We start from the raw sequence: 922,746 nt of genomic DNA on the forward strand, positions 1-922,746 counted from the left end.
ACACTAAGGGATTGGATTTGGGAGACGCTCAGATACCAAATGCAATTGAGGACTATACTTTTAATGTGGATGGGATTACATTTTCCAAGAACTCCAGTGAAAATTGGAAAGAATTTTTTGATAGAATTAGCGCCAGTGGTAAACTTAATGCATTTGAATCACATCATATATTCCCAGTAGATCTCTTAAAAAGAGAATCATTCAGAAAATGGTATGAATTAATAGGACATCAAAAAATAGATTTGAATGGGGTTTCAACCCTAGAAAATCTAATTATGTTGGAAAAAAAGCTTTTGGCGAATCAACGAGGCGTTCATAGCAACCATCCTAAATACACAGATGAAATAGGAGTATATTTTGACGAACAATGGGCAAAATATAAAGCTGACAACACTTCTTGGGATGACTCGAGAATTGCAGCAGAAGTAGATAAGGACGCCAGACACTTAGCAAATGAGATTAAGAAATCATTATTGGAAAACTCCGTTAAAGAAAATACTGAAATTGTGTCTTTCTGGGATGTGATAGATTTTGATGACCTAATAAGATAAAATTATGAATTTTTACGAGCTAAAAACCGATAGACGTTCGAATAGTGAATGGAACTGTTTTCTTTCTAATGAGGAAAACCAAAAGTACAATATTATAGAAAGTTTAGAAGCTGGCTCTAAGCTTCAGTTATCAAATGGTGAATTGCTTACGATGAATTTAAGAAATTCTCTTAAAGACGATGGAACTAGAAAGGAAATCCCATTCGAAGCAGACCTAATTAATTGGTTTGATGATATAAGCCTAAATACATATAAAACTTTTGCGGCTTCGGTAATAATTATTAGTTCGAAGTTTAAAGAGTTTTTGTCAAAATTTACCTTACCGAATCATTCATACTATAATTTGAGAATAATTAATGCAGAAAACGAAAGTAATACAACAAACTATTTCATGTTGCATATACATGGGAATATTTCAGATTTTACGGATTTTTCAAAATGCGAGTATACTTATACAAAGTGGGAAAATGATAGTTTTATAAAATTGGAAAAAGGTTCGTTTAACTCATTAGAACAATTTCAAATAGCTGAAAAAGAAGCATTCGAAAATGATAAAACTCAAATAAAAATATCTTCCCGAGTATTGACAGGAAATTTTGATATAGTGTGGGGCTTTACTAACTGCTTGCGTGTAAATGAACAGGTAGATTGGCAATTAAAAAATATGGAGCTAAAAGGAATAAAGACTAAAATTTTCAAGGATTATCACATTATCAATAAGTCTGATTATTCCATTTAATAAAAAGTACAACAATAAGTATTTCATTAACCAAGTAGTATGAATAAAAACTACATACATATCATCTTTATCCTCTGGGGTAGCCTACTCTTGGCAAGCCCAGCAATGGCCTCTTTTGAAAACACAACCACTTTTGAAATAGAAACACTTACAATTTCAAAAGACACGCTAAACCCAAAAGAAAAAGACACGGTCAAAACCCGAGTAGTTGCGAAAGACCCTTTAATGGCACGCTGGCAAAAAGAAAAAATAGCCAAGATTGAAGAGGTGCCTGTAAAGGTGGTCACCGACAACAAATTCAAAAGCTTTCCTGAATTAGAGAAGTACACTGAAAATTTAAACGATGGCATTTTAGGCAGACTTTCAGAGTTTACAAAATCTTATGTAGAAGAGCTCAAATCAAAAGCTAGAGCCAAATTAGACAACAACTCAAAAGAAGTTTTAGAAGCCGGTGAAAATGTCTTCAAAATTTTAGATGAAAACCAAAACTTTATAAATATCATAGGCGGTCAACAGGTAGTTGAAATGCCTGTAGGCATCAAAAAAAGTGTTTCAGATAATTCTGATATCACATTAGGTATTGTTCGTATGGAGTACCACACCAACTACACCGTTGTTGATATGTTCGCCAGATTGAACTTAGGTGAATTAGGCGTTGAAAATTTACTTTTCGCTGCTAACGATGTTAAAATATCGAAAGATGGGGGTATTTATGGTGAAGCGCGTTTGACCTTATTAGAAGATGCTTATGTGGGCCAAAATGGTGGACAATGGTTATTTATTTTCAAAGGAGGCAAAGACCCTAAAACAGGCAAAGGCAATGGTGCAACCTATCTTGATATAGATTGTGAGGGCAAAGTAAAAAAAATAGGCTTAAACCTTGACGTAAGAATAGCAAAATCAGTCGCGATACCCATTAAAGATGATGGAAGTCCTGAATTTCCTAATAGTGTAACACCAGGAACGGGGGAATCGCCAAGAGATAATGATACGTATCTCGGTACCTCTTTTGCCTTAGAAACTGATGAGCTTGGTGGTTTACTGATAGAGCTTGACCTTCCCATGTTTCAATTAAAAGCTTTACCGAATTGGGGCTTTAAAATGGAGAAAACGGTTTTAGATTTAAGCGATACCAAAAACTCTGCAAGTATTAATTTTCCTGAGATTTATAGAACGCAAGGTCTTTTACAAGGCAATGATAATCTCTGGCGTGGTTTCTATTCTAGTGAAGTTCGTGTATTGTTACCTCCCGAATTCAAAAAGAAAGGCTCTTCTGAAAGAATCGCTATTGGCGCTCGTGATTTGTTGATTGATAATTTCGGAGTCTCAGGTGATTTCTATGCTACTGATGTATTGGATATCAATGAAGGTGATGCTAGTAAATGGCAAATTTCAGTAGATTCTATAGGAGTCGATTTAAAGGTAAATCGATTTATAAAAGGAGGCTTTAACGGTGAAATTGTTTTGCCCATAAGTGATAAGAAATCTACGGGTGGTAAGTTGGCCTATAAAGGCGTAATTACTGCAGATCAGTACTATTCTGTAAATGTAGAAGCGGTTGAAGATGTGAGTTTTGACGTATTTAAAGCCAAAGCCAAAATTTTTACCGGATCTTATGTCAAACTCGAAGTTGAAAACAATCGTTTTTATCCTGAAGCCAATTTGACAGGGCTGATGTCTTTCAATGCCAAACAAGATGCGGAGTTCAATCAGTTTTCCTCGGAGTCACTTAATGATACTACAGCAGTTGTAGACCTAGAATTTGATGGACTTTCTTTTCAAAATTTTAAAATTCAGACCAAACAACGCCCATACCTTACTATAGAATATGCAGGTTTCAAAGACGATATTAAACTGCCAAAAATCGCTGGTTTTGAGCTCGGTTTTTATGATGTCAGTATAACAACTGATGCTGAAGAAAATGCAATTTTAGCTTTAAATAGTTACATAAATCTTGATAGCGAAGGTATTCATGGTGATATACGCTTAAGCGTTATCGGGGAATTAGACGAAGGCGATTTACTCCAATGGAAATATAAAGAAGTTGACATCAGCAGAGTTGATATTGATGTAAAACGAAAGTCTTTTGAGTTTAAAGGTTTTGCAGAGTTTTTTAAGGACGACCCCGTTTACGGGCAAGGTTTTGCTGGCGGCTTTGATTTAAACCTAACCAGTATTGAGATAGAAATAGGAGCCCGTGCCCTTTTTGGTAATACTGGTGATTACAGGTATTGGTTCGTAGATGCCCATGGTCGGCCTACAAAATCGAATAGCACCACTTTCAAAATTTTTGATTTAGGCGGTGGGGTATATCACCATATGCGAAAAGCGGGCATGAACGAAGATAATGTAAAATCGATGTCAGGTATCGATTATCAACCCGATATTGATACAGAAATAGGTTTTAAAGCCCTTGCTGCATTTGAAGTAAAAGAAACTTTCACAGGTTTGGTAGCCATAGAAATGGCTTTTAATTCAAAAGCTGCTGGCGGTGGTGTTAGTAGACTAGGGTTTTATGGTGGGGCTATGTTGATGCAAAGTAATTCTGGCGGAGGTGAAGGCGCAAATAGCGGCGGCAATCCGCAATACCCGTTTGGTAGTCTAGATGACATGCAAAAAGAAGTAGCTAGCAAGGAAGAATTGCTAGGTAATTTTCATGAAATGTCGATAGACAAAGATGGCATAAAAGCTTTTTCAGATGCCATTTTTCCAGATTTATTGACGGGTGAAGAACTTTTCGCGGCTCAAGTAGGTATCGATTTTGATTTTAGAAATCGCACCTATTGGGGCATGTTTGATGTATTCTTAAATGCGGGAGCTATCAAAGGGGAAGGCGAAAAAAATCGTTTGGGATATCTTGAGTTTTATAATTCTCCAGACGATTGGTACATATGGGTGGGCACCCCGAAAAAACGATTTGGACTTAAAGAGATTCCCATAGGTCCGTATTTAGCAAGTTTTAACCTGTACTTCATGACAGGTACAATTTTAGAAGACCCAGCTTTACCGCCTCAAAATGTTATTGACATTTTACACCTAACGGATGAGGAGCTAATGTTTGGAAGAAATTTTGACCAAGAGTTAGCAAGAGGAGTTGGTTATGCCTTTGGTGCAAAATTTGAATTAGGCATGGGCTTCGATTGGGAAATCGTTTATGCAAAAGTAGCCGTTGGTGCAGGGTTTGATTTGATGATGCGTGATTTTGGAGATGCGCAATGTAAAGATAGAGACGGAACCATTGGTATGGATGGCTGGTACTCCATTGGTCAAATGTATGCTTATTTGCAGGGTGAAATTGGCGCTCAGGTGAAGTTATTCGGAGTCAATAAACAAATACCTATACTAAGTGCAGGAATAGCCGTTCTGGCCCAAGCTCAGCTACCAAATCCGGTTTTTATTAAAGGATATGCTGGTGTAGACATAAAAGTTTTAGGCCTAATTAACATTCACGCAAGACTAAAAGTTGTTATTGGTGAACCTTGTGAAATTATTGGTAAAACAGGTATACAAGACTTGGTAATGATTTCCGATATAACACCTCGTGATGGTCTTACCGATGTAGATGTTTTTGATGCTATTCAAGTGGCATTTAATGCCCCCATAGACAGTGAAATTCCGTTCACCGATGATCAAGGTTCAAAAACATTTCGAATAAGTCTAAAGGATATAACAATTACGACAAACGGTGAAGAAATTAAAGGTTCATATAAGTTAAACAATGAAAAAGATGTATTGATATACAACTCAGATGAAATCCTCCCACCAGAACAAGAAATAAATGTTTTAGTACGTGTTTCCTTTGATGAAAAAGTCGGAGGTAATTGGGTAGCCGTTGCGAATGAGGGTGTGCCTGTAATTGAAGAGAAAGAGGTAACCTTTACCACAGGGGATGCCCCAAGAAAAATACCGCATAAGAATATTCAGTATATGTATCCGGTAGTAGACCAGCAGTATATGCTTCCTAAAGAGGCAAATGCAGGTTTTGTTCAATTAGACAAAGGTCAAGAATATCTATTTGGCAATGGTTTCAGTGATGAATTGTACTTTATTGATGAGAGCGGAAATAAAACAAAAGTTAATTTCAGTTACAATACTGCTGAGAAAAGATTGAATTTCGATTTACCAGATTTAAATAATGAACAAAAGTATACCTATGCACTTATTACGCTAAACCCGGGCGATGGTGATGAGGGTCAGGCAATGACAGCAGTAGAGTTCATAGAAGTCTCTGAAGATTTGGAAATATCCAATAATACCTTAACGGGTAGCGCTTCAAATGATGCATTTATTAGTCGATTGGATTTTACTTTTAAAACAAGTCGATATGATAATTTTAGTCAGAAAATAAGATCCATTAAACAAAAGAATAGTTATATATATCTTGACACCTACCCTGGCACCGGAGAAACGGTTTCTAGTGTGGCTTATCTATCTATAGGAACAGAAGAGTTTGAACCCTTTGGCATAAATGACCTAACAGGAACAAATTTTACGCAAAATAAGCCCCTGATTGAGTTTGAGGCTTTGACTACAGATGATTATTATAAGGAAGAAATTTATCCATTGCTTTACAGGGAATATCCCCTAGATTCTGATATAACATTGTCAAGAAATGAGGCTGAACTTGGAGTTCCACCTTTAAAATCTATCAAATTGATTAACACGTATCTGAATTACGCCACCCACCAACCTGAAAATGTATTGTTAAAGACACTATTCCCATATAGGTGGCATTTGCCTATTGCTTATTACTTAGATTATCAAGAATTACAATATAAAATCAATAATCGTTACGCAAGATATGGTGAAATTCAACCGCAGTATGACAACTATTCTTACTTAATAAAAGGTCTGTTTCCATTTATTAACAAAGAGAGCTATCAAGTTAGATTTAGTTATGTATTACCGAATGGTGTAAGTCGTAATTCTGAAATTATTAACTACACGAATACATATTAAAAATGAAGAATTTAGTACAATACATTTTATACCTAATTTGTTTTTTGCTACCTAACTTTAGCGAAGGTCAAGATCAAATTGACGAAAATGTAGCTGAACCCAAGATTGTCATAAAAGCTAGGGGTAAACAAAATTCTGTCCTTCTGCGTTGGGGAGTTAACGATAAATTTGTTTGGGAAAATGGTAACAAATATGGCTATATAATTGAAAGAGCTACCATATTAAGAGATGGAAAACCTGTTTCAGATGCGCAAAACACGATATTAACTGGAAAACCAATCAAACCCAAACCTCTTGAAGAATGGCAAACTTTGATAGAGGAAAATGATATGGCAGCAGTTGTTGCACAAGCTCTTTATGGTGAATCCTTTAATACGAATAACCAAGGGATAAATAGTGTATCACAAATAATAAATATTAGTTCTGAAACCCAACAACGATTTGCTTTTTCAATGTTTGCAATTGACCAAGATTTTGAAGTGGCACAATATGCTGGGCTAGGCTATGTGGATTTAGATGTAAAACCAAACGAGCAATATCTCTATAATATTAAAATTGCAGCCCCAGAAGAGCTCAGTACACCAAAAGAAACTGGTTTAACAATATCACTTTCTTCTAAAAACATATTACCCAAACCATATGATTTTGTAGGCTACTACTACAATAACGCTTTTATTCTTATCTGGGAATACGACGATTTAATACCCTATTATAATGCCTACGATTTAGAAAAATCTGAAGATGGCTTGAATTTTCAGAAAGTAAATAAAGTGCCAATAACTAAATTATCTGACACGAACGTATCTGGCATCTCATTTACTGATAGCATACCTCAGTATTCAAAAAAATATTGGTATCGGATAAAGGGGAAAACTATTTTCAATGAAGTAAGTCCGGCGTCAGATACCGTTAGTGTTATTGCTTATAAAGAACTCCTGGTTGCCCCCGAATTCAAAGAAAATACGATGGTCTCTGATCAGGAAGTAATCCTTAAGTGGGATTTCGCTCAAGATGAAGCATGGAAATTAACTGGCTTCGACCTCTTACGAGCAAATAAAGCTCCGGGACCCTATATTATTGTCAATGAAAATTTGAACCCTGAGCAAAGAAAAATAACTTACACACAGCTTCAAGATATTAACTATTTCAAGATAAGAGCAAAGGGAATTGCAGGTGACAATCAAGATTCCTCTCCAAATATGATTCAACCAATTGATTCGATTCCACCGAGCAGACCAATGGGTTTAAGAGGAATAATAGATACTTTGGGAGTTGTAAAATTGTCGTGGAATCAAAACACAGAACTTGATTTAAGAGGGTATTTAATTTTTAAAGCGAATCGCCCAAATCAAGAATTTACCCGATTAAACAAGCAAGAGCTTAGCGAAGCAAGTTATACTGACACTGTTAATCTGAAATCGTTCAATGAAAAAGTATATTATAGAATTGTTGCTGTCGATAATAGGTATAATGAATCTATACATTCAGAGATTTTAGAATTAAAACGACCTGATAAGATTCCACCCGCAAATGCCATTTTCACAAACTATGAAATCAAACAAGAAGGGGTAATATTAATGTGGGAAAATAGCCCATCTCAAGATGTGGTTAAGCATATAATCTATCGAAAACAAATTTCAAATACAGAACAAGTTATGTGGGAAAATATTTTTGAAACTGATGATTCTGCAGCAAATGAATTTGTTGATGCCCAAGCAAAACCTGAGAACAAATATTTATATACCATAGTCGCAGTAGACAATTCTGGATTAGAGAGCGAACCAACACCTCCAATATCCATCAACACACTACCCGAACTTATTAAACCGCCTGTAAAAGGATTATATGCAGATGTAAATCGAGAGCGTGGAGAAGTACGCTTAAGCTGGCGTTACAAAGAACCTAACGTACAAGAGATACAGATTTATAAAAAGGAAGTTGGAAAAGAATTTAGTCTATTGACAGTTTTAGACGTTAATAGCAAACAATTTTTAGATCAAAAACTCTCACCAAATAGCATATATAGCTATGGAGTAAAAGCTCTTTTTTTAGACGGCTCAATTAGTGAATGGAGCCAAATTGAAGTAAAGTATTAAAGAAAATAGCTATGAGAAAGATACTTATTTTGTTTATTTTGATTTTGACGCCATTTGCTTTTGCGATTGCCCAAAATCCTCCTGAATACACCTATAAAGTTGAATTGTCTTACCGATTTGAAAATTTAGGTTTTACAGAAAGGGGGTTTGTAGCGATACCTTACAATGGAACAAATACTCCTTTAGGTCCAGCTTTAATAAGTGTAGATTTTTTTGGGCCTGGCACTAAAACTGTAACCGTTGATGATGTCATTACTTATAGCCGAGAAATAACTAATTTTCAATACCGATCTTTTGGTGACACTAGTTGTACTCCTCCTTTTGGTGGTGGACCTCAATTTACATCGTTTTCAGGATCGGAATGTACTTTTGTGAACATCGGTTTTTCCACATGCATTTCAGTGAACCCTGCATCTTTTCCAAATCTAAATAAGTTATTTCTTGTAGAAAATTTCGCAGATCTTAACCCTGGCCAAAACGCTATTAAAGAATGTGAAGGTAAACAAATCATAATATCTAGCCACTGTGGTTTCAGATATAGCTTAGTGGCTATTTATAATGGAGTACGTACCCCTATTCTGGAATATGGTGAACACCCAAGAGTTTATCAACTCCAAAAATCTGATTTACCTTCAAACATTGGAAACAATGTATTTGATTTGCAGGTTGAGTATGTCGACAACCCAAATTTAAATGTTGGTTCCACCGATGTTTCTGTTCGTAGATCCTATAATTTTACCGCCTGTGCACCAGAACTTGATGGTCCTCCAGTTATTACTAACCCTACATGTTTTGAAGCTACAGATGGTTCTGCGAATATTACATTAGTAGATGACTTTCCAACGGGTGAACAAATGGCTATTAGTTTACTTAGAAAAGTTGGCAATGCGTATGTCCCTGTTACCGAAGTCCCTCAGGTAACAGTAACTGAAACTAATTTTACTAACCGCTCATATACTTACAATTTTAATGGCCGAACACCTACAGGCACTTATATTCTAAGATTCTTATTTGGCAATAATGGTGATGATCAAAGGGATAGTGCTGAATTTCCTATAACTGAACCAAGTGCTTTGAATTTTGCAGAAACTGTAAATAATACTAGTTGCGAAGGTACGGTAGATGGCTCTATAGAAGTTACTCCTCAAGGAGGAACAGGCCCTTACACCTATTTTTTGACTCCTGATGGAGGTAGTGAAACAACATATTCAACCAGCACAATTCCGACTCTAGCAAGCGGTAATTATAGTTTGCGCATTAGGGATGCTAATATGTGTTTTAGTACCTCAAAAGACATAACTATTCAAGCAGATTCAAGTTCTCCTGAACTCGATTTATTTGATACAGTAACCAACCAGTTTGACACATTCCCTTTTGGAGAAGCTAGAATTACTCTGGGCACCATCTCTGGCGGCGACGGTAATTATGCCTTTAGTTGGACACGTATACCTGATAATGGCTTTGCCGAAACAACACGTAATTTGACTAATCTAACTGAAGGAGAGTATACCGTAGTAATTACAGAAGATAACGGTGCGGGGTGCGAGTCTATTCCATATTCGTTTACCATTAATCCTTTTACTGCTCTTTCTGTAACTCTAGATAATCCCTCACCCGATTGTATAGATGGACAAGTACTTGTAACAGCAACTGCAGTTAACGGAGTAGGAACCTATTTGTATCGTTGGTTTAGAATAGACCCAATTAATGGGGAAGAACTAATTCCCGGGGAGACGGGCAGCACTATTTTTGTACCCGTAGGGGAATATAAAGTCGAGGTTACTGATGGTGGTTCTGCTATGGATACTGCAACAACTATTATTAGTGTTGACAATCCGTTAACAGTGACCGAGTCAAATATAACTGATGCATTATGTGCTGGAGAAAGTTCAGGTCGAATTACCTTAAATATATCTGGTGGGGCAACCCCATATCGCATATTCTGGGATGGCTCTAATAACCAAGGCCTTCAAGACAATACCACCTTAGCTGCTGGAGACCATACCTATGAAGTATTTGATGCAAATGATTGTTCTGTTACTGGAGGCCCAATTACTATTGGTGAACCAACAAATTCTCTTGAAGTCACAGGTGTCAAAATTGACGTAACAACGAATATGGGGAGTGATGGAGTAATTACATTAACCATTATCAATGGAACTGCACCTTTTCAATTTAACTGGGGAAAACTAGATGCTGATGGTGTGAACTACTCACCGTACAGCCCTGTTCAAGGTGCTAACCCTCTCCAATTTACTGGTTTTGTAGAAGGAACCTATCAGGTTACTGTCACAGATGGAACAGCCAATGCTTGTACTGCAACATTAGTTAATCCAATAACGATTACCGAGCCAGGACCTCTAAACATTACCGATGTTCAAATTCAAGAAGAAATTTCATGTTTTGGTCAAATGGATGGTGAAATAGTCGCAACGGTTACGGGTACATCACCCATAACTTTTGAATGGCGATTAAACGGGGTTCCATTTAGAACACTTATAGATGACAATGTTTTAACTGGACTTGGGCCTGGGGATTATCAATTATTTCTAAATGACGGCTCACTACCAAATCCCAGAGAGAGTGCCATTATAACCTTAGCTCCAGTATCTGAAATCCTAATAACTCCACCTAACATTACCCCAGTCTCTTGTAATTTGGGAAGCGATGGTAGTATTACGGTAAATGCAAGCGGAGGAACAGGCGCTTTAAGGTATCAAATAACAGGTAGGGCAATTCAACCCAGCCCATTGTTCGAAAATCTTTTTGCAGGCACTTATTCAGTTACCGTATTCGATAGCAATGATTGTTCATCAACCCCATTTGATGTTGAAGTACCTGAACCAACCTCTCTCCAAATTACGGGAGAAACTATAACCCCAGTAACAACTTTTGGAGGAAATGACGGCGCAATAACTATTGTGGTAGAAGGAGGAAATCTACCTTATACATACGAATGGACAGGGCCAAATGGATACACAAATGATATTCAAAATTTAGAAAACCTAGAAAGCGGATTATATTCTGTTGTTATTCGAAGCGTGGGAAATGGCGGAGGAATAGATAATTGTTTTTTTGCCCGTAGTTTTGAAGTTCCAGAACCCGGTGCCCTATCCGTAACCATAGCAGACCAGCAAAACCCATGCTTCGGTGAAACCAATGGTAGCATAACCGCCTCAATCGCAGGCACTGGGCCCTACACCCTTCAGTGGTCAGATGCATCAGGTCCATTAGCTGGTGAAACAGGACTTACATTGACAAATATTGGCGAAGGCACTTATACCCTGAATGTAATTGACCTAGGTTCAATGCCAAATGCTGTAGGTAGTAGTACTCCTGTCCTTCTTGTAGAACCACAAGAAATCACCGCAGATATCAACACAACACCAAGTTGTACCGATAATGACACGGGCACAATCATAATTTCAAATGTTCAAGGCGGCGAACCCGATAATCTACAAGACTATACCTATAGCCTTGACGGAATGGACTTTCAAAATCCGCCACTTTTTGAAAATCTAGCTCCAGCTACCTATTCTGTTTGGATACGAGATGGCAACGGTTGCGATTTAATTCGATCGGGAATTACTGTAGACACATCCCCAGAAATTATCTTTGATGAACCGAATACCATAGTAACAAACGCAGGCGCACAAAATGCCAGTGATGGAAGTATAACATTAGCGTTTACTAGTGATGCAACAAATTACACTTATCAGTGGAATGGCCCAGGAACGGTTAACGAAACCACTCAGAACCTAGTTGGGAAAGCAGCTGGAGTATATACCGTCAACGTAACAAATGAAAATGGCTGTTCACTAGAACGTATTTTTACGATTGCTGAGCCAGGTCTTCTTGAAATAACGGTCACAGGAAGTAAAAACCCATGTTTTGGAGAAAATAACGGAAGTATTCAGACTACGGTTAATGGAACCGGCAACCTTAGTTTACAATGGTCGGAAGCTGTTCGAGGTGATTTGATTGGTGAAACCAACGAAAACCTTAACAATGCGCCTCAAGGAACATATACGCTTACCGTTACTGATAATGCGGTCAATCCGCCTAATATAGTAGCTAGTGTCCCAGTTACACTTAGTGATCCAGCTGCAATCTTAGATGCTCAAGCTATTCCTACTGATGCGCAATGTGCTGGTGAAGCAAATGGCGCGGTTACGATTAATGCAAGTGGTGGGATACCACCTTATGAATATTCTATTGATGCTGGTATAACGTATCAGGCGCAAGCTACATTTAACGACTTAGGCTTGGGTACCTATTCCATTCGAGTAAGAGATAGCAATGACTGTATTGCCGATGCTCCGTTTACCATCAATGAACCACCAGTTATCACTTTAAGTTCGACGGCCACTCCACTAAGTGCTGCCGGTTCTGCAGACGGTGCGATCGATATTGCGGCAAGTGGTGGTACCGGTAATTTAAGTTTTAGTTGGGAAGGCCCCCCAGGTTTTACACCAACTACAAACGAAGATATTTCAGGTTTGACTGCCGGAGATTACACAGTAACAGTAACAGATGAAAATGACTGTACGTTTATATCAAACCCTATTACAATTGATGAGCCCGGTGCCATTATAATCATGCTTACGATCAACGAGGAGATTCTTTGTAATGGAGATGAATTTGGAGAAATCATGGCAGACGTTCAAGGTGGTGTTCCCGACTATACCTATCAATGGTTTCAAGAAGGCAATAATACACCTCTAGCTGAAACCACAAACTTGTTAAGCAACCTTAGTGCAGGCAACTATTTTTTAAGAGTTACCGACGCAAATGGCATAGTTCGAGATTCTAATACGATTCCACTTACTGAACCTAGTGACTTGGAAGCGACACTCCAAAACAAGATAGATATTGTATGCAGTGGTGAAGCTAGTGGTAGCATAAATATTAGTGTTCTAGGCGGTACCCTTCCATATACATTCCAATGGAGCAATGGGGCTACCTCTCGAAATTTAGCGAATGTCGAAGCTGGTGATTATTTTGTAGAAGTATTTGATAACAACGGTTGTTTTGACCTATTAGAAGTAACTATAAACCCTGCACCAGATGCCCTTCAAATTGACGCAACAGTATTCAATACTTCAGAATATTTGGCCAACGACGGAAGCATTGCTCTCGACATTACAGGCGGTGCAGCTCCCTATACCATAAATTGGACAAGAGATTCAGATAACACTCCTTTAGGAGATACTGTAACCATTTCATCTCTTTCTGCTGATACATATACCGTTTCCGTTTCTGATACGAATGGATGTAGCGTAACGGAAACCTATGAAGTTACCCAACCTGATATCGTTGAAGATACTATTGTTCAGCCTAGCTGTCAAGGCGATACCAATGGAAGTATTTCGGTCATTGTCAATCAAGGGAATGGTTCTTTTACCTATCTCTGGAGTACAGGTGAAACTACAAACACCATTACAAACTTAGGTGCCGGTGAGTACTCTGTTACCATTACAGGCTTTGGCAACGGACCTTTAACACGAACTTATACCCTCATAGATCCATTGCCTCTGGAAGTAGATTTGGGTTCCAATCGGGTACTTTGTGTTGATCAAGTACTAGAACTAGATGCTACTGTAGAAGACGAGACAGCGACCTACGCATGGACATCAGATACCGGATTCTCAAGTTCGTCTCCCAATGTCACCTTAAACGCAACAGGAAACTATACGGTAACCGTACAAACGGCTTCTGGCTGCACCGCTGTCGGAACCCTATCTTTAGAAGTTAGTACGGACGAAATTGATGCAGAATTCGCCTTATCAAGTCAGGTGTTTACCGGAGAAGTTTTAGTTGCCGTAGATATTAGCTTTCCACTTCCAGAAGTTATTGAATGGCAGGTGCCAGAAGGAGCTACTGTCGTAAAACAAGATTCTGATGAAGTCGAAATGATTTTCGATCAAGCAGGCGAATATGAAATTACAATAGTTACCAAGCGAGGTGATTGTATTGCACAAAAAACCAAAAAGGTATTAGTTGTCGCAAAAGATGGCAGCGTCAATCAAGATGATGATCCGAGTAGGTTGGTTGAAGATTTTATCATTTATCCGAATCCGACTACAGGTCGATTTACTGCAGACGTCTCTCTTACCGAAAGGGGCAATATAAGTATAAAGGTCTTCAATTTTGCCAATAATGCCTTAATGGCTTCCGAAAGAGGAACTGGCGATTCGTCGTATAGTATTCCTTTTGATATTTCAGGTATGCCCACTGGAGTTTATGCGGTACTTTTAGAAACACCCTATGGTACTTCGCTTCAAAAGATAATTGTGCGATAAGTTTTATAGAAATCGTATTTGGGTGTTCCTTTGGCTAAAGGGCCAAAGTCGGGCTTTCGGCTTTATCTTAAAATGCGCTTTCAGGCATTTCAAGTATACCACCTCTATCCCTAACACAAAAGCTGTGGTCACGATTTCGAAATACAAATGGAAGAATTGGTATCTTAGTTGACAAACTACTTTCAACTATGAAATCATTCTTTTCAGTTCTTCTTTTCGGTATTTCAATACTTGGTTTTTCTCAAACCAACACCTATGAAATTTCCTTCGAAAATGCCGTGCACCATGAAGCAGAGGTAAAAGTTACCTTCCCTGAAATTAAGAGAGATACCCTTTCTGTTCGAATGAGTAGAACCTCCCCTGGGCGATATGCCCTTCATGAATTTGCTAAGAATGTATATGCGGTAAAGGCAATCGACGGAAAAGGAAAAACATTGAAAATTACTCGCCCTAGTCCTTACGAGTGGCATATTACGGGTCATGACGGTATTGTTCATTTGAGTTACACTCTATTTGCTAATCGCGGTGACGGCACCTATTCACAAATTGATGAAACGCATGCGCACTTGAATATTCCTGCTACTTTTATGTATGCTCCAGAGCTAAGTAATCGAAATATTAAAGTGAATTTTAAGCTTCGTGAAGACTTGAATTGGAAAATAGCCACACAACTACCTTTAGTATCAGGTTCAACCCATAGTGCTCCCAACCTATCCTATTTTATGGATTCCCCTACCGAACTAAGCAATTTTCACTTGCGAAAATTTCAACTTGGTTCTGAAAACAGCAAACAAACTATTCAATTAGCCTTACATCATAACGGTACTTCAAAAGAAACAGATGAATACTTTGAAAAAGTAAAAAAGGTAGTCACTGCGGAAAATGAGGTTTACGGAGAGCTTCCCGTTTTCGATTATGGAAAATATACGTTTCTAGCCTGTTACATTCCAAATGCCTCCGGAGACGGAATGGAGCATCGCAACTCTACCATTCTAACAAGTACTAGAAGCTTAGCGGAGGGTGGAATGGAACGCAATATTGGTACTGTATCTCACGAGTTCTTTCATGCTTGGAATGTAGAGCGTATCCGTCCAAAATCATTACAACCCTTTGATTTTGAAGAGGCCAATATGAGTGGAGAACTCTGGTTTGCTGAAGGATTTACCAGCTATTATACCAATCTAATTCTATGTAGAGCAGGTATCGTTAGCCCTGAAAAATACGTTGAAGGATTAACCGGGGCTTTTAATTACGTTTGGAATTCGCCAGCAAGACAGTTTTTCAATCCCATTGAAATGAGCTATCAAGCGCCATTCGTTGACGCTGCAACCTCTGTTGATCCTGTGAATCGTGAGAACACCTTTATATCTTACTACTCCTACGGTAGTGCTTTAGGCTTAGCCCTTGATTTATCTTTAAGAGAAAAAGGACTCAACCTTGATGATTACATGAAGCTTGTATGGACAAACTATGGCAAAAATGAAGTCCCATACACCGTGGAAGACCTTCACAAGACACTAAATGCCTATGCTGGAGAATCCTTCGGAAACAACTTTTTCAACGGCTACATCTATAAAAGCGGAATGCCTGATTACAAAAAATTATTGGCCTCTGTTGGGGTTGCATTACAGCAAAATACGGAGACTCCTTATTTTGGAGCTAATATTAGAATCAAGGATTCCGTCGGAAGTATTCAACGAAATGTGAAAATAGGGAGTCCGGCCTACAAAGCAGGATTAGAGAAAGGGGATGTTATAACTACAATTAATAACAAGCCGTTTACCAATGATCAAAAGTTTGATGACGTAATCAAGCAATATGCAGTAAGCGATACACTTTCTATAAGGTATAAACGGTTAGGAGTTGAAAAAACAGCAATAGTAACTTTAGAATCTGATCAGACATACGAAATTCTCTTTTCAGAAAAAGTGGGTGTGTCACCTTCAAAGCAAATACTAGCAAAAAGAAAAAGTTGGCTTAAAGTGAAATAAATGAAGATTACTTATTCACGGGTATCATCTGAAGATGAACTATATCAAATTTTAGCCCTTCAGAAAAAAAATGCCATAGACGCCGTATCATCTGCCGAAAAAAAGAACGAAGGCTTCGTTACCGTTTCACATTCTTATGCCATTCTAAAGCAAATGAATGATGCTTGCCCACATGTGATTGCCAAAGATGGCGACATAGTTGTTGGTTATGCGCTAGTAATGCTAAAGGAGTTTCGAGATGAAATATCTATTCTCTCAGCCATGTTTGAAACGGCGGAGGAATTGCTAGGTGGTAAAAAATTTCTAGCGATGGGCCAAATATGTATTTCTAAAGCATACCGCAAACGGGGCATTTTTAGAGGGATGTACAATTTCTACAAAGAAGAGTTACAAGATGAATTTGATTGTTTGCTTACTGAAGTGGCAACAGACAACCAGCGTTCATTAGAAGCACATAAAAGTACAGGGTTTAAAGTGCTTAAAACTCAAGTTACCGATGGTATCTCATGGGAATTGATAAGCTGGGATTGGTAGGCAACAAAAGTTCGTTACTCCAGTACTTCAAATTCAGTATCTAGTCTTCCGTCTACCGAAAAGCTGTGATAAATACTAATCTGCACTTGTTCAAAGTCATAAGGACTTTGAATATAAATATTGTCAAAATCAAATCGGAACAGACCATCCTCAACCAAAATAATCCCAACAGTAGTTTCATAAGAATCTTGAGCTTCATTTAAACCAACGGAAGTTCCATAACCGCCGTAATAATAAAAAGTGTCTAAATCTCTTTTCTCGGCAACAACAAACTCTTCGTCTATATTTATAGGGCTAAATCTATTTTCTAACTCAGAGAACTTCTGAAAATCAAACGAGAATGAGAAGTGTTCAGCTTTTGTGGTTTCGAAAATGTCTACAGGTTCGTCAAAACCTTCTTCCGCCAGGTATCTGCTAAATCGCAAGTCAAAAAAGATAGTGTCACCTACGTTATATTGCTTTAAGTTTTCCATCGAAATAGCATCTTGAATATTTAGGGAAACAGTTCGCCCAAATCCGCCATCATCGTTAGAAAAACAGCCAACTAATAGTAAACAAAAAACTGTAACTCCAACTCTAATTTTTATATCCATAATTCAATATTTAAAATCTATAACCCACACGGATTCCCGTTCGAACTACAGCACCGTTTAAGAAATAGAAATCTACATTAAAATTTGTGCGAATACCGAACTGCGCTTCTAGAACGAGTCGCTTATCTAAGAAAAGAAAACGGTATCCATAACCAGCCCCGAGACCTCCAACAGAATAGGTTTTCGTACCAATTTGATATACTCCAAAACCAGCATCATTAACCGTTCGTACAACTCGCCCAGTTTCCTCAACCTGACTGATAGAACCAAAAAGCTCTACGAAATGACTTTTGTTTTGAGCTCCTTGAAAATACAGCCTCATATAAGGCATTATTTCATAAATGGTCTTATACTCAAAATAACTGGATCCTGTACTCAAATCAGATCCGCGCTCTCCATAGACTGCACCCGCCAATCCAATTGCCCATTTATTGGCCACAGTTCTTTCGTAATTGAAATCAAAACTTTCGAAAATGGGCAACATCAAGTTCGTTGACACCTGATTTTTATAAACTATAGAATCTCTTTTTTCTTGGGCATATGAAGAAATACTACATAGAAGAAAAAGCAAAAAAGAAAGTTTATGAATACTTTCTAAGAACTTTGGTTTGATCATTAAAATATTATTTTGTCGAATACACTACTTAGACAACTGAGTACAAAAAAACCCGACTTTTACATCAGGTTTTTAGTGTTATGTTTGAATGAAGGAATTAGTCTGCTAAAACAATCACCTTATTATCTTTCATCTCAATAGTACCACTTGAAATGGCTAAAATTGTTTTTCCATTAGCATCTGTAGAAAACTTACTTTCATAAGCTTCATCAATAGAAATATTCCCATCAATCTGAACATTTCCTTCTTGAAGTAAAGAAACGATTGGTGCGTGATCTTTCAACATTTGAAACTCTCCATTGATTCCAGGAACAGTAACAGAAGTTACTTCTCCGGCAAATAATGTTGCTTCAGGTGATACGATTTCTAAATACATAATTCTAGTATTAAGTAGTTAGTACAAAGTAATAAGTACTTAATACTCATTACTTAGTACTCTGTACTAATTTAGGCTTCTGCTAACATCTTTTCTCCAGCTTCGATAGCTTCTTCGATGGTTCCTTTTAAGTTAAAGGCAGACTCTGGCAGATGGTCTAACTCTCCATCCATAATCATATTGAAACCTTTGATAGTTTCTTTGATATCTACCAATACTCCTGGTATACCAGTAAATTGCTCAGCTACGTGGAAAGGCTGTGACAAGAAACGTTGTACACGTCTTGCGCGACCTACTGCCAATTTATCTTCTTCAGACAACTCTTCCATACCTAAGATGGCGATAATATCTTGAAGCTCTTTATAACGTTGTAACAACTCTTTTACACGTTGTGCACAAGCATAATGATCATTTCCTAAAATTTCAGCAGTAAGAATACGAGAAGTAGAATCTAAAGGATCTACCGCTGGATAAATACCAAGCTCGGCAATCTTACGAGATAGTACTGTAGTAGCATCTAAGTGAGCAAAGGTTGTCGCCGGTGCGGGATCGGTTAAATCATCCGCAGGTACGTAAACCGCTTGTACTGATGTAATAGAACCTCTTTTGGTTGAAGTAATACGCTCTTGCATAGCTCCCATCTCTGTTGCCAAAGTTGGTTGGTAACCTACCGCAGAAGGCATACGACCTAAAAGTGCCGATACCTCTGAACCTGCTTGGGTAAAACGGAAAATGTTATCTACGAAGAAAAGTACATCTTTACCTTGACCTTCACCTGCTCCATCACGGAAGTATTCTGCTATGGTCAATCCTGAAAGCGCAACACGCGCACGTGCTCCAGGAGGTTCGTTCATTTGACCGAAGACGAAAGTCGCTTTCGAATCTTTCATGGCTGATTTATCTACCTTAGATAAATCCCATCCGCCATCTTCCATAGAATGCAAGAAATCATCTCCGTATTTAATAATACCAGATTCTAGCATCTCACGAAGCAAGTCGTTTCCTTCACGTGTTCTTTCCCCTACTCCTGCGAATACTGAAAGTCCACCATGACCCTTTGCAATATTGTTAATCAATTCCTGAATTAATACGGTCTTACCAACACCTGCACCACCGAATAAACCAATCTTACCTCCTTTTGCATAAGGCTCGATCAAGTCAATTACTTTGATCCCTGTAAATAAAACTTCTGTAGTAGTGGTAAGGTCTTCGAATCTTGGAGCATCTCTGTGAATTGGAAGTCCGTCTTTACCAGCTTTCGGCAAATCTCCTAGTCCGTCAATAGCATCTCCAATTACATTAAACAGACGTCCATAAACATCATCACCTATTGGCATTTGAATTGCAGCTCCTGTAGCAGCAACATCAGTTCCTCTACTAAGACCATCGGTAGAATCCATAGAAATGGTTCTAACAGTGTTCTCACCAACGTGCGATTGCACTTCTAAAACTAGTTTTGAACCATCTTGCTTATCAATTTCCAATGAATCATAGATTTTTGGAAGTTCATCTCCTGATTGAAATTCTACATCAACAACTGGCCCGATGATTTGAGAAACTTTACCTGTAACTTTTGACATTACTACTTTATTTAGGAATTAAGATTTTTATTCTTTAAAAAGCAGCACTAAATACGGCTGATTTTCAGGCTGCAAAGATATGATATTACTCTTAAATTGAAAACTACTTTCAGTTCTTTTTTGGCATAAAAAAAGGCAGCTGAAAAAGCTGCCTTTAATTTTATAAAATTCGATTTACTTATGGATTTATCGTCCAAGAAAGATAATAGATAGAACCTATAAGGCCAGTACCTACAGCTGTGAAATATTCTTCCCCTAAAAGGTTAGATCCACCTAACTTAAAAACTGACTTAATACTAGGAACACCATAACTGATTTGTGCATCAAGAACACTAAATGAAGGTACCGTACCATCAGCAAATGTGTTTTCCCATTCATATTCATCACTCCATCTATAATTAATATTAAATCCGAAATTCTTGAATAGCTCCGTATTACCAAAAGAAGCTTTCACTTTATGTTTTGGTGTATTGAACTGTGTTCTGAAATCAGGATAAGCCTCTTGATTAAAATCTAAATCAGCAAAAGTGTAACTAGCACCTAAATCAAAATTACCTAAGACCTTAGTATCAACTCCTAAAATTACCCCATAAGACTCGATACCAGCTTCAGAGTTCGTATAGGTTTGATAGGCTTTAAAATCGCCATTCTGTAATGCCAATAAAGACAATGCTCCATCACCCGCTTGACCATATAGAGGAACAAGTGTTGTTACGTTTGAAATGAAATTAGTGTACTGATTGTAATAACCGCTTAAGTCAATAGCCGTCTTACCGAACTGAGCACGATAACCCACTTCAAATGCAGTAATTTCCTCAGGTTTTACCAATCCGGTATTAACGGCAGTTGGAGCTCCTGCAGATACTGAGGCTAATGAAAATGCATTTTCATACGCTGCTCTACCTACAATAGTTGCAGTTTGCTGACCTGTAACAGCAGCACCACTTGCACTCAAATCAAATGTTCTAACATCTCTATCTAAGTTATCAGGTGCAGAACCCACTAAAATAGCACGCCCAGCATTCAAACCAATAAACAAATCTTGAGTTGTTGGATTTCTAAAACCTTGTTGAACAGATGCTCTAAAGTTTTGGTTCCTATTCTCCCCTGCAGTAAACACCGCCGAAAGACGAGGCGAAAAGAAGCCATCGAAAAATTCATTCTTATCATAACGAATAGAACCTGTAAGTTTCAAACGTTCATCGATAAGTTTCTTTTGAATTTGAAGGTAAGCTCCAAATTCGCTGTATTTTATCGGACCGTCAATATCTGTAAATATTGTTCCGCCAGAATCTAATGAGTATTGTCTATACGAACCTCCTATTTGAATATCAGCAATATCAGCTGTTAGATGACTGAAGTTATAATTCGCATCAGCATGTCTCAGACTTGTTCTATCAATGAACTTAGCACCAGTTGTTAAGTCACCATCGCTTGTAACCCTATTAAAAGCACTTTGATATCCTGGAGTTCCTGGCACCAATCTACCTGTATCTGCTTGTTGTCTTGCAAAAGCATGTGCTGCCGTTTCATCTAATCTATTTCCTCCTGTAAATCTCCCTAATCTTGCTCCTATAAAAGCTCCAGTATATTCAGTAAACCACTGTAGATCTGATTTCCAAGATCTATTGATATTGATCGCCGCAAAGCGAGTATCATAAGAATCTCCAGAACGTTCTGTGGTAACATATCCTCTAACAAAGAAGTTATCGTTTCTCACTTCTAACTTATGCTGTTGCATAATAAAGTTTTTCAGTGAGTATCGGTTAGCACCTTGATATAAGGTATTACCACGACCAACACGAGCATTGTATACAATCTCAAAGTCATCTGCAAAGGGCTTATAGTGCACCGAACCATCAAACTTTACACTTTCTGCTTCGTAATTCGCTAAATCAACTTCATCATAACCTGTTCTTGATACATATGCAGAACCAAGTGTTCCAGGAGCCAAATTAACAGGGGTGTCAAAATTCAAAACAATACCTACTTCATCACCATAAACATTAAGTCCGTCATAAGCTGGATTTTCTCTAGTTCTACTTGGATCCGCTAAATCAGTTCTATTCGCTGCATGCCAGTCTTCACCTTTGAGTATAGACAGGTTAGCTTTTACCGCAAATTTATCACTAAAAGCGTGTGCACCTCGAACTCCTATATCATAATAATTATTGGTTCCTGCCGCCTCTTGAGAAGTAACACCGCCTTTGACATAAGCACTTATACCTTGATAGTCAAATGGATTTTTACTACGCATAAAAAGAATACCATTGAAGGCACCAGCTCCATAAAGAGCAGAAGATGCACCTGGTAATATTTCAACGCTTTGTACTTCAAGCTCTGACATACCAACCAAGTTACCAACAACAAAGTTTAAACCTGGAGCAGAGTTGTCCATTCCATCAACCAACTGTAAAAATCTAGTATTCGCAAAAGTGGCAAAACCTCTGGTATTGATTGATTGGAAAGTCAAACTGTTGGTGTTTACGTCAACACCTTTTAAGTTTTCCAAACCTCCATAAAAAGAAGCCGCAGTTGTATTTTTAATTTCTTTTAATCCAAAACGCTCTACAGAAACTGGAGATTCAAATATTCGTTCAGGAGTTCTAGAGGCAGAAATAACAACCTCGTCTAAGAAAGTCTGTGTCTCATTCAGTACAACCGTAATCGTCTGATTATTTTCAGTTACATTCTCAGTTGCGTCTGAATAACCAATACTAGTTATTTTTAACTGAAAGGGGGGTACTTCCGATGTTTCCAGCTTGAACAAACCATCAAAATCGGCAGTAGTTCCAATTGCTTTTCCAACAATCACAACATTTGCCCCGGGGATTGGTTCGTTGTTCTGATCAACAACTTTTCCGTTTACTGTAGTTTGTGAAATGCCTGTAAATCCACATAACAGCAACGCTATAAACAGTAGTTTTCTCATGTTAAGTTTAAGTTAAATTAGTTTGAGGGCAATATACAGATTTTTTCATACTCAAAATCATAAAATGAAAAAAATTATGCATGCATAATACTTTTTCCATAAAATGCCCAGATTGATTTTAGCAATATCTTAAAAATAACAAAAAAATAAGGCCTTGGACAATTCCAAGGCCTTAAACTTCCTTATATTCTTTGTAGTAATTATTCTACTGTTACCGACTTTGCTAGATTTCTAGGCTGATCAACATTACAATCTCTCATTACAGCTATGTGATAAGATAACAACTGCAGTGGAATCGTGGTCAGTAAAGGTGTAAGACTTTCTAAAGTCTCAGGAACTTCAATAACATGATCCGCTAACTCTGTAACCTGCTCATCACCCTCAGTTACAATTGCAATAATTTTTCCCTTACGGGATTTTATCTCTTGAATGTTACTTACTACCTTTTCATAATGTCCTTTTTTAGTGGCAATTACAAAAACTGGCATCTGCTCATCGATCAAAGCAATTGGGCCATGTTTCATTTCTGCTGCTGGATAACCTTCTGCATGTATATAACTTATCTCTTTAAGTTTTAGAGCGCCCTCAAGAGCGACAGGGAAATTATACCCTCTTCCTAAATACAAGCAATTTGTTGAGTCTTTATAGACTTCAGAAATAATTTCAATCAGTGGGTTTGACTCCAATGCTTTTTCAACTTTACTTGGAATGGCTTCAAGCTCTGTTAAATATTCATGAAACTTCGACTCTGAAAATTTACCTTTCTCCTTTGCCAGCTTTAATGCGATTAAAGTCAATACTGTAATCTGAGTGGTAAATGCCTTTGTGGAGGCTACACCAATTTCAGGACCCGCATGAGTGTAAGCCCCTGCGTGAGTCTCTCGAGCAATAGATGAACCAACAACATTACAAACTCCGAAAACAAAAGCTCCATTTTCCTTGGCCAGTTTTATAGCGGCCAAAGTATCTGCGGTTTCACCAGACTGTGAAATAGCAATTAAAACATCTTTATCAGTTATTACAGGGTTTCTATATCTAAATTCTGACGCATATTCAACCTCAACAGGAATACGTGCTAAATCCTCAAAAATATATTCGGCTACTAAACCTGCATGCCATGATGTACCGCATGCAACGATAATAATACGATCGGCATTCATGAATTTCTCTAAATGCTCGTCGATGCCAGCCATTTTTATTATGCCTTGATCGGCGCGCAATCTGCCTCGATAGGTATCCAATATGGCCCTTGGTTGTTCGTATATCTCTTTGAGCATGAAATGATCATAACCTCCCTTTTCTATTTCCTCCAAATTCATTTGAAGTTCTAGAATATTGGGATAGGCAATCGCGTCATCCTTTATTTTTCTTAGCTTGATTTCTTTTCCAAGACGAATAATTGCCATTTCTTCATCTTCAAGATAAACAGCATTATTTGTAAATTCAATAAATGGTGAAGCATCTGATGCAATGAAGAATTCATTATCTCCAACTCCGATTGCTAGTGGACTACCTAATTTTGCAACTACAATTTCATCTGGTTTTCTCTGATCAAAAACTGCTATGGCATATGCCCCAACCACTTGGTTTAAAGCTATCTGAACCGCTTTGCCTAATTTTACATCTTCAGTTTTCTTTACTTCTTCAATAAGGTTTATTAAAACCTCTGTATCTGTATCAGAATGGAATTCATAACCCCTCTTAACCAACTCCTTTTTAATAGACTCATAATTCTCTATGATTCCGTTATGAATGATAACTAAATTACCAGAATTGGAGTAATGCGGGTGAGAATTTACATCATTTGGAACCCCATGTGTGGCCCATCGGGTATGTCCTATACCAAGCTTCCCTTTTGTAGAGATTGTACTTTCTGCTTTTTTCTTGAGATCTTCTACTTTCCCCTTAGTTTTAGCTAAGTTTATTCCGTTACCATCAAAAATGGCAACTCCTGCACTATCGTATCCTCTATATTCTAGTCTTTGAAGTCCTTTAACAATTATTGGATAGGCATCTCTATGACCAATGTATCCTACAATTCCACACATAAATTTTGATTTTATTGGGGTATATTTCTAATTCAGCTGCAAATTTACGCACACTTTTAACAGTAATCTACCATTATAGATGTAGAACGCAAAATTTCTTCAAGTGGTATAATCAGTCCTAGAATTTGTACCTATTAGGTAATAACTCAGCCAAAAATTAAAGTTTAATTCGTCTCAGTGTAGAAAATTTCGAGTTTTAACTTCTTTTCATCTGTATTTGGCAAGTTGCTTCCGAATAAAACGGTTCCTAAGGGACTCAATACAGAAGCTGCTGGGAGGTCTTTTTCATTTCCATCAGCAAGCATTACGCTATTTGCTCCAGCAAGCCTAATATCAGGAGTGATAGTCAGCCCTAAGGTCGCGTTCGTAGAATCTCTTACGATTATGTCATTGATATAATCAGTTATTCTAACGGTATACCTTAAACCTTGACCATCAGATTCTTCCAACACACCATCATGATTTGGAAAAATACCTAAAGGTGTATTGACCTCGGTGACACCTCTTTCGGAGAGAGGATCGTATAATGGCGCATTTGTCTCAGCATTGTACAAATAAAGTCTTGGTGGCTCGATACTCATTGCTGGTATGGCTTCTCTATCGATAAAAAATACCAAATTGGCCTCATTAATAATCCAATCGTTTGCCTTAATTTCATTGATAAGTGTTTCAGCCTCTTCAATGTCCTCGTCAAACAATTTCACCTCCGCATATGAACCCGCACCACCCTTTAAATATATTTTTGAGGCGTTCTCTGAATTATTGAAAGCGTTTGTGATGTCAGCAGGGTAAGTTTCATTTATAAGAGTATTGACTGCATTACCAATAATTGGGTTATTTCCAGTCTGAGTAATAAGATTAAGCTCAAGGGTACCCTGAAGTTTTTCTATACTTTCGTCATCATTAATATTATCATACGAATAGTATACATTGATTTTGGCATCTGTTAAATCTAAAAAGAAAAGAAGGTCATTTGTTATTGGTGTAGCGGAGATATGAATTCCTCTAAAAAATTCTTTAAAATTTGAGCTGCTCAATAGTTCTGAGCCGCCTTCTTTGTCTAAAATATTTGCTTGAAAAAAATTATTTGCGACATCATTTAACTTCACTCTTATACCCGGATCTAGTTTACTTGAAATAGTGCCAGACTCATCTGCTTCAGTATCTGGGTCATCTTCTTCAACCACAAACAATATCTCTCGATCACTTATGATAGTATTTCCATCAAAAAAAACTTCTTCAGTAAAATCTGGTGAATATCTCTCATTGGAATAATACTGTTGTGCGTCTTGAAAATTTGACCCCGGATCAGCATCTCTTAGAAAGAAGGTTGATCTCTCCACTTTTAGATTAAATGATTGACCAAGAAAATTAGGTTCTGACTCGTTTTCTGATTTTTGATTGTTGTAATAGATACTATCTAATTCGAATCTTTCTGCAAAACGTCCTCCCAAAGTAGAATCGTCAACATTGTCATTATCGCCATCGCCATCTGTATCTTGATTTAGAGGATCAGTATTATTGGCAACTTCTATATTATTGGGGACTGTATCTCCATCACTATCATTTGCTGGGTCATTAGGAGCACTATCTAATGCATCTACTACACCATCATTATCGGTATCTATTTGACTATTTAGATAAGGAATATATATAAAGACACTATCAATTGTTTCATTCTCTAGGGTATTATTAGCCAGTTCATTTTGCTGAGTTAAATCTCCAAAAGTAGGGCCATAGGCACTTAGTTGTAGCTGTGAGGTGATGCTAGCCTCCGTTTTTCCATAAATAGGATCAGTGTAAACCCCTAATTGATAAATAGGCAGTTGATTGGTTTGTACTGCCTCTATTTTTTTGTTGAATGCAAACACATCATAAGTTACCTTATCTGTCGTAAAAGGCTCTCCCCCTATTACTCCATCGCCAATAGTAGTTAAATCTTGTTCACAAGAAGAAAAAAGCCCTACAACAACTAAAACCCCTGCCACGGCAAGAATTTTTAATCCTTTTAAAAAATTCATTTAGATTATTTTAAAACTTCGGTGTTATAAAAATTAGCATATGCTTCTTCAAATTCTTGCAAAGCAACATATGGTAACACAGGTTTTTCTAGGTTGGAAATATGGTTTTGTAACTCATCTGGAATTTCTTCCGAGGCTAAAATAACGGCATCTGAAAAATCTACCGCAACTTTTAACAAATTATTATAATCAGGGTTCTCAAGGGAAGTTATTTGATCAGCTTCAATACCATCAAAACCGATTCTTTTAATTATGCCTTTATCAAGAGCCCCATCAAAAGCTTTTCCGTAAACTGAAGTAACTATTTTGCTATCACCAAAAAGAGGTTCGTCGGCATAATACTTCTTCAAATAAAGCGGAAGAAGAGAAGCCAACCACCCATGAACATGAATAATATCTGGTGTCCAATTTAACTTTTTCACGGTTTCAACAACACCTTTGGCAAAAAAGATAGCGCGCTGATCGTTATCGGCAAATAAATTACCATTTTCATCAGTGAAAGTTGATTTTCGCTTGAAATATTCCTCATTATCAATGAAGTAAACTTGAATACGTTCACGTGGAATTGAGGCGACTTTAATAATTAATGGCATATCCATATCATTAATTACTAAGTTCATCCCCGATAAACGAATAACCTCATGTAGTTGATGTCTGCGCTCATTGATGTTTCCATAACGAGGCATAAAGATTCGTATTTGTCCTCCTTTACTATTAACCATACGAGGGGTTTCATATGACATTAGGGAAACTTCATTCTCTGGAAGGTAGGGCACTAGTTCAGAAGATACAAATAATATCTTTTTACCGTTCATACAAGGTGTGTTTGATTTTGTGTTCTCTTAAAATTTAAGCGTAGCTGCAAAATTACAAAAATTATGTAGATTAGCCGTAATTATAGTAAGTTTGCTGGGTTTTAAATAAATTTCATGGTACTTACTCAGACCAAAAAAGAGTTGGATGCAATTCTTTCTTCTTTTAATTCTACCAATAATTTGGGTTTCGTACCCACTATGGGCGCTCTTCACAAAGGTCACATAGCTTTAGTTCGTAAGGCGGTGTCTGAAAATAAAAATGTGGTAGTAAGTATTTTTGTTAATCCCACACAATTCAACAACAAAGAAGATCTAAAAAAATATCCTAAAACTTTAGAGTCAGATATTTCTCTCTTAAAAAAAGTGTCCGATTCAATTTGTGTTTTTGCACCTAGTGTTGCGGAAATTTACAGCAATTCTATTAAAACCAACGTCTATAACTTTGACGGATTAGATAAAGTTATGGAAGGGGAGTTTCGTGATGATCATTTCAACGGTGTTGGTACCGTAGTCGAAACCTTACTCAACTTAGTGAAACCAGATCGAGCCTATTTCGGAGAGAAAGACTTCCAGCAACTACAGATCATTAAGAAAATGGTTGATTTAAAGAAGATTCCTGTCGATATTATTGGCTGTCCAATTGTCAGGGAACCTAACGGGCTTGCTATGAGTTCTCGAAATGAAAGACTCTCTAAAGCAATGCGAAAAGAAGCAGCTCTTATTTATAAAATATTAAAAGCTGCCAAAAAGAAATTTGGCACAAAAAGTGCTAATTATATATTGGAATGGATCGAAAAACAGTTTCAAGAACATACTGAATTTGATCTTGAATACGTTACCATTGCCGATGTTGATACCTTGACCCCAATTCAGAAAAAAGAAAAAAACACTAAATACAGAGCTTTTATTGCTGTTTACGCCGAAAACGTGCGACTAATTGACAATATAGCGCTTAACTAAGCTCAATTAATTAACTTTGCCCTATGCAAATTGAAGTTGTAAAATCTAAAATACACCGTGTAAAGGTAACTGGAGCAGACCTTAACTATATTGGCAGTATAACTATTGATGAAGATCTTATGGATGCCGCTAATATTATTCAAGGTGAAAAAGTACAAATCGTCAACAATAACAATGGCGAACGCTTAGAAACCTACGCCATTCCTGGCCCCAGAGGCAGTGGAGAAATCACTTTAAATGGTGCGGCATCGAGAAGGGTTGCTGTCGATGATGTCTTGATTTTAATAACCTACGCTCGAATGGATATTGAAAAAGCCAAAACTTTCAACCCCTCTTTGGTATTTCCAAATGAAGAGAATAATCTTTTGAACTGATTTTGAATAACGGTTTAAAAAAAATATTAAAAACACTACTCCCAATTGCATTGGGAGTTTTTTTAGTTTGGTATCTCTACGATTCTACAACTAGCGAACAACGCAGTATGATTTGGAATCAGATCAAAAATGCTGACCCATACTGGATTGGTCTATCTGTTCTAATTGGCGTGTCAAGTCATGTATCGAGAGCCATCAGATGGAACTATCTTTTAGAACCTCTTGGGTACAAAGGTTCTATATTGAATAATTCAATGATGATTTTTACAACTTATTTGGCAAACTTAGGTGTACCTCGTTCAGGAGAAATTCTGCGCCCTACAGAGTTAGCAACCTATGAAGGTGTGCCCTTTGAAAAAGGTTTTGGCACTATTGTTACCGAGCGCATAGTAGATGTGATCATGCTGTTGATAGTAATTTTTATTTCAATACTATTTCAGGCTGATTTAATTCTAGGTTTTCTCAATGAAGCAGGATTCGGAATCTACGCAGGCCTAGCCATTTTAATAGTAGGAGTAATCGGGCTTGTGGTAACAATTCAAATTGTGAAAAGATCAAAATCGCCTTTTGCCCAAAAAATCAAGGTATTCTTAACAGACATGCTTGCTGGCATTACTAGTATTTTCAGAATGAAGTATAAATGGGCCTTTGTTTTTCATACACTTTACATCTGGTTTGCATACATCGCTATGTTCTACGTTATAAAATATACAGTACCAGAAATGGCGCATTTAGGTTTGGGTTCAATGTTAGTTGCTTTTGTTGGCGGAGCAATAGCCATGACCACCACAAATGGAGGTTTTATTGCCTACCCCGCTTTTGTAAGTAAGTCGCTGGAAATATTTGGTATTTCTGCTGTCGCTGGAAACGCGTTTGGATGGATTATGTGGATTGCCCAAACCCTTATGGTTATTGTATTTGGTGCAATATCTTTTCTCTTATTACCGTTATTAAATCGAAACCGATAGCCATTACTATCAAAGCCAATTTACCATGCAACGTTTATTTACCATTTTCGCCCTTTTTGTTTGCATTAACATAAGCGCACAAGTAACTCAAGAAATTTTCGAATCATTCAAGTTACAAGAACGTCGAGATGTTCAGTATTACATTCCTGAGGATTATGATGCGGAAAAGAAATATCCATTAGTTATAGTTCTTGATGGAGAGTATTTATTTGATCAGGTGGTTGCAAACTCGAAGGTATATAGCAGGTTTCATGGAATGCCTCAAATGATAGTTGTTGGTATTAATCAAAGCGAAAATAGTATTCGATTAGATGATTGTGCATGGAATGAAGAGGATGGTTTACCAAGTGAAAAAGGAAAAAAATTCTTCGAATTTCTGGGCATGGAGCTTATTCCGTATCTTGATTTAAATTACAGTACGGCACCTTTCAAAATGATCGTGGGTTATGATGTCACTGCCAACTTTCAAAACTATTGGTTATTCAAAGAAAATTCTCTCTTTAACGCTTATGTAAACATATCACCGACTTTGGCTCCTCAAATGGAGAGTAGAGTCGCTTCAAGACTTGGTGCATTTAACAAGCAAATTTTTTATCAATTAATTCTTGAAGGAGAAAAAAACAGAGATACCCCTAGAGTTCTTGAAATGAATAATGCTATAAAAGCCATTGAAAAAGAGTCATTACATTACTTTTTTGACGAATACCCCGACGCAGATCATATTTCAATTGCCACTTATGGAATAGGAAAAGCTTTTGACAATATTTTTGGAATGTTTAAGCCTATTAGTCCGAAAGAATACAAGAATGAGATATTGACCTCAGAAGAACCTGTATTCGAATATCTCGAAAACAAATACAAAACTATAGAAGATCTCTTTGGTATTTCAAAAACTGTCGATTTAAATGATGTCATGGCCATTTATGCCGCAACTCGAAAAAAGGATGATTTTGAATCATTAAAACCACTTTCTGATTTGTGCAAACTAGAATTTCCAGGGACCATGTTGGGCTTTTACTTTGAGGGTGAGTACTTAGAACTTGCGGGAGAGCCTAAAAAAGCACTTAAAACTTTTGAAAAGGCCTTCATTATGGATGAGATTGATTTCTTGACCAAAGAAATGGCTTTGGAAAAAATTGATGCACTCAAAGCCGATTTTGGGTTTTAAAAATTTATCACTCAAACCTTTTCAAACTTCTTGTTACCTTTAACGCCTAACTTCAAAAATGAAGTAATGGCCAAAACAAAAACAGCATTTTTCTGTCAAAACTGTGGTACACAATATGCCAAATGGGTCGGACAATGTTCTGCTTGTAAAGAATGGAATACCGTTGTCGAAGAGGTAGTCCAAAAGGAAGATAAAAAAAGCTGGAAGCCCGCTTCAAATAGCACAAGAAAAATTGCTAAGCCTCTACGAGTAAATGAAATAAGCACCGAAAAGGAAATTCGCCTTAATACATTCGATCTAGAATTCAATCGTGTTTTGGGAGGTGGATTGGTTCCTGGCGCACTAGTTCTTTTAGGCGGTGAACCCGGAGTTGGTAAAAGTACTTTACTACTTCAGATCGCGCTAAAGCTTCCTTATAAGACCTTGTATGTTTCTGGTGAAGAAAGTCAAAAGCAAATCAAGATGCGAGCTGATCGAATTCATCCGAACAGCGAGAATTGCCTTATCCTGACGGAAACAAAAACTCAAAACATCTTTCAACAGATAGAAGCCACTGAACCTGATATTGTGGTCATTGATTCAATTCAAACTTTACATTCTGACTATATCGAATCAGCAGCCGGAAGCATTTCACAAGTTCGTGAATGTACCGCTGAACTTATCAAGTTTGCAAAAGAAACCAATACTCCTGTAATTCTAATTGGCCATATCACCAAAGATGGTTCAATTGCTGGACCAAAAATTCTTGAGCATATGGTTGATACAGTCTTGCAATTTGAAGGAGACCGAAATTATGTTTACCGAATACTCCGAGCTTTAAAGAATCGGTTTGGGTCGACAGCAGAATTAGGAATCTATGAAATGCAAGGAAGTGGATTACGGCAAGTTAATAATCCATCAGAAATACTAATTTCAAAAAACGATGAGGGATTAAGTGGTACAGCTATCGCATCAACAGTTGAGGGCATGCGACCTTTAATGATTGAAATTCAAGCTCTGGTAAGCACGGCTGTTTATGGTACTCCTCAAAGGTCCACAACGGGTTACAATGCAAAAAGGCTAAACATGCTTTTAGCAGTATTGGAAAAAAGAGCGGGCTTCAAATTGGGTGCCAAAGATGTGTTTTTAAATATTACTGGAGGCATTTCAGTTGACGACCCTGCCATTGATTTGGCGGTAATAGCAGCTATTTTATCAAGCAATGAAGACATCCCCATAGAAAAGGGGGTTTGTTTTGCTGCAGAAGTTGGCTTAGCAGGAGAAATACGGCCCGTTCAGCGTGTAGAACAACGTATTCTAGAAGCTGAAAAATTGGGCTTCAAAACCATCTACGTATCTAAAAACAACAAAATCGGACTCAATAATTCGAAGATAACTATCGAATTAGCGTCTCGAATTGAAGATGTGGTTAGTGGTTTATTTGGTTAGCGTTTGTCCCTCATAATTCTAGCCAAAATCATAAATATTACAATTACAACTAAAATCAGTCCAATTTGCCAAATGCCTATTTTAAGAAAGTACGTAGTCATCCTTACGGCGCTGGATTTGGAATTTCATTATGAATAGCCTCTATTCCCTCTAAAACTTCGGCACTTAACTCAACATCAATACTCGCAATATTTTCTTCTAGTTGTTTCATAGTAGTTGCTCCAATAATATTACTGGTCAAAAAAGGCCTTGTGTTGACAAATGCAAGCGCCATTTGAGTTAAAGACAAATCATTAGCTTGTGCTAGATCATAATACTTCTGAGTGGCGATTACCGAATTACCTTTGATATAGCGATTGTAATTTGGAAAAAGTGCCAAACGTGAGTTTTCAGGAAGTCTATCTCCTAAGTACTTCCCACTTAAAGCTCCAAAACCAAGCGGCGAGTATGCCAAAAGCTTAATGTCTTCTCGCATGGCAATTTCAGATGAACCAATTTCAAATTGACGGTTTAGTAAACTATACGGATTTTGAACTGTAATCATTCGAGGTAAACTTGCATGAACTTTACTTTCTTCAAGGTAGCGCATAATTCCCCATGGGTTTTCATTGCTTATTCCTACCTGCCGAATTTTACCTTCACGAATTAAATCTCTTAAGGTCTCTAAAACCTGATGAATATTATCTTGCCAATGGTCATCTGCAGAATGTTGATATCCTCTTTTTCCAAAGTAGTTTGTGTTACGCTCTGGCCAGTGAAGCTGATACAAATCAATATAATCAGTCTGCAAACGCTGTAAACTACCTTCAACTGCCTCAATAATAGAATCTCTTGAAAAACCAGTAGTTCTAATAAATTTGGCAAAAGGAGCTTTACCAACGATTTTAGAAGCTAAGACAATCTTATCGCGGTTGCCATTTTTCTTAAACCAAGTACCAATAACCTTTTCGGTCAGCGAATGACGATCGGGGTGCGCAGGAATAGGATACAATTCTGCAGTATCAAAAAAATTAACCCCATTCTCAAGGGCATAATCCATTTGTTCGTGACCTTCTGCTTCGGTATTTTGATTCCCCCAAGTCATAGTGCCCAAACATATTTTGCTTACTTCTATGTCAGTGTGAGGTAGGTTGGTATAAATCATAAAGAATTAAAAAAATTAAGGGGCAAAGTTACAAAAATTAAGAAAGAGCGTTATCAATCTAGCTCAACCAAAATAGGACAATGGTCGCTATGTTTAGCTTCCGATAAAATTACAGAACGCTTTAATCGATCTTTCAAAGGTTCAGCTACCATAGCGTAGTCTAATCTCCAACCTTTGTTGTTATTTCTGGCATTGGCGCGATAGCTCCACCAGGTATAATTATCAGGTTCTTTGTTGAAGTGCCTAAAACTGTCAATGAATCCGCTTTTCATTAAATTACCAATCCATTCTCGTTCAACCGGTAAAAAACCAGAAACATTCTTAAGCCCCACAGGGTTATGAATATCTATTGCTTCATGACAAATATTATAATCTCCCAAAACAATAAGATTTGGCTTTTCATTTCTTAAATCATTAAAGTACTCTTGAATCTCAGCCATGTAATTTAGCTTGAAGTCCAAACGATCCATGTTACTTCCAGATGGCAAATACATACTCATGATGGAAAGGTCTCCAAAATCTGCTCTAAGGTTTCTTCCTTCAAAATCCATGGTTTCGATTCCTGTTCCGAATTCAATATGGTCAGGTTTGGTTTTTGATAGAATGGCAACACCACTATATCCCTTCTTTTGAGCACTGTACCAGTAATTGTGCGCATATCCTGCATCCTCAAAAACCGACAAATCAAGTTGATCTTCTTGAGCCTTAATTTCTTGTAAACAGATTACATCAGGATCTACAGATTGCAACCATTCAATAAAACCTTTTTTTAATGCAGCACGTATACCATTTACATTATAGGATACTATTTTCATCTTCCAATATTTTGCCCGAAAATAAGCAATGTTATCTTCAAGTGAAAGAAACATTCGAGAATCGACCTATTCGAAACATCATCGTAATTCAGTTAACGAAATACGGTTTTAAAATCTTATTTTTAGATTTTATTTTAACTTCCATGAGGGTTCTTTTCCTGATTTCACTTTTTTGTCTTTGTACGGCGCATGCGCAAAACCCCATTGAAAAAGATAGTATTACACAACTCGATGAAGTTATTCTCTTAGATGCCTTAAAAAAGAAAAATGCAACAGGAATAACACCTTCAGAAGTTATTTCAGCCAAAACATTTCAGAATTATAGTCCAGTTTCTATGGTTTCTGCCATCAATCAAATTCCAGGAGTATTCATTTTTTCGGGAGCTTTAAATACCAATCGCATTACCGTAAGGGGAATTGGCGCCAGAACCCTTTTCGGGACTGACAAACTTCGAATGTACTATGAAGATATTCCGGTTACGGATGGGTCAGGGTTTTCATCCATAGAACAATACGACCTTGAAAACCTAAGTCAGATTGAAATTATAAAAGGTCCAAAAGGAACTTCCTATGGTTCGAATTTAGGGGGAGCAATTATTTTAAGCCCAAAGGAAGCCTTGGGTAAATCGACTAACTTTTCAAACAATTTTACTGCAGGTTCATTCGGACTTTTAAAAAACAATCTCTCTTTCAATCATTATGATGGTGAACTGCGTTTGGGATTTCAATACGGCCATATGGAAACCGATGGTTATCGTCAAAATAGCAATTTTGAACGAGATGGTATGCTTTTGAACGCCTCCTTCCAACTCAATGATAAAAACAAAATTTCCCTTTTGGCAAATCATATTGACTTCAGGGCGCAAATTCCAAGTTCTTTAGGGGCAACGGCTTTTGCCGAAGACCCACAGCAGGCGACATTTACTTGGCGGGTATCGCAGGGTTTTGAAGACAATAATTCCACATTAGTTGGACTTTCTTATGCTCATAAATTCAATGAAAAATTCGAAAATTCAACTAGTATATTTTATAATTATTTGGATAAAACCGAAGCTGCACCTTTTGGAATTTTGAATGAAATCACCAAGGGTTTTGGATTTCGTACACGATTTTCAGGGGCGTTCAGCTTATTAGAAAAAAATGCCGACTATACCTTTGGAGCTGAACTTTTTAAGGATGAATACGATTGGGACAGATTTAAAAATCTTTGGGAAGAGAATAATGGAAATGGAAGCGTAAAAGGGGAATATGTTAGTCGCAATAAGGAATTTAGAAGTCAGTGGAATGCTTTTGGAACGTTGCTGCTCCCTTTTTCTTCAAAGTTCTCAGCCCAATTTGGGCTAAACATTAACCAAACTCAGTACGATTACCGCGACCTTTTCAATTCTGGAGCTGAGAACAAAAGTGCTGACCGGAATTTCAAAGCCATTCTACTACCCAGTCTGAACCTCGAATACGCTTTTTCTGAAAACCAGATAGTATATGCAAACCTAAGTCGTGGATTTTCAAATCCCACTTTAGAGGAAACCTTGACTCCTGATGGAGTAGTTAATCCAGATATAGCTCAAGAAACGGGGACAAATTATGAACTAGGTACAAATCTATCTTTGGATGAAGGACGGTTTACTATAAATCTTGCCATTTATCAAATGAACATTAAAAATCTTTTGGTTGGTGAACGGATTGACGAAGATCAATTTGTTGGGAAAAACGCTGGCAAAACAAGTCACAGAGGATTGGAAATCGGGTTGAATTATACTTGGACTATCTCAGAAAACTTTCAATTATCTCCTTTCGTCAACTTCACATTAACCGACCATAATTTTGTAGAATTCGTTGATAAGGAAAATGATTTTTCGGGAAACCAACTTACAGGTGTTCCCAAACAACGCAGAACTGCTGGAATACAATTACACCTTTTTGAAAACTTCTATTGGAACACCACCCATTCACATGTGAGTGAGATTCCCTTAACGGATGCCAGTAATTTATTCAGTGAACCATATACTATTTTCAACACTCGAATGGGTTATCTTAAGAAACTCTCCGAAAAGTTTACAATTGGAGTCGACTTCGGAATCAATAATGTATTAGATAAAGTTTATGCCCAATCTGTTCTCATCAATACACGAGGTTTTGGAGGTGGCGAACCTCGCTATTTTTACCCTGGTGATAAGCGGAATTTTTACGGTAGTATTCGGTTAGGATATAAGCTATAAGACTACTTCATTTTCATCAACCAAGTCTTCATATCCACTTCTTTATGAATAATCAACTTGAGTTCTGAAATGGCAACTCGCTGTTGTTCCATGGTATCTCGGTGACGAATCGTTACTGTTTTGTCTTCTAACGATTGGTGATCAACCGTGATACAAAACGGTGTTCCGTTAGCATCTTGTCTTCTATATCGACGCCCTACTGCATCTTTTTGGTCGTAAAGCACATTAAAATCCCACTTTAAATCGTCAATTATTTCATGAGCCAATTCTGGCAATCCATCCTTTTTAACCAATGGAAAAACAGCGGCTTTTGTAGGAGCTAAAACAGCTGGTAATTTTAGAACTGTTCTTGTAGTTCCATTTTCCAATTCTTCTTCTTGTAGTGAATTTGAAAAGACTGCTAAAAACATTCGATCCAGACCGATAGATGTTTCTACCACGTAGGGTACATAGTTCTTATTCTCATCTGTATCGAAATATTGTAATTTTTTACCTGAGAACTCTTGATGTTTTGAAAGGTCGAAATCCGTTCGAGAGTGTATTCCCTCCAACTCTTTAAATCCGAAAGGAAAACGAAATTCAATGTCAGCGGCCGCATCAGCATAATGCGCTAATTTTTCATGGTCATGAAAACGGTAGTTATCTTCTCCCATTCCTAAAGACAAATGCCATTTCATGCGATGCTCTTTCCAATGCTCGTACCAGTCTTTTTGAGTACCAGGTTTGATAAAAAACTGCATTTCCATCTGTTCGAACTCCCGCATTCTAAAGATAAATTGACGTGCTACTATTTCGTTTCGAAACGCTTTTCCTGTTTGAGCAATTCCAAAGGGTATTTTTAAACGACTAGTTTTCTGCACATTCAAAAAATTTACGAAAATACCTTGCGCAGTTTCAGGGCGAAGGTATAGGTCCATTGCCGTCTCGGCGGAAGCGCCCAACTTTGTTCCGAACATCAGATTGAATTGTTTGACGTCCGTCCAGTTCTTAGATCCTGACATTGGGCAAGCAATTTCAAGTTCTTCGATTAGCTTTTTTACATCTGCTAAATCTTCGTTCTCCAAAGATTTTCCCAGACGTTTTAAAATAGAAGTTGCCTTTTCTTGATAATCAACCACACGCTGATTGGTTTCCAAAAATTGTTCCTTATCAAAAGCATCTCCAAATCGTTTGGCGGCTTTTTTGACTTCTTTGTCAATCTTTCCTTCTATTTTGGCTACATAGTCTTCAACCAAAACATCAGCACGATATCTTTTTTTTGAGTCTTTATTATCAATTAAAGGGTCGCTGAACGCGTCAACATGGCCTGAAGCTTTCCAAGTTGTGGGGTGCATAAAAATAGCAGCATCCAACCCAACAATATTCTTATTGAGTTGCACCATGGCTTTCCACCAATATTCCCTTATGTTCTTTTTGAGTTCAGCTCCGTTTTGCGCATAATCATAAACTGCGCTCAATCCGTCATATATTTCACTTGATTGAAACACGTAGCCGTATTCCTTTGCATGTGAAATTACCTTCTTAAAATCATCTTCTTGTTTTGCCATGCGGCAAAAATAGAATAATGAAGTGATTTAATAAACTTATTTTAATTGGAATTCAGAAGTCTGAAGTAGACGTTGATCTTCAAAAACATTTAAGATATAATCACCAGACTCTAAAGACCCTTCAGGTATAGTAACATAATCAACCACTTCAGTTTGAGAACCAGAAAAGTCAACAACGACTCGCTTGCTATAAATGTTTCCATTTACATTTATCGTGTTCGCATTGTCTTCAATTATACCCATATTTGGCCCTAAGAATTGAAAGTAAAGTACACGTTCTTGATTGGCCAAAGAAGCATCTGGAGCAATAAGTACTCTACCTTTCAATCTCTTGACCGTAGATGCTTTATTTGTTTGAATAGGTTTGCCAGATCGAATTCTGATAGCAGTGCCCTCAGTTGTTTCTAGAACTAGATACTTTTTAGTTTTAAGCTCTTTGTTAATATCTTGAATTTTATCTCGCTTTAAAGCCTCTGCTCGTGCCAACGCGGCATTGGCATCACGTATCTTTTGAATTTCGTTTTGAGAAGCTTCATACTTTTCGGCAAGCTGCATATTATTGTAATTCAAGAAGTCATTTTTCAATTTCAAACTGTCATTTTTAGCCTCAAGTCTGCGAAGTTCTCCTTTAAACTCTCTTAGTTTTTCAATTGTGAAGTTGAGTCTTCCAACCGAATCAATTAACTGTTGAACACGATATCTTGAAGATTGAAGTTCAATGTCGTTAACCTCATCAAGCGCTGAAAGTCGGTCTACATCAGCCTTCATAAGTGTTAAATCTTTTACAAGAAGCTCCTTTTCATGTTCAAGAAAATTTATCTGTGCCTTTGATTGCGAATAACTGTAATAAAAGGCAATCAGAATGCCAATAACAACAGCGGCTAAAGCGGCTAGTATTAGTTTGTAATTGAATTTGGTATCTTGGCTGTCCATCAGAAAGAAACTAAGGTTTTAAAAGTAGGTTATAAACTATAAATTTTAAGATTTGATCACAAATCAGTTTTCAAAGATACTAAATGATATCACCAACACGCTCCTACCTATGGTCTGTTTTGGATGTAATACCCATTTAAATAGAAGAGAAGAACACCTATGTACCGTTTGTCGAAATCATTTGCCACTCACCGATTATACCTTTAACGATGAAAACCCCATTGACCGTATTTTTTATGGCCGAATTCGAATAAAAAAAGCCAGTTCATTCTTATTTTTCACAGAAAATAGTATTGTTCAAAGCTTAATTCATCATTTAAAATATAAAAATCAAGAACAGATAGGTGGTTTTCTAGGAGATTGGTATGGTCAAATCTTAAAAGAAAACCAGTTTTTAGATAAAATTGACATTGTAATACCCGTTCCTTTGCACAAAAAGAAACTAAAAAAAAGAGGATATAATCAAGTTTCAGAATTTGCCAAGCATTTGGCACGTCATCTTAATGCCGATTATTTCGATGATATTCTTATTAAAACCGCAAATACCAAAACACAAACTACAAAGGGTAGAATGGGGCGATGGTTAGAGAACAATGCTTTATACACATTGTCTGATGTTGTTAGCCTAAAAAATAAAAATGTGTTATTGGTTGATGACGTAATTACTAGCGGTGCCACTATGGAAATTTGCTCAAAAGCTTTACAAAAAGCGGAAGGAGTTAATGTCTATCTTACTAGTATGGCTACCGTACCTCAATTTCAATAATCTGTAAATTAGTCGTTTCTTTGTGATTGACATTTATTGCTATGTTTCAACGTTTCTTAAGCGCCCTTTTTTTTCTACTAATATTAGTATCCTTAGTTCATTGCGGGAGACGAGGTGGAACCTTAACTGGAGGTCCAAAAGATTTGGACCCACCTGTTTTATTAAAAGCGGATCCTGAAAACCTATCTATAAATTTTAAAGCAAAAAAAATTCGTTTATATTTTGATGAATATATAAAACTTCAAGATATACAGGATCAACTTATTGTATCTCCACCTTTAAAGTACAGACCTGAAATTACACCACAAGGAGGGGTTCAAAAATATGTTGAAATTAAAATCAAGGACACTTTAAAATCTAATACCACTTATACTTTAAATTTTGGGCAAAGTGTTCAAGATAACAATGAGGGTAACCCAGTTCCTTTTTTGACCTATGTTTTCTCCACAGGAGATTATATTGATTCATTGGAAGTTTCAGGAGTTGTGAAAGATGCATTCAATAAGAAAGTTGATGAATTTATTAGCGTAATGCTCTATGAAATTGATACCGCCTATACAGATTCAACACTATATAAAAAGCCCCCTAACTATATCACTAACACCTTGGATAGCACCGTAATTTTCACACTTAAAAATTTGAAAGAAGGAAAGTATGCTATGTTTGCGATAAAGGATGAGTCGAAAAATAACATTTTTGATCAAAACACTGATAAGGTTGCTTTTTTACAGGATACAATTACCCTTCCGACCGATTCGACATACCTGTTGACATTATTCAAGGAAATTCCAGATTATAGTGCTTCAGTGCCAAATTTTGCTGCTAAAAATAAAATTGTATTTGGCTACTACGGTGGTGATGAAGAAATCGAAATTAACCCTTTGACTGTAATTCCGGATACGGTAAAAACAAGAATCCTAAAAGAAAAGGACAAAGACACTTTAAACTTTTGGTTTACCCCTTATGCCGTTGATTCAATGATGTTTACAGTTAGCAATAAAAAGAAAATGGTGGTTGATACCTTCACAGTTAAAAGCAGAAAAGTGGGTATCGACTCTTTGAAAATAGAGCCTAATCAAACCGGAGGTTTAGACTATAATACTCCTTATTTTTTGACAGCCAATACGCCTATTGTAAATATCGATACTGCCAAAATGAAGATGACTGTCAGTGACTCAATTCCAAAGAATTTTAAGGTTGATTTTGATAGTATTTCAAATAAATTGGATTTTGATTTTGAAATTAAGCCCAATGAAAGTTATTCTTTGAACTTATTCCCCGGAGCTATAATAGATTTGTTCGAACAGACCAATGATACCTTAAGTTATGGGTTGGCTACAAGGGGTTTTGAAAACTACGGTGTTCTAAGGTTGACCCTAGCGGGGAAAGTAGAATACCCCGTTATAGTGCAATTAACCGACGAAAAAGGGAAGACGAAACTTGAAGTTTATGCCACAGAACCAAAGCTTTTGGAATTTAACAATATCGAACCATCAAAATATTTAATTCGGGTTGTTTTCGATAAAAATGAAAATAAAATTTGGGATACCGGTTCTTTTCTAAAAAAAATTCAGCCGGAAAGAGTCATCTATTTTCCCGAAGCAATCGATGTTCGAGCCAACTGGGAGTGGGAGCAAACTTTTACAATAACAAATTAAACTCATCGCCATCTTCTAAGAACTTGAGTTTATTCCTTGTTGAATTAATATGTTCTTTAGACAGCTTAGCATAAACGATTTCCTCTTTTTCCGAATAGGCCTTCTGTTCTCCAAGAACATCATAAACCGCAGAATGACCTGAGTAGTAATGTCCTGATTCGTCGCTTCCGATTCGATTTACGCCGATGCAATAGCTCATATTTTCAATTGCCCTAGCTTTCAATAAAACATCCCAAGCATTAATGCGTGGTTTGGGCCAATTTGCAGCGTAAATCAATACATCATAATCTTCTGTATTTCTTGCCCAGACAGGAAATCTTAAATCGTAACACACCATGGGGCAAATGTGAAAACCTTTATACTCAACAATTAGCCTTTCAGAACCTGCTTTATATACTTTGTCCTCCCCAGCCAAAGTAAATGTATGACGCTTATCATAGTGATGGTAACTGCCATCAGATTTCACAAAAAAAAGGCGGTTGGTATAACTTCCGTTTTCATAGAATGGAAGGCTTCCTACTAGTGCAGCGTTTTTTTCTTCAGATACTTTTTGCATCCATTCCAAAGTATGTTCGCCTTCTTCCCTACCAAGGTTTTCAGGATTCATAGTAAATCCCGTGGTAAACATTTCTGGAAGGATTATCAAATCGACATCCGTAGATATTGAAGCAATCTTTTTCGAAAAATTAGTTCTATTCTGTTCTGGGTTTTCCCAAATCAAAGAAGATTGTACTAGTGCAACTTTGAGTTCTTTATCCATCCCATAAAATTAATCAAAATATACATCAGCTTTCCCCTTTGCCAAGGAGAATAAATGCTCTAGCTGTGATTTCAAAATACGGTCTTCAGAAAGTTCAGGAAGATTATCCAACGGAAAAAAGTCCGCTCCTTGCATATCAAAACCATGTGAAAGTTCACCACCTGTAATTTTGCAAAAGAACATCAACTTATAAATATAATATTGCTCTGGCGGATGTGGATGACATCGCTTGTCGTAAATCGCAAGCAATCGAATAATCTCAGTATCAAAGCCCGTTTCTTCTTTGATTTCTTTTAGGACTGCCTCGGAAGGAGTATCACCGATATCGGCCCAACCACCGGGAATGGTCCATTTGTCATCAACGCTTTCTTTTACCATTAAGATTTCATTCTTTTCATTTAAAACTAAGCCGCGAACATCGACCTTAACTGTAGGGTATTCTGTAACCTGTGAAAAGGAAGTTGTGAGTTTTTCGACTGATGTTTCAGTTATCTCAGCCATTAAACCCAAAACAATCTGCTTAATTTGATCATAACGCTCTTTGTCATATCCATTCTCTGCATATACCAAGCCCGTATCAGCCAAGGCTTTCAATCTCTTAAGCTGCTCTAAAGTAGCACGCGCCATTTATTCTTCTTATTTATTTGATAAGCCTAATAGCTTCTCTTCTGCTCAAACTAGACAAAGGTTTATTGTGTACATAGTCTAAAACCCATTCTGGATTTACGCGACTATAGTCTCGCAACACCCAACCAATGGCTTTGTTTATAAAAAACTCATTTGAGCCTAATAGCCTTGTAATGGTAAACGCCAACAATTCTGTATCAAGTTCTTCTTTATATTTCAATTGAAAGAGTAAGGCCGAACGTTGTAGCCAAATATTACCAGACTTCAACCACTTCTCAAGATAGTGTCTTCTTTTCTCTGGATACTTTTTCAGGTACGCGCCCATTAACTTGGTTGCTATAAAATCAACAGTATCCCACCATGATTTATGAGTAACCATAAACTCGAAAATAGCCATATCTTCTTCCTTCATCTGGCTCGAATATTTAAGCATCAGTTCTTGTGCTACGTAGTGGTAATCACGTTGTGGTTTATTCCATAAAACTTTGACTATTTGAATGGCATCGGTCTTCTTAGGTAAAAACTGTTTGACTAAAAATGGTTTTTGAATTTCTCTCCTTTGGGCTGTTTTGATTCCGTAATACTCAAATTGACCACGCATATACGCTTTTTGCTCAACAGCAATTTTAGGATTTGCATTTTTTTCAAATTCTAAGCTTAGCGTATCAACGAAATCTTCAATCATTTAATGGGTACTTAACAAATCAATAAGCTCTGGAGCACCTTGTAGTTTGGCATGATCGAGAGCGGTATTACCCCTTCCATCTTTTATCGAAACATTGGCACCATTTTCCAATAGGATTTTAGCAATATCAAAATGCTTGAAGTTTACCGCATATATTAGGCTTGTTGCTCCCATGGCATTTCGCTCGTTCACATTGGCTCCTTTTTCAATTAATAGCTTTGCCCCTTCAGTAAAACCCTTGAAGCAAACTCCCATCAGAGCAGAATTTCCAGAGGCATCCTTTTCATCGATTTTTGCCCCATGCCTTAAAAGCAAATCTGCAATTTCAGTGTGGTTATAATATGTTGCCAAAATTAATGGAGTTGAACCTCGTTCATCTTTAGTTGTCGTAAGGGAATCGTTTTCGACCAGCATCTTACCTACGGCTTCCATATTTCCATTACGAATTTCCTCAAAGAAAGCTTTGCTATTTTCCATAGATTTAAAAGTATAAAAAAAGTGTTATATCCTGAGGTAAAACTGATGAACATCAGTCGATAATTTGATTTTTTCAAGTACCTTGGAATCCCTTCCAGAATTTCGAGGGAAACTATAGATATTATCAATACTAAAATAACTCAAAACAAGATTCTCACTATAGAGAGCTACCGACAATTTGATAACTTTACGTAACTACTAAGAAACAATCATTTAATAAATAATATATATAAAATGGGAACAGGAGATGCAAATAAATGTCCTTATCTAGGGGGCGAAATGAATAACGCAGCAGGTCAAGGAACCACTAATAATGATTGGTGGCCTAACCAATTAAAATTGAATGTACTACGTCAAAATTCAGAATTATCAAATCCGATGGAAGAAGATTTTGATTATGCTAAAGCATTTGAATCTTTGGATTTAGCAGCGGTAAAAAAAGACATCGTAGAAGCTCTAACTACTTCTCAAGATTGGTGGCCTGCCGATTATGGTCATTACGGTCCGTTTATGATTCGTATGGCGTGGCATAGTGCCGGAACTTATAGAATAGGAGATGGTCGTGGTGGTGCTGGTTCTGGTTCGCAGCGTTTTGCCCCATTGAACAGCTGGCCAGATAATGGTAACCTTGACAAAGCTCGCTTGCTGTTATGGCCTATCAAAAAAAAATACGGAAAGAAACTTTCTTGGGCTGATTTGATGATTCTTACCGGAAACTGTGCTTTGGAATCAATGGGTTTTAAGACTTTTGGTTTTGCTGGTGGCCGTGAAGATATTTGGCAACCGGAAGAGGATATTTACTGGGGATCAGAAGAGACATGGCTTGGTAATTACGAGCGTTTCTCCCAAGGAGATTATGTTTTGGAGGCTAACCTCGGTGCTTCTCATATGGGGCTCATATATGTAAATCCTGAAGGACCAAACGGAGTTTCAAATCCGTTAGGAACTGCAAAATTAATGAAAGAGACCTTTGGGCGTATGGCGATGAACGATGAAGAAACCGTTGCTTTGACTATTGGTGGACATACTTTCGGAAAGGCTCACGGTGCTGCTAATCCTGATGAATATGTTGGCGCAGAACCTGCTGGCGCAAGTATCGTGGAGCAAAGTATGGGATGGAAGAACTCTTTCGGAACTGGTGTACTAGATGATACCATTACTAGTGGTATCGAAGGTGCTTGGACGCCCAACCCAACCCAATGGGACCATGACTATTTAAAAGTACTATTAGATTACGATTGGGAGCCCACGAAAAGTCCGGCTGGTGCAAATCAATGGCGACCAACGACTGAATCAACGGCGAAGCAAGCACCACGTGCTGGTGATGCATCTCAAACACAATCGTTGATGATGACCGATGCCGATATGGCACTAAAAATAGATCCTGATTACCTGAAAATATCGCAACGTTTTCGTGAAAATCCTGCAGAGCTTGAAGATGCTTTTGCAAGAGCATGGTTTAAATTAACGCATAGAGATATGGGTCCTAAAAATCGTTATTTAGGTCCTGAAGTTCCTGCTGAGGATTTAATTTGGCAAGATCCACTACCTAAAGTGGACCACGAATTAGTGAATGATGCTGACATTGCCGAACTGAAAAAGCGCCTTTTGGCTTCTGGCCTATCTATTTCCCAGTTGGTAACCACCGCCTGGGCCTCAGCTTCAACCTATCGTGATTCAGACAAAAGAGGTGGTGCTAACGGAGCACGTATTCGATTAGAGCCCCAAAAGAATTGGGAAGTAAACAATCCGATGGAGCTTTCAAAAGTTCTTGAAGTATTAGAGGGAATTCAGAACGAATTCAATTCGGGACAATCAGGAAACAAGAAAATATCATTGGCAGATTTAATCGTACTCGGCGGAAGTGCTGGTATTGAAGAAGCTGCAAAGAATGGAGGTCACAACATTGAGGTGCCTTTCTCAGCTGGTCGTACAGATGCATCTCAAGAGCAAACGGATACCTATTCGTTTGAAGCACTTGAGCCAGCTGCTGACGGATTCAGAAATTATAAGAATGCAGATTATAAAGCCTCTGCAGAGGCTTTATTGGTAGATCGTGCCCAATTGATGAAGTTGACTGCTCCTGAAATGACAGTACTAATTGGTGGTATGCGTGTTCTTGATACAAATTTTGACAAATCTAGACATGGGGTTTTAACAGACCGTCGTGAAGTATTGAGCAATGACTTCTTTACAAACCTTCTCGATTTAAGTGTGAAGTGGGAAGACACTTCGGCTGATGAAACCTTATTCGCTGGTCGTAATCGAACGACTGGAGATATTAAATGGACTGGTACTCGTGCTGACCTTATTTTTGGTTCGAATACAGAACTCCGTTCTTATTGCGAAGTATACGCATGTGATGATTCTGGAGACAAATTTGTAAAAGACTTTGTAGCCGCATGGACTAAGGTGATGAATGCAGATCGTTTTGATTTGAGCTAAAACTTAAGTACAAATATTTAGAAAAAAGGGTGGTCTCTTCCGAGACTACCCTTTTTTTGATCTAACTATTATCGAACCGAGAATTTAAAAATCAATAAATCATAATTTAGTTTTTTTTAACTACATTGAATGTAGAATTTACTTACTTTTAATACATAACCATTCGAACCAAATTTTATTGCCTTGCATAATATTTCCTTTACGCACTTAATAGAAGATTCCCCTACCGCCATTGCCTCTTTCGATACAGATTTAAAGCTTGTCTTACACTCTCATTTTTGGTATTCCACATTTCAACTTCCTCAGCACAATTTAAAAGGAAAAAAAATCTCTGCTATGCTTACAAAAGCCGGTTCAGAATTGGATAAAATATTTATGGCTACGTTAAATGGGTTATCGCATCGAATAAGAGAGCAAAAAATAATTTTAAATGATTCAAGTGTCAAATGGTTCGACCTTAGAACACTTCCAATAAAAAATGATGAAGGCTTAATAGTCGGCTTGCTCGTTTCTGCAAATGATGTAACTGAAAGAAAAAGAGAAAATGATCTACTGAAAATGACTAAACAGGTTTCCTTAACAGGTGGTTGGGAAGTGAACTTAATTACAAAAGCGTTTTATTGGACAAGTGTAACGAGAAGTATTTATGAGGTATCTGATGATTTTATCCCAGACATAAATACAGCCGCTTCTGAATTCTTCAAAGAAGGTATATCAAGAGAATCCTTGATCAGGGCAAGACAAGCAGCTATCGAAAAAGGTACACCTTTCGATATCGAAGCAGAGCTTATTACACCAGCAGGAAACGCGAAATGGGTTCGTATAAAAGGAGAACCTGAATTTAAAAATGGCACATGTTCTCGAATTTTTGGTGCAATTCAAGATATAAATCAGTATAAAATTGCAGAATTACAATATCACCAAGAAGCAGAACGCTTGAAACAAGCTACCCAAGCATCAGAGGTAGGCACTTGGCAACTCTCATTGCCATCTCGAATCGCTGTCTGGGATGATACTTGTTTCAAACTTCATAATATCGACAAAACTACCTGTGCTAGTATTTATGATAGCTGGGTCTTGGCATTGCCTCCAGAAGTTCTTCAAAATGTCATTACGGAAGTATATTCAAAATATACGCAAAAGGAGAAAACAAGTATTGAATACCAAGTTGTAAATCCCGATAAAACGTTAAGAGATATCCGTGCTATTGTTACCTTTTTGAAAATTGAAAATAATTTTGAGGCACAAGCAATTGGTATTGTGATGGATGTTACCAAAGAAAAGGAAGCTGAGCGCAAGCTTCAAGAATTCGCCAGAATACGAAAACAACAAAATGAACATTTGACCAGTTTTGCACATATGGTATCTCATGACCTTCGTGCACATTCAACTAACTTATCAATGGTAGCCAATTTTTTGGTCGAAGAACAAGACAATGAAGAAAAATTGAAACTGATGCAAATGCTTAAAAATGCAACTGACAGTTTGGTGAATACAGTTAGTAATTTAAATACCGTGGTGCAATCCAGTACAGAATTACCTGGGCAAATCACCCAACTAAATCTTTTAGATGCGATACTGCGGACTCAAAGTAACATTAGTTCACTGCTGCTAGAAAAAGAAGTGAAATGTCTTGTAGACGTTTCAAAGAATCATACCGTTAAGGCCCTACCAGCATATTTGGATAGTATTCTCTTAAATCTGTTTACGAATAGTATTAAATATGCTTCTCCTGAAAGAAAACCACTAATAAAGATAAGTTCAAAAATAAGGCGAAGCTGTTTAGAACTTTCTTTTGTTGATAACGGCAAAGGTATCAACCTTAAAAAACATAGCAAAAGTATATTCGGCATGCATAAAACCTTTCATAGAAATAAAGATGCAATGGGAGTTGGCCTCTATCTCACAAAAAATCAGATTGAAAGTATTGGTGGAAAAATATCAGTGGAAAGTGAAGTTTCAGTGGGTACAACTTTTACGCTTGAATTTCAAACTAATTAGAAAATAAACTGAATGAGTTCAAAGATTGGTGCTGTTTATATCGTCGATGATGACCCGATAATAGTTTATTCCATGAATCGGTTGATGATGGAGATGAATTTTTATGAGTCTCTTAATACGTTTGAAAATGGAAAAAAAGCAATTGAAGCCTTACAAATGGCGCATGAATCTGACGAAAACCTTCCGGATATTCTGTTTCTTGACTTGACCATGCCTGAAATGAATGGTTTTGAATTCTTAAATGAACTCAGTAAAATGGATTCAAAAACAAATGGTTTTCAACAAATACGAGTTATCGTAATTAGTTCGTCAGTAAATCCCCGAGAGATTGAAAAAATCAACTCCTACCCTATGGTTGAGAAGTATATTGTAAAACCCCTAACACCATCTGATTTAAAGCAACTAATAGAAATTTAATCGACTTTTCAGTTCTTAACTGAAAGTTGAAACCAATGAAAATTATACTTTAGTTTTCGAAATAATAAGATAATTGCAACTTATCGATGAAGTCTTTAAAAAGCAGTAATGGCAGTAATTTGTTAATAGCATCGCTATAAATTGTTAATAAATATCTCTTAAACAAGAAGAAACGATTTCTCTAAATTGTGTAATTTCCTACTATGGAAATAGTATCTAAAACCAAAAAAGGTCCCAAAAAGATAAAAATTTCCCCCCAACCTCAAAAGTGTTCCTTCTCAGGAAGCACTGCGGATTTTTATGTCGGTCTTTCTGGAATAAACGATAGCAGCTCCAATGTACGCATTGTTGGTGCGGTGCGTAGTGACTTGGTCGAAACTGCTATCAACAAACTGCTAGGTCAAGGTTCTGACGGAATCAAATGGCCGGTTGTACTCGATATGAAAAAGAAAATTCTCTTTCATTCTCATGAAGCTTATGAAAATGGTACATCAGCCATTCTTGGTTGGAAAGCATACTTTTCAAAAGTTTCCTAACACACGCTAATTACGAATTCCTGGAGTAAAGTCTTCTGGTGCATTTTTAGTTTCTTTCGTAGTTCCTTGTCCACCTGTATCATTAAAAATTCTCCACTCGTCAAAAGTATAAATCGGGTTTGCTTCCTTGACTTTCACATTTCGAACTGCTCTACCATCTTCAAACTCATGATTAGTGTTGGACCCATCTTCACCAACTACCCCAAAAACATCAATTACGGTTCCTAAAGGGTCAACCAATTGAAGGTTATCATCTCCATTTGAGTCTGCAGGACTGTTCACCCCAACAGCCATGTCTGGTTGAAAGCCATATACTTTTTCGAACTCCATTGCATTAGGTGAAATAATGAGAGTGCTTTCTCCCTCAATGGTAAATCCTGATAAATCGATTGTGGAACTGACTTCAATATTATCATTTGTATAACGGAGAAGTTTCCAGCCATTCAAAAGTAGTGGTTCACTTGCCGAATTGTACAACTCCACAAATCTGGCTTTAGAATTGTTATTCGGGTCTGCCAGTTCACTTATAAATATCTGATTTGATGTGAACTCGGTAATGATTTCCGCGCAGCGCTCTTCGGTAAAATCTATATCGTTGATACTTCGAATAGCCAGTCTAAAATTATCCTTCTCCCTTAAAAGAATTCCTTTTATTGTGCCGTTCCCAGAAGGTAAAAGTTCAGATTGAAAATCAGAGAAACCGCTATTCACGAGTGGTAAAGTATTTCCATTACAATCTATAAGTGTGCGTTCTGTTTCTTCCCTTTCTATGGCGAAAGACTCCCCTAATTCTTCATCTGTTATCTCTACTCCATTGATTTCAACCAACGTATTTGTTAGACTTTGATTTAGACTTTCGATAGATACCGAAGTAGGTTGTATAGCAACTTTTTCTTCGGAAAGAAAATATGTTTGTCAATAACTGTAGCTGGAAGTCGGCCGACGGAGACATTTCCAAAAGAAGTAAAAACTCCTCCAATCTTAAAAACATCTTTGCTTTTGCCCAAATAAAGTCCTTTTAATTTAATGTAGATTTTACTCCCCATAGGAAAGAATAAATGCGAATCTCGAGCATCGATTTCTATTTGAAATCCTTCATTAGGGTTCGCAGGTTTATCTTGAAAATGAAGCACACTAAAAAAGTTCCCCATTTCATCTGAAGAAGTTACGTTACCCTCAATTACCAAGTCTTCCTGTATTTGGAAGGTTTCTCCTTGAAATCGATTTTTTACATCTGAGTATGTTGTGTTTGCAACTAAATCTGTATTTCTAGTATTTTCTGGCGAATTGAAATGTCGGTCTTTGACACAACTCAGTAGAATAATAGCTATACCTGCTACAAACCAGATTCTAATTTCTTGTGTTCTTTTCATGATTTCATTTTTTTACTCCCCTCCTTTTTCAAGGAGGGGAATGAATCCGCCAATTGGCGGAGAAAGGGGTGGTAAAACCCAAATTAACAGCTCAGCACCAAACTTTTATCTTTAAAAAATGGCCGGCGCCTTCAACCCCTCCACTTTTCCATCCGCCAGCTGGCGGAGAAAAACCACCTCCCCTCAGATGAGGGGAGGAGCCTATATTTTGACTTCGTTAAAAACTATATGCCAAATTCAAAAAATAGGTCCGACCGTAGCCATACCAATATTTTGGTGCAAAAGAAGGTGTTCCGCTTAAGTTATCTTGAGCTAATTGACCATAGTTTCCGTTTCGACTTTGTTCATATCCCCCTGTTCGGAAACTTGTATCAAATACATTGTTGACACTGGCAAAAATGCTGATGTACTTTCCCTTTTTTAACCAAGATTTACCTCCAACCAAATTGAGTAAATAGAAATTGTCTAATGGGCTTTGGGCCAATAGTTTATTTACATTTTCATCAGTAGCTACTGGAAATCGATTGCCAGTTTCAGGGTCTAAGAAGAAACTTGCTGTTCTGGTAATAGTTGAGATGTTGGTGTAGTTATCTGCTAAATAATTCGCTGTGGCACCTATCCACCAGTATTTTGGATCTCTATAATTGATGCCAAGAGCAAAGGCCTTTTGTGGACCTTGCGCCAATTTGTAGCCTTTAATATTTGCAGCTCCTAAATCAACGCTCCCTTCGGGATTTATAAAGTCTTCTTCAGCACCAGCAGTGTCAAAATTGATGGCTACTAAAGGATTGCTTGCATAAGTATAGTTTCCGACAGCAGCAACTGCTGTGACCTTTACCTCAGATGATAGTTCATACTCAAAACCTAATTCTATGCCCTTATGCAACTTGTCCAAATCTGTCAATACCTCTTGAACAAAATCGGACCCTACTCCGGAATCAACAAAGAAGAAATTGACGTCGGTGCTATTCTGAAACCGGGTGTAGAAGGCAGTTATTCTTCCGGTTAGCTTTGGAAGACGGATGTAATAATTGAAATCGGTGGCGGTAATTTTTTCATTTTGCAGGTTCGGTACTATCTCATTATTCTCTCTCGGATTAATAAAAATATTCTGGGTTGTTGGAGGTTTATTCAATAATGCACCATTGAGCACCAATTGATGCCTACCATTGAAGCGATATGTAAATCCCGCTTTGAAACCTAGATTTGCAAATGAAATAGGACTGCTTATTCCCAAGGAATTTTCAGGGAATCGTTCGTTTTGAAATTGACCGTTTCTTTGATAATTCATTGAATTATAATCCGCAGATACAAAGCCATCCCATTTATTTCTGTTGTATCTGAGCTGAGCGAAAGCATCAAAATGAGAAACATCAAGAGTGTAGTTATAGTTAAAAATGTCTTTCTCCCCTTTTGAAGTACTTCCATTTATATCATTCAGGGTATTTGAAAATGGGTCTTTATCCTCATGGTATTCTGAACCAAACAAATCATGAATCCTAGCAAAATTGTCTGATTTCAGGCGTCGATAGGTTAATCCGAAATCGAATTGAAAAGCTTCCGTAAGCTCTATATTACCAACGGTACTGGCTGTAAACTGAGTATCATTAGTTACGTCGTCATATAGCACGTAACTAGCCTTATCATCAGTGGCATTTGCTTGATAGATTTTACTCCAATCTAATTGCGGATTTTCTAAAAAGCCTTCTTTTGCCGCATTTGCACTTATAAAATTCGCGCCAATAGGCGAGTTGATATAAAAACTAGGCAGATAGCGATAATAGGTAGGGTCAGGATTCGGAGCATTATAATAACCTAATCTACTTCGATAATTCGTTCCAAATTGATACGAAACCCCGGTGTTTAAACTTACCTTTTTAGATTCATAAAAATGGTTTAACATCAAGATAGGTTCTGCTATTTTCCGTTCTCGGGAATTTCGAATTTCACCATTTTGAAATCCCCAATAGGGATTATATTTTTTGCCAACGAGTTCAAAAACTTCTTCCGTTATCGCCGATGAGCGCCCCCTTCTATTAGAAGCTAAAATGCCCGTGAAAGTGACTGAATTTATTTTGTCAAATTTGTATTCTAAGATTCCTGAAACAGAATATGCATCATACAGCGTCCCATCAATATAGCCTTGTTTTGCCCATCTTCTTGAAGCCGAAATACTATAGGTAAATCCTTTTTCTTTGGATTTTGAAGTATGGGTAACCATTAATCTTCCGGCATAAGTTCTATTGGAGGCCGAAGAAGAGAATCTTGTTCCGGGTCTTAATCCGGAAGGTCTTGTGTCAATATTCGTTGTGCCTAGTATACCTCCAAAATTATACGCCGAGGCTTGTAAACCATGCGTGAATTGTTGGTTTCGTGTTGCGTCATTCAATCCTCCCCAATTATTCCATTGAGGTCTACCGTCATAGAATTTATTCATGGGGATTCCGTTCAACAAAACCTTGCCATACTGTGAATCATATCCGCGAACGCGAAAAAAGGCTTGCCCAAAATCAAAGGCAGCTCTGCTTAAAAATATATCTCGGGTCGCTTGTAACAGGCCAGAAGTATTAGAACTTATAGCATCATCCAAAACCTCAGAGTCAGTAAGCGTAATCAAATTGTCAGTTTGTTCCGTGGATATATCCCTTTCCAAAAAGATAGTACCCACATCTATATTTATTCCTTCCGATTCAATGGGAATTCTTTTTGTAACATAGTCCGGATAGGAAATATTCAGAATGAAATCTCCGTAGGTAGGTACATTAATTTGAAAAAAACCATCGGCATTTGTCAATCCCGCCGATTTAATCCCCTCCAGGGAAATATTAACCTCCGCCATTACACTCTTGTCTTGCTGATTCAAAACCCCTCCAGACAGCATCACAGTATTTTGAGCACTACATGATACACATATCAAAAAGGCAACAAATAGTAGCGGTTGATTGGACATTTAAGTTGGTTGAATTTCTAAATGCGGGATAACAATATATTAAAAAGTAAATAAAGTGTAGGAATTTTCTTTATTTTAAATATATTTAGTTCTATGGATTTGTCTAAAAATAAATGCTTCATCCTACTATTTCTATTGGTTAGTCTTTTTGACGCTTCTTCTCAAGAGAACAAAACCTACGCGATTAAAACCATAGCTTTTTACAATATTGAAAACCTTTTTGATACCGAAAATGATTCCTTAACCTTTGATGATGACCGAACACCAGATGGCAAGGACAACTGGACTCTAGAACGATATAACCAGAAGATTGAAAATATGTCGCAAGTGTTATCTGAAGTTGGGGCCGAAACCACCCAAACCTCTCCAGATATTATCGGTGTCTGCGAAATTGAAAACAAAGGTGTTCTTGAAGATTTAGTGAACCATGAAAACCTCAGGGATAAAGATTATGGAATAGTTCATCTAGATTCGCCTGATGAAAGAGGCATCGATGTGGCCTTGCTCTATAAAAAGAGTTCTTTTATTGTTAATACTTTTAAAAGTCATCGTCTCCTACTTAATGATACGGAAGGCTTTCGCGATTATACACGCGACCAACTAGTTGTTAGCGGATATTTAGATAATGAAAAGTTTCATTTTATAGTGAATCACTGGCCTTCAAGAAACGGTGGAGAAACTCGTAGCAAACCCAATCGCATAGCTGCAGCCAAACTGAATAAAAGAATCATTGATTCAATTCAACGAATTGATATCGATTCAAAAATTATTAGCATGGGTGACCTTAATGACGACCCCATAGATGAGAGTTTGAAAAAAGTATTGAAGACAAAAGGAAAGAAAAAGAATTTGGAACCAACAGATTTGTTCAATCCTTTTGAAATACTATTCAGAAAGGGAGTTGGCTCACTAGCCTATCGTGATAAATGGAATCTCTTTGACCAAATGTTCTTCACTAGTAATTTAATCAATGAAACAAAAGATACCTATAGCTTCTGGAAGGCTAGTGTTTTCAACCGCTCATATCTACTAGACCCTAGCGGAAGGTATCAAGGCTACCCATTGCGTACTTACGCTGGCGGGAGTTATATTGGCGGGTATTCGGACCATTTTCCAGTGTATCTTTACTTACTAAAGAAAGTCAAATAAGTATTTTTGACGCAACCCTTTTTAAAGAACTCATCTCTTTTATAAATAGCTATGAAAAATTTACGTTATTTTCTTTGTCTTACTTTTCTATTGGCGGCCTGTGCTAAAAAAGAGAGTGAAGGGCCTTGTATTGGAATCATTGATTTCGTAGGACCGCCAAGCTTCCAGTTGACATTTATTGATCAAGATGAAAACAATCTAATCGAAAACGGTCATTTCGATTCTAATCTTATTTCTGCATCAATAAATGGGTTTTTATATGAAAATCAAATTGTTGATTTTGACACTCCGAATTTTGAAAATAAAGTTATTCTACCAACAGGTTTAGGCAATGAAGGAAAAAATACTTGGATTCTTAGACTATCAGAAAGTGAAATAGACACCTTAGTGTATTCTTTGGTATTGACAGAGGTAAAACAAGACGGATTTTGTGGAACCGAATCATTTGTTACGACCGCTAGTTTTAATGGAAATGCTATCGACTTAGGAGGTTCAAATGGTTATGACCTTCTGATAAACAAATCTATCGAATAAGCCCTTGCTCTCTGCAACGAAAAGTAAGCTATCTCTACAGTTCAGTAAGCATGAGGTTGCGCCATCTTACCTTAATTCCACCACCATCATGAATTTGAAGGGCAACCGACCCTTCGCCGGCGCCAATCTTTTCATCGGTAAGGGTAATCATTTCGGTGCCATTTAACCATGAGGTAATCGTATCGCCATCAACTCGAATTTTCATGGTATTCCATTCTCCCATTTTTAGGGCTTTGTCTTTTTCTGGGTCTGGTTTAATTAACCAACCACGGCCATAGGATTCGTAGACACCGCCAGTATTGCTTCCTGGAGGTGCAACTTCTACCTGCCATCCACTCACTTTTGTACCTTCAACCGTTGAACGAATAAAGACGCCACTGTTTCCGTTGGCTTCTTGTTTGAACTCTAAGGTCAATTCAAAGTTTTTGTAGTGCTCGTTGGTTCCTAGATACCCATATTGTTCATCTGGACCACTTTCACAGACTAGAAGTCCGTCTTCTACGTACCATTTTTCGGTTCCGTAGATGGTCCATCCGTCTAGGTTTTCACCATTGAAAAGTGATTTCTGCGCTGTTATGCATATTGAAAACAAGACTGCTGTTAGTAAGAGTGTTTTTTTCATTTTATTTATTCATTATTTAGGTACTATAAAAAGATTCCCGCCTTTACTGAAACGAGTTCAGCACAGGCGGGAATGACAATTTAATCAAACCATTGTCCGTATGGGATGCGGCTTAAGATCAAAAGCAATCCTAATCCGTAGAAAATGGCAATACTTTTGAATTTCTTCTTGCCTTCCATAAATTTCTTGTGTCTAGACCAACCAACCGTTATTAGAATAATGGCTAGAATGTTCGTAAATGGATGTTCAACCGCTAGAAGTCTTGCAGAAGAAGATAAGCCACCCATACCCAATTCTTGGATGGCATTCAATCCACTAGGAGAGACAAAAAATAATATCAAACCTATCACTAGCATAATATGAGACAAAATTAGTGCAAAGAGACTGAGTCGAAAATCTTTCTCAGGTGTAAACATTTTGTTGCCTACAAAGCCTGATATAGCATTGATTACTGCTAAAATCAGAATTGCCAATGCTGCATATGCGATATAAGAGTGTATAACTTGAATTGTTTCGTACATGGTATAAATTATTTAGTATTTAAATGTACTGAATTTTGAGCATAAAAAAACCCTGCCTATTGGCGGGGTTTCTTAAAGTATCACTCCGAAAGGTGATAGTTATATTTGTAGTTTACTACCATTTATTCTCAGCGCTAACGCCACCCCAAATTAGTGTAGCAATATAAGGGTTGTCAATAAAAGGGTTTCTGACACCTTGCGCAGCTTGAATAACGTTATTTCTTTGAATTTCAAAAGAAGAAACCGGGTCTTCTACATTCCATTTTAAAAATAACTCAACGGTACCAACTCTATCAAAAGTTTCTCCATATCGTACATTAAGATAAAATATCATTCGTGCGACATCGCCCTTCCATTCATCACCTGGGTACCAATTTTCGCCATTGAGACCATATGAACCCGTGCCTTCAATGAAAGGAAAATTTAATCGTTCTTCATTTATAATGGCATCTGTAGATCTTAGATGGTGTAAGTCTGTTACAGCATCTTCTGTTCTTAACCTCGACTGCGGATAAACGTGTTCCGTATTAAATGTTTGTGGTGAATACGAATTCGTGCCAGACGTATATTCTTCCCAATATCTAGATTCTCCAGAATACATTAAAGTAACATTATCAGGGTTTGATAAATCTTCATCAGCATTATAAAGAAAATTATGTCTTTGACCATATGACAGAATAGTAGTGTGATTATTTTTGGTGTGACTTGAAACTTCAGTATAATTAAGATTAAAATCTGTAGTAAGAACTAAATCATCGTAATAATCACCTAGTATTGTAGGAATGGTAAAGTCTATTGGATTTAATACTGTTACTTCAATATTAGCAATTGTGCAATCAGCTTCTGGTTGATCATCATCGCATAATGTATAACTAAAACCATCTTGGCCCACAAAATCTGTCGATGGCGTGTATGTAATCGTACCATTTTCATTTAAAACTACTGAACCTAAAGAAGAAGAATCATCCACCGAAAAAATAATTGCATCATCAATTACAACGTCATTAGCCAAAATATCATCTATTACTATTGCCGTGTTAATTATTGTTGCAACAATATCATCTGTAGCCTCTGGTGAACCTTCATCCACAACAGTTATTGTAACTGTAGCTGTCGAACAATTTGGAGTTGATTCTGCATCGCATAACTCGTAAGTAAAAGTATCTTGACCTACGAATGCTTTTTGGGGAATATATGTATATGTGCCGTCTCTGTTATCTTCTATACTTCCCCCCTCAGTTGTGGTTATATCAAAAGAAGTAATTCTAGCATTATTAACTACTTTGTCATTATTTAAAATGTTAGAAATGATATTTTCCTGATCTTCCATTGCTGTGAAAGTATCATCTTCAGCTACTGACTTTTCAAATGAAACGGGAGGTTCTATTTCTGGTTCAAGCGTTTCTCCACTAGAAGAGGAACAGGCAGATAAAATAAAACTAAAAATGTATATAAATAGTTTCTTTTTCATGTTTTAAAAATACATAAAACCTCCATCATAAAATGATGGAGGTTTTATTTTATATCATAATATATATTCTAACTATTGAAGTACCCAGTCACTTCCAGTCTTAATTACTGCTAAGCTTTCTGTGCCACTAGATCCATTAAAAATATCAAAAGTTACTACATATTTCTGACCTTCTTCTGCAGAGGGATCTAAATTATTTAGAACTACTACAGTTGCTTCTAACAACATACTATCTGACCAGAAATTATCATTACCACTTCTACGGTCAAAGTTACTAAAGCGTTCTGCACTGCTTGCCGGACCAGGATATTTATCAGCCAAAGCTGTAGAGATCAATACAAAATCTGAGCCCGTGAAAGTATACGCTATTGTATTGTCTGGCACCCATGTCATCCCATCAAAACCAAATTGCAAAGTTTGCTCTAAAACATTATTATAAACGGCCCAGTCAGTACCGTCAAAAATAAAGTTCTTAACAAAGCTATATGTTGTCCTGTCAGTTGTATCTCCATCTTCATCTACATCATCCTCATCAGTTTGAAATAATTTAAACATAAATGGAACGATATCACCTGCTGCTTTAGGCTCAAATTTAAACTTGTCTTTTATGAAGATTGGTAATTTTACTTCAGCCTCATCTTCTGAAGAAAAGTTAGGAAACCCTTCTCCAACAAAGTTATACTCATCATCTGTTAAACCCTGAATAAAATTCCATTCTCCATTAGAATATAAAAACCCATTGTTGAGGGTATTAGTCGAACCATCAAAGAATTCATAAGTCAAAGAAACTAATGTTCTATCCTCTGGGTCAGGATACCTTGTATTCAAGAAAGTAGTAATATGAGAATCTCTACTAAAATTATCAAAACGTTCTGTATCTGGGTTGGCATCATAATCATCTGTAGTTACCTCATAGACAATAAGGTTTCTTTCCGTAGATGCACGAGAGAATAATTTATAGGTCACATTTGCTGTTGAACCTTTTCCCCAAAACGGAAATACATCATTTAAGATCGTTGGTATCATAGATTTTGCGTCATCCACACTACTAAAGTTTCCAAAACCTAGATCTAAAGCCGCATAATCATCATCGGAAATAGTATAATCTGTTGTTCCAACAATTCCTGCTTCATTAGCTTCTAATTCATCAAAAATATCATCTACCGGATTACAACTAGAAATAAACCCAGCCAAGACTATTACGATTAAATATGTTATTTTTTTCATTTTCTTTTTTTTTAAAAATTAATTTTTGCCCCTATTGTATAGGTTCTTCCAGGGCCAAAATAAACTAAGGCCGTTTCTGCTACAGAGCCGTTACCATCTCTAGCATCAGATATGTATTCTGTATTAAAAACGTTATTCACGTTTGCTCTTAATGTGGCGTTGAGCCCTGCAAAATCAAACCGATGTGTTAGCCCTAAATCTACAAGACCATAATCTGGTTGTTTCCAAGCCTGAATATCTGTATCAGTTCCCCTGCTTGTTGGATCATAATCTGCATAATAATCTCCTGCAAAATTAAAATCTACTCTTAAGTCTGTAGTAGGTAAGATTTCATAATTTGCACCGATAGCAAATGTAGTTTGCGCCGAATTACCTACTTTAAGGCCGTCTATAAATAAATCTACCTCTCCAACAAGTTGTTGTTCTTCGTTAAAAATTTGAACATCAGTAACATCATTAGCCCACTGCCAATCTCCTATAGAAACCATACCTGTTATGGTAAGTCTGTCTGAAGCATTGTATTGTCCTTCTAGTTCTATACCTTGGTGCAAAGCGTTTACCCCTAAAATATTTGCTATAAATTGAGTATTATCTGGGTTTTGGAATCTTCTTGTTAAAGTTCTGTCATTCCATTGTGTACGGTACAAATTCAAGTCTAATTTCAATTTATCATTACGGTAGCCGTATCCAAATTCAACACTGAATATTTTTTGATTCTCCGCCTCCTCATTAATATCGTTTCTAAAGTTTAAGAATACAGCATTATTAAAAGGAGCTCTTTCAAAGTAACCAACATTTGCAAATATTTTGTTGTGCTCATCTAGGTTATAGTTTGCCCCACCTTTTCCGCTGTAGCCAAAGAAGTTAATCCAATCTGTTTCTCTAAGGGGGTCAGAGTCCAAATAATTAAAGTAATCTATTCGCTTATAACTGGTGTTAGATCCAGCTAATGATAAAAATGCTGAAAGATTATTTTTGCTATACTCTGCTTGTAGAAAAGCACCAGTCCATCTTGTGAAACCATCATCGTCATATGCAATTTTATCCCCTACTTTAGCAATGTTATTTGGGTTATTAACGTTACTATTATCAACAAAAAACTGACCGCCAAGGAGATCTGTTAAATCTGTGAAGTGTGAACCTTTGTAGGTTCTTAAATCTATTCCTCCTATCAAATCTATATTCTCTGAAAGCTTAGTGGTATAGGTTGATAATACACCTAACCATTTGTGATTATTTCTAGATGCCCTTAAAATTGTTTCAGACCCTAATGCACCCAAGGCAATATTTTCTTCAGCAATAACATCAAGATTTACTGGAGCAAACTCAGTATCTCTGTAATTAAGATTGCTTTTGCCGAACTTATTAACACCTCTAACACCTCCTCCACCTCCAGTACCAAAGGAAACGTAAGCAGATGTTGCCAATTTAGACTTTTCAGATATGGTCCAATAGTGGTTCAAAGCTAATTGAGGTTTATGGTAAAAATTATCTTCGATATTTACAAGTTGACCATTTCTATAACCATAATCAATATTAGTTCTAATACCTCGTTCACTTCTTCTAAAATCATCAATTAATAATCTGTTTTGGCGTTGACCATGTCTCTGTGGTGCACCAAAACCAGTAAAAACCAACTGGTGGTTATCATTTAATTGTTTAGAAATATTAACAAAGTAAGAATATGCATCTATTGTAGTTGCATCAACGAATTGTTGCCCTGTAGTTCTTGATAAAGAAACTGTAGCAGCCCAATCGTTTTCCATAAGACCAGTTGATAAGGTAAAACCATATTTAGTATAACCGTTATTTCCTGTAGTCATAATAACATTCCCACCTTTTTCAACATCAGTAGATTTGGTAACAATGTTCATTGTACCTCCAATAGAAGGAACTGCCAATTTAGAAGCTCCTAAACCACGTTGTACTTGTATTGTTCTAGTCACATCTGAAAGACCTGCCCAGTTACTCCAGAAAACACGACCATTCTCCATATCGTTAACAGGAATACCATTAATCGCAACAGCTACATTTTCTGAGTTAAATCCACGTAAACGCAACTCAGCATCTCCAAAACCACCGCCACCTCGTGTAACATAAACACCCGGTGTGGATTTTAATATTTCCGGAAATTCTTGACTCCCCAGTTTATTTTCGATTATTGCGGCTTTAATTGTAGAAACTGCAACTGGTGTTTTACGGTCAATAGCCAGAGAAAAGCTGCTTACAACAACCTCATCTAGTGCACTCGCATCAGCTTCCATTATAATTTTTCCTAGATTAACCGCAGTGTTACCACTAAAGGTAAACTCAACATCTTTCGTTTTAAAACCTATGTAAGAAAACCTTAATGTACCTGAAGCCTCCTCTACTTCAATGTTAAAATCTCCATCAAAATTGGTAGTAACACCATTTGTTGTTCCAATTACCATTACGGTAGCTCCAGGCAATGGTTCATCTAAATCTCCGTCAATTACGGAGCCTGTGATTGTTCCCTGAGAAAATGCAATAGCCGTAACGAAAAACGCAACCATTGCTAAGTACTTTTGTTTCATCTGTCTCGTATTTATTTAGTTTTGATTTTGCTGCAAAAGTGATGTTTTTATCTTTTTTCTACATTAAGACAAAGTTAACTTTTGCGCACGCAAATTTAACACAATTTTAGCATCGCCTGTTAAAAAACCCCTGAAGTTATTAGAGGTTATTAAGAATTCACAAAATCTCAGTCTAACTCTTAAAAGATTGTAAAAGTTGCGTTGTAGAGCTGTCGTGTTTGCTAATTTCAAAGTTTTCTAAGTCTTTTAAGGTGGTGCCTGCCAGCTGTTTACCTAACTCAACACCCCATTGGTCATAACTGAAGATGTTCCAAAGTATACCTTGAACGAAAATTTTATGTTCGTAAAGTGCGATTAAAGCACCCAAACTATTAGGTGTAAGCCTATCAATTAGTATTGTATTTGTCGGATTGTTACCTTCAAATTTCTTAAAAGGAAGTAGTTTTTGAATTTCAGTTTCAGTTAGTTTCTTTTCCTCCAATTCTGTTCTTACTTCATCGCCTGTTTTCCCATTCATTAGTGCCTCAGTCTGCGCAAAGAAGTTTGCCATTAATTTGTTATGATGGTCGGTATTTCCATAAAGAGATTTCTTAAAACCGATGAAATCTGCAGGAATTAACTTTGTGCCCTGGTGTATCAACTGAAAGAAAGCATGTTGAGAATTCGTGCCTGGCTCACCCCAAATTATGGTGCCTGTTTCATAGTTCACACGATTACCATCTCTGTCTATACTCTTGCCATTACTCTCCATAATGCCTTGTTGCAGATAAGCAGAAAATCTACTCAAATATTGCGTGTAAGGAATTATAGCTTCAGTTTCAGCACCATAAAAGTTATTGTACCAAATGCTTAGCAAGGCTAAAACAACCGGAATGTTTTTATCAAAATCTTCGTTTTTGAAATGCTCGTCCATTTCATTTGCTCCTTTTAAAAGTGCATCAAAATTTTCAAACCCTACGGCCAATGCAATTGAAAGTCCAACAGCGCTCCACAGTGAAAATCTGCCACCTACCCAATCCCACATGGGGAAAACGTTTTCTTGAGCGATTCCGAATTCGGCTATTTTCTTTGTATTTGTTGATACGGCAGCGAAATGCTTGGCAATATCTTTTTGACTTCCACTTTCTAAGAACCACTCTTTTATTGTAGTGGCGTTACTCAGCGTTTCTTGCGTAGTAAATGTTTTTGAAACGACTACAAATAAAGTTGTCTCAGGGTTTAGTTCACGCAACACTTCCTGTACATGGTCTCCATCTACATTACTAACAAAATGGACTTTCAGATGGTTTTTATAGAATTTTAGGGCTTCCGTGACCATTGCGGGGCCTAAATCTGAACCTCCTATTCCGATATTCACCACATCGGTAAAAGATTTCCCTGTATACCCCTTACTTTCCCCAGAAATTATAGAATCTGTAAACTTTTTAATGTGTTTTTTAACCTCGTATACTTCAGGAACTACGTTTACTCCATCTACAGTAATCGCATCTGATTCTTTTGCTCTTAGCGCCGTATGCAGTACTTCACGCCCTTCCGTTTCATTAATAACGGCTCCACCAAATTGGTTGGTGATAGCCTCTTTAAGATTTACCTCATCTGCCAGTTGCAAAAGCAACTGCATGGTTTCTTCGGTAATTCTATTCTTAGAAAAGTCTACAAGAAAATCATTCCATTTTATGGAGAACCTGCTAGCCCTATCATCATCATCGCTAAAAAGGCTTTTCATATGACTTTCTTTCTTTTGATTATAGTGGTCAGCAAGCTTTTTCCAAGCTTGGGTAGTTGTCGGATTGAAGTTGGGTAATGACATTAAGGCTTTTTAAAGTTTATGACTTCTGTTTTCTCACCTAGTCGTGAAGTGCGAAGACGCAAAAATAGAATATAATACCGAAACTTCGGAATTGATATCCTAACCTTGAAATATCGTTTTGTTAGAATTCTAAAAAGAAAGGTCTGAATTTAAAAATAACGCTATATAGACCCAGCGAGAAACTACTGATTCAAAGTAACTAAGTCATCCTCTTCTTCCTCCTGAATTGGTTTTTCAGGATACAGCATACAATCAAGCTGATCTTTAATGGGCTCAACATAAGCAAAGTATTCAGGTTGTAAGGTTTTTGCCAAAGGTTCGGCCTTAGGAAGCTCTTCTTTTCTTGGGTCGACTTGCCTTCCATTTCTCCAGAAACGGTAGCAAACATGCGGGCCACTTGTGTTTCCTGTCATTCCAATCCATCCAATGACATCACCTTGACGAACGAAATCACCTCTTTTCACATTCTGCTTACTCATGTGTAGATACTGCGTGCTGTATTTTCCGTTATGGCGAATTTTCACATACTTACCATTGCCGCCTCTTCTTGTCGATTCTGTTACCGTGCCATCGGCAGTTGCCAGTATAGGCGTTCCTCTTGGAGCCGCATAGTCCGTTCCTTTATGTGGTCGAATGCGATTTCCATAATATCTAATTCTTCTCTTTAGATTGTAAACCGAAGATATACGGCCAAACTTTAAAGGTGCTCGTAAAAAAGTTCTTCGAAGATTATTGGCTTCTTCATCAAAATAATCAACAACATTCTTCAAAGAATCATTCTCGTATGCAAAGGCATAAATAGGCCTCCCATGATGCTCAAAATATGCAGCTTCTATTGGTTCAGCACCAGCATAAATAGTATCGTTAATATACTTTTCTTTGTAAATCACTTTAAACTTATCCCCGGCTTCCAACTTGAAGAAATCAATCGTCCAAGCATAGACGTCGGCCAAATTATGGGTAACGTTATAATCTATGCCTTGTTCTTGAATTACTTGGGATATTGAAGAGCCTTGTTCAATAATTCCAGAAGCTTCTCTTTCTACATATTTTACCTCCTTTTTATCAGTGTAAGCAGAAACGCTATCTCTAAAGTCAACAACAGTATAATTGATTCTATCGTTTTCATAGATGAATATCTGAGCAGCCTCAGTTGTATCCTTGGAAGCTAAAATTGTGTATGGTTTACCCACTCTTATTCTTCGAACATCAAATGTATCTTTGAATTCAAGTGATAACTTAGAAATCTTCGGATAGTCAACCTTGTGCGCCGTCATTAACTCTCCAAAACTGTCCCCGTTTCTAATGGTATCATATTTTACGGTAAACTCATCTAGATTAAAGCCAAACTTTGTAACTGGCTTCTCAATAACAGGAATTGTCGCTACTTCTTTTTTGGCGTCTTCGTTTTTAACCTCATTTTCTTCTTTACAAGAAAATAGTAGGATTGAGATTAAAAGAATGCCCCAGAACTTTTTCATTTTGGTTTTGATACTTTTTCAGGATTAAAGATATGGTCTACCCATTCTTTACCCCAATTATTTAACTCTTCTTTGGTATATAGGTCCGGAAAAAATACGACTTTTTGAAAACTTGGCGGTAAATATTTTTTCCAGTTTGTACCGCCTGAGGCATTGATATTTTTCTTGTCTTTGGCAAGATAACGATGGGCGGAACCAAAGTGCATCAGGGGCCAGTTTACGTTCGCATTTAAATCCAATGTCTTTAACGCTTTTATAAGGGCTTTATTATCTTGTTTTTCTTTGGGTAATTGTAAGTATTTATCCAAGATAGTGATGCCTTTCACTTGCTTAGCAATGCGAATAAATCTTGGTGTATATCGGTACTCAAATTGTTTTAAGGTTAGGGTTTTTTCACCTGTATCGGCATCAGTAGCTCCTTTCTTCCAATATATATGCTCATAAAGTTCTTCAATACTATCTTCGGATGAAAATTGATCTCTTTCCGTATGATGCACTAAGTGCTCCATAGCGGTGGCATAAATCTCAATCATTCGATACTGCGCAGATTGAAACCCACTAGCAGGAAGCAAAGCCATTCGATATTGTAGAAACTGCTCACGTTCCATTCCCTTAATCATAATACTAAAGGAAGATATTAGTGCCTGATAGTAACTATTTATACGGCGGGCCTTTTCTATAAAAAAATCAACGTTTTGCGATTTATCATCTACTAATTGCCTTTGCTCATGTAAAATCAACTTGAAATAAAGCTCCGTAATTTGATGGTACATGATGAAGATTTCTTCATCAGGAAAATAGGTTCTCGGAACCTGTAAACTTAAAAGGGTATCTAAGTGTATATAATCCCAATAGGTAAGGTAGCGCTGATATAATAAACCATCTAGATAAGAGCTTAAGTCTTGGCCTGAATCTTTGTATTTCTCTTGAAGTTTAGAAATTTGAGAATCAATCTGCTCTTTGTTCTTCATTTTCATGTAGTTTCAATTGCAACTTTCTGTTCTAAAAAAGCAACAACTTCTTTACTTTGCCAAAACTACACAAAGATTTTATAAAGAAAAATTTAAATATTTTGAAGCAGTGCTCTGCTTATTTCATGATAATCTTGAACTGATGTTTTAGTCCATTATAGCCATCGAGATCAGCCTTAATCGCTCCAACAGCTAACTCAGCACTAATTCGAATTGGGATTCTGTTATCGTCCGCAGATACCCACAAGGAAAGACTTTCTTGTTCTTTAAATACTCTACCTGATTGCACCATTGGGCGGAATTTATAACATTCAACTTTCCCGAATTTTGTTTTCACGATTTCTTTACCCAGATATTTCAATTTGAAATCGAAAATTCCGTCATCATCATAAAGCATTTTCAATTCTACTGCTTTTCCAACAACCAAATCTTCTGGTATATAATTGTTTCTCAAATAATAAAAAGCAGAAAGCAGATCTTGAATACTGTCTTGAAATTCAAAATCCATTTTTTTATTGTTCTTCTTATCATTGAAAATTGCTTTTTCCTCTTTATGATCAAAGTTTATTTCTATATCCTTTGTATAACCTCCCTCATTTGTCTTCCTAATAAATTTATAAGGTTTTCCATCTTCCACTCCGAAGTAACTTTCATAAGTATCATCAACCTTAAAAAAAACACTTGCGAAACCAGTTGTTTCCCCGTGACCTACTACATGGTATACGGGCACATCATCTATTTCGGCAGACTTTACATGTAATGTTGCATAACTGGCATTCAAAAATCCATAGTGCATGCGAAATTTCAACCATTCTCCGGGTTTAAAAGCGGACTCCTTCTTTTCTTTCTTCTTGGTTGTAGATCTCTTGATATTCGAATTAACCGCTAAATCATTGGAAATACCTTCTTGTGCATTCAAGCAAAGACTAACAGAAAGGAATGTAAATAGTAAAAATTTCTTCATAGCTAGAAGTATTATTGTAAAAATAGTGAATGTGTACTAAAACATTTATTGGTTCACTATTACTAGAACAAAATTTATTCCAAAGTATTGTCAGAATCAAAACAAAAAAAAGCCTAGTTAAAAAAACTAGGCTTTTCCTAAATAACCAACCAAACTTTAAATTATGAAAAACCAATACTTAAAGTTGTAAGGGAACCACCCCTTACTGATACAAATTTAATACATAACCCGCTGGTTCAAATCCCTTTTAACTTACTTTAACTTATCTCTTAACACTTATTTATATATAGCATTCAAAATTTAGGAAATCATTAAGAAAAATCCCTATTTAAAGGGTTCCTCGCGCTTGTTGCTCTCTTTCAATAGCTTCAAAAAGTGCTTTGAAATTTCCAACTCCAAAAGACTGAGCTCCTTTTCGTTGAATGATTTCGATAAACAAAGTTGGTCTATCAACAATCGTTTTAGTAAACAGTTGTAATAAATAACCTTCTTCATCTCGATCAATTAAAATTCCGTGTTTTTTAAGCACTTCAACATCTTCATCAATTTCGCCAACACGATCTAATAAATCGTCATAATACTCCTCAGGAACATATAAAAATTCTACTCCTCTATCTCGCATTGCGGAAACGGTTGCCACAATATCATCTGTTGCTAGGGCCATATGTTGAACCCCTGGACCGTTATAAAAGTCTAAATATTCTTCTATTTGTGATTTCTTTTTCCCTTTTGCGGGCTCATTAATAGGAAACTTCACTCGACCATTACCATTACTCATCACCTTACTCATAAGAGCTGTGTATTCAGTAGCGATATCATCATCAGCGAAGGAAATAATTTGAGCAAAGCCCATTACTTCTCCATAAAATTTACACCATTGATTCATTTCACCCCAACCAACATTGCCCACCATATGGTCGATGAATTTCAGGCCAACTGGCTCTGGATTATAGTGTGATTCCCATTTTCGATATCCTGGCAAGAAAATACCATTGTAGTTTTTACGTTCCACAAACATATGCACCGTTTCACCGTAAGTATATATTCCTGAGCGAATTACATATCCGTTTTCATCTTCCTCTTTAGTGGGTTTCATATAAGGTTTGGCACCTCTTTTCGTGGTTTCTTCAAAAGCTTTAGTAGCGTCTTCAACCCAAAGCGCCATGACTTTTACCCCATCACCATGGGTATCAATATGTTTGTTTATTTCACCACCTTTCTGCAATGGTGTAGTAAGTACCAATCGTATTTTATCTTGTCTTAAAACATAAGATACTCTATCTTTTAGTCCTGTTTCAAGTCCGGCATATGCTTCAGATTGAAAACCTAATGCCGTTTTATAAAAGTGTGCAGATTGCTTTGCATTACCTACATATAGCTCTACGTAATCGGTACCAAGTAAGGGAAGAAAGTCTTCAGCTTCTTTGAATAATTTTTTTAAGGAATATTCTGTGTTCTGAAGATCTTTTAAATTTTTTATTTCTGCTGCCATGAGAATTGTTTTTTGAATCAAAAGCGTTTTTAGAATGTATTGTTAAAAAGTGTAGAGGAACGAAAAATTCCACAAAGCGCCTGTCGGCGAACAAACATCTTGCTTACCACATTGCCCTAAGATGAGCTGTTATATCAATTCTAAATTGCATCATACAAATTCATACTTGTAGACTACAAATATCGTGAAAAAGAATTCAACTACTGTAAATCTTGACTCAGCTTTTAGAAAGTACTAGAACCAATACCCTATGCTGAAAAAGAAATTACCTTTGTCAACTTCAGGAGACCAAGAATATAAAACCTGAATTGGCCCTAAAAACGACTTTAACCCATAACCCAAAGCATAACCTGAATAGGTGGGTTCTGTAAACCATTCCCCTGTTCGAAAAAGGTCATCATCAACATTGGCAAAATTAGCAGCAAAGAGCAAGTGGTTCTTTGGAGCAATTTCCCAATCTAATCTACCATATGCTTTTACGTAGCTATTACCTGGTAATGATAAGAAGTCATATCCGTAAAAAGGAATGAAATTATTGATAAGGTTTGTACCATAACCGCCCAATACAAAATCAAAAGAAGTTACATTAGAAGTACCAAGTTTAAACCCTCCTTCAGTCTCTAAATTTATTGCGAGATTATGAAAAATTGAAAAGGCACCCCCAAGCCGCGCCTTGCTGACCGAAAAGTCCTTAAAATTTTCATTAAAGTCAGAAGACAAGATGTAATAGTGAAAATCTCCATCGAAGAAAAGTCCTTTTGTTGGAAAATACTTATTATCATAAGTGTCCAGAGTAAGTTTACCAAAAGCACTATAAAAATCGCTTTTTTCAAAAAGGGTTCTACCATTTCCATCTGTTCTTGCTTGAGACAGAGCGTTCACATTTTGATCATCAAGTTCTGCAAGGGTTCTAGTACTGTACTTTAGAAATTTTTGCTCAATTCCCATAGTAAAAGCAAACTCTTCTTGCCAAACGGTTTGCACATAAGCTTGATTGGTAAAGTCTTGAACCCCTAAATTAATTGTATTCACATTACCCACATTTGGCACCTCATAATTACTTCGAATCACATCAAAATCAACCTCCTTTTCAAAATCATTAAAACGCGAATTAAAACCAAAACTCCAATACGAACCTTTGTCTACATAATACTGTAAATTATAACGCACATTGTCTCCTAAAATAAAATCAAATGAGGCAACGTCATCTTTCATAAAAAGCTTTTTTCTTGTCAAATTAATCATCGCTGCACTTTTATAAAGGTCGTCATAGTGAGCTCCCAGACGTAAAAAAGTTTTATCTGAAGTTTCTTCCAAGCGTAAAACCAAATCTTCACCAATTCCGTTAGAAACTAATTGATAGCGAATCGTTTTAAAATTGCCTGTTGCTGATAAGTTGCTTATGCCTTGTTGTAGCTTTTCAAATGTAATTTTATCCCCAAGTTCAAAGCGTAATTTCCCTTTTACATACCCTCTTGAATAGGTGGTGTTGCCTCCTGATATTACCAATCGATTTATCCTTAGTGAATCTTTAGGGGCTACTGATTTTACAAGTGTTCTTTTTTTGTTTTGGTTAATAGAAAGTTCTTTTAAAGCAAGAAACTTTTTGCGCGCAGCAGTTTCACCCAACTGAACAATAGTATTTCCTTCATTAAAGTCTAAAACAGTGTAATTCTCAATATCTGGTTTAATATATACATCCGTTTGTTTTGACTTTTCTTGCATTGCCTCAACCGTTCTGAAGTTATTGATCTGAAGTAGAATTTCTGTCGCCGAAAGCAATTCTTTTCGATCAGAAAGTCCGTGTTGTACATCAATTCCAATAACAATATCTGCGCCCATTGCCTTCACTTTCTCAATGGGGTAGTTATTCACAACCCCACCGTCAATTAATACCTTTCCGTCAACGATAGCTGGCTCAAAAAGAGAAGGAAGCGTTCCACTAGCCATAATTGCCTCAGGTAAATACCCTTTGTTTAAAACTACTTCTTCACCAGTCTCTACATTGGTTGCAATGCAAACAAAAGGAATAGGCAGATCACTAAAGTTGTTTACATCTTTTACATGATATAGCAATTTTACCAATTCTTGGTAAATATTTTGACCACCAGAATACGCTGGGGGAACGGATATCTTAAATTTATTAAAGGGCAGCGTAACAGCGTATCTTTCAGAATCTTCTTTCTCATAAAATGTTTTCGCACTTCTAGGCAAATTATCTTGAATGAGACGATTAAAATCCGTAGTTCTAAAAATAGAATCTAATTCATTCGCAGAATACCCGGCAGCATAAAGGGCCCCTATAATTGCCCCCATACTCGTACCTCCGATATAATCAATTTTAACTCCCGCCTCCTCTATGACTTTGAGAGCACCAATATGAGCAAGACCTTTTGCCCCTCCTCCGCTAAGAACTAGCCCAACCTTAGCTTCTTTTTGAGCATTTGAGTTTTGGCCAAATAGACCCGTATAAATAAAAAAGGCAATCGCCAAGAAAAGTATTTTTTGCATGCTTTCTATACGACGTTCTTTTTAGTGAAATGTTTCAAATATCTTTTTTGCTTTTGCCATTCCAACGGTTTCAGCGAGATTTTCAAGCGATGCTTCTTTAATTCGTTTTACAGATCTAAAAGCTTTTAACAAGTCTTCCGCAGTCTTTTCACCAATCCCTTCAATACCTTCTAATTCTGAATTAATAGCTGCCTTACTTCTTTTGTTTCTATGAAAATTAATTCCGAACCGATGCGCTTCATTACGAAGTTGTTGAATGATTTTGAGGGATTCCGATTTTTTATCTAGGTACAATGGAATCGGATCTTCAGGAAAATAAATTTCCTCCAAACGCTTTGCAATTCCAATAATAGCAATCTTTCCTCTCAATCCTAAAACATCTAAACTTTTCAAGGCAGAAGAAAGCTGTCCCTTTCCTCCATCAATGACAATTAATTGTGGTAAGGGTTGCTCCTCAGTCAATAATCTTTTGTATCGCCGATATACTACTTCTTCCATCGATGCAAAATCGTCTGGCCCATCTACTGTTTTAATATTGTAATGTCGGTACTCTTTTTTAGATGGTTTTCCGTCTTTAAATACAACACAAGCAGCTACAGGGTTGCTTCCTTGAATATTACTATTATCAAAACATTCAATGTGACGAGGTTCTTCTGATAACCGAATATCAATCTTCATCTGAGCCATAATGCGTTTCGTATGTCGATCAGGATCGGTAATCATAATTTGCTTAAAGCGCTCTTGTCTAAAAAACTTAGCATTACGCTTTGAAAGATCAAGGATCTTCTTTTTATCTCCTAACTGCGGAACTGTTACTTTTAAATGCGGCTCAACGATTACTTCAAACGGGAGATAAATTTCTTTGGACTCAGATTTAAAGCGATCACGAATCTCAACTATGGCAAGTTGCAACAAATCTTCATCTCTTTCTTCTAGTTTCTTTTTAATCTCTACGGTATGTGATCCCACAATGGAGCCATGAGAAAGCTGCAAAAAGTTTACATATGCAAAGGCCTCATCTGAAATAATAGAAAAGACATCCACATTATTTATTTTAGGATTTACTATAGTACTTCTAACTTGGTAGCTCTCTAGCACCTCAATCTTATCCTTAATCTGCTGCGCTTCTTCAAATTTCATTTCAGCAGCAAGCGCCTTCATCTGACCTTTAAAATAATGTAGCGATGATTTGAAGTTTCCTTTTATTATACCTCGTATATCTGAAATCTGACGCTCATATTCTTCAGCCGTTTGTTCTCCAATGCATGGTCCTTTACAATTGCCTAAATGGTATTCTAGACAGACTTTGTATTTACCAGCTTTTATTTTTTCTTCGGATAAATCATAGTTGCATGTTCTTAAAGGATAAACACTTTTAATAAGGTCTAATAATGTTCGAACCGTCTTCATACTAGTATAAGGACCAAAATATTCAGACCCATCTTTTATCAATTTTCTAGTTGGGAATATCCTTGGAAAGCGTTCATTTTTAATACAAATCCAAGGGTAGGTTTTATCATCCTTTAAAAGCACATTGTATCTGGGGCGATATTTTTTTATCAGATTGTTTTCTAATAAAAGTGCATCTGATTCTGTTGGCACAACGATATGTTCAATTCGAACTATTTTCTTAACCATAACACGGGTTTTCCCGTATTCATGGTTTTTAGTAAAATAAGAGGATACACGTTTCTTTAAATTTTTTGCCTTCCCAACATATAAAATTTTATCCGTTGAATCATAGAACTGATACACCCCAGGATTATTGGGAAGCGTTTGCAGCTGTATTTCAATTGTTATCTTAGACATAAGATGTTATCGGTTCATCATTGTTTGGTAGGAAGCGTTAAATTACCATGTTTTTGTAAAACCTCATTCGATTTTAAATTAATTTAACGTAGTTAAAGAAGGTATCATCAAATGATAAAAATCAAATTCTTTAGAGCAAAAGAGGCTCTCTCGTAGACCCCATTTTTTCGATTTCTAAGCGATTTCAAAAAACCGCCTAATGGCTAAAAAATAGTCTACATTTTAATAATTAAAAGTTTAAACTATAACTTTCTGTTTATCAATTATTTAAATCAATATTTGATTGTATTTACCTATAATTCAATCTTACTCAAATGTTAAAATTTGATACAAAACGTGCAGTTCATCGATTAAAAAGTACACTTAATAGTTTTTTTTTGTATATATTTAGCCATCAAAATCAACCAACATGGACAAGTACCTCATCACTATTGGCACATACTTAATATTAATGCTTTTTTGCAAGGTTTATTATGCCGTTGCAATCAAAGATTAAGGCTTAGCCTCAACAAATCGAATGGTGTCAACTAATCTTTAGATGTTAAAAAAAGATTTAAGACTTCAGTATACTGCATTACGAAAAGATGTTTCCCCACATTCACTTTTAAATTCTAGCTTATCAATCGCTAATAAACTTCTGGCACTCGATATCTGGCATTTCGATTATTACCATATATTTCTCCCTATTACTTCCAAAAATGAAGTAGACACTTCTTTTATTCTGTCCATTCTGCAAGGGAAAGACAAAAACATCGTCCTCCCTAAAGTAAAAGCTGAGCGAAGTTTAAAACATATTTTACTTACCGACAATACAAAGTTGATGGTAAATTCTTGGGGGGTTCCAGAACCATTAGATGGCATCGAAGTTCCTATTGAAAAAATTGATGTAGTTTTTGTTCCTCTTTTGGCATTTGACAAAACCGGAAATAGAGTAGGTTATGGAAAAGGATTCTACGACGTCTTTTTATCGAATTGCAGAAAAGATGTTATAAAGATTGGATTATCGCTATTTACGGTTGAAGATAAAATCACCGATGTAAGTGAAAATGACATCCCCCTAGACCATTGCGTAACTCCTGAAGAAATCTATTCGTTCTCTAGAATCTGATCTGCTATTTCATCTACAACCGACTCTCCGGTTGAGGTATCTTCTTCATTCTTAGGGAAAGCTTTTTTGTTAAATACTAACAATACTCCAACACCAGTGCTGATCGCCGTATCGGCCACGTTAAAAACTGGTTCAAAAAAGCGAAAACCTTTCCCCCCAAAATAAGGCACCCATTCGGGCCATACCGTATCAACCATAGGAAAATAAAGCATATCAACTACTTTTCCGTAAAAAACACCACCATAAGGTTCATCTGAAAATAGAGTGGCTACTTGACGTTCACTATGATCAAAAATAAGTCCGTAAAAAACGGAATCTATGATGTTTCCTAAAGCTCCAGCGAAAATCAATGAGACTGCTAGAATAAGTACTTTAGGTGATTTTTTTCTTATGGTATCAAATAACCAGTATCCAATTCCGGCGACAGCAAATAATCGAAAAACTGTTAAAACTAACTTGCCAGCTGATTCCGAAATTGGTAAAAAATCGCTCAATTTAGCTCCCCAGGCAGCACCTGAATTTTCAATAAAATGAATCTTAAACCAATTAAAGACCTCCGTAGATTGTCCCAATTCAAAATGGGTTTTTATGTAGATTTTACTAATCTGGTCTATAATTAATATAACCGCAATCAGCAGCAGCGACTTCTTTAAATTCATTCCGTAGTTATATATGTGGCAAAAATAGACATATTATTCGATTCTCTTTAAGTGGATGTCTCCTGTAACGGTATTAATCAGGTACTTATTATCTCCCATAGGTATTTCATTTTCATCTACCTTTCCATATTTGCTATAGGGATGTATTTCCGCTGAAATGCTTTCTACAATAATATCACCGCTTTGAGAAATTATTTCGGCTAGACCATTGACCTTATGTAAGCGACTAACACCATCATTTAAAGTCACTTTTAGCTTTTCGTAAAGTCCGGTTGCACGCACATTACAGTTTGTTCCAAAAACCCTAACACTCTTCTCCTCAGGCAGTTTAATTTTCAAGGCGATTGACACTACTTTATGAGCACTAAGTTTGTCATTTGGGTTTTCAAAATTCGGTTGAAAACCTGCACTTATCAAAACCGTTGTGCCTTCTTCATTAACATTTAGAACAAGGTCTTTTCGATATTCTCCTTCAATATTAGCCTCTACCTCTATTGCCTCAGTATCGCTCGTTTCAACCTGTACTTCAAAACAGTTAGAAACGTCTATTTGAATTGAAGAAACAGTACTATCTACAATCGATTTTTTTACCACTTTCTGGGCGGTAAGAAAATTTAAAGTCAAGAAAAGTACAAATAGAATTCTCATGGTTTTATACTCTTATTAGCTACATAAGGTCTCCTTCCAAATAGGTAATCCCTAAAATAACACAAAGCCAAAACACTAGTCCAAAATAATACCACTTCAGTAAGGTTGCTTTTTCTTTCGGACTACCGCTCAAATTTGCGAAGTAATGTTTCCCTATCAGCAAAACAAAAATAAGACCAAAGAAAAATATGAGCCCCTTGTCTGTTCTGCTTACTGGTTGACTTGGTTTTTTGAATATTGATTTTTCTTTTTTAACTATAAACAAAAAGCCCACAAGGTCTTAAAGTCTTGTGGGCTAATAAAATATAAATCAATAGTCTATTTCTGCATGTTCTTTGCCTCAATACTCAAAGTAGCATGAGGAACAAGCTTCAAACGCTCTTTATTAATTAGCTTTCCGGTTACACGGCAAATTCCATAGGTTTTGTTTTCAATGCGCAATAAGGCATTTTTAAGGTCACGAATAAATTTCTCTTGACGAATAGCCAATTGGGTATTCGCCTCTTTACTCATCGTTTGAGAACCTTCTTCGAAAGCTTTAAATGTTGGTGAGGTATCATCAGTACCATTGTTTCCATCATTCATATATGCGCTCTTCAAAAGCTCTAAATGACTTTTCGCCTTTTCTATTTTTTCTTCAATGAGCTCTTTAAACTCAGCCAAATCTTTGTCGGCATATCTAACTTTTAAATCTTGTGCCATTTTTCTAGTGTTTTGTAATAAATAGTTTCGTGTTCACTTCATCAAAGGCAATCTCCGTGCCTATATCTAGTTTTTCTTCAAAATTCAGTTCTGCGGTGAGCGTTTCGGTTTTAATATAATTCAAATTATCAGAAACCGCTTGTTCTACAAATCCGTCTTTTAATATTTTAATGTCAATTTTATCGGTTACTTCGAAACCAGAGTCTTTTCTCATATTCTGAATTCGATTGACCAATTCTCTGGCGACACCTTCTTTTCTTAGGGCTTCATTGATGGTAACATCTAACGCAACCGTAAGCGTTCCTGAAGAAGCAACCAGCCATCCTTCGATGTCTTGAGAGCTGATCTCTACATCTTGTAACTGTAAATTAATACTATTATTTTCTATATGGATGGATATTTCGCCCTCCTGTTCGATTTTCTGGATGTCTTCCTGATCAAACTTCGCAACTTCAGCCGCAATTTGCTTCATTTCCTTACCATATTTCGGACCTAAAACCTTGAAATTTGGCTTTATCTGCTTTACTAAAATTCCTGAAGCGTCATCTAATAGTTCAATTTCTTTTACGTTTACCTCAGACTTAATCAAATCAGCTACCGCTTCTATAGCATTTCGCTGTTCATCATCTGAAACCGGAATCATAATCTTTTGCAATGGCTGTCGAACTTTGATTTTTTCTTTCTGGCGGATTGATAATACCAAAGAAGAAATCGTCTGAGCCTTCTGCATCTTTCCTTCCAATTCAGCATCGACCATAGCGGTATTATACATCGGAAAATCCGCCAAATGTACACTTTCAAAGGTTTCTTTTTCTGTAGTATTTGTTAAATCTTTGTATAACCGATCCATAAAAAATGGGGCTACTGGCGCAGAAAGTTTTGCCACAGTTTCCAGACAAGTGTACAAGGTTTGGTATGCCGATATTTTATCCTGTTGGTAATCCCCTTTCCAAAAACGTCTTCTGCACAAACGTACATACCAATTACTAAGATTTTCCTGAACGAACTCTGAAATTGCCCTTGTTGCCCTAGTAGGTTCGTAATCCGCATAAGCCTCATCTACTTTTTTGATAAGTGTATGTAATTCTGAGAGAATCCATCGGTCAATTTCGGGGCGCTCATTTAAAGGAACATCTACTTCCGCATATTTGAACTCATCAATATTTGCATAGAGTGAAAAGAAGGAATAGGTATTGTAGAGTGTTCCGAAGAACTTTCGCTTTACCTCAACAATTCCATCGATATCAAATTTCAAGTTATCCCAAGGGTTTGCATTTGAAATCATATACCAACGTGTGGCATCAGCTCCATGAGCATCCATTGTTTCAAAAGGGTCAGCTGCATTGCCCAAACGTTTGGACATTTTTTTGCCCTCTTTGTCTAAAACTAAACCGTTTGACACTACATTTTTATAGGCCACGGAATCAAAAACCATAGTTCCGATTGCATGCAAAGTATAAAACCAACCTCTGGTTTGGTCAACTCCCTCAGCAATAAAATCTGCTGGGAAAGTCTCCCCTTTATCAATTAAATCTTGATTCTCAAACGGATAGTGCCACTGCGCATAAGGCATTGAACCACTATCAAACCATACATCGATCAAATCACTTTCACGTTTCATGGGTTTTCCTGAAGGAGAAACCAATGTAATTTGGTCTACTATATTTTTGTGTAAATCGATTTTGTCATAATTCTCTTCGGACATATCGTCGACCACAAAATCTTCAAAAATGTCTTTTTCTAAGACGCCTGCTTCTAAAGCTTTTGTCATTTCGGACTTCAATTCAGCCACAGAACCAATCATCATTTCCTCCGTACCATCTTCTGTTCTCCAGATAGGAAGTGGAATACCCCAGTAGCGTGAACGGGATAAATTCCAGTCATTCGCATTTGCCAACCAATTGCCGAAACGACCTTCACCCGTTGATTTAGGCTTCCAGTTGATAGTTTGGTTTAAAGCAAACATCTTGTCTTTCACATCAGAAATCTTGATGAACCAAGAATCCAAAGGGTAATATAAAATAGGTTTATCGGTACGCCAGCAATTTGGATAACTGTGTACGTATTTCTCAACCTTAAAAGCTTTATTTTCTTCTTTGAGCGTAATGGCTATTTCTACATCAATCGAACGCTCTGGAGCTTCACCATCATCATAATATTCATTCTTGACATACTTGCCACCCCATTCTTTCAATTCAGGTCTGAACTTTCCTTGCAGGTCTACCAAAGGCACCGGATTCTTATTTTCATCCAAAACCAATAAAGGCGGAACTTCAGGCTCGGCTTGCTTCGCCACCAAGGCATCATCCGCCCCAAAAGTTGGCGCCGTATGAACGATACCAGTACCGTCTTCAGTGGTTACAAAATCTCCTGAAATTACACGAAAAGCATTCTCAGGATTTTGATAGGGTTTCGCGTAGTCAATTAATTGTTCGTATTTGATTCCGACCAAATCCTTGCCTACAAATTCCTTCACCACATAAAAAGGAATCTTTTTGTCTCCTGATTTATATTCTAATAATTCAGGTTTACCCTCTACTTCAGAATACTTACCTGCAAACTGTTTTGCCACTAAATTTTTGGCCAAAACAACGTTCATAGGTTTGAAGGTATACTGGTTATACGTTTCTACTAGAACGTAATCAATTTTTGGTCCAACGGTCAAAGCAGTATTCGACGGAAGCGTCCAAGGTGTAGTCGTCCATGCTAAGAAATAAACATCGCCTTCATTCTGTAAAAAATCAGGTAACGTGCTTTCAATGGCTTTGAACTGTGCAGTTACGGTAGTATCCGTTACATCTTGATAAGTTCCGGGCTGATTCAATTCGTGTGAACTTAGTCCAGTTCCTGCTTTTGGTGAATAGGGTTGAATGGTATATCCCTTATAAATTAATCCCTTATCATAAATCTGCTTCAACAACCACCAAACGGTTTCCATGTATTTGGACTTATACGTGATGTACGGGTCGTCCATATCTACCCAATAGCCCACCTGTTCGGTCATTCTATTCCAAACGTCGGTATAGCGCATCACCGCTTTTTTACAGGCTGCATTGTATTCTTCTACAGAAATTTTCTTGCCAATATCTTCTTTGGTAATCCCAAGTTCTTTCTCAACACCTAGCTCGATTGGGAGTCCGTGTGTATCCCAACCTGCTTTTCGTTTTACTTGAAAGCCTTTCATGGTTTTGTACCTCGGAAAAATATCTTTTATGGTACGTGCCATGACATGGTGAATACCCGGCATTCCGTTTGCAGATGGTGGTCCTTCGTAAAAGACGTAGCTCGGTTTGGCTTCACGAGTGGAAACACTTTTTTCAAAAATTTGGTTTTCCTTCCAATAGGCAAGAATCTCTTCCGCTACTTTAGGTAAATCCAGTCCTTTATATTCTGCGAACTTCATAAGAAATGCTTCTGATACTGCGTTTTAAGGCTGCAAAATTAGCGATTTTGGTTCATATAATTGGCATCAGAAACACTAAACCCTAAGAAATGTAGAAAGATAATATTCTGCGAAAAGTCCTTAAAATCAATGTATTTGTTGACTACTTCCCTTGAAATGTTAACAAATTGCATCTAAATACCGAAAGCATACGTATATCTTTGCAATTAGAAACAAAACACTAAAACTAAAAAACATGAAAAAAGTAATTTTAAGTTCAATTATGGTACTTGCACTTTGTGTGTCGTTTGTATCTTGTAGAGAAGCTGCTGATAAAGCAAAAGAAGCTACTGAGGCTGCCGCTGACGCTGCTGAAGAAGCAGGCGATGCTGCAGGTGATGCGATGGATAAAGCAGGTGACGCTGTAGATGCTGCTGCTGAAATGGGCGAAGATGCAATGGACAAAGCCGGAGATGCAGTTGATTCTGCAAAAGAAGCTGGTTCTGATGCTATGGACAAAGCAAAAGACGCTGCAGGAGATGTAAAAGATGCTGCTGGTGATGCGATGGATAAAGCAAAAGATGCTGCAGGAGATGTTAAGGCCGCTGCTGGCGATGCTGTTGATAAAGCAAAAGATGCTGCAAAGGAAGTAAAAGATAAAGTGAAGAACTAATATTCTACTTTTGAAAATTATAACCCTGATGGAAACATCGGGGTTTTTTTGTGTCGATTTCTACTTAAAATCGAAAACCCAGACCTAGAATTAAATTTGTTCCGGGTGCTGCAATACCAGAAGAATAAGAACGATATCGTTGATTGGTAATATTTTCGAGGCTGAAGGTTGCTTTTAAAGTATTAGAAATAGTATACTGTGAACGTAAATTAAGAGTATACCATGACGGAGCATATGGATTGCCATCTGTATCAATTGCATAGATATATGCCTTATTTCGTTCAGAGAGCGCAAGATTTTTGAAAGCTATCTCTCCATTGTAGTTCAGAAAAAGATCTGCTCGAAGTTTTTGATTTTTCCAAACGAAATGAAAGTCCCCAAAAGTTGGAGCAACGTGTCTCCCAGGAGAATCTGTTCCATCCGCTTCCTCCTCTATTCCTTCAGTGATAGTTAAATTAGAAGTAATTGACAGGTTATCTGTCAGAAAAGCTTCAAGACCCAGTTCAAATCCATAAACATAGGCTTTTGCCGCATTTTGTATGGCTTGAACATTGCTTAGTTCTCCATTGTATTCAATTTGTGACTGACCATTGAACTGAAAATCTCTTCGTACTAATGCGTCTACTAAATACGAATAAAAGGCCGCACCTTTCAAGACCACTTTGTCGGCAAAGTTCTTTTGAACACCCAACTCAGTATTATAGGCATATTCAGGTTCCAAATCAGGATTAGGAACCACCACAGATCCCGGCTCGGAATCAAAAACTTTACCAACATCATCAATATTTGGAGAACGAAATCCGGTAGAGCCATTCCATGTGATTTGCAAATCTGCTTTAGGAAACCAACTCAAGCCAATGCTTCCTGTAAGAGCGCCGTTGTCTAATTTGGCATCATCAAACGGAAACGGATAAAACGTTTTATCAAAAACGGCATCGATCCAAACATGACTATATCGAAGTCCTGATAGCAGCGTAAAATTTGGTTTCGCTTTGTATTCGGCCTTTACGTAGCCCGCAATAGTCTGCCAGGTAGCCCCATCAGGATACCTAGAAGCTGCGTTTGAAATTATATTAGTTGCAATATTTTGATGGCTACCTTTTGAGCCTACTTTATTGAAAATATACTCTGTGCCATAGTATAATTGCAAATCGCCAATACGTTTATTTTCAAAATCTATATTGGCTGAAATTGCATCAACTTTTTCTTTTGTTCTATTGCGAATAATATCTTGAAAATCTCTATCATTTCTACTTTCCTCAAATCTTTGATAGGCAGTTGTGATTTTCAACCCATCATAGAATAATCCTTTACCTGTCTTGTTTATTTGCAAATTACTCATAAACCATTTCTGCGGACCGTAAAACCACTCCCCTGAAAGCAGTCCTGTATTATCCGCGTTTGGACGTATCAATCGATCATATCGTGAATAATCTGAGGTTTCCGAATAATGTAGACCTAAATCGTAGCTCCAATTATTATTGGGCTTATATGCTATTTTCTGAAGTAAATTAATTTGATTGTATCCTGTGGAAATTTGCTTTCTAGGATTGTCATTTGTCGCCAATTCATCTTGGCCATTTCTTCGAATAACATAATTATTTCTCAGATAGGACTCAGGTCCATGCGTTCCCATTGTCAAATCACCAAAATCATTATAGGATGCGCTTGTCAAAAATGCCCACTTTTTCTTACCAATATTAAAATCAAAGTGCAAGGTGTTTTCAGTATTTGCAGAGGCAAATCTATAGTTTGCATTTCCTGAAAAAGTAAGACTATCTGAAGTAGCAAACTCCGCCTTTTTGGTATAAAAATTCATAACCCCTCCAATGGCATCGCTTCCATAAATCACAGAGCCTGGTCCGAAAATCACTTCTGTATTCTTAATATTATATGGGTCAATTGATATTATATTTTGAATATTCCCGCCTCTAAAAATTGCATTATTCATTCGAATTCCGTCAACGGTAAGCAAAAGACGATTTGTAGCAAACCCCCTTATCATTGGGCTTCCACCACCAAGTTGACTCTTTTGAACAAATACCTTTCCACTATTCTGAAGCAAATCTGCCGAAGTCTGAGGATTTGTAAAAGCTATTTCTCGAGCGTCAATAGAAGCAATTTTATTGGGAATATCTTTTTTCTGCTGCTCCCATTTGGAAACTGACATGACTACTTCATCTAATTGTTCAGCATTTAATGAAAGATATATCCTATTCTTTTGCCGTTGAATTTGATTTTTTGTCGACTTACGGATTTCATAACTGATATGTTGAAAGGTAATCCGTTCATTTCGGTCAAAAATGGATACATCACATTTGCCATCAAAATCAGAAACTGCAGTTTTCGATTTATCTAAATTATAAACCGCAACATTGACAATAGGCTCACGCGTTTCAAGGTCAAGCACAGTAATTTCTTGAGCAGAAATTAGCTGTAGACCCAAAAGAAAGAGCGCGAAAAATATCCTCGTCATCATAGTCATGTTAGCTAAACACTTCATTTAAAATGGCAAGAGACTTGGGTTTTCGAAAGCCCTGTAAGTGCAATTCAAAATAGAGCACAAGAGATTTCAGTAGTTCTTGTCGGTTTGTTTTCGTCATTTTGATGGTATGTATGGCATCAAAATTTGTGCCCAAAACGGTTTTAAAAAAATTAAGATTCTCTCCTGTTAAAATTGGGTTCAACGAGGGGGTGTCAGTAAACTCACCTTCTAAGAGGTCAAAATGAATTGAGTTTATGGCATTTGTGTCTGGATAAAAACCCAAATATCGTGTCAGATTTAACAAAAACCCTAAATGGAAGTTGGCGATTTCATTATGTGTATCAAGCCATTGAAATGAGGCCTCTAAGAAATCAAATAGGCCTTGATTACCTTCTTCTTCATGTATACTATTACTCAGCATTTCTGCCAAAAATTGCGTCATAGCACTTTTGGCAATATCGGTATGTAAGGTTTGGTAATGGTAATTCACCTTTGCTTCTCGAATACTTTCTAAATTCCCTTTGTTTTTGTGATTAGCAACAATTTCCAACTGGGTTAAAGGTTGAAAATAGGCAGTTTTGAGTTTTCCTTTTTTTGATGCTAAAACGCCTTTTAAGAGATATGATTTCAAGCCATCAGAAGCCGTAAAAGCCCGAGTGATTAGGCTTGTATCTCCATACTTCAAAGACGTAAGAACGATGGCTTTTGTAGTGACCTGCATTCGGGTAGTTGGGTTTTTGGCAAAGATAACTTTTATAAATACGAAGTACGAAATACAAGGTTCGAGGTTTAAATAAAAAAGTGCGAAATGTTTCATAAGAAACTTTCGCACTCTAATACTTTGTATTTTGTACTTTTAACTTCGTACCTTAAATAACGCCTTGCGCCAACATTGCATCAGCAACTTTTACAAAACCAGCAATATTTGCTCCTTTGACATAGTTGCAATAACCACCTTTCTCTTTACCATATTCAATACAAGAGTCGTGAATGTCTTCCATAATATCTTTCAATTTCTGGTCAACTTCTTCACGCGTCCAACTGATACGTAGCGAGTTTTGAGACATTTCTAAACCAGATGTTGCCACACCACCAGCATTTGAAGCCTTACCAGGCGCAAACAATATTTTTGCTTTTTCAAACTCATGAATCGCTTCAGGGGTTGAAGGCATATTTGCACCTTCTGCAACACAGACACATTTGTTTTTCAACAACTTTTTGGCGTCTGCCCCACTTAATTCATTTTGGGTAGCACATGGCAATGCGATATCGCATTTTACCTCCCATGGTGTTTTTCCTTTCACGAATTTGGCGGACTTATATTTCTTTGCGTATTCAGAAATACGACCTCTTTTGTTGTTCTTTAAGTCCATCACATAAGCTAATTTCTTGGCGTCGATACCTTCACTATCAACAACATAACCTTGAGAATCAGAAAGGGTCAAAACCTTGGCGCCCAATTGCAATGCTTTTTCTGCAGCAAATTGCGCTACATTACCTGAACCGGAAATGACGACGTTCTTTCTGTCAAAACTCATGTCTCTGGTTTGTAACATACTTTGTGCAAAGTAAACCGTACCATAACCAGTAGCTTCTGGGCGGATTAAAGAACCACCCCATGAGCGACCTTTTCCTGTTAGCACTCCCGTGAATTCGTTTCTGATTTTCTTATACATTCCGAAAAGGAAACCGATTTCTCTGGCACCTACGCCGATATCTCCCGCAGGGACATCTGTATTCGGACCAATATGACGATTCAATTCAGACATGAATGCATGACAAAAACGCATTACTTCATCATCAGATTTCCCTTTAGGGTCAAAATCAGAACCTCCTTTTCCACCACCCATTGGTAGTGTAGTTAAACTGTTTTTGAAAACCTGCTCAAAGGCTAAGAACTTCAAAATACTTGCATTTACTGAAGGGTGAAAACGTAAACCTCCTTTGTAAGGTCCAATGGCAGAATTCATTTGAATTCTGTATCCGCGGTTCACATGTATTTCTCCTTTATCGTCAACCCAAGACACTCTAAAAGAAATCAATCTTTCTGGCTCGACCATACGAAGTAAAATATTTTTACCGCTGTATATTTTCTTTCGGGCAATGTACGGAATAACGGTTTCCGCTACCTCTTGTACTGCTTGAATGAATTCTGGTTCATGGCCATTTCTAGTTCTGACCTCATCCATAAATCCATCAATCTTTTTTTGCATTTTTGCGTCCATAAATTCTTTGGTAATACGTTGTTTTTTATTGAATTTAGAATATAGCGGCAAAATTATGCTATTATTATAATTTCAGCCCTATTTTTTTAAAAATTTGATAAATTATTTATTCGATAGCCTGTTCTAAATCTGCAATTAAATCAACTTCATCTTCTATCCCTACGCTTAAACGAATCAAAGCATCAACTACACCGCTTTTCTCTCTTTCTTCATTTGGAATGCTTCCGTGTGTCATACTTGCAGGGTGACCGGCTAAACTTTCAACTCCTCCTAGTGATTCTGCAAGTGTAAATAGTTGAAGTTTTTCAACAATCTTTATAGCATCTTCATAACCGCTTCCCTTTGGGATAAAGGAAATCATTCCCCCAAAATCTTTCATTTGATTTTTAGCAATTTCATGGTTCGGGTGGTCTTCAAAACCCGGCCAATACACTTTCTCGATTTTCGGATGCTTTGCCAAATATTCCGCAATGGCCCTTCCGTTTTCACAATGACGTTGCATACGTACATGGAGTGTTTTAATTCCACGAAGCGTTAGAAAGCTGTCCATCGGTCCACAAACCGCGCCACTCGCATTTTGAATAAAGTATAATTTATCGGCTAGTTCTATATCATTTACTACCAAAGCTCCCACCACTACATCACTATGCCCGCCTAAGTATTTTGTTGCGGAATGCATTACAATATCAGCCCCTAAATCTAATGGCAATTGCAAATAGGGTGTTGCAAATGTATTGTCAACCGCCACTAAAACTTCATGCTTTTTTGCTAACTGAGAAATTGCTTTGATATCCAAAATATTCATCATCGGGTTCGTTGGGGTCTCTACCCAAATCAACTTGGTATTTTCAGTAATATGTGCTTCAATACTATCCGCATTTTGCATCCCTATAAACCGAAATGTAATACCGAGGCGCTCAAAAATCTGTTTGAACAAACGGTAGCTTCCTCCGTACAAATCGTCAGTTGACAAGACCTCATCCCCAGGATTCAATAATTTTATTACCGCATCAATAGCCGCCATCCCGCTGGCAAATGCCATTCCAAAGTTTCCATTTTCTATGCTTGCCAAGGATTGCTCTAAAGCCTTTCGAGTTGGGTTTGCACTTCGTGAATAGGCATAGCCTTTATGTCCTCCTGGGGTAGTTTGGGCATATGTAGACGTTTGATAAATAGGGGGCATCACTGCACCATAGGCCGAATCTGGTTTTTGACCTCCATGAATCGTTTTGCTATTAAATTTTAACTTTTTTTCGCTCATGTGATGTGATTATACCTATAAATGTATCGTTATCTTTGGAAGCATACAATCATACCCCTTTTTTTACACACCCTCAAATGAAATCTACACTTTACTATTTATTGGTATTTCTTCTGTTTTTTGGTTGTAAGAATGAGTCTGGACTTACCTTTGAACAGGATATTTTTAAGAGTGAAACTTGCGCGGAATGTCCGGAAATTTCTATTGCTATTCCGAAGGCTTTGGGAAATGCGAAAATTTCAAGAACTATTAATACTGCCCTAGAGGAAGAGTTGATTTCTTTACTTTCATTTGATGATGAAGTAGAAGTATCTTCTATGGAAGATGCTCTAAAATCATTCAAAAGCGGCTACTTAGAATTACAACAGCTATACGATGATGAGCCCACTGGGTGGGAGGCGAAAATTGAAGGCTCAATATCCTATGAAGATGATAGTTTTATTACTATCATCTTAGATTCCTATTTATTCACTGGAGGAGCACACGGATATACTTCAAAACGATTCTTAAATTTCGACAAGAAAAAAGGCGTAGAATTGGAAAACGACGAACTCTTTAAAAGCACAGAAGATTTTCGAATATTTGCTGAGGAGATGTTCCGGAAGAAAGAAAAGATTCCAGAGGGCAAATCAATTAACCATACTGGTTTTATGTTCGAGCAAGGCTCTTTTTACCTTCCAGAAAATATAGGTTTTACCGAAAAAGGAATAACGCTACTCTATAACCCTTATGAAGTTGCCTCCTATTCGGATGGAGCTATTGAATTGGTTTTGCCCCATTCGGAAATCAAGAAATACCTTGCCAAAAAACCGAAGTCTTAAACCCTAGTTATAGTTTCATAGCTCTTCTTAGCGCAAAAATGCTACCCATATGTAATCCTTCGTGAAAATGATTGAATGCTATTGAGTCATCTATGTTAGTTAAAGTCACCCCTGCACTTGTTGGGTATTCTTTGAAGTTTTCGAAAAGTCCATTTTCATAGTCTTCAATGGTCTTCTCCACAGATGTAAAAAGCAATTTTTTTACCAGCTCTATTTCTTCGTTAGTTGCAGTTCCATCAGGCACAGTACCTTTTTGAAATTTAACAATAAACGCTTCTGAAACTTCAAATTGAAGCCCACTAAGGCCATAAATCAATCTTTGCTGTGTCGCAACAATATGTGCAATGTTCCACCAAATGTTATTATTAAATCCCGCGGGAATTTTTAATAACTCTTCCCTAGGTGTAGTTTTCAAAATATGGTAAAAACCTTTTCTTAATTGAAGTGTCTGTTCCAGAACATTTTTCATAATATGATTTTTCTAAAGCGGATGCTAAAAATAGTACAATTGAATGGAATTGGGTTTCTTTGTAAGGAACTTTAAATAGAATTAAAGTGTCTGTATTCAACTTTGATAACAAAACATTTACTCTTGTTGAAAACTCTGAAAATGGAAGTGCAAATTCAAAGACCATTTTCGAATACAAACAAGAAGGAAGTTTGGTTACTGCTGACTATCATGGTGGGGGAATTAAATACGGCAAAATTATCGCCAGACTAGAAAATGACACGCTACATATATTATATCAATGCCTAACAGATGAAGATGAATTAAAAGCAGGTAAAGCAACTGCTAAAGTCAGTTTAAATGAAGAAAGTAAAATTAGGCTGATCTTGGATTGGGAGTGGTTAGATAAAAATGAAGAAAAAGGAAGTTCAGAATATATTGAAAATTAAATGCTATGAAAATATACCACCTAAGTACCTGCGACACTTGTCAGCGCATCATCAAAGAACTCCAATTGCCAGAAAATTTTCAACTTCAGGACATCAAAACGGAAGCCATGACCGAAGCACAAGTGGAAGAAATGAAAGCTTTGGCCGGAAGCTATGAAGCTCTATTTAGCAAACGCGCACGCCTGTTTCGTCAACAAGGTTGGCACGAAAAACAACTTTCTGAGGCTGATTATAAAAAGTTGATTTTAGAACATTATACTTTTTTAAAGCGCCCAGTAGTCTTGTTTGAAAATCAAATCTTCGTGGGAAACAGTAAAAAGGTAGTTGAAGCTACCAAAGCGGCTATTCACTCTTGAACAAACGCACGCTAGCCATATTAGCTGCGATTGGGGCGACCTCCATTTACGGTGTCAACCATACCATTGCCAAAGGAGTAATGCCAGAATATGTGCAACCTTACGGATTGGTAATGCTTAGGGTAATTGGGGCTTCAGTATTATTTTGGCTGGCTTCTTTTTTTGGCCCAAAAGAAAAAATCGATAAAAAAGATTATCGCCGACTTTTTATTTGTGCCATTTTCGGAATGGGCATCAACATGCTCGCATTTTTAAAGGGGTTGGCCTTAACAACTCCTATTCATAGCGCTGTTCTTGTAACCTTAACCCCTTTATTCGTTCTTGTCTTATCCGTATTTCTTATCAAGGAAAAAATAACTTCCCGAAAAATAATCGGCATTTTGGTCGGACTTTCCGGAGCACTCGGACTCATCTTGTTTGGTAATGAAATACGACAAGATGCTCCCAATATTCCCTTAGGAAATTTCTATTTGTTGCTCAACGCGCTTTTCTTCGGAACCTATTTGATTATCGCAAAAACACTTATTGAAAAGTATCATCCCTTCACCTTTATGAAATGGTTGTTTTCTCTAGGGGTATTCATCTGTCTCCCTTTCGGATATGAAGAATTGATTGCCGTAGATTGGCAAAACCTCCCTTTTGAAGCTATCTGGAAAATTGCTTTCGTAATTCTAGGAACTACTTTTTGCACCTATCTTTTCAACATTTTTGCCTTAACACAGCTAAAAGCATCGACGGTTAGCGCGTTTATTTATGTGCAACCGCTCATCGGGATACTCTATGCCGTTGCAACGAGTCAAGACAGTCTTACTACCGTTAAGATTTTTGCTGCGTGTTTGGTTTTATTGGGGGTTTATTTGGCGAGTCGGAAGCCTAAGGTGCAATAGAAATTATTTCGTTGACCCTTCAAAATTGGATTAAAGCTTTTCAATTAAATCAGTACCTTCTTATTTATCCACCAATTTCAATTGTTCATGATAGGATAGTATTCGGGTATTGGCGTTACTATCTACCAGTAAAATTACCGTCATCATAGCAATAGTGGTGATACATATTGCGCGCCATAGCGGTTTGTCCATAAAAACAATGAGTAAGGCGGCGACAATTATGATAACCGGAATGACTTTAAAAACAATGGTCTTGTATTCTCCCATCGATTTTTCAGTGCGCACTATTTCCGATTTTACAAAAGCAGTCGCATCACTTTCATAATCATTGGCGAAACTCGTTATTCTTGAGGTATTGGCAATTAATATGCCAACACCAACCGCCATCAAGAGAACACCTGCAACTAATGTTGGCCAAATATAGGCTCTCGCTGTTTCCGTTTTACCAAGTTGCCAAAACCCTATGCTGCCCACAAAGAATAAGAGGGCAAAAAAGATGAAGAATTTGGATGAAAAGACTTCAGCTTTGGCCCATTCAATTGCGATTTTTGAGATTTCCATAGTTAGTTCATTTTATATTTTTCTCTGTATGCTGTTGGACTAATACCTTCCTTCTTTTTAAATACTCTTGAAAAATAAGGAGGATATTCAAAGCCTAAAGCATAAGCTACTTCAGAAATAGTTTTATTAGGGTTCAATAATAAATTTTTTGCTTCATCAACTAGATATAACTGCAAATGTTCCGTGGTGGTTTTTCCCGTTTCTTTTTTAAGGGTATCGCTCAGATAGCGTTGTGACACCGACATTTTATTTGCTATTTCTGCTATGCTTGGCATTCCTTTTTTCTGGAATTGTTCGGACCCGAAATGGGCTTCTAATTGCTGGTTAAACTGCTCAAGCAAATCATTCGAAAGCTCTTTTCTGTTTAAAAACTGCCTTTCGTAAAACCGATTGGCATATTTGAAAAGAGTGCTTAACTGAGATATGATAATATCTTTGCTGTACTCATCTTGATTATTCTGATATTCAATTTCAATATTTTCAACTAGTGTTTCTATTTGTCTTTCTTCTTTAGGAGAAAGATGAAGTGCCTCATTAACAGAGTACGAAAAGAACCCGTATTTCTTAATTTGTTGCCCCAATTCTGTTCCTTTCAAAAAATCTTCATGAAAGAGTATTGAAAAGCCTCTTTGCTCAAAAACCACGCTATCATCCCATTGCAGGACTTGTCTTGGGGCAACGAAAATAAGGGCCCCATTTGTAAAATCATATTTTGTTCGCCCGTAGTTTAAATTTCCCTTCACAAATTTTTTCAAACTAATGGAATAGCAATCGTTTATAATGGGTGGAGAACTTTCTCTGTGGCAAGGCAGATATCCATTGCCTTTTGAGGTAAATACACTCAACATAGGATGCTCAGGACGCTGTAATCCCAAATAATCTAAATAAGATGTCAAGGTTTTGAAATGTTGCATCATGATAAATTTATAAATTCCACTTCAAACCAATGGCTTTTTCTGATACTTCCCATAACTTCTCTGCCACAGCTTTATCTTTTGCATGTGGTTCTAATTTATGCGCTCTTACAGGACCTACCGTATTCATTCTTTTCGTTGGCCCATAAAACTCATGCTGGTCAAGATTTGACTCCGTGGCACACATCAATTGAGGATAAGCACCTTTTTCAGCGGACTGTACCAATGGAGACCATTTCATTAATTGCCAAACGAAGCGCGTCAGTAAACTACCGCTGGTCTTAATTAGTGATGTTCGGGAAGCACCCGGATGGCAAGCATATGCTTTTACATCCATTTTACCAGCCTTTTTCAATCGGTCTTGTAATTCGTAAACACACATAACCTGCGCCAATTTGCTTTGGCTATATACACCATTAGGACTGTAGTTCTTATCCCAGTTCATATCATCAAACTGTATGGTTTTAATACCCAAATTATAACCCATACTACCTACCACAACTATTCGTCCTTTCGATTCCTCAATTCGTGGGTAAAGCAGCGCTTGCAATAAAAAGTTGCCATAATGATTTACACCAAGCTGACTTTCAAACCCGTCAACGGTTAATGTTTGTTTTGGCACTTGCGCAATGGCAGCATTACAAATAAGTGCATCTATTTGAGGAACTGTTTCAAGCACGGTTGATGCCGCTTTTTTTACAGAATCTAGTTCGGCCAAATCCATTTTTATGGACGACACCTCTATACTATTACCAAGTTCTTGTTTTAAAGCTGTGATGGTGTCCTCTGATTTCTTTGAATTTCGATTGAGCATCACCACTTTTGCTCCCTTTGACAACAGTATTTTTGCTGCTTCAAATCCTGTGCCGCTCGTAGTGCCTGTTATAACGTATGTTTTGCCTTTTAAACTGTCAATTCTAACGGGTGTCCACCCTTTTTTACCAAATTGATTTGTTTTCATTTTGTCTATCATTAAGGAGTAAAAGAATAAGACAAAGGTCGGATGAAAATAGCCTTGACCCCTTATACAGATTTTCGAATGTTGTATACTTTTTGGCGCTTTTTAATTCCAAACAAACGTTGAAGATAATATGCTTATCTAGAAACTTGCAACAAACTCCAAAAAGACCTCCTTATGACTTTCTAGGTCTAGATTCGGTGAAAGTGATACGCGGGCAATATAATCTTTATCACCTTCTTTTGTGGTGCCCTGCGTGGAAGTTGCAGGTATCGTCCAGTAACATCCTTTTAGTTGTCCGTAGCTAACACAGTATTTGCTTTCTTCAGGAATCTTGGTAATCATCAAATGGATTAATTTGTGATTCAAGTCCCTTTTAAACGCTTCTCTTTCTTCAGGGGTATTCCCTTTTGTGGGAAGGTCTAATGAAAACACTGATGGTGTAAAACCTTGATTGGCCAATTCTTCGGATACAAAATTGATTTTTGCGGCTGGCAAAGTATCTTGTATAAAGTTTACGAATTCACGGGTGTTCTGATACGCATCCTGAATGCGTTGGTTCATAGAAGGCAACTGTTCGGCCAGTAGTTGATATTGTAGCGCAGTGGCCTCATTATCACAAAGATTGAGATGGAGTTCTATTTTTTCCATCAAGTTTTCCGTTTTCTTATTTCCGACAACATAGCCAGCAGTACATTTTCCGCCACTCGGAAATTTAGAACCACTTGCATAGGAAATCGTTCGAACTGAAGAAAGTATTTCTCCTTCTCCTAAAAAATGGTAATTCGGGCAAAAGGTTTGGTCCAATATGAAAACAGGGGTGATAGCGGTTTCACCAGTTGGTGTTTTACGAACAGCACTCAATGCCGTTTCTAATTGTACAAGATCTGGAACTTCAACTCTAGGGTTCGTTGGAATTTCAGCTATGATATACGGTACCGCATCTTCTTCCGCCATTTTACCCAGAACGGAATGAACACTTTGCACCATATCGTTATCACCGTCTACAGGCAAATCAACTACTTCTACATTTTCAAGGCAGGCGGCAACACGTCTAGCTTGGTCATTCGTTCCGCCATAACAATTGGGTGGAACCAAAAACCGAATCACTTTTCCTTCGTGGTTTTCTTGCGCATCATGAATTAGTCCCATCATAATAGCATATTGAACGGACAGTCCGCTAGACCCTACCAATGCCCTTGTTGGTGATTCGGTAACCGCTGCGATTACTTCAATTACTTTTGTCTTGTTTTCCGCACTTTCTTGAAGTTTGGAAGCAGCTTCGCCTGTCAGTTCTTGTAAAGCAAGCAAACAATTTGCTGGTGTCATGGCGATGGTTTCCCTTCTTCTTACATGCTGAATTTCCGAGATATAATTTTTATTACGCTCACCATTTACGATTAAAACACTTCCCAATTGCGAATGTGTATTGATGAAAAAATCAATCTCGATAGCTATCGGGAAATTCTCATCAAAATTATAAAGCTTATCGTCCTCTGAAATAAAAATAGTACTGCCTTCAAACTTGGATATAGCGGACACATTTTCAACATTTTTGAGTTCAAATTGATACCCATAAACACCCTTGATTACTTCAGCATTGAAAAAATTAGGAAGCTCGCCTTTATAAACGATTTGAGTGTTCTTATTCGCTAAAATATTTTTTCTTAGGATAGCTAAAACCGGAGTCGTCTTAGATGAAAAACTGATAACCCGTTCCGCTTTGATATCATTTAACTTCGCAATAGCCCATTCCAACACACAAGATAACGGATGCCCCAAGCGAACATAATCATATGCTGTAGGTAATTCACTGAGTGCCGATTGTTCTGAATTATCAGCATTAAATAAAGCTTCAAACTGTTCTGTGAATTGTGTTTTGGCCAATTCTTCGTTGTAAATATCTAGCCGATGTGTGGTTAGGTTTAACCAATCGGCAGGCATATTTTTTAGTATTTCCTTTATATAATTCTGCATTTTACTTTTCTGTCCAAATTGTTTCAAAACTTTCGAAAACGATAAGCATATCTTCTGTCGGTTTTTCTCCGTTTTCTTCCATTACGGTTGCAAAAAAGTCCCAATGCGCTTTTTTCCATTTTTTGAGGGGTTCGGTGTTCGTTCCCATATCCTTTGCGGCATAGGCTTTGGAGATCTGATTAAACGGAATCGTATCGACCTTGGTAATTTCAATTATGACTTTTGCTTTTCCATCAAAATCGGTTACAATATGTTTTGTCCCAATTTTTGTCAAATCAGCGCCAGCTTCTTTATACCATCGATATAAACCGGTGGTAGTAGCTGTCTTTTTTCCGCTTAAAGTTAATTCCGCTAACCGATTTGCATCTTCTTTATTATTATGAAAATACCAAGATTCTGGCATTTCTTTGTCTCTGAATTCGGGGTTCGATTTGACGAAATTGTTCCACATTTCAGAAACGGATTGGTCTATACTGTTTTCTGATTTTATTTCATTTTTTGGTTCGCTTTTGCAGCTGACTAAAATTAAAAGGAGGAGAATGGCTATATACTTCATTATGGGTTTATGTCAGGGTTACCATTCTTAGACACAGTCATTTCTGCGGTTTTAAATAATTCAATAGTTCTTTTAATATCATTTTCAGTTGTCATCCAAGAACAGATGCTAACTCTAATAACAGCTTTTCCTTGCCAAGTAGAGCCTCCTAACCAACATTCACCAGATTTTTGAATGTATTCAATTATCAGTTTTGTTTTTTCCTCACTCTCGGATGCAACAAGTACTTGGTTAAATACAACATCATTTACGATTTGAAATCCAATTTCTTCTAAACCTTTTTCTAATTGTTTTGCTCTTAAATGAAAAGCAGTAACCATTTCATCAATTCCCTTTGTCCCTAGATATTTCATTGTAGCCCAAAGCTCAATTGCCCTAGAACGTTTTGAAAGTTCAGGTGTGTAAAGAAGTGGATCTCTTTGTTCACTATAAATTATATATTCTCCTGTTGCTTGCAGAGAACTTATTAACACATCGGGATGTCTGCATAAAATAACTCCAGAATCATAAGGTGTGTTTAATGTTTTGTGTCCGTCAACTGCCCAAGATGAAGCTTTTTCCATTCCCTTGGTCAAATGGGAAAGCGATTTTGATGCAGCAGCCCAAAGTCCAAACGCACCATCAATATGCACCCAAGCTCCAACTTCATTTGCTAAATCACAAACTTGGTCAAAGTAGTCAAAAGAACCGGTATTGGCATTTCCAGCTTGCAAAAGGACAAGACAACTACGGTCTAATTTAGGTAACTCCTCTACTATTAATTTTCCTTGATTGTCAGACGGAATCCACTCTATACTTTTCTTGCCATAACCAAGCATTGCTAAGGTCTTTTTTACACTTGCATGCACTTGGTCGTGAGCAATAATTCTTAATTCAGGTGCTCCATTAAGACCGTCTTCATTAATATCCCAATCTAAATTTTTTAATAAATGAAATCTTGCCGCGGATAAACCACATAAGTTAGCCATAGATGTTCCACTAACGAAACCTGCAATAGTCTCCTTGGGCAGATTGAAAATTTCTTTGAGCCAATTTTCACATACAGTCTCTAACTTGGCATTTATTGGTGAAGTCAAGTACAACCCACCACATTGGTCCCAAACATCTGATAACCATTTTACACCCAAAGAAACAGGAACAGCTCCACCATTTACAAATCCGAAATAACGACCGCCAGTTTGAGCAATTGTTGCGGGTGAACCAAATTCGTGTAACTGTTCAATAATTTCCTTGGCGGAAACCGATTCTTTTGGCAAGGTTTGGTCAAAAGAAATCATATTCTCCAAACTTGATTTAGAAGGGAATACATCCATTACTTCGATACCGTCTATGTATTCATAAGCGCAAGAACGCGCTTGTTCAAAGATTTCTTTGTTCTTTAGCTCTTCCAACATTTGTTCTTGTATCGCCATATTTTTTGATTATGCCCAACAATTAACTAGCATCAACGATGCTATCTCACTCCTATTTTTTAATTATTTATCCCTACAAAATAAAGCTTTTCTGAACTATAAAGAAGTAAGCTATCCTTCAAACAAAGACAATTGCTTACTTTTCTGAGGTTTGACAAACCCATAAATACTTCGCCCGCCATATCTGTGCGATTCTTCATTTTCCTTTTTCACTAAAGCATCAAAATTTGTATTCGGTGTAAACCCTCTTTCCGCTTTTTGAGCTAGTTGGGTCAACTTTTTTACTGCTTTTAGCTTGTCGGTATTTCCAATTTTTGCTCTGTCAACGGTAATTCTTAGTGTGCCAATAGTCTCATCATACACTTTGGTGGGCACGGGGAAAGGCGTTGCATCTTTTCCGCCATGTGCAAAGGCAAATCGCGCAGGGTCGGAAAAACGTGAAGGTGTACCATGAATGATTTCACTTACCAAGGTCAGGGACTGCAGCGTTCGTGGTCCAAGCCCTTTGAGCAATAATAAATCCTCGAACCGCTGAATCTCATTTTCTTGGGCCAACCAAAGGATGCTACCCAAGCGTTTCATATCAACATCCTTTGGTTTGATATGATGGTACACAGGTACCAAAAGATGCGGAAGTTCCTTTAATATTTTATCTGGGTGCTCATTGGCAATCTCTAAAATACCTTTCTTGGTAGGAAGTGCTTCTTTATGGACCAAGTTCAAAATAGCGCCTTGGTTTTTTCCGCAAACCGCGGAATGCGGTTCTTCAACAAAAGACTTGAAACTTTCAGAATGCCAGTGGTAGCGACGTGCCATTCCGTTTGATTTGTGCATTCCTTGTTGTACAACAGACCACCTTCCGGTATCGCTAACTACGAAACTATGTAAATAGAGATTGTATCCATCCTGCAGCGCAGTATTATCCACCTTCGCACTTAGCTTGCTGCATTTGGCCAAGTGGTTTCCATCGAGTCCGGTTTTATTACCCACTTCGAGTAACTCATGAGGTGTTCTTGTGGATTGCTTCCCTTTTCCACCGCAAACATAAAGTCCTAATTGCTTGGAAACTGGATTTATGGATTGTTTCAAGACATTCATCACAGTTGTTGTTACTCCAGAGGAATTCCAATCCATACCAATAACAGAACCGAAACTTTGAAACCAAAACGGGTCGGATAAACGTTCTAAAAAATCCTCCTTGCCTTTTTCCTCAATAATGGTTTCTACCATGGGCAGCGCCAATTGCTTCATCCGATTAAAGAGCCAAGTCGGCACGGCTCCACCATGCAATAATAAATCCGCAGTACCCGAACGTTTCATTTTTAGGAATTTATCCAAATATATGGATTTTTTCCAAATCTAAACACGCTGCTTACGCTCTTCGTTTGGCATTTATTATGCATGCATAATAATTTAAAAATCCGTAGTTTTGAAAGCAGGCGAAAATTGCCTGATTATTTATTCCTATTTTTAAGCTACTAAAAATTCATATCGATGAGCGACAAACCTTCTTTTATCAAAGACCTATCCTTACCTGCCATGGCAGCACCCATGTTTCTAATTTCAGGACCAAAGCTGGTTGTTGAATGCTGTAAAAATGGCATCGTCGGCACCTTTCCGGCACTGAATCAAAGAACAAGTGAAGGCTTTGAAGAATGGCTTATCGAAATCAAATCTGAGCTTCAAAAATTTGAGGAAGAAACGGGTAAAAAAGCAGCTCCGTTTGGAGTGAATTTGATTGTGCACCCTACTAATCCTCGACTGGAGGCCGATATAAAATTATGTGTGAAGCATCAAGTGCCGATTATCATAACTTCCTTAGGAGCAGTCTCCATGGTGGTAGACGCCATTCACAGTTATGGCGGATTGGTTTTTCACGATATCATCAAAAAACGCCATGCCGAAAAAGCTTCCGAAGCTGGTGTTGACGGATTAATCCTTGTTGCTGCTGGAGCTGGAGGCCATGCGGGCACGATTAACCCAATGACCTTGGTAGCAGAGGTTAAAAAATTCTTTAAAAAGACGATTCTTCTCTCCGGATGTATTAGTACGGGGCGCGATATCGCTTCAGCAATGCAAATGGGCGCTGACCTAGCCTATATGGGCACACGTTTTATCAATACCGATGAAGCCAAAGCACCAGATGAGTACAAGAAAATGATTATAGATGCAGGTGCAAGTGATGTGACATATACCGCAGCTATTTCGGGAGTACATGCGAATTTTCTGGGCGCAAGTTTGAAAGCCGCAGGAATTACAGAGGAAGACCTTAAAAAAGATAGAAAAATAGACTTTGGAAAAGAACTCGATACCGAAGCGAAAGCTTGGAAAACGATTTGGTCGGCCGGTCAGGGTTCTGCGATGATTGACGACTCGGTTCCTGTTTCTGAATTGATAGACAGTTTGAAATCTGAGTTTAAATCTGCAATTGAGGAGCAGTATAAAATGTTAGAGACTTATCCCAAATAAGACTTCTAAACCTCCTCGGTTTGAAGTGCGTTCAATTCCCCTAAAAACTGATGGACCTGGCTTATGGCCATAGAGCCTTCCCCGACGGCTGATGCAACTCGTTTTACGGAGCCCTTTCGAACATCCCCTACAGCGAAAAATCCCGGGATACTTGTCTCTAAGGACTGAGGTTTTCGATGACTAAAAATAGCACAGGTGGAAAGTTCTTCGTCTTTAATTCTTGGTCCAGTGCAAATGAATCCTTTTTCATCGGTTACCACCAAACCTTTCAACCAATCAGTTCCTGGTTTGGCACCTATAAACGTGAATAAATTCGTAATTGATTTTTCGACCTTCTCGCCGTCTTTAGTTTCCAAGAGGACTGATTCAAGATGATGCTTCCCAAGAAGTTCGACAACCTGTGTGAATAGGTGAACAAAAATATTCGGGGCTGCCTCTATACGTTGTACGAGGTAGTCACTCATTTTCGCTCCTAAATCACCTCCGCGAAGAATCACATGAACCTCTTTCGCATGGTCTGCGAGAAATAAGGCTGCTTGACCAGCAGAATTACCTCCACCAACGACGCCTACTATTTCATCTTTGCAAGAAGAAGCATTCATTCCGGTAGCGGAATAGTAAACACCACTGCCTTCGTACTTCTCAATATTCTTTAAAGGCAAGTGACTGTAACTTGCACCCGTCGCCGCCATCAAAGCTTTCGATTTAATTTCTTTACCGTTTGTTGCTTGCAACACAAAGTGTTTTCCCGTATGTTCAATACTTTTTGCTCTATGGGGAATGGAGATATTACACCCAAATTTTTGAGCTTGTACATAGGCCTTATTGGCCAAATCAGTCCCTGAAATTCCTGTCGGAAAACCAAGATAGTTTTCAATTTTCGAACTCTTACCTGCTTGTCCACCAGGTGCGTTACTATCAATGGTCACCACTTCCAAACCTTCAGAAGCAGCATAAACGCTTGCCGCTAAGCCTGCCGGACCCGCTCCAATGACGAGCAAATCAAAGACCTTATCTTCAAAATCCATTAAAACACCTGAATTTCTTGCTACAGAATCCAAAGTAGGGTTAGTACAAACTTTAGAATCACTGGTAATCAAAATAGGTAAATTAGATTCCGTAAGGTTAAAATTCAAAAGCAGTTCTTTAGCCTCCTCCGATTTATCAACATCCAAAAAATTATACCAAATATGATTCTTTTCCATAAAATCGCGAATCGAATAGGTCTCTTTAGAATTTCCAGAACCCAATAATTTGATTCCACCTGTAAATTCATTCAATATTGTTTGTTGACGTAATAGAAAGGCATTCAAAAGTAGGTCGCTGATATCACTATGCTGAGTAATGGCTCTTCGCAGCTGAAGTGGAGTTAACCTTAAAAGTGTTGTTCCGGCTTTTGCAATAGCATGAAACTGTGAACTTCGATTTGAAAGCATTCCGCTATCACCTGAGAACTCATTCTTTTGATGGACGACAATCACATTGTTATTATCGGCAGGGTCTTCGATAGATATCTCCCCTTCCAACACTACGAAAAAGTCATACTGTAAATCTCCTAAGGCAAATACACGTATATTTTTATCAAATGATTCAATTACACCGCTCTCTTTTAAGACACTAATTTGTCGTTGTGTTAATTCTGGAAATCTTGGATCAGTCATTTTCTAATATCTAGCAATTAATTTATGTTCATAGCACCATAGCCATTTCTCACCAGGTTCGGCAGAATTGATAACAGCATGGCTTTTTGCAACTGCATGTTTACTGGCATGCTTGTTAGGTGAACTATCGCAGCAAAGGGTTATACCACATTCTTGACAGGTACGAAGGTGTACCCAAGTGCTTCCGCTTTTCACACATTCCTCACATTCATACGCCCGCGGTTTTTTGATTTCCGTAATTGCCTCGATATGCCCGCATTTCTTTATTCTTAAAGCCATCTTTAAATTTACAACAAAGTTGGTATTCGTGTTTTAATTGGGGTTTAATTATGAAACTTTTAAGTATTTTTAGACTTCAGATAATCCTAATTATCAAACCTTCGAATTAACGAGCCTATGTATGTAAAAAGAAATATTAGTTGGGGTATTATCATCCGATATGCATGGAAAAATTTACTTTTTTTCACCATTTATGGGTCTGCCATTTTTTGTGCCTATTATTTTCTAGGGTGGACTCATATCAGTATTCCTTTTCAACCCTTGAGCGTAATCGGTATCGCGGTGGCTTTTTACATTGGTTTTAAAAATAGCCAGAGTTACGACCGATTTTGGGAGGGGCGTAAAATTTGGGGTGGTATCGTAAACTACTCCAGAACATGGGCGAATAACGTTTTGAGCTTTGTTGACGACACCCCAGAAACCAAGAGAATTTTGATTTATCGGCACATCGCCTGGATTAATGCCCTAAGAATTCAACTTCGTCAACCTTCAAGTTTTTCCATAAAAGAAAATAGATCCGTTGAGAAGCTATTTGACCGTCATGGAGAACGAAATCCCGTTTGTGCGGGATTGGATTCATTTCTAAGCCCTGAAGAAGATGAGGATTTAGAAAACCGAAAAAATATAGCCACGCATTTGATTAAAAATCAAGGGCAGCACCTAAAGCAGCTTTTGAAGGATGGCAAAATAACAGAGTTTGACAAACAGGTGTTCCATAGTAACTTGGAAGAAATGTATAATTTACAAGGAAAGTGCGAACGCATTAAAAACACACCTTTCCCGAGACAATATGCATACTTCAGTACGCTTTTCACATGGATTTTTGTACTCCTTCTTCCCTTTGGTTTACTAAGTGTTTTTAAAACTCAGCTATCAGAAATCATCGAAACAACCCAATGGTGGTTGCTACCACTTATGATTTTCTTTTCGGTTTTAATATCATGGATTTTTACTACTATGGAAAAAGTGGGAAGCAATAGTGAAGATCCCTTCGAGGGTCGAATAAATGATGTGCCAATGACAGCGCTTTGCAAAACGATAGAAATCGATTTGCGAGACATGTTAGACGAAGATAACCTTCCTGAAAAAGTTAAAGCACAGGATAATATTCTTTACTAATGCCCATTGTTTCTTCTTCCTACAATCCGCCATTTTTGTTCAAAAACGGACATTTTTCAACGATTTATGCCGGAATTTGGCGAAAAATCGCTGATTTCGAGCAAAAACGTGAAAGAATCGATTTGCCAGATGGGGACTTTTTAGACCTTGATTGGAGCTTTTCAAATTCACCTTATCGCAAAGTTGCCATTCTAATCCATGGACTTGAAGGCAACGCTCAGCGTGCCTATATAGCCGGAAGCGCCAAGCAACTCAATCAAAATAGATTTGATGTTTGTGCCATCAATCTTCGCACTTGCAGTGGTGAACAAAATCGATTATTTCGTTCCTATCATTCCGGTGCAACAGAAGATTTGGATGCCGTCATTCAACATATTTTAAGCAGTAAGAATTACAGTGAAATTTTTCTCAAGGGATTCAGTCTTGGTGGAAATCTGACATTGAAATATTTGGGCGAAGACAGAATTATTCCGAAAGAAATCAAAGCTGCAATGGCAGTTTCGGTTCCTTGTAGTTTATATAGCTCATGCCAGGAGTTGTTAAAGTCAAAAAATACTCCTTATGCGATCAGATTCAAAAAGAATTTAGTGGGTAAGCTGAAAGAGAAACAAAAATTCTTTCCGGAAAAAATTACCGACACTGATATCAAAAACGTGATTACCTTAAAGGATTTTGATGATGTCTATACCAGTAGGGCGCACGGTTTCAAAGATGCTTTGGATTACTATGAAAAGTGCAGTTGCCTTCAATTTCTACCAAACATTAAGACGCCTGCCCTTATTTTAAATGCTGCAAATGATTCTTTTTTAGGTCCTGAATGTTTTCCCCATGAAGAAGCAAAAACCAACTCTCAACTTTATTTAGAGGTATCTAAATATGGTGGTCATGTGGGCTACTATGGGTCAAAGAATATCACGTACAATGAAAAAAGAGTGATAAAGTTCTTTAACGAGGTCCAATAATTTTAGCTATTCCTTATCTTAGTCGGGAAAACAATCAGATGCTGAAACAAGTTCAGCATGAAAATTCAGCATACATGAAAAAAATATTGAGCGTATTAGCGATTGGTGCATTAATTGCCAGTTGTGGTGAAAAAAAGGAAGAAAAAAAAGACGGGTTTGAAATGAACCGTACCAAAAAAGAAGTAAAAGCAGAAGCTGCCGAAGGAGTTCCTGTTGATATGGATAATGATGGTGTCGGACCTTTTAAAGATATTACCTTTTCAGATGATATTGACGCGGAATTAGCTGCAGCTGGTGAGGCGAAATACAGTGCAATTTGCACCGCTTGTCATATGGCAGAGCAGCGTATGATTGGCCCTGCACTTAAAGGTGTTTATGAAAAAAGAAGTCCGGCTTGGGTAATGAACATGATTAAAAATCCTGACGGAATGTTAAAAGAAGATCCTATTGCAAAAGCCTTGTTGAAAGAGTATAATAATGCTATTATGTTGAATCAGAATTTGACTGATGATGAGACTAGAGCAGTAGCCGAGTATTTGAGAACCCTTTAGAGCTTAAAACTTTTATAAAAATGCCATTTCCTGCCCATTAGGAAGTGGCATTTTCATTTCAACAGATTGTGGTTGTCGTTGCAATTAACATTACCATCTGTATTTTTAACAAAATTTTATCCTCCTTTTTCTTTTTGCATCGTCTTTCTAATAAACAGACCTTAAAATCAATCTATTATGAAAGATGTGCAGATTATGATAAAAGATGAGAGTCTAACCGAGAAAAAAAACAAACGATTTCAAAAACGAATTTCGTTACGATATTGGATGGGATGGGGAGGTGGTTATAGTTCTTCCAAAAAGAAACCGTAGACACTTCTACTATAATTCCCAAATATTAAAAGGACGTGTGATTTCCGAATCTCCATCCTTTTTTATTTTATCTACAACCACTTTGTAAGTTGGATCTTCCAACACATTAACATCTATAATTTCATCCGCATTTTCAAGAAGACGAATGCAATCTTTACTTAAATGTTTTAAATGAATTTTCTTCTTAGCTTTTGCATAACGTTCCGTCAATTTATTTAAAGCTTCAATACCTGACATATCAGCTACACGACTTTCCTGAAAATCGATAATCACCTCTTCAGGGTCGTTTTGAATATCAAACTTTTCAGCAAAAGCTGTCGTTGAACCAAAGAATAGTGGGCCGAATATTTCGTAGTGCTTTATTCCGTCATCATCAATATACTTTCTTGCACGAATACGTTTTGCATTTTCCCAAGAATACGCCAATGCAGAAATAATAACTCCCAATAAAACAGCAATCGCAAGATTATGTGTAATTGCAGTAATCAAGGTAACCAACACCATTACTATAACATCTGAATTTGGCATTTTTCGAAAGGTTTTAAAACTTGCCCATTCAAAAGTTCCTATGGCAACCATAAACATCAAACCTACCAAAGCAGCCATTGGTAATCGCTCGATTAGGCTTGAACCGAACATGATAAAAACGAGTAGCATTACTGCAGCCGTGATTCCTGATAAACGGGCGCGCGCTCCAGAAGAGGTATTAATTAAACTTTGTCCAATCATTGCACAACCACCCATACCTGATAAAAACCCTGAAAGGATATTTGCTGTCCCTTGAGCGACACATTCTTTATTTCCGCTGCCTCTCGTTTCAGTGATTTCATCAATTATGTTCAAAGTCAATAGACTTTCGATTAATCCTACTCCGGCAACGATTCCTGCATAGGGAAGAATTATCCAAAGTGATTCTAATGTATATGGAATCTGCGGAATGGATATTGGCGGAAATCCACCTTTAATGGTCTCTCCTGCACCCATAGTATCTGCCACGGTCAAGGTATCAACTCCAAAACCGATAACAATCGCTGAAACTACTACAATAGCTACTAAAGAGGAAGGGACAGCTTTTGTCAATTTCGGAAGTCCCCAAATAATAAGCATTGTTAATAAGGTTAGTCCGAGCATGATGGCAAACGGAGTAGTTTCCAATAGTGATTCTGTTCCTTTTTGATAGAAATTCGGAAACTGCGCCATGAAAATGATAATCGCAAGTCCGTTTACAAACCCAAACATCACGGGATGCGGCACCAAGCGAATAAACTTGCCTAAGCGCAAAAGTCCGGCCCCTATCTGTAATAGTCCAGCAATAATAACTGTTGCAAAAACATAATTCAAAATTGTTTCTGGTTCTATTCCGGGAAAGTTTCGTTTTAATTCTAAAATCAATCCAACGAAAATAACCGCTACTGCTCCTGTTGCTCCTGAAATCATTCCAGGGCGACCGCCAAGTATTGAAGTTACTAAGGCCAAAATAAATGCAGCGTATAATCCCGTTAAAGGAGAAAAACCGGGAATCAAAGCAAAAGCGATGGCTTCTGGCACCAAGGCCAAAGCCACGGTCAAACCAGAAAGAATTTCTGTTTTGTAGTCTACTTTCTGTTTGAAATCGAAAAGATTCAAATACTTTTTCATGGTCTCCGAAATTAAGCTTGCAAAAATAGGGCTTATTGCATTCTTAAAGAGCCTATTACAGGTAAAATTCGATTGAATATGCAGTAGTTATTTTAAGACATAATGTTCTTCAGAACATTTATCTGTACAAATCTCCTTGTAAATATTTCATACCCGAATCACAAACGACGGTTACAATCTTTTTCCCTTTTCCTAATATTTTTGCTCTTTGGATGGCGACCCATACATTGGCGCCTGAGGAAATTCCTCCAAATATTCCTTCTATCCGCGCCAATTTTCTCGCGGTCTCATATGCATCTTCATCTTTTACCGCTATTATTTGGTCCGCTAAATCTAATCTACATATTTCAGGTATAAAACCTGCTCCCATGCCTTCCAGTCTGTGAGTTCCCGAAGTACCTCCTCCAGACAATGCTCGTACATTAAAGGGTTCTATTGGAATACATCTAATCTGAGGGATTTTGTTTTTGAAAATTTCGGAGTTGCCTGAAAAACATCCTCCAGTTCCTACTCCTGCTAGAAATTCATCTATTTCGCATCCCAATTCATCCATTATCTCTTCCGCCATTTTGTGATAGGCATTTCGATTATCTATATTTTTAAATTGGTTTGTATAAAATGTATTCGGTTGTTTGGCAATTTCTCGCACCCTTTCAAGGGCTGTATCAATAACATTCGCCGTGATTTTTCCGTTTGCGCTCGGAACTAATTCCAATGTCGCCCCGAATGCCCTCATAGTTTGTAATTTTTCTTCAGCAAACGCATCTGATGAAACAAAATGAGCTTTATATCCTTTTGCTGAACATATCATTGCCAAGGAGCTTCCGGTGCTTCCTCCTGTATAATCGACAACAGTACCTCCTTTTTGTAGTTCACCTCTTCTTTCAGCCCCTTCTATCATGGAAAGAGCCATTCTGTCTTTCATGCTTCCGGTAGGGTTTGATCCTTCAAACTTTACATAGATTTCAGCGCTTTCCGAATCTACAAGTTTTTCAATCTTGATTAGTGGTGTATTTCCTATCCCCTTCATTATCTTTTCTCAATTGTTCTAAAAGTCAAATTCACCCTTGGTTTTGTAACCAATTTAGTTGGTGGAAGTCGATGTAACCAATTACTCTGAGTGGTGCCTTTCATGACCAATAAACTTCCATGCTTTAGAACCAAATCTATTTTTTCCTTGGTTTCTTTATTTTTGAAGGAGAATTTTCTTTCGGCTCCAAAACTCAATGAGGCTATCGCACCATGCTTCTTTAAGTCCTTCTCTCCATCACTGTGCCATGCCATGCCTTCACTTCCGTCATGGTAGAGATTTAAAAGGCAAGAATTAAATGCATCTCCTGTTTTTTGTTCAATCCTAGTTTTTAATTCCAGTAATTCTTGTGTCCAGTGTAATGCTCGTTTCGTAGTTTTTGAATAGGTATATTCAAAAGGTTCTTCAGCATACCAAGCCACTTTTCGTTTAGTTGTTATTTTTTTACCAAAAATGATTGCCTCGTCATTTCGCCATTCAATGGTCTTCAGCAATATTTCTAGATAGTGCTTCGCTTCCGTTTGATTGAATATTTCTCCATAATAGTTGACTGTTCCATCCTTAGGAAGGAGGTTAATCGTTGCATCAATATCAAATAACTCCATCTTTCCATTTTTTATAATCCGTCTTCATACAATGTCCGCAAGGTCTAAAGTTATTTTGAAGAGCTTCCTTTTCGGAAATAAAGAAAACTCTATTCTCTCTCTTCATTCTTCGACCCGACTTACAATCAAGTTTACCATAAATTTTCAGATTTTTATTGCCTCCGAACACTATTACTTCTGCTTTTAATTTTGTTCTTAGTTTGGTATCTGATATGTCTTTATGCTGAATCATAGCTTAACTAAGTGCATCGTGAAAAATAACGCCCATAGTATGCCTTTCCCCATGATGCAACTCACTAACCCCGTGCTTCATATTTACTCTGTAATATCCTCTTTTCCCCTTTACAGGTCTAAAATTAGTGGTAAAAATGAGCATATCACCTTTTTTAGGCCTTAAAACAATGGCTTTTGATTGTGCCCTAGGCGTCTGTTGGGTCATAACAAATTCACCACCTGCAAAATCGACATCAGGTTCATTTAAGAAAAATACGGTTTGAAGCGGGAAAAACACATCTCCGTATAAATCTTGGTGCAATGTGTTGAATCCGCCTTTGCCATATTTTAAAATTAGTGGTGTGGGTTTTAATTGATTGTTATCATGACACTGCCCTTGCAATTCATTATATGATTTAGGGAATTGTTTATCAATTTTTAAAACCTTCATCCATAGATTAGCAATTGGGGCTAATTTTGGATATACTTCTTCCCGTATGGTCTGAATTATTTTGGGCAAAGGATAGTCAAAATATTTGTACTCTCCCAAGCCAAAACGGTAGCGTTCCATGACTACTGTTTTTCGATATCTATCTGGATTCTCGTACAAGTCAATAAGTTCTTGACATTGTTTTTCAGAAAGGACATTGGGAACAATCGCATATCCCTTTTCATGCATTTCTGATGTGACTTTCTGCCAATCTATTGCTGCTATTTTTGAACTTAAACTTTCCATAAGGCTATCCGTTGATTTTTGCGGCTTCCCAACCGATGATAGCTGATTTTCGGGTGTTGCCCCACATATATCCACCTGAATTCCCCGATGATTGTATTACTCTATGGCAGGGAATTAAAAATGCAACGGGATTACTTCCAATAGCTGTTCCAATCGCTCTTGAAGCTTTGGGCTTATCAATTTTTTTAGCAATAGTACCATAAGTGGATAACTCGCCCATGGGTATTTTTAGTAGGGTTTCCCAAACTTTAAGTTGAAACGGAGTACCCGATAAATGCAATTTTATCTGGTCGAGTTTGCTCCAATCATGTCGAAAAATAAATAGTGCATTCTGCTGCGCTTTATCAACAACTTGATTATAAATGGCATTTGGAAATCGTTTTTGCAATGTGGTAAATGCATCATTTTTGTCATCGAAGAAAGCTATATGGCAAATTCCTTTTGATGTAGATGCTACAATGATATTCCCAAAAGGACTTTCTGCAAAACTGTAGCTTATCGATAGATTCTCTCCGCCGTTTTTATATTCTCCCGGGGTCATTCCTTCTATACTAATAAATAAATCATGTAAGCGACTCGTACCAGAAAGGCCTGTTTGATGGGCAGTTTCAAACAATGTGGCTTGTTTATCTTTCAATACTTGTTTCGCATACTCGATGCTAATGTACTGCATAAACTTTTTCGGACTTACGCCCGCCCAGTCGGTAAATAAGCGTTGGAAATGAAAAGGGCTTAAATGCACACTTTCCGCAATGTCGTTTAAAGAGGGTTGCTCCTTAAAATTTGTCCTGATATAATCTATCGCTTCGGCAATGCGATTATAATTAATTTGTTCTTGCTCAGTCATTTTCTTTGAATTTTATGATACAAACTTATGTTGCTTTTGAAGGTCATAAAACCCGATTCTTGCTGAACTTTTTCTACAACTGACTATTTTACCCAATAATCAACAACAAATACTTTTTCTACAAAAGGCTGTAAACTTGCCACAAATTCTTGGTGTTTTGGATGAGGAGTATACACACTATCGCGATCTTTTGCTGAATGAAAAGTAAGCATATAACAATGGGTAAAGCCCTGATGGAAATTTTCAGGACTATCATTTAATCCCCATTCAAAATCTTTTATGACAGAAATATGATCTGGTAAGGCGTTAAAACTATCGTTTAACTTTTCGACATCAGCTTCACTTGCGTCATCATTAAATTTAAAAATTACCACATGTCTCAATAAATCTTCATTCTGTTTTTCCATTTTTTTAGATTCTACTATTTCTGGTTCCGCTTTTTTACTCTTATCATCTTGACAGGATATCTGTAAGAAAGCCCCAATTAAAATAATTGTGAATACTCTTTTTGCTTGTTCCATAGATTTTGTAAATGTTTTATATATTGATATTATTATAAAATTCCTCCTGTACTACCACCCTCAACTTTTATAGCAGAACCATTTGTAGCCGCCGAAAGTGGACTGCACAAATAGGTAATTGTATTGGCAACTTCTTCCACTTTTGCAAAGCGTTGTAGGAGTGAAGATGTACGAACTTCAGTGAAGAATGCTTCCTCAACTTCAGCTTTTGTCTTGCCTTCTTTTTCAGCTGCGTTTTCTAAAAATCGTTCTGCTCCTTCAGATAAAGTAGAACCTGGAACAATCGTATTTACAGTTACCCCAGAGCTTTTAGTCAGTTGCGCCAATCCTCTAGAAACCGCATGCAATGCAGCCTTGGTCATGCTATACGGAATCATATCAACAGGCACCAAAGTCGCACATTCGCTCGAAACAAATAGTATTCGTCCCCAATCTTTTGAAAGCATTTTAGGAAGTATCCTTTTGGATAATCGAACCCCGCTCATTACATTGATCTCGAATTGACAATACCAATCTTCATCAGCAGTTTTGAAGAAAGACCCAGAAGAATAAATGCCCACATTATTGATAAGGATATCTATTTCGGGGAGTTTGCTCAATAACTCTTCTACTTCATTCGATTTGCTAAAGTCAGTTGCAAAGCCTGAAACTGTTGAATTTGGAAATTCTTCTTGGAATTTTTGAACAGCTTTTGCTACACTTTCTGCTGTTCTTCCATTCAAAATAATGGAAGCCCCTTCATTAGCCAAAGTTCGAGCTGTTGCGTAACCAATACCCGCTGTAGAGCCTGTTATAAATGCTGTTTTGTTTTTAAGTTGTAAATCCATTCTATTTCGCTATAATGTCTTCTCGAGCGCAGTCGAGAGGTTTTTAATCACCCGTGTATAAAGTAGGTCTCGCATCTCGACTGCGCTCGATGTGACAGCTCGATCAGGCTACTTTTTTATAATTAATAGCTATCCTGCAATACCCCATTTACTGAAAAGCAACCATAAAAGTAGTACCAATCCGATGAGAATAATAGTAAGGGTAGCGTCTGAAGACCATTTGAATTTGGGTCGTTCAGAACCTCTTTGAAAAGTAACTAGTTCTAATACTTCGGCTGGTTGCGGTTGTCCCATCTTGCTGACCACCATTAATATAACTGCGCAGAATAGGAATAAAAATAATGCGAAGTGCAAGAAATTAATCCCTAGAAACATTCCCAATAACGAATCATTGACAACACTAATGGTTCCTTCATTGGCTAAAAATTCAGCTACTAATCGAAATACTCCGATAACAAAACCTACCCATAAAGAAACGATGGCGCCTTTGGCATTTATCCATTTATAAAATAATCCGAAAAGGAAAACCGCCGCGATTGGAGGCGAAATATAAGCTTGAACACTTTGCAGGTAATGAAAAATCCCACCTCCCATTAGGGCTTTCATAAAGGGAATCCATCCTAGACTAACCACGACCAAAACAATGGTTGCCAATCGTCCAAAACGGACTAAATCTTTCTGAGTGGCATCGGGTTTATATTTTTGGTAGAAGTCGATTGTCAAGAGTGTAGAACTCGAATTAAAAGCGGAGGAGAGTGAACTCATTAGGGCAGCCAATAAACCTGCAATTGCTAAGCCTTTTAATCCTGTTGGGAGGAATCCGTTTATCATGGCTGGTAATGCTTGGTCTGCATTTTCCATAGAAAACTCAATGGCTCCTTCTTGCAATAATGCATAGGCGATTACCCCTGGGATAAAAAAGATAAAAACGGGAAGTAGTTTTAAATACCCCGCAAACAAAGCTCCTTTTCGCGCATTATTTACATCTTTGGCGGAAAGCGTTCGCTGCACAATGTATTGGTCGGTGCACCAGTACCAAACTCCCAATATCGGCGCTCCGAAAAGCATGCCCGTCCAAGGGTATTCGGTATCGGCCATAGGGCGCCAAAGGTTAAAAAATTGTTCTGTTGGTGGATTCCCTTCTTGTGTAGAGGCAGTTGTAATGACATCTATCATATGGTCCCATCCGCCTAAAGCATATAATCCAAAAACGGTTACGGCAATTGTACCCAAGAGTAAAATAAAAGCTTGTACCATATCAGTATAAATTACCGCTTTGAGTCCACCTAAAACCGTATAAAACCCTGTTGCTACAACTGTTATTATGGCGCCTGTCCAAAAAGGAATTCCAATAGTTTCAAAAACCAAAGCCCCTGCAAAAATGATAAGGGAAATTTTGGTGATTACATAGGCCAAAATAGAGATTACAGAAAGGTAACTTCTGCATGCTTTGGAGTAGCGTTTTTCTAAAAATTCTGGCATGGTATAAACTCCAGAACGCAGATAAAAAGGCACAAATACCCAGCCTAGAAGTATTAAAACTAGGGAAGCGATAATTTCAAAATTCGCCATAGGCATATTACCACGTGCTCCTGCCCCGGAAACACCTAGTATGATTTCTGAACCGATATTAGAAGCAAATAGTGATGCTCCGATAACAAGCCAGCCAGAGTTTTTACCTGCTAAAAAATAATCAATCGCGCTGCCAGAATCTGATTTACTTTTTGATGCCCATTGAGCTATCCATAATATAATTCCGAAATAAATTAGGATAATGGCAATATCCCAATAGCTAAGGCTTGAAAGCATAGGTTGGTGATTTTTAAAGTATTCGATTAATTACCAGTTGTTCAAACCTAGGAGTTTTTTTCCTAAATCAGATAATTCGGCTGTATCGTATTTGGTTTGCTCCCATTTTCTTGGATCTCCAGGAAAAGCGTAGCCTTCAGGAGCAATTCGATTTTTCCATGAATTGATACGCCAGTTTCTTAGTTCTTCGTTGTCTTCTTCCGCCGGCATCATGGAGATATATTGTGCAATTCGTACTTTATTTGCAGATTTGTTCGGGCGAATTCCGTGGGGTTCTGTGCTATTGAAAATGAGCAAATCACCAGCCTCCATCTTCACTTTTACAATCTTATCTTCCATATCTGAAATATCTGGTTGAAAATGGTCTCTATCTTCAGGCTGCGTTAATTTCCAAGTATCATAATTTCGATATAACCAGGGAATACATTGAAAGCCGCCCATATTTTCGTCGATCTGGTCAGCCAAGGCCAATACACCTTGAACGTTTTGTGGTTTGGTTTCTGGGTCATAATCCCAGTGAATAAAACCTTTTTTGTCTACTCCTGGTTTCAAAGGAAAATTCAAATTCGCTCTGTCTATAGTTACCCACAACTTTTCAGTTCCCCAAACATCAGCAAATGCATCATATACTCTTGGCATTTGACGATTATTCCATAAATGTTGATGATTGTAGACCTCAACCATTCCGGTACCTTCTAGTTCTTTCATTTGCATTTCTGCACGTGGAGGTGCGTACCAGGTTTCAGAATCGTTTGGGTCTTTTTCGTCAAATTCCCATATAAAATCAGCCGTAGCTTTTGCCTGTTCTATAGGGATAGCATTCTTGATGACAATGTATCCGTTGTGCATCCAGAATTTCCAATCTTCTTCGCTTAATACTCGCAACGGCTTCCCATTTGAACGGTCGTTTAATCTTTGTTTACTGCTCGTCGCCGTAGATGGATTTCCCGGGATTTCCTCATGCGCCTTGTTGGCCATTTCTACTTTATATTTTGAATCCATAGTGAAATATTTTAAAAATTACTTTCAAATTGATACTGTAAAACTAGAAATGAAAACAACCGCACTCCACCTCGATATTGATTAAAATTTGAACTATATTGATATATATAATATAAAATGTATTAAAAAAAGACAATTTAGGTACATTTGAATAATGAAAATCCAACTTGAAACGATTAATCCGGCATCTAAAAGTCCCTTTCGGCTTTTGCACGACCCTAAACTAAATCATCTCTTCTATTGGCATTTTCATCCAGAATTTGAATTGGTATATATTGAGGGTGCCAATGCTACTCGTCATGTCGGCAATCATATTTCGCAGTTTACCAGTAGCGACCTTGTTTTGATTGGTTCAAACATTCCACACTTAAATTTTGACCATGGAGTGACTACCAGCTATCGCAAAGAAGTATTACATATAAAACCTTTCTTCAAGGACAACTTCATTGCGCAAATGCCAGAACTACAGTCTTTAGAACGCTTACTGGAATTATCTAAATACGGACTGGCATTCTCGGGGTCTACAAAAAAAGAGGTTGGTGAATTGCTGAAGGAATTGCATCTGCTTCCTCCATTTGAGTTCTTCATGCAATCCATCACGATTTTAAAGAAACTGGCGCAAAGCAAGGAGTTTGAACTGTTGCATACTAAACCCTATAAAAATAGATATAGCAAAAAAGAGCAGGAGCGTATTCGTCAGATTTATGCGCTAATTGATGAACGCTACCAAAACAAAATCACAGTCGATGAAGTAGCAGAACTATGCAACTTAACAAAGCCCGCCTTTTGCCGATATTTCAAAAAAGCAACGGGAAATACTTTCGTCAGCTTTCTAAATCAATACCGTATTAGTCAGGCCAAGCGTCTTTTATTAATGGGAAAGAATATTAGTGAAACTTGCTATGAATGCGGATTTGAAAGTCTTTCTTATTTTAACCGGACCTTTAAAAAAGTAACTGAAGAAAATCCCTCGGAATTTAAAAAGAGACATACTAGTTTTGAATGAAAATCTTAGTCCGTAATAAATAGACCCTTCGGCTATACTCAGGATTGGTTGGATTACCCTAATTGAAGATTAGCTATCTCACTAAGAAAAAACCCCTCGACATTTCTGTTCGAGGGGTTTTCTAACTAAATAACCAACCAAAAGTCATCTATCTCTTTCTACTTCGTTTTACCTTCATTGTCGGATTCGAAGTTTTTGTTCTTTTCTTAACAACCGAGCTTTTACCCGATTTCAAGTACTGCTGATAACCTTTTCCTCTAAACTCATATACCGTTTCACTAGAAGGATGATACAGCTCTATAGTACTATCATTAATAACGTAAAGTTCGAAATAATCATTGCCCATAAAATCGTAAGCAAGTGTTAAAGTTTTGAGCGTTTCATCGTTTTCTACGTCATATATCTGATAATCTCCCACGAAATCCCACTGTAGATTTGAAATGGAAGTCCCTACCCCATCAATTGATGAACGAAACGTTTCCGTGTTAAATTGCAAGAAATTCTCATCATCAAAATCATTTATAGCGCCTTCTTCACTTGTAAATGTTTTCTCCCAGGCATCATACTCTTGTAAAAAGAAGTTGATGTTGTCATAGAAAACTGTATCGTAATCAAAATTATTGATTTGATATCCATTCAGAAAATAAGAAGTTCCAGAACGCGGGTCTCTGACTTCTATGGTATTCCCGTTTACTGCAAAGATATCCAGTAACCATAGTCCGTCAACGTCGTGATTGATTTCCACAGTTCCTCTTAATGTTCCATAACTGCCGACATCGATTCCAAAACCATTCCCGGTTTTTCCGATGCCTACAATATTGTTATTGGCGTACACAGTTCCATTATCGAATGAGATCGTAAAGGCTCTTTGTAAGAAAGGCACTTCGCCATTTCCTGTTGTAGCATTAATATCTACATACCATAAATCATAAGATTGTAAAACTTGATCTGTATTGAAAGCTGATTCTTCAATAAAGTCATCTTGAATGATTGTCTCGGTATAACACGAAGTCATCAAGGTTCCGATAAGGATAAGTCCGATAAGTAGTTTTGCTTTCATAATACTGGTATTTAAATTCAATTTCTATAAAACAAATGCTATGCCAATATTTTTAACTATTTGATTATCAGAATTTAAGGTTTCGGTTTTATTAATGATTAGCTTTGTAGTCTAATTGTATTTAATGTCAAAGAAAATGAGATTTGGAGTTTTAGGTGGTGGTAGTTGGGCCACAGCTATCGTGAAAATGCTCACGGAGAATCAAGAAAAGGTAGGTTGGTATATGCGGAATTCTGATGCCGTAGACTATATTAAAAAGGAAAAGCACAATCCTAATTACCTCACCGCTGTAGAATTTCATACCGAACAATTAAATTTAACGGATGATATCAATGAAATCATAAGTTCTTCGGATGTGCTCATTTTTGCCATCCCTTCAGCTTTTTTGGAAAGTGAACTTCAAAAATTAACGATGTCCATAAAAGATAAAATCATCTTTTCTGCTATAAAAGGAATCGTACCCGAAACGGGATTAATAGTCGGCGAACATTTTCATGACGAATACAAAATTCCTTTTGAAAATATTGGCGTGATTACTGGCCCATGCCATGCGGAAGAAGTTGCCCTTGAACGACTTTCTTATTTAACTATAGCTTCTGCAGACGAAGAAAAAGCAAAACTAGTAGCAGATAACTTAAGCAGTCATTACATCAAAACGAAAATCTCAGACGATATCATAGGCACTGAATATGCCGCAATGCTTAAGAATATTTATGCCCTAGCCGCCGGTATCTATCACGGATTAGGCTACGGCGATAATTTTCAAAGTGTTTTAATGAGTAATGCTATTCGCGAAATGAAACGCTATATCAAACGCGTTCATAAAATGAAGCGTAACATCAATAATTCTGCTTATTTAGGGGATTTGTTAGTAACTGGATATTCTACTTTTAGTCGTAATCGTATGTTCGGAAACATGATTGGCAAGGGCTACACCGTAAAAAGTGCCCAAATGGAAATGAAGATGGTAGCCGAAGGATATTATGCCGCCAAAACCGCTTTTGAACAAAAATCAAAGTTTAGCAAGAAAGTTGAAACTCCGATTATTGATGCGGTTTATAAGGTTCTTTATGAGCGGGGGAATGCGAAGCGGGTTTTTAAGGGGTTGACGGATAAGTTGGATTAATACGTCTTTGATAGAAGCGTGTTGCCAAGTTTAAACATAAGGTTAAAGTGAAAGCGACGAAGCAATCTGTTGATTTGATATTCCAAACTTATAGATGTGCTTCGACAAGCTCAGCATGACATCGTTGTTCCTATTTGGCTTTTCAAACAAATCAAAGCTAAGTTGTCAGTCCGAGCTTGTCGAGGACCTTGTTACAAAATTTAAAATCAGCTAATGTAAAAAGGAGGGGAGAAAGCGGTCTTCACGGATAAGACTTATATTAACTTTAAGAAGTCGGTCACGATAAGACCCCTTCCAAGCCTTGCCTTCGGCTGGCCCATCTTCCCCTTGCAGGGGAAGGAACACACGTATTTTAAACCCTGTCCATTGAAAAATCAGAATGCTCTTTCAACTCTCTATTTAATTCTTCTTTCCAAGCCAATAACTGAGTATCATCAACCTTGTAAATCGTTTTAAATTCCTGCAAAACAGGCTCCATCAGTGAGCGCACACTATCAATATCAAAATACAAGCGCCCTGTTCTTCGGATAAAGAAATCCATGGGGTTTTGTACCATTTCGTAGTCGATTCCGAAACGCAATTCTGCCTTTGCCAAGCGGACATAAAAGTCTTCATCTTTTAGTGAAGCATAGTTCTCTAAAATGATTTCGGTCTGTTTACCGTAATTGGTGACCAAAAACCAAGCATCGTGTTCTGTGAACCCATCGGACTTGATACGATTGTAAACCTCAGCTATGTATTTCGTAACGTGTTTGAACTTCTTAAAGTCTACGTTTCCTGCCAACGGAATTTCATCGGTATAACAGTCTTTCAATTTTGTACCATCTTCTTCTAACTTTTTGGCTATTCGGTCAACAACACGTTCTGCCATTTTGCGATAGCCAGTTAGCTTTCCCCCAGCAATACTAATCAAACCGGTCTCCGAAGTGAAAATTTCGTCTTTTCGAGATAGTTCTGAAGCTGATTTCCCTTCTTCATGAATCAAAGGACGTAATCCCGCCCAAGAAGAAACGATATCTTCCATCTCCAAATTAATCTTTGGAAACATATTATTCACAGCGGATAAAATATAAACCGCATCGGTCAAATCAGTCCGCACATCATCTTTATCATTATTATAATTCGTATCTGAAGTTCCCACATAAGTAGTTTTTCCACGTGGAATTGCAAACATCATCCTGCCATCAGGAACATCAAAATATGTAGAGTGTTTTAGTGGAAGTTTTTCATATGGAAATACCAAATGAACTCCCTTCGTCAAATGCAAACGTTTTCCTTTTTTGGAGTTGTTCACACTTCTAAGTTCGTCGACCCATGGCCCAGCTGCGCTGATGACGTATTTGGTTTTGATAACAAAGTCTTCACCAGAAATTTCATCCATAACACTTACTCCCGAAATCTTTTCGTCGGTATATTCGAAGTCTTCCACCGAAGCATAATTCAAAGCTGTAGCTCCAAATTGCAAACTGGTTTTTATATTCTCAATAGTCAGTCGAGCATCGTCAGTTCTATATTCTGCATAGTATCCAGCCCCTTTTAATATTTTCTTTGGAAGTAAAGGTTCAAGTTTTAATGCTTCTTTTTTCTCCAACATTTTACGTTTATCATCGCCAGTAACTTGGGCAAGAATATCATATACTTTCAGTCCGATTGAAGTCAGCCATTTACCATAGGAACCATTCTCAATTAAGGGAAGTAACATCTTTTCAGGAAGTACCAAATGCGGCGCTAGTTTATGTACAATGGCCCGCTCAGAACCTACTTCTTTTACCAACCAAAAATCAAATTGTTTGAGATAACGAAGTCCGCCATGGATTAGCTTGGTGGATTTACTACTTGTTCCTGAAGCGAAGTCGTTCTTTTCAACTAGAGCCACTTTCAATCCACGAGAAGCAGCGTCTAATGCGATTCCTCCTCCTGTAATTCCTCCTCCAATAACGACTAGGTCGAATTCCTCCGAAGAAAGTTTATCTACTGTTTTTGCTCTGTCTAGATTTGAGAATTTTATGTTTTTTGACATTTTAAATTAATCGTCATTGCGAGGAGCTTTTCGCGATGTGGCAACCTTTCTCCTCATAGTTCATACTTTCATTAGTGTTTCTAACAAACGGATTGCTTCGTTGTCGCCTTCCGACTGCGCTCAAGATGACAACTCGCAAAGACGTTTTCTACTGCTCTTCCCAACCTTTAGTTCTCTCAACCGCTTGCTGCCACTTTCCGTACAAACGTTTTCTTTTTACTCTGTCGAAAGTGGGTTTGAAAATTCGGTTCATTGGGCGGTTTTGGTCTACATCTTCCTGTTTCCAAAGTCCGACTTGAATGCCGGCTAAAAAGGCTGCGCCCATCGCAGTTGATTCAATAACTTCTGGACGATGGACTTCAGTATCTAATATATCCGCTTGAAATTGCATTAAGTGATTATTTGCACAGGCCCCGCCATCAACGCGCAGGTTTTCCAATTGAATTCCTGAATCATCCTCCATGGCTTTTAGAATATCTTTTGTTTGATAGGCTAAAGATTCTAAAGTTGCTTTTGCCAAATGTGCTTTTCCGGTGTCACGAGTTAATCCGAAGACAGCGCCACGTGCATACATATCCCAATACGGTGCTCCCAAACCTGCGAAGGCTGGAACTACATATACTGGATTCTCACCTTCCACTGAATCCGCTAGCGCTTCCGTTTCTTTAGCGTCTTTTATTAATTCTAGTCCGTCACGTAACCATTGTACTGCTGCACCGGCTATGAAAATACTTCCTTCAAGGGCGTAGGTTACTTTTCCATCGAGACCATATCCGATGGTCGTTAACAATCCGTTTTTTGAGAACATTGGTTTTTCACCGGTATTCATTAACATAAAACAACCGGTTCCGTAGGTGTTTTTAGCTGTTCCTTCTTTAAAACATGCTTGACCGAATAGGGCAGCTTGTTGGTCACCAGCAATCCCAGCAATGGGAATTTTAACTCCATCCAATTCATAATCTCCAAAATGATGAGCGGATGGTTTTACGTCAGGCAACATACTATATGGAATGCCTAAAGCTTTGGTCAATTTATCATCCCACTTCAGATTTACGATATCATAAATCAAGGTTCGAGAGGCATTTGTATAATCGGTGACATGACTTGCGCCATTAGTCATATTCCAGACCAACCAAGTATCAACGGTGCCCATCAACAAATCTCCAGCCTCAGCTTGTTCTTTTGCTCCTCCAACGTTATCTAAAATCCATTTCACTTTAGTTCCAGAAAAATACGAGTCGATTACCAGTCCAGTGGTTTGTCGCACATGCTCGGTAAGTCCGTTATTCTTCATGTTCTCGCAGATATCCGCCGTACGTTTATCTTGCCAAACAATAGCATTATAAACAGGTTCTCCCGTGTTTTTATCCCAAACAATGGTCGTTTCTCGCTGATTGGTGATTCCGATAGCTTTGATATCCGAAGCACTTACGTTTTGCTCCTGTATCAATTGTTTCAAAACGCTCATTTGCGATTCTAAAATCTCTTTGGGATCATGTTCAACCCATCCCGATTTCGGAAAAATCTGTTTGAATTCTTTTTGAACCATACCTTGAATGGCTCCTTCTTGGTCAACCAATAATGCTCTTGAACTTGTAGTACCCTGGTCTAAAGAAATGATATACGACATATGTACAATTTTTAGAATGCTAATATATACATAAAGTAGCATATAGTAGCATAGATATTGATACTAAATATAAGGGATTCTAAATGAGCAACAAAGTAGTTTTCATTACTCTATCGTTATCGTAACAGAAACTTCATTTCCGAGGGCATCTACAACGGTAATTTTGTGTCTTCCCAAGTCGGGAATCAAGCCAATTTCATGGAAATCTTTTGTTTGCGAGATGAATCGCTCATCCAAATACCAATACACTTCTGTTTCAGGTTTTGCATGCGCCAATTTCAAAACAACTTCATTTTTCTTTCCCTCAAAATTCTTGGTTAAAGAAATGCGACTGCCATTTTTCGGATAAATGAATTCCATCGGAGGGGCATTTGTGCTTTTGCAATCATTTCGAAAAGGAGGTAAAGGTTTATATAAAGGATGTGTTCTTTTGTAATAGAACTCTATCAACGGAGGAAGCGAAAACCAAGATTCGGATACCGCAGTCGATAGGTCAAAGCAAGATGAATTCACTCTAAACTGCTTTTGATTATTTAAATGAACCATCTGATGGTAATCACATGATTTTACATAGTTCTCTTTGTTCGGAATTGAGATTATTTTCTTCGGACAAATGTCGGTTGCCAAATATCCGCTCTCCGCACATACATCAATGTCGACAAACTCATCAAAGGGTTTTTGAAACCAATCGCTGGTCGGAAGCACATCAAAAACATCAAATAAAATGGGTGCCGCAGCGGTCACTCCAGTCACGTTTGGCCGTCCTTCTCCGTCTGCATTGCCAACCCAAATACCGACCACATAGTCGGTTGTAATTCCGATGGCCCAAGCATCTTTATTTCCAAAACTTGTTCCCGTTTTCCAAGCGATTTCTTTACTACTATCATAGAATTCCCATGATTCATTGCCCTCAGGGCGGTTTACTTCTTTCATTGCCTCAAAAGTGAGATAAATACTAGCCGCATCGAAGACCGTTTTTTGAGTAGATTTTTCGCCGAAACTGACCGATTGGTCTGTTCTATAAGTAGGTTCTGCAAATTCTGAGCTAAAATATTCACTAGAAGTGGCATTGAAATGGTTGAGCGTGGACGCTAAATTAGCATAGGTCTTACAAAGGTCCCAAAGGTTACTTTCTGCTCCACCGAGAATTAAAGTTAGTCCGTAATGGTCTGCAGATTTGTTTAATCCTGAGAGTTGAAAAACATCTAATTGGTCCCGGAATTTTGCCAATCCGTAAGATTGTAAAAGCCGCACTGCGGGAATATTAAGTGACCTTGCCAAAGCACTTTTAGCCTGAACAGCACCACTGTAATCCTCATTAAAATTTTCTGGAGTATAGCCAGCAATTTGAGTAGGCACATCAGCCACCAACATCTCAGGAAGCAATTCGCCGGCATCTAACATAGCGGCATAGAGTAAGGGTTTTATAGTGCTACCGGTGCTTCGGTTTGCCTGAACCATGTCTACATCTTTCTGATTCTCTTTGGTGGTTTTTGTATTTCCAACATAGCTCAACACTTCTCTGGTTTTTACATCCAGAACCAAAACCGCTGCATTGTGCACTTGATTTTGCTGCAGGCTTTTATGGTATTTATAGACAATGGGATTTACATTCAGTTGTAGATTTTCATCCAAAGAACTTTTAACCCGTTGCCCTTTTGCATTTTTGGCAATTTGCTCAACTAGATGAGGGGCAATTTTGGGAAGTGGATAAGGTTTTTGTGGTAGTTCCTCTAACAATGCCAATTCAAAAGTAGTACTGTCAATGAAACTTTCGGTCAGTAGTTTTTTGAGCAGGCGATTTCTTTTATCCAGCAATCTTTGTTGATTCTTTCCGGGATAAATCAAACTTGGGGCATTTGGTAAAACTGCCAGTGTCGCAGATTCCGCCCAAGATAATTGGTGAGGTTGTAAGCCGAAATAGCGCCATGAAGCAACATCGAGTCCGACCACATTTCCACCATACGGGGCATGACTGGTATAGAGCTTTAATATGTCTTCTTTGGAATGCCTGAATTCTAATCGTGTAGCCAGAATCAATTCAATAAACTTCTCGAAATATGAGCGCTTTTTGTTTCTTGATAATCGAATGACTTGTTGGGTCAATGTGCTACCACCTCTTACAGTTTTTCCCGCAGATATATTTGAGCCGATTGCCTTGGCAATCGAAGCGGGATTGAATCCAAAGTGCTTATAGAAATACGCATCTTCAAATTGGAGCAAACAGGTTTCAAACTTCTTGGGCACACTATCAATTACAGGAAAACGCCATTGCCCGTCATCAGCAATTTTGGCCCCTAACAAAGTTCCTTGCCGACTTTCAACAACGGTTGCCGTTGGTGTTTTGAATAATTCATTGGGGAGACAGAAATAGTAGGCGATGAGAAGAATGCCAAAAAGGATTAGCTTTTTTGGGTGTTTTTGAAAAAGTCCTCCCCTAGCCCCTCGGGAGGAGGGGGATGATTTTTGTTTTGAGATTAGCTTTTTATATCGATTCAATTTTATTTTTAGAATTATCCCTTCTTGAAATCATACTCCCTTTCTACCAAACAAATGCGCACCTTATACCAAGAGTACCAATCTTTAATTCCCTTTTGCTGAGCAAATAGATGGTCAGCATTTGCTTTCCAATTGGCGATTGCTTCCAAACTTTCCCAATAACTAATTGCTATTCCCAAATCTTCCCGAGCGCTTTCAAAATCTAAATAACCCGATTGTTGTTTGGCTAAATCTTCCATTTGTTGAGCCATTTCAGCATAACCATTATCACCTTCGGTTCGGGTTGATGTGAAAATTACCGCGTAGTAAGGGGTTTTTGGTTTCATGTAATACGAATTAAGCGATATACTCTTTTTCAAGAAAATAAGATACAATGGCCTCTTTCATTAGTACAGACTGCTCCCCTGCTTTTAATGGAGGTAACTCCTCTTTAATGGTATAATGAGGCCAACGCTCTTCGTCAAAATGTGAAAATTCGTAATACCCATAAGGTTCCAACAAACGGCAGATTGCTATATGCATCAAGTCTAGCTTATCATCTTTCTTATATTTTCTATGGTACTGCCCCAATTCTTGAACTCCCACCAAATAAATTATGGCATCAAGTTCCAGTGGGTCTCCGTCGGCAAATTGATTAGACAACTGCTCGACCAATTCATTCCAACGCTCTTTTAATTGTATATCTCTTGACATTTATTCTTTCCTTCAAAGTAACGATTTCAGGTCTCGACCTAGCCTGTCTTCAGCGACAGCCGAAAGGCTCAACCAGACAACGTATCAAAGGTACAAATCAAAGTTCTATATTTGTGAAAAGCCTTCACTTATGAGCTTCTTGGATATTATTTTGGGATTGTTACTTGCCTACGGATTGTATAAAGGCCTAAAAAACGGACTTTTCGTAGAATTGGCCTCTTTAGTAGCTTTGATTGCAGGGATTTTTGGAGCTATCCATTTTTCATACATCGCAGGAAACTACCTTTCTCAAAATATGGAGTGGGATGAACGTTACATCAATATCGCGGCCTTTGTTATTACCTTTATTACCATCGTTTTATTGGTCAATTTCGCTGGAAAATTTCTTACCAAAATAGCCGATTTTGCCATGTTAGGTCTCCTTAATAAAATTGCTGGCGGACTTTTTGGAGCCCTAAAAGTAGCCGTTATACTAGGTGCACTTCTGATATTTTTTGAACGTGTAAATTCATCCGTCGGACTCGTAAAGAACGAAACGATGGGAAATTCAGCTCTTTATGAGCCTATCAAAGAGATAGGGGCTTTTGTATTTAATGCAGTCTTAAAGGATGATAAGAATCCGGAAGAATAAAGCCATTAAGGACTACCAAAAACTACAGAGATTCAATCGTAAGGACAATTCAATAAAAACTGTCAAAGACCGCTCTTTCTTATTAATTAAAAGCCTTGACAAATTGTAAGAAGACTACTTAAAATTTGCGCTACAAAGATTTTCAAGGTACTTAGCCGACCAAAACAGAATCTCTCTCCTACATCTATTATCTTAGCTGCGAGAATTTGAAAATGAGATTTTTTGGAAAAGTTTAAAGACTCTGTTTTTTATCATGAAGCTATTCATGAAATTAACTATTCATTTGGGGACTTCTACCTCTTAGATGGTTTTGTAATTGCAGAAATTAATGAGGGAATTATATTTAATTGGGATGACCATGGCAAAAAAGCAGTGGAAGACATCTCATATTTATACGACTCCCATGGTCAGAATCTTATTCTGATAGCAAATCGCATCAACTCCTATTCGACCAAGCCTACAGATTGGAAGAAATTTTTCAAACATAGATATACTTTGAAGGGATATGCGGTTGTCAGCTATTCAAATTTCGGAAATTCTATTGCGCTAATAGAGAAATGGTTTATCAGAACAAGAACCAAAAGATTCAAATCATTGGGAAATGCTGTCGAATGGGCGAAGGGAGTTTCTGGTAGTCGGATGGTTTCTTAATTTATGTTTCGTTCAGCTTTGCCGGATTCGTTAATCTACTTGCCATTTAGAACTCACCCCAGCTGCACCAGCCCTACTTCGACTGCACTCAGCACAGGTCTCAATAGGGGTGCAAAATTATCTTAGAATAAATCCATTCTTCACAGGGTCATTGGGGTCGATGTAAAAAGTATGTGCCCCAGTGATATGTGCAGTTCCTTCAACTTGCGGAATGATTGCTTTAAATGGTCCAAAGTCTTCTTCAGATATTATCGAGCCCTTGAATACTGAGCCAGTAATACTTTCAATGGTCATGGTTTCCCCAAAGTCAATTTCTTTTCGCATTCGGTGAATGGCCATTCTTCCTGATACTCCTGAACCTGTGGGACAACGGTCAACTTCGCCTTCAGCGAAAATGCATACGTTTTTACTATCAATTTCAGGCTTGTCTGAATCGCCGATAAAAATCGTTCCGTATAAAAAGCTTAAATCTTCTTCAAATGGATGCAAGATTTCCGAATCTTGTTGTATTACCGCTCGTTTGATAGCCATTCCTGTGGAAATTAGAGAACGATACGAATCGCTACTTAAGTCGAAATCAAAGCTGTTCTTCTTCATATCCACATAGGCGTAAAATGCACCTCCATAGGCTAAATCGTAGGTGATTTTTCCTAGGCCTTGGACCTCAACTGTTCTATCCAACCCAACTACAAAACTGGGCACACAATGGAATCGTACTCCAGTTACGTTTCCATCCTTTACACTAGCAAAAGCCGTAATCCGACCGCACGGAGCATCTATTTTAAGCTCGTTATCTCCTTCTCTTATCTCTATCCAGTCCATCTCAACAGCCAAAGTAGCAATCGCAATTATAGCATGACCGCACATGGTACTGTAGCCTTCGTTGTGTAAAAAAAGAATTCCGAAATCACCTTCTTCATCATTTGGCGGAACTAAAATACAGCCATACATATCAGCATGACCTCGAGGTTCAAACATCAAGGCCGTTCGCAAATGGTCGTAATTTTCTTTACAGTAGCGCCGGTATTCTAAAACGGAATTTCCTTTTAACTCTGGAAAACCTGAAACAATTACTCGCAAAGGTTCTCCGCCCGTATGCATATCAATCGTCTTAATTTGAAGCCAATCTTTAGGCGGATTGAACTCTGTTTGCCTCAGGATATTTTGATAGGTCTTACTCATGAGTAAATTTTTCATAATAATAGGATGCAGCCACCAAGTCTTCAAGTGCATGACCTACGGATTTAAACAGGGTGATTTCTTTATCATCCATTCTACTGTTTGTTTTTTTAGAACAAAGGGAAAATAAATCTCCCTTGATGTCATCCTCTTTTAGAATTCCTTTTTTTAGCGGAATAAAAATATCTCCGCTTTCTTTTCTTCCTCCCAAGGAATCAACAAAAACAGCCGTTCTTTGGATCACCTCATCATCGGCTTCGCGCATGTCTTGCCTGTAGGTCCCAACTAAATCTATATGTTGTCCTTCTCTCAGAGATTTTCCAAGAACCAAAGGAATTTTAGAGAGTGTCGCACAGGAAACAATATCAACTTCACTTATTTTTTCTTCAATGGATGCTATAGCCCTACAACTAAAAATTTCATCTTTGAGGTCTTCGCAAATTGCTCTTGCTTTTTTAGGATTCCTCCCCCAAACATAAACTGTATCGATAGGCCGGACACTCGCATGGGCCCGAATTAAGTTAGTGGATAGCGCGCCAGTACCAATCATTAATAGCGAAGTTGAATTCTCTTTTGATAAAAATGTTGATGCTAGGGCTGAGGTTGCTGCAGTACGTTTTGCAGTCAGGCTTTTGGCCTGCATTGTTGCTTTTATGGCTCCTGTAACTGCATTCATCAAAATATAGAGGGCATGGACTGAAGGCAAACCAAACCTGTCATTTTCAGGACTCACTGTTGCAATTTTTACTCCAGCTTCTTTTCCAGAATGCCATGCTGGCATCAAAAGTAAAGTAGAATCCGCTCCTGTCTCAGGATTTGGAAAAAGATGATGATGCCGATTTGGAATACTAATATCCTCAGAAGCAAAACCCGATTTCAAAGCGGAAATCAGTTCTTTAAAATTGGTATGAGTATTGATAAAATCATCGCTGATTTGAATGATTGGTTCCATATTCTAAAAATATGGAAATAAAGATTAGAACCAAGTAATTGGATGTAGCTTTGAACCTCTCCTACTGAACAACCTCAACCCACTGCCCTTTCGTTCGAACAATATAATCATTGTCATACATTGCTTCCGCTTGCACTCCTGGTAAATAGTATTTGCCTAAATACGAAGCATTTAATAGAACTCTAAAGGTTTTTGTTTCGTTGCGTTTCATATCAAAATAGAAATTCGCCCGGTCATCTCTTAAATCGGTATACGTCACTTGGTTTTGCGCAAAGCTTCCAAAATCTGTAAAACGTGTATTTACGATTTCCCATCCACTAGGGAAGATTTCCGTTAACGCCATATCCTTTAGATTATTTGAAGATGTATTTGTTAGGGAAACCTCAGCTACGAAATCTGTTCCCTGCGTAATCGTTGAAGGGTCTAAAATAGAACCATTTCTTCCTTTGAAAACCATAGTTGCAGCTAAGTTTTTCTGAATTGTTTTTTCTTCTCCAACGGGAAGAATTCCGCTGTTTACAATACTCACATAAACCGTATTACTTTCTTGATTTTTAACCGTGATGCTATTGCTTCCTTTTTTGATTTCGATAGGTCTGCTGGCAAGTGTTTTCTCTGTTCCAACGTTTTCTGATTTTCCGTTTATGGAGACACTGGTTTTGATTCCTTTTCCACCGATCATTTCGGCAAATTTGGCCATAGCCATCAAACTATAGGAAGTACTTTGGGTACTCATATATCTTTTGTCGGAAAGGTTTTTGGCAATAGTTTTGGCCAACTCTTGCGCTTTGGTTTTGTCTTTCATCAAAACATAAGTTTCTAGAGCCATGGCTCTATTTCTGTCCGATGAACCGTAGGTATAGTAGTAATATTTGTTGTTCTCTACATCTAATCTCGCGGTGCTTAAAATCTTTTTCGCCACATTGGCTTGACCAATAATCGCATAGGCAGCTGCCAAACGGAATTTACCTTCATTTGAAACTCCTGAACTTTCTCGCAAACGGTTCATACTAGCCACATCAGCGTTTCCAGAAAGTGCTAAAGTGTATAAGCGATACGCCTGAGCTAAATCTGAATTGCTACCCGCTCTCCATTGTTTGGCGACGCCTTGTTGGTACTTTACCCAACTCGATTTAAATCCGATAGGTAAGACATAGCCTTTCTTTTCAGCTTCCAACAGGAAGTGTCCGGCATAGGTTGTTCCCCAGTCGTTGACATAGTTTTGACCTGGCCAATAGGAGAATCCACCACCGGGGTTTTGAAATCCACCTAAACGTTTGATTCCTCTATCTATATTTTGCTGAATACGTTTTTTCTTGCTAGTGTCTACATCAAAAACATCAGATAAGTACAACTGTGGGAATGCTCCTGAAGTGGTCTGCTCCACACACCCATGCGGATAGCGAATCAAATACTTCATGCGTCCGTTGAAGTTCATAGGAGGCAAGGTCGAAAATTCGATTTCTGCGGAATTGCTTCCCGCGATTCCGAAAGTTTCTAGATTTATAGTTTGACTTCCGTTTGCATCGAGAATTACTTCTGTTACTTCGGATGTCACCGGATTCGGATTCACCACATCAATCGGAATTTCAAAAGAAGCTTTTTCTCCTCCACCGGAAGCTTCAACAACTACTTTTCCAATTCCCGAGAAATCGGAAACATTCAATTGAAAATAGGCCATCTTTTCATCTGGCTGGGCAAAAGTCAGTTTTTGAGTTTGCTCCCCTTCAATACTAAATGCCTTGTCTTGTTTGATTTTCAAAGTCACATTTTTGACTTTCTTTTCCATCGCAAAAACCGTAACCGGAAGTGTAACTTTTTCACCTGGCGTAATCTTTCTGGGCAAGGAAGCCAAAATCATCAAAGGTTTACGTACCGGAGTAGTTTTTTCAACTTGTCCGTATGCTTCTTTGTCGTTATCAGCGGCTACAACCATAGTTCTTACTGAACCCACGTATTTCGGAATCTTAATTTTATGCGATTTGGTTTCTCCATCTTTCAAACTAAACGGACCTAAATACACCACCATAGGTTCAAAACGGTTTGCTTTTTTATTTTTTGCTCCCGCTAATTCACCATCACCACCAATGGCAAATACTTGGTCGATTCTTCCTCCGAAAGCACCGATAACGTCATCATAGACATCCCAAGTTTTAACTCCCAAAGCTTCTTTAGCGTAGAATGTATTCCACGGATTCGGCGTTTTAAAACGCGTTAAATCCAAAAGCCCTTCATCAACAATGGCTATAGAATAAGTCATTGCTTTCTTATTCTTCTCGTTTACTTTCACCGTAATCGTTTCTTCAGGACGTAAAACATCTGGCATTGAAACCACTGGTTCCAACTTTGTATTTTGGTCTTCAACACTGATTCCTGTAACGCCATACATACGAATTGGAGAATCATTTTTAGTCGTCGCGTGAGGTTGCAAAGACGAGATATTAATGAACACATTTGGCGTATACAATTCTGTTATAGGCAACTGGAATTTCGTTTCACCTTCAACCGTTTCTACCCACATCGATTCTAAAACCTCACTTCCATTTTCAACGGTAACAAGAGCTCTTCCTCCGAATGAACTTGGAAAGGTTACTGTAGCCGTCTCTCCAACATTATAGGTTTCTTTATCCGTAGAAAACACCAACATGGTAGCTGCAGAAGGATCTCCTTTTCGAGATTTTCCAGCCCAACCTGGCCAATCGATATAAACCGCTTTTCCTGTGGCATGACCGCCATTCGGGTCTTCAACGCGTATTAAATATCTTCCCCAGTCTGGGTATTTTAATTCAAACTCAAATTCTCCTTTTCCATTGGAATTTGTACTAATAGTTTTCTCAAAAAGTAAATCGCGGTATTGACTACTGCTATATGAAGAAAGGTTATCGGAAGAAGTATCCCACCACCATCTCCAGCTTACTTTAAAGATGGATACTTTTAAGTTTTTCGCTGCTTTGGCTTTTCCGTTTTCATCAACGGAAACTACCTCGAATTTGTGTTTTACATCCGTTAAGAGCATTCCCCTAGTCTTATCACCTTTGGGAGCATTCAGTCCGATATAGGTACTATATGGAGAATATGGTTTTGTAAATACATCGGTACTGAAATCACCTCCATTTTCGTATACCTTAGTTATGAATGCTGCATTTAACATTCCGGGTGCTTTACTCGTCAATTGTGGATTTATGCTAAAACTAGCTTTCCCTTCTCCGTCAATTTTACTGTCAAAAACGACTTGGTCTTCTGAAGAAAAACGACGTGTCGGGTCGTCAAAAATATATCCTGGAAAGGTTTCAAATGTGGTTCTCTTCGGATTGAACTTTGCGGTAATATCTGCTTTCAGGTTTTTGGCAATCGCCCCGTGCAACCATTTCACTTCCATATCACCATTGATGGGTTTGGCTCCATTTAGCACTTCAGCATCAAACTCTGTTTTAATCTTTAAGCGGTTCGGTTTTATGGTTTCAATCTTGATGGTTTTTGTGAAGGAAGCACCTCCAACTGAGACTTTTGCCAACCAATTTCCGGTAGGTGCATTTTCATCAGTTTTAATGTCAAAATGGAAGAAATTGTTGAGTCCATTTTTGGATACTTCACGATGCACCACCTTGTTATACGGGTCCATCAACTCCAACTTCACCGGATGATTTGCTGGCAACTTATTCGCATTATCATTCAACATAAAGGATAAGAATATCTTATCTCCCGGTCGCCAAACACCTCTTTCTCCGAAGATGAATCCTTTAATACCTTTTTGCAAACGTGTTCCTGAAACGTTGAATTTACTAACGGAAAGCGCATTTCCATCATTCAATTTCACGTAGTTCTTTTGTCCGTTATTTTCAACTACAGCGAAAAATGCTAATTTTTCAGAGTCAAAAATGGCAGTCCCTTCAGCATCTGTATTTACGTAACCTACAGACTGTTGCTGGAAGTTATAAAAGGTAACTTTTGCTCCTGCAATTGGATTCGTATTTAAAATATCGCTAACGGCAATGAAGTAGCTTTTGTTTACCCCTCTTTTAATCGTAATTCCGATATCCGTCGCTAAAACATTTGTTCCAACTTTCTTGTCATAGTAATAGGACTTGTCACAAGGATTTTCGCGTTCGTTCCAATTGTAATCATAATACCCATATTCATCATAGTAGTTTTCAATACCATCCCAAGAGCTATCTTCTTGTTCTTCATCAAAATTGTCTTCGTCTTCTTCCTCCTCGTCAAAATTCGTTGCATCACATTTATAAGAACTGTAGGCAGGGCGGTAATTGAATTCGACACGGTACATCGCTCCAACCTCAGGAGAAATCAAAGCACTCAAGTCAATAGCATGTGCCGCCCACTTACCTGTTGAAGCTGACAAATTATTCTCAAGTACTATCTTTTTTCTGGCAATGGGTCGTGCAACACTTCTTAAGTTAGAGCTTCCATTGATATTGTTACTTTGCAAAAACTGAAGTACATTATTCTCAAAGATTTTAAAAACAGATATATCAACCGCCTTAAGGTTTACCACTTCAAAATTGATTTTTAAATTGTTTGAGGAAGGTAAAATTGTTCCGTTGGAAAGCAGTCTAACTTGTGGTTTTAGTTGTTCGAAAGCAACGTATTGTTCAAACTTATTTTTGAGTTTATAGCCATCTTCACTTTGAATGCCTTGTAAGACTTCCAACTTGGCAGAGCCTTTCAATTCTGCGGAAGGGTATAGTTTTAGGGTATTGCCATCAACCGAATATTTAGGTTTTGAAACACCTTCAAGCGTAACTAAACCTTTAAAATTTTGCCCTTTTTTGATAGGGTCAGAAAAGTTGATAAGCACCACTTGACTTTCTCCGGTTTCTACGGAAGCATCTAAAACTGTAAAATTGTTCTTTCCTGATATTTTGACAACGTTCTTACCATTACTTTCAATATCGAACTTTGCACCATCCCAAGAAATTTCTAACTCAGAATCTTCTTCATAGCGCTGAATACTATCTATCTTAAATGAAAATTGAGTTCCTTTTTGGACAGCCTCATCAAATTTAAGTTTAACGGATTTCCCCTTATGGGAAACAGATAGCAATTGCTTTGCCGTTTCTAAGGGCAACACATCTGAGGCCCTAAGTTGTCCGGTAATATATTGTCTGCTTTTCGAATACGACTGCAAAGCATCCGTATAAATATTGAATTGTTGTTTTAAGGTTTTTACCCCGAAAGTCATTGTTTTTAATTCCCTCGGAAGGTCTTTAACGATTTCCGAAAGTGCAAATTCAAAGGTGTATTCAGTGTCTTGCTTGAATCCGTTTTCGGGAATAAAAGCAATCGTTCTTTTATCCAAGGAAACCACCTTTCCTTTTGTTCTGGGAGAAACGCGAAGTAAATCAGAATCTAATTCATCACCGTTATTCCATGATTCTATCGGAGTATTCAGAACAACCCGAACGTCACTTTGTGCAGAAATAATTCCGTGAGAAACTTCAGTAATGTATTCTTGATATTTATTTAGATTTTCGAATTGTTCTTCAGGTGATGCAATTTTTTCTTTGCATCCGGCTAGAATAAAAAGGAAGAGAGAAAGGCGTAAAAAGGACTTGATTTTCATGAAATAGAATTTTATTAAAAGTAAAGGAGCTTCAAATAAAATCCATCCCAAAATACTGTAGAATATATAGCCCCCAATACCCCCGTATTCAGTTAGAACGAAATTGATCGTTTCTTTATTACTTTGTTTCGTGATAATTCAAGTACTGTTAAATATGTACGGTTTGACTTATTAATTTGTTTTTGAACAGTGTAATTCATCGAAAAAAGCATTTTTTACATAGATGAGCTCTGTATTTTACGTATCATTACGGACGCTAACGTCCCCAGTTAGCAGAAGAACACGAGAACACCCCACGTCTCCACCACCTACTTTACTTTTAGAGCACCTACTTACAAATAGAACTGTTGTATGAAAATGAGAACGCACTATGTTGCCCTTGTTTTATTTGTAATTACTTTGGCTTCTTGTAGTAAAGAATCCTTAGAGAACACAAGTATTACCGAGGCTGAGAACGCTACAGAAGTTGAATTGGAATTGTTGGCGGTTGTAAATGACCATCGCATTTCTCTAGGGCAATCTGCATTAGATTTTAGCGAAGTGGCTTACGAATATGCGAATCAGCATAATGATTATATGATTTCTAAAGGAAGTATTAATCACGATAATTTCAGCTTTAGAGCTTCAAAAATTTCTTCTCAGGTAAGTGCTGAGTTCGTAGCTGAAAATGTTGCCAAGGATTATACGAATGCAGCGGAAGCTTTTCAAGGTTGGTTAAATAGCTCTAGCCATAAAAAAACTATGGAAGGTGATTTTTCGCATACTGCAGTTAGCGTCAAAATGAACGATGCTGGCAACTTCTATTTTACGCAGATATTCTTTAGGTAAGAATTTCTTAGGCCTATTTTCATTTACCCAAACCCTAAAGGGACTGAAAATATGCTGACACCTAGTAAAAAGTCCTACCTTTAGGGTTGGGGTAAAGACTTTTCCTTATTGATAATGGTATCCTTTTCTTTTCTTAAATTTGATGGAACCTCATGTTCATCTGGTGCTTACTAGATTGAACAAAAATCATTTATCCATCTATGTCAATAGCACCTCCGTTTAATCTCAACAAATGGATTGAAGAAAACCGCGACACCTTAAAACCGCCTGTAGGAAATAAAAATCTATATAAAGATGCAGGGGATTATATTGTTATGATTGTTGCCGGACCCAATGCGAGAAAAGACTACCATTATAATGAAACCGAAGAACTTTTTTATCAGTTAGAGGGAGAAATTGAAGTGCTTATTCAAGAGGATGGGCAGAAGAAAACCATGAAATTGGGGCCTGGAGATATGTATTTACACCCTGCGAAAGTTCCACACTCTCCTGTTCGCCATGAGGGAAGCATTGGTCTAGTGGTGGAACGCAAACGTGCCGATATGGAAGTTGACGACGGCTTGCTCTGGTTCTGCGATAACTGCAACCAAAAATTGTATGAAGCTTACTTCACATTACATGATATTGAGAAAGATTTTTTAGAGCATTTCAAATATTTTTATGGTTCCGAAAAATTGAGAACTTGTACTAATTGCGGGACGGTTATGCCCGTTGATAAACGTTTCATAGCCGAAGAAAATTAAAACTATATGGAAATCACTATCAAAATATTAATTGGGTTTGTAGCCTTTCTACACCTGTATTTTCTCTACTTTGAAATGTTTGCGTGGACGACAAAGGGACCAAAAATATTTAGAGGTTTTCCAAAGGATTTATTTGTGCCAACTAAATCAATGGCCGCCAATCAAGGCTTATACAATGGTTTTTTAGCTGCAGGACTCGTTTGGACATTTTTTATATCGGACGCAGTTTGGAAAGATAATATTTCATTATTCTTTTTAGGATGTGTTGCAGTAGCAGGAATTTACGGTGCCCTCACTGTAGAAAAGAAAATATTCTTTATTCAGGCTGTACCGGCACTAATTGCAATCGCTCTTATCCTTTTGTTTTAGGAAACTTGAACTCAACAATGATTTATGAAACAGTACTCTTCCCTTTTGACATCCCTATTTTTACTACTCACGTTTTTTGTTAAAGGACAAACACCGCAAGATTCATTAGATATTAAACAAGTTGCTTTGGACTATATCGAATCTCAACATAATCTAAAACCTGAACAATTTGAACGTGCAGCACATCCAAGAATGGTTAAAAGAACTTTTTGGACCAATAAAAAGACGAAAAAAGAATACTTGAGAGAAACCTTTACCGATGCTATGGTTTTGTTAGCCGAAACCTACAATCAAAATGGAGATAAGTTCCCTGAAAATCCTAAAAAAGAGGTTGTAATTCTTGATATATTTAAGAAAACAGCTTCAGTAAAACTTATAGCCGATGATTGGATTGATTATATGCATATTGTAAAATTGAATGGTAAGTGGCAAATCGTAAATGTGCTTTGGCAGTTCAATGATTCCAAACAACATTAAAACGATGAGAGTCTTAATACTATTTTTCTTGATTCTAACCCCATTATCTTTATCTGCACAAATGAGCCCAGAAGAAGTAGTACAAAAACAGTTGGAAACTTATAACAATCGCGATATCGATGGCTTCATGTCCGTCATTGATACAAACATTACCATGCATGATTTTTCCACTGGGAAAATTACCTTGGAAGGTTATGAAGACTGCAAGAAAGTATATGCTGAGGTATTTGCAGATTCTCCCAAACTCCATTCTAAAATATTGACCCGAACGGTTTTTGACAATAAGGTCATTGACCACGAATATATTACCGGAAGAAAAGGAAGTGACACGCCTATTGAATTAGTGCTTATTTATGAGGTAAATGATGAAAAAATCACCAAGATATCTGTCCTTCGAAAACAAGAATAAATCAGTTGTTTATTCGTAGTTTTGTAGAAATTTAACAATTCACGCTTAAAAAGTTATAAAATGTCAAAAATAGCCACGGAATTTGGTATTACTGAAGCCCTAAAAGCCTTAGGAATTAAAGAAATCAACGAAGGAACTTCTACTGGTTCTGACAATTTTTCTTCCGGAGAAATCATAGAATCGTATTCTCCCGTTGACGGAGCTTTGATTGGAAAAGTGAAAGCCACTTCCAAAGAAGACTACGAAAAGGTAATGACAACGGCTACGGCGGCATTCAAAACTTGGCGACAAAAACCAGCTCCGCTTCGAGGTGAAGTTGTGCGTCAGTTTGGTGAAAAATTACGTGAATTAAAAGAGCCGCTTGGAAAATTGGTTTCTTATGAAATGGGAAAAAGCTACCAAGAAGGTTTGGGTGAAGTACAAGAAATGATTGACATCTGCGATTTCGCAGTCGGACTTTCAAGACAATTACACGGTTTGACCATGCACTCTGAAAGACCCGGACACAGAATGTACGAGCAGTATCATCCATTGGGAGTTGTTGGAATTATTTCAGCATTTAACTTTCCCGTAGCCGTTTGGGCATGGAATACCGCTTTAGCTTGGATTTGTGGTGATGTATGTGTTTGGAAACCTTCCGAAAAAACACCTTTATGTGGTGTGGCTTGTCAAAATATAGCTGCTGAAGTTTTCAAAGCAAACGGACTTCCAGAAGGAATTTCTTGCATGATTAATGGGGATTATAAAGTTGGTGAAATGATGACTAACGACGGTCGTGTTCCATTGGTTTCGGCTACAGGTTCCATCCGTATGGGGAAAATCGTTGCGCAGGCAGTTGCCGCAAGACTAGGTAAGTCATTACTAGAATTAGGTGGAAACAATGCGATTATTGTTACTCCGGATGCAGATATTAAAATGACAGTAATTGGAGCCGTTTTCGGTGCTGTGGGTACCGCGGGTCAACGTTGTACTTCAACACGACGATTAATTATTCACGAGTCCATTTATGATAAAGTAAAAGATGCGGTTGTAGCTGCTTATGGTCAATTACGTATTGGAAATCCTTTGGATGAAAATAATCATGTAGGTCCATTAATCGATACCGATGCAGTCGGTCATTATAGCAAAGCGCTCGAAAAAGTTGTTGCTGAAGGTGGAAAAGTCATTGTCCAAGGTGGCGTTTTGGAAGGTGAAGGTTATGAAAGTGGTTGCTATGTAAAACCAGCCATTGCCGAAGCTAAGAACGATTTTGAAATCGTGCAACATGAAACATTTGCTCCTGTACTTTATCTTTTAAAATATTCTGGGGATGTTGAAAATGCAATTGCTGTTCAAAACGGCGTTGTTCAAGGGCTTTCCTCAGCTATCATGACGAACAATTTAAGAGAAGCCGAACGTTTCTTAAGTCAAAATGGTAGCGATTGTGGAATTGCCAATGTCAACATAGGAACTTCCGGTGCCGAGATAGGCGGTGCATTTGGTGGAGAAAAAGAAACTGGTGGTGGTCGCGAAAGTGGTTCGGATGCATGGAAAGTATACATGCGTCGTCAAACAAATACAATTAACTACACAACAGAACTTCCTCTAGCACAAGGGATCAAATTCGATTTGTAAATTCTAGGTACAGCTTAAATAAAATACTCCTAGTTGTTTAGCTCCTTCATCCACCAAAAGGCGAACTGGCTCAAACAACTAGGAGTTTTTTATTTCCAATAGAATTCCAAAACCTTTTTATACGGATTATCAAAAAGTACTTTGGTTAGACTATATTCTCTTCGGTTTCCCGATAAAATATCTTCGTTACTTATTAGTAATTATTTCCTTAGAAAGGTTAACACAAAAAGGCATAAAAAACCCGCTGTTACTCAAAATCTACCCGTTCCCCCGAATGATAGTCTTGAATTTACAGCGGGATTAACCAAACTAACTCAAACACTAAGTTTTATATGGAAGTCTTATTAATTGCTTCCATTTTTTGACTTCAAAGGTTCTGTTTCTTGAACCCGCCAGCTTCCATGAAGAAGAGCCTGTGTTCCAAGAACTATCACCATGCAAGCAAAAGTCATTATTTTTATAATTTCAGTTTTCATATCTGTTCTCTTATAACTTCGTTTCAAATATATGCTCTAGCGCTCTTTCAATATTTCAATATTGTACCATTTGATTCAATTCTTGTGTAAATGGCAAAAAATTAGTCTTTGTTTCACTTTTCATATATTCATGTCTACTAGGGAAAAAAGGTAAACACTTTCGTCTAAGGAATATTTTTTATCTACAAACCTTTCCCTACTACAATAAAAACAGAACCCCATCACAATGCCGATCTTTGTCGGGAGTGATGGGGTTTCCACTTATATATTTTTCAGCAATTTCAAAATTTATTTGTAAACCGAACAAAGGTATTTCGTGAATGGTATCAAAAACTGTATAAATGGCAGCAAAACTAAAGGTAAGCCATGTAATACTTACATGAATTCAGAATGCTTACCTACTCATTTATAGGATTTAATTCACAATAATTTAACATTTTAAGGATTTTTTTTAATACATTGTAGCTTCAACACTAAATCATTTTTAACAATGACAAAAACAACAACAAACTTGTTGCTGATGCTCATTACCATTCTGGCGGGTACGTACTTCTATATTACGTGCTGCAGTTCATGCGGTGCTTCTACAGCAGAAGAACCTGTTAAAGAAGCGGTAACAGCCCCAGTAACACCCGAAGCAACGTCGTATCCCTTTGCTTTTAGTGATGGCGAATACGCGTACAATGAAAACGACAATTATAACTTTAATGTGTCGTCCTCATCGATTTTAATGCCACTTTCCCAAAAGGTAACCGACGGGATTGCCAGCTTAAAGTCTTTCTTGGCTGAAAATGCCGGTAAGGTTATTAATCTGACGGGGTATTACAAAAGTGATGAAACGAACGATTCAGCTTTTCCAAACCTCGGTTTAGCTCGTGCCAATGCGGTTAAGAACCACTTGGTGGAAAATGGAGTCTCATCAACCCAAATCAATACGATGGGTAAATTGATGGATGACATGGTGGCAAAAGGCGAAATGTTCCTTGGACCGATTGCTTATAGTCTTGGTGATGCAGCCGCAGATGCAGAAGATGAGATGAAAGCATTACGTGATAAGATAAATGCAAACCCCCTTGTGCTTTATTTTGAAACCAATCAAGCTTCTATTAATCTAAGCGCAGAACAGCGTCAAAAAGTTGCAGATATTTCTAGATATCTAGACAAAGTAGAAGGTGCATCTTGCAACGTAGTTGGTCATACTGACAATGTTGGTCGTCGTGCTCCAAATGTTCGTTTGGGACAAGGTAGAGCTGATTTTGCCAAGTCATATTTGGTACAAAATGGAATTGCAGCATCAAAAATAAATGCCTCTTCTAAAGGACCCGATTCTCCTGTTGAAAGTAACGCAACCGAAGCGGGAAGGGCTAAAAACAGAAGAACAGAAGTCACATTAAACTAATAATTAACTAATAAAATAATATAAAATGGATTTTGAAAATATGAATATTTGGTGCTGGTTAATTCCGCTACTTGTAGGTGCAATTTGTGGAATTCTTGGATACCTTATCGGTAAAGGTTCAAGCACAACTATAGATAACTCAGGAGAACTAAACGCCTGGAAAGATAAAAATGCTAAACTTCAAGCTGATCTTGATGCTTGTAATGGTAAGTTGAAAACGGCAAGTGCAGCTGCAGTAGCCGGTGCAGCAACAACCGCCGCCTCATTAACTGCTAGCGCGCCCGCAGTCGAAACCAAAATTCCTTTCGATGCAGCAGCAGCCAAAGCGGCGATGGGTAAAGCAATTAAAGAGGATGACCTAAAAGTTGTTGAAGGAATCGGACCTAAAATCGAAGGTATGTTCCATGATGGTGGAATTAAGACTTGGAAACAACTTTCAGAAACGGCAGTCGCCAGATGTCAAGAAATTCTTGATGGTGGTGGTGAACGCTATAAAGTTCATGATCCAGCTTCTTGGCCAATGCAGGCCAAAATGGCTTACGAAGGAAAATGGGCTGAGCTTGCGAAATGGCAAGATGAGCACGACCACGGAAAATTGTAATACACAATTTATTTATATAGTACTAAAAAGGTCCGCGACTGCGGACCTTTTTTATATTATTCAGTTTAACTTTAAATCATTCCATTGGCTTCTACCCACTTGAAGCGATACTGGTCTTCAGGAAATTGCATTCTTTCCGAAATACGCAACAACCTTGAGGGCAACTTCATTAAATAATCCCTTGCTTTTTCCGCCTCGTCGCTTAAGCCTCTGATAGTATCTATTTCCCAATAACTATTTAGCTTGCTAAGAATATCTATATAGTCTTGTGCCGTATAAACTCCCAAACGCTGCGCACAGTTTGAAAAATTCTCAAATGCTGTACCAATGCTTCCACCAGACTCTCTTAAAAAGTGAGCCGGCATTACTATTTTCTTTTTCATCATATCTGTGAACGCCAGCATCATACCTGATGGATCTTCTCCAAATATGGTCTTTACAAATTCACGATATGCTAAATGATGTCGCATTTCATCTCCGGCAATAATAGTACACATCTTTCCTAGTAAAGCGTTACCTTTTTTCTTTGCCATCTGACCTACTCTTTTATGAGAAATGTTTGTTGCCAGCTCTTGAAAAGAAGTATATACAAAGTTCTTATATGGATCTCTATCCGTACCTATATCAAATCCGTCAGAAATTAAATGTTGCGTTGTAATTTCTACTTCACGCATGTTTACTCTTCCTGATAGATATAAATACTTATTTAGAACGTCACCATGTCGGTTTTCTTCACCTGTCCACTGTCTAACCCATTTTGACCATCCGTTTGCCTTACCGTCGTGTTGGTTGATTCCTTCAACATCCATTAACCAGGATTCATAGGTTGGTAAAGCTTCTTCCGTAATAGTATCCGCAACCATAGTCACCCAAAAGTCATAGCCCAATTCTTTAGATTCTCCGCGTAGGGTTTCAACAGCATCCAGAAAACCATCACTTTGTGAGTCTGGCAAAAAATCAGACGGTTGCCATATATCTTCAATAGGTATTAGAAAAGAGTCGATAAACCCCTCAACCTTATGCTCAATAGCCTGCATCACCTCTAATCGTATGTTCTTTTCTACCATTATTTAATTTTTTGTAAAGTTCGGAAATTATACGTGGTTATTCGCTTAAGAAGAAAGCTATTTTAATTCCTTCCTTTTTCTTCAGGATAAAAAGTGTACACAGGGTCGCTTTGCCATATCTCTTTTGTATCTACATCCATAATAGAGAGTGGCCCTTTGAATGCAGCTCCAGTATCTATATTCCAAACATTTGCCGCCATTTCTGGAACAACATGTGACATTTTTTTGGAAATTGGGGTATGACCGATATAGATTTCCGAATAATGTTTTAATCGGCTGGGGTAGTACTCGTCTTCTTTCAACATTTCAGGATTTAGTGATTGTGCCAACTCCCATAAGGTTCTATCCCAATAAAAGGTTTTGGTGAAGTACTCATGTTCTACTCCTTTCAGATTGGTGAATCCCGCATGTAAAAAGAGTCTATTTTCTGAATCAAGATAATAGTTTTCAAGCGCTTCATAAAACAGCAAATGCTCAGCTATAGTTTTATTATCTGCCTCATTATACGATGCCATCGTAGCCTCTCCGCCATGCTGAAACCAAATGGGATTGTCTTTTTTTTCCTTTAGCCAATCATAACACAACTCATCGTGGTTTCCTCGAATGTATATACAATTGTAGGTTTTTTTAAGTGCTAATAGGAAGTCGACAGTTTCAACAGCAGTGCTCCATCCATCTACATAATCTCCCAGGAAAATAATCTTATCTGCTGTGGTAACCTTAGCTTTTTCCAATACCTGTTCCAAAGCCCTGAATCCAGAATGGATATCGCCAATAACTAATGTCCTACTCTCTTTCATTCTGCAAAAATCGCAATTACAGCGATGACCGCAATGATAAAAAGGACCAAAAAGAAAATCTTCCAAAAAGAATAGGGTCGGGTTCCACTCAGAGCGCCTGTCTGTCCATTAATGTAAAAGTGATATTCCTTTCCATTATAGCGATAAGAGCTAATATACACAGGAAGTAAAATGTGCTTAAAAGTCTCGTCTGAAAGTTTAATATCTGAATGTGAAATTCGTTGTGTGTCACCCCCAATATCGCGGCGAATCCAATTATGGGCAATATGTTTAGCTTCCTGAAATGATTGATGATGCCCTTCTTTAAGGGAAACTGAATACTTTTCAGTAACAAATCCGGAGAGATACTTAGAATTAAAAGGCACTAATTTTTTGGTATCCCAAAATGCTACTTTTGAAGGAATATCTCTTCTTTTTTTCTGGGAAGCATTAATCAAAATATCATCAATAAAACCTTTTACAGAACCAGAGGCGGAAGACCAACGTGTTTTACGAACTTGTCGTGTTTGAACTCCATTTTTAGTTCTTACGCGTTGTTTTTCGTAATAGTAATCACCCCGTTGACCTTGATAAGCTGCGAATAAATTTGAATCAAAAGTCCAATACGGAACGTATAGACCATGCAATCCTTCTGGATCTAAAGCAGCTCGTTTCAAGTTGCTTGGAGCAAACCAAATTCCGCTTACCCAATTTTTGAAAATTCCTCTTGCTTTTTTAGCATCCAACTGAAACGGAACAACTGCCCCAGGTAAAATCCAGCCTTCTTTTTCAATATCTTCTCGAATCAGAGGTTCTCCACAATACACACAACTCAAAGACTTATAGTTTTCCTCTACATGTTGATTTGCGCCACAATGTTTGCAATTCAGTAAATCAATAGTGTTTGTGTAGGCGTTCTCACCAACAACCTTTAAATAATGTTGTAATTCGAGCTCTTCAAAACTACTTTTGGTTTGTTCAATAAATTCTTCATAACCACAGTACTCACATTTTAATTGATGTGAGCCAGGCTTAAACTTTAATTCTGCTCCACAATTGGCGCAATCTTTTTTATGTTCAGAATTTAGTGTTTCTTCTTCTTGCATTCTATTTAGATGGAAGTTGAGTGAAAAAGTCCTCCCCTAGCCCCTCCAGAGGAGGGGAATATCTTGAGTGATTTTTTAATTATGCGCTAGGTAAAGGTGGTGGAGTACTGCCTCCTAAGAATGATTTTAATTCTTCTACGTCTTTTAGAGCTGTCCAGTTTTGCATGCCTTGTTTCCAAACCAATGAATCTTTATTTACAGTTCTACTTGCAAACAACTCTTTTAGCTTGTCAATAGAGACCGGACCCATTTGTTGTCCATTACTAGCATAATGGTACATCACTTGCGTCGGCATTGGTGGCGGAACAGCTGCCTGCTGTGGCGCACCAAAACCCTGTTGTGGAGCTTGCGGATTCATCATACCACCCATTTGTTGGGCCAGTACAAAGCCCATACCCATACCCATACCAGCACCGGCCGTACCACCTTCATTCTTGGCAGCAGCTTCCATCGCTTTGGCAGCTTTGAATTGCGCCAACTTGGTCATGTCTAGTTTATCTAATCGGCTATATTCGAAAATCTCTTTTTTGAGCTCTTCAGGCATTGATACATTCTCAATGTAAAACTTTTCCAATTCAATACCTACTCGGCCAAATTCAGGCTGCATTACTTCCTGACATGTTTCGGAAAGCTCTGTGGTATTAGCTGCGTATAGTTCAACTGGGAGATTAGCTTCTCCGACAGTATCTGTAAAACGAGTTACAATTAAACTTTTTAAGTGCTCATTGACTTCGTAATTGGTAAAATTCCCATCAGTTCCAACAACATCGACAACGAATTTACCTGGGTCGCTGATTCTAAAACTATAGGTTCCAAAAGCGCGAATCTCTACCAATCCAAAACGTTCATCACTTAGCATGAATGGGTTTTTAGTTCCCCATTTTTCATCAGTAAACAATGTTGTATTTACAAAGTAGACCTCAGCTTTAAACGGACTATCAAAACCATACTTCCAACCTTTCAAAGTTGCCAAAATCGGAAGGTTTTGAGTGGTCAAATCGTAAGTGCCCGGCGTAAAAACATCCGCCAACTGACCCTCATTTATAAAAACCGCCGTTTGTCCTTCGCGAACAATGAGTTTTGCGTTGTTCTTAATCTCATTTTGATAGCGTTCAAAACGGTGAACAATTGTATCATTGGTATTATCAAGCCACTCTACTATATCAATGAATTCATGACTGAGTTTCTTTTTTATTTCATCAAATAAGCCCATTACTTTTCTTTTTAATTAGTTTTTGAAAAGGTATGAATTTCTTTGAAGGGGTGCAAAAAAGAGAATCTTACTTTCCACGTAAAAATAACCATGTATTTCATCGATTTTGAGGAAAACAGCTTACTATTTTAACATTTTATTCATACTTTATTCCCAGACTAATAACTAAAAAAAGAACACTTTATGAAAACACAATTACTCAAAAGGGTTTTTGGGTCTGTTTTGCTATTGGGAATGTTTCTCTTTTCTTTCCAAGGGCAGTCGCAAGATTTAAAAACATCACATGATGACGCTCCTAAAAAGGGCCACTCTCTTTACAAAAAGTCCAAAATATACGACAGTAAAAAAGGTGCTGTTGGAGGAAAACCAAAACCGGTTGGAGATCGAGCAATGGATAGATGGCTATACGAAAAACGCCAAACGCAGAATCCACTTACCAACGAAATTCCTGAAAATATTCGATTGATGGAAGGTGCTTTCTCAAATAAAATCAAAGAGAGAAGCTTGGCTACAGAAGCCTCTAAAAGCGCATCTGGCATGTCTGCCCGAAGCAAATATTCTTATTGGAAAAATCGAGGCCCTGGTAATGTAGGTGGTCGTACCAGAGCATTAGCGATTGATCGAAACAATGAAAATATAGTTTTTGCAGGTGGAGTATCGGGTGGACTATGGAGATCTAAAGATTTAGGGCAAACATGGAAAAAAGTTACCAGACTATCTCAAGCCCCTAGTATTACTGCCATAGTGCAAGATCCTAGAAAGAATAAAAACAATGTATGGTATTTTGCCTCCGGAGAACGTTATGGAAACTCTGCAAGTGGTGGCGGTGCTTTTTATGGTGGAACGGGGATTTACAAATCTGTTAATAATGGTAGGTCTTGGTTTCGTTTGCGTAATTCGAATGACAATGATTTAACTAGTATAACTTCTTTGGATATTATCAATAGTATTGCTGTAGACCCCGATACGGGCGATTTATATGCAGCTACTTTCGAAGGTGTATTCCGGTCTAAAAAAGGACGTGGCAACTTTGAGCTAGTTTTACCCAGTTCACGGGATAGCCAAACAGAAATCATGATTACTCCTGAAGGAAAAATTTATGCCACTGTGGATATTATTCGCGGACCGGAAAATGCAGGTTTTTTTGTTTCGGATGACGGGAATGAGTGGACGAATATTACTCCTGAAAACATTGTTCCTGCATACGGTAGAACTGTTATGACTCATGACCCTTCAGATGAAAACAGAATATATTTCTTCTCTTTTAATGCTGCAGATTTTTCAGAAGCTTTTCTATGGAGATATCAAGCTGACGCGGAAACACCAGAAGAAACATGGGTCGATTTAAGTGCTAATTTACCCACTTCAATTGGCGGTAGAGCTGGCAATCTTTTATTACAAGGCGCATATAATATGATAATTAAAGTGCATCCAACTAATCCCGATTTGATATTTTTAGGAGGCACCAACTTGTATCGATCAACTACAGGTTTTACTACTCCGGCAGGTTTTGAAAGTTGGATAGGTGGCTATACAAATCTTGAGGATAGTTTTGCGCTATATCCAAATCATCATCCTGATCAGCACAATTTGGTGTTTTTAGCTTCCGACCCTAATAGAGCAATTTCATCGAATGACGGGGGTGTTCAATTAACAGAAGATATTACAGTTGAAGATAGTTTTGTTGAATGGACTTCGCTTAACAATAATTATATCACTACACAACCTTATGCGGTTTCTTTTGACCCCGAGGCAAATAGTGATGATTTATTAGCTGGATTTCAGGATAACGGCTCATGGTACACCAATTCTAAAAGTGTAAATGATCCTTGGATAGAAGATTTCGGAGGTGATGGTTCGTACAACGCCATAGCAGATGGTGGTCGTACAAGATACGTTTCTTCTCAATTTGGAAATATTCTTCGCTTCAATTTTGATGAGGCAGGAGAATTTGAATCATTTGCTAGAGTTACTCCTGCAAATGCCTCTGGGTTTGATTTTGTTGCTCCGTTTATTTTGGATCCTGTTAATGATAATATAATGTATTTACCAGCAGGTGACAGAATTTGGCGAAACAATAATTTAGATGAATTGCCTATTGGGTCTTTTGCTCTTCCAACAAAAAATTGGGTAGAACAAAAAAACACAATCACTCCTGACGGATCGTTTATTACCTCATTGGATATTTCTAAATTTCCAATAGCAAGTCGTTTGTATTATGGCACCTCTTCGGGGGGGATTTTTAAAGTTGAAAATGCTAACTTAGACGATCAAGAAGCAGTAGATATTTCAACTGGCAAAGGATTGCCTGAAGGAGGTTATGTAAATAACGTTTATGCAGATCCTAAAAACCCAAATCGAGTATTTGCCGTTTTCTCTAACTATGGCATTCCAAGTGTATTTGTCTCTAGAGATGCAGGTGAATCTTGGAATGATATTAGCGGAAATTTAGAGGAAAATAGAGACGGCTCTGGCAATGGACCTTCTGTTCGTTGGTTCGCTATGAATGGTAAAAATGATGGTTATTTTGTAGGAACCAGTACTGGACTATATTTTACATATAAGCTTCAAGGGAAACGGACACGTTGGTATCGTGAACCTTTACGAATTGGAAATGGGGTGGTAGCTCAGGTGCGCACGAGAGCGGACGGTTTTGTTGCTGCTGCTGTTCATGGAAATGGGGTGTATAGCGCTAATTTTTATGTAAGACCTAGACCTGAACCAAATCTTAGCGTTGCCTATCTTTTAGCTGATAAAACTGTACCAACGAATAGCGAACCATTTGAGGTAGATGTTACAGACTTATTTGTGAATAAGAGACAAAGAAGAAATATTGATATTGAAGTCACCAATAGCAATCCAGAACTTGTCTCAGCTGTGTTGAATAATAATACATTATCAATATCTGTGATTGCAACAGACACAGAGGGAAGTGCTGCAATTGGATTAATTGCAACCTCAGGTAAAGAACAAGTATCAGAAGGCTTTACAGTAAATGTGCTAGAACCTTCAATTTATGAGCAAATAGATCCGGTCGTTAGTTCTAGTCCTTCTCAATTCTTTACCGATTTTGGGGCGTTAGTTCAGTCTGCTGATGACTTCATAGTCCCCGAAGGAACTTCTTGGAAAGTACGCGAGGTAGTTGCGTATGGGGGCGCCAATAACAATCCTGAATTTAATGATGCTACGGTCGTTATTTATGCTGACAACAACGGATCTCCTGGAGAAGAGGTTTACAATAGTGGTTCGATCGTTCCAACTTCAGATCCTCTTAATCCAACTCTCGAGTTAGAATTCCCGGAAGAAATAGAATTGTCTAGCGGGTCTTATTGGCTTTCTGTTTACACAAACCTTGCTTTCGGTGATGCTCAACAACAATGGTTCTGGTCCACTCAAGCAAATGTAATTGGGAATGACGCCCAGTTTAGAGATGATGGATTATTTGTTCCAGGCGGACTTGATTGGACCCCTAAATCTTTGGTTTTTGGAGGTGCACCTGATGATCTTGTTTTCCAGATATTTGGAACGATCAATGAAGCAGGTAGTCAGGAAGAATTGCCTACTGCATCAACTCGAGTGCTTGATATTCCTCTTGCTAATGAAAGTTTAGCAGAAGTTGAAGCCAATATTATAACAACTGTTTGGCCTAACCCTTCTTCCTCTGAGTTTTTCTTCTCTCTGAAGCAAAATCAAGATGATAGAGTAAGTGCTAGAGTGTTTAATGTTTTGGGACAGTTGGTTTATGAAAAAGATGATATTGACGCTTCACAAACTTTCTCATGGAATGCATCTGCTAATCCAGCTGGGCTTTACATTGTTAAAATTAGTGGCGCTACAACAAATAAGAGCTTTAGCATTGTAAAACGATAGTTGAACTCTGAATAATTACTAAAAGGCTCGGAATTTCCGAGCCTTTTTTATTTGACAGCATCCTAAGTCGTTGTAAATCCGTAGATATTAAAGATAATTTTTAACTTTAAATTCTATAAAACCCACATCAAATGAAAACTTTAATTCTCACATTGTTATTTTTAATTGGGAATAGCTGCGATCCTATTAGCAAGGAGGCTCCTGTACAAATTGCGGAAACCACTGTTGAATCCGTTGATAGTAATGACTCAAATAGCTTACCTCCAATACAAGAAAGCATGAATCCTGGAGAAGTAACTCTGAAAATAAAGATTATGGAAGTTTTCGACTCCACCCAAGACATTTGTGGAGTTTCGCAGACTAACGTAATGAAAATGTCGGTAAAAGAAATTCTATCAAGAGGTTCCAGCATTGTTAATCTTCCCAAAAAAAATGATGAAGCTTTAATGAATTTCTTGATAGCTCCTGTTGATTTGCCTTTAAACACATTAATTGAAGCCAAAGCCAAAGAAGGACTTTGTAGAGATGCTTCAAAAACCTACTACACCATAATTTCATATAAGATTGTAGACTAGTCTTATTTTGTCATTATCTTACCACCTTTTAGCAGTCGACTTAAATGAGAAATGTATATTGTATTGGTGAACTTCTGATCGATTTTGTTGCGGAAAAACAAGGGAATGATCTTTCAAAAGCGAATGAGTTTGCAAAAAAAGCCGGAGGAGCACCTGCAAATGTTGCTTGTGCCATTTCGAAATTGGGAGGTAAAAGCAAGTTCGTAGGCTGCGTAGGTAACGACCCTTTTGGTGATTTTCTACTTGATATTTTAGAAGAAAATGACGTAGATATTTCATTAGCGCAACGTTCAAAAACATTTACCACCTTGGCATTTGTTTCTCTAGCTGAAGACGGCGAGCGCGATTTTGTTTTTAGCAGAGGTGCCGACAAAAAATTGGTATACGATTCATCATTAAAAAATGATTTCAAAGAAAGTATAATACACCTCGGTGCTGCTACGGCATTACTAGGGGGAGATCTCGAAAAAGCATATGGGCGTTACTTTTTTGATGCCCTAACACAAGGTGCTTTTATTAGCTTTGACCCAAATTTCAGAGGTGACCTTTGGAGAGATGAAGAAGCGGTTTTTGTGAAAAAATGTATGCCCTTTATTGAAAAAGCCCATTTGTGTAAGTTCAGTCTTGAAGAAGCTCAATTGCTTTCTGGAAAAAAAGACCTTACTGAAGCGAGTAATTTTCTACATGAAGTCGGAGCAAAAATTATTGCTATCACCTTAGGTGGTGAAGGTACTTTTGTAAGCACTACAGAAATTAAAGAAATTATTCCAAGTATTAATGTAAAACCTATAGATACTACTGGGGCGGGTGATGCATTTATCGGTTGTCTGTTGCAACAAATTGCACGTCTTCAGAATCCAGATGAGGTTTTTGACGATTCTGCACTTTTACTTAAAATGGTCAAAAACGCAAACAAAGCTGGTGCCATAACAACAACGAATTATGGGGCGATTCCATCATTACCAACTCGTGATGAGGTCTTCGATTCGTCAGAACCTCACATTTAATTATATTTTACTTTACGCAAAATACGAAGAGATTCTTTTAGGGTCTGATAAATAGTTTTATTCTGTTTTTTTAGTAAAGGTCTTGCAAATTCCATTTGATCTTTAGCTTCTTCAAAGCCATTTAAGTAACAAATCAAATACGTATCAGGAAGGTGTTTCAAGTCGTTCAATTCAGATTTAGTGATGGCTATTTTCTTTTCTAATTTTCGCAATAATGCGTTGTTGGAATTCAAAATATGATGCAACGTTTTCTTATCATATTGTGGTGGTTCGAAAATCAAGTCACTTTGAATTTGATAAGTGCCATTATCTGAAAAAGTAATGACTACCTTTTCTAAAGGGAAATATTTTTGTTTCTCCCCTAACCCTAATTGAACATATTCTATTGTTGTAAAAGAATGTTCATCATACGATATAGTGACCTCGTCTAAAGTAGAGTAAAAAAGCTTCACTTGCTCGTTGATCAATTCGATATCAACTCTGGAAAAATAAGTTTCTCCTTTTACTTTTTTTTGATTCCCCGCCCAACAAACCACAAATTGCTCTTTAAAAACCTTGTAGTTACTTTCTAAATCTTTGTGTCGATTATTGATAAAATCGATAACCCCATCCAGAGTCAATTCAATATTATTTCTGGCGTGTTGTTCTATGGTGGCTACTGCTTCGACATTGATGTCTTTCAACTCAACATCATAAGCCTTGGGCATACTAATGCTGCCTTCTCGAAAAAAAACCATCCCTCCGTAATATTTCCAAATATTCTTTCGGAGAGCACATACCTTTCCATTAGATGTTATCGTAACTAGACCAACTACTTTCCCCTCCTCCAAATGGGGGAACGGAATATTCTCATAGGCTATTAAGGGGGGATTTTCTAAATAGGCATTAACAAGATTCTGAATCTTACTATCATCAAAAAAATCAACTCCAACAATTTTATTGTCTTCATCTTCAACACCTACAACTATAAATGAATTATTTCGCGGATTGCTGTTTGCTAGAGCGCAAACGTGTTTCAGAAATTTGGCCTTCCCCTCCTTCTGGCCAATAGCTATAAATCGCTTTTTGTCGTAAAAACTATTCTCGTCGTTGTGCGCGAGAAGGTTTTTGACTAAAAGGCGCTTATTAATCATAAATTCTTATTCACAATTGTTGAAGATGCCTGAGCAGTTGGCATAACTACCAAATCTGCAATATTTACGTGATACGGGCGTGTAACCACAAAATGAATAATGTCAGCAATATCTTCTGCCTTAAGGGCTTGAAAACCCTTGTAAACAGTTTCTGCCCGTTCTGAATCACCTTTAAAACGAACATCACTAAACTCGGTTTCCACAAGTCCGGGGTTTACTGCCCCTACTCTTATTCCATGTGCATTTAAATCCAATCGCATGCCTTGATTTATGGCATCAACCGCGTGTTTGCTTGCACAATACACATTGCCTCTGGGGTATACTTCTTTTCCCGCAGTTGAACCAATATTGATGATATGACCTGCTTTTCTGGCAACCATTTGAGGAATTATAGCTTTTGATATATATAGCAATCCCTTTACATTAATGTCTAGCATTGCATCCCAATCTTCAAGACTTCCCTCATCAATCGTATCTAGTCCATGTGCGTTTCCAGCGTTGTTAACTAAAATGTCAATTTTTGCAAAATCCTCTGGTAAAGATGTAATTGCATTAGAAACCAACTCTTTATCCCGAACATCGAAATTTAGGGTATGCACTTTTGTTTTCGAACCAAGTTCTGATTTGAGTTCATCCAACCGCTCTTGTCGCCTCCCACATAGAATTAAACGAATTCCATTTTCGGCAAATAGTTCTGACGTAGCTTTGCCGATACCGCTTGTAGCTCCTGTTATTAATGCTGTTTTATTCATTTAATGTTGTTCTTTAATTTATGGGACTTCATGTCCTTTACTAGCTTCTAAAAGTAGAAACCAGTCTTCTAATTCTAAATCTATTTGAGTGGCTTCCATGGATGCCTTTAATCGTTCTTTTGAAGCAGTACCCACAACCGGAAACACTCCTGAAGGATGTTTTAAAATCCACGCCAACAACAATTGGTCAGCAGTTGCATTATACTTTGTTAGTAAGGGTTCAATAGATTTAGAAATTCGCTTTGTTTGTGAATTATCTTCTCGAAAATAGGATCCTAACGGACTCCAAGACATCGCCATTCGCTCCTTTATCAGGCAGTCATCTAAAGAACCATCATACATCACTTCGTTCGCTGTCAATGAAAATTCTACTTGATTTCCTGAAACTGGAATTGCAGTCTCTAGCACCGCTATTTGTGTAGGGTTGAAGTTCGACACGCCAAAGGACTTGATTTTTCCATCTTCCAATAACCTTGAAATAGCTTCAGCAATTGGTTCGGGATTTAGCAATGGACTAGGGCGGTGTAATAAAAAAAGATCCAGATATTCTGTTTTTAAGTTTTCAAGAGATTGTTCAGCAGACCTGATGATGTAGTCTTTGGAATAATCATAATGTTTGACCTTATTTGACCTTGAATCATCAACCATTTGTATACCACATTTAGTGATGAATTGCACCTTATCTCTTTGAATATTGCTTTGAGCAAATGCATTTCCGTAGTCTTTTTCAGTTGAATACCCCCCGTAAATATCGGCATGGTCGAAGGTTGAAATACCTTGTTCCACACAAAAGTGTATCAGTTCAGTCATTTCTTCGGTATCGAATTTTTTACCCCAACGGCCCCAGGTCATGGTTCCTGCAATAATCTTTGAAAAGTCTTTTTTATCTCCCATAGGTTGGTGAAATTATAAAATAATATGGCAATTTTAGGTAGGAATTTACCGATTTTAAGCTTCTTTTATTTTTCCTATCTTTCGAAAGTTTCATTGTGTAAAAATCTATTCATTAAAATGTTAAAAAAGAAATCGTGACCGAAATACTCGCTACCCCTCGAAGAATGGATATTTTGAAATTTACCAATAGTCATGAAATGATTCAAAAAAACTGTAAATCCCTTAAAAACTTCATAAAAATAAAGGGATACCGAATTTTTTAACCAATCGTTAACAGCTACTCAATGAATAAATTTTCAATTTGCACCACCATAAAAAGGTAAACCAATCAGTACCTGAAATTTTAAATGTATATATGGAAGAAAATACTACTGTTGACATTAGCGCAGTAAATGAAAAAATAGCACAAGAAAGCGCTTTTATTGATTTATTGATTTTGGAGATGAACAAGGTAATCGTTGGTCAAAAACATATGATCGAACGATTACTCATCGGACTTTTAGGCCAGGGTCATATTCTACTGGAAGGTGTGCCCGGGCTTGCAAAAACCTTAGCCATCAATACACTTTCGAAAGCCGTTAAAGGAGAGTTCAGTCGTATTCAGTTTACACCTGACTTGTTGCCTGCGGATGTAGTGGGCACCATGATTTACAATATGAAGGTCAATGATTTTTCTATCAAGAAGGGGCCTATTTTCGCCAACTTTGTTTTGGCTGATGAAATCAACCGTGCACCGGCGAAAGTACAATCGGCTTTGCTTGAAGCAATGCAAGAAAAACAAGTAACCATTGGTGATGAGACTTTTATTTTAGACAAGCCTTTTTTAGTTATGGCTACCCAAAACCCTGTAGAGCAAGAAGGAACTTACCCATTGCCTGAGGCGCAAGTCGACCGTTTTATGTTGAAAACGGTTATCGACTACCCAAAGATGAATGAAGAGCAAATGATTATGCGTCAGAATTTGAAGGGAGCTTACGATGAGGTAAAACCTGTGGTAACGCTTAAGCAAATCTTGAGTGCGCAACAGGCGGTTCGTGAAGTCTATATGGATGAAAAAATAGAAAAGTACATTCTAGATATCGTATTTGCCACGCGTTATCCTGAGAAATACAATCTTGAAAATTTAAAGCCGCTAATTAGTTTTGGAGCATCTCCTCGTGGAAGTATTAACCTCGGAACGGCTGCCAAATGCTATGCCTTTATCAAGAGAAGAGGCTATGTAGTACCCGAAGATGTTCGAGCTGTCGTACACGACGTACTAAGACATCGTATAGGCATTACCTATGAGGCAGAGGCTGAAAACATAACTTCCGAAGAAATTATCAATAAGATAGTTAACGAAATTGAAGTACCCTAAAAACAGTTAGCAGTAGCAGTGGGCAGTAATCTTCTGAAATTACACCTGCCTACTGCTACTGGATACTGCTCACTGAATTCATGGATACTAAAGAATTACTTAAAAAAGTTCGTAAAATCGAGATAAAGACACGTCGTCTTTCCGACCATATTTTTGGTGGGGAATACCACTCTACCTTTAAAGGTCGTGGTATGACCTTTAGTGAGGTTCGCCAGTATCAATTTGGTGATGATGTTCGAAGTATCGACTGGAATGTCACCGCTCGTTATAATGAGCCTTATGTAAAAGTTTTTGAAGAGGAGCGTGAACTGACAATGATGTTGATGGTTGACGTGAGTGGTTCAGAACTCTTCGGAACCTCCAATCAAATCAAAAAAGAAATCATTACCGAAATATCTGCCACACTTGCTTTCTCGGCACTACAGAATAATGATAAGGCAGGTTTGATACTCTTTTCTGATGAAGTTGAGCTTTTTATTCCTCCGAAAAAAGGAAAAAGCCATGTACTCAGAATCATTCGTGAGCTTTTGGAATTCAAACCAAAAAGCAATAAAACAGATATCGCCGGGGCTTTGAAGTATCTCACTAATGTAATGAAGAAAAAAGCCATTGTTTTTGTGCTTTCCGATTTCATTGCTGAGGATTATGAGCGAACAATGAAAATCATAGGAAACAAACATGATGTAACCGGCATTCGTGTTTATGATGAGCGAGAGGAATCGATCCCCAATTTAGGAATGGTACAAATGCAAGATTTTGAAACCGGAAAGATTCAACTGGTTAATACACAATCAAAAAGTGTCCGAAATGCCTACTCCAACTATCATCGTGAGCGTGTTGCGTATTTCAAAGAAACTTTCACCAAATCAGGTTCGGGAGTTTTAGATTGTCGAGTAGATGAGAGCTATGTAAAAAAATTATTGGGTTATTTTAAGCGAAGAGGATAGATGCTAATGAGGAATGAAAAATTGAAAATTGAAAATTGTAATCACCTACTAAGGTGGAACGCTGCTTTATGCTTTTTTCTCTCTTTTGCTTTCTCCGGATATGCCCAATCTACACCGAAAATCACTTCTGAAATTGATACTACATTTATTAAAATTGGCGAACAGATTATTTGGACAGTTACCGTCGAAGTCGATTCAACCAAAAATGTAATCTTTCCTGAAGGACAGACCTTTTCGCCTTTAGAAACTGTTGAAGCTTTTAAAACAGATACTACGAGAAAAAAGGATAGGTTTACCCTTGAAAAATCATATGCGCTTACCCAATTTGACTCGGGTTCTTATAAACTCCCCATGCAACGTATTGATATTGAGGGCCAGGGCTTTTTTACAGATTCTTCACGAATCAATGTAGCCACCGTAACGGTTGATACGCTCAATCAAAAAATGTATGACATCAAAGACCTGATGGTAGTTGAAAAAAGTCATTCAGGTTGGTGGAAAATAGCCTTATGGGTTTTACTTGGTTTGGCTATTCTAGCAGGATTGTTCTATTGGTTCGTATTCCGTAAAAAGCCGTTGACCGAAGAGGAAAAAGTGGCTATGCTTCCTCCGTACGACCGTGCGATGTTGGAGTTGAAAAAATTGGAGAATTCGAAATACCTTATTCAAGATGAATATAAAAAATACTATTCCGAATTAACGGATATTGTGCGCTCCTATTTAGAGGAAGATGTAAATGTATCCGCCTTAGAAAGTACTACCGACCAGCTTATCGAAAAATTGGAATTAATGACCGATTCAGGCGAATTGGAATTGGACAAAGACACGATTTCTCAATTCAAAAGAATACTTCAAACTGCAGATTTGGTCAAATTTGCAAAATCAAAACCTGATACTTCAGTTGCAGAGCAGGACAGAAAATCTATCGAGAACATTGTAGAGAAAACGCATGAAGCTCTCCCAGAACCTACGGAAGAAGAGTTAATGCAGCAAGCAGAATACCTTGAAGAACTAGAAAAGAAAAAACAAAAGAAACGAATCATTATTGCGGCTGTAAGTTTAGCAGGTCTAATCTTCATATCTGTAATCGCAGCTTCAGCATATTTTGGTTTTCAGTATACGAAAGATACGATTTTAGGGCATCCTACTAAAGAATTATTAGATGGTGAATGGGTAAGAAGTTCTTATGGGTATCCTCCTGTTATTTTAGAAACACCTAAGGTTTTAGTGCGCGAAGAGGTTAAGCTTCCGCCCGAGGCGCAAGCGCAAATTAAAGAGTTACAGGTATTCGGTTATCGCAGTTCCATAGGTTTATTCACCATGGTTAGCTCTTCAATGTCGTTGGTCAATCCTGAACAAGAACCTGAATTTGAGCAATCTATTGAAGCAACCATTAAAGAATTTGAAAAAAATGGAGCTAAAAATATTATCACAAAGCAAGAAGAATTTAAAACCATTTCAGGTGTAACTGGCATCAAAGTTTTTGGAAGTGGAAAATTTTCAGTTCCAGAATCTAAAGAATTGATTCGAGGAAAATATACCTTAATCATGTTTGGGGGAAAAGGTTTTCAGCAGCAGGTAATTCTAACATGGTTAGATGACGACACCTATGCCCAAGAGATTGTAGATAGAATTTTAGCAACCCTAGAAGTAAAATTAGAATCCTAATGTTTAAAGATATTCAATTTGCGAATCCAGATTTCTTTTGGTTGCTTCTACTGCTTCCTCTGGCTGCGCTGTGGTACTTTTTTAAACGTAAAGAGCAAACACCATCACTTAAAATATCAACGATAAAAGGGTTTTCTTCTCAAGGATTTCTTCCGAAGTTAAAACCGCTATTATTCCTATTACGCCTTTTGGCCTTGACGGCGATAATTGTTGCCATAGCGAGACCACAAACCAAAGACGTATCTACAAGAACCAAAACTACAAAGGGAATCGATATTGTAATGGCAATTGATGTTTCTTCAAGTATGCTGGCTAGAGATTTGAAACCTAATCGTTTGTCGGCATTAAAAAAGGTTGCGGCAGATTTCATACGTAAACGCCCGAATGACAGAATAGGATTGGTTGCATATGCTGGAGAAGGCTATACAAAAACCCCGATTACAAGTGATAAATCGATTGTTTTGAGTGCCCTTCGTGAAATCACATATGGACAATTGAACGACGGAACAGCTATCGGAATGGGTCTGGCAACTTCGGTAAACCGTCTAAAGGAGAGTAAAGCAATTAGCAAGATTATCATTTTATTAACGGACGGTGTCAACAATTCTGGCTTTATTGAACCTCAAACAGCAGCGGACTTGGCGATTGAATTCGATATCAAGACCTATACAATAGGTTTAGGAACTAATGGAAACGCATTATCGCCAGTTTCTTATAATGCAGATGGCTCATTCAGATACGGTATGCGTCAAGTAGAAATTGATGAAGAGCTATTGAAAGATATTGCAAAAGTTACTGGAGGAAAATATTTTAGAGCCACCAATAATGAAAAGCTTGAAGAGATTTACGACGAAATCAACAAGTTAGAGAAAACGGAAATCGAGGAGTTCAAATATACCCGATACGAAGAAAAGTTTCGCCCTTGGATATTCTTGGCAGGCGTGCTATTACTCTTAGAGTGGATTTTGAGAAATACCTTATTCCGAAGTTTTATATAGACTATGATTCAGTTCGACGAAAAAATATATTTCTATTTGCTAGGCATCATTCCCGTAGTGATTGTCCTTTTCGTGCTGCTTCAATTCTGGAAAAGGAAAACGCAGAAGAAATTTTCAAATCTTTCTTTGCTAAAACAATTGACTCCGGATAAATCGGATTTTAAATCGAGTTTGAAGTTGATTCTGTTTGTTTTAGGCTTAGCTTTTTTAACGCTTGGTTTAGTTAACCCAAAAATTGGAACAAAATTAGAAACGGTTAAGCGCGAAGGTGTCGATATCGTTTTTGCCGTTGATGTTTCTAAAAGTATGTTGGCTGAGGACATTGCCCCTAATAGACTAGAAAAATCAAAACGACTGGTTTCAGAAATCATTAACCAATTAGCCAGTGACAGAATAGGAATTATAGCCTATGCCGGGCAGGCTTTTCCACAACTTCCCATAACAACTGACTATGGTGCAGCAAAAATGTTTTTACAAAGCATGAATACAGATATGCTGACTTCGCAAGGAACAGCAATTGACCAAGCCATTGAATTAGCCACCACCTATTATGACGACGAAGACCAAACCAATCGGGTTTTATTTATCATTTCTGATGGAGAAGACCATTCTGAAGGAAGTGCGCTAAAAGCGGTTGAAGATGCAAAGGACGCTGGAATTCGAATCTTTACCATAGGTGTGGGTAAAGAGAAAGGTGCGCCCATTCCTATAAAAAGGAAAGGTGTTGTTGAAAGTTTGAAAAAAGATGCCCAAGGAGAAGTAGTCATTACAAAATTAAATGCAGAAGTTCTTGAAGATATCGCCGATGATGGAGACGGAGAATACATTGATGGTACAAATACAGAAGCGGCTGTCGAGTTCATCAAAGAGCAATTGAACCAAATGGACAAAAAAGAATTTGAGGCAAAGCAGTTTGCTGAATACAAAGACCAATTTCAATGGTTTTTGGGAGCAGGTCTATTATTGTTATTTTTAGATGTTTTTGTTCTAGATAGAAAAACGCAATGGTTGCGAAAGTTGAATTTATTTAACGAAAAAAGAAACTAGGTTCTATGAAAACGTATATCCTATTTTTTGCTACACTGTTTGGTTTTTTTGCCCATGCTCAAGATGAGGAGAAAGATAAAGCTAAGGCTCTTGAGGCTTCTACGAATCTCACCTGGGATGCCAATAAGGCATTATCCGAATCAAAGTTTGTTGATGCGGAAGTTGATTACAGAAAAGCAATTGCAAAAAGTGGTGATAATGCCGCTGCTCCTTATAACTTAGGTAACGCCTATTATAATAAAGAAACTTACAGCGAGGCTTTTGGGCGTTATAAAGAGGCAGGTGAAACAGCAACCGACAAAAAGAGCAAGCATAAGGCCTATCATAACATGGGTAATGTTTTTATGAAGCGTAAGGAGTATGAAAAAGCGGTCGAGGCATACAAAGAAGCACTTCGAAATGACCCAACTGATGAAGAAACACGCTACAACTTAGCCTTAGCAAAAGAAATGCTTAAAAAACAGCAAGACGAGCAAAAGAACGACGAGAATAAAGACGACAAAGAAAACAAGGATAAGGACAAGAAGGAAGACGAAAACAAAGACAAGAACGAGGATAAAAAGGAAGGTGACGACGGAGATAAAAAAGACAACAAAGACCAAGACGAAAAAGATAAAGGAGATAAAGGCGACGAAGAAAAAGAAGACAATAAAGAAGGGGAGGGCGACAAAAAAGAGAAACAAGAGAAGAAACCTGAAGATGATAAGCAAGGAGAGCAAAAACAACCTCGACCTAATCAGCTATCAAAACAGCAAATTCAAAATTTGCTAGAGGCCATGCAAAACGAAGAGAAAAAAGTACAACAGAAAATTGACGCCAAGAAAGTAAAGGGCGTTAAAGTGAAAAACGAAAAAGACTGGTAGTGTTCATTATGCTTAAAAGAAACATACTGCTATTTCCCTTGCTTTTTTTAGCATTTATTTCAAGTGCTCAAGATACTGATGCTGTTACTTTCGAAATGTTGGTGAGTAAAGAAAAGTTGGGTATTAATGAACGGCTGCGTGTTGACTTTTCTATGAATAAAGATGGTGATGATTTTAATCCGCCAGATTTCTCTGGTTTTAGGGTGCTTATGGGGCCTTCGCAATCGATCAGTTCTTCATGGGTTAACGGAGTACGAAGCTATTCCAAAACCTACTCCTACACGCTCGCCCCAACGAAACAAGGTAAAATCAATATCAGGCAAGCCTCTATTACCATTGATGGAAAAGTATATAAATCGCTTGCCAAACAAATTGAGGTTACTGCCGCCGTAGATAGACCTAATGGTCAAAAAACCGTAGATGATGTTGCGGACGAAAGTCTACATCTTGTGGCAGAAGTCTCGAAGTCTAATCCGTATATGAACGAAGCGGTTAGTGTCGTTTACAAGTTATATGTTAGTCCGTCAATAAGTGTCTCTAACTATCGCCCATTAGACAATCCGAAATACAATAATTTCTGGAGTCAAGACATTCCGGTTTCTGTTCGAAACGCAAAAAATGGAACTTATAAAGGCAAACAATATCGCTATGTAATTTTAAAACGAGTTGTACTCTACCCACAGAAATCAGGAAAATTAGAAATTGAACCGCTTTCTTTGGATGTTACTGTGGATGTACCTACCAATAAGCGCGATTTCTTTGGAGGAAGAATTTATTCCCAAACCAACAAAACCGTTTCCGCAGGGAGGCGAATCATAAATGTAAAAGCACTACCGAGCGAAGGAAAACCAGCCGACTTTGGCGGTGCTGTCGGAAATTTTGATTTCGCAGTTACATCCAGTAAAAATAGTTTAAATGCTTCTGAATCGCTTCAATTGAAATTAGAGGTCAATGGGAAAGGAAATTTGAAGTTATTCCAATTACCAGAAGCTACCCTCCCAAGTTCTCTTGAGGTATATGAACCTGAGTTTGATGAAAAAGTGCGTACGACACTATCCGGAATGCAGGGAAAAGTATCGAATAGTTATACGATAGTACCGTCATTCCGTGGAAAATATCCCATCCAGCCGATTTCATTCAGTTATTTTGATCCCAAAATAGAACAGTACAAAACGCTCTCTTCAGATGAGATTCTTATCAATGTTCTTGAAGGTCCTACAAGTGCAAGTAGTACTACTTCATCTCCTTCGAGGAACAAACAAAACGTAATTACTACTGGCGATAAATTCAATTTCATCAAACTAAAGCCAAATCTTAGTACCATTGGAACTAACTATTTTTTAGGTTCTACATGTTTCTATCTTTGGTTGTTGCTGCCGTTGTTACTTATTCCGATCGCCATTCTTTTTGGAAAAAAACGTGACGCCATTGCAAGTGATGTGGCTGGAAATAAAGTAAGAAGAGCAAATAAGCTCGCCCGAAAATATTTATCCGCAGCTAAAAAATCATTAGGTAACAAAGAAGCATTTTATATTGCGCTAGAAAAGGGACTTCACAATTACTTAAAGGCAAAGCTTAAAATAGAGACCTCAGAATTTAGCAAAGATAAAATCGCGACATTGCTTATTGAAAAACAAGCAGATGACACCACCAAAGATGGTTTCATCGCATTGCTCAAGAATTGTGAAATGGCACGTTATAGTCCTTTTTCAGATGTTCAAATGCAGCAGGACTATGACAAGGCCAGTGAGGTGATTTCATATTTAGACAAACAATTGTAAGAATGAAAAGCATATTTACTTTTCTGCTCATCCTATTTTCCTTTTCTGTTCAAGCACAGAATGAAGCGCTTTTTAATAACGCCACAGAAGCATATAATAAAGGTGATTACAATAAAGCGATAGAAAATTACTTAGAAATTGTTGAGGCTGGGCAGCACTCGGCAGAGCTTTATTTTAATTTAGGCAACTCCTATTACAAAATAAATCAAGTTGCGCCAAGTATATACTACTATGAAAAGGCACTCTTACTAAAACCAAATGACACTGACATAAAAAACAATTTGGGGTATGCCCAAAATATGACTCTCGACGCCATTGAGTTAATGCCAGAGACGGGGCTATCAAAAGTTTATCAAGAAATTACTGGCTTCTTATCCTTTGACCAGTGGGCATATGCAGCAGTGGTATTCATGATACTTTTCGTGCTTCTGTATATTGGTTTCTATTACTTGAAATATGCCACGCAAAAACGAATAGCTTTCATTACCAGTATTGTTTCATTATTAATAGCAATAGTCTCCGTTATTTTTGCCTTTCTTCAATATGCTGACTTCGAAGCTGATCAACCGGCTATTGTTTTTGACAATGAGGTAAAAGTTACGGCGGAACCCAATGAAAGAAGTCAAGCAGTTTTCACACTTCACGAAGGCACAAAACTTAATGTGCTGGAAGAATTAAAAGATTATAAGAAAATTCGAATAGCAGATGGTCAGACCGGTTGGCTAAATTCACAAAGCATAAGACTGTTGAAAGATTTTTAAATTTTCTTTAACAGAAAAATAATAGTATTACTGTTATATTAGCGCTCTGTTGCAATAATTTTCTATGAAATCATCAGTACTTATCACTTTAGCTTTCTTGCTAGCCACGGCTATTTTGGCGCCGTCTGTTCTAACTTTGACTAGTATCGATGATTCTGTTGTAACCATTGATTTCAATGAAGAAGAGAAGAAAGAAGAGGGTAAAGAAAAAGATTTTTTTTTGAATGCTAACTTCAATTCCCTAGCCCAGTTTAAATGTGAAAAAATAACAATTTCATCTTTTTACCTTGAAAAGATTTACACAACTTCACTGTCAATTTTGTTGCCTCCCCCTGAATTTATCGCTTAGATATATTTCAATCGATTTTCCAATAAACTAATCAATCTCATCACGGCTAAAAAGCCTTTTATCTTTTAAATTATGTTTAAGCATTTAAAAAACGACTTGCCTGCAAGTATCGTTGTATTTTTCGTAGCTCTTCCCCTATGTCTAGGAATAGCATTAGCAAGTGGCGCTCCACTATTTTCAGGTTTAATAGCAGGTATTGTAGGCGGTATTGTGGTTGGGGCAATAAGCGGTTCAAATATAGGGGTTAGCGGCCCTGCAGCTGGCCTTGCGGCTATTGTTTTATTAGCAATTGATGAACTCGGTTTTCAGATATTTCTTTCTGCCGTAGTACTCGGAGGGGTTATTCAAATCATCTTTGGCATAGCCAAATTAGGCATCATTGGGTATTTTTTCCCAACTTCTGTAATACGTGGTATGCTAACCGGTATTGGAATTATTATAATTTTAAAGCAGATACCTCACTTTTTAGGGGATGATGATGATCCTGAAGGAGACTTTGCTTTCTTTCAAATTGATGGTGAAAATACGTTTTCAGAAATCATAAACGCAATAGGAGATCCAAGTTTAGGGCCAACAATCGTAGGCTTTATTTCCTTGGCGATTTTAATCCTTTGGAGTAACGTGCTTTCTAAGAAAGGTAGATTTTTTGAGCTGGTTCAAGGTCCTTTAGTGGCTGTTGTCGTTGGTATTATTTATTACGTGGTTACCCAAGGAACAGATTTTGGAATAACAGAACAGCATCTAGTATCTTTAAGCGAAGATAGAAACACGGATGGTTTATTAACTCAATTTGTCACACCCGATTGGAGTCAGGTATTCACTACACCCGTACTAATCACCGCTTTTACTATTGCACTGGTGGCCAGTCTTGAAACACTCCTTTGTGTTGAGGCTACTGATAAACTAGACCCGGAAAAAGGGGTTACGCCAACTAATAGAGAATTATTAGCACAAGGTGCTGGAAATATCGTCTCTGGTTTTATTGGTGGTCTGCCGATAACACAAGTAATTGTCCGATCGTCTGCCAATATACAATCAGGAGGCAAGACCAAGATGTCAGCAATTATCCATGGATTTTTATTAATAGCTTCGGTGGCTGCAATTCCCTTTTTATTACAAATGATTCCCCTCTCTGTACTTGCTGCAGTACTCTTCATAGTAGGATATAAACTTGCTAAACCATCAACGTTTAAGGCAATGTATGATGGCGGATGGACACAGTTTGTCCCATTTATGGTTACCGTATTGGGAATTGTATTTATGGACCTCTTAAAAGGACTCGCCTTGGGGTTAATCGTGGGGATTGTAATTGTATTGTACAAAAGCTATAAAAACTCGCACTTTCTGCACACAGAGAATGATGACCCAACTGACGGAAAAGTAAAAATGACTCTTGCAGAAGAAGTTACCTTCTTTAATAAGGGTGCTATTTTAAAAGAGCTTGATGCAATCCCAGAAAATTCTTTTTTAGAGTTGGATGTGCGTAAAACACGTTACCTAGATTATGATATTATTGAAATTTTGGAAGATTTCGCGCACAAGGCTAAACAAAGAAACATTGATATTAAATTAGTCTCAGAAAGAGGTGTTGTTGAAAATCCACCCAGTTATATTGAGTTTTTTAAACTCCGACCAAAACTGAACTAGTTCATGTTCAAATAATAAACTTTATTGACTTAAAAAACATACGAAATGAAAGCACATACAAAAGAAACACAAGCAGGGATTTCACCAGATAAAGCTATAGCGCTTTTAAAAGAGGGGAATGAACGCTTTGTTGCCAGAAACATGGCAAGCCGTAATTTATTAGATCAAGTAAGCGACACCTCCTCGGGTCAATATCCATTTGCGACAATATTAAGTTGTATTGATTCAAGAGTATCAGCCGAACTTATTTTTGACCAAGGGGTTGGTGATATTTTTAGTGCGAGAGTAGCGGGTAACATTGTAAACGAAGACCTTCTCGGAAGTGTTGAATTTGCTTGTAAGCTAGCAGGCACAAAAGTATTTGTAATACTGGGGCATACGGCATGTGGTGCTGTCAAAGGCGCTTGTGACGATGCGAAGATGGGGAATTTAACCACTTTGTTACATAAAATAAAGCCGGCAGTAAGAGCAACTACAGAACCATCTGATGCTAGTCAGAGAAATTCAAAAAATAGTGCTTTTGTTGATGATGTAGTACGCAATAATGTACTACTGACCATTGAAGACACACGCAGTTTGAGTCCGGTATTAAAAGAAATGGAAGATAACGGTGAAATAAAAATAGTTGGGGCCATTTATGATATTAGTAACGGTAAAGTCACCTTTATATAGGCTCTTTCGACACTAGAAGATAAAAGCCAATGCAGCCGCATTGGCTTTTTCTTTTCTTAAAATATACTATCTTTCGATTGTTCAAAATTTACTTAAATCATACCTATGAAAAATCTCTTCTCTAACCTTCGAGGTGACCTCTTTGGAGGTATTACTGCTGGTATCGTCGCATTACCCTTAGCTCTTGCTTTTGGGGTAAGTTCAGGACTCGGACCGAGCGCAGGGTTATATGGAGCTATTTTTATCAGTTTTTTTGCCGCTCTTTTTGGAGGAACACCTACGCAGATTTCTGGGCCTACTGCACCCATGACTGCAGTAAGTATGGTAGTCATTGCCGGAATTATAGCCGCGAATGACGGTAGCGTTGCGCAGGCACTCCCTACAATTCTTATTGTTTTTCTCTTGGCAGGGTTGATACAAATCGTACTTGGCCTTACAGGGATTGGTATGTATATTAAGTACATTCCCTATCCCGTAGTTTCTGGGTTTATGACCGCGATTGGAATTATCATTTTAATCACACAAATACTTCCTGCGATTGGCTATTATCCGAAAGAGGATACTCAATTTGTAAATCAATTTATTCCTGAAGCACAAGAAGTAATTCTTAAAAACATCCTTAAGGAAGAAGTAGGCGAAGATGTTTTAAATCTTCAAGACTTTGTCGGCACTGTTGATCGGGCAAATGAAATTGATGAGGCAAGCAAGCTCAAAGAAGCGGGTACCCTCGCAAAAAAAGAAGCCTCTGGGGTAATAGGTACTCTTAAGGTTTTGCCCAGAGCATTACAAAATATCAAATGGCTAGAATTCCTTTTAGCGCTTGCAACAATTGTTATAATATATGGTTTCAAACGCATCACCACTGTAATACCAAGTACGTTGGTCGGTTTGCTAGTAGTCTCAGGCGTGGCTTATGCCTTTGATCTGAACTACATCCCTATCGAAGAAATTCCTTCAAGTTTTCCATTACCTAACCTTGAAATTTTTACACAATTCGATTTTAATTCCATCTCACCTTATTTGGTTGCTGCACTGGCTTTAGCACTATTAGGGTCTATTGATTCATTACTTACATCTGTCATCGCCGATAACATGACAAAAACGAAACACAAACCAAATAAGGAATTAATCGGACAAGGCATTGGAAATAGTATCGCAGCAATATTTGGAGGCATCCCGGGAGCAGGAGCCACTATTCGTACTGTAGTAAATATTAATGCAGGTGGTAAGACAAAATTATCAGGTATGATTGCAAGTATCATTTTACTTATCGTGATGCTTTCCTTGGCGCCTGTCGCTTCCCAAATTCCCGCTGCGGTTTTAGCTGGTATCTTAATAACAGTTGGTATTGGAGTTATGGATTACAAAGGACTAAAAGCGATACCAAATATGCCTAAGGATATCAAGTTTGGGCCTATTAGACTAAGCTCAGAGGTGATTATTATGCTAGTTGTACTCGTATTATCCTCTGTTTGGGATCTAGTATATGCCGTTGGTGTAGGACTAGTTATAGCATCGTTGATGTTCATGAAAAAAATGGGTGATCTCACCGCGAAACGTTCTGATGTTAAAACGCTGGCAGAAGAAGAATCTTGGGACGATGAGATGGGCTTTCCAGAAAATCTTCGCGACCAGGTATTTATTAAACACCTCAAAGGGCCCTTATTCTTTGGTTCTACTACCGAATTTCAGGCCTTGTCGGATCAAATACCCAATGATGCGGATGCGGTTATTATTCGTCTAGGGCGCGCACCTTACATGGATCAATCAGGATTGTATGCCATGGAAGAAGTACTATATGAGTTGATTAAAAATAAGATAACCGTCTTATTCGTGAATCTTCAGAAACAGCCGCGATACATGATGGAACGTATTGATATCATTCCTGACTTAATTCCTGAAGAACACATTTTTAATTCATTTGACGAATGTCTAAAATGGATTATGCAAAATGTGAAGGATAAGGTTTAAAACTAATTTTTCTTATAATACAGCATTTGTAAAAAGTAAAATGTGGTTTTTTGGCAGCCTCCAATGACATACTGCTTATAAAGTTTTAAATTTGCGATCTTATCGCACCACTATGATTGATAAAATCAAAGAACATATTGCCGAAGTAGAGCAGTTTACTGCAGATTCGAAAGAAGCTGTTGAGGCTTTCCGGATTAAATATTTGGGCAAAAAGGGACTACTAAAAGAATTCTTTGCTGAATTCAAAAATGTCGCCAATGATCAAAAGAAAGAATTTGGTCAGACCATTAATACCTTGCAGAAGGCCGCTACGGAAAAAGTAAATACCTTAAAAGAAAGTTTAGAAAACAGTTCGGAGTCTCAAGGTAATTATGATGACCTGACAAGACCTGGCTACCCAATTGAGTTGGGAGCTCGACATCCTATTTCCATAGTAAAAAATAAGATTATAGATATCTTTTCGAGAATAGGTTTCAACGTATCTGAGGGGCCAGAAATTGAAGATGATTGGCATAATTTTACCGCATTGAACCTTCCAGAGTATCACCCAGCTCGTGATATGCAGGATACGTTTTTCATTCAAACAAATCCTGATATTTTGTTGCGAACTCATACATCATCTGTACAAGTGCGTTATATGGAGAATAACAAACCTCCTATTCGAACAATTTCTCCAGGAAGAGTATATAGAAATGAAGCCATTTCGGCACGTTCTCACTGTTTCTTTCACCAGGTGGAAGGTTTATACATTGATAAGAACGTTTCTTTTGCAGATTTGAAGCAAACCCTACAATTCTTTACCACTGAACTATTTGGGAAGTCTAAAATACGTCTTCGACCTTCCTATTTTCCATTTACAGAACCTAGTGCTGAAGTTGATGTGTATTGGGGTCTGGAAACAGAAACGGATTATCGTATGACCAAAGGAACCGGTTGGCTCGAAATCATGGGCTGTGGTATGGTAGACCCGAATGTTCTCACGAACTGTGGTATTGATCCTGAAGAATATTCAGGTTTTGCCTTTGGAATGGGTATTGACCGTATTGCACTCTTATTGCACCAGATTTCTGATATTCGCTTATTAAGTGAAAATGATGTTCGCTTCTTAGAGCAGTTTAGAAGCGCTTTGTAAATCATAAACTTTCTTCAAGGTTTAATTTTATTCCCATTCAACAGATTCTTAGGGTATGAAAAAAGATATTGAAATACCGATTGCTAAAGACGTATATGTTGCAGCAGTCCATGAATGGAATGAAGAATTCTTATCTAAGGACTGGAACGCATATATTATAAACAATAGAGCCACCCAGATTGATATGGTTCTAATTGTTTCAAAAGGTTATGATGGCGAGCGAAAAACTTCTTTGATGCGGCATGCAATTGGTGTCGTTGATGCTAAATCTTTCCAAAAGATAGAATTGATCCAAGAAGATGTTCTTGCCCTAAACAATGAATTTTTTGTTACCTACTATGCAGAAAATAAAATCTATGAAAGGCGATTTATTTTTGAAAAGAATACGGTGAATGAGGCTAGTCTTTCGGAAATTCCCTTACTAGAAAAAGAAGGTGTTTTTGCAAAATAACTATCGGAGTGGAAAACCTTTAGCAGCCCACCAGGGGTGTATTTCAATTACCAATCTTCCTGCTTTTACCATGGGGTCGGCATTTGCCAAACTATCAGCCATTGCCTGCGTTGGTGTGTTATAGATGGTAATACCTCTAATATCTCCGTCATCTCCAAAAGGTCCCGAAATATCAGCATAACCTTCATCATACATTTTTCCTAAATGAGCCATATGCAAGGCTTGTAAACTATCAGCTTCTTCTTTGCCTTGTGAACGGTTTGGTCCTCTTTTTAAGAAAGCAATAAAATACTGCTGCATAAGAACTGTATCCTTCGTTTTCTCATCTACATAATCAAAGATTTCAAAACCCTTAGAGGTCAATTCTTCCTTGGCTTCCTGAACGGATTTCACTTCCTCTTTTACAACATTGGTTATCGTATCATTCTGATCTACAACTTCTTTGCAGCCAGCCAAAACCAAAGCAACAAGAATCAAAATTTTACTTTTCTTCATGATTTACCAGTTTTTGTACGGTTGTTTACTTAATTGGGAATTATAATATTTAATAGTTCCCGTAACTTCTCTTCCAAGCCATTCTGGTTTTTCAAAGGTTTCACCTTCGGTATTAAGTTCAATCTCAGCAATAACCAATCCTTGATTTTCTCCATGGAATTCATCAACCTCAAAAATATGCTTCCCCTGCGGGATTTCATATCTAGTCTTTTCAAGCACACCTTCTTCACATAATGTCAAAAGTGCCTCTGCTTCATTAGCATCTATTGATTTTTCCCATTCAAATCGTGAAGTTCCCGAAGTATTGGAAATACCTTTTACAGTTAAGAATCCAGAATCTCCCTTTATGCGGACTCTTACCGTTCTTTCAGGATGTGTATTTAGAAACCCTTGTATTATTCGTGTTTTGCAAGAAGCTTGTTCCTTGAATTGATTAGATTTCACCAAAAATTTACGCTCTATTTCGACCACTAGCTGGAGTATCAATTATATGTTCAATAAATTTACGATATGGAACCGGATTTCCCTTTACGAAAAATCATTCATGTTGATATGGATGCCTTCTACGCTTCTGTGGAGCAATTGGACAATCCCGATCTTCGAGGGAAACCAATCGCAGTAGGTGGAAGTTCTCAAAGAGGAGTCGTCTCTGCAGCCAGTTATGAGGCTCGTAAATTTGGCGTTCGTAGTGCCATGAGTAGTGTGATAGCGAAACGAAACTGCCCTGAACTGATATTTGTAAAGGCAAATTTTGATCGTTATAAAGAAATATCAAGAGCCATTCGCCAAATCTTCTATGACTATACTGATCTGGTTGAGCCTCTTTCTTTAGATGAAGCCTACCTAGATGTGACGGTGAACAAAAAAGGAAATCCATCAGCCACATTAATCGCTCAAGAAATTCGTCAACGTATTTTTGATGAATTACATTTAACGGCTTCTGCGGGAATCTCCATTAACAAATTCATTGCAAAGGTTGCAAGTGACTACAATAAACCTAATGGACAGAAAACTGTAAACCCCGAAGAGGTTATTCAATTTTTAGAAGATTTAGAAATTCGAAAATTCTATGGTGTTGGTAAAGTTACCGCAGAGAAAATGTATAAACTCGGTATTTTTACTGGTAAAGATTTAAAAACCAAGTCGCTTGAATTTTTGGATGAAAAGTTTGGTAAAAGTGGAAGCTATTATTATCATGTGGTTCGCGGCATTCATAATAATGAAGTAAAACCACATCGAATTCCAAAATCGGTTGGTGCTGAACGTACATTTAGTGAGAATTTAAGCAGTGAAATATTTATGCTTGAACGTTTAGAGCACATTGCTCAAGAGCTAGAACGTCGCCTTAAAAAGTCGAAAATTGCCGGAAAAACAATTACTTTAAAGATTAAGTATAGCGACTTTACGCTGCAAACAAGAAGTAAGACTCTTCCTTATTTCATATCTGACAAAGATTTAATCATTGAAACCGCTAAAGATTTATTATATCAAGATAATCTTGAGAACTCCGTACGACTATTAGGCATTTCGTTAGCAAATCTTAATACAGAAAAGAAAGAAACTAAAAAAGAAGATAATGAGGTTTTGGTTCAACTTCAGTTTGATTTTTAGTTTACTATTTCAGAAACTGAAAAAAATGTGTGTACTACACAATAAATTTCAAAAGTGTAATTCATCGAATAAATTCAATTTTTACAATAAAAGGAACAAACATGGGTTTTAGATAGACAATTTTTAATAATAACCTAAATCATTAAACCATGAAAATTTCTTTCAACAAACCAAAAATGATGGCCTTAGTTGCAATCTCTTTATTCGCTGTTTCTTGTAGCGTTAAAGGTGAGCTTGAAGATCTAGCTGAAGAACTTGAGGACACTACTACAACTGCTAAAGTTGAGCAATCTGTAGATTAATTACAGTTCTCTCAAAATAAAAAAAGACCCAGGCTTAAGTCTGGGTCTTTTTTTGTCTTTGATTTAAAACTAATTTACAATCAAAGTGTTATCTGTTGCCGTAGGGTTCATTGGGCAGAAATATACATATTCTCCCTTAGCCAATTTTGTAGGTTTAGAGGTTTGCTTTTTACCTGTTGCAACAACTTCAGTAACATAAGCTGTTTCAATATGGTTTTCAGGTTTGCTTATGTCTTTACCTTTAGGTACCAGAACAAAACCTACTTCATGCCCAACTGAGTTATTTGCAATTTCAAAAATATATGTCCCTTCTGAAACTGTAATTTGTTTTTGAGTAAACTCCCCAGGAGTCTGTTCTAAAGAAATAGTACTTACTATTTCTTTCATCATTTTATCTTGAGCATTCATTGAAAATACCACTCCGAATACTAATGTTACTACTGCGATTACTTTTTTCATAATTACTTACTTTTTGTCATTTCCGTCTTTGCGGAACTCTTTTGTTTAAAATATTCTTATTTCTTGACTGAGCTTAAACGGACAGCCTACGTTTTACTTTTGCACTAAGCCTCTATAACTTCTAAAGGTTGAACAGCGGGAAAATCAACAGGTACATCTGTTGTCTTATGGAGGTAATTAGATATTGTTTTGTCTCCAACTAATACAATTGTATCGACAAGATTTTCTTTTGTCCATCCTTCATTAAAGAACTGGTCAACAACTGTATTGTCAGCAGCTCCTCTAGTTTCAGTCAAGTTTTTTGCTAAACCAGCAAGTGCATTTAACTTTGAATCAAATGATGCTTGCCCCCCGCGCAATTCTAAGATTTGCGTATCAGTAAAACCATTCATTTTGCCGATAGCCGTATGTGCAGCAAGACAATAACTACAGCTATTTACCTCACTTACAGCAAGGTTAACTACTTCCTTTTGTTTCGCGTTTAACGAAGTTTTAGAGCCGCTAAGGGTTAGGTAATTTTCTAATGCATTTTCTGAATGGGCATAGGTTGCATATAGGTTTGGAACAAACCCTAAAGCTTTTTCTAAGTTGTCAAAAATCGCTTGATTTTTTTCGCTTACTTCTTCTCTTTTTGGAACATTAAATGTGCTCATAACTAATTGTGTTTTTATAAATATTATTTTAATGGGATATAAACGGCTTCTCGGTGTCACAATAAAAATCGTGATGATGCTTTTGCTCACAATGAGATTCCGCATTAATGGATTTCACTTTGGATTTTCTCGTATGACGAAAAATCTCTATCAAATTGAAAATGGATTTTATTTTTTCTTTCATCTCGCTTCGTTTTTAATTACAAGGCAAAGATGCGATACAAAAGAGGGTATGTGTTATTATGAATTGCCCGACGGCTTGTAGAAATTTCCCGTTAGGCAGAAACCGCTTTACTTTCGCGGTAATCTGTCGGCGAAAGGCTCGTCATTTTCTTGAAAAAACGACTGAAATGTGCGGGGTCATTGAAGCCGAGTTCATAGGCAATTTCTTGATTCTGTTTATCCGTGAAACGGATAAGTCGTTTTGCTTCTAAAGCTAAACGTTCTAAAATAATTTGTTGAGGTGACTTCTGATTGTATAATGCAAACAAGTTGGAAAGTGTCTTTGGACTTTTAAAAAGCAAGTCAGCATAATCACTCACTTTACGTTTAGTCTTATAATGCGTATCAACTAAAACATTGAATTTACGAACCACATCAATCTGTTCGTTATCTAATTTTTTGACAATCAATTGCTCTTTGGCCAACCGCGTGCAAATAATGATTAAACGTTTTAAAAGCATTTGCAACATATCACCTTGGATCTTATCAGGAGTAGTGAACTCATCTTCAAATACCTCATACAAGGTATTGAACTTTCTTTCTTGTTCTTTGGGAATTGTTACAATAGGAAGGTCTTGTGTTCCAAAAAACAAGATTCCATTACAGGACACTTCACTATCATGATCTGAGATACAGTAAAACTCCCTGTTAAATAAAAAAGCAGTTAAAGGAAGGTTTGAATTCTCATAAGATATTTTTTGCAAATATGTGGTAGTCATCAATTGATTCGGAAGCAAGTGCACTCTCAATCCGTCGACTTCCAATTCGGCAACGGTATTATTTCTATTCCATAAAATAGTTATGTTACCCTCATTTACAGAGAACCGATTTTCGTTAGTTTTGATATCATCTGTAAAGGCAAATAATGAGCCTATCTTCTTATCCTGGAATTCAAATTTCATGTGCTAATTGCTAATATGAGCTTAATTTCAAGGAATTAGTCTGTTTTTTTGTTCATCCTTACGCCTACAAAACCATTGTATTTCAGCCATTTATTAAACAAGACTGTTAATCATTGCTTTAAATTTTAACATAATTGAGGCTTTTTCTAATTTTAAAAAAATTGTTCTGTAAGAGGGAATTAATTCTTCTTCTGTTTCATAGATAAAATCATTTTGTCTTAGATATTTAAAGCCCATCCTGAAGTATGAAAGAGATTAAAAACTACGACCGTGCTGCCAATAAATTTTATAATCAATTGGATATAAAAAGTTTACCCTTAAACTCATGGGATTTATACGCTACTTTTTTTGATAAAGTCTGTCAGACTGGCAAAGATCTTTTTCAATTGCAAAATTTAGCTAAACTCAATAAGTGGTCGTACACAGTAGATTTTGACGAATCGTTGTTCAAAAAAGAACATGTTGTTGTAATTACTGATGCTCAATTAACTATTGTTCACGCTACTCAAAATATAAAAAGCATGAATGGTTACTCCGTGGAGGAGGTTTTGGGTAAAAAACCAAAAATGTTTCAAGGCGTGAATACATGTAAAGAGACTACAAAAAGTATTAGAACTGCAGTGGAAAACAAACAGCCATTTGAGGCAATCTTACTAAATTATAGAAAAGACGGTAGTACTTATAAATGTTGGATAAAAGGAGAACCTATATTTAGCAAATCTGGTGAAGTAGTAAACTTCATCGCCTATGAAAAAGAAGTAGCCTAAAGGTTAAGTGTTTAAGTGAAAGAGCCTGTTTATTTAAATAAACAGGCTCTTTATTATTTTAGTAAGTTTTTGAATTAAAAATTACAGGTCTCTATTTCAGTTACCCTCAAAGTATTTACCATACCCTTATCTTTAATCGGCATTGCGGCAAGACTAATTAGCATATCGCCTACATCTAAAAATCCCTTTTTACAGGCAATTTGGTTTACATCTTCTATAGTCTCATCTGTAGAAACATACTTGTCATAATAAAATGCCTTAACTCCCCATAACAAATTCAATTGACTAAGTATTCTTTTGTTAGAGGTGAAAACTAAAATATGTGCACTCGGCCTCCAAGCTGATATTTGAAATGCAGTATACCCGCTATTTGTCAATGTAGAAATCGCCTTTGCTTTGATTTCATTTGCCATAATCGCTGCATGATAACAAACAGATTTTGTAATGTATCTATTGGTGCGAATATGAGGTGGGTCGTGCGGCACATTTATTAATTCAGAACTTTCAACACTTTGCAGAATACTTGACATTTTCTCTATTACCTGCACAGGGTAGTTTCCTACTGAAGTCTCCCCTGAAAGCATGACAGCATCAGCCCCATCCATTACAGAATTAGCCACGTCATTAACCTCGGCACGAGTTGGTGTTAAACTGGTAATCATGGTTTCCATCATTTGAGTCGCGATGATCACAGGAATTCTAGCCTTTTTAGCTCTCAGTACAAGTTGCTTTTGAATCAAGGGAACTTCTTGTGCTGGAACCTCAACACCCAAATCACCACGAGCAACCATTAATCCGTCACAATAAGCAACAATCTTGTCAATATTCTCTACCGCTTCTGGTTTTTCGATTTTCGCAATAATCGGAATTTTATGTTCAGAATGTTCTTTAATAATGTTCTGAAGATCGATAAGATCTTGGCTGAATCGAACAAATGAAAGAGCTATCCAATCAACATCCAAAGAAATTGCAAAAATAGCGTCTTTTACATCCTTTTCTGTTAGGGCTGGTAAAGAGATATTGGTATTCGGTAAGTTTACTCCTTTTTTCGATTTTAATGGTCCTCCTTGAATTACTTTAGTTTGGACCTGATCTTTCCCATTGGTAGAAATCACTTCAAACATTAGTTTTCCATCATCTAGCAAAATTCGTTCTCCTGGCTTAACATCCTTTGGAAAATTGGTGTAATTCATATAAACCTTCTCCGAAGTTCCCTCAAAAGGTTCTCCAGTAACAAAGGTTATCTTGTCTTCAGGTGCTACAACGACCTCCCCTGCCATTACCCCAACACGTAATTTCGGACCCTGTAAATCCGCAAGAATAGAAGTATAAACCTGCATTTCTTCATTGAGCTCTCTAATCATTTTTACCCGAGCAATTACGTCATCATAATCAGCATGAGAAAAATTTATACGAAAGACGTCTACTCCTGCCTCAATCATTTTTTTCAACACCTCTTTTCTACTTGTAGCTGGACCTAAGGTTGCTACTATCTTTGTCTTTTTCTTACTTGGCATTCTTAAAAAATTAAGTTGTTCTTAGATTTTAGATGGTCTACGTCTAAAACATAAGCGGTTATTATTTTAGGTATTGTCAGCAATTTCTTTACTGTTTTTCCCTCTATACTATCGTCATCATGTTCAATCTTCAAAAGATAATCTGCATCCTTATGTTCTGGTACTAATTGATGCTTGGTAAATGAAGGTTCGTTCATGAATAAGTCCGTCCTTACTGTGTTCTCTTCTTGTAAGCTAGTATTCGTGATAAGCGTCCAGTAACTATCATTACTATTATCCCTCCACTCAAAAATCGGAAATGAAATGTGTTCCGAAATATCTAAATCTTTAGAAGATCTTTTAAAATTTGATTTTAAGCATAAATTTAGTGCATATACCAACGCATAATCCTCCATACTACTGTGCAATGCAAGCAGTGTAAACGAATCTTCATAAAAATCATCTGTGATTTTATGTATTGCCATCATGTAAATGCGAACTTCAAATATAAGTCTAAAAAGGACATTAACCTAGCACAACAAAAGTATATTGTGTTCGTGCACAAAAGACAAAAAAATATCAATTTTATAATATTTAAGATTTTTGCATCTTGTCTTGAAGCGCAAAATAGGCTCTTTTTGAGGCGCGTTCTTCCGCCTTCTTTTTGGAGGTGGCCCTGGCTTTAGCTACCACATTATTATTTATAGAAAGTTTTACAGCAAAATGCTTTAAACTATCGTTACCAGTATCTTCATACACGTTGTAATTGAAGCTCTTTTTCTGTTTTTGACACCATTCAATAATCAAGCTCTTATAGCTAATAACTTTACCGTCTAATTGTTCAATATCGACATAAGGAGCAATTACGCGTTCATTGATAAATTTCTCGCAGTAGTTATAACCCCGATCTAGATAAATTGCCCCGACTAAAGCTTCAAAAACATTTCCGTGAATGTTATCTCCGAAATGGGATTTAGGAATTCTACTTTCAACATATTTGATGAGGTTCAAGTCTTTGCCAAGTTCATTAAGGTGTTCTCGACTGACGATTTTAGATCTCATCTTGGTGAGATAACCTTCGTCTCCCAAGGGTACTTCATTATAAATATGTTTAGAAATTATGGTGCCTAACATCGAATCACCTAAGAATTCTAGACGCTCATAATTCATCGGATTACCGTCCTTGTCCTTTTTATTGGCAGAACGGTGCAAGAAAGCTTTCTTATATATTTTTAGTTTTTTAGGCTTAAACCCTAAAATATTAGTCATTCCCAAAAAAAAATTCCCATCTTCTTTAGAATGGGAATTGAATAAGTTAGATGGGAAGTTCATTTTGCTGATTAGCTAATTTTCTTAAAAACTACACATGCATTATGCCCTCCAAAACCGAATGTGTTACTCAATGCCACATTAACTTCTCTCTTCTGAGCCTTGTTCAATGTTAAGTTCAATTTCGGGTCTATATTTTCATCAACCGTTGTATGATTTATTGTTGGCGGAACAATACCATGTTTCATCGCCAAGATGGATGCAATAGCTTCAATAGCACCAGCGGCACCGAGCAAATGACCCGTCATAGATTTGGTTGAATTTATATTAATATTAGCCGCGTGATCACCAAAAACTTCAGAAATAGCTTTTAGTTCGGCAACATCTCCCAAGGGAGTTGAGGTGCCATGTGTATTAATTGTATCAACATCTTCGGGTTTTAAACCCGCGTCATTTAAGCAATTTTTCATTACTTGAACCACTCCTATTCCTTCAGGATGCGGTGCCGTCATGTGATACGCATCACTTGACAAACCACCACCTACAACCTCAGCATATATTTTAGCTCCGCGAGCTTTGGCATGTTCATATTCTTCTAGAATTAATGCTCCTGCTCCTTCGCCCAAAACGAAACCGTCTCTGGTAGCATCAAAAGGTCTCGAAGCTGTTTCGGGACTATCATTTCTTGTCGAAAGTGCATGCATAGCACCAAATCCGCCCATCCCCGCTATTGTTACAGCTGCTTCACTTCCACCGGAAACCACGACATCGCAGTATCCTAATCGGATATAATTTAACGCATCTATCATTGCGTTTGCAGATGATGCACATGCTGAAACCGTTGTATAATTTGGTCCCATAAATCCATGTTTGATGGAGATATTACCAGGAGCAATATCAGCTATCATCTTTGGTATAAAGAAAGGATTGAATCTTGGAGTTCCATCACCTTCAGCGAAATTCATCACTTCGTTTTGAAAGGTTTCTAATCCACCTATGCCAGCTCCCCAGATAACACCAACACGAAACTTGTCGATGGCATCTAAATCTAAACCAGAATCTTCAATAGCCTCATCAGATGCCACAAGTGCATATTGCGCAAACTTATCTAGTTTACGAGCTTGCTTTCTATCAAAAAAATCCTCGGGATTATAGTTCTTTAATTCGCAGGCGAACTTAACCTTAAACTTTTCGGTATCGTAGTACGTCACGGGAGCTGAACCGCTCTTGCCGTTTACTAGTCCGTCCCAATATTCCTCTATGTTGTTTCCTATGGGGGTAAGTGCCCCCAAACCGGTAACTACAACTCGCTTTATCTGCATTGAACTAAATTTTACACGCTTACTAAGCAAATTAAAAAAAATATCCATGCGATATAGTTACCGCATGGATAATTTCAAATCTTGTTCAAGAAATCATAAAGATTACTTCGCTTCTTCTATATAACTTATGGCTTGGCCAACTGTTGCAATATTTTCAGCTTGATCGTCTGGAATCTGAATATCGAATTCTTTCTCGAATTCCATAATCAACTCAACTGTATCTAGTGAGTCCGCCCCTAGGTCGTTAGTAAAGCTAGCTTCTGTAACCACTTCGTTTTCATCAACTCCTAATTTATCAACGATGATAGCTTTAACTCTTGATGCAATGTCTGACATAATAATATTTGGTTTTAAAAATTTAAATTGTTGGCAAAAATAAAAAACTTTGGATTAATAACACGTTTTACCGTTAAAATGTATCGTAATTTAAGAAATTTAAATACAAGAGTGCTATTTTAGCTCCAAATAATTCTTCTTCGGTAACGTCGATTCTCTTCATGAAAAATATCGTATTATTTGCCTCTGGTTCTGGTTCAAATGTTGAAAACATCATACATCATTTTCATGACAAGCCAAACGTTACTATCGCCGGTGTGCTAACTAACAAAAGGGATGCCAAAGTTTTAGATAGGTGTAATATATTGAAAGTCAATGGCTTATATTTTAATAAAACTTCCTTTTATGAGACCGATTGTGTTCTAAACATTCTCAAATCAATGCAGCCTGATCTTATCGTTCTTGCGGGCTTTCTTTGGAAAATTCCCTCGAATTTGATTGAAAACTATCCTAATAAAATTGTGAATATCCACCCTGCTTTGCTGCCTAAATATGGAGGCAAAGGCATGTACGGAAATCACGTGCACCAAGCTGTCAAAGATAACAAGGAAACCGAAACTGGAATCACTATTCATTATGTGAATGAAAACTATGACGAGGGAGCAATAATTCACCAATCAAAAACGGAAGTATTGCCAGAAGATAGTGTTGCAGAAATCGCGGAAAAGGTACATGCCTTAGAATATGAGCATTTTCCTAAAGTGATAGAAAAGTTGTTGGCTGAAAAGTCCTCCCCCAACATCGCTTTGGGCGATGTTGACCCCTCCCAAGGAGGGGTGATGAATTAATTTGATTATGTTTTTACATGGCAAAAAAAGCAAAATTCTATACCGTTTGGAAAGGCAAACAACCTGGCATTTACGACACTTGGAAAGATTGTAAAGCTGCAATTGAAGGCTATAAAGGAGCGGAATACAAATCGTTTACTACTTTCGAATTGGCTAAAAAAGCTTACAACGGAAATTACGAAGAATACAAAGGCAAGAAAAAAGGAGAGGTATCGCTTACTCAAGAACAATTGCTCAAAATAGGGCAACCTAATTATCATTCCATTTCTGTAGATGCCGCTTCTAGTGGAAATCCTGGCGTGATGGAATATCAAGGTGTAGACACCAAAACCAAAAAGAAACTTTTTAAGCAAGGCCCGTTTGCTCAGGGCACCAATAATATTGGGGAGTTTTTAGCACTTGTTCATGGACTTGCCTATCTAAAAGAACGTAAAAGCGACCGCATAATCTACACCGATTCAAGAACCGCAATGAGTTGGGTTCGCAAAAAATCATGTAATACCAAACTAGTCGAAACTGCTAAAAACAAAGCCTTGTTTGATTTGATTAGGCGTGCGATTGATTGGCTAAAAAACAATTCTTATAATACCCCAATTGTAAAATGGGAAACGAAGGCTTGGGGAGAAATTCCAGCCGATTTTGGGAGGAAGTAAAAATGTCTCAAATATTTTATTATTTGATATAAACACCCCTATCAATTACCTATACAAAACCTTATATTTGCAGCTTAATTTTTACCCCACAAACCAAAATATGGGCAAATTAGTAATAGTAGGCACGGTAGCTTTCGATGAAATTGAAAGTCCTTTCGGTAAAACCGATAAAATTCTAGGTGGTGCTGCAACTTTTATCGGACTTGCAGCATCTCAATTTAATGTTGATTCTACTATTGTGTCAATTGTTGGTGATGATTTACCTCAGGCTTATCTTGATTTATTGATTTCCAAGGGAATTGATATTTCAGGCATTGAAATAGTAAAAGGCGGCAAGACTTTTTACTGGAAAGGTAAATATCACAACGACTTAAATTCCAGGGATACCTTGGTTACCGAATTGAATACGTTAGCTGATTTCAATCCGGTAGTTCCAGAAAATTATAAAGATGCTGATGTTGTCATGTTAGGTAATTTACACCCTATGGTTCAAATGAGTGTAATTAACCAAATGACAAAACGACCAAAGTTAATCGTTTTAGATACCATGAATTTTTGGATGGATAACGCTTTAGAAGATTTACTTGAAGTCATCAAACATATTGATGTAATTACAATCAATGATGAGGAAGCTAGACAACTGACTGGGGAATATTCTCTGGTTACAGCTGCCGCAAAGATTCAAACTATGGGCCCTAAATATGTAGTTATCAAAAAAGGAGAGCATGGGGCTCTTTTATTTCATGATGAGCATATATTCTTTGCTCCAGCACTCCCATTAAAAGAAGTATTTGACCCAACTGGTGCTGGTGATACTTTTGCAGGAGGCTTTACGGGTTATTTAGCTGCTACTGATAATATCTCTTTTGAAAACATGAAGAATGCGGTTATTCATGGCTCAAACTTGGCATCGTTCTCCGTGGAAAAATTTGGCACAGAACGAATGGAAAACCTTGAAAGAGATGAAGTCAATAAACGCTTGCATCAATTTAAAGCATTAACACAATTCGACATCGAACTAAAATAAAAACGCGCCCTGATAATTCGGGGCTTTTTTAATTTATATATCTAATGAGCGACGCTATCAAACATGAATGTGGTATATCGGTAATACGATTGTTAAAACCCCTAGAGTACTATAAAGAAAAGTATGGTACAGCTTTCTACGGAGTTAACAAAATGTATTTAATGATGGAAAAGCAACACAATCGTGGGCAAGATGGTGCCGGTTTTGCCAGCATCAAACTAGATATGAATGCTGGGGAACGTTATATGAGTCGTGTACGTTCAAGTCAGCAGCAGCCCATTCAAGATATTTTCGCTCAAATCAACGACCGAATCAATGCTGAAATTGAACAAAACCCCGAGTACGCGAATGATGTGGCTTTGCAAAAAAAGAACATTCCTTATATAGGAGAATTGCTTTTGGGTCATGTTCGCTATGGCACTTTCGGAAAGAATAGTATTGAGAGTGTACATCCATTCTTGCGCCAAAACAATTGGATGCATAGAAACCTCATCATGGCGGGTAATTTTAATATGACCAACGTACATGAGCTTTTTGACAACTTAGTTCAATTAGGCCAGCACCCGAAGGAAATGGCAGACACCGTTACCGTGATGGAAAAGATTGGTCACTTCTTAGATGACGCCGTTGCCAAGTTATACAAGCAGATTAAAAAAGAAGGGTATAACAAACAGGAAGCTTCACCGTTAATTGCTGAACGCTTGAAGATTGCCAAAATACTAAGAAGGGCTGCTAAAAACTTTGATGGCGGTTATGCCATGGCGGGCTTATTAGGTCACGGTGATGCTTTTGTTTTGAGAGACCCTGCAGGTATTCGTCCTGCCTATTATTATCAAGATGACGAGGTGGCAGTTGTCGCATCTGAAAGACCAGCAATTCAAACTGTTTTTAATGTTTCATATGATCAGGTGCATGAATTAGACCCTGGTCATGCATTTATCATCAAAAAAGATGGAAGTACTTCTTTAAAACAAGTCCTTGAATCTACGGAAAGAAAAGCCTGCTCCTTCGAGCGTATTTATTTTTCCCGCGGAAGCGATAAAGAAATCTATCAAGAGCGTAAAGAATTGGGGAAGCTCATTTTTCCTAAAATTTTGGATGCCATTGACCATAATATCAAGAAAACTGTTTTCTCATATATTCCTAATACTGCAGAGACTTCTTTCTTCGGAATGGTTAAAGAGGCACAAAACTATTTGAATAAGAAAAAAGAAGAGCAAATTCTTTCAATCGGATCAAAAATTACAAGTGAAGAACTTCATGAAATATTAGATGTCAGACCAAGAATCGAAAAAGTCGCCATTAAAGACGCAAAGCTGAGAACTTTCATCACCCAAGATGACAGTCGTGACGATTTGGTAGCCCATGTTTATGATATTTCATATGGTTCAGTCGATAAAGGTGATAACTTGGTGATTATTGATGATAGTATTGTTAGAGGAACTACACTTAAGAAAAGTATTCTTAGAATTCTTGATCGTTTATCCCCTAAGAAAATAATTGTAGTTTCTTCAGCACCTCAAATTCGATATCCTGATTGCTACGGTATCGACATGGCAAAACTTGAAGATTTCATTGCCTTTAGAGCAGCATTAGCTTTACATAAAGATAGAGGCACAGTCGGCATTGTTGAAGACATTTATAAAAAATGTTTAACTCAAATCGATACCAAAGATACTGATGTTGTAAATTATGTAAAGGAATTCTATGCACCATTCACAGCCGATGAAATTTCAAAGAAAAGTGGTGAGTTATTAAGCCCTAAAGATATTAAAGCGGAGGTTGAAATCATATATCAGACTATCGAAAACCTCCATCAAGCTTGCCCAAAGAATTTAGGGGATTGGTATTTCACTGGAAATTACCCGACAGCTGGGGGAAATCGTGTGGTCAACCGCGCTTTTATTAACTTCTTTGAAGGCAAAAACCAAAGAGCTTATTAATAATTTTATCGACGAAATGCACAGATTTATGTATTTCGTCGATAATATTCGTTATTCAGCGTGTTTTTAGTCGCTATGGTAGTCGGCTCATCTATTTTAGATTTGCCATAGCATAAGTAGGTTAAGTTCATGGTAAGATTTGGGGCAAAAAAGGTGGAGACTTCTCCACCTTTTTTATTTACATCAAATTTCATTTGAAACATTTTTTTCATCAAAAAAAATTCAATAACCAATACTAAGGTTTGATATTATTCACTTTATAACCTAAGCGAATATTTAATTGAAACACAATAGTGCTACAAATTCTAAAAAATACACTTCAACCGAAATATGGGGACTTAAACAAAGAAGTTTCTTAGAAAGACATAGCTGCTTTACTTTTGGAGAACCATAGCATAAGTAGGTTAAGTTCATGGTAAGATTTGGGGAAAAGGCGGAGCAATGCTCCGCCTTTTTATTTTAAAAATCTTTGAAGATTAAGCGACTATTCAATTTAGTCTACTCAGAATTTAAACAATCAATAAATCAAATTTCAAGCCGACAGCATGGTTTAATTTTATAGATGTTCTTTCCCGTATGATTGTCAAAGCTTTATGAGAGTGTCTGAAGAAAGGTCAAAAAATCACTCTTGATTTCAATAGATTTTAATGAGCCTCATCGACAAAATGCATTTCAACCCAACTTCTTGGGAGTTCATCTAAAACCTTTTAAAAGATCAAAAAATCACTATATTTTTGAAGAACCATAGCATAAGTAGGTTAAGTTCATGGTAAGATTTGGGGAAAAAAGGTAGAGCAGTGCTCTACCTTTTTTATTTGAAAACCCCAGTAATTAACAAGGTTAACCTCACTTTGAGGTAAATTCTTACGCTTTTGTACAAAAACAAAGCTCTTAAAAAATACCAAATTTTCTTTTTTATTTAACGCATTACCAGTAATTTAGTATTGCCATAGCATAAGTAGGTTAAGTTTATGGTAAGATTTGGGACGAAAAGGGTGGAGACTTCTCCGCCCTTTTCTATTTTTAATTAAGACCTAAAAAAAATCCCTCCTCTGAATTACAGAGGAGGGATTTTTTTTATTTAATAAGAGCTTAAAAGTCCTTTATTTGTTTGCAGCATATAACTCTGCAACCTTATTCCAATCAATTACATTGAAAAAAGCACTTACATAATCTGGTCTTCTATTCTGATAATTTAAGTAGTATGCATGTTCCCAAACATCTAAACCTAAGATTGGATGACCTCCACAACCTGTATTAGGCATCAGTGTATTATCTTGATTTGGTGTTGAGCAAACTTCTACTTTACCCCCAGGATGAACACATAACCAAGCCCAGCCAGAGCCAAATCTTGTGCCCGCCGCGGCACTAAACTTGCTTTTAAATTCCTCGAATGATCCAAAAGCTCCATCAATAGCATTAGCCAATTCTCCCGAAGGAGTCCCTCCCCCATTGGGCGACATAATACTCCAAAATAAAGAATGGTTGTAAAACCCTCCTCCATTATTTCTTACTGCACCATTTGACATATCTAAATTCTTAAGAATATCTTCTATAGATTTTCCTTCTAAATCGGTTCCTGCAATAGCAGCATTTAACTTTGTTGTATATCCGTTATGATGTTTTGTATGATGAATCTCCATAGTTCTAGCATCAATATGTGGTTCTAATGCATCATGTGCATAAGATAAATTCGGTAGTTCAAAAGCCATCTTATAGTGTTTTATATTAATAAATATTGTTTAACAAATTTACAGTTTTTAACAAACATATTGAACTAATTATTTGTTAAGAACCACAACTCGTATTAAAAGAGTTCTATGTAATTTGCATTAAAAACTAAGGTGCTCAAAAATTCTTTCAAAATATACAATGCTTCAGCAGGTTCAGGCAAAACGTATATGCTTGCTAAAGAGTACCTTAAGATAATTCTTTCCTCAGAAGGTTATCGGCAAATACTGGCGCTTACATTTACCAACAAGGCAGTTAATGAAATGAAAGAGCGTATTCTAAAAAGTCTCTTTGATTTTAGTAAAACGATAGCACTTGACGACGCCTCATCTTTATTTAAAGATCTCTTGTTAGAATTAAAGATTGAAGCGCCTGAGCTTCAAAAAAAATCAAAAATCGTCTTAAAGAAGATTTTACATAATTATGCTTTTTTTGACATCTCAACTATTGACAAATTTACACATCGTCTCATACGAACATTTGCCAAAGACTTGAAAATACCCCAAAATTTTGAAGTGATTTTAGATACCGACTTACTTCTTGATGAAGCAGTCTCAAGGCTTATTAATAAGGCGGGTAGTGATTCTAAGCTCACAAAAATTCTTATTGATTTTGCACTTGAAAAAATCGATGAAGATAAAAGTTGGGATATAGCTCTTGATCTTAAGCAGGTTGGCAAATTACTTTTCAATGAAACGGATGCCCGGCATCTTAAAAATTTTGAAACAAAAAAGATTGATGACTTCTTGGTCTTACAAAATACAATTCAATCAAAAATAAAATTTCTTAAGAAAGAAATGATGAACACTGCGTCAAGAGCTCTTGAACTTATTGATGAAAATGACTTAGACCATTCTGATTTTAAATCGAGCTATTTTCCCAAATTTATGCTTAAGATTCAACGAGGAGACTTAAAAATTGATTTTAAACCAGCTTGGAAGCAAAATTTTGGAGCCGAACCTCTTTACGCAACCAAGTGTCAAGAAGCAAAAAAAATCAAATTAGACAGTTTGCAAACTCAATTTGTATCGCTTTTCGAAACTATTAAAAACCATTGGTCTTCATACCTATTAGCGAAGAATATTTATCAGAATATTGTTCCCTTAACGGTATTGAATGCAATTCAACAAGAGGTTAAAAAGATTCAAGCAGAAAAAGATCAACTATCAATTTCAGAATTTAATACCATCATTTCGAACGAAATAAAAGATCAGCCTGCACCATTTATTTACGAGCGTTTAGGAGAGAAATACCGGCATTACTTTATTGACGAATTTCAAGACACCTCTGAAATGCAATGGAATAATCTGATTCCTTTGGTCGATAATGCCTTGTCAAGCGAAATAGGTTCTCTTTTTCTTGTTGGTGATGCTAAACAAGCTATTTATAGATGGCGAGGTGGGAAAGCAGAACAATTTTTGAATTTGGCTGGTGAGGTGTTAAATCCATTTGTTGTAAAACCCGATATCAAACTCCTTCCTTCTAACTATAGAAGTCATGAAGAGATCATCAGATTTAACAATGACTTTTTTACTCGCATCAGTCCCTTTTTCAATAATAAGATCTATGAAACTTTGTATAACGAAGGCAACAAACAGGAATGTAATTCCTTAAAAAATGGCCTTGTTCAGCTTTCCTTTATTACCGATAAAGATGAGGCCACTATTCACGAACAGTATGGGAATGAAGTTTTGAACAAAATAGTTAGTGTAATCGAAAAAAACTATACCTATAAAGATATCTGCATTTTAGTTCGTGGTAATAAGGAAGGGGTACTTCTCGCAAATTTCTTGGCACAAGAAAGTATCCCTGTATTATCTTCAGAAAGTCTTTTGCTAGTAAGTAGTGCTAAAGTGCGGTTTTTAGTGAACCTATTGCGCTATCAAAATCAACCCCAAGATGAAGAAATTGTTTTTGAACTCCTTTCTTTTTTATCTAAAGATGAGCAAGAAAGACATCGATTTATAGGCTCACATTTACAAAAAATTGAGCTTCTTTTTCAAACCGTGTACGATTTTGATTTGCTGAGTTTACAAAAAGTTTCTGTTTATGATGGCTTAGAATATGCAATCAAAAAATTTAACCTGGCACCCGAAGGTGATGCTTACCTTAATTTCTTGATGGATACTGTTCTCGATGTAGAACAGAAAGAAGGAACGGGTATTTCAGTCTTTTTATCTCATTGGGATAAAAAAAAAGAGAAGCTAAGTATTTCAGCTCCATCAGGCATTGATGCGGTTCAGATTATGACTGTTCACAAGTCAAAAGGATTAGAGTTTGAAATCGTGATCTTTCCATATGCCAATTCACAGATCTATAAAGAAAAAGATGCTAAATTATGGCTTCCAGTAGACCCAAATGTATTTGAAGGATTTGATGAGGTTTTGATTAACAAAAAGCAGGAGGTTGTACAATATAACGAACTGGCTGAGCACCTATTTGAAGAAGAAAACACTAGATTAGAACTAGATGCATTTAATGTTTTGTATGTAGCACTAACTAGAGCCATAAAAGCACTATATGTAATTACAAAAATAGAAGTAAAGCCCAAGCCCATTAATGATCCTAAAAGGTATAGCGATTTGTTTGTATCCTACTTAAAAGGTAAAGGGATTTGGGAAGAAAGCAAGAACATATATTGTTTTGGAACTTTAGACCACTCTTCAGGAGATAAAAAATCCGAAGAACAAGAAACAATTAGTTATCAGTATTCTTATAAGGAGAGAGAAGGCTTTAAAATTCTTACAAAATCAGGAGCTCTTTGGGATACAGAACGTGAAAGAGCCTTGTCAAAAGGAAATCTCATTCATCATATTATGGGTCTTGTTGAAACCGAAAAAGACGTTGAAAATGCTCTCAATTTTATTCTACGGAATGGGAGTATCACAATAGAGGAATTGGATTTGATGCGGAAAACGGTTTTGCATATCATTAATCATCCGAAACTTCAACAGTATTACGAAGAAGGCAGTAACATTAAAAACGAGAAGGATATCATTACCAAAAACGGAAGCATTTTAAGACCAGATCGGGTAGTTATTAAAGAAAAAGGAGCAACTGTAATAGATTATAAAACAGGCAGCAGAGATATTCGATACAAAGATCAAATCGATTCTTATGCAGATGCCTTACACGAAATGGGCTATGCCATAGAAAACAAAATCATTATTTATATTAACGAGGAAATTACACCAGAATTTATTTAAGATTATGTACGGAAAAATAAAAGAACATCTACAAGCTGAATTGGACCAGATTAAGGAAGACGGACTTTACAAATCTGAGCGAATCATTACTTCTCCGCAAGGTGCCGTTATTAAAATTTCTACCGGTGAAGAAGTCATTAATTTTTGTGCAAATAACTATTTGGGGCTTTCATCGCATCCTGAGGTAGTTCAAGCTGCCAAAGATGCTATGGATACCCATGGTTTTGGAATGTCATCAGTTCGTTTCATATGTGGTACACAAGATATTCATAAAGAGTTAGAACAAAAGATTGCAGATTTCTACGGAACTGAGGATACCATACTATACGCGGCAGCATTTGATGCTAATGGTGGCGTATTCGAACCGCTCTTAACCGCTGAAGATGCTATTATCTCTGACTCTCTGAATCATGCTTCAATTATAGATGGAGTTAGATTGTGCAAAGCAAAACGATATCGCTATCAGAATAGTAATATGGAAGATTTGGAGAAACAACTACAGCAAGCGAATACCGATAATGCCCGCTTCAAAATTATCGTAACCGATGGCGTTTTCTCTATGGATGGATTAGTTGCTCCATTAGACAAAATTTGCGACCTCGCAGACCAATATGACGCCATGGTCATGATAGACGAATGTCATGCCACCGGATTCATTGGCAAAACCGGGAGAGGCACCCTAGAAGAAAAGAATGTTATGAATCGTATTGATATCATAACAGGAACGTTAGGTAAAGCCATGGGGGGAGCAATGGGAGGTTACACAACGGGGAAAAAGGAAATTATCGAAATCTTAAGACAACGTTCAAGGCCCTATCTGTTTTCAAACTCGTTAGCACCTGCCATCGTCGGTGCATCTATAAAGGTCTTCGATATGTTAAAAACAGATACCAGCCTACGCGATACACTCCAAAGAAATACTGATTACTTTAAAAAAGGAATGAAAGACGCAGGCTTTGATATTATTGACGGAGAATCTGCGATTGTACCCGTAATGCTCTATGATGCCAAACTTGCGCAGAAAATGGCTAACATGTTGTTAGAGAGAGGAATTTATGTAATTGGCTTCTTTTATCCGGTTGTTCCCAAGGAAAAAGCGCGTATTCGAGTGCAATTATCAGCCGCACATAAAATCGAACATTTGGATAAGGCAATTCGTGCGTTTATTGAAGTAGGTAACATACTAAAAATCGTTTAAGTGCGTTATTTCACCTGCCAAATGCAATAAAAAAAATAACATATTGATTTTGTTAATAATTTTTAACAAGTTACATTTGCAGCTAATAAACACTTAAACTTAAATTTTTAAACATGAAACATCTTAGCAAATTAATGGCTGTTGCCCTATTATTCGTAGGTTTTAGCAGTATTCAAGCGCAAGACGAGAATAACCCTTGGCAAGTAAGTTTTGGGGTTAATGCCATTGACGTTTATCCTACTGGGGATGTAAGTTCATTTGGTAACGAGTTCTTCAACGCTAATGATCACTGGAATATTCTTCCTTCAATTTCTGCAATCAGCGTTTCTAAGTCAGTTGGTGACGGATTTGCTGTCGGAGTTAGAGGTTCTTTAAACAGAATCAGCAAATTAGGTGATGTAGCAATTGATGATATTTCTCACTATGCTATTGATGGAACAATCAAATACAATTTCCTTAAAAACAAAAAGTTCGATCCATTCCTAGAAGTAGGTGGTGGTTATACTTGGCTTAATGAAATTGGTGCAGGTACAGTAAACGGTGGTGTTGGTTTTAACTTGTGGTTTACAGAAAATGTTGGCCTTACCTTACAAACTACCTACAAACATGCATTTGAAGATTATAATATAAATGTTGGAAATGCAACTTTCCCAGCACATTGGCAACATTTAGTTGGTATCGCTGTAAAATTTGGTGGTACTGATACTGACGGTGATGGTATCTACGATAAAGACGATGCTTGTCCAGAAGTTGCTGGTCTAGAGGCTTTCAATGGTTGTCCTGATGCGGACGGCGATGGTATCGAAGACAGTAAAGATAGCTGTCCAAACCAAGCTGGTTCTAAAGAAATGAACGGTTGTCCTGATGCTGATGGTGACGGAGTAGCTGATAAAGATGATGCTTGTCCTAATGAAGCTGGTCTTGCTGCTTTAGCGGGTTGTCCTGATGCTGACGGCGACGGAGTAGCTGACAAAGATGATGAATGTCCAAATGAAGCTGGTCCATCTGAAAACAAAGGATGTCCATGGGCTGATAAAGATGGAGATAGCGTTTTAGATAAAGATGATAAGTGTCCAGACGTTGCTGGTACTGTTGCTAATAACGGTTGTCCTGAAGTAACTGTTGAGGTTCAAAAGCAATTGAATGACTATGCTAAAACAATCTTATTCGATTCTGGTAAGTCATCTATCAAAGCTGAGTCAACTGGAGTAATGGTTGATATCATTAGAATCTTAGCTGAGTATCCTACTGCTAAATTCTCAGTAGAAGGTCACACAGATAGTCAAGGACCTGCTGCTAGCAATCAGAAACTTTCTGAGTCAAGAGCAAATGCAGTTCGTGATTTCTTAATCGGTGAAGGAATTGGTGCAGATAGATTATCTGCTGCTGGATACGGTGAAGATAAGCCTATTGCCACCAACAAAACTAGAGCTGGTAGAAAAGAGAACAGAAGAGTTGAAATCAACTTAATCAAATAAGTAGATTATAATACTTCATTTCATAAAACAAAAGCCTCGCAATTGCGAGGCTTTTTTTATTTTAGACTATGCAGAGTTTTTTAGAAGAGCTTGTACTAAAAATTAGGAAAGAACACGATAGCCTTGAAAATCTAATCTTTGTTTTACCAAGTAAACGTGCTGGAACATTTTTAAGAAATTCTTTAGCCAATTCCTCGCAAAAGACATCATTTGCGCCCGAAATTTATAGTATCGAAAGTTTTATAGAAAAGATCTCAGGGCTTAGCTATGCATCGAATACAGATCAGCTTTTCGAACTTTATTCTACATACTTAAAAATAACTAGAAAAGAACAAGAGAGCTTTTACTCTTTCTCAAATTGGGGTCAAACATTACTTCAAGATTTTAACGAAATCGATCGTTATTTAATTGATGCTGAACAGTTATTTTCAAATCTGTCTGCAATTCAAGAAATAAGTGTCTGGTCTCCAGAGACAAAAAAGACCCAGATGATGCAAGATTATCTCAACTTCTGGAATAATCTTTTTGAGCTATACACGAACTTTAATTCGTGCCTATTAGAACAAGGGCTAGGTCATCAGGGACTTGTTTATCGACAGGCTAATCAAGAACTCTCCAACTATCTTAAAAACAATCAGAATAAAATACATGTTTTCATTGGATTCAATGCTTTAAATACAGCTGAAAGTAAAATCATTCAATCTATTTTAAGCACTACAAAAGCAGAAATTTATTGGGATACGGACTCCTACTTTTTGAATGACCCTATTCACGATGCTGGCTTTTTCATTCGAGAACATCAAAAATCATGGCCTTACTTTCAAAACCATCCACTTGAAGGGATTAGCAATCATTATAGTTCAGAAAAGAATATTCAAATTACAGGAGTTCCGAAAAATGTTTCTCAAGCAAAGTACGTAGGCGACCTTCTTCTTAAAATAAAAACGGCCCAACCTGAAACCTTAAAAAATACAGCTGTTGTTTTAGCAGATGAAACGCTTCTAAATCCAATTCTAAATGCAATTCCTCAAGAAATAGATGCAGTAAATATCACTATGGGGTATCCATTGGATAAAACGCCCTTGGCTAGTTTGTTTTTACAATTTATAGACCTATATATAAATAGAGATAGTCAAGGTTGGTTCTATCAAAATGTTCTTTCCTTTATATCACATCCGTACATTCATCAACTTCTGAATAATTCGGATTCAGAAGAGAATATCGACCTGAAAGCAACTATAAAGCTTAGAAACTGGACCTACATTACCGTTGCTAAACTAGAAGCTTTTGCCCAGGAAAATGCTATGCTCGAGTTGCTCTTTTTCGATCAACAGTTATCCCCAGAAAAATTTGTAGAGCAATGTCTTAAAATAATTGTGCAACTGAAGACAAAACTTCAAGATAGCGGTACTGCTTTGACCTTGGAATATCTATATCGCTTCTATACACTTTTTAATCAAATACTTGAACTGGTAAAAAAACATTCTTTTATTAACGATTTAAAATCACTTAAGAGCCTTTACAAAGAATTGCTGTCCTCCGAGACTGTTGATTTCAAAGGTGATCCGTTAGAAGGTCTTCAAATCATGGGAATGTTAGAAAGCAGAAATCTAGACTTTGAAACTGTAATCATTACTTCCGTTAATGAAGGTATTCTACCTTCCGGAAAATCAAACAATTCATTCATTCCGTTTGATCTTAAAACGAGTTTAGGATTACCTACTTATAAAGAAAAGGATGCTGTTTATACCTATCACTTTTATAGACTGCTACAGCGAGCGAAGAATATCCATATAATTTATAATACAGAACCTGATGTGCTGGAAGGTGGAGAGAAAAGTCGCCTTATTTCACAATTACAAACTGACCCTAATAAAGAAAAAGATATTAGTTCTAAAGTTGCTACTCCAAATATAGAACCTGTCATTCATTTTTTAGAAAATTTCAAAAAAGATAAAGCCCTAATGCAGCTGATTCAAGCTCACGCCTCCAAAGGTTTTTCCCCCACGTCATTAAGTAATTATATTAGAAACCCTATTGATTTTTATAAACGAAATCTACTGGAAATTAATGACACTCTTGAAGTGGAGGAGACTGTGGCCGCAAATACTTTTGGAACAATTGTTCACGATACTCTTGAAGAGTTATATACACCATTTATTGGGAAGTACTTATCGCATGATGGCCTCACCATTGCCAAATCAAAAATTCCAAACTTGGTAAAAGCGCATTTTGCAAAAAGTTATATTGATGGAGATATTAGTCGTGGTAAAAATCTAATTGCCTATAATGTGATCGTTAGATATTTGGAAAATTACCTAGGTATGGAAATTGAGGAGGCAAATGGTCATCAAATTAAGATTCTCGGCATCGAGGAAAAATTAAGTATTACCCTCAACATCCCTGAAATAAACTTTCCTATCAACTTAAAGGGGAAACTTGACCGAATTGATGAGAAAGATGGCATGCTCAGAATTATCGATTACAAGACGGGAAAAGTAGAATCAAAAAACGTTGAGATTGTCAGCTGGGATGAAATAACAGCCGAATACGATTACAGCAAAGCGTTTCAATTATTGTGCTACGCACTAATGTACAATAGGGATAACGCTATTATAAACATTGAATCAGGAATCGTATCCTTCAAAAATCTAAATGCGGGACTTTTGAAATTTGCAACAAAAGACAAAAGAGCTAGAGGGGCAAACAAAGATGATAGTATTACTCAAGAAACACTTTTTCAATTTCAAGAAGAGCTAAAAAAGCTCATCTTAGAAATATGTAATCCTGAAACTCCGTTTACGGAAAAAGAAGTCTAACCCATTTTTTTATCTGGTCGCGTAGGGCGCACTTCTATTTTACTTGGTAAGGTTCTCGGATGCATTTTGAGCAGGTCTAAAACTAACTCTCCAATATCCTCTGGTTGAATTTTCCAAGCGTCTTTTTCCGAAGGGTCATTATCGTTAAAATGTGTTGCTACAGACCCTGGCATTATGGTAGAAACCTTCACATCGTACTTTCTTAAATCTAACATCGCAGCCTGAGTAAAACCTACAACTCCAAATTTAGTTGCATTATACCCCGCTCCTGAAGCAAAGAAATTGGTTCCGGCTAAACTGGCTAGTGTTATATAATATCCTTTTGATTTTTTCAAAGCCTGAACGGAAGCTTTCAAGGTGTGAAAAACGCCACTTAGATTCGTGTCTATCATTTGATGCCATTGCGTTGCTGACATTTCATCAACGGGAGCAAAATGTCCCACACCAGCATTGGCAAGAACAACATCTACCTGTCCCCAGGTATTTAAAATCTTCTGAATGGCCTCCTTCTCATCATTAAGCGCAACAACATCAGATTGAAGAGCCAGTACGTTCTCCGACCCCCCTAAATATTGAGCGGCAGTTTCTACCGTTTTCAAGGTTCTGCCGCTTATGGCAACTTTCATTCCAGCAGCAACTAGTTTTTTAGCTACTCCAAATCCGATTCCTTTAGAACCTCCTGTAATATAGGCCACTTTACCTTTTAAATCTTGCATGTATTATAATTTAGGCTCCCAACCCGGTTGATATTCCCTTTTCCAGCTCTTCATTGCCTTTTCATTATTTAGAACCTTTCCAGTACTTGTATCAATCTTAAGAGTTTCTCCAGCATCTTGCGCCATGTTTCCTAAATGACATAACATGGTCGAAATGCTTGCATCATTAATTTCGGCATGAAGGTTTTTATCCTCACGGATTGCATCAAAGAAGTTGCCCACATGTGAAACGTCTAACCCGCCTTCACCTCTGGTATTGGTAGTTGCACTTGCTGATTTCTCAAATTCAAATTTTATGGGGTTTCCCTGTAAATCGTATAATTTATAGTAATTGCGGTCTAGTTGAATAGAGCCTTTGCTACCATAAATCGTGATGCCTCTTCCTGGTCTTTCAGGTTTTAAAACTCCTCGGCTATGACCTGTCCAAGTGATAAATTTGTCATCTGCAAATTTGAAAGTTACCTGTTGATTGTCTACAAATTCCCAATCGTCATCGAAGGTATATTTCCCCCCAAAAGAAGTAACACTTTCGGGTAAATCAACGCCCAAGGCCCATCGGCAAATATCTACTTCATGCGTGCCATTATTGTGCATTTCTCCTGTCCCCCAATTTCGAAACCAATGCCAGTTATAAGGATGAATATTGTCTTTGTATTCTTTTCTTGGTGCGGGACCTTGCCACATCTCCCAGTCTAGTGATTTAGGTACATCTATTTTCTTTCCTTTACCGATTGAACCACGATTATTCGAATAGTAGGCCTCCCCTTTATATACTTCTCCTATTATTCCATTTCTGATATCATCAATAGCCATAATCGAGGTTGTTGCTGAGCGTTGCTGATTGCCCATTTGAACTTTCTTACCATACTTTTTTTGAGCGGCAACCAATAAATCATTTTCATGAGGATTGTGACTACAAGGTTTTTCAATATACACATGTTTTCCCGCCTGTAAGGCTGCTATGGCCATAGGAGCATGCCAGTGTTCAGGAGTGGCTATAAAAACCGCATCTACATCTTTATCTTCTAGAATTTTTCTAAAATCTTTCTCTACTTTTGGGACATATCCTATGTTTTTTTGACACCAGACATTGTGTTTTTCAATAATCTTATCGTCAACATCACAAGTATAAATTACTTTGGCATTAACATCGGCATGTATCGCTTTGTAGTGTGCCTTCCCTCTGCTACGCACTCCGATTACAGCACAATTGATATGGTCATTGGCACCTAGAAAATTTGCATATGAGGTGCTTGGCAGCACTAATCCGCCGAGTGTGACGGCTGCGGTTCCTACTGTTGTTTTTTTTAGAAAATTTCTTCGAGTGGTCATGGCCTTAGGGTATTAATTAAGTTTCGCAACGACCTTAAATTAAGGAAAAAAACGTTTTGATAGAATTTAATAAAGATTTTAACCGTGTTTGAAATAGTATATATGTTCTAAAACAAAAAAACCACCACTTTTGTGATGGTTTTGTGGAGAATACCGGAGTCGAACCGGTGACCTCTTGCCTGCCAGGCAAGCGCTCTAGCCAGCTGAGCTAATCCCCCGTCTGACTGGCGACAAAGAAAATACTTTTAAGGTAAGTATCAAAATGTAAATACCGCTTATTCTATGAGTAATTAGTCCTTCTTAACTCGAAGCATCAAAACAGGTATTTTTACGAAGAATTCTGATTTTAAAATAGTATTCTTTTCCCAAAGTTTTTTGAAAAAACCTCTTTTTCGTCTAAAAACACAAAGCAAATCTGGTTGGTGTGATTGAAAATGCTCCAAAACACCTTGATAGGTAGTTGCATTTTCCGTTATCGTAAGTTGTTCACTAATATCCATAAGTGCAGGATGTACTTTCAAATCATCCGAATCGTATCCGGGTGTTTTTACCAAAAGCAAACTAACTAAAATGTTAAATTTTTTCTGAACGGACAACAATGGTTCTAGCATTTTCTTTTTCTTCAAGACGCCCGATTTAAATGCTGTTAAAACTGTTTTGAAAGGCTTAAAGACTGTTCCTCTAGGAACAATAAGCGCAGGTATATTCGTCTGTTTAATGATTCTTCCTGAAGTGTTTCCCAAATACAATTCCTCTTTAATATCATTACTACGCGGCGCTAGAATGATTAAGTCAATCCCTAATTCCCGGTCAATTTCCTTCAAGCCATCTGTAATTTCCCCGTTATAAGTGGCTATTTTTATATCAACACCTTTGGCGTCAACTTTATCGATAATTTCTTTGATGCGTTCTTTACTACTCTTTGCAACTTTTTCGGAAATATTGGCCAAGCTACCTGCCTTTGCCGAAACGACAAATACATCCATTACAAAAACCTGTGCTGAAAACTCGGAAGCAAAATCTACAGCATATTGCAATGTTTCGCCTGTATTTGAAGTACCAATAGGAACGAGAATGTTTTTCATGGAAGAGAATGTTGATTAATATTCTAAATTTACAATTAAATTGAACTTCACGAATGATTCGACGTGCAAAGATATCGGAAATACCCGACATTCTTACTATTTGCAAAGCTTGTGCCTCATATATGATTTCCAAGGGAATTTACCAATGGAACGAACATTATCCGTCTGCTGATGCTTTTGGAAAAGATATCCAAAGAGATGAATTATATGTTTTGGAGTTGGATGAAAAAATCATTGGTACCATAGTTATATCTACCCTTATGGATGATGAATATGTTTCCGTCAAATGGCTGACTCCAAACTCAAATAATGTTTATATACATCGTTTATCAATCGCACCAGATTTACAAAGGAAAGGTTATGCCCAAAAACTAATGGATTTTGCCGAAAATTACGCCAAAGAAAATGGTTTTGTTTCCGTTCGCCTCGATACCTTTAGCCAAAACAAACGCAATCAAAGATTCTATGAAGCTCGAGGTTACCAACGTCTTGGAGACATTTTTCTTCCCAAACAAAGTGAGCATCCTTTTCATTGTTTTGAACTCGTTTTATAGCCAATGAAAGTTCAAAAACCAGCAATCAATTTTAAAACAATCAACAAACTAGCTATTCCTGCGACCATTGCAGGAATCGCAGAACCTTTGCTATCTATTACCGATACAGCCATTGTTGGTAATATTCCCGTTGACGGAGTAGAATCTCTTGCCGCAGCTGGTATCGTCGGTTCTTTTTTGTCGATGTTGATTTGGATTCTTGGTCAAACACGTAGTGCGATTTCCGCTATCATTTCCCAATATTTGGGTGCAGGGAAAATTGAAGAGGTTCAAACGCTTCCCGCCCAAGCGATTTTTCTAAATATTGGATTGAGCATTTTAATTTTGCTGTCGACCATATTCATCGTTGACGACATTTTTAGACTGCTCAATGCCTCTGGTAAAATATTGGAGTATTGTATTTCCTACTACTCTATACGAGTATGGGGCTTTCCACTTACTTTATTCGTGTTTGCCGTTATGGGTATTTTCCGTGGACTCCAGAATACCTATTGGCCGATGATGATTGCCATTGTCGGGGCGGTTTTAAACGTAGCCTTAGACTTTGCATTCGTGTATGGCATAGAAGGTTTTATTGAACCCATGTACTTAGAAGGCGCGGCCTGGGCGAGTTTGATTGCTCAAGGCATCATGGCGATAATGGCATTTGTTCTTTTGATGACCAAAACCGATATAAGCTTGAAATTGAAGTTCCCCCTACATGATGAATTGGGTCGATTGGTTGTTATGAGTTTAAATCTTTTTGTCAGGGCAATAGCCTTGAATACGGCATTGATTTTGGCGGTTCGTGAGGCGACAGCTTTGGGCGACAAATACATAGCAGCTCATACCATAGCCCTGAATATTTGGCTATTCTCTGCATTTTTTATTGATGGGTATGGCGCTGCCGGAAACATTATGGGTGGTCGACTATTAGGTGCAAAAGACTACAACGGACTCTGGTCCTTAGCCAAAAAAATAATGCTCTACGGACTTCTAGTAAGTCTGGTTTTGGTGCTCTTCGGATTTCTATTCTACTACCCTATTGGTAGCTTGTTCTCCAATGAAACCATCGTTCTAGAGACTTTTTATGCTGTCTTTTTTATCGTTGTTCTAGGATGGCCCATGAATACAATGGCCTTTGTTTTAGATGGATTATTTAAAGGATTAGGAGAAATGAAATACTTGAGAAATACGCTGTTGACAGCGACTTTCTTAGGGTTTATTCCAATGTTATTTTTAGGGAAATACTTGAATTGGGGACTCCACGGCATCTGGATAGCCTTCACCGTTTGGATGCTTATTCGTGGTCTAGCTTTAGTCTGGAAGTTTCGCAGAAAGTTTCGACCCTTATTACAAAACCCTTAATTTTGACCAAAATACTATTCCATGGGAACTGATAGAGCAAACGGAAGTTTATATACCAATATTCAAGGCAAAGTTGCGACCGTAGAATTTGGTCATCCGGCTAGTAATTCATTTGTCGCCGAGCTTTTAGATAGACTTACTGCAGAATTTCATAAGCTTTCTGAAAATCCCGATATATCGGTAATCGTTTTAAAATCAGAAGGAGACCGTGCTTTTTGCGCAGGAGCTTCTTTTGACGAATTGATGGCAGTTTCTAATCTAGAAGAAGGAAAAATATTTTTTAGCGGATTCGCAAACGTTATCAACGCGATGCGGACTTGTAAAAAAGTTATTGTGGGTCGAGTTCAAGGAAAAACCGTTGGCGGTGGCGTCGGTTTGGCTTCCGCCTGTGACTATGTGTTTGCGTCCGTAGACGCATCCATACGTTTATCTGAATTGACGATTGGTATTGCCCCTTTGGTAATCGAACCAGCTGTTGAACGTAAAATTGGAACAGCTGCTATTTCAGAGTTATCGCTTTCTCCTTCAGAATGGAAAAATGCCTATTGGGCACAGGAAAAAGGCTTGTTTTCACGAGTGTTCGATAGTATGAAAGAACTAGATAAAGATTTGGAATTCTTTGTTGAGAAACTAGCTTCTTACAATCCTGAAGCTTTGGCAGAATGGAAAAAAGTGCTTTGGAAAGACACTTCCCATTGGGATACCTTATTGGTCGAGCGCGCTGCAATTACGGGAAAATTAGTGCTGTCAGAGTTTACAAGAAATGCACTATCCAAATTCAAGAAATAATAAGCCTCTCTATTTTTCGTTCTAGTTTCCTAACTCGATTATTAGTACCATGGATATTTTAAGTTTTTTAAACGGAGACCTTGTTTTTCCTATTCTCGCCCTTTTCGTAGTAGTTGTTTATTTTGTGCAACGCGTTCGTACAAGACGTAAGTTCAAACGTTAAACTTGAATCTTTTACGCAACTATTGAAATAAACCACATCTCTTTTATAGATGAAAAAGCTATTGTTCTTTAGTTTTCTTTTTTTATGCCTAGCGAATTGTAAGGATAATGATGATATTGATCTTACAGCACTGGATTGTGACGAAATTGCTTGTACTGAGATTTATGTGACATTGCTAGTATATCTTAAAGACGCATCAGGATTAGCTATTTCCTTAGATCGTTTTGAGGTTATAGACAAAGATTCATCAAAAAATATTACCATCCCCTTAAGCGACAGCGGATTTCAACACGCCCAACAATTTGGTTACTATCCTTTGTATGACGATTCCTTTCTTACAAAAAATGTAAACACTAAAAGATCTCTCGTTTTTAAAGGTTTTATCAATGATGAAAAAGTGGTTGAAGCTGAATACGTTATTGCTAATGATTGTTGCCATGTCCGCATGGTATCAGGCGATACAGATATCACTATAAATTAAGGTTTCCATCGGGTTCTTCTTTTTAGTTTCCCATTAAAGAATTCCTACCTTTGTTACTCAAGAATTTATAATGAGTAACATCAGAATCACCAAACAGTTTAATTTCGAAACAGGCCATGCCTTATATGGTTATGACGGTAAATGCAGAAATGTTCATGGGCACAGCTACAAATTGTCCGTAACAGTTATCGGCAATCCTATCACAGATACATCTCATGTAAAACAGGGAATGGTTATTGACTTCGGAGATTTAAAGAAAATCGTAAAAGAAGAGATTGTAGATCAGTTCGACCATGCTACCGTTTTCAATAAAAACACGCCGCATGTAGAGTTGGCAAAAGAGCTAACCGAGCGCGGTCACAATGTAATTTTAGCAGACTATCAGCCTACCAGTGAAAACATGGTTATTGATTTTGCGTCTAAGATAAAAGCGCGCCTACCTGAAAACATTAGATTACATTCTTTAAAACTACAGGAAACTGAGACTTCATTTGCGGAGTGGTTCGCTTCTGAAAATTAAGCGAACTTCGGTTTTTCCTATCTTTACACCTAAATGACAACCATCAACATTCCGCAGGGCAAAAAAGTCTATTTCGCTAGTGATAATCACTTAGGCGCCCCGACCATGAAAGCTAGTAAACCACGCGAAAAGAAATTTGTGGCCTGGCTGGATGAAATAAAAGAAGATGCTGGAGCTATTTTTCTCTTGGGTGATCTTTTTGATTTCTGGATGGAATACAAAACGGTTGTTCCAAAGGGATTTACAAGAACTTTAGGAAAATTAGCAGAAATATCAGATTCCGGAATTCCTATATACTATTTTGTCGGTAACCATGATTTATGGATGGATGGCTATTTTGAGGAAGAGCTCAATATTCCTGTTTTTCACAAACCTCAGCAGTACGAAATCAACGGTGTTTCTTTTTTTGTAGGTCACGGTGATGGATTAGGCCCTCACGATAAGGGATACAAACGAATGAAAAAAGTCTTTACCAATCCTATTTCGAAATGGCTATATCGATGGATGCATCCTGATTGGGGAGTTCGTCTAGCACAGTATTTCTCCGTGAAGAACAAATTAATTTCAGGCGATGAGGATGCTAAATTTTTAGGAGAGGACAAGGAGTGGCTGGTTCAATATGCCAAACGCAAGTTAGAAAGCCAACATTACGACCATTTTATTTTTGGACATCGGCACCTTCCCTTAGAAATCGATTTAAACGGGAAATCAAAATACACCAATCTCGGCGATTGGATTAATTACTACACTTATGCCGTTTTTAACGGAGATAATCTCTCTTTAGAGAAATACTCTAAGAACCAGTAGCTTCGTGTTCTTCCACCGCCTTGGTCAAATCAAGTTTCCGAAAAGATGGTGAAATAAAAGCTGTAAAACCTACAGTCAACAAAGTCATTGTTCCTCCAAACACTACAGCTGTAACCGTTCCCATAAGTTTAGCGGTTGCTCCGCTTTCAAAAGCACCCAATTCATTCGAAGACCCAACAAAAATAGAATTTACAGAGGCCACTCTTCCTCTCATATGGTCTGGAGTTTTGAGTTGCAATATGGTTTGTCGAATAACCATTGAAATACCATCTAAAGCGCCAAGAGCAAAAAGTGCAAAAACAGATAACCAGAAGTAGGTTGAAAGTCCGAATACGATGATACTAACACCAAATCCGAAGACCGCCCAAAGGAGTTTTTTACCAGCATTTTTATGAATAGGAAAACGTGTAGAGCCAATCATAGTGATTGCTGCTCCAACAGCAGGCGCCGCCCTCAAAACGCCAAAACCTTCAGAGCCCACATTCAAAATATCTTGGGCATAAATAGGTAGTAAGGCCACTGCTCCACCAAACAAAACAGCAATCATATCAAGGGTTAAAGCACCAAAAATGGCTTTAGAATTAAAAACAAAATCTAAGCCTTCCTTTAAACTTTGAAAAACGTTTTCACCAATTTTCGGATTTAAAATTGGTTTTCGGGAAATCCTTGAAATACAAATCAAGGCGATTATTGAAAATCCAAATATGAGGCACATTGACCAGTGTACGCCAATCCAGCTAATAGAAAATCCCGCTAAGGCAGGACCTAAAACCGATGCCATTTGCCAAGTAGTACTGCTCCAAGTAGCGGCATTCGGATATATTTTCTTCGGGACTATCAAAGCAATCAATGAAAAAATTGTTGGCCCTAAAAAGGCTCTTACAATTCCACCTAGAAAAACTAAAAAGTAGATAGCGTACAAAACGGTAGTGGTGCTAAACTCAGCTGAAAGCGAAGGTTTACTAAGTAAAAATAGTCCCAAACTAATGACTGAAAAACCTAAAATACACTTGATTAAGAGATTTCGTTTCTCTTTTTGGTCTACGACGTGACCTGCAAAAAGTGCCATTAAAACCGCCGGTAAGAACTCCATAAGTCCTATAATCCCCAAAGACCATGGGTCTTTTGTCATGGAATATACTTGCCATTCAATGACAATGAATTGCATTGACCAGGCAAATACCATCGCAAAACGGGCTACTAAAAAGATATTGAATTCTCGAAATCGGAGTGCTGCATAGGGATCCATTAACGCAGGTCTTTTAACTTGAGTTGTAGACTGACATTACCTTGCCATTCATTTTCATCCAAAGAAAAAACGGCATCAAAGGTTTTTCTATTAATCATCAGCGGAAGTTTATCTCCCAAATTGAATCCTATGCCGCCAATTGGTCCCCAACCATCTTGTGTAACCGCAAATTTGAGATGTGCGCCATCTTGTCCAACGCCTTTGGCATAACCGGAATCTTGAAGATTCTCCGCCATAAAAACGGGAGTCATATTCCCAGGTCCGAACGGAGCAAATTGTTTTAGAATTCGCATTAATTTAGGGGTGATATCTTTTACTGCCAGGGCCAAGTCAATCGTAATTTCCGGAATAAGTAAATTTGGGTCAATGGTTTCGGAAACTACTTTTTCAAATTGGTGTTTAAAGTTCCCATACTGTTCTTCAAGCAAGGTTAAGCCGGCAGCATATTTGTGACCTCCAAATTGCTCTATGTAATCGGAACATCCCTGAAGTGCATTGTATACATCAAACCCCTTTACAGAGCGCGCTGATGCTGCCAACTTCTCACCACTTTTAGTAAAAACCAAAGTTGGACGATAATAGGTTTCTGTCAATCGCGAAGCTACAATGCCAATAACTCCTTTATGCCAGGAATCTTTATAGACTACAGAAGTAAATCCTTCTTCTTCTTTATTTTCTTGAATCTGAGCAAGGGCCTCTTGAGTAATTTCTTTATCCAGACTTCGACGGTCGATATTGTATTTTTCTATACCTGCCGCAAACTTGGTCGCCTGCTCCATATCAGTCTCCGTCAAAAGGTTCACGGCATGTTGCCCATGTTTCATACGCCCAGCTGCATTGATACGTGGGGCGATGATAAAAACCACATCGGTAATCGTCAAGACGGTTTTCTTCGTTTGATTGATAATCGCTTTAAACCCAATTCTCGGATTGGAATTGATAACTTCAAGTCCGTGGTACGCCAATATCCGATTCTCCCCAGAAATCGGAACAATATCCGCTCCAATGGCCGTCGCCACCAAATCTAAATAGGGAATCAAATCTTCAATAGTTTCTCCTTGTTGTGAAGCCAGGGCTTGAATCAATTTAAACCCAACACCACAACCACAAAGCTCATCATAAGGGTATTCACAATCATCACGCTTAGGGTCTAAAACAGCAACAGCATCAGGTAAATTATCTCCAGGGCGGTGGTGGTCACAAATGATAAAGTCAATACCTTTTTCTTTGGCATAGGCTACTTTATCGATTGCTTTAACTCCACAATCCAACGCTATAATAAGTGAAAATCCATTGTCTTCGGCAAAGTCGATTCCCTGATAGGAAACTCCATAGCCTTCGCTATAACGGTCTGGAATATAGGTGGCCACATTCGGATAATAACTCAACAAATAGGAAGACATTAAAGCAACTGATGTTGTTCCATCGACATCATAATCGCCATAAACCAAAATATTTTCATTTTCTGAAATCGCCTTTTCTATTCGGGCAACAGCAATATCCATATCCTTCATTAAAAAAGGGTCATGTAAATCAGAGAGTTGTGGGCGAAAGAATTTTTTTGCTTCTGAGTAGGTTGTAATTCCCCGTTGTAAAAGTAATTGTGCGACCAAACCTCCGACATTTAGCTCATCAGCTAACCTATCGATTTCAGTTTGTTCTGGTTTGGGTTTTATGGTCCAGCGCATTGGTTATTCTTTCCAAAATATTTTAAGCTCCTCCCCTCAGACGAGGGGAGGTGGTTTTCCACTTTATTGTGGAAAAGCGGAGGGGTTGAAAGCGCAAGCCTTTGCTGATTCATATTGGCCTATGTTGGAAGCCAAAGCTTGGGCTTTACCACCCCTTTCTCCGCCAATTGGCGAATTCATTCCCCTCCTTGAAAAAGGAGGGGAGCTCAATAACTTTTATTTCTGATGAAACACAGTCTTAATCTCCAGCTCCGCAAACCGCCGAAACATCTCCATAACACCACAGTATTTTTCGATGGATAAATCCACAGCTCTCTGTAACTTCTTCTCTTCTAAATTTTTACCATGGAAATGATACTCGATAACAACTTTGTCGTAAAACTTCGGATGCTCGTCTGTAAGATCTGCAATGGTTTCAATAGTAAACTCATCAACCTCTAATTTCATCTTCTTCATTAAGGAAGCGACATCTAGCCCTGAACAGCCGGCAAGTGATGAAAGCATTAATGCTTTCGGTCGGAAGCCACTACTATCGCCCCCATCTTCTTTTGCAATATCAATTTTTAAGGTATCGCCAGAAGGGTTATTACTTTCAAAGGCCATATTCCCGAGCCATTTCGTTGTGATATGATTTGTTGTCGGCATAATTTTTCGTTTCTTGTGTGTTCACAAAAGTAAGATAATCTAAACTGTCATTTAGAGTAAAAAAAGCAAAGGAAATTACTATTTTGAGTTCTCTCTTTTTTAAGATAGGTCTCGACTGCGCTCGACCGGACAGTAATTAATAATCAATAATTTTCAATTTTATGCCCTTAGTAAATCCGCTTGATCCAACGCACAGTCCTGAAACAGCAGAACTTGCAAAATTCTTTAATGAGACCCTTGGGTTTTGTCCGAATTCAGTGTTGACAATGCAACATCGACCTGCCATTTCAAAAGCTTTCATCAATTTAAATAAAGCAGTGATGGCCAATGAAGGTCGCGTGACCTCAGCTCTAAAAAGAATGATTGCATGGGTAAGTAGCAACTCCACCGGATGTCGCTATTGCCAAGCTCACGCCATACGAGCTGCAGAACGTTATGGAGCGGAACAAGAACAATTGGATAATATTTGGGAGTACAGAACTCACCCTGCCTTCTCTGAAGCAGAACGTGCCGCTTTGGACTTTTCATTGCAAGCCTCTCAAGTACCAAATGGAGTAGATGCAGAAATCAAAGCGCGATTATACGAGCACTGGAATGAAGGTGAGATTGTAGAAATGTTAGGCGTGATTTCGCTCTTCGGATATCTCAATAGATGGAATGACTCTATGGGGACTTCAATCGAAGAAGGTGCTGTCGAAAGTGGTGACCAATATTTAGGAAAACATGGATGGGAAAAAGGGAAGCATGATGGGTCTAGGTATTAGAGCCTTTGATTGTTAGACCACTTTGCTATAAGAATATTAGACCCTGCCTTTTGGTGGGGTTTATCTTTCTAGGCAAGCTTTGACTTTATTCTGTAGCTCCTTGACAACCTCAATATCAAACCAAGGATTCTTTGTCAACCAAAATCGATTACGAGGTGATGGGTGCGGTAGGGGAAAATATTTCGGAGCATATTTTTCATAGGCCTTAACCGTTTCCGTCAAGTTCTTTTCCATGTCCTTTTTCAAATAATATTTTTGAGCATAAGTGCCAATTAGAATAATCAACTCAAGGTTGGGCATAACATCCCAAAGTTGTTGATGCCATAGTGGGGCACATTCGGTTCGCGGCGGTAAGTCACCTCCTTTTCCTTTACCGGGGTAGCAGAAACCCATCGGTACTAAGGCAATTTTGGTTTTGTCATAAAACACCTCATCTGAAACGCCTAACCATTTTCGCAATTGTCTTCCGCTGGGGTCATCCCACGGCACTCCCGTTGCATGAACCTTCGTGCCTGGTGCTTGACCGATGATGATGATTTTTGCATCGGGGTGACACGCAACAATAGGTCTTGGTCCCAAAGGCAAATGTGCTTTGCAGACTTTGCAGGCTCTTATTTCTTTGAGGAGTTTTTTCATTCAGCATATTTGTTTAAATGTATGAAAAAGCCTAGCGAACGCCTATTACCATTAATTTTATTCCATCCACGGTGTGTATAATTCTGTGGATTGAATACATACTTTGATTAAATTCAATCCATTCACCATTTCTGGGTTGGGTATTTAGCATAAGTTCTCCTACTTTTTCTTTACTATTATTTTCAATTAAAATCACTTTCATATTGATTTTTTTAAATGACAATTAAGGCACCAAAGCACATCAATCATAAGATTGACATGCTTAGTGCCATAACCAACCAAACTACTATTTGCTGCAATACTTCAAATTGTACTATACAGCTATTTCCGGCTTGTGTAAGCTGACCACAATAAGTACGGCGATGCCATTAATCCAATAGTAATAAGCATCCATTCCTTCAAAAGAAAAAATAAAAGGTGCTAAAATGAATACTATAGCGACCAAAAAGTCAACCGCTAGGTGAACCTTATAAGGAATAACTTTCAACGCCCCTAGGTGGTGGTCAGTTAAAAAGGTTAATACAAGAGCTGCAATTCCGGTAGCTACCGAAAGTTGTAAGGCCAATGGATTTGAACTCCCTAAACCCAATAAGAAGGGAAGTGCTATTAAAGCGAGGGCAACTGGGTAATCTAAAAATGCGTGTATTCTCTTGGTTATGAATTTCATGATTTTAGTATTAAATGATTATTAAAAAATTAATTACGTGTCTTGCTCAACTTCTTCCAATTCGCATCGGCTGTACTTTTTAACTTGCTATGGTCATTTTCCGCTAGCCATAATTGCTTTGCATCCAATTCTACGTTGTTCAAGTACAAATAATACTTTCCGTCCTTAACAATAAACTTATTGGGGTCTACTCTAAATTTGGCGCCCGCATATGCTCCAAAAGCACAGAAACCACCATATTGTGGTAAATACTTGCTAGGGTTTTTATCAAAAGTGGCTTTCTGTTCTGCAGAGGTGAGGTAGTACACCACCTTATTATGTTCAGACTTAAATTCCTTGCTTCCTCTTTGGGCTAGTCCCAAATCCAAATATGACACCGGACTGTAACCTTCAAGGGCGATGTTACTGTTATCAATATTGTTGGCCATATTATCTTGGGCAGATACCGTACTGGCAAATACAAAAGCTACTACTGTTACTATTGTTTTTAACGTTTTCATTTTATACTTTTTTAAATTGTTATTATTCTTGTTAAGCGGCGTTGAAATATTCTTCTTGAATTACCTTTCCTTCATCATTCCAAACCCGTCGAATGATTTCATGCCAGTAAATTTTACTGCCATCTTTCATGTCAAAATCGAATGTGAATTCTGATGCGGAGACATTTCCATCAACAATAGAATGATGATGTGTAATTCCATTTACAGCGGCAATAGCATCTGCAAAACCTTCCATTTTGGCAACCATTTCGTGCTTTCCGTTTGTTCCACCATTTCCATAGTCTGATGTGGTGGCATTGTCTGCAAAAAATTCTTTTACAGCATCAACTATGGCTCCTTGAGCTACTATTGCATCCATTTTTGTTACTTGTGTTTTGATATCCATCTTTATAATTTTTAGTGAATTTTTACACTGCAAAGATGAAGGAAGAGTGAAGTTTAGATGCTACAAAAAAGGCGCTAAGAATTGTACTTTTCTGCTTGGAAAGCCGTGGGAGTTTTACCAGTATAATGCTTAAAGAAGTTCGAAAAATGATTGGGTTCTTCAAAGCCTAATTGATGGGCAACCTCGTGAATTGGCGTCTCTTCGGCCAATCTCATTTTAGAAGAATTGATAAGTTCACTGCGTATTAATTGCCCTAAGGAAGTATTTAATTTATCTCGGGTCTTTTTGGAAAGTGTTTTTACAGACAGGTTCATCTTATCCGCATAGAACTCTAGTGCGCGTTGTTCTTTGTGATGCGTTTGAATGAGTTCAATAATGTCTTGCACAAAGATGTCTCGCTTTTCAAAGTCAAAATTTGAACGAAACTCTTTAGGCGTATTACCTGTAGTATTTTTAAAAACTCGGTTGAAGTAGGCCGCATCTTTAAAACCCATTTCATAAGATATTTCTTGTATGTTTTTATCCGTAAAAGCAATATTGCGTTTGCTTTCAATTAGCCTTTTTTTACTTAGGAGTTTGTTGATTGACAAGCCAATCTTTTTTTGAACTAGGGCTTGTGCGTCAATTCCGTTTTCATTAACTAAATTTACCAATTCAGCATTTGTCAGATGGTTTGGAAATTGGTCATCAATTACTTCTTTGACATCAAAGATAATTTGATACTCGTTTTTACTCGCCTGAAAGGGGTTTTGCCAATACCACTGTTTTGAGGAAATATCAATAATCTCTTCGGTATTCTCAGAAAAAATAGACCTGTTCAAGAATTTTTGGCAATCATCGCATTCTGCAAAGTCAATATAACCTAAGGATATGAGATGTTTGAAAAGGACGCGAACATCCTTATTTCTAAACATGGTTTCGTCTGGAAACTCTATTTTCCGTACTACAAAGTCATCTGATAAGAACTTAATGTATTGTCCTTTTTCAAGATAAATGGCCTTGTCTTGCCAATCGAAGTAATTTTCGAAATCAACCTGAATAGTGCCACTTCCTGAAAGGATATGTATCAAAGTATATTTCTTAATGAAATAAACCTTTTCTATCTCTGGTAAAAGTTTGGTGACCACTAGGAGCTGATTTTTAATGCTTTAGTCGTGAAGTTATGAAACATCTGACACAAGCCAATGTCCCATTCGTATTAAGGTTATTTTTTACCCGCAACGATAACCACAATCTCCCCTTTTGGCGGTTTTTCGGTGTAATGTTTTAAAACTTCCTCCGCAGTTCCGCGAATGGTTTCTTCGTAGAGTTTGGTTAACTCCCGTGAAACAGAAACAGGTCTGTCAGCTCCAAAGTATTCAACAAAGTTTCCTAGAGTTTTCAGCAACTTATGTGGTGATTCATAGAAAACCATGGTACGTGTTTCTTCAGCTAAAAACTTCAAACGTGTTTGTCTTCCCTTTTTAACAGGTAGAAATCCTTCGAAAACAAATTTATCATTGGGGAGTCCGCTATTAACTAAAGCTGGCACAAATGCGGTTGCTCCTGGAAGGCAATCCACTTCGATTTCATTTTCAACACAGGCTCGGGTCAATAGAAATCCAGGGTCAGAAATTGCCGGAGTGCCCGCATCCGAGATTAATGCAATCGTTTCTCCCGATTGAATTCGTTTTACAAGCGCATCAACCGTTTTATGCTCATTATGCATATGATGACTTTGCATTGGAGTAGCAATTTCAAAGTGTTGCAAAAGCTTTCCGCTGGTGCGTGTGTCTTCCGCTAGAATAACATCTGCTTCTTTCAAAACACGAATAGCACGCAAGGTCATGTCTTCAAGATTGCCAATAGGTGTCGGAACCAAATATAATTTTCCCATGCTATGAAATTAAGGTCGTACTGTTTTTCCTAAAAAGTAAGAAATCATCAAAGCTAAAAATGCAATGATTGAGAATAATTCTCCTCCATCTTTAGCCACCATATGTGCAGTAAAGGCCAAAGTTACATCAAAAAAGAATCCAGCATAAGCCCATTCTTTTAACGATCTAGAGAAGTTTCCCCATATGGCAACTAATCCCAATACCTTGGCAATCGCCAAAGGATATACCAAATATCTTGGATAATTGACACTCTCAAAATAATCAGCTATTGCTTCAGGATTTCGTAAATACATTTGAACAGAATATATCATTATGGCGGTTAATATTCCAGTACCGAGGTAGTATCCTATTTTTTTAATGTTCATAAGAAATGGTTTCTTGTAATAGTCGACAAGTTAATCAATGCTAACAAATATGGATATAAAAAAGCCCTTCATCAAGTTTGACGAAGGGCTTTAAATTTTATCTGTTTGGTTGGATTTATGCGAACCTACGTTCAATTAAATCCATAAATCTTTCGGCGTATTCTTCCTTACCTTCCCAATTGTTGTAATCAGGTTTTACCATATTGTCAATAAAGGCAATCGAACGTTCTTCAGTATCAATTGTGCTTAATTGTGATAAGACTCGATTATAATCTTCGGTACTTCCATTGAACAAATGTTTTACAAATGCAAGGCGATTATTCAAATCAACCTTTATTTCTTTTCCGTTTAACTTATCATTTAATGATTTGGTAACCGTTTCCTTTTTTACACCATTTTCTTTTGCTGGAGTAAAGAGTTCCTTGTCATTCTTCATCAAATCTGGCTTTCCTAAAAACTCAGCTAAGACCTCATCAACCGGAGTTTCATTTGGCATTTCAGATACCATGTCTTTTATGGTATCCATTCCTGGGTGCGTAATTATATCTTCCTGATGCGGATTACTTTCCGGCACTCCTGAATTTGCATTTAATACCGCATTAGCCATTGTCTCAAACTTGGCTGCAATTACATTTTTAGAAACGTCAATTTCTATATCCTTTAGCTTTTCATCAATAAATTTGAGAACCGCAAGTTTTTCATATAAGGTTTTCGCAGCCTCATACATATCGGTAATCTCGTTCATATCACGAGAGGTGATAATATCAGTAGATAATTTTACCAACTCTTCTTTTAATTTTCGTTTCATGTGGTATTTTTAATTTCCAAACCGTCACATGTAATCTTTGATTATTAAAGTAATAATTGAGTAAATTGAATTTTTACATTAATAATGTCGGTTTCATCTGGCCTTTTGTTAAAAAATAGGAATGCTTTCTTAGTTATATTATCTAGCAAAACTTATGCCTTTCTTTACTAAATTTAAAGTTCCGTATAAACAGAACGAAAAAACACCCTATTTTCGTCTAAAATTACAAAATGTTTCTCGAAAATACCGTTAATCATAAAGAACAATTCGGCTGGATAGAAGTTATCTGCGGCTCGATGTTTTCTGGTAAAACCGAGGAATTGATCCGGCGACTGAAGCGTGCCCAATTCGCTAAGCAAAGGGTGGAGATTTTTAAACCTATGGTTGATGTGCGTTACGATGAAGATATGGTGGTTTCTCATGATGCAAATGAAATTCGCTCAACTCCGGTTCCAGCGGCGGCCAATATTCGAATTCTAGGAGATACCTGTGATGTTGTCGGTATTGATGAGGCTCAGTTTTTTGATGATGAAATCGTCACTGTTTGCAACGACTTGGCCAATAAAGGAGTTCGCGTTGTAGTCGCAGGACTTGATATGGATTTTAAAGGAAACCCCTTCGGACCCATGCCAGCACTTATGGCAACTGCAGAATACGTTACCAAAGTACACGCTATTTGTACAAGAACAGGAAATTTAGCGAGTTATAGTTTTCGAAAATCAAGCAACGACGATTTGGTAATGCTAGGGGAAACGGAAGAGTATGAACCTTTGAGTAGAGCAGCATATTATAAAGCCATGCTTAAAGAAAAGGTAAAGGATATGAGTGTTAATTCTGAAGTGGTCTCCTCAAACAAAAAAGACGCCAATGCCTAAAACTGCAGAGACCGTTTTAGAAATCAATCTTAACCATTTAGAACATAACTATCGTTACCTAAGGGGAAAGTTAAAACCTGAGACCAAGTTTTTAGGAGTGGTAAAAGCTTTTGCTTACGGAAGTGATTCGGTTAAAATCGCCCAAAAGCTAGAAGAACTAGGTGTTGATTATTTCGCGGTAGCCTATGTAAATGAGGGCGTGCGACTTCGGGATGCTGGAATTAAAACTCCAATTTTAGTGCTTCATCCGCAGGCCGTTAATTTTGAAGAACTCATTGAACGCTGTTTGGAACCAAGCTTGTATTCTCCAAAGATTTTAAAGGAGTTTTTAGGAGTTGCGAAAGAGCTTAAACAAAAAGATTACCCCGTTCATATAAAATTCAATACAGGTTTAAATCGCTTAGGATTTTGGGAAAACGATATTGATTACATCAAAGAAAGACTTGAGGGGCGCGATGAAATAAAAGTAACTTCTATATTTTCACACTTAGCTGCATCTGAAGATTTAAATGAAAAAGAATTCACCCTAAAGCAGATTAGCAATTTTCGTAAAAATGCTCAGGAATTTGATGAAAAAATCAATCATACGCCTTTCAAACACCTTTTAAACACTTCAGGAATAATTAATTACCCTGAAGCACAGTTTGACATGGTCAGAAGTGGAATCGGTCTCTACGGATTTGGAAATGATACAGAAGTAGATTCCGAATTAAAACCAGTAGCAACATTAAAAACTATTATCTCTCAAATTCACAAAATTGAACCAGGGGAAACGGTAGGATACAATAGAGCATTTACTTCAAAAGGATATCAAATAACCGCAACGCTTCCACTTGGCCATGCAGATGGTATCGGCAGACAATACGGGAACGGAAACACTTATGTGAATGTAAATGGACAAAAAGCACCCATTATTGGCAATGTTTGTATGGATATGATTATGATAGATATTACAAATGTTGATTGTGAAGAAGGTGATGAGGTTATCGTTTTTGGCGAAAACCCCAATGCTGAAAAATTCGCATCTACCTCTAAAACAATATCTTACGAACTGCTTACAAGCATCTCACAGCGGGTAAAACGTGTTTTTTTAGAATCTTAATTTCTTATTTAACATTTCGTTAGCAACCTTTTTTTTTCTTAAATTGCAGAGCATTGATTTTGCAAATAGTTTAATTAACCAACTAAAAACACTATTTATCATGTTAAAAGAATTTAAGGATTTTATTATGACAGGCAACGTTATTGACTTTGCCGTTGCAGTTATTATGGCCACCGCCCTCGGCGCCGTAATTAATGGTTTTGTGAACAATATCGTTATGCCATTTGTTGGACACTTCGCTGGTGGAGTAGATTTTGCCGATAAAAAATTAGTTTTAGACGAAGCTGTAGTAGATGCCGCAGGTGCAGTAACTTCCCCTGAAAATGCCATCATGTGGGGTAGCTGGATTAACACAATCATTAACCTTATCATTGTAGGGTTTATAATGTTCTTAATTGTTAAGGCATATAATAAAACGAAAGCTCCAGAACCAGAAGCTGCTCCAGCAGGACCAACAGCTGAAGAATTGCTTGCTGAAATTCGCGATTCTTTAAAGAAGTAATAGAACACCTATCCTAAAATTAGGATAGCACCGCTACATTAACCAACCCTAAACCGTCAATCTTGTTATCGCTAACAAGCTTGACGGTTTTTTTAATGAGGTAGTATGTTCCAAAGAAAATAAATAACCGAATTAACACTGAGTTCATCTCAGTTTCCCTGTCTTTGTTCTTATTCCTTAGGTAAAAACGTATTTTTATAACATTTTGTTATATTTTTAATTTTCATCAAACTTCTTATTGTACAAAACTAGTTGTTACCCTACCTTTGCCCTTCAAATTAAGTTAAAGATGAAAGTAGCAGTTGTAGGAGCCACCGGAATGGTTGGCGAAGTAATGTTGAAAGTACTAGCCGAACGCAATTTTCCAATTACGGAATTACTATTGGTAGCCTCGGAACGTTCGGTGGGTAAAAAATTGTCTTATAAAGGAGTTGAACATACTATCATTGGTCTTGCGGAAGCCGTTGCCGCCAAAGCAGATATTGCTATATTTTCTGCGGGTGGTGATACCTCTTTGGAATGGGCACCAAAATTTGCAGAAGCAGGTACTACGGTAATCGACAACTCATCTGCATGGCGTATGGATCCCACCAAAAAATTGGTTGTTCCTGAGATTAATGCTGATGCTTTGACATCCGAAGATAAAATTATTGCCAATCCCAATTGTTCGACTATTCAATTGGTAATGGCCTTGGCCCCACTTCACAAAAAGTACCAAATGAAGCGGGTCGTCATATCAACATACCAATCGGTATCTGGAACAGGAGTAAAAGCTGTAAAACAGCTTGAAAATGAAATAGCGGGCATTAAAGGAGAGATGGCCTATCCTTACCCAATAAGCAGAAATGCGTTGCCGCACTGTGATGTCTTCATGGAAAACGGTTACACCAAAGAAGAAATGAAATTGGCTCGTGAACCGCAAAAAATATTGGATGATAGAAGCTTTTCAATTAGTGCGACCGCAGTTCGTATTCCTACGGCTGGTGGACATTCAGAGTCTGTGAATGTCGAATTTCATAATGACTTTACACTAAATGAAATTCGTGGAATTCTTAACGATACCGAAGGAGTTACCGTTCAAGATAATCCGGATACAAACACCTACCCGATGCCAATTTATGCGCATGATAAAGATGAGGTTTTTGTTGGACGCATTCGACGAGACGAAACTCAGCCAAATACACTAAACATGTGGATTGTTTCTGATAATTTGCGAAAAGGAGCTGCTACCAATGCCGTTCAAATAGCAGAATATTTAGTTAAAAACCAATTGATATAATAATCTCGACTTAGTTAGATTGATGTTAAAACCTTTGACTGTTGGACAGTTCAAAGGTTTTTTTGTGGTATTTTTATGAAGTATCAATCTATATGTCTAATGAAAAGAATAATCCTTCTACCGCTACTTGCAATTTTCCTAGTCGCTTGTCAAACACAAATCAAAAAAGAACCTATTGTTGTGAATTACCCCACTACAGCTAAAGCTGATTCCTTAGATACTTATTTCGGAACTGAAGTTAAAGACCCCTATCGTTGGTTAGAAGATGACCGCAGCCCTGAAACCGAAGCTTGGGTGAAAACACAAAATGAAACCACTTTTGGATATTTAGAGAACATTCCTTTTCGAAATGACCTCAAAAAGCGTTTGGAAAAAATATGGAATTACGAAAAGATTGGTACTCCCTTTGAAGAAGGTGACTATACCTATTTCTATAAGAATGACGGACTCCAAAATCAATATGTGGTTTACCGAAAAAAAGGAGAAGGTGAAGCTGAGGTATTTTTAGACCCCAATACATTCTCCGAAGATGGAACCACCTCACTTGCAGGGCTGAGCTTTACAAAAGACGGCTCAATGGCTGCTTATCTTATCTCAGAAGGCGGCAGTGATTGGCGAAAGGCAATCGTTCTAAATGCAGAGACCAAAGAAATCATGGAAGACACTTTGGTTGATATCAAGTTCAGCGGACTATCATGGAAAGGGAATGATGGCTTTTACTACTCCAGTTACGACAAACCCAAAGGAAGCGAGCTTTCCGCGAAAACAGACCAGCACAAAGTTTACTATCATAAATTGGGAACTCCGCAGTCAAAAGATGAGCTGATTTACGGAGAAAGACCTGACGAAAAACACCGTTATATTGGCGCTGGCGTAACAGAAGACCAAAACTATTTAGTGATTTCAGCATCTACTTCAACCTCAGGCAACAAACTTTTTATTCAAGATTTAAAAGACCCTAACGGACTTTTGATACCCATTGTAGACGATACTGAGTCTGATAATTACATCATTGAGAATGTTGGTTCGAAACTATTTATTGTTACCGATAGAAATGCTCCAAACAAGAAGATAATTACTGTAGATGCCTCCAACCCTAGTATGGAAAATTGGGTTGATTTTATCCCAGAAACAGAAAACGTTCTTTCTCCAAATACAGGTGGCGGGTACTTTTTTGCTGAATATATGGTAGATGCACTTTCAAAAGTTTTGCAATACGATTATGACGGAAAGTTAGTACGTGAGGTAAAGCTTCCAGGGCTAGGAAGTGCTTCCGGATTTGGTGGCAAAAAAGAAGACAAGGAGTTCTATTTCTATTTCACCAACTACATCATTCCTGGTTCATCCTATAAATTCAATGTCGAAACGGGAGAATACCAATCGTATTGGAAACCTGAAATCGATTTTAATTCCGAAGAATATGAAAGTAATCAGGTGTTTTATGAATCTAAGGACGGTACTAAAATACCAATGATGATTACGCATAAGAAAGGGCTAGAATTGAATGGAAAGAATCCGACAATCCTTTATGCATACGGTGGATTTAACGTCAGTATTACGCCGTCTTTCAGTATCACAAATTCCGTTTGGATGGAACAAGGCGGAATTTACGCAGTCCCAAATATCCGCGGTGGTGGGGAGTATGGCAAGAAATGGCATGATGCCGGTACCAAAATGCAAAAACAAAACGTATTCGATGATTTCATAGCCGCTGGAGAATATTTGATTGCAAACAACTATACCTCATCAGATTATTTGGCCATTCGCGGTGGCAGTAATGGTGGATTGCTTGTTGGAGCTACTATGACGCAGCGTCCGGATTTAATGAAAGTTGCGCTACCTGCTGTTGGAGTTTTAGATATGCTGCGCTATCATACTTTCACCGCGGGTGCGGGGTGGGCCTATGACTATGGAACAGCTGAGGACAACAAAGAAATGTTTGAATATTTAAAGGGATATTCTCCCGTTCATAATGTGAAGTCAGGTATGGAATATCCTGCTACATTGGTAACAACTGGAGACCATGATGATCGCGTGGTACCAGCGCACAGTTTCAAATTCGCGGCCGAATTGCAGGAAAAGCAAGCGGGAAGCAATCCAACATTAATTCGTATTGAGACAAACGCAGGTCACGGTGCAGGAACACCAGTAAGCAAAACTATTGAGCAGTATGCTGATATTTTTGGTTTTACCTTGTATAATATGGGCTTCGAAGAGTTACCAAACCAAGCTGTTATAAAAGAATTTAAAGACTAGTTTCAATATTTAAGAGCAAAGTCCGTTTCTTTGATAGAGACGGACTTTTTATTTGTATCACCCCAACTCTTGTCCCAGAGAATGCAAATAAAATTCAATCAAATTTCAGCTTATACAATGCTACAAGTAGATCATGTTTCTTTTGCTTATGATAAAACCCTCGTTCTAGAAGATATTAATCTAAAAGTAAATGAGGGAGAACATGTTTGCATTATTGGAGAAAGTGGTTGTGGAAAAAGTACGCTTCTCAAAATAATATATGGCCTACTTCAGGTCAAAACAGGTGAGGTCTACTGGAATGAATCTCAGGTTTTAGGACCTCTTTATAATCTGGTTCCCGGAGAGTCTTATATGAAATATCTTTCGCAAGACTTTGATTTGATGCCATACACAACGGTTTATGAGAATATCAGTCAGTATCTTTCTGTTCTTGAGCCAGAAATTCTTGAAGCGCGAACAAACGAATTGTTGGAGATGATTGAGATGACCAATTTTGCACAAACCAAAGTGCGGTTTCTAAGTGGTGGACAACAACAAAGGGTGGCATTGGCTAGGGTATTAGCGCAAGAACCGCAGGTATTGTTACTTGATGAGCCTTTTAGTCATATTGACAACTTTCGTAAAAATAGTATGCGCAGAAACCTTTTCGCATACCTAAGAAAACAGAATATTACTGTTTTAACAGCAACGCATGATCACAACGATATGCTCCCTTTTGCGGATCGGGTAATAGTACTTCGTGATAATAGAATTCTTGCCAAAGACAGTCCTGAGAATTTATATCGAAATCCGAAAGATCTTTATATTGCCTCGCTTTTCGGAGAGGCCAATAAAATCCCTATTAATATTGTAAAGTCCTACGCGGATACGAAACGACAAATTATTGTCTATGCACATGAATTCAAAGTTTCTGCAAAGTCAGGTTTAGAGGCAACAATAAAAGGTTCATACTATATGGGTGGACATTACTTAATTGTTGGAACTTATGAAGGACAAGATGTATATTTTAACCACTACAAAGTTTTGGATGAAGGGAAAGAGGTCTTTTTAAATATCTCCATTGAGGTGATTAATCAAAGAATGGGCAACATCTAGTCATGGAGAAAGACAAGATTGTTCAAGAGCTCCTATTTAAAGCTGTAAGAAGCGGAGGAGCTGGGGGGCAACATGTCAACAAAGTTTCCACCAAAATTGAATTGTCCTTTGATGTAAATAAATCAAATGCCCTGTCTGAGGAGGAAAAAGAACGCATTTTACTAAAATTAAAACATCGTCTTACCAAAGAAAATGTGTTATTACTTCAATGTGATGAAAGTCGGAGTCAGCATAAAAACAAAGAGCTTGTTATCAAACGCTTTTTAGATGTGATTGAGAACTCCATAGAAGTCCCGAAAAAAAGGAAAAAGACAAAGCCTTCACGGTCTGCCGTAGAAAAACGTCTGCAACGCAAGAAAAAGACAGCCCAGAAGAAAGCAAATCGCGGCAAGCCCGATTTGGACTGAATTTAAGTCAACTTCAAAGGCATTTCCCTTAGCCTTTTTCCTGTAAGTCTGAAAACCGCATTCGCCACCGCTGCGCCTATTGGTCCTAGGGGAGGTTCACCAACAGCACCTGGAACATCCGAGTTTTGAAGTAACACTATATCAATTTCTTTGGGTGTGTTTCGCATGGTAGCCATTTGATAAGGACCATAAATTGTTGGGGTAAGTTCACCATCTTCCACCTCCATCTTTTCAAACATTGAGGCGCTCATTCCCATGATGATAGCCCCTTCACATTGCGCTCTTACCTGATCAGGGTTTACCGCCAAACCTGGATCCATAGCACAGGTTACCTTATGCACTTTGATTTCATTGTTTTCTATGGATACTTCAGCTACCTGAGCGCAAGGTGTATTTACATCTGTAGAAGCCGCAAAGCCCATAACTCTTCCGTTGACCACTTCATCTGTATAACCCGATTTCTCTGCTGCTGCTTTGATTACCTCCTTCAAACGGAAGCCCCTATCATCATCTTGAATTTGAGCCAGGCGAAATTCAACAGGATTCTTTTTGGCCCCTATAGCTAGCTCGTCCATAAAACTTTCGACGGCAAAGGTATTGGCTAATAGCCCCAAACTGCGCCACCAACTGGTGGCAAATGGTAATTTCTTACGCCATGAAATTGTTCTGTAATTTGGTATTCCGCCATATTGAATCATTCCACCTCTCCAAGCACCTAAATCTGCCCCTAAAATTGGTTCAAGAATACCAGGCAGCATAGGTGAGCCCCAGGCCACATCTCCACTAGAAACATTGTGCTCTATGGCCTCAATCATTCCTTCTGAATCTAATGTTGCCTTTAACACATGATGTGTAGGTGGTCTGAATGTATCGTTTTGAAATTCTTCTTTCCTCGTAAAAAAACACTTCACTGGTTTTCCGACTGCTTTTGAAAGCACAGCCGCCTGAATTCCATTTGGAGTATGCAGGCGACGCCCAAACCCTCCTCCTAAGAAGGTCGGAACTATATTTACCTGATCACTATCCAGTCCGATTCTATCCGCTATTTCATCCCTTGTGATTTTTACCACTTGGGTCGACATCATAATCGTCGCCTTATCCGCTTCAACATATGCTAGCGCTCCATTAGGTTCAAGTTGGGCATGTGCACCAATAGGACTCTTATATTCCGAAACAATAGCGTCTTCTGAATCTTCTAGAATGTTTTTAGCACTTCCTTCTTTTTGTATTACGAAAGGTTCTCCTTTACCTACTGCTATCATTGCCTCAATATCAGAAGTTTGCCATGTACGTTCTACATCCCACTGGGCATCAATGACATTTTTAGCATTCTCTGCTTCGGTTTGGGAATTTGCAATTACGCCAACAAAATCTTTCTCTTTGACTATTTTAACTACTCCCGGCATGCTTTCGGCCTTTGATGTGTCAGCATCAATGAATTTGGCGCCAATCTTCGTTGGGCGAACCACCGCACCATAGAGCATATCGGGCATGGCAGCATCCATTCCGTACATAGGTGTCCCGAAGACCTTGTCCTTTAAATCGACTCTAGGAATCGGTTTTCCTATAAATTTGTACTCTTTTATATCTTTTAAAATAGGGGTGTCAGGAACTTCCCATTCCGAAACATCTTTGGCCGCTTCTGCATAGGTCATCGTTTTTCCATCCGAAGAAAAGACACCATTTGAAATAGTTAATTTTTCTGCAGCAACACCCATTTTATTGGCTGCCTCGTTTTTGATCATTTCACGCATGGTAGCGGCTAGTTCTCTGAGAGGAACCCATAAGGTAGATATCGAGGTACTTCCGCCAGTTGCAAAACCGTCCATATTGCCAGAAGCAGAATTGGCGTGAACAACTTGCATTTGTTCCATAGAAACCTCTAACTCATCAGCAGCCATCTGCGCCAAACCCGTAAACGTTCCTTGACCCATTTCTACCTTGGGACTGTGCAATATCATATTGTTATCGGAAGTAACTTCAAACCAAATTATGGGAGTACTTGTATCTCCAACATAGGGTGTTTCTCCTGTATCAATAGCACCCGCAATACCTCTGCGAATAGAATTTCGAAAAACATATGTGCCTACTGCTAAAACCCCAATAGTTCCTAAGCCTCCACGGACCAAAAATTTACGGCGCGATATTTTTTTCTTACTCATGGTCTACAAATTTGGGGTGTCAGTGATTGGATTGATTTCTGCATTCAATTCAGCCGCCCTATGAATTGCTTTTCGCATGCGATAATAGGTGGCGCATCGACAAACATTGGTGATAGTATTATCAATATCGTCGTCTGTAGGATTGGGGTTTTTATCTAGCAATGCCGCTGTGGCCATCATAAAACCGGGTTGACAATAGCCACATTGTGGGACGATTTCTTCAATCCATGCTTGTTGTACAGGGTGCGGATTTTCTCCATTTCCTAAGCCTTCAATTGTGGTAATTTGTTTTCCCTCAACGAGTTGGACAGGATAGGAACAAGAGCGTATTGCATTGCCATCTACATGCAGAGTGCATGCTCCGCATGCCGCTTTTCCGCAACCGAATTTGGTTCCCTTTAAATCAAGGATATCTCGAATAATCCATAGTAAAGGGGTATTCCCATCAGCGATTTCCAAAGATTTGGAAACACCATTTAAAATAAAGGATATTTTCATGAAAATGGGGTATTGAATTGTGTGATAACAAATTACGCAATTTGATCCTATGAAGAAAAAGGAAGTCTATAATATTTCGGAGATTCGTATTTTCTCTCCATCAAAGTCAACCACATCACCAATCGACTTGCCCAGAAGCAATTTTCCGATAGGTGCTGCTCTTGAAATACAGTAAATAGGATTAGAAGCGCCTTCATAAGCTCCTGCTGAAATTGCCAAAAAGTAGTCTCGTTTTGAGGTTTTAACCAAACTTCCTAATAGTACTGCGTTTGTCCTCATTGAAATCGATATTCGCGAGAGAATAATAGCCATCCTTTCAACTTCTAGTAATTGTTGTCCTAGTTTCTCTCTTTCCAACTGTAACATGGCCCTTCCGGTTTCATGTTTATCACCGGCACTGCTCTTGGTTTCAGAAGCTAGGGATTCTTGAATGTTACTAATACTATCTTGTATGCGTTTTGTTCTTTCCTTAACATATTCTTGACAAAACTCCTGAAGCTCTTTCTTTATACTCATGAAACGGAAAGATAATGAATTCTATCCTTCAAGATGATAGAGATCGGCCAATTTATAGATTAAATATTTGACCATTTTATCCTCTGGTAAGTTTCCTTTGTACATTTTAAAAATAAAATCTTCGTTTTCAGCCATAAAATAAAACATATCTCCTGTTCTATCTTCACTGAATAGATTCCATGATTTTAGTCCAGAAAGCATGTCGCTATGCGCCTGGTACTTTTTATAGGCCACATTAAATTTGTCTTGAAAAGCTTGATTGCCACCTCGGTCAAATTCTTGGTTTTCAAATGAATAACGTTCAAATTCAATTCTCAGCTTCCTTTCCGACTTTTGGGCTTCTGCAAGTAGTTTAAAATAGGCCCGAGCTACTAGATAATGGTACTTCTTCTCAAATGATTTGTTGGTTTTCGAACTAATATATGATGGTTCAAGGATAACCACTTTGCTATTTTCCGCACTCGCATACAAATTGTCGTTTTCTTGCGAAAAAAGAGAGCTGCAAAACAGAAATAAGGCCAATAGGATGCCCTTTTGAATTAGGTTAAGTTCGTTTTTCATGTGTAGTGTTCTTAGTACAATAATTAGCAGCTATGAATACGGTTGTTCTAAACCATTTTAATTTTATTGCTGCACCATTATGGGCACAAAACCAACATGCATGAACTTACATGGGGTAACGGTTGAGTTCTAATAAAATAAAGGACTCAGGGCAGAATCCTATTTTTTTTGGGGTGAGCAATATAGGGATAAAAACAACTTGGAGATAAGAAAAAGTCATGCTTTTTGGAAAATTCGACGAATGGAAAAAGCTATGTCCTTCTTTTCAATTTTTTAAATAAAAATCAAAAAAGAATTTCCTATAGTAGCTCGGATAATTCTTTACCAACCAAACTCCCTATCGCAATGCCCATTCCCCCTAATCGAACGCCACAGAACACATTGTTAGAAACTTGTTTGACAATGGGCTTCTTTTGATTACCCATACCCATTATACCACTCCATCTTCTTTCAATTTCAAAAGGAGTGCTAGGAAGAATGCTTTCTTTAAGAATACTTTCTAATTGGTTTTGAATCAAATCGGTTTCACCGAATTTCAAAGTTTGTTCTCCTTGGAAGTCTAAGTTTCGTCCTCCCCCGAAAAGAATTCGATTATCAATATTCCGGAAATAATAGTACCCTTCATCCAAATGAAAGGTTCCTTTGATATGCAAGTTCTTGATAGGTTTGGTAATTAAAACTTGGGCTCTTGCGGGCTTTACAGTTTCTTCTAGTAATTGTGAGGCGAAACCGTTCGTAGCAATACATAACTTTTTGGTTTGAAATTCAAATTGATCGGTTTTGACTGTCAGCATATCACCATTATCAGTAAACCCCTCCACTTTTATCGAATTTAAAATGCCAATTCTGTTTTTCTGTACTAGTTTTAGTAGGTTTGACACCATCTTACCAGTATCTATTTGGGCTTCAAAACGGTTGGTTATATAATTCTCCTGGATGTTTTTAAAATTGAAGCTATTCTCATTTGTCTGAAAAGCCTTTTCACCAAAAACTGGTTTTAGAAGTTGATTGACCTTCTTCAACTCCTTTAAACAACTTTGATAAAGGGTATCGTGGCTTTTTAGAAACAACTCATGTCCTCCATGTTGTTGAAAATCAATATTCGTATCTCCTAGGTTCTTTCTTAGTAGTTGAATGCCATCCCAACGTTTCTTAACCAGTTCTACCACTTCTTCTTCGGAATGATGTTCAAGATCTGCTAAAATCTCTGAAATACTTCCAAAACAGGCAAAACCAGCATTCTTAGTACTCGCTCCTTCCGGAAGTGTACCTTTCTCTAAAATGAGGATTTTTGCCTTTGGAAATCTTTCTCGAAGTGAGAGTGCACAATTAAGCCCTACTATTCCGCTTCCAACAACAGTAAAATCGATGTTAGAAAGCCAGGTTTTATATTCCCAATAGCTTAAGTTCATTCCACTAAAATACGAACAAAATGAATGCTAAAAAGACCCAGGTTTTGATTCAATTTCATGCAGTTCACCGATATTCTAAATGAAAGCGTGAACAAACTCAATGGTTTGTTTTAAATAAGTTACCCCGAGGTTTGTTTTTGTACACCTGCGTTTTAGGGTGGTATTTCATCGATAAAGTATTATTTCTCTTAATGCCAATCGATAAAACGCACCTTTAACAGACTCAGCGGTCGGTTTCTGGGTCTTTCAAATAACCGGTGAAATGGGTAAATTCCATAAAAAAACCCTCAAAATTTTGAGGGTTTTTTTATAATTATTCAATTTCAGGTTCCATTTCAAAATCTTCCATGAATTTGGTGGTGTAATTGCCCGCCAAATAATCCGGATGATCCATCAATTGCCTATGGAATGGAATCGTTGTTTTTATACCTTCTATAACAAATTCGTCTAGTGCCCTTTTCATCTTATTGATTGCCTCTTCGCGAGTTTGAGCCGTAGTGATCAGCTTCGCAATCATAGAATCGTAATGCGGTGGAATAGAATACCCACTATACACATGAGTATCCATTCGGACCCCATGACCTCCAGGTGTGTGTAATGTAGTTATTTTTCCTGGCGACGGCCTAAAGTTATTATAGGGATCTTCGGCATTAATCCGACATTCTATGGAATGTAAATTAGGATAATAGTTTTTTCCCGAGATAGGGACTCCGCCAGCAACTAAAATCTGCTCACGTATTAAATCGTAGTCCACTACTTGCTCGGTAATCGGATGTTCTACCTGAATACGTGTATTCATTTCCATAAAATAGAAGTTTCGATGCTTATCGACCAAAAATTCTACGGTTCCAGCTCCTTCGTATTTAATGAACTCGGCAGCCTTTATAGCCGCTTGACCCATTTCCTCTCTAAGTTTGTCCGTCATAAACGGAGATGGAGTTTCTTCGGTCAATTTCTGGTGTCTGCGCTGTACGGAACAATCTCTTTCTGATAAATGACAAGCCTTTCCATACTGATCACCCACAACTTGAATCTCAATATGTCGAGGTTCTTGAATTAGTTTCTCCATGTACATGCCTCCATTTCCGAAAGCCGCGGTTGCCTCTTGTACTGCACTATCATAAAGGTCTTCCATCTCGTCCTCTGACCAAACGGCTCTCATTCCTTTTCCACCACCACCTGCAGTCGCCTTTATCATAACAGGATAACCCATTTTCTTGGCGATCTTTTTGGCTTCGGCAACATTTTTAAGAATTCCCTCAGACCCTGGCACACAAGGAACTCCTGCTTTTTTCATGGTCTCCTTAGCAGTAGCCTTATCCCCCATCTTATCAATATGCTCGCCAGATGCGCCAATGAACTTAATATCGTGTTCCGCACAAATTTTTGAGAATTTTGAATTTTCAGATAGGAATCCGTATCCGGGGTGAATTGCATCGGCATTTGTAATCTCAGCAGCAGCAATGATATTAGGTATTTTCAAATACGATTCACTACTCGGGGCAGGCCCTATACAAACCGCTTCATCGGCAAAACGAACATGTAAACTCTCTTCATCGGCCTTGGAGTAGACTGCTACGGTCTTTATACCCATTTCCTTGCAGGTTCGAATCACTCGAAGTGCTATTTCTCCCCTATTTGCAATCAATATTTTTTTAAACATACTTTTTTAGTTTAAGAGTTTGTGGTTTAGTTGTTTACTTATTTGAAATTCAAGGGATTCCAATGTAAAACTTTAAACTTCTAAACTTAAAATTATGATGGATCTACTAAGAACAGTGGTTGGTCAAACTCTACTGGAGAGGAATCATCAACTAAAATCTTGACGATTTTACCTGAAACTTCTGATTCAATATCATTAAAAAGTTTCATCGCTTCGATTACACAAAGTACATCTCCTTTGCCAATATCAGCCCCTACCTCAACAAATGAAGGTTTATCAGGAGCAGGTTTGCGATAGAATGTACCAATTATAGGGGATTTGATAGTTATATATTTGGAATCGTCCTCAGCGGCATCGCTACTAGGGGTTTCTGCCACAGGGGCAGCTGGTTCAACTGGAGTAGGCGCCATCATTTGAGGCATGGCTGCTTGGGCTACCGGTACTTGTTGTACATAGGTAGTTTCTGACGCATTACCAACTGCCCCTGTTCGGATTGTTATTTTTAAATCATCCATTTCGAGTTTTACCTCGCTAGCACCTGATTTAGCCACAAACTTAATTAGGCTTTGAATTTCTTTAATATCCATATAGATTTCGGTTTAAGTTCTATTTAGTTTTAGTTGTACGCCCATTTTAAATAGATTGAGCCCCATGTAAAGCCTCCGCCAAAAGCGGCGAAAACCAAATTATCTCCTTTTTTTAACTGATTTTCATAATCCGCCAATAATAAAGGTAAAGTAGCGGAGGTTGTATTACCATAACGCTGAATATTCATAAGAACTTTGGAAGAATCCAAGCCCATTCTGTTCGCGGTTGCATCAATAATTCTTTTGTTTGCTTGATGCGGTACAAGCCAGGAAACATCAGTATTCTTTAAATTATTCCGTACCATAATTTTTTCGGCAACATCAGCCATATTAGAAACAGCGAATTTAAATACTGACTTTCCTTCTTGAAAAATATAATGTTGATTGGCATCAACAGTTTCATGTGTAGCGGGTAATAATGAACCCCCAGCTTCCATTCCAAGAAATTCTCTGCCTGAACCGTCAGCTCTCAAATATTCATCTTGAAGCCCTAAGCCCTCTTCATTTGGTTCGAAAAGTACAGCACCTGCCCCGTCACCAAAAATGATACAAGTAGTTCTATCTTTATAATTGATTATTGAAGACATTTTATCGGCTCCAATAAGCAAAACTTTTTTATATCTTCCAGATTCAATATAACTTGAAGCTGTTGACATTCCAAAAAGAAAACTTGAACAGGCAGCCAATAAGTCGTAAGCAAATGCATTTGTAGCCCCGATCTCTGATGCAACAAAGGCAGCTGTAGAGGCTACCATACTATCAGGTGTAGCTGTTGCCACAATAACTAAATCTATTTCTGTGGGGTCAAGGTTCTTTTTTTGAAGTAAATCATTAGCGGCTTGAATAGCTAAATAAGAAGATCCGTTACCTTCTTCTTCTTTTAAGATTCTTCGTTCTTTGATTCCTGTTCGAGCAGTAATCCACTCGTCGTTGGTGTCGACCATTTTTTCCAACATTTCATTTGTCATAACAAATTTTGGAACATATGATCCTACAGCTGAAATTGCTGCTGTTAACTTGCTCATATTAAAGCGGTTTTTATCAAAAAATCTTCAAAAATGATTGAAAAGCGGTGAAAATTACTCATTTTTCACGACTTTTTGCTTAAAAAACGTTTTTTTTGAAAAAATCTGTTTCAATTCAAAATTTAGATAAAACTTTTGTTCTGAAACCTTATTTCACTAAAAAACTCCCAACTTTAAAAGTGGGAGTTCCATATATTTTTGATTGGTAGCAAGTTATGCTTCTGCTTCCTCGGTCTTATCGATCAAAACTTGACCTTTGTAGTATAATTTTCCTTCATACCAATGTGCTCTATGGTATAAGTGCATTTCTCCAGTTGTAGAATCTGTGGCCAAAGTCGATGCTACTGCCTTGTAATGTGTTCTTCTTTTATCTCTTCTCGTTTTCGAGATTTTTCTTTTAGGATGTGCCATTGTTCAACTTATTTATCCGTTATTAACTTTTTTAAAGCATCCCATCGGGGATCTGTCTCTTCTTTATTATCTTTTCTTTCTTTTGGTTGGAGCTCTTCAAGTTTTCTTAGGGCTTCTGAATCCAAAGATCCATCTAAAACTCCTGGATGAATTCGTTTCTGCGGAACCGCTAGTACAATCATTTCATAAACATACTGTGCAATGTTCACTTGATGCTCACCATGTGGGATAATCAATATTTCATCATCCTCATCATTATATTCATCGCCAAACTTCACCACCAACTCTAAGTTTGTGGAAATAGACTGATCATACGGTTCGCTTGTAATATCACAATCTATATTGACAAACCCTTCTGCTACCAATTCAAATTCTAACATAGTGCTTGTTTTATTAAGCAAAACGTTCAATTTCAAATTTGCATCATTGAAATCCGTGTATCCAAAAGATTCAAAGAACTCATTATTTACTACGTAATCAAACTCGTGTTTTCCTTGCTTCAATCCTGAAAAAGGAACGCTAAACTCCTTTTTTTTCATCATAACCCACTTGTTTATAACGCAACACCTCTATTAAAGGCGGGTGCAAAGATACTATTATTTTAATAATAGACAACAGCTAAAAAACGAAAAAAATTGGTTCCTTTTAAGAACAAATGCTAAACTATTCTAGCGACGTGCTCTTTGTTTCTGTAAAACATTCTCAGTCAGTTCAGCATATTCGGTTCTATTCTTGAATATGCGAATTGCAGAAAAAACGGCTTCCTTAAAAGAACTATGGTCAGCTTTTCCTTTTCCCGCTATTTCATAAGCAGTACCATGGTCTGGAGAGGTTCTAACTTTGTTCAGTCCGGCTGTATAATTAACACCATTTCCAAAGGAAAGCGTTTTGAACGGAATCAAGCCTTGATCATGATATGCTGCTAAAATCGCATCAAAATTCTTAAACGAATCTGAGCCAAAAAAACTATCCGCCGCGTAGGGGCCAAAAACTAAATGTCCAGCATCTGACATTTCTTTGATTACTGGCTTTAATATTTCTTCATCTTCTTTCCCGATTGTTCCATTATCCCCGCTGTGCGGATTAATACCAAGTAATGCAATTTTCGGACTTCGGACACCAAAGTCCATAGTCAATGACTTTTCTATGGTTCGTACTTTGGTACGTATTAATATTGGATTGATTGCAGCTGGCGCATCTTTGACGGCTAAATGGTCGGTTAAAAGGCCTACTTTAAGTTCGTCAGTAACCATAAACATAAGACTTTCCCCTTCCAATTCTTCCGCTAGATAATCTGTATGTCCTGGAAACTTGAACTCCTCGGATTGAATGTTGTTTTTATTGATTGGTGCCGTTACCAGCACATCAATGTCACCAATTTTAAGCGCTTCGACAGCAGCCTTGAGCGACTTAATGGCATAGGCCCCAGCTTCTTCTGTAGCTTCACCAAATTGCAGATTAGGAATTTCCTTCCACACATTTACTACATTCAGTTTTCCATCAATGGCTTTTGAAGCTTCCTGAATTCCATTATATCTAACATCCATATGAAGCGCTTTTGTCTGCGCAGCAATGGTCTTACTAGAAGCAAAAAAGATAGGCGTACAGAAATCGAGCATTCGAGAGTCTTGAAAGGTTTTTAAGGCTACTTCGCACCCTATTCCGTTCAAGTCCCCAATGGAAATGCCCAGCTTTATTTTTCTGTTTTCGTCCATGTTATTCTTTACCTTTGCCTGAAGTGTTAATTTACAAAACTAGGTAATAAAAACGGAAGATGTTTACGGGAATAATCGAAACTTTGGGTAAAGTCACCAAATTAGAAAAAGAGGGAAGCAATCTGCACATTTCGGTCAGTTCGGCAATTACAGAGGAGTTGAAAATCGATCAAAGTGTAGCGCATAATGGCGTTTGTTTGACTGTTGTTTCTTTGAATGGAAGTACATACACCGTAACGGCAATCGAAGAAACACTTCAAAAAACAAGCCTTGGAAAGCTTTCCTTTGGGGATACAATCAATTTGGAGCGCGCCATGATTTTAGGAAGTCGTTTAGACGGACATATCGTACAAGGTCACGTGGACCAAACCGGAGTTTGTACTTCGGTAACAAAAAAAGATGGTAGCTGGATTTTCTCCTTTGAATATGATGCTTCAAAAGGTAATCCTACTATTGAAAAAGGTTCTATAACCATCGATGGAACTAGCTTAACTGTTATTGATTCTGGCAAGAATACTTTTAGCGTGGCTATTATTCCATATACTTATGAAAACACAAGATTCGGTTCTTATACGAAAGGAACGGTTGTGAATCTGGAGTTTGATGTAATCGGTAAATATGTGGCAAAATTGATGCAACAACACTAGATCTAACCTGCAACCTCCTAGTCTAATTTATATTCTTGGAGTTTTTCAATTGAGGTATACTCTAGCGCTTTTTCATGTGTAGATTCCAGACGAATCTTAGGGGCTTTGCCTGCTTTTTCAGCTTCTAACCAACGAAGAATACAAAGGCACCACTTATCGCCTGCTTTTAGTCCTGGAAAACGCCATTCGGGTTTGGGCGTTGATAGGTCATTCCCCTTTGTTTTGGTAAAAGCTAAAAACTCATCTGTCATTTCAGCGCAAACCACATGTGTGCCATGATCATCAGCTCCTGTTTTACAAAAGCCATCACGATAAAAGCCGGTTTTTGGCTCAAAGCAACAACTTTCTAACTCTCCTCTTAGTACATTTTTTGGATTTGCTTCGAACATGTTTTTTTGTGAATTTGTTTTCAAAATGAAAAGTCCTAAAGAAAGTACCATCGCCATTAAAAAGAAGTACTTCATTTTGGTCAAATTTTTATGAAAATCTTCCGCTGATACAAGACATACGCCAGTAAACAGTAAAATGCTACAACGCTAAGTCCATATAACAAAGATGAAAGTTGTAGCGACATAAAATCATGCGTATATACCGTATCAAAAAGCCATCCGTGAAGCGATGTTTCTCCTACTTTAATCATCCCCATAATTTTACTAATAAAACTGGATAGAAAATACAAGGTAATCGCGTTAGCTCCTGCATATCGAAATATGCTTCCGAATTGCATTTTCTTTACATCCGTTAGGTAATAAATCAAAGCCAAAATTAGATTGGCCCATCCCGCAGTTACGAGTACAAAACTACTCGACCAAAGGGCTTTGTTGATTGGGAAGAAGATATCCCAAACATGACCAATGATAAGTAGTGATCCTCCTATTCCCATTAAAATGGTTGCTTTCTTTTCTTGTTTTGAAAGCAAAATCAATCCTGTGAAAATCCCTAGTAAAGAACTAACTATAGAAGGTATGGTACTTAATAATCCTTCCGGGTCGTAATCTGCTTTGTAGTTGTGCGATCCGAATACTTTTACGTCCAGCCAGTTAGCCAAATTGTTAGGTGCTCTTTCCAAAGTTGATGCTACTCCTTCAACAGGAATGACCGTCATCAGCAACCAATATCCTATCAAGAAAAACGCAGCTATACCAATTAGGGTCTTCCAATTGAAATTTAGGAACAAGATAGATGCGAAAAAGAAAACTACCCCTATGCGCTGTAATACTCCAGGAAAACGGATATCTGCAAAATCTTTGAAAAATGGAAAGCTCAGGGTGAAAGCACCCAAAAAAAGTCCGAGCCCAATTAGTTTTAATGTTCGAATTACAATTTTCTTGTAGGTTCCAGAATTGGTTACCTTATTCGTATAAGCAAATACAATAGACGTTCCTACGATGAATAAAAAGAAAGGAAACACCAAGTCAGTTGGCGTGTAGCCGTGCCATTCGGCATGTAAAAATGGGGCATATACCGCAGACCACGTTCCTGGTGTATTTACCAAGATCATTAAAACAATTGTTGCTCCACGAAATATATCTACAGATGAGATTCTATCTTTCATCTTATAAGATATTTGATTTCAATTTATTCCATGCTTTAATCAACAGAAATCCTGAAACTGCAGCAACGGCTGTCAGAATTATTGCAGATGTAGTTCGGCCGTAAATCCAGTAACCGGTTGCAAACATGATAGAGTATATCAATACAACTCCTAAAAGCATGGCTGAAATGCCTGATGGAACACTCCATTTTTCATTCGATGTAATAATCTCTTCATTATCTATTTTCGCTTCGTCTACAACTTTTGCCCAACCAGGACCGCCAGGTTGAATTTTGCGATAAAAGCTTCGTAATACTTCTTTTGATTCAGGTTGCGTCACAAATGTTGCTGTCACCCATATAATAGTAGTTACAATCATAATAAATGGCAACTCTCCCCATTCAGGGAAAATGCCAACCTCAGCATCAAACAGGAAAGATTTTAGAGATGTAGTAGCTATCAAAATTGATAAAATTCCGGATGCAAACATCGCCGAAATTTCGCTCCATGCGTTAATCCGCCACCAAAACCATCTTAAGATAAAAATCAAACCTGTACCTGCACCAAACGACAATAATAGGTTAAATACATCCATTGCATTCTGCATAGCCAATGCCAAAAAAGCACTTAAAACCATCAAGACCACAGTTGATACTCTTCCGAAAGCAACCATTTGTTTTTCAGTAGCATCGGGATTGATTTGCTGCTTATAAAAATCAAATACCAAATAGGACGAGCCCCAATTCAATTGTGTCGAAATCGTACTCATATAAGCCGCAATTAAAGAGGCTAGAACTACCCCAAGCAATCCACTCGGTAGTTTAGTTAACATTGCAGAATATGCCAAATCATGACCCAACTTATCAGCTGGTACATTTGGAAATGCTTCGGCTATACTCGCAATATCAGGGTAAACAACCAAAGACGCTAATGCCACTAAAATCCATGGCCAAGGGCGTAACGCATAGTGCATAATATTGAAAAAGAAAGTTGCTCCTATAGCGTGATTTTCATCTTTAGCAGCTAACATTCGCTGCGCGATATAACCTCCACCTCCAGGCTCACCGCCTGGATACCAAGAACTCCACCATTGTACGGCCAAAGGAATAACCAATATGGTAATGACCATTTTTGTATCACTAAAGTCCGGTAAAATATCCATTTTAGATTTTACAAGATCATTAGAAATGACGGCTTGCAAACCACCTACTTCTGGAATATTAATGAGATAGAAAGCAGCTCCTATAGCTCCAGCCATGGCAACAAAAAACAACAGAAAATCCGTGTAAACAACACCTTTGAACCCTCCTAAAGCACTAAAAACAACAGTAATAAGTCCTGCTCCGACCACAGTTTCCCAAGGTTCAAGCCCTAACATGATACCGCCAATTTTAATTGCGGCTAAGGTTACTGCAGACATGGTTATAACGTTAAAGAGAACCCCCAAATAAACCGCTCTAAACTTTCTCAAAAAGCTCGCTGGTTTGCCCCCATAACGCAATTCATAAAATTCCAAATCAGTTTTTACATTTGATTTTCGCCATAGTTTAGCATAAACAAAAACCGTAAGCATTCCTGTTAGCAAAAAACACCACCAACCCCAATTACCTGAAACCCCCGTTGTTCTCACCAAATCTGTTACGAGGTTAGGTGTATCAGTAGAGAATGTGGTTGCTACCATTGAAAGTCCCAACAGCCACCAAGGCATCGTTCTACCCGAAAGAAAAAATTCCGATGAACTAGACCCTGATTTTTTAGAAACGTAGATTCCAATTCCTAAAACAAGTGAGAAGAATACGATTATAAAGCCATAATCGAGTGTACTTAATTCCATAGTCGGGTTGTTTGGTTCGTTGTTAGTGTTTAAAGATAAAATAAAATGGAATACTTTTGTTTAATACCAACTAAACTTCATCTGTGATCCAATCTTCCTTTCTTGAAGTATCTATCACCAGCTGGATATTGGCACTCTTGGCAGCTTTCATAATAGGTGTCTCCAAGTCGGGAATCAAAGGTACTGCCTTAGTAGCTGTTACCTTTATGGCTTTGGCATTTGAGACCAAAGCATCAACAGGCCTTGTTGTTCCCCTATTTATTGTTGGGGATATTTTTGCTGTCATCTACTACAACCGCCATACCCAATGGAAATATATTATCCGTTTTCTTCCTTGGACGATGATCGGTGTACTCATTGGAAACATTATCGGCAAAGACCTTGACGAGGCTACTTTTAAAATCGGAATGGCTATCGTGATTTTGGGAAGTGTACTAATGATGTATTGGTGGGATAAAAGAAAATCAAAAGTAGTGCCTACGCATTGGGCTTTTGCGGGACTCATGGGGCTGCTAGCAGGTGTAACCACAATGATCGGGAATCTGGCAGGTTCGTTTGCTAATATCTTCTTTTTGGCTATGCGACTGCCAAAAAATGAATTTATAGGTACTGCAGCTTGGCTATTTTTTATAATTAATATTTTCAAATTGCCCTTTCATATTTGGTCATGGGGCACCATTACCACAGATACATTGTTATTTGATTTGAAGTTGGTTCCAGCGATTATTCTCGGACTTTTCGTTGGGGTTCGATTGGTTAAAATCATAAAGGACGATTTCTATCGAAAAATGATTTTGATCCTTACGGCATTGGGTGCCATCGCTATAGTGTTTCGATAATAAAAATTAAGGCTAAGTCTGAAAAAAATCTTCTACTAACTAAAGAAGGCTCTGAAAAATCAGAGCCTTCAAACCAACTATTTAAATTCAAAACCCAACTCATCGCAATGGGGGAACTAACCTGCGAAACTTATACCATAAAACGCCGTAGTTTTATAGCAAACTGTGAGTTATTGTCATGGTTGGTACTGATAGATTTGGTTATCTGGTATTTTATCTTTCTTAATTGACCACTTCAGTAAAAAAAAATTAATTTTTATGTTGTTATTAAGTACATTTCTTCTCAAGCTCGCCTATTAATTTTTTAATGGTTTGCTTATCAATCAGCTAAATAGGGATAACCACCAGTTGAGGGAAAGTTCGAATTAAAACTTCTATCCTAAATGGGGGTTCGATAGAAACAATTTTTAAATTCAAACCAAACTGGCAACTTCCCTGTTTAATAGCCTAGACTTTAAATATTTTCATATTCATTGTCAAAGCCTCCATTTTTAAAAGCCCTGTAAAACAGGGCTTTAACGACCTTCACGAAAAAACCGCAACCGGTAATGAGAATAGTGTTCCCATAAATGGTTTTCATTGTGTCAGTAAAATGCCCCTATTTTACTACAAATCAAACCTCAGTTTTAACGTGGGCTGGCCGTGGGTAAATACGTAACGGTTAGTGTTAGTATAGCCCTAATATTATCTTATAGTTTAAATTTCTCAACCATTGTAGATGGTCAACAGTAAATTCCTAATTTCTTTTTTTTTAGGGGGAAACGATGTTTCTTGAATACTAGAAAAAATGCTTTTGGTATACTTTTTCCACAAGGCATTTATAAAAGAAGGTTTATTAAACGCTCTTTTCTTAAAAATCAACACTGGTAAAATCGCATATAGGGTTACCGCAAATACTAGGGTACTCAGGACAAAAAATATTTCAACCAAATGCGGAATGTCTAAAAGGTTCATGCCAAAACTGTTTTCTAGTTACTATTCTTTGTGGGGATGCCTTTAAAAGGTGAATAGCGAGGCTAATCTAACAAGTAAGATATGATTGGAAAGAAGATGACAATATTAAATTACAAGTATCGATTAACAACATATTTCATCGATTAATGACATATTTGTGGTATTATTCTTACTCATTTATTAATAAAGGGTTGATTTTCATTAAAAGCGACCAGGCACTACCTATGAAATTTTATTTCAACTTTTTGAGAATTATGTTGAGCAATTTTTCTTTTTCATAAGGTTTGATCACAACATCATTCATGCCAGCTGCTATACACATATCAAGGTTCTCTTGGTAAGCGTTTGCGGTTATTCCTATGATTGGTACATTCTTTATATTCTTAAAAGGGAAGTCTCGAATGAGCTTTGTAATCTGAATTCCTGTCAGATTGGGTAAATCAACATCCATCAAAATAAGGTCGTAGTCGTTATTAACCACTTCTTGAAGCACCAAAGCACCATCATAGGCCAAATCAATTTGAAAGTTATCCGTATTCAATAGAATCTTGAAGAGGGTTAGCTGGACATATTCATCATCTTCAACCAGAAGGATTTTATATTTTTTTCTTGCTTTCACCCCTTTGTCAACTGCCTTTTTGTTAGAATGCTCGGACCATCTAGACTCACTTGGCAAAGGGTATTTAAAGCTCATATCAAAATAAAATACGGAGCCCTTGTCCGGTTCGGACTTTAATTGAATCTTGCTATTCATCAATTCCAACAAGCGTTTGACGATAGTCAGACCTAAGCCGGTTCCCTTGCTTCTATCCTCTGATTGCTCTCTATGAAAACTTTCAAAAATCGCTTCTTGACTTTCTTCTGGAATACCAATACCAGTGTCTGTTACCTGAAATCGCAAACTGGTAGCATTGGCTCTTTTCTGATTGAATTGTATCTCAAAAGATACCTTGCCTTGCTCAGAATACTCAACAGCGTTATCCAATAGATTGGTTACGATTTGAAAAAGCCTAAGCCTATCGCCTTCAACAAATTCAGGAATTCTATAATCCCAAGAAGAAACAAATTTAAGTCCCTTTTTCTTCGCCTTTGCAGTATAAGTGAACTGCATAAGTTCAAAAAACTTGCGCAGATTGAACAGCTTGTGTTGTATCTCTAATTTACCAGCATCAATCATTCCGATACTCAAGGTGTCTTCTAGCATAAGACGCAGATTGCTATTTGATTCTTTTAAAAAATCAAGCATTTTGGACTGCTCTGTTGTCATCTCGGTAGCATCAAGAATATCTATAATAGCCATAATACTGGTTAACGGATTCCGCAACTCGTGACTGAAATTATGAATAAACCTATTTTTAAAACGCTCTCTTTCTTGAAGTTCAAGATTTTTTAGAACTGTCAACTCCGTTTTGATTACCGATTCATTACGTGATTGGGTAACCGATTGATAGGAGTCATAATGTTCGGTTAGGTCGGTTATTATTAACAGGAATCCATCCATTTTTTTGCGGAGCTTTACGTCTGTGATAAACGTATTCTCGTTAAAGGCAAGATGTATACAAAAGAAATCGAACTCCTCTTCTGTACTATCAAATAAGGCCGGCAAACTCTCAAAAAAGGGATGGAGCTCAAGAATAGAACTACTTATCGGAATGTCGAAAAGCCTTTGGTCACTTTCAATAACAACACCTTCAGCATTCATAAAAATGAATTGCCTATTCTTATTCGCAAATTCTTCCTGATACTGCTTAAGCATCATTAACAAGAAGTGTTGCCAGCTTCAAAAAAAGCTCGTTTACAAATTCACCTGTTTTGGCACTAGTCAGAAAATCTACAGGAAGTTCATTCTCTTCTAAAACAACTTTCAATTCTACTTTATCGACCAAATCGGACTTATTACCTACTACCATCAAAGGAGTGTCAGGAACCTTTTCCCTCACTATCTTCAAATCATTACTTAGATGCTCAAAAGTAGATGGTCTTGAAACATCAAATACGAATACCATACCGTGAGTTCCCAATAGATAGGAATCTCTGATGGATACAATATCATCAGTGCCTTCTAAATCCCAAAGTATGAGGGAGACCTGGTTATCCACTGAAATTTCTACCAACTTTTTGGTGATGTGAACTCCAATGGTAACCTTGTAATTATCAGAAAAAGTATCGGTAACAAATCTGCGAATCAAAGAGGTTTTGCCCACTCCAAAGTGTCCTAAAACGACAATTTTTTTAGAGCTGCGCATTGCCAAAATATTTTGCCAATTCTCTTTCTATTCTAGATTTAGGAACGGGAACAATACTCTTTTTTGCATTTTTAGTTTCGAAAACTAAATCAAGATTCATGGCCATGAAACTATTGTAGAAGTCAAAAATAATGTCTTGAAGTTTGTTTTTAGCGCTTAAAGTATAATTGCCCGAGATAACGACAGCTATATAGTGGGTAGCGAAACTTTGTAAATGGATTTCATACAATTCGTATTCTATCGACTCAAGCTCTTGATTTCTCTGATTAAAGGCATCTTCTACAAATGATTTAATTGCGGTCAACATTCCTGAAACCATCTCCTCGTCCATAGTTTTTGACCGTGAGTAGCTCGACTTTAAAATGCCTGAATCTTTTTCTATTAGAAGCACCTGCTGAATGTGCGCATTAGACAAATCGTTCATCATCAGTTCCTCCTCTTTTTTTCCAGAAAAAACAGATCTGAATTTTCTTTTTCCTACAGATAAAAAACTTAGTTGGCTATTCATCTTTTCAGAAAGCAGTTTCATTTCTTGCGCAACATACTTTTTAATCATTTTACCCAAAATGGGATAAAGGGCATCCACCACAACATCCTTGTTGATTTTGATTTCCTTTCGAAGTGTTTCGGTAATAGTCGGTCCTAAAGTCTCAGGAATGCTTTCTTTAAACTCATCAAGTTGAAAAGCAATAATTGGATCTACTTTTTCGGAAAGTTTTTCACGCTCATGTATCGTTTGCTCCAGCAGCTCAATCCTTTGGGAAATTTTCTCCTCAAATTCATGTTCATCTGCAAAAAGAATGTCTTTTAGGATCTCTATCTTGTCCTTTTCATTCATCTTTGGGTACATGACTTTGGCTTATTTGTCGCCGATTTTTTGGCCTAGTTCAACAAGTAACTTGCCTAGCATCTTTTTGTTAACCGTATCTTCCCCAATATCCTCAATTTTGTTTTCAAGATTTTTCTCAAGTTCAGTAATACGAATATTCAGGTCAGTTGACACATTGTCCATTGTAGTACTTAGCTCAGCTCGAATTTCTTCAATAAGATCTTCCAGGACTTTCTTTTTCTTGAGAATGTCTTTTTTAAGCTCTTCAAACTCTGAGTCATAAGCCTGAATAGTTTCTCCAAAAATCAGATTTTTGATAACATCGATTTTGGAAACTGAACTCTCGATTTTATCTTCTAGCTTAAACATAGCTTCGTGTTTTTTAGCCATAATGTCTTTAATTTGAATTGAACAGATCTAACATCGCTTTATCAAAAACTGAGAAAGCTTCACATTGAGGGAAGTCTAAAATACGACATTTCGTTGCTTCCCCTGCATTTTGCGTCATAAATTCTTTCAAAACCGTTTTGAATCGACCAATAGAAATATTGCGGTTTTGAAAACATGACATACCATCATAAATACCTACTTAAACGGTATCATACCAACTCGAAGCACCTATTTTAAAAGCTCAATTGACAATTGCTAGCAATAATTGTATCTTAGGCGTCTATCTATAGCGCTTATAACGTATTGTTTAGGTACAATTATGTTAAATAGATACCCCGACCCAGCCACTTCATACGAAACTAAAAATTGACGCGTTCGCTACTTATGAGACTGTTTGTCCTACTTGTTGGTTTAATATTGTTGAATGCTTCCTGTAGTACTATGGGAATTTTTGGCAATAAGAATTCTATTGCCGTTTCAGGAGAACAATCTGTTAATAAAGCTAAGGGTTACGATCGCATTATCACAAAAGATGCTATTTCCCAAAAAGGCCTTTTTGATGTACATAGAGTCGGTGAAAAGTACTATTTTGAGATTCCGGATAGTTTATTCAATCGGGAAATTCTTGTAGTTACTAGATTTATTAAAACTCCTTCAGGGGCGGGCAACTATGGAGGTGAGAAAATCTCTGAAAATACCATCGTTTTTGAAAAGGGGCCAACCAACAACATCTTTCTTCGTATTGCTACTTTGGTAAGTGCTGCAGATGAAAATGATGCGATTTCCAAAGCGGTTAACAATTCAAACATCACTCCGATTTTAGAGGCCTTTGATATTAAGGCTTCTCATGAAAAGAAAGGAACACATTTAATTGAGGTTACTGCGTTCTTGAATAGTGAAAATCCATTGTTGGCTCTGAGTAATCCACAAAAGGATTCTTATAAACTTATAGGAATTGAAAAGGACAAGTCCTATATAAAAGAAATAAATTCCTTCCCCATAAATACAGAAATCAAAACGGTCAAAACCTACAAGGCCAAATCTGTAAAAGGGAAACGAAAAAAAGCTTTGCCAGCTGCCGTGCACGCCGGAGTAGTAACCTTGGAAATCAACAACTCCTTTATCTTATTACCTAAAGAACCTATGCAAAAGCGCTATGCAGATGCCCGTGTAGGCTACTTTGCAAGTTCGTATTTGGAGTATGGAGATGACCAGCAAAAGGTAGATCGAAATACCTATATCCATCGCTGGAGACTGGAACCCAGACCGGAGGATATCGAAAAATGGAAACAAGGCGAATTGGTAGAACCCCAAAAACCAATTATCTACTATATCGACCCGGCAACCCCTAAAAAATGGAGACCCTATTTAATTCAGGGAATCAATGATTGGCAAGTTGCCTTTGAACAAGCTGGTTTCAAAAATGCTATTGTGGGAATGGAATGGCCAGAAAATGACCCAACCATGAGTCTGGAAGACGCCCGTTTTTCTGTACTACGATATTTCGCCTCTCCTTCAAAAAATGCGTACGGACCAAATATCGTAGATCCACGAAGTGGGGAAATTTTAGAAAGTCATATTGGCTGGTATCACAACCTTATGAATCTATTGCACAGTTGGTATATGGTTCAAGCTGGCGCAGTTGACCCACGTGCGCAACAAATGGAATTCGAGACCGAACTTATGGGTGACCTCATTCGTTTTGTGAGCTCACATGAAGTAGGCCACACCTTAGGATTACGCCATAATATGGGTGCAAGTTCTGCCACACCTGTTGCCAATCTTAGAGATGCGGAATGGCTTAAAGAAAATGGACATACTAGTTCTATAATGGATTATGCACGTTTCAATTACGTCGCACAACCTGAAGATAATATTCCCGTGGAAGACCTTATGCCCAGAATTGGCGACTATGACAAATGGGCTATACAATGGGGTTATTCTAAATTAAACGAAGATTTCACCCGAAATGAAGAAAGAGAGCTTTTGAGCCAAATGATAGTTGATAGCGTGAGCAATAATCGCAGACTTTGGTTTGGTGGTGAAGGACGCGACTTTGACCCTAGATCTCAGACTGAAGATCTTGGTGACAATGCCATGGAAGCCAGTATGTATGGCATCTTGAATCTACAACGTATCGCTCCATGTATTAAGGAATGGGTAAAAGAAAGTGATAGCGATGATTTTTCTAACCTCGATCAAATCTATAAAGATTTAGTCAACCAGTACAGCGATTACATTTTTCACGTCACCAAAAACATTGGAGGAATTTATGTGACTCCCAAAACCATGGGGGAAGAAGGTGAAGTATATCGCCCTGTTGATATTCAAACCCAAAAACAAGCATTGGTATTCTTGAACAACTACATTTTTCAAGAACCCAAATGGTTGATGCGCAATGACATTCTTAATGCCATTCAATCGCCTAGATCTAAAGAGTCAGTTACCAAGACCATGGAAAGTGTGATGATGAATCTGCTTGGCGGAAGTCGTCTGAGTAGAATGACCTTTATTTCGGAACGCTATGAAGATGAAAATCCATATCGGCCTGAGGATTATATCGATGACTTAAACCAATTGGTTTGGGGAGATATGAATGTATTTTATCAAACGAATGCTTACAAAAGGAAGTTGCAGAAGTCCTATGTTTCTAATATGATTGCACTTTACAAACCTGATGTGACGGAAGGTTTTGTTGAGGGACTTTTGGCTGAATTGTCTAAAGGATTTACTTCAAACACCGATGTGCGCTCACTCGCCCTAGACAACCTTTTAACCCTTCAAGGGAAGATAAAAAGAACTATTCCGGTAATGACAGATCGCTTAACCATTGCTCATCTTAATTATTTGAAAAGAGAAATCGAAGCTGTTGTAGGCGAGACCGACGATGTTGACCCATTATTTATTCCCTTTCGCAAAGATATTTCGATAAAGGAAGACGGAAAAGAATAGCTCACTCAACTTCTTCTTGCTCAAATTTCGACGAGTTAAAGGTTTTTGTAAAATGAGATTCCAAATAACTTTCTGCTACTCCAATTCTTCCGAACAAAAGCCTAATTCGATAGAGTTCCGCCAAGTCTTCATACCCAAATTTTCTATCCAGAATAGAGCTCACATGAATCACAGGAATATCTTGACATACCTCTACTAAGGTTTCTTGAGAACCATATAGGTTTTCTAAAGTGTGCAATACTTCAAAGTCTAAATCTTTGGCCCTACCAGAATCTAATAAAGCCTTCCATACCCCATCACTAAATGTGTAAATAGATTGATTGGTCGAAATTCCACGTTTCTTTTTCTCTAAGAAACGCGTAGGTAATCTTCCTAAAAAAGTATTATCACTATGAATTTTGTTCAATAATGTATCTAATTTAGTGGTAGTCTGCTCGTCCCATTCCATCCAAATGCTTAGAATTTGAGCATTACTTTCGATTTCTTGTTTTAATGCGATGAGTGCTTTTTCTTTTTGAGTTTTTTCCTCAATTCGGTCTTGAAACTCAAAAATTACTAATATCCCCAAGAGGATAAGTCCGATAACTAAAAAGATTGTTTTGTCTATGCGTAGTGTTGCTATTTTCACTGTACTTTATTTTAAAGTTCCGAATATTCAAATTTAAGCTTTAGTGCCAAGCTATTTCTCCCCTAAAACAGGGATAGCAATACGTCTTTTCCAAACTCCTCCTCACAAAAGTTAACATTGTACTTTGAATTGAAATTTTAGAGAATTTTTTGGCTTTTTAAAATAACAATAGCTTGAAGTTATCTTAACATTCATTGTGGGGCTTTTATGGAATTTTGCAACGCACTCGAAGCAGTGCTTTGGTTTGAGTTGGTTAGTTAAAACCGGTGTGGAGACATCGGTTTTTTTTCGTTTTGTAGATTTTCATTTTTAGTATCTTTAAAGGGCTATACCCTATTTTATTTTCTGAACTCAAAAATCAACACAATGAAAAAGCTAAAAAAAGAAGACATCAAACAGGAGGTATTTGATCTCTATGACGATTATGCACACGATAGAGTGAGCAGAAGATTGTTTTTAGATAAGTTATCGACCTATGCTGTTGGAGGACTTACGGTTTCATCATTGCTAGGTTTTATTTCTCCGGATTATGTGAAGAAGATTCAAATACAGCAAGACGATTCCAGACTGAAATCGGAATTCATTGAATACGATTCCCAAAAAGGAGGGGGTACCATGAAAGGACTTCTTTCAAGACCTGTCGATGTTAAAGGAAAACTTCCTGGGATAGTTGTTGTTCATGAAAATCGTGGCTTGAATCCACATATTGAAGATGTTGGTCGCCGCGCTGGTTTGGCAGGATTCATTTCGTTAGCTCCTGATGCCTTAACACCTTTAGGAGGATATCCTGGAACGGATGACGAGGGGCGTACACTACAGCGCCAACGTGACCGAAATGAAATGCTGGAAGATTTTATTGCGGCATTCGATCATTTGAAAAATCATCCTGAATGTTCCGGGAAAGTTGGTGTAGTAGGTTTTTGTTTTGGTGGATGGATTTCAAATATGATGGCGGTAAAAGTTCCTGATTTAGGAGCTGCAGTTCCTTTTTATGGCGGACAACCCAAAGAAGATATTGATAAAATCAATGCGCCTCTTCTACTTCATTTTGGGGAATTGGACAAGCGCGTCAATGCAGGTTGGCCGGCTTATGAAGCGGCCTTAAAAGAACACGGAAAAGAATATCAAGCCCATATCTATGAAAATGCCAATCACGGATTTCATAACGATACGACCCCAAGATATGACAGGGACGCGGCGGAATTGGCCTCGACTCGAACCATAGATTTTTTCACTGAAAATCTGGGTTAGTGCTTATCCATTAATTTTTAATCAATTTGTAAGATTCTGTTAAAATAAGTATTCGAAAACCACGTTATATATAAACACCCAATAAACTTCTGCATATATAGGACCTCTACTTTAAAATCTGCACAGAACGCATTTTTTGAAAAACCATTTGAGACTATTTTCAAATGTGTGATTAGAATTTTTAGAGTTCATTTTTGATGTTATTTTAGGCAAAATTTTCTGGCATAGCCGTAGCTATGGTATAAAATTCTAACGCAGAATGGCGCAAAAAGGCACCTAAAAAAATAATCGGCATATTTCAAAACAGTCTCTTAGACCAAAATCTAATCATGGGGCACAAAACACTATATAACACTTCGTGGAATACCGTCTACGATTATCTGAACGAACCAGGTAATCGAACAAAACATCAAAAATTTTACACCGCCGTAGCTCCAATAATCAAACATTGGTTACTTCGTTTGGGTTTAAAAGATGACCTTGACGGACATGCTAAAAGTATTTTCTCAGACTTGTTTCTCAAGGAATTGAAACGCTATCGTTCGGGAAAATTGGTACGTGAAAAATGTACGGCCAAAATCACCACTTATTACTTTCCGGTAATCAAAAACCTCTGTTTAGACTATATCAAAGTACTGCGAAGTGAAACCTATTTTACCGAAGATTCCTCTGAATTGGATGTGGAAGCTGAAATAGGTGTTTTCGATTCGATTTGGGGGGAACATAAAAACATGGTCTTTACCGAAATGACTCGTCATATCAAAGACTGGATAGAATTTTCAGGTTTTGCCCGTGCCAAAAGAGAGATGTTGCGAAAACGCTTCATCGAAGGGCGGAAGTTTCCTGAGATACTTCGTGGTGTTGACAAAAGTGTTTTCGAAGCACAACGAAAATGGGCCTGCAGGCAGGGTAAAAAAATTGCTGCTATGATTGCGGAAATATTGCTTCCGGCCTTTATCGAATTCCACCGCTTGCCGATTAGCAAAAAAATCGACCCAAGACTTATTGAAAAGTATATTCTGGGCTTACGAACGAAGCTCGCTCGATGACTTTATTAGGTCGAGAATAGTTTCCTTGTAATCCGCTAATGTCTTTTTTCGATGCACATCAACAGGTTTCTCAAGGATGGCAATCTTGGGAAAGAGTTCTTCGTTATCTTCATTCCATTCCCCTTCTAGATCTCTATTCTTTAAATTCAAGTAATCGAGTTGCATCATACGGACTTTAAACACAAAGTCTTCATCTTGTTTGACCAATTGGAGGAATACAGCTCGTATTTTAGGTTCGATTGCTATCTCGCCTTTTAAATAGCCTTGGTAATACAGCAAAAGAAAGTTTTGGAGTTTCTTTTGCATTAACTCGCTAGCCGATGAAGCTTCTTTTCTTGAAGCTTTCATCTCCTCGATTTGCATTTCTTCCTTCTTACTTATATCATTCATGCGCTACGTGTACAATTAGAATCTACTTGCAAAAGGTTCGACAGTTTCTGTTTTGAACAGGACCATCATTACATTCAAGGTTTGGCGGCTAGAGAATGAAAGGAGATTCAGATGCGCCTTTAATAGTCGCAACTGTTAAGCAAGTAGTTTTTCTGTATTGTAAAATCTTTAAAAGTTGGTCAATATTTAAAAATAACCAATAAAAACTACTTATACAATTTGGAGTAGGCCATGGCGGCGAGAATTCCTGCGGAACCAGCGCCTGATTTTGAGGGAATCGCGGGAGCACCTTTTCGAGTTAAAACCCCATTATCATTTTTTACATAGCCTACCCAAACCACAATTATTTTTTGACCGTCACTAAGCACCGTCCAGCCGTCTTTAGCCTTTCCAGTGGTGCCTGTTTTGCCATAATATTGCCGTTCTTTTGGTAGAAAGGGAAGTAATCGATGACAAGTGCCACCAGCCTCAAAAGCGAGGGGCAACAAGCTTTTAATGCTGTTGGCACTTTTCGTAGCATAGAGCGTTCTACGTTTTCTTGAGCTGCCATCGAAAATAGTATCTTGTAAATGGGGGTCGATAATATATTTCCAGGGAGTGAGCGGAATCGCCTCCCCATAATTAAAAAGCATTTGATAAGCCTGGGCTACTTCCCAGGGGGTCATCGTTTTGTTACCCAAAATATAGGATTCCCCCAAACTGTACGAAGGATTTGAAGAAACATCAAGCTTAGCGAGTTTGTCTTCAACTTTACGCGCTACTTTTAAGGGATTCGCATGTACGCGATAATTAACCGCAGCTTTATTCAAGCTATATTTTAGCACATCTCCGACCAATACATCTTTTCCCAAAAGCTTTTTGCCCACATTACTGGGGTTGTATTTGTACTTCTTTAGATCGCCATTAAAAAGACTCGTATTTTCATCAAAGTCATGGTTCTCAAAAAGCTCTAAGAAAACCAGTGGTTTTAGCACGGAGCCTACCTGAAAACCATCGCCATAATCGACAAAATTTGCCATTGCTCCACTGTTTTTTCGGTTGCCGAGTGTGGCTTCTATTCGTCCTGTTTCGATGTCTATGGCGATTAGGGAGGTTTCTAAATCAAAGCCTTTTACAGACAGGCGGGAACGATTGTATTTTGTAAATAGTTCGACCGCGCTTCGTAATTTTTCCTGATTTTCTTTGGTAATCGAAGATACATACTGCGTTGCAAAGCGTTCTTTTGATTTTCCCCGGTTGGCCCTTAAAAAGTTCGTAAATGCTGTGGTTTTTCTGAGACTATTCCGTTTGGCGAAACGCAAATCCATAGTCCGCATGTTTTTCAACTTCTTTTTATCGACCTCATCTTCCGCAATGAGTTTGAAATAGCCTAAAATGTTTTCCTTGATATCTTTTTGATTTGCAAACCGGTCATTGCAAAGCGCTTTCAAATCACTGGCCCCTTTTAGGGTTTTTACCGTGAGCAACATTTCCAAATCATTTAATTCATGAGGTGCTAGGTCGAAAATGGCATACGATGCCAGAATGAGTCCGGAGAAGTCGCGTTCGTACCAAAAGTTTCCAGAGTAGTTGGTGTAAGCCATTAAAATCTCCTCGGGAGTGGCGGACTTTACCATTTGAAAAGCCGCGAGCTGCTCGCCATACTTTCTAGAGAGATAAATGGTTCCTATGCCCTCCTTCTTGTGAATCGCATTTTTTAATAATTGCTGGGGAATATTGGAACCTCCGTCAGCTTTCCCCTTAAACAATCGGGCAATCCCTGAAAAGGACATTCCGTACACATTATCCTTTCCAAAGCCAAAGAAATTCTTGCTCTCCACTTTGGTCAAAAAGTAAATGTAGCTCTCCGGTAGCTCCTCATAGAAAAGTATCGGCACAATCGGAAATTTATTCAACTCCCCATTCTTGTTTAGCTCCTGTAGTTCCTCAGCTTTCAAGTGATTATTGAGTACGGTCTTCTCTCCAAAAACAGCCAACAATTTATGGTCTTCATCCCTCACGGAAGAAATAAAATTGGCGTGGGGTTCCATTCTCATTTTAGATGGCCAAATCACATGAAAAAGTATCAGCGCTAGAAAAACACCGCCGACTACCGCTATTGCTTTCATCCAGTCGTTCATACTACTTTTCGTTTTTCAAAATCAGAAATAAATTTGATAAGATGATAAATAGCAGGACTCACCCATCTCCAAAAAACAACGAGAAGGCCACCGTTAAAAACCAAGGAGATGAAGAGCCCAAAATTGGATGGAGCGTACATTCGTATATAAGCAGGCAGCAAAAACAAAGTGCCTAGCGCCACAAAAAAGACAAGCATGTTCTTGGTCGATTCGAATACACCGGTAAGCCAGTAAAAACGAATCGATAGTACTTTTGATTCAAGGGCCATTTTTACCCAAGGATAATGAAAGTGCAACCAAGCCGCAATGAAGAGACAAGCCGTAAAATGCAACCTTGCGATGAACACCGCAAAGAAATTATGGAAGATGCGCCAACCACTATCAAAGGTTTGAAAGGGATAGGAAACATACAAAAGGGTCTCAAAAAACATGAATAAACCCAAGCACATAAATTGCAGTTTCAATCGGTCATGGGAAAGATTATAACTTGAGGTAATATTCAACTTGCTGAGGCAAAAAAGGACGGCGTATAATCCGGAGAAATAGGAAATGGCATGGAGTCCGAAATAGGAAATGGGGTATTTGATATTAGCTAAGGGCGAGAGTAATTCTGACCCAAACCAATAGACATTGTTCATTAAGATGTTGTATTCAATAATACTAGAAGAAATACTCAAGCACAAAGCCGAAAAGAGCAATTTGCTAAACACAAAACACAGTAGACTCGTGGCCATTCCGATAAGGAGGACTTTTAAAGTCCCCCAGCCTTCTTCCTTCGCCACTTGAACGTTGAACCAGTTCTTTCGTGGAATATAGAATAAGACACAGGCGACCAGTGCTAATACGATTAGCAAGATATATACGACTACTGCGGGCATAATTAGATGGTTGAGATTCCGTCGGCAAAAGTTACATTAAGCCCTAAGTGTTCTTCAAGGGCGTACTTCCAAAAGGCACGAGCTTTATGTACGACTCCGGAGTTCTTGGGTTCCGACATCACAATAAAAACAACTTCCCGTTCTGAACCTTTTCCAACCCCATCAGGCAAATAGTAGCTCACCATTTCGGTATACGTTTTTTCCATTTGCTCGGGCGTCGTGGGCGGATTCTTATAAAAGTTCACCACGGGATTGTTTTCAATCAAATCGCTAACCACGATAATGGTTCCATCGGTTTTGTTGATGGCTTTCATCAAGGTGGGAAAAAGCGAAGTGCTTTCCATTTGATTGATGGAGTCTAAACTCTTTAGGTTTTCTTCATGGGAAGCATAAAAATCGCGCCACCCGATAACCAACTTGTTTCTTGCCTGACCCCAGTCGGTATGTGAAAGCTCCGTTGAGGTCGGGTTGTAATAGCTGTGGGTAGAAATAATTCCGAAATCGTAATTGACCGTAAAGCATTTCGGGCTTTCGGTCAAACCCAATTCTTGATTAATCAAGTGTTCAAAATTCTCTTTGCGCAGTTCGTGCTTCGCTCTATCAATTAACAGCGAATCGGTAGCGTCAACCAACACCGTGATGTTTTTGGTGGTAACCTCTTTGCACTCTGTTTCGCAGCTGGTGAATAGTAATGTTGCGATTGCTACGATACCTAATATGATTTGTTTTTTCATTTTTTGTGTTTTTTATTTTTGTGCCAGTAATCACACACCCCTTAATCCCGCCCACTGCTGTCGCAATGTCGTAGAGGGGAAACTCGGACGGCTTCCCTCCTAATAAGGAGGGATTGAGGGAGGTGTCTTTCTACATTTCCAATCAGAACTAGTTCTCCCACCTTCACACCTCCGTAAAATCAAACTTCTTCCATTGAATGATTTGATTGGCATCGCAATAATTCTCAAAATGCTCGCGATACTTGCTAAGTTCTTCGAGGGAATTGATTTCCAAGGTGCTCAGTTCTTTTTCGCATTCCCCGATTTTTTCGGAAACTCCTGTTGCTTTTTGCTCGAGTACCGTGACATCACCTAAAATGCGTTTGAATTCATTTTTTCCTGTTTCGTGGGATTCTACCAATTGATTTTCCAACTTCTTCAGGCGTTTGAAGGCCCCTTTGAGTTCACGGAATTTTAAATCCAGATCCATTTGTTGTGGGGACCTTTCTTCTGTGGTTTCTATTTCCTCAACCACAGGTTTCTTAACTTTCTCCTTAGCATCCGCACGATTGTACATGCTCTTTACCGCATTCGATAAGAATAAGGCCAGCGTCACCATCATCACCGCACCGAGAATCAGGAATCCGTTTTTGATAAAGAAATCGGTGAAGGTGAGGCTTACATCCAAAGCTTGTGATTCGAAGAACCATTCCATTACCGTAAAGGTCAGTATCGCATAGACACTTAGAATCAAAAGTGTGGGCAACCATACCCATCGCAACGGAATCTTTCGGGAGGTCAAAAAACTAGCGGCAAAGACAATGGGAATAAAAAATACACTTCGCAAGATAATCTCCGGAAGGTCATGGGTTTCGGTCAAGATATTGTAGAACAAAACCCCTTCACCGAAAATAAAAATCACCTCGATGACATACAGCAACCAAATCGGAATACGTTTCTGTTTGTTCTTTGGCTTTGGTTTCGGTTGCTCCTGAATTGGTTCGAAATCTTCTGCACTATTGATTTCGTCTACGTTATACTTACTTTCTAGGGTGTCGCCATTGAGTTGACAACGACGAATATGGTTTTTAATGTCCGTTTTTTGATGGGTGATGAGCCCTTTTTGATGAATTAGCTCTTGTTCAATGGCGGCCGTATTGGACTTGTTCGACGCAACAATCTCTTTGGAGAGTTGCCCCTTTACCAAATCCATTTTACGAATATGGTCGGAGAGGGATTCACCCAGTTCGCCAATACGTTCGTTCAGACCATACTTTTGGGTCTTGTACCCATTGATAATCTTCTTTTCATCTAAGATGAAATCTTCCTGCGGCAGCATGCCCAGATTCGCTGAGCGATACGCCATATTCTTTAACTCTTGATTTGTAAATACCATGCTCTTGTGTTTAAGGTGCTCTATGTAGAGTACACGGTGTTAGGAATGTAGCATCAGATATAGCTCCGTTTCTAGCGAAACGTTGGGGCCTTTTACCACGGGTAGTGGCAGTTGCTCTCCATTTTCAGCATGATGAATTTCTGAAAACAGCTTTTCCATTTTGGTTTCGTCGTAGGCGATAATGGGCTTGCCCCAAATCGACTGGTCTTTTTTGAAGAGATTTCGTCCTAATTTCATCTGTGTATGTTTAATGTGTTTCACATGTCAGATGTAATTCGCCAATCAACTTTCTTGATGAATTCAAGAATTCTTAAGGCTCATTTCATTTCAATGTGTTTATGCGGTTTTTAGGTATATCTCGCATAAAACATTTTGGGGACATTTTATTTTCTGTAAACAAAAAACCTATATTCATGAATTCATGACAAGGAAACAAAAAATAGGTTGGAAAACAGCAGCGGCTTTAGTGATTTCCAGCATGATTGGCACTGGGGTTTTTACCAGCCTCGGGTTCCAATTGGTCGATATTCAAAATACATGGAGTATTGTGTTGATTTGGGTATTAGGAGGCGTATTTGCTCTTATTGGGGCATTTACCTATGCCGAACTGGGCACCAATTTTGACGAATCAGGAGGAGACTATATTTTTCTTTCCAAATTGATACACCCTTTGGTAGGCTATGTCTATGCTTGGATCTCTTTAACCGTGGGTTTTACAGCTCCGATCGCTATTTCAGTGATGGCGATGAAGAGTTATTTGAGTCCTATTAATCCGTCATTGTTCAATGATTGGTTTGGGGTCGCGGTTATCTTGATTTTAGCGGCGATGCATTCCTTCAGCATTGGTCAAAGTGGAAAGTTTCATAATATTTCCACGGTCATCAAAATTGGGTTTCTGCTACTACTAATTATACTGGGCTTTGCCTATATCCCTGTTCAAGAAAACGCTCTAGACTTAGGTGGTTCATGGCAAGAAGAAATTTTACTTCCTGGTTTTGCAGTTTCCTTATTGTATGTTACCTACGCCTATACCGGCTGGAATGCTGCAGCATATATTGTTGATGAAATCAAAGACGTACGGCGCAATCTGCCCAAGGCCTTGATTATCGGTACAGCCTTCGTCACGATACTCTTTGTACTCATACAAGTAGTCTTCTTAAAGCATGCGTCGGTAGAACAGCTCTCCGGAAATGTGGAAGTGGCCTTTATTGCCTTTAAAAACCTGTTTGGCTCTGAAAGAGGTAATTGGGTCAGTTATTTTATCGCTCTTCAGCTCATCGCCACCATAAGTGGGTATCTATGGATTGGGTCTCGAGTTACTTTTGCCATGTCTAAAGACCATTCGCTATGGCGCAAGCTGGCTGTAAAAAATACCAATGGTATTCCTGTACGAGCACTCTGGTTTCAGGCTGGAGTCAGCATTCTACTCACTTTGACCGGTACTTTTGAAGAAGTGCTTTTATATGCCAGTTTTGTACTTCAGCTCATGGGAACCTTAACCGTCGCCTCCATCTTTTGGTTGAAGGGAAGGAAAGGGGCCTATAAGAGTCCGTTTAAACCTTTGCTGCAAATCACTTTTATCCTTTTTAGCGTTTGGATATTGGGGTATATGTTATTTGAAAGACCTAAAGAAAGTGCTATTGGATTGCTTTTTGTTGCGACAGGGATCGGGACTTATTTTATGTCGAAGCGAAAGGTTTAAGTACGAAGTCAAAATAGAATCAAAACAAAAAAAGAGAAGCTTTTCAGCTTCTCTTTGTGGTCCCACATGGGCTCGAACCATGGACCCCCTGATTATGAGTCAGGTGCTCTAACCAGCTGAGCTATAGGACCGAAAATTGGATTGCAATATTACCACTTATTTTTCACCGTTGCAAGCAAAAACAAATCGTGACTTCTTTTGCTAATCCTTTATTTCTTGACACAATTCAACCAAAACGCCATTTGCACTTTTCGGATGAACAAAAGCCACCAATTTATTATCTGCTCCCTTTTTAGGTGTTTCGTTCAAAACGATAAACCCTTCTTTTTTTAAACGCTCGATTTCGGCAACAATATCATCAACCGCAAAGGCAATGTGATGAATACCTTCTCCTTTTTTTTCAATGAATTTCGCTATGGGGCTATTTTCATTACTTGCTTCAAGCAACTCAATTTTATTAGGCCCCGCCTTGAAAAATGAAGTTTTTACTCCCTCAGAAAGAACGTCCTCAATTTTATAGTTGGGTACACCTAGTAACTTTTCAAACAAGGCGTTGGTGGCTTCCAAATTTTTTACCGCAATACCGATGTGTTCTATTTTGTTCAATTTTGCTGAATTTATTTCAGCATCTATATTCACCATAGATGCTTATTATTACAAAAATACACAGTATTCTCCGTATTTTTGCCCCATGGAAACACAGCGGCAGAAAAAAATCGGAGGGGTCATTCAGAAAGATATCGTTGATATCTTACAAAGAGCCGCCATTGACGGAGGATTAAAGGGGACTCTTATTTCTGTTTCAAAAGTAGTGGTAACTACTGACCTTTCGATAGCAAAAGTATATGTGAGTATTTTTCCCCCTAAGGATGCCAAGGAATTGCTGGAAGGAATCAAGTCTAACCAACCACTAATAAAACATGAATTGTCACAGCGCACGAGAAATCAATTAAGACGTGTTCCTGAACTTCTGTTTTTCTTGGATGATTCGCTTGACTATATTGAGAATATTGAGAAGTCTCTCAAGGGAGAAGAAAATCCTGTGAAAAATCCCGATTTACTAGAGAAAAGAAAGAAGTCCTAATTTGAGTTTTCCCTTTTACATAGCGAAACGGTATGTGCGTTCTAAAAGCACCCAAAATGCCGTGAACGTTATTAATTTTATTACCTTTTTGGTTATTGTCATCGGCTCAGCAGCATTATTTATCGTGCTTTCCGGATTTGCGGGATTAAAAACGTTTAGCCTTTCATTTACGAACGCGTTTGACCCTGACTTAAAAGCAGTTCCCGCAACGGGAAAGTTTTTCTCCATTTCTCCAGAGCAAGAACAACAACTTTCTGAACTAAACGGAGTCGCTATCTTTTCCAAAGAAATTGAGCAAAAGGTATATTTAAGACATCGAGAGATGGCGGGTATTGCTAGTATAAAAGGGGTAGATGCCAACTATTCGAAAACTACAGGAATTGACAGCACTATTTATTTTGGAGAATGGAATATTCATGAACAACGAGGGGTCGCCGGCATTGGCATTGTCAACAGTCTAGGGGTGACGGTGAATCAAGTAAGAAACCCTCTGCTGGTATTAGCGCCGAAACCTGGAAAGGGTTCAATTTCAATTCAATCACCCACTGATGCTAAAGAGCTCTATAACGAATTGCCTTTGATCATTAGTGGCGTTTTTCAAGTGGAAGAAGAATTAGATAAAAAATACATGTTTATTGGCTTAGAACTGGCGCAAGCCTTACTCGAAAAAAACAATTCTCAAGTATCTGGAATAAACTTCAAATTAAATGCTGAGGTCGACCCAGTTAGTATTCGCAGTTCTATAAATGCTATATTTGGAGATGCCGTAATTGTAAAGAATCGCGAAGAATTGAATGGTACGCTGTATCGTATGTTAAACACAGAACAAGTTGCAACCTATCTCATTTTCACTTTAGTGCTGATTATCGCATTATTCAACGTGGTAGGTGCTATTATCATGATGATTTTGGACAAGCAACAAAACTCAAAAACTTTGTATAATCTCGGTGTCACGGTTAAGGAATTGCGACGAATCTACTTTGTGCAAGGAATACTTGTAACTACAGCTGGTGGTATTATTGGAGTGCTACTAGGGTCATTGCTTATCGGTTCTCAACTACTCTTTGGATGGGTTAAAATTGGCCCCATTGACTACCCCGTTGAGCTCAATCTTATTAATGTGCTAATTGTTTTGGCCACTATTGTGGTGCTTGGCATAATAGCTTCTAAGATCGCGAGTAGTCGAATAAATAAAAAGTTGGTTTCTGCTCTTTAGTGTACGAATTGGTGGTCTCCAAACTTCTCCAAGACCTCATCGAAAGCCCCAAAAACATCAACCGATTCATCGCTAGTTACCATTTTCATTCGGTACTCCTTGAAGTTGGGAATTCCTTTAAAGTAGTTCGTATAATGTCGACGAGTTTCAAAAACACCTAATTTTTCACCCTTCCAATCGATAGACATTTGCAGGTGTCTTCGTGCTGCTTCAACACGTTCTATCATCGTAGGTGGCGCTAAATGTGTTCCTGTTTCAAAATAGTGTTTCACCTCACGAAAAAACCAAGGGTAACCAATACTTGCGCGACCTATCATCGCACCATCTAACCCGTATTCGTCACGCATTTTCATGGCTGCTTCGGGAGAATCAACATCACCATTTCCAAACACTGGAATATGCATTCGAGGGTTATTTTTAACCGCAGCAATCGGTTCCCAATCAGCATTGCCTTTGTACATTTGGGCACGTGTACGACCATGTATGGCAATGGATTTGCAACCTACATCTTGCAAACGTTCGGCTACTTCAACGATTTTGATGGAGTTTTCATCCCACCCCAAACGTGTTTTGACCGTCACAGGAAGTGTCGTATGCTCGACCATCGCCTTAGTCAACGAAACCATTAAATCAATGTCTTTCAAAATTCCAGCCCCAGCACCTTTTGATACTACTTTTTTAACAGGGCATCCAAAATTAATGTCGATTATATCGGGCTTTGAAGCTTCCACAATCTCAACAGACCGTAACATAGAATCTAAATTCGCACCAAAAATTTGAATGCCAACAGGACGTTCTTTTTCATAAATATCTAACTTCATAACACTTTTAGCAGCATCACGAATCAAGCCTTCTGAGGAGATAAATTCTGTATACACGACATCTGCACCTTGTTCTTTGCATAAAGCACGAAAAGGTGGGTCGCTAACATCTTCCATAGGCGCAAGCAACAAGGGGAAATCAGGTAATTGTATGTCTCCTATTTTTGGCATTTCTATCCAATTATTTTTGGGAGGGCAAATTTACGGAAATTTAAAACTTCACCCCAACTTCTATTTGCTCTCCCTCGCGATCTACAATAACTTTAGTCGAATTTCCTTCTTCAAAAGTGGAAAGTGCTCGCATATAACTCATCATATCTACTACAGCACTATCACCCAATTGAATAACGACATCACCTTTTTTAAGCCCCGCAAGGGCTGCAGGACGATCTTCGGTTACACCATCAATACGCATTCCTTTTCCATCGAAAAGATAATCAGGCATGACACCTAAGGCTACTTTAAACCGAGGTACCTCTTCACTTTCGTTTTTGGTAGTCCTAAAGGCTAATTTTTTACTGTCGTCAAGTTCTGATATAATATTTAATATGTAATCCCCTATTATTTGCATTCCTTCATAATTCAGTTTTTCAGAATCATCGGAGGGTTTATGATAGTCTTCATGCTGCCCCGTAAAAAAGTGTAGTACAGGAATATCTTGTAAATAGAAAGAAGTGTGATCACTTGGCCCCATACCCGATTCACTCAGCACCAATTTGAATCCTGGATTGTTAGCATTCAACACTTGATTCCAAATGGGAGCCGTGCCAGTGCCACTAATTGAAAGTGTTTTGTCTTCACGAAGCCTTCCCACCATATCCATATTGATCATATAATTTGCTTCTTTCAAATCAATTGTGGGGTTCTTCGAGAAGTAATTGCTGCCTAATAATCCCATTTCTTCCCCAGAAAAAGCAATGAAAATATAGTTGCTTCCTGAAATTGAATCCTTCAATCTCTGTGCCATTTGAAGCATAACGCTTACCCCGCTTGCATTATCGTCAGCCCCATTGTGAATAGCTTCTCCATCAGCGTATAACGAGCCTGCCCCACCCATTCCCAGGTGATCGTAATGAGCTCCGATGATTACCGTTTTCTTGGCATTGTTGTCAATATAGCCAATCACATTTGTTCCAGTAATCGTGCTATCTCCTGCAACAAATTGTACTTCTGAATGTGGATCTGCTTTGGGCTTGAAAGTAAAGGTTTGGTAATAGGTTTCTTCATTTCCCTTCGGTAGTAATCCCAAGCCTTGCATTCGTTTTTGAATATATTCTGCGGCAATAAGTTCTTCGGATGTTCCTGTTTCTCGACCTGCTAAACTATCACTTGCTAAAAAAGCAACATCATCTTCAAGAGAGATTGGTTTAGGTTTTTCTGTTTTACAAGATATTATTACCAACAAAAACAGGGATAGAAAAATATTTTTCATCATTTTTGAATATAGCTTTGTGTAAAATTAAGCATCCTATGAAGAAAATTTTGATGATACTGGCGATAATCGCCTTTGTGAGTTGTAAGTCCGATCTGAAAAAAACAGAACCTTCCGCTGAAAAAGAAACTTCTTTAATGGCTGGAAGCGACACACTCATTTATCCAGAAGAAAAATATTTTAAATCTATTCGACAAATTACTTTCGGGGGCGACAATGCAGAAGCGTATTGGAGCTGGGATGACAAACAGCTAATTTTTCAATCGAACAACGAAGCTTGGGGAATGGAGTGTGACCAAATGTTTTTAATGAATATCGAAGAAAATTTTAAAGACTCAAAGCCATCCATGATTAGCACTGGATTTGGGCGAACCACTTGCGCTTATTTTCTGCCCGATAACAAACATTATGTTTACGGTTCTACGCATTTGGTTGATAAGGAATGTCCTGAAGTTCCATTACGCAAAAATGGAAACTACGTCTGGCCAGTCTATGATTCCTTCGATATTTTTGTGGCAGATTTAGAAGGCAATATCACGGCTCAGTTAACAAATGAAAAAGGATATGATGCTGAGGCAACCGTTTCTCCCAAAGGTGATAAAATCGTTTTTACTTCGGATAGAAGTGGTGATTTAGAGTTGTACACCATGAATTTGGATGGTTCTGATGTCCAGCAAATCACGGATGAATTGGGCTATGACGGAGGTGCATTTTTCTCACCTGATGGCACAAAATTAATTTTTAGAGCCTCACGCCCCAAAACCCCCGAAGCTATCAAAAAATACAAAGATTTATTGGCGGAGGGACTTGTGGAACCCACCGAAATGGAGCTTTTCATTTGCAATGCTGACGGAACCGATATGAAACAATTGACCTTTTTAGGAAATGCGAATTGGAGTCCGTTTTTTCATCCTTCAGGGAAGAAAATACTATTTTCAAGCAATTTCGAAGCTGAAAAAGGTTTTCCGTTCAACCTATATTTCATTGATATTGATGGAAAAAATTTAGAACGTGTAACACACGGAGAAACCTTTGATGCTTTTCCTGTTTTTTCGAATGACGGTAAGTACCTAGCCTTTTCCAGCAACAGAAATAATGGCGGTACCCGTGATACCAATTTGTTTATCGCTGAATGGCAGGAATAAAATAATTCAAATTCAATTGAGACCCCAAATCCATAAAACCGTTTTACTTCTCTGCTTCGTATTCTTCTCTGCAAAAGCTTTTGCAACGGTTGAATGGTTAGCGGTAAATCATATTACCAAAGAACTCTATTGGGCTGAAACAGACCATCCAGAAGGTTTTATTGGTTGGGAGGTCATTCCCGAGGGAAAATATCAAGATGCTCTAGAGCTATATACTGCAAAAGGATATACCCAAACAACATATCCTTTCAAACTAGAAACTTTATTAGCGATTGTAGTTCTGGTTTTTCTAATCTCTCTTTACCTACGATTTAAAAAGAAAAAAAGAGCGAATGCTTGATACTAGCTTTCTTCCCTATGAGCCTATTGTATTTGGTGTGAAAGTCAATATGCATTTGGTGCTTGAGTATCTTGCTTTCTTTGTTGCCTTTAGGTATTATCTTCTTCTTCGCAAGAAAAGTTCAGATTCCATTTCATCAAACAATCGCCTTTCTATTATTATTGGAGCTATTTTCGGAGCCTTGTTCCTTTCTCGTTTGATTGCTTTTTTCGAGAATCCGGTGCTGCATTACGAGCAAGGGTGGCTGTCTATTTTGAATAATAAAACCATTATGGGTGGTTTGTTCGGGGGATTACTCGGAGTAGAGCTTGCCAAAAAAATCATTGGTGAAAAACAATCTTCAGGCGACTTGTTTACGCTACCTATTATCTTCGGAATTATCATTGGTCGCATCGGGTGTTTTTTAGCCGGAATCAAAGAATTCACCTATGGAGTCGAAACTAATTCCTTTCTAGGAATGGATTTAGGAGACGGACTTCAGAGACATCCTATTGCACTATATGAAATTGTATTTCTCATCTTTCTTTTCTTCCTTGTAAAACGTCTTCAAAAAAACCCCAACCGATTTGAAAACGGGATGATTTTCAAAATTTTTATGATATCCTATTTCGGTTTTCGATTTCTAATTGAGTTTATGAAACCGAACACCTTTTTTATTGTGGGTCTGAGCAGCATCCAACTATTATGCTTAATTTGTTGGTTGTACTACTATAAAACCCTCCGAAAAGGAATTCTATATGCCGGAAATAAATTACACTTATTATGATTTTACTTTAAGCCTTTGTCCCGATTGTTTGCGTCGTGTGGACGCGAAAATCGTTTTTGAAAACGATAAAGTGTACATGCTAAAAAATTGCAAAGAACATGGCAGGTCAAAAGTGCTAATCGCAGATGACATTGAGTATTACAAAAACATTCGCAACTACAATAAAGCCTCTGAATATCCGAAGACATTCAATACAAAAACTGATTATGGCTGCCCTTACGATTGTGGATTGTGTCCTGACCATGAGCAACACTCTTGTTTGACAGTAGTAGAGGTCACCGACCGCTGTAATTTGACTTGCCCGACTTGTTATGCAGGTTCTTCCCCAACATATGGAAGACATCGTACCCTCGAAGAAATCAAAAAGATGTTGGATGTTATTGTTAAAAACGAAGGTGAGCCCGATGTAGTGCAGATTAGTGGTGGCGAACCCACGATTCATCCACAATTTTTTGAGATTATGGATTATGCCAAATCATTACCCATTCGGCATTTGATGGTCAATACCAACGGAATCAAAATCGCCAAAGATTTTGCTTTTACAGAACGGTTAGCAACCTACGCTCCGGACTTTGAAATTTACCTACAGTTCGACTCTTTAGACAACAGCGTTTTACAAACCCTTCGTGGGGCAGATTTAGCCGATACGCGCTTGAAAGCTATAGAAAACCTCAACAAACTCAATCTTTCTACTACTTTGGTAGTAACCCTTCAAAAAGGATTGAACGACCACGAAATGGGAGATACTATTGACTTTGCCCTCAAACAAAAATGCATTCGCGGTGTGACTTTTCAGCCCACTCAAATTGCGGGCCGTCTAGAAAATTTCGAAGTCAATGAAAATCGAATTACGCTAACGGAAGTCCGAAGAAATATCTTGGAACAATCCCCTATTTTTGAAGCAGATGATTTGATTCCGGTGCCTTGTAACCCTGATGCATTGGTGATGGCATATGCCTTGAAATTGGGAGATGAGGTGAGTCCGTTAACGCGGTATATTAATCCTGATGATTTATTGAACGAAGGAAAAAATACTATTATATACGAGCAAGACGAGCAATTACATGGAAAGATGATTGAGCTTTTTAGTACGGGAAATTCCGTAGAAAAAGCCTCCGAGAATTTAAAATCTATTATGTGTTGTTTACCAGAAATCGATGCGCCAGAATTAGGCTATGATAATCTGTTTCGAATTATCATCATGCAATTTATAGATGCACATAATTTTGATGTTCGGGCTATCAAAAAATCATGTGTGCATATTGTGAATAAGGATTATAAAATCATTCCCTTTGAAACCATGAATCTGTTTTATAGAGATGATAAAATTGAACGCCTAAGAGAATTACAAGAAGAAGCACTTTAGATATGGAATCAGCATTTGTAACGATACTACTTTTAATGTTTGGGCCTGCTCTTCTCTTTTTGATAATCGCTATTATCATGCTTGGCAGAAAGGAGAATAAGAAAGCAAAGCTTTTCTTTATCTTGACAGGAGTTTATCTTTTGATAAGCATAGGCACATGTGGTATAATGTTGTCGAACTTTTCTTTAGATACGAAATAACAAAACGAATGATTAATTTAATTCCTTTAGAAGTTGGTAATTTAGACGGTATTGTCGTTTTGATTGTTCTGGTTATGTTTGGTCCAGCACTGTTATTTCTGATTATTGGAATAGTCTTAAGCGCCAAACAAAAAAAGAAAGCTGCAAAAGTGTTTTTTATACTTGCAGGTGTTTATTTGTTGGTAAGTATAGGCATCTGTGGAGGGCTGATGACGTAATAATAATTCGGTGGAATGAAGTTCTTTTTATTAAATCAAGGAAATGATATGGGCTATTTATATCTCGCCTTGTTCGTAATTTTTTTGATGCTTTCGCCTGCTATAATCCTTTCGGCAATAGGGTTTATTTTACGCAAGAAAAAGCCTAAAACAGCCAAAAAACTTTTTATCATTGCTGGTGTTTATTTATTGGTTGGACTCGGAATTTGTGGTGTTTCGACACTGGCTCCTTGGTGATACGGTGCACAAATTAGATTCTTCTTCTTTCTTCTACTCGTTTTGACTTTTTATTTCCTTTTATCCTTACGTTTCCAAATTTGGAACGAAAGCCAAATGTTAGCAAACGGTTTTCTGGACGATATAAAGAGGAGTTGTTTTGGTTTAGAAACTGGCGAGAGGTAAATTTATTTCCCTGATTGAATATGTCTTCTATACCAAGTGAAATGCTGGCATTTTTGTTCCAAATAGTCTTACGAAAACGGAGGTTCAAAAAGTTATAAGAATCTCTTTTAGCATTTCCGAAAATTCTAGGAGCAAAATACGCAAAATTCAAGTCGGCTACTAAACTTCGATCCTGTAAAAAAGTAAAACTATTATTCAAACGAATGAACCCACTCCATAAACCGTTGGTTATAATTTGCCCCGTATCTAAGTCTGTAAAACGGTCTTTACTGTTGTAGGCGGACAAAAACAGATAAAAATCCCAAGCCTTCGAAATATCCTTATTTATAGTAGCATCCAATCCATACCCTTCTCTCAATTCCAAATTTGAAAATACATAACGCAGCAAATTATTCTCGTTATCTTGAAAGGCCAACTGCTGATTCAGATTTCTCCACTTTAAATAAAAGAACGTAATTGAATAATCACGATCAAATGTGTATTCTGCCGAAAGCCAATTGCGCGTTCCTGGCAATAGATCGGGGTTGCCTTCTGTTACAGAATTGTTGCTTATAAATTGCTGAAATGGGTTGATTCTATTATAACGGGGGCGTTCTATTCTTCGAAAATAAGACAATCCGAATTGGTGTTTCTTACTAGGGGCATATTGAACTGAAGCCGAAGGGAAAAATTCTAAATATGAGTTTTCTTTTGGCCCGCTTTCTGTATCCAATTCGCCTTTGGTTTCAGTGAACTCCGCTCGAAGTCCTGTTTTAAGACCCCATAAATCCCATTTGCCATTAAAACTGGCATACCCTGCATAAATGGATTCATCATAGGTAAAAACTCCATCTTCCGTTGGGTTTATTCCTGGCTGATTTCTATCAAACCCTTCTTGGGAAATGGTGCTCTCAGAGTTGATCCCTGCATATCGTATCCCAGCTTCCAGGCGTGTCGATTCTCCCAAAGGAGTGATATAATCCGTTTCAATATTATATAAATTGATTTTTTGATCCGATTGGGTGGTAAAATCGTTATCTCCCATTTGATTTCTGTTGTCATCAAAAAAATCGGTGTTCAAATCTTGCCCTTTTTTTGAATCATAATAGGTGAAATGACTTCCAAAAGAAATTTCAGCTCCTTTCTTTTTTAGCTTGTGTAACCAATCGGCATAAAAAGATGTATTTATTTGTTCCTGGTCAGAGGCATTGATTGTATTAAAACTTGAAAGTAAGTTCGCAAGCATATCGTCAATTAACGTTTCACTGAAAGAAAATTGATTCACATTGGGGTTAAAAACATTGATCGTTGAAACGCTCAATGAGTTTTTCTGGTTAATATCATAATCAAAAAACGCACTTAAGTTGTGTCTTTTTCTTCTCGTTGTTAAATCTTGATTCGCAGTCCAAATAGATGTAGGAATGGTATTCTCTGAAAAACTAGTAATGTCTGTATACCTTGAAATTCTTTTGTCATTGCTAAAACTATAATTTACTGAAAAGCTTGTTTTTTTTTCTTTAAAAAAATGATCCGTACCAATCGTATTTTTTGCAAAAACACCTTGGGTAAAATTGTTGAAAACTGCACCATTATAGCCTGCCACCAAATTCTTTTTCATTTTGATATCAATCAACATTCCGCCTTCAGCGCTGTATTTTAAAGGCGGGTTTGTAATTACTTCTATCGCTTCAACATTGCTCGCTGAAGAACCAGATAGCAAATTGATAATATCAGATTCTGGAATATTTACTTTTTTTCCGTTAATCAAAACTCCGATGTTATTCGATCCTTTTATTGTAAGCACTCCTTGGACTACATTTACAGTTGGGGTTTGTTGAAGAAGCTCCCAAATGTTCCCATCAGACAGAGCCGTATTTTCAACATTGAAAACCAAACGATCAACTTTACGTTCAAGCCTAGGTTTTTCATAAGTGACTACAACCTCATCAAGCTCTTGTGATTCTAATATGGTTAATGTTCCAGCATCAAAATCTGAAGAAATACTAATTGGTTTGAGCTCAGAAAAATTTTCAATGTAGCTAGCTTTCAGCAAGTATTTGCCTTCATAAACACTGTTAAAAAGAAATGCACCCTTGTCGTCTGTAGAAGTTCCATTTACGATTGTAGAATCAGTTGTCTTCAATATTAGAACATTAGCGAAAACAATAGGATTTTTATCTTGATCAAGAACGCGCCCGGCAACCTTGTATTCCTGTGAAAATAAATTGGTTGAAACACAAAATAGTACAAAAAGAAAAATGTGGGAATTTTTCATTGAAGGGACAATCTAGTCAAATGTAACATTTTAATACTGAAATATCCTACGAAAATTGTACAGTTTATCGATTTTTTATCGTTTGTAAAACCGTAATGGTTTTGCATTTGATATCCATCAAATTCCTTTTGAATTTACATTATCTTTGCAGCGCTAAACACCCAAGTGTTTTGATATTTCTGAGGAAAAGAATTTATGAAGCATATTAGAAATTTCTGTATCATCGCCCACATTGATCACGGTAAGAGTACCTTGGCGGATCGCTTATTAGATTTTACAGGAGCAGTTACAGATCGTGAGAAGAAAGAGCAACTGCTTGACAGCATGGATTTGGAGCGCGAACGAGGCATTACTATTAAGAGTCATGCTATACAGATGGAGTACACATATCAAGGTCAAGAATATATTTTGAATTTGATTGACACTCCTGGTCACGTTGATTTTTCTTATGAAGTTTCGCGTTCAATTGCCGCCTGTGAAGGTGCGCTGTTAGTTGTTGATGCTGCGCAGAGTATTCAAGCACAGACAATTTCCAATTTGTATTTAGCTCTAGAAAATGATTTGGAAATCATTCCTGTTCTAAATAAAGTCGATTTACCGAGTGCCAATCCTGAGGAAGTTACTGACGATATTGTTGATCTTTTAGGTTGTGATGCCGAGGAAGTAATACCTGCAAGCGCAAAAACGGGTATCGGTATTGAGGAAATTCTAAACGCCATTATTGAGCGTATTCCTCATCCTGAAGGCAATGTCGATGAATCATTGCAAGCGCTTGTTTTCGATTCAGTTTACAATCCTTTTAGAGGTGTAGAAACTTATTTTAGAGTTATCAATGGCGAAATCAAAAAAGGACAAAAGATAAAATTTGTTGCCACGGATAAAGATTATTTTGCCGATGAAGTAGGAACTCTAAAATTGACGCAAGAAATTAAACAAACCGTCAAAGCTGGTGATGTAGGTTATTTGATTACAGGAATAAAAGACGCTAGAGAGGTCAAAGTTGGTGATACAATTACAGACGCTGCAAACCCAACAAAAAATCCAATAGGTGGTTTTGAAGATGTAAAGCCGATGGTTTTTGCTGGAATTTATCCGGTTGACACCGATGAATTTGAAGAACTAAGGGCTTCGATGGAAAAATTACAACTGAATGATGCCTCATTAGTGTTCGCTCCTGAAAGCAGTGCGGCCTTAGGTTTTGGATTTCGTTGTGGATTTCTAGGAATGCTGCATATGGAAATCATTCAAGAACGTTTAGAACGGGAGTTCAATATGACCGTAATCACAACTGTTCCTAATGTTAGTTATCATGCTTTTACACGTAAAAACCCGGATACTCCATTAATTGTAAATAACCCAACAGATTTACCTGACCCTTCAAGTATTGACCGGGTTGAAGAGCCTTATATCAAAGCAACGATAATTACCAAATCAGATTTTGTTGGTAATGTAATGTCTTTGTGTATTGAAAAAAGAGGGCAAATAACCAATCAAACCTATCTCACTACGGAACGTGTTGAGTTAAATTTTGATATGCCTTTAGCAGAAATCGTCTTTGATTTCTACGACCGTCTGAAAACTGTTTCGAAGGGGTATGCCTCTTTCGATTATACGCCGATAGGTATGCGAACTTCCAAATTAGTTCGTGTTGATATATTATTAAACGCTCAACCTGTTGATGCACTTTCTGCCTTAATTCATGCCGACAATGCGGTAACGATTGGTAAAAAGATGTGTGAAAAGTTAAAAGAATTGATTCCAAGACAACAATTTGATATTCCGATTCAAGCCGCTATTGGCGCAAAAATCATTTCTCGGGAAACTACTAAAGCACTCCGAAAAGATGTTACTGCCAAATGTTATGGTGGGGATATTTCCCGTAAACGTAAACTACTCGAAAAGCAGAAGAAAGGTAAAAAACGTATGCGTCAAGTAGGAAATGTTGAAGTGCCTCAAGAAGCTTTTATGGCCGTATTGAAGTTGAATGACTAATTTTTTTCGTTTTTGGTTCTCTTCTCTGAAATCAGGACATCTTTTTAACACCTTTCTTTTACGTAAAGGTCTTAATTGGATTACTTTTGTAGTAGTATTTTTTAACTCCAAAAGTCTCACAGCCCAATGACCACCTACATTGCCCAATTTACGGCGAAACACCGTATCATTCAAATTGAACAAAATTCCATTTTTACATGGCGCCAAGAGAGTGGCGAAATCGATGACGCATTACTTGAAGATAAAATCAAGCGAGAATCGGCGCTTCACTTTTATCAATTAGTAGCAGGTAAAGATTATCCTGTTGTTCAAGGCGATATTCGAATTACCGTTTGGAAAACGCTACCCTTCAACGGCTGATAGGAAGTTACTTTCTTGTACATGTAATACCTTCTAATCTTGGATCGTTTTCGGGATTGGCCTCAACGGCACGGACCAAATCTTCTAGAGAAGCTCCATTTTCATTTTCAACAACTTCACCATCGATAACAAAATCTCCGTTTTCTTCACAAACGTCGATCGATTCTACTTCGTTACTACAGACGTAACAATTTTCACTAACATCATCTTTTTTGCAAGAAGCAATAAAAATAGTTACAAAAAATACCAACAAAACATAATTTACTTTATTCATAATCAAGGTTTTTAAGATTTTCAAACTCCTAAGAATTCTTGAAGTAAAAGTATGTTGTGAATAGATGCTGGGAAATACCCAGAAGATTGTATTTTCTCCTACTGGTTTCCCCTTAGAGGTTTTCTACTTGTTTACTGCGATGATACCGTCTAGTGCTAAGTCTAGCAACTGTTTCAAAAAAGTTTTGCTTTCAATTTTCAGTTTCTAAGGTCTGAATGTTTAAGGCCTCAACGTCAAAAGCTTTGCCTAGGTAGACCAATTTGGAGCCTTCTTGAATATCGTTAAAGTCCTTACTAAAAGAACTAATAATCTTTAAGTCACCCTGCTCGTTTTTTAAGAAAAGAGGAATAATCTCTTCATCTGCATTCGTGATTTCAATAAGGCTTTGGTAGTGCTTTGTATCGGTCAGGTCAATTTCTTGAATGGCAGGATACCTTCTGGTTGCTTCCATCAATTTCATGAAATCATCAGTGTGAGAAAATAGGCCCTCCTTCGGATTATTCTCAGGGTCGTTCATTTCATCTGAACTTACCAAGCGAAATGAACCATGTTCTCCAAACTGCTTTTCAAACTTTTTGATAGCATAACTGTTAATCTCTGCATTTCCTGTAAGGGACATTAAATACCCAATATCACTAAGTTCGATATTATCTTCTAATGAATCGGAATAGATATTTGCAGAAAAGGCTTCCAGCCCCAATTTTTTCGCCTTGTTTATGTTGTTTTGATTACTATCGACGAGCACCACATGACGATTGTTTTTTTGCAAATAATCTCCCATTAAACGAGAAAACTTTGATGCGCCAATAATCAGTATCCCCTCAGATTTGGTTAAAAATACACCTACCATCTTCGCGAAAAGCCTAGCCGTGGTGGCATTCAATAACACCGTTCCGAGAACGATCATAAAAACCAATGGTGTAATGTATTCAGCACCTACTTCGCCTTGTTTCAAAAGCTTTGAGCCGAATAATGATGCGATACCTGCAGCCACAATTCCTCTTGGGCCTACCCATCCTATAAAAAGCTTCTCATTAAACTTTAAATTCGAGTTCATGGCGCTAAGAAATACCCCTAAAGGACGAATTACAAAAACAATAACACCAAACAATGCTGCGGTCTTCCAGTTGAAAATCAATTCAAGATCACTCATATTGATGTTCGCAGCGAGTAAAATGAATAAGATGGAAATGAGTAAAATACTCAAGGATTCCTTGAAATATAAAAGCTCCTTAATATTTGGAAGTTCTTTGTTCCCCATGACCATTCCCATAACTACGACAGCCAAAAGACCAGATTCATGAGCAAAAGCATCTGACATTACAAACACCAAAAGAACAGCAGAAAGTGAGGCAACATTCAGCAGATAATGCGGTATAAAATTCTTTTTAATCAAAAATGTAAGGGCATGGGCGAAAGTGAATCCGAAAGTGAATCCGAAAAGTAGAATCTTTCCAAATTCAATTAAAGCTGTGATCGTATAAGCCTTTCCTTCTCCAACACTTATGAACTCAAAAACCAAAACTGCTACCAAAGCTCCGATGGGGTCAATTAAAATACCTTCCCATTTTAGTACAGCTGAAATATCCTTTTTAAGGGGGATATTCCTCAAAATAGGGGTGATTACCGTAGGGCCGGTAACAATTATCAAAGCGGAAAACAAAAAAGAAATTTGCCAACTCAATCCGAAAATATAATGGGCGGCAATTCCAGCTCCAAAAAAAGTGACGACTGATCCCAAGGTGATTAATTTAGTAATCACGGGTCCTACATTCCGAATTTCGGAACGCTTAAGGGTAAGTCCGCCTTCAAAAAGGATAATACTAATAGCTAAGGAAACAAAGTAATATAATGCATCTCCGGGGAAAAGTCCTTTTTCACCATTCCAAATAGGCTCAATCAACTTGTGCCCATCCTCCGTATACATAGATGCAATAGGGCCAACTAATAGCCCTATTAGAATCAATGGTAGAATCGCAGGCAATTTCAAACGCCATGCAAACCATTGCGCTACGATTCCTAAAATGATAATTCCTGCTAGCTCGACCATATATAGCTCTTTAGTTGAAAAATAATCATTTTTAAACTAAAATTTATCATCAGAAACACTAAGTTTTTTTAATTAATATTATACTATCTTCCCGCTCTGTTTATGGCTAGTATCACACAGCCTTTAAAATCATTTGTTTGGCTTTGCATTTTTCACGTTCATTTTAGGTAAATGTATTTGAAACCAAACGAATTACTTGTTTTTTGAAAGGAATACTGTCGGGGAGAAACATATTCAAAATCTTATATTTTAGATGCCCAAATAGTTAAATAAATGGAAATTACACCTAAAAAAGGGTTCAAGGGCTTAGTTGAAAATTGGCAAAGCGATTTAATAGCAGCGGTGAGTGTCTCACTTATTGCTTTACCGCTTTCGTTAGGAATTGCTTTAGCAGCAGGCGCACCTGCCATGTCAGGTATCATTTCTGCAATTGTTGGTGGGGTTGTAACCACACTTTACAGAGGTGGACATATATCGGTTAATGGTCCTGCCAAGGGTGTAATTGCAGTCATCCTTTTGGGTATTACCTTAATGGATGATGGTTCAGGGCAAGCCTTTAATTATGTATTGGCGGCAGTGGTTGTTTCAGGAGCTATTCAAGTTTTACTAGGGCTATTGAAATTGGGCCGACTAGCAGATATCTTCCATTCTTCGGTGATTCACGGTATTTTGGCGGCCATCGGAATCATCATTTTCGCCAAGCAAATACATGTGGCGATGGGTACACATTCTGATAGTCCGAGCATCATACAAAACCTTATTGATGCGTTTGTTCTATTGCCTCAAGCGAATCCTTTTGTGGTGATTATCGCTTTGGTAGGTTTGCTTTTATTACTGTTTCATTCTAAAATCAGTTATCGGTTTTTCCATTTTCTGCCTGCGCCAATGTGGGTCATTGCGCTTTCCATTCCGTTTGTTTACTTTTTCAATTTCTTTGACCAACATACCCTTTCATTCTTTGGAAAGGCATATGAGGTAGGACCCACTCTTCTACTGGACATTCCTGATAATATTATGGATTCAATAATGCACCCCAATTTTGGTAAAATTAAGACCATTGAATTCTGGACAACCGTATTTTCCATCTTAATTATAACCAGTATTGAATCATTGGCCATAGCGAAAGCAGTTGATAAAATTGATCCATACAAACGAAAGACCGATTTGAATAAAGATTTGACAGGTATTGGTTTGAGTACTATTGCGGCGGGTTTGATAGGTGGATTACCCATCATTGCTGTAATTATTCGAAGTACAGTCAATATTCATAATGGAGCAAAGACTAAGTGGTCTAATATGTATCAAGGATTGTTGTTGTTAATTTTTATTGTGTTGTTGAGCCCAATAATGCGTCAAGTACCGCTATGTGCTTTTGCAATTTTACTGGTGTATACAGGGTTTAAATTAGCTTCACCTGCGGTCTTTAAACAAGTATATAGCCAAGGAACAGAGCAGCTCATATTCTTTGTGGGTACCATGGTTTTAACTCTTTACACCAACCTATTAATTGGATTACTTGGCGGATTATTATTGGCCATGGTGAGTCACATGCTTTTGGCAAGGGTGTCCATTCCTCAATTTTTTAAAATGGTCTATAAATCGGGTTCAGAATTAGTCAAGAAACCAGATGGTAGCTATGATTTAAATATTAAGGGAATTGCAAATTTTTTAGGCATCTTAAAAATCGACAAATTAGTAACCCAAATTCCTTCCGGTGCAGATGTGAATATCGATTTGTCGGAAACCAGATTGGTTGGTATGACCTATATGGATTACATCGTAGATTATCTGAAAATACAGAAAGATACAGGAGGTAAAGTCATTATAAATGGCTTGGACTCGCATGTTTCGTCCTCTAGCCATAATAGGGCTTTAAAAATTTCTTTAAACAGTTCTGTTGCTAAATTAGCGCCCAGGCAAAAGCGATTACAAGATTTAGCAAATGAAAAAGATTACGAATACGCGAATCAAGTAGATTGGGATACGAAGTACCTGAAGAATTTTCACTTTTTTGAAATAAGACCTATCGAACGTAAATCAAATTGTCTCAAAGGAACATTCAAAGATTTGGATGTGTCTTGGGAAATTGCAGATGTAACCTTCAGTGAAGGTGCCGCTTTTACGGCAGAGACCTTTAATACAACCCTAATGGTCTTAAAATTGAATAGAAAAATACCCGTTTTTACAATGGAAAAAGAAGGTGTATTAGAAAGACTATTTGACCGAGTTATGGCATATACCGGGTATAAGGATATTGATTTTGAGATGTATCCAGATTTTTCCAAAAAATTTCTGCTTATGGGAAGTAAAGAGTCTGAAATTCGGTCATTTTTTACAGATGAAATTATTCACTTTTTTGAAAATCATCAGATTTACCATCTAGAAAGTAATGGTGAGGCACTGGTCATTTTTGATAAAATCAAATTAGCAAGAACTGATGAAACCATTGGGTTTATAGATTATGGTAAGGAATTAGCCATCCTCTTAGATGAAATGAAATAGAGAGAAGTTACAGCAGTTTTATCAGCTAATAAAACAATATTAAATAGTACATTAGACTACCAAATAGGTTCTATCTCTCGTTGCTTATTCTTAATTTGCAGTCTATTTTGAGCATTTTATGACCCTCTACCCCATAGAAACCGGAAATTTCAAACTTGATGGCGGCGCCATGTTTGGGGTAGTACCAAGAACGCTTTGGCAAAGAACGAATCCTGCCGATGCAAATAATATGATTGACATGGCCGCACGGTGCCTTTTGATTGAAGATCATGAGCGACTTATTTTGATTGATAACGGTTTAGGTAACAAACAGTCAGAGAAATTTTTTAGTTACTACTATCAATGGGGCGACCATACCTTAGATAAATCTCTAGCCAAAAATGGTTTTCATCGTGATGATATCACCGATGTCTTTATGACCCATTTACATTTTGACCATTGTGGGGGAAGCATTGTATGGAACAAGAATCGAACCGGCTACCAACCCGCTTTTAAAAACGCCACTTTTTGGACGAACGAAAACCATTGGAAATGGGCCACTGAACCCAATGTGCGTGAAAAAGCTTCCTTCTTAAAAGAGAACCTTTTGCCAATGCAAGAAAGTGGACAATTGAAATTTGTTTCCCGCGATCAAGGCCCATTTCTTAAAAATTCAGAATTAGGGTTTGACATCCTCTTTGTTGATGGTCATACCGAAAAAATGATGCTACCTCATATTTCATACAAAGGAAAAACCTTGGTGTTCGCCGCAGATTTGATTCCAACCGCTGGACATATTCCTATTCCATATGTAATGGGCTATGATACCCGACCACTATTGACAATGGATGAAAAAGCCAAATTTCTTGAAACTGCTGTTTCCAAAGAATACCTTTTATTTTTTGAACATGATGCCTTTAACGAAATTTGTACCTTGCAGACCACGGAAAAAGGAGTTCGATTAAATGAAGTTTACAATTTTAATGAAGTTTTTTCCTAATGTTTACCAGATTTACAAACACATCGAAATTCACTAATTATAATTAACATTGACCGTATGACACGTTATTTTAAACCAATTATTTTTGCATTTTCAGCAGTCCTTATATTGGGTTGTGGAGCAACGACATTAGTTTCGACTCCAGTAGAAAATATTGACAGTAGCCCTTTAAAAATAGCTGACCTTACAGAAACTCAAAAAAAGAATTGGGGTCATTTAGACTTAGCTTCAGATACTATTCCTGGTATGAGTATTGACAAGGCGTATAGAACTATTATCGGAAACAAAAAAGGGCAAAAAGTTATTGTAGCTGTATTAGATTCAGGAATGGATCTTAAACATGAAGATCTAGATGATGTTCTTTGGACCAACAAGGGTGAAAGAGCCGGTGATGGGAAAGACAATGATAATAACGGCTACATAGATGACGTTCACGGCTATAACTTTTTGGGTGAGTCTTACAATGAGCAGTTAGAGGCAGCCCGTATAGTTAAGCTAAAACTTGGAGATGCGGCAATGCAAGCAAAAGCAAAAGCGAAAGTAGATGCTGAATATGCTAAAGCCGTACAAAACAAACAACAATATGAGCAAATTCTTCAAGCTGTTAAGCAGGCAGATGCTGCGGTTCAACAACAATTGGGCAAAAAAGACTATACCAAGAAAGATGTGGCGGGTATCAAAACGCAAGACCCTGCAATGCAACAGCATATAGCAGTTTTAAATCAAATGTTCACATTCAAAGACACTATTCCAGAAGTTATTGATGAGTTAGGTGAGGGCATCAAATATTTCTCTGATCAGGCCAATTACAACTATAATGTCGATTTTGATGGAAGAAAAACGGTAGGTGACAATCCATACGACATCAATGATAAAAATTATGGTAACGGTAATCCACAAAGCCGTTCAGAAGATGAAAGTCACGGCACACACGTAGCTGGTATCATTGGAGCAGAACGTAATAATGGTAAAGGAGCAAATGGGGTTGCAAATAACGTAGCTATAATGAGTATTCGTGCAGTACCAAACGGAGATGAATATGACAAAGATATTGCATTAGGCATTCGTTATGCTGTAGATAATGGAGCTAAAATCATCAACGCTAGTTTCGGAAAAGCATTTTCTCCAAATGCCGATTGGGTTTATGAAGCCCTAAAATACGCGGCAGCTAAAGATGTTCTTTTTGTTCATGCAGCAGGCAATGATGGTGCAAACCTAGATGACCCTAACGAGCCGAACTTTCCGAATGATGCAGTGAATAATGGCCCAGAAATTGCAGATAACGTAATTACCGTAGGTGCCTTAGCGCCTAAATATGGTTCAGAGATGTTAGCTACTTTTTCAAACTATGGTGATATAAATGTAGACGTTTTTGCACCTGGAGATGAAGTTTATTCAACAATGCCAAATAATAAATACGACTATCAAGGAGGTACTTCAATGGCTGCGCCAGGAGTTGCAGGAGTTGCCGCTTTAATCCGTTCGCAATATCCAAAGTTGAGCGCGGCTCAAGTGAAAAAAATCATCATGAAATCTGGACTCCCGATTAAAGCAAAAGTGATTCTTGGGGGTCAAGCTGAAAAGGTTTCCACTTTACAAGACATATCTACTTCTGGTCGAATTGTCAATGCGTATAACGCAATGATTATGGCTAGTGAAGTAAGCACAGGAAAAACTCAATTATAATATACCATGCAGTATAAAAATTACAAATCTTCAATTTTAATATTTGTTTTCTCCGGATTTTTAGGATTACTAAACGCACAAAACACTTCTAACTATTGGCAGCAACATGTCGATTATACCATGGAAGTTGATATGAACGTAGAAAACTATCAGTACACCGGAACTCAAAAATTAGTCTACACCAACAACTCTCCTGAGGAACTTACTCGGGTTTACTATCATTTGTATTTCAACGCCTTTCAGCCAGGAAGCGAAATGGACATGCGACTGCAAAACATCGCCGACCCCGATGGCAGAATGACCACTTCTGAAAAGACGAGTAGAATTGCTACACTTTCAGAGAGTGAGATAGGGTATTTGCATCCTACTTCTTTAAAACAAGATGGTGTTGATGTCAAATTCAACGAAGAAGGTACAGTTCTAGTGGTGACCTTGGCGAAACCAATTCCCGCTGGCGGAAAAACCACTTTTGATATGGAATTCAAAGGTCAAGTACCTGTTCAAATTAGACGTTCAGGAAGAAATAATAAGGATGGCGTTGCGCTCTCTATGAGTCAATGGTATCCCAAATTGGCCGAATATGATTTTGAAGGCTGGCATGCCGACCCTTATATCGCTCGTGAATTTCATGGTGTTTGGGGTGATTTTGATGTGAAACTGACCATCGATAAAAATTATATTGTTGGGGGTACGGGATATCTTCAAAATCCAGAAGAAATAGGGCATGGTTATGAAACAGCTGGAACAAAAGTTAAAAAACAAAGAGGCAAGACCTTGACATGGCACTTTAAAGCGCCAATGGTACATGATTTTATGTGGGCCGCCGATCCTGAATACTTGCATGATACTTTACAAATGGAGGATGGGCCAACACTTCATTTCTTATACAAAAACGATGAGAAGTTTAAAGCTACTTGGACTAAAGTGCAACCTTTAACCGAAAAAGCAATGCGCTTTTTCAGTAAGAATATTGGAGAGTATCCATATAAACAATACTCAGTTATTCAAGGAGGAGATGGTGGAATGGAATACGCCATGGCAACTTTGATCACTGGTGGAGATAAACCCGGAAGCGTTATTGGCACAATGATTCATGAATTAGCGCATTCTTGGTTTCAACATATTTTAGCAACTAACGAAGCTAAACACGAATGGATGGATGAGGGATTTACCTCATTTGTTTCTGCCTTATGCAGCAATGAAATTAGAGAGCAGAATAAAGAAAATCCGTTTGAAGGTTCGTATAAAGGGTATTACTATTTGGTTGGTTCTGGCAAAGAACAGCCCCAAACCACTCATGCCGATCGTTACGACGCAAATACACCCTATGGCATTTCTGCTTATAGCAAAGGGGCTATTTTCTTATCTCAGCTAGGCTATGTAATCGGTCAGGATAAACTCATGGAAGCCCTTCAAAAATATTATGCAGACTTTAAGTTCAAACATCCGGTGCCTAACGATATTAAGAGAAGTGCTGAAAAGGTTTCTGGAATCGAGTTGGATTGGTACTTAATGGATTGGACACAAACCACTAACACAATCGACTACGGCGTTAAAGAAGTCGTTGCCGACGGAGAAAAAACAAACATTAGTCTAGAACGTATTGGGCTAATGCCAATGCCTATAGATGTTTTGGTGGTTTATAATGATGGCTCTCAGGAAACATTTTACGCGCCATTACGAATGATGCGTGGCGAAAAGGAGAATCCGTATCCTCAATTGAAGAGAACTGTTCTTGAAGATTGGACTTGGGCAAATCCATCTTATGGCTTTAGTGTTAATCGACCTATAGAAGATATCAAAGCGGTTATAATTGATCCGTCGCAACTGATGGCTGATGTCGATCAAGATAATAACACTTGGCAGCCGACTCCAATGCCGAAAAATTAAAGCATGGGATTATCCTTCCCAAAGAAAGAAAAACTTAAAAGCAAAAAGTTAATTGACCAGCTTTTTGTTGATGGGAAAAGTGTATCAAACTATCCTATAAAACTCCTTTATTTAAAAACGGAGCTTCCTTTTGATGTTCCCATTCAGACCGGAGTAACGGTCCCCAAGAAAAACTTCAAAAGTGCGGTGAAACGCAACCGAATCAAGCGTTTGATGCGAGAAAGTTATCGCCTTAACAAAGCGTTAGTTTTTAACAATAGTAAGGGGTCTTTTGCGTTTCTATTTTTATACCTTGGTAAGGAGATGCCTGATTACCCTCTTGTGGAGAAAAACTTGACGGCGGCACTTCATAAATTCAAAAAGAAAATCAACGATGAATAAATTGCTCAAAAAAAAGGTTTTAATTCCCGTTTTTGCGGTTGTTATATTGGTCACAGGAAGTAGTTTTAAAAGTGACTTCTTCGAAATTGCCAAGCAAATCGAAATTTTCACCACACTTTTCAAAGAATTGAATATGAATTATGTGGATGAAACCAATCCTGCAGAATTGATGGATACTGCCATCAAGAACATGCTTGATGAGTTGGACCCGTATACCAAATTCTTAAACGAACAAGATGTTGAAGCTTATAAAATCAACAATGCTGGAGAATACTCTGGAATTGGAGCAACGGTTCGTTCATACAAAGACAAATTGGTGATTATTGAGCCGTATAAAGATTATCCGGCAGATAAAGCAGGACTCAAAGCAGGAGACCAAATTATTAAAATCGGAAATATCAACATTGCCGATTTCGATGACAACGGAAGCGAACTTTTAAAAGGAGCTAATAACACTTCTGTAAAAGTTACTTATAAAAGGCAGGGAGATACCAAAACAGCAACCATTACAAGGGCTGGAGTTGAAGTTGATGCAGTACCCTTTTATAAAATGGTAGATGATAAAACTGGTTATATTGTCTTGGCCAAGTTTAATGCAAAAGCCTCAAGTCAAACAAAAGCCGCTCTTGTTGATTTGAAAGGAAAAGGTGCTGAAAAAATAATTTTAGATTTAAGAGGCAATCCTGGTGGATTACTTTCTGAAGCCATCAATGTTACCAATCTTTTTATTGACAAAGGCGAATTGATTGTAACTACAAAGTCAAAAGTCAAAAAATTCAATCGCGAATACAAAACCAAAAATAAACCGGTTGATACAGAGATTCCTTTGGTAGTTCTTGTAAATGGAAGCAGCGCTTCAGCTAGTGAAATTGTATCGGGGAGCCTTCAAGACTTAGATCGTGCCGTAGTTATGGGCGCCAGAAGTTTTGGAAAAGGTTTAGTGCAACGGCCACTTCGTTTGACCTATGGAACCCAATTGAAAGTTACTATTTCAAGATATTTTACTCCCTCTGGAAGATGTATTCAATCTTTGGATTATTGGAACAGAGACGAAAACAACAATGCAGTTCGCAATACGACCTTCAACGAATTCACAACTAGAAATGGAAGAAAAGTTGAAGATGGCGGTGGTGTATTGCCTGAGATTGAAATTGAAGCGGTAAAGGCTAATCCGTTAACAACTGCTCTTTTAAATAATAATGTGATTTTTGACTTTGCAACCGACTACTACTATAAAAATAAAATCGCTAGCGTAAGCGATTTCAAATTCTCAGATGCCGACTTTCAAAACTTTAAGAACTTCGTTTCTCAAAGTAATTTCTCTTTTGAAACCAAAACTGAAAAAGCCATTAAAGAAGCGATGATAAATAAAGAAGATGTCATTTTTAATTCGACGGTGGAAGAAGACTTTAAAACGCTTCTATTGGATATCGAAAAGAGCAAAACTGCAGCTTTGACGACCCATCAAAAAGAAATTCAAAGCAAGTTGGAAGATGAAATCGTAAAGCGCTATTTCTATCGCGAAGGGCTTTTCGAATATTATTTGAAAAACGATGATGCCATCTTAGCTGCTACTGAGCTACTAGGAAATACTTCGAAGTACGAGGGAATTTTAAAGTAAATTCACCAAGTATACTCTGGTGGCTCAATGCCATTAATGCGCAAATACAAATTCGATTTTGCACGATGGTTTGCCAAATGGTCTTGTACATAAAACATTGCAAAAGCACGACTAACTGTGTTTCCGCTATGGTACATTTTACAGGTTTCGTCGAGCTTTTCTTGCTCAATTGTTCGCACCACTTGTGCCGTATATTCAAAGCTCTCTTTCATCAAAGCTAAAACTGCCGCTTTTGTCATTTTTGAGGCGTCTGGAGTATTAGGTTTTACCTCCATCCCAAGAACATAGCGTTGGGTCAATAGCTTATTTGCAGCGGCAATGTGCACCATCTGTTCTGCAAAGGTTTTGCTTACCTCAGTTGGTTTATAACTATATTTTTCTTCGGGCATCGCCTTGGCGACATCCATACAATGTTCAGTTGCCTCTATCCAAACAGGCAGATACATTTTCGTAAATGCTGTTTTAGGTATGGTATCTGTTTGCGCTGTCGTCACCCAAGTAAAAAGCAACAAAAAAAGCGTTAAAACTCTATTTTTCATGTTGTGGTTTTAATGTAAAAATTATACTTTGAAATAGACTTTATGTTTATCTAAGAAATAGGTGATATACCAGAAGATGAACAATACAAAAAGTGAATTGATTACCATTATTAAGTTCTCAGAAAGTCCTAACGGGGAAAAAAGTCCAGCAGTCCAAATTTTTCCAAAATCACGAAACCATTGCACACCAACCGTTTCTGAAAAAAGATAGATAAAAATCGAATTTGTTCCTACGACGGAGAAAATTTTTAGCCATTTATTTTTGTTGTTCTTTACATCTATTAACCAATAAAATAATGTCAGAGTTAATATTGCAAAGCCCCCTGAGGATAACGTGAAAGAAGATGTGGCAATACGCTTTATTATTGGGGTTATGTTGAGCAAATCAAGGGCAAAGCCTAAAATTAAGATAACGGTTCCCCAGATTAAGAAAGGTTTTATTTTATCTTTTGCAGGTGTATTTGATAGTAGTATTTGTCCGCAAATTACTCCCCAAATGGTGTGTGCTGCAGTCGGAATAAAGTTGATAAATACCCAATAACCATCATTTTCAAGCCCCATGACCAACATATCAACATAAGAACCAAAACTTTCATGGCCCTGTGCATAGGGCGCGTCAGGATTGTACATTCTATATAACAATTCGGTTAGCGCCAATAAACCTATAGATATAGCAATCTGAAATTTATGCGGTAGATTCATGATTGCGTAAGCAATCAAAATGGTGAAAGCTAATTGTACTAATACATTCCACAGCTCCCAAACTACGGCATGGCTATATACGCAATGCAATAGAACTCCGAATGCAAAAAGCAAAAAACAGCGTCTGAGAATATGCTTCGTAGCAGCACTCCTATTTCCAGTAGCCAAACGTTTTCGTAAAGAAAATGGCATAGCGACTCCAACAATAAACATGAAGAAAGGTTGAATTAAATCCCAGAATCGAAGACCGTTCCAAGGATGGTGATGTAGTTGATGGGCTATTCCTGAAAAGATCATTCCTTCTGCTAGTTCCGAAAAATTATGATGGAACCCTGCAGCTTCAGCAATTAACAAAAACATGGTAAGCCCGCGAAATACATCTAAAGAAAAAAGACGTTTAGAAACTTTTGCTGCTAGTTGTGACATGGGAAAAATTGATTGGTTATACTTCATCAATTTAAGCAATAAAGTTACAACTATGGGGCTACTTTGTAATTGAGATGTTTAAATTGAATTTTTAGTTAACTTTCAATACTTAAACTCAAGCCTTGAAAAACCGAAGCCTAGTTATTACAAGTTTACTCTTTTTGTTTTTTTCATGTGTTGATTCCGATAAGAAGAAATCTTCGAAAAAAATTACGGCATCAACCCAAACTGGACTTTCGTTAGTAATTTTAGGCACTATTCAAGATGCCGGTTCGCCTCATATTGCATGTAAAAAAGAATGTTGTTCGGTTTTATTCGAAAACCCAGATGCTGCACGAAAGGTGGTTTCTTTGGGAGTCGTTGACCATGAAAACCAACAAACCTTTTTATTTGATGCAACACCAGATATTTCTGAACAATTAAAATTTCTAAAGAGGAGTGCCTCATGGGAAGCTGCTGAATTACCCAATGGTATTTTCTTAACCCATGCCCATATCGGACATTATTCTGGACTCATGTATTTGGGTAAAGAAGCAACCAACGCCAAAGCCATTCCAACCTATGTAATGCCCAAAATGAAAATCTTTTTGGAACAAAATGGACCTTGGAGCCAATTGGTTTCTCAAAAGAATATTGATTTGCACCCAATTGAAAATGGGGCTATGCTTTCAATGACCTCCAATCTAAAAGTTGTTCCATTGCAAGTGCCCCATCGCGATGAATTCTCAGAAACCGTAGGTTTCAAAATTATTGGTCCGAATAAAACCGCACTATTCATTCCTGATATCGATAAGTGGGAGAAATGGGAAACCAATATTATCGATGTGATAAAAACTGTAGATTATGCTTTTTTGGATGCTAGTTTTTATGATGGGAATGAGTTGAATACAAGGGATATTTCTCAAATTCCGCATCCGTTTGTTATTGAGAGTATAGCCATTTTTAAAAAACTCTCTCAATCGGATAAGCAAAAAATCCACTTTATTCATTTTAATCATACAAATCGCTTATTAGATTTAGAAAGCAACCAGTCTAAAAAGGTTTTAGAAAAAGGTTTCAAAATCGCTCAGTTTAACCACCAATTTGAATTATAAATGAAGTTTTCCCTGGCCCTTATTTGTTTCATGTTTGTTAACACTTTAATATGTCAGAAAGGCCCCCTAGAAGATATGTTATGGAAAGAAGCTGGTGGACGTATTGACATCTCGGAAGAACATGGTGGCCAATATGAAATTATAGATGACGCGAAAAATGGCTATTTAAAAGTTGCTTTTACAGAGGAAGGATGTGGATGTTACACTGAAACTACTGTTGGCGCTTTTAAAAATTCTAGCGGAGTGTATACAACCTTGCAAACGAAATGGGATGCTTGTAGTTGGAGCAAGAAGGTATCCTCAAATAAGGGGCTTCATACAATCTTACCCGAAAATTTTGGCCTTCGCACTTTCCTTCCCAAATCGGACAGTACAGAATACCAAATCACCTCTTCGGTTTTCTTTTTAGACGCCGAAGTTCCTCAAAAAGGCACCGATACCCGAATTTCTTTGTCGTACATCCCCTTCGGAATTAATATGACTCCTGATGACCACATACTATCGTATGGATACGAATTAAAAGAGGGGCATGGTGGGGCCAACTACCTTTATCAAGAAGAACTTCAGGACATGCTTCGAAAAATTTCAGATGAAAACACCTTGCAATGCATCATAGAAAAAACTCCGGAAAATATAATTTCTAAGGATAGAGAAATTGTAGAAAAACTCTTCGGGGAAGGAAAAAAATATAACAGTATTGAAGAACTAGCCTTACAAGTTCAACAAATTAAAACCATTTACGAAATCTCTAAGGATATTGAATATAAGTCCGTAGTCTTAGGTTGGAATCGCGAAGAAGGTCGTTTCTACATCAAAGAAAAAATCAAAAAAGACGCTTCTGAACTTTCGTTTTTAGAGTTCATAAAACAATTCTCTTTTTTAAAGGCCGTCTGCTAATAGTTTTAAACATATGTAAAACGCTATAAAGGCCCATACCCCATAACTGCGTTACATCAACATCGAAAATTTCAGCTTTAATTTCGAGTTTTAGTCATCTTTTAACATATTCCAGACTTGGTTCTTCCTACCTTCATTCATTAAAGTACCATCAAGACCAAAAATGCAATCGATTTCTTTGGTTTCAACTTCGGTGCTCGTATGGCCCTATTGCAGTACCAGCTGAAGAAATCCCTTAAACACTGGTTATGGATTATAAGAGCTTTTATGCGATTTTCTTCTTTTCTTCCTGTTTATTAATTTCCTGTAGTAAGGATGAACCTGATGCTTCCTTTGAGGGGACTTGGATTATGCAGGCCACGGAATTAAGAAACTGTGACGATTCAAGCGACAATTCCGCTAAGAACAGCGACTTTATTTCGAATGAGCCATGCACAGACAACCCAGAATTTCTTTGCCGTTTTGAAAGATATACATTTGACTCTGGTAATTTTAGTAGAAGTAGAAGTAGCGTACTATTGGCAATTCCTATCTCGTTATCAACAGCAGGCACTTTCAGCTTAAGTGGCAGCAGCTTGGAACTATGCGTAGATGAGGGGCCTGTAGCTCGAGAGTGTAGTACCGCAACAATGGAAATCGTCGGCAACACACTTATCTTAACAACTAAGGAATCTAATACTGGTTGTACTAAAATCACGTTTTACCTTAAGCAGTAAACTGGAATCTTAGGACAAAGGGGGTTTCAGAACTTCATATGGTATTATGCGTCGATTATTTTTTCAAAAAAGATGTTAGTGCTATTCTGATTTGGGAACATTGTCTTTTTGCTTACTTTTAAAGAGGAATCAAAATTTAAAGTTCGATGTCATCACAAAAATGCCTGTTTGTTGTATTGGTATTAATGATAGTGGGATGCCATACAGAAGAAGAAAAAAATACTTCCAAAAAAGAATACAAAAGGTGGTCTTCCTATCTAGGTGGTTCAGGTCGCAGCCACTACTCCACCCTTTCTCAAATTACTCCTGAAAATGTTCAAAACTTGAAAGTTGCATGGTCATATGAGGCTTCCGATTCTGGACAAATGCAAATGAACCCTATTGTCGTTGATTCTATTTTATACGGAGTTACCGCGGCATTACGAGTTGTTGCGCTAAATGCCGAAACTGGAAAAGAAATTTGGCAGTTTGGTGATTCCGTCAAGATCTGGCATTCGACTTCTCGGGGTGTTTCGTATTGGGAAAAAGGCAATCATAAACGAATTCTATGTACAAGGGGTTCTAATCTTTTCGCCTTGGATGCCCTAACGGGGAAACCTATTCCTTCCTTTGGAGATAACGGAAAAGTCGATATGCGTTCAGGAATGCCAGAATCGGCTCAAAACAAGTTCGTGATTTCAAATACTCCGGGTGCGGTCTTCAAAGATATTATTGTTATGCCATTACGTTTATCAGAAGGTGCCGGCGCTCCTCCCGGAGACATTATCGCTTTCAATATCATTACAGGGAAAGTTGAATGGGTTTTTCATACCCTGCCAGAAAAAGGGGAAGAAGGTTCTGATACATGGAGCTCCGACCCAAGGCAAAGTCCCGTAGTTGGAGCTGCAAACAATTGGGCTGGAATGGCGGTCGATGAAGCAAATGAAATCATTTATGTGCCAACTGGGTCAGCTGCGCCTGATTTTTATGGGGGTGACCGATTAGGAAGTAACCTATACGCCAATTGTCTTTTAGCCCTGGATGCAAACACTGGAAAACGTCTTTGGCACTTTCAATTTACGCATCACGATATTTGGGACCGTGACCCGCCAGCTCCACCAAATCTTTTAATGGTTGAGCGCAATGGGAAAAAGATTCCTGCAGTTGCCCAAGTGACCAAACAAGGCCATGTGTATTTGTTTAATAGACTGACCGGCGAACCCTTATTTGATATTGTGGAAGTTCCTATGCCCGCCTCTTCCATCGAAGGAGAAAAAGCCTGGCCAACGCAACCGCTGCCTGTTAAACCAAAACCCTTTGCGCGACAGTCGCAAGATATGACCGAAGCGGATATTAGTCCTTTCGCAGAAAACAAAGAAGAACTGCTGGAAACTTTTAAGGCTTCTGACAAACGTCAATATGCGCCACCTGCATTAACGCCAAGTTTTTTACTTCCAGGATATGACGGTGCGGCCGAATGGGGAGGGGCCGCTGCAGACCCCGAGGACGGAATCATTTATATAAATTCCAATGAAATGGCTTGGAATCTTCAACTTGGTATTGCAGATGAAATTGCTGACAACACTCCAAAAGGGAGAGCCTCATATCAAAACTATTGTGCTAGTTGTCATCAAACCAATCGAGAAGGATTGGAAGCTAGCGGATTTCCTTCATTGCTAGATTTACAATTACGAAAAGACAAAAAAGAGGTTGCTGATATCATCGCCAATGGGAAAGGAATGATGACAGGTTTCCCTCAAATCGAAAAAGAGGAAATGGATGCTTTACTTAGGTTTTTATATGAAGAGGAAGTACAGCATAGTGTATCCGAAAAAGTTGATAAAACAACAGAAGATATAAGCTATAAACATACCGGATACAATAAATTTTTGGATAGTAATGGCCTTCCCGGTATCTCACCTCCTTGGGGCACAATGCACGCGATAAATTTGAACTCAGGGGAATATATTTGGTCCATTCCCTTTGGAGATACACCTCAATTGGGTGAAGCTGGAAAAGGTACTGGTACTGAAAACTATGGTGGTGCTGTAGTCACTGAAAACGGACTCCTTTTTATCGGCGCAACTAAAGATGGTTATTTTAGGGTTTTTAACAAACATACGGGCGATTTACTCTGGGAATACAAACTGCCCGCAGCTGCTTTTGCAACACCCGCGATATACGAAGTTAATGGTAAACAATATCTCGCAATAGCCTGCGGCGGCGAAAAGTTGGGAACGGAAAAAGGAAATCAGATTATTGCATTTTCATTGGAGTAGTTCACGCCAAACCAACAAAAATATTCGTAGTTTGCTCAATAATATAGCGGCTTTTTTCCCGCTATAACCTTATTTTTAATTCATGATAAAGTTAATCCAAAGAGCTTCTACTTTTAAAGAGAGAACAGCTTTGGTTTCTGGAGGTAATTCACTTTCTTATAAACAATTATTAGAAGCTTCGCAGAATGTAGCGGGTAATTTATTAGCTGATAAAACCGACCTGAATGAAGCGAGAATTACCTTTTTAGTACCTCCAACCAATGAATATACAGCTTTACAGTGGGGTATCTGGAGGGCTGGCGGTATTGCGGTTCCACTTTGTGTGCTTCATCCGTTGCCTTCAATTCGATATGTTTTGGAGGATACACAAGCGGAAATTGTAATCACTCATAAAGACTATATCGATTTTCTAAAGCCTCTAGAAAAAGAATTGGATATTTCTATACTTCCGTTGGAAGATTTCCTTGTAAAAAACACATCTTCATTGCCCAATATTCAACCGGAACGTAGGGCCATGATTCTCTATACCAGCGGAACTACAAGCAAGCCAAAAGGTGTTGTAACTACTCATGCTAACATTGAAGCACAGATTACTACTTTGGTAAATGCATGGGAATGGGAAGCGAATGACTATATTTTAAACATACTCCCGCTGCACCATGTTCATGGTATTATCAATGTCATGAGTTGTGCCCTTTGGTCGGGGGCATGTTGCGAGTTTCTTCCCAAGTATGATGCGCATGAGGTTTGGAGCATTATAAAATCAGGTCGTCTTTCTTTATTTATGGCAGTGCCAACGATTTACTACAAGTTGATTTCCTATTGGGACAAAGCTCCATCCGAAGAACAAAAAGAACTTTCTGATGCTGCATCAAAATTACGATTGATGGTTTCCGGTTCTGCAGCACTACCTGTTCCTGTTTTAGAAAAATGGCGTGAAATTTCAAGCCAAACCCTATTAGAACGTTATGGAATGACAGAAATCGGCATGGGTCTATCCAATTCTTATCATGATGAACGAAGGCCTGGTCATGTTGGGCTTCCTTTGCCTGGTGTTCAAATGAGATTGGTAGATTCAGATAATAAAACCGTCGGTGAAAACGAGCCAGGGGAGTTTCAAATCAAAGGACCAAGTGTTTTTAAAGAATACTGGCAAAAAAAAGAAGCCACTAAAAAGGCCTTTACAAAAGATGGTTGGTTTATTACTGGGGATATTGCCGTTTTAAACAAAGGCTTTTACAAAATACTTGGGCGCGATAGTGTTGATATCATCAAATCAGGAGGTTATAAAATTTCTGCCTTGGAGATTGAGGATGTTATGCGCAAACACCAAGATATAGCAGATTGCGCCGTGGTAGGATTACCCGATGAAGAATGGGGAGAAATTGTATCGGCTTGTATTGTTTCAGATGGCACGCCTGATTTTGATGAAATTTCGAATTGGCTAAAAAGACAATTGCCTAGTTATAAGATTCCTAGAAAATATATAATTCAGAAAGAGCTCCCTAGAAATGTTTTAGGGAAAGTGACTAAGAATGAGTTAAAGAAAATGTTTTGAATAGGGTTTCCCCTCAGAGAGAAACTGTTCTAAAAGAATTACTTTAGTAACATGGACGTTCTAACCCTTTTTCCATATATCGGAATACTGGTCTTAGTGTTTATCAATGCTCTTTTGGTGTTGAGAAGAGACATTCATGTTGATGAAAGCGAGCACGAACCAGAACATTAATGGAGTATTTCCTTGAACACTATGTAACTCTAATACTTACAGCAATTTATGTTGGAGGCTGCCTTTACATCGGTTGGTATTTCAAAAAGAAAGCTTCAAAGGGAGTTGAAGGGTACTACGTTGCGAAAAGAGAAATTCCCGGTTGGGTTATTTCATTGGCATTCTTTTCAACCTCAGCAAGTACAAATACCTATATCGGTCAAGCTGGAAAATCTTTTGAATATGGATTATCATGGGCTTGGATGGGTCTCATTTGGACTTTGTTCTGTATCATTTCATGGCAATTGTTGGGTCCAAGAATGCGATTTCAAAGCGCTCGATTAAAATCATTTACGATTCCTGATTACTTTCATTTACGCTATAAGAGCAACTTGGCAAAGAGTATTCGTGTGCTTTCTGCGATAATTATCCTTTTCGCAACGCTTTGGTATATGATTGGCATTGCCAAAGGCTGCGCTCATGTACTAACTTCTGTTTTAGATATTCCCTACGAATATGGAGCCTTCGCCATTATTGCGATAACCTGCGCCTACACGATTTGGGGTGGAATGTATAGTGTTCTCTGGACAGATGCTGTTCAAGGAATTATCATGTTTGGTGTTGCCATCTTAATGTTGGCCATTCCCTTTATGTATGTTGGCGGAGTGGATAATCTAATGGAAACCATTGCAAATACTGAACATTTGACAAAAGCAGGAGAGCCTATGAAATCAGGCTTGGTCACTTTCGGAGAGTTAGTTTCTTTTCTTTACATTCTCGGGATAGGCTTGGCAATTGGCATGAAACAGATTTCTGAACCTAAAAACCTAATTCGTTTCTACTCCATCAACAACGCTAAAAGCATGCGTTTTGCTATGATTTGGACACCTGTTTTTCTTGGGATATCACTTGTTTGTGTAATGGGTCTCGGCGCCTTAGTACATGGAATGGCATCTCCTGACGAGGCATCTTACCTCATCAACCATACAGATGAAGTAGTTGGTTTTATGCTTGATAAATTCGACAATAAATTTGTTAGTGGTATATGTGTTGCTGGTCTTTTTGCTGCGGGTATGTCTTCATTGGCATCTGTTATCATTATCATCGGAACAGCTTTCGTCAAAGATATTTGGCACGTAGCCAAACCTATGCCTGAGAATAAAATTATACCCCGAACAAAGTGGTTTATGGCACTTTACTGCATAATAGTTTTTGTAATGACTCTCTACCCTATGGCCGGCATTGTAGAATTAACTGCTTTCGCAGGAGCAGTCTTTGCTGCAAGCTTCTTTCCTGCAATTTTTGGAGGACTTTACCTAAAATGGGGCACAGATGCTGGGGCTATGGCTTCTATGGTTATGGGAATGGTCGTAAATATCGTCTGGAGAGTTGCCTTTCGTTTTGAATATGAGGTTTTGAAAGATATCCATGAGATTTTACCTGCGTTTTTAATTTCAATGCTTACTTATGTAGTTGTAAGTTTAATGACCAAAAAGCGAGCGCCAAATGCTAAACATTTAGAAATTGTTTTTGGAAGGACTCCCTAAAATTCTTGTGAATTGTTGAGCTGAAAGTAGCTTGTTGTCTATTTGAATACTGGAGTCTGCTTCAAATTAATCAAATCTTTGTCCTCCTCTTTTAAAATACGTTTTGAGCGCAAATAGCGACTCAGATTGTATTCGTCGAAATTCTCAGCATTTCTATCTATACTGCTTATTCGAACCATGTTCGACGCATGAATAAATTCATTATTGCCAATCCACATCCCTACATGAACTACTTTTTCTTTAGTGGAATCTGTTGCTTTTCTGCCGAAGAATAGTAAATCTCCTTTTTTAAGGTTCTCAAAACTTCGATTTTCATCGATTTGCTTTCCGGTATGGACTTGTTGCGAAGCGTCTCTGGGTATGACCATTCCGTTTAGAAAATAAATCGTTTTGGTAAATCCACTACAATCAACCCCTTTTGTTGAGGTGCCTCCCCATAAATATGGGACTCCCATAAGTTTCTTAGAAGTCGCTACCAAATTATCTTCATTAGGTTTCATGGCCTCAATCCAACCGAAATAGCTTTCAGCTTCATTGGTTCGAATCAGCGCTATTCGCCCATCAGGAAAGGCTACTACAAAATGTTTGTCCATTAGCTTTACCAATTCAAGCACGTCACCCGCCACTAAGTCAGAAACGATGTTTTTTTCAGTAACATCATCATAGGCATGTCCATACGTTTTGGTGTAAATAATTTTATCTCCTTTTTTCCACTCGGTGAAACGATTCTTGTCCATTATAGTAATTCCTCCGTTATCTACCCAAGACAGATATTTATCAGGGGTTTGGATGTAAAACCAATCACCTTCCCTTTTTAAAACTTTTACAGGTGTGCCCAGAGTCGCCTGAGTCGCTAGCTCGGCGGAATGTTTCGGATTACTGCGCAAATTCGCCACAGATATATTAATAACCGCATTTGTTTTTCCTTGAAGCGCTGATGAAGGAAGTAATTGAATGCTATCGGTAAAAGTGACGTCTTCAGCGTTTAATCTTTGCATTAAAGCGTTCACGGCATCCGGAAGGTTACTTTCTCCCTTCAAAACAATGGCGTCGCCTTCTTGTGCCGCTAAAACATCGAAAAGCGCCACACGTTTATCTGGAGCGAATTCCTTTTTTATTTCCTGAATTTCAGATGTAAATAACCTTTCTTCTTTTGATATCTCAGTACAAGATGATATCATTAAGAGTCCAATTGCAATTCGTAGTAGGTTTCTCTGTTTCATGATTCTCAATGGTCTGATTTCTTTTGGAAAATTACTCCTTTTTTGGCGTTTTTAGTTCTATTTGCGAAATGCAATGACCCATTTTAACAAACTAGATGGTTTAAAGTTTATATAACGTCAAATAAAAACCTTTTCAAATTAGGGTGTTCATCGATAAAACCTTTGTTTTAGTAGGCTTTTGCCCTAATAGTTCAAATAGTTTACATCTTGATAACAAACCGTTTGGTCGGTTCTTTCCAAATGACTCATTTTACCTAAATGCGTCTAAAGCCTTAGCTAATTCCGTATATTTAAGAAAAGTTCCTGCTATGAAATTTTCGCTATTAGTTCCTTTTTTATTTTTGTTTTTTATTTCCTGTGGAAGTGATGATGCTCCACTTCCGGGTACACCTCCAGACCCAGTTTCAGAGGAGCCCAGTGAACCTACAGAAGAAAGTACCGTAAATAATTTATTGCAGTTAAATGGCACGCAGTTGGTAGATGCCGACCAAAACCCCATTTACTTGCAAGGAGTAGCCTTTAATAACTTTATTTGGTTTGATAACATTGAGCCACATCATTCTGAAATTGATTACCAACGTGTTTCTGAAATGGGTATGAACGCCATTCGTTTTTACATGAACTACCGCTATTTTGAAGATGATAGCAATCCGTATACCTACAAACAATCGGGTTGGGATTGGCTGGACCAAAATATAGCATGGGCTAAAAAACACGATATTTATCTAGTTTTAAATATGCATGCCCCACAAGGGGGATATCAATCACAAGGTGAGGGAGATGCCCTTTGGGATGACATCGAGAATCAAAATCGCTTGGCAGCACTTTGGAAAGCCATTGCAGAACGCTACAAAGATGAGGTTCAAATCGCCGGTTTTGGACCTGTTAATGAACCAGTGCCTTCACAATCAATGAGTCAATGGGATGCCCTAGCACAACGATTAATCAACGAAATTCGTGAGGTCAACAAAAATCACCTACTTTTTATAGAGCAAGCGATTTATGTGCAAGGTAATTTTACCAAAGACGAAAATTTCAACTTTCCGTCGGTAACCGGTGAGAACTTAGTCTATGAGTTTCACGGGTACGAACCCTTTTTCTATTCCCATCAACTTTTGGAATTTGCTCGATTGGGTGATGGAGGAAAATATCCCGATGAAAATCTTATTGAAGTTGATAACTCTGAATGGTATACCGCCACTTTTGATAATCCGAGTTTGCCAACAGGAAATACAGACTGGACTTTCTTTGAAGGTATACAATATACCATTACAGATACTGAAATTGCACTAGGCATTCCTGCATTGGTAGCGGCAGAAGTAGAAGGCCGGGTTTATTTTGATGATATTGTTGTCAAGGAATTTGATACAGATGGCACCTTTGTTCGGGATATCTTCAACGCCAATCTCAATAGTTTGGATGGTTGGAATTTTTGGAGTCAAAATGGTTCAGGAAATAATGGTCTATCAACGTCTGAAGGACACAACGATTTGCAAAGTCTTTTTATTGATGGTACTACAGGAGATAGCAATATGAGTTTTTCGGAAGGTCAATTTGAAATCAAACAAGGCTATTCCTACCAAATCAGCGGCTGGATGAAAGGTGAAAACATAACCGGGGAAGATGGCGGAAAAATACGTTTAGATTTTTACAAAGTAGATGGCCCATTACTCAAACGCAACAAAGCCTTTTTAGAAAATTACTTGGGCAGTATTGCCGAATGGGCCGAAGCACGAAATGCAGTACTATATATGGGCGAATTTGGTGCTGGTACACCCTGTTTTGAAAACGACAAGGGCGGTTTGATTTGGGTAGCTGATATGGTCGATATTCTTAAGACTAATAACATTCATTTTACCTATCACGCTTACCATGAAGATGCCTTTGGTTTGTATTTGGGTGGCGGATTGCCTGACCCTAATAATGTCAATCAGCCTTTGATAGACTGGTTTACGTCTAATTTGAATTAAAAAATACCCTACTCCATTGTATTAAATTCACAGATTCACTTCTATATATCGAGAATTATCGATATATTGGTTGCATGGACTTAAAACTAGCCACCGAAATAGGCAAATGTTTATCGAACAATCCAAGACTTCAAATCTTGGAATGGCTAAAAGAACCCGAAAAGAATTTCCCGCCTCATGAAACACTAAAGCATTTTAATGATGGCGTCTGCGTCACCTATATTCAAGAAAAAGCGGGTCTTTCTCAGTCTACTATTTCCACTTACTTAACTAACATGGAAAAGTGTGGATTACTGATCATGACCAGGCATGGAAAATGGTCTTACTTTAAACGCAATGAAGAATTACTGCGGCAATATGCCGAGTTTCTTCTTTAAAAAAAATTAAATACAAACATCTACATATTTAGATATAACAATTTAACTTAAACCTATAAAGAATGAAAATATTAGTAATTGGTGGTGCGGGCACCATTGGAAAACGTTTGGTAGAATATTTCTCAAAAGAACATCAAGTTATGGTGGCAGGTAGAAGTTCAGAGAATTATCCTGTTGATATTGCTGACACTCGTTCAATAAAAGAGCTTTTCAAAAAAATTAAAAAATCAGGTAGAATAGACGCTATTATTTGTGCTGCGGGCGAGGCAAAATGGGCACCTATGAAAGATATGTCTGAAGCAGATTTTCACATTGGTCTCCGAAGTAAATTAATGGGGCAAGTAAATATCGTTCGCTATGCTCACAAATGTTTGAAAAAGAGAGGTTCTGTGACGCTAACAACGGGCATACTTGCTGATGACCCTGTTTACACCACTACAAGTGCGGCCATGGTAAACGGAGGTGTTCACAGTTTTGTTCAGGCGGCAGCTCTAGAGATGAAGAAAAAAATGAGAGTGAATGTGGTTTCCTCCGGCGTGGTGATGGATGCTTATGATAAATATGAATCTTACTTTCCGGGTCATGTTCCTATTCCTATGGATAAAGTTTTGATGGGCTACCGAAGAAGTGTACTTGGAAGAGTAAATGGCGAGGTAATTAGAATATACATTTAAGAAACTAAATCACATCCATGGAAAATATTGTAGTTATTGGTGGTGGACTAATGGGCACTTCAGCAACTTGGAAACTAGCCGAGCGTGGGGCAAAAGTAACCTTGATTGAGCGACAAGAAGAAGATTATCTTCACGGGTCGAGTTTTGGAACTGCTCGTATTTCTAGAAGTTTGGGGCCAAAAAAAGATGTGTTTTCATATGCGCACAATACCACCGTAAAAGAGTTAGGCAATTTAATTGACTTCTTAAACGCTGAAAATCCTAAAGAAAAACATGCCATAGAAGATATTTATGCCACCTCTCCTGTGTCTTATCTTTTTCATAGAAATCAATACGATACTATTGATTCGTTCCGGTTCAAGAAGCAGAAAAAAGATTTTAATAGAGCCTCGCAAAGTTCCGCCTTTCGCAAATTTGGGATGACCATACCCGACAATACCATATTGGTAAGAGAGAAAAGACAATACTCTGGGACTTTAAACCCAACTGAGCTGCTTAAAAAACTCCGGCTGGGCATTGCGAAAAAAGGTGGACAAATTAAATATGGTCATGAGGTTACTGGTCTTGTCAAAAAAGCTGGGGGATTTGAAATTTCAATTTTAAATACAAAGACCAAAAAAACAAGTGCCCTTAAGGCTAAAAAAGTAATTGTAGCCGCTGGCCCTTATACTGTATCGATTCTTAAGGAATTTGCCCCTTATTTCAATAGGGTCATTACACCAAAAAAAATAGCAATATCCTATCTAAAGATTAAAGATGAGCGGTATGGTCAACTAACAGAAACGGAGAAAAAAACCATTCACAATGCGTTTCCCTTCTTTTCGCAAATAGGTAAGGAATACTTTGCGGTAATTTCTAAACCTGAAAAAAACACCTCCCCCGTTTTTAAAGCTGGAGGACATCAAAAGCGAAGAAATATTCACGATTTAGATAAGGTTTGGACCGATGAGCCCAGAAAAAAAGAGCTTAAATGGATTCGCAAACAATTCAAAAAGCACTTTAAAATGTTAGAAATATATCTTTCAAAAAAAGATATTGAAGAAGTTAAAAGTTATTACTGTGTGTACTCTGATACAAGGTCTAAAAGCCCGTTAGTCACTCCAATTTTTAACAAAAGTGGTTCGCTTGACAGGAACATCATTGTAATTGGCGGCATGTCTGGTGTTGGCGCTAAAGGATGTTTGTGCTATGGTTCGCTTGGTGCCGATTTGATGTTGGGGAAAGAAGGTAAGCCGAAAAAGATGTATCGTAAATTGCTAAACGTCTTTAGCAACCCGTCTGTCAATTTATACACCAGAAGAGCAAAACGCGGACGTTTGTTCTAGGAATTCAAAGCTATTGAGATGAAAATAAAACCATTCAAATTAGAACGATACTATACCGTCAACGAGTTTTCCGCAAAGTATTCACTTTGTAATTCAGATTCTGAGGCAATGACTATAAACGATTTGCTTTCTTTTGAAGAAGACGCAAAGGAAAAATTTCATAATCTTTGGTTGGGTTATACAGAATCAAAAGGGCATCCTGAATTACGAGGTGATATTGCTTCAATTTATTCAAGTATCAAACCTGAAAATCTTTTGGTTTGTACTGGAGCTCAGGAGCCTATTTTTCTTTTCGCTCAAGCAAATCTTGAGGCTCAAGACGAGGTGATAGTACAATCACCTTGTTATCAATCTTTACAATCCGTTCCGGAAAGTATGGGGTGTAAGGTTTTAAATTGGGATGTAAAATATGCAGGTAACAAACCTACCTTCGATATTGAGGAATTTAAGAGTATGGTAACCTCTAAAACGAAAGTTGTTTTTCTAAACACACCTCATAATCCAACAGGGTTTCATTTTTCAAAGGAGGAACAATTGGCTATAATTGAAATCGCTCGAGCAAATAATATCATACTATTTTGCGATGAGGTTTATAGAGAATTAGAACATAAGCCTGAATATAGAATTCCCGCTTTTGCGGATGTTTATGAAAATGGCGTTTCCGTAGGTGTTATGTCAAAATCATACGGTTTGCCAGGATTGAGAATTGGCTGGATAGCTTCACAAAACACAGAAATCCTAGAAAAAGTTGCCGTTCTAAAAGAATACACCACCATTTGCAATGCTGGTCCAAGTGAATTTTTAGCAGGGGTTGCCCTTAGAAATCGAAAGAAAATTTTAGAACGAAACTTAGATATCATCAAGGAAAACTTGCCGCTCTATGATGCCTTTTTTGAAAAATACAATGACTTGTTCTCGTGGCACAAACCTAATGCGGGTCCAGTTGCTTTGGTGAAAATGCATTTTGACACCAATGATATGGCATTTGCAGAAAGGGTTTTAAAAGAGCAAAGTGTATTGTTGCTTCCAGGTGAAGTTTATGATTTCGGCGGTTTTTTTAGAATCGGTTTTGGTAGAACAATAATGCCTAAAGCACTTGAACAATTTGAAAGGTTTGTGGTCAATAATTTAGTTAAAGCTTGATGTTGGCAAATCTCATGGCTTTAAAGTGTATATACAACCCGAAACGTCACAAAGCGCGGCTGAATAAAAGTCTCTGACGTAAATACAGAAAGATTGTTCGCGTTATTTCGAACTTGAGAATCAATATCCAAAATATTTGTGGCTTTGAGTTCGTACTCCCATTTAGCATCTCTGTTTTTACGATAGGAAAGCGTGGCGTCCCAATTGGAAAACGACTGTGAGTTGTCATTACCTAAATCTTGATTGGTATACGTATACTTTGTACGAAAAGTGACAGCTTTCCAGATATAAGCGTCAAACTCCGCAGAAGGAGCTTGAGTCACAAACTTGGTCTCGCGACCACCTTGATTGTTGTTAGTCACACTATAGCGGTATTGCAGATTTACATTGGGTGCAATTTTGTAGTTTGTTCGAACTGCTGGCGTATATGTTTGGGTAAAACCCTCATTCAATGAACGCTGCCCTTGAATAAATTGATTGATTTTGCTGTAATTGAATCGGGCATTCAGAGTTGTTCTGATTTTGCCAAAGGTTTTTTGAATTCGCCCAAATAGACTCACATTTTCATCGGCAAAGTTAGAATTGAAAAAAGTGTTGGTGCGAATTACACTTTCAAAATCAGTCAGGCTGCGTATTTGGTCAATATTACTTGTGTAGGCAGCCCTAGCAAATACATTGGTGTAATTAAAAAGGTTGAAACTACTATAAAACAAACTTACATTATGTGATAAAGCATTTTGGAGGTCAGGTTCGCCAAATTGAATGTTGTTGAAATTGTTTAAAACCAAACCTTGTGCGAGTCGAGTGACATCCGTAAACTGATTGCGCATATCATATCTGAAAGTCAAAGATTCACTCTTTTTAAATTGAATACGCGTCTCGAAATCGGGTAGGAAGCGAAAGAAGTTATCTTCAACCGCTTCCCCCAACTGACTATTTTTATTTCCATAAGCATGGACCGAAAAGCCGGGTGTAATGGTAAACTTTCCTGTTTTTACTCGATAATGAACTCCCAAATACACATCACTAAAATTATATTCTGTATCGTTGGTCGCACGACCTTCATTGAAAGTTGGTATTGGGTTAAACTGAGACTCATCCGTTAGGAATTGAAAAATATTAGAATTGAATTCTTGACGACTCAAAATTGTGCCAAAGGTGAGATTAAGATTGCTTTTCGTGTTCAGAATACGGTAGTAATCGAGCTTGGCGTCCAATTGGTTGGATTTGATTTTTCGGTTCTGGCCCAAGTCATAATTGTTTAAGGAGGTGTCAAGACCTAAAGCCTCCGCCGTAGTATCAAAAGCATCAGGACCGGCAAAGTCGTTTACTAGTACTGCATTGTAAAAAGGGTCTTCGTTTTTAAACAAATGTTGCGCTTCTAAAGCAAAAATGTTGTTTTCATCAAGCGTATAATAGTAATTAAGGTTTTGGTTGATGCTATACGGAGTTACCTCTTCTATTTGTGTTGTGTTTCCAACAACGGAAGAAAACGCATTCTGATTTTGTCGGTCGTTCGATATTCGGGCCAAAACATCATAATCTATTTGATTATTGAAATCGGGCTGGTATTTGGCACTCAGTTTTAGCAGGCCTTGATTTGAACGTTCACGACTTGACTGTTCGGTTGCCTCATCGGGAATACCTAAAGCAGGGTTCGTATATTGAATAAAACTGGTTTCTCGAGATAGAATTCGACTGCTATTGAAAATCAAGAATCCGCTTAGGTCGAGCCCTTTGTTTGGGGAATAACTAAAATTACCTGACGCTAATTTGTTTTCGATTTCTAGGGCATTCGCTTGAGTTGTCAAAAAATTCAAGCTGTTATCACCAAGATTGAGACTTGTTCCGCTATTTTGGCTTGGTGAGCGAAAGCCACCTCCGAAATTACGAATGTCACGTCTGGTCAATGCAGCTTCACCAGTATTGTTAAGGTCTCCGATAAAATTTATACTGTATTTCGGATTGTAGTAAAACAACTTAGGTTGCAGTAGATACAATTCATTGTTTGGAGAGGCGCCCGCCCCAACCTCAACAGTGCCGAACCAAAAGCTCTCTTTACCTTCCTTTAATTTAATGTTCAGCGCTACATTGTCTTGATTATTGGTTACACTTCGCAGCTGACCCACTTCGGAATAATTCCGTAATACTTGAATTTTATCAACCGCTTTGGAAGGAATGTTCTTAGTGGCAAGTTTAGTGTCTCCATCAAAAAAGTCCTTCCCATTAACCATCAATTTATTGACTACTTTGCCTTCTACTTCTACCTGGCCATCCTCATTGATTTCAACTCCCGGAAGGTTTTCAAGAACATCTTCTAACTTTCGTTCGGTGCCAGTATTAAAAGTATCTGCGTCGTAGACCAAAGTATCTCCACTTACCTTAACCGGAATCTTATAAATAACTTCAACCTCATCCAATTGATTATCCCCTATAAGATTGTAATTTTTACTGATGTCTTCTTCTTTGGTGGAAATCACTTCTTTCAGGGTCTGCATGCCCACATAACTAATCTGCACTTCATAGGTGTCATTTTTACCAAGCTCAAGTTTAAACCTTCCTTCAGCGGTTGTAATTCCAAAAGATTCTAAAGCTTTTGTTTCCTGATTAATAGCAATAACATTAGCCAATTCCAATGGATTGTTCAAACTATCACGAACCACACCTTCAAAAGTAATTTGAGCATAGGAAGTGCTAGCGACAAACAGCAGTGCGATACAGATTATTTTTCTCATGGGAAGATTTGCTTGCGCTATGAAAGTCTATTATAAAACCACAGTTATCGACTTCCTCTTCTTCGACCACGATTATCACGCATTTCTTTCATTTTGCCTTCAATTGTGGATCGATACTCAGCTTTTGTAATAAGCTTTCCTTTTTCAGGAGCCTCAATTTTAATCGTCTCTTTTGGGTTTATGACAACTTCAGAACAGAGCATTGTGGTGGCGCCAGCGCTAACTTCTAAAATCAAACCGGGAAGTCCCCAATACTCAGCTGGACCATGAGATACCGGTATTTGAGGCGTGTACCAAGCTTCTACTTCCGTCATTCGAATTTCTGGCTCGGCTGGAGTCTCGGTTTCAACTTTCGTTGAGTCGGTTTTTGCTACTGGTCTTCTTAAGTCACCCCATGAGAAATCGTACCATGCTAATTCAGTTGAAGGAACAGAGGCTGTTGCTTTAAAGCACAAATACTGTCCTATCTGTTTGGACTCTTTACCCATTTTCCATTCTATGTCTTGGAGCTTGTCTTTAACTAGAAAGCGCTTTCCATAAAACTCTTGACTTTGTGCCAATTCGTTTGCCTTAACATTTTTGTATTGTTCTCCTCTTGCAAAATTCTTTCCCCAAGTATCAGTAGCCCCTGCCCAAGCATCTAATTTATCTTCCTCTTTAAATAGTGATTCTTCTTTGTTAAAAACCAAAGTGTAGGTCTTTTCAAGTCGACCCTTTAAGCGTTCTTTCATTTGTTTTTTCTGAGCCTCACTCATTCGAGCTGCCCAATTGCCTAAATCCAGAGTAGATTTGGAAAAATAAACTGCGCGTCCTTGAAATTCTTGTTGGGGCGGCTTGCTAGAGAGTAATAAAACAAAGGAAAATAGACCGAGTTTAAAAAGGATAGATTTCATAGTTGGTATTTTAAACAATTATTGTTTAACGAATATAGATATATGTTAAACAATTTAAATATTGTTTATCAAAAGATTAACAGGGTGTCCTTTTAATACCAAAAACTAACCCCGCACCATCATCACATGCGGAATACCATCCTCTAGATATTCCCCGCCTTTTTCTACAAAACCAAGAGAATTATAAAATCGTTTCAAATAGGTTTGCGCCGAAAGAGCTATTGAAGTTTCGCTAAAGTTTTCTTCCACTGCTTTGATAGAGGCTTTCATGATATCAACACCGTAACCGTGTTCACGTTCATGTTTTTTAACTAACACCCTACCAATACTTGCCTGTGCGAGATAATCACCTGCTTTAAAAATTCGCGTATAGGCAACGATTTTATCATTTTTGATTCCTAAAACATGAAGCGCTTTTTGGTCTTTTCCGTCTAAATCTTGGTATACACAATCTTGTTCAACTACAAAAATTTCAGAACGCAATTGCAGCAAATCATACAATTCGTTCGCAGTTAATTCATCAAAGGTTTTTACGATTATATTGAGCATCAAGTTCTAATTTAAAAAAATCTAACATCTCATATCTAGCAGCACAGTGGTCTTAGGTCTTACCCTTAGTCTTGTACGATTACTTGTTTGCTATCACATTTACCAAATTCAGGCTGAATATTGACATGGTTGATGCCGTGGTTGTGGTATACTTCTTCTTCTATTTGTTCGAGAATCGCATCAAATTCCGATAGGCGAATGTCTTCATTGAAATCGATATGCGCTTCTAAATGTACTTCGTCTTCATTCAATTGCCAGACATGTACGTGGTGTACATTTTTAATAGGTTCGATTTTTTTAATCGATTCTACAATTTCCTGAACTTTAATTGATTCAGGAGTGAAAAGCATCAATACACGTGTGGACTGTTTCAACAAATCAAATCCCATATAAATTAAATAGATGGCAATAGCCAAAGTCAGCGTTGGGTCGACCCAATACCACTGAAAATATTTCATTAAGATTCCACCTACTAAAACAGCGACCGATGCCATCATATCCGTCAACAAATGCAAATAGGCCGATTTCATATTCATATTACTGTCGGCATCTTTTTTTAGGAGGAGAACGCTAAATCCGTTTGCGGCAATTCCCAATAAAGACAACCAAATTACCAGATTCGATTCCACTTCTTGCGGATTTTGAAAACGTTCAATCGCCTCGATAATTAAAACAACAGCAACAATCATTAAGGCTGCGGCATTCACAAAGGCAGCAATAATTTCTGCACGTTTGTAACCAAAGGTTTTGTTTGTTGAAGAGGGCTTTTTTGCCAGAAGATTAGCGATATAGCTAACAATCAAAGAAAGTACATCACTGAAATTGTGAAGTGCATCAGAGAGTAAAGAAAGGCTTCCTGAAATTAATCCTCCAATTACCTGCGCAACAGTAATTAGAATATTTAGAAAAATAGAAATAATAAGGTTCCGTCCCTTTAAATCAGGATGGTGATGATGATGATTATGCGAATGATTGTGGGAGTGACCCATAAAGTAGTTTCAAATTCCAATACTTAAAATCCAAATTCCAACTAAAGGAATTACAGAAATAACCTTTATTAACAAGGTATTTTCTCAATGCGCCGTTCGTGCCTTCCGCCTTCGAATTCGGTGTCTAAAAACATTTTTACCATTTCCAAAGCTTGAGGCAAAGAGATGAAACGTGCAGGAAGACTCAAAATATTAGCATCATTATGTTCGCGGGCTAATTGAACAATCTCTTTACTCCAACATAAAGCGCAACGTACTTTTTGATGTTTATTAGCCGTCATGGATGCTCCGTTACCGCTTCCACAAATAATAATGCCTTTATCTACACTACCTTCAGCAACATCTTTCGCTACTGGATGAACAAAATCAGGGTAATCAACACTATCCGTTCCGTCGGTTCCATAGTTAGCTACTTCAATATTTTTAGATTTCAACAAACCTATTATAGCAAGTTTGTACTCTGTGCCTGCGTGGTCATTACCGATAGCTATTTTCATCTCATCAAAAGTTAGGTTAGTCTTACAAATGTACAAATAGAAGCAGTTCACAACAACTATTCATACCTTCACAACACTTATTTCAAATTTGACATTTAAATTGGTTCATTTGTTGTTCAGAATTCCTGTGAAAATTGTTGATAACGTTACAACAAAAACTCACTTTTAAGTTTTGTTAATCCATTTCAAAAGTGCTCTACAAAACTCAACCAAGAATCCACAATTTACTTCTCAGAAATTAAGAGAAAGATATCAAACCTTCAGATTGAGAAGTTAACACTACCTTTGTAATTACTTATTATAAATTTTGTGTTGATATCACTTATGAAGATAAGTTGATAAAAATGTTAAACAACTGATTGTTAAAACGATTCCAGTTGTAAAGAATGTCAATAAATTTTAAAATCGGTTCAAAGCAAGTTTTCTTTGAATTTTTTATCTCCATTATTAACATCCTATAATAACCATCATTTTTATTTTAAAATTTAAAAAAGAAAAACATATAATGATATATATGTTCATAACATTGTTTTAGTGTACAACTGAAATCAAATGAACAGTATCAAAAAAATCTAGTGGAATATTAATTGTAATTTCCATGTATTAATTAAGAAAGAATTTAATGTCGAAGAAGAATAAAAAGGCAAAAAACCATAGAAAAAACGAAATAACTAAAGGCATCTTTACGGTGTTGGAAAAAGAACAAAATAAGAGTTTTAATTATAAACAAATCGCTGCAAAGATAGGTATTACCGATGCTCACGATAGAAATGTACTTATTAAAAAACTAGTTCAGCTTAAGGAAAGTAAACGAATTGTTGAAGAAGGTAGGGGAAGTTATAAAGCGATTCCTTCTACAAAAACATACCATACAGGAATCGTTGATATTACTGGAAGAGGTAATGCATATATCATCATCGAAGGTATGGATGATGATGTATTCGTTCCATTCAATAAACTTAAAAAAGCGTTCCATAAAGACACGGTTGAAGTCTACATTTACCCAAGAAGAAAAGGGAAAAAACTAGAAGGTGAGATTACGAAAATAGTTGAGCGTAATAAAATGGAGTTTGTTGGAATAGTAGATATGCAGAAAACCTTTGCATTTATACGTCCGACGGATTTTAGAATGTACACTGATATTTTTGTGTCTCAGGATAAAATAGGAAAAGCAAATGATGGTGATAAGGTAATTGTAGAAATAACAGAATGGCCAGATAATGCGGATTCCCCCTTCGGGAAAGTTACCGAAGTTTTAGGGAAGCCCGGAGAACATGATACTGAAATACATTCCATTTTAGCAGAATATGGTTTGCCTTATTCGTTTCCTCTGGAAGTAGAACGTTATGCAGACCAATTGGATACTTCTATCAAACCCGAAGAAATTGCAAAACGTAGGGATATGCGAAATACCCTCACATTTACAATTGACCCTAAAGATGCAAAAGATTTTGATGATGCCCTTTCCTTTGAAGTTTTAGAAAACGGGAATTACGAAATCGGAATTCACATTGCCGATGTTTCTCATTATTTACAGGAAGGTACTGTTTTAGATGACGAAGCATATAATCGTGCAACTTCGGTTTATTTAGTAGATAGGGTTGTACCAATGCTTCCGGAGGTCTTATCAAACAATGCTTGTTCCTTACGACCAAATGAGGAGAAATATACTTTTTCAGCCATCTTTGAATTAGATGATAAAGCCAATATTAAAAATGAATGGTTTGGACGTACTGTAATCGATTCTAACGAACGATTTGCATACGAAGAAGCCCAACATATCATTGAGAATGGAAATGGAGATATACCTCAAGATATATCTATAAGAGGCGCTGCATATTCGGTTTCAAAAGAAGTTATAGAAGCAACTTTAACTTTAGATAGATTAGCAAAAATTATGCGCGCTGCGCGAATGCAACAAGGTGCAATATCCTTTGATAAAGTTGAGGTTAGATTCAATCTAAATGAAAAAGCTGAACCTACTAGCGTTTATTTTAAAGAAGCAAAGGATGCGAATAAACTGATTGAGGAATTCATGTTATTGGCCAATAGAAAAGTAGCACAATTCATAGGAAAACAAAAACCTACGAAGCCATTTGTGTATCGTATTCATGATAACCCGAACGAAGACAAATTAATAGCGCTTAACGGAATAGTTTCCCGCTTTGGCCACAAGTTGGACTTTAAGGATAAAAAATCCATTAGCGCGTCTTTAAACAAGCTTCTCGAGGACGTAAAAGGTAAAAAAGAACAGAATTTAGTAGATACCCTTGCGATACGAAGTATGAGTAAGGCAGTGTATACAACTGAAAATATTGGTCACTACGGATTAGCATTTGATTATTACTCACATTTTACGTCACCAATTCGTCGGTATCCTGATGTGATGGTGCATCGTTTATTGCAACATTATTTAGATGGAGGTGCTTCTCCAAAAGCTGAAATCTATGAGGAAAAGTGTAAGCATTCCTCGGATATGGAATATTTAGCTTCAAGTGCAGAACGTGATTCGATAAAATACATGCAAATCAAGTTTATGCAAGACCATCAAGACCAAGAATTTGTTGGTGTGATTTCTGGAGTTACCGAATGGGGGATTTATGTGGAGATTATCGAAAATAAGTGCGAAGGCATGGTACGTATTCGTGATATAAAAGGGGATTATTATATATTTGATGAGAAGGAGTATGCAATTGTTGGTGAACGCACCAAGAAAACATACACTTTAGGTGATGAAGTGATAGTTATGGTTAAAAACTCTGACTTAGTAAAACGTCACCTAGATTTTGCCCTTATTGGAAAGCATGAGTAAGTTCGTTTTCACTCCCAAATTTGGAACGGATTTTGTTTAAGTGATGATGAACAACCTAAAAAGAATGTGATGAGACAAATACTAGTACTTTTAGTATCGTTTTTCGCGCTACAAAGCTTGCAATCGCAAGATGAAAAGATTACCAAAGACCTTCAGACTTTTACGGAAGTAAAGGCCTTTGATGGTTTATCAGTTAATCTTATTAAGTCTGATGTAAACAAAGTTGTTATAACAGGAGCAAACACAGCGAATGTAGCGATAGCAAATAAGGATGGGATTTTAAGACTCCGTATGCAAATACACAAGATTTTTAGTGGCTACCGCACTTTTATAGATTTGTATTATTCAGAACAGCTAATTGTCATTGATGTTAATGAAGACGCTCGAATTACTTCAGAAGAAACTATAAAGCAAGATGTTTTGGAATTAAAGGCACAAGAAGGTGGAGAATTGGATATTAAAGCTGAAGTAGAGCAATTATTGATTAAAACAGTAACAGGTGGTGTAATTAAAACCGCAGGAACTTCAGACCTACAAGACGTAGCTATAAACACAGGAGGTGTTTATGAAGGTAAAGACTTAAAAACAAAATTTTCCACAGTGAATGTAAACGCAGGTTCACGGGCCGAAATACATGCTTTTGACTATGTAAAAGCAACTGTAAAAGCGGGCGGAGAGGTGTTGGTTTATGGAGACCCAGCAAAAATGGAAGAGAAAACCGTATTCGGTGGAAAAGTAACCAGAATGCAATAGCGTATTTTAAAAACATAAGAACTTTTCGCAAAATTCAAAAAAAGATGTCTAACGTCTAACGTCTAGCATCTAAAGTCTTAAAAAAACATGTTAGAAGACGTACAGGCGGCAATTCCACTAGGCTTTTTCTTAAGCTTTATGATTGGGCCTGTTTTTTTTGTGCTTTTAGAAACCAGTGCAATCAAAGGTTTTCGAGCAGCAATTGTTTTTGATTTAGGGGTTCTTCTAGCGGATGTACTATTTATTACCGTAGCTTATTTCAGTAGTTTTCAACTTCTAGAAAATTTAAGTAACCAACCCGGACTTTATGTTTTTGGAGGTGTTATACTTTTGGTCTACGGAATTACCACTTTTGTAAAAAAGGATACAAAGAAGAAACCCGAGCAAACGGAAAACGAATCTGTAACAGCGAAAAAAGGATACCTCGGACTTTTCGTAAAAGGCTTTTTACTCAACTTTATCAATATTGGGGTTTTAGTTTTTTGGTTAGGCATTATCATTATTGTTGGACCAAGTGTAGATAATAACCCGGTTCGTATTCGAGTTTTCTTTGGGTCAATGTTATTGGCCTATTTTATTACTGATGTTTTCAAGATATTACTTGCAAAGCAACTCAAACGAAAACTAACCCCAGAAAGAATCCATTTAATCAAAAAAGGACTTGGAGTCATCTTGGTAATCTGTGGAATGGTTTTAATTACTAAAGGGTTTCTTCCCAAGGATAAGTTTAATATTGAAAAGGGAATAGAAGAAATTGAGCGTATTCGGGAATAAAAAAAGACCCCATATTGCTATGAAGTCTTTTGAGGCATCGAGCGGATTCGAACCGCTGTACAAGCTTTTGCAGAGCTGCGCCTAGCCACTCGGCCACGATGCCAAAATTGAATCGCAAAGGTAATATGTTTTTTAACTATCGAAAAACTTAAGCCTTCCTTTTTTCTTTCAATACTACGGTAACTTTTTCTACATCTCCGCCAATAGGTGGATTGATTTTTGAAACAGACACCTCTGCTTTTTTTACTATTGAAATTTCTGAGAATATTCGACTTAAAATCCGCTTGCCCACGTGTTCCAAAAGTTTGGAAGGCACTTTCATTTCTTCTTTGACGATTTGATTGATATGAACATAGTCGACCGTATCTACTAAATCATCTGAATTGGAGGCCTTTTTAAGATTGGCGTTTAAAAGTACATCAACTAGATAGTCACTACCAATAATAGTTTCTTCTGGCAAACAGCCATGATGCGCATAAACGCGAATATTTTCAACTTTGATTTTTCCCAAAATGAAGCTTTTGGCAAACTTAAATTAATCTGGCTAGAAAACTAAAGAATTGTCTAATTAGTAAGTACAGCGACAATTACTAATTCCTTGGAAAAGATCTACACCAAGGGTTACAACGTGAGTACCTGTACTGTATCCTAAAATTTCGTTCAAAATAACCTGGTAAGAATATCCGAAGTAAAATTTGTTCTTTTTTAAACCAATAAGAGGCGCAACGTATAACGGATCACCAATCTGATCATTAAGAAAACGATAAGTAACACCAGCATAATAGTAATCTTCGAAATCATACCACCTGAACTTTACGTTTAAATCAGTAACCGATCTACCATCACTTTCAAAGAGCTGAAAGAATACCGAGGGTTCAATTTCGAAATCACTGTTTTTATTCTTTTTATAACTGTATCCTGTATAGAGATAATAGTTACGAAGACGATTAGGTTCAAAAATAGGATTGAACTTGGTAAGGTCTTTATTGATAATATTTGAAGCATTTGCACTTATGTAAAACTTATCCCATCGGTAAAGAACCCCCACATCAAAGTTATGATTGGTAGTGGCCCTATCATCAGTTACACTTGGGTCTAAAGCGTCAAAGTTTTGGATATCAATGCGAAACTGATTGAAATTATAGGAAAGACCAAATGATAAGAATTTATCATCATAACGATCTATAGTCAAGTGATGGGCAAAAGATACTCTTGCACCACGCTGCTTAGTTTCCCCATTACTGTCATTATAAAGCATCATTCCCAGACCTGATTGTTCTCCAACTCGCATATCTGCAGCTAAGGATTGGGTATCTGGCGCATCTTTTATTCCTACCCATTGTGTAAGTCCGTTAATACGGATTTTCACATGATCTCCAATACCTGCATAGGTGGGAGACATTACAAAAGGGTTGTCCGCTAAATATTGCGATAACTGCGGAATCGTAAGTTCTTGACCTTTCATGGCAAAGGCTATCAAGAACATCAGTAGGGCTACTATTTTGTTGCGCATGGTTACTATAGGTTAAGTTTTTATCGATAAAGGGTAAAATGTCCAACAAATTCACGGTCATCATTTGCGCCGCGCAGTTTAATCACGTACCAGTAATCACCGGTAGGAAGCTCACTTTGGTTATAAAGACCATCCCAACCTGGGGAATTAAGGGTCATTCGATATACTTCCCTACCATAACGGTCAAAAATGATTGTTAGTATCTCTGGAAAGCCTTCTTGGTTGAGTGGCATCCATACGTCATTCTGCCCATCTCCATCTGGTGTGAAGAAGTTTGGAATTTCGATATCTATGAACTCCATGGGTATAGACGCAGTCACTTCACATCCATTTTCATCAACCACCCTAACGACGTAGGTATCGGTTCTATTAATGATATATGTATTGTCTGAGCCATTATTTATGCCATCAAAGTAGAAAGTGTAATCTTCAAGTCCGCCATCAGCGGTTGCTGTGATGGTGTTGATACCACTTTGTTCTAGACTAAGTGTTAAAGGCTCAAAGTCACCAATTGTAAACGGAAGTTCTATAAAACACCCGCTAGCTTCATGCGCTATAGTAATTGAATGATCTCCAGGAGGAATATTTCTAAAGTCTGGGTTGTCTATCATATCATTTGGATCTGTAGAATCCAAAGCATAAAGCAAAATATCATTATAAACAGAAGGGTCTTTCAAAGTTATATTTACATAGTTATCAGGTGTATCTCCTGTACATTCGTAAACGGGTACCACATCTGCATCTAGATTTGGACCAGGCGCTATAGTTACATCCACCAGAACAGGAGGGCAATCATTGGAGTCTTTAACGAATATAATATGAACTCCCGCAGAAAGACCATTAAAATCTAACCTACCCTCTATAAAACTAGATTCTGTACTTAATCGAGTACTATATACTCCCGTTCCCCCAACAACATTAAGGCTAATTGAACCATTTTGTTCGTTTAAACAAACATATGGAGTAACTGATGCAACAGTTGGCACTATTTGATCTGCTGGCTCTATTATTGTTTCAAGTATTTGAGGACATCCGTTTTGATCTTGTGCGACAATGGTGTAAGGGCCTGGCGCTAAGTTTTCAAAAACATTCGTTGAGACGAATTGATTTAGATTAGGAGAAATAGCATATTGGTACACACCCGCTCCTTCAGAACCAGGAATTACATTGACGGTTATGCTTCCGCTTTCCTCACCGTAGCAGCGCACATGCATAACATCCAATTCGAATTGTAGTGGCAAAGGCTCGCTAATTTCTATTTCGGTAGATTCTAAGAAACAATCAATACCACTTATAGCCCGCACAAAATAGTATCCGGCATCTAGACCGCTAAACTCGCCTGAAGTTTGTCTATTGACTAATATTGAAGCACTTGAAAAGGCCTGCCCGCCTATTGGATTGTAATACAACTCGTATTCATAGTTACCCATTCCGAATTGAGCAACTGCAGCAATTCTTCCGGTATCAAATCCGTTACATGAAATATCTGTGTCTATTAGACTAACCCAATCCAAAGGAACTATTGGGTCTTCGTGTATTTCATTACTCTGTACAGGGGTACAGCCATTGTCTGCATCACGAACCTCATAGCGATAGGTGCCTGCAGGTAAATCCCCAGTTGTTGGGATTGTTACCGTATCAATACCAAGTCCCATCGGAATCCATGTTGGATCGCCTACTCTTCTATACTCATATGATGCACCAGGAAGACCTCCTGAGGCAAAAAGGGTTAGCTCCATACCTGTTGCACAGGTAACGGCGCTAGTGCTTGCTAATTGGGCATTTACCTCATCAGGGTTTACGATTTCTGCAATCGGACTTGTAAAGCTACAACCAAAATTATCTCTAACAGTAATGCTGTAAAAACCAGCACTTCGGTTTTCGAACATAAGTGAAGATTGAAATGCAGAAGTTGTAACTAAGTTAGTGCCTACCAAGTCATCATAGGTGTTTAAAGCATATTCATAAGTAAACGTCAGAGATGGGTTGCTTCTTGACGGCACCTGTGTAAACACTTCGCCATTATTCCCATTAAAACAGGTTAACGGGGTTGTGTCTATTGTTGGTAAGAAGTTTGTTGGACGAACTAGCGTGATAGTTCTGGTTTCGAAACAACCAGATTCATCGGTTACCGTTACTGTATAATCACCAGCCGATAAACCTGTAAGATCACCAGTTGATAAACCTGTAAATTGTGCTGCAGATACTCCATTAGCAATATATGGTGGCTGACCTGTTGTTGTATTGGTTAATACAATGTTATACAAACCATTTCCACCACTAGGGTCAATTAAAATTACTCCTTGATCATTACTACAACTTACGCTAGCCTCTTCAGTAGGTGTGAACGTAATTGGAGCAGTTGGTTCTATAATAGTAATGACATTTGAATTATCAGAACACATTGGGCTTCCTAGATCGGTTTCGGTAATAGTGATGTAATACCCACCTCCCGAGAGACCTCGAATTTGTAATGGTAGTGCTGTCGTGTTTCCGTTTCCGGTATAAGCTGCACCTGGTACAGCAACATTGTTGCTATCAAAAACTTGATAACTAAAACCACCCGAATAGTTATTGATGGTGGTCACGTCAAATCCTCCTGCATCATCTAAACAAGGATTATCAGAAACTTTGTCAATAATTACTTCAATGACATCAGGGTCCGCAATGGTATGTGTCGTTTCAATAATACAACCCGTGGTCATATTGGTGATCGTAACGATATAGTTGCCAACTCCAAGGCCTGTGAATGCCCCGGTATTGTTCGTGTTATTGTATACATTGTTAGTTCCGGTTACTGTGTATTCCAAGGTTGGAACTGTAGCAGGAACTGCAGGCGTCATGGTTACTGAAACTTGTATTTCTGCATCGTCACCCGGATTACAAGTAACATTTGGGTTCATAGTAATTACAGGGTCGCTAATACCCACGAATGGAATTATTGTAGCCGTGGTTGTGGCTGAACATCCCTTATCATCAAAGACAGTAATAGTATAATTACCATCAAGTGAGTTTGTTTCTGTATAGCTTGTATTTACTCCCTCCTGAACTATGGTGCCAGTAGCATCATGTACAAATCGATAGTTTGTAAAATTGCCCGATCCACCCATTAATCCGGCATCAACGGTAAGTGTCGCGTAATTTGGATTGTTTCCGCTTGTACATTCAAAAGGTGTGACAGTAACACCAAAGCCTACAATAGGATCTGGCTGAATGATTGCTCGTGTTATGGTGTCGATACATTCATTATTTCCTTCTACTTCTATGGTATAGGTAATACCAGCTCCAGTAGCACCGGTCAAACCAGTAAAGGTTGCTGTGGTTGATGTCTGTGACGTTGGTAATATTGGAGAACCTGGTGAACTTCCATTGCCATCTATAATTCTAAATGTATATGGACCTATTCCGTTATCAGGAACACTTACGGAAATAGTTCCGTTGCTGGTAGCATCATTACATGTGTCATCAGTAGATGCATCAATCCCTATCATTGGATGAACAGCTGGTTCTAATGTTTCGGTAATCGTAGCTGAACAATTTCCTGTAGCTTGATCTGTAACCGTAAATACGTAAGCGCCAGGATCGGTAAGATTTGTAAATATTCCAGTTGCTTGATTTACTATAGTTCCATCTGGATAGGTAACGGAGTAATCAAAGCTACCCGATCCGCCCGTTTGCGTAATGGTGATTGCACCGCCGATGTTTCCGGCTACACAATCAATGGCTTTTACAATATCACGAGAAACAACGATTGGCTCAAGGATATCAATAGTATTGATTGTCGGTCCAGCACACCCCCATTGATCACTAATAATTACTTGATATTGACCAGCACCCAGCCCACTGAATATATCAGAACTCTGAATAGGTCTAAAGTCTTCAAACAATGAAGTCGTAGTATTGAACAATTGTAGTTGATAGCTATAATTGGCTAAAATGTCTTGACCGCCACTTTGATTTATAACTTGTAGTACACCTTCAAAAGAGGTGCAATTCTGTGTGATTAGATCTAATTCTCCCGTAATTGTGCTAGGATTGGCAAGCACAATATTAGGAAGATGCTGTACCGTACATCCGTTGGCATCAATGAGCCAAACTTCATAGGTTCCTGCGCTTAAAGCTTCGAATCTAGGATTGGCGCTATAGATTGATCTGTCATTTGTGTCAGGAGCAGGACTCGTAGTTGTATCAAATACCAAATATCTATAGTCTCCCCATCCTCCTTGGGCATTGAAGATTTCAATGACGCCATTGTCAGAAGGCACACAGGTAATATCCGTTACTATGGGAGTGCCCATAGATAATGGATCAGTAGGCTCCGCAATAGCGAAGAAAATCTCGTTAGCACATGTTGGAGCAGAATCTTGAGTAACCGAAATTCGGTACTCCCCTTCTGGTAAGATGTTTGAACTGAATGAAGCTGATGTTCCAGAATCTACTGCTAGACCATCATCCCCAGGTATGTTAGGTGTTCCTTGTGTGTTGAAAATATCCCAAGAATATGTACCAGAATATCCTCCTATGAGGTCGGTTACATCAAAAGTAACACTTCCATTAGAATCACCTTGACAGGTCACGTTTGTGCTAGTAACATTATCAATTACAAATGTATTTGGGTCTTCTACGGTAAATGGAACGGAAATGACACATCCTGTATTAACGTTTCTTACTTCAAAGACATAATTGTCAGGAGGTAAGTTAGTAAACTCGTTTAATGGGTCGAAGACACCACTAGGCAATTGTCTGAACTCGTAATTTGCCAATCCTGCAGGAGTGGATGAATCTGTTAAAGATCCAAAAGCATTAATCGTAATGTCGGCTCCGCTATTATCACATCTTATCGCTGTATCAACGGTTATCGTAGGAGGTAATAGTTGATCGTATCCAGGTACCGTCACCCTAGTTGGGGCAAGGGCGTTCGAACAGTTGCGATCGTCATAAACAATAATATCATAATCTCGATCCGTACTGCTAAAGATAGTTTCGGTATAGGTATTGTTTGGACCTTCTTGTAGGACGGTTGACGTAGCTGCATCGATAAATGCATATCTCGTATAATTTCCAGAACCACCAGTTACGGATCCTGGGCCAGAAGTATTTACCGATATTGTGGCAAAATTTCCATTATTTCCAGCAGTACATGCAAAAGGAACAATGGTAATAGCAGTAAGTGGTACATCTACAATTGCAGGTTCTGATATTGGAATTGAAACGCTAGGAGTAGGACAATTGTTTGTAGTAGAATTTCCTCTTACAGTTACAATATAACCCGTAGCTGTTGTTGTTGGCGCTAAGCCCGTAAATTCTGCCGTGGTGTCTGTAGAACTAGTCGGATTTATACTAACAACCGCACCATCAAAAGAGGTGATTTCGAAATTATATGGCCCTATTCCATTATCTGTTGTACTTACTGAAATGGTTCCGTCGTTGGCACCAAAACATGTAATGTCAGTAGAAGAATCAACAAAAATGTTTGGTTCTACGGGAGGTAATATGACAACATTACTGGAAATTTCGCAATATGGCAAAGTAGTACTTAAGTCTGAAATAGTAACGGTATATGTGCCTGGAAGACTTGCTAAATTCCATATAAAAGGATTAGAAGGTAAAGGTAAAGGTCCAGCATTTACAGGTCCTGAAATTTCATATTGATAATTTCCTGAACCCTCTGTAACTTCAATAGTGATTTCAGCATTAGGCGATGCAGAACCTGGGCACGCAAGTACTTTTGTTGGTAGTGCCGTAAATTGCAATGGTGGCTGAATGTCAAAAGTTTCGGTTTCCCCACAGCCATTCAAATCTTGAATAGCTACTGTTTGAGCTAGCCCTGAGCTTAAGTTGGAAACTGTATATTGATTGCTTCCGTTGAATGTGATATTCTGGAAAGCTGAATTGTTTACGCTTAAAGAATATGGCGTTAAACCGGCCGCATCAAGAGTAACAATAACTTCGTAAGTGCCTTCTGGAAGACATTCATCAACAACGGCCACAGAAATTTCAGGAGAAGGATCTGTAGGAAGTAAAATCGTCTGTGCTTGGATACAACCGTTAGCATCCTTGATATATGCATCATATGTGCCGCCCTCACCATTGAAAACGTTATTCGAAGAGCCAGCCCATGTTGCAATGGTTGGAGCAGTCGAACCAGTCGGTAGGAATTGATACTCGTAGGGCGCTGTGCCAAATGTACCAGTAGCGGTAATTACTCCTGCATTCAGATTACAATTGTCGTTTTTGGTAATATCTAGACTAATATCCAAAAGATTGACAGATTCACGTATCATAAAGTCGCCACCAAAAACCGAACATCCTGGGAACGCTCCACCAACCTCAGAAAGTAATAAGTAGTATTCTCCTGGGGGTAAAGGCCCCACATTGTCAACTGGCACACCTGTACCTATTGATGGTAAAGGATTGATTGAGCCTCCGACACCTGTAAAAACATTAGATTGTGCATTAAAAATTTGATAGTCAACACTAGTAGCGCCGACATCATAGTTATCAAACGTAAACGAGATGTTCCCATCAGCAGCTCCTGTACATGTAACATTGGCTACTACGCCTAAAGTCGATGTCATATTTGAAGGCGTGTCAATAGGTGCGCTAGCTTCTTCAAAATAATAGCATTTAGTAACGTTGTCAAAAACAACAAAAGTATATTCTAAACCTGGTTGCAAATATATTCCGTTGGCCGTGCTTGAGAACGTAGCCGTGTCACCACCAACTACATCTGGGCCAACATAGTTGGTAGAGTATGGTGCGGTAAAAGTTTCCAAAATGGCAAATTGATAATCACCACTTCCAAACGCACTGTCAACCGTTACAATAGCTGTGCCCCCGTCAGCACAGTTTGCCGTTGATGTGCTTATATCAATACCTAAATCGGTAGGTGGAGAAGCGATTATTTCTGTACTAAATGAAGAACAACCATTCGCATCTACAACATCGATTTGGTAAATACCAAAAGATAAAATCGTAAAGGTATGATCTCTTGTAGTCGGTGTTGTCGTGTGTGTTTGTGGTGGGATACCATTATTTGCAGTTAAATAATAAGTGTACTCTGGTGTCCCTCCGGTTATTCCAGAAATTGAAATTGACCCAGGACTGGTATTATCAGTCGTACTACCTCCAAGTGCATCACATTGAATAGCAGTGTTTGATGGGGTATAGGTTATGAGACTAGGCTCTGTAATAACAGTAGTTTCCGTGTCCACACAGCCTTTAGCATCCGTCAAGGTAACCGTATAGTTACCTGCTGGAAGTCCAGAAGTTTGCGCTCCATAATCCGTAGATGTGGAGGTGTTTTGTACGTTGATAACATAAGGCGCTAATCCTAAATTAGTATCGAAAACGATATCTAAGGCACCTGAATTGTCAGCATTACAATTTAAATTAGTTGGTGTTACACTTGTGATAGAAGGCAATACTGCTGGAGTAACCACAACAGAATTTGTAACTACTTCACAAGCTGTAGGAACTGTAGTATCAGTTACCCTAAAGAAATATGTTCCAGCGGCATTTGTTGTAAAAATATTTGAAGTAAACCCAGTAGTATTCCAAGGGCCTGTTACTGAAGTTGCCCATTCATAGGTGAATGAATTAGATCCGCCACTTGAGTTGACTGTAACCGAGGCATCTAACATACAAGTGAGATCTTGGTCTAATACCGCATTTGCGGTTATTTGTTGATTAATGGTAACAGTTTGTTGTGCGGCAGCACACCCAAAAGCATCACGCACATCTATTGTGTATGCGCCATTGGTCAGACCTGTAAAGATGTGTGATGTAGCTGTTGCTGGTGTCGGTGTGATCCAAGGACCATTGCTACCAGTAATACTGAACTGAAAACCACCGTTGCCAGGTAATGAGCCAGCATCTATTTCTACGAGAATTTCACCATCGTTAGCACCAGAGTAACATGCGGTTTGTCTAGCCGTAAAGGATGGGCTTATTGGATCAACTATATTTATAGGGGTATCTATAATATCTTCACAGAAATCTACACCTCCAGTTTTGTCTTGAACACGAACAATATAGTCGCCTGCAGGAACGTCTGTAAATGTTGTGGTTGTTTGGTATGGCCTTACGGGAAGACCGCCAGTAGTTTCTAAACGGTACTGATAATTTGGCGTACCTCCGATTGCACTTGCCGTAATGGTTGCGCCCGTATCACAAGTAATAGGCGAGGTAATACTTGCCGAAGCAACTAAAGGGTCAGGTTCGGTTAGTTCTTGAGTTAAGGTTATCGGACAACCTGATGCTATAGTCAAGTTTGCATCACGAACAACGATATTGTGTATCTGTGCATTAAGCCCTGGTATTGTTTGAGGAGTGGTAAATGTGGCGCTGAAAGAACCTCCATTTAAGCTATATTGGAAACCTGTACTAAAGTTTGTTGCTGTAATCGTAATAGTTCCGGAGTTATCTCCATTACAGTCTAAGTTTTCGAATGTGGTAATCAACGCGTCAAATGCATTGCCATCAGCAACAGTTATCGGAATATCTACAGTACAGCTATTTCCGTAATCAACAGTGACAGTATGTGTTCCAACCGCTACATTGTTGAAGATATTACTTGCCGCACCGGTTTGGCCAGGAAGCACTCCATCTAAAATATAGGTATAGTTAGTGTCGAAAGGAGTAATGGTAATATTTCCGGTTCCGTCACAATTGTATGTGACAGCTTCGGCTAATGTTGGTTCAGTTGGTAACGGCGGTACAATAACATCTGCTAAAGTGGTAACGCATAAAATAGCAGTGGCATCTCTGACCTGAATGGAATACGTACCATCAGTTAAATTTGTAAATACGGTTCCACCTGAAGTAGCAGCCGTCCAAGGGCCATTATTGATACGATATTGATAGCTTCCTGAGCCTATTCCTCCCGTTGTTGGGGTGATACTACCGACTGTTATTTCGGCTAGCCCTCCAGGCAAGCAGGTATAATCTGCTGTTTGTAGTGCTTCGGCAACAATAGCATCTGGTTGCGCAACAGTAATAGGAATACTAGTTGGAAGTGGACAGTTGTTACTATCCATTACTTGAACAGTATATGATCCAGCAGTTAGGTTTGGAAAATCAGGCGTCAGTTGATATGTAACTCCATTATCAATACTATATCTAAATGGACCTTGTCCACCAGTTAGAGTACCAATAGCAATACTTCCATCATTTCCTCCGAAACAGGTTACAGGAGAAGCTGCTGGGCTTACACTTAGTGGAGCGTCTTGAACAATTGTGATCTCAGTAAAAGCGCTACATCTACTTGGTCCACCACTTGGATCGCGCAGATATATATCATAATCTCCAGCGGCGAATACTTCTCTAACTGTCGAGGCATCAAAATCTGGCATATTAGGTGTATCACCATCATTCATTACGGCAAATTGAAAGGATCCATCACCACCGGTCGTAGAAATCGTTATAAAAGTAGAGGTTGCACAAGCTGTAATATTAGGCGCGGTTGCACTTACTATAATCGGAGCATCGATAACAACAGTTTCAGGAGCAGGCAATGTTAAAGGACACCCTAAAGCATCTCTAACCTCAATATCGTAGGTGCCGTTCGTAAGGTTCTCAAAAGTATAGGTAGTTGCATTTGCTGGAGTCGGTGTTATCCAGGGACCACCGTCTCTTCTAAATTGATACCCTCCATTTCCACTGGTTACATTGACGACTATTGAAGCATCACCAGCACCAGAATAACAAGTGGATGGTATTGCATCAAAAACAATGGGGTTAAGCGGAGCAACAGTTAAGGCGGCATCAATCACATCTTCACAGTAATTTGCACCCGCATCTTTGTCGCGAACACGTACAATATAATCCCCTGAAGGTAAATTTGTAAATACGGTGTTATTGCCATTCGATGCGAAATCGTAAGACCCTACGGGATTACCAGTAGCATCATCTTCTAACTGATAGATATAATTTGGAGTACCACCAATCGTACTGGCACTTATAGTCGCCCCATTATTACAGGTCAAGGCAACATCAATGTTTGCACTTACCACAAGAGGGTCTGGTTCCGTGATATCAATAGTAACAGAAGTTGTACACGAAGGATCATCCGCTTTGTGAATGGTAATGGTATGGCTACCAGCATCTAAAATAGGAAGTGTTGTTTCTGGTGAATTGGTAGAATTGATAGGTGTGGCACCGTCAATAGAATAATTAAAACCATCAGTAGCATCAAAGTTCTCAACTTCAAAAGTGATAGTTCCATCTGAAAGGCCATTACAACTTACATTCGTTGTATTAATGATGTTGGCCTCGAAAGCTCTTCCCGCTTCAATGACAACAGGAATATCAACACTGGAAGCGCATATCTCAGGCATTTGAGAAGCCTCAATATTGTCAATGGCAACATCATTTCCAATTACTCCCGTTGCTATGGTTCGGATAACAATGTCAATGGTAGAATTGGCTCCAGGATCTAAAGGCGGAATATTAAATGGAATCCAATTATCTGGACCTGTGTTTTCAGGAATTAAACCCGTCGTTTCGCTTGCAATAACTACACCAGAAGAATCAACCAACTCAATTAAGATATTAGGACGAATCAAATTGTTCCCCTGTCTTACAAGATTAATAACATCTAAAGACACTGAGATTTCCCTATTGGGTATAATCTCAATATCTCGTTTTGCATAAACGATTGTGTTATTATCTGGACCGCTAACATTTGGATCACCCACGTTAAGCACATAATAACGACCATTTCCAGGGTCATCTTGATCATTAGGACTTAGCCAAACACCACCAAAAAGGCTGGCACTTATAAGACTATTAGTTACTGAATATTGTAAATCATTAACGTCATCATTGGCATCACAAGTAGCTGAAGATTGCTGTTCGTAGCAATAAACAGGGTCAATTTCAGAAATACCTACGATACTTGTTGTTGGTCCCACTCCGAAATCTTCTAGAAATAGAACACTAGCAACAGGAGGCGTATTTGCCACATAGTTTACCGTTACCGTTTGTGCACCAGACGGTACATCTGTAAATACATTTGAGTCTGCTGGTGTATTTAGTACGGTATTCAATTCATAAGTGTAATCAAAATCAGTGGTATTTGATGAGTTTATGGTAATTGTACCTTCTCCATCACATTCATAATCAATCGCATGAGTAAATGTTGGAGGGATAACAGGATCAGGAACGACAACAGTCATTGGGAACCTACAATCAACAGCATCACGAATGACCAAATTGTGGCTTCCAGGAAGCAGGAAATCAATATTTGATGACACAAAGGTCGTACCGCCGTTGAAACTATATTCATAGGGTGCGGTACCGCCTTGTGCATTGGTAATGCGAACTTCGGCTCCAGTAGTAGGGTTACATTCAACCACCTGAGTAACACCTGCTGATGCTGAAAGTGTAAAAGGTTCTGTAATGATATAGGGTTCTTGTTGTTCACAACCTGAGGCATCGGTTACTCTTAGGTTGTAATTACCCGCAGGCAGGTTTATAAACGTATCTGTTGTTTGATAAGTAACACCATCATCGATACTGTACATAAAAGGCGCGACTCCACCAATAGTACCTATAGTCAATGAAGCCGTGCTTGAACCACTACAAACTATGGGGGTGATTGTTGGATCAAGGGTCATGGGGCCATTGTCGTTGATTGTAATAGGTGCAGAAACAAAAGAACAGTTGTTTGCATCTACTACCACAAATTCATAAACGCCATTTTCTCCAGAGCTAAAAGTAAAAGTATTTCCTTGATATTCACTTCCTGGAATGTCGTTTATTGTGGTATATGAAGAAGGACCGTCTTTGCTCCATATGGCATAGGCATAACCAGGCAAACCGTTAGTTGCAGTTAATACGATAGTTCCATCGGAACATCCAATATGTGAAGTAACCTCAGCGGTCAATCTAGGATCAAGAGTTCGCGTGACGTCCACATCTTCTGTAAAAGAACAACCATCAGGTGTTGTAACTTCGACGGTATATTCGCCTTCAATTGCATTAAAAGTATGTCGGTTAAAGGTTTCAGTTGTTTGACCTACTATTGCGCCATCTGACCTTCTTGTTAAGGTGTAGGTATAGTTTGGCTCAACATTTAAAATGTCAATTTGAACGGTACCATCATCGTTACAATTTTGTGGGGTGGTTTCAATTTCTACTCTAAAGTCACGATCAACAATGGCTATAGGGTTTGTACTAAAAACGCAGCCCCCCAACACTGGATCACCATTGTTGTCTAGTTGGACAGCGTCAACACGGTACTCAGCTACCGTGGTTATAGTAAAGTCAGGACCGTTATTATCACTGTAATCATACACAATAACGTTGTTGGTTAGATCTACCAGTTGATAGGCATAACCACTTTGGGGGTTGGTGACATTGATTCTACCTGGGGTAGAACAAACAATATCTCTAGATGTAGTTTGAACATCAATGTTGTTTTGAAAAGCATCAAAATAGAAGCGGTTTAAACAACCGTCTTGATAGGTGATAACCAAGCGATATTTACCTTCATTTGTTACATTGTAACTGCCTCCTGTCCATATTTGATTCCAATTACAACTTCCATTTTTGTTAGCACAATCATCTGGCGCCGCGGCACAACTTCCTTCATCCAATTGCTCCCAAACTATACTTTGGGCATCCGTAATACCAGTTTGTAATAGTTGTGAATCACCAGCACCGCATAAGAATAGTTTTACAAGTGAATCACCATCAATAGTACAAGTTGTAATTTCTCCTTCAATGTCGTTGGTAACATCAGTATCAGTATTTGAAGTGTTGAAATAGTCAACAATTGGGTTTGTGCTATTCGTCCCAAAGCGCTCTACGATTAGAATTTCTTTAAAACCTTTGCACGGGTCTCTTACTATTTTGTCTACTATGTAAGTTCCTTCTTGTGTTACTAAAATAGTACTTGGGTCGTTATCTGGATCACCGTCTGTTATAATTGTGTCGGTAGCGTCAAAAAGACCATTATTGTTATCATCAGTAACCCAAACATAACTATCAAAACCATCACCTGCATCTAATAAAACTTCTTCACTACAAAGCTGTACTGTTCTTGTAAAATTGCAATTTTCTAAATCATCTAAAAGAAAATTAGTTGCAGTTGGTGTGACAAAACCACAAGAGTTAAATTCAGAAACACTTGGGTCATCTGTAATGTCATACGTGGGGTTGTTAACCCCTCTATAGGTTGAATAAGCACGGTTCGTGATCTGGTTTGAGCAAGCATTGACAAAGTCAAAACAGTCTTCTGCAATTCTTACCTTTAATCGAATCTCGGTTTCAATACTATTCTCTATTACTAAGTTGTCAGGTACTGTAAAAAGTAAAGTTCGCGTAGGAATATCATAAGTGTATGTTATACCACTGCCGGTTGGTACTTCAATGTCTCCTGGTTCAAAAGGTGAAGTTGCTGTGCCATTTGGTGGGAATACATTTATAGGTAAAACGTCTCGAATGGTATACCCTGTCGCATCATCATTGCCTATGTTTTGAAACTTTAATACATAATCAATGCGATCTCCAAGATTTACTCCAAGCCCGGTTATGGGGGCTCCTAATGGAGTTTCAACAGTTTTTTCAAGTACAATATCAGGCTCAATAATGTCAACCCCGAAAGTGGCTAAAAATGAGCCAAATGCATCACCAGTTGTAGTCATTCTTAGGGTAGCACCTGTTTCACCATTGCCTATTACGCTGTTGCCGCCGTTTGTAATAGGAAATACGTCTGAGTCGTACCCCATCGAATTGGTGCCATTGATATTTCTTGAAAGCACAACATTGTCGCCCTCGGTAATATTGGCATTAAAGAAATTGTCAACATCATTAACTGCAGTAAATAGGTTTGAAAATGTGCCTCCATTTGCCTCATTTTGAAAAGATAAAATTTGGAAAGAATCGCCTGAGATACTAGTTTCTCCCTCAAGCGCAACGGCCCCTAATTTTGCACGAACGGGGCCTGTTGGAATCGTGTTAAAGCCTGAAACTGGAAATGTAACGTCTCTTTCCCCGGTTCTGTTGGCCACCCCTGCATAGCCATCAAAAGTTGCAATATACCTGCCGGGCATGGTAGGGTTTTCGTAAATGATGACAAGGGTCCAGCCAGCAGCTCCATAATTCGTTTGCCCGCGAGTTCCTCGAACATTAGCTACAGTGTATTCACCAGTAGGGTCCGCTAAGGCCTGTAGTTGGTTGGTAACGTTTTTGTAACATACGTAGGGCCTGTTACGTACTTGGGGAGATCTGGTGAAGCCATCAATAATAATTTCGTCTTCTTCACCAACAGGATCGGCGGCATTGTCTGCCTGCAAATCAACATAAGTGCCACCTGGCACCATAAACTTTATTGAAGTGTAATCATATCGCCTGTTATCATCACGAAGGCGATCCGTGGAATTATTTGTATCATAATTTGAATCTACTACGTCTCGGTCATAGTTTCCTGCCCAATACAGTCCGGCATAATAAATTCTAGAACAATCTGGCAAACTTAACGTGGAACTACTTGAACTAAAGGTAGATGTGTCATTATCGATATCTACATATTCAATATGGTTATTGTTATTTGCGTCGGTGCCATTATGCGGCACATTTACATTGTTAGGGCCTCTTCTTCTGCCGGTTCTTCGATTCATAACCGTATTTGAAATAAGCGTGTAGTCCCCTTTTATAGAAATGTAAGAGTTGCCTTGATCATCTAATCGAGGTGTGAATGGTATTACTTCTTGTGAAAAACCAACAAAACCTAGCAAAAGAGCGCTAAGTAAAAGTAACTTTTTGGTAAAATTTGGCATCATTTATTCAAGTAGGTTTGGTATTCAAACTCATTTTAGATTTTATCATTAAATGAGCGGTTATTTAGGCGGCACTTTTTAAAAGAATTCCGCAAAAATGGTATTAACTATTACTAACAAATATTAACCTTAAAAATGAGCGGTAGAATTTAATGTTGTAGTATGGTCAAAATCTGTTGTGAAAGCACAATTTTAGAAGGTTTGTTCTTGCTAAATAGGAGCAAATCTAGAAGCGCAGTACATGTTTGAAAAAGCTGAAAATCAGACACTTTCGAATCTTGCAATCTATTTCTTACAGAAAATCGAACACGCCTTTTAACTATAAAAATCGAGTTATAGCCTTAGATTTTTCGTCTCGAAATTGCTTTTTATATGTTTCAGAATTTGTTTGAAGGAAAGAATTCCAAATAAAAACAAGAAGTATTTTGTTGATGTGAAACACGAATAAATGGTTTAATTTTTCAACTCGATTTGAGGTTGAATTTAGATGCTAAGAAGCGCTCTTTTTTTGTTAAAACCTGCTTAAAAAGACCTTTGAAATGACGCTCACAAAAACTTCTCGAGGCTAACTTTTTAGACTCAAAGCCCCCTCAAATTATAACACTTAGGCAAAAGAAAGAGAAAATTGTTAAAAGCAATCTTAGCTGAGAACGCGGTATGTGTTTATATATAGAAACCAAAAGAACAGCGATCTACTTTTGAGCGTGCTTATTTGAAGCTAGTTGTCTTCAAAATTTTGTTAGAGAGAAGCGTATGGTTTGTCATTCTGAATCAGCACAGATTTATCTTATTTTAAAAATATTGTAGAGTTAAATAGGGAACACAATTTTTTTTCAATCGGAGTTTTGTTGAGTTGAAACAAATAATCAAAGAGGTAGTTCATATCTGAGACGGGCGCGCGCAGTGCGGCTTTAATCTTTCACCAAATAAATTACAGAATCTTATTACTGACAATAGAAATTTGCCAGTATATATAATTAAAGACTTTCCTTGAGAAGCTTTTATTAATGATCAAATCCAGGTTCAATCGTAACATAAAGTACGATGTTACGCAAAAGGAGAATTACTAAAGTTTAGGAGTGCCTAAATCTTTGAAAAATACTTTTAAGTGCAACTTTGACAAAAATAGTTGAGCTTGTTAGATAAATGGAGGTGCAGATAACAAGAATAATCGTGAAAGAGCAACTTGAGTTTCAGAAATTTTTAATCCTTTAGAACACCTTAAAAATAAAGCGCTTGATCAAGCTAAGGTGTGAAATTTGAGCATAATAACTACAGTTCTTCTTCAGAAGAATTTCAATCTTAGAGTCGTAAGCTGTTAGAGCATTGCTTCAAGATTTAGATTCTATAAATAGGCCTACCTCTCTTAGTTTTCAGCTTTTAGGAGTAGTGGCATGAAATTTAGAAGAATCAATAATCTGAATAATTTTCAGCTTTTGATTCTTGAAAATAAGACATTGTATTAAGCCGACAGCTTACGCAAGGGTATTTGGGTTTACACGCATAATCCACATTTTATCGTCATACGAATCGTTAATCTTGGAGTAGTAAGAGATTAAAGCGTTGTTCCAAGATTCGTGCTTTTTCAAATAAACATATCTCCAGTTATTTTCTGGATTGATAAAGTAGCTGGCATTAAGTCCGAAAGAATTTAAAAGGCGAACGAATTTTTTCGCGTTGCTTGGTTTTGCAAAGACGTTTGCGATGATATAATATCCAGAACCAACACCTTTTATTTGGAAATTTTTTGGGTTTGCTTTGGTCGCGGCAACTCTATCTTTGACTACAATATTTCTTTCTAGCTCATCAGTATTATACTTTGCTGATTTTTGTTGTATTTTATCTACATTGCTTGCATATGCCTCATTCGAGTATCGATTGTCAACATTCATTACCCATAGGTCGTCGTTGTACCGCCCATCTAAATTACTTTTGTAGGCATCGGCAGCTTCTTGCCAAGTATCAAATCTTTCTAGGTATACATACTTTAACCCATTGTTCGTATTATCAACATAATTTGAAGAGAATCCTTGGTCATTTAACCTATCCATAAAGTTGTTCATGTATTGACCTCCTTTATAAACATTAGCTATCAAATAGTAACCATCATCTACCCCATCAAGGTTTTTGAATTTTCTGCTTTTAATCGCATCGCGATCAGCATTATTAGTATAGTCACTAGCCTTGGTATTGTCCTGAGCCACTGCATTACTAGACGGTGTATTATTCTCAATGGGCTTTGTATTTCTCGTGGGAACCGCGACTATTTTATCTTGTGCGGTATTTTTTGATTCTGTTTGTTCAGAACTAGGTCTATTTTGATTGGTATTCGAGTTATTGACTAATCCAGAGGAACGATCTTTTCCTGTCAGAAATAGTTGCTCTGCTCTTTGTTCAACATCAGGTCTATTTCCTTTGGTTTCATTGCGAACCATTCGCATGACCATTTCAAAACGACGTTCTAAATCTTTTTGGCGATTCGCTTCGAGAGAGTCTTGACGAAACATTAATTCGGCCAATACTTCTTCATTTTCTGCAAGCTTCCTTTTTAATGCTTCAACTTCATCATTTGAGGCAAGAGCATCAGTGTTTAGCTCTTCATCGTTTTCAACAAGTTCTTCTCCACCCTCTTCAAGCATTACTCGGTCCTCTGTAAGATTTGGTGTAAATGAATAGGCCAATGATATTTCATGGGTGACCCCTAAATTATTGAAATCTGTGCCAAATCCTTTTTCCATGGTATATCCAAGAGAAAGACGTTGATTAATGTTAAATCCTGCTCCAGCAGAAGCCCCATAGAAAGTATCGTACCCTCCTTGCAGCCATCCTAATTTTGGTAGGTCTAAAATTAGACTTCCACCTAAGGAAAGATCTTGTTCAACTTCGGAAACCAAACCACTTCTTGGGTTCATACGTACACGAGCTAATGGCATTAAGCGGCCACTTTCTAAAATCCCACTAGATTTATCAAAGGGATAGGTGTATTGTAGATGAGCGGAGTAGGTTTTATTACTAAAGTCAGTTAATGTCTTACTAGTTTTTAAGTTATAATCGAATAAGTTTTCCGCAAAAACTCCGAAGTCAAATTGACCATAGGATAGGTTGAATCCGGGTTGAAACGAAAGTACATTACTATCTTCTCTTCCATTTAGAGCCTCATCAATAGGATTTAGAGGATCTAGATCATTTTTGTTTAGTCCAGAACTATAGTAGGCTAGGTTGGCGCCAAAAGTAAAATTACTTTTGTCGCTTAATTTGATACCATAAGCCATGTTGGCAAGAGCACCAATATTTGATACAGCACCTACTTTTTGCGTATATAAACTCAAGCCTAAACCACTTCTATCACTTACCCTACCGCTATAACTCAAGAAATAGGTCTGATCATTATTATCAAAAGATACCGATTGGTTTCTATGTAATAAGTTAATATATGAATTATCCTCTCGAACGGTGGAAAAAGTAGGGTTAATCAAAAACCTATTGAATTTCAAAAGATTTTGGGGTGCCACTTGATATGGCAGTATTGGATCGTCTTCTTGGGCGTTAACTGAAGTTAAAGACGCCAAAGCAATCAAAGGAAGTATTAGTAGGTGTTTTAGTTTCATGGTAGTAGGTTATCGAATAACAGTAATGGTACCTTGCTTTAATGTTTCGGAGGCATTCTTAATAACATAGTAGAATACCATATTTTGTTTAGGGAATGACATGGAAGACTGTGGCCAGTTATTGGCATAACTAGTTTCATTAATCAACTCCTCTCCTTTATCATTATAGATGATTACGTTTATATCTGATTTATTTGAGTAAGAATTAGGAATTACCCATTGATCATTTGCACCATCTCCATTTGGTGTAATCACGTTTGGCACGTTAAATAGATCTAGATAAACAGCAGTAAGTTGTCTTGTAATTTGACAATTATCAACGTTTGCTACAAGGGTGAAAGTACCTTCTTCTGTAAAAGTCATTTGATCAGTACTGCTCAATAAGTTATTACCTTCATCAAACCATTGGTATGCAGTTCCGCCACTAGCGGTAACGGTTTTTGAACTACCCTCTGGAAAGACAACCTCTCCGTCCACATCAAAGGAGATGAGGTTAGGATCTAATGGGGTAATTATTATTTCGTTGGAATTTAATGGGCACCCATCTTTGTCTAATACCAAACGGTATGTGCCTGGTTCTGCAACATTAAGAATTGTATCTGTAGTATTTACAGAAGCACCGTCTCTTTCCCAAGAAAAACTTTCTCCGGTTAAGTCAGTTGCTGTACCTATTGTAATAGTATCTGATGAACTACAATACACTAAACCGGTACTAGTTATAGTTACAGTTTCGCTGGTTAACAATTGGACTGGCAACATATTTGAAGTTTCATTGTAGCTTCCTAAAGTTGCATTAACGCTATAATTCCCATTTTCGGTTGGATTGGTCAAACTAATATTTTGGCTTGCCGCTCCACTTATATCGGCCCCATTAAGTTGCCATTGGTATGAAAAAGATGTTTCTAACTGAGCGGTTACATCTGAGGTACTTCCATCGGAGGCAACTGCGTTTATTCTCGCTACTTCTAAAACTGCACTAGTATTAACACAAGCTGTATACGACGAATCATAATCAACAACAATATCAAAACTTGTGGGTACAACGGCGACGGTGTTCTCAGAATTAATTGTTGATGAACAAGAACCTGTCGAAGTAACAGCACAATAGTAGGTGCCGTCTTGGGTTATATCTAATGTTGCGTTTGTAGCGCCGCCAACAGCTACTCCATTTCTATACCATTGATATGAGGGAGTATTTGCTGTAGTGTTTACGCTTAGGGTTTCAGGTTGAGAAGGTAGAATTACAATATTTGCAGGGTTGTTTCTAGTTACTGTAAATGCACCAGCATTGGTCATTGTTACAGCAGCGGAGCGTTGTGTGCAAACACCATTTCCTGAGATTTCTACTTGATAATCTCCTTCAAAGTTAGCTGTGTTTCCATCTACGGTATAAGAAGTTGTGGTCGCTCCTGATATGACAGTATTATCTTTATACCATTGATAACTCCAGGTAGGATCTGTAGAGTCAATAGTCAAGGTTTCTGTTTCTCCGGGGCAAAGAGCGGTTTTGCTTGGGGGTGTAATTCCTATGCCCACTCCAGCAGTTCCAATTGTTACGGTTACAATATTGGAATCTGTATTCGCATTAAATGAACATTCTCCATAGTCAATTAGGGCAAAATACATGCCACTTGTGGTTATATTCAAGGTGTGTCCAGTTTCCGTCAAAGGAGTCGGGTTACCACTTCGGAACCATGAATAACTATAGCTTTCAGGATTTGAGATGTTATCGACCTGTAACGTAACAGCGGTATCGCTGCAAACATCCCCAGGAGGAACACCATCACCTAGCTCACTAATGTTAAGATTACTAGTGATATCCATGTAGTACATTGGATAGGTATTATCTGATTCAGCCGAACTAACAGGACTTGTGCTTCTGGCGCGAAATTTATACCCTTCCCCTCTTGTGTCGGTTGGAATAGAAAAATTAAGGTCGAAGTTTTTCGGGTTAGCCGTATTTTGATCTCCTACTCTTCCAAGCTCAACAGCGTTTGTAAAGTCTCCGTTGGCATCAGAAAGTTCTAAAACAAATTCATTATCGGCGTTTGCTGTTCCACCCCAAGCAATGGTAACATCGTATGAGTTAAATGGCCCTGCACCATTATCAATACCAGCGCAGATTTTTGTAAAGCCAGATGAGCCACCTGCAGGTACCGGCGGAAGCATAGCAATTTGTGAAGAAACTTGAAATGAAATCAACGCAAAAAGCGCCAACAAGAATAGACGGGGAAAGCTTAAGTTAGTTTTCATAAGTAGTAGTAGTTTTGGGGCTACAGTTTTATCTTCAGATTTGGGACTTTCGATAAAACGTATAATTTTTCGTTTTATTGGTTTCAACAATGGTTGAAATTTGCTTAACGGTCTCTTATACAGTATTCAATAACAAATATGTCCTTTATTTACTGGCCTATCAATTTAATGTTGTAGCGCCAAACAAAATTGTTGTGAACTCTCCTATTTCCATGGTTAAGGTTTTTTAATAGGCGGTAATCATTGCATTTTTGCTACTTTTGTGGTTCTTTAAAAAGCACCTTATGAGCGATTCGGAAAGACCTTTGAATTTTCTAGAGCATATCATCGAAGAAGACCTTAAAAATGGGTTTTCCAAGGATGCCCTGCGCTTTCGTTTTCCTCCTGAACCGAATGGATATTTGCATATCGGGCATGCAAGCTCCATTTGCTTGAATTTTGGATTAGGATTGCGTTACGATGCGCCAGTGAATTTGAGGTTTGATGATACCAATCCAGCGAAGGAGGAACAGGAGTTTGTAGATGCGATAAAGAGGGATGTTGAGTGGCTGGGATACGAATGGAATACCGAACGGTATGCCTCCGATTATTTCCAGCAATTGTATGATTGGGCAGTGCTTTTGATTAAGGAGGGAAAGGCTTATGTAGATAGTCAAACTTCGGAGGTAATGGCTGCTCAAAAAGGCACTCCGACAGAAGCAGGAACAGAAAGTCCGTTTCGGAATCGTTCTGTTGAAGAAAATTTAGAACTTTTTGAAGCAATGAAGGCAGGAAAGTTTGAGGAGGGAAAACATGTTTTACGAGCTAAAATAGATATGACTTCTTCGAATATGTTGATGCGCGATCCAATCATGTATAGAGTTCTGCATAAAGCACATCATAGGACAAATACCGATTGGTGTATTTATCCTATGTACGACTGGACTCATGGTGAGAGCGATTATATCGAACAAGTTTCGCATTCTTTGTGTACACTTGAATTTGCTATGCATCGCGAGTTATACGATTGGTTTTTGAATCAGGTGGTTGATGAAAATAAAATCCGTCCAAAGCAACGTGAATTTGCGAGGAGAAACTTGAGCCATACTGTTGTTAGTAAACGAAAGCTAGCTCGATTGGTTGAGGAAGGCGTTGTGGATAGCTGGGATGACCCTCGAATGCCAACAATTTCAGGACTGAGAAGAAGAGGCTATTCTCCGGAATCTATTCGAAACTTTGCTGATACTATCGGAATTGCCAAGCGCGATAACCTAATCGATGTTTCATTGTTGGAATTTCAAGTGCGTGACCATTTGAATAAAGTCGCACCAAGAGTGATGGGAGTTTTAGACCCCCTCAAAGTGGTGATTACAAATTATCCTGAAGGAGAAGAAGAATGGTTAGATGCGGAGAACAATCCTGAAGATGAAGCTGCGGGTTCTAGGAAAGTTCCTTTTTCCAGAGAGATCTACATTGAAAAAGAAGATTTTCGGGAGGAAGCCAATAAGAAGTTCTTCCGTTTAAAACTGGGTAAAGAAGTCCGACTAAAGAATGCATATATTATAAAAGCAGAAAGCTGCACAAAAGATACCGAAGGGAATATTATTGAAGTACAATGTACTTACGACCCTAAAAGTAAAAGCGGAAGCGGCACTGAAGAAAGTCTTCGTAAAGTAAAAGGAACGCTGCATTGGGTTTCCATCAAACATGCTTTGGAAGCTGAGGTGCGTTTGTATGACAGACTTTTTACAGATGAAAGTCCAGATACCCACAAAGACAAAGATTTTATGGAATTTGTGAATCCGGATTCTCTAAAGGTTATCACAGGATATTTAGAGCCAAGCATGAAAGATTTAAAAGCTGGAGCACAAGTTCAATTTCAACGTTTGGGCTATTTCTGTGTGGACCCAGATTCGACTTCCGAAAAATTAGTTTTTAATCGAACGGTAGGTTTACGAGATTCTTGGGCCAAAATTCAGCAAAAAAGCTGATATAAGAATTCCTTATTCTTATTAATATATCGATTGGTATTTTCTATTTAAAACCAAGTGATTTAAACGGTTTTGAGAGGCTTTCTGCTTTTTCAAATAGCAATACATCATGTCGTCAAAGGAAAGCTATTAACTGCGACCTATGACGGTTTTATCATAAATTTTTCTAAATGCGCGTATGGAAAGCAAATCTGCTACGTCTTAGTGTTTGAAAAACACGAACCATGAGAAAATCACTTCTTTTTTTAATACTTGTATTCTTAAGTTCAAATCTTTTTGCCCAAGAGCAAATTGTATCAGAACTTAATTTTTCCGGATTAAAGAAAACAAAAGAGAATTCTTTACGTCGCTTGCTAAAGACAAAAGTTGATGGAAACTATGATTCTCTTTTGGTGGCCAAGGATATTGAACGTTTAAAAAGACTTCCGAGTATCGCGAATGCAACATACGAGTTATCAGAGGAAGGAGGGAAAGTGAAGCTTCTGTATAAAGTGGAGGAGAATTTTACCATTATTCCCGGTTTGCGAATTGCAACGGCAAATGATGGCAGCTTCGCCTATCGTGTATCTGTTTTTGAATTTAATCTTCTCGGTAACAATCAACTGTTGGGTGCCTTTTACGAAAAGAACGTTTTCAATTCGTATGGCGCTTTTTGGGAACATCCCTTTTTATTTAGCGATAAGGTCGGCATAGGCTTGAACTATCAAAACGTAACTACGCAAGAACCGGTCTTTTTTGAAGAGGGCGATAAGAACTATCGATTTAATTCCGAAATGTTTGAGGGGAATATCCTTCTAAATCTCGATTTTAACAATGAGATAGAACTTGGAGCAATTTATGCGAAAGAACAATATTTGTTTGAGGAAGATAATCAACTTCCCAATAGACCAACGAGCTTACAAGCTGATAAATTGACCTATAAAGGTGTTTATCGCTATGTTGATTTGGATATCGATTACCAATACTTTGATGGAATAACAAGTGAGTTTACTGGCCAATATGTCAACTTTTTAAATGGAGATGCCCCAGGGCAAGAATTTTTAAATTCTTTTCTATCACTCCGGAATGATTTTATCTATTACAAGAAGATTAAAAGTCGTGGAAATTGGGCTACACGTTTGCGTCTAGCGGCAGCTTTTGGCAATGACGATTCCCCCTTTGCGCCTTTTATCCTTGACAATCAGTTGAATATACGTGGTGTAGGTAATACGGTTGACCGTGGAACGGCGGCTATTGTCTTAAATACAGAATACCGACACACTTTGTATGAAAAGGGATGGTTTGTGGTGCAGGGCAATGCTTTTATCGACGCTGGCACTTGGCGCAAACCAGGCGAAGATTTTTCACAATTGTTTGACGGTTCAGCGACACGCTTGTATCCAGGGGTGGGCTTTCGATTAACCCACAAACGAATTTTCAATGCAGTTTTCCGATTGGATTATGGTTTTGGGATAGGTTCTGAAGCTACCAACGGAATCGTCTTTGGAATAGGACAATACTTCTAAGAAGAAACTAAAAAAGCGTCCACCGAAGTAGACGCTTTGAGAATATAAGTTTTGAAAAATCGTATTAGTCTAATTTCTTAGGCTTCTGCTTTTTCATAGCCTCACCAATTTGATTACTTGCCGTAAAGCTAGCAACCATATCGTTCAGCATTTGGCTACCCGCCTGAGGAGAGTTTGGTAATAGAATTAAATTACTATTGGTCTCCTGCCCTATTGACTGCAGCGTATCATAATGTTGAGTAACAACAATCAAAGCAGATGCTTCCTGAGAATTAATACCTACTTTATTTAAAACCTCTACCGACTCTTCCAAACCTCTAGCGATTTCTCTACGTTGGTCGGCAATACCTTGACCTTGTAATCTTTTGCTTTCTGCTTCGGCTTTCGCTTTTTCAACGATAAGAATACGAGCTGCATCACCTTCAAACTGCGCTGCAATTTTTTCACGCTCAGAAGCATTAATTCGATTCATAGCTTCTTTCACCTGAGCATCAGGGTCAATGTCGGTAACCAATGTTTTGATGATGTCATAACCATAAGTTATCATCGCATCGTTCAATTCTGATTTTACTGCGATGGCAATATCATCTTTACGAACAAAAACATCATCTAATTTCATTTTTGGTACTTCGGCACGAACAACATCAAATACATAAGAAGTGATTTGGTCATGCGGATAGTCTAGTTTATAGAATGCATCATACACTTTGTCTTTAATAACCTTGTATTGTACAGACACCTTTAGACGAACGAATACATCATCTAAAGTTTTAGTTTCAATAATAACATCTAGCTGTTGAATTTTTAAACTAAGTCTCCCTGAGATTCTATCTACAAGAGGAATTTTCAAATGAAGACCTGACTGTCGAATACTATGGAATTTACCAAAACGCTCTATAATGACAGCGGTTTGCTGTTTTACAATAAAGAATGCGGAGATGAGGATAATTAGTCCAAAGAAAATAATGGGTATCAAGAAGTAACTCATATGCTTTTGTTTTTAGGTTTATAAATGGAATTTACGTAAATGACTTTACATATATGTAGGATTTCCCTCGAAAATGTTACAAACAGGTAGGTTTTTCAGTAAATACCAAGGGTAGCAAGTTCTGAATTTCGATTGAGGTCTAGATTTTTAAGACCCTAATTTTTCAATAGCAGTTTGTATTCTTTGGATGCTTTCTTCTTTCCCAATCATCTCAAGAATATCAAAAATATGAGGTCCTTTCATGTCCCCAACAATCACTAAACGAAGTGGAGGCATCACTTTCCCAAAAGAGAGTTCATTTTCGGTAATCCAATATTTTACTAAGTTTTCCACGTTTTGGGAAGTAAATTCCGTGATATCTTCTAGTACGGATACCAATTGGTTCAATATTTCAGAGGTCGCTTCTTTCCATTGCTTTCTAGAAGCTTTTTCATTGTAAGAAGTTGGTGCTACAAAGAAGTAATCTGAAAGCTCCCAGAAATCGGAGACAAATGTTGCGCGTTCTTTTATTAAAGAAACTATTTTTTCCACGCTGTCTGGTCGAGCGCAGTCGAGACCTATTTGGGTCTTTGATAATTTTTCATCCAATATTGTCGTAAAAGATTTTGCCAGTTCAGCATCGCTCCTCTCCTGCAAATACTGCTGATTATACCATTTCGTTTTATCAGGGTCAAATCGTGCTCCTGATTTATTCACTCTTTCCAAACTAAAGGCATCTACCAACTCCGAAAGACTAAATAGTTCCTGTTCCGTACCTGGATTCCAGCCAAGTAGGGCTAGGAAGTTGACAACCGCTTCAGGAAAATAGCCCTCTTCACGATATCCTTTGGAGTCATTCCAAGAAAGCGGAAATACCGGAAAGCCTAATTTATCTCCATCTCTCTTACTCAGTTTCCCTTTTCCAACAGGTTTCATAATTAAGGGTAAATGAGCAAACTGGGGTGCATTCCATCCAAAGGCATCATATAATTGCTGGTGCAAGGCTAATGATGGCAACCATTCTTCTCCGCGAATCACATGTGATATTTCCATCAAATGGTCGTCCACAATATTCGCTAAATGATAGGTGGGCATGCCGTCACTTTTAAAAAGGACTTTGTCATCAAGAATATTGGTGTCAATATGTATTTCTCCTCGGATGATATCCGTCAAAACCAACTTTTCATCTTGCGGAGATTTGAAACGTATTACATAGTCTTCGCCGGCGTCTAATTTCGCTTGTACTTCTTCAGCAGATAGCGATAGCGAATTGGTAAGTTTCAAGCGATTATGCCAATTATAGATAAAGGTCTTTCCTTTAGCTTCATGGTCTTTTCTATGAAAATCTAGCTTCTCGGAAGTATCAAAAGCATAGTACGCCTTCCCTTTTGCGATAAGTTCATCTGCATACTGCTTGTATAAGTCTTTGCGTTCGCTCTGTCTATATGGGCCAAAACCACCATCTTTACCAACTCCCTCATCGAAGGGAATGCCACACCAATTCAGGGCATCAACGATATATTGCTCTGCTCCTTCAACATAGCGATTCTGGTCAGTGTCTTCAATTCGTAAGATGAAATCTCCACCATGTTTCTTGGCAAATAGATAATTGAAAAGTGCGGTACGCACTCCCCCAATATGTAAAGGACCTGTAGGACTAGGCGCAAAACGAACACGGACTTTCTGACTCATAGCTTCTCATTTTTGAGCTGCAAAGATAGGAAAGACTACTAAGTCCCCTAACCCCTAAAGGGGAATTCTCATTCATGCGAATTAATAATTAGACTCACTTATGGGGTTCCCCCTTCAGGGGGTTAGGGGGCAGGGGCTGGTTTCATCCCTTCCGGAATCCTTGGATTCATGATTTTAAACCAAAGTGGCGGAAGAAATGACATCACCATTGAGGTAGGATATCCGAAAGGCATTTGTGGAGAAATATCGTGATAATCTAGAATCTGATACTTTTTTGAAGACTTGTAATGATGGTCACTATGGCGGGTCAATTCATAAAGAACAATTCTTCCCATAACGTGATTGCTGTTCCAAGAATGGACTTCACGAACGCGTTCATATCTTCCGGAGGGCAGTTTGTTGCGCATGAGTCCGTAGTGTTCGATATAGTTCACGGTTTCCAACATTAGAAAACCAACAATTCCGCTAGTAACCGCAAAAAGAACACCTAGTTTTCCGAAGAAATAGAAAACAATTCCTAAGTAGGCAATTTGAAATACGGTATACCAGAGCATATCGTTTTTTATAGAGAGAAACGTCTGTTTATGGGACTTCAGCAATTTTGACTGCAGCTTCCAAGCACTGAAATACTGACGAATCACAGAGGTAAACCAAAACGAATATACCGTTTGGTTGTATTGCGCGGTTGCGGGGTCCTCCTTCGTTGCAGCTTGGGCATGATGACCAAAATTATGTTCGATATAAAAGTGCATATAGAAAGAAGGCAATAGCAATAGTTTTCCTAAATGGCGTTCATTGGTTTTTTGACGATGCCCCAGTTCATGAGCAACGTTGATTCCGTTGGTGCCGAGAACAATTCCCATAGACAAAACTAAACCGACAAGTTCGTATGTGGCGTAACTCGTTGTGGTGATATCCCAAAGTAGAAAGGCTAGAAGTCCGAATATTACGGGAGCATTCAAGTAAAGCATCCAATCGAAGAGCTTGCTTTTTTTCTTCTCTTCCCGCTCCTCACCTTCGTAATTTGAAGGGTCATGCGGCAATAGAAGTTCTAAAATAGGAATCAGCACAAAGGCATAAAAAGGTGTAAAATAGCTGAAATAGCCTTTAAAATAGATGCTGATAACGGCCGAAATAGGCAAGGTCATCGCTGCGAGGTACTTTAAATCTTTAAGCATAGTCTTTTTATCTAATAATCGATTACAAGAGGGTTTAACACGAATTTGATGTTTAAATTTGTGAGAACGAGTATCTTGGTACTAAATATAGTGAATTTGAACAGTTACAATAACATACTTCTCAAACTCAGCGATTTTACCAAAAAGTATTACACGAAGTTATTGCTCAAAGGGGTACTGCTCTTTTTGGCTTTCGGATTGTTGTTCTTTTTGGTCACTTTAGGCGTGGAGTACTTCCTGTGGCTTAACTCAACAGGGCGTTTGATTTTGTTGTTGATTTTTGTGGGAATAGAGGCTTTCCTATTGTTCAAATACATCTTGACTCCCCTATTCTATTTGTTTAAACTGAAACAGGGCATAAGTCACAAACAAGCATCTCTTCTAATTGGGAAGCATTTTCCGGACGTGGATGATAAGCTTTATAATTTGCTGGACTTAGCTGAGGACAAAAATCAATCCGAACTTTTACTAGCCAGTATTGAACAGCGCTCGGAAACTTTAAATCCTATTCCTTTTACGAAAGCAGTCGATTTTGGCGAGAACGTAAAGTATGTAAAGTATTTGGCAATTCCGGCTTTGCTCTTCGGATTGATTTGGCTGAGCGGAAATCTGAGTGATTTCTTTGGCTCTTATAATCGGGTTGTAAATTATGATGTGGCTTACGAGCCGCCGGCACCTTTTGCGTTTCGCTTACTGTCCAATGATTTAAATGTGCTGGATTCCAAAGCAGTTACCGTGCAAGTAACAACCGAAGGCGAAATTCGCCCAGACCAAGTATTCATTGCGATTGACGGGAAGGACCTTTTATTGCAACAACAAAATGGCGTCTATCAATATACCTTTACGCCTCCCCTGACTTCCACAAACTTCTCTTTTAAGGCGAATGGTATATTTTCTAGGGAGTATCAGTTGAATGCTTTAAAAACGCCGTCTATTCAGAATTTTGAACTGCTTTTAAATTATCCTAAGTATACGAATAGAAAATCCGAAGTGCTGAAAAGTACAGGAAATGCTACGTTTCCGGAAGGAACACGAGTGACTTGGCAAATAAAAGGGAAGCATACAGAGAACATTCATTTGGTTACAAAGGATACCTCACTAGCTTTTTCAAAAACAGAAGATGCTTTTGAAATGGCTAAGCGTGTATTCTCAAATCTCAACTATGAGTTAAGCACCTCTAATGAAAATATTGCTGATTATGAGAAGTTGGCGTATCGTTTTGATGTTATTAAAGATGCATATCCGACCATAAAGGCGAAACAAGTTTTAGATTCTTTGAATCCGAATACTTCCTATTATATAGGGGAAGCTTCCGATGATTATAAGTTGAAGCGCATTCGTTTGGTTTGTTATCCTGACGGAGATGCGGAAGACCGACAAATATTGGAGTTGGGAGAACCGGACTCCAACTTCAATCAATTTTATTACACCTTCCCTTCAGGATTACGATTAGATGCTGGTAAAAATTACAGCTTCTATTTTGAAGCAACGGATAATGACGGAGTCCACAATGGTAAAACGTCCAAAAGCCAAGTGTTTTCAACGGTTTTGTTGGATGAGAATCAGTTGAAGAATAAAGAATTGGAGTCGCAACAATCCATCATTGACAATTTGGATAAATCCCTAGAGAAATTCAAGGAACAGAAGGAAACGCTTAAAGAAATTAATCAAAACCAAAAGGAGAAAAAGTTACTAAACTTTAATGACCAGAATCAGGTCAAGGATTTCCTGAAGAAGCAACAGCAACAAGAGCAGATGATGCAGAAGTTCAGTAAGCAACTGAAAGAGAATCTCAATAAGAGTGAAAAGGAGGACGAGATGAACGATTTGCTAAAAGAACGTCTAGAACGGCAAGAGATTGAAGCAAAAAAGAATGAAAAGTTACTAGAAGAATTGAATAAAATTGCCGAGAAGATTGATAAAGAAGAATTGGCCAAACGTTTAGAGGAATTAGGAAAGAAACAACAAAATAGCGAACGTAATTTGGAACAACTGTTGGAATTAACCAAACGGTATTATGTTACGGAGAAAGCAGCTCAGTTGGCAAAGGATTTGGAAAAGCTAGCAGAGCGACAGGAAATCTTATCTGAACTGAATCTGGGGGAGCAATTTCAAAATAAGGAACAGGAAAAGCTCAATGAAAAATTTGAAGAGATTGCCAAGGAGCTAGACGAGTTGAAGAAGGACAATGCCGATTTAAAGAAACCCCTAGACCTTAACGTAGACAAGAAAAAGGAAGAATCAATCAAGGAAGACCAAAAAGAAGCTTTAGAAGAAATCAATAAACATCAAGGAGATGAGGAATCTTCAGATGCGGAGGAGAAGGAAAATAGTGCTAACAATGCCAAGAAAAAACAAAAGTCCGCTGCTCAGAAAATGAAGGAAATGAGTGAGCAATTGCAAGAGTCCTCAGCTGGTGGAGGTGGAGGAGGCTCCTCTATTACAGAAGATGCCGAAATGCTACGTCAGATTTTAGACAACTTGGTCATTTTCTCTTTCAAACAGGAAAACCTATATGAGGAGCTGGAAGAAGTAGATGCAGATTCACCTCAGTTTTCGAGTTCTATTCGTGAACAACAAGAATTACGCAAGCTTTTTGAACATGTTGATGACAGCTTGTTTGCTTTATCATTGCGTCGTGCAGAGTTAGCTGAGTTTGTAAATGAGCAAATCACAGAGGTCTATTACAACACCGACAAAGCCTTAGAAACTATCGCGGAAAGTCAAATATACCAAGGTGTATCCTACCAAAAATATGTGTTGACTGCTGCCAATAGTTTATCAGATTTTCTGGCGAACACCCTTGACAATATGCAACAGAGCATGCAGTCCGGACAGGGGCAAGGCGAGGGAGAAGGATTTCAGCTTCCGGATATTATTAAGCAACAGGGAGAGTTGCAAGAAAAGATGGAAGGCCAAGGGAAATCTGGACAGGGTAAACCTTCGGGACAAGGAGAAGGACAGCAAGGCGAGGGTCAGAAAGGAGAAGGTGAAGGAGAATCTGGCCAAGGTGGTGAGAAAAGCAAAGGAAGTGAAGGAGAAAAAGGAGAGGGCGAGTCAGGAAAAGGAAAAGAAGGCCAAGGCGGTGAGGGTGAAGGCGAGGGTAGAAATGGTAAAGGAAAGGGCAAAGGTGAGAATGGAGAAGGAGGTCAAGGCGGCGAAGGTGGCGGAGACGGAAATGGCCAAGGAGATGGACCAAGTGAAGAAGAGCTAAAAGAAATCTATGAGATTTATAAAGAACAACAAATGATTCGCCAGCGCTTGGAGGAACAACTGCAGGACATGATTAATGGCAGCGACCGCAAGTTAGGCCAGAAGTTGTTACGTCAAATGGAGGAGTTCGAGAATGAATTGTTAGAGAATGGTTTTACCCAGCGAGGCATGAACAAGATGAATAACATTCAGTATGAACTCTTGAAATTGGAGAATGCCGCGATGAAGCAGGGAAAGAAACCTGAGCGCGAAAGTAATACAAACAAGAACCAGTTTAACAATCCAATAACTACTAAGCCCTCATTATTAGAGGATTATCGCAACGAAATTGAGATTTTAAATAGACAAGCACTACCTTTGCGCCAAAATTTCCAGAATAAGGTAAAGGAGTATTTCAAAAGCGATGATTAATTTTAATTATCTTACTGATTATCAAATAGTTGAAGAGAATTTATATTCCAAATGGCTGCTTGAAGTGATTGGTTCTGAAAACAGAGTCTTAGGTGATATCGCTTATGTGCTTTGTGACGACGCCTATTTGTTGAAGGTAAATCAAGAATATCTCAATCACGATACCTACACCGACATCATCACGTTCGATTATACTGATGGGAATACAATTGCCGGAGACATATTTGTATCCATTGAACGGGTAAGGGAGAATGCCGAAGAATTCAAAGTAGATTTTGAAGAAGAATTACGAAGGGTAATGGCACATGGAATTTTACATTTATCCGGTTATGGCGATAAGTCAGATGAGGAAGCAAAGTTGATGAGGGCAAAGGAAGAAGAGAAAATGAAATTGTTCCACGTGGAACAAAATAGCTAAGTGCAAAGATATGTTTGAAAAGGATTATGATGTAATTGTTGTTGGTGGAGGTCATGCCGGAGCGGAAGCTGCAGCTGCCGCCGCAAACATGGGTTCGAAAACTTTGCTGGTTACAATGAACTTGCAAACCATCGGGCAGATGTCCTGTAATCCGGCTATGGGCGGAATTGCAAAAGGACAGATTGTTCGTGAAATTGATGCGCTTGGAGGTTATAGTGGAATCGTTACGGATAAGTCTGCGATACAATTCAAGATGTTGAATAAATCTAAGGGTCCTGCGATGTGGAGTCCGCGAGCTCAAAATGATAGAATGCGTTTTGCAGAGGAGTGGCGACTGATGTTGGAAAACACTCCCAATTGTGATTTCTACCAGGAAATGGTCAACGGACTTCTCGTTGAAAACGGTAAAGTTTGTGGAGTAAAAACATCCTTGGGAATTGAAGTGAGAGGTAAGGCAGTTGTCCTTACCAACGGAACTTTTTTAAATGGTTTAATCCATATTGGAGAGAAACAATTTGGCGGAGGTAGAGCAGGAGAAAAGGCAGCTACGGGAATAACAGAACAACTACTAGATTTTGGTTTCGAAAGTGGTCGAATGAAAACAGGAACGCCCCCAAGAGTCGATGGTCGCTCTTTGGATTATTCTAAAATGATTCTTCAACCAGGGGATATCGTTCCCGAGAAATTTTCATACACAAAAACCGAAACTTTAAAGACACAGCGTGATTGTCATATGACGCACACGAGCGCTTTGGTCCATGATTTATTGAAGGAAGGGTTTGACCGTTCTCCGATGTTCAATGGAAGAATAAAAAGTATTGGGCCAAGATATTGTCCTTCAATAGAGGATAAGATTAATCGCTTCGCGGATAAGGATAGCCACCAGTTGTTTGTAGAACCTGAAGGATGGAATACGGTTGAGGTTTATGTAAATGGATTTTCAACTTCGCTTCCAGAGGATGTTCAATTCAAAGCCTTACGTTCTGTTGTTGGGTTTGAAAACGTGAAATTCTTTAGGCCAGGTTACGCTATAGAGTACGATTATTTTCCACCCACACAATTGAAGCATACTTTAGAAACTAAGCTCGTAGACAACCTGTATTTTGCGGGTCAGATTAATGGAACAACCGGTTACGAGGAAGCCGCTTCTCAAGGATTGATGGCAGGTATAAATGCGCATTTAAAGCTCAATGAAAAAGATGATTTTATCTTAAAAAGAGATGAAGCTTACATAGGAGTTTTGATTGATGATTTGATTACAAAGGGTACGGAAGAGCCTTATCGAATGTTTACTTCTCGAGCAGAATATAGAACATTATTGCGCCAAGATAATGCTGATTTAAGATTAACCCCTAAAGGCTATGAAATCGGTTTGGCTGGAAAAGAACGCTTAAAACGAATGGAAGAAAAGCAGGAAAAATCAAATGCTTTTATCAAGTTTTTTGAAAAAACAAGCGTCCTTCCTAAGGATATAAATCCGATTTTGGAGAGTGTTGATTCTGCTTTAGTGAAGCAATCTGATAAAATGGTTAAAGCATTTTCTAGACCAAAAGTGACCATGAATCACATGCTTAAATTGGAGTCCGTTTCAGCTTTTGTTGAAGAAAATAATCTGGATAGGGAAGTGCTCGAACAGACTGAAGTTCAAGTAAAATACTCTGGCTATATCGCGAAAGAAAAAAACAATGCCGATAAACTTCACCGTTTAGAGGATGTGAAAATTCCAGAGAAGTTTGACTATTCAAAACTAAAGTCTTTGTCCTACGAAGCTAGAGAAAAACTAGAAGCTATTCGTCCAGTCACCATTGCTCAGGCTTCTAGAATTAGTGGCGTTTCTCCATCTGACATTAGTGTTCTTTTAGTCTTTATGGGAAGATGAAAAAATCGATTTTTTTAAAGCAATCGAAACCACTTATTGCAAATATTTTAGGGGCTCTTATTCTGTTGTTGATGTTGTTTTTGTTTTACAAAGAAGCTGCCGGATTGAATCAACTCATCACCATGTCATGTATGGGCTTACTTCTTTTGGGGTATTCCATTTCTTTTGAAATTAGCAATACTCTTAATAACAAACGGCATTTTAAGTTATTTGAAATTACAGTTTTCAAACAAAGATTGGAATGTATTTTCCCTGATTATATATCTGTGTTTTCTGCAGTATTCAAAAAGGACTCTGAATGGGGTCCGGTTGCAGCAATGGGAAATCAAACCAGGGAGGGCAATTATGTCGTCCGATTTTTTAAGGGGAACTCACATTTTACGGTTTGGAGAGTGGATTCGCTAGACGCAGCCAAGGCCAAGGCAATTGAGTTAGGCGAGCTTTTAAAAGTTGAAGTAAGATATAAAAAGTAGACGATGTTCCACGTGGAACATTTCACAATTCTTGGTTGCTAAAACACCTTTGGTTCAATTCTTGATGCTGTTTAAAACAACATTTAGTCCAACCAAAATGAAGCAAACACTACCCCTAGTTTTCGTTCTTTTTTTAGTTCAGTCTTGTATCCCGTTACGTATTGCTCCTAAGATTGAAGACTATAAAATCACCAAAGGAAAGAAGTTCAAAAGAAGTTTGTCTAGGCGTCAAATGTTCATTTTTGAGGATGCGAAAGAAGCGGAGCAATTTTACAATTTTGTAAATATCAAGTTCCAATTAGATGATACGAATGTTTATGATGATGTGCCATTCGAAATTGGAGGACAGCAATATTTCTTTGCTTGGTATGAGATTGAAATTCCAGACAAATCAATTAATCTAATTCCTGTTTTTGTCGATTTGACTTTAGCAGTTGCGGATATGGATACTGTTTTTGAGGATTCATATGAGAACCGAAAAGGAAATTGGTATTTGGCGATAGAAGTTTATAATGATTTGGAAACAGATTGCTTGGTAGAAACTTCACTTTCAAGGGAAGCCGTTTTAAAGTATCTTCGCGCTTTGAAGAAAGAATATCTGGCCACTCATAACTACAATGAAACCGTTTTTAAAGACTAAAGACTTTTCTATTTCTCAAGAAACATTTGAATTGTTTCATGATACAGATTTAGATATGCTGGTAACCAAACCGCAACCAGAGAATCTAGATTCGTACTACGAGAGCGAAGTTTACATTTCACATACGGACTCCAATAAATCTTTCGTTGATAAATTATATCAGCGGGTTAAAAAGCATAGTCTTTCTAAGAAGCTAAATCTCATAAATACATATTCCAAGGAAAAGAAAACGCTTCTAGATGTTGGTGCGGGAACAGGTGATTTTTTAAAAACAGCAAAGAGCAATGGCTGGGATATCGAAGGCGTAGAGCCAAATCATAATGCCAGAGAAAAAGCACTCGATAAAGGCATAAGCTTGAAAGATAGAATTGAGGCTTTAACAGGTAAAAAGTATCAACTGATTACTTTATGGCATGTCTTAGAACATTTGCCGGATTTAGAAAATCAAATTCTAAAATTGGCTTGGCATTTGGAAGAGGAGGGAACTTTGATTATAGCGGTTCCAAATTTTAATTCCTATGATGCGAAACATTACAAAGAATTTTGGGCCGCTTATGATGTGCCAAGACATCTTTGGCATTTTTCAAAAACAGCAATCGAAAAACTTTTTGCAAAACACGGACTAGAATTGGTCAAAGTCAAACCGATGGTATTTGATTCATTTTATGTTTCCTTGCTTTCCGAAAAATACAAAACGGGAAGACAGAATATTTTTAAAGCATTCGCTTTAGGATTATGGTCCAACTTATCCGCAATGCGAACGAAAGAGTACTCCTCTCACATTTATGTGCTCCAAAAGCGCTAAAACGTATTTTAAGCCGATTTCCCGCATTTTCAGCAAATCTGGAATGTTCTGTGTTGTTTGTTGAAATTTTCTCCAAAATAACAGGGTTTTAGAGCTTTGTTTTTGATAGAGACACTCGATTTCAATTATATTGGACAATCAATTTTGCTTATAGCTTAAATTGAGTGGTTTTTTGACCAAATTAAAATTCCTGTGTTTGTAATACTTACATATTTTCGTATTCGGATGGATTTTTAGAAAAATTCAAAAAAGCTTTCCTATTTTTGCGCGACTTTAAATAAAGAGTGAAAATAGAATTCCATTGATACTGAAACAAGTTCGGCATAAAAGTGGAAATGAAAGTAAAGAGATTAAATATGAAAAAATTAGTAGTAGTATTCGCAGGATTGATTTTACTAGCTTCTTGTGAACAAGCAAAAATCGGTTATGTAGATAATGTAAAGTTGATGGATGCGTATCAAGAAAAAATTGATGTTGAAGCAAAGTTCAAAACAAAGACCGATGCTTTGACAAAAAAGAGAGATAGTATTTCTCAAGCGTTCCAATTAGAGGCACAAGCTTTTCAAGCGAAAGCCCAAAAGATGAATCAAAAGAAGGCGCAAGAAGAGTACGGACTTATGCAACAAAGAGGTCAATTTATTGGGCAGCAGTTACAACAAGAAGAACAAGCTTTGGTAACGGCTGGTCAAACTGAAATGGACAGCGTCGTGAGCAGAGTTAAGAAAGCTGTAAAGGCGTACGGAAAAACAAACAAGTATACCTACATACTTGGTGGTGGTGATGGCGGAAGTGTTTTATACGGACAAGAAGTCAACGACCTTACCGATGAAGTTGTGAAGATTTTGAATGCAGATTACAAGAAGGAATAGTTAACTATCCTTCTCTTAAAAAGTAGTGAAATCCGTATCAGTTTTGATACGGATTTTTTTATGGTTGTAATAGAAATACCAAGAATATAGCAGGAACAAAATATACGGCAATGGTCATCGCTCCGGCATAATCTTTTGCCATGCGTTGGCCGAATAAAAGCATCAGTAAGGCGATACAAGAAAGGATGGCTCCGTATAAGGCCATAGTACTTTCACCTGATGTTCCCAATTGGTAAATTCCGATTAAACATAGGATACCGGCAACCACTTCAACAATCAGAACTGTGCCCAACATTAAAGGAACAATTCCTTTCATAGGCGTATCTTTAAAATGGCCTTTTAACCAAGAAAGGTTTCCTTTCCAATCCGTTATCTTGTCAATTCCGCTTTGTAAAAAAGTGATAACAAGAAAAATCAGGATTAAGATTTCAGCGGCATTATTTAATACAGTTTCCATAAAGTGAATTTTAAAGTTAAGATATTCCTCCTTTGGGGGTTAGAGGGCTAGCTTTTCTATGTAATAATCGAGTCAATTTAATGGATAAATCCGTTAGGATAATTTTTGAATTTCCATTCCGTTCAATATGATACATGGCATTTTCAAGTTCTTCCACAATACTTAAAATGTTGTTTTCATGCACAAAAGGCGCGAACTTTTCTAGACTGAATCCGTCGACATGAATCTGCATAAAAGCCAAGTCTTTCACATTGAAATTAACCAACATTGCCTGACGCATTACGGCTAAACAATATTGCATAAATTTCTTTTGAGTTTCCCTTCCGGTTTTGGCGATTTCCTCACTCCAAAGTATCAATTCATGAATGGCCGCCTTATTTCCTTTGGCTTTAAAAGCACTGCGAACCCATTGCACGAACCATTTTTCAAAGACCAAATCTTCGGAGTCGTTGTTCATCAAATCCAAAGCTTTATTGAAATTCCCATTGGCTTCGTGGGCTAAACGAAGGGCTTCTTCACGTGCTAATCCTTTTTGTTCTAAGGCTTTTGCGATGTCGTTTTCTGCCAAAGGAGGAAAATGAAGAATTTGACATCGTGAACGTATGGTTTGTATGATTTGTTCCTCATCCTCGGTAACTAGAATAAAGACGGTCTTTTCGGGAGGTTCCTCAATTAATTTCAACAATTTGTTGGCTGCAGAGGTGTTTAATTTCTCCGCCATCCATATCAACATCACCTTGTATCCGCCTTCGTAAGACTTTAAAGCAAGTTTTTTGACGACATCCATGGCTTCATCCACACCGATTTGCCCTTGTTTCTTTTCAATTCCTATCAATCGGTACCAATCGAAAAGATTTCCGTAAGGTTGTTCTTTTAAAAACTGCCGCCATTCTTCCATATAATGATTGCTCACCGCGTGGCTTTTTACCTTGTCGGAATTCGATACCGGAAACGCAAAATGCATGTCAGGATGGGATAACGAATCGAACTTCAAATTACAGCTTTCATTGCCTCCAGAATTTTCTCCATTTTGATTTCCACAAACCACATATTGCATGTATGCTAAAGCCATCGGAAGTGTGCCAGAACCTTCTGGCCCAACAAACATTTGCGCATGCGGAATTCGTCCTGCGTCTGCGCTCGAAGCCAAATGATTTTTGATGTGTGATAGCCCTAAAATGTCTTTGAAAAGCATAGGTCAAATATAGGGGTTTTCAAACTTAAAATTTGGGCTTTGAAAAGTCCCCTCCCTAGCCCTCCCCCAGGGGGAGGGAACAGCTTTTCGTTGTAATGTTCTTACGCAATAAATTGAGAAAGCTCGTCAAAAAATTGTTCATGTAACGAGATTCGTCCCCCTCCTTCAGGAGGGGTTAGGGGAGGACTTTTCACAATATAGAATATCACCTAAAAATGCCCTACTCCGAACAGACTCACCAGTCGGTAATTTGCTATTTTTCTTTGGCATAACCTATTATCATTGAGTTTGACAAATTCAATTTATTGAAAAATCAACATCCAAGATAACTAATGACATTTCGAGAAAAAGGCTAGAACCGACCGATGCGTCGGTTTTTTCATAACAAAATCTAATCAAGTTGTTTTGCCTCATTTTTCATCGAACCCACATAAAGGGTTACATTTGCATTTCTCTAAAAACCGAATGCAAATGAAGACTCTAGAAGATTTTAATTTTGAAAATAAAAAGGCATTAATCCGAGTGGATTTTAATGTGCCTTTGGATGAAGATTTTAACGTCACAGATACCAACAGAATTGAAGCAGCAAAACCTTCAATTATCAAAGTTTTGGAAGACGGTGGCAGTGCAGTTTTGATGAGTCATTTGGGAAGGCCAAAAGGAGAAAGAAATCCTGATTTTTCATTAGAGCATATCTGCAAAACAGTTTCTGAAGTTATCGGTGTTCAAGTGAAATTTGTAAACGATTGTGTTGGCGAAGTTGCTGAGCAAGCAGTTGCTGATTTACAAGCTGGAGAAGTTTTGCTATTAGAGAACCTGAGGTTCCATTCGTCAGAAACCAATGGCGATGCCACTTTCGCAGAGCGACTTTCAAAATTAGGTGACATTTATATCAATGATGCTTTTGGTACCGCGCACCGTGCTCATGCCTCCACAACTGTTGTTGCCCAGTATTTTGGAGAAAACAAGTGCTTTGGCTATTTATTGGCGAAAGAGATAGAATCCATAGAAAAAGTCATGCAAACAGGTGAAAAACCGGTTTTGGCCATATTAGGAGGTGCCAAGGTTTCTTCTAAAATTACAATTATTGAGAATATACTAGATAAAGTAGACCATTTGATTATCGGCGGGGGAATGACCTATACCTTTGTCAAGGCCCAAGGAGGCGAGGTTGGAGATTCTATTTGCGAAGACGATAAAATGCCTTTGGCTCTAGATATTCTAAAGCAAGCTAAAGAAAAAGGAGTCCAAGTTCATATTCCTGTAGATGTTTTGGCTGCGGATGATTTCAGTAATGATGCGAATACAAAAGTGGTTGATGTTGATAAAATACCGAACGGTTGGCAAGGACTAGACGCCGGACCAAGAACTCTAGAAAACTTCAAAGAGGTAATTTTACAAAGCAAAACGATCTTATGGAATGGTCCTGTAGGTGTTTTCGAAATGGAAAACTTTGCTAAGGGAACCATCGGCGTGGGCAACTTTATCGACGAATCAACGCAAGGCGGTGCATTTTCTTTAGTAGGCGGTGGAGACTCCGTTGCTGCAGTAAAGCAATTTGGTTTTCAAGATAGGGTAAGTTATGTGTCTACAGGTGGAGGCGCCATGCTTGAGAGTTTAGAAGGAAAAACCCTGCCAGGAATCGCCGCAATATTAGATTAAATCGGGCGTTATCGATAAACAGGCACATGCCTATTTTATTAGGTTTTAACGAATTGAAATTTTATTCTTTCGGAAAAAAATCGGATTTTCGTTAGCCCGCATTAACTATAGAACTGTTTATGATAGCGAAAAGAAATTTTTTCCTCCCGTTTTTTGCACTTCTGTTTTTTGCTGTTTCAGGTCTAGCTCAAGAAAAAGACAGCATTCCCCAAAAGAGAGATATCAAGATTATTCAGTCTAAGGATATTCCTTTGGATACCACTGCTATGGATATGAAAGGGGTTGAGCAGATGGAGAAAATGGAATCTTCACAAGCCATAAAGGACAATCCTTTGGTACTTCTAAAAGAGGGAGATAAAGGAGCATACAACTTACAAGACAATCCGGAAGCAGCGAAGTATGACAGCTTGTGGATGAAAGAATTGCATGAAAGTGCCACGCTTTTTGATGATATATATAAGGAAGTTTCAACCTTAGACCCTGAAAAGTCTTATGACGTTGAGCTGAACACAGACACTTTAAAAATGCGCCTGGAGTTACTGAATCAGAAGACACCTTTTAATGTGGTTTACAATCCTTCCTTAGAAAATGTAATCAAATCCTTCCTGACGCGTAAACGCGGTTTAATGAATCGCATGCTAACGGTAAGCCAATTTTATTTTCCTCTATTTGAGCAGGAATTCGACAATCACAATATTCCTGTAGAAATGAAATATTTGGCTATTGTGGAATCTGCCCTAAATCCAAAAGCGCGCTCAAGAGTTGGCGCTACAGGGCTTTGGCAATTTATGTACGGCACAGGTAAAGAGCACGGTCTTGATGTGAGCAGTTATGTAGATGAAAGAAGTGACCCCATTAAATCAACCAGAGCAGCTTGTGAGTATTTGAATCGAGTGTATAAGATTTTTGGCGATTGGGATTTGGCCTTGGCAGCTTACAACTCTGGTCCAGGTAACGTGAATAAGGCGATCAGAAGATCTGGCGGTTATAAAAACTATTGGAATATTCGCAAAAATCTTCCACGTGAAACGGCTGGTTATGTGCCAGCATTTTTGGCTACGATGTATTTGTTTGAATATGCTGAAGAACACGGTTTAAAAGGCGAAAAGGTAGCCCGACCTTATTTTGAAACGGATACCGTTCATGTAAAAAGTATTATCACTTTTGATCAAATTTCTGAATTGGTTGGTATCAGCAAAGAAGAATTAGAAGTATTGAATCCGTCGTACAAACTTAAAGTGATCCCTTATGTGAAAGGCAAGGATTATACATTGCGTTTGCCTAGAAAAGAGATGGGCAAGTTTGTGAATAACGAGTCAGCTATCTATGCGCATGTAGAAAAGGAATTGAAGAGTAAAGAGAGTCCGTTGCCAGCCTTGGTAAAAGCGGCTCAGCAAAATCGTGTTAGATATAGAGTTCGCAGCGGAGATTATTTAGGAAAAATCGCCGAACGCTATGGTGTAAGGGTAAGTCAAATTAAAAGCTGGAACGGACTTCGTAGTAATAATTTACGTGTCGGACAGCGTCTGACTATTTATCCTAGAGGTACACGTGGTGTTGCTGCCACCTCTAAAAAGAAGACTACTACAAAACCTGTGAGCTTAAAAAATGTACCTAGTAATAAAATACATGTTGTTAAGAGCGGAGATTCACTTTGGACCATTTCTAGAACCTATCAAGGAATTAGCATTGAAAATTTACGAGAATGGAACGGTATTAGTGGTAAGAATCTAAAACCGGGCATGAAGCTAAAACTTTGCGATTGCTCCTCATAATTAAATGACCTATGAAAGCACTTAGAACACTACTATTTCTGGCCTTTGTTGGCCTTGTTTCTTGTAATAATGGAAAATCTCAAAATTATTTACCCAGCTCGATAGGAGCCGTAAATCGCGTAACCGTGGTTATGGATAATGAGCTTTGGAAGGGTGAAGTAGGTGATAAGGTGAGAGAACATTTTGCGGCGACTGCGGTAGGGTTGACTTGGGAAGAGTCTATTTTGACTTTGAATCAAGTACCTCCCAAAGTATTCACCGGATCTTTGTTAACTACAAAGGCTATTTTACTTGTCAAAAAAGACACCGCTGATGTAGTTGAATTAAAGACAGATGTATATGCTACTCCTCAAAGGATGGCTGTTTTTAAAGGACGCACTAATAAAGAAATAATGGACGATATAGATGCAAAGGCAGATGAGATTATAGCATCATATAAAGCTATGGAACTTAAAGAAACACAAACACGACTATTAAAATCGTTGAATAAAGAAGGGGTTTTAGAAGAAAAATTCAATATTACAATGAGTGTGCCTTCCATTTATAAAGTAGGAAGGCAGGAAGACAACTTTGTTTGGATGGATAGAGAGATTCAAAAAGGCCATATGAATATAATAGCTTACCAAATGCCAGCAAACAGTTTTTCTGTAGATTCTACTTTGGTACGAGACATCGTTAAAATGCGTGATTCTATAGGTGCCTTGTATATACCAGGTGATGATGTGCCTAATAAAGTAACGCATATGAGAACAGAACCTGCATTTTCTCCTTCCATATTTCCAGCAGAAATAGCTGGAAGGAAAGCTATTGAAGTTCGAGGTATCTGGGATATTAAAAATTACCCCATGGCTGGACCTTTCTTAACTTATATTATTGATGATAATGATAGAAAGCTTGTTGTTGAAGGATTCACTTTTGCGCCGGCAACAAATAAGAGGGATGATATGTTTAGACTAGAAGCCATTATGAAAACTGTAAGGTTTACGAATAAGCAAACTGTTGAGAAGTAAAAAAGCACCCTTTTAACAGATGCTTTTTTACGTTGTGCTTTTAATTATATCATTCTAGTTCTAGAATGCGAAGCCTGTAGAAAGTCGAAACACAAATGCATATACAGTTATAGCCCACAAGCACAGACAAATCCAAGAAAAGGTCTTAAAATACTTTATTAGAAACTGCTGTGTCCAGTCTCTGAATGCTTCAATGTAAATTTCTTTAACTAGTAAAAATTTCTTCATATTCATACGGAGTTTTAATATTACTAACATCTCAAAGGTCTAGTATTTTGCAGGCGCAGTGACAATTTATTGGATATAAGGATCTAAAACTTCGCCGTATAAATACAATATTGTAATATTCGGACAAAAAGCGGATCTAGGGGGATGAATAGCAAAACGAAAATATAAGAATAGGTTTACAAAGGCATTGTTTTTGGTCTAAACTCGCTTTTCAATGTAGGAGGAATCGACAAGAACAATCATGACCTCAATTAAAATTAAGTCAACTAAAAAAGCGCCCTTTAAGGGCGCTTTTGATAGGTTAGGTTGGTTAAGTTGTATTAATCGAATGCAAAGCCAGTAACGACTCTGAAAACGAATGCATAAAGCACAATCAAGAAACTTGCAAAGCAGAACCAAGAGAAAGCTTTAAAATAAGACTTTACTAGTTTCGTGCCCAGATTTTTGAAGGCTTCTAAATAGATTTCTTTGATAAGTAGTACGTTTTTCATGTATTTTAAGATTTGGGTTATGGATCAATTTGGTCTTTATATAACTTAAAATCGGTGAATTACGTATTTTACCTGATGTATTTTGTTGTGAATAGTATTTGATCTGTTGTGAAACAAATAATAAGTGTGCTTTCAGGAATTAAAATGGCTTTGAATGTTCCATAACAACTATGTGGCAAGGAATTATTAAACAAAAAAACCGCTGCCTTTGGGGCTAGCGGTTTTGATATTAGTTCTTATAGAGTATTACATGTTTACAATAATAAATTCAGATCGTCTGTTTGCGAAATGTTGTTTTTCTGTACAAGCAAAGCTACCATCACATCCATTGACTAGTCTTTCTTCACCGTAACCAATTGCGCTTTCTATTCTAGAAGGAGCGATTCCTTTAGAAATGATATAATCACGTGTAGATTTAGCTCTTCTGTCTGATAAATACTTGTTGTAAGCCTTCTTACCTCTTGAATCTGTATGTGATTCAATTTTAATAACCATATTTGGATATTCCGTCATTACCTCAACAAGTTTATCAAGTTCTTCAGATGCATCTCTACGTATGTAGGACTTATCAAAGTCAAAGTAAATCATTTCGGTTTTCAATTTCTTAATTCCGTCTTCAACTGCGATCATCTCTTTTAATTTTCGCATTTCTAAATCTACTTGTACTGTATCGTTTTCAATTGTGGTCACCTCTTGAACATTTTCGAAATAGGTATCACTTGTTGCCTTTATAGTATATTTTTTATCGGCTTCTAAATCTTCAAAGATGAAATATCCATCATCATCTGTCATCATTTCTTTGAGCTTAATACCATTTTCGTCTAACAGTTCAACCAAAGCTTGCGGCATAATATCTCCTGTAATCAATTCTGTTACAACCCCGGCGATAGCATTGGAACTAGCAGGCACTTCTTCTATTACAAGTCGTTTGAAGGAATAAATGTCATCGTCACCTTTACCGTCTGCTCTATTTGAAGCGAAAAACCCTTGTTGGTTTTCTTCATTTATAATGTATGAGAAATCATCTTTATTGCTATTAACAGGCTTTCCTAAGTTTTTAACTTCTTCAAAACCTTCTTCCGTGTAAGCGCTCTCATAAACATCTAGTCCTCCAAGGCCAGTATGACCATCAGATGAAAAGTAGAGTTTTTGGTCATTTATAAAAGGGAACATTTCTTTTCTTTCTGTATTTATTTCTGGTCCTAAGTTCCGTGGCTCGGAGAACGAATTATCTCCGTTAACATCAACAACAAAAATGTCGGTTTGACCTATACTCCCAGGCATATCAGAAACAAAATAAAGCTGCTTGCCATCGGGACTTAAAGCTGGATGTCCTGTAGAATAATCATCACTATTAAAAGGTACTTCAATAGCGTCTGACCATGATCCATTTATCTTTCTAGACATATAAATCTTAAGATGATTCACGCCATTTTTATCGCGCTTTAGTTTTTTGCCATAATTATTCCGGGTAAAGTACATGGTTTCGTTATCCGGTGAAAACGTTACAGAAGCCTCATGGTACTTTGTGTTGATTTTTTTAGAAAACTTAATGGCATTTTTTAAATCTTGAGATTCTTCATTGATTTTAGCTACGTACAAATCAAGGTACGGTTGATTATTCCACTTATACCGTCTGGTATTTAAAAAAGAGGAATCCTTGGCCGACGCGAAAACTATCTGAGTGGAATCTAAAAACATTGGAGAGAAATCAGAATATTCTGTATTTATAGCTAAATTTTTCAATTTATAATCAGACTCATTGTTTAAAATTTCGTCTAAGACCATTTCGTTTGGCAAAGTAATATTTGAATCAAGATCAGCTAGCTCACCTTTCTCCATTTTTTTATTATACAAACGCATAAGACGTTTTGACCTTGCATACTTTCCTGTTCCCTTTAATGAGTGAGCATACTTAAAGACATTGTCTGCTGACATTTCTTTGCCATATTTGATATACAATTTGTTATACCATTCATATGCCTTTTCCATATTGGTATTGAAATAATAAGAATCGGCGGCTTTCTGCATTATTTCATACGTATTATTTCCGTCACCTTTTGTAAGGACTTTTTCATAAAGTTCTGCGGCTTCCGCATACCACATTTTATCAAAGTAGTGATCAGCGCGCTGAATTAGTTTAGTCTTATTGGGGGTCTCATTTATATTTGTGGCTATACTTTTAGCGGTGTTAGACTCTCCAAGCATGTCATAGCTTACATCTTCAACCTGTACAAGTTTAGGATTTGATCGCCCCATTTCCTCATCTGTTTGAGCTACTTGTGTACCGTTTTCAACGCTGAGTATCCAAACATCGCCTTTATATTCACCATCAAATGAGCTCGCACACGCGTCAACTGCTTCTAGACCAAATGGAAAATGTTGTAGATAAACGTAGTTCAAATTATTCTCAGGATTCAATATAGAGCCTGCATTGAACCCTTTCTTTTTTAATTTTTTAATCGAACGTTTAAGATTTCTTCCTTCACTGAACACTCCCATAATGGCATAGTAACCATCTTCAACCCCGTCAAGACCATCGAATGAACGATGAGGAATATTATTCTTTTTAGCGGCTTCTTCAAAAGTTTCTGAAATAGAAATGAACTCTGTAGCCTCGGTATTTGCTTCGGAGGTGTCAAAGTTGATTGAACCGGTGGTTTGGTCTATATCAGTTTCCTGAATATTTTGAGCACCTATCCCAAGGGACAGTAATAAAAGGCAGGTGGTAATTAGTCGTTTCATGATTTGGGTTATTAGAAGAATCTAGGGGACTTCAATCTATTTTCGCTTGATATCCATTGGTATCGCAAGAAGATTTCGTGGGTTCCGGTATTATAGTTATTTAATTCGTTTATACTAAAATCATAGGCATAGCCTATATTAAATTTTGGTGAAATCTGGAAGCCTAGTAGACCGCTGACAGAATCATCCCATCTGTAGTTAACGCCTAAATTTAGAGTTTCGTATACTAAAAAATTTGCAGATACATCAACGGCTAATGGAGCTCCTAAAACTTGTTTAACAAAAAAGGAGGGTTTGAACTTCAAATCGTGGTTAAGGTCAAACACATATCCACCAATTAGAAAGAAATGCATGCGCTCTAGAGCTTCAGATTCTTGTATCTCATCATAATGTGCATTTGTGAACACATTAGGGGTAGATAGGCCTAAATAAAACTTATCGGTATAATAAAAAAGTCCAGCACCAATACTTGGTAATAACTTGGTATTAATATTTTCGTTGAAAATTGCTTCAGGGTCTCTAAATAGGCCTTTTGACCAATCTAAACTGAAAAATCGAACTCCAGCTTTTAAACCGAGAGCTAATCGATGTCCTTTTCGATTTAGAACTAACTGATGTGCGTAGTTGCCATCTATATAAGTCTCGGTAGACGGCCCTAGCTGATCTTGAACAATGGAGAGCCCGATACCGTCAAATTTGCCAATCGGCGAATCTATACCGAACGTTATAGTCTGTGGAGAACCTTCTAGACCAACCCATTGACTGCGAAACATTGAAAGTAAGGTCAAATGTCCACGTGACCCTGAATACCCGGGATTCACAGTCATCGTATTATACTGATAATGCGTATACTGAGGATCTTGCTGGCTAAAACCAGCATATGATGCTAGTGCTAAAGTTAATACTAATAAATATTTTCTCAATAAGGTCATTTCTCGTTTTTCTAACATCAATTGATTGCCATAGTTATCTGCTTATATATAACCATCCAGATTTAGGAGGGGTTTGACTTTCACCTAATTGTAGTGTATAATAATATGTGCCGACAGGAAGTTTTTGAGAACCGCCTGTTGTAACTCTTCCCATGGACGTTCCATTCCAACTATTATCGTAATTTCTCATTTCGAACACTTTGACTCCCCAGCGATTAAATACTTGTAAAATATTATCTGGGTATTGTTCAATGCATTCTATAAAGAAAACATCATTCGCGCCATCGCCATTTGGTGAAAATTCATTGAAAACTGTCAAGCATTCAGATTGCGTGATTTCGGGAGTGGCTTCGGCGCGGTCGTTATCAAGGTTGAGGTCGATTTGATCTACATAAATTAGTTGGGCTATGTTAGTATAATCCTCAACATCAGTCACTGTAACGGTCATTTCTAAAGAAGCGGTTGTTCCAATGGCAATGAAAGGTATTTCCCAAGTGAAGGTTGTTTCATTGTATGTGCCAGTATCAGCAGAAGTTGAAACCAATATATACCCTGATGGCAGTATATCTTCTATTCCGATATTGGTAGCATCGTACGAACTATTGTTGGTTGCCGTAACTGTAAACACTATCGTATCTTCAAAGAAAGTCTGTTGTTTGTCAACTGTTTTGTTGATTTCCAAGTCAACCGTTGGAGGGTCAATCATGTGACTAATCTCATCATCTTCACTTTGGTCGCCATCGTCGTTGTTTGGAGTAGAGTCGGGATCAAATTGATCCGATGCAATGATTTGTGCCACATTGGTATATTCATCTACCGCATTTGTTGGCGTATTTAAAGTCACTTCATAACTGAGCGTTTGGCTGCCAACGGGCATATTTGGAATATCCCAAGAAATAACATTTCCAGAGACAGTTCCGCCATCGTTAACTGTTCCTAATGTATAACCAATAGGTAAGGTGTCTTCAATAATAACATTGGTAGCGATACCGGGTCCTTCGTTAGTAAGGGTCAATTCAAAAGTTACCGTATCTCCCGCATTTGGTGATGGATTGGAAGCTGCGCTCAGGGTTTTATTCAAACTTAAATCGGCCGGAATAAGAACAATTTCTGCATTGTCTTCATCATCTTCACTTTGATCACCATCATCGTTGTTAGGGGTAGAATCAGGGTCTAATTGGTCAACAGCTATAATTTGTACTGTATTTAGGTATTCTCCCATTGTGTTGGTAGGCACGTTTATGGTTACTTCAAAGCTCAAAGTCGAAGACGTACCGTTTGGTATATTTAACCCACTCCATGAGATTGTGTTAGCTGTTTGGGTACCGCCGTTATTGATGCTTGTAATTGTAAATCCGGATGGAACAACATTTTCAATAGCAACGTTGGTGGCATCATCGGTTCCGTTATTGATAACTTCAACCGTAAATGTCAAGGTATCACCAGGGTTGCCAGAATCTGGCGTAACAGTATTTACTATTTCAAGGTCAGTAGATTGGAGGATTAATAGGATGTTATCCTCGTCATCTTCACTTTGGTCTCCGTCATCGTTGTTCGGTGCAGAATCAGCATCGAATTGGTCTACTGTAGTTACTTGAACCGTATTTAGGTATTCATCAGGAATATTCACCGGATTGTTTACAGTTACTTCAAAAGTAACCGTAGCCGTAGTTCCGTTAGGAATGTTAAGTCCCGACCATGAAATTACATTTCCACTTTGCGAGCCGCCGTCGTTTATGTTGGTTACGGTAAATCCGCTTGGCACTACGTTTTCAAGACTCACATTTGTAGCATCATTTGGACCATTATTAAGAATATCAGCGGTTAATGTTAATGCATCGCCGGGATTTGCAGTTGGCTGCGAAATTGAATTTGTTACTTCAAGGTCTGCGACTTGTGGCGTAACAGCTACCGCAGCTTCATCATCCTCGCTTTGGTCTCCATCATCGTTGTTTGGAGCAGAATCTGAATCGAAGTTGGTAGCAAATGTTACTTGTGCAACGTTGCTGTATTCGTTCGCTGTACCAGTCGGGGTATTCACTGTTGCGCTTATGGTTATTGATGAACTGCTTCCATTAGTCAATGCAGGAAGTGTCCAATTTCCGGAGACGTTGTCATACGTTCCGTTGGTGGCATTTCCAGTATCTGAAGTATAGGTATATCCAATAGGAAGCGGGTCATGCACAATACTTCCACCTACATCATCGCTAGGCCCGTCATTTGTGGCAGTTAATGTGAATATAACTGTATCACCAACATTCGGATTTGCAACATCTACCGTTTTTTCTAATCGGATATCAGAGGTAGCTCCTACGGTAATAGTAACGCTATCTGTGTTTTCGCAGGTATTCCCATCTGTTCCTATAACAGTATATGTGGTGGTGACCAATGGAAATACGGTATCACCATCTGTTACTCCATTGTCCCAAACATAGGAAGTCGCACCTGAACCAGTTAGGGTAACCGGTTCTCCGGCATTTATGGTAATTGTGCTTGCATTCGCAATTACTGAAGGCAAAGCATTTATTGTTAAAACAACGGGAGTCCGGGCAAAACTTACACATGAAGAGGTATCATCACTACTTTCTGCGAAATAGGTAATAGTTCCAACAGAATTTAAAGTTGGACTAGCAATTACATTCCCTCCAGAAGCCGAATCGTACCAAATCACGCTTGAACCAACAGGGGCATTTGCTGCTGCTGTTAAGGTTTGAATAGGGCTTGTCTCACATTGTGTTTGATCACCTCCGCTAACTGGATTTGTTGGTGTAGCCTGAATTGTTAAAGCTACGGCTGTTCTAGTGCTACTTACACAATTGGTTACATTTTGAACACTTTCTGCGAAGTAGGTCGCTGTTCCAACTGTATTAAGAGTTGGACTAGCCACTACATTCCCTCCTGAAGCCGCATCGTACCAAACAACGGTTGCATCAACAGGCGCAGTTGCCGTTGCGGTTAAAGTTTGAATAGGGCTCGATTCACATTCTGTTTGGTTTCCACCATTTGTGGGGGCATTTACTACCGGACAGCTGCAATTAGGAGCTGTAATGGCTAAAGTCTGTGCACAAGTATTAGGCGCCGCAACAGTTAGAGTGATGTTGTTTCCAGAAGTAATTCCGGAGATAGTCCAATTGTTCCCACCATTATCAATGACAGTTCCTTCTGTAGAGGTTACCGTTCCTTCACTTACGTTTACGGAAACTGCATAGGTCAGTAAATCTGGCGCGCAAGTTGGCGCGCTTGATATTGTTATATCTGGTGTGTCTTCAATTGTTAAAATGACAGGAGTCCGTGCAAAACTTACACATGAGGTGATATCATCGCTACTTTCCGCGAAATAAGTAATAGTTCCTACCGTATTTAAGGTTGGGCTAGCAATTACATTCCCTCCGGAAGCTGCATCGTACCAAACTACAGTTGAACCAACTGGAACTGTTGCAGTCGCAGTTAGAGTTTGGATAGGGCTTGCCTCACATTGTGTTTGATCTCCGCCACTAATTGGATTAGCTGGCGTAGCCTGAATTGTCAAAACTACCGCGGTTCTTGTGCTGCTTGTACAACTTGTAATATTATCTCTGCTTTCTGCGAAGTAGGTTGCCGTTCCAACGGTATTAAGAGTTGGACTGGCAACTACATTACCTCCCGAAGCCGCATCGTACCAAACAACGGTCGCATCAACAGGCGCAGTAGCGTTAGCAGTCAAGGTTTGAACAGGACTTGCTTCACATTCTGTTTGGTTTCCACCACTTGTTGGGGCATTTACTACCGGACAGCTGCAATTAGGCGCTGTAATGGCCAAATTCTGTGCACAGGCATTAGGTGCGGTAACGGTCAGGGTGATATTATTTCCAGAAGTAATTCCGGAGATAGTCCAATTGTTCCCACCATTATCAATGACAGTTCCTTCTGTTGAAGTAACAGTTCCTTCACTTACGTCTACGGAAACCGTATAGGTCAGTAAATCTGGTGCACAAGTAGGCGCGTTTGATATTGTAATATCGGGTGTATCTTGAATGGTTAGAACAACAGGAGTCCTTGCAAAACTTACGCATGAAGAGGTATCATCACTACTTTCTGCGTAATAGGTTACCGTTCCAACGGAATTTAAAGTTGGGCTAGCGACTACATTCCCTCCGGAAGCTGCATCATACCAAACTATACTTGAATCAACAGGAGCTGTTGCAGTCGCAGTTAAAGTTTGAATAGGGCTTGTCTCACATTGTGTTTGGTCTCCGCCACTAACTGGATTTGTTGGTGTAGCCTGTATTGTTAAAGCTACGGCGGTTCTAGTGCTACTCACACAATTGGTTACATTTTGAACACTTTCTGCGTAATAAGTTGCCGTTCCAACCGAATTTAAAGTAGGGCTAGCAACTACATTTCCTCCGGAAGCCGCATCATACCAAACCACGGTTGCACCCGACGGAGGTGTTGCAGTAGCGGTCAAAGTTTGAATAGGACTTGCTTCACATTGCGTTTGGTCTCCGCCACTTGTTGGAGCGTTTACGATAGGGCAACTACAATTTGGCGCCGTAATCGTAATGATATCAGAACATGAATTCAGAGCTGTAACGGTTGCAGTAATATTATTTCCAGAAGTAATTCCGGAGATAGTCCAATTGTTCCCACCATTATCAACGACCGTTCCTTCGGAAGAAGTAACTGTTCCTTCACTTACATCCACCGATACCGAATATGTGGTTAAATCCAATGAACAACTTGCCGAACTCGGCGTTTCAGAGATTGTAGGAGTATCTTGTATGGTAAGTGTAACAGGGGTTCTTGTATTACTAACACAACTTGTGGCTCCATTTTGGCTCTCAGCGTAATACGTTATTGTACCGACAGTATTCAAAGTTGGGCCAGGTACAACGCTTCCACCTGATGAAGCATCATACCAAATAACACTTGAACCTGCAGGGGCAGTTGCCGTTGCTGTTAAAGTTTGAATTGGGTTTGCTTCACATTGCGTTTGGTTTCCACCGCTTGTTGGTGCCGTGGGATTTGGTTGTATCGTCAAGGTAACGGCAGTTCTTGAAAAACTAGGGCAAGAAGTTATATCATCACGGCTTTCTGCATAATAGGTTACAGTACCCACAGAATTCAAGGTTGGGGAAGCAACTGTATTTCCTCCAGAGGCTGCATCATACCATACAATATTCTTTCCGGCACCGCTAGTTGCTGTGGCAGTTAATGTCTGTGTTGGTGAAGCTTCACATTCTGTTTGGTCACCTCCGCTTGCCGGCGCTAAAGGAGCGTCTTGAATGGTTAGGGTTACAGGAGTTCTCGTAGAACTTGTACAACCATTCAGATTATCTACACTTTCTGCGAAATAGGTTATAGTCCCAACGGTGTTCAAAGTTGCACTTGCGACTGTGTTTCCACCGGTTGCGGCATCATACCATGAAATACTGGCGCCAGATGGCGGCGTTGCCATTGCTGTTAATGTCTGTATAGGATTGGCTTCGCATTCGGTTTGGTTACCACCACTTGTTGGTGCATTTACAGTTGGGCAACCACAATTTGGTGCATTGATGGCTATATTTTCTGAACAGGTATTTGAATCGGTTACGGTGACCGTGATGTTGTTTCCGGAAGTAATATTGCTTATGGTCCAATCATTGCCGCCTGTATTTGTGACTGTACCTTCAGAACTGGTTACTGTGCCGTTGCTCACGCTTACGGACAAGGAATATGTACTTAAATCAGTAGAACAAGCAGGAGCGCTGGTTACAGTGATTGTTGGATTCGGATTTACAGTTACCGTAATGGAATCGGTGTCTTGGCAACCATTGGCATCAGTTCCGGTCACTGTAAACGTTGTAGTCGAATTTATTGTGAATGGCACTCCGTTGGTAACGCCGTTGTCCCAAGAGTACGATTGTGCTCCAGAACCTGTCAAGGTTACAGATTCTCCTTGACAAACTTCGGTATCTGTGACGTTAGCTGTCACGGTCAAATTATTTTCAACAGTAATATCAAAACTATAAGAGTCTGTGTTACCATAGGTATCAGTAACTTCAAAGGTATTCGTAGTTGTTCCAATTGGGAAAGTACTTCCTGAGGCTAAGCCAGCGGTTTGTATGATATTGAATTCAGCTGGAGCACAACCATTTGAGGGGTCAGACAATTTGATTCCGGGGATCGTAAGGTTATCCATTCGAATGCGCTTACTGGTATTTCTTTTTATATCAGTATCAAACTCAAAACGAATACGATAATTTCCACTGAATGAAATTGGCGCATTAGCCGTATGTAAATTAAGGTCAGTATAAGTGTAGGTATAGAAAGGTGTTGGGTCGATGTTACCAGCTTCATCCTCGGTAAAAAGTCTAACTGTAGTTATATCATTTGGAAAATTTTGCAGCCGATGGATAAAACCGATTTCACCTGTGCCATTAAAATACATCAAAGGACTTACCAACCCTCTCGTTTGGCCTGGTTCCACTTCAGAAGTTCTAAAGCTTCTACTTCCGGCCAATGCACTTGAATTAGAAACGTCGCTTCCAAAGAAAATCCAACATTCTGCAATCAAGTCGTTTCTACTGGGCACCTCAAAATCTGTTGCAACGGGATACTCGCCTGTACTCATTACGCAATTATCGGCAGCAACAGGATCAGTATAATTTACAATTGCCGTACAACCTGCATTGTTGGCTTGCACTGTAGTATTTGCAGGACCTGTAAGTTCTGGGGTGACGTTATCGGTCACTATCACGTCAAAGCTGCAAGTATCAGTATTTCCAGCACCATCAGTAGCAGTATAGATTACGGTTGTTGTACCAGGCAAAAACTCATCCCCAGGACTGTATCCATTACTTGTGATGGTCGCGCTTCCACAATCATCTGTGGCTGTAGGGGGTGTCCAAGTAACTAGAGCACCACAACTACCTGCCGTACTGTTAGCCGCAATAGGCCCTGTAGGACATCCGGCGAGAACGGGAGGTGTATTGTCTTCTACGGTCAATGTCGCTGGATTGGATATTGCATCTGAACATGTGGCGGCAGCGCTAGAAGCGACCATACGATATTGATTTCCGTTCATACCTAGAGTAGCACCATTGATGTTAAGCGTCGTGGTCGTAGTGTTACTGTACGGAGACGCCTCAGCTAAATCGCTCCAAATACCACTACCAAATTCTTGCCATTGGTAGGTACTTGTATTTGAGGCCGTAGCAGTGAAAGAAACGTTACCATTTGGGCAAATTGTTTGATTAGTTGGATTTGCTGAAATGGCAGGAGCTGTATTGACATTTACAGTCAACCTAGTCCTCGCACTTTCACAATTAGTGCTTCCGGATACCGCTGATTGCGTGACCCAGAAGAACTGTTGACCTGCTATGGAAGTGTTTGGTTGTGTTGTTCCAGGTATTTCCGTACCGCCACTTGCAGCTGTATACCATCTTAAATTAGTGCCAGTTGCATGTGAATCAAGTTGTGCCGAAATATCACCAATACAATATTCTACAGGAGATGTAATACTTGGCGCCAATGGAAGCGAATGAACAATAACATCCACCTGCGTCCTATTGCTGATACAACCCGTACCTGCGTCTTCTTGCTCAACATAGTATGAGGTGGTTCCTGCGGTTGTCGTATTTGGCACAGGTGCAGAAGGATATAAGGTTCCCCCAGTAGCTGCGTCGTACCAACGAATCATATTGCCAGGATCACCCAAGGCGGTCAAAGCAGTGGCGGAATCATTTACACAATATTCTATAGGACTGGTAGTGGCTGGTGGGCTGGGTTGCGGATTTTGAATCAAAGTAATAGGTGTTCTGGTAGAACTTACACAACCTGTAAGGGGGTTTCGAGTCTCTACATAAAACGTGCCCGGACCAGTTGGTGTATAGGTGGTGCTATCTGCAAGCAATAGGCTAGTTCCAGAAGGGTTTGCGTACCAATCTGCTGTTTGACCGGGACCTACCGTAACTGACAATTCTGGAATTGCAGTGCCCTCGCAATAAGTTTCACTTGAACCTGCAGGGGCATTTATGTTGTTATTAACTGTTACGTTAAATTGGTTGAAAGCAATATTACCCGAGGCATCTTCGGTAAAATACCTTAAGGTTGTTGTTCCTACAGGAAATTCTACATTGCTCCTATAGGGAAAACCACCAATCTGGGAAACACGAAGGTTAGCGGCAGGACAAGAGCCTGATAAACCTTCGTCTGCCACAACGAAACCAGGAATATATAAATCGTCTAAGACTACCTTGTGGTTTCTATTTCTATTAGCATCAAACTCGAATTGAACATAATAGTTTCCGCTTAATGTAATAGGAATGAAAGTGTTTTGAACGACTTCATCTGTATAGGCATAGTTATAAATAACCGTTTCTCCTCCAGATGTATTTATAAGTTTAACCGTAACTTCTGGTCTGTGGTTGTTTAGGTTTCCTGTTTGGACACCTCTCAACAATCTATGGTCAAATAAAATATCGCCATCACCATTGAAGCGCGTTAGTGGTGTCTTAAAAATTCTGGTATCAAAGTTTACTAATTCGAAAGTCTCTAATTCATTTGAACCATTCACTAGGCCCTGAGTTCCTACAAGGGTCCCTATGAATTCATAGCATAATTGAGAAAAGTCTTCTCCACCATCAAAATCTTGCTCCAAAGGAGATTCACCCGTACCCGCCGGGCAATTATCCGTAGCTTGAGGAAACGGAAATGTTACAACGGCACCACAACTACCTGGATCTACATCAACAGTAATATCGGAGGGAACGGTAATAACCGGAGCTTGAATATCTAAAACCTCTACAGTAAACTCGCAGAATGAAGTACCATTCGAATCTGTAGCACGATAGATTACGCGATGGGTGCCAGGAAAGAAAGAATCTCCTGGGTTATAATTACTAGTCATGGTGATAGGCCCAGAACCTGATGCCGTTGGAGGTGTCCATGTTACCACTGCGGTACAATCGCCCGAAACGGGCATAATATTTGAAATATTGGAAGGGCAGTTCGAAAAGGTTGGCACATAAAGCGAGGCTGTACTATCATCAATACGATTGACAACATTGGCCTTGATGCTTTTACTAGAATCGGTTTTAGGAACGATGTGACTAGTAAAACCAAAAAAAATAAGCACAACAAAAATTTGCTTGAGTAGGTGCGGCATAAATATCGTAAAACTTGGTCAAATAGAACTACCAGCTAGGGGGGACAGCCTGCAGTAATACTTTAATTATTAACTCCTTAACGGAGATTTTAACATTTGTGATACGTAAATGTTAAAATTTGTTGTGTGGCAAGAGAGATTTGTTGTGTGTGAAGGAATAAGTGTATGTTTCCTACACTAAAATGATCATTTATAGGCAAATGCAGAAAATCGCTATAAAAATAAAATTACTTGAATTAAATAAGTGGTTGTAAAAAACAAAAAACCCTTGGTTTTGCCAAGGGTTAACTATATTAGAAAAGGTTTTCTATTCTTTGTTTTCTTCTAATTTCTCATCGTCTTTAGAAGCATCTTTGAACTCTTTAATACCACTTCCTAATCCGCGCATTAATTCAGGAATCTTTTTTCCTCCGAATAAAAGAAGTACAACCACTACTACTAAGATAATTTGAGGGGCACCAATGGCTAAAAATGTTTGAGCTATCATAGTTGAAATTTTAATAGAAATCAAAGGTAGTAAAAAGTATTTAGTTTGTTGTTAATACTAACGCTCAGCAAGGCTTTTTAATTGTAAACGCCAAAAGAATTTTTTATGAAGACAATTTAAATGCACAATGGTTTTTGAAATGCATAAAATTTATAGGAAGCGATGTGTAATTCAATTCTAAGTTTATCTTTGTAGGCTATGGCGAAGAAGGTCAAAAAAAGAAAGGAAATCAAAAGGAAGTTGCTGCATAAGTATCGACTAGTTATTTTGAATGAAAGCACTTTTGAAGAAAAAATATCTTTTAAACTAAGCCGACTGAACGTTTTTGTTACAGGATCTCTTTGCATTATCGGACTTATTGGTTTGACAACCCTGCTTATTGCCTTTACGCCACTCAGGGAGTATATACCAGGCTATTCTTCAACCAAACTTAAGAAGCAGGCAACCGATCTTACTTATGAAACAGATTCTTTGGTAAGAATATTAAATAATACCAATCGGTATTTAGATAATATTCGTATGGTTTTAAAGGGGGATATTGAGAATAACGAAATTAATCGAGATTCCCTATTTGAACAATTTAAGTTAGATCCGACAACGGTTGATCTTACGCCAATAAGGCAAGATTCTATGCTAAGGGCTGAGGTGGCTCTTGAAGACAAGTATAATTTATTTGAAAGAAGCAGTACAAAGACCGAAATTATATTATTTCCTCCTGTCAGTGGTACGGTTACGCAGCAATATGACGCTAAAAGAAAGCACTATGCAGTTGATGTTGTTGCCCCCCGAGAGACTCCGGTGAAGGCAACAGCTGATGGAATGGTAATTTTTGCCGAGTGGACAGCGGATACGGGCCATGTAATTATTATTGAACATAAGGATGGTTTGTTAAGTGTCTATAAGCACAATGGCTCGTTGAATAAAGGACAAGGAGACATAGTAAGATCAGGAGAAGTTATTGCCTCCGTCGGTAATACAGGCGAATTAACCACAGGCCCACATTTGCACTTCGAACTTTGGGACAAGGGTTCGCCATTGAACCCGCAAGACTTTATTGACTTTAAATAAAATTCAATGTCTTTAAAATCAATTGCCGCCAAGTTTTTTGCAAAAAGTATCGCCAAAAAAACGGAGCGATGGTCTACAAAGCCTATTCAAACGCAAGATCTCGCATTTAAAGAGTTAATAGGCAAAGCTTCAGAAACCAAGTTTGGCAAAGACCATTTATTTTCTGAGATTACTTCGCATCAAGATTTTATAGAAAACGTTCCCATTCGAGACTACGAGGAACTAAAACCTTATGTGGAGCAAGTAGTTCAGGGAAAAGAGAATATCCTTTGGCCTGGTAAACCGCTCTACTTTGCAAAGACTTCGGGCACAACTTCAGGAGCAAAATATATTCCGATTACTAAAGAATCTATTAAACAGCAAATAGAAGCTTCTCGAAATGCAATTTTGAATTATATCAATGAAACCGGAAATGTAAGTTTTGTTGATGGAAAGATGATTTTTTTGCAGGGAAGTCCTGAAATGCAAGAAAAGAATGGAATTCAAATGGGCCGCTTATCCGGAATTTCTGCACATTACGTTCCAAACTATCTTCAGAAAAACCGATTACCTAGTTGGGAAACCAATTGCATCGAAGACTGGGAGACCAAGGTAAATGCCATTGTAGAGGAAACCAAGAATGAAGATATGACCGTTATTGCAGGCATACCTTCATGGGTGCAAATGTATTTTGAGAGGCTATATGACAAGACGAACAAACCCATAGGAGAACTTTTTAAGAATTTTCAACTGTTTATTTATGGAGGCGTCAATTACGAGCCATACAGGTCAAAATTTGAAAATTTAATTGGTAGAAAAGTAGACAGTATTGAGCTTTTTCCGGCGAGCGAAGGATTTTTTGCTTATCAAAATTCCCAAAAGGAAAAAGGGATGCTTTTGCTTCTAAATTCTGGAATCTTCTATGAATTCGTTAAAGCTGATGAATTCTTTGCAGAAAATCGGAAACGCATTACCTTAAAGGATGTCGAACTGAATGTAAACTATGTCATGATTATCTCCACCAATGCAGGATTATGGGCTTATAATCTCGGAGATACCGTTCAGTTTATTTCTGTTAAACCCTATAAAATAATCGTTTCTGGAAGAATTAAACATTTCATATCTGCCTTTGGGGAACATGTGATTGCCAAAGAAGTTGAGCAGGCAATGCAAGAGGCAATTTCGCAAACTGATGCCCAGGTGAATGAGTTTACCGTAGCACCCCAGATTACTCCAGAAGAAGAAGAACTTCCTTTTCATGAGTGGTTAGTTGAATTCGAAAAAGAACCATCCGACAAAGAAAAATTTATTGAGATACTTGACATTTCGCTTCAAAGACAAAACAGCTACTATTTTGATTTAATTGATGGCAAAATTCTGCAAACCCTAAAAATCACCTCCATTAAAAAAGGGGGCTTCCAAGGATATATGAAATCCATCGGAAAATTAGGTGGGCAGAACAAAGTACAACGTCTGGCCAATGATAGAAAAGTGGCTGATTTGCTTTCCCTCCAAAAAGCCAACAATAATTAGGGTTAACAAAACCTGATTTTTATTTGTAATTTTGAGCGAAATTCTTTCATGGGCAAAACAATCAATACCACACGCGCACAAGAATCGACCAATGCCATTGAGCGATTGTATATCACCATGCGCCACTTGTTTAATAGGGGATTTTACAAACCTACAGGAGTTTCAGGAGAATCACTCAAAAATGCACTTTTACAATTACGCCCTGAAATTTACGGAACAATTGCTGAGGAAAAAGCCGAGTTCAATGGACTTATCTATGTTTTAGAACGTTTGCCTGAGGGTATTGAGGAGTGTAAGTTCATTAACCTTACTTCGGATGAAGGATACGGAAAATCGCATTTCAAGCCGATTGTCCCTCCAAAAAGAAGGCGAAACTGTTATCGCATCGATGATGAACAGATGAACATTGAGATTACGAGAGGGCGCTCTGATATTTATGATATTCTTACCCACTTAACCTTTCTTTTTGTAGAGTCTGAGAAAATTTGCAAGCGGGTATTAATCGAAGATACCGACAAAACCATTCGTGATTGGACAAAGCTGGAGGACGCTGCTAAAAAAGAAGAGTTAAGTCAAGCAGAACGAGAAGTAGCCTTAATTCATACAGCAAATATTCTAGGAAGGAGTTTTGAAGAGGTTCTATGGATTTATGAGAAATTTGCCACCAAAAATAACCCTGAACGGTTTTTGAAAATCATCTGGTGGTTGGGTAAACTTGCCATTGAAGAAGAGGTTACAGGCGAAAAGCGAGTTATTACTTTCAGCGCTCAACTGCGTGAACGACTTGGGCATCATATTCACGGAGAACGCTGGGCCGACACCATAAAATTAGCCTTAAAAAGGGAAGGCTTATTGAAAAGACCAATTCATATCATAAGCGCAAATATGCATAGCGTTATGAATTCATTGTTTGCTCGAACTGCCTTATCAAAGGAGTTTCAGAATTCAGATTCCTTAGAAATATATGAAGCACTTAGTTCTTCAGGTAATAAAGTTTTGCGAGATAAGGTTGAAACTATGGCGAAGAAAAACGGGATGATTTCGATTGATGATGTCTCAGGAACAAATATCGATGTGCAGATTTTTGACATGGCTAAAATAGGAAAGGATGCCTGTTGCTATGCGTTGAAACCAGGGTTAACGGATAATGAAAAACCTGTTATCTTTGTTATGGACTATGCTTTTGGAGAGCAAGCTTATGAGACGATTGACGAATTGCTTAAACCTTTTGGAAATAAAAAGAAGGGAGCAACCTACTTGAATATAGCTTCAGTTTCAATTATGGGGAAAGCCGGAATTTTAGAAGGAGGAAAGGGTGATCTAATGATTCCATCTGCGCATATATTCGAAGGTACAGCGGATAACTATCCGTTTGAAAATGAACTTTGTGCCGCAGACTTTGAGGGGCATGGCTTAAAAGTTTTTGAGGGAACGATGGTCACTGTTCTAGGAACCTCTCTCCAGAACAAAGACATTTTAAAATTCTTTCATGAATCTACTTGGAATGTAATTGGATTAGAAATGGAAGGAGTTCATTATCAAAAGGCGATACAATCTGCCTCAAAAATACGTAAGAGTATAAAGGAAGATGTAAAAGTGAGGTACGCCTATTACGCATCTGACAACCCTCTTGAAACTGGAAGTACACTAGCCTCAGGGGGCTTAGGAACAACTGGAGTAAAGCCAACCTATTTAATTACCGACAAAATATTAACCCAATTATTCAATTCTTAGCTCATGGCTGACAATATAAATCCAAATAATATCAGTTCTTCAGATGAAATTGACCTTGGTCAACTGCTCAAGCTTGTGAACAAAGGCTTTCATAGCTTGGGGAATTTTTTTCTGGGCATTTTTATTTATTTAAGAAAGAATGTGTTCAAATTAGCTGGGCTCATTTTACTAGGTATTGCCGCTAGTTTTGGGCTCAATCAAATCATATCAAAAAAGCTCAAAACTGATGTTATTGTTAGACCCAATTTTGAAAGTAAAAACTATTTGTACGATGTAGTAGATGAAGTTTCAGCAAATCTTGCCTCAAAAAATGAAGATTTTTTCAGGGAAATAGATATTTCAACAGAAGATCTCGAAGGTTTTAAGATTGAAGTTGTAGCAATTGAAGATGAAGAAGTTAAATCTGATGATAGTGTGCTGAATGAAATGAAATATTTGGAGGTGCTTCAAAATTTTAAAGATGAAAGTTTTGTTATCGATATTCTTCGCTCAGAACTTTCTGAGAAAAGTGTAATCGACCATAAAATCACGTTTACGTACAAAGATGCTACAAAAGGGCCAGGTATTGTGCAGAAGCTTATGAGCTATATAAATGCCAATGAGTATTTTAATGGGCTAAGAGTGGTTTATAAGAAGAATGCAAAATCACGTATTGATAAGAACTCTGTATTGATTGGTCAAATAGATCAATTGGTTGACAACTATTCGAAAGCACTTCTAGCAGAAAAACAAAAATCTGGTACGGGTGTGGTATATATGGAAAAAGAGAACACCTTGAATGTTCCTTCTTTGCTAAACCTTAAAGACGTATTATCAAAAGAAATAGAGGACAAACAAATTGAAATGGCGCATCAAACAGGCGTTTTAAGTATTTTGAATTTTGGAAAAACACAAGAAGTGAAAAAGACATTTTTCAATCAGACTTATTTTTTAATTCCTTCACTCTTAATTGGAGCATTCTTTTTGCTATCCTTTGTACAGTACCTCAATCGAAAATCAAAAGAAATAGAATAATAATGAACATTGAACTCACAAATCAATGTGTTCTAGTGACGGGCGGAGCTGGCTTCATTGGCAGTAATTTTATTCCATTTTATTTAAAAAAGAACCCTGAAGTTCAGATTGTCAATTTAGACAAACTAACATATGCCGGCGACCTCAATAATTTGAGTGAAGTTGCTCAGAATGACCGTTATCATTTTATTGAAGGAGACATTTGTGATAGAACTTTGGTTGAAGAGTTATTCAAAAAATACCGAATAGACGGAGTGATACACTTCGCAGCCGAATCGCATGTAGACAATTCAATAGAAAGTCCAGATAGCTTTATAAAAACTAATATCGAGGGCACATTTGTTCTTTTAGAAGCTGCTAAGAAGCATTGGTTAGAAGCACCTAATCAAGCAAAAAAGGGTTTTGAAAAAGCTCGCTTTCATCACGTTTCTACTGATGAAGTTTATGGTAGTTTAGGAAGTGAAGGTTTTTTTACGGAGAAAACACCTTATGCGCCTAATAGTCCATACAGTGCATCAAAAGCATCTTCAGACTTCTTAGTGCGTAGTTATTTTCATACCTATGGGTTAAATGTAGTAACCAGCAACTGTTCAAATAACTACGGGCCTAAACAGCATGATGAAAAATTGATTCCAACTATTATTCGAAAGGCTTTGAATGGCGAAGAAATCCCTATATATGGCGATGGCACAAATGTGAGAGATTGGCTTTATGTTTTGGACCATTGCAAAGGAATTCAATTGGTTTTTGCCAATGGAAGGTCAGGAGAGACCTATGCTATAGGAGGTAACAATGAACATAATAATTTATTTATAGCTCAGAAAATTTGTAGCTTGCTAGATAAGCTTAGACCGAAGAAAACGGGAGGTTATGGCGAGCAAATTACTTTTGTTAAAGATCGTTTAGGTCATGACTATCGTTACGCTATTGATGCCAGTAAAATTCAAGGAGAATTGAAGTGGCAATCTGATGAGAATTTTGACTCTGGAATAGAAAAAACGATTGCCTGGTACAGCAGCAAATATCAAATGGCATAAAATGAAAGGAATTATACTAGCAGGAGGGTCAGGTACACGTTTGCACCCTATTACGATTGCGGTTAGTAAGCAATTAATGCCCGTTTACGATAAACCAATGATATATTACCCCTTGGCCACCTTAATGTCTGCAGGTATCCAAGAGATTTTGTTTATTACAACACCACAAGATGCTTCGCTATTTAAAAAGTTACTTGGTGATGGCTCTCAGTTGGGATGTAATTTTCAATTTGCTATTCAAGAAAGTCCAAATGGTTTAGCGGAAGCCTTTATTATTGGTGAAGATTTTATAGGGAAAGACAAAGTGGCACTTATCTTAGGAGATAACATCTTTTATGGTTCTGGCCTGGCAAAATTGTTACAGACCAACAATGATCCCGATGGAGGAGTTATTTATGGCTATCATGTTCAAGACCCTGAACGATATGGTGTAGTGGAGTTTGATAAAAAAGGCAAGGCAATATCGATAGAAGAAAAACCAGAGGCGCCAAAATCAAATTATGCCGTTCCAGGCATATATTTCTACGACAATACTGTTGTTGAAATTGCAAAGAACATTAAACCTAGCAAGCGCGGAGAATTAGAAATCACCGACGTGAATCGAGCTTATCTAGAAAAAGGAAAGTTAAAAGTAAGTATTCTAGACAGGGGGACAGCATGGCTCGATACGGGTACCTTTAGCTCCTTGATGCAGGCTTCTCAATTGGTAGAAGTAATTCAAGAAAGACAAGGTCTAAAGGTGGGCGCAATTGAAGAAGTAGCCTACAACATGGGTTATATTAGTGGTGAACAATTACACCTGTTAGCCGAACCACTTTTAAAAAGTGGTTATGGAAAATATTTATTGGATCTTTAAACCCGCAACTGTTGAAGGTAATTGAAACCAAATTAAAAGGCTGTTTTGTAATTGAACCTAAGGTTTTTAAAGATAATAGGGGTTCTTTTTTTGAATCATACAATAAACAAAAATTTGAAAATGCTATTGATCGAGAAATTGATTTTGTGCAAGACAATCAATCAATTTCTAAAAAAGGAACACTTCGTGGATTACATTTTCAGATGGGGGAATATGCACAATCAAAGTTAGTACGTGTTTTAAGTGGAGAGGTCTTGGACGTAGTAGTTGATCTTAGAGCAAAAAGCGAAACTTTTGGGCAACATTTCAAACTGAAGCTATCTACAGAAAACAAAAAGATGCTTTTTATACCAAAAGGTATGGCGCATGGATTTCTAACGCTTTCAGAAGAAGCTATATTCGCTTACAAATGCGATGAATATTACCATCAGGCCTCTGAAAATGGAATATTGTATAATGATGAATCACTCCAAATAGATTGGGAATATCCTATGGAAAGTGTTATTCTAAGCCAAAAAGATAGAGAGCTATCCAAGTTTAAAGAGCTATTCCCATGACTAAAATTTTAGTAACTGGCTCAGAAGGTCAATTGGGAAAATGCATTCAAAAGATAGCGAAGGATTACCCTGAATTTGAATTTACCTTTTACGGTTCAAAGACTTTTGATATTACAAACCCGAAACAAATTGCTGAGGTGTTTTCCAGGACGCATTTTGAATATTGTATTAATTGTGCTGCTTACACTAATGTAGAACAAGCCGAGAAAACGCCAATTCCTGCTTTTGAAGTAAATTCCGAAGCGGTACGACTTATTTCCTTGGCCTGCTCAGAGTTCTTGACGAGCCTTGTTCATATATCCACAGACTATGTATTTGATGGAGAGAAAGAAACTCCATATAGTACTTCTGACAAGACAAATCCTATAAACGAATATGGCAAGTCTAAATTGGCTGGTGAAAAGCACATTCAGAGGAATCTAAAAGAACATTTTATTATTCGCACTTCTTGGCTATATTCTGAATTCGGAAAGAACTTTTACAAGACTATTGTAGAAAAAGTAAAGACAGAAACACTATTACAAATTACTGATGAACAGACTGGCTGCCCTACAAATGCGAATAATCTAGCCAAATATATTTTAGAGCTGCTCCGTAAAAACAGCAAAGCCTATGGCATTCATCACTTTACTGACGGTGAACCAATGACTTGGTATGATTTTACGAAGCGTATACTTGAGGAAAACAAACTGCAAAATAAAGTGAAGCTTGAACGAGCTAAGAATTATCGTACTTTTGCCAAAAGACCAAGAAACAGTATACTGGGTTAATTTTTTGAACTGAATTTTAAATGAGTGATACTAACTTTTTTGCACACGAAACTGCTGTTATTGATGAAGGATGCACTATTGGGGAAGGAACCAAAATTTGGCACTTTTCACATGTTATGTCTAGCTGCAAATTAGGCGAAAAATGTAATATCGGTCAAAATGTTGTCATTTCACCGAAAGTGATCTTAGGCAATAATGTAAAGGTTCAAAACAATGTATCTATCTATACAGGAGTCATATGCGAAGATGATGTTTTTTTGGGTCCATCTATGGTTTTTACGAATATTGTAAACCCCAGAAGCGCAATTGTTCGCAGAGATAGTTATGTCGAAACGATTGTTGAGAAAGGTTCGTCGATAGGGGCAAACGCCACCATAATTTGTGGAAATACAATTGGGAGATACGCTTTGATTGGCGCTGGTGCGGTGGTAACAAAAGAAGTGAAGCAATATGCGCTTTTAGTTGGAAACCCTGCAAAGCAAATAGGATGGGTAAGTGAATATGGCCATCGCTTGGCGTTTGATAATAAGGGACTAGCTATATGTGAAGAAAGTAAGCAAGAATATCGGCTTTTGAATGATGTAGTTGAACGAATTAAATAAGAATTTAGAACCAAACAACTAATGAAAAATTTTGCCTTGATAGGAGCTGCGGGTTATATCGCCCCTCGGCATATGAAAGCCATTAAAGACACTAATAATAATTTACTTGCTGCTTTTGACAAAGGAGACAGCGTAGGAGTTATTGACTCCTATTTTCCAAAGGCTGATTTTTTTGTGGAATTTGAACGGTTTGACCGTCATATCGAAAAGTTGAAATACGAATCAAATACCTTACTGGATTATGTAAGTATTTGTTCACCAAATTATTTGCACGATGCACACATGCGGTTTGCTTTACGAAGTGGTGCAGATGCTATTTGCGAAAAACCTCTGGTTTTGAATCCTTGGAATATTGATAAATTGCTGCATGTAGAGAAAAATACAGGCAAAAAGATATATAACATTCTTCAGCTACGCGTGCACCCAAGTATCATTGCTTTAAAAGAAAAAGTCAAGAATTCAAAAAAGGATAGCAAGTTTGAAGTAGATTTAACGTATTTGACCTCTCGGGGAAATTGGTATCATACTTCGTGGAAGGGAGATCATAGTAAGTCGGGCGGTATAGCCACCAATATAGGGGTACATTTTTATGATATGCTCTCTTGGATTTTTGGTGATGTCCAAGAGAATATCGTACATATTCATGAGGAAGACCGCGCAGCGGGATATTTAGAATTTGAGAATGCTAGGGTACGTTGGTTCTTGTCGATTAATTCAGAATATCTTCCGAAAGAAATTAGAGAAAAAGGACAAACTACTTTTAGATCGATCACAATTGATGGCGAGGAACTAGAGTTTAGTGGCGGTTTTACTGATTTGCATACTATGGTGTATAAAGATATTCTTGCAGGTAAAGGGTATGGTCTTACCGCAGCGAGAACGGCAATCGAAATTGTACACAATATTCGTAACACCGAGCCAATTGGTTTGAAAGGGGAGTATCACTCTTTTGCAAAATAGATACAGCATAAAACCTGTACTTCTAAGAGGTCTTATTTAATACTAAAGAAATCAAAGATTAATTTGTTATTAAAAATTTGGTCTAAATTTTCGAAGTCGGAATTTTCAAGAAACGTATCTTCTCAAATTCTGGGCACTGCTGTAGCCCAAGCATTACCTTTTTTAGCTACACCCCTATTAACACGTCTTTTTACAGAAGATGATTTTGCCACATACACTTCATTTTTTGCTGTAGCAAGTATATTTGGAGTTGCAGCAGGCGGAAAATATCATCTAGCCTTGGTTTTACCAAAAGAGGAGAAAGATGCAAATAAAATCTTTGTTCTTAGTGTTTACTTGACTATTCTTTATGCAATTGCAATTGCACTTTTCCTTCCACTTTTCCATAGTTTTTTTCCAGAGAATTTAAGCAGTGTATTGTACTATGTGCCACTTTATGTTTTATTTTTTGGTATTTGGAGCGCCTACATTAATGTTTCAATTAGACACAAAACCTTCAAGACAAATGCTATTGCAAAGGTCTTACAAGCAATCGGGTATATTGTTACAGCAATTGGCTTAGGCTTTTCAAAAATTTGGCTGTATGGCTTGGTAATAGCTAAAATCAGCGGAATTTGTATCTCCTGGTTATTTCTATCTAAAAAGTCTAGAACGCGATTTAGCCTGGTTCCTTTTAGAAGTTTGAAGTCAGTTGCAAAAACATATATTGATTATCCAAAATTCGGTATTTGGCCTGCTTTCTTAAATACTATTTCGCTTCAAGCATTGGTCTTGATTCTTACCAAATATTACACCACCGATGATTTAGGATATTTTGGACTTACTTTGATGGTATTGAGTGCTCCGTTAGCTCTTATAGGAGCCTCGTACAAAGATGTTTTTTATCAAAAAATTGCAGCTTTGATGAATGAGAAAAGACATCATGAAGCGCTTGCTTTTTTTAGAAAATCGGCGTTAGCTCTTATTATTATGGGCATACCTATTTGTCTAGTACTATATCTTTTCGGCGAACCGCTTTTTGGTTTTGTTTTTGGTGAAAAATGGGAGAGATCAGGTCTATTTGCCTCTATTTTGGCATTTAGTTTTGTAGTCAAACTCGTGGCCAGTCCATTATCATCTATTTTTAATGCAACGAATACCTTGCGTACCGCTTCGAAATGGCAAGTTTTATATTTTATTAGCACCTTTGCTACATTAATCATTTGTGCTAGCTTTTTAAAATTCTCAGTTGAAAAACTTTTGTTTGTTTACGTGGTTCACGAGTGCATTCTTTATGGAATATACTTAGTATTGCAATATAAAACATTAAAAGATTCGAAAGTTATTTAGGAACGAAGTTTTGAATGAAAATGAGCCTTTTTAGTGGGCCTAGGGTTTCTCTTTTTAGCTTGTAACTAAATCAAGGTTTTTTTGTTCCTTTTAATTAAATGCCTATGCAAATAAGGTTTCCTTTATTTTTAACGTGTATTCTAATCTTATCAGCGTTAGTAACTCCTATTAATGCAAATGAATATGAAACAAAGGGAATTTACTTGAAGATTGCTGTTCAACTATATTCCTATGCCAACTTTCAAGAAGCTCTTAATGACGAAAAAAATATCAATTGGGATACTGATTTCGAAAAAGCAAACGCTATAACTGGGGCATATGCTGCTTTTGAATTAAAAAAGCATTACGAGTTGTTGGGAAAGAATGCAACAATAAGTAACTACAACAAAAACAAGGTTGATAAAAGTATTGTACTTCTTTTAAAAGAAAGTTTTTCATCAAATCATCCTGTAGCCGCTTCCCAAGTTAATTATGAAACTTTGGGCGATCAAGGCTTCTCAATAGTACCGTACAAACGGACGCTCTTCGTGACAGCGAATACCAGAATAGGTCTTTTGTATGGTTCTTACGAAGTTTTAAAAAAAATTGGCTTTGAATGGTATAACCCAGATGAAACAATTGTCCCTAAAAAAGGCAATGTAAAGAAGATCCATATCGAATCTTCCAAAAGCCCTTTTATTAACCTTAGAGGGTTTTGGACGTTCTCAGAGGATTACTTATCTGAAAAGCGAGTGGTTTGGTTAGCTAGAAATCGGTTTAATATTGCAGGAAAAGTAGCGCCATATCTTGCAAAAAAGTTGGGAATAAAAATTTGGGGTGGAGAACATAATTTGATTCAAGAAGAATTTTCAAGACCGGGTTTGTTTGAGAAACACCCTGAATGGTATGCGCTGTACAAAAACGAACGCTTACCGGTGAACTCCAAAGGAAATTATACCAACCCCTCTTACGCCAATGTTGAAGCGGCGGAATATTTTGCTAAAAAGATTTTATTCAGATTGACCAAAGGCGATCTCGCCCATGTAGATATTTTGAATGTGTGGCCTGCTGACAGAAGAAATGGACGTTTAGATCAAAGTGAAATAGCAAAGGCGGCAGGTAATTTTTCGGACACTTTATTGTCATTTTATGGAGTATTAGCTCAGCATTTAAAAAGTGCATATGAGGAAGGTACTTTGAAGAGAAGAGTGATTTTAGCCGGTATTTCGTATCATTTGACACTTGAAGCACCAAGTAATACGGCAATGATTAAAAAACTTGAGGAGCTAGATTATATTCATATTTTTTATCCAAGCACAAGAGATTGGTCGTACCCGATTAACAAGAACCTAGAGCAAAGTGATATTAATAAAAAGCTCCATGATAGTTTTAATGAATGGCAAAAAAAGACCAATTTCGAATATGGTGTTGTGGCATACAATAACAAAAGCAATTATAGCGCCATTGCACTAACTGATCATTTAAATTTTGCAGAGAATTTGGATTTTTACTTCCCCCAAAAGGGAGGCCTATATAGCTATATGCATGCGATAAAAGAAAACCCTGGGCCATTGCAATTAACAAATGCACTAATTTCAGAATTTGGATGGAAAGGACCGAATGAACCTTCAAAAATGAAGGCAAAACTAATTATCGAAAAGTATTTTAAAAACAGGTATGGAAAATTTGCTAAAAAGTGGAATGAAATCTATGATGAAATGTCGTTATCCGTCAGCAATGCAAAAAGCATTTTCGAAGCTGAATCTTTAAGCTCATTTTTGTTTCAAAACGTTTATTGGGCAAAACCACGCTTTTCTCAGGAAGAGGCGATATCGTTTATTCCGAAGTATTTAAAGGGAGGATTTCAAAAAATACCAAATGGCATATATTATGATAAAGAGGCGACATACAAAGCTAATTTTATCGGTCTGGAAGAGTCAATAGGCATTCATCTTCGCTTAGAACCTATTTGGAAAGCTTTAATCGAGCAGGTTAACGAAGATGAAATAAAAAAAAGAATGCAAGAAGATATTGTTTGGTTTGAAGCAACTAAGCACAGGTATAATTTGATGGCTCTATGTTGTGATTTCGTCAAAGCTGAAAGCAAGAATCACGAGACTAGTGATTTGAAAAAGCGTATAGAAAAAGAAATACTTTATTTGGAAAATACCAGTGTTACGAATGATCTAATTTCTCCTGTTAATCAAAGAGCATTCCTTGAGATAATAAAAAAAAGAATCAATTTGGTCAAAGAATAGCAAGTTTGAATTTGAACCGTGATCCTTTTTCCTCAATTTTAAATTTATTGCTTAAAAAAATGAAATTAAAGAAGGTATTTAATAATTTATGAAGTTGAACAAACTAAAACATAACGGGTATTACTTTGGTGCCCTTATTTATATATTTTTGATTCCCTTTCCTCAAAAGATAGTGAACGTATCTTTGATCATTTGGGTGGTACTTTCATTAGTAAGTTTTAAAAGAAATTTGGTGCATAAGAGTCGTTATTTATGGCTGCTACCAATTCTTTATATCATGTATTTTATGGGTTTTTTTACTTCAGAAATAGCTTCTTTTAGGTTTTTGGAATACAAGCTCTCATTTTTGGCCTTCCCCTTACTTTTTTTTCTTCACACCTACAATACAAGACAACGTAATACTATATTGACATTTCTAGTTTGGGGTTTGCTAGCTGCGTCTTTACTCTGCTTGGGGGTGGCATTTTATAATTCAATCGAATGGCAAGGAACAAATTTAGTTTTTCAACCGAATGTATTGCAAGACAAGGGTTTTATGGAATCTATTCTCTATGGAGGCAATTATTTTTTTGGGAGACACCTATCCATATTTCATCAAACCGTTTACTTTGCAATGTATCTTTGTACAGGTATCGCTATTTTGCTTTTTAACAAGCATTTATTCTCTTCCAGACTTCGAGTAGTTCTTCTAAGTGTTTTTATCTTTTTTATTTTCCTGGTTTCTAATAAAGCCAGTTTTATCGTTTTGACCTTGATATTAGGTATTAAGGTTTGGACATGGAACGCACATCGTGGAAAAAAGCTAATTGGCCTTTCTGCCTTCATCCTTATTCTATTAGCATTTGTTCTTTTTAACCCAAGGGTTAAAATGGGAGTAGTAAATTTGGCAAAAGGAAAAGCAGTGGTGAACAAAGAAGCAAGATATGGGCTCGCAACCCGATTACTTAGTTGGGACGCTGCAATTGCCCTAATTAAAGAAAAACCAATGTTTGGTTATGGGTACGCTGAAACGCAAGTTGCCTTAAATAAGAAATATCAGGAGAAGGGATATATTTATCCTTTAAAAGATAGTTACAATGCACACAACCTATGGTTACAGTCTTGGTTAGAGAATGGATTTTTAGCAGTACTTCTGCTGTTTAGCCTATTCTATATACTTCTTAGGCAAGAATTGGGAAATTTCAAGTCAGCCCCTTTGTTATTGACCTTTGTGTTTATTTTGTTAATAAATTCAATGTTTGAAGGGCTATTCAATCGCTTTTCTGGCATTTCCTTTTTTTCGTTTTTGGTTTGTTTCATTTTTTCAGCATCGAAAGGAGGGTTAGTTAAGAAATGAAACTCAAACTAACCACATCACATTACTTTATTTTGTATTTCTTCCTCTTAATGGGGTTATACCATTATAAAATCAAAACCTATTTTTATTGGCTTTATGTAGAGGATTTATTAGGCCATAGTTTTGATTTTTCTATTGTAGGGTTTTCAATTTCGAGTATACTTTTCCTTATCAATCTTTATTTATTATTAGGGGTAAAAAAAACTAGGCTTGCTTTTATTGTATTGTCAATCTTTTTTGTTTTGCTGACAATCCCTTCTCTTATTGCTTTCACCTCTAAAGGAATTTATCCGTTCAGACTATTGGGGTACCATCAGGGGCTTTTTATAGGATTATATTTACTATCAAAAGTGAAGATTAATTTCGATAATATCCCGGTTCTTAAAAAGAAGCAGGCATTGTATTTATTGCTTTTAATTACAACCATCGGCACGCTACCCTATCTTTTGATATATGGTCCTCACATCAATTTAAAAAACTTACTTCTTCTCGATGTGTATGAGACAAGGGCCATAATGGGCAAATTAAGCAACCCTTATTTTGGATATACCTATTCATTATTTACGAAAATCATTATTCCGTTAATTATTTTGTTTGCCCTTGAACTTAAAAAGAAGGTTTGGGTGATCGTCGGTGTACTTTATCTCATATTATTTTATCTTTTTGGAGCACATAAAACCGTATATGCTGGTCTTTTGGTGGTATTAATTTTTTACCGTTTTAGTTTTGCACAAGGGGTTAATTATATTGCAAAGTATTCTAGCATTGCTATTTTGGGGTGTATGCTATTCGCCTTGGTAGGCTATGATTACCCATGGATTTTATCATTTAGACGTATTCATTTCATACCTACCTTACTTGATATTTGTTATTTAGATTTCTTTGATGGTCAACCGATATATTGGTCAGAATCGATTTTAAAACGTTTTGTTGAATACCCATTTGAGATGCGATCTACAAATCTGATAGGAGAAGCCTATTTCAATAGGGCAGATGTATCAGCGAACAATGGGCTGGTTTCTGAAGGATTCATGAATATGGGGTCTTTTGGGGTAGCAATTAATATTATTTTGGTGTCAACTTATTTCATGTTGTTGAATAATCTTAAGATTTCGCCCAAGTATTTTGGTTTGTTTTTCTTGGTTATTTTTTCATTCATTAGCTCTTCTCTTTTTACAGTATTTCTGACGCATGGTGCTTTGGCACTTTTGTTAGTTTCAATTTTCTTGCTCAACAGAAAATAATTGAACTTTAGAGGCCTTCGTAAGTAAAACCGCACGAGCGAAAGGTTTTTTGGGTATCTTTGACCAGTAATTAAGTGGTAAAGCATGAGTAAGACAATCGAAAAAAGGCTAGAAGATGAACAAAAATTTCACAATGAGATTTTTGAAACTGAAAAAAGAACGGAAGAAGTTGGTAGGTTTTATGCTATAAATGATGCCATTCATGATGCCTATGAAGGCTTTGTTTTTGAAAAACCAGAAGGCAAAGTATATTTAGAATATGGCTGTGGTATGGCGAAAGGGGGTCGATCAACTAGATTGGCGAGATTAGGAGCAAAGGTTCACGGTATTGATATTTCTGATTACGCCATTGATTTTTTGACAAAGGAGGCCGAAGAAGAGAATCTTGATATCGATTATCAAGTAATGAATGCAGAAGATATGTCATTTGAAGACAATTATTTTGATGTTATTTATGGCACAGGCATTTTGCACCACCTTGATTTAGACAAGTCTTTTGAAAGTATTGCCAGAAAACTAAAAAAAGAAGGCACGGGAATTTTTATAGAACCTTTAGGGCATAACCCGTTGATTAATGGGTTTCGCGATAAAACTCCTGACATACGCACTGAAGATGAACACCCACTTTTAATGCCGGACTTTAAATTGGCTAAAAAATATTTTGGTAAGGTAGATGTGCAATATTTTTATTTGACAACACTAGGCGTGCCCATTCTCTTCAAAAAGAAACAACCTAAGTTTCTTATTAATTTCTGTAACGGTTTTGATAAAGTTCTTTTTACTTTGTTGCCGTTTTTACGCAAACATGCATGGCAGGTGGTGGTTAAGTTTTCTGACCCTGTTTAGTTTTTTAAAGCGTATTAATAGTTTTAGAAAAGTCTGGTCAATTTTTTATTCAAATTTACTCTATTGTAATGGGTATTTTATGAACCTCAGTTAGGGGTAATATGTTGTTTCTTTTCCTTGCTTAATAGGGAGAACTATTTTTTTTAACTCCGTTATAAAACAAATGTTTTTTCAAACAATATCAAGAATGAAACTCCGTTTTTGCTATATGAGTTATATTAAAATTCCTACATTTTTTCTTTTATTCTTTATAATCATTAATGGTTGCTCCAAAGATGATGGCGAAATCGATTCAGATGTTTTGGCAACCATTCAAAGCCCACATATCATAGACGCATTACTTGAGCAAAAGGACAATTTTGGAGGTCAAATCGACAAGAATGATATTGAATCACTTACAGAGTTAAAACTTACATTAAATGTGAACAAGCTTTCTAAAGAAAATTGTCAGTGGCAATTTGATTATAATTTAGAAGAGAATAATTTACTGGAAGGTTTGGAACAGTTTAAAAGCTTAAAAAAATTAGTACTTGTTATTCGTCCGAATCTATCCGAAGACAATACCAACTTTAATTATGAAAACTATAATGGTGGAACTTGTTTTAAAGAGGAGAATGAACCTTTAAAAATCCTCATCGAGAAGCTAGAAAACCTTGAGGAATTATATGTGAGTTTTTATTATATAAACTATTCAAACGATATTAATTTTGAGGTGGCAAACTGCCCGAAACTAAAAAAAATCGGAACCGCTAACCCTTTTGTTGGCATTGTGAACTATCCGACAGAGGAAACTATTACGATGGATAACTCGAATTTTTTAGAAGAAAATCCTTCATATGAAAAATTCGAACCATATGTTGGTAGTGACGAATCAGATGAGGCTAGCTTTATATTTTCATTGCTTTATAATACTCAATTGCACCTTGAGAATTTATCGAATTTAGAATCGCTTCATCTTTTCCATTCACCATTAAGAGGAATAACAAAAAACAATAGCCCCAAACTGAAAAAACTTTTCTATTTCAAAAAAAGAGGTGAACTAGGAACGGGTGGTTGGCTTTTCGACCCAGCGTTATTAGATATTGAGGAATTTTATTTTGATTATCAATACTATTCCCCTTTCCCGTCGTATGATCCTCAAACTTTAGATTTATCTGGTTTTTCAAAACTTAATAAGTTGTACTACAAATTTTGGTTTCCAGGAGGTGAACGAAATTCAGTGCCGCCTGGTTCTAAACTTCGCGTACAAAATGGAACTAATATGCAGAACAATTTAGAAATCACTGTTGACTTTGAAAAATATGGAAGTGCTTTTCAGCAAGGTGATCCGAAAAGATTTGTTTTTTGTTTAGATGAGGACATAACAGAAGAATTTAAGAATAACAATATTACAGTTAAGTCTGTAAACGGAGTTGAAGGTTTTGAAGCACTAACCTCTAGTTGTGAGTGATACGCTTACGTTAAAACCAAATTAGATTGAATCGTAAATTATTTTTTAATCTTTGATTTAGCGATTAAACAATCAATCATGCCATTTTAATGACCCTTAGATTTCTAGTTTGGGTGTATCTTTGGTATTTATAACCAAATTTGTGATTGCTATTTGAAAACTCCAGTAAAAATTTGCCACCTAACAACCGTTCATGTTCGTTACGATACCCGAATTTTTGTCAAAGAATGTTGCGGTCTTGCTAAAAATGGATACGATGTTACTTTAATAGTCGCGGATGGACAAGGAGACGAAGAAAAGAATGGAGTAAAAATCGTAGATATTGGTAAGCCATCAGGAAGAATAAAACGAATATTAACGTACCACAAGAAGATTTTAAAGAGAGCATTAGAGGTAGACGCAGAAGTTTACCATTTTCACGACCCAGAACTGTTAAGAAGCGGTTCTCGTTTGATTAAGCTAGGCAAGACTGTGGTTTATGACTCGCATGAAGATGTCCCGCGACAGGTACTCGATAAAGCTTATATACCAGCTCTTTTTAGAAAGCCTCTTTCCAGATTAATAGAACGTTTTGAGGATAGAATAGTTGCTAAACTAGCAGGAGTTGTTACAGTCACCCCGAATTTAGAAAATAGGTTTTTCAAAAATAATAGGAATGTAGTTCAAGTACGTAATTTTCCACATCTTCAAGAATTTGAAACGAACGCTTCACAAAACATCACCAAAGAAAATGCAGTTTGCTATGTAGGGGCTATAACGAAGGTAAGAGGTATTTTGGGCATGGTCGATGCTATGCAATATCAGAATGACACCAAACTTTTATTAGGGGGTAAATTTGAAAACGAAGCCTTGCGAAATCAAACAACCTCAAGTAAGGGTTGGTCAAATGTTCAAGAGCTAGGTTTTCTGAATAGAGAAGAGGTCAGAAACACACTTTTAAAATCTAAGGCAGGTTTAGTTCTTTTGGAACCAACTCAAAGTTACCTAGACAGCATCCCAGTCAAAATGTTTGAATATATGGTTGCTGGTATTCCCGTAATCGCCTCTGATTTTAAATATTGGAGAGAACTAATTGAAGAAGAAAACTGTGCTTTGTTTGTCGATCCAAAAGACCCGAAAGCGATCTCAAATGCGATAAGTCTTTTGATAGAGGACAAAAGAAAGGCTGAGCAAATGGGACAAAATGGAAGAAAAGCAGTTTTGGAAAAATTCAATTGGTCAAAGGAAGAGAAAAAGCTGATGGCATTTTACGAGCGTGTCAGAGTTTAATTTTACCTTCCCTTAAACCTGAGTTGCTACCTGTCTTATTAATGTGCATTTTACCTATTTAAAGAACTTAAATCGCTAATTATAATTAGTTTAGAACCTCAAAAAGGTAGACAATCAACTCGTATTTCTGATGAAAATAATCACTATTGTAGGAGCTAGGCCTCAATTCGTAAAAGCCGCCGTAGTAAGCAGAGCAATTGTGGAACATAATGTCCAAAGCGATACCAAAGAAATACAAGAAGTAATAGTTCATACAGGCCAGCACTTTGACGAAAACATGAGCGATGTTTTTTTTAGTCAAATGAATATTCCAAAACCACACTATAATTTAGACATTAATAGCCTATCTCATGGGGCCATGACAGGCGCAATGCTCGTTGGAATCGAAGAAATTTTGTTACAAGAAAAGCCAGATTGGGTCTTAGTATATGGTGATACGAACTCTACAATAGCCGGAGCATTAGCTGCAAAAAAATTACACATCAAAGTTGCACATGTTGAGGCTGGTTTGCGCTCGTTTAACATGAAAATGCCTGAAGAAATCAACCGTATTTTAACGGATAGAATAAGTGATATTCTCTTTTGTCCAACACAGACTGCAATTGACAACTTAAATAATGAAGGGTATAATGCATTGGATATTACACAAGTACAATGTGGTGATGTGATGTATGATGCTGCAATTTATTATACGGACCGACAGAAACGCCCCGAAAATGTAGTTCCTGATACCGAATTTGTATTGTCAACGATTCATCGACAGGAAAATACGGATGACAAAGAGAAACTAACTTCTATTTTCGAGGCTTTAAAGAAAATTGCACAACACCGAAAAGTGATTTTGCCTTTGCACCCAAGAACAATAAAGAAATTAGAAGTATTTGGGATTAGGCCTGATAGCAATATCCAAATTTTAGAACCTGTTGGTTATTTTGAAATGATTTGGTTACTTTCAAATTGTAGTTGTGTAGTTACCGATAGTGGAGGTCTTCAAAAAGAAGCTTTTTTCTTTAAAAAACCGTGTATTACGGTTCGAGAAGAGACCGAATGGGTGGAGCTTCTTCATAATAAGGTGAATTTTTTAGCGGGCTCCAACAAAGAAAAAATCGTTGCAATTTACAATCAAATTAAGACTGCTTCAATAGATTTTAGCATGAAACTATATGGAGAAGGCAATACAGGGCATTTGATCGTTGAAAATTTAAAAAGCTTTTAGGGGGTATTAATCGAAATCATAGTGATTATATAGTGTCATATAATTACTAGCTTTGATTTTAGTTATGAATGCACTCGTTTCCATTATTACTCCTGTTTTTAATTCACAAAAGTATATATCAGATACTTTAGAATCTGTAGTATCGCAAACCTACTCCAATTGGGAACACATTTTAGTCGATGATTGTTCTTCAGACGCTAGTGAATCCATTATCAAATCCTATCTGGCTAAAGACCCCAGAATAAAGTACCATCGTCTCGAGAGGAATAGTGGGGCAGGTATTGCCAGAAATAAAGCCATATCCTTAGCTAAAGGTCGCTATATAGCCTTTTTAGATAGTGATGACCTATGGCATCCAGAAAAACTGGAAAAGCAGCTGAGCTTTATGGAAAAGAATGGGTATCACTTTACGTTCACGGATTATGATGTTATTGATGAAAAGGGTCAAAAACTTTCCAAAAAAGTAAAAGCCAAGTCCTTTTTGACTTACAAGAAGGCGCTTTACAAAAACCCTATAGGTTGTTTAACTGTAATATATGACACTCATTTTTTCGAAAAACAATACATGCCTTCTATTCGAAAACGTCAAGATTATGCCCTTTGGCTAAAGTTATTAAAAAAAACCAATGGGTATGGTTTGAATGAATATCTTGCCAGCTACCGCACAGGTAACGATTCTATTTCTGCGAACAAAATAGATTTGCTGAAGTATGAATGGCAAATTTATCGTGAAGTTGAAGGGTTATCGTGGCTCAAATCTTCATTTTATCTACTTTCAGCCATTGTTTTAAAATTGAAGACCTATTTTTGAGCACAAGAATAGGTTAATTTCACCATGCCAAGACCATCCATACTAAATTCAGTTGAACGCAAGTTTATCTTGTTTATCGGTGATCTAGTTATTGTCATCGCCTCGCTCAACGTATTTATCAATTTTGCAATTGATGCGGAATTTATTTCGCTACGTCTTAAGGTAGGTATCTTTGGTTTTGGTATTCTAGCATACCTGATTTTAGCATACGTACTGGAATCATATAATCTCGGAAAAATTTCTAAGAAGAGATATATCGTATCACAATCACTGTACATCAGTTTTATATATGTTTTTGTAGTCTTCATTTTTTCGGTAATCGTTTTCGATGTAAGTTTTTGGCGAATTCCTCTTTTGTGTTTTTTGATACTTACACCCATACAAATAGGAGGTTGGCGACTTTTTTTTCGAAATGTTTTTGACATTATTCCTGACACCAAAAATGTTTTATACCTATATGATGAAAATACATATGGAAGTTTAAACGATGATATTGAGGTAATTAATGGAATAGATATGAAAACCTTTTACAAGGTTAAGCTTACCTATTCTATGCAGAAGGATTCGGCCGTAAATAAGAAGTTCTTTTTATCAGCAACTGATAAAATAGATGCTTTGATTGTAAATGTCAAAACCTATAATGATCTACCACGTAGTCTTGAAAAGATGCTTCTCAAGTCTATTCTTAAGGGCAAAGAAGTAATTTCATTTACTTCTTTTTATGAAAGTACATACGAAGCACTCCCCATAAAATCTCATAATGATAGTTTTTATGAAATTTTGCAATTGAGAAATAAGAAGATTCGATATTTACAAAAAATTTTTAGTTTCATGGTGAACTTTTCACTATCGCTATTAGTAGGAATAGTTTTCGTGTTAAGCATTCCTTTTGTATGGATTTTAAATTTGTTTTTTAATAGAGGACCCCTGTTTTATACCCAAAAGCGGGTTGGTTTGCGGGCTAAAGAGTTTAAAATTTATAAATTCAGATCAATGGTCGTCAATGCCGAAAGTAAGGGGGCAAAGATGGCTACTAAGAATGATAGTAGAATTACTCCTTTTGGTAGAGTACTTCGTTTATTTAGAATTGATGAATTGCCCCAGATTATTTCTGTAGTGAGGGGAGACATGCAATTTATTGGTCCTAGGCCTGAAAGAAAGGTTTTTGTAGATGAATTGAACAAGTTGACACCATTTTATAATGTAAGACACTTAATTCGACCGGGAATTACGGGATGGGCCCAAGTAAAATATAAATATGGAGAAAACCTTGAGGATTCTATAAAGAAACTCGAATATGACTTTTATTATATAAAGAATAAGTCGATAACACTGGATTTGAGAATTATTTTTAAGACCATTACTACAGTCTTGTTTTCAAGGGGAATATAGTATTTTGACATACGTCAAGAATAATTAGAGGATCTTTTCGTTAAAATTAATTTTGACCTCAATTTTTACCAATTACTAGCGTTACATAGTCAAACAATCGAATTCATGAAGCGAATTTTAATTACAGGAGCAGCAGGATTTCTAGGATCTCACTTATGCGACCGGTTTATCAAAGAAGGTTTTCACGTTATCGCTATGGATAACCTGATCACTGGAGATCTCAAAAATATTGAGCACTTATTCAAGTTGGAGCAGTTCGAGTACTACCATCACGATGTTACTAAGTTTGTTCATGTTCCTGGAGAGTTAGATTACATTCTTCATTTTGCTTCTCCAGCTAGTCCAATAGACTATTTAAAAATTCCTATCCAAACTTTGAAAGTAGGGGCGTTGGGAACCCATAACTTGCTTGGTCTTGCTAAAGAAAAAGACGCGAGAATATTAATTGCTTCAACCTCTGAGATATACGGAGACCCCTTAGTTCATCCCCAAACAGAAGAGTACTATGGAAATGTAAATACCATAGGTCCAAGAGGAGTTTACGACGAAGCCAAACGTTTTCAAGAGTCAATTACCATGGCCTACAATCGTTTTCATGGCGTAGAAACGCGTATTGTACGTATTTTTAACACATATGGGCCAAGAATGCGACTCAATGATGGACGTGTAATCCCTGCTTTTATGGGACAAGCACTACGTGGAGAAGATCTTACAGTTTTTGGAGATGGTTCTCAAACCCGCTCTTTCTGCTATGTAGATGATGAAATAGAAGGAATATATCGTTTGTTGATGAGCGACTATGATTTACCGGTTAATATCGGAAACCCGCATGAAATAACGATTAGAGACTTTGCAGAGGAGATTATCAAGCTTACGGGAACTAAGCAAAAGGTTATTTACAAAGATTTACCTCAAGATGACCCAATGCAACGTCAACCAGATATTAGCAAAGCAAAAGAAATATTAGGTTGGGAGCCCAAAGTAGGTCGTGAAGAAGGAATGCGTAAAACATTTGAATATTTCAAAACCTTATCTCAAGAGGATTTAGAGAAAACTGAGCATCGCGATTTTTCTGAGCGAAATAAAAAATAGAAAATTTCGATATAAACAAAAACCTGACTCAATTAGTTGGGTTTTTTTGTGCTTTTTATTAAGATAATTTTGGACATAGGTCTAGGATAGAAATACTTCGGAAAGACTAGTTTGTTTTTCTCGATTTAACCATGAAATCATGATAATTTTGTAAATGTTAAAACTTCAAAAATCGTATACGATTTTTGAAGAATACCTAAAATAGACGAGTTGACAACGGATTAGCTGTTGTATTTCATCGATAAAATGTCATTTTTACCAAATAATTGGAAAAACGTTCAAGAAACAATTTTCTACCTATTCCAAGCTTCGAAAAAGATCTTTTTGTCTTTTAATCAGTGCTGCTATTGCTATTGCAAAGAACATTTCTATTTTTGCCCCAAATCCATAGAAATGAACATTCTTATACTTGGGTCTGGTGGTCGTGAACATACACTAGCTTGGAAATTACACCAAAGCCCTAGACTTACAAAACTATTTGTAGCCCCAGGAAATGCAGGTACAGCGGCAATAGCCCAAAATATACCAATTGGTGTAAATAGTTTTACACAAATCAAGGATTTGGTTCTTTCTGAAAACATCGAAATGGTTGTAGTTGGCCCTGAAGACCCTTTGGTAAATGGGGTTCATGATTTCTTCTTGGAAGATGAAGCATTGAAGAATGTTCCTGTTATTGGTCCTCAAAGCGCGGCAGCTGAATTGGAGGGGAGTAAGGAATTTGCAAAGAAGTTTATGATGCGCCATGCTATTCCAACTGCTGCATATCAAAGCTTTACGGCTTCTGACTTGGAGCAAGGCTATGCTTTTTTAGAAAGCTTAAGTCCACCTTATGTTTTAAAAGCTGATGGTTTAGCGGCGGGAAAGGGCGTTTTAATCCTTCAAGATTTGGAGGAGGCAAAACAAGAGCTACGGACCATGTTGGTAGATGCCAAGTTTGGTAATGCCAGCGCAACAGTTGTCATTGAGGAGTTTTTGTCTGGGATTGAACTGAGTGTTTTTGTTCTCACTGATGGCAAAGGGTATAAAGTTTTACCAACTGCAAAAGATTACAAACGCATTGGTGAAGGAGACACCGGACTCAATACAGGTGGAATGGGAGCCATATCCCCTGTTCCTTTCGCTGATAAGGAGTTTATGGATAAAACACACGAGCGAGTAGTGATTCCTACCGTAGAGGGGCTTAAAAAGGATAATTTACCCTATAAGGGTTTTGTTTTTATCGGTCTTATCAAAGTTGGTGATGATCCTTTTGTAATCGAGTACAACGTAAGGCTAGGTGATCCGGAGACTGAAGTCGTTATTCCACGAATTAAGAACGACTTGGTTGAGGTATTCGAAGCAGTCGCCAACCAAAGCCTGGACGCTATCGATTTAGAATTGGATGAACGCACTGCGACTACAGTAATGCTGGTGTCTGGAGGTTATCCGGAAGGGTATGAAAAAGGGAAAGTGATAAGTGGTTATGACCAAATCGATGATTCTCTAGTTTTTCATGCCGGTACTACATTGCAAGAGGGTAAAGTGGTCACCAACGGAGGACGGGTGATGACTATTACATCCTTTGGGACTGATTTTAAAGAGGCCCTAAAGAAATCCTATGAAAACATTGAAAAAGTCCATTTTGATAAAATGAACTACCGAAAAGATATTGGGTTCGATTTGTGAAAACCCAATAAAATATACGTTTAGAAGAATATTTTGGAAAAGTATGGATAGTTGAGTGGAACCGAACTTAAAGGTAAGAATGTGAACTGATGCTCTTGTCTTCTTCCCCGTTGTCGTTGTACTTTTTAAGTTCAAGCATCCAATAAACAAAGGCTACCATACCAATAATTGCTAAAATCCAGTTAATAGCATTCGATGCCCACCAACTTTCCATAAAACGAAAGAAATCGTATGGAGCAAAAAGTACGTTTACAAATAAATCTTCTATCCCTCTAAAAAATGAAGTCATGTTAGCTATATTTACTCGATAATCGAGATTATGTGTTAGAAGGCTTGCTTCTAACTTTTAGTTATTTTTAAATCAACGCCCTTGAACCAAAGTATATGGGCGTTTAAAAAGCAAAAATACAAAAACATCAGATGATTTCAAGCATTTTTGGAAAAACTAAACCCATAAACTTCATCATTGTTTTATCGTTTCTGTTTGCTGCTTATTGGTTGGTTCTTTTTTTTCTGCATAATAGCACGTATGATATCTATGAACTTGTTCTTCAAGTGCTATTTTTTACCGTTTTAGCTTTTAGCGTTTTTGTGGTAGATTTTATTGTTAAAAGAAATAAAATAACGGCCCCGAATTCCTTCGCAATATTATTCTACGCTTTGTTAATACTCGTTTTTCCAGAAACATTAGCGGATAGTAGCGCTATTTTTTGCAGTCTCTTCCTCTTAATGGCAACTCGACGTTTAATAAGCATTCGTTCGCTTAAGAATATTAAACTTAAAGTATTCGATGCAACTTTGTGGGTGATGGTTTCGAGCTTGTTCTATGAATGGGCTATTATCTACCTGGTTTTGGTCTTTTTGGCGATATATATCTATGAGCCAAAAAACATTCGAAATTGGATAGTTCCCTTTGTGGGAGTTTTTACGGTCTTTATGATTGCCTATTGCGTATTGATTTTGTCTAATAAGACGGACTTCTTAGTTGATCATTATCAATTTTCATTTGAATTTAATGTTGCTTACTTTTCCAAATGGGCCAATAGTACCAAGTTGGTAATCTATGTCATATTAACTTTTTTAGCCATGATATTTGCTTTCTTAAAGTTAGGAAAAGCAGGTCTTGGGCAGATTGTTACCATGCGGTTAATTGGCTTTTCATTTGTCCTAGGCCTTATACTTAAGGTATTGACTTCATCCGCTGATGCGCACCCCATTATGGTGACATTCTTTCCTGCAGCAGTATTTATCACAAATTATGTGGAGTCTATTAAGAAGCCCAATATCAAGGAAGTTGTCTTGATGGTCTCCGTTTTTATTCCTTTGGTAATCTTGCTTACAACTCTAGTTATTAAATAGTAACTTTGCGAAAATTCAACTCAGATGTTCAGCGAATTTGCATTTAAGATTTTTGATGAAAGCATAGCAACATATCATATTAAAGATGATGTGCACCAATCTTTTACAAATCCTTATCCAAAGGATGAGATAGCGCACTTATTGTATCGAAAAAACTGGATAGATACCGTACAATGGCATTATGAAGACATCATTCGCGACCCGAATATCAACCCCGATGCAGCGTTAACTTTAAAGCGTAAGATTGATGCTAGCAATCAAGACCGAACGGACTTGGTTGAGTACATCGATAGCTATTTTTTAAATAAATACCAATCGGTAGAAATTAAGGAAGATGCGACTATTAATACAGAAAGCCCCGCTTGGGCCATTGACCGTCTTTCTATTTTGGCTTTGAAAGTATACCATATGAATGAAGAAGCAACCCGAACAGATGCTTCTGCTGAGCACTTGGAAAAATGCCAGCAAAAACTTCAAGTGTTACTTGAACAAAAGAAAGATTTGTCAACCGCTATTGACCAATTATTGGGTGATATAGAAAACGGTAGCAAGTACATGAAAGTCTATAAACAGATGAAAATGTACAACGATGACGAACTCAACCCTATTCTTAGAGGTCAGAAGTAAGCCAAATAATTTATGAGTGCAAGCAAACATCTCCTGGTCATACGATTGTCCGCCATGGGAGATGTTGCGATGACTGTTCCAGTACTTTCTGCTTTGAAGAAGCAATACCCTGATGTACAAATAACTGTTCTTACCAGGGATTTTTTGAAACCTCTATTTTCTCAATTGCCAAATGTTGATGTTTATGTCGCTGATGTAGATGGAAAGCACAAAGGTGTATTCGGACTCCGGAAGCTATACAAAGAGCTGAAAGTACTGAAAATAGACGCCGTAGCGGATTTGCATAACGTTCTTCGGAGTAATATTTTAAAAACTTATTTTAAGTTGGGGGGATTTCAATTTGCTCAAATTGATAAAGGTAGAACAGAAAAAAAAGCTTTAACTGCCCTAGAGAACAAGGTTTTCAAACCTTTAAAGACCACCCATCAGCGCTATGCGGATGTATTCGATGCGCTAAACTTTCCACTGAATTTAAAGGACAGCTCATTTTTGACTAAGCGGGCACTTTCCGAAAAGACAGAAAAACTACTTGAATCTGGGAATGGAAAACGTATTGGAATTGCACCTTTTGCGGCTTTTGAAGGTAAAATGTATCCTTTAGATTTGATGGAGCAGGTTATTTCACAACTAAGCCAAACGAATAAGATTTTGCTTTTTGGTGGTGGTGAAAAAGAACAAAAACAACTTGAAGCTTGGGAAAAACAATTCCCCAATACGGTCAGTATCGTAGGTAAACTTAGGTTTTCCGAAGAATTGGACCTTATTTCGAATTTAGATATGATGCTAGCGATGGACAGTGGAAATGCACATTTAGCTTCCCTTTTTGCTATTCCTACGGTTACTCTTTGGGGTGTAACGCATCCGTATGCTGGGTTTTATCCCTTTGGGCAAGATATTGAAAATGCCTTATTGGCGGATAGAGAGAAGTTCCCATTAATTCCCACTTCCGTATACGGAAATAAGATGCCAGATGGCTATTCTGAAGCCATGCGGACTATTCTTCCTGAAGATGTCCTCGAAAAAATCAATACAATTATTGAAAAATAGCGGAAGACTTCTAAAACGAAGACTGCTTTACTTCAATGGACTTAAAGTACTGGCGCAATTGCGACATAAAGCGATATTTTCTAGCACTTGGTGTATTTTCCACCATTAGAGTCCGAATTCCGATATACGAACTCATTAAATAGACCGCGACACCTTCCGCGTCAACATGTCTATCAATATGTCCGTTGAATTTTCCTCTTTGAATGGCTGAAACCAAGGTAACTTCCCAAATGCGTAAGATTTCATTGAGGTGTTTCATAACCTCCTCATTTCTTCCATTGAATTCATTGATAAAATTGCTTAGTAGAAAGCCGTAATCCATCTCATTATGAACTGCAGTTTCTAAAGCATCTTCAAAACAATTGATGATTAAATCCAGAGTATGTTCATGGCCTTCAATGGGCTCGATAAGTGAGCTGTATATTTTTCGAACCAGGAGGTTCTGAATAATTTGCACGAAGAAATCTTCCTTAGAATCAAAGTGATAATAGAAAGCCCCTTTTGATAAGGAAAGTTCTTTTAAAATATCATCAACACTGGTATTGTAATATCCATTTTTATAGAAAAGTTCAAGACCGGTGACTTGCATTCGGTTCATGGTGGCCATTCTTTTTAACGATTTTTCCATAAGGATTGCTTCTAGATTAATTAGTAAACCGACTAAGACGTCGGATTTTTTAGATATCTCGAAGATGCCTATTTTATAGGGGTTTTGAGCAATCAATGTTGTGAATGATAGAAAACAAGTTGTCAAATAAGGGATTTTAACATTTCAAAAAAACCGAAAAACTGACCAATGGGTCTGTTTTTCGGTTTTAAAATCTGTTGTTTTTCTATTTTGGGGTGAGACTAAGCTACAGTACCTTGACAACTACTTCCTGCTCCGGCGGTACAGCCATAGCAATGTTGCGAAATGAGAATGTTTCTATCGTTCAACAAGTCTTCATTATAGTCTTTAATATGTTTCACTTTACTGGCAACTTTCAAATCGAGCATTTGGTTGAAATCGCAGTCGTAAATCCATCCATCCCAACTGATAGAAATGGTGTTGGTACACATCACATTTTCTACTGCTGCAGGGTTGTATGCTTCAACTAAAGAATACATATAATCCTCGTAATTTTCCGATGCAATTAAATAGTCTAAAAAGCGAGCAATGGGTAAATTGGTTATGGCAAAAAGATTGTGGAATTGAATATCGAAATCCTCCTTCAAAGCCTTTTTGAAATCCGCTTCCAAAGCCATTTGGTCTCCGGGTAAATATGCTCCTGAAGGATTGTAGACCAAATCAAGACGCAAACTACTATCAGGCATTCCATAGCCTCTATCATTAAGTTCTTGTAATGCTTTGATAGATTTATCAAAAACGCCATCTCCCCTTTGCTTATCAGTCTTTCCACGTGTATAGTGTGGCATAGAAGAAATCACATGCACATTATGCTTCTTAAAGAAATCTGGCAAATCGTAGTATTTCTTATTTGCACGAATAATAGTCAGATTCGAACGAACGATAAAATCTTTGATTCCAGCTTTAGCCGCTTCTTCAACAAACCAACGAAAATCTGGGTTCATTTCGGGAGCTCCGCCTGTCAAATCAAGTGTATGAGCCCCTGTATTGCGAATAATATCCAAGCATTGTGACATCGTTTCACGAGTCATGATTTCCTTTCGGTCAGGACCTGCATCTACATGGCAATGTTCACAAACTTGATTGCACATATAACCCACATTGATTTGAAGTATCTCTAATTTCTTAGGACGTAGTGGAAAATGCCCAATCTCATTGATTTTATCCTTAAAATAGGGGAGTTCGCCCTCAGCGAAAATTCCTCCGTTTAAGATTTCAAGCTGCTTATTCGTTACTGCAAGTTCGTTGTCCCTAGATTTTAGGGACTTTTGCATCGGCTTTTTCGTCTTTTTCGGTAAAATGCTTTTCTCCATTGTATTACTTTTTTATTACCCCTTTGGGGGTGAGGGGGCTTACATCGACAACTTGTTGTATTTATTCATCATTTGAACACCATGCACTAATGTCGCGCCACTTTCAATTGCAGCCCCTGCGTGAACGGCTTCCATCATTTCTTCTTTGGTGATTCCTTTTTGTAACCCATCTTTGGTATAGGCATCTATGCAATAGGGACATTTAACAACATGTGCCACAGCAAGAGCGATTAAAGACTTTTCTCTAGCACTTAGTGCGCCTTCTTCGAAAACCTTACCATAATAGTCGAAAAATTTATTTCCGATTTCTTCACTCCATTCTGTGATTTTACCAAATTTTCTAAGATCTGCGGGATTGTAATATGAATCTGCCATGATATATTTTTATGTGTTAGTATGAAATAAAATGCTTTGATATCGCCAACGAAATTGCTCGCTCAAGAATGATATCGTGATGTAATTAGCTATGAAAAATGTGTAGTCGAAGAAGAGCGACTATAACGAAAGAAGCGTTGGAGAACCCTTATTTTGTTGGACTCCAAAGGCAAGTTGGTAGATTTTTTGTGAATTGATAAAATGCCCGTTTTCCCTAGATTCTAACGTTTGAAGAAGCGCACTAAGCAGTTCTTCCGAAAACCCATGAGCATAGGAAATAATTGATTTTACATCTGCCTGCGTATCAATATCAGAAAGCTTTGGAAGTTGAAAAACAGTTGTATTCCCTTGAGTGATATGTTTTAATAGTTGTTCAAAAACGCTTGAGGTTTGCCATGCCAATTCGGAGAAGCTTGCGGAATCAAACTGAGATTTATGCAATCCCATCAAATAAAAACCGCCATCAGTAGAAGGCCCTAAAACTGATTTGTTCGAAGAAAGCTGTTTTTCTGCCTCTAGGATATGAGAAACTTTGAGTTGAGGAGTATCGTTGCCAATCGTGATAATTTGCTCGTATCCCTTTTCGAAAATCGCCGTTATAGCATTTGTAAAACGTTCTCCAAACGTATTGCCGATTTGTTTTTCTTCGGAAAAATGAAAATACGGGAGTTCAGTTTTAGCAACTGTTTCTAAAACATGATTCGTAAGCGTATCAAACAACTGTGGACCATTGTAAATTGATTTGTGCGCTACCTCTTCTTGAGAAGAGCGGGCAAAAACCAAAATGGCTGTTTTATGTTTTGAAGCTGTATACATGTACTTTACAAATTTACAAAGAATTGTACTGCACTTTGGTCGTTAGACTCTTAAATGAATTACAGTACCTATTCAAATACGGCATTAAGGAGCCAATTTTCGAAAACCGACCTCTTGGTCTGTTTTTAAGCACTTTAAATGGCGCCAATTCTTGAGATGTCCTTTAAAATATGGGTTCTCATCGACGAAATACTCAAATAGAGACGGAGAAGGCCTATTTTTTGAACTTTACATACCAGTAAGTCTCTTAAAGATGTTGAAAGAGCGTATTTTTATGCCATGAAATTGGAGGAATTACAGTCAAAATCTATTGGATTGGTCTTATCTGGCGGAGGTGTTAGAGGAATGGCCCATATTGGCTTAATTCAAGCATTGAACGAGTATAAGATTTCGGCAAATATCGTTTCCGGAAGTAGTGTTGGCGCACTGGTTGGCGCTCTTTATGCCAATGGAAATACAGTCGCAGATATGCTCTCTTTTTTCAAGGAAACACCTTTGTTCAAATACAATTTTTTGACTTTGGTGAAGTCCGGATTCATAGATACGGACCGCTATTTTGAAATCTTCAAAGGCTATTTTCCAGAGGATAGTTTCGAAGCCTTGGAAAAAGAATTGCATGTTGTAGCGACGAACCTTCAAAAAGCAGAACAACGATTTTTTAAAGCAGGAGAATTGATTCGTCCACTTTTAGCATCCGCCGCGCTTCCACCTTTGTTCAGCCCTTTAGAATTGGATGGGGAATTATATGCGGATGGAGGAATCATGAATAACTTCCCCTTAGAGCCGATTAAAAATAAAGTCGATTTCATTATAGGAAGCAATGTTTCTATCGTTGGTGACCTTCAAAAAAAGGAATTACGAAATTCATTGCAGCTAACAAGCAGGGTTACGGCACTTATGATTTATGCTATTAACCAGCAAAAACTAGATTCTTGCGATTTGATGTGTGCTCCTGAAGCTCTTGAGGAAATTGGAGTTCTAGACCGAAAGGGAATCGAGAAAGCCTATGTTATCGGGTATCAAGAGGCAAAACGAATGTTGGAAGATTCTTTCGGCAAGAAATAATGATGCGAAGTATTAGTTTCTAACCACTAATTTATACATCATCATAGTCTATTTTCAAAGTGGGTGTTGTGGCATGTGCTTGACAAGTTAAAATGAAACCTTCCTCAATTTCGCTATCCGTCAAAATTTGATTGTTTGCCATTTCAGCTTTTCCTTCCGTAACACGGGCGATACAACTACTGCAAACTCCACCTTGACAAGAATAGGGCGCGTCAATATTTTCTTTTAAGACCGCATCAAGAACGAGCATCTTCTTATCCATGGTAAAAGAAAAGGTTTCATCATCTACTAAAACCTCAACTTGAGTTTCACCTTCGGCAGAAACCGGAAGCTCTTCTTTTATTTCTGTAGCCGTAAATAACTCAAAATGGATTTTGTCTTTTGCAACGTCGTTGTCGATTAAGGTTTCGGTAACCTTGTTAATCATTGCTTCGGGTCCACATAGATAATAGCCATCAAAGTCAACATCCTTGTGTTTGTTCTTTAGGGCATAATTCACAGTGGAAGTATCAATACGTCCAAAAAGGGAATCTTTTTCTTGGGCTTGACTATTCGTGAAATAAACGAAAAACCGATTGGTATAATCTAATTGAAGCTTCACTAAATCCGTGTAAAACATGGTCTCTTCATACGATTTGTTTCCGTAGACTAAGACAAAGGTATTGGCTGAATTACTATCCAAAACGGTTTTTGCAATACTCATAATTGGGGTAATACCACTTCCCGCAGCAAAAGCTGCAATATTCTTTGGACTTTCCGTTGGAACAAAAACAAATCGCCCCTCAGGAGGCATAACTTCAAGTGTATCTCCTTCCGCTAATTTTGAATGTGCGAAATCTGAAAACCCACCACGGTCCACTTTTTTGACTCCGATGGTAATCGAATCTTTCTTCGGAACTGAACTTATGGAATATGCTCTTCGCAATTCTTGTCCTTTAATTTCCTTTTTTATGGTGATATATTGACCCGCTTCAAAATCAAAAGTTTGAATTAGGTCTTTTGGAATGTCAAAAGTAATTGCAACAGAACTCGGAGTAAGTTTTTTAATATGCTTTACCGTAAGCGAATGAAAATCGGCCATGTTTTCTTTTTCAAAAATTAGAGTGCAAATTTAGGCATTGCAAACACCATATAAAATTGGATAGCTAAGAAATAATTACTTCTTTGTAGATAAATTTCCCCACCCTATTATGAAAACCTCAGGATAGAAACAAAAAAGTCAAAGATTTTGTCCGAAGTTTTAATTCTTCCTCCGTCATAGAGGCAAACAATTTTATTAACCTTTAAATACTAAAGAAATGAAAGATTTTATGATGATTTTTATTGGGGCTGATTACCAGCAACTAGGTTTATCACCTGATGAATTACAAGGCCGTATGGGAAAATGGTTTGCCTGGGGACAAAAGATGGAAGCTCAAGGAATTCTTAAAGGAGGAGAAGCCTTAGTGCCCAATGTTAAACGTGTTATTGGAAAAGATAGAACAGTCAGCGACGGACCTTTCGCGGATATCAAAGAAATCGTTGGAGGGTATTATACTGTTTCGGCCGAAAGTGCAGAAGCCGTTGTTGCAATCGCCCAAGATTATCCTGATTATGACCTTGGTGGAACAGTGGAAATTAGAGAAATAATGGTTTTTGACCAGTAGATAATGGAGAACAAAATTGTCGACCATCTTTTCAGACACCATTATGGAAAGATGGTCGCTATTTTAACGCGCTATTTTGGACTTTCTCATATTGAAACCATTGAAGATGCGGTTCAGGATGCTTTTATAAAGGCAACTTTGCAATGGCGAAAGCAACTTCCTGACAATCCAGAAGCTTGGTTGACCAAAGTTGCTAAAAACCGCACCATTGATTTACTCCGGAGTATTAAATCTGAGAAAAATCGCATCGACAAAATTGCAACAGATGCCTCTTCTATTGAATTGAAAGATTTATTTCTCGACCATGAGATTGCCGATAGCCAACTCCGTATGATTTTTGTTGCTTGCCACCCGAGTTTAAAACCTCATGAACAGATTGCCTTTGCTTTAAAGACAATTTCCGGATTTAGTACTAAGGAAATCGCCGCAGCTTTGCTGACCAAAGAAGATACGATTACGAAACGGCTTAATCGAGCAAAGCAAACGATTATCAAAAACAATATCCAATTTGATTTTCCCCCTTCAAACGAAGTTCAGGGCCGCCTTGCTAGAGTGATGGAAGTTGTTTATCTAACCTTCAACGAAGGGTTTCATTCTACAAATAAAGACAAACTGATTCGAGAGGACCTTTGCGGAGAATCCATTCGTTTATGCAAGCTTTTGCTGGAAAAGGAAAAATTCAGGTCCGGTAGCCTTTATGCGCTGTTTGCGTTGCTTTGTTTTCATGCTTCCCGCCTTGAGAGCAAAACCAATGATGCCAATGAGATTGTTGATATTCGAGAACAAGACCGCAGCAAATGGTTCTTCCCATTAATTCAAATGGGAAATAGTTCAATGAACAAAGCCATGGAATATGATGATGTATCTATTTACCATTATGAAGCTGCGATTGCGGCTGAGCACATAAAAGCTAAAACCTTTGAAGAAACCGACTGGCGTAAAATTTTGAATTGGTATAACCAGTTACAAGGATTACAACCGAATACTTTTAACCTCTTGAATATAGCGATTGTCAATTTACAGTTGAGGAACTTTGAAGAGGTAAAGGATATTTTAGAAACACTGCCTATTGAGGATTTAGAACAAAGAGCGTATTTGTTTTATGGATGTTATGCGGAATATTATGTAAAACGAGGAGATTTAGTTCTTGCCATTTCCTATTTAGAAACCGCAATTTCCAAGACATCGAATCGGTTGGAAAGTGCATATTTGGAAAAGAAGAAGCAACAATTGGAGATTCAATCCAAAGTTTGAACTTTAAAATTTATACCTAAAACTCTTATGCATAAGAAAATTATGCATATATTGGAGGTATTATTCTAAGAAGTGGTTAAAGAATATCCTTTTACCTTTCAAAGATTCCTGCCTTCGCAGGAATGTCAATAAAAAGCTGCTGCATGGCAAATTCAAAACTATATAAAGGAAGTCTGAACACTATCATTCTAAAACTATTGGATGAGAAAGGAAAGATGTACGGCTACGAGATTACACAAAAGGTAAAAGAACTGACTAAAGGGGAACTTCAGATTACAGAAGGAGCCTTGTATCCTGCGCTTCACAAGTTAGAAGCCGAAGGCCTTTTAGATGTTGAGGTGGCCAAAGTGGACAATCGTCTTCGCAAATACTATAAGTTAACAGAACAAGGAGAGAAGGAAACAGTAAACCGCTTAGCAGAATTAGAGGACTTTATAAGAAGTATGCAGCATTTGGTGAACCCCAAATGGAGTATTAATTAAATAGCATTGTATGAAACTCTCAAACGAACAAATACAATATATCGATAATTACCTTCAATTTTTGAATGTAAAACATCTTGATGTGCGGGTTGAGCTCATCGACCACCTTGCTAGTGAATTTGAGACGACTTCAGAATTTGTTTTGTTGGAAGATTTCATAAGAACTAAAAAAACGTTTGTAAAACAGTTTCAAAAGGATCTACACACTAAAAAGCATTGGGCTTATCAAAAACGCTTGTTTAAGCGAATTTTTAGATATTTTACAAAACCAAAATACATAATCATTTCGCTTTGTATTGTGGTCTTAATATATATGACTATTCTAAATTCATCGGGTAAAATTACAGAGTATTTATTTATTGCTTCAGTGCTGATTCCTCAGGTGTTACACTTATATATCTATAATAAACCAAAGGATATGCACAAAAAGATTCAATCTGCTCAATATATCTTATCTATTATGAGCTTTCCATCACTTTTTCTATATGCTTCCTTTCCTGTTTTAGAGCTAATACCTCAAAACCCTATATATTTCGCCAGTTTTTGGTTTCTTGCTTTAATCAGCAATTTTGCAGGATTAGAGGAGGTTATTCTTTGTAAAAGGCAAGTACTTCAACAGTTTAAACAGTTAGTAAAACCGTAGTATGAAACTATCAAATGAACAAATACAAGAACTCTACAAATTCACTCGGAAGCGGCTAGTGGAACACTACGATTTACAAACTGAGTTAGTAGATCATTTGGCCAATGGTATTGAAGAACAGTGGCAATCGAACTCTGAATTATCATTTAAAGAGGCACTGCAAAATGAATTTAAAAAATTTGGGCACTTCGGTTTTCGTAGTATTATCAAGAAGCGAAAAAAAGTTATGGCCAAGCGTTATCGCGGACATATACTAGAATTTTACAAGGAATATTTTCGATTACCCAAAGTTCTTATAGTTTTAGGACTTTCATGGCTTATGTATTCAGCACTTCAATTTGTTGACCCTAGTTATAAATTGCTTGGAATAGGATTAATCTTCCTTACAGTAGGTTGCTACTTTGCTTGGTTTGCCAACAAAAACAAAAAATTGTACCATAATAAAATTGTGAGCAATCAAAAAAGATGGATGCTTGAAGAGAAAATCTATGAGCTAGGTGAAGGCGCTCAAATGGCAATTTTCCCCTTTCATATATTTAATAGTTTCTCAATATCAGATTATTTATTGACCAATTCGTATCTTGAATTTGCTATTTGTTTTTTCTCTTTAAGCTACCTCATTCTATCGTATGTTATGGTTTTTGTAATTCCTCAAAAAGCTGAGAAATTACTTGCTGAAACCTATCCAGAGTACAAAATGGTGTAATTTTAGAAAACCAACTACTTAGTCGGTTGTTACACCTCAAAATATGAAGTAGCATATTCTATATTCGTTTTCAAGTCTAAAACAATCTTTGAAGTACCGTATTTGAGGTGTTTTTTCGATGAAACAACCATTTGACATACTACTTAGTTGGTAAAACAGGAGTTAGTATTTCGCTTTTCAAGATTTTACTTTCTACTTTTTCGTGCACTTTATCGATAAACCACATAATAAACCCGATGTTTTTCTGTTAAGTTTACATACGTATACACACAATTTTGAAGATTCAATTTAAACTTATTCTTTTGGCGATTTTAAGCGGCATGTTCTTTAATGCTTGCTCTGTCAAAAAAGACAAATTCATCAACCGCAATTGGCATGCTTTGAATACCAAGTACAATACTTTGTATAATGGTAATATTGCTTTTGAAGAAGGTCGCGAAGAACTCAACGCGAATTATAAAGATGACTATTGGGAGGTTCTTCCTATCGAGCGTCTAGAGGTTACTGATGAGATTAAACTTGACTCTGAAGACAACAATCCCAATTTTATTATTGCTGAAGAAAAGGCGACAAAAGCCATCCAGAAGCATAGTATGGATATCAAAGACGAAGAACGTAATCCGCAAACCGATGAAGCTTTTCTTCTGTTGGGAAAAGGACGATATTTTGATCAACGATACATTCCTGCGCTTGAAGCTTTCAACTATATCATTAAGAAATATTCGTATAGTGATAAGTTGAATGAAGCCCATATTTGGAGAGAAAAGGTCAACATTCGTTTAGAAAATGAAGATTTAGCGCTTAAAAATTTAAAGCGCCTCTTGAAATATGAAGAACTCAAAGATCAAGAGTATGCCGATGCACGAGCAATGATGGCACAAGCCTTTATCAATTTAAAAGCTCCTGATACGGCAATTCAGCAACTAAAGATCGCATCTTATTACACAAAAAAGAACCCTGAAAAAGGAAGGTACTACTACATTATTGGTCAATTGTACAATCAATTAGGTTATAAAGACAGTGCAAATTATGCTTTTGATAAGGTGATTGATCTGAATAGAAAGTCCCCTAGAGTATACATGATTAATGCTGAGATTCAGAAAATACGGAATACTGAAATCACTTCTGAAAATCAAGAAGAGGTTTTGGAATACCTAACGGATTTAGAAGAAAATCGTGAGAATCGTCCATTTTTAGATAAGATTTACCGTCAAGTTGCGGAATTTCATTTGGGGAATGAATCCGATAGCCTGGCACTACTTTATTTCAATAAATCGTTACGAGCTACTCAAAATGAGCCAAAGTTGAACGCTTTGAATTACGAGAATTTAGCGGAATACAATTTTGATGAGAATATTTATAAGGATGCAGGTGCTTACTATGATAGTATGTTGACAAATCTTCCGGAGAATACGAAAAAGTTTAGAGCAACTAAAAAGAAGCTTGACAATCTTGAAGATGTTATTAAATACGAAGATATTGTTCAGTACAGCGATAGCGTAATAACCTTGTATAATCTTCCTGTGGATGATCAACTGGCATATTTTCAAAGTTTTATCGACGATATGAAAGCCGCTGAAGAAGCAGCAAAAAAGAAAGCTGAAGAAAAGATTACAGCAAGTTTTGCATCGTTTGGCGAATCAAAAGGAGGCAAAGAAAATAAAGGTAAATTCTACTTTTATAATCTTACCAGCCTCGGATATGGCAAAAATGATTTCACTAACAAATGGGGAAATCGCGAACTTGAGGATGATTGGCGCTGGAGTAACAAAACAAGAGCTTTACCATCTGAAGCAACAGGCGATGCAGTTGTTGCCAATGACAGTTTGAGTGCAGAACCCACGGATGAAGAAAAATATGATGTAGCTTTTTATATGGATCGTATTCCGAAGGACGAAGCCGTAATTGATAGTCTACATGGAGAACGAAATTTTGCAAACTATCAATTAGGACTCATCTATAAAGAGAAGTTCAAAGAGAATCTTTTGGCCGCCGGAAAGTTAGAAGATGTTTTAAAATCGAACCCTGAAGAACGATTGATACTTCCTTCGAAGTACAATTTATTCAAAATATATGAGGAAGAGGGAAGTCCGTTGGCTGCCGATATGAAAGCCAATATTCTTCAGAATCATGGCGATTCCCGCTATGCGGAAATCTTATTGAACCCTTCAGCAGTATTGGCCGAGGGAGCCGATAGTCCAGATGCACGTTATGGTGCTCTTTTTGAAAAGTATCGAAATCAAGAGTTTCTAACTGTCATTACGGGTGCGGAAGAAAACATAAACACATTTACAGGAGATCCTATCGTTCCGAAATTTGAAATGTTGAAGGCAAATGCAATCGGAAGGTTAAATGGATTTGAACCATTTAAGGAGGCTTTAAATTATGTGGCATTGACGTATCCTAACAATGCAGAGGGAAAGAAAGCTGAACAAATGGTAGCTGAACAATTACCTAAACTTGCTGAGAAAGAATTTTCTCCTGAAGTTGGCTCCGCAGAAGCTGGAAATTGGAAAGTAGTATTCCCCTTTAAGCGTAGTAAGAATGAAGAAGCGTTAAAATTGAAGGAAAAACTAGAAAAATCGATAAAAGATTTGAAATATAGGAATATAGTTTCAAAAGATATTTATACCTTGGAAGACCAATTTGTGATCGTACATGGCTTTAAATCAAAAGATAGAGCACTCGGTTACTCAGAGTTGATCGAAAAAAATAAAGATTACAGGATTAAAAATACACGATTTGTGATTTTATCAAAAAATTATAAAATCGTACAAGTACATAAAAATTTAAACGAGTATAAGAATTCAATTTTAACCCCAAAACCCTAAACTACAATGTTTTCAGATAACAAAAAACCTAGAACTATGAACGAAATCGGCGGACAACCCAACAGAATTGAAAAGAATACTAAGATCAAAGGAGATATCGTTTCCGAAGCTGATTTTAGAATTGACGGAAAGTTAGATGGTAACGTAAAGACGTCAGGTAAAGTGGTCATCGGGAAAGATGGTTACATCCACGGGAAAGTAGAATGTGTAAACGCAGATATAGAAGGAAGCTTCAATGGAGAACTTTTAGTTTCTGACCTACTTTCATTAAAATCGTCTGCAGTTATTGAAGGAACAGTTTCTGTAACGAAGCTTGCGGTAGAACCGGGAGCAACTTTTAATGCTTCTTGTACTATGAAAGGCAAAGGTGGCGCTTCTATGAGTAGTAGTTCATCTTCAAGTTCCAATACTTCTAATTCAGGAGGATTTAAATCTTCTCTAGGAAGTAACGTAAATGGACCAGCAAAAGCTTCCTAAGAAAAGTATTATTTTTTGTTTCTGAAATCAGGATGGTTTTTACTGATCCTGTAAAATTTACAATTACAATATTTTATCAATTGCCAGACTATACTAGTGTGGCAATTTTTATTTTAGGTAATTTTGCCAGCCAGTAATAACAAGATGTAAAAATGTCAAAACCCAAAAATCAAGCAAAATATTGGTTAAGTCTAACAGGCATAGCTGTGCAAATGGGGGTAATTATATATTTAGGATCTTGGTTAGGAGGCTGGTTAGATGAGAAATACCAAAAAGACAACAATATGTTTACTATAATTTTGACCCTCTGTGCCGTAGTTGTCTCTATGTATCTTGTAATTAAACAAACGAAAAGATTAAATCCCTGATTTGGACAAGAAAATAATTTCCTTCGCTCTTCAATTATTTGGTGTATTGGTGTTTTTAGTGCTGCTACACATGGCATTTTTTTATGCCCGCGGTATTGCAATCCCCTTTGATTTAATTGCTCTAGGCTATTTGGCAAACTTCGCCATGGCTTTTGTCATCTACTATGTGATGGTAGAATTAGCAAAAAAGCAAAACAAGAATTTAGGATTTGTATTTCTCTTTGGGAGTACTTTAAAATTCGCGGTTTACTTTCTTATTTTCAATCCACTTTTCATGCAAGACAATAGTCTTTCTAAGCTAGAATTCTTCACCTTTTTTGTTCCATATATTACTTGCTTGATTGTGGAGACTTTAGCCCTCGTTAAGCTGCTCAAAGACATCGATTAAAAGCTTGTTTTTACAGGATGTCGAATGCTAAAAAATAAAAAGTAAAATGCTTTTTTCTTTTTGGGATATTACCGTACATTTGCAGCGATTTTTAGGGAACCAAAAAACGGAGTTCTAAGACCGATATTTTTGAGCGATATGCAAAAAACATTTTTGACCAAATTTTTATTCGTTGTAGCACTTTTTTTAAGTGTGGGTGCTTTTGCAAATGTAGAGGACAGTAAAAGTGAAGGGGAAGAAAAGGATTTCAAGACTGAGATCAGTGAATATATAATTCATCACTTAAAAGATTCGCATGATTTTTCCTTATTTTCTATTGAACAAGAAGATGGGTCAAAAAAGCATATTGGTTTCCCACTTCCAGTTATTCTTTGGGATGATGGACTAAAAGTATTCTCTTCTTCTAAATTTCATCATGGAGAAACAGTTGCTGAGGTAGATGGGAATCACTACAAACTATATCACAGTAAAATATACAAAACTGATGCTGCTGGAACCATTAACTACAATGAGAAGCACCATGCAACAAACGCAAAACCTTTAGATTTTTCAATCACCAAAGGTGTGGTAATGATTTTCATCACCGGACTTTTAATGTTCTTATTGTTTAGAGGTTTAGCAAAATCTTACGCTAAGAATGGAAGCATTCCCAAGGGAATTGGGCGTTTCTTTGAACCTATTGTACTTTATATAAGAGATGATATTGCGATTTCAAATATTGGTGAAAAGCATTATAAGAAATACATGCCATTTTTATTGACCGTATTCTTCTTTATATGGTTTTTAAATATGTTTGGATTGACTCCATTAGGAGTAAACGTTACAGGTAATATTGCAGTTACCGCTGCCTTGGCCATTATTACTTTTCTATTGACAAACTTAACAGGAACTAAAGATTACTGGAAGCACTTGTTTGATCCATTAGGAGATTCAATGCCTTGGTACGGTAAGTTACCTTTATATGTTATCTTAATTCCAATTGAAATACTAGGAATTTTCATTAAGCCTTTTTCCTTATTGATCCGTTTGTATGCAAACATGCAGGCAGGTCACATTGTTGTGATGAGTTTGATTGGCTTGATGTTTATTTTCAAAAGCTGGATTGGTAGCCCACTGTCTTTCGGATTGGCATTTGCCATTTCATTGATTGAAATTTTAGTAGCGCTTTTACAGGCGTATATATTTACCATGCTTTCTGCTTTGTATTTTGGTTTTGCTTCAGAAGAGCACGATCATGCTGAAGCACATTAAATAATGGTTTTATTTTCATTCCCAAGAAGGTGGGAATCTAAGAGTGAATGTTTAATTTTTAATACATATATATTATGACAATTCCAAGAATTGTAGGTGCAGGATTAATTGTAATCGGTGTTGGTGTTGGTATCGGAAAGATCGGTGGCCAAGCTATGGAAGCGATTGCTCGTCAGCCTGAAGCTTACGGAAAGATTCAAACAGCGATGCTTATTGCAGCGGCGCTTATTGAAGGTATTGGCTTTGCTGCGTTGTTCGCAACATCAGAAGCTTAAAACCAAGAACAAACGGTTGTAACGGTTGGTTATGACCGTTTGTTACTATTAAAATTAAACGATTATAACATAGTATTATGGAACAGTTAATAGAAGATTTTTCGTTCGGATTGTTTGTTTGGCAATCTTTATTGTTTATCTGCCTAGTATTGTTGCTTCGCAAATTTGCATGGAAACCAATCCTTGATTCTGTTGGTGAAAGAGAAGAAGGTATCAAAAATGCTTTAGCAGCTGCAGAAGATGCCAAAAAAGAAATGCAGAATGTTACTGCCGATAGCGAGAAGTTATTGAAAGAAGCGAGAGCAGAACGAGAAGCGATGTTGAAAGAAGCTCGTGAGATCAAAGATAAATTGATTGCAGATTCTAAAGAGCAGGCAAAAGTAGAAGGTGATAAAATGATAAAGCAAGCACAAGCTGCTATCGATAGTGAAAAGAAAGCTGCTGTTGCTGATATCAAAAGTCAAGTGGCAAATCTTTCTGTTGATATTGCCGAAAAAGTAATCAAAGAACAACTTTCTGATAAGAGCAAGCAATTGAAATTGGTTGACGATTTATTAGGAGATATCAAATTGAACTAAGAAAACCCATGAGCGATTCTAGAGCAGCCTTACGTTACGCAAAAGCTATTCTTGACCTTGCCGTTGAGAACAAAGCTACAGATGCCTTGGAAAAGGATATGCAGAATGTTGTCGGCACCATTTCCGGGAGTGCTGAACTTCGTGAGATGTTGGCTAGTCCCGTTGTAAAAGGTAGCGCAAAGAAAGAAGCTTTATTGTCTGTTTTCAAAGGTAGCCATTCAATTACTGAAGGAACTATCTCGATGTTGGTATCCAACAAGAGAGTTTCAATGCTTAATGAAGTTGCTTCTAAATATCTTATCCTCAATGAAAAATTGAAAGGTAAAGATATTGCTCACGTTACCACCGCAGTCCCTTTAACGGCCGACTTGGAAAAGAAGATTTTGGCTAAAGTTGCTGAGATGACTGGTAATAAAGTATCCATAGAAAATAAAATTGACGAAAGTATTATCGGTGGTTTTGTTTTACGTGTTGGCGATTTACAATATGACGCCAGTATCGCGAATAAGTTAAGTAGTTTAAAAAGAGAATTTACAAGTAGTCTATAACATATAAGACATGCGACTTCTAAAGTCTAACGTCTAACATCTAACGTCTATAAAAATGGCAGGAGTAAAAGCCGCTGAAGTATCAGCAATTTTAAAGAAACAATTATCAGAATTCGAAGCATCGGCTTCTTTAGATGAGGTAGGAACAGTATTGCAAGTGGGTGATGGTATCGCACGTGTATACGGACTATCAAATGCTGAATACGGGGAATTGGTTGAGTTCGATGGCGGACTGAAAGGTATCGTTTTGAACTTGGAAGAAGATAACGTTGGTGTCGTACTATTGAGTCCATCACGTGATGTGAAAGAAGGTTCAGTTGTAAAACGTACACAAACCATTGCTTCTATTAATGTTGGGGAAGGAATTACTGGTCGTGTAGTAAACACTTTAGGCTTGCCTATCGATGGTAAAGGTCCTATTTCAGGTGAGACTTACGAAATGCCATTGGAGCGCAAGGCCCCCGGGGTAATCTTTCGTGAGCCAGTTACAGAGCCATTGCAGACTGGTATTAAGGCGATTGATGCTATGATTCCTGTTGGTAGAGGACAAAGGGAACTTGTTATTGGTGACCGTCAAACTGGTAAGACTACAGTTTGTATCGATACAATTTTGAATCAAAAAGAATTTTACGATGCAGGTGAGCCTGTATATTGTATCTATGTAGCTATCGGACAAAAAGCTTCTACTGTTGCAGGTATTGCCCAGACCTTAGAAGATAAAGGTGCTCTGGCTTATACAACTATTGTTGCGGCAAACGCATCGGATCCTGCACCAATGCAGGTATACGCTCCGATGGCAGGTGCTGCGATTGGTGAGTACTTCCGTGATACAGGTCGTCCAGCTTTGATTATCTATGATGATTTGTCAAAACAAGCGGTTGCCTATCGTGAGGTATCTCTATTATTAAGAAGGCCTCCGGGACGTGAAGCATATCCTGGTGATGTTTTCTACCTACACTCTCGTTTATTAGAGCGTTCTGCAAAAGTTATCAATGATGATGCGATTGCAAAAGACATGAATGATTTACCTGATTCATTAAAACCAATGGTAAAAGGTGGTGGTTCTTTAACTGCACTTCCTATCATTGAAACTCAGGCTGGTGACGTTTCAGCATATATTCCAACAAACGTAATTTCAATTACTGACGGTCAGATATTCTTGGAGCAAGATTTATTCAACCAAGGGGTTCGTCCCGCGATTAACGTAGGTATTTCGGTATCTCGTGTGGGTGGTAACGCTCAGATTAAATCGATGAAGAAAGTAGCAGGTACTTTGAAACTGGATCAAGCACAGTTCCGTGAGTTGGAGGCCTTTGCAAAGTTTGGTTCTGATTTAGATGCTGCAACCTTAAACGTAATTGAAAAAGGACGTCGTAACGTTGAAATCTTAAAGCAAGCACAGAACGATCCTTTTACAGTAGAAGATCAAGTAGCGATTATCTATGCAGGTTCCAAAAACTTGTTAAGAGATGTTCCTGTAAACAAGGTAAAAGAATTTGAAACTGATTTTATCGAGTTCTTAAATGCGAAGCACAGAGATGTTTTAGATACTTTAAAATCTGGGAAACTTACGGATGAAGTAATTGATACTTTAACAACAGTTGCCAAAGATTTATCAGGAAAGTATAGAGCTTAAAAAATAGTACTAAGTACCGAGTAATAAGTACAAAGCGTTGATAACTTAATACTTTGTACTCCTTACTAAATACTAAAAAGAAATGGCGAATCTTAAGGAGATTAGAAATAGAATATCATCAGTATCATCAACGATGCAGATTACCAGTGCCATGAAAATGGTATCTGCTGCGAAGTTGAAGAAAGCTCAAGATGCTATTACTGCTATGCGCCCTTATGCCGATAAGCTTACGGAGCTTTTACAGAGTTTAAGTGCAAGTTTAGATGGTGATTCTGGAAGCAAGTTTTCGGACAATCGAGAGGTGAATAAAGTATTGGTTGTTGCCGTTACCTCTAACAGGGGTCTTGCGGGAGCTTTCAATTCGAATATTCTAAAACAGTGCACTATCTTATTAGATGAAACCTATGCCGGAAAGCAGGTTGATTTTGTAGCTATTGGAAAGAAAGCAAATGATTTTTTAAGTAAGAAATCTACAGTTCTAGCAAATCACAGTGATTTGTATGAAGATTTAACTTTTGATAATGTGGCTGTTATTGCAGAAGATTTGATGGAGAAGTTCACTTCAGGGGAGTATGACAGAATAGATATCGTTTACAACAAGTTCAAGAACGCCGCGACTCAGATTATAATGACAGAGCAGTTCTTGCCTATCGTTCCAATTGAAGGAGTTGAAGGATCAAGTGGTGATTATATCTTCGAACCATCGAAAATAGAAATCGTTGAGCAATTGATTCCAAAGTCTTTAAAGACACAATTGTATAAAGGTATTCGTGATTCATTTGCTAGTGAGCACGGAGCGCGTATGACCGCTATGCATAAGGCAACCGATAACGCCACGGAATTAAGAGACCAATTGAAATTGACGTACAACAAAGCAAGACAAGCTGCTATTACCAATGAAATCTTAGAGATTGTTGGTGGTGCGGAAGCATTGAATAACTAACGTCTTTGAGAGGAAAGCGAAGCAATTTGTTTTTTAGAACTTGAAAAAATAAAACCTCACAGCAATGTGGGGTTTCTTTTTTTATCCGATTTTTGTCTTCTCGATGAAATCCAACAAAACCGCCTTACTTTTTATATTTATTACCATTCTGGTTGATGTAATCGGCATCGGTATAATTATTCCTATCATTCCTGATTTAATAATGGAATTAACGGGAGAAGGCACAGCCCAAGCTGTAATTTACGGTATGTGGTTGACTACCGCTTTCGCGGGAATGCAATTCTTGTTTTCACCAGTACTGGGGGAGATTTCAGACAAATATGGAAGAAGACCAATTCTTCTAATTGCGCTGCTAGGATTAAGTATTGATTACCTTATTCATGCTTGGGCGCCTACTATTACCTTCTTATTTATAGGAAGATTTCTCGCAGGAATAACTGGAGCAAGTTTCACAGTAGCATCCGCCTATATCGCAGATATCAGTACTCCCGAAGAGAAAGCGAAAAACTTCGGACTAATCGGAGCCGCTTTCGGATTAGGGTTTATTATAGGTCCAGGAATTGGTGGTTTTTTCGGGGAAATTGATATTCGACTCCCGTTTTATATAGCAGCAGGATTGACTTTTGCCAACTTTATTTTTGGGTATTTCTTCGTTCCCGAATCCCTGACTCCTGAGAATAGAAGACCTATCAATCCTTTGAAAATGATTCCAGGGGTATCATTAGTAAGTCTGAGAAACTACAAAGGAGTTCTATTACTAATCTTTGCATTCTTTCTGGCGAATTTAGCGGGACAAGCATTACCGTCTGTATGGTCTTATTACGGCATTGAAAGATATGATTGGAGTCCAAAGGAAATAGGTATTTCTTTGATGGCCGTGGGGGTATTGGTCGCCATTGCACAAGGGTTTTTGGTGGGCATTGTGGTGAAAAAGATTGGAAAGAAAAGAACTATTATTAGTGGATTCCTGTTATGGACCATCGGTATGTTTCTCTTCTCACAAGCCTCAGAACCTTGGATGCTGTATGCGTTCTTGATTCCATATGCTTTTGGAGGAGTCGCCGGGCCAACCATTCAAGGGGTAATCTCAAATCAAGTCTCAGAAAAAGAGCAAGGAAACCTACAAGGCGCGATAACAGGTTTGGTAAGTGTAACGGCCATTCTTGGGCAGCTAACATTTGCGCCCGTTTTCTACTATTTTATTCGCCCAGAATCTGAAATATACTTCCCAGGGGCACCTTATGTTCTTGCAGCGCTGTTGCTTTTTGTAGCACTCCTATTTGCCGTCTTAGCCATGAAAAGAATGGATTTGAAAGAAGATGAAACAATAGTTCTAGAAAGCACAATTCCCGAATAACCATTTTTATTCTTGATTTTAAAGAATACTGAACTTCACACTAATTGTGAAGATTTTTGTTTTTAAGATGTAACATTTTTTAGAAAGCGTATCTAAAGGGAAAATCATCTTAAAAAATCACATCATGAAAGCTTTAAAAAGTATCTTAATTATTTCGTTTTTTCTATCTGTATTTGGTCTGAATGCACAAACTCCTTTTGAAGTAACCGTAAAAGGTGAAGGGCAACCTGTTTTGCTTTTCCCTGGCTTTACCTGTACTGGGGAAGTATGGGAAGACACCGTCACAGAACTTTCCAAGAATTACGAATGCCATATTTTTACTTTTGCTGGTTTTGGAGGTGTCACACCCATAGAAAAACCATGGCTTCCGAAAATCAAGGAGGGAATAGTCAAGTACGTCCAAGAAAAGAAACTAGAAAACACAATCATTATTGGGCATAGCTTAGGTGGAGCCTTAGGCTTATGGTTGGCGACAGCTGAAAACCACCCCTATTCCAAATTGATTATTGTTGACTCACTACCTTCCACGGGAGCATTGATGATGCCTAATTTTAAAAGTGAAAATATGGTGTATGACAATCCATGGAACAAGCAAATGTTAGAAATGGACGCCGAAGCCTTTGAAAAAATGGCGTCGCAAATGGCATCGGGTATGACCTTAAACACCGAAAAGCACCAACAACTGAAAGACTGGATTATACAATCTGACCGCGAAACCTATGTCTATGGATATACTGATTTATTGAAGTTGGATCTAAGGGAAGATATCGCTCAAATAACAATACCAGTAACCATTTTAGGGGCAACCCATCCTTATGGATTGGAAACAGCAAAAAAGACCTATGAGGAGCAATACAAGAGTTTGGAAAAATATAAGATAGAGTTTGCAGAGGGTTCGGCACATTTTATCATGTACGACCAACCAGAGTGGTTTTTGGACCAGATTACAAGAGAGTTAGAGTAAGTATGAATGAAGAGCAATCCCAGTTTGAGAAGATATATCAAACCAATTATCAAAGGGTAATTCGGGTTTGTATGGGATATGTCAATGGTGATGAGGCTTCAGCAAAAGATTTGACTCAAGAAGTCTTTATCAAGGTTTGGGAAAATTTAGAATCTTTCCGAAAAGAAGCAAGTATTGCCACTTGGATATATCGGATAACGGTAAATACATGTTTGCTTCAACTTCGAAAGAAAAAGTATCTAAAGGGAGAGGAAGTATTTGAGAAGCTAGTGGAATCCCCAGAGGATTCTCAACCGACAAAAGAAAACCAATTAAAGAGGATGTATCAATGCATAAACAAACTCCCAAAAGATAGTCGGGGAATTATACTTCTCGATTTAGAAGGATTACCCCAAAAAGAGATTGCCGAAATAATGGGATTATCGCATGAGGCAGTTCGCGTACGAATACATCGCATAAAAACTAGTTTAACAAAATGTGTACAAAATGACAGCATTTGAAGATTTAAAATCACAGTGGGAAAATCAAGGTAAATCAGAAATTCCCAAAGATGGAGCAAAACAGATTCTGAAGAAAATCACATCGGTCCGTAAGAAACAAGGTATTACCAATGCTGTTCTTACTGTAACCGGCCTAGTTCTTGTCGCCTTTTTCTTTTACGTTTCTGCGTATAAATTTCAGCCGGTAATGATTGGACTATTATTGATGATAGGTGCACTGGTTTTACGAATAGGATTGGAATTTTCAAGCATTCGAACCCTGAAAAATTTGAATGTTTCGACAACTGCAGAAAAGTTTAAAAAACAGATGATTCGCTACTATACGAAAAGAAGAAAGGTACATTTCATACTCACTCCTATTATAATTCTAGTGTATTGTATTGGGTTTTTGATGCTGCTTCCAGCATTCAAGGAAAGTCTCTCTTCTGGATTTTATAATTACATAGTAGTTTCTTCAGTCGTTGTGCTTGTTGTGCTTTGTTTTTTTATTGCTAGGGAAATAAGGAGGGAGTTAGCCATTTTAAGTGAATTGAAAGGCTAACAACTACATTTCATTTTTAAACGTATCTATAGCACACAAATAGATATGATTATGAAAAATGCCTTCTACTTACTACTGATTTGTGGTCTTGTGTTTGCAGGGTGTTCCTCTCAAAAAAAATTAGAAACAACCGCACCTTTTAATCTAGGTGAGGTTTATGCCCAAAAATGGTTGATTGAGGATAATCTGAAAGATTCAGGTTACGAAGTCATTATTCCAATAATGAGTCTTGATGAAAATGAAGCGGTCTTACAAAACCTTTATCATAAAGGTAAGATGGTAGATCTTTCGATGGAACTTCGTGATGGAGGGATAATTGCTTTAGCAGAATATACCAAAGAAGATTTACTTAAAAAAGCGATTCTTGTGCCAGAGAATTTTAAAAAACGAAGTAAAAAGAACTCTAAAAAGAGGGAACTTTTCCCTTTTGAGCTTCAAGAGACCGAAGCTGTTTTGAGCTACCTTCAAAACGATAAAGTCAAATATGTGAAGCTGTCTGGTATTCGACAAAATCCTACAGTGGTTTATCCCTCATTAAAAGCCAGAAAGTAAACTTTCTAGAAAGACTTCAGAGATTGTTCTGAATTGTCTAATTTTGGAACTTAATCTTCACTATTGAATCCGCTTAAAAAACTTTTTAAACAAACGGCCATTTACGGTTTGGCTACGGTTTTACCGCGGATGATTTCTTTTTTCCTGGTCAGAGTTCATACGGATGCGATGCCTCCTGAAATTTATGGAGAACTTGCTGTAATCTTTGCATATTTTGCAATGTTCAATGTAGTTCTGGCTTACGGTATGGAAACTGCTTTTTTCAGATTCTACAGCAAATCTGATGACAAAGAAAAGGTAATTTCTACGTCATTGATTTCTATTTTGATTTCCACTTTTTTGTTTATGGGTTTGTCCTTGCTATTTCAAGACGGCATGTCATCTTTGTTAAACATTGAACTTAAATACTTTAAATACATCATTTTCATTCTTGCTCTCGACGCATTGGTCATTGTACCGTTTGCCTGGCTTAGGGCAAACGAACGTCCAATGCGATATGCAATAATTAAAATATTGAATGTTGTTATTAACTTCGGACTTAACATATTCTTTTTGATTATTCTACCAGGTATTGTCGAGAATAATTCCAATAGTATTTTTAGTTGGATGTATAAATCCGATTTTCAAATCTCCTACATCATTATCGCCAATCTTATTGCTAGTAGTGTTACGCTTTTATTAATGCTAAAACCTTATGTAAGCAGTTCTTATAGCTTTGACAAAGAGCTATGGAATCGAATGATGAAATATGCAATTCCAGTTTTAATAGCTGGTGTAGCTTTTTCAATTAATGAAGTTTTTAATAGGATAATGCTTATGGATTTGTTGCCAGAGGCTATTGCTTCCGAGCAAGTTGGCATGTATAATGCATGTATAAAGCTTGCGTTATTTATGACCTTATTTTCAACAGCTTTTAGAATGGGAATTGAACCCTTTTTCTTTAATCATGCGGGAACTGAAAACCCGCAAAAAGCCTATGCCCAAATTACTAATTACTTTGTTGTACTGGGCAGTGTTATTTTACTTGCAGTGGTAGTTTTTGCTGATATTCTCAAAATTTTATTTGTCAAGAACCCAGCGTACTGGGAAGCAATGACCGTTGTGCCAATTATATTATTGGCGAGTTTCTTTTTAGGAATTTACCATAACTTATCCGTATGGTATAAGGTTACTGATAAAACACGTTATGGAGCATTAATTTCAGTAATTGGAGCGGCAATAACAATAGTTGTAAATTATATTTTCATTCCGCATATAGGATATATGGCTTCTGCCATAGCTACTGTTATGGCCTATGGTAGCATGATGGTTATTTCTTACTATTTAGGTAAATCAAGATACCCCGTTCCCTATAATTTTAGAAAGATTCTTTTTTACCTAGGAATTTCAATCCTTTTTTCAGCCATAGCATTTTACGGATTTGGAAGAAGTCTTTATGCAGGAATTCCTTTACTCCTAATTTTCTTAGGAATTGTTTACAAACTTGAAAATGATAAACTCAGACAAATATTTTTAAAGAAATGACCATAAAAATCATCAACAAATCGGTTCATCAATTACCAAACTATGAAACCATTGCATCTGCAGGAATGGATTTAAGAGCCAATCTTTCAGACTCAGTCACATTAGCACCTTTGGAACGAACAATCATAAAAACAGGACTCTTCATAGAGCTTCCTTTGGGCTTTGAAGCCCAGGTTCGACCAAGAAGTGGTCTTGCTGCAAAAAAGGGTATAACAGTCCTTAATGCACCAGGTACAGTTGATGCTGATTATCGCGGTGAAATAGGAGTGATTTTGGTCAACCTTTCTAATGAAGCATTCACCATTGAGAATGGTGAGCGAGTTGCTCAACTTGTTATCGCCAAGCACGAACGCGCAGAGTGGATTGAAGTTGAAGAGCTTTCTTCAACAGACCGCGGAGCTGGTGGTTTCGGTTCAACCGGAGTAAAATAAAAGAGACACAATAAAATAATGCCTCGATGTAGCAATTGACCAACAAATTGACCGTTACATTAGTACAATAACAAACTGAAATTTCAATATGAAGATTATAGTTCCCATGGCGGGCCGAGGTTCGCGACTTAGACCACATTCATTGACAGTTCCAAAACCTTTAATCCCAGTTGCTGGTAAGCCTATTGTTCACCGTTTGGTGAGTGATATAGCTAAGGTTTTGGGAGAGCCAATTGATGAGGTGGCCTTTGTCTTGGGTGATCCTGCTTTTTTCGGAGATGATGTTGTTGTGAGCCTGAAAGAATTGGCTGAAGGTTTAGGAGCAAAAGCATCCATATACCGTCAAGACCAACCTTTGGGTACAGGTCATGCCATTATGTGCGCTAAAGATTCTCTTGAAGGTCCAGCAGTAATTGCCTACGCCGACACTTTGATTAGAGCTGACTTCGATTTAGATAAGTCAGCAGATAGTGTGATTTGGGTAAAACAAGTGGACCAGCCAGAAGCCTACGGAGTAGTTAAACTAAACGACAATCAAGAGATTGTAGAATTGGTTGAAAAACCGGAACAGTTTGTTTCTGATTTAGCTGTAATCGGCATTTATTATTTCAAAGATGTAGGTCAGTTGAAAGACGAATTACAATTAGTACTAGATAATAATATAATCAATGGAGGCGAATATCAAATTAATGATGGCATCAAACAGATGATGGCGAAAGGGAAGAAATTTGTTCCAGGAAAAGTTGATGAATGGATGGACTGCGGAAACAAAGCCGTAACCCTAGAAACCAATATGCGAATGTTAGGTTTCCTTGAAAAGGATGGCGAGACTTTGATTTCGAATTCCGTTCAGCTGGATAACGCAAACATCATTGAACCCTGTTTTATTGGTGAAAATGTAATCTTAAAAGACTCCACAGTCGGACCTTATGTTTCTATAGGAAATAAAACAACCATTGTAAATTCAACGATTAAGAACAGTTTGATACAAACACAAACTAAAATATCAAATGCCAATTTAGACAATGCTATGATAGGAAATCATGTAGTATTTGATGGTAACTTTGAGGCGATAAGTATCGGAGATTATTCGGTTTTGGAATAGTTGTTGCAAGGTTTTCTTATCTAAATAAAGAAGATGAGAAAGCACGTTTCACGTTATAGTATTTTTATCATACTTGTTAGTACGACAATTAACGCACAGCGACTTCATGAACTAACTCCCTACTCTTTTTATCAGGAATGGTCGTTAGTTTCAATAAATTCTCGTGAAAACCTAAGAGTATACAAGCCAAAGAATAATTCGAACTTATCAACATCGAATAATTCAAGTTCTGTTTTGAAGTTTAAAAGACGAAACCGGGTTTTTTATTCCTTAAACTCTGGGTCTAGTAGAAAAAAGAGACCTGTAAATTGGTCAAACGTTCCAAAGAAAAAATCGGTAATAAATAGGTGCGGCACACCATTCATAGGGAAGAAAAGTAAAGAATATAATCAAATTACAAAACAAAAAGGTGTTTGGAGAGTTTACCTCAAAAATGACGATAAATTCTTGGTTTTAAAACATTTAGTGGCGGGGAATAATACAGGTTTCAAGTTAGAGAGAAAAGAGTTGTTTCAAATAGTATCTTTGAAAAAGGATGAATTGATACTAAGAAAAGTAAATGGTTAGACGGAAAATTATTAGAATTGTTTTTACTGCTCTAATGGGACAGGTGCTTTTAATTGCCCAAGAAAAAGACTCAGAAATCAACATTGAAGAAAGCGCTGAGGTCTTCCTTGAAGAATACTCAGATGATTTTGAAGAAGCTTTTTTTGAAGCGCTAAAGCAAAAGGGAATCGAGAACTACGATAGGGCAATCAATTTGTTTTTAGAATGTAAAAGGTTAGATGACAAGAACATTGTGATCGACCATGAATTGGCGAAGGCTTATTTTCTAAATAAGAATTACAACTTAGCACGTGATTACGGAGTTGCCGCACTTATTTCAGAACCTGAAAATTCGTGGTATTTGAACACTTTGGTCGAAGCCCTAGAAAAACAAGGGAGTTCCATTGAAGATTTGGATATGGGCATCTTTTCCGACAATTTAAAATTACAACAGAATCTAGCATTAATTTATTACAAAAAAGAGAAGTATGAGGATGCTTTGGCAGTTTTGAAAAATCTCAAAAAAACCACTTTTTTAGATGATTTAACGTCAAAAATTAACGATTCTATTGAAAAAAGAAACAAAATCAGTCAAAAAACTACTTTTTCGGCAACCGTGAATAATACATCAGAGAGCACCTCTTCACTGAATGGATACAAAGGTCGAATTCAGAGTTTGATAAGAACAAATAATCATATGATTCTGAAGCAAGTTGCAGCAGATGCAGCGGAAAACTTTCCTTCACAACCCTATTTTTACTATGCTCAGGGCTACGCTTTTAATAAAACAGGAAAACACCGAGATGCGATAGAAGTATTGGAAGCTTCTCTAGATTATTTGGTAGGAGATATTTCCCTAGCTAACAAAATCTATTCAGAACTAGGAGAAGCGTATAACGGAATTAACAATTCGGTTAAGGCAAATATGTATCTTCGTAAGGTAAAACCCGGATTTTAAATGATACAGACTATTTTTAGGCATATTCCAAAACGATTCAGCATTTGTATTTTGGTCATGTTTGTTGTTTCCTGTAAGTCCAAAAAGGTCTTAACTGGTGGTGAGGCCAACGCAAATCTTTCGGCGAAGGCTATTATCAAGACTCATTACCAAAATGAAATCGATTTCAAAACTTTGAGGGGGATAATGAAGATTGATTATTCTGACGGAGAATCTTCTCAGGGGTTTGGAGCTAATCTGAGAATAGAAAAAGACAAAGCTATATGGATTAGTAGTAGACCCTTACCTCTGGTCAAAGCTTATATTACTCCTGATAGAGTTTCTTTTTATAACAAATTAGAAAATGAATATTTCGATGGTGATTTTTCATATTTGAGTAATCTACTAGGAACAGAACTAGATTTTCAGAAAGTTCAAAATCTACTTTTAGGACAAGCACTATTAGATTTGAAAGAAGAGAAGTACGACTTAGAAATAGCCAACAAAAACTACCAATTGAAACCTAAAAAGGCTGCCGAACTTTTCAAAATATTATTCCAAATTGAACCAAAAAATTTCAAAATTGCAACACAACAGTTATCCCAACCCCTAAAAAAAAGACTTCTTGAGATAAATTATCTGAACTATCAGCAGGTAAGTCAATACGTGCTTCCGAATTCTATTTTTATTACAGCTATTGACAAAGAAGTAAAGAATACCATTGCAATAGAATATCGCAATATAGAGTTCAATAATCCGATGAATTTTCCCTATAAAATTCCGAAAGGATATAAAGAAATAGTTTTGACAAAGAATGATATTTAGGAAGCTACACATCCTTTCATTTTTACTCTTTCTGGGGATGCTCATCCCTCAAAATAATTTTGCCCAAACAAATGAACAACGAGCATTAGAAGCAAAAAGAGAAAAACTTCAAACTGAAATTAGAGATATTAATCGTTTGCTTTTTGCTGAAAAGAAGGAGCGAGGCACTGTTCTAGACCAACTGGAAGCTTTGGACAAGAAGATTAATGTACGTCAACAATTGATTAGAGTTACCAATCAGCAGTCAAACCTTCTGAACCGTCAAATCAATGCCAACATTAAGAAGATTAGTAAGCTACGTGAAGATTTAAAAATCTTGAAGGACGATTATGGCCTAATGATTCAAAAATCGTATCAAAATAAATCACAACAAAGTCGATTGATGTTTTTGCTGTCTTCGGAGAACTTTTTTCAGGGATTTAAACGGCTACGGTATATAAAACAGTATACTGATTATCGCAGAGAGCAGGGAGAAGAAATTGTAACTAAGACAGATGATCTCGCTCGCCTTAACAAAGATTTGAATGAAGAGCGGAAGGTAAAAGAGATCTTAATTTCACAAAATCGGAAAGCTAAAAACCAACTTTTCAAAGAGATTCAGTCCCAAAAAGAACTTCTGGCTTCTATACGTCAGAACGAGAGTAAATATGCGGCAAGTATTGAAAAGAAACAAAAAGAGGCAAGGAAAATTGATAAGCAGATCGAAAAGTTGATTCGTGAAGCCATAGCGGCATCAAATAAAAAATCAGGAAGCAAGGTATCGAACTCAAGTAAATTTGACTTAACGCCGGAAGCTACGCTAGTCGCGAATAACTTTACAGCGAATAAGGGGAAGTTAATTTGGCCGGTTGAAAAAGGAATTAAAAGTCAAGGGTTTGGAGAATACCGCGATCCTGTTTATCCGGGTATTAAACATGAGAGCAATGGGGTTATTATTGCAACAGACGAAGGAGCTATTGCAAGATCTATTTTTGAAGGAGAGGTAATTGCTATTCTTGCCGTTCCTGGAGGAAAAAAAGGGGTGACTATAAAGCATGGTAATTTTATAAGTACCTATTATAACCTCTCTGAAGTTTATGTAAGAAAGGGCGATATGGTTCCTATGAAAACAGAACTAGGAAAAATTTATACCAATCGGGTCAATGGCCAAACGCGTCTTAAATTCTACCTTTATGAAGATACTTCTAAGTTAAATCCTGAGGAATGGTTGTATCAATTGTAACTTAAATCTACTGTTCTCCCATAAACAAAGCCCTTAGTTCGGTTGCATCCGTCGGCTTCATTTTGCCTGCTAAAACCAAGCTCAATTGTTTTCTTCGAAGTGCCGCTTCAAAGCGTTCTTTTTCCAACTCCGTTTCGGGTTCCAGCTGAGGTACTTGTGTAGGCCGTCCAGTCTCATCTAGGGCTACAAAGGTGTAAATACCTTCGTTGGCCTTGGAACGCTTTCCACTAAAACGATCTTCAATCCAAACATCAATAAAAACTTCCATGGATGTTGAAAATGCCCTTGAAACAGAGGCTTCAACTGTTACAACACTTCCAAGAGGCACGGCCTGTGTGAAGGCAACATGATTTACTGAAGCGGTAACCGTTAACCGATTACTATGTCTTCCAGCAGCAATACTTGCAGCTCTATCCATTCGAGCCAGCAATTCACCTCCAAAAAGATTTTTTAAGATGTTCGTCTCGCCGGGGAGTACGATATCAGTTAAGATTGCAAGTGAATCTTTTGGCTTTTTTGCCTCCATATCTGAAATTTTGAGTAAAGGTAAGGTGTAATACTAATGTGAAAAAAGGGAGCAGCTTTTTATTTAGTAGATAATAGCCAAGCATCTTTACTTTGCGTGCGTTTTATCGCTTTTAAAGCATTTAGAGCCTCATCGACATCTGTATAGCTATCATAGTTGACCATGTGCAAACCGTGTCTGTTTGTACCTATATAAGTAGCATTGTAACCACGTCTTTTTAATTGACGTATTTTTTTTTCTGCATTGGAACGAAAACGAAAAGCACCAGCAATGACATGATGTGTACGAACGTTTTTCTTTTTATCTGCCTTAGGTTTTACAGTCAACACATCTAATGAAATAGAAGGCAGTTCTAAAGGTTCAACATCGAAAAATGTAGCTTCCTGAATGTGCTTGGTAACCTGCTCTTGTGCTTCTTCGGATGCTAGTTGCTGATTTCCAAGATTGTCGTTAATAAAACGATAGCCTGTTAATCCAAGGGAAATAGCTAACAAACCGACAGCAGCATATTTTAAATAAGGTCGGAATGATCTTGTTTTTCTTTGCTCAGGAGTAAAAACAAAAGGAATTTTTTCTTCAATAGTTTCAACCTCTTCTTTTAATACTTCTCGTGTCACTGGAACCGAGACAAAAGAAGACAAACCAAAGGAAGATGTAAGGTAATTGATATTATAATGGGGTTGAAATTGAATTTTCCCAGCTTGGTTCAATGATAACTCTCCAATATTTTCTAGTCGTAACTTCTCACCTTTTTGCAAACGCTTTTTCCACTCAGCCGTCATGTCTGCAACTTTTTTCAGCATGTCTTCGTAACTGACTTTTTCAGCATCAGCCATATAAGAAACCAACAACCCGTCGTTTGTGACTACTTGCTCGTTAAAAGAAACCACCTTGGTTGGGGGATAGAAAGCATTTGTACTACTGTGAATAACAGCAGATTTCATTTGCGTTAAGAAAGCTCCAAAATTTGGAACCATTACGCAATTGTATCTATATAGCAGTTCTGAGATGTAGTGTTCTAATACCATCTGCCGCAAATATTACAAAAAATATAGAGCTTCAAAACCTCTTTCATAACTTTTTATTAACATTATAATTTCCGTATTTTGTGAATAACTATGGGCGATTCACAAATAGCTAAAGATGAATTAATTGCAATTCTTCGCTTGCAAAGTATTCCGAATATCGGTGATGTAATCGCTAAAAAGATAATTGGTCACTGTAGTAGTCCAGCTGCAGTTTTTGACGATAAGCTGTCAAACCTCCTCAAAATTGACGGAATAGGTACGCATACTTTGAAAGGACTTCATGACCAAACTCATCTCGAGAATGCTGAGGAAGAATACAAATTCATACAATCGAAGAACATTGGCTACTCTTACTTTATGAACCCTGATTACCCAGCTTATTTAAGACATTGTATAGATAGCCCTATTCTCTTATTTAAAAGAGGAAATATTGATTTGGCAGGAAGAAAGATCATAAGTGTAGTTGGCACCCGTAATATTACGAGCTACGGCACTGCTTTTTGCGAAAATTTTATTGAAGAGATTGCACCTTTAAACCCTATTATTGTTAGTGGTTTTGCTTACGGAGTTGATATTTGTGTGCAAAGAGCCGCTGCGAAGCATAACCTTCAGACTATAGGATGTTTGGCACACGGGTTGAACCAGATTTACCCGAAAGTACACGCAAAGTATACTCCTGATATTGAACAAAATGGAGGTTTTGTAACGGACTTCTGGAGTACAAGTAATCCTGAAAGGGAAAATTTTCTAAAACGGAATCGAATTATAGCGGGAATGTCTGAAGCCACCATAGTAATAGAATCAGCAGAGAAAGGTGGAAGCTTAGTCACAGCGGATATAGCACATAGTTATAATCGCGATGTTTTTGCTGTTCCTGGTAGATCAAATGATAAATACAGCTTGGGTTGTAATAATTTGATTAAAAGACAGAAAGCCCAAATGATTACTTCAGCTGCTGATTTGGTATATCTCTTGGGATGGAGCATTGAAGAAAAGGAAACCAAAACGGTACAAAAACAGCTTTTCGTAGAATTAGATGTCACTGAAAAGTCTATTTATTCCTATTTGCAAAAAGATGGAAAGCAATTATTAGATAGTATTGCTTTGGAGTGTAAACTTCCTATTTTCAAAACCTCTTCTACCCTTCTGAATATGGAAATGAAGGGCGTTATTCGCCCATTGCCTGGAAAATTGTTTGAGGCAATTTAGACTATCCAGTTTGTTCGATTTATAAATATTTGTTCAGTTTAGATATTGTCGCGCTTTATCGATGAAATGCCTCTTATGGACTTCTTTTACGAAAACTAGAGTTGAGTTTCATTTTGAAAAACCGACTGACTGGTCTTTTACCTAATTATTGGCAAAACTGGTTTTAAAAAATGTCAATTTCTATAATTTAGCTACTTTCGCAGCAAATAATTCCATTATAAATGAAGAAATCTATTGTAGTTATAGCGGCATTCCTGATTGGGTTTGCAAGTTTTGGTCAGAAAAAGAAAGACTTGATTAAAGAGGTGGCAAGGTTAAAAGCCGAAGCAACCGAAATACAGGCTAGGTTGGCCGAAATGGAGAAAGCGAAGGAATTGAATCTTGAAGATAGCCTCCAAAATTTCAGTTATGCTTTCGGAGTGAGTGTGGGTAACAACCTTAAAACGGTTGGTTTTGATTCACTGTCTTACAATGCTTTTGCAATAGCCTTGGAAGATGTTATGAAGGGCAGAGAAAAAATGGGCTTAGAAGAGTGTCAATCTGAGGTGCAAAACACGATACAGTTGATTCAGGAGAAAGAAGCAAAAAAGCAAAGTGCAGAAGGGGAGCTTTTTCTGAAGGAAAATGGCAAAAGACCTGAAGTAATAACAACGGAGAGCGGTTTGCAGTACGAAGTATTAACGAAAGGAGACGGCGCCATACCCAATGTAAAAGATAAAGTTAAGGTACATTATACTGGAATGCTGATTAACGGGAAGGTTTTTGATAGTTCGGTAGAAAGAGGAGAACCAAATGTATTTGGCGTAACCCAAGTAATTAAAGGTTGGCAAGAAGCTTTACAGCTTATGCCTGTCGGGTCAAAATGGAAAGTATTTATTCCGCAAGATATTGCTTATGGTCAAAGAGGCGCTGGCGGCGGAATGATTCCACCTTACGCGGCTTTAATTTTCGAAATGGAACTTCTTGCGATAGAGAAATAATTGGTTAGTAGCCTACCTTGGACCGTACTCTGGCTAAAACTTCATTAGCGGTTTTTGATGCTTTTTCGGCACCTAGGGCAAGCGCATCGTCTATCTCATTCAGATTATTCATATAATAATCGAACTTTTCACGAGCTTCGCCAAAACGCTCTATGATTACTTCATAAAGGGCCTGTTTGGCATGTCCGTAACCGAAGTTTCCAGCCAGGTAATTAGAGCGCATTTCTTTAATCTGAGTCTCCGAGGCTAATATTTTATAAAGAGCAAAAGTATTGTCCGTTTCGGGATCTTTAGGATCTTCCATCGGAGTGCTATCTGAAACGATGCCCATAATTTGTTTTCGAAGCTTTTTATCAGGCTGAAATAAGTTAATCAAGTTGCCTTTACTCTTACTCATTTTCTCACCATCAGTTCCAGGCACGTACATGGTTTCTTCCTGTACTTTGGCTTCCGGTAAAACGAAAGTTTCTCCCAATTGGGCATGAAAACGAGAGGCAACATCACGTGTCATTTCTAAATGCTGCAATTGATCTTTCCCAACGGGAACAATATGGGCGTCATACAAGAGAATATCCGCAGCCATAAGCATGGGGTAAGTAAATAGCCCCGCATTCACATCTTCCAAACGATCAGCTTTGTCTTTAAAGGAATGGGCAAGTGTCAAACGTTGATATGGGAAAAAGCAGCTGAGATACCAAGATAATTCGGTTACTTGAGGCACATCGCTTTGACGATAAAAAACAGTCTTTTCAATATCTAAGCCAAAAGCCAACCAGGTTGCAGCTGTGGCATAGGTATTATTTCGAAGTTCTTCACCATTTTTAATTTGGGTAAGTGAATGCATATCTGCAATAAAGAGATAAGATTCATTCTTAGGGTCTTGCGCCATTTGTATAGCAGGCATTATTGCCCCTAAAATATTCCCCAAATGTGGAACTCCTGTACTTTGTATTCCCGTTAAAATTCTAGCCATTGGTTTCGATGTGAAAGATGACAAAGGTAAAACAAATACCAAAAAATGGCGTTACTTTTGAGATCATGATTACCATTCTTAAAAACATTGGGCACATAGCGTACCGTATTTGGTTTTACATTTTGGTCGCAGTACCCATTTTTTTGTTTTTTCCATTCCTATTGGTTACAACACTTTCGGAAAAATGGTACCCTCAGTTTTTTTGGTTGGCAAGAAACTTATGGGCTACGCCTATTTTATATGGAATGGGATGTCCTCCGAAAATAATACGAGAACAAAAACTAGAGAAGGGCAAGAGCTATATGTTAGTGGCCAACCACACCAGTATGCTCGATATTATGTTAATGTTGCGCATTAGTAAAAACCCTTTTGTATTTGTTGGGAAGAAAGAATTAGCAAAAATTCCCGTCTTCGGATTTTTCTTTAAAAGAGTTTGTATCATGGTTGATCGCGAAAATACGAGAAGCCGAACAGGAGTTTATAGAAGAGCTCAGCGAAGATTAAACCAGGGTTTGAGTATTTGTATTTTTCCAGAAGGAGGTGTACCTGAGGAGAATGTAGTTTTAGATAGTTTTAAGGATGGCGCTTTCAAAATGGCGATTGCACATAATATCCCAGTGGTTCCAATGACATTTTACGATAGTAAAAAGCGTTTTTCTTTTACATTTTTGAGTGGATCCCCCGGAAAGTTAAGGGCGAAAGTGCATACTTTTTTCAAAACAGGACTTTTAGCTGAAGAAGACAAATCAACACTCCGGGAAGAAGTAAGGGAAGTTATTCTAAATGAATTGACTAAAAAATAAAACGCCTTACAAATTTTGCAAGGCGCTCTACACCCATTTTAATAAATGGATAACCAACCAACTTCATTATCCTGAAACTGCCCGCTGGCAGGCAGTTTATTTCAGATATATTTTTTAAGCTGCTATCAAAACTTAAAACTCAGACCACTATAAACCCCTACAGAAAAAGGATTAAATGTTCCATCAGTTACGGAGAAAGTATTGAGCTGATATTTAAAAATAGGTTCTATATTCAATTGTACTTTTGGCGTGAATTTGTAATTCACGCCAAAGCCTACATTCGTACTAAAATTCACTGAATTAATATTGTTTGCCTCACCTACGTCTGTCGTTAACTCACCCGACGAAAGAGAAATAGAGTTGTCAACTAAGAATAAAGAACTAATACCACCTATTAAATTGATTCCAAATCTTTTATCAACTAAGGCATAATTCAGTTCAACAGGTACTTCTAAATATCCAAACTGCTGAGCCATTACGCCATCGCGTGCAGGGCTTTCTGCAGAAACGTCTTCAGAGCTAGAATCTAAAAATGAGTTTTGATTTGATGCTTCAACTGGCGAACTTGCCTTGCTTGTTACGACTAAACTCTTTGAGGTAATCGTATAATCAATATTATCGATTTGGTCACTTGTTGCATTTTCCAATGAAGAAGAAAATTCTATATCGTTAGTTCGATAACCATAGTCAACCTTGTGTACACCAGACCTAATCTTAAGCTTTTTATTTACTTCGTAGGCTATAGAAAGACCATAACTAAGATTTACATCACCTGATTTTCCGTTTGGTACAAAGATAGAATGTACTGGTGACCCTTCGCCCATCGCATTAAAATAAACAGGTGCAATGCTCGGCCCGGCTGACCATCTGCTTCCTGAATTCTCAGCAACGACTTCCTCTTGTTCCTGTTCAGCAATTTCATCGAAAAGAGATTTCTTTTTTGCCGCTTCTTCTAACTCTCTGATGTTATTATTCTCCTCATTTTGAGCAATACCTTCTTTTGATTGAGTATTTATTTCATTAGAAAAAGGCTTTTCTTGGGAATCTATTTTAATTTCTTGCGCAGGAGTTTCTTTAAATTTTGAATCGAGTAATTCTGATTCTACAACGGCTGTTTCTTGAATAGTAGGAGCAAATTCTTTTTTAGAGTTTTTGGCATCTCTCTTATCAATTGATCTCTGAGTTTCTCCAGCGGCAATTTTGATTGCTGTTGAATTTTGAGAATAAATAGTCTCTTTTTGAGATTGCTTCTTAATCGAATTGGATTTCAAATCTTTTTTTGAATCAGCGTTTGCATTTGCAATTTGCTCAATTGAGCTATCATTTTCTTCACTTGAAGTATTATCCTTTTGAGTATCTACAATCTGGCCTTGACTAGAATTCTGATTTTTAATCTGTTGATCTGTTTTCTTTTCTTTGGATGTTTTTTTTACTTCATTATTCACATCGGTAATAATCGGAGAGTTTACAGAATTGTCCTCAAAGGGATTCCATAGAAATAGGCCCAAGACGAGCATTGCGGCAATACCGCCCAATTTCCACCAAATCGGGATGATTTTGCGTGATTTTTTCTTTTTGTCTAGCGATGCTTCAATCGACTGCCAGACTTTCTCATCGGGAACTTCCGAAAAGTCTTTTAGTTTCTCTTGAAACAGTTTGTCTAAATTCTTTTTACCCATTTTATAAGGTTTTTATTTTGATGTATGTCCTGAATTTAGATCAGGAACGGATTTTTTTCATCGATTAAACCAAATCTTGCATAGAAAATATGATCAGACCAATGATGGCTTTCGTTTGTTCATCTTCGATTTTTCCCTTTAAAATCATTCTAGCTCTTGCTAGGTTTGATTTTGATGTTCCGGCAGATGTTCCTAGCTTTTCGCTGATTTCTTTATGAGAATATCCATCTAAAACATACATATTAAAGGTTAGTCGATACTTGTTCGGCAATTCCTGAATGTACCGCAGTAAGGTCTGAAGATTGATATCTGCAAACCCTGAATCAACTTCAATTTCTTCCTCGGTATTTTCAGATACTACATTCAAATGCTCTTCTTTTCTGTACTTCTGTAATACGGTATTTACGGTAATACGTTTCATCCATCCTTCAAAAGACCCTTTGCCACTATATTGACCTATTTTGTCAAAAATGGTCATAAAGCTATCATGCAGATTGTCTTCTGCCTCAGTTTTATTGCGCGAGTACTTCAGGCTAATTCCAAACAATATAGAAGCGTACTTTCTATAAAGTTGAGCTTGTGCCTTCCGGTCTCCCTGCTTACAATCTTCAATGAGTTTTTCCAGACTCAAAATGTTGGTTAGATTAATTTTTGTATTCGAGTTTTAGTTCACAGGAACCATAATCTCTAAATACTGTTGTTCGCCACTTTCGCTTTCACCCTGCCAAAAACGAAAGGTATATGGTTGCGAATATTTTACTATGAAATCAAATGAAGTTGTTTGTTCTTCAATATTTGCGATACAAGTATCTTGATCTGTTCTTCGAGTACCTACTACCACTACGTTTCGCACTGTAAGATCTTGATCATTTACCTCAAAACCAGCGAAACCCGTACACCCATCAGGTTGGTTGTAGGTCACTTGAATCTTATAAGTTTCATTCAATGTAAATGATTCTGGCAACTCGGCACTAACAATTTGTAGGGGCAAAAAATGAAAGTTTTGCCCGTCATCAAGATCGCATGAACTCATGAGAAAAGAAACAATAGCGAATAAGAATATGAAAAAAGGCTTCTTCATAAGCAATCGGTTTGGTTTTAAGATGTAAATAAACCGTAAAGGTTGCGTAAGAAAAAGTAAAACTCGGTGCCTGCCTATTTTAGAGCGTTTATAGCTTCTCGAATTTTGCCATCTAATTCCTCAAACAACTCCGGGTTATCTAGCAGCAAAGCTTTAACAGCATCACGACCTTGTCCCAATTTAGTATCTCCATAGCTGAACCAAGATCCGCTTTTCTTGACGATTTCATACTCAACGCCAAGGTCAATAACTTCACCTGCCTTAGAAATACCTTCCCCATACATAATATCGAACTCAGTGGTTCTAAACGGAGGCGCGACTTTGTTTTTTACGACTTTAACACGGGTTTTGTTTCCTTGAACGCCACCATCAGTATCTTTTATTTGAGTAGATCTACGAATATCCAAACGAACTGAGGCATAAAATTTAAGTGCATTACCCCCAGTTGTTGTTTCAGGATTACCAAACATAACGCCAATCTTTTCACGGAGTTGGTTGATGAAAATTACGGTACAATGTGTTTTGCTTATTGAACCAGTTAATTTTCGCAAAGCTTGAGACATCAATCTCGCGTGAAGCCCCATTTTGGAATCTCCCATTTCGCCTTCAATCTCACTTTTCGGAGTTAAGGCAGCAACAGAGTCAATAACAACGATATCAATAGCACCAGAGCGAATTAAATTATCTGCAATCTCTAAGCCTTGTTCCCCATTATCAGGTTGAGAAATGATAAGGTTGTCGATATCAACGCCTAATTTTTCCGCATAAAAACGGTCGAACGCATGTTCTGCATCTATAAAAGCAGCAATGCCACCTTGTTTCTGAGCTTCAGCAATAGCATGTAGAGTTAAAGTAGTCTTACCCGAAGATTCAGGACCGTAAATTTCAATAACCCTACCACGAGGATACCCTCCAACGCCTAATGCAATATCCAAGCCTAGTGAACCAGAAGGAATAACTTCAACATCTTCAATCACACTATCACCCATCTTCATGACAGCACCTTTTCCGTAGGTCTTATCAAGTTTATCAAGGGTTAATTTCAGGGCTTTTAGTTTTGCATCTTTTTCAGAACTCATAATTATCTCGTTTTAGAAGGATGGCTAAATTACCAATTCTTTTCGCATATAACAATGAGCGACGCAACCTTTTTAGAAAAGCTACATCTATCTCAAAAATAGATAGAACTAACTCAAATAATTTCTATTGTTTTGAACGGCAATGGGCAACGGTGGCCTCTTCCTTTTGTTTATTTCTGAAACTGCTATGAAGAAGAAAAAAATGGAACGGCCGGTAAAGAGTCTCGATTTTTCGGGGCTCTTTTTTTGATTATTCTTATTTTTGCTTTTCCGATAATTATCGGATTACTATTCTTAAACTTAAATATTAGTATAGCATGCAACTGTACAATACCTTAAGTGCAAAAGAAAGGGCAGCACTCATCAAAGAAGCTGGGCAAGAACGCCTTACGATCTCTTTCTATACGTATGCACATATCGGCAATCCGTCGATTTTCAGAAACCATCTTTTTATTCATTGGGACGAACTCGAAGTGCTTGGGCGTATTTATGTGGCTCATGAGGGAATCAATGCGCAATTATCTGTTCCAGCAGAAAACTTTGAAAAGTTCAAAGCACATTTGGACAGTATCTCTTTTTTAGAAAATGTGCGATTGAATATTGCTATTGAGCAAGACAATTTATCATTTCTGAAGTTGAAAGTAAAAGTCCGAAAGAAGATTGTAGCTGATGGTTTGAATGACGAAACATTCGATGTCACAAACAAAGGAATTCATGTTGGGGCTGAACAATTCAATGAACTAATTGAAGACCCGGATGCAGTTTTGGTTGATATGAGAAACCACTATGAAAGTGAAATTGGGCATTTCAAGAATGCCATTACTCCTGATGTAGATACTTTTCGGGATTCTCTAGATATAATCGAAAAAGATTTGGCCGACCATAAAGAAGACAAGAAGTTGGTCATGTATTGTACTGGTGGAATTCGATGTGAAAAAGCAAGTGCCTACTACAAACATAAGGGCTTCAAGCAGGTTTATCAGCTTGAAGGCGGGATCATAGAATATGCCCGCCAGGTAGAAAAAAAGAATTTGGAAAATAAATTCAAGGGGAAGAATTTCGTTTTTGATCACAGAAGAGGAGAACGTATTTCTGATGATGTGATAGCACAATGTCACCAATGCGGAAAGGCTTGTGATACCCATGAAAACTGTGCAAACGAAGCTTGCCATTTGCTGTTTATTCAGTGTACCGAATGTGCTGAAAAAATGGATAATTGCTGTTCTACAGAATGTCAAGAAGTTCATAACCTTCCCTATGAAGAGCAAAAAGCACTGCGAAAAGGTAAAGTGGTGAGCAATAAGATTTTCAAAAAAGGGCGATCTGAAGTGTTGAAGTTCAAGAAGTAGCCTTTTAATTCTATGGATAGAAACGAAAAAATTAAAAGATCAAATTTAGGTTTAGGAATAGCGATAGCAGGAATCTTGTCAACACTACTTTCTTTTCTGCCTTTGGAACTTCTGCTATTGGCATGGATTGATTTCTTCGGAGAAACAGTAGGTTGGATTATTCGGATTTCTCTCATTGCTATTGGCCTAGTACTTTATTATAAGTACGATGTGCCTGATATTGAAGATGAAGAGATAGACATGGATTTAGACGAATAAACTGTGAACTTGAAACGGTAAACCTATTTCCTTCCCGTCACAAATTATACTATCTTTACTCTTAAGATTAGTATGAACCTTTTTTGGCCCATTTCCCTCGAAAAGGCCAAACCAACATATAAAATATGAGTTGTAGCAGTTGTTCGACCGGTAAGGACGGACAACCACGTGGATGCAAGAATAATGGCACTTGTGGTACCGATGGTTGTAATAAATTAACTGTTTTTGATTGGCTCTCCAATATGTCACTTCCAGGTGGTGAAAAACCATTTGATTGTGTTGAAGTGCGATTCAAAAACAGTAGAAAAGAATTTTTTAGAAACTCCGAAAATCTATCATTGTCTATAGGTGATGTGGTTGCTACTCAAGCGCAATCAGGTCATGATATCGGAATGGTTACACTTTCAGGAGAACTAGTAAAAGTTCAAATGAAACGCAAAAAGGTAGATTTCAATGATCTTGAATTGCCAAAAGTTTACCGAAAAGCTTCTCAAAAAGATATTGATATTTGGCAAAAATGCCGCGACCGAGAAGAGGAGATTAAAAAGCGAGCTAGAGAGATTGCCATTATTCTAAAACTTCAAATGAAAATCTCCGATGTTGAATTTCAAGGAGATGGCTCTAAAGCTACTTTCTATTATACTGCAGAAGAACGAGTAGATTTTCGTCAGTTGATTAAAGATATGGCGAAGGCCTTCGGAATTCGGATTGAAATGCGACAAATAGGTTATCGTCAAGAAGCGCAGCGTTTAGGTGGAATTGGTTCCTGCGGAAGAGAGCTTTGTTGCTCCACCTGGCTGACGGATTTTCGATCGGTGAGCACTTCAGCTGCCCGATACCAGCAACTGTCATTGAATCCGCAAAAATTAGCAGGACAATGTGGAAAGTTAAAATGCTGCCTGAATTATGAGTTAGATGTGTATATAGATGCACTAAAAGATTTTCCGGCGCAAGACACCAAACTCTTTACCGAAAAAGGATTGGCATTTTGTCAAAAAACAGATATTTTTAAAGAGAAGTTGTGGTTTTCATATAAAGACGATCCGGCAAATTGGCACGTACTTTCCCCAGAACAGGTCAAAGAAATTTTAGAAAAGAATAAGAAAAAGGAAAAGGTCGCCAGTCTCGAAGAGTATGCTGTTGAGAATATTGTTGAAATTGAGGAGCGTGTTGTTTTTGAAAATGTTGTTGGACAAGACAGTTTAACGCGTTTTGACAAGCCTAAACGCAGTAAGAATAGTCGAAATAGAAACCGAAATAAAAAGCGTAAAGGAGGAAACAACCAAAGGCAAAAACAGAATTCTGGTCAAAATCAAAGTAAGAAAAGTACAAGCAATAACAATCATAGAAATAAGAACAAGAATGCAAATCGTTCGAAAAGCCGCCCTAAAAATACCTAGGGGTATTTTTACTTTGTTAGCTTTTGTCTTTATGAGCTCTTGTAGTGAGGGTCTCGTGAAAGCAGAATTTCAACCTACTGACAATGGGTCTTGGGCGAAAGACGATGTTATTGAGTTCGTTTTTTCCGAAATGGATACGATTCAAAAACACGACATGTTTATTAATGTTCGAAATGATAATTCCTTTCCCTACAACAACCTCTTTTTGATAGCACAGCTTAAATTTCCTGATGGAGAAAGTGTCACCGACACGCTGGAGTACGAAATGGCCTTGCCTGATGGCACTTGGTTAGGTAAAGGGTATGGTGGAGTAAAGGAAAATAAATTATGGTATAAAGAAAACATCGTTTTTAACTCTTCAGGCGTATATACATTACGTGTTTCTCACGCTATGAGAAAAAATGGCAATGTAGAGGGAGTAGTGAATTTAGAGGGAATCACCGATGTTGGATACGAAATTGTAAAAAGTAATAAATAAGCATATGGCAAAGGCCGTAAAGAAAACTGCCTCATCGGCAGGCAAGAAAGGTAAACCGTCCTATTTCAAATTTATCAAATGGTTCTGGATTTTATTTGGCATTGGAGTATTCTCTGTGGCACTTCTATTTTTATCAGCTTCTTGGGGTTGGTTGGGTCCATTGCCAACCTACGAATCTCTTGAAAACCCTCAAACCAATCTGGCTTCGCAAATCATTTCTTCTGATGATGAGTTGTTGGGAAAATTTTATTTAGACGATAACCGTACTCCTGTATCATATGAAGATTTACCTCAAAATTTAGTTGATGCTTTAGTTGCCAGCGAAGATGTTCGTTTTTATAAACACTCGGGTATTGATTGGTTTGGTACTTTACGAGCACTTTCGTATTTGGGAAGTCGTGGCGGTGGAAGTACAATTACTCAACAATTGGCAAGTCAAATTTATGTGGGTACTAGATCAAGAAACCCAATTCAAAGAGTATTACAAAAAGCAAAAGAATATGTCATTTCAGTACAGTTAGAGCGCAGGTATACCAAAGAGGAAATTATTAAAATGTATCTCAACATTTATGACTTTGGTAATAATGCAGATGGTATTCGTTCGGCATCGAGAATTTATTTTGGTAAAGAGCCCAAACAATTAAAAATTGAAGAATCAGCGATGCTTGTTGGTATGCTGCAGAATTCTTCCTTATTTAACCCTCTACGTCGTCTTGAAAGAACGCAGAATAAAAGAAACCTTGTAATAGGTCAATTGGCGAAATACAATTATATAACTCCAAAGGAAAAAGACTCTCTTCTGGGATTAGACATTGATTTAAACTATAACCCTGAATCGCATCGTGATGGTTTGGCGACTTATTTTAGAATGTATATCCAGCGATTTATGAATGGTTGGATTGCTAAAAACCCAAAGCCTGCTTTGGAAGGTGAACGAGACAAATGGAATTTGTATTTAGATGGATTAAGAATTTATACCACCGTAGATTCTAGAATGCAAGCGAATGCTGAGGAGGCGGTTGACATGCATATGCGCAAACTACAAGCTGAGTTCTTTAATCAAAATAAGCCAGATCGCAATAGAACTGCCCCCTTTCTTGATTTGGAAAAGAGCGAGATTGCCTCTATAATGGAGCGTGCGATGAAAACGTCTGACCGTTGGCGTCAAATGCAGAAAGAAGGTAAGTCTGAAAAAAATATTAGAGAATCATTTGCCAAAAAAAGAGAAATGACCGTTTTTGACTGGAAAAGTGAAAATCGAGAGAAAGATACGATCATGACTCCAATGGATTCCATTAGATATTACAAAACATTTTTGCGCACCGCAATGATGTCTATGGAACCACAAACGGGTCATGTCAAGGCATGGGTTGGGGGAGTTGACTATAAACATTTTCAATATGATAACGTAAAGCAAGGTACTAGACAGGCGGGTTCTACGTTTAAACCTTTTGTTTATGCAGCGGCTATTGATCAATTGCGTTTATCACCTTGTGATACCTTTCCAGATACTGAATATTGGATTGAAGCCGGCAAACATGGTAATACTGAAGCATGGGGCCCTAAAAACTCAAACGGTAAATTTTCAGGTAAAGCCTATACCTTAAAAAATGGCTTGGCAAATTCTAAGAATACAATTACAGCCCAATTAATTGATATGGTGGGACCTAAGTCGGTAGTTTCTATCGCAAAGAATGCTGGTATTACTCGTGAAATGCTTGCAGTACCTGCAATAGCTTTAGGAGTTGCAGAAATGAACGTTTATGAAATGGTTGGTGCTTACGGAATGTTTGCAAATCAAGGTGTTTATGTAAAGCCGGTTATGGTCACCCGCATCGAAGATAAAAACGGTACAGTGCTTTATGAATATGTACCCGAAACCAAAGACGTTTTAAACAAAGAGGTTTCTTATGCGATGATAGATTTAATGAAAGGGGTTACCGAATCCGGCTCGGGAACACGCCTAAGACATAAGCATTTGAAAAATAGCACGATTTATAAAGAGATTGTAACGGGTTACCCATACGGATTTACGAACCCTATTGCCGGTAAAACGGGTACTACACAGAATAATAGTGATGGTTGGTTTATGGGTATGGTGCCTAATTTAGTGACTGGAGTTTGGGTAGGAGGTGACAATCGCTCAATACACTTCAAAAATACTGCTTACGGACAAGGAGCCGCGATGGCTTTGCCTATCTGGGGAATATATATGAAGAAAAACTACGAGAATAAAGATTTAGGCATTTCCGATGGTACTTTTCCTAAACCATCTGGTATGTCAATTAATCTTGATTGCGAGAAGATTCTTGAGGATGCAAAGAAGAATGCTGACCCTGACGATGATTTAGATGACATCAGTTTTTAAACTGAATATTACTTCGTAATAAGTGAAGCAGAAACACCCAGGATTTTTAAAAGTCTTGGGTGTTTTCGTTGAAAAAAATTGGATTAAAAACCGTAAATTAGTTCATCAAATAGTGTAGAATCCCCATTAATTTATAACGAAAATGATTCGAAAAAAAGTCGATAATATCAAGGAGGCCTTAGAAGGGGTACAAGACGGAATGACTTTTATGTTAGGAGGATTTGGCTTATGCGGAATTCCTGAAAATGCAATAGCAGAGTTAGTAAATTTAGGAATAAAAGATATTACCTGTATTTCAAACAATGCTGGGGTTGATGATTTTGGACTTGGCTTATTGCTTCAAAAAAAGCAAATAAAAAAAATGATCTCATCTTATGTAGGTGAGAATGATGAATTCGAACGCCAAATGTTGAGTGGTGAATTGGAAGTTGAACTTACACCTCAAGGTACTTTGGCAGAAAAATGTAGAGCAGCTAAAGCTGGCTTTCCTGCTATTTATACGCCCGCTGGTTACGGAACAGAAGTTGCCGAAGGAAAGGAAACACGAGAGTTCAATGGCAAGATGTATGTTTTAGAAATGGCTTATAAAGCAGATTTTTCCTTTGTCAAAGCCTGGAAGGGTGATGAAGCAGGCAATCTTATTTTCAAAGGAACGGCACGTAATTTTAACCCCTGTATGTGTGGAGCCGCCAATATTACGGTTGCTGAGGTAGAAGAATTAGTGCCAGCTGGAGAATTAGATCCAAATGAAATTCATGTCCCAGGAATTTTCGTAAAACGAATTTTTCAGGGGAAAAACTATGAGAAAAGAATTGAGCAACTTACAGTTCGATCTAGGTAATTAGTCATGAGATTAACATACATATGTTCGTCATGTAAAAAACAAAATTATCTTTCGCAGAAGGCAGATGATAGAGCTATTTTACAGAAGCAGCTTTCATCCGATGAAATTCAAGTGAATTGCAACAGTTGTGGTAAGATGGAAAAAAAGCATTTAAATAAGATTGTCGCTGTTGTAGATAATAGACTTGTGTTTCTAGGGATACCTTTAGGAATTATTGCAACAGTAATTTTGATTTCTTTTTTTGGACTTATTGCTACAATAACTTTTTCAATACCGATATATGTATGGAGCTATGAACAAAAGAAGGCTCATCAATTTAATTTATTCAGAATAAGAAAATAATACCTCAATTATGCTTGGTAAAGAAGGAATTGCTAAAAGAATAGCTCAAGAAGTAAAGGATGGCTATTATGTCAATCTAGGAATTGGCATCCCAACCCTTGTGGCTAATTTCGTGCGCGATGATATTGAAGTGGAGTTCCAAAGTGAAAACGGAGTTTTAGGTATGGGCCCTTTCCCTTTTGAAGGTGAAGAAGACGCTGATATTATTAATGCAGGCAAGCAGACAATTACTACGCTCGAAGGGGCTTCTTTTTTTGATTCTGCAACTAGTTTTGGAATGATTCGGGGCCAACATGTAGATCTAACTATTTTAGGTGCAATGGAGGTCTCAGAGAATGGAGATATTGCCAACTGGAAAATTCCAGGAAAGATGGTAAAAGGTATGGGGGGTGCAATGGATTTAGTTGCGTCCGCAGAAAATATCATTGTAGCAATGATGCACACAAATCGTACGGGGGCTTCTAAACTTTTGAAAAAGTGTTCCCTTCCATTAACAGGAGTAGGTTGCGTCAAAAAAATCGTTACCAATTTGGCAGTGCTTGAAGTAACACCTGATGGTTTCCGTTTATTAGAAAGAGCTCCAGGGATAAGTATTACGGATATTAAAAATGCGACTGAAGGCACTTTGATCGTAGAAGGAGATATTCCTGAAATGTCGTTATAATACTCTCTTTGGTTGTATTATATCGAATAAATTGACACTTTATATTATTCACAACGTTTTAGACTCGATTTACAACAATAGTTTCACCTTCTTTACGTTAGATACTACCTTTACTTTGAAATAAAGTAATAAACATGTCCCAACTTTACCCATCTTAAAAGATGATTAATATTTAAACCTACTACTATGGAAGCTCAAATGAACGCACCTAAGCAAAAAGAAATTCAAGTATATAAGAATGACTTTTTAAGTGGCATTGTATTATTAACACGCAGACTATTTATGTTATAGGTTCCAAACCCAAAGATTTTTAAAAAGAGCAGCTTTCCCAAAGGCTGCTTTTTTGTTTATTATCATTCCCACCCTCGTACGGAATTCGTTTCGTAAAGGCGACAATCTTTGACGACCTTGCATAAAACAATCAAAGCGGTTACATTTAAGGTATCTTGATAATATATTATGCCGCTTCGCTTTCAAAAATGTGCGCTTACTCATTTGGACCAACTTATTGAAATTTCAAAAACAACCTTTGTAAATGCTTTTGAAAAGGATAATAACCCAGAGGATTTTGAAACCTATATCGATGCTGCTTTTGACAAGAGTACGATAAAAGAGCAATTAGTAAACCCTAATTCTTCTTTTTATTTTGCTATTAAGGATGAGGCATTGGCAGGCTATTTTAAGTTGAATGCAGGGGATGCCCAAACAGATATTAAATCTGAAGAGGCCATTGAATTAGAACGCATATATGTTTTGCAAGAATTTCAAGGAAAGCAAATCGGAAAAATGATGTTACAGAAGGCCATAGAGATAGCCGGCGAAAAACACAAAAGATATATCTGGTTAGGGGTTTGGGAAGAGAATACCGATGCGATCCGTTTCTACCAAAGACATAATTTTACAAAATTCGCTACCCACCCATACTTTATCGGCAAAGACAAACAAACTGATTGGCTTATGCGATTTGAAATAAAAAAGCCTCTTCAGCGATGAAGAGGCTCCAAAATGGTTAGTGCAAAAGTACTAAAATTGCATTAAAGCTTTCTTAAGACAGACTCTTTACAAAAGCAACGGCAAAATTAATCTTACTTGGCTTATAGAAGTCCTATATTTATAACAAGTTTAAGAAACAGGACGCTTTTTCGTGCTTTTAACATAAGCTGTCGGTGTGAGTCCTGTAAATTTTTTAAAGGCCGTATAGAAATTTGATTTAGATTTAAACCCACATTCCAAGCCTATTGATTCAATTGTATATTCCTCAAATTGATTACTTAACAACATTTTTTTTGAAGTTTGTATTCGCAACTCATTGATATAATCATTGAAACTTTGTTCGCTATGCGTACTGATTAATTGGGACAAGTATCCGGAGGAGATATTGAATTTTTGAGCAATTTCCGAAAGATTTAGATCCATATCCAAATAACAACGTTCCTCGATGATATAGGAATGTATTTTTTGATAGGTGTTCAAACCATTTTTAGAAACAGAATTGGGGCCAGGATTAAATTCACTCACAAGAGTAGATCTATAGACGCCAACATAACCTAGGTAGTAGCCTACAAAAGAGACCAATATAAAGACAGTATAGAGCAACCAGGTGTGATCGATATTAAATTGTATCATTGAAAATGTTGCGGAAAGTCCGATACTTACGATCATCACAAAAAATATAACAATAGTCATATACCATTTTTGTTCTTTGTTCTTTTTCCTTGCAATTTTCTTAGATGTCTCTAAACTAGTTTTTAGCATCTGAAATATGACGTATAAGACTGCTCCGTGAAACAAGAAGGATATAAAGTTTATATATAAGAGTAAGCCATCTTCGTGATAATCAGGCATAGAGGCAACAGAAACCTTGCCTTGGTAATAAAAAAAATGAATTATATGTATTACAGTAACTATAAAAACTGGGGCAAGCAATGCGTTTTGAACCCACAATTTCACTCTTTGTTGATGTACTACTTCATGAACATGAAAGAAGAACATGGGGGTTATTAACCATTGAATAGGAAGATATAATTTTCGAATGATATTATCTTCCGATAGAAATTCCATGTCAATTAAAATGTGTTGTATATTGCTTAACGCAATAAAAACAATCATAAGTCCCAGGAAAACATTACTTCTTATCCTGAATTTTTTTCTAAGAAATATAATGGCAGCAAAAACCAATCCTTGAATAGAGCCAAGGATGATGATCAATTGAAAAATATTTAAATCAAAGGTTTTCAATGGAACTTAAAATGTGTTCTAGGCAAATTCCGGGATTTAATTTCTTTTCTCCGAAGTGCTATGGTTGTTTGGTTTCAGATTCTAAATATATGATATAACTTTAGCCATCCTAAAAAAAATAGAAAAATGACTTACAAAATAGTTCTATGGTTCTTTTGCGTAAATATTGCAGTAGCTCAAACCAATTATTATTTCCCTGAAAGAAATACAACTTGGGAACAAAAACTACCCAAAGAGGTCAATGTAAAATCTGAAAAATTACAAGAGGCAGTTAGCTTTGCTGAAAAAAATGAATATTCGGGCTCTCGCGATTTGCGTATTGCCATTTTGAAAGGATTTGAAAGAGAGCCTTTCCATAAAATTTTAGGCCCCACCAAAAAGCGAGGTGGCCCTGCTGGAATGATTCTTAAAAACGGGTATATTATTGCCAAATGGGGAGATTCAAAGCGCGTTGATATGACTTTCAGTGTTACCAAAAGCTTTTTGTCTACCATGGCAGGCTTAGCGCAGGATCGGGATTTGATTGCTAATACGAACGATAAAGTAGGCAATTATATCTGGGATGGCACTTTCGACGGAGAGCACAATTCAAAAATCACTTGGGAACATTTGCTTCAACAGAATTCAGCTTGGTCTGGAGAATTATGGGGAGGTAAAGACTGGGCAGATAGACCTCCCAAAGAGGGTGGCATTGACGATTGGAAATTCGAAAAACCTAAAGAACCTGGTACGGTCATGGAGTATAATGATGTAAGGGTAAATGTTTTGGCATACTCACTTACACACGTTTGGCGTAAACCCATGCCTTTGGTCCTTAAAGAAAACATAATGGACAAGATAGGCGGTTCTACAACATGGCGTTGGCACGGTTATGAAAATGCCTGGACGGAAATTGACGGACTAAAAATGAAGTCGGTTACCGGTGGAGGTCACTCGGGAGCAGGAATCTTTATTAATGCAGAAGACATGGCACGCTTCGGGCTACTGTTCTTGAACAATGGCAAATGGAATGATGAACAAATCATCAGCGAAAGCTGGATTCAAAAAGCGACGACACCATCAAAACCAAATGTGAACTACGGATACATGTGGTGGCTCAATAAAAAGGGCAACCGTCATTGGGAAGGTCTTTCAGAGAATATTTATTATGCCGCTGGCTTTGGAGGTAACTTTATTGTGATTGATAAAGAGAATGATATGGTTGTGGTAACACGATGGCTCGAGCCAAGCAAAATAGGAGATTTTATGAGGCTAGTAACTAAAGCTTTGGATTAAATTTTACTGAGAATTTCGGTAGCTTTTTCTAAGGTCTCATCCTTTTTAGCAAAGCAAAATCGCAGCAATTTATTATCTAATTGGTTTTCGTTAAATACCGAGATTGGAATGCTGGCGACACCATTTTCTATAGTTAAGCGTTTGGCAAGAGCTACATCACCTTCATCAGTTATCTGAGAGTAGTCAAGCAATTGAAAATACGTGCCCTGAGAAGGTTTGTATGAGAACCTTGAATCTTTTATGCCCTCTAGAAATAAATCACGCTTTTTCTGGAAAAAAGAATTCAATTCTAAATATTTGTTTGGCGTTTTCAGATATTCGTTCAATGCTTTTTGCACAGGATGACTGACACTGAAGACATTGAATTCATGTATTTTTTGAATCTCTTGCATCAACTCTTTTGGAGCAACACAATAACCTATTTTCCAGCCAGTGATGTGAAAAGTCTTTCCAAAAGAAGCACAAATAACACTTCTTGGAACAAGTTTTGGATATCTAGCTACACTCTCATGTTTCAATCCATCAAAAACAATATGCTCATATGCTTCATCACTTAACAAGATGATATTAGTGTTCTCTAAGGCTTCTTGTAGCATAAGCATATCGTTTTCAGAGAAAATTGTTCCACTGGGATTATGAGGAGTATTAATAATTACCATCCTCGTTTTTGCACTTATTTTACTTTGAAATTCATTCCAGTCGATTTTGAAATCATTGTTATTTAGTTGCACGAAAACGGGAATTCCACCATTCCCTAAAATGGCAGGCTCATAGCAATCATAGGCTGGTTTAAAGACGATTACCTCGTCTCCAGCAGATACGAATGCACTAATGGTTGAATATATAGCCTCGGTGGCCCCCGAAGTCACCGTTACTTCAGATTTTGGATGATATTTTGCTCCATATAGTGATTCTACTTTTTCACAAATAGCTGCTCTAAAAGAATAAATACCTGACATAGGTGCGTATTGATTGTGGCCAGCTTTCATAGCTTCAGTAACCAATTCAATCAACTTCGGGTCAGTATCAAAATCTGGGAATCCTTGTGAAATATTTATGGCGTTGTACTCTTTAGCCATCTTACTCATGATGGTAAAAATCGAAGTTGGCAGATTAGGTAACTTTGAAGAGATTTTTTTTATTGCGGCCATATTTATTGATGTGAAATCAAAAGTAAGCAATCTGATGATTTATAAAATCGATAAATATTGCAGTTGTCACATATTATAAGAGCTTGTTTAAAAAACGCTTGTCATTTTCAGCTTGTAATTGATGTGCTAAGGCATTATCAAAAGCTACTTTAATAAGTTCTCGAATAGCTTTCGAATTTGAGTATGTAAGACTATTGGTTCTATAGACTACGTCACGAATTGTTGAGAAACTGACACGGGTGTCGGCCGCGACGTTCGCAAAATCATCTTTGGTAGCATTTCTTCTTAATATAGTAGATAGTCTTTCGCTGATGGGTTTTCCGTAGTCTTCTGGTTCAAACATTTTTGAAGGGTATCTTTAAGGGATTAGTATTTATTTTTAACTATAGTGGTTTTAGCGTATTTAAAATCTATATTTTAGTTTTACACAGTTAAATTGCGCATTTTGTTATATTTGTTTGTAAACGGATTACAATTATCTGTAATATAATTACATATACAACAAAATATGTAAGATTATTACGCAATATTACAATTTTATGTTTGTATTGAAGCAACTAAGACGAAAAAAAAGAATAAATCAAACTGATTTAGCCAATGCTATTGGGGTTAGCTTACGTACTATTCAGCTTTACGAAAAGAAGAATGCTAACATTCCCATAAAAAATTTAACTAAAATTGCCGAGTATTTTGAAGTCACAATAGCTGAGCTATATTCCCAAGAGGTTAATGAAGAAGAAGTCGTTTATGGGTCGAAATTCCAAAATTCTACTTATTTGATAAAACCTATAGGCACCAAAAAAAATATAATAAGCATTCCTTTGGTAACTTCAGAGAACTATTCTCAGTATTGCAGAGAGTTTCAAAATGAAGATTTTTTAAGCAAGTTGCCTGTAATAAGTTTTATGATAAAAGATGCAGTGCAAGGTAACTTGATGGCGTTTGAGATTGTGGGTAGTTCTATGGAAAATGACAGAATAGATGGCATTCTAAATGGCTCAATAGTTCTTGGTAAGGAAGTTCCACTTGAAAATTTAACCCTAAATGAAAAGTATAAAAACTCCAAGGCTGTAATTATTTATGGGGAAAGTATTTTGTGCAAGGAATTAGTGCGTCATGACGAAAAAAACGAGACAATTACATGTCATAGTCTGAATACTTCTCCAGAATATGCAGATTTTGAGATACCCCTGAACCAGATTAAGCAATTCTTTAAAGTAATCAAAAAACAGATGGACTAGGTTTTTACAACTACAAAATTAATTAAATGAAAAATCCCAAATACCAGCAATTGGAATTTGGGATTTTGGTTTTTTTTGGAGTTTGAAAAACCTATCCTTTCAAACTAGCTCCGTAATATTCTCTGTTCATACGAGCAATATTCTCTAATGAAATTCCTTTCGGGCATTCTACTTCGCATGCTCCAGTGTTGGTACAGTTACCAAAACCTTCTAAATCCATTTGGCGAACCATATTTTGAACTCTTTCAGTAGCTTCTACTTGTCCTTGTGGTAGTAAAGCGAATTGTGATACTTTGGCAGAAGTAAATAACATGGCACTAGCATTTTTACAAGCTGCAACACAAGCGCCGCAACCGATACAAGTGGCTGAATTAAAGGCCGTATCAGCGATATCTTTGCCAATAGGTATAGCATTCGCATCTAAGGTATTCCCAGAAGTATTGACGGAAACAAAACCACCAGCCTGTTGAATACGATCAAAAGCACTTCTGTCTACAATCAAATCTTTAATTACCGGAAAGGCTTTCGCTCTAAAAGGCTCGATTACAATAGTATCTCCATCATTAAAGCTTCTCATGTGCAGCTGACAAACTGTTATCAGTCTATCTGGGCCATGTGGTTGTCCGTTGATTTGCATTGAGCAAGTCCCACAAATACCCTCGCGACAATCATGGTCGAACTCTATGGGCTCTTCCCCTTTATTGATTAATTGCTCGTTCAGTACATCTAACATCTCTAAAAAAGACATGTCTTCTTCAATACCCTTTAGAGGATACTCAACCATTTGGCCTTTTGACTTAGCATCTTTTTGACGCCATATTTTTAGATTCAGTTTCATAGCCTCTTATTTATAACTTCTTGTTTTCAGTTCTATGTTTTCGTACTTCAACTCCTCTTTGTGTAAAACAGCATCCTTAGGTTCACCTTTGTATTCCCATGCCGAAACAAATTTGAAATTTTCATCATCACGAAGCGCTTCTCCTTCAGGAGTTTGATATTCCTCACGGAAATGCCCTCCACAAGATTCATTTCTAGTTAATGCATCTTTCGCAAATAATTCACCAAGCTCTAAGAAGTCCGCAACACGTCCTGCTTTTTCAAGTTCTTGGTTTTTCGAATCTGGGCTTCCTGGGATACGAACATTTTCCCAGAAATCAGCTCGCAAGGCTGCAATTTCATCGATTGCTTCTTGCAAATCCTTGGCATTACGACTCATTCCACATTTGTTCCACATGATTTTACCCAATTTCTTATGGTAATAATCCACGGAATGTTCGCCTTTTCCTCCCATTAATTTCTCAATGCGATCTCTAACATGTTTTTCCGCTTCGTCAAACTCAGCGGTATCCGTTGAAATAGCACCTGTTCTAATATCGTCAGATAGATAATCACCGATGGTATAAGGTAATACAAAATAGCCATCAGCCAAACCTTGCATCAGAGCCGAAGCACCTAGGCGGTTAGCACCGTGATCGCTAAAATTCGCTTCACCAGCCGAGTAGCATCCAGGGATTGTAGTTTGAAGGTTATAATCAACCCAAAGTCCACCCATGGTATAATGCACCGCAGGATAAATCATCATAGGTGTCTTGTACGGATTTTGATCTACGATTTTCTCGTACATCTGGAAAAGGTTTCCATATTTCGCTTCGATAACTTCTTCGCCCAAAGCTCGGATGGTTTTGTCATCGGCATTTTTCATTCCTGAGGTTAAGGCCTTTTCTGTTCCGTACCTCATGATGGCAGCGCTGAAATCTAAGTAAACAGCTTCGCCTGTTTTATTAACTCCGAAACCGGCATCACAACGCTCTTTTGCAGCTCTTGAGGCTACATCACGCGGAACTAAGTTTCCGAAGGCAGGATATCTTCTTTCTAGATAATAATCGCGCTCTCCTTCACCAAGTTGAGTCGGCTTTAATTTTCCTTCTCGGATGGCTTGTGCATCTTCAAGACGTTTTGGAACCCAAATACGACCATCATTCCGTAATGATTCTGACATCAACGTCAATTTTGATTGATGATCTCCAGAAACAGGAATACAAGTTGGGTGAATTTGCGTAAAACAAGGGTTGGCAAAGAAAGCACCTCTTCGGTGCGCACGCCAAGCCGCCATTACGTTACAACCCATCGCGTAGGTAGATAGGAAAAACAGATTTCCATAACCCCCAGTCGCTAATACCACAGCATGCGCGGAATGACGTTCAATTTCTCCGGTAACTAGATTTCGCGCAATAATACCTCTAGCTTTTCCATCAACTTTTACCAAGTCAAGCATCTCATGTCGCGTATGAGATTTTATCTTTCCTCTTTTAATTTGACGATTCAATGCAGCATAGGCACCTAACAATAGTTGTTGGCCAGTTTGTCCCTTAGCATAAAAAGTTCTGGAAACTAAAACACCACCAAAAGAACGGTTGTCTAACAGACCTCCATATTCTCTGGCAAAAGGAACTCCTTGAGCCACACATTGGTCAATGATATTCGTAGAAACTTCAGCCAAACGATACACATTTGACTCGCGTGACCGATAATCACCGCCTTTTACGGTATCGTAGAAGAGACGATATACACTATCGCCATCACCTTGATAGTTTTTAGCCGCATTTACCCCTCCTTGAGCAGCAATCGAATGCGCTCGTCGTGGCGAATCTTGATAACAAAATGTCTTTACATTGTATCCTAGTTCTGCTAAAGTAGCAGCAGCAGAACCTCCAGCCAAACCAGTACCCACAACGATAATGTCGATGTTTCGCTTGTTAGCAGGATTGACAAGGTCTATGTGATTTTTATGATTAGTCCATTTATCGGCCAATGGCCCAGCTGGAACTTTTGAATCCATTATGCCCATACTTAGTGAGTTATCTGATTAAAATGGTGATATAAAGCAATGAAAATGAAACCTGCCGGAATGACAATAGCATATACTTTAGTAAACGTTTTTATGGCTGATGAATACTTATTATTCACACCCATAGTTTGAAACGAGGAAGCAAAACCATGTAATAAATGCAATGCTAACAGAACAAATGAGATAATATAAATTACAGTTCTCCAGAAAGGCTCAAATTTATGAACTGTTTCTTCATGGTATCTTGTAGCATCTTCCGGATTGCTTTCGATATACTTGTAGGCCATTTCCGGTAACCAGAAATCGTAAAAGTGAAGTCCTAAGAAAGCCAAGACTACGGCGCCAGAAATCAACATGTTTCTTGAAATCCAAGGCGCATTGGCACTGCCTTTATAGCTCACATACTTTACCCCCCTAGCGGCTCGATTTTGAAGTTCTAAAACAAAACCCATTACGAAGTGGATAATTACACCAGCAATCAAAATAGGCTGAAGTACATATTGCACTAGTGGATTGTAACCCATAAAATGCGACCAAGAATTAAAAGTATCGGGCGCAATTACGGAGGTTACATTTATTACAAAATGCTGTCCGAGAAAGAAAACCAAGAAAAGACCTGATAAGGCCATGACTACTTTTCGGGCAAGTGAAGATTTTATCAATGCACTCATTAGTTGTTTATTTAGCTTTACAAAAATACAGCAGAACCAAGTTATTAACAAACTTTGAGTGTCTTTAGTATACTATTTGTACGGATTTTAAAGAAGGACAAAATAGCGTTTAACATATTGAGCGAAAACGATTGAAATTCTACCTAAAAATTAAACAGTGCTAAAAGTAATTTCATAAAAGTTTAAAGCTATTTTAAGCGGTATCGATTTTTTGACCGATATTTAGATAAAGAACCAAAAGCCTAGCAAAAACTAACCATGAATATTGGACTTTTATCGGTCAGCATGAACGTATATTCTACAAAAAGAATAGCCGAAGAAGCTGAAAAATTAGGCCATTATATTGAGCAGATTGACCACACCAAGTGTGTGGTAAAACTTGGCAAGGGGAAACCTCAAATATTTTATTTAGGTGAAAATATAACCAATGAGTTTGATGCAGTCATACCAAGAATTGGCACAAAAGTAACACGTCACGGCGCTGCAATTGTAAAGCAATTTGAAATGAACGGAATTTTTAGTACTGCCCGTTCATTGAGTATCACAAGAGCTCGAAACAAAGTTCGAACGCTACAAATTATGTCAAGAAAGGGTATTCCCATTCCAGAAACCTTATTTGCAATCAACCCTGATAACATAAGCGAACAAATTGAGATTTTAGGTGGTGTGCCTGTAATCATTAAACTTCAGGAAGGAACTCAAGGTTTAGGGGTGATTTTAGCCGAAACTAAAAAATCGGCAAAATCGATAATTGACACCTTTTACAAAATGGATACGAGTATTCTAATTCAAGAATATATAGAAGAGTCTAATGGGGAAGACATCCGTATTTTTGTTGTAGGAAATAAAATTGTTGCAAGTATGAAGCGTTCTAGCGAAGTAGGTGAGTTTCGCTCAAATGTTCATCGAGGGGGTAATACTGAGGTGATTAAGCCGAGCCCTAAAGAACAACAAATCGCTTTGAATGCCACCAAATATCTTGGCCTTGGAGTTGCTGGCGTTGATTTAATCCGTTCTAAAAAAGGACCTTTATTAATTGAAGTAAATGCATCCCCAGGGTTACAAGGAATTGAAGCTGCAACAGGAGTAAATATTGCCAAAGAAATTGTACTATTTGTAGAAAGAAATGGACGTCGTAGAAGAAAATAAAGATATCGTTGTTGGAGGGCAAACCGTTTCTCCGGGAGAGGATAAACTTCTGAAAATCAGTATTGATAGACTGCCAACGGGCACGTTGATAGACATTCCAGTTTATGTTTTTAATGCTAAAAAACCTGGGCCAACCGTTTTGGTGCAGGCAGGTTTGCATGGCGATGAGATAAATGGCATTGAGATTGTACGTCGTATGCTAGCAGAAAAAAGACTTCGAGTTAATAAAGGAGCTGTAATTGCCGTGCCTATTCTAAATATCTTCGGATTTATTCATTTTTCTAGAGACGTTCCTGATGGAAAAGATGTAAATCGGAGTTTTCCTGGAACCAAAACAGGTTCAATGGCAAGCAGGATGGCTTATCACTATGTTACCGAAATCATGCATCAAATCGACTTAGGCATCGATTTGCATACCGGAGGAGGACAAAGACATAACTTCCCTCAAATAAGATATACAGCAGAAGACGAAAAAAGTGCAGAGCTAGCCGAAATCTTTAATGCGCCCATATCTTTTCCTTCAAAACTGATTAAAGGCTCATTTCGAAATGCTGCTTTCCGAATGAATAAACCGACGGTTGTCTTTGAAGCAGGAGAAAGTATGCGTTTTGATGATTATTCTATTATGGAGGGAATGCAAGGTATTTTGAATGTTTTAAAACACTTCGGAATGACCAGCAATTCAGAACCTGAATATGTTGAACGAAACAAAACGATTCATTTAAGTAATAGGAGATGGTTACGCGCTCCAACCGCAGGAATGTTTATACCTAAAATCACCAATGGAAGTGAGATTTCAAAAGGACAAATTTTAGGTATTGTAACTGACACTTTTGCTAAACGAACCAAACAAATCAAGGCGCCATTTGATGGATATATTTGCTGTGTTAATCATCAAGCAGTGGTCAATCAAGGAGAGGCTCTTTTTCATGTTGGAATGACCTAAAATTGTTGACTTAATACTTACCAAATTAACAGTCAGTACCAGTATATTCGCAATTGGGTGAATCTTTTACCTTAACTTTTACCACGTATTCCATACAATCGAAATCTTCTTCAGTATTAATTTCATCACTGCTAATTTTTATTATAATAGTTTCATCTATACCAACAGCTCCTGGCGATGATATCGTTACAATTTCGACTGCCGCTCCGCTTTTTGCATAACGGCCTTCTATTGAAATTTCTTCCTTTTCGGTCTTAATACTTTTAAGAGTAAAGAAATAATCACCCAATTCAGCTTCTTCGGTTACCTCATCAGCCGTAATTCGGTTGACACTAACTAGTTCAACATTACAATTTGCGGGTACCATATCAACACCAGAACCAGTAGGTCTGTCGACAACAACAGAAGATTCTTTCTTGTCACAGCCTGAAAATATAATAGATAAAATTACAAGAAAGGTATAGATTTTATTCATTACAACTTTGAGTTTTAAAATTTTGATAAAAGTATATTATAAACTCTAACCTGCTTTTTAATTGAATGGAGGGTGTCTTTTTTTGATGTGAATCGACCTTTTCTTGCTGTGAAAGTATTTTTAAAAGTGCTGTAAGTTCAGAAGAAAGAATAGGGAAGACTATTTTGTATAAATTGTAGTCGAAGGTTAAATATTTTTTAAAAGCCCCTAACATGAAGGAAGAAATAATCTCTGTACTTATTGTTGATGATGAACCGTTAGCTAGAAAACGCATGCAAAGATTATTGAATGGAGTTGATAAAATTAAAATCGAAGGAATTGTTGGAACAGGAAGAGAGGCTATTCGTAAAATAAACTCTTTTCGATTTGACATTGTTTTTTTAGATATTCAATTGAAAGATATGACTGGGTTTCAGGTTTTAAAATCATTGAACCAAATACCTCCTTTGGTAATATTTGTTACAGCGTTTGATTCCTATGCTATAAAGGCTTTTGAAGTATGTGCATTTGATTATTTATTAAAACCATATACTGAGAAACGCTTTTATAAGTCATTGCAGAATGCAATTGCCAATTTAGAAAAGGGAAAAAAGAAGGAGCTGGGAAAAACAATAACAGAACTACTTGACACAATGGGTCTCAATTCCAAAGCTTTGTACAAAAGTCGGATTCCTATCCCAGATAAGAAAAAAACTCTTTTTGTGAGTACTAAAGAAATACGATATATAAAGGCTTCTAATTATTACATTGAGATATATAGTGAAGAATCGAAATATGTGTTGAGAGATTCAATGCATAGTATCTTAGAAGGATTAGATCCAGTAGTTTTTACAAGAATTCATAGATCAAGTATTGTTAATCTGACCTATATCGTTGAATTAGTCTACTCGAGCTTTGGAGAGCTTGATGTAAAAATGCCAGATGGGGTATTACTTCGAGTAAGTAAAGGATACCGAAAAGGGTTTCTAAAAAAAGTTGGTATCAAGGAATGAAGAATCGTATCGACAAAAAGTTATTTGGAATTTTATTAGGCTACATGGCCGCTTATCATGTGATTTATATCTCGCGAAGAGTTATTTTAAAATTCATGGACGAATCTAGATTCGTTGATATGGATTGGTCAGTTGTTGTGTTCGGGCCAGTCTTATGCAATTTTCTCATTATACCTCCGCTAATTATATCTATACTTTTTGTCACCAAAATGATGATAAGGAAAAACTTAAGCTGGTATAGTAGTTTAGGATTGCATTTTGTTTTTTCAATACTCTATGCTTTTTTAGTCATCTTGCTGAATACGATATATAATTATTTTGTTTACGGAGATCCACTCGAGTTGTTTAGTAGAGCTGCATTTGTAAATACTTTGTATGGTTCCACTTTGAATTTTTTAGCATATGCAGGTTTTGTAAGCATTATTTACTCGTATTACTATTTTCAGCGAATTAGTAAGGCGGAAATTCAAAAGACACAACTGGCAAAACAATTGCAAAATGTTAAAATGCAGGCGTTAAAATCTCAATTAAACCCACATTTTTTATTCAATACTTTAAATAGTATTTCCTCTCTTATCGAAGAGGATGGTTATAAAGCGCAACACATGATTGGGAATTTGGGAGATCTCTTGCGAGAAGTATTATTGGTAAAGGATGAGGATATGCTTTCAGTTCGTAGGGAAATTATTATCCTGAATAAGTACATTGAAATCATGCAAACTCGTTTTTCAGATCATTTATCTGTTGAAACTAATATTGATAAAGCGGTAGAAGAAGCGCTTATTCCAAGTATGCTACTTCAGCCTATAATGGAAAATTCCTTTGAACATGGGTATTCTTATGTTTCAACCGATCTTAGGGTCGCTTTATCTATTTCAAAAATGGATAATTGGTTGAAAATACAAATCCAGAATAATGGGACACCAATTCCAGTAAAGGGCCATAATTCTGGATTTGGAATTCGAAATGTTCAAGAAAGATTAGAAACGCTGTTTGTAGACAATTTTAGCTTTTCCTTTTCTAACCTCAAAAATGGTGAAGGAGTAATAACTGAGATGAAAATCCCTTTGATGATAGCACAAAATGATGCTGTTTAAGCTGTATCATGTTTGAAGAACAATATCAGCTAAGAATGGTTACAAACCGTTTGGTTTGTCATATATGAGTTTTATCGATACAGCCTTTGAATTTAGGTGTTGATCGTATAATTATCACATAAAAACGAAGGTTGTACTATAACAATACAGCTTGCAAATTTAGGTTACCAACCAGTTGGTCGGAAAGTTCTTTTCAAAGCTTTTGGGATATTTATGACTGACACATTGAAAAAAATTAAGATAAGGCGATCTTTTTTTCAGTAGCTATCTTCTCTACACTCCAATTGATTGCCTCTTCTAAATCAGTAAACTTTCGAATTGAATTACGAAAGAACAATCTTTCAAGATATAGGCTAACTACGTTTCCTTTAGTATAGCCAACTACGGAGTAGAAATTTAATTGCTGTCTGTTTTTGTAGAACTTAATCCAATCGGTTGGTACTACATAATAGCTATTGATTCGATTCGATATATAAGCTATTTGAGCATTTTCGCCTAAAACTTCATGAGCAGCTTTTATGGCCTTTTGAGCCATGTTCCAGTTAAAAATTACACCTTCTTTCATTTCTGAAATGACTAGGCCATCGAAGAAGTAGAAAACACCAAATTCGAATTCGCGAACTTGCCGTATATTCTTAAAGAAGTCAATTTTTTTGACACTTTTCATTATCAAAAAGTAGTTTTTTGTGGGGTGTAAAGATATAAATAGTTCGATTCAACAACTGAAATGCATTATTTTTTTACACTTTTTCGCGAACTTGACTTTTCTGTTGTCGGAAAATCTTCAGGAATATCTTGAGTCACCTTACCGGTAGCTGCCCATTCAATTCCTCTTGACATTGTGGTGATAAAGCCAATGCATTGGACCGAATAGTCTGCATGACCCATTATATTATGGAAGATACGTCCTTCCCCAAATGATATGGCCATCAAGGCAGGTTCGTGGCGCCCCGTACCCTGATTTTTTGGGTCAGCATAGGCGGTCGCGAGGATTTCCATGTTTTCTGCGGGTCCACGGAGGCTATTGTATAATTCATCTTTGGTATGCATCCAAATTTCAGGCATGCCTTTGGTAATTGGATGTTCTGGGTTTCTAATCTGTATTTGATACTCGCTTTGCGGTCCATGGGCACCACCATTTCCAGGAGATTCATCGCGAATCAATTCGCCATCATCATTGTAATATACATATGGGCCATCTTTTTCGGTACGATCACCCCAACCCCCTAGTCCAATCATTTTGTTGTAGGCTTCCCAATTGGGGAAAGAGTTGTCCGCAGCATGAAAAACTACCAATCCACCCCCGTTTTCTATATAAGTTTCGAGTGCATTTTGCGCAGCTTCCGGCCAGTCGGCTGCATTCCAACCAAAATTCGAAATGACCACCTCATATGCTGAAAAGTCAGGATTAAAATCTGGATCTGATGTCGGCTGATCTAATGCAATTGTTGAAGGTAAACCTTGAATGGAAAATTCAGAAATAAATTCTTCCCCTTTCCAAGTATAACCCGAGCGCACTACATCCACAGAAAACAAACCAGTTTCTTCCAAATAACCCTTTAGCATAGACGTTACTTTGGGCCATTGCTCATGATTATTTTGCCCATCAATAATCAAAGTCTTGATTTTAGCTTTTTCAGTCTGGCCATAAAAGTTGAAGGAGATCAAAATAGTAACCAGAAGTAATAGAACTCTTGTCATTGTGGATGAAATTTTATGTGGTGTAATAAACTACTTTTTTTTCACAGGAATCCAGACTTCTTCTTCAGAATTCGGGTCGTTGTTTTTATACTTTTCTCCTAATAGTTCAAAATGTGGTCTGTTGTCTATTTCATAGTCCGAATTGGGGAGCCATTGCGTAAAAATATGTTGAAAAGTTTTTTGAAATTCACCTACAGTGCCTTTATGAAGAAAAACCGCGTAGAGCCCTTCAGGTATTACAAGAGAAGAAAAACCATTTGGTATATTTTCAATATCTTTTACCTCAGTTGCAGCCCATTTTGTAAATTCGGTCTGCGGATTAAAATTTTCAAAATAGCTAGCATCATCATATACTTGAATTGAATACAAATCTGTTCCAATAGCATTTGAAATTGCGGATTTATTTATCTGAAAACTACGCCACAATTCTCCAATCTTATTATTAGCCAATGACATTCTTATAGACTTACCTATTAGCTGCTTCTCTGGCAACATTTCAATTCGAGTTTCCATATTATTCTATCTCAAAAGTTACCTTTTCTGTTGTGCTATTTCCTTCGAGTTCAATAACATAATTTCCCTTGGGTAAATAGGTTTTTCCGTTTTTAGCTTCTTTGAGGTCGGTTTTGTGTTTTTTCAAATACGCAGATTTTCCGGCTTTCGAAAAAGTGACATCATACGAGAGAATATTTAACCCTTTTACCGCATCAATTTGAGTTTTACTAACTATAATATTGTCTTCAGTTTTGATTTGTGCAGAAATAGATCCAGGTTTTCCACAATAAAAAGTAAGATCTAGACCCGGGGTTTGCGGCTTTCGCCAACTGCTCCAAGAACTACCCCAACGTGAGGAATGACGGATATTTTTTACTTTATAAGCATGCAGATCTTTACCCATGATTTTGGGGGTCATCTGCTGTAAGGTGGAGATATCGGCTTTATAGATACTTCGCCCATGGGTACCTACCAAAAGATGTTTTGCTTCAGGTTGAATGACCAAATCATGCACCGCTACATTTGGCATTCCGTTTTGAAATGCTTCCCATGATTCTCCTCTATTGAAAGAGGCATAGAGACCATTATCTGTTCCGACAAATAATAGATTTTCGTTCTCAGGATCTTCTAAAATCACATTTACAGCCGAGGCAGGAATATTATTCGAAATGCTTTTCCATGTTTTTCCATAATCTTCACTAACGTAAACATATGGAGTAAAATCATCCCAGCGATAGCCATTCAATGTGGCATAAACACGTTCTTTTTTATGCTTGGATGCAGCAACTCGGCTCACCCACATATCCTTAGGAAAAAAACTGGAAACATTCATCCAACTACCACCACCATTTTGTGTTACCTGTACCAAACCGTCATCACTTCCTGTATATATCAATCCGAATTTAAAAGGAGATTCGGAAATAGTAGTTAAAGTGCCGTAAGCCACATTTCCTGTTTTGCCTCCTTTAGTTAAATCTTCTGAAATAGTTTCCCAATCGTCACCTTGGTTTAAAGAACGATGCAATTTATTTCCCCCTAAATACAAAATATCTTGATTGTGAGGGGAGAGTAAAATAGGAGTTTGCCAATTGAAGCGATAAGGTTTTTCGCCCAATTTATGCTTGGGTTGGATATACGTATTAGACTCACTTTCTTTATTGATTCGGTAGTAATTTCCAAATTGAAACCCAGTATAAACAATGTTGTGATTTCGACTATCAATCTGTACCTGCATACCGTCACCCCCCATAATTGACTTCCAAGGATTTTGTCCTGTTTGATGCCAACGACTATTTAATGCTGCATTGTGAGGTCCCATCCAAACGCCGTTATCTTGAAGTCCGCCATAGACATGATAAGGCTCTTGATTATCAACATTAATAGCATAAAATTGCCCAACAGGTGTAGAATTCAACTTCGTCCAATTCGCCCCGTCATCATAAGTCATATTGAGTCCGCCGTCATTGCCATTTAATAGATGCCCAGGTCTTTTGGGGTTTACCCACAAAGCCTGATGATCAGAATGTACGTTGTCACCGTTGATCGAAGTATAGGTTTTGCCACCATCATTAGATTTGATAATAGGTACACCTTCCAAATAGATTTTGTTTACATCACTAGCATCCACTCGAATCTCTCCAAAATAATACCCATAACTATAGTAGAGATCATCGATGTAGTTTTCGTTCATTTTCTTCCAAGTAACTCCTGCATCATCACTGCGATAAACTTCAGCGCCGACCACCGGTGTATCGAATAATGCAGAGTTTGCGTTCTCTAAATATTTAGCAAGATCAGCAGGCTTTACCGACCCTGAACGCACCATTTGTTTTACATTTTCGGCTCTATATTTTTCTTGAAAATTGTTAGTCTTTAAATAAAGGTTAAGTTTTTTATCCTCTAATTTCAAAAAATCAGTAGAAGACATAGTTTTGAAATCATCTTTTGTTAGTCCTTCCGATTTCTTCTTTTTTTCTTTGGATTTTTCACGTCTGAATTGACTATCATGCACTGCATAAACGATATTGTCATCAAAAACAGCTAAGCCAATTCGACCAACACCTTCCCCTGTTGGGAAACTACTTTCAGCAGTAGAGACCTTATTCCATGTTGAACCTCCATCTGTACTTTTAAAGATACCTGACTCATTTCCGTTTCCTATAAAATCCCAAGCTTTTCTATCTTTCTGCCAAGCGGAAGCATACATGATATTGAAGTTGTTTGGAGCATGAGCAACATCAATAATGCCAGTTTGATCGCTTATGAAAAGTGTTTTCTCCCAAGTTTCTCCTCCATTTGTAGTTTTGTAAATACCTCGTTCTGAATTAGGAGAATATAAATGCCCTGTTACACCAACTACAACTTCTTCTGGTTTTTTTGGATTAATTAAAATGCGCCCGATATGATGTGAATCAGGTAAACCCATATATTGCCAAGTCTTACCTTTATCTATAGATTTTAAAATGCCAATACCAGCATACGACGAGCGCGAAGAGTTGTTTTCACCAGTACCTACCCAAAGTGTTCCGTTTTTCCAATCTATAGCAATGTCACCTACGTTTTGAGTTTCTGAAGTGTCTAAAACAGGAGTGAAAGAAGTACCATTATTATTGGTATACCATAAGCCTCCTGATGCATAACCAACATAAAATTCTGTTGGATTTTCAGGATTCACATCAACATCAACTACACGCCCACTCATAACAGTAGGGCCGATGTTTTTAAGTGGAATATTTTGAACCAAGGAACTTGATTCCATTTGTGTTTTTTGATCAAGTGCAGTTTGAACTGTTTGTGCTGAAGTTGGGGTAATTTGAGCAAAACTTAGCGTTGAACACAGGAGTAAAAGAAAGGGCGAAAATTTTTTCATAATGATTTGAATTAGTCTTGGGAAAGTTAATGAAACTTGATAAGAATATGTTATTTGTTTCCTCTTTATAGAAGAATTTTACCTCAAAAACGAGGGCATATGTTAGAGGTTAACAGTTCAATATTGATAACTATTTGTGTATAAAATTGCTATTTCACTTAAAATTTTGTTAATTTATTGATACATAATCAACTAAACAACATTAAAATGGAAGAGTATTTACCGTTAATCATTCAATTAGTTACGGGTGCCGTCGGAGGTAACGTAGCAGGAAAATTGTTAAAGAATTTATCTTTAGGAACTGTTGGAAACACTATAGCTGGTCTCGTAGGAGGTGGTGTTGGTGGCCAAGTTCTAGGAATGCTTGGCTTAGGAGCCGGGGCAGCTACAGGTACTGACATGGCAGGTGCAGCAGAGGCCGCTGGAGGTATGGATATGTCAAGTATACTTGGTAGCGTTGCTGGCGGCGGTGTTGGTGGTGGCGTTATTATGTCCATTATCGGAGTTGTAAAAAATATGATGTCGAAATAGATTTCAACGACTAATAATCAACCCGCCCAGTTTTTATTAAACGGGTGGGTTTTTTATTGGCCATAATTGATCTATTATAGCTGAGAATTTAAAAACACTACTTTAATGAGAGTCTACTTTTCAATTGTTTTATTATTTATTATCGTCGGATGCAATTCGCAGAAAACGTATGAAATTGGCGAAATTAAAACGCACAAAGGAGATATTTTGGTCTGGTTATATGAGGAAACGCCAAAACATAAGGCAAGTTTTATACAATTAGCAAAAGATGGTTATTGGGATTCACTGACTTTTAATCGAGTAATTCCGGATTTTGTTGCACAAGGTGGATGTCCTGATACACCAGAGGGGTTTAATGATCCAGAATATTTATTGGAACCTGAATTCAATGATAAGTTGTTACATGAATATGGAGCCTTAGGCGCTGGCCGTGATGGGAATGCCGAAAAACTATCTGCGCGTTGCCAGTTTTATATTGTGCAAAATAAGGATGGCGAACATCGATTAGACGGTGATTATACGGTCTTCGGTAAAGTAATCAAAGGCATGGAAATCATAGACGCTATTGTTGTTGTTGAACGAGACTCTATAAACCAACCATTAACCCCAATTTCTTTGGATGTTAATATCATTTCCATGGGAGAAGAGGAACTTAAAAAATATTTCAGGCAAGACTAGGGGAATAGTTGGTGTATTTGCTACATTTAGTACTCTAAACTTTTTTGAATGAAATACGAACAAATTCCCAATACACTTTTTATTAAAAATCGCCAAAAATTTATGGCTCAGATGAAGCCTAAAAGTATTGCGGTTTTCAATTCCAATGATATATATCCTATCAGTGCAGATAGTACGATGCCCTTCGAACAGCATCGTGATATTTTCTATTTAAGTGGAGCCGATCAAGAGGAAACGATTTTGGTTTTGTTTCCTGATGCGAATGATGCAAAGCACAGGGAAGTTCTCTTTGTGCTTGAAACCAATGAGCATATTGCTATTTGGGAAGGAGAAAAGTTGACCAAAGAAAAAGCAACTGAAGTATCTGGAATACAGACGATTTATTGGCTATCTGATTTCGAGAAAATCTTTTTTGATTTAATGACAGAAACGGATACTATCTATTTCAATACCAATGAACATTATCGTCAGGCGGTGGAAACACAAACTCGCGAAGATCGATTTATTTTAGATTGTAAACGAAAATTCCCTGCGCATCAAGTTGCCAAAAGTTTTCCGATACTTCAGAATATTAGAGGAGTAAAAGAACCTGAGGAAATTGCTTTGATGCAAACCGCTTGTGATATTACTGAGAAGGGTTTTCGACGCTTATTGGGCTTTATTAAACCTGGAGTTTGGGAATATGAGATTGAAGCTGAGCTTGCACATGAGTTTTTAAGAAACCGCTCTAAGGGATTTGCCTATGCCCCGATCATCGCTTCTGGAAACAATGCCAATGTTTTGCACTATTTGGAAAATAATCAAGAATGTAAAGCAGGTGATATGATCTTGATGGATGTGGCTGCGGAGTATGCAAATTACTCTAGTGATTTGACAAGAACAATACCGGTTAACGGAAAGTTTACAGAACGCCAAGCTGCTGTTTATAATGCTGTACTCCGTGTTAAAAATGAGGCTACTAAAATGTTAGTCCCGGGAACAATTTGGGCAGAATATCATAAGGAATGCGGAAAAATAATGACCTCAGAACTTCTAGGATTGGGATTGCTCGATAAAGCAGATGTTCAAAACGAAGATAAAGATTGGCCTGCCTACAAAAAGTATTTCATGCACGGCACCAGCCACCATATCGGACTCAACACGCATGACTATGGAGAATTAAAAACACCAATGAAAGCGAACATGGTCTTTACAGTAGAACCGGGAATTTACATTCCAGATGAGAAAATGGGGATTCGTCTTGAAGATGATGTGGTCATTCAAGAAAGTGGCGAACCATTTAACTTGATGAGGAATATTCCTATTGAGGTGGAGGAGATTGAAAGTTTGATGGCTGTTAAAGACTACTAAAAACAATTCGTTTTAAAACTTTCAGGATTATCAATTTCGTTTGACCATTTTTCTAATGCACTGTTTATGTTATCAACCTGAACGCATGTCAGATTTGGATTGCCCTTTGCATCAAAACCCTGACCATCAATTTTGTTGTTATTTTCGTTCTTTAGATTTATTTTTCTAAGTTTATTGGAATAACATATTAGTCTTTCTAGATTTAAATTATTACTCAAATCTAATATCTCAAGCTCGTTGTTGTGTACTGATATTGATTCAATCATTAAGTTTGAAGATAAATTCAGTTCGTTTAGTTTATTTGAAGTCATATCGATTAATTTTAGATTTGTAGATGATGTCAAATCGATTTTTGTAAGATTTGACTCGGTAAATACAATAGATTCTAAGTTCACCGACGGAGAGAGTGTTACACTGGAAACATTACTTTTAAAACAAACTAGTTCTGTTAGTTTCGAATTGTTTACCAAATTTAGTTGGGAAAGTAAGTTGCCACCACCTAAAAGTTTTTTAAGATTTATTGCAGAAGAAAAATCAATATTTGTTAATTGATTATCATAGCAAAATAAATTTATTAAATCAGGATTATCTAATTTCAGAGCACTCAATTTATTGTCATTACATTTCAAATCTTTCAACACCATATTTTTAGACAAATCAAGAGTAGATAAAAGGTTTTCAGAACAATTGAGTATTTCTAATTTTTCGAAATCTTCAATTCCAGTTAAATCCGTTATAAATAATCCTGAGACATCTAAGGTTTTTATGGTATTAATATTTTTGGTTAACACTATTCCATCTATTGGCCCTGAGTCATGACCTAGAGCAATCAAAGCTCTTTCAAACTCACTATCAGGAATTCTAGTAATTTCAGAATCAGGAAGATTTTCAGAATCTTTATTTTTTGTACAGGAGATGAATAATATATGTATTAATATTATTATTAAAATTCTATTTTCCAGAATTAGATTTTTAATCATATCTCAGCTAGTTTTGAAATTATTTTATAATAACTATTAATTCTTTTTGGTATGTTTTTAGAAATGTTAAAGAAAACTTTCGCCAAAAAATTTTCTTTATACTTTGGCCAAAGATTCGATATCATTGAGGTTAGGGAGTTATAAATTATGATTATATCATTTTCAATTTAAGTAATCCTTAGTCTTGAATTTGCACTTTCCTTCTAGTTATAAAATTAGAGAAAACAAAAACCACCAAGGCAGGTAACACCCATCCCATACTAAACTTACTTAAAGGAATATAACTTTGTACCCCAGCAATGACTTCCCCTAAACCGACCGTTCCAAGAAAATCAGGAATACTAAATAGAATAGTTGTGATTACCACTGCTTTAAAAACTTTGGACGAAGCAAACTTCTCTGGGACAACATTCAATAAAATCAACACAATAGTAATAGGATAAATAATCATCAAAGCAGGAACGGCGATTACAATTATGGAATGAAAATCAAGCTGACCTACCAAAACCCCAATAGCAGATGCTAAGATTCCTGTGATGATATAAGCTTTTTGTGAGCCTTTGAATAGTCCCTTGAAATAATCTGCGGTGCCCGTCACGATTCCAACTGCTGTGGTAAAACAAGCTAGGGCGATTAGAATGCTCAGCACTTTGTTTCCGAAAGCACCCAAAGATGCCAGGCTAATTCCTCGAAGCAGATTTGCTCTTTGCATATCACCACTAAGCGTGCTGTCTATTTCGATATCAGCTCCGAAGAAGGAACCTACTGAAATCAATCCCGCATATATTATGAGTAATCCTAGTCCAGCGATGAATCCTGATTTGCGTATGATGTCTTTTTTAGCCTCGAATGATTCATGTCCTTTTAAGTTTAACGAAATGATTACTACGGCTCCTACTACTACGGCTCCGATGGCATCAAAGGTTTGATACCCTTCCAAAATACCGCTCACTACTGGAGCATCAAAAGTGGAGACGTTCATTAATCCATCCGAAGAAAATAATCCGATTCCGATGACTCCGAAAAGCATGATTACTATAATTGGGGTTAAAAACTTGCCAATAAAACTCAATATTTTAGATCGGTTCAAAACAAAAAGAAGTACCAAAGCAAAATAGATGCTACTCGTTAATAGTGGACTTGTTCCGAAAGCAGGATGTATAGCAATCTCGTGTGTGGCAGATGCTGTTCTAGGAGAGGGTATAGTAATTGAAATCAGGTAAACTATGATGCAGTAGACGGTACTAAAGGCAGGCGATACTTTTTTTCCGAAGTCATACATGGTACCCTGAAGTCGGGCGTGGGCTAGAATTCCCAAAATTGGAATTACCACGGCCGTAATCATGAATCCAAAAGTTACCCAAAGCCAATCTTCTCCTGCGTTGTACCCTAAAAGAGGAGGTAATAATAGATTGCCTGCCCCGAAAAACAAGGAGAAAAGTGCAAAGGCAGTGACTAAAGTTTCTTTGTTTTTGAACATGAATTTTTGAATTGGAGAGAAAGATATGAAAATTGAAAGCAATATGTTTTTGCAAGTTTCTTATTAGAAAAGTACTGAAAGGCCTTTTTTAAAAATGAACATATTTGAAACTGTGATAGTTAGTTCATCGATTTAAAATGTTAGTTGCTTGTCGTTCAAAAAACTCCGTTTATCGAAAAAAATGTAGTTCATCGAAAATATGATGAGAATCAACTTCGATGCCCAATAAAAATCTGAATGCGTACGTTCTTTAATTCTAGGTGTCTTGACAAACACTTAGGAATGACCCAAATTTTTAGATCAACATTTTCTAGTCCCAAACTTGATTATGTTTCTTAAACCTACAGACATGAAAAAAGTATTTTGCAACATTTTCGGACACCATTACTCTGTCTCCAAAAAAGTTACACTGCACATCAAAGAGTACAAATGTATTCATTGTGGTAAAGAAGTTACCACCGATGTAAGTGGCAACTTATCAAATTTAACTCCTGAATTACAGGATATCAATAAAACTCTAGAAGTTATATATCAAAAAAGACATAGAGCGGCAGAACATGCAGCTTAATGCTGAAATGTTTTCAGCATCTACTATGCTTTGGCAAACGAATTTCGTTGCATAACGAAATTCAACTCTTATTCCTGGAAATCAAGTAAACTCCACTACTCTTACCTGTCGTTCGCCCCACAACAGCTTAGAAAGGATTCGCTTGACTTTCCGGGAATTTTTTTAATGAAGCCCTTTTTTCAAACCCAATAGGGTTTGAAAAAAGTTGGTTGAATTAACCTTGAAGAATGTTGGCGTCTTTTCTCGAATTGTTTACAAATAGTAATCTAGGGTTGTTTTCCACTTAACTCAAAATTCGAAATCATTTTATCGATGATCTCATTTAATGCCTTATCAGGTAGATCATGCCCCATATTTTTTACCCACAAGCTATCTGTATTTGAAATCATTCTCGCCATTTTTTTACCATGCGAAACTGGCATTACTGGATCTTCGATGCCATGAATTACCAAAATAGGAACAGAAAGTTCTTGAAGTCCTTTTATTCGTGAAGTAGAATTTAAAATTGCTTCATAGTGATGTCTTGCAGATAGCAATTTGTACCCATCTCTTTTTTTCAAATTGTAAAGTGATGTTTCTGCCATTGACTTGACATCAATATTACCATCGGCTTCACCCATCAGAATTTTTTTTTGAACAATTTGTCTTTTGATTTGGCCTTTTTTACTCCCAAAAAAGCCATGTTTTAAAATTGATCCGATCATCTTTGGTACAATTTCGTTTGACATCGGCGGCAGTTCAGAATCTAGAACATTTGCTGAAGACATTATTGAAGTTAAACTGGCTGTTCTTTCAGGATTTTCTATTGCGACAATTTGAGCGATCATTCCTCCCATAGAAGCGCCTACAATATGTGTTTTTTCAATTTGAAGCACATCTAAAATAGCCACAACATCATCTGCCATATCATTTAGGGAATAGGCTTTTCTCTTTTTCCATTTTTCTTGGGATGTAGATAAACCTGTGCCGCGATGGTCGTAGCGAATGACTTGATAACCTTCTTCAACTAAACCGGAAACAAATTTGGGAGGCCAAGTCAGCGCATCATTTCCATTTCCCATAATAAGAATTATAGAACCTTTGGATTGACCTTTGGGTGGAATATTTTCATACCATATTTGATGTTCACCCGAAGTAGCGAAACCAGTTTTACCTTCTATGATTTCTGGAATAGGTGCCTTTACGACTTCTCTAATAATCTGTTTTTCTTCTTTGGATAATTTGGGGACTGATGCACAAGCGTAAATCAAAGCAGCGCTTACAATTGAAAGTAAACTGAGACCTGAAATTCGAAATATTTTTACAAAAATTTTCATTAGCTGCTAGACAAAATTTTAAATTTCGTCGGAATGGTCTGAAAAACTTACGATTGGAAAGAATTCCAGCCCTGAGCGGTCAATGGAATTTTGGTATTCCCGCGAGTAATCAAATGAGATCCTTCAGAAGCATCGGTCATATGACCAATAATAGATAAGTTTGGGTTCCCTTTAATCTTATCAAAATCCTTTTGATCCACCGTAAAGAGTAATTCATAATCTTCCCCTCCGCTTAGTGCGACCATTGTGCTGTCAATTTTGAATTCTTCGCAGGAGGAGATCACTGTAGGATCTAAAGGAATTTTGTCTTCGTACAAATTACACCCTACTTCACTGTTTTTACATAGATGCAAAATTTCAGATGATAGTCCGTCACTAATATCAATCATTGAAGTAGGTTGAACTCCCAAGACCTGTAAAAGTCCTGAAATATCTTTTCTGGCTTCTGGTTTTAATTGGCGCTCCACTATATACGAGTAAGGTTCCAAATCAGGTTGACTGTTCGGATTGACTTTAAAAACCTCTTTCTCACGTTCTAAAACTTGAAGACCCATATAAGCTCCACCCAGATCGCCACTTACAACCAACAAATCATTTGGTTTAGCGCCTGAACGATAAATAATGTTACTCTCATCTGCTTTACCTATGGCGGTTATACTTATTAGTAATCCTGTTGTTGATGAGGTAGTATCTCCGCCAATTAAATCTACCTTATGATTTTTACAGGCTAAGGTTATTCCATCATAGAGCGCTTCAATAGCTTCCAAAGGAAAACGATTTGAAACCGCAATTGAAACTGTGATCTGAGTGGCCCTTGCATTCATCGCGTAGATGTCAGAAAGATTGACCATTACCGCTTTATAACCTAAATGCTTTAGAGGCATGTAGCTCAGATCGAAATGCACACCTTCTACAAGTAAATCTGTCGAAATTAAAGTTTTTTGGTTTTGAAAGTCGAGCACAGCGGCATCATCTCCAATACCTTTTTCGGTAGATTTTTGATGGACAGGAAGATTTTTGGTAAGATGTTCAATCAATCCAAATTCTCCTAATTTTTCTAAAGATGTGCGTTCTTGATTTTTGTCTTCCAGCATGGTGCAAAAGTAAAAGTAATAAGGCTAGTAACCATAAATTTCGAATCTTTTGTAGGGTTAATCGAATTTAAACTGTTGTAGTTATAGAAAGTGAATTTACGGGCCAAATTTTATATGCATTATCTTTACAGCTCTAAATAAAAATTACAATGCAAAAATCTATTTTCTTAGCTCTAGTTTTTCTATTAGTTTTTGGATGTTCAGGTGACAATGGCCTAGAGATACCAGAAATTTCTGAAACCCCAGAAGAGGAATCAAATAATCCTGATGAAAATGGAGATACTGTTACAATAGTAACTCCTTGTGAAAATGGCATGGCAGGAGTTTATCCATGTAACGGCTACGATTTAATTGGAAGCATTGGACTTAACAATTTAGGAGCCGAGTCAGCTAATGATAGTTGGGGTTGGACCGATTCAACAACAGGTAAGGAATATGCCATTATAGGATTGGATAATGGCACCGCCTTTGTTGATATTTCAGACGAAGGAAATCTTATTTATTTAGGAAAACTAAATACAGCTACTGAAGCGAGTCCATGGCATGATATTAAAGTTTACAAAGATCACGCATTTATTGTTTCGGAAGCTCGCGGCCATGGTATGCAGGTTTTTGATCTTACCAAATTGAGAAATGTTAGCAATCCACCCACTACATTCGACGCTGATGCTAGGTATGCATTTTTTGGAAACGCTCATAACATTGTTATCAATGAAGAAACGGGTTTTGCATATGTGGTTGGAACGGCTCGAGACGATGCTTTTCGCGGTGGAGCACATTTTGTTAATATTCAAGACCCTAAAAATCCAATACCTGCTGGTGGATATGCTGAAAATGGATATTCTCACGATGCACAGGTTGTTACCTATGATGGGCCCGATACAGATTATACGGGTAAAGAGATTTACATTGGGGCAAATGAAGATGTTGTTATAATTGCAGATGTCACTGATAAAGAAAACCCTAAGAATATTTCTAGTGTAATCTACCCCAATATAGAGTATACACATCAAGGATGGTTTACCGAAGATCAGCGGTATTTTATTTTAGGAGATGAATTGGATGAGGTTGAGAAGGGGTTTCAATCACGTACGCTGTTTTTTGATTTTTCAGATTTAGATAATCCAATTTTACATACTACTTATTTAGGAACCACGAGTGCAATTGATCATAATGGTTATGTAAAAGGAGATGAGTACTTTTTAGCAAATTATACAGCAGGAGTACGTGTTTTAGATATTTCAGGAGTAGCGAATAAAACCATAATTGAGTCTGGTTTTTTCGATACCTATCCTAATTCGAACAATGCTCGATTTTCAGGTGTTTGGAGTGTTTACCCTTATTTTGAAAGCGGGAAAATTGTGGTGAGTGATATTGATTCAGGCTTGTTTATTATTAGAAAATCAAATTAAGATTGAAGAAAGTTATATGCATATTCATTTTATTTTTTGCCTTTGGCTGCACTAAAGATTCAGATGTTGAGGGAGCAGGAGAAATCCAGAAAACAACATTTTTAGGGGAAGTAGATTGGATACAAAGCTTTGGAGGTACAGAAGAAGATACGGCTAGAGCTATTATTTCTACTACTGATGGAGGTTATGCCGTTTTAGGTTTTTCAAATAGTACAGATGGTGATTTGGATGGAAAAACCACTGCGGTTAACGACTATTGGCTTTTAAAATTAGATGCTTCAGGAAATCTACAATGGAGTAAAACCTACGGCGGAAGCAAAGATGATCGTGGACAAAGTTTGGTGCAAACCAAAGATGGTGGATTTGCACTAACCGGTTACGCAATGAGTAGTGATGGTGATGGAAGCGTTAATAAGGGGTTTCATGATAATTGGATTATAAAGCTAGATTCCGCAGGAAACGTCGAATGGGAAAAGAGCTTTGGCTTCTCAGGTCACGATCATTCCTATGACCTTTTAGAAACAGAAGACGGGGGATTATTTTTTGTTGGATTTTTAGACATTACTTCCGCAAGAGCAGATGGAAATACTGAAAAAAGGAATTCACTCACAGCTCATGGCGTAGGAGAGTTTTGGGGCACTAAAATAGATGCAAAGGCTAATCTGGAATGGAGAGGATATTTTGGCGGATCAAATAACGACCGTGCTCATTCTGTGGTCAGGGCAGATGATGGAGGTTATGTAATGGCTGGATTTACTGAAAGCAGTGATTTTGATATTGAAAATTCCAGAGGCAGTTATGACTTCTGGGCAGTGAAAGTAGATGATAAGGGCAATTTAGTTTGGGAAGGCTCTTTTGGAGGAACTGGTATAGAAAGAGCACAAGATATTTCTAAAACAGATGATGGAGGATATGTCATCACTGGAAATACCTTTAGTATTGACACAGATGTTTCCTCAAACAATGGCGCATCAGACATTTGGTTAATTAAGATTGATGCAAATGGTAAAAAAGTTTGGGATAAAAGTTACGGTGGTGCTGAATTTGAAGATAGTCAAAGTGTGACACTGAGTAAAGATGGCGGTTTTATCATTGCTGGAAATTCCAAAAGCACAAACAATGACTTGAATGCGAATGCTGGCGAAAATGATATTTGGCTTGTAAAGACAGACTCGAATGGCAATTTAGAATGGCAAAAAACATTTGGAGGTACTGGTCTAGATTTTGGCTTTGATGCTTTGGAAACCGAAGATGGAAGCATTGTCTTGGTAGGAGAAACCTCGAGTGAAGATTTTCCAAATCTACAGAATAAAGGAAAATCAGATGCTGTTATAATCAAGATTAAATAACAAATTTAGCACCTTATTTATGCTCAATGTCATCCAGAGTGAAGTATTAGAGCCAATTGCTAATTTGTAAAACCTCAGGATCACTTTTCTGCGATTTCCTTCATAGAAAACTCCTATTTCAACATACGTTATAATAATGTTAGGAACTCTTGTAAAAAGAGACTTATAGCCTATATTTGTAAACTATTTAGAATCATACCAAATAAATTTTGGTAGTAAGCAAAAATATTATGATTCAAGTATCAGAAAAAGCCAAACAAAAAGTCATCAACTTGATGACAGAAGAAGGTTTTGACGCTTCAACTGACTATGTTCGGGTAGGAGTAAAAAGTGGAGGCTGTAGCGGCTTATCTTACGAATTAGATTTTGATAATAAGACAGGAGAAACAGATAAGGTTTTTGAAGACAACGATGTTCGTATTATCGTTGATAAAAAAAGCTTTTTGTATTTAGTCGGAACAGTCCTGGAATATTCAGGCGGTTTGAATGGAAAAGGGTTCGTATTTAACAATCCTAATGCACAGCGCACTTGCGGTTGTGGCGAAAGTTTTTCACTTTAATTTGACACACTAGAGAATGGCGTATACTGAAGAGGAATTAAAGAAAGAACTAGAAACCAAAGAATATGAGTATGGTTTCTATACAGATATTGAGTCAGACACTTTCCCAAAGGGATTGAATGAAGACATTGTTCGTGCGATTTCAAAAAAGAAGGACGAACCTGAATGGATGACTGATTGGCGCTTGGAAGCTTTTCGCATTTGGGAAAAGATGGAAGAACCAGAATGGGCCAATGTGCATTATGAAAAACCAGACTTTCAAGCCATAAGTTACTATTCAGCTCCCAAAGCAGCTGACCCTAATAAATCATTGGAAGATGTAGATCCAGATTTATTAGAGATGTATCGCAAACTGGGGATTTCAGTTGATGAGCAAAAGAAACTCCAAAATGTCGCTGTTGATATTGTAGTAGATTCTGTTTCTGTAGCTACAACGTTCAAAAAGACTTTAGCAGAAAAAGGAATAATCTTTATGCCAATTTCGGAAGCGATTCAAGAGCATCCTGAGTTGGTAAAAAAATATATGGGTACGGTTGTTCCAAAAACGGATAACTTTTACGCGGCGCTGAATTCGGCTGTATTTACTGACGGTTCTTTCTGTTATATTCCGAAAGGAGTAAGATGTCCTATGGAATTGTCAACTTATTTTAGAATCAATGAAGGCGGTACGGGTCAGTTCGAGCGAACATTGGTAATTGCTGATGAGAGCAGTTATGTAAGTTATTTGGAAGGATGCACTGCACCGTCTCGAGATGAAAATCAACTACACGCGGCCGTTGTTGAACTTATTGCATTGGATGATGCTGAAATAAAATACTCAACGGTACAAAATTGGTATCCCGGTAATGCAGAAGGAAAAGGTGGAGTGTACAACTTCGTTACTAAAAGAGGTATCTGTGAGAAAAACGCTAAAATATCTTGGACGCAAGTTGAAACGGGTTCAGCAGTAACTTGGAAATATCCTTCCTGTATCCTTAAAGGAAACAACTCAGTAGGAGAGTTTTATTCTATAGCGGTAACGAATAATTTCCAACAAGCGGATACTGGAACTAAAATGGTCCATTTAGGAAAGAATACGAGGAGTACCATTATTTCCAAAGGAATATCTGCAGGAAAATCTCAGAATAGTTATAGAGGATTGGTTCAAATTGGATCCAGAGCAGAAAATGCCCGAAACTTTTCGCAATGTGATTCTCTTTTGATGGGTAATGAATGTGGAGCGCATACTTTTCCGTATATCGAAGCGAAAAACAAATCGGCTCAAATAGAACACGAGGCAACAACTAGTAAAATTGGGGAAGACCAGATTTTCTATTGTAACCAGCGAGGAATCGATACTGAAAAAGCAATTGCTCTAATCGTGAACGGATTCAGCAAAGAAGTCTTGAATAAACTTCCGATGGAGTTCGCAGTTGAAGCGCAGAAACTTCTTGAAATAAGTTTAGAGGGTTCAGTAGGTTAATTGAAAATGAAAAATTGAAAATGAAAAAGTTATTATTTTTCTTTCTGGCACTTTCAATAGTCGCCTGTAAACAAAATAAAAAAGAGAGTACTGAAACTTCAGAGGAGGTTAAAAAACCAGAAGTAAAACTTTACACTTTTGATGGGGGTACCGTAATGGTCAACAATCTAGAATTGTTTTCACAAGATACTACCTATCAAGGTCAGACAAAGGAATTTGCCGATGCTTTTTATGTCATCAGTCATCCGGATGGAAACTTAATGTGGGATGCTGGATTACCGGAAGGACTTATCGCATCACCAGAACCCGTTACACCTCCTGGTGGGGCTTTTACTATTTCACGAAAAGACTCTTTAGTGAATCAGCTAAAATCTATTGGAATGACTCCAGATGATTTTAAATATATCGCTTTATCACACACCCATTTTGACCATAGTGGACATGCTAATGTTTTGAAAAACGCTAAATGGTTAGTTCAAGAAGCTGAACATACTATGATTACAAGTGATGAAATAAAAAATGGCGAAAATGCCGGTTTATATGATGCCATTTCGGAGCTTACTAATGTCAAAAAGCTAAATGGAGATTTTGATGTTTTTGGCGATGGAAGCGTCATTATCAAATCAATGCCAGGCCATACTCCTGGACATCAAGTGTTGTTCGTAGACTTGCCTGAACACGGACCGCTTTTATTAACGGGAGATTTGTACCATTTATACGAAAACAGGGAACACAAGAGAGTTCCAATTTTCAATTTTGATGTAGATCAAACTCTAAAAAGCATGGACGCGTTTGAAGCTTTTGCGCAGGAAAAAAACGCGAAAGTCTATTTACAACACCAAAAAGAAGATTTTAATAAAATGCCGAAGGCACCCGAATATTTAAAATAAAAAGTATGCTTAAGATTAATGATTTACATGCAAGTGTAGAGGACAAGGAAATATTAAGAGGAATCAACCTTGAGGTAAATGCTGGTGAAGTCCATGCGATTATGGGTCCCAATGGTTCGGGTAAAAGTACCTTGGCTTCTGTCATTGCCGGAAAAGAAGAATTTGAAGTGACCAAAGGAAATGTTGTTTTAGATGGAGAAGATTTGGAAGATGATGCTCCTGAAGATAGAGCACATAAAGGGGTTTTCTTGTCATTTCAATATCCAGTGGAGATTCCTGGTGTTTCGGTTACTAACTTTATGAAAACTGCTATCAACGAATCACGTAAGGCAAAAGGTTTAGAAGATATGCCTGCGAACCAGATGTTAAAGATGATTCGCGAAAAATCTGAAATGTTGGAAATTGACCGAAAGTTTTTATCCCGTTCATTGAACGAAGGTTTTTCTGGAGGAGAGAAAAAACGAAACGAAATCTTTCAAATGGCAATGCTTGAACCCAAATTAGCCATCTTAGATGAGACTGATTCTGGTTTGGATATTGACGCACTTCGTATAGTTGCAAATGGTGTCAACAAATTAAAAAGTAAGGACAACGCGGTAATTGTAATTACCCATTACCAACGTTTATTAGAATATATCGTTCCTGATTTTGTACATGTATTGCATAACGGAAAGATTGTCAAATCTGGAGGCAAAGAATTGGCGTTAGAGCTGGAAGCAAAAGGATACGATTGGATTAAAAATGAGGCGGTAGTTTAAAAGTAGTACAAAGTAAAAAGTAGATAGTACAAAGTACTCATTACTTAATACTCTAATACTTAATGAAAACATGGATTTAAAAGATAAGTTAGTTTCATCCTTTATGGCGTTTGAGAATAACGTCGACATTGAACACCCAGTTCATGATGTTCGTACTGAAGCGATGAAGAATTTCGAAACGAAAGGTTTTCCATCAAAAAAGGACGAGGCTTGGAAGTATACTTCATTGAATAGTCTTCAGAAGATTGATTTTAGTATTTTCCCAAAACAGGATAATGCGCTTGATTATAAGGATGTCAAGAAATATTTCATCCATGATATTGACACCTATAAAATCGTTTTTGTAGATGGCGTTTTTAGCTCTCATTTATCTGAGACTACGCATGATGGAGTTGACATTTGTTTGATGAGCTCTGCTTTGACAAAGCCTATGTATAAGCAGATAATAGATGTATATTTCAATAAAGTGGCCTCGAAAGATGAGTCTTTAACTACCTTGAATACCGCCTTTAGCAGAGAGGGTGCTTATATCTATATCCCGAAAGGGCAAATGCCGAAAAAACCTGTTGAGATTATTCATTTTGCAACAGGCAATGAAGCTTCTTTGATGTTACAGCCAAGAAATCTAATTGTTGTTGAAGAAAATGCTGAGCTACAAGTTATTGAGCGTCATCAAAGTCTAACAACGAATGAAGTGCTGACCAATTGTGTTACAGAAATATTTGCTGCTAAAAGCGCGAATATTGATTATTACAAAGTGCAGAATGATTCGGCAACTGCTTCATTAATTGATAACACCTATATCAATCAAAAGAGTAAGAGTTTTGTAAATGTGCATACCTTTTCTTTCGGAGGAAAGCTAACACGAAATAACCTGAACTTCTATCAGAATGGTGAGTATATGGACTCCACAATGAAGGGAGTTACTATTTTAGGAGAAAAACAACACGTTGACCATCACACTTTAGTACATCATATAGAGCCTAACTGTGAAAGCCACCAAGATTATAAAGGTATTTACGGTGAAAATTCTACAGGTGTTTTCAACGGGAAGATCATCGTTGATAAAATTGCTCAGAAAACAAACGCCTTTCAGCAGAACAACAACATTCTAATAAGTGACAAGGCTACCATCAATACAAAACCGCAACTAGAGATTTTTGCTGATGATGTCAAATGTTCACACGGTTGTACTATTGGGCAGTTAGACGAAGATGCTATGTTTTATTTGCAATCTCGAGGAATTCCTGAAAAAGAGGCTCGCGCCTTATTGATGTACGCCTTCGCCAACAACGTTTTAGAGAGTGTACGTATTCCTGAATTGAAATCAAGAATCAATAAGTTGATTGCTAAGAAACTTGGGGTAAATATGGGTTTCGATTTGTAATAAAGATTTTAATTTCACGTTTTTTAGGTGGTCTAATTTGTTACTTAATTATATGAAACGTTTCTTTCTACTCCTATTTTTTTCAACAATAACAATCCAATTACATTCTCAAGATTTTAGCTTTGGAGCTAAAGCCGGATTGAATTTATCCACAGTTACCGGAGATGTGCCCGAATCTATCAATCCTAGGTTGGCTTATCATTTAGGAGGCTTCGTAAATATTCCACTATCGGAACGTTTTTCGCTTCACCCAGAATTACTTTATTTTTCAATAGGGAGCACGTTTAGTCTTTCGACTAACGAGTTTACAAACTTTGATCCTGATCCTTTTAGCGGGTCTGGTTCTTTCAGGTCAGTAAACAGAGCTAACTTTTTAGCAGTACCAGTAAACTTTAGGTTTAATTTTACAGATCGTTTTGGGTTGGATTTTGGCCCACAGATAAGTTTTTTGCTAAACACTGCTTCTAAAGTTAAAGAAAACCCTGATAATCTAGATGCTTTTAACCAAACAACTCCCGGAAGGTTTGTACCTGATTACGGAGCTAACCTAGGGCTTACATTTTCACCAATTGATAAGTTTAACTTCCAATTGAGATATTATCAAGGGCTTAAAAACCTTAGCTTTTTTCGAGAAGATAGAAGTTTTAACGTCGCACTTCAATTTTCTGTTGGGTACGTGATTTTCTAAGGAATTCGAAGGCAGTTGTTCTGCTTTTTACAACATAGTAGGTATCTTTGTAAATCAATACTATTGCTATGTTCGACGTACAGAAAATCCGTAAAGATTTCCCTATTCTAAATCGCGAGGTAAATGGAAAACCTCTGGTTTATCTAGACAACGCTGCTACTTCCCAAACTCCGCAACAAGTGATTGATGTTATAGCTGATTACTATCAAAATTACAACGCAAACATCCATAGAGGAGTGCATGCTTTGTCTCAAGAAGCAACTGACAAATACGAAGAGGCTCGGATAAAAATTCAGAAACATTTTAATGCTTCCAAAGCCCATGAAATCATTTTCACATCTGGTACAACGCACAGCATCAATATTGTAGCAAACGGGTTTTCTTCTCTTATTAAAAAAGGAGATGAGATTTTAGTTTCGGCGATGGAACATCACTCCAATATCGTTCCCTGGCAGATGCTTTGTGAACGTACGGGAGGGGTATTGAAAGTGATTCCCATGAATCAAGAGGGTGAATTGTTGATGGATGAATATGACAAACTCCTATCTATCAAAACGAAACTTGTTTTCTGCAATCATATTTCAAATGCATTAGGAACAATAAATCCCATAGAGAAAATCATTGAGAAGGCACATAAAGTTGGTGCTGCCGTTTTAGTTGATGGCGCACAAGCAGCACCTCATATCGTAGCTGATGTACAGAAGTTAGATGTTGATTTTTATACGATTTCAGCGCACAAAGTTTGCGGACCAACGGGAGCTGGAATGCTTTACGGCAAAGAAGAATGGCTGAACAAATTACCTCCTTATCAAGGTGGCGGAGAAATGATTGCTGAGGTAACTTTTGAAAAAACGACCTATGCAGATTTGCCGCATAAATTTGAAGCGGGTACGCCTAATATCTGTGGAGGTATTGCTTTTGGAGCTGCGTTAGATTATATGAATTCCATCGGATTCAATGATATAGCAAAGTATGAGCACGAGCTTTTAGAATACGCTACCCAAAAATTACTCGAAATAGACAAGTTGAAAATCTACGGAACGGCAAAGGATAAAACCTCTGTGATATCTTTTAATATTGAAGGAGTTCATCCGTATGATATTGGTTCTATTTTAGATAAATTAGGAATTGCAGTTAGAACAGGTCATCACTGCGCCCAACCTATTATGGACTTCTTCAAAATTCCTGGAACGGTTCGTGCAAGCTTCTGTTTCTATAATACCAAAGAAGAAGTTGATGTTTTGGTAGAGGGAGTCAATAGAGCAAAAAACATGTTGCTCTGACATTGTTCCGCTTTTCTTTTTAATTACCTCTTGAATTGTTTATAACTTTTTGGTAAGCATTACCCTACATAATGTTAGGTTGCATCGACGAATTACATTGTCGTTTATTTGGGGATTTAACAAATAAATTAACAATTACTTAATGATTTGTTAAAAAATTATATATTCGCATCACATTAACTTAAAAAAACCCCTTTTAAATGAAAAAAGTACTTTTTAGTTTAGCAGTATCGACACTGGTGTTGGTATCCTGCGAACAAGACACAACTGACCCACAAAACGAAATTTTGGCTCAAGAAGTTCAGGTAGACATGAGTGATTTTTATGTTTATACAGACGAAGTGGAGAATGACCTTTCCTCGAAAGGGAATAATAGCAAAGATTGTGCAACAATGCGTGTGCTGAATAAGAACCTTAAGGCTAATAAGGGTCTTGAAAAAAGAATGTATGACATTGAAAAACATGCAAGAAAATTTATTGCATCTAAAAAACCAGACAAGCCAGGTAATGGTAACGGAAATGGTAATGGAGGTGGTGGTGGTGACGGAGACGGCGGCGGAGACCCAGTCGATGACGGTTTAGGAGTAATAAATATTCCTGTAGTGGTTCATGTTATTTATAGCAATAGCAACGAAAACATAAGTGATGCACAAATTAATTCTCAGATAGCCGTCTTGAATAAAGATTTCAACGCAACGAATGGTGATGTAAATCAAGTACCTTCTGAATTCGCAGGTCGTGTTGCTGATTCTGACTTTAATTTTACTCTTGACCAAGTAATCCGTGTTTCTTCTTCTCGAACTTCTTGGGGAACCAATGACGCCATGAAATCTTCGGCAAACGGAGGTTCTGATGTAGTATCTCCTGCAACACATTTGAATATGTGGGTTTGTAATATTGGTGGAGGAATTTTAGGTTATGCTCAGTTTCCTGGAGGCAGCGCTTCGACAGATGGCGTAGTAGTTTCACCTCAGTTTTTTGGCACTACAGGGTTTGTTTCAGCACCATTTAATGGTGGTAGAACTATGACTCATGAAGTAGGACATTGGGCCAATCTGAGACATATTTGGGGAGATGGTAGATGTAAGCGTGACGACTTTGTTGCAGATACACCTAGCTCTGATGCACCTAACTATGGTTGTCCTTCATATCCAACAGTTAACTGTCGTTCGAATGATATGACAATGAATTATATGGATTATGTTGACGATGCTTGTATGTATATGTTCTCAGAAGGGCAGAAATCTAGAATGCGAGCTATTTTTGCGCCAGGTGGAGCTAGAGCAAGTTTTTTAGGCAGCTAACCGTATTATTACCATAATATAATCATAAAAAGACACCTATTAAGGTGTCTTTTTTTTACTTTGGCTTATGATGAAAAGCAAATATTATCTAGGTATACTGGTTTTAATGATAATCTCAGGATGTTCGGCGCAACAAGTTCCAAATGAGATTAAGATAACCTATCTGGCTTCTTCTAGGGGGTTATACAAGGATATTGAATTGAGTAAACAAAAAATTTCGGTTCTTGAAAACAGGTCTTCCGAAAATAGAACCGAAGTTGAAATGCCAAAAGATGAATGGGAAGCCCTTTTAAAACGCTGTCAAGCTCTTCCAGCCCAGACTGAAAGTTTTGATTCTGAAAAACTGAGTATAGATGCTGCTATTGGATCGACTTTGACGATTAAAGGAATTGACGACTCAAAAGATATGGTGTTCAAGATAGATTATAGTAATGTTCCCGAATTATTTGAACCATTAATCAGTCAAATACTCGCATTGTCGGAAACTGTTGAATAGCCGATATTCTTATCGTATTTTTGCACAATAATTTATCTCTTTTTTTGGAGATTAAGATGGTCATATGCAGATACAAGATATTCAGGAAGAAATCGTAGATGAATTTGCCATGTTCGAAGATTGGATGCAGCGCTACGAATACATGATTGACTTGGGGAAATCACTTCCGCTAATCAACGAGCAATACAAGACCGATGATAATATCATAAAAGGTTGTCAAAGTAAGGTTTGGGTGCATGCGGAGTTAGAAGATAATAAATTAGTTTTCACTGCGGATAGTGATGCTATAATTACCAAGGGAATCATAGCCATTTTAATACGAGCATTTAGTAATCAAAAGCCCGCGGATATTATTGAGGCAAATACTGATTTTATTGATGAAATCGGATTGAAAGAACATTTATCACCCACAAGAGCCAATGGCTTGGTGAGCATGATAAAACAATTAAAATTGTATGCTGTGGCCTATCAAACACAGTTAAATTAAGAGTAATATGAGCGAAGAGACAACAATAGATACCCAAGAACTTGGGGATAAGATAGTAGGTGTTATCAAGACAATTTACGACCCCGAGATTCCTGTTGATATTTACGAATTAGGATTGATATATGACGTTTTGGTCAATGAAGAAAATGACGTTAAAATACTAATGACACTAACTTCTCCTAATTGTCCGGTGGCAGAAACACTTCCTGTTGAGGTTGAAGAGAAAGTGAAATCCTTAGATATGGTAAAAGACGCTGAGGTAGAAATTACTTTTGACCCGCCATGGACGCAAGACTTAATGAGTGAAGAAGCCAAACTAGAACTTGGGTTACTTTAACCTTGTTTTGCCACCCTGAGCGCAGTCGAAGGGCAGACTCAAATGTTTTTTAAGAATACATCATGCCAGACGAAATCATAAACAGAGTTGCGCAAAGCAAACTCATCACTTTCGATTTAGAGGATTACTATACCGAAGGAGAACGTGCGGTTTTAGATGTCAAAGACTGGCTGTATGAAGGTTTTATACTAAAGGAAAAGGAATTTAGGGATCATGTTTCTGAACACGATTGGAGTAAATACCAAGACGCTTTTGTTGCACTAACCTGCTCTACGGATGCTATTATTCCCGGTTGGGCGAATATGTTGATAGCTTCGAAATTGCAACCTTACACAAAAAAGGTGGTAGCCGGCAATCTTGAACAATTAGAAACCTCACTGTACCAGTTAGCAATAGAAAAAATAGATGTCACTCCTTTTCAAGACAAGCCTGTAATCATTAAAGGATGCAGTAATAAGCCGGTTCCACCTAACGCTTATATATGGGCTACAGCAAAAATACAGACAGTTGCTAAGAGCGTTATGTACGGTGAAGCTTGTTCTTCAGTACCGCTTTTCAAGAAGAAATAATTTCCTTCTTATTTATTTTATGGTAACAATTCTTACATTTGTCACTCATAACAACACTTAAACACTTAAACATTATGAAAAAAGTACTTTTTGTTGCATTAACAATATTGATTGGGGCTTTTACCTATGCCCAAGATGATATGCAAAAAGCAGATGAGCTAAAAGCGATGTTAGGCCCAAAAGCAGATTCTATTGCTGCCATTCAAGGAAGAATCGATGCCATTCAAGGTGAAATTGATGGATTGCCCGGCTGGAGAAAAGGAATGTTCGGAACCCTTGGAGCGAACCTTGCAGGTTCTAAAAATTGGTATGGACAAGGAACTCCAAATAACTCTTCAGGAAATATTGGAGTTACTGTAAATGGTTTTGCGAACTTAAAACAGGAAAAATACTTCTGGAATAATGGCTTAAATGTCAACCTGAATTGGGTGAAAATAGATAATAAGGATATTGATACCGATGATGACAGTTTCAACGGTACTACTGATGTGTTTAACCTCACCTCACTTTTTGGGTATAACTTGAGTAAAAAGTTTGCTGTTTCTGCTTTGGCGGAATACAGAACTTCTATTATCAATAATTTCAACAATCCCGGCTATCTTGATTTTGGTGTTGGTGCCACTTGGCTGCCGATTGAAAATATGGTCGTTGTAATCCATCCCTTAAACTACAACTTTGTATTTTCTGATAACGATGCTGTATTTGAATCTTCATTAGGAGCAAAAATTGTTGTTGATTATACGAGACAAATAGGAGCAGTTAATTTTAAAACAAACTTCTCGACTTTTCAAAGTTACAGCAGCGGTGATTTATCTAACTGGACATGGATCAACTCTTTTGGATATACACTTTGGAAAGGAATCGGACTCGGTTTCGAGTTTGGTCTAAGAAATAACAAACAAGAAGCTTTGGCAAATGCACTCGGTCAAAGTTTAACACCGACACCGACATTTGGTAATGTAGATAATCCTGTACAGAGCTACTGGTTATTCGGCTTGAACTATTCTTTGTAGATAGAAAACTAGTTTAAAAAGTAAAACGCCTCGACATTGTCGAGGCGTTTTTAGTTAAGTAGGATTCGTAAATTTGGTTGTTACAGTCAATAAAATCAAATTTTACGTCAAGTTTGCACTTGAGCGTAATCCAAATAATTAGAATTTTCGGCTAAGATTAGTTTCATTGGGACATTACACTAAATCTCAAATACATGACGAATGTAAATTTCATCTGGCGCACCCATAAATTTTTGTTGTGAATGAATCAATAGCTGTTGTGAATTGCGTTAAAACGTGTGGTTTGATCGATGAAATACATTCAAATTATATAGAAGACAAATATGAAGTAGCTGATAACCAATAAAAAAACCCTGAAGTAATTCAGGGCTTTTTTTACTAAGTAGGTTTATCGTAAAATTTGAGTTCCGATTAAAATCAGTTTAAGCTTTCAGATTTCGGTTAAGTTCAAGGGATGATTTGGGGTCAATACTATCACTTAATTACAATGTAAAGATATATTGGTTTTGTGATTCTGCTAAATTAATGTTGTGAACTAAGGCCACAATGTTGTGTGTCGGATGAATGGTTTTTCTTATTCGATGAAGAGCACTTAAGGGTTTTAAAAATGCTATTTATTAATGATATGATTAATGAAATATTTCCAATAAAAAAGCCCTCCAGAATGGAGGGCGTTTTTATCAAGTAGGTTTGGGTAAGCTTGGTTTGGTATTTATTAAGCTTTTAGATTAAAAGTATTGATTTGGGATTAGTGCTATTACTTAATTACAAAGTAAAGGTATATTGGTTTTGTGATTCTACTAAATTATTGTTGTGAAGTTATGCTGCAATGTTGTGAAAAATATAAGAGGTTTTGTTTCTTCGATGAACTGCACTTTTATGTAGGAAAATGAAGGAATGTTTTTTGCAAAAGGTATTACAGTGACATCTTTTTTAGACTTTTACTGTCTAAAAAATATAGTGAAAAGCCCGACCTCGCCATCAGCGAAGTTTTGCCCTACTGATACTCATCTAAATTTTCAGGGTAGAGGAAGTTGTTATAAGGAAAACGAGTTACGTGAATATCGCGTACCTCATTATAGACTCTTTTTCGAAACTCATCGAGGTTCTCTTTGTTTAAAGCGGAAATGAACAAAGCACGATCACCAACTTTTTGCATCCAAGTTTGTTTCCACTCTTCGATGGTGAAGTGTTTGTTGGTTTTTTCAGTCACAAGATCATCTTCATCAATGGTCTCATATTCGTATTGATCTATCTTATTAAAGACCATAATGCTTTTTTTATCAGAGCTTTTGATCTCAGCCAAAATTTTGTTCACTGATTCTATATGCTCTTCAAATTGCGGATGTGATATATCGACTACATGCAATAGCAAGTCGGCTTCACGAACTTCGTCTAAGGTGCTTTTGAAACTCTCCACGAGTTGTGTGGGAAGCTTGCGAATAAAACCCACAGTATCACTTAGAAGAAATGGAAGGTTGCCCAATACGACTTTACGAACTGTCGTATCTAGGGTTGCAAACAGCTTGTTCTCTGCAAACACCTTACTTTTACTTACCACATTCATTAGTGTCGATTTACCAACATTTGTATAGCCTACAAGCGCAACCCGTACTAAGGCACCGCGATTACCTCGCTGGGTTTCCATTTGGCGATCGATTTTGGTCAATTTCTTTTTCAGTAGGGAAATGCGATCACGAACAATACGTCTGTCTGTTTCAATTTCCGTTTCACCAGGGCCACGCATTCCAATACCCCCTTTTTGACGTTCAAGATGTGTCCATAGTCCGGTTAATCTTGGAAGCAGATATTCATATTGTGCCAACTCAACCTGTGTACGAGCATAACTTGTTTGTGCCCGTTGCGCGAAAATGTCAAGAATAAGGCTCGTGCGATCGATGATCTTACAGCGTAATTGTTTTTCAATATTACGTTGTTGTGCGGGTGTAAGTTCATCATCGAAGATTACAGAACCAATTTCATGTTCTTCAACATAGGCTTCTACCTCTAGCATCTTACCACTACCAATTAAGGTTTTTGGGTTGGGCACATCCATACGTTGAACGAAGCGTTTGTATACCTCACCTCCTGCAGTATAGGTTAAGAACTCAAGCTCGTCAAGATACTCGGTAACCTTTTCCTCATTCTGTTCGCGGTTCATGATACCAATAAGTACCGCCCTCTCATAATCTATCGACTTCTTTTCCAGCATAAACCTAGTTTAAAGTGCAAATCTAGGTAACGATTTTTGTAAATTTGATTCCCCAACGATAAAAACCATGATTTTCTCATTCTTTAAGAAGAAAAAGGGAAAGAACATTTTCACAATAGGTTTCTATAACCTAGAAAATCTGTTTGACACCAACGACGATCCAAATACTTTGGACGACGACTTCACACCTACAGGTTTCAAGAAATGGTCAATGAAACGCTATAAGCGTAAACTGTACAAATTGGCCAAGACTATTTCTGAAATTGGAGACACATCTACTAAAAACCCTCCAGTATTATTGGGAATTGCAGAGGTTGAAAATGAGAAAGTAATCGAAGATTTAATTGGTGCAGAACCCCTTCGCGATATTGACTATGGATATGTGCATTATGATTCTCCAGATGAGAGAGGTATCGATACCGCACTTATTTATCAAAAATCAAATTTCGAAGTACTGTATTCAGAGCCTATTACTTTGATGATTTTCGAAAAGGACGGAAGAAGAGATACCACTCGAGATATTTTATATGTAAAGGGGAAACTAAATAAGGAAGAAGTACACATTTTTGTTAATCATTGGCCCTCTCGAAGAGATGGTCAGGACGAAACTAGTTCCAAAAGAGTTAAAGCAGCCGAAACCATAAAGGAATATATGGCGAAGATAGAGGCTAAGGTTGAAAGCCCCAATTATATCGTAATGGGTGACTTTAATGATGGCCCTGATTCAGAAAGTATACAATCGCTTATGGAGTGTGATCATTTATACAACCCTATGGAAAAGTTACTCAGCCCTGAACGCGGTAGTGCGAATTATAAACAGACTTGGATGTTGTTTGACCAAATCATGGTCTCTCATAATTTATTGAATTATGAAAAAGGCACGCACAGTTTTGCTCATGCTAATATTTTTGATGAAGCCTTTTTAACCGAGTTCAAAGGGAAGTTTAAGGGCACACCCTATAGAACGTATGCTGGCCGAAAATACATTGGGGGCTATAGCGATCACTTTCCAGTGTATATTCAATTAAAATACAATGGATAGCATTTTTGGCCGTAATTCTAGTTTACAGAAATCAAGCTTACCTCAAAGACAAGAACTGAACCCCCAGGAATTCCTCTAGTATCAAAACTACCATAACCTAAATGAGAGGGAACCAAAAGGATGCCGTTACCTCCTTCTTTGAAATAGGTAATACCTTCAGTCCAGCCTTTAATGACTTGCTGCAAGTTAAACGAGATGCCTTCGGAATCACTTTCGTCAAACACAGATTTATTCAAGTAGAAGCCTTTATAGGCAACGGTTACGTCTGAGTTTTCACTGGGCTGTTGGCCCGTGCCTAACTCTTCGATAACATAATGTAAGCCGGTACTACTTTTTTGGGCGGTTAGATTATTATCAGCGATGTATTTTAGAATTTCTTCTTCATTTTGTGCTGTAAAATCAATTTGTTCTACTTTTTTATCGTCATTACAAGAAATAATAAGGAGTAATAGAGCGGCGAACAGGGAGTACTTTGTCATAGCTAAATTTTAAGGGGGCAAATATAGCAAAGAAGTATTTCTTACATAGATTCCTCGATGTTAAACCTTCTTTAATTCAGTAGCCACTAATAAGTCATCTCCCCTAAGTCTAAGAAAAACCTGTGCTGTGGTAACCACGTCTAGTTCGCAGTAGGTAATAATCCTATCAAGATCCTTTTCTTCATAGTACACTTCCCTTACCATGCTGCCGTCGATATCTTCTTTAGGAGAAGGTATGCCTAAAATATTCGCCAGTAATTTGAGGGAAGTAAAATGCTTGTAATCGCCGAATTTCCAAAGTTCCATGGTATCTAAATGTGGAATTTCCCATGGTTTTTTACCAAAAAGATTCAGTTTATAGGGAAGTTCCATGTCATGTATAATCATCCGCCTTGCGATATAAGGGAAATCAAACTCCTTGGCATTATGGCCACATAATAGGTGTTTTGTGCTACTGAAATGGGTAATCAGTAAGTTTTTGAACTCTTTTAGGAGCTTTACCTCATCGCCATGAAAAGTGGTGGTTCTGAAGGTGCGTATGTCTCCTTTAAAGTTGAAATACCCAACCGATATACATATAATCTTACCGAATTCAGCCCAAATACCTGCTCTTTCATAGAACTCCTCTGGAGTAAATTCATCTTTACGTTGGTACTTTGACTTTTGCTCCCAAAGTGCTTTTTTCTCGTCATCAAGTTCATCGAAAGATTCTGTTTCAGGAACAGTTTCGATATCGAGAAAAAGAATATGTTCTAAATTGATTCTTGTAAGCATGTTTTGGTGCTAGTTTGACCATTAAATATACAAAGTAAAACCGGAGAAATAAATAATAATGTAATTTCCTACTTAAAAAGAAAGAACTGACTTACAAGTTTGTTTTGACTTAAATAGTGCATGCATACCTTTTTTATAAAGCTATATATCTAAAGGAGTGAGAAGCTTTTTTAATTTGTAAAAAGACTTATCAGTCGGTAATTATCAAAATAAAGAACCTTGCTTCACAGGATTTTCATGTGCTAAAAGCCACTTTTTACGATGTAATCCGCCAGCATATCCCGTTAGCGAACCATCACTTCCAATTACACGATGACAGGGCACAATAATCCATAGCGGATTCTTTCCATTTGCGGCGGCAACGGCACGTATTGCCTTTACATCACCAAGTTTTTTGGAAAGTTCTAAATAAGACATGGTTTTCCCATAGGGAATATTGAGAAGTTCTTTCCAAACTCCCTGTTGAAAAGGAGTTCCTTGAGGTTTCAGTTGAAGATTGAAATTTTCGCGTTGCCCTTCAAAATATTCGTTCAATTGGTAAACGGCATCTTCAAGCACTTCCGGAATCACATCGGTAAGTGTCTCTTCTGTATCTAAAACTGATATAGCTGAAAGTCCATCTGTGTCGCCTTCTAATTTTGCAATTCCCAAAGGAGTAGATATATAGGCGGTTTCCATGGATTTATTCTTCTTTTTCTATTAATCCCGATTTCTTTGCTCTAGTTTCCCAATTCTTACGGGCCAGTTCCTGTAAATCAGCTACATTGTCGCTTTCGTCCATGATTTCTAAGCCAAGTAAGGTTTCTATGATGTCCTCCATCGTAACCAGGCCGCTTACAGAGCCGTATTCATCAACTACTAGCGCCATATGTACTCTTTTGCGAATAAAGGTCTCAAATAGCTCGGGAATGGGTGTATTTCGTTGAGTAATCAAGATATCTCTGCGAATCTCAGACAAGGAAACTTCTCCATTACCATTTATGATTTCCTCTAAAACATTGTTTTTAAGCACGAAACCGGTAATATGATCTTCTTTCTGGCTGTAAACAGGAATCCTTGAAAAACGGACTTTAGGATTCTCGGCAAAGAATTCTTGAATGCTCTGGTCTTCAGATGCCATTTTAACGACGGCCCTTGGGGTCATTACATCTTTCACCAAAACTTCATCAAATCGTAATAAATTTTTGATAATGGTGGATTCAGATTTTTCGAAAACACCATCTTCATGAGCAATATCGGCCATCGCGGTGAAATCTTCCCGACTAAGTGCGCTTCCATGGTGACCTTTACCCCCTACCAATTTTGTAAAAAGCTGCAGTACCCAAAGCAAACCGGTATATTTTAATGCCAATACCATAATGCGCAAAGTTTTGGCGCTAAAGTTGGAAAGTTGCTTCCAGTAGGTCGCTCCAATGGTTTTTGGAATAATCTCTGAGGCAACTAAAATCAAGATGGTCATAATCGTAGAAACAACCCCAACCATCAAGTCTTCCGTAAATTCTACACCTAAAATGGAGCGGGTGGTATTTCCATATATTTCAGCATAGGCCGCTTTAGCTTGAACACCAACTAGAATTGCACCAACCGTATGTGCAATCGTATTTAGGGTAAGAATGGCGATAAGGGGTTTATCCACATCTTTTTTAAGTTCTTCTAAAGTCGCGGCGTAAGCTTTTCCTTCTTTCTTCTTGAGATTTATAAAGGTTGGATTTACACTCAACAAAACAGCTTCCAAAATGGAGCAGAGAAATGAAAAGAAAATGGAAATTACAGCGTAAAAAATCAACAGGCCCATGTATGGTGGTTTTAATTACGAAGATACCAATTTAATAAGTACTCGAGTGGATTCAATCTAGTGGTAAGCTGGTGGAATAAAAAACTTGCTGCACTGATTCCCGAATCTTAAGTTCATACAAATTACGATGCTCTCTTGTAGGGTTTACACGGTTTGACAGAAAAATATATACCATTTGGTTTTTCGGATCAACCCAAACGAAAGTTCCTGTAAAACCTGAATGTCCAAAGCTTTCGGGACTGACCATCTTGGAAGGGTAAGCCTCTTTGACACTTAAAGTATCATTACCCAGTAGTGGTTTGTCAAACCCCAATCCTCTTCGATTTTCGTTTTCTGGATACTGTACTTCTATAAACGCTTTCATCGTAGCATTGGAAATATATCTTTTACCATTGTAAAACCCATATTGCATATACATTTGCAACAACTTAGCTAAATCGGTAGCTGTAGCAAACAAGCCTGCATTGCCCGAAACTCCGCCTAATAAAGAAGCATTCTCATCGTGCACCCAACCTTGGATAAGTGAGTTACGAAACAGAGTGTCTTGTTCTGTTGGAACTATTTGATTAGAATATCCTTTAGTTTTTGGCTGAAATCCCATGGTGCTAGCGCCAAGCGGTTTATAAAAGTGCTGTTCCAAGTAATTTTCATAGGATTGACCCGTCAATTGTTCGATGAGTTGAGGAAAAATCAGGAATGTTAGTCCTGAATACCGGTATTTTTTTTCTTCAGATACTTTTGACCGACTAATCATCCGGTGCATTTTACGTTTGAAGCTATTTTTGATGAATAGTCCGTCATAGGCTTGCTTTCCGAATCTGGCTGAGGTCGATGTTCGAACAAACCGCCTTTTAACTTTTCCATTTCTTCTAAGTACCTCATTAAGAAAAACGATGTACGGAGTCAATCCAGCCTGATGAGCCAAAATTTCTCTTAAAGTCAAGTCTTTCTTATCCTTTACTTTCCGCCAAGGCTTCCAATAGGCGCTAAAAGGTTTGTCTAAATCTAATTTACCTTCATCTACTAATTTCATTAGTGCCGGTAAGGGACCTGTAATTTTAGTAACGGACGCCAAATCATAAATGTCATTTAAAGCGACAGGTTGACTGTTGTTATAGGTATGAAATCCGTAAGCTTTATGAAAGATGATTTTTGAATTTTTAGCAACTAGAATTTGAGCTCCAGGGAATGCTTTATTTTCGATTCCACGATGAATAATGGAATCTACTTTCGAATGAATATAAGCAGAATCTAGCTTTACTTCGGAAGGATTTGCATAACTGAGTTCCAAATCGAGAACGGAGTTGTCAATCTCTAGTGAAGCCTTTTGAGAATGGGTCTTGTAGAAGAATAAACCAATTAGTATAAAAATATAAAATTTCATGCGTAAAGGGTTTATTCCCTTCGGAATGATAAATGAAATAGTTAGCCCATCAATCGAACAGCATCCTTTGCAAAGTAGCTCGCAATGATATTGGCACCAGCTCTTTTGATGGCAACCAATTGTTCCATCATTACCGCATCATGATCCAACCATCCTTTTTCAGCTGCAGCTTTTAGCATGGCGTATTCACCACTGACTTGATATACTGCAACCGGGACATCAACTTCATTTCTAATTTCACGAACAATATCCAAATAAGCTAACCCGGGTTTCACCATTACGATATCAGCACCTTCGTCAATATCCGCTTGGGTTTCTGTAATCGCTTCGAAACGATTTGCAGAATCCATTTGATAGGTTTTCTTGTCTTTGGGAACATTTTTCATATCCACAGGAGCAGAGTCTAAAGCATCACGAAAAGGACCATAAAAGGCGCTTGCATATTTGGCACTATAGCTCATAATACCCTTATTTACATGGCCTTCATCTTCTAAGGCTTCCCGAATGGTTAAAATGCGCCCATCCATCATATCGCTGGGTGCCACGAAATCTGCGCCAGCATCGGCATGGCTTACACTCATTTCCGCAAGAATTTCCGAAGTCTCATCATTTAGTATTTGTCTGTCTTGAACAATTCCATCATGACCTAGAGAAGAATAGGGGTCAAGGGCAACATCCGTCATCACCAACATATCCGGACAAGCATTTTTAACTGCTTTTATGGCCAATTGCATCAATCCGTTTGGATTCAAGGCCTCAGTGCCTTTGTTGTCTTTTAAATTATCAGGTACCTTCACAAAAAGAAGAACGGCGCAAAGTCCCATATTCCATAGTTCTTTGACCTCTTTTTCAAGATTGTCAAGACTTAGTCGATAGTAATTGGGCATAGAAGCGATTTCTTCTTTGACTCCTTTTCCCTCCACAACAAATAATGGAACGAGAAAGTCACTAGGAGTTATGATTGTTTCGCGCACTAAATGACGAATGGAATCATTTGTTCTTAAACGTCTATTTCTTCGGAGTGGATACATGTTCGGTATTTGAATTCAAAGTTACTGAATATTCATCTTAGGCAGGAAACAACTTACGGAATGGCTTTATTCATTTCCTCCTTACAATCAATAATTTCCAAAAGACTTTCATCTAGATGATGTGCTTTCCATACTTCAATATCATTTTTAATAGAAAGTGGGTCTTGGTCCGAATCAATATACGTGCGAATAGATGAAACCGTCGAGAAATCCATTGCCTCTATTTTAACAATGGAATTTTTTCCAGGAATAGTATACGCATCTTCATAATCGTAGCAGAAAACCAAAACTTGGTCGCCAACTGCTACACCACTTTGGTAAAAGCAATCAGTTGTAAAAAACTTTTGTCCTGTGTATGTATTCGCGCCCAAATCTTTGATTTTATACACCTTTTCAAGTTCAACAATACCTTCTTGAGAAGTGTATAGTGGGCCTGGGTCATTGTTTGGTTCTTTTAGAGCCGTCACTGTTCCTTCAAAAACTAGGGAAAGTTCTTCGCCGCAAGCTCCGATAAAAGGACCTGATTGAGGCCACCAATAGGTATAGCCAACATTTAAAGTGTCTTGCGTAAAGACAACTTCAATATCGCTTTTTGATTTTTTGGTAGTGCAAGCACTTATAATAACAAGCGCAGCAAGAAGTATCCAAAACGAGCATCCTTTTCTCATGCTATTCTAAATTTCGAATAAACTTTTCAACGTTGATATGTACATCGTCTTCCCCTTGCTGGTCAAACGGATTTTCCAAATGCGACTGAATATTATCCAGAGCCACAAGAATCACACTAAACAAAACTGGAACGGCAAATTGCAGCCCATAGCTATAACTTGTTACGCTTTCAGCGAAGTGAGGTCCGTAAATAATGGGCAGAATGACGATAAAAATATCACTATAGGTTCGTAAAGTTCGAGGCGTACGATACTGATAAATATGTTTTATTCGTTCGAAGGAAATCATCATTTTACTCAAAAACTGATTTGACCTAGAAGCCTCTCCCGAAGGCAAGCCATGTGACCGCATGGACTTTATAAAAACGGATAGTGAATGAAAATCAGCATACACATTTTTTTCGTATTCCTCCAATCGGTCAACCGGCTGAGTGAAAATCTCTCTACAAGAATTCATAAGGGATTCTAGATGTCCTTTTAATTCAGTTTTTAATTCTTCCGGTGGATTTTCAAGCCAATGCGAAACAGCAAAGAACAATGCCCTACCATGTGCTTTTATCGAACCGTATTCGTCTAAGGCGACTTCCCTTCTTTTATAGGCTCCTCCAATAGAAAATACAATCGGAAAAACGATTGCAGTGCCTATTAGCGTTAATGGAAAATCTGCTTTGATATCGTAATGCAAACAAATTGCTGTCGAAGTAATTGCTAGGAAGGTGATGAGAAAGGTCTTCCAATTAATTATGAGTACAATTCTTAGGAGGTATTTTAGCATGTTGGTTGGGCTATTGGTTTTCTTGGCTTTTTTTGATAATGGCTTTTAGCCGTTCTTTACGAAGTTCGGCCTCTTTTTTCAGCTTATTCTTTTTTCGATTCATAAGCTTGGTATGTTTCGCTTTATTAACGGTATTTTTTGCTTTTCCTTTTTTAGCCATGGTAGAAAGTTGAATTTATACCCAATCTTTGGGCGTTTTCAATACCTCTAAAAGCTTGGCTTCTTCGCTTCCTTCTTCCGGATGATGGTCATACTTCCACTGCACATGTGGCGGTAGACTCATGAGGATACTTTCGATACGTCCATTCGTTTTTAAACCGAACAGTGTGCCTTTGTCATGTACTAAATTGAACTCTACATAACGCCCTCTCCGCACCTCTTGCCAATCGCGCTGAAACGATGTAAATTCAACGCTTTTACGTTTTGTAACAATTGGTATATAAGCATCTAAAAAACTGTTGCCAACCTCAGTTACAAAGTTGTACCAATCTTTCATTTGCATTTCATCAGTTGCTTTACAATAATCAAAGAATAGGCCACCTAAACCTCTCGCTTCGTTACGATGTGTATTCCAAAAATACTCATCACATCGCCTCTTATACTTCGAATGGAATTCCGAATGATGTGCATCACAGGCTTTTTTACAAACGGTATGAAAATGAACCGCATCTTCTTCAAAAAGATAGTACGGAGTCAAATCTTGTCCACCTCCAAACCACTGGTCAACAATATTACCTTGCTTATCATACATTTCAAAATAGCGCCAATTCGCATGAACGGTTGGCACCATTGGATTCTTCGGATGCAAAACCAAACTCAGTCCACAAGCAAAGAAATCAGCATCCTCAACGCCGAAGTAAGCTTGCATGCTTTTCGGCAATTTTCCGTGAACCCCTGAAATATTTACGCCGCCTTTCTCGAAGACATTTCCGTTTTCTATGACTCGCGTTCGCCCACCGCCACCTTCTGGGCGTTTCCAGATATCTTCTTGAAATTTGGCTTTGCCGTCTACTTCTTCCAACTTGGAAGTTATGGTATCCTGAAGGTTTTGTATGTATGCGTAAAATTTGTCTTTCATTACTCAGGAATATTTATGGTAGAATTCTTATCAAATTTAAGATTTACAAACATAATTTCAATAATTTTTACGAGTGCTTACGTCTTAAGAATTGACTCTCCATGATGGCCAAGCTACAATAGTATGCAAGTCCAAATGCCATTGCGGCATGGGGAAATTCCGTAAATATACCCTCTATATTGTTTGAAATACCATATCCTGAAGATTGAATAAAGATTTCATCCAAACCTAGTTTAGGTATGTGCGATGCTGCCAAAACTGCTGGAAAAAACAAAAAGAAATATATCATGGCGGAAAGAACCGATTTTAAAATGGTGCGACTACGAACTTCCTTTGAAACATCTGAAAAGGCAAAGCGCATGCGGTTAAGAATTACTAAGGCATAGGCTATCAGAATCAAGTTGTCACTTACCATAGAATTAAATGCCCACGCGAATACGCCATAGAAAGGAATGAGAATGAAGAGAGACATTTTTTTCGGCATTACGGCCATAAAAACACCCGAGTGTACCATCACAAATTCAAATAGCATCAATGCGGACAGCGTAGCTATTTTATCAATATCGCTTAGTTGAGGTTGCTTCCAAAGAATAAAGAACTGAAAGGCGATAAAAACGTTCATTAGAATACTACCATATTCGAATTGCCGGTCAAATTTCTCTATGATATTCATAGTTTATTGAGAATTATGGAGTTCGTAAAGTTCCATATCTAACGGACTTTCACCTGGCGGAGTATGTTCTCCCAATAAAACTTTCTGCCAAATAAATTCACATTTTTCAGCAACGCGAACGCTAGCTGTATTCGTTTTGTGTGTAATAATTTGAAGTGTTTCCAGCTGTAGATCTTCAAAAGCCCATTTGAAAATCGCTTTGACCGTTTCAGTCATATAGCCTTTGCCCTCTACTTGATAACCTAAGGCATAAGCAAGTTCACCTTGTTTTTTCTCCCAATCCAATTCTTTGAGATAGATGAGTCCGATAAGCGTATGGTTTTCTTTTTCCTTTAGGACAAATAGAAATTCTTCTTTGTTTTGAAACGCCTTGATTTTTCGCTCCACAAAATATTTTGATAAATCGGGCGTCAAGTTTTGTTCTAAAGTCTTTGGGAAGAAACGCCGCAAACGTTCGGCATTGATAGTACAAAAATCACAGAGGCGCCATGCATATTTTTCATGAATGGCATCAATGTAATAATCTTTGAACTCTAAGAACACGATTCAGTTTTATAGTTTTTCTCCCCTTTAGGGGTTGGGGGTATACTCTTTCACAGCATCAATAAATGCCTTTGCATTTTCCACAGGAACATTCGGAAGAATACCGTGTCCTAAATTTACGATATACTTGTCCTTTCCAAATTCATTAATCATCTGAGTTACCATCTTCTTTATGTCTGCTGGTGGCGATAGTAAACGCGAAGGGTCAAAATTCCCCTGAAGCGTAATGTTTCCTCCAGTTAGGTAGCGTGCGTTTCTAGCAGAGCAAGTCCAATCTACACCTAAAGCGGAAGCACCTGATTTTGCCATATCGCCTAAAGCGAACCAACATCCTTTTCCAAAAACGATTACTGGAGCATCCTCTTTCAAAGCATCAACAATTTGCTGAATGTATTGCCAAGAGAACTCTTGATAATCAGTTGGTGAAAGCATGCCTCCCCAAGAATCAAAGACTTGAACGGCGTTTACACCTGCTTTTACTTTTGCTTTTAAATAAGCAATTGTAGTATCTGTGATTTTCTGAAGTAACGAGTGCGCAACTACAGGTTGGGTAAAGCACAATTCCTTGGCTTTATCGAAGTTTTTACTCCCTTGTCCTTGTACACAATAACAAAGAATCGTCCAAGGTGAGCCTGCGAATCCGATTAGCGGGACTTCATCATTCAACTTTTCTTTCGTCGCTTTGATGGCTTCCATAACATACCCAAGTGCATCTTCAACATCTGGAATGATTACTGAATCCAAATCTTTCTGAGAACGAATCGGATTAGGTAAATACGGACCAAAATTAGGTTTCATTTCCACCTCAATATTCATCGCCTGTGGAATCACCAAAATATCTGAAAACAAAATCGCGGCATCCATACCATATCTTCGGATGGGCTGCACCGTGATTTCAGAGGCCAACTCCGGAGTTTGACAACGCGTGAAGAAATCATATTTCGCTTTGATTTCCATAAACTCAGGAAGATAACGTCCCGCTTGACGCATCATCCAAACAGGAGGTCTTTCAACGGTTTCGCCTTTTAAGGCGCGTAAAAACAAATCGTTCTTAATACTCATATTATTATCTAAATGTCATCCTGAGCGCAGTCGAAGGGCTACGAAACGAGGTGTCTCTAGCATCTCGACTGCGCTCGATATGACAGTATGTTCTACTTAATTTTTATAATTCTCATTCACCAACTCAATCACACTTTCCACTGAAGGCATCTTAGCAACCCGAACATCATCAAAATGCGTTCGTGCATGCTCTGCAGTAGTTTCGCCAATGCAGTAAGCAGTCTTATCAGTGGAATTGTTTTGTAAATAACTATCCACAGTGGAAGGACTATAAAACAAAACCCCTTCTACAGAATCATCTACTTCTATTTTAGCATGTTTGGTTTCATAAGCCTCTATTTCAGTAACCTTGATGTTGTTTTCAGTCAAAATAGTTGGCAAATCATCCAATCGAAGATTACTACAGAAATAGGTGACTTCTGTACCTTCCATAAATTCAACGAGATACTCGGCTAATTTTTTGGCATTGCTTTTTACCTGAGTAATGGGACCAATTTTATTTTCAATTAAACGTTTTGTCTTTCGGCCTACACAGTAAATATTTTTGAACTTTAGTTCATCGGGTGAAACGCTAGAAAGTAAAGCTTCCACAGCGTTCTGACTTGTCAAAACAACATTTTGAAATTCTGATTTTAGAATTGTTGGCGAAAGCCTATTCATGCTTACACGAATAAAATCGTCGGACTTCACACCAATAGCATTGTTGAATAATCGCTTTTGGGCTTCTGTAAGTTTTTTAGTAGCATATACATGGGTTGGTAGCGCAGTATTTTGGACTTCACTCATCAATCGCTTACCGCCACGTGCGAGAATACTATTGGCACAATCGACTCCTAAGTTTTGATGTTCACCAAGATTTGAGGTGATTTCTGCTTCTAGTTTTTTAGAACCGTCAACCGTTAATAGCACTCCTTTTAGAACCACTTTATCATCATTGTTGATGTAGCATAAAGCACCGATAGGGGCAGTACAACCGCCTTCTAACAATCTTAAGAATGTGCGCTCTTGTGTGACACAGATTTCAGTTCGTTCGTGATTTAGCTGAGCACAAATTTCTTGAACTTCTTCATCTGCTTCCATGGCAACAACCATAATTGCTCCTTGGGCGGGTGCGGGTATCATCCATGTGAGTCCGATAGTATGCTCATGCTCTAGTCCGATGCGGTCTAATCCCGCGGCAGCGAAAATCGCACCGTTCCAATCGTTGTCGTTTAACTTTTGCATGCGGCTATTTACATTACCTCGTAAATCAACCACGGAATGTGTTGGATAGCGATTTAGCCATTGTGCTTTTCTTCGAAGACTTCCGGTGGCGATGATTGCTTCCGGCTGAGCTAAAAACTCTTGGTTGTCTTTATAGGCAAGAATATCCATGAAGTTAGCACGTTCTAAAACGGCTGCTTGCACAATTCCCTTTGGTAAAGCGGTTGGCACATCCTTCATGGAATGTACAGCGATATCAATCTCGCCATTTAACATGGCTACATCCAAAGACTTGGTGAAAATTCCTGTTATGCCAAGCTCATAAAGTGGTTTATCCAAAACCAAATCCCCAGCAGATTTTACTGGAACCAACTCGGTCTGATGCCCCAATTCTTCGAGCATATCTTTAACAGCATTTGCCTGCCATAATGCCAATTCACTATCGCGAGTACCGATGCGTATTACTTTGCTCATTGAGAATCTAGTTCTAGTTGAAAAACTTTTTTGATAAGTGCCAAACTGGTATCCGCATCTACCGTGTCATCTTTAAGATGATTGGCGAATTGTTTGGTAATTTTTTGGATGATACGATTGGATATAAGGTCAGCTTGCTCCTCGTTGAAATCGGATTGCTTTTTAGACTGATAGTCCATTTCTTCTTCTTTCATGGTCTTTAGCTTCTTCTTCAAAGCTTTGATAACCGGAGCAAATTTGCGAGTTTCCAACCACTGTATAAATTCCTCTTTAATATCTTCAATTATCGCTTCCGCATGAGGAATAAACTGTTTGCGTCGCTCTAAAGTCTCATCAGTCATTTGGGAAAGATGGTCCAAATGTATCGTGGTTACATTTTCCAATTCAGAAACATCATCCGCAACATTTTTGGGGATAGACAAATCTAAAATGAGTAATGGTTTCTTTGTATAAATCAATTCTTTGGAAATCGTTGGTGATTGCGCACCAGTCGCCACGACTAAAACATCTGATTTTCTGATTTCCGTTTGTAAATCGCCAAAATCTTTGACATCAAGATTGAACTTCCCAGCAATTTGCTCGGCTTTACCACGTGTTCGATTGATTAAAGTGATATGTGGATTTTTGGTATGTTTTATTAGATTTTCGCAGGTGTTTCTTCCTATTTTTCCTGTTCCGAAGAGCAAAATATTTTTCTCTGAAATCTCAGGAACATTCTTCATGATATACTGTACGGATGCAAAAGCAACGGAGGTAGCTCCGGAAGAAATTTCGGTTTCGTTCTTGATACGCTTGCTGGCTTGAATAACCGAGTTGCAAAGACGCTCAATAAACGGATTCGCAATACCCAACTTTTTTGACCTATTAAAACTCTGTTTAATCTGACTAATAATTTCAAAATCTCCAAGTATTTGGCTGTCAAGTCCGGTGCCTACTTTGAACAAATGACCGATAGCATCATTATTCTTGTATACATAGGCAACTTCTTGAAATTCTTCAACGGTGCCCTGGGTATGTTGGCAAAGCAATTTTATCAATTGAAAGGGATGTTGCGCAAAACCGTGTAGTTCCGTTCGGTTACAGGTCGAGGTAGCGAGCAGCCCATCAATGCCTTGTTCCTTAGCATCTTCCAGCAGGGAAATCATCTGAGTGTCTTCCATACTAAAACGACCGCGAAGCTCAGCATCTGCCTTTTTATAGTTAAGACCTATGGTGTAGAAAGAACTGTGTCTTGAAATGTGGTAATCCTTCATGCAATTTTTCCGAACGGAAGCAAAAATAGGAGCATCAAACTTAAAAAAGTAACGCTAGCGGAACAATTAGTGTCGATGCGGGTTTTTTTAGACGTATTTCGATGTATTTCCGTTGAATAGCTCTATTTTTATAAGGTTATCAGATGATTTGTAATATTTTATTTAGAACGTTTCTAAATAAAATGTATTTAAAATTGATTTCTATGGAAGTAAAAAATGTCGCTGAAGGTTCTTTTCAGGAAGTTTTAATCGAAGATGGGTTTTATGTACTCAAAATTCAAAACGATACCGCTCATATTCAGAAGGTTAGCCGTGAAATCGATAGTTCTTTTATTCAGTTTCACTTCTGTTTGAAGGGTAATGCCAAATTTGTCTTTAATGATGGTCGATATGCTTTGGAAGTATCGGAGGAAAACTCCCTTTTGCTGTATAACACACAAATGGATTTACCCTTAAACTTAGAATTAAACCCTAACTCGTGGCTGGTTTCTGTGGTAATGACCATTCGGAAATTTCATTCGCTCTTTTCCAAGGAAGCAAGCTATATTCCATTTTTGAGTGAAGAGAATAGAGATAAAAAGTATTACACTCAGGAAGGTGTAAGTCCTGCAATTGCGGTAGTTTTGAGTCAGATGATGAACTACAATTTACATCCCTCTATCAAGGAATTGTATATCAAAGGAAAAGTATACGAGTTGATTTCGTTGTACTTTAATAAAGGTTCGGAAGCAGATATTGAACAATGTCCTTTTTTAGTAGATGAGGATAATGTGCGCCGTATCCGTCAGGCCAAAGAAATCATGATTTCGAGAATGGCTGAACCGCCAACACTTACAGAGCTATCCGACGAAATCGGACTATCTCTTAAAAAACTAAAAGAAGGTTTCAAACAAATTTATGGCGACTCCGTATTTAGCTTCCTTTTTGATTATAAGATGGAATACGCTCGAAAAATGCTAGAAACAGGTCAACATAATGTCAACGAAGTTGGTTTAAAAGTGGGCTATAGCACTGCAAGTCACTTTATTGCAGCCTTTAAAAAGAAGTATGGCACTACGCCGAAGAAATATTTGATGGGTTTGGCTAACTAGTTATAACAACAATTCGAAAATGAACCTAAACCAAATAACAGTCCCTTCTCTTGATTTAGAAAAATCAATTCCCTTTTATCAAAAATTGGGACTTCAACTTATTGTCGAAGCCGTACCACACTATGCGAGATTTGAATGCCCTGAAGGAGATGCTACCTTTTCGATTCATCAAGTGGAAGAATTGCCTAGCGGAAATGGAGTATATGTATATTTCGAATGTTCAGATTTAGATGAACATGTCAAGTCTTTGTTAGAAAAAGGGATTGCGTTTGAAGAACTCCCAAATGATAAAAATTGGAAGTGGCGAGAAGCAAGATTACGCGATTTGGATAACAATCAAATCATCTTATTTTTTGGAGGAGAAAATAGAAAGAATCCACCTTGGCGGATTTGATTTACAAGGGTCTAGCAACCATTATCCCCGTATTCTTTTTAATCTTCTTTAAATAATCCGCCAACGGAAGCTCAGAAACTTCTACTTCATTTGAACCTGTTGAGGCATGTAGTAAATGAATACGGCCATCTTTTTCACGAGTTGCGATTCCAGTATGGGTAACATCTAGTCCGTTTATGGAGGTTGCCAGAGCGATAATATCTCCGGTTTGCATCAAATGTTCGTTCGCTTCGATTTGGTCTTGAGGGAGGTAACAAAAGCTTTCTTTTGCCAATTCTTTTTCGGTTTCAAGTATTTTTTCAAAGTTTTTATCGTCTTTCAAAAAAGGATATAGCTCACGATGTGTTCCCATGAAATTGATGTCCTTTTTGATTTCAATTCCGCCTACCTCAGATGTGATGTCTTTCAATAAGCCTTTTTGCTCATTGTTGCGAATCCATTCTGTAAAATAGTGTAGTCTAGATCCGTATCCATCAAGCTTTCCATCTTTATACCGAATGGTTTTTAAAACTTTAGTAAAGCTGTCGAAATCTGCTTTTCCATCCCTTAGAAGCATACTAAAAGCGAGTACGTTTTCCACATAAGTAGTACAATCTAGCCCCTGTAAATTAATGACTAAAGATTCCGTTTCTCCTATTTCTAAAGTCTTTGCAACGTAAGGAATACCCTTGAATGTTTTTCCGATAGCAACAATAGTTTTTCCGAAATCATTTTCTAGTAAGCCATCAATTTCGATGGTTTTGTTTTCAAAGGCTTTTTTGTCTGCAGGGGAGCAAGTGATTTGCTGTGCAACCACAGGTTGTAACAAAGTCAGAGCTACTAGAAAAATAAAAACGTGTTTCATAGGAATAATTACAGTTTCAAATTTATCAAATTTCAAGCCAATATAGGTTAGTGTAAAAATATGGAGTGTAACATTTATCAATTTTCAACTACATATATTTTGCACACTTCATCAATTGTGCTTTTACACCTCGGTTTTTTTGCCGAAATTAGGAAACTATTAATTTTTTATTCCCGCTCGATTGCTGAGCGTAGCCGAAATAAAGGCGGGAATCTCATATAAACCTAAAAACACAACATAAATATGGCCGACGATTTTGATTTATTAGAAACTGATTCCACCTCAAAACAAGAAAAAGTAGATGTCAATTGGGGCAAGGCTGTGGACCAAATGAAGTCCAAACTTGCGCAAGAAGACGATCCAAATGTACGTCAAAAGATATTGAACGCTACTTTGGATGATGTAGTAGGGATGGCTGAAACCGATAGAAAATCGCTATTGGAGGCTATTAAAGACTTGACGGATTACCAAGATGAGGTTGGTATCATCTTTGAAAAATTCTCCACCCTAAATGCAAAAGAGCAAAAGGTCATCGATGATGCTCAGAAAGCTTTAGACCGTGCCAAAATAGCTTTGGAAGATGCCGAAAAGGTAAAAGACAATTGGTGGAACAACCTTTGGGGGAGAAAGTCAAAAATCAAAAAGCGCCAGGTAGAACTTGATGCGGCTCAAAAAACAAGAGAAGGTGCTGACATGAAAGCAAAAGCCATGTTTCAAGAGCGAATCGAAACGGCTGATGTTCAAACCTTATTGAATGAACTGTCGTATAAGAGTCAGGCAGCAGTAGGTCGCTTAAAAACGCGTGAAACTGAAATCAAAGAAGTAGAAGACAAACTTCAAGTGGCCATTGTCGAAGCAAGCAAGAACCATACAAAAGCCCTGGAAAAGAAAAAGGAAACTGAAGATAAGTTGGAAGAGCAGTATGCGCTCTTAAAGCAAGCACGTCAAGCCCTTGAAGAGATTTCAGATAAACAATCCTCGGCTTACTCTGAAGCTATCGGAAAAGTGACAACTATCGAGCAAAAAGTGGAAGAGTTAGAAGGTTTGAAGAATGCTTACACCACGCTTGCAGCGAGTAAAGATAGCTTCGTTCACAAACATAATTTGACCATCAAAGTATTGACTTCATTGAGAAGTAACTTACAAACCCACCGTGCAAAACTGAAAAGTGATACCGATGAACGTTTGAAATATTATGACGGTTATGTAGTAGCACTGAAAGCACGTACCGACCAAGAATTTGCAGCAATCTTAGAGCACTTAGGCGTCAAAACAGATGAGCATATTGGACAAACTTTAGCTTCAATGCACACGGCAAGTGCCAAAGCACGTCAAGAAATGATGGACAATATTCCGGTTCACGAAAAAGTGATGCAAGGGGTATATTCCAGTTATGCTGAAGCACTTCAAGAAATTCGGGTGAAGGATACTGAGATTCAAAAGAACTTCGCCGATAGATACGGAATCGATATGAAGGAGATTTTTGAGGAGTACTATGCCAATGACGGTGCCACGCCTTCTGAAGGAGGTGATGACGATGCTCCTGCTTCGGCACCAGCTGCTGAAGATGACTTATTGAGTTAGTCCCCCTCTAGCTCCCCCTGATGGGGGAGAACTCTTACTCTTGCGTAGGGGTAAAATTCAAATTGAAAATGTGCCTTAGACTAAATGTATATTTAGCTTAAAGGTCATTCCCCTCCTTCGGGAGGGGTTAGGGGAGGACTCCTCAGCAGAAATTTCCAAATTCATCTAAAATTCAACACACAAATAGTAAATGGCCATTAACCAAATCGTAACCCCTTTAGATAGCGCTGTTCTAGAAACCAAAGAACAGTATAAAGTCTATTTTAAGATTGTGGCGCATGCCCTAAACGAATTGGTGAATAGCATCGAAAAGGAAAACATCTGCACTGATGCCGAGACGACTTTTGTAAAGCAGTACTGTGAGTTGTTAACCTATTCTTTGGAAGCCTTTCGAATCAAATATTTGTTTGACGACGATGAGAGAATGCGGGTTGATTTAACAGAATCCGGATTCCCAAATTACTTGGAGTTTCGATATCTGTACAATGACTTGGAGTTGAAACAGGAGCACGTTAGTAAACTTCCCGATGTTTCAAAAGTGAAGGCAGAATTTCTCGAAACCTTATTAAAAGAGAAGCAGCCCATAAATGACCGCAAGTTGCATCAAGCCGCTTCGGTTATTTATTATTCATCCGTAGAAAAGCAATTTATTTACAAACGATTTGTACAGGGTAAAATCCTACCTGTAATGGGCTTGGACGCCGAGCATATGGTAAGTTGGTCATTCTATGATGTGACCGCTAATCGACCTTTTATTTGCTTTATGTATTTCGATTTACACAAAGAGAAAGTAGAGGATGTGAAGAGAGAGATTTATTCCGTGTTGGAAAGTACTGCAGACCGAAATATGGATATTGATATGATGGCGTATGCCATTGACAAGAAGTTGCCTTATGTGTTTCCGAAGCGCATTAAAAAGATAGATTTAGGTCCGTTGCACAGTGTTTTTGCGAAAGATGAATTGGAAATTACGCATGTGATTTTAAAGGCAATTGTCGAAAAAACTTTTGACCTTTCGGCCTATGCAATTTCCCTTCATATTAGTGAAGCGGTTTCGACTTCAGAGTTCAAAGAAGGAAACTTTTTCAATAAACAAGTGTTACAAGTCTGGGAAAAGTCAAAAGCAAAAAACTATTTGTTTTGCCCACATCGGGTGATGCAAGCGATGTATGACAATATCCCTGAAACGATTAATTCATTAACGGGGAATCCGATTGAGATTCCGAGTTTGAAATTAGAATAAAATTATATGGAACATAACAGCACATTTCCCATAAAAAACTCCGAGTTGAATTCTCTTCGTGATGAAGCAACTTCGTATTTAAAAGGCATTCAATGGGAGCAAGGTGGAAAAGCAAAAAGCCGAAACAAGAGTAAAAAGGATGAATCTATTCTTTTGTACTTATCCAAGGCAACCGGCAACGCGGCAAACGAAGTGACTTCGGTTTCAAAGACGATTCTGTCTTTAAAGAAGCGATTATTGCCCGATTCGGTTGCGATTCCCTTGCATTTGAATAGGGCATTATATGCTTTACAGGAGGGATTGACGATGGGAATTTGGCTCCGCGATAGTTATTCCGATGCCTCTGGATTGTCCACTTTAAATGAACGAAAATCAACTTTAGATGTCGGACAACGCCGCGAGTATGATTCCAAACAACAAACGGCTACGGCTTTTATGTTACACGGAATCGCGTGTCGCATCTTATTCGATTTAAAACCTGTTGCCTCCGATGATTTGAGTGTGATGAAGAACAAATTTGCTGGCATTCCTGAGCTTTCTGTGCTTTCACCGCTGAAGGGAATTTCATGTATGCTCTTCTACTATGACAAGTATATGAGCCATCCTGAGATAATAACTTCGGATGAAGAGGTGACCAATTTTACAGTCGTTTTCTTTGAAGCGCTTATCTCTGAAATTCAACAACGCTTAAGCACTTTTGAATACACGGAAACCATCGAGGATAGAACCTACAAACTTGAAAAAAGTGAGTTCGCGATTTCCGGATGGGAGAATGTTTTTGAAGGAACTGCTGTCAGCGTTGAGTTTAATAAAATTCGTTTTGAGGAAATCGTTGGTAACCGTGATGCGAAACATTTCGCGCGCCGTTTAACGGAGCGGATGATGAGCTACGATTTTGAAGCCAAGAAGAATCCCTTTCAAGAGTTAGGCGGATTTATGCCCGTCTTCATGGGCTACGGAATTCCTGGTACAGGAAAGAGTATGCTTATCGCGGCCATCGCTACAAAGCTGAAAGAACAATGTGATGAATTGGATATTCCATTTTTATTTCATCCGATGCCAGACACTTTGATATCTACGTTTCAAGGCGGTTCTGCGGAAAAAATGGTACAATGGATGAAACCTTTGCAAGATCCGAATAAGCTCATTTTTGCACCTATTGATGATGCGGAAAATAATTTACAGGAACGAACTGCGCAAGGAGTTTCCGCAGGGGTAAAAGAAGTAATCGGAGTATTCCTAAGATATACGGAAGGAGCCTATGCCATTAATTACGGAAACAGTTCTATCGGACTTTTCACCAACCTTCCTGAAATGTTGGATAAAGCGGTAATTTCACGTGTACAAGGACGTTTCAAGATTGATGGAGCGCGAACAATCCCTGATTTTATAGACCAAGATTATATCTGGTGGAAGAAGTTTGAAAAGACGATGCCGGACTTTGTAAATATGAAAAATCCGGAGAAATATAAATTCTTGAGTGAACAAGGTTTGGCCAAAAACTTAAGCGAGATTTTAAATCAATCGGAAAAACCGACTGAGGCCAAAGTGCTAGAAATATATGAGGAAACGGAAGCCAAACACAAGACCAATGAGCATATGTTCTTCGCAGAATTATATAAGAACATTCAAAAGTCATTCCCGTTTTTCTCTTCAAGGGATATCCGAAATATTCAGAGTGCAGTTTCTTTAAGGCTGACAGATTTTGACCTTCCTGAAGATTGGTTTAATGACCCTACTATCTATTTCAAAAAGGATTACGACACCAAATTCGGAATGCTCAAGGAATTAATGAAAGGAAATATGAAAGGGCTTGATTTTTCGGATATCCGAAGACAAGAAACGGTGCGCTATTTAGACAATGTAGCGACCATCGCAGATACGGACTTCAAACGAAAAGTAGACCAGCGCGTTCATGACTTAAACGTAAGTTTGGAAGCAAATAAACTATTTGAGAACGGTAACTAATGGAGAAACTAAGGGCAGCAGGTTTGTTTGGTGGTGCGTTGACGACCCTTTCGGGCTCGTTGGCGAAGCGCTATAATGAATGCTTGGCTATGCTCGGGGTTACGCCCACAAAACTCAAAACCTTTTCGATTGATGGAATGGGATGGAGTCCCGAAGTAGCTGTTGAGAAGAAAGACAATTACTATTTGAATACAGGTGAGGCGAATGTCAATGCCATCATTATTTCACCGCAACAGGAAAACAAACCCGTACACATGCCGTCGCACAGTTTTGACCGCGATGTAATGGAAGCTGTTTTTGCTGCATACGGAAGGGAAATCCGTGATATTACAAAAGACTCTGCTTTGGTTTTGCATTTAGACCAAAAGATTGATGCCTTTTTCGAGCCTTTTGATTTGTTGCGCTACGATAAAATCGAAGTCACTTTTGCACTGCTGAACGACTTGGATAAAAAGCAGATGGAGCAACAGGCTTTCATCAATTTTTTCAATCGCGATAACAATTTCATCGACCGTGATGTGCACAATCACTTGCTAAATTCCGCTAAGGAATATGGCGATTTAAGAGGGCGAAAATTGAAGTTAGAACCGATTCAATTGAAAGTAAGTTCCTTTTATACGAGAGCTTTTGGTGGTGTGTTTGTATTGAAAAATTTTGTGAAGAAAATCTTGATTTTTGAAGATGAAAAGATGTTCAAAAGTGCCATAAATGATTCCGCACATGAGGTGATGCTCTTTCATAAAGACCATGATGAACTGATGGATGCTTTAGTGAGCAATTTGGTTCTTAGAAAAGATTTCAAAGGCGCCATGCGAAGTCCGAGATATGACCGAATTAAAAAACATGTTTTTGTTGAAGAGACGAAAAAGACAGAACATCCCTTAAGTGAGATTTTAGATAGTCATTTTCTATTCAAGAAATACCTGAATAAGCTACCAAAAGAGGTTCAAAAAAGAATTTCCGGCGTAGAGTTGTATTACCAACGCTTGATAGTTGATAAGAACCTTAAGCTGCAGGAATACGTCGATGCTCATTTTGTAAAAGTGTTGCATGAACCACATCCCTCATTAAAAGAGGAAGAGGAGGAATTAGCTTGGAAATTGCTTTCCAAGATTGTCCCTAAGGACCCGGTTCATCTATTTTGGTACGATAAAGAACAGTTTTACAGGCTATATTCAGAATGGAAACCTGACTACCAAGACTGGGTGATTGAAGAAATACTTGAAAACAACCAAAAACAGGGAATGTAACATTTCTTGCATGAGAACAACTTATAAGTAATAGCTTCCCGCTTTTCTGAGGGCAGGAACATAAAAACAAAGACCATGACACTAGAAATCATTGTATTTATCGGAGCAATTTTGTTCGGAATCGTTTGGTATTGGAGAGAGTCAAAAAGCAATAAAATCTATCGTCTGGCAAATAAAATCACCCATGCAAAAGATTTACAAATGAAATCGGATAACCGAAAAGGATTTATTCACCAGCAGCCTTTTTTACTCCGCTTGGTGTGGATAACCCTTTTATTTGCAGTTGGTGCCGGAATAGTCACTTTTGTAACACCAATAAATGTATTCTTCATTCAGTATTTCGCATCAGCTATCGTAGGAACCTTGATTGGAAGTTATATAGCATCAGCGGTAATTTTTACTCGGGATAGTACTAGTAAGGAGAATCTGGAAAAAGTATTTGATAAAGGGAAAGACTTCGTTGAAGATTTAGTAGAAGGGGAAGAAGAAACCATCGAAGAACCCAAGGCCAAGGTCGAAGAAATTACTGATACTGAACCAGAAGTTGAGGCTAAGAAATCAGCAAGAGACCGATTCAAGGATAAAGGGATGATTAAATAGGTATTTGTATTAAGTAAATAGTACTTAATACAAAGCAATCGTAAACTAGTTTTAGAAAATAAACGAGATAGGGGTACTTATTACTTTGTACTCCTTACTTAATACTCCAAGAGATGATTAAATCATACTATAACAAAGGAAAAAAACAAAAGCGAATCGTCATTCTAGGCGCAATCGTTCTCATTTTATTATTGTTTTTCCTTCGGGATGACTACCAGCCAGCACTCTTGTTTCTGCGAAAGTACATTTTCATTATCCTTCTGGGAATTGGTTTTTTATGGCTAACCCTAACAAAGTTCAGAAGCGCAGCCAGCACCGGCAAACGCATTTTAATTTTAGTGGGAATCTTTGCATTTTTTGCAACCCTATGGTTCTTCGGATGGAAGCTGAACCTCTATAACTACATGCAGACCTACAACGTCTTCAATAATCTGAATTTGGAGCAATTGGATGAACTTCCGCTGACCCAAAACGAACGGATTCAACCCTTCAATAACATCGTAACAATGGCTTACGAGTCCGTGGGAGAGACGCAAGAAGTTTCATTACCGCAACTCGTACGTGTCGATAGTACGAACCAATGGACAATGGCCGTACAGCCTGCTAAGGAATATACATGGCAGCGTATGAATGATAATACCGAAGAGATTTTTATGGTGGAAAGTACTTCCCCTTTTCCTCGTTTTTCAAATGAGAATCGAGTTCCAGTTACTTTTTCGATTGGGGAGTCCTTGGCGTTTAGTCGTAACACCTATAATGCGGTAGTGCAACGTTTCAATTTCTTCCAATTATTTACGATGGAACCTAGTGATGTGTTCTATATGAAAAATGATGACGGTAAATGGGTGCAGGTAGTAAACCTAATTAAGTGGAAAGGTTTTTTCTTTCCCTACCCGACCTACGGCGGGGTAATGGTGGTTGATGATGGTGAACACGATACCTACGATTATTTAGAACGTGTTACAATAGGCAAAGGGACATATATTGCTCCAGATGAGATTGAAAACCATCCCTATTTGAAAGGGCAAAATACTGTCGCAGAAAGTATTTCACAGCAACAAGCACAGTCGCTACAATTCCTAGGAGGATTCACCGACCCTTTACCTTGGAATATGAAAACTGCTGTAAAGATTCCTGAATTACCTGAAGACCAAAACCAACAGCCATATGTAACGGACTTCAATTTTGAAGGCATGAAAACCGAAGCCGTAGACGGACTCTACCATTGGTTCGGTTTAGAACCTATAGGCGATGAACGAACCAGTTTGGCTTACAGTGTTATGATTCCCGCAGATGGTACACAGAAGTTGTATTACTATGACCATGCATCAAAAAAGGAGGGTTATGCAGGGGTTTCCGCAATGCCTTTAAAAGTAATAGAATCAAAAAAAGAATACGATTGGTCGGTTAATAAACCAGTAGAGTTTCGTCCCTTTATAAAACATATTGCGGGTAAGAAACGCATGTTTGTTTTAGGTACCGTTGCCGCGGTAAAAGATGATAGCAAACAGTTCGATGGTGCCGCTACCCCTGATTTAGCATTGGTCGATGCCGAATATCGCGATGTCATTTGGATAGACGCCAAACATCCTTCCCGATGGACTACAACCATTCTTGACCAACTCGGAGAAACTTGGAAAGCATCTGAAAATCTAACCGTTGAACAACTCTATCCGAATAAAAATGATTTGGATATAAAACAGCTCCCCAAAATGGATTCAATTCCAGTGATGGAAGTTGATTCTATGGCAATGAAAGCTGTTGAGGTACTTTCGGATAGTTTGAATTAATTGTTATCAGGATAAATTATTATCGTTTCAATAATATCGGGCTCTATAGCATTTACCGGATTCGACAAGTTGCTTATCAAGGTATTTTGCGTAGCACCTCTAATAACTAAATACATGTCTATAAGCTGTATCTTGTCAAGTTCAAGTTTTGGATAATAAGCGAGTATTTCTTCCGGCAAATCTCCCAACACTTGAGACGACTTGTTCGTATTATATACGGTCCAATAAGTTGATTGATAACCTCCATCTGTAAGATTTTTGTCATACTTCCACGAACTTTTAGTTCTAACGAAATCAATATCAGTATTGAAACTGAATCGGTCTATTTTATCATTTTCAATAACAAAAGATGGTTTTTCTAGAATATTTATTTCTTCTAATGGAACAGTACTTTTTTCTAAGTAGCGATAGGAATAAAAATTTTCAAAACGGGCTGAGAAGAATGAATAATAGCTTTGATAACCCGAAACATAACCGATTTTTGATACAGTAGGATTATCAAAATTTATCTCAAATGACATTTCGTACCCTCTACCTTGATGATCGGGGTTTTCAAAACCTCTCGAAACACTAATTAAATTCAAGCTCGGGGCCAAATTTGTTTCAACAACATGTTCGAAATCAGTAAAATCACCATAATTGAAAACCAAATCAGTAGTGTTTTCATCAATTTCAAAAAAGAGATGTTTGATTTCCCCTTGAGTATCAGCTATAAAGAAAATGTAACTTGCACCGGCTAAAAGTACTTGATCATTCAGAGTTAGTGTTCCTCCTTCAATAAGATTTGTATTAGTGGAAACAACACCAGTATCTGAGGAGTTAATCGTATATCTCGAAATACTTGGAATATCATTAACTATGATATTGTGTAGGCTAGATTTTGAATTAGGCCTAACTTTTGGAACATTCAAATTATCTGGGTAAATAGCATGTATTGAACTATTGGAATAAGAACCACTTTTGCCTGTATTGTTATTCCAACTAAAGTTTTTTTCTACTTCTGTAAATGTATTTAAGCTATGAGTTTGGAAATTATCCGTATTTCCGACCTTGAGAGTCGTCACTACAAGATTCTGAGAATTTGCCAATGTAGTATCTATTGCTGTGAATTCTAGCAAGTCGTTTTGCTCATAAGAACGGTAGTCAAGCAATTTACCGCTTTGATCATGAATTATTAACCAATTATCTGTTGTGGAAGTATCTTCAAATTCACCGACTTTATAAGTAAAGTAGGTAATTTCCGTTGGCATTAGAGTATCTGGCTTTTCCTGTTCCATCGAGATTTCTGATATCAGTTCTTTCTCATCACAATTGGCAAATAATAAAATAGACGTAATAAAAACGATGAATTTGCTAAACCTCATGGTATTTCTAGTAAATGGTTGATTTTTAAAACGAAACTGCCCCTGATTTATTTCACATAGTCAAATAGAACGGTTAATACCCATGAAACCCATAAGCCCCATAACCATTTGGGCGATAAACAATAGCACGTTTTCGGTCTTTGAGTAGAAAGCCTTCAGTAACATATTCAACTACCTCTTTATCGGTTTCAGTGTCTTCAATACGAAGCCCATCGCTTTTGTAAAAAGGTTTTGTGCTCAGCGGTTTGGTATTGTCAAAAACGATTAAGTGCATTTTGAAGTTCTTGTCGTAGTCGTTGCTGTTTTTCGTTTTGAAATAGTATCCGGTAAAGGATTTACCACGGTATTCTAAACTACGTTTTTCAATAAATGAAACGGAGTCTTTTTTGGCATCAAAACGTTTAAAACCAAACAGATTGGCTTCAGCTAAAGACTGTTCATTTCTATATTTAGTTGGAAATAAAGATTGCTTGCCAATGACTTTTAATTTGTTAAACAATTGCGACCTACTATTAATATCCGCAGCAAGGGAATCTAGCATACCAAGAGGAAGCGTCAATTCATTCTTTGCCAATAAAGCAGCATAGGTGGTACGTATTTTCGGGTCTTTTACTAAGAGCAAACGATTAAAGAATTGCTTTACGTCTTTCTCTTTTAAAAATGGGTATAACAATACAGCGTAATCCTCTAAAACCTTGGTGCTTCCCAGAGATACGCCAGATGGAGAAACTGGCCTAGCGCCCATGTCATGATAGTTTTGGCCTGAATAACTATTGGTCAAACGTCTTCCCAACTGTCGTTTCAATTGTATTTTGGCGTCATTCAAGATTTGCTTGCGATACTTTTTGTAGCTCTTTGGTTTGATAAGTCCTTTAGCTTTTAGATTGGCCAACATCATAAAAATGGGGGACTTGTATTCCTCAATAGCGCTATAGTCTAATATCTCCGGATATAGTTTTCTGGCCATTGGAAGACTATCCATATAGGGTTTGAAGATTTTGTGAATTTCAAACTTGTTCGAAACCAAAGGCAAATCTTTTGACATCAATTCTAATAATAGGTCAACGGATTCTTCATCCGCCTTTTTGGTGATAGCTGTTAAGATTTTGGTTTGTGCGTTTGAGTTGTTGTATGATTTTGCATAGAATTCCTTGAAAAAAGAGTTTACCTGTGGGTCATCCAGTTTTGCTAATTTCTGAATCAAAAAGGATTGAATGTAGTTTTTATCCTCAGGGAAATCAAATTCTGAAATGTAATATTTCAAAGAATCAATATGCTTCTTTTGAAACTTAATAAAAGAATATCCATCGGAAACAATACTATCATTTTCACGGAGTGCTCTAAAGAAGTCCGTTGTTTTATCGTTTAAAATAGATTTACCAACAACCGTGTCAAAAGGACTGAAATTTTGGAAGAATTCCGTCACAAAACGACTGGGTTTATCAATCGTATCTACTTTGGACTTCACTTCGTAAAGGAGTCCGTTTTTCACAATGTTCTTAATGAGAATACCTCTGGTACTCGCCGTATCGGTTAAGGTAAGATTGAGTTCGTATTCGCCATCGGTGCGCATACTATCTTTTTCACTATGGATTTTGAAGCGCTTATTGGCATATATTTTTTTCCGTAGGGCCCAAACCGAATCAATATGACTGAACATCAAGAAATCATGAGATTTGTTCAGTTCTACCGTAATGGCTTCATTGTTTTTATTCTGATAAACACTTTTTTTATTGTAAGCACTATAGGACTTTGGTTTGTTATCGCTGTTGTAATAGTTACGACTATTCTCAACGAATTTTACCGGCTTAACAGGAGATACAGTGCTAAATAACATCGCTGTATCTTGTACTTTTTTAAAAGCATCTTGATAAATAGGCTTCTTGAGTTTGAAGGAATCAAAAAATGCAGTGGCCTGTTCTTCATTTTTAGTAACGATTCCCATAAGGTAATAATCACCACGTTTAAAAGTGGTTTTTAGGTGAAGACTAGTATTTTCCTTCTTATTTAAAACGGCCTGTGAAGTCAAGGAATTACCTGAGCAAGCCTTGTATTTAGGAGTCAACTCTAAATCTTGATAAAAGCGTTTTTGAATCTGCTTGAGCTCAAAAGTATCTTCCTCTATAAAATTGAAATCGTTCAAAGTAACCTTTCGCAGAAAGTAATAATTCTTAGTGATTGAATCATAAGCTTGCACTAAACGTTGCCCTTTACGATAGCGGTTTGTGAAGTTATAGAGCTGAGGCATATTCACTTCAAAGTCGTCATAACCCGATGAGATTTTAGCAATCTTTTTGTCCAGTTTTTTGAATTGGATACTATTGAAAATCGTGTCGGAATATTGCGTTACGTAATTGCCTTTCCCTCCCATTTTAAACATTAAGATTTCTAAGGGAGTTACATAAATATGATACCGTTGATGGTCACCATTTTTCAGCCGATTCTTGATATCCAGTCCTTCGTATCCATTTCTGGTAAATCGTGTTTTTTCTATGATTTTCCCTGGAATATTTTCAAACAAAAGCTTATCCAAATCTTCTAAACTATAAGTATATTCCTTTTTTAGGTGGGAAAAAGTATTGATACGATTCAGCATTACATAACTGCCATTGGCCAAGTCAGGAGAAATATAGGTAGTATTCACAAATTCAGAGATCGGATACAGTTTATTCGGTAAGTCAATACTGAAAAAATCATCATCAGGGCGAACGGTCTGGTATGTATTCTGAACGAGACTGTCTTCAATCTTTTGCTTTAGTATTCGTCCTCTTGAGGTAGCTCTAGACGTCAGAGGTTTGACCGTATACCCCATATCGCGGAGCATGGTGATTACGCCTAATTTTCCGGGTAGGTGAGCTGCTCCAATTCCGGTAAAGACTTTTGCTTTTCGCATGACCGAGTCGAGCTTTGTCGCCATATTTCGGTTGCGAATGGTCAACATGTTTTTACGATAGTGGTCTGTGTACATTGCCTTATCGATGGAATCAAGCATATTGATATCTCGATTGCGATAGGCATCTTGCAGCAAAGTCATCGGGTCAGATTCTTGCATTTTCTTTTGCAACCATTCATCCGGTTTTTTCTTCATGGCGTTTAGACTGGCGCGACCAACAAGTGCTGATGACTCTTCCAAATCTTCAAGGGCAATGACTTTTTTGCCAAATTTCTTTCCTGCCTGATAAATGAACATATCCAAGTAGGTTTCCTCCTCAAAATTTTGGGAATACTCATTCGTACGATATAAAATACTATTGACCCTTCGGTCTTCAAAAGCAAGGTAGGCGCCGATTTCTTCTTTCTTCGGATTTTTTATCGCAAACGGATAGGTATAAAACCCCTTGGCCATAAACCCATTGGAGATAGCATTGGCATTGATGTCATTATCTAACCAAGTATCTGGGTCAGATTCTAAGGCAACAACATCACTTTTTTCGAGCGCTTGATAGAAAACATCATCCAGACGAAAAGCAATTCGCTTGCTCACGTGCATCGTTCCGTAGAGGTAAGACGTCTGTTCTAGGCCGTTTCCAGAGATTTCCCATAATAAACTGTTTTTCTCTTGAGCGTAGGTCACCGTGAAACAAAGAGAGAGGATTATGGTAAAAAAATTCCGCATTACTAGTTTTTTGGCCTGTGGTTTTCACAAATTTAAGAAAGGATGAACCTTAGTTTATCCCTATAAACTGTGAAAGTTTTGTAGCTGCTTCTTGATATAACGGGCAATTTTGGGGTGTATTTTCCTGAATAAGGGGTTTTTTAGGAAAATTATTGAAGGTCCTCTCCCTAACCCTCCCTAAGGAGAGGGAATTCATTTGTTTTCTAAGTTGGATTACCAGAGAATTAGAGAGTCCCCCTCCCTCTGGAGGGGTTAGGGGAGGACTTTTCATTAAAATCGACAAACCCTATACCACCATCGAAAAACAAATGAAAGCTTTTGAAGGTAGAATGCCGTTTGTGGCTTATTTTTGCACCTGAAAAAGAAAAGATTCCCGCCTTTACTGAAACTAGTTCAACACAAGCGCGGGAATGACAATAAATAACTTAGTGATGAAGGGAGTTTTATTAGTAAACTTAGGTTCTCCAGACAGTCCTACCGCCAAAGATGTAAAGCCGTATTTAGATGAGTTTCTGATGGATGAGCGTGTAATTGACGTTCCTAAAGTGTTGAGAAACATTTTGGTACGCGGAATCATTTTACAAACCCGCCCAAAGAAGTCTGCGAAAGCATACGCTAAAATTTGGTGGGATGAAGGTTCTCCTCTAATCGTACTATCTGAACGTTTTGCTGAGAAGGTGAAGAAGCATACCGATATGCCCGTTGCCTTGGGAATGCGTTACGGAAGCATGTCAATCAAAAAGGCACTTCAGGAGTTAAAAGATAAAGGTGTCGACGAAGTGCTTTTGGTGCCTTTGTATCCCCACTACGCAATGTCATCCTATGAAACGGTAGTAGTCAAGACAATGGAGGATAAGAAGAAATTCTTCCCGGAAATGAAGATTACGACTTTACCCGCTTTTTATAAGAGTCCGGAGTATATTAAAGTCCTGTCGGAAAGCATTGCTGACGGATTAAAAGATTTCGACTACGACCATATTTTGTTCTCGTATCACGGAATTCCAGAAAGACATATACGTAAAAGTGACCCGACAAAATTCCACTGTAAAATTGATGGAACCTGTTGTGGGGTAAACTCGGTTGCACATAATACCTGTTACAGACATCAAGTTTATGAAACTACGGAATTGGTTAAAAACCATCTCGGACTATCCGAAGAAAAAATAAGTACTTCCTTTCAATCGCGACTGGCAGGGGACCCCTGGCTAAAACCCTATACCGATTACGAATTTGAGCGTTTGGCGAAAGAAGGCAAAAAGAAATTGGCAGTTGTAACGGCGGCCTTCGTTTCTGATTGTCTAGAAACCCTAGAAGAAATCGCCATGGAAGGCAAAGAGCAATTCGAAGAAGCCGGAGGGGAACACTACAAACACATTCCCTGCTTAAACGATAACGATGCCTGGGTAGCCGTAATGGCGAAATGGTTGAATCAGTGGCAGGCGACAGAAGCCTTGCCAGTTTAAGATTAGTTAGTCATAAGTCCCCTCCTTATTTTCAAGGAGGGGTGCCCGCAGGGCGGGGTGGTTCAGCTCAGGAACACGATCTCAACTAAGCACTGACGTCACTGCACGACGGCGGGCGGGTTTGCGAGGAGCTGAACAAGTATTGAAATCAGAAGTAAGAGTAAAAGCGACGTGGCAACCTGTTGAACCTCGATATACTTTCAACAGATTGCCGCGCTGCGCTCGCAATGACGAATGGCAAAAATAACCTCAGAAGAACTCGGAACACTCCCTATTAGCAAACTGCTGATAAAGCAGTCTATACCCGCTTCTATTGGTATTTTAGTGATGTCCCTCAACATTCTGGTAGATTCTATTTTCGTAGGAAATTGGATTGGCTCCATCGCCATTGCTGCCATCAATGTAGTACTTCCAGTTTCTTTTTTTATCGGCGCCTTGGGTATGGCGATTGGTATCGGAGGGTCAAGTATTATCTCGCGGGCGCTCGGAGCGAACAATAAGGCTAAAGCTGTTAAGACCTTCGGGAATCAAATTACCTTGACACTTTTAGTTACGATAAGCATGGTAGCCTTGGGCTTGTACTATGTCGATTCGCTAATTCCGGCCTTCGGGGGTAAAGGAGCTATTTTCGACCCAGCCAAAATTTACTACACCACCATTTTATACGGAATTCCTTTTCTAGCACTTTGTATGATGGGAAATACGGTAATCCGGGCCGAAGGAAAACCAAAATTTGCCATGATTGCCATGATTATTCCATCTGTAGGAAACTTGTTGATGGATTACATCTTTATCTATATTTTCGATTGGGGCATGCACGGAGCGGCCTGGGCTACCACAATTGGATACATACTTTGTTTCAGTTATGTACTGTACTTTTTTCTTTCGAAAAACTCCGAATTAAAATTGAATCCGAAATGTTTTGCCTTGGATTTTTCCATCGTAAAAGAAATCAGTTCGCTAGGTTTTGTTACGCTTTCACGGCAGGCCACTACGAGCATCGTGTATTTGTTAATGAATAATATACTGTTCGATTTGGGCGGGGAAGCGATGGTGGCCGTATATGCCATTATTGGCCGAATGCTCATGTTTGCATTGTTTCCCGTGTTCGGGGTGACTCAGGGTTTTCTCCCTATTGCAGGATATAATTATGGTGCTAAAAAGTATCAAAGGGTACGCGAAAGTATCAATACGGCCATTAAATATGCAGCAATTTTGGCAACTGTTGTTTTTATAGGGCTCTTTATTTTTCCAGCGGAAATCGCATCCCTTTTTCTGAGTAGCAAAGAGGGATTATCCGCCAATGAGTTAGCCATCAATGCCTTTGTTTTGGAACATACACCAACAGCCATGCGATGGGTTTTCGCGGCTACTCCAATTATTGCTTTGCAGTTGATTGGAGCGGCTTATTTTCAAGCAGTTGGCAAAGCAATTCCTGCATTGCTATTGACACTGACCCGACAAGGCTTCTTTTTCATTCCGCTTATTTTGATTTTACCGAGCTATTTTGGAGAATTAGGGGTATGGTCATCATTTGCCATTGCAGATGTTCTGGCCACTATTGTTACAGGTTGGTATCTAAACAAGGAAATCAAAAAAGATTTACGGCAATAAGTACTATGGATTGAATTTCCACTATTTTTAAGGACTTAGAAATAGACAATCCATCATCTCATGAACATCAAATCAATCCTTCTTTTAGCCCTAGCCATGACCGTAATTCAATGTAATGAACAGGAAGAATCTAAATCTACAACCTTGTTTGTTGGCACCTATACCGATGCCGAAAGCGAAGGCATTTATAAAATGCAATTTGATACGGAGACCGGAAAACTTACTGCTTCAACGTTAGCTGCTGAAATTACGAGTCCGTCGTATTTGGCGATTTCAAAAGAGAAAGACTTTTTATATGCCGTACAAGAGGTGAATAGTTTTGAAGATACAGCTGGCGGAGTAACTGCTTTTTCCTTAAAAAATGATAGCCTAACGGAATTGCAAACCGTTTCTAGTAAAGGAGCACACCCCTGTCATATCAGCTTATCGCCTGAGGGAGATAAAGTTGCGATTTCCAATTATACCGGTGGAAACGCAAGCGTCTACAATGTTGGTGCTGACGGAAAATTATCAGGACCTTCAACCATCATGAATCACTTTGAAATTGATACGATGAAGACGCCCCATGCTCACATGGCCCAATGGGTGAATGAGGACATTTATATTGCTGATTTAGGATTGGATGCGGTTCTAGCATATGATGACGAAGCTGAAGAAATGGCAAAACCAAAAACGACGCTCTCATTACCAAAGGGTGCAGGTCCACGTCATTTTACAAGCACCCAAAACGGAAAGTTTCTATATGTCATCAATGAACTCAACTCAAGCATCTCAGTATTCGAAAAAGACGCTTCAGGAAACTACAGTTCAAAACAAAATGAATCCACTTTAGCGGCAGATTTTGAGGGAGAAAGCTTCTGTGCAGACATTCATGTTTCTGCCGATGAAAAGTTTTTATACGGTTCGAATCGAGGCGAAAACACTATAGTCGTTTTCTCCATAGACCAGCAAAAAGGAGGCTTAACGCTCGTTGGTCGTGAAAGCGTACATGGCGATTGGCCCAGAAATTTCACCCTAGACCCTACAGGAAAATTCTTATTAGTAGCCAATCAAAAAAGCGACAATATCACTGTCTTCAAAAGAGATACTGAGAAAGGGACACTTACCTTTTTAAACGAGGAGAAATTGTCGAAACCTGTTTGTTTAGTGTTTTTGTAGTTAGAGACAAGAGACAAGAGACAAGAGACAAGAGACAAGAGACAAGAGACATCTATACTGTCATCTAGAGCGGAGTCGAGAGCTTAGGAACAAGCATCTCTCCCCTAAAGTTTCGAGGCGTTCGACGTGACAGACTACAGAAAAACTACTTGGAACACGAGTTCTATTCTACATCAAGAAAGCCAATTACCCCTCAGGCATCCTCGTAGCCGCCTTACTAATAATTTTCCACTGATCTTCCAGCTTTTTAAGAATAAACAAATCAATGAATATCATTTCACCCTTGTTAATATTGATTTCGACTTTGGCTGTGGCGATATCATTTGCTCGGTCGACGGATAGAATTGTTCCAACCCTGCCATTGAACTTTCCTTTTTCACGCTTTTTGAAGAGTTCGGCATATTCTGCAGCGGAAAGAATCCAAATGGGCTGGTCTTTTTTTGATAAGAACATTCGGGCATCTTCATAGAAAGGTGCGACGATTTTTTCAGGATCGTTGTAAGAGCTACCGTCGATATAACTTTGAAGCGATTCGCGAATTGCATCTTCTTCGTTTTGGGCTACGCTTGTTGTGCATGCTAACAGGAGTGCTGCAGTAAGAAATAGTGTTTTCATAATAGTGATTGTAAATTCTTATTCTGATTTTATATGGGTGATTTTGCCGTTTTTGTAATCCTTATGACGCTCTTATTTTTTTAGCTTTCACTTAGTTTTTTAAAATATTGACTCCCGATATTTGTTGTCCTGATCCAAAGGCCATTGATGTTACCTTTCTTGTCCCTTTCAAATTCAACATTATCGAAATAGTAGGCATCACTAGTGAATTTATCAGATTTATATGGAGTTATTACAAAGTCAGCACTGCGGTTATGAGAAACAGTTATCTTTCCATCCTGCATTAACAATTTATATAGTACATTAAGGTTTTCACACCAAAATAATCCTGTAAATTCAGCAAGTTGCTCTGTATCATAAGTGACCAAATCGAATTTCTCATTGAAATATTGAAATTCATTTCCTCTCTCTCCCCAAGCAAAAATCATTAATTCTTTATCAGATTTTTGCTCAAATCGGATACTGTAGCTATCTGGATTTTCTGTAAGAACAAAGGTGTTTTTAGAAATTGGCGCAAGTTCACTTTCATTTCCTTCAGAACGATAATAATAAAGTTTGCCATCTTTTAAATATATTTTTCTCATGTATGAACTCTCCTTGTTCCAATAGGTGCCGCAGAATTTTTGAAGTTCAGGAATGCTTAATTTTATAAAATCATTTTTGGTGATACTGTCTTTTTTAACTGGTATTTCTTCTTTTATAAAATCATTTTTTAAAAATAAATCGGCAATTTTAAGTGCTGCCCCTTCGGCATGAAAATCAAAAGAATTTCCGAGTACCACTACCCCAAAATCTTGTTCTGGAAATTGACCGATATACGTCATAAAGCCATAATTTCTTCCATTTTGCTCAATTCTTTTAAGTCCTTTATACGGACTCGTAAATTGTCCATATACGGCATATGAAGATGAACCTTTACCGTGTGTGGATGAGCCATCATTGAGCAGGGTAGGGATTTGCATTTTTTTAATCAGGTCAAGGTTTCCCACCTTGGGTGACCCAAAATTCAACATCCAACGAGCCATGTCTTCAGCCGTAGAGTAAAGTGTAAAATCAATAGGGTAATTAAAATAGTTTTCATTTTTAAAATTTTCGCCACTACCTGAATATTTGTTAGATCGATTTTTTATTAGGCTATTTTCAATAGTTCCATAAACGGTATTGGTCATATGAAGCGGTTTGAATATTTGAGTCTCTATAAAATTTACAAAAGAATTTCCTGATACTTTAGCAATAATTTCAGAAGCCAACAAAGTTCCAGAATCACAAAAACGATATCTATCACCGGCATCGTAAACATTTGCACTTAGCCCGTAAATTATTTCAAGTGCTTGCTCCCTTGTTTTAATATCCTTTGCTTCCCAGCCAGCAAGCCTTTGAAGCGTTGAAAAATTAGGGATGCCATGAGTATGGGTGAGCAGATGATGTATTGTAATAGGTTTTCCAAAATCAGGCATTTCAGGAAGATACTTCCGTATATTATCTTCTAAAGAAAGTTTTCCTTGCGATTCAAGCAATAGAACAGCAAAAGCAACAATTTGATTTTGGACTGAATTCAATTGAAATTTAGTCTCTGTCGAAATGGGTGCTTGGTGTTCAAGGTTAGCACTCCCAAATTCATTAGAATATATTATTTTACCTTTTTGAACTACAGCTACCGCCGCTCCAGGTGTATCAGGTTGATTCCATTCCGAAAATATCGCCTCTATTTCTTTGTCAAAAGACTGTTTGGAGTTTTGAGCTAAAGCAACAAGGGATGTTAGTATGAGAAGTATTGTCGAATAATGGGTTTTCATTTACTTCAGGTTTTAAATTTTTAATATTCTGCTTGTATTCGAATGATTTTTCCATTCTTGGGTTCGTTGAGGTATTCGGTAAGGAGGTATAGTTTTCCTTCCGGACTCATAACCGCCTTCCGAGAACGTTCGCGATTGTCAACAAAGAGTTCTTCCATGCTTTTCACGGTTTCTCCTTCGATTCGAATGCGCCAAAGGCTTCCGCGGGAGAGTCCGGGGACTATCAAGTTGTTTTTCCAATCGGGGAATTCATCTCCGGTGTAAAATGTCAGTCCGGTAGGGGCGACGGTATGTTTCCAGTACCAAATGGGGTCGGTATATACTGTGCCGGCTACTTTTTGTGGCACGAATTTATTTCCACGATACGTGCCTGTTGTGATGACGGGCCAACCGTAGTTCGCTCCTTTTTTAAGCATGTTAATCTCATCACCTTGGTTGGTGCCATGTTCACTAAACCAAATGTTTCCGGTTTTAGGTTCGACCGTGATTCCTTGGGCAGCTCGAATTCCGGAAGCATATAATCCAGGAATAGCATCAGGACCAAAATCAGGGTTATCTTCTGGAATACTTCCATCGGGATTAAGCCTATAAATCTTCCCGCGCCTATCGTTTAGGTCTTGAGCAATGGGCACCTCAGGTTGGTAATCTTCATTAAAAAGGCGTTCCCCGACGGTGACGTATAACTTGCCATCGGTGCCAAAAGTCATCCCTCCCCCAAAATGAAATAAGCCATGAGAATAGGGCAAAGCTAATAGCAGTTGTTTGACATTGACTAAAGAATCATTTTGCAATTCTGCGCGTATCACCTTTGTGGTAGCTCCACCTTCTCCTTTGGCCGTGTATGAAATATAGAGTTGTTGGTTTGTTTCAAAATTGGGGTCGGTCAAAACTTCTAAAATTCCTGCATTATAGGTCACTTTCGTGCCATCCTCCAATCCTCCAGGGAATGTTCCTTTCGAATAATCTGCTTTTCTATAGATGAGACTATCCGTTTTGTCCGTGGGAAATCCTTTGATGCTCTGTTTTTCTTTAGTGTTCAAATCAATGCGCAGAAGGTCACCGTCTTTTTCGGAAAGCAAGACTTCTGTTTCCGATAAAAAGGCCATGCTCCAAGGGCGTGATAAACCGTCAATAATGGTTTCTTTTGCTGGATTCGGATACGATGGAGCTTCAACTTTTACTTCGGTTTTGCAGGCCGAGAGAATCAGAAGAGCTAACAGTATTTTTTTCATGGCTTATATTTTAGTTATCATAATTCAAAATGGCTTCTTTTTCAACAGCCGGAATGACAATTAGGTCATACCGTTTTATTAAATCCTGTACTTGTTCATCTAAAAGATATTTTACGGGCGTATAATGCGATTCTTGAATCATTTGCTGCAGGTCAATGACCGTCCATTGGTCTTTTTTGGCAGCTTGTACCAGTGTGGCGAATCGATGTGCCATGGTATTTTCTTGTTTCATCAAATCTTGAATAACTCCATTTTTCGACTTAAACCTCGGTACTATTCCGATATGTAGCGATTTGCTTCCATTGTAATCTGCGATTTCGCTTAAGGTATTCCCTACACCGTAAAAAGCATAGGGTTGAAATCCCCGGGAAAGGAAATTCTTATCCCATTTTACGAACAATTTATCCTGATGAATATCGAAATCGATACCTTCCAATTCTTGACGTAGCAATCGCTTTTCTTCATTGACCCGCCATTTGTTTTTCTCAAAAAATTCCTTTTCCACATAAAACCGGCAGTTCTTAATGCTATTGTGGAAGGCTTCTACTATAACTGCATTTTCAGGGGATTTTTCACCTGCCATTTTAAGAAAGTCTTGAATGGTTTTCGAGTTTTCCACCTCTTTTACAAATGCTTGTAAATCGCCATTTCGGTTGGTGTACAATTCCATTAAGATAGTTATACTTTCTTGGTGTAAAGAGCGCTGTTTTGGCTGTTCCTCTTTGGATAGATTTCTGTAGAGTTGGTCCAGCAGCCAAGGCAGATTATTCCAAGATTCGTTTCCAAATCCAACGATTCTCCATTTTAGCTCTCCTGCTTTTTGAACGAAACGAGCATCTGCTACGGACTTGATATCTGGCATCGGAAGGAAAAGCCTTTCCTTTTCTTTAAAACCATAAGTGTTATCTAGCGCTTTTAAATTTGAGACCAAAGAATGGGGTTCTTTCGTCATGGAATGCAACAAACGCGCTGAAGGCACACCAATACCCAAGGCCATAGTTTTGTATTCAGAACGATTCAATTCAGGAAGTAGGGCCGCTGTAAAATCAGAACTACTTTTAGAATCAGGGTAATCGCCCAACAAGGTAAATTGCGCTTTGGCGATTTCCTTTTTTAGGAATTCTGCTCCTTCACCTTTCAATTGTCCATCTGTTAATGAGAAATGATAGCTTATCGGTTGTAGCGTTTCCAACGAAAGGGAATCTTGCCCAATAACCCAAGTTGAAACTCCCAAGAAACAAATCAGTAAAACGGACTTTTGAATTGAACTCATAGCATCGCTAATTTGATTCAAAACTAGGGGTGACTTTAATAAAATCCTTTAAAAATCATGATTCTTAAAACGAAAAGTCGAAAAACAATTATAAAGAGACCTGCTGTTTTCGATATTGTGAAGGGGTTAATTGAGTGGCAGCTTTAAAAGCCAAATTGAAGGAAGTCACATTGCCAAATCCACAATCGTAGGCTACAGTAGAAATTTTTTCTTGGGCGTAAGCCGAGTCGACTAAGAGGTCTTTGGCCTTTTGAATACGATACTGGTTGACAAATTCCGAAAAATTCTGTTGCTCGTTCTCATTGATGACTTGCGATACATCCCGAGAGGGAATGCCTAACTTTTGCGCCACTTGGGTCATATTCAGTTCACTATCAAGATAAAGGGTTTCGGTTTCAAAAAGCTCTCGAATTTGTTGCATGTGCTTTTTAGAAGTTGCTGCATCCATAGAGGAATTCTTATACTTTTCCAAAGCAAAGACGGGTTGCTTCAATAGCAGAAAAGAAAAGGCATAGAGCAAGAACGAAAAGAAAATAGCCCCACCAATATAATACGGAATCAATCCAAAAAGATTCCCCATATAAAATATCCAGATTAAGACCACGCCAACGACCAAATTGCGATACCACACCCAAACAGACCGCTTGGCCTGCCCTTTATAGTTTACCAATAAACCGATGGTCAACACCAAGTAAACCGCCAAATGCGAAAAGGCTATCAAATAACTCGCATTCGGAAATGCTCCGTAACCATTGGGGATGTACTTACAAAAACAAACGAAAAGAACAAACGGAATCAGATGTATGTAATTGCGCTTAGAAAATCGCTTTTCTTTCACCAAAAGTAATCGGCCGTAAAACCAAAGAAACGGCCCAGCCATCATTACCCCAGATATGCCCAAATTTCGTTGCCAAGGTTCTAAATCGAGATAGACATTCAACACTGATTTACCAATGCGAATAGTCAAACCCAATAAGAACAAGGCCAAAAAAATATTCGCCATTCGATTTCCCTTTTTTAGTGTAAAAAGGTAAATGCAAAGGAAAATGGCTTGTACAACACCAATACAACTTAAAACAAGAATAATAGCATCTTGGGTCATGAATTAAAAGTAATAAGAATTTAGGTGTCCAATGCAAATTTTCAGTTTTGCTTAGATTCCGATTTTCAAACTTCCATTAAAACTTTGTAACAATGAATCAGTAATTGTAACTTATGGGGTATCATATAAAAGTGGAGGTATGAAAAAACTAAGCATCCTAATTCCGGTATTTCTATTGATAAGCAGCTTTGGCTTTGCCCAAATCTCTCAAGAAGTTCAAGATAATATCAAACAAAGAGTAGACTCTGAAAAACATGTTGGTATCGTAGTCGGATTTCTGAAGAACGGAGAAGAAACCTATTATTCCTATGGAAAAACGGCTTTAAAAGAAGGCGCTGATTTGAATGAAAATTCTGTTTTTGAAATCGGGTCTATCTCAAAAGTCTTTACTTCTATATTACTTTCAGACCAAGTTTTGAAAGGAAATATGGCTCTTGAAGACCCCCTCTCCAAATACCTTCCGGAAGGCATTAAAGTTCCTGAACGAAATGAAAAGCAAATTACCCTGAAAGATTTGGCTACTCATACCTCTGGTTTGCCTCGAATGCCGGACAACTTTCGACCTGCTGACCCCAACAATCCCTATATAGAATATGAGAAAGAACAGATGTATGAATTTTTATCATCCCATGAGTTGACAAGAGATATCGGTGCGACCTATGAGTATTCCAATTTTGGCATGGGCCTCTTAGGGCATTTATTAGAATTACAATCCGGTAAGAGTTATGAGGAATTGGTAAAAGAGCGAATAGCTGCAGTTTTAGAAATGACAGATACGGGAATCACCTTCAGCCCAGCTATGGAAGCGCGACTAGCGAAGGGTCATGCATACGGCTCTGAAGTAAGTAATTGGGATATTACGGGTTTGGCCGGCGCGGGAGCAATTCGCTCTACGGCCGCTGATATGTTGAAATTCATAGCTGCTAACATCAATGCTACTGATTCGCCAATAGCGAAAGCAATGAAACTCAGTCATAAAACAGCATTTCAAAATGAAGAAGTTAATTTCGAAATCGGACTAGGTTGGCATTTTGCAAACGAGGGTACCGTTGTCTGGCACAATGGCGGCACAGGTGGGTATCGCGCATATGCGGGTTTCAACAAAAATGACAATACTGGCGTTGTTGTTTTGACAAATTGTGTTGAAAGTGTAGATGATATTGGCCTACACCTTCTAAACCCATCAAATAAATTGGCGAGTTCTGAGCCAAAAGAGGAAACGCCTGAAGTTGAGGTAGCCATAGCGATATTGGAGACCTATGAGGGCACCTATGAATTTGCTCCAACCTTTTCCATTGAAATCACCAGAGAGGAGAATCAACTCTTTGCACAAGCTACAAGTCAACCCAAATTTCCCATATATGCATCGGCCGAAGACACTTTTTTTCTAAAGGTTGTTGAAGCAAATGTGGTATTCAACAAAGATGCCGAAGGAAAAGTGACCAGTTTAACGCTAAACCAAAATGGACAAAGCCCCAAAGGAAAAAAGGTCAAATAGTTTTTCTTTGTAAACCCTTAGTTTTATCCTTGCAAAGAATACGATATATTTGAAAGAGTAACTCCTCACCGATGCAAATGCTACCCTTACAGGGCTTTCCACAGTTTAATATATACAGTACCCCCTTATTGATTTTGGTGGTTCAGGGGCTTATATTATGTTTTTTACTGTACAGCAGATATTACAAAAGACGTTCGGTGCTAGATGTATTGTTGGCCTGCATTTTGCTGATTATGTGTTACCATAGAACCACGTATACCATTGGTTTTATGGATTGGTACGACACCTACCGCAACACGAAAATCAATTACTTTTTAGTGAGTATGGAAATGTTGATGGCACCGCTCATCTATTTCTATGTAAAAAGTGCCCTGACCCCCAATTTTAAGCTTCAAAAAAAGCATTTCAAACATTTTATTCCCTGGCTTATCTTTTTTGTGCTTAAGATGGGAATTTTGATTTATGACTCCCAACAACCAGGGTTTGCAGAGAATCAGAATGGGTATTTGGTGGTTAATTTTGAATGGCCGTATCTCAGTCGAATTGTATCAGTTTTTTCAACGGCACAGATGCTTTTGTATTTGGCCTTCTCTTTTCAACTTTTCTACAATTACAAAAAAGACATACAACAGTTTTTCTCGAATACCGCGAAAAAGGAATTGAACTGGATTCGTAATTTCCTCTTCATCTACTCTTTTATTTTCCTATACGGGATAGGTCAAATTTTCATAGAAGAATTTATTGTAGAAATGAGTTGGACACAACGCTGGTGGATTCAATTCTTCTCCGCTTTGGCACTGCTATATTTCGGAGTAAAGGGCTATTTTACGGACTTTGATTTTCTAAGCATTTTTGAAAAACCCAAAAGCAGCTTCGAACCAAAACGTTCCGTAGCGAATGCTGATGACGTTTCTGAAAAGATTGAAACAGGAAAAAAAGCTATCAACACCTTATTTCAAGACGAAAAGATTTTTCTAGATCCAGAATTAAACCTCACCCAATTGGCTGAAAAAACCAAATTGAACCGAGCTGAGGTCTCCGAAATCATCAATTTGGGTTTCGGAAAGAATTTTAATGACTTTGTCAACCAGTTTCGCATTGAAGAGTTCAAAAAACGTTTGGGTGGTGGCGACCACCAACAATTTTCTCTGGTTGGTTTGGCCTTTGAGTGCGGTTTTAACAGTAAAGCTACCTTTAATCGCGTCTTTAAAAAAGAGATGAAACTTACCCCTACGGAATACTTGAACACCCTGAAAGAATAAGGTCTCAAATAATTTGAGACGTCTCCATTTTATTTAAGTCGTTGGGGCAAAAGTACTTTCCCAAATTTGCTCCAGTAATAATCTTAAATTAAAATGTCATGAGAAAAACAACAACAATTATCACCGTACTTCTATTCGTATTCACTTCATGTAGCACAGCGCAAAAATCGAATCTTGAAATCGCACAGGGCACTTCAATGGAATTGGATTACCCCAACTACAACATGTATGAGCTCCAACTCAAAAACAGTACCGGTGCAGACTTAGAAGTAAAAGTAGAAAACAAAGAAACCGGCGAATTCGTTCGCGGCTTCGGACTAGGCCCTTTAGGAAAAGTAGAAGTCATGGTAGAACAAGGCAGCAAAATCGTGTTCACCAACAATTCCAATAAAATGGGTAAGCTTTCGGTGAAGATGTTGAATACCGATGTAAAACTAAAAGCTACGAGTAGCGACGAGCGCATCAGTTTTAAACTAATCAACCCAAGCAATGAATCGATTCCCTTAATCATTCCCAACGTGATGAACCCGAACCTATCTCCCAATTCATCAAGCGGAGTAGATTTAAAAATAGGCCAAGAACTCCTTTTCAGAAATGGTTTAAAAAGATACGTTCTACTAACCGTAGATGATTCCATCAAAGAAGGTGATGAAATCGATGTCTACGAGATATTGCAACAACGAAAAAAAGAACTGGGCTTAAAATAGAAATTGAATAGGAAACATTTTTTTCAGGCTCCCCTCCTAATTCTAGGAGGGGAATGAATCCGCCGGATGGCGGAGAAAGGGGTGGTAAAACCCAAGCCATAGCGTTTTGAGACAAACCTTGATAGCAAGCAATCAACATAGGAGTTTACCACCCCGCCCTGCGGGCACCCCTCCTTGAAAAAGGAGGGGACCTATTTTCTTACACTTAACAAACAAAGTATTTTTTTAAAGCTCCCCCTCCTTATGCAGTGAGGGCGACGCTGCGAGACGACATAGTGTAAGCTCTGGGCGAGATGAAGTGTTGGCATGGCCGACGGGGGGTTAACCTATGGACACGAAAAGCAGAATCTCAGGGGAGGACCTTTAAACTATCTGCTAACAATCCAATAATCTAACAATCCCACCAACACTGTCATCCTGAGCCTTTCGATGAAGTTTATCCTGAGCGCAGCCGAAGGGCTCAAGACAGGCTCCGTCGAGAGCATTGGAACACCCATCTCGAATCCGCTCGATGTGACGCACTATTGTAGAACGCCTAGAAACTCAAAAACGAGCACCCAAACTATAAATCCGTATCGCATTCCTAAATATACTTGCGTTTAGAAATAAATATTTTAATATCTTCAACGTAGTTTCCCGTTTAAAACATCAATCAAATGAAAGTATTTCAATCAATGCCACTAAATGTGGTTATTTTCTTTCTGAGCATATGCTCAGTAAGCTGTCAAACTTCTTCAACTTCCTCGGATACAGAAAAATCCATAGACAAAATTTTCGCGAATTTTAATGATATCAGCAGGCCCGGAGCTTCGGTAGCCGTGGTACAAAATGGCGAAATAGTTTTCAAAAAAGGCTATGGAAGTGCCAATTTGGAGTATGATATTCCCGTGACTCCCGAAACGATTTTTCATGTGGCTTCGGTATCAAAACAGTTCACAGTGTTTGCCATTTTACTACTTGCCGAAGAAGGTAAACTATCCCTTGATGACCCCATTCAAAAGCATATTACTGAAGTCCCGGATTTCGGACAAGAGATAACCCTAAGGCATCTGGCAACCCACACAAGCGGTATGCGTGACCAATGGGATCTCTTAAATTTAGCGGGCTGGCGATGGGACGATGTGATTACCAAAGAACACATCTTAAAAATAATAGCCAAACAAAAGGAATTGAATTTCACCCCTGGCGAACAATACATGTATTGCAATTCAGGCTTTACGTTACTGGCTGAGGTGGTGGCGCGTATTTCAGGAAAGTCCTTTGCCAAGTTTACAAAAGAGCGCATGTTTGAGCCCTTAAAAATGACCCATTCACAATTTTACGACGACCATACTAAAATAGTGAAGAATAGAGCCTATTCGTATTATCCGAATGGCCCCTTTGCTTTTGTGAAAAGCAGGTTGAATTTTGCCAATGTTGGGGCGACAAGTTTGTTTACCACTCCTGAGGATTTAGCCCTTTGGGCTATGAATTTTAAAAATCTCACGGTGGGCAGTAAAGCCATCGTGGAGCAGATGAATACCCTGGCCGTTTTGAACAATGGCGAAACTTTTGGTGGTGCTTATGGGCAATTTGTAGGACCTTATAAAGGATTGCAGCAAATACAACACAGCGGAGGTGATGCGGGTTACCGCGCGCATTTAGTGCGTTTCCCCGCTCAAGATTTTGCAGTTGCTGTAGCTTCAAATTCAGGGGTTTCTAATCCCTACAATTTGGCCTTACAGGTCGCCGATTTGTACTTAGAAGATGCATATAAAATTGAGGAAGAAGCTTCCAAAACCGAGGTAAAAACAATAGCCTTATCTGAGAAAGAACTCAAAGCCTTTGAGGGTCATTATTGGGATGCCAAAGATATGTATTCAAGAAGAATTCATGTAAAAGATGGCAGCTTGCAATACGATCGTGGCAGTGGAAATGTTACTGAATTGGCACCTATAGAAAAGAACACCTTTAAAATGCAAAATATACCGACCGATGTTCTAGTGAAATTCACTTCGAAAGATGGGAAGAAAGGCATGATCGTATCAGAAGGAGAGACTGTTTTAGGTACTTTAGTAGAATATCAAGCTATCGACCGAGCGTCGATAGACATGAAACAATATTTAGGCAGCTATACCAGCGAAGAGTTAAGCACCACCTATACCATTATCGAGAAAGAAGGCAAATTGATAGCCACCCACCCAAGAGTTTCCGACGGACCAGTAAATTTTGTAAAAACAGATTTTTTCAATATTGGGGGCAACACGGTAGAATTCACAAGAGACACGAATAACAATATATCAGGACTAAAAGTCTCCGGTGGAAGAGTGAAAAACCTAAAGTTCAGCAAAGATTAAATAAGACTTTTAAAGCTTCCCTCCTTATGCAAGGAGGGACGACGCTGCGAAAGCAGTGGGCGAGTTGTAGCGCTGGCAAAGCCGAATGGCGGAAAAAGAGGTGGTAAAACCCAAGCCTTGGCCTTTTGCAACAAACCATAAGAACAAGTAATCAACCTAGCAGTTTACCACCCCGTCTTCTTGCGTCGCTTGCAGCGAAACAAGAATCCACCCCTCCTTGAAAAAGGAGGGGAGCAGTTATTTCTTTGTCCGACCTAAAACTCAACAAACTAGGAACATATGCACAATACGCAAATCGCAAAATGCGTACAGCGAAAAGCGTGCAGCGAAAAGCCTCTCAATCCACAAACCCCAAATAAGAAACTAAAAACGAATTCGGCGATTTCCGAACCATATCCACCCCATAGCCAAAACCCTCGGCACGATGGGAGTATTCAATCTTTTTAAGCGAATTCCCCTCACGCTCAGTAGCGATAAAGCTGTCCCAAACATCAGCAGGTTTTTTAGGGTCTTCGGTAACCGTTTTGGCAGCTCCTTCGGGATTCGGAAAGCCTAAGCTTTTGGGAATCCCATACATGGCCGATACAATGTAATAGGCCTCATGCCACTGACTCACAGGCAGTACAAAAGTATCGGTAGTACCCTCATGAAAATCGGGGTCATTGGCTTTGCTTTCGTAACTAATGTCAGGATAGGTTTTTTTTAAATCTGCGATATAGTCTTCCACGGATTCCCCTTCCTTCAGCAATCGAATAGGGGAAAGGTAGCCGCTAAAGGCAAAACCCCTTTGCCCTTCGTATTGCACTTCAAGCATAGCACCTTCAATATTTTCGATGGCCATATCGGTAGCAGCAGGTGCATCCAAAAGAATCACCGGACTTCCCAAAGGCATTGTAGCTAGCTTTTCGCTAGAGAGATTATCTTCCTTCCGAAGACTGAGTCCGCTTGGGGTAAGCACATAAAGAGAATCGGCTTCACTATCTTGATTCGGAACATCAGCAATTTCCTTAGAACCATTCGATTCTTGAGCTTTTGGCTTTTCAGCCTTCTCCCCACAACCCAAACTCACAAGCAACAAGAAAAACAGAAACGACAGTATACTTTTCATAAGAAGCGTTTTTTCAAAAGTACGAATGAATTGCTCTATTGTCATCCTGAGCCTTTCGTCTGCGCTCAAGACAGGCTCCGTCGAAGGGCTAGGAACATATGCGCTTCACGCAACACGCCATACGCAAATCGCAAAAAAGCGTGCAGCGTATAGCGTATAGCGTACAGCTAAAAAACTAACAACCATCGGTCCCGCAACTATCACCTTCACCTATTACCTCCACGGGTGAAGAAACTTTTGTGAACGCCTCCAAAAACACCTCCACCGGCTGCGCGCCAGAAATACCATATTGGTCATTGATAATAAGGGGACACCCATTCAACGCCCCACGCTATACGCAAATCGCAAATCGCAAAAAGCGTGCAGCGTATAGCGTTTAGCGTAAAGCGAATAAAGCTACTTTTATAGGGTGTTTTTGCATGGCAAAATTATGTTTATGAGTTATGAAGAGTTGGTCGTGAAAGGTTGGGGAAACCTACTTCACTTTAGCAATCAACTATTAATTATTCGTTCAATTTTTTCTTTTAACAAAGGCAATCTATCAGTCACAATTAGTGGATGTATATGGCATGAAATAATTTCTATAAAGTTGGTGCTCTGTTGTATTTTGATTAGCTCTTCTTTTAAAAATTGTTTAATTTTTGAGTGATCATTTTCTATTTCTTCGACAATAGTAGTTCTGTTATCTAATACATAAATAATATCTTCAAAATCATGACTTGTTCTATAATCTGTACCACGGTCATTAAAGGCTTCAAATTTTGTTGCCAAATAGCAGGGTGCTGAAAAAACACGAATGTTTTGGCCTTTAACTGTCGCTGGCCATAAATTTTCAAAACCAATGGTATACCACTTGTTTGCTGGGCCAATTGAGCTATCTTTAGCAGGCATAATGTCTACAGCGATGTCTTTATATAAATACCTGCATATCGAAGGTCCGTTGGGGTCAGGACTAAAGCCTAGATCCGCTAATCGTTCTAGCATTTGTGCCCAATCTGCATAATTTAATAAGTTGATTGTTAAATCTACATCTGCTGTAGGTCGTATTTCATCTGCCGAGACATCATCTGTATATACGCTTATTATGGCTCCGCCAATAAAGACCATCTGGTCTTTCAATTCTTTTAGAGCTTCTGCAACTTCTGCAACGGTAGCGATATTGATAATTTTGTTTTCCATAACTGTAATTCGCACTTAAATAGTCATTGTTCTGTCAAAATTGGCATCCTCCTTTAAGATTCTAAGTTTTAGTTCTTTTATAGCAATTGCCTTTTCACGTGCTCTACCAACACGTAAGCCATCTACCAGGGCTAAAAGCTCATGCAATTTTTCATCTTTTCGAACCGCTTCAATAACGGTTGGGTATAAAGGTTCAATGGCTTGGCCTCTTAGTTCTCCTTTGGCATAGGGCCAAACATAGTGCTCATTGCTCACTATTATGGTATTCAAAGGAGGAGCTGAATGTGCCGTTGGTATGCCGCGAACCAAAGCACCAGGTTGTTGCGGATACACATACCGTAAGCCATACTCTAAAAAATCGCATAGCGCTAAGCGCATTAAATGTTTTTTATCTGGTGCTATTAAACCAGCAAATTTTGATCGGTTGATACTTTCACTTACTTCGCTAGCGCTTATGCTGAGCTCATGCGAAAGGTCTTTCATATACCATTTTTCTGACCCTTTTGCGGCAATTTTTAATAAAATCACGATATCGTGGGGTCTCATACCGCTATGTTTTTTCATGACTAGTAGCTTTGTTATCAGACAAATATAAATGAAATATATTAATTCGCGAATCGCGAATCGAGAATTTTTCTGATAAATACATATGAATTCTTTACAGAACTCCCAAAATAAGAGTAATGCCTTCGCCAGCTTCTGTGATGTGCATCATGGCATCAGTAAGGTCTCTATCTCCAAATTTATTGGTGAGGTAGGTATCACGGTCATAACCGGCTTCGGGTATGGTAGGGTCTAACTGAAAAGGGTGCCAAGTGACTTCTACGGGGGCACCTTGCCATTGTTGTAATGCGCTTTCTAGTCTGCGCTTACCGACATAGCACCAAGGGCAGGCGACATCTGATACTACGGCTACTTTTATGGGATGTTTTTGCATGGCAAAATGAATTTAAGGGTTATAAGGCAGTTGGTCGTGAAAGGTTGGGGAAACCTACTTAGATTGATTTTTGTATTTGGCAGCTAAGTAAAGGAAGTGGCGTAGTGATTTAAATCGGACATTTCTAAAAAAAACTATTTGATAGATAGTTTGGTATCTCCTTCGAGCAGCGGAGCTTTTCTTTTATGGAAAAATACAGTGTTTCTAATTGATAGCTTTTATCAATACTATTTTGCCCTTTTTTACTAGTGATAGTTTATCAAATTCACTTACCGACTCTAATCTTTTTTTTCCGATGGAAAATCGACGATACTTATAAGACACTTTCCTGTTTTTATATAATTTTCCTTCAAACTTAAAATCTATATATTTTGATTTTTTGAATAAAGTCATAATATCATAATCTTGAGTATATGCCCAGGTAATTATGCCATAATCTCTATTCCTTTTTTTAATTTTTAAAACAATCATAATTGACATTTAAAAGCTTAAATTAAGCTTTTTTTTGAATAAAAGAAACTATATTTGAAAAAATTATTTGAGGTATATGAAAGTTAGATTAACTAGCAAATTAATAAGCGAAATAGGGGTAAAAGAGAAATATCTACGAAAGAATCATTATAATAGTTTGAAAGTTTGGTGGGCAAGAAGGCCAACCACCGCGATGAGATCTCTTCTAATTCTTGAAATGTTCAAACGAAATAATGAAATACCCGAAGTCGACGGGAAACTAATTTCTGATACTAACCCGCCTCCAAGTATTTTTAAAGAGTTTTCAGAGAGGTTCAAAACTTCTGAATTCAAAGTTCTTGACGTTTTTGCTGGGGGGGGATCAATACCTTTCGAAAGTTCACGGTTAGGTTTTCAAACATTTTCTGCGGAATTGAACCCCGTTGCTTCATTATTACAGGAAACAATATTTAAATCTGTCAATGTGCCAGATTATTCCGATAAGTTAAGAAAATCTGGAAACCTTGTTATTGAAAAATTATCAAAAAAATATTTAAAATACTTCGATATAAATGGAGATGTCCCCTACGTTATTTACTGCTCGAAAATTTCTAGATGTGTCAATTGCAATGCAGAAATTGATTTAAAAAGATTGAAATATTTAAGTAAGAGAAAAAATAGACTAATCTATTTTGACGAAAATGGAATAATTAAGGAAAGTTCGGAGGACAATATCGCCGATAATGAAAAATCTAAAGGTTTTAAGTGTGCAAATTGTGATTTAGAAAATAACTACCAGGACATTAAAGACTTTTGTGCAACAAATAAATTAGACTATCAGCCCTTTGCAATCTGTTACCATAATAAATCAGGAAAAAAGACTTATCGGAAAATAGGTGCGAAGGATTCTGCAATACTGAGCAATTACAAAAATTCGATTAAGTCAGATTTGGAAAGATTAAATCATCTCCTACCTCATAACAGTGTCGCCAAAAAGGGAGGTGTAATTAATCCAACACTCTATGATTTAAAGAAGCCATATGATTTTTTCAGTGATCGACAGCTAGTCGTTTTATTGGGATTAATCGATGAGATTATAACGGAGTATTATCGATTGCTAAAATTATATGATTTAAGAACAGCGAAGCAAATAGTTTTGGGCCTTACCGCTTTAATAGAATTTCTCGTTGACTGGAATAGCATGGGTACCATGTGGATTTCTCAAAATGAACAAACTGGCAGAAGCTTGGCCGGACCTGGGGTAGGAATGAAATGGGATTTCATCGAGATTAACCCATTTTACCAAACTGGCTCAAATCTTCAATCTAAATTGAACAGAGTTTGTGATACATTTCGGGCTATAGGGTTAAAAAACCAAGTTAATATTATTAAAGGTTCGTCAACTTCGTTGCCTCTTGAAGAGAACTTAATTGATATTGTACTTACGGACCCCCCTTATTTCGATTCAATAGATTATACTGGTTTAAGTGAATTCTTTAGACCTTGGTTTGAAATTGTACTTCGAAACACATTTTCAGAAATCACAAACTTAGAAAATAACCACAGTCTTGAAGCTATTGTAGATTTAGCAAATGGAGAAAAAAATGGTAAGAATCAGCATCACTATCAGAGTTTAATGACAGATGTTTTACAAGAGGTATTTAGGGTTTTAAAAAATGATGGGAAAGCATTCATGCTATATTCTCATAAAACTTTTGAGGGCTGGAAGGTGATAGGTGAAGCGATTAAAGATGCAAATTTATTTATTTATGAGTGCTTACCTCTGGAAATGGAAAGGATTGCTAGACCAAGAGCAATGTCTTATGAGGCACTAAACGGTGTTATTGTCTTTAAAATGCAGAAAGTTAAAGCAAATATTAAAAGTGTAACGAAGGACATTCTTGATCTTGATATTCAGGTTCAAAAAGGAGAAATTTTGGAGAGTCATAAAGTTATTTATTTAGCGTCTTTGGCTTGTAAGGACATGGTTCTTAATTCAAAAAGTTTTGATAGCGCTTATAAAGATGTTATTAGACAATATTCCAAGATTTCAATAAATAGAAATAGTGATATTTTTGATAATGTGACACGCACATATTTGTCTAAATATTTGGGTGAAAAAAATGTTGATATTGATTTGTTAGTTGATAATGGTCTTTATTCCAGAAAGAAAAATAAAATACTTCAACTGAATGAAATTAACATTAAACTTTTATCCAGTAAAACACAGCTTTATAAAGCAAAAACTTTATTTGAAGAATTTAAAAAAAATAGTAAAACTAAGGCAGAAATTGATAAGGTAGATAGAGAAGTAACTGTTAAATTGTTTTCCACTTTGAGTGGCTTAAACCTAAACACTGTTTCAAAAAGAAGTAGTAATGAAATCGTTAAGGTTTCTAGGTTGATACTTTCAAAAATTTAATGTGGTCTGAATTTTTTAATATTTTCCAGTTGTTTTAAAGTTTGTCCATATTCGTTTTTATAACTCGCTTCTACAGCAATCTCTTTTACTTCCTTTGGTTCCATTTCATTGATTTCATATTCAATAACTCGTTTTGTTTCTATGGCTTTTACCTCAATACGACTAATAGAATGTTGAACTTTTTCCAATATAATCATATTGGCAAGTTCAAGAAAATCGTCTAATATCTCTTTTATCGGACTTGAAAATAGTGAATTTGCCAAACCATTCTCATAGTCTATTTTATTTTTAGAATTTGAAGGAAAAACTTCGTCATAATTATTCAATAAATCAATAATAGTTTGATGATTTAATTGATCTGAGATTAAAAAGAATGATAAATGCTCATAGAATAAAAACAGTATAGGCAAAGTATGATCAGAAAAATATTTGTAGGCTTCGCTACTCTTTTTCCAATCCATTAATGAAGGAAAGGTCACCAATCCTGCAGGACAATTATTATTTTCATATTGATCTAACCAGTTTGTATAAGCAGCTTGTTTTATCGTGTCCTTTACATTTGGGGCTGCTTGACTTCTTCCCAAGCGAAAACTTTTCGTGTCACAAACAATAATATTATCGCCAACTTTTATTGTTACATCTTCCTTATTGGACTTTTGTTTCTGTAGAAAAGAATCTGTAAAGCCAATTCTAAGAGCCCATTCGCAAACAAGAGATTCCACTAGCTTTGAGTATAAGGTTTCTTGAGATGAATCGTGCGAATAGAATTCTGGGATATAACCCGAATGCACCAATAAAAAGGCTAATTCCCTATCAGATAATGCTTTTAGTTTTACAGTAAATGCAATTTCAATAGTATCCGTATCGGGAGCTGTATTCCAGTCTGAAACAGATTTTTCTATGAAAGTTTCTATAAAGTCATAACTTGCTTTTCGTTGATTTGAATCTAATTCTAATTCAAATATTTCCTGAATTCTTTCTTCCATAAAAAAAATCTGTTATTGTTACATTTAGGGCAATAGATAATTTTTCGATATTGATGAGAGTAATGTTCTTTTCAGCTCTTTCAATCATGCCAATATAAGTTCTATGCAAGCCTGCCCTATCGGCCAACTCTTCTTGAGAAATGTTTTCTGCCTTTCGCAATTGCCTCAAACGGCTGCCGAACTCTATTAGTATCTGTGGTTTTGTCCTCATTGCTAATTTTAGTATGCACAAAGCTAATTTTAGTCTGCATATTCCGCCACAGACTATAGTTAGCATTATAGAAAAGATTTAATCAATTATTATTGATTCAAATTAATTTGGAATTTTAGGTCATTTGTTTAAATCTAACCAACATCTAAAAATTTTGAATTATTTTATTCTTGAAGACTGTAGCTTGGAATCCACAATATGCTATTAACGCTCAAAACTCTAGACAAACATCATTTTTTTAAGTTCACTGAGTTCACTACATTTAGTCTGACTAATTAATCCACTCGAAAATGAAACTTCACTACAACCTTCTGGGCCTGTGTATTGCTGCCCTTTTCCTACTACCCTTAACATCCGAAGCCCAAAGAAGAAAGAAAACAACACCAGTTAAAACAGCATTTGCTGAAGAACTTTATTCCAGTATGGAGTACCGTTCTATCGGTCCGCATCGGGGTGGGCGTTCCGCTGCCGTAACCGGCGTACCCGGAGAACCCAATCTCTTTTATATGGGTGCCACAGGCGGTGGTGTCTGGAAAACCCTAGATGGTGGCCGTACTTGGGAGAATATTTCCGATGGCTATTTTGGCGGTAGTATCGGCGCGGTAGAAGTTGCGAAAAGTGATAAGAATGTCATTTATGTAGGCGGGGGTGAAAAAACCCTTCGTGGTAATGTATCCTCGGGCTACGGCATCTGGAAAACCGAAAACGGAGGCAAAACATGGACATCCGCAGGACTTAAAAATAGTCGTCATGTACCGCGAATCCGCATTCACCCTACCAATGCCGATATTGTGTATGCGGCCGTACTTGGTAATATTTACAAGCCTACCCAAGACCGCGGTATCTATAAAAGTACCGATGGCGGAAAGACTTGGAGCAAGAAATTATTCGTCAATGACCAATCGGGTTTTGTCGACCTTACCTTCGACCCCAACAACCCCCGTATTTTATATGCTTCTTCATGGCGCGCGCAACGTACGCCCTATAGTTTGAGTAGTGGTGGTGATGGTTCTGCCTTATGGAAAAGTACCGATAGCGGTGAAACATGGACGGAGATTTCAAAGCACGAGGGCTTCCCGCAAGATACTTTGGGTATTATCGGTGTTACGGTTTCCCCGAAGAATTCGGAGCGTGTTTGGGCCTTGGTCGAAAACAAGAAAAAAGGAGGCTTGTACCGTTCTGAAGATGGTGGCAAGAAATGGACACAGGTCAACAGCGAGCGGAAATTGCGCCAACGTGCCTGGTACTATACCCGTTTGTATGCTGATACCGAAGATGAAAATACGGTCTATGTGATGAACGTGCGCTACCACCGTTCGAAAGATGGCGGAAAGACCTTTAATACCTTCAACGCGCCCCATGGCGACCACCACGATTTGTGGATTGCCCCTGAAGATGCGAAGCGTATGATTATCGGTGATGATGGTGGCGCCCAGATTACCTATGATGCCGGCGAGACTTGGAGCACCTATTACAACCAACCCACGGCGCAGTATTATCGGGTGACGACTGATAACTCGCATCCGTATCGTATATATGTGGCGCAGCAAGATAATTCGACCTTGCGCGTGAAGCACCGCAGCGACGGAGGCAGTATTAGCGAAGACGATTGGGAGCGCACCGCAGGTGGTGAGTCCGCCCATATCGCCGTCGACCCTTTGGATAATGATATTGTCTACGGAGGTTCTTACGGTGGATTCCTGACTCGGGTAAATCACAAAACAGGAACCGTTAGAGGCATCAATGTTTGGCCCGATAACCCGATGGGATATGGTGCAGAGGGAATGAAATATCGTTTTCAATGGAATTTCCCGATTATGTTCTCAAAGCACGACCCAAAGAAATTATACACCTTTTCGCAGCATGTGCATATGAGTACGAACGAAGGGCAAAGTTGGGATATCCTTTCGGAGGATTTAACACGGAATGACCCCACAAAATTGGTTTCCAGCGGTGGACCGATTACGCAGGATAACACGGGAGTGGAATATTACTGTACGATTTTCGCAGCCAATGAAAGTCCGTTAAAAGAGGGATTATTATGGGTAGGAAGTGATGACGGATTGATTCATGTCTCCAAGGATGGAGGTGCCAATTGGGAAAATGTGACCCCTGCGGGAATGCCCGAATGGAATATGATAAACAGCATTGAACCCTCCGCTTTTGACGAAGGAACTTGCTACGTTGCCGGAACGCGATACAAGCTAGGGGACTTTAGACCCTACCTCTACAAAACCACCGACTACGGGAAGACTTGGACGAAAATAACGAACGGTATAAACCAGGAGCATTTTACACGTGTCCTCCGCGAAGACCCGAAAAGAAAAGGCTTACTCTACGCAGGCACCGAAACCGGAATGTACATTTCCTTTGACGACGGCGCGAATTGGAGTCCGTTTCAAATGAACCTTCCAATAGTTCCGATAACGGATTTGGCCATCAAAGACAACAACCTAATCGTAGCCACCCAAGGAAGAAGCCTCTGGATTTTAGATGACCTCACCGTCCTCCATCAATTGGATGCTGGGAAGAAAAGTATGGCATCCATTTTATACAAACCAAAAGACAGCTATCGCACCGGAGGTCGGGCAAGTAAAGAACCTTCAAAGACAGAAGGAATGAACCATCCAAACGGCGTGGTATCGCATTTCTATTTGAAAAACCTTGCGGAAAAAGATAGTGTTGCACTAACCTATACGACCAAGGCCGGAGATACTTTAGCATCCTTCAGTAATTCAGCAAAGGATAAAGACAAAAAGCTCAAAGTCAAAAAAGGAGGCAACACCCACGTATGGAATACAAGAGGTGAAAAAGCCGAAACCCTAAAAGGCATGATTTTCTGGGCAGCAGGTTTTAACGGACCCAAAGCCGTACCGGGAAGTTATAAAGTCCATCTAAATGTAAACGGCGATAGCCAAAGTCAGGACTTCAATATCATCCCTGACCCAAGAGCTGAGGTAACGGTAGCCGATATGCAAAAGCAGCACGACTTTATTTCAGCCATCAACGCAACGATAAACAAGGCACATGGTTCCATCAAGAAAATCAGAGGCGTCAACAAACAGCTGGATGCGTTCACCGAGCAGTATAAGGATAACGAGTCCACGAAGGAATTGGTAGAAAAAGCCAAAACCATGAAAGAAAGTTTCGGAGAAATCGAAAAAGCCCTGTACCAAACGCAAAACAGAAGTGGTCAAGACCCTTTGAACTTCCCGATTCGTTTGACGAACAAACTAGCGCACTTAAATCGATTGGTAGGCATGGGCGATTTCCCACCCACGGACCAAGACGTAGCCGTTCAAAAAGAAATGACCGGAAAAATAGAAGCGCAATTAAAAACTTTTGATGCTATGGTCGACTCTGAAATGAAAGAGTTTAATGCCGCGTTTAATGACTTGAAATTGAATTATTTGTTTGTGGAGGAGGAGTAGGTGTTAGATGCGCGGTGCTCGGTGTTGGAAGTATGATGAAAGAAAGCCAATAGGTCTGGGTCCTCCCCTGCCAAGGGGAGGTGCCCGCAGGGCGGAGGGGTTTGGTGAAGTAAGCAAGAAGTCCAAATCATCAAACATCGCTTTTAAATAAAAAAGTTTTAAAGTCAAGTAAGATTGGGCGGTTTTGGTGAAGTTATCTAGAATGTTTAACGATTCAAGTTCCTAGCCCCAACCCCTCCGGCCCTGCCTGCCGGCAGGCAGGTGTCGCCACCTCCCCTTGAAAAAAGGGGAGGACCCTAAAGATTGAACAATGCCCGAAAAACTAAACAATCATAAATACTTAAAAGAGTTTAGAAAAGAGCTGCGGAAAAATCCAACAAAGGCAGAATCACAACTATGGAAAGCCCTTCAGAAAAATCAATTGGAAGGAAGAAAGTTCAGAAGACAACACAGCATAGGAAATTATATAGTTGATTTTTACAGTTCGAAAGAGAAATTAATAGTAGAACTAGACGGACAAGTACATGATAATTTTGTCAATGAAGAATATGATAGAAAGCGAACCGAATATCTTGAAAGCTTAGGCTTCAAAGTATTGCGTTTCGAAAACTATTTGGTCTTCGAACAATTAGATATGGTTCTAGAAGCCATAAAAGCAGAATTTAAAAAGAATGAATAAAACAGGTCCTCCCCTGAAAAGGGGAGGTGCCCGCAGGGCGGAGGGGTTTGGTGAAGTAAGCAAGAAATTTAATTCATCAAACGTTGTTTTTAAATAAATAAAATTTTAAAGTCTAGTGGGAATGAGCGATTTTGATGAAGCAACCTAGACAGTTCAAACTATTCAAGTTCCTAGCCTCAACCCCTCCGGCTGTCGCCACCTCCCCTTTGCAGGGGAGGACCCAATTTTGAAACATTGTATAAATAATATAACACCCAAAATGAAAAACAACATCAATCTCCAACTCCTATTCCTAACCCTCCTAGCCACAACAATAACCTTCGCCCAAACAGCAGAAGACTACTTCAAACCCTTAAAATTCCGTAACATCGGCCCGTTTCGAGGAGGCCGCTCAGTCTCCGCTAGCGGAGTAGTAGGCGACCCCATGACCTACTACATGGGTACCACAGGAGGTGGACTTTGGAAAACAGAAGACGCCGGCCAACGCTGGAACAATATCTCAGACGGATTTTTCGAAATGGGCTCCGTAGGAGCAGTGGCGGTTTCGACCTATAACACGAACATCGTTTATGTCGGTATGGGTGAACACGCACCACGTGGCGTAATGACTTCCTATGGAGATGGCGTTTACAAATCTACCGATGCAGGTGCGACATGGAAGCATATGGGACTGAAGGCTACTCAGCATATTTCACGGGTTATCATTCACCCAACCAATCCCGACATTGTTTATGTAGCGGCACAGGGGCAATTGTATGGTCCAAATAAGGAACGTGGAATTTATAAATCTACGGATGGCGGAAAGACCTGGAAGAATACCCTCTTTGTAAACGAATTAACGGGTGCCGCAGAACTTTCGATGGATGCGAATTACCCTGAAATCATGTATGCCGCAATGTGGGAACACCAACGCAAACCGAATATGGTGGTCAGTGGTGGCGAAGGTAGCGGGCTCTACAAATCTACCGATGCTGGTGAAACTTGGACGGAACTTACCGAAGGACTTCCCGAAGAAAAAGGAAAAATGGCGATTTCTGTGAGTCCTGCGAATTCGAATAAGGTGTATGCTTTGATTGAAAGTGATTCAAATCAGGACAAAGGCGGACTTTTTGTTTCGAATGATGCGGGAAAAACGTGGAGCATGGCAAGCGGCGACAACCGATTGGTACAACGTGCTTGGTACTATATTGAAGTATTTACAGATCCACAAGATGAAGACATTGTGTATGTATTAAGTGCCCCAGCCCTCCGTTCTTTGGATGGTGGAAAAAACTGGGAACGTATCACTGGTACCCACGGAGATTACCATGATTTATGGATTAATCCGAAGAACTCTTTGAATATGGTCATAGCGAACGATGGCGGTGCTGCAGTGACTTTTGACTTTGGAAAAACCTGGTCATCCCAAGTAAATATGCCTACTGGACAGTTTTATCGCATCAACACCGACAATCAATTCCCATATAATATTTACGCGGGGCAACAGGATTACTCTTCGGCGATGATTGCGAACATGTCCGTGGGGAGAGGTGGAATTACCATGTCTGATTTTAGTCCGTCTGCGGGCGGGGAAAGTGCTTTTTTAGCCTTTGACCCTGATAACCCGAGGTACGTGATGGGGGGAAGTTATTTAGGAACTATCGATGTTTTGGATATGGAATCAAAAGCCTCTACGAATGTCATGGCAGCACCTATTCAATATCTGGGAAGAGAGGCACGAAACATGAAATATCTCTACAATTGGAACGCTCCGACCTTACGCTCACAGCATGAAGAAAACACCTTTTATCACGGCGCACAATTATTACTTCGCACTCGAGACATGGGCGTTACGTGGGAAGAAATGTCTCCCGATTTGACGAGAGATATCGATGCCAAACAAGGAAACGGTGGTGGTCCGTACACCAACGAAGCGGTTGGTGCTGAAAACTATGGAACTTTAGCCTATGTATTGGAATCTCCACACGAAGTAGGTGTTTTTTACACAGGTAGCGATGATGGTTATGTGCAGATTACGAAAGACAATGGAGAAAGCTGGCAGAACATCACTCCCAAGAATTTAGGAGAGTCTTTAGTGAATGCCATCGAGGTTTCTCCACATGATAAAGCGACGGTTTATGTGGCTACAACCAAGTACAAATTCAATGACCACACGCCGGCCATTTATAAAAGTACCGACTACGGAAAAACATGGGCGAGTATTAATTCGGGAATTCCTTATGGAGCATTTACCAGAGTTGTCAGAGAAGACCCAACCCGAAAAAACTTGCTTTATGCCGGAACAGAAAAAGGCCTATACCTCTCCTGGAATGGCGGAAAAAGCTGGAGACCTTTTCAATTGAATCTTCCTAAAACTCCGATTACAGATATTAAAATCCATCAAGGAAATTTGATTGTGGCTACTTCCGGAAGAGCTTTTTGGATATTGGATGATTTGACTTTGCTTTCGCAATATGACAAAGGCGAGTACCAAACCAAATCACATAATGATTCCAATCATGAGATGAAACTCTATCAACCGAATGATGCGATGAACGGTTTTTGGTATAGCCCGATGAGCGGGAAAACGGATAATTTTAAGGGGATGAGTACTTTGTCAGGAGTTAATCCCGCAAACGGAATGGTAATCTACTATGAACTTCCAAAAATGAATGATTCCACTGCAATCACTATGGATATTATGGATTCCGCAGGAAAGACGGTCCGAAGTTTTTCTTCTGAAAAGGATAAAAACTACAAACCGCACAATGGAGGCGGACCAAGACCTGCGCCAACGCTATCAAAAAAAGAAGGCCTCAACCGCTTTGTATGGGATATGAAAACTCCGATTTTACCTGGTGTTCCAAATACCTATATCGAATCGCGTTTTGGTGGGCATGTAGTGCCTCCAGGGGAGTATACCATTCAAGTTAAAGCGGGTGATAAGTCCATGACGACTAAAGGCAAAATTGTTGCCATGCCCACTTACAAAACAACTCCTGAGCAGTACGCAGAGTACCATTCTTTTATGTCAGAAATGGAAGAAAAAGTGGCTAAAATGCACAACACTATAAATTCGTTGTACAAAGTTCAAGAGCAGCTGAAAGAGGTACTGAAAGATGTCGAGGATGCAACGGTCAAAGCAGAAGGCGAAAAACTTTTAGAAGAACTGGACAATTGGGATAAAGACATGATTCAACGGAAGTCCCAAGCATATGATGACGTTGAGAATTTCCCAAACAAGTTCACTGCGGAATATCTCTTCTTGATTGATGCTACAAACAGCACAATTCCTAGAGTAAATCAACCTTCAAAAGACCGCAAGGCCGAGCTTGATGCGCAGTGGAATACTTTGAAAAGTAAGGCAGATACCTTCATGAAAACTTCCATTCCAGATTTTAATAAGAAGTTGTGGGATGTTGGTATTGGGGCGATACGGTTTTAAAGTGTTAGTTTTTGGATAGCTCCCCTCCTTTTTCAAGGAGGGGAATGAATCCGCCGGCTGGCGGAGAAAGGGGTGGTTGCTTCGTGAAGCGGTAAGGTTCCTTTTACTAGGACGGTTGTATGCGAGAAAAAAAAGCACAAAATTGGGTTTGGCTATTAGGTTAAATCAAACTTTAGAGCAAGGGTTCAACCCTCGAGTTTACCACCCCGTCTTCTTGCTCCGCTTGCAGCGAAACAAGAATCCACCCCTCCTTGAAAAAGGGGGGGAGCTTTGAGTTGTTTCCTTTCAAATGCCCTAAATTTGCCAACAGCCAACAATGGAATACTACAACTACATAAAATCCCTCCACCTAATATTCGTGGTAACTTGGTTTGCAGGTTTGTTTTACATTCCCAGATTGTTCATTTACCATATTGAGGCATCCCAAAAACCATCCCCTGAAAAGGAAATATTGACCAAGCAATTGAAGCTGATGACGAAAAGGCTTTGGTATATCATCACTTGGCCTTCCGCCGTACTTTGTTCGATTTTTGCTATTTGGTTACTGGTCTTAATGCCGGGTTGGCTGCAACAACCTTGGATGCATGTAAAACTCGCTTTTGTATTGTTGCTCTTTTTCTATCATGGTAGAAATCACTTGATATTCAAACAACTACAGCGAGATGAGGTGAGATACACTTCTCGGTATATGCGTATTTGGAACGAAGTAGCGACACTTGTTTTGTTCGCTGTGGTATTCTTGGTCATCTTAAAAAGCGCCATTAATTGGGTTTTCGGAGTGTTAGGAATTCTCGTCTTGGGCGTTCTTATAATGCTCGGTATTCGATTGTACAAAGGTATTCGAGATAAGAATCCAGAAGCTTAAAAGAATTCCAAGTGCCAAATCCCAAATTCCAAAATCGAATGATCATCAAATGGTCTGATATTTGATGCTTAAGAAATACTAAATAACTCAATTCTGTAATTTGGAATTTCTTTTTTTGGGATTTATGGCATAGCCATTATTGCTATCTTTGAGTTCAAACACCAAGGACTTGTTCAGAAAATTTTCACTTCGAACGCGCATTTTTGTTACCATGATTGTATTGGTGATGATTTCGTCTGTCTTAATCGCTGGGGTTACTTTTTATCAGTACCGAGAGCAAACGAAAGATTATCATGAAGTCCGTTTGGGGAAGAAAGAGGAGCAGGTCAAACAAAGCGTAAATTTCACGCTGAAACAGACAACTTATCCTCAGACTACGGAGTATCTTGGGCTCATTTTTAAAGATGATATTTACCAGATTTCTGATGTGCTTTCTGCTCCCTTTAATATTTATGATTTGGACGGGCAATTGATTAAAAGCTCCCGTCCTAAATTTGAAATTGAAACTAGCTCAAACTGCTTAGATGCTGAGGTTTTGAATAATTTAGGATCTAGTGCTGAAAAGCGATATGTAGAACGTGCTTCTGCTGCAGGTGACCAATATCAGGCATCTTATACATACATAAATGACAAGCGATTCAAACCTATCGGAATACTGAATTTACCCTATTACGAAGACAATTCTTTCTATGATAAAGAGCTTAAGGAGTTCTTGATTCGCTTAGGTACCGTATGTGTACTATTACTTTTATTAGCTATTGGGTTGGCTTATTTTATCTCAAAATATATTACAAGATCTTTGGAAACGGTTTCTGATATGATGCATAAAACCGATCTAACCAAGCGTAATGAAAAGATTTTTATCGAAGACCCCAGTTCTGAAATAGGGAGACTAGTAGATTCCTATAATGAAATGATTGACGAGCTTGAGCAAAGTGCTGCTAAATTGGCGCGTAGTGAACGTGAGCAAGCATGGCGCGAAATGGCCAAGCAAGTGGCGCATGAAATCAAAAATCCGCTGACACCTATGCGTTTGAGCGTGCAGAGTTTTGAACGAAAATTTGACCCAGAAGACCCAGATATCGATGCTAAGGTTGCTGAATATTCCAAAACTTTGATTCAGCAGATCGATACGATGAGCAATATTGCTTCTGCCTTTTCGAATTTTGCCAAGATGCCCGCACAGCAGAATGAAACTTTGAATGTGGTCAAAATTGTAAAGCTTGCGCTGGATATTTTTACAGAGGAATACATACATTTCATTTCTGAGGAAGAAGAAATTATCGCCAAACTGGATAGAACACAATTGATACGCGTAGTGACAAACTTGGTCAAGAATGCTATTCAGGCTGTACCGGATGTCGAATCACCTCGTATTTTGGTTTCGGTTACCAGTGAAGATGAATATGTAAAGCTCTCTGTGGCCGATAATGGTATCGGAATTCAAGACGAGTTTACCGAGAAAATATTTGAACCAAAATTCACCACAAAATCCAGCGGAATGGGACTTGGCTTGGGCATGGTGAAAAACATCGTTGAAACTTATAAGGGAACGATTGACTTTAGTTCTCAACCTGAAAAAGGAACTGTTTTTACGGTTCGTTTCCCAAAAGAAAATCTGGCAGCAACTGCTTGATTTTTCCCCTCTTGAGAGGCGACACAGCGAGAGCTGTGGGTGAGCTGAAGCGCTGGAGATTTGTTCTTGGGAGTTAGAATGAAATAATTGAAGAAAACCTAAAATGTCCGAGATCAAATTTTACATCGTAGACGTCTTCGCCAGAGAAAAGTACGCTGGAAATCAACTAGCCGTATTTGTTGATTTGGAACAACAATTATCATCGGAACAAATGCTACAGATGACACGTGAAATCAATTTCGCGGAAAGTACGTTTATTACCTCTATCGAAGATGATGGAAACTTTGGTGTACGCATTTTCACCACGGAATACGAAGTTCCTTTTGCGGGGCATCCCACCTTAGGGACTGCTTATATTCTTGCGAAGCATTTGGCCGAAAAACCGGTAGATGAGATTGTGCTTAGACTCAAAGTAGGAGATGTTCCTGTGACTATAAGTAAGCCTAATGAACTTGAGGAAAGCCGTTTTACAATGCAACAGGCCCAACCTGAATTTGGTGCAATTTTCATTGCGGAAACGGTGGCTAATGCCTTCGATATCCCATTGGATTATTTCGATGCTTCGATGCCTATTCAAGACGTAAATACAGGCCTACCCTATTTGATAATTTTCCTAAAGGATTTAGAGAGCATTGGAAAACTAAAATTAAATCCGGACAAGGTTGAACGGTTTTTAAAGCAGGAAAAATTATTTAAAAGCAACAACCCAAGAGGATTGACCACAAACTTGTTTTTTGTCACCAGAGAAACTGTAGAAGAAGGGAATAATTACCATACGCGCATGTTGGTTTTAGAAGATAGCGCCATCTGGGAAGACGCAGCCACAGGAAGTGCCAACGGCTGTTTTTTAGCTTATCTATTGAAACATGATAACCCACAGCAATCAGCCATTGTAGAACAAGGTTTTGAAATGGGGCGAAAGTCCATTTTACACTTAGACGGAGCAATGAAAGAAAACGAATATATATTAAAAGTAGGTGGCCAAGTAGTTCAGGTGAGCGAAGGAATGTGGTTGGTTTAAGAAATATATTGTGCTTAAATTTTAACTATGGGTTTAGTGAATAGATATATTTTCATAATTACAGATTTTTTTAATAAGAAAGGGGGTAAAGAGTCAGGTTATGAAAATGCAACCAATTTATTATGTATGTACTCAGTTTTTCTAATAATGTTTATTGTAGTTCTTTCTTTAAAAGTGTATAATTACTCAACTAATAATTTTAAATCTATAGTTGGAGGTGGTGCTGCTGAGTTCATTTTTACCGCTTGTTTAATTTTTTATGTTTTTGCATTTAGTGCTCTTTTCAAAAACCATATAAAGGAAGTCTATGAAAACTTGATTAATGAAAAAAATAGTATTAAGAATAGAAAATTATGGAATTGGATTGTTTTTTTGACACTCCCTTTTCTAGTTTTTTCAATAGTTTATCTTTATTGGGGTTTATAGTGACCTAGGCATTATCCTTCCCTAGCTCAAGTAATGCTAAGTAAGATTAGAGAATAAACAACAACAAAATGAAATACAACAACATACAAATACAAAAAGAAAACTCAATAACAACCATAACCATAAACCGCCCAAGCAAGCTAAATGCCTTGAACAAAGAAACCATTCAAGAGTTGCACGATGCTTTTAAGGATCTAGACAAAGACAAAAACATCAAAGCCATTATCTTAACAGGAAGTGGCGAAAAAGCCTTTGTAGCTGGAGCCGATATTTCTGAATTTGCTAATTTCTCTGTAAAAGAAGGTGGCAAACTAGCGGCTAAGGGTCAAAAGCTACTATTTGATTTTGTAGAAAAGCTTTCTACTCCTGTTATAGCAGCAGTTAACGGCTTTGCACTAGGTGGAGGTTTAGAACTGGCCATGTCTTGTCATTTTAGAGTGGCAAGTGATAATGCGCGTATGGGGCTTCCGGAGGTTTCTTTGGGGGTGATTCCGGGTTACGGAGGTACACAAAGATTACCACAATTGGTAGGCAAAGGCAGAGCTATGGAAATGATAATGACAGCTGGAATGATTGATGCTGAAAAGGCCTTGAATTGTGGCTTGGTCAATTATGTTGTGCCACAAGAAGAGCTGCTGGATTTCTGTATAAAGTTAGCGAGCAAGATATCGAATAATTCCCCTGTCGCGATAAGTCATGCAATAAAAGCAGTAAATGCTGGTTTTAAACATGATAGTAACGGATATGATGCGGAAATCAAAGCTTTCGGCGAATGTTTTGGAACTGCAGATTTCGAAGAAGGTACAACCGCCTTTTTAGAAAAACGAAAAGCTGATTTTCCGGGCAAATAGCATATCCTAAATTACCTACTTATGAAAGCCAAATTCCAAAAGGCAAATTCCAAATTCCAACATTTGGTTTTTGATCCTCTGCACAACAGCAAATTCTTGTACTTTGTATTATTTTTTGCTGCTTTCTCATTTATAAAAGCCCAGGAAATCCCTGTAAATTATAGTCTTGGAGAAAATAATTCCGATAGGTATAAGTTTTCTACTGTGCTCAGTATCAATGCTGACAATACCGATAAAACCGTAATTGTTCGAACCTATTATGGGGGAATGCCCTTGCGACCGAAAGGTCATTTTATTGAGTTGTACGACACCGATTTGAACTTGATTGAAGATTACAACAACAAGTACGCTGGTCAGTATATGGTGGATGGTTTTATCAGAAACGGACAGTTGTATTTACTAGAACTTCGTTATGATGACCTAAAATTTGCGTACGAATATGTAGTACATCATAGTCCGATAGGAGAATTCAATTTTACTGAAAAAATATTGCTTTCGGTTCCATCAAAAGAGGTTGCGAACCCCTTAGCGGTGAACAAGTACAATCGTAAGTTTGGCAATGGTTTTTCCACAGCCGTACATTTCAACAAAGAAAAAACAGCCTTCGGAATTACCATTCAGCACCGTCAAGGTAAAAACGAAAAGTATAACATGTACGTTTTCGGAACGGATTTGAAAAAACAAATCACCTATGACTTTACCGAGCAAGCACTTGAAAAAAACTACGCCTTTGAAAATATTGAGGTTTCGAAAGATTTGAAAACTGTTTATTTTATGGGGAAAGCGTTTTTCAAGAAAAAGCGTTTTGAGGCCAAAGAACGAAAATTTCAATACGAATTGGTACGTGTGACCAATCAAGGTCATAAAATTCAAGAGTTTGTGGATCCTGGAAGATATCCTGAATCTTTAAAACCGATAGTATTAGAAGATGACCTCGTAGTTGTTGGTTTTTATGCAGATAGAAAGGACAATCGTTATAACGGATTAGTTCATTTTAAGTTGAATCCGAACAGCTTATCTATCCTCTCTAAAAAGTACAACCCATTTTCGAAACAATTTATGGCTGATAAATTTGGTCGTGAAGTAGATGCTCAAATAAAGAACTTGATCTTCAAAGACGTACATATCACTCCTCAAAAAAATATCATTTTCAGTGCCGAGGAATATTTTGTAACGACTAGTAAGGAAAGTGGAACGAATCGCAAAGTGGAAAAGTTTCATTACAATGATATTGTTTCTGCTAAACTTTCCTCGGATGGAACCCTAAAATGGGCACGAAATATTAATAAAGCTGAGGTAACTTTAGGCGATGAGGCTTATGCTTCCTATAGTGCTTACGGTCATGATGAAGACATGTATTTCTTTATCAACTCAGGAGAGAATCCTAAGAAATTAAGTAATGAACGTATTATGTTCAAACAAGGCTTCAGCCGTAATCCGAATATGTTCGTTATCAAGATGGATGCTTCCGGAAATGTTTCTCACAAAAAATTAATTGATGATAAAGAAGTGCGTCTTCCGATAATGGTTTCGCGACCATTGATGAATCATGACACCGATGAATTGCTGTTCTACGCGAAGCGCGGAACGAAAAAACAGTTGGTTCGTGTTGGGGTTGGCGGCCCTCCTAGCTCGCCTTCGAAATAAGTGCTAAACTATTTATTGTTAAAGAGTCCGAGTTTTGATTATAAGAAGATAATCGGATTGGAATGAATACAGTGAATAGTGTTTCATTTCAGTATTCGATAATGCCTATTTTTTCTCAAAGGGAATATAGTTTTCCCACTCCCAGGGCGTGTATTTATCACCAATAGTAATTTCTAATAATTCCTTGAAAATACTTTCCGCATTATCACTGTTGGACATCAGGAGAACACCCATATGTTTTTCAGGAAATAAGATAGAATAATGCTGAAAGCCTTCCGAATGCCCTTCTTTAAAAACCGCTTTTCCATAGGGTGTGTTAGTTATCAAGCCCCAAGCCATGCCGTAGTTCAGACCTATTTTTTCATTCTCAGGGGTCGTTTCTAGCGATTTAGGTCCAAATTGCATTTTTGATGTAATCTCAATATTCGGAGAAAACATCAGCTGTGTAATCGTTGAACCTTGAGAAGTTAAGGAGAGAATGTGTTCTAAAAATTTTGAATAATCTACAGCTGTTGTTTCCATAGAACCAGCAGCACCCGCTTCATCTGCAATGTCTTTTTCAATGGTTTTTTGATCTGTAGTATGTCCAAGGCAATAGTTATTTTCAAATCGTATTTGCCATACATAACTGGTCATATTCATGTTCAATGGGTTAAAGACAATTTCTTTGGCCATTTCCTCAAGGCCCCTACCCGTAATTTTTTCAATAACGATTTGCAGTAAGCGAATTCCTTCCCCAGAATAACTGTACCTGGTTCCAGGGTCGGTGTAAATTTGAATTTTACCTTCAGGATGAAATTCCCCTATTCTGCTTATCCATCTCCAGTTTGGAAAACCGGTGGTATGGGAAAGACACATCCTAGCCGTTATCTCCTCATATCGCTTATCAGCTGCAAGATTCTTAAAACCCTTCCATTCTTTTTCAAAGTATAATTCAGGAATAGGTGTATCCAAATAGCTTTGCAAAGGCTTATCCAATTCAATTACTCCTTCTTTTACAAGATGCGCTACTATATACCCAAATACCGATTTACTCAAAGAGGCGCCATAAAAAACCTGTTTTAGTTGTAGACTATCCTTTTGTCCATAATTGGAGTAACCGAATGCTTTTTGATAGGCAAGCGTGTCTTGGTTAAAAATGGAAACTGTCAGCCCTGTGACATTTGCAAGTCTTGTAAGTGATTCAATCTTATCGGTCAGCGAATCCTTTGCGATTATCGAGCCATCGAGACGTTGTATTCCTTTTACTTCTTCTTGGTGGCAACTTGTTAAAATGAAACTGCCGATTAGCATCACAAGGAATACATTTAGGGTACCACTAGGTTTTGACGAGCTCGCCTTAATAAATGGTAGTGCTAACGGATAATAGCATTTGTGAGTTCTAACCACCTTAATTATGTTGTATAACATTATTATAACACTGAAAGGGATTACGGCGATAAAAAGAAAGAATCCCCATTTTTCAATAGTAACTAATGCTATGAAGGAGATAACATAGAGCAAAGACATGCTTATTTGAAAATTAATAATCTTTGCTCCATGGATATCGTATAGCTTGTTATCCTCTCGCTTATGGATCCATAAGAACAAGGGTAGTAGAATATTAGCGAATGGAATAACAAAACCCAAAAACGGGATACTATGCAGTAACAAAAGCCACTTTTTTTGAATGTTTTCTTCTTTGGGATTTTCCAAAGGGAGCAGGTCGCTGACTTCAATTTCTAAAGCAGAGGCCAATAATTTTATAGTTTGAAGATGTGGACTTACATCACCTTTTTCGATACGTTGTATTGTGCGAACTGTTACTTCCGTTCTTTCAGATAGCTCCTCTTGAGTATATCCTTTTAACTTCCGGTGATATAGAAGATTCTTTGCAATAGATTGAGTTTCCATAATTTCATTTTGGTTTGTACAAAGCTATTGCATACTGCGATTCTCTGTAGCGACATTTAGGTGTCACCTTACTGTCATTTGTGCAATTTACGGACCTTTCTACACTATTGCGTAATTGTCTTAGGTTAAACAAAAGGTTTGCTTTTGCGGTTTAATTGAACTTCAAATCATAATCTGAAATTAGACAGAGGGCTACTAATCTTATTAGAATATTCTAAAACAATTAACACGGAATAATTTATATAAATTGGATTAATTCCATAAATTTGGAATAAATCCAATAATTGAAACAAGAAGAGTATATCAAAGGGCGTGGAGCCCAACAAAATACACCCAACAAATTCTTTCAATATAGTTACGAAACACGGGATGATTTTCTTGAATTCTGTAGAGTTGAAGGAGAAGAAGCGGACCAGAACAAGACGCAGTACATTCCTATTTTTCCGAAGACCATTGTGAATAAGGTTACGAGTCCTGATGTGGGAATGCAACACTCTATGAACCCCTACCAAGGCTGCGAGCATGGGTGTATTTATTGTTATGCTAGGAATACGCACGAATTTTGGGGCTATAGCGCCGGACTGGACTTTGAAAGGAAAATTCTCATCAAAAAAGATGCTCCGAAGTTGTTGGAAGCAAAGCTAAAGAGTAAAAGATGGAAGGCAAGTACCATTGTTTTATCTGGAAATACGGACTGCTATCAACCTGCCGAGAAGAAGTTTAAAATAACCCGCGCCTGTTTGGAAGTCTTTTTAAAATATCGACATCCGGTAGGTATAATTACCAAAAACGCTTTGATTTTAAGGGATTTGGATGTTCTAAAGGAATTGACAAAGCATCAATTAGTCGGAGTAAATGTTTCGGTCACTTCGCTTTCTGAAAAGACACGTAGAATATTAGAACCTAGAACTACCACCGTCAAAAAACGGTTGGAAACTATTCGGGTTTTATCGGAAAATGGAATTCCCGTGAATGCTATGTTAGCACCAATAATTCCTGGAATCAACAGTCATGAAATTATGAGTTTGGCCAAAGCCGTTTCTGATAATGGTGCCTTGTCTTTTGCGTTTACAGTGGTTCGTTTGAATGGCGCCATAGGTCAAATTTTTACCGATTGGATTCATAAATCACTTCCCGATAGGGCAGAAAAAGTACTGCATCAAATAGAAGCTTGCCACGGAGGAAGTTTAAACGACAGTCGTTTTGGAATACGTGGTCGTGGGGATGGTAAGATTGCCCAACAGATTCATGATTTGGTTCGTTTGGCTAGGCATACGTATTTCAAAGACAAGGTATTCCCTGAACTTAATCATGATTTACACGAATCTTTTAAGGATGGCCAGTTGCGCTTGTTTTAATTAGCCTAACTCCCAACCTTTTCGATACGAACCTTTTACCCACTCATTAGCCAAATCCCAATTGGTAACTTTCATGTTAGCGCCATCCCAAAGTAACTTGCGACGACCTGGATATTGGAATGGATCCCAATCACCTGCTTTTTTACCTTTTTTAAATTCTTTCAACTGAAACGCTCTAATAGCTAAATTGCCCATTAAAACAGCCTCGGTTAATGGTCCTGATTTACTAAAGTCAGAAGAAGCTTTTGTTCCATTCAAACAAGCGTTCACAAAGTTTTCTTTGTGACCATTGGTATCACCCGGAATACGCTCCAGGTAAGGCTTTGGGGGCGTAATCATATCCATTGTACTCGAAGGAACCAAACGTGCATTTCTAGAGTAGACATCGCAAATCAAAATACCACGAGTTCCATAGAAAATAGAACCGCCACCACCGGCGCCCATTGTTTCACCGTCTTTTAACTCATCTGGTAAATCAGGCATTATCCCGCCATCATACCAGTTCAAGGCTATGTCACCATGTTTTGGGGTATTAAACTTTAAACGGACTAATGAGGAAGAAGGACAAGATTGATTGTAATCTGCTTCAACAAAATCACCTACCCAGTTCGTTGTGCAACTCGCTTCAGCCTCGGTAGGATATCCCAAATCAAGAACACTAAAAGGAGTCTCCATAATATGGCAGCCCATATCACCCAATGCTCCGGTTCCAAAATCCCACCAGCCACGCCATTTAAAGGGCAAATAAGCGGCATTATAATCACGATTTGCAGCAGCACCTAACCAAAGGTCCCAGTCTAGTCCCGCAGGAACAGCTTGCTTTTCTGAAGGCACGGGAATACCTTGAGGCCATACAGGACGATTCGTCCAACAGTCCACCCGATTGATTTTCCCTATGATGCCTGATTCTATAAGTTCTCTCGCTTCACGACTTCCATCACTTGAAGCACCTTGATTGCCCATTTGACTTACGATACCATTTTCTTTTGCCACCTGCGTCATAATGCGCGCCTCATTAATATTGTGCGTTAACGGTTTTTCGACATAAGCATGTTTTTTAGCTCTCATAAAAGGTAAAGCGATAGAAGCATGCATATGGTCAGGTGTAGCAACCACTATGGCATCTATATCTTTAACATGATTGTCATATAATTTTCTGAAATCTTTAAATTTTTTGGCCTTGGGGAATTTTTGATAAGTCCCGGAGGCTCTGGTATCATCTACATCGCAAAGAGCAACAAATTTTACTTTACCCGTTTCGTATAGGGCTCCAATGTCTCCTGCGCCTTGACCACCAGCGCCAAAGCCTGCCATGTATAGCGTATCACTTGGAGGCACATGATTTTTACCCATTACAAAACTGGGAACAATAGAAAATGCAGCGGATGCTGCTGCCGATTTTTTGATAAACTTTCTTCTTTGCATTTTGAGATTGATTGCGTTAGTTGCTTGGAAGATACGGAAAAAAGAGAAAAAGAAGTTGCGATTTTAACGATGATTTACGATATGGTTTTCGTGGCGTATTCTAGGCGAGTCCATTCCATTCATGGTCGAATTGCTTTAGATATTCCAACATATATTGGTGTCGGTTTTCTGCCAATTTTTTACCTGTTTCGGTATTCATTTTGTCTTTTAGCAACAGCAGTTTTTCATAAAAGTGATTGATGGTGGGGGCAGTAGATTTTTTATATTCTTCTTTCGTCATCGTAAGATTTGGAGCAATATCAGGATTGAAGAGTTCCCGATTTTTAAAACCACCGTAGTTGAAAGCGCGTGCGATGCCTATAGCGCCGATAGCATCTAGACGGTCGGCATCCTGCACAACTTGAAGTTCTAATGAATTGAATCTATCCTTTTTGTTATCTAGGCTTGACTTGAAAGAAATGTTTTCAATGATGCGAACCACATGATCAATTATACTTTGGTCGACCTTTATAGAAATTAGAAATTCCGCCGCCATTTTTGGGCCAATTGTTTCGTCGCCATCATAAAATTTAGCGTCAGCGATATCATGTAACAAAGCGCCAAGACAAACAATCAATTCGTCGACATTCTCTTCTTTTGTAATTAATTTTGTGTTGTTGAATACCCGTTGAATATGAAACCAATCATGCCCACCTTCGGCACCTTGAAGGGTCTCTTTTACAAAATTAATGGTAGCGTTTACGATTTCTTTGTGTGTCATTTGAAAGAGGTTACCCCTGAGGTTACTGTGGCCTCAGTTTTTGCGATGAGTTCATCTAGATTGCCTGATACGGGGATGGGTTCATGTACGTCAAAAGTAATATGATTGCCAATTCCGTTAGGGAATTTTCCATACTTCAACATTTTCCAAGAGTTATTAATGCTTATAGGGATTATCAATGCTGAAGGAGAATTTTTCATTAGAATTTTTAACCCTGTGGGTTTGAACAGCTTTGGATGACCGGTTCGACTTCGTGTACCCTCCGGAAATATAACTGCACCTCTATGATTTTGTTCAATGTATTGGCCCAGCTTTGATATTTCAACCAAAGCTTGCTTGCTATCCTTTCGGTCAATTAATACCGAACCTCCATGTCGAAGGTTATAGGATACACTGGGAATGCCTTTGCCCAATTCTTTCTTGCTTACGAATTTCGGCTCCTGCTTTCGCATAAACCAAATCACCGGTGGTATGTCGTGCATACTTTGATGATTTAGGACTAAAATAGTCGGTCTGTCCGTCGGAATGTTATGTGGATTATTGAAAGAATAGGTAGTTCCTAAAATATGCGTACAACGCATCAAACAGAGGTTTAAAATAGCAACGCTTGCTCTATGGGCATTGTATCCAAAGAGGTTAAAGCAAATCCACTGAATCGGATGAAAAACCAATAAGGTCAATCCGAAGAAAATCAGATATAAAACGGACAACGGATATGCCAATATTTTCTGCATGGTACAAAAATAAAAAACCGCTTCATATAGAAACGGTTTTGATTTTGTTTTATCTAATTTCTTGAAAGAGGCCTAACAGAACTCGTTATACGCTGCTGTTAGGTTTTCTGCGATTAATTCAGCAGGTCTACCTTCAATGTGATGACGTTCAATCATATGAACCAATTCACCGTCTTTAAATAAAGCCATACTTGGTGAAGAAGGAGGAAAAGGAATCATTAGATTTCGAGCTGCATCAACTGCTTCAGTATCTACACCGGCAAATACGGTTACTGCGTAATCGGGTCTCTTTTCATTTTGCAAGCTCATTTTGGCCGCTGGTCTTGCATTGGCAGCAGCACAGCCACATACCGAATTTACGACCACTAGTGTAGTGCCATCTTGATTAATGGCATTGGTGACAGCCTCAGCTGTGTATAACTCTTCAAACCCAGCGTTTGCTAGGTCATCTCTCATTGGTTTTACTAATTCTGCGGGATACATATGCTATTTTTTTTAAATCAGATTTCAAAGATACGGGTTTTGTCGCATTTTGTTAGTAGACCTTAACTTTTGGTTTTGAATCTAGAATTATATGGTTAGATGCAAAAACGATAACCTGACCGAGGTAAATCGAATAAAAAAATAGAGTTGTCTTTGTTCTTTTCTCTTTGTGCTCTGATCTCATTTGATATCTTTGAAAAAAATCAAACTACAGATGTTTAAGTGGGTGGCTGCGGTCATAGGATTTTACTTGTTCAAGTACCCAGGTGCAATTTTGGGTTTTTTCGTCGGAAGTGGTATCGATAGTCTGAGCAGAAGCGAAGCTAGTGGGCCAAGTGTCTTAAGAGATATGACACGGCAAAAAGTTTCTCCCGCCGATTTCGAATTGAACCTTCTTTCTTTATGCTCTATTGTTATTAAGGCAGATGGTTCGGTAAGTCAGACAGAGATGGATTATGTTCGACAGTATTTCGTACAGACTTACGGCAAGGAAAAAGCGAATGCAATTTTTAGAACTTTTAATGAACTAAATAAGAAAAGAGAGATTTCCGCAAAACGGATTTGTGCTTTTTTGAATCAACGAACGCGATATGAAGTGCGATTGCAATTATTACATTTCTTATTTGGTATAGCTCAAGCAGATGGTGCTGTACGCGATTCTGAATTGAATAAAATTCGAGAAATTGCAGGATACTTACGAGTTGCTTTGCGCGATTTTGAAAGTGTTAAAGCCATGTTTGTAAAGTCTGCCGACAACGCATATAAAATTCTAGAGATTGAAAAAACGGCCTCTGATGATCAGATTAAAAAAGCATATCGGACTATGGCAAAGAAGTATCACCCAGATCGGGTAAATACCGAGAACGAAGCCATAAAAAAAGGTGCTGAGGAGAAGTTTAAACAGGTTCAAAAGGCGTATGAAACCATTCAAAAGGAGAGAGGACTTTAAATAAAAGTAATGCAAGATTTCTATTTCTACATAAAATTAGGCTTATATCATGTACTCGATTTTGCTGCCTATGATCATATACTCTTCTTAATTGCCTTGGCACTTCCTTTTACTTTTAAAAATTGGAAAAAGGTAGTTTTGTTAGCAACAATTTTTACGATTGCTCATTGCTTTTCATTATTTCTCTCTGTCTATGGAATTTTAGTAATGGATGTTAGTTTTATTGAATTTTTGATTCCGGTTACCATTCTAGGAACGGCAGTATTCAATATTATTTATGAGAAATCTACCCAAGAAAATAAAAATCTAGGCCTACATGTTTTTGCCACAGCTTTCTTCGGATTGATTCATGGTTTTGGGTTTAGCAACTATTTCAACATGCTAATGGCCGAGGAAGAAGAGAAACTGACATCACTATTAGGTTTTGCTACCGGAATCGAAATTTCACAGGTTTTGATAGTATTGCTCGTTTTAGGTGTTTCTCATTTGTTTCTTTCTTCTTTAAAAGTCAAATCACAACTATTTGTTATTGTTGCTTCCATTTTGATCATTCTTATTACAATACCTATGCTGGTAGGCGCGTTCCCATGGTAAGCTTAAGTTAAATTTAACCTATTAAGGTTGTAGGAATTTTGTAAAGCGGGTATCTTAGACGCTTGTTATTCCGTTAAGTACATGAAAAAAACGAAGCAAGAGAAATATGATAGAGCCTATTTGAGAATGGCTCAAGAATGGGGAAAATTATCGTATTGCAAACGAAAGCAAGTTGGTGCAATTGTTGTAAAAGATCGAATGATTATTTCTGATGGTTACAATGGTACTCCCACAGGGTTTGAGAATTTCTGCGAAGATGAGGAAGGCTATACAAAATGGTATGTTTTACATGCTGAGGCCAATGCAATTTCTAAAGTAGCTTCATCAACGCAATCATGTCAAGACTCAACTCTTTACATCACATTATCACCATGCAAGGAGTGTAGTAAATTAATTCATCAATCTGGCATAAAACGTGTTGTATATCAAGAAGCCTATAAAGATGATTCTGGATTGAATTTTCTTCGCAAAGCAGGCGTTGAGTTGCAACATTTACCAAATATTGAAACTACTTAACCAGATTACGCCCTTAAAAAATGCAAAAAAAGAGTACTTATTTATGGCCCACTATACTTGCAGCAGCCTTAGCTATTGGTGTTTTTTTAGGAGGTAAGCTCGATTTTAATGATAGTCCGGAAAAACTTTTTACTACCAATTCAAAGAAAGACAAGCTGAATCGATTGATTGATTATATTGACTATGAGTATGTTGATGAGATCAATACAGATAGTATAGTTGATGTCACGGTAAACAATATTTTAGAAAAGTTAGATCCACATTCTGTGTACATTCCCAAAGAAGAAATGACTCAAGTTTCTGAGAATATGAAGGGCGATTTTGTGGGAATCGGGATTAATTTTTATCCTTATAGAGATACCATTGCCGTAATTCGAACCATTAAAGATGGCCCCAGTTTTTTAAAAGGAGTTCAGCCAGGGGATCGCATTTTAATGGCCGATAATGATACTTTATACGGAAGAAAACTGCCTAGCGAAACCATTGTCGAAAAACTTAAAGGAAAGGAAGGTACTTCTGTTAAATTGACAGTCTTTCGAAAGAAAGAGAACCGGACTTTTACGGTCAATGTGAAAAGAGATTTAGTCCCTATCAAAAGTGTTCAATCCTACTTTATGATGACCAATGATATGGGCTATATCAAAGTAAATCGTTTTGCCGAATCTACTTTCAAAGAGTTTAAGACGGCACTTAGAGAGCTACAAAGACAGGGGGCAACCAAATTAACCCTTGATTTACGAGATAATCCTGGGGGGTACTTGGGAATTTCAGAACAAATGGCAGATGAATTTTTAGAGGATGGAAAACTTATTCTATTCACAAAAAACAAAAAAGGTAAAATCAATAACGTTTTTGCTACTGACAAGGGTAGTTTTGAAGACAAACCGATTTATGTTTTGATCAATGAGCGATCTGCTTCAGCTAGTGAAATTATAGCTGGCGCACTTCAAGATAATGATATCGGAACCATAGTGGGGCGACGTTCTTTTGGCAAAGGGCTTGTACAACGTGAAATGGAATTGGGTGATGGTTCTGCAGTGCGTTTGACCGTATCAAGATATTATACTCCTACTGGGCGGAGTATTCAAAGAACCTATGAAAATGGTAACAAAGACTACTACCAAAAATTCACTGATCGATATCACAGTGGAGAATTGATTTCGGTAGATAGTATAAAAGTTGCCGACTCACTTAAATTTAAGACCCCAAAAGGTAAAGTGGTTTATGGTGGTGGTGGAATTATTCCCGATGTTTTTGTGCCCATCGGTTCAAACGAGGAGGAAGCTGTTGAAAGTATGGATAGCGTCGGATTCATTTCTTACTTTATTTTCGAACATCTTGATGAAGATAGACAACGGTATAGCGATTATACTGAAGAGGAGTTTGTAGCCAATTTTAGAATTGACGATATTATATTTGAACGCTTTGTGGACTATGCGATTAAAAGTAATTTAAATATGCGTTTTTACGACTTTGAGGAAAGCGTAAAATTATATTTAAAGGCAGCCTTGGCCCAACAGTTATTTGGAGCCAATGTTCACGCAAAGATTAAAAGTGAAGCAGATGCTATGCTAAAACAAGTACTCGAATTAGATAATCCTGCAATTCAACAGCAAGAAGCAGAGGTTATCGAGGAAAGTAACTAAAACTCAGTTTTTATTGATTTTATCTTCAATCTTCTTTGAGGTCATAAAAATGAGTAATAATACAATAGCACAAAGGGAGGCGACAATACCAATTAAGGCAATTACGCTGTTTCCCTCTAGAGGATTTTCAAAATTCACCAAAGTTACATTATAAGCAATAAGTGCTACTGCTAACAAAATCAATATTACAGTTAGAGTTTTATTCATTTGAAATCTGATTGTTCGTTAGAAAAGCTGATTAATATTTGTTGCGAATAATTTCACAGCTATGGCCAATAGTATTACTCCGAAAACTTTTCGGATAATACCAATTCCGCTAGCGCCTAATATTTTTTCAATACGACTCGAAGATTTAAGCACCAGATATACAAAGATAATATTCACAATAATAGCAACAATAATATTTTCAACATGGTATTCGGCACGTAGCGAAAGTAATGAAGTCATGGTACCTGCACCTGCAATCATTGGGAATGCCAAGGGTACGATAGACGCCGTTTCGGGGGCGTCATCTTTATAAAGTTGTATGCCTAATATCATTTCAATGGCTAAAAAGAAAATGATGAATGCACCAGCCACAGCAAAAGAGTTCACATCGATTCCGATTAAATTGAGAATTTCTTCTCCCACAAAAAGAAAAGCGACCATCATTATAGCGGCAACAATTGATGCTTTTTCAGATTGAATATGACCTACCTTATTGCGGAGTCCGATGATTATTGGAATGCTTCCTACAATATCGATTACGGCAAAAAGAATCATGCTCGAGGTGGCAATCTGTCTAAAATCAAAATTTAGTCCTATTGACATAGCTTTCAAATTTGCCGCAAATTTACGCTTAAAAAATGGTTTCGGATTATGGGTGCGAAATAAATAATAGTATAGAAAATGTATCTTTGGGAGCTCAAAAAGAAGACATGTTCCAGCTTGGAAAGACTATAGTATCCGAAGAAATTATCGAAACTGATTTCGTATGTAACCTGAATGCATGCAAAGGTCAATGCTGTATTGATGGTGACGCCGGGGCACCTCTTGAGGATAAAGAGACTGAAATATTAGTTGATATCTACAGCGACGTAAAACCTTTTTTAAGACCAGAAGGAATTGCAGCGATTGAGGAACAGGGTGTTTTTGTAAAAGGAGAAGATGGTGAATGGGAAACTCCTCTTATCAACGGAAGCGAATGTGCTTATGTTGTTTTTTCTGAAAATAAAACTGCAAAGTGTGGACTTGAAGAAGCCTATAATCAAGGTTTAACAAATTGGAAAAAACCAGTTTCTTGCCATCTTTACCCCGTGCGTATTAAAGAATATACAGAGCTTACTGCAGTTAATTACCATAAATGGGAAATTTGTGACCCCGCCTGTGCTTTGGGCGAAGAACTGAAAGTGCCCATTTATAAGTTTGTTAAAGAGGCTTTGGTGCGTAAATTTGGAATTGAATGGTATGAAGAATTGGAACAAATTGCAGAAGAGCATCTTAGACGATAGGAATATGTAAAAGCACTTTTGTGCCATCAGGAGTACCGTCTTCTTTGTAAAGATCAAGAATCTGAAGGTGAAACGAATTGAGGTAATCTTTTGAGAAATTAGACAAACGTTCTTTTGTAATATCAATACCAACGGACTTTCTTTTTAAGACCTTTTTCTGTTTAATTTCTTCGGAAGCAATGCGGCCAATTCCATTATCCGTAATACTAATATGAATATAGTTTTCGTCAGTTGCTTTTCGAATATTGATGGTTATTTTTTTGTCCTTATCTTTTGATGAAAGTCCGTGCCATAAGGCATTTTCTAAAAAAGGCTGCAAGATCAGAGAAGGAATTTTCACATTATGCGGATCAATATCATCGTTAATTTTTATTTCAAAATCTATTTCATTTGAAAAGCGAATATTTTCAATATTCATGTATAATTCGACGGTTTCCAATTCGTCAGCTAGTGAGATTTCGCGCACAGAGGAGGCTTCTAATATTTTGCGAACTAATTTTGAGAACTTATTGAGGTAGTGCACCGCATTTTTCTGTTCATTATTAATGATGTAAAGCTTAATAGAGTTGAGCGAATTGAATAAGAAATGCGGATTCATTTGGCTTCGAAGCATGCTTTGTTCTAAAGTCAAAACCTTTTTTTCATTTTTAAGTTGATATTGACGATAGAGAATATAAAAAATACCGGTCAGTAGCGCTAGTACAATACCGCTAATGAGTAAGGTGGTATTTTTTTTTCTGAGATTAAGTTCCGCAATTTCTTTTTGTTTGGCTAATACTACTATTTCATTGGTTTTTTTTTGAGAATCATAGCGAAAAATAATGTCATTTACATAGCGAATAGTATTGGTATTTAGAATTTTTTCCTCAAGATCTTCAGCCTTTAAGGTATAGGTCAATGCTTTTTCAAATTTGCGTTGTGTTTTATTTAATTCGGCTAACAAACGGTTGGCCTGAGCAGCTTCTTTTGAAAGGGTTTTTTGTTCGGCAACCTTAAGACCTAAAAGCATGTTTTTTTCTGCTTCATCATATTGCTTCAATCGAAGTTTTGCCCAACCTGTATTTATGTATGCGGGTGCGATAAGAAATCCGTCACCTATTTCTTGGGCTTTGGGCAGGGCATATTCGAGAAGATCCAAAGCCTTTGAAATACTATCTTGTTTAATATAAACTTTGGCAATAGCAGTTTTGCAAATGACGCGCCCCATATCATTGTCGATTTGTTCATTTAGCGCAAGCGATTTTTTATAACCTTCCATTGCTCCCATTAAATCGCCTTGCTCTTCTTTACATGCACCTATGTCTTGAGAATTCACAGCTTGACCAAGTACGTTGCCCAATTCTTTTTCTAGGCGAATAGACTTCTCAAAGTAAGTTATAGCTTTATCGTACTGCTCTAACATTTGGTATAAATTGCCAATACAGTTCACAGATACGTTAATGCTTCTTTTTAAACTTGTTGAAGGATTCTTAACAGATTCTGCTAATTCCAGGGCCTTTTGATTATAGTCCATGGCCGCTCTAATAGAAGAGGTTCGTCTGTACACAACACCCAGGTAGTTAAGACTTGCTACCTTGAACTCTAGGTCTTCATCAGCTTCGGCAATTTTCAAGGCTTTTTCATGTAGTTTTATAGCTTTTGAAAATTGAGAGGTATTTCGATATTTTCTACCTAGTTCGTTTAAGCCATAGGCTTGTCCGTCCGAATATTTATTTCTAGCGGAAGCATTGGTGAAGTATCTAATTAAGGTGGTGTCGTTTCTATTTTTTCTTAAAACAGAATGTATCTTGGAATATCCTTCAGGCGAGGCTGCAATTAGACTGTCAACAGTCTTTTGAAAAGACTCAGGAACGGTTTGGGTAAACCCATAAAAGTAAAGCAATAGAAACCCTAAAAGAAAGCGACTTTTCATATAAAAATTAAAGCGCAGTGGTAGGTAATATTCAAAAATTTTGATTAGGGGCGTCATAAAGAAGTTTACAGCATATCAAGAAAATCAGACTTTTTCTGTCGAGACACAGGGATTTTGTGATTAGGTTTCAAGATAACATATCCATCTGTTTTGAGAAACTCCTTTATTTTGGTAAGGTTAATTATATAGGAATTGTGAATTCTAAAAAAAGAATCACTCGGCAATAGTTCATTTACCTCTTTTAACTTTTTTGTGAGCACTATTTTTTGACCATCGGTAAGGTAAATAGTACTGTAATTTCCATCTGATTCGGCATATACAATTTCTTCACTATCTAAAAAGACTAGCTTTCCATCGGTATTAAAAGTGATTTTCTTATTAATAGCATTTGAATTGAAGTTTAGCAATATTTTCTCCAATCGCTCAGCGGTGAAATTCTTAGCATTAAATTTTTTGATTTTGGTAATTGTATCTTTTAGATCGTCGGTATCTATAGGCTTTAGTAGATAATCAATAGCTTCGTTTTTGAGCGCTTTGATAGCGTATTGGTTGTAAGCCGTTGTGATTACAACCGGAAAATCTTTGTTCTTTAATTTTTGAATGAACTGAAACCCATCCATCGTTGGCATTTCGATATCTAAAAAAAGACAATCTGGTGTGTTCTTTTCTAAATGGCTTAAAGCTTTAACGGGGTCAGTGAATGAAGCCGCAACATTGATCTCATCACTAAAGTTGGTAAGCTCCCAAGATAAACTTTGCAGCGCTTTTATCTCATCATCTACTATTATTGCTTCAATCATAATACGTACATCTAATAAAAGAAAGTTAATCAAAAATAAATTTACGCTGTTGGTATTTCAAAAAAGATGTATCAATGGAAGTTATTCAAGTATGATTGGTCAAAAAATTGACTAATTCAGCTTTTACTACGAATTAATCATTTTTTTCTTACAAAATATAATTTGAATATAGAACAAGGTTTCTCAAGATCATTAAAATCAAGGTTTGCCATTTATACAGTATTTAGTACCATTGGTACAATACTTACTAATATGTAGCTGTATGAAGCTTATTTTGGTCTTAATATTTGCTTTAGTTCCCTATTAAAGTTATTCAACCATTTAATAAAATCTAGAGCGATGAAAAAGTGTTTTTTAATGTTTGTTTTTCTTGTTTTGAGCTTATTTTTGGCAGCTCTTATCGAAAACTCAAATAAAGAGCTTGCAGATAAAATTGCTTCAAGCGAAGTTAGTATTGAAAGCCAAAGAAGCGTTGAAATCCAACCTGACACTGTCTTCAAAGACAACTAGTCTTTGCCAACCAAGTATTCTGTTATAACCAATATGAACACGGCTATTTTTAATTCGAAAATGATCAAAACAGGAGTGCTAACTCTTGTGGCCACACTTATGTTATCAGGTACTAAGTATGATGAGCAATTGTCATCGACTCCTACTCCTACTAGTTACTTTGACTATACCATTCAAGTTTCTGGAAGTTTGAACAATAGTTTTACGGGTATGATTGACTTTGAAACAGCTGTTAAAACAACCTCCAAAGGAATACCATTTTCGATTTTAGAGCTAAAGCTTAGTGGTGGTGAGGAAGTTTTTTACCACTCTTTTGAATTTTTAATTTCTAGAGAGCATAAGAAAGAAGTTCTAGCGCCTGCAACCTTTGAGATCACAAAAAATCAGAGCGGATTGCTAAATAATTTTGACGGAGTATTTGGTTTTGCAAACATTAATGAACTCGGAGAATTACCACTTTTTGCAAAAAGTGGAGAAATTCAAATTGAACACTTAGATGAAACTACGATAAAAGGTAGTTTGGATATTAAGTTGAATAATGCAGCAGGTAAATATGTTCACTTGAAAGGAGACTTTAGGGCGAAAAAGTAATCGAATATGCTCTTAACCCTTTAGTTCTGAATAGAAATAGCATCAGAATTTTTGACTATATGTAAAGGAAAAAACGTTGATTTTATTAGGGTTTTTGGTGGTAAAAATCGTATTTTTACATTAATTCCCCTAATTGACCAACTATCTAAATCTTAACAAGTTAAGATTAAGTTGAGCTTCTTTGTCATATCGTACAATCGTAAGTATGAATGGGAAACTCTAAAAATTTTATGAAACTGCCAATCCATAAGGTACGGTCTTGGGAATGCGTTGTAAATAAGAACGTATTACTGTTCTAGTAACAGACCCGTCTAATGAATTGTTGCATATTGGACACCTAACCAACTTGTTGGCCTAAGGTGATTTGCTCGATTATAGGTTTCGGGGGAACTACCTAAATCAGCGCCATTGTAACAAGTATTGATTTTGATACATTGGAAGGGCCGTACGGTTTGGCGGTATTCATAACCAAATTAGAAAATTGGAAAAGGCTAGAAATTATATTTCTAGCCTTTTTTATGCAAAAAATTAAATATATATTTTCTACACCCTTCCATATTAAAAAGACCTGTTAAAGCACTTTGAAATTGACAGTTTATACAAGATTATAGACCAACCTTACAATTCTAAAATTTGTGACCACGAGGCTTGTTATCTTAGCCAAAGAATTGACTAACTACTTCACTACACTAAGGTAACTATTCCCCTTTTTTTTGAATCACCCCCATGTTGGACTGTTTTGCAAATATGGAATATGGTTTTCACGCTATTTATTTGTTTCAGTTCTTATTAAAGTACTAGTAGTATTTAAGAATAAGCTTCTAAGGGAATACCCTGAATTTGAAAACTCAGGGAAAACCTTGAACTTTTTAAGGAATGAGAAAAATAACTTGCATAACATAATTAAAAATTCGACCATGAAAACATCAATTATTATTATCGCCGCACTTTTACTAAACACCACATTATTGATTGCTGAACCCTTGTCAACTATTGTAAAAGGGATTAACCCATTTGTACTAATCGGATTAGAAGTTGTATTGGTTTTAGGGTATTTGGTCAATAAATGGCTGAGAGATCTAAACAAAGCCTGTACAGTGAATTTGGGGTATTTAGACATTTTTGTAGTTAAATCGAAATAGTTTATTTCAATCATTAAACGTACTATTATGATCACAGCACTTCAAAAAAAATCAACTCAAAGTATAGGCATAGAATTGCTTAAACAGTTTATAGAAAAGGAGTATTTGGCTTATGATAATTTTTTTCAACTAGATGAACTGTTGTCTATTACTGCCTATGAATATAGAATGGGAAGAGTATCCAAAGAAGAAATTACAACACTTAATACAAGTTTTAGCCAAAGGTTTCTAGAAAATACTTTACATGGTAGAGGTTTTTTAAAACCAAATGGCTATCCTGGGGATTATCTTTTTCTAGATCGAATTTACATCAACCACATTTCAGATATTCCAGAATATCGTATTTGGGATACGTATGTACAGCAAAATGGAGCTCCTGATGCGGTTCGAAATCGAAAAGAATATTTTAAACATTGGGTGAAGTCAAAAGCTGGCTTTGGCAAAGATATTAGCTTGCTTAATGTGGTTAGCGGTTCTGGAAGAGAGCTATCAGAATTGTATGCTTGTACACTTAATTGTAAGAATGTAAAAACCACCTGTGTTGAGATTGACGATGAAGCAATTCAATTTTCAAGAGAACTGAATAAAGATCATTTAGATCATATCGAATATGTAAACTCAAATATTTTCAGATTCAAGACAGACAATACCCATGACCTTATTTGGTCTGCGGGCTTGTTTGATTATTTGGATGATAGAGCTTTTGTTTTTTTGCTAAAACGATTCAGAGGATGGCTAAAAAAAGGAGGTGAGATAATCGTAGGAAACTATAATGAAGCGCATAATCCATCAAGAGATTATATGGAAATTTTGGGTGACTGGCATTTAGTACACCGCACCGAAAAACAACTTTTAAAATTAGCTATTGCCGCAGGGTTTGATGAAAATCAAATTCATGTAAATCGAATGCCCGATAATGTGATTCTTTATTTGCACATGTATTCTCCGATGACAGGGAAGTAAATGATGTAAAAATAGAATCGTATTTGATTAGATTAGTTTTATGACAAGGTGCGCAAGCAGATAAAAAAGATTTTCAATTTTTCAAACCAAAAAGTATATTTAAAAACATACTTTTTGGTTTATTTTTTTTGTTCAACTTCATTGTAAATTTTATGTAAAATCTAATTCTTCGGTAAGTCTAATGTCTATCAGTTACGAACCTACATTTCAACATACGATGTTAAAAACTTTGTTATGGAATCTTTGAAACAGGCGTTTTTAATCCCTCTTATTTTTCCATCTTTGTAAGCCCATCACAGGGGTAATTTTCAGCTCACTACACTAACTTTTTAAATTTGTAAGAATATGTCCACAGCGATAGAGCCTATCTTGGCAGAAAACGAAGACCGATTTGTTATTTTCCCGATAAAACATGATGATTTATGGGATTGGTACAAAAAATGTGAGGCATGTTTTTGGACAGCAGAAGAAATCGATCTTAGTGAAGATTTGAATGATTGGAATAACAAATTGAATGATGACGAGCGTTATTTCATAAAACATATTTTGGCATTCTTTGCTGCTTCTGATGGTATCGTAAATGAAAACTTAGCTGAAAATTTTGTTAGTGAAGTGCAATACGCTGAGGCGAAATTTTTCTACGGATTCCAGATTATGATGGAGAACATCCACTCAGAGACATATTCGCTTTTGATTGATACTTATGTGAAAGACGAGAAAGAGAAAAATATTCTTTTTAAAGCAATAGAAAATTTCCCCGCAATCAAAAAGAAAGCGGATTGGGCATTGAATTGGATTGAATCTCCAAGCTTCGCTGAGCGTTTGATTGCTTTTGCCGCTGTGGAAGGAATCTTCTTTTCCGGAGCATTCTGTTCTATTTTTTGGTTGAAGAAAAGAGGCCTTTTACCAGGGTTGACTTTTTCAAATGAGCTAATATCAAGAGATGAAGGTATGCACTGTGATTATGCAGTACATCTACACAACAAACATTTAATAAGCAAAGTTCCGAAAGAGCGTATCACTGCAATTTTAGTAGACGCATTGAATATTGAAAGAGAATTTATCACAGAATCTCTTCCTGCCAGCCTTATCGGAATGAACGCAAAACTAATGACACAATATTTAGAGTTTGTAACTGATAGGCTTTTGGTAGAGTTGGAGTGCGATAAAGTGTACAATGCAACCAACCCATTTGACTTTATGGATATGATTTCCCTGCAAGGAAAAACCAATTTCTTTGAGAAAAGAGTTGCTGAATATCAAAAGGCAGGTGTAATGAATAAAGACGAAGACGCACAGAAGATTAGCTTTGATGCTGATTTTTAAAATCTAAAAATATATAGCCTTTTATAATATTATGGAATATATAGAAGGCTATCCCCAAAACTAGTTTAAATCTAAAATTCCCCTAGTTTAATTAAGATTTTGCAGTCTTGATTAGACTAACCGACCAAAAAACCGAGTATCCATTTAAAACAATTGTAGCCACATGTATGTAGTAAAAAGAGACGGAAGAAAAGAGCTGATTATGTTCGACAAGATCACAGCTCGAGTTCGAAAATTATGCTACGGTCTTAACGGACTGGTAGACCCATTAAAAGTCGCGATGCGCGTTATTGAAGGTTTATATGACGGAGTGACCACCTCTGAATTAGATAATCTAGCAGCAGAAATTGCAGCAACGATGACTACTACACATCCTGATTATGCAAAATTGGCGGCTCGTATTTCGGTCTCAAACTTACATAAGAACACCAAGAAGTCTTTCTCAGAAACGATGGAAGATTTGTATTTGTACGTAAACCCAAGAACAGGAAAAAAAGCACCATTGCTTTCTGACGAAGTTTTTGATGTAATCAAAAAGAATTCAGAGAAACTAGATTCTACTATAATTTATAACCGTGATTTTGGCTACGATTATTTCGGTTTTAAAACCTTGGAGCGTTCTTATCTCTTGAAAATAAACGGACAAATTGCTGAACGCCCACAACACATGTTGATGCGTGTTTCTATTGGTATTCATTTAGATGACTTAGACGCTGCCATAGAAACCTATGAGTTGATGTCTAAGAAGTACTTTACGCATGCAACACCAACACTTTTCAATTCAGGTACTCCAAAGCCACAAATGTCTTCTTGCTTTTTATTGGCAATGAAAGATGATAGTATTGATGGTATTTACGATACGCTAAAAAGCACAGCAAAGATTTCACAATCGGCAGGTGGTATTGGTTTATCTATTCATAACATTCGTGCAACTGGCTCATACATTTCAGGAACGAATGGAACTTCTAACGGAATTGTTCCCATGCTTCGCGTGTTCAACGATACGGCTAGATATGTAGATCAAGGTGGTGGAAAACGTAAAGGAAGCTTTGCAATTTATATGGAACCTTGGCATGCGGATATCTATGAGTTTCTAGATTTGAAAAAGAATCATGGTAAAGAAGAAATGCGTGCGCGTGATTTGTTTTACGCCATGTGGATTTCTGATTTATTCATGAAAAGAGTAGAAGGCAATGAAGATTGGACCTTGATGTGTCCGAATGAGTGTCCAGGTCTATTTACTAGTCATAGCGAGGAATTCGAGAAATTATATTTAGGATACGAAGCGGAAGGCAAAGGTCGTAAAACAGTTAAGGCTCGAGAGCTTTGGGAAAAAATCTTGGAATCTCAAATCGAAACTGGTACTCCTTACATGTTGTATAAGGATGCTGCTAATCGAAAGAGCAACCAGAAAAACTTAGGTACGATTCGTTCTTCAAATTTATGTACGGAGATTATGGAGTATACTTCTCCGGATGAAATCGCTGTATGTAATTTGGCTTCGATTGCTTTGCCAATGTTCATTAAGAACGGGGAATTTGACCATAAAGAATTGTTCAAGGTAACGAAACGTGTTACCAAAAACTTGAATAAGGTAATCGATAGAAACTATTATCCAGTAATTGAAGCAGAGAACTCTAACATGCGTCACAGACCTATCGGTTTGGGTGTGCAAGGTTTGGCAGATGCTTTTATCATGCTGCGTTTACCATTTACTAGCGATGAGGCGAAGAAATTGAATCAAGAGATATTCGAAACACTTTACTTCGCAGCGGTTACCGCTTCCATGGAAGCCGCAATAGAAGAAGGTCCATATTCTTCGTATAAAGGTTCACCTATTTCTAAAGGTGATTTCCAGCATAATCTTTGGAATATAAAGGATGAGGAACTATCCGGTCGATGGGATTGGGGTAAACTCCGTAAGGAAGTGAAGAAAAATGGAGTTCGTAACTCGCTATTGGTTGCACCAATGCCCACTGCTTCAACTTCTCAAATTCTTGGAAACAACGAATGTTTTGAGCCATATACCTCTAATATCTATACAAGACGTGTACTTTCTGGGGAATTCATTGTGGTGAACAAACACCTATTGGAAGATTTGGTAGGGCTAGGCCTATGGAATGAAAATATGAAGCAAGAGTTGATGAGAGCCAATGGATCTATTCAACACATAGAGACCATTCCAGCAGAAATCAGAGAGCTTTATAAGACCGTTTGGGAATTGAGCATGAAAGACATTATAGACATGTCTAGACATAGAGGCTATTTTATTGACCAAAGTCAATCATTGAACTTGTTCATGGAAAATGCGAACTATTCTAAGTTAACGTCAATGCACTTTTATGCTTGGAAGAGTGGTCTGAAGACAGGAATGTACTATTTAAGAACGAAAGCTGCTGTAGATGCAATTAAGTTTACTTTGGATAATACAAAGAAAAAAGAAGTTCCTACCAGTGTTGCTGCAGAAGCCGAGGTATTAGCAGCTACACCTGCCCCTTCTGCGGAAGCAGCAGGGGCAATTCAAGTACAAACTACTCCTGTGGAAGCTAATCAAACGGAAACTGACATTCAACCAATGACTCCACAAGAAATGAAGGAGATGATTGCACGTGCAAAAGAAGGTCAAGCAGATGATGATTGTTTGATGTGTGGATCTTAACTTGGTGAGAACCTAAGGAGAATAATTTAAAAAGGAAAGCCCAACAGACTACTGTTGGGCTTTTTATATGGTTTGGATTTAAAAAAATCTGAAATAAAAAATGCACCTCAAGATAATTAAGGTGCATTTATATATGTTATAAATCTCTTATTTTTCTACGTAAGGTCTCACCACTCTTGAAAAAGCGTAAGCTACAACGTAAATGAGTAATATGATGTAATATTTGTCCATGCCTTGAGTCTAATATAGAGTATATACGATAATTTAACGCAAAAAGATTACGAAAATTACAAATATATACCTAAAAATTCGTTAAATAGCCAAAATTGGGGGCTATGCAACTACTTTAAGGCAAGAAAAAAATTAAAAAAAAGTCTGAGGGGGATTTTATCGATGTCTAAACACGTTTAAAACCACACGCTCATTAATGCTTGTCTCAATTGAACTAGGTTGAAATTCCAATTGAAACTAAAAGCCTTTTCTTTCTTCTTTTGGCTCGTAAAATACGTGTAAGCTACTTTTGAAAGAAGCATTAACACGCAGTAGGCGAATATTGCGTATAAGTGGGACATGCATAAATAACGGGAGTGAAAAGTAAAATCTTATGTGGTCAAGGTGTAGTATATCGAAAAGGGTCAAATTTTTCGATGAACTACCTTTGAACTACCATGTTTATTGCAGTTCAACGATAATTTTATTTTTGAAAATTTCTAATAAATCTTAAAATTAGAGAAAATCATCCACCTTTTTGTAGGCATCAATAACTGCTTGTTCTCCATCTTTATCAGGTTTTGAATTGCCATGTTCCATTCCCAGAACACCATTAAAACCTTTTTCATGAATAAATTTAAAAACGTTATTGTAGTTAATTTCACCCGTAGTAGGTTCATTACGACCTGGGTTATCTCCTATTTGTATATAAGCAATCTCGTCCCAAGCTGCCTCCATATTAGGAATCAAATTACCTTCTTGAATTTGCTGGTGATAAATGTCAAATAATATTTTGCAAGAAGGAGAATCCACTGCCTTACATATTTCATAAGCCTGCGGAGAACCAGTCAAAAAGAGTCCAGGATGATTATAAAAATTAAGAGGTTCAAGAACCATTGTTAGATTATGAGGTTCAAGAACTGCGGATGCTAGTTTTAAAGATTCGACGACATGAGCCGTTTGAAAACCCAGTGACTGTCTTAAATCAACATGCCCCGGTACTACAGTCATCCACTTTGCATTGACTCGTTTGGCAACATCGACAGCTTTTTTAATGTAATCCAAGAACTCTGTTCGCATGGCTATATCCCCAGAAGCTAGGTTAGGTTCTTTCCAGTAAATTTCATGCGCCACAAAAACACCCATTTCAATACCACGATCTTGCATGGTTTGCGCCATTTTTTCTTGAACTGATACTTGTCTTGTTCGCATGCCATTATCCTCGAAAGCGGTAAAACCTTGATCAGCCATAAAATTCAATTGGTCAATAGGATCATCACCTGCATGATGTTTAAACATACCCAGATGTGGAGCATATTTCAAATTGAATTGATGTTTCATAGGTGGATTTTTATTTGATGCATACGAAAAAGCCCCGCTCAGTGAAATTGCTCCACTGGTCAGGGCTGTTTTTTGAATAAAACTTCTTCTCTTCATTTGAAAGACATTATAGTGACCAAGCTTTCCCCCCGCTAAGTTCTTGAATATCACCACAGGCTACATACTGTCCGGGTAAGGGAAGGTAAGCAAGAACTTTTTCGCCTACGTACTCAGAGGTTTTATAACCCCATATAGTCATTCCACGCAAGTTGCTAGCAAAAGCATGACTGGCAACAGTGTCATCAAGAGTTGCATCCTGGCCTTCTTTAAGAGCTAATTGAAATGCTTCAACAAGCTTCCCATTTTTTGTTTCTTCCTCTTTTGTAATTTTCAAGGTGCTTGCAATAGTTTTTTCAAGGGCTTCAGAGCTTAATTCTGTTACATTTTCTAGACCAGCATTTTTAGTAGCTTTTTCTAAAAAACGGCTCATTGTCATTTTCATAAAATCTTGCTGCTCTTTTTCAGCAACTTCATTCATAAATCGATCAATAAAAAGGTTCACCTGTACCTCTGAAGCAGATGGAGTATCGGTTTTGGGTAATATAACATCAACCAATTTGGTAAGAATAGCGCCTTGTTCTTTAGAAAAGAAATCAGGTGTCCATTCCATAACGGTTTCCCCCTTACAACTTTGCATAATACCAATAAGCGTTGGAGTAGCCACCGTATACCCCATGGCAAGGCCCATATTTTTGAGTGCTTTTCTTCTATCCATTATATATTTCCTTTTTTAAGTTCATTGGCTGCATGATTTGCTGCTCTGGCTGTAAATGCCATATAAGTTAACGACGGGTTAACGCAGCTTGCTGATGTCATAAATGAACCATCAGTTACATAGACATTTGGCACATCATGAAGTGCATTATTTCCGTCAACAACAGATGTTTTTCTATTTCTACCCATTCTAGCAGTTCCCATTTCATGAATGCCTAAGCCTAGAGCTGTTTCTTTATCAAATGGTTCTACATCGCGCATGCCTGCTGCTGTAAGCATATCTACAGCAGATTGCATCATGTCTTTACGCATATTTAGCTCATTTTCTTTAAACTCAGCATCAAAGGTCACGGTAGGTAATCCCCATTTGTCTAACTTTTCATAGTCTAAAGTAAATCGGTTGTCTTGGTAGGGTAATACCTCTCCAAAACCACCCATTCCGAAAGTCCAACCTCCAGGCTTTAGAATAGCATCTTTTAAATCTGCGCCGTGCGAAAGTTCAGCGATTGATTCCTCCCAGTTTCCTCTTCCTGCGCCTCCTTGGTAACCAAAACCACGTTTGTAATCGGTTCTGTTCGAGTCACCACCTAAGTTTCTGAATCTGGGCAAGTAAATTCCTCCTGGTCTTCTTCCTTTGTAATACTTATCTGCAAAACCATCAAATTTACCGGAAGCACCAACACCTAAATGGTGGTCCATGATATTACGGCCTAACTGATCTGAATCATTACCCATTCCGTTAGGAAAACGGTCAGATTTAGACTGCATTAGAATTGAAGTAGAAGCTATTGCCGAGGCACAAAGGAAAATTACTTTGGCTTTAAATTCGAAAGTCTCTTTGGTAAGTCTATCAATTACTTTAACACCAGTAGCTTTTTTTGTGTCGGGGTCATACATCACTTCGTGAACAATTGAGTCTGGTCGTAGCGTCATATTTCCGGTAGCCTCTGCAGCTGGTAGAGTAGAAGATAAACTACTGAAATAAGCTCCAAAAGGACACCCGCGTATACAGCGATTTCTATATTGACAACGACTTCTACCATCACCATCAAATTGTTTATCGCTATTAATGTGTGCAACACGACCTGAAGTCATGACACGGCCATCAAAGTTTTCTGCTATTTTTTCTTTAAAATGTTCTTCAACACAATTAAGTTCTAATGCCGGTTCAAACTGACCATCTGGTAATTGTTCTAATCCTAATTTTTCTCCGGTTACACCGATGTAAGACTCCACTTTATCATACCACGGTGCAATATCTTTATAACGTACGGGCCAATCAACACCATGACCATCATTTGCGTTAGCTCTAAAATCAATATCACTCCAGCGATAGCTATGTCGACCCCATTGTAAAGAACGCCCACCTAAATGATAACCACGCATCCAGTCAAAACGCTTGGTTTCGTTATACGGGTGTTCCAAGTCATTTACAAACCATCTACTACTTGCCGCATTTGTGGTATAGCCCGTTCTATGTTGCTTTTCTTGTTTGGCAATCATTTCTTGTGTTGGCTGCCCGCCATTGGGAAAATCCCATGGATCCATATTAGCTGTTTCATAGTCATCACGGTGTTTTACCATTCGTCCACGTTCCAAAACCAAGGTTTTTAAACCGTTCTCACATAATTCTTTGGCGGCCCAGCCTCCGCTGATTCCTGTACCTACAACAATCGCATCATACGACTCTTGTTCCTCATTGTAATAGAATTTACTCATGTACTGAATTGTTTAGTCCTTAAATTTATTAAATATAGAATTAATTCTCTACATTTAATTTCCATAGTTTTAGATACAATTGACACTATATCGATATCGTAGTTGCGATTTTATCAAATTTAATTTAAAAGTGATGAACCCTATGAAAAAAATAGATTTAGTACAAAAGAGTTGTGCAGTCCTTATTATGATGACTCTATTAGGAATTTTTGCTTGCAAAGAGAATAAGAAAGTAGATACTGAAGATTCGGAATCCGTAGAGACGACAGAACAGATTAAGGAGCCCTTCTTTAAACTATCTCTTGCACAGTGGTCCATAAATAAAATGATAAGAAAAGATGGCGTTGACCCTTATTCATTTGCTGAAAAAGCCAAAAATTGGGGTTTCACGGGTTTAGAGTACGTAAGCCAACTCTATCCGGCTGATTTGGAGAACAACGAGTATTCTGAAGCAGCAATGGCTGCCTTTGTTGAAAAGTCAAATGCAGAAGCCAAGAAACATGGTATGCAGAATGTCTTAATCATGATAGATAGACAAGGAAATTTGGCCGTGAACGACGAAGCGGAAAGAAATGAAGCGGTAGAAAGACATAAAAAGTGGGTTGATGCTGCTGCAGCTATGGGATGTCACGCTATCCGCGTAAACCTTAATGGTAGTATGGTGCCAGAAGAATGGAAAGCAAGTGCCATTGATGGACTTACAAAGCTTTCATCTTATGCCAAAACAAAAAATATTAATGTGCTTGTTGAAAATCATGGTGGATTGTCTTCAAATGGCGAAATGCATGCCGAAGTAATGAAAGCGGTTAATATGGATAACTGTGGAACACTTCCTGATTTTGGTAATTTCTGTATTACTAGAAATGAAGATTGGAGTTGTAAAGAAGAGTATGATAAATATAAGGGCGTTGTTGAGCTAATGCCTTATGCGAAAGCGGTTAGTGCAAAATCAAATGATTTTGATGAAAACGGAGACGCTATCGGAATTGATTATTCCAAATTACTTCAAACAGTAAAGGATGCGGGATATACAGGTTTTATCGGCGTTGAGTATGAGGGAAGCATTTTAGATGAGGAAGCAGGAATCAAAGCTACTAAAGATTTAATGCTAAGAATTGCCAAAGAACTGAATTAATGCCCATCCAAATAAAATAGATCCCATATACGTGAAAGTATTTTTCAACCAATTATTCGATTATAATTTTTATTGTAACAAAGAGCTTATCGAAGCATGCTCTGCAATAAATAATACGCCTGAAAAGAGTATAGAACTCTTTAGTCACATACTAAATGTGCATCACAGGTGGAATGCTGTGCTTACTGGAAAGAAGCCTGAATACGAAGTGAATCAGATTCATGATGTGAAAGATTGGAGCGATATTCATTATGAAAATCAACGCAACTCTTTTGAAATTACAACGAATGTTGATGATTTTGAGAAACGTCTTGATTATGAGAATTCTGAAGGCAGGTTGTTTACCAATACTGTTCAGGATATTCTATTCCATATCATCAATCACTCGACACATCATCGCGGTCAAATCGCTACTGATTTTAGAAAAAATGGGCTAGAACCTTTGCAACTAGATTACGTATTCTATAAGCGCTAAATCCATTTTATGAATTCTAAAGTTAGGTTACAGCTTTCAGTAATGATGTTTTTAGAATTCTTTATTTGGGGTGGCTGGTTTGTAACCCTTGGAAGTTTTTTAGGGAATAATCTAAGTGCAACAGGTGCAGAATCAGCCCAAGCATTTTCTACTCAGTCTTGGGGTGCGATTATAGCACCTTTTATTATCGGGCTTATTGCAGATCGCTTTTTCAATGCAGAACGAATTCTTGGCGTGCTCCATCTTATAGGAGCCGTATTGATGTATCAAATGTCACAAGTAACGGAATTCGCTGTTTTCTACCCATATGTTCTTGGCTATATGATTGCATACATGCCAACCTTGGCGCTGGTCAATTCAGTATCATTTAATCAAATGAAAGACCCAGCGAAAGAGTTTCCTTTGATTCGTGTTTTTGGAACAGGAGGATGGATTATAGCTGGTTGGATCATCAGTTTCGGATTCAAATGGGATTCGATAGAAAACATTCAAGAAGGCGCTCTTTCAAATACATTTCTAATGGTTGCAATCGCCTCGGCAATTTTGGGAATCTTCAGTTTTACTTTGCCAAAAACGCCCCCAAGCACCAATAAAAATGAGAAGGTCAACCTTTCGGATATTTTAGGCCTAGATGCGCTAAAACTCCTAAAGGATAGGAACTTTCTAATCTTCTTTATTTCCTCAGTTTTGATATGTATTCCGCTGGCTTTCTATTATCAATATATTAGCTTATTCCTGACAGAATATAAGGTTGAAAATTCAACTACATGGGCAACGTTGGGGCAAATGTCAGAAGTATTGTTTATGCTCTTGTTACCTATTTTCTTCACTAAGTACGGCTTTAAAAAGACTATTTTATTCGGAATGTTTGCATGGGTTATTCGCTATGCCTTGTTTTCCTTTGGAAATGCAGGAGACCTATTCTTTATGCTGGTAATTGGTATTGCACTACATGGAATTTGCTATGATTTCTTTTTCGTTTCAGGTCAGATTTATACCGATTCGAAAGCGGGAGAAAAGATAAAAAGTGCGGCACAGGGAATGATTACATTGGCAACCTACGGGGTTGGTATGTTAGTAGGTTTTTGGATTGCTGGTAAGATTGCTGACGCTTACTTATTAGAATCAGGAAATCATGATTGGGATACTATTTGGATGTATCCAGCGGGGTTTGCACTAGTAGTGTTACTTTTATTTACAGTTTTGTTCAAAAACGAAAAAATCTCCTATAAATCTTAGAGTTTTTTTATATTCATCCTCTCAACAAAGAATTACATCATATAAATACTTTGAATTCATGCCAAAGAAAATAAGATTAGGAGTTTTAGGAGGGGGCGGAGATTCCCTTATTGGAGTGCTACACAGAGTAGCATCTCATATCAATGACAATTATCAAATTGTTGGGGGATGTTTTAATCCAGATTTTAAAGCTAACAAAGCTTTTGCTCGAGAAATTGATGTCCCATTAAATCGAATTTATTCAGATTTTGATACTTTGATTGAAGAGGAGTTGAAGCTTCCAGAAAATGAGCGCATTCAGGTTTGTTCTGTTTTAACACCAAATTTTTTGCACTTCCCAATGGCAAAAAAATTATTGGATAATGGTTTTCATGTGATTTGTGAAAAACCGATGACCACGACCTTGGCAGAAGCGAAAATTTTGCAAAAAGCACATAAGAAAGCAGGTACTGTTTTTGCCTTAACGCATACCTACACGGGCTATCCTATGGTACGTCAGATGCGTGAAATGATTAAAAAAGGCGCTATAGGAAAAATACATAAAGTAGACGCCCGTTACTATCAAGGATGGATTAACGAGATTATTCATGATAAGAAAAAGCGTTCTACGGTTTGGCGCTTAGACCCTAAAAAAGCAGGAATAAGTTCTTGTATGGGAGATATTGGAGTTCATGCCTTCAATATGGTTGAGTATACTACCGGATTAAAAGTGAAGTCTTTATTATGCGATTTCAATTACCTCTACAAGGATAATAAGATGGATGTTGACGGAACGGTTCTCATTCGAATGGATGATCATGTAAAAGGCGTTATTCGAAGTAGTCAGGTGGCCACAGGCGAAGAAAACGGATTAGCTATAGCTATTTACGGCTCAAAAGGAGCTTTTCGTTGGGAGCAGGAAAACCCAAATTTTCTATATAAAATGAGTGACACAGAACCAACACAAATCTATAAACCCGGTCATGCTTATAATTCTAAACTTTCTTTAGATGGGACAAAACTTCCGGCGGGTCATCCTGAAGGTATTTTTGATTCTATGGCCAATATTTACTTAGGGGCTGCCAAAGCTATCCGCGGAAAGCGTTATAATGATGGAGAGTTCCCAACTATGGAAGATGGTGTTCGTGGCATGAATTTTATTGAAGCTACGGTTGAATCAAACAAGAAGAAGAACATTTGGGTGAAGATGATGAAGTAAAAATAGTATTAGAATAAATAAAAAGGCCGCTTTTAGCGGCCTTTTCTAGTGTTATTTCTTTCGTTCAAAAACCTTTTCAAATTCTTGACAAACGATGATCATGCTCTCACGTGGTACACGTTCAAATTCTTCCAATTCTCTTGTATAATAATCCCAATGTACTTTTTTCCAATGGGCTAAAGATTTATCGCCTTCACCTTCTAAGCGCGCATATTCTTCTTCAATACTAAAGAAAGGTTTAAGCGTCACTTTGGTGGTTTCGACGATGCATTGTGCTTCACCGTCCCAGTCGGTAACAACAATAAAGTCACCAATCTTTGGTAGTCTTTCATTACGATATTGAAGTCCTAATAAAGAGTCTGAAGTTGCTTTTTTAATACCCTTTTTAACCAGTTTAGCACAGGTATTTGCATCTTTTTCATTATCACAAAAATACATTGCTTTTGGTGCCTCGTGAAAGACATCCTCTAAGTGGTTCTTTAAATAATCTCCCCACATATTATTGGCTGAAGCGTTGTCCATGAAATGTTAACGTATGCTGGTTAGTTAATATTGTTAGTTTGGTATTTAAGAAAAATTACCTTTTTTGAATTGTTCTACTGCATGACTTGCAGCTCGGGCCGTAAATGCCATATAGGTCAAAGAAGGATTGACGCAACTTGAAGAGGTCATGAATGCGCCATCAGTTACATAAACATTTGGTACGGTATGCACCTGATTATGTTTATTGAGAACGGAAGTTTTGGGATTGTGGCCCATACGAGCTCCTCCCATTTCATGAATGCCCAATCCTGGTCCTGAAGATTCTTCATAAGAATTGACATCTTTAAAGCCCGCAGCTTTGAACATGGCTACGATTTCTTTCTTAATATCTTTCCTCATATTTAATTCATTCTCTTTGAACTCAACATCAAAGGCCAATTGTGGCAAGCCCCATTTGTCTTTTTCTGTTGGACTCAAAGTTACACGGTTGTCATCATAAGGTAAGAATTCACCAAAACCAGTAACACCAATCTGCCATGTACCTGGTTTTAAAATAGCCTCTTTTAAGTCTTTTCCAAATCCCATTTCAGCAACAGATGCTGACCAATCTTGTCGACTAGCTGTACCCTGATAACCAAAACCACGCAGATATCCTTCACGTTTGGTTTTTGCATCAATATTTACAAAGCGCGGAATGTAGAATCCGTTAGCACGTCTTCCTTTGTAATATTTATCTAAAAAACCATCGACTTTTGCTGTTGCTCCTAGCTTGTAATGGTGGTCCATAATTCCGCGGCCTAAAGCATCCGAATCGTTGCCCATTCCATTTGGAAAGCGTTTCGATTTCGATTGCATCAATATGCCCACTGAAGCCATAGCAGAAGCACATAAAAAAATGACCTTTGCTTTGAATTCTAGTTTTTCGTGAGTTTCTGTATCAATAACACGAACCCCGGTCGCCTTCTTGGTAGTATCATCGTAAATCACCTCATGAACTATAGAATTTGGTCGAAGCGTCATATTTCCTGTACGTTCTGCAGCAGGAAGTGTAGAAGAATTACTGCTAAAATATCCTCCGAAAGGGCAACCTCTCCAACATCTATTTCTGTTTTGACAAGTGCCGCGCCCTTCAAAAGTAGCATCTGGATCAGTGATATGAGCTGCTCTTCCTATAGTTACTAATCGCCCATCTTCAAATTTTTCCGCAGTCGATTTTTTAAAATCTTCTTCAACACAATTCAACTCCATCGCAGGTTGAAAAATTCCGTCAGGCAAAACATCAAGGCCCAGTTTTTCTCCACTTACGCCTATATATTCTTCTACTTTATCATACCAAGGCGCAATGTCTTTGTAGCGCACGGGCCAATCTATACTTATACCTTCTTTTTTATTTGCAGAAAAATCAAGGTCACTCCATCTGTAACTTTGGCGACCCCACGTAAGCGAGCGCCCTCCAACCTGATAACCTCGAATCCAATCGAAACGTTTGGTCTCTACATAGGGGTGTTCTAAATCGTTTACGAAAAAGTGTTTCACATCTTCTTTAGGAGCCCAATTCACACGAGATTGTACATGGTACTTTTTTTTGTCCTCAGCTGATAATTCTCCTTTTAAGGGATAATCCCATGGGTCATCATTCATGGTTGGATAATCATCGCGATGGGTAACCATTCGCCCTCTTTCAAGCACTAAAGTTTTTAAACCTTGCTCGCATAATTCTTTAGCTGCCCAGCCACCACTGATACCTGTTCCTACAACAATGGCATCGTATTGTACTTCTTGATTCATTTCAGATTTCTTATGGTTTTCTGATGGTATTCCCTATATTTATAACTTAACTCGGAAAGAAAATTAAGGGAACAATTACTCATTAAATATAAGGTTAAATTCCCACAAATTTTAAAATCAATAGTTCTAGAACTCGATAGTAAAATAACAAAATGAAAACAATAAAAGGACCGGCGGTATTTTTAGCGCAATTTGTAGATAGTAAAGCTCCGTTCAATTCTTTAGACGGTATGTGTAAATGGGCTTCTGATTTGGGTTATAAAGGAATTCAAATTCCCACTTGGGAAAGCTTTTTAATAGATTTGGATAAGGCTGCAGAGAGCCAAACGTATTGCGACGAATTAAAGGGTAAAGTCAATTCGTACGGATTAGAAATCACCGAACTTTCTACGCACCTTCAAGGTCAGTTGGTTGCTGTGCACCCGGCATACGATTTAATGTTCGACAATTTTGCTCCAGATAGTGTAAAGAACAATCCGAAGGCAAGAACAGAATGGGCCGTAGATGTGGTAAAAAAAGCGGCAACCGCAAGCCGCAGATTAGGAATTACAGCACATGCAACTTTTTCTGGTGCTTTACTTTGGCATACTTGGCACCCATGGCCACAACGCCCTGCTGGATTAGTAGAAATGGGTTTTGAGGAATTAGCCAAACGTTGGATGCCTATTTTAAATCATTTCGATGAAGAGGGAGTTGACGTTTGTTACGAGATTCATCCTGGGGAAGACTTGCATGATGGTGATACTTTTGAACGTTTTTTAACAGCTACTGGAAATCACAAACGAGTAAATATCTTGTATGACCCAAGTCATTTTGTGTTACAACAACTAGACTATATTGAATACATAGACCACTATCATGAGTTCATCAAATCTTTTCATGTAAAGGATTCTGAATTCAACCCAACTGGTAAAAAGGGTGCTTTCGGTGGGTATAACGATTGGGGTAATCGCGCAGGCCGATATCGATCGCTTGGTGACGGACAAATCGATTTCAAAACAATATTTTCTAAGTTGACCCAATACGGTTGTGATGTATGGGCGGTAATGGAGTGGGAGTGTTGTATTAAGAGTCCGGAGCAAGGTGCACGAGAAGGCGCAATTTTCATCCAAGATCATATTATTGAAGCGACAGAGAAGACGTTTGATGATTTTGCTGGTGCCGATGTAGATAAAGAAATGCTAAAAAAAATACTTGGATTGTAAACGCCGGTAACCCCTGACACGTTATTCGCAGAAAAAAGTTCGATTTCAAGATTTGAAAATCTATTTTTAGTCAACCAAAATTATAGCATTATGAAAAATCGAATATATCTCACATTGTTGGTCTGTATGATTATATCCTGTAAAGAAAAACCAAAAGATACTGTAAATGAAAATGATGTTGCTATAGAGGTATCAGATGAGATAAATACTCAGGACAATTGGGCGGAATTATCATTTGATGATTGGCAAGCCTTTAAAGGTGGTGCCGTTCCAAAATTTTGGACTGAAGATGATGGGGTAATTGTGTTTCACCCCCCAACAGCTGAGGAGCGCAAAGATGAAAATGGAAATAGACAATCGTTCAATATTGTAACTAAAGAAAGTTTTGGAAGTTTTGTCCTTTCTCTCGAGTGGAAAATTTCGGAGGCGGGAAATAGCGGTATAATGTGGGGCGTAAGCGAAGATGACAAATATGTTGAACCTTATCAAACAGGACTAGAGATACAGGTGTTGGACAATGATAAACACCCTGATGGTAAAAATGGAACTAGCCATCAAGCAGGGGCTTTATATGATTTGGTTTCGCCAGCAAAAGATGCCACTAAACCTGTTGGCGAATGGAATGTTGCCGTAATTACCATTAATCACAATACTAACAAAGGAAGTTCGGTTTTGAATGGAATTGAGGTTGCAACTTTTCCTGTGGGAGGAGATGAACTTACAGCATTGCTAAAGGGTTCTAAATTTGAAACATGGGATGGCTTCGGTGCATTCAAAAAGGGAAAAATTGCGCTCCAAGATCATAATGATATTGTTTCTTATCGCAACATTAAAATCAAAGAACTTTAAAACAAGTAACAAAGGGGAGTATAGATGGAAAGATTATATATTTTAGGAATACTATTTTCTTTAGGAATTGTTTCGTGTCAACATAAGGTAAAAGAAGAGATCAGCGAAACCGATACAGAAGTTAAAGATGGTGTTATTGTTTACGAAGAATATTCGGGAACAGAACCAACAAAACCTGAAGAAACAGAATTTTACGAGCCAAAGGTGCCTGTTGTAGGCTCCGCTATGAATGGTAATATTCCTGCTGATGCTATAGTTCTTTTCGATGGAAGTTCTCTGGATGGATGGATTCACGTTCAAGACAGTACCGCCGCAAAATGGCACTTGAACAAAGATGGAAGCATGACCGTAGCCGATAAAACGGGGAATATCAAGACCAAACAAGTCTTCGGTGATGTACAGCTGCATATCGAATGGAGTTCTCCAGCAGAGGTGCAAAGAGAAGGTCAGAATCGTGCCAATAGTGGCGTCTTCCTAGATGAATTATATGAAGTTCAGGTTCTAGATAACAACAACAATGATACCTATGTAAACGGACAAGTAGCTTCTATTTATAAGCAACACCGGCCCTTAGCGATGGCTTCGGTTCCTTCAGGAGAATGGAATGCCTATGATATCATTTACCATGCACCAGAGTTTAATGCTGATGGCAATAAGATAAAGTCAGGTACCATGACTGTACTTCATAATGGAGTATTGGTTCAAGACCATATAGAGTTGAAAGGAACAACACCTTACATTGGGTGGCCTAAAAACCCTGCTCATGGTAAAGGGGCTTTATTGCTTCAAGACCATGGTGATAATAGTCGTGTTAGTTATCGCAATATTTGGGTAAGGGAGTTAAAGTAAATACCAGCCAAAGATATTATGGAAGCCCTTTTTGCTGCTTTTTCGATACCTGCTATTTTTTTAATCGCTGCGTTTCTATGGAAAAAATTCCCGCCTAAAACCATTAGTCATTTCTATGGTTATCGGACCAGAAGGACAATGTCAAATCAAGATATTTGGGATTATGCTAACCAAATAGGCCCTAAAATGTTTCTAACTTTAGGTCTAGTCCTTTTGATAATTACAGTTCTAGGTTACCTGATATTTTCGCAAAAAGTTATTTTAATTGTCATATTTGCTATGTTAATTGGTATCGGTGTAGGTATGTTTTGGTGTGAAACCCAACTAAACAAGTACTTCGACAAAAACGGAAATCGAAGAACTAAACATTGAATTTGGTTACCTTTGCCAAAATTTAAAACGATTGTATGATTCAATCCATGACCGGTTTCGGGAAGCATGTAATTCAACTTCCTTCTAAAAAAATAACTGTAGAGTTAAAATCACTTAATAGTAAGAGCTTAGACTTAAATGCGCGTATGCCTTCAGCATATAGGGCAAAAGAGCTTGAATTGAGAAAAACAATCGCAAGCTCTTTAGTAAGAGGAAAGGTTGACTTCGGATTATATGTGGAAATGACGGGGGCTGAAACTTCTGCTCAAATTAACGAGGAGGTGGTAAAAGCCTACATGAAACAATTGAGTGCAATTGCCGAAGGAGATGATTTACGTTTGCTCGAAATGGCACTCCGTATGCCTGATGCCATGAAGACAGAACGTGAAGATATTGATGAAGAGGAGTATGCAGAAATTCAAAAAGCCTTAAAAGAAGCGCTTTCAGAAATCAATATATTTCGTTCAGAGGAAGGAAGTGTACTTGAAAAAGATTTTGAAGAGCGTATCAAAACTCTAAAAGAATTGCTTGCCAAAGTAATTGATATGGACCCAGATAGACAAAAAGATGTTCGTGAGCGTCTAGATAAAGCTGTTGCAGATATCAAAGCTGATGTTGACGCCAATCGTTTTGAACAAGAATTGATTTATTATTTAGAAAAATACGATATCACAGAAGAGAAAGTGAGGCTAGCAAATCACTTGGATTACTTTGCTAAAACTTTAAAATCTGATGATTCCAATGGAAAAAAGCTAGGATTTATTTCTCAGGAAATCGGACGCGAAATAAACACCATTGGCTCAAAGGCGAACTATGCTCCCATGCAACAGTTGGTAGTACAGATGAAAGATGAGTTGGAGAAGATTAAAGAACAAATGTTGAACGTACTCTAATGAAAGGAGGAAAGCTAATTATATTTTCTGCCCCTTCTGGCAGTGGGAAAACAACGATTGTTCGGCATCTATTAAAACAACCTGAATTGAATTTGGCATTTTCGGTTTCGGCTACGTCGAGACCGCGTAGAGGGAAAGAAAAGAATGGAGAGCATTATTACTTTATAACCGTTTCAGAATTTAAGCAACACATTAAAGGAGATGACTTTTTGGAGTGGGAGGAAGTATACCGTGATAATTTTTACGGAACACTTAAAAGCGAAGTAGAACGACTTTGGGCTGAAGGCAAGAATGTGATTTTTGATATTGATGTTGCTGGCGGACTTCGAATTAAGAAGAAATTCCCCAAAGAGACATTAGCGGTTTTTGTCAAGCCACCAAGCGTTGATGAATTGAAGATTCGATTGAAAAAGCGCAGCACTGAAAGTGATGACAAGATAAACATGCGAATTGCCAAAGCTTCTGTTGAATTGGCTACTGCACCTCAATTCGATAAAATCATAAAGAATTATGATTTAGATACCGCTCTGAACGAAGCGCACCAGCTTGTCGCTGAGTTTGTAAATTCTGACCCAAAGGAATAGATTCTGGCCTGCGCCAGAATGAAGATAAATTTCCTACTATGAAAAAAATAGGTTTATATTTCGGAACATTCAATCCTATTCATATTGGGCATATGGTTATTGCCAATTATATGGTGGAGTTTTCTGATTTAGATGAGGTTTGGTTTGTCGTGACGCCTCAGAGTCCGTTTAAGACGAAGAAAACCTTGCTGGATAATCATCACCGCTATCAAATGGTTTTTGAAGCAACCAAAGACTTCCCAAAGTTAAAACCCAGCAAAATAGAATTTGATTTGCCTCAACCAAACTATACCATAAACACGCTTGTGCATTTGGATGAGGAGTATGGCAAGGAGTATCATTTTTGCCTTATCATGGGTGAGGACAATTTAAAAGGTTTCCATAAATGGAAAAATTATGAGGCTATTTTAGAGAATTATGACCTTTATGTTTATCCAAGAATTTCTGATGGAATAGTCGAACATCAATTCAAAGACCATCCAAAGATACATCGGGTAAATGCGCCAGTTATGGAGATTTCATCCACCTTTATTCGCAAAAATCACGCTTTGGGTAAAAATGTACGAACCATGCTTCCGGATGCTGTTTGGAAATATATGGATGAAATGAATTTTTATAGATAGGATTACTCATTCATCGTTACCCATCGAAATCGAATCTTCTTATAATCATCGGTTTCATAGATAACTCCCAAAGTATTTTTATTAAGTTTTACCATATCGGAATAGGCAGATGAGCCATCATGGATTTTGAAGAGCGATTGCCAAGTTTCCGATTCATCATAACTTGCCATTACAATTAAATCTAGTCTTTTGTCTACATGTGAGGGTGTTGAAAAGAGTAGCACGTTTTTACTAGCTTCTTTTTCAGAACTCCATCGAAGCAAGGCCGATTGTACAACAGGACCTGGAAATTTATCGGATTCTACAACATCTGAAAAGCCGAGTCCGCTATCTGAACTATAAGTTTCACCGCGATTCTTTTCTAAGGAACCTCCATTTTGGTCTCGTGTATTTACATAGATTCGACCATCCGTTAATTCCACAATAGTGGTTTCATTGGCCAATACTTCATCTTCAAGATTATCATCGACTGCGCCTATATTCCAAGATTCACCCTTATCATCTGAATACACAAGTGCCATCGTATATACCTTATTTCCTTTTCCAATGCTTATCGCCACTGGGGCAATCAATCGACCCTTATGGGTGCCGTATCTTAATTCAATACCGTGTACAGGGCCTAAAGCATGCCAACGCCATTGTTTCAGCTTTACTTGCCTTGTTATTTCTTTGGGAGTTTCCCAAGTTTCACCGTCATCTGTGGAAGATGTTACGTAAGCTTTTCGTTCTTCTTCAAGTCCGTAATCTTTATTCAATACATCATGTTCGCTTAAAGAAGTTGTGTTGAACAGCAGGACGATTTTATTCTCCTCAGAAACAAAAATCGGCACAGGATTCTGTACCGCCAATGTATCTTGGTCGTATAATAATTTTAAAGGCTCCCAACTCTCTCCATTATTGAAAGAGCGGCGATATACCAAATCGATATCGCCGAAATCACTAGTAGAATTCTTTCGCCCCTCAGCAAATGCAATCAAAGCAGTATTCGATTTGATAAGTGATGGAATACGAAAAGAAAAATAGCCCTCCAGACCAGAATAATATGGAATCGAAGTATTCGTCGAGTCTTGTGAAATGTCTTTGAAGGTGATATTCTCTGCAGTTTGCGAACTCAGCGCGCTGAATACCAAACAGCAAACAATTAACAAGAATGATTTTTTCATGGTGGTCAAATAACTCGTTTTAAAGTACTTCATTTGACCGACAATGTCAATTGTCTATTGAATACCTTCCTGAAACTCTTCAACAAATTCTTGAATTGGAGTGTCGTCGATAAAAACATTGTCCAAAACGGCAGTGCCATCTTTTACAAATACTAAACCATAACAGATTTTTGTTGTATCGACTTGTGCTTTCCGAACTGAAATCTCAGCATCATAGGCTTTGTTTTCATTCATATAAAAACGGTCAAATGGCAGGTCGAAATAAACCCTAGTGTCACTATAATTGTACCTGCTCTCCGCTATTACATACTCATTTGTAGTATTTATCAAAGTTTTGCTTACGTCTTCTACAGCAGCAAAACCCTCAGCATCGGTTTTGAGGTATACAAAAACTTTTCCACTGTAATTACTCCAGCCTTCTTCGTTTGTTTCAAAAGAATTCATCTCGTAATTTAAAACAATGTACTTACCTCTAAATGGGTCGCTGGGGTCTATTGGCGCCGTTTTGAACTTGTAAGCTGTGCCGGTATCAAGTGTATCTTCTTGCTGATATATCATTTGCCCAGGAATGAACAGTTGTACCGCAAACAGAAGAAATAATAGGCCTATATAGATTGATTTATTCATGACTTTGTGTATTTGAAGTAATAGCAGTTTTGCGTTGTTTCTTTATTAGGAGGTAATTGGCAAAAAAGAAACCGGCGCCGACTCCAATAAATAGGATTCCCCTAAAAATAAAATCCAGATTTGTGTCGAAGAATCGACAAATAATCAGTGCTGTAATAATCAGTAAGCCATAGTTCAAAATACCATAGCTGTTCTTTTGAATACCAATGCCAACAGCAAAAAGGCCTAGGGCTGCAACCAAAAGATTCGTGGCGACAATTCCGTAAACGGGACCTATTCCCCTGGTCAGGTATAGCAAGCCTATAATCAAAAAGGCATATTGAAATAAATTGAAACCTTGCACCTGTTTTTTCAGATGTAAATAGGCCAAAGTGGCAATACCTGCAATAAATAGGACAATGGTAATCAACACATCGATTTCGTCATAGGTTTCTTTGAGTGCATCTTTCCAGAACCATTCAAAGGTGAGGGTCATTAAAAGAAAAATTGTACCTAATGAACCGATGATGGTAAAACCATTTCTTCTAAGCTTTTGATTTTTGAAGATTGATAGTTGGCCTAGGTTATAGAATAATCCGAAGAGCCCTATATACATTAAAAATAGCAGGGTGTCACCATTTGTGAAAGTACCAAGTACAATCACAAGGCTCAATGGTAGAAGCCAGTTTAGTACTCCTGTAATATTGGTTTCAGGCTTTTGTTTTTGCAGTAATATATAGTACGGAATTACCCATGCAAATAATACTAAGTACAACCAAGGCTCATGATTACCACTAAAAGAATATCCGGAATAACAAGCATACCAAGTAGCGAGCACCAGATGGATAATTACAGCCAGGTTTGAACGCAATAAATATATCAACGGCGCTGTGATTATCGTCCAGACTAATAGGAAATTACTCAAATCGCCCGGAATATTATATATCTGACTGACCAAGGATATGGTCGCACCAACAGCGAGAATTAAGAAGGTAGCCGAAGATTCAATCCAGGTTGCACTTTTCTTCTTGATTAAACTATATCCACATGCAATTTGACCAATCAGAAGCGGTATAAAAGCGAAAATGGTTTTTATGTTTCGCGGCATATCATCCCAATTGTGGGCGATGATAAGAATGATGCCCAAACCGCTCAATAATGCTCCTAATACACCAAAAATGGTAAAGAGGCGATTCGGTTTGCTCTCATCTTTTGTATGATAGAAAGCCGTAATCTTTTGGGCGGTTTCAGAATTGATGATATCTGCTTCCAAAAGCTCGGCAAGCTGCCTTTCAAGTTTTGAATTCATTTGATGGTATTTATAGAATAACGTATTAAGAATTTTGGAATTGTATGATGAACAGTTCCATAGGATTAAAAACCAGGCTGTCTAATGAATTAAACAGCCTGGTTTTAGATAAGTTATTTCTCTTCAACGCTATCCAAATATTGAATATCACGTGTGTTTTTCTGCACAGCAACCGCCGCAAAAAGGCTCAAGGTAAATGACATGCCGTAGAATCCTTTTTCACTCAGGTCTAAGTCGGCATTCCATAATCCAATTATGAGAAGCGTAACAGAGGTGAGGGTAGTGAACCAGCTAATACCGTAATACATATCGGAAACTTTTATTCCCTCTTGACGGTCACGAACACTTTTTTGAACCGATACTACCGAGAATAGCCCGAAGAGTAGAATGGTAAAGTAATAGCCTTTTTCATTCAGTTGCATATGTGCGTTCCAAAGGCCAATACAATAGGAGACCATTCCGATTAAAACTGCCATCCAAGAGGCAGATACGAATGCGGAAGTTGGTCTTCCTGTAAACTCTTCAATTTTCTTGACTTCCTTTTTTTCATTAAATACTGAATTTTCCATTTTAATTTGATTTAGAAATTTCGATTATTATGAGGCAAAGATGCGAGAGAATGCTCATGAATGAAATACATCTTTTTTAAAAAACTTATGATTAAATAATGTATTTAAATACCATAATGGCTATATTTAATATTATATGGAATGAATTAACTTATGTTTTAATGCAGGGAATAGTTGCTATTGTAAGCACACTGACTTCCGATGAGAAGCAAGAATTCGTTCTTCAACTACGAAGAAAGAACCGCCGGACGGATACCAAAAATGAAAAGCTTTTCAAACTCATTGATGTTGGAAAGACTGAGGACTTGGATATACAATTGTATGGAAAACCAGCTCGAAATTCCTTTCATGCCCTATGCAAACGGTTACAAGATAGTTTGATTGATTTTGTTGCTAGTAAGAGTTTTGCCGGTGAAACATCCGAAGAACTTGAAATCCTCAAACTGCTTTTGGCAAGTCGTATCTTTTTTGAAAAGAAGCTGAATAAGCTCGCATTTAAAACTTTGGAGAATGCAGAGCGGATGGCAATTCCCTTGGACTTATATTCCATCTTAAATGAAATTTATCATACCAAAATTCAATATGCCCATTTAAATACCAATTGGATTCTTGAGGAAATCATTGAAACTTCTAAAAAGAATATGAAATTGTTTCAACAGGATTTCCATTTGAATAGAGCTTATGCGGTTATAAAATCAAGATTGAAGAACACGGAGCATAGTTCTGTGTCAAACATAATACAAACTACCTTTTCTGAATTCCATATAGAAATATCCGATACACTTACCTACAAATCACTTTTCCAGTTAATGGAGCTGACGGCCACCGCAGCAAAAGCTCAAATTGATTTTTATGCGATTTCTCCCTTTATGTTAGAGCTATATGATATTGTGGATAAGAAAAGCAGTCTTAAAAGCAAGCATCGCTTTTATCACTTAAGTATTCTGAATTTACTCGCGATAACCCAATTTAGGAATAAGAAATTCGCTGTATCAATGCAATTTACCAAAGAAATGGAGCAAGAAATGCAAAAAGAAAACAACTTGTTCTATAAACGTTTTGCGGAGAAGTTAGCTACTCTTAAAGCCTTGAACTATAACTATACTGGAGAACATGCAAAAGCACTTACAATTTTAGAAGATTTTAAAAGTGATTCTCTGGACTTAAAACTCCTGATTGCCATGTGCTTATTCCAGCAAGGAAATTTTTCAGAGTCTTATCAAATCATAAAGAACTTGAGGCATACAGATACATGGTACGAGAAAAAAATGGGATGGGTCTGGGTGGTAAAAAAGAATCTTATTGAGATTCTGTTATTAACCGAATTAGATAAGCTCGACCTTGTTCTTGTGCGTCTGCAGCAGTTCAAACGTAGGTTTTCAAGGTTGCTTCAAAATAAAGGAGAAAAACGTGTTTTGACCTTTGTAAAGTTGATTAGCAGGTATTATGAAAATCCGAAGCAGGTGACAACAGAAAAATTCAAAGATGAGGTTGAGAATTCATTTGAATGGATAGGAAAAGAACAGGAAGACATTTTTGTAATGAGCTTTTACGCTTGGTTGAAGTCTAAAATGGAAGAAGCAGATCTGTATGAGGTTACTTTAGAATTAGTTGGTCAAAAAAGTACTTAACGCGATTTTTCAATAATTTCTTCAGCCCAGAACATAGCGTTATCTAATTCACTAAAAACTTTAATAGGCTTTTTAATAAACAAGCGTTCGAGGTGTGCTAGCATTCTTCTTCTTTTGTTGGTCGCAACAATGGCGAAGCCTTCGAAATTTGGAAAAAGGTCATACACCTCTTTATAGCCAACAGGGTCAATTGCATAGGAATGTAATCGATGAGAAATATATACGATTGGTTTGTCATTCCCATAGATCTCGATGGCCAGTTGAATGGGTACAATAGCACTTTCAAAGGTTACGTATTCACCTTCGTTAAATTCACCCACAATAAAATTGGGGTAAAACACAAATCTGCCCACATCGAGATTATGTTCAACTAGAGGAGTTGGTTTTGTACGTATTTCGCCCATATCAGTCTTAAAAGTTAAACAATATAACCTTATAAGTCCAGTATTGGGCTCGGAAAAAGTTGAAAAACTGAATTTTCGTTGAATGTTATGAAATGTTCGGTAAGCGAATTTTTTCTCGTAAGAAAAACCGTAACTATTCTGTCGCGTCAAATAGTATTACCTCATATTCAAATGTCTCCATTTGATTATTAATATCAACATCATTTATAGTTATGGTGTATGAAGTATCTTCTAGTAGTGCGCTTGTATTGATTGAGGGTATCCAAACGATTGTTCGATCTCCAAATTGGTTATTTAATTCTTCAATCTCTAATGCGATTGCTTGGTTGTTCCCATCTTTCATAACAATTGTAGTACTATTGAAATCTGCGCCAGCTATCGAAAACGACCATCTTTGATAGGCTAGTTGTTTTGGGGCATATCCTTCGGGCGGCCATGATATAAATTCAGGCGCGTCGGCCGGAGGTGTCCCCGCATTACCCAGTACCCAAATGGCATTGGTAGCGTCGGTATTTCCAATTCCAATTTCCTGAAGTTTAGGCCAGAGAAGCCATCTGCGATGTCCTACAGGACCATTTTTACTGCCTTGGTCACGGATGTATGAATCAATAGCTTCTGCATTCTTTACTTGGGTAAGTAAAGAGTTACCTGCACCTTCTTTACCAGATTCTGAGTAGCAAGACCAGGTGTCTGGTGGAAAATGGTCTAAAGCTCCATTCGATTTCATCAATAAGGCAGCATCTTGTGCCTTATCACTTTTGGTTTCATTTTCTGAAATGCTATTGTTCAATCCAACCGCTTTTCTGAAATAAGCAATGCGCATAAATATTTTATCCATTGTTGCTTGTGGTACATCACCTGCTTCACAGGAAACTACATTACCCGACCAGGCTACGTCAGCTGAAGTGCTTTTTGAAGCTAAGTAGTAGTCATCATATAGTTTTTTTGCAGATGCGCGGGCAGAAAGGTTGACCGCCTCTAGCTCCTGTTGTTCCTCTTTGGATAGCGGATTCGTTTCCTCTTTACTACAAGATTGAAATACTAAGATTGTGCAGGTTAATAGGATTAGATTTTTAGCGGAACGCATAGGCAAAATGTTAGACTATGCTTTCTTAACGTGTTAATTGCAAAATAGGTATAAACTTTTCGATGAACGGACCCCCTCTGCCAGCGGCATCTCACCCTCAAGGGGGAGAAAACAGCAGTATTTTTTAAATTTTTAGAGCGATGACGCTTTGGTCAAAACATCTGTCCCTAAGTATTTATCATCTTTGTTGTAATACCATGCTCGGGTTTTTGGCATTTTGATTCCTGAGATTTCTTCTTCTCCTGTCAGTAGAATATACTCTCCGTCTGGTTTAGATTCGTCACGAAAGAATTGATATACTTCCATGGCATATGTGTTTGGGTCAAAATAAAAATACCAAATATCGCCGCCTACTTCCTTTTCGTAAGTTGTTTTTAAAACCAGGTATTCCTTGCCCTTGAAGGTTTTCTTTTGGGTTTTGGAGTCTATGATCGTTCCTGGGTCTTTTAATTTCATGGGTAATCCGTAGAGATAGGTATAGTAGTTTTTATACATATTCGCCCGCTCGCAGGTTAAACGATGTGTTTTTTTGTCTTCTTCGGATATTTTAGTGCTTCCGTTTAGCATGAGTTCGCATCCCTCTTTACTTACGGATTGTTTCAAGGTGAGTGTATCCTTCATTGAGGTTACTTGAAAGTATTCCTTAGGAAGATTTATTATGATGTCGCTAACACGCTCTTTTCCATCGGGAGTGCTCATGGTAACACCTAAATTCCCTTTAAAAGAAGACCAAGAATCATTTGGGTCGTGGTATTCGATGGCTTTTTGTAGCAGTTGTGAACCCGTAAGTTCTTGTGCAGAAGAAACTAAAGAAACTAGCGCTGTTAAACATAAAAAAAAGTACCTCATCATAGTAGTTATTTACTATGGTAAGGTACTTATAATTCTTGATTCTGACAGAAACTATTCTTCAGTGGGCGTATCAATCGTTGCAGGAGCAACAGAGCTATCATGCGCTGTGTGATATTGCTCCAATAGATTCATCGTCGCTGTCATTAGGTCTTTTGTCTCTAATAACAGAGAGAAGTAAAGTGTCGTGTTTTTCGGACTAGACTCTTCAGTTCGCGTTCTAGAAACTTGTGTTTGTATTTTATCAGAAACCATGTCAAACAATTTTTGTTTGCTTTGTAAAACGGCTCCGATTTCTTCAAATGACCTATTGTCAAAGGCTTCTTTAGTTTCTCCTAAGATGGCTTCTAATTCCGCATCTATCTCTTTAAGCTCTTTAATCTGATTGTATTTCAGCTTCTTGTGATTGTTGTTGATGTGCTTGTGGCTAATCTTGGTGATATACTCAAGCGACTGCGCCATATCTTGCAAATACCCTAGAATATTGATGTAGAAGTTACTGGCTCCAATGCTCGCTTCATCTAGATTCTTAATGAAGTAGAATATATTATCCCGTAAATCATCAATTTCGCTAGAAAGCTTTATCACCCCTTTTTTGTTCTTCTTCAGTAGTGATAAATCTTGAACCGCCAAACCGTTAATACTATTTGTATAGAGCTTGTTTGTTCTTTTAACTACTCTAGCAATGTTACCAGCACTTTCTTCAATTACACCTTGAATAGAACTGCTTTCGGCCCTGTCAAGTGTATCTTCTGCTTTCTGCTCTTTGGCTTTTTTGTTGTAAGCAATATAGTTTCTGGCCAATAACAATACGGCCGTAAACAAGAGTATAGCAATGGCTGCACCTTTTCCGAAATTGATAATCGTCAATACGGTACCCGCTGCGATGAAAGCAATAATTGCGGTTCCAAACCACCCGCCGATTACGTTTAGTACTCCGGCTACACGGTATACAGCACTTTCTGCTCCCCAAGCCCTATCTGCCAAAGAAGTACCCATTGCCACCATAAAGGTTACATAGGTTGTGGATAATGGTAATTTATAGGATGTTGCAATGGAAATAAGTATACCAGCTACCATTAGGTTTACTGCCGCTCGCACCATATCAAAAGCAGGAAGCTGATGTACCTTATCTCTAGAAAGAGAGATTACCGGTTTTTCAAATTGCTTGTCAATTGTCGACTTCATTGAACTCGGTAAAATCGAATTGAAATACTTTGAAACTAAAATAGAACCTCGAACCAATCCTCTTGAAAGGAAATTGGGTTGAAAACGTTCTTTTGCCTCTCCTTCACGAGAAAGGTTGATTTCTGTATCAGCAACATATCGTGCTTTTTTAGAAAGCCATAAGGTTACCACCATTATAACTCCTGATAAAAACAGAAGTAGTGTAGGAGTAGGTACTTTTTTCGATAGTACTTCCATGCTGAATTCCGTTGCGGGTATTCCAGCAGCTTCCCATGCTTCGTACGATTGCCATGCCGCGATTGGAACACCAATAAAGTTGACCAAATCGTTTCCTGCAAATGCCAGGGCAAGGGCAAAAGTTCCAACTCCGATAATTAATTTATAGATATTGACTTTTGCAAAACTCATAAGAACATAAGAGAGAAAAGACCAAACCACGAAGTTAACACTAGCGATTGCTATCCATTGGTCCTCTAGAAAATCTTTTATTTTAACACCACCAATAAGGTCAAAAGTTTCACCAGCATATGGCGTTCCTTTGATACCTTTCATAAAGATGAAATAGGTGATGGCTGAAAGCGCGGCACCACCAAATAAGGCAGCAACCCAAGTTGCTTTTTTCTCAAAATGATAGGATAATAGCAGCCTCGAAATCCATTGCACCAGCGCCCCTATGGTAAAGGCGACGACGACCGACAAGAGTATACCGGAAATAATTTGAATTGCTTTTTCAGTATTGATATAGTTTACTACTTCAGTAAAACTACCATTGTCAGCTACAATTTTGATAAGTGACATGGCAACTGCAGCTCCCAACAAGTTAAAAACGATGGAAACCGTAGTAGATGTTGGCATTCCCAAGGTGTTGAAGAAATCAAGTAGGAGGATATCTGTTATCATAACAGCCATAAAAATGAACATGATTTCGTCAAAAAAGAATTCCCCGGGATTAAAGATTCCCTTACGTGCAACCTCCATCAATCCACTTGAAAATACAGTACCACATATCATACCCAAACTGGCTACAATCATGATAGTTCTAAACGATATGGCTTTTGAGCCAATAGCTGAATTTAGAAAGTTGACCGCATCATTACTGACACCAACTACTAAATCGGCAACCGCCAAAACGGCCAGTGCAATAACGATTAATAAGTAAATATTATCCATAATTTCTGGTAGTTATAATTTTGCAAATATCTATAGTCTAGAGGTGTACAATGTTACCTCAATGTTAATTTTCCTTCCAATGTCTTGTGGGCTTGCCCCGAGGTTATTTACTAGAAGTGTATGTCGAATTGCAATCGATACATCAATTCATTTGAACCTCCGTCTACAGTAAGATAGCTTAAATCGGTTTGTACCTTTAGTTTATGCCCAGCAAGATATTTTGAGAGGCCTAAGGTATATTGCGTTTCTGGGTTTCTTCCAGTAAGATCATCTAAATTGATATCGGTATATCGACCTGATACTTCCCAATTGCTTTTGAATAAATATCCGGTTTGTAAGTTTAGTCCGTTACCGACCCAAACAGTATCTCCAGTTTCTGTACCGTCAGAGTTTTTTGCTATTGGGTCATCAGCATCTCTATTTGCATATTCCCACATAAAAGAGAAGCCACTGTACTTGAACATTCCATCGAAGAAGAAAGTATTCACATCGGTTTCATAAAAACCTAAATCGTTTCGCATGTAAGAGCCTTGATTGCTTCTCGTTTTTACAGCATTTTTATTAGTGTCATAGTTTACTGCGAACATTAGTTTTGGTGTTTCCTCTCTTTTTAGATCACTTCCGCTATAATCACCTTTACTTTTGAACTTACCGAAAGGAAGGAATTCAAGTCGCGCCGTATATTGGTGACCACCTAAATTACCTTGGGTAATATTTCTTCCTTCACCCTGAGATAGGGCAAGTTTCTCACGGATTAAAAATTTCTCGCCAAGTGTAAAGTGGTGTCTTAATTGCACGCCCATATCACGGTCGATATTAAATCGACTGTTTACCAAAGAACGGTCTACTTGTTGTAAGTTTCCTGAGGATATAACACGTTCGATGTTACCAGGTAATTTCGTCTGACCTACCCATAGTTCGAAGTTTTCATAGAAATTCCACATGACAACCGCATCTAGAATGTAGCGTGGCGTGTTTCTGGTAAATTCAGACCCTCCAGAGATATCTCTATTTGAAAGACCCAACTCCATTTTATATTTCAATTTTGGAGAAAAAGCAAAACCATCGAATTTCAATCGAGCCCGTCGAACCAAAAAGTTTTGTTCAGGATTGACTAGATTCCCATCCGCAGTTTCATCCCAAGTAGAAATACCTAAGAATTGCATACGTGTACCAATTTTCATGGTCCATGTACTATCTTTTCCAACTAAATTAAAGAGTCCCTTTCCAAATGCGGGGGCGTTGGTTTCTTGAGCAAATGTCATACAAGAAACACTTAAAAAAAGGCCAAGGGCCAGAAGTTTTGTTCTCATCAAAGTATTAATTTTTGTCGAGTGCAAAAGAACTGTATCAATGTTAAATTAATGTTGTGCGAATGTTATTTCTAGAAGAATAATTTATAGGATATTAACAAGTGATAAAGTTGGGTTTGTTATGGGCGCTTTTGGACCAAAGCGGATGTGGATAAGATGATTTAGAAAAGCTCCTGTCCGAAGAAAATACTAAAAACAAAACATAAAAAAAGCTACCTTGGCCAAAGGTAGCTGTAGATTTCAAAAAACTAGTCGACAAAAACTAATACGTGTAATGAAATCGATGTTGTCTTAAGACAAACACGAAGATCGTTGTTGGATGTCACCTTAAGGTAATCCTTATATTAAGTAATCTTTAATTTTGTTAAAAAAGCCTTAGGGTAAGATACTAACAATCAGTATGTATCGTTTTCAATGTAAAGTTAATGTTATGTAAATGTTGCTTTAATGTGAATTATATTATATTTTTATGGCATCAATAAGAATCCCAAAACTCTAGTTATGAAAAAGACAATTTTAGTTATAGCCCTCCTTTTTATTTCTGCTGCTTCATTTGCACAGGTAGAACCAGAAATGAAACTGAATAAAGAAACCAATTTAATCGAGGCGACTTATTTTCACGCAAATGGTGAAATAAGTCAAAAAGGAACTTTCAATCTTGAGAAAAAGTTACATGGTGAATGGTTAAGTTTTAATAAAAAAGGAGAGACTATTTCTGTAGGTTCATATGCCAATGGAGTAAAAACTGGAAAGTGGTTATTCTGGGCAAATGATATTTTGAAAGAAGTGGAGTACAATGAAAATGCCATTGCAGCGGTAACCGAAACCAAAAATACCGAAGGTATTGTAAGTAGAAATTAAACTTGACCCCCGATATGTAAAAAAGCGACCTATTCAAATAGGTCGCTTTTTTAATATAATAGGTTTAAGAATTATTCTCTTGGAGTCTTTTCTGCACCAGAAGGGAATGCTGTTTCTTGTTTTGAGGCAGTATCCAGTCCAGAAACATTATCAAAGTTAATTTGCATTGGAGCTAGAACGGTTTCTATTTGCGAAACTGAGTTTTCTGAAACGACTATAGTTACCTCTTCGGTTTGATAACCTGCATAGCTAATTGTTAAAGTATGGGAACCAGGGGCAAGGTCATCAATTTCAAAATTCCCATGAAAATTGGTCTGGTAACTTGTCTCAGAACCCTTCACCTCAATATTTGCAAACAGCATAGGTTCATTATTCATTGCTGCATCGGTAACGGAACCTTTTATGACACATTGACTCTGCGAAAATAATAGGCTTGTAAAAAGAAGTGCACTAGCAAAAATTATATTTTTCATCAAAAGACTTTAATTTGACACAAAGAAAAGTCGGTAATGTAAAATTAGGGTTAAGTTGAAATTAATTGTTCGTTTCAAAAATGTTAAATAACGGATAACTGTATTGAAAAATACCAAAAGAAAACCCCGCATTTCTGCAGGGCTTTCAGTGGTATTTAATTTAGCTTTAGCTAAGCTATAGCCCAATCAAACATAATTCATAGGCTTAGTTACGCGTCCAACCACCATTCCAAGAAGTGTAATCGGCTCCTGTTCCGTTTCCGATTCCGGTAAAGAATTCAGCTTCTCCAAACGTATCGCCAGTATCATTTTTAAGATTTACCGTTACATCATCAAAGCTAATGTCAGTAACACCAGTGTCGCCATCAATAACCCCTTGGCCTGTTGGACTATCGGCACCATCACTGTCTAAATCAAAACCTTCGGCAAAACCTGATATCAGCACGTTGTTAAAAAGTGCTCTGGTTCCGGCTCTTAATCGTACCGCTTCGTTCTCATTGGAAGAACCATTTCCATTTATGGTAATATTGTTAATAGTGGGAGCAGACCAGAACAATGGGTCAGCATTGTTTCCAATATCAGTGTTGAAACCATCCCCTTCGATTCCTTTATCATGTGCTTGTCTGTGCTCGATATATACATTTGTCAAGGTTCCTGTGAAACCTTCTGTCCAGTCGATAGAATCATCTTGGGCTCCGATTACAGATACAAATGATGCATTTACAGTTCCTCCAAAAAACTCAACACCATCATCTTTGCCCTCAAATGCTTGTATGTATTCGATAGTTGTTCCATTACCAACTCCATAGAAAGAAAATCCATTGTTTTCGGAAGAGGCATCTGCCGCTCCGCCTGAATACTCAATACGAAGATATTTCAAGATTCCCGAGTTATCGTCTGTTGCACTTCCGCCATAAGGCAATCCCCCTATTTCAGAGGTAGAGGTTGCGTCGCCACCAGAAACGGAATTAATCGGAGCTTTTCCTAAGATGATAAGACCACCCCAATCACCAGCGTTTGGAGTAGTAGAATCAGAGGTAAAAACAATCGGATTTGTTGATGTACCTTCCGCCATGATTTGGCCACCTTGCATAATGGCAACATATACATCAGCACCAGTAGTAGCTCTGATTACAGCACCTGGCTCGATGTTTAGTGTAAATCCTTCAGGAACAATTAAGGCAGTAGTCAATTTATATTCCGTTCCGGTAGTTAAGGTAAGGTCTTCAGTAAGTGTTCCACCGATTTCAGAAGTACCTGGATTAGTTGGATTAGAAGGATTCCCACCTTCTTGATTAATTATGACATCTGCCGTATCATCGGCAGCACATCCTACTAAAATGATTGCCATTGCAAAACCTAAAAGAAACTTGCTTGTTTTCATGAATAGTAATTTAATTGTTCGTTATTATTTGATTAGAATTTATACTTGAATTGGAACCCGATATTGAGTCCTCTTTTGAAACGAGATAGTGTAATATCACCACCATCGACTTCTCGAACCCGTTCAATATTTGGGTTTAGAAGATTTTTAAAACTCGCGTTCAATTCCATTTTTTCGTTGATATTGTTTTTCCAAACAAAATCAAGCGTAGGAACGCCTTTTTCGATAATGTTTCCTAATTGCCCTGAACCCAATGCGTCAATACGGTCAGAGAAATATGAGAATACAAGGTTCGCAACGGGTTTGTAAGAACCAAATGTTGGGCGATAGCTCAAATCTGCATTCAACAGCAAAGGAGATGCTCCTTGCAGTTGGTCTGAATCTCGATCAAATGTCGTTGAGAAAACACCATTACTACCTTTAAGGTCTTGTTTGGTATAGGTATACGTTGCGTTGATACCTGTTGATAAAACGCTTTGCTCATCGGCATCGGTAATAAGGGCCTTGCGAACCTCAAATTCAAAACCAAGTACTTGTGCTTGATCTCCAGTTCTAAAGAAACGCTGTGTTCCTGTAGCATCATTTGCAACTACTAAATTCACAGGGTCATTGATGGCCTTTGCAAAAGCGGAGATTGATAGCAGCTCACTAGGCTTCATGAACCATTCATATTTGAAATCCACATTATATATCCTGGAAAATGCAGGGTCGTTCAATAGATTTGGATTTCCTCCAATACGCTGTGTTACATCCTCATAAACAAAAGGGGCAACTTCTTTAAACTCCGGATTCGAAACTGTGCTGCTAAAAGAGAATCGAAGGTTTTGATCTTCGTTCAAAGCGTATTTTACATTTAAGCTCGGAAGGATGAAAAATTCACTAGCAGCCCTTTCACCTGGGTCAGTTGCTGGAAGGTTAATCACATCATACGAAATATCTTGGTCAAACTTTTCGAAACGTATACCTGGTACCAATGAAAGTTTTTCGCTAACCTGATACACTGCATCTGTATAGAAAGCATGAACATTCAAATTCCCTTCATATGTATTTTCAAGCTGACCAGGTAGATTTACATTGCCTAAACCGTTTTGTGGGTCAAGGCCATTGAATACCACGGTGTTGAAAACCGTTCCAAGATTTTCCTGAGTGAAAACACCATCTAAATCTCTTACATCTCCTACGGGAGTGTTGGGTTGAATAAAATCATATCCGTAACGAATGTTCTCAAAAGTTCTTTGCTTTGAACGTCCATTATAGCCAAAATTAAAGTCTAATTTTTCAGAGACATTGTAAGAAAGGTTAATTCGCGCATTCAGCTCACTATCTTCGATATCTTGAAAATAACGCTGGTTGTCGTACGCGATGTTGCTGAAGAAAAATCCGTTCGTATTTTCATCTCCATCAAGTTCAAGGTCATAACGCTCTATAGAGATTCGCTTTCGGTCTGGCTGGCGGGCAAGTACATTATTGTAACCAACTCCCCAGTCCAATTTTAATTTTTCGCTTAGCGTACTTGTACCAAGTAGTTGATTTACGAAAATCATGTCTTGGCTAAACTGTATATTGGATTGATAGAAACCACGATCCGTATCGAGAATGGCATCACGGTTGGTGCCGAGACCCTTGGTTCCGAAGTACGAAGCTTCATCAGTTGCATCGTTGATAAAAAGAGAATTGAATTTTACTTTGTGCTTGTCGTTGATACGATATACAATGTTCGCCATTGCCGTGGTATTTCTGCCATACTCATAAACTTCGGTATTGGGAAAACGCTTCTTTTCAACGGTAGTGTAATCAACCGCCGGACCTTCGCGGAATTCGAAGGAATTTCCGAAAGAGGCCGTAGCAAAAACACTTAAGCGCGATGCTTCACCAATATTCCAAGACTTTCCGCTGGCGAAACTTCCTGAAATACCCGCAGTTCCTTCCGAAGAAATAGCATCAACTCCGTGAGACAACAATACCGCATAAGGATTGTTTCTATACCGATTGTAAAAACCAAAATAACCAGTGCCTTCACTTTTTACGAAATCGGTTCCTAAGGCATTTGTGTTTACGGTAGTTCCTAAATCGATATCAAGGAAGAAATCTCCTGTATGTTCCTTAGAAGTAATATCAACATTACCTGCCGCAAAATCCCCATAAAAATTAGCAGCATGCGTTTTACTAACACCAACATTCTGAATAACATCCGAAGAGAACAGATTTAAGTCGATGTTCTTCTTTTCAATGTTATTTGATGGAACTGGAAGACCGTTATAGGTCGTATTTAAATATCTATCACCAAGACCTCGAACATAAACATTACCGCCTCCTTCTTGTTTTGATACCCCGGATATCTTATTTACAGCAGCAGCTGCATCGCTAATTCCTTTGAAGGATAATTCTTGTGCGCCGATACTTTCCTTTACAATTGTTGCATTTTTTTGGTCTAGCAACAAAGCAGTTTCAGATTCTTTTGTGGTGGTAGCTGTACCTACAAATTCTTCGAGTTCAACTCCTGCTGCTGCGGATAGTCCGACATCAATAGTGGTAGATTTACCCGCTTCGACAACAACATCGGCTTTCGTAATGGTTTCGTAGCCTAAGAAACTATAGACAACGGTGTACATTCCTGGTTCTAAATTTGCGATTTCGTAAAGACCGTCAAAATCAGAAGTGGTGCCCTTGGTAGTACCATCGATTAGAATATTAGCAAAAGCTAAGGGTTCGTCATTAAAATCGGTATCGGTTAACTTTCCCACAATACTTCCAGTTTCTTGCGCAGTAATTTGAGCGGTGGCCAGCAGTAGCAAGCCAATCAATAATTTTCTCATTTCAGTTTTACTATGTTTGATTTAAATACCGCTGCAAAAAAACCACACCATTGTAAAAGCCGAGTTACCTGTATGTTAAAGATGTATTGTAAAAGCGTTAGCTAATTGTTATGATATTAAGGGAATGTTAAGCAGTTATTCTTGAGGCTAGAGTTTAAAGGGAATTCGCAAAATCTGTATCTTGCGGACTACTAAAACAGAACCATGAACTGGGAACAACTTCTCTCCTTAAAACGCTTTGGCGACACGCATAAAAGACTCCGAAAAGAACAAGATGAAATCCGGTTAGGGTTTGAAGTAGACTACGACCGTATTATTTTTTCTTCAGCTTTTCGGAGTTTGCAGGACAAGACTCAGGTCATTCCCCTTTCAAAAACCGATTTTGTACATACGCGCTTGACACATAGTTTGGAAGTATCCGTTGTTGGTAGGAGTTTAGGGCGTATTGCAGGGAAAAAATTATTAGAGAAACATCCACATTTAAAGGAAATGCATGGGTATCGTTTCAATGATTTCGGAGCGATTGTTGCCGCTGCTGCATTGGCACATGATATCGGGAATCCGCCTTTCGGACATAGCGGTGAAAAGGCTATCGGAGAATATTTTGCAACAGGAAGCGGTCAAAAATACAAGGAGCAATTGACGGATAAAGAATGGCAAGATATTATTGATTTCGAAGGAAATGCCAACGGTTTCAAGTTGCTAACAGAAACTCGGGAAGGAGTCGATGGCGGATTGCGATTAAGCTATGCCACCTTGGGTGCTTTTATGAAATATCCGAAGGAATCACTTCCTAAAAAACCAACTAAGCATATCGCGGATAAGAAGTTCGGTTTCTTTCAATCGGAAAAAGAGAGTTTCAAAGAAGTAGCGGAGGAACTCGGATTAATTCAAACTCGTTCAGGGAAAGATATCAGCTTTTCAAGGCATCCTTTGACTTATTTGGTAGAAGCAGCCGATGATATCTGTTATACTATTATTGATTTCGAAGATGGAATAAATCTAGGATTGATTTCCGAAGATTACGCGCTGGAGTATCTTATCAAATTAGTCAAGGACAGCATAAATACCAATAAGTACAATTCTCTGAAATATAAAGAAGACCGACTAAGTTACTTACGCGCCTTAGCTATAAACACTTTGATTCAGGATGCTATAGATGTTTTTATAAACAATGAAGAAGCTATTCTGGATGGGACATTCGATGTTTCCTTAATGGATAAAAGTAAGTATGAAGCTCAGATAACGGATATCATTTCTTTGAGTGTAGACAAGATTTATCAATCTCAAGAAGTCATCGAGAAGGAGATAGCTGGTTACAAAATCATTTCAGATATTCTAGATGTCTATATCACAGCCTTAGTCAGAGAGAAAGAAGGGAAGGCTTCGAATTATGATGGTTTAATGCTTAGTACGCTTCCAGAGTTTTATAGACGGACAGATATTTCTATTTATCAGATTCTCTTGAATTCCTGTTGTTATGTCGCCAGCCTTTCTGATAGTGCCGCCGTACATATTCACAATAAGATAATGGGGAAGCAACTTTAAATTTTTTATAACCTGTACTGTCACCCTGAGCGCAGTCGAAGGGCTAAAAGTTATACGCTACCCCAACACCTAAAAGCTGCTTGAACTGCAATTTTGGTCGACCTTCATTTACGACTTCCCCTGCTTCATTTTTTACCGCATCAAAGAGAATATCATCATCGTAAATGAAGTGGGTTCCCAGATTGGTAACTATGTATTTATTGACTTTTAAGTTGACATTTAGCTCCCAGTCTACATCGATGTTGCCAAAACTCCGAAGATAATCGGTATACAGGTTCAATCGGTGTTTGAGCGCAACGTTTTCCATAAGTTGGGTCTCCCAGTCATTTGTAATTAGAAAACCTACTTCTAGAAAAACGTTTTTCCCGGGTTCGAGAATATTTCCATCGACATCAAGCACTGCTTTATCAACTCCGAATGCTCCTTTATTCGCCAAATCTTGATCTAATACAAAAGTTGCTTTTTGAGTAATTGGAGAAATATAAGCATTGAATTTTTGCCCCTTTGAAATGTAGGAAGTCCCAGCACCTAAGAAAAAATAACCCGGACTCATAACTCTTGAAATAGGTGTTTCCCTGTCGGGATATTTAAAACCATCTGTGTATTGTGTATTGAAATTTGCTTTGACCGAATAGTACCAATTGCTAATCGTATCACGTCGATACCCTACTGTAGAACTTATTCTAATGGCATCATCGGTTTTTCTTATTTTTTGACCCTCCTGAAGATTAATGCCATAACGCGTTTCCAAAATATTGTCCCATTGAAAATACCTGAACTTATAGTTACGCTCAAAACGGGCATTTGCTTGGGCTGCGATAGAGTTATTTCCACCAGCATTCCAATTGATAAATGCAGCCTGACTAAAATTAAGACCGATTAAATTAACACTTTGCCAGAATGTCGGCACCTCGAATTTCTTTTGAACCTCAGATAATGGTTTGGTTTTTTTGAATGAAATGGTCGTATTCATAATGTTAACTGGCTCCGCTGTTTGCTTGACCCTTGGTTGTGTTCGTCTGATTACTATGGTATCAATAATCATAGAATCGCGAACTATTGGAGCAACAATTACAGAGTCGGCTTTCTTGGGTTTTGGTATGCTATCTTGGCCAAAGCCGAATTGTATTGTAAGAAAGAGTGTGAAAAAAAACCTTTTGGGTTTCATTACTTCAAAATTCATTCAATATAGATTTTAGTGTTGCTCTTACAGAGTCTTTGTCAAGTCCAACAAGTTGATAAAGCTCTTCTGTAGTACCATGCTCAACGAAAGTGTCATCAATTCCGAAAACATGGACGGGATTTTTAAATTGCATCTTATTGGCATATTCTAGAATGGAACTGCCAAAACCTCCTATTTTGCAGGCATCTTCGATTGTTATGATATGTTCATAGCTGTTGAAAACCAATTCCAATTGTTTTTTATCCAAGGGTTTGATAAAACGCATATTATAATGTCCGATTTCCTGCGAATGATTCATTTCTATCAATAATTCAGATATCATATTCCCAATATGTCCGACCGATAATACAGCAATTTTTGTGCCTTTTTCTAATTCTTCGGATGACCCAATTTCTATTTTTTCAAAAGGAGTTTTCCATTCCTTAAGTACCCCTCTACCTCTTGGATATCGAATTGCAATAGGATGTTTTAATCCTAACTGCGCTGTATACATGATATTGCGTAATTCGATTTCATTCATTGGAGCAAAAACGATGAGGTTGGGAATGCATCGTAAATATGCAATGTCATACACTCCATGATGTGTTGCTCCATCTTGGCCAACCAATCCGGCACGATCTAAACAGAAAATAACAGGTAAATTTTGAAGCGCTACGTCATGAATCACCTGATCGTAGGCACGTTGTAAAAAAGTGGAGTAAACGTTACAAAAAGGTGCTAGACCTTCCGCCGCCATTCCCGCGGCCATAGTAACTGCATGCTGTTCAGCAATACCAACATCAAAAGCACGCTTCGGAATTTCTTCCATCATATATTTTAGGGAGCTTCCTGTAGGCATAGCCGGAGTAATCCCCACGATATTTTCATTCTGCTTAGCTAGTTCTACTATTGTGTGACCAAAGACATCTTGATATTTTGAAGGCTGTTGCGCAGGGGATTTTTTGTACAATTCCCCAGTTTTTTTGTCGAACTTTCCAGGAGCATGGTAGGTCACCTGATTTTCTTCAGCCTGTTTTAGTCCTTTACCTTTCGTAGTAATCACATGTAAAAGTTTGGGTCCTGAAATAGATTTCAGTCTTTCTAATTCCGACAATAAGGCCTTTAAGTTATGTCCGTCAACAGGTCCCGAATAGTCAAAATTCAGACATTCAAAAATGTTTTCATCTTTAGCAGTACCTTTTTTTACGTTGGTCAAGTACTTTTTAAGGGCACCGACACTAGGGTCGATGCCAATTGCATTATCGTTCAGTATTACCAATACATTTGCGTCAGTTACGCCCATATGATTAAGACCTTCGAAAGCCATTCCACTGGCAATAGATGCATCTCCAATTACTGCGATATGTTGTTTGTTAGAATCTCCTTTTAACTGGGATGCAATCGCCATCCCTAGAATGGCTGAAATTGATGTTGAACTATGCCCCGTACCAAAATCGTCATACTCACTTTCGCTCCTATTTGGAAAACCGCTAATTCCACCCAGTTGCCGATTTGATTCAAAAATTTCTTTACGCCCAGTTAAGATTTTATGTCCATAGGCTTGGTGGCCTACATCCCAAATAAGTTTGTCATTCGGAGTGTCAAAAATATAATGTAGCGCAATGGTGAGTTCGACAACACCAAGGCTAGCACCTAAATGCCCCTCTTTTGTAGCAACAATATCAATTATGAATTCGCGAAGTTCTTGAGCGAGTTGGGGTAGTTCGCTTGGTATAAGGTTGCGAATGTTATTTGGAGATTCGATTTTATCAAGTATACGTTGAGACACCTCTTAAAAATTGAAGCTACAAAGCTACGGCTTTTCCTTGTTTGATGATTGTGAATTCGGAGTTCACAACAAATACTGGTTCAATTACAGTATCGTTGAAATTTATTCGTTATTCATTTACAATACCTTTTTTGAAGAGGTGTTTTATGAAAGTTTGTTGTCCTCAAGACTATTATTCCATACTATTGTAAATTAAATTTCTGAAATGGTTTTACCTTACGACGATACGTATTTTATGAAAAAGGCTCTACAAGAGGCTGAAGCTGCTTTTGAAAAAGGCGAAGTGCCTATTGGGGCAATCATAGTCGTTCAAGACCGTATTATTGCTAGGGCACATAACCTTACCGAACAATTGAATGATGTAACGGCACACGCAGAAATGCAAGCGATTACGGCGGCAGCTAATTTTTTAGGGGGCAAGTATCTAAAAGATTGTACCTTATATGTTACTCTAGAACCCTGTCAAATGTGCGCAGGTGCCTTGTACTGGAGCCAAATTTCAAAAATAGTGTATGCCGCTGAAGACCCTCAAAGAGGTTGTGGGGCTATGGGAACAAGGTTACACCCAAAAACCAAAATTGTAAGAGGAGTTCTTGAAAATGAAGCTTCTGATCTCTTAAAACGCTTTTTTGTTCAAAAACGTAATCTGAATTAAGAATCTTCAGATTTTCTTGGCGGCTTTCCCTGCATCTTACGAACATTCTCATCCGTTAGCATATAGTCTTTAAAGTCTCTTTTTTTACTTTCCTTATAAAGAAATAAAGGCATTGCAATTAGAAAAAGACCCAAAGTCCCTGACCCGATAAATTTATGGGATAAGGCTTCTTGAGACTCCTCTAGATTAAAACCGTAGATAATAGCTCCTAGAGAGGCCAGAACTACTAACGTGATAAAATGTTTAAGCTTCATGTTACCCATACATTTGAACTATAAACCCTGCTAAAGCGAGGAAAACGCATAAGGGAATAAAGTATTTCGAATCTGATTTTGCAAATTTGGTCATTTTTATCTTCTTAAAAAGTCCCACATATTTAAAATCTCCAATGACACGAAGTAAAAATATGGAAGGTAAAATCCAACCAGCATATAAGGGCAGCCAACTCGGTAATTTAGCAGTAAAGACTTCTATTTGGGTCATATAAAACAAAGAAAAAAACAAAAGTCCAATACCTACAATTATAGTTGCAATTGTCGGCGGTTTCAGTGCTTGAATATTTTCGTCATTTGTTGGTATGGCAGCTTCAATCCCCCATTTCCCCCCGAAAGCCCAATAGAAATGTATGCCTGAGAGAAAAAGAAAAATCATAGCTAACAAAGCCCCTAAAACTAAAACCATCGTTTTACTTTACTGTGTAAAATTAATTAATTCTCTGCGATAGGCTGTCAATAATTTAGATTTTGAAACGAAGCCATAGTACTTTCCCTCTTTGATAACGGGAAGGTTCCAGGCATTACTGTCTTGAAACTTTTTCATAACCTGTTGCATACTATCTTTTCCATAAAAGATATATTCCGGTGCAGAATGCATAAAAGTAGAAACCGTAGTTGTTCGGTATAAGGAAGTTTCAAACATAAATTCTCGAATATCATCTAGGAGCACGATGCCTACTAAGGCTTCATTTTCATCAACCACGGGGAATAAATTTCGGGTAGATTGTGATACGGCTTCATGGAGCATTTCTCCTAAGAACATAGTCGGGGTTACCGTTTTGAAATTCTGCTCGATGACATCATCCAATTGCATTACAGTCAGAACGTTTTCGTCTTTATCGTGTGTTAACAATGCACCTTGCTCTGCGAGTTCACGCGTGTAAATGTTATGTTTGATGGCATTTTTTGTAATGAGGTATGAAATGGCAGCAGTTATCATCAAGGGAACAAAAAGTTCATAACCTCCTGTGATTTCCGCTATCAAGAAGATGGCGGTTAAGGGCGCATGGAGCACTCCGGCAATCAATCCGGCCATACCAATTAAGGTAAAATTACTTTCGGATACTGCGAACCCCAAACCTAAGTTGTTAATGACTTTGGCGACGACATTGCCTAGAGCGCTTCCCATTACCATAGTCGGGATGAAAATCCCTCCAGCTCCACCAGCAGCAAAAGTAGTAGTCATGGCAATCGCTTTAAAAACTGTGATACCAAATAGAAGTGCAATCACTACCCATATGTTACTTAAGTAATCATCAAAGGGGGTAGACCCGAGAGCGGATAAGTGATTACCATCCAACAAATTGCTGATAAAACTAAAACCTTCTCCATAAAGCGGAGGTATAAAATAGAGCATAATTCCAATGGCAAGTCCGCCAACAAGAAGCTTGTATTTCGGACTCTTCAAAGGTTCAAACAGTTTCAGAATTCCGAAATACATTTTTGTAAAATAGATAGAGGCGAATGCTGTTCCAACCCCTAACAAAATATAGAATAGGGTGTCTTTTACTTCAAAACTGTCCGTAAGTCTAAAATCGAAAAGTACTTCATTTCCTAGAAAAAAATAGGAGGTAAGCACGCCGGAAACTGAGGCCAATAAAAGTGGCATTACGGAAAGCATCGTAAAATCGATACTAAATATTTCCACGGCAAAAATAATAGCGGCAATTGGGGATTGAAATATTGATGCCACAGCTCCTGCCGATGCACAAGCAATGAGCAAGGAACGTGTTTTGGAGTTCAAATGAAGCACACGGCCTAGATTCGAACTTATTGCAGAACCTGATTTCACTGCAGGTCCTAGCAGTCCTACTGAACCTCCAAAACCAACAGTAAGTGGTGCGGTTATCAGTGGCGTATAAATTTTCTTTAAATCTATAATCCCTTTCTTCTTACTCAATGCAAATAAGATGGAGGAAACCGCATGCTCTAATTTTTCTTTGTGTACAAACTTCACATAAAGGAACACCAAAGCAAGACCAATAATCGGCAATACAAAGTATAGTTGATTGCTCGAAAATACGATACCACCTTCTAACGAAGATTGGATGAAAAACGTAAGGTTTTTTAGGGTAACCGAGGCTAAACCTGCTAGCAGCCCAACTAATACGGCTAGAATATGAGTGAAGGTTTTGTTGGAGATATTTTTATATCGCCATTTGATGAACTTGGTGAAGAGTTTTTCTAGTCGGGTTGGCATTTAAGGTGTTTGCTTACTTAAATGTAATGAAAATACGGTAGTGTATATTTAGCTTATTCTAGAATGGATTCTTTTACATCTTCTAAATCCTCCATATAAATTTGACGTAGGGTTTCAACATAGTCACGATTATTGTAAAAGCCCGCGTTGAAATCTATAATGGCATCTTCAATTAAAGCTTTTGCCTCTATAGCATCATCATCTTTTAAAATGAGTGCTTTATAATACTTGGCATCAGCAGATTGCTTGAAATATTGAATAACCTTATCAAAATTTTCTACTGCTTTTTCAGGATTTCCGGATTCGTAATATGCAATTCCGCGATATAAAAAGGCTTCTAATTCAACCCAATCTTCACCACTATCTTCGGTTTCTTTGGTTATGTGCTTGTCCCAATAGGCTATGGAGTTTTCATAATCCTTTAGGCCTAAATAAGCAATGCCTCGCCAGAAATCAACACTATGACCTTGTGGGTGGTCGATATAATCAGTTAATGTATCTGAAGCATCAAAATCTGCTATTGCTTTTTTATAATCTCGATAGAACCAGAGGTAAAGGTAACCGCGCCATGGTTGCCAAGTCGCTGCATCTTTCTCTACAGCTTCATCGAAAATGGGTTTCCATTTGTGAGGCATTCCTCTTTTCAAATAGGCAACGGAAAGTTCTCTTATGGCTTCGGCGTAGGTGGTGTCTAGGGCAATGGCCTCTTTGATGCGTTCCATGCTTTCAGGAGATCCCTGTAGAAGGTTTTCACCAGTTTTATATACCTGTTCCGCAAGTTCTCTGTTATTGCCTTTTTTAGCTTCTAGAGTATTCTCTTTGCAGGAAAAAAAAAGCAGAACGGTAAAAATACTAAGGTAGAATTTCAACAACTTGCCCATCTTCAATTTTATAAATGATATACATGTAGAGATCACGAACTTCTCTTGTTTCTAACGAACTCCAATTCTCTTTTCTGAGGGTAAGTTTCGAGAGTTTACTGACCATATCTTTATTTAGAGTCGTGAGCTCAAGATTTGAATCCAGTTGATTTGTTTCGACATCTCCTAACTCTCCTTTGCAATTTATAAGAAAGCGAAAATTTAAGTAGCCATTATCAGCAAAATTATTTTCTGAGTAGTTGTTTTGAATGAACCTTTTAAAAACTGGCTTGCCTCCTTTATAAATGTATGGTGCTGTGCTATGATAGAACCCCACAGGCAGCTTATCACTGCATCGCTCAAAATTTTCTGATATATCAGGGTTATTCGGGTCGAGATAACCAATATGACCCTCGTTTTTTCGGTCAAAAGGATTTTGATAGTTAGAAAAGATATAGCCAAATCCTGAAACTATGCTCATCGCAAGCCCTAGCAAAATTACAGTTCCGATTTTTGGAATATTTTTTTTAACCATCTCAGAAAGTTAAAAATAAAATCAATGAGAAGCTAAATTTTTGGAATTTCAATAAATAATATTGATTTCTCTGAGAATTAGACTAGCTACAAATCCAATTTCAAACTCAACTCTTTCAACTGCTCACTATCAATAGGCGCTGGCGCATCAATCATGACATCGCGCCCACTATTGTTTTTTGGGAAGGCGATAAAATCACGAATAGTTTCTTGTCCGCCTAAAATGGCGACCAATCTGTCTAGACCAAAAGCAATACCACCGTGAGGTGGTGCTCCGTATTGAAAAGCATCCATTAGAAAACCGAATTGTGCTTTAGCTTCATCGGGAGTAAAACCTAAATGCTTGAACATGGTACTTTGAATTTCTTTATCGTGAATACGAATAGAACCACCGCCGATTTCGTTTCCATTTAAAACCAAATCATAAGCATTCGCTCGAACTGCTCCTGGGTCTGAATCTAAAAGCTCTAGTTGACCAGGTTTTGGAGAAGTGAAGGGGTGATGCATCGCATGGTAATGTCCTGTTTCTTCATCTAACTCAAGTAATGGAAAATCGATAACCCATAAAGGAGCAAACTCTTCAGGATTTCTTAGACCCAAACGTTCGGCCAACTCCATACGCAAAGCACTTAATTGTGCTCTTACTTTATTTTTGTCTCCGGAAAGCACGCAGATTAAATCTCCTGGTTTGGCTCCGGTTACTTTTGCCCACTTGGCCAAGTCTTCTTGGTCGTAGAATTTGTCAACCGAAGATTTATAGCTTCCGTCATCGTTGCAACGGCAATAGACCATTCCCAAAGCTCCTACTTGTGGTCGTTTTACCCAGTCCGTTAGTTTGTCGATTTCTTTTCGGGTATAGGAATTTCCTCCAGGGACAGCTATTCCAACAACCAATTCTGCGGAATTGAAGACATTAAAGTCTTTGTGTTGTGCAACTTCATTTAACTCCCCGAATTCCATTCCGAAGCGAATATCAGGTTTGTCATTTCCGAAGCGTTTCATAGCCTCGTCAAAGGTCATTCTTGGGAAAGATTCGATATCTACTCCCTTAATTTCCTTTAAGAGATGTTTGGTCAATCCTTCGAAAGCATTTAGAATATCTTCCTGCTCAACGAATGCCATTTCGCAGTCTATTTGTGTGAATTCTGGTTGACGGTCTGCTCGTAAATCTTCATCTCTAAAGCATTTTACAATTTGGAAGTACTTATCCAATCCACCCACCATCAATAACTGTTTAAATGTTTGTGGAGATTGTGGCAATGCATAAAACTGTCCCTCATTCATACGACTAGGTACAACAAAATCTCGTGCTCCTTCTGGGGTCGACTTTATTAAATAGGGCGTTTCAACTTCTATAAATCCTTCATCAGACAAATATTTCCGGACTTCCATCGCCACCTTGCTTCTAAAAATCAAACTGTTTTTGACAGGATTTCTTCGGATATCTAAATAGCGATATTTCATGCGAATATCTTCACCGCCATCTGTTTCATCTTCTATTGTAAAAGGAGGCGTTTTTGATTCGTTTAAAACGATAACTTCTTCTACTAAAACCTCAATATTTCCCGTTGGAATATTTGGGTTTTTTGAAGCCCTTTCAATGACTTCACCATTCACTTGCACCACAAATTCTCGGCCTAAACTTCTTGCTTGCTCTAATAATTTTGAAGAAGTACGATCTTCATCAAAAACAAGTTGCGTGATACCATATCGGTCACGAAGGTCTACCCATGCCACAAAGCCTTTATCTCTAGTTTTGTGCACCCAACCTGATAAAGTTACTTTTTGATTGATATGTGATTCGCGTAATTCTCCGCAGTTATGGCTTCTGTACATGGTATGATTTCTATTTGAAGCGACAAATTTAAGAAGTATTCAGGACTAAAGTGTTGTAAAAAAAAGAATCCCCGAAATTTCGAGGATTCTTTTTATAAAGTCTATCGTTATTTAATCTGAAGTGCCCGTTTTTGGGAGGACCTCATATTCTTCATCTTTGGCTATAAGTTCTTCACCGAGATTCCTTTCAGGTTTTCGCCATCCGCGTACTTTTGTTTTTATACGATAGGTAATATTGAAAAGTACCGGTACGATAATCAAAGTCAAGAAGGTTGCGACAATCAATCCGAAAATAACGGTCCATGCTAAGGGTCCCCAGAAGACAACATTGTCGCCTCCAAAATAGATTTTAGGATTAAACTCGGTTACCAGCGAAGCAAAATCAATGTTCAATCCTATTGCTAGAGGTATTAATCCAAGAACTGTTGTAATTGCCGTTAAAATTACTGGACGTAAACGTGCCTTACCTGCTTTTGTAATCACTTTGGTAACATCTTTCATAGATAATAAATCTTTATCATCCATATCTAGTTTTACCTTTTTACGGTCGATGAGAATTTGGGTATAATCTAACAGTACAACACCATTGTTTACAACGATTCCCGCAAGGGAAATAATACCCATCATCGTCATCATGATTACGAAAGACCATCCCGTTATCATTAATCCACCAAAAACTCCGATAAAGCTTAAGAAGATGGCAATCATTATAATCAAGGGCTTTGAAATTCCTCCAAATTGGAAAATTAATATCAACATAATTAATGCTAGGCCACCAAAAAAGGCACCTACCAAAAAGTTCAATTGTTTGTTTTGCTCCTCGATTTCGCCCGTATAATCTACTTTTACAGCATCAGGTATACCTTTGAAATTCTCCATTTCTTTGATAACGTTACCAACTACTTCTGCGGGATTTCCGCCAGCTGTAAGTCCCGAATACACGGTAACCACACGATTACCATTGCGATGTTTTATAGAGCTAAAACCTGATGAATTTTTCTGTGATGCAACAGCGGAGACGGGAATCTCTTTAATTTGCCCAGAAGCTTGGTCTCTGAAAATGATGTTTTGATTAAAGAGTGCGTTTTTATCAAATCGTAGGTCACTATTAAAGCGGACATTGATATCATAATCTTCCCCATCTTGCTTGAACACGCCTGCTTTTTCCCCAAATAGTGAACGTCGTAACTGATTCCCAACTTGCCCCACAGCAACACCTAGCTCTCCCGCTTTTTGTCTATCAACAACTACCTGCATTGAGGGCTTGCTCTTGTTTACATTGATTTTTAATTCTTCAATGAAGGGAATATTCTTGCTATTCAAGTAATTGCGAATGTCTTCGGCAGTACTAATCAATTCGTCATAGTCTTTGCCTTGTAGCTCAATATTTACTGGATATCCTGCAGGAGGTCCTTCTGCAAGTTTTTCAACAGAAATGGAAACACCAGGGTAAATTCCTGTTAAATCTTCTTGAATTGCGCCTCGGAGTTCTTCGGTATCCAATCCGTTTCGGTACTTAAATTCCCGCATTGAAACCGTAACTTTTCCGCGATGCGGCATTTCGGAAGAGGAACCACCATCGGTTTGTGGGTTACCAGCACCTTCTCCAACTTGTGATACCGCGGATTCTACCAAGTAATTGTAATCCGAGTCTCTTTTATACTTTTCGCGAGCTACGACTTTATAGACCCTATCTTCAATGGCCTTGGTAATCGTATTAGTTTTCTCTATAGACGTCCCTTCGGGATATTCAATATAGACATATACCTCGTTCGGGCTATTCTCTGGAAAGAATTCGATTTTGGTTCTACCTGAGCCTATTGACATGCCAAACAACATGAACGTAACTAATAGTAGTACTACTGTGACTCCAAAGTACCAATACACATTTCCACCACGTAATGCATGTTTAATTCGGCGTTCATACCAATCTTCGAAACGTGGCATTACTTTGTTCTGAAAACTATTAGCCAACCCTTTGATAACGTATTTATAGGCCCAGAGCATCAACGCCGTAAAAATCATTACGGTACCTAATCCTCTTGCCGGTCCGCCAAGGAAAAGTATTAGTAAGCCAAGACCTCCAACGATTGCTGATGTTCTAATGAGACCCTTGCGACTAATCTCTTTATCACCAATTTCCATGTATTGTGAAACTAGCATCGAATTCATAAAAAGCGCCACAAATAGCGATGAACCTAATACGACTGATAACGTAACTGGGAAATAAATCATGAATTGACCGAAAAGCCCAGGCCAGAGTCCCAACGGGACAAAGGCAGCAACGGTAGTTATTGTTGATATGATGATAGGTACTGCAATCTCCCCAATACCTTTTTTAGCAGCCTCGGTTCTCGACATACCCTCGCTCATCAAACGATAGACGTTTTCGACAACCACGATACCATTATCCACGAGCATACCCAGACCCATAATCATTCCGAATAAAACCATCGTATTCAAAGTGAAACTAAGGCTGTCGATGAGCAGTCCCAAAGTATTTAGGACGAAAAAAGAGATGAACATCGACATCGGAATTGCAAACCCAACAAACAAGGCATTACGAAATCCAAGGAAAAACATCAAAACGGTTACCACCAAAATGATTCCAAAGATGATGCTATTCACTAAATCGTCAACCTGGTTTAATGTTCTATCCGAAGAATCATTGGCTATTGAAATATTTAAATCTGCAGGATAATACTCCGCCTGAGCTTTCTTCACAAGCGCTCTAATTTCCTGTGTGGCGGCAATAGTATTCGTTCCTGAACGCTTTTTTATATCAAGCATGACAACACTTTCACCATATTCCCTTGCAAATGTGGTCTTGTCTTCTTCATCAAAAGTTACCGTTGCAATATCTTTGAGATATACCGCACCATTCTCTGACTTAACGACAAATTCATTAAGCTCCTTTGGCTCTTGAATCTCACCTAAAACTCGAATCGTTCTGCGTTGCTCACTGGTTTTAATGTTCCCGGCGGACATTGTCATGTTACCATTTCCTATAGCGCTTATAACATCTTGAAAGCTGACTTTTGCGGCCATCATTTTGTACACATCAACGGCTACTTCAACTTCTTTCTTTTGAGCTCCTCGAATATCAACTTCTTTTATTTGTGGAAGGTTTTCGATTTCGTCTTCGAGATATTCCGCATACTCTTTTAGTTTTTCAACAGGATAATCTCCCGTGAAATTGACGTTCATAATCGGGAAAGATTCCGCCAGGTTTAAATCGAAAATATTCGGTTCTACTTTTGCACCGTTGAAAGTGGGCCAGTCTTCACTGGACTTTTCAGTATCTACTTCGTCCTTTACCTTTTGCTTTGCTTGCTCAACCGTAATGTCCTCATCAAATTCTACGGTAATTATCGAATAATCTTCCTGGGAAGTAGAACTTGTTTCTACCACATTACTTACGTTTTTCAATCTATCCTCTAAGGGGTCGGTTATCAAACGTTCGATGTCCTCTGCCGTGTTTCCCGGATAAGGTGTGCTTACATATACCTTGGTTTCCACAATCTCAGGATAATCCTCTCGCGGCATGGATTGATACGCTGAAAAACCAACCCATAAAAGGATAGCAATCATCACAAAAATCACCGAGGGATTGTCAATTGCCCAAGATGCTACTTTGAATTCCTTATTGGCGTTTTTCTTTTGTTTACTCATCGCTCTCCGTATTTAGGATTTGAACATTTTGCCCTTCTTTAACCGTTCTGGCTCCCTCTTTAATCAGAAGGTCACCATCGTTAATTCCTGAAAGAGCTTCTACCAAACTTCCTTGTGTTTTTCCAGTTTTGATGATTCGTCTAGTCGCTACTGCCTTGTTATCATTTGGCTCTGAGGCTACATAAACGTATTGTTCTCCATCAGCATTCTCCGAAATAATTCCTTGGGGAATTAGAATAGCATTGTCGCTGCTGTAATCGTTCAGACTAACACGTGCAGAAAGATTGGGCTTGATATTTCCATTTTTATTTGGAACGGGAATTTCAACACTAAACGCTCTGTTACTAGGGTTAATGAAATTGCCGGTCTGGCGTATTTTAGAAATAACCGTATCTCCAAGTACGGGGAAATATACCTTCGCCTCTTTACCTTTTGAAATACCACCTAGGTTGTTTTCAGGAACATCCACCGTAATATACATGTCGGAAAGATTTACAATTCGGAATACCTCCGCCCCTGGACCTGGAGCTACAACAGTTCCTTGATCTTTGATAACGTCATCAATAATACCTGAGAATGGGGCTCTGATGGTTGACTTACCTAGTTGGCTCTGCGCTTGCTTCACTGCATTTTCAGTAGCCTCGTAGCTTGATTTTGCCTGAAGATATTGTATTTCAGAACCTATCTTTTGTTCCCACAAACGTTTTTGACGTTCAAAAGTCGTTTTTGCCAGTTCAGCCTGTGTTTTCAATTGTGATACCTGGCTGCTCATTCCACCATCATCAATTGATGCTAAAAGTTGTCCTTTCTTTACACGTTGTCCTTCTTTGACAAAAACACGTTGTAAGGTGCCAGCCATTTCTGGATAGATCAATACATTCTGCTTTGTTTTTACATCACCTTGTAATTCTAAAAAGTGGTCAAACTTTTCACCCTTAGCCGTCAAGATGGTGACTAAAGGAAGTTTTTCTAAACCTGATTTAGCGGCGATAACAGAATCCAATAGTTGAAGGTCTTTTTCTATGGCTCTTTGCTGCTCTGAGATTTCGGTTTTTTTGGCACGAAGAGTTTCTAGATCACCTTGTGCGATTAAATCACTAACGGACTTTTCACCATTATTTCCGCATGATGCAAGTGTAACGATTGCAATAAGGGAATAGATTATTTTTTTCATGTTGATAATATTTAGGATTGATGTTTTTCTTAGGATTTGTTATTCAAAATAGTTTCCAATTCTGTTTTCTTATTGATGACCTCCACCATACTTTGCAAGTACGTTTGTTGGGCATCATATAATTGGGTTTGTGCTTGGCGTAGTTCAAAACTACTGGCTAAACCTTCGGCGTATTTGATTTGATTTTTAGTCTCAATTCTTTCTGCAAGGTTGAGATTGCTTTTGGCGGTTTCATATTGTTCAATGGCCAAAATATAGTTGCTTCTAGAGCTTTCAAGCTGTAACCGAATCTGCTCTTCTGCCTCACTTAGTTGAGTTTTAGCTTTTTCTAAGGCTATTTTAGCTCTGGCTGTGCTCGCACTTCTTCTACCAGAACTGAAAATAGGAATACTCAAATCAAAACCTAATACCGATGAGTCAAACCATTGCTGATTACTACTAAAAAAATCAAACTCATTTCCAAAACCCGAGGTCCCATAATTTATAAATGCATTTAGCGTGGGGAGTGCCTTGCTTTTTGCCAGCTTATGTTCAAAATAACGCTGTTCGTTCAAATTCATAGCAAGCTTGAAATCCACATTGTTCTCCAAATTGAAATCGCTTTCAATTAAACCAAAATCGATTTGATTTTGCGCTAAATCATCCAAATTTTCTTCTAGTTGAGTTGGTGCATCAATGGCAATGCCCATAACCAAATTCAACATTTGAAGGGTAATATCTTTTAAGCGAACAGCATTCTTCAATTGGTTATCTACAGATGAAAGTGTTATTTGAAGTTGTTCAACACTCTCTTCATCTCCTAATCCATTTTCATAGATTTTGGTGGTTTCAAAAAGGTTCTTTTCTAGATTCGCCTTGTTCTTTTCAAAAATGGAAACACTCTCCTCGGCAAGCAATACATTACCATAGGCTTCAGTAACAGCTTTTCGGACTTCTAAACTGGTTTTCTCTTTATTATTTTGACTGTAGCTCAAGAAGGCCTTGGTTGCCTGTACACCAACAATATAAGAGCCGTCGAAAATCTGCTGACGAAGAGTTGCTGTTGCCGTTGCAGAATGTTGTGTGCCAAAAACAATAGGAATAAAACCATCAGGAGTATTAATATCAAAATTGGTCTGAGTAGCATCAAAATAATCATTCACCACATCAATGGTGCTTTGGGTGTTGTCAAAAGCGGCCGCTGGCAGCAATGATACCGGCTGTTTCAACTGATTTTGATAACCAATCGCACCAGTAATTTGTGGAAGACCCGTGGCAATGGTTTCCCACTTTTGCTTTCTAGCATCGATTAAGTCGCGATCAGCATTGATTGCACTGTAGTTGTTTTTTAAGGCGAAGTCTATGGCTTCTTGAAGGGTGAAACTATTGGTATTGGTTACTTCTTCTTGAGAAAGCCCTATACTTAAGGTAAGTAAAGTTAAGATGGTTAAAATATGATTTCGCATGCTATCCTTGATTTGAATTGATGATTTTGTTTAATATTTTTCGTCCTTTGGGAGTTACAATTCCTCTAAGATGGTATTCCAAATAATCATCCATGAGTTTTGATACAGGAAATTTATTCACTGGGAAAACATGAATGTCTTTAATGCTATTTACTCCTGAGAAATAAATTCGTGAAACAAATTCGATGTCTAAGTTTTCTCTATAAATTCCCAATGAAATACCTTGTTTAATATTATCGACAACACATTCCTGCATCATTTCAAACTGCATGTCGCGTAAGGTTCCATGAACTTTTGGATAATATTTCTGTAGTTGATATTGGGGAGAGGATTTTTCATCTTTTAAGTGAACCATTACAAACTTCTTAATTTCATATAGCTCCTCGATAGGGTTCTTTTCTAAACTGCAAATATGGTCGATACCGCCAGAAATTATGTGAAAAAGATGCATTGAAGTATCTTCTACCAGCTTAGTCTTGTTTGCGTAATGTGCATATATGGTTTTTTTGGAAATGCCCATTTTGTTAGCAATGTCGTCCATAGTAACACTCTTGAAGCCATAGTTCAAGAACATATCTGTCGCTTTATGTAAAATCTTTTCCTTCATGACGTTTCGGACGCCAAATATAGGACAGGAAACTTTAAAAACATTTAAAGTTTCCTAAGTTTTACATTTTTTTAACATATGAGGTGACTAATATCCTTGTTCATTATTTTGTTCCCTTTCTACGTAAGCTTCAAAGGCTTTCTCTCCTTCTTCTTTCCAGAATTTATCATAAAACTCCCATTTCGAAAAGTCACTTTTGCAAGAATCGTTCATCTTGTTTCTGAAATGTTTGCGCCCTTTTTTAGAATGTTTTTTATGGCCCTTACCTTCAAAATTTCCAAACAATAATTTGGCCATTACTAGTATTCCTACCCCTTGCCAATAACTTAAGCTCGGAAGTCCAAAGACTTCAGGCATGAGCCAATTCCATAATAGCATAAATCCATAACCAAATAGTAATAGAAATACTATCGCCGCTATAATCATAAAAAATACTTTGAAGGCACCGCGGAAGAATTTTTCGGCTTTGCCTTTTACTTGATGTTCTACATATTCTTTCATAGGTATAATTTTAATTCTTAGTTTCTTTTTTTGTTTCTAATTCTTTGAACAGTATTGCAATTGCCCGGTGACGTTGTGACATTAGAGTCCCTTTTGGAATGCCTGTTTGCATTGACAACTCACTATAGGTGTATCCCTCAAAATCAATTGCTTTTATAATGTTTCGGTATACAGGTTTTAAATTGATAATTGCTTTTTTGAGTTCCTTTTTCATGTCTTCGGAATATCCGTTATCTGATTTTCCATAAAACAGTTCGGTGAAACGGCTTAACTTTGTCTCCATATCATTTTCAATGTGTACTTGCTCTTTTTTAGTTCGCATGATGTCTATAATTCTGTTGCGTATGGAATTATAGACAAAGCCAGCAATATTATGTATTGGGGAAGCCGTATCAGGTCTTGAGAATAATTTTAATGCTACGTCCTGGACAATATCTTCAGCATCTCTATCTGACGCATCATCAATTCTTGATTGCGTATAGGTTTTTAATGAATGATATTCCTCATTAAAAAAGGTCCTTAGATTTTTATAGTTTTCTGAATCAGAAACCATTCAAGAGTTACTTTTTGATTGATCTTCAATTATAAAGACGACGAATTAAAAAACTATTGCGTTTTTAATCGGTTTTCTTTTGAACATTTGACGTTTATGTAACTTATTTGTAACAATGGACGTATTTTTGAAGAAAATCTGCTGCATGCATTCAATCGAACACTATCGAAATGAATTCATTTCGTATTTGGAGTCCAAAACCGTCACTAGAGAACCAATTAACCTTTACGAACCCATAACTTATATATTGAGTTTAGGTGGAAAACGTTTGCGCCCAGTCTTGGTTCTTATGGCTACCGAAGTGTTTGGAACGAACTATAAAAATGCACTTGATGCTGCTTTGGCTATTGAGGTTTTTCATAACTTTTCTTTGGTTCATGATGATATTATGGATGATGCCCCTTTGCGAAGAGGTAAAGAAACGGTTCATGAAAAATGGGATATCAATACAGGAATCCTTTCAGGTGATGCAATGCTCATCAATGCCTATCAATTGTTTGAAAATTATGAAGGTGAGACTTTTCGAGATTTGGCCAAATTATTTAGTCAAACCGCCATTGAAGTTTGCGAGGGGCAGCAATATGATGTTGACTTCGAAACACGTGATGATGTTACTCAAAAGGAGTACTTAAAAATGATTGAATTTAAAACTGCGGTTTTGGTTGCAGCAGCATTGAAAATGGGTGGTATAATTGCTAAAGCATCTATTGAAGACCAGAATAGCATTTATGAATTCGGTCGGAATTTAGGTATCGCCTTTCAACTTCAAGATGACTACTTAGACGCCTTTGGAGACCCTAAAACTTTTGGAAAACAAGTAGGTGGTGATATCATTGAGAACAAAAAGACGTTTCTATACTTGAAATCATTGGAAATGGGTACAGCGATTCAAAAGAAAGAACTTTCAGATTTGTTTTCCATTCAACCTCAAGACCCTTCTGATAAGATAAAAACCATTAAGAAGATTTTTGTCGAAAGTGGTTCTGCGGAGCGTACTCAGCAAGAAATTGAAAACTTTACAAAAAAGGCGTTTACTGTGCTGGATGGACTGAAAATATCTGATGATAAAAAAGATTTGTTGCATCTTTTCGGAGAGAATCTGATGCGAAGAAAAGTTTGATAAAATTAATGGTTTACGCAACTTTTTGATTGTGCGCGCATCTAAAGAATTACAAGGTGTAGGTGTATCCATCATGAAAAAAACTCTTCTTTTATTATTTGTCTTTTGTTTGATCAACTCATGCAGTAAATATGATATTCCTAAATGTGATTTTGATGATGCCACTCAAGATTTACTTTGGTTGAAAGATATAATTTCTGAAAGAGAAGCAAATCCAACCGAATACATGAGGTATTGTTATATTTCTCAAGCCAAGTTAAAAAGAAAGACTGTTTTTATTCTGGGTGATTGCAATCCAGCAATTAACAAAATTATCTTTGTGTTGGATTGTGAAGGAAATCCTTTGCAGGACAAGGACGGTCGAAATATCGGTGTATCTGAAGTAAACTTAAAAGATCAAAAGAACATTTGGCAACCTGATGATTTCGCTTGCGAGATGAACGGCAATACCATCAACTAAGCTAAACCATGAGACTGTCTAAAACATTCTTTTAAGAAGTGCCCTCATAAAGGGTTTTTTTGGGCAGCCTAAGATGTACTTTAAATCCTCCGGAAGAGATGTTTTTTCGTCTAAAAACTTAAAAATCAACTTTGGACTTCTATTTTTGAATAGCGTTTCAAAGATATGATAGCCATTTGCATTGTCTTTGTACAATACATCTAATAACAACAAATCATAAAACCAAAATCGATTTTTAAAACTCAAACTATGCAAAGGTTTTTTGGTTTTGATATATTCAAGTAATACGGGAATTTTTCTAGCTGTACTAGCGAAAGTGTACCCTGTGCTAGGTTTTGCCCAGCCACCTGCTGTCCCGATGTAACGTATGTTTTCTGTGTGATGCTCTTGAAAATCATAACAGGTCATGGGAATGCTTCCCATTTCGGTTTCAATGATTTCATATTCAGAACAATTCAAATCTTTTTCCAAATAGGACTTAATTGCATTTTTATATTCCTCCTTAGGAAGTAAATCCTTAGAAAACAAAGTGTATTCCAATAGCGCCTCATTCTCGGATGTCGGCAGCACATACATAAAACGCGTATTTCCCTTTTGAGGAATTGAAAAGTCCATGTACGTGGCTTGGTCAGTATCAAAAACCGATTTTTTCGTTTTTACAAACCAACCTAAAAAATGCTGCTGCAACACAGGATATTTACTTTGATACGTTGCCATTTTATAGTTGAAAATACTGTTGAAAACCTTCCTTCCGGTATAGATTTCTGTAGAGGTTGAAACTTTTACAATATCCCCATCATCTAATACCTCAGTAACTTCTGCCTGTTTGAAAACAAAACCGGGGTGAGTTTCTATTCTTTGCAAAAGCGTCCTGTAGAAGTCAATACCTCGAATCATTTTATAGGTATACGGGTTGATATTAAAGCGTTTTGAAAATTGTTTCCCACCAAAGTATATATGATTCCATTGTTTATTAACTATCGCATCGAATTGCCCTTCCCCCTTTTCCCAAAAGCACCAGGTGCGGTCATTGGTTTGTTTCGTATCCTTATCCAAAAGTAAAATAGATTTTCCTGCAAAGAAATCATCGGAAATCATGGCATCTGCAAGCATTAACCCTGCGGCACCGGCACCTATAATAATGTAGTCGTATTGATGCATCTAATCGGCACTTACTTTTCTATTTTTTTGTATCATCCAAAATCCAAATAACATACTCGAACTGATAAAAAGAAGTAGCATCATGTAGTGAAACCAATTGGGTTCAGCTCCTTGAAAATCTCCTTTCGCTCTTGCCAAATAGGTTACAAACATAACAATACTTACATAGTAAAAGTATACCAATTGCAGCGCAGGCTTTACCTTGTGCAATACAAACGGGGCAAAAACTATCATTACGTAAGCCAAAGCACCGCCAGCAAGCTTGGTTGGTACAAGCGGAATTTCATTCAGATATACATTAGTAGCCAAAAACCCAAAATGAATCAAGTGCAGCATCGCAAATAGTATTAAACCATTTCGAAAACTCTTATTCTGTGAGACGGAGGAGGGGAATGATTTAGCAAATAAATAAAAAACAAACAAAAACGTAAAAGCGGAGAGGCGACCCGAAAATCGAGCTGCGTAGCGAAAAGTTACCTCTGGTGACGTATCTGCCCAATATGATATCGAGAAAATGACCAATTCAGCAAGAATACCAAGTAGCAAGAGGTTTTTTAAAGAGCGTTTCATCTTTGCAACATATTACTTGGAAAGATAGGAAAATACTTGATGGATTAAATCAAAGCGCTTCTTAAAATATGTATGCTATTAGTTGATACGATAGCGAAGACCAAAAAAACCACGAATACCCTGATTTGGGCCATACACATAAGATGGGTCAAAAGTAAGCGCATTTGGGTTATCTGCCGTCGCAACCACGTCACCATTGCTATCAAAGGTCACATTCTTATCAAAAGGGTCATCTGCTCTTGCAATGATAAAAGGGTTGCCGCGATTAGGTGTCCAATCTAAAAGGTTTTTGATACCTCCATAGAACTCAAAATTGTCAAGTCCTTTATAGGTGAATTGTATGTTTTGAATGCTCCAAACCGGGGAGAAATCGCTTCGTGGGTCATTCTCACCGAGGGTTGGCAAACGCATTGGTCCGTATAGGTTTCCAGTATAATCAACACTTAATTTTAGATTTCTAAAGTTGTAGCCAAAATTCCATGTTCCGGTGTAGCTTTCGGTTAGTATTTGGCGTCTTGAAACTCCGTTTTCAGTCTGTCTTACATCTTGGAGGGTGGCTCCCAATGAAAATTTAAATCCCGAAGGAAAAACGGCATCGATATTGGCACTTATTCCTTGTGAAATTGAAGTCCCGTTTAAATTGTCATATATGATTTGATTGGGGTTGGTATCGTAATCTGGTAGAATAGCATTGCTAAAGTTTGTATAGAAAACAGAGGCATCAATCGTAGCAAAAGTACCATTGTCGCCATATATCTTTTTCAAATAATTAAGGTTTACATTAAAGGAACGTTCGGGTTCTAATGCTTCGGTTACAATCACATCTCGGGCACCGGTGAGCGCAGCATGGTCTTCAGTAAAAAGATTGACGACTCGAAAACCGGTACCTGCGTTTAGGCGGAGAATATCATTGTCGGTCATTTTCCAACGGTAGGCGGTTCGGGGCGTGAAGATATTTCCGTGACGGGTGTCATAATCATACCGTACGCCTACTAAAAGGGAATGTTTTTTTGCCAAACTAATTTCATCTTGCACAAATAGACTAGGAATAACCACTTCATCAGCAGAAACAGTTGCCGTAGTATTGTCATCATAATAGTTGTACCGTAGCGCACTACCCACCAATACATCATGTTTGCCCACTTTTTTGTCCCAAGTCAATTGCGTAAAACCAATGCGTTGGTCTGCCAGATAGGGAACATTGCCATAAACGGAGTTCTGTGCGTGGTCGTTATAAGAGAAAGAAAGTAGCAATTTCTCTTTAACAGGCAATTGGTATTTGCCCAATACTTCCCAACGTCTGGTATAAATACTTTCACCATAGATTTCATCGCCGCCTCTGAATTCGGGTGTCCATTGCAATTCGCCGCCCCATCTATCTTCGTAGAAAAAACGACCTGCAAGTGAAAAAATGCGATTTTCTTTGCGTTGAAAACTCCATTTTTGAAAAACAGAAATACGGTCTTGAAGGGTTAAATCGGTAAAGTTGTCTCCGTTATTATCAATTATCTCGTCATAATTGAAATAGTTTACACCCAAAAGTAGGTCTGTTTTTTTTCCAATATTGATTTTACCTCCTAGGTCTAGATTGTATTCGCCCCATCCGGTTAGAAAAGCGTCTGCGGCAAAATCAGGAGCTTCTAACGAATTTTTGGTGATAATGTTAATGAGTCCGCCAACGGCTTCACTGCCATATAAACTTGAAGCAGGGCCTTTCACAATTTCGATTTGTTCAATTAAAGAATTCGGAATTCCCGATAATCCGTAAACAGTTCCTAAGCCACTTACAATGGGCATTCCATCAATTAAGACTAGGGTGTAAGGACCTTCCAAGCCATTGATATGAATATCACCCGTATTACAAACATTACAGTTGATTTGAGGACGTACACCATTCACATTTTGCAATGCTTCGAAAATACTGGCGGTCGGATTCTTTTTCAAGAAAGTGGGACTATATACTTCCACAGGAACCGGACTCTCAGAACGACTTACTGCTTTAAGAGTACCTGTAACCACCATTTCTTCTAGCTGCTCTGAGGTTGCGGTCAGTTTAATGGGAATGTTCAATTTCTCATTTGCGCCAATAGAAATACTTTTCGAAAAGTCGTTATACCCTAAGACGGTGACTTTTAATTTATATTTTCCCTCAGGAATATTCTTCAAAACATATATTCCCTCTTCATCAGAAGAAGTACCCAAAGTAGTTCCTTCCAAATAGACATTCGCGAAAGGAACAGGTTCTCTATTATCTAGAATGACTCCTTGAACTTCAGACTTTTGGGCCTGAACTGAAAAAGAGACAAAGCAAAAAACCCCCGTAAGAAGGTAAACAAGTTTTTTCCAAATCAAATTTTGTTTTTCTGTCACTATAAATTTAAATTTAGACAAAGCTAAATATTTGTTTTTATATATAAAAATGTATTTTTGTTAATGAGATACCCCATTAGTAGGTCCAAATTTGAAATTGGTGTAAATCGAATTAATTCCGCCGAAGGGCGGAATCTCATGAAACAAATCGAAAGTTATCTCGACTTCTTTCATGGTGCTAAGTAAAATATTTATGACACTTTCTGAGGAAGACTATATCAAAGCGATTTACCACCTAGGCAAGGGAGAGAACACCACAGTTTCTACCAATGCCGTTGCGCAACAAATGGAGACCAAGCCTTCTTCGGTAACCGATATGGTGAAGAAACTATCGGAAAAGGGAGTGGCCAATTATAGACCCTACAAAGGTGTTAGTCTAACAGAATACGGTCAAAAAATTGCACTTTCCTTAGTACGAAAGCATCGTCTTTGGGAAGTATTTTTAGTAGAAAAACTAGATTTTTCTTGGGATGAAGTACATGAGGTAGCTGAACAGTTGGAACATATCAAAAGTGAAAAGTTAATAGACCAGCTTGATAAACATTTAGGTTTTCCGCAGGTTGACCCGCATGGAGACCCCATTCCTTCAAAGAAGGGAGAGTTTAAAAAGACGATTAAGAAATTATTGAATGAGGTGCCCACAGGAACCAGTGGAATATGTGTTGGAGTAAAAGATTCATCGCCACCATTCCTTAAATTCTTAGATAAAAATAAGATAGCATTAGGTGATACGATTTTGGTTTTAGAGAAAGAGGAATTCGATGGTTCTTTATATATTCGGATAAAAGAATCTAAGATTCATATATCCAATCAGATTGCTTCGAACCTTTATCTCAAAATCACCGCCTAAGTTCTATACCAGCGACTCTTTTTTATTGTTGATGGTGTTATTGTTGGTTTCCGGAATTTGCTTGGCTCAAGATGTCATCGAATCACCAACAAGCACGGTTAAGGGAACGGCACAAATTGAAATTGCCTCGTCCTATGAATCGTTCAAAGAAGGTAATGAGAAAAGTGTAGGATATACAGCTGGTTCGCTGCTGTTCTTGTATGGTGTTTCTGATGCCGTTGAAATCCGTTTTGGAATGGATTTTCAACAAGATGGCGTTCGAGTAAATGGAAGAAAGCCGACTAGTGTTGAAAGTGGCTATACGCCTTTACAAATCGGAGTAGGTGCTGATTTAATTAAGGAAAAAGGGATTTTCCCTAAAATTAGTTTTATCGGTGATATGTTTTTACCGTCCACCGGTGGAAGTGATTTTAAACAAGATAAGTTGGGTTTTGGATTGAAAGCGGGATTTTTTCACAATCTAGGTAAGAGCCATAACGCTCAGTTAAATTATAATCTCGGTGCAGATTTTGGTAATGATGATTTGGCCTATTTCTATGGCATAACCTATTTATATAATATTGGTTCGATAGGGGGAGCATATTTAGAATTGAATGGTAATTTGCCTGATGATTTTTCGCCTAATCATTATATCAGTGCCGCCTTTTATTGGACACCAACAGCGAACATACAGTTTGATACGATTGTAGGAAGGGGAATTAATGCAGACCAAGATTTTTATCTAACCGGTAGGTTACAGATTTACATTCCGAATACTAAAACGAAAACAACCAATCAATAAATTACAATTATGCAACAGGTAATTGACTATTTTGAATCGATAAATCCTATTCTGGCAGCATTTTACGCCACTTTGTTCACTTGGGGTTTAACTGCCGCAGGTGCAGCTCTGGTCTTTTTCTTTAAAAACCCTAAAAGGTCAGTGATGGATGGCATGCTTGGTTTTACCGGCGGCGTCATGGTAGCCGCAAGTTTTTGGAGTCTTTTGGCGCCAGGTATTGAAATGAGTCCGGGTGAAGGTTTTGTAAAAGTAATTCCTGCCGCTGTGGGCTTTTTATTAGGTGCTCTTTTCCTCTTCGGATTAGATAAAGTTTTACCCCATTTGCACATTAATTTTAAAGAATCGGAGGCAGAAGGAATTAAAACACCTTGGCATAAAACCACACTTTTGACCTTGGCGATTACCCTACATAACATTCCGGAAGGATTGGCCGTTGGTGTACTTTTTGGTGGTGTAGCTGCAGGCTTTGACGGCGCAACAATAGGTGGTGCTGTTGCCTTGGCTTTGGGTATTGGCTTACAGAACTTCCCAGAAGGTTTCGCTGTCTCAATGCCCTTAAGAAGACAAGGTCTTACGAGAAGGCGAAGTTTTATGTATGGTCAAGCGTCGGCCATGGTTGAACCGATTGCCGCTGTAATTGGAGCTTGGGCGGTTATTACTTTTCAGCCAATTTTACCATATGCCTTAGCTTTTGCAGCTGGAGCAATGATTTTTGTAGTGGTAGAAGAAGTAATTCCTGAAACTCAACAAGACAAACACTCTGATATTGCTGTAATGGGCTTTATTGCAGGTTTTATTGTGATGATGACTTTAGATGTCGGTCTCGGTTAATAGTTAACCAACACACTTCATAGACGAAATAACCCGCATCAGCTAAAATAAATTGCAAGTCGATTATAATTCCTTTTCTTGTTAGATTCTCCCCAAGAGATGTCTTACGGAACACCTATTTCATTGCATGCGATTAAACAATTCGCGGGTTATGATAAAAGTGAGACAATATAGAATCCTTTTTTTTATTAGCTGTTTTTTCTTAGGATGTACACTAATTTTGGCCAATGTAACTAATGAAAGAAAGCCCGTTGATACTTTTTCAATACCTTTTGTAAAAGTTTCTGATTCGATTACGTCTAAAAAGAAGCGAAGAGAATCAAAGGCAAGGCTATCCTATTTGCCGAATAAGACCTATTTGACAAACCTTCGAAAAGATATTTCTGAAGCCGCGAGAAGAGAAAAAGGGAATTCGGTTAGCACGAATAGTTTTGTAATAAATAATCGATTGCAACCTAGTACTCTTTCGAATCTGATAAGCTTTAATATTTACGATAAAGCCTTAAACACGCATAGTTTTTCAGGTACCCAAAGTACCATGAATCCGCTTAATTTTACTTTCGAAAATACGGTTAATACGAAGCTTGAATTATACGGTTTTGAGTATCGTTTTAAAAGAGCTGAAAGCAAAAAATTTGGGTATTTAGCGAGGGCTAGATTCGAGCGAGATAATAATAGTAAGTCTTATTATCAGTTGGGTATAGGTGTGAACTCCATAAAAGACAGGGCTATTAATTTGTTGGGGTTGGAACATTTTCCTGTTCGAAGCGGACCAGGACATATTCTCGAGATTTACCGAACTCAATTGGCAAACTACAATGAATTTCAATTGACCAAAAGACTAAAGCAAATTGCTTCATTTGAAGGAAACTATTATAGTGATGTAGAAGGAGATTTCCTTATTTTGTCACGTACTGAATACCTAGCCATTGAATCAAGTATGTTTAAAATATCGCCTTTGATTGAAGCTGCCTACGGTTTGGGTAGTATAGATCGTCGTGATGGCTATCCGTATTGGATGGCTGACAGACGCATTTATGGCGGTGGTGGAATATCATTAGGCATTGGATCTGAAACAAGTGCCTTTCAGATGATCGCTGACGCTTCTGTTTTCAGCGAAGTTGGTCAGGTTAGTTTTGAGCGATATACCGGAAATCTATCTTATCGAATTAAAAATTTTTCAACTGTGAATGTAGGGTTCGAAGTGTATACTATTGAAAATTTTTATTCGAATGTATTTCAATTAGGAATGGTGTATAATTTCAAGTAATTCCATCCTTTTTTAATGATTCCCTCTAATAACCATTTAGCAGGGATAAAACAATTATTCTAAAGGTTGACAATGCTTGTTGAAGTGTTTGGTATTGCTTAAGTTTAATACTTATTTTAAAACTAACATCATGCGTCTTCAACTTCTTCTGACTTCGGTTTTTTCATTTTTTCTTTTAAACAGCATTCAAGCCCAAAAGGCAACCTTCTCTTCAATGGATGTATTTGATTTACAATATGCCTCTAGTCCACAAATTTCACCTGACGGAGAATGGATTGTATATAGAAGAATGCAATTTGACATCATGAAAGATAAAGCTGTTGGTCAGCTTTGGATGATTCGCTCCAATGGTTCTCAACACCAAAAACTCACTTCAAGAGAAGTAAGTGAATCAGGTGCAAAGTGGTCTCCAAGTGGAGACCGATTGGCTTTTACAAGCAGCACAGATGAAGGTTCCGAGATTTATATATATTGGACAGGCTCAGGGAAATTAGCAAAAATGACACAGCTTCCTTTTAGCCCAAGCTCTCTTACCTGGTCACCAAAAGGAGATAAGCTTGCCTTCTCTATGAATGTGGAGAAAGCTCCACCAGTCATAGCAAAAATGCCTAAAAAACCAAAAGGTGCTAAGTGGGCAGAGTCACCAAGAATTACAGATCGCTTATATCATGAAGCAGACGGAAGAGGTTATCTCAAACCTGGTTTTAATCATATTTTTACAATACCAACAGATGGTGGTGCTCCTCGTCAAATAACTTCAGGAGACTTTCATCATCGTGGAAGGTTATCCTGGTCACAGGATGGGAGGTATATTTATTTTTCAGGGAACCGCAACGAAAACTGGGAGTACGATTTTCGAAATAGTGAGATCTATTCAGTAAGTAACATTGATGGCAGTTTTAAAACATTAACCGATAGAAAAGGTCCAGATTCAAGACCTACCGTTTCACCAAATGGAAAATATATTGCCTATGTAGGCTATGAAGACAAAGTTCAGGCCCATCAAGTGAGAAAACTGCATGTTATGAATGTAGATGGAAGCAATCAAAGAGTCATTTCGGAAAGTTTAGATCGCATTGTTGAGAATGTGGTTTGGGATGCTAAAAGTTCGGGGCTCTATTTCTCCTATGACGATAAAGGCAATAGTAAAATAGCACATATTTCCTTAGAAGGAAAAGTAACTAAACTGGCGGATAATATGGGTGGAACTTCCATCGGGAGACCTTATGCAGGTGGTTCTTTCAGCGTTTCAAAAACTGGCAGTATTGTTTTTACGCAAAGTCGACCTGATTATCCAGCTGAACTTGCTGTCTTAAAGCCTAAGGCCAAGAATATTACTAAAATAACCTCTTTAAATAAGGGTCTGTTAGACTATCGAGAGTTGGGTAAAGTCGAAGAAGTTTGGTACAAGTCTAGTTTTGACCAGCGCGATATTCAAGGGTGGGTAGTGTACCCTCCAAATTATGATGCTAGCAAAAAATATCCCTTTTTGGTTGAGAATCATGGCGGTCCTATTTTGAATTATGGAGATCGTTTTTCTGCAGAAATGCAATTGTATGCCGCTGCCGGATACATTGTTTTTTACCCGAATGCTCGTGGAAGTACCAGTTATGGAGAAGAATTTAGCAATCTGTTATACAACAATTATCCAGGGGAAGATTATAATGATACGATGGATGGAGTTGATTTTTGTATTGCAAAAGGAATAGCTCATGAAGATCAATTATTTGTTACAGGAGGAAGTGCAGGAGGCATCATGTCAGCTTGGATGATTGGGAAGAACAATCGCTTTGAAGCTGCTGTAGTAGCCAAACCAGTTATGAACTGGATTAGCAAAACCCTAGTCGCAGATAATTATTTTGGATATGCCAATAGCAGATACCCAGGTCAACCTTGGGAAAATTTTGAGGGTTATTGGAAATTTTCCCCACTTTCTCTCGTTGGTAATATAGAAACACCTACCATGGTTTTGGTGGGCATGAACGATTTGCGAACACCACCTAGTGAGGCCAAACAGTTGTATCATGCGCTAAAATTGCGAAAAATACCAACAGTTCTAGTCGAAATACCAAGCGCAAGTCATGGTATCGCAAACCGCCCCAGTAATTTGATTACTAAAATTGCACACACTTTGGCATGGTTTGAGAAGTATAAAGAACCAAAAGAATAAATGGCTACAAAAAAAAGACATTGGCTTTGGAACATAGTAATCGTACTAACGGTTATTGTCTGTTTAATGGCCTTTGCCGCCCATTATAAAAACTGGACGCGCATTGAACCAGATAAAATGACTATCCTCTCAGGTATCTATTATCATGATTTGAAATATAAAGATTTAGACAAAGCGGAGTGGGTAGATAAGATTCCTCCGATGGTTCGTCTCAATGGTTTTTCAGCATTTGAGAAAGGGAAAGGGGTATATCAAGAGTTTAAAGACACCTTAACAGATAAAAAAGTGTATGTTTTTGTAGATAACTTTGAACACCCTAAAATCCGTTTAGTAAACAAAGATGCTTCTCAACTTTTTTTAAACCTTAAAGATTCATTAGAAACTATTGAGATGTTTGATTTTTTAAATGACAAAATAGAACTTCAGGGTAAAATGTCTGAAGGAAATTAAATGTATATGCTTCAGCCTAAAATTTTATATTTCCTATTTTTCTCCTTTTTACCATTTATGATAGCAGCGCAAAACACACTTACGATTGTGGCTGAAAATGTTCAGTCTTCAGATGGATTAATTGCTGTTGGAGTCTATATTGATGCTGCTAGCTTTTTAAAAGAGGGTAAAGAGTATACAGGTGTCTTTGCGAAAGCAGAAAAGGGTACAACACGTATTGAACTTCCTAATTTGCCCAATGGTATTTATGCGGTCTCGATTTTTCATGATGAAAATGGAAACAAAGCAATGGATACCAACTTCTTCGGTATTCCAAAAGAACCTTTGGGTTTTTCCATAGGAAAATTGAAAACTTTTGGTCCCCCCAGTTTTGAAGAGTGTTCATTTGAGATGACTTCCGATTTTGAAATAAAAATTCCCCTCAAATAAACCAATTTCTAAGGTTTTGTTAATCTCTTGTTTTTAAGGGTTGTGTGTTGTATTTTGATTTTCTAATCAATAAAAACAACAATCATGGAAACAAAAGAAATCGCAGAAAGACTAGTCAAATGGTGTAAAGAGGGAGATTTTGAAAAACCTTATCAACATCTATATAGCCCTAAAATTATAAGTATTGAAAACGATGGAAAATCAGAAGGCGGTTATGTAGAAGGCTTTGATGGCATTCAGAAAAAAGGAGAATGGTGGAAGGAGAATTTTGAGGTGCACAATACGACGGTATCAGAACCCATTGTAGCCGACAATTGGTTTTCACTGAGATTTGAAATGGATACTACACATAAACCTTCAGGGCATAGATCTACTATGTCTGAAATAGCTGTTTTTGAAGTCAAAGAAGGTAAAATTGTAAAAGAACAATTTTTTTATGATCAAGAATAGCTATTTATATGTAGTTATTTTGATGACTCCATTGGCCGCACGCGAGCCATAGAATGACGCATCCGAAAGAGATAGTATCTCTACTTTTTTTACATTTATAGTTACAACTAGGTCATTAACCGCTTTGAATGAATTTCCAACGGGGTAATTATCTAAGATATATAACGGTTCTGTATTTGATTGTATTGAAGTGTTGCCTTTTGCTAAAATAGGAACCCCTCCTCTTAAAGTTATACCTGAAAGTCTTCTAATTCGATTTAACAAGGTAATTGATTGTCTATTTTTTTCGTTTAGGGTTTCTTGCAATGGTTTTTCATTTGAAGTAGTACTTGAGCCCGACTTACAAGAGGTAATTGCCAATGTAAAAATTACTAATAGAAAATAGCTTAGAAATTTCATGGTTATTCTGTTTCTTCAAACTTACAATTAATTGATATTTCATTTGTTAACTTAAGTAGGAAATTTTTACTTTCACCCTATTATTTTTTTTAAGAAAATTATCGATCAGGCAACACATCTATCTGAAAATTGAGAATAATGTTAAAATAACTTAAAAAACCAATAAATAACGAGTTTAATCGTTAAATAGATTAAGAATTTAAAGATCGTCATGTAGGCGCCCTTGTAATTATACCAACCCAAATTTAACCAAAATCTACTACCACTATGAAAGCATGTTCCTGCTTCGTATTGATATACCTATTTTTAGGTTTATCTTCTGCAAACGCCCAAAAAAGCGTCGATATCGACGGGCGTTTACAACCTATTCTCAATGAGTTTTTCGAAGAATGTAAAAAGTATGATATTGATTATAATGAAAAACTATTTCAGTTGAAGAATATCGATATATCAAATTCTTTACCCTTAGAAGAAAACAATACAGTTTTGGGTATGGTCACACGTGATTCTGAAGGCAACGCTGAAAATATTTTAATCAACTGGGCGGCCATGTTAGACCCTGAGATGCTTAAGGTGGTGGCTTTTCATGAATTTGCACATCACTTCTTAGATTACAAGCATACTTGTCAAGACTGTAATGAAATTATGGCAGTAACCAATACGAGTTATTTCGATATCGCAAGAGATTGGGAAAATCAGGTAGAGAATTTGTTTATGACCTCTCCAGTTTATCTTACCAAACAAACCCAGCAACCAGTTGCGGCAATATCTCTGCAATAACCAATTTTCTATAGTAAAGAACATCTCTGGTTTACTTATTTTAGAGCCAAATTATCAATATGGTACTATTAGCTCAATGTTTAGGTGCTCTTTATGGTTTATTAGCGGTTGTTTTTGGCGCCTTTGGTGCGCATGCCCTTAAAAAATCATTTTCAGAAGAACGGTTGAAAAGTTTTGAAACTGGTGTGAAGTACCAGATGTATCATGCAATTCTTTTGTTGATACTTAGCTTCAACTTAAACCTTACTACTTCCCATGAGAAGTTTATGATCTACTGTTTTATTATCGGAACTTTTCTTTTCTCTTTCAGTATTTATGGATTAACGCTAAGCGCATCCAAAGGAAAAAAAATAAAACTTTTAGGACCAATAACCCCCATAGGAGGGCTACTTTTGGTAATAGGATGGGTTCTGTTGTTATGGTCTTTTATTCAAAACATTGTTTGAATACTAAAGAACAAATCTATAAGTTGCCTTCACCAAAAAGATGTTTTGAGGTTTTTCGTCATTGAAAATGCCATCTCCTAAATCCTTAAAAAGCTCGTTTTGAGGATTACCAGATTGAGATACATCTTGTGACCATACCAAGAAGATTTCTGACCCCGGAATATATTCCCAACGTACTACTAGATTGGAACGAAACTGTACAAAGGAGAAATCAGGATTACTGAATGTAAAATCGGCTACGTTATCTAAGTTTCTATCTACTGAATATGTTCCGTCGGTTAATGCAATTTGATTTTGCGAGTATAGAGAGATTCGATCATTAAAACCTGCTGCTAGAGGGTTAACAACTTCTTTAAAGTCAGAGTACCGACCTCTAGAAATAAACGGTTGCCCCCAATATTGGATGGTAAGGTTTGGGTTAATAGTATAGTTTAAGCGTAAAGACATGCTCAAGGTTCTTTGTTCTATAGTTCCGTTTAGGTATGTGGTTTCTCCATTTGCATCAATATTATCGATATATTGAAGTTTGTCCATATTGATACCATATTCTGGATTTGCTGAGATGCTTAATGCATTAAAGGGCTGATAGGTAACTCCAAAGTCAAGGTTATATGAACTATAAGAATTATCTGCTCCTTTTCGCCCATTATGGAAAACGTTGAATCGCACTTTCTTTCTTCTATCTGTATTATACCCATTGAAGAAACCGATTTCTGAAGCTTGGCGTAGGCGAGGACCTCCCCGTAAGGCAAAGTTAGAATACTGTTTTGGGGCATAGTTAAAACCTATATTGGTGAACCAGTTGTTGTCCCAGTTTTGCCAACTGTTGGTGTTAAAACGAAGGCTATTGTGATTCCCGCCAAAATCCCAAACACTCCAGTGATTATAGTTTATACCTACCCGTCTAAAAGTTTCGGTTGGTTTTAGGGTTTGGTAACCAATCCATGTATAGTGACGAATATCATCCGCTTGACGCTGGAAGCCAATATCGTTTAGCTCTAATTCTGGTGAACGCCAAGTAGCACCTGTTTCGAATTTCCAATTTCCATTACCGACTTTTCCTAATTGTAAATTCCCTCCCGTGCCAGTCAATGAGGTCCGATTTTCATCTACAGACACATGGTCTGCGCCCACACGTTGAAATAGATGGGCAATCGATTGCTGTGTATTTGAAATGGCCTCTGTACTTCCATTCACTCGGCTAAAAATTAGGTTTCCACCTACATACCAATCACGTTCTTGCCATTGGTGTTTGAAATCTACACCACCTGTGAAAGCTGAATGGTGTAAAAAGTTCAGTTCTGGTGTCAGTTGGTCTCTGTTCGTGGCCGTGAAAATTCCACCAACGAAAGTGTTCCTATCATTAAAATCTTTTTGAATTCGACTCACGAAATAATTTGTCAGTGGTTCAACTACTTCTTTTCTGCGCTCTCCGTTATTATCAATAGTTGCATATTTCTTGGCAGTTACACTTTCCAAAACTCCTATGGACCAACCGTCTTTGGTTTTTCCACTGAATTTTGCCGCTCCTAAAATGGATGTGTTTTCTGGTTGGTCTACATATTCTCCATCTTCCGTATTTGGAAAACCTTGCGGACTTCTTCCAATTCGCCTTGAATAGAAAACATTATCAAATCCGAACGTATTACCAGCTTCTGATTGACTTACACGATAATCAAAAATGTTCTTATTTTCCACAAAGAAGGGGCGTTGCTCGCGAAAGAAAATCTGAAACCCATCTAAGGCAATTGCTGAAGGGTCAGCTTCTACTTGGCCAAAATCTGGATTAACAGTAAGATCTAGAGTTAAATCATTGGTGATGCCAATTTTAGCATCTAATCCGCCTGTTATTTGACTATCACCACCATCACGAAAAGGATTGCCGACCTCAGCTTCGAAGGTTTCCAATTTGGCAACTGTATAAGGTTGTATTTCAAGTTGTTTTTGAGGTACTAAATCGATTAATCCTTCTAAAAGGCCAAATTCACTTACAAAACCTGGGGTGTCTTGTTTGATGCGTTGCCAAGCGTATCGCTCTGCTCCTCTGAAATATTGACGGTCTACTTGAATGCCCCAAACCTGTTCCTTGGCTTTTCCAAATTTCAACTGGCTAAAGGGTATTTTCATTTCGGCTGTCCAACCTTCCTTATCGACGTTTGTTTTGGTGTACCAAATCGGGTTCCAACTTTCATCTTCGTTATTACCGTTTTCTGAGGTGAAAAAATCTGCTTTTACACCCGCGGCAGTGGCAATAAAACCGAAGGAACTTCGCTTATCGTGATAGCTGTCTATAAAAATACCTACCCAATCACCTTGAAACCCGTCACGTCTTGAGAGGCGCATTTCAATTTTGTCTGGGTCGCTGTCGTACGCTCGTATACCAACGTACAAGAACTTTTGGTCATAAACAATCTTAAATTTTGTCTTATGATCGGGCTTTGTATTTTCATCAGGTCTTCGTTCAACAAAGTCACCTTCCCATTCGACGACGTCCCATCCTGGGTCATCAATAATGCCATCTATTTCAGGAGATGCTACTTTGTCAAGAAACTTGGTAGTGTACGTTCTTTTAGTGACTACGTCGGTGGAATCTTGTGCAAAAAATATTGTTTGTGCAAAGAGTATTGCACAAACAGTAATCAAGTTGGTCTTCATGTTCTCGATTTATGATTGATGTGTCTTAAAGACTCGCAAATAGTTGAGTAGTTACAGTAAGATTTGATTTTAATCTTTTTTTAACAAATTCTTTTTTTAAGAATTACAGCCGTAAGTACATATTGCCGTTAATCGTATTTAGTTTTAAGCGATTGGAGGCATTTCCAAGTGTACCACTTATTTTTTGTCCCACATGACGATCAGTTGAATTGAATTTCAATTTCTCATCGGCGTAGATATCCCCATGAATGGTTTCTGCAACCATTTTTACATTGGTCATTTTTAGGTCTATTTCACCGTTGATAGTACTTAGGTCAAGTGCTCCTGAATATTTGGCAATGTCGATATCTCCATTGATAAGGTCTGCTTCAAATTCACCTTCAATGACTTCGGATTTTAAATCGCCATTAATACTACTAATTTTGAACCGAGCGTTTTTAGGAATGTAAATGACATAGTTGAATTCATACATATCACCCGTGTTGTAGTATCTCTTTTTTTTATCAGGATTGTTCTTGTTCCATTCCTCATGAAATGCTTTAAAGACAGGTTCGGCTTTTGACTCAATATGAATAGTGCTGGATCCTTCATCTATATCTAATTCATACTTGTCCTGAAATTTGCCGTCTTCAGTTGTAATGTCAGCTTTGAAGTAAACCGTAGATTTGTCCCAAGTTTTCACCTCAATAAGTGAGGCAAATTTCACTTCTACATCAATAAACTGATTTTTGTAATCGATGTTTTTTTCAATAATTTTCTGAGCATTTGTTGTAAGACTGATGAGGCCTAACATAAGGGCAATTGTTAATTTTTTCATGACTGTTCGTTTTTTACTCTGTCCCGAAATTTAGAGGGTTTCAGAGTCTGATTATTGTTTTATTTGAAGATGGATTATTCTTTTCTTAGATAAATATTACCGTTGGTGGTTTTAAGCTGTAGTTTGACACCACCACCATTAATGGTTTGTTTGATTTTTTGTGTGGAAACAGACTTCAAACCATTTTTTTCTGGAAACTTAATCTCGAAATTGGTATAAATCTCTCCATTGACAGAACCTAATGAAAGATTTGCTGGAGTATCTCCTGGTAATTTAATATCAAGCGCACCGTTTGTTGAATAAACCGTTATTGGCGAATCTTGATTTATATCTACAAAGGAAATATCAATGCCGCCATTCAGTGAATTGGCTGTAACTGGTCCGCTAACATCTTCAATCTTGATTCCGCCATTTAGTCTTGCATTGGCTTCTATTTCACCTTTGAAGCCATATATTCTGATATCGCTTTGACCTGTACCATTTGTTGTTACCGAAATGTTTTGATTGGCAGGCAAGTAAATTTCTGCATTGCCATTATTCCATTTTCTAAGGTTTCTTACGATGAGGTTATTTCCCTCTTTCACTACATAAAAACCGACATCGGTATTATCAGAACCCCCAGCTCCTAAAAGTTTTAAACCTTTTGCCTTTTCGGGTATTTTACTTGAAGCCTTGGCTTTAATTCGCAATTGTTTCTCGCTGTGTGTTCGAACTATAATATCGGCTTTCGATTCAACTTTCACCCACTCAATACCATCTAGAGATTGTGTGTAGTCTTCCTGAGCCGCAAGCACCGAACAAAAGATTAATGCTAAAAAAGTTATTTGAATTCGTTTCATGATTTTTCGTTTTTTTGATGTTTAAATAATATTTGGTAATACTAACTCGAGTTCTTCTTTTACGTAAGGTTGGGTGTCATCTTGCTCTAAAAGATATTGCATTGATGCTGCTGCTTTCTTTTCTTGTATTTTACCCAATACCTGAATAATGGTTATTTGAATTCCAGGGTCTTTTTCTGTTTTCAAGGCCTTGATAAAACTGTTTTTTACAGTTTCAGATGCCGTAAACTCACTTAACACTTCAACAGCCGTTCTGCGCACATTCGTGTTTTCGTCGTTTAGCATTCGATCTGCTAAAGCACTTACGATAGCTTCATCAGGCTCGGAAAATTCCTCAATAAAATTCACGCCTTGTATGCGTTTGCTGGCAGATTTGTTTCCCATTAATGATAACATTGCTGTCTGCTTAAATGCTTGTGATTCATCATTAAGTTGTGCAATCTCCTTACCTGATATTTGTTCTTGCTGTTCTTTTCCTAAGAAAAAGGCACCAATTAATAAAGCAACGCTTGCTGCGATTTTCAGGAGATTATTGGTCCACTTCGATTTTCTTTGGATGGATGCATTATCAAGTGAAACTACCTTGGTATTGTTTTGTTTTTCTAGTTCAATTTGCTCAAAGAAATTGGTTCTTACTTCATCGGAGGGCTTATTTGCACCTTCCTCATCAAAAGCCTTATAGAGGATTTTTAAATCATCCAACTCTTGCGAGCATGATTTGCAATCCTTAAGATGAGCTTCTACCTTTTTCTTTTGAGTTTCATTCAAAAGATTATCCAGATATTCTGGTAGTAGTTCTATAATATGATTCTTTTCCATTTCTATGAATTTTGAAAATAAATGGTCTTTAATTTTTTTAAGGCGCGACTGACTTTGGTTTTTACAGCTCCTGGAGTACTTCCTACAATATCCGCCAATTCCTCATATTTTATTTCTTGAAACCGATTTAATATCACCAATTCTCTATCGGAGGCATCTAACTTGTTGATAGCTAAATGCAAATCAGAATAATCTTGTTTTTCTTCTTCCTGAATCGCAACTTTATAATCGATTGTCTCAATGTCTTCAGTTTTGCTCGAAACTCTTCTAAAGTGTGTATTCAAACTATTTCTTGCTATTGTGAATAGCCACGAAACAAACTTTCCATTGTTATATGATGCTCTATATTTCATCAATTTATAAAATACCTCTTGTGTTATGTCTTCGCTCAGCATTCGGTCTCCACACATCTTATGTAAAAAGTTGAACACATGTTTATGGTGCCTTTCAAAGAGAATCTTGAGAACGTCCAAGTTTCCATTTGCCACTTTTGCCATTAAGATTTCGTCGGTCAACTGTTCCAAAAAGCGTTTCTTTTGTTGGTCTTCAATTCTATATAGTCAGGAAATTACAAAAGGTTACACCAAGGTGTAAAAAAAATCGCAACAAACTGAATTGCTGCGATTTTACTATGTCAAAGACCTAATGCTTTATTCTTCTGCTTCGCCTATTGAAGTGAATTCTTTTATGGCCTGATTCGGTTCTATGATATTATATCCTTTCCAAAATTCCGGATCATAGTTGGGCATGTACTTTGGGAGCACAGTATTGTTTTCCTTGAAAGAGTCATACTGAGATGAGTTAATAGGAGTTTCATCGAATACAACTAATTCATAGCGGTTCCGGTTACCGAATTCGGCATCGACTTTCATTGAAAGCTCATTTTGTTTTCTGCGACCTTTTACGTTTTTGTTTTTCTCAATTATTTTTAAAGGTCTTCGAAAACCTGCACGGATTCCCTTTGTGATATCATAATAACTCAAATGATACTTTTGGTCATTGCCCTTAGTAAAAATTATTCTTCCTTTCGCCAAATATTCTTTTAGTGAAACGCCTAACAAACTAAAGTCACGCAAGGGCTTTACGTTTTCAAAATCCATGCGGATTAAGGCAAAATCATCTGAATTGATATAAAGTTTTCCTTTGAAATCTTCCGATCTTTTGGGAGTAAAACTAAGGACGTATACTGCGGCATCTCCTAAATAGGTGAAATCTTCAAGTGTGAGTTCATAACGACCAGGTTTGAAGAGTACATTGTAATCTGTATCCTCAAAAACAGGCAGATTCTCATACAGGTTGCCCATAGTTTGCCTTTTGTATTTGGCAAAGAATTTTTTGCGATTCTCTTTACTTTCTTTTTCTTTCTCAAGTTGTTCGTTTAAAGCAGCAACATCGGTTGAGTCAACTTCTGATTCAAACATCTCATCTGCATCGACTTTAGTGCCAAAGAGTCCAGATTTGATTTTAAAATACGAATCCGTCTTCACATTTTCCTTCATGATTTTATTGAACTTTTCTTCAAGAACTTCAAAATCAAGCTCCATACTTTTATCGTATAATTCTGAGGCTTTTATAAGGTCGAGTTTTTGTTCATCACCATCACTTCCCCCATAAAGGTCTCCCAAAGCTTCGTTATAAACCGTATTGTTTTTGGGAATCTGATTAATCAGATTATCAATAAATTGTTTATTGAAAGCATCAATTGTTGATTTCTTCAGTGTGTAATCAGTTTTCATGATTTGACTACTATAAGTTTCGCGTAAAAAGACACGCTTTTTAGCTAGCCCGAGATTGTAGTTTTTGGCAATACTATCCTCGACGATTTCAATAATTTCTTCAGGAGTATAATTTTTATTGGTAACAATTACAGGATTTAAATCAATCGCCTTGGCCGCCAGAAAAATCTGCTTTTCTGTGAACTGGTTCAAAGGTCTTCCGACGGATGCATATCCAATGCAAGAAATAAATAGGGAATCAGTTGGTTGGATGGTATTATCCAATTGAAAGGTAAATCGACCTTCTTCATTAGTAATTACCCCTTTCTTCTTTAACTGAACAGTAACGTAGGGTATTGGTTTTTTGGAAGCCGAATCGACTATGACAGATGTTAAGGTTTGTGCCTGCCCTGATGAAGCAAAGAATATAAAAGCAAGAATGAAAAATGGTGAGGTAATTTTCAACATAAATTTAATGATGGCGGATTTAGAAAAACAAAAAAACAATAGTTAATGAACAAAGCCTGCTTTTTTTGATTTTCTTAATACGGATTTATCCTTTTTTTAACGGATTTAAGAACTTTGTTCTAAAATGAAGACGAATCTGAGGAAGGTATTGTTACTCTGAAAAACAATTATTTTGTAACCAGATAGGGTGAGACGATTTAATGGCATCCACAATCGTCCTGTCCACAGGCTTTGGAACTGGACTTTTTAGAAGCGAAAAGGGCTTTTGGTAAAAAGAATTTCTTCACGATATAGCCTATGGCAATCGTTAGGGTAATGTAGACTAAAACTAGTTGAAGAATTTCCATATTTATTCTAAAATTTGATAAGCGATTAAAGCAACAATATAAGCAAAAACGCTCATAAAAACCAATTGAGCTGCAGGCCATTTCCAGGTATTGGTTTCACGTTTTACAACCGCCAAGGTACTCATGCACTGCATAGCGAATGCGTAGAAAAGTAATAGTGAAATTCCCGAAGCTAAGTTAAATAGAGGTTTCTTTGTTGCTGGATTTATTTCAGCTGCCATTCTATGTGTTATAGTCTCCGTGTTATCTTCTCCACTACCTACACTATAAATAGTTGCCAAGGTGCCAACAAAAACCTCGCGTGCGGCAAATGAAGTAAGAACGGCAATACCAATTTTCCAATCATAACCTAATGGTTTAACCAATGGTTCGATAGCTTTTCCGGCGTAGCCCATATATGAATTTTCTAATTTAAAACTCGCTATTTCTTGATTTTGAGCTGATTCAAATAGAACTTGTTTTTTAAGCCGTAAAGAGTCCTTTAAAGTTGCCTCGCTAATTGTATAAACTTTTTTTGAGATGCTATCTTGCAATGCGTTTCGGTAGGTTGTTAAATCATCCTCTAAATTCGAAGTATTGAAATCAGATAAACCATTTGTTTCAATCCTATTTTTGACAATGGATTCTGCATTTTTAAACTTATCTGAAAATCCGTTAGAACCTAAAAACCATAGGATTATTGAAATAGCTAAAATTATTTTTCCAGCACCAAACACGAAACTTTTAGTTTTTTCCCAAACGGTGATGGCGACATTTTTAAGAAGGGGTAATTTGTAATTTGGCATTTCAACTACAAAGAAAGAGCGACTTTTTATTTTTAAGATTTTGTTTAGTACCATTGCTGATAAAATAGCTGCACCGAAGCCGATTAAATAAAGCATCATTAAGGTTAGCGCTTGATAACTCAAGCCGACAAAACTTCCTTCAGGAATTACCAGCGATATAATAATCAAATACACGGGAAGCCTTGCAGAACATGTCGTAAATGGTGTGACTAGAATTGTAATCAATCGTTCTTTCCAATTTTCGATAGTACGTGTTGCCATAACTGCTGGAATTGCGCAGGCAGTACCTGATATTAGAGGCACCACACTTTTACCGCTAAGTCCGAAAGGCCGCATTAACCGATCCATTAAGAATACTACACGACTCATATAGCCAGTTTCTTCCAAAAGCGCAATAAAAAAGAATAGAAATGCGATTTGCGGAATGAAAACTACGATGCCACTAATTCCAGCGATAATTCCCTCAACAATGAGATCGGTAAATGCACCAGCAGGTAAGGTCGCTTTTACCCATTCTCCTGCTAGAGCAAAAAATTCTTCTATATAGCCTTGAGGTAACGTGCTCCATTCGTAAATGGCTTGAAAAATGGTAAGCAATATCAAGAAAAATATTACGTATCCGAATACTTTATGGGTGAGTACTCTATCTAAAGAAGCACGAAATCCTTTAGCCGCTGTCGCATCTACCAAGTAGGTTTCCTTTAAAACACCATTAATGAATTGATACCGCAAAATGGTTTCTTTTTGCTGTAAGCGTTTTAACTCTGATTTTGATTTTGTAGAAAAAGAAGAAGTATCTTTTATAAGGGTCTTCTCAATCGGCATAAAGTTGACATCTTGCGTAATTACCAACCAAAGTTTGTACAAATCTTCATTTGGGAAGGTATTTTGTAAACGCCCAAAATATTCGGGAGCAATGACAGTCGTGTCAACATTTGGTTTTGATGAAAGACTTTTAAAATCGGCAATGAGTTCTTTCAATTTGTCAATGCCAGTTTCCTTTCTTGTGCTTACCAAAGCAATCTTGGTGTCTAGCTTCTGCTCTAGCTGTTCAATATCAACCGAAATACCAGTTCTTGACATTCGGTCGGCCATATTGATTACTAAGATTGTCGGAATCTTGAGATCCTTAATCTGAGTAAATAAAAGAAGGTTTCGTTTTAGGTTTTCAACATCCGATATAACAAGTGCAACATCTGGATGATCTTTGTCTTTTTTGTTGAGTAATAGTTCAACCGCGACACTCTCATCTAGCGAAGTCGTGTTTAGGCTATATGTACCTGGAAGGTCTAAAATATGTGCTTTAACGCCTCGCGGAAGTTTACAAATGCCTTCTTTTTTTTCAACGGTAATACCGGGGTAGTTACCTACTTTTTGATTGAGTCCTGTAAGCTGATTAAAGACAGAAGTCTTGCCCGTATTTGGGTTTCCAATGAGCGCAACATTAATCTGTTTACTCATAACAAAGTATCTTCAATAAGTTCCAACTCTATCTGAAGTGCCGTTGATCTTCTTATAGCAATATGGCAATCATTGACGTTAATATAAATAGGGTCATTAAGAGGTGCTACTTGAACGAGTTCAATCTGATTACCAGGAAGACAGCCCAATTCTAGAAGTTTGATAGGAAGCAAATCATCAACAAATTCTTTTATGATTCCCTTTTGCCCTCTTGTTAAATCTGCGACTGTTATACCCAATTTTTATTTAGATTGATTATAAGTAAGGAGGCAAAAATAGGGGAAAAACCTAAATCTTTTATGTAAAAACTTAAAAATTTGAATTAAAAGCGGAAACTATTCTTTGTATGAATTTTGGAGAATCTCAAGATCAACTAACAATTTCTCAATTTCATGTATATTGGTACCATCATAGAAGCCTCGAATGCGTTTTTCCTTATCGACTAATATGAAATTTTCGGTGTGAATCATATCAAAGGGTCCCCCATCCCCATCTGTCTTAACCGCTAAGTATGATTTTCTAGCGAGTTCGTATATCTGTTTTTTATCTCCCGTAACCAAATTCCATTTGCTATCATCAACTCCTTTTTCTAGGGCATATTTTTTAAGTTGTGCAACCGAATCTATTTGTGGAGTAACCGAATGCGAGAGTAACAAAATTTCGTCATCTTGAAGCCTATTTTGTATATCAACCATATTTTTGGTCATTATCGGACAAATTGTTGGGCAAGTGGTAAAGAAGAAATCAGCGATATAAATTTTATCTTGATAATCTGCTTGAGAAATGTTTTTCCCATTCTGATTTGTAAGCGAGAAGTCAGCAATGGTATGGTATTTTCTTTTCTTCTGAAGGGTGCTATCTACCAATTCCGGATTCACCATAGAAGGCTGATAAATAGGAAGTGTTTTTTTAGGCTGGAGTGCGTTGTAAAAGAGGTAAATAATAACCGCTGAAATACAAAAGAGTACCAGAAAAAAGAGCTTGTATTTCCCAAAGAAGGAACGCATATAAATTTTTGGTAAAGATACGGCAGACTAAAAGAGTGTTCAAGAAATTCGCTAAGCAAGGCTGCTAATTCTTTCTTAAAAACGTATTGATGAAAATACTTTCTTTTTATAAGAGCCCGTAAAGACGTACTTTTGTGCGTTTTAATTTTAGAAATTATAAATGGGATTACTTATTCAGATATTAACCTTTGTTCTAATCATATCAATTCTTGTTGTTCTTCATGAATTTGGCCACTATCTACCAGCTAAATGGTTTAAGATTAAAGTGGAGAAGTTTTACTTGTTTTTCGATTGGAAATTCTCGCTTTTCAAAAAGAAAATAGGAGAGACCGAATGGGGTATCGGATGGTTACCATTAGGGGGTTATGTAAAGATTGCCGGTATGATCGATGAAAGTATGGATACCGAACAGATGAAAGAAGAACCCAAAGATTGGGAGTTTCGTAGCAAGCCAGCATGGCAGAGGCTGATTGTAATGCTTGGAGGCGTAACGGTTAATTTCTTTTTAGCTTGGTTTATATATATCGGATTGCTTACTGTAAATGGAGATACTTATATACCTGCGGATAGTCTAGCGCATGGTATTTTGGTTGATTCGATAGGAGAGAAAATAGGTCTAAGAACAGGAGATCAAATTCTAGCCATTGATGGAAAAAAAGCAAAGAAATTTACGGATGCCCAACTCGATATTCTTTTAGGGGATGATATAACAGTACGAAGAGATGGTCAAGAGAAAACCTTCCCAATTCCTCCAGAGGCCTTGGCGGATGTATTGGCAACTCAGGGCAGGAATTTTTTAACATTTAGACGAAAAGCTCTAATAGATCAGGTTACTGAGGGTAAGCCAGCTGCCTTAGCCGGAATGAAACCGGGAGACCAAATAGTAGCGGTAAACGATAAAAAAATTGAATTTTGGAATGATTTTGTTCGGGAGATATCCAACGCTTCTGGGGAGTCTCTAAATATTTCTGTTGACAGAAATGGCTCTTTAGAAAAAATTCAGTTAGAAGTTTCTAAAGATTCGACTATCGGCGTAGGCGTAAGTAGAGTAGATTTAGAAGTTACTGATGAATATAGTTTTTTAGCTGCAATTCCTGCAGGTTTCAACGAAACTATTGAAGTCTTGACCAAACAAGTACGCCAATTTAAAATCATTTTTAATACCAAAACCAAAGGATATAAAGCAGTTAAAGGCCCAATTGGTATTGTTACGATAATGCCTGAAGTATGGAATTGGGGTTTCTTTTGGGGATTTCTAGCGATGTTCTCTGTTTGGCTAGCCTTTGTGAATCTATTGCCAATTCCTGCACTTGATGGAGGTCACGTAATGTTTCTATTGTACGAAATAATTTCAGGTAGACCAGCAAGTGAAAAAGTTCTTGAACGAGGTCAGATAGTTGGATTTGTAATTGTTATGGGGCTTATGGCTGTAGTGTTCGGTAACGACATTTGGAATCTTATTAAAGATTTTTTTTAGGGTCAAAAACATAATCGTATCGTTTCAGTTAAATCCCGCTTTTTTTTGTTTGTGGTATTTTAAAAAACGATTATATTTGCACCCGCTTTAAGCAATTAAAGTATTTGATTTTCCTCCTTAGCTCAGTTGGTTAGAGCATCTGACTGTTAATCAGAGGGTCCTTGGTTCGAGCCCAAGAGGGGGAGCTTCAATAAGTAAAAACCGTTCAAGAAATTGAACGGTTTTTTGTTTTAATGAAATTTCTGGTTAAGAATCAAAACCCGTTTTGGATATTGATGTTAGACTTAGTCTTCAAAGAAGAAACTTGAAGTTGTTTTTCAATCCAATATTCATCAGTTTTAAAACCATAAGCTGAAGGATTGTAATCACCCACCAAACTTACATTAGCTTCCTTGGGAACAGGCAATTCCATTGCCCAGTAAACACCATTTACTAATAATCTGCGAACACCCTCATTAAGTAAATCTGTTGCGGCACCAATAGTCGTTGTAAAAGCTCTGCCTTCTTTGTTATCCCCAGGAATTTTATAAGTCTTGATCCATGCGATTGACATCAAGGTATCATTGACCTTCAAACCTTCATTGTTTTCTAAAGCAATTTCATCGTCAGTCGGTTTCATCCCAAAGAAAATATCATTTTCGTCATAGGTACCTTTGCGATTTATGACCTGCCCTAGAAGTATAGGTCGACTATCTCCGGGCAGAGGAAGACGAACTCCATATACATCTGTTGGCCCCCAAATATTTCCAGAGATGAGTCCATTCATAATTTCTTGAGACTTGAAATTCTCAGCGATAATTCCTCTAGTACTTTGATGTTTGTGATGACCATGATGACTAATCCATTTTTCGCCTAAAACTACGCGCCCAAAACCATCGGTCCATTCTTCAAGATCTCCTGAATAATAGTTTCCATAGTGCTTGAAGCTGGAATCGGAATCCTCAGGAAAATTAAAAGCGTGTGTAGCTGTACGAATACCTAAAACAGGTCGCCCACTTTTCAAGTAGTCATCAATGTGTTGCATTTGCACGTCAGGTAATGCTCGAAATCTAGTAAAAATAACCATCATATTTGCAGTGCCCAAAGAGGATAAACCTGGAATGTTTTCCGTAAAGTTTGCATTCACAATTCCCGGTTTTGCTGGGTTTTGTGCAAAAAGAACGGTACACTTGAAACCGTGTCTCTCAGATAAAATTTTAGCTAACTGCGGCAGCGCCTCCTCAGAACGATATTCTTCATCCCCAGATATCAAAACAATGTGTTTTGCATCTGAATTGTTTCCCTCGAAAACCAACCATTGTTTCGGCTCGTCTGTTTTTATTTTTGTGCCATCTTCAGATTTCTTCTCTTTACAGGAGAAGGCCAATATGAGAATGCAAAGGGTTATGATTTTTTTCATTGGTATGTGATATTATATTTCGAGATTGTCGTCTGCAATTATGAAATTTATATATTAAAAGACGACCTCCCTTTTATAAAAAAGGAGGTCGTCTTTAGAATTCTTATTACGTAAAGTCTGAATAAATACTATTCCTGCACACTGACCACCCTTTGTTCTTCAACTTTTTTTCGAACCATAAATAAGATTCCGTAGAGAATAATTAAAGCAAGTGGAAAATAAACCATATAACTTAAAGTAGTTTTACCAGCAATGATTTCCGCTGCTTTGGCAGTTTCACCAGAAGCCAATGCCGCTTCACGACCTTTATCAAGCCAAGATCCAATCACGGGCTGCCACATGCCTGTTGCAAACATTCCGGCTCCACCAACCAGCGACATTCCCAATGCCCCTGTTTTGGGTAAATACTCTGAAACAAAACCAATAGTGGTAGGCCAAAAATAACAAACACCTAGAGCAAATAAAATGGCCGAAACATAAATCATAGGTCCCTCGGCAATGCTCATTGAATAGACAGCAAGCGTTGTAATTATTGCTGACATCCATAATACACCAATAGGATTAAGTTTGTGAATTAACGGCCCTGCAAAATAACGTCCTATGGCCATAATACCTGTTACCATTGCCAAGATAAGCATTGGATGCACTCCTGAACTACCTAATATTTTTTCTACCCATTGTTGTACGCCAAGTTCTGCTGTAGCAGATAGCGTCATACAAAAGGCAATGAAAATAAACAAAACGGAGCCTAAAGATCTGATGTTAGTAAAGGTATTAGTTTCAATATTTTCACTCTCTGGAAATTTCTGTTTGAAAAAGAGGAAACCGTAAATCAGTGTCGGAACGAACATGATTGCAATTTGCGCTTGCCAACCTAGACCCATATAGGTCATACCTTCAGAAACAAGTGCTCCTATAGCAAGTCCACCAGGGAACCATACATGAAATTTGTTCAACATTGCAGTTCGGTTATTCGTATACATGTCAGCAACAAGAGGGTTGCACGCTGCTTCCACCGAACCATTTGCAAAGCCAATTAAAAACGAAGAAATTAAAAGCGTGGTGAATCCACCAGCAAAAATTGTCATCGTAAGTCCTATTAAATGCGATACGAAAGCAAGAATCATAAGCTTTCGGGCCCCAAGCTTGTTGTATAATAGTCCTCCAAAAATTGTAGCGATAGGAAAACCGCCAATTGCTAAGGCATTAATCCAGCCCAATTGGGTATCGGTAATTTTGAACTGAGCACCTAGGTCATTTAAAATACCTGCCCGTATGGCGAAGGTCATTGCTGTCACTATCAATGCAATACATGCTGCAGTAAAAATCTGGCTTTTGTTTACTTGTTTGGTCATATCTTTTAAAATTTATATTTCGTGGTTATTCTTATCCAAATGGATTTTTTTAAAACTTTGAAAGTTATTATAGCCTATAAGTTTAGTCACTTTTTTGCTATTATCATAATAATTTCCCCCAGTCTTGAAGGTTAATTTGTTAAATGTTCATTCTTATTTGAGTTTGCCAAAATTAAAAAGTGAAGTGATTTTTGGTTAAATTGAATTCCTTAGCTTTAGAATATGAGATATATGTGTAATAGTAGAATAGGGAAGTGGGTTCTTAGTATTACTATTTTGACAATGGTGATTGGTTGCAATAAAAAAGATACCAGCACACTATCTATACAAAAGGACTCCCATATTGTTTTAATTGGAAATAATCTCGGTTCTCGAATGCTAAATTTTGGTCATTTTGAGACGGAGATGCATTTGAGATATCCGGACAGCACGTTATTTATTCGAAATATGGCGGACCCAGGAAATACGCCAGGGTTCCGTCCACATTCTTCAAGAAATACGCCTTGGGCATTTCCGGGAGCTGAAAAATTCTATACTGAACTTGCAAATAAGTCAGGAAGTGAAGGTTTTTTTCCAACTGAGGATGAATGGCTAACCAATTTAAAAGCTGATATAATCCTTGCATTTTTTGGATATAACGAATCTTTTGAAGGTGAGGCCGGATTGCAGAATTACAAGGATGAGTTACATGCTTTTATAGCGTACACGAAAAGCCAAAAATACAATGGCTTAGAAGCGCCCCAGCTTGCCTTGGTTTCTCCAATTGCTTTCGAAGACTTATCTGCAAAGTTGGACTTGCCAGATGGGAAAAAAGAAAACAAAAACTTGGCCTTGTATTCGCAAGCGATGAAAGAAGTCGCAGCGAAAGATAGTGTACTATATGTTGATGCTTTTGATGCCAGTTCGAAATGGTTTGTTTCTGAACTTGAAGATTTAACTGCGGATGGTTTTCAACTGAATGATTTTGGCCATCGGAAATTTGGCAAATTTTTAGCGGATGTAGTTTTCGGCGAAGCGGATAAAAAAGCTGAGGAAAATCGACAGTTGGTTCATGACGCCGTCATGGAAAAAAACTGGTTCTGGCTCAACGAGATAAAACTTCCAAATGGTGTACATGCTTGGGGAAGAAGATATGACCCTTTTGGTCCGGATAACTATCCATTTGAAAAAGAAAAGATTCGTCAAATGACAGAGATTAGAGATATAGCGATATGGGAGGCTACCCAAGGAAAAATAATGGATTTAGTTGCCGCAGATGCCAAAACTAGAGAACTTCCTCCCGTAAAAACCAACTACAACAAGGGCCAAGGTGATGCTTCAGAAGGGTATTTATATGGTGATGAAGCTTTGAATAGAATTAAGGTTCCTGAGGGTTATAAGCTAGAATTGTTTGCTTCCGAAAAGGAATTTCCTGACTTGGCGAATCCGGTGCAAATGTCCTTTGACAATAAAGGAAGACTTTGGATAGGGGTGATGCCAACTTATCCACATTATTTACCCGGAGATAGTAAACCTAACGATAAATTAATCATCCTTGAAGATACCGATAATGATGGTAAGGCTGATAAGCAAACGACCTTTGTAGATGACTTGCATTTGACTATCGGTTTTGAATTTGCGCCAGAGGGAGTTTATGTTTCCCAGGGAACAAATCTGGTTTTATTAAAAGATACTGACGGAGATGATAAGGCAGACGAAACTGAAATTATTTTGAGTGGTTTCGACGATCATGATACCCATCACACTGCTGGTGCATTTGTAGCGGATCCATCCGGAGCAATTTATATGGGAGAAGGTGTTTTTCTTCATACCAATGTGGAAACGGCTTATGGCCCCGTTCGAGCTACAAATGGGGGATTTTATCGCTACAGTCCACAAAGACATCATTTAGAACGAACAGCGCAATTGCCTATTCCAAATCCGTGGGGAATCGCATTTGACGAATGGGGACAAAATTTCTTTGCCCATACTTCAGGCCCTGATATGACTTGGATGATGCCAGGGACTATTAAGCCTCGATATGGACAATCATCCCCACTGCCAAAAAATTTGATTGAGGATGCCCATAGAGTCCGGCCAACTTCCGGCTTGGAATTCATTTCAAGCCGTCACTTCCCTGATGAGGTTCAAGGTGATTTTATTATTCACAATACCATAGGCTTTTTAGGGACCAAACGGCACACTATGGTTGATGATCCGAATAGTTCAGGATATGTCAGTAAACACCGTCAAGATTTAGTGGTGTCGAGTGATACAAAATTCCGTCCGGTGGACATGGAATTTGCTCCTGATGGATCATTGTATTTCGTTGATTGGCACAATGTATTGGTCGGTCATATGCAGCACAATGCACGTGACCCTTTGCGTGATCATAAACATGGGAGAATTTATCGAATTACGTATCCGTCAAGGCCTCTTGTAAAGCCCGCAAAGATTGTTGATGCCAGTATTGATGAGCTATTGGATAATTTGAAACTTCCTGAATATAGATCACGCTACCGTACAAAAAGAGAATTACGGGCAAGGGATTCAGAAGAGGTATTGTCTAAGTTGAAAGATTGGGTTAACGTCTTGGATAAAAATGATTCTAGATATGAGCATCATGTTTTAGAAGCCCTTTGGGTTAGTTGGGGATTGAATAAAGTAGATAAGGATTTATTGCAACAACTATTGAATGCTAAAGATTTTAGAGCAAGAGCTGCCGCCGTAAAGGTTCTCCGCTATTCAGGGCATCAGATTCCCAATCAAGCGGAATTGCTAATGGCTGCCGTAAAAGATGAAAATCCAAGAGTTCGACTTGAGGCATTTGTTTCCGCTTCTTGGTTAGATAAAGAGGAAGGTCTGCCCATATTAGAAACCGCTGGTCAAATGCCTTTGGATGATTGGATGGAAAAACCGTTGGAAGCTGCGTTAGCTCATATTCAAGACGTGAATATCGATCAGGACCCAGAAACGAAAGGAACAAAAACTGATTTAGAAGGTGCCGAAAAAGAACTCTTTGTTATGGGCGAGGAAATTTACAATCGAGAAGGTTTTTGCATAACTTGTCATCAACCCGATGGTAAAGGGCTAAGTGCATCTCAATTCCCACCTTTGGCGAAATCACCTTGGGTTTTAGGAAGCGAAGAACGCTTAATAAAATTAACGCTGCACGGACTTATGGGCCCATTGGAATTGATGGGTGAAACCTACCCAGGGCAGGTGCCGATGACGCCTTATGGAGGTATGCTGAATGATAAAGAGGTGGCGGCAGTCTTGACGTTCGTGCGTAACGCACATGGTAACAAATCTCCTGCTGTAACAGCTGAAATGGTGAAAAAAGTGAGGGAAGAAACCAAAAATAAAGAAGGCTTTTATTCCCCTGAAGAACTATTAAAAATACATCCTTTGGAAGAATAAGTGTCCAAAGAATTATTTTAGGGCTATCACAAAATCGTACCTTAAAAACCTCTAATCAATATATATCTTAAATTTTAAACCTATGAAAAACGTATATGTATTAATTCTAGTTTTGGTTGCTTTTTCTTGTAATACGGTTGCGGAAAAATCTGCAGTTAAGCAGGAGACTGTTCCCTCCGAAGAAATAGATTCAGGCTATAATCCCGAAGAAAAATTATCAGAATTAGGTATCGAGCTGCAAACGCCTGGAACCCCTGTTGCAAATTACGTTCATGCTGTACGTACCGGTAATCTTGTATTTTTGGCTGGAAAGGGTCCAAAAAAAGCTGATGGAAAAAATATTATTGGAAAGCTAGGAGCCGATTTAACCATTGAAGAAGGTTATGAGGCCGCACGATGGGCAGGTGTTAACCAATTGGCGGTTTTAAAGGCTGAATTAGGAAATTTGAATAAGGTAAAACGCATCGTGAAAGTAAAGGGAATGGTGAATGCCGTACCAGGATTTACAGATCAATCGAAAGTGGTAAATGGGTATTCAGATTTAATGGTCGCTGTTTTTGGAGATAAGGGAAAACACGCAAGAGCAGCCGTGGGAATGGGATCATTACCGGGAAATATGGCGGTTGAGGTCGAAATGATTGTTGAAGTCTATGAATAAGGTAATTTCAGAAAAGTAGTTTTGACTACTGACTACTGACTACTGACTACTGACTACTGACTACTGACTACTGACTACTGACCCTTCTCCCCCAAATCTCGTACATGGGCTCTCCTTTGCTATTCTTTCCAGTATGGTGCCAATCATCACCTTTAACTTCGTAATTGAATTCCAGGCTTGCGCCCACCCGTGAATTATCCCTAGAGAAAAATTCGATATTTTCAGTATAAACACCATCTTTTGCTGAATAACTTCCGCCTCCGGTTCCGGAAAATTTGAAAGTTTCCGTATGGTAGGCAATCCATTGAAAGCGTCCATTCAGCAAAAATTTCAGCGTTTTTCTTGCCCTGGAATCTCCTCGTCTTTCTTGACCTTTATCTGGGCCACGAGTTGCAAAGAGCCACGTTCCATCTAAATCTTGAGCATTAACTTCTTGCGGTTCAAAGACCATTTTTGATTCTCCACCTAAAACCAAATTATTGCCCTCAAGTTGCATCGGAATATCTAAAGTCTTCAAAGAATCCTTTTGATAGTCTGAATTGAACTCTAACTTGAGTTTTAAATGGTCATTTTCCGTGGTATAAAGCCCTCCTAATGTTTTGATAAATTTTGCAGGTGATTTTTCATAGACGGAATGAATTACATAGTTTTCGGCTACTTTCAATTCGTGTTGTACATTCCCATCTTCAAATAAATATACTCCCTTTGTTATTTGGGCAAAAACACTTGTGGTTACCACAAAGAGTACAAGAATTAAAGTTAATTTCACAATTCTTGAATGTTTCATAATAGTATTATTTATACAGTAAAAATACTGAATAACAGTATATTAAGAATGACTAAAATATAATAGTTGTTAGTTGGATAGATTTTTAAGCATTTCTGATGTAGTTTTCTCCAGATCAAATTCAGACTTCCAACCCCAATCTTTTCTGGCTTCTGAGTCATCAATACTGCTTGGCCATGAATCGGCAATTACTTGACGAGAATCTGGTTCGTAAGATATTTTGAATTCTGGAATTTGAGTAGCAATACTCGCCGCTACTTCAAAAGGTGTAAAACTCATTGCGGCAAGATTATAAGCTGAACGTATTTTGATCTTTTCTGAATCACTTTCCATGATCTCCATAGTGGCTCGAATGGCATCATCCATAAACATCATGGGTAGGTTTGTTTCTGCACTTAAAAAACAGGTATAAACTCCTTCTGAAAGAGCTTTGTGATAAATTTCTACGGCGTAATCTGTCGTGCCACCACCAGGCATTGTTTTCCAGCTGATTAATCCTGGGTATCGAATACTACGGACATCGACTCCAAATTTGTTGTGATAATACTCGCACCATCGTTCACCTGATTGTTTGCTTATACCATAAACTGTGCTAGGTTCCATAATAGTGTTTTGAGTAGTGTTTTCCTTCGGAGTATTAGGACCAAAAACAGCAATGCTAGAAGGCCAGAAGATCTTTGAAATTTTCTTTTCTTTCGCTAAATTCAAAACGTTGAAAAGGGAATTCATATTGAGGTTCCAGGCACGCATAGGAAATTTTTCTGCGGTTGCGCTAAGCATAGCAGCCATAAGATAAACTTCGTCGATTTCATAGTAAGCTACTAGTTCTTCAAGTGCATCATAATCGGTAGCGTCCAAAAGCTCAAAGGGTCCAGAACCTACTAGGTTTTCATTACCTTCTCTGATGTCACTGGCAATTACAACATCGCGTCCATGTTTTTCCCTCAAGGTAAAGGTTAGTTCGGTTCCAATTTGTCCGCAAGCACCAATGATTAAAATATTTTTTTGCATTAAAATCGAGTTAAATGAATTCTGGTATAAAGATACCGTTTATTAAAATTTGTACATTCGCCACATGAGCAAAATAGTTGTATCGTATGTTTTTCTGATGCTTTTGCTTTCCTGCAAAGGAGGCAATGATCAAGCCACAACGGAGGATGCATCATCTTTTGAAATGCAAACTGAAAAATGGGTAAAGAAAACAGTCTTGAATCCCAAAACTACTGAAGCAACAAAGGATTGGGTGGCTTTTAACGCTTTGCAAGCAAGCTTTGATGCTATTTACAATATTGGCAATACAGAAGATTTGAGCTTGGTATTAGAAGACTTGATCGAAAAGCAAAAGGCTTTGGAAGATTCTAAATACCCTGAAGCTTTTGATAAACCTCAAATAAAGAGTAGACAAAAGGTCTTTCACACCTTTGTTTTGAAAACCAAGGGCGATTTAATTTATCGTATTGATGCTCAAACATCCGTTTTAGAAATGATTGAGACTTATAATGCTATGTTAAATCAAATGAATTCAATTACGAGCAATACATTAGATCTCAAAACACTTTTAGAATCGGAGGAAAAATAAAACTGGAATTTTCTAAATAAAAAAGGCGAGCTTTTATAGCCCGCCTTTTTATTTGTTGCTGCAACAAACTAGTTCTTAGTCTCAGTAACTGGCTGTTCTTTTCTAGTAGTAAGTGCCTGCTTGCTTAAGCTTGCTAAATTAAAACTAGGGTCGATTTTTAAAGCTTCATCGATGAGAGCTATGGCCGCATCAATATTATTTTTATCCTTGTTGAATTGCATGAGTCCTTTTAAGTGATAAAAAGCTGCCTTAAGAGAAGCTTCATAGGGTTGTTGTCTTTCATAGAAAGCGTGTTTCATATCATCTTTTGCATTAGCCATACCATATTCGATATTGGTTTCCGCTCCAGAGATATCCCCTATTTGAATTTTGAGATCAGCTAACTCATAAGCCAAATATGGATTTTGATTTCTTGTAAATAAAACTTCAAAATGCTCAACAGCTCTTTTAGGTTGATTGAGTGCTTTAAGAGAAACAGCTTTTACCTGAACTGACAAATCTGAATCTGAATCATTCTTTTCAATTCCAATAGTATTTAACGCCTGTAAATGTTGATTGTTATTTGCGTATATGTATGCCAATGTATCTCTGCGAGCCTGAGAAGGCGCAATGATATTTAAATGAGTAATTGCGTTGATTACTCCATTTATATCTCCTTGTAAGCGCATTTCTTTGTAAAAAGATTCGTAATGCTTTTGTAATTCACTTTGGGTTTGTGCACTCCCAAGGAAACCTATGGAAATTATCAGCACAAAAAAAACTCTTTTCATCTTCATTAGTTTTATTGATTTTGGTGCGCTAAACTATAAAATTTATTCGTAGTAAGCTGTTAATAAAACCTTTAAAGAATTAAGATCTCGGTATAAGGCAAAAAAAATGCCCTAAATGGGCATTTCTCTTATATTGGTTTGGTGGTCTTGTTACTTAAGCCGTCATCAACGGCAAGTTCTTATTGGTGTAAGAACTTAATAAACTTGCATAAAAAGCTAGGCTCTTATTGTCATAGTCTATGCATGACTTTAGAAAGTCGCGTAGATTTCTGAACCAAAGATTCACATGTAATGTTGGCATATAGAGATTGACCGTTTTGGGGTCATAATCCTTATCGTCCATTACAAGTTCCATTTCCACCCTTCTTCGGTGGTAATCAATTGAAACATCTGCTGCATTGTAATGTTTTTTTAAAATTGCAACGTGCAGAGTTTCGTAATCTGGGGCAACTTTTTGCTTGGGACAACTTTGGGCAATCAAATCTTCCATTTCCATTAGAATTCGCCCTTTTAAATTTGAATTTTCCATGGCAAAACGTTTTAATTATATAATAAAGTTACGGGTAAGTCGATGAAAAGGACCTTGCATTAACAGGAAAATAGAGACTTTGTTGTGAAATGTTAAATTTTTGATGTGTACAGCGACTATAACGTTGTAGTAAATTCGAATTTTTTAACATTTATTAGCACTCCTGAGTGTACTTTTTTGCCTTTTCGAGAATTATTGACATAATAATCAGGTGCTTGCAAACCCCTCTTTTTAGCTTCGGAACTGTAGTATTTTTGTTTGGAAGGATGCTCTGGATACACCCCATTCAAGACTTCATTCCACCAAGAATCAGCTATTACAGACTTAATAATTCGAATACAGTCGTTTAAATGTATCAGATTTATGGGAGCATTTCCATTGGATAAATTTTGTCTTCCGGAAAGCATGGTAACCGGATGCCGATTCGGACCAATTAATCCCCCAAAACGAACGATTGTTGTGTCTAAATCTTTATCATTTCGAAAGATATTTTCGGCAGCTAAAAGTTGTTTCCCTGATGCTTTGGAAGGTTGGGGAATTGTTTCTTCTGTCACGTCGCCATCCACATCACCGTAAACAGATGTGCTGCTTACGAATATTACCTTTTGAACCGAGGACTTTTTAATTTCCCCATGCAGCAAGTGCATTTTTTGGACATAGTTTTCTTTGTTTTGACCTCTAAGTTTAGGTGGAACGTTTACAATTAGTACATTGACATCCCTAAGGAAACCTGAAACGTCTCCATCTATTTTATCCTGTCCAAGGGAAATTATAAAAGGTGAAATACCCTCTTTTTTAAGTTGCGCTAACTTTTCTTCTGATGTTGTGCTGCCCTGTACTTTGTATTCGTCTTGAACTAAGGAAATCGCAAGTGGAAAGCCCAACCAACCGCAACCCAAAACACCGATTCTCTTATTCAAAGCGAATAGTTTTGGTAACTAAAATGGCATCGTTTAGTATAAAGGGCATGGGAATATTGTCCTCTGGTCTAGCAGGTATGGAAAACTGAGAATTGCTTAGTAAATCGTTGGAGGCTTCGTAAATAGTGAGTTCTAAAATTGAGTCCTTGGGTATACTTAGTTGTAAATCGGTATACTCATTATTACTTATATAATGTGTCACGAGTTTACCGCGCCATCTGTTTTCAAGGTAGTAGTCTGAAAGTTTGATAGTATTCACACTTGCAGATTCAAGAGGAGTTTCTGTGAAGACCTCAAGCCGATTTACATTGCGTTTTGGAGTAATGCAAATGTCCAGCAACCTGCTATTTCCTATAATCGTATCTCGAGTCTTTTCTATGAGCATTTGTGGTATTTCTTTGGTAGGAGCTTCGGACACATAGGTAAATCCTGAACTGTATTTACTACTTATGGTCTTTTTAGATAGTTTTTCTGGGGATTTTTTATCAGTTCCTAGGTACTGCGTTGTCCAATCGGAAAGGGTGTTTTCATAGGTGGCCCATTTCGCTTTATTAGAATCCGCGTCCAACACATACAGAAGACTTGTTGGTTTCGAATTGTCTTTGTCGAAACCGGAATTGAAATGGGCTGAAATTATACATCCGAAGAACAAAATAAGACCTAAATAAGCCAATCGTTTTTTCTTTTTATAAAAACCTAAGATGGGCAATAACAATAGAAAAGTAAGTGTGGTGAAAAGAGTAGCAGCTGCCATCATTTTGAGTCCAAGACCTACTGGAAACATTTTTACAAAAGGTGCATAAATGAACAATGCAGGTAAGGCCAAAAAGGTCAATAAATACGGATTTGGCATTTTCTGATTGAGTAGCACCATAAAGGCTGCTAAAACTGCAAATACGGGAATAATAAAAAAGCTCGCCCCTGATAAATAGTGACTCACCAATCCACAAATTACCAACCAAAGTAGGATGGGAGCGACTAATAGATTTACAGTTTCTACCTTTTTAAATCGATTATACACCCAAAAACATACGGCAATTGAGAAAAGCACAAATGCCAAAATATAGGTATGTCCATTATAGGTGAAACCATGGAGTATATCCTTATAAGCAGGATACATCCATTTCAAAACAGTCCAACAGAAATAACCGACAGCTCCATTTATCGCTAGGGCCAATAGCATAGGTAAAAATCCTTTGCCAACTTCTGTGGGATTCAATACTTTTCTTCGGAATCCATAAATTAAAAGGAGTACAAAACAAAGAACTGCCAAACCAAACATAGGCCATATCCATTCAAAAGGATAAGAGACCAGTTTGAAAAAGGGAACATTAAAATAAATAGAATCATTCAAACTTTTCAGATTTGTCAAATCAGCTTGACTAAAATGGTCCAGTAGTGGCATCAAATAGCTGCCCTGATGCGCCATAGTTTTTTTGTCTAATCTTTCATAAGTATCTTTTGCTGTATGATAATCAAAATGGTCATCGATAAAGGCAAAATTGAATCCTTCGATATCACCATCTTCTCTGAAAACCGTAAGATCAGTATCGTTGGGCAACATCTTATAAATGCTATAGGCCAATGAATTTGCGACAGGATAGTCCGGATTTGCTTTTGTAAATTCCTTGATTAGGTTGGCATTGCCACGATTGGTTTCTATAAGCATGTAGCTTGGTCCGCCACTGCCCCGCGCCTCGAAATTAAGTACTAGCCCAACGTCTTTTTTCCATGGATGCTCTTTTACGAAGAGGTCAGCACCATTTAATCCCAATTCCTCCGAGTCCGAAATAAGAATTATAATATCGTTCTTTGGATTTGGGTTATTTGCTAAAAACGCACGAATTCCCTCAAGAATAGTAGCAACTCCACTGCCTGCATCACTTGCCCCAAAAGAAGAATGTATACTACTGTCATAATGCGATAATAGTAGCAAGGCTTTTCCAGATTCAGAACCTTTAATTCTTGCCAGAATATTGATGGCCTTGCTTAAATTTGCCCAATCTCCTGCTGTATATCCTTCTTGGATAGAAGTTTCCAGGCCCATTTTTTCGAGCTCAGAAACGATATATTCTCGAACCTCCTTATGAGCAGGAAAGCCTACTCCGTGAGGTTTTTGAGCAATTTGCTTGACATGTTCAAGAGCCCTATCAGTGGAAAAAGAAGTTTTTTCTGCGCTGGCATCCGCAGAATACGCTGGCATTAAGGAGCGAAAGCTCCAGTAAATAGCAAAGACAATCAATAAAAGGGTAAATATCTTGGAAGACCTTTTCATAATGCTCAAGTTGGAATTCTAAAAGTATAAAATTCCAAGCGCATTTTTAGGGTAAATGGATGGTATTACTGGGAATAATCAGCGTTACAAAGGTTCAAAATCCTTGAAGTAGTACGTCGAATAATTGTAAAAGGCATTGAATTTTTCGCTATATTTAGTAATTAACCTCGTCTGTCAGCCCCGACAGCCTAAAACCTTAACGATATGGGAATCAAGAGTTTTCAAGGCCCTAGAGCCAAAACAGTTTCGAAAAAGGAGTACAATGCGCCCATATTGGTAACTGATTATATGACTAGAAAATTGGTCACATTTACCCCTGAGCAGTCCATCTTAGAAGTGATGGAACAGTTTACGAAATACAATATTTCCGGTGGTCCGGTCTTAGATTCAAACGGTTTTTTAGTTGGAATCATTTCGGAAGCTGATTGTATGAAACAGATTTCAGAAAGTCGGTATTTCAACCAACCGATTCTGGATAAAAGTGTAGAGAAGTTTATGACGAAAGATGTGGAAACGATTCCTAGTGATATGAGCATTTTCGATGTTGCTGGTGTTTTTCATAAAAATAATCGACGAAGGCTTCCGGTAATGGAAAATGGACTTTTAGTTGGTCAAATTAGCCGTAAAGATATCGTAGTTGCTGCCCTTAAATTGAGTGGCGCTAACTGGAAATAGTACTTTTTTTGCCCCTATAAAGGAGATTGTTCCCCTTTATAATGAATTCAATTTCCCTTAATGAGAATTTCAAGCTCTTGTTTGATTTCGGTTAGGGGAAATTTCATTTTATGTCTTTTCTTTCCGATAACAATCATACCATCTATAATTGAAAAGCGTTCTTCTGGTTTCAAATCAGGAATTTCAATACCCTTCTCCAGTAAATAGTCAAAATCTATTTTTAGTCTACCCCCTAAACCGGTTTCTATGTCAATTACATAAATGTTGTACTCAGGGTCGGGCGCTAAACTCTGCCTAATAATAATCGAGTTGTCATGTAAAACAACTTCTTCAATAGAAGACCACCTCAGTTTTTGAGGGGAGGCGTTAATATCCATATCAGTGACAAACAGCCATTTATAGGTATTGTCTTTTTTTACTATAACCCCCTGTGCTGTCTTCAGAATTTCATAAGACTTATTTTTAGCGACTGGAATAAACTCTTTTGTTTTACCACTTTCTGATGAAAAATGGGTGTCTCCGTAATAAATTAAAAAATCTCTTTGGTCTGAAGATTCAGGTTTGACGGATGTTGTTTTTTCTTCTGGAATTATTTTGGAAAGTGTTCGAGCTCCCATTTGAATATAATAAGTAGACGGAAACTCAGGTTCTTCTTGTCGCCAAGCCGTTTTTGGATTGAATGTCAAGTCGAAATATTCATGTTCTTTAAGCTTTTGCGAATTGAGGGAACTATTAATAATCCATAGGAGTGACTGGTCAGGAGTGGATCTGAATTTGGGCAGGACATCTTTTTTTAAATTATAAAAAAAGTGCTCATTCTCTTTTTCTCGCAGTTCAGGGTTCACAGAAACACGTTTTTTAATAGCGCAAAAACAACCATAATTGGTAAGAGTGAATTTCTTTTTCGTTTTTCCGTCAGTCAGTTCACAATCAGCTCCACCAAAATTACTGCCTATTTCATAAGAACATCTTAGTGTGTCTTCGGTTCCATCACTGTTAAAATCTTCAGTAACAGTTGAACTATGTTGGGCAAATAGTTGGGCGACAAATAAAAAGGAGAGTAGAAATAGTAGGTTTTTCATAAAATGACTATTCACGTTTTACTATCATATAATAATCATTATCCAAAGGTAAATAACCTAAGTCGTACACAAAGTAATACGTTGTACCTTTTTTAGTGGTATAAAGGTTTGTAATAAAGTCAAAATCAAAGTTTTTATCGAGTAAACGCGTTTTCGTGGTTCTTGTTTTGCCTTCTTTGAGGGTGAAACTATCCAATACCCGATAGTTTTTACGTAAGCGATTGTTGATGTTACGAATGAGATTCTTGGCCGCTGGATTTACTTTGTTGTGATGCGCGTTTCTGCAGCCGTCCGAGCAGAATTTTTTATCACTCCGGCCCATGAGTTCCCTACCACACTCAAAACATTTTTTCTTTTCGCTCATTGTTTTTTGTAATTGAACTTTACCTCTTCTGCTTTATCACCTTGATTGATTAGTCCGTAGATATTGATTTCGGCATCACTTACTTTTTCGAAGGTGAAGCCCTCAAAGTACAATCTATTCCCGTCTACTTTTATGAGCTTGAAGCTTTGCACTTCGTCTTTTTCTTCCCATCCTTTTAAATCGGTGCCAAAATGTTTTAATTCGAAAACCAAAGACTCGTTCACTTCACGTATATGCCCCAATTCATAAAAAGTAACTTTTCCATCTGCAACGTGTTTAAAGGAAAACATCATTGAACCGCCCAGTGGGGGGCTCCAAATTTCTTCGGTAATTCCACCGAAAGCTTCTCCTTTCCAATGACCTTCCATCCACAAAATTTCTTCTATGGAAGCATTAGGTGAAGATTCCCCATCATTAAGTGACATGGTGTTTTGTGCGTTGCAAGAAACTGTGAAGAGTACTAAAAATAGAAAAGCTTTCATTTTGAATGATTTACCAGTTGAACAATATACGAAATATCCGTTTGTAAACGGATGAGGCGGTTCTATATAGTATTGACGCTGTTCAAGCACACAAATCGGACACTCATTCTATTTTAATTTCATACTTGTTAAAGAGACCGGGGAGTCCATCTTTGGAAAATTTTGCGTTTTTCAATAGATTTTTTTCGGGGTCTATATTGAAGTTTTGAGCTTTTGTGAAATCTGCTTTTTGTAAATGGGTTTGGCTGAAAATAGCTCTATTCATATCGCTGGAGTCAAAATTGACATTCGTTAAATCGGTCTCGGTAAAGTCAACTTCTATCAATTTAGAGTTTATAAACGATTGATTTTTTAGCGTCAATCCATAAAAAGAGGAAAAGTTTAAAGTGCAATTCTCAAATCTGAAATCCATTAAAAAATCATTACAATCCTCAAATTTGAGTCCTATCATTTTGCAATGGGAAAAGGTAACTTCTTTAAAAATCGTATGTGCGAGATTCGAATTGCTGAGGTTGCAATCGATAAACTCGCACTCCATAAAATTCTGATTGTCTAAATATCCATTTTCAAAATTGCATCCCTCGAAAATACAGTTTTCATATTCGCCTTTTGGGAGGCGGGTCTGGGTGTAATCTTGGTTTTTAAAAGTTTGGTCTGCTGTAAAATTCATTCCTGTTCGTCTTTGCGAGGAGCTGCCAAATTAGTGAAATGTTGGCATAAGAAATGAAGCGACGAAGCAATCTGTTTATTTCGTGTTCCAAAGTTACAGATTGCTTCGTGGCTTTCTATTATATGTGATATTTTGAAATTGCGTTTAGCTCCTCGCAAAGACGATTAATTGGTCATTATTATCGCTGGCAAATCAAGTTCTTTAAAGGCATCATTATAAGCCTTCATTTCCTCATCAACAATAGCTTTCCGTTCGGTTTCATATACTTGCCAATCTCTCTGTAGATCTGTCCAACGCTCATTGGCACCTTTTGTAACTTTAGGTTCTGCAGCATCAACATAGCCTTTTAGATGTATCATTTGCGCATTTAATTTGTTGTTGTAGTTGATGACATCTTGAAAGGTTTTTTGCTTGGATTGAATTAGGTTTTCTTCCCAAGAAACAATACGTTTAACTAAGGCTTCCCCTTTTTCCAAAAGTTCTTTTGCCTGGTCGTTGTCTTTCAAGAGTTTGGCATAGGTCTCCAATTGAGATTTAGCCGAGCGCATATCATTGACCGATTCATGAATGGTTTTAAGAGCACCTTCAATTTCTTCTAAGAGATTTTGTTGCTCAGCATAATCGGCTGGTTCAGCATCAACTTTCGGATTTGCCAAAACCGTCACCTCAGTTTCCGAAGAAGCTTCGCCTAAGGAAAGTTTTATGGTATATTTTCCAGGCCCTACGTTGGAGCCTGCGTCACCCCCAAAAACAAAAACCTTATTTATTGAGGGAAGACTTTCTCTTCGGAAATTCCATGTAAAACGGTTATAGCCTTGTTTAGACGGAAGGACTTGCGGTTTTGAAGGACCGCCAGGCCAAGTTTTAAATGCCTTTGGTTTTTTGTTGGTATATGTTCTTAATAGTTTATCTCCTTGGAATACTTCCAATTTTAAATCTAAACTATCTGCATCTCTATCTAGGTAATAATCAAAAGTGACTCCGCTTTTAGGATTTGAGCCCAAACCAGGTCTAGGTTTATCGCTACTTCCTCCGAAAATCAAATAGCTGTCTTTGGGTTTTATAATGGTCACCATTTCTTTTGTGGTCTCTAGATTTTGCAGCGCTCCTAAATCATCTAGAATCCAAAAGGAACGCCCTGCAGTTGCGGCTACTAAATCATTGTCTTGAATTGTCAAATCATTGATAGGAACAACAGGGAGATTCAACTGAAACGGTTGCCAATTTTGACCATCATCGAATGAAATGAATAATCCTGTTTCCGTACCGGCATACAACAAACCTTTCTTTTTTGGGTCGGCTCTAACGACTCTTGTAAAGGTGTGTTCGCCTTTAATGCCATTTACAATTCGCGTCCAAGTTTGACCGTAGTCTTTGGTTTTGAAAATATGTGACCTTAAATCCATGGATTTGTATCGCATCACAACCACATATGCAGTAGCTGGGTCATGAGGAGATACTTCAATGCTATTGACAATTCCGTCAGGAACATTTGGCGGAGTAACATTCGCCCAGTTCTGACCTCCATCTCTTGTAACGTGAAGTAATCCGTCGTCACTACCGGTCCATAGCACCCCTTTTTCGTGTTGCGATTCTACCATGTAGGTTATGGTATTATAATTTTCGCCACCAGCTGCTTCGTTGGTGTAGGGACCGCCTCCGGGACCATGTTTTTCGGTTTCGTTTTTGGTTAAATCGGGACTCACAACTTCCCAACTTTGACCTTCATCCGTAGATTTGAAAACTACATTGCCAGCATGGTAAATGGTATTTCTATCATGTGGTGAAGTGATAACGGGCGCATTCCAATTGTAACGGTATTTTGAATCTTTTGGAGCGATACTCAATCCAAGTTCAGGATATTCCTTAATAGGTTTTGACTCACGAGAGTTGGCATCCCATTTATCTAGATTTCCTTGATAGGTACCTCCATAAATGATTTCGGGATTGTCTGGGTCGAAGGCTAAGAAGGCACTTTCACCACCTGCAACGCGGTACCAATCTTTCCAATCAATACCTGCATCATTCGTGCGACTGGCAATCGCAACGGTTGAGTTGTCTTGTTGCCCTCCATAGACATTATATGGCACTAGATTGTCGGTAATCACACGATAGAATTGTGCGGTATTTTGATTGGTTTGCGTGCTCCAACTTTTACCACCATTGTTTGAAACATTTGAACCTCCATCATTAGAGTTAATCATCCGCTGATTGTTGTGAGGGTCAATCCACAAGTGGTGATTGTCACCATGTGGCGTTGGAAGAGGTTTAAAGCTTTTACCTCCATCTATCGATTTGGTCACAGGAGCATTCAAGACATAGACGATATTCTCATTTTGGGTGTCGGCAAAGATTTCCATGTAGTACCAAGAACGGGCAATGTTGATACGGTCTTTATTGACTTGCGTCCATTTTTTTCCTGCATCTGTTGATTTATAAACTCCGCCTTTGGTGCCTTCTGCTTCTATTACCGCATAAACGATTTCGTTATTTGCTCGGGAAACTGATATTCCTGCTTTTCCAAAATCTTTCGGAAGTCCAGTTTTCATTTTTTCCCAAGTGCTTCCGCCGTCAGTTGATTTGTATAATCCAGAGTTTTCCCCACCGGATTCCATTATCCATGGATAGCGTCTGTGTTGCCACATGGCCGCATATAAGATGGATGGGTTTTTCATATCCATCGATAAATCAGATGCTCCCGTTTGATTGTTTACAAAAAGAGTTCGTTCCCAAGTAGCTCCTCCATCCATAGAACGGTAAATACCACGTTCAGCACTTCCTCCATATTGAGCGCCTTGAGCTGCGACAAAGATGATATCAGGATTGGTGGGATGGATTATCACGTCAGAAATATGTCTGGTCTTATCCAAACCAATATGCTTCCATGTTTTTCCTGCGTCTGTAGATTTGTAGACTCCATCACCCATAGATGTCATCACCCCTCGAGCTGCATGCTCTCCCATACCAGCAACAACGATATTCGGGTTGCTTTCGGAGACGGCTATAGAACCAACCGTTCCTGTTTTTAGAAATCCGTCGGAGATGTTTTTCCAGCTCAAACCGTCATCCGTAGTTTTCCAGATACCGCCACCAACGGTGCCATTATAATAGGTCATAGGCTGGCCGACAACTCCTGAGGAAGCAACACTTCGCCCGCCTCGAAACGGACCAATATTTCGCCATTTGAGTCCGTGAAAGGTAGAATCAGGGACAGTTACTACTGGGGTAGTATTTTTCTTTTTTCTTCTTTGGGATTGCAGATTCGGAATACTAATGAATGCAGTAAAGACAAACAAAAGGATAAAACGTACGGTTTTCATTGGTGTAGTCGGTTAAAAATTAGTCTTGTTGAAGATAGTCAAAACAAGGTAAATGTTTAAGGAAAAGTTAAAAACAAAGAATTATTTGGAACGTTCGTTCTGATATTTATATATTTGTTTTTGAACGAACGTTCCAAAATAAAATTATAAATACTGTATTTAATTGAATAACAATGAAAAAACTAGAAAACAAAGTAGCCATTATAACGGGTGCAACGAGTGGAATGGGTTTAGAAACTGCAAAGCGATTTTTGGCCGAGGGTGCGAAAGTGGTCTTGACGGGTAGAAGTCAAGAAAAACTAAATCAACTGTCTGCAGAACTTGATGGCGATTATCTTTTGGTTAAGGCGGAAGCCTCAAGTATTGTGGACAGCAAAATGTTAATTGAAAAGACGGTTGAAACCTTTGGAAAAATAGATGTACTTTTTCTAAACGCCGGTATCTTTAGAATAGAAACAATAGATACGCTGACTGAGGAGATTTTCGATGAAGTTTATAACATTAATGTACGTGGGCCATTGTTTACTGTGAATGCAGCACATAACTATCTCAATGAAGGGGCTAGTATTATTTTCAATACTTCAGTTACTGATGTTAAAGGCTTTCCTGGAATGTCGGCGTATGCCTCAAGTAAGGCTGCATTGCGTTCTTTGACGAGAACGTTGGCTGCTGAATTTGGCCCCAAAGGTATTCGAGTGAATGCGATATCGCCAGGCCCTATTGATACTCCGATTTACGGGAAACATAATGTGCCTCAAGAAAATATTGACCAAATGGCCGCCAACTTTCCATCTATGATAAGCTTGGGTAGGTTTGGAAATTCTGAAGAGATAGCGAGTACGGCCTTGTTTTTAGCATCTTCTGAAAGCAGTTATATCACGGGGGCAGAGATACCGGTAGATGGGGGATTTGCACAGGTATAATTTTTTTGAATACATTTGGAACAGTTATTCCAGATATGCCACGCACGAAACAATTTAATGAAGAAGAAGTATTGAATAAAGCAATGGAACTCTTTTGGGAAAAAGGGTTCCATGCTACTTCTATGCAGGACTTGGTAAATCATTTAGGAATCAATAGGGCAAGTATCTATGATACCTATGGTGGTAAGAATGAGTTATTTGATAAAGCCTTTCAAAATTATAGAGATATCAGCCTCGCCTCATTGAAAGACATATTTGACTCAGAATCGTATGTAAAAAGAGGATTTCGGAAGTTGTTTCAAATGGTAATCGATGATGTCAAAACAAAAAGTTGTCAAAAGGGCTGTTTTGTTGTGAATACCATTACGGAATTAGTCCCAGGAGATGAAGTTTTACGCGAAAAACTAAGACAAAATTCTGAGAACACCGAACACCTTTTTGCCTCTTACATTCAGAATGGTATTGATGATGGCAATATCAAAGCCTCCAAAAACCCGCAATCAATAGCCTTTGCCCTTTTTACTTTTTTTAGCGGCTTACGGGTCATGACCAAAGTAGAAAAGAACCCTAAAAAACTAAGTGAAATGGTTGAAGTAGGACTATCTATTTTGGATTAATTATTAATCCAATCCACCCCTGCGTTTTGGACTTCTTTGCTTTGGCCAAGTAAGAGGTTCACCAGTACGCCGACTTTTACCGATTAAAGTTGCTTTTTCACGAGACGTTCTTTCGGGGTCTTCACTTGCCATATAAGCCAAAACAGCGGTTAGAATAGCATTGTTGCGAACATCATCAAAGACAATCTTGTCATAGGTGTCCAAATTGGTATGCCAAGTATAGTTCCAATAGCTCCAGCTAAGAGAACTTAAAGAAAACCCTGGAGCGCCAGCTGCAACAAAGGAAGCATAATCTGAACCACCACCTCCGGGAGTTCCGGGAAAAGTAGTTTCAATATGTTTTGTGATGTCTTTCGGAACAGCTTCTAGCCATTTACCCAGATAGTCATAGGCGTGTAAAAAGCCCTGTCCGGAAAGTCTAACTACGCGACCCGTTCCATTATCTTGATTGAAAAGGGCTTGCATGTTTTCCACGATTTTCGGATTATCCTCCACAAAAGCTCGTGAACCATTTAGACCTTGTTCCTCGCTTCCCCAATGTCCAACTATGATAGTGCGCTTTGGATTCGGATATACTTTTTTAAGAATTCTAGCAGCCTCTAACATGGTAATCGTACCGGTGCCATTGTCAGTAGCTCCTGTACCACCATCCCAAGAATCGAAATGTGCTGAGAGAATCACATATTCGTCAGGAAGCTCTTTTCCAGGAATTGTCGCAATCGTATTAAAGGTCGGAACCTCTCCTAATTCTTTAGATTCTGCAACAATTTTTATAGTCGGATTGGCTCCATTCTCCACCATCCGATAGAGCATTCCATAATCTTCCAAGGATATATCTACCGCCGGAATTTTCTTCGTATTTGCACTAAAGATTTTATTTGCTCCAAAAGCTTTTGACCAGCGGGATTGTGCTATACCTACTGCACCTGCTTTTTCCAGGGCAGCATTTATGTTTCGACTTGTATAGCCTGTATTTTTCATGTTCTGTCGCCACGCGTCTTCGATTTCTTTTCGGTCGGATTTCATTTTTTCAAAGGATTCCTCAGTCGCGAACTCCTCCCAATTGTAATCAGGTCTTCCTGTAGGTTGCAGCATGCTTACCATCACAATTTTACCCTTTACATTGGGGAGCCATTTGGCAAAAGCAAGCGAATCAGAAACTTTTGGAAGTGTTATCAACGAAGCCGTAACTCCTTTTTTTCCTGTTCCGGGATTCCACGCTAATTGCGTTGCATGTAAGGATGCTACTCGTGGAGAAACCATATCAACATGAGTGATACCTCTTTCCCAACCATGCCACGTGCCCCACTGTTGATTTTCGGCAGAAATGCCCCATTTTTTATAGGTGTTCACGGCCCAGTCATGAGCAGATTTCATCTGTGGCGTTCCTACTAATCGAGGTCCGTTCAAATCCATTAACTCATAGGCCAATTGTTCTAGTTGGGAATTTTCATTGGCTTCCTTTTGAATAGCTTCGACAATTTCTTCAGTGGTTTGAGAAAATCCCAAAGAAATAAATAACAAGCAAGCGCAAGCGAGTAGTCCTTTTTTCATTTTCGTGTTTTCTTAGGTTAAAAGAGTTAACTAATATACTGATTAAAAGGGGGAAGAATGTAAATTTCGTTTTAATGACTTTTGGACTATAATTTTTTATCCAAAGCCAAAATAGTGTGTAATAAAACATTGGCTCCATTGGCCATATCCGCCGCTGAGGTAAATTCCTTGGGCGAGTGACTAATACCTCCTTTGCTAGGAACGAATATCATTCCGGTAGGAGCAATCAACGCCATATCTTGTGCATCATGTCCTGCACCACTTGGCATTCTTTTGGTTGATAGTCCCAATTTTTCTGCGGATTTTCCAATGGCATCCTGAATGTTTGAAGTCATAATTGCAGGGTCCGCTGTAGTATCCAACGGTCGGAATTCAATCTGAACATCGGAGGCTTTGGCGATTTCCTTCCCTTTCGATTCAATAGCATGATATACTTTTTCAATAACCTCTGAAGATAAATCTCGCACCTCTAAACTCGTAATTACTTTTCCGGGAATCACATTAGGTGCTCCAGGTTCGGCATTTATTTTTCCAACGGTGCCCACCTGAGCTCCTTCAAAACTATTTGTGATTTCGTTTACCGCGATGATAAACTTAGCAGCAGCTAACAAAGCATCTTGCCTGGCATTCATGGGAGTAGTGCCCGCATGATTGGAAAAGCCAGTGAATTCAACTTCCCACCATTTGAGCCCGACAATACCTTCGACGATTCCGATATCTATGTTTTCCTTTTCGAGTGTTCCCCCTTGTTCAATATGGAGTTCCAGAAAAGCAGCGATTTCATCTTTTTTACGAGCTACTTCCTTAATTCGTGTGGTGTCACCTCCAAGCCGCATGATGCCTTCACCCATGGAGTATCCAGTGGAATTTACAACCTCCAAGGCACTTTTTCCTAAATGACCGGCAAGGGCTCTACTGCCCATTACGCCACCTTCTTCATTGGAAAAAATGATAATTTCCAGAGGATGTTTCGTGGTGATTTTGTTCTCGTTTAAAACTTCCAGTACTTCTAAAGAAGCCATTGACCCGACACAGCCATCATAATTCCCACCATTGGGAACGCGGTCAATATGAGAACCAAAAGAAATCGGCTTCAAGGATGCATTTTTTCCTTTTCGCGTTCCGATGACGTTTCCGGCAAAATCGATATGCACTTCTAAACCAAGATTGGTTAAAGTATTCATCACCCATTTTTGGGCAGCAACATCGGCATCGCTGAAAGCTACTCGTTCTGTTTCTCCGTTTTCCTGGAGTCCGAATTTGGCGAGTTCAAAAATGCGTTGTTCAAGTCGGTCTTGATTGACTTTTGGTTTTTGGGCGAGAACAATACTACATCCGAAGAAAAAAAGAAGAGTTAAAATACGTAAAGACATGGTTGTTGAATTTAACCCTGAAAGTATGAAAATAATCGCTTTTGGCTATTCTCGAATAGCAACAAAAATATCGACCTCAGCATTAGAAGGGTCTTTTGCTTTTTCTCCATAGATTTCAAAGTCCTCTGTGTAAAGTCTATCTAAGTCCGTATTCCAAATTTCTACCCAAGTATTGTAGATAGCACCTTTGGTGACATCACCTTTGGAAACAAATTTGGCGAAGGTTCCACCCTCAAATGATTGCCCGACCATTCCTTCGGGAATTATGTCCAACGAGCTGACTTTACAACCTAGAATGGTATCGTAGGGTTTGGTATGGTCACTTTCGTAATTGGTGTAAATGGAAAGTATTTCATCACTGACTTTATTGGGTATTTTTTGTAAAATGTTTTCGGTCATAAACCTTTCCCAAAGAGAACCAATGTCCGAGGCTGTTTGATTGTTTTCGTTTGATGTTCGTATTGAGATTCCGATGACTTGAAAGGGTTCGATTTTTTGTGTTTGCATTGTCCATGATTTTGTTATTTGATACAAATATAGTTTGGGCTTATGTCGAATTGTGTCAGGGGTTTAAATATTAATTTTTAACCACATTGTATATAGATGCCATAACAAAGGCATCTATATACAATGTGGGCGAGTAGAAAGTCCATAAAAAAATACCTCAACAAAATTTGGGGTAAGAAAGATGAATTTGATAAACGCTACGGGTTCATTTTAAAGCATGGATTAGCTTCAAAGAAGTCGTATCAAGAAGTTAAGAATTGGTATTATCAGAATCTTCAGGATAAAGCATCTTCATAAGAAACTCTTTGCTTTCTGGAAGTTGCTCATCTACAAAACGTTCCCAATCCTCTTCGGCTATTGTTCCTTTTATAAACTTGTAATTCACCACAGCCGATTGGACTAGTCTTTCTCCCATAATTTTTGCATAAAACTTAGACATTTCTTCAAACTTAGAAGAAGTGACTTCATGCATTATATCTCGCATTTTTTCATCATCAGCTACTAGGTTTGCTGCTTTGCCCAATACTGTTTCTTCATTCATCTTTACATATTGCTTGACTTTCTCTATGTCAAAAATCTCAAAGAAGGTTTTCACGCTATTCAGAACTTTGTTCTGCATAAAAAATAAAGCGACCAGTATTGCTAGAACAACAGAATTTACAATTTCAAGATATTCCACGGGAAATAATTTTTGGTTAGCTGATAAATATATAAAAATTCTTACGTAGAAAGTAGCTAAAATATAGAAACCAAAAAGTATGTTTTAAATATACTTTTTGGTATGTTAAAGAATAGTGCATTTCATCGAGAAATATCGTTCATTGCTAACGTCAACGCCTATCAGTTGCGAACCTAGATTTCAACATACAAAGTTGAAAACTTTGTGACGGAATCTTTGAAACACGCCAAAAACACTAACAGGGTTTTACTAAATTTGTAACGCAATGTATTAAAAGGCAATACAATGGAATTAAAGAGTAAATCTAAAACTTTAAGGTTTAAGGAGAGTATCATCGAAAAGGTGGAAGAACTGGCTCAAAAAGAGAATAGGACTTTCGCTAATATGGTGGAAACTATCCTCCTCAAATATTCACCCGAAACAGAAACGAATTAAAATATAAAAGCACCCTTATGAGGTGCTTAAAATACTTTACTTCTTTTACGAGGGGTAAATAGACTGGAAAAGTGCAAACATATACACCGTTAAAGGTGTGTGGCTTCTCATTAGAGTACAGCCTTTGACTTACAGTCCGAAAAGGGGAATCTTAGCGGTGAACCCTTTTTGCATTACAAATGTAAATATTTTTGCAATTCGATTACAATTTATTTTTAATGATGCTTCACTTTATAGACCTGATACTCTGCAAATTCAATAGGGTATTCGGTTTTGCGCACCAGCGTCCAATAGCTGGGGCAATCTTTTCCATCTAAAAATTCAACAACTTTTTTTAGACTTCCGAATGTTCCTAAAGGCACGGATTTTTCAAGCAATACAAAATAGTGCTTGTTTTTCTGTTGCTCTTTGTATGTAACCATATTACAAATATATGCAAAAATATTCGAAAATAATTGTATAAATATTATAATATATCAATATATTCGATTATATTTGTATAACAAAAGAAAACAACCATGCAATTCAGTTCACTTTTACAGCTTTTAGATTACTTCAAAGAAGAATCAACTTGTATTGAGTATTACGAAAACCTAAGATGGGGAGATGAGCCAGCTTGTCCGCATTGTGGTTGTGTAACTGTTGGTAGAACTCAAAGAGGTTGGAGATGTAGCACTAAAGGTTGTGGTAAGAAATTCACGGTACGTACTGGAACTATCTTTGAGCAATCGAACATTAAACTTAAAGTTTGGTTCGCTGCGATTTGGTTGGCAACAGAACACAAGAAAGGTATTAGTTCGGTACAACTTGCAATTGATTTAGGAATTACTCAAAAATCAGCTTGGTTTGTACTTCATAGAATTAGAGAAATGCTAAGAGAAAAAGCACCTCAAATGTTAGGAGAAAAAGATGCAACTGAAATTGATGCTACATACGTGGGTGGAAAAGAGAAGAATAAGCACTTTCCAAAAAGGCGTTCAAGAGACCATAATTTGATTACAAATGAAGGTAAGGTCTACAAGCCTAAGAAAACCATCTTAGGAATCATTGAGCGCAATGGCAAAGTAGCTTTGAAATACGTTGATGGAGAAACTACTCGCAATATGGTAGATTTCGTTAAAACTCACGTTCCTGCTGATAGCACCATCTATTCAGATGAAGCAGCAGCGTACAAGCAGTTGAAGAAAACCTACAAGCATGACAACGTTAAGCACTCATTAAGTATCTATGTTGAAGGTCAGGTTCACACCAACACTATAGAGAACTTTTGGAGCGTCTTAAAGCGTGGTCTGTACGGAGTGTACCATCAAGTATCGGATAAGCATATTAGCCGTTATTTGGATGAGTATGCAGCGAGGTTTAATAATAGAAGTTTAACTTCTAATGAACGATTTAATCAGTTTTTGGAAGGGTCAGAGAGTGTTCTGTCTTATAAGGTCTTGGTTCAAAATTAAAATGTTGGAACATGTTGGAATAAGTTTTTTACGTTCCAACATTTTAAGAAAATATTGTCTGACAACAAAATATTTTATTGTAGTTTTAGAGAAGTTTGGGGAAAACAACTACATTTGCCCGCTCTAAAAGAAACATGGCGACCACTAAAACTAACACTTCCGACCCAACGTTTATAGTTAAAGCTATAGACATAGAAACAAATGAATTAATCTGCAAAGGTTCTCGCGGTGAAGAAGTTATAAAAGAAGCGGACGAATCAGGTAAAAATTATATCTTAGACTTTGAATCAGAGCCTAGATATAATTTCCTATTTTGAACAAACCACAGTACCACAACAAACACACTTATCCCCTTCCAAAAGAGAAGGGAAGGTCAAAACCAAAAATTCCAATAAGACTAATAAATTTTGACACAGGGGCATCAAGGGTAACTAATGCCTTAATTGATACTGGTTCTGACTATTGCGTAATACCTAGTTATATTACTGAATCTATTGGATTTCAATTAACGGAGGATGATAAGATTGAAAAAGGGTTAAAAGGTATATCTGGAAAGAGAATAGATACTTACGTTCATGGCTTCAAAATAGAAATACTAGATTCTGAAAAAAAGAATGTAGTGTGTAGGCTAGACACTCATGCGTATACAGTCACCACAGAAAACTTAACACCTATATTGGGAACTCATGGATTCCTAAAAAACTTCAATGTATCTATAGATTATAAAAAAGACACCATCACTATAATGTGGTAAATTTGCAATATGTCAGAAAAGAAACCTAAAGTAAAAAAGGAACGCTCTAAGAAGGACAAAGAGAAGTTGAAAATAAACACAACTTTAGACGATGTACTTAAAGCTGCGTTACCTAAAAAGAAATAGACTACGGTAATAGTCTTAATTCGTTCTTTACATTCTAATGTTCCGTAAATTCTATATTACCGTATAGAAGACGTTAAAAAGGTTCGTGCTCTACAGAAAGTCGAATTAGTGGCGAGTACACACGATAGCGGAATCAAAAAATCCACTTCTAGGATTCTGTTCTTCACTTTATTTTACTCGCCCACATTGTATATAGATGCCATAACAAAAGTAAATTCCATAATTATTTTCACTGCTAGATAAATATCATAATTTGCTTATTATCAACATTTAATTCATTTATAAACATTTGCATACATATACAAACATATACAAATGTTTAACATACGATTAGAATTTGAAACGCAAGCTAAGTTTGCCCTGTCGAAACATAAGAACTCGTCAAAACAAATTGTAAACCTGTCTGTGCACTATGACAGACACTTAAATTACTTAATTATGAATGCACTTAGAAATTCAGTACAGTTAATCGGAAACTTGGGTCAAGACCCAGAAATTGTAAACCTTGAAAGTGGTAGTAAACTTGCCAAATTTTCGATAGCTACAACTGACAGTTATCGCAATGCAAAAGGTGAAAAAGTAGAAGATACCCAATGGCATAATGTAGTCGCTTGGGGCAAGACCGCGGAGATTGTTGAGAACTATTTAGTCAAAGGAAAACAGGTCGCTGTAGAAGGTAAATTGATTCATCGTTCTTACGAAACGAAGGAAGGTGAAAAGAGATATATTACGGAGATAAAATGTAATGAACTTTTGATGTTGGGGAAGTAGTATGCGGTATTTTATCTTAAAATGAATAAAGGCTGTCATTTGACAGCCTTTATATTTTTCAATTACTTTATTATTCGCATAACAAAGGTCTTTTGTCGACTCGTTCCCCGCAAGGCACATTAATTGTAAATGCCCCTAAAAGTTCACAATTCAAATCTGATTCATGCTCAGCACTCCAATTTTCAACAGAGGTATCAAATTTGGTCATATCATACCCTTTAGGTTGATCAAATTTAGCATCCCATCCAGTTGGGTCAAATAGTCTATTATACAATGTAGCTCGCATATTCTGTATTTGCTGTACATAAGCGAAAATTTGAGGAGCTAATTGTTGACTCCATGGAATTGCATTTATAGAAGCTAACAGCGAGATTGCTTCACTTTCTTTTCCAGCATGAATAGGTAAATAAAAGTGTAAACATTTGGCCGTATATAAATTTACAGGAAATGCTTTTTGGCAACCTTCACCCAATTCATTCCAAGAAGGTAAAAGAGAATATCCCATATTGTCAAAATCAAATAGGTTTCGTAACCTTGCAATTAACCTACAGCAATCTTCTATTGGAGTTACACCGTAGAAATCTTCCATAATACGTCTCTCCATTGAAGCTCTAGCTTGGTCGGTAGCTAAGTATTTATTTAACTTTTCTGTTTCTGTTGCTAAAAATTCTTCTATTTCTTTTTGCGCTTGTTCATTTCTCCATGAGTTTACTTTATTGTGCCAATTTTGAGCATCTAATGATCTTATTTTAAACGAAATTTTTGTGTATATAGGTTTTCTTGTAAAAGAGGTGTCAACTCTGGTTACAAAGGTTACAGTACCTGTAGCTCCATGTGATGGTTGTGACTCTATGCGATCTCCTTCAACTTTTACAGAGGCATCAACATGTGCATCAGCTGTATCCCCAATATAAAACCATCCATCTCGAATTTGATGAGATATTGAAGGTCTGTACCAAACGCCACCTATATTATTGTCTTTTATATGAGTGTAAGTTTCTACATTTTCATCTTTCGGTTCAGATCCGAATTCTGCAGGAACTATTGCATATTTCCACTTATCTCGTATGGCTTGTAAATCTTCTGCATGCCTTACATCTAAATTGTCTGGGGTACATAAATCTCTTGCTGGATTATCAATGCAGCCAGACCAAGCTAGAAGTACATCGTGTCGCTTGTGAATAACACTTGTTTTACAATAACTTGTGCGTTTCACATAGGTTTGTGGAGAATCTGTTTCATTCTTCCAATTGCGTATGTGTGTGTATTTGTCAGTACTCGTAAAACTTTGGCTTGATCTATTTGTAGAAGAAGTATTGATTTTACGAACAACTTCGTTAAATCGAGTTCTAGTATTAGTATGACTTGACTTATTGACTTCATTAATGATTTTATTAAAATTTATAGAACCGTTAGCTTTGCCACTTAAATCAAGAGAGATTTTTTTTATAGGTATTCCTATTTTAAAGCTAGCTTCTCTAGATAATTTTATATCGGTTTCTTTCTTTAAAGATTTTTCATAAGAGTCGGTAAATGTTTCAACATCTGTTTCTTTATCTGTTGTAGTAAACTCTTGTTTTATGGTTTGCTCATCAGAGTTATCTTCTTTCACGATTGTTGTCAAAACATTACTTTCTTTTATTTCCTCTCCTGGCATAATTGTAATTTCCTTTCCACATGGTGAATAAGCAAAACCTTCAGGGCGATAACAGACAGATTCCTTAAAGAACATACCTAGACCTTCTAACTCATACGCTTTATTAGAGGGTATAGGCTTATACTTTATTTCTTTTTCGTCGTAATTCGAGACTAATTCCCGAATTTTTTCTTCTCTAACCGCTATAGCTTTTTCAGGATTTGCACCATCAAGCAAACCTTTAGAAGATTTTATGGCATCTTCTTTAGCCAGTTCAATTGATTTACTCAATTGATTTTGCAACTCGATGTCAATAACTTCAAAAGTTGGCTTTTTTAAGTCTGACGTAGCCACCTTTATTGAAGATTTGATGCTTTCCTCACCTTCTTTATCAAATACTTTGTTCAAAACATTTTTAATGTTTTGTGCTTTTTTGTTATAACTGCTTTTTAGTTCACTGACTATAGAAGTAGTTTTTTCTTCTAATTCAGACGCTATGATCGACTTTAAACCCGGTTTTTGCGGAATATCTTTCCATATTCCGCGATTTACTACCAACGGGGTATAACTGTGTTGTTCATGACACGTTTCGATATGACTGGTTAATGCCGGATTGCATATTTTTTCTTTATGTGACATACTTTTTGAATTTAATTTTGACCTACTCTCTTTAACAAAGGCTTTTCGGTTTTCGCCTTATAATTAATGAATTACACTTCGAAATGTTGGTACAAAGTTGTGGAGAAATTGGTTTTGTTCTTAGAGTTGAATCACTAGAATATCATGATTTATTACCTAAAAAAAAGAGGATAATTGACTTTGCTGAAAAGGGGTATTTACCCCTTAGCACCAATCATATTATAAATTAGATTTGTTGTCATAACCATAAAACTATAAATCATGAAAAATTTAAAAAGAATTAAAAAGTATGTATTATTAATCTTTGTAAGCATTTCGCTTGCCTCATGTGGAACGATAAAACTAGAACCAGGGAATTGTATTGGCACTTGTGCTGACGGTATCGCTAATTATGAAAAGACAGGTAGTCACAAGATAACTTTAGAGCGTTCTCGAAATTTATACAATAATTATAATGAGAAAATAAAGCCAGCAATAAAAACTGTTCAAGAATTTAATATAGAAAGAACCGTCACAATAGGCGAAGAGTATCAACCAACGGATTTCGTAATCATTAAAAAAGAAGTTTTAGAATGTTATCTTAAGTTTTTAAAAGAAGTAGAACAAAAGAACAAGGAAGCAGGTTCTGCGCATAGTGAAATTACCGGTGTAGCAGTTTTTTTAGGTGCTAATGGTCCAAATGAATTGCTGATTAATAAAACTTCTGCTTTTAATGATCAAATGCGCAAAGAAAGACAGGCAATGAGAAATGCTCGTACTAGAGAAAGTGATACATTACCAGTTCCACTAGATGAGGATATAAGAGGACGCTTAACCATGTTCTTAGCTCCAACGTATTATGATAGTATCGCTGAAGAATCATTAAGTGAAGAACAACGCCACGTACCATTTTTTATAAAAGCTGACAATGCTAACGAACCCTATGTGGGCGAGTACAGTAATTTATTGGTAAAATTTCACCAAATGAACATGAATGCCATTAGCCGTAGTAGCAATAGAAGCGCAAGCGGATCAGGTACAGACACCTCGTTGAATTTAGATGAGTTCACCCAAATGCCTCCAAAAAAACCTAAAGGAGTACAATAATCTAGCAGAACATGAAAGAGTTTTTGAACGAATACCTAATTGATAATTATTTGTTTGTACAACTAATACCGGTCTTGGTAGGCCTATTTTATTATAAGAAATTCAAAAACTCTTTTTACAAATATTTTATTTGGCTGTTGGTGTACGTTTTTTTACATGAGATTGTGTCTTTGTTGTATGGAACATATGTTGATGTCGGCAACAATCAGATTATCATGAACATCTTTAATGTTATCAATTTTCTTTTCCTTTTTAGGCTGTTTTATGAGTTTTCAGAGCAATCTTTCTTTAAAAAATCAATCCTATTTTTTATTGTATCCTATATCTTGGCCTTGTTGTATGAATTAATAATCGTAAAAATAGATTACCATACCAATGCTCAAGTCATACCTTTTATGATAGGAGGTTTGGGAATATTAGTCTGTGTATTATTATACTTCTACCAAACACTCAATTCGGAGAAAGTTATTAGAGTGCATCGCGATTTTATGTTCTGGATATGTACTGGCTATTTCATATATTATTTGGCTTATGTACCATTCAAGATCAAACAAAATTATTTTGCGCAATTAGACGAATACCAATACTTGTTTAAAATACTAATCATTGCGACATTAATAAAAGGTGTATTATTGATAATTGGTTTTATATGGAGCAAGCGGAAGCAGGAATCTTAATTGTCGCAGTAGTCATCCTGATTTTATTAGGAAGCTTTCTTGTGTTTTTGTTTTTGATTTTTGTGAAGCGCAAAAACAAATTAATAGAAACACAGCAAAAAGCTGAAGAACATTTCAAGCATGAGATTGTAACTACCCAAATAGAAATTAGGGAAGAGACTTTACGAAATATTAGTTGGGAATTGCATGATAATATAGGTCAGTTAATGACCCTCGCGAAAATACAAGCTCAGAATGCACAGGGAGACCCAAAAAAAATGGAAGCTGTCTCCGAAATTATCGGAAAGGGATTGAACGAATTACGGGCATTGTCTAAATCTATTAATCCAAACACCATTCGTGATTTAGATTTACAAGAAGCAATACATGGTGAAATAGAGCGATTTAATCGTCTCAATTTTATTGATGCAAAACTTACTATTTCTGGTGAAAGGATAGATATTGATTCAAAAACTAGTGTGATATTATTTAGAATTTTACAAGAATTCTTTTCGAATACCATTAAGCATGCCCAAGCAACTGAGTTAGTAGTTGAAATAGTGTACTCAAAACTAGCTATTTCCGTAATTGTTAGAGATAACGGGATAGGAATTCATAAAAATGAAGAACAAGGTCAAGGGCTTAAAAATATGAATAGTAGAGCAAAGCTTATTGGTGCTGATCTCGATATCCAATCGGTGAAGGAAAAAGGCACAACATTAGAAATGAGATATGCCATTTAACAAAATTGATTATGAGCTATAAAGTAGTCATCGTAGATGATCATGTATTACTATCACAGGCAATAACTGAATTGGTAAATGTCTTTAACGATTTCGCAGTATTATATACATGCTCGAATGGAAAGGAATTGTTGACGAAGCTGAAGAATGATGATAATATCCCGGATATTATCTTGATGGATGTCAATATGCCCATTTTAAATGGTATTGAAACTACAAAAATACTGAATGTCGAATATCCTGATTTGCCCGTTATAGCTTTGTCAGTGGAAGAAGATGAAAAAACGATATTAGATATGCTTCGCTCAGGTGCGAAAGGATATTTAATGAAAGACACGAAAAAGGAGATACTTGAAGAAGCTCTTATTGAAGTACTGCAAAATGGGTATTATCATACGAATACGGTTGCCAAACTACTAATAGGAAGCTTAAATAACAGAAATATTAAAATAGAACTTAAAGAAAGAGAAATTGAGTTCATGAAACATGCTTGCAGCGAAAAAAACTACAAAGAGATTGCCGAGAAAATGTTTGTAAGCCCAAAAACGGTAGAAGGTTATAGGGATAAGTTATATGAGAAGTTAAACATTAAAAATAGAATCGGATTAGTATTGTACGCGATAAAGAATGGTTTTTTTCAACCCTAGAAATTAGGCCAAATCCATCTTAAAATAAAAAAGTAAACTAACTTTACCCATGCTCGCGACCGAACATAAAAAAGAACTTTTACCACTTTTAAAAACCCATTTTGGGTATGATGATTTCCGCCCGAATCAACTGGAAGTAATCACAGATGTGTTGGACAAACAAGACGTGTTAGCGATTATGCCAACAGGAGGAGGAAAATCTTTGTGTTTTCAATTAACGGCTTTGGCAATGGAGGGAACAGCAATTGTGATTTCTCCATTAATTGCTTTAATGAAAGACCAAGTGGATGTGCTACAGGCCAACGGAATCGCAGCAGCCTATTACAATAGTTCTCAACCACAAGAGATACAACAAGATATTTTTCAGCAGCTAAAGAATGGTGAGTTGAAATTGTTCTATGTAGCACCGGAAAGTATCGCACACTTCAATACTGTTTTTGATGAGATTAAAATCAGTTTGTTTGCCGTTGATGAAGCCCATTGTATTTCCTCATGGGGACATGATTTTCGTCCCGCCTATACCCAATTGGGGAGTTTGAAAAAGCGATTTTCGAAAATTCCGGTAATGGCTTTGACGGCTACGGCGGATAAGGCTACACAAGACGATATTGTTGAGCAGCTTTCGATTTCGGATGCTTCTCGACATTTGGCATCCTTCAACCGTCCGAATTTATATTTGGATGTCCGACCCGGACAAAACAGAATTAAACAGATTCTCAATTTTTTGGAATCCCGTTCAGATGAAAGTGGCATTATTTATTGTTTGAGTCGAAAGAATACGGAGAAGCTGGCAGAGAAGTTGCAGAACTCAGGATACGATGCCAAAGCCTATCATGCCGGAATGAGCACCGAAGAACGAACCCAAGTGCAAGAGGATTTTATCAATGACCGAACACCCATCATTTGCGCTACCATCGCCTTCGGAATGGGAATCGATAAAAGCAACGTGCGTTGGGTAATCCATTATAATCTACCGAAGAATCTAGAAGGCTATTATCAAGAAATTGGTCGTGGAGGTCGTGATAGTTTAGCTGCTCATACCCTACTTTTTTACAGCTATGCGGATGTTGTACAATTGCGAAAGTTTATTGCAGAAAGTGAGAATGCACAAGTGCAGTATGCCAAGTTAGAACGAATGCAACAATATGCTGAAGCATTAAGTTGTAGACGCATTGCCTTACTCAATTATTTCGGAGAACATGTTACTCAAGGTTGTGGTAATTGTGATATCTGTAAGGCGCCTCCCAAGTATTTTGATGCAACCGTTTTGACACAAAAAATATGTTCTGCTGTAGTGCGAATGAAAGAGAAGGAACCCATGGGAACGGTTATCGATGTTCTAAGAGGCGCACAAAATGCCAATGTATTCGACAAAGGATATCAAGGTATTAAAACCTACGGAGCCGTTAATGATGTTTCTTGGCAAGATTTGCAGCAATACATCATCCAATTACTCAATCAAGGGGTTTTAAAAATTAATTTCAGGGAGAATAGTCGTCTCGCTTTGACTCCATTGGCCAAGGAAATTCTATATGACAAAAAACCTGTAGAGTTGGCGATTCTTAATCAGGTTGAAAAGCAGACTGAAAAGAAAACTCGAGCCAAAGCAGATAAAAAAGGACTTTTTGAAAAGCTACGTGTACTACGATATCAAATTGCGAAAGAGCAAGGCGTACCAGCCTATGTGGTATTCGGTGATGCCAGTTTAAAAGATATGGAGGCCAAGCAACCGCTAACAAGAACAGAATTCGCTGAGGTTTCTGGAGTAGGGGAAGCAAAACTAGAAAAGTACGCAGACATCTTTCTCAAAGAAATTGCAGCACACGTAGAATCAGTAAAACCAAAAGTCCCTACGCATGAGCAAACATGGGTCTTATTTAAAGAGGGACTTTCTCCTGCAGATATTGCTACGAAACGAGAACTGACTGAAAATACGATTTACAGCCACTTGCTAAAAATGCACGCCCAAGGGGAAGAAATAGATTTACATGAGCTGGTTACTACTGAAGAACTTTCACAAATTGAAAAAGCAAAAATAGCTTTACCTGAAGCCGAGGGGTTAAAGGCCTATTTCGAATACTTCGAAGAAAAAGTGCCGTATTGGAAGATTAAAATTGGCTTGTATTTGTTGGATGTCCATTAACGTCTTTACGAGAAGCTAAACGTATTTTTGAAATTTTACTAAGATGTTTACGGCGACGAAGTAATCTGTAGGCTAGGAACACGTTTTCAACAGATTGCCACGTCGCTTTGAATATTGAGAAATGAATGAAACTCGTCCTAGCTCCTCGCAAAGACGTAAAAGAAGTGCCATGAAAAATTCATTTGTATACTTTATGACTAACAAAAATAACACGGTGCTTTATATTGGGGTAACAAGTGATTTGGTCAAACGAGTTTATCAATATAAAACGAAAGCGTTCAAAGGGTTCACTTCAAAATACAACTGTGATAAACTAGTGTATTTTGAAGAATTTAATGATATAAATCAGGCTATTTCAAGGGAGAAACAGATAAAAGCAGGAAATAGAAAACGTAAAGAGAGATTAATCAATTCTGAAAATCCAAATTGGAACGATTTATCAGATGGATGGTTGTTCTGTTTTGACTAGTTGAATTTAGAACGTCTTTACGAGGAACCAAACGGATTTCGAAATTTCGATAGGATGGTTATGGTGACGAAGTAATCTGTCACTTAGGGACTCGATTTCAACAGATTGCTTCGTCGCTTTGAACTTTATTCTCTGAGTTAAGCTCACTTCATGCTTCCTCGCAAAGACGTTTATTTTTCACCTCTTATCAATAACCCCAACTGGCTTTCTACCTAATTTCGAACTTTGTAGTTTTTGAATTTCTTCACGTGAACAGATTTCAATAGCCGGACTCACCCGTAACTTTGAACGAAAATGGTCTCTGATTTTTGAAAGCAATCTATCTGAAGCTTTTGGAGCAAATATTTTTATTAAGATTTCATCTGTTCCTATTTCGTTGTGATAGATTTCGACGACATGACCTTTAACCTCTGTAAAATCATTCAAAAGATTATCCATAGCCGGGGGATAAAGGGTGGTGCCTTTATATTTTATCATTTGCTTTTTACGACCCACTAAAGGACCTAGGCGGAGGGTGTTTCTTCCACAATTACAAGAGTCGGTATGTCCGGCAACAATATCACCAGTTTTAAAACGGAGCAAGGGCATCGCTTCAACGCCCAAAGTGGTAATCACTAATTCTCCTTCTTCACCATCCGAAACAGGTTGATTATCCTCATCTAAGATTTCCACAATAATCAATTCGGGGTGTTGATGTCCTCCTTGTTGTTCGGAGCATTCCGTAAATGCAGTGCTCATTTCAGTGGAAGCATAAGTGGAGTACAATTCAATATCCCATTTCGCTTTTATCTTTTTAGCTAAAATATTAAGTGAAAAATCTTGATTACGAAGGGATTCTCCGATGCAGATAGCTCCTTTTATTCCAGAGGAATTTATATCAATAGTATTGGCTTCTGCATATTGAATTAATTTCAACAAGAAGGAAGGTACCACGATGAGGTACGTCGGTTTGAATTTTAGTATACTATCCCATTGCAATTCTGGGATTCCTGCACCAACACGAATAATTCCTGCGCCTAGTTTTCGTACTCCTAAGAAATAGGCAAGTCCCGCCATAAAACGACGGTCCATAGTTGTTGTGAGCTGTAAGATATCTTCTTCTTGAACTCCCGCACAGGCGAAAGAAATGGCTTCATTATAAGCCAAACGGTCTAAATCTTTATCGGTTAAACCAACTGTTACGGGTTCACCCAAGGTGCCTGAAGTAGTTACAAAGTCAATAATTTTTGACTTCGGAACACAAAAAAAATCATCATTGTATTGTTGCAAATCTTCCTTTGTGGTAACTGGAAGTTTGGCTAAATCTTCTATAGAATTAATATCAGAAGGATGGATTTTATAGTTTCGAAAAACACGTCGGTAATAGGGAGAATTTTCATTGACATACTTGAGGAGTTCTTTCAACTTGTCTTCTTGAAAAGCCTTAATTTCTTCGGAGGTTGCTTTCTCTATTTCTGGAATCATTTGCCTAAGCTACGTTTCAATTTCTTAATGTGTTTTTCTATCGCTTCTCTGTCTGGTAAAGTAGTAATTTCCTTAGTCTCTGCTTCTACAAATGCTCGTAAGGCAAGTAGGTCATAACCTTTATCCAGATTGTATTTGCCCACTAAATAATGAGCTTCCCAAAAATTCGGATTCAGTGTTGTAAATTCTGAAAGTAATTCTTGTTCCAAATGGGTTTCTTCGGAAATGGCTTTTTGAATTTCATCACGCAGCGAACGATACCGTTCATAGTTTTGATAGGCTTCCGTTTGTAAAAAAGGATCCTTAGCAATATTTAATTCTGCTTTAGCAACCGAGTTATTTCCTTTAGTTCCATCCTTAAAAACTTCATTCAAATCATAGGCAACAAATTCACCCATTTGATACGGGCTGCCAGAAACCCAGACCAATAAATCTTCTGGTTGAAAAACAATTCCGTGATGCGCCAACATTTGGTTGAGCGCTTTTTCGTTTCCATATCCAATTTTGTCTTCTTCTAATCCTTCCCGATTTCGTAGAATGTCGACCACTTTCTTAGGAGTCACTTTTTCGGTTTCTTCTAATAACTCTTCCATGCGCTCATATCGGTATTGCGAATGACTTTCTAGAATATGGTTCTGGTTTTTTTCATCATCCGCGTAAGCGGCACTTTGAAAGTGATTCGAACAAATCAGTTGATTGCTAGAATTCGGGACTTCATACACTCCGAAGTTTTTTGGAGACACTTCAATCACAGCCGCTTTTTTATCCTTGGCACTTCCCACAAAAATAGATTCCGATACAAAGACTTCCCTTTTTTTGGCAATGGCAATGGCTTCTTCTATAGTTGAAGCATACTGTAAAATCTCCCGAGTAACCAGAGAAACCGGAGTTTTAGCCACTAAAGGAAATTGTGATTTTCCAGCGTTAATTGTAACGGTCAATCCTTGGTCGTTCATTCCAGAGACAACGCCAATCATTCCTCCCCATGTGACGGACATAAATTTATGTCCATCCTCAGGCTCAATAAAAGCGATGATTTTATTTTTTGCGAAATCGTCTCCTGCATAGAAATCAAAATTTCGTCCAATTAAGAGTTTACCATCTTTGGTGTTTTCTCCCCAAGAAGCAAACGAAGAACAGCCCACTAAAGCCAAATCTTGTAAAGCATGGCCAATATCATGCGCCCCATGAAAATAAAGTACACGTGGATATTCCTCTGCTATATAATCATAGTTGGGAGAAGCATATTGCGAGATGCCATAAATCTCAGTTTTGTATTGCTCATCAATATGCAAATACACTTTACGATTGAACCAGGCCAAGAACTTTCGCAGAATATTTTGATATCCTTTCGATGGAACCAATTCATCAATCTTTTTCAAGAAAACAGCTTCTTGCTGATTAAAGAGTTCTTGGCTCAAAGCTCCTTGATATAAACCAAGTTCCATGGGATTGCCTTTTACATGCATTTCCCATAAGCCTTGTTCATTTTTAGTTAGAAAGTTATTGCCGATGGAATAGGTGGAGTCTGAAATCTTAGTTCGCTCGGGCAGGGTTACATCATATTTGGTGACATCGGGACGGTCTTCAAGCCCTTTGGAAACACCACATGAGGCGAGGAGTAGGAGTAATCCTAAGTAGGAAAAGATTTTTATAACTCCTTTTATTTTCATGTTTGCGTTCAGCATGACCTTTTAGGTATGCTTTAAATTTTTCTCTGTGCGTTTAATGGCCAATTCATCCTTATAATCTAACCATTTTTGGCCCCAGTACTTGCGCGTAAAATTATCGAAATTACGCATGACTACCACATTCGAAAGCATATTTAAAAATCGCTTCGGACTTCGGGGTAATGCACGTAAGGTCATAGAGAATCCGCCATCTAAATATTTGATGTAGTGCCAATAACCACTGGGCATATAAAGGGCGTCACCATGTTTCATATCTGCTTGAATTCCTTCTGCATATTGTAAAGCGGGATACTTCTCAAAATCAGGATTATCCATATCAATCGATTCTAGGTTATGTATGGAATATGGCACGCGATACAAATATTTTGTTTGTTCGGGAGAAAATAGGGTCACACTTTTATGTCCATCAAAATGAAAGTGCATGCTGTCGGGTAAGTCAATGTCATAGTGCATGAAAACCTTTGATTCTCCTCCACCGAAGAACAAAGCAGGAAGTTTTTTAAAGAATTTGAGTCCGATATCGGGGTACTCGAAATCTTCCAGTAAGCTGGGCATTTTCTTCAATAGTTCATAAAAGAAAATCCGTAAATCGGTAGGTTGCGTTTTGAGTATTTCGATATAGTCATGTAGTTTCATCTCCTTTTTAGGAGCATAAACACTCTCTTTGTCCTTAGCAGGTTCATTATTATACAAAGGAACAATCTGGTCACCTGAACGTTCTTGTATATAGTCTAAGGTCCATTTTTCATAAGCGGGCCAGTTCTTGGTTAAATCTTCAATGAGAACAGGCTTTTGCGGCTTGTAATACTGTTCAATAAAATCAGCCTTTGAAATATTTTTTACACGGGGTACGGGAGTAGTTTTAAATTGACTCATGACACATGTATATTATGAATTGTCCACTGTTTCGGTTGCTAAAATTTTGTTGACTAAATATTCTCCTCCTAGAATTTCTGAGCAGGTGACGACTCCGCTAATGGTCACACCTAAAATTCCATGCATATTCAAACTTTGTCCTGTAAAATACAAATTTGGAATCTTAGTCCGTGGTGATATAAATGACAAAAGCGGATTATTCACATCCTTTACATAACCATACATCGAACCTTGATTACACCCAATATAATCACGGTATGATAAAGGTGTTGAGGTATATACGGATTGAATGCATTCCCGGATATTCGGAAACTTCTTTTCCAATTCCCTAAGGAAAACTTCGGTCTTTGCCTCTTTGAATTGCTCATAGGTTTGACCTCTATCATTTTTGTTTGCAACTGTATTAAAAGTGTCTTGCCATTGGGCCACTTCACTGTAATGCATATAGGTAATTGCCGTTAATTGGTCTCCCCATTCATTTTGATTTTTGCGAACCCCCATTGAAACCATATAGGTTTCAGGCCAACTTTCTTCAGTATATTCATGACCTTGCCAAACTCTGGAAGCATCTTTAAAATGATAATAGTTTTTGTTGAGATATGGGAAGGTTTTTGGTTTTAGAACTACATGAATGCTAAAAGCGGAAATCGTACTTTCTAAGTCTTGAATACGACTATTGTATGATTTTCGAAAGTGTTCCGCACCAACCATTTTCAATGTAGTTTTGGGTTCTATGTTTGAGATGAAAATGGCTCCTTTGATGATATCTCCTTTTTTGGTGGTCACCGAAGTTATTTTTTTGTCTTCGCAGGTGAAATCAACTACTTCTTGATGTTTATAGGCTTCACCACCGTTTTCTTTTAACCTACGGATAAGCAACTTGGTAATCTGACTTCCCCCATCCGCACAGCGGTAGGCACTTTCGATATACGAATTGCAGGACAAAGCATGCACATAAAGGGGAGTTTTATCTGGGTCACCTGCATAGAGCAAGTTCGAACCTGCTAAAACTGAACGTAGCTTTTTATTTTCAGTAAGTGATGCGATATATTCCTTTGCAGTCTGCTGGAAAATTTCAGCATTGTTTTGATAAGGCTTTCCAACTTGCAGATTGTATAAGGGAAACTCGTCACATATTTCGCGAAGCTTTTTACAGTATGAAACAATTGCCTTTTTCTCTTCTGGAAATTGTTGGGTCAAACTTTTAGCGAAATTCTCATAACCTTGAGCATGAGGATATTCGATTTCATCATCATCAAAAGTGATGATATCAAAGCCGTCTTCGTTAAGTTGTTTGAAATGCAGTCCATCGAGAATATTGAGATACTCAAAATAGCGATAGAGATTTTGACCTTTTGAGAGTCCACCTAGATAGTGAACACCAGTGTCGAAAATGGTGCGCTCACGTACAAAGGTCTGCAGATTACCACCATATTGGTTGTTCTTTTCCAATACACAAACACTTTTTCCTTCACGCGCCATGATGTTCGCGGCTACTAAACCTGCCATTCCGCTTCCGATGATTACGATGTCATAATGGTCTTTCATTTCGGAATACTATCGTGTTAATATGGTTAAATTATCTGTTTGTTTGTCTATGGAAAAACCATTTTTTACAAAATGCTTATCTATATCTGTGTTACCAGATTTAAGAAATATCAAGATACTCATTTCATCTTTTAAGTTACTTTCGAGTAACTCCAAGTCAATGGAATCAAGATTCAAAATAAGCACGTTTGCTTGATTTTCAAATGCCTCATTTACAGAATCGACTACCGTAATTTTACTATACTGATGCGTTAAATAATTGTTTTTTAGAATAGACCTTGCCTTATCATTTTCTAAATAATTGTAAATTTTTCTATCGATGGAATCCAGTGCCAAAAGTAAATCAAGTTGGCCCTGGTCCTTAGAAAGGTGTATAATTTTATCCTTCTCGCCTATGTATTCTAAAAGAATTCTATAGTTATCTGCATTATCTTTTAAATCAGCTTTTACTGTTTTGTAAAGCTCAAAACCCTTGTGGCGATAGTTTTGCAAAAGCAGGCTATGCCAATAGGTTTTGCCTTCTAATCTCATTCGAAATTTTCGAAACTCCCCTCTGAAATATTGACCGATTTGTTTTGGGCGTTCGCTATAGGTTTTTCCATAGGATACGTCGCCAGCTTCTATTCTGGGCAAAATTTCAACCGAAAAATCACCATCCCTGATAATAAAACTATTTTTTGGGGATACTTCAGAACCTCCATGAATCATAACGGGAAGAATATCTAACTTCAATTTTTCAGCTAGATAAAAAGCACCTTTATGAAAGCGATTGATTTTGTTGCTTGTAGAACGAGCGCCTTCTGGGAAAGCGATTATAGAGAAACCTTGTTCCACTTTTTGTTTTAAAAATGCTTCTCCGTTCTCAATACCTCCAGAAACTGGATAAGCCCCATGCAATTTTGCTGCGCTTCCTATTATTGGGGAATTGTAAACATGGTCTTTTACCAAATAGATGAGCTTTGGATGCAACATTCCCATGGCTAAAATATCCAAAAAGGAAGTGTGATTGGCGATAAGCATGGCTGGCTTTTCAAAAGTTTCATTATGGGGATTTCGGATTTTCTTCGAAACAAACGGATTCGTGTACAATACCGATTTCATAAACTTTGAAGTTAACTTATGAAGTCCCAATTGTTTTTTCAAATGCGCTTTCGGATTCAATTTCAAAACTATCCATCCATATACGGAAAGAAGTAATCCTCCTAAATCAAAATAGGCAAATGATAGGAGGGAATGGACAAGTACTCTTGGTGAAATAGGCCGCTTATTGGCGTCTCCCAAAAACAAACGGAAGAGCAGAGGTTGAATCGTAAAGGCAACAAAAACAGCGGAGAGAATCCCAATCAGGGAAACTACAGAAATAGTATACAACACCGGATGTTTCGCAAATACAAGAGCTCCAATACCCAATATCGTTGTGATAACGGATAAAATTATGGATGTACGATGCGTTGAAAGTGCTTTTTCACCAGTTCTGTATTCGGTTAGTAATCCGTTGGTGATGAAAATGCAGTAATCGATGCCGACTCCGAAAATAAAGCTGCAAATGATGATGTTGAAAATGTTGAATTCGATTTTTAGAATTCCCATTAAGCCAATGGTTAGCAGCCAAGTCAGAAATATGGGGATGGCCGTAATCAAAGTCAAGGATAAACTCCGGTAGAAGAGAAACAGAATTAAGACGACCACCAAAAGGGAATAGGTTATCAGCCTATTGAAATCGTTTTTCAACGTTCCTAAAAAGGACTCATTCACTTGCTGGCGATTGATTAAAAGCGTTTTGGGAGTTCCTGCAAAAGCTTCCTTTGCCTTTTCGAAGTTTTCATCTTCTACTTTTATCAAAGAAGTTATTGTTGTAGATAGAGAATCTGTCACAATAAAGTCATCGACAGCAAAGGAAGAAACCACATCCAATTCAGCGATGTCTAAAGGGGTAAAATCAGATTCAAGAAGGGTATAAAATTGACCAAAGGTATTCTCTTTAAAGCCTAGACTATTTCCACTTTCGATGAGGTTTTGTTTTGTACTTCGGATTTTTTCTGCGTTCCAAAAAGAATTCCATGTTGCAATTTTAGAGGCTTGTTTTTTATTTGAACGCACCAAAGCACCAATGGAACTATAACTTACAATTTCATCATTCGCTTTTAGCTGCTGAAGTTTCGTGAAAAGGGAATCATTGCGTTGTAAAACTGCTTCTCGATTTTCACCATAGGTGGAGAGGTAAATGGACTTTGAACCGATATCCGTCAATTTTTCTAAACGTTCTCTAGCTGCGATAAGCACTTCAGACTCGTAGTTCAGTTTTGCGATATCTTGATTGAATATAACTGTTCGGTAGGTGAAAAGACTACCCACCAATAACAAGGCTAAAACTCCAAGTGCCCATTTGTTTTTATGTAGGTCGTAGCTGGCAATGCGGTCTAAGAATGTTTTTTTTGCATCACTATTAATCGTGGTCGAATATACTTGTGGAATGAAAACAAGCGCAAATACGGAGGCTCCGAAAACACTTATGGCGGCAAAAATTCCCAAATCTTGTAATGCCTGAGATTCTAGAAATAGCAAACATAAAAAGGCAGAGGCCGTTGTTAAACTGCTCATCAGAATAGAAGGAGCAACATCTTTGTATAAGCTTTTAAGAGAATTTCCATTTCGAATATGGGTCAAAATATGCAAGGAATAATCCAAAGTTATTCCCAATAAAATAGAACCGATACCTAACGAGAGTGCTGAAATTTTAGTCCGGAATATATATAAGAAAGCGATGGCCAAAATACCTCCAATTAGGGTTGGTGTAAATAAAATTAGGGGCGTGGTCAACTTCCGATAGAAAATAATTAAAATGACCAGTAACAGCGTCATGGCAATGCTTACCGTAAATTGAATATCATGTTTTATTTGAGCAGCATTGGCCGCAGCAACTAAGGCAGCACCGAAATATTCACTTTCGATTTTTCCTTCGTACGAACTGTTTAATAGGTCTTGAAGTGAATATAATTTATTTGCAAGCGCCGTATTTTTATCTGTTTCCCGTGAACCATGAGTTGGTGTTAGAAATAGCAAAATGTTTTGTTCAGATTTGTCTAAAAGGAAACCGTTTTTGAGTTTGAAATCATCTCCGATACCTAGTTGTTGCAATTTTTTTAGGGCAATGAAAGAAAGTCCTAATGGGTCTTTTCGGATGGTCTTTTTTGCGATAATTCCCGAAGGAGAAATTAAAGTCTTATAGTTCTGGGCCGTGATTTTGGAAATGCTATCCTTAGATAGTTTTGCTTCAATTTGGGCGTAGTCAGTATCCTCTAAAAACAAGGGTAGGTTCTCATAGACCAAATTCAGTGTATTCGGTAAATCTTCATCGTTTAGTTTGCCTTGAACATTGTTGATAAAGGTGTCACCAGTCGCAGCAAGGCTATCTAAAAGTTCCGAAGCATAGTTGGTTAGGTCGTCAATAGAACCTTCACCCTCGCGACGAATATTGACGATAACCTTGTCAGTAAAAGCAATGGATTTTAATACTTCCTGAATTTTTCTCGAGTCCTCGGTTTCGGGAATGAGTGCGGTGATATCATCATCAAATTCAATGCGAGAAGCAATTCCGCCAAGGGAAGTCACAAGAAGCAGAAGTGCAAGAAGGCTCGTCCACTTATTTTTTTGAATGAATAGGTATGTCTTGTAAAAGAAGTTACCCATTGTTTATGGCTATTTTTTTGCTTTCGAAAATTTTCAAAACGAAGTAAGCGATTATAGCAAAAAGACTTGCAGCCACTATTGCCAAAGAAATACTACCAATTATATACGTTTTTAAATGTGTTATGAAGCCAAGGTTTTCTGTCATCTCGTCACTAGAAAGGACCAATTCCTCACCAGTAATTAAAGCACCTAGCTTTAGGCTGGCATATAAAATGAATGGAATAAATGGAGGAAAACTTACATTAGAAAATGCAAATGCAATAACCTTATTTAGCTTAAATAAAACCGCTAAGGCAATCACGGTAACGGTATGAAAACCCCAGATAGGGGATAAGCCGATAAGAACGCCCAATGCAATTGATAAAGCTTTCTTTTTAGGAGAGTCGCCACTATGTAGCACATCTTCTTTCAGGAATTTTCGGATTCCTTTTTTTCGAAATTTGCGATACAAATCGCGTGGCTTTATCCAAAAAAGTGCAACGAGTACAAACCAGGTATTCAAAACACTAATACGAGCAAAATCAGGAACTTTCCTAAAATGCGAAACACGTTCTTCATCATCGTACGAAATCTGTACAGGAATATTCTTTACCAGTGTTCCGTTCCAAGCAGCCTTTACGATTACTTCAATCTCTAATTCAAATTTCGGTGTATACAATTTCAGTTTTCCGATTTCTTTCAAGGGATACAGGCGATAACCACTTTGCGTATCTTTCAATCGAATTCCCGTTTCAAACCAAAACCAAAAGTTAGAGAATTTGTTCCCAAAACTACTTGAGCCAGGTACATCATCTTGGTTCATATTTCTAGAACCAATATAGAGCACATTTTTGGTAGATTCTGCTTCTAACGCATCAAGGAAAACGGTAATATCCTCAGGAAAATGTTGTCCGTCTGAATCAATCGTAATGGCAAATTCATAACCAAGTTCAAGTGCTTTTTTGAATCCTACTTTTAAAGCATTTCCTTTTCCTTTATTCTCAGGAAGATGAATTTGTTTTACTTCAGGAAAACCTTCCAAAATTTCCCTAGTGGAGTCTGTAGCGCCATCATTTACAACAATGATACTTTTTGTGTACTCTAGAACACCTTCTAGTACATTCTGTAAAGTTTTGTGATTGTTGTAGGTAGGAATAAGCACACAGCATTTCAGCTGCTCCATTCTATTTTGAACGATTGGGGTTTGGGTCGGCACTAGCAATTTTGTTCAAAGCACCTATAAACATAGGTCTTTATTCAGTATCAAAGATACGGATTGTAAGCCCTAAAACAATTGCTTTTCAGCTTCGGTAAAGACATCGGAAAGAAGCACATACCCTTTTACAAATTTGCGTACATCTGCATCGGTATACGATTTGTAGTGGTCAAGTATAAATTGCTTGTCTTCTTCAATATTCTTTTTATAGCCTACTATTCTGGGCGCATTTTCTTGAACTCCCAAACGCAAACATCGAATTTCAATATTGTTGGATTCTTGCTCAACGGCATATTCTAAAAGTAGAGCGCCTTCTTTGAAATAGGTCTTTTTGTCTTTGAAGCCTTTAGCAAATTTTGCCTTTAAAGTGGTAACAGCTCCCCGAAAGGCAACTAAAGTTTTATCATCTTCTTTTGAGACCGCTGATAGCTTTTCATGTAATTCATCTGTAACCACTTCATCCAAATTTGCTTTCGGATAATCTAGGCGTAATTCCTTTAACTCCTGCGAAGAACAGAAAGTTGAGACTACTAGAAAAAGTGCTACCAACAAACGCATATCAATTCATTATTTTGAAAGTCGTACTTAACTTCAATGCAATAGTTTGGTCGTAAGAAGTTACATTCTTTACTTTGATGATGTCATTTTCTTCAGAAATTTTCAGACTCAAATCAATGACTTCATTTTCTTCAGGATTGATTTTTGCCATAAACTTCACATTTGAAGCGACAGATAAAAACAGTTCTTTACCTGTTACCTGTTCTGTCAGTTCTTTAATCATTTGAAGCATGCAAACGCCTGGCATAATAGGATTACCCGGAAAATGCCCTTTGAAAACATCATGTTCTTTATGCAATTTTACTTTGGCATTTACTTCTTGTTCGTTTTGTTCAAGTGATTGAACGGTATATAATCCTTCTATTAGCATACATCAAAATTTATAAGCGATACTATATTGAAAAGTACCATTAAACGCTTCATCTCTATTCCTGTCTGTAGAATCTGAAAAAATATCAAAATCGAAAAGGTCAATTTCTATGAGTCCTTGTTTGTATCGCGCTTCGAGTATGAGTCCGAAAGGGAACTCGTAGCCAATACCAGCAAATACAGAAAGGTCAAAGGGCGTCACGTTCGAATCATTATTTCCATTGATTAACTTGATGGGATTGTTTTCAAAGTCAATATCAAAACTAGGCCCTGCTAAAAGATGCAAACCTGCATTGGGAATGATAAAAAACTTGTTCGCTAGCCCAATTGATAAATAATCTATTCGCAAATCTTCGTTAGTTGCGTTTGAAGCTTTTCCGCCTTGACTTGAAAACATTAATTCAGGTTGTAAAGCATACTTGTCTGAAAAACGTGCTTCAAAAAAGAAGGCTCCGTTTCCAGCGATTCTGGCATCCAAACCGGTGTTTGAAATATTCGAATAGTTTATTCCTAGGCGCAAGCCAAAACTCTTTTTAGTTTGAGCAAAAGCAATAGATGAGAATAGAATAAAAACGAAAAAGATGCTATAATTTTTCATGTTAGATAGATTTTAAGCTGATTTTCAACTTGATGTTTTTATGTAAGATTTGGATGTGTTGTGCAATGTTATCATTTATTTCTGAGAATGTAAATTCTACTTTTTCCTTTCCATTGCCTACACGGACTACTTTGTTCAATTTTTCTTCGGACAAAAAGTGATAGTATTTCTTGTTTCCAATTTGAGTTTCATAGATAGAACCTGAATCTTTTTGAAATGCTTTTTCTACGGATGGATTTTCTTCAACCAAAACTCTAAAATCATTTTTTAAGACATTTATGAGAATTTTTTTATCCATCTTTTTTAGGATATGATTCACCTTGAAATCTTCCTCTTGAAACGTAAAATCAAAGATTTTGTTTCCCATTTCGGTGGTAAAAGCGATTCTATGATGGTCTTCGCTGAGTTTTTTGACGATAAAAATTCCACTTAAAGAATTTCCAAAAGCCTCTATGTTTGCTTTGTAAACGTAATCTTTTGAGGCATCTGAAAAATAAGGGTTTTGAATAGGTTGCTCTGCGCTCTCAGTGAATCCATTTTTCTTCGGATAGGAAGCGCAAGAAACGAACAATACCAAAAGTGCACTACTGAGCAAATACCGCATCAGAAAGAGGTTGGTTCGTTGTACGATTGCTAAATACAATCTGTGTATAATCATCGGAAGGTTCAATCATTTTCACTTCTTGCACCTCACCTTTCGTGTTGAAAGTGATGTGAAATGATTTGATGAACTCGGCAAACTGTTTATCCTTCGGATTGAAATGGACTTCGCTATTTCCATCCGTTTTGAAATAGGAAACCTCAAATTCCGAGGCATCGAACATGTCTCCTTTGATACTTGCTGTGATGAGCTGATTGAGTTGCTTGAATATTTTATTCGAACCCATATCCATATCGCTCTTATTGCCATTGTCATTAATGAAAAGGGTTTCGTTTTTGAAGAGGACGGAATAGGCAAATGGCTTTACATATTCCCATTTCACCATCGAAGGCGATTTGAAAGCCAGCTTTCCATTCGACTCGATATCTTTGGAAAGAAAATCAAGATGTTTGTATTGCACAAAATCAGCTGTGATGGTTTCTGTTTTGTCTGAAAGGGCTTTGACTGCAGCTTTTATAGCTGATGCTTCTGAGGTGCTCATTTTGGTTTGGGCGTTCAGGATTGTGCCGCAAACGATTAGCAGCATTAGTGTTAGGTAGATTCCTGCAGTTGCAGGAATGAATGGAAACCTCTTATTCATACGCCTCAATTTCCAAAAGCTGGTCTATGGTTACCGACTCTAGGTTTTTCTCCTGCAAAAATAGCAATAACTGTTCCAAAACATTGATGGTCTTCTGACTGGTGTCGTGTAAAAGAATCACATCACCTTTTGAGACTGTACCAGTAATACGTTTTAAAATCATCTTTTCAGAACGTGAAGTGGTGTCTAAAGAACGTACATTCCATCCTATTGAACTGACTTTGAGTTGTTTTACAGCTCTTTCAATCATAGGGTTTGTAACCGCAAACGCGGGACGGTAGAGCTTCATTTCTTTTCCTGTCAAATCCTTTATTACTTGGTTGGTTTGTAGTAATTCGGAAACAACCTTGGCTGTATTGAAAAATCCGAAGGACTTAGAGTGTGAATAGGTGTGATTGCCTACTAGATGTCCTTCCGCAAGAATACGTTTTAAAATTTCAGGATGTTTTTCAACCTGTTGCCCAATACAGAAAAAAGTGGCCTTTGCATTGTAGTTTTTTAGAAGGTCCAAAGCCTTTGGTGTAAATTCTGGATGTGGTCCATCATCAAAAGTAATAGCAACTTCTTGTTTGTTAATTTTTTTATTGGAATGTAGGGAAGTCAGGTGGTAATTCCATCGAATAAAAAAAGAACCACATAAGGTAATCAAGAACCAAACTATTACGATGAAGAGAAAAGACCACCATGGTACTTCAACAATGAAGCTAGAGATTGTTAAGAGCGCCAATGTAATGCCTGCTATGCTATTAACAGGTCCTCGTCTTAACATTTGCGAAGCAGCATGAGGCTATGGTTTTCTCCTCGATACTGATTGTAAATTAATATTGTTTGGGGGTTTGATACTTCTATTTCATTCAACTTTACTACTTCAGGAATAGTCTGCGTCTTGAGTATTTTAGCGCTCAACCAAAAAGCAAACCCTGATGCCGTATCAAACTCAGTTGACAAATGTTTGTAGTATGCCTGAGGTCTATCCTTGAAAAGATTGGTGTTTAGGCCTTCATAATATCCATCGAAATCGACATCTCCATTATTCCCAAGAATAACCAAATCAAGGTCCTCGATAGTCATATGATTCTCTTCTAAAAAGGCTTCTATTTTATTTGGAATATTGTCTCTTGTGATGCTGTTGTATGTTTCAACAGCAACCAATTCCGCATAGGTAGATTCTTGTTTTTCATTGGAAAGCACAAAGAAATGCGAACCTTCTCCCATCACAGAACCTTTGGTGTCTGATGTCAATAGTTTTGTTGAATCTGCAGGTTCTGATTTGATATGACCAATCAACCGGTGGGTATCTACATGGTATTTTACCATTTCATCTACACCACCTACCAAAATGTTTTTAGCTTCATCATTCTCTAATTGCATTTTGGCATCTATCAAAGAAGATTCAAAGGAAATCGCAGCGTGCACATAGGTGAAATTATAGCCTTTGCAACCGATGCCCAAAGCAATTTGCCCAGAGACGGTATTATGAGAGGACTGAATAAATCGGGTAGGTGTCAAAAACTGCTCATCGTTGTCTATGATATCACGAACAAATTTTACAGAATCTCCTATACAGCCCAGTCCTGTACCGACAATGATGGCATCCACATTTTCTAATCCCGCCTCTTGTAAAGCAGTTTTAGAACTCACGGTACTCATCTTGATTCCCTTTGCCATTCGACGCGCCTGAGCAGGGGGAATATAAGCTTTGTAATCAGGATTGACCACACTTGCCACCGTATCGTTATACGTAGTTATCTCATTCAAGAACTCCGAATTATCAAAGGTTTTTTGAACGGAAACCGAACCTACGCTATTGATGTAAACCGATTTGCTCATGCTTCCTTCGAAATTATAAGGGTTGAACAATTTCCACCAAAGCCGAATGAATTCGAAAGTATATGATTGAGCTCCTTTTCCTTGACTTCCGTTTGTGGAAGCAAATCAAATTCTTTCATCGGAGTTTTAAAATTCAAATTGGGATAGATGCGATTGTTTTGTAAAGCAAGTACTGAATATATGGCTTCAACACCACCAGCAACAGCTAAGGTGTGACCTGTAAAAGCTTTCGTAGAACTAAATTCTGGTACTTTTCCTTCGCCAAAAATGCGTTGCATTGCTCTACCTTCAGATAAATCATTATTGGGAGTTGCCGTACCATGTGCATTGACATAATCAATCTCTACAGGATTTAATCCTGCAACTTTCAAAGCTTTCTCCATGGCTAAAACAGCACCGTTACCGTTTTCTGAGGAGGCCGTTTGATGAAAGGCGTCATTGGCATTTCCATAGCCTTTTACATAGGCTAGAACTTCTCTATTTTCTTTTTCAATGATGTTATCTGATTCTAAGACCAAAAAAGCGCCAGCCTCACCAAGATTTAGGCCTTTTCGATTTTCATCAAAAGGCGTGTTGTATGTATCGGAGAGAATCATCAAGGTTTTGAATCCGTTGATAGTGAATTTTGAAAGGGCATCAGTTCCACCGACAATAGCCCGGTCTAACTTTCCGGACTTTATCATTCGTGCGCCTAGCATTATTGCGTTTGCAGCGGAGGAGCAGGCCGTGCTAATAGTGGTCATAAAACTTTCCTTTAATCCAATAGCATCTGCTATTTTTTTTGTGGAATCACCAGCATGAAGTCCGTTTATATGCTGCCAGTTGTTGTTACTTTCGAAATACTCATGAAAATACTGTTCCGATTTGTCCATACCACCTACAGTGGTGCTAGAAATCAATCCGGTTTTGTAATCGTTAATGTCCGAAATGCCCGCTTGAGCTAGTGCCTCTTTTGCAGCAATGATTCCTAAAATGGGTGAGCGGGAATGGCTGTTCTCGGGTAAATCGAGTTGTTTTTCAAATTCAGCATTGGTGGTTTTAATCTCTCCCACCATAATTTCATTGGCGTGAATGGTTTCGATGTGGGTTATTTTGGAAATTCCTGCTTTACCAGAAATAAGGGAATTATAATTCTGTTGTACATTGTTTCCAATGGCAGAAATAATACCCATACCTGTAATTGCAACGCCTTTGCTCATTTCTTTTTTGGACTGAATTCTAATTGCAATTCAAAAATACGAATATCGAATAGGATTTTAAGGGAAAATTAAAAGGGATGTTCTACTGTTGCAGAACATCCCTTTAAAAATCTTTAGAAGTAGTTTTATCTACTGCGATTCTCCTCAATATAAGCAGCCATAGAATCTATTGATTCGAAAATAGTTCTCCCTTGTTTAGGGTCCGCCAATTTGATGCCGTAGTCTTTATCTAGCATCACAATCAGTTCTAATGCGTCGATAGAATCAAGGCCAAGTCCTTCTCCAAAAAGCGGGTCGGTATCAGCAATTTCTTCAATAGCAATATCTTCTAAGTTCAATTGCTCTATTATTTTTTCTTTTAATTCTAATTTCAATTCGCTCATTGGGTATTGTTTTCTATTAAATCTTTCTTAGCCGGCCCAAGCCATGTTCTTTTTTGCCATCTCTGCGTTAAAAAATGATTTCGTAGCTGCTATGCAATAATTTTTTGTCTTGACCTGACAAAAAATAACTGCGGCTTAACCGACACAAAAGATTCAATACAAAACTAATATAAACGGTTTATTTCAGCTACAGAATGTACAAAAGTACCTTTCTTAGCAACAACGTACAAAAATGCATCATATTTTCCATCGTCAAAATTTACCCAGCCGCAAAGTACCTTTTCTGACTTTTCTTCATCCAATAAACTATTGGCGTAGGTATGTAAAGATTCCGCATTAAAACTGTCAAATACAAAAAAGCCATTTTCTGAATAAAGTTGATGTTTGATACTGATTTCACCCAAGCAAATGTTGGGAAGAGTATAAACAAACACAGCGGGACTAGGATAATCTTTAATCGATTCTTGATGCTTCCGGTCAGTGTCAAGGCTGGCGGCTTTGTTTGAAAGTACAAGGCCTATGTTCTTTTCAGTTTCTTGATTTAGGAGAGCATCCGCAGCTAAAAAAGCGAGTTTACTCAAATTATCCATCTTGAAAAACTTGGAATGGTCAATTTCAAGATGCTTGTAAGTGGCTTTGGCAAAATCTTTAAAACTATCATGTTTCTCGCTGTACAAAGAAATGCCATCTAAAGAAATATCGTTATTTCTAACATGGCAATACTGTTGTATGTGATAGTCGTTATTCAATAGAACCTATTTCTTTTTGCAAACAAACATCGTATGGAATTCGCCTACCTTTTTATCTGCTTCGACAGTCATGCCAGCTTCTTCAACTAAAGTTTTGAACTCTTCAGCTGTGTACATCTTACTATTTCCGTTTGCTAATGCTGTAAAGTACAACGAAGTTGCCTCGAGGGTTAGTTTTGCACTACCATATTTCTGACGATCCGTATAAGTTTCGATAATAATCAATTCTGTATCGGCATCCATGGCATTCACAGCAACCTTTAATATTTTCAGAATTTCTTCTTTGGAAAAACAATCGAGAAACTGACTCATCCAAATCGTATCGGCACCTACAGGAATGGTGGGATTTTCAGATAACCAATCGATTTCAGTACCTGAAATTCGTTTTTCGAATCCTTTGTTTTTTGCGTTCTCTAAAGCTTTTGACAATTGTCCGGGTAAATCAAAAATATGGACAGCAACGTCATCGTCATAGGTACAGCAGAGGTTGGCAAACTTTCCGGTGTTTCCACCGATGTCGTAAAGCAGTTTGGGCTTATTTTCAAAAACGGTTTCCAAAGCTTCTTCGAATATTTCATCAGAATAGTAGTGGTCAAAATCAAACCAAGATTTTTGCTCTTTGGGCGTCAATTGAGAAAGACCCTCATAAATCGTAGACCAATCGCCTAGCTCTTTTAATCCCGAAGGCTTACCCGTTTGAATAGCTTCTTGTAAATGGTATAGACCTTGATAACAAATATCTTGAGTGAAATTGATATTGGCTGAGGTCATTTGATTATAGCTCAAAAAATATCCAATTTTTGTAAGTTCGTATTTGCCAGCTTCGTCTTTGCTAACAATATCAGCACTTTCTGCGATTTCTAAAAGCACGCCAAGTCCGTATTCACTTACGGAAGTCCCTTTAGAAATTTCTTCAATAGTCACACCACCTTTGACATTATTGTTAAAAATGAAGTCAAATATTCCTAAATTCCGAAGCGATACTGTGGTCTGAAAAACAAAGGGGGCGAAGGCAATTTTTTGAGCCTCTTGCAACGCGTCAAAGGCCTTCATTGGTTTTTTTGACATTCTACTTTCCTTAATTCTCTACAATTTTGCTGCGCGAATTTAAGAAGTTATTCGCTAACTTTTTGAAAAACGGCTGCCGTATTACAACCCCCAAAGCCAGAGGCGGTCTTCAAAAAGGTCTTGATTTCTTTAGAAGCAGTTTTTTCAATGATGTGTAAAGGCTCTGAAACACCAAGTTCTTGAAAACCAAGTGAAGCATATAAGGTATTTTGGTGTAGCGAATGCATTCCGATAATAGTTTCTAACAATCCGGAAGCACCTAGGGTATGACCGAAATAGCCTTTGAGACTATTAAGGGGAGTTTTTTGTAAACCAGACCGATTGAAGGCAATGCTTTCCATTTCATCATTGAAGTTGGTAGCCGTGCCATGAGCTGATATGTAATCGATTTCTTCGGGACTTAATTCTGCCTGTTTCAATGCTGATTCTACACTGCGATACAAACCCTCACCCGTTCTAGATGGACCAGAAATATGATTGGCATCGTTGCAGGATGCTTCTCCGATAATTGAAACCGATTCATCAACTAATTTGGTGGAATCTTTGGTTACGAGAACACTTGCGGCGACTTCTCCGATGTTAATCCCTGTTCGTGTTTTGCAATAGGGGCGGCAAGGTTCGCTGCTCAAAGCTTGAAAAGCATTAAAGCCAGAAAGAATGAACTCGGTTACCAAATCACCACCAAGTACAAAAACATGGTCAAAGGTGTTTTGGTTGATAAAACGTTTGGCAACGGTTAGGGCTAGTACCCCTGAAACGCAGGCATTGGATAAAACAATGGCATCATTTTGAAACCCAAAAAAGGATTTTATTTTTTCTCCTAGGGATGCTAAATACGCCCGTTCTTCAGGAAAACTACTCTCTGCTTCTAGTACATCAATATTTCCTTTTGTGGTGGAAATGATGAGTCCGACACCTTGGTTTATTTCAAGTCCGGACTGCTTAATCGTATCTGCTAAAGAGACCAAAAGCATCTTTTCAAGTCTCGTATGTTTTTCTTTGGGATGCAATTCTTGGTATTTCTCTTCAAGTTCCTCTTGTGGAATACGAGACGAATAAAAAGGATTGGGAAGAATGCTTTTATCATCAACCAATTGCAATCCAGAAACCTCATTGCTTATATTTTGGATTGCAGAAGCACTATCAAACCCGTAGGACGAAACAATGTTATTATATGAGAGGTAGACCTTAGGCATCTAAAAGACCAACTTTTTGTTTCCATTCCCGAAAGAAATCAGGAATTTCCAAAGACATTTCTCCGAAGAGTTCTACGAAAACCTGGACGGTCTCCCCAGTGCAAACGACTTTCCCCTCAGGATTGAGAATCTCATATTTAAAAATCATTTTTGCAGCAGCAGAATCAACATAAGTAGTTTTAATCGTAGCGACATCGCCATAACGCAAGGGTAACTTATGTTCACACTTAGATTTTACAATGGGTGTTGAGAATTTATGTTTTTCTTGGTCGAGATAAGAGATGCCATGATGACGACCAAAGGCTTCACGACCATCTTCGAAATACTGAATATAGTTACCATGCCATACGATACCCAAAGGGTCGGTTTCTGTAAATCGAACACGAACGTCACTTGTAAAACTAATTTCCTTCTTCATCTAAACGGCATTTTTTCTTTCGTTATAAACAATAGCTATTGCGGCTGTTGCCACAAAGAACAAAAATAACAAGGATATTTCAGGAAGGAGTTCGCCGAAGCCAACATTTCTTAAAAATACACCGTAAAAGGCTTCTAGTCCCCAATTCATTGGCGATAACTTTGAAAGCGTCTGCATAAAGCTAGGCATAGCAAATACTGGTACCCAAACTCCGCCCAATGCCGCGAGAATCACTACAAAGGTCGCTCCGAAAGGGGCCGACTGTTCTTGTGATTTGGCGATGGTGCCTAGTAATAGTCCGAGACCGATTGCTGCCAAACCAGCAAAAAATGCCACGACAAATAGTAATGGAATTTTTCCAGAGACATCTAGTTTTGGCAAGCCAATACTAGGGAAGAGATATACCCCAATCAAAAGCATTAATCCGAATTGCAGTAATGAAACAAAAAGGTAAACTAGTGTTTTACCACCTAAAACAGTTGCATAGGAAATCGGATTCGTGCGCAACCTGACAAAAGTACCTTGGTTCTTTTCTTTTACCATATTGATAGACAAAGGCAAAATGATAAAGAAGATGGCGAAGAGCGTCCAAGCTGGAATATTGTGCTGTGTCGAATTTGGAATCAGTTCCTCTTCATTGCCTTCAGGAACAATTTCTTTAAAGGAAATAAAAGGTTCTTTTTCAAAAATGACCTCGGTTGGGTCATCACTTATTTGTTCCTGAAAAGCCTTGTAAATGCTCTGCGTTTCTACTTTGGCAATCATCTGGTCAATACCATTCTTGATGGAACTTTTAAATGCAAATTGCGTTGCAGGGTCAAAGTAAAGTCGGACTTCTTTTTGTTCTAAAGGCGTTTTGGCAGCGATAGTGCTATCTTCTTCCAAACCGAATTTAGCCATGATTCCGGTGACATTTTCATCGACTTTTTGCGTTAAATCCTTCGAAAGATTTTCAGGGATGATAATGGCCAATTGATAGTCTCCTTTAAAGACCAAATCTTTTGCATCTGCTTCAGACGCATTTTCAATAAGGTCTAGCGTTTGCGAATTCGCTAAGCCGTCGTAAATGGTTTTTGAAATTTCTCCCTTGTCTTGGTCCACCCATAAAACTGGAATCTTAGTCTCCTTAATGATTTTGAACGTACCGTCTTGAATTGTCGTTATGGTAATTACTAACAATATTGGCATCAGAAAAAGAACAGCCAAACCACCAATATCACGAGTGAGTAGCAAAAATTCTTTATATGTTGAAGCCCAGAGCTTATGCATAGTCGCGAAGGGCTTTTCCGGTGATGGCTAAAAATACATCTTCAAGATTTCTGGCCTCGTCGTATGATGCAACCAAATCTTTCGGTTTTCCTTTGGTAATGATTTTACCTGAATCGATGATGGCTACGCGTGAACAAAAATCTTCTGCCTCGTTTAAATGATGCGAAGTGTAAATCATTGTAGTACCTGCAGCATTTAATTGCTTGAGATGTTCAATAATCACATTTTTAGACTGCACGTCAACACCTACGGTTGGTTCGTCTAAAAATAGCACTTTAGGTTCGTGCAAAATACTTGCAATAAGATTGATGCGACGTTTCATGCCTCCAGAAAACGTGTTGATTTTTTTATGGGCGAATTCTGATAACCCTAGCGTTTGAAGATGTTCGTTTATCTTTTCCTTTAGAATTTTACCTTTCAGGTTGTAGGTGCTTCCGAAGTAAGAGAGATTCTCAAAAGCAGTTAAAGAGGGGTAAAGGGCGTACTCTTGTGGAACGATTCCGATGAGTTGTTTGAGCTCTTTTTTGTTTTCTTGAAATGTGAGTCCGTTTATGGTAAAAGAACCTGAAGTGGGCTGAATTAATGAGCAAAGCATGGAAATCAAAGTGGTTTTTCCCGCTCCATTCGGACCTAGCAATCCAAAAATTTCTTTTTCTTCAATATTCAAATCCAACTCAGAAACCGAAAAGAATTCGGCGCCTTTGTATTTTTTTGATAGTTGGTTGATTTGAATCATGAGCCCTTTGAATCCCCCAAAGAGGGACATGTTTTACTTGATTATTTATTATATGGCCTTTTTCAACTTCTTAAAAAATGCTTCTTCCAAGTTTGAAATATGCTCCAGTTGGTCGGCAACATTGTTGTACCCATCCGTTTTGGCACTTCGATTTTTGTAAATTCTAGAGGCATCCACTGCAAAATCACGCCATAAATCTCCGATTTGTGTCATTTCCTTTGAAAGTTCAGACAGGCGTTCATTCTTTAAAATCGTACTTGATTCCTGAAGAAATGCGGCATAAATATATCTGAAACCACCACCGCCAGTGCCAATTTCTTCTTGCATACGAACCACTTGCCCTAGATAGTGATTGGCTACTTTTGTTCCCTTCTTTTTAGGCCATTTGCGAATTAAACCCGCAATCTTTCGAATGCCTTTTGCCCCCACAAAGGGAACTGGTGCCAGCATATCTCGACAGGTATGTTTGATGCCTTTTACAATAGCTTTTTCAAGTTTTAGCTCCTTTGGAAATTCTATCGGATAGTACATATGCCCTTTCGGAGCAAAAGCTCCCTTAGCAAAACGGACTTTTTCTAGCTCCTTTTCAGTGAGTGTGGTGACGTTTTCCATTACAGGGTCACTTATCAGATATGTGTCGTTTTCTTTTCCGTACACCACTAAATTATGGGCATTGAAATGAAAACGATACTCATCAGGGAAATATACAAGCCCGTAAACGCCCACTTGCAAACCAACGGGGTTGTTCTTTTTTAAATTCTCATCAAGCCTAGCTTTTGCTTGGGTTTTATTACTAAATTTTTCCCTTTTTATTTTTATACCTACCCGTTTTGCAAAGCGCTTGAAAATAAAACCTGGCATGGCACGGTAGGTTATGGCTGGTGCGTGATTCACCATAAGAAAAGGAATATAACAGTAGAGCAATCCTGAACCAATACCAAAAACCATAGGTTCACTTACTTCAAATCCATTATAGCCCATGAGGTTCGAGACTACACCATTCTCACAATGAGCAGATTGGTTATGTGTGAAATCTATTTTCATAGGTTATGACGGAATATACTTTAATTCATCAATGGTAATCTCAAACACATCAGCATATTTTTGTAAAGTCTTCGTAGATAATTTTTTGAAAATGGAAGGTTTGAAATGTCGTTTCACGCGCCATTGCCACATGCCTGCGTAACTAGAGAGCACTTGTAAATCCATTTTATGAAGCTCCATATAATATTCGATAGGACTCGTTTTATTTTCTAAAACACGCGTTTTAGCATCCTCAATACGTCTTTTGATTTCATCCAAAGTATTATCCAATGCAATGGTTTTTGCATCCCAACCTGAACTTAGCGCTTTGGTGTACTTGCCATTCTCATCTACGGCATAGTATACCTCTCTGCTAACCGATTCTAAATGACTTTTGTCTTGTGGTACTTCGTTTGTCTTCATTGCTATACCTCATGAATTAGAAAATTAAAGGTACAATTTATGACGATATCATCGTTTCGGTATGAAGAAGACTCGATAGTACACATGCTTATTTCACCAGTGTCGAATCTAGAAATCAATTTGGCCTTGGTTATCAGGGTATCTCCCACTTTTGGAAGTAGAAAGATTTCAACCTTTTTTATAGCACTAATATACCCGACTACTTTGTTGCCTACGCCTTCCAAATCGTCATCTTCAAAAAAGTCTTGTCCGGTTATAGCCGAACAGGCTTGTGCAGCTGTTTCAATGAGTCCCGGTTCAGAAAATAGCCCTTTCTTATCTGTGAAAATGGATGCTTCAGTAATTTTAAAATGAGTTTCAACCGACTCGGCATCAAGGTAAGGAGTTTTACATTCCATCAACATGGGAGGTCGATGTGGTAGAAAATTCTCGATATTGATGTCGTAGCGCGGTTTTCTCATCTTATTGCGCTAAAGCCGTTTTCATTTCACTTTTTGCTATCACCTTTCCATCACATTCCACTACTGCTTGAATTAGCGTTACGCCCATGATATCATGCAATATTTCTACGGAGGTTTTTAATTCTTGAGATACCGAGGGAAGCTTAAAAATTTCTGCTTTTTTGATAGCTCCGATATAACCAGTGGGGGCAGGTTTTTGTTCTAAAAAGTATTTATATCCTGTGTGAAGTGCTATGGTCTGCGCCATATTTTCAATAAGACCAGGTTCTCCAAATTGATTTTCTTTTACAAAGATGTTTTCTTCGGAAATCATAAAACCTGAGACAATATCTTTTTCGGAATAATGGAGGAGCTTATCTACCATTACGAAAGGTTTTTTCTGTGGGATGAGAGAACCTAGAAAATCAGCGTCCGTTATTTCTTTCTCAAGCAAATTCATTTAGCATACGGTTAAATATGCATACGTATACGAAAAACGAGCACTCTCAGGAACGGATAGTAGAATTGTATCTCCTTTTTTAAGATTCCCGGAAGCGAAAAGTTCTTCTAGCATCACATAAATGGAAGCAGACCCCATATTTCCAACCCTCTCAAGATTCAAGAACCATCTTTCAAAGGGAATATGAACCCCCTGTTTTTCCATTTCTTTGTATAGTCCGTCTTTGAAAAAATACGACGAAATATGTGGTAAATAGTAGGTAATATCGTCAGCTTTTATACCATTTTTTGTGATGGCTTTTTTGAGACTATCAACTCCTTTTACAAGAATATTATCTCCTAATAATTTAGTGTCTTGTTTGATAGAGAAAACCGATTCTTTGCCCCATTGTTCAGTGGAGAATTCACTCCAAGGTTTCATGCTTCCGTCAGCTTTCTTTTCACCACCAGCGTACATACAAGTTTCCATTTCGTAGGCGTAAGAGAAACCTTCCATCCATTCGATTTTCAAAGACAAATCTCCTTTTGGTGCGTTTTCTAGAAGCATAGCTCCGGCTCCATCGGAAAGCATCCAACGTAAAAAATCTTTATTAAAAGCTAATATGGGGTTGCTTTCTAAATCACCAAGGTGAGCTATTTCATTTTCATATGCTGTGGACTGAATCCAGGTAGATACTCGTTCTGAACCTGTACAAACGGCATTTGAAACCTGCTCAGTCATCACCGAAAGATAGGCGTACTTTAAGGCGTTCATTCCTGCACAGCAAACTCCAGAAACGGTATTCACTTCCATATTTCCACCTTTCAATATACCATGAACCATAGAAGCATGAGCTGGTAATAATTGGTCAGGAGTAGAAGTTCCACACGAAAGCAATTCAATATCGTCAAGTTTAAAATCAGCATCGCAAAGAAGCTTTATTGCTTCGGTGGTAAGTTGGGTATTATTGTGAGTTACGTTACCCTTTTTATCGATGGCATAGTGCCTACTTTTTATCTGATTACTGCGGAGTACAATGTTCTTCGCGCGAGAAGGTTTTCCATTGATAAAGCCCAATCGCTCTTCAATCTGCTCATTTTCAACAGCATCATTTGGTAGAAACTTGGCAATTCGGTTTATGTAAACGTCTTTCATTAACTCTACTTTAAATCAACAGAAGCAAAATAGGCTTTGTCTCTGTTCATTTTCTTATACATAGGGATATAAGTCAACAAAAATACAATAAAAACAATGGGAGCAATTACCCATATGGCAAATAACAAGTAATAATTAAATAGTTTCAACCATTTTTTTCGTTTTGGGTCTCCAGCCGGTCCTTTTTTGATAATGAGGTTGGCCCATTTTGAGAACAATATGTTTGCTCGAGAATCTGCCAAAACCAAGAATGGTTTTATAATTACTGCATTTAGTTTCAGAAGATTGTCTTGTAAATTTGAAAATTCGTTTTCTAACAAGGCATTTTTTATGGGCTTTCCGAACTTAGATGCATTTATAATGTCTTCTTGTGAAACTCCGGGTTTCGGAAAAATACCCCACATTTTATCTTTTTTCCCTTTCATCATCCAATGCACAATGGTAATTACACTGATATGATTGATATGGCGGTCTACAAGTGCAACATTACCCACTAAATTTGCACCACAATCCTTCAAAAGACGCTTAAGTTTTTCCTGCGCCATAATCCACATATTTCTTGCGCCTATGACCGTAACGACAGGTGTGTCTTTTAAAAGTTTTTTTCCGTAATCGGATTTTAAAAAAGAGTTTAAAGGGATTGATGGCGTAAGATACCAGACCTGATGACCCAATATAACCAAGTCATATTTCTTATTTAGAATTTCTCCGGAAGGAGGAATAAAAGCAACAGGAATCTGCAAAAAAGATTCGGGAAAAGCATCAAAAAATTCATTCTTATTCCATGGAAAACCATAAGGCTTTTCAGGAATAATTTCGTAATAGTTGATGTTTACTGAAGCATCTTCAATAGTCGAAACAAGGTTTTTGACAATATCAAATAGTTGCCCGGTTTGCGAATAGTAAACGACTAAAACTTCCTTCATTTTTCTTCTCTATCTTTCCAAAAGTCGTAATAATTAAACCATTGTAAGGGGTATTTCTTTAAAATCCACTCCATGCTTTGGGTGTATTCTCTCAGAAGCCCTTGCGCATCGCGAGCTTTAAATTCTGCCGTTCTCGCATAAAGGTCGTAATGCCGTTTTTCTCCCTTCATAAAATATACAAATAAAACGGGCATGTTAAGACGAGATGCTAGCAAATAAGGTCCCATTGGGAAACTAGCTTCAGTTCCTAAAAAATCTTCGTTTAGCACTTTGCTACCAGGCATATATCTATCGCCAGTGAAAACAACCAAACCACCTTCATCGATGGCCTTATGTATTTCAAAAATATGGGACATGTCGTCTTTTACTACGATGAATTTCAGATGCGATTTGTCTGAAATTTGCTCCATATATTCTTGAATATTTTCATGTTCGGCCATGGTAGTAACCATGCTTATTTTGGAGAGGGAATAGCGGTCTTCTAAAAAGTAATGTGAAATCTCGAAGTTACCGATATGTCCACTAATTAAGATACCACCTTGATTTTTTTGCAACAGATTATCAATGTGTTCAATACCGTCGTGGGTATATGTGAATTTATTGCGTTGGCCTATTGAAATAGCTACCTTATCAGTAAGTGTTTGGCCGAAAGTATAGTAACTTCTATAAATATTTAGAAAACTTTTCCACCTAGAGAATCTATGTCTTTTTCTAAAATAGGCATAGATATCACGATTGCTTTTTGGAGAAAAAAGAACGTAGTAAAAAATGACGAAGCGGAGAATAAAATAAGAAGCCCCAATACCGAAATTCCGAAGAAAGAAGATGTAAATTTTATATCCTAAAAGGGTGCCTCGAGATTTACCTTCCCATTCCGTTGCCATAGCTTAGGTTTTGAAGGAGTTTAACTTACTTTTCGCTCTATGAGGTCATAAAAGTTTTGAAGTGTAATGACGTTTACAAAATCTTCACCAACTAGCTTTACGCCAAAATTACTTTCGACCGCAACTACTAAATCAACAAAATCTAAGCTATCAAGACCTAAGGTCTCTTTTAGATTTGCATCGGGGGCGATGTCATCTTCCTCAACTTCAAATTCATCTATGAGGAAATCGTCAATTTTTTCTATTATAACTTCTTTGTTCATAGCTAGAGAACACTTTTAATAATTAGGGCTGAATTGGTGCCGCCAAATCCAAAAGAATTGGACAAAAATACGTCAATTTTTTTATTTAAGGTTTTCTTAACAAGGTTTAATTTTTTCGAGTCCTCGTCAGGGTTTTCAAGGTTTATGTTGGGGGCAACAAAAGAATTTTGCATCATTAACATGGAATAAACTACTTCGCTCGCTCCGGCCATCCAGCACTCGTGGCCCGTCATTGATTTGGTTGAACTTACCGGCGGATTTGAAGCTCCAAAAACCTCAAAAATAGCCTTTGCTTCATTACCATCACCAACAGGGGTAGACGTGGCATGTGCATTTACGTAATCAATTGCCGCCGCTTCAATATTGGCTTGTTCTAATGCCTTTTTCATGGCACGAGAAGGGCCGTCCACATTGGGCGTTGAAATATGGTCTCCGTTAGAAGAAAATCCGTAGCCGATGATTTCACCTAAAATAGGTGCTCCTCTTTTTACTGCCGATTCATAACTTTCTAATATCACAGTAGCGGCACCACCACTAGGTACTAGACCATTTCGTTGCGTATCGAAAGGTCTTGAGGCTTCCGTAGCGTCTTTGCCACCTGTAGCAAAAACACCAAGGCCATCAAAAGAGGCCATTGCTATTGTATTTATTTCTTGAGCTCCACCAGCAATGATACAATCTTGTAATCCACTTTTTATTAAATGATACGCCGTGCCAATTGAATGTGAACCACTAGCGCAAGCGGCACTAATTGTAAAGTTTACACCTTTCAATTTGAATATAGTGGAAAGGTTCATGGTAACAGTTGAATTCATCGCTTTGAAAACAGCTCCGGACCCAACTAGTGTCGTATCCCCTTTTTCCTTGATTTTATCAACTGAATCTACCGTTGATTTTGCGGTGCTATCATTTCCGTAGATGATACCAATTTCATTTTCGTCTAAAAACGCTTGGTCGATTTTTGCATTTTCAAGAGCCTCTCTGGTTGCCGTATAGGCATAAGCTGCTTCTTCGCCTAAACTTAAACGTTGTCTTCTTGAGAGAAATGGTTTTAAGTTCGGTTCTTCTACCATTCCGGTATACGCAGAACGATATCCAAAATCAACTCGATTTTGGTCAAATATAATTCCAGATTTACCTTGATATAACGAATCTTTAACCTCGTCTAGGTTTTTACCTATACAAGAATAAATACCCATTCCTGTGATAACAACTCTTTTCATGCCCCTTCTTCTGAAGTATAATTCTACGAATAAATACCGCCGTTGATGTTTATAGTTTCACCAGTTATGTACGATGCCTTTTTTGAAACCAAAAAAGAAACTGCATGAGCGACTTCCTCAGCTTCACCGAATCTATTTGCAGGAATCATCGCTTTGAGTTCCTTCTCATTGAGTTCGCTGGTCATGTCCGTTTTTATAAAACCTGGTGCAACGGCATTTACAGTAACGTTTCTTTTTGCAACTTCTTGTGCAAGTGCTTTAGTTGCTGCAATAACTGCACCTTTTGCGGCAGAATAATTGGTTTGGCCTGGTGTTCCCTTTAATCCGGAAACGGAAACCATATTTACAATTCGGCCATATTTATTCACCAACAACTTTTGAATCAAATGATTGGTGACATTAAAGAAACCATTAAGGCTTGTATTAATAACTGAAGACCAATCTTCCTTTGGCATCCACATGAAAAGTCCGTCTTTAGTGATGCCTGCATTATTGACTAAGGCTTCAACTATGGCATTGGGGTTGGCTTCCTCCCAAGTTGTCAAGGCCGATTTTACAGCTTCTGAATCAACAACATTGAATTGCATGATTTCTCCGGTTGCTCCTGCGTCTTTAACTTCTTTCAAGGTCTCAAGGGCAGCCTCTTTATTACTATTGTAATTAATGAGGATGTGATAATCGGAATCTTTCGCCAGTTGGATGCATACCGCTCTTCCGATACCTCTTGAACCACCAGTCACTAGTGCACATTTTTTCTTTTCTATCTTTTCTGACATGTAATTTTCTACAGTTGTTATTTTACAGATTCAAAAGGCTCCGCATTTTCAAACCATTTGTCACCTAGTAGTTTTCCTGTTTTGTCAAGAAAACCCCATCCTTTCTTTGATTTAACCCGAGCTAAACCATTCAAGAAACCTTTTGAATTTCTTCCTGAAATAAAAGCCAATCCGGCAGTAATATCATATTCCATAGGAATTATCAATTTACCAGTCTTATCAATAAAACCCCATTTTTTATCCTTTACAGGCGCCATTCCTTCAGCAAAGATTTCAGCGTCTTTGTAAGACGCTTCGATAACCATTTCACCACTTTCATTGATATAACCCCACATTTTTCCGTTGGCAACAGGTGCCAAGCCTTCAACAAAAGCTTTTACTTTGTCGTAAGTGGGTGGTATTACCCATTCTCCTTTGCTATTCACAAAGCCCATTTTCTTTTCCTTTCTAGCATAGGCTAGTTTGGAATCTCCCTTAAAGCCCCAAACCTTATCGGCTCCGTCAATAACATTAAAGGTATCACCAGATGCGATACCAAATTCTTCTCCCTTACGTGCGTTTACACCAGCTGGAGACCATTCGTTACCCAATTCTTTGTATTCTGCAGGAATGACCAACTTACCTGTCTTATCAATCATGCCCCATTTGTCGTTCAACCTTACTTTGGCATGCCCATTTCTAAACTTCTTAATAGCATCGTAAGTGGGCTCTAAAATAACTTTTCCATCAGGGCTAATTAAGCCTATTTGGTCTTGCGCTCTGTAAAAAGCAACTCCGTCATTAAAGTCAAAATATTTATCTGAAATAGGAGTTTCAATGCGAGTTCCTGATTTGTCAATATACTGCCAGATATCATCTTTTAAAACTAAAGCTACTCCTGAATTAAAGTATTTTGCCTTATCGTATTCTGGTTGAATTGCCCATTCTCCTGAGGCATTGATAAATCCCCATTTTTTGTCTTTTTCGGCTGCGGCCATTCCATCAGAAAAGCTTTTTGCATTGTCAAACTGAGTTGAGATTACAAATTCTCCTGATTTGTTTATATATCCTGCCTTCTTGCCTTCTTTCACAAGAGCTAACTCTTGTCCGAAGCATAAAAAGGAGCCTAAAACGAAAGCGAATAAAAAGGTAAATTTTGATTTCATACGGTTATTTATTTTCATGATTAATAATATAGTTCTTTACTTCATTTACAAAAGGATACATTACTAAATCCTCTTTAAACGGGGGAACTATTTTACGAACAGCGTCGTACATCATTTTGGTTTTTGAAGAAACCTTATCTTGAACCTTAAGATATTCAATTGCCTGAACAATGGTAATCATTTCAATCGCCATGACTTCATAAGCATTTTCGATTACCCGCTTTGTAATCAATGCCGCATTAGTACCCATGCTAACAATATCTTGGTTATCGTTATTATTCGGAATACTATGAACGTACATTGGGTTTGACAACATTTGATTTTCTGCTGTAGTTGAAGTAGCTGTAAATTGAACTCCTTGCATTCCGAAATTCAAACCTAATTCTCCTAAATTTACAAAAGGTGGCAGAATATCATTCAACTTAGAATTCATCAAATAGTTTAATTGCCGCTCCGCTAGCATGCTCATCTTGGTGACAACGATTTTCAACTTATCCATCTCTAAAGAAACATAGTCGCCGTGGAAATTTCCACCGTGGTATACGTGTTTCTTTTTGAGGTCTATAATCGGATTATCATTGGCTGAATTCACCTCTTCAATCATAACTCTTTCCACATCATTCAAGGTATCTAAAACTGGGCCTAGAATTTGTGGTACACAGCGAATAGAGTAATACTCTTGAACTTTTTCCTCAAAGACTTTAACTCCATCATTGTTGGTGTATAAATGATGCTCACGTTTTCTTGTTAGGCTGCTATCACGAAGATGGCTACGCATTGATCGAGCAATTTCGCGTTGCCCTTGGTGCTTTTTAGTTAAGTTCAATTCGAAAGACAAATGGTCATCATAAGCTTCCATGATTTCGTTAATGGCTGATGAGCAGGCAATCATCCATTCCAACAATCTTCGGGTATAAATTGTATTTACGACTCCAATACCAGTCATAACTGAAGTTCCGTTTATCAAAGCCAGACCTTCTCTAATTTCCACGGCAATTGGTGTAATTCCTTCTTTTTCGAAAACTTCCTTTGTGCCAGTTCGTTCTCCTTTATAAAAAACTTCGCCTTCACCAATCAGAACAAGTGCCAAATGAGCAAGCTGTACCAAATCACCGCTAGCACCAACCCCTCCATGTTCGTATATAAGAGGGATAATATCTTTGTTAATTAAGGAAGTCATCACTTCGATGACTGATTTGTTAACCCCCGAATGCCCTAAACTAAGCGTGTTTAGTCTAGCCAACATGGCCGATTTCACATACTTAGGGGCTATGGGTTGACCTGTGCCCGAAGCATGACTTCGAATAAGATTATATTGTAATTGAATTCGTTCAGAATCCTTGATTTTATATTGAGCCATGGGTCCAAAACCCGTATTTACTCCGTATATGACTTTATTTTTTGAAAACTCTTTTAGAAAATCGAAACTTTCTTGAACAGTATCAAAAACAGCCTGATCTATAGAAATAGGCTCATCTTTGAAAATAACTTTGTAAAATTCATCTATTCCTAACTTTCCTTTAATCTCTGGCATTTATAGTTGGTTATGTTTGGGAATTCCCAATAAATCTGAATAAAAATAGTTAATTTGGTATGCAAATTTATAATAATTAGACAAGAAGTCGTGTTGAGAATTTTTTATTCCCGTTAAAAGTTAGATTTCTTTCCATTCATTTAATTTGGTTCAAGCTATGAAGAACGAAAATGTTGATGTTTTAATTATTGGTGCAGGGCCATCAGGAAGTGTGGCTGCAGGCTACCTTCATAAAAAAGGCCTAAATATAAAGGTGGTAGAAAAGAATAAATTTCCGCGTTTTGTTATCGGGGAAAGCCTGTTGCCACGTTGTATGCACCATTTTGAGGAAGTAGGTCTTTTAGATGCCCTAAATGCAAAACAATTTGAAATCAAAGGAGGGGCCCGATTCATGCGAGATGGGCAAATCTGCAATTTTGATTTTAGTAAAAAACATACCGAAGGATGGGACTGGACTTGGCAAGTACCTCGAGCTGATTTTGATAAGACTTTAACCGATACCCTTGAGTCTAAAGGTGTGGACATTGATTTTGAAAAAGAAGTCGTTGGGGTTGATTTCGAGGGAAGTATTTCTACTACAACGATTAAAGATATAGATGGAAATTTATCCACCGTAACCGCAAAATATATTATTGATTCTAGTGGTTTTGGCAGAGTGCTTCCTAGATTATTAGACCTAGATGCGCCTTCTGAAATACCAAAACATTCTTCAATTTTTACGCATGTTAAAGAAACGAATCGTCCGGAAGGCCATGAAGGCACGATCATTACTTTTGATATCGTAAGTCTAGAAACATGGTTGTGGGTAATTCCCTTTTCCAATGGATATACCAGTATTGGCTATGTGGGCCCGACGGAGTATTTAGAATCTTTTGAAGGAGACAATACCCAGAAGCTTCAAGAAATGATGAAACTCTCTGACTATTATTTTGACCGTTTCGACGGACTCGAATATGAGTTTGAACCCAAAATGATAAAAAATATCGCTAAATCTGTAAAACAGATGTACGGAGAGGGTTATGTTTTAACTGGGAATAGTGCCGAATTTCTAGACCCAGTATTTTCTTCAGGAGTAACATTTGCAACTGAATCAGCAATCACAGCTGCCAAATTGATAGCAAGGGAATTAAACAACGAAACTGTTGATTGGGAAGTTGAATATTCAGAATATATCAAAGGTGGAGTAGATGTATTTTCTACCTACGTGAAGGAATGGTATACGGGAAATCTACAGACTATTTTCTTTCATGAAAAGGGCAACCCTGAAATTAAAAGACAAATCTGTGCAGTTTTAGCAGGTTATGTTTGGGATGAAACGAACCCTTTCGTCAAGAATCATCATCGCTTAGTAAAAGCGGTTGCTCATATCGCAAATATGGAACAAGAGGCAACGGGCTAGTCTTAAGTTTTTCTAGATAAATGTTTTGATAGTCCACGCCCCAGTTCTGCATAGGCTGACATAATACGGTCGTAATCATTTTTACTTGCTCCTCGGCTGTGCACATCTACCATTTCGGTTGCATACAAAATCTCATTCGGATTATCTGATCGGTAAACCTGAATTGTAACCTCTAATCGGGCATCTTTTTTAAAGAAGAAATTACTATTTCCTGGGTCGATTAATGATGTTCTGACTACAATTGTATACTTCGCATCAGTTATATTTTTGGCAATGGTAACCTGCTTTTCTTTTAGATTGAAAAAATTAAATTCTTGAATAAACTTTGGCTCAAATAATTTTTCTCGATTAGAGAACCATAGGTTTTTGAAGACTTCGCCTGAACCTACTTCTTTTTTATCTTTCTTTTTGCCATACAATTCTAAAAAAACATGTTCTGATTCGTACTTAGGAACTTCAAGATTTTCCGCATATTCAAAAATTACGTTGTAACGTTCAATTCCTTCAATTGATTCAAGACTTCCAGAAGCGGTCTTGAAAATTTGCGCGTTTGCTGAAAAGGCAATAGCTAAAAAGAGAAAAGTTGCTTTTAGTTTAAATAACATGGTTGGAGTAAAATCAAATGCAGGTAATAAATATATTACCTGCATTTTAATTAAGCAATATTTATACTAAAAAGCTTTTTTTAGAATAAGTTTTGCCAAAGTCTTGGCAGTTTTGGCGTAGCCTTCGCCCACTCTACTTTCATTACTATAATTATTGCCCCATTGATCGCCGGGGGCATTCTTGCTGTTTATTTCTAATAAGATAGTATCATGATTGGCTGTTTCTACAAACTTTAGATTCGTTGTTACTTTAGCTGGCTGTTTCATTATACCTGCATCCCAACCTGGGTAAAGCCAAACCGTTTCTACAATTAAAGTATACTTTGTGTCTTGCAGATCTTCGGCAAAATACATGTCTTTGTCTTTTCCAAGATACTTATTGATTAACTCAAGAAATTTTGGATTCCAGATAAGTTCACGACTTGAATTCCATGCCTTTTCCCATGTTTTTCCTTTCCCTCTTGCTTTTTCCTCAAGATCTGCTGACCTTTTGGTGATGTATTCCTCGTTCGTGAAATTTTCCTTCATCAGTTTCATGTTATCGTAGTCAAAAATTACATTAACTTCTTTTTGACCAACTATAAAATCAAAACTACCTTGTTCAACTTTTATTTTTTGAGAATAAATTGAAGTAAAAGCAAATACAAGTACTAGTGTTATAAAGTTTTTCATAATTTATAATGTTTTAATTGATTTTTTATTTAACTAATTGAAATATAATAAGTTAATGTTTTATTTGAACTAAATCAGTTGTCAATTGCGGCAAAAACCATTTGACGGAATTTCCATGCGGTTTCATCACCTGTATTTCCTTGAGTTTGTTTCATGAGAATACCAATAATCTGTTCTTTTGGGTCAGCGAAATATTGTGTATTGAAATAACCTCCCCAGTCAAATGTTCCTGAACTTCCCTCCCCACCTATGTCTTGCCCATGATCGTTCAATACTGAAAAAGCCAAACCATAATGTTTTGGGCCAGCGCCCCAAATATCGCCAATTTGATTGCCCATGATGCTTTGAACTGTTGTTCGGCTTAAGAGGCGAGTGCCATTCAATTCGCCCATATTCAAATACATCTGGAGAAAAGTTGCATAGTCTTTTGCAGTACTAGAAAGGCCAGCACCACCCGAGAAAAAACGTTTAGCGCCTTTTATTGGGTAATCTGTATCATAAAATGTGGTAGGGTATTTTGTCCATAGCTCTCCCTTTTTTTCTTGTACAGTTACTAACCTTTTGTGTTTGTCATTCGGAAGATAGAACCAGGTGTCATTCATTCTCAAAGGATCAAAAATTCTAGTCTTTAAAAATTTGTCGAAAGGCATTCCAGATACAACTTCAACAAAATAACCTAAAACATCAAGTCCTTCGCTGTAGGTAAATTTCTCTCCAGGATTATGATGCAAAGGAAGTTTAGCCAATTTTTTTACACTTTCCTCAATTGTGATATTCTCAGTTGTAAATAAATCGGTTATTCCTGCTTTAGCGTATAATTTTTTAAACCGCTCATCACCATCAATGACTCCATAACCCAGACCGGAAGTATGTGTAATCAAATGCCGGATAGTTATCTGTTTTTCAGCCGCTTTTGTGGTATATGTTGAATCTGATTCATTAAAAGTATCAAGGATTTGAGCTTCACTGAATTCTGGAATGTATTTTGAAATTGGGTCATCTAGGCGAAATTTGCCTTCTTCCCAAAGTATCATCACAGCAGTTGATGTAATCGCTTTTGTTTGGGAGGCTATTCTGAAAATAGCATCTTTCTTCATTTCTTCTTTAGAAGAATTATTTGACATTCCATAGGCATTGTGAAAAATCACTTTTCCATTCCGAGCTATAAGAGCAACGGCACCCGGAATTTGACATTCGGCAAGAGCATTTTTGAACATTGCATCAATACTAGCAAGACGTTCAGTTGACATACCCATCTCTTCAGCCGATCCTTCAGAAAGAGGAGGTGAAACTTTGACCGATTTTGTCTGAGCGCTTAGCGTGCCAAGAAATAGTAAAGTAAGCAGAACAATTTGGTTTTTCATTGTAATTGACTTTAAGAATCTTTTTAAATGTATGAAAACTTTGTTTTAATTTAAATATGGGTCTTTGTTGTGCAAGTGGTTTTTCCATTTATTTCGTATTTTCACGTCATACAGCCAAATGGTAAAATCCACTCTGTTTCCTTAATATTTGAAGATGTCTTTAATAGATAAGATAAAAAGCCTTAGTAGTATAAATACCCTTTCTAAACATGAACAATTGGTTCATGGTATTATAGAAGCAATTGATTCTGGTATACTTGAGGTAGGGGATCAGCTGCCATCGATTAATCAAATGGTAGGAGAGATAGGTTTTGCCCGAAAGACTATAGTTAAGGCTTATGAGGAGTTAAAAGATCGAGGCTTAGTTGAGTCAAAAAAACTCAAGGGATACTTTATTATTAGTCAAGAAACTAAGGTAACATTAAGGGTGGCATTGCTTATGTTTTCTTTTCATCGTTTTCAAGAAGAATTTTATAATACTTTTCGGAAAGAATTGGGAAAGCGTTTTCAGATAGATGTGTTTTTTCATCACAATAATTCTGAGATTTTTGAGACTATTCTAACTAATATTTTGGGTAAGTATGGCATGTACGTGATTGCACCTATTCCAGACCCAACACTACGGCCGTTATTACAAAGTATTAGTGCTAATAAGCTATTAATTATAGATCGGTATTTGGAAATGGATGCAGAGTATTCTTATATCTGCCAGGAATTTGAGGATACTACTTATCAAAAATTAGTGGAGCTATTACCACTAATTAGAAAATACAAAAAGATGATACTTTTCTTTAATAAAACTAGTGACTACCCTATAGGGATTCGAAATGCTTACCGAAAATTCATATCAGATTATAGTATTCATGGCGGGGTTGAAAAAAAATATAAACCGGGCTCAGTTAAAAAAGGGGTTTTGTATTTCTTTACCGGCGATACGTATCTTTGGGAGGTATTGCGTGATTGTCGTAACAATGAATATACAATCGGAAACCATGTAGGAATTCTTTCTCATAATGATCATGTAGTCAAGGAGATTGCTTTTGGGGGAATTACGACCATTTCAATAGACTTCAAAGATATGGCTAGAAGAGCTGCAAATCATATTAAAAATCAAGATTTCACTCAAGAAATAATACCGTTTAACTTAATCAAGCGTCATTCTTTGTAGGAGAATTTAGGTGCTTTGAGGTTAATTTTATAAAGCGTATGTTGTCCCACTTGTTTCCCCTGCAAAACCCCAAGTTCAATAGCTGGTTTATAATGAATCCCTCCATATAATCGGCTAATCGCTGCTTCTGCGGCCGCTTGATTGAAAGATTGATAGCTCCTTATAGGAAGCCCGTACGGAACCTCAGTGGCATCAACAAAAGCATAATTATCACCAAAAATATCGGTCAAAACTGTTGCTGCTGCCGATGAAGCTACGCTATGTCCCGAAGTATGCTCAGGAAAGGCGGGAGTTTGTAATATGGGCGCCCAATCTGGATCGATATATTCATTAATAAAGGTTTCGGGTCTAGTTAGATTGCTCTTATATTTTTGATCCCAACAGCTAATAAATGCATCTGCGATGGCTATACTAACTTGAGACAAGGTTGCCGCTGATTCAACCAATGAAGATTCTTTTTCATCTAAAATTTGGGCTGTAATATGCACCCAATGGCCACCAGGAGAGATTTGTTGTTGAAAGTACATCACGTGACCTTTCGTAGTTGAGATATTAGGATTGCAATCCCAAAATTTGGCAATATTTACCTGAGTGGTATCGAGGTTTTTTACTGTCTCATACACTTCCATAGCCTCATTGTAGAATTTAGAAGATTTAGAAAGATCAAATTGAGTTGGTGAGCCTGGGTCAAACTGACTGGCCGAATCGAGTACAAAAGGTTTTATTGTTCTCCAGTGGGGCTCAATAGCTTCCATATAGTCAGGGGGAGTAGGTCTCCAACGGCCAGGGTCATCTGAAACACTAAATCGGGGTAGGGCCGTACGTCTTAAATACCCATCAGTACCAGCGCGTTTTAGTATTTCTGCTCCTATTTCTTTTCCAAGGGAAACAGAGTTGTCATAAATATCTTCGTCTATACCAATTTCTTGAACTTCTTTAAGCAATTGTTGTTGCATAATATCAATCCGCTCCAAATCAAACACTAAAGATTTAGCCGTTTCTGTGAATGCTACTAGAGAGGTTAGGGGGTAGTTGTACTTTTTACTAGGATCAGGTTTGCTAGATATGTTTAAGTGATTCAACTGACCTACCAAAGATGGTCTTTCGACTTCGATAAAACGAATACCTTCGTAGGCGGCGATATTTGCATAGGCGTAAATTCTACTAGCAACAGGAGGTGTGAAAATATCGGCTACAATGACATCGGTAAGCTTTCGGTTGTATTCTGTAATAGTACCTTCAAAATAAGTGTCTAAACCTTCTTGATTGTGTTTCGTACCACAAGAAGTGATAACCACAAAAGCGAAAAGTAAAAGGCTAGTTAATTTTACTGTTAGTATAAACTGTTTTTGTTTTTCCTGCTGCATCTGTAAATCTGATTTCCTTTATTTGATCGTGTATTTGAAAACTACGAGAGCTATTTGATAGATAGCCCGAACCGTAGTAGAATTCTTTTCTCAAAATCTTGCCATTTTCGAAATAAATATCGGCATATACGGTTTCTTTTGATGCATAAATTACTTCATTATTTTCTTCGGATGTGTTTTTTATGAAAATTTTCAAGGGGCCATTATTATTTGCCACTAGAATTTGAAGTTCACCCTTACTATTTCTAATAGATGCCAACCCGCTTCCATCAAAGTCATTTACAAATCCACTTTTTTCCAAAGAAAGTGTTTCAAAGCTGCCATCTCCTTTCCCTTTTAAAACCAATCCTTTTAGTCCGTCATACCTTCCTGTAGCGACTTCGGTTGAATACGAATTACCTGTTAAAATGACGTCTTCCTTTCCATCTAAATCAATATCCTTAATTAGTATACCTTCAATCGGAGCAATTTGTGCAGCAATAGGTAAGTCACTTATTTTAAACTTTCCATCGCCTAAGTTCTCTAGGTAACTACTAGCAAAATTATGACTTTTCACCACATAAGCATCCTTAAGTTCTTCTGGTAAAAAAGATTTTTCGAAGGGAGTTTCGGCGTATGATTTGTAAGTTTTAAATCGAGAACGCATGGCGCTAATTTGACGAATAAGTTCATCTCGTGTATGTGCGATATAGTTCTCATCTCCATTATAAAAACACATCACAGGATCGATATTTCCGTCTTTATCATAGTCCTTGGCATAAATACAAAGGGGTTTGTCAGCGGATGCATGGTACTTGTGGTTGCGGCCAAGATTACCCAAAACGTAATCGGTATCACCATCACCATCAAAATCACCTCCATTAATACTATTCCACCAACCTTCTGTTTTTGTAAGACCAGTTTTGGATGTTTCGCGAACTAACTTTCCATTTTCATTATGGAAAAACTCAATTTGCATAAACTCACCGACGACGATTAGGTCGGACCATCCGTCGGAATCATAATCTGTCCATAGGGCCGAAGTAACCATGGTGAGTTTATCCCAGCCTTTAACATCATCACTTATATCTCTGAATTTAAGATTTTCAGCACCTTCATTCGAAAGGTTTTCTAATAAATAACTTTTTACAGGCATCGGATATTTTCCTGGGTCTACTCGTCCTCCAACAAATAAATCTAAATCTCCATCATGGTCAAAATCCACAGCATTGACGGTCGAACCGCTAATTTTTATTTCAGGGAGCGCATCTGATTTTGAAAAATCACCTTTTCCATTATTCAAATAAAGTCGGTCTTGATAAACCTCTTTTTCGGATAATTGCACCCCACCGCTCACTACATATAAATCTGAATGCCCATCACTGTTGGCATCGAAGAATAGGGTTCCCATATCTTCAAATTCTGAATCAACGGACCAATCAGACATGGTGAATGAAGCATCATCTTTTTGAGTATATAGAACTCCAGATTGCCCCGCGGCGCCTCCCACATAAAAATCTTCTAACCCATCATTATTTACATCTCCAACAGATACACCTGGGCCGTTTCTGGAATGCATGTGTGGAATAATAGGTTGAAGTTTAAAGTCAACCACGTTGTCTTCTAGGTGATGAAAAGTGGTATCTAATATTGTCAAAACCTCTGAAAATAAAGATTTTTGAAAGGATGTTTCCATAGGAACTTCTTCCTCCGATGCGTTTTGATAATCGATAGTCAATACTTGATCAGCTGATATGTTTTCGAGTAACTCAAATGAATCATCAGGCCACAAAATTTCAATACTTTCCACATTGACATCTTGGCCTAAGCCAAAGTGCAGAGTAGGATCGACACTAGATTCATAGCCCCTACTAAGGAAATATTGCTCATGCTGACTTCCTGTTTTAGTGGTTAATTTTATTTTTGTTCCAATGCCTTGAAGATTTCCTTTCTTCCCATTTAGTTTGATTTGCAGATAATGATTTGTTTTTTCTTTGGAATTCTTATTCTCATAGACAAAGGCGGGTTGGTTGACATTATTGATCACTAAATCTAAATCTCCATCATTATCTAAATCCGCATATGCCGCTCCGTTAGAACAACTTGCATCGGTTATTCCCCAATTTTCAGAAACTTTTTCAAAGGTCGAATCACCATTATTTTTATAAGCATAGTTGTTTAGTTTAGCTGGCGGAAGTGCCTTAATAGAGCTTAATTTCTGATTGATTTTGGCATCCCACTCACCCAGCGGATTATCATATATACCCTGATAGTGAATGTAGTCAAGGTCACCTAAGTCACGAAGAAATCCATTCGTAATGTATAAATCTTTGTATCCGTCGTTATCATAATCTGCGAACAGTGAACTCCAACTCCAATCTGTACTGCTTAACCTAGCCATATTTCCTATTTCAGCAAATTTCCCCTCGCCTAAATTAAGTTGTAATGTATTTCTGCTGTATTGGGCTTGGTAACCAGCAGCTAGCATCATTTGAAAACGATCATATCCCGTGGAAGAAATAATCAATTTTTGTCTTTCGTTTTCTTCGGGACGCATATCGAGGACCATGATATCTGGTTTACCATTATTGTCGATGTCTGTAATTGCGTTCCCCATTCCTGCATAGGAAGTGTGGTTGATATAGTCAGCGATTTGATCTTTAAAAGTGCCATCTCCTTGATTTATATATAGAATATCGTTCCCAATAAAATCGTTGGAAATATAAATGTCAGGCCAAGAATCTCCATTTATATCTGATATACCTACACCTAGTCCGTAACCTTCGACTAAGATGCCCGCTTCTTGTGATACCTCGGTAAATTTTCCATTGCCTTCATTGCGATAGAGACGGTCGTTACTTACAGACGATCCGTCAAGTATTCTAGGGTTACTAGAATTCACTTTGTTTTCGTAGGCAGCAGGATTCACTAAGAGATACATATCTAAATCTCCGTCTTTGTCATAATCAAAAAAGGCAGAATGCATGGATTGACGCGTATCTGCTAAACCATAATCTTTTGCTTTCTCAGTAAAAGTTAAATCACCATTATTGATATAAAGCAGATTTGCTCGTTGGGGTTCCGCAGCCCCTCCAGAAACGGCAACATATATGTCTAGAAATCCATCTTGATTAACATCAACCATTGTCGCGCCTGTTCCCCAGCTGTTGTTCAAGAGACCAGATTTTTCTGTAACATCTTCGAATTTGAAGTTCCCTTTGTTGAGGTATAAACGGCCCGAAACCATATTACCACTGAAGTAAACATCGGTTAGTCCGTCGTTATTCATATCTCCTACAGCAACACCAGCTCCAGTATATATATTCATATACTGAAATACATTTATGCTATCATTCTCTATGATTTCATTATTAAAATTGATGCCCGTTTGTGACGCATCAAGTAAATGAAAGCGTTGCGATTTCTTAGATTCGCAAGAGCTAAAGACAACGATTAGACTTAATAAGATTCCTATCCTTCTCATTGCTCTACCAAAATTTCTCTTTCATTTCCACTGATATCAATAACCCGAATAGTACTAGCATTTTTTGGGATCAATAGCTTTCTACTGCCTTGCGAGAGATAACTTGAGCCGAAATGGAATTCTTTTTTCTGAATCTTTCCATTTTCGAATTCTATTAAAGCGCCTACATCATTTGTTGAGGGTAAAAATATCTTTTGCCCCTCAATCCTTCTTGAGTGAGTTTTCAACTTCTCATTGTTTATTCCTGAAATAGTTAACTCTTGGTTATTTGTAAATATGTTGACTTGGCTTTTAGCATCTCCCAACACGAAAAAACCGCTTTTACTGACATCAACACTTTCAAAATTTCCTTTTCCATCTCCCTGAAGTAACCAACCAATAGAGGCATCGTAGCGACCTGTAAAGACCTCTCCACTATAAAAATTGCCAACGATTAAAGCATCTAGATTTCCGTCTTGATTGTAGTCGCGTGTGGTCATTCCGTACATGGGTGCGATCTGAGCTTTTATGGGTAATTCATGGAGTTCGAATTTGCCATCTCCTAAATTTTCAAGGTAGCTGTTCTTAAAAGTCTCACTTTTTACGACGTGCGCTTCTGCTATTTCTTCTTTGGTAAATGACTCTTCAAAAGTGGCATTCGCATAATCAGAATAGGTGCGGAAACGAACTCGCATCGCATTAATTTGATCGATAAGATCATTTCTTGAATGTGCAATATAATTTTCACCATCAACGTAGTAACACATTACAGGATCAATTTGACCATTCTTGTCATAATCACTGGCGTAGATGCATAGTGGTTCTTGTGCACTTGCCTTATATCTTGAATTTAGTCCTAAGTTACCTAGTAAATAGTCGGTATCACCATCATTGTCAAAATCGCCTGAAGTAATGCTATTCCACCAACCGTTTGTATTATGTAAACCAGAATTTTCGGTTACTTCCGCTAACTGACCAGAAGTGTTTTGAAAAAAGCGAATAGACATAAATTCGCCAACCACTATTAGATCAGGCCAAGAATCGTTGTTGAAATCTGTCCATAATGCGGAGGTCACCATTCCTAAGTCCTTAAAAACCTGGTTAATGGATTGACTGTCTTTTATAAACTGGATTTTACCAGATGTACTTTCATTTTTAAGTAAAACACTTTCTTGAGGCATAGGATATTCTCCTGGGCGCACTCTACCTCCAATAAAGAGATCAATATCACCATCTTTATCATAGTCAGCTCCGTTTACGGTAGAACCACTAGCATAAGATACTGGGAGTGCATTAACTTTTGCGAACTCGCCTGAACCGTCGTTTTGATAAATACGGTCTTGATATAAAGGATTTCCATTTTCATGGGATGAACCGCCACTCACGACATATAGATCTTGATCATTATCACCGTCGGCATCAAAAAGCAAGACACCCATATCTTCATAGTTTTCATCTTTTAGGATTTTTTCTGTAAAAGTTCCATCTGCTTGTTGAATTTTTAGGACTCCTGCCTGACCTGAGGCACCACCAATATAAAGATCTTCCAAACCATCTCCATTTACATCGCCAACCGCCATGCCAGGGCCATTTTTAGAATGCATATGAGGGAGAAGAGCTTGTACTTTATAGTCGACAAATTCGTTTTCTTGATGTGTAAATGCTAATCCGATACTATCCATTTCTTGGAATAACTGTGATTCCTTTTTTTTCTTTTGGAGCTCTTTTTTAACTGCATCGATTTGATGAAGAACAATTTCTTGATTCGTTTTGACCTGCTTTAGAACTTGCTCGTTTCCATTCGGCCAAGTAACTTTTACACTATCAACTTGAGCTACATTTCCTAATCCGAAATGAAGCGAGTTTTCCACTGTAGAAAGGTATCCCCGATAGGGAGTAAAATATTGTTTTTGTAATTGACCGCCATAAAAGATTTCGACCTGACTGCCAATACCTTCTATATTAGGGGAGATACCTTTAAAATGAAATTTCAGATAGGAATTTGTGCTGTCAATTTTTGTATTGTTCTCAAATATACCCGCAGGATCGTCAATATTATTTATTACTAAGTCCAAATCGCCGTCATTATCAAGATCAGCATAGGCGGAGCCATTTGAATAGGTCGGTTTTGTAAAACCCGATTTTTTGGATATATCTTTAAATTGAAGATTTCCTTCATTTTTATAAAGATAATTGTGAAGTTTGATGCCGGGTAATTTGTTTAGAGCTTCCAAGCGTTGTTTGCGATTAGCTTCTTCTGTACCCATGGTTAAAACTTTGTTTCCATACACCATGAAATCAAGATTGGTAATGTCTTGTCGATACCCGTTGGTAATGAAAAGGTCTTTTTGTCCGTCATGATCATAGTCGGCAAACAAGGCACTCCAACTCCATTCTGTGGCAGAAATTCCAGCACTTTGTCCTATTTCGCTAAAGGAGCCGTTTCCATTATTTAACTGAAGTGTATTTCGAATATATTGCGGTTGGTAACCATCATCACGAGCGTTTTGAAACTCATCATAATTATTACCCATCATAGTAAGTTTCCAACGTTTGTTATCTGGGGGTAGCATGTCAAGAACTACTACATCCATAAGACCGTCATTATTAATATCAGCTATATCGTTCCCCATGCCATTGAAGGTAAGGTGCTGCATGTAGTTGTCAATTTCATTATTGAAAGTTCCATCCTTTTGGTTGATATATAGAAAATCATCCGTTAGGAAATCATTTGACACATAAATATCTGGCCAGCCATCTTGATTCATGTCGCAAACTTCAACACCTAAACCAAAACCTTCAATAAGAATATTTGCTTCTTTAGAAACCTCGGTGTAGGTTTCGTCGCCATTATTTCTGAATAACTTGTCTGCAGATGGTGCTTTGCCCGTTCGATCTTTAGGTCTCGATGTATTTCGATTAAAATCAACTAGTGCATTGCTCAATAAATACATGTCTAAATCTCCATCACCATCGTAATCAAAGAAGTTCGCTTGAACGGAATAACTTTCATCGTCTAAGCCCCATTTTTTAGCCTCTTCCGTGAATTCTAGTTTACCGTCTTGAACACCATTATTGATAAATAGAAGATTAGCTCTTTCGGAGCCTGTAGAGCCTCTAGGACCTCCTCTACAAATATAAATATCAGGATAGCCATCTTGATTGATGTCTATTATGGAAACCCCATTAGACCAATTCTTAGAGCCAGAATTAGAGGCTTCTGTAATATCTTCAAACTTAAAATCGCCAAGATTATGATAAAGCCGATTGCTTACCATATTTCCGGTGAAGTATAAATCTTGTAAGCCGTCTTGATCAAAATCAGCAACTGCTACGCCTGCACCATTGTACATATACTCAAATTCAAGTACGCTTGGCTCCCCGCCAATGACTAAGGCATTATTAAAAGTAACTCCTGTATGCTTAGAAGATAATTCGGAAAATAAATTGTTCTCAACTTTTTGGCAAGAGCTAAGGCTGATAGCAAAGCCAAGCCAAATTGCGAAAAGAAATCGTCTTTTTTTATTCTTTGGGAGCATCTGACGAATATAATTACAAAGGATTAAAAAAAGGAATCCAATCTCTTAAAATAGATTGGATTCCTCTTATAGATACAAAATGACTAGTGTTCTGTATTAGTAACCAGCATTTTGATTTAGCATACCTCCTGAGCGATCTATTTCAGACTGTGGGAAAGGAAAAACATTATATCTGTCATCCCAAGCAGCTCCGAAAACCTGAGATCCAATACCCCATCTTGTAATATCAAACCATCTATGTGGTTCTGTAGCTAATTCAAGCCTTCTTTCGTTCATTAGTGCAGTTAATGGGTCCGCGTCCATTGGAGCCATTGCTGCGGTTAACCCTGCTCTGTCTCTAATGTCTTGAATTTGCTGAACAGCAATACCTAAATCACCACCACCTCTTATCAAAGCTTCAGCATATAGCAATTTCAACTCTCCAAATCTTAACCAACGTTCATTGTTAAAATCTGCTTGACCGTTAGGTGCATGATTTCCCGCGACAGTATTATTTTGACCTCTATATTTTTTCAAGGTTAGGCCATTTGCAGACCACGAATCGTCGTAAGGCAACTCTTGTTGGCCACCGCCGTCATACGTGTAATACATATCACCAGCTTGATAGAATATAGATTGAGCCCTAAGATCACCTGCTTCGAAAGCATCAACTAAATCCTGCGTTGGTGCCCACCAACCTAGTTTGCCTGCAGGAGCACCATTACCGGCATCCCAGTACCAACCCCTGCCAGTACCTTGAGAAGCTTTGAAATCTTCAGAGTGCGTATCATCAAATACCCAAAGGTTGTCATCTGAAAAAGGACCACCATATTGTACCTCAAAAATCGATTCCGCATTATTTTCAGTGTTGAAATTGAAGTTGTCTTCGTAATTAGGCATTAACATATAAGGGCCATTGTCAACGACATCTGCTAAAGCTGGAATAGCGGCTACCCAATCTTCTTTCCAAACATTTACTTTTCCAATATATGAACGAGCTGCCCATGCAGTTGCTCTACCCGTATTACCACTATCCCATGAGTCGGGCAATCCTGCGGCTGCGTCGGCAAAATCTGCTAAAATAGCTGTGTAAAGTGCATCTTGCGTTGCATTAGGTAATGCTTGGTCATTAATTCCAGTTTTAATTTCCAAAGCTGCGGGAGGAGTGCCAAACATTTTTAAGGCTTGAAAGTGGAACCAGGCTCTTAAGAATTTAGCTTCTGCAGCTAAAACTGTTTTATCTTCCGCTGTTAAATCATTTTCGCCCTCCATATTTTGAAGCACCAAATTTGCTCTAAAAATACCTTCGTAAAGTTGCGTGTATGCTGCTGCATACGGCACATCACTAGCTCGAATCTGTAACGCGTCGATGTCTTGTGAAATTTGATCAGAGGTCAGTGGATCGGCTGCTACATCATCGGTTATTACCATAGATAATTTCCAGAATTCTCCTCGCTCTGACAGTGTTTCAGTACTGGTTCCCCAGAGATCTTGTATTGAAGAGTAAGAGGCAAAAATGGCTCCGTCAAAATCAGTTCTGGTTTTATAAAAAGTATCTGCCGTCAAACGATCTAACGGTTGAAGATCAAGTTCGTCGCTACACGAGAATATGCCGACTAAGAGGCAAAGCCCTGCAACTAGTATTTGTGCTTTTTTCATAATGTATTTCATAACTATTTATATTATTAATTAAAGGTAACTGACCAACCTACTTGAATAATTCTAGGAAAGGGAGAGGCCCCACCATCTTGGCCAGTAGCCAAAGTGAAATCACCTTTTTGGAAACTCTGTGTACGTCCGACTTCAGGGTCATATCCTGTATATTTTGTGAAGGTGGCCAAGTTCTGTGCGCCTACATAAAATCGCATATTCGATATGAAATCTTTACTCCATGATCGTAATTTGTCTTGAGACAAGCTATATCCTAATTGAATGTTCTGAATACGAAGATATCCAGCATCCTCAACCCAACGATCAGAGAAACGGTTATTGCCGTTAGGATCGTTAGCTACTAATCTAGGATTTGAGCTTGAATTTGTAGATCCTTCCGATGTCCAGCGGTCTAGAACTTGTGTGCTAAAATTACCTGTGCCTGAGTAACCTTCTAATCCAATTCTAGCAGAATTATATACTTGCTTGTTTCCAACTCCTCTGAAATTTACAGAAAAATCTAAGCCTTTGTACTCTGCATTGAAATTGAAACCATAAAAGAATCCTGGAAATGGATTACCAATAATGGTTCGGTCATCGGCATTAACTTGACCATCACCATTTACATCAACAAAACGAACATCACCTGGAGATGGGGTTCCGTTTGCATCAGGCAAGGCGGCTGCTACTTCAGCAGCATTTTGGTAAAGACCATCTGTTTTGTATCCATAGAAATGGCCAAGACTTTCACCAACGATAGTTCTATGTGTTTGTTGGCCACCAATACCACTAATGATTTGTGGAATAGGGCCTAAGTCGGTAACTTCATTTTTAACAGTTGTAATGTTTCCTCCAAAGTTATAGTTGAAATCTCCTATTTGATCTCCATAGTTAAATGAGAATTCTATACCAGAGTTTTTGATTTGCCCAATATTCGCATCGGCTGATAAAAAGAAACCAGAAACAAATGGAAGTGGAAAACCAAGAAGTACATCATCTGTAGTTTTGTTGTAATAGTCAATTGTTGCAGATAATTTATTATCTAAAAAACTTGCATCTAAACCAATATCAAATTGAGTACTTGTTTCCCATTTTAGATCTTCATTGGCAAATGTTGTAGGAGCAGGAGCGATAACACTTCCTTGATCGTCTCCTACTACATAGCGTATGTTATTGTCAATGGCACTTAAATAAGCAAAATTCAAACCTGTGAATTGATTACCAGATTGGCCCCAGCCTGCTCTAATCTTAAGCTCGTTGACGGCTGAACTTTCTGGAAAGAAATCTTCGTCAGTAATTCTCCAACCTAACGAAACAGATGGAAATATTTGATCTCTATTTCCGGGAGCAAATCTTGATGTGGCATCACGTCTCATGTTGAAGGTTGCCAAATATTTACCTTGATAGTTATACGTCAAACGACCTAACCATCCTTGTAAAGTCCATAAATCTGCTTCATTAGCTCCAGCAACAGCATTACCAGTAGAAGCAAAATTTTCATTAAATAAATCACGACCTTGAAGTCTTACTTTATCAAAACGAAATTTAGTCTGCTCAAAACCGAAAAGAGCTCCGATATTATGGTCACCATCGCCAAAGGTTTTATCATATTGTAGTGTTGCTGCACTTGTTAAGGTTAATTCTATTGGTCGTGATGAAACTAATAACGAAGATCCTGTTTGATTGGCTAATGTAGCTGTACTGGTAAAATACTCGCCAACACCGACATTATAATCAGCACCTAAAGAGGTTCTTAATTTCAAACCGTCAAATATTCCTAGTTCACCATAAAAGTTAGCAAGTATTTTTCGTGTTTGAATGGTCGTTTTAGTAAAGCGATCATCAGTGTTAAACAAAGAGTTGGTTGCACTTGCTCCGCCAGTAGTTGAAGGATCTATAAGGTTGTATCCGAATGAACCATCACCAAATGGCTGATAATATGGAGCGTTGGCAGCTGACCCGAATCCAGCGAATATACCTTGCTCACTTTGAACTTGACGATCAGTTTGACTGATTAATATTGATTCTCCGAACTTTAGTCTTTTGCCTACTTTAATATCAGAATTCGCTTTGAACGAGTAACGAGTAAAAGCTTGTTGTCTTTCAATACCCTCTTGATCTAAATACCCCCCTGAAATAAAATAATTTGCTTTTTCGCTACCACCACTAACAGTGACGTTATGGTTTTGTACAAGTCCATTTTTGAAAACCAAATCTTGCCAATCCACAGTTGGGCTTCCACTGAATGCAGAAAAATCATTTCCTAACTGTCCCTGAATGTCAATAAATTGTTCAACATTAAGAACATCGATTCTATCGCGAGTACTGGCATTTGATACGTAGCCATCATAGGTAACCTTAGCATCACCAGCAGTTCCTCTTTTGGTGGTAACTATAATTACACCGTTAGCCGCTCTCGCTCCATAAATAGCAGTTGAAGCAGCGTCTTTTAAAACATCAATAGATTTAATGTCATTTGCGTTAAGACCGGCCAATGGGTTTGAGTCAGTAGTTGATGAGGTGTTAACCGTAATGTTGGTGGTTTGAACAATAGGTACTCCATCGATAACCCATAAAGGATCATTTACACCAGGAGAGCCTATGCCACGAATACGAACACTTATAGGGGCGCCTGGATCACCACTTCTATTAGTTATGTTTACACCAGATATTGTTCCTGCCAAGGCTTGGTCAGGACTGGTAAGGGGTTTGGATACAATGTCTGAGGACCCGATGGAGCCAACAGCTCCTGTAAGATCCGCCTTTCTTTGTGTACCATACCCTACAACAACCACTTCGCTAAGGGCTTGGGCATCTTCTTGCATTACAACATTTATTGAAGATCTGCCATCAATGGCAACTTCTTGTGCTGAGTACCCAACATAAGAAAAAATCAAAGTATTTGAACCATCGGGAACATCAATAGAGTAGTTGCCATCAAAATCGGCCACAGCTCCTACGGTTGTTCCTTTAACTACAACGCTAGCACCAGACAAGGGGCCTTGGTCGTCTGTTACAGTTCCTGTAACTGTTGTTTGCGCATACATGGATTGAGATCCAAAGAGTAGCGCCAAAACAAAGAAAAAGCCAAAAGCTCTAAATTTGCTTTGTTTCTTGAAATTTTGTTTCATAATCAAATAGTTTAAGTTAGTTAATTACTTAATAGGTGGTGTTGGGGTTGAAACAACACGTGAGCAAAAGCTGTATTCAAAATTCTTGTTCTATGATACACTATGCTACTGGGTCAAATTTACTATAAAAATTGAAATATCATATACTTAAAGATAAAAAAAACTGTGCTTTTTTGGCAAGTTCTTCGAAATTCTTCCAAAAAATTATGTATTCCTCAAAGCGGAGCGCCTTAATTATGTACAAAAACACATAATTTGAACAAGTGAAGAAAGTATTTAAAATTTAATAAATTTAACTCCTTTTGATCTTTTTTTCTGATTAGAAATGGTATTTATATTTTAATTTTTAATAATTTATTAAATAATGTTTTACATTTGTATTGTAGCATAGTGTATCATAGCACTGTAATATTTGTTGAGTTAGTTTAGTAAGTTTGAGTAGCTAAAAAGCCAGGTGATACTAATTGCTTGGCTTTTGGTTTACTGGCAACCTTGATTGTAGCTGAATATGATATCGAATTGAGACCAGTTGTAATAAATTGTAATTATCTTAATATATTTTTTATTCTAGCATAGAATATCATAAATTAGGAATTTTGGAACTAGGTTTCATTCCCATTTTTTAATGACTTTCAAAAAAACTGTAAATGATAAGTACCTCGGCTCTGGCAGTATTAGACGTTGTGATTGAAGGCGTAAATTCGAATGTAGATATTTCATTGAAACCTATACCTTCAAAAGAGGGGATTGTTCTTTACGATCTTGAGATAGATACTAAAGAACCTCTCTATTTAGACCCTATAAAGCTTACATGGAAAATACCGGGTATTAACGTTAAGGGAGTTTGGAAACCTACAACTGATTTTGCTAAACGCATTCAAGCAGATTGGGAGTTGGATCATATGGAATCTAGAATCTCAATCGATGCTCCAGTAATTGCTTTATTCGGAAATGACGATCGTAATGTGATGACTTTTGCCTGCTCTAACGCAATCAATACTTTAGAAATGAATGCTCGACTTCGTGAAGAGGACAATCACTTCTATTGTCACATGACTTTTTTCTCAGAACAAGAACAGCTAATTCAAAATTTTAAGGCCCAACTTCGCATTGATTTTAGAAACCTTCATTTTTCAGATTGTTTGAGGGATGTCTCAAAATGGTGGGAAACTTTTGAAGAATTGAAACCTACTTCAGTTCCTGATATTGCAAAGAAACCTGTTTATTCAACTTGGTATCAATTTCATCAAAACTTAAGAGAAGAAACCCTAGTGCAAGAATGCAAGATTGCGCATGAAATAGGTTATGAAGCTATAATCATTGATGATGGTTGGCAGACCAATGACTCTAACCGCGGATACGATTATACGGGAGATTGGCAGCCAGAAAGGTTCCCAGAGATGGCTAGTTTGATTAAGAATATTAAGGCAACTGGAATGAAAGCTGCCATCTGGTACTCTGTTCCTTTCTGTGGAAAAAAATCAAAAGCATACCAAGATTTTAAAGGAAAGTTTTTAACTGAAGAACATCGTTGGGCTCCCGTTTTTGATCCCCGTTATCCTGAGGTTCGTGAGCATTTAATTGGTTTATATACCAATGCTTTAAACGCTTGGAATTTAGACGGATTCAAACTTGATTTTATTGATGACTTTCATATCTATGAATCTACTCCTTTAGGAAAGAAAGACGGACGTGATTATGCATCGATCAATGAGGCTGTTGATCGCTTGTTAACTGATGTTATCACCCGTCTTAAAGCTATTAAGTCAGATATTTTTATCGAGTTTCGTCAAAAATATACAGGTCCTGCAATGCGAAAATATGGCAACATGTTTCGTGCTTTTGATTGCCCAGGTGATGCAGTTATGAATCGTGTTCGAATTGCAGATATCAGAATGCTCTGTGGCAATACAGCTCCTCATGCTGACATGATTACATGGCATAATGACGAAGAAGTTGAGGTTGCTGCCTTGCAATTAATCAATACGCTTTTTGGTGTTCCGCAATTATCTATCATGCTAAATGATGCCCCTCACACGCATATTGAAATGATAGCGTTTTATACCCAATATTGGAATGAAAATAGAGACACTTTATTAAACGGTTATTTTGTGCCTTCAAAACCTTTAGCTAATTATCCTACCCAACGTGTTTCAAAAGAGGGTAAAACCATTATTGGTGTTTATGAGGAATATGTAACTACTTTAGAAAATGCAGATAATTCCATTCATATTCATAATGCGCAAATAGCAAATCATATTGTGATTAGAAACACAAAGGACTTTGGGAATTATCAATGTCAGGTTTACGATTGTCGAGGCAATATAATTTCCGAATCTATGCTTGCGTTTGAAAAAGGACTTCTCGAAATTGCCATTCCGCCTTGCGGGATTTTAATTGCTGAAAAAAGTTAAAAACTTATTATCATGACGGAAAAAGAGAAAATGGTCCAAGGCCTACCTTATAATCCTCATGATAAAGAATTGCGAAAAGCGAGAACAAGAGCAAGGCAAATACTTCGAACCATTTCTGAAATTCCTGAAGACAAAGAACGACAGCGGAAACACTTCTTTAAAGAGCTTTTTGCTGAAACCGGGCAAAGATTCCTAATTGAAAATCCTTTTATTTGTGACTACGGGAGTAACATTTTTTGGGGAGAAAATGCGTACGCAAACTTTGGATGTATTATATTAGACGCTGCACCTGTTTATATTGGCAAAAACGTAATGTTAGCTCCAGCAGTCAAAATTTTTACTGCCACACATCCTCTTGAATATAAAGAGCGCAATTCAGGAATCGAATTTGCAAAAGAGATTCGAATTGGAGATAATGTATGGATTGGTGGTGGGGCAATTATAAACCCAGGTGTGACGATAGGCAATAATAGTGTCATTGGTTCAGGAAGTGTTGTTACCAAAGACATTCCTGAAAATGTCGTTGCCGCTGGTAACCCATGTCGGGTCATAAAGGAGATTAACAATTCATAACCAACTAACAAACAATACAATATGCTTGCAATTCTTAGTTTTATAGGCTTTACTGCTCTCGTGGCTGGTGTAGCCTGGTATTCTACTCGTGGTACAAATGAAAATACAGCTGATGGTTATTATCTTGGAGGGCGTAGTTTGGGAGCACTCACAATTGCGGGTTCGCTGCTGTTAACCAATCTATCTGCAGAGCAAATAGTAGGTTTAAATGGACAAGCTTTTTCTGAAGGTATTTTGGTAATGGCTTGGGAGACTCTTGCGGCCATCGCAATGGTAATTACGGCAGTTTGGTTTTTACCAAAATACATGAACAAAGGAATTACCACTATTCCCGAATTTATTGAAGGTCGTTTTGATGAAAATACAAAGGCAATTCTTTCAGTTTTGTTTCTAATTGCTTTTGGTATAGTGTTGTTGCCGACCATTTTGTATGCAGGCTCTAAGGCATTTATTACTATGTTCGAATTACCGGAGACTCTCGGAGTTTCTGAAACTGCTGCTTATTGGATTTGTGTTTGGAGTATCGGTTTAATCGGAATTATTTATGCAATTTATGGCGGACTTAAGGCGGTAGCAGTTTCTGACCTTGTTAATGCCATTGGCTTATTAATCGGAGGACTACTTATTCCTTATTTCGGTTTAACCATGATAAGTGATGATGGCAGTATTTCTGGTGGTATTTCAAAATTATGGATAGAGAATCAAGATAAATTTGATGTCACAGGCGATGTAACATCTTCCATTCCAGTTGGTACGATTTTTACAGGAATGATGATAGCACAAATGTATTATTGGGGTACGAATCAGTCTATATTGCAACGTGTATTTGGAGCTAAAAGTTTAGCTGAAGGCCAGAAAGGTATGATGCTAGCGGCCTTTGTAAAATTCTTGATTCCCGTTATTGTGGTATTGCCTGGTATTATTGCATATAATATGTTTGGTTCTGAATTGACCGATGCAGATGCCTCCTATCCTGAGTTGGTTCGAAGAGTTTTACCGGGTAGCCTTTTAGGTTTCTTTGCAGCCGTTTTATTTGGAGCGATATTAAGTTCATTCAATAGTCTATTAAATAGTAGTGCTACCTTATTTGGTTTTGACTTGTACAAGAAATTTTTTAATCGTGGAGCAACCGAGCAAACAGCAGTAAAGGCAGGAAAGCGTTTTGGCCTTGGCCTAGCTATAGTCTCTATGTCAATAGCACCTTTTATTCGCTATGCACCTGACGGATTATTCTCCTACATTCAGCAGGCCTTAGGTAGTTTGAGTGTTCCGATTTTGGCTGTCGTTATTATTGGTATTCTTACTAAGAAAGTACCCGCTATTGGCGCCAAAATTGTTTTAATAGGCGGTGTGCTAATGTACTTGATTAGCTTACTTGGATTGGGACCAAATATGGTGAAATCTGCATTAGCGAAGGCTGAAGCGGATGGCATTACCGATGCCGCTCAATTAGCAGTTATAGAGGCGGAAGCTTACCCGCACTTTTTACATATTATGGGTATTCTGTTTGTAATAAACATCATAATAATGCTTGTTGTAGGTGCCGTCAAACCAAAAACTGATGAATATGTACCTCATGTTACAGATGCTATTGACACCACACCTTGGAAGTATGCTACTGTGGTAGGGATATTAATCACGCTGTTGGTTTTAAGTACCTATCTGATTTTCTAAAAGTGTTTTTACTCCTTAGGATGAAAAAAATAAAAAAGCTTCCCAAATTTTAGGAAGCTTTTTTATGGGACAAGTTTTTAAAAATAAATCTGCTGCGCCAACCGAAACGTATTCGCATGCGCATCAACAATAGTTTTAATATCTGGGGAATAGCCACCACCCATACTACATTGTACCGGAATTTGAAGTTTGTAACAAGTTTCTAAAACAAATGCATCACGTTGTTTACAGCCTTCAATAGTCATTCCTAAAGTCCCCAGCTTATCTGTTTCAATGACATCGACGCCAGAGAGGTAAAAGATGAAATCTGGTTTTTCCTGTTCGATTAACTTCGGAAGTGTTTCCTTTAAAATGGACAAATACCTAGCATCATCTGTCCCTTTTTCAAGAGGAATATCCAAATCGGATTGTTCTTTTTTAAAAGGATAATTGCTCGCTCCATGCATCGAAAAAGTAAAAACAGAAGCATCGTTTTGAAAGATTTCAGCTGTGCCGTTGCCTTGGTGCACATCTAAATCAACAATCAGAATTTTTTTAGCCAATCCCTTAGCCTGAAGATATCTTGCACCAATCGCTTGGTCATTCAGCATGCAAAAAGCTTCCCCACGATTGGTGTACGCATGATGAGTACCTCCGGCGATATTCATGGCAATGCCATGTTCTTGGGCATATTCGCAACCTTTTAGTGTGCCGTCAGCAATAATACGTTCACGTTCTACCAAATCTTCTGTCAAGGGGAAACCAATTTTTCGAGCTTCTTTTGGCGGAATTTTAATATTCAACAAATCGTAAAAATACTCAGGGTCATGAGCGGCAACGATGTATTTGTCATTGGGTATTTCAGGCTCAAAAAAGTTTACAGGTTCACAAGTGCCTTCGTGTAAGAGTTGCTTGGGCAATAAATCATACTTCAACATCGGAAAACGATGTCCGTCTGGCAGATGGTGTTTGTAGATGGGATGGTAGGCAATCTTTAACATGAAGCAAAGATAAACCCAAACGTCTTTACGAGGAGGCACGACGAAGTAATCTGTTTATTTCTGGTGCTTGTGTTTCAATGAAACAGATTGCTTCGTTGCTGTAACCCTTATAGTTTAGTCAGTCATTGTAGCAGCTCCTCGCAAAGACCGTTGAGGTGATTTTTTATTGTTTCAACTTCGTGCCTCGTACTTCACTCCTCAGGGAAAACCCTGAATTTTCTTTTTCATGGAATACCCTGAAGGATATCCTATTCGTATTCAGCAACTTGCAACTCTAAATAACTAGAAATACTAGAACCATGAAAACTTCAATCGTATTGCTCGCTTTAATTGTTATAAACACTTCCGCCTTACTATCAGAACCATTAGCTAGTTTGGTGAAAGGGGTAAACCCTTGGCTTTTAGTCGCTCTTGAATTCGTATTACTTCTTATTTTTTATATAAACACCCAATTAAAAGGACTGCATGAAATTTCTAGAATAGACCTCAGCGGATTCGAACTTTTTGTTGTCAAACCAAAGGACAAAACTCAGGGTTTTCCCTGAGTTTTTTATTTCAGGGAAAACCCTGAATAAATGGTAAAACAGAATTGCAACCTTGCATCAAGAAACAATAAGATTTTATAATAGTATGAAAACGATACAAATAAATAGCATCATATTCTTCTTCATTAGCATGTCAATTGTGTCTTGTCAAACGTCACAAGACTCCAAAGTACTTGCAGTACAAGGCGAGTATTCGCTAACTAAAAATCATTTGGAAAAACATTTGTCGGACCTAAGTGCCGCAGGCGAACTATCAAAAGAAGAAATACAAAGTGAAAAACTACTCTTGATAGCGATGTTTAAAGAAGCTCCTGAGGAAATCTTGGCGAGCTTAGAAGAAACACATACAATGCCTCCGACTCCAAACCCAACACCTGACCCCGCACCAAATCCTGCTTCTTCAAATTTAGCTGCGGGTCATCAACAAGTCAGAGCTGCTTTAGGTACTGATATCGGGCAAATGCAATTCGATACAGAAAAAGCACAGCAGTTTAGAACTTTTATGGCAAACTCACTTTTGAGTTCAGGCAGTTCTAGTGGAGATGGCAGCGGGGGTAGGAGTGCTAGCAACAAAATACAGTTTTGTGCAGATGGTTCATATGTGGAATACCGTTCAGCACATCTTGGTATATCTGTACCCGGTATGGACGCCAGTGGCTATGATGAAGACCAAATACCGGGCTATTGGGAAGTTGCTGCTTTACCCAATGGTATGCAAATAATTCTGCTATACAGCACACATCATTTAATGTTAGAAGATTACCCCACTGGGCTACTCCCTTTTTTCGTAGGGCAATATGCGCAAGACTTTGTGGCATTGCCCAATGGTGATGGGTTTAGCCGAACGATGAACTATTGTAATTAAATCAAAATTTTAAAAATGGAAACTATGAAAGCCCTATTAAAAATAACAGTTTTATTACTTGTATTAAGCACTTTTTACAATTGTAGTAAAGACGACAACACGCCTGTACCAGAACCTATTGCACAACCGCAACCTATGCCAGAGCCCGAACCTGAAAACCAAGCCCCGACACAAGTATCGTTAGTGTCGCCCGCACCCGATACCGAAAATATTGATGTACGCCCGACTTTTAGTTGGCAGGCTGCAACAGACCCTGATGGCGATACCATCACCTATGAAGTGTATGCCGATACAACCGCTGCGCCCTCAACTTTAATTGGTACGACCAACGCAACAAGTTTTGAAATGGAAGAACGGTTAAATCTCCTAGAAAATTACAACTGGAAGATAGTGGCCAACGATGGTAAAGGTGGGGAAAGTGAGAGTGAAAGTCAAAGTTTTGATACTAGAAATGTTTTCTTTTCAAATGCTACTCAGAATGCTGATTTTTTAGGAAGGTCTGCTTTTGCATCAACAGTTTTTCAGGATAAAGTTTGGATTTCTGGTGGATTTCAAGATGCTACATTAGAATTAGGTCGCACCAACGATATATGGAATAGCGAAGATGGTGTAAACTGGGTATTAGTGACACAAAACGCAGAATGGCCAGGACGGATTCGTCACGAAATGATTGTTTTTGATAACAAATTATGGATAATTGGAGGGTTTGATTCAGAAGGACCTATTGGCGATGTTTGGAATAGTGAAGATGGCGTAACTTGGAATTTAGTCACTGACTCGGCAGGTTTTGGTAATGTTAGTGGCCATAGTGTTATAGTTTTTGACGACAAAATGTGGTTGACCCAAGAAGGCGCAGTATGGTTTAGTGATAATGGTGCTGTATGGACCTTAGCTTCTGATGATGGTATTGGCCAGTTAAGGATAAGACATACTTCAGTAGTTTTTGAAGACAAAATGTGGGTTATAGGAGGAGCTAATGAGGGAGCGAATAATGTGATGTCTAGTAATGATGGAATTACTTGGGTTGTAGTAAATGACGCACCATCATTTATTGATGAAAATAGCTTCGAGCGAAGGGGACATACTAGTGTAGTTTTTGATGATAAAATATGGGTAATCGCTGGTTTTGGAGGAAAAGTAGAGGCAACAGATATTTGGTACAGTAAAGATGGTAAAGATTGGTTACTCTCAACCGAAGAGTCAGCTTATTCGGGAAGAGTGTCTCATGAGTCAGTAGTTTACAATAATAAAATATGGGTTATCGGTGGTCAAGACGTTATTACGAATGACCGTAAAAACGACGTCTGGTTTATTGATTAATTAAAACGAAACACAGCCCCAAAGGTTCACAATACCTATGGGGCTTTAGCCCAACAAAACATATTGTATCTTTAAAACACTAGAAACCAACCTTATGAAAAACCAGATCTTTTTAATAGTATTCTTTTTTTTGTGTTCAAACATTGGGTTGGGTCAGAACAAGGAGATTGACACCACAAGAATATTGAACAAGATAAAAGAAACGGAGGCCATAGAATTTTCTGAGCCCATAAAAGCCCTCAAGAAATATGAAGAAATTTATAACTTAAGTACATCAATAGATTTTGATAAGGGAGCTTTTAAAGCAGTATTGTATTCTGCTTATTTACATAACAATCTAGCACAATACGATTCTGCATTTTTCTTTTTCGATAAGGCTAAAACAATCAATTTACGACTTAAGGAACCCTTGAATGATGCTTATATCGCTCTTAATAGGGCAAATACTTATATGTACCAAGGAGATTTGGAAAGTTCTATAGAAAATCATTTTTATGGGATTGAAATTTTGGAAAAAGAAAAAGATAGTGCACGTTTAATAGGTGCCTATGCTAATCTCTCTACAGTATTTGATCAATTAGACGATTTTGATAAGGAGATTGAATACTTAAAAAAATCTTTAAATCTTACTCCTAAAGATGGCTGGCAGGATATGGCTTTGACTTATGGAGATATTGGTTTGGCTTACATTGATAAAAAAAATTATGAAAAGGCCTACGTAAACTTAAGTAAAGCAGATAGCATTTCTCAATTAACCAAAAGCTCCATGCTAGATTTTTATGTCACCAGAAACTGGGGTGATTATTATATTTCTATAGAAGATTTTAAAACTGCCATTGGATATTTGAAAACTTCTATTTTAAAAGCCAAGGAGAATAATTATAAATTCTATGAAAAAGAGTTAATGATTAATTTGGGTGAATGTTATGTAAAAATTGGGAATTTAGAACTAGCTGAACCTATTCTAATGGACGCACTAAATGAAGGTAAAGAATTAGCGGTTCTAGAAATTCCTAAAAAAGCGTCAATCCTTCTCTCCAAATTATATGAAAAAAAGAAAAACTATAAAAATGCAAATCTCTATTTAAATCAGCATCTTCTTTTTAAAGATTCTCTTGTTAGCCAAGAGCATATTAAAACGGTCAATAACTTAGATTTAAAATATCAAACAGAAAAAAAAGATAAAGAACTTGCAGAACAAAAACTCATTATTCAAGAAAGCAAATCAAAAAACCAAACTATGAATATATTGATCGTTTCCCTCCTCTTAGGGTCAATTTTATTGTGGTTTTCTTTTCGGCAGCGTCAAAAGCGGATGCAGCAGCAATTAGTAGCAATAGAAAGAGAACAAGAAGTCAGAACCCTAGAATCACTTATAGAAGGCGAAGAAAAAGAACGTTTTCGTATTGCCAAAGAATTGCATGATGGCGTTAACGGTGATTTAGCTGCTATTAAGTTCAAATTGACCTCACTATTGGAGACCAATAATCAGGTTATTAATGAAGCGGTCACTATGATTGATAATAGCTGTGAGCAGGTGCGGGCGATTTCCCACAATCTGGTGCCTCCTTCTCTAAAAGATTTTGATCTATTAGAAGCGGTTGAAGAATATTGTCAAAGTATGAACAGTATTCATGAACCTTCCATAGAATTCCAACAATTGGGTGACCCTATAGATTTAGATAAAAAACAAGAGGCGAATGTATTCCGAATCGTACAAGAACTGGTTACCAATAGCATCAAACATGCCGAAGCTAAGGAAATCAATGTACAGTTAAGTCATTTAAACAATACGCTGCAACTTACTGTAGAAGACAATGGTAAAGGCTTTGACCCCAAAACCGTAAAAAGTGATGGTATCGGTATGCAAAATGTACAATCAAGAGTAGACTACTTGAATGCCACGATGGACTTCCTCTCTAATGAAAAAGGAACATCGTATACCATAGCAATGGATACTAAAACTTCAACATCATGATAACGATAGCGATTACCGACGACCATCAAATGGTGATGCAAGGCATTGAAACGATGTTGCGCTATGAACCAGATATGGTAATTAGCCATAAATACAACACGGTTGCAAGTACCCTAGAAGGCCTGTCGAATCAGCAACCTGATATTCTGTTATTAGACATCAACCTACCCGATGGCAACGGTATCGATTTATGTAAAAAATTAAATGATTTATACCCACAATTGAAAATTATTGCGCTAAGCAGTTTTAGTGAAATTGCTTTCGTAAAACGTATTCTGAGTAATGGTGCAAGCGGATATTTATTAAAAAACACCAGTAAAGAAGAGTTGATAACGGCCTTTAAAACGGTTTTAGACGGGCAACAATACTTGCAGCCGGATATTCAAAAAAAATTACTTCTAAATTCTTTAGGTCAAAAGAAAACAGCTTCTTTTATTCCGAAATTGACACGGCGTGAAAAAGAGGTGCTTACAGCCATTTCAGAAGAATTAACTACTCAAGAAATTGCTGATAAACTTTTCATAAGCAGCAAAACTGTAGAGACGCACCGAATGAACTTAATCAGTAAACTCGGCGCGCGTAATAGTGTCGGTTTGGTGAAAATTGCCTTAGAAAAAGATTTGTTGAAGGATTAATTTTCGATAAAATTGTCTGGTCGAGCACCTCGGCTACTCTCGGCACAGGCTCCGTCGAGACCTATAGGTGTTCCTAGGTTCTCGACGGAGTTTATCTTGAGCCAGTCGAAAGGCTCGAAATGACAGTAGGGTTCATACTTCTCACCTCGTCTCTCGTCGTTCAAACCTCGTACTTTAAAACTCAGGGAATACCCTGAGTTTTTTATTTCAGGGAATACCCTGAAGGTTTTAAAGCAGGCTGGAAATACCTTGCAGGCATAACATTTAAAACCATAATGCAATGAAAACCATTTTAAGAATAACCTTTTTGTCCCTACTCTTAATTGTCTTTAGTTGTAGTAAAGACGATGCGCCAACACCAGAACCAATGGCGCAACCGGAGCCAGAACCGACTCCTGAGCCGGTAAACCAAGCCCCATCTCAAGTAAACTTACTTGCTCCAGCTGCTGATGCGGAAAATGTTGATGTGCGCCCTACTTTTAGTTGGGAGGCTGCTACCGATCCAGATGGGGATGCAATTACCTATGAAATTTACGCAGATACGACCGCTACGCCTTCGACCTTGATTGGTACCACCACCGAAACCAATTTTGAGGTCGATGAGCGTTTGACCTTATTGGAAAATTATAGTTGGAATGTTCTTGCCAAGGATGATAAAGACGGAGAAAGCGAAAGTACTACACAAGGTTTTGATACGAGATCTATCATCGTATCTCTTGCAACAACAACTGCACCTTTTGGCAAACGACTATTTCACAGTCTTTCTGTTTTTAATGATAAAATTTTTGTTATTGCCGGAAATGAAAAAGAAGAAGGAAATAAGAACGATGTATGGAGCAGTTCTGATGGCGTGAATTGGGATTTAGTGACCAGTGATGCAGGTTTTTCACCTAGAAATTTGCTCAAATCTTTCACCTATGACAATAAGCTATGGATAATAGGTGGATTCACTAATGGTGTTGGTAACACGAGGGATATTTGGAATAGCGAAGATGGTGTGAATTGGAATTTGATTAAGGCTGATGTGGGATTTGATATACAAAGCGACTCTTCTATTTTAATTTTTGACAATAAAATATGGGTTATCGGCGTCGATACTTGGTTTAGTGAAGATGGACTAGTATGGTCATTAGCTGAGAGTAACCTTTCCCGTAGAGGCGCGGCGACTGTTTTTGATAATAAAATATGGGTTGTCGGTCATGACTCTGATACTAATTTATCGTTCTCAGAAGATGGTTTTTCATGGACTTTAGTAGAACCTAATTCTAATCTTTTGTTAGAAGATTCTCCCATAGTTAATCACGGATTTTTGACATTTGATAATAAAATGTGGGTTTTGACACAAGGATCTGAAATCAACCTATTCTCTTCTAGAAATGGAACAGATTGGGAATTAGTATCAGACGCTACAGGTATAAACGTTCAATTGTTTTACGAGACAATTGTTTACAATAATAAAATTTGGATTGTTGGTGGAAATGCTCCTGGTGAAGCCAATAATTTTCAAGATGACGTCTGGTTTATCGATTAGAAAATTCAATAAAGCCGTAGTAATCCTAAATATTGATGAACGTTTAAATATTTAGAAATTATTAAAGCAATAACGACTTTGTTTTTTTGCAATAATCACATTGAATTTTCGTGCGCATGCTCAAAAAGACAGTTCGTCAATAATTGATAAACAATTTGGAAGAAAAAACTTGCGTAGTTGACAAACGTTTTTGCGAGGAGGCACGACGAAGCCACCTGCCAGATAGGGTGAGCAATCTGTTGAATTAAGTCGAGGTGCTTCTACAGACAGATTGCTTCGTTGCTTGAATCTTAATTGTTTAAGTCTCCCTTTTACCAGCTCCTCGCAAACCCGTCTGCCGACAGGCAGGGACGATTTGGTTTGACCTTTTTTATGCTTTTCACTTAAATAAAGCTGTCCGGTCGAGCACCTCGGATACGCTCGGCACAGGCTCCGTCAAGACCTATAGGTGTTCCTAGGTTCTCGACGGAGTTTATCTTGAGCCAGTCGAAAGGCTCGAAACGACAGTAAGTTTCCCACTTCATACTTCTCACTTCGTTCCTCGTCGTTCAAACCTCGTACTTTAAAACTCAGGGAAAACCCTGAGTTTTTTATTTCAGGGAATACCCTGAAGGTTTTAAAGTATGCTGCCAATACCTTGCAAGCATAACATTTAAAACCATAATGCAATGAAAACCATTTTAAGAATAACCTTTTTGTCCCTGATCTTTCTTGCTTTTAGTTGTAGTAAGGACGATGCGCCGACACCAGAACCTATTGCCCAACCAGAGCCAGAACCGACTCCTGAGCTGGTAAATCAAGCGCCATCTCAAGTAAGCTTACTTACGCCAGCTGCTGATGCGGAAAATGTTGATGTGCGCCCTACTTTTAGTTGGGAGGCTGCTACGGATTCAGATGGGGATGCAATTACGTATGAGATTTATGCAGATACGATCGCTACGCCCTCGACCTTGATTGGTACCACCACCGAAACCAATTTTGAGGTTGACGAACGCTTGAGTCTATTGGAGAACTATAGTTGGAATGTTGTTGCTAAGGACGGTAAAGGAGGTGAAAGTGAGAGTATAGGTCAGGCTTTTAGCACGCGAACAGTGCGAACTTCAATAGCTACAGACGCCGCTGCTTTTGGTCTAAGGGTCGCTCATAGCAGCGTTCTATTCGATGATAAGGTTTGGGTCATCAGTGGTAGAACATTTGATACTGACGACACCTATTTAGGGGAGCCCAATGATATTTGGAATAGTGAAGATGGTGTGAATTGGACGCTTGTAACCTCTGACGCAAGTTTTTCAGGAAGACTTCGTCATTCATCAGTAGTTTTTGAGAATAAAATGTGGGTGCTTGGTGGCGTGGTTGGTACAGAACGCTCAAGTGAAATATGGAACAGTAGCGATGGTATTAACTGGACGCTGGTTAGTAATAATAGCACATTGGATTTTACAGATGACAAGGTTATTGTTTTTGATAATAAACTATGGTTAGTAAATGATAATGTCTGGTTTAGTGAAGATGGTATTGTTTGGACACTGGCTTATAATGGTAGTGAACGTATTCGGGGTTCAGCGGTCACATTCCAAGACAAAATGGTAGTGGTTAATTTAAAAGATTCTGAGGTTCATATTTCTGAAGATGGGTTCAATTGGGAGACGATAGAAAATAATATAAATACTTTATTGTCAAGCGTTTCCAGTATTGACGATGATATTATCGTTTTTGATAATAAAATATGGTCTTTAGGGAGTTTCGAGAATAAATTAATATACAGTGAAGACGGTATAATATGGAGTTTGGCAAATGAAGCTTCTATAATTCCATATTTATTTTCTCATACCACTGCAGTATTGAATGAAAAAATATGGGTTATTGGTGGTAGCGAAGGTAGCAGTACCGGACTAGCCAGTGTTTATTTCATTAATTAATATACCAGTAACAACTTAAAAAATACATTAACTTTTAAAACAACATTATTATGAGACATTTAATTTTTGTAATTACTTTTTTCTCCTTTCTAGCGGTGTACAATTTAGAGGCACAAACTAAAACAAGTTCAGTTAAGAAGAATCAAACAGAGAAAATAAAAAACTTTAAATTCAAAGAGTATTATCCACTTAGCGATAAGCAATATGAAAGCATTAGCAATTTAAAGGGCAAAAAAGAGATTACACTAGAAAATGGTGAGATCGCGTATATGATTACGGCACAACAAATTGAACTCGTTACTTCGATTAGTCCTGAGGTACTGGAAGCATTGAATGCTTACTATTGTTCACTTCCATTGGAGCCAGGAGATTTATGTGAAGGAGATTGTAGAAGATGCCCTGAAGGTTATTTCTGTGGTCGTATTCTTCGACCCGCCCAAAGACCTTGTTTAGAAACGCAAAGAGACGAAAGAGGTTGCGAAGATGTTTTTATAGTTCAACCAGGTCCAAAAAGATGTATTGCTTTGCCAACTGGAATTAGATTAGACTAGTTATTTCGTTTTTTCACCTAAGATTTTGCTGTATTGGCTATTCAAAAAGTACTTTGTGAATTGACATTTAAGTTATCTCACGAATTTTCAGGTGCACTCGAAGTAGTACAATTATTTTTTACGTGAAGCGTATGGCGAATAGCGAAAAGCCCTACCCCTTATGCAACTTTAATTGAATCCGTTTTCTAGCAATGTCCACAGCCAAAACCTTTACAATGATTTGCTGCTGCAAACTAACATGGGCATTCACATCTTTTACAAAACTATCGGAGAGGTTTGAGACATGAATCAACCCACTTTCTTTGATGCCGATATCTACGAAGCAACCGAAATTGGTGATGTTGTTTACGATACCTGGAAGCAATTGTCCATCCCTTAAATCAGAAATGCTTCTTACGTTTTGGTCAAAGGTGAATACTTTTGCCTTTTCGCGACGGTCGAGTCCGGGTTTTTCGAGTTCTTCTATGATGTCTTTTAGGGTGGGTAAGCCAACGGTATCGGTACAATACTTTTGTAAGTCGATTTGCTGTAGTTCGGTTTTGTTTCCGATGAGGTCTGAAATTGATTTGCCCGTATTTTTTGCCATTTGCTTTACCAGCGCATAACTTTCTGGATGCACTGCAGAGTCATCCAAGGGGTTCTTTCCGTCTTTTATCCGAAGGAAACCAGCACCTTGTTCAAAGGCCTTTCCGCCCAAACGAGGGACTTTTTTTATGGTAGTCCGGTCTTCAAAAGGGCCATTTTCATTTCGAAAAGCAACTATATTTTCTGCCAACTTAGGACCAATACCGGAAACATAACTTAACAAAGGAACGCTCGCCGTATTGATATTTACACCTACGGAATTCACACAACTTTCTACAACGGCATCTAATGAGGTTTGTAGTTTCGCTTGATCAACATCATGCTGATACTGTCCAACTCCGATGGATTTAGCATCGATTTTCACCAATTCTGCTAAGGGATCAGCCAAGCGCCTTCCAATTGAAACTGAACCACGAACAGTTACATCATAATTCGGAAATTCATCTCTTGCAATTTTAGAGGCAGAGTAAATAGAAGCTCCCGCCTCACTCACTACATAAACTTCGATAGGGTTTTTAAAGTGAATGCGTTTGACTAAGTGTTCAGTCTCTCTCGAAGCGGTTCCGTTTCCGATGGCAATAGCTTCTATTTTATAAGCGTCACAAAGGGAGCTTATTTTTTTGATGGCCTCTGAACTTTTGCTTTGAGGTGCATGTGGGTAAATGGTTTCATTGTGTTTTAATTCCCCTTGCGCATTTAGGCATACCACCTTACAGCCAGTTCGAAAACCAGGATCAATGGCTAGAATTCGTTTTTCCCCCAATGGTGCACCTAACAATAATTGTTTTAGGTTTTTAGAGAAAACAGTGATGGCTTCATCATCCGCTTTTTCTTTGGCATTTTTGAGTAGTTCATTTGATAGCGATGGAAAAAGCAAACGTTTGTAGGCATCTTGTAGTGCTAACTTTATATGAGGCGTGCAGGAGGTATTCGATTTTAAGGTTCGGTCTTCGATTTTTGAAATGATATAGTCATCATCGATTTCGACTTTAACCCGAATAAAGCCTTCGTTTTCAGCACGTAGAATGGCTAAAAAACGGTGTGATGGACAGCGTTTTAAAGCTTCGCTCCAATCAAAGTAGTCTCTGAATTTTTGTGCTTTTTCGCTTGTGCTGAGCGCAGTCGAAGCATCGTCTTTCTTTGTGCCAATAACCTTGGTTATCAGCATGGCAGAGTGTTCTAATTGATTCCGAATTTGATTCCGGATAGAGATGCGTTCGTTCAGCCATTCCGCAATAATATGTCGTGCACCTTCCAATGCCTCATCTTCGTTTTGAACCTGCTCATTTAAATATTGGGAAGCTGCATACTCAATTTCATCATGATTTTGAGCCATGATGATTTTAGCTAAAGGTTCTAAGCCATTTTTTCTTGCGGTCTCTGCTTTAGTCTTTCGTTTTTTCTTGAAAGGAAGGTAGATGTCTTCTAGGGTAACTAAATCGTCTGCCTGTTGAATTTTGCTTTTTAGTTCATCAGTAAGCGCGTCTTGTTCTTCAATGGCTTTTAGAACAGCTAGTTTTCGCTTTTCTAATGCTTCAAATTGTGCTTTGAATTGAACAATCGTACCAATTTGCACTTCATCAAGGTTACCTGTTTTTTCCTTACGATACCTTGATATAAAGGGAATTGTACAATCTTGATCTAGGAGTTCGACTGTATTGATGATTCCTTTTTCTGGGAGTTGGGTGTATTTTGTTAGATATTTGAGTAAGACCATTTAATATTATTTTTTCAGATTCTTCAAAATACTTTGAGGTGGAAGAATAAAGAATAGTTTATACTGTAGGATCCTACATAACAATATAATTTCCTTCATGTAATTCACTATATCCGCATAGATTGGCAAATTCTAGAACTCTAGCTTGTGAAGAAGTGGTAGGTGCAGTTACAGGATTTGATATGGCAAATGGAGGAAAGGAAATCAAACCAGCTACAAAATAATCTGAAAAGTCAATACCTTTTTGTTTGAAGTCATTAATAGTTGAAGCTAATTGTTCAACTGCTTTTTTTCTATTAGTATTTCTTTTTTTTCTATTTAATGCCGCATTGTTTGACCATGTTACCTCCTTAAGTTCAATAAACCAAACAACCTTTTTTTTTGTTATAAGGGCATCACATTTTTTAATATTGTCCGAAGTAATTAAACAATCATCAATTGCAATAAAATCAATTATTTTTAAGTCGGAGTTTTCAATATAGCAAGTTGCATTAATTCTATCAGTTGTTGCGATACATTTGGCATTATTATAATCATTTAAATAAAATGAAACACCAAATTCTTCATGACATAAATTGGTTTTGCAATGGGGATATGCTGATATAATTTTGTCAATCATTAATAAGGGCTAACGTTCGAAAGTCATCCATAATAAAGTCTGTGACTTCATCTATTATGGTTTCTTCAATCAAATTATTTTCAGAATTGAAAATCTTATTTACAGAACCATCTTTGACTTCATAAGCATTGAAATTTTCAGGTGTAATCCATGAACAATTCTCAATAATGGTGTTTGCTTTTTCAGAATTAATTTTACCTTTTGTATGAGCTAACAAAAGATTATTAACTGAAGCCAAAATGTAAGGACTATGGGTGGTAATGATTAAGTTTTTTGAAAGTACCTGTCTATTAGTCTCTAAACAATTTTTGACTAAATATTTAACTAAGTTGTATTGCGCCTCAGGATATAAATTAAGCTCTGGTTCTTCAACTACATAATTTAAATTGAGATAGTTAATATTTTGAATTGAATGTTCTATCAACAACACTAATGGCAGTAAGGTTTGAATTCCAGAAGCGGATTCTCTCAATAAAATTCTTTGTGTTTTGTTATGGTATATATAGGATGAGCCGTTAACTCTTTTAAAACGAAAACTTCCTAAAATATCAATATTTAAATCTTCTATTTCTTGGACAGCTTTTTCAAATTCTTGAATAGTTGTCAATATGTGTTTTGGAATTTTGATGTCATTATTTATAAGGCCAGCAATATTAGGAGATAACAATGGAATCAATGACCTTTCCGCAGGTATATATAAAGAATCAAGAGGGCGAATATATTGAAAAGCCTTTTTAACAGGACTCATTAATAACTTATAGGAATCTAAACTGTCCTCCAACTTAAACAAACTTAGAATTTCATCGATATATTTATTATTATCTTTTGTTTCATCAAATATCTCCAAAATATTATCATGAAATCCAAATGAATCATCGTTGCCTAATTCGCGAAATAAAATTCTCTGTTTTCCATCTAATACAATGGCCGTTATCATTAGATTGATTACGACTTTAATTAGTTCATTTTTTTCCTTCTCCTTCTTCTTTTCCTTAATAGCGAAAAGTCTTTCTAAAAGGGAATCATAATCAAATTTTGTTTCCTTTTCTGAAGAATAATGATATCTAAAATATAGTGACTCGTATGTAATCAAAGTATTCTTTTTTAGATATGATTGAAGGTTGTATTTTTCCAACTCATTCTTAAGCTTAGTACTGTCGTTCTGCCTAAAGTTAAAGTCGTTCAAAATAGTAATTATTTTGGCTAAAGTACTTTTACCACTAGCCTGTTTGCCAATGAAAATCATCATATCTTTTACATCGATTTTGGCTTCCTTTATAGGTCCAAAATTTTTAATATGTAAGGTTTCGGCCATTATTTTGTAATAGAAAAAGCAAAAGGTTTATCAAAAAATGAAAGATACATTAAATTATGAAAATTGTTAATCAAACGTATTCGATTATAGAAATATATGCAATTTTAACTTATTCCTTCTCCATTCCCAACCCCTTCTTCATCAGGGTTAACAAAAACCAATTTGCCTTCCGCATTCTCCGTCATCAAAATCATGCCCTCACTTTCCACACCGCGCAAAGCCCGAGGCGCTAAGTTGACTAACACAGTTACTTTTCTGCCTACGATTTCTTCAGGAGTAAAACTCTCAGCAATACCGGAAACAATCGTTCTTGTGTCTAAACCGGTATCTACTTTAAGCACTAAAAGTTTTTTGGCTTTTGCCATTTTTTCGGCTTCGACGATGGTGCCGACACGCATGTCTAATTTTGTAAAATCATCGAATTGTATGGTGTCTTTTTGTGGCATGAGTTCTTTGTTAGCGTTTTCGTTTGCTTTTTTGGTGGCTTCTAGTTTGTCTAGTTGGGCTTGTATTTCTTTGTCTTCTATTTTTCTGAAGAGGAGTTCGGCTTTGTTGATTTGGTGGGTTGGGGGGAGTAGGGTTTCTTTCGTTGCAACATCTGCCCAGACAAGGCCTTCGACTGCGCTCAGGGTGACATTTAGAATTGATTTGAGTTTAGAACTTGTAAACGGTAAAAATGGTTCGCTTAAAACTGCCAATCCAGTTGCGATTTGAAGGGCTACGAACATGATGGTTTTTACACGCGCTTCATCTTCTTTGATGACTTTCCAAGGTTCTTCGTCGGCTAGGTATTTGTTTCCTAAGCGGGCTAGGTTCATTAATTCTTGACCGGCTTCCCGAAAACGGTAGCGGTCGATAGAGCTTGAAATGGTTTCTGGAAATTTTTTCAACGTCGCCAAAGTCTCCAAATCTACTTGTGAGAATTCCGAAGGACTTGGAACAACTCCTTCATAATATTTATTCGTCAAGACTACTACCCGATTGACAAAATTTCCAAAGATGGCTACTAGTTCACTGTTATTTCTAGCTTGAAAATCTTTCCAAGTGAAATCGTTGTCTTTGGTTTCTGGCGCATTTGCAGTTAAAGTGTATCGCAAGACATCTTGCATATCTGGGAATTCCTGTAAATACTCATGCAGCCAAACTGCCCAGTTTTTTGAAGTTGACAACTTATTTCCTTCCAGATTTAAAAATTCATTTGCTGGAACATTCTCTGGAAGTATATAATCTCCATGCGCTTTTAGAATTGCCGGGAAGATGATGCAATGGAATACGATATTATCCTTTCCTATGAAATGAACCAGTTTCGTGTCATCGGACTTCCAATAGGGTTCCCAGTCTTTGCCTTCGCGTTCTGCCCATTCTTTGGTAGACGAAATATATCCGATAGGGGCATCAAACCATACATACAATACTTTGCCTTCGCCACCTTCAACGGGTACAGGAATTCCCCAATCTAAATCTCGGGTTACAGCACGAGGGGCTAATCCGCCATCAATCCATGATTTGCATTGCCCATAAACGTTGGGTTTCCAGTCGTTCTTATGTCCTTCTAATATCCATTTCCGAAGAAAGTCTTCATATCTATCCAAAGGAAGAAACCAATGTTTTGTTTCCTTCATGGTAGGAACCGCACCAGAAACCGTTGATTTCGGATTGATTAAATCCGTAGCATTTAAAGTAGAACCGCAATTTTCACATTGATCTCCATATGCCTCTTCATGTCCGCAATTGGGACAAGTACCCACTACAAATCGGTCCGCTAAAAACTGATCAGCTTCTTCATCGTATAGTTGCGCTGTAGTTTCTTCTATAAAATCACCTTGTTCGTGCAATTTTTTAAAAAAGTCTCCGGCAGTTTTATGGTGAATCTCTCGAGACGTTCGGGAGTAGTTATCGAAAGTAATTCCGAAGTCTTGAAACGATTGGCGGATAATGCCATCATATTTATCGATAACTTCTTTGGGCGTAATACCTTCTTTTTTAGCTTTCATAGAGATGGCTACCCCATGCTCGTCACTTCCGCAAACGAAAGCAACATCGTTGCCTGTTAATCGCAAATACCGTGTATAAATATCCGCAGGCACATAAACTCCTGCCAGATGGCCGATGTGAATTGGTCCGTTAGTGTATGGTAGAGCGGCGGTTATCGTGTAACGCGCTGGAGAATTTTGGTTTTGAGCCATCAATCTAATTTTGAGCAACAAAAATAGCATTTTTTGTTGCGGCGTCGCTACCAAAATATAAGGAAGTACAAACACAAAAGACCCTGATACAAATCAAGGTTAGTTCAATCATCAATTTTGAATACTCAAAATAGGATTTCACTAAAAAAAGCCTCCGATGTATTGTGGGTACAATCGGAGGCTTAGCAAAAAGTGGGGGTAGATTTAGGGGACGAAATACGGACTCATAAATACTTATATCTTAAAATTCAAACACAAGCGTCAAATTCAAATTCAATTTTTTTTGCCAACTGCCAACTGCCAACTGCCAACTGCCAACTATTTAAGCTACCATTACGGATTTCGCCATTTTTTGATTCTGAACATCAATACGATAAATATATTTTCCCGCTGCCAAATGCTGAGGCATTCGCTCACGAATATTAATCTCTACCTGACCTTCAAGCATCATTTCATTAAAGACGGTACCTACTTGTTGTCCTAAAATATTGAACAATTGAATGTCAACATGTGCACTAAAGGGCATCTCTAAATAGATATGTGGATTCTCATCGGTTGGATAGAAAGGCTTGTGAACAATAGCATTAAGCAAATTAGGATCATAAGGCGTAGGTTCTGTAGGTTCGCCTCCAGGTGTAGTTACTTCTCCATCATTATAAACAATATCTGGAAAATCGACGCCACTACAATTAAATCCGAGATTGACAGGTTTATAGGTGTTCTGCGCAAAATAGATATGTTGCTCCACTAAGGGTATGGGAACACACAGCCATTCAGCTAGCACGGTAGCATATAGATCTCTAAAGTCCATAGTGTACTCCAAGTTTCCTCGATTATCAGGCTGGTCTAGAATAGGATGTTCTCCAACAAAAGCACTTCCGTTTAATCCTGCTCCGAAGAACAACGTGGGTGCCGCTTTACCATGATCGGTACCTTCTGAGCCGTTTTCAAAAATTCGTCTTCCGAACTCTGAAAAGGTCATACTCAATACTTTCTCATCTTGTTCGGTAAAGGACAAGTCATCATAAAAGTTATCAATAGCAACTGATAGATTAGTCATTAAACGCTCATGCGCTAGAGGTTGGTTACCATGAGTGTCAAAACCACCCATGGAAATCATATATACTTTGGTGCCTAAATTACCCTTGATTAGTCGTGCTAACAAAGCCATTTGACGGGCAAAATAGTTGTCTTGATATTCTACATCATTTTTAGAATTCATGTAAGCTTCATGGATCTTACCAGCATAATCATTGGTAACATTTGATACACCTCTTAAATACTTGATTTGATCTCCGTACATACAGGTATCATCAATTTCATCAACTGAATATGGATAGCCACTTCCAGCAATTTGTTCAAGTTGCTCTAGATTGTTTGTTACAAAGGCATAATTGGTTTCTTCACCTTCAAAAACCAAACTACCATAGTTTCCGATTTGAATTGCTGCAGGACCTTCAGGTCTGCTACCTGGTAAATCTGACAGATAGTCTGGAAAGCAATGCTCAAAGTGTCGTCCCATCCATCCTGTATTTAGTCCATCGAAACCCGTAGTTTCTAAATCGGTATTGGCAAAAATGTCAGAGCCTGTGAAATGAGATAGACTTTGATTTTGGTATCCAACACCATGAACTGCTTTAAATCGACCCTCTCCCCACATTGGTTGTAAGGCTCCCATGTACGATGGCACACCAAAGTCATCAGTAAGTTTCAAAACTTTACTTTCTGGAATATAGATATTAGGTCTCGCATTGGCGTAAGAATCGAATTGTTCAATTGGAATAACAGTACTCAGGCCATCATTACCACCAGACAAACGAATTAAAATTAAAATATTATCGGTTTCTGTGTCAGCTATAGCAGAAGTTAAAGCTGAAGGAGCAGAAGCACTAAGTAAGTTACTGCCTAACATCATTGAACCTGAGCCAGCTATACCTAAGGCTTGAATAAATGAACGTCTACTCCATTGAGTATGTTCGGTATCGTGGCCTTCATGTTCGAGACCTTTGTATGGGTTTAAATCTTTATCGTGAGTATCGCACATAGTAGGTTTATTTTAGTTGAAATTCAGGTTGTCTTGTAAGGTGTCTAATTAATAGCTGAACTTGATTAGGAACAGATGGGTACATCAAGTTCCAAATTGATTGACCTCCATCTATGTAATCTGGGCCATAATAAATTTCAGGAATGTCATTTATCTTGAAGGCCGACATACAATTGTTAAATTCTTCTTCAGTATACATGCCTTTAGGTGTTAGCTTATCGATAATAGCACGAACAACGATTTCTGGATTGCTAGTAGTTAGATTTGCTGGAGGGCCTACAGCGTCCAAAGCAAAAGTTCTGAATTGCTCTGCGTTACTTTCATAGAAAGCCATGACAATGTCGCGGGTTGTTATCCAACGACCGATTATAAAATTAGTGTTGATCCATTGACGATCTCTTTGCCATCCGGCGACATCTACTGGGTCAAATAAGGTTTGCCCAAGTAAATCACTGTAATTCACAATAGTTGCAATAGTGGTTTCTGTGTATTCGAAATTAGTTTCCTTTAAAAGGTTGAAATAAATATCAAAGGGACTCTTCAAAATAACACCAATTGACTCATCATCAAAAAAATGTTGGCTTTTAAATAACTGTGATAAAACGGGCGCGATTTCAAAGTTATTTGCAACAAATGTTGCAGCAAGCTCATTTATGATTCCTCTTGGGTGTCCAGTTGGGTAACTTCCCAAGTTAATGTCTTCTCTTTTTGAGTCGGGGTGCACAAAAAATTCATAGAATTTAGTACAAATGAATTGTGCTATTTCGTTAGGGCGTTGTGTAAAAAGAATATCGATGACATCATCATAGCCCCAATTACCGGTTTGACCAAATATGGTTTTAGATCCAGCATCATGACGCTCAGGGTTAAATAAGACAGCTTCGCATCCAACTTCACCTCTTTCTACATAACCTGTTAATGCTCTAGCGGTCTCCTCGATATCAGTTTCTGTGTAACCATTACCGTCACCTAAACTAAAAAGTTCGTATAATTCGCGAGCATAATTTTCATTCGGTCTGTTCTCGTTATTATAGGCCCCATCTAAGTAGTATAACATGGCATTGGTCAAACCTATTTCACTAATAAAGGTTCTAAAGTTTCCAATGGCATTGCGTTGCAAGCAGTTCGTATATTCATACAGATATGCATTACAATCGTAAACATCAAGTTCTGTTACAAAATGATTGCTCCAAAAGAAGCTAAGGCGATCGCGAAGATTGTTGTCTAGTATTGATTTTGCATAGTCGAGTTCCCATTCACCTTGCTGAGCTCTTCGCAGTTGCCTTGCTGCATCATCATCAGCGGGGTAGTTGCTGTTGTTCCAAGTGGCCCAAGTTGGAGCAGGGAGTATGGGTTTATTTAGGGCTTCGTTAATTAGTGAATCTACGAGTGCATTGGCATTTTGACCAGTTTGGTCATTGATAGTTTGAATCGATGCACTAAATCCTAACCTCCTATACAGGTGTTGTACTTGCTCCTTAGTTAAACCTCCAGCATAAGGAGTCAATGGAGAAGTATTGCAATTAATGAAATATTCCATAGTCAATTTGGGCGTTAGTATGTTTGTTCATAGCGCTTGGGGCTGCTATTTGCTTGGGGAACTAAAATAACGTAGCTAGAAATAGGATAGTATTAAAATCCTTGTATTTTCGTTGAACTACTAGATGAACTACGTGTATTTTGGTTAATCGGGACGTTTAACGGCGCATTTATTCGATGAAATGCACGTTTTTAATCTATTTTCTTGTAAATCATGGGTAAGCATAACGAGTTTGGAAAAGAGGGAGAGAAAATCGCAACTGACTTTTTAGTTCAAAAAGGGTATGTCATTAAACATAAAAACTATAGATACTTAAAATCTGAAATCGACATTATTGCCCAAAAGGAAGATGTATTAGCAATTGTTGAGGTGCGAGCGAGAAGCAACGATCAAATTATACCTATTGCAGATACCATAACAAAGAAGAAAATCAAACTGCTAGTCATGGGTGCGGATTATTATGTGACTGAAAATGACCTTGATATTGAAGTGCGCTTTGATGTGATTACGATATTAAAAAACAAATCCATATTTAAGATTGAACACTTGGAAAGTGCTTTTTATCATTTCTGACAATTTGTTTTATTTATAACAATATGTTATTTTTGTTGTAAATTCAATCGAAATGAAAACTATATCATCAGTTGTCGAACTTTATATCAAGAAAAAGCCATTTCTGCAAAGTGCTTTAGCTCAAGGAATTATTAACCTTACTTCGCTATCTAGAATAGTGAAACCCGAAATAGAGGAGGAACTAGGTAAAGATATTCGCAACGGAGCTATTGTCATGGCGCTAAAACGTCTTTCCGATGACTTGGAGTTTAGGGCAACTCACAAGATCATAAAAGTTCTTAAGAATATTGGTGAAATTACAGTTCGATCTTCGTTAACGGATTACACTTTTTTGGCTTCCGATACAATTTTGGTCCAACAGGCGAAACTTCTGGAAGCCATAAACGAAAATCAAGATGTTTTCTATACATCATCAAGAGGTGTCAATGAGATCAATATTGTTATCAGCAACGTAATGGACGCCACGGTTGAAACCCTTTTTAACGCTGAACGTTGCACACAAAAGGCAGAAGACCTCTCATCGATAACCGTAAAATTACCTGCGGAAAATGTTTCAGTGCCAGGTATTTATTATTTTATATTTCAGCGATTAGCCTGGGAAGGTATTGTACTTTACGAGGTGATTTCAACAACGAATGAATTTACTATTCTGGTAGATGATAGTCAGGTAGATATTGCTTTCAAAACTATAAAAGACTTAAAGACGCTTTAGTCGTTTTCTTTCAAGAACTCGACAATCTCTTTATCTGTCTCTGGCTTCGCGATTATTTTTTTATTCGAATCAAGGATGAAATAAGATGGTGTTGCATGAATGTCATACAGCTTAGCATAGTCGCTTTCCCATTTACCAAGGGCAATGGCATGACTAAAACCGTCCAACTTAGCGGATTCTAATTCCCATGTGTCTTTTGAGTTTTCTAATCCAACTGCAACAACCTTAATATTTTTATATTTTTTCAACTCCTTGTGCAATGCAGGTAACTCTCTAAGACAATGACCGCAGGTACTGCTCCAAAAAATTAATATGTAATTCTCTGCTTCTTCAAGGCTACTTAAACTTTTTGTTGTTTCTCCTTCTTTCCAGTTCATCTTTGGTGCCACAGCTCCTATTCGAAGTCGATTATATATCTCAATTTTATCAATGACATCTTTGTTGGTCGCGGCAAGAGGAGAAGGTTTTAAATGAGTCTTAAAGATATGGTCAGCAGTGTCTTCGAATCCGGTGGCAATACTTTGAGTCCATAGTGTATAGAATACATGAAAGAGGTACGTATCTGAAACTCCTTTCAGGTTTTCGGCTATTACAGAAACATTCTCTTGTATTTCTATTTCAGTCTCTTCTTTTTTTAGGGTTTCTAACGGAAGAGCTGTAAAAGCGTAATTTGTCAATTTATCGGTAAGAAAACCTGAAGAATGTAAAATGGGATTATTTAAATCAAGATTTTCGAAGTAGGAATTCTTTCGATTTTGAACATAATCTTGAACAGTTTCATGATCAGTTGGAATATAGGGCTTATTAGCTTTTATAAATTGATGTGAGACCAAGTTTTCTGACTTATCTTCATACTTTTTCTGAACCTTATGAAATTTTTGAAGAATTTCTTGATATACTTTTTTATTTGAAGAACCCTCGGCATAATATGAAATTAAACTTTGTTCAATACTATTAATTTCTTTGAAATATGTACCAAAGAGTATATTCTCATCAGAGATAATAAAATCAACGCCTTGCTCTTGATCGAATTTAAGCTTTATATCTTCTTTTCCATTGTAGATTACATCAAAAAAGTACTCCTCTTGAGGCACTGCATATACCAATCGGTATGTGCCTGAAGGTGAATCTTCAGGTAGTTTTAAAGTAAAGTCACCATTTTTTATAGCTGTATCTGCTGCATAAACTTGAGTGCCTGGTTTAAGACGATATGCGATTAACCAGCTATAGTCATTTGCTGGAAAAAAGCTTCCTGAAATAGTATTTTGGGCTTTAGCTGATATGATGATCAGAAAAGCAAAGGAGAGAAGAATACGTTTCATAATTACCATTACGTCTAAATTCGTGCCAGACTTAGTCATTGCTATTTGAAAGACAAATTTAGGTATTAAAACCTGATAATTAATTTTAGTTTGAAGAACTCAAAGATTGTAAAAATCCCTACTCAAGTTCTTCGCCCAGACCCATACTGGTAAAAGTTGATATAATTAAATCCATTTCCTTTTCGTGAAGAAGGTTGTCAGACACGGCTACATTTCTTAAAATTTCAACCAAAGCTTTCTTTTTATCGTAAGTAAGTTTATGAAGCGAGACAAGTGCAGTATCTCTATCTAAGTCTTCAGCTGCCTCGATCGTTGGAATGTCAAAACCTAAATCCTTTTTCAATTCCTCCAAAAACTTCATTTCACCTTGGTGTAAAGTACCGTCTGCCTTTATTACATCAGTAGTAATCTTGAGAACCGCTAATTTTTCGTTGAAGTCAAATTCCATAATTATAATACACTCCTATAAATTCCAATAGCTTCACAGATTTCAAAGATTAGAGATTTTTCTTTTTTATGTGCAAACCCATCTGCGAGCGCCATCTCGTTCAAAATTTCAGCAATAACAAGTTTCTTTTTGTCAGACATACTTTCTAAGACCAAAATACCTTGCTCAGTTGATAGGTTTCGCGCTTGCACTATAGAATTACTGTCAAAATCTAAACGGTGCATTAATTCACTTAATGTACTAATTTCACCTGTATGTACATTACCGTCTGCGATAATCACAGAATCTAAAGCATGTACGATTGCCAACTTTTCTGCTAGAGAAAAGGGAATGGTTAATGGTTGCATAAATTCTAATTGTGGGGTTAGAACGAAACGAATTTAAGCAAATTATAACCGTAAAAGAAATTTAGGAATCCAAAGACAAATTGTCAATAGATCACTATTCTTCGTTACTTTCTAAGCTGATGCTCAAATGGTTAAATAAATCTAGGAGAATTGACATTTCTTGGTCTGCAATAATTCCATCAATGCGAGCCATTTCTTGTAATACCTGAATCACCGTTTCTTTTTTGCTTTTCTCCATTTTATCAAGAATTGCTTGACTTTGATAAAGATCCATTGTTTTGGCTTGTTGCACAAAGCTTAGCTCAAAATTTAGGCGGTGACTTAATTCTGTTAAGAACTGAATTTCCTTTTTGTGAATTACACGATCTGCGACAATTATAGAATGAATCATCTTTACGAAGGCCAATTTTTCTGGAATACTAAAGCTGAGCTTATTTGTAGTTTTCATAATAAGTAGGTTTTAAGTTACATAAACGTACGAAAAATATACATATTACCCAATTGAAAACGTTTTCTAACTCGGGGCAATAGAATCTACATTAGAAATTTTAAGAGGGGATAATTCCTGAAGGGCTTTTTCTATTGAAGTTATGCCTTCAAATACGAGTAGTAGTCGAAGCCCATTTCTGGTTTGCTTCTCTTTCATTTTGCAAATATTGGAGTTGGTTTGGATGAATTGCAAAACCTTCGTGAAATTGGGACTTTGATAAAAGTCAGATTGTTGGTCCGAGACAAAATACCCAATTAGCTTTCCTTTTTTAAGAATCACTTTTTCTAAACCAATACCTGTGGCAATCCATTTAATGCGAACGGAATTTAAAAGATCCTCTGCTTCAGCGGGCAATTCGCCAAAACGATCAACAAGTTCAGATTCATATTTTGCCAATCCTTCTTCATCTTTTACCTGATTCAATAATGTATAAAGATTCAAGCGTTCCGTGACATTGTTTATATAATCATCGGGAAAAAGCAATTCAAAATCAGTATCTAACTGTGTATCCTTTAAAAACGTTTTTTCTTGATGCCCTTCAACTTCGTCATAAAGTTCTTTGAACTCGTTTTCTTTTAACTCGTCAATTGCTTCTGCCAATATTTTTTGATAGGCATCAAAGCCAATTTCATTAATGAACCCACTTTGTTCGCCACCCAAAAGGTCTCCGGCACCACGAATTTCTAAATCTTTCATGGCAATATTAAAGCCGCTTCCAAGTTCTGTAAATTGTTCCAAAGCTTGAATTCGTTTGCGAGCATCATTGGTCATTACATCGTACGGAGGTGTTATAAAATAACAGAAAGCTTTTTTGTTGCTTCGACCAACACGACCCCGCATCTGGTGTAAATCACTTAGCCCAAAGTTATTGGCGTTATTAATAAAAATAGTATTGGCATTGGTTACATCAAGTCCGCTTTCAACTATGGTGGTCGATACAAGCACGTCAAATTCCCCATTCATAAATGCGAGCATAAGGGTCTCAAGTTTTTTTCCTTCCATTTGGCCATGTCCGATGCCAACTTTCGCATCGGGGACCAAGCGCTGAATCATTCCTGCAACCTCTTTAATGTTTTCGATTCTGTTGTGAATGAAGAATACTTGACCGCCACGCTGAATTTCGTAAGTAACCGCATCTCGAATAATTTCTTCCCCAAAACGAATTACTTGACTTTCTATAGGATAACGATTCGGTGGAGGTGTGTTGATTACAGATAGATCCCGAGCAGCCATCAAACTGAACTGTAATGTCCTTGGGATCGGTGTGGCTGTTAAAGTCAACACATCGACATTTTCTTTGATGGATTTTAATTTGTCCTTAACTGAAACCCCAAACTTTTGTTCTTCATCAACGATGAGCAATCCTAAGTCTTTGAACTTTACGTTTTTGTTGACCAATTGATGTGTTCCTATAATAATGTCAACTTTACCTGCCTCCAGTTTCTCCAAGGTCAACCTGCGTTCTTTGGCAGTTCGAAAACGATTCAGATAATCTACCGTTACCGGCATTTCTTTTAATCGCTCTTTAAATGTTCTACTATGTTGGAAGGCTAGAATCGTGGTTGGCACCAGCACGGCAACTTGCTTTCCGTTTGCAACAGCTTTAAAAGCTGCTCGAATGGCCACTTCTGTTTTTCCAAACCCAACATCGCCGCAGATCAAACGATCCATCGGACGCTCACTTTCCATATCCCGTTTGATATCTTCTGTGGCTTTGCTTTGATCGGGAGTGTCTTCGTAAATAAAAGAAGCTTCCAATTCATGTTGTAAATACCCATCTGGATCATACTGAAAACCTTTTTGAAGTCTCCGCTTCGCATACACTTTTATGAGGTCAAAAGCGATTTTCTTAACCCTTGATTTGGTCTTCTGTTTGATTTTCTTCCAAGCAGCGGAACCAAGTTTGTAGATTTTAGGTACAGCTCCATCCTTTCCATTAAACTTGGAAATCTTGTGAAGGGAGTGAATGCTGACATATAAGATATCACGTTCGCCATACATCAATTTAATGGCTTCCTGCTTCTTCCCTTCTACATCTATTTTTTGGAGTCCGCCGAACTTTCCAATACCGTGGTCTATATGAGTTACATAATCCCCAATTTCCAGTTTGTTTAGTTCTTTAAGCGTTATGGCTTGTTTCTTTGCATAGCCATTCTTCAAACTGAATTTATGGTACCGCTCAAAAATTTGATGATCCGTATAGCAGACAAGTTTTAAATCATCGTCAATAAATCCTTGATGTATAGAAAAGACTATTGTTTTGTAGTGTACCTGTGTTTCAACTTCCTCAAAAATATCATGAAATCGTTTGGCTTGCTGTTCAGTGGCACAAAATATAAAGTTTGAATAGCCATTTTGATGATTCACATTCAAGTTGTCGATCAGTAAATCGAACTTTTTATTGAAAGAGGGTTGGGGTTTCGTATGGAAGACTATCTCTTCAGTTTGTGCTTCAGCTGCGCTTAGCATGACATTTGACCCGAAACTAATTAATCCGAAATTTTGTAATTCAGTTGCGAATTGGTTAGAATTCAAGAATAGTTCTTCAGGTTTGGCATGTTTGATGTCTTCCGATAGTTTAGAAAATGCCTCCTTCGCCTTTTTGAAAAAATCATCCAATCTGTCAAAAAGCATTTCGGTATTCTTGGCAAAAACTATGGTTTTGGGGGATATGTACTTTAGAAAACTTTCCCGCTTTTCTTCCAAAAACTTGTTGGCAACATTCGGAATTATCGTAATCTTTTTCACTTTGTCAGTTGAAAGCTGGGTCTCAACATCAAAGGTTCGAATACTATCCACTTCATCTCCGAAGAACTCAATACGATAAGGTTCATCGTTGGAAAATGAGAAAACATCCACGATGCCACCTCGCACGGAAAACTCCCCAGGCTCTGTAACAAAATCAGCTCTTTTGAACTGATATTCGAAGAGAACTTCATTGAGGAAATCTAACGAAAGGGTATCCTCCAATTTTATTTTAAGGGTATTCTTTTCAAGCTCTCTTCGGGTGACCACTTTTTCAAAAAGCGCATCCGGATACGTAACGATAACCGCAGGTTTCTTGCGAGAATTAATACGATTTAAAACCTCGGCACGCAGCAGCACATTCGCGTTATCGGTTTCCTCGATTTGATAGGGTCTACGATAACTCCCCGGATAAAACAGCACATCATTCTCACCGATCAATTGCTCTAGGTCATTGAGGTGATAGGCGGCCTCTTCTTTATCATTGAAAACCAAAAGAAAGGGGGTTTCGGTCTGCTTGAAAGTTTCTGATAGTACAAAGGAAATAGAGGACCCTGCGAGTCCTTTTAAATGATGTCTAACCGGGGTGGAGGTTTCACTTTCGACAATAGCATTCCGCAGTTTCAGCAATTGCGGAGACTGTGCAAAGAACTCGGAAATCGGGGTTTTAACCAACCGTTAAATTTTTGCAAAGATACACTTGAAAGGGTAAACCTACCAAAACTTATTTCATGGTATGGGCTTAAATTTTTACCTGAAAAACTTCATCATTGGTAATTGCAAAAACCTCGTTGGTTTTCTTTGGTTTTAAGGTATGTGTTCCGGTAAACTCACCGAATGCGGGAACAATCATTTGATTCATGCTCTTAAAAAAGCAAGGTAGGCGTAAGCTTTGTCTTCCAGCGCCACGAAGGCGAACTGCTGGATGAATGTGCCCTGAGAAATTGAAATACCCTTTGCGTTCTTCAGGATGATGTGTAAAAAGGAATCCCCCTGATTTAATTTCTGGCACCACTTGAACCCCTAATTTCTCATATCTTAAAGGAGAAATGATATCATGATTGCCTTCAACCAAGATAAGTTCTGAGGAAGTTTTTGCTACCCATTTTTCGAACAAATCCCATTCTTTATTAACGAATGAATGGAACAAATCACCCAAAAAACAAATGGTTTTTGGGTCAAAGAAAGTAATGGTTTCATTCATTAATTCAAAGTTCTTTTGGATTGCTTTTTGTGGAACCGCAGCACCAAATTTTCGAAAATGAGAGACTTTCCCCAGATGCACATCACTAATGATAAGCATTGATTTTTCCCTCCAAAACAACACTCCCGAAGGATGCATGATAAACGTATGGTCTTGAATTTTGATGGGCAGCGTCATTGCTTAAAAGTACTTATTTCTTTGTCAAAATCGCGGCCATTCTTTTGATACGGTCGGCTAGTTTTTCACTTGAAAGTTTTTCACGGCTCATGCGGTCGGTAATTAGTGGAAAAGAAAAAGGAGTAGGTTTTGAACAAGATTTCCACACGATTTCTTGAGTAGCGATACGCTCCAAAGAGATTCGCAAACGACCCTCTTCAAGCTGATGTTCGAAAGTTTCCGTAAAGGCCTGTTGATACAATAGATTGTCATCTTCATAATCGCGAAATACATCAAAAAGCAGTTGTGAACCACTTTGCAGGTGTTTCATTTTAATGCCTTTGTTCGGGTAACCCGTAAAGACCATTCCGCTGATAACAGCTATATCACGGAATTTTCGTCGTGCCATCTCGGTAGAATTCAAACTCTTTTGCAAGTCATCAAGCATATATTCAGTGGTGAACAAATCATTGTCAATCACTTGTTGTATGTCTATTTTCTTATCGGAAAGGAGTTCAAATCCGTAGTCGTTAAAGGCCAAAGAAAAAGTGATAGGTGATAGCAGACTGATACGATAGCCTAGTAAACTTCCCATCGCCTCATGCACAAATCTTCCTTCAAAAGGATAAAACAAATGATGATAGCCATCGCGGGTTTTAAAGGTTTCGATGAGAAATTCATCGGGTCTTGGTACAATACTTTCAAATCTTTGCTGATTGAACATTGGCAACAAAGACTTTATTTCTTTCGACTGCTCCTTTTTATCTAAGCTCACCGTGTATAATTCATTACGTAGGAGTTCTGACATCTGTGCCGAAAGGGTCATTCGACCTCCGCCCCAAGCTGGGACTTTATTGGTTTTTTTATTTGAGTTGCGCACATGAACCTGCATTTCCTTTATTCGGATGAATTCCAAATTTCTTCCTGCGAAAGTAAATACATCGCCCATGTTTAATTTTGAAACGAAGTACTCTTCAATAGTACCGATATAACCGCCTTTTTGATAGCGGACGGTTAGGTTGGCGTCGCCAACAATCGTTCCGATTTGAAAACGATGTCGCATAGCCACCCCACGATTATTGACCTTGAATTTACCATCTTCTTCAACCTCCACTTTTTTGTATTCGTCATATGATTGTAGGCTTTGGCTTCCCATGACCAAGAAGTTTAACAACCATCGCCATTGGTCTTCGGATACGGCTTGATAGCAGAAGGTTTGTTTGATTTCTTGATAGATTTCATCGGGGTAAAATCCATCAGAAATCGCTAAAGTGGTCAAATATTGTAGCAAAACATCGTAGCTGTTTAAGTAGGGCATTCGGTCTTCTACGGCTCTTTGTTTTACCGCTTGTTGTAGAGCTGATGCTTCGACGAGTTCAATCGCGTGAGTGGGAAGAAAATAAATCACACTTTCTTTTCCAGGCCGGTGACCACTTCTACCAGCGCGTTGTAAGAAGCGGGCAATTCCCTTTGGGCCACCAATTTGTACTACAGTTTCGACGGGTGCAAAATCGACTCCCAAATCCAAACTTGATGTACAGACAACAGCTTTCAAACTTTCATTTCGAATGGCATTTTCAACCCAAACGCGGGTGTCTTTATTAATGCTTCCGTGATGCATGGCAATTTCGCCGGCATATTCAGGATGTTTTTCCAATATTTTTTGAAACCAGATTTCACATTGACTTCGGGTATTGGTAAAAAGTAATGTGGTTTTACTTGCATTGATAATTGGAACCACTTCTTCCAACAATCGAATACCCAAATGTCCCCGCCAAGGAAAAGTTTCCATCTCCTTGGGAATGATACTTTTTACTGTGATTTTCTTTTTGAGGTTTGCCTTTATCATCACCGAATTGTTCAAAGCCTCAGATGTTGGCCCTAGCAAAACTTCTCTTGCCTGCTCAAGATTTCCTATGGTAGCGGAGATACCCCAAATACGGAGATTTTTCGAAATGTTGCGGACACGTGAAAGTCCCAATTCCATTTGAACGCCTCTTTTGCTTCCTAGAAGTTCGTGCCATTCATCTACAACAATCGCAGTACAGTCTTTAAAGATTTTGTCATATCCTTTGGTGGCCAAAAGCAATTGTAGACTTTCTGGAGTGGTAATTAGCAAATCGGGCATTTGCTTTTTCTGCTGCGCACGTTCTTTGGTAGTAGTGTCGCCTGTGCGAATACCAACAGTCATTTGCGTTCCTAAATCAGCGGTAACGCGTTCTGCAGATTGTTTGATTTCTTGGGATAAAGCGCGAAGGGGAGTTATCCAAATTGCTTTTAATCCTTTTTTGTGTTTGGTCTTATAGTCAGAATTGTTTTTAATATAATTAAGAACAATAGGAAACCATAAGGCATAGGTTTTTCCGCTTCCGGTTGGAGCATTTAGTAGTCCGTGTTTGCCTTGTAGAAATGCTTTCCAGGTTTGTTTTTGGAATGGAAAAGGTTTCCAGCCTTGTGTATGAAACCAAGAACCTGCAATTTCGTAAAGTTGGTCTCTTGTCATTTCAATGTAACCGCAAATATTCGTTTAGGAAGCCATTTTTTTATGGTCGAGTGAAGTTACAAATTTGCTCGATAATCGAGATTTAAGTTTTGAGAGGTTTGATGCTAGATATATGGATGATTTCAACACGAAAACTTAGGGGTTTTTATTGATGGAGTTTATCGTCAAAACAAAGTTGCTGGGAATATAAATTATCCCCCTGAAAAAAATTATATTTGCCACGTTAAAAATTAGAAATATGTCGATTGCAGATTTTTTTGATAGTGGATTTCGAAAAAGAAATCAAGACCATTTTGCGGCTATTGTTCGTGTAGCCATGAGTGACGGTGTAATAACTGAAGACGAGCAAGCTTTTTTGGATCGCTTGGCACGAAAACTAGATATTTCTGACAGTGATTATAAAGAGATATTAAAAGACTACATGAGCCATCCGGTGAATCCGCCAAGTAGTTATGACCGTAGATTAGAGCGTTTGTATGATTTGGCACGTATGGTATATGCTGATGATGAACTGGGTGAGCGTCAAACCACTATGCTGGAACGTTTGTGTGTGGGACTTGGATTTTCAACTGCGAATGTAAACTACGTGGTTGACAAGGCATTGAAACTAGTTCATGCAGGTGTTGATGAGGATAATTTTATCGATGAGATAAAAAACATGAACCGTTAAGGATTAAAATACATTGAATAAAAAAAGGGAGCAATTGCTCCCTTTTTTATTGATATTTTTCCAAAAACTCTTGAAGCTTTTCGACCATTTTTTTACTTCCACAGAAAAAAGGAACACGTTGATGTAATTCTGTTGGTTGAATATCCATTATACGTGATTTCCCGCCAATAGCCACTCCATTGGCCTGTTCTGCAATAAAGGCCATAGGATTACATTCATACAATAAGCGAAGCTTACCTTCTTGAGTTACACTGCTTTTTGGGTACATGTAAATACCACCTTTTATCATATTTCTGTGAAAGTCTGATACCAAAGAACCTATATAACGTGAAGTATACGGTCGGTCTTCTTCCTCTTGCTGACAATATTTGATGTAATCTTTTACACCTTGATGAAAATGCACATAATTACCTTCGTTTACAGAGTAAATACGCCCCATTTCAGGGAATTGCATATTCGGATGCGAAAGATAAAAAGTTCCAATGGCTGGGTTTAATGTAAATCCGTTCACGCCATCACCAGTAGTATATACAAGCATAGTTGAAGTTCCGTAGACGACATAGCCTGCGGCAACTTGTTGATTTCCGGGTTGTAAGAAGTCTTCTAAAGTCACAGGAGTTCCTACAGGAGTAATTCTTCTGTAAATCGAAAAAATAGTTCCTACAGATACGTTTACATCAATATTCGATGAACCATCTAAGGGGTCTATTAAGACCACGTACTTATTTTGATGCTGCTCATCATTACTATTAATGCTTATAAAATCATCCTCTTCTTCAGAGGCAATTCCGCAAACAATCTCTCTATTTTTTAGGGTCTGAATAAACTTCTCATTCGCAAGAACATCTAATTTTTGCTGATCTTCACCTTGAATATTAGTATCGCCTGCAGCACCTAAAATGTCAATTAGACCTGCTTTGTTAACCTCGTGGTTGACCACTTTTGCAGCAAGTCGAATTGCATTTATAAGTTTAGATAATTCACCTGAAGAATATTGAAACGAATCTTGGTTTTCGATAATAAATTCCCCTAAAGTTGTATTTCTTTTGGTCATAGTAGTCTACTGTGAATTTGAGCACAAATATCGTCTATTTTGTTATGCTACAAGGTTTTCGTTAAATATTCTATTTTTAAATTTATAACTTTGTGTTTTATTTGTAACAACAATGAATTATAGAATTCGTAAGGCTAGAACGGAAGACATGGGCCAGGTATTGCAACTGATTCAAGAATTAGCTTCTTTTGAAAAAGAGACCGATGCTGTTGAGATATCGATTGACGATTTAGTCAGTGATGGTTTCGGAGAAGAGAAATTATTTCAATGCTTCGTGGCTGATACAGATGAAGGAATAGGCGGTATGGCTTTGGTCTATCCTAGGTATTCTACTTGGAAAGGACCTGTACTTCATTTAGAAGACCTAATAGTCACAGAAAAAATGCGTGGCTCAGGGTTGGGTAGTGCACTTTTAACAGAGGTTGTTAAATACGGTAATGACTTAGGGGTGAAGCGAATTAGTTGGGAAGTTATTGATTGGAATGAGCCGGCCATCACTTTTTATGAAAAAAAAGGTGCTCGGGTAATGCGTGATTGGGATGTTGTTCAATTGGATGAAAAAGGAATGAAGGATTTTTTAGAAAAAAATTGAAGAAGGAAGTCTTTTCATAACAAATAGAAATAGTAAAATAAGAATAAGGATTTTCGCCTTTACTGAAATAAGTTCAGCACAAACGCGGGAATGACAATAAATAACCTTTTGATGAGAGTATTCAAATTTGGAGGAGCTTCGGTTAAAGATGCTGATGGAGTTAAAAATGTGGTTAAGGTCTTACAAGAAGTAGGTCACGATAATACATTGGTGGTGGTCTCAGCAATGGGAAAAACTACCAATGCCATGGAGGCTATTGTCAATGCCTATTTTGAGGATAAGAGCTCGGTAAAGACGGAGATTCAAGATGTGATAAAGTATCACAATGATATTTTAGCTGCTCTTTTTGTAAATGGTAAGCATCCGATTTTTAATAAAATAAAAATCCTTTTTGATGAAGTGCAGGGCTTTTTAGCCTGGAATAAATCACCTCATTACAATTTTGTTTATGATCAGGTTGTCGGTTATGGTGAGTTGGTTTCTACAACAATTATAAGCGCATATTTGAATGAAGTAGGATTAAAAAATAACTGGTTAGATGTTCGTGAATTGATTAAGACAGATGATAGCTATCGAGACACCGTTGTTGATTGGAAACGCACCCAAGAAAATATATCTAAAATCGTAGATCAAAAAATCTTAAACATTACACAAGGCTTTTTAGGAAGTGATAATAACAACTTTACCACAACTCTGGGTAGAGAGGGGTCTGACTATTCGGCAGCTATTTTGGCGTATTGTCTGAATGCCACTTCGGTGACTATTTGGAAAGACGTTCCAGGAGTATTAAATGCAGATCCGAGGTACTTTAAAGACACCCAATTACTGAACAATATTTCATATCGCGAGGCTATTGAACTTGCTTTTTATGGGGCGTCGGTTATCCATCCAAAGACATTACAGCCACTTCAAGGAAAAGAAATTCCTTTGCATGTGAAGTCCTTTTTGAATCCGAAAAATAGAGGAACAACGGTTGGCAAAGGCGTTGGTATAGAACCTGAGGTGCCTTGTTTCATTGTAAAGAAGAGTCAGGTGCTGATGAAACTATCTTCATTAGATTTCTCATTTATTGTAGAAGATAGTATCAGCGAGCTTTTCAAAATGTTTCATGATTACAAGATGAAGGTCGATTTGATTCAAAATTCTGCCATTAGTTTTTCTGTCTGTGTCGATAACAAATTTGGCCGACTCGACGAACTTTTGAACAACCTAAAAAGTAGGTTTAAAGTTACTTATCAAGAAAATGTATCCTTATACACCATACGTCATTTTAATGCCGAAGCCATTGAATCTCTTTTGAATGGCTATGAAGTTCTTCTAGAGCAAAGGGGAAAAGAGACCGTACAATTTGTAATAAAATAATTTGTATACTATTGTGCAACTAGTTGAAAATTAGCTTGTCTTTGAAAGTGTTAAAATGCATCCCTAAATAAGGGATTTTCCTATATTTACTGTTACCTAAATTATGCATTAATGGGTTTAGTAACCGCTAAAGAATTGGCCAAAGCCATCAATCTAGATAAGTATGGTTTTTTCGGCACCTTTATAAGTTGGTTTTTGATGAAGGTTACTAGAATATCAAGCATCAACCGATATTACGACAGTATAAAACATTTAGATGCGAAGGAGTATGCCGATGCTATTCTTAAACACTACGAAATTGACTTCGAGATTCCTGAAGAAGATTTTAAACGATTACCCAAAGAGGGCGCTTATATAACGATATCAAATCATCCGTTAGGTGCGATAGACGGAATACTTCTCTTCAAATTATTGCTTGCCCAAAGGTCAGATTATAAAATAATGGCAAATTTTCTCTTACAAAGAATGGTGCCTATCGAACCCTATATTATTCCCGTAAATCCGTTTGAAGATAGGAAGGATGTAAGAAGCAGTATTGCTGGTTTTAAAAGTGCACTACAACATTTGAAAGATGGTCATCCTTTGGGAATATTCCCTGCAGGGGAAGTTTCGACACATAAGGATGGAAAACTTTTGGTAGATAAACAATGGGAAGAAGCAGCTTTAAAACTAATTCGGAAAGCTGAAGTGCCAGTTGTACCCATTTATTTTCATGCTCGAAATAGTAAACTCTTTTATCGCTTGGCTAAAATCAGCGATATTTTTCGCACGGCGAAGATACCCTCTGAGGTCTACACACAGAGAAATCGACCAATTAAAGTTCGTATCGGGCAGCCTATTACTGTAAAAGCTCAACAAGAGCAAGGTAGCTTCGAAGATTTTGGCGATTTGCTTCGGAAGAAGACGTATATCTTAGCCAATGCCTATGAGAAGGAGCGTTTGATAGATCAAATACCTACAACCTTAAAGCTTCCAAAACAACCAAGAAAAATTGTCACTGCCGTACGTACTGAGGTGATTGAAGGTGAGATTGAAAAGTTGATAGAGAAGGATAGAAGAATGTTGCAGAGCAAGAACTATGAAGTCTATTTGGCTCCTGCTAATGAAATGCCTTTTATCTTAAAAGAGATTGGAAGACAACGTGAAATTACTTTTAGGGAAATTGGGGAAGGAACCAATAACTCTATAGATATTGATAAGTTCGATGCCTACTACCACCATATGTTTCTCTGGGATAGCGATGCAAAGGTAATTGCCGGCGCATACCGTATGGGATTAGGCGCTGAGATTTTTGCAAAATACGGTATAGATGGGTTTTACTTGCAGGATTTATTCCGTTTTGAACCTGAACTTTTCAGTATGATGCAACAGTCGATCGAGATGGGGCGAGCCTATATCATTAAAGAATATCAGCAAAAACCTATGCCATTGTTTTTACTCTGGAAGGGAATTGTACATACAACGCTGAGACATCCAGAGCACAAATATTTAATCGGAGGCGTGAGTATCAGTAATCAGTTTTCGAAATTTTCGAAATCCCTGATGATTGAGTTTATGAAGTCTCATTATTGGGACCCATATGTGGCACAATACATTCGTCCTAAAAAAGAATTTAAGGTAAAATTGAACGACGCTGACAAGGAATTCGTCTTTGACGAAACACAGGCAGATTTAAACAAGTTCGATAGATTAATCGATGAAGTAGAACCTGGAAATCTTCGTTTGCCCGTATTGATAAAAAAGTACATTAAACAGAATGCAAAAGTAATTGCCTTTAATGTTGACCCACTTTTCAATAACTCTGTGGACGGATTAATGTATATCAAAATAGCCGATCTTCCTGAAAGTACGGTAAAACCAGTTATGGAGGAATTTCAAGCGGAGCTAGAACGCAAGTTTACCGAGGCTAATCAAAGTGAATCTTAGGAATTACATATCTTTAAGATAAAACAAGTAATTCTCATGAAATCTTTTCTTTCCATCATATTTATACTATTTGTTCAGTTGCTTTTTTCTCAGGCAATCTCAGGAAATGTTTATGACGCTGAAACTGGTGATATTATTGAGGGTGCTACAGTTTATTTTGATGGAACTTCTATAGGAACGGTTACCAATGAACATGGCGATTTTTCAATTGACCCTAAATTTGACTCAAATGCTTATCTGGTAATTAGTCATATAGGTTACAAGGCAGTAACTATTCACTATCAAAAACTCGGTCAGAACCTTAGAATTGCCTTAGAAGAAGATTTTTTTGAAGTCCCAGAGGTTGTTCTTATATCTGACACTTTTAGTAGAAAACAAAAATTAGAAGTCTTCAGACTTGAATTTTTAGGAGAATCCAAAGGTGGATTAAACAGCAAGATATTGAATGAACACGCTTTGGATTTATACTTTAATATGAAGACGAATATTTTACTTGTTCATGCAAACGAACCTTTAGTGATAGTGAATGATTATCTAAAATATCGAATAAAAATTGATCTCGTTGATTTTCAGATTAGCTTTAGAACTCAAAGTCTTAAACGTATTGACAATGTACAGTCTACGGTTATCTATGGTCATACTTTTTTTACCGATGTAACTAACTCTTTAACTGAAAAGCAATTTATGAATCGCAGAAATTATGCGTATCGGGGATCAATACAACATTTTATGCGAACTATGTGGAATCAATCTTGGTTGAATGAATCCTATGAACTGAGGGAAAATTTGAAAAAGATTGATGTTGCTGATGCTCTCTCAATTTCTGCTGGAAACGATATTTTTACAAAGAGAGTTTTCTTTAAATTGAAGAAGTTCAAAATTACCTATAGAAAAGGTTTGTTCAAACACTGGTCTTCAGTAGAATTATTATCCGGAGAATCAATAAATATCGATAAGTACGGTAGTTATATGCCCTACCTTCAACTTAAATTTGCGGGGGAAATGGCAGATGACAGAATAGGAGACTTGCTACCATTAGATTTCGAAGAATACCTCATTGTTGATTGAAGTAATTTATCGAATGCTTTCTTTCATTACAAATAGCATTTCTGTCGCAATTTGAATGCTTCTTTCGTGATATTTTTCTTTTTGAAATGGTGTATTATCAAAAGCTTTTGGGTCTTCAAAAGTTATCGGAAAACGACCATCAGAACCTCCCACAAACGGACAACCTTTATCGGCTGACGAACAGGTCATAATAGCTGCAAAATTTGATTTTGGATTAAAATCATCATCAAAAGTTTTAGAAAAACCTATTACCGGATGAGCATCGTCAGCATATTTAATACTATAAACAGGATTCTTTTCTTTGGACAACTTTCGAATTTGAAACCCTATATTTTCTAAGGTCTCCACGGCGATGGGAAATAAGGCGGTTGCTTCGGTTCCTCCCGAATAACAATTGACATTTGTTATGCCCAAATGATAGGCCAGAGTTTGTGCCCAAACTTGCGATAAATGGCTCCTCCTCGAGTTGTGAGTACAAATAAAATTAAGTGCTATGGGTTCATTTTTAGAGATTTTTTCTCGGATGTACGCGATCAGCGGATTCAAAACCTTTTTTCTATCCTCAGAAATAGATGTTATTGATAGAGATGCAATTGCTTTTGCTATATTTTCAAACATGTGATTTTCTATATTTAAACACCAACTTTTTCACTTCTTCTTTCAAAGAGTAAATTGTCTTTCCACTCACCAGCTAACTTTCCAACTCTTTCGCGTTTACCGATATACCGAAATCCCATCCTTTTATGAAGTTCAATGCTGGCTTCATTTTCAGGAAAAATACCTGACTGTATAGTCCAAAGACCATCTTCTTCGCTTTCTTGAATCAAGGTTTGCATTAAAAGTTTACCAACACCTTTACCACGTGCCTTCGAGCCTACATAGACACTAACTTCTCCGATTCCTCCATAAACACATCTACTAGATACTGGTGATAGCGCCGCCCAGCCTAGAATTGTATCGCCTTCAACAGCGACAAGTCTACAGGCCCCCATATGAGCTGCATCCCAGGCTTCGTAGGTTGGTATGCCTGTTTCGAAAGTAGCCAAACCCGTGGCAATACCTTCCGCGTAAATTTTGGAAACCGCTTCCCAATCGGAGGCTTCCATTTTTCTGGTGTTTATATCTTTAGACATACTAGCAGCAAGTTACTTTTGAACGGTAATTTAACCAAATATTCTTCGGTGTTTTAAGCATTAGAATAAAATGCAAGAATGCCAAGATTACGGCTCCAGGAATTAGATTTATAGCCACAAATTGAAATAACGTATGCGCTTGCGATACTGCTATGGAATCTACAAAGAGTATAGCTCCTTCAGAGAAATCTAGTCGTAATGCCAAGACTAGAATAATTGCTGAAAAATGAAGGGCATTGGCAAAAAGATGAACAATGTATTCCCAAGTAGGTAATCCGCCCATAAAACTTCTGCTCTCCTTTTCGTGATAGGCATCTATCGCCAAAACCGCCATATCTAGAACAACCAGTGCGATGCCTGTTAGAAAAAGGGAAAAATTGGCCTCATTGATAAACAATAACCAAATGATGAGCGGGAATAATATGGCTCTAATGGTATGTGTTTTATGTTCAAATAAACTCTCTTCTCTATCGAAAAGGCGATATTTCCAGATATGGAGATAAAAACCGTCATAGGTGGCTAGTAGCATAAATAACACCAGACTTGTTGTTGCTAAATAGAATAAAATGTCCATCGACTTTGTTTTAGATTAACAGCACCCACTTCCTGGGGCGCAAGAATTATTTTCTTGAGTACTGACTTCTACAGTAACTCCACAAGTTTCTTTTGCCTTACAATCTGTTTGTAGAACACCTAACTTCATTATGATTCTATCTTCCGATAATTCAACATCATTTACAAAGAGTTGTGCCATATGAAAATTGGCGTTGCTGTATTCGAATTTTACTTCAACTTCTCTCTTCATAGGTTTTATGGTGTCAACTTTGTTGAGAATGCCCAAAGCTTTAAAAGCAGACATGGTACCTTCAGTATCTACTTCGGTAGGGTCTTCCCAAAGTTGAATGATGGTCTCTTTCCAGAAATCTGTTTTTGCACCACAATCAACGGAATCAACCGTAATATTTTTGATTTCTGTAATGTGATAGTTGGCTCTTACAAAGCTATTGGGTTTATATTCAAACAATAGTGTCTTTGCCGGATTGTCTTTCAACAGAGATAAAAATTCGTTTGTTTTCATAGGATGTTTTTAACAACAATTAAATTTAGTTTTATCAAAAAAGGAGTTTAAGAGGTCTTGTATTTCCTTCCATTTTTTTAGGTTGATGCAATAGCAGACTTTTTTTCCATCAATAGCGCCTTCTATCAAATCAATGCTTTTCAATTCTTTTAGATGTTGGGAAATTGTAGGTTGTGCAAGCCCGATTTCATCAACAATATCATTGCAAATACAAGCTTTCTGACCACTTATATATTGCAGAATAGCAATGCGAGCTGGGTTCGACAGTACTTTGAAAATAATGGCCAACTCATTTTGCCTACTATTGAATATTTGTGTTTTGGTAATTCCCATTACATATTTATATATTGCAATATTACGATGATAAATTGAATTAAAAAAGCCAAACTTCAAAAATTTGACTTTTCTTAGTTATTTAGAACCAAGGTTTTTGACCGGCCTGATACGTATTATAAAATTCCTCATCGGATTTTGTGAGATATATAATACCTTCAATTAAACCTACAATAGCTGTGGCCATTACGATAAAACTTCCGATTACAAAACACATCGTTGCATAACCAATTACGGTGGCTACTAAAAGAATTATTCCTTCTTTTTTATACCCTAATATGAATTTATGAACTCCTAGAGATCCCACAATAATTGCTAATACACCAGCTAACACTTTCTTATTCTCTCCTCCAGCTCCGCTAAAGGCCTCTTTCGCACTGTCTGCAAATTCATTTGCAGTTTTCTTGGCATCATCTGCAAAATCACTTGCTGCTTCTTTTGCATCATCGAACTTCTCACTGGCTTTTTCACCCAATTCACTTGCCTTTTCTTTTGCAGAGTCAAAGGCATCTTCAGCCTTGTCCCCCAAATCTTTATTTTCTTCTGACATCGTATTGTTTTTTTGGTTGTTATTATATGCGTTAAATGTAGCGAATATTTAAGTTTTAGAGAAACGCTTTGTCTATGGGTTCCCATAATTCCAGCTTGTTTCCTTCTGGGTCTAGAATCCATCCGAACTTGCCGTAGTCGTATTCTTCGATTTCACCTACAATGGTAACACCTTCTTTTTTCAAAACCTCCAATAGTTCAACTAGATTTTCAACTCTGAAATTCATCATGAATTGTTTCTGACTTGGCTCGAAATATTTGGTGTCTTCATTCATGGGGCTCCATTGTGTAGAACAATCATTACCATCTTTGTCTTTCCACCAGAAGGTCCAGCCGTAGTTGTCCGTTGGAATTCCTAATCGTTCTTTGTACCATTTTTTGATTCCGTCGGGGTCTTTGGTCTTAAAGAAGAATCCTCCTAAACCGGTTACTCTTTTCATAAATAATGTTTTATTATCTCTCCCGAGAAGTCGGGAATCTGTTTATTTTAAAACGTAAATTACTTTTACTTCGTTTTAACATTCTTCTCATAAAGCGCAATCCATTCATCAACCGTCATCTTTGTGCAAAGCTCCTCGATTAATTCATAAGGAATTGTTTCCATTTTTTTAAATCGAATACAGCTCTTTCCCATATCTAATTTTGTTTTTACATACTTTGGATATTCTTTAACAAACCAGTCATGGAGTTTTGGGTAAGCATAAATTCCGGAATGATACAATGCTACAAAATTCTTTTGCGAAGCAATATTTATAAAGGGTAATGGAAGCTTGGTGTCGCAATGGTACCCATCAGGATATATGGAGTGCGGCACAACCCAGCCCAACATACCATAACTCATTTGCTCTTGAAAACCTTTAGGAAGGTTTTTTGAAATGATTGCCCTTAGTTTAGAAACAGCAAATTGCCGTTCTTCAGGAAGCTGTTTAATGTATTCTTCTGGTGAATTTGCTTTGTAATTCATGAAATTAGTTTTTACGTTGAAGAATCAATGCTGAAATTAATGAAATAATAAATCCGATAATAAGTACAGTGGCAAACATTACGAAAGCCATAAAGCCACTTCCCCAGTCTGGAATTTCTTCTGTATGTCCTTGTTCACGCATCATAGCAATATACTCATTAAAGAAATCGGGATTGATAGCAGTAGTGTAGATATAATCTGCAAGGGCGATTCCGCTGGCAGTAAAAGCCGAAATCAATAGTCCAATTAAAAGGCCTTTGGACAATGACAATTGACCTTTGTTTTCATTATCCCTAAAATGTTTTATGCCAAAGAAAACGAAAACTAAAGAGACAACCATTGTTAGATAGCCCACAACTTCTTGCGTAGAAAAGTCCATGCCTTTTCCAAAATAAAGTCCTGATAGAAAAAGAACTATGGAAAGAAGAAATCCATAGAAACCGAATTTGATAATTGTGTTTTTCATGATACTAGTGTTTATTATTAGGTAGAACAAAAGTAAAATTGAAGTGGTTGTTGAGACTCATACTAAAGTACTAAAATGCTAATACTTTAGTACTTATGGGCTAAATTATATAATACGAAGTTTTTTCGCTATTTGAACGGCCTGTGTTCTGCGTTTGGCATCTAACTTAACCAGAATATTAGATACATGCGTTTTTATAGTGCTTTCAGATAAAAACAACTTATCGCCAATTTCTCTATTTGATAAGCCTAAGGAGATTTCTTTCAAAACTTCATATTCTCTTTTGCTTAAGTCTAATTCATCAACTTTAGCAATATCAAGTTCTTCAGTATCAATCGCCGCTTTGTGAAGACTCTTTTTGTTTAGAACTATGCCAATTACAAAAAATATGACGGCTATTACTGCCATTATAATTTCTATTTTTAAATCGCCACTAACAAGTGTGTATTTACTTATTTGAAATAACAATAGCAAGGCTAGAATTAGTAGTCCGAAAGTGATAACGGTTTTTTTCACCTTTTAAAGTTAACAAAACTTTGTTTTGATTTTATTCACTACGGTTTGGGCCAGTTTGATTTTGCTTTCTACCGTCCAACCGGCAACATGAGGTGATAAAATTATATTGTCTGCTTTTATCAAATATTGGAAGGCTTCAGGCATTTGACCGTCAACAAACATATTTTCAAACGACGACTTTTCATATTCTAAAACATCCAAACCAGCCCCTAGTATCTTTCCTGAATTTAGCGCTGATACTAAATCTTCAGTAACTACACACTTGCCACGGGCGGTATTTATTAACCAAATGGACTTTTGAAAAGCGTCTATGAATTCGGTATTTACCATGCTGATGGTTGATTCGGTTTGTGGTAAGTGAAGACTTAAAATATCGGCTCTTTGTTGCAACTCTAGAATACCTACTTGGCGCGCATTTTCATCACCAACACCACCTTGAATATCATAACAAATGACTTCGGAAACATCAAAGCCTTTCAATTTTTTAGCAAAAGCTTTGCCCATATTTCCGTAACCGATAACACCAACGACTTTGCCTTCTAATTCTAGTCCTCGGTTGCCTTCGCGTTCCCATTTTCCTGACCGAACTTCTCTATCGGCTGTATGTAGTTTGTTGAAAAGTGCGAGTAGCATTCCGAGGGCGTGTTCGCCAACAGCATTTCTGTTTCCTTCTGGGGCAGCAGCCAAGAATATTCCGTTTGCCCTCGCATAGTCGGTGTCAATATTTTCTAAGCCGGCTCCTAGTCTTCCTATGAATTTAAGATTAGTCGCTTTTTCAAGAAAGGCTGTATCCAAAGAAAAACGACTACGGATGATTATACCATCATAGACATGTATTTTGTGCATCACCTCTTCTTTCGATGAGGTATAGTCTTCTTCATTCTGAAACCCAAGGGCTTCAAATTGTTCAATAATTAAAGGATGATTGATATCTAAGTGTAGGATTTTCATAAAAAAGAATTTAGATTTTAGGATAGTGGTTCTGTGTCATTTCATGTTCAACATCACCCGTATGCGCCGTATTTAATTTTTCGAAAAGTAATAATTGTACCTCTTCACCATCTTTCGTAGAGGGGCAATGTTCAACACCTTTCGGGACTACAATAAGCTCACCTTCATGCACCACTTCTGTTCGGTCACGAAACTTCATATAAAGCGTTCCCTTTAAAACTTGAAAAAGTTCATCTTCATTTTCGTGAGTGTGCCAAACGAATTCTCCCTGAACTTTGGCTAGAATGACCTGCATATCATCAACGACCGCTATTTGATGGGGGTGCCATTGTTTGGTAAAAAGGGAATGTTTTTCTTTTAGGTTTATAGGTTTCATACGAAAGAAGTTTTGAAACCACTAATGTATGTTATTCTTTAAGAATGAGTTCAATAGCTTTTTCTAAAACTTCATCCTTACCTGCTCTAACTCCCTTTATTGTTGGTTTGATCTCAATGTCAGGAACGATTCCAACTCTTTGCGTTTCTGTGCCATCTGGGTAGTATACCCCTATTCCTGAGATCATTGTACTTATTCCTCCCGGTAGAGGAATACCAGAAACATTACCATCGGCGCCAGCTGTAGTGCTACCAATAATAGTAACGTTGTCACCTGCTCGAAAAGCCATTGCGGTATATTCTGCTTGACTTTGCGAAAGCTCATTCACTAATACAATTACTTTACCATCAAAGTTTTTTCCCTTTTGAGGAATAGATAGGTTCTTACCAAAACTAAACTCCCCCGGGAAGTCCCCATTTACTACAGTGAATTTAACGAACGGCACAAATTTGCTCGTAAAAAATGAGCCTAAAGCAAATGGTACAAATTCAGAAGGGTAATTTCTTATATCTACCACTATACCTTTAAGATTTTGAAAATCCTCTTTTATTTGCTCTACATCGTCGTAATTAATGGTTTGTAATGTTACATAACCAACATTATCATTTAATAATTTATAGCTTTTTGTATCTTTTGATTCAGGATACCATCTATAGATACTTAAGTCTGCTCTAGGATATAACGTAATTTCTTTTTGCTGTATGCCGTTATCGTTTTTGAAGGTCAACTTACACTTTTCATCATTTGAACGAAGCATGTCTGCGGCAATATCTCTTAGTTGAGTGGGGTAATTTGAAGCTGGATAAAAGGGCAGCTTTTCCTTCACAATTTGGTCAACATCCTGACCGTTAATTTTTAAAATCACGTCACCAACTTCTAAACCTGTTGTCTCTTTTAATTCAGGATTATAGTAGTCAACCACAACCAACTGATTTTCAATAAAACGCAAATGAACTGGCGCAAAATTATCGCCTCTAGATTCAGAAATAGCATTATTACCATTCCAAAGATTTGCGTGGGTATCTTGAATTCTACCTATCAGTTGTAATGTTGCAATTTCATACTCTAGTTCATCTTTCGCTTCTATTAATCTAGGTAAAAAATCTTTTAAAGTCTCATTCCATTCTTTGTCCATTAGATGTTTGTACGGAAAGTAATATTGAATGATGTTCCAATAGCGGTATAAAGTTAAAAGTCTGAAACCAGCGTCAGGATATGGCATTTCTCGATAAGCATTTTCATTAGAGAATTTTGGGTTTCCAATGTTTTTGACTAAAGAAATATGGTATCCCTTTCCTTGATGTCGATTTTTCTGTATAAACAATAATTTTTTCTCTAATTCTTCAGAGAGCTTTGAATCTGAAATCCAGTTTAAGTTTGATACTTTAAAGGCATTTTTGTCGAATGGTTTGCACTTTTTACATTCTTTAACAGTGCCGTATTTGTTAATCCAGTCCGATAAAATCTCATCTCTTTCAATATTGTTCTTTACCGCTAGGTAGCTAGGTAAAAAACGAAATAACTCATAATCCCAATTGTAATCACCTGTAGCCAAATTGGGATGGAAGTACTTTAAAAAACCCCAAATTTTACAAAGTAATGCTAGATTTTCAAGTTTTGGTTCATTCAATTTAGGAAAGACAACCTTAGAACCATTATCAAAAATGGTATCTCGCTGCGCTTTCGATAATTCCTTTATTTCTTCTTTTAAAGTCTGTATATCCTTGCCGTCTACGAATACTGAAAAATCATCAAACCATGCTTCTCCACTGCCTGATAGAATACCAGCTACATAAATATCAGTAGTGTTTTCAGGAAAAGGTAAAGTGATGCTATACTTTTTCCAATCTATGCTGCCTTTAATCCCTTTATTCATCATATTATCAAATTGAAGAACACCACCATCTCCATCTAACCTCAATAACAAACCAGCTACTCCTTTAGTAACGTTTTCGATTTTCATATACCCTTCAAGACGAATTTCTTTCCCTTTGTAGTTCGCAGGTATTTTAAAGGCAATACTACCGAACGAACTACCAGATTTATCGGCAATAATTTTTCCTGAATAGTTACCTGAAAAGATCGTTAAAGAATCTTTTTGAAGTTGATAATTGCCCCATTTGTGCCAACCTTTCGGTAGTTTCGAATCAGCGATTGTTTCTTCAAAGTCGAGGTTAAATTTCTTTTGTGTGGTTTGTCCAAAGAACAGCATTGGGCAAAGCAGAAGTAGTAGGAAAGTAATTTTTTGCATATGAAAATGGTTAGATTAGTTTCCCTAAAGCTAAGGTGCTTTTTAAATGATGGGTGTTAAGAAAGTTATAAGATGTGTTAAAAATCGCCCAAAATCAACATACGAACTAGAAAAGACGATTTGTGATTTTTGTTTTTAAATTCCCAAAACAATCTTGGCAATCCAGAAATAAATCAAAATTCCAAATATATCATTACTTGTGGTGATAAATGGCCCTGTTGCAATAGCCGGGTCGATACCTCTTTTGTCTAAGAAAAGAGGAGTAAATGTGCCTATAAAACCTGCTACTATAATTACGGCTATCAAAGATATTGAAATGGCAAGCGCAGTCAAGAAATCACCTTTCCAAAACCAGGTAAAGAGGAGTAATATAGCTGCAAGTATTAATCCATTTAGAAGCGCTAAGAGCATTTCTTTAATCAGTCTGTTCCCTACGCTTCCCTTTAAATCATCATTTGCCAAACCTTGAACGATGATAGCACTTGACTGTACGCCAACATTACCAGCCATCGCGGCAATTAAAGGTGTGAAGTAAAATAAAATGGCGTGTTTGGAAATCATTTCTTCAAAACCTCCCATTATTGCAGCGGCACCTAGTCCACCGAAGAGCCCTAGTATTAGCCAAGGAAGACGGGCGCGAGTTAATTCCCAAATACTATCATCTGCTTCTACATCTTGCGAGATACCGGCGGCTAATTGATAATCTTTCTCTGCTTCTTCCTTAATAACATCAACGATATCATCGATGGTAATTCTTCCCACCAAACGTCCAATTTCATCAACTACGGGAATTGCTTCCAAATCATATTTAGACATGATTTTCGCTACTTCTTCTGGTTTTTCATTGACGTTGACAGAATCAACTTTTTTTGCGATGTAAACATCACGAATGGGAACCGTTGTTGAAGTCGTTAGTAAATCTTTCAATGAGAGTCTTCCAATGAGTTTATCTTCATCGTCTACTACATAAATGGAATGCACACGAGTTACGTTTTCAGCCTGAGCCCGCATTTCTTTTACACAGGTTAGTACATTCCAAGTTTCTCTAACCTTCACCAATTCCTTCGCCATTAGACCGCCAGCGGAATCTTCATCATAACGCAGAAGATCAACAATGTCTTTGGCATGCTCCTTATCCTCAATTTCAGAGATAACATCTTGAACAATTTCCTGTGGAAGTTCACCAACAATATCTGCAGCATCATCAGTATCTAGTTCTTCTAATTCTTCGGCAATTTCCTTTACAGAAAGATTGTTTAAAATAGCCTCTCGAATATCTTCATCTAACTCTGTAAGTACGTCAGACGTTTTGTCGCTATCTAATAACTTTATAAGGTAGGTGGCCTCATCTGATTTTAGTTCGTTGATGATCTCGGCAACATCAGCATAATGCACCTCTTCCAAAAGTGTTTCCAAGGTGGAATTTTTTTGGGTTTCAATAAGCTGTTGGATCTCAGCTAATAGCTCATCTGTGAGTTTAAAGGGTATCATCTGCTATCTTCTTCGTCAACGCTATAAAATCGGCAACTGCCATTTGTTCTGGGCGTCGGTCAAATATAGCATCTTCTTTGAGAATATCAGAAAGGGCAAAGATTTTTAAACTGTTACGAAGTGTCTTTCTACGATGATTAAATGCTGATTTTACTACTTTGAAGAATAGCTTTTCATCACAATCAAGCTTAAAATTTGTTTTTCTGGTAAGGCGTAAAACTCCAGACTGTACTTTAGGTGGCGGATCAAATACCTCTGGATGCACCGTAAATAAATACTCTGCATTATAAAAGGCTTGCACGAGTACTGAAAGAATTCCGTAGGTTTTATTGCCTTCTTTTTCGCAGATTCGAGCAGCTACTTCCTTTTGGAACATTCCTGTGAATTCAGGAATCTGTTCCTTCATCTCCAACATCTTAAAAACTATCTGAGTGGAAATATTATAGGGAAAGTTCCCGGTTACTGCGAACTGCTCGGTTCCGAAGAACTGTGACAGATCATATTTCAGAAAATCTGCTTCGATAACTTTGAAAGAGCCATCGCCCTCTAAAACCTTGGGATGTTCTAATAGAAAGCTATGATTGAGGTGGACTATGGATTCTGAATCCAAGTCCATCGCAACTAAGTCAATATCGTTTTGCAAAAGATATTTTGTGAGAACACCCGTTCCTGGACCAATTTCAATAACATTTTTATACCCGTTAAAAGAAAGAGTTTCAGCAATTTGCTGAGCAATAGTTTCATCCTTTAAAAAGTGTTGTCCTAAATGTTTCTTAGCCTTAACGGGACTATCATCTCGATCCTTTTTGTCTTTCCATTTCTGAAAGGATTTCTTCTTGTTTTTACCCATTTCTAATGCTCACTTACGATTTCTAGCTCCGTACGAAAGGCTACGAACTTTCCGGCAAATAGCTTGGTGATGTCTTGGCGCAATCGGTCTGCATCTTCGATATAGTAGCTTTCTAAAGTTTTTTTATCTGTGGTGGTGTATTGAACGGAATAGGTTAAGCCGCCCATTTCTTCCTCCACCAAAACTTTACACATTTTTGCCTTTGAGAATTTTCCAGTCGCCAACATGTCTGGTATATGAGTTTCCCTCATCCATAAAAGCCATTGGTCGTGAACTGATTCTTCAATATTTATGGTAACGTTGTAGATGTACATTTTAAATGTAAATTCAAAACTCAAATACAAATTCAAGAGGCTTTTTGAGCTTGACTTTTGAACTTGTATTTGAATTTAATTTATAGAATCTCCCCTGAGCCTTCTAAAGTTTTTTCGTGCTTGCGGAAAGTAATAACTGTCTTGGTAATTATAAATAATCTTTTCGTATTGCGTTTTAGCTTTTTCAGGTTCATTAAACACATTTCTATACAATTCGCCCAATTGAAAATAGGCGTCGTCGGCTAGAATACCAGAACCATAGAACTCTATAATCTTGCGGTAATTTAATTCTGCAGCTGCATATTCTTTTATTCCTTCTAAAAGCTCACCTTGTTTTAGGAGCGCCTCGTCTTCTATTTTTTCACCTTTATGGTCGAGCAGAATCCCATTTAATTCAGAAATCGCCTCCTTGGTTTTGTTTTGATAAGCTAATAGGTCTGCACGGGCGTATTTTCTAAGGGCAGTTTGTGTTGAATCTTCCAAGGAGTTGTCTGAAATTAAGAGGCTCAATTGCATGGCATCATTGGCTATGAGTTGCGAAGTAGAACCACGCAAGACTTTTAATTGTGTCAAGGCCCAATCGAAATCTCCCTTATAAAAACTGGTTTGTGCTACTTTGTATCGGGCATTCTGGCCTAACACATCATTTTTTAATTTTTTCTGAATTTGGGAAAAGTAAATAAGTGCCTGATTGAACTTTTTATTAAAAACCAAAATATCACCCAATGCTAATTTTACGTAGGCCGTTCCTCTTGCATTCAAGGGAAGCTCCAAACTATTTTTTAGAATTTCAATGGCGGGCTCCGGACTATCCTTCTTGAATGTTAGAAAGTTGGCATAAGCAATTTGTAATTGAAGGGTCTGGCTTTTATACCCATGAATTTCAATAAGCTCTTCATATTGCTCTTGTACAGTATTCAATACTTTTTCATCGGCATCTAGCAATTGAATATCTATGATATTTAATTGGGAGTTTAGTTTGGTAACCTCGTCGTTCGTGTTTTCAATGATATATTCAAAAATACTTTGTGCTATCTCTGTGTCGCTATCGTCTAAGGCTAAATTTCCAAGGTTTTCGAGCCTCTGCATAGATGAACCATCCATACGCTTGTAAATAGCTTTTTCTTGACGGAAGGCACTACTATATTGTTTTTGTTGCACAAATAACCAGCTTAACAACTGATTCCATATCACATCTGGGTCTTTTTGAGCATTTTGAAGTAGGATGGTTTTAAGTTTGATATTGTTTTCAGATTCTGCATCTTCACTAATGAAGTCGTCAAAATTTCGAATGACATTTGACATTGAAGCTTTTCCTTGTCGAATTAAGACCAGATAAGCACTGAACATTTTGTCGATATTCCCTTGCTCTCCATATATGCGAGCCATTTGAAAGTTGTAATCTAATTTCGGATTGAGTTCCATTGCTCTTGAATACGCCTTTAGAGCATAGTCTAGAAGTGCATATTTTTGAAAACGGAATCCGATACCATAGCCGTAATTCGGATTTTCGTCAATCACGGCAATGGCCTTGTTATAGTATTGGTCAGCTTTTTCAGAAATGTCTTGTAGCGTGTAGTTATAGCCCAGTTCGATGAATAGCGTGGGGTAAGGTCGACCCATTTCTAGAGCATGCAACAAGAATTTTTCAGCATCTTCATAACGTTCAAGTTGCTGATAACACGCAATTAAGCCTTCGGTGTAATCTGTTCTTCTCGGGTCTTTTTCAACAAGTTTCTCATAGAAAACAACAGCTTTCTCGTAATCTCCATCCTCAAAATAACGCTTTGCCAAGAAATCTTCTTGAGCAAAGATAGAGGTGGTTAAAATAAGAAGAAAGATGCAAAGGCAAGATTTCATACTGTAAATATACCGCAGTTCTGTGGAAGAATCGACTTAATAAAAGGTTAAACGGAGTTTATTAGCAAGTAGTATTTTTTAATCTTAACCCAAACAACAATCTTAAGAGTTAGGCGTTAGTTATTAAATATAGTAAGAAAAAACCTACAATTTATATTTATGACCCCATATCTATTCAAGAAGCAACTCATTATGTTTTGCTTTTCCTTATTTTCTTTAGGCATATTGGCTCAGGTAGATTCATTACAACAATCAGTCACTGAAAAGGGTATTGAGCAATGGCAAGACGGACTTCTGGTATTGAGTAATGGCAAGCAGTATTTTGGACAAATCAAATGTGTGATTAAATCGGGGACTTTATTGGAGCATATTGAGTTCAGAAAAGATGCTACTGATTTTTCTCAGATTTTCATGGCTGAAACCTGTGATGAAATTCAATGGGGAGAATTTGAATTAATATCATTACCCAAAGATTTCAAAAAACCTCTTGATAAAATGTTCTATTTGAACATGTATCAAGGGAACAACATTCAAGTGTTTTTTGAACCTAAATTCACAAAGAGTTCAAAACCGGAATCACTCCGTTTTTTGGTTTATAAAGAGGGTATTTACACTTCAGTTACGAAGGCCAAGTTCAAGCGAACTACTTTTGATTTATTCGGTGATAGTGCACTTTGGAGAGATAAAACCATCGATAAAGATTGGTTCAAATTTTCTAATATGTACGAAGTCGCTAAATTCTACGATAGCAATATTGTCTTTGTAAATACGAGGTTTGAAGACTAGTAAGCTTTAAAATTCGACTAATCAATTTTATTGAACCCACAGTAAGGCACTAGTACTTTAGGAATTTCAATACCATCTTCTGTCTGGTAATTCTCCAATATTCCTGCTAAAACACGTGGTAAGGCCAAAGAACTTCCATTTAAGGTATGCGCCAGTTGGCTTTTTCCATTTTCGTCTTTGAATCGGAGTTTCAAACGATTAGATTGATAAGCTTCGAAATTGGAAACTGAACTGATTTCAAGCCAGCGGTCTTGTGCTGTTGAAAATACCTCGAAGTCAAAAGTTAAAGCAGAAGTAAATCCTAAATCTCCTCCACACAATCTTAGAATGCGATAGGGGAGTTTCAACTCTCTGAGAATATTCTTAACATGTTCTACCATTCCATCCAAAGCTTTATAAGAGTTCTTCGGATGTTCAACACGTACGATTTCCACTTTATCAAATTGGTGTAATCTGTTCAAACCACGAACATGAGCTCCATAACTTCCTGCCTCACGACGGAAACACGGTGTATAAGCGGTATAACAAATAGGGAAGTCTTTTTCATTAATAATTTCGTCACGAAACAAATTCGTAACGGGTACTTCTGCGGTAGGAATCAAGTACAAATCATCGCCACCTATATGGTACATCTGCCCTTCTTTGTCAGGTAACTGACCCGTTCCAAGTCCAGAAGCTTCATTTACAACATGTGGCACTTGCATTTCGGTATAGCCCGCTTCTGCATTTTTGTCTAAGAAGTAAGAAATCAGGGCACGTTGCAAGCGAGCACCTTTTCCTTTGTATACTGGAAAACCTGCTCCTGCTATTTTAACCCCGAGTTCGAAATCAATAATGTCATATTTTTTAGCCAGTTCCCAATGAGGAAGTGCATCGGTACTTAAAGTTGGGATTTCACCTTCTTCGAAAATCTCCTCATTATCGGCGTCTGTGCTTCCTGCGGGAACAGATTCATGGGGAATATTCGGAATTTGGTATAATAGATTTTGTAATTCTTCTGCTACCACATTCAGTTCATCACCAAGTCTTTTAGAATCTTCTTTTAGACTTCCTGTTTTTTCCTTGAGCGCATTTGCTTCTTGAGCATTTCCACTCTTGAAAAGCATTCCAATTTCTTTTGAAAGGGTATTTGATTCAGCCAAAGTAGCATCTAACCGGGTTTGGGTTGCTCTTCTTTTTTCATCCAAAGAAAGAATATCATTTAAAAGAGAATTAGCATCAATATTTCGCTTTTTCAAGGCGTTTATGATTTCGTCTTTTTTATCTCGGATGACTTGTATTTGTAACATTATAATTTTATTTGAAGAGCAAATTTAGGTTTAATTGAGCAACCAATCAATCTACTATCGATATTGCAACATGTTAACTAATTTTTATTCCTTTCTGGTTGTGAAGGTAAAATCCATTGGTTATGCCAAAAATAGTTCCATGAAGTATTGGCTAAATCTACTTTGGGGTCGATGAAAGCACGGTACGGCTTGCCATTAATACTTACTTTGGAGTTCAAGGCGTACACTGAAATATCTTCTCCTTTTGCAGCAGCTTCTTTCTTTAGGTGCTGGGCAAACTGCCAAATAAAATCAGGATAGGCTGCGATTCGTTGTTCTTGCTTCCTAGATAAATAATCGTTTAGATTTATATAAGAGGAAGTTTTTGTTTGAGTATTTACCACCTTAAATTTTATAATTCCTACTCTGCTTCTAAGCATCATTCGCCAACTCATGCGATGCCCCTCTTCAGTCCATAGTACTTGATCTTTTATAAGGTGGTGTCGTATAGGAAGAAGGAGCTGTATTATGAAATAAAAGCCTGCCAATGCGTAAAAAATAGTATTGTAAGTAGGAGTTTGAACTTCTTTCTTTGCAAACAGAACCTTTCTTTTGAAGAAAATGTTGCGAAGCGTTTCTGCTTTAAAAAAGAAGACTGTAAAGGCAAGTGATAGGTAAGGGAAAATGCCTATTTGGAAAACAATAGAATTAAAAAGATGGAAAAAAATGGAGGCAAAAAATGCGAATTTTCGTGTGGGTTTCCAAAGTAATGCGGGTATAATTAGCAAATCGAATAGGATACCGAAAACACCAACAATTTTATGAGCCCATTCTTGTTGAAGTAAATCTCCGATTACATAATACTCCGCCTTGTCAGTCATTAGAATTTTTATAATACTAAAATCTAACCAATCTCCATAAATCTTGGCAATAGAAGCGTATGTGTAAACAATAAATAACTGCAGTATCACAACCCATTTAACATAACTAAACATATATTCTTTTTTCAAAGAGGGATTGTTCTTTGCATCCAAAGAATATCCTGCATTAGCCGAAAAAAAACACATCATTGCTGAAATCAAAATCAGTAAATAGTAATGATTGTTATAGGATGTTTTTTGCATCAAGTATACACCTGTCCAAAGAATGGTGAATGATATCATGCTGAAGCGATATTTGAAGCCAAGGGCGATACAGACACCTAGCGTTCCCATAATGAAAAAATAGATATACATACCATAGCCAGGAAGAGGCTGTAGCCAATCTAAACCTATGAAATTAAAAGTGAATTGGGGCTCTATTAATGTACGCTTTACCCAACCTGTAAGAATGGCTCCATAACATTCTAGAGCAATTAATATTCCAAAGAAAACACGAAAAATAAGAAGGGGAGTGTTGTCAACTTTGGTGAATAGCAAACGATTTAGGGCATTCATAACTTCGCTATTATAGAAAGCGAACTTTCTTGATCTTTTGCAAGTTGTTTTTTAAGCGATTCAAGCGATTCGAACTTATGTTCATCACGCAGCCTGTCTATAATATCAATCTGCAGCTTTTTATCGTAAAGGTCTTGATCAAAATCGAAAAAATGAATTTCAATAGTTTTTTCCTTGCCTGAGACGGTTGGGTTAAAACCAATATTCATCATGCCGAAAATGGTGACGCCTTCAATGTCGCTTTGAACAACATACACTCCATTTTTAGGTATAAGTTTGTAGGTTTCTTCAATATATAAATTAGCTGTTGGAAAATTCAATTGACGGCCTAGGCCTTTACCTCTTTTAACCGTTCCTGTTAGCATATACTTATATCCTAAATAAGCGTTGGCAGTTTGTACCTCCCCATTTTTAAGAGCTCCTCGAATTTTAGTAGAGCTCACAGATACATCATCAATTTCTTGGGCAGATATTTCTTCAACTTCAAAATCGAAAGTACTTCCGAAAGTAATAAGGTCTGTAATATTTGCAGTGCGGTTTCTTCCGAATCGATGGTCGTAACCAATGATTATTTTTTTTGTTTGTAGTTTATTTACTAATACATCACGAACAAATTCGGTTGCGGAAAGCCTTGAAAAATCTTTTGAAAAGGGATGAATGATTAAATGATCAAGACCAAGATTTTCTAAGATTTGAATCTTCTCATCAAGAGTGTTTAATAATTTGATGTTTGCGTCCTTTTGCAAAACCATTCTTGGATGAGGAAAAAAGGTCAAAACCATAGATTTTAAATCTAAGGTTTTGGCATTGTTTATAATGCGTTCCAATATCATGCGATGTCCAATATGAACACCATCGAAAGTGCCAATGGTTATTGCGGTGGAGTGCACTTTATCGTAATGATCTATGCTTTGGACTGTTACCACGAAAATAGAAAATAAAAAGACTTATATTTGAGTTTGGAAAATCCCCATTGATGATTACAAAATTACGTCTAGTTTTTGCAATTACCATAGCATTTCTCTCCTTTTCCGGTTACGCTCAGAACCACTATTGGCAACATGAAGCATCACAAAAAGTAAATCATGGTTTTTCAGAACGTTTTAACATACAAAAAGGGAGTGTATTCTCTTTTGATGAGAAGATGTTTAGGAAGGAATTGAAAGATGTATCAGTTTCCAAAAACAATTTTAAGGTTGTCTATTTTCCAAACGAAAAAGGGAAATCTATAGCGTTTCAAATAAATGAGTCACCGGTATTTTCAACAGAACTTTCAAGAAAATACCCAAATATCAAATCTTATGTTGGTCGTGCTTTAGATGGTTCTGAAGATAAAATTCGCTTTAGTGTTTCTCATAAAGGTGTGCAAAGTATGATCGTTCACTCCGATAATAGAGGTTCCACTTTTATGCAAAAAGATAGTAGTGGTAGATATGTGCTTTACGATCGCGATTCAAATGCATCAATATCAAGTGAGTTTATATGTTCAACCAAAGATAAAATTGCAAATAGTATTGGGGTTTCTTCTTCCATACGTCCTATAACGAATCAAGAACTTCGCAAATTTCGCCTGGTTGTATCCGCTGCAGGCGAGTATACTGAATATCACGGAGGTCAAGTGGCCGATGCACTTGCAGCAATAAATGCTACGATTACACGAATTAATGAAATTTTTGAAACCGATTTGAGTATTCAATTGGAGCTTATTGCGAATACTGACGAAGTGATATTTACTGACCCTGAAACAGACCCTTATAGTGGCGCTTCAAGTTTTCAAATACAGAATGTTTTGACTAATACCATTGGAGAGTCCAATTACGATATGGGTATTTTATTTCAAAAAAGAGAAAATGGTATAGATGGAAATGCCGGTTCTATTGGTTCAATTTGCCTAGATAATAGAAAGGGCAGTGCTTATGCATCTGCTGCCATTCCTGAAGGAGATTTATTTGATGTTGATTTGGTAGCTCATGAAATGGGACATCAGTTGGGTGCGAACCATACGTGGTCTTTTGAAGATGAGAGTACAGAATTTCAAGTAGAGCCTGGCACAGGAACTACCATAATGGGGTATGCAGGCACTCGAGGTATTCAAAACGTAGCTGAAAATGGGGATGATTATTTTCACTACATAAGTATTGTACAGATTGCAGATTATCTCAATACGGTAAGTTGTGGAGAAACCAGCAATATAACCAATAACCCACCTGTAGTTACACCTGCTGGTGGATTTACCATACCAATTTCAACAGCATTTGTTCTGACCGGGAATGCAACCGATGTTGATAGTAATGATATCTTGACCTATACTTGGGAGCAGATTGACGATGGAGTTGTGTCTCAGGAGACTTTTGGGCCGACCAACCCAGTTGGAGCCAATTTTAGATCGCAGCGACCATCGGCTAGCCCTGAGCGATATTTTCCAAAATTATCAAGCGTTATAGAAGGTAATTTAAGACAAACAAGTCCTACGGTAACTGATACTTGGGAAACCATTTCTGATGTCAAACGTGAAATGAATTTTGCCCTAACAGTCAGAGATAATGCCTCTGGGGGAGGTCAAGTTGCTTCTGATTTGGTCAATGTATTTGTTGACAATGCTGCAGGGCCTTTCGTTGTTACCTCTCAAAACACTAACGTTATAACTACTGCCGGAAATACAGAAGAAATCATTTGGGATGTTGCGAATACCGAACAAGCACCCATAAATGCGCAAACCGTAGATATTTTCCTTTCTTTGGATGGTGGAGAATCGTTTCCGAATTTATTAGCTGAAGATGTTCCTAACGACGGAAGTCATTTTGTACTAATTCCGGCAAGTCCTACAACAAAAGCGCGTATTATGGTTAAGGCTCATAATAATGTCTTTTTTGCTGTCAATTCTTCTGATTTTACTATTGAAGAATCAGAAATTGTCTTGAATTTTACTGAGCTTGAACATGAGGTTTGTTCTTCAGATATTTTAGTTGTCCCTTTTATTTATGAAACTTTTTTGGGCTTTGATGAAGAAGCTACTTTTAGCATAGTTGATCCGCCCGCTACTTCTGATATTGCAATTTTTCCTGAAGTTGCCACATTAACGAATACCCCAGTAGATATTACTTTTACGAATACAGAAAACTTAGCAACTGGTCGATATCAAATCACAGTACTGGCTACTACTGCAACGCTCACGAAAGAGGTTGTATTTGATTTGACAGTTTTTGACAGTGACTTTACTGAACTTACACTTACCTCACCATCAGATAATGAAATAGATACTCCCTCAACAATCACTTTAGAATGGCAAGCTGATGATTTGGCAACTTCCTATGAAATTGAGATTGCTACTGATGAAGCGTTTACCTCTATAGTAGAAACGGGCTCAGCAATAAACAACAGTTATCGCGTATTGGATTTAGAAAATCAACAAACCTATTATTGGCGTGTTAAACAGGAGAATAGTTGCGGAGAAGGTATTTTTGGAGCACCTTTTAGTTTTACCACGGTTCAATTCAACTGTATCTCGAAGGGTGGATCTGATTTACCAGCCCTAATTTCTGATATAGGCACACCTAAAGTGTTTTCTAAAATAGTATTTTTTGATGATGTACAGATTGCTGATGTAAATGTCAACCTAGACTTAGATCATTCATTTCTTTCAGATTTAGTGGTTACTTTAACTTCTCCCTCCGGAACTGATGTTGTTCTTTTTGGTAATTCATGTGATAATTTGAGGAATGTAAATGCCACTTTTGATGATAGTGCAAATAGTTTTGTATGTGGGGGTAATCCTGCTATTGGGGGAACGGTAAAACCATTAGGCTCTCTAAGTTCTTTTAATGGAGAATCTACCCTCGGAGAGTGGGTATTAACGGTGTCTGATAATTCACCGTCAGATGGGGGGTCTTTAAATGGTTTTTCGTTGGAGATATGTGCTGAAGGAGAATTCAGACCAGATGCTGACAATGATGGGGTTTTCGATGATGGGGCAGACCTATGTTTGGGAACACCCCCTGGAACACAGGTAAATGCCTCAGGCTGCCCCGTACTCATTATTTCACAATCAAATTATGAAATAGAAACCCGAAGCGAATCTTGTAGAAGCGGTGATGATGGGGCTATCACGATTGACGTTCAATCTGACCTCGATTATTCCCTTGTAGTTTCAGGAAATGGGGTGAATAGTACTGTTGTTTTTACAGCTCCATCTTTTTCCTTGAATAATCTATCTGCGGGTAGGTATACGCTCTGTATTACCGCAACAGATGGAACTCTAGAATCATTACAGCAGTGTTTTGAGGTTGTAATTGGAGAACCAGAAATGCTAAGTGTTTCATTAGAAACCTTGTTTGATGGTAGTCTTAATCTGCAGTTAGAGGGGTCTGATTTCTACAGTATTGAATTAAATGGTGTTGTTAATGAGACAGAAGACGCTAGTATTAGTCTCAGTCTAAAACCAGGTTTGAACACCTTAAAAGTTAGCACCAACTTAGCTTGTCAGGGTGTTTATGAAAAACAATTGCTATTTTCAAAAGATCCGGTAGTATATCCGAATCCATTTGATGATGAGGTAAACGTATTTTTTAGCGATACGGTTGAACAGGTAGAAGTTCAGGTATTTAATGCGAATGGTAGATTCATTCGAAAAGGTTCATATCAGGTCAATGGAAATGATCTGAAACTTGATTTGTCAGGCTTATCTGCAGGATTGTACTTTATTCAATTCAATGCCAAAAATATAATGGGAACAACCAAAGTTATTAAGAGATGAGATTTTTATCCGTACTTATAGCCTTTGTTGTCCTATTGGGTTGTAAGAAGAAAGAAGTGTCTATGCCACCAGCAAGTGTTCAATTAGTATTTCCTGAACGGAATTCAGAATGTACCACAGGAGAGGATATTAATGCAACAACAAGCCAAGTGGAATTTAAATGGTTGGCTTCAAATAATACCGACACCTATGAGCTCATAGTTACGAACTTAGATAGTGGTAATAAACAAGATTTTCCAGGTCTAAAGGGTACTTCTCAAAAGGTGCCAATTGCAAAAGGCGCGCGTTTTTCGTGGGTAGTAATTTCTAAAAATTCCGGAGTATTACAAAGTGCTACTAGCTCAACATGGAATTTCTACAATTCCGGATTTGAAACTAGTCATGCTCCTTTTCCAGCAGAAATAGTTGCCCCTAAGATGGGGGTTTCGATTTTTAAAGATATCAATAATGAAGTTGAATTAAGTTGGATTGGAGCAGATGTTGATGACGATATCGCGGAATATGAAATTTACTTATCAACTGAAAATCCACCTGAAAATTTGGTAAATACTTTTGAACCGAGTACTTCAGATATAAGAATTACTGTAGTCACCGATACGGTTTATTACTGGAAGATCATAACCAAAGACAGAGAAGAGAATACTTCTGACTCAGGCGTATTTGAGTTCAGAGTATATTAATCTCAATTAAGTACCATTGAATTGATTCATAGTGTTTTTAACTCCAGATAGAACAAATGAACTAACAAGTTCACAAGACTTCACTAGTCGCGCTGGCAATTGTTCTTTTTCCTCTTCATTCCATTTCCCTAGAACATAATCAACTTGTCGCCCTTTACTAAATTCAGCTCCAATACCAAAGCGAAATCTATTATATGTTGAACTTTGTAGTACGTTTTGAATGTCTTTTAAGCCATTGTGCCCACCATCACTTCCTTTAGTCTTCAAGCGAATAACACCAAATTTCAGGTTTATATCATCAGTAATAATCAAGATGTTTTCCAACGGAACTTTTTCTTTTTCCATCCAATATTTCAGTGCTTTTCCGCTAAGGTTCATATAGGTAGAGGGTTTTAAACAAAGCACACTTCTGCCTTTTACTTTAAATAAACCAATATCTCCAAGTTTTGCTGTTTCAAAAGTAAATTCCTCTTTTTTAGAAAGTGCATCCAAAACTTTAAAACCAATATTGTGTCTCGTTTCAACGTATTCACTGCCAATGTTTCCTAACCCGACAATCAAGAACTTCTTCATAGGATTTGTTTCATCTAAAAATGTACTCTTACGACCAAATATGAACTTTAAAAAACTGAACATGCATATAAAAATACAAAAGCATCCGCCAAATGACGGATGCTTTTTATATCTCTAGAAAATCTAGTTCTAGTTTTCTCCTCCTTCTGCAGGTGCATCTCCACCTTCAGCAGCTGCCTCAGTAGTAGCGCCTTCTTCTCCTTCAACTCCTTCTTCATCTTCATCGTCTTCAACCACAACAGCAGCACGAGCAGTTTTAACTTGCACAACTACCTGTGAATCTGGGTGAAGAATAGCAAAATCATCATTTAATAATGATTCAACTGTGATGTTGTCACCGATTTTCAATTTCGAAATATCGATATCAAAGAAATCAGGTAATTTGTCTGGTAAAGCTTTTATCGCCAGTTTTCTTTTTCTAAACAATAAACGACCACCATTTCTAACTCCTGGAGAGTTTCCAACCAGTCTTACCGGTATATTCATGGTTATTTCTTTGTCATCAAAGATTTGATAAAAATCGATATGCAAAATTTTATCCGTTACAGGGTGGAATTGAATATCCTGCATAATAGCGTTTAACTTTCCTTCTCCCAAGTCAACCTTTACGGTATGGGCGGCGCCGGTGTACACTAAATCTCTGAAACTTAATTCAGGTGCTGAAAAGTGTAATGGTTTTTCCCCTCCGTATACTACGCAAGGAACCATTCCAGCATTACGTAGGGCCTTCGTTGCCTTTTTGCCCACGCTTTCTCTTTCTGATCCTTTAATTGTAATTGACTTCATTATATAAATTAAAAATTAATAATTCTACATTAAGAACTTCGATGCTATTGAAGTATTGTTATGTACTCTATGCATTACATCAGCAAACAAATCTGCACATGTTATAACTTTGACTTTTCCACTTTCATGTTCGATAGGAATCGAATCTGTAACGATCAATTCTTTGAGTTTTGAACTTTCAATTCGATCATAGGCGTTACCGGATAAAAGACCGTGTGATGTAATCGCCCTGACGCTAATTGCTCCCCTCTCCATCATTAGATCAGCAGCTTTGGTCAGCGTGCCGGCTGTATCTACCATGTCATCAACTAAAACTACATTCTTGCCCTTAACATCTCCAATGAGTTCCATATGAGATATCACATTTGCCTTTGCTCTTTGTTTGTAACAAATAACAACATCACATTCTAAAGCTTTTGAATAGGCGTATGCCCTTTTTGAACCTCCCATATCAGGAGAAGCAATCATGAGATTGTCTAGGTTTAAACCTCTTAAATACGGAAGAAACATTGTAGAAGCAAACAAATGATCAACAGGTTTTTCGAAAAAACCTTGAATTTGATCGGCGTGTAAGTCCATTGTGATTATTCGAGTTGCACCAGCTGTTTCTAACATTTTTGCAATCAATTTTGCAGCGATAGGCACTCTAGGTTTATCTTTTCGATCTTGTCTAGCCCAACCAAAGTACGGCATTACCGCAGTAATATGGCGTGCTGAAGCGCGTTTTGCTGCGTCTAACATCAATAACATTTCCATCAAGTTTTCAGAACTTGGGTGTGTAGAACCGATAATAAAAATACGAGCTCCGCGAACTGATTCTTCAAACGAGGGTTGAAACTCACCATCACTATATCTTGATAGGTGTACATTACCCAAATCTGTACCATAAGATTTTGCAATTTTTTGCGCTAAAACAGTACTTTTTGTACAAGCAAAAATCTTCGGCTCAGGTACTTGATATGCCATGGTTAACTTCTTGTAATTGAGTTTATTAATAACCCTTGTTTTAAGGGAGGTGCAAATTTAAAAATTAATTTGTCTTGCTAAAGGATAATTGTTGTTATTTTCATTTTTTGAATGAAATATTTTTTTAGATTTGCAGTCCTATTTTTAAATGCTCGAGTGGCGGAACTGGTAGACGCGCTGGATTCAAAATCCAGTTCTTCGGAGTGTGGGTTCGATTCCCACCTCGAGTACTTAATACCTTGAAACACCTTAATTTAATTAAGGTGTTTTTATTTTCTGTCCGATTGAGAATTTTTAAATCAATTAAGGATAAAGATTTTTTTTTGATTAGCCCATAATTCCCTTGACCAATCCACCATCTACTGAGATAGTTTGACCTGTAATGTATTGACTATGTTGTGATAGCAACCAGACAGCGAGTGACGCAAAATCTTTAGGGTCGCCTATTTTACCGATTGAAGTTTGCTCAGCAAAAGTAGAACGAATTTCAGCTTCAGGGATACCTTTTAATTCACTGTTTTTTTTGAAAAGATTTTCCATGCGTTGGGTGGAATGGTATCCGGGTCCGAGAATGTTGAATGTGACTCCTGAGGTTCCCACTTCCTGAGAAAGTGTTTTGACATACCCAACAACAGCCAATCGCATTGAATTACTTAAAACTAAATTTTCTACAGGTTGCTTAACCGAAACACTTTCTATGTAAAGCAAACGGCCGTAATTATTCTCTAGCATTTTGGGAAGCAAAGCTTGGGTTAAGGCTATTTTCCAACGGACAACATTTCTGTAAGCATCATCCCAATCGGATAATTTAGTATCTAAAACTGGCATTGCTGGCGGACCACCTGAGTTGATGACAGCACCAGTCAGAATTCGGTCGCCGATTTTGCTCATTACTTTTTCAAGAACGGATTCTTCTGATAAATCACCAGATACAACCTCAATTTTTTCATGTGTCGCTTTTAAGTTTTCCAGTTTTTGTTCGGTACGAGCTACTGCAATAACCTTAGCTCCTTCCGCAATCAATTGCTCCAAAATGGCTTTTCCTAGTCCGCTGGTTGCTCCACCGACTAAGAACAGTTTATTTTCTAAATGTAGATTCATGTTTTTTTGTACAAGTATTCCGTTATAAAAGTAGTAATCCTAAAATAAGACCTATTCTCTTAAATTGGTTGCTATAGCTTTTTTATTCCTAGACCATTCACTCCAAGAGCCAACATATAAATTTGGGAATTCGATACCAGCATAAGCAAATGCCAATAAGGTGTGACAGGCTGTAACACCAGAACCACAATGTACAGTAACATTTTCAATGGATTTCGAACCCATTATTTTTTGATATTTTTCTAGTAATACGGAAGAAGGTAAATACAAGCCGTTGTCATCTAAATTGGTACTAAAAGGAATATTTACCGCACCCGGAATATGACCAGCTATTAAATCTATGGGTTCTGTTTCTCCGTTGTATCTTTCTTTTGCCCGAACATCGATGACCAGATACTCTGTGCTCTCGGAATTCTTTTCAACCTTATCGATTGTAGTCATGGGTAATTTCCAATCATCTATTTCATAGGGCGCTACCTCTTTGGCCGTTTCTACTTTCGAACCTATAGGAAAACCGACTTTAATAGCTTCCTTAAGGCCACCGTTCAATACTTGTACCTTGTTATGCCCAATTGCTTTCATCATCCACCAAAAACGAGCTGAAGCGATGGCTCCATTGGTATCATCATAGATGACCACATGGCTTTTGGGTGAAATACCAAGACTTTTCAATGTTCTGGAAAACTTTTCGATACTTGGTAGGGGATGCCTCCCGCCATTTGCTAAATTCTCCTTTATATCGGATAACTGTTCATTCAAGTCAACATGCAAAGCTCCGAACAAGTGATTTTTTTGATAGGTTTTTTTGATGTCTTTCCCCATTCTAGTATCTATTAGAACCACATCTTCATTTTCATGAATGTTCAATAGTCCACTAGCAGAAATAAGCGGTGATTTGTTTTTATCTAACATTATCTTTTCCAGTATTCCAATTACTCTATTATTTAGAGAGAAACGCTATCATTAGATAGGTCAATTTAATTCTTAAGCTTTTGTATCCTTGCGTTAAGCATATCTTTATCGTGTAACTTACCCTGTTTGATTACAGCATAAATTTTTGTGGTATTTTTTATGTTTTCTAATGGATTGGCATCTAAAATTACTAAATCAGCCCACATATTTTCTTTGACGGAGCCCAATTCATTGTGCAGACTAAAATATTTTGCGGGGTTTATCGTAGCTGCTTTTAAAGCGTCCAGAGTTGATAGTCCCACATCTTCAACCAAAACGGCCAATTCCTCGTGAAGACTCAAACCTGGGGTCAAAAATGCTATGGGAGTATCGGTGCCAGCCATAATAGGGATTCCCGTATCATGAATCTTTTTTACCATCATATAATTCCATTGATTCCAAGCTTCTTTTGCTTTGGGAGTTTCGGCATTCGCAAGTGCTTTGGAATTGTCGAGCCAATCTTGACCTATTGTGTCGGGAAGAAGTGCGTAGCTCTCTTGCCAATCATTTCGGGCAAAGTACTTACGCGTAAAAAAAGTGTTCAAAGCTTGTGTTGGTATCTGCCATGTATCGTTCTTTTTTAACGTAGCAAGTACTTTATTGGCTCTTTCTTCATCATAATTTGCAATGGCAATTTCGCGTTGGGCCGTATGTATAGAAGAGCGTAATTCCCCGCCGGTTAAGTTTTTTTCGTTTTTTAACAGTTTTTTGCGCTGCTCCCACAATTCTTCGGCGTTTGAAGCGCAGGAAATTTCGAGATTTCGCATATGCTCAATGCTGTTCAATCCTAAATTGGAAGCGGTGATGGCATCCATACTCAAGGGAACGTGTCCTGTGACTTTGAGCCTGTTCTTTTTTGCCAGAGCCATAATTTGCTCAAATTGCTCTGGTGTCAGCATTTCATAGGCTTTTAGTAAGTCTACATTTTTGCTCACTAACATTTCTATTTGACTGGTGACATCTTCAACGGTCGCCAAACCTACAGAAAGTTCGGGGTGTGCGGCATCGCTCCCATCATAAACATTGGGCTCGCCATCGAGTAAAGGTCCTGCCATCATAACTCTTGGAGCATCTGTTGGGTTAGCCAATGCTTTGTCTTTCCATCCTTTGACAAAATCAACCTTCCCACCAGTATCTCGAACACTGGTAATACCATGGGTCAAAAACAAATCGAACATGCTAGGCGCCATCTCCTCGATATACGCAAAATGCACATGGGCATCCCACAAACCGGGAATCAAATATTTGCCTGTTCCGTCTACAATGGTATTTTTTCCGGATAGGTTTAATGAATCTGTCGCAACTATTTTGTGTATTTTACCATTCTTAATAATTACGGTTTGATTTTTTTTTAAACCATCTGATGGGTCAATTGTGTTGATGTTTTGTATGCAAATTGCATTTTCAAATAGTAACTCCTCATTTTGACAGGAAATAAGGATTGAGATACAGAGGAAAATCTTTAGTGAATTCTTTAGTAACGACATTTAGTATGGCTCGAGGTTAACAAATTTCTTAAAACTACTTAATTTAGATCGAAGTAAGACCATTTGATCAAACTTACTAATATCGCTAGCTGCTTTTCGATATCTTTATCTGTAAAGACTAAAAGCCCATTACACATTTTTATATATGACAAACTATTTAGTTACCATAGATAACAAAGAAATAGCTCTAAAAAAAGAGGACGTTGAAGCTTTGGATAGCATTTCTATTGATGGCGAAAACTATCATATTCTTGAAAAAAGTAAGGCTTATGAAGCTAGCTTAGTGAGTGCTGACTTTTTAAATAAAGCCCTGACCGTTGCCGTAAACGGAAATTCGTATCAAGTAAAAATTGAAGATGAATACGACCAGCAGGTACGAAAAATGGGCTTGTTGGCAGTAACTGCTCAGAAGGTGAATTCTATCAAAGCTCCCATGCCAGGTTTAATCGTTGATATATTGGTCGAGGTCGGACAGGAAATTTCAGAAGGCACTCCATTACTAGTACTATCAGCTATGAAGATGGAAAATATTATTACTTCCCAAGGGGATGGAGTTGTAAAATCAATAGAGGTCAAAAAAGATGCTGCTGTTGAAAAAGGACAATTAATTATCGAAATGGAATAGGAGATTCCTGTCTTCACAGGAATGAAATTAAAGAGATTCCCGCCGGAGTTTATCCTGAGCGCAGACGAAGGGCGGGAATGACAATAAAAGTAGTTGTTGAATGAAAAAAATACTAGTTGCCAACCGTGGTGAAATTGCAATTCGTGTCATGCGAACTGCCCAGAAAATGGGAATTAAAACGGTTGGCGTATACTCAGAAGTTGACCGCCATTCACCGCATGTGAAATTTGCCGATGAAGCTGTTCTTTTGGGTCCGGCACCTTCTTCAGAGTCCTATTTGGTTATGGATAAGGTAATTGAAGCAGCCAAAAGTACCGGAGCAGAAGGTATTCACCCCGGTTATGGTTTTCTAAGTGAAAATGCGGTTTTCGCTCAAATGGTTGAGGATAGCGGACTCACTTTTATAGGTCCGAAACCACATGCTATTGAAGTCATGGGAAATAAGCTGGCTGCGAAAGAAGCTGTAAAGGATTATAACATACCTATGGTTCCGGGTATTGAAGAAGCGATTACCGATGTGGCATTGGCGAAGAAAATTGCTCAAGAAATTGGGTTTCCGATTCTAATCAAAGCAGCTGCGGGGGGTGGTGGAAAAGGAATGCGAGTTGTTGAAAAACTTGAAGATGTATCCGAGCAAATGGACCGTGCTATTGGTGAAGCAGTCTCTGCTTTCGGTGATGGTTCTGTTTTTATAGAAAAGTATGTAGGCTCTCCAAGGCATATCGAAATTCAAGTACTTGCCGACACTCATGGAAACGTCGTGCATTTGTTTGAACGCGAATGTAGCGTACAACGAAGGCACCAAAAGGTCGTAGAAGAAGCGCCTTCTGCTGTATTGACTCCCGAGATACGTGAAGCGATGGGTGAAGCTGCGGTGAGAGTAGCAAAAGCATGTGATTATGTTGGCGCCGGAACGGTGGAATTCTTGCTTGATGAAAAGAAGAATTTTTATTTCCTAGAAATGAATACACGTCTTCAGGTGGAACATCCAGTCTCAGAAATCATTGCGGGAGTTGATTTGGTAGAACAACAAATTAAAGTGGCTCGCGGCGAAAAGTTAGAATTCACACAAGAAGATTTAAAAATTAATGGTCATGCGCTTGAAGTGCGTGTATATGCGGAAGACCCATTAGCGAATTTCACCCCAAGCATAGGTACACTTTCTAAGTATAAAACACCTACGGGAAAGGGAATTCGTGTAGATGATGGTTTTGAAGAAGGTATGGAAGTACCTATCTATTATGACCCGATGATTTCAAAGCTGATTACCTATGGTAAAACGCGCGAGGAGGCCATTCAGTTAATGATAAAGGCTATCGATGATTACGAAGTTGAAGGGGTCGCAACAACACTTTCTTTTGGAAAATTTGTGTGTGAGCATGAAGCATTTACTTCTGGAAATTTTGACACACATTTTGTTAAGGATTATTACGCTCCAGAACAACTTGAGGAGAAATATGACGATGAGAAGCAGATAGCTGCGAAGATTGCCCTTAAGCTATATTTAGAAAATCAAAAGACCTTAAAAACCCCAGTGACCGTTTCCTCGAATTGGCATAAAAGAGGGATGTAATTTTTGACTAAAGACTTTAGATTAACAATGAAAGATAAAAAACAGATTTTAGCAGATAAGTTAGCGCAAGCTCGTATTGGCGGAGGTCAAGAACGTATTGATAAACAACATGCCAAAGGAAAATTAACGGCCCGCGAACGTGTTCATTTTTTATTAGATGAAGGTTCTTTTGAAGAAATGGGAGCTTTAGTAACCCATCGTACTAAAGACTTTGGTATGGAAAAACAAGTCTTTTATGGGGATGGGGTTGTAACTGGCTACGGAACTATAAACGGAAGACAAGTCTGTGTTTTTGCACAAGATTTTACGGTTTTTGGGGGTGCTCTTTCTGAAACCCACGCGGAGAAAATCTGTAAAGTAATGGACATGGCGATGAAAATTGGCGTGCCCGTAATCGGATTAAACGATAGTGGTGGCGCAAGAATTCAAGAAGGGGTTCGCTCCCTCGGAGGTTATGCTGATATCTTTCATAGAAACGTGATGGCATCGGGAGTGATTCCTCAAATATCTGCCATCATGGGTCCTTGTGCTGGAGGAGCAGTGTATTCTCCCGCAATGACCGATTTTACCTTGATGGTTGAAAATTCAAGTTACATGTTTGTTACAGGTCCGAATGTGGTGAAGACGGTAACAAACGAGGAAGTTACTTCTGAAGAATTGGGCGGAGCGTCTACTCATGCTACCAAATCTGGGGTAACACATTTGACCGCTGCGAATGATATTCAATGCATCAATCAGATAAAGCAGATGTTGAGTTATATGCCTCAAAATTGTGAAGATGTACCTGATGATATTCCTTTTGATATTCAAGATGAAATCCGTGAGGAGTTAGAAAGCATCGTCCCTGAAAACCCGAATCAGCCGTATGACATGCGACATGTCATTAAGGGAATTATTGATGAAGAAACCTTCTTTGAAATCCATAAAGATTATGCAGATAATATCGTTGTAGGATTTGCCAGATTAGGTGGAAAAAGCATCGGAATTGTAGCCAACCAACCCATGAGTTTAGCAGGAGTTTTAGATGTAGATAGCTCAAAGAAAGCGGCTCGTTTTACAAGATTCTGTGACTGTTTCAACATTCCGTTATTAGTGCTTGTAGATGTTCCTGGCTTCCTTCCTGGCACAGACCAAGAATGGAATGGCATCATCACCAACGGAGCAAAATTGTTGTACGCTTTAAGTGAAGCTACCGTTCCGAAGGTAACTGTAATTACAAGAAAGGCGTATGGTGGAGCTTATGATGTAATGAACTCTAAACATATTGGTGCGGATTTAAACTACGCATGGCCTGGGGCAGAAATTGCTGTGATGGGAGCAAAGGGAGCGAGTGAAATTATCTTTAGAAAAGAAATTAAAGCTGCCAAAGACCCTGAAGCCAAATTAGCAGAGAAGGAAGCTGAATATGCCGACTTATTTGCGAATCCTTATAGTGCGGCGGAAAGAGGGTTTATTGATGAGGTAATTCTTCCCAAGAATACTCGAAGAAAATTGATAAAAGCATATACTGCCCTTCAAAACAAAGTGGCTACCTTGCCGAAGAAAAAGCATGGTAATATTCCGCTTTAAAGTGCAAGCTCAAGTGTCAAGTTCAAATTCGAACTCAATAAATAATGAGCAGATTTAAATAATTTTTAGGAATGTCGGGAAACAAATTATTTAGCGAATTCTCTCCTGTTTCTGCGAAAGAATGGAAGCAGAAAATACAGTTTGATTTAAAGGGAGCAGATTACAACGAAACCTTAGTTTGGGAATCCGCTGAGGGAATCAAAGTAAAACCCTTTTATCATGCGGACGATGCCGTGAATACACCTGAGAATTTAACTAGCGGTTCCAGTTGGAGCGCAGCGCAATCTATTTATTCAGGAAACCAAAAAGCAGCAAATAAAAAAGCTAAGGAGGTCTTAGAGAAAGGCGCTGAAGCCATCTATCTCATCATTCCTTCCATGCAAATACCTATTTCAGAAATACTGGATGGCATCGAGTTGAAAAGGACTAAAGTGTATTTAGAGCTTCAATTCTTATCAGCTACCTATGTGAAATCCGTTCTTGAGTTTGCTGGTAATGCTCAAGAAAACATCCATTTAAATATAGACCTTATTGGCAATTTAGCCCGCAGCGGAAACTGGTTTTACAATCTTGAAACCGACCATGAAGCCTTAGATGCCATTTTGAATTACAAAAACCAAAATTGCTTAGGCGTTGATGTTTCGCTATATCAGAATGCTGGAGCGAATAGAATACAGCAGTTGGCCTATGCATTGGCCCATGCGAACGAGTATTTGAATCATATGGCTAATTCGGGGACGAGTAGCACCATCTCTTTTAAAATAGCTGTTGATACAAATTACTTTTTTGAAATTGCTAAGCTTCGCGCACTTCGTTTGTTATATGCTTCGTTGGCCAAGGAATATGGAGCTGCTGAAACGTGTCATATTGTAGCAATTCCGACAAGGAGAAACAAAACCTTGTATGATTACAATACCAATATGCTACGAACAACAACCGAATGTATGTCTGCTGTTTTAGGTGGTGCAAATATGGTTTGTAATATGCCGTATGATACTATCTATCACAAAGAAAACGAATTTGGTGACCGAATTGCCTTGAATCAATTATTGCTCTTGAAAAATGAGAGTTATTTTGATAAAGTCGAGAATCCGGCTGATGGGGCATATTATATAGAGAGTCTTACAAATCAATTGGCAGAAAAAGCCTTGGTCTTGTTTAAGTCTATTGAAAGTGCTGGCGGATTTTTAAAGCAGTTAAAAGAGCATACAATTCAAAGAAAAATTGCTGAAAGTGCTTCAAAAGAACAGGAAAAGTTTAATGCGGGAGAAGAAGTTTTGATAGGAACAAATAGATATCAAAATGAGAATGATAAAATGAAAGATACGATTGAGCTGTATCCATTTTTGAAAACAAATGCCCGAAAAACATTAATTCAGCCTATTATAGAAAAACGTTTGGCGGAGGAAGTGGAACAAAAAAGATTGGATAATGAGTAGAAAAGATGTACAACATTTGACTCTTAAAAACTCTGCTGTCACTTCGAGCGGAGTCGAGAACTCACAGGATAAAGAGGTTGTCGAAACCTTTGAAACTGCCGAGAAGATTATCGTCAAATCATCTTTCAATAAAGAAGATATAGCTTCAGCAGAGCACCTAAATTTCGCTGCTGGAATTCCACCATACCTTCGCGGGCCATACTCCACCATGTACGTTCGAAGACCTTGGACGATTCGCCAATATGCCGGATTTTCAACTGCCGAAGAAAGTAATGCCTTTTATAGAAGAAATTTAAAAGGAGGTCAAAAGGGACTTTCCGTTGCTTTTGATTTACCCACACATAGAGGTTACGACAGCGACCATGAACGTGTAATAGGTGATGTCGGAAAAGCAGGAGTTGCTATTGATTCCGTTGAGGATATGAAAATTTTATTTGATGGAATTCCGTTGGATAAAATGTCTGTCTCCATGACGATGAACGGCGCTGTACTTCCCATTATGGCATTTTATATTGTGGCTGCGGAAGAGCAAGGCGTTGATAAAGCATTGCTTGCAGGAACGATTCAAAATGATATCCTAAAGGAATTTATGGTACGGAATACTTATATCTATCCGCCCAAACCGTCCATGCAATTGGTCGCTGATATTTTTGAATATACAAGTCAGTTTATGCCCAAGTTTAATAGCATTAGTATCTCCGGATATCATATGCACGAAGCTGGAGCATCGGCAGATATTGAATTAGCATACACTTTAGCTGACGGACTAGAATACATCAAAACCGGATTAAAAGCCGGATTGGAAATCGATAATTTTGCTCCCCGTCTATCCTTTTTCTGGGGAATAGGTATGAACCATTTTATGGAAATTGCCAAAATGCGTGCAGCAAGAATGTTGTGGGCAAAATTGGTAAAACAGTTCCATCCTAAGAATCAAAAATCATTGGCACTACGAACACATTGCCAAACTAGCGGTTGGAGTTTAACTGAGCAAGACCCTTTCAACAATGTAGCTCGAACTACCATCGAAGCCACGGCTGCAATTTTGGGAGGAACGCAAAGTTTGCATACAAATGCATTAGATGAAGCGATTGCCTTACCAACAGATTTCTCCGCACGAATTGCTAGAGAAACGCAAATCTTTTTACAGGAAGAAACCAAAATAACCAAAACAGTCGACCCTTGGGCAGGAAGTTATTATGTAGAGTATCTCACAGCACAAATTGCAGAAAAAGCATGGGATTTGATTGAAGAAGTGGAAGAGTTAGGAGGAATGACCAAAGCAATTGAAGCGGGAATTCCCAAAATGAGAATTGAGCAAGCAGCAGCCAGAAAGCAGGCGCGAATTGATAGCACACAAGATGTAATCGTCGGCGTAAACAAGTTTCAATTAGAGGAAGAAGACGAACTTCATATTTTAGAAGTCGACAATCAAGAAGTAAGAAGGCAGCAGTTAGAGCGTTTGGATTCAATTAAAAAATCACGTGATGAAGCTGCAGTTAAAACGGCTTTGGCCGAATTGACTGAAGCTGCTAAATTGAAAATGGAATCCGGTGATGAAAACTTGCCTGCGGATAAAAATTTATTAGCTTTAGCTGTAAATGCTGCTCGATTAAGAGCTACTCTAGGTGAAATTAGTTCTGCCTTAGAAGAAGTTTTCGGCAGGCATAAAGCAGTCATAAATTCATTTTCAGGCGTGTACTCCAAAGAAATCAAAGACGATAAAAGCTTCGAAAAAGCAAAAAATATGACCGACCAATTTGCTGAGCAAGATGGTCGTCGCCCGCGTATTATGATTGCCAAAATGGGGCAAGATGGTCACGATAGAGGCGCAAAAGTTGTCGCTACAGGCTACGCTGATTTAGGCTTTGATGTCGATATTGGTCCTTTGTTTCAAACTCCCGAAGAAGCTGCAAAACAAGCTATTGAAAATGATGTCCATATTCTGGGAGTCTCTTCCTTGGCTGCTGGGCACAAGACTTTGGTGCCAGCAGTAATCAAAGAATTAAAAAACTACGGTCGCGAAGATATTATGGTGATTGTTGGTGGTGTGATTCCGAAGCAAGATTATCAATTCTTATACGATGCTGGTGCAGTAGCCGTATTTGGTCCGGGCACCAAAATTAGTGATGCCGCAATTCAGTTGTTAGAGATTTTGATTGAGGAGTAGTACTTCCTATTCTTTCTAAAAATCAAAATATTCCTTTGCATTATTATAGCAGATATCTTGAACGAGTTTACCAATCCATTTCATATCATTAGGTAATTCGCCGTTTTGGATATCTTTTCCTAAAAGGTTGCAAAGAATTCGTCTAAAATATTCATGTCTGGGGAAGGACAGAAAACTTCTTGAATCTGTTAGCATTCCAATAAAACAGCTAAGAAGCCCTATATTAGAGAGCGCGTTCATTTGATCAATCATACCTTCCTTTTGATCCATAAACCACCAGCCAGAGCCAAATTGAACTTTTCCTTTGATACTTCCATCATTGAAATTTCCAATCATCGCTGCCATCATATTGTTGTCTGTTGGATTGTTGTTGTAGATAATTGTCTTTGTCAATTTGTTGTTACTATCCATACTATTTAGGAACTTGGAGAGGCTACTTGCTTGCTGAAAATCCCCGATAGAATCCCATCCTGTATCTGGTCCTAGGTGGTCTAACATTCTACTGTTATTGTTGCGCAAGGCACCCAGATGAAATTGCTGTACCCAACCGAATTCGTGGTACAACTCCGAAAGGAAAATAAGAATGGCACTTTGAAATTTAAGAACTTCCTCTTTTGAGAGATGTAATCCTTCGTGCTTCTTTTTAAATATAGCTTTCACTTCGGCTTCTGTAAAAGCTTCAGCATACATGTGCTCAAAACCATGGTCACATAAGCGGCATCCGTTGGCATGAAAGTATGCTACTCGATTGCGAAGTGCATCACAAAGGCTATTATACGAATCAATATTTATCTCAGAAGCCTGAGCCAGTTTGGTTAAGTAATCGTTATACGAATCGCTTCCAATAAAAATGGCTTTGTCTGGCCGAAAAGCCATGCTAACTTTTGTTTTGAATTCACTCTTTGCAAGCTTTTGATGATGTTCTAAGGAGTCTGTAGGGTCATCAGTAGTGCACAGGGACTCCACATTCATTTTTGTCAAAAGATTTTGGACACTGAAAGCTTCCGTGTCTAATTTTTCGGCAATTTCGGTGTAAATCCTGTCTGCATTTTCGGAGCTTAATAAATCAGATATTCCGAAGTATCGGTCCAATTCCATATGCGTCCAATGATACAATGGATTTCGCATGGTGTAAGGCACGGTACCTGCCCATTTTTGAAATTTCTCTTGGTCCGAAGCTGAACCTGTAATATACTTTTCATCAATACCAAGAGTCCGCATAGCCCTCCATTTGTAATGGTCTTCACTGATCCATATCTGGGTTATATTATCAAAAATCTTGTTTTCAGAAATTTCATTTGGCGGTAGATGATTATGATAATCTATAATCGGCATTTTACAAGCAAAATTATGATAGAGTTCTTCGGCAAATTTGTTCTCAAGAAGAAAATTAGAATGAATGAATTTCGAGTGCTGATCCATTTTTGAAGAATTTAAATAATATCAAAGTTGCAAAAATGCATTTGTGAAGGTTATGACTAAAAAGTCAAGTTAAAAATATTATTTTTAGTAACGCTTCTAAAGTAAAGTATTTAGGGTCTTTCTCGAGATAGGTTCTTCATAAAAAATATTTTAACCTTCAATCACACTCAATATGAAAATAAAATTGCAACTATTGATTTTTGCTTTGATTTCAACAATAACATTATCAGCTCAAGATGGTTGGCAAGACCTTTTCAATGGAAAGGACTTCAATAACTTTGAACAACTCAATGGGAATGCTAACTACGAAGTGAGAAATGGAGAAATGGTAGGAATTTCAAAATTGAATACTCCGAATAGTTTTCTAGCTACCAAACAGAAGTATGACAATTTTATTTTGGAATTCGAAGTATTAGTTGAGAATGGTTTGAATTCAGGAGTGCAGTTCAGAAGTATGAGTATTCCAGAATATAGTAATGGAAGAGTACACGGTTATCAATGTGAAATAGAAACGAGTTCTCGAAAATGGGCGGGAGGCGTTTATGACGAAGCGCGACAGGGATGGTTATATCCACTCACGAGAAACAAGAAAGGGCAAAATGCTTTTGTACCAGGAGAATGGAATCATTACCGAATTGAAGCTATTGGTAACCAAATTCGAACTTGGGTTAATGATATACAATGTGCAAATCTAGTGGATGATACAACTGCGGAAGGTTTTATTGCTTTTCAGGTTCATGGAATCAGTGAAGAAAGTCAGGAGGGTAAAACTGTAAGATGGAAGAATGTCAAAATTAAAACCAAGGATTTAGAGAGCTCAAGAAGAGCTTCTGATGCTGAAGTTCCAGAAATTAGTTATTTGACTAATCAGCTTACTCAAGATGAAATTCGTAAGGGTTGGCGTTTGCTTTGGGACGGAAAATCCAACAATGGATGGCGAGGCGCAAAGCTCAATACTTTTCCAGAAAAGGGATGGGAAATGAAGGATGGAATACTAACAGTATCTGCCGCTGATGGTGGAGAATCAAGTAATGGTGGTGATATAGTCACGTTAGATACATTTAGCAATTTTGAATTGAGTATTGATTTTAAAATAACCGAAGGCGCAAATAGTGGAATTAAATATTTTGTGGATTCAGAATTAAATAAAGGAGAAGGATCTGCGATAGGGTTGGAGTTTCAGATACTTGATGATCAAAAACATGCTGATGCCAAACAAGGCAAGAATGGTAATCGAACAGTTGGTTCTTTATATGATCTAATACGCGCAGAAAATCTTAGTAATTCTCGAGGGAAGAACTTTAAAGGTGTTGGAAAATGGAACAACGCCAGAATTGTTGTGAATAATGGTCATGTTGAGCATTGGCTAAATCAAGTTAAAGTTGTAGAGTTCGATCGATTCAGTCAAATTTTCGCAGCTTTGGTAGAGAAAAGCAAATATGAGCGATGGAAAAATTTTGGCCGTATTCCAGAAGGACTATTGCTACTTCAAGATCATGGTAATGAAGTTTCTTTTCGCAGTATTAAGGTGCGAGAGTTTTAGATTTTCACAAAGATAGTTTAGAAACAATTATCTGTTAAAACGTGTAGTAAATAGTTAAATCAACTTACGCTCTACGGCAATTTTAATTAGAGAAGCGGCATTGGAAACCTCTAATTTTTGCATGAGGTTTCGCCGATGTGTTTCAACCGTCAACGGACTAATAAAAAGCTCTTCGGCAATAATATTAGTGGTCTTACCATCGGCTATCAAACGAAGAATATGAGTTTCCCTTCGTGTAAGTTTTGGAAGGTCTTTGCTCTCTTGAGTTACCGAATCAGCTAAGATTTTTTGGACTTCACTTCCAAAGTAGAAGTTTCCATCGTTTACCTGAGTTATTGCATTTGCCAATTCATCAGAAGTAGCATTTTTTAATAGATACCCTTTAACACCATTCTTAATCATTTGATTTATGATGCTAGGCTCACTGTAGGTGCTAAGTCCTAATATTTTGATAGTAGCTCTTTTATCAAGAATAAACTTAACCATTTCTACTCCGTTGATGTCCGGAAGGTTGACATCCAATAGGATAACATCTACGATTTCTTTTTCGAGGAATTCAAGAGTATCTTTTCCATTGGTGAAATGGGTTTTGACTTCCACAGAAGTGTTATCGCTTAAAAGCGTTTTCAGACCCTCTATCACCATAGGGTGATCATCTACGATAAGGACACTAATAGGTTTATGCTGCATCGATGTTAAGGTGTACGTTGACTGTTGTGCCTTCATTTTCTTCGCTTTCAAAATCAATATTACCTTTTAAATAGGCCACTCTTGTTTGCAGGTTGGATAGGCCCATACCTGAATCTTTTTTCTTTAAGCTTTTGCTTTTATCAAAACCAATACCATTGTCTTCAACGGTGATATCGACTTGACTGCCTTCACGCATATACTGCACCAAGACTTCTGTCGCTTTCGCATGTTTTACAGCGTTGTTAATCAATTCTTGAATCACACGGTACATGGTTACTTGTTGGTTGATGTTGATGCCTTTATCGCTCCCGTAAAATTGTAAAGTAACCTTGGTTTCACTGCCAGTCATACTACTGCAATAATCTTTTAGGGCAGCTTGAAGTCCAAATTTAACCAAGGTTTCTGGCATCATGTTTCGCGCGACACTTCGCAATTCCGTTAGCGAATCATTCAAATCTTTCATCACTTTTTGCAATTGTTTCTTCGGATATTCTTTAGGCTCGTCTTTATCTAATTTAGATAGATTCATGCTAATACCTGAAAGTCTTCCACCTAATCCATCATGTAAATCAATAGCTAAACGTTTGCGTTCCTTCTCTTGCCCTTCTATCATGGCAGAAAATATTTTGTTTTGTTGTTCTTGTTTGAGAAGTTGTATCTCTCCTTCTCGCATTTGTTCCTTCTTATGAACCTTAGCCAACTTTCTTTTATAAAAGTAGTATCCGCTAAAGAGCAACAAGCCTAGAATACTTATAATACCTCCTAATAAATACGCTTGAGATTTTTTCTTTTCTAGCGAAAGTGCAGACTCATTTTTTTCATTTTGAAGGGTTAATATTTCTTTTTCTTTTTTAGCAATTTTATACTGAGCTTCTAAATTTTTCATGTCCGAACCCAAATTATCAAGTCGCATACTTTCTATAGCCTTAACATATTGGTTTAATTGATTATAAGCCTTCTTATAATTGTTAAGATTAGCTTCGTATTGTGCTAATTTGAAATAGGAATTAACGATATCTTCTTTTGAGTGATCATTATCCCGAAAATTTAAATATTTTAAGGTAAACTCTCTTGCCTTCTGGTAATTACCCATTTTCTCATAAATTCCCGCGAATCTTTGATATAATAATTTGAGATAGTTGCTTTTTGAGTTTAAAGGAAAGTATTCTCTGGCTTTGTTTAGGGCATCTATTCCTTTATCATATTCACTTATGCCACCGTAATAAAGGCCTAACTCACCATAATAACTAGGTGAGTAGAACGAATTGGGTATTTTGTCTAGATTCTTCTTTGCGATATCCAATACCTCTTTCATTTTCGGTAAGGAGTCCATGCTATACAGGCATGGTGAAAACGCCAAACTGTGATACACCATATCTTCTGGTCCGCCAATCTCTTCAAATTGTTTTTGACCTATGATGAATAAGTCGTATGCATTTTTCAAGGCCATCATATTGCTATATTTGATAGCTAGATTTGTATTACCATTGGCCACGAACATTTTATCACCCAAACGCTCTGCAATTGGCACTGTCATGGTAGCATATTCAATTTCTTTTTCCACATTTCCCTCATAGCCGTATGCCACCCCTAAGTTGTATAGACCTCTCAACCATAATCTAACATTTTCCTTTGTGGAGTCTTTTTTGATAAGCTTATCGGCTAATGCATTCCCTTTCTCGTAGTGCTTTTTTGCATTATCAATATCAAAATAGTCTGCGTAACCACCAGCCAAATTGATGTTTGCTTTGGCCATTCCTTTTAAGTACCCTATTTCTTCGCTGAGCTTTAAGGCTTTGAAGCCAGTTTCAAAACATTTTAAGGAGTCTACACCACCATATAATTTGGTCAGTTCCGCCAGGGCAAGTACGCGAGTAGTATCCTGTGCTTTTTGAGAAAGTATATTTTCTAAGCTATCTATTTTTGATTCGCGTCCAGTTTGCGCATTCACACAACATGCAAAAAGCAAAATACAGATGAAGGATACAAATCTCATGGTTGTGGTTTGTTGATTTTGTTAACCCCAATATAGTACAACTATACCGTACTATAAACACCATACATTTAATATACTGGAAAACCAGTAGAAAAAAATACAATCAACAGGGTATTTCTTTGAGGATAGGTTTTATATACTTTGGTCCTATCATAAAATTGGTGTTTTCAATTCGTATGAAATCAACAATTTTTAAACTAACAACCGATGCGACCTATTTTCCTTTTTAGTCTCTTTTCAATAGTTCTTTTTAGTTGCAAATCTCAGCAGTATACTCTTGACACTTTACCTGAAAAACAACTGGTTTTTGGTAGAGGAGGGGGCATATCTGGAGAGGTAACTACCTATGTAGTGCTAGAAAACGGGCAGGTATTCTACAATAACTCTTTGACTAAAGAGCATACTGAAATTGAAAACATTGGTAAGAAGGAAGCCATGACTTGTTTTCGAAAGATGGATTCACTTCGACTTTCTGAGATGAATTTTGACCATCCTGGTAACATGTATTATTTCTTAGAAGAAGTTAACGGAGAAGAACGGTATCGCGTGACTTGGGGTTCAAAAGACCATGAAGTGTCAAGAGAGTGCAAAGACTTTTACAAAGAACTTAGAACAACTATAAAATAATTTTCATGAAGAAACAACTACTATTATTTCTCTTCGGATTTGTACTAGTCGGGGTATCAGCCATTGCTCAAGATACCTTTGATGATAAGAAGCGGGCTTCATCTACTGCGGCAAAAACGTCTCAAGGTGCCAGTTTTGATTTTTCAAAATTAGATGTAAAAGCAAAGCAAAGTATCATTTCGAAAGGAAGAACAAATTATCAGATGCCTTCGGTTTTCAATTTGAGCGGCTCCCCTTCGTTGTACGAACACAAGGTCTTAAAATCGTCTGAAGCTGGGCTTCCTGTATTCATTGAAAGTAAAGCAACTGAAGCAGCCAAAATATCTGCTAAAAGTCAATCTAATGAAACTGTGGGAATACAGTATTTAGAGGATATTAAAGGCATTCTTCGTGTTGCCAATCCTTCCGAAGAATTTAAAAATATTTCTAAGAAAGTAGATGATTTGGGGCAGACGCATATTAAAATGCAGCAGGTCTACAAAGGTGTCAAAGTATATGGTAGCGAGGTCGTGCTACACCTAGACAAGAAGAGACAGGTACAAGCCTTCAACGGTAGAAGTAAACCCACACCCAAGTTGGAAAGCGTTACGCCTAAAATCTCATTTCAAAATGCACTCTCAACTATTGAAAATGATTTGGGTAAAGCCTTACCAAAATCAAATAGGGCTAAATCAGAACTAAATGACTTACTGACTCCCTCTGCACCAGAGGAAGAATTGGTTATTTATTCTTTCAATGGTCAAGATGTTTTGACAAGACATATCACCGTTTTTCCTACGGCAATTGACCGCTGGGAATATTTTATAGATGCAAATACAGGTAAGGTTATAGACAAGTATTACCATACCTGTAAGTTTCATCCAGATTTGGAAGAAGCACATGTTGAAAATAATAACGTTAAAATTTTAGCGCCACCTAGCAACACAAGTGGTGCTGATTTAAATGGCGTAACCCGTCAGTTAAATACATGGAACAATGGCACCCAAAACTATTTAATCGATACTTCAAAACCGATGTTCAATGGAGGGCAATCTCAACTGCCCGATAATCCTGTGGGTGGTATCATGACTTTAGATTTGAGGGGTGAAGCTCCTGCAGAAGGGGTGCAAATCTTTCATGTAATTTCTAGTGGGAATACTTGGAATAATGCCAATGGAGTTTCGGCGCACTACAACGCTGATGTATCCTATGAATATTTTAGAACGAATTTCAATCGAAATTCCATCAACGGTGAAGGTGGTAGTGTTATCTCATTTATTAATGTAGGTAATCCAGATACGGGTGGTGGCTATGATAATGCCTTTTGGAATGGTAAAGCCATGTTTTATGGTAGTGGTGATAGAGCGTTTACGCCTTTAGCAGGTGGCTTAGATGTAGGCGGACACGAAATGTCTCACGGTGTTATCGGTAATACCGCCAATCTTGAGTATAGAAATCAGTCTGGTGCACTCAACGAGTCGTTTGCTGATATTTTCGGAGTAATGATTGATCGCGATGATTGGACACTTGGAGAAGATATTGTCACTAATCTATTTCCTTCAGGGGCGATGCGCGATATGCAGAATCCCAATAACGGAGCCAACGCCGATGGGCAGATTGGATGGCAACCCAAAGACATGTCAGAGTTTGTAGTTACTACTCGAGATAATGGTGGTGTCCATATCAATAGTGGAATACCAAACCGGGCATACTATTTATTTGCTACATCCATTGGAAAAGAGAAAGCTGAACAAATCTACTACCGTGCCTTGGATAATTACTTGACAGTTTCTTCACAGTTTATTGATTTACGACTGGCTGTTATTCGTTCAGCGACAGATATACATGGGGCAGGTTCAGCTGAGGTGCAAGCAGCAGAATCAGCTTTTGATACGGTTGGTATTACAGATGGAGAAGCAACGGATACTGAGAACGACATTCCTGTAGCGAACGGAGATGAATTTATTTTAAGTCTTGATATAAGAGATACCGACCCGAACACACTTTATTTGTCTGATACGAATGGGCAGAACTTTGTTCCGTTAACCACAACGCGGGTACTTCGCAAACCTAGTGTTGCCGATGATGGTAGCTTTGCCATTTTTGTGACTGAAAACAATACAGTGAATGCGGTTGTTCTAGATGCTAATAATTCTGAGGAATCGGTGCTTTCTGACCAACAAATTTGGTCTCAGGTGGCACTTTCGAAAGATGGTACAAAGCTGGCTGCCATTCGAAATGACCAGGATAATATCATTTATATCTCAGATTTGGTAAGTGGCGAGTCAAGGGCTTTCGAACTCTTTAACCCAACCACTTCAGATACTGGTGCGACTACGGGTGAAGTGCTTTATCCTGATGCTATTGAATGGGATTATTCTGGGGAGGTTTTGATTTATGATGCCTTAAATCGAATTGATAATGCCACGGGTGCTGATATTGACTATTGGGATGTTGGAGCCCTAAGGGTTTGGGATAATCAAGGCAATACCTTCGGCGATGGTAGCATTCAAAAGCTTTTTAGTAACCTGCCAGAAGGCGTTAGTGTAGGTAACCCCTCTTTTTCAAAAACTTCAGGCAATGTATTGGCATTCGATGTTTTTGATGAGAATACCGATACGTATGAAGTAATTGCTGTGAACATAGAAACTGGGGATATTCGAACGGTATATCAGAATAATAAACTAGGCTTCCCGAATTATTCAAAGACTGATGAGCAATTGATTTTTGATTCTTTCAATAATGGTGATGAAGATATTTTGTCCATAAATATGGCTGCTGATAAAATTAGTCCGTCAGGAAATCCGTCCGAACTTATTCCCAATGGAAAATGGGGTATCTGGTATACCGTGGGTCAGCGAAGCACTTTAAGTAGCGAAAAAGAAATTACTGACTTTAGGTTTAATGTGGTCAATCCTTCTGCGGTAGGTGTGATTAATGGCACTCAAATATCCGTTGATCTTCCCACAAATATCAACAGACAAAATCTGGTGGCAACTTTTGCCAATTCTGCCAAGGCAACTGTTTCGATTGCTGGTACGGCACAGCAAAGTGGTGTAAATATAAATGACTTTACAAATGCGGTGGTGTATCGTGTTACAGCTGAGGATGGTTCAACAAAAGACTTTACTGTTACTATTGGAACGGCTGGACCGACCAATCCTGATGATGCTGATGGGGATGGTGTTTTAGACGGAGAAGACCAATGCCCTAATACGCCGCCAAACACAACGGTAGATGCCACGGGTTGTGAGATTTTCTCTTTACCCGCAGATAATTTTAGAGTACGATCAAAAGGAGAATCTTGTAGAAATAGTAATAACGGAAGCATTGAAATCACCGCCATTGCAAACTATAGTTATACGGCAATAATTACAGGTAATGGCGTGAATGCTTCTGGAGATTTTACAAATACAGGTGCAATTCTTGAAGATTTACAAGGCGGCACCTATAAAGTGTGTATTACGGTGCAAGGTCAAGCAAGCTATGAGAATTGCTTTGATGTTGTGGTTGCAGAACCTGAGGCTCTTTCAGTTTCTTCTAGAACGGATTTAACGGCTCGAACAGTTACACTTAATTTGGCGGGGAGTTATTTGTATACCATCAATCTGAACGATGAGGTCTTCACTACCTCTGATACGGAGATTACACTTGCTATAAAATCGGACGTGACAAAACTCACTGTGAAAACAGAAAAGGATTGTCAAGGAGTTTATGAGGAAACGATTGACTTAGGTGCGAAAGTAGTGGTGTACCCGAACCCGGTAAGTTTAGGAGAAATTACGGTTCAGTTTAGTAGTGCATCCGAAGAAAAAACAAGTGTGCAACTGAACACTTTTGATGGAAGGGTAGTGATGCAAAAAATGGTAGAAGCTGGCGAAACGAGCATACGATTAAACGCCGATGATTTACAAACCGGAATGTATCTGTTATACGTTACGGTAAATGGAACGACAGAATCTTATAAAATTATTAAACAATGAACAGAATTGTAAAAATACTAGCCGCCGTTTTAACTATAGGCACGCTTACGTCTTGTCCCGGAGGGAAGGATAATCCTGATGATATTGATCCATCAGGTGTTCCCTCCGCGGCAACGTTGGTGTTTCCTGACAATAATATGGAGTGTACAGAAGGCACTGTTATAAACGACACACAAAGTACCATCTTATTTGAATGGGAAAACGCAGCAAATGCAGATAGTTATGAGGTAAATGTTACCAATTTAAATACGAATTCCTCTTCCACAATGAATTCAAATACCAATGAAGTGAGTGTTACGGTTGAAAGAAATACACCGTATTCATGGTTTGTTGTATCCAAATCAGACGGCACGAATGCAACAGCGAATAGTGATACTTGGCGATTTTATAATCAAGGGGAGGGTGTAAGCAATTATGCGCCTTTTCCGGCAAGTGCTGTGAGTCCTACTAGGGGTCAAACGCTTGGTTCGGCTGGGAATATCAATTTAGAATGGCAAGGTAATGATGTAGATAATGATTTGGTGGAGTTCGAAGTACTTTTTGGTACGAATAACAATCCAACAACAAGCTTAGGAGTTACGGCCCAAAGTAGCATTGGTACATCTACTAATTCAGGACAAACCTATTATTGGCGGGTGATTTCGAAAGATGCTACAGGCAATACTTCACAATCTGAAATATTCGATTTTAAGGTTCAATAATTTTCTAAACAATTGCTATGAAAAGGAAATATAGTTGCCCAAGAATTGTATCGGTAGTATTAGCCTTTTGTATAATTTTCTTGATAGGATGTTCAAAAGATGACGGCGTTGAACTTGACGAAAACGGTGATGTCATAGACCCTAAGCCAGACTCACAGATCGTTTCAGGAAACCCTGCGCTAAATCAATTTCTAATTACTTCGAAAGATGAGACTCTTTATACGGTTGATACTCAAACCGGTCAGGAAACGGCCATTTATACTTTCCCAGATTTGACTGACTTTGAACTGATAGCTGATTACGACAATGGTACTATTTTTATAACGGCGGATGATAATTCGATGAATGCACTTAGTGTTTCCAATAAAAATTTTCTTTGGGAAAGACCTATGCTTGAATTTGATTTTAGTAGCAATGGTCTTACGCCCACTACTTGTATAGATGGGGTTTGTTATGCGTCAGGGGGTACAGGAGTGGTCGTTGCTGCAGACCAAATTACAGGAGATTTAAAGTGGTATTACACATCTGATGAGGATGGCGAGTTAGACAATGTATTAGCTGAAAATAGTACGCCCATTATTCATGGTGACAAAGTATATGTTTTTTCAGATGAAGGGTTTATTAGTGATTTAGCTCCGTTTATGCATGTGCTTGATAAACAAACAGGCGCCCTCTTGCAAAAAGTGGAACTACCCTTTGAGGTTTCCGGAACTCCTGTTTTCGATAATAATGTACTCTACTTACCGGCCAAAAATCTCTATGCTATAAACCCAGATACTCTAGATATTATATGGACCCTTGAGGCAAACGGTGTAGGTACTCCTTCTATTTCAAATGGGAAATTGGTGGTAAATGCCATTCCTGTTGGTCAGAGTATTTCGTCTGCTTTGTTTTGTGTTGATATTGCTACAAAAAATATTCTATGGCAAAAAGATACAGGTACTGATACGCTGTGGAGCCCTTTAATAGTGCAAAATGTTGTTTTTAGTAATTATGACAAAGGTTCAAGTTTCGCTTTTGCCACAAGCGGTAGACTCTTTGCTTTAAACTTATCGAGTGGTGAGGAGTTGTGGTACAATGAAGATATTGTCATTGACCATAGTCCTGTATACGCAAATGGTCATTTGTTTTTCCGCGGACATAATTTAGTTGGTGATGGTGACACTTCTGAAAACGTAGGTTTGTTGGGTATAGATGCAAATACAGGAGAGTTATTATGGTTGAATTCCTTTTTTAGAAATGGGTCTCCTTTAATCCCTTTGGTTGTTGCTGAAAATGGTGAATTCGGTCCCTCCTATTACAGAGGAAATTAATCACATATTTCAAAATAATCTCTAAGAAAAGTAGGTCAGAGTTTAGTTTGTAGAAAGAGTCCTGTCTCCAAGAGATGGGGCTTTTTTGTTAACTATACTTGGGCTTCTACTGGAAATCCAGTAGTGAAAAGTACAGAAATCCCGTAGTGAAAAATACAGATTTTAAGCGATTTACTTTCATATACATATACTCTACTTTGGTACTATAATATTCAACTAAAAATAACAATATGAAAAGTTTATTAACGGTAGTATCAGTACTAGTATTTAGTTTAAGCAGTATGTCGGCAACGGCACAATATTTTGGCGTAAGAGGAGGTCTAGGTATTTCTAATTTAATAACCTCAACCAATTCGAATACCACTTTTGGAAGGGTATTTTCAACTCATTTGGGAGGTACAATAGATTTTGAGCTTTCCGACCAATTTTGGCTACAATCCGGAGCGACTTTTTTCAAAAAAGGAGGAGCCAACCTATCAGGAAACTTTAATCTCTATTATTTAGAAGTACCTGTAACTGCACGTTTCGATTTTCTTGAAGTTGGAGCGGAAGGAATTCTTTATGCAAGAGCCGGTTTGTATTCAGGGCTTTTGATGGCCGCGAACTTTAATGGTACAAAATTGGATGTGGGCAGTAGACCTGGCGATGACTTTAAATTCTTTGACTTTGGATTGATTACCGGTGTCGGTTACGGATTTAATGAAAGTATTGATGTAGGCTTGGTATTTGAATTCGGTTTGCTGAATACAGATGCAGAACAAAGTTTAGTATCACTTACCAATGGTGCTATTATGTTATCGGCCAACTATCGTTTTGGCTTATAGAAATGATTGGTTTGAGTTAGTTTAGTTGAAGAACCCTGTATCGAGTTATTTGGTATGGGGTTTTTCGATTTTTCTGAATCCTTCTTTTTACTAAATTAACTTCTGTTCAATCGCCATTTTAACTAATTGTGCGGCATTGGTAACACCCATTTTTTGAATGAGATTTCTACGATGGGTCTCGACGGTCAACGGACTGATTATAAGTTTTTCTGCAATTTGAGGTGTAGTTATTCCCTCGGCCACGAGGGCCAAAATTTCTTTTTCCCTACGGGTTAGTTTAGGTATTCGATTATTGTCGAAGATAGAATCCGCTAAAATCTTTTGAATTTCAGCACTAAAGTAAGATAAGCCATCATGTATTTGATGAATGGCAATACCCAGCTCTTTAGAACTTACATTTTTAAGTAGATACCCTTTTGCACCGTTCTTTACCATTTGTTTAATAATGCTTGGGTCATTGTAGGTGCTTAAACCCAAAACCTTTACATGAGGGTATTTGGTATTGATTTTTTCACATACTTCAACCCCATTAATGTCGGGTAAATTCACGTCAAGCACTACCACATGGGCCACCTTTCTTTTAAGGTGAGCAAAGAGGTCTTCGGCATTTTCAAAACAAGCAGTCACTTCAATCGTTTCATCCATACCTATGGATGACTTAAGTCCTTCAATGACCAGCGGATGGTCATCGACCACTACAACTTTTATAATTTCCTTTTTCATGTTTTTTCAATTTGGATATTTATGGAAGTACCTTCATTGATTTCTGAACGGATGTCCATTATTCCATTTAAATAATCTACTCGGTTTTGTAGACTAGTAAGTCCGACCCCCATATTTTTTCCAGTATCCTCTAAGTTGAACCCTTTGCCATCATCTTCAATGGTAACGTCAATTTTATCATCACTGACCATACATTGCACCAAAATCTCAGTTGCCTTGGCATGCTTGATGGCATTATTGATTAACTCTTGAATAATACGGTATAGTGTTAACAACTCATTTCTATCCACTACGTTTTCAGTGTTGTAAAATTGGAGTGTGATATTGGTTTCTTTGTCACCGAGAGTACTGCAATAATCTTCAACAGCCGCTTTAAGTCCGTATTTAAGCAAGGTCTCGGGCATTAGATTTCTGGCAACGCCTCGAAGTTCTTGTAATGAATCATCTAGATTACCTAAAATATCATCCAAATGGGGCAGTAAGGGTTTTGCTTCTTTGTTTTCTGTCAATCTTGAAAGTTTAATACTGATGCCTGATAATCTTCCTCCGAGACCATCATGCAAATCTGCGGCAAGACGTTTGCGTTCTTGTTCTACTCCTTCCATCATTACACCAAAAAGTTTGCGTTCTTGTTCCGCTTTTAACTGTTGAATTTCTCGTGCTTGCACCTGTTCTTTAAGTAGGGCCTTTTTTTGACGGTTGTTGTAGGTCAAATATCCGGCTATTGAAATGAATAGCAACGTGCCTAATAAAAAGAAGAGTAAATAGTTTTGTGATTTTTTCCGTTCCAAATCAAGGTCAGTTTGGTTGTTCAGATTTTGTAGCTCAAGGATTTCCCTGTCTTTTTTTTCTTTTTGATATAATTTTTCTAAACGAGCTGCTTCCTTTTCTTTATCATCTGCGTTAATGCTATCATTTAGTTCAAAATAGGCTTTGGTGTATGCCATTGCTTTTTGATAGTTCTTATCTCGATTTTCATATTTTGCAAGCTCTTTTAATGCATATAGTTCTTCTGGAGGGTTACTCTTTTTTACTTCCTGATAAAACTTTACCATATATTCCTTTTCCTTTTTCAGGTCTCCCATATCTCCGTAGGTTTCCACATACTGAAGATATTGTTGAGGTAATGCCCCATAGTATTTTTGGTTTTTTATGATTTTCATTGAGCGACCAAACTGCTGAAGTGCTTCAGGAAATCTTTTTGCTTTGGAATAATATTCTCCTAATTCTTGATGATATAAATGCCATCTTGGTGATTCTGGTGTTTTTTGAAGTAGCGCATAAGCGCGGTCTAATTCTTTCTTGGCACGCGGTAGTGAATCCATTTCCATCAGACAACTTGCAAAAACAAGTCTGTCAACAGCAAATTGAGAATACGCTTTTGTACGTTCGTAGGGAATATGATTTTCATTAAAATAGAAATATGCCGTAGTGAAATCGTAATCATTGTAAAATGAAATGGCCAAGTTGCTATTAATAAGAGCTAGTACCTTATAATTTTTGTATTTTTTGACAACAGGTGCGAGTTCCATAAGATACTGCATCTCTTCATTGGCTCTACCCTGGTTACCTATACTGGCAGCAAGATTCAAAGCGGTATCAGCCCACAAATCAATCATTTTTTTAGAAGAATCGATTTTCATTTGTCTTTCAAAAAGCAGCTTTGCTTTTTCGTAGTGCTCTTGTGATTTTTTCATTTCTCCGTAGTCGAAAACTACATAACCCATAGCGGCATACGCTTTTGCCAATCCGAACGAATCCGTTTTCTTTCTAAAAAAATCTAGGGCTTCTCGTGCATTCCCATAGGCTTTTATAGAGTCGATACCTGATGCAGCTCTCGCAATATCAGATCGTATGTATGCTTTTTGAAAGGTATTATCAGTTGAACTTAGGAGATTTTCAAGACTATCGATTTTAGTAGCAGCATCTTGACCAAATGCGTAGCAAACGATTAAAAGGGTGACTACTAGTATTATAATAGTACGTTTCAAATGTGTTTTTTTAAGATGGTTACTACAAGATATTTAATAAGTACAAGACCAGAGAAAGCACCTTCGAAAATACCTGAAAACTAGTAGAAAAAAATACGCCCATGCGGGGATTTCATAAAAAAGCTTTTCAAAATACCTTGCAATCAACAAATTAAGCAGAGAAATATTTTAAACAAGCTATTATGAAAAAAATTATGAAAGTACTGGTTTTTATGGCTATTGGCCTAATGAGTTTTACAGCAACAGCCCAGTTTGGTGCTAAGGGTGGACTTGGCTTTTCGAGTCTATTAATTAAAGACAATGATGATAACCTAACCGCTGAATTTGGAAGTGCAGGATTTAGTTTTCACGTCGGAGCTGGTTATGAAATCGATTTTGGCGATCAGTTGTCATTTGAGCCAGCGGTATTGTTGACACAAAAAAAGTCAAGTTTTGATTTAAATACCCTGGTGACGTTTAACTTTTTATATCTCGAAATGCCATTGCAAATGAAGTATTACTTTCTCGATGTAGGCGATAGTACAAGATTATACGGTTTAGGTGGTAGTTCTCTCGGGTTTTTGTTGTCCGCAAAACGTGATAATGATAAATTGAACGTTGGAGGCAATAGAAATGATGAGCTTAAACTACTTGATGTTGGTATTAATTTTGGTGCTGGAGCTCAGTTTTTTGATGCCCTGAATGTTGACTTGTCTGCAAGTATAGGAGTAACGAACCTTTCTAACGATGTTATGAATGGTCTTAAAAATAAAAATAGTGTGGTGCGATTAACGGTCACCTATCAATTCGGGGAATAGTTCTAAAACAAAATCTTATTTTGCTATCAGAATAGAAAATAAATCAAGATTTAAAGAACCCTGTACCCAATTATTTTGGTTTGGGGTTTTTCGATTTTTACTTAAAAAAGTAGCGTTTCAGCGCATTTTTCGCTCATTTTGACCAAAATATCGTAAAAATTGCCTTTTTAGCATAGCATTTGTCTTTTCAGTAATGAACTATTAAAAAGAGAGATTATGAAGACGACACTACTTATTAAGGAGATTTATTTGGAAGGATTTAAAAACTTAGGAAACTATATTCTAAAGAACTACTTGAAAATCTTTTCGTGGTTCTGTTTCGCTCTAATATTTATAGGATTATACGCTTTACTTTTTAGAATGTTCACAGGCTTTGCCTTTTAAATACAAATCTAAATTGTGATAGCATAATGCATATAGAATCAAATGTTTAAAAAGGCCCTAATAGCTATTTAGGGCTTTTTTTAGCCTAAAACACTCCCTAGTTTAAACATGGGGAGATACATTGCAATTAATATTACTCCTACTAGAATACCTACAATTAAAATAATCAAAGGTTCTAATAAAGTTGAAAGCAACTTTGACTTTTGCTGCACTTCGATAGCGTATTGCTGATTGAGGCGTTCAAAAATAAACTCTGTTTGATTGGTTTCTTCTGCGACCTTCATTAGTGAGATCATACGATGGTCAAAAATTTTATTGCTTTTTAAACTTTCGCTGAGACTATTGCCGGCCATAACTTGAATACTTACTTGTTTTAAGGCATTTTTTAAGGGCCTGAAATCAATCATTTTCGCCACTAAGTCAATACTATTCAAAACAGGAACTTTTGAGGCCGTAAGTAAAGTAACCGCCTGTGTGAACTGAGCCATGTAAACCGCTTTAATGAAATTACCGACATATGGCGTTTTTAGCAAAATACTGTCTTTCTTTTCTTTATACCAATCGTTTTTTGAGTAAAAACTTCTACTAAAAATTAGGACTAAAATTACGATGACTACCCACCAACCGTAATCCCTAATAAAATCTGAGGCAGAAATAATGAACTTTGTAATGCCTGGTAATTCTACACCGTTTTGGGTAAAGATGTCTTGAAACATGGGCACGACCAATCTTAGCATAAAAATGACTACAAGTATTGCCGTTACCAGGATAATTATAGGGTAGGTGAGTGCATTGACTACGTTTCTTCGCTGATCATTTTTCCTTGCGAAAAACTTTCCTAGTTCTTCAGCGATTTTGGCCGTAGTCCCTGTTTCTTCACCTATTTTTAGGGAGTAATATTCGTATTCGGTGAATTCTTTCTTATCCTTAATTACTTCAGAAAAAGGTTTTCCCGCTACTAAGGCATCTACCATCTCTTTGAAGAAAAGCTGTTGTTTTTCTTTCTTTTGATTTTCCTGTATTAAGGCCAGTGCATCCTTTAAATTTACCCCTGCTTTTAGTAATACGTGTATTTCGGTATAGAAATCTTCCTTCTTTTTATTGGAGAAGGCAGATCCGAAAAGGCTTATTTCTTTTTGTAGAATTGAGGTGCTATTTTCTTTACGAACATTAGTTCGAGCGGTATTCGGAGCGGTATTTTCTAACTTAAATCCCATTAATACATATATTCATTTGCCGCATTCTTCTGATAGACAAAAATTTCCTGCGCCCCTTGTTCTTTGGTGCCTTTTAAATATAAGGCATCTAGTTGTCCCGAGGCATTCTCTAATCCATTTAAATAAAAGACCTTACTTTCTAATTTCAATTGAAAAGTATCCTTTTCTCGAATGATGAATCCGTTTTCAAAGATGTAATCTACATAGCCTAACTCATTTTGACAATGCATGCTATTCGTCACATTGTTGTATGTGATATCGGGATATGTGGAAAAGTCTACCCAGAGGGCTTGTTGCAATAGGTTGACCTCAGTATTATTTTCAAAATTTTGACCAATACTTCCCATTTGATTTTGTATCAATCGCAAAACCGAAAACGCTAAGCCAATAACGATCATCGTGAGTAGTAAAACTACAATCATTTCACTTAAAGTGAATGCCTTTATTTTTAGCGGTTTACTCAGCAATATTAGTGTATGTTTTTAATGTTTTTTTGGTCGTCTTATGGGTTGCCTCTAAGATCAAATAGCTTGAAGCGCCTATTTCTTCACTCAGCAATTCAATATCCCAATCGTCCAATTCTTCGTAGTGCGGAACGCTGATCAGATTATTTTTATATTGATACTCCAGCAAATTTAAATATGAAGTGAGTTGTTGGTTATTTCCTTGAATGCTGGAGGAAAATATGGAATTTAATAACAGACTGGCTATCATGAAAATAACAACAATCAATACGGTTGCGACCATAGTTTCCATAAGGGTAGCACCTTTTATTTTTCTTAATACAACCATTTCGTGATCGCTTTAAAACTGGTGTTGTTAGTCAAGGGCAGGCCTGTATATTCTCTTGGTAATCTGCTGCTATCAATGGTGCCATTAAAAAAATGGTTTTGATAGATGCTACCACTTTCTAAGGCCACGAATCCATAGGTGTTTACACTGCCGAATACCTTACCTTTTAGCTCAAGATTTTGCGCGCAATAGACTTCTCCCCAAACGACGGCATCGGTATCAATTTTTATTTGAGGATGGAATCTTTGTTGCTTTTCACCTTTCATCAGATAGACAATACTTCCCTTAACTATGGATTTCTGTCCCACACTAATATCGGGCTTTCGAACGGTATTAGCGTTTTGATTATTTGTTGTGCTATGATTTACTACTAAGGCTGATGGATATTCTAAAATACAATTTCTTCCAACTTCTATATTTTTACTGGCGATAGCCTGGAAACTTCCAACAACTCCCTTTTTTACGATAATCTCAGGAGCTGATAATACGATGTCTTGCAACTGGCTAGTTGCCTCAACAATGATACGTCTGGTAGCGTGCACCTCAATATTTCCACTTAAGAAAACTCCTGACAAAATAATTTCACTACCCTCAATAGTTTTTGTGGGAGCTTCAAAGGAGTTGGTAGCCTTTAAACCACGTTCTAATTTCAGGTTTTGGTTGTTTTTATTTGGGATTCTATTTCGCGAAAATTGATTTACTCTTTGCACAAATTCTGAATTTAGCTGCGGTAAGCTACTCCTGCTCTGTCTTTGTCTTCCGTTGACCATTGAGGTGCCATAGAAAGAATTTCCTGCGATGTTTCCTGGGCGGATGCCTTGTTTGGGTAAGAAAGCATCTCCAGTTATTTTTGCGTTACCAACAATGATCAGTGGACGTTGATTGTCTTCTAAGTAGAGTGCGGGAAGCATTTCTGAACTACTACTTCCTGCGAGAACACTTTTAACAAATCGATTTTTTTTAGATTTTGCTAGAACAGTGTACTTTTCAAAAATTCCCCAATATTGGCGAAGGGCTCGCACTTCAATCGGACTATCACCAGGCAGTTCAATGTCTAAAGAATCATTCAGAACCATATTACTTTTTAAAGCCATGCTCAGTCCCAAATCAGCTGATTTTATTGTTTCTACAAGAAGTTCAGTTTTCTTTCCAAAGAGTGAATTCGTTTGTGCTAAAGTGATAAATGTGAGTAAGAGCAGTGCAATAACGACTCCCATAAAAAGAACGAACTGTAATGCTCCGGCTTTTATTTTAGTGTTCCATTTCACTTTTGAAGTGTTATGGTTCTGGTTTTCTTGTTGGCCCGAATTTTAATAGAAGTAGCATTACCACGCACTAATTTTACCTTTTCAATTTCATTGCCAACACTCATAATATGCTGCCGCCCATTTATAGTCACAAAATAAATATTTTCTTTGGTGTCTTTATCGGAAACAAAACCCGTATAAGTCACCGCTATTTCTGGAGGGAGAGGCGTCTTAAGTGCACTCCGTTTCACTTTCTTTTTTGCTTTTTTGGGTAAAGTACCTAAAAAGGGGTCGCGATAATCGGCAACGATGCTAAACTTTTCTTTTTCTTGTACTGGTTGGGGTTTAAAATCTATGGCACCTGTTTCCGTATTGCGTTCAGGTTCTGAAGTTATCGAAGAAAAAATACGATACCCGATGACTCCCCAAATAAGGACTACCGCTCCTAAAAGTATATATGTTTTCGTGTTTTTTTTCACTTTTAACTTGTTGTGTACGGTCACATCGAGCGGAGTCGAGATGCGATGGTTAATTAATAGTTAGTGTAAACACCGTAGAATCTGCACTTTTATTACCGCCAGCATCAAAGGCTTGCACCAACCAATAATAGGTATTACTATTTAGCGTGGTATCAAAAGCTTTATTTGCACCTAGCCCTTTCAGCTCTAAAGTCTGTAGCGTTTCATCGCTATAAATATAGATACTATCCCGTTCTGCAGTTCCAGGTACATCTTCACGCGACCAACTAAAGGAAACTGATGTTTCATCTTGAGCTGTACCGTCTGTAGGAGCAACTAGGGTTGGCGTATTGGGCGCAACCAAGTCAATATTCTCATCTCCGTTTACAGTAAACGAGTTGGTGGTAAACGGGGTTTCAATACCTCCATTCAATCCTTTGACACGCCATTGATAGTTACCATTTAAAAGTGTTTTTTGAACTTTTGTTCCTAGTAGGCCTAATGAATCTTCTACGAAGAGGCTATCCAAAACAATTTGAGCGGCATTAGAAAAATTTGGTTGTGCTACTTCTACCTTATAGCCACGCGCATCTTCTAAAGCATTCCAATTGAAACTAACGGTATTGTCAGTCAGTATAGTTCCTTCTAATGGAGCGAGCACTGTAATCTCTTGTTCATTAATTTCGGGTACTTCAATGATATCATCACAGGCAGTGATTCCCCCTAAAATCAAAAACCAAAGTAGTTTACTTTTCAATCCCATTTTAAAATTTTAAATACGACTTATCTGCAGTTACTTTTGATGCTTTTTTATAGGTGCCTTTGGGGCAGCTAGCATTCCCCGTCAAAATGGCCTCAATTCTTTTGCGGTGGTAGCGATCTTCTCCCCAGCAAAAAGAGGAAAAACCATAATCGAAAACTTCAAGATCTGAAAAAGGAATAGTGGTTTCTTTGGAATTTTTGGTCAAAATCAAATACTTTCCGAGGGCATCATTTTCAGCGAGCTGCACCGTATTGGCCTCTAAGAGTTGCACCATAAGTACATCGGCGGCTGTAATATCAAAACGAGTGACCATTTTATAAGAGTTGTCGGTAGCTAGGTAGTTTCGAATGTTGCTGTTTTCGCTAGCATTCAGTTGTTCTGTAATATTGATTTTATTTAGTAACTGCAATCTCAAATACTTGGGTTTAATGGGTAAGGAATCGCGATAGGTAATCCCGTTAATTTTACCTGCTTTCACCATATGCGAAGTATAGGTGCCATAACTTGCCCGGTTAAAGGGGAGTTGTTGTACTGTAATCGCTATAGGCTGCTCCCAATTCGGGTTGCCCACTTGCTCAGTACTGGCGAACCACAATTTGCCTTTGGTGCGTACCATGCTTGCCAATTCAGGAAAGGTCAAGGCTGCCGCTTGCTGTTCTGATTTATACGTGCCACATGCTGAAAGTAGGCCAATGGCCAAAACGATAACCGCAGTTTGAAAATGTCGTTTCATAGTAAAAAACTAAGATTTAAAAATAGGGAATAATGTAGACTTAGAAGGAGTTTTGGACGATAAAATATGCTTGCTTTACCCTATAATTGTTAATGTCTAAAATGGGCGATTTCTTACTAGTTCAAAGATGAATGACTCAAAAGTAGCTTTATACTACTACCGCCAATTTACAATCGCTCCATATCGTTTGCAACTTGGCTACTTTTTCTATGAAAAAACTAGAGCTACCAGCTCTGATTTTTTGATGTTCTATTCGTATTTCTTGCTCGGCACGCCACTCGTCACAGACGAGCACTAGCGGGGGTCGGTAATTAATTTTCCCATAAATTTGATTTTACCAAAAGCCAGTCACAGTCCTTTAGAAGATATACTGATTTTATTCCTACTCCTTGGGCATCATACCTATAATAAATTTTCGCCGTATCTAGTATAATACTAATTTCTTTATATTCTAAATAGGCCTTTATTTTGGCTCGTTTGATTTTATTGGAGTCCAAGAATACAATTTGCTTGTTGAATTTATACAATCCCTTAACCTTATTTAAATGTTTGTTATTGTTAAGTACAATTAGTTCTTCTTGATTAAGATTATCTTGTACGTCATAGTATTGCTGTAATGATGGTAAATTAATACTTTTTAAAACTAAATTTTTATATTTTAAGGTATCAGAACAAGAAATAGCACTAGTTTTTTCAGAATTCATTTTTGTCTTATTTTGACATGCAACAAAAAGACACATAACAAATAAATATTTCATTTTTTCATCATTTAAGTAGTTATTCCTTTACCCAATTGCTTCCATCCCAAACATAATTGCCATCTTCTACATTATCAATATTGTTAATTAAATTATTTAACCCTTCTGCTTTCTTTTTATTCTCTGCTGCTTGTTTCTTTTTCTTTTCCGCTAGTGTCTTTTGCCACTGGTCAAACACCTTTTTTGCACTGTCATAATCACCAATATCTTCTCCATATACATCTATTTCAAACAAATCCCCTTCTTCATCAGGGTAATCAATTCCATCTTGATCATCTCCATAGTGGACATATTCATGCAATATTGTAACTGCTATTAATAGCAAATATACATCTGCATCGGCTCCAGTAGCGTCTTCAAGAGCCTGAAGGAAATCCTTGTCAATTTTAATTTCTTTGGAATTTGTTCCAGGTGTAAATTCTCCGATGGCCCCGTTCAAACCATCTGCGATTATTTTTGGGCCTTCGCCATAAGTCAAGCCCAATTTGATATCCTCTTTTGAAAGTTGACCATACTTCATTAGACCGTTAACAATAGAAGGGTTATTGATAACATCTTGAATGCCATTCTTTAAAAATTCTGCTAACCTTGGGTATTTTGCTGCAGTGTTAGCGTCCAATTCAAAATTACCATCGCTATCAATGTATTTTATTGGATTGTTAAATGCATATCTATATGGACTCCATTGAGGTGCCATATCCGACATTTTATCTATTACGAACCATCTTCCTAAAGTAGCATCATAATTCCTGGCACTAAAATCTAGCCAATCCAAAGAACTTCCGTTGATATTATCTTCTTGTTCCTCCTTACCACCAAAGCCATATTTATGATTACGCCCATTTCGACCAAAATTATAGCCTTTATGTTTTAGTCCAAAAGGATAATAATTGTTCTCTTCCTGTATTTCAAGATTAGGGGTGCTATTTGAGCTTAGGTCTTTGTAAGACAGTCTGATATTACCCAAGTGGTCTTGAAATTGATAAATATAATCATAGCCCTGATTTAGGTCATCAAAATTTTTAGGTTCCACGTAACCTTCTGCTATACTAAAGAATTGTAATTTCACCCCACCCCCTGTGTTTTCATATATATAGTTTCCAGCATATTCGGTCACTGTACCTGTACTTACAATTTTTTTCTGTTTAATACCAGTAGCGTCATAGACATAGGTTATTGAGCCACCAGAAATGCTTATTACTTCAGGTTGATTCAAGTGATTATAGCTAATACTAGTAATGTCCTTATTCGTATCCGTCTTCATATTGCCATTAGAATCATGGGTGTATTCTAGTGTCAATTCTGATCCATCTATAAAACCTTGTGTTGCACTTGCCTGGTTGTCATCATTCACTGCCTTCAATTGGTTTCCTATATAGGTATATGTTAGGTCATCCATAAGGCCGTAATCCGTTACTAGACCACTATCATCAACCTGCGTATGCCCCATTCTGTTTAAAGTCATAATGTTCCCGTTCTTATCATAGGAGATATTCGATACATTATGAGGGCTGTTAGGAAGACCCGTTGCCCCTGTAATTCTGTTCAGTGCGTCATAGGTATACACGTAATTTCTACTAGCTGAACTACCAGCGATTGCATTATTGGCAGAATTCCAAACAGTTTGAGAAATGTTACCGTTATAGAGTCTTCTATTGGGGTCTCCCACATCGTTGTATTTGATGCCAAACGCAAATAGGTCATCGCCCATGGCATTCGGGTTGTTTATGCTTTTGAGCCAACTCCTTACATTATAAGTGTAATCCACAGTCTGTAGGCCTACTGAATTCAATACATTGTTAGCATCCGCATCTCCTCCTACTTTCTTTTTCTCCAATTGCGCTAATTCATCATACGTATTTAAAACAATCAATTCAGTCTCACCAGATCCTCCACCTGTAGCATTGGGGTCGATTCGTAAAACTACATTGGGTACAACAGTTGCGTTAGGCCTAACCACCATACTATTAGTAGCGATACGATCTGTATTAATGTACCCTGAGACGATTATATCAGCATCTATACCATTACCACCAGCTTCACAAGAATCACTCAAGGTCTGATCACCCACACATTGCGTTTGTGCTAATAGTCTTCCCGAATGATCGTAGGTAAAATTATCAATAGTAACAATGGTCGTTCCATTACGTGTATGGGCTGTTTTGGTTTTTAAAGTTTTTCCTATGAAATCCAATTCAGATGCAATGATATCGGTTGTACCTAAATAGTCATTCGTATTATGCGTGTAAATTGCTCTCGCCTTATCATCGTAAAGACTCACCGTTTTAATCCAATCATCGGTCTCAAGCACTTTTACCAAACTTACGGTGGGTAGCCCTTTGGTGCGATTATCTGTAGCCTTTCCAAAAACACTGGTTGACGTAGGTGATCCTCCTAAGTCGTTAGTGGTAATATCATAATCGTCATAGTAGTTTACGGTAAGCACTTCTGTAATACTATTTTGCGGATAGCCTTCGGGGGTGTAATTTATCGCCTTACCTCCAATAGCATTGGTAGTGTTTCCGGTTGTTCGCGTTGTCCAAAGAGTAAAAGTATCTGGCAGTGCAGTTACGGTATTTTGTAGGATGGGTCTATCGTCGGCAATAGTAGCTTTTCCAGTATAAGCAACCCTGCCATGTACATCATACTTGGTAAAGAGCCACTCGTTGCTTTTTCTTTGTTCTGCATCTTGCGTTAAGATGGGTAAGTCCAAATTATTGTAAACAATATATTCTATTCCTTTACCAGGTATTTTTTTGGCTACCAGACGATTTCTAAAATCGTAGGAATACTGATAGCCTAGTGCGTTCATTTGATTGTCTAGTTCGGTAAGGCTAGCCGTAGCACTTTCCATTTTAGGGGGCATTACATACGTAAGATTCCCAAAATCATCATATACATAATAGGTATCATGTGGGGCTTCATTTTGTGCTTGTTCACCGGCATCATTTGTGTCGCCATCTCCGTTTTTGTCCATAGCAGGTACGTCGGCATAGGTACGCTTAAGAATAACCCTACCTGTTTTATCTTTGAACTCTTCTGTTGTATGGTTTTTTTGCCCTTCTTGATGATTCTCGTCTTTGGTTATAGTTTTAGAGAGTTCGCCAGCGGGGTAATAGGTTCCTGACGAAAGTGAAGTAGTCTCATTATTCGAGGAAGAGAGGGTAACCGTGAACAGTCGTACGTTGTCATTTGCAGGGTCACTAACATTATCGGGGTTATGCGTATTACTGAGATAGGAATAACCAATGGCGTGATCGGTATCATCGGTACTGGTGATTTGCCAATCTTTACCTGGGGCACCTTGTTTGAGTGCGCGGTTTAAGGGTGACGCTTCTACGGTCTTCTCAGAATAGGCATTGATGTTTATGGTCGCAAGATTTTGAAAATCATTTGGGTATTTTGTGCCATAAAACTGTTGGGCATCTAAGGTACTACCAGGTTTATAGGCGCCACGGTCATATTGGGTTGAAGGAAAAGGAAGCCAATCACGAAGCATACGCCCATAAATGTCATACTCATAAGGGGTTACCATATCAGCGCCTGTGGGAGATTGCCCAATACCTATGGTTTGCTGCCCTCGCCCTAAACCATCAAAGTATTGAATCGTTTCGATGACATCACGTTCTAGTACAATTTCGTTACTGCTATTTTTCTCCTCCTGATAGGTACGTGATAGTATAAAATTACCATCACTGGGAACTGGAGGTGTATAAGGGGTTTCCTGCGCATTGGAAATAAGTCCGATTAATAATAGTTGTAAACTTAATATTTTTTTCATCTTTCTATGCTTTTTACTAACCTCCACAGTTGAATCCTAAATTGACAGTTATTGATCTTATAATCGTTTGATCGGTGTTTGCTGCATCAATGGCAACACAGGTAATGGTTTCCGATTGCTTTGAACAAGATAGCTCCACAGATGAATATCTATTGCTAGGACCTTCTTGAACTATGCTGCCGTTAATAACCCATCTATAGAGATAGCTACCCGAACCTCCTTGCACATTATTTGCAGATATGGTATAGCTTGCCGATTCTGGGTCAGGGTCGTTATCTCGGGCTCCAAGTGATAGACCTGATATGGGATCATTGTCTTGAATTGAGATAATTTTAAAAACGGTTTTGTATTCTCCGGTTAATAAATCATGAATTCTGCATTGAACTTTAACACTCGCGCCAACCAACTCATAACCAACGGTATAACTAGCTACATTTCTATTGGCTTCGCTGAAAGTGCCTACACCTTCACCATAGTCGGGAGTTACACTTTGATTAATAATGTCCCATTCGTACTCAAAATTTCCAGAGCCGCCACTTGCCGTATTAATATTGAAATATGTAGCCGTATTTACCAGCACTGGTGATGGAGTGCTGATATCATCATTTGTTATTTGAATAGGTTCATATACATTAACCTGACTTGTAATTTCCTCAAAATGATTAGGAATATTGGTGTCAGTAACTCTAAACTTAATGGTGTAGACGCCTGAAGTGGTGAAGCCCGTATGGTTATAATAGGTGAGGTCTTCTGAAGGAATCTTGGTATAGTTGCCACTGCCAAATCTTACAAACCAACTATATATCCAATTGCCAGAACCACCACTGACGCCCGAAGTATTGAAATATTGATTATCTCCTTTTTCAATATGAGCTACTGTTGGTGTGATATTGGGAACATTTAAAGGGTTATAAATGGTAACAGTAGTTTCCCCTTCAATAAAGCTATTGGTTTCTGAATCAGTAACCCTCAATTTCACAGTGTGTTGACCTGGTGTAGCAAAGGTGGTCTGAAAACCCGTTTCTCCTGTAAATGATTCAGGAGTTCCATTATCTATAGTCCATTGGTATGAAAGCGTTCCATATGTTGTGATTACACCGGTGGCATTAAAAGTAAATTGTTGTGCATTTACCAAACCAAAAATTTCGTCCGAAGTCAGATTAACAACACCTAAATCAATAGGAACCGTTACATCAAGTGTTAAAGGAATACTTAGTCCCGTAATATTATCAGTAACATCAACCCGAAGGTTGGATATACCAATATCGTCAAAGACAATATCAATTTGATTTGTTCCACTTGTTATGAAGATACCATCCTTATACCAGGCATAAGCAAAATCGCCAGAACCTCCTCCTGGATTGGCGGTATAGGTAGTTGCAACTCCTAGATCCGGTGCTGAATTACCATCTATATTTCCTACTAAATCTGCATATTGTTCAAATACATCAGGATTGGTATAATTTTCAGATCTATACTCATATTCATATTCTTGTACCATTTTATCTCGATCATCTTTGACGTTTAATAAACGGTTGCGATAATCATATTGATAGCGGGTGGTATAACCCCTAGGGTCTGTCATATTAGAAATGCCTACTAGCGTTTTATAGCTATAACCTGTTACAAATGCATTTGGTAAAGCGTTCCGTAAGATTTCAAGTTGAGTTTCTTTTTCTGCTACTGTGTTGGCATCACTCTGAAGTTGACCTAAGTCAGCTCCAGAACTTGTAAGTTGGCCGTACGATGCGTTTTCTGCCTTGACTACGGGATATTCGAAGTTATAACCCCAAAAATAAGAAGTGCTTTTTAAAACTTTTTCATTGCCCTCGCCAGGTCTATTGGGAGAATCTAATAGTTGGTCCACCTGTAATAGTTTACCGGCGGCATTGTAAATAAATTTCATTTTTGCTTCAAGAGGGCTGTCACCTTTTGCAGCAAATATCTTGAAGGGTTTATAGCCATTTGCATTTAAGGTAAAATCGGTTTTTTGAGTGCTTTGAAGTGCTCCATTATAAAAACTCTCGACTTGAACGGGTTGGCTAAGTTGATTTTTTAAGACCATATCATTTAATATGGAATTATTTAACTCAGAAAGATCATTGGCGTATTTGGTAACATTTTCAGATTCATTGCCTCGACTATCTATTGTTTTTAAAGAATTGACTTGGTAATTCTCATTATATCCATAATTCTGTTTCGTTGTTATGCCATCAACTGTTTTTTCTACAGATTTAGGGCGATCCCAAATATCTAACTCTCGATAAAGTTTAGCACCATGTAATTTTTTTAGCTCTATGTCTTGCAGTGAACCTATTGGAAAATTAGGCTGGTCAGTAAAATCAACAATATCATAATCAACATAGCGATACTTGTTGATGAACACATTTATACTCCAAGGATGATTATCATCGAGGTCTTGTTGTGTATTAAGATTTATTAATTTCCGAATCGAGGTATATTCGTTTGTCGTAGATGATACGGGTTCTTCAATGTCTTGTTCATATGCTATTGTTTTAAGAGGCATAGATTTATCTAAATCTACTCCAGTGGGTATTGGTGGGTAGGCATAATTAAGATTTTCAAAGGGCATGGAATATTCGGTTTCTGTATACCCTATTTCTGTAACTCCTGGTGCACGAACAGAGCCATTTCTTCTTTTGATGGTTTTGACTTTTCGATAAAAAACAGGCGTACCCATCCTAGGGTTGGAAACTGTAAAAGGACTTTCTGTATACGTTATCAGTTTGGTTCTGAATAGCTGCGAACCATCAATATTCTCACCTGGTAAATTGATTTGATCAAGTGTATAAGAGGTTTGCAAAAGTGGAATGGCAAATTGAACACCTGTAGAGAAATCTTCATCATCGTTATAGTCGTAATTAGTAATGAAGCAGTTTGGGCCTGAATTATCAGGACAATCTTTCATATAATCAACACGAATACCTCCTATTTTCTTGTTTACCCTGGTTGGGGGTGGTTCATTAAGTTTTCCAAAAAATTGAATATTTAAGGAAGCTGAAACAGGCGCTCCGGGAGTTTGCGTAAATATTTTAAATTCATAAACACCGGGCATTATTAAAATTTTATCCCCGCTATTTCTGGTCACGGTATCAATACCATCATTTCCGTTACCGCCAATATCTGCATAACCAAACTCTTCAACGAGTTGAGGATACATTGGAGGGAAGGCAAAGGGAAAATCCCTTTGAAGAATTTCTGATTTAAGGTAAGGGGCTACGAGATAGTAACTGTCATTACCACCAGGATACGGGGGAATGGAACTACCTAAGTGACGTATGGTGTAATTGCTTAGGCCACCTACACGTGACATCGTTATTGAAATACCACCTGCAGACCTATCACCACTAACGGTGTGATTAATATAAGCCACAGTTGGATACAAAATCTCCAAGCTTTCACTTTTTTCTGAAACTTGCTCGGTCTGTGCATTTAAGGAAAGTTCAAATAGTTTTCCTGACTCTAAACTTCTATAATAATCGGCATTTAGGTCAAGTGCTGTAGCTATTTGGTTTTGCTGATAATAAATATTTGTGCTACCTCTAGTCGGATAAATAATTCGCTTTAAGGCTCCCAGCCTACTATGCAAAAGACTAGGATTTCTATTGGCTCCTTCAAATGGGCTATTCGGTATGTTTAAAGCCCAGGGATTTCCAGCTCCGTTGTAGAACTTCCAGTAATCTTGTTGTCTGGCTAAGGTTCTATCTTGAACACTTTGAATAAAGTTTGGAATGGCTAGTTCGTCATGATATTCAAATTCATAATAGTCTTCCCCATTAAATTCAATCTTATCTAAAAGGTCTCTATTGCCAGAATGTGAAAACTCGAACCAGTTCACCGGATTAATCAAATCTTTCTTGTTATAAAGTTTTATTGATTTAAAGAGTTCTCGCGAATTTGCATTGAATTTATACTCAAAATCAATATGTCCTTTTGGAAAGGTGATTTTCGAGATTAATTTTCTATTAATAAGACCCTCGCTAACAGCATCGCCGTATTGTGGATAAATTAAAACTTCGCTTCCAAGTGTGTAAGGACCGGGTTGATAGCCATTCGGGTTGCTAGATTGACCTTCTATATTTGTTAATATTCCAGAGCCTGAAACTCTAAAATTATAATCTGTCATTGCATCGTCGACATACTCAAACCTTATCTTTTGATTGTTCAAATAGGTTATTTCAGATAACTTCCAAGCAGTAATTGGATTTAGTTTCATTTCTTCATCGACACCTTGAGGTACTGAAGTTTCGATTTGATCAAATCTGTATTTAACCCCATTCGTATCAGTTATAATGAAACCAGATATGTAGTAGTTATCACTATTAAGACTAGCATAGCGATTTTCACTTTTAAGTACTTCTACCTTATTTGCATGCTTCGACAAAAGATAGGGTTCGAAATGTGTCAAAGCACCATTTGCATCGAATCTTGCAGTAGCTTTAAATGAGAAATACAGTCCACCTGCACTTACGGTATATTTGTCTGCCTCCCCGTCATAAATGCCATCTCTAAAATTCCTTAGTATAGCTATATCCCACGCGTCAAAACCTTTGGTATTAAAATCACCGTCGTTTTCTAAGGCAGCATAATTATTGATTAAAGTTCTTACGGTAGGAAGTCCACCACTAGCAATGAATTCACTATTGTATCCTAAATTATGCTCATCAGGCAGACCACGGGTTTCACGAGTTACAGCGGCTTCGGCATTAAGATTCCAGCCAAGACCCGCCAAGGAGGGTTTTCCTTCCAGTAGTAAACCCCCATAATTGTAGTTTAAGCCTATGGGCCAACTTTGTCCATCAACTTCAATAGTATAAAAAGGAACGGAATAACTCATTTGACCCGTCGAAGAGGTAATGGGTATACTACCATATCTTCCTAAACTCCCTGCCTCCGGAGATTGCGGTATTACTGCTGGTGGTTGTGCACCGCTAAAAATAAATCCGTCAGGTGTTTGACCATAAGAAGTGTGAAAGGTAACCATTAGGGCCATTAAAGCGAACCAAGTGAGTTTTGACTTATTATGCATTGGTAGTCTTTTAAGTTTTGTACGATTGATTATCGCAAGAAAATCTTCAAACATTATGTTGATTGAAATAGATGATTTATCCTAAATGAAATTGGGAATGTGCTACTGCTTAACCTGCTCTTTGATGTCTAGAACTTCTTTTTTCAAAGCCTGATATTTTTTCTCCTGCTCCAAAATATAGAGTGTTAGCTCCTCAACTTTTTCAAGCAGTTTCAGGTTCATTTCCTTCAGGTTCATTCCTTCTTTTTCCATTTCTTTTGCCGAGGGAATATTAGGCAGATGTCCATAGGCATCAATAAAGTTTTGAACCTCTTCTAAAGTTTTGAGATTATAATCATCATAGAAAACATAATCAGGTACAAAAGGTGCTTGAATATCTACCCTAACCTCTCTTGTGTGAATTTTACCATCTACAGTTAGAGCCTCATCAGGGCTATCAGTACCAATACCTACATTGCCTAAATTGTAAAAAACGTCATTGCCTTGAATGTTCCAAACTGTTGATGAGCCTAAAAGATCTTCAATAGGGGGTTCTTGTCCGTTTACTTCATATAGGGTTGGCGCATAGAAAAATAAATTGTCTTCTGCCGTATTGTCTAGATTTAGAAAAACTCTCTCTCGAATACGAGTCGCACCGGGGGCGAATTTAAAATCATTAACGTTTAGGCCAGAAACGGCATTACCTTGACGATCATATACCGCGCTTTCTATAGCGGTGCCCGTATGACCGCTACCATGTATAACCCCCACAAGAAGGTACCATTGATCTAAGTTTGGTAGATCTCCATTAATAAAGTAAGGCGAACCGATTGCGTTACCATTCAATCGTAAGGCCGAGTTCACGCTTCCCGCATCCTTTACGATCATTCCTAGTAGGACACGACCATCGTTTGAATTTGTCTTTTTTGCCCAAACGCTTAATCGGTACGTCTTAGTAGGGTCAATGGTTTTATAGTTTCCTGTCCAACCTCCATCTGCATTGGCACCAGCAGCTGTATTCGGAATCGCCTTCCACAGTAATGCATTTTCTCCAGCAGGGCCTTGACCAAATTCTCTAAGACTATTGGCATCTGTTCCGTATCTGGTAAATCTTGTAGCAGATCCGTTGCCTTCTGTCCAAGAAGAATCATCGATTAGGTTGTTCTGAGAATAGCCCATAAGGCCTGCGATACAAAATAGTGGAACTAAGAATAATTTTTTCATGAGTAAAGGTTTATGGTATTTCTGATCGTAATTTTTAAAAGTGTCGTATTTCTGAAAGCTTATTTAGTGGTATACACTATTCTTGATTCAAGAATAGCATTAATTTATTTTTAGAAGTTCTGTATTTGTAAAAAGTTGAAGATTTAGGACAACTTTTTTGTTATTGGACTTGTTGGTAAAAAGTTTGAAATTGTAGTTCTGTAGATACGCTCTTTCACAAAAGAGCTTTGGGGTAGGGCAGGGGTTAACAACTAGATGTGTCAAAGGTATTGGTTGGTGTTTTGGTTGTGCTCGTTGCAGAAAAAAGGGACTTTCTCGAACGGGCTATGAAGATATAAAATATTTACATCTAGCAAAAGAAATAGATGTGATTATTTGTAAAGGGATTACAAATTAGGTAAGAGGTGTTTTGTAAGGAGTTCTTAGACTATCGTACTTCTAGAAATTCGCAACTTCGTGGCTTTTCATGTGCTGAGAACCACAGCTTTGTAACTGTTGTTTTTAAACATTTCATGGTGTTATTGCTCACTCAATTCGACGCGAAGTTGCAAACTTCGTGTAGCTACACTTCGCGGAGCGAGAGTAGCTCTGGTTTTTTTTCGATGTTCTGTTCTTATTTCTTACTCGGTACGGCACTCGTCACAGACGAGCGCTAGCGGGGGCAAAAACTTTCGAGCAAACAAAAGGAGACCGTAAAGGATTTTCTTTCCGCCTTCGTGCTAAAGGCCGACCTTACCCAAAAACTGGCGCAATAAAAAACCGCCTCGGTGGGCGGTTCTTATTTATATCATTTTTTGGCTTTTATCGACTAAGATATATTTTTCCTTTTCGCAGTCGTATTCAAAAAAATAAGTGCTTTTACCATAAATAGTTACTTTCTTCCTCTTCTTGTAGATTGACAAAGTTTCTATCAATATTTTATTATCGAATAATTTAGCTGGATAGATTTCGATTATATCTATACCTTTTCTTGATTTTGATTTTAATTGTTTTCCGCTGAGATTCTTTAGAGTAACTGCATGATGAGTGAGTTTTGTATCATTGAATCTTTCATCCATAAACGTAATGTACATAGACGAATACTTGTTGCTTTGTAATTCAAAATCAATTTGGGCTTCAATTGCTTTCGAATATAAAGCCTTTGTATCACTTTTCTGTGAATGTAGTACAGAAGAAAATGTAAAAGTTATTATTGCTAAGAATATATATTTCATCTGATTATTTCTTATTGCCAAAGTTCTTGAATGGGATAATGGCTATTACACCTGTTTTGTCGTAAACATACACTTTTTGAGATTTCATTCCTAAAGTATACTCAGTTCCTTGAGCACCTTGTATATCTTTACTTGATGTCGGTTGTGTAAAACCTCTTGTTTTACCATCCGTATCCATAAATTGACCGCTTGGATGCGAATGAAAATCAAAACTTCCACCTGCTTCTATTTGGTCAAAGCCTGCCATCGGTAGAAGTACAGGTCCAGACGTTGTGCCTGTCACTTTACCATCGTCGCCTATATTACCGCTGAACTCTTTGAAATTACTAGAGTTCATGCTCTTCAAATTAGCTTCGGTCATTACACCTCCTTTGCCATCATCTTGGCTTACATGGTCTAACATTTCTTGTTGTGTATCTGCATTGGCAATCTGTACAGTATTGTCCATATGCTCCCCATCAACATTACCAGATTTAATTTGCTTTTCGGTATTTTTGGCAGCATCCTTCGATATTGGATTCGTATTCCCATCACGTGTTCCATTACTATAAAGCTGCTTGGTAGTTTTGGTAGTCTTGACAATAAAAGTCCTATCTGGTTGGTCATTTTCTACTCTAAAAATTTCCTTTCCATTTCTATCTAAATAAATATCGTCCAATGGAGACATTGGAGCCATACCATCAGGGTCTATAAAATATATTGGGTTATTGAAAGCAAAATTGTAAGGACTATGTCTGCGCATCTGTTCCGCCAATGGGTCAAGGTTCATCCAACGACCTATTGCTGGGTCGTAGTTCCTAGCCCCAAAATCGTAGGTGTCGATATTGAAAGTATTATCGAGCTCGTTACCGTTGTATTTCCACCTTTTAGCGGTACTGTTCCCATAAGGGCTTACGCTAGAGGTTGCACTTCGCATAAGGAGACCGAAGGGGTAATATGAATTGTCCTCTATAATCTCGTTTGCGGGGTCGATATTTCCATCGTTGTCGGCATCGGTATAAGATAGTCGAACCGAACCTAAATGGTCTACATAATTATAAACATAATCATATCCGCCTTGTCCGTCGGGTGTTACATACCCTTCGGGATGGCTGAAAAATTGTAGTTCGGAAATTCCTATACCACCTTCATAAATGAAGTTGCCAGCGTACAAAGTTTCCGTTCCCGTGCTGGAAGTCCTTTTGAGTTTCGCACCCGTAGCATCGTAAACGTACTTGATGTTCTGCGAACCGAAGTTCACTTGTTCGGGCAGGTTCAGATGATTGTAGGTTATGGAAGTAATACCTTTGTTATGGTCAATTTTAAGATTTCCGTTTATATCATATTCGAAGTCGTCGTTGGTGCTCGTACCATCTTTAAAACCATGTGCTTTATTTCCAGTATCGGCTACTTTCAACAGCTTGTTTCCGCTATCATAATCGTAATCGAGAACATCCATATCCGTAAATGTGGAACTTTCCTGATAACCATTTCTACTCAGCGATTGGATATTCCCGTTTTTATCGTAGGATACATTGCTTAGATTATAATGTCCCGTATTGTCGGTAGCGGCGATGATTCGGTTGAGGGGGTCATAGGTATACACGTAATTTCTGCTAGCAGGGTTGCCTGCCAAGGCATTGTTCTTAGAATTCCAGACGGTCTGTGAAATATTGCCATTAAATAATCTTCTGCTAGGATCGCCAACATCGTTATACTTGATGTCAAAAGCGAATAGATCATCACCCATGGCATTCGGATTATTTATTCTTTTTAGCCAACTCCTTACATTATAAGTGTAATCCACAGTCTGTAGGCCTACTGAATTCAATACATTGTTAGCATCCGCATCGCCTCCTACTTTCTTTTTCTCCAATTGCGCTAATTCATCATACGTATTTAAAACAATCAATTCAGTCTCACCAGATCCTCCGCCTGTAGCATTGGGGTCGATTCTTAAAACTACATTGGGTACAATAGTTGCGTTAGGTCTAACCACCATACTATTGGTAGCGACACGATCTGTATTAATATACCCTGATACGATTATATCGGCATCTATACCATTACCGCTAGTTCCTTCACAGTTATCACTCAAGGTCTGATCACCCACGCATTGGGTTTGTGCCAAGAGTCTGCCTACATGGTCATAGGTGAAATTATCGATGGTAACTATGGTCGTGTTATTTCTGGTATGTTCAGTACGGCTTACAAGGGTTCGGCCGACAAAATCGATTTTCATTTTGACCACATCTAAAGTATTTAGATAGTCATTTTTTGAAACAGAATAGATATTTCTTCCTTTATCATCGTACAGGGTTGCGGAGGTAATCCAACTACTAGTTTCTAATACTTTTACTTTACTACCAGTAGTTAAACCTTTAACATTATCTGAAATGTTTCTATCATAAATCTGCCCACTAGGAAGTGAAATTCCTGAGAGGTCGAAGCTGTAATCATCATAATGGTTTACAGTAAGTACCTCTAAGGTGCCTGTCGGGAAGGCGCTATTTTCGTACCCCACATCAATGCCTCCGTTAGAGAAGGTACCTTTTTTCACCCAAAGGGTGCCCGTAAAATCATCTATATCTGACTGCAGGCTAGTTCTTGAACTTCCGGCAATTGTAGTTTTACCAGTATAGGCCAAACGCCCAAAGGCATCGTACTTGGTAAAGAGCCATTCGTTCGAATCGCGCTGATTAGCATCTTGGGTCATGATGGGTTGGTCGAGCTTGTTGTAAATAATATATTCCTTTCCTTTTCCGGGTATTTTCTTTTCGATTAACCGGTTAAAGTAATCATAGCTATATTGATAAGCGAGTTCATCGAGATTGGCATTTATGGCATTTAAGGTAGCTGTGCTAGCTTCTAGTTTTGGGGGAAGTACATAAGTCAGGTTGCCTTTGGAATCATAGATATAATAGGTATCGTGACGCGCTTCAGTCTGACCGTCAATATCTGCATAAGTTCTTTTTAAGATTACGCGGCCTCGTTTATCCGAAAACTCTTCAGTGGTATGATTTTTAGTCGAGCCCTCATGGTTTTCATCTTTTGTGACCGTCTTGGAAAGTTCTCCCTGCCCATAGGATCCATTTTCGTTCAAAGTTGGGGCAAGGGTGGTATTAGCGGCATGAGTTACGGTAAACAGTCGAACCTCGTCTATGTCATTTGTCTCATACTCGAATTCTATCTCATGTCCATTGCCCATTTTCCAAGGATCACCTGGTGCCGCTTGCATAAGTACCCTATTCAAAGGAGACGACTCAAACTTTTTTTCGGAATAGGGATTTGAAGTGTTTTGGTACTTTTGAGTATCGTAGAAGGTCGAGGTTGCATCTTCGGCTAGTGGTCTAAATGTGCCAAGATTCGTATCGGTTTCTGGGTAGGGTAAAAATTCTTTTTCAGTCCGACCAAAACCATCATAACCAATGAATGTAATAATGTCATTTTTACTACCTGCTATTTCAGGGGTTTGGTCGATACCGATTTGTTGTATCGGTCTGCCTAAACCATCAAAATAGGTAATCTGCTGAATCAATTTTGAATCCTCCGTAAAGAACATATTGGCTATACTTCTTTCTTCTTCGTACGAACGCGAGTAGATATAATTTTCACCTGAAGTAGCCGTAGTTTCACAGCTGTTTGAAGGTGCAATGATACTTTGTGATTCTGAAGCTGTGGAAATGCACCCGTCAAAAGATGCAGTTACGGTGTAGTCGCCAGCTGGTGCAAATACGCTTGCTCCGGACATTTCAACACCCGCTGCAGGGGTAAACGTATAGGTGTGCGCCGCATTATAATTGGTAATTGTAAACCGACCTAATGCGGTTGCGCAAATGGGTTGTACCACATTGCCCAAGGTCGGTTGCGCCGCAAAAGAAGATTCGTTCAAAGTAACCAATGTGCTCGGCGAAATACAACCTTCACTGTTTTTTACACGTACCTCATAATTCCCCCCGGATAAATCTGATTTAACTGGGTCTGTTTGAAAATTTAAACCATTATCAAAACTATAGGTATTCCCACTTTCTATTGGAGTGGTAATCGTGATGCTGCCCGTGGGCGAAGAACAGTCAATGTCTAGTTTTGTTACGGTTGGAGCAGCTGGTGGCAAGGATGATGTGCCGACATCCACTTGTGTACTCAGAGAAGTGCAACCATCAGAATTTCGTACGTTGAGCGTATATATGCCAGCGATAAGATTATTCTTTGTAGGGCTGGTTTGATAGGTGTTTCCTCCGTCGAAACTATAAGTATTACCCGTAATTACCGGTGAAGTAATAGTTATTGAACCTATATTTCCGAGGCAGCTTGAGGGAGTTGTAGTGGCTACTGGCGCACTTGGAGCAGCTGGTCCTTCAGCAATGATTACCGTAGTTGCCCCTGAAATACAGCCATCAAATGTTCTAACCTTCAAATTATAGGAGCCGGGCGCGGCGTTTAAAAGTGTGGCATTGGTATCAAAGGTAGCACCGTCATTAAAACTATACCCATTGATTTGATTGGTCGGCCCCGTAATGGTAATTCTTCCAGTTGGTGCGGAACAGGTGGGCTGAATCAAGGTTGCGGTTGGATCCGCTGGAAGGCTAGGCGGATTTTGAACTACATAAGTTGCGGTAGTTGATTCGCAACCAGCTGAATTTCTGACGACCAGTACGTAATTACCTGGAGCAAGATCTGATTTTTCAGCACTTGTTTGAAAACTTGTTCCTCCGTCAAAGCTGAATTCATTTCCTGTTGCTACAGGAGAAGTAATGGTAATTGTACCCGTCGGTTCCGCGCAACTTGGCTGGCCTAAGTTGGCTGTAGGGGTAGACGGTGTACCTGGCGCATCTGAAATAATGACTTCGGTGCTGGGTGATGCGCAGCCTTCCGAATTCTTCACTCTAACATTATAGGTGCCAGCTGTGAGCTCGGTTTTAGTAGTGCTTGTCTGGTAATTCAATCCTCCGTCAAAACTATAGGTATTACCACCGCCAGTAGGTGATGTTATGGTAATACTACCGGTATTTGTGGTACAATTGGGGTCTGTTTTAGTTACAGTCGGTTCGTTTGGAGTGGCAGGAGGGTTTGCAATGGTTACCGTAGTTCCTTCTGAAATACAACCATCAAATGTTCTAACCTTCAAGGTATAGGTGCCCGGGGCGGCATTTGAAAGGGTAGCGTTCGTACTAAAAGTGCTGCCATTATTAAAACTGTATCCATTGATTTGATTGGTCGGCCCCGTAATGGTAATTCTTCCAGTTGGTGTGGAACAGGTGGGCTGGATCAAGGTTGCCGTAGGATTCGAAGGAGGACTAGGCGGGTTCTGAACTACATAGGTGTTGCTAGGTGATTTGCAACCAACTGAATTTCTAACGACCAAAACGTAAGTACCAGGAGCCAAGTTCGATTTTGTTCTACTGGTTTGAAAAGTTGTACCTCCATTAAAACTATAAGTATTGCCTGTAGTGATGGGTGAGCTTATTGTAATTGTACCCGTGGGTACAGCACAACTGGGCTGGCCAACATTTGCGACGGGTCTTGCGGGATCGCTAGGTAGATTAACGGCAACACCATTAGAGGCTGGCCCCCAAATATCGGTGGTTACATTTGCTCTACCTCTTAAATAGTAAGTAAGGTTAGCTGTAGGTTGGAACGATTGCAGTGCATTTGCTCTACTCGTACCACTCGTACTAGTTTGCCAATACCAGGTTACCCCACCAGGCGGATTTGCTCGTGAAAGGGTAACAGCACAATTTGCCACGGAACGACTTGGTGTACTTGGTTTTGAAGGAGTAGGGGTTGGGCTAACCGTAACTGTTTTACTATCAGAACCATTACTAAGAGATAGATTTACGGTAAATGTGCCTGTACTTAAAGCTCTAATTTGAACAGAAGTGCCACCGTTAGCGCCAATGATTTGAGCGCGTGAGGTGGGACTAACACTCCAGGTAATATCAGGGTCGCCAAATGGAATCGAAAACGACCTTTGTTGTCCAACATTCATCGAACTTGGCCCACTAATTGCTTGGGCTTTTGCTCCACTTAAAGAAAGAAGACAAAGACCAAAGGTTAGTAGTATGGTGTTTTTAGATAAATAGTGAAATATTTTCATGCTGGTATTGTATGCTGTTAATTTCATTTACTATTGGTCGGTTACTACTATCTCTGCTGTGCCATAAAAATCAACGCAAGTAGCTGGATCGCTCCAGAAATCGTACGTTGTGGGATAAGAAGTGGGTGTTAATACAATCGAACCTCCTGCAGCAATTCCATCGCCTGGTCCGGAAGTGACGTAAATTTTCACGCCACTGCCTTGGTTGCCAGCTGTACGATTGGTTTTATTAAATATTAGGATTGAACCGCTGTTGACAACAATACTGCCACTCATGCCAAAATCACAATCAGCAGTTGTATCACTATCATTTGTAAAGAAAGACGGCGGGTCGTTAGGTTCATTTTGGCAAATGTTAGGGTACCTGTGAAAATCTATGCTAGCAGCACCCTGACTGCCATCATCATTTATATAATTAAATGTAATGTCACCAGTATTATCCCAATCTCCGATTTCGGTATATGCAAAAGAAAACATTTGCACAGCCACATCGATATGCCAATTTGCGGGAATCACATAATAATCAACATATCTGTTACCCTCTTCGTCATACTTATATTTTGTAGGATAGCTTACTATTAAATTGTCATCATTAGAAGTTATATTGGTGAAGTATAAGGGTCCATTTCCAGTATTTTCTATGCGCACCATTTTGGTATCGGTACTTAGTAGTTGGGTTTGATCATTAGCATCTTGATAAGAGCCAATAACAAAGCAGTCATTAGGAATGTTTAGTTGGCTAAAGAAATCAATAGAAGTACCTGATAATGATATATTTAAATCTCCATTAATATCATCGGAGCTTACTGTTAGAGTGCCCGAATAGGTATTTTCTTGGAGAGGTGCGTTGAACGTAATCGGAACCTTAAAGCGATCATTGGGAGCTAGGTATACCTGATATCCAGGGGGCCAATAAAAACTTGTGGAAAAATAGGAAGAAGTAACAATATTGGTTATGGTAATACCATAATTGCTATTGTTGATGATTTCGACCTCCCTAGTATTTGAACCTAGTGGTTTGGTCTGTCCAAGATTTAGACTTTCAGAAACTAAACCTCCCACTTTGGTGTAACCACCTATTTGATAGTCATAATCAGTCAATAAGTTCTGATCAATGTCTCTAATCGATTTGAGTCGCTCATTTTCATCATACTCGAATTGCTGGGCTATTAATGAAGGATCAATCATCTTTTTTATACCTACCCAAGTATCCGCATCGTAGGTGGTTATTAATGCACTTTGAGTGAGAGCATGATTTCTAAGATCTTCCTCAAAACTAGCTCCGAGAGAACTGTTATATGCTATTAACAAATCATCATAGTCTATATTTTCGCCTTTGACGACCGGATAATTTGAAAACGGATCCCATATGTAAGATGTAATTTTTCCATTGGCTATGGTCTGCTGTAATAATTTGCCATTTTCATTGTATTTGTCAAATGAAATTACGGGTTCATATCCGCCGATGAAGGTAAAGCCATCAGCCGAAGGGGTATACGCAGCCTTGTCACCGTTATGCCTGTAAATTTGTTTGAGAACCACATTGTTGTGTTCTAGACCATATTCATAGGCAATTGCTGAAACAATAACTCCATCGATTTTGTTTATTTGTTCAATAGGGCTTGAAACCATATTATTATCATCTGCCATCCATTGATTCATGGATTTGCCATTAACCGTTGGACCACAGGTATCACAGTAATCTTTGATACGAAAGATTTCCGTTTCTATAAGTTCGCCATTGCTTCCCGTTGTAGTTATTGTTTTTTGTTGCCCAAAACCATCATACGAAAAAGAACTTGTGGCAGAGAGTGGTGAGGCCGAGCTGAAAAATGTAGTATTCGTTACTTGTGATGGGCGAACAAATGAAATAGGTAATTCATATGGGTGCAAAGCGTAATTTCCTACTAGACCAAGCAATTCTCCAGAGTAATAAACCCTATAAAGATTATAGCCTACAGCTTTGATATTTTCTAAAACTGTATTTTCAAACTGATCGACACTAGAGTTTTGCACTACAAAATCAAAATTATCTTTCTCCTCTTTTAGCTTCAATTGACCATTTATATTATCATAATTAGTCATTGAAACATAACTGTCTTCAATTTTAGTAGGTTGACTTTCGAAAGAATGAACGCTAGAGTAGGAGTCACCTGTTTTTGACCAAACCTTTTCTGTAACCTTATTATAACCTATTAAATTACCTTGTGCTAAACTTTTGCCAGGAAGGTTTTTGGATTTTTCGACAGTATAGGATACCGTACTAGGATCTGGATTTTCTGGGTTGTTATAGATGTTGCCTAAATGTACTAAGGGAACCATAAGTTCTCCTGATGATGTCGTAGCGAACTGGCTAGTATAGTCGTAGCTTTTTTTATACTCGATAACATCATTTTTATCGTAGGTCAGAATTTCTTTGATTCGAAGCCCCCCTACTTGCATGGCCCCAGGATCACCCTGTTCATTTATGGCTGCGGGTACATACCTTTTAGAATCGGTCGTTGCATTTGTCCATCCACTGCCATTTTGATTTCCCTCTACCTGAAATTCCTGAAGATCATAGGTGTATGTTGAATATCCACCTGTCGGATATCTAACTTGTTCTAATACTCCACCAAGGGCAAAGTTTAAATTAGGTTTTCTTTCCTGTGTGATGTAATAATGAAATCTATCAGGGTAATCGAGAGGACTAGATGTCGAAAAATCAAACAAAGGAAAAGGCATTGTAACAGGATTGAGCTTTTGATTTTCAAACTTACCGTTGTAGGCCCCTGTATGATCTTGTCCGAAGGTTATTTTCCAAGGGAGTCCTCCCTGTCCATTACTGTAGTTAAATTCATATTTTTGATCTTCTATGGTAATACCATCCAGCCTTGAACGTAAATACAAGTACTTATCAATTTCAGAACCGTAGATTTGGTAATGTTGGTTAAAGTACGATTGCCTAAAAGTAATTTGTTTATCTAAAATTGAATTGGTTTCCAAGCCTTGTACCGTAATTCTTTTGTAGCGTTTCAGGAATGGCAAGTTTTGTCTTAGATATGCCAAGGTTTGCTGATTTCCATTAGAGAATTGAGGAAAAAAACCAGCTAAGGAAAAAAGGTCAAAACGCCCTATGTCATTCCGGTTTTCCATTTCAAAGTCTATTTGTAATTCATTGTTCAAAACAATTTGTTCTAGATAAATATGTTCAGTTACCTGTCTACTAAATCCTTTGTCGTGAGGATTGGAACCTGGACTTTCTAACTCACTAAAACTAGGCATGCCTATGGAGATATAATTGCTTAATTCTGTATCAGTATTAATGTTATAAGTAAAGTCTATTGTTTTCCCATTTGGGCTCTCTATGCGATCTAAGTACCAGGCAGTAATATCTCTAAGGTGGGCTTTTTGGACTTCAAAACGATTGATTCCTTCGGCTGCCCTGAACGTGCAAATTTGATCAACGATATCAGGAAAGGGTATTTGGGCGAAGGAGCCAGAAAAACTGGTTGTAAATTCCTTTACGTTAAAATAACCAACAAATCCATCAGGCGTGGTTACTGTAAAATAACTATTTTGAATGTTAGTAGTATTTTCAAAAAAATTGATTTTAACAGGGTCAATGCTTAATTTTTTTACATGGACTTTGTCGTTGTTTCCTGAGTCATCTATTCTTCTGGTCAAAGTAAAAGAACCTGAATACCCGAAAAAACTATAGCTAAAAATATCAGGTTCAAAGTCATAAAATTGGCGAACCATATTTTGTTGATGTATTAATCTTTCAGACGGTAATAGATCTCCCCAGTTTAAAACTTTGTTGTAGAAATCCAAAGTTTCATTTAGATAGCCTTTTCTGTTATTTCCATCCCCGAAATCATCGGTACCCTTTATTGTTCTGGAAATCACACCGGTTGCATTTAAAGACCAACCCAAACCCGCTTCTGTGGCTTCTTGATTTACCTTAACACCAGAAGCATGGTAAGACAGGCTGAGCGGCAAATTAAATCCATCAAAATTTATAGTGTACAAAGGAATATTAACACTGGCAGTACCAGTATACAGATTTGGTAGTTGTGCGTCATAGCGTGTCATCTCATAAGCTGCTGGGCTCGGAAGGTTTACATCATTAAAATAACTTTCCGGAGATTGGGAAAATGCGCAGGTGGTGAAAACCACTATTAATTTGCAAAGATTTTTCATTGCTGTCCTATGGAATTTATAAGGTTCTAAAATTATGATAATTCAGTAAGGTTAATTCCTTTACTATTACTGGCATGATATTCCTTTAGAATTCAAAATTTACTTTTTTCAATTCCAAAGGTTTTTTTATTGATGTTTTTTCTGAATTTTCTTAAGCTGTTTTTTGATGATAACATTATCTTTCTGTAGGTTTTTATTCTCTTGTTTCAGCTGTAACATATATAAAGTCAATTCTTCGATTTTCTCGAGCAGTTTCATTTCCATGGTACCTAGTTCGACACCTTCTGTTTCCATTTTCAAAGCAGAAGGAATATTAGGTAAATGCCCGTGTTTGTCGATGTAGTTTTGGACCTCTTCGAGTGTTTTTAATTCATAATCTGATTTAAAGACATAGTCAGGTGCTGGTACAGAAAGGTCTACCCGTACTTCTTCGGCATGAATCTTTCCTTTTACAGTTAGCGCCTCATCAGGGCTTGTGGTTTTGATGCCCACGTTTCCAGCGATATAGTTGATATCATTACCAGAAGTTTCCCAAACGGTATCTCCCCCTCCAGGGGTAGTACCTGGATTCAACATTTGAGGAATGGTGGGTTCCTGTCCGTTTTCTTCGTATACAGTTGGGTTCCAGTAAAACTGTCGATCATTCGTATTGGTATCATAGAATAAATATGCTCTATGTTTTAACCTTGCAGCACCATTTGAGAATTTAAAATCACGTATACCGTTTACTACTTTTACCCCACTTACAGGGTCATAAACCCCTCCTCGAACAGTTTGACCCGTATGACCACTGTTATTGATATAGCCTATTAATAGATACCACTTGTCTAATACGGGTAGATCGCCGTACCAGAAATACGCATTTGAGCGAGGAGCACCATCTAAATCTAAGGTTGCATTTACATTAGCACCATCACGGGTATAGAGTCCGAAATAGGTTCTACCATCAGATGAGTTTGTTTTTTTTATCCAAACAGAGAAACGGTAGTTTTTAGTGTGGTCGATGTTGTACCAACTTCCATTCCATCCACCATCTCCGTTATTGGCTGCGTCGGGTACTGCTTTCCATAGTACTGCATTATCACCATGGGGGTTGACTCCGATTTCACGAACATTTTCAGCATCGGTGCCTAATCTTGAAAAGCCAGGTGCGGAACCAGTACCCACAGACCAGGTAGATGGGTCGATGATATTGTTCTGAGAATAGCCCATAAGGCTTGAGATAAAAAGAAGTTGAACTAAGAGTAATTTTTTCATGAGTAAAGGTTTATAGTATTTTTGAAAGCTTTTTTAGTTGTGTAGGCTATTCTTGATTCAAGAATAGCGTTAATTTATTTTTAGAAGTTCTGTATTTGTAAAAAGTTGAAGATTTAGGACAATTTTTTTGTTATTGTATCTATTGGTAAAAAGTTTGAAATTGTAGTGCTGTAGATGGTCTCTTTCACCGAAGAGATTTGAGGTAGAGCGGGGGTTAAAAATTAAATGTGCCAAAGGTATTGGTTGGTGTTTTGGTTGCGTTCGTTGCAGAAAAAAGGGACTTTCTCGAACGAGTAATGAAGATATAAAATATTTACATCTAGGAAAAGAAATAGATGTGATTATTTGTAAAGGGATTACAAATGCAGTAAGAAGTGTTTTGTAAGGAGCTCTTAAACTATAATACTCCTAGAAATTAGCGACGTGGTAGCTTTTCATGTGCTGAGAACTACAGCTTTGTAATTGTTGTTTTTAAACATTTCATGTTGTTATTGTTCACTCAATTCGACGCGAAGTTACAAACTTCGTGTAGCTAGACTTCGCAGAGCGGGTTATGATTCTGATACTTGGTCAATTTCCTCTATTTCGAAACACTTCCCCTTGGCAATATTCTTTTCAATTTCTTCTAATAAATAGATTGACAAATTAGGGCGACTTTCCACCGCCTTGTCCTCGAAGATTTGAATCATATAAACACCTTCCTCCCATTCTCCTGATTCATTAATTTCCCTATCTACCCAAATCACAATATTTCCAAATGAATTTAGACATTTTCCGAAAAATGTACTAGACTCATATACAAGGGTATTATCATCATAGGAGAATACCTTTCCTGGATGGTCAAACCTGTCATTATAGTTAACATTATTTTTATTACTGAGCTTCTCCGGATATGCCGGTAATAAATAAATTGAGGTGTTTTCGTCACATTTCTCGCAAGATTTGCCAGATACTAAGTACCAAGTGTTATTTGGTAAAACTATCTTTCCGATAAGCCTTTTATTGAAAATCCCAAGTGTGTCAACAATATTTAAAGTTGTGTCTATAGTTTTATTGGTATAAATGTTTTTATTTGAAATTGTATCTCCGTGTTGTGAATGTGTTTTTTCGTTAATATTTAGGTCACTTTTTTTGTTTTGCGAAACTTCCGTTTCGGAACTTTCCTTTACTACCTTGCCATAACCGCAAGAACTCAATAAAAAAATGGTGATAATTAATTTGAATATCATTTTCAAATTATTGAATTTTTCTGTTTGATTTCCAACCTGCATAAGTATTCCTTTTTCCATTATGACCCGTATACCTTAATCTTGTTGTTCCACTTCTTTTCCTGGGCTTGTTATCAACATGAACATGAGGCCCTAACTTCTGATCATTTGTTACCGTAGTAGTTATGGTATTTTGACTTATTCCATTCTCTGTTACCTTAATGCCATGAGTGTCAACTTCATCGGTATGAGTTCCAAAACCACTTGTATCACCTCTTTCTGGATAGTAAATTACGGTGGAGAACAAACCAGAGTCAGCTGCTGTAATAGCTGCGTCTTTTTGCGAAAGCCCAGAAATATTTATGTCAGCAGCATCTCCTGCAATATGTCTACTGCCAGTTGAACCCCCAACTCTTCTATTTTTTTTAGTGCTTCTATCTCCGCTATTTACACTTACAACGGCATTTTCTGCACCATCAACATTATTTCTTGTATAAATAGCAAGTCCAACAAGTTCGGTTTTCGTTTCCTCAGAACTAATGGTCTTTCCATTTGTATCCACCAAATCTGATTCTACTCCTAGATCTGTGGTTTTCACATTTAAACTTGCGGTGCCATCTTCATTTGTAGTAACTGATGATTCAACTTGATAAACTTTATCATCATCAACACCATCTTCGTATTGCAAATTCCCGTCTTTATCAAAGTATTTACCGAACATGCCATCGGGGTCAACATAAATAATTGGATTATCCCAAGTATAATTATATGGGCTGAACCTTCTCATCTGTTCTGCCAATGGATCAAGGTTCATCCATCTACCCAAACTTGGATTATAGTTCCTTGCTCCAAAATCTAGCCAATCCAAAGAACTTGCATTTATATTATCTTCCTGTTCCTCTTTACTCCCAAAACCATATTTATGATTCCTTCCATTCTGACCTGAGTTGTAGCCTTTATGTTTAAGCCCAAAAGGATAATAGTTGTTCTCTTCTTGTATCTCTAGGTTCATGTTCGATGCCGTACCAACATTTTTGAAGGACAGTCGAATATTGCCAATGTGATCCTTACATTGATAAATATAAATATAACTTCCGTTATTGGGTTCTACGTATCCTTCAGGATGGTTGAAAAACTTTAATTGCACCCCAGAACCACTGTCCTCGTAAATATAATTGCCCGCATAATCGGTTACTGAACCTGTACTTAAGGTTTTTTTCTGTTTTACTCCTGTGGCATCGTAAACATAGGCGATGGTTCCTCCCGAGATACTTACCTGTTCGGGTAGGTTCAGATGATTGTAGGTAATCCCTTGGGCCGGTATTCCTTTATTCAAGTCTTGGATCATGTTGCCATTGGCATCATAATCATAATCATTGCCAATCTTGTTACCATCCTTAAACCCTTGGTCGGCCAAGACTCCAGTCTGCGCATCGGTAACCGATAATAGTTTGTTGCCAGGTCCGTAAGCATAGTCTAAGTTATCGATTATGCCATAAGCGGTCGATGTGGGCGATACACCATCGTTTCCAGTACGGTTCAGGCCGTCGATGTTGCCGTTTTTGTCGTAGGTGATTCCCGAAAGGCTATAATTACCCAGATTATCCGTTGCCGTTTCGATACGGTTGAGTGCATCATAAGTATAGTCATAGGTTCTGATACTGGTATCGTTATTCAGGGTTTTCCATTGCGTCAGGGCTATATTGCCGTTGAACAATGGGTTTGCACCTTCATTATAACCGATCCTGAAATTGAACAGGTCATCGCCAGGGTTATTGACATCGTTGATGGCAGTGAGCCAGTTACGAACATTATAATCATAATTTACTGTTTGTAAGCCTACCGAATTCAGAACATCAGTCGCATCGGCATCACCTCCCACTTTCTTGTTGTCCAATCGGCCTAGTTCGTCATAGGAATTGAGGGCGATTAATTCAGCTTCACCAGAGTCACCACCTGTAGCATTGGGGTCGATTCGCAAAACTACATTGGGTACAATAGTTGCGTTAGGCCTAACCACCATACTATTGGTAGCGATACGATCTGTATTAATGTACCCTGAGACGATTATGTCAGCATCTATACCATTACCACCAGCTTCACAAGAATCACTCAAGGTCTGATCACCCACGCATTGGGTTTGTGCCAAGAGCCTGCCTACATGGTCATATATAAAATTATCGATGGTGACTACAGTATCTCCGTTACGGGTATGTTCGGTGCGGCTCTTGAGGGTTCGGCCGACAAAATCGATTCTCATCCGGGTCACGTCCAGGGTACCCAGATAATCGTTTTTGGAAACCGCGTATATCGGCCTCCCCTTATCTTCGTATTGGGTAACTGAAGTAATCCAGTCATTGGTTTCCAGTACCTTGACCTTGCTACCAGTTGCTAGTCCTCTCACATTGGTGCTAACAGCCCTGTTAAAGATATTGCCAACTATCAAATCGATGCCATTTCGGTCAAAGTTGTAGTCGTCATAATAGTTGATCGTTAATATCTCTGTTAATGAACCAATTGGGTAGGCGCCATTGTTGTAGTAAATGTCCGTTCCACCAAAATTGTCCAATCCTCCTTTAACGACCCATAGGTCCCCAGTCAAGTCGTCGACCACTGTTTGAATAGCTTCCCTTGAACTACTATCGACGGCTTTACCTGTATAGGCGACCCGACCGAAGGCATCGTATTTGGTAAAGAGCCATTCACCGTCAAGACGTTGATTGGCATCTTGGGTCATAATGGGTTGGTCGAGCTTGTTGTAAATAATATATTCCTTTCCTTTTCCGGGAATCCTTTTCTCAACCATTCTGTTGCGATGGTCGTAAACATATTGATAGGCCAATTCTATCAAATTTGTATTGATTTCCGCCAAAGTGGCCGAGGAGGCATTCATTTTTGGCGATAATACGAAGGAGAGGTTTCCAAAATTATCATAAACATATTGGGTATCATACGGCTGATTATTTGCATATGTTCTTTTTAAGATTACCTGACCCGACTTATTAGTGTATTCTTCAGTAGTATGATTTTTACCTGAACTGTGGTTCTCGTCTTTTGTAACGGATTTATACAATTCGCCAGCTGAGTAGAATTCAATAGGATTATTTTGTTCATCTTTTTCAAAATCTAAAGTTGGCGAATAGGTGTTTTGTGAAAGTATGGTGGTGACAATAAACCTGCGAACATTGTCTAAAGCTGAATTAGTTGGATTTTGGGAATCATGCGTATTGCCTAAATATTCAAACTCGATTTCATGCCCTGCATCCATGGCCCAATCTGCTCCTGGAGCCGCCTGTCTTAAAACTCGATTCAAGGCAGATTTATCGAATTTTTTCTCTGAATACGGATTTAAGGTGTTTTGATATTTCAAGACATCGTAATGGTCTTCTGTCAATGTAAGAGCATCTGAACGATAACTACCCTGTGTATCCGTGTCGGTTGTTGCATAGGGTAGGTATTCTTTTACCATTCGCCCAAAACCATCATACTCCATGTGAGTTATTATGTCATTGTTGTTTGGAGTTTGATCAATTCCAATTTGTTGAATCGGTCTTCCAAGACCATCGAAATAAGTGACTTCTTGTATGACCGCGTTGGACGCTGTAAACGAATTGAAATTCAGGTTTTGATTAGTGCCTTCCGCTAACATTTCGGCAGCACTTTTTTGGTAGTTTCTGGAGTAAACGTAGTTGCTTCCGGTAATTTGTAAAGTGAAATTTCCAGGTTGTGGAAAACAAGGGTCTGCAATACCCGAACAATAATTGGTAGGATCATTAACGGTCGGACATAGGTCGTCGTTGTTGTCTATATAATCGCCCACGGGTTGATCGCATTGTTCTATTGGGGTACTGTTGGGGTCGCCTAAACCATCCATATCAAAATCTTCATACCATCTGGTAAGTATAATTTCCGGATCGTCATCATCGCAGTCGTCAGAGCCTATTATTTGGTCTCCAGTAACATAAAGAACTGGGTCAGGATTTGTACAACCTTGCATTTCACCTGCGGAATAACCATCCCGATCTTTGTCGAGATAGAAAGTTATTTGAGCACTTACATTGACTGTAAAAGTATTTTCATTTGTCTCACATGTATTATCGGCTTGAGCCGTGATGATTGCCTGGCCACTAAAATTTTCATCCCATTGTACTTCACCTGTGCTATTATCGATTGTTGTCGTATACAGAGGAGAGGTTGAAGTGATTGACCAAGAGAACGTAACCGAAGGGAAAACATTTGCATTGGTTAGAGTGGCATCATAATCTGTTGGTCCATCACCCATGCATAAAGTTGCCTGTCCCGTTACCGAAACATTGCCAATATTAGGTAAGACGACTAAGGTAATAGTTTTGGTTGTCTGAATCCCACAGGCATCTTCACCTGTTACCGAATATGTAGTTGATGTTCCCGCTGGAGGGTTTACCTCTTTAACAATGCCTCCTTCTAAATCGGTGTTTGAACTGTCATTTCTCCATTGAGGGTTCATCATGTCTTGAACAACAAGGTTCACTGATTCTCCAGGGCAAATATTGGTTGGACCAGGGTTAGCTGTAACAGTTGGTTCAATGGCGGTCTTTGTTGTAATGGTAACTTCATTGGCCATATCAACAAGGCTGCAACCTGTGGCCTCAACTTTATAAGTTCCAATTCCGATGCCGGTCCAAACAATTTCCAAACCGTTATTACTTGTTCTCGGTGACCCACTTTCAGTTCCATCCTTAAACAATTGATACGACACGTTTGGTTGTGCTTGTAATAATGTGATACTTGCTGAGTTATCACCGACGCATAGTTCTGAAACGCTTCCTTCTAAATTATAGGGTATGGGAGCAGGACTTACATCGATAGTGATAGGTGTTTTTGGGCTTTCACACCCGTTGACCGTTGCCGAGACTTTAAAAGTTGTATTACTACTTAGATTTCCGGTACCATAGGTTGCACCTTGGAAACCTAAATAGTTGTCGTTTGCATCATACCATCGATAGGTAGCGCCACTGACATTAGATGCTGTAATTGAAGTTCCTTGACCAGCACATACCGAAGAATCAAGAGCGCTCACATTTGGGACTGGGGTAATTTTATTGATGGTGGCTGTTACGGAACCTGTACCGGAGCTCCATTGGTTGGTCGAGGTGTTTCTAGCTCTCACGTAGTAGGTATAACTACCCGTGTTAGGAACGGTGGCATTATATGTGCTTCCGAACCCTAGATTTGTGACAAACCCATTCGGATTTGTGCCTTGCCAATACCAACGGACATTTGTTGGTGGGGTACCGTTTCTACTCAGTTGTACCGTTCCGCATCCTCTGCTGGCAATAGTTGGATTATTAGGATTCGGCGGCGGCGGATAGCTCGCGGTGACATCAAAAGCTGTTATCTGGATCCCATTCACCGTTGCTTCCAGTGCGGCTTGTACCACAGGCGAGTTGAAGGTAATTGCGGCCATATTGGTATTGAAAGGCGTAATAGTGGCTATGCCGCTCGGTACGGTACTCCAGGATACGGAATTAATTGAGGTGCCTGTAGTTTGTATAAAAAACACACTGGATTGCCCAACAGTTACATTATGCGAACCTTGTATGCTAAATTGACCTTTTAGCGACATACTTGAACCCAATATCAGGAGCAGTACTAAGAAATTCCATTTGTTGGAAATTAAATTATATAGTTGAGACATGGTTTTTTGCTTTTGGTTATAACTAGTACAGGGTTAATTTTGGATGGAAACATCAACAAATTCATATTCATAATCTGTCACCAAATTATCTTCCTGATCTCTTACTTCTTTTAATCTTCTAGTCGCATCATCATAGATATATTTAATGGTATAGTCGCGAGGATCGGTCATACTAGTAATGCCAATCAATGGATCATGAGTATAGGTGGTTACCATCGCACCTGAAAGATTTGTGCGTAGCGATGCAGCTTGATTTGCGTTAAGCCCGTTATTTCCAAGAGTAAACCCACTCCCGAATTCGGCCAATGCCTCTACATCGTCATAGGTAGCATTTTCTATCTTGGCAACAACAAATTGTTCGTTATGCCCCCAAACAAGCGTTGTGGGTGGACCACCTGCTTTTTTGTATTGTCGAATTTGTCCATGAGGCCCATATTCTTGATATTCTATACGCGTTTCTAAAGTGTTTGAGGCATTGAGCGTTCCTTTGATAAAGTCTACTGAATTCGGTTGAACAATGTCGAAGGTTGTGGCGTCTTTTTTAAAGTTGATCACTTGAGTCGATAACATTTCACTTTGCCTGAAGGATTCTGTTCTAACCGGTGAGGCTATCCTATTTTCATTTACTAATGTGGTCATTTCCGCTTGTGTATCCACCTCGGTATCATAGGGATAGAACTGCCTTGTCAAAAGTTCATCACCGCGACTATCGATGACCTTACTTTCAGTAACATGATGCGTATCTGGGTTGTAGGTCGTCATCTGCGTTGTAGAAATGTTCTCATCTCTATAGTCAACAATGGTGCTAGTATTCAATACAGATTTTAAGGAGTACGAAATTGGTTGTCGATAAACAACATAAGAAGAATCATCTGAACCGAATGGAATACCACCACAACCAGTGTCGTTTGATATTAAATAGATATGCATAAAGGTTGCAAAATAAGTGTCATCCGGATTTGCAATCAAGTTCGCATAACTATTTTCTGTACTTCTTACCAGATTATTATTGGTGTCGAAAATATTTTCAAATTCTACGTTCCCATTTTCATAACCACTATTGATTCTTGAGTCCATTCCTAGGAGATAGGTGTTGGTAATACGCGCAGTGTAATCGTCTGGTCTTGTACATGCTCCGTTTCGATAATCCCGAGCAAAACTGTCTACATAGTATTCATTATTTCTATTAGTAAATGTTCTTTCTATTCTTCCGATATCATTGAAACTTTCATCTACGGATTTCTCAGTAGTATAGGTGTATCCGACGTGCGAACCTTGTGCAGCCGGGTTCGTTCGCAATGGACTTGAAGAAGAAAGTTGTAATGGCGAGGTTCCCCAGCCTAAAGGATTGTACGAATGAAATCCATAGGCTTTAGAGAAATAAATGAGATCATCCATTAGTATTCCAGAGGAAGCCACCGCGGTATTGGATGCGTTCGGATTGTTATACTCAAATACCTTCCTTGACAAAAAGGAATTATCACTTTCGTAATTTGTTATGGATGCCACTCTAGCACCACCAATTTCAAAGGTCTCTGCTGAGGCTCCTAAACTAGTGCCGTTTAGAAAAGTGACTAAAGTATAAGGCGTACTAACAGGATCAGGGTCAGATTCCTCAATTATTCTTATTGAGGGAGGAGTGTTTACATTTGGCTTTGGCACCGCATTACGACCAGCAATGCGGTAAGTGCCCGGACCTATAATTACTGAATTGTCCTTTGTCAATTGTGTTCCACCGGTTTGTGAAACCGGCCAATCCCCGTATCTATAAATGACACTTACATCTTCTGAGGTAATCGTATTTTGAATAACCCTAGCTGGTTCATTGATATAATTACCGTCAAAATCGGCATTGGTAATCAATTCCAAAGTTCCAGAGGCCCGAATCATAGAAGTAGAAGTCACCGTAAAAGTTTGTCCCAGTTGTATGGGTGTTTCCGTATCTATTTGACCCGGGTCAAATTGATTGTTGAAAAAGTTGTAATTCGAATTTTGAGCCTTTTTAAGATATTGATAATCAAAATGGTAATTCGATTCATCGGTAAGGTTCGTCCATTTATATCGATCTACTCCAACAAAGGAAAAATCACTAGTTACAATATAGGGTTGCGGCGCCGTAATAACTGCCTCATGAGGTTCATAGCAAAGAAATGTATATCCACCTGTTGGATAAACGATTCTATTAAGTAGCCCAAATTTGCCATATCCGAAATCTGGCCCTTTATCAGCCCCAGCATCATAGTTTATATAGGATTGACCAATATGTGTAAGTCCGTTAATGGATATTTCTGATGTAATAAACCTACCAATTCTCGGCACGTTTTTGGTATTGCCAGATCCATTGTAATAGCCCCAAAAGTCAGAATCAAAGGTGTCCTTTGCAGGTAGCTCGTTCGGTTGCTCATAATCAAAGAGATAGTTCTGGTCATTAACACTAACCTGATCTAACTTAAGTCGAATATACTTTTCTTTGTCAATAGTATTTTGATCATCTGCATTAAAATACGAATAGGTGAAATCAGCATTTAGAACCGTATTGTTGCTTGAGTTTACGACTTCTATTCTGTCAAGTTTCTGACTAAAACGATTAATGTAACCAGCGCTAGGAACACAATTTACGTCTCCTTGACATGTGGAGTATAGTCCGGAAGAGGTGCTAAAAACAAAATTGCTTGCACCTATGGTGTTTTGAAAAGTAAAACCAGATAAAAGATCGTCCCTTCCAGAGAGTACGAAATTAACCTCACCAAAATCTCCATAAATTCGATTTAAATAATTATTCTCTACAATAGTTGTAGAAGCAGAGTAAATTTCACCTTCGATTCCTGGGGCAGTAGTATCTTCACCATTCGAATTGACAAAGGTGACATTATTGGCATCAACGACCCTTACGGTACCGGAGTAACTTGGGAAGGTAAAATAAGCTCCAGCGGTATAGTCAAAATTCAAAACACGCTGGTTCGGAGAGGTAATTTTGTCTAAGTACCATGAGGTAATTAGACTTTCATTGGCCTTATTCACATCTCCTAGAATATTGGTAAGGGCAACGGCCTTATCTCCAGACCCAGGTCCATCAGTAAAAAAGGTAGTGCTGTAATCTTTAGTAAGAAATTCATATATAAAACCTCTTTCGTCAATTATGGTAAAGGTTTCATTATTTAGGTCAAATTCAATTTGAACATTATTATTGTCAAATACATGAGCTTCAATGATTGAGCTAGGGCCTTTTTTCTTTAATCGAAACTTATAGCTCATCCCAAATAGATTCACATCGAAAATATCAGGTTGCATGTCTATTTGTTGGGATGGTCCTGCATCTGGCTGAAAACTTGCATGGATATCTAAAATGTCATCGTAAGCAATATTTGGATTGCCTCCCGTACCAATGTTAGGGTTTACTTCATAATTGGTATAGACATAGCCTAGACCAAATCTTAGGTCATCAAGTGCGTTAACCTGTCTTGAAATACCAAAATTCGTAGATAAGGACCAATTTAAACCGACCCAACTAGCCTCGGCCATTGTTTTTACCCCACCACTATCATAACTTAATTGTATTGGAATCTGTAATCCTTCGAAATTAAGATTGTAAATAGGCACCGAAATATTTGCTTTTCCATTGTAAGGGTTGGCGGCAATATCACCATATTGTCCTAAACTAGAAGCCTCAGGACTTTTGGGTATATTTTCGGTAACGGAGAAGGCATCATGATCTAGTTCTTGCGCAACTATGCTTGTCATGCACAGGATTGCTAAAACGGATAAAATGACTGCCTTAGTTTGATTCAAATATTCCTGTTTTTTCATTCTAGTCTATTTTTTGAGTAAATACTTGGATGAGCAAGCTTTTTTAGGAATGCTTTCAAAGAAATGATACTACACCTACTTTACTGGAGTTATATCTTTTGTGAATTTCTTAATTTTGATTTTCTATTTGCTTAAGCTTATTAGTCAACTGCTTCTGATTTTCTTGAAGCTGAAGAATATAGAGTGTTAGCTCCTCAACTTTTTCAAGCAGTTTCAAGTTCATTTCTTTAAGGTTCATACCTTCTTTTTCCATTTCTTTTGCCGACGGAATATTAGGCAGATGTCCATAGGCATCAATAAAGTTTTGAACCTCTTCTAAAGTTTTGAGATTATAATCATCATAGAAAACATAATCAGGTACGAAAGGTGCTTGAATGTCTACCCTGACCTCTCTTGTGTGAATTTTACCATCTACAGTTAGCGCCTCATCAGGGCTATCGGTGCCAATACCAACATTGCCCAAATTGTAAAAAACGTCGTTACCTTGAATATTCCAAACTGTTGAAGAACCTAAAAGATCTTCAATAGGGGGTTCTTGTCCGTTTACTTCATATAGGGTTGGCGCATAGAAAAATAAATTGTCTTCTGCAGTATTGTCTAGATTTAGAAAAACTCTTTCTCGAATACGAGTCGCACTGGGGGCGAATTTAAAATCATTAACGTTTAGGCCAGAAACGGCATTACCTTGACGATCATATACCGCGCTCTCTATAGCCGTGCCCGTATGGCCGCTGCCATGTATAACTCCTACTAGAAGATACCATTGATCTAAGTTTGGTAGATCTCCATTAATAAAGTAAGGCGAATTGATTGCGTTTCCATTCAATCGTAAGGCCGAGTTCACGCTTCCCGCATCTTTTACGATCATTCCTAGTAGGACACGACCATCGTTTGAATTTGTCTTTTTTGCCCAAACGCTTAATCGGTAAGTCTTAGTAGGGTCAATGGTTTTGTAGTTTCCTGTCCAACCTCCATCTGCATTGGCACCAGCAGCTGTGTTCGGAATCGCTTTCCACAGTAATGCATTTTCTCCAGCAGGGCCTGGACCAAATTCTCTAAGACTATTGGCATCTGTTCCGTATCTGGTAAATCTTGTAGCAGATCCGTTGCCTTCTGTCCAAGAAGAATCATCGATTAGGTTGTTCTGAGAATAGCCCATAAGGCCTGCGATACAAAATAGTGGAACTAAGAATAATTTTTTCATGAGTAAAGGTTTATAGTATTTCTGATCGTAATTTTTAAAAGTGTCGTATTTCTGAAAGTTTATTTAGTTGTTTAGGCTATTCTTGATTCAAGAATAGCGTTAATTTATTTTTAGAAGTTCTGTATTTGTAAAAAGTTGAAGATTGAGGATAACTTTTTTGTTATTGGACTTGTTGGTAAAAAGTTTGAAATTGTAGTTCTGTAGATACGCTCTTTCACAAAAGAGCTTTGGGGTAGGGCAGGGGTTAACAACTAGATGTGTCAAAGGTCTTGGTTGGTGTTTTGATTGCGTTCGTTGCAGAAAAAAGGGACTTTCTCGAACGAGCTATGAAGATATAAAATATTTACATTTGGCAAAAGAAATAGATGTGATTATTTGTAAAGGGATTACAAATTAGGTAAGAGGTGTTTTGTAAGGAGTTCTTAGACTATCGTACTTCTAGAAATTCGCAACTTCGTGGCTTTTCATGTGCTGAGAACCACAGCTTTGTAACTGTTGTTTTTAAACATTTCATGGTGTTATTGCTCACTCAGTTCGGCGCGAAGTTGCAAACTTCGCGCAGTATACTTCGCACAGTGGGAGTAGCTCTGGTTTTTTGATGTTCTATTCGTATTTCTTACTCGACACGGCACTCGTCACAGACGAGCGCTAGCGGGGGTGGCCGATAAACTGGCAAAATATTTCGGGGTAAGTCTTGACGAGCTCGTGCACATGTCGGGCAATGTTCCCGAAGAAGTCAGTATCGTGGACAAATCCGTTTCCGAACGTATCAACCTGATTCAGCAATTGGAAGAAGAGGATAAAAAAGCCCTGTTCCGTATTATCGATTCCATGCTCACAAAATCGAAGTTCAAGGACTTTTTCAACAAGAACGTAGCGGCACTTTAAGGCATAAAAAAACCGCCTCGGTGGGCGGTTCTTCTTTAAGTTATTGTTTGGGAATAAATTCATATTCTTTCAGTTCTTCTAATTCCTTGTCTATACATTTGCGCCATTCTTGTTGCTTGGGATAATTTAATAAAGCTTCTTCGTCATATTTATCCTGTATATTTTTACATTCTAAAAACACTTTATTAACCCAATAATTAAAAGTTTCAGATGTTGTATAGGCATCTAGGGAAAGTAACTCCTTAAACTTTTTCCTAAGCTTTCTAGTATAGAGTTCCATAATATCAAAATGTAGTTGTTCATGTTCTAAGGTTTCTTTATCCGAAGTGACGCTCCAAGAACTATATTTTTGAAAATAACATAATGGAACTGGATTTTCATTCCCCTTATCATCTTTGATATAAAAAACCATCATTTCTGGAACTGTCTCTGCTACTTGATGGATTAAATGAATGTCCTTAGGCTTTTCTCCTTTCTTAATAAAATCTTCCCATGTTAATAATCGCTCCTTTTGCCATAGGATGAGCGAATCATTTTCAACAATCAATCCCTGTCCATTTGACATTAATGGACTTATAGATATTAAAAAGAAGAAAATTATTTTTTTCATTGTTGCCCAGTATTAGTTATCGAAATGTTTTGCCCCGACCTTTGTATAACAGTTTGCTGTCTTAGAGTTTGGAATATTATATTGGGATTGCCCAAACTAAGTCTATTAGGGTTAATTCCATTATTAATAAAAAATTGTCTAATAGCTCTTGCTCTGGTATTACTTCGGTTTTGCAACTGCTGAATATCTGCTGGGTTATTCAAACTATTTACTGCAAAGGTGTTATTAGAAATAATCATTGTCAAGTTCGGGTCCGCAGTCAAAGTTGCCAATAAAGCAGTAAGAGTCCTATTGGTCATTGCATTCCTTCTATTTAAGGTTAAGCCATCACGTCCCGAAAATCTTATATTGGTGGGTATATTGATAGTTTGTCGAGGACCAGGTAAAGTCACACCTAAAATCCGACCTCGTGGTCTTTCGGGCGATTCCAATGGGTTTGCAATTGTCGGCCCAAAATTAGGCCCATCCACCTGACCTATTCCTGAATTGCCAAAATTAAAGTTTAATAGGTTTATATTCGGCCTAGTATTTCCAGTTTCGGAATCATTATCGTCATCATCATTATTACTACCATTACTATTGGGGCCACTTGGGAATACAAATCCAGCATTTCTGTATTTATTCTTGTTGTTTTTGAATAATTTCCCTATTGATTTTATGCCTCTACCTATTGACCTAAACAATCTACCAAAAAAACTACAACCTGTTTTACATTTTACTCGCCCTCTTTTTCCGAATCCATATTCATCAACAAAATATATAGGATTGTTGTCCGCAACCACATAAGGGGATTGATAGTTCACAAAATCGGCCATTGGGTCGATGTTCATAAACCTGCCCAATGCGGGGTCCATCATTCTTGCTCCTAAATCGTACATGTTCATGTTCAATGACATATCAAATTCCTTGCCGTTATAGGTCAGGTAATTGTTCTGTATGCCATTGATGTTCATATTATACCCTTTATGGATCAATCCAAAAGGGTAATAATTTTTCTCCTCGATAATCTCGGAGCTGTCCACGGAACCATCGTTATTGTTGTCCGAATACGACAACCTCACATTCCCCAAATGGTCTTTGTACTGGTATACATAGGAGAAGTCTCCATTGCCATCAGCCTGTACATAACCTTCGGCATGGGTAAAGAATTTTAAAGAACCATTTTCATAAACATGGTTGCCCGCATAATCTGATTCCTTGTTTCCGCTCGTAACATCGGTAACTTTTTTCCTTAGTTTGTTTCCGAGGGCATCGTAGATATATTCGATTTTGTTTCCACTACCAAAATCAGCTAGTATAGGCAAGTTGAAGTGATTATACTCCATATCGATTATACCTTTATTGGCATCGGTCAAAACGTTTCCATTTGAATCGTACGTATATTCGGTTGAAAGTTCAGCACCGTCCACAAAACCCTGCGTGGCACTTGAGGCGATATCATCATCCACGGCTTTCAATTGATTTCCCGTATAGGAGTAGGTCAGGTCATCCATTACACCAAAGCTTGTAGCACCATTATTCGTATGCCCGTTCCTTTTGAGTTTCTGGATGTTGCCGTTCTTGTCGTATTCGATATTGGTCAGACTGTACCGATTGTCGCTCGTATCGTCGATTGCTGATGTAATTCGGTTCAGGGGGTCATAGGTGTAGACGTAATTTCTGCTTGCCGAACTACCAGCGAGCGCATTATTGGCAGAATTCCAAACAGTTTGAGAAATATTACCATTATACAATCTTCTATTGGGGTCTCCCACATCGTTGTATTTGATGTCAAACGCAAATAGGTCATCACCCATAGCATTCGGGTTGTTTATGCTTTTGAGCCAGTTTCGTACATTATAATCATAGTTGACCGTCTGTAAGCCTACAGAACTTAGTACATCGGAAGTATCGGCATCACCTCCCACTTTCTTGTTGTCTAATCGACCGAGCTCGTCATAGGAATTGAGAACGATTAATTCAGCTTCACCAGAGTCACCACCTGTAGCATTGGGGTCGATTCTTAAAACTACATTGGGTACAATAGTTGCGTTAGGTCTAACCACCATACTATTGGTAGCGACACGATCTGTATTTATGTACCCTGATACGATTATGTCGGCATCTATACCATTACCACCAGTTCCTTCACAGTTATCACTCAAGGTCTGATCACCCACGCATTGGGTTTGTGCCAAGAGCCTGCCTACATGGTCATAGGTGAAACTATCGATGGTAACTATGGTCGTGTTATTTCTGGTATGTTCAGTACGGCTCTTGAAGGTTCGGCCGACAAAATCGATTTTCATTCGGGTCACGTCCAGGGTACCCAGATAATCGTTCTTTGATACCATGTAGATCGGTCTTCCCTTGTCATCGAACTGGGTGATCGAGGTAATCCAGTCATTGGTCTCCAATACCTTGACTTTGCTGCCTGTAACTAAGCCATGCGTGCTTGAGCTAATAGCTCGGTCATAGATATTACCGACTATCAAATCGATACCATTTCGGTTAAAGTTGTAGTCGTCATAATAGTTGATCGTCAGCACTTCCGTAAGGTTTACCAAAGGATTTGCTAAGGCAAGGTTTCCGTTGTGTGGGTAGGCTCCATTATCATAGTATACCGTGGTGCCCCCATATGCGTTTGAAGCATCTACCTCGTCTGTCTTTATTACCCATAAAGCTTCAGTAAGATTATTTACCTCATCCTGTATATCGGTCCTTAAGGCGCCGTTCGCACTCGTTGCCTTACCCGTATAGGCCACTCTTCCGAAAGCATCATATTTGGTAAATAGCCATTCATCGGAAGTCGGGTCTTTCACCCTTTGGTTCGCATCCTGTGTCAAGATGGGCTGGTCAAGGTCATTGTAGATAATATATTCCCAACCTTTTCCCGGTATTTTCTTTTCGACAAGTCTGTTGCGGTTGTCGTAGACGTATTGATAACCAAGCTCATCTAGGTTGGCAATAGAACCATCCATTTTCGGAGGCAGTACATAACTCAAATTACCGAAATCGTCGTAGACATAATAGGTGTCATGTGGTATTTCGTTGTCATAGGTACGTTTAAGTACTACGCGCCCTTGCTTATCAGTGAACTCCTCTGTGCTATGGTCTTTTCCGGAATCGTGGTTTTCGTCCTTGGTCACCATTTTCATCAACTCGCCAGCAGCATATTGCCCATTATTGTCAGGTTTTAGAACCAAAGTGGGAGTGTAGGTATAAACCCCATTAGTTACATTCTCGCTGGTATTGGCATCGAATTGTTTTACCTGATCTGCAGCGGTGTTGGCTAAATATTCAAATTCGATTTCATGTCCCTCGTCCATTGCCCAAGGGGCGCCAGGTGCGGCCTGCTTTTTTGCTCGGTTCAATGGTGATGGTTCGAACTTTATTTCACTATAAGGGTTAGGCGTGTTATCATACTTTATGTTATCATAATGCATCATGGTATTGGCCTCCGCCATGGGTCGAAAATCTCCAAGATTCCCGGGATCATCATGAGGCAGATAGCTCTTTTCCGTTCGTCCGAAGCGATCATATGCAATATGAGTGATGATATCATCCTTATTTGGGGTTTGATCAATGGCAACTTGTTGTAAAGGCCTACCTAAACCGTCGAAAAAGGTAATGTCCTGAATCAAGTCATTATCAGAGTCGAAGAAATTCGTTGTCGGATTGGGTCTTTCTATTTGATAGGCACGTGTATAGATATAGTTATGTTCTTGAGGGTCACTACTTCGAGGTGTTACCACCTCACACGAATTGCTTGGGTCATTGACCGAAGGGCAATTATCAGAACTATCTAATACATAGCCCGTGGGTTGATCACATTGAACCAATGTGCTATTGGGGTCGCCAAAGCCGTCATTATCGCCATCCTGATACCAGATTGTAATGGGATTAATATCTTCATCGGTATCATCACAATCGGTATTATCTGAGACATAACCTGCAGGCTGAGAGCAATCTTGTACACTAAAATTTGGATCTCCATAACCGTCATTATCTGTGTCGGCATACCAGGCTATCGTGCTAGAAATCTGAGCTTGAATGGCTGTTCTGGTTGTCGCAAAACATCCGGTGCCATCATTATAACTTTCTGCATAGTAGGTCGTGGTTTCAGAAAGGCTTGGTGTGGTGAAAGTCGTATCAGTAGCTAATACCGAACCACCAGTTGGTTCACTGTACCAGCGAATTGTATTTCCATTGTTACCTGGAACGGCGGTCAAGATAACGGAACCAGCATCGCAGCGCCCTGTATTCGTACCCATAGCTTCCAAAACCAGTGGATTGACCACTGCCTGGATTTCTTGACGAGGTGAAGACCAACAACCGCTGCTCTCATTAAAACTTTCGATATAGTATGAAGTTGTAACACTTATGGGTGTGGTATTAAAATTCAAACCGGTTTCTAATAATGTACCTCCGGTTTGCGCACTAAACCATCGTATGGTATTAGCATTCGTACCGGGTGCGGCGGATAACGTCACTGAGCCCGTGCCACAACGAGATGCATTGTTAGCACTTGGTGTTGAGGGGTTTGCGCTAATTGTAACTATAATTTCTAGAAGCTGGCTCGATTCGCAGCCGGATTGTGTGTTCACCGTTGATACCCAATATGAACGAGTTGAATTAACAGTCGGTGAAAAAGAGGTGTTGTCGCTGAGATAAGAAGGTCCGGTTGCAGGAACATCGTACCATCGTACACCATTCCCCCCCGATCCTGGGTTTGCAGTAAGGTTCACCGTACCTGGACCACAACGTGTTGGGCTTGCATTAGAAGTAGTTGGTTTTGCGATAGTATTATTTTCATCGATTTGATTATCACAATCATTGTCGATACCATCGCATATTTCGGGAGCTCCAGGATATACGTCATCATTGAAATCGTTACAGTCGTTAGCATTGTTCACATACCCCGAAGGTTGAGAGACTTGTGATAGTGTAGTATTGGGATCTCCAAAAGTATCATTATCAAAATCGCGATACCATGTAGAAGGAGTACCCGTACGACTAACACTGAAACCACCAAATGACCCATTGTAGGAATAATCGATTAAAGTACTTTCACTTGTGCTGCCTGCTTGACAAACAACTTGAATAGTATTTTGATTGGTTTGGGTCACCGTTAACCAGGAGGGAACTCCTGTGAAACTGATCGATCCAAAACAAGGTGAGCCGGAATAATTGACCGTAATATTTTGTGTTCCACCTGAATTGGAGAAGGAGAGCGATGAAGGTGAAATGCTACTTATAGTACATTGTGCAGACAGATTCGTATTGAGCCCCATGAGCATACAGAGGATGGCTAAGAAAAGAAATTTATTGCTTGTTCTCATGGTTGGTTAGTTTTTATAATGGTATTGGTAGTCGGTAAGTAAGTTATTGTCTTGGTCTCGAACTTCTTTTAGACGGTTGAAATTGTCATAGGAGTATCGGGTTATATATCCTTTGGGATCGGTCATGGTGCGAATACCGACAAGTGGATCGTAAGTATAGGTAGATACCATTGTCTCGGGCAATGAACTTCGTAGACCATTTATTTGTGAAAGATCATCTTCGTCCAATAACTTTAGCTGAGTAACTGTGACACCAAGGGCTTGCGCCAAATCATTATATGAGGCATTTTCGACCTTTGCAATTGGAAAAGTTTTGTTATAACCCCATAAATACGATATTGGTGGGCCGTCAATTCTGTTGATTTCCTGAATATTTCCTTTGTCATCGTAGCTTGTAAAGCTGGTTCGATCTTGTAAAGGGCTAGTGCCTTTTCCGGTCTGAACAATTTCTGGTAAAATGAGTCCGGTATCGGTCCAGTTCTTATAATTTGTGCGTTGTCGGGTTAAATTACCATTTATAGTAGTTTCTATTTGAACTGGTTCAGCAATGCGATGTTGGCCACTGACTTTTAACTCTTCAATTGCATCGAGTTCATCAGGATTGAGTAAATCGTTACTCCCTAAAGAAGCTGTATTTACTATATCATCTGGATAATAAGTCTGTGTAAAAACTGTATTACCATCACTAGCCGAAGTCTCTGTTCTTGTAGGTTGAAGATGTACGGTACTATCGTAGAAATAATTTGTAATGTTAGTCACTGGATTTTGTCCGTTCTCATCATAATTTACAGTGGTCACCGAATTCATCTTAATCCATGAAGTTTCTAGTTCGTAAAAAGAGTAATTATAGAAATAGGACTGACTCGCGTTATAGAAAGGGGGAGAACAAACATTTCCAGTTCTAATACGTCTTCTTTTTTCTTTTATTGATAAACCCTTTACTTCATAGGTCGGAATTTCAGGGCTTGTGAAAGTATAGTCGCTAGTAACTTCTTGAAGTTTGGTTCCACTTTTATCAAATGTTATTTGCTTATGTAATTTATTGGTAATATCACTAATATCTTTTTCTGGTGGGAACGGAGGTAAATACGGATTTTCACTAGGGTTTTGAAGCGAAGCAGGAACGTAGTACTGGTATTCCACGTACCCATTGTTTTCATTGTTTTCATCTACATTTTCCTCGGTCACTTTTGAGTAAACCACATGGCTTCCTTGGGCTGCACCTAGTACGGCCAAACTGCTTGAACTAATGCTATAAATTTCGTAGGAACCGATACTAGTACCTATCCAACAATCCAATGAGACGTTGTAAGTCCAACCATTATACATTAACTGTTCGTAGGTAGTATAATGCACAGGAAACGTAATTAATTTACCTTGCTCATAGGTAAATCGTTTGTGATTGATAATAGACCCATCCGAATCTTTGTTGATAATGTTTTTAATGCGTAGCCCACCAGCGGTTATTTCTGTATTAATAAGGTCGGTATCTGAATTGTTCAAATACGAAAAATTGGCATAAGTCACGAATATTTTTTCCAATTCCTCTGGTTCCGCGACGTAACATTCATTTAAAGGGTCGGCACAAGGCATATCCGTAAGAATGAACCTGTAGTCCCCAGGGGTTAATTCTAGGGATGTGTTGAAACTTTGATCAGCAATAGAGGGGTAGTCGGGCCACCAAGATCTGACTTCTACCCAAGAACCGTTTTCAAAACGGTGTAAATAAGCCGCTGGCCTGTTGGTATTATATTCATCTCTAAAGAATGTGAAATCAATGTCGAATAATATGTTTTGGTTTTCAGAAGTCTCTATAGAAAATAGGGCTTCTTTATATTCCCCCTGTGTCGATGTGAGGCTTACATCGGTTTTACTATTCAATAAAAACGGGCTGTAAGGATCATCGTATTGTGGGGTAAAAGCTCTATGTGCTTCAAAATAGAATTCGGTACTTCCTTTGGTAGGATATGTTATCTTTTTAATTGTACCTCGTTTCATAGCGGTTTCGTCAGGCAAACGATTGGCTTGGTATTGTCCATAGGGGTTGTTTACGGAGTAAATTATGGGGATTAGATTGGAATTTCCGGCTGCATTGTAGAATCCCCAAAAGTCTTGATCGTTCGATGCTCCATTTGGTATTTTGGGCTCGTATTCGAATATATGGGGTTTGGATTCCTGTGTAAGATTATCATATTCATCTATCCCTTCCAAATAGAGTTTACCTATAAAATCATAGTTGAACTGAAAACTCTTAATCAAATTAGTTCCGTTTTCAAATATTTCTATTTTACTCAATTCCAACTCATCTTCTATATCCGCTCGGTTTGAGGTGGTCGTAAATTCGATGGTACCATTCGGACATAGAATACGTTTTAAAACACGATTTCCAGAAACTGTAGTCTTGGCGGAAGAAGGTGATTCAAAACTAGGATTTGTTTGTAAAGAATTTAAAAATCCAAATTGAGGATTCGTGAATAATTCTTGAAAATAATACCATTCTAAAGATTGATTTTTAGGCTTTTCTGTCTTTGCCGTATTGTCATCGTATTCAAAATAGATATTTCCATTTGTCTTTGGATTGAAAACCCTTGTTAAGTACCAAGCTGAAGTAAAAGTAGGTTCGTTTCCTGTTGATGTTCTTTCTTTGCCAAGGGTGGCCGGGCTTGAATCAGATCCAAAATAATATTGCATTCCGCCTTGGTCCGTAATAACCCAACGATCAATTTCCCCTCCATAGAATATGGGTTCTACCTTAATGCTATTGTATGGCTTAGTTACTACCACGTTGTTTTCATCGAAGTATAACTTACCGGATGCCCCCATGAAATTATAATAGAATAAATCTGGTTCCCTATCTTTTACTCCGATTCCATCAGGAGAAGTCTGAGGGCCAAAATACTGGCCTATATTATCGGTTTGAGAAGGATCATTAATTTGCGCGTCAGTTGGTAAAGTGTTGTTTCTGAGGCCAATCTGCGAATCATCAGGAGCACCTTTAACCGATCTTGTGATGACACCTCCTGCATTTAATGACCAGCCCATCCCTACCCATGATGCATTGTCCTCAACTCTAATTCCCGACGCGTGATAGCTTAATGAAATGGGTACTTGTATACCATGACCATTGGCGTTGTAAAGAGGGATGTTTATACTTGGAGAACCAATATTGTAACTCACTGGAACTTCACCGTATTTGCCTAAGGAAGAAGCCGTTGGCGATGGGGGAATCACTTGCGTTAGTTCTTGAGAGAATTCCTGACAGAACATATTAATCGAAGCAAAAAGTGCTATACTAAATACAATTTTTTTCATTTTAACAGGTGATTGATTTTTAAATGGTTGAAAAGCACTTTTATGAGAGGTTATTCTTTTGGCGATTTCATCTTCTCTAACTTTGACAACCTGAAGAGAAGCTCTTTATTTAATTCTTTTTGTGCTTTGGAGACCTTGTCCTGCTCTAAAACATAAAGGGTAAGCTCCTCAATTTTCTCGAGCAGTTTCATTTCCATGGTACCTAGTTCGACACCTTCGGTTTCCATTTTCAAAGCAGAAGGAATATTAGGCAAATGGCCGTGCTTGTCAATATGATTTTGAACTTCTTCTAGAGAAATCAAATTGTAATCTGATTTAAAGACATAGTCAGGTGCTGGTACAGAAAGGTCTACCCGTACTTCTTCAGCGTGTATTTTGCCTTTTACAGTTAGCGCCTCATCAGGGCTTGTGGTTTTGATACCTACATTACCGGCTACATAATTGATGTCACTTCCTGAGGTTTCCCAAACGGTGTCTCCCCCTCCAGGGGTAGTACCTGGATTCAACATTTGAGGAATGGTGGGTTCCTGTCCGTTTTCTTCGTATACAGTTGGGTTCCAGTAAAACTGTCGATCATTCGTATTGGTATCATAGAATAAATATGCTCTATGTTTTAACCTTGCAGCACCATTTGAGAATTTAAAATCACGTATACCGTTTACTACTTTTACCCCACTTACAGGGTCATAAACCCCTCCTCGAACAGTTTGACCCGTATGACCACTGTTATTGATATAGCCTATTAATAGATACCACTTGTCTAATACGGGTAGATCGCCGTACCAGAAATACGCATTTGAGCGAGGAGCACCATCTAAATCTAAGGTTGCGTTTACATTAGCACCATCACGGGTATAGAGTCCGAAATAGGTTCTACCATCAGATGAGTTTGTTTTTTTTATCCAAACAGAGAAACGGTAGTTTTTAGTGTGGTCGATGTTGTACCAACTTCCATTCCATCCACCATCTCCGTTATTGGCTGCGTCGGGTACTGCTTTCCATAGTACTGCATTATCACCATGGGGGTTGACTCCGATTTCACGAACATTTTCAGCATCGGTGCCTAATCTTGAAAAGCCAGGTGCGGAACCAGTACCCACAGACCATGTAGAAGGGTCTAAGATATTGTTCTGAGAATAGCCCATAAGGCTTGAGATAAAAAGAAGTTGAACTAAGAGTAATTTTTTCATGAGTAAAGGTTTATAGTATTTTTGAAAGCTTTTTTAGTTGTGTAGGCTATTCTTGATTCAAGAATAGCGTTAATTTATTTTTAGAAGTTCTGTATTTGTAAAAAGTTGAAGATTTAGGACAATTTTTTTGTTATTGTATCTATTGGTAAAAAGTTTGAAATTGTAGTGCTGTAGATGGTCTCTTTCACCGAAGAGATTTGAGGTAGAGCGGGGGTTAAAAATTAAATGTGCCAAAGGTATTGGTTGGTGTTTTGGTTGCGTTCGTTGCAGAAAAAAGGGACTTTCTCGAACGAGTAATGAAGATATAAAATATTTACAAACTGCAAAAGAAATAAAAATTAAAATGAATAAAAGGATTACAAACAGAGTACGAATGATAAGCCGCATATTTATTAATTCTTATAAGAGAGTAGTGTTCATGGCTACAAAGTAGTATTTGAATAAATGTTGTTTTCGACAATTATTTTTTATATTTCAAGGCTAATTTCAAAATAAATAAGAATTAACAGGCTTTTTTGAAATACAGTTTTAACTTCGTGAAACTTATTAAACTTATGTTCTTAAAGAAAAAAATTCCCGCAATTAACCTACAAGAGATGTTAATAGTATTGGCTATTATCGGAATTCTTTTGTTATTAGCATTACCTAACCTAATGCCCTTGATTACTAAGGCAAAAAGTGTAGAAGCACAAATACAACTCAAGGCAGTTTTTAATGCCCAGAGTACATATCGTTACATGTATAGTAAGTACAGTGCCGATTTTAATGAACTTGATTTTGAAGCTCCGAAGACCATTAAAGAAAATGGTACAGCGAACTATACGTATCAAATTATAAGTGCCGATAATGCTACATTTAAAGCAAGAGCTGAGGCTATTACAGATTTTGATGGAGATGGCATTTTCAATGTTTGGGAAATAGATGAAAATGGTACTCCAAAGCAAATTGTAAAGGATTGACCATTGCTTTAAAGATCTTGATTATTGTTTGTTGTGCCCTAATCTGTTATCAAGATTTTAAGGAACGAATGGTCTTTTGGTTTTTGTTTCCCATATTAGGTCTTGCATTGAGTTTCCTTTTTTTTCAACAAACCACTTTATCTTTTTTTTTAATTAGCATAGCAACGAATATGCTGCTGATTACATTAATACTTGCAATTCTTTTTGTGTATGCGCAGTTTATACTAAAAAAAACATTTATTAATAATAGTCTTGGAGTAGGAGATATCCTAATCTTTTATGCTATTGGCATGGGTTTTCCGCCGATTACTTTTATTGTGTTATTTGCGGGGGCCATTTTTTTTTCTTTAATTTCCTATTTGGTACTCAAGAAAAAATTTCAACTCCCTACAGTACCTCTTGCAGGCTTTATGGGGTTGTATCTAATACTAGTGCTATTGACTAGCATGCTTTTTAAATCACCTTCGTTTTATATCTTGTAAAAATGTCGACTGACTATAAAATACCCGTTCATCTTCAACAACGCATTAATGCTGAACAGGCGTTTCATTATCGTATTGTGCCTTTTGACGAGCAAAACGGATCTTTATTTTTTAGAACAGATAGTGCTTCGCCAGAAACGCTTTCGGCAGAACTTCAAATTGTGCTAAATACTAATGTGATTTTAGAACCTTGTGAAACTGCAAAACTTCAAGATTATCTAACGGCCAATTACCGTCAGTCGGTGAACAAAGAAAATAGTGATCTTAGCTACACACCTGATTTCTTAGAAAAAATATTGTTCACTGCAAAAGAAATTGGGAGTAGCGATATTCACTTTGAGCCCTATGAGACGCGATGCAGGATTCGCTTTCGATTAGATGGTAAATTAGTAGAACAATTCAACATACCCATCCGTGAGTATCCAGTTATTATCAATAAAATAAAAATAAAAGCTGATTTAGATATTTCAGAGAAAAGACTGCCTCAAGACGGTCGAATTACAGTGAAATCTTCAAATGATGAATTTGATATTCGAGTATCATCCCTGCCCACTCTTTTTGGCGAAAAAATAGTACTGCGTATTCTAAGTAAAGATGCCGCTGCTTTAGATATCACTGATTTGGGTTTTACCGATGAAGAACTGCGCATTTATAAAGAAGCCGTGCGAAAACCGAATGGAATTATTTTAATATCTGGCCCTACCGGTTCTGGAAAAACAACAACACTTTATGCTACTCTGAAATTGTTAAACGTTGCTGAAACCAATATTCTTACTATAGAAGACCCAATAGAATATACTTTAGAGGGTATTAATCAGGTGCAATTAAAAGAGAATATCGGCTTAGATTTTTCGAAAGCCTTACGCACATTTTTAAGGCAAGACCCTAATGTAATTATGGTGGGTGAAATACGAGATGTTGATACGGCAAATATGGCGATTCGAACAGCACTAATTGGTCGTTTGGTTTTATCTACGATTCACACGAATTCAGCATGGGCAACGATTTCTCGTTTGATTGATATGGGTATACCATCCTTTCTTATAGCTACAACTTTGAACATGAGTGTAGCACAGCGTTTGGTAAGAAAATTATGTACGCATTGTAAAGAGAAAGAAAAAGTATCAGCTGATTCATTTCCCGACGCTTTTGTTCCACCGCAGTCAATGACAGATCACTATGTTGCTAAAGGATGTACGCATTGTCACCATACCGGTTACAAAGGTAGAAAAGCGATTTACGAAATTATCCCCATTACAAAAGAACTGGTATTACGTATTAAGAATAATGCGATGCAAATCGATGACTATTTGGAGGAGAATAAAATTGTTACCTTACAACGGAATGCCTTACAAATGATTCAGAATGGAGAAACCACCATTGAGGAAGTGTATTCACTGCTAACCAATTAAGAAATGAAAAAGAAATTGTTCTTCGCCTTTTTGCTATGCTCCCTCTATTTTTATGGGCAGGAAGAAAGTAGAATTCAAAATATTAAAAACAACCTAGAATCTTTGGCTGTTGATAATACCGGCCTTACCGAAAACTTGAAACTCGATATCAATGTTACTAATGTAAGCCTAACCAATTTTTTGCTCGCGGTTTCAAGGGTGCATAAAATAAATATCAATTTAGATCAGAGTTTACAAGGAATTAATATTGTAAATAATTTCTCAAATGTAACCGTCGGTGACCTGCTTCTTTTTTTGGTTAAAGAATATGAATTAGATATTAGCTTTACGGGCAGTATTCTGTCCATTAGTCAATATGTTCCCCTTCCTCCTGAAATTATAGAACCCGAAGCTATCGTAAACTTCGATGCTATAAACAACATTATTTCTATGGATTTGAATGATGTGCCTTTGGAAAGCGTTTTTCGAAAAATTATCGATATCTCAGGTCAAAACATGTTGTATAATAATGGTATGGAAAGCATTCCCCTCAACCTATACCTGAAAGGTGTTCCTTTTGACACCGCTATGAAAAAACTTGCTGATATGAATGGCCTTTCTCTTAGTAAATCAAGAGAAGGTTTTTATCTTTTTGACCAACCAGAGAATCCTCAAAATGCGGCAGGAGCAAGTGCTAATTCGCGAGGTTCTTTTTCAAGATCTGCCGGTGGAAGTGATTTTAATTATGAAGTAATAGACTCACTTAAGCGAATTGTAACCGTTAATTTTGAGAATGTCCCCATTGCCGACGTGATCAATGCTATAAGTGATGACCTTCATTTAGATATTTACACAGCAACACCACTAGAAAAGGCTGGAAATATTACGTTCAAAGCCAAACAAATTTATTATGATGAGTTGTTAGAACGTATGTTCGAAAGTGGTACTAAAGTTTCTTTTTCTGGCAATTTGAATACAGCCAACACGGCCAGAACTACTGCAAATCAGAATAGATCTCAGAATACAAATCTATCACAATCGAACGCTTCAAGTGCTGCGCCCGTAAACTTTACATTCAAAAAAGAAAATGATGTCTACTTTTTCGGTACAGCAGATCAATTGAGTGTTCGAAAAGTAGAAGTAGTGCAGTTAATGCATCGTTCAGTTGAATTATTAGGAAACCCCCAACAATCTTCATTTGGTAATCGACGATCTGGAAGAACTGTCAATAGTGGTGTTAACTATTTAGGCGGTAATCAAGGATTCGGGAATAATCAAGGATTTGGAAATAATCAGGGGTTTGGTGGTAATCAAGGCTTAGGAAATAATCAAGGGTTTAATAATTCTAGAAGTCTTAATACCGGAGCTAGCTCTTTCGGAAATTATAATTCGGAAGCTGAGGCACTTGTTAATATCCTGCCGGATGATATCAAGGCTGATTTGGATATTCGAATGGACTTTGAATTAAATAGCTTTTTGGTTAGCGGTCCTGCTGCTAATATCAATCGCTTTCGAAAGTTTATTGCCGAAATAGATAAGCCGGTACCTGTTGTGTTAATAGAGGTAATGCTTATTGAAGTCAAGAAATCTTCTACTGTCGAAACTGGCATTAGCTGGGGAATAGGTGATGAACCTGTAAATACTAGTGGGAAGCTTTTCCCTGAGGCAGATGTTACCCTTGGTGCAAGTACTATAAACAAGATTATTGGCGGGTTTGACGGTTTTGGTTCTTTCAATATCGGAAAGGTAGTGCCTGAATTTTTTGCGAATATAAAAGCAATGGAAGCAAATGGGAACCTTAAGATACGATCTACTCCAAAATTATCTACTTTGAATGGGCATCGTGCTAATATGTCTATTGGTGAGACTACGTATTATGTGGTTACCAACCAAAACTTTTTTGGGTCGCAGATTCCTACTACTTCTGAAATACGTAATTATCAACCCATCGATGCTGAACTTGCGGTTAGTATAAAACCTTTGGTGTCAGGAAACGGACAAGTGACTTTAGAAATCAACGTGATACAATCTGATTTTAGTGGGGAACGTATTGAAGATGAAGCCCCTCCCGGACTCACTTCTCGAGAATTTAGTTCCATTATTCGTATGCAAGACCAAGACTTAGCCGTTCTGGGCGGCCTAGAAGAAAAAGTTAAAAATGACTCTGGCAATGGTGTCCCGTTTTTGGCACGAATACCAGTTATCAAATGGCTTTTTAGTAAAAAGAAACGAGAAGATTCTAAACAAAAGTTGACGATTCTTATTAAACCCACCGTAATCTACTAGTGTTAGATCGCATAAAAACATATTTGAACGAAGGCGATAATTATTATGGTCTTGAAGTGTGCGAATATGGGAATCGTATAGAATTTTATTTACTTCAAATACAACGTAAAAAACAAGAGCTTTTTATTGTTCAAGAAGAAGTCTTTACATCTATCAATGACCTTGTTGAGGTAATTCAAAAAGGAGTTCCCTTATTTTTGGTGGTCAACACGAGTAAAGTGTTGGTTAAAATTCTTCCTCCAACGACTGATACTAATCAAAAAGGATTGGTGCACAATGCTTTTCCTAATCTAGATTTTGATAGTTTTTATTACGAGTTGGTGAGAACGAATAAGAATTTAATTATTTCTATTTGCAGAAAAGAGCATATTGATAAATACCTCAAAGAACTTTCAGAGTTACAATTGCCCGTAAAGCATGTTTTTATTGGAATTTCTCCGATTTCAAATAGTCTGAACTATTTCCCTTCTGGAAAGCTATCACTCTCCAATACTGATTTGATTTTGAATGAAGGAGTAATGGAAAACACTTTACCACATTCGTCAGACGAGGTAGTAGTTCAAAAAGAATATCAGATCAATGGATTGAAAGTAAAAAATACATATCTATTGGTTTTTTCTGGTGTATTGGGACACTTATTGAAAAGTTTCAATAGTGATGGTAATTTAAAAGAAGTTAATTCCTATTTAGGAAATGAGTTCAAAAATAAGCGTCATTTTAAGCTCTTGTTAAGATCATCATTAGCGTTTGTACTTGGCCTTTTGTTTATTAATTTTTTGGTATTCAATTACTATTTTGAACAAGTAAATACTTTGGAAGAAACCTTAACGGTGAATAAAGCAAATAAAGAACAGTTAGTACAATTAAATGCTGATGTAAAGAAGAAAGAAGAACGGTTGAATGCTGTTTTAGCAATGGCAAACTCTAATACTTCAGAGATTTTAGATGAGTTAGCACAGAGTCTTCCTGTCTCTATATTGTTGAATGAAATACAGTATCAGCCTTTACAGAAACCTTTACGCGAATCAAAACCTGTAGTGCTAGAAAATAAAGTGCTTAAGATATCAGGTAAGGCTAGTAACAGTAATGATTTTTACAATTGGATAGCTGATTTGGAAAAGTTTTTATGGATAGATCGTGTAGAGACTACGGATTACGACTACAGCTCAAAGAATATTTCTGATTTTTCTATTAAAATAATCAGTAATGAGTAGTAAAACCAAAAATATAGTTTTGATTGGGGCTATTTTTCTGGTCTTGTTCTTGTGTTACCAGTTTGCAATATCAAATACATTGCGACTAAAAAATGAACATAATGTTTTACAGACAGAACAGAAATTGCTGGAGAATGCACCTGAGAAAATGGGAATACTGACCCAAAAGAAAATATATTATGATTCTATTTTGAACAAAATGAACTTGGGGAATACCTCTATAGAAAACAACCTCTTAAGGGTGATTACTCTTGAAGTCGAAAAGAACAACCTAAAACTCATAGATTTTAATGATCCTCACACTTTCGAAATTAATAGTAGTCAATTGAATACTTTTGATTTTACCTTAGAAGGTGATTTTACCGCTTTAGTAAAAACTATTTACGTTCTAGAGCAAAAACATACGTTTGGCGAAGTTGTGCACTTAAACTTCGAGAAAAAGAAAAACTACAGAACAAATAAAAATTATTTAACAGCTCGGGTTTTTATACAGAATATTGAGTAGTTGATTTAATAATCCTCCTCTGAATTTTTCAGCTCAAGGTATTTATTTGGAATTAAAAATGGAATATATCCAAATAAATGGAAATATTCCATAAATTAGCTATCCTCTTTTTAGGATAGCAATGACCAAAAACATTTTACATCTTGACCTAGATACTTTTTTTGTATCCGTAGAGCGCCTTTTAGACAGTCGTTTAGAGAAGAAACCTATTCTTGTCGGAGGCCTTAGCGACCGTGGGGTTGTGGCAGCCTGTAGTTATGAAACCCGGGGTTATGGCATTCATTCTGGTATGCCCATGAAAATGGCTAAGGAATTATGCCCTGAAGCGGTTCAGATTCGGGGCAATGCAGGTACATACAGTCAACATTCTGATAAAGTGACCGAAATCATAAAGGAGTATGTTCCTTTATTTGAGAAATCAAGCATCGATGAGTTCTATGCAGACCTTTCAGGAATGGATCGCTTTTTCGGTTCTTATAAATACGCATCTGAGCTTCGACATAGAATCATAAAAGAAACAGGACTTCCGATTTCTTTCGGACTATCGGCGAATAAAGTAGTTTCTAAAGTGGCTACAGGTGAGGCCAAACCGAACAATCAATTGAAAATTGATTACGGACTAGAAAAGACTTTTTTGGCACCACTCTCCATCAAGAAAATACCCATGGTGGGTGATAAGACTTATCAAACACTTCGAAATCTTGGGTTGCGAAAGGTGGGTACTGTACAAGAAATGCCTATGGATGTTATGCAACGCGTACTAGGTAAAAACGGAACCGTTATTTGGAAACGTGCTAATGGTATCGATCATACTCCTGTAATCCCATTTTGGGAACGCAAATCAATTTCCAACGAACGCACTTTTGATAAAGATACCATCGATGTTATAAAATTAAGGGGCTTATTGATTGCGATGACTGAAAATCTGGCGTACCAATTACGAAGAGGTGAAAAGTTGACTGCCTGTATTTCAGTGAAGATTCGGTATTCTGATTTCAATACCTATTCAAAACAAATACGTATTCCGTATACCAGTGCGGACCATATCTTGATTCCCAAAATCCTGGAACTATTCAAAACACTTTATAACCGAAGATTGTTAGTGCGATTAATAGGTATTCGATTTACGCATTTGGTCAGTGGAAATTATCAAATCAATCTATTTGAAGACACCGAGGAAGCCTTGAACCTCTACCAAGCGATGGACCATATTCGAAATCGTTATGGCGATAAAAGTGTCGTGCGTGCATCAGCAATGGGAAAGAATACGATTGGGCGAATGCATAATCCGTTTAATGGTCAGCCGCCTATTGTACTGGCGCATCGAAAACAATGATAAAATTCCAAATTCCAAAACCCAAATTCCAAAAAATGGAAAAACAGAAAGTTTACAATTTAGAAGAGAGGACATATTTATTTGCTAAGGAGTGTAGACTTCTAGTAAGGTCTATACCTAAAACCCTGAGTAATATCGAAGATGGTAAACAACTTATAAGGGCATCAGGTTCGGTGGGAGCAAACTATATCGAAGCTAATGAAAAGCTAGGGGATAAAGATTTTTTAATGAGACTCAAGATTTCCAGAAAGGAGGCTAAAGAAGCACAATATTGGCTTAGACTACTAGGGGATTTGAATGGTGCATCCAAGGCAGAAATAGATGAACTCACTCAAGAAGCTCTTGAGTTGAGAAATATTCTATCGTCGATTCTAAAGAAGCAAAATTCTTCGAAAACTAAACAATAATAATTTCTATATGAGCATCATTTGGAATTTGGGTTTTGGAATTTGGGTTTTGGAATTTGGAATTTGGAGTCTGGTACTTGTACCATGTACCTAAACTGCCACACATACTACAGCCTCCGCTTCGGAACATTTTCCGAAAAAGAACTCCTGCGCCTAGCTCAAGAAAATCATGTTACACGATTGGTATTGACCGATATCAACAATACCTCTGCCGGACTCAACTTTGTGCGATTGGCTCCTGAGTATAACGTAGCACCTATTTTGGGTATCGATTTTAGAAATGGCGTAGATCAATGTTTTGTGGGTATCGCCAAAAACAATGAAGGGTATCTTGAGTTGAACAATTTTCTCTCTGAGCATCTACATGAAGATAAAGAGTTTCTTGCTTCCGCCCCTGAGTTTCAAAACGCTTATGTAATTTATCCCTTTGAGAAGGTCTTGCAAAATGAAATGTACTTCTTTAAACCCAATGAATTTATTGGAATATCTATTGCCGATTTACGAAAATTGCCTTTTTCAAGACTGTCAAAATTGAAAGACAAATTAGTCGTGCAGCAAGCTGTTACGTTTCGTACGAAAGCCGATTTCAATGCGCATCGATTGTTACGTGCAATCGATAATAATACATTATTGAGTAAACTCGAAAAAACTGAAGAGGGTAATGAGAATGAAAAGATGTATTCTATTGAAAATCTAGCTAAAGCCTTTTCTGAATACACCTTTATTCTTGAGAATACAGAGCGATTGATGAATTCCTGTTCCATTCATTTTGATTTTTCTAAAGAGCGGAAACCTCAGAACTTAAAAAATTACTTGGACAGTCGCGAAGAAGATGAAAAACGAATCGAAGAACTTTGTCAAAAAGGTTTACCATATCGCTACCCAGAAGGAGGTGAAGCTGTTGAAAAGCGTTTGAAAAAGGAGTTGGATTTGATTAAAAAAATGGGTTTTGTCTCTTACTTTTTAATCAATTGGGATATCGTTTCCGAAGCCCGTAGAAGAGGTTTTTTCTATGTGGGAAGGGGTAGTGGCGCCAATAGTATTGTAGCGTATCTTTTGAGAATTACTGATGTCGACCCCATGGAACTCGACCTTTACTTCGAACGATTTATCAACCTCTATCGAGCCAATCCACCAGATTTTGATATTGATTTTTCCCACCGCGACCGGCCTGTAATGACGAAATACATTTTTGATCGTTTTGAAAATGTAGCCTTACTAGGAACCTACGTAACCTTCAAATGGAAGGGAATGGTGCGTGAATTGGGTAAGGTATTCGGATTGCCTAAGGATGAAATCGATACCCTTAGCGAAGGCAATTTTCAATCCTCCCGATTGGATAGTATTTCTGCCTTGGTGGTAAAATATACGCAACTTCTTGAAGGAATGCCTAACTATCTGAGCATTCACGCAGGAGGAATTCTCATCAGTGAGAAACCGTTGCATTGGTTTTCGGCTACACATTTGCCGCCTAAGGGCTATCCGACTACACAGTATGATATGGTCATTGCCGAAGATGTAGGTCTTTATAAATTTGATATTCTAGGGCAGCGAGGCTTGGCAAAAATCAAGGAGACAATGCATTTATTGCAAGAAACACGTCCCAACGAATTTGCGCAATGGGACATTCATGATATTAAAAGGTTCAAGAGCGATCCAAAAATCAATGACTTGGTAAAAACAGCCCAATGTATGGGTTGCTTTTATGTGGAATCCCCAGCCATGCGAATGTTACTTAAAAAGTTAGAAGTCGATAATTACTTGGGATTGGTCGCAGCAAGCTCCATCATTCGCCCTGGGGTGGCAAAAAGTGGGATGATGCGAGAATATATTTTGCGCCATCGCAATCCCGGTAGAACGGAGGAAAAAGCACATCCGGTGATGCTTGATATTATGCCTGATACTTACGGAGTAATGGTATATCAAGAAGATGTAATCAAAGTAGCGCACCATTTTGCGGGACTCGATCTCGGAGAAGCTGATGTGCTTCGGCGTGGTATGAGTGGTAAATTTCGCTCGCGAGAAGAGTTTCAAAGAGTAGAAGAAAAATTTATCGATAACTGCCGTCAAAAAGGCTATGACGACAAACTCATTTTTGAAATATGGAATCAAGTCGCCAGCTTCGCAGGCTATGCATTTGCGAAGGGACATTCTGCTTCTTATGCTGTTGAGAGCTATCAAACCTTGTTTTTGCGAGCCTATTTCCCCTTGGAATATATGGTGGCCGTGCTCAACAATGGTGGTGGATTTTATCGTTCGGAATTCTATATTCATGAAGCTCGTATGTTAGGCGCTAAAATTCATGCCCCTTGCATCAACAAAAGTTTTGCATCCAATTATATCTATGGAAAACAATTGTATTTAGGCTTTATGTATTTGAAGGAACTAGAAGCCCGTGTCATAGAACGCATCCTAAAGGAAAGGATGACTAATGGAACTTTTATTTCTCTAGAAGATTTCTTAGATCGTGTTTTGATATCCGTAGAACAAGTAAGCATACTTATTCGCATAAACGCTTTTCGATTCACAAAAACCAACAAACACGAACTCTTATGGAAAGCACATTTATTCCTAAATAAGAATGTAAAGATTGATCATCCGAAGTTGTTCAAACCCAAGCATCAGAATTTTGAAATCCCTAAGCTACATTCGACCAATTTAGAAATGGCTTTTACGCAATTAGAATTGTTAGGTTTTTGTTTGTGTTCTCCGTTTGAATTGTTGGCAGAACTCCCAAGAAATAGTACTGGGAGTAAAGACCTTCAGCTTTATTTAGGGAAGCATATTGATATTTATGGTTATATAGTCACTGTTAAAAATACCAGCACACATAATGGTAAGAAAATGCATTTTGCAACTTTGGTCGATCAACAAGGAGCCGTTTTTGATACGGTACTTTTTCCGCCCGTGGCTGCTAAATATCAATTTCGGGGTAGAGGTATCTATCGGTTCTATGGTAAGGTGGTAAGCGAGTTTGGTTTTTTGAGTATCGAAGTAGTCAAAATGCGAAAAGAAGATTATATACCTGACCCTAGATACGCTGATATGAAGACAACTACTCGAGAGTTAGGCTTTATACGAAAGAATAGTTCTTCATCTGAAGAAAAATCTACACCAGAAGAAGTATGAGTTTCCCTCCTAATAAGGAGGGATTAAGGGAGGTGTTTTTAATGAAAATAACATAAACTAAAAAGAGCTCCGTCTTTCGATCGGAGCTCTTTTACGAGAACACTATATGAAAATGAAAAAATTTACTTCTTAATTACACTCCAAAGATATAGAGACACTACAGTTTGAGAAAAGAAATGATGCGTAGCAAGGCAAAGTTGTGGTGAGCGCCTATGATTTTGTTTTTTAACCTTTCAAAAGGAGATTATTCTTCGCAATTCATCCGTTTTATAATCGATTAAATGTAATTTTAAGTGTACAATTCGAAACTATGGCTGAGAATTTCAAAAGAAACGTTTCTATACGAGGTAATCAAGACTTTACGGATATCAAGCTGAAAGAACCAGTTCGTATTGCTGCTGGGGCTTTGGGAGTCAAAGAAGCACTTCGTCATAGCTTTAAAGAAATGGGAGTGGTTCGCTCTATGAAGGCTTTGTTGGACATGAACCAACAAGACGGATTTAGTTGCCCGAGTTGTGCATGGCCGGACCCTGAGAAACCTTCTAAAGTTGCTGAATATTGTGAAAATGGAGCAAAGGCGTTGGCCGATGAGGCAACGACTTCACATATCGGAGCCGAATTTTTTGCAAAACATTCCGTGGAGGAACTTTCACAACTGACCGATTATGAATTGAATAAATTCGGGCGCATCATAGAACCAATGGTTTTAAAAGAGGGTAGCATTCACTATGAACCAATCTCATGGCAAGAGTCCTACGATCTGATTTCCGAAGAACTAAAAAAACTAGATTCTCCCGATGAGGCTATTTTTTATACTTCGGGACGTTCAAGTAACGAAGCTGCTTTTTTGTACGGAATGTTCGCTCGCGCTTTCGGAACAAACAACATGCCTGATTGTTCGAACATGTGCCATGAATCAAGTGGAGTGGCGTTGAGTGAAACCTTGGGAATTGGAAAAGGTTCAATCAAGTTAGAAGACTTGTATGAAGCTGAGGTGGTTATTGTTGCAGGCCAAAACCCTGGCACAAATCATCCAAGAATGTTATCTGCCTTGGAGAAATGCAAGCAGAATGGGGGTAAGGTGATAAGCATCAACCCACTAAAAGAATCTGGACTCGTAAACTTCAAGAATCCGCAGCACTTAAAAGGATGGATTTCTGGTGAGGATATTGCTGATTTGCATCTTCCAGTAAAAATCAATCAAGATATTCCGCTGATCAAATTGATGCTGATCAAATTGGCCACTTTAGATGCTATCAAAAAAGACATCTTCGATCATGAATTTTTGAAAACCTATGTTGATGGTTACGAATCATTATTGAATGATTTGAAAACCTATGATGAAAGAATGCTTTTGGAACAAAGTGGGGTTGCCTTGGAAAAAGTGAATGAAGCGGTCAATTTACTTGCTAAAAAGTCCAAAATAGTAGTATGTTGGGCAATGGGTTTGACTCAGCATAAAAACGGAGTAGAAAACATTCGTGAATATGTGAATCTGCTTTTATTGAAAGGAGCTATTGGTAAACCTAATGCGGGTACTTGTCCCGTTAGAGGCCATAGTAACGTACAAGGTGATCGTAGTGTGGGAATCATGCATTTTGTGAACAAAGAACTGAATGAAAGAATAGAAAACCATTTGGGTTTTGTTCCTCCTTCTAAAGAAGGTTACGATACCGTCGGCGCTATGGAAGCGATGCATGAAGAAAAGGCCAAAGTTTTTATGTGCTTAGGCGGGAACTTTCTAATGGCAGCTTCTGACACAGAATATACGGCGAAGGGAATTCAGAGTTGCAATCTCACTGTTCAAGTGAGTACTAAGTTGAATCGGACCCATCTGGTAACTGGAAAGACTGCTTTGTTACTACCAACTTATGGACGCTCTGAAAAAGATATGAAAAATGGAAAGCTCCGTCATATTACTATTGAGAATAGTATGGGTCAAGTGCGTCAATCACGCGGACTTCTTAAACCAGCTTCAGAAAAAATAAAAAGTGAACCAGATATTATCGCCGAATTAGCACACACATTTTTCGAAGGAAAACATGCAATGGATTGGAAAGGATTGGGCGAGAACTACGAGCTCATTCGTGAAAAAATAGACCAAGTAGTAAAGGGCTTTAGTAATACCGAAAGGCAGTCTAAGGGAGCTGGCTATTATTTGCCAAATAATGTTCGTGAATTAGATTTTAGCAAACTACCAAACGGGAAAGCTCAGTTGACTATCAATAAAGTGCCACAACACAAATTGAATGCAGATGAATATATGTTGATGACCATGCGTTCGCATGACCAATTCAACACAACCATTTATGGATTAGATGACCGTTATCGCGGAGTGTACAATGAGCGAAGAGTACTTTTTATGAATCCTGAAAATATGAAATCGGCTGGTTTGAAAAAGTTAGATGTAGTTGATATTACAAGTAAGTATGACGGAATTGAAAGAACGGCGCATAAATTCAAGGTGATTCCATATGCAATTCCAAAAGGAAATTTAGGGGCTTATTTCCCTGAAACAAATGTATTAGTGCCGTACAATCATTTCGCAGATAAGAGCAAAACTCCGATTAGCAAATCGATTATAGTGACTTTAAAAAAGGTCTAGACTATTTAAAAGCAGCGTGCCCCGTAATATCCATCCCCGTAATCAACAGATGTATATCATGAGTACCTTCATAGGTAATCACACTTTCAAGGTTCATCATATGGCGCATGATGCTGTATTCACCAGTAATGCCCATTCCACCTAAAATTTGTCTTGCCTCACGCGCAATTTTGATGGCCATATCGACATTGTTTCGTTTTGCCATTGAAATTTGAGCCGTTGTAGCGCGACCTTCATTTTTAAGTTGACCTAATCGAAAAGCTAGTAATTGGGCCTTGGTAATTTCGGTTATCATTTCTGCCAACTTCTTTTGTTGCAATTGAAATGCTGCAATAGGCTTTCCAAACTGAATACGTTCTTTGGCATACCTCAAAGCAGTATCATAACAGTCCATTGCTGCACCGATAGCACCCCAGGATATTCCGTATCGCGCAGAGTCTAAACAACCAAGCGGAGCACCCAATCCAGATTTACCTTCCAATAAATTCTCTTTAGGTACTTTGACGTCCTGAAAAATCAGTTCTCCAGTTGCGGATGCACGTAAAGACCATTTGTTATGAGTTTCGGGAGTTGAAAATCCTTCCATGCCACGTTCAACGATTAGTCCGTGAATGCGTCCTTCTTCGTTCTTTGCCCAAACTACGGCTACATCACAAAACGGAGAATTCGATATCCAAAGTTTTGCACCATTCAATAGATAATGATCACCCATATCTTTGAATTTGGTTTCCATTCCTCCAGGATTTGAACCGTGGTTTGGCTCTGTCAATCCGAAAGAACCCATCCATTCACCAGAAGCTAATTTGGGTAAATATTTTTTGCGTTGTGCTTCATTTCCGTAAGTATATATAGGATACATCACCAACGAAGATTGCACGGATGCAGTAGAACGAACCCCACTGTCACCCCGTTCGATTTCTTGCATGATGAGTCCGTAACTTATTTGGTCTAATCCAGCCCCACCATATTCCTCAGGAATATAGGGTCCGAAGGCTCCGATTTCGGCCAATCCACCAATAATTTGCTTCGGAAATTCAGCCTTCTGAGCATACTCTTCTATAATAGGAGAGACATCACGTTTCACCCATTGACGGGCAGCATCGCGCACCAAAAGATGTTCTTCAGAAAATAAATCGTCTAAATTGTAGTAATCAGGAGCTTCAAATAAATCTGGTCGCATAAATCGCAATTTTTATCAAAGGTAATTAATAAAAATATAACAATAGTACGACTAAATGTTACATTTTTAAATAGAAGGCTTTGGTCAATTCTTGGTAGGGTAACGTGTATTCGTGTCGTTTTATTTCAATAGTTAGTTCGTCTTCTGAGAGTTCACTTTCCTTAAAACTAAATTCCAAAAGACTTCTTTTAATTTCCGCGGATGGATTTCCTTTAACTCGTAAAATTCTATTAGGAAAAAGTCCAAAGGAAGTTGCTAATCTTATAAAAGATATTTCTTCTTTATGAGGAATTATGGTTGCAAAAAGTCCGTCCTTGGCAAGTAATTTTGAAACTCCTTCCAACAATTCATCAAAAGGAAGGGATTGATTTTGTCTTGCTGTATCTCGGGAAGTATTTCCACTTGAAACATCCTCAGCATAAAATGGCGGATTGGAAATAATCAAGTCATAGGGTTCGTCAATCTCCTCAATGAACTCATCTAAACCAGCGTGATAGCAAAAAAGGCGATCTGCCCAACTAGAGGCTTCAAAATTTTCAACACATTGCTCGTAGGCATCTTCGTCTATTTCTAGAGCTTCAATATTATCTGCTAAGGTTCTTTGAGCTAACATCAATGAAAGAATTCCCGTGCCAGCACCAATGTCTAAAATAGAAGCAGGTTTATTTTCTATGCTTGCCCAAGCGCCAAGTAGAACTCCATCGGTACCCACTTTCATGGCGCAACGATCTTGATGAATCGAGAACTGTTTGAATTTAAACGACATGTAAATTCCAATTAAAAAAATCCAAATTCCAAAAATGGATGATTTAAACTTTATTGATAATAGCGGAAAGTATTTTTCTTAATTCTTCTGCTTCCTTAATGAGTGTTTTTATATCGACTGCTGAATCATTGTTTAAGTCAGAGAGTAAACGTAACCAATACTTAGATTCTTTTGCTTCTTTTCTTGAAATTTTAAGGCGAAATTTTAAATCTTTATCGCCTAATTTTTCGTTTGCTTCAATATAATTTGCACCTACAGATCCAGAGGACTTTACTAACTGTTTTCCATCTTCAATATTAGAAATAGTTTTTGGTAATTTACTGACTAAAAATCGACAATCTCGAGCAAACTCATAGGTTCTTTCTTCAAGATTGTAAGTTTTTTTATCATTCATAAAACACTTGGAATTTGGAATTTTTTTGTTGGAATTTAATCTAACCTTCCAGGTTCTCTTGTTTCCGAACCTTCCAGTTCTAATAAAGAATCGCCTAATCTAGAGCGCATCATATTGGCCAGTAGTTTGATTTTTTCTACAACTTCCGGATTTTTTTCTGCTACATCTTTTGTCTCACCAATATCGTTGACCACATCATACAATTCAATCTCTTCCATATCAATCATTTTGTAGTCGCCCGGTAACCCGTCTTTGCCTAGTTCCTGACCATTCATGGTACGATAGCGGTGCGGAAAGTACAATTTCCATTTGCCATAACGTACTCCAAACAATTCATTTACACGGTAATAAAAGAAATAAGCTTCTTGCGGGCTTTCTTTTGATTCACCCGTCAACACCTTCCAAACACTTTTTCCATCAATAGTTTTCAGGGGAAGTTCAGCATCCGTGATTTCCGCGATTGTGGGAAGCATATCAATTGCCATCACAGGTATATCCAATACTTTCCCAGCTTCCAGTTTATTGGGATATTTCATGATAAAAGGTTCGCGCTGGCCGCCTTCCCAAGCGGTTCCTTTGCCTTCTCGAAGGGGAAAAGCACTTCCGGCATGATTTCCATAGGACAACCACGGACCATTATCCGAAGTAAAAATAACGATAGTGTTTTGTTCTAATCCGTTGGACTTTAAAGCTTCCATAATTTGTCCAACTGACCAATCGATTTCCATGATGACATCTCCATATAAACCTCTATCCGATTTTCCTTTGAACTGATCCGAAACGAATAAGGGGACATGCGGCTGCGGATGTGGCACATATAAAAAGAAAGGATTGTCCTTATTTCGATTGATAAAATCAACACTGCGTTCTGTAATCTGAGTGGTTAATTGTGATTGCTCAATCAAAGTATCTATTACCGTTTCGTTTTCATATAGCGGTAAATCAGGGAAATTGAAAACCGGTCCTTGCTGAGGATGAAAGGGCCACATATCATTTGAATAGGGAATGCCGAACCATTCGTCAAATCCATGTCGGGTTGGCAAAAACTTTTCGTGATGCCCCAAATGCCACTTTCCATAGATAGCAGTTTTATACCCTTTTTCTTTTAGCATTTCTGCTAATGTAGTTTCCGAAGCATTTATACCATGCGTATTACCAGGCCCTAAAGCGTTATGAATTCCAATACGATTGGGGTAGCATCCTGTTAGGATTCCTGCGCGTGAGGCCGAACATACTGCCTGAGCTGAATAATAACTTGTTAGTTTGATTCCATCGGCCGCCATCTGGTCTAAATTTGGTGTAGCGATATCATCTGCGCCAAAAACCCCGACATCTTGATAGCCTTGGTCATCGGTGAAAATCAGAACGATATTTGTAGGTTGGTTGGTTTTTGACTTTATAGCCTCTTTTTGTCCGCAAGAGAATACAAGAAGTATTAAAATGGGAAATAAAAATCTATGCATTTTTGAGAATCCTGATTTAATTTATCCTTCTAAAGATAAAGTAAATAATTTTTCGATTTTGAGTATGGTCAGGTTTGAGAATCTAAGAAAGATATAAGTCTACCAATCCCTCCGGAGTGGTTACATGAATTGTTTGGTCTTCACGAACTACTTCGGTGATAATGTCATCATTAATCGGAATCAACAATTGTTTGTCTCCTTTTAAAATTTCAAAAAGGGCTTGAGAAGTAGTGTCGTTGATACTCTGAATAACTCCGATATCTCCGTGAATATCATCAATAACTTTGAAACCAATAACTTCGTGGAAGTAGAATTTGTTTCCAGTAAGTTTTGGTAAAAATGAAAGTGGCAGGTAGAGTTCAGAACCCATAATCTTATCGGCATCGTCTTCTGAATTTACTTCTTCAAAATCGATGCGCAGCAACTGCGACTTATGCAATCGGCATTTAGTAATAAAAAATGGAACCAGATTGTTACGTAGTGCAACAAAAACTGATTCCATATTATCGTATAATTCAGGTTCGTCAGTATCGATTTTTACGAGTACTTCACCCTTAAAACTATATTTTGAAACGATTTTGCCTAGGTAGAAACAGTCTTCCTTTCGCATCGCTTCTAAAGTATGTTATTCTTCTTCTGAAGATGCAGCAGGTGCAGCCTCTTCCTCTTTTGCTTCCTCAGCAACAGGAGTTTCTTCGGTTGCTGTAGCTTCAGCAACTTCCTCAGCTGCAGCCTCAACAACTTCTACTTCTGCCTCAGTAGTTTCACCTTCAGCAGCTTCTGGTAATTCAGCTTCCGCTGCCGCCAATGCCCGTTTTTCGTTCACTTCTTTTTCAGCTTTTAAGGCTGCAGCCTTTGCTTCCGCCTTAACTTTATCTAACCCGCCGATTTTAGCTTCAACCGCTTTTTCTTTTTCAGCCATCCAAGCAGCGAATTTTTCTTCAACTTGCTCTTCCGTTAATGCACCTTTACGAAGTCCACCTAACAAGTGATGCTTCAAGAGCACTCCTTTGTAAGATAAGATAGCTCTTGCCGTATCAGTTGGCTGTGCACCATTCTGCAACCATTGTACAGAATTATCCAAATTTACTTCGATTGTTGCTGGGTTGGTGTTAGGGTTGTAGATTCCTAATTTTTCCAAGAATTTACCATCTCTTTTAGCACGTGCATCTGCTGCAACGATCCAATAAAATGGTTTTCCTTTTTTACCGTGTCTTTGTAATCTAATTTTAACTGGCATATCACATTAATTTGTAGGGTGCCCGACCCTGATTATTAATACTAAATCTATTTCTGTCATTCCGGCGAAGGCCGGAATCTTTTCAATATCGCTTAAAGGTTTCTTTTACGCTTTTCATTAAGCGGATGCAAATTTAAGACTTCTATTTGAATTTACAATAACTATTTGTTAAGAAAAACAACTCAAATTATGGGTTGTTAAACACATACTAAACTTCGTTAAAATTTATGATTGCTTCTTTTTCTTACGTAACTTAGAGAAAAGCGAGAACGCTTTTTAAATGGAGGCTTTGAAAAAAGCCCCAAATCTTAGAGAAATCCAGATGCGTGGGGTGTCTGGATTTCTGTATTTTTATGATCTTCAACCTCGTTAATAACTCCTAACAACTCCCTTTTTTCGAACTAGGGCTTTTATGTATTTTTAGCGGTACTTTTTGAAACACAAATTCCAATGAAATAAATCCCAAATTCCAACCATTTCTTTTTGGAATTTGGTGCTTGAGATTTGGAATTTCTTTGTAGCGAGATTTAACTAAATGATAAAAAGATTCCCGTCTTTACTGAAATGACTTCAGCACGGGCGCGGGAACGGAAAATAAAATATATGTTTCTCATCTTCGATACCGAAACCACAGGTCTTCCCAAAAACTGGAATGCCCCCATTACCGACACCGACAACTGGCCGCGTTGTATTCAAATCGCTTGGCAGTTGCATGATGCGATGGGTAATGTGGTGGAACATCAAGATTATTTGGTGCAACCAGAGGGTTTCAATATTCCCTATGATGCTGAAAAGATTCATGGTATTTCTACGGAATTGGCAGCACAAAATGGGATTCCTTTAGCTGAGGTTTTAGAGAAGTTCAATGCAGCCATGGTAAAGACCAAATTCATTGTTGGTCAGAATGTTGGTTTTGATTTGAACATTATGGGGGCGGAGTTTCATCGTTTGGGTGTTGAAAACCCCTTGCAAGAACTCCCAGTTTTAGATACTTGTACGGAGGAAACAGCTACGCTTTGTCAAATTCCCGGAGGTCGTGGTGGAAAGTTTAAGCTTCCTACTTTGACGGAATTGCATCAACATCTTTTTGGGGAACCTTTTGGAGAGGCGCACAACGCGACTGCTGATGTTGAAGCTACAACTCGATGTTTCTTGGAGCTTATCCGAAGAAAACATTATTCCCTTGAAAAATTAGACGTTCAGCCTGATTATTTTGAGAATTTCTCTGAGGCGAATCCGCAGACGATTGAATTAATCGGACTCAAACATATCAACCTGAAAAAAGCGTCCAAGAAAATTGCTGATGCGCTTTGGGAGAAAGATACCGGTGGTGCATCTGAAGAAGAAATCACAGCGAATATTCAGTCGCTTGAAGATGCTCCATTTGCGCACTTGCATAACCATTCACAGTTTTCGGTTTTACAATCTACCATATCGGTAAAGGATTTGGTGAAATCTGCTGCAGAGGCTAAAATGCCTGCTGTTGCTATTACCGACCATGCCAATATGATGGGCGCATTTCATTTTGTAAAAGCGGTAAAAGCAAATAATGCCGCGGTCAAAGAACGAAATGCAGAAGCTATTGAAAAAGGGGAATTGCCCACAGAGACCGAAATCAAGCCTATTATTGGCTGTGAGTTTTTTGTTTGTGATGACCATACGAATAAGAGTGTAAAAGATTATGGCTATCAAATCGTATTGTTGGCCAAGAACAAAAAAGGCTATCACAATCTGGCAAAAATGTCTTCCATTGCTTATACTGATGGATTTTATTACGTACCGCGTATCGACCGAAAGGTTATCGAGCAATATAAAGAAGACATCATTGTTCTCACTGGAAATTTATACGGCGAGGTACCTGGAAAGATTCTCAACGTAGGAGAAAAACAGGCGGAGGAAGCCTTAATCTGGTGGAAAGAACAATTTGGCGACGATTTATATGTCGAAATTATGCGTCACGGACAGGAAGATGAAGACCGTGTAAATCAGGTTTTGATTCCGATTGCTAAAAAGCATCAGGTAAAAATGGTGGCAAGTAATAATACCTATTACTGTGCAAAAGAAGATGCTGACGCACATGACATTCTATTGTGTGTAAAGGATGGTGAAAAGCAGGCTACACCAATAGGAAGAGGTCGCGGATATCGCTACGGATTGCCGAATCAAGAATACTATTTCAAGTCGCAAGACGAGATGAAGGAGTTGTTCAAAGACCTTCCGGAATCAATTTTGAATGTGCAGGAGGTTCTTGATAAAGTTGAGCCGTATGAATTGGCACGGGATGTATTGTTACCCAAATTTGATATTCCCGGGGAATTTAAAGTTGCTGAAGACGCTGCGGATGGAGGCAACCGGGGTGAAAATGCCTATTTGCGTCATATCACCTATGAAGGTGCTAAAAAGCGTTATGGCGAAATTACGGATGAAATTCGAGAACGCATTGATTTTGAATTAGATACGATAAGAAATTCAGGGTATCCTGGGTATTTTTTGATTACGGAGGATTTTATTCGCGAAGCCCGAAATATGGATGTTTCCGTAGGTCCCGGTAGGGGTTCTGCTGCAGGTTCCGTGGTGGCGTATTGCTTGACCATTACCAATATTGACCCGCTAAAGTATAATCTCCTTTTTGAGCGATTTTTAAATCCGGAACGGGTGTCCATGCCAGATATCGATATTGATTTTGATGATGAAGGTCGCGGTCGCGTTATGGATTATGTCATCAAAAAATATGGCTCAAACCAGGTGGCTCAGATTATTACTTACGGTACCATGGCTGCAAAGTCATCAATTCGTGATACGGCACGTGTGTTGGATTTACCCCTTGGTGATTCCGATAGAATAGCCAAGTTGATTCCCACCATGTCAAAACTCAATAAGATTTTTGGGAAGTCCGATGCAGAACTTAAAAAGCAATTCCGTGCTGATGATTATGATAAGGTAAATCAACTTTTGAATATTGCCGAAGGCGATGATTTAGAAGGGCAAACCTTAACAATGGCTCGAACGCTTGAAGGTTCTGTTCGAAATACCGGTATTCATGCTTGCGGGGTGATTATTACTCCCGATGATATTACCAATTTTGTTCCGGTTGCTACTGCGAAAGATTCTGATTTATATGTGACGCAGTTTGATAACTCGGTCGTAGAAAGTGCGGGCTTGTTGAAGATGGATTTCTTGGGATTGAAAACTTTGACCTTAATTAAAGACACCGTCAAGATTGTAAAAGCCAAGCACGGAATCGAATTGGTGCCAGATGATTTTCCCCTGGATGATGAAAAGACCTATGAGCTTTTCCAAAGAGGAGATACGGTAGGGATATTCCAATACGAATCTCCAGGAATGCAAAAACATATGAAGGATTTAAAACCCTCCGTTTTTGATGATTTGATTGCGATGAATGCTTTGTATCGCCCAGGTCCAATGGAATATATTCCTGATTTTATCCAACGTAAAAACGGAATGGCGGAAATCAAGTATGACTTGCCAGATATGGAGGAATACTTGAAGGAAACCTACGGTATTACAGTTTACCAAGAGCAGGTGATGTTACTTTCCCAAAAATTGGCAGGTTTCTCCAAAGGTGAGGCAGATGTACTTCGAAAAGCCATGGGAAAAAAGATTTTTGCGGTACTAGCGAAAATGAAGCCCAAGTTTTTAGAAGGAGGTGAAGCGAACGGACATCCGACAGAAACCCTAGAAAAAATATGGAAAGACTGGGAAGCTTTTGCGGCCTATGCGTTTAATAAAAGTCACTCTACCTGTTATGCCTATATCGCATACCAAACAGCTTATCTGAAAGCCCATTACCCTGCTGAATATATGGCTGCGGTATTGAGTAATAACATGAACGACATCAAGCAGGTGACTTTCTTTATGGAAGAATGTAAGCGTATGGGGCTTGAAGTTTTAGGGCCTGATGTCAATGAATCGTATTACAAGTTTGCCGTTAATAAAAGAGGAGCAGTGCGTTTCGGAATGGGAGCAATCAAAGGCGTGGGTCGTTCTGCGGTTGAGACTATCGTAGAACATCGTAAAAAGGATGGAAATTTTGCCTCCGTCTTTGATTTAGCAAAGCGCATCGATTTGCGTTCGGCGAACAAAAAGGCCTTTGAGAATTTGGCAGTTGCTGGCGGTTTCGATTCCTTCGGAACAACACATCGCGCGCAGTATTTCCATACGGAAGGCGATAGTATCACTTTCTTGGAAAAGGTCATTAAATCTGCCGCAAAATATCAAGAAAATAAGAATTCTTCCCAGATGGATATGTTTGGGGGAATTAGTGAAGCGCAGATTCCCGAACCTGAAGTCCCGCCTTGTGAGGAATGGGGTACGATGGAGAAACTCCGAAGAGAAAAAGAAGTTGTGGGTATCTATATTTCAGGACATCCATTAGATGACTTTAAAACAGAAATCAAAGCCTTTTGTAATGCTAGCATTTCCCATGTGAATGAAATGGAAAACTACGTAAATCGAGAGTTGACTTTGGCAGGTGTTATTACAGATGTACAACATCGTATTTCGAAAAACGGAAAGGGCTGGGCGATGTTCACTATGGAAGATTACACGGATTCGTATGAATTTCGAATTTTTGGGGAGGAGTATTTGAAGTTCCGTCATTTCTTGATGATAAACTCGTTCGCCTATGTCAAAATATTTATAAAAGATGGCTGGGTCAATCGTGATACAGGCAAAAAAGGTGACCCGCGAATGCAATTCAATAGCTTTATGTTACTGCAGGAAGTAATGGAAGCCTATGCAAAAAAGCTAACTATAAAACTGGATATTAATAATTTACAGGAAGAAAGGGTACGTCAATTGAAAGATACCCTGGTAAGTCATAAGGGGAATCACGCTTTGAATTTTGTGGTATATGAGATGGAAGAAAAGATAAAAGTGAATCTATCCAGCAGAAAACAGAAGGTTCAAATTTCAAGTGAGCTTTTACATCAGTTAGAAGAAGATGAGGTGCATTACAAATTGAATTAAATAGGGCATAACATCAATAAATTCCCTTGATGATGCAATAATCAAAACGTATTAAAGGTTAGTAAGTAAAGCGAACAATATTTGACTAACTTTGTGTAATATTAAAATAAAACAAAATGGCATTAGAAATAACAGATGCAACTTTTGACGAAGTAGTATTAAAAAGTGATAAACCCGTAGTAGTAGATTTTTGGGCTGCTTGGTGTGGACCTTGTAGAATGGTAGGGCCTGTAATTGATGAGGTTAGTACCGAATATGAAGGAAAAGCAGTTGTTGGTAAAGTAGATGTTGATGCTAACCAAGAATTTGCAGCGAAATACGGAGTTCGAAACATACCTACAGTATTGGTATTCAAAAATGGTGAAATTGTAAGCAGACAAGTTGGAGTATCTCCTAAAAAGGTTTACACCGACGCTATTGATGCTCTATTATAGTAGCAAACAAAATTCATATGAAAAGGTTCAGCATTTGCTGAACCTTTTTTGTTTTATCTTAGTTGTATGAATTTACAATCTGAATTAAATAAAGCCTCTCTTTTTCAAAACCTAGAGTTGCTGGCGAACCAGGTTGTGGAAGGATTTATTAGCGGAATTCATAAGAGTCCATTTCATGGTTTCTCTGCGGAGTTCGCAGAACACAAAATCTACAATACAGGAGAAAGCACCAAGCACATCGACTGGAAGCTTTTTGCCAAAACGGACAAGCTTTATACTAAAAGATACGAAGAGGAAACTAATTTGAGATGCCATATGATATTGGATAGTTCCGCTTCAATGTACTATCCAGAAGTAAAAAATCTTGAGCTGGGAGATTTAAATAAGATAGGATTTGGTGTTTTAGCGATTGCCGCTTTAATGAATATTTTGAAACGCCAACGAGATGCCGTTGGATTAAGTGTTTTTTCAGATAAGTATGACTTTTATTCTTCAGAAAAGGGAAGTGAACGACATCACCAAATGTTGCTTTCCAAGCTCAGTGAGATTAGTTTAGACACTAAACCTGCCAAAGAAACAGATACCTATACTTATTTGCATTTGATTGCCGAGAAGATAAAACGTAGAAGTCTAATTTTTCTCTTTACAGATATGTTACAGACAGCTACCGAAGATGAGAAGCTGTTTGATGCACTGCGACATTTAAAGTATAACAAACATGAGGTAGTGTTATTTCATTTGCTAGATACTAAGAAAGAGCAGTATTTTGATTTTGAAAATACGCCCAAGCGCTTTTTGGACGTCGAAACAGGTGAGCACATAGATTTATATTCCGAAAACATAAAGGAAGCCTATAATGAGAGCGTTAGCAGTTATTTTGATGACCTAAAGCTAAAATGCGCCCAGTACAGAATCAAATATGTTGATGTTGATGTTCGCGGCAATTTTTCAAAGGTTTTAAATACCTATTTAGTGGAGCGTCAAAAATTTCTATGAAACGCCTTTAATTTTGGTAGAAATAGTTTGTGCAATAGAAATAACAATTTATATTTGCACTCGCTTTACAAAAGCATTTGAACAAGATTTGAATCCCGCTGTAGTAGGAGTCCTTTAAAAGATAAAATCATTGGTCTGGTAGTTCAGTTGGTTAGAATACCTGCCTGTCACGCAGGGGGTCGCGGGTTCGAGTCCCGTCCAGACCGCTAGAAATTGTTCAAAATTTCACAAAAAGCCTGTAAATCAATGATTTACGGGCTTTTTCATTTTATTTAATGTCAAAAAACACCATATAAAACCATATAAAAAGGGCGGAATTCGGTGCGTATTTTGACCCTCAAAAAACCCGCACCTAAATCGCTGTAATTGACTGTTAAAGAAAACTTTACAGCGAAATTTTAACATTTGTTTTTCGTACCTTCTGGTGAGGATTTAAAACCCGCACCTATGTATGGCAAAATGAACATCCTTTTTTACCCGAAAAAATCAGAAAGAAATGATGACGGAATGGTTATGCTCTATGCCCGTATAACCATCAATGGTAAGCGTGGTGAGTTCAGCTTAGGTCGTCGCATAGATGAACAGCGTTGGGATTCACGGGGTGGAAAACTGAGAGGAACTACTACAGAGGTATCCAATTTCAATCGATTTCTGGATAATGTGAAGAATCGGCTTTACGACATTTACGATTCATTGCTGAAAGAACGAGAGGATATTTCAGCTACCATCATAAAGAATATTTATCTGGGGAAAGAAGGTAAAGAGTATATGCTTCTAGAAATCTTTCAAGAACATAACGATGAAATCGAAAGTCTATTAGGTAAAGGTTTTACCAAAGGGACGTTGCAACGCTATAAGGCAGCTTATAAGCACGTCTCGGCCTACATCGTACAGAACTACCATAGAAACGATATTCCCGTTCGTAGGGTCGACCATAAGTTTATTAAGGGATTGGAATTCTTTTTGAAGTCGCAAAGAAACTGTGAACACAACACGGCTATTAAATATGTTGTGAACTTCAAAAAGATTATACGGACTGCCCTAGCTAATGAGTGGATAACCAAAGACCCCTTCTTTCATTGGAAAGCTTCTTGGAAAACAAAGGAAAAGCAATATCTGACCCAAGCCGAATTGGATGCCCTACGGGATAAAAAGTCATTTTTGCCACGTCTTGATTTGGTTAGGGATGTTTTTGTTTTCTGCTGTTATACGGGTCTGGCCTATTCGGATGTACAACAACTAAATGAAGAGCATATTATAATAGGGGTCAATGGGGATAGATGGATTAAAATGCCTAGAAAAAAAACCAAAGCTATCAGTAGTATACCATTGTTGGCTCCAGCCGAAGAAATTATTCTTAAGTATAGTGAACATCCCTACGTGTTGGATGGAAAAGGAGTTTTGCCCGTATTGACCAATCAAAAATTAAATGCCTATCTAAAAGAGATTGCCGATGTCTGCGGCATCAATAAAAATCTCACTACACATTTAGCACGGCATACATTTGCGACTACAGTGACATTGTCAAATGGAGTATCAATTTCGACAGTCAGTAAAATGTTGGGACATCGTTCTTTAAAGACCACCCAGATTTATGCCAAGGTTCTTGATAGCAAAATAGCCGAGGAAATGGACCGATTAAAAGAAAAGATAAAACCTGTTGAAAATTCTAATCAAAAAGACGAAGGCAGCATTGAAAACTAAAATTGTCCCAAATCCTTACCCCTAACTTTTGCGCATGGTTCCTGTTGGGTTTTTGTAGCGTCCCGATAGGTAAGCGTGAAGCAAAAATCCAATAGGGCGCAACCTACTTTTTTGAATGAAAAGTACCTTTTTAGGGTTTACAAAATTTAGTAGCGAAGCGGATAAGGTTTGTAAAGCAAGAGGATAACACGCTAAAGCGATGTTATGATATTTAATTAATTGACTGTCAATCGATTAAAATTTATGATAATTTGTTTTTTCGTGCTTTTTTATGAAAAAAACCTCTGAAGCCCCTATTTGTGGGAACTTTTTTATGAAAAAATCACAGAAAAATGAAGTATTTACCGCGCTCAGTAGTATTAGTTTGTGTAAGTATTTGGGACTTGCAGCACGAAACTTCGTTTCGCTCGCTTTCTTTAATTCTATAATATTAGAGCCTACCTTAGGACGGGTTTTCTTTTGCGACCTACGGGAGAAAAAGCAAGATTGTCATGACAATGACACATCTTGAATTAAACGAAATTAAAATTTCATTTAATATTATAAGTCTATTTCATATCGCGTACTCCGACCTCCACCGATAGACTTAAAAATACCCTTTTGAACCAAATCTTGTAAATCTCTGGTGGCGGTTGCCTTTGATGTACCAGCTAGGGAAACATATTTGCGAGCGTTCATTCCTCCTTCGAAACCTTGGTGCCCTTCTTCTAACATTCTGCGAACCACTTTTTGTTGTCTTTCGTTAAGTTCATTTTTATGTTGGTCAAAGAACTTAGTTTTCTTCAGTGTAAACTCAATTTCCTTTTCAGCATCTATTTGAGCATCGAGAACAGTTCGAACAAAGTAATTTATCCAATCGGTAATTTCGTTGGAACGTTGACCAGTTTTTAAAGCATCATAATACTTATTCTTATTGCTTTCAATAGATTTGGAAAGACTGAACAAAACTGGACGGCCAATACTTTGAGAAAGTGCTTTTTCTGCTATAGCTCGGCCTATTCTTCCATTCCCATCTTCAAAAGGGTGGATGGTTTCAAAATACAGATGTGCGATAGCCGACCTTATTATGGGTTTTTTAATACTATTTTGAGAATCATTGAACCATGTGATGAACTTGCTCATTTCAGAAGAAACTGTATTTGAAGGTGGAGCTTCAAAATGAACTATTTCTCTTCCGATTGCCCCAGAAACTATCTGCATAGGTTCTTCATGTGAACGCCATTTACCTATTTCTATTCTTTTACTACCTTTCATGAGCATGCTATGCCAATCAAAAAGCGTCGTTTCAGTAAGCTGAGCTTTATAATGTTTGCGGATGGCTAGCATTAACTCCGTTACACCCTCGACTCTTTTATCTTTGGATATAGGTAGTTCAGGGTTTAGCCCTAAATTTCTTCTGATGGAGGACATCACATCTTTTCGACTCAGATATTCACCTTCAATTTCCGAGGTTTTGATAGCTTCGGAAACCATTAGGTTTATCATGGCATCTGATTTCTCGGATTCTGAAAAGCCATCCAAAACTCCACCGATACGACCTGTACGTTGCGCAAAATCATATAGTAAATTTTCAATAACATTTGTTTTGTATTGAAAATTAGGCCAGTCTTTTTGTTGCCAATTGTATTTCATGAGCCGATTAGAATTCTTATTCGGCTCAAAAATAATAAAAAAATGAGTTGAATATATTAATTATTTGACTCACTTTATATTTGCGAATTAATTGAAATTACTGTCAAGCCATTTAAATTGTTTTTGAAAGTTTAATGAAAGGTTGAAATAATTAGTTTAGTCGAACTGGATAAGCTTTCCTTTTGATTTAGCATATCCTATACCCCATTCCGTTATTTTTTCGATTACCGGAATGAAACTTTGCCCAAAATCAGATAAGGAGTACTCCACTCGATTAGGAGGTTTTATTCCAAAAACCTGCCGCTTAATAAGTCCATCCGCCTGCAAAGCTTTTAGCTGAATACTTAGCATCTTTTCTGTTATATCAGGCATTAGACGTTTTAGCTCTGAAAAACGCATTTTACCATTTCTAAGATACCAAAGAATAATACTTTTCCATTTTCCTCCTATAAAATGCAAGGTGACATTAGTACCACAGTGGAATATTCTACCGTTGACCTCATACGCTTTTTGTTTGCCTTCAACAATCATACTTCTTTTTTAACCTGTCATGGGTGACAGTTATTGCAGGGTAAATATATTCAAAATATCTTTATACTGTAAAAAGTATAGTATTATAAAAAATATGATTATGATTTTAGCAGATGCTATTGGATATGTGGCTTTGGTATTGAATTTATATTCAATGTCCACCAAAGGTGAGTATAGGTTACGGATTATTTCGTTGATTGCCAATCTCATATATGTATTTTACGGAATCTTGATCAGTGCCATTCCTATAATATTGGGTTGTGCAGCAGCGGTTGTATTGCATGCAAACCGATTGTATAAAATGAAAAGAGTTACTTATGAAACAAATACGACTAGCTAAAATTGAAGACGCTAAAGACATCGCTTTACTGGGACGAATTACGTTTAACGAAACCTTTGGTGCCTTATTTAAAGATCCCGAAGATTTGAGGACTTACCTAAACCAAACTTTTTCAGTGAAGAAGATTGCAAGTAGTTTAGGAAAAACCAATAATGTTTTTTGGATTGCCTTTGTTGACGGACTTCCTGTGGGTTATGCCAAACTAAGGTTGAAATCCCCAACTAGTTTTATGAAGCAAGAAAATGTCAGCCAATTGCAAAAAATTTACGTCCTAAAAGACTTTTTATCCATGAAAATAGGCAAACGGTTACAAGAGGTATTGATTTCTGAAGCTGCCAAGAATGGGAGCCAAGAAATCTGGTTATCCGTTTTGGAAAGTAATCAAAGAGCTATTCGTTTTTATGAAAAGAATGACTTTAAAACTGTTGGAGAGCACAAATTCAGTATTGGTAAAGAGACTTTTGATTTTGTAGCCATGTCCAAGCAACTTTAGCTTTTTGGCTAAAGTTCTTTAATTCTAAACATCATCTTTTTTAACAAACGAGCAAGTTCTTCACGTTCTGTTTTGCTCAGAAAATTTACACTTTCATGCGCTTCATCGAATCTTATTTCTATCGCCTTATCAATAGTTTTAATTCCTTTTTTTGTGAGCGCAGCTCTTTTTACCCTTTTATCATTTTCGTCCACCGAGCGATAAATAAGCTCCAGTTTTGTCAACCTGTCCAACAGTGCGGTCATGGCCCCTGAAGTTATTAAAACGGATTGCATTAATTCGGTCGGTGTAAGAGCATAGGGCTTTCCCGACCTTCGCAAGGTAGCCAAAACATCAAGGTCTGTATAATAAATGCAACTATCGCTTAATGCCATACTGGCTCTTTTTTCCAAGGTTTTTCCAAGACTTAAGATACGGCCGACAATGGCCATTGGGGAAACATCGAGCTCTGGGCGTTCATTTTTCCAATCTAAAATCAGCTGGTCAATAATGTCATTTTCCATGATTGTACTGCGTTTTATCCAAAAATATAAAAAATATCTTGATATAAAGATAAATTTGTTTATGTTTGCAAAGTATCTTGATATAAAGATAAATTTCAAAACCATAAAAACATGAAGAATTATTTAGTAGTAATCGGTATTATGATTCTTTTAAGTTCTTGTAACTCTAAAGAGAAAAAAGAGATTGTTCCATCCGCAAAAGATAATCTAGATTTAAATTATGAACCCACTTTAATGCCAAAAGACACAACTGCTCTTTGGATGGGAGAAGGTGATATCAATAGTGACACGGTTCTTATTATCGCCGAAAGTGGACCAAAAGCTCAATTGACATTTGATTGGAGAGCGAAAGAAATATGGTCAAGGCTACCTAACTATTTTAACTACTATAGAGCTCACGTTCATCAGGCAACTACACTAAATAATTCTATATATGATTGGAAACACGATTTTACAGCGAAAATGGCTGAGCTAGAAATTAATAATGGGACAGAAATTATAGCAAGAACTATAAAATACTTTAAAGACCGTAATAAAAAAGTAATTGTTATAGGAACTTTTTGGAGTGCTTTTGTAATACAAGATTATATATCAAAATATGGTAATAATGCAGATAAATATTTAATTAGTGCTGGTAGATTAGACCTAAATCAAGAACAATATGAATATCATTTAAAAGGGTTCCAAGCTGTATTTGAAGAAGATGGTAAAACAACAGTTGTTCCAGACACAACAAAAATAATAGACCCTCTCAAAGAAGAACGTCGTTTTAGAATATCCAAAGTTACGCAACTCATGAAAGGCGTCATGAAAAGTCGTCGATTTACTGCTGAACTAGCAAACCATGACTTGTCAAATGTGGTATATGCTTATGCAACAAATGATATCTATTCCGGGGCATTAACAGACAAAGAATTAAATTTTTTAGACTCTAAAGGAGCTACTGTTTACAGTAATGATAAGGGACATTTTGGCGTAGATGGACTACTCTTAGAACTTGTAATCGATGGAACAATTAAATTGTAAAAATTCCATTTCCCCAACAAATTTAGTTAACAATAAAATACTTGGTGTTATAAGCTTTATTAAAATTATAAAAATCATGAAAACAACAATAAAAAATTATTTAATCCTATTGAGTGTCATTACTTTCTTAAGTGCTTGTAGCAAAAAGAAAAGTGAGCCAATAAAGCAATACGCAAAAACGGAAAAAGAATTAAACTACCATCCAACCATACTCCCTAAAGACACAACTAATCTTTGGATTGGCGAAGGAGATATTAATAGTGATACTGCTTTCATTGTAATAGAGGGAGGGCCACACAACAAAATATATTTTCAAACCCACGGAATCGACGTATGGTCAGCATTACCAGAATACTACAATTACTACAGAGCCCATATACATCAAGTGAATGGATTAAATACTTCTATTTATAATTGGAAATACGAATTTACACATGAAATGGGAGAATTAGAGGTAAACAATGAGCTAGAAGCTTTGGCAAGAACTGTAAAATACTTCAAAGACCGAAATAAAAAAGTGATTTTGGCAGGGACCTCTTGGGGTGCTGTTTTGATACCATATTATCTAATAAAATATGGGAACAATGTAGATAAAATTATTATCAGCGCAGGAAGATTAGATTCAAATCCTATGCAAGTGAAGTATTTTTTAAAAGGGTTTAACTCAGGATTCGCGGAAGATGGCAAAACGATTAGATTTCCAGATACAACAAGGGTTCGAAACCCAAACAGGGGAGAACGTTATCACAAGATATCTAGAGTAAAACAGTTTATGAAAGGTTTTTTGGGGAAATATAAATTCACAGATGAGCTTGCTAATGTGGATTTATCTAATGTGGTATACGCATATGCTAAAAATGACCCTCAAATTGGAGCTTTAACAGAAGAAGAATTAAGATTTTTAGAATCTAAAGGTGTACCAGTTTATGTTTCAGATGAAGGGCACGCAGGACCTGATAGAGTAATAATCAAAATGGTTCAAGAAGGAAAAATTGAATTATAAAGAATGAAGATTTTAATTATTGGCGGTCACGGAACCATAGGCAAAAAGGTTGTCTCCCGTTTTAGGGATACCGATGAAGTAGTAGTCGCTGGAAGAACTAAAGGTGATTTCTTGGTCGACATAGCAAATGGGAGTTCAATTGAAACCTTGTTTCAAAAATCAGGTGCGTTCGACGCAATAATTTGCATTGCTGGAGAGGCAAAATGGGCCAACTTTAATGAACTTGACGAAGAAGACTACTACATCGGAATTAGAAGCAAGCTTATGGGGCAGGTAAATCTTGTTCGAATAGGGCAAAATTACCTGAATTCCCTCGGGTCAATCACATTGTGTACAGGTGTTTTAGCAGACGATCCGGTGATAAAAACGGCTAGTGCGGCAATGGTAAACGGTGGTGTTCACAGCTTTGTTCAAGCAGTTGCCCTAGAAATGGAAAATGACATTAGAATAAATGTTGTTTCATCGGGAATGGTCGCAGATGCCTATGAGAAGTACAAAGACTATTTCCCAGGACATAATCCAATTCCTATGGAAAAGGTGGTAAATGGATATGTCAGAAGCGTTAAAGGAAAAGGAAATGGAGAAGTCATAAGAATTTATGATTAGCAAATTAATCGGTCAACAGTGGTTTAAAATCAACAATGAATACCATCTAAAACAAAATCATTATGAAAAAAATACTATTAATAGCCTCTATTTTAATACTTGGATTGAAATCATTTTCGCAGGAGAGCTTGGCGAATGTAGATATTCTAATAGAAGATTTATTGAAAAAAACCCAAGTAGCGGGCATTTCCATATCCGTCAGTAAACAGGGAAATCTTATTTATTCACAGGGATTTGGTTTCTCAGACGTGAAGAACAAAACTGAAATGGCACCCACAAGCCGAATAAGAACAGCATCTCTGGCAAAAGTAATTACTGCAACGGCCTTGGGCAAATTGGCAACAGACGGCAAGCTTGACTTTGATACTCCTTTAAAAGAATACATTACCTTTTTAAAAGAACCTTATGCCAGTTTAACCACGCGACAAATAGCGGGACATACCGCTGGCGTACAGCACAGACCTGCTTCCAAGAAAACTAAAAACAAACATTTCGTCGAAGTGAAAGAGACCTTATCTTTTTTTGAAGGCACCACTTTATTGTTTGAACCTGGAACGGACTATAAATATTCTTCCCTTGGTTACAATTTATTGTCCATATTAATCGAAGAAGTTTCTGGCAAACGATATACTGATTTTATGAAGGAGGATATTTTCGTTCCATTAGGTATGACTCAAACGATGCCAGATAATGCGTCCGTATTTACTGAAAATGATGCCAAATTGTATTATTTGCAAGGAGGAAAACTCAAGCAAGAAAAGAAAATTGAAGATGGAAGCTATAAGTTGGCCGGTGCAGGTTTTAGAAGTACATCAGTAGACATGGTGAAAATGATGAATGCCTATTCAAACGGATTTATTTCCAAGGAGGTCGTAAAGGATATGTTCAAAAGTAACAGATTGTTGAATGGAGAAGTCACAAATGTGGGTATTGGATGGCGCATGAATAAAGACATCAATAATATTTCTACTATAGAACACGCGGGCAACTGGCAAGGTGCGAGAACAGTAATTATCTATTATCCTGATAGTGAGTTATCCATTTCTGTAATGATTAACACAAAATGCACACTGTTTATTGAGGAATCTACTCAAATTATAGCACAATACTTTCTTAACAAAGATCAAAAGCAAGAAGATATTGGAACATTTTCCAAAACATTGAAAATTATCAACAACCGCTCTGGCGGAAGTATTGAAAACTATACGGGTAAATTAGAGTTCATTGATACTAAAAAGGGAGCGCTGCATATAGAAACCGATAGAAGTTGGTTAAAGCAAAACAATGTATATCCTTTACCTTCAAAAAATAATTTCACACTTTCAACTAGTTATGGACTATTATATTTGAGAATGAATTTGAATCCAAAATTAGAAGGCGAACTTTTTCAATATCAAGTCTTAAGTGACACATATCATATGAACCAAAAACCAATGCTCTATATCAAAGAAAAATAATGAACCACTAATCAATATTATTGTCATTGATGAAAAGTGGAGTAGTGTTTTGAACATAAAACTGAAGGTTGATTTTAATTGTTTTACCCATTGCCAGTATATAAAACCCTTTAAAATGTTAAACCTATGTTAAAAGGTGAGCCTCGCGGTGAGCTCAAAAAACGACCCCTTGGCAGGCCTTTGATAGTGGGCATTTTCAAGAAAAGTTCGAGTCCCGTCCAGACCGCTAGAAAGCTCTCAAGAAATTGAGGGCTTTTTTCGTTTAGCTATTTTGGGCAAAAGTAATTTGTAATATTAGGACGGCCTTTCTAGTCTCGATACTTAAAAGGTATATGCCGGTTAAGTCGAAAAAAACCTCAACTTTCGTCAAGGCTTTTTTGATAATTAATGGTTAGTGCTTTTTAATAGCTACTCAAATTCTTAATGGCTTACGGCTGGATCTTTACGCTAAACTCGACAAAGTCATTATTTCCAAAACCGGCTTGAATAGCTGTTATTTTAATAAGTCCTTTTTTACCATAGTTGTCTACAAATTCAATGACATCACCTACCATAAGATTGGTGATTTTTTGGTCACTAGATTTTACAATGCTATCTAAGTCACCAGCCAAGGTAATACCTTCAAAATCAGAGCTGCTTCTGCTGGATATAGCAAAAAACATTTCATTTAAAGTTTCCTCGATCATATCTTCTTCGGCATCTGAAGGTTTTAGACCTTCTACATCAAAACCAAAAGCAGCGTCATAAGTATTTGTAGATGCGAAAGATGCATCATCGTTAGCCGAACTTCCTGATGCGCCGTAGTAATAGCCAAAGTCCCAAAAAGCTCTGAATTCGGGACCTTGATTAATTTTGTAGACCGTTTCGTTTAACAAAGAAAAGAAGCTCTCGGTTTTGCCAAATTGGTCGGGAGCGAAAAGTTTAACGCCTTCAAATTTTCGAACCGTAGCAAAAGGGTTATTGCCAGCGCCCACTCTAACAGTAATAGTTCCTACTCCCAAAGCTATTCGTTTGGTGGGGTCTCTAAAATCACCTTTTCCTTTGGTCGTCCAAAAACTATACACAATTGAACCATTTTCAATATTTGGTACTGGCAATTCGAAGGTAAAATCAATCTCCTTTTTATTTGCTCCATCTAAATCGATAGATCCATCTGCTTTTAGCACTTTAGTTAAATCTGTATCTTCTAAATCAAAATCATTAAAAGGCATATCACCTGAACCGGCAATGTTTTGAGTGATATATAAACGACGTTGCGTTGTTGCTGAGGAAGTAAAAATAACTCTACCTTGAACCTTTGAGCCGACTTCTCCGTTTGCCTCTGCAATAAGTACATTTTTACTCGGGTCTGCTTCATTAAAAATGAGGGTAGCGACTTCGATGGTGTCATCCATACCGTCCGTGCTATCTTGATCTGTGTTTTGTGGTGTCTCAAATATTGATCCTTCATCTGCGCTGCAGGCTGTAATAAAGAAAGTTAATGCTAAGACTATTAGGCCGAAATTCAGACTATTTTGCATGTGCTTTTTCATGTTATTTCTATTTGTAGGTTATCTTAAATTTTTGAAAAGAAAGATTTTTCCTACATATAACTAAAAAAACTGCTTTTAAGTATTTCTAGAGGGTAAAAAAAGCGAAGAGTTATAAAGCTCTAAATACTAGTGCCGTGAAGATTTGAGTTTTTCAGAAAGTACGGTCCTCATATAATCAATATTTGAGAAAGCCTTTTCGGTAAAGTCAAATAAACTCAAGCAGCGGTCTAAATTCTGATTTTCGTAAGCGACTTTATAGTAAATGTTACCGTTGAGGTAATCGGTGAGTGCTCTAATACCATGTAGAAAAGGCATTAGTAGTACACCATAGGGAAGTGCCTTAATTTCTTCAGGGGTTAAAAAAGAATCATTTGATGCTAGTCCATCAAGAAAAGCTTCAAAAAGATTTTTGTCAAATGTGATTTTGCTGTGTTCTTGCTCATCTTCCGGAGCTGTATTTACGATAGTTCGAATAGCATCTCCGAAATCAAAATGAAAGTATCCAGTCATTAACGTATCCAGGTCAATAAGGCATAGGGCCTTTTTTGTTTCCTTTGAAAAAAGAATGTTGTTGAGTTTAGTGTCATTATGACAAACACGCTGAGGTAAATTACTATTATGCATTGCTGTTAACTTCACAAGCATATCCTTCGAGAAAAGAATCGCTTTTTTAGCTATTTCCTTCTTTTTATCTGAAGCTCTTGCCAACGCCGCAAGAAATTGCATTTTACGAAGTTCCAAATCATGAAACTTCGGAATGGTATCTGTATAAAGTGCTATGGGTTCATGAGCTAATAATGTATGAAACCTCCCTATAATTCTGCCTGCTTCAAATGCGATTTCACCCTCTGCTGTGTTATCGTAGGTTGTACTATTGGTTATATAGGTCATAACGCGCCAATATCCAGATTTATGAGAAGCATATGCTTTGCCGGAAAGTGCAGGTATCAATTTGATTTGTTCATACTCTTCACCCTTTAGGTACTTGAGTGCACTATTAATATTCATCATTAGACCCTCAATATTCTCGAAGATATTATGATTAATACGCTGCAGAATAAATAATGGCTTTTCTTCACTAAATACCAAAAAGGTATCGTTAATGTAACCCGCCGTTAGGGATTTAAAGGAATATTCTTTTTGGGCAACCTTAAATTCCTTTAGGATTGTCTTGAGTTTGTCTTCGGAGTAGTTTCCCAATTCTATGGCCATAGAGGCGAAATGTATTGATTTTGTGCGGTCTTATTCTGCAAGCTTTTCATCGCTTTTTCCTTGTCGCTTGCATAGGTAACTCCAAACCATTCACCTCCTGATGGCACTAGTTTAACACTTGCTTCTCCAGCTTGTAACATTTCTTGTATGGTAATCGGTAGATAGAGCTCGCTATTGGCAATGCGATCTTCATCCTTCAGGAAAATACGGAATTCAGATTCAATCTTAGCAAAAATGGAAGGTTTGCAAACCCAAAAGTTCATACTTACTTGCTCGTTTCCAGAATAATTATTTCCTGAATGATGATCGATAACGCTATCACCTTGTTGTTCTAATTCGAGTCGTTCCTCAACTGAGGTAAGGTCATCACCTTCGACCATACAGACGCCACGAGAAACTGAACCATGTTCGGAAAGTGTATCTTTTAAGGTGTAACCGAGCAAAGCATAGGTATTGTCATTCGGATGCTTTTGCATAAATTTCGCTGCATTTGCATAAGCAGATTGTCCATAGAAGTCATCCGCATTGATAACCGCAAAAGGCCCATCAATAACATTTCTGGCCGTCCACACCGCATGTGCGGTACCCCATGGCTTTTTACGCTCTCCAGTAAAGGAAACTCCTTCAGGTAAATCTGTTTTTTCTTGGGCAAGCACATCCAATTTTACACTTTGAGGCAATCGCCCACTTAGATGGTCTTTTAGAAAATCAACATTTTCCTTTTTTGTAATGACAACGATATGATCAAAGTTGTTTTTGATGGCATCATACATCGCGAATTCCATCAGAAATTCCCCTGCTGGGCCTAAATCGTCAAATTGTTTCAGTTTTCCGTATCGGCTTCCACTACCAGCGGCCATTAAAAGTAAGGTCATGTTTTTGTTGTTTTAAGCGACAAAAATAGGAGTTTGGATTTGATAAGAAAATTGATTTTTGTGAAATCTATAGCAGTTTCATTGACTTAGGATCCCAATTCACTGGCTGTTTTTTATAATAGCTCTCATTGGCTAAAAGTGCTGCGCCAGCAGCCCGAAGTCCGAAAGTTGGGTCTTGTACAATGTTTCCTTTTCCTCGGATGGCTTGAAAGAAATTATAAAAATGATCGTAATGTCCTCCCTTATAGTCTTTTGGTGCCTCCCAGGTGGTCTTGCCAAGGTTTAAGCTGGAAGCCCTAGTCTCGAGATTTTGAGCAGCATAAGCTTCCTTGATTTTTTGCTGAGTTGCTTCGGTGTAGGCAATCATAGAATACCCTCCAGGTACCATTCCCAATTTTGAGCGTGTCAATCTCACAGAGTTTTGACCTACTTCCATCTCACCTTCGGTACCAATAAGTTTGAAACCACCACCACCGCCCGAGCCTGCAATGAAATTGATTCTAAAGACAGCATTGAATGCTGCATGAGTATTTGTTTTTGGATAGTCGTATAGTGTAATACTCACATCAGGAACATCCCGGCCATCATTCCAATAGCGAAGTCCGCCGGTGGCCAAAGCCCTGTTTGGTCCATTTGAACTAATCACATGGTTTAAAGTTGAAAAGGCGTGAACAAATAAATCACCGGCAACTCCTGTTCCATAGTCTTTATAATTACGCCATCTAAAAAAGCGTTTGAGTTCGTAGGGGGTTTTTGGAGCACTTCCTAAGAAGGTATCAAAATCAATAGTCTCAGTACTGGCGTCAGGAGGAATAGGATATTGCCATGCGCCTTCAGCGGAGTAACGGTCATTGTACATATCTAGCATAACCAAATCGCCAATGGCGCCGTCTTCATACAACTGTTTTGCCTTTTCGTTACCTAAAGAGGACATACCTTGGCTACCTATTTGGCATAGTTTTCCTGAGGATTTTTGCGTCTTTATGATTTCTTGACCTTCTTGCCATTTTTGAACCATAGGTTTTTCGCAGTACACATGTTTCTCTGCTTTTAAGGCGTCGACAGTTATCTTTTTATGCCAGTGGTCTGGTGTGGCCACAATTACAGCGTCGATATCTTTTCTTTTCAATAATTCACGATAATCTCTAGTGGTAAACAAGTCATTTCCCCAAAGTTCTTTAGCTCGGTCTAATCTTCCATCATACAAATCACAAACGGCAACCAGTTTTACTCCGTCTACTTTTAGGGCAGCTGTTGTATCGTAAATTCCTTGTATACCTGAACCTATCAACCCCAGATTAATCTGGTCGTTAGCAGCGAAGTTCAGAAATTCATAATTTTTATCTAGGATTACTTTTTGTTCATAATCTGCAGCAAGAACCATTGGGGCAGAAGTCATTGCCGCTGAACCCAAAGCCGCTTTTTTAAGAAATGACCTTCGGGAAGTATTTTTATTCATTTTAACAAAGTCTAAGATTACTGTCGATTTTTAAAAGTAGTGAATTCTTTAAGTTCTATTGCGATGCTCAAATATTTTCAGGAATAACATCGTTGACATTTTCTGAGCCCTGTTTTTAGCAACCCATGCCGTCTCACCTTCGAAAAGTTCATCGATGGTTTCAAACCAGAGATTCAACCATAAACCGAAGTGTTCTGAGCTTACTGAATTGTTTGTTTTATCATCAACTTCTTGATGCACTGAGACGGGATTGCCCTGGTATTTCCGTTTTAGGAAAAGTTGTGTTTCCCAGAAATCTGTTAGGAGCTCAAAATGCACCTCCCAATCGGTGATAATCTGATTGAAAATAGGACCAAGAATATCGTGTTTTCTTACTTTTTGATAAAAGCTCACCACTAGGTCATTCACATCTTTTCTATTGGAAATATCGGCTTTGACCTTCATTCAATGAAATTAGTAAATTTTCAAATGGATGTACTATGAAATTGGGATTAATCAATAGCTGAAAACTTATTTGCATAAAGCTTTTTTGCTGTGTTTTCACGTCGTAATTTTGTGTAAAATTCAATATGAATTTACCTAATACTTCACAAAAAAGAATCGTCATTATCGGCGGTGGGTTTGGGGGTATTTCCCTGGCGAAAAAGCTAAAAAATTTAGATGTTCAAGTAGTACTTATTGACCGACATAATTACCATACATTTCAACCCTTACTGTATCAGGTTTCCACTAGTGGTTTAGAGCCAGATTCTATTGCTTACCCCATCCGAAAAGTTTTGAAGCGGTTAAAGAATTTTCATTTTCGCTTGGCATCCGTAGAAAAGATAAATCCTGATACAAAAGAGATAAAGACCAACATAGGTGAATTGACCTATGATTATTTGGTTTTGGCTACCGGAACCAAGACGAATTTCTTCGGAAACGCTAATATTGAGAAACATGCTATGCCGATGAAGACCGTTCCGCAAGCATTGAATATTCGAAGCTTAATGCTCCAAAACTTTGAAAAAGCGGATGATTCAGAGAGTGATGAAGAGCGAAAAGCGTTACTCACTTTTTGTATCGTAGGCGCAGGACCAACAGGTGTAGAACTCGCTGGTGCATTTGCCGAATTGAAACGAAATGTGTTTCCAAAAGATTATAGACACTTGAATGTCGATGAAATGGAAATTCACCTTTTTGAAGGAGGACCTAGAATATTAGGTCCGATGAGTGAGCACGCTTCTGAAAAGTCTAATCAATTTTTGAAAAGACTAGGAGTGAAGGTTCATCTAAATACGATAGTTGCGGATTATGATGGTGACCTATTGACAAAGGCTAACGGTGAGACCCTGAAAACCAAAAATTTAATTTGGGCAGCTGGAGTAACCGGAGCTTCAATAGCGGGATTTGAAAATACAAAACTTGTGGAGCGGCTAAACCGTTACAAGGTTAACCTATTTAACCAATTGGAAGGATGCTCTGACGTCTTTGCGATTGGTGATATTGCTTACATGGAAACAGAAAATTTTCCTAATGGACATCCGCAAGTTGCACAACCCGCCATTCAACAAGGAGAACATTTAGCAAAGAATTTGAATCTGATTTTTCAGGAAAAACCAATGAAACCTTTTACCTACTTTGATAAAGGAACTCTAGCAACAATAGGGCGAAATAGGGCTGTAGCCGATTTAGGTAAACTAAAATTTAGTGGATTTTTCGCTTGGTTTATTTGGATGTTCGTTCACCTTATGGCCTTAGTAGGGTTTAGAAATAAAATGATCGTTTTCTTTAACTGGGCCTATAACTATATCAATTATGACAAGGCTGCTCGTTTAATTGTAAGACCTTTTAAACAGAAAACATAAGTTTTCAAAAAGCTTTGTTATATTTGCAGTGTTGTGTTGTGATCCAAAACCTTTCAAAAGGTGCGGACCAATGAAAGGCTTTCCAAGTTGGAAGGCTTTTTTTATGCTAAAAACTTAAGGGATAATATTAGAATCAACTTGCTTTGCTAAGTGATTTTAATTTTTTGGTTTCTGCCACTTTTTTTAAGCGGTCGTTCAAAGCTTCTCGTTCTTCTTTCAACTTTTGCTCTTGTAGGCGTTGCCATTCTCTTCTGGCCTTTGCAGCTTTGGTCTGCTGACGTGATCGATTCATTTTCAGTTAGTTAGAGTTTTGTTCATACAAAGTACAAAGATAGGGGGGTACAATAAAGTTTATTCGATGATGTGTTAATCTCAACGTTAAAACGCTCTTTCTTTTGGTAAATTGTAAGGATGTGATTTCCTAACAGGCAACAATAAATATTGTAACTTTAGGCATAGAAAAGAGAGAACTTCTTATGCCGATATATCACAATTTAGGAAAAATCCCACACAAAAGACATACTGTTTTCAAAAAAGAGGATGGTACATTGCATTATGAACAGCTATTTGGTACAATTGGTTTTGATGGCATGTCATCACTTATGTATCATTTGCATCGCCCTACACAAGTAAAAGAGGTGGGGAAAACCGTGGACATTACGCCCAGAGCGGCGGAAGAATACAACATAAAATCTCGCTTATTAAAAGGTTTAGAAATCAAACCCCAAGATGATTATTTAGATAGTAGAAAGACGATTTTATTCAATTCAGATGTTCATGTTGGTTTAGCAGCACCAAGAAAATCCATGACAGATTATTTCTACAAGAATACTGATGCAGACGAACTTTTATTTATTCACAAAGGTTCTGGAACTCTAAAAACCATGCTTGGTGAAATTCCTTTTGAATATGGGGATTATTTGGTGATTCCCCGAGGGATGATTTATCAAATAACATTTGATTCAGAGGATAATCGCTTACTAGTGACAGAAAGTTACCATCCTATTTATACTCCAAAAAGATATCGCAATTGGTTCGGACAACATTTAGAACATTCTCCTTTTTGCGAGCGAGATTTTAAACTTCCGCAGAACTTGCAAACACATGATGAAAAAGGAGAGTTTTTAATGAAGGTAAAGAAGCAAGGTCAGTTGCATCATTTGGTGTATGCAACGCATCCTTTTGACGTAGTTGGTTGGGATGGTTATAATTTTCCTTACGGATTCTCAATTCATAATTTTGAACCTATTACAGGACGTGTTCACCAACCGCCTCCAGTACACCAGACTTTTGAAACAAGTGCATTTGTAGTGTGCTCCTTTTGTCCGAGATTATATGATTACCATCCGGAATCCATTCCTGCACCCTATAATCATTCAAATATAGATTCCGATGAGGTTTTGTATTATGTGGATGGTGATTTTATGAGTCGAAAAGGAATTGACCAAGGCTATATTTCGTTGCATCCTGCAGGAATTCCGCATGGGCCACATCCTGGGACTTACGAAGCTAGTATTGGTAAAAAGGGTACCGAGGAATTGGCGGTAATGATTGATACATTCAAACCTTTAAAACTTACACAAGCTGCCATGGATATTGATGATGGGAAGTATTATCAGTCTTGGTTAGAGTAATTTCGCTGTCACATCGAGCGGAGTCGAGATGCAATTATAAGAAGTTTAATGACTTTAAATTTGATGCATCACAAAATGAATTAAACTAGCAGCCAACTTAGCCGTTTGATGGTCTCTATCATACTTCGGATTCATCTCAGCAATATCTAAACTAATCAGCTTTTTAGAATCGATTATCATCTGAAGCGTCTCTAAAACAATATCCGGAGAAAAACCCATGGGTG

The 922,746-nt window shown here is 37.8% G+C and carries 781 protein-coding genes, 6 tRNA genes and 1 pseudogene (2 of these 788 running past the window's edge); 368 read left to right on the plus strand and 420 right to left on the minus strand.

Features of this window, described 5'->3' with window-relative positions; genetic code table 11:
• The 7 genes from ACKWCD_RS06155 to ACKWCD_RS06185 form a co-directional block, all read left to right on the plus strand.
• Window positions 1–551, plus strand: the final stretch of a protein-coding gene (locus ACKWCD_RS06155) for a hypothetical protein (RefSeq protein ID WP_413983069.1). It extends 4,345 nt beyond the left edge of the window; the window shows 551 of its 4,896 coding nt (coding positions 4,346–4,896); its start codon lies off the left edge, out of view; it ends in the stop codon at window positions 549–551.
• Between the two features lie 4 nt (window positions 552–555).
• The gene (locus ACKWCD_RS06160) at window positions 556–1,290 is read left to right on the plus strand and encodes a hypothetical protein (RefSeq protein ID WP_413983070.1); all 735 of its coding nucleotides are present in this window, start codon (window positions 556–558) and stop codon (window positions 1,288–1,290) included.
• Window positions 1,291–1,329: 39 nt separating this feature from the next.
• On the plus strand, window positions 1,330–6,249 hold the full coding sequence (locus tag ACKWCD_RS06165; RefSeq protein ID WP_413983071.1) for a hypothetical protein: 4,920 nt from the start codon (window positions 1,330–1,332) through the stop codon (window positions 6,247–6,249).
• Window positions 6,250–6,251: 2 nt separating this feature from the next.
• On the plus strand, window positions 6,252–8,345 hold the full coding sequence (locus ACKWCD_RS06170; protein ID WP_413983072.1) for a fibronectin type III domain-containing protein: 2,094 nt from the start codon (window positions 6,252–6,254) through the stop codon (window positions 8,343–8,345).
• An 11-nt stretch (window positions 8,346–8,356) separates the two neighbouring features.
• Window positions 8,357–14,647, plus strand: a complete 6,291-nt coding sequence (locus ACKWCD_RS06175; RefSeq protein WP_413983073.1) for a T9SS type A sorting domain-containing protein — start codon at window positions 8,357–8,359, stop codon at window positions 14,645–14,647.
• Window positions 14,648–14,835: 188 nt separating this feature from the next.
• Complete coding sequence (locus ACKWCD_RS06180; protein WP_413983074.1) at window positions 14,836–16,638, plus strand: M61 family metallopeptidase; 1,803 nt, start codon at window positions 14,836–14,838, stop codon at window positions 16,636–16,638.
• Window positions 16,639–17,172: a GNAT family N-acetyltransferase gene (locus tag ACKWCD_RS06185; RefSeq protein ID WP_413983075.1), complete on the plus strand. Its 534-nt coding sequence runs from the start codon at window positions 16,639–16,641 to the stop codon at window positions 17,170–17,172.
• A gap of 14 nt (window positions 17,173–17,186) precedes the next feature.
• Here ACKWCD_RS06185 and ACKWCD_RS06190 read toward each other — a convergent pair whose 3' ends face one another.
• From ACKWCD_RS06190 to ACKWCD_RS06225, 8 genes are all read right to left on the minus strand, one after another.
• Window positions 17,187–17,765 carry a hypothetical protein gene (locus ACKWCD_RS06190; RefSeq protein ID WP_413983076.1) on the minus strand — a complete coding sequence of 193 codons (579 nt, stop codon included), beginning with the start codon at window positions 17,763–17,765 and terminating at the stop codon, window positions 17,187–17,189.
• Window positions 17,766–17,775: 10 nt separating this feature from the next.
• The gene (locus ACKWCD_RS06195; RefSeq protein ID WP_413983077.1) at window positions 17,776–18,381 is read right to left on the minus strand and encodes a DUF3575 domain-containing protein; all 606 of its coding nucleotides are present in this window, start codon (window positions 18,379–18,381) and stop codon (window positions 17,776–17,778) included.
• A 97-nt stretch (window positions 18,382–18,478) separates the two neighbouring features.
• Window positions 18,479–18,757 carry a F0F1 ATP synthase subunit epsilon gene (locus ACKWCD_RS06200; protein ID WP_413983078.1) on the minus strand — a complete coding sequence of 93 codons (279 nt, stop codon included), beginning with the start codon at window positions 18,755–18,757 and terminating at the stop codon, window positions 18,479–18,481.
• A gap of 71 nt (window positions 18,758–18,828) precedes the next feature.
• Window positions 18,829–20,337, minus strand: coding sequence for a F0F1 ATP synthase subunit beta (atpD, locus tag ACKWCD_RS06205; RefSeq protein ID WP_413983079.1), 1,509 nt, complete (start codon window positions 20,335–20,337; stop codon window positions 18,829–18,831).
• A gap of 178 nt (window positions 20,338–20,515) precedes the next feature.
• Window positions 20,516–23,269, minus strand: a complete 2,754-nt coding sequence (locus ACKWCD_RS06210) for a TonB-dependent receptor (protein ID WP_413983080.1) — start codon at window positions 23,267–23,269, stop codon at window positions 20,516–20,518.
• Between the two features lie 200 nt (window positions 23,270–23,469).
• Window positions 23,470–25,317 (minus strand): glutamine--fructose-6-phosphate transaminase (isomerizing), encoded by a 1,848-nt coding sequence (gene glmS / locus ACKWCD_RS06215; RefSeq protein ID WP_413983081.1) that lies wholly within the window; start codon window positions 25,315–25,317, stop codon window positions 23,470–23,472.
• Window positions 25,318–25,481: 164 nt separating this feature from the next.
• On the minus strand, window positions 25,482–27,338 hold the full coding sequence (locus ACKWCD_RS06220) for a DUF4270 domain-containing protein (RefSeq protein WP_413983082.1): 1,857 nt from the start codon (window positions 27,336–27,338) through the stop codon (window positions 25,482–25,484).
• Between the two features lie 5 nt (window positions 27,339–27,343).
• Window positions 27,344–28,153, minus strand: coding sequence for a glycogen/starch synthase (locus ACKWCD_RS06225; RefSeq protein ID WP_413983083.1), 810 nt, complete (start codon window positions 28,151–28,153; stop codon window positions 27,344–27,346).
• Window positions 28,154–28,267: 114 nt separating this feature from the next.
• On the opposite strand from ACKWCD_RS06225, the gene panC reads away from it, so the two are divergent.
• From panC to radA, 5 genes are all read left to right on the plus strand, one after another.
• Window positions 28,268–29,113, plus strand: coding sequence for a pantoate--beta-alanine ligase (gene panC / locus ACKWCD_RS06230; protein ID WP_413983084.1), 846 nt, complete (start codon window positions 28,268–28,270; stop codon window positions 29,111–29,113).
• 23 nt (window positions 29,114–29,136) lie between these two features.
• Window positions 29,137–29,487, plus strand: coding sequence for an aspartate 1-decarboxylase (panD, locus tag ACKWCD_RS06235; RefSeq protein WP_413983085.1), 351 nt, complete (start codon window positions 29,137–29,139; stop codon window positions 29,485–29,487).
• Between the two features lie 2 nt (window positions 29,488–29,489).
• On the plus strand, window positions 29,490–30,455 hold the full coding sequence (locus ACKWCD_RS06240) for a lysylphosphatidylglycerol synthase transmembrane domain-containing protein (RefSeq protein ID WP_413983086.1): 966 nt from the start codon (window positions 29,490–29,492) through the stop codon (window positions 30,453–30,455).
• 25 nt (window positions 30,456–30,480) lie between these two features.
• Window positions 30,481–31,623 (plus strand): alpha/beta hydrolase, encoded by a 1,143-nt coding sequence (locus ACKWCD_RS06245; protein WP_413983087.1) that lies wholly within the window; start codon window positions 30,481–30,483, stop codon window positions 31,621–31,623.
• Between the two features lie 66 nt (window positions 31,624–31,689).
• Window positions 31,690–33,051: a DNA repair protein RadA gene (gene radA, locus ACKWCD_RS06250; protein WP_413983088.1), complete on the plus strand. Its 1,362-nt coding sequence runs from the start codon at window positions 31,690–31,692 to the stop codon at window positions 33,049–33,051.
• 103 nt (window positions 33,052–33,154) lie between these two features.
• Here radA and ACKWCD_RS06255 read toward each other — a convergent pair whose 3' ends face one another.
• Together ACKWCD_RS06255 and ACKWCD_RS06260 are read right to left on the minus strand one after the other, a co-directional pair.
• Window positions 33,155–34,195 carry an aldo/keto reductase gene (locus ACKWCD_RS06255; protein ID WP_413983089.1) on the minus strand — a complete coding sequence of 347 codons (1,041 nt, stop codon included), beginning with the start codon at window positions 34,193–34,195 and terminating at the stop codon, window positions 33,155–33,157.
• A gap of 53 nt (window positions 34,196–34,248) precedes the next feature.
• Window positions 34,249–35,010, minus strand: a complete 762-nt coding sequence (locus ACKWCD_RS06260; protein WP_413983090.1) for an exodeoxyribonuclease III — start codon at window positions 35,008–35,010, stop codon at window positions 34,249–34,251.
• Window positions 35,011–35,051: 41 nt separating this feature from the next.
• Here ACKWCD_RS06260 and ACKWCD_RS06265 point away from each other — a divergent pair, with 41 nt between their 5' ends.
• The gene (locus ACKWCD_RS06265; RefSeq protein WP_413983091.1) at window positions 35,052–37,229 is read left to right on the plus strand and encodes a TonB-dependent receptor family protein; all 2,178 of its coding nucleotides are present in this window, start codon (window positions 35,052–35,054) and stop codon (window positions 37,227–37,229) included.
• 2 nt (window positions 37,230–37,231) lie between these two features.
• On the opposite strand, the gene ACKWCD_RS06270 is transcribed toward ACKWCD_RS06265, so the two are convergent.
• Together ACKWCD_RS06270 and ACKWCD_RS06275 are read right to left on the minus strand one after the other, a co-directional pair.
• Window positions 37,232–38,776, minus strand: a complete 1,545-nt coding sequence (locus tag ACKWCD_RS06270; RefSeq protein WP_413983092.1) for a glycine--tRNA ligase — start codon at window positions 38,774–38,776, stop codon at window positions 37,232–37,234.
• 36 nt (window positions 38,777–38,812) lie between these two features.
• Window positions 38,813–39,709, minus strand: a complete 897-nt coding sequence (locus tag ACKWCD_RS06275; RefSeq protein ID WP_413983093.1) for a hypothetical protein — start codon at window positions 39,707–39,709, stop codon at window positions 38,813–38,815.
• Between the two features lie 109 nt (window positions 39,710–39,818).
• On the opposite strand from ACKWCD_RS06275, the gene ACKWCD_RS06280 reads away from it, so the two are divergent.
• Both ACKWCD_RS06280 and ACKWCD_RS06285 read left to right on the plus strand, forming a co-directional pair.
• Entirely contained in the window at window positions 39,819–40,475 is a 657-nt protein-coding gene (locus ACKWCD_RS06280) for a ComF family protein (protein WP_413983094.1), read from the plus strand.
• Window positions 40,476–40,516: 41 nt separating this feature from the next.
• On the plus strand, window positions 40,517–42,133 hold the full coding sequence (locus ACKWCD_RS06285; protein WP_413983095.1) for an Ig-like domain-containing domain: 1,617 nt from the start codon (window positions 40,517–40,519) through the stop codon (window positions 42,131–42,133).
• On the opposite strand, the gene ACKWCD_RS06290 is transcribed toward ACKWCD_RS06285, so the two are convergent.
• The 4 genes from ACKWCD_RS06290 to ACKWCD_RS06305 are packed head-to-tail and all read right to left on the minus strand — an operon-like array spanning window position 42,117 to window position 44,682.
• Complete coding sequence (locus tag ACKWCD_RS06290; RefSeq protein ID WP_413983096.1) at window positions 42,117–42,893, minus strand: amidohydrolase; 777 nt, start codon at window positions 42,891–42,893, stop codon at window positions 42,117–42,119. The genes ACKWCD_RS06285 and ACKWCD_RS06290 overlap by 17 nt on opposite strands.
• Window positions 42,894–42,902: 9 nt before the next feature.
• Window positions 42,903–43,520 carry an NUDIX hydrolase gene (locus ACKWCD_RS06295; RefSeq protein WP_413983097.1) on the minus strand — a complete coding sequence of 206 codons (618 nt, stop codon included), beginning with the start codon at window positions 43,518–43,520 and terminating at the stop codon, window positions 42,903–42,905.
• 13 nt (window positions 43,521–43,533) lie between these two features.
• Entirely contained in the window at window positions 43,534–44,205 is a 672-nt protein-coding gene (locus ACKWCD_RS06300; RefSeq protein ID WP_413983098.1) for a DNA alkylation repair protein, read from the minus strand.
• Entirely contained in the window at window positions 44,206–44,682 is a 477-nt protein-coding gene (locus ACKWCD_RS06305; protein ID WP_413983099.1) for an ankyrin repeat domain-containing protein, read from the minus strand.
• A 234-nt stretch (window positions 44,683–44,916) separates the two neighbouring features.
• On the opposite strand from ACKWCD_RS06305, the gene katG reads away from it, so the two are divergent.
• From katG to ACKWCD_RS06325, 4 genes are all read left to right on the plus strand, one after another.
• Window positions 44,917–47,127 (plus strand): catalase/peroxidase HPI, encoded by a 2,211-nt coding sequence (katG, locus tag ACKWCD_RS06310; protein ID WP_413983100.1) that lies wholly within the window; start codon window positions 44,917–44,919, stop codon window positions 47,125–47,127.
• Between the two features lie 183 nt (window positions 47,128–47,310).
• Window positions 47,311–49,128: a PAS domain-containing sensor histidine kinase gene (locus ACKWCD_RS06315; protein ID WP_413983101.1), complete on the plus strand. Its 1,818-nt coding sequence runs from the start codon at window positions 47,311–47,313 to the stop codon at window positions 49,126–49,128.
• Between the two features lie 12 nt (window positions 49,129–49,140).
• Window positions 49,141–49,545, plus strand: coding sequence for a response regulator (locus ACKWCD_RS06320; RefSeq protein ID WP_413983102.1), 405 nt, complete (start codon window positions 49,141–49,143; stop codon window positions 49,543–49,545).
• Window positions 49,546–49,748: 203 nt separating this feature from the next.
• Window positions 49,749–50,081: a hypothetical protein gene (locus tag ACKWCD_RS06325; RefSeq protein ID WP_413983103.1), complete on the plus strand. Its 333-nt coding sequence runs from the start codon at window positions 49,749–49,751 to the stop codon at window positions 50,079–50,081.
• A 6-nt stretch (window positions 50,082–50,087) separates the two neighbouring features.
• Here the strand turns inward: ACKWCD_RS06325 and ACKWCD_RS06330 are convergent, their stop codons facing one another.
• From ACKWCD_RS06330 to ACKWCD_RS06340, 3 genes and pseudogenes are all read right to left on the minus strand, one after another.
• Window positions 50,088–50,735 (minus strand): lamin tail domain-containing protein, encoded by a 648-nt coding sequence (locus ACKWCD_RS06330; RefSeq protein WP_413984110.1) that lies wholly within the window; start codon window positions 50,733–50,735, stop codon window positions 50,088–50,090.
• Window positions 50,730–51,454, minus strand: a pseudogene (locus ACKWCD_RS06335) (DUF5689 domain-containing protein); the annotation flags it as partial. The gene ACKWCD_RS06330 and the pseudogene ACKWCD_RS06335, both read right to left, overlap by 6 nt.
• A gap of 217 nt (window positions 51,455–51,671) precedes the next feature.
• Window positions 51,672–54,404 (minus strand): carboxypeptidase-like regulatory domain-containing protein, encoded by a 2,733-nt coding sequence (locus ACKWCD_RS06340; RefSeq protein WP_413983104.1) that lies wholly within the window; start codon window positions 54,402–54,404, stop codon window positions 51,672–51,674.
• A gap of 93 nt (window positions 54,405–54,497) precedes the next feature.
• Here ACKWCD_RS06340 and ACKWCD_RS06345 point away from each other — a divergent pair, with 93 nt between their 5' ends.
• Both ACKWCD_RS06345 and ACKWCD_RS06350 read left to right on the plus strand, forming a co-directional pair.
• The gene (locus tag ACKWCD_RS06345) at window positions 54,498–55,553 is read left to right on the plus strand and encodes an endonuclease/exonuclease/phosphatase family protein (RefSeq protein ID WP_413983105.1); all 1,056 of its coding nucleotides are present in this window, start codon (window positions 54,498–54,500) and stop codon (window positions 55,551–55,553) included.
• A gap of 51 nt (window positions 55,554–55,604) precedes the next feature.
• On the plus strand, window positions 55,605–56,087 hold the full coding sequence (locus tag ACKWCD_RS06350) for a hypothetical protein (RefSeq protein WP_413983106.1): 483 nt from the start codon (window positions 55,605–55,607) through the stop codon (window positions 56,085–56,087).
• A gap of 34 nt (window positions 56,088–56,121) precedes the next feature.
• Here ACKWCD_RS06350 and ACKWCD_RS06355 read toward each other — a convergent pair whose 3' ends face one another.
• From ACKWCD_RS06355 to uvrC, 12 genes are all read right to left on the minus strand, one after another.
• Window positions 56,122–56,709, minus strand: coding sequence for a 3-keto-disaccharide hydrolase (locus tag ACKWCD_RS06355; protein WP_413983107.1), 588 nt, complete (start codon window positions 56,707–56,709; stop codon window positions 56,122–56,124).
• 80 nt (window positions 56,710–56,789) lie between these two features.
• On the minus strand, window positions 56,790–57,230 hold the full coding sequence (locus ACKWCD_RS06360) for a hypothetical protein (RefSeq protein WP_413983108.1): 441 nt from the start codon (window positions 57,228–57,230) through the stop codon (window positions 56,790–56,792).
• Between the two features lie 115 nt (window positions 57,231–57,345).
• Window positions 57,346–58,701, minus strand: a complete 1,356-nt coding sequence (locus ACKWCD_RS06365; protein ID WP_413983109.1) for an endonuclease — start codon at window positions 58,699–58,701, stop codon at window positions 57,346–57,348.
• A gap of 72 nt (window positions 58,702–58,773) precedes the next feature.
• On the minus strand, window positions 58,774–59,928 hold the full coding sequence (locus tag ACKWCD_RS06370) for a hypothetical protein (protein ID WP_413983110.1): 1,155 nt from the start codon (window positions 59,926–59,928) through the stop codon (window positions 58,774–58,776).
• 11 nt (window positions 59,929–59,939) lie between these two features.
• Window positions 59,940–62,483, minus strand: a complete 2,544-nt coding sequence (locus ACKWCD_RS06375; protein WP_413983111.1) for a TonB-dependent receptor — start codon at window positions 62,481–62,483, stop codon at window positions 59,940–59,942.
• Window positions 62,484–62,655: 172 nt separating this feature from the next.
• Window positions 62,656–64,293 carry a glucose-6-phosphate isomerase gene (pgi, locus tag ACKWCD_RS06380; RefSeq protein ID WP_413983112.1) on the minus strand — a complete coding sequence of 546 codons (1,638 nt, stop codon included), beginning with the start codon at window positions 64,291–64,293 and terminating at the stop codon, window positions 62,656–62,658.
• 182 nt (window positions 64,294–64,475) lie between these two features.
• On the minus strand, window positions 64,476–65,774 hold the full coding sequence (locus tag ACKWCD_RS06385; RefSeq protein WP_413983113.1) for a peptidoglycan DD-metalloendopeptidase family protein: 1,299 nt from the start codon (window positions 65,772–65,774) through the stop codon (window positions 64,476–64,478).
• Window positions 65,771–66,745 (minus strand): tryptophan 2,3-dioxygenase family protein, encoded by a 975-nt coding sequence (locus ACKWCD_RS06390; protein WP_413983114.1) that lies wholly within the window; start codon window positions 66,743–66,745, stop codon window positions 65,771–65,773. The genes ACKWCD_RS06385 and ACKWCD_RS06390 overlap by 4 nt, the downstream gene beginning before the upstream one ends.
• 118 nt (window positions 66,746–66,863) lie before the next feature.
• A complete protein-coding gene (locus ACKWCD_RS06395; RefSeq protein ID WP_413983115.1) occupies window positions 66,864–67,709 on the minus strand; it encodes a DUF3108 domain-containing protein in 846 nt (281 codons plus the stop codon).
• A 328-nt stretch (window positions 67,710–68,037) separates the two neighbouring features.
• The gene (hppD, locus tag ACKWCD_RS06400; RefSeq protein WP_413983116.1) at window positions 68,038–69,201 is read right to left on the minus strand and encodes a 4-hydroxyphenylpyruvate dioxygenase; all 1,164 of its coding nucleotides are present in this window, start codon (window positions 69,199–69,201) and stop codon (window positions 68,038–68,040) included.
• Between the two features lie 234 nt (window positions 69,202–69,435).
• Window positions 69,436–71,712 (minus strand): patatin-like phospholipase family protein, encoded by a 2,277-nt coding sequence (locus ACKWCD_RS06405; RefSeq protein WP_413983117.1) that lies wholly within the window; start codon window positions 71,710–71,712, stop codon window positions 69,436–69,438.
• Between the two features lie 21 nt (window positions 71,713–71,733).
• Entirely contained in the window at window positions 71,734–73,521 is a 1,788-nt protein-coding gene (gene uvrC / locus ACKWCD_RS06410) for an excinuclease ABC subunit UvrC (protein ID WP_413983118.1), read from the minus strand.
• Between the two features lie 538 nt (window positions 73,522–74,059).
• Between uvrC and ACKWCD_RS06415 the strand changes: the two genes are divergently transcribed.
• The gene (locus ACKWCD_RS06415) at window positions 74,060–74,629 is read left to right on the plus strand and encodes a 5-formyltetrahydrofolate cyclo-ligase (protein ID WP_413983119.1); all 570 of its coding nucleotides are present in this window, start codon (window positions 74,060–74,062) and stop codon (window positions 74,627–74,629) included.
• Here ACKWCD_RS06415 and ACKWCD_RS06420 read toward each other — a convergent pair.
• The 4 genes from ACKWCD_RS06420 to ileS form a co-directional block, all read right to left on the minus strand.
• Window positions 74,608–75,288: a lipoprotein signal peptidase gene (locus ACKWCD_RS06420; RefSeq protein ID WP_413983120.1), complete on the minus strand. Its 681-nt coding sequence runs from the start codon at window positions 75,286–75,288 to the stop codon at window positions 74,608–74,610. The two genes, ACKWCD_RS06415 and ACKWCD_RS06420, sit on opposite strands and share 22 nt — an antisense overlap.
• Before the next feature lie 33 nt (window positions 75,289–75,321).
• Window positions 75,322–75,936, minus strand: coding sequence for a hypothetical protein (locus tag ACKWCD_RS06425; RefSeq protein WP_413983121.1), 615 nt, complete (start codon window positions 75,934–75,936; stop codon window positions 75,322–75,324).
• Window positions 75,937–76,254: 318 nt separating this feature from the next.
• Complete coding sequence (locus ACKWCD_RS06430) at window positions 76,255–76,638, minus strand: TraR/DksA family transcriptional regulator (protein ID WP_138657225.1); 384 nt, start codon at window positions 76,636–76,638, stop codon at window positions 76,255–76,257.
• A 4-nt stretch (window positions 76,639–76,642) separates the two neighbouring features.
• Window positions 76,643–80,041, minus strand: coding sequence for an isoleucine--tRNA ligase (gene ileS, locus ACKWCD_RS06435; protein ID WP_413983122.1), 3,399 nt, complete (start codon window positions 80,039–80,041; stop codon window positions 76,643–76,645).
• 235 nt (window positions 80,042–80,276) lie between these two features.
• Here ileS and ACKWCD_RS06440 point away from each other — a divergent pair, with 235 nt between their 5' ends.
• Window positions 80,277–80,693, plus strand: coding sequence for a hypothetical protein (locus ACKWCD_RS06440; RefSeq protein ID WP_413983123.1), 417 nt, complete (start codon window positions 80,277–80,279; stop codon window positions 80,691–80,693).
• Between the two features lie 64 nt (window positions 80,694–80,757).
• On the opposite strand, the gene ACKWCD_RS06445 is transcribed toward ACKWCD_RS06440, so the two are convergent.
• The 4 genes from ACKWCD_RS06445 to ACKWCD_RS06460 form a co-directional block, all read right to left on the minus strand.
• Entirely contained in the window at window positions 80,758–83,172 is a 2,415-nt protein-coding gene (locus ACKWCD_RS06445; RefSeq protein ID WP_413983124.1) for a TonB-dependent receptor, read from the minus strand.
• Between the two features lie 7 nt (window positions 83,173–83,179).
• Window positions 83,180–83,899, minus strand: coding sequence for a DNA repair protein RecO (gene recO, locus ACKWCD_RS06450; protein WP_413983125.1), 720 nt, complete (start codon window positions 83,897–83,899; stop codon window positions 83,180–83,182).
• A 148-nt stretch (window positions 83,900–84,047) separates the two neighbouring features.
• Window positions 84,048–85,391: an NADP-specific glutamate dehydrogenase gene (gene gdhA, locus ACKWCD_RS06455; protein WP_413983126.1), complete on the minus strand. Its 1,344-nt coding sequence runs from the start codon at window positions 85,389–85,391 to the stop codon at window positions 84,048–84,050.
• Between the two features lie 118 nt (window positions 85,392–85,509).
• Complete coding sequence (locus ACKWCD_RS06460; protein ID WP_413983127.1) at window positions 85,510–86,664, minus strand: cystathionine gamma-synthase; 1,155 nt, start codon at window positions 86,662–86,664, stop codon at window positions 85,510–85,512.
• A gap of 77 nt (window positions 86,665–86,741) precedes the next feature.
• On the opposite strand from ACKWCD_RS06460, the gene ACKWCD_RS06465 reads away from it, so the two are divergent.
• The gene (locus ACKWCD_RS06465; RefSeq protein ID WP_413983128.1) at window positions 86,742–87,485 is read left to right on the plus strand and encodes a DUF3298 and DUF4163 domain-containing protein; all 744 of its coding nucleotides are present in this window, start codon (window positions 86,742–86,744) and stop codon (window positions 87,483–87,485) included.
• A 7-nt stretch (window positions 87,486–87,492) separates the two neighbouring features.
• Here ACKWCD_RS06465 and ACKWCD_RS06470 read toward each other — a convergent pair whose 3' ends face one another.
• A complete protein-coding gene (locus ACKWCD_RS06470; RefSeq protein WP_413983129.1) occupies window positions 87,493–87,954 on the minus strand; it encodes a DinB family protein in 462 nt (153 codons plus the stop codon).
• An 86-nt stretch (window positions 87,955–88,040) separates the two neighbouring features.
• Here ACKWCD_RS06470 and ACKWCD_RS06475 point away from each other — a divergent pair, with 86 nt between their 5' ends.
• Genes ACKWCD_RS06475 through ACKWCD_RS06485 form a run of 3 tightly spaced genes read left to right on the plus strand, consistent with a single transcriptional unit; the run spans window position 88,041 to window position 89,625 of the window.
• The gene (locus tag ACKWCD_RS06475; protein ID WP_413983130.1) at window positions 88,041–88,382 is read left to right on the plus strand and encodes a hypothetical protein; all 342 of its coding nucleotides are present in this window, start codon (window positions 88,041–88,043) and stop codon (window positions 88,380–88,382) included.
• Window positions 88,383–88,387: 5 nt separating this feature from the next.
• Window positions 88,388–88,738, plus strand: a complete 351-nt coding sequence (locus ACKWCD_RS06480; RefSeq protein ID WP_413983131.1) for an arsenate reductase family protein — start codon at window positions 88,388–88,390, stop codon at window positions 88,736–88,738.
• Window positions 88,735–89,625 carry a DMT family transporter gene (locus ACKWCD_RS06485; protein ID WP_413983132.1) on the plus strand — a complete coding sequence of 297 codons (891 nt, stop codon included), beginning with the start codon at window positions 88,735–88,737 and terminating at the stop codon, window positions 89,623–89,625. Before ACKWCD_RS06480 ends, ACKWCD_RS06485 begins: the two co-directional genes overlap by 4 nt.
• Window positions 89,626–89,685: 60 nt before the next feature.
• On the opposite strand, the gene ACKWCD_RS06490 is transcribed toward ACKWCD_RS06485, so the two are convergent.
• The 7 genes from ACKWCD_RS06490 to ACKWCD_RS06520 form a co-directional block, all read right to left on the minus strand.
• The gene (locus ACKWCD_RS06490; RefSeq protein WP_413983133.1) at window positions 89,686–90,186 is read right to left on the minus strand and encodes a hypothetical protein; all 501 of its coding nucleotides are present in this window, start codon (window positions 90,184–90,186) and stop codon (window positions 89,686–89,688) included.
• Between the two features lie 2 nt (window positions 90,187–90,188).
• A complete protein-coding gene (locus ACKWCD_RS06495; RefSeq protein ID WP_413983134.1) occupies window positions 90,189–91,103 on the minus strand; it encodes a helix-turn-helix domain-containing protein in 915 nt (304 codons plus the stop codon).
• 7 nt (window positions 91,104–91,110) lie between these two features.
• On the minus strand, window positions 91,111–92,061 hold the full coding sequence (locus ACKWCD_RS06500; RefSeq protein ID WP_413983135.1) for an SDR family oxidoreductase: 951 nt from the start codon (window positions 92,059–92,061) through the stop codon (window positions 91,111–91,113).
• A 138-nt stretch (window positions 92,062–92,199) separates the two neighbouring features.
• Complete coding sequence (locus ACKWCD_RS06505; protein WP_413983136.1) at window positions 92,200–94,035, minus strand: PLP-dependent transferase; 1,836 nt, start codon at window positions 94,033–94,035, stop codon at window positions 92,200–92,202.
• 1 nt (window position 94,036) lies between these two features.
• Entirely contained in the window at window positions 94,037–94,591 is a 555-nt protein-coding gene (locus ACKWCD_RS06510; RefSeq protein ID WP_413983137.1) for an ASCH domain-containing protein, read from the minus strand.
• Window positions 94,591–96,003 carry a pyridoxal phosphate-dependent decarboxylase family protein gene (locus ACKWCD_RS06515; RefSeq protein ID WP_413983138.1) on the minus strand — a complete coding sequence of 471 codons (1,413 nt, stop codon included), beginning with the start codon at window positions 96,001–96,003 and terminating at the stop codon, window positions 94,591–94,593. Before ACKWCD_RS06515 ends, ACKWCD_RS06510 begins: the two co-directional genes overlap by 1 nt.
• Window positions 96,004–96,114: 111 nt before the next feature.
• On the minus strand, window positions 96,115–97,341 hold the full coding sequence (locus ACKWCD_RS06520; RefSeq protein ID WP_413983139.1) for a DUF763 domain-containing protein: 1,227 nt from the start codon (window positions 97,339–97,341) through the stop codon (window positions 96,115–96,117).
• Between the two features lie 156 nt (window positions 97,342–97,497).
• On the opposite strand from ACKWCD_RS06520, the gene ACKWCD_RS06525 reads away from it, so the two are divergent.
• Window positions 97,498–98,472, plus strand: coding sequence for an NAD(P)H-dependent flavin oxidoreductase (locus tag ACKWCD_RS06525; RefSeq protein WP_413983140.1), 975 nt, complete (start codon window positions 97,498–97,500; stop codon window positions 98,470–98,472).
• Window positions 98,473–98,477: 5 nt separating this feature from the next.
• Here the strand turns inward: ACKWCD_RS06525 and ACKWCD_RS06530 are convergent, their stop codons facing one another.
• Complete coding sequence (locus tag ACKWCD_RS06530) at window positions 98,478–100,133, minus strand: FAD-dependent oxidoreductase (RefSeq protein WP_413983141.1); 1,656 nt, start codon at window positions 100,131–100,133, stop codon at window positions 98,478–98,480.
• A 3-nt stretch (window positions 100,134–100,136) separates the two neighbouring features.
• Entirely contained in the window at window positions 100,137–100,412 is a 276-nt protein-coding gene (locus ACKWCD_RS06535; RefSeq protein ID WP_413983142.1) for a UBP-type zinc finger domain-containing protein, read from the minus strand.
• A 117-nt stretch (window positions 100,413–100,529) separates the two neighbouring features.
• Here ACKWCD_RS06535 and ACKWCD_RS06540 point away from each other — a divergent pair, with 117 nt between their 5' ends.
• The 4 genes from ACKWCD_RS06540 (at window position 100,530) to ACKWCD_RS06555 (ending at window position 103,356) form a co-directional block, all read left to right on the plus strand.
• Window positions 100,530–101,531, plus strand: a complete 1,002-nt coding sequence (locus tag ACKWCD_RS06540; protein ID WP_413983143.1) for a bestrophin family protein — start codon at window positions 100,530–100,532, stop codon at window positions 101,529–101,531.
• Entirely contained in the window at window positions 101,531–102,493 is a 963-nt protein-coding gene (locus tag ACKWCD_RS06545; protein ID WP_413983144.1) for a YheT family hydrolase, read from the plus strand. The genes ACKWCD_RS06540 and ACKWCD_RS06545 overlap by 1 nt, the downstream gene beginning before the upstream one ends.
• A gap of 74 nt (window positions 102,494–102,567) precedes the next feature.
• The gene (locus ACKWCD_RS06550) at window positions 102,568–103,044 is read left to right on the plus strand and encodes a c-type cytochrome (RefSeq protein ID WP_413983145.1); all 477 of its coding nucleotides are present in this window, start codon (window positions 102,568–102,570) and stop codon (window positions 103,042–103,044) included.
• 177 nt (window positions 103,045–103,221) lie between these two features.
• A complete protein-coding gene (locus ACKWCD_RS06555; protein WP_413983146.1) occupies window positions 103,222–103,356 on the plus strand; it encodes a hypothetical protein in 135 nt (44 codons plus the stop codon).
• Between the two features lie 9 nt (window positions 103,357–103,365).
• On the opposite strand, the gene ACKWCD_RS06560 is transcribed toward ACKWCD_RS06555, so the two are convergent.
• From ACKWCD_RS06560 to ACKWCD_RS06605, 10 genes are all read right to left on the minus strand, one after another.
• A complete protein-coding gene (locus ACKWCD_RS06560; RefSeq protein ID WP_413983147.1) occupies window positions 103,366–104,994 on the minus strand; it encodes a SulP family inorganic anion transporter in 1,629 nt (542 codons plus the stop codon).
• Window positions 104,995–105,112: 118 nt separating this feature from the next.
• A complete protein-coding gene (locus ACKWCD_RS06565; protein ID WP_413983148.1) occupies window positions 105,113–106,024 on the minus strand; it encodes a PLP-dependent cysteine synthase family protein in 912 nt (303 codons plus the stop codon).
• The gene (locus ACKWCD_RS06570; protein ID WP_413983149.1) at window positions 106,024–106,629 is read right to left on the minus strand and encodes an alpha-ketoglutarate-dependent dioxygenase AlkB family protein; all 606 of its coding nucleotides are present in this window, start codon (window positions 106,627–106,629) and stop codon (window positions 106,024–106,026) included. The genes ACKWCD_RS06565 and ACKWCD_RS06570 overlap by 1 nt, the downstream gene beginning before the upstream one ends.
• Window positions 106,616–106,861, minus strand: coding sequence for an Ada metal-binding domain-containing protein (locus ACKWCD_RS06575; protein WP_413983150.1), 246 nt, complete (start codon window positions 106,859–106,861; stop codon window positions 106,616–106,618). The genes ACKWCD_RS06570 and ACKWCD_RS06575 overlap by 14 nt, the downstream gene beginning before the upstream one ends.
• A gap of 3 nt (window positions 106,862–106,864) precedes the next feature.
• Window positions 106,865–107,578 carry a 2OG-Fe(II) oxygenase gene (locus ACKWCD_RS06580; protein ID WP_413983151.1) on the minus strand — a complete coding sequence of 238 codons (714 nt, stop codon included), beginning with the start codon at window positions 107,576–107,578 and terminating at the stop codon, window positions 106,865–106,867.
• A gap of 4 nt (window positions 107,579–107,582) precedes the next feature.
• Window positions 107,583–108,425, minus strand: a complete 843-nt coding sequence (locus tag ACKWCD_RS06585; protein WP_413983152.1) for a methylated-DNA--[protein]-cysteine S-methyltransferase — start codon at window positions 108,423–108,425, stop codon at window positions 107,583–107,585.
• Window positions 108,426–108,508: 83 nt separating this feature from the next.
• Window positions 108,509–108,946: a Dabb family protein gene (locus ACKWCD_RS06590; protein WP_413983153.1), complete on the minus strand. Its 438-nt coding sequence runs from the start codon at window positions 108,944–108,946 to the stop codon at window positions 108,509–108,511.
• Between the two features lie 32 nt (window positions 108,947–108,978).
• Window positions 108,979–109,773: an SDR family NAD(P)-dependent oxidoreductase gene (locus ACKWCD_RS06595; RefSeq protein WP_413983154.1), complete on the minus strand. Its 795-nt coding sequence runs from the start codon at window positions 109,771–109,773 to the stop codon at window positions 108,979–108,981.
• Window positions 109,774–109,902: 129 nt separating this feature from the next.
• Window positions 109,903–111,582: a sodium:solute symporter gene (locus ACKWCD_RS06600; RefSeq protein ID WP_413983155.1), complete on the minus strand. Its 1,680-nt coding sequence runs from the start codon at window positions 111,580–111,582 to the stop codon at window positions 109,903–109,905.
• 30 nt (window positions 111,583–111,612) lie between these two features.
• On the minus strand, window positions 111,613–112,584 hold the full coding sequence (locus ACKWCD_RS06605; protein WP_413983156.1) for a phytanoyl-CoA dioxygenase family protein: 972 nt from the start codon (window positions 112,582–112,584) through the stop codon (window positions 111,613–111,615).
• A 154-nt stretch (window positions 112,585–112,738) separates the two neighbouring features.
• On the opposite strand from ACKWCD_RS06605, the gene ACKWCD_RS06610 reads away from it, so the two are divergent.
• Complete coding sequence (locus ACKWCD_RS06610) at window positions 112,739–113,590, plus strand: AraC family transcriptional regulator (protein WP_413983157.1); 852 nt, start codon at window positions 112,739–112,741, stop codon at window positions 113,588–113,590.
• Window positions 113,591–113,738: 148 nt separating this feature from the next.
• On the opposite strand, the gene ACKWCD_RS06615 is transcribed toward ACKWCD_RS06610, so the two are convergent.
• Entirely contained in the window at window positions 113,739–114,650 is a 912-nt protein-coding gene (locus tag ACKWCD_RS06615) for a nicotinic acid mononucleotide adenyltransferase (protein WP_413983158.1), read from the minus strand.
• Window positions 114,651–114,774: 124 nt separating this feature from the next.
• Here ACKWCD_RS06615 and ACKWCD_RS06620 point away from each other — a divergent pair, with 124 nt between their 5' ends.
• Window positions 114,775–115,776 (plus strand): NAD(P)H-dependent glycerol-3-phosphate dehydrogenase, encoded by a 1,002-nt coding sequence (locus tag ACKWCD_RS06620; protein WP_413983159.1) that lies wholly within the window; start codon window positions 114,775–114,777, stop codon window positions 115,774–115,776.
• 352 nt (window positions 115,777–116,128) lie between these two features.
• Here the strand turns inward: ACKWCD_RS06620 and ACKWCD_RS06625 are convergent, their stop codons facing one another.
• From ACKWCD_RS06625 to ACKWCD_RS06645, 5 genes are all read right to left on the minus strand, one after another.
• Window positions 116,129–117,796, minus strand: a complete 1,668-nt coding sequence (locus tag ACKWCD_RS06625) for a glycerol-3-phosphate dehydrogenase/oxidase (protein WP_413983160.1) — start codon at window positions 117,794–117,796, stop codon at window positions 116,129–116,131.
• A gap of 148 nt (window positions 117,797–117,944) precedes the next feature.
• Entirely contained in the window at window positions 117,945–119,426 is a 1,482-nt protein-coding gene (gene glpK / locus ACKWCD_RS06630; protein WP_413983161.1) for a glycerol kinase GlpK, read from the minus strand.
• A 105-nt stretch (window positions 119,427–119,531) separates the two neighbouring features.
• Complete coding sequence (gene pbpC, locus ACKWCD_RS06635; protein ID WP_413984111.1) at window positions 119,532–121,829, minus strand: penicillin-binding protein 1C; 2,298 nt, start codon at window positions 121,827–121,829, stop codon at window positions 119,532–119,534.
• Between the two features lie 110 nt (window positions 121,830–121,939).
• On the minus strand, window positions 121,940–122,251 hold the full coding sequence (locus ACKWCD_RS06640; RefSeq protein WP_413983162.1) for an antibiotic biosynthesis monooxygenase family protein: 312 nt from the start codon (window positions 122,249–122,251) through the stop codon (window positions 121,940–121,942).
• Window positions 122,252–122,261: 10 nt separating this feature from the next.
• The gene (locus tag ACKWCD_RS06645; RefSeq protein ID WP_413983163.1) at window positions 122,262–122,618 is read right to left on the minus strand and encodes a hypothetical protein; all 357 of its coding nucleotides are present in this window, start codon (window positions 122,616–122,618) and stop codon (window positions 122,262–122,264) included.
• 130 nt (window positions 122,619–122,748) lie between these two features.
• On the opposite strand from ACKWCD_RS06645, the gene ACKWCD_RS06650 reads away from it, so the two are divergent.
• Complete coding sequence (locus ACKWCD_RS06650; RefSeq protein ID WP_413983164.1) at window positions 122,749–123,249, plus strand: CvpA family protein; 501 nt, start codon at window positions 122,749–122,751, stop codon at window positions 123,247–123,249.
• A 222-nt stretch (window positions 123,250–123,471) separates the two neighbouring features.
• Window positions 123,472–123,900 (plus strand): hypothetical protein, encoded by a 429-nt coding sequence (locus ACKWCD_RS06655; RefSeq protein WP_413983165.1) that lies wholly within the window; start codon window positions 123,472–123,474, stop codon window positions 123,898–123,900.
• Between the two features lie 117 nt (window positions 123,901–124,017).
• On the opposite strand, the gene ACKWCD_RS06660 is transcribed toward ACKWCD_RS06655, so the two are convergent.
• From ACKWCD_RS06660 to ACKWCD_RS06670, 3 genes are all read right to left on the minus strand, one after another.
• A complete protein-coding gene (locus ACKWCD_RS06660; RefSeq protein WP_413983166.1) occupies window positions 124,018–125,082 on the minus strand; it encodes a proline racemase family protein in 1,065 nt (354 codons plus the stop codon).
• Window positions 125,075–126,031, minus strand: a complete 957-nt coding sequence (gene lhpI / locus ACKWCD_RS06665; RefSeq protein ID WP_413983167.1) for a bifunctional Delta(1)-pyrroline-2-carboxylate/Delta(1)-piperideine-2-carboxylate reductase — start codon at window positions 126,029–126,031, stop codon at window positions 125,075–125,077. The genes ACKWCD_RS06660 and lhpI overlap by 8 nt, the downstream gene beginning before the upstream one ends.
• Window positions 126,032–126,092: 61 nt before the next feature.
• A complete protein-coding gene (locus ACKWCD_RS06670) occupies window positions 126,093–131,612 on the minus strand; it encodes an alpha-2-macroglobulin family protein (protein WP_413983168.1) in 5,520 nt (1,839 codons plus the stop codon).
• Window positions 131,613–131,963: 351 nt separating this feature from the next.
• On the opposite strand from ACKWCD_RS06670, the gene ACKWCD_RS06675 reads away from it, so the two are divergent.
• The 6 genes from ACKWCD_RS06675 (at window position 131,964) to amaB (ending at window position 136,052) form a co-directional block, all read left to right on the plus strand.
• Window positions 131,964–132,440 (plus strand): CAP domain-containing protein, encoded by a 477-nt coding sequence (locus tag ACKWCD_RS06675; protein WP_413983169.1) that lies wholly within the window; start codon window positions 131,964–131,966, stop codon window positions 132,438–132,440.
• Between the two features lie 200 nt (window positions 132,441–132,640).
• The gene (locus ACKWCD_RS06680; RefSeq protein ID WP_413983170.1) at window positions 132,641–133,183 is read left to right on the plus strand and encodes a 3-hydroxyanthranilate 3,4-dioxygenase; all 543 of its coding nucleotides are present in this window, start codon (window positions 132,641–132,643) and stop codon (window positions 133,181–133,183) included.
• A 6-nt stretch (window positions 133,184–133,189) separates the two neighbouring features.
• The gene (locus ACKWCD_RS06685; RefSeq protein WP_413983171.1) at window positions 133,190–133,552 is read left to right on the plus strand and encodes a DUF1304 domain-containing protein; all 363 of its coding nucleotides are present in this window, start codon (window positions 133,190–133,192) and stop codon (window positions 133,550–133,552) included.
• Between the two features lie 24 nt (window positions 133,553–133,576).
• The gene (locus tag ACKWCD_RS06690; protein WP_413983172.1) at window positions 133,577–134,029 is read left to right on the plus strand and encodes a nuclear transport factor 2 family protein; all 453 of its coding nucleotides are present in this window, start codon (window positions 133,577–133,579) and stop codon (window positions 134,027–134,029) included.
• A 4-nt stretch (window positions 134,030–134,033) separates the two neighbouring features.
• Complete coding sequence (locus ACKWCD_RS06695) at window positions 134,034–134,438, plus strand: nuclear transport factor 2 family protein (protein ID WP_413983173.1); 405 nt, start codon at window positions 134,034–134,036, stop codon at window positions 134,436–134,438.
• A 60-nt stretch (window positions 134,439–134,498) separates the two neighbouring features.
• Window positions 134,499–136,052, plus strand: a complete 1,554-nt coding sequence (amaB, locus tag ACKWCD_RS06700) for an L-piperidine-6-carboxylate dehydrogenase (RefSeq protein ID WP_413983174.1) — start codon at window positions 134,499–134,501, stop codon at window positions 136,050–136,052.
• 344 nt (window positions 136,053–136,396) lie between these two features.
• Here the strand turns inward: amaB and ACKWCD_RS06705 are convergent, their stop codons facing one another.
• Window positions 136,397–136,528 (minus strand): hypothetical protein, encoded by a 132-nt coding sequence (locus tag ACKWCD_RS06705; RefSeq protein ID WP_413983175.1) that lies wholly within the window; start codon window positions 136,526–136,528, stop codon window positions 136,397–136,399.
• A 490-nt stretch (window positions 136,529–137,018) separates the two neighbouring features.
• Here ACKWCD_RS06705 and ACKWCD_RS06710 point away from each other — a divergent pair, with 490 nt between their 5' ends.
• Both ACKWCD_RS06710 and ACKWCD_RS06715 read left to right on the plus strand, forming a co-directional pair.
• Window positions 137,019–137,927: an OmpA family protein gene (locus ACKWCD_RS06710; RefSeq protein ID WP_413983176.1), complete on the plus strand. Its 909-nt coding sequence runs from the start codon at window positions 137,019–137,021 to the stop codon at window positions 137,925–137,927.
• A gap of 25 nt (window positions 137,928–137,952) precedes the next feature.
• Window positions 137,953–138,528, plus strand: a complete 576-nt coding sequence (locus ACKWCD_RS06715; protein ID WP_413983177.1) for a hypothetical protein — start codon at window positions 137,953–137,955, stop codon at window positions 138,526–138,528.
• A 71-nt stretch (window positions 138,529–138,599) separates the two neighbouring features.
• On the opposite strand, the gene ACKWCD_RS06720 is transcribed toward ACKWCD_RS06715, so the two are convergent.
• The 4 genes from ACKWCD_RS06720 to ACKWCD_RS06735 form a co-directional block, all read right to left on the minus strand.
• Window positions 138,600–139,595: an acyl-ACP desaturase gene (locus tag ACKWCD_RS06720; protein WP_413983178.1), complete on the minus strand. Its 996-nt coding sequence runs from the start codon at window positions 139,593–139,595 to the stop codon at window positions 138,600–138,602.
• Between the two features lie 62 nt (window positions 139,596–139,657).
• Window positions 139,658–140,395, minus strand: coding sequence for a metallophosphoesterase (locus ACKWCD_RS06725; protein WP_413983179.1), 738 nt, complete (start codon window positions 140,393–140,395; stop codon window positions 139,658–139,660).
• Window positions 140,392–141,480, minus strand: a complete 1,089-nt coding sequence (locus ACKWCD_RS06730) for a TFIIB-type zinc ribbon-containing protein (RefSeq protein WP_413983180.1) — start codon at window positions 141,478–141,480, stop codon at window positions 140,392–140,394. Before ACKWCD_RS06730 ends, ACKWCD_RS06725 begins: the two co-directional genes overlap by 4 nt.
• A 79-nt stretch (window positions 141,481–141,559) precedes the next feature.
• Window positions 141,560–142,693, minus strand: a complete 1,134-nt coding sequence (locus tag ACKWCD_RS06735) for an SPFH domain-containing protein (RefSeq protein WP_413983181.1) — start codon at window positions 142,691–142,693, stop codon at window positions 141,560–141,562.
• A 183-nt stretch (window positions 142,694–142,876) separates the two neighbouring features.
• On the opposite strand from ACKWCD_RS06735, the gene ACKWCD_RS06740 reads away from it, so the two are divergent.
• The 3 genes from ACKWCD_RS06740 (at window position 142,877) to ACKWCD_RS06750 (ending at window position 148,145) form a co-directional block, all read left to right on the plus strand.
• Window positions 142,877–146,563, plus strand: a complete 3,687-nt coding sequence (locus tag ACKWCD_RS06740; protein WP_413983182.1) for a T9SS type A sorting domain-containing protein — start codon at window positions 142,877–142,879, stop codon at window positions 146,561–146,563.
• A 131-nt stretch (window positions 146,564–146,694) separates the two neighbouring features.
• Window positions 146,695–147,138, plus strand: a complete 444-nt coding sequence (locus tag ACKWCD_RS06745; RefSeq protein WP_413983183.1) for a hypothetical protein — start codon at window positions 146,695–146,697, stop codon at window positions 147,136–147,138.
• A 44-nt stretch (window positions 147,139–147,182) separates the two neighbouring features.
• A complete protein-coding gene (locus ACKWCD_RS06750) occupies window positions 147,183–148,145 on the plus strand; it encodes a carbohydrate kinase family protein (protein WP_413983184.1) in 963 nt (320 codons plus the stop codon).
• Here ACKWCD_RS06750 and ACKWCD_RS06755 read toward each other — a convergent pair.
• Genes ACKWCD_RS06755 through ACKWCD_RS06765 form a run of 3 tightly spaced genes read right to left on the minus strand, consistent with a single transcriptional unit; the run spans window position 148,142 to window position 150,924 of the window.
• Window positions 148,142–149,278, minus strand: a complete 1,137-nt coding sequence (locus tag ACKWCD_RS06755; RefSeq protein ID WP_413983185.1) for an ATP-binding protein — start codon at window positions 149,276–149,278, stop codon at window positions 148,142–148,144. The genes ACKWCD_RS06750 and ACKWCD_RS06755 overlap by 4 nt on opposite strands.
• Window positions 149,275–150,030 (minus strand): SDR family NAD(P)-dependent oxidoreductase, encoded by a 756-nt coding sequence (locus ACKWCD_RS06760; protein ID WP_413983186.1) that lies wholly within the window; start codon window positions 150,028–150,030, stop codon window positions 149,275–149,277. Before ACKWCD_RS06760 ends, ACKWCD_RS06755 begins: the two co-directional genes overlap by 4 nt.
• An 18-nt stretch (window positions 150,031–150,048) precedes the next feature.
• Window positions 150,049–150,924: an aldo/keto reductase gene (locus ACKWCD_RS06765; RefSeq protein ID WP_413983187.1), complete on the minus strand. Its 876-nt coding sequence runs from the start codon at window positions 150,922–150,924 to the stop codon at window positions 150,049–150,051.
• A gap of 355 nt (window positions 150,925–151,279) precedes the next feature.
• Here ACKWCD_RS06765 and ACKWCD_RS06770 point away from each other — a divergent pair, with 355 nt between their 5' ends.
• The 14 genes from ACKWCD_RS06770 to ACKWCD_RS06835 all read left to right on the plus strand — a co-directional run bounded on the left by ACKWCD_RS06770 (window position 151,280) and on the right by ACKWCD_RS06835 (window position 166,568).
• Entirely contained in the window at window positions 151,280–152,281 is a 1,002-nt protein-coding gene (locus ACKWCD_RS06770) for an AAA family ATPase (protein WP_413983188.1), read from the plus strand.
• Between the two features lie 80 nt (window positions 152,282–152,361).
• A complete protein-coding gene (locus tag ACKWCD_RS06775; protein WP_413983189.1) occupies window positions 152,362–153,228 on the plus strand; it encodes a DUF58 domain-containing protein in 867 nt (288 codons plus the stop codon).
• A gap of 6 nt (window positions 153,229–153,234) precedes the next feature.
• Complete coding sequence (locus tag ACKWCD_RS06780) at window positions 153,235–154,896, plus strand: hypothetical protein (protein ID WP_413983190.1); 1,662 nt, start codon at window positions 153,235–153,237, stop codon at window positions 154,894–154,896.
• Window positions 154,896–155,894: a vWA domain-containing protein gene (locus tag ACKWCD_RS06785; protein WP_413983191.1), complete on the plus strand. Its 999-nt coding sequence runs from the start codon at window positions 154,896–154,898 to the stop codon at window positions 155,892–155,894. The genes ACKWCD_RS06780 and ACKWCD_RS06785 overlap by 1 nt, the downstream gene beginning before the upstream one ends.
• Window positions 155,895–155,897: 3 nt before the next feature.
• The gene (locus ACKWCD_RS06790) at window positions 155,898–156,941 is read left to right on the plus strand and encodes a VWA domain-containing protein (protein ID WP_413983192.1); all 1,044 of its coding nucleotides are present in this window, start codon (window positions 155,898–155,900) and stop codon (window positions 156,939–156,941) included.
• A 5-nt stretch (window positions 156,942–156,946) separates the two neighbouring features.
• On the plus strand, window positions 156,947–157,804 hold the full coding sequence (locus ACKWCD_RS06795; protein WP_413983193.1) for a tetratricopeptide repeat protein: 858 nt from the start codon (window positions 156,947–156,949) through the stop codon (window positions 157,802–157,804).
• An 8-nt stretch (window positions 157,805–157,812) separates the two neighbouring features.
• Window positions 157,813–159,585, plus strand: coding sequence for a BatD family protein (locus tag ACKWCD_RS06800; protein WP_413983194.1), 1,773 nt, complete (start codon window positions 157,813–157,815; stop codon window positions 159,583–159,585).
• A gap of 2 nt (window positions 159,586–159,587) precedes the next feature.
• Window positions 159,588–160,346, plus strand: a complete 759-nt coding sequence (locus ACKWCD_RS06805) for a tetratricopeptide repeat protein (protein ID WP_413983195.1) — start codon at window positions 159,588–159,590, stop codon at window positions 160,344–160,346.
• A 64-nt stretch (window positions 160,347–160,410) separates the two neighbouring features.
• The gene (locus ACKWCD_RS06810) at window positions 160,411–160,695 is read left to right on the plus strand and encodes a hypothetical protein (protein WP_413983196.1); all 285 of its coding nucleotides are present in this window, start codon (window positions 160,411–160,413) and stop codon (window positions 160,693–160,695) included.
• A gap of 72 nt (window positions 160,696–160,767) precedes the next feature.
• On the plus strand, window positions 160,768–162,342 hold the full coding sequence (locus ACKWCD_RS06815) for a SulP family inorganic anion transporter (protein ID WP_413983197.1): 1,575 nt from the start codon (window positions 160,768–160,770) through the stop codon (window positions 162,340–162,342).
• A gap of 45 nt (window positions 162,343–162,387) precedes the next feature.
• Complete coding sequence (locus tag ACKWCD_RS06820; protein ID WP_413983198.1) at window positions 162,388–163,014, plus strand: carbonic anhydrase family protein; 627 nt, start codon at window positions 162,388–162,390, stop codon at window positions 163,012–163,014.
• A gap of 105 nt (window positions 163,015–163,119) precedes the next feature.
• Entirely contained in the window at window positions 163,120–164,985 is a 1,866-nt protein-coding gene (locus tag ACKWCD_RS06825) for a SulP family inorganic anion transporter (protein WP_413983199.1), read from the plus strand.
• A 112-nt stretch (window positions 164,986–165,097) separates the two neighbouring features.
• The gene (gene pheS, locus ACKWCD_RS06830; protein ID WP_413983200.1) at window positions 165,098–166,117 is read left to right on the plus strand and encodes a phenylalanine--tRNA ligase subunit alpha; all 1,020 of its coding nucleotides are present in this window, start codon (window positions 165,098–165,100) and stop codon (window positions 166,115–166,117) included.
• A 55-nt stretch (window positions 166,118–166,172) separates the two neighbouring features.
• Window positions 166,173–166,568, plus strand: a complete 396-nt coding sequence (locus ACKWCD_RS06835) for a hypothetical protein (protein ID WP_413983201.1) — start codon at window positions 166,173–166,175, stop codon at window positions 166,566–166,568.
• Here the strand turns inward: ACKWCD_RS06835 and ACKWCD_RS06840 are convergent, their stop codons facing one another.
• Window positions 166,569–167,063, minus strand: coding sequence for a YciI family protein (locus ACKWCD_RS06840; protein ID WP_413983202.1), 495 nt, complete (start codon window positions 167,061–167,063; stop codon window positions 166,569–166,571).
• Window positions 167,064–167,066: 3 nt separating this feature from the next.
• A complete protein-coding gene (locus tag ACKWCD_RS06845) occupies window positions 167,067–167,534 on the minus strand; it encodes a CYTH domain-containing protein (RefSeq protein WP_413984112.1) in 468 nt (155 codons plus the stop codon).
• A 39-nt stretch (window positions 167,535–167,573) separates the two neighbouring features.
• Here ACKWCD_RS06845 and dinB (ACKWCD_RS06850) point away from each other — a divergent pair, with 39 nt between their 5' ends.
• Window positions 167,574–168,674, plus strand: coding sequence for a DNA polymerase IV (gene dinB, locus ACKWCD_RS06850; RefSeq protein WP_413983203.1), 1,101 nt, complete (start codon window positions 167,574–167,576; stop codon window positions 168,672–168,674).
• A 149-nt stretch (window positions 168,675–168,823) separates the two neighbouring features.
• A complete protein-coding gene (locus ACKWCD_RS06855) occupies window positions 168,824–168,976 on the plus strand; it encodes a hypothetical protein (RefSeq protein ID WP_413983204.1) in 153 nt (50 codons plus the stop codon).
• 69 nt (window positions 168,977–169,045) lie between these two features.
• Here ACKWCD_RS06855 and ACKWCD_RS06860 read toward each other — a convergent pair whose 3' ends face one another.
• The 3 genes from ACKWCD_RS06860 to ACKWCD_RS06870 all read right to left on the minus strand — a co-directional run bounded on the left by ACKWCD_RS06860 (window position 169,046) and on the right by ACKWCD_RS06870 (window position 171,212).
• Window positions 169,046–169,435: a cupredoxin domain-containing protein gene (locus ACKWCD_RS06860; RefSeq protein ID WP_413983205.1), complete on the minus strand. Its 390-nt coding sequence runs from the start codon at window positions 169,433–169,435 to the stop codon at window positions 169,046–169,048.
• A gap of 104 nt (window positions 169,436–169,539) precedes the next feature.
• The gene (locus ACKWCD_RS06865) at window positions 169,540–170,088 is read right to left on the minus strand and encodes a carboxymuconolactone decarboxylase family protein (protein ID WP_413984113.1); all 549 of its coding nucleotides are present in this window, start codon (window positions 170,086–170,088) and stop codon (window positions 169,540–169,542) included.
• 275 nt (window positions 170,089–170,363) lie between these two features.
• Window positions 170,364–171,212: a helix-turn-helix domain-containing protein gene (locus ACKWCD_RS06870; protein WP_413983206.1), complete on the minus strand. Its 849-nt coding sequence runs from the start codon at window positions 171,210–171,212 to the stop codon at window positions 170,364–170,366.
• A gap of 245 nt (window positions 171,213–171,457) precedes the next feature.
• On the opposite strand from ACKWCD_RS06870, the gene ACKWCD_RS06875 reads away from it, so the two are divergent.
• A complete protein-coding gene (locus ACKWCD_RS06875) occupies window positions 171,458–171,979 on the plus strand; it encodes a PAS domain-containing protein (protein ID WP_413983207.1) in 522 nt (173 codons plus the stop codon).
• 74 nt (window positions 171,980–172,053) lie between these two features.
• Here ACKWCD_RS06875 and pyk read toward each other — a convergent pair whose 3' ends face one another.
• From pyk to ACKWCD_RS06900, 5 genes are all read right to left on the minus strand, one after another.
• On the minus strand, window positions 172,054–173,496 hold the full coding sequence (pyk, locus tag ACKWCD_RS06880; protein ID WP_413983208.1) for a pyruvate kinase: 1,443 nt from the start codon (window positions 173,494–173,496) through the stop codon (window positions 172,054–172,056).
• 2 nt (window positions 173,497–173,498) lie between these two features.
• Window positions 173,499–173,963, minus strand: a complete 465-nt coding sequence (locus tag ACKWCD_RS06885; RefSeq protein WP_413983209.1) for an IPExxxVDY family protein — start codon at window positions 173,961–173,963, stop codon at window positions 173,499–173,501.
• A gap of 106 nt (window positions 173,964–174,069) precedes the next feature.
• Entirely contained in the window at window positions 174,070–174,807 is a 738-nt protein-coding gene (gene rnc, locus ACKWCD_RS06890) for a ribonuclease III (RefSeq protein ID WP_413983210.1), read from the minus strand.
• 8 nt (window positions 174,808–174,815) lie between these two features.
• Window positions 174,816–176,066: a beta-ketoacyl-ACP synthase II gene (gene fabF, locus ACKWCD_RS06895; protein ID WP_413983211.1), complete on the minus strand. Its 1,251-nt coding sequence runs from the start codon at window positions 176,064–176,066 to the stop codon at window positions 174,816–174,818.
• Window positions 176,067–176,168: 102 nt separating this feature from the next.
• Window positions 176,169–176,402: an acyl carrier protein gene (locus ACKWCD_RS06900; RefSeq protein ID WP_008269813.1), complete on the minus strand. Its 234-nt coding sequence runs from the start codon at window positions 176,400–176,402 to the stop codon at window positions 176,169–176,171.
• Window positions 176,403–176,563: 161 nt separating this feature from the next.
• Here ACKWCD_RS06900 and purN point away from each other — a divergent pair, with 161 nt between their 5' ends.
• From purN to ACKWCD_RS06920, 4 genes are all read left to right on the plus strand, one after another.
• Window positions 176,564–177,190, plus strand: coding sequence for a phosphoribosylglycinamide formyltransferase (gene purN / locus ACKWCD_RS06905; RefSeq protein WP_413983212.1), 627 nt, complete (start codon window positions 176,564–176,566; stop codon window positions 177,188–177,190).
• 17 nt (window positions 177,191–177,207) lie between these two features.
• Window positions 177,208–177,843: a ribonuclease H1 domain-containing protein gene (locus tag ACKWCD_RS06910; protein WP_413983213.1), complete on the plus strand. Its 636-nt coding sequence runs from the start codon at window positions 177,208–177,210 to the stop codon at window positions 177,841–177,843.
• Window positions 177,844–177,943: 100 nt separating this feature from the next.
• The gene (locus ACKWCD_RS06915) at window positions 177,944–178,870 is read left to right on the plus strand and encodes a PfkB family carbohydrate kinase (RefSeq protein ID WP_413983214.1); all 927 of its coding nucleotides are present in this window, start codon (window positions 177,944–177,946) and stop codon (window positions 178,868–178,870) included.
• 44 nt (window positions 178,871–178,914) lie between these two features.
• Entirely contained in the window at window positions 178,915–180,813 is a 1,899-nt protein-coding gene (locus ACKWCD_RS06920; protein ID WP_413983215.1) for an amidophosphoribosyltransferase, read from the plus strand.
• Between the two features lie 26 nt (window positions 180,814–180,839).
• Here ACKWCD_RS06920 and ACKWCD_RS06925 read toward each other — a convergent pair whose 3' ends face one another.
• Window positions 180,840–181,007, minus strand: coding sequence for a hypothetical protein (locus tag ACKWCD_RS06925; protein ID WP_413983216.1), 168 nt, complete (start codon window positions 181,005–181,007; stop codon window positions 180,840–180,842).
• Between the two features lie 909 nt (window positions 181,008–181,916).
• Entirely contained in the window at window positions 181,917–182,525 is a 609-nt protein-coding gene (locus ACKWCD_RS06930) for a superoxide dismutase (protein WP_413983217.1), read from the minus strand.
• A 132-nt stretch (window positions 182,526–182,657) separates the two neighbouring features.
• Here ACKWCD_RS06930 and ACKWCD_RS06935 point away from each other — a divergent pair, with 132 nt between their 5' ends.
• The 4 genes from ACKWCD_RS06935 (at window position 182,658) to ACKWCD_RS06950 (ending at window position 191,245) form a co-directional block, all read left to right on the plus strand.
• A complete protein-coding gene (locus ACKWCD_RS06935; protein WP_413983218.1) occupies window positions 182,658–185,750 on the plus strand; it encodes a UvrD-helicase domain-containing protein in 3,093 nt (1,030 codons plus the stop codon).
• A gap of 4 nt (window positions 185,751–185,754) precedes the next feature.
• Window positions 185,755–186,948: a glycine C-acetyltransferase gene (kbl, locus tag ACKWCD_RS06940; protein ID WP_413983219.1), complete on the plus strand. Its 1,194-nt coding sequence runs from the start codon at window positions 185,755–185,757 to the stop codon at window positions 186,946–186,948.
• 113 nt (window positions 186,949–187,061) lie between these two features.
• Window positions 187,062–188,426, plus strand: coding sequence for an OmpA family protein (locus ACKWCD_RS06945; protein ID WP_413983220.1), 1,365 nt, complete (start codon window positions 187,062–187,064; stop codon window positions 188,424–188,426).
• A gap of 68 nt (window positions 188,427–188,494) precedes the next feature.
• Window positions 188,495–191,245: a PD-(D/E)XK nuclease family protein gene (locus tag ACKWCD_RS06950; RefSeq protein WP_413983221.1), complete on the plus strand. Its 2,751-nt coding sequence runs from the start codon at window positions 188,495–188,497 to the stop codon at window positions 191,243–191,245.
• On the opposite strand, the gene ACKWCD_RS06955 is transcribed toward ACKWCD_RS06950, so the two are convergent.
• The 4 genes from ACKWCD_RS06955 to ACKWCD_RS06970 form a co-directional block, all read right to left on the minus strand.
• Window positions 191,242–191,961 (minus strand): SDR family oxidoreductase, encoded by a 720-nt coding sequence (locus ACKWCD_RS06955; protein ID WP_413983222.1) that lies wholly within the window; start codon window positions 191,959–191,961, stop codon window positions 191,242–191,244. The two genes, ACKWCD_RS06950 and ACKWCD_RS06955, sit on opposite strands and share 4 nt — an antisense overlap.
• Window positions 191,962–191,964: 3 nt before the next feature.
• Window positions 191,965–193,293 (minus strand): Gfo/Idh/MocA family oxidoreductase, encoded by a 1,329-nt coding sequence (locus tag ACKWCD_RS06960; RefSeq protein WP_413983223.1) that lies wholly within the window; start codon window positions 193,291–193,293, stop codon window positions 191,965–191,967.
• Between the two features lie 144 nt (window positions 193,294–193,437).
• Window positions 193,438–193,511 (minus strand) — tRNA-Ala (locus ACKWCD_RS06965).
• Window positions 193,512–193,583: 72 nt separating this feature from the next.
• Window positions 193,584–194,378: a universal stress protein gene (locus tag ACKWCD_RS06970; RefSeq protein WP_413983224.1), complete on the minus strand. Its 795-nt coding sequence runs from the start codon at window positions 194,376–194,378 to the stop codon at window positions 193,584–193,586.
• A gap of 53 nt (window positions 194,379–194,431) precedes the next feature.
• On the opposite strand from ACKWCD_RS06970, the gene ACKWCD_RS06975 reads away from it, so the two are divergent.
• From ACKWCD_RS06975 to ACKWCD_RS07000, 6 genes are all read left to right on the plus strand, one after another.
• Complete coding sequence (locus ACKWCD_RS06975; RefSeq protein WP_413983225.1) at window positions 194,432–194,932, plus strand: GNAT family N-acetyltransferase; 501 nt, start codon at window positions 194,432–194,434, stop codon at window positions 194,930–194,932.
• Window positions 194,933–194,935: 3 nt separating this feature from the next.
• Entirely contained in the window at window positions 194,936–196,279 is a 1,344-nt protein-coding gene (locus tag ACKWCD_RS06980; RefSeq protein ID WP_413983226.1) for an MATE family efflux transporter, read from the plus strand.
• A 21-nt stretch (window positions 196,280–196,300) separates the two neighbouring features.
• Window positions 196,301–197,068 (plus strand): enoyl-CoA hydratase/isomerase family protein, encoded by a 768-nt coding sequence (locus ACKWCD_RS06985; protein WP_413983227.1) that lies wholly within the window; start codon window positions 196,301–196,303, stop codon window positions 197,066–197,068.
• A gap of 212 nt (window positions 197,069–197,280) precedes the next feature.
• Window positions 197,281–197,712, plus strand: coding sequence for a hypothetical protein (locus ACKWCD_RS06990; protein ID WP_413983228.1), 432 nt, complete (start codon window positions 197,281–197,283; stop codon window positions 197,710–197,712).
• 70 nt (window positions 197,713–197,782) lie between these two features.
• Window positions 197,783–198,232 carry a 6-pyruvoyl trahydropterin synthase family protein gene (locus tag ACKWCD_RS06995; protein ID WP_413983229.1) on the plus strand — a complete coding sequence of 150 codons (450 nt, stop codon included), beginning with the start codon at window positions 197,783–197,785 and terminating at the stop codon, window positions 198,230–198,232.
• 42 nt (window positions 198,233–198,274) lie between these two features.
• Window positions 198,275–199,039 carry a UDP-2,3-diacylglucosamine diphosphatase gene (locus ACKWCD_RS07000; RefSeq protein WP_413984114.1) on the plus strand — a complete coding sequence of 255 codons (765 nt, stop codon included), beginning with the start codon at window positions 198,275–198,277 and terminating at the stop codon, window positions 199,037–199,039.
• Here the strand turns inward: ACKWCD_RS07000 and ACKWCD_RS07005 are convergent.
• The 3 genes from ACKWCD_RS07005 to ACKWCD_RS07015 form a co-directional block, all read right to left on the minus strand.
• Window positions 199,026–200,288 (minus strand): MFS transporter, encoded by a 1,263-nt coding sequence (locus tag ACKWCD_RS07005; protein WP_413983230.1) that lies wholly within the window; start codon window positions 200,286–200,288, stop codon window positions 199,026–199,028. The two genes, ACKWCD_RS07000 and ACKWCD_RS07005, sit on opposite strands and share 14 nt — an antisense overlap.
• Window positions 200,288–201,976, minus strand: coding sequence for a single-stranded-DNA-specific exonuclease RecJ (gene recJ / locus ACKWCD_RS07010; RefSeq protein WP_413983231.1), 1,689 nt, complete (start codon window positions 201,974–201,976; stop codon window positions 200,288–200,290). Before recJ ends, ACKWCD_RS07005 begins: the two co-directional genes overlap by 1 nt.
• Before the next feature lie 216 nt (window positions 201,977–202,192).
• Window positions 202,193–202,621 carry an OsmC family protein gene (locus tag ACKWCD_RS07015; protein ID WP_413983232.1) on the minus strand — a complete coding sequence of 143 codons (429 nt, stop codon included), beginning with the start codon at window positions 202,619–202,621 and terminating at the stop codon, window positions 202,193–202,195.
• A gap of 161 nt (window positions 202,622–202,782) precedes the next feature.
• Here ACKWCD_RS07015 and ACKWCD_RS07020 point away from each other — a divergent pair, with 161 nt between their 5' ends.
• Window positions 202,783–203,385, plus strand: a complete 603-nt coding sequence (locus ACKWCD_RS07020) for a carboxymuconolactone decarboxylase family protein (protein ID WP_413983233.1) — start codon at window positions 202,783–202,785, stop codon at window positions 203,383–203,385.
• A 60-nt stretch (window positions 203,386–203,445) separates the two neighbouring features.
• On the opposite strand, the gene ACKWCD_RS07025 is transcribed toward ACKWCD_RS07020, so the two are convergent.
• From ACKWCD_RS07025 to ACKWCD_RS07065, 9 genes are all read right to left on the minus strand, one after another.
• Window positions 203,446–204,021 carry a uracil-DNA glycosylase family protein gene (locus ACKWCD_RS07025; RefSeq protein ID WP_413983234.1) on the minus strand — a complete coding sequence of 192 codons (576 nt, stop codon included), beginning with the start codon at window positions 204,019–204,021 and terminating at the stop codon, window positions 203,446–203,448.
• Between the two features lie 31 nt (window positions 204,022–204,052).
• Window positions 204,053–204,223, minus strand: a complete 171-nt coding sequence (locus ACKWCD_RS07030; protein ID WP_413983235.1) for a hypothetical protein — start codon at window positions 204,221–204,223, stop codon at window positions 204,053–204,055.
• A 111-nt stretch (window positions 204,224–204,334) separates the two neighbouring features.
• Entirely contained in the window at window positions 204,335–204,688 is a 354-nt protein-coding gene (locus tag ACKWCD_RS07035; protein ID WP_413983236.1) for an SPW repeat domain-containing protein, read from the minus strand.
• A gap of 29 nt (window positions 204,689–204,717) precedes the next feature.
• The gene (locus ACKWCD_RS07040; protein WP_413983237.1) at window positions 204,718–205,188 is read right to left on the minus strand and encodes a YHS domain-containing (seleno)protein; all 471 of its coding nucleotides are present in this window, start codon (window positions 205,186–205,188) and stop codon (window positions 204,718–204,720) included.
• A 31-nt stretch (window positions 205,189–205,219) separates the two neighbouring features.
• Complete coding sequence (locus ACKWCD_RS07045) at window positions 205,220–205,573, minus strand: hypothetical protein (RefSeq protein WP_413983238.1); 354 nt, start codon at window positions 205,571–205,573, stop codon at window positions 205,220–205,222.
• Window positions 205,574–205,647: 74 nt separating this feature from the next.
• Window positions 205,648–206,700, minus strand: a complete 1,053-nt coding sequence (locus ACKWCD_RS07050) for a helix-turn-helix domain-containing protein (RefSeq protein WP_413983239.1) — start codon at window positions 206,698–206,700, stop codon at window positions 205,648–205,650.
• 77 nt (window positions 206,701–206,777) lie between these two features.
• Window positions 206,778–207,449 (minus strand): 16S rRNA (cytidine(1402)-2'-O)-methyltransferase, encoded by a 672-nt coding sequence (gene rsmI, locus ACKWCD_RS07055; protein ID WP_413983240.1) that lies wholly within the window; start codon window positions 207,447–207,449, stop codon window positions 206,778–206,780.
• 9 nt (window positions 207,450–207,458) lie between these two features.
• On the minus strand, window positions 207,459–207,815 hold the full coding sequence (locus ACKWCD_RS07060; protein ID WP_413983241.1) for a DoxX family protein: 357 nt from the start codon (window positions 207,813–207,815) through the stop codon (window positions 207,459–207,461).
• A gap of 115 nt (window positions 207,816–207,930) precedes the next feature.
• A complete protein-coding gene (locus ACKWCD_RS07065; RefSeq protein ID WP_413983242.1) occupies window positions 207,931–208,623 on the minus strand; it encodes a hypothetical protein in 693 nt (230 codons plus the stop codon).
• A 230-nt stretch (window positions 208,624–208,853) separates the two neighbouring features.
• Here ACKWCD_RS07065 and ACKWCD_RS07070 point away from each other — a divergent pair, with 230 nt between their 5' ends.
• From ACKWCD_RS07070 to arfB, 7 genes are all read left to right on the plus strand, one after another.
• Window positions 208,854–209,498 (plus strand): thymidine kinase, encoded by a 645-nt coding sequence (locus ACKWCD_RS07070; RefSeq protein WP_413983243.1) that lies wholly within the window; start codon window positions 208,854–208,856, stop codon window positions 209,496–209,498.
• Window positions 209,491–210,600, plus strand: a complete 1,110-nt coding sequence (alr, locus tag ACKWCD_RS07075) for an alanine racemase (RefSeq protein WP_413983244.1) — start codon at window positions 209,491–209,493, stop codon at window positions 210,598–210,600. Before ACKWCD_RS07070 ends, alr begins: the two co-directional genes overlap by 8 nt.
• Window positions 210,601–210,700: 100 nt before the next feature.
• The gene (gene mscL / locus ACKWCD_RS07080; RefSeq protein WP_413984115.1) at window positions 210,701–211,102 is read left to right on the plus strand and encodes a large conductance mechanosensitive channel protein MscL; all 402 of its coding nucleotides are present in this window, start codon (window positions 210,701–210,703) and stop codon (window positions 211,100–211,102) included.
• A gap of 289 nt (window positions 211,103–211,391) precedes the next feature.
• The gene (locus ACKWCD_RS07085) at window positions 211,392–212,381 is read left to right on the plus strand and encodes an aspartate-semialdehyde dehydrogenase (protein WP_413983245.1); all 990 of its coding nucleotides are present in this window, start codon (window positions 211,392–211,394) and stop codon (window positions 212,379–212,381) included.
• A gap of 99 nt (window positions 212,382–212,480) precedes the next feature.
• A complete protein-coding gene (locus ACKWCD_RS07090) occupies window positions 212,481–214,637 on the plus strand; it encodes a prolyl oligopeptidase family serine peptidase (protein WP_413983246.1) in 2,157 nt (718 codons plus the stop codon).
• An 81-nt stretch (window positions 214,638–214,718) separates the two neighbouring features.
• Window positions 214,719–215,732: an ABC transporter ATP-binding protein gene (locus tag ACKWCD_RS07095; protein ID WP_413983247.1), complete on the plus strand. Its 1,014-nt coding sequence runs from the start codon at window positions 214,719–214,721 to the stop codon at window positions 215,730–215,732.
• Between the two features lie 2 nt (window positions 215,733–215,734).
• Window positions 215,735–216,139 carry an alternative ribosome rescue aminoacyl-tRNA hydrolase ArfB gene (arfB, locus tag ACKWCD_RS07100; protein WP_413983248.1) on the plus strand — a complete coding sequence of 135 codons (405 nt, stop codon included), beginning with the start codon at window positions 215,735–215,737 and terminating at the stop codon, window positions 216,137–216,139.
• 2 nt (window positions 216,140–216,141) lie between these two features.
• Here arfB and ACKWCD_RS07105 read toward each other — a convergent pair whose 3' ends face one another.
• The 11 genes from ACKWCD_RS07105 to pdxA all read right to left on the minus strand — a co-directional run bounded on the left by ACKWCD_RS07105 (window position 216,142) and on the right by pdxA (window position 226,689).
• Entirely contained in the window at window positions 216,142–218,301 is a 2,160-nt protein-coding gene (locus ACKWCD_RS07105) for a xanthine dehydrogenase family protein molybdopterin-binding subunit (protein WP_413983249.1), read from the minus strand.
• Between the two features lie 3 nt (window positions 218,302–218,304).
• A complete protein-coding gene (locus ACKWCD_RS07110) occupies window positions 218,305–218,799 on the minus strand; it encodes a (2Fe-2S)-binding protein (protein ID WP_413983250.1) in 495 nt (164 codons plus the stop codon).
• Between the two features lie 66 nt (window positions 218,800–218,865).
• Window positions 218,866–219,315, minus strand: a complete 450-nt coding sequence (locus ACKWCD_RS07115; RefSeq protein ID WP_413983251.1) for a 3-oxoacyl-ACP synthase — start codon at window positions 219,313–219,315, stop codon at window positions 218,866–218,868.
• A 21-nt stretch (window positions 219,316–219,336) separates the two neighbouring features.
• Window positions 219,337–219,876 carry a hypothetical protein gene (locus tag ACKWCD_RS07120; protein ID WP_413983252.1) on the minus strand — a complete coding sequence of 180 codons (540 nt, stop codon included), beginning with the start codon at window positions 219,874–219,876 and terminating at the stop codon, window positions 219,337–219,339.
• 299 nt (window positions 219,877–220,175) lie between these two features.
• Window positions 220,176–221,288: an NAD(P)/FAD-dependent oxidoreductase gene (locus ACKWCD_RS07125; protein ID WP_413983253.1), complete on the minus strand. Its 1,113-nt coding sequence runs from the start codon at window positions 221,286–221,288 to the stop codon at window positions 220,176–220,178.
• Window positions 221,289–221,601: 313 nt separating this feature from the next.
• Window positions 221,602–222,951, minus strand: coding sequence for an acetyl-CoA carboxylase biotin carboxylase subunit (gene accC / locus ACKWCD_RS07130; protein ID WP_413983254.1), 1,350 nt, complete (start codon window positions 222,949–222,951; stop codon window positions 221,602–221,604).
• Between the two features lie 92 nt (window positions 222,952–223,043).
• Window positions 223,044–223,538, minus strand: coding sequence for an acetyl-CoA carboxylase biotin carboxyl carrier protein (gene accB, locus ACKWCD_RS07135; RefSeq protein ID WP_413983255.1), 495 nt, complete (start codon window positions 223,536–223,538; stop codon window positions 223,044–223,046).
• A gap of 29 nt (window positions 223,539–223,567) precedes the next feature.
• On the minus strand, window positions 223,568–224,563 hold the full coding sequence (locus tag ACKWCD_RS07140; protein WP_413983256.1) for a beta-ketoacyl-ACP synthase III: 996 nt from the start codon (window positions 224,561–224,563) through the stop codon (window positions 223,568–223,570).
• Between the two features lie 213 nt (window positions 224,564–224,776).
• A complete protein-coding gene (gene rpmF, locus ACKWCD_RS07145; protein WP_413983257.1) occupies window positions 224,777–224,974 on the minus strand; it encodes a 50S ribosomal protein L32 in 198 nt (65 codons plus the stop codon).
• Between the two features lie 8 nt (window positions 224,975–224,982).
• On the minus strand, window positions 224,983–225,516 hold the full coding sequence (locus tag ACKWCD_RS07150) for a YceD family protein (protein ID WP_413983258.1): 534 nt from the start codon (window positions 225,514–225,516) through the stop codon (window positions 224,983–224,985).
• A gap of 126 nt (window positions 225,517–225,642) precedes the next feature.
• On the minus strand, window positions 225,643–226,689 hold the full coding sequence (gene pdxA, locus ACKWCD_RS07155; protein WP_413983259.1) for a 4-hydroxythreonine-4-phosphate dehydrogenase PdxA: 1,047 nt from the start codon (window positions 226,687–226,689) through the stop codon (window positions 225,643–225,645).
• Window positions 226,690–226,748: 59 nt separating this feature from the next.
• Between pdxA and ACKWCD_RS07160 the strand changes: the two genes are divergently transcribed.
• Window positions 226,749–227,336: a riboflavin synthase gene (locus tag ACKWCD_RS07160; RefSeq protein ID WP_413983260.1), complete on the plus strand. Its 588-nt coding sequence runs from the start codon at window positions 226,749–226,751 to the stop codon at window positions 227,334–227,336.
• Window positions 227,337–227,353: 17 nt separating this feature from the next.
• Here ACKWCD_RS07160 and ACKWCD_RS07165 read toward each other — a convergent pair whose 3' ends face one another.
• From ACKWCD_RS07165 to ACKWCD_RS07175, 3 genes are all read right to left on the minus strand, one after another.
• Entirely contained in the window at window positions 227,354–227,725 is a 372-nt protein-coding gene (locus tag ACKWCD_RS07165) for a DUF2237 family protein (RefSeq protein WP_413984116.1), read from the minus strand.
• An 80-nt stretch (window positions 227,726–227,805) separates the two neighbouring features.
• Window positions 227,806–228,891: an acyltransferase family protein gene (locus tag ACKWCD_RS07170; RefSeq protein ID WP_413983261.1), complete on the minus strand. Its 1,086-nt coding sequence runs from the start codon at window positions 228,889–228,891 to the stop codon at window positions 227,806–227,808.
• A 1-nt stretch (window position 228,892) separates the two neighbouring features.
• On the minus strand, window positions 228,893–230,704 hold the full coding sequence (locus tag ACKWCD_RS07175) for a sodium:solute symporter family protein (protein WP_413983262.1): 1,812 nt from the start codon (window positions 230,702–230,704) through the stop codon (window positions 228,893–228,895).
• 83 nt (window positions 230,705–230,787) lie between these two features.
• Here ACKWCD_RS07175 and ACKWCD_RS07180 point away from each other — a divergent pair, with 83 nt between their 5' ends.
• Window positions 230,788–231,543, plus strand: a complete 756-nt coding sequence (locus tag ACKWCD_RS07180) for a sulfite exporter TauE/SafE family protein (protein WP_413983263.1) — start codon at window positions 230,788–230,790, stop codon at window positions 231,541–231,543.
• A 1,186-nt stretch (window positions 231,544–232,729) separates the two neighbouring features.
• Here ACKWCD_RS07180 and ACKWCD_RS07185 read toward each other — a convergent pair.
• The 4 genes from ACKWCD_RS07185 to ACKWCD_RS07200 are packed head-to-tail and all read right to left on the minus strand — an operon-like array spanning window position 232,730 to window position 235,962.
• On the minus strand, window positions 232,730–234,256 hold the full coding sequence (locus ACKWCD_RS07185) for a hybrid sensor histidine kinase/response regulator (protein ID WP_413983264.1): 1,527 nt from the start codon (window positions 234,254–234,256) through the stop codon (window positions 232,730–232,732).
• Window positions 234,246–234,743: a Rab family GTPase gene (locus ACKWCD_RS07190; protein ID WP_413983265.1), complete on the minus strand. Its 498-nt coding sequence runs from the start codon at window positions 234,741–234,743 to the stop codon at window positions 234,246–234,248. The genes ACKWCD_RS07185 and ACKWCD_RS07190 overlap by 11 nt, the downstream gene beginning before the upstream one ends.
• Complete coding sequence (locus ACKWCD_RS07195; protein ID WP_413983266.1) at window positions 234,730–235,593, minus strand: cell envelope biogenesis protein OmpA; 864 nt, start codon at window positions 235,591–235,593, stop codon at window positions 234,730–234,732. Before ACKWCD_RS07195 ends, ACKWCD_RS07190 begins: the two co-directional genes overlap by 14 nt.
• 9 nt (window positions 235,594–235,602) lie before the next feature.
• Window positions 235,603–235,962 carry a fructose 1,6-bisphosphatase gene (locus ACKWCD_RS07200; protein WP_413983267.1) on the minus strand — a complete coding sequence of 120 codons (360 nt, stop codon included), beginning with the start codon at window positions 235,960–235,962 and terminating at the stop codon, window positions 235,603–235,605.
• Between the two features lie 384 nt (window positions 235,963–236,346).
• Here ACKWCD_RS07200 and ACKWCD_RS07205 point away from each other — a divergent pair, with 384 nt between their 5' ends.
• Window positions 236,347–238,914 carry a zinc-dependent metalloprotease gene (locus ACKWCD_RS07205; protein WP_413983268.1) on the plus strand — a complete coding sequence of 856 codons (2,568 nt, stop codon included), beginning with the start codon at window positions 236,347–236,349 and terminating at the stop codon, window positions 238,912–238,914.
• Window position 238,915: 1 nt separating this feature from the next.
• On the opposite strand, the gene ACKWCD_RS07210 is transcribed toward ACKWCD_RS07205, so the two are convergent.
• A complete protein-coding gene (locus tag ACKWCD_RS07210) occupies window positions 238,916–239,542 on the minus strand; it encodes a hypothetical protein (protein ID WP_413983269.1) in 627 nt (208 codons plus the stop codon).
• Between the two features lie 366 nt (window positions 239,543–239,908).
• Here ACKWCD_RS07210 and ACKWCD_RS07215 point away from each other — a divergent pair, with 366 nt between their 5' ends.
• Together ACKWCD_RS07215 and ACKWCD_RS07220 are read left to right on the plus strand one after the other, a co-directional pair.
• On the plus strand, window positions 239,909–240,793 hold the full coding sequence (locus tag ACKWCD_RS07215; protein WP_413983270.1) for a dienelactone hydrolase family protein: 885 nt from the start codon (window positions 239,909–239,911) through the stop codon (window positions 240,791–240,793).
• Window positions 240,794–241,122: 329 nt separating this feature from the next.
• Entirely contained in the window at window positions 241,123–241,842 is a 720-nt protein-coding gene (locus ACKWCD_RS07220) for a hypothetical protein (protein WP_413983271.1), read from the plus strand.
• On the opposite strand, the gene ACKWCD_RS07225 is transcribed toward ACKWCD_RS07220, so the two are convergent.
• The 6 genes from ACKWCD_RS07225 to ACKWCD_RS07250 all read right to left on the minus strand — a co-directional run bounded on the left by ACKWCD_RS07225 (window position 241,819) and on the right by ACKWCD_RS07250 (window position 247,576).
• A complete protein-coding gene (locus ACKWCD_RS07225) occupies window positions 241,819–242,232 on the minus strand; it encodes a hypothetical protein (protein WP_413983272.1) in 414 nt (137 codons plus the stop codon). The genes ACKWCD_RS07220 and ACKWCD_RS07225 overlap by 24 nt on opposite strands.
• Before the next feature lie 206 nt (window positions 242,233–242,438).
• Window positions 242,439–244,352: a penicillin-binding transpeptidase domain-containing protein gene (locus tag ACKWCD_RS07230; protein ID WP_413983273.1), complete on the minus strand. Its 1,914-nt coding sequence runs from the start codon at window positions 244,350–244,352 to the stop codon at window positions 242,439–242,441.
• A complete protein-coding gene (locus ACKWCD_RS07235; protein ID WP_413983274.1) occupies window positions 244,349–245,230 on the minus strand; it encodes a hypothetical protein in 882 nt (293 codons plus the stop codon). The genes ACKWCD_RS07230 and ACKWCD_RS07235 overlap by 4 nt, the downstream gene beginning before the upstream one ends.
• A 2-nt stretch (window positions 245,231–245,232) precedes the next feature.
• Window positions 245,233–245,964, minus strand: coding sequence for a hypothetical protein (locus ACKWCD_RS07240; protein WP_413983275.1), 732 nt, complete (start codon window positions 245,962–245,964; stop codon window positions 245,233–245,235).
• Window positions 245,965–246,127: 163 nt separating this feature from the next.
• Window positions 246,128–247,339 carry a cation:proton antiporter family protein gene (locus ACKWCD_RS07245; RefSeq protein WP_413983276.1) on the minus strand — a complete coding sequence of 404 codons (1,212 nt, stop codon included), beginning with the start codon at window positions 247,337–247,339 and terminating at the stop codon, window positions 246,128–246,130.
• Window positions 247,340–247,378: 39 nt separating this feature from the next.
• Window positions 247,379–247,576, minus strand: coding sequence for a hypothetical protein (locus ACKWCD_RS07250; RefSeq protein ID WP_413983277.1), 198 nt, complete (start codon window positions 247,574–247,576; stop codon window positions 247,379–247,381).
• A 184-nt stretch (window positions 247,577–247,760) separates the two neighbouring features.
• Here ACKWCD_RS07250 and ACKWCD_RS07255 point away from each other — a divergent pair, with 184 nt between their 5' ends.
• Entirely contained in the window at window positions 247,761–249,041 is a 1,281-nt protein-coding gene (locus ACKWCD_RS07255) for an APC family permease (RefSeq protein ID WP_413983278.1), read from the plus strand.
• A 57-nt stretch (window positions 249,042–249,098) separates the two neighbouring features.
• Here the strand turns inward: ACKWCD_RS07255 and ACKWCD_RS07260 are convergent.
• Both ACKWCD_RS07260 and mce read right to left on the minus strand, forming a co-directional pair.
• Window positions 249,099–249,172, minus strand: a tRNA-Ile gene (locus tag ACKWCD_RS07260).
• Between the two features lie 70 nt (window positions 249,173–249,242).
• On the minus strand, window positions 249,243–249,647 hold the full coding sequence (gene mce / locus ACKWCD_RS07265; protein ID WP_413984117.1) for a methylmalonyl-CoA epimerase: 405 nt from the start codon (window positions 249,645–249,647) through the stop codon (window positions 249,243–249,245).
• A gap of 85 nt (window positions 249,648–249,732) precedes the next feature.
• Here mce and rbfA point away from each other — a divergent pair, with 85 nt between their 5' ends.
• On the plus strand, window positions 249,733–250,125 hold the full coding sequence (gene rbfA / locus ACKWCD_RS07270; protein ID WP_413983279.1) for a 30S ribosome-binding factor RbfA: 393 nt from the start codon (window positions 249,733–249,735) through the stop codon (window positions 250,123–250,125).
• A gap of 1 nt (window position 250,126) precedes the next feature.
• The gene (locus tag ACKWCD_RS07275; protein ID WP_413983280.1) at window positions 250,127–251,341 is read left to right on the plus strand and encodes an ABC transporter permease; all 1,215 of its coding nucleotides are present in this window, start codon (window positions 250,127–250,129) and stop codon (window positions 251,339–251,341) included.
• On the opposite strand, the gene dusB is transcribed toward ACKWCD_RS07275, so the two are convergent.
• Complete coding sequence (gene dusB / locus ACKWCD_RS07280) at window positions 251,338–252,333, minus strand: tRNA dihydrouridine synthase DusB (protein ID WP_413983281.1); 996 nt, start codon at window positions 252,331–252,333, stop codon at window positions 251,338–251,340. The genes ACKWCD_RS07275 and dusB overlap by 4 nt on opposite strands.
• A gap of 40 nt (window positions 252,334–252,373) precedes the next feature.
• Window positions 252,374–253,594, minus strand: coding sequence for a M28 family peptidase (locus tag ACKWCD_RS07285; protein WP_413984118.1), 1,221 nt, complete (start codon window positions 253,592–253,594; stop codon window positions 252,374–252,376).
• A 38-nt stretch (window positions 253,595–253,632) separates the two neighbouring features.
• On the opposite strand from ACKWCD_RS07285, the gene ACKWCD_RS07290 reads away from it, so the two are divergent.
• From ACKWCD_RS07290 to ACKWCD_RS07315, 6 genes are all read left to right on the plus strand, one after another.
• On the plus strand, window positions 253,633–254,739 hold the full coding sequence (locus tag ACKWCD_RS07290) for a TolB family protein (RefSeq protein ID WP_413983282.1): 1,107 nt from the start codon (window positions 253,633–253,635) through the stop codon (window positions 254,737–254,739).
• 16 nt (window positions 254,740–254,755) lie between these two features.
• Window positions 254,756–255,079: a hypothetical protein gene (locus ACKWCD_RS07295; RefSeq protein ID WP_413983283.1), complete on the plus strand. Its 324-nt coding sequence runs from the start codon at window positions 254,756–254,758 to the stop codon at window positions 255,077–255,079.
• Entirely contained in the window at window positions 255,072–255,845 is a 774-nt protein-coding gene (locus ACKWCD_RS07300; protein WP_413983284.1) for a prolipoprotein diacylglyceryl transferase family protein, read from the plus strand. The genes ACKWCD_RS07295 and ACKWCD_RS07300 overlap by 8 nt, the downstream gene beginning before the upstream one ends.
• Window positions 255,817–257,211: a radical SAM protein gene (locus ACKWCD_RS07305; protein WP_413983285.1), complete on the plus strand. Its 1,395-nt coding sequence runs from the start codon at window positions 255,817–255,819 to the stop codon at window positions 257,209–257,211. The genes ACKWCD_RS07300 and ACKWCD_RS07305 overlap by 29 nt, the downstream gene beginning before the upstream one ends.
• Window positions 257,212–257,419: 208 nt before the next feature.
• Complete coding sequence (locus tag ACKWCD_RS07310; protein ID WP_413983286.1) at window positions 257,420–257,629, plus strand: hypothetical protein; 210 nt, start codon at window positions 257,420–257,422, stop codon at window positions 257,627–257,629.
• A gap of 15 nt (window positions 257,630–257,644) precedes the next feature.
• Window positions 257,645–257,866: a hypothetical protein gene (locus ACKWCD_RS07315; protein WP_413983287.1), complete on the plus strand. Its 222-nt coding sequence runs from the start codon at window positions 257,645–257,647 to the stop codon at window positions 257,864–257,866.
• A 13-nt stretch (window positions 257,867–257,879) separates the two neighbouring features.
• On the opposite strand, the gene ACKWCD_RS07320 is transcribed toward ACKWCD_RS07315, so the two are convergent.
• Window positions 257,880–260,285: an outer membrane beta-barrel protein gene (locus ACKWCD_RS07320; RefSeq protein WP_413983288.1), complete on the minus strand. Its 2,406-nt coding sequence runs from the start codon at window positions 260,283–260,285 to the stop codon at window positions 257,880–257,882.
• A gap of 195 nt (window positions 260,286–260,480) precedes the next feature.
• Between ACKWCD_RS07320 and lepA the strand changes: the two genes are divergently transcribed.
• Window positions 260,481–262,277, plus strand: coding sequence for a translation elongation factor 4 (gene lepA, locus ACKWCD_RS07325; protein WP_413983289.1), 1,797 nt, complete (start codon window positions 260,481–260,483; stop codon window positions 262,275–262,277).
• Window positions 262,278–262,403: 126 nt separating this feature from the next.
• Window positions 262,404–262,637: a GTP-binding protein LepA gene (locus ACKWCD_RS07330; RefSeq protein WP_413983290.1), complete on the plus strand. Its 234-nt coding sequence runs from the start codon at window positions 262,404–262,406 to the stop codon at window positions 262,635–262,637.
• Between the two features lie 7 nt (window positions 262,638–262,644).
• Here the strand turns inward: ACKWCD_RS07330 and ACKWCD_RS07335 are convergent, their stop codons facing one another.
• Together ACKWCD_RS07335 and ACKWCD_RS07340 are read right to left on the minus strand one after the other, a co-directional pair.
• Window positions 262,645–262,911 (minus strand): hypothetical protein, encoded by a 267-nt coding sequence (locus ACKWCD_RS07335; protein WP_413983291.1) that lies wholly within the window; start codon window positions 262,909–262,911, stop codon window positions 262,645–262,647.
• Window positions 262,912–263,101: 190 nt separating this feature from the next.
• Window positions 263,102–264,961 carry a cation:proton antiporter gene (locus ACKWCD_RS07340; protein WP_413983292.1) on the minus strand — a complete coding sequence of 620 codons (1,860 nt, stop codon included), beginning with the start codon at window positions 264,959–264,961 and terminating at the stop codon, window positions 263,102–263,104.
• A 273-nt stretch (window positions 264,962–265,234) separates the two neighbouring features.
• Here ACKWCD_RS07340 and ACKWCD_RS07345 point away from each other — a divergent pair, with 273 nt between their 5' ends.
• From ACKWCD_RS07345 to ACKWCD_RS07370, 6 genes are all read left to right on the plus strand, one after another.
• Complete coding sequence (locus ACKWCD_RS07345) at window positions 265,235–267,463, plus strand: SulP family inorganic anion transporter (RefSeq protein WP_413983293.1); 2,229 nt, start codon at window positions 265,235–265,237, stop codon at window positions 267,461–267,463.
• A 118-nt stretch (window positions 267,464–267,581) separates the two neighbouring features.
• Window positions 267,582–268,442 (plus strand): MBL fold metallo-hydrolase, encoded by an 861-nt coding sequence (locus ACKWCD_RS07350; protein ID WP_413983294.1) that lies wholly within the window; start codon window positions 267,582–267,584, stop codon window positions 268,440–268,442.
• A gap of 57 nt (window positions 268,443–268,499) precedes the next feature.
• Complete coding sequence (locus ACKWCD_RS07355; protein ID WP_413983295.1) at window positions 268,500–270,128, plus strand: S8 family peptidase; 1,629 nt, start codon at window positions 268,500–268,502, stop codon at window positions 270,126–270,128.
• Between the two features lie 6 nt (window positions 270,129–270,134).
• Window positions 270,135–272,018 (plus strand): M1 family metallopeptidase, encoded by a 1,884-nt coding sequence (locus tag ACKWCD_RS07360; RefSeq protein ID WP_413983296.1) that lies wholly within the window; start codon window positions 270,135–270,137, stop codon window positions 272,016–272,018.
• 3 nt (window positions 272,019–272,021) lie between these two features.
• Window positions 272,022–272,399, plus strand: coding sequence for a ribonuclease P protein component (gene rnpA, locus ACKWCD_RS07365; RefSeq protein ID WP_413983297.1), 378 nt, complete (start codon window positions 272,022–272,024; stop codon window positions 272,397–272,399).
• Window positions 272,392–274,020, plus strand: a complete 1,629-nt coding sequence (locus tag ACKWCD_RS07370) for a S41 family peptidase (RefSeq protein WP_413983298.1) — start codon at window positions 272,392–272,394, stop codon at window positions 274,018–274,020. Before rnpA ends, ACKWCD_RS07370 begins: the two co-directional genes overlap by 8 nt.
• A gap of 2 nt (window positions 274,021–274,022) precedes the next feature.
• On the opposite strand, the gene ACKWCD_RS07375 is transcribed toward ACKWCD_RS07370, so the two are convergent.
• Both ACKWCD_RS07375 and ACKWCD_RS07380 read right to left on the minus strand, forming a co-directional pair.
• Complete coding sequence (locus tag ACKWCD_RS07375) at window positions 274,023–274,559, minus strand: DinB family protein (RefSeq protein ID WP_413983299.1); 537 nt, start codon at window positions 274,557–274,559, stop codon at window positions 274,023–274,025.
• 21 nt (window positions 274,560–274,580) lie between these two features.
• On the minus strand, window positions 274,581–275,687 hold the full coding sequence (locus ACKWCD_RS07380) for an acyltransferase family protein (RefSeq protein WP_413983300.1): 1,107 nt from the start codon (window positions 275,685–275,687) through the stop codon (window positions 274,581–274,583).
• Between the two features lie 122 nt (window positions 275,688–275,809).
• Here ACKWCD_RS07380 and ACKWCD_RS07385 point away from each other — a divergent pair, with 122 nt between their 5' ends.
• The 6 genes from ACKWCD_RS07385 (at window position 275,810) to ACKWCD_RS07410 (ending at window position 283,907) form a co-directional block, all read left to right on the plus strand.
• Window positions 275,810–276,781: an MBL fold metallo-hydrolase gene (locus ACKWCD_RS07385; protein WP_413983301.1), complete on the plus strand. Its 972-nt coding sequence runs from the start codon at window positions 275,810–275,812 to the stop codon at window positions 276,779–276,781.
• A complete protein-coding gene (locus ACKWCD_RS07390) occupies window positions 276,782–277,678 on the plus strand; it encodes a hypothetical protein (RefSeq protein WP_413983302.1) in 897 nt (298 codons plus the stop codon). It abuts the gene before it with no gap.
• A 248-nt stretch (window positions 277,679–277,926) separates the two neighbouring features.
• Window positions 277,927–278,394 carry a hypothetical protein gene (locus ACKWCD_RS07395; protein ID WP_413983303.1) on the plus strand — a complete coding sequence of 156 codons (468 nt, stop codon included), beginning with the start codon at window positions 277,927–277,929 and terminating at the stop codon, window positions 278,392–278,394.
• Between the two features lie 146 nt (window positions 278,395–278,540).
• The gene (locus ACKWCD_RS07400) at window positions 278,541–280,652 is read left to right on the plus strand and encodes an outer membrane protein assembly factor BamB family protein (protein ID WP_413983304.1); all 2,112 of its coding nucleotides are present in this window, start codon (window positions 278,541–278,543) and stop codon (window positions 280,650–280,652) included.
• Window positions 280,653–280,734: 82 nt separating this feature from the next.
• On the plus strand, window positions 280,735–282,210 hold the full coding sequence (locus ACKWCD_RS07405; RefSeq protein ID WP_413983305.1) for an acyl-CoA synthetase: 1,476 nt from the start codon (window positions 280,735–280,737) through the stop codon (window positions 282,208–282,210).
• 170 nt (window positions 282,211–282,380) lie between these two features.
• Window positions 282,381–283,907, plus strand: coding sequence for a sodium:solute symporter family protein (locus tag ACKWCD_RS07410; RefSeq protein ID WP_413983306.1), 1,527 nt, complete (start codon window positions 282,381–282,383; stop codon window positions 283,905–283,907).
• A 38-nt stretch (window positions 283,908–283,945) separates the two neighbouring features.
• Here the strand turns inward: ACKWCD_RS07410 and ACKWCD_RS07415 are convergent, their stop codons facing one another.
• Window positions 283,946–285,130 (minus strand): C40 family peptidase, encoded by a 1,185-nt coding sequence (locus tag ACKWCD_RS07415; protein ID WP_413983307.1) that lies wholly within the window; start codon window positions 285,128–285,130, stop codon window positions 283,946–283,948.
• Window positions 285,131–285,438: 308 nt separating this feature from the next.
• On the opposite strand from ACKWCD_RS07415, the gene ACKWCD_RS07420 reads away from it, so the two are divergent.
• The 5 genes from ACKWCD_RS07420 (at window position 285,439) to ACKWCD_RS07440 (ending at window position 290,619) form a co-directional block, all read left to right on the plus strand.
• Window positions 285,439–287,100, plus strand: coding sequence for a glycoside hydrolase family 5 protein (locus ACKWCD_RS07420; protein ID WP_413983308.1), 1,662 nt, complete (start codon window positions 285,439–285,441; stop codon window positions 287,098–287,100).
• A gap of 74 nt (window positions 287,101–287,174) precedes the next feature.
• Window positions 287,175–287,477, plus strand: coding sequence for an ArsR/SmtB family transcription factor (locus ACKWCD_RS07425; protein WP_413983309.1), 303 nt, complete (start codon window positions 287,175–287,177; stop codon window positions 287,475–287,477).
• A gap of 62 nt (window positions 287,478–287,539) precedes the next feature.
• Window positions 287,540–288,151 carry a short chain dehydrogenase gene (locus tag ACKWCD_RS07430; RefSeq protein ID WP_413983310.1) on the plus strand — a complete coding sequence of 204 codons (612 nt, stop codon included), beginning with the start codon at window positions 287,540–287,542 and terminating at the stop codon, window positions 288,149–288,151.
• 17 nt (window positions 288,152–288,168) lie between these two features.
• Window positions 288,169–289,476 carry an NAD(P)/FAD-dependent oxidoreductase gene (locus tag ACKWCD_RS07435; RefSeq protein ID WP_413983311.1) on the plus strand — a complete coding sequence of 436 codons (1,308 nt, stop codon included), beginning with the start codon at window positions 288,169–288,171 and terminating at the stop codon, window positions 289,474–289,476.
• Between the two features lie 18 nt (window positions 289,477–289,494).
• Window positions 289,495–290,619 carry an aminotransferase class I/II-fold pyridoxal phosphate-dependent enzyme gene (locus ACKWCD_RS07440; RefSeq protein ID WP_413983312.1) on the plus strand — a complete coding sequence of 375 codons (1,125 nt, stop codon included), beginning with the start codon at window positions 289,495–289,497 and terminating at the stop codon, window positions 290,617–290,619.
• A gap of 20 nt (window positions 290,620–290,639) precedes the next feature.
• On the opposite strand, the gene ACKWCD_RS07445 is transcribed toward ACKWCD_RS07440, so the two are convergent.
• The 5 genes from ACKWCD_RS07445 to rpiB form a co-directional block, all read right to left on the minus strand.
• Window positions 290,640–293,354 (minus strand): carboxypeptidase regulatory-like domain-containing protein, encoded by a 2,715-nt coding sequence (locus ACKWCD_RS07445; protein WP_413983313.1) that lies wholly within the window; start codon window positions 293,352–293,354, stop codon window positions 290,640–290,642.
• Window positions 293,355–293,398: 44 nt separating this feature from the next.
• Window positions 293,399–294,247, minus strand: a complete 849-nt coding sequence (locus tag ACKWCD_RS07450; RefSeq protein ID WP_413983314.1) for a GLPGLI family protein — start codon at window positions 294,245–294,247, stop codon at window positions 293,399–293,401.
• A 105-nt stretch (window positions 294,248–294,352) separates the two neighbouring features.
• Window positions 294,353–294,796: a GNAT family N-acetyltransferase gene (locus ACKWCD_RS07455; RefSeq protein ID WP_413983315.1), complete on the minus strand. Its 444-nt coding sequence runs from the start codon at window positions 294,794–294,796 to the stop codon at window positions 294,353–294,355.
• Window positions 294,797–294,861: 65 nt separating this feature from the next.
• Complete coding sequence (locus ACKWCD_RS07460; RefSeq protein WP_413983316.1) at window positions 294,862–295,785, minus strand: cation diffusion facilitator family transporter; 924 nt, start codon at window positions 295,783–295,785, stop codon at window positions 294,862–294,864.
• 68 nt (window positions 295,786–295,853) lie between these two features.
• Window positions 295,854–296,282: a ribose 5-phosphate isomerase B gene (gene rpiB, locus ACKWCD_RS07465; RefSeq protein WP_413983317.1), complete on the minus strand. Its 429-nt coding sequence runs from the start codon at window positions 296,280–296,282 to the stop codon at window positions 295,854–295,856.
• A 622-nt stretch (window positions 296,283–296,904) separates the two neighbouring features.
• Between rpiB and rnr the strand changes: the two genes are divergently transcribed.
• From rnr to ACKWCD_RS07480, 3 genes are all read left to right on the plus strand, one after another.
• The gene (rnr, locus tag ACKWCD_RS07470; protein ID WP_413983318.1) at window positions 296,905–299,094 is read left to right on the plus strand and encodes a ribonuclease R; all 2,190 of its coding nucleotides are present in this window, start codon (window positions 296,905–296,907) and stop codon (window positions 299,092–299,094) included.
• 69 nt (window positions 299,095–299,163) lie between these two features.
• Window positions 299,164–299,847, plus strand: a complete 684-nt coding sequence (locus ACKWCD_RS07475) for a head GIN domain-containing protein (protein ID WP_413983319.1) — start codon at window positions 299,164–299,166, stop codon at window positions 299,845–299,847.
• An 87-nt stretch (window positions 299,848–299,934) separates the two neighbouring features.
• Window positions 299,935–300,621, plus strand: a complete 687-nt coding sequence (locus ACKWCD_RS07480; protein ID WP_413983320.1) for a LysE family translocator — start codon at window positions 299,935–299,937, stop codon at window positions 300,619–300,621.
• 32 nt (window positions 300,622–300,653) lie between these two features.
• On the opposite strand, the gene ACKWCD_RS07485 is transcribed toward ACKWCD_RS07480, so the two are convergent.
• From ACKWCD_RS07485 to ACKWCD_RS07510, 6 genes are all read right to left on the minus strand, one after another.
• Window positions 300,654–300,724 (minus strand) — tRNA-Cys (locus ACKWCD_RS07485).
• A 45-nt stretch (window positions 300,725–300,769) separates the two neighbouring features.
• On the minus strand, window positions 300,770–301,132 hold the full coding sequence (gene folB / locus ACKWCD_RS07490) for a dihydroneopterin aldolase (protein WP_413983321.1): 363 nt from the start codon (window positions 301,130–301,132) through the stop codon (window positions 300,770–300,772).
• 57 nt (window positions 301,133–301,189) lie between these two features.
• Window positions 301,190–302,134 (minus strand): PorP/SprF family type IX secretion system membrane protein, encoded by a 945-nt coding sequence (locus ACKWCD_RS07495; RefSeq protein WP_413983322.1) that lies wholly within the window; start codon window positions 302,132–302,134, stop codon window positions 301,190–301,192.
• A gap of 20 nt (window positions 302,135–302,154) precedes the next feature.
• On the minus strand, window positions 302,155–316,920 hold the full coding sequence (locus ACKWCD_RS07500) for a T9SS type B sorting domain-containing protein (RefSeq protein WP_413983323.1): 14,766 nt from the start codon (window positions 316,918–316,920) through the stop codon (window positions 302,155–302,157).
• Window positions 316,921–318,392: 1,472 nt separating this feature from the next.
• On the minus strand, window positions 318,393–320,525 hold the full coding sequence (locus ACKWCD_RS07505) for a PorP/SprF family type IX secretion system membrane protein (RefSeq protein ID WP_413983324.1): 2,133 nt from the start codon (window positions 320,523–320,525) through the stop codon (window positions 318,393–318,395).
• Window positions 320,526–320,534: 9 nt separating this feature from the next.
• Complete coding sequence (locus ACKWCD_RS07510; protein ID WP_413983325.1) at window positions 320,535–322,778, minus strand: T9SS type B sorting domain-containing protein; 2,244 nt, start codon at window positions 322,776–322,778, stop codon at window positions 320,535–320,537.
• Window positions 322,779–323,062: 284 nt separating this feature from the next.
• Here ACKWCD_RS07510 and ACKWCD_RS07515 point away from each other — a divergent pair, with 284 nt between their 5' ends.
• Complete coding sequence (locus tag ACKWCD_RS07515; protein WP_413983326.1) at window positions 323,063–324,748, plus strand: glutamine--tRNA ligase/YqeY domain fusion protein; 1,686 nt, start codon at window positions 323,063–323,065, stop codon at window positions 324,746–324,748.
• A gap of 224 nt (window positions 324,749–324,972) precedes the next feature.
• Window positions 324,973–326,253, plus strand: coding sequence for a POTRA domain-containing protein (locus tag ACKWCD_RS07520; RefSeq protein WP_413983327.1), 1,281 nt, complete (start codon window positions 324,973–324,975; stop codon window positions 326,251–326,253).
• A gap of 64 nt (window positions 326,254–326,317) precedes the next feature.
• Here the strand turns inward: ACKWCD_RS07520 and ACKWCD_RS07525 are convergent, their stop codons facing one another.
• The 3 genes from ACKWCD_RS07525 to ACKWCD_RS07535 form a co-directional block, all read right to left on the minus strand.
• Complete coding sequence (locus ACKWCD_RS07525) at window positions 326,318–327,241, minus strand: SPFH domain-containing protein (RefSeq protein ID WP_413983328.1); 924 nt, start codon at window positions 327,239–327,241, stop codon at window positions 326,318–326,320.
• Window positions 327,242–327,388: 147 nt separating this feature from the next.
• A complete protein-coding gene (gene gltX / locus ACKWCD_RS07530) occupies window positions 327,389–328,912 on the minus strand; it encodes a glutamate--tRNA ligase (RefSeq protein WP_413983329.1) in 1,524 nt (507 codons plus the stop codon).
• A 122-nt stretch (window positions 328,913–329,034) separates the two neighbouring features.
• The gene (locus ACKWCD_RS07535; RefSeq protein WP_413983330.1) at window positions 329,035–330,090 is read right to left on the minus strand and encodes an alkane 1-monooxygenase; all 1,056 of its coding nucleotides are present in this window, start codon (window positions 330,088–330,090) and stop codon (window positions 329,035–329,037) included.
• Window positions 330,091–330,180: 90 nt separating this feature from the next.
• On the opposite strand from ACKWCD_RS07535, the gene ACKWCD_RS07540 reads away from it, so the two are divergent.
• The 7 genes from ACKWCD_RS07540 (at window position 330,181) to ACKWCD_RS07570 (ending at window position 338,798) form a co-directional block, all read left to right on the plus strand.
• The gene (locus ACKWCD_RS07540) at window positions 330,181–333,714 is read left to right on the plus strand and encodes a DUF4175 family protein (protein WP_413984119.1); all 3,534 of its coding nucleotides are present in this window, start codon (window positions 330,181–330,183) and stop codon (window positions 333,712–333,714) included.
• Window positions 333,707–334,132, plus strand: coding sequence for an rRNA maturation RNase YbeY (gene ybeY, locus ACKWCD_RS07545; RefSeq protein WP_413983331.1), 426 nt, complete (start codon window positions 333,707–333,709; stop codon window positions 334,130–334,132). The genes ACKWCD_RS07540 and ybeY overlap by 8 nt, the downstream gene beginning before the upstream one ends.
• Before the next feature lie 10 nt (window positions 334,133–334,142).
• The gene (gene mnmG, locus ACKWCD_RS07550) at window positions 334,143–336,011 is read left to right on the plus strand and encodes a tRNA uridine-5-carboxymethylaminomethyl(34) synthesis enzyme MnmG (protein WP_413983332.1); all 1,869 of its coding nucleotides are present in this window, start codon (window positions 334,143–334,145) and stop codon (window positions 336,009–336,011) included.
• The gene (locus ACKWCD_RS07555) at window positions 336,008–336,484 is read left to right on the plus strand and encodes a hypothetical protein (protein ID WP_413983333.1); all 477 of its coding nucleotides are present in this window, start codon (window positions 336,008–336,010) and stop codon (window positions 336,482–336,484) included. Before mnmG ends, ACKWCD_RS07555 begins: the two co-directional genes overlap by 4 nt.
• Before the next feature lie 97 nt (window positions 336,485–336,581).
• The gene (locus ACKWCD_RS07560) at window positions 336,582–337,124 is read left to right on the plus strand and encodes a hypothetical protein (RefSeq protein ID WP_413983334.1); all 543 of its coding nucleotides are present in this window, start codon (window positions 336,582–336,584) and stop codon (window positions 337,122–337,124) included.
• The gene (locus ACKWCD_RS07565; protein WP_413983335.1) at window positions 337,102–337,929 is read left to right on the plus strand and encodes a class I SAM-dependent methyltransferase; all 828 of its coding nucleotides are present in this window, start codon (window positions 337,102–337,104) and stop codon (window positions 337,927–337,929) included. The genes ACKWCD_RS07560 and ACKWCD_RS07565 overlap by 23 nt, the downstream gene beginning before the upstream one ends.
• A 356-nt stretch (window positions 337,930–338,285) precedes the next feature.
• A complete protein-coding gene (locus ACKWCD_RS07570; protein WP_413983336.1) occupies window positions 338,286–338,798 on the plus strand; it encodes an OmpH/Skp family outer membrane protein in 513 nt (170 codons plus the stop codon).
• Window positions 338,799–338,856: 58 nt separating this feature from the next.
• Here ACKWCD_RS07570 and ACKWCD_RS07575 read toward each other — a convergent pair whose 3' ends face one another.
• Window positions 338,857–339,255: a DoxX family membrane protein gene (locus tag ACKWCD_RS07575; RefSeq protein WP_413983337.1), complete on the minus strand. Its 399-nt coding sequence runs from the start codon at window positions 339,253–339,255 to the stop codon at window positions 338,857–338,859.
• A gap of 16 nt (window positions 339,256–339,271) precedes the next feature.
• Complete coding sequence (locus ACKWCD_RS07580; RefSeq protein ID WP_413983338.1) at window positions 339,272–340,450, minus strand: DNA polymerase III subunit; 1,179 nt, start codon at window positions 340,448–340,450, stop codon at window positions 339,272–339,274.
• 471 nt (window positions 340,451–340,921) lie between these two features.
• Between ACKWCD_RS07580 and ACKWCD_RS07585 the strand changes: the two genes are divergently transcribed.
• From ACKWCD_RS07585 to ACKWCD_RS07595, 3 genes are all read left to right on the plus strand, one after another.
• The gene (locus tag ACKWCD_RS07585) at window positions 340,922–342,112 is read left to right on the plus strand and encodes a phosphoglycerate kinase (RefSeq protein WP_413983339.1); all 1,191 of its coding nucleotides are present in this window, start codon (window positions 340,922–340,924) and stop codon (window positions 342,110–342,112) included.
• Between the two features lie 119 nt (window positions 342,113–342,231).
• Window positions 342,232–343,887 carry a lytic transglycosylase domain-containing protein gene (locus ACKWCD_RS07590; RefSeq protein WP_413983340.1) on the plus strand — a complete coding sequence of 552 codons (1,656 nt, stop codon included), beginning with the start codon at window positions 342,232–342,234 and terminating at the stop codon, window positions 343,885–343,887.
• Window positions 343,888–343,898: 11 nt separating this feature from the next.
• Window positions 343,899–344,897: a DUF4837 family protein gene (locus ACKWCD_RS07595; RefSeq protein WP_413983341.1), complete on the plus strand. Its 999-nt coding sequence runs from the start codon at window positions 343,899–343,901 to the stop codon at window positions 344,895–344,897.
• 60 nt (window positions 344,898–344,957) lie between these two features.
• Here ACKWCD_RS07595 and ACKWCD_RS07600 read toward each other — a convergent pair whose 3' ends face one another.
• The 6 genes from ACKWCD_RS07600 to tatA all read right to left on the minus strand — a co-directional run bounded on the left by ACKWCD_RS07600 (window position 344,958) and on the right by tatA (window position 358,907).
• Entirely contained in the window at window positions 344,958–345,155 is a 198-nt protein-coding gene (locus ACKWCD_RS07600) for a DUF6747 family protein (protein ID WP_413983342.1), read from the minus strand.
• A 290-nt stretch (window positions 345,156–345,445) separates the two neighbouring features.
• A complete protein-coding gene (locus ACKWCD_RS07605; RefSeq protein ID WP_413983343.1) occupies window positions 345,446–345,616 on the minus strand; it encodes a DUF6747 family protein in 171 nt (56 codons plus the stop codon).
• A gap of 246 nt (window positions 345,617–345,862) precedes the next feature.
• A complete protein-coding gene (locus ACKWCD_RS07610; protein ID WP_413983344.1) occupies window positions 345,863–348,361 on the minus strand; it encodes an OmpA family protein in 2,499 nt (832 codons plus the stop codon).
• An 11-nt stretch (window positions 348,362–348,372) separates the two neighbouring features.
• Complete coding sequence (locus ACKWCD_RS07615) at window positions 348,373–349,293, minus strand: PorP/SprF family type IX secretion system membrane protein (protein ID WP_413983345.1); 921 nt, start codon at window positions 349,291–349,293, stop codon at window positions 348,373–348,375.
• Between the two features lie 34 nt (window positions 349,294–349,327).
• Window positions 349,328–358,420, minus strand: a complete 9,093-nt coding sequence (locus ACKWCD_RS07620) for an Ig-like domain-containing protein (protein WP_413983346.1) — start codon at window positions 358,418–358,420, stop codon at window positions 349,328–349,330.
• 307 nt (window positions 358,421–358,727) lie between these two features.
• Entirely contained in the window at window positions 358,728–358,907 is a 180-nt protein-coding gene (tatA, locus tag ACKWCD_RS07625) for a twin-arginine translocase TatA/TatE family subunit (protein WP_138656896.1), read from the minus strand.
• Between the two features lie 198 nt (window positions 358,908–359,105).
• Here tatA and ACKWCD_RS07630 point away from each other — a divergent pair, with 198 nt between their 5' ends.
• From ACKWCD_RS07630 to purD, 22 genes are all read left to right on the plus strand, one after another.
• A complete protein-coding gene (locus ACKWCD_RS07630; RefSeq protein WP_413983347.1) occupies window positions 359,106–359,975 on the plus strand; it encodes a M23 family metallopeptidase in 870 nt (289 codons plus the stop codon).
• A 6-nt stretch (window positions 359,976–359,981) separates the two neighbouring features.
• Window positions 359,982–361,487 (plus strand): GH3 family acyl-acid amido synthetase, encoded by a 1,506-nt coding sequence (locus ACKWCD_RS07635; RefSeq protein ID WP_413983348.1) that lies wholly within the window; start codon window positions 359,982–359,984, stop codon window positions 361,485–361,487.
• Window positions 361,488–361,535: 48 nt separating this feature from the next.
• A complete protein-coding gene (locus ACKWCD_RS07640; protein WP_413983349.1) occupies window positions 361,536–363,221 on the plus strand; it encodes a DUF6909 family protein in 1,686 nt (561 codons plus the stop codon).
• 3 nt (window positions 363,222–363,224) lie between these two features.
• Window positions 363,225–364,235, plus strand: a complete 1,011-nt coding sequence (locus ACKWCD_RS07645; protein ID WP_413983350.1) for a hypothetical protein — start codon at window positions 363,225–363,227, stop codon at window positions 364,233–364,235.
• Window positions 364,236–364,237: 2 nt separating this feature from the next.
• Window positions 364,238–365,272, plus strand: coding sequence for a dTDP-glucose 4,6-dehydratase (gene rfbB, locus ACKWCD_RS07650; RefSeq protein WP_413983351.1), 1,035 nt, complete (start codon window positions 364,238–364,240; stop codon window positions 365,270–365,272).
• Between the two features lies 1 nt (window position 365,273).
• A complete protein-coding gene (gene rfbA / locus ACKWCD_RS07655) occupies window positions 365,274–366,128 on the plus strand; it encodes a glucose-1-phosphate thymidylyltransferase RfbA (RefSeq protein WP_413983352.1) in 855 nt (284 codons plus the stop codon).
• 11 nt (window positions 366,129–366,139) lie between these two features.
• On the plus strand, window positions 366,140–366,685 hold the full coding sequence (rfbC, locus tag ACKWCD_RS07660) for a dTDP-4-dehydrorhamnose 3,5-epimerase (protein ID WP_413983353.1): 546 nt from the start codon (window positions 366,140–366,142) through the stop codon (window positions 366,683–366,685).
• The gene (gene rfbD / locus ACKWCD_RS07665) at window positions 366,682–367,455 is read left to right on the plus strand and encodes a dTDP-4-dehydrorhamnose reductase (RefSeq protein WP_413983354.1); all 774 of its coding nucleotides are present in this window, start codon (window positions 366,682–366,684) and stop codon (window positions 367,453–367,455) included. The genes rfbC and rfbD overlap by 4 nt, the downstream gene beginning before the upstream one ends.
• Window positions 367,456–367,475: 20 nt before the next feature.
• Entirely contained in the window at window positions 367,476–368,057 is a 582-nt protein-coding gene (locus ACKWCD_RS07670; RefSeq protein ID WP_413983355.1) for an acyltransferase, read from the plus strand.
• 21 nt (window positions 368,058–368,078) lie between these two features.
• Complete coding sequence (locus ACKWCD_RS07675) at window positions 368,079–369,017, plus strand: Gfo/Idh/MocA family protein (RefSeq protein WP_413983356.1); 939 nt, start codon at window positions 368,079–368,081, stop codon at window positions 369,015–369,017.
• A gap of 63 nt (window positions 369,018–369,080) precedes the next feature.
• The gene (locus ACKWCD_RS07680) at window positions 369,081–370,346 is read left to right on the plus strand and encodes an oligosaccharide flippase family protein (protein WP_413983357.1); all 1,266 of its coding nucleotides are present in this window, start codon (window positions 369,081–369,083) and stop codon (window positions 370,344–370,346) included.
• A gap of 104 nt (window positions 370,347–370,450) precedes the next feature.
• Entirely contained in the window at window positions 370,451–372,583 is a 2,133-nt protein-coding gene (locus ACKWCD_RS07685; RefSeq protein ID WP_413983358.1) for a DUF4838 domain-containing protein, read from the plus strand.
• Between the two features lie 535 nt (window positions 372,584–373,118).
• Window positions 373,119–373,919: an O-antigen ligase family protein gene (locus tag ACKWCD_RS07690; protein WP_413983359.1), complete on the plus strand. Its 801-nt coding sequence runs from the start codon at window positions 373,119–373,121 to the stop codon at window positions 373,917–373,919.
• Between the two features lie 350 nt (window positions 373,920–374,269).
• Window positions 374,270–375,163, plus strand: coding sequence for a hypothetical protein (locus tag ACKWCD_RS07695; protein WP_413983360.1), 894 nt, complete (start codon window positions 374,270–374,272; stop codon window positions 375,161–375,163).
• An 84-nt stretch (window positions 375,164–375,247) separates the two neighbouring features.
• Complete coding sequence (locus ACKWCD_RS07700; RefSeq protein WP_413983361.1) at window positions 375,248–376,009, plus strand: class I SAM-dependent methyltransferase; 762 nt, start codon at window positions 375,248–375,250, stop codon at window positions 376,007–376,009.
• A 187-nt stretch (window positions 376,010–376,196) separates the two neighbouring features.
• Window positions 376,197–377,459, plus strand: coding sequence for a hypothetical protein (locus tag ACKWCD_RS07705; RefSeq protein ID WP_413983362.1), 1,263 nt, complete (start codon window positions 376,197–376,199; stop codon window positions 377,457–377,459).
• 153 nt (window positions 377,460–377,612) lie between these two features.
• Window positions 377,613–378,728: a glycosyltransferase family 4 protein gene (locus ACKWCD_RS07710; protein WP_413983363.1), complete on the plus strand. Its 1,116-nt coding sequence runs from the start codon at window positions 377,613–377,615 to the stop codon at window positions 378,726–378,728.
• 130 nt (window positions 378,729–378,858) lie between these two features.
• Window positions 378,859–379,944: a non-hydrolyzing UDP-N-acetylglucosamine 2-epimerase gene (gene wecB, locus ACKWCD_RS07715; protein WP_413983364.1), complete on the plus strand. Its 1,086-nt coding sequence runs from the start codon at window positions 378,859–378,861 to the stop codon at window positions 379,942–379,944.
• A 64-nt stretch (window positions 379,945–380,008) separates the two neighbouring features.
• A complete protein-coding gene (locus tag ACKWCD_RS07720; RefSeq protein WP_413983365.1) occupies window positions 380,009–380,755 on the plus strand; it encodes a glycosyltransferase family 2 protein in 747 nt (248 codons plus the stop codon).
• Between the two features lie 24 nt (window positions 380,756–380,779).
• Window positions 380,780–382,147 carry a sugar transferase gene (locus ACKWCD_RS07725; RefSeq protein ID WP_413983366.1) on the plus strand — a complete coding sequence of 456 codons (1,368 nt, stop codon included), beginning with the start codon at window positions 380,780–380,782 and terminating at the stop codon, window positions 382,145–382,147.
• A gap of 105 nt (window positions 382,148–382,252) precedes the next feature.
• Entirely contained in the window at window positions 382,253–383,239 is a 987-nt protein-coding gene (locus tag ACKWCD_RS07730) for a UDP-glucuronic acid decarboxylase family protein (RefSeq protein ID WP_413983367.1), read from the plus strand.
• 393 nt (window positions 383,240–383,632) lie between these two features.
• Window positions 383,633–384,904 (plus strand): phosphoribosylamine--glycine ligase, encoded by a 1,272-nt coding sequence (purD, locus tag ACKWCD_RS07735; protein ID WP_413983368.1) that lies wholly within the window; start codon window positions 383,633–383,635, stop codon window positions 384,902–384,904.
• A 67-nt stretch (window positions 384,905–384,971) separates the two neighbouring features.
• On the opposite strand, the gene ACKWCD_RS07740 is transcribed toward purD, so the two are convergent.
• Window positions 384,972–385,193 (minus strand): DUF6341 family protein, encoded by a 222-nt coding sequence (locus ACKWCD_RS07740; RefSeq protein ID WP_138656866.1) that lies wholly within the window; start codon window positions 385,191–385,193, stop codon window positions 384,972–384,974.
• Between the two features lie 131 nt (window positions 385,194–385,324).
• On the opposite strand from ACKWCD_RS07740, the gene ACKWCD_RS07745 reads away from it, so the two are divergent.
• From ACKWCD_RS07745 to ACKWCD_RS07755, 3 genes are read left to right on the plus strand one after another with little or no spacing between them, the layout of a single operon-like run.
• Window positions 385,325–386,263, plus strand: a complete 939-nt coding sequence (locus tag ACKWCD_RS07745; RefSeq protein WP_413983369.1) for a hypothetical protein — start codon at window positions 385,325–385,327, stop codon at window positions 386,261–386,263.
• 24 nt (window positions 386,264–386,287) lie between these two features.
• On the plus strand, window positions 386,288–386,890 hold the full coding sequence (locus ACKWCD_RS07750; protein WP_413983370.1) for a DUF4254 domain-containing protein: 603 nt from the start codon (window positions 386,288–386,290) through the stop codon (window positions 386,888–386,890).
• Between the two features lie 12 nt (window positions 386,891–386,902).
• Entirely contained in the window at window positions 386,903–387,937 is a 1,035-nt protein-coding gene (locus ACKWCD_RS07755) for a glycosyltransferase family 9 protein (RefSeq protein WP_413983371.1), read from the plus strand.
• 10 nt (window positions 387,938–387,947) lie between these two features.
• Here the strand turns inward: ACKWCD_RS07755 and ACKWCD_RS07760 are convergent, their stop codons facing one another.
• The 4 genes from ACKWCD_RS07760 to ACKWCD_RS07775 all read right to left on the minus strand — a co-directional run bounded on the left by ACKWCD_RS07760 (window position 387,948) and on the right by ACKWCD_RS07775 (window position 391,069).
• Window positions 387,948–388,565, minus strand: coding sequence for a TetR/AcrR family transcriptional regulator (locus ACKWCD_RS07760; RefSeq protein ID WP_413983372.1), 618 nt, complete (start codon window positions 388,563–388,565; stop codon window positions 387,948–387,950).
• Window positions 388,566–388,786: 221 nt separating this feature from the next.
• Window positions 388,787–389,878, minus strand: a complete 1,092-nt coding sequence (arsS, locus tag ACKWCD_RS07765) for an arsenosugar biosynthesis radical SAM (seleno)protein ArsS (RefSeq protein WP_413983373.1) — start codon at window positions 389,876–389,878, stop codon at window positions 388,787–388,789.
• Window positions 389,879–389,917: 39 nt separating this feature from the next.
• Entirely contained in the window at window positions 389,918–390,253 is a 336-nt protein-coding gene (locus tag ACKWCD_RS07770; protein WP_138656861.1) for an arsenosugar biosynthesis-associated peroxidase-like protein, read from the minus strand.
• Between the two features lie 120 nt (window positions 390,254–390,373).
• Window positions 390,374–391,069 carry a TIGR04282 family arsenosugar biosynthesis glycosyltransferase gene (locus ACKWCD_RS07775; RefSeq protein ID WP_413983374.1) on the minus strand — a complete coding sequence of 232 codons (696 nt, stop codon included), beginning with the start codon at window positions 391,067–391,069 and terminating at the stop codon, window positions 390,374–390,376.
• Window positions 391,070–391,348: 279 nt separating this feature from the next.
• Here ACKWCD_RS07775 and ACKWCD_RS07780 point away from each other — a divergent pair, with 279 nt between their 5' ends.
• Window positions 391,349–392,134, plus strand: a complete 786-nt coding sequence (locus ACKWCD_RS07780; protein ID WP_413983375.1) for a patatin-like phospholipase family protein — start codon at window positions 391,349–391,351, stop codon at window positions 392,132–392,134.
• 31 nt (window positions 392,135–392,165) lie between these two features.
• Here ACKWCD_RS07780 and ACKWCD_RS07785 read toward each other — a convergent pair whose 3' ends face one another.
• Window positions 392,166–393,215, minus strand: a complete 1,050-nt coding sequence (locus ACKWCD_RS07785) for a 2Fe-2S iron-sulfur cluster-binding protein (protein ID WP_413983376.1) — start codon at window positions 393,213–393,215, stop codon at window positions 392,166–392,168.
• A gap of 217 nt (window positions 393,216–393,432) precedes the next feature.
• Between ACKWCD_RS07785 and ACKWCD_RS07790 the strand changes: the two genes are divergently transcribed.
• From ACKWCD_RS07790 to ACKWCD_RS07920, 27 genes are all read left to right on the plus strand, one after another.
• On the plus strand, window positions 393,433–393,780 hold the full coding sequence (locus ACKWCD_RS07790) for a YciI family protein (protein ID WP_413983377.1): 348 nt from the start codon (window positions 393,433–393,435) through the stop codon (window positions 393,778–393,780).
• Between the two features lie 3 nt (window positions 393,781–393,783).
• Window positions 393,784–395,034: an RNA polymerase sigma factor gene (locus ACKWCD_RS07795; RefSeq protein ID WP_413983378.1), complete on the plus strand. Its 1,251-nt coding sequence runs from the start codon at window positions 393,784–393,786 to the stop codon at window positions 395,032–395,034.
• A 143-nt stretch (window positions 395,035–395,177) separates the two neighbouring features.
• Complete coding sequence (locus ACKWCD_RS07800; protein ID WP_413983379.1) at window positions 395,178–395,516, plus strand: PadR family transcriptional regulator; 339 nt, start codon at window positions 395,178–395,180, stop codon at window positions 395,514–395,516.
• Window positions 395,517–395,526: 10 nt separating this feature from the next.
• Complete coding sequence (locus ACKWCD_RS07805) at window positions 395,527–396,159, plus strand: hypothetical protein (protein WP_413983380.1); 633 nt, start codon at window positions 395,527–395,529, stop codon at window positions 396,157–396,159.
• A gap of 1 nt (window position 396,160) precedes the next feature.
• Window positions 396,161–396,865 (plus strand): hypothetical protein, encoded by a 705-nt coding sequence (locus ACKWCD_RS07810; RefSeq protein ID WP_413983381.1) that lies wholly within the window; start codon window positions 396,161–396,163, stop codon window positions 396,863–396,865.
• 275 nt (window positions 396,866–397,140) lie between these two features.
• Entirely contained in the window at window positions 397,141–399,696 is a 2,556-nt protein-coding gene (gene porW / locus ACKWCD_RS07815) for a type IX secretion system periplasmic lipoprotein PorW/SprE (RefSeq protein ID WP_462037254.1), read from the plus strand.
• A gap of 6 nt (window positions 399,697–399,702) precedes the next feature.
• Window positions 399,703–400,173 carry a bactofilin family protein gene (locus ACKWCD_RS07820; protein ID WP_413983382.1) on the plus strand — a complete coding sequence of 157 codons (471 nt, stop codon included), beginning with the start codon at window positions 399,703–399,705 and terminating at the stop codon, window positions 400,171–400,173.
• Between the two features lie 152 nt (window positions 400,174–400,325).
• On the plus strand, window positions 400,326–400,541 hold the full coding sequence (locus tag ACKWCD_RS07825; RefSeq protein WP_413983383.1) for an AtpZ/AtpI family protein: 216 nt from the start codon (window positions 400,326–400,328) through the stop codon (window positions 400,539–400,541).
• A 1-nt stretch (window position 400,542) separates the two neighbouring features.
• Window positions 400,543–400,929, plus strand: a complete 387-nt coding sequence (locus ACKWCD_RS07830; RefSeq protein WP_413983384.1) for a hypothetical protein — start codon at window positions 400,543–400,545, stop codon at window positions 400,927–400,929.
• Between the two features lie 138 nt (window positions 400,930–401,067).
• Window positions 401,068–402,180: a F0F1 ATP synthase subunit A gene (gene atpB / locus ACKWCD_RS07835; protein ID WP_413983385.1), complete on the plus strand. Its 1,113-nt coding sequence runs from the start codon at window positions 401,068–401,070 to the stop codon at window positions 402,178–402,180.
• A 74-nt stretch (window positions 402,181–402,254) separates the two neighbouring features.
• Window positions 402,255–402,455, plus strand: coding sequence for an ATP synthase F0 subunit C (gene atpE, locus ACKWCD_RS07840; RefSeq protein ID WP_413983386.1), 201 nt, complete (start codon window positions 402,255–402,257; stop codon window positions 402,453–402,455).
• A 77-nt stretch (window positions 402,456–402,532) separates the two neighbouring features.
• Window positions 402,533–403,033: a F0F1 ATP synthase subunit B gene (locus ACKWCD_RS07845; RefSeq protein ID WP_413983387.1), complete on the plus strand. Its 501-nt coding sequence runs from the start codon at window positions 402,533–402,535 to the stop codon at window positions 403,031–403,033.
• A gap of 8 nt (window positions 403,034–403,041) precedes the next feature.
• On the plus strand, window positions 403,042–403,581 hold the full coding sequence (gene atpH, locus ACKWCD_RS07850) for an ATP synthase F1 subunit delta (RefSeq protein ID WP_413983388.1): 540 nt from the start codon (window positions 403,042–403,044) through the stop codon (window positions 403,579–403,581).
• 55 nt (window positions 403,582–403,636) lie between these two features.
• On the plus strand, window positions 403,637–405,217 hold the full coding sequence (atpA, locus tag ACKWCD_RS07855) for a F0F1 ATP synthase subunit alpha (RefSeq protein WP_413983389.1): 1,581 nt from the start codon (window positions 403,637–403,639) through the stop codon (window positions 405,215–405,217).
• Window positions 405,218–405,299: 82 nt separating this feature from the next.
• Window positions 405,300–406,160 (plus strand): ATP synthase F1 subunit gamma, encoded by an 861-nt coding sequence (gene atpG / locus ACKWCD_RS07860; protein WP_413983390.1) that lies wholly within the window; start codon window positions 405,300–405,302, stop codon window positions 406,158–406,160.
• A 103-nt stretch (window positions 406,161–406,263) separates the two neighbouring features.
• Entirely contained in the window at window positions 406,264–407,517 is a 1,254-nt protein-coding gene (locus ACKWCD_RS07865) for a TCR/Tet family MFS transporter (protein WP_413983391.1), read from the plus strand.
• A 124-nt stretch (window positions 407,518–407,641) separates the two neighbouring features.
• Complete coding sequence (locus ACKWCD_RS07870) at window positions 407,642–408,481, plus strand: alpha/beta fold hydrolase (protein WP_413983392.1); 840 nt, start codon at window positions 407,642–407,644, stop codon at window positions 408,479–408,481.
• Window positions 408,482–408,483: 2 nt separating this feature from the next.
• Entirely contained in the window at window positions 408,484–408,981 is a 498-nt protein-coding gene (locus ACKWCD_RS07875) for an RNA polymerase sigma factor (protein ID WP_413983393.1), read from the plus strand.
• Window positions 408,968–409,522, plus strand: coding sequence for a hypothetical protein (locus tag ACKWCD_RS07880; protein ID WP_413983394.1), 555 nt, complete (start codon window positions 408,968–408,970; stop codon window positions 409,520–409,522). The genes ACKWCD_RS07875 and ACKWCD_RS07880 overlap by 14 nt, the downstream gene beginning before the upstream one ends.
• Window positions 409,523–409,573: 51 nt before the next feature.
• The gene (locus ACKWCD_RS07885; RefSeq protein WP_413983395.1) at window positions 409,574–410,074 is read left to right on the plus strand and encodes a hypothetical protein; all 501 of its coding nucleotides are present in this window, start codon (window positions 409,574–409,576) and stop codon (window positions 410,072–410,074) included.
• A 63-nt stretch (window positions 410,075–410,137) separates the two neighbouring features.
• On the plus strand, window positions 410,138–411,598 hold the full coding sequence (locus tag ACKWCD_RS07890) for a lipopolysaccharide biosynthesis protein (RefSeq protein WP_413983396.1): 1,461 nt from the start codon (window positions 410,138–410,140) through the stop codon (window positions 411,596–411,598).
• A complete protein-coding gene (dut, locus tag ACKWCD_RS07895; protein WP_413983397.1) occupies window positions 411,595–412,029 on the plus strand; it encodes a dUTP diphosphatase in 435 nt (144 codons plus the stop codon). The genes ACKWCD_RS07890 and dut overlap by 4 nt, the downstream gene beginning before the upstream one ends.
• A gap of 88 nt (window positions 412,030–412,117) precedes the next feature.
• The gene (locus tag ACKWCD_RS07900; protein ID WP_413983398.1) at window positions 412,118–413,134 is read left to right on the plus strand and encodes a sugar phosphate nucleotidyltransferase; all 1,017 of its coding nucleotides are present in this window, start codon (window positions 412,118–412,120) and stop codon (window positions 413,132–413,134) included.
• Between the two features lie 33 nt (window positions 413,135–413,167).
• On the plus strand, window positions 413,168–413,701 hold the full coding sequence (locus ACKWCD_RS07905; protein ID WP_413983399.1) for a hypothetical protein: 534 nt from the start codon (window positions 413,168–413,170) through the stop codon (window positions 413,699–413,701).
• Complete coding sequence (locus ACKWCD_RS07910) at window positions 413,694–414,638, plus strand: tetratricopeptide repeat protein (RefSeq protein ID WP_413983400.1); 945 nt, start codon at window positions 413,694–413,696, stop codon at window positions 414,636–414,638. The genes ACKWCD_RS07905 and ACKWCD_RS07910 overlap by 8 nt, the downstream gene beginning before the upstream one ends.
• The gene (locus ACKWCD_RS07915) at window positions 414,639–415,442 is read left to right on the plus strand and encodes a lipoprotein insertase outer membrane protein LolB1 (RefSeq protein ID WP_413983401.1); all 804 of its coding nucleotides are present in this window, start codon (window positions 414,639–414,641) and stop codon (window positions 415,440–415,442) included.
• Window positions 415,443–415,479: 37 nt separating this feature from the next.
• Complete coding sequence (locus tag ACKWCD_RS07920) at window positions 415,480–416,664, plus strand: murein hydrolase activator EnvC family protein (RefSeq protein WP_413983402.1); 1,185 nt, start codon at window positions 415,480–415,482, stop codon at window positions 416,662–416,664.
• 7 nt (window positions 416,665–416,671) lie between these two features.
• Here ACKWCD_RS07920 and ACKWCD_RS07925 read toward each other — a convergent pair whose 3' ends face one another.
• Together ACKWCD_RS07925 and ACKWCD_RS07930 are read right to left on the minus strand one after the other, a co-directional pair.
• On the minus strand, window positions 416,672–417,190 hold the full coding sequence (locus ACKWCD_RS07925) for an acyl-CoA thioesterase (RefSeq protein WP_413983403.1): 519 nt from the start codon (window positions 417,188–417,190) through the stop codon (window positions 416,672–416,674).
• A gap of 59 nt (window positions 417,191–417,249) precedes the next feature.
• The gene (locus ACKWCD_RS07930; protein WP_413983404.1) at window positions 417,250–418,218 is read right to left on the minus strand and encodes an HU domain-containing protein; all 969 of its coding nucleotides are present in this window, start codon (window positions 418,216–418,218) and stop codon (window positions 417,250–417,252) included.
• Between the two features lie 105 nt (window positions 418,219–418,323).
• On the opposite strand from ACKWCD_RS07930, the gene dprA reads away from it, so the two are divergent.
• Both dprA and ACKWCD_RS07940 read left to right on the plus strand, forming a co-directional pair.
• Window positions 418,324–419,427 carry a DNA-processing protein DprA gene (gene dprA / locus ACKWCD_RS07935; protein ID WP_413984121.1) on the plus strand — a complete coding sequence of 368 codons (1,104 nt, stop codon included), beginning with the start codon at window positions 418,324–418,326 and terminating at the stop codon, window positions 419,425–419,427.
• Between the two features lie 221 nt (window positions 419,428–419,648).
• Window positions 419,649–420,407 (plus strand): FKBP-type peptidyl-prolyl cis-trans isomerase, encoded by a 759-nt coding sequence (locus ACKWCD_RS07940; RefSeq protein WP_413983405.1) that lies wholly within the window; start codon window positions 419,649–419,651, stop codon window positions 420,405–420,407.
• A 4-nt stretch (window positions 420,408–420,411) separates the two neighbouring features.
• Here the strand turns inward: ACKWCD_RS07940 and trpS are convergent, their stop codons facing one another.
• Window positions 420,412–421,380, minus strand: coding sequence for a tryptophan--tRNA ligase (gene trpS, locus ACKWCD_RS07945; RefSeq protein WP_413983406.1), 969 nt, complete (start codon window positions 421,378–421,380; stop codon window positions 420,412–420,414).
• A gap of 65 nt (window positions 421,381–421,445) precedes the next feature.
• On the opposite strand from trpS, the gene ACKWCD_RS07950 reads away from it, so the two are divergent.
• Window positions 421,446–422,183: a lysophospholipid acyltransferase family protein gene (locus ACKWCD_RS07950; protein WP_413984122.1), complete on the plus strand. Its 738-nt coding sequence runs from the start codon at window positions 421,446–421,448 to the stop codon at window positions 422,181–422,183.
• A 125-nt stretch (window positions 422,184–422,308) separates the two neighbouring features.
• Here the strand turns inward: ACKWCD_RS07950 and ACKWCD_RS07955 are convergent, their stop codons facing one another.
• The 4 genes from ACKWCD_RS07955 to recA form a co-directional block, all read right to left on the minus strand.
• On the minus strand, window positions 422,309–423,862 hold the full coding sequence (locus tag ACKWCD_RS07955; RefSeq protein ID WP_413983407.1) for a hypothetical protein: 1,554 nt from the start codon (window positions 423,860–423,862) through the stop codon (window positions 422,309–422,311).
• Between the two features lie 64 nt (window positions 423,863–423,926).
• Window positions 423,927–424,493, minus strand: a complete 567-nt coding sequence (locus tag ACKWCD_RS07960) for an RNA polymerase sigma factor (protein ID WP_413983408.1) — start codon at window positions 424,491–424,493, stop codon at window positions 423,927–423,929.
• A gap of 33 nt (window positions 424,494–424,526) precedes the next feature.
• Window positions 424,527–424,943: a hypothetical protein gene (locus ACKWCD_RS07965; RefSeq protein WP_413983409.1), complete on the minus strand. Its 417-nt coding sequence runs from the start codon at window positions 424,941–424,943 to the stop codon at window positions 424,527–424,529.
• Window positions 424,944–425,017: 74 nt separating this feature from the next.
• Window positions 425,018–426,022 (minus strand): recombinase RecA, encoded by a 1,005-nt coding sequence (gene recA, locus ACKWCD_RS07970; protein WP_413983410.1) that lies wholly within the window; start codon window positions 426,020–426,022, stop codon window positions 425,018–425,020.
• A 317-nt stretch (window positions 426,023–426,339) separates the two neighbouring features.
• Between recA and trhO the strand changes: the two genes are divergently transcribed.
• The 9 genes from trhO (at window position 426,340) to ACKWCD_RS08015 (ending at window position 434,718) form a co-directional block, all read left to right on the plus strand.
• Window positions 426,340–427,371 carry an oxygen-dependent tRNA uridine(34) hydroxylase TrhO gene (gene trhO, locus ACKWCD_RS07975; protein WP_413983411.1) on the plus strand — a complete coding sequence of 344 codons (1,032 nt, stop codon included), beginning with the start codon at window positions 426,340–426,342 and terminating at the stop codon, window positions 427,369–427,371.
• A 12-nt stretch (window positions 427,372–427,383) separates the two neighbouring features.
• Window positions 427,384–427,629, plus strand: a complete 246-nt coding sequence (locus ACKWCD_RS07980; protein ID WP_413983412.1) for a hypothetical protein — start codon at window positions 427,384–427,386, stop codon at window positions 427,627–427,629.
• A 125-nt stretch (window positions 427,630–427,754) separates the two neighbouring features.
• Complete coding sequence (locus ACKWCD_RS07985) at window positions 427,755–429,029, plus strand: PSP1 domain-containing protein (RefSeq protein WP_413983413.1); 1,275 nt, start codon at window positions 427,755–427,757, stop codon at window positions 429,027–429,029.
• Entirely contained in the window at window positions 428,992–429,507 is a 516-nt protein-coding gene (locus tag ACKWCD_RS07990) for a gliding motility lipoprotein GldH (RefSeq protein WP_413983414.1), read from the plus strand. The genes ACKWCD_RS07985 and ACKWCD_RS07990 overlap by 38 nt, the downstream gene beginning before the upstream one ends.
• A gap of 4 nt (window positions 429,508–429,511) precedes the next feature.
• Entirely contained in the window at window positions 429,512–431,875 is a 2,364-nt protein-coding gene (locus ACKWCD_RS07995; protein WP_413983415.1) for a penicillin-binding protein 1A, read from the plus strand.
• Window positions 431,876–432,017: 142 nt separating this feature from the next.
• Entirely contained in the window at window positions 432,018–432,716 is a 699-nt protein-coding gene (locus ACKWCD_RS08000; protein ID WP_413983416.1) for a CoA transferase subunit A, read from the plus strand.
• 6 nt (window positions 432,717–432,722) lie between these two features.
• Window positions 432,723–433,061 (plus strand): hypothetical protein, encoded by a 339-nt coding sequence (locus tag ACKWCD_RS08005; RefSeq protein WP_413983417.1) that lies wholly within the window; start codon window positions 432,723–432,725, stop codon window positions 433,059–433,061.
• Window positions 433,062–433,071: 10 nt separating this feature from the next.
• A complete protein-coding gene (locus ACKWCD_RS08010; protein ID WP_413983418.1) occupies window positions 433,072–433,725 on the plus strand; it encodes a 3-oxoacid CoA-transferase subunit B in 654 nt (217 codons plus the stop codon).
• Between the two features lie 459 nt (window positions 433,726–434,184).
• Window positions 434,185–434,718: a GNAT family N-acetyltransferase gene (locus ACKWCD_RS08015; RefSeq protein WP_413983419.1), complete on the plus strand. Its 534-nt coding sequence runs from the start codon at window positions 434,185–434,187 to the stop codon at window positions 434,716–434,718.
• A gap of 129 nt (window positions 434,719–434,847) precedes the next feature.
• Here ACKWCD_RS08015 and ACKWCD_RS08020 read toward each other — a convergent pair whose 3' ends face one another.
• Window positions 434,848–435,786: a helix-turn-helix domain-containing protein gene (locus tag ACKWCD_RS08020; RefSeq protein WP_413983420.1), complete on the minus strand. Its 939-nt coding sequence runs from the start codon at window positions 435,784–435,786 to the stop codon at window positions 434,848–434,850.
• Window positions 435,787–436,089: 303 nt separating this feature from the next.
• Between ACKWCD_RS08020 and ACKWCD_RS08025 the strand changes: the two genes are divergently transcribed.
• Window positions 436,090–437,238, plus strand: coding sequence for a serine hydrolase domain-containing protein (locus ACKWCD_RS08025; protein ID WP_413983421.1), 1,149 nt, complete (start codon window positions 436,090–436,092; stop codon window positions 437,236–437,238).
• Here ACKWCD_RS08025 and ACKWCD_RS08030 read toward each other — a convergent pair.
• Together ACKWCD_RS08030 and ACKWCD_RS08035 are read right to left on the minus strand one after the other, a co-directional pair.
• Entirely contained in the window at window positions 437,235–438,389 is a 1,155-nt protein-coding gene (locus ACKWCD_RS08030) for a methionine aminotransferase (protein WP_413983422.1), read from the minus strand. The genes ACKWCD_RS08025 and ACKWCD_RS08030 overlap by 4 nt on opposite strands.
• A 73-nt stretch (window positions 438,390–438,462) precedes the next feature.
• Complete coding sequence (locus ACKWCD_RS08035; protein WP_413983423.1) at window positions 438,463–438,732, minus strand: hypothetical protein; 270 nt, start codon at window positions 438,730–438,732, stop codon at window positions 438,463–438,465.
• A 196-nt stretch (window positions 438,733–438,928) separates the two neighbouring features.
• Between ACKWCD_RS08035 and ACKWCD_RS08040 the strand changes: the two genes are divergently transcribed.
• Window positions 438,929–439,630: an XRE family transcriptional regulator gene (locus ACKWCD_RS08040; RefSeq protein WP_413983424.1), complete on the plus strand. Its 702-nt coding sequence runs from the start codon at window positions 438,929–438,931 to the stop codon at window positions 439,628–439,630.
• Window positions 439,631–439,721: 91 nt separating this feature from the next.
• Here ACKWCD_RS08040 and ACKWCD_RS08045 read toward each other — a convergent pair whose 3' ends face one another.
• From ACKWCD_RS08045 to ACKWCD_RS08055, 3 genes are read right to left on the minus strand one after another with little or no spacing between them, the layout of a single operon-like run.
• Window positions 439,722–440,468 (minus strand): succinate dehydrogenase/fumarate reductase iron-sulfur subunit, encoded by a 747-nt coding sequence (locus tag ACKWCD_RS08045; protein ID WP_413983425.1) that lies wholly within the window; start codon window positions 440,466–440,468, stop codon window positions 439,722–439,724.
• A 6-nt stretch (window positions 440,469–440,474) separates the two neighbouring features.
• The gene (locus ACKWCD_RS08050) at window positions 440,475–442,478 is read right to left on the minus strand and encodes a fumarate reductase/succinate dehydrogenase flavoprotein subunit (RefSeq protein WP_413983426.1); all 2,004 of its coding nucleotides are present in this window, start codon (window positions 442,476–442,478) and stop codon (window positions 440,475–440,477) included.
• 2 nt (window positions 442,479–442,480) lie between these two features.
• Window positions 442,481–443,149, minus strand: coding sequence for a succinate dehydrogenase cytochrome b subunit (locus tag ACKWCD_RS08055; RefSeq protein WP_413983427.1), 669 nt, complete (start codon window positions 443,147–443,149; stop codon window positions 442,481–442,483).
• A 258-nt stretch (window positions 443,150–443,407) separates the two neighbouring features.
• Here ACKWCD_RS08055 and ACKWCD_RS08060 point away from each other — a divergent pair, with 258 nt between their 5' ends.
• Both ACKWCD_RS08060 and ACKWCD_RS08065 read left to right on the plus strand, forming a co-directional pair.
• Window positions 443,408–444,298, plus strand: a complete 891-nt coding sequence (locus ACKWCD_RS08060; RefSeq protein WP_413983428.1) for a RimK family alpha-L-glutamate ligase — start codon at window positions 443,408–443,410, stop codon at window positions 444,296–444,298.
• Window positions 444,276–445,244 (plus strand): succinylglutamate desuccinylase/aspartoacylase family protein, encoded by a 969-nt coding sequence (locus tag ACKWCD_RS08065; RefSeq protein ID WP_413983429.1) that lies wholly within the window; start codon window positions 444,276–444,278, stop codon window positions 445,242–445,244. Before ACKWCD_RS08060 ends, ACKWCD_RS08065 begins: the two co-directional genes overlap by 23 nt.
• Window positions 445,245–445,269: 25 nt before the next feature.
• Here the strand turns inward: ACKWCD_RS08065 and ACKWCD_RS08070 are convergent, their stop codons facing one another.
• A complete protein-coding gene (locus ACKWCD_RS08070; RefSeq protein ID WP_413983430.1) occupies window positions 445,270–445,719 on the minus strand; it encodes a hypothetical protein in 450 nt (149 codons plus the stop codon).
• Window positions 445,720–445,931: 212 nt separating this feature from the next.
• On the opposite strand from ACKWCD_RS08070, the gene ACKWCD_RS08075 reads away from it, so the two are divergent.
• Both ACKWCD_RS08075 and ACKWCD_RS08080 read left to right on the plus strand, forming a co-directional pair.
• On the plus strand, window positions 445,932–446,711 hold the full coding sequence (locus tag ACKWCD_RS08075) for a LytR/AlgR family response regulator transcription factor (RefSeq protein ID WP_413983431.1): 780 nt from the start codon (window positions 445,932–445,934) through the stop codon (window positions 446,709–446,711).
• The gene (locus ACKWCD_RS08080; protein ID WP_413983432.1) at window positions 446,708–447,808 is read left to right on the plus strand and encodes a sensor histidine kinase; all 1,101 of its coding nucleotides are present in this window, start codon (window positions 446,708–446,710) and stop codon (window positions 447,806–447,808) included. Before ACKWCD_RS08075 ends, ACKWCD_RS08080 begins: the two co-directional genes overlap by 4 nt.
• 235 nt (window positions 447,809–448,043) lie before the next feature.
• Here the strand turns inward: ACKWCD_RS08080 and ACKWCD_RS08085 are convergent, their stop codons facing one another.
• The 4 genes from ACKWCD_RS08085 to ACKWCD_RS08100 form a co-directional block, all read right to left on the minus strand.
• Window positions 448,044–448,475: a hypothetical protein gene (locus ACKWCD_RS08085; RefSeq protein WP_413983433.1), complete on the minus strand. Its 432-nt coding sequence runs from the start codon at window positions 448,473–448,475 to the stop codon at window positions 448,044–448,046.
• A 65-nt stretch (window positions 448,476–448,540) separates the two neighbouring features.
• Window positions 448,541–449,509: a ThuA domain-containing protein gene (locus ACKWCD_RS08090; protein WP_413983434.1), complete on the minus strand. Its 969-nt coding sequence runs from the start codon at window positions 449,507–449,509 to the stop codon at window positions 448,541–448,543.
• A 30-nt stretch (window positions 449,510–449,539) separates the two neighbouring features.
• Window positions 449,540–450,022: a GyrI-like domain-containing protein gene (locus ACKWCD_RS08095; RefSeq protein ID WP_413983435.1), complete on the minus strand. Its 483-nt coding sequence runs from the start codon at window positions 450,020–450,022 to the stop codon at window positions 449,540–449,542.
• A 1-nt stretch (window position 450,023) separates the two neighbouring features.
• A complete protein-coding gene (locus ACKWCD_RS08100) occupies window positions 450,024–452,873 on the minus strand; it encodes a VPS10 domain-containing protein (RefSeq protein ID WP_413983436.1) in 2,850 nt (949 codons plus the stop codon).
• Window positions 452,874–453,080: 207 nt separating this feature from the next.
• Between ACKWCD_RS08100 and ACKWCD_RS08105 the strand changes: the two genes are divergently transcribed.
• The 3 genes from ACKWCD_RS08105 (at window position 453,081) to ACKWCD_RS08115 (ending at window position 455,432) form a co-directional block, all read left to right on the plus strand.
• Complete coding sequence (locus tag ACKWCD_RS08105; protein WP_413983437.1) at window positions 453,081–453,404, plus strand: hypothetical protein; 324 nt, start codon at window positions 453,081–453,083, stop codon at window positions 453,402–453,404.
• Between the two features lie 105 nt (window positions 453,405–453,509).
• Entirely contained in the window at window positions 453,510–454,082 is a 573-nt protein-coding gene (locus tag ACKWCD_RS08110; protein WP_413983438.1) for a peptidylprolyl isomerase, read from the plus strand.
• A 48-nt stretch (window positions 454,083–454,130) separates the two neighbouring features.
• Complete coding sequence (locus ACKWCD_RS08115) at window positions 454,131–455,432, plus strand: aminopeptidase P family protein (protein WP_413983439.1); 1,302 nt, start codon at window positions 454,131–454,133, stop codon at window positions 455,430–455,432.
• On the opposite strand, the gene ACKWCD_RS08120 is transcribed toward ACKWCD_RS08115, so the two are convergent.
• Together ACKWCD_RS08120 and brnQ are read right to left on the minus strand one after the other, a co-directional pair.
• On the minus strand, window positions 455,429–456,412 hold the full coding sequence (locus ACKWCD_RS08120; protein ID WP_413983440.1) for a leucine-rich repeat domain-containing protein: 984 nt from the start codon (window positions 456,410–456,412) through the stop codon (window positions 455,429–455,431). The genes ACKWCD_RS08115 and ACKWCD_RS08120 overlap by 4 nt on opposite strands.
• 178 nt (window positions 456,413–456,590) lie before the next feature.
• Complete coding sequence (gene brnQ, locus ACKWCD_RS08125) at window positions 456,591–457,892, minus strand: branched-chain amino acid transport system II carrier protein (RefSeq protein WP_413983441.1); 1,302 nt, start codon at window positions 457,890–457,892, stop codon at window positions 456,591–456,593.
• Window positions 457,893–458,220: 328 nt separating this feature from the next.
• Here brnQ and ACKWCD_RS08130 point away from each other — a divergent pair, with 328 nt between their 5' ends.
• On the plus strand, window positions 458,221–458,460 hold the full coding sequence (locus ACKWCD_RS08130) for a hypothetical protein (RefSeq protein WP_413983442.1): 240 nt from the start codon (window positions 458,221–458,223) through the stop codon (window positions 458,458–458,460).
• Between the two features lie 266 nt (window positions 458,461–458,726).
• Here ACKWCD_RS08130 and ACKWCD_RS08135 read toward each other — a convergent pair whose 3' ends face one another.
• Window positions 458,727–459,776, minus strand: a complete 1,050-nt coding sequence (locus tag ACKWCD_RS08135; RefSeq protein WP_413983443.1) for an alpha/beta fold hydrolase — start codon at window positions 459,774–459,776, stop codon at window positions 458,727–458,729.
• Between the two features lie 47 nt (window positions 459,777–459,823).
• On the minus strand, window positions 459,824–460,870 hold the full coding sequence (gene thiL / locus ACKWCD_RS08140) for a thiamine-phosphate kinase (RefSeq protein ID WP_413983444.1): 1,047 nt from the start codon (window positions 460,868–460,870) through the stop codon (window positions 459,824–459,826).
• A 149-nt stretch (window positions 460,871–461,019) separates the two neighbouring features.
• Between thiL and ACKWCD_RS08145 the strand changes: the two genes are divergently transcribed.
• The 15 genes from ACKWCD_RS08145 (at window position 461,020) to ACKWCD_RS08215 (ending at window position 474,865) form a co-directional block, all read left to right on the plus strand.
• Window positions 461,020–462,282 (plus strand): choice-of-anchor B family protein, encoded by a 1,263-nt coding sequence (locus ACKWCD_RS08145; protein ID WP_413983445.1) that lies wholly within the window; start codon window positions 461,020–461,022, stop codon window positions 462,280–462,282.
• Window positions 462,283–462,284: 2 nt separating this feature from the next.
• Window positions 462,285–463,631 (plus strand): hypothetical protein, encoded by a 1,347-nt coding sequence (locus ACKWCD_RS08150; RefSeq protein ID WP_413983446.1) that lies wholly within the window; start codon window positions 462,285–462,287, stop codon window positions 463,629–463,631.
• Window positions 463,632–463,861: 230 nt separating this feature from the next.
• The gene (locus ACKWCD_RS08155) at window positions 463,862–464,191 is read left to right on the plus strand and encodes a HesB/IscA family protein (RefSeq protein WP_413983447.1); all 330 of its coding nucleotides are present in this window, start codon (window positions 463,862–463,864) and stop codon (window positions 464,189–464,191) included.
• A 16-nt stretch (window positions 464,192–464,207) separates the two neighbouring features.
• The gene (gene sufB, locus ACKWCD_RS08160) at window positions 464,208–465,653 is read left to right on the plus strand and encodes a Fe-S cluster assembly protein SufB (protein ID WP_413983448.1); all 1,446 of its coding nucleotides are present in this window, start codon (window positions 464,208–464,210) and stop codon (window positions 465,651–465,653) included.
• A 20-nt stretch (window positions 465,654–465,673) separates the two neighbouring features.
• Window positions 465,674–466,543 (plus strand): N-acyl homoserine lactonase family protein, encoded by an 870-nt coding sequence (locus tag ACKWCD_RS08165; protein ID WP_413983449.1) that lies wholly within the window; start codon window positions 465,674–465,676, stop codon window positions 466,541–466,543.
• A gap of 5 nt (window positions 466,544–466,548) precedes the next feature.
• Entirely contained in the window at window positions 466,549–467,301 is a 753-nt protein-coding gene (sufC, locus tag ACKWCD_RS08170) for a Fe-S cluster assembly ATPase SufC (protein WP_413983450.1), read from the plus strand.
• Window positions 467,302–467,371: 70 nt separating this feature from the next.
• Window positions 467,372–468,688, plus strand: a complete 1,317-nt coding sequence (gene sufD, locus ACKWCD_RS08175; protein ID WP_413983451.1) for a Fe-S cluster assembly protein SufD — start codon at window positions 467,372–467,374, stop codon at window positions 468,686–468,688.
• 52 nt (window positions 468,689–468,740) lie between these two features.
• A complete protein-coding gene (locus ACKWCD_RS08180) occupies window positions 468,741–469,376 on the plus strand; it encodes a porin family protein (RefSeq protein WP_413983452.1) in 636 nt (211 codons plus the stop codon).
• Window positions 469,377–469,444: 68 nt separating this feature from the next.
• Complete coding sequence (locus ACKWCD_RS08185) at window positions 469,445–470,659, plus strand: aminotransferase class V-fold PLP-dependent enzyme (protein ID WP_413983453.1); 1,215 nt, start codon at window positions 469,445–469,447, stop codon at window positions 470,657–470,659.
• 200 nt (window positions 470,660–470,859) lie between these two features.
• On the plus strand, window positions 470,860–471,963 hold the full coding sequence (locus ACKWCD_RS08190) for a zinc metalloprotease (RefSeq protein WP_413983454.1): 1,104 nt from the start codon (window positions 470,860–470,862) through the stop codon (window positions 471,961–471,963).
• A gap of 67 nt (window positions 471,964–472,030) precedes the next feature.
• On the plus strand, window positions 472,031–472,459 hold the full coding sequence (locus ACKWCD_RS08195; RefSeq protein WP_413983455.1) for a hypothetical protein: 429 nt from the start codon (window positions 472,031–472,033) through the stop codon (window positions 472,457–472,459).
• A gap of 64 nt (window positions 472,460–472,523) precedes the next feature.
• Window positions 472,524–472,946: a SufE family protein gene (locus ACKWCD_RS08200; protein WP_413983456.1), complete on the plus strand. Its 423-nt coding sequence runs from the start codon at window positions 472,524–472,526 to the stop codon at window positions 472,944–472,946.
• A gap of 7 nt (window positions 472,947–472,953) precedes the next feature.
• Window positions 472,954–473,283 (plus strand): DUF59 domain-containing protein, encoded by a 330-nt coding sequence (locus ACKWCD_RS08205; protein WP_138656766.1) that lies wholly within the window; start codon window positions 472,954–472,956, stop codon window positions 473,281–473,283.
• A 62-nt stretch (window positions 473,284–473,345) separates the two neighbouring features.
• Window positions 473,346–473,852 carry a DUF2480 family protein gene (locus ACKWCD_RS08210; RefSeq protein ID WP_413983457.1) on the plus strand — a complete coding sequence of 169 codons (507 nt, stop codon included), beginning with the start codon at window positions 473,346–473,348 and terminating at the stop codon, window positions 473,850–473,852.
• Between the two features lie 74 nt (window positions 473,853–473,926).
• Window positions 473,927–474,865: a DUF3078 domain-containing protein gene (locus ACKWCD_RS08215; protein ID WP_413983458.1), complete on the plus strand. Its 939-nt coding sequence runs from the start codon at window positions 473,927–473,929 to the stop codon at window positions 474,863–474,865.
• Window positions 474,866–475,862: 997 nt separating this feature from the next.
• On the opposite strand, the gene hflX is transcribed toward ACKWCD_RS08215, so the two are convergent.
• Window positions 475,863–477,077 (minus strand): GTPase HflX, encoded by a 1,215-nt coding sequence (gene hflX / locus ACKWCD_RS08220; RefSeq protein WP_413983459.1) that lies wholly within the window; start codon window positions 477,075–477,077, stop codon window positions 475,863–475,865.
• A 67-nt stretch (window positions 477,078–477,144) separates the two neighbouring features.
• On the opposite strand from hflX, the gene ACKWCD_RS08225 reads away from it, so the two are divergent.
• Window positions 477,145–478,119 carry an endonuclease/exonuclease/phosphatase family protein gene (locus tag ACKWCD_RS08225; protein WP_413983460.1) on the plus strand — a complete coding sequence of 325 codons (975 nt, stop codon included), beginning with the start codon at window positions 477,145–477,147 and terminating at the stop codon, window positions 478,117–478,119.
• A 17-nt stretch (window positions 478,120–478,136) separates the two neighbouring features.
• On the opposite strand, the gene ACKWCD_RS08230 is transcribed toward ACKWCD_RS08225, so the two are convergent.
• From ACKWCD_RS08230 to hemA, 15 genes are all read right to left on the minus strand, one after another.
• Window positions 478,137–478,598, minus strand: a complete 462-nt coding sequence (locus tag ACKWCD_RS08230) for an FKBP-type peptidyl-prolyl cis-trans isomerase (protein ID WP_413983461.1) — start codon at window positions 478,596–478,598, stop codon at window positions 478,137–478,139.
• A gap of 60 nt (window positions 478,599–478,658) precedes the next feature.
• A complete protein-coding gene (locus ACKWCD_RS08235; RefSeq protein WP_413983462.1) occupies window positions 478,659–479,372 on the minus strand; it encodes a 3'-5' exonuclease in 714 nt (237 codons plus the stop codon).
• Between the two features lie 204 nt (window positions 479,373–479,576).
• Window positions 479,577–480,050, minus strand: a complete 474-nt coding sequence (locus tag ACKWCD_RS08240) for a methylated-DNA--[protein]-cysteine S-methyltransferase (protein WP_413983463.1) — start codon at window positions 480,048–480,050, stop codon at window positions 479,577–479,579.
• 4 nt (window positions 480,051–480,054) lie between these two features.
• On the minus strand, window positions 480,055–481,167 hold the full coding sequence (locus tag ACKWCD_RS08245) for a CNNM domain-containing protein (RefSeq protein ID WP_413983464.1): 1,113 nt from the start codon (window positions 481,165–481,167) through the stop codon (window positions 480,055–480,057).
• A gap of 52 nt (window positions 481,168–481,219) precedes the next feature.
• Window positions 481,220–482,551 (minus strand): serine hydrolase domain-containing protein, encoded by a 1,332-nt coding sequence (locus tag ACKWCD_RS08250; protein ID WP_413983465.1) that lies wholly within the window; start codon window positions 482,549–482,551, stop codon window positions 481,220–481,222.
• A 41-nt stretch (window positions 482,552–482,592) separates the two neighbouring features.
• Entirely contained in the window at window positions 482,593–483,582 is a 990-nt protein-coding gene (gene hemB, locus ACKWCD_RS08255; protein WP_413983466.1) for a porphobilinogen synthase, read from the minus strand.
• A gap of 53 nt (window positions 483,583–483,635) precedes the next feature.
• Complete coding sequence (locus tag ACKWCD_RS08260) at window positions 483,636–484,250, minus strand: hypothetical protein (RefSeq protein ID WP_413983467.1); 615 nt, start codon at window positions 484,248–484,250, stop codon at window positions 483,636–483,638.
• 1 nt (window position 484,251) lies between these two features.
• Window positions 484,252–485,025, minus strand: coding sequence for a hypothetical protein (locus ACKWCD_RS08265; RefSeq protein WP_413983468.1), 774 nt, complete (start codon window positions 485,023–485,025; stop codon window positions 484,252–484,254).
• Between the two features lie 10 nt (window positions 485,026–485,035).
• Complete coding sequence (locus tag ACKWCD_RS08270) at window positions 485,036–485,185, minus strand: hypothetical protein (protein WP_413983469.1); 150 nt, start codon at window positions 485,183–485,185, stop codon at window positions 485,036–485,038.
• Window positions 485,186–485,200: 15 nt separating this feature from the next.
• Window positions 485,201–486,103 carry an oxygen-dependent coproporphyrinogen oxidase gene (gene hemF / locus ACKWCD_RS08275; protein ID WP_413983470.1) on the minus strand — a complete coding sequence of 301 codons (903 nt, stop codon included), beginning with the start codon at window positions 486,101–486,103 and terminating at the stop codon, window positions 485,201–485,203.
• Window positions 486,104–486,170: 67 nt separating this feature from the next.
• Entirely contained in the window at window positions 486,171–486,776 is a 606-nt protein-coding gene (locus tag ACKWCD_RS08280) for a hypothetical protein (RefSeq protein WP_413983471.1), read from the minus strand.
• A 3-nt stretch (window positions 486,777–486,779) separates the two neighbouring features.
• Window positions 486,780–487,319 carry a GNAT family N-acetyltransferase gene (locus ACKWCD_RS08285; RefSeq protein WP_413983472.1) on the minus strand — a complete coding sequence of 180 codons (540 nt, stop codon included), beginning with the start codon at window positions 487,317–487,319 and terminating at the stop codon, window positions 486,780–486,782.
• Window positions 487,320–487,346: 27 nt separating this feature from the next.
• Window positions 487,347–488,381, minus strand: coding sequence for a uroporphyrinogen decarboxylase (hemE, locus tag ACKWCD_RS08290; RefSeq protein WP_413983473.1), 1,035 nt, complete (start codon window positions 488,379–488,381; stop codon window positions 487,347–487,349).
• 96 nt (window positions 488,382–488,477) lie between these two features.
• Window positions 488,478–490,058 carry a hydroxymethylbilane synthase gene (gene hemC, locus ACKWCD_RS08295; RefSeq protein ID WP_413983474.1) on the minus strand — a complete coding sequence of 527 codons (1,581 nt, stop codon included), beginning with the start codon at window positions 490,056–490,058 and terminating at the stop codon, window positions 488,478–488,480.
• A complete protein-coding gene (gene hemA / locus ACKWCD_RS08300; protein WP_413983475.1) occupies window positions 490,055–491,311 on the minus strand; it encodes a glutamyl-tRNA reductase in 1,257 nt (418 codons plus the stop codon). Before hemA ends, hemC begins: the two co-directional genes overlap by 4 nt.
• A 203-nt stretch (window positions 491,312–491,514) precedes the next feature.
• Between hemA and ACKWCD_RS08305 the strand changes: the two genes are divergently transcribed.
• Together ACKWCD_RS08305 and ACKWCD_RS08310 are read left to right on the plus strand one after the other, a co-directional pair.
• A complete protein-coding gene (locus tag ACKWCD_RS08305; RefSeq protein WP_413983476.1) occupies window positions 491,515–492,402 on the plus strand; it encodes a helix-turn-helix transcriptional regulator in 888 nt (295 codons plus the stop codon).
• Between the two features lie 19 nt (window positions 492,403–492,421).
• A complete protein-coding gene (locus ACKWCD_RS08310) occupies window positions 492,422–492,796 on the plus strand; it encodes a VOC family protein (protein WP_413983477.1) in 375 nt (124 codons plus the stop codon).
• Window position 492,797: 1 nt separating this feature from the next.
• Here ACKWCD_RS08310 and ACKWCD_RS08315 read toward each other — a convergent pair whose 3' ends face one another.
• Window positions 492,798–493,640, minus strand: a complete 843-nt coding sequence (locus ACKWCD_RS08315; RefSeq protein WP_413983478.1) for an N-acetylmuramoyl-L-alanine amidase-like domain-containing protein — start codon at window positions 493,638–493,640, stop codon at window positions 492,798–492,800.
• Between the two features lie 243 nt (window positions 493,641–493,883).
• Here ACKWCD_RS08315 and ACKWCD_RS08320 point away from each other — a divergent pair, with 243 nt between their 5' ends.
• From ACKWCD_RS08320 to ACKWCD_RS08345, 6 genes are all read left to right on the plus strand, one after another.
• A complete protein-coding gene (locus ACKWCD_RS08320) occupies window positions 493,884–495,224 on the plus strand; it encodes a coiled-coil domain-containing protein (protein ID WP_413983479.1) in 1,341 nt (446 codons plus the stop codon).
• A 190-nt stretch (window positions 495,225–495,414) separates the two neighbouring features.
• The gene (locus tag ACKWCD_RS08325; protein ID WP_413983480.1) at window positions 495,415–496,467 is read left to right on the plus strand and encodes a hypothetical protein; all 1,053 of its coding nucleotides are present in this window, start codon (window positions 495,415–495,417) and stop codon (window positions 496,465–496,467) included.
• 6 nt (window positions 496,468–496,473) lie between these two features.
• Window positions 496,474–498,435, plus strand: coding sequence for an AAA family ATPase (locus ACKWCD_RS08330; RefSeq protein WP_413983481.1), 1,962 nt, complete (start codon window positions 496,474–496,476; stop codon window positions 498,433–498,435).
• Entirely contained in the window at window positions 498,435–499,685 is a 1,251-nt protein-coding gene (locus ACKWCD_RS08335; protein ID WP_413983482.1) for a DUF6638 family protein, read from the plus strand. Before ACKWCD_RS08330 ends, ACKWCD_RS08335 begins: the two co-directional genes overlap by 1 nt.
• A 75-nt stretch (window positions 499,686–499,760) precedes the next feature.
• A complete protein-coding gene (locus tag ACKWCD_RS08340) occupies window positions 499,761–500,285 on the plus strand; it encodes a hypothetical protein (protein WP_413983483.1) in 525 nt (174 codons plus the stop codon).
• A gap of 113 nt (window positions 500,286–500,398) precedes the next feature.
• Window positions 500,399–502,075: a hypothetical protein gene (locus ACKWCD_RS08345; RefSeq protein WP_413983484.1), complete on the plus strand. Its 1,677-nt coding sequence runs from the start codon at window positions 500,399–500,401 to the stop codon at window positions 502,073–502,075.
• Here the strand turns inward: ACKWCD_RS08345 and ACKWCD_RS08350 are convergent.
• Together ACKWCD_RS08350 and ACKWCD_RS08355 are read right to left on the minus strand one after the other, a co-directional pair.
• Window positions 502,072–503,439, minus strand: a complete 1,368-nt coding sequence (locus ACKWCD_RS08350) for a hypothetical protein (protein WP_413983485.1) — start codon at window positions 503,437–503,439, stop codon at window positions 502,072–502,074. The two genes, ACKWCD_RS08345 and ACKWCD_RS08350, sit on opposite strands and share 4 nt — an antisense overlap.
• 73 nt (window positions 503,440–503,512) lie before the next feature.
• A complete protein-coding gene (locus ACKWCD_RS08355) occupies window positions 503,513–507,055 on the minus strand; it encodes a TraB/GumN family protein (RefSeq protein ID WP_413983486.1) in 3,543 nt (1,180 codons plus the stop codon).
• Window positions 507,056–507,486: 431 nt separating this feature from the next.
• On the opposite strand from ACKWCD_RS08355, the gene hemH reads away from it, so the two are divergent.
• From hemH to ACKWCD_RS08370, 3 genes are all read left to right on the plus strand, one after another.
• Entirely contained in the window at window positions 507,487–508,518 is a 1,032-nt protein-coding gene (gene hemH / locus ACKWCD_RS08360; protein ID WP_413983487.1) for a ferrochelatase, read from the plus strand.
• A 234-nt stretch (window positions 508,519–508,752) separates the two neighbouring features.
• Window positions 508,753–510,132 (plus strand): MATE family efflux transporter, encoded by a 1,380-nt coding sequence (locus ACKWCD_RS08365; RefSeq protein WP_413983488.1) that lies wholly within the window; start codon window positions 508,753–508,755, stop codon window positions 510,130–510,132.
• A 60-nt stretch (window positions 510,133–510,192) separates the two neighbouring features.
• On the plus strand, window positions 510,193–511,290 hold the full coding sequence (locus tag ACKWCD_RS08370; RefSeq protein WP_413983489.1) for a lactonase family protein: 1,098 nt from the start codon (window positions 510,193–510,195) through the stop codon (window positions 511,288–511,290).
• A gap of 186 nt (window positions 511,291–511,476) precedes the next feature.
• Here the strand turns inward: ACKWCD_RS08370 and ACKWCD_RS08375 are convergent, their stop codons facing one another.
• The 5 genes from ACKWCD_RS08375 to ACKWCD_RS08395 all read right to left on the minus strand — a co-directional run bounded on the left by ACKWCD_RS08375 (window position 511,477) and on the right by ACKWCD_RS08395 (window position 517,209).
• Window positions 511,477–511,905, minus strand: a complete 429-nt coding sequence (locus tag ACKWCD_RS08375) for a nuclear transport factor 2 family protein (protein WP_413983490.1) — start codon at window positions 511,903–511,905, stop codon at window positions 511,477–511,479.
• Window positions 511,906–511,985: 80 nt separating this feature from the next.
• Window positions 511,986–513,701, minus strand: a complete 1,716-nt coding sequence (locus ACKWCD_RS08380; RefSeq protein WP_413983491.1) for a serine hydrolase domain-containing protein — start codon at window positions 513,699–513,701, stop codon at window positions 511,986–511,988.
• 20 nt (window positions 513,702–513,721) lie between these two features.
• Window positions 513,722–514,933, minus strand: coding sequence for a PQQ-dependent sugar dehydrogenase (locus ACKWCD_RS08385; protein WP_413983492.1), 1,212 nt, complete (start codon window positions 514,931–514,933; stop codon window positions 513,722–513,724).
• A gap of 10 nt (window positions 514,934–514,943) precedes the next feature.
• Window positions 514,944–516,206 carry a hypothetical protein gene (locus tag ACKWCD_RS08390; RefSeq protein ID WP_413983493.1) on the minus strand — a complete coding sequence of 421 codons (1,263 nt, stop codon included), beginning with the start codon at window positions 516,204–516,206 and terminating at the stop codon, window positions 514,944–514,946.
• Window positions 516,207–516,294: 88 nt separating this feature from the next.
• Entirely contained in the window at window positions 516,295–517,209 is a 915-nt protein-coding gene (locus ACKWCD_RS08395) for a helix-turn-helix domain-containing protein (RefSeq protein WP_413983494.1), read from the minus strand.
• Between the two features lie 238 nt (window positions 517,210–517,447).
• On the opposite strand from ACKWCD_RS08395, the gene ACKWCD_RS08400 reads away from it, so the two are divergent.
• From ACKWCD_RS08400 to ACKWCD_RS08415, 4 genes are all read left to right on the plus strand, one after another.
• Window positions 517,448–518,806: a serine hydrolase gene (locus ACKWCD_RS08400; RefSeq protein WP_413983495.1), complete on the plus strand. Its 1,359-nt coding sequence runs from the start codon at window positions 517,448–517,450 to the stop codon at window positions 518,804–518,806.
• A 197-nt stretch (window positions 518,807–519,003) separates the two neighbouring features.
• Entirely contained in the window at window positions 519,004–520,068 is a 1,065-nt protein-coding gene (locus ACKWCD_RS08405) for a helix-turn-helix domain-containing protein (protein ID WP_413983496.1), read from the plus strand.
• A 98-nt stretch (window positions 520,069–520,166) separates the two neighbouring features.
• Entirely contained in the window at window positions 520,167–520,775 is a 609-nt protein-coding gene (locus ACKWCD_RS08410) for a hypothetical protein (protein WP_413983497.1), read from the plus strand.
• Between the two features lie 656 nt (window positions 520,776–521,431).
• Window positions 521,432–523,111, plus strand: coding sequence for a serine hydrolase domain-containing protein (locus ACKWCD_RS08415; protein ID WP_413983498.1), 1,680 nt, complete (start codon window positions 521,432–521,434; stop codon window positions 523,109–523,111).
• A 337-nt stretch (window positions 523,112–523,448) separates the two neighbouring features.
• Here ACKWCD_RS08415 and ACKWCD_RS08420 read toward each other — a convergent pair whose 3' ends face one another.
• From ACKWCD_RS08420 to ACKWCD_RS08440, 5 genes are all read right to left on the minus strand, one after another.
• Window positions 523,449–524,219, minus strand: a complete 771-nt coding sequence (locus ACKWCD_RS08420) for an SH3 domain-containing protein (RefSeq protein WP_413983499.1) — start codon at window positions 524,217–524,219, stop codon at window positions 523,449–523,451.
• 492 nt (window positions 524,220–524,711) lie between these two features.
• Window positions 524,712–525,398 carry a hypothetical protein gene (locus tag ACKWCD_RS08425; protein ID WP_413983500.1) on the minus strand — a complete coding sequence of 229 codons (687 nt, stop codon included), beginning with the start codon at window positions 525,396–525,398 and terminating at the stop codon, window positions 524,712–524,714.
• A 15-nt stretch (window positions 525,399–525,413) separates the two neighbouring features.
• A complete protein-coding gene (locus tag ACKWCD_RS08430) occupies window positions 525,414–525,962 on the minus strand; it encodes a hypothetical protein (protein WP_413983501.1) in 549 nt (182 codons plus the stop codon).
• Window positions 525,963–526,056: 94 nt separating this feature from the next.
• On the minus strand, window positions 526,057–526,335 hold the full coding sequence (locus tag ACKWCD_RS08435; RefSeq protein ID WP_413983502.1) for a DsbA family protein: 279 nt from the start codon (window positions 526,333–526,335) through the stop codon (window positions 526,057–526,059).
• Between the two features lie 204 nt (window positions 526,336–526,539).
• Window positions 526,540–526,806, minus strand: a complete 267-nt coding sequence (locus tag ACKWCD_RS08440; protein ID WP_413983503.1) for a hypothetical protein — start codon at window positions 526,804–526,806, stop codon at window positions 526,540–526,542.
• Window positions 526,807–526,882: 76 nt separating this feature from the next.
• Here ACKWCD_RS08440 and ACKWCD_RS08445 point away from each other — a divergent pair, with 76 nt between their 5' ends.
• A complete protein-coding gene (locus ACKWCD_RS08445) occupies window positions 526,883–529,207 on the plus strand; it encodes a DNA methyltransferase (RefSeq protein WP_413984123.1) in 2,325 nt (774 codons plus the stop codon).
• Here the strand turns inward: ACKWCD_RS08445 and ACKWCD_RS08450 are convergent.
• A complete protein-coding gene (locus tag ACKWCD_RS08450) occupies window positions 529,204–530,193 on the minus strand; it encodes a HindIII family type II restriction endonuclease (protein WP_413983504.1) in 990 nt (329 codons plus the stop codon). The genes ACKWCD_RS08445 and ACKWCD_RS08450 overlap by 4 nt on opposite strands.
• Window positions 530,165–530,404 (minus strand): helix-turn-helix domain-containing protein, encoded by a 240-nt coding sequence (locus ACKWCD_RS08455; RefSeq protein ID WP_413983505.1) that lies wholly within the window; start codon window positions 530,402–530,404, stop codon window positions 530,165–530,167. Before ACKWCD_RS08455 ends, ACKWCD_RS08450 begins: the two co-directional genes overlap by 29 nt.
• Before the next feature lie 290 nt (window positions 530,405–530,694).
• Between ACKWCD_RS08455 and ACKWCD_RS08460 the strand changes: the two genes are divergently transcribed.
• The 9 genes from ACKWCD_RS08460 to ACKWCD_RS08500 all read left to right on the plus strand — a co-directional run bounded on the left by ACKWCD_RS08460 (window position 530,695) and on the right by ACKWCD_RS08500 (window position 544,384).
• Window positions 530,695–533,835, plus strand: a complete 3,141-nt coding sequence (locus ACKWCD_RS08460) for a WD40/YVTN/BNR-like repeat-containing protein (RefSeq protein ID WP_413983506.1) — start codon at window positions 530,695–530,697, stop codon at window positions 533,833–533,835.
• A 310-nt stretch (window positions 533,836–534,145) separates the two neighbouring features.
• Window positions 534,146–534,514 carry an endonuclease domain-containing protein gene (locus ACKWCD_RS08465; protein ID WP_413983507.1) on the plus strand — a complete coding sequence of 123 codons (369 nt, stop codon included), beginning with the start codon at window positions 534,146–534,148 and terminating at the stop codon, window positions 534,512–534,514.
• A gap of 259 nt (window positions 534,515–534,773) precedes the next feature.
• Window positions 534,774–537,938 (plus strand): VPS10 domain-containing protein, encoded by a 3,165-nt coding sequence (locus ACKWCD_RS08470; RefSeq protein ID WP_413983508.1) that lies wholly within the window; start codon window positions 534,774–534,776, stop codon window positions 537,936–537,938.
• Between the two features lie 316 nt (window positions 537,939–538,254).
• Window positions 538,255–538,803: a CopD family protein gene (locus tag ACKWCD_RS08475; RefSeq protein ID WP_413983509.1), complete on the plus strand. Its 549-nt coding sequence runs from the start codon at window positions 538,255–538,257 to the stop codon at window positions 538,801–538,803.
• Window positions 538,804–539,014: 211 nt separating this feature from the next.
• Window positions 539,015–540,439 (plus strand): sensor histidine kinase, encoded by a 1,425-nt coding sequence (locus tag ACKWCD_RS08480; protein ID WP_413984124.1) that lies wholly within the window; start codon window positions 539,015–539,017, stop codon window positions 540,437–540,439.
• A gap of 103 nt (window positions 540,440–540,542) precedes the next feature.
• Window positions 540,543–541,460 (plus strand): PhzF family phenazine biosynthesis protein, encoded by a 918-nt coding sequence (locus tag ACKWCD_RS08485; RefSeq protein ID WP_413983510.1) that lies wholly within the window; start codon window positions 540,543–540,545, stop codon window positions 541,458–541,460.
• Window positions 541,461–541,487: 27 nt separating this feature from the next.
• Entirely contained in the window at window positions 541,488–541,886 is a 399-nt protein-coding gene (locus ACKWCD_RS08490; protein ID WP_413983511.1) for a hypothetical protein, read from the plus strand.
• Window positions 541,887–541,954: 68 nt separating this feature from the next.
• Window positions 541,955–542,737: an enoyl-CoA hydratase/isomerase family protein gene (locus ACKWCD_RS08495; protein ID WP_413983512.1), complete on the plus strand. Its 783-nt coding sequence runs from the start codon at window positions 541,955–541,957 to the stop codon at window positions 542,735–542,737.
• A 21-nt stretch (window positions 542,738–542,758) separates the two neighbouring features.
• On the plus strand, window positions 542,759–544,384 hold the full coding sequence (locus ACKWCD_RS08500) for a hypothetical protein (protein WP_413983513.1): 1,626 nt from the start codon (window positions 542,759–542,761) through the stop codon (window positions 544,382–544,384).
• Between the two features lie 105 nt (window positions 544,385–544,489).
• On the opposite strand, the gene ACKWCD_RS08505 is transcribed toward ACKWCD_RS08500, so the two are convergent.
• Window positions 544,490–546,277 (minus strand): serine hydrolase, encoded by a 1,788-nt coding sequence (locus ACKWCD_RS08505; protein ID WP_413983514.1) that lies wholly within the window; start codon window positions 546,275–546,277, stop codon window positions 544,490–544,492.
• 284 nt (window positions 546,278–546,561) lie between these two features.
• Here ACKWCD_RS08505 and ACKWCD_RS08510 point away from each other — a divergent pair, with 284 nt between their 5' ends.
• Entirely contained in the window at window positions 546,562–547,635 is a 1,074-nt protein-coding gene (locus tag ACKWCD_RS08510) for a PA0069 family radical SAM protein (RefSeq protein WP_413983515.1), read from the plus strand.
• Here the strand turns inward: ACKWCD_RS08510 and ACKWCD_RS08515 are convergent, their stop codons facing one another.
• From ACKWCD_RS08515 to ACKWCD_RS08530, 4 genes are all read right to left on the minus strand, one after another.
• The gene (locus ACKWCD_RS08515; RefSeq protein ID WP_413983516.1) at window positions 547,636–549,060 is read right to left on the minus strand and encodes a Gfo/Idh/MocA family protein; all 1,425 of its coding nucleotides are present in this window, start codon (window positions 549,058–549,060) and stop codon (window positions 547,636–547,638) included.
• 100 nt (window positions 549,061–549,160) lie between these two features.
• On the minus strand, window positions 549,161–549,820 hold the full coding sequence (locus ACKWCD_RS08520; RefSeq protein WP_413983517.1) for an HD domain-containing protein: 660 nt from the start codon (window positions 549,818–549,820) through the stop codon (window positions 549,161–549,163).
• The gene (locus tag ACKWCD_RS08525) at window positions 549,817–550,554 is read right to left on the minus strand and encodes a lysophospholipid acyltransferase family protein (protein ID WP_413983518.1); all 738 of its coding nucleotides are present in this window, start codon (window positions 550,552–550,554) and stop codon (window positions 549,817–549,819) included. The genes ACKWCD_RS08520 and ACKWCD_RS08525 overlap by 4 nt, the downstream gene beginning before the upstream one ends.
• 72 nt (window positions 550,555–550,626) lie before the next feature.
• Window positions 550,627–551,037 carry a BrxA/BrxB family bacilliredoxin gene (locus ACKWCD_RS08530; RefSeq protein WP_413983519.1) on the minus strand — a complete coding sequence of 137 codons (411 nt, stop codon included), beginning with the start codon at window positions 551,035–551,037 and terminating at the stop codon, window positions 550,627–550,629.
• A 214-nt stretch (window positions 551,038–551,251) separates the two neighbouring features.
• On the opposite strand from ACKWCD_RS08530, the gene ACKWCD_RS08535 reads away from it, so the two are divergent.
• From ACKWCD_RS08535 to ACKWCD_RS08550, 4 genes are all read left to right on the plus strand, one after another.
• Window positions 551,252–551,986 carry a TerB family tellurite resistance protein gene (locus ACKWCD_RS08535; RefSeq protein ID WP_413984125.1) on the plus strand — a complete coding sequence of 245 codons (735 nt, stop codon included), beginning with the start codon at window positions 551,252–551,254 and terminating at the stop codon, window positions 551,984–551,986.
• 9 nt (window positions 551,987–551,995) lie between these two features.
• Window positions 551,996–552,580: a HupE/UreJ family protein gene (locus ACKWCD_RS08540; RefSeq protein ID WP_413983520.1), complete on the plus strand. Its 585-nt coding sequence runs from the start codon at window positions 551,996–551,998 to the stop codon at window positions 552,578–552,580.
• An 81-nt stretch (window positions 552,581–552,661) separates the two neighbouring features.
• Window positions 552,662–553,096 carry a deoxycytidylate deaminase gene (locus tag ACKWCD_RS08545; RefSeq protein ID WP_413983521.1) on the plus strand — a complete coding sequence of 145 codons (435 nt, stop codon included), beginning with the start codon at window positions 552,662–552,664 and terminating at the stop codon, window positions 553,094–553,096.
• A 20-nt stretch (window positions 553,097–553,116) separates the two neighbouring features.
• A complete protein-coding gene (locus ACKWCD_RS08550; RefSeq protein WP_413983522.1) occupies window positions 553,117–554,742 on the plus strand; it encodes a S41 family peptidase in 1,626 nt (541 codons plus the stop codon).
• Between the two features lie 3 nt (window positions 554,743–554,745).
• Here the strand turns inward: ACKWCD_RS08550 and ACKWCD_RS08555 are convergent, their stop codons facing one another.
• Entirely contained in the window at window positions 554,746–554,949 is a 204-nt protein-coding gene (locus ACKWCD_RS08555; RefSeq protein WP_413983523.1) for a hypothetical protein, read from the minus strand.
• Window positions 554,950–554,967: 18 nt separating this feature from the next.
• The gene (locus ACKWCD_RS08560; protein ID WP_413983524.1) at window positions 554,968–555,552 is read right to left on the minus strand and encodes a MarC family protein; all 585 of its coding nucleotides are present in this window, start codon (window positions 555,550–555,552) and stop codon (window positions 554,968–554,970) included.
• Window positions 555,553–555,659: 107 nt separating this feature from the next.
• Here ACKWCD_RS08560 and ACKWCD_RS08565 point away from each other — a divergent pair, with 107 nt between their 5' ends.
• Window positions 555,660–556,232 carry a DUF3109 family protein gene (locus ACKWCD_RS08565; RefSeq protein WP_413984126.1) on the plus strand — a complete coding sequence of 191 codons (573 nt, stop codon included), beginning with the start codon at window positions 555,660–555,662 and terminating at the stop codon, window positions 556,230–556,232.
• Here the strand turns inward: ACKWCD_RS08565 and ACKWCD_RS08570 are convergent.
• Both ACKWCD_RS08570 and ACKWCD_RS08575 read right to left on the minus strand, forming a co-directional pair.
• Window positions 556,222–558,144: a tetratricopeptide repeat-containing sensor histidine kinase gene (locus tag ACKWCD_RS08570; RefSeq protein WP_413983525.1), complete on the minus strand. Its 1,923-nt coding sequence runs from the start codon at window positions 558,142–558,144 to the stop codon at window positions 556,222–556,224. The two genes, ACKWCD_RS08565 and ACKWCD_RS08570, sit on opposite strands and share 11 nt — an antisense overlap.
• Before the next feature lie 65 nt (window positions 558,145–558,209).
• Window positions 558,210–558,944 carry a LytR/AlgR family response regulator transcription factor gene (locus ACKWCD_RS08575; protein ID WP_413983526.1) on the minus strand — a complete coding sequence of 245 codons (735 nt, stop codon included), beginning with the start codon at window positions 558,942–558,944 and terminating at the stop codon, window positions 558,210–558,212.
• Window positions 558,945–559,283: 339 nt separating this feature from the next.
• Between ACKWCD_RS08575 and ACKWCD_RS08580 the strand changes: the two genes are divergently transcribed.
• The 6 genes from ACKWCD_RS08580 to ACKWCD_RS08605 all read left to right on the plus strand — a co-directional run bounded on the left by ACKWCD_RS08580 (window position 559,284) and on the right by ACKWCD_RS08605 (window position 566,135).
• Entirely contained in the window at window positions 559,284–559,454 is a 171-nt protein-coding gene (locus ACKWCD_RS08580) for a hypothetical protein (RefSeq protein ID WP_413983527.1), read from the plus strand.
• A gap of 3 nt (window positions 559,455–559,457) precedes the next feature.
• On the plus strand, window positions 559,458–560,045 hold the full coding sequence (locus ACKWCD_RS08585) for a hypothetical protein (RefSeq protein WP_413983528.1): 588 nt from the start codon (window positions 559,458–559,460) through the stop codon (window positions 560,043–560,045).
• A gap of 917 nt (window positions 560,046–560,962) precedes the next feature.
• A complete protein-coding gene (locus tag ACKWCD_RS08590; RefSeq protein WP_413983529.1) occupies window positions 560,963–561,187 on the plus strand; it encodes a hypothetical protein in 225 nt (74 codons plus the stop codon).
• A gap of 27 nt (window positions 561,188–561,214) precedes the next feature.
• Window positions 561,215–562,150, plus strand: a complete 936-nt coding sequence (locus ACKWCD_RS08595) for a class I SAM-dependent methyltransferase (protein WP_413983530.1) — start codon at window positions 561,215–561,217, stop codon at window positions 562,148–562,150.
• Window positions 562,151–562,495: 345 nt separating this feature from the next.
• Window positions 562,496–563,476 carry a ribonucleotide-diphosphate reductase subunit beta gene (locus ACKWCD_RS08600; RefSeq protein ID WP_413983531.1) on the plus strand — a complete coding sequence of 327 codons (981 nt, stop codon included), beginning with the start codon at window positions 562,496–562,498 and terminating at the stop codon, window positions 563,474–563,476.
• Between the two features lie 163 nt (window positions 563,477–563,639).
• Window positions 563,640–566,135: a ribonucleoside-diphosphate reductase subunit alpha gene (locus ACKWCD_RS08605; RefSeq protein ID WP_413983532.1), complete on the plus strand. Its 2,496-nt coding sequence runs from the start codon at window positions 563,640–563,642 to the stop codon at window positions 566,133–566,135.
• A gap of 726 nt (window positions 566,136–566,861) precedes the next feature.
• Here ACKWCD_RS08605 and ACKWCD_RS08610 read toward each other — a convergent pair.
• From ACKWCD_RS08610 to ACKWCD_RS08620, 3 genes are read right to left on the minus strand one after another with little or no spacing between them, the layout of a single operon-like run.
• Window positions 566,862–567,782 carry a hydroxypyruvate isomerase family protein gene (locus ACKWCD_RS08610; RefSeq protein ID WP_413983533.1) on the minus strand — a complete coding sequence of 307 codons (921 nt, stop codon included), beginning with the start codon at window positions 567,780–567,782 and terminating at the stop codon, window positions 566,862–566,864.
• Between the two features lie 10 nt (window positions 567,783–567,792).
• Window positions 567,793–568,440 (minus strand): gluconate 2-dehydrogenase subunit 3 family protein, encoded by a 648-nt coding sequence (locus tag ACKWCD_RS08615; RefSeq protein ID WP_413983534.1) that lies wholly within the window; start codon window positions 568,438–568,440, stop codon window positions 567,793–567,795.
• Window positions 568,440–570,158, minus strand: coding sequence for a GMC oxidoreductase (locus ACKWCD_RS08620; protein WP_413983535.1), 1,719 nt, complete (start codon window positions 570,156–570,158; stop codon window positions 568,440–568,442). The genes ACKWCD_RS08615 and ACKWCD_RS08620 overlap by 1 nt, the downstream gene beginning before the upstream one ends.
• Before the next feature lie 142 nt (window positions 570,159–570,300).
• On the opposite strand from ACKWCD_RS08620, the gene ACKWCD_RS08625 reads away from it, so the two are divergent.
• From ACKWCD_RS08625 to ACKWCD_RS08640, 4 genes are read left to right on the plus strand one after another with little or no spacing between them, the layout of a single operon-like run.
• Window positions 570,301–571,293: a sugar phosphate isomerase/epimerase family protein gene (locus tag ACKWCD_RS08625; protein WP_413983536.1), complete on the plus strand. Its 993-nt coding sequence runs from the start codon at window positions 570,301–570,303 to the stop codon at window positions 571,291–571,293.
• Window positions 571,294–571,324: 31 nt separating this feature from the next.
• Window positions 571,325–571,768, plus strand: coding sequence for a DinB family protein (locus tag ACKWCD_RS08630; protein WP_413983537.1), 444 nt, complete (start codon window positions 571,325–571,327; stop codon window positions 571,766–571,768).
• Window positions 571,769–571,777: 9 nt separating this feature from the next.
• Window positions 571,778–573,007, plus strand: coding sequence for a nucleoside permease (locus ACKWCD_RS08635; protein ID WP_413983538.1), 1,230 nt, complete (start codon window positions 571,778–571,780; stop codon window positions 573,005–573,007).
• 58 nt (window positions 573,008–573,065) lie between these two features.
• The gene (locus ACKWCD_RS08640) at window positions 573,066–574,205 is read left to right on the plus strand and encodes a Gfo/Idh/MocA family protein (protein ID WP_413983539.1); all 1,140 of its coding nucleotides are present in this window, start codon (window positions 573,066–573,068) and stop codon (window positions 574,203–574,205) included.
• 51 nt (window positions 574,206–574,256) lie between these two features.
• On the opposite strand, the gene ACKWCD_RS08645 is transcribed toward ACKWCD_RS08640, so the two are convergent.
• A complete protein-coding gene (locus ACKWCD_RS08645) occupies window positions 574,257–574,727 on the minus strand; it encodes an ASCH domain-containing protein (RefSeq protein ID WP_413983540.1) in 471 nt (156 codons plus the stop codon).
• A 45-nt stretch (window positions 574,728–574,772) separates the two neighbouring features.
• Entirely contained in the window at window positions 574,773–576,476 is a 1,704-nt protein-coding gene (locus ACKWCD_RS08650) for a GMC oxidoreductase (RefSeq protein ID WP_413983541.1), read from the minus strand.
• 152 nt (window positions 576,477–576,628) lie between these two features.
• Here ACKWCD_RS08650 and ACKWCD_RS08655 point away from each other — a divergent pair, with 152 nt between their 5' ends.
• From ACKWCD_RS08655 to nadD, 7 genes are all read left to right on the plus strand, one after another.
• Window positions 576,629–577,681: a sugar phosphate isomerase/epimerase family protein gene (locus ACKWCD_RS08655; RefSeq protein WP_413983542.1), complete on the plus strand. Its 1,053-nt coding sequence runs from the start codon at window positions 576,629–576,631 to the stop codon at window positions 577,679–577,681.
• A gap of 90 nt (window positions 577,682–577,771) precedes the next feature.
• Window positions 577,772–578,530 (plus strand): 3-keto-disaccharide hydrolase, encoded by a 759-nt coding sequence (locus ACKWCD_RS08660; protein ID WP_413983543.1) that lies wholly within the window; start codon window positions 577,772–577,774, stop codon window positions 578,528–578,530.
• Between the two features lie 24 nt (window positions 578,531–578,554).
• The gene (locus ACKWCD_RS08665; RefSeq protein WP_413983544.1) at window positions 578,555–579,379 is read left to right on the plus strand and encodes a 3-keto-disaccharide hydrolase; all 825 of its coding nucleotides are present in this window, start codon (window positions 578,555–578,557) and stop codon (window positions 579,377–579,379) included.
• Window positions 579,380–579,397: 18 nt separating this feature from the next.
• Window positions 579,398–579,751: an SdpI family protein gene (locus ACKWCD_RS08670; RefSeq protein ID WP_413983545.1), complete on the plus strand. Its 354-nt coding sequence runs from the start codon at window positions 579,398–579,400 to the stop codon at window positions 579,749–579,751.
• A 35-nt stretch (window positions 579,752–579,786) separates the two neighbouring features.
• Window positions 579,787–580,644 (plus strand): YicC/YloC family endoribonuclease, encoded by an 858-nt coding sequence (locus ACKWCD_RS08675; protein ID WP_413983546.1) that lies wholly within the window; start codon window positions 579,787–579,789, stop codon window positions 580,642–580,644.
• On the plus strand, window positions 580,644–581,228 hold the full coding sequence (gene gmk / locus ACKWCD_RS08680) for a guanylate kinase (protein WP_413983547.1): 585 nt from the start codon (window positions 580,644–580,646) through the stop codon (window positions 581,226–581,228). Before ACKWCD_RS08675 ends, gmk begins: the two co-directional genes overlap by 1 nt.
• Window positions 581,229–581,266: 38 nt before the next feature.
• Window positions 581,267–581,851 (plus strand): nicotinate (nicotinamide) nucleotide adenylyltransferase, encoded by a 585-nt coding sequence (gene nadD / locus ACKWCD_RS08685; protein ID WP_413983548.1) that lies wholly within the window; start codon window positions 581,267–581,269, stop codon window positions 581,849–581,851.
• Window positions 581,852–581,853: 2 nt separating this feature from the next.
• On the opposite strand, the gene ACKWCD_RS08690 is transcribed toward nadD, so the two are convergent.
• The 4 genes from ACKWCD_RS08690 to yiaA all read right to left on the minus strand — a co-directional run bounded on the left by ACKWCD_RS08690 (window position 581,854) and on the right by yiaA (window position 585,498).
• The gene (locus tag ACKWCD_RS08690; RefSeq protein ID WP_413983549.1) at window positions 581,854–583,014 is read right to left on the minus strand and encodes a sialidase family protein; all 1,161 of its coding nucleotides are present in this window, start codon (window positions 583,012–583,014) and stop codon (window positions 581,854–581,856) included.
• 54 nt (window positions 583,015–583,068) lie between these two features.
• Complete coding sequence (locus ACKWCD_RS08695; protein WP_413983550.1) at window positions 583,069–583,641, minus strand: GDYXXLXY domain-containing protein; 573 nt, start codon at window positions 583,639–583,641, stop codon at window positions 583,069–583,071.
• The gene (locus ACKWCD_RS08700) at window positions 583,634–584,929 is read right to left on the minus strand and encodes a DUF2157 domain-containing protein (RefSeq protein ID WP_413983551.1); all 1,296 of its coding nucleotides are present in this window, start codon (window positions 584,927–584,929) and stop codon (window positions 583,634–583,636) included. The genes ACKWCD_RS08695 and ACKWCD_RS08700 overlap by 8 nt, the downstream gene beginning before the upstream one ends.
• Before the next feature lie 113 nt (window positions 584,930–585,042).
• Window positions 585,043–585,498 (minus strand): inner membrane protein YiaA, encoded by a 456-nt coding sequence (gene yiaA, locus ACKWCD_RS08705; RefSeq protein WP_413983552.1) that lies wholly within the window; start codon window positions 585,496–585,498, stop codon window positions 585,043–585,045.
• Window positions 585,499–585,659: 161 nt separating this feature from the next.
• Between yiaA and ACKWCD_RS08710 the strand changes: the two genes are divergently transcribed.
• Entirely contained in the window at window positions 585,660–587,129 is a 1,470-nt protein-coding gene (locus ACKWCD_RS08710; RefSeq protein ID WP_413983553.1) for a hypothetical protein, read from the plus strand.
• On the opposite strand, the gene ACKWCD_RS08715 is transcribed toward ACKWCD_RS08710, so the two are convergent.
• The 5 genes from ACKWCD_RS08715 to ACKWCD_RS08735 all read right to left on the minus strand — a co-directional run bounded on the left by ACKWCD_RS08715 (window position 587,126) and on the right by ACKWCD_RS08735 (window position 593,140).
• Window positions 587,126–587,533, minus strand: a complete 408-nt coding sequence (locus ACKWCD_RS08715; RefSeq protein ID WP_413983554.1) for an STAS/SEC14 domain-containing protein — start codon at window positions 587,531–587,533, stop codon at window positions 587,126–587,128. The two genes, ACKWCD_RS08710 and ACKWCD_RS08715, sit on opposite strands and share 4 nt — an antisense overlap.
• A 133-nt stretch (window positions 587,534–587,666) precedes the next feature.
• Complete coding sequence (locus ACKWCD_RS08720; RefSeq protein ID WP_413983555.1) at window positions 587,667–588,620, minus strand: CAP domain-containing protein; 954 nt, start codon at window positions 588,618–588,620, stop codon at window positions 587,667–587,669.
• Between the two features lie 132 nt (window positions 588,621–588,752).
• Complete coding sequence (locus ACKWCD_RS08725; protein WP_413984127.1) at window positions 588,753–589,469, minus strand: DUF6503 family protein; 717 nt, start codon at window positions 589,467–589,469, stop codon at window positions 588,753–588,755.
• A gap of 54 nt (window positions 589,470–589,523) precedes the next feature.
• Window positions 589,524–591,827, minus strand: a complete 2,304-nt coding sequence (locus tag ACKWCD_RS08730; protein ID WP_413983556.1) for an inorganic phosphate transporter — start codon at window positions 591,825–591,827, stop codon at window positions 589,524–589,526.
• 110 nt (window positions 591,828–591,937) lie between these two features.
• Complete coding sequence (locus tag ACKWCD_RS08735) at window positions 591,938–593,140, minus strand: porin (protein ID WP_413983557.1); 1,203 nt, start codon at window positions 593,138–593,140, stop codon at window positions 591,938–591,940.
• A gap of 501 nt (window positions 593,141–593,641) precedes the next feature.
• Here ACKWCD_RS08735 and ACKWCD_RS08740 point away from each other — a divergent pair.
• A complete protein-coding gene (locus ACKWCD_RS08740; RefSeq protein ID WP_413983558.1) occupies window positions 593,642–594,001 on the plus strand; it encodes a toxin-antitoxin system YwqK family antitoxin in 360 nt (119 codons plus the stop codon).
• Window positions 594,002–594,072: 71 nt separating this feature from the next.
• On the opposite strand, the gene ACKWCD_RS08745 is transcribed toward ACKWCD_RS08740, so the two are convergent.
• From ACKWCD_RS08745 to ACKWCD_RS08755, 3 genes are all read right to left on the minus strand, one after another.
• On the minus strand, window positions 594,073–594,474 hold the full coding sequence (locus ACKWCD_RS08745; RefSeq protein ID WP_413983559.1) for a carboxypeptidase-like regulatory domain-containing protein: 402 nt from the start codon (window positions 594,472–594,474) through the stop codon (window positions 594,073–594,075).
• A gap of 205 nt (window positions 594,475–594,679) precedes the next feature.
• Complete coding sequence (locus ACKWCD_RS08750) at window positions 594,680–595,858, minus strand: multidrug transporter (protein ID WP_413983560.1); 1,179 nt, start codon at window positions 595,856–595,858, stop codon at window positions 594,680–594,682.
• Window positions 595,859–595,890: 32 nt separating this feature from the next.
• Window positions 595,891–598,674, minus strand: a complete 2,784-nt coding sequence (locus ACKWCD_RS08755; protein ID WP_413983561.1) for a TonB-dependent receptor — start codon at window positions 598,672–598,674, stop codon at window positions 595,891–595,893.
• A 204-nt stretch (window positions 598,675–598,878) separates the two neighbouring features.
• Here ACKWCD_RS08755 and ACKWCD_RS08760 point away from each other — a divergent pair, with 204 nt between their 5' ends.
• Window positions 598,879–600,222, plus strand: coding sequence for a deoxyguanosinetriphosphate triphosphohydrolase (locus ACKWCD_RS08760; RefSeq protein WP_413983562.1), 1,344 nt, complete (start codon window positions 598,879–598,881; stop codon window positions 600,220–600,222).
• 43 nt (window positions 600,223–600,265) lie between these two features.
• Here ACKWCD_RS08760 and ACKWCD_RS08765 read toward each other — a convergent pair whose 3' ends face one another.
• Entirely contained in the window at window positions 600,266–601,405 is a 1,140-nt protein-coding gene (locus ACKWCD_RS08765) for a DUF3078 domain-containing protein (RefSeq protein ID WP_413983563.1), read from the minus strand.
• The gene (gene dxs, locus ACKWCD_RS08770; protein ID WP_413983564.1) at window positions 601,395–603,173 is read right to left on the minus strand and encodes a 1-deoxy-D-xylulose-5-phosphate synthase; all 1,779 of its coding nucleotides are present in this window, start codon (window positions 603,171–603,173) and stop codon (window positions 601,395–601,397) included. The genes ACKWCD_RS08765 and dxs overlap by 11 nt, the downstream gene beginning before the upstream one ends.
• 205 nt (window positions 603,174–603,378) lie before the next feature.
• Between dxs and ACKWCD_RS08775 the strand changes: the two genes are divergently transcribed.
• Window positions 603,379–603,828, plus strand: coding sequence for a nucleoside deaminase (locus tag ACKWCD_RS08775; protein ID WP_413983565.1), 450 nt, complete (start codon window positions 603,379–603,381; stop codon window positions 603,826–603,828).
• On the opposite strand, the gene ACKWCD_RS08780 is transcribed toward ACKWCD_RS08775, so the two are convergent.
• From ACKWCD_RS08780 to ACKWCD_RS08835, 12 genes are all read right to left on the minus strand, one after another.
• Complete coding sequence (locus ACKWCD_RS08780) at window positions 603,825–604,082, minus strand: hypothetical protein (protein ID WP_413983566.1); 258 nt, start codon at window positions 604,080–604,082, stop codon at window positions 603,825–603,827. The genes ACKWCD_RS08775 and ACKWCD_RS08780 overlap by 4 nt on opposite strands.
• Window position 604,083: 1 nt before the next feature.
• The gene (locus tag ACKWCD_RS08785) at window positions 604,084–604,509 is read right to left on the minus strand and encodes a DUF3995 domain-containing protein (RefSeq protein WP_413983567.1); all 426 of its coding nucleotides are present in this window, start codon (window positions 604,507–604,509) and stop codon (window positions 604,084–604,086) included.
• A gap of 9 nt (window positions 604,510–604,518) precedes the next feature.
• On the minus strand, window positions 604,519–606,303 hold the full coding sequence (locus ACKWCD_RS08790; protein WP_413983568.1) for a chloride channel protein: 1,785 nt from the start codon (window positions 606,301–606,303) through the stop codon (window positions 604,519–604,521).
• Window positions 606,304–606,356: 53 nt separating this feature from the next.
• On the minus strand, window positions 606,357–607,184 hold the full coding sequence (locus tag ACKWCD_RS08795) for a tetratricopeptide repeat protein (protein ID WP_413983569.1): 828 nt from the start codon (window positions 607,182–607,184) through the stop codon (window positions 606,357–606,359).
• Window positions 607,156–607,698, minus strand: a complete 543-nt coding sequence (locus ACKWCD_RS08800; protein WP_413983570.1) for a hypothetical protein — start codon at window positions 607,696–607,698, stop codon at window positions 607,156–607,158. The genes ACKWCD_RS08795 and ACKWCD_RS08800 overlap by 29 nt, the downstream gene beginning before the upstream one ends.
• An 86-nt stretch (window positions 607,699–607,784) precedes the next feature.
• Window positions 607,785–609,533, minus strand: coding sequence for an aspartate--tRNA ligase (aspS, locus tag ACKWCD_RS08805; protein WP_413983571.1), 1,749 nt, complete (start codon window positions 609,531–609,533; stop codon window positions 607,785–607,787).
• A gap of 111 nt (window positions 609,534–609,644) precedes the next feature.
• Window positions 609,645–613,205 carry an efflux RND transporter permease subunit gene (locus ACKWCD_RS08810; protein ID WP_413983572.1) on the minus strand — a complete coding sequence of 1,187 codons (3,561 nt, stop codon included), beginning with the start codon at window positions 613,203–613,205 and terminating at the stop codon, window positions 609,645–609,647.
• Complete coding sequence (locus ACKWCD_RS08815; RefSeq protein ID WP_413983573.1) at window positions 613,198–614,379, minus strand: efflux RND transporter periplasmic adaptor subunit; 1,182 nt, start codon at window positions 614,377–614,379, stop codon at window positions 613,198–613,200. The genes ACKWCD_RS08810 and ACKWCD_RS08815 overlap by 8 nt, the downstream gene beginning before the upstream one ends.
• Window positions 614,380–614,408: 29 nt before the next feature.
• On the minus strand, window positions 614,409–615,824 hold the full coding sequence (locus tag ACKWCD_RS08820) for a TolC family protein (RefSeq protein WP_413983574.1): 1,416 nt from the start codon (window positions 615,822–615,824) through the stop codon (window positions 614,409–614,411).
• Window position 615,825: 1 nt separating this feature from the next.
• Complete coding sequence (locus ACKWCD_RS08825) at window positions 615,826–616,431, minus strand: TetR/AcrR family transcriptional regulator (protein WP_413983575.1); 606 nt, start codon at window positions 616,429–616,431, stop codon at window positions 615,826–615,828.
• Between the two features lie 87 nt (window positions 616,432–616,518).
• The gene (locus ACKWCD_RS08830; protein WP_413983576.1) at window positions 616,519–616,932 is read right to left on the minus strand and encodes a hypothetical protein; all 414 of its coding nucleotides are present in this window, start codon (window positions 616,930–616,932) and stop codon (window positions 616,519–616,521) included.
• 10 nt (window positions 616,933–616,942) lie between these two features.
• A complete protein-coding gene (locus ACKWCD_RS08835) occupies window positions 616,943–617,485 on the minus strand; it encodes an RNA polymerase sigma factor (protein WP_413983577.1) in 543 nt (180 codons plus the stop codon).
• A gap of 145 nt (window positions 617,486–617,630) precedes the next feature.
• On the opposite strand from ACKWCD_RS08835, the gene ACKWCD_RS08840 reads away from it, so the two are divergent.
• Entirely contained in the window at window positions 617,631–618,605 is a 975-nt protein-coding gene (locus ACKWCD_RS08840) for a polyprenyl synthetase family protein (protein ID WP_413983578.1), read from the plus strand.
• Between the two features lie 31 nt (window positions 618,606–618,636).
• The gene (locus ACKWCD_RS08845) at window positions 618,637–619,065 is read left to right on the plus strand and encodes a hypothetical protein (protein ID WP_413983579.1); all 429 of its coding nucleotides are present in this window, start codon (window positions 618,637–618,639) and stop codon (window positions 619,063–619,065) included.
• Window positions 619,066–619,083: 18 nt separating this feature from the next.
• Here the strand turns inward: ACKWCD_RS08845 and ACKWCD_RS08850 are convergent, their stop codons facing one another.
• From ACKWCD_RS08850 to ACKWCD_RS08860, 3 genes are all read right to left on the minus strand, one after another.
• Complete coding sequence (locus ACKWCD_RS08850; RefSeq protein ID WP_413983580.1) at window positions 619,084–620,226, minus strand: lycopene cyclase family protein; 1,143 nt, start codon at window positions 620,224–620,226, stop codon at window positions 619,084–619,086.
• Entirely contained in the window at window positions 620,227–620,796 is a 570-nt protein-coding gene (locus ACKWCD_RS08855) for a hypothetical protein (protein WP_413983581.1), read from the minus strand.
• 78 nt (window positions 620,797–620,874) lie between these two features.
• Complete coding sequence (locus ACKWCD_RS08860) at window positions 620,875–623,166, minus strand: TonB-dependent receptor (protein ID WP_413983582.1); 2,292 nt, start codon at window positions 623,164–623,166, stop codon at window positions 620,875–620,877.
• A 193-nt stretch (window positions 623,167–623,359) separates the two neighbouring features.
• Here ACKWCD_RS08860 and ACKWCD_RS08865 point away from each other — a divergent pair, with 193 nt between their 5' ends.
• The 8 genes from ACKWCD_RS08865 (at window position 623,360) to ACKWCD_RS08900 (ending at window position 630,397) form a co-directional block, all read left to right on the plus strand.
• Entirely contained in the window at window positions 623,360–624,016 is a 657-nt protein-coding gene (locus tag ACKWCD_RS08865; protein WP_413983583.1) for a metal-dependent transcriptional regulator, read from the plus strand.
• Window positions 623,982–624,797, plus strand: a complete 816-nt coding sequence (locus tag ACKWCD_RS08870; RefSeq protein ID WP_413983584.1) for a transporter family protein — start codon at window positions 623,982–623,984, stop codon at window positions 624,795–624,797. Before ACKWCD_RS08865 ends, ACKWCD_RS08870 begins: the two co-directional genes overlap by 35 nt.
• Window positions 624,798–624,806: 9 nt before the next feature.
• Complete coding sequence (locus ACKWCD_RS08875; RefSeq protein ID WP_413983585.1) at window positions 624,807–625,628, plus strand: ZIP family metal transporter; 822 nt, start codon at window positions 624,807–624,809, stop codon at window positions 625,626–625,628.
• 151 nt (window positions 625,629–625,779) lie between these two features.
• Window positions 625,780–626,898 (plus strand): hypothetical protein, encoded by a 1,119-nt coding sequence (locus ACKWCD_RS08880; RefSeq protein ID WP_413983586.1) that lies wholly within the window; start codon window positions 625,780–625,782, stop codon window positions 626,896–626,898.
• A 130-nt stretch (window positions 626,899–627,028) separates the two neighbouring features.
• Window positions 627,029–629,068, plus strand: a complete 2,040-nt coding sequence (locus ACKWCD_RS08885; RefSeq protein ID WP_413983587.1) for a S9 family peptidase — start codon at window positions 627,029–627,031, stop codon at window positions 629,066–629,068.
• On the plus strand, window positions 629,069–629,518 hold the full coding sequence (locus ACKWCD_RS08890) for a hypothetical protein (RefSeq protein ID WP_413983588.1): 450 nt from the start codon (window positions 629,069–629,071) through the stop codon (window positions 629,516–629,518).
• A gap of 6 nt (window positions 629,519–629,524) precedes the next feature.
• Window positions 629,525–629,947 (plus strand): DUF2141 domain-containing protein, encoded by a 423-nt coding sequence (locus tag ACKWCD_RS08895; RefSeq protein ID WP_413983589.1) that lies wholly within the window; start codon window positions 629,525–629,527, stop codon window positions 629,945–629,947.
• Window positions 629,948–630,031: 84 nt separating this feature from the next.
• The gene (locus tag ACKWCD_RS08900) at window positions 630,032–630,397 is read left to right on the plus strand and encodes a SnoaL-like domain-containing protein (protein WP_413983590.1); all 366 of its coding nucleotides are present in this window, start codon (window positions 630,032–630,034) and stop codon (window positions 630,395–630,397) included.
• On the opposite strand, the gene ACKWCD_RS08905 is transcribed toward ACKWCD_RS08900, so the two are convergent.
• Complete coding sequence (locus tag ACKWCD_RS08905; RefSeq protein ID WP_413983591.1) at window positions 630,398–630,796, minus strand: hypothetical protein; 399 nt, start codon at window positions 630,794–630,796, stop codon at window positions 630,398–630,400.
• A gap of 267 nt (window positions 630,797–631,063) precedes the next feature.
• On the opposite strand from ACKWCD_RS08905, the gene ACKWCD_RS08910 reads away from it, so the two are divergent.
• Both ACKWCD_RS08910 and ACKWCD_RS08915 read left to right on the plus strand, forming a co-directional pair.
• The gene (locus ACKWCD_RS08910; protein ID WP_413983592.1) at window positions 631,064–631,576 is read left to right on the plus strand and encodes a hypothetical protein; all 513 of its coding nucleotides are present in this window, start codon (window positions 631,064–631,066) and stop codon (window positions 631,574–631,576) included.
• Window positions 631,577–631,635: 59 nt separating this feature from the next.
• The gene (locus ACKWCD_RS08915; RefSeq protein WP_413983593.1) at window positions 631,636–632,022 is read left to right on the plus strand and encodes a DUF423 domain-containing protein; all 387 of its coding nucleotides are present in this window, start codon (window positions 631,636–631,638) and stop codon (window positions 632,020–632,022) included.
• Between the two features lie 3 nt (window positions 632,023–632,025).
• Here the strand turns inward: ACKWCD_RS08915 and ACKWCD_RS08920 are convergent, their stop codons facing one another.
• From ACKWCD_RS08920 to ACKWCD_RS08965, 10 genes are all read right to left on the minus strand, one after another.
• Window positions 632,026–634,677 (minus strand): DUF5916 domain-containing protein, encoded by a 2,652-nt coding sequence (locus tag ACKWCD_RS08920; RefSeq protein WP_413983594.1) that lies wholly within the window; start codon window positions 634,675–634,677, stop codon window positions 632,026–632,028.
• 103 nt (window positions 634,678–634,780) lie between these two features.
• Window positions 634,781–635,494 (minus strand): DUF4097 family beta strand repeat-containing protein, encoded by a 714-nt coding sequence (locus ACKWCD_RS08925; RefSeq protein WP_413983595.1) that lies wholly within the window; start codon window positions 635,492–635,494, stop codon window positions 634,781–634,783.
• 74 nt (window positions 635,495–635,568) lie between these two features.
• Entirely contained in the window at window positions 635,569–636,333 is a 765-nt protein-coding gene (locus ACKWCD_RS08930) for a DUF4097 family beta strand repeat-containing protein (RefSeq protein ID WP_413983596.1), read from the minus strand.
• Window positions 636,334–636,354: 21 nt separating this feature from the next.
• Window positions 636,355–637,152 carry a HEAT repeat domain-containing protein gene (locus tag ACKWCD_RS08935; RefSeq protein WP_413983597.1) on the minus strand — a complete coding sequence of 266 codons (798 nt, stop codon included), beginning with the start codon at window positions 637,150–637,152 and terminating at the stop codon, window positions 636,355–636,357.
• Between the two features lie 2 nt (window positions 637,153–637,154).
• On the minus strand, window positions 637,155–637,676 hold the full coding sequence (locus ACKWCD_RS08940) for an RNA polymerase sigma factor (RefSeq protein WP_413983598.1): 522 nt from the start codon (window positions 637,674–637,676) through the stop codon (window positions 637,155–637,157).
• Between the two features lie 126 nt (window positions 637,677–637,802).
• Window positions 637,803–639,335: a carboxypeptidase-like regulatory domain-containing protein gene (locus tag ACKWCD_RS08945; protein ID WP_413983599.1), complete on the minus strand. Its 1,533-nt coding sequence runs from the start codon at window positions 639,333–639,335 to the stop codon at window positions 637,803–637,805.
• A gap of 197 nt (window positions 639,336–639,532) precedes the next feature.
• Complete coding sequence (locus tag ACKWCD_RS08950; RefSeq protein ID WP_413983600.1) at window positions 639,533–639,682, minus strand: hypothetical protein; 150 nt, start codon at window positions 639,680–639,682, stop codon at window positions 639,533–639,535.
• 2 nt (window positions 639,683–639,684) lie between these two features.
• On the minus strand, window positions 639,685–641,928 hold the full coding sequence (gene feoB, locus ACKWCD_RS08955; RefSeq protein WP_413983601.1) for a ferrous iron transport protein B: 2,244 nt from the start codon (window positions 641,926–641,928) through the stop codon (window positions 639,685–639,687).
• Entirely contained in the window at window positions 641,925–642,167 is a 243-nt protein-coding gene (locus ACKWCD_RS08960; protein ID WP_413983602.1) for a FeoA family protein, read from the minus strand. Before ACKWCD_RS08960 ends, feoB begins: the two co-directional genes overlap by 4 nt.
• A 96-nt stretch (window positions 642,168–642,263) precedes the next feature.
• Window positions 642,264–642,935, minus strand: a complete 672-nt coding sequence (locus ACKWCD_RS08965) for an SCO family protein (RefSeq protein ID WP_413983603.1) — start codon at window positions 642,933–642,935, stop codon at window positions 642,264–642,266.
• Between the two features lie 160 nt (window positions 642,936–643,095).
• Between ACKWCD_RS08965 and rseP the strand changes: the two genes are divergently transcribed.
• Together rseP and ACKWCD_RS08975 are read left to right on the plus strand one after the other, a co-directional pair.
• The gene (gene rseP, locus ACKWCD_RS08970) at window positions 643,096–644,412 is read left to right on the plus strand and encodes an RIP metalloprotease RseP (RefSeq protein ID WP_413983604.1); all 1,317 of its coding nucleotides are present in this window, start codon (window positions 643,096–643,098) and stop codon (window positions 644,410–644,412) included.
• Between the two features lie 111 nt (window positions 644,413–644,523).
• Window positions 644,524–644,597, plus strand: a tRNA-Asn gene (locus ACKWCD_RS08975).
• 68 nt (window positions 644,598–644,665) lie between these two features.
• Here ACKWCD_RS08975 and ACKWCD_RS08980 read toward each other — a convergent pair.
• A complete protein-coding gene (locus ACKWCD_RS08980; RefSeq protein ID WP_413983605.1) occupies window positions 644,666–645,811 on the minus strand; it encodes a hypothetical protein in 1,146 nt (381 codons plus the stop codon).
• A 128-nt stretch (window positions 645,812–645,939) separates the two neighbouring features.
• Window positions 645,940–647,166 carry an MFS transporter gene (locus ACKWCD_RS08985; protein WP_413983606.1) on the minus strand — a complete coding sequence of 409 codons (1,227 nt, stop codon included), beginning with the start codon at window positions 647,164–647,166 and terminating at the stop codon, window positions 645,940–645,942.
• 231 nt (window positions 647,167–647,397) lie between these two features.
• Between ACKWCD_RS08985 and ACKWCD_RS08990 the strand changes: the two genes are divergently transcribed.
• Window positions 647,398–650,565, plus strand: coding sequence for a PVC-type heme-binding CxxCH protein (locus ACKWCD_RS08990; RefSeq protein ID WP_413983607.1), 3,168 nt, complete (start codon window positions 647,398–647,400; stop codon window positions 650,563–650,565).
• An 82-nt stretch (window positions 650,566–650,647) separates the two neighbouring features.
• Window positions 650,648–651,223, plus strand: coding sequence for a RidA family protein (locus ACKWCD_RS08995; RefSeq protein WP_413983608.1), 576 nt, complete (start codon window positions 650,648–650,650; stop codon window positions 651,221–651,223).
• A 67-nt stretch (window positions 651,224–651,290) separates the two neighbouring features.
• Here ACKWCD_RS08995 and ACKWCD_RS09000 read toward each other — a convergent pair whose 3' ends face one another.
• Window positions 651,291–652,010, minus strand: a complete 720-nt coding sequence (locus ACKWCD_RS09000; protein WP_413983609.1) for a hypothetical protein — start codon at window positions 652,008–652,010, stop codon at window positions 651,291–651,293.
• A 69-nt stretch (window positions 652,011–652,079) separates the two neighbouring features.
• Window positions 652,080–653,021 (minus strand): NAD-dependent epimerase/dehydratase family protein, encoded by a 942-nt coding sequence (locus ACKWCD_RS09005; protein ID WP_413983610.1) that lies wholly within the window; start codon window positions 653,019–653,021, stop codon window positions 652,080–652,082.
• Window positions 653,022–653,085: 64 nt separating this feature from the next.
• Here ACKWCD_RS09005 and ACKWCD_RS09010 point away from each other — a divergent pair, with 64 nt between their 5' ends.
• On the plus strand, window positions 653,086–653,589 hold the full coding sequence (locus ACKWCD_RS09010) for a hypothetical protein (protein ID WP_413983611.1): 504 nt from the start codon (window positions 653,086–653,088) through the stop codon (window positions 653,587–653,589).
• Between the two features lie 68 nt (window positions 653,590–653,657).
• Here the strand turns inward: ACKWCD_RS09010 and ACKWCD_RS09015 are convergent, their stop codons facing one another.
• The 4 genes from ACKWCD_RS09015 to ACKWCD_RS09030 all read right to left on the minus strand — a co-directional run bounded on the left by ACKWCD_RS09015 (window position 653,658) and on the right by ACKWCD_RS09030 (window position 658,083).
• Window positions 653,658–654,359 (minus strand): hypothetical protein, encoded by a 702-nt coding sequence (locus tag ACKWCD_RS09015; protein WP_413983612.1) that lies wholly within the window; start codon window positions 654,357–654,359, stop codon window positions 653,658–653,660.
• Window positions 654,360–654,513: 154 nt separating this feature from the next.
• Complete coding sequence (locus ACKWCD_RS09020; protein ID WP_413983613.1) at window positions 654,514–654,888, minus strand: hypothetical protein; 375 nt, start codon at window positions 654,886–654,888, stop codon at window positions 654,514–654,516.
• A gap of 116 nt (window positions 654,889–655,004) precedes the next feature.
• Complete coding sequence (locus ACKWCD_RS09025; protein ID WP_413983614.1) at window positions 655,005–655,808, minus strand: SDR family oxidoreductase; 804 nt, start codon at window positions 655,806–655,808, stop codon at window positions 655,005–655,007.
• The gene (locus tag ACKWCD_RS09030; RefSeq protein ID WP_413983615.1) at window positions 655,801–658,083 is read right to left on the minus strand and encodes a M28 family peptidase; all 2,283 of its coding nucleotides are present in this window, start codon (window positions 658,081–658,083) and stop codon (window positions 655,801–655,803) included. The genes ACKWCD_RS09025 and ACKWCD_RS09030 overlap by 8 nt, the downstream gene beginning before the upstream one ends.
• A gap of 204 nt (window positions 658,084–658,287) precedes the next feature.
• Between ACKWCD_RS09030 and ACKWCD_RS09035 the strand changes: the two genes are divergently transcribed.
• Window positions 658,288–658,758 carry a CBS domain-containing protein gene (locus ACKWCD_RS09035; protein ID WP_413983616.1) on the plus strand — a complete coding sequence of 157 codons (471 nt, stop codon included), beginning with the start codon at window positions 658,288–658,290 and terminating at the stop codon, window positions 658,756–658,758.
• Between the two features lie 47 nt (window positions 658,759–658,805).
• Here the strand turns inward: ACKWCD_RS09035 and ACKWCD_RS09040 are convergent, their stop codons facing one another.
• From ACKWCD_RS09040 to ACKWCD_RS09060, 5 genes are all read right to left on the minus strand, one after another.
• Window positions 658,806–659,840 (minus strand): hypothetical protein, encoded by a 1,035-nt coding sequence (locus tag ACKWCD_RS09040; RefSeq protein WP_413983617.1) that lies wholly within the window; start codon window positions 659,838–659,840, stop codon window positions 658,806–658,808.
• Window positions 659,841–659,847: 7 nt separating this feature from the next.
• On the minus strand, window positions 659,848–660,204 hold the full coding sequence (locus ACKWCD_RS09045) for a hypothetical protein (RefSeq protein WP_413983618.1): 357 nt from the start codon (window positions 660,202–660,204) through the stop codon (window positions 659,848–659,850).
• On the minus strand, window positions 660,201–660,686 hold the full coding sequence (locus ACKWCD_RS09050; RefSeq protein ID WP_413983619.1) for a DUF6265 family protein: 486 nt from the start codon (window positions 660,684–660,686) through the stop codon (window positions 660,201–660,203). Before ACKWCD_RS09050 ends, ACKWCD_RS09045 begins: the two co-directional genes overlap by 4 nt.
• A gap of 103 nt (window positions 660,687–660,789) precedes the next feature.
• Window positions 660,790–661,356: a pentapeptide repeat-containing protein gene (locus ACKWCD_RS09055; protein ID WP_413983620.1), complete on the minus strand. Its 567-nt coding sequence runs from the start codon at window positions 661,354–661,356 to the stop codon at window positions 660,790–660,792.
• A 164-nt stretch (window positions 661,357–661,520) separates the two neighbouring features.
• Window positions 661,521–664,676 (minus strand): VPS10 domain-containing protein, encoded by a 3,156-nt coding sequence (locus ACKWCD_RS09060; protein WP_413983621.1) that lies wholly within the window; start codon window positions 664,674–664,676, stop codon window positions 661,521–661,523.
• Between the two features lie 173 nt (window positions 664,677–664,849).
• Between ACKWCD_RS09060 and ACKWCD_RS09065 the strand changes: the two genes are divergently transcribed.
• A complete protein-coding gene (locus tag ACKWCD_RS09065; protein ID WP_413983622.1) occupies window positions 664,850–665,599 on the plus strand; it encodes a glucose 1-dehydrogenase in 750 nt (249 codons plus the stop codon).
• A 5-nt stretch (window positions 665,600–665,604) separates the two neighbouring features.
• Complete coding sequence (locus ACKWCD_RS09070; RefSeq protein WP_413983623.1) at window positions 665,605–666,216, plus strand: TetR/AcrR family transcriptional regulator; 612 nt, start codon at window positions 665,605–665,607, stop codon at window positions 666,214–666,216.
• A 3-nt stretch (window positions 666,217–666,219) separates the two neighbouring features.
• Here the strand turns inward: ACKWCD_RS09070 and ACKWCD_RS09075 are convergent, their stop codons facing one another.
• From ACKWCD_RS09075 to ACKWCD_RS09090, 4 genes are all read right to left on the minus strand, one after another.
• Complete coding sequence (locus ACKWCD_RS09075; protein WP_413983624.1) at window positions 666,220–667,770, minus strand: M20/M25/M40 family metallo-hydrolase; 1,551 nt, start codon at window positions 667,768–667,770, stop codon at window positions 666,220–666,222.
• A gap of 86 nt (window positions 667,771–667,856) precedes the next feature.
• Window positions 667,857–669,143, minus strand: a complete 1,287-nt coding sequence (locus tag ACKWCD_RS09080; protein WP_413983625.1) for a Zn-dependent hydrolase — start codon at window positions 669,141–669,143, stop codon at window positions 667,857–667,859.
• Between the two features lie 45 nt (window positions 669,144–669,188).
• Window positions 669,189–669,650 carry a GyrI-like domain-containing protein gene (locus tag ACKWCD_RS09085; RefSeq protein ID WP_413983626.1) on the minus strand — a complete coding sequence of 154 codons (462 nt, stop codon included), beginning with the start codon at window positions 669,648–669,650 and terminating at the stop codon, window positions 669,189–669,191.
• A 250-nt stretch (window positions 669,651–669,900) separates the two neighbouring features.
• Complete coding sequence (locus ACKWCD_RS09090) at window positions 669,901–670,329, minus strand: hypothetical protein (protein WP_413983627.1); 429 nt, start codon at window positions 670,327–670,329, stop codon at window positions 669,901–669,903.
• A gap of 285 nt (window positions 670,330–670,614) precedes the next feature.
• Between ACKWCD_RS09090 and ACKWCD_RS09095 the strand changes: the two genes are divergently transcribed.
• The gene (locus ACKWCD_RS09095) at window positions 670,615–670,764 is read left to right on the plus strand and encodes a hypothetical protein (RefSeq protein WP_413983628.1); all 150 of its coding nucleotides are present in this window, start codon (window positions 670,615–670,617) and stop codon (window positions 670,762–670,764) included.
• A gap of 215 nt (window positions 670,765–670,979) precedes the next feature.
• Here ACKWCD_RS09095 and ACKWCD_RS09100 read toward each other — a convergent pair whose 3' ends face one another.
• The gene (locus ACKWCD_RS09100) at window positions 670,980–671,186 is read right to left on the minus strand and encodes a hypothetical protein (protein ID WP_413983629.1); all 207 of its coding nucleotides are present in this window, start codon (window positions 671,184–671,186) and stop codon (window positions 670,980–670,982) included.
• A 96-nt stretch (window positions 671,187–671,282) separates the two neighbouring features.
• Between ACKWCD_RS09100 and ACKWCD_RS09105 the strand changes: the two genes are divergently transcribed.
• From ACKWCD_RS09105 to ACKWCD_RS09115, 3 genes are all read left to right on the plus strand, one after another.
• The gene (locus ACKWCD_RS09105; protein WP_413983630.1) at window positions 671,283–672,218 is read left to right on the plus strand and encodes an IS1595 family transposase; all 936 of its coding nucleotides are present in this window, start codon (window positions 671,283–671,285) and stop codon (window positions 672,216–672,218) included.
• Between the two features lie 313 nt (window positions 672,219–672,531).
• The gene (locus ACKWCD_RS09110) at window positions 672,532–672,972 is read left to right on the plus strand and encodes a pepsin/retropepsin-like aspartic protease family protein (protein ID WP_413983631.1); all 441 of its coding nucleotides are present in this window, start codon (window positions 672,532–672,534) and stop codon (window positions 672,970–672,972) included.
• A 564-nt stretch (window positions 672,973–673,536) separates the two neighbouring features.
• Complete coding sequence (locus tag ACKWCD_RS09115) at window positions 673,537–673,869, plus strand: single-stranded DNA-binding protein (protein ID WP_138656471.1); 333 nt, start codon at window positions 673,537–673,539, stop codon at window positions 673,867–673,869.
• A 70-nt stretch (window positions 673,870–673,939) separates the two neighbouring features.
• On the opposite strand, the gene ACKWCD_RS09120 is transcribed toward ACKWCD_RS09115, so the two are convergent.
• Window positions 673,940–676,144: a hypothetical protein gene (locus ACKWCD_RS09120; protein WP_413983632.1), complete on the minus strand. Its 2,205-nt coding sequence runs from the start codon at window positions 676,142–676,144 to the stop codon at window positions 673,940–673,942.
• Between the two features lie 261 nt (window positions 676,145–676,405).
• Here ACKWCD_RS09120 and ACKWCD_RS09125 point away from each other — a divergent pair, with 261 nt between their 5' ends.
• The 6 genes from ACKWCD_RS09125 to ACKWCD_RS09150 all read left to right on the plus strand — a co-directional run bounded on the left by ACKWCD_RS09125 (window position 676,406) and on the right by ACKWCD_RS09150 (window position 681,888).
• Window positions 676,406–677,230, plus strand: coding sequence for a hypothetical protein (locus ACKWCD_RS09125; protein ID WP_413983633.1), 825 nt, complete (start codon window positions 676,406–676,408; stop codon window positions 677,228–677,230).
• An 11-nt stretch (window positions 677,231–677,241) separates the two neighbouring features.
• Complete coding sequence (locus ACKWCD_RS09130; protein WP_413983634.1) at window positions 677,242–677,907, plus strand: hypothetical protein; 666 nt, start codon at window positions 677,242–677,244, stop codon at window positions 677,905–677,907.
• On the plus strand, window positions 677,880–678,629 hold the full coding sequence (locus tag ACKWCD_RS09135) for a sensor histidine kinase (protein ID WP_413983635.1): 750 nt from the start codon (window positions 677,880–677,882) through the stop codon (window positions 678,627–678,629). The genes ACKWCD_RS09130 and ACKWCD_RS09135 overlap by 28 nt, the downstream gene beginning before the upstream one ends.
• Window positions 678,630–678,640: 11 nt before the next feature.
• Window positions 678,641–679,276, plus strand: coding sequence for a response regulator (locus ACKWCD_RS09140; protein ID WP_413983636.1), 636 nt, complete (start codon window positions 678,641–678,643; stop codon window positions 679,274–679,276).
• Between the two features lie 49 nt (window positions 679,277–679,325).
• Entirely contained in the window at window positions 679,326–681,419 is a 2,094-nt protein-coding gene (recQ, locus tag ACKWCD_RS09145) for a DNA helicase RecQ (protein ID WP_413983637.1), read from the plus strand.
• Window positions 681,420–681,588: 169 nt separating this feature from the next.
• Window positions 681,589–681,888, plus strand: coding sequence for a GIY-YIG nuclease family protein (locus ACKWCD_RS09150; RefSeq protein WP_413983638.1), 300 nt, complete (start codon window positions 681,589–681,591; stop codon window positions 681,886–681,888).
• Between the two features lie 177 nt (window positions 681,889–682,065).
• On the opposite strand, the gene flxY is transcribed toward ACKWCD_RS09150, so the two are convergent.
• From flxY to flxA, 33 genes are all read right to left on the minus strand, one after another.
• Window positions 682,066–683,352 carry a flexirubin biosynthesis putative acyl-CoA ligase FlxY gene (flxY, locus tag ACKWCD_RS09155; RefSeq protein WP_413983639.1) on the minus strand — a complete coding sequence of 429 codons (1,287 nt, stop codon included), beginning with the start codon at window positions 683,350–683,352 and terminating at the stop codon, window positions 682,066–682,068.
• On the minus strand, window positions 683,349–685,040 hold the full coding sequence (locus ACKWCD_RS09160; protein ID WP_413983640.1) for a C45 family autoproteolytic acyltransferase/hydolase: 1,692 nt from the start codon (window positions 685,038–685,040) through the stop codon (window positions 683,349–683,351). Before ACKWCD_RS09160 ends, flxY begins: the two co-directional genes overlap by 4 nt.
• 6 nt (window positions 685,041–685,046) lie before the next feature.
• The gene (locus ACKWCD_RS09165; protein WP_413983641.1) at window positions 685,047–685,919 is read right to left on the minus strand and encodes a cupin-like domain-containing protein; all 873 of its coding nucleotides are present in this window, start codon (window positions 685,917–685,919) and stop codon (window positions 685,047–685,049) included.
• 12 nt (window positions 685,920–685,931) lie between these two features.
• Window positions 685,932–687,467: a phytoene desaturase family protein gene (locus ACKWCD_RS09170; RefSeq protein ID WP_413983642.1), complete on the minus strand. Its 1,536-nt coding sequence runs from the start codon at window positions 687,465–687,467 to the stop codon at window positions 685,932–685,934.
• Between the two features lie 9 nt (window positions 687,468–687,476).
• Window positions 687,477–691,157 (minus strand): MMPL family transporter, encoded by a 3,681-nt coding sequence (locus tag ACKWCD_RS09175; protein ID WP_413983643.1) that lies wholly within the window; start codon window positions 691,155–691,157, stop codon window positions 687,477–687,479.
• Window positions 691,150–692,319: a DUF2062 domain-containing protein gene (locus ACKWCD_RS09180; protein ID WP_413983644.1), complete on the minus strand. Its 1,170-nt coding sequence runs from the start codon at window positions 692,317–692,319 to the stop codon at window positions 691,150–691,152. Before ACKWCD_RS09180 ends, ACKWCD_RS09175 begins: the two co-directional genes overlap by 8 nt.
• 102 nt (window positions 692,320–692,421) lie before the next feature.
• Window positions 692,422–692,910: a hypothetical protein gene (locus tag ACKWCD_RS09185; RefSeq protein ID WP_413983645.1), complete on the minus strand. Its 489-nt coding sequence runs from the start codon at window positions 692,908–692,910 to the stop codon at window positions 692,422–692,424.
• 1 nt (window position 692,911) lies between these two features.
• Entirely contained in the window at window positions 692,912–693,280 is a 369-nt protein-coding gene (locus ACKWCD_RS09190) for a 3-hydroxyacyl-ACP dehydratase (protein ID WP_413983646.1), read from the minus strand.
• A gap of 3 nt (window positions 693,281–693,283) precedes the next feature.
• A complete protein-coding gene (locus ACKWCD_RS09195) occupies window positions 693,284–693,877 on the minus strand; it encodes a porin family protein (RefSeq protein WP_413983647.1) in 594 nt (197 codons plus the stop codon).
• Between the two features lies 1 nt (window position 693,878).
• A complete protein-coding gene (gene lolB2, locus ACKWCD_RS09200; protein WP_413983648.1) occupies window positions 693,879–694,481 on the minus strand; it encodes a flexirubin biosynthesis protein LolB2 in 603 nt (200 codons plus the stop codon).
• On the minus strand, window positions 694,462–695,064 hold the full coding sequence (lolA2, locus tag ACKWCD_RS09205) for a flexirubin biosynthesis protein LolA2 (protein ID WP_462037325.1): 603 nt from the start codon (window positions 695,062–695,064) through the stop codon (window positions 694,462–694,464). Before lolA2 ends, lolB2 begins: the two co-directional genes overlap by 20 nt.
• Window positions 695,065–695,110: 46 nt before the next feature.
• Window positions 695,111–695,887: a polysaccharide deacetylase family protein gene (locus ACKWCD_RS09210; RefSeq protein WP_413983650.1), complete on the minus strand. Its 777-nt coding sequence runs from the start codon at window positions 695,885–695,887 to the stop codon at window positions 695,111–695,113.
• Window positions 695,881–696,948, minus strand: coding sequence for a beta-ketoacyl synthase N-terminal-like domain-containing protein (locus ACKWCD_RS09215; protein WP_413983651.1), 1,068 nt, complete (start codon window positions 696,946–696,948; stop codon window positions 695,881–695,883). Before ACKWCD_RS09215 ends, ACKWCD_RS09210 begins: the two co-directional genes overlap by 7 nt.
• The gene (locus tag ACKWCD_RS09220; protein WP_413983652.1) at window positions 696,945–698,147 is read right to left on the minus strand and encodes a beta-ketoacyl-[acyl-carrier-protein] synthase family protein; all 1,203 of its coding nucleotides are present in this window, start codon (window positions 698,145–698,147) and stop codon (window positions 696,945–696,947) included. Before ACKWCD_RS09220 ends, ACKWCD_RS09215 begins: the two co-directional genes overlap by 4 nt.
• 125 nt (window positions 698,148–698,272) lie before the next feature.
• Window positions 698,273–698,530: a phosphopantetheine-binding protein gene (locus ACKWCD_RS09225; protein WP_138656458.1), complete on the minus strand. Its 258-nt coding sequence runs from the start codon at window positions 698,528–698,530 to the stop codon at window positions 698,273–698,275.
• Window positions 698,531–698,694: 164 nt separating this feature from the next.
• The gene (locus ACKWCD_RS09230) at window positions 698,695–699,279 is read right to left on the minus strand and encodes a 3-oxoacyl-ACP synthase (protein WP_413983653.1); all 585 of its coding nucleotides are present in this window, start codon (window positions 699,277–699,279) and stop codon (window positions 698,695–698,697) included.
• 6 nt (window positions 699,280–699,285) lie between these two features.
• Window positions 699,286–700,347 carry a methyltransferase gene (locus ACKWCD_RS09235; RefSeq protein ID WP_413983654.1) on the minus strand — a complete coding sequence of 354 codons (1,062 nt, stop codon included), beginning with the start codon at window positions 700,345–700,347 and terminating at the stop codon, window positions 699,286–699,288.
• 47 nt (window positions 700,348–700,394) lie between these two features.
• Window positions 700,395–701,543 carry a beta-ketoacyl-[acyl-carrier-protein] synthase family protein gene (locus ACKWCD_RS09240; protein ID WP_413983655.1) on the minus strand — a complete coding sequence of 383 codons (1,149 nt, stop codon included), beginning with the start codon at window positions 701,541–701,543 and terminating at the stop codon, window positions 700,395–700,397.
• Complete coding sequence (locus tag ACKWCD_RS09245; protein WP_413983656.1) at window positions 701,536–701,961, minus strand: acyl-CoA thioesterase; 426 nt, start codon at window positions 701,959–701,961, stop codon at window positions 701,536–701,538. Before ACKWCD_RS09245 ends, ACKWCD_RS09240 begins: the two co-directional genes overlap by 8 nt.
• Window positions 701,962–703,230, minus strand: coding sequence for an ABC transporter permease (locus ACKWCD_RS09250; RefSeq protein ID WP_413983657.1), 1,269 nt, complete (start codon window positions 703,228–703,230; stop codon window positions 701,962–701,964).
• On the minus strand, window positions 703,223–703,966 hold the full coding sequence (locus ACKWCD_RS09255; protein ID WP_413983658.1) for an ABC transporter ATP-binding protein: 744 nt from the start codon (window positions 703,964–703,966) through the stop codon (window positions 703,223–703,225). The genes ACKWCD_RS09250 and ACKWCD_RS09255 overlap by 8 nt, the downstream gene beginning before the upstream one ends.
• Window positions 703,967–704,014: 48 nt before the next feature.
• Window positions 704,015–705,010: a BtrH-related acyltransferase DarH gene (gene darH, locus ACKWCD_RS09260; RefSeq protein ID WP_413983659.1), complete on the minus strand. Its 996-nt coding sequence runs from the start codon at window positions 705,008–705,010 to the stop codon at window positions 704,015–704,017.
• A gap of 3 nt (window positions 705,011–705,013) precedes the next feature.
• On the minus strand, window positions 705,014–705,412 hold the full coding sequence (gene DarG / locus ACKWCD_RS09265) for a flexirubin biosynthesis protein DarG (RefSeq protein ID WP_413983660.1): 399 nt from the start codon (window positions 705,410–705,412) through the stop codon (window positions 705,014–705,016).
• Between the two features lie 2 nt (window positions 705,413–705,414).
• Window positions 705,415–705,873, minus strand: coding sequence for an ABC transporter permease (locus ACKWCD_RS09270; RefSeq protein ID WP_413983661.1), 459 nt, complete (start codon window positions 705,871–705,873; stop codon window positions 705,415–705,417).
• Between the two features lies 1 nt (window position 705,874).
• Window positions 705,875–706,312 carry a hypothetical protein gene (locus ACKWCD_RS09275; RefSeq protein WP_413983662.1) on the minus strand — a complete coding sequence of 146 codons (438 nt, stop codon included), beginning with the start codon at window positions 706,310–706,312 and terminating at the stop codon, window positions 705,875–705,877.
• The gene (gene darB, locus ACKWCD_RS09280) at window positions 706,313–707,446 is read right to left on the minus strand and encodes a dialkylresorcinol biosynthesis protein DarB (protein ID WP_413983663.1); all 1,134 of its coding nucleotides are present in this window, start codon (window positions 707,444–707,446) and stop codon (window positions 706,313–706,315) included.
• Window positions 707,447–707,451: 5 nt separating this feature from the next.
• On the minus strand, window positions 707,452–708,372 hold the full coding sequence (locus ACKWCD_RS09285) for an NADPH-dependent FMN reductase family protein (protein ID WP_413983664.1): 921 nt from the start codon (window positions 708,370–708,372) through the stop codon (window positions 707,452–707,454).
• Window positions 708,369–709,256: an LpxL/LpxP family acyltransferase gene (locus ACKWCD_RS09290; protein ID WP_413983665.1), complete on the minus strand. Its 888-nt coding sequence runs from the start codon at window positions 709,254–709,256 to the stop codon at window positions 708,369–708,371. The genes ACKWCD_RS09285 and ACKWCD_RS09290 overlap by 4 nt, the downstream gene beginning before the upstream one ends.
• A gap of 20 nt (window positions 709,257–709,276) precedes the next feature.
• Window positions 709,277–709,519, minus strand: a complete 243-nt coding sequence (locus ACKWCD_RS09295; RefSeq protein ID WP_413983666.1) for a phosphopantetheine-binding protein — start codon at window positions 709,517–709,519, stop codon at window positions 709,277–709,279.
• A gap of 2 nt (window positions 709,520–709,521) precedes the next feature.
• The gene (locus ACKWCD_RS09300; protein ID WP_413983667.1) at window positions 709,522–710,742 is read right to left on the minus strand and encodes a beta-ketoacyl-[acyl-carrier-protein] synthase family protein; all 1,221 of its coding nucleotides are present in this window, start codon (window positions 710,740–710,742) and stop codon (window positions 709,522–709,524) included.
• 23 nt (window positions 710,743–710,765) lie between these two features.
• On the minus strand, window positions 710,766–711,518 hold the full coding sequence (gene flxB, locus ACKWCD_RS09305) for a flexirubin biosynthesis SDR family reductase FlxB (protein WP_413983668.1): 753 nt from the start codon (window positions 711,516–711,518) through the stop codon (window positions 710,766–710,768).
• A 17-nt stretch (window positions 711,519–711,535) separates the two neighbouring features.
• Window positions 711,536–712,663: a WG repeat-containing protein gene (locus tag ACKWCD_RS09310; protein ID WP_413983669.1), complete on the minus strand. Its 1,128-nt coding sequence runs from the start codon at window positions 712,661–712,663 to the stop codon at window positions 711,536–711,538.
• Window positions 712,664–712,667: 4 nt separating this feature from the next.
• Entirely contained in the window at window positions 712,668–714,197 is a 1,530-nt protein-coding gene (gene flxA, locus ACKWCD_RS09315; protein WP_413983670.1) for a flexirubin biosynthesis tyrosine ammonia-lyase FlxA, read from the minus strand.
• 157 nt (window positions 714,198–714,354) lie between these two features.
• Here flxA and ACKWCD_RS09320 point away from each other — a divergent pair, with 157 nt between their 5' ends.
• Complete coding sequence (locus tag ACKWCD_RS09320) at window positions 714,355–715,596, plus strand: NAD(P)/FAD-dependent oxidoreductase (protein WP_413983671.1); 1,242 nt, start codon at window positions 714,355–714,357, stop codon at window positions 715,594–715,596.
• 2 nt (window positions 715,597–715,598) lie between these two features.
• On the opposite strand, the gene ACKWCD_RS09325 is transcribed toward ACKWCD_RS09320, so the two are convergent.
• The 3 genes from ACKWCD_RS09325 to ACKWCD_RS09335 form a co-directional block, all read right to left on the minus strand.
• The gene (locus ACKWCD_RS09325; RefSeq protein ID WP_413983672.1) at window positions 715,599–716,246 is read right to left on the minus strand and encodes a hypothetical protein; all 648 of its coding nucleotides are present in this window, start codon (window positions 716,244–716,246) and stop codon (window positions 715,599–715,601) included.
• Between the two features lie 21 nt (window positions 716,247–716,267).
• On the minus strand, window positions 716,268–716,873 hold the full coding sequence (locus ACKWCD_RS09330) for a hypothetical protein (protein ID WP_413983673.1): 606 nt from the start codon (window positions 716,871–716,873) through the stop codon (window positions 716,268–716,270).
• Between the two features lie 74 nt (window positions 716,874–716,947).
• Entirely contained in the window at window positions 716,948–718,237 is a 1,290-nt protein-coding gene (locus ACKWCD_RS09335) for a serine hydrolase domain-containing protein (RefSeq protein WP_413983674.1), read from the minus strand.
• Between the two features lie 154 nt (window positions 718,238–718,391).
• Here ACKWCD_RS09335 and ACKWCD_RS09340 point away from each other — a divergent pair, with 154 nt between their 5' ends.
• On the plus strand, window positions 718,392–719,405 hold the full coding sequence (locus ACKWCD_RS09340) for a GntR family transcriptional regulator (protein ID WP_413983675.1): 1,014 nt from the start codon (window positions 718,392–718,394) through the stop codon (window positions 719,403–719,405).
• On the opposite strand, the gene ACKWCD_RS09345 is transcribed toward ACKWCD_RS09340, so the two are convergent.
• The 5 genes from ACKWCD_RS09345 to ACKWCD_RS09365 form a co-directional block, all read right to left on the minus strand.
• The gene (locus ACKWCD_RS09345) at window positions 719,393–720,772 is read right to left on the minus strand and encodes a vanadium-dependent haloperoxidase (protein ID WP_413983676.1); all 1,380 of its coding nucleotides are present in this window, start codon (window positions 720,770–720,772) and stop codon (window positions 719,393–719,395) included. The two genes, ACKWCD_RS09340 and ACKWCD_RS09345, sit on opposite strands and share 13 nt — an antisense overlap.
• Entirely contained in the window at window positions 720,723–724,235 is a 3,513-nt protein-coding gene (locus ACKWCD_RS09350; protein WP_413983677.1) for a VCBS repeat-containing protein, read from the minus strand. The genes ACKWCD_RS09345 and ACKWCD_RS09350 overlap by 50 nt, the downstream gene beginning before the upstream one ends.
• Window positions 724,232–727,753 carry a VCBS repeat-containing protein gene (locus tag ACKWCD_RS09355; RefSeq protein ID WP_413983678.1) on the minus strand — a complete coding sequence of 1,174 codons (3,522 nt, stop codon included), beginning with the start codon at window positions 727,751–727,753 and terminating at the stop codon, window positions 724,232–724,234. The genes ACKWCD_RS09350 and ACKWCD_RS09355 overlap by 4 nt, the downstream gene beginning before the upstream one ends.
• A 96-nt stretch (window positions 727,754–727,849) precedes the next feature.
• Window positions 727,850–729,391 (minus strand): RagB/SusD family nutrient uptake outer membrane protein, encoded by a 1,542-nt coding sequence (locus tag ACKWCD_RS09360; protein ID WP_413983679.1) that lies wholly within the window; start codon window positions 729,389–729,391, stop codon window positions 727,850–727,852.
• Between the two features lie 26 nt (window positions 729,392–729,417).
• On the minus strand, window positions 729,418–732,513 hold the full coding sequence (locus ACKWCD_RS09365) for a SusC/RagA family TonB-linked outer membrane protein (RefSeq protein WP_413983680.1): 3,096 nt from the start codon (window positions 732,511–732,513) through the stop codon (window positions 729,418–729,420).
• Between the two features lie 647 nt (window positions 732,514–733,160).
• On the opposite strand from ACKWCD_RS09365, the gene ACKWCD_RS09370 reads away from it, so the two are divergent.
• The 3 genes from ACKWCD_RS09370 to ACKWCD_RS09380 are packed head-to-tail and all read left to right on the plus strand — an operon-like array spanning window position 733,161 to window position 737,174.
• Complete coding sequence (locus tag ACKWCD_RS09370) at window positions 733,161–734,927, plus strand: glycoside hydrolase family 36 protein (protein ID WP_413983681.1); 1,767 nt, start codon at window positions 733,161–733,163, stop codon at window positions 734,925–734,927.
• A gap of 12 nt (window positions 734,928–734,939) precedes the next feature.
• Complete coding sequence (locus ACKWCD_RS09375) at window positions 734,940–735,500, plus strand: sugar O-acetyltransferase (RefSeq protein WP_413983682.1); 561 nt, start codon at window positions 734,940–734,942, stop codon at window positions 735,498–735,500.
• Window positions 735,501–735,521: 21 nt separating this feature from the next.
• Window positions 735,522–737,174, plus strand: a complete 1,653-nt coding sequence (locus ACKWCD_RS09380) for a solute:sodium symporter family transporter (protein WP_413983683.1) — start codon at window positions 735,522–735,524, stop codon at window positions 737,172–737,174.
• Window positions 737,175–737,251: 77 nt separating this feature from the next.
• Here the strand turns inward: ACKWCD_RS09380 and ACKWCD_RS09385 are convergent, their stop codons facing one another.
• Window positions 737,252–738,154 (minus strand): histone deacetylase family protein, encoded by a 903-nt coding sequence (locus ACKWCD_RS09385; RefSeq protein ID WP_413983684.1) that lies wholly within the window; start codon window positions 738,152–738,154, stop codon window positions 737,252–737,254.
• Window positions 738,155–738,453: 299 nt separating this feature from the next.
• Between ACKWCD_RS09385 and ACKWCD_RS09390 the strand changes: the two genes are divergently transcribed.
• The 5 genes from ACKWCD_RS09390 to ACKWCD_RS09410 all read left to right on the plus strand — a co-directional run bounded on the left by ACKWCD_RS09390 (window position 738,454) and on the right by ACKWCD_RS09410 (window position 743,497).
• A complete protein-coding gene (locus tag ACKWCD_RS09390; RefSeq protein WP_413983685.1) occupies window positions 738,454–738,699 on the plus strand; it encodes a hypothetical protein in 246 nt (81 codons plus the stop codon).
• An 85-nt stretch (window positions 738,700–738,784) separates the two neighbouring features.
• Window positions 738,785–739,564, plus strand: coding sequence for a hypothetical protein (locus ACKWCD_RS09395; protein WP_413983686.1), 780 nt, complete (start codon window positions 738,785–738,787; stop codon window positions 739,562–739,564).
• 24 nt (window positions 739,565–739,588) lie between these two features.
• Window positions 739,589–740,884 (plus strand): Kelch repeat-containing protein, encoded by a 1,296-nt coding sequence (locus tag ACKWCD_RS09400; protein ID WP_413983687.1) that lies wholly within the window; start codon window positions 739,589–739,591, stop codon window positions 740,882–740,884.
• Window positions 740,885–740,978: 94 nt separating this feature from the next.
• On the plus strand, window positions 740,979–742,862 hold the full coding sequence (locus tag ACKWCD_RS09405) for a tetratricopeptide repeat-containing sensor histidine kinase (protein ID WP_413983688.1): 1,884 nt from the start codon (window positions 740,979–740,981) through the stop codon (window positions 742,860–742,862).
• Window positions 742,859–743,497 (plus strand): response regulator, encoded by a 639-nt coding sequence (locus ACKWCD_RS09410; protein ID WP_413983689.1) that lies wholly within the window; start codon window positions 742,859–742,861, stop codon window positions 743,495–743,497. The genes ACKWCD_RS09405 and ACKWCD_RS09410 overlap by 4 nt, the downstream gene beginning before the upstream one ends.
• Here the strand turns inward: ACKWCD_RS09410 and ACKWCD_RS09415 are convergent.
• Window positions 743,494–743,661, minus strand: a complete 168-nt coding sequence (locus ACKWCD_RS09415; RefSeq protein ID WP_413983690.1) for a hypothetical protein — start codon at window positions 743,659–743,661, stop codon at window positions 743,494–743,496. The two genes, ACKWCD_RS09410 and ACKWCD_RS09415, sit on opposite strands and share 4 nt — an antisense overlap.
• A 116-nt stretch (window positions 743,662–743,777) precedes the next feature.
• On the opposite strand from ACKWCD_RS09415, the gene ACKWCD_RS09420 reads away from it, so the two are divergent.
• The 3 genes from ACKWCD_RS09420 to ACKWCD_RS09430 all read left to right on the plus strand — a co-directional run bounded on the left by ACKWCD_RS09420 (window position 743,778) and on the right by ACKWCD_RS09430 (window position 747,498).
• A complete protein-coding gene (locus ACKWCD_RS09420; protein WP_413983691.1) occupies window positions 743,778–745,028 on the plus strand; it encodes a Kelch repeat-containing protein in 1,251 nt (416 codons plus the stop codon).
• A 668-nt stretch (window positions 745,029–745,696) separates the two neighbouring features.
• On the plus strand, window positions 745,697–746,947 hold the full coding sequence (locus ACKWCD_RS09425; RefSeq protein ID WP_413983692.1) for a hypothetical protein: 1,251 nt from the start codon (window positions 745,697–745,699) through the stop codon (window positions 746,945–746,947).
• 50 nt (window positions 746,948–746,997) lie between these two features.
• Window positions 746,998–747,498: a hypothetical protein gene (locus ACKWCD_RS09430; RefSeq protein ID WP_413983693.1), complete on the plus strand. Its 501-nt coding sequence runs from the start codon at window positions 746,998–747,000 to the stop codon at window positions 747,496–747,498.
• A gap of 151 nt (window positions 747,499–747,649) precedes the next feature.
• On the opposite strand, the gene ACKWCD_RS09435 is transcribed toward ACKWCD_RS09430, so the two are convergent.
• The 6 genes from ACKWCD_RS09435 to ACKWCD_RS09460 form a co-directional block, all read right to left on the minus strand.
• Window positions 747,650–749,800, minus strand: a complete 2,151-nt coding sequence (locus ACKWCD_RS09435) for a Tex family protein (protein WP_413983694.1) — start codon at window positions 749,798–749,800, stop codon at window positions 747,650–747,652.
• 73 nt (window positions 749,801–749,873) lie between these two features.
• Window positions 749,874–750,419, minus strand: coding sequence for a hypothetical protein (locus ACKWCD_RS09440; RefSeq protein ID WP_413983695.1), 546 nt, complete (start codon window positions 750,417–750,419; stop codon window positions 749,874–749,876).
• Complete coding sequence (locus ACKWCD_RS09445; RefSeq protein ID WP_413983696.1) at window positions 750,412–751,734, minus strand: AAA family ATPase; 1,323 nt, start codon at window positions 751,732–751,734, stop codon at window positions 750,412–750,414. The genes ACKWCD_RS09440 and ACKWCD_RS09445 overlap by 8 nt, the downstream gene beginning before the upstream one ends.
• Window positions 751,735–751,838: 104 nt before the next feature.
• A complete protein-coding gene (gene metG / locus ACKWCD_RS09450) occupies window positions 751,839–753,920 on the minus strand; it encodes a methionine--tRNA ligase (RefSeq protein ID WP_413983697.1) in 2,082 nt (693 codons plus the stop codon).
• A gap of 322 nt (window positions 753,921–754,242) precedes the next feature.
• Window positions 754,243–755,964, minus strand: a complete 1,722-nt coding sequence (locus ACKWCD_RS09455; protein ID WP_413983698.1) for a DUF1501 domain-containing protein — start codon at window positions 755,962–755,964, stop codon at window positions 754,243–754,245.
• Window positions 755,965–755,971: 7 nt separating this feature from the next.
• Window positions 755,972–757,504: a DUF1800 domain-containing protein gene (locus ACKWCD_RS09460; RefSeq protein WP_413983699.1), complete on the minus strand. Its 1,533-nt coding sequence runs from the start codon at window positions 757,502–757,504 to the stop codon at window positions 755,972–755,974.
• A gap of 213 nt (window positions 757,505–757,717) precedes the next feature.
• Between ACKWCD_RS09460 and ACKWCD_RS09465 the strand changes: the two genes are divergently transcribed.
• Together ACKWCD_RS09465 and ACKWCD_RS09470 are read left to right on the plus strand one after the other, a co-directional pair.
• The gene (locus tag ACKWCD_RS09465) at window positions 757,718–758,077 is read left to right on the plus strand and encodes a YraN family protein (RefSeq protein ID WP_413983700.1); all 360 of its coding nucleotides are present in this window, start codon (window positions 757,718–757,720) and stop codon (window positions 758,075–758,077) included.
• 52 nt (window positions 758,078–758,129) lie between these two features.
• On the plus strand, window positions 758,130–758,789 hold the full coding sequence (locus ACKWCD_RS09470; protein ID WP_413983701.1) for an aspartate kinase: 660 nt from the start codon (window positions 758,130–758,132) through the stop codon (window positions 758,787–758,789).
• Here ACKWCD_RS09470 and ACKWCD_RS09475 read toward each other — a convergent pair.
• The 7 genes from ACKWCD_RS09475 to ACKWCD_RS09505 all read right to left on the minus strand — a co-directional run bounded on the left by ACKWCD_RS09475 (window position 758,786) and on the right by ACKWCD_RS09505 (window position 768,004).
• The gene (locus ACKWCD_RS09475) at window positions 758,786–760,150 is read right to left on the minus strand and encodes a TlpA family protein disulfide reductase (RefSeq protein WP_413983702.1); all 1,365 of its coding nucleotides are present in this window, start codon (window positions 760,148–760,150) and stop codon (window positions 758,786–758,788) included. The two genes, ACKWCD_RS09470 and ACKWCD_RS09475, sit on opposite strands and share 4 nt — an antisense overlap.
• Before the next feature lie 79 nt (window positions 760,151–760,229).
• Window positions 760,230–760,559, minus strand: coding sequence for a tellurite resistance TerB family protein (locus ACKWCD_RS09480; RefSeq protein WP_413983703.1), 330 nt, complete (start codon window positions 760,557–760,559; stop codon window positions 760,230–760,232).
• A gap of 2 nt (window positions 760,560–760,561) precedes the next feature.
• On the minus strand, window positions 760,562–760,906 hold the full coding sequence (locus ACKWCD_RS09485) for a tellurite resistance TerB family protein (RefSeq protein ID WP_413983704.1): 345 nt from the start codon (window positions 760,904–760,906) through the stop codon (window positions 760,562–760,564).
• A gap of 94 nt (window positions 760,907–761,000) precedes the next feature.
• Window positions 761,001–761,354, minus strand: a complete 354-nt coding sequence (locus tag ACKWCD_RS09490) for a tellurite resistance TerB family protein (RefSeq protein WP_413983705.1) — start codon at window positions 761,352–761,354, stop codon at window positions 761,001–761,003.
• Between the two features lie 66 nt (window positions 761,355–761,420).
• A complete protein-coding gene (mfd, locus tag ACKWCD_RS09495) occupies window positions 761,421–764,816 on the minus strand; it encodes a transcription-repair coupling factor (protein ID WP_413983706.1) in 3,396 nt (1,131 codons plus the stop codon).
• A 67-nt stretch (window positions 764,817–764,883) separates the two neighbouring features.
• On the minus strand, window positions 764,884–765,522 hold the full coding sequence (pdeM, locus tag ACKWCD_RS09500; protein ID WP_413983707.1) for a ligase-associated DNA damage response endonuclease PdeM: 639 nt from the start codon (window positions 765,520–765,522) through the stop codon (window positions 764,884–764,886).
• 13 nt (window positions 765,523–765,535) lie between these two features.
• Window positions 765,536–768,004, minus strand: coding sequence for a ligase-associated DNA damage response DEXH box helicase (locus ACKWCD_RS09505; protein WP_413983708.1), 2,469 nt, complete (start codon window positions 768,002–768,004; stop codon window positions 765,536–765,538).
• Between the two features lie 238 nt (window positions 768,005–768,242).
• Between ACKWCD_RS09505 and ACKWCD_RS09510 the strand changes: the two genes are divergently transcribed.
• Window positions 768,243–768,674, plus strand: coding sequence for a tellurite resistance TerB family protein (locus tag ACKWCD_RS09510; protein WP_413983709.1), 432 nt, complete (start codon window positions 768,243–768,245; stop codon window positions 768,672–768,674).
• A 46-nt stretch (window positions 768,675–768,720) separates the two neighbouring features.
• Here ACKWCD_RS09510 and fbp read toward each other — a convergent pair whose 3' ends face one another.
• The gene (gene fbp / locus ACKWCD_RS09515) at window positions 768,721–769,728 is read right to left on the minus strand and encodes a class 1 fructose-bisphosphatase (protein ID WP_413983710.1); all 1,008 of its coding nucleotides are present in this window, start codon (window positions 769,726–769,728) and stop codon (window positions 768,721–768,723) included.
• 112 nt (window positions 769,729–769,840) lie between these two features.
• Between fbp and ACKWCD_RS09520 the strand changes: the two genes are divergently transcribed.
• The 4 genes from ACKWCD_RS09520 (at window position 769,841) to ACKWCD_RS09535 (ending at window position 774,676) form a co-directional block, all read left to right on the plus strand.
• Window positions 769,841–770,320: a GNAT family N-acetyltransferase gene (locus ACKWCD_RS09520; RefSeq protein ID WP_413983711.1), complete on the plus strand. Its 480-nt coding sequence runs from the start codon at window positions 769,841–769,843 to the stop codon at window positions 770,318–770,320.
• A gap of 111 nt (window positions 770,321–770,431) precedes the next feature.
• On the plus strand, window positions 770,432–771,682 hold the full coding sequence (locus tag ACKWCD_RS09525) for an aspartate kinase (RefSeq protein WP_413983712.1): 1,251 nt from the start codon (window positions 770,432–770,434) through the stop codon (window positions 771,680–771,682).
• A gap of 111 nt (window positions 771,683–771,793) precedes the next feature.
• Window positions 771,794–773,608 (plus strand): GNAT family N-acyltransferase, encoded by a 1,815-nt coding sequence (locus ACKWCD_RS09530; protein ID WP_413983713.1) that lies wholly within the window; start codon window positions 771,794–771,796, stop codon window positions 773,606–773,608.
• 36 nt (window positions 773,609–773,644) lie between these two features.
• On the plus strand, window positions 773,645–774,676 hold the full coding sequence (locus tag ACKWCD_RS09535; RefSeq protein ID WP_413983714.1) for a carboxypeptidase-like regulatory domain-containing protein: 1,032 nt from the start codon (window positions 773,645–773,647) through the stop codon (window positions 774,674–774,676).
• 6 nt (window positions 774,677–774,682) lie between these two features.
• On the opposite strand, the gene ACKWCD_RS09540 is transcribed toward ACKWCD_RS09535, so the two are convergent.
• From ACKWCD_RS09540 to ACKWCD_RS09620, 17 genes are all read right to left on the minus strand, one after another.
• Window positions 774,683–775,294 carry an arsenate-mycothiol transferase ArsC gene (locus ACKWCD_RS09540; RefSeq protein WP_413983715.1) on the minus strand — a complete coding sequence of 204 codons (612 nt, stop codon included), beginning with the start codon at window positions 775,292–775,294 and terminating at the stop codon, window positions 774,683–774,685.
• Window positions 775,295–775,308: 14 nt separating this feature from the next.
• On the minus strand, window positions 775,309–775,809 hold the full coding sequence (locus tag ACKWCD_RS09545) for a GNAT family N-acetyltransferase (RefSeq protein WP_413983716.1): 501 nt from the start codon (window positions 775,807–775,809) through the stop codon (window positions 775,309–775,311).
• Window position 775,810: 1 nt separating this feature from the next.
• Window positions 775,811–776,383, minus strand: coding sequence for a hypothetical protein (locus tag ACKWCD_RS09550; RefSeq protein ID WP_413983717.1), 573 nt, complete (start codon window positions 776,381–776,383; stop codon window positions 775,811–775,813).
• 15 nt (window positions 776,384–776,398) lie between these two features.
• Window positions 776,399–776,887 (minus strand): DUF6428 family protein, encoded by a 489-nt coding sequence (locus ACKWCD_RS09555; RefSeq protein ID WP_413983718.1) that lies wholly within the window; start codon window positions 776,885–776,887, stop codon window positions 776,399–776,401.
• Window positions 776,888–776,896: 9 nt separating this feature from the next.
• Window positions 776,897–777,220 (minus strand): ArsR/SmtB family transcription factor, encoded by a 324-nt coding sequence (locus tag ACKWCD_RS09560; protein WP_413983719.1) that lies wholly within the window; start codon window positions 777,218–777,220, stop codon window positions 776,897–776,899.
• An 82-nt stretch (window positions 777,221–777,302) separates the two neighbouring features.
• Window positions 777,303–777,770: an NINE protein gene (locus ACKWCD_RS09565; protein ID WP_413983720.1), complete on the minus strand. Its 468-nt coding sequence runs from the start codon at window positions 777,768–777,770 to the stop codon at window positions 777,303–777,305.
• Window positions 777,771–777,825: 55 nt separating this feature from the next.
• Window positions 777,826–778,209: a VOC family protein gene (locus ACKWCD_RS09570; RefSeq protein ID WP_413983721.1), complete on the minus strand. Its 384-nt coding sequence runs from the start codon at window positions 778,207–778,209 to the stop codon at window positions 777,826–777,828.
• A gap of 65 nt (window positions 778,210–778,274) precedes the next feature.
• Window positions 778,275–778,733, minus strand: a complete 459-nt coding sequence (locus ACKWCD_RS09575; protein ID WP_413983722.1) for a DUF1801 domain-containing protein — start codon at window positions 778,731–778,733, stop codon at window positions 778,275–778,277.
• Window positions 778,734–778,737: 4 nt separating this feature from the next.
• Window positions 778,738–779,199 carry a DUF4199 domain-containing protein gene (locus ACKWCD_RS09580; protein WP_413983723.1) on the minus strand — a complete coding sequence of 154 codons (462 nt, stop codon included), beginning with the start codon at window positions 779,197–779,199 and terminating at the stop codon, window positions 778,738–778,740.
• Window positions 779,200–779,304: 105 nt separating this feature from the next.
• The gene (locus tag ACKWCD_RS09585) at window positions 779,305–779,715 is read right to left on the minus strand and encodes a response regulator transcription factor (protein ID WP_413983724.1); all 411 of its coding nucleotides are present in this window, start codon (window positions 779,713–779,715) and stop codon (window positions 779,305–779,307) included.
• Window positions 779,716–779,724: 9 nt separating this feature from the next.
• A complete protein-coding gene (locus ACKWCD_RS09590; RefSeq protein ID WP_413983725.1) occupies window positions 779,725–780,666 on the minus strand; it encodes a 2-hydroxyacid dehydrogenase in 942 nt (313 codons plus the stop codon).
• A gap of 10 nt (window positions 780,667–780,676) precedes the next feature.
• A complete protein-coding gene (locus ACKWCD_RS09595; protein ID WP_413983726.1) occupies window positions 780,677–781,042 on the minus strand; it encodes a cupin domain-containing protein in 366 nt (121 codons plus the stop codon).
• 31 nt (window positions 781,043–781,073) lie between these two features.
• Window positions 781,074–783,293 carry a S41 family peptidase gene (locus ACKWCD_RS09600; protein WP_413983727.1) on the minus strand — a complete coding sequence of 740 codons (2,220 nt, stop codon included), beginning with the start codon at window positions 783,291–783,293 and terminating at the stop codon, window positions 781,074–781,076.
• A 135-nt stretch (window positions 783,294–783,428) separates the two neighbouring features.
• Complete coding sequence (gene mgtE, locus ACKWCD_RS09605; protein WP_413983728.1) at window positions 783,429–784,784, minus strand: magnesium transporter; 1,356 nt, start codon at window positions 784,782–784,784, stop codon at window positions 783,429–783,431.
• The gene (gene rsmA / locus ACKWCD_RS09610) at window positions 784,771–785,634 is read right to left on the minus strand and encodes a 16S rRNA (adenine(1518)-N(6)/adenine(1519)-N(6))-dimethyltransferase RsmA (RefSeq protein WP_413983729.1); all 864 of its coding nucleotides are present in this window, start codon (window positions 785,632–785,634) and stop codon (window positions 784,771–784,773) included. The genes mgtE and rsmA overlap by 14 nt, the downstream gene beginning before the upstream one ends.
• Before the next feature lie 2 nt (window positions 785,635–785,636).
• A complete protein-coding gene (locus tag ACKWCD_RS09615; RefSeq protein ID WP_413983730.1) occupies window positions 785,637–785,948 on the minus strand; it encodes a DUF4286 family protein in 312 nt (103 codons plus the stop codon).
• 75 nt (window positions 785,949–786,023) lie between these two features.
• Window positions 786,024–787,808: a tetratricopeptide repeat protein gene (locus ACKWCD_RS09620; protein ID WP_413983731.1), complete on the minus strand. Its 1,785-nt coding sequence runs from the start codon at window positions 787,806–787,808 to the stop codon at window positions 786,024–786,026.
• 159 nt (window positions 787,809–787,967) lie between these two features.
• On the opposite strand from ACKWCD_RS09620, the gene ACKWCD_RS09625 reads away from it, so the two are divergent.
• On the plus strand, window positions 787,968–788,594 hold the full coding sequence (locus ACKWCD_RS09625; protein WP_413983732.1) for a hypothetical protein: 627 nt from the start codon (window positions 787,968–787,970) through the stop codon (window positions 788,592–788,594).
• Window positions 788,595–788,611: 17 nt separating this feature from the next.
• On the opposite strand, the gene serS is transcribed toward ACKWCD_RS09625, so the two are convergent.
• The 3 genes from serS to ACKWCD_RS09640 all read right to left on the minus strand — a co-directional run bounded on the left by serS (window position 788,612) and on the right by ACKWCD_RS09640 (window position 792,224).
• Window positions 788,612–789,883, minus strand: a complete 1,272-nt coding sequence (serS, locus tag ACKWCD_RS09630) for a serine--tRNA ligase (protein WP_413983733.1) — start codon at window positions 789,881–789,883, stop codon at window positions 788,612–788,614.
• Between the two features lie 77 nt (window positions 789,884–789,960).
• On the minus strand, window positions 789,961–791,298 hold the full coding sequence (locus ACKWCD_RS09635; RefSeq protein ID WP_413983734.1) for an HTTM domain-containing protein: 1,338 nt from the start codon (window positions 791,296–791,298) through the stop codon (window positions 789,961–789,963).
• Entirely contained in the window at window positions 791,295–792,224 is a 930-nt protein-coding gene (locus ACKWCD_RS09640) for a bifunctional riboflavin kinase/FAD synthetase (RefSeq protein WP_413983735.1), read from the minus strand. Before ACKWCD_RS09640 ends, ACKWCD_RS09635 begins: the two co-directional genes overlap by 4 nt.
• A 50-nt stretch (window positions 792,225–792,274) precedes the next feature.
• On the opposite strand from ACKWCD_RS09640, the gene ACKWCD_RS09645 reads away from it, so the two are divergent.
• Complete coding sequence (locus tag ACKWCD_RS09645; RefSeq protein ID WP_413983736.1) at window positions 792,275–796,051, plus strand: zinc-dependent metalloprotease; 3,777 nt, start codon at window positions 792,275–792,277, stop codon at window positions 796,049–796,051.
• On the plus strand, window positions 796,048–796,731 hold the full coding sequence (locus tag ACKWCD_RS09650; RefSeq protein ID WP_413983737.1) for a hypothetical protein: 684 nt from the start codon (window positions 796,048–796,050) through the stop codon (window positions 796,729–796,731). The genes ACKWCD_RS09645 and ACKWCD_RS09650 overlap by 4 nt, the downstream gene beginning before the upstream one ends.
• Before the next feature lie 6 nt (window positions 796,732–796,737).
• On the opposite strand, the gene pth is transcribed toward ACKWCD_RS09650, so the two are convergent.
• The 3 genes from pth to ACKWCD_RS09665 form a co-directional block, all read right to left on the minus strand.
• Window positions 796,738–797,367 carry an aminoacyl-tRNA hydrolase gene (gene pth / locus ACKWCD_RS09655; protein WP_413983738.1) on the minus strand — a complete coding sequence of 210 codons (630 nt, stop codon included), beginning with the start codon at window positions 797,365–797,367 and terminating at the stop codon, window positions 796,738–796,740.
• A gap of 66 nt (window positions 797,368–797,433) precedes the next feature.
• A complete protein-coding gene (locus ACKWCD_RS09660; protein ID WP_413983739.1) occupies window positions 797,434–798,090 on the minus strand; it encodes a 50S ribosomal protein L25/general stress protein Ctc in 657 nt (218 codons plus the stop codon).
• A 24-nt stretch (window positions 798,091–798,114) separates the two neighbouring features.
• Window positions 798,115–799,056, minus strand: coding sequence for a ribose-phosphate pyrophosphokinase (locus ACKWCD_RS09665; protein WP_413983740.1), 942 nt, complete (start codon window positions 799,054–799,056; stop codon window positions 798,115–798,117).
• A 150-nt stretch (window positions 799,057–799,206) separates the two neighbouring features.
• Between ACKWCD_RS09665 and ACKWCD_RS09670 the strand changes: the two genes are divergently transcribed.
• Window positions 799,207–799,286 (plus strand) — tRNA-Leu (locus tag ACKWCD_RS09670).
• Window positions 799,287–799,383: 97 nt separating this feature from the next.
• Here ACKWCD_RS09670 and ACKWCD_RS09675 read toward each other — a convergent pair.
• The 3 genes from ACKWCD_RS09675 to ACKWCD_RS09685 form a co-directional block, all read right to left on the minus strand.
• Entirely contained in the window at window positions 799,384–800,157 is a 774-nt protein-coding gene (locus ACKWCD_RS09675) for an SDR family oxidoreductase (RefSeq protein WP_413983741.1), read from the minus strand.
• Window positions 800,158–800,208: 51 nt separating this feature from the next.
• Window positions 800,209–801,069, minus strand: coding sequence for a sulfurtransferase (locus tag ACKWCD_RS09680; RefSeq protein WP_413983742.1), 861 nt, complete (start codon window positions 801,067–801,069; stop codon window positions 800,209–800,211).
• Window positions 801,070–801,134: 65 nt separating this feature from the next.
• Window positions 801,135–802,595: an amidohydrolase family protein gene (locus ACKWCD_RS09685; RefSeq protein WP_413983743.1), complete on the minus strand. Its 1,461-nt coding sequence runs from the start codon at window positions 802,593–802,595 to the stop codon at window positions 801,135–801,137.
• A 145-nt stretch (window positions 802,596–802,740) separates the two neighbouring features.
• On the opposite strand from ACKWCD_RS09685, the gene ACKWCD_RS09690 reads away from it, so the two are divergent.
• The 5 genes from ACKWCD_RS09690 to scpA all read left to right on the plus strand — a co-directional run bounded on the left by ACKWCD_RS09690 (window position 802,741) and on the right by scpA (window position 809,971).
• On the plus strand, window positions 802,741–803,220 hold the full coding sequence (locus ACKWCD_RS09690) for a biotin/lipoyl-containing protein (protein WP_413983744.1): 480 nt from the start codon (window positions 802,741–802,743) through the stop codon (window positions 803,218–803,220).
• 100 nt (window positions 803,221–803,320) lie between these two features.
• Window positions 803,321–804,793, plus strand: coding sequence for an acetyl-CoA carboxylase biotin carboxylase subunit (gene accC, locus ACKWCD_RS09695; protein WP_413983745.1), 1,473 nt, complete (start codon window positions 803,321–803,323; stop codon window positions 804,791–804,793).
• A gap of 27 nt (window positions 804,794–804,820) precedes the next feature.
• Window positions 804,821–806,362, plus strand: a complete 1,542-nt coding sequence (locus ACKWCD_RS09700; protein ID WP_413983746.1) for an acyl-CoA carboxylase subunit beta — start codon at window positions 804,821–804,823, stop codon at window positions 806,360–806,362.
• A gap of 71 nt (window positions 806,363–806,433) precedes the next feature.
• Window positions 806,434–807,801, plus strand: a complete 1,368-nt coding sequence (locus ACKWCD_RS09705) for a methylmalonyl-CoA mutase subunit beta (protein ID WP_413983747.1) — start codon at window positions 806,434–806,436, stop codon at window positions 807,799–807,801.
• Window positions 807,794–809,971, plus strand: a complete 2,178-nt coding sequence (scpA, locus tag ACKWCD_RS09710) for a methylmalonyl-CoA mutase (RefSeq protein ID WP_413983748.1) — start codon at window positions 807,794–807,796, stop codon at window positions 809,969–809,971. The genes ACKWCD_RS09705 and scpA overlap by 8 nt, the downstream gene beginning before the upstream one ends.
• A gap of 15 nt (window positions 809,972–809,986) precedes the next feature.
• Here the strand turns inward: scpA and uxaC are convergent, their stop codons facing one another.
• Window positions 809,987–811,393, minus strand: a complete 1,407-nt coding sequence (gene uxaC / locus ACKWCD_RS09715) for a glucuronate isomerase (protein WP_413983749.1) — start codon at window positions 811,391–811,393, stop codon at window positions 809,987–809,989.
• Between the two features lie 172 nt (window positions 811,394–811,565).
• On the opposite strand from uxaC, the gene ACKWCD_RS09720 reads away from it, so the two are divergent.
• On the plus strand, window positions 811,566–812,936 hold the full coding sequence (locus ACKWCD_RS09720; RefSeq protein ID WP_413983750.1) for a 3-keto-disaccharide hydrolase: 1,371 nt from the start codon (window positions 811,566–811,568) through the stop codon (window positions 812,934–812,936).
• Between the two features lie 54 nt (window positions 812,937–812,990).
• On the opposite strand, the gene ACKWCD_RS09725 is transcribed toward ACKWCD_RS09720, so the two are convergent.
• Together ACKWCD_RS09725 and ACKWCD_RS09730 are read right to left on the minus strand one after the other, a co-directional pair.
• Window positions 812,991–813,626 carry a response regulator gene (locus ACKWCD_RS09725; protein ID WP_413983751.1) on the minus strand — a complete coding sequence of 212 codons (636 nt, stop codon included), beginning with the start codon at window positions 813,624–813,626 and terminating at the stop codon, window positions 812,991–812,993.
• Window positions 813,616–815,622: a tetratricopeptide repeat-containing sensor histidine kinase gene (locus tag ACKWCD_RS09730; RefSeq protein WP_413983752.1), complete on the minus strand. Its 2,007-nt coding sequence runs from the start codon at window positions 815,620–815,622 to the stop codon at window positions 813,616–813,618. Before ACKWCD_RS09730 ends, ACKWCD_RS09725 begins: the two co-directional genes overlap by 11 nt.
• 207 nt (window positions 815,623–815,829) lie before the next feature.
• Between ACKWCD_RS09730 and ACKWCD_RS09735 the strand changes: the two genes are divergently transcribed.
• From ACKWCD_RS09735 to ACKWCD_RS09755, 5 genes are all read left to right on the plus strand, one after another.
• Window positions 815,830–816,249, plus strand: coding sequence for a hypothetical protein (locus ACKWCD_RS09735; RefSeq protein ID WP_413983753.1), 420 nt, complete (start codon window positions 815,830–815,832; stop codon window positions 816,247–816,249).
• Window positions 816,250–816,254: 5 nt separating this feature from the next.
• Window positions 816,255–820,211 (plus strand): M4 family metallopeptidase, encoded by a 3,957-nt coding sequence (locus ACKWCD_RS09740; RefSeq protein ID WP_413983754.1) that lies wholly within the window; start codon window positions 816,255–816,257, stop codon window positions 820,209–820,211.
• Complete coding sequence (locus ACKWCD_RS09745) at window positions 820,208–820,912, plus strand: hypothetical protein (protein WP_413983755.1); 705 nt, start codon at window positions 820,208–820,210, stop codon at window positions 820,910–820,912. Before ACKWCD_RS09740 ends, ACKWCD_RS09745 begins: the two co-directional genes overlap by 4 nt.
• 17 nt (window positions 820,913–820,929) lie before the next feature.
• Window positions 820,930–822,225, plus strand: a complete 1,296-nt coding sequence (locus ACKWCD_RS09750) for a PQQ-binding-like beta-propeller repeat protein (protein ID WP_413983756.1) — start codon at window positions 820,930–820,932, stop codon at window positions 822,223–822,225.
• A gap of 230 nt (window positions 822,226–822,455) precedes the next feature.
• On the plus strand, window positions 822,456–823,049 hold the full coding sequence (locus ACKWCD_RS09755; protein ID WP_413983757.1) for a porin family protein: 594 nt from the start codon (window positions 822,456–822,458) through the stop codon (window positions 823,047–823,049).
• A gap of 90 nt (window positions 823,050–823,139) precedes the next feature.
• Here the strand turns inward: ACKWCD_RS09755 and ACKWCD_RS09760 are convergent, their stop codons facing one another.
• Window positions 823,140–823,772, minus strand: a complete 633-nt coding sequence (locus tag ACKWCD_RS09760) for a response regulator (RefSeq protein WP_413983758.1) — start codon at window positions 823,770–823,772, stop codon at window positions 823,140–823,142.
• A complete protein-coding gene (locus ACKWCD_RS09765) occupies window positions 823,769–825,763 on the minus strand; it encodes a tetratricopeptide repeat-containing sensor histidine kinase (protein ID WP_413983759.1) in 1,995 nt (664 codons plus the stop codon). Before ACKWCD_RS09765 ends, ACKWCD_RS09760 begins: the two co-directional genes overlap by 4 nt.
• 182 nt (window positions 825,764–825,945) lie before the next feature.
• On the opposite strand from ACKWCD_RS09765, the gene ACKWCD_RS09770 reads away from it, so the two are divergent.
• Together ACKWCD_RS09770 and ACKWCD_RS09775 are read left to right on the plus strand one after the other, a co-directional pair.
• Entirely contained in the window at window positions 825,946–826,560 is a 615-nt protein-coding gene (locus ACKWCD_RS09770) for a porin family protein (RefSeq protein WP_413983760.1), read from the plus strand.
• Between the two features lie 216 nt (window positions 826,561–826,776).
• Window positions 826,777–826,944 carry a DUF6747 family protein gene (locus ACKWCD_RS09775; RefSeq protein ID WP_413983761.1) on the plus strand — a complete coding sequence of 56 codons (168 nt, stop codon included), beginning with the start codon at window positions 826,777–826,779 and terminating at the stop codon, window positions 826,942–826,944.
• A gap of 80 nt (window positions 826,945–827,024) precedes the next feature.
• On the opposite strand, the gene ACKWCD_RS09780 is transcribed toward ACKWCD_RS09775, so the two are convergent.
• Genes ACKWCD_RS09780 through ACKWCD_RS09810 form a run of 7 tightly spaced genes read right to left on the minus strand, consistent with a single transcriptional unit; the run spans window position 827,025 to window position 832,154 of the window.
• Window positions 827,025–828,161 carry a type II secretion system F family protein gene (locus ACKWCD_RS09780; protein WP_413983762.1) on the minus strand — a complete coding sequence of 379 codons (1,137 nt, stop codon included), beginning with the start codon at window positions 828,159–828,161 and terminating at the stop codon, window positions 827,025–827,027.
• Window positions 828,161–828,583: a hypothetical protein gene (locus ACKWCD_RS09785; protein WP_413983763.1), complete on the minus strand. Its 423-nt coding sequence runs from the start codon at window positions 828,581–828,583 to the stop codon at window positions 828,161–828,163. Before ACKWCD_RS09785 ends, ACKWCD_RS09780 begins: the two co-directional genes overlap by 1 nt.
• Window positions 828,584–828,617: 34 nt before the next feature.
• On the minus strand, window positions 828,618–828,953 hold the full coding sequence (locus tag ACKWCD_RS09790; protein ID WP_413983764.1) for a hypothetical protein: 336 nt from the start codon (window positions 828,951–828,953) through the stop codon (window positions 828,618–828,620).
• Complete coding sequence (locus tag ACKWCD_RS09795) at window positions 828,941–830,221, minus strand: hypothetical protein (protein ID WP_413983765.1); 1,281 nt, start codon at window positions 830,219–830,221, stop codon at window positions 828,941–828,943. Before ACKWCD_RS09795 ends, ACKWCD_RS09790 begins: the two co-directional genes overlap by 13 nt.
• Window positions 830,218–830,679: a hypothetical protein gene (locus ACKWCD_RS09800; RefSeq protein WP_413983766.1), complete on the minus strand. Its 462-nt coding sequence runs from the start codon at window positions 830,677–830,679 to the stop codon at window positions 830,218–830,220. Before ACKWCD_RS09800 ends, ACKWCD_RS09795 begins: the two co-directional genes overlap by 4 nt.
• A 49-nt stretch (window positions 830,680–830,728) precedes the next feature.
• Entirely contained in the window at window positions 830,729–831,421 is a 693-nt protein-coding gene (locus ACKWCD_RS09805) for a fibronectin type III domain-containing protein (protein ID WP_413983767.1), read from the minus strand.
• Between the two features lies 1 nt (window position 831,422).
• Window positions 831,423–832,154, minus strand: coding sequence for a hypothetical protein (locus tag ACKWCD_RS09810; RefSeq protein ID WP_413983768.1), 732 nt, complete (start codon window positions 832,152–832,154; stop codon window positions 831,423–831,425).
• 127 nt (window positions 832,155–832,281) lie between these two features.
• Here ACKWCD_RS09810 and ACKWCD_RS09815 point away from each other — a divergent pair, with 127 nt between their 5' ends.
• On the plus strand, window positions 832,282–832,452 hold the full coding sequence (locus ACKWCD_RS09815; protein ID WP_413983769.1) for a hypothetical protein: 171 nt from the start codon (window positions 832,282–832,284) through the stop codon (window positions 832,450–832,452).
• A 13-nt stretch (window positions 832,453–832,465) separates the two neighbouring features.
• Here the strand turns inward: ACKWCD_RS09815 and ACKWCD_RS09820 are convergent, their stop codons facing one another.
• The 12 genes from ACKWCD_RS09820 to ACKWCD_RS09875 all read right to left on the minus strand — a co-directional run bounded on the left by ACKWCD_RS09820 (window position 832,466) and on the right by ACKWCD_RS09875 (window position 867,571).
• A complete protein-coding gene (locus ACKWCD_RS09820; RefSeq protein WP_413983770.1) occupies window positions 832,466–832,858 on the minus strand; it encodes a hypothetical protein in 393 nt (130 codons plus the stop codon).
• Window positions 832,859–832,931: 73 nt separating this feature from the next.
• Window positions 832,932–836,693, minus strand: coding sequence for a DUF6443 domain-containing protein (locus ACKWCD_RS09825; RefSeq protein WP_413983771.1), 3,762 nt, complete (start codon window positions 836,691–836,693; stop codon window positions 832,932–832,934).
• Between the two features lie 16 nt (window positions 836,694–836,709).
• Window positions 836,710–841,743 (minus strand): PKD domain-containing protein, encoded by a 5,034-nt coding sequence (locus ACKWCD_RS09830; RefSeq protein ID WP_413983772.1) that lies wholly within the window; start codon window positions 841,741–841,743, stop codon window positions 836,710–836,712.
• Between the two features lie 102 nt (window positions 841,744–841,845).
• Window positions 841,846–842,946 carry a hypothetical protein gene (locus ACKWCD_RS09835; protein WP_413983773.1) on the minus strand — a complete coding sequence of 367 codons (1,101 nt, stop codon included), beginning with the start codon at window positions 842,944–842,946 and terminating at the stop codon, window positions 841,846–841,848.
• 782 nt (window positions 842,947–843,728) lie between these two features.
• Entirely contained in the window at window positions 843,729–844,160 is a 432-nt protein-coding gene (locus ACKWCD_RS09840) for a hypothetical protein (protein WP_413983774.1), read from the minus strand.
• Between the two features lie 4 nt (window positions 844,161–844,164).
• Window positions 844,165–850,263 (minus strand): DUF6443 domain-containing protein, encoded by a 6,099-nt coding sequence (locus ACKWCD_RS09845; RefSeq protein ID WP_413983775.1) that lies wholly within the window; start codon window positions 850,261–850,263, stop codon window positions 844,165–844,167.
• 3 nt (window positions 850,264–850,266) lie between these two features.
• The gene (locus ACKWCD_RS09850; protein ID WP_413983776.1) at window positions 850,267–854,418 is read right to left on the minus strand and encodes a hypothetical protein; all 4,152 of its coding nucleotides are present in this window, start codon (window positions 854,416–854,418) and stop codon (window positions 850,267–850,269) included.
• Between the two features lie 126 nt (window positions 854,419–854,544).
• Window positions 854,545–855,675, minus strand: a complete 1,131-nt coding sequence (locus tag ACKWCD_RS09855; protein ID WP_413983777.1) for a hypothetical protein — start codon at window positions 855,673–855,675, stop codon at window positions 854,545–854,547.
• Window positions 855,676–856,226: 551 nt separating this feature from the next.
• On the minus strand, window positions 856,227–856,964 hold the full coding sequence (locus tag ACKWCD_RS09860) for a hypothetical protein (protein WP_413984129.1): 738 nt from the start codon (window positions 856,962–856,964) through the stop codon (window positions 856,227–856,229).
• On the minus strand, window positions 856,912–862,560 hold the full coding sequence (locus tag ACKWCD_RS09865; protein WP_413983778.1) for a DUF6443 domain-containing protein: 5,649 nt from the start codon (window positions 862,558–862,560) through the stop codon (window positions 856,912–856,914). Before ACKWCD_RS09865 ends, ACKWCD_RS09860 begins: the two co-directional genes overlap by 53 nt.
• Window positions 862,561–862,593: 33 nt before the next feature.
• On the minus strand, window positions 862,594–866,367 hold the full coding sequence (locus ACKWCD_RS09870; protein WP_413983779.1) for an RHS repeat domain-containing protein: 3,774 nt from the start codon (window positions 866,365–866,367) through the stop codon (window positions 862,594–862,596).
• 109 nt (window positions 866,368–866,476) lie between these two features.
• A complete protein-coding gene (locus ACKWCD_RS09875) occupies window positions 866,477–867,571 on the minus strand; it encodes a hypothetical protein (RefSeq protein WP_413983780.1) in 1,095 nt (364 codons plus the stop codon).
• Window positions 867,572–868,282: 711 nt separating this feature from the next.
• On the opposite strand from ACKWCD_RS09875, the gene ACKWCD_RS09880 reads away from it, so the two are divergent.
• Window positions 868,283–868,459: a hypothetical protein gene (locus tag ACKWCD_RS09880; protein WP_413983781.1), complete on the plus strand. Its 177-nt coding sequence runs from the start codon at window positions 868,283–868,285 to the stop codon at window positions 868,457–868,459.
• A gap of 40 nt (window positions 868,460–868,499) precedes the next feature.
• On the opposite strand, the gene ACKWCD_RS09885 is transcribed toward ACKWCD_RS09880, so the two are convergent.
• From ACKWCD_RS09885 to ACKWCD_RS09900, 4 genes are read right to left on the minus strand one after another with little or no spacing between them, the layout of a single operon-like run.
• Complete coding sequence (locus ACKWCD_RS09885; RefSeq protein WP_413983782.1) at window positions 868,500–869,069, minus strand: hypothetical protein; 570 nt, start codon at window positions 869,067–869,069, stop codon at window positions 868,500–868,502.
• Window positions 869,066–874,390 (minus strand): Ig-like domain-containing protein, encoded by a 5,325-nt coding sequence (locus tag ACKWCD_RS09890; RefSeq protein ID WP_413983783.1) that lies wholly within the window; start codon window positions 874,388–874,390, stop codon window positions 869,066–869,068. Before ACKWCD_RS09890 ends, ACKWCD_RS09885 begins: the two co-directional genes overlap by 4 nt.
• A 6-nt stretch (window positions 874,391–874,396) precedes the next feature.
• Complete coding sequence (locus ACKWCD_RS09895) at window positions 874,397–877,702, minus strand: RHS repeat domain-containing protein (RefSeq protein WP_413983784.1); 3,306 nt, start codon at window positions 877,700–877,702, stop codon at window positions 874,397–874,399.
• 50 nt (window positions 877,703–877,752) lie between these two features.
• Entirely contained in the window at window positions 877,753–878,892 is a 1,140-nt protein-coding gene (locus tag ACKWCD_RS09900; RefSeq protein WP_413983785.1) for a hypothetical protein, read from the minus strand.
• Window positions 878,893–879,446: 554 nt separating this feature from the next.
• Here ACKWCD_RS09900 and ACKWCD_RS09905 point away from each other — a divergent pair.
• The 9 genes from ACKWCD_RS09905 (at window position 879,447) to ACKWCD_RS09945 (ending at window position 893,206) form a co-directional block, all read left to right on the plus strand.
• On the plus strand, window positions 879,447–879,851 hold the full coding sequence (locus tag ACKWCD_RS09905; RefSeq protein ID WP_413983786.1) for a hypothetical protein: 405 nt from the start codon (window positions 879,447–879,449) through the stop codon (window positions 879,849–879,851).
• Window positions 879,852–880,335: 484 nt separating this feature from the next.
• A complete protein-coding gene (locus tag ACKWCD_RS09910; protein WP_413983787.1) occupies window positions 880,336–881,745 on the plus strand; it encodes a GspE/PulE family protein in 1,410 nt (469 codons plus the stop codon).
• A gap of 3 nt (window positions 881,746–881,748) precedes the next feature.
• A complete protein-coding gene (locus ACKWCD_RS09915; RefSeq protein ID WP_413983788.1) occupies window positions 881,749–884,010 on the plus strand; it encodes a type II secretion system protein GspD in 2,262 nt (753 codons plus the stop codon).
• Window positions 884,011–884,033: 23 nt separating this feature from the next.
• Complete coding sequence (locus ACKWCD_RS09920) at window positions 884,034–885,224, plus strand: hypothetical protein (protein ID WP_413983789.1); 1,191 nt, start codon at window positions 884,034–884,036, stop codon at window positions 885,222–885,224.
• Window positions 885,217–885,729, plus strand: a complete 513-nt coding sequence (locus ACKWCD_RS09925) for a hypothetical protein (RefSeq protein WP_413983790.1) — start codon at window positions 885,217–885,219, stop codon at window positions 885,727–885,729. The genes ACKWCD_RS09920 and ACKWCD_RS09925 overlap by 8 nt, the downstream gene beginning before the upstream one ends.
• A 121-nt stretch (window positions 885,730–885,850) precedes the next feature.
• Window positions 885,851–887,065, plus strand: a complete 1,215-nt coding sequence (gene dinB / locus ACKWCD_RS09930; protein WP_413983791.1) for a DNA polymerase IV — start codon at window positions 885,851–885,853, stop codon at window positions 887,063–887,065.
• Between the two features lie 35 nt (window positions 887,066–887,100).
• A complete protein-coding gene (locus ACKWCD_RS09935) occupies window positions 887,101–887,472 on the plus strand; it encodes a four helix bundle protein (RefSeq protein WP_413983792.1) in 372 nt (123 codons plus the stop codon).
• A gap of 84 nt (window positions 887,473–887,556) precedes the next feature.
• The gene (locus ACKWCD_RS09940; RefSeq protein WP_413984128.1) at window positions 887,557–890,601 is read left to right on the plus strand and encodes a DNA polymerase III subunit alpha; all 3,045 of its coding nucleotides are present in this window, start codon (window positions 887,557–887,559) and stop codon (window positions 890,599–890,601) included.
• A gap of 310 nt (window positions 890,602–890,911) precedes the next feature.
• A complete protein-coding gene (locus tag ACKWCD_RS09945) occupies window positions 890,912–893,206 on the plus strand; it encodes an FdhF/YdeP family oxidoreductase (protein ID WP_413983793.1) in 2,295 nt (764 codons plus the stop codon).
• A gap of 1 nt (window position 893,207) precedes the next feature.
• Here ACKWCD_RS09945 and ACKWCD_RS09950 read toward each other — a convergent pair whose 3' ends face one another.
• From ACKWCD_RS09950 to ACKWCD_RS09975, 6 genes are all read right to left on the minus strand, one after another.
• The gene (locus ACKWCD_RS09950) at window positions 893,208–894,386 is read right to left on the minus strand and encodes an acyl-CoA dehydrogenase family protein (protein WP_413983794.1); all 1,179 of its coding nucleotides are present in this window, start codon (window positions 894,384–894,386) and stop codon (window positions 893,208–893,210) included.
• A 58-nt stretch (window positions 894,387–894,444) separates the two neighbouring features.
• Window positions 894,445–895,152, minus strand: coding sequence for a tRNA1(Val) (adenine(37)-N6)-methyltransferase (locus ACKWCD_RS09955; RefSeq protein ID WP_413983795.1), 708 nt, complete (start codon window positions 895,150–895,152; stop codon window positions 894,445–894,447).
• A gap of 43 nt (window positions 895,153–895,195) precedes the next feature.
• Complete coding sequence (locus tag ACKWCD_RS09960; protein WP_413983796.1) at window positions 895,196–895,546, minus strand: four helix bundle protein; 351 nt, start codon at window positions 895,544–895,546, stop codon at window positions 895,196–895,198.
• A gap of 35 nt (window positions 895,547–895,581) precedes the next feature.
• Window positions 895,582–897,009 (minus strand): sulfatase family protein, encoded by a 1,428-nt coding sequence (locus tag ACKWCD_RS09965; protein ID WP_413983797.1) that lies wholly within the window; start codon window positions 897,007–897,009, stop codon window positions 895,582–895,584.
• An 82-nt stretch (window positions 897,010–897,091) separates the two neighbouring features.
• Window positions 897,092–897,619, minus strand: coding sequence for a ribosome maturation factor RimM (gene rimM, locus ACKWCD_RS09970; protein WP_413983798.1), 528 nt, complete (start codon window positions 897,617–897,619; stop codon window positions 897,092–897,094).
• Between the two features lie 15 nt (window positions 897,620–897,634).
• On the minus strand, window positions 897,635–898,249 hold the full coding sequence (locus ACKWCD_RS09975) for a 30S ribosomal protein S16 (protein ID WP_413983799.1): 615 nt from the start codon (window positions 898,247–898,249) through the stop codon (window positions 897,635–897,637).
• Window positions 898,250–898,852: 603 nt separating this feature from the next.
• Between ACKWCD_RS09975 and dnaE the strand changes: the two genes are divergently transcribed.
• The 5 genes from dnaE to ACKWCD_RS10000 all read left to right on the plus strand — a co-directional run bounded on the left by dnaE (window position 898,853) and on the right by ACKWCD_RS10000 (window position 906,372).
• Window positions 898,853–903,238: a DNA polymerase III subunit alpha gene (gene dnaE / locus ACKWCD_RS09980; RefSeq protein WP_413983800.1), complete on the plus strand. Its 4,386-nt coding sequence runs from the start codon at window positions 898,853–898,855 to the stop codon at window positions 903,236–903,238.
• A 116-nt stretch (window positions 903,239–903,354) separates the two neighbouring features.
• Window positions 903,355–903,672: a thioredoxin gene (gene trxA / locus ACKWCD_RS09985; RefSeq protein ID WP_413983801.1), complete on the plus strand. Its 318-nt coding sequence runs from the start codon at window positions 903,355–903,357 to the stop codon at window positions 903,670–903,672.
• 66 nt (window positions 903,673–903,738) lie between these two features.
• Window positions 903,739–904,668: a DUF58 domain-containing protein gene (locus ACKWCD_RS09990; protein ID WP_413983802.1), complete on the plus strand. Its 930-nt coding sequence runs from the start codon at window positions 903,739–903,741 to the stop codon at window positions 904,666–904,668.
• A gap of 132 nt (window positions 904,669–904,800) precedes the next feature.
• A tRNA-Asp gene (locus tag ACKWCD_RS09995) sits at window positions 904,801–904,874 on the plus strand.
• Between the two features lie 241 nt (window positions 904,875–905,115).
• Entirely contained in the window at window positions 905,116–906,372 is a 1,257-nt protein-coding gene (locus tag ACKWCD_RS10000) for a site-specific integrase (RefSeq protein WP_413983803.1), read from the plus strand.
• Window positions 906,373–906,912: 540 nt separating this feature from the next.
• Here the strand turns inward: ACKWCD_RS10000 and ACKWCD_RS10005 are convergent.
• Both ACKWCD_RS10005 and ACKWCD_RS10010 read right to left on the minus strand, forming a co-directional pair.
• Window positions 906,913–908,004, minus strand: a complete 1,092-nt coding sequence (locus ACKWCD_RS10005; RefSeq protein ID WP_413983804.1) for a Fic family protein — start codon at window positions 908,002–908,004, stop codon at window positions 906,913–906,915.
• Between the two features lie 156 nt (window positions 908,005–908,160).
• Window positions 908,161–908,535 carry a winged helix-turn-helix transcriptional regulator gene (locus tag ACKWCD_RS10010; RefSeq protein ID WP_413983805.1) on the minus strand — a complete coding sequence of 125 codons (375 nt, stop codon included), beginning with the start codon at window positions 908,533–908,535 and terminating at the stop codon, window positions 908,161–908,163.
• A 94-nt stretch (window positions 908,536–908,629) separates the two neighbouring features.
• Between ACKWCD_RS10010 and ACKWCD_RS10015 the strand changes: the two genes are divergently transcribed.
• Window positions 908,630–908,875 (plus strand): hypothetical protein, encoded by a 246-nt coding sequence (locus tag ACKWCD_RS10015; protein ID WP_413983806.1) that lies wholly within the window; start codon window positions 908,630–908,632, stop codon window positions 908,873–908,875.
• Window positions 908,853–909,368 (plus strand): GNAT family N-acetyltransferase, encoded by a 516-nt coding sequence (locus tag ACKWCD_RS10020; RefSeq protein WP_413983807.1) that lies wholly within the window; start codon window positions 908,853–908,855, stop codon window positions 909,366–909,368. The genes ACKWCD_RS10015 and ACKWCD_RS10020 overlap by 23 nt, the downstream gene beginning before the upstream one ends.
• Before the next feature lie 8 nt (window positions 909,369–909,376).
• On the opposite strand, the gene ACKWCD_RS10025 is transcribed toward ACKWCD_RS10020, so the two are convergent.
• Window positions 909,377–909,871 carry a MarR family winged helix-turn-helix transcriptional regulator gene (locus ACKWCD_RS10025; RefSeq protein ID WP_413983808.1) on the minus strand — a complete coding sequence of 165 codons (495 nt, stop codon included), beginning with the start codon at window positions 909,869–909,871 and terminating at the stop codon, window positions 909,377–909,379.
• 111 nt (window positions 909,872–909,982) lie between these two features.
• Here ACKWCD_RS10025 and ACKWCD_RS10030 point away from each other — a divergent pair, with 111 nt between their 5' ends.
• From ACKWCD_RS10030 to ACKWCD_RS10045, 4 genes are all read left to right on the plus strand, one after another.
• Window positions 909,983–910,897: a hypothetical protein gene (locus ACKWCD_RS10030; RefSeq protein WP_413983809.1), complete on the plus strand. Its 915-nt coding sequence runs from the start codon at window positions 909,983–909,985 to the stop codon at window positions 910,895–910,897.
• Window positions 910,878–911,900, plus strand: a complete 1,023-nt coding sequence (locus ACKWCD_RS10035) for a hypothetical protein (RefSeq protein WP_413983810.1) — start codon at window positions 910,878–910,880, stop codon at window positions 911,898–911,900. The genes ACKWCD_RS10030 and ACKWCD_RS10035 overlap by 20 nt, the downstream gene beginning before the upstream one ends.
• Window positions 911,901–911,903: 3 nt before the next feature.
• A complete protein-coding gene (locus ACKWCD_RS10040; protein WP_413983811.1) occupies window positions 911,904–912,506 on the plus strand; it encodes a short chain dehydrogenase in 603 nt (200 codons plus the stop codon).
• Between the two features lie 62 nt (window positions 912,507–912,568).
• A complete protein-coding gene (locus ACKWCD_RS10045; RefSeq protein ID WP_413983812.1) occupies window positions 912,569–913,963 on the plus strand; it encodes a serine hydrolase domain-containing protein in 1,395 nt (464 codons plus the stop codon).
• 428 nt (window positions 913,964–914,391) lie between these two features.
• Here the strand turns inward: ACKWCD_RS10045 and ACKWCD_RS10050 are convergent, their stop codons facing one another.
• From ACKWCD_RS10050 to ACKWCD_RS10070, 5 genes are all read right to left on the minus strand, one after another.
• Window positions 914,392–915,495, minus strand: coding sequence for a hypothetical protein (locus tag ACKWCD_RS10050; RefSeq protein ID WP_413983813.1), 1,104 nt, complete (start codon window positions 915,493–915,495; stop codon window positions 914,392–914,394).
• 126 nt (window positions 915,496–915,621) lie between these two features.
• A complete protein-coding gene (locus ACKWCD_RS10055; RefSeq protein WP_413983814.1) occupies window positions 915,622–916,707 on the minus strand; it encodes a phosphotransferase enzyme family protein in 1,086 nt (361 codons plus the stop codon).
• Window positions 916,698–917,582, minus strand: a complete 885-nt coding sequence (locus tag ACKWCD_RS10060) for a nucleotidyltransferase family protein (protein WP_413983815.1) — start codon at window positions 917,580–917,582, stop codon at window positions 916,698–916,700. The genes ACKWCD_RS10055 and ACKWCD_RS10060 overlap by 10 nt, the downstream gene beginning before the upstream one ends.
• A 67-nt stretch (window positions 917,583–917,649) precedes the next feature.
• Window positions 917,650–919,041 (minus strand): Gfo/Idh/MocA family protein, encoded by a 1,392-nt coding sequence (locus ACKWCD_RS10065; RefSeq protein ID WP_413983816.1) that lies wholly within the window; start codon window positions 919,039–919,041, stop codon window positions 917,650–917,652.
• Between the two features lie 48 nt (window positions 919,042–919,089).
• Complete coding sequence (locus ACKWCD_RS10070) at window positions 919,090–919,485, minus strand: group III truncated hemoglobin (protein ID WP_413983817.1); 396 nt, start codon at window positions 919,483–919,485, stop codon at window positions 919,090–919,092.
• Window positions 919,486–919,610: 125 nt separating this feature from the next.
• Between ACKWCD_RS10070 and ACKWCD_RS10075 the strand changes: the two genes are divergently transcribed.
• Window positions 919,611–920,888: an NAD(P)/FAD-dependent oxidoreductase gene (locus ACKWCD_RS10075; protein WP_413983818.1), complete on the plus strand. Its 1,278-nt coding sequence runs from the start codon at window positions 919,611–919,613 to the stop codon at window positions 920,886–920,888.
• Window positions 920,889–921,021: 133 nt separating this feature from the next.
• On the opposite strand, the gene ACKWCD_RS10080 is transcribed toward ACKWCD_RS10075, so the two are convergent.
• Window positions 921,022–921,180 (minus strand): hypothetical protein, encoded by a 159-nt coding sequence (locus ACKWCD_RS10080; RefSeq protein ID WP_413983819.1) that lies wholly within the window; start codon window positions 921,178–921,180, stop codon window positions 921,022–921,024.
• Window positions 921,181–921,364: 184 nt separating this feature from the next.
• Between ACKWCD_RS10080 and ACKWCD_RS10085 the strand changes: the two genes are divergently transcribed.
• Window positions 921,365–922,522, plus strand: coding sequence for a homogentisate 1,2-dioxygenase (locus tag ACKWCD_RS10085; RefSeq protein WP_413983820.1), 1,158 nt, complete (start codon window positions 921,365–921,367; stop codon window positions 922,520–922,522).
• Between the two features lie 54 nt (window positions 922,523–922,576).
• On the opposite strand, the gene hutG is transcribed toward ACKWCD_RS10085, so the two are convergent.
• On the minus strand, window positions 922,577–922,746 hold the 3' portion of the coding sequence (gene hutG, locus ACKWCD_RS10090) for a formimidoylglutamase (RefSeq protein ID WP_413983821.1). The gene runs 790 nt beyond the window's last position; only the last 170 of its 960 coding nucleotides appear in the window; the start codon falls outside the window, past its right edge; its stop codon occupies window positions 922,577–922,579.

Source organism: Maribacter taeanensis (genome assembly GCF_047345145.1).
In the GTDB taxonomy this organism is placed as follows: domain Bacteria; phylum Bacteroidota; class Bacteroidia; order Flavobacteriales; family Flavobacteriaceae; genus Maribacter_C.

Bases quoted from the DNA above. Each gene is read 5' to 3' on its own strand.
- ACKWCD_RS09400 (WP_413983687.1), top strand. From the start codon at position 739,589: ATGAAAGCCCTATTAAAAATAACAGTTTTATTACTTGTATTAAGCACT.
- ACKWCD_RS07185 (WP_413983264.1), bottom strand. From the start codon at position 234,256: ATGATGCTTAAGCAGTATCAGGAAGAATTTGCGAATAAGAATAGGCAA.
- glpK (WP_413983161.1), bottom strand. From the start codon at position 119,426: ATGTCGTATATCATTTCTTTAGACCAGGGTACTACAAGTTCAAGAGCA.
- ACKWCD_RS07220 (WP_413983271.1), top strand. From the start codon at position 241,123: ATGGGGCACAAAACACTATATAACACTTCGTGGAATACCGTCTACGAT.
- ACKWCD_RS06590 (WP_413983153.1), bottom strand. From the start codon at position 108,946: ATGGAACAAGCAAAAAGAGTATTCACAATTATTTTAATTGGGGCTTTC.
- DarG (WP_413983660.1), bottom strand. From the start codon at position 705,412: ATGAAGACAAACGAAGTACCACAAGACAAAAGTCATTTAGAATCGGTT.
- ACKWCD_RS07610 (WP_413983344.1), bottom strand. From the start codon at position 348,361: ATGAAACGACTAATTACCACCTGCCTTTTATTACTGTCCCTTGGGATA.
- ACKWCD_RS09720 (WP_413983750.1), top strand. From the start codon at position 811,566: ATGAAAATAAAATTGCAACTATTGATTTTTGCTTTGATTTCAACAATA.
- ACKWCD_RS08560 (WP_413983524.1), bottom strand. From the start codon at position 555,552: ATGTCAATAGGACTAAATTTTGATTTTAGACAGATTGCCACCTCGAGC.
- ACKWCD_RS07565 (WP_413983335.1), top strand. From the start codon at position 337,102: ATGAAACCGTTTTTAAAGACTAAAGACTTTTCTATTTCTCAAGAAACA.
- ACKWCD_RS06670 (WP_413983168.1), bottom strand. From the start codon at position 131,612: ATGAAAATCAAGTCCTTTTTACGCCTTTCTCTCTTCCTTTTTATTCTA.
- ACKWCD_RS07300 (WP_413983284.1), top strand. From the start codon at position 255,072: ATGCTTGATACTAGCTTTCTTCCCTATGAGCCTATTGTATTTGGTGTG.
- ACKWCD_RS09250 (WP_413983657.1), bottom strand. From the start codon at position 703,230: ATGCATAAGCTCTGGGCTTCAACATATAAAGAATTTTTGCTACTCACT.
- wecB (WP_413983364.1), top strand. From the start codon at position 378,859: ATGAAAATAATCACTATTGTAGGAGCTAGGCCTCAATTCGTAAAAGCC.
- ACKWCD_RS07190 (WP_413983265.1), bottom strand. From the start codon at position 234,743: ATGCGCAGCTCTAAAAAAATTGTCGTTTTAGGACACTTTGGAGTGGGC.
- ACKWCD_RS06170 (WP_413983072.1), top strand. From the start codon at position 6,252: ATGAAGAATTTAGTACAATACATTTTATACCTAATTTGTTTTTTGCTA.
- ACKWCD_RS09455 (WP_413983698.1), bottom strand. From the start codon at position 755,964: ATGTGCGATACTCACGATAAAGATTTAAACCCATACAAAGGTCTCGAA.
- ACKWCD_RS06690 (WP_413983172.1), top strand. From the start codon at position 133,577: ATGAAACAGTACTCTTCCCTTTTGACATCCCTATTTTTACTACTCACG.
- dut (WP_413983397.1), top strand. From the start codon at position 411,595: ATGACCATAAAAATCATCAACAAATCGGTTCATCAATTACCAAACTAT.
- ACKWCD_RS09085 (WP_413983626.1), bottom strand. From the start codon at position 669,650: ATGCAAACACAAAAAATCGAACCCTTTCAAGTCATCGGAATCTCAATA.
- ACKWCD_RS09340 (WP_413983675.1), top strand. From the start codon at position 718,392: ATGTCTTTAATAGATAAGATAAAAAGCCTTAGTAGTATAAATACCCTT.
- ACKWCD_RS08620 (WP_413983535.1), bottom strand. From the start codon at position 570,158: ATGAGTAAATTCTATTACAATGAGGAACAAGAGTCGTATGATGCGATT.
- ACKWCD_RS09760 (WP_413983758.1), bottom strand. From the start codon at position 823,772: ATGAAAAAGGAAATTATAAAAGTTGTAGTGGTCGATGACCATCCGCTG.
- ACKWCD_RS08890 (WP_413983588.1), top strand. From the start codon at position 629,069: ATGGCTACAAAAAAAAGACATTGGCTTTGGAACATAGTAATCGTACTA.
- ACKWCD_RS08440 (WP_413983503.1), bottom strand. From the start codon at position 526,806: ATGATTGTTTTAAAAATTAAAAAAAGGAATAGAGATTATGGCATAATT.
- ACKWCD_RS08525 (WP_413983518.1), bottom strand. From the start codon at position 550,554: ATGCAGAAAATATTGGCATATCCGTTGTCCGTTTTATATCTGATTTTC.
- ACKWCD_RS06405 (WP_413983117.1), bottom strand. From the start codon at position 71,712: ATGCAAAAAATACTTTTCTTGGCGATTGCCTTTTTTATTTATACGGGT.
- ACKWCD_RS06190 (WP_413983076.1), bottom strand. From the start codon at position 17,765: ATGGATATAAAAATTAGAGTTGGAGTTACAGTTTTTTGTTTACTATTA.
- ACKWCD_RS06925 (WP_413983216.1), bottom strand. From the start codon at position 181,007: ATGAAATTTGATGTAAATAAAAAAGGTGGAGAAGTCTCCACCTTTTTT.
- gdhA (WP_413983126.1), bottom strand. From the start codon at position 85,391: ATGCAAAAAAAGATTGATGGATTTATGGATGAGGTCAGAACTAGAAAT.
- ACKWCD_RS06560 (WP_413983147.1), bottom strand. From the start codon at position 104,994: ATGAAAAAGTATTTGAATCTTTTCGATTTCAAACAGAAAGTAGACTAC.
- ACKWCD_RS07740 (WP_138656866.1), bottom strand. From the start codon at position 385,193: ATGACTTCATTTTTTAGAGGGATAGAAGATTTATTTGTAAACGTACTT.
- rimM (WP_413983798.1), bottom strand. From the start codon at position 897,619: ATGCGAAAGGAAGACTGTTTCTACCTAGGCAAAATCGTTTCAAAATAT.
- ACKWCD_RS08320 (WP_413983479.1), top strand. From the start codon at position 493,884: ATGGCCGACGATTTTGATTTATTAGAAACTGATTCCACCTCAAAACAA.
- gmk (WP_413983547.1), top strand. From the start codon at position 580,644: ATGAAAGGAGGAAAGCTAATTATATTTTCTGCCCCTTCTGGCAGTGGG.
- ACKWCD_RS07240 (WP_413983275.1), bottom strand. From the start codon at position 245,964: ATGAAAAAACAAATCATATTAGGTATCGTAGCAATCGCAACATTACTA.
- feoB (WP_413983601.1), bottom strand. From the start codon at position 641,928: ATGAGTAAACAGATTAATGTTGCGCTCATTGGAAACCCAAATACGGGC.
- ACKWCD_RS06555 (WP_413983146.1), top strand. From the start codon at position 103,222: ATGAAAGATGTGCAGATTATGATAAAAGATGAGAGTCTAACCGAGAAA.
- purD (WP_413983368.1), top strand. From the start codon at position 383,633: ATGAACATTCTTATACTTGGGTCTGGTGGTCGTGAACATACACTAGCT.
- ACKWCD_RS06220 (WP_413983082.1), bottom strand. From the start codon at position 27,338: ATGAATTTTTTAAAAGGATTAAAAATTCTTGCCGTGGCAGGGGTTTTA.
- ACKWCD_RS08930 (WP_413983596.1), bottom strand. From the start codon at position 636,333: ATGAAACGAATTCAAATAACTTTTTTAGCATTAATCTTTTGTTCGGTG.
- ACKWCD_RS07215 (WP_413983270.1), top strand. From the start codon at position 239,909: ATGAAAAAGCTAAAAAAAGAAGACATCAAACAGGAGGTATTTGATCTC.
- ACKWCD_RS07230 (WP_413983273.1), bottom strand. From the start codon at position 244,352: ATGAACGACTGGATGAAAGCAATAGCGGTAGTCGGCGGTGTTTTTCTA.
- ACKWCD_RS10060 (WP_413983815.1), bottom strand. From the start codon at position 917,582: ATGACCTTACTTTTAATGGCCGCTGGTAGTGGAAGCCGATACGGAAAA.
- ACKWCD_RS07940 (WP_413983405.1), top strand. From the start codon at position 419,649: ATGAAGAAATCTATTGTAGTTATAGCGGCATTCCTGATTGGGTTTGCA.
- ACKWCD_RS09300 (WP_413983667.1), bottom strand. From the start codon at position 710,742: ATGAAAAGAGTTGTTATCACAGGAATGGGTATTTATTCTTGTATAGGT.
- ACKWCD_RS08905 (WP_413983591.1), bottom strand. From the start codon at position 630,796: ATGAAATTTCTAAGCTATTTTCTATTAGTAATTTTTACATTGGCAATT.
- ACKWCD_RS09560 (WP_413983719.1), bottom strand. From the start codon at position 777,220: ATGGGAATTACCAAAACACAAATATTCAATAGTAGGCAAAATGAGTTG.
- ACKWCD_RS06415 (WP_413983119.1), top strand. From the start codon at position 74,060: ATGTTAAAAAAAGATTTAAGACTTCAGTATACTGCATTACGAAAAGAT.
- ACKWCD_RS10075 (WP_413983818.1), top strand. From the start codon at position 919,611: ATGAATTTACCTAATACTTCACAAAAAAGAATCGTCATTATCGGCGGT.
- ACKWCD_RS07875 (WP_413983393.1), top strand. From the start codon at position 408,484: ATGAATGAAGAGCAATCCCAGTTTGAGAAGATATATCAAACCAATTAT.
- ACKWCD_RS06210 (WP_413983080.1), bottom strand. From the start codon at position 23,269: ATGAGAAAACTACTGTTTATAGCGTTGCTGTTATGTGGATTTACAGGC.
- ACKWCD_RS08250 (WP_413983465.1), bottom strand. From the start codon at position 482,551: ATGAAATTTTATATTTTTATACTAATTGGTTTATTCTTCTACAAGACC.
- ACKWCD_RS06780 (WP_413983190.1), top strand. From the start codon at position 153,235: ATGAGGAATGAAAAATTGAAAATTGAAAATTGTAATCACCTACTAAGG.
- ACKWCD_RS07475 (WP_413983319.1), top strand. From the start codon at position 299,164: ATGAGACAAATACTAGTACTTTTAGTATCGTTTTTCGCGCTACAAAGC.
- ACKWCD_RS09705 (WP_413983747.1), top strand. From the start codon at position 806,434: ATGTCGGGAAACAAATTATTTAGCGAATTCTCTCCTGTTTCTGCGAAA.
- ACKWCD_RS06585 (WP_413983152.1), bottom strand. From the start codon at position 108,425: ATGACTGAGCAAGAACAAATTAATTATAATCGCATTGCCGAAGCGATA.
- ACKWCD_RS06900 (WP_008269813.1), bottom strand. From the start codon at position 176,402: ATGTCAGACATTGCATCAAGAGTTAAAGCTATCATCGTTGATAAATTA.
- nadD (WP_413983548.1), top strand. From the start codon at position 581,267: ATGAAAAAAATAGGTTTATATTTCGGAACATTCAATCCTATTCATATT.
- ACKWCD_RS08075 (WP_413983431.1), top strand. From the start codon at position 445,932: ATGAAGGAAGAAATAATCTCTGTACTTATTGTTGATGATGAACCGTTA.
- ACKWCD_RS08450 (WP_413983504.1), bottom strand. From the start codon at position 530,193: ATGGAAGAAAGAATTCAGGAAATATTTGAATTAGAATTAGATTCAAAT.
- ACKWCD_RS06500 (WP_413983135.1), bottom strand. From the start codon at position 92,061: ATGAAAACAAATCAATTTGGTAAAAAAGGGTGGACACCCGTTAGAATT.
- ACKWCD_RS06350 (WP_413983106.1), top strand. From the start codon at position 55,605: ATGAAAAATTTACGTTATTTTCTTTGTCTTACTTTTCTATTGGCGGCC.
- flxA (WP_413983670.1), bottom strand. From the start codon at position 714,197: ATGCCAGAGATTAAAGGAAAGTTAGGAATAGATGAATTTTACAAAGTT.
- ACKWCD_RS08425 (WP_413983500.1), bottom strand. From the start codon at position 525,398: ATGGAAAACAAAATTATCAATATCGCTACCGTTGCAGAAGTTGCAGAA.
- ACKWCD_RS08565 (WP_413984126.1), top strand. From the start codon at position 555,660: ATGTTCCAGCTTGGAAAGACTATAGTATCCGAAGAAATTATCGAAACT.
- rnc (WP_413983210.1), bottom strand. From the start codon at position 174,807: ATGAACTTCCCATCTAACTTATTCAATTCCCATTCTAAAGAAGATGGG.
- katG (WP_413983100.1), top strand. From the start codon at position 44,917: ATGGGAACAGGAGATGCAAATAAATGTCCTTATCTAGGGGGCGAAATG.
- ACKWCD_RS06795 (WP_413983193.1), top strand. From the start codon at position 156,947: ATGAAAACGTATATCCTATTTTTTGCTACACTGTTTGGTTTTTTTGCC.
- ACKWCD_RS06860 (WP_413983205.1), bottom strand. From the start codon at position 169,435: ATGAAAAAAGTAATCGCAGTAGTAACATTAGTATTCGGAGTGGTATTT.
- ACKWCD_RS08755 (WP_413983561.1), bottom strand. From the start codon at position 598,674: ATGAGAAAATTATTGATTGGCTTGCTACTGCTGGCCACCGCTCAAATT.
- ACKWCD_RS08325 (WP_413983480.1), top strand. From the start codon at position 495,415: ATGGCCATTAACCAAATCGTAACCCCTTTAGATAGCGCTGTTCTAGAA.
- darB (WP_413983663.1), bottom strand. From the start codon at position 707,446: ATGAAAGACGTTTACATAAACCGAATTGCCAAGTTTCTACCAAATGAT.
- ACKWCD_RS09350 (WP_413983677.1), bottom strand. From the start codon at position 724,235: ATGAGAAGGATAGGAATCTTATTAAGTCTAATCGTTGTCTTTAGCTCT.
- ACKWCD_RS10020 (WP_413983807.1), top strand. From the start codon at position 908,853: ATGAAACAAATACGACTAGCTAAAATTGAAGACGCTAAAGACATCGCT.
- ACKWCD_RS06200 (WP_413983078.1), bottom strand. From the start codon at position 18,757: ATGTATTTAGAAATCGTATCACCTGAAGCAACATTATTTGCCGGAGAA.
- ACKWCD_RS09570 (WP_413983721.1), bottom strand. From the start codon at position 778,209: ATGAAAAGAGTAACCGGTTTAGGAGGATTCTTCTTTAAGACCAAAGAC.
- ACKWCD_RS08480 (WP_413984124.1), top strand. From the start codon at position 539,015: ATGATTGTATTGGTGATGATTTCGTCTGTCTTAATCGCTGGGGTTACT.
- ACKWCD_RS07360 (WP_413983296.1), top strand. From the start codon at position 270,135: ATGCAGTATAAAAATTACAAATCTTCAATTTTAATATTTGTTTTCTCC.
- ACKWCD_RS06660 (WP_413983166.1), bottom strand. From the start codon at position 125,082: ATGAGTAAGACCTATCAAAATATCCTGAGGCAAACAGAGTTCAATCCG.
- ACKWCD_RS09010 (WP_413983611.1), top strand. From the start codon at position 653,086: ATGAGCAAAATAGTTGTATCGTATGTTTTTCTGATGCTTTTGCTTTCC.
- ACKWCD_RS08500 (WP_413983513.1), top strand. From the start codon at position 542,759: ATGAAAGCCAAATTCCAAAAGGCAAATTCCAAATTCCAACATTTGGTT.
- ACKWCD_RS06535 (WP_413983142.1), bottom strand. From the start codon at position 100,412: ATGGCTTTAAGAATAAAGAAATGCGGGCATATCGAGGCAATTACGGAA.
- ACKWCD_RS06545 (WP_413983144.1), top strand. From the start codon at position 101,531: ATGCCCATTGTTTCTTCTTCCTACAATCCGCCATTTTTGTTCAAAAAC.
- ACKWCD_RS08775 (WP_413983565.1), top strand. From the start codon at position 603,379: ATGGTTTTACCTTACGACGATACGTATTTTATGAAAAAGGCTCTACAA.
- ACKWCD_RS07645 (WP_413983350.1), top strand. From the start codon at position 363,225: ATGGCTGACAATATAAATCCAAATAATATCAGTTCTTCAGATGAAATT.
- ACKWCD_RS06715 (WP_413983177.1), top strand. From the start codon at position 137,953: ATGGATTTTGAAAATATGAATATTTGGTGCTGGTTAATTCCGCTACTT.
- ACKWCD_RS09815 (WP_413983769.1), top strand. From the start codon at position 832,282: ATGAATGACTCAAAAGTAGCTTTATACTACTACCGCCAATTTACAATC.
- ACKWCD_RS06160 (WP_413983070.1), top strand. From the start codon at position 556: ATGAATTTTTACGAGCTAAAAACCGATAGACGTTCGAATAGTGAATGG.
- ACKWCD_RS09185 (WP_413983645.1), bottom strand. From the start codon at position 692,910: ATGCGTTTGTTGGTAGCACTTTTTCTAGTAGTCTCAACTTTCTGTTCT.
- ACKWCD_RS06445 (WP_413983124.1), bottom strand. From the start codon at position 83,172: ATGATGACGAGGATATTTTTCGCGCTCTTTCTTTTGGGTCTACAGCTA.
- ACKWCD_RS06480 (WP_413983131.1), top strand. From the start codon at position 88,388: ATGAAAATATACCACCTAAGTACCTGCGACACTTGTCAGCGCATCATC.
- ACKWCD_RS07255 (WP_413983278.1), top strand. From the start codon at position 247,761: ATGACAAGGAAACAAAAAATAGGTTGGAAAACAGCAGCGGCTTTAGTG.
- ACKWCD_RS07335 (WP_413983291.1), bottom strand. From the start codon at position 262,911: ATGAATAAAGTAAATTATGTTTTGTTGGTATTTTTTGTAACTATTTTT.
- ACKWCD_RS08010 (WP_413983418.1), top strand. From the start codon at position 433,072: ATGCTTGGTAAAGAAGGAATTGCTAAAAGAATAGCTCAAGAAGTAAAG.
- ACKWCD_RS07200 (WP_413983267.1), bottom strand. From the start codon at position 235,962: ATGGCTAAAAAACACGAAGCTATGTTTAAGCTAGAAGATAAAATCGAG.
- ACKWCD_RS07525 (WP_413983328.1), bottom strand. From the start codon at position 327,241: ATGAGTTACTTCTTGATACCCATTATTTTCTTTGGACTAATTATCCTC.
- ACKWCD_RS08270 (WP_413983469.1), bottom strand. From the start codon at position 485,185: ATGGCTAAAAAAGGAAAAGCAAAAAATACCGTTAATAAAGCGAAACAT.
- ACKWCD_RS06710 (WP_413983176.1), top strand. From the start codon at position 137,019: ATGACAAAAACAACAACAAACTTGTTGCTGATGCTCATTACCATTCTG.
- ACKWCD_RS08165 (WP_413983449.1), top strand. From the start codon at position 465,674: ATGAAAAAGTTATTATTTTTCTTTCTGGCACTTTCAATAGTCGCCTGT.
- ACKWCD_RS06395 (WP_413983115.1), bottom strand. From the start codon at position 67,709: ATGAAGAAATTTTTACTATTTACATTCCTTTCTGTTAGTCTTTGCTTG.
- ACKWCD_RS07810 (WP_413983381.1), top strand. From the start codon at position 396,161: ATGAAACTATCAAATGAACAAATACAAGAACTCTACAAATTCACTCGG.
- ACKWCD_RS07150 (WP_413983258.1), bottom strand. From the start codon at position 225,516: ATGATGAAAAAAAAGGAGTTTAGCGTTCCTTTTTCAGGATTGAAGCAA.
- ACKWCD_RS08925 (WP_413983595.1), bottom strand. From the start codon at position 635,494: ATGAAAAAATTAACAATTGCCCTTATGTTAGGCCTCATCAGTCTTACA.
- ACKWCD_RS06185 (WP_413983075.1), top strand. From the start codon at position 16,639: ATGAAGATTACTTATTCACGGGTATCATCTGAAGATGAACTATATCAA.
- ACKWCD_RS07505 (WP_413983324.1), bottom strand. From the start codon at position 320,525: ATGAAACTAAAACACCTACTAATACTTCCTTTGATTGCTTTGGCGTCT.
- ACKWCD_RS08465 (WP_413983507.1), top strand. From the start codon at position 534,146: ATGCCCGAAAAACTAAACAATCATAAATACTTAAAAGAGTTTAGAAAA.
- ACKWCD_RS06980 (WP_413983226.1), top strand. From the start codon at position 194,936: ATGAAAGTTCAAAAACCAGCAATCAATTTTAAAACAATCAACAAACTA.
- ACKWCD_RS09620 (WP_413983731.1), bottom strand. From the start codon at position 787,808: ATGAAATCTTGCCTTTGCATCTTTCTTCTTATTTTAACCACCTCTATC.
- ACKWCD_RS07340 (WP_413983292.1), bottom strand. From the start codon at position 264,961: ATGGTCGAGCTAGCAGGAATTATCATTTTAGGAATCGTAGCGCAATGG.
- ACKWCD_RS09600 (WP_413983727.1), bottom strand. From the start codon at position 783,293: ATGCAAAAAATTACTTTCCTACTACTTCTGCTTTGCCCAATGCTGTTC.
- ACKWCD_RS09105 (WP_413983630.1), top strand. From the start codon at position 671,283: ATGCAATTCAGTTCACTTTTACAGCTTTTAGATTACTTCAAAGAAGAA.
- ACKWCD_RS08605 (WP_413983532.1), top strand. From the start codon at position 563,640: ATGTATGTAGTAAAAAGAGACGGAAGAAAAGAGCTGATTATGTTCGAC.
- ACKWCD_RS07755 (WP_413983371.1), top strand. From the start codon at position 386,903: ATGAGTGCAAGCAAACATCTCCTGGTCATACGATTGTCCGCCATGGGA.
- ACKWCD_RS07455 (WP_413983315.1), bottom strand. From the start codon at position 294,796: ATGCTCAATATAATCGTAAAAACCTTTGATGAATTAACTGCGAACGAA.
- ACKWCD_RS09425 (WP_413983692.1), top strand. From the start codon at position 745,697: ATGAAAACCATTTTAAGAATAACCTTTTTGTCCCTGATCTTTCTTGCT.
- ACKWCD_RS09965 (WP_413983797.1), bottom strand. From the start codon at position 897,009: ATGCATAGATTTTTATTTCCCATTTTAATACTTCTTGTATTCTCTTGC.
- rnr (WP_413983318.1), top strand. From the start codon at position 296,905: ATGTCGAAGAAGAATAAAAAGGCAAAAAACCATAGAAAAAACGAAATA.
- ACKWCD_RS08195 (WP_413983455.1), top strand. From the start codon at position 472,031: ATGATGAAAAGCAAATATTATCTAGGTATACTGGTTTTAATGATAATC.
- ACKWCD_RS06180 (WP_413983074.1), top strand. From the start codon at position 14,836: ATGAAATCATTCTTTTCAGTTCTTCTTTTCGGTATTTCAATACTTGGT.
- ACKWCD_RS09575 (WP_413983722.1), bottom strand. From the start codon at position 778,733: ATGAATTACAAAGCAAATTCACCAGAAGAATACATTAAACAGCTTCCT.
- ACKWCD_RS09360 (WP_413983679.1), bottom strand. From the start codon at position 729,391: ATGAAAAAAGCACAAATACTAGTTGCAGGGCTTTGCCTCTTAGTCGGC.
- atpA (WP_413983389.1), top strand. From the start codon at position 403,637: ATGGCAGGAGTAAAAGCCGCTGAAGTATCAGCAATTTTAAAGAAACAA.
- ACKWCD_RS09660 (WP_413983739.1), bottom strand. From the start codon at position 798,090: ATGAAGTCAATTACAATTAAAGGATCAGAAAGAGAAAGCGTGGGCAAA.
- gltX (WP_413983329.1), bottom strand. From the start codon at position 328,912: ATGAGTCAGAAAGTCCGTGTTCGTTTTGCGCCTAGTCCTACAGGTCCT.
- ACKWCD_RS06300 (WP_413983098.1), bottom strand. From the start codon at position 44,205: ATGATTGAAGATTTCGTTGATACGCTAAGCTTAGAATTTGAAAAAAAT.
- ACKWCD_RS08490 (WP_413983511.1), top strand. From the start codon at position 541,488: ATGGGTTTAGTGAATAGATATATTTTCATAATTACAGATTTTTTTAAT.
- ACKWCD_RS07775 (WP_413983374.1), bottom strand. From the start codon at position 391,069: ATGTATACAGCTTCAAAACATAAAACAGCCATTTTGGTTTTTGCCCGC.
- ACKWCD_RS09590 (WP_413983725.1), bottom strand. From the start codon at position 780,666: ATGAAAATCCTACACTTAGATATCAATCATCCTTTAATTATTGAACAA.
- ACKWCD_RS07170 (WP_413983261.1), bottom strand. From the start codon at position 228,891: ATGAAAGATAGAATCTCATCTGTAGATATATTTCGTGGAGCAACAATT.
- ACKWCD_RS09895 (WP_413983784.1), bottom strand. From the start codon at position 877,702: ATGAAAAAAATTGTATTTAGTATAGCACTTTTTGCTTCGATTAATATG.
- ACKWCD_RS08345 (WP_413983484.1), top strand. From the start codon at position 500,399: ATGATTAAATCATACTATAACAAAGGAAAAAAACAAAAGCGAATCGTC.
- ACKWCD_RS07390 (WP_413983302.1), top strand. From the start codon at position 276,782: ATGAAGTTTTCCCTGGCCCTTATTTGTTTCATGTTTGTTAACACTTTA.
- ACKWCD_RS09370 (WP_413983681.1), top strand. From the start codon at position 733,161: ATGATAAGTACCTCGGCTCTGGCAGTATTAGACGTTGTGATTGAAGGC.
- ACKWCD_RS07355 (WP_413983295.1), top strand. From the start codon at position 268,500: ATGACACGTTATTTTAAACCAATTATTTTTGCATTTTCAGCAGTCCTT.
- ACKWCD_RS09335 (WP_413983674.1), bottom strand. From the start codon at position 718,237: ATGAAAAACCAAATTGTTCTGCTTACTTTACTATTTCTTGGCACGCTA.
- ACKWCD_RS07380 (WP_413983300.1), bottom strand. From the start codon at position 275,687: ATGTCACAACTAGCAGCAAAAGTTTCTAAACGTCTTTTTTCTTTAGAT.
- ACKWCD_RS09055 (WP_413983620.1), bottom strand. From the start codon at position 661,356: ATGAATTTTACAGCAGACCAAACTTTTAAAAACCAAGATTACACCCAG.
- ACKWCD_RS08055 (WP_413983427.1), bottom strand. From the start codon at position 443,149: ATGAGTGCATTGATAAAATCTTCACTTGCCCGAAAAGTAGTCATGGCC.
- ACKWCD_RS06345 (WP_413983105.1), top strand. From the start codon at position 54,498: ATGGATTTGTCTAAAAATAAATGCTTCATCCTACTATTTCTATTGGTT.
- ACKWCD_RS06740 (WP_413983182.1), top strand. From the start codon at position 142,877: ATGAAAACACAATTACTCAAAAGGGTTTTTGGGTCTGTTTTGCTATTG.
- ACKWCD_RS06875 (WP_413983207.1), top strand. From the start codon at position 171,458: ATGAAAGAGATTAAAAACTACGACCGTGCTGCCAATAAATTTTATAAT.
- ACKWCD_RS09485 (WP_413983704.1), bottom strand. From the start codon at position 760,906: ATGCAACCATTAACCATTCCCTTTTCTCTAGCAGAAAAGTTGGCAATC.
- ACKWCD_RS07225 (WP_413983272.1), bottom strand. From the start codon at position 242,232: ATGAATGATATAAGTAAGAAGGAAGAAATGCAAATCGAGGAGATGAAA.
- ACKWCD_RS09755 (WP_413983757.1), top strand. From the start codon at position 822,456: ATGAAAAGTTTATTAACGGTAGTATCAGTACTAGTATTTAGTTTAAGC.
- ACKWCD_RS06245 (WP_413983087.1), top strand. From the start codon at position 30,481: ATGCAACGTTTATTTACCATTTTCGCCCTTTTTGTTTGCATTAACATA.
- ACKWCD_RS09580 (WP_413983723.1), bottom strand. From the start codon at position 779,199: ATGAAAAACACAATTATCAAATTCGGTTTCTATGGATTTCTTCTTTCC.
- ACKWCD_RS09680 (WP_413983742.1), bottom strand. From the start codon at position 801,069: ATGTTAGATAAAAACAAATCACCGCTTATTTCTGCTAGTGGACTATTG.
- ACKWCD_RS08080 (WP_413983432.1), top strand. From the start codon at position 446,708: ATGAAGAATCGTATCGACAAAAAGTTATTTGGAATTTTATTAGGCTAC.
- ACKWCD_RS06285 (WP_413983095.1), top strand. From the start codon at position 40,517: ATGTTTCAACGTTTCTTAAGCGCCCTTTTTTTTCTACTAATATTAGTA.
- ACKWCD_RS07535 (WP_413983330.1), bottom strand. From the start codon at position 330,090: ATGCTTAAAGATTTAAAGTACCTCGCAGCGATGACCTTGCCTATTTCG.
- ACKWCD_RS09310 (WP_413983669.1), bottom strand. From the start codon at position 712,663: ATGAAATCAAAATTTACCTTTTTATTCGCTTTCGTTTTAGGCTCCTTT.
- ACKWCD_RS07450 (WP_413983314.1), bottom strand. From the start codon at position 294,247: ATGAAATCTATCCTTTTTAAACTCGGTCTATTTTCCTTTGTTTTATTA.
- ACKWCD_RS09635 (WP_413983734.1), bottom strand. From the start codon at position 791,298: ATGAATGCCCTAAATCGTTTGCTATTCACCAAAGTTGACAACACTCCC.
- ACKWCD_RS06490 (WP_413983133.1), bottom strand. From the start codon at position 90,186: ATGGAAATCTCAAAAATCGCAATTGAATGGGCCAAAGCTGAAGTCTTT.
- ACKWCD_RS08445 (WP_413984123.1), top strand. From the start codon at position 526,883: ATGAAAGTTAGATTAACTAGCAAATTAATAAGCGAAATAGGGGTAAAA.
- sufB (WP_413983448.1), top strand. From the start codon at position 464,208: ATGGCGTATACTGAAGAGGAATTAAAGAAAGAACTAGAAACCAAAGAA.
- ACKWCD_RS06270 (WP_413983092.1), bottom strand. From the start codon at position 38,776: ATGGCAAAACAAGAAGATGATTTTAAGAAGGTAATTTCACATGCAAAG.
- ACKWCD_RS09190 (WP_413983646.1), bottom strand. From the start codon at position 693,280: ATGCTAATAGAAGGATTATATACCGTTCAATCACTTGAACAAAACGAA.
- ACKWCD_RS07905 (WP_413983399.1), top strand. From the start codon at position 413,168: ATGAGAAAGCACGTTTCACGTTATAGTATTTTTATCATACTTGTTAGT.
- ACKWCD_RS09510 (WP_413983709.1), top strand. From the start codon at position 768,243: ATGTCGATTGCAGATTTTTTTGATAGTGGATTTCGAAAAAGAAATCAA.
- ACKWCD_RS06610 (WP_413983157.1), top strand. From the start codon at position 112,739: ATGAAAATCCAACTTGAAACGATTAATCCGGCATCTAAAAGTCCCTTT.
- ACKWCD_RS09035 (WP_413983616.1), top strand. From the start codon at position 658,288: ATGGGAATCAAGAGTTTTCAAGGCCCTAGAGCCAAAACAGTTTCGAAA.
- ACKWCD_RS08855 (WP_413983581.1), bottom strand. From the start codon at position 620,796: ATGAAACGCTCTTTAAAAAACCTCTTGCTACTTGGTATTCTTGCTGAA.
- ACKWCD_RS06725 (WP_413983179.1), bottom strand. From the start codon at position 140,395: ATGAAAGAGAGTAGGACATTAGTTATTGGCGATATCCATTCTGGATTC.
- ACKWCD_RS09825 (WP_413983771.1), bottom strand. From the start codon at position 836,693: ATGAAAAAAATATTAAGTTTACAACTATTATTAATCGGACTTATTTCC.
- ACKWCD_RS06440 (WP_413983123.1), top strand. From the start codon at position 80,277: ATGAAAAAAGTAATTTTAAGTTCAATTATGGTACTTGCACTTTGTGTG.
- ACKWCD_RS06510 (WP_413983137.1), bottom strand. From the start codon at position 94,591: ATGAAGTATATAGCCATTCTCCTCCTTTTAATTTTAGTCAGCTGCAAA.
- ACKWCD_RS07595 (WP_413983341.1), top strand. From the start codon at position 343,899: ATGAAAGCACTTAGAACACTACTATTTCTGGCCTTTGTTGGCCTTGTT.
- ACKWCD_RS06615 (WP_413983158.1), bottom strand. From the start codon at position 114,650: ATGAAAGCAAAACTACTTATCGGACTTATCCTTATCGGAACCTTGATG.
- ACKWCD_RS09520 (WP_413983711.1), top strand. From the start codon at position 769,841: ATGAATTATAGAATTCGTAAGGCTAGAACGGAAGACATGGGCCAGGTA.
- ACKWCD_RS06760 (WP_413983186.1), bottom strand. From the start codon at position 150,030: ATGAATAAAACAGCATTAATAACAGGAGCTACAAGCGGTATCGGCAAA.
- ACKWCD_RS08555 (WP_413983523.1), bottom strand. From the start codon at position 554,949: ATGAATAAAACTCTAACTGTAATATTGATTTTGTTAGCAGTAGCACTT.
- ACKWCD_RS07030 (WP_413983235.1), bottom strand. From the start codon at position 204,223: ATGAAAGTGATTTTAATTGAAAATAATAGTAAAGAAAAAGTAGGAGAA.
- kbl (WP_413983219.1), top strand. From the start codon at position 185,755: ATGTACGGAAAAATAAAAGAACATCTACAAGCTGAATTGGACCAGATT.
- ACKWCD_RS09730 (WP_413983752.1), bottom strand. From the start codon at position 815,622: ATGAGATTTGTATCCTTCATCTGTATTTTGCTTTTTGCATGTTGTGTG.
- ACKWCD_RS09870 (WP_413983779.1), bottom strand. From the start codon at position 866,367: ATGAAAAAACAGGAATATTTGAATCAAACTAAGGCAGTCATTTTATCC.
- ACKWCD_RS09885 (WP_413983782.1), bottom strand. From the start codon at position 869,069: ATGAAAAAAATAATTTTCTTCTTTTTAATATCTATAAGTCCATTAATG.
- ACKWCD_RS07460 (WP_413983316.1), bottom strand. From the start codon at position 295,785: ATGGGTCACTCCCACAATCATTCGCATAATCATCATCATCACCATCCT.
- ACKWCD_RS09690 (WP_413983744.1), top strand. From the start codon at position 802,741: ATGACAAACTATTTAGTTACCATAGATAACAAAGAAATAGCTCTAAAA.
- sufC (WP_413983450.1), top strand. From the start codon at position 466,549: ATGCTTAAGATTAATGATTTACATGCAAGTGTAGAGGACAAGGAAATA.
- ACKWCD_RS07805 (WP_413983380.1), top strand. From the start codon at position 395,527: ATGAAACTCTCAAACGAACAAATACAATATATCGATAATTACCTTCAA.
- ACKWCD_RS09345 (WP_413983676.1), bottom strand. From the start codon at position 720,772: ATGCAGCAGGAAAAACAAAAACAGTTTATACTAACAGTAAAATTAACT.
- ACKWCD_RS08800 (WP_413983570.1), bottom strand. From the start codon at position 607,698: ATGGTTAAAAAAAATATTCCAAAAATCGGAACTGTAATTTTGCTAGGG.
- ACKWCD_RS08695 (WP_413983550.1), bottom strand. From the start codon at position 583,641: ATGAATAAATCAATCTATATAGGCCTATTATTTCTTCTGTTTGCGGTA.
- ACKWCD_RS07930 (WP_413983404.1), bottom strand. From the start codon at position 418,218: ATGGTATTAGAACACTACATCTCAGAACTGCTATATAGATACAATTGC.
- ACKWCD_RS08410 (WP_413983497.1), top strand. From the start codon at position 520,167: ATGAGAAAAACAACAACAATTATCACCGTACTTCTATTCGTATTCACT.
- ACKWCD_RS09975 (WP_413983799.1), bottom strand. From the start codon at position 898,249: ATGCCAGTTAAAATTAGATTACAAAGACACGGTAAAAAAGGAAAACCA.
- uxaC (WP_413983749.1), bottom strand. From the start codon at position 811,393: ATGGATCAGCACTCGAAATTCATTCATTCTAATTTTCTTCTTGAGAAC.
- ACKWCD_RS06855 (WP_413983204.1), top strand. From the start codon at position 168,824: ATGAAAATTTCTTTCAACAAACCAAAAATGATGGCCTTAGTTGCAATC.
- ACKWCD_RS08750 (WP_413983560.1), bottom strand. From the start codon at position 595,858: ATGAAAACAAGCAAGTTTCTTTTAGGTTTTGCAATGGCAATCATTTTA.
- ACKWCD_RS09990 (WP_413983802.1), top strand. From the start codon at position 903,739: ATGAATTTACAATCTGAATTAAATAAAGCCTCTCTTTTTCAAAACCTA.
- ACKWCD_RS06540 (WP_413983143.1), top strand. From the start codon at position 100,530: ATGTATGTAAAAAGAAATATTAGTTGGGGTATTATCATCCGATATGCA.
- ACKWCD_RS08665 (WP_413983544.1), top strand. From the start codon at position 578,555: ATGGAAAGATTATATATTTTAGGAATACTATTTTCTTTAGGAATTGTT.
- ACKWCD_RS08330 (WP_413983481.1), top strand. From the start codon at position 496,474: ATGGAACATAACAGCACATTTCCCATAAAAAACTCCGAGTTGAATTCT.
- ACKWCD_RS07165 (WP_413984116.1), bottom strand. From the start codon at position 227,725: ATGTTCGAAGCAAATCCAAAAAATGTACTAAGAGGAGAGTTAGAAAGT.
- ACKWCD_RS08280 (WP_413983471.1), bottom strand. From the start codon at position 486,776: ATGAATATCATAGAGAAATTTGACCGGCAATTCGAATATGGTAGTATT.
- ACKWCD_RS08200 (WP_413983456.1), top strand. From the start codon at position 472,524: ATGCAGATACAAGATATTCAGGAAGAAATCGTAGATGAATTTGCCATG.
- rbfA (WP_413983279.1), top strand. From the start codon at position 249,733: ATGGAAACACAGCGGCAGAAAAAAATCGGAGGGGTCATTCAGAAAGAT.
- ACKWCD_RS08025 (WP_413983421.1), top strand. From the start codon at position 436,090: ATGACTTACAAAATAGTTCTATGGTTCTTTTGCGTAAATATTGCAGTA.
- ACKWCD_RS10045 (WP_413983812.1), top strand. From the start codon at position 912,569: ATGAAAAAAATACTATTAATAGCCTCTATTTTAATACTTGGATTGAAA.
- ACKWCD_RS08900 (WP_413983590.1), top strand. From the start codon at position 630,032: ATGGAAACAAAAGAAATCGCAGAAAGACTAGTCAAATGGTGTAAAGAG.
- trxA (WP_413983801.1), top strand. From the start codon at position 903,355: ATGGCATTAGAAATAACAGATGCAACTTTTGACGAAGTAGTATTAAAA.
- ACKWCD_RS08670 (WP_413983545.1), top strand. From the start codon at position 579,398: ATGGAAGCCCTTTTTGCTGCTTTTTCGATACCTGCTATTTTTTTAATC.
- ACKWCD_RS08120 (WP_413983440.1), bottom strand. From the start codon at position 456,412: ATGATTAAAAATCTAATTCTGGAAAATAGAATTTTAATAATAATATTA.
- ACKWCD_RS07245 (WP_413983276.1), bottom strand. From the start codon at position 247,339: ATGGTATTTACAAATCAAGAGTTAAAGAATATGGCGTATCGCTCAGCG.
- ACKWCD_RS07795 (WP_413983378.1), top strand. From the start codon at position 393,784: ATGGAGAACAAAATTGTCGACCATCTTTTCAGACACCATTATGGAAAG.
- ACKWCD_RS09805 (WP_413983767.1), bottom strand. From the start codon at position 831,421: ATGGGATTGAAAAGTAAACTACTTTGGTTTTTGATTTTAGGGGGAATC.
- trhO (WP_413983411.1), top strand. From the start codon at position 426,340: ATGCAACTGTACAATACCTTAAGTGCAAAAGAAAGGGCAGCACTCATC.
- ACKWCD_RS06815 (WP_413983197.1), top strand. From the start codon at position 160,768: ATGTTTAAGCATTTAAAAAACGACTTGCCTGCAAGTATCGTTGTATTT.
- lepA (WP_413983289.1), top strand. From the start codon at position 260,481: ATGAAGCATATTAGAAATTTCTGTATCATCGCCCACATTGATCACGGT.
- aspS (WP_413983571.1), bottom strand. From the start codon at position 609,533: ATGTACAGAAGCCATAACTGCGGAGAATTACGCGAATCACATATCAAT.
- ACKWCD_RS08710 (WP_413983553.1), top strand. From the start codon at position 585,660: ATGCAGGGAATAGTTGCTATTGTAAGCACACTGACTTCCGATGAGAAG.
- ACKWCD_RS09950 (WP_413983794.1), bottom strand. From the start codon at position 894,386: ATGCGACCAGATTTATTTGAAGCTCCTGATTACTACAATTTAGACGAT.
- ACKWCD_RS08540 (WP_413983520.1), top strand. From the start codon at position 551,996: ATGCAAGATTTCTATTTCTACATAAAATTAGGCTTATATCATGTACTC.
- ACKWCD_RS08030 (WP_413983422.1), bottom strand. From the start codon at position 438,389: ATGGCCGCAATAAAAAAAATCTCTTCAAAGTTACCTAATCTGCCAACT.
- ACKWCD_RS06370 (WP_413983110.1), bottom strand. From the start codon at position 59,928: ATGAAAAAAATAACATATTTAATCGTAATAGTCTTGGCTGGGTTTATT.
- ACKWCD_RS09285 (WP_413983664.1), bottom strand. From the start codon at position 708,372: ATGAAGGAAGTTTTAGTCGTTTACTATTCGCAAACCGGGCAACTATTT.
- ACKWCD_RS09890 (WP_413983783.1), bottom strand. From the start codon at position 874,390: ATGAGAACAAGCAATAAATTTCTTTTCTTAGCCATCCTCTGTATGCTC.
- ACKWCD_RS08745 (WP_413983559.1), bottom strand. From the start codon at position 594,474: ATGAAAAATATAATTTTTGCTAGTGCACTTCTTTTTACAAGCCTATTA.
- ACKWCD_RS07845 (WP_413983387.1), top strand. From the start codon at position 402,533: ATGGAACAGTTAATAGAAGATTTTTCGTTCGGATTGTTTGTTTGGCAA.
- ACKWCD_RS08365 (WP_413983488.1), top strand. From the start codon at position 508,753: ATGGCAAAAATAACCTCAGAAGAACTCGGAACACTCCCTATTAGCAAA.
- ACKWCD_RS06460 (WP_413983127.1), bottom strand. From the start codon at position 86,664: ATGAGCGAAAAAAAGTTAAAATTTAATAGCAAAACGATTCATGGAGGT.
- hemC (WP_413983474.1), bottom strand. From the start codon at position 490,058: ATGAGCAAAGTAATACGCATCGGTACTCGCGATAGTGAATTGGCATTA.
- ACKWCD_RS09050 (WP_413983619.1), bottom strand. From the start codon at position 660,686: ATGAAAGCTTTTCTATTTTTAGTACTCTTCACAGTTTCTTGCAACGCA.
- ACKWCD_RS09135 (WP_413983635.1), top strand. From the start codon at position 677,880: ATGGAGCAAGCGGAAGCAGGAATCTTAATTGTCGCAGTAGTCATCCTG.
- ACKWCD_RS09625 (WP_413983732.1), top strand. From the start codon at position 787,968: ATGACCCCATATCTATTCAAGAAGCAACTCATTATGTTTTGCTTTTCC.
- rseP (WP_413983604.1), top strand. From the start codon at position 643,096: ATGGGATTACTTATTCAGATATTAACCTTTGTTCTAATCATATCAATT.
- ACKWCD_RS07410 (WP_413983306.1), top strand. From the start codon at position 282,381: ATGGAGTATTTCCTTGAACACTATGTAACTCTAATACTTACAGCAATT.
- ACKWCD_RS08990 (WP_413983607.1), top strand. From the start codon at position 647,398: ATGTGTAATAGTAGAATAGGGAAGTGGGTTCTTAGTATTACTATTTTG.
- ACKWCD_RS09395 (WP_413983686.1), top strand. From the start codon at position 738,785: ATGAAAACGATACAAATAAATAGCATCATATTCTTCTTCATTAGCATG.
- ACKWCD_RS09065 (WP_413983622.1), top strand. From the start codon at position 664,850: ATGAAAAAACTAGAAAACAAAGTAGCCATTATAACGGGTGCAACGAGT.
- ACKWCD_RS08815 (WP_413983573.1), bottom strand. From the start codon at position 614,379: ATGAAAAAAATAATCTATTCCCTTATTGCAATCGTTACACTTGCATCA.
- ACKWCD_RS06930 (WP_413983217.1), bottom strand. From the start codon at position 182,525: ATGGCTTTTGAACTACCGAATTTATCTTATGCACATGATGCATTAGAA.
- ACKWCD_RS07760 (WP_413983372.1), bottom strand. From the start codon at position 388,565: ATGGAAAAATCGTTAAAAAGAATGGCCACCATGAACCGAATGCAAGTC.
- ACKWCD_RS08980 (WP_413983605.1), bottom strand. From the start codon at position 645,811: ATGAAAAAAATCATAACCCTTTGCATTCTCATATTGGCCTTCTCCTGT.
- ACKWCD_RS08305 (WP_413983476.1), top strand. From the start codon at position 491,515: ATGGAAGTAAAAAATGTCGCTGAAGGTTCTTTTCAGGAAGTTTTAATC.
- rsmI (WP_413983240.1), bottom strand. From the start codon at position 207,449: ATGGGAAAATTATATTTGGTTCCGACACCTATTGGCAATCTTGAAGAC.
- ACKWCD_RS08740 (WP_413983558.1), top strand. From the start codon at position 593,642: ATGAAAAAGACAATTTTAGTTATAGCCCTCCTTTTTATTTCTGCTGCT.
- ACKWCD_RS09440 (WP_413983695.1), bottom strand. From the start codon at position 750,419: ATGATTGACAAAATTATATCAGCATATCCCCATTGCAAAACCAATTTA.
- ACKWCD_RS07920 (WP_413983402.1), top strand. From the start codon at position 415,480: ATGCTCATCCCTCAAAATAATTTTGCCCAAACAAATGAACAACGAGCA.
- ACKWCD_RS08115 (WP_413983439.1), top strand. From the start codon at position 454,131: ATGAAATACGAACAAATTCCCAATACACTTTTTATTAAAAATCGCCAA.
- rsmA (WP_413983729.1), bottom strand. From the start codon at position 785,634: ATGGGTAAAAACAAGAAGAAATCCTTTCAGAAATGGAAAGACAAAAAG.
- ACKWCD_RS06765 (WP_413983187.1), bottom strand. From the start codon at position 150,924: ATGGGAGATAAAAAAGACTTTTCAAAGATTATTGCAGGAACCATGACC.
- ACKWCD_RS09255 (WP_413983658.1), bottom strand. From the start codon at position 703,966: ATGATTCAAATCAACCAACTATCAAAAAAATACAAAGGCGCCGAATTC.
- ACKWCD_RS08100 (WP_413983436.1), bottom strand. From the start codon at position 452,873: ATGAAAAAATTTTCGCCCTTTCTTTTACTCCTGTGTTCAACGCTAAGT.
- ACKWCD_RS07785 (WP_413983376.1), bottom strand. From the start codon at position 393,215: ATGGCCGATTTTCATTCGCTTACGGTAAAGCATATTAAAAAACTTACT.
- ACKWCD_RS09745 (WP_413983755.1), top strand. From the start codon at position 820,208: ATGAACAGAATTGTAAAAATACTAGCCGCCGTTTTAACTATAGGCACG.
- ACKWCD_RS07745 (WP_413983369.1), top strand. From the start codon at position 385,325: ATGATTTCAAGCATTTTTGGAAAAACTAAACCCATAAACTTCATCATT.
- ACKWCD_RS08070 (WP_413983430.1), bottom strand. From the start codon at position 445,719: ATGAATAAAATCTATACCTTTCTTGTAATTTTATCTATTATATTTTCA.
- ACKWCD_RS10040 (WP_413983811.1), top strand. From the start codon at position 911,904: ATGAAGATTTTAATTATTGGCGGTCACGGAACCATAGGCAAAAAGGTT.
- ACKWCD_RS09030 (WP_413983615.1), bottom strand. From the start codon at position 658,083: ATGAAAAGGTCTTCCAAGATATTTACCCTTTTATTGATTGTCTTTGCT.
- ACKWCD_RS09665 (WP_413983740.1), bottom strand. From the start codon at position 799,056: ATGGCATATCAAGTACCTGAGCCGAAGATTTTTGCTTGTACAAAAAGT.
- ACKWCD_RS06800 (WP_413983194.1), top strand. From the start codon at position 157,813: ATGCTTAAAAGAAACATACTGCTATTTCCCTTGCTTTTTTTAGCATTT.
- ACKWCD_RS08265 (WP_413983468.1), bottom strand. From the start codon at position 485,025: ATGCTAAAATACCTCCTAAGAATTGTACTCATAATTAATTGGAAGACC.
- hemB (WP_413983466.1), bottom strand. From the start codon at position 483,582: ATGTATCCACTCCGAAGAAATAGACGTTTAAGAACAAATGATTCCATT.
- ACKWCD_RS09540 (WP_413983715.1), bottom strand. From the start codon at position 775,294: ATGTTTGAAAATATAGCAAAAGCAATTGCATCTCTATCAATAACATCT.
- ACKWCD_RS07095 (WP_413983247.1), top strand. From the start codon at position 214,719: ATGCAAATAAAATTCAATCAAATTTCAGCTTATACAATGCTACAAGTA.
- ACKWCD_RS07620 (WP_413983346.1), bottom strand. From the start codon at position 358,420: ATGCCGCACCTACTCAAGCAAATTTTTGTTGTGCTTATTTTTTTTGGT.
- pdxA (WP_413983259.1), bottom strand. From the start codon at position 226,689: ATGGACGAAAACAGAAAAATAAAGCTGGGCATTTCCATTGGGGACTTG.
- ACKWCD_RS09040 (WP_413983617.1), bottom strand. From the start codon at position 659,840: ATGAAAAACCTACTATTTCTACTCTCCTTTTTATTTGTCGCCCAACTA.
- radA (WP_413983088.1), top strand. From the start codon at position 31,690: ATGGCCAAAACAAAAACAGCATTTTTCTGTCAAAACTGTGGTACACAA.
- ACKWCD_RS09235 (WP_413983654.1), bottom strand. From the start codon at position 700,347: ATGTCAAAAAAACCAATGAAGGCCTTTGACGCGTTGCAAGAGGCTCAA.
- ACKWCD_RS08645 (WP_413983540.1), bottom strand. From the start codon at position 574,727: ATGGACAACGCTTCAGCCAATAATATGTGGGGAGATTATTTAAAGAAC.
- ACKWCD_RS09945 (WP_413983793.1), top strand. From the start codon at position 890,912: ATGGCTGAGAATTTCAAAAGAAACGTTTCTATACGAGGTAATCAAGAC.
- alr (WP_413983244.1), top strand. From the start codon at position 209,491: ATGCCTAAAACTGCAGAGACCGTTTTAGAAATCAATCTTAACCATTTA.
- ACKWCD_RS07520 (WP_413983327.1), top strand. From the start codon at position 324,973: ATGAGAAAATCACTTCTTTTTTTAATACTTGTATTCTTAAGTTCAAAT.
- ACKWCD_RS08310 (WP_413983477.1), top strand. From the start codon at position 492,422: ATGAACCTAAACCAAATAACAGTCCCTTCTCTTGATTTAGAAAAATCA.
- ACKWCD_RS08235 (WP_413983462.1), bottom strand. From the start codon at position 479,372: ATGCTTACAAGAATCAATTTAGAACATATTCTTTTTCTCGATATCGAA.
- ACKWCD_RS10080 (WP_413983819.1), bottom strand. From the start codon at position 921,180: ATGAATCGATCACGTCAGCAGACCAAAGCTGCAAAGGCCAGAAGAGAA.
- ACKWCD_RS08825 (WP_413983575.1), bottom strand. From the start codon at position 616,431: ATGAAGGAAAAGATTTTACATAAAGCGACAGATATGTTCTTGAACTAT.
- trpS (WP_413983406.1), bottom strand. From the start codon at position 421,380: ATGGCTAGAATTTTAACGGGAATACAAAGTACAGGAGTTCCACATTTG.
- ACKWCD_RS07140 (WP_413983256.1), bottom strand. From the start codon at position 224,563: ATGAGCAAGTTAACAGCAGCAATTTCAGCTGTAGGATCATATGTTCCA.
- ACKWCD_RS07585 (WP_413983339.1), top strand. From the start codon at position 340,922: ATGAAGACTCTAGAAGATTTTAATTTTGAAAATAAAAAGGCATTAATC.
- ACKWCD_RS06320 (WP_413983102.1), top strand. From the start codon at position 49,141: ATGAGTTCAAAGATTGGTGCTGTTTATATCGTCGATGATGACCCGATA.
- ACKWCD_RS08535 (WP_413984125.1), top strand. From the start codon at position 551,252: ATGTTTAAGTGGGTGGCTGCGGTCATAGGATTTTACTTGTTCAAGTAC.
- ACKWCD_RS09865 (WP_413983778.1), bottom strand. From the start codon at position 862,560: ATGTCTCAACTATATAATTTAATTTCCAACAAATGGAATTTCTTAGTA.
- ACKWCD_RS09160 (WP_413983640.1), bottom strand. From the start codon at position 685,040: ATGCTGAACGCAAACATGAAAATAAAAGGAGTTATAAAAATCTTTTCC.
- recQ (WP_413983637.1), top strand. From the start codon at position 679,326: ATGCTCGCGACCGAACATAAAAAAGAACTTTTACCACTTTTAAAAACC.
- rpiB (WP_413983317.1), bottom strand. From the start codon at position 296,282: ATGAAAATAGCTATCGGTAATGACCACGCAGGCACAGAGTACAAACTT.
- ACKWCD_RS08505 (WP_413983514.1), bottom strand. From the start codon at position 546,277: ATGGAAACTCAATCTATTGCAAAGAATCTTCTATATCACCGGAAGTTA.
- ACKWCD_RS06885 (WP_413983209.1), bottom strand. From the start codon at position 173,963: ATGATGGCAATACATAAAATCACAGATGATTTTTATGAAGATTCGTTT.
- ACKWCD_RS09860 (WP_413984129.1), bottom strand. From the start codon at position 856,964: ATGGAAAAAGGAATACTTATGCAGGTTGGAAATCAAACAGAAAAATTC.
- ACKWCD_RS07395 (WP_413983303.1), top strand. From the start codon at position 277,927: ATGGATTATAAGAGCTTTTATGCGATTTTCTTCTTTTCTTCCTGTTTA.
- hemE (WP_413983473.1), bottom strand. From the start codon at position 488,381: ATGAGTATTAAGAACGATTTGTTTTTACGCGCCTTAAAAGGCGAAACC.
- ACKWCD_RS09195 (WP_413983647.1), bottom strand. From the start codon at position 693,877: ATGAAAAATTATAGCATCTTTTTCGTTTTTATTCTATTCTCATCTATT.
- ACKWCD_RS06260 (WP_413983090.1), bottom strand. From the start codon at position 35,010: ATGAAAATAGTATCCTATAATGTAAATGGTATACGTGCTGCATTAAAA.
- ACKWCD_RS07770 (WP_138656861.1), bottom strand. From the start codon at position 390,253: ATGGCAGATTCATATTACAATCCCGCAGATCTTAGAAAATTTGGTAAA.
- ACKWCD_RS09905 (WP_413983786.1), top strand. From the start codon at position 879,447: ATGTTCTTAAAGAAAAAAATTCCCGCAATTAACCTACAAGAGATGTTA.
- purN (WP_413983212.1), top strand. From the start codon at position 176,564: ATGAAAAATATCGTATTATTTGCCTCTGGTTCTGGTTCAAATGTTGAA.
- ACKWCD_RS08180 (WP_413983452.1), top strand. From the start codon at position 468,741: ATGAAACGTTTCTTTCTACTCCTATTTTTTTCAACAATAACAATCCAA.
- ACKWCD_RS09120 (WP_413983632.1), bottom strand. From the start codon at position 676,144: ATGTCACATAAAGAAAAAATATGCAATCCGGCATTAACCAGTCATATC.
- ACKWCD_RS08575 (WP_413983526.1), bottom strand. From the start codon at position 558,944: ATGATTGAAGCAATAATAGTAGATGATGAGATAAAAGCGCTGCAAAGT.
- ACKWCD_RS09490 (WP_413983705.1), bottom strand. From the start codon at position 761,354: ATGAAAACTACAAATAAGCTCAGCTTTAGTATTCCAGAAAAATTGGCC.
- recO (WP_413983125.1), bottom strand. From the start codon at position 83,899: ATGCAGGTCACTACAAAAGCCATCGTTCTTACGTCTTTGAAGTATGGA.
- ACKWCD_RS06870 (WP_413983206.1), bottom strand. From the start codon at position 171,212: ATGAAATTTGAATTCCAGGATAAGAAGATAGGCTCATTATTTGCCTTT.
- ACKWCD_RS08210 (WP_413983457.1), top strand. From the start codon at position 473,346: ATGCCAGACGAAATCATAAACAGAGTTGCGCAAAGCAAACTCATCACT.
- rpmF (WP_413983257.1), bottom strand. From the start codon at position 224,974: ATGGCACATCCTAAAAGAAAAATCTCGAAAACGAGAAGAGATAAAAGA.
- ACKWCD_RS09790 (WP_413983764.1), bottom strand. From the start codon at position 828,953: ATGGTTGTATTAAGAAAAATAAAAGGTGCTACCCTTATGGAAACTATG.
- ACKWCD_RS09100 (WP_413983629.1), bottom strand. From the start codon at position 671,186: ATGGTTACATACAAAGAGCAACAGAAAAACAAGCACTATTTTGTATTG.
- ACKWCD_RS08915 (WP_413983593.1), top strand. From the start codon at position 631,636: ATGGTACTATTAGCTCAATGTTTAGGTGCTCTTTATGGTTTATTAGCG.
- ACKWCD_RS07870 (WP_413983392.1), top strand. From the start codon at position 407,642: ATGAAAGCTTTAAAAAGTATCTTAATTATTTCGTTTTTTCTATCTGTA.
- ACKWCD_RS10070 (WP_413983817.1), bottom strand. From the start codon at position 919,485: ATGAAGGTCAAAGCCGATATTTCCAATAGAAAAGATGTGAATGACCTA.
- ACKWCD_RS10035 (WP_413983810.1), top strand. From the start codon at position 910,878: ATGGAACAATTAAATTGTAAAAATTCCATTTCCCCAACAAATTTAGTT.
- ACKWCD_RS08240 (WP_413983463.1), bottom strand. From the start codon at position 480,050: ATGGAAACCGCCTATATATCTACTCCTTTGGGAATTGCAAAATTAGAA.
- ACKWCD_RS08725 (WP_413984127.1), bottom strand. From the start codon at position 589,469: ATGAGGTACTTTTTTTTATGTTTAACAGCGCTAGTTTCTTTAGTTTCT.
- ACKWCD_RS07705 (WP_413983362.1), top strand. From the start codon at position 376,197: ATGAAACTCCGTTTTTGCTATATGAGTTATATTAAAATTCCTACATTT.
- ACKWCD_RS06430 (WP_138657225.1), bottom strand. From the start codon at position 76,638: ATGGCACAAGATTTAAAAGTTAGATATGCCGACAAAGATTTGGCTGAG.
- ACKWCD_RS07115 (WP_413983251.1), bottom strand. From the start codon at position 219,315: ATGAGTATAAAGAAAGAGCTTCAGGAGTTTTGTCAAGAATATGTTAAG.
- hflX (WP_413983459.1), bottom strand. From the start codon at position 477,077: ATGCTGGAAAAGAAGTCGATAGATTATGAGAGGGCGGTACTTATTGGT.
- ACKWCD_RS08130 (WP_413983442.1), top strand. From the start codon at position 458,221: ATGTTTCTTAAACCTACAGACATGAAAAAAGTATTTTGCAACATTTTC.
- ACKWCD_RS07635 (WP_413983348.1), top strand. From the start codon at position 359,982: ATGTCTTTAAAATCAATTGCCGCCAAGTTTTTTGCAAAAAGTATCGCC.
- ACKWCD_RS09215 (WP_413983651.1), bottom strand. From the start codon at position 696,948: ATGAGCAAATCGGTTTACATCAATAGCGTAGGTTCGGTTTCCGTTCAA.
- ACKWCD_RS09020 (WP_413983613.1), bottom strand. From the start codon at position 654,888: ATGGAAAATTCAAATTTAAAAGGGCGAATTCTAATGGAAATGGAAGAT.
- ACKWCD_RS06790 (WP_413983192.1), top strand. From the start codon at position 155,898: ATGATTCAGTTCGACGAAAAAATATATTTCTATTTGCTAGGCATCATT.
- ACKWCD_RS09435 (WP_413983694.1), bottom strand. From the start codon at position 749,800: ATGGTCTTACTCAAATATCTAACAAAATACACCCAACTCCCAGAAAAA.
- ACKWCD_RS09875 (WP_413983780.1), bottom strand. From the start codon at position 867,571: ATGAAAAAATTATTCTTAGTTCCACTATTTTGTATCGCAGGCCTTATG.
- ACKWCD_RS06995 (WP_413983229.1), top strand. From the start codon at position 197,783: ATGAGTAACATCAGAATCACCAAACAGTTTAATTTCGAAACAGGCCAT.
- ACKWCD_RS06525 (WP_413983140.1), top strand. From the start codon at position 97,498: ATGAGCGACAAACCTTCTTTTATCAAAGACCTATCCTTACCTGCCATG.
- atpE (WP_413983386.1), top strand. From the start codon at position 402,255: ATGACAATTCCAAGAATTGTAGGTGCAGGATTAATTGTAATCGGTGTT.
- ACKWCD_RS10010 (WP_413983805.1), bottom strand. From the start codon at position 908,535: ATGATTGTTGAAGGCAAACAAAAAGCGTATGAGGTCAACGGTAGAATA.
- ACKWCD_RS08145 (WP_413983445.1), top strand. From the start codon at position 461,020: ATGCAAAAATCTATTTTCTTAGCTCTAGTTTTTCTATTAGTTTTTGGA.
- ACKWCD_RS08015 (WP_413983419.1), top strand. From the start codon at position 434,185: ATGCCGCTTCGCTTTCAAAAATGTGCGCTTACTCATTTGGACCAACTT.
- ACKWCD_RS06620 (WP_413983159.1), top strand. From the start codon at position 114,775: ATGTCAAAGAAAATGAGATTTGGAGTTTTAGGTGGTGGTAGTTGGGCC.
- ACKWCD_RS06495 (WP_413983134.1), bottom strand. From the start codon at position 91,103: ATGATGCAACATTTCAAAACCTTGACATCTTATTTAGATTATTTGGGA.
- ACKWCD_RS08315 (WP_413983478.1), bottom strand. From the start codon at position 493,640: ATGAAACACGTTTTTATTTTTCTAGTAGCTCTGACTTTGTTACAACCT.
- ACKWCD_RS07045 (WP_413983238.1), bottom strand. From the start codon at position 205,573: ATGGATATCAAAACACAAGTAACAAAAATGGATGCAATAGTAGCTCAA.
- ACKWCD_RS07060 (WP_413983241.1), bottom strand. From the start codon at position 207,815: ATGAACATTAAAAAAATAGGATACTACCTCGGTACTGGAATATTAACC.
- ACKWCD_RS06625 (WP_413983160.1), bottom strand. From the start codon at position 117,796: ATGTCAAAAAACATAAAATTCTCAAATCTAGACAGAGCAAAAACAGTA.
- ACKWCD_RS07515 (WP_413983326.1), top strand. From the start codon at position 323,063: ATGAGCGATTCGGAAAGACCTTTGAATTTTCTAGAGCATATCATCGAA.
- ACKWCD_RS06225 (WP_413983083.1), bottom strand. From the start codon at position 28,153: ATGAACGGTAAAAAGATATTATTTGTATCTTCTGAACTAGTGCCCTAC.
- mgtE (WP_413983728.1), bottom strand. From the start codon at position 784,784: ATGATACCCTTTAAACTCACAGATGAGCTATTAGCTGAGATCCAACAG.
- ACKWCD_RS09470 (WP_413983701.1), top strand. From the start codon at position 758,130: ATGAAAACTATATCATCAGTTGTCGAACTTTATATCAAGAAAAAGCCA.
- ACKWCD_RS09530 (WP_413983713.1), top strand. From the start codon at position 771,794: ATGGGTTTAGTAACCGCTAAAGAATTGGCCAAAGCCATCAATCTAGAT.
- ACKWCD_RS08995 (WP_413983608.1), top strand. From the start codon at position 650,648: ATGAAAAACGTATATGTATTAATTCTAGTTTTGGTTGCTTTTTCTTGT.
- glmS (WP_413983081.1), bottom strand. From the start codon at position 25,317: ATGTGTGGAATTGTAGGATACATTGGTCATAGAGATGCCTATCCAATA.
- ACKWCD_RS09810 (WP_413983768.1), bottom strand. From the start codon at position 832,154: ATGAAACGACATTTTCAAACTGCGGTTATCGTTTTGGCCATTGGCCTA.
- arfB (WP_413983248.1), top strand. From the start codon at position 215,735: ATGGAGAAAGACAAGATTGTTCAAGAGCTCCTATTTAAAGCTGTAAGA.
- accC (WP_413983745.1), top strand. From the start codon at position 803,321: ATGAAAAAAATACTAGTTGCCAACCGTGGTGAAATTGCAATTCGTGTC.
- ACKWCD_RS09925 (WP_413983790.1), top strand. From the start codon at position 885,217: ATGAGTAGTAAAACCAAAAATATAGTTTTGATTGGGGCTATTTTTCTG.
- metG (WP_413983697.1), bottom strand. From the start codon at position 753,920: ATGGCTCAAAACCAAAATTCTCCAGCGCGTTACACGATAACCGCCGCT.
- ACKWCD_RS09075 (WP_413983624.1), bottom strand. From the start codon at position 667,770: ATGAAAAAAGGACTACTCGCTTGCGCTTGCTTGTTATTTATTTCTTTG.
- ACKWCD_RS08790 (WP_413983568.1), bottom strand. From the start codon at position 606,303: ATGCCAACCCGACTAGAAAAACTCTTCACCAAGTTCATCAAATGGCGA.
- ACKWCD_RS06465 (WP_413983128.1), top strand. From the start codon at position 86,742: ATGAAATCTACACTTTACTATTTATTGGTATTTCTTCTGTTTTTTGGT.
- ACKWCD_RS08190 (WP_413983454.1), top strand. From the start codon at position 470,860: ATGAAAAAAGTACTTTTTAGTTTAGCAGTATCGACACTGGTGTTGGTA.
- ACKWCD_RS08570 (WP_413983525.1), bottom strand. From the start codon at position 558,144: ATGAAAAGTCGCTTTCTTTTAGGGTTTCTATTGCTTTACTTTTATGGG.
- ACKWCD_RS06580 (WP_413983151.1), bottom strand. From the start codon at position 107,578: ATGGAAAGTTTAAGTTCAAAAATAGCAGCAATAGATTGGCAGAAAGTC.
- pyk (WP_413983208.1), bottom strand. From the start codon at position 173,496: ATGCCAAGTAAGAAAAAGACAAAGATAGTAGCAACCTTAGGTCCAGCT.
- ACKWCD_RS07290 (WP_413983282.1), top strand. From the start codon at position 253,633: ATGAAGAAAATTTTGATGATACTGGCGATAATCGCCTTTGTGAGTTGT.
- ACKWCD_RS08375 (WP_413983490.1), bottom strand. From the start codon at position 511,905: ATGAAAACACTATTTCTTACTGCAGCACTCCTGTTAGCATGCACAACA.
- ACKWCD_RS06840 (WP_413983202.1), bottom strand. From the start codon at position 167,063: ATGAAGAAAAGTAAAATTTTGATTCTTGTTGCTTTGGTTTTGGCTGGC.
- ACKWCD_RS09365 (WP_413983680.1), bottom strand. From the start codon at position 732,513: ATGAAACAAAATTTCAAGAAACAAAGCAAATTTAGAGCTTTTGGCTTT.
- ACKWCD_RS09780 (WP_413983762.1), bottom strand. From the start codon at position 828,161: ATGGGATTTAAGTTAGAAAATACCGCTCCGAATACCGCTCGAACTAAT.
- ACKWCD_RS06365 (WP_413983109.1), bottom strand. From the start codon at position 58,701: ATGAAAAAGAAACTATTTATATACATTTTTAGTTTTATTTTATCTGCC.
- ACKWCD_RS08715 (WP_413983554.1), bottom strand. From the start codon at position 587,533: ATGGGCGAAATACGTACAAAACCAACTCCTCTAGTTGAACATAATCTC.
- ACKWCD_RS07600 (WP_413983342.1), bottom strand. From the start codon at position 345,155: ATGTTAGTAATATTAAAACTCCGTATGAATATGAAGAAATTTTTACTA.
- ACKWCD_RS09830 (WP_413983772.1), bottom strand. From the start codon at position 841,743: ATGCATAATAAGTCAAAACTCACTTGGTTCGCTTTAATGGCCCTAATG.
- ACKWCD_RS09325 (WP_413983672.1), bottom strand. From the start codon at position 716,246: ATGCAGGTAATATATTTATTACCTGCATTTGATTTTACTCCAACCATG.
- ACKWCD_RS06990 (WP_413983228.1), top strand. From the start codon at position 197,281: ATGAAAAAGCTATTGTTCTTTAGTTTTCTTTTTTTATGCCTAGCGAAT.
- ACKWCD_RS08335 (WP_413983482.1), top strand. From the start codon at position 498,435: ATGGAGAAACTAAGGGCAGCAGGTTTGTTTGGTGGTGCGTTGACGACC.
- ACKWCD_RS08720 (WP_413983555.1), bottom strand. From the start codon at position 588,620: ATGCGTTCCGCTAAAAATCTAATCCTATTAACCTGCACAATCTTAGTA.
- ACKWCD_RS06255 (WP_413983089.1), bottom strand. From the start codon at position 34,195: ATGATTTATACCAACCTACCTCACACTGACATAGAAGTAAGCAAAATA.
- ACKWCD_RS07120 (WP_413983252.1), bottom strand. From the start codon at position 219,876: ATGAAAAACGAACTTAACCTAATTCAAAAGGGCATCCTATTGGCCTTA.
- ACKWCD_RS08735 (WP_413983557.1), bottom strand. From the start codon at position 593,140: ATGAGAACAAAACTTCTGGCCCTTGGCCTTTTTTTAAGTGTTTCTTGT.
- ACKWCD_RS06685 (WP_413983171.1), top strand. From the start codon at position 133,190: ATGGAAATCACTATCAAAATATTAATTGGGTTTGTAGCCTTTCTACAC.
- ACKWCD_RS09475 (WP_413983702.1), bottom strand. From the start codon at position 760,150: ATGACTAAGTCTGGCACGAATTTAGACGTAATGGTAATTATGAAACGT.
- accB (WP_413983255.1), bottom strand. From the start codon at position 223,538: ATGGATATTAAAGAAATTCAAAGCCTAATTAAGTTTGTGGCTAAATCA.
- ACKWCD_RS08185 (WP_413983453.1), top strand. From the start codon at position 469,445: ATGTTCGACGTACAGAAAATCCGTAAAGATTTCCCTATTCTAAATCGC.
- ACKWCD_RS06705 (WP_413983175.1), bottom strand. From the start codon at position 136,528: ATGAAAACTGAAATTATAAAAATAATGACTTTTGCTTGCATGGTGATA.
- ACKWCD_RS09270 (WP_413983661.1), bottom strand. From the start codon at position 705,873: ATGAGAAAACCGCGCTACGACATCAATATCGAGAATTTTCTACCACAT.
- ACKWCD_RS09645 (WP_413983736.1), top strand. From the start codon at position 792,275: ATGATTACAAAATTACGTCTAGTTTTTGCAATTACCATAGCATTTCTC.
- ACKWCD_RS09650 (WP_413983737.1), top strand. From the start codon at position 796,048: ATGAGATTTTTATCCGTACTTATAGCCTTTGTTGTCCTATTGGGTTGT.
- tatA (WP_138656896.1), bottom strand. From the start codon at position 358,907: ATGATAGCTCAAACATTTTTAGCCATTGGTGCCCCTCAAATTATCTTA.
- ACKWCD_RS07435 (WP_413983311.1), top strand. From the start codon at position 288,169: ATGGAAAATATTGTAGTTATTGGTGGTGGACTAATGGGCACTTCAGCA.
- ACKWCD_RS09675 (WP_413983741.1), bottom strand. From the start codon at position 800,157: ATGAATCTACATTTAGAAAATAAACTGTTCTTAGTCGGTGGAGCAACC.
- ACKWCD_RS07175 (WP_413983262.1), bottom strand. From the start codon at position 230,704: ATGGAATTAAGTACACTCGATTATGGCTTTATAATCGTATTCTTCTCA.
- ACKWCD_RS08760 (WP_413983562.1), top strand. From the start codon at position 598,879: ATGAACTGGGAACAACTTCTCTCCTTAAAACGCTTTGGCGACACGCAT.
- ACKWCD_RS06975 (WP_413983225.1), top strand. From the start codon at position 194,432: ATGATTCGACGTGCAAAGATATCGGAAATACCCGACATTCTTACTATT.
- ACKWCD_RS07965 (WP_413983409.1), bottom strand. From the start codon at position 424,943: ATGAAGAAGCCTTTTTTCATATTCTTATTCGCTATTGTTTCTTTTCTC.
- ACKWCD_RS07790 (WP_413983377.1), top strand. From the start codon at position 393,433: ATGAAAGATTTTATGATGATTTTTATTGGGGCTGATTACCAGCAACTA.
- ACKWCD_RS08730 (WP_413983556.1), bottom strand. From the start codon at position 591,827: ATGGATAATATTTACTTATTAATCGTTATTGCACTGGCCGTTTTGGCG.
- ACKWCD_RS09355 (WP_413983678.1), bottom strand. From the start codon at position 727,753: ATGCTCCCAAAGAATAAAAAAAGACGATTTCTTTTCGCAATTTGGCTT.
- ACKWCD_RS07330 (WP_413983290.1), top strand. From the start codon at position 262,404: ATGACCACCTACATTGCCCAATTTACGGCGAAACACCGTATCATTCAA.
- ACKWCD_RS09245 (WP_413983656.1), bottom strand. From the start codon at position 701,961: ATGAAGAAGGAAATTAGTTTTACAAGTGACGTTCGTGTTCGATTTACA.
- ACKWCD_RS08985 (WP_413983606.1), bottom strand. From the start codon at position 647,166: ATGACCAAACAAGTAAACAAAAGCCAGATTTTTACTGCAGCATGTATT.
- ACKWCD_RS07440 (WP_413983312.1), top strand. From the start codon at position 289,495: ATGAAAATAAAACCATTCAAATTAGAACGATACTATACCGTCAACGAG.
- ACKWCD_RS06735 (WP_413983181.1), bottom strand. From the start codon at position 142,693: ATGGGCTTATTTGATGAAATAAAAAAGAAACTCAGTCATGAATTCATT.
- ACKWCD_RS07400 (WP_413983304.1), top strand. From the start codon at position 278,541: ATGTCATCACAAAAATGCCTGTTTGTTGTATTGGTATTAATGATAGTG.
- ACKWCD_RS08435 (WP_413983502.1), bottom strand. From the start codon at position 526,335: ATGCAAAAACATCCCATAAAAGTAGCCGTAGTATCAGATGTCGCCTGC.
- ACKWCD_RS08590 (WP_413983529.1), top strand. From the start codon at position 560,963: ATGAAAACATCAATTATTATTATCGCCGCACTTTTACTAAACACCACA.
- ACKWCD_RS06720 (WP_413983178.1), bottom strand. From the start codon at position 139,595: ATGGTAGAAAAGAACATACGATTAGAGGTGATGCAGGCTATTGAGCAT.
- ACKWCD_RS06955 (WP_413983222.1), bottom strand. From the start codon at position 191,961: ATGCAAGATTTAAAAGGTAAAGTGGCCTATATTACAGGAGGTTCTAAA.
- ACKWCD_RS06290 (WP_413983096.1), bottom strand. From the start codon at position 42,893: ATGGATAAAGAACTCAAAGTTGCACTAGTACAATCTTCTTTGATTTGG.
- ACKWCD_RS06775 (WP_413983189.1), top strand. From the start codon at position 152,362: ATGGATACTAAAGAATTACTTAAAAAAGTTCGTAAAATCGAGATAAAG.
- ACKWCD_RS07025 (WP_413983234.1), bottom strand. From the start codon at position 204,021: ATGAAAAAACTCCTCAAAGAAATAAGAGCCTGCAAAGTCTGCAAAGCA.
- ACKWCD_RS07065 (WP_413983242.1), bottom strand. From the start codon at position 208,623: ATGAAACGAAAATTAAAAGAAGAGTTGGTAAAATTATCTACTGATATT.
- ACKWCD_RS06355 (WP_413983107.1), bottom strand. From the start codon at position 56,709: ATGAAAAAAACACTCTTACTAACAGCAGTCTTGTTTTCAATATGCATA.
- pheS (WP_413983200.1), top strand. From the start codon at position 165,098: ATGATTGATAAAATCAAAGAACATATTGCCGAAGTAGAGCAGTTTACT.
- ACKWCD_RS09005 (WP_413983610.1), bottom strand. From the start codon at position 653,021: ATGCAAAAAAATATTTTAATCATTGGTGCTTGCGGACAAATTGGAACC.
- ACKWCD_RS08065 (WP_413983429.1), top strand. From the start codon at position 444,276: ATGGACGTCGTAGAAGAAAATAAAGATATCGTTGTTGGAGGGCAAACC.
- ACKWCD_RS06195 (WP_413983077.1), bottom strand. From the start codon at position 18,381: ATGATCAAACCAAAGTTCTTAGAAAGTATTCATAAACTTTCTTTTTTG.
- ACKWCD_RS09375 (WP_413983682.1), top strand. From the start codon at position 734,940: ATGACGGAAAAAGAGAAAATGGTCCAAGGCCTACCTTATAATCCTCAT.
- ACKWCD_RS06810 (WP_413983196.1), top strand. From the start codon at position 160,411: ATGAAATCATCAGTACTTATCACTTTAGCTTTCTTGCTAGCCACGGCT.
- ACKWCD_RS08610 (WP_413983533.1), bottom strand. From the start codon at position 567,782: ATGAAGAGAAGAAGTTTTATTCAAAAAACAGCCCTGACCAGTGGAGCA.
- ACKWCD_RS06645 (WP_413983163.1), bottom strand. From the start codon at position 122,618: ATGTCAAGAGATATACAATTAAAAGAGCGTTGGAATGAATTGGTCGAG.
- ACKWCD_RS09330 (WP_413983673.1), bottom strand. From the start codon at position 716,873: ATGAAAAACTTTATAACACTAGTACTTGTATTTGCTTTTACTTCAATT.
- amaB (WP_413983174.1), top strand. From the start codon at position 134,499: ATGTCAAAAATAGCCACGGAATTTGGTATTACTGAAGCCCTAAAAGCC.
- ACKWCD_RS09380 (WP_413983683.1), top strand. From the start codon at position 735,522: ATGCTTGCAATTCTTAGTTTTATAGGCTTTACTGCTCTCGTGGCTGGT.
- sufD (WP_413983451.1), top strand. From the start codon at position 467,372: ATGGATTTAAAAGATAAGTTAGTTTCATCCTTTATGGCGTTTGAGAAT.
- ACKWCD_RS06425 (WP_413983121.1), bottom strand. From the start codon at position 75,936: ATGAGAATTCTATTTGTACTTTTCTTGACTTTAAATTTTCTTACCGCC.
- ACKWCD_RS07590 (WP_413983340.1), top strand. From the start codon at position 342,232: ATGATAGCGAAAAGAAATTTTTTCCTCCCGTTTTTTGCACTTCTGTTT.
- ACKWCD_RS07310 (WP_413983286.1), top strand. From the start codon at position 257,420: ATGATTAATTTAATTCCTTTAGAAGTTGGTAATTTAGACGGTATTGTC.
- ACKWCD_RS09915 (WP_413983788.1), top strand. From the start codon at position 881,749: ATGAAAAAGAAATTGTTCTTCGCCTTTTTGCTATGCTCCCTCTATTTT.
- ACKWCD_RS09000 (WP_413983609.1), bottom strand. From the start codon at position 652,010: ATGAAACATTCAAGAATTGTGAAATTAACTTTAATTCTTGTACTCTTT.
- ACKWCD_RS09290 (WP_413983665.1), bottom strand. From the start codon at position 709,256: ATGGCAACGGAATGGGAAGGTAAATCTCGAGGCACCCTTTTAGGATAT.
- ACKWCD_RS08110 (WP_413983438.1), top strand. From the start codon at position 453,510: ATGAGAGTCTACTTTTCAATTGTTTTATTATTTATTATCGTCGGATGC.
- ACKWCD_RS09125 (WP_413983633.1), top strand. From the start codon at position 676,406: ATGAAAAATTTAAAAAGAATTAAAAAGTATGTATTATTAATCTTTGTA.
- ACKWCD_RS08865 (WP_413983583.1), top strand. From the start codon at position 623,360: ATGACACTTTCTGAGGAAGACTATATCAAAGCGATTTACCACCTAGGC.
- ACKWCD_RS09770 (WP_413983760.1), top strand. From the start codon at position 825,946: ATGAAAAAAATTATGAAAGTACTGGTTTTTATGGCTATTGGCCTAATG.
- dinB (WP_413983203.1), top strand. From the start codon at position 167,574: ATGGAACCGGATTTCCCTTTACGAAAAATCATTCATGTTGATATGGAT.
- ACKWCD_RS07880 (WP_413983394.1), top strand. From the start codon at position 408,968: ATGACAGCATTTGAAGATTTAAAATCACAGTGGGAAAATCAAGGTAAA.
- ACKWCD_RS09015 (WP_413983612.1), bottom strand. From the start codon at position 654,359: ATGAAAAGAGTTTTTTTTGTGCTGATAATTTCCATAGGTTTCCTTGGG.
- ACKWCD_RS08615 (WP_413983534.1), bottom strand. From the start codon at position 568,440: ATGGATAGAAGAAAAGCACTCAAAAATATGGGCCTTGCCATGGGGTAT.
- ACKWCD_RS10025 (WP_413983808.1), bottom strand. From the start codon at position 909,871: ATGGAAAATGACATTATTGACCAGCTGATTTTAGATTGGAAAAATGAA.
- ACKWCD_RS07980 (WP_413983412.1), top strand. From the start codon at position 427,384: ATGGATAGAAACGAAAAAATTAAAAGATCAAATTTAGGTTTAGGAATA.
- lolB2 (WP_413983648.1), bottom strand. From the start codon at position 694,481: ATGCGGTATTTGCTCAGTAGTGCACTTTTGGTATTGTTCGTTTCTTGC.
- ACKWCD_RS07110 (WP_413983250.1), bottom strand. From the start codon at position 218,799: ATGAAAATATCCTTTATTTTAAATGGTGTTTCCAAATCTTTGGAAATC.
- ACKWCD_RS09060 (WP_413983621.1), bottom strand. From the start codon at position 664,676: ATGAAAACCGTACGTTTTATCCTTTTGTTTGTCTTTACTGCATTCATT.
- ACKWCD_RS07950 (WP_413984122.1), top strand. From the start codon at position 421,446: ATGATTACCATTCTTAAAAACATTGGGCACATAGCGTACCGTATTTGG.
- ACKWCD_RS09615 (WP_413983730.1), bottom strand. From the start codon at position 785,948: ATGTACATCTACAACGTTACCATAAATATTGAAGAATCAGTTCACGAC.
- ACKWCD_RS10050 (WP_413983813.1), bottom strand. From the start codon at position 915,495: ATGAAAAAGCACATGCAAAATAGTCTGAATTTCGGCCTAATAGTCTTA.
- ACKWCD_RS08935 (WP_413983597.1), bottom strand. From the start codon at position 637,152: ATGGAAAAGAATCATATTATAGAACTACTACCAGAATATCTGGATAAT.
- ACKWCD_RS07955 (WP_413983407.1), bottom strand. From the start codon at position 423,862: ATGGGTAAAAAGAATTTAGACAAACTGTTTCAAGAGAAACTAAAAGAC.
- ACKWCD_RS09140 (WP_413983636.1), top strand. From the start codon at position 678,641: ATGAGCTATAAAGTAGTCATCGTAGATGATCATGTATTACTATCACAG.
- ACKWCD_RS07825 (WP_413983383.1), top strand. From the start codon at position 400,326: ATGTCAAAACCCAAAAATCAAGCAAAATATTGGTTAAGTCTAACAGGC.
- ACKWCD_RS06755 (WP_413983185.1), bottom strand. From the start codon at position 149,278: ATGATTAATAAGCGCCTTTTAGTCAAAAACCTTCTCGCGCACAACGAC.
- ACKWCD_RS08640 (WP_413983539.1), top strand. From the start codon at position 573,066: ATGCCAAAGAAAATAAGATTAGGAGTTTTAGGAGGGGGCGGAGATTCC.
- ACKWCD_RS09845 (WP_413983775.1), bottom strand. From the start codon at position 850,263: ATGAAATTAACAGCATACAATACCAGCATGAAAATATTTCACTATTTA.
- ACKWCD_RS07480 (WP_413983320.1), top strand. From the start codon at position 299,935: ATGTTAGAAGACGTACAGGCGGCAATTCCACTAGGCTTTTTCTTAAGC.
- ACKWCD_RS07780 (WP_413983375.1), top strand. From the start codon at position 391,349: ATGAAATTGGAGGAATTACAGTCAAAATCTATTGGATTGGTCTTATCT.
- ACKWCD_RS07720 (WP_413983365.1), top strand. From the start codon at position 380,009: ATGAATGCACTCGTTTCCATTATTACTCCTGTTTTTAATTCACAAAAG.
- ACKWCD_RS06650 (WP_413983164.1), top strand. From the start codon at position 122,749: ATGAGCTTCTTGGATATTATTTTGGGATTGTTACTTGCCTACGGATTG.
- ACKWCD_RS07750 (WP_413983370.1), top strand. From the start codon at position 386,288: ATGTTCAGCGAATTTGCATTTAAGATTTTTGATGAAAGCATAGCAACA.
- ACKWCD_RS07800 (WP_413983379.1), top strand. From the start codon at position 395,178: ATGGCAAATTCAAAACTATATAAAGGAAGTCTGAACACTATCATTCTA.
- ACKWCD_RS07015 (WP_413983232.1), bottom strand. From the start codon at position 202,621: ATGCCGACAACAAATCATATCACAACGAAATGGCTCGGGAATATGGCC.
- ACKWCD_RS08595 (WP_413983530.1), top strand. From the start codon at position 561,215: ATGATCACAGCACTTCAAAAAAAATCAACTCAAAGTATAGGCATAGAA.
- ACKWCD_RS08020 (WP_413983420.1), bottom strand. From the start codon at position 435,786: ATGGAATTTCTATCGGAAGATAATATCATTCGAAAATTATATCTTCCT.
- ACKWCD_RS06570 (WP_413983149.1), bottom strand. From the start codon at position 106,629: ATGGAGTTATTTGATATTGATGCAACGATTAACCTCCTTCCTAAGGAT.
- ACKWCD_RS09210 (WP_413983650.1), bottom strand. From the start codon at position 695,887: ATGTTAAGACGAGGACCTGTTAATAGCATAGCAGGCATTACATTGGCG.
- ACKWCD_RS08830 (WP_413983576.1), bottom strand. From the start codon at position 616,932: ATGAAAGAATATGTAGAACATCAAGTAAAAGGCAAAGCCGAAAAATTC.
- ACKWCD_RS10030 (WP_413983809.1), top strand. From the start codon at position 909,983: ATGAAGAATTATTTAGTAGTAATCGGTATTATGATTCTTTTAAGTTCT.
- ACKWCD_RS07915 (WP_413983401.1), top strand. From the start codon at position 414,639: ATGATACAGACTATTTTTAGGCATATTCCAAAACGATTCAGCATTTGT.
- ileS (WP_413983122.1), bottom strand. From the start codon at position 80,041: ATGAAGTTCGCAGAATATAAAGGACTGGATTTACCTAAAGTAGCGGAA.
- ACKWCD_RS08000 (WP_413983416.1), top strand. From the start codon at position 432,018: ATGATTCGAAAAAAAGTCGATAATATCAAGGAGGCCTTAGAAGGGGTA.
- ACKWCD_RS08600 (WP_413983531.1), top strand. From the start codon at position 562,496: ATGTCCACAGCGATAGAGCCTATCTTGGCAGAAAACGAAGACCGATTT.
- ACKWCD_RS08485 (WP_413983510.1), top strand. From the start codon at position 540,543: ATGTCCGAGATCAAATTTTACATCGTAGACGTCTTCGCCAGAGAAAAG.
- dusB (WP_413983281.1), bottom strand. From the start codon at position 252,333: ATGCCAAAAATAGGAGACATACAATTACCTGATTTCCCCTTGTTGCTT.
- ACKWCD_RS08105 (WP_413983437.1), top strand. From the start codon at position 453,081: ATGGAAGAGTATTTACCGTTAATCATTCAATTAGTTACGGGTGCCGTC.
- ACKWCD_RS09225 (WP_138656458.1), bottom strand. From the start codon at position 698,530: ATGAGCGAATTGAAATTAGAATTAAAAGAAAAAATAATAGAGCAATTG.
- ACKWCD_RS08880 (WP_413983586.1), top strand. From the start codon at position 625,780: ATGATAAAAGTGAGACAATATAGAATCCTTTTTTTTATTAGCTGTTTT.
- ACKWCD_RS06165 (WP_413983071.1), top strand. From the start codon at position 1,330: ATGAATAAAAACTACATACATATCATCTTTATCCTCTGGGGTAGCCTA.
- ACKWCD_RS07495 (WP_413983322.1), bottom strand. From the start codon at position 302,134: ATGCGCAACAAAATAGTAGCCCTACTGATGTTCTTGATAGCCTTTGCC.
- ACKWCD_RS08355 (WP_413983486.1), bottom strand. From the start codon at position 507,055: ATGCGGAATTTTTTTACCATAATCCTCTCTCTTTGTTTCACGGTGACC.
- ACKWCD_RS07430 (WP_413983310.1), top strand. From the start codon at position 287,540: ATGAAAATATTAGTAATTGGTGGTGCGGGCACCATTGGAAAACGTTTG.
- ACKWCD_RS07425 (WP_413983309.1), top strand. From the start codon at position 287,175: ATGGACTTAAAACTAGCCACCGAAATAGGCAAATGTTTATCGAACAAT.
- ACKWCD_RS09785 (WP_413983763.1), bottom strand. From the start codon at position 828,583: ATGATTGTAGTTTTACTACTCACGATGATCGTTATTGGCTTAGCGTTT.
- ACKWCD_RS08215 (WP_413983458.1), top strand. From the start codon at position 473,927: ATGAAAAAAGTACTTTTTGTTGCATTAACAATATTGATTGGGGCTTTT.
- ACKWCD_RS06915 (WP_413983214.1), top strand. From the start codon at position 177,944: ATGGGCAAATTAGTAATAGTAGGCACGGTAGCTTTCGATGAAATTGAA.
- ACKWCD_RS08920 (WP_413983594.1), bottom strand. From the start codon at position 634,677: ATGAAGACCAACTTGATTACTGTTTGTGCAATACTCTTTGCACAAACA.
- ACKWCD_RS07730 (WP_413983367.1), top strand. From the start codon at position 382,253: ATGAAGCGAATTTTAATTACAGGAGCAGCAGGATTTCTAGGATCTCAC.
- ACKWCD_RS06305 (WP_413983099.1), bottom strand. From the start codon at position 44,682: ATGGAAAATAGCAAAGCTTTCTTTGAGGAAATTCGTAATGGAAATATG.
- ACKWCD_RS06770 (WP_413983188.1), top strand. From the start codon at position 151,280: ATGGAAGAAAATACTACTGTTGACATTAGCGCAGTAAATGAAAAAATA.
- fbp (WP_413983710.1), bottom strand. From the start codon at position 769,728: ATGACCAAAAGAAATACAACTTTAGGGGAATTTATTATCGAAAACCAA.
- ACKWCD_RS08085 (WP_413983433.1), bottom strand. From the start codon at position 448,475: ATGAAAAGTGTCAAAAAAATTGACTTCTTTAAGAATATACGGCAAGTT.
- ACKWCD_RS06820 (WP_413983198.1), top strand. From the start codon at position 162,388: ATGAAAGCACATACAAAAGAAACACAAGCAGGGATTTCACCAGATAAA.
- ACKWCD_RS07160 (WP_413983260.1), top strand. From the start codon at position 226,749: ATGTTTACGGGAATAATCGAAACTTTGGGTAAAGTCACCAAATTAGAA.
- mscL (WP_413984115.1), top strand. From the start codon at position 210,701: ATGTTAAAAGAATTTAAGGATTTTATTATGACAGGCAACGTTATTGAC.
- yiaA (WP_413983552.1), bottom strand. From the start codon at position 585,498: ATGGAAAATTCAGTATTTAATGAAAAAAAGGAAGTCAAGAAAATTGAA.
- ACKWCD_RS09405 (WP_413983688.1), top strand. From the start codon at position 740,979: ATGAAAAACCAGATCTTTTTAATAGTATTCTTTTTTTTGTGTTCAAAC.
- ACKWCD_RS08035 (WP_413983423.1), bottom strand. From the start codon at position 438,732: ATGTTTGAACCAGAAGACTACGGAAAACCCATCAGCGAAAGACTATCT.
- ACKWCD_RS07085 (WP_413983245.1), top strand. From the start codon at position 211,392: ATGAAAGTAGCAGTTGTAGGAGCCACCGGAATGGTTGGCGAAGTAATG.
- ACKWCD_RS08690 (WP_413983549.1), bottom strand. From the start codon at position 583,014: ATGAAAAAATCATTCTTGTTAATTGTTTGCTGTTTGGTATTCAGCGCG.
- ACKWCD_RS08400 (WP_413983495.1), top strand. From the start codon at position 517,448: ATGAAAAAACTAAGCATCCTAATTCCGGTATTTCTATTGATAAGCAGC.
- ACKWCD_RS08780 (WP_413983566.1), bottom strand. From the start codon at position 604,082: ATGAAGCTTAAACATTTTATCACGTTAGTAGTTCTGGCCTCTCTAGGA.
- ACKWCD_RS08965 (WP_413983603.1), bottom strand. From the start codon at position 642,935: ATGCGTTCCTTCTTTGGGAAATACAAGCTCTTTTTTCTGGTACTCTTT.
- ACKWCD_RS07575 (WP_413983337.1), bottom strand. From the start codon at position 339,255: ATGGAAACTGTATTAAATAATGCCGCTGAAATCTTAATCCTGATTTTT.
- ACKWCD_RS06920 (WP_413983215.1), top strand. From the start codon at position 178,915: ATGAGCGACGCTATCAAACATGAATGTGGTATATCGGTAATACGATTG.
- ACKWCD_RS08515 (WP_413983516.1), bottom strand. From the start codon at position 549,060: ATGCAAAGAAGAAAGTTTATCAAAAAATCGGCAGCAGCATCCGCTGCA.
- ACKWCD_RS08650 (WP_413983541.1), bottom strand. From the start codon at position 576,476: ATGAATCAAGAAGTACAATACGATGCCATTGTTGTAGGAACAGGTATC.
- ACKWCD_RS06375 (WP_413983111.1), bottom strand. From the start codon at position 62,483: ATGAAACAAAAGTACTTAGCAATGGTTGCGTTTTTCGTTACGGCTATT.
- ACKWCD_RS08455 (WP_413983505.1), bottom strand. From the start codon at position 530,404: ATGAGGACAAAACCACAGATACTAATAGAGTTCGGCAGCCGTTTGAGG.
- ACKWCD_RS08820 (WP_413983574.1), bottom strand. From the start codon at position 615,824: ATGCGAAATCATATTTTAACCATCTTAACTTTACTTACCTTAAGTATA.
- ACKWCD_RS08415 (WP_413983498.1), top strand. From the start codon at position 521,432: ATGAAAGTATTTCAATCAATGCCACTAAATGTGGTTATTTTCTTTCTG.
- atpG (WP_413983390.1), top strand. From the start codon at position 405,300: ATGGCGAATCTTAAGGAGATTAGAAATAGAATATCATCAGTATCATCA.
- ACKWCD_RS08635 (WP_413983538.1), top strand. From the start codon at position 571,778: ATGAATTCTAAAGTTAGGTTACAGCTTTCAGTAATGATGTTTTTAGAA.
- ACKWCD_RS09320 (WP_413983671.1), top strand. From the start codon at position 714,355: ATGAAGAACGAAAATGTTGATGTTTTAATTATTGGTGCAGGGCCATCA.
- ACKWCD_RS07320 (WP_413983288.1), bottom strand. From the start codon at position 260,285: ATGAAAAATTCCCACATTTTTCTTTTTGTACTATTTTGTGTTTCAACC.
- ACKWCD_RS07700 (WP_413983361.1), top strand. From the start codon at position 375,248: ATGAGTAAGACAATCGAAAAAAGGCTAGAAGATGAACAAAAATTTCAC.
- ybeY (WP_413983331.1), top strand. From the start codon at position 333,707: ATGATTAATTTTAATTATCTTACTGATTATCAAATAGTTGAAGAGAAT.
- ACKWCD_RS08090 (WP_413983434.1), bottom strand. From the start codon at position 449,509: ATGACAAGAGTTCTATTACTTCTGGTTACTATTTTGATCTCCTTCAAC.
- ACKWCD_RS09750 (WP_413983756.1), top strand. From the start codon at position 820,930: ATGAAAAGGAAATATAGTTGCCCAAGAATTGTATCGGTAGTATTAGCC.
- ACKWCD_RS09095 (WP_413983628.1), top strand. From the start codon at position 670,615: ATGGAATTAAAGAGTAAATCTAAAACTTTAAGGTTTAAGGAGAGTATC.
- ACKWCD_RS08370 (WP_413983489.1), top strand. From the start codon at position 510,193: ATGAACATCAAATCAATCCTTCTTTTAGCCCTAGCCATGACCGTAATT.
- ACKWCD_RS07675 (WP_413983356.1), top strand. From the start codon at position 368,079: ATGAAAAATTTTGCCTTGATAGGAGCTGCGGGTTATATCGCCCCTCGG.
- ACKWCD_RS09535 (WP_413983714.1), top strand. From the start codon at position 773,645: ATGAAATCTTTTCTTTCCATCATATTTATACTATTTGTTCAGTTGCTT.
- ACKWCD_RS07820 (WP_413983382.1), top strand. From the start codon at position 399,703: ATGTTTTCAGATAACAAAAAACCTAGAACTATGAACGAAATCGGCGGA.
- ACKWCD_RS09850 (WP_413983776.1), bottom strand. From the start codon at position 854,418: ATGAAAAATCTTTGCAAATTAATAGTGGTTTTCACCACCTGCGCATTT.
- ACKWCD_RS06385 (WP_413983113.1), bottom strand. From the start codon at position 65,774: ATGAAAAAGTTCTGGGGCATTCTTTTAATCTCAATCCTACTATTTTCT.
- ACKWCD_RS07195 (WP_413983266.1), bottom strand. From the start codon at position 235,593: ATGTACCCAAAGATGAATGAAAAGGACAAGATAGAGATCCTAAAAGAC.
- ACKWCD_RS09935 (WP_413983792.1), top strand. From the start codon at position 887,101: ATGGAAAAACAGAAAGTTTACAATTTAGAAGAGAGGACATATTTATTT.
- ACKWCD_RS06530 (WP_413983141.1), bottom strand. From the start codon at position 100,133: ATGACTGATCCAAGATTTCCAGAATTAACACAACGACAAATTAGTGTC.
- flxB (WP_413983668.1), bottom strand. From the start codon at position 711,518: ATGTCAGAAAAGATAGAAAAGAAAAAATGTGCACTAGTGACTGGTGGT.
- dinB (WP_413983791.1), top strand. From the start codon at position 885,851: ATGACCAAAAACATTTTACATCTTGACCTAGATACTTTTTTTGTATCC.
- ACKWCD_RS06865 (WP_413984113.1), bottom strand. From the start codon at position 170,088: ATGAGCACATTTAATGTTCCAAAAAGAGAAGAAGTAAGCGAAAAAAAT.
- ACKWCD_RS09480 (WP_413983703.1), bottom strand. From the start codon at position 760,559: ATGGAATTTGACTTCAACGAAAAATTAGCGGTTCTCAAGATTACTACT.
- ACKWCD_RS08885 (WP_413983587.1), top strand. From the start codon at position 627,029: ATGCGTCTTCAACTTCTTCTGACTTCGGTTTTTTCATTTTTTCTTTTA.
- ACKWCD_RS07405 (WP_413983305.1), top strand. From the start codon at position 280,735: ATGATAAAGTTAATCCAAAGAGCTTCTACTTTTAAAGAGAGAACAGCT.
- ACKWCD_RS07205 (WP_413983268.1), top strand. From the start codon at position 236,347: ATGAGACTGTTTGTCCTACTTGTTGGTTTAATATTGTTGAATGCTTCC.
- ACKWCD_RS10015 (WP_413983806.1), top strand. From the start codon at position 908,630: ATGATTATGATTTTAGCAGATGCTATTGGATATGTGGCTTTGGTATTG.
- arsS (WP_413983373.1), bottom strand. From the start codon at position 389,878: ATGGAGAAAAGCATTTTACCGAAAAAGACGAAAAAGCCGATGCAAAAG.
- ACKWCD_RS06825 (WP_413983199.1), top strand. From the start codon at position 163,120: ATGAAAAATCTCTTCTCTAACCTTCGAGGTGACCTCTTTGGAGGTATT.
- ACKWCD_RS07020 (WP_413983233.1), top strand. From the start codon at position 202,783: ATGCCCTTAGTAAATCCGCTTGATCCAACGCACAGTCCTGAAACAGCA.
- recA (WP_413983410.1), bottom strand. From the start codon at position 426,022: ATGAGTTCTGAAAAAGATGCAAAACTAAAAGCCCTGAAATTAACCCTT.
- ACKWCD_RS06295 (WP_413983097.1), bottom strand. From the start codon at position 43,520: ATGGCGCGTGCTACTTTAGAGCAGCTTAAGAGATTGAAAGCCTTGGCT.
- ACKWCD_RS09740 (WP_413983754.1), top strand. From the start codon at position 816,255: ATGAAGAAACAACTACTATTATTTCTCTTCGGATTTGTACTAGTCGGG.
- lolA2 (WP_462037325.1), bottom strand. From the start codon at position 695,064: ATGCTGCTAATCGTTTGCGGCACAATCCTGAACGCCCAAACCAAAATG.
- ACKWCD_RS08520 (WP_413983517.1), bottom strand. From the start codon at position 549,820: ATGACACACAAAGAAATCGTAAACGCTACCATTAATTTTGTAAAAGAG.
- ACKWCD_RS07560 (WP_413983334.1), top strand. From the start codon at position 336,582: ATGAAGCAAACACTACCCCTAGTTTTCGTTCTTTTTTTAGTTCAGTCT.
- pgi (WP_413983112.1), bottom strand. From the start codon at position 64,293: ATGTCATTACCCAACTTCAATCCGACAACTACCCAAGCTTGGAAAAAG.
- ACKWCD_RS08340 (WP_413983483.1), top strand. From the start codon at position 499,761: ATGACACTAGAAATCATTGTATTTATCGGAGCAATTTTGTTCGGAATC.
- atpH (WP_413983388.1), top strand. From the start codon at position 403,042: ATGAGCGATTCTAGAGCAGCCTTACGTTACGCAAAAGCTATTCTTGAC.
- ACKWCD_RS07865 (WP_413983391.1), top strand. From the start codon at position 406,264: ATGAAATCCAACAAAACCGCCTTACTTTTTATATTTATTACCATTCTG.
- ACKWCD_RS06280 (WP_413983094.1), top strand. From the start codon at position 39,819: ATGGTCTGTTTTGGATGTAATACCCATTTAAATAGAAGAGAAGAACAC.
- ACKWCD_RS08580 (WP_413983527.1), top strand. From the start codon at position 559,284: ATGAAAAAGTGTTTTTTAATGTTTGTTTTTCTTGTTTTGAGCTTATTT.
- ACKWCD_RS08470 (WP_413983508.1), top strand. From the start codon at position 534,774: ATGAAAAACAACATCAATCTCCAACTCCTATTCCTAACCCTCCTAGCC.
- ACKWCD_RS09390 (WP_413983685.1), top strand. From the start codon at position 738,454: ATGAAAACTTCAATCGTATTGCTCGCTTTAATTGTTATAAACACTTCC.
- ACKWCD_RS06360 (WP_413983108.1), bottom strand. From the start codon at position 57,230: ATGTACGAAACAATTCAAGTTATACACTCTTATATCGCATATGCAGCA.
- ACKWCD_RS09835 (WP_413983773.1), bottom strand. From the start codon at position 842,946: ATGAAAAAATTATTCTTAGTTCCACTATTTTGTATCGCAGGCCTTATG.
- ACKWCD_RS09170 (WP_413983642.1), bottom strand. From the start codon at position 687,467: ATGAAAGACCATTATGACATCGTAATCATCGGAAGCGGAATGGCAGGT.
- thiL (WP_413983444.1), bottom strand. From the start codon at position 460,870: ATGCTGGAAGACAAAAATCAAGAACGCACATCTTTAGAAAAATTAGGA.
- brnQ (WP_413983441.1), bottom strand. From the start codon at position 457,892: ATGTTCAAAAACAAAGAAACTTTAGTCACTGCCTTTGCACTTTTCTCC.
- ACKWCD_RS07990 (WP_413983414.1), top strand. From the start codon at position 428,992: ATGCAAATCGTTCGAAAAGCCGCCCTAAAAATACCTAGGGGTATTTTT.
- ACKWCD_RS08700 (WP_413983551.1), bottom strand. From the start codon at position 584,929: ATGAATTCAAAACTTGAAAGGCAGCTTGCCGAGCTTTTGGAAGCAGAT.
- ACKWCD_RS07510 (WP_413983325.1), bottom strand. From the start codon at position 322,778: ATGAAAACTAACTTAAGCTTTCCCCGTCTATTCTTGTTGGCGCTTTTT.
- ACKWCD_RS09555 (WP_413983718.1), bottom strand. From the start codon at position 776,887: ATGAAAACAAACGAATTTTTATCTCTGTTGAAAGACAATCCGGCAAAG.
- ACKWCD_RS08005 (WP_413983417.1), top strand. From the start codon at position 432,723: ATGAGATTAACATACATATGTTCGTCATGTAAAAAACAAAATTATCTT.
- ACKWCD_RS09115 (WP_138656471.1), top strand. From the start codon at position 673,537: ATGAATGCACTTAGAAATTCAGTACAGTTAATCGGAAACTTGGGTCAA.
- ACKWCD_RS09910 (WP_413983787.1), top strand. From the start codon at position 880,336: ATGTCGACTGACTATAAAATACCCGTTCATCTTCAACAACGCATTAAT.
- ACKWCD_RS07985 (WP_413983413.1), top strand. From the start codon at position 427,755: ATGAGTTGTAGCAGTTGTTCGACCGGTAAGGACGGACAACCACGTGGA.
- ACKWCD_RS06750 (WP_413983184.1), top strand. From the start codon at position 147,183: ATGAGAAATGTATATTGTATTGGTGAACTTCTGATCGATTTTGTTGCG.
- ACKWCD_RS06680 (WP_413983170.1), top strand. From the start codon at position 132,641: ATGTCAATAGCACCTCCGTTTAATCTCAACAAATGGATTGAAGAAAAC.
- ACKWCD_RS09855 (WP_413983777.1), bottom strand. From the start codon at position 855,675: ATGAAAAAATTACTCTTAGTTCAACTTCTTTTTATCTCAAGCCTTATG.
- ACKWCD_RS08895 (WP_413983589.1), top strand. From the start codon at position 629,525: ATGCTTCAGCCTAAAATTTTATATTTCCTATTTTTCTCCTTTTTACCA.
- ACKWCD_RS06745 (WP_413983183.1), top strand. From the start codon at position 146,695: ATGAAAACTTTAATTCTCACATTGTTATTTTTAATTGGGAATAGCTGC.
- panC (WP_413983084.1), top strand. From the start codon at position 28,268: ATGGTACTTACTCAGACCAAAAAAGAGTTGGATGCAATTCTTTCTTCT.
- ACKWCD_RS07285 (WP_413984118.1), bottom strand. From the start codon at position 253,594: ATGAAAAATATTTTTCTATCCCTGTTTTTGTTGGTAATAATATCTTGT.
- atpD (WP_413983079.1), bottom strand. From the start codon at position 20,337: ATGTCAAAAGTTACAGGTAAAGTTTCTCAAATCATCGGGCCAGTTGTT.
- ACKWCD_RS09820 (WP_413983770.1), bottom strand. From the start codon at position 832,858: ATGAATTCTGAAAAAACTAGTGCTATTTCTTGTTCTGATACCTTAAAA.
- ACKWCD_RS08950 (WP_413983600.1), bottom strand. From the start codon at position 639,682: ATGGAAATTCTTCAACTAGTTTTAGTCTACATTACCCTAACGATTGCC.
- ACKWCD_RS07370 (WP_413983298.1), top strand. From the start codon at position 272,392: ATGAATAAATTGCTCAAAAAAAAGGTTTTAATTCCCGTTTTTGCGGTT.
- ACKWCD_RS09700 (WP_413983746.1), top strand. From the start codon at position 804,821: ATGAAAGATAAAAAACAGATTTTAGCAGATAAGTTAGCGCAAGCTCGT.
- ACKWCD_RS08625 (WP_413983536.1), top strand. From the start codon at position 570,301: ATGAAAAAAATAGATTTAGTACAAAAGAGTTGTGCAGTCCTTATTATG.
- ACKWCD_RS08475 (WP_413983509.1), top strand. From the start codon at position 538,255: ATGGAATACTACAACTACATAAAATCCCTCCACCTAATATTCGTGGTA.
- ACKWCD_RS06785 (WP_413983191.1), top strand. From the start codon at position 154,896: ATGTTTAAAGATATTCAATTTGCGAATCCAGATTTCTTTTGGTTGCTT.
- rfbB (WP_413983351.1), top strand. From the start codon at position 364,238: ATGAACATTGAACTCACAAATCAATGTGTTCTAGTGACGGGCGGAGCT.
- ACKWCD_RS08390 (WP_413983493.1), bottom strand. From the start codon at position 516,206: ATGAGTTCAATTCAAAAGTCCGTTTTACTGATTTGTTTCTTGGGAGTT.
- ACKWCD_RS08660 (WP_413983543.1), top strand. From the start codon at position 577,772: ATGAAAAATCGAATATATCTCACATTGTTGGTCTGTATGATTATATCC.
- ACKWCD_RS08155 (WP_413983447.1), top strand. From the start codon at position 463,862: ATGATTCAAGTATCAGAAAAAGCCAAACAAAAAGTCATCAACTTGATG.
- ACKWCD_RS08545 (WP_413983521.1), top strand. From the start codon at position 552,662: ATGAAAAAAACGAAGCAAGAGAAATATGATAGAGCCTATTTGAGAATG.
- ACKWCD_RS08495 (WP_413983512.1), top strand. From the start codon at position 541,955: ATGAAATACAACAACATACAAATACAAAAAGAAAACTCAATAACAACC.
- ACKWCD_RS07885 (WP_413983395.1), top strand. From the start codon at position 409,574: ATGAAAAATGCCTTCTACTTACTACTGATTTGTGGTCTTGTGTTTGCA.
- ACKWCD_RS07640 (WP_413983349.1), top strand. From the start codon at position 361,536: ATGGGCAAAACAATCAATACCACACGCGCACAAGAATCGACCAATGCC.
- ACKWCD_RS06505 (WP_413983136.1), bottom strand. From the start codon at position 94,035: ATGCAGAATTATATAAAGGAAATACTAAAAAATATGCCTGCCGATTGG.
- ACKWCD_RS09545 (WP_413983716.1), bottom strand. From the start codon at position 775,809: ATGTCTAAAGATATAAACACCAGAAAAATGGAAGCCTCCGATTGGGAA.
- ACKWCD_RS09505 (WP_413983708.1), bottom strand. From the start codon at position 768,004: ATGACAAGAGACCAACTTTACGAAATTGCAGGTTCTTGGTTTCATACA.
- ACKWCD_RS06325 (WP_413983103.1), top strand. From the start codon at position 49,749: ATGGAAATAGTATCTAAAACCAAAAAAGGTCCCAAAAAGATAAAAATT.
- ACKWCD_RS09565 (WP_413983720.1), bottom strand. From the start codon at position 777,770: ATGTCAGAAGAAAATAAAGATTTGGGGGACAAGGCTGAAGATGCCTTT.
- ACKWCD_RS08050 (WP_413983426.1), bottom strand. From the start codon at position 442,478: ATGGGCATAATGGATTCAAAAGTTCCAGCTGGGCCATTGGCCGATAAA.
- ACKWCD_RS07345 (WP_413983293.1), top strand. From the start codon at position 265,235: ATGGAAATTACACCTAAAAAAGGGTTCAAGGGCTTAGTTGAAAATTGG.
- dnaE (WP_413983800.1), top strand. From the start codon at position 898,853: ATGTTTCTCATCTTCGATACCGAAACCACAGGTCTTCCCAAAAACTGG.
- ACKWCD_RS09130 (WP_413983634.1), top strand. From the start codon at position 677,242: ATGAAAGAGTTTTTGAACGAATACCTAATTGATAATTATTTGTTTGTA.
- ACKWCD_RS07605 (WP_413983343.1), bottom strand. From the start codon at position 345,616: ATGAAAAACGTACTACTTATCAAAGAAATCTATTTAGAAGCCTTCAAA.
- ACKWCD_RS08765 (WP_413983563.1), bottom strand. From the start codon at position 601,405: ATGAATTTTGAAGTAATGAAACCCAAAAGGTTTTTTTTCACACTCTTT.
- ACKWCD_RS06175 (WP_413983073.1), top strand. From the start codon at position 8,357: ATGAGAAAGATACTTATTTTGTTTATTTTGATTTTGACGCCATTTGCT.
- ACKWCD_RS09900 (WP_413983785.1), bottom strand. From the start codon at position 878,892: ATGAAAAAATTACTCTTAGTTCAACTTCTTTTTATCTCAAGCCTTATG.
- ACKWCD_RS06675 (WP_413983169.1), top strand. From the start codon at position 131,964: ATGAAAATGAGAACGCACTATGTTGCCCTTGTTTTATTTGTAATTACT.
- ACKWCD_RS06640 (WP_413983162.1), bottom strand. From the start codon at position 122,251: ATGAAACCAAAAACCCCTTACTACGCGGTAATTTTCACATCAACCCGA.
- ACKWCD_RS09960 (WP_413983796.1), bottom strand. From the start codon at position 895,546: ATGAATGATAAAAAAACTTACAATCTTGAAGAAAGAACCTATGAGTTT.
- ACKWCD_RS07005 (WP_413983230.1), bottom strand. From the start codon at position 200,288: ATGGATCCCTATGCAGCACTCCGATTTCGAGAATTCAATATCTTTTTA.
- ACKWCD_RS07420 (WP_413983308.1), top strand. From the start codon at position 285,439: ATGAAATTTTCGCTATTAGTTCCTTTTTTATTTTTGTTTTTTATTTCC.
- rnpA (WP_413983297.1), top strand. From the start codon at position 272,022: ATGGGATTATCCTTCCCAAAGAAAGAAAAACTTAAAAGCAAAAAGTTA.
- ACKWCD_RS09460 (WP_413983699.1), bottom strand. From the start codon at position 757,504: ATGGAATATTTCATTAATTGCAATACTTCTCCATTGACTCCTTATGCT.
- hppD (WP_413983116.1), bottom strand. From the start codon at position 69,201: ATGGCAGCAGAAATAAAAAATTTAAAAGATCTTCAGAACACAGAATAT.
- ACKWCD_RS08850 (WP_413983580.1), bottom strand. From the start codon at position 620,226: ATGCATCAATACGACTACATTATTATAGGTGCCGGTGCCGCAGGGTTA.
- accC (WP_413983254.1), bottom strand. From the start codon at position 222,951: ATGTTTAAAAAAATATTGATTGCAAATAGGGGAGAAATAGCACTTCGA.
- ACKWCD_RS06550 (WP_413983145.1), top strand. From the start codon at position 102,568: ATGAAAAAAATATTGAGCGTATTAGCGATTGGTGCATTAATTGCCAGT.
- ACKWCD_RS10055 (WP_413983814.1), bottom strand. From the start codon at position 916,707: ATGGCCATAGAATTGGGAAACTACTCCGAAGACAAACTCAAGACAATC.
- ACKWCD_RS09465 (WP_413983700.1), top strand. From the start codon at position 757,718: ATGGGTAAGCATAACGAGTTTGGAAAAGAGGGAGAGAAAATCGCAACT.
- ACKWCD_RS06695 (WP_413983173.1), top strand. From the start codon at position 134,034: ATGAGAGTCTTAATACTATTTTTCTTGATTCTAACCCCATTATCTTTA.
- ACKWCD_RS07235 (WP_413983274.1), bottom strand. From the start codon at position 245,230: ATGCCCGCAGTAGTCGTATATATCTTGCTAATCGTATTAGCACTGGTC.
- ACKWCD_RS09045 (WP_413983618.1), bottom strand. From the start codon at position 660,204: ATGAGCGAAAAGAAAAAATGTTTTGAGTGTGGTAGGGAACTCATGGGC.
- ACKWCD_RS08135 (WP_413983443.1), bottom strand. From the start codon at position 459,776: ATGAAAATTTTTGTAAAAATATTTCGAATTTCAGGTCTCAGTTTACTT.
- ACKWCD_RS08420 (WP_413983499.1), bottom strand. From the start codon at position 524,219: ATGAAAAGTATACTGTCGTTTCTGTTTTTCTTGTTGCTTGTGAGTTTG.
- ACKWCD_RS08795 (WP_413983569.1), bottom strand. From the start codon at position 607,184: ATGGGCAAGTTGTTGAAATTCTACCTTAGTATTTTTACCGTTCTGCTT.
- ACKWCD_RS08060 (WP_413983428.1), top strand. From the start codon at position 443,408: ATGAATATTGGACTTTTATCGGTCAGCATGAACGTATATTCTACAAAA.
- ACKWCD_RS07900 (WP_413983398.1), top strand. From the start codon at position 412,118: ATGAAGATTATAGTTCCCATGGCGGGCCGAGGTTCGCGACTTAGACCA.
- uvrC (WP_413983118.1), bottom strand. From the start codon at position 73,521: ATGTCTAAGATAACAATTGAAATACAGCTGCAAACGCTTCCCAATAAT.
- ACKWCD_RS09595 (WP_413983726.1), bottom strand. From the start codon at position 781,042: ATGAAACCTATAAACCTAAAAGAAAAACATTCCCTTTTTACCAAACAA.
- ACKWCD_RS07415 (WP_413983307.1), bottom strand. From the start codon at position 285,130: ATGAAACAGAGAAACCTACTACGAATTGCAATTGGACTCTTAATGATA.
- ACKWCD_RS06575 (WP_413983150.1), bottom strand. From the start codon at position 106,861: ATGATTCAGCATAAAGACATATCAGATACCAAACTAAGAACAAAATTA.
- scpA (WP_413983748.1), top strand. From the start codon at position 807,794: ATGAGTAGAAAAGATGTACAACATTTGACTCTTAAAAACTCTGCTGTC.
- ACKWCD_RS08810 (WP_413983572.1), bottom strand. From the start codon at position 613,205: ATGAGTAAACAAAAGAAAAACGCCAATAAGGAATTCAAAGTAGCATCT.
- ACKWCD_RS10005 (WP_413983804.1), bottom strand. From the start codon at position 908,004: ATGAAATACAATTGGCAACAAAAAGACTGGCCTAATTTTCAATACAAA.
- ACKWCD_RS08675 (WP_413983546.1), top strand. From the start codon at position 579,787: ATGATTCAATCCATGACCGGTTTCGGGAAGCATGTAATTCAACTTCCT.
- ACKWCD_RS09430 (WP_413983693.1), top strand. From the start codon at position 746,998: ATGAGACATTTAATTTTTGTAATTACTTTTTTCTCCTTTCTAGCGGTG.
- ACKWCD_RS06470 (WP_413983129.1), bottom strand. From the start codon at position 87,954: ATGAAAAATGTTCTGGAACAGACACTTCAATTAAGAAAAGGTTTTTAC.
- rfbA (WP_413983352.1), top strand. From the start codon at position 365,274: ATGAAAGGAATTATACTAGCAGGAGGGTCAGGTACACGTTTGCACCCT.
- ACKWCD_RS08380 (WP_413983491.1), bottom strand. From the start codon at position 513,701: ATGAAAACCCATTATTCGACAATACTTCTCATACTAACATCCCTTGTT.
- ACKWCD_RS07910 (WP_413983400.1), top strand. From the start codon at position 413,694: ATGGTTAGACGGAAAATTATTAGAATTGTTTTTACTGCTCTAATGGGA.
- ACKWCD_RS08530 (WP_413983519.1), bottom strand. From the start codon at position 551,037: ATGTATCCCGCAGAATTAGTAAAACCAATGAGAGATGACCTAGCAAAC.
- ACKWCD_RS09735 (WP_413983753.1), top strand. From the start codon at position 815,830: ATGCGACCTATTTTCCTTTTTAGTCTCTTTTCAATAGTTCTTTTTAGT.
- ACKWCD_RS07615 (WP_413983345.1), bottom strand. From the start codon at position 349,293: ATGACCTTATTGAGAAAATATTTATTAGTATTAACTTTAGCACTAGCA.
- panD (WP_413983085.1), top strand. From the start codon at position 29,137: ATGCAAATTGAAGTTGTAAAATCTAAAATACACCGTGTAAAGGTAACT.
- ACKWCD_RS06970 (WP_413983224.1), bottom strand. From the start codon at position 194,378: ATGAAAAACATTCTCGTTCCTATTGGTACTTCAAATACAGGCGAAACA.
- ACKWCD_RS09220 (WP_413983652.1), bottom strand. From the start codon at position 698,147: ATGAGCAAAGGCGTTGCAATTACAGGTATGGGTATTATTTCTGCCATT.
- hemA (WP_413983475.1), bottom strand. From the start codon at position 491,311: ATGAAGGATTACCACATTTCAAGACACAGTTCTTTCTACACCATAGGT.
- ACKWCD_RS06605 (WP_413983156.1), bottom strand. From the start codon at position 112,584: ATGGATTCAAAATATAAAGTAGAAATGGCCAACAAGGCGCATGAGGAA.
- ACKWCD_RS06945 (WP_413983220.1), top strand. From the start codon at position 187,062: ATGAAACATCTTAGCAAATTAATGGCTGTTGCCCTATTATTCGTAGGT.
- ACKWCD_RS08260 (WP_413983467.1), bottom strand. From the start codon at position 484,250: ATGAGAAAAGGATGCTCGTTTTGGATACTTCTTGCTGCGCTTGTTATT.
- ACKWCD_RS08785 (WP_413983567.1), bottom strand. From the start codon at position 604,509: ATGGTTTTAGTTTTAGGGGCTTTGTTAGCTATGATTTTTCTTTTTCTC.
- ACKWCD_RS09685 (WP_413983743.1), bottom strand. From the start codon at position 802,595: ATGTCGTTACTAAAGAATTCACTAAAGATTTTCCTCTGTATCTCAATC.
- ACKWCD_RS09775 (WP_413983761.1), top strand. From the start codon at position 826,777: ATGAAGACGACACTACTTATTAAGGAGATTTATTTGGAAGGATTTAAA.
- pth (WP_413983738.1), bottom strand. From the start codon at position 797,367: ATGTTCAGTTTTTTAAAGTTCATATTTGGTCGTAAGAGTACATTTTTA.
- ACKWCD_RS06565 (WP_413983148.1), bottom strand. From the start codon at position 106,024: ATGAAGGGGATAGGAAATACACCACTAATCAAGATTGAAAAACTTGTA.
- ACKWCD_RS07350 (WP_413983294.1), top strand. From the start codon at position 267,582: ATGACCCTCTACCCCATAGAAACCGGAAATTTCAAACTTGATGGCGGC.
- ACKWCD_RS09165 (WP_413983641.1), bottom strand. From the start codon at position 685,919: ATGAGTCAATTTAAAACTACTCCCGTACCCCGTGTAAAAAATATTTCA.
- flxY (WP_413983639.1), bottom strand. From the start codon at position 683,352: ATGATTCCAGAAATAGAGAAAGCAACCTCCGAAGAAATTAAGGCTTTT.
- ACKWCD_RS07305 (WP_413983285.1), top strand. From the start codon at position 255,817: ATGCCGGAAATAAATTACACTTATTATGATTTTACTTTAAGCCTTTGT.
- ACKWCD_RS08205 (WP_138656766.1), top strand. From the start codon at position 472,954: ATGAGCGAAGAGACAACAATAGATACCCAAGAACTTGGGGATAAGATA.
- serS (WP_413983733.1), bottom strand. From the start codon at position 789,883: ATGTTACAAATACAAGTCATCCGAGATAAAAAAGACGAAATCATAAAC.
- ACKWCD_RS08245 (WP_413983464.1), bottom strand. From the start codon at position 481,167: ATGGGCCTGTTGATTTTTTACGCTGTAATTTCCATTTTCTTTTCATTT.
- ACKWCD_RS08460 (WP_413983506.1), top strand. From the start codon at position 530,695: ATGAAACTTCACTACAACCTTCTGGGCCTGTGTATTGCTGCCCTTTTC.
- ACKWCD_RS09725 (WP_413983751.1), bottom strand. From the start codon at position 813,626: ATGCAGCATAAACCTATTAGTGTCCTTATCGTAGATGATCACCCTATG.
- ACKWCD_RS09940 (WP_413984128.1), top strand. From the start codon at position 887,557: ATGTACCTAAACTGCCACACATACTACAGCCTCCGCTTCGGAACATTT.
- ACKWCD_RS06835 (WP_413983201.1), top strand. From the start codon at position 166,173: ATGAAAAAAGATATTGAAATACCGATTGCTAAAGACGTATATGTTGCA.
- fabF (WP_413983211.1), bottom strand. From the start codon at position 176,066: ATGCAGATAAAGCGAGTTGTAGTTACCGGTTTGGGGGCACTTACCCCC.
- ACKWCD_RS08395 (WP_413983494.1), bottom strand. From the start codon at position 517,209: ATGGCGAATATTTTTTTGGCCTTGTTCTTATTGGGTTTGACTATTCGC.
- ACKWCD_RS09880 (WP_413983781.1), top strand. From the start codon at position 868,283: ATGTCGGGCAATGTTCCCGAAGAAGTCAGTATCGTGGACAAATCCGTT.
- ACKWCD_RS08550 (WP_413983522.1), top strand. From the start codon at position 553,117: ATGCAAAAAAAGAGTACTTATTTATGGCCCACTATACTTGCAGCAGCC.
- ACKWCD_RS09445 (WP_413983696.1), bottom strand. From the start codon at position 751,734: ATGGCCGAAACCTTACATATTAAAAATTTTGGACCTATAAAGGAAGCC.
- hemF (WP_413983470.1), bottom strand. From the start codon at position 486,103: ATGAAAGACAAATTTTACGCATACATACAAAACCTTCAGGATACCATA.
- ACKWCD_RS07500 (WP_413983323.1), bottom strand. From the start codon at position 316,920: ATGATGCCAAATTTTACCAAAAAGTTACTTTTACTTAGCGCTCTTTTG.
- darH (WP_413983659.1), bottom strand. From the start codon at position 705,010: ATGAAAATAGATTTCACACATAACCAATCTGCTCATTGTGAGAATGGT.
- ACKWCD_RS06515 (WP_413983138.1), bottom strand. From the start codon at position 96,003: ATGGCGATACAAGAACAAATGTTGGAAGAGCTAAAGAACAAAGAAATC.
- ACKWCD_RS09385 (WP_413983684.1), bottom strand. From the start codon at position 738,154: ATGTTAAAGATTGCCTACCATCCCATCTACAAACACCATCTGCCAGAC.
- ACKWCD_RS08230 (WP_413983461.1), bottom strand. From the start codon at position 478,598: ATGACAAAGTACTCCCTGTTCGCCGCTCTATTACTCCTTATTATTTCT.
- ACKWCD_RS09420 (WP_413983691.1), top strand. From the start codon at position 743,778: ATGAAAACCATTTTAAGAATAACCTTTTTGTCCCTACTCTTAATTGTC.
- ACKWCD_RS08875 (WP_413983585.1), top strand. From the start codon at position 624,807: ATGCAACAGGTAATTGACTATTTTGAATCGATAAATCCTATTCTGGCA.
- ACKWCD_RS07445 (WP_413983313.1), bottom strand. From the start codon at position 293,354: ATGAGAAAAATAATCTGTATCGCACTGCTGTTTGTCGCTAGCACTTCC.
- atpB (WP_413983385.1), top strand. From the start codon at position 401,068: ATGCAAAAAACATTTTTGACCAAATTTTTATTCGTTGTAGCACTTTTT.
- ACKWCD_RS06420 (WP_413983120.1), bottom strand. From the start codon at position 75,288: ATGAATTTAAAGAAGTCGCTGCTGCTGATTGCGGTTATATTAATTATA.
- ACKWCD_RS08385 (WP_413983492.1), bottom strand. From the start codon at position 514,933: ATGAAAAAAATACTGTTAGCTCTTCTGATTCTCTCGGCCTGCAAAACC.
- ACKWCD_RS09840 (WP_413983774.1), bottom strand. From the start codon at position 844,160: ATGAAATATATATTCTTAGCAATAATAACTTTTACATTTTCTTCTGTA.
- ACKWCD_RS09955 (WP_413983795.1), bottom strand. From the start codon at position 895,152: ATGTCGTTTAAATTCAAACAGTTCTCGATTCATCAAGATCGTTGCGCC.
- ACKWCD_RS09410 (WP_413983689.1), top strand. From the start codon at position 742,859: ATGATAACGATAGCGATTACCGACGACCATCAAATGGTGATGCAAGGC.
- ACKWCD_RS06805 (WP_413983195.1), top strand. From the start codon at position 159,588: ATGAAAAGCATATTTACTTTTCTGCTCATCCTATTTTCCTTTTCTGTT.
- mnmG (WP_413983332.1), top strand. From the start codon at position 334,143: ATGTTTGAAAAGGATTATGATGTAATTGTTGTTGGTGGAGGTCATGCC.
- ACKWCD_RS07570 (WP_413983336.1), top strand. From the start codon at position 338,286: ATGAAAAAATTAGTAGTAGTATTCGCAGGATTGATTTTACTAGCTTCT.
- ACKWCD_RS09550 (WP_413983717.1), bottom strand. From the start codon at position 776,383: ATGGACATTTTATTCTATTTAGCAACAACAAGTCTGGTGTTATTTATG.
- ACKWCD_RS07555 (WP_413983333.1), top strand. From the start codon at position 336,008: ATGAAAAAATCGATTTTTTTAAAGCAATCGAAACCACTTATTGCAAAT.
- ACKWCD_RS07035 (WP_413983236.1), bottom strand. From the start codon at position 204,688: ATGAAATTCATAACCAAGAGAATACACGCATTTTTAGATTACCCAGTT.
- ACKWCD_RS08840 (WP_413983578.1), top strand. From the start codon at position 617,631: ATGCATTCAATCGAACACTATCGAAATGAATTCATTTCGTATTTGGAG.
- ACKWCD_RS10000 (WP_413983803.1), top strand. From the start codon at position 905,116: ATGTATGGCAAAATGAACATCCTTTTTTACCCGAAAAAATCAGAAAGA.
- ACKWCD_RS09275 (WP_413983662.1), bottom strand. From the start codon at position 706,312: ATGAATTTGCTTGAGAAAGAAATAACGGACGCTGATTTTCTAGGTTCT.
- ACKWCD_RS10065 (WP_413983816.1), bottom strand. From the start codon at position 919,041: ATGAATAAAAATACTTCCCGAAGGTCATTTCTTAAAAAAGCGGCTTTG.
- ACKWCD_RS09240 (WP_413983655.1), bottom strand. From the start codon at position 701,543: ATGCCTAAGGTCTACCTCTCATATAATAACATTGTTTCGTCCTACGGG.
- ACKWCD_RS09525 (WP_413983712.1), top strand. From the start codon at position 770,432: ATGAGAGTATTCAAATTTGGAGGAGCTTCGGTTAAAGATGCTGATGGA.
- ACKWCD_RS09175 (WP_413983643.1), bottom strand. From the start codon at position 691,157: ATGGGTAACTTCTTTTACAAGACATACCTATTCATTCAAAAAAATAAG.
- ACKWCD_RS10085 (WP_413983820.1), top strand. From the start codon at position 921,365: ATGCCGATATATCACAATTTAGGAAAAATCCCACACAAAAGACATACT.
- ACKWCD_RS07090 (WP_413983246.1), top strand. From the start codon at position 212,481: ATGAAAAGAATAATCCTTCTACCGCTACTTGCAATTTTCCTAGTCGCT.
- hemH (WP_413983487.1), top strand. From the start codon at position 507,487: ATGAAGGGAGTTTTATTAGTAAACTTAGGTTCTCCAGACAGTCCTACC.
- ACKWCD_RS07250 (WP_413983277.1), bottom strand. From the start codon at position 247,576: ATGAAATTAGGACGAAATCTCTTCAAAAAAGACCAGTCGATTTGGGGC.
- ACKWCD_RS07315 (WP_413983287.1), top strand. From the start codon at position 257,645: ATGAAGTTCTTTTTATTAAATCAAGGAAATGATATGGGCTATTTATAT.
- ACKWCD_RS07070 (WP_413983243.1), top strand. From the start codon at position 208,854: ATGTTTCTCGAAAATACCGTTAATCATAAAGAACAATTCGGCTGGATA.
- ACKWCD_RS08835 (WP_413983577.1), bottom strand. From the start codon at position 617,485: ATGGTTTCTGATTCAGAAAACTATAAAAATCTAAGGACCTTTTTTAAT.
- ACKWCD_RS09150 (WP_413983638.1), top strand. From the start codon at position 681,589: ATGAAAAATTCATTTGTATACTTTATGACTAACAAAAATAACACGGTG.
- ACKWCD_RS08045 (WP_413983425.1), bottom strand. From the start codon at position 440,468: ATGAAACTGAATCTAAAAATATGGCGTCAAAAAGATGCTAAGTCAAAA.
- ACKWCD_RS07375 (WP_413983299.1), bottom strand. From the start codon at position 274,559: ATGAAAAATAGAGTTTTAACGCTTTTTTTGTTGCTTTTTACTTGGGTG.
- ACKWCD_RS08040 (WP_413983424.1), top strand. From the start codon at position 438,929: ATGTTTGTATTGAAGCAACTAAGACGAAAAAAAAGAATAAATCAAACT.
- ACKWCD_RS09295 (WP_413983666.1), bottom strand. From the start codon at position 709,519: ATGAACAAAGAAGTTATAATAGAAAAAATTGACGATTTCCTCATAGAT.
- ACKWCD_RS07925 (WP_413983403.1), bottom strand. From the start codon at position 417,190: ATGGAGGCAAAAAAGCCAAAAGATTCACTTGCAATCTTAACTGATATC.
- ACKWCD_RS08655 (WP_413983542.1), top strand. From the start codon at position 576,629: ATGAAAACAATAAAAGGACCGGCGGTATTTTTAGCGCAATTTGTAGAT.
- ACKWCD_RS06985 (WP_413983227.1), top strand. From the start codon at position 196,301: ATGGGAACTGATAGAGCAAACGGAAGTTTATATACCAATATTCAAGGC.
- ACKWCD_RS07670 (WP_413983355.1), top strand. From the start codon at position 367,476: ATGAGTGATACTAACTTTTTTGCACACGAAACTGCTGTTATTGATGAA.
- ACKWCD_RS09080 (WP_413983625.1), bottom strand. From the start codon at position 669,143: ATGTCTTTACGTATTTTAACTCTTCTTTTTTTCTTCGGATGTAGTATT.
- ACKWCD_RS07725 (WP_413983366.1), top strand. From the start codon at position 380,780: ATGCCAAGACCATCCATACTAAATTCAGTTGAACGCAAGTTTATCTTG.
- recJ (WP_413983231.1), bottom strand. From the start codon at position 201,976: ATGCGCTGGACCATAAAACCCAAACCAGAACAAACTGAAATCGATAGG.
- ACKWCD_RS07105 (WP_413983249.1), bottom strand. From the start codon at position 218,301: ATGAGTAAGAAAAAAATATCGCGCCGTAAATTTTTGGTCCGTGGAGGC.
- ACKWCD_RS07040 (WP_413983237.1), bottom strand. From the start codon at position 205,188: ATGAAAACGTTAAAAACAATAGTAACAGTAGTAGCTTTTGTATTTGCC.
- ACKWCD_RS06960 (WP_413983223.1), bottom strand. From the start codon at position 193,293: ATGACCACTCGAAGAAATTTTCTAAAAAAAACAACAGTAGGAACCGCA.
- ACKWCD_RS07580 (WP_413983338.1), bottom strand. From the start codon at position 340,450: ATGCTTTTCAAAGACATTTTAGGGCTATCACACATCAAAAATCATTTG.
- lhpI (WP_413983167.1), bottom strand. From the start codon at position 126,031: ATGGAACCAATCATTCAAATCAGCGATGATTTTATCAATACTCATACC.
- ACKWCD_RS06600 (WP_413983155.1), bottom strand. From the start codon at position 111,582: ATGCTTTCAAGCCTTAGCTATTGGGATATTGCCATTATCCTAATTTAT.
- ACKWCD_RS08910 (WP_413983592.1), top strand. From the start codon at position 631,064: ATGAAAGCATGTTCCTGCTTCGTATTGATATACCTATTTTTAGGTTTA.
- ACKWCD_RS08430 (WP_413983501.1), bottom strand. From the start codon at position 525,962: ATGAAAAAACATAGCGGTATGAGACCCCACGATATCGTGATTTTATTA.
- ACKWCD_RS07685 (WP_413983358.1), top strand. From the start codon at position 370,451: ATGCAAATAAGGTTTCCTTTATTTTTAACGTGTATTCTAATCTTATCA.
- ACKWCD_RS06340 (WP_413983104.1), bottom strand. From the start codon at position 54,404: ATGTCCAATCAACCGCTACTATTTGTTGCCTTTTTGATATGTGTATCA.
- ACKWCD_RS09180 (WP_413983644.1), bottom strand. From the start codon at position 692,319: ATGGAGCAGCTGAAATGCTGTGTGCTTATTCCTACCTACAACAATCAC.
- pdeM (WP_413983707.1), bottom strand. From the start codon at position 765,522: ATGACGCTGCCCATCAAAATTCAAGACCATACGTTTATCATGCATCCT.
- ACKWCD_RS06595 (WP_413983154.1), bottom strand. From the start codon at position 109,773: ATGGATTTACAACTTAAAAACAAAACAGCATTTATAACAGGCTCTACA.
- ACKWCD_RS08225 (WP_413983460.1), top strand. From the start codon at position 477,145: ATGATTTTCTCATTCTTTAAGAAGAAAAAGGGAAAGAACATTTTCACA.
- ACKWCD_RS07630 (WP_413983347.1), top strand. From the start codon at position 359,106: ATGGCGAAGAAGGTCAAAAAAAGAAAGGAAATCAAAAGGAAGTTGCTG.
- ACKWCD_RS06275 (WP_413983093.1), bottom strand. From the start codon at position 39,709: ATGGACAGCCAAGATACCAAATTCAATTACAAACTAATACTAGCCGCT.
- ACKWCD_RS08095 (WP_413983435.1), bottom strand. From the start codon at position 450,022: ATGGAAACTCGAATTGAAATGTTGCCAGAGAAGCAGCTAATAGGTAAG.
- ACKWCD_RS07995 (WP_413983415.1), top strand. From the start codon at position 429,512: ATGGCAAAGGCCGTAAAGAAAACTGCCTCATCGGCAGGCAAGAAAGGT.
- ACKWCD_RS08350 (WP_413983485.1), bottom strand. From the start codon at position 503,439: ATGAGGTTTAGCAAATTCATCGTTTTTATTACGTCTATTTTATTATTT.
- ACKWCD_RS08945 (WP_413983599.1), bottom strand. From the start codon at position 639,335: ATGTTGAAAATTACCTCACCATTTTTCATTCTTGCTTTTATATTCTTT.
- ACKWCD_RS06950 (WP_413983221.1), top strand. From the start codon at position 188,495: ATGCAGAGTTTTTTAGAAGAGCTTGTACTAAAAATTAGGAAAGAACAC.
- ACKWCD_RS07690 (WP_413983359.1), top strand. From the start codon at position 373,119: ATGGAATCTATTCTCTATGGAGGCAATTATTTTTTTGGGAGACACCTA.
- ACKWCD_RS06390 (WP_413983114.1), bottom strand. From the start codon at position 66,745: ATGAAGAACAAAGAGCAGATTGATTCTCAAATTTCTAAACTTCAAGAG.
- rfbD (WP_413983354.1), top strand. From the start codon at position 366,682: ATGACTAAAATTTTAGTAACTGGCTCAGAAGGTCAATTGGGAAAATGC.
- ACKWCD_RS06910 (WP_413983213.1), top strand. From the start codon at position 177,208: ATGGCAAAAAAAGCAAAATTCTATACCGTTTGGAAAGGCAAACAACCT.
- ACKWCD_RS07125 (WP_413983253.1), bottom strand. From the start codon at position 221,288: ATGAACTTAAGCTATTGGGAATATAAAACCTGGCTTTCTAACATCGAT.
- ACKWCD_RS06730 (WP_413983180.1), bottom strand. From the start codon at position 141,480: ATGCAAGAAGAAGAAACACTAAATTCTGAACATAAAAAAGATTGCGCC.